Annotated in this window: 801 protein-coding genes, 3 tRNA genes, 24 pseudogenes and 2 riboswitches (2 of these 830 only partly in view); of the genes and pseudogenes, 354 read left to right on the top strand and 474 right to left on the bottom strand. The window is 70.4% G+C overall.

Annotated features, from left to right (window positions below; all coding sequences use genetic code 11):
• Positions 1–371, top strand: partial view of an alpha/beta fold hydrolase gene (locus AC5DRG_RS47975; RefSeq protein ID WP_491806615.1) — the 3' portion only. 592 nt of this gene lie to the left of the window's left edge; the window shows 371 of its 963 coding nt (coding positions 593–963); the start codon falls outside the window, past its left edge; it ends in the stop codon at positions 369–371.
• Between the two features lie 19 nt (positions 372–390).
• On the opposite strand, the gene AC5DRG_RS47970 is transcribed toward AC5DRG_RS47975, so the two are convergent.
• From AC5DRG_RS47970 to AC5DRG_RS47915, 12 genes are all read right to left on the bottom strand, one after another.
• Positions 391–882: a carboxymuconolactone decarboxylase family protein gene (locus AC5DRG_RS47970; protein ID WP_491806614.1), complete on the bottom strand. Its 492-nt coding sequence runs from the start codon at positions 880–882 to the stop codon at positions 391–393.
• Positions 883–937: 55 nt separating this feature from the next.
• Complete coding sequence (locus AC5DRG_RS47965; protein WP_491806613.1) at positions 938–2401, bottom strand: carboxylesterase/lipase family protein; 1464 nt, start codon at positions 2399–2401, stop codon at positions 938–940.
• Positions 2398–3618, bottom strand: a complete 1221-nt coding sequence (locus tag AC5DRG_RS47960; RefSeq protein WP_491806612.1) for an amidohydrolase family protein — start codon at positions 3616–3618, stop codon at positions 2398–2400. Before AC5DRG_RS47960 ends, AC5DRG_RS47965 begins: the two co-directional genes overlap by 4 nt.
• A gap of 167 nt (positions 3619–3785) precedes the next feature.
• Positions 3786–5777 carry an autotransporter outer membrane beta-barrel domain-containing protein gene (locus AC5DRG_RS47955; RefSeq protein WP_491806611.1) on the bottom strand — a complete coding sequence of 664 codons (1992 nt, stop codon included), beginning with the start codon at positions 5775–5777 and terminating at the stop codon, positions 3786–3788.
• Between the two features lie 116 nt (positions 5778–5893).
• Entirely contained in the window at positions 5894–6319 is a 426-nt protein-coding gene (locus AC5DRG_RS47950) for a VOC family protein (protein WP_491806610.1), read from the bottom strand.
• Positions 6316–7161, bottom strand: coding sequence for an ABC transporter ATP-binding protein (locus tag AC5DRG_RS47945; protein ID WP_491806609.1), 846 nt, complete (start codon positions 7159–7161; stop codon positions 6316–6318). The genes AC5DRG_RS47950 and AC5DRG_RS47945 overlap by 4 nt, the downstream gene beginning before the upstream one ends.
• Positions 7158–7997 carry an ABC transporter permease gene (locus AC5DRG_RS47940; protein WP_491806608.1) on the bottom strand — a complete coding sequence of 280 codons (840 nt, stop codon included), beginning with the start codon at positions 7995–7997 and terminating at the stop codon, positions 7158–7160. The genes AC5DRG_RS47945 and AC5DRG_RS47940 overlap by 4 nt, the downstream gene beginning before the upstream one ends.
• Before the next feature lie 4 nt (positions 7998–8001).
• A complete protein-coding gene (locus AC5DRG_RS47935) occupies positions 8002–8769 on the bottom strand; it encodes an ABC transporter permease (RefSeq protein ID WP_491806607.1) in 768 nt (255 codons plus the stop codon).
• 2 nt (positions 8770–8771) lie between these two features.
• Positions 8772–9779 (bottom strand): ABC transporter substrate-binding protein, encoded by a 1008-nt coding sequence (locus tag AC5DRG_RS47930; RefSeq protein WP_491806606.1) that lies wholly within the window; start codon positions 9777–9779, stop codon positions 8772–8774.
• Between the two features lie 34 nt (positions 9780–9813).
• The gene (locus AC5DRG_RS47925) at positions 9814–11214 is read right to left on the bottom strand and encodes an FAD-binding oxidoreductase (protein ID WP_491806605.1); all 1401 of its coding nucleotides are present in this window, start codon (positions 11212–11214) and stop codon (positions 9814–9816) included.
• Between the two features lie 142 nt (positions 11215–11356).
• A complete protein-coding gene (locus tag AC5DRG_RS47920; RefSeq protein WP_491806604.1) occupies positions 11357–12286 on the bottom strand; it encodes an amidohydrolase family protein in 930 nt (309 codons plus the stop codon).
• Positions 12279–13103, bottom strand: a complete 825-nt coding sequence (locus tag AC5DRG_RS47915; RefSeq protein WP_491806603.1) for an SDR family NAD(P)-dependent oxidoreductase — start codon at positions 13101–13103, stop codon at positions 12279–12281. Before AC5DRG_RS47915 ends, AC5DRG_RS47920 begins: the two co-directional genes overlap by 8 nt.
• Before the next feature lie 172 nt (positions 13104–13275).
• Here AC5DRG_RS47915 and AC5DRG_RS47910 point away from each other — a divergent pair, with 172 nt between their 5' ends.
• Positions 13276–14601, top strand: coding sequence for a hydroxymethylglutaryl-CoA lyase-like TIM-barrel protein (locus AC5DRG_RS47910; protein ID WP_491806602.1), 1326 nt, complete (start codon positions 13276–13278; stop codon positions 14599–14601).
• A 4-nt stretch (positions 14602–14605) separates the two neighbouring features.
• On the opposite strand, the gene AC5DRG_RS47905 is transcribed toward AC5DRG_RS47910, so the two are convergent.
• Entirely contained in the window at positions 14606–14992 is a 387-nt protein-coding gene (locus tag AC5DRG_RS47905) for a PPOX class F420-dependent oxidoreductase (RefSeq protein ID WP_491806601.1), read from the bottom strand.
• A 67-nt stretch (positions 14993–15059) separates the two neighbouring features.
• Here AC5DRG_RS47905 and AC5DRG_RS47900 point away from each other — a divergent pair, with 67 nt between their 5' ends.
• From AC5DRG_RS47900 to AC5DRG_RS47890, 3 genes are all read left to right on the top strand, one after another.
• Positions 15060–16106, top strand: coding sequence for a hypothetical protein (locus tag AC5DRG_RS47900; protein ID WP_491806600.1), 1047 nt, complete (start codon positions 15060–15062; stop codon positions 16104–16106).
• A 48-nt stretch (positions 16107–16154) separates the two neighbouring features.
• On the top strand, positions 16155–16985 hold the full coding sequence (locus tag AC5DRG_RS47895; RefSeq protein WP_491806599.1) for an SAM-dependent methyltransferase: 831 nt from the start codon (positions 16155–16157) through the stop codon (positions 16983–16985).
• Between the two features lie 117 nt (positions 16986–17102).
• Positions 17103–18482 (top strand): S1 family peptidase, encoded by a 1380-nt coding sequence (locus AC5DRG_RS47890; protein ID WP_491806598.1) that lies wholly within the window; start codon positions 17103–17105, stop codon positions 18480–18482.
• Positions 18483–18533: 51 nt separating this feature from the next.
• On the opposite strand, the gene AC5DRG_RS47885 is transcribed toward AC5DRG_RS47890, so the two are convergent.
• Both AC5DRG_RS47885 and AC5DRG_RS47880 read right to left on the bottom strand, forming a co-directional pair.
• Entirely contained in the window at positions 18534–18716 is a 183-nt protein-coding gene (locus AC5DRG_RS47885) for a hypothetical protein (RefSeq protein ID WP_491806597.1), read from the bottom strand.
• Positions 18717–18828: 112 nt separating this feature from the next.
• Positions 18829–19989: an ROK family protein gene (locus AC5DRG_RS47880; protein ID WP_491806596.1), complete on the bottom strand. Its 1161-nt coding sequence runs from the start codon at positions 19987–19989 to the stop codon at positions 18829–18831.
• Between the two features lie 167 nt (positions 19990–20156).
• Between AC5DRG_RS47880 and AC5DRG_RS47875 the strand changes: the two genes are divergently transcribed.
• From AC5DRG_RS47875 to AC5DRG_RS47860, 4 genes are read left to right on the top strand one after another with little or no spacing between them, the layout of a single operon-like run.
• Positions 20157–21062 carry a carbohydrate ABC transporter permease gene (locus tag AC5DRG_RS47875; protein ID WP_491806595.1) on the top strand — a complete coding sequence of 302 codons (906 nt, stop codon included), beginning with the start codon at positions 20157–20159 and terminating at the stop codon, positions 21060–21062.
• 28 nt (positions 21063–21090) lie between these two features.
• Positions 21091–22026, top strand: coding sequence for a carbohydrate ABC transporter permease (locus tag AC5DRG_RS47870; protein ID WP_491813358.1), 936 nt, complete (start codon positions 21091–21093; stop codon positions 22024–22026).
• 10 nt (positions 22027–22036) lie between these two features.
• Positions 22037–23386 (top strand): ABC transporter substrate-binding protein, encoded by a 1350-nt coding sequence (locus tag AC5DRG_RS47865; RefSeq protein WP_491806594.1) that lies wholly within the window; start codon positions 22037–22039, stop codon positions 23384–23386.
• A gap of 14 nt (positions 23387–23400) precedes the next feature.
• A complete protein-coding gene (locus tag AC5DRG_RS47860) occupies positions 23401–24651 on the top strand; it encodes a Gfo/Idh/MocA family protein (protein ID WP_491806593.1) in 1251 nt (416 codons plus the stop codon).
• Here AC5DRG_RS47860 and AC5DRG_RS47855 read toward each other — a convergent pair.
• The 6 genes from AC5DRG_RS47855 to AC5DRG_RS47830 all read right to left on the bottom strand — a co-directional run bounded on the left by AC5DRG_RS47855 (position 24620) and on the right by AC5DRG_RS47830 (position 33817).
• On the bottom strand, positions 24620–26194 hold the full coding sequence (locus tag AC5DRG_RS47855) for a thiamine pyrophosphate-binding protein (RefSeq protein WP_491806592.1): 1575 nt from the start codon (positions 26192–26194) through the stop codon (positions 24620–24622). The two genes, AC5DRG_RS47860 and AC5DRG_RS47855, sit on opposite strands and share 32 nt — an antisense overlap.
• Positions 26195–26329: 135 nt before the next feature.
• Entirely contained in the window at positions 26330–27022 is a 693-nt protein-coding gene (locus AC5DRG_RS47850; protein WP_491806591.1) for a response regulator transcription factor, read from the bottom strand.
• 208 nt (positions 27023–27230) lie between these two features.
• Entirely contained in the window at positions 27231–28673 is a 1443-nt protein-coding gene (locus AC5DRG_RS47845) for a S8 family serine peptidase (protein ID WP_491806590.1), read from the bottom strand.
• A gap of 20 nt (positions 28674–28693) precedes the next feature.
• Positions 28694–30574 carry a RiPP maturation radical SAM C-methyltransferase gene (locus AC5DRG_RS47840; RefSeq protein ID WP_491806589.1) on the bottom strand — a complete coding sequence of 627 codons (1881 nt, stop codon included), beginning with the start codon at positions 30572–30574 and terminating at the stop codon, positions 28694–28696.
• On the bottom strand, positions 30552–30866 hold the full coding sequence (locus tag AC5DRG_RS47835; RefSeq protein WP_491806588.1) for a hypothetical protein: 315 nt from the start codon (positions 30864–30866) through the stop codon (positions 30552–30554). The genes AC5DRG_RS47840 and AC5DRG_RS47835 overlap by 23 nt, the downstream gene beginning before the upstream one ends.
• Positions 30867–30919: 53 nt before the next feature.
• Entirely contained in the window at positions 30920–33817 is a 2898-nt protein-coding gene (locus tag AC5DRG_RS47830) for an AfsR/SARP family transcriptional regulator (RefSeq protein ID WP_491806587.1), read from the bottom strand.
• Positions 33818–34045: 228 nt separating this feature from the next.
• Here AC5DRG_RS47830 and AC5DRG_RS47825 point away from each other — a divergent pair, with 228 nt between their 5' ends.
• The 3 genes from AC5DRG_RS47825 (at position 34046) to AC5DRG_RS47815 (ending at position 35741) form a co-directional block, all read left to right on the top strand.
• Positions 34046–34330, top strand: coding sequence for a hypothetical protein (locus tag AC5DRG_RS47825; protein WP_491806586.1), 285 nt, complete (start codon positions 34046–34048; stop codon positions 34328–34330).
• Positions 34331–34389: 59 nt separating this feature from the next.
• Positions 34390–35184, top strand: coding sequence for a sensor histidine kinase (locus AC5DRG_RS47820; RefSeq protein WP_491806585.1), 795 nt, complete (start codon positions 34390–34392; stop codon positions 35182–35184).
• A 137-nt stretch (positions 35185–35321) separates the two neighbouring features.
• The gene (locus tag AC5DRG_RS47815) at positions 35322–35741 is read left to right on the top strand and encodes a hypothetical protein (protein ID WP_491806584.1); all 420 of its coding nucleotides are present in this window, start codon (positions 35322–35324) and stop codon (positions 35739–35741) included.
• 66 nt (positions 35742–35807) lie between these two features.
• On the opposite strand, the gene AC5DRG_RS47810 is transcribed toward AC5DRG_RS47815, so the two are convergent.
• Complete coding sequence (locus AC5DRG_RS47810; RefSeq protein WP_491806583.1) at positions 35808–36503, bottom strand: L,D-transpeptidase family protein; 696 nt, start codon at positions 36501–36503, stop codon at positions 35808–35810.
• Between the two features lie 183 nt (positions 36504–36686).
• Between AC5DRG_RS47810 and AC5DRG_RS47805 the strand changes: the two genes are divergently transcribed.
• Complete coding sequence (locus AC5DRG_RS47805; RefSeq protein WP_491806582.1) at positions 36687–38114, top strand: pyridoxal phosphate-dependent decarboxylase family protein; 1428 nt, start codon at positions 36687–36689, stop codon at positions 38112–38114.
• Here AC5DRG_RS47805 and AC5DRG_RS47800 read toward each other — a convergent pair.
• Complete coding sequence (locus AC5DRG_RS47800; RefSeq protein ID WP_491806581.1) at positions 38111–38908, bottom strand: SDR family NAD(P)-dependent oxidoreductase; 798 nt, start codon at positions 38906–38908, stop codon at positions 38111–38113. The genes AC5DRG_RS47805 and AC5DRG_RS47800 overlap by 4 nt on opposite strands.
• Positions 38909–38957: 49 nt before the next feature.
• Here AC5DRG_RS47800 and AC5DRG_RS47795 point away from each other — a divergent pair, with 49 nt between their 5' ends.
• Positions 38958–39497, top strand: a complete 540-nt coding sequence (locus AC5DRG_RS47795) for a hypothetical protein (RefSeq protein WP_491806580.1) — start codon at positions 38958–38960, stop codon at positions 39495–39497.
• Here AC5DRG_RS47795 and AC5DRG_RS47790 read toward each other — a convergent pair.
• From AC5DRG_RS47790 to AC5DRG_RS47775, 4 genes are all read right to left on the bottom strand, one after another.
• The gene (locus AC5DRG_RS47790) at positions 39488–40402 is read right to left on the bottom strand and encodes an SDR family oxidoreductase (RefSeq protein WP_491806579.1); all 915 of its coding nucleotides are present in this window, start codon (positions 40400–40402) and stop codon (positions 39488–39490) included. The genes AC5DRG_RS47795 and AC5DRG_RS47790 overlap by 10 nt on opposite strands.
• Positions 40403–40487: 85 nt before the next feature.
• Entirely contained in the window at positions 40488–40862 is a 375-nt protein-coding gene (locus AC5DRG_RS47785; RefSeq protein WP_491806578.1) for a DUF4180 domain-containing protein, read from the bottom strand.
• Positions 40863–40886: 24 nt separating this feature from the next.
• A complete protein-coding gene (locus AC5DRG_RS47780; RefSeq protein WP_491806577.1) occupies positions 40887–41516 on the bottom strand; it encodes an MBL fold metallo-hydrolase in 630 nt (209 codons plus the stop codon).
• On the bottom strand, positions 41516–42601 hold the full coding sequence (locus AC5DRG_RS47775) for an S-(hydroxymethyl)mycothiol dehydrogenase (protein ID WP_491806576.1): 1086 nt from the start codon (positions 42599–42601) through the stop codon (positions 41516–41518). Before AC5DRG_RS47775 ends, AC5DRG_RS47780 begins: the two co-directional genes overlap by 1 nt.
• 174 nt (positions 42602–42775) lie before the next feature.
• Between AC5DRG_RS47775 and AC5DRG_RS47770 the strand changes: the two are divergent.
• From AC5DRG_RS47770 to AC5DRG_RS47760, 3 genes and pseudogenes are all read left to right on the top strand, one after another.
• A pseudogene (locus tag AC5DRG_RS47770) lies at positions 42776–44116 on the top strand (MBL fold metallo-hydrolase); the annotation flags it as partial.
• A gap of 3 nt (positions 44117–44119) precedes the next feature.
• Positions 44120–44521, top strand: coding sequence for a rhodanese-like domain-containing protein (locus tag AC5DRG_RS47765; protein WP_491813357.1), 402 nt, complete (start codon positions 44120–44122; stop codon positions 44519–44521).
• Entirely contained in the window at positions 44518–45279 is a 762-nt protein-coding gene (locus tag AC5DRG_RS47760) for a sulfite exporter TauE/SafE family protein (protein WP_491806575.1), read from the top strand. Before AC5DRG_RS47765 ends, AC5DRG_RS47760 begins: the two co-directional genes overlap by 4 nt.
• 15 nt (positions 45280–45294) lie before the next feature.
• Here AC5DRG_RS47760 and AC5DRG_RS47755 read toward each other — a convergent pair whose 3' ends face one another.
• Positions 45295–45582 carry a metal-sensitive transcriptional regulator gene (locus AC5DRG_RS47755; protein WP_491806574.1) on the bottom strand — a complete coding sequence of 96 codons (288 nt, stop codon included), beginning with the start codon at positions 45580–45582 and terminating at the stop codon, positions 45295–45297.
• Positions 45583–45673: 91 nt separating this feature from the next.
• Here AC5DRG_RS47755 and AC5DRG_RS47750 point away from each other — a divergent pair, with 91 nt between their 5' ends.
• Complete coding sequence (locus AC5DRG_RS47750) at positions 45674–46240, top strand: rhodanese-like domain-containing protein (protein ID WP_491806573.1); 567 nt, start codon at positions 45674–45676, stop codon at positions 46238–46240.
• A 158-nt stretch (positions 46241–46398) separates the two neighbouring features.
• Positions 46399–48153: an ABC transporter ATP-binding protein gene (locus AC5DRG_RS47745; RefSeq protein WP_491813356.1), complete on the top strand. Its 1755-nt coding sequence runs from the start codon at positions 46399–46401 to the stop codon at positions 48151–48153.
• A 72-nt stretch (positions 48154–48225) separates the two neighbouring features.
• Here the strand turns inward: AC5DRG_RS47745 and AC5DRG_RS47740 are convergent, their stop codons facing one another.
• Positions 48226–48519, bottom strand: coding sequence for a hypothetical protein (locus AC5DRG_RS47740; protein WP_491806572.1), 294 nt, complete (start codon positions 48517–48519; stop codon positions 48226–48228).
• A gap of 174 nt (positions 48520–48693) precedes the next feature.
• On the opposite strand from AC5DRG_RS47740, the gene AC5DRG_RS47735 reads away from it, so the two are divergent.
• The 3 genes from AC5DRG_RS47735 to AC5DRG_RS47725 all read left to right on the top strand — a co-directional run bounded on the left by AC5DRG_RS47735 (position 48694) and on the right by AC5DRG_RS47725 (position 50233).
• The gene (locus tag AC5DRG_RS47735) at positions 48694–49062 is read left to right on the top strand and encodes a nuclear transport factor 2 family protein (protein ID WP_491806571.1); all 369 of its coding nucleotides are present in this window, start codon (positions 48694–48696) and stop codon (positions 49060–49062) included.
• Complete coding sequence (locus tag AC5DRG_RS47730) at positions 49050–49241, top strand: hypothetical protein (protein ID WP_491806570.1); 192 nt, start codon at positions 49050–49052, stop codon at positions 49239–49241. The genes AC5DRG_RS47735 and AC5DRG_RS47730 overlap by 13 nt, the downstream gene beginning before the upstream one ends.
• Before the next feature lie 36 nt (positions 49242–49277).
• Positions 49278–49362: riboswitch (ZMP/ZTP riboswitch) on the top strand.
• A gap of 22 nt (positions 49363–49384) precedes the next feature.
• Positions 49385–50233 (top strand): bifunctional 5,10-methylenetetrahydrofolate dehydrogenase/5,10-methenyltetrahydrofolate cyclohydrolase, encoded by an 849-nt coding sequence (locus AC5DRG_RS47725; RefSeq protein WP_491806569.1) that lies wholly within the window; start codon positions 49385–49387, stop codon positions 50231–50233.
• A 9-nt stretch (positions 50234–50242) separates the two neighbouring features.
• Here AC5DRG_RS47725 and AC5DRG_RS47720 read toward each other — a convergent pair whose 3' ends face one another.
• Together AC5DRG_RS47720 and AC5DRG_RS47715 are read right to left on the bottom strand one after the other, a co-directional pair.
• Positions 50243–51193, bottom strand: coding sequence for a CU044_5270 family protein (locus AC5DRG_RS47720; protein ID WP_491806568.1), 951 nt, complete (start codon positions 51191–51193; stop codon positions 50243–50245).
• Positions 51186–51725, bottom strand: a complete 540-nt coding sequence (locus AC5DRG_RS47715; RefSeq protein WP_491806567.1) for an RNA polymerase sigma factor — start codon at positions 51723–51725, stop codon at positions 51186–51188. The genes AC5DRG_RS47720 and AC5DRG_RS47715 overlap by 8 nt, the downstream gene beginning before the upstream one ends.
• Before the next feature lie 105 nt (positions 51726–51830).
• On the opposite strand from AC5DRG_RS47715, the gene ctaD reads away from it, so the two are divergent.
• Both ctaD and AC5DRG_RS47705 read left to right on the top strand, forming a co-directional pair.
• The gene (gene ctaD, locus AC5DRG_RS47710) at positions 51831–53438 is read left to right on the top strand and encodes an aa3-type cytochrome oxidase subunit I (RefSeq protein WP_491806566.1); all 1608 of its coding nucleotides are present in this window, start codon (positions 51831–51833) and stop codon (positions 53436–53438) included.
• Positions 53439–53443: 5 nt separating this feature from the next.
• Positions 53444–53785 carry a hypothetical protein gene (locus tag AC5DRG_RS47705; RefSeq protein WP_491806565.1) on the top strand — a complete coding sequence of 114 codons (342 nt, stop codon included), beginning with the start codon at positions 53444–53446 and terminating at the stop codon, positions 53783–53785.
• Between the two features lie 108 nt (positions 53786–53893).
• On the opposite strand, the gene AC5DRG_RS47700 is transcribed toward AC5DRG_RS47705, so the two are convergent.
• Both AC5DRG_RS47700 and AC5DRG_RS47695 read right to left on the bottom strand, forming a co-directional pair.
• A complete protein-coding gene (locus AC5DRG_RS47700) occupies positions 53894–55861 on the bottom strand; it encodes an RICIN domain-containing protein (protein WP_491806564.1) in 1968 nt (655 codons plus the stop codon).
• Positions 55862–56073: 212 nt separating this feature from the next.
• Positions 56074–56733 (bottom strand): TetR/AcrR family transcriptional regulator, encoded by a 660-nt coding sequence (locus AC5DRG_RS47695; RefSeq protein ID WP_491806563.1) that lies wholly within the window; start codon positions 56731–56733, stop codon positions 56074–56076.
• Positions 56734–56906: 173 nt separating this feature from the next.
• Here AC5DRG_RS47695 and AC5DRG_RS47690 point away from each other — a divergent pair, with 173 nt between their 5' ends.
• Positions 56907–58154, top strand: a complete 1248-nt coding sequence (locus tag AC5DRG_RS47690) for a YncE family protein (RefSeq protein WP_491806562.1) — start codon at positions 56907–56909, stop codon at positions 58152–58154.
• Positions 58155–58242: 88 nt separating this feature from the next.
• On the opposite strand, the gene AC5DRG_RS47685 is transcribed toward AC5DRG_RS47690, so the two are convergent.
• Complete coding sequence (locus tag AC5DRG_RS47685; RefSeq protein WP_491806561.1) at positions 58243–60090, bottom strand: glycoside hydrolase family 5 protein; 1848 nt, start codon at positions 60088–60090, stop codon at positions 58243–58245.
• A gap of 93 nt (positions 60091–60183) precedes the next feature.
• Complete coding sequence (locus AC5DRG_RS47680; RefSeq protein WP_491806560.1) at positions 60184–62154, bottom strand: GTP-binding protein; 1971 nt, start codon at positions 62152–62154, stop codon at positions 60184–60186.
• Positions 62155–62381: 227 nt separating this feature from the next.
• Between AC5DRG_RS47680 and AC5DRG_RS47675 the strand changes: the two genes are divergently transcribed.
• The 6 genes from AC5DRG_RS47675 to AC5DRG_RS47650 are packed head-to-tail and all read left to right on the top strand — an operon-like array spanning position 62382 to position 69242.
• Positions 62382–62852: a (2Fe-2S)-binding protein gene (locus tag AC5DRG_RS47675; protein ID WP_491806559.1), complete on the top strand. Its 471-nt coding sequence runs from the start codon at positions 62382–62384 to the stop codon at positions 62850–62852.
• The gene (locus AC5DRG_RS47670) at positions 62849–65224 is read left to right on the top strand and encodes a xanthine dehydrogenase family protein molybdopterin-binding subunit (protein ID WP_491806558.1); all 2376 of its coding nucleotides are present in this window, start codon (positions 62849–62851) and stop codon (positions 65222–65224) included. The genes AC5DRG_RS47675 and AC5DRG_RS47670 overlap by 4 nt, the downstream gene beginning before the upstream one ends.
• Positions 65221–66075: an FAD binding domain-containing protein gene (locus AC5DRG_RS47665; RefSeq protein WP_491806557.1), complete on the top strand. Its 855-nt coding sequence runs from the start codon at positions 65221–65223 to the stop codon at positions 66073–66075. Before AC5DRG_RS47670 ends, AC5DRG_RS47665 begins: the two co-directional genes overlap by 4 nt.
• 16 nt (positions 66076–66091) lie before the next feature.
• The gene (locus AC5DRG_RS47660; RefSeq protein ID WP_491806556.1) at positions 66092–66994 is read left to right on the top strand and encodes an AAA family ATPase; all 903 of its coding nucleotides are present in this window, start codon (positions 66092–66094) and stop codon (positions 66992–66994) included.
• A 6-nt stretch (positions 66995–67000) separates the two neighbouring features.
• The gene (locus AC5DRG_RS47655) at positions 67001–68143 is read left to right on the top strand and encodes a vWA domain-containing protein (RefSeq protein ID WP_491806555.1); all 1143 of its coding nucleotides are present in this window, start codon (positions 67001–67003) and stop codon (positions 68141–68143) included.
• Positions 68136–69242 carry an XdhC family protein gene (locus AC5DRG_RS47650; RefSeq protein WP_491806554.1) on the top strand — a complete coding sequence of 369 codons (1107 nt, stop codon included), beginning with the start codon at positions 68136–68138 and terminating at the stop codon, positions 69240–69242. The genes AC5DRG_RS47655 and AC5DRG_RS47650 overlap by 8 nt, the downstream gene beginning before the upstream one ends.
• A gap of 5 nt (positions 69243–69247) precedes the next feature.
• On the opposite strand, the gene AC5DRG_RS47645 is transcribed toward AC5DRG_RS47650, so the two are convergent.
• Positions 69248–69748, bottom strand: a complete 501-nt coding sequence (locus tag AC5DRG_RS47645; protein ID WP_491806553.1) for a metallophosphoesterase family protein — start codon at positions 69746–69748, stop codon at positions 69248–69250.
• 178 nt (positions 69749–69926) lie between these two features.
• Between AC5DRG_RS47645 and AC5DRG_RS47640 the strand changes: the two genes are divergently transcribed.
• Complete coding sequence (locus AC5DRG_RS47640) at positions 69927–71891, top strand: glycosyltransferase family 2 protein (protein ID WP_491806552.1); 1965 nt, start codon at positions 69927–69929, stop codon at positions 71889–71891.
• A gap of 74 nt (positions 71892–71965) precedes the next feature.
• Here the strand turns inward: AC5DRG_RS47640 and AC5DRG_RS47635 are convergent, their stop codons facing one another.
• The 4 genes and pseudogenes from AC5DRG_RS47635 to AC5DRG_RS47620 all read right to left on the bottom strand — a co-directional run bounded on the left by AC5DRG_RS47635 (position 71966) and on the right by AC5DRG_RS47620 (position 77165).
• The gene (locus AC5DRG_RS47635; protein WP_491806551.1) at positions 71966–72769 is read right to left on the bottom strand and encodes a class I SAM-dependent methyltransferase; all 804 of its coding nucleotides are present in this window, start codon (positions 72767–72769) and stop codon (positions 71966–71968) included.
• 94 nt (positions 72770–72863) lie between these two features.
• Positions 72864–73931: a glucose-1-phosphate thymidylyltransferase gene (locus AC5DRG_RS47630; protein WP_491806550.1), complete on the bottom strand. Its 1068-nt coding sequence runs from the start codon at positions 73929–73931 to the stop codon at positions 72864–72866.
• A gap of 143 nt (positions 73932–74074) precedes the next feature.
• Positions 74075–74632, bottom strand: a pseudogene (locus tag AC5DRG_RS47625) (C40 family peptidase); the annotation flags it as partial.
• 82 nt (positions 74633–74714) lie between these two features.
• A complete protein-coding gene (locus AC5DRG_RS47620) occupies positions 74715–77165 on the bottom strand; it encodes a SpoIIE family protein phosphatase (protein ID WP_491806549.1) in 2451 nt (816 codons plus the stop codon).
• A 187-nt stretch (positions 77166–77352) separates the two neighbouring features.
• On the opposite strand from AC5DRG_RS47620, the gene AC5DRG_RS47615 reads away from it, so the two are divergent.
• Entirely contained in the window at positions 77353–79506 is a 2154-nt protein-coding gene (locus AC5DRG_RS47615; protein ID WP_491813355.1) for a SpoIIE family protein phosphatase, read from the top strand.
• 126 nt (positions 79507–79632) lie between these two features.
• On the opposite strand, the gene AC5DRG_RS47610 is transcribed toward AC5DRG_RS47615, so the two are convergent.
• Positions 79633–80964 (bottom strand): S1 family peptidase, encoded by a 1332-nt coding sequence (locus AC5DRG_RS47610; RefSeq protein WP_491806548.1) that lies wholly within the window; start codon positions 80962–80964, stop codon positions 79633–79635.
• Between the two features lie 188 nt (positions 80965–81152).
• Here AC5DRG_RS47610 and AC5DRG_RS47605 point away from each other — a divergent pair, with 188 nt between their 5' ends.
• The 5 genes from AC5DRG_RS47605 to AC5DRG_RS47585 all read left to right on the top strand — a co-directional run bounded on the left by AC5DRG_RS47605 (position 81153) and on the right by AC5DRG_RS47585 (position 88183).
• A complete protein-coding gene (locus AC5DRG_RS47605) occupies positions 81153–81566 on the top strand; it encodes a PaaI family thioesterase (protein ID WP_491806547.1) in 414 nt (137 codons plus the stop codon).
• Between the two features lie 452 nt (positions 81567–82018).
• Positions 82019–82234, top strand: coding sequence for a type A2 lantipeptide (locus AC5DRG_RS47600; protein ID WP_491806546.1), 216 nt, complete (start codon positions 82019–82021; stop codon positions 82232–82234).
• Positions 82235–82339: 105 nt separating this feature from the next.
• Positions 82340–83146, top strand: coding sequence for a hypothetical protein (locus AC5DRG_RS47595; protein ID WP_491806545.1), 807 nt, complete (start codon positions 82340–82342; stop codon positions 83144–83146).
• Complete coding sequence (locus tag AC5DRG_RS47590; RefSeq protein WP_491806544.1) at positions 83143–85365, top strand: NHLP family bacteriocin export ABC transporter peptidase/permease/ATPase subunit; 2223 nt, start codon at positions 83143–83145, stop codon at positions 85363–85365. Before AC5DRG_RS47595 ends, AC5DRG_RS47590 begins: the two co-directional genes overlap by 4 nt.
• A gap of 1 nt (position 85366) precedes the next feature.
• The gene (locus tag AC5DRG_RS47585; RefSeq protein WP_491806543.1) at positions 85367–88183 is read left to right on the top strand and encodes an NHLP bacteriocin export ABC transporter permease/ATPase subunit; all 2817 of its coding nucleotides are present in this window, start codon (positions 85367–85369) and stop codon (positions 88181–88183) included.
• Here AC5DRG_RS47585 and AC5DRG_RS47580 read toward each other — a convergent pair whose 3' ends face one another.
• Positions 88184–88711, bottom strand: coding sequence for an SRPBCC family protein (locus AC5DRG_RS47580; protein WP_491806542.1), 528 nt, complete (start codon positions 88709–88711; stop codon positions 88184–88186). It lies immediately after the preceding gene.
• Positions 88712–88717: 6 nt separating this feature from the next.
• A complete protein-coding gene (locus AC5DRG_RS47575; protein WP_491806541.1) occupies positions 88718–89062 on the bottom strand; it encodes an ArsR/SmtB family transcription factor in 345 nt (114 codons plus the stop codon).
• A 186-nt stretch (positions 89063–89248) separates the two neighbouring features.
• On the opposite strand from AC5DRG_RS47575, the gene AC5DRG_RS47570 reads away from it, so the two are divergent.
• Both AC5DRG_RS47570 and AC5DRG_RS47565 read left to right on the top strand, forming a co-directional pair.
• Positions 89249–90751, top strand: a complete 1503-nt coding sequence (locus AC5DRG_RS47570) for an MFS transporter (protein ID WP_491806540.1) — start codon at positions 89249–89251, stop codon at positions 90749–90751.
• Between the two features lie 69 nt (positions 90752–90820).
• A complete protein-coding gene (locus tag AC5DRG_RS47565; protein ID WP_491806539.1) occupies positions 90821–91321 on the top strand; it encodes a methyltransferase family protein in 501 nt (166 codons plus the stop codon).
• On the opposite strand, the gene AC5DRG_RS47560 is transcribed toward AC5DRG_RS47565, so the two are convergent.
• Positions 91318–91779 (bottom strand): hypothetical protein, encoded by a 462-nt coding sequence (locus tag AC5DRG_RS47560; RefSeq protein WP_491806538.1) that lies wholly within the window; start codon positions 91777–91779, stop codon positions 91318–91320. The two genes, AC5DRG_RS47565 and AC5DRG_RS47560, sit on opposite strands and share 4 nt — an antisense overlap.
• 255 nt (positions 91780–92034) lie before the next feature.
• Between AC5DRG_RS47560 and AC5DRG_RS47555 the strand changes: the two genes are divergently transcribed.
• Positions 92035–92472 (top strand): STAS domain-containing protein, encoded by a 438-nt coding sequence (locus AC5DRG_RS47555; protein WP_491806537.1) that lies wholly within the window; start codon positions 92035–92037, stop codon positions 92470–92472.
• A 137-nt stretch (positions 92473–92609) separates the two neighbouring features.
• On the opposite strand, the gene AC5DRG_RS47550 is transcribed toward AC5DRG_RS47555, so the two are convergent.
• Positions 92610–93044 carry a protease inhibitor gene (locus tag AC5DRG_RS47550; RefSeq protein ID WP_491806536.1) on the bottom strand — a complete coding sequence of 145 codons (435 nt, stop codon included), beginning with the start codon at positions 93042–93044 and terminating at the stop codon, positions 92610–92612.
• Between the two features lie 324 nt (positions 93045–93368).
• Here AC5DRG_RS47550 and abmR point away from each other — a divergent pair, with 324 nt between their 5' ends.
• From abmR to AC5DRG_RS47530, 4 genes are all read left to right on the top strand, one after another.
• Complete coding sequence (gene abmR / locus AC5DRG_RS47545) at positions 93369–93944, top strand: ATP-binding transcription factor AbmR (protein WP_491806535.1); 576 nt, start codon at positions 93369–93371, stop codon at positions 93942–93944.
• Between the two features lie 209 nt (positions 93945–94153).
• Positions 94154–95746 (top strand): purine-cytosine permease family protein, encoded by a 1593-nt coding sequence (locus AC5DRG_RS47540; protein ID WP_491813354.1) that lies wholly within the window; start codon positions 94154–94156, stop codon positions 95744–95746.
• A gap of 65 nt (positions 95747–95811) precedes the next feature.
• Complete coding sequence (locus AC5DRG_RS47535; protein WP_491806534.1) at positions 95812–96504, top strand: alpha/beta fold hydrolase; 693 nt, start codon at positions 95812–95814, stop codon at positions 96502–96504.
• Between the two features lie 87 nt (positions 96505–96591).
• Positions 96592–97761, top strand: a complete 1170-nt coding sequence (locus AC5DRG_RS47530; protein ID WP_491806533.1) for a lactate 2-monooxygenase — start codon at positions 96592–96594, stop codon at positions 97759–97761.
• 27 nt (positions 97762–97788) lie between these two features.
• Here the strand turns inward: AC5DRG_RS47530 and AC5DRG_RS47525 are convergent, their stop codons facing one another.
• The 3 genes from AC5DRG_RS47525 to AC5DRG_RS47515 all read right to left on the bottom strand — a co-directional run bounded on the left by AC5DRG_RS47525 (position 97789) and on the right by AC5DRG_RS47515 (position 100512).
• A complete protein-coding gene (locus AC5DRG_RS47525) occupies positions 97789–99417 on the bottom strand; it encodes an RICIN domain-containing protein (RefSeq protein ID WP_491806532.1) in 1629 nt (542 codons plus the stop codon).
• 465 nt (positions 99418–99882) lie between these two features.
• Positions 99883–100260, bottom strand: a complete 378-nt coding sequence (locus AC5DRG_RS47520; protein WP_491813353.1) for a toxin Doc — start codon at positions 100258–100260, stop codon at positions 99883–99885.
• Positions 100261–100266: 6 nt separating this feature from the next.
• Positions 100267–100512, bottom strand: coding sequence for a hypothetical protein (locus AC5DRG_RS47515; protein WP_491806531.1), 246 nt, complete (start codon positions 100510–100512; stop codon positions 100267–100269).
• Positions 100513–100701: 189 nt separating this feature from the next.
• Here AC5DRG_RS47515 and sigJ point away from each other — a divergent pair, with 189 nt between their 5' ends.
• Complete coding sequence (sigJ, locus tag AC5DRG_RS47510) at positions 100702–101622, top strand: RNA polymerase sigma factor SigJ (RefSeq protein ID WP_491806530.1); 921 nt, start codon at positions 100702–100704, stop codon at positions 101620–101622.
• A complete protein-coding gene (gene qcrB / locus AC5DRG_RS47505) occupies positions 101619–103139 on the top strand; it encodes a cytochrome bc1 complex cytochrome b subunit (RefSeq protein ID WP_491806529.1) in 1521 nt (506 codons plus the stop codon). Before sigJ ends, qcrB begins: the two co-directional genes overlap by 4 nt.
• Here the strand turns inward: qcrB and AC5DRG_RS47500 are convergent.
• Complete coding sequence (locus AC5DRG_RS47500; RefSeq protein ID WP_491806528.1) at positions 103084–105327, bottom strand: glycoside hydrolase family 9 protein; 2244 nt, start codon at positions 105325–105327, stop codon at positions 103084–103086. The two genes, qcrB and AC5DRG_RS47500, sit on opposite strands and share 56 nt — an antisense overlap.
• A 143-nt stretch (positions 105328–105470) precedes the next feature.
• The gene (locus tag AC5DRG_RS47495; protein ID WP_491806527.1) at positions 105471–108566 is read right to left on the bottom strand and encodes a glycoside hydrolase family 2 TIM barrel-domain containing protein; all 3096 of its coding nucleotides are present in this window, start codon (positions 108564–108566) and stop codon (positions 105471–105473) included.
• Between the two features lie 254 nt (positions 108567–108820).
• Between AC5DRG_RS47495 and AC5DRG_RS47490 the strand changes: the two genes are divergently transcribed.
• On the top strand, positions 108821–111211 hold the full coding sequence (locus tag AC5DRG_RS47490; RefSeq protein WP_491806526.1) for a SpoIIE family protein phosphatase: 2391 nt from the start codon (positions 108821–108823) through the stop codon (positions 111209–111211).
• Positions 111212–111220: 9 nt separating this feature from the next.
• Here the strand turns inward: AC5DRG_RS47490 and AC5DRG_RS47485 are convergent, their stop codons facing one another.
• Positions 111221–113071, bottom strand: a complete 1851-nt coding sequence (locus AC5DRG_RS47485) for a ricin-type beta-trefoil lectin domain protein (RefSeq protein WP_491806525.1) — start codon at positions 113069–113071, stop codon at positions 111221–111223.
• A 595-nt stretch (positions 113072–113666) separates the two neighbouring features.
• Here AC5DRG_RS47485 and AC5DRG_RS47480 point away from each other — a divergent pair.
• Both AC5DRG_RS47480 and AC5DRG_RS47475 read left to right on the top strand, forming a co-directional pair.
• Complete coding sequence (locus tag AC5DRG_RS47480) at positions 113667–114491, top strand: phytanoyl-CoA dioxygenase family protein (RefSeq protein ID WP_491806524.1); 825 nt, start codon at positions 113667–113669, stop codon at positions 114489–114491.
• Between the two features lie 87 nt (positions 114492–114578).
• Positions 114579–115340, top strand: a pseudogene (locus tag AC5DRG_RS47475) (amino acid permease); the annotation flags it as partial.
• Positions 115341–115402: 62 nt separating this feature from the next.
• Here the strand turns inward: AC5DRG_RS47475 and AC5DRG_RS47470 are convergent.
• Positions 115403–116371 (bottom strand): aldo/keto reductase, encoded by a 969-nt coding sequence (locus tag AC5DRG_RS47470; protein ID WP_491806523.1) that lies wholly within the window; start codon positions 116369–116371, stop codon positions 115403–115405.
• Between the two features lie 163 nt (positions 116372–116534).
• Here AC5DRG_RS47470 and AC5DRG_RS47465 point away from each other — a divergent pair, with 163 nt between their 5' ends.
• The 7 genes from AC5DRG_RS47465 (at position 116535) to AC5DRG_RS47435 (ending at position 124651) form a co-directional block, all read left to right on the top strand.
• Positions 116535–117365, top strand: a complete 831-nt coding sequence (locus tag AC5DRG_RS47465; RefSeq protein ID WP_491806522.1) for an endo alpha-1,4 polygalactosaminidase — start codon at positions 116535–116537, stop codon at positions 117363–117365.
• A gap of 143 nt (positions 117366–117508) precedes the next feature.
• Complete coding sequence (locus AC5DRG_RS47460; RefSeq protein ID WP_491806521.1) at positions 117509–118345, top strand: hypothetical protein; 837 nt, start codon at positions 117509–117511, stop codon at positions 118343–118345.
• A 135-nt stretch (positions 118346–118480) separates the two neighbouring features.
• The gene (locus tag AC5DRG_RS47455) at positions 118481–121219 is read left to right on the top strand and encodes a helix-turn-helix transcriptional regulator (protein ID WP_491806520.1); all 2739 of its coding nucleotides are present in this window, start codon (positions 118481–118483) and stop codon (positions 121217–121219) included.
• A gap of 97 nt (positions 121220–121316) precedes the next feature.
• The gene (locus AC5DRG_RS47450) at positions 121317–122141 is read left to right on the top strand and encodes an alpha/beta fold hydrolase (RefSeq protein WP_491806519.1); all 825 of its coding nucleotides are present in this window, start codon (positions 121317–121319) and stop codon (positions 122139–122141) included.
• A gap of 19 nt (positions 122142–122160) precedes the next feature.
• Positions 122161–122985, top strand: a complete 825-nt coding sequence (locus AC5DRG_RS47445; RefSeq protein ID WP_491806518.1) for an alpha/beta fold hydrolase — start codon at positions 122161–122163, stop codon at positions 122983–122985.
• Positions 122986–123006: 21 nt separating this feature from the next.
• Positions 123007–123804, top strand: coding sequence for an alpha/beta hydrolase (locus AC5DRG_RS47440; RefSeq protein ID WP_491806517.1), 798 nt, complete (start codon positions 123007–123009; stop codon positions 123802–123804).
• 55 nt (positions 123805–123859) lie between these two features.
• On the top strand, positions 123860–124651 hold the full coding sequence (locus AC5DRG_RS47435) for an MBL fold metallo-hydrolase (protein ID WP_491806516.1): 792 nt from the start codon (positions 123860–123862) through the stop codon (positions 124649–124651).
• A 1-nt stretch (position 124652) separates the two neighbouring features.
• Here the strand turns inward: AC5DRG_RS47435 and AC5DRG_RS47430 are convergent, their stop codons facing one another.
• The 3 genes from AC5DRG_RS47430 to AC5DRG_RS47420 are packed head-to-tail and all read right to left on the bottom strand — an operon-like array spanning position 124653 to position 126632.
• Positions 124653–125180 carry a flavoprotein gene (locus tag AC5DRG_RS47430; RefSeq protein WP_491806515.1) on the bottom strand — a complete coding sequence of 176 codons (528 nt, stop codon included), beginning with the start codon at positions 125178–125180 and terminating at the stop codon, positions 124653–124655.
• 41 nt (positions 125181–125221) lie between these two features.
• A complete protein-coding gene (locus AC5DRG_RS47425; RefSeq protein WP_491806514.1) occupies positions 125222–125419 on the bottom strand; it encodes a ferredoxin in 198 nt (65 codons plus the stop codon).
• Between the two features lie 13 nt (positions 125420–125432).
• Complete coding sequence (locus AC5DRG_RS47420; RefSeq protein ID WP_491806513.1) at positions 125433–126632, bottom strand: cytochrome P450; 1200 nt, start codon at positions 126630–126632, stop codon at positions 125433–125435.
• A gap of 293 nt (positions 126633–126925) precedes the next feature.
• On the opposite strand from AC5DRG_RS47420, the gene AC5DRG_RS47415 reads away from it, so the two are divergent.
• From AC5DRG_RS47415 to AC5DRG_RS47405, 3 genes are all read left to right on the top strand, one after another.
• On the top strand, positions 126926–127549 hold the full coding sequence (locus tag AC5DRG_RS47415; RefSeq protein WP_491806512.1) for a LysE family transporter: 624 nt from the start codon (positions 126926–126928) through the stop codon (positions 127547–127549).
• Between the two features lie 105 nt (positions 127550–127654).
• Positions 127655–128104 (top strand): nitroreductase family deazaflavin-dependent oxidoreductase, encoded by a 450-nt coding sequence (locus AC5DRG_RS47410; protein ID WP_491806511.1) that lies wholly within the window; start codon positions 127655–127657, stop codon positions 128102–128104.
• Between the two features lie 208 nt (positions 128105–128312).
• A complete protein-coding gene (locus tag AC5DRG_RS47405; protein WP_491806510.1) occupies positions 128313–128609 on the top strand; it encodes a DUF4235 domain-containing protein in 297 nt (98 codons plus the stop codon).
• Between the two features lie 6 nt (positions 128610–128615).
• On the opposite strand, the gene AC5DRG_RS47400 is transcribed toward AC5DRG_RS47405, so the two are convergent.
• Both AC5DRG_RS47400 and AC5DRG_RS47395 read right to left on the bottom strand, forming a co-directional pair.
• Positions 128616–129011: a VOC family protein gene (locus AC5DRG_RS47400; protein WP_491806509.1), complete on the bottom strand. Its 396-nt coding sequence runs from the start codon at positions 129009–129011 to the stop codon at positions 128616–128618.
• Between the two features lie 160 nt (positions 129012–129171).
• Positions 129172–129891: a TetR/AcrR family transcriptional regulator gene (locus AC5DRG_RS47395; RefSeq protein WP_491806508.1), complete on the bottom strand. Its 720-nt coding sequence runs from the start codon at positions 129889–129891 to the stop codon at positions 129172–129174.
• Between the two features lie 133 nt (positions 129892–130024).
• On the opposite strand from AC5DRG_RS47395, the gene AC5DRG_RS47390 reads away from it, so the two are divergent.
• The 3 genes from AC5DRG_RS47390 (at position 130025) to AC5DRG_RS47380 (ending at position 135400) form a co-directional block, all read left to right on the top strand.
• Positions 130025–131515 carry an APC family permease gene (locus AC5DRG_RS47390; protein ID WP_491806507.1) on the top strand — a complete coding sequence of 497 codons (1491 nt, stop codon included), beginning with the start codon at positions 130025–130027 and terminating at the stop codon, positions 131513–131515.
• A gap of 110 nt (positions 131516–131625) precedes the next feature.
• Positions 131626–133257, top strand: a complete 1632-nt coding sequence (locus AC5DRG_RS47385) for an amidohydrolase (protein ID WP_491806506.1) — start codon at positions 131626–131628, stop codon at positions 133255–133257.
• A gap of 412 nt (positions 133258–133669) precedes the next feature.
• Positions 133670–135400: a hypothetical protein gene (locus tag AC5DRG_RS47380; RefSeq protein ID WP_491806505.1), complete on the top strand. Its 1731-nt coding sequence runs from the start codon at positions 133670–133672 to the stop codon at positions 135398–135400.
• A gap of 81 nt (positions 135401–135481) precedes the next feature.
• On the opposite strand, the gene AC5DRG_RS47375 is transcribed toward AC5DRG_RS47380, so the two are convergent.
• From AC5DRG_RS47375 to AC5DRG_RS47355, 5 genes are read right to left on the bottom strand one after another with little or no spacing between them, the layout of a single operon-like run.
• Positions 135482–136729 (bottom strand): cytochrome P450, encoded by a 1248-nt coding sequence (locus AC5DRG_RS47375; RefSeq protein ID WP_491806504.1) that lies wholly within the window; start codon positions 136727–136729, stop codon positions 135482–135484.
• Complete coding sequence (locus tag AC5DRG_RS47370) at positions 136726–137331, bottom strand: GTP-binding protein (RefSeq protein WP_491806503.1); 606 nt, start codon at positions 137329–137331, stop codon at positions 136726–136728. Before AC5DRG_RS47370 ends, AC5DRG_RS47375 begins: the two co-directional genes overlap by 4 nt.
• Positions 137312–137683 carry a DUF742 domain-containing protein gene (locus AC5DRG_RS47365; RefSeq protein ID WP_491806502.1) on the bottom strand — a complete coding sequence of 124 codons (372 nt, stop codon included), beginning with the start codon at positions 137681–137683 and terminating at the stop codon, positions 137312–137314. Before AC5DRG_RS47365 ends, AC5DRG_RS47370 begins: the two co-directional genes overlap by 20 nt.
• Entirely contained in the window at positions 137680–138090 is a 411-nt protein-coding gene (locus tag AC5DRG_RS47360) for a roadblock/LC7 domain-containing protein (RefSeq protein ID WP_450849794.1), read from the bottom strand. The genes AC5DRG_RS47365 and AC5DRG_RS47360 overlap by 4 nt, the downstream gene beginning before the upstream one ends.
• A 4-nt stretch (positions 138091–138094) precedes the next feature.
• Positions 138095–139849, bottom strand: coding sequence for an ATP-binding protein (locus AC5DRG_RS47355; RefSeq protein ID WP_491806501.1), 1755 nt, complete (start codon positions 139847–139849; stop codon positions 138095–138097).
• A 275-nt stretch (positions 139850–140124) separates the two neighbouring features.
• On the opposite strand from AC5DRG_RS47355, the gene AC5DRG_RS47350 reads away from it, so the two are divergent.
• Both AC5DRG_RS47350 and AC5DRG_RS47345 read left to right on the top strand, forming a co-directional pair.
• Positions 140125–140487: a DUF1304 domain-containing protein gene (locus AC5DRG_RS47350; RefSeq protein WP_491806500.1), complete on the top strand. Its 363-nt coding sequence runs from the start codon at positions 140125–140127 to the stop codon at positions 140485–140487.
• Positions 140484–141047 carry a TetR/AcrR family transcriptional regulator gene (locus AC5DRG_RS47345; RefSeq protein WP_491806499.1) on the top strand — a complete coding sequence of 188 codons (564 nt, stop codon included), beginning with the start codon at positions 140484–140486 and terminating at the stop codon, positions 141045–141047. Before AC5DRG_RS47350 ends, AC5DRG_RS47345 begins: the two co-directional genes overlap by 4 nt.
• A gap of 7 nt (positions 141048–141054) precedes the next feature.
• Here AC5DRG_RS47345 and AC5DRG_RS47340 read toward each other — a convergent pair whose 3' ends face one another.
• Together AC5DRG_RS47340 and AC5DRG_RS47335 are read right to left on the bottom strand one after the other, a co-directional pair.
• Positions 141055–141900, bottom strand: coding sequence for a hypothetical protein (locus AC5DRG_RS47340; RefSeq protein ID WP_491806498.1), 846 nt, complete (start codon positions 141898–141900; stop codon positions 141055–141057).
• A gap of 66 nt (positions 141901–141966) precedes the next feature.
• On the bottom strand, positions 141967–142914 hold the full coding sequence (locus AC5DRG_RS47335) for a GlxA family transcriptional regulator (RefSeq protein WP_491806497.1): 948 nt from the start codon (positions 142912–142914) through the stop codon (positions 141967–141969).
• A gap of 71 nt (positions 142915–142985) precedes the next feature.
• Between AC5DRG_RS47335 and AC5DRG_RS47330 the strand changes: the two genes are divergently transcribed.
• Positions 142986–143936, top strand: a complete 951-nt coding sequence (locus AC5DRG_RS47330) for an NADP-dependent oxidoreductase (protein WP_491806496.1) — start codon at positions 142986–142988, stop codon at positions 143934–143936.
• 1 nt (position 143937) lies between these two features.
• Here the strand turns inward: AC5DRG_RS47330 and AC5DRG_RS47325 are convergent, their stop codons facing one another.
• Both AC5DRG_RS47325 and AC5DRG_RS47320 read right to left on the bottom strand, forming a co-directional pair.
• The gene (locus AC5DRG_RS47325) at positions 143938–145044 is read right to left on the bottom strand and encodes an NAD(P)-dependent alcohol dehydrogenase (RefSeq protein ID WP_491806495.1); all 1107 of its coding nucleotides are present in this window, start codon (positions 145042–145044) and stop codon (positions 143938–143940) included.
• A gap of 25 nt (positions 145045–145069) precedes the next feature.
• Positions 145070–146524 carry an aldehyde dehydrogenase family protein gene (locus AC5DRG_RS47320; RefSeq protein WP_491806494.1) on the bottom strand — a complete coding sequence of 485 codons (1455 nt, stop codon included), beginning with the start codon at positions 146522–146524 and terminating at the stop codon, positions 145070–145072.
• Between the two features lie 104 nt (positions 146525–146628).
• Here AC5DRG_RS47320 and AC5DRG_RS47315 point away from each other — a divergent pair, with 104 nt between their 5' ends.
• Positions 146629–147075 carry a MarR family winged helix-turn-helix transcriptional regulator gene (locus AC5DRG_RS47315; protein WP_491806493.1) on the top strand — a complete coding sequence of 149 codons (447 nt, stop codon included), beginning with the start codon at positions 146629–146631 and terminating at the stop codon, positions 147073–147075.
• Between the two features lie 200 nt (positions 147076–147275).
• On the top strand, positions 147276–147656 hold the full coding sequence (locus tag AC5DRG_RS47310; RefSeq protein ID WP_491806492.1) for an anti-sigma factor antagonist: 381 nt from the start codon (positions 147276–147278) through the stop codon (positions 147654–147656).
• 24 nt (positions 147657–147680) lie between these two features.
• Here AC5DRG_RS47310 and tuf read toward each other — a convergent pair whose 3' ends face one another.
• Together tuf and AC5DRG_RS47300 are read right to left on the bottom strand one after the other, a co-directional pair.
• Positions 147681–148874: an elongation factor Tu gene (tuf, locus tag AC5DRG_RS47305; RefSeq protein WP_491806491.1), complete on the bottom strand. Its 1194-nt coding sequence runs from the start codon at positions 148872–148874 to the stop codon at positions 147681–147683.
• Positions 148875–148938: 64 nt separating this feature from the next.
• Positions 148939–149892 carry a ribose-phosphate diphosphokinase gene (locus AC5DRG_RS47300; protein WP_491806490.1) on the bottom strand — a complete coding sequence of 318 codons (954 nt, stop codon included), beginning with the start codon at positions 149890–149892 and terminating at the stop codon, positions 148939–148941.
• 194 nt (positions 149893–150086) lie between these two features.
• Here AC5DRG_RS47300 and otr(A) point away from each other — a divergent pair, with 194 nt between their 5' ends.
• The 4 genes from otr(A) (at position 150087) to AC5DRG_RS47280 (ending at position 154911) form a co-directional block, all read left to right on the top strand.
• Complete coding sequence (gene otr(A), locus AC5DRG_RS47295; RefSeq protein WP_491806489.1) at positions 150087–151961, top strand: tetracycline resistance ribosomal protection protein Otr(A); 1875 nt, start codon at positions 150087–150089, stop codon at positions 151959–151961.
• A gap of 122 nt (positions 151962–152083) precedes the next feature.
• Positions 152084–152764, top strand: coding sequence for a DUF4230 domain-containing protein (locus tag AC5DRG_RS47290; protein ID WP_491806488.1), 681 nt, complete (start codon positions 152084–152086; stop codon positions 152762–152764).
• A 165-nt stretch (positions 152765–152929) separates the two neighbouring features.
• The gene (locus AC5DRG_RS47285) at positions 152930–153535 is read left to right on the top strand and encodes a VanZ family protein (protein WP_491806487.1); all 606 of its coding nucleotides are present in this window, start codon (positions 152930–152932) and stop codon (positions 153533–153535) included.
• Between the two features lie 146 nt (positions 153536–153681).
• The gene (locus tag AC5DRG_RS47280) at positions 153682–154911 is read left to right on the top strand and encodes a ricin-type beta-trefoil lectin domain protein (RefSeq protein ID WP_491806486.1); all 1230 of its coding nucleotides are present in this window, start codon (positions 153682–153684) and stop codon (positions 154909–154911) included.
• A 9-nt stretch (positions 154912–154920) separates the two neighbouring features.
• Here the strand turns inward: AC5DRG_RS47280 and AC5DRG_RS47275 are convergent, their stop codons facing one another.
• Positions 154921–155157 carry a hypothetical protein gene (locus AC5DRG_RS47275; RefSeq protein WP_491806485.1) on the bottom strand — a complete coding sequence of 79 codons (237 nt, stop codon included), beginning with the start codon at positions 155155–155157 and terminating at the stop codon, positions 154921–154923.
• Positions 155158–155359: 202 nt separating this feature from the next.
• Between AC5DRG_RS47275 and AC5DRG_RS47270 the strand changes: the two genes are divergently transcribed.
• Together AC5DRG_RS47270 and AC5DRG_RS47265 are read left to right on the top strand one after the other, a co-directional pair.
• Positions 155360–156397: a PHP domain-containing protein gene (locus AC5DRG_RS47270; protein ID WP_491806484.1), complete on the top strand. Its 1038-nt coding sequence runs from the start codon at positions 155360–155362 to the stop codon at positions 156395–156397.
• Positions 156398–156667: 270 nt separating this feature from the next.
• Positions 156668–157630 (top strand): SDR family NAD(P)-dependent oxidoreductase, encoded by a 963-nt coding sequence (locus tag AC5DRG_RS47265; RefSeq protein ID WP_491806483.1) that lies wholly within the window; start codon positions 156668–156670, stop codon positions 157628–157630.
• Here the strand turns inward: AC5DRG_RS47265 and AC5DRG_RS47260 are convergent.
• The 9 genes and pseudogenes from AC5DRG_RS47260 to AC5DRG_RS47220 all read right to left on the bottom strand — a co-directional run bounded on the left by AC5DRG_RS47260 (position 157627) and on the right by AC5DRG_RS47220 (position 165420).
• A complete protein-coding gene (locus tag AC5DRG_RS47260) occupies positions 157627–158283 on the bottom strand; it encodes a M15 family metallopeptidase (RefSeq protein ID WP_491806482.1) in 657 nt (218 codons plus the stop codon). The genes AC5DRG_RS47265 and AC5DRG_RS47260 overlap by 4 nt on opposite strands.
• A 14-nt stretch (positions 158284–158297) precedes the next feature.
• Positions 158298–158870, bottom strand: a complete 573-nt coding sequence (locus AC5DRG_RS47255; protein WP_491806481.1) for a transcriptional regulator — start codon at positions 158868–158870, stop codon at positions 158298–158300.
• Between the two features lie 17 nt (positions 158871–158887).
• Positions 158888–160423, bottom strand: coding sequence for a helix-turn-helix domain-containing protein (locus AC5DRG_RS47250; protein WP_491806480.1), 1536 nt, complete (start codon positions 160421–160423; stop codon positions 158888–158890).
• Positions 160420–160701, bottom strand: coding sequence for a helix-turn-helix domain-containing protein (locus AC5DRG_RS47245; RefSeq protein ID WP_491806479.1), 282 nt, complete (start codon positions 160699–160701; stop codon positions 160420–160422). Before AC5DRG_RS47245 ends, AC5DRG_RS47250 begins: the two co-directional genes overlap by 4 nt.
• A 102-nt stretch (positions 160702–160803) precedes the next feature.
• Positions 160804–162093, bottom strand: coding sequence for an ROK family protein (locus AC5DRG_RS47240; RefSeq protein WP_491806478.1), 1290 nt, complete (start codon positions 162091–162093; stop codon positions 160804–160806).
• Between the two features lie 91 nt (positions 162094–162184).
• On the bottom strand, positions 162185–163171 hold the full coding sequence (locus tag AC5DRG_RS47235; protein WP_491806477.1) for a phosphotransferase family protein: 987 nt from the start codon (positions 163169–163171) through the stop codon (positions 162185–162187).
• Positions 163172–163195: 24 nt separating this feature from the next.
• Positions 163196–163772: pseudogene (locus AC5DRG_RS47230) on the bottom strand (ferredoxin reductase domain-containing protein); the annotation flags it as partial.
• Between the two features lie 25 nt (positions 163773–163797).
• Complete coding sequence (locus AC5DRG_RS47225; RefSeq protein ID WP_491806476.1) at positions 163798–164649, bottom strand: helix-turn-helix domain-containing protein; 852 nt, start codon at positions 164647–164649, stop codon at positions 163798–163800.
• Between the two features lie 15 nt (positions 164650–164664).
• Positions 164665–165420: a DUF6879 family protein gene (locus AC5DRG_RS47220; RefSeq protein WP_491806475.1), complete on the bottom strand. Its 756-nt coding sequence runs from the start codon at positions 165418–165420 to the stop codon at positions 164665–164667.
• A 373-nt stretch (positions 165421–165793) separates the two neighbouring features.
• Between AC5DRG_RS47220 and AC5DRG_RS47215 the strand changes: the two genes are divergently transcribed.
• Complete coding sequence (locus AC5DRG_RS47215) at positions 165794–166030, top strand: hypothetical protein (protein ID WP_491806474.1); 237 nt, start codon at positions 165794–165796, stop codon at positions 166028–166030.
• 186 nt (positions 166031–166216) lie between these two features.
• On the opposite strand, the gene AC5DRG_RS47210 is transcribed toward AC5DRG_RS47215, so the two are convergent.
• The 5 genes from AC5DRG_RS47210 to AC5DRG_RS47190 form a co-directional block, all read right to left on the bottom strand.
• Positions 166217–166696, bottom strand: coding sequence for a hypothetical protein (locus tag AC5DRG_RS47210; RefSeq protein ID WP_491806473.1), 480 nt, complete (start codon positions 166694–166696; stop codon positions 166217–166219).
• Between the two features lie 140 nt (positions 166697–166836).
• A complete protein-coding gene (locus AC5DRG_RS47205) occupies positions 166837–167319 on the bottom strand; it encodes a hypothetical protein (RefSeq protein ID WP_491806472.1) in 483 nt (160 codons plus the stop codon).
• Positions 167320–167536: 217 nt separating this feature from the next.
• On the bottom strand, positions 167537–167704 hold the full coding sequence (locus tag AC5DRG_RS47200) for a hypothetical protein (protein WP_491806471.1): 168 nt from the start codon (positions 167702–167704) through the stop codon (positions 167537–167539).
• 238 nt (positions 167705–167942) lie between these two features.
• Entirely contained in the window at positions 167943–168815 is an 873-nt protein-coding gene (locus AC5DRG_RS47195) for a hypothetical protein (protein ID WP_491806470.1), read from the bottom strand.
• The gene (locus AC5DRG_RS47190) at positions 168767–169174 is read right to left on the bottom strand and encodes a hypothetical protein (protein WP_491813352.1); all 408 of its coding nucleotides are present in this window, start codon (positions 169172–169174) and stop codon (positions 168767–168769) included. The genes AC5DRG_RS47195 and AC5DRG_RS47190 overlap by 49 nt, the downstream gene beginning before the upstream one ends.
• Before the next feature lie 122 nt (positions 169175–169296).
• Between AC5DRG_RS47190 and AC5DRG_RS47185 the strand changes: the two genes are divergently transcribed.
• Positions 169297–169938 carry a PAS domain-containing protein gene (locus AC5DRG_RS47185; RefSeq protein ID WP_491813350.1) on the top strand — a complete coding sequence of 214 codons (642 nt, stop codon included), beginning with the start codon at positions 169297–169299 and terminating at the stop codon, positions 169936–169938.
• On the opposite strand, the gene AC5DRG_RS47180 is transcribed toward AC5DRG_RS47185, so the two are convergent.
• Positions 169869–170792 (bottom strand): DUF3626 domain-containing protein, encoded by a 924-nt coding sequence (locus AC5DRG_RS47180; protein ID WP_491806469.1) that lies wholly within the window; start codon positions 170790–170792, stop codon positions 169869–169871. The two genes, AC5DRG_RS47185 and AC5DRG_RS47180, sit on opposite strands and share 70 nt — an antisense overlap.
• Positions 170793–170878: 86 nt before the next feature.
• Between AC5DRG_RS47180 and AC5DRG_RS47175 the strand changes: the two genes are divergently transcribed.
• The gene (locus AC5DRG_RS47175) at positions 170879–171373 is read left to right on the top strand and encodes an FBP domain-containing protein (RefSeq protein WP_491806468.1); all 495 of its coding nucleotides are present in this window, start codon (positions 170879–170881) and stop codon (positions 171371–171373) included.
• 24 nt (positions 171374–171397) lie between these two features.
• Here AC5DRG_RS47175 and AC5DRG_RS47170 read toward each other — a convergent pair whose 3' ends face one another.
• Positions 171398–172393, bottom strand: coding sequence for a quinone oxidoreductase family protein (locus AC5DRG_RS47170; RefSeq protein ID WP_491806467.1), 996 nt, complete (start codon positions 172391–172393; stop codon positions 171398–171400).
• Between the two features lie 141 nt (positions 172394–172534).
• Between AC5DRG_RS47170 and AC5DRG_RS47165 the strand changes: the two genes are divergently transcribed.
• The 4 genes from AC5DRG_RS47165 to AC5DRG_RS47150 all read left to right on the top strand — a co-directional run bounded on the left by AC5DRG_RS47165 (position 172535) and on the right by AC5DRG_RS47150 (position 176870).
• Positions 172535–173122, top strand: coding sequence for a CGNR zinc finger domain-containing protein (locus AC5DRG_RS47165; protein WP_491806466.1), 588 nt, complete (start codon positions 172535–172537; stop codon positions 173120–173122).
• 94 nt (positions 173123–173216) lie between these two features.
• Positions 173217–174467, top strand: a complete 1251-nt coding sequence (locus AC5DRG_RS47160) for an FUSC family protein (RefSeq protein ID WP_491806465.1) — start codon at positions 173217–173219, stop codon at positions 174465–174467.
• A 55-nt stretch (positions 174468–174522) separates the two neighbouring features.
• Complete coding sequence (locus AC5DRG_RS47155) at positions 174523–175581, top strand: hypothetical protein (protein ID WP_491806464.1); 1059 nt, start codon at positions 174523–174525, stop codon at positions 175579–175581.
• A gap of 80 nt (positions 175582–175661) precedes the next feature.
• On the top strand, positions 175662–176870 hold the full coding sequence (locus AC5DRG_RS47150; protein ID WP_491806463.1) for a lactonase family protein: 1209 nt from the start codon (positions 175662–175664) through the stop codon (positions 176868–176870).
• Here AC5DRG_RS47150 and AC5DRG_RS47145 read toward each other — a convergent pair.
• Complete coding sequence (locus tag AC5DRG_RS47145) at positions 176838–177599, bottom strand: DUF2470 domain-containing protein (RefSeq protein ID WP_491806462.1); 762 nt, start codon at positions 177597–177599, stop codon at positions 176838–176840. The genes AC5DRG_RS47150 and AC5DRG_RS47145 overlap by 33 nt on opposite strands.
• 88 nt (positions 177600–177687) lie before the next feature.
• On the bottom strand, positions 177688–178296 hold the full coding sequence (locus tag AC5DRG_RS47140) for a TetR/AcrR family transcriptional regulator (RefSeq protein WP_491806461.1): 609 nt from the start codon (positions 178294–178296) through the stop codon (positions 177688–177690).
• Between the two features lie 108 nt (positions 178297–178404).
• Between AC5DRG_RS47140 and AC5DRG_RS47135 the strand changes: the two genes are divergently transcribed.
• Together AC5DRG_RS47135 and AC5DRG_RS47130 are read left to right on the top strand one after the other, a co-directional pair.
• Positions 178405–179913: a cytochrome P450 gene (locus tag AC5DRG_RS47135; RefSeq protein WP_491806460.1), complete on the top strand. Its 1509-nt coding sequence runs from the start codon at positions 178405–178407 to the stop codon at positions 179911–179913.
• 155 nt (positions 179914–180068) lie between these two features.
• Positions 180069–180269 carry a DUF5999 family protein gene (locus tag AC5DRG_RS47130; RefSeq protein WP_491806459.1) on the top strand — a complete coding sequence of 67 codons (201 nt, stop codon included), beginning with the start codon at positions 180069–180071 and terminating at the stop codon, positions 180267–180269.
• Between the two features lie 20 nt (positions 180270–180289).
• Here AC5DRG_RS47130 and AC5DRG_RS47125 read toward each other — a convergent pair whose 3' ends face one another.
• From AC5DRG_RS47125 to AC5DRG_RS47095, 7 genes are all read right to left on the bottom strand, one after another.
• Positions 180290–181315, bottom strand: coding sequence for a LacI family DNA-binding transcriptional regulator (locus AC5DRG_RS47125; protein WP_491806458.1), 1026 nt, complete (start codon positions 181313–181315; stop codon positions 180290–180292).
• 79 nt (positions 181316–181394) lie between these two features.
• On the bottom strand, positions 181395–182819 hold the full coding sequence (locus tag AC5DRG_RS47120; protein WP_491806457.1) for a BNR repeat-containing protein: 1425 nt from the start codon (positions 182817–182819) through the stop codon (positions 181395–181397).
• A 16-nt stretch (positions 182820–182835) separates the two neighbouring features.
• A complete protein-coding gene (locus AC5DRG_RS47115; protein WP_491806456.1) occupies positions 182836–183156 on the bottom strand; it encodes an L-rhamnose mutarotase in 321 nt (106 codons plus the stop codon).
• Positions 183157–183173: 17 nt separating this feature from the next.
• The gene (gene rhaS / locus AC5DRG_RS47110) at positions 183174–184256 is read right to left on the bottom strand and encodes a rhamnose ABC transporter substrate-binding protein (protein WP_491806455.1); all 1083 of its coding nucleotides are present in this window, start codon (positions 184254–184256) and stop codon (positions 183174–183176) included.
• 100 nt (positions 184257–184356) lie between these two features.
• Positions 184357–185331 carry an ABC transporter permease gene (locus tag AC5DRG_RS47105; RefSeq protein ID WP_491806454.1) on the bottom strand — a complete coding sequence of 325 codons (975 nt, stop codon included), beginning with the start codon at positions 185329–185331 and terminating at the stop codon, positions 184357–184359.
• Positions 185324–186364, bottom strand: a complete 1041-nt coding sequence (locus tag AC5DRG_RS47100; RefSeq protein WP_491806453.1) for an ABC transporter permease — start codon at positions 186362–186364, stop codon at positions 185324–185326. Before AC5DRG_RS47100 ends, AC5DRG_RS47105 begins: the two co-directional genes overlap by 8 nt.
• On the bottom strand, positions 186361–187878 hold the full coding sequence (locus AC5DRG_RS47095; protein ID WP_491806452.1) for a sugar ABC transporter ATP-binding protein: 1518 nt from the start codon (positions 187876–187878) through the stop codon (positions 186361–186363). Before AC5DRG_RS47095 ends, AC5DRG_RS47100 begins: the two co-directional genes overlap by 4 nt.
• A 332-nt stretch (positions 187879–188210) precedes the next feature.
• Between AC5DRG_RS47095 and rhaI the strand changes: the two genes are divergently transcribed.
• The 7 genes and pseudogenes from rhaI to AC5DRG_RS47060 form a co-directional block, all read left to right on the top strand.
• A complete protein-coding gene (gene rhaI / locus AC5DRG_RS47090; RefSeq protein ID WP_491806451.1) occupies positions 188211–189371 on the top strand; it encodes an L-rhamnose isomerase in 1161 nt (386 codons plus the stop codon).
• Positions 189372–189484: 113 nt separating this feature from the next.
• Positions 189485–191524, top strand: a complete 2040-nt coding sequence (locus AC5DRG_RS47085) for a bifunctional aldolase/short-chain dehydrogenase (protein WP_491806450.1) — start codon at positions 189485–189487, stop codon at positions 191522–191524.
• Complete coding sequence (locus AC5DRG_RS47080; RefSeq protein WP_491806449.1) at positions 191521–192984, top strand: rhamnulokinase; 1464 nt, start codon at positions 191521–191523, stop codon at positions 192982–192984. Before AC5DRG_RS47085 ends, AC5DRG_RS47080 begins: the two co-directional genes overlap by 4 nt.
• Before the next feature lie 71 nt (positions 192985–193055).
• Entirely contained in the window at positions 193056–193811 is a 756-nt protein-coding gene (locus AC5DRG_RS47075; protein WP_491806448.1) for a (Fe-S)-binding protein, read from the top strand.
• Entirely contained in the window at positions 193808–195295 is a 1488-nt protein-coding gene (locus tag AC5DRG_RS47070) for a LutB/LldF family L-lactate oxidation iron-sulfur protein (RefSeq protein ID WP_491806447.1), read from the top strand. The genes AC5DRG_RS47075 and AC5DRG_RS47070 overlap by 4 nt, the downstream gene beginning before the upstream one ends.
• A complete protein-coding gene (locus AC5DRG_RS47065) occupies positions 195292–195939 on the top strand; it encodes a LutC/YkgG family protein (protein ID WP_491806446.1) in 648 nt (215 codons plus the stop codon). The genes AC5DRG_RS47070 and AC5DRG_RS47065 overlap by 4 nt, the downstream gene beginning before the upstream one ends.
• 3 nt (positions 195940–195942) lie before the next feature.
• Positions 195943–196050, top strand: a pseudogene (locus AC5DRG_RS47060) (ABC transporter ATP-binding protein); the annotation flags it as partial.
• Between the two features lie 134 nt (positions 196051–196184).
• Here the strand turns inward: AC5DRG_RS47060 and AC5DRG_RS47055 are convergent.
• The 3 genes and pseudogenes from AC5DRG_RS47055 to AC5DRG_RS47045 all read right to left on the bottom strand — a co-directional run bounded on the left by AC5DRG_RS47055 (position 196185) and on the right by AC5DRG_RS47045 (position 197838).
• On the bottom strand, positions 196185–196775 hold the full coding sequence (locus AC5DRG_RS47055) for a hypothetical protein (RefSeq protein WP_491806445.1): 591 nt from the start codon (positions 196773–196775) through the stop codon (positions 196185–196187).
• 107 nt (positions 196776–196882) lie between these two features.
• Positions 196883–197167 (bottom strand): annotated as a pseudogene (locus tag AC5DRG_RS47050) (ABC transporter permease); the annotation flags it as partial.
• A gap of 101 nt (positions 197168–197268) precedes the next feature.
• A complete protein-coding gene (locus tag AC5DRG_RS47045; RefSeq protein WP_491806444.1) occupies positions 197269–197838 on the bottom strand; it encodes a TetR/AcrR family transcriptional regulator in 570 nt (189 codons plus the stop codon).
• Positions 197839–197978: 140 nt separating this feature from the next.
• On the opposite strand from AC5DRG_RS47045, the gene AC5DRG_RS47040 reads away from it, so the two are divergent.
• Positions 197979–198836, top strand: a complete 858-nt coding sequence (locus AC5DRG_RS47040) for an AAA family ATPase (RefSeq protein WP_491813349.1) — start codon at positions 197979–197981, stop codon at positions 198834–198836.
• The gene (locus AC5DRG_RS47035; RefSeq protein ID WP_491806443.1) at positions 198833–200191 is read left to right on the top strand and encodes a VWA domain-containing protein; all 1359 of its coding nucleotides are present in this window, start codon (positions 198833–198835) and stop codon (positions 200189–200191) included. The genes AC5DRG_RS47040 and AC5DRG_RS47035 overlap by 4 nt, the downstream gene beginning before the upstream one ends.
• 7 nt (positions 200192–200198) lie before the next feature.
• Here the strand turns inward: AC5DRG_RS47035 and AC5DRG_RS47030 are convergent, their stop codons facing one another.
• Positions 200199–200900: an SDR family oxidoreductase gene (locus tag AC5DRG_RS47030; protein ID WP_491806442.1), complete on the bottom strand. Its 702-nt coding sequence runs from the start codon at positions 200898–200900 to the stop codon at positions 200199–200201.
• Between the two features lie 169 nt (positions 200901–201069).
• On the opposite strand from AC5DRG_RS47030, the gene AC5DRG_RS47025 reads away from it, so the two are divergent.
• On the top strand, positions 201070–202044 hold the full coding sequence (locus tag AC5DRG_RS47025) for an NAD(P)-dependent alcohol dehydrogenase (RefSeq protein ID WP_491806441.1): 975 nt from the start codon (positions 201070–201072) through the stop codon (positions 202042–202044).
• 84 nt (positions 202045–202128) lie between these two features.
• On the opposite strand, the gene AC5DRG_RS47020 is transcribed toward AC5DRG_RS47025, so the two are convergent.
• From AC5DRG_RS47020 to AC5DRG_RS47010, 3 genes are all read right to left on the bottom strand, one after another.
• Positions 202129–202491 carry a cupin domain-containing protein gene (locus AC5DRG_RS47020; RefSeq protein ID WP_491806440.1) on the bottom strand — a complete coding sequence of 121 codons (363 nt, stop codon included), beginning with the start codon at positions 202489–202491 and terminating at the stop codon, positions 202129–202131.
• A 150-nt stretch (positions 202492–202641) separates the two neighbouring features.
• Complete coding sequence (locus AC5DRG_RS47015; RefSeq protein WP_491806439.1) at positions 202642–203619, bottom strand: threo-3-hydroxy-L-aspartate ammonia-lyase; 978 nt, start codon at positions 203617–203619, stop codon at positions 202642–202644.
• Positions 203616–204347: a helix-turn-helix transcriptional regulator gene (locus AC5DRG_RS47010; protein WP_491806438.1), complete on the bottom strand. Its 732-nt coding sequence runs from the start codon at positions 204345–204347 to the stop codon at positions 203616–203618. The genes AC5DRG_RS47015 and AC5DRG_RS47010 overlap by 4 nt, the downstream gene beginning before the upstream one ends.
• A gap of 160 nt (positions 204348–204507) precedes the next feature.
• Here AC5DRG_RS47010 and AC5DRG_RS47005 point away from each other — a divergent pair, with 160 nt between their 5' ends.
• Complete coding sequence (locus tag AC5DRG_RS47005; RefSeq protein ID WP_491806437.1) at positions 204508–205743, top strand: GDSL-type esterase/lipase family protein; 1236 nt, start codon at positions 204508–204510, stop codon at positions 205741–205743.
• A 15-nt stretch (positions 205744–205758) separates the two neighbouring features.
• Here AC5DRG_RS47005 and AC5DRG_RS47000 read toward each other — a convergent pair whose 3' ends face one another.
• Positions 205759–205911, bottom strand: a complete 153-nt coding sequence (locus tag AC5DRG_RS47000) for a hypothetical protein (protein ID WP_491813400.1) — start codon at positions 205909–205911, stop codon at positions 205759–205761.
• A 129-nt stretch (positions 205912–206040) separates the two neighbouring features.
• On the opposite strand from AC5DRG_RS47000, the gene AC5DRG_RS46995 reads away from it, so the two are divergent.
• Positions 206041–207495 (top strand): DUF1996 domain-containing protein, encoded by a 1455-nt coding sequence (locus AC5DRG_RS46995; RefSeq protein ID WP_491806436.1) that lies wholly within the window; start codon positions 206041–206043, stop codon positions 207493–207495.
• A gap of 108 nt (positions 207496–207603) precedes the next feature.
• Here AC5DRG_RS46995 and AC5DRG_RS46990 read toward each other — a convergent pair whose 3' ends face one another.
• Positions 207604–208569 (bottom strand): pirin family protein, encoded by a 966-nt coding sequence (locus AC5DRG_RS46990; protein WP_491806435.1) that lies wholly within the window; start codon positions 208567–208569, stop codon positions 207604–207606.
• A gap of 132 nt (positions 208570–208701) precedes the next feature.
• Here AC5DRG_RS46990 and AC5DRG_RS46985 point away from each other — a divergent pair, with 132 nt between their 5' ends.
• Genes AC5DRG_RS46985 through AC5DRG_RS46975 form a run of 3 tightly spaced genes read left to right on the top strand, consistent with a single transcriptional unit; the run spans position 208702 to position 210028 of the window.
• Complete coding sequence (locus tag AC5DRG_RS46985) at positions 208702–209193, top strand: MarR family winged helix-turn-helix transcriptional regulator (RefSeq protein WP_491806434.1); 492 nt, start codon at positions 208702–208704, stop codon at positions 209191–209193.
• The gene (locus AC5DRG_RS46980; RefSeq protein WP_491806433.1) at positions 209190–209630 is read left to right on the top strand and encodes a MarR family winged helix-turn-helix transcriptional regulator; all 441 of its coding nucleotides are present in this window, start codon (positions 209190–209192) and stop codon (positions 209628–209630) included. The genes AC5DRG_RS46985 and AC5DRG_RS46980 overlap by 4 nt, the downstream gene beginning before the upstream one ends.
• Positions 209631–209680: 50 nt before the next feature.
• Complete coding sequence (locus tag AC5DRG_RS46975; protein WP_491806432.1) at positions 209681–210028, top strand: tetratricopeptide repeat protein; 348 nt, start codon at positions 209681–209683, stop codon at positions 210026–210028.
• Positions 210029–210093: 65 nt separating this feature from the next.
• Here AC5DRG_RS46975 and AC5DRG_RS46970 read toward each other — a convergent pair whose 3' ends face one another.
• Entirely contained in the window at positions 210094–211521 is a 1428-nt protein-coding gene (locus tag AC5DRG_RS46970; protein ID WP_491806431.1) for a PepSY-associated TM helix domain-containing protein, read from the bottom strand.
• A 134-nt stretch (positions 211522–211655) separates the two neighbouring features.
• Between AC5DRG_RS46970 and AC5DRG_RS46965 the strand changes: the two genes are divergently transcribed.
• On the top strand, positions 211656–212303 hold the full coding sequence (locus AC5DRG_RS46965; RefSeq protein ID WP_491806430.1) for a peptide deformylase: 648 nt from the start codon (positions 211656–211658) through the stop codon (positions 212301–212303).
• A gap of 84 nt (positions 212304–212387) precedes the next feature.
• On the opposite strand, the gene AC5DRG_RS46960 is transcribed toward AC5DRG_RS46965, so the two are convergent.
• The gene (locus AC5DRG_RS46960; protein ID WP_491806429.1) at positions 212388–213818 is read right to left on the bottom strand and encodes a dihydrolipoyl dehydrogenase family protein; all 1431 of its coding nucleotides are present in this window, start codon (positions 213816–213818) and stop codon (positions 212388–212390) included.
• Between the two features lie 140 nt (positions 213819–213958).
• Between AC5DRG_RS46960 and trxA the strand changes: the two genes are divergently transcribed.
• Complete coding sequence (gene trxA, locus AC5DRG_RS46955; RefSeq protein WP_491806428.1) at positions 213959–214336, top strand: thioredoxin; 378 nt, start codon at positions 213959–213961, stop codon at positions 214334–214336.
• Positions 214337–214378: 42 nt separating this feature from the next.
• Here the strand turns inward: trxA and AC5DRG_RS46950 are convergent, their stop codons facing one another.
• The 3 genes from AC5DRG_RS46950 to AC5DRG_RS46940 all read right to left on the bottom strand — a co-directional run bounded on the left by AC5DRG_RS46950 (position 214379) and on the right by AC5DRG_RS46940 (position 218148).
• The gene (locus AC5DRG_RS46950) at positions 214379–215815 is read right to left on the bottom strand and encodes a benzaldehyde dehydrogenase (RefSeq protein ID WP_491806427.1); all 1437 of its coding nucleotides are present in this window, start codon (positions 215813–215815) and stop codon (positions 214379–214381) included.
• 72 nt (positions 215816–215887) lie between these two features.
• Positions 215888–217066, bottom strand: a complete 1179-nt coding sequence (locus AC5DRG_RS46945; RefSeq protein ID WP_491806426.1) for a 4-hydroxybenzoate 3-monooxygenase — start codon at positions 217064–217066, stop codon at positions 215888–215890.
• Positions 217067–217098: 32 nt separating this feature from the next.
• Positions 217099–218148 carry a LacI family DNA-binding transcriptional regulator gene (locus tag AC5DRG_RS46940; RefSeq protein ID WP_491806425.1) on the bottom strand — a complete coding sequence of 350 codons (1050 nt, stop codon included), beginning with the start codon at positions 218146–218148 and terminating at the stop codon, positions 217099–217101.
• A 234-nt stretch (positions 218149–218382) separates the two neighbouring features.
• Between AC5DRG_RS46940 and AC5DRG_RS46935 the strand changes: the two genes are divergently transcribed.
• Together AC5DRG_RS46935 and AC5DRG_RS46930 are read left to right on the top strand one after the other, a co-directional pair.
• Positions 218383–219066 (top strand): TetR/AcrR family transcriptional regulator, encoded by a 684-nt coding sequence (locus tag AC5DRG_RS46935; protein WP_491806424.1) that lies wholly within the window; start codon positions 218383–218385, stop codon positions 219064–219066.
• 35 nt (positions 219067–219101) lie between these two features.
• Positions 219102–220265 carry an FAD-dependent oxidoreductase gene (locus tag AC5DRG_RS46930; protein ID WP_491806423.1) on the top strand — a complete coding sequence of 388 codons (1164 nt, stop codon included), beginning with the start codon at positions 219102–219104 and terminating at the stop codon, positions 220263–220265.
• Positions 220266–220272: 7 nt separating this feature from the next.
• On the opposite strand, the gene AC5DRG_RS46925 is transcribed toward AC5DRG_RS46930, so the two are convergent.
• Positions 220273–220935, bottom strand: coding sequence for a TetR/AcrR family transcriptional regulator (locus tag AC5DRG_RS46925; protein WP_491806422.1), 663 nt, complete (start codon positions 220933–220935; stop codon positions 220273–220275).
• A gap of 117 nt (positions 220936–221052) precedes the next feature.
• On the opposite strand from AC5DRG_RS46925, the gene AC5DRG_RS46920 reads away from it, so the two are divergent.
• A complete protein-coding gene (locus tag AC5DRG_RS46920) occupies positions 221053–221616 on the top strand; it encodes an NAD(P)H-dependent oxidoreductase (protein WP_491806421.1) in 564 nt (187 codons plus the stop codon).
• An 88-nt stretch (positions 221617–221704) separates the two neighbouring features.
• Here AC5DRG_RS46920 and AC5DRG_RS46915 read toward each other — a convergent pair whose 3' ends face one another.
• The gene (locus tag AC5DRG_RS46915; protein ID WP_491806420.1) at positions 221705–222586 is read right to left on the bottom strand and encodes an LLM class F420-dependent oxidoreductase; all 882 of its coding nucleotides are present in this window, start codon (positions 222584–222586) and stop codon (positions 221705–221707) included.
• Positions 222587–222888: 302 nt separating this feature from the next.
• Here AC5DRG_RS46915 and AC5DRG_RS46910 point away from each other — a divergent pair, with 302 nt between their 5' ends.
• The 5 genes from AC5DRG_RS46910 (at position 222889) to AC5DRG_RS46890 (ending at position 229817) form a co-directional block, all read left to right on the top strand.
• Entirely contained in the window at positions 222889–223863 is a 975-nt protein-coding gene (locus AC5DRG_RS46910) for an alpha/beta hydrolase (RefSeq protein ID WP_491806419.1), read from the top strand.
• Between the two features lie 305 nt (positions 223864–224168).
• Positions 224169–225173, top strand: coding sequence for a helix-turn-helix domain-containing protein (locus AC5DRG_RS46905; protein WP_491806418.1), 1005 nt, complete (start codon positions 224169–224171; stop codon positions 225171–225173).
• A gap of 92 nt (positions 225174–225265) precedes the next feature.
• Complete coding sequence (locus AC5DRG_RS46900) at positions 225266–226102, top strand: siderophore-interacting protein (protein WP_491806417.1); 837 nt, start codon at positions 225266–225268, stop codon at positions 226100–226102.
• Positions 226103–226235: 133 nt separating this feature from the next.
• Positions 226236–227675, top strand: coding sequence for a carotenoid oxygenase family protein (locus tag AC5DRG_RS46895; protein ID WP_491806416.1), 1440 nt, complete (start codon positions 226236–226238; stop codon positions 227673–227675).
• Positions 227676–227867: 192 nt separating this feature from the next.
• Positions 227868–229817 (top strand): protein kinase domain-containing protein, encoded by a 1950-nt coding sequence (locus tag AC5DRG_RS46890; protein WP_491806415.1) that lies wholly within the window; start codon positions 227868–227870, stop codon positions 229815–229817.
• Between the two features lie 12 nt (positions 229818–229829).
• Here AC5DRG_RS46890 and AC5DRG_RS46885 read toward each other — a convergent pair whose 3' ends face one another.
• Positions 229830–230783 (bottom strand): ABC transporter substrate-binding protein, encoded by a 954-nt coding sequence (locus AC5DRG_RS46885; protein WP_491806414.1) that lies wholly within the window; start codon positions 230781–230783, stop codon positions 229830–229832.
• Positions 230784–231118: 335 nt separating this feature from the next.
• Between AC5DRG_RS46885 and AC5DRG_RS46880 the strand changes: the two genes are divergently transcribed.
• Positions 231119–231673, top strand: a complete 555-nt coding sequence (locus AC5DRG_RS46880; protein WP_491813348.1) for a cysteine hydrolase family protein — start codon at positions 231119–231121, stop codon at positions 231671–231673.
• A gap of 49 nt (positions 231674–231722) precedes the next feature.
• On the opposite strand, the gene AC5DRG_RS46875 is transcribed toward AC5DRG_RS46880, so the two are convergent.
• Together AC5DRG_RS46875 and AC5DRG_RS46870 are read right to left on the bottom strand one after the other, a co-directional pair.
• Entirely contained in the window at positions 231723–232031 is a 309-nt protein-coding gene (locus AC5DRG_RS46875; protein ID WP_491813347.1) for a MarR family winged helix-turn-helix transcriptional regulator, read from the bottom strand.
• Positions 232032–232049: 18 nt separating this feature from the next.
• Positions 232050–232172: a hypothetical protein gene (locus tag AC5DRG_RS46870; protein WP_491806413.1), complete on the bottom strand. Its 123-nt coding sequence runs from the start codon at positions 232170–232172 to the stop codon at positions 232050–232052.
• A 105-nt stretch (positions 232173–232277) separates the two neighbouring features.
• Between AC5DRG_RS46870 and AC5DRG_RS46865 the strand changes: the two genes are divergently transcribed.
• Positions 232278–235154, top strand: coding sequence for an AAA family ATPase (locus AC5DRG_RS46865; protein WP_491806412.1), 2877 nt, complete (start codon positions 232278–232280; stop codon positions 235152–235154).
• Positions 235155–235160: 6 nt separating this feature from the next.
• Here the strand turns inward: AC5DRG_RS46865 and AC5DRG_RS46860 are convergent, their stop codons facing one another.
• Both AC5DRG_RS46860 and AC5DRG_RS46855 read right to left on the bottom strand, forming a co-directional pair.
• A complete protein-coding gene (locus AC5DRG_RS46860; protein WP_491806411.1) occupies positions 235161–235331 on the bottom strand; it encodes a hypothetical protein in 171 nt (56 codons plus the stop codon).
• Between the two features lie 4 nt (positions 235332–235335).
• A complete protein-coding gene (locus AC5DRG_RS46855) occupies positions 235336–236076 on the bottom strand; it encodes an AAA family ATPase (protein WP_491806410.1) in 741 nt (246 codons plus the stop codon).
• Between the two features lie 221 nt (positions 236077–236297).
• Between AC5DRG_RS46855 and AC5DRG_RS46850 the strand changes: the two genes are divergently transcribed.
• Entirely contained in the window at positions 236298–237176 is an 879-nt protein-coding gene (locus tag AC5DRG_RS46850; RefSeq protein ID WP_491806409.1) for an LLM class F420-dependent oxidoreductase, read from the top strand.
• Positions 237177–237256: 80 nt separating this feature from the next.
• Entirely contained in the window at positions 237257–238786 is a 1530-nt protein-coding gene (locus AC5DRG_RS46845) for a GMC family oxidoreductase (RefSeq protein ID WP_491806408.1), read from the top strand.
• Between the two features lie 19 nt (positions 238787–238805).
• On the opposite strand, the gene AC5DRG_RS46840 is transcribed toward AC5DRG_RS46845, so the two are convergent.
• Positions 238806–239450, bottom strand: coding sequence for a TetR/AcrR family transcriptional regulator (locus AC5DRG_RS46840; RefSeq protein ID WP_491806407.1), 645 nt, complete (start codon positions 239448–239450; stop codon positions 238806–238808).
• A gap of 57 nt (positions 239451–239507) precedes the next feature.
• Between AC5DRG_RS46840 and AC5DRG_RS46835 the strand changes: the two genes are divergently transcribed.
• Entirely contained in the window at positions 239508–239975 is a 468-nt protein-coding gene (locus AC5DRG_RS46835; RefSeq protein ID WP_491806406.1) for a nuclear transport factor 2 family protein, read from the top strand.
• Positions 239976–239980: 5 nt separating this feature from the next.
• Here the strand turns inward: AC5DRG_RS46835 and AC5DRG_RS46830 are convergent, their stop codons facing one another.
• The 5 genes from AC5DRG_RS46830 to AC5DRG_RS46810 all read right to left on the bottom strand — a co-directional run bounded on the left by AC5DRG_RS46830 (position 239981) and on the right by AC5DRG_RS46810 (position 245382).
• Positions 239981–241192: a low temperature requirement protein A gene (locus AC5DRG_RS46830; RefSeq protein WP_491806405.1), complete on the bottom strand. Its 1212-nt coding sequence runs from the start codon at positions 241190–241192 to the stop codon at positions 239981–239983.
• 17 nt (positions 241193–241209) lie between these two features.
• Positions 241210–242166 (bottom strand): SDR family NAD(P)-dependent oxidoreductase, encoded by a 957-nt coding sequence (locus AC5DRG_RS46825; RefSeq protein ID WP_491806404.1) that lies wholly within the window; start codon positions 242164–242166, stop codon positions 241210–241212.
• Between the two features lie 80 nt (positions 242167–242246).
• A complete protein-coding gene (locus tag AC5DRG_RS46820; protein ID WP_491806403.1) occupies positions 242247–243230 on the bottom strand; it encodes an aldo/keto reductase in 984 nt (327 codons plus the stop codon).
• Between the two features lie 157 nt (positions 243231–243387).
• Positions 243388–243840: a MarR family winged helix-turn-helix transcriptional regulator gene (locus AC5DRG_RS46815; RefSeq protein WP_491806402.1), complete on the bottom strand. Its 453-nt coding sequence runs from the start codon at positions 243838–243840 to the stop codon at positions 243388–243390.
• 114 nt (positions 243841–243954) lie between these two features.
• The gene (locus tag AC5DRG_RS46810; RefSeq protein WP_491806401.1) at positions 243955–245382 is read right to left on the bottom strand and encodes an aldehyde dehydrogenase family protein; all 1428 of its coding nucleotides are present in this window, start codon (positions 245380–245382) and stop codon (positions 243955–243957) included.
• 109 nt (positions 245383–245491) lie between these two features.
• Here AC5DRG_RS46810 and AC5DRG_RS46805 point away from each other — a divergent pair, with 109 nt between their 5' ends.
• On the top strand, positions 245492–246109 hold the full coding sequence (locus tag AC5DRG_RS46805; protein ID WP_491806400.1) for a TetR/AcrR family transcriptional regulator: 618 nt from the start codon (positions 245492–245494) through the stop codon (positions 246107–246109).
• Here the strand turns inward: AC5DRG_RS46805 and poxB are convergent.
• The 3 genes from poxB to AC5DRG_RS46790 form a co-directional block, all read right to left on the bottom strand.
• Complete coding sequence (poxB, locus tag AC5DRG_RS46800; RefSeq protein WP_491806399.1) at positions 246106–247839, bottom strand: ubiquinone-dependent pyruvate dehydrogenase; 1734 nt, start codon at positions 247837–247839, stop codon at positions 246106–246108. The two genes, AC5DRG_RS46805 and poxB, sit on opposite strands and share 4 nt — an antisense overlap.
• A gap of 50 nt (positions 247840–247889) precedes the next feature.
• Positions 247890–248681, bottom strand: coding sequence for an acetoacetate decarboxylase family protein (locus AC5DRG_RS46795; RefSeq protein ID WP_491806398.1), 792 nt, complete (start codon positions 248679–248681; stop codon positions 247890–247892).
• A 117-nt stretch (positions 248682–248798) separates the two neighbouring features.
• Complete coding sequence (locus AC5DRG_RS46790) at positions 248799–249347, bottom strand: MarR family winged helix-turn-helix transcriptional regulator (RefSeq protein ID WP_491806397.1); 549 nt, start codon at positions 249345–249347, stop codon at positions 248799–248801.
• A gap of 160 nt (positions 249348–249507) precedes the next feature.
• On the opposite strand from AC5DRG_RS46790, the pseudogene AC5DRG_RS46785 reads away from it, so the two are divergent.
• From AC5DRG_RS46785 to AC5DRG_RS46775, 3 genes and pseudogenes are all read left to right on the top strand, one after another.
• Positions 249508–249984, top strand: a pseudogene (locus tag AC5DRG_RS46785) (YceI family protein); the annotation flags it as partial.
• Between the two features lie 108 nt (positions 249985–250092).
• On the top strand, positions 250093–250695 hold the full coding sequence (wrbA, locus tag AC5DRG_RS46780; protein ID WP_491813346.1) for an NAD(P)H:quinone oxidoreductase: 603 nt from the start codon (positions 250093–250095) through the stop codon (positions 250693–250695).
• Between the two features lie 196 nt (positions 250696–250891).
• The gene (locus AC5DRG_RS46775; protein WP_491806396.1) at positions 250892–251953 is read left to right on the top strand and encodes a zinc-dependent alcohol dehydrogenase; all 1062 of its coding nucleotides are present in this window, start codon (positions 250892–250894) and stop codon (positions 251951–251953) included.
• 93 nt (positions 251954–252046) lie between these two features.
• Here the strand turns inward: AC5DRG_RS46775 and AC5DRG_RS46770 are convergent, their stop codons facing one another.
• The 3 genes from AC5DRG_RS46770 to AC5DRG_RS46760 are packed head-to-tail and all read right to left on the bottom strand — an operon-like array spanning position 252047 to position 256109.
• A complete protein-coding gene (locus tag AC5DRG_RS46770; protein WP_491806395.1) occupies positions 252047–252985 on the bottom strand; it encodes an SMP-30/gluconolactonase/LRE family protein in 939 nt (312 codons plus the stop codon).
• Positions 252978–254588 carry an outer membrane protein assembly factor BamB family protein gene (locus tag AC5DRG_RS46765; protein ID WP_491806394.1) on the bottom strand — a complete coding sequence of 537 codons (1611 nt, stop codon included), beginning with the start codon at positions 254586–254588 and terminating at the stop codon, positions 252978–252980. Before AC5DRG_RS46765 ends, AC5DRG_RS46770 begins: the two co-directional genes overlap by 8 nt.
• Positions 254589–254642: 54 nt before the next feature.
• Complete coding sequence (locus tag AC5DRG_RS46760) at positions 254643–256109, bottom strand: aldehyde dehydrogenase family protein (protein WP_491806393.1); 1467 nt, start codon at positions 256107–256109, stop codon at positions 254643–254645.
• Between the two features lie 231 nt (positions 256110–256340).
• Here AC5DRG_RS46760 and AC5DRG_RS46755 point away from each other — a divergent pair, with 231 nt between their 5' ends.
• Positions 256341–257579 carry a cytochrome P450 family protein gene (locus AC5DRG_RS46755; protein WP_491806392.1) on the top strand — a complete coding sequence of 413 codons (1239 nt, stop codon included), beginning with the start codon at positions 256341–256343 and terminating at the stop codon, positions 257577–257579.
• 82 nt (positions 257580–257661) lie between these two features.
• Here AC5DRG_RS46755 and AC5DRG_RS46750 read toward each other — a convergent pair whose 3' ends face one another.
• Positions 257662–258135 (bottom strand): hypothetical protein, encoded by a 474-nt coding sequence (locus AC5DRG_RS46750; RefSeq protein ID WP_491806391.1) that lies wholly within the window; start codon positions 258133–258135, stop codon positions 257662–257664.
• 193 nt (positions 258136–258328) lie between these two features.
• Here AC5DRG_RS46750 and AC5DRG_RS46745 point away from each other — a divergent pair, with 193 nt between their 5' ends.
• Together AC5DRG_RS46745 and AC5DRG_RS46740 are read left to right on the top strand one after the other, a co-directional pair.
• Positions 258329–258796, top strand: a complete 468-nt coding sequence (locus tag AC5DRG_RS46745; protein ID WP_491806390.1) for a DUF1003 domain-containing protein — start codon at positions 258329–258331, stop codon at positions 258794–258796.
• A gap of 101 nt (positions 258797–258897) precedes the next feature.
• Positions 258898–259458: an HdeD family acid-resistance protein gene (locus AC5DRG_RS46740; protein ID WP_491806389.1), complete on the top strand. Its 561-nt coding sequence runs from the start codon at positions 258898–258900 to the stop codon at positions 259456–259458.
• Here AC5DRG_RS46740 and AC5DRG_RS46735 read toward each other — a convergent pair.
• On the bottom strand, positions 259448–259816 hold the full coding sequence (locus AC5DRG_RS46735; RefSeq protein WP_491806388.1) for a hypothetical protein: 369 nt from the start codon (positions 259814–259816) through the stop codon (positions 259448–259450). The two genes, AC5DRG_RS46740 and AC5DRG_RS46735, sit on opposite strands and share 11 nt — an antisense overlap.
• A gap of 86 nt (positions 259817–259902) precedes the next feature.
• Here AC5DRG_RS46735 and AC5DRG_RS46730 point away from each other — a divergent pair.
• The 5 genes and pseudogenes from AC5DRG_RS46730 to AC5DRG_RS46710 form a co-directional block, all read left to right on the top strand.
• A pseudogene (locus AC5DRG_RS46730) lies at positions 259903–260472 on the top strand (substrate-binding domain-containing protein); the annotation flags it as partial.
• A 38-nt stretch (positions 260473–260510) separates the two neighbouring features.
• Positions 260511–261600, top strand: a pseudogene (locus tag AC5DRG_RS46725) (mandelate racemase/muconate lactonizing enzyme family protein).
• The gene (locus AC5DRG_RS46720) at positions 261597–262694 is read left to right on the top strand and encodes an ABC transporter permease (RefSeq protein ID WP_491806387.1); all 1098 of its coding nucleotides are present in this window, start codon (positions 261597–261599) and stop codon (positions 262692–262694) included. Before AC5DRG_RS46725 ends, AC5DRG_RS46720 begins: the two are co-directional and overlap by 4 nt.
• Positions 262691–263005, top strand: a pseudogene (locus tag AC5DRG_RS46715) (ABC transporter permease); the annotation flags it as partial. The gene AC5DRG_RS46720 and the pseudogene AC5DRG_RS46715, both read left to right, overlap by 4 nt.
• A pseudogene (locus AC5DRG_RS46710) lies at positions 262993–263229 on the top strand (hypothetical protein); the annotation flags it as partial. The pseudogenes AC5DRG_RS46715 and AC5DRG_RS46710, both read left to right, overlap by 13 nt.
• On the opposite strand, the pseudogene AC5DRG_RS46705 reads toward AC5DRG_RS46710, so the two are convergent.
• Positions 263183–263870 (bottom strand): annotated as a pseudogene (locus AC5DRG_RS46705) (GntR family transcriptional regulator). The pseudogenes AC5DRG_RS46710 and AC5DRG_RS46705 sit on opposite strands and share 47 nt — an antisense overlap.
• A gap of 198 nt (positions 263871–264068) precedes the next feature.
• On the opposite strand from AC5DRG_RS46705, the gene AC5DRG_RS46700 reads away from it, so the two are divergent.
• The gene (locus AC5DRG_RS46700; protein WP_491806386.1) at positions 264069–265835 is read left to right on the top strand and encodes an ABC transporter ATP-binding protein; all 1767 of its coding nucleotides are present in this window, start codon (positions 264069–264071) and stop codon (positions 265833–265835) included.
• Complete coding sequence (locus AC5DRG_RS46695) at positions 265832–267571, top strand: ABC transporter ATP-binding protein (protein WP_491806385.1); 1740 nt, start codon at positions 265832–265834, stop codon at positions 267569–267571. Before AC5DRG_RS46700 ends, AC5DRG_RS46695 begins: the two co-directional genes overlap by 4 nt.
• 31 nt (positions 267572–267602) lie before the next feature.
• Here the strand turns inward: AC5DRG_RS46695 and AC5DRG_RS46690 are convergent, their stop codons facing one another.
• The 3 genes from AC5DRG_RS46690 to AC5DRG_RS46680 form a co-directional block, all read right to left on the bottom strand.
• Positions 267603–268823 (bottom strand): glycoside hydrolase family protein, encoded by a 1221-nt coding sequence (locus AC5DRG_RS46690; RefSeq protein WP_491806384.1) that lies wholly within the window; start codon positions 268821–268823, stop codon positions 267603–267605.
• Positions 268824–268982: 159 nt separating this feature from the next.
• A complete protein-coding gene (locus AC5DRG_RS46685; protein WP_491806383.1) occupies positions 268983–270131 on the bottom strand; it encodes a Glu/Leu/Phe/Val family dehydrogenase in 1149 nt (382 codons plus the stop codon).
• Positions 270124–273042 (bottom strand): FAD-binding and (Fe-S)-binding domain-containing protein, encoded by a 2919-nt coding sequence (locus AC5DRG_RS46680; RefSeq protein WP_491806382.1) that lies wholly within the window; start codon positions 273040–273042, stop codon positions 270124–270126. Before AC5DRG_RS46680 ends, AC5DRG_RS46685 begins: the two co-directional genes overlap by 8 nt.
• A gap of 157 nt (positions 273043–273199) precedes the next feature.
• Between AC5DRG_RS46680 and AC5DRG_RS46675 the strand changes: the two genes are divergently transcribed.
• Positions 273200–274117: a LysR family transcriptional regulator gene (locus AC5DRG_RS46675; protein ID WP_491806381.1), complete on the top strand. Its 918-nt coding sequence runs from the start codon at positions 273200–273202 to the stop codon at positions 274115–274117.
• A gap of 60 nt (positions 274118–274177) precedes the next feature.
• On the opposite strand, the pseudogene AC5DRG_RS46670 reads toward AC5DRG_RS46675, so the two are convergent.
• Both AC5DRG_RS46670 and AC5DRG_RS46665 read right to left on the bottom strand, forming a co-directional pair.
• Positions 274178–275312 (bottom strand): annotated as a pseudogene (locus tag AC5DRG_RS46670) (APC family permease); the annotation flags it as partial.
• Positions 275313–275362: 50 nt separating this feature from the next.
• Positions 275363–276286 (bottom strand): LysR family transcriptional regulator, encoded by a 924-nt coding sequence (locus AC5DRG_RS46665; RefSeq protein ID WP_491806380.1) that lies wholly within the window; start codon positions 276284–276286, stop codon positions 275363–275365.
• Between the two features lie 120 nt (positions 276287–276406).
• Between AC5DRG_RS46665 and AC5DRG_RS46660 the strand changes: the two genes are divergently transcribed.
• The 3 genes from AC5DRG_RS46660 to amaB are packed head-to-tail and all read left to right on the top strand — an operon-like array spanning position 276407 to position 280559.
• A complete protein-coding gene (locus AC5DRG_RS46660) occupies positions 276407–277606 on the top strand; it encodes an NAD(P)/FAD-dependent oxidoreductase (RefSeq protein WP_491806379.1) in 1200 nt (399 codons plus the stop codon).
• Between the two features lie 26 nt (positions 277607–277632).
• A complete protein-coding gene (hglS, locus tag AC5DRG_RS46655) occupies positions 277633–279030 on the top strand; it encodes a 2-oxoadipate dioxygenase/decarboxylase (RefSeq protein WP_491806378.1) in 1398 nt (465 codons plus the stop codon).
• Positions 279027–280559 (top strand): L-piperidine-6-carboxylate dehydrogenase, encoded by a 1533-nt coding sequence (gene amaB / locus AC5DRG_RS46650; protein ID WP_491806377.1) that lies wholly within the window; start codon positions 279027–279029, stop codon positions 280557–280559. Before hglS ends, amaB begins: the two co-directional genes overlap by 4 nt.
• Positions 280560–280623: 64 nt before the next feature.
• On the opposite strand, the gene AC5DRG_RS46645 is transcribed toward amaB, so the two are convergent.
• The gene (locus AC5DRG_RS46645) at positions 280624–281037 is read right to left on the bottom strand and encodes a DUF6069 family protein (RefSeq protein WP_491806376.1); all 414 of its coding nucleotides are present in this window, start codon (positions 281035–281037) and stop codon (positions 280624–280626) included.
• A 425-nt stretch (positions 281038–281462) separates the two neighbouring features.
• Between AC5DRG_RS46645 and AC5DRG_RS46640 the strand changes: the two genes are divergently transcribed.
• Genes AC5DRG_RS46640 through AC5DRG_RS46630 form a run of 3 tightly spaced genes read left to right on the top strand, consistent with a single transcriptional unit; the run spans position 281463 to position 284436 of the window.
• Positions 281463–282467, top strand: coding sequence for a sugar ABC transporter substrate-binding protein (locus AC5DRG_RS46640; RefSeq protein WP_491806375.1), 1005 nt, complete (start codon positions 281463–281465; stop codon positions 282465–282467).
• Complete coding sequence (locus tag AC5DRG_RS46635) at positions 282467–283543, top strand: ABC transporter permease (protein WP_491806374.1); 1077 nt, start codon at positions 282467–282469, stop codon at positions 283541–283543. The genes AC5DRG_RS46640 and AC5DRG_RS46635 overlap by 1 nt, the downstream gene beginning before the upstream one ends.
• Positions 283544–283548: 5 nt before the next feature.
• Positions 283549–284436, top strand: coding sequence for an ATP-binding cassette domain-containing protein (locus AC5DRG_RS46630; RefSeq protein ID WP_491806373.1), 888 nt, complete (start codon positions 283549–283551; stop codon positions 284434–284436).
• 80 nt (positions 284437–284516) lie between these two features.
• On the opposite strand, the gene AC5DRG_RS46625 is transcribed toward AC5DRG_RS46630, so the two are convergent.
• Positions 284517–285518 carry a LacI family DNA-binding transcriptional regulator gene (locus tag AC5DRG_RS46625; RefSeq protein WP_491806372.1) on the bottom strand — a complete coding sequence of 334 codons (1002 nt, stop codon included), beginning with the start codon at positions 285516–285518 and terminating at the stop codon, positions 284517–284519.
• Between the two features lie 208 nt (positions 285519–285726).
• Between AC5DRG_RS46625 and iolC (AC5DRG_RS46620) the strand changes: the two genes are divergently transcribed.
• The 14 genes and pseudogenes from iolC (AC5DRG_RS46620) (at position 285727) to AC5DRG_RS46555 (ending at position 299275) form a co-directional block, all read left to right on the top strand.
• Positions 285727–286719: a 5-dehydro-2-deoxygluconokinase gene (gene iolC, locus AC5DRG_RS46620; RefSeq protein WP_491806371.1), complete on the top strand. Its 993-nt coding sequence runs from the start codon at positions 285727–285729 to the stop codon at positions 286717–286719.
• A gap of 4 nt (positions 286720–286723) precedes the next feature.
• Positions 286724–287596 carry a Cgl0159 family (beta/alpha)8-fold protein gene (locus AC5DRG_RS46615; RefSeq protein WP_491806370.1) on the top strand — a complete coding sequence of 291 codons (873 nt, stop codon included), beginning with the start codon at positions 286724–286726 and terminating at the stop codon, positions 287594–287596.
• Complete coding sequence (gene iolB / locus AC5DRG_RS46610) at positions 287593–288468, top strand: 5-deoxy-glucuronate isomerase (protein ID WP_491806369.1); 876 nt, start codon at positions 287593–287595, stop codon at positions 288466–288468. Before AC5DRG_RS46615 ends, iolB begins: the two co-directional genes overlap by 4 nt.
• A complete protein-coding gene (iolD, locus tag AC5DRG_RS46605; RefSeq protein WP_491806368.1) occupies positions 288468–290345 on the top strand; it encodes a 3D-(3,5/4)-trihydroxycyclohexane-1,2-dione acylhydrolase (decyclizing) in 1878 nt (625 codons plus the stop codon). Before iolB ends, iolD (AC5DRG_RS46605) begins: the two co-directional genes overlap by 1 nt.
• Before the next feature lie 12 nt (positions 290346–290357).
• The gene (locus AC5DRG_RS46600) at positions 290358–291848 is read left to right on the top strand and encodes a CoA-acylating methylmalonate-semialdehyde dehydrogenase (RefSeq protein ID WP_491806367.1); all 1491 of its coding nucleotides are present in this window, start codon (positions 290358–290360) and stop codon (positions 291846–291848) included.
• 39 nt (positions 291849–291887) lie between these two features.
• A complete protein-coding gene (locus tag AC5DRG_RS46595) occupies positions 291888–292838 on the top strand; it encodes a TIM barrel protein (protein ID WP_491806366.1) in 951 nt (316 codons plus the stop codon).
• Positions 292839–292847: 9 nt separating this feature from the next.
• Positions 292848–293734, top strand: a pseudogene (locus tag AC5DRG_RS46590) (MFS transporter).
• 12 nt (positions 293735–293746) lie between these two features.
• Entirely contained in the window at positions 293747–294763 is a 1017-nt protein-coding gene (locus tag AC5DRG_RS46585; RefSeq protein WP_491806365.1) for a Gfo/Idh/MocA family oxidoreductase, read from the top strand.
• Positions 294760–295626, top strand: coding sequence for a sugar phosphate isomerase/epimerase family protein (locus AC5DRG_RS46580; protein WP_491806364.1), 867 nt, complete (start codon positions 294760–294762; stop codon positions 295624–295626). Before AC5DRG_RS46585 ends, AC5DRG_RS46580 begins: the two co-directional genes overlap by 4 nt.
• Before the next feature lie 130 nt (positions 295627–295756).
• Positions 295757–296398 carry an ABC transporter permease gene (locus AC5DRG_RS46575; RefSeq protein WP_491806363.1) on the top strand — a complete coding sequence of 214 codons (642 nt, stop codon included), beginning with the start codon at positions 295757–295759 and terminating at the stop codon, positions 296396–296398.
• On the top strand, positions 296395–297201 hold the full coding sequence (locus tag AC5DRG_RS46570; RefSeq protein ID WP_491806362.1) for an ABC transporter ATP-binding protein: 807 nt from the start codon (positions 296395–296397) through the stop codon (positions 297199–297201). The genes AC5DRG_RS46575 and AC5DRG_RS46570 overlap by 4 nt, the downstream gene beginning before the upstream one ends.
• Positions 297198–297509 (top strand): SDR family NAD(P)-dependent oxidoreductase, encoded by a 312-nt coding sequence (locus tag AC5DRG_RS46565; RefSeq protein ID WP_491806361.1) that lies wholly within the window; start codon positions 297198–297200, stop codon positions 297507–297509. The genes AC5DRG_RS46570 and AC5DRG_RS46565 overlap by 4 nt, the downstream gene beginning before the upstream one ends.
• Positions 297510–297517: 8 nt before the next feature.
• A complete protein-coding gene (locus tag AC5DRG_RS46560; protein ID WP_491806360.1) occupies positions 297518–298360 on the top strand; it encodes an amidohydrolase family protein in 843 nt (280 codons plus the stop codon).
• 144 nt (positions 298361–298504) lie between these two features.
• Positions 298505–299275 (top strand): low temperature requirement protein A, encoded by a 771-nt coding sequence (locus AC5DRG_RS46555; RefSeq protein WP_491806359.1) that lies wholly within the window; start codon positions 298505–298507, stop codon positions 299273–299275.
• Between the two features lie 40 nt (positions 299276–299315).
• On the opposite strand, the gene AC5DRG_RS46550 is transcribed toward AC5DRG_RS46555, so the two are convergent.
• The gene (locus tag AC5DRG_RS46550) at positions 299316–300656 is read right to left on the bottom strand and encodes an AbfB domain-containing protein (protein WP_491813345.1); all 1341 of its coding nucleotides are present in this window, start codon (positions 300654–300656) and stop codon (positions 299316–299318) included.
• 285 nt (positions 300657–300941) lie between these two features.
• Between AC5DRG_RS46550 and AC5DRG_RS46545 the strand changes: the two genes are divergently transcribed.
• The 4 genes from AC5DRG_RS46545 to AC5DRG_RS46530 all read left to right on the top strand — a co-directional run bounded on the left by AC5DRG_RS46545 (position 300942) and on the right by AC5DRG_RS46530 (position 304742).
• The gene (locus tag AC5DRG_RS46545; protein ID WP_491806358.1) at positions 300942–302366 is read left to right on the top strand and encodes an amidase; all 1425 of its coding nucleotides are present in this window, start codon (positions 300942–300944) and stop codon (positions 302364–302366) included.
• A gap of 26 nt (positions 302367–302392) precedes the next feature.
• On the top strand, positions 302393–302611 hold the full coding sequence (locus AC5DRG_RS46540) for an NfeD C-terminal domain-containing protein (protein ID WP_491806357.1): 219 nt from the start codon (positions 302393–302395) through the stop codon (positions 302609–302611).
• Positions 302612–302744: 133 nt separating this feature from the next.
• Positions 302745–304232: an SPFH domain-containing protein gene (locus AC5DRG_RS46535; protein WP_491806356.1), complete on the top strand. Its 1488-nt coding sequence runs from the start codon at positions 302745–302747 to the stop codon at positions 304230–304232.
• 66 nt (positions 304233–304298) lie between these two features.
• Positions 304299–304742 carry a type II toxin-antitoxin system PemK/MazF family toxin gene (locus AC5DRG_RS46530; RefSeq protein ID WP_491806355.1) on the top strand — a complete coding sequence of 148 codons (444 nt, stop codon included), beginning with the start codon at positions 304299–304301 and terminating at the stop codon, positions 304740–304742.
• On the opposite strand, the gene AC5DRG_RS46525 is transcribed toward AC5DRG_RS46530, so the two are convergent.
• A complete protein-coding gene (locus AC5DRG_RS46525) occupies positions 304696–305619 on the bottom strand; it encodes a TIGR02452 family protein (RefSeq protein WP_491806354.1) in 924 nt (307 codons plus the stop codon). The genes AC5DRG_RS46530 and AC5DRG_RS46525 overlap by 47 nt on opposite strands.
• Positions 305620–305923: 304 nt before the next feature.
• Between AC5DRG_RS46525 and egtA the strand changes: the two genes are divergently transcribed.
• The 4 genes from egtA to egtD are packed head-to-tail and all read left to right on the top strand — an operon-like array spanning position 305924 to position 310357.
• Positions 305924–307231: an ergothioneine biosynthesis glutamate--cysteine ligase EgtA gene (gene egtA / locus AC5DRG_RS46520; RefSeq protein WP_491806353.1), complete on the top strand. Its 1308-nt coding sequence runs from the start codon at positions 305924–305926 to the stop codon at positions 307229–307231.
• Entirely contained in the window at positions 307228–308589 is a 1362-nt protein-coding gene (egtB, locus tag AC5DRG_RS46515) for an ergothioneine biosynthesis protein EgtB (RefSeq protein ID WP_491806352.1), read from the top strand. Before egtA ends, egtB begins: the two co-directional genes overlap by 4 nt.
• Positions 308589–309398 carry an ergothioneine biosynthesis protein EgtC gene (gene egtC, locus AC5DRG_RS46510; RefSeq protein ID WP_491806351.1) on the top strand — a complete coding sequence of 270 codons (810 nt, stop codon included), beginning with the start codon at positions 308589–308591 and terminating at the stop codon, positions 309396–309398. The genes egtB and egtC overlap by 1 nt, the downstream gene beginning before the upstream one ends.
• On the top strand, positions 309395–310357 hold the full coding sequence (egtD, locus tag AC5DRG_RS46505) for an L-histidine N(alpha)-methyltransferase (protein ID WP_491806350.1): 963 nt from the start codon (positions 309395–309397) through the stop codon (positions 310355–310357). Before egtC ends, egtD begins: the two co-directional genes overlap by 4 nt.
• Positions 310358–310371: 14 nt before the next feature.
• Here egtD and AC5DRG_RS46500 read toward each other — a convergent pair whose 3' ends face one another.
• Positions 310372–310596, bottom strand: coding sequence for a hypothetical protein (locus tag AC5DRG_RS46500; protein WP_491806349.1), 225 nt, complete (start codon positions 310594–310596; stop codon positions 310372–310374).
• Positions 310597–310698: 102 nt separating this feature from the next.
• Here AC5DRG_RS46500 and AC5DRG_RS46495 point away from each other — a divergent pair, with 102 nt between their 5' ends.
• A complete protein-coding gene (locus AC5DRG_RS46495; protein ID WP_491806348.1) occupies positions 310699–310914 on the top strand; it encodes a dodecin in 216 nt (71 codons plus the stop codon).
• A gap of 15 nt (positions 310915–310929) precedes the next feature.
• Here AC5DRG_RS46495 and AC5DRG_RS46490 read toward each other — a convergent pair whose 3' ends face one another.
• Entirely contained in the window at positions 310930–311421 is a 492-nt protein-coding gene (locus AC5DRG_RS46490) for a phosphatase domain-containing protein (RefSeq protein ID WP_491806347.1), read from the bottom strand.
• Positions 311422–311831: 410 nt separating this feature from the next.
• Here AC5DRG_RS46490 and AC5DRG_RS46485 point away from each other — a divergent pair, with 410 nt between their 5' ends.
• From AC5DRG_RS46485 to AC5DRG_RS46470, 4 genes and pseudogenes are all read left to right on the top strand, one after another.
• The gene (locus AC5DRG_RS46485) at positions 311832–312296 is read left to right on the top strand and encodes a DUF485 domain-containing protein (protein WP_491806346.1); all 465 of its coding nucleotides are present in this window, start codon (positions 311832–311834) and stop codon (positions 312294–312296) included.
• On the top strand, positions 312290–313903 hold the full coding sequence (locus AC5DRG_RS46480; protein ID WP_491806345.1) for a sodium/solute symporter: 1614 nt from the start codon (positions 312290–312292) through the stop codon (positions 313901–313903). The genes AC5DRG_RS46485 and AC5DRG_RS46480 overlap by 7 nt, the downstream gene beginning before the upstream one ends.
• Positions 313904–313979: 76 nt before the next feature.
• A pseudogene (locus AC5DRG_RS46475) lies at positions 313980–314075 on the top strand (50S ribosomal protein L32); the annotation flags it as partial.
• A gap of 64 nt (positions 314076–314139) precedes the next feature.
• Positions 314140–315144, top strand: coding sequence for an LLM class flavin-dependent oxidoreductase (locus tag AC5DRG_RS46470; RefSeq protein ID WP_491806344.1), 1005 nt, complete (start codon positions 314140–314142; stop codon positions 315142–315144).
• Here AC5DRG_RS46470 and AC5DRG_RS46465 read toward each other — a convergent pair.
• On the bottom strand, positions 315141–315977 hold the full coding sequence (locus AC5DRG_RS46465) for a helix-turn-helix domain-containing protein (protein ID WP_491806343.1): 837 nt from the start codon (positions 315975–315977) through the stop codon (positions 315141–315143). The two genes, AC5DRG_RS46470 and AC5DRG_RS46465, sit on opposite strands and share 4 nt — an antisense overlap.
• A gap of 112 nt (positions 315978–316089) precedes the next feature.
• Here AC5DRG_RS46465 and AC5DRG_RS46460 point away from each other — a divergent pair, with 112 nt between their 5' ends.
• Together AC5DRG_RS46460 and AC5DRG_RS46455 are read left to right on the top strand one after the other, a co-directional pair.
• Complete coding sequence (locus tag AC5DRG_RS46460; protein WP_491806342.1) at positions 316090–316686, top strand: NADPH-dependent FMN reductase; 597 nt, start codon at positions 316090–316092, stop codon at positions 316684–316686.
• A gap of 250 nt (positions 316687–316936) precedes the next feature.
• Complete coding sequence (locus tag AC5DRG_RS46455; protein ID WP_491806341.1) at positions 316937–319285, top strand: ATP-binding cassette domain-containing protein; 2349 nt, start codon at positions 316937–316939, stop codon at positions 319283–319285.
• Here AC5DRG_RS46455 and AC5DRG_RS46450 read toward each other — a convergent pair.
• The 5 genes from AC5DRG_RS46450 to AC5DRG_RS46430 all read right to left on the bottom strand — a co-directional run bounded on the left by AC5DRG_RS46450 (position 319282) and on the right by AC5DRG_RS46430 (position 324759).
• Entirely contained in the window at positions 319282–320250 is a 969-nt protein-coding gene (locus tag AC5DRG_RS46450; protein ID WP_491806340.1) for a lysophospholipid acyltransferase family protein, read from the bottom strand. The genes AC5DRG_RS46455 and AC5DRG_RS46450 overlap by 4 nt on opposite strands.
• Positions 320247–321017 (bottom strand): GNAT family N-acetyltransferase, encoded by a 771-nt coding sequence (locus AC5DRG_RS46445; protein ID WP_491806339.1) that lies wholly within the window; start codon positions 321015–321017, stop codon positions 320247–320249. The genes AC5DRG_RS46450 and AC5DRG_RS46445 overlap by 4 nt, the downstream gene beginning before the upstream one ends.
• A 370-nt stretch (positions 321018–321387) precedes the next feature.
• On the bottom strand, positions 321388–322137 hold the full coding sequence (locus tag AC5DRG_RS46440; protein WP_491806338.1) for a succinate dehydrogenase/fumarate reductase iron-sulfur subunit: 750 nt from the start codon (positions 322135–322137) through the stop codon (positions 321388–321390).
• A complete protein-coding gene (locus AC5DRG_RS46435; protein ID WP_491806337.1) occupies positions 322134–324086 on the bottom strand; it encodes a fumarate reductase/succinate dehydrogenase flavoprotein subunit in 1953 nt (650 codons plus the stop codon). The genes AC5DRG_RS46440 and AC5DRG_RS46435 overlap by 4 nt, the downstream gene beginning before the upstream one ends.
• 1 nt (position 324087) lies before the next feature.
• Positions 324088–324759 carry a succinate dehydrogenase gene (locus AC5DRG_RS46430; protein WP_491806336.1) on the bottom strand — a complete coding sequence of 224 codons (672 nt, stop codon included), beginning with the start codon at positions 324757–324759 and terminating at the stop codon, positions 324088–324090.
• Positions 324760–324879: 120 nt separating this feature from the next.
• Between AC5DRG_RS46430 and AC5DRG_RS46425 the strand changes: the two genes are divergently transcribed.
• Entirely contained in the window at positions 324880–325764 is an 885-nt protein-coding gene (locus AC5DRG_RS46425) for a LysR family transcriptional regulator (RefSeq protein WP_491806335.1), read from the top strand.
• A gap of 91 nt (positions 325765–325855) precedes the next feature.
• On the opposite strand, the gene AC5DRG_RS46420 is transcribed toward AC5DRG_RS46425, so the two are convergent.
• The 4 genes from AC5DRG_RS46420 to AC5DRG_RS46405 all read right to left on the bottom strand — a co-directional run bounded on the left by AC5DRG_RS46420 (position 325856) and on the right by AC5DRG_RS46405 (position 330467).
• On the bottom strand, positions 325856–328000 hold the full coding sequence (locus tag AC5DRG_RS46420; RefSeq protein ID WP_491806334.1) for a putative bifunctional diguanylate cyclase/phosphodiesterase: 2145 nt from the start codon (positions 327998–328000) through the stop codon (positions 325856–325858).
• Positions 327997–328809 carry an SAM-dependent methyltransferase gene (locus AC5DRG_RS46415; RefSeq protein WP_491806333.1) on the bottom strand — a complete coding sequence of 271 codons (813 nt, stop codon included), beginning with the start codon at positions 328807–328809 and terminating at the stop codon, positions 327997–327999. Before AC5DRG_RS46415 ends, AC5DRG_RS46420 begins: the two co-directional genes overlap by 4 nt.
• Before the next feature lie 279 nt (positions 328810–329088).
• On the bottom strand, positions 329089–330036 hold the full coding sequence (locus AC5DRG_RS46410; RefSeq protein WP_491806332.1) for an SCO0930 family lipoprotein: 948 nt from the start codon (positions 330034–330036) through the stop codon (positions 329089–329091).
• 203 nt (positions 330037–330239) lie between these two features.
• Positions 330240–330467: a hypothetical protein gene (locus AC5DRG_RS46405; protein ID WP_491806331.1), complete on the bottom strand. Its 228-nt coding sequence runs from the start codon at positions 330465–330467 to the stop codon at positions 330240–330242.
• 298 nt (positions 330468–330765) lie between these two features.
• Between AC5DRG_RS46405 and AC5DRG_RS46400 the strand changes: the two genes are divergently transcribed.
• The 3 genes from AC5DRG_RS46400 to AC5DRG_RS46390 all read left to right on the top strand — a co-directional run bounded on the left by AC5DRG_RS46400 (position 330766) and on the right by AC5DRG_RS46390 (position 332403).
• On the top strand, positions 330766–330894 hold the full coding sequence (locus AC5DRG_RS46400; protein ID WP_491806330.1) for a hypothetical protein: 129 nt from the start codon (positions 330766–330768) through the stop codon (positions 330892–330894).
• 16 nt (positions 330895–330910) lie between these two features.
• Entirely contained in the window at positions 330911–331675 is a 765-nt protein-coding gene (locus AC5DRG_RS46395) for a bestrophin-like domain (protein WP_491806329.1), read from the top strand.
• Between the two features lie 200 nt (positions 331676–331875).
• The gene (locus tag AC5DRG_RS46390) at positions 331876–332403 is read left to right on the top strand and encodes a hypothetical protein (RefSeq protein ID WP_491806328.1); all 528 of its coding nucleotides are present in this window, start codon (positions 331876–331878) and stop codon (positions 332401–332403) included.
• Positions 332404–332523: 120 nt separating this feature from the next.
• Here the strand turns inward: AC5DRG_RS46390 and AC5DRG_RS46385 are convergent, their stop codons facing one another.
• Positions 332524–333027, bottom strand: coding sequence for a hypothetical protein (locus tag AC5DRG_RS46385; RefSeq protein WP_491806327.1), 504 nt, complete (start codon positions 333025–333027; stop codon positions 332524–332526).
• A 332-nt stretch (positions 333028–333359) separates the two neighbouring features.
• Here AC5DRG_RS46385 and AC5DRG_RS46380 point away from each other — a divergent pair, with 332 nt between their 5' ends.
• Positions 333360–334028, top strand: coding sequence for a class F sortase (locus tag AC5DRG_RS46380; protein ID WP_491806326.1), 669 nt, complete (start codon positions 333360–333362; stop codon positions 334026–334028).
• A gap of 42 nt (positions 334029–334070) precedes the next feature.
• Here the strand turns inward: AC5DRG_RS46380 and AC5DRG_RS46375 are convergent, their stop codons facing one another.
• Positions 334071–334916, bottom strand: a complete 846-nt coding sequence (locus AC5DRG_RS46375; RefSeq protein WP_491806325.1) for a polysaccharide deacetylase family protein — start codon at positions 334914–334916, stop codon at positions 334071–334073.
• Positions 334917–335063: 147 nt separating this feature from the next.
• Between AC5DRG_RS46375 and AC5DRG_RS46370 the strand changes: the two genes are divergently transcribed.
• Positions 335064–335525 (top strand): universal stress protein, encoded by a 462-nt coding sequence (locus AC5DRG_RS46370; RefSeq protein ID WP_491806324.1) that lies wholly within the window; start codon positions 335064–335066, stop codon positions 335523–335525.
• 3 nt (positions 335526–335528) lie between these two features.
• On the opposite strand, the gene AC5DRG_RS46365 is transcribed toward AC5DRG_RS46370, so the two are convergent.
• Positions 335529–336344: an alpha/beta fold hydrolase gene (locus AC5DRG_RS46365; protein WP_491806323.1), complete on the bottom strand. Its 816-nt coding sequence runs from the start codon at positions 336342–336344 to the stop codon at positions 335529–335531.
• 56 nt (positions 336345–336400) lie between these two features.
• Here AC5DRG_RS46365 and AC5DRG_RS46360 point away from each other — a divergent pair, with 56 nt between their 5' ends.
• Positions 336401–336874, top strand: coding sequence for a MarR family winged helix-turn-helix transcriptional regulator (locus tag AC5DRG_RS46360; protein ID WP_491806322.1), 474 nt, complete (start codon positions 336401–336403; stop codon positions 336872–336874).
• Positions 336875–336887: 13 nt separating this feature from the next.
• Here the strand turns inward: AC5DRG_RS46360 and AC5DRG_RS46355 are convergent, their stop codons facing one another.
• A complete protein-coding gene (locus tag AC5DRG_RS46355) occupies positions 336888–338045 on the bottom strand; it encodes a CapA family protein (RefSeq protein ID WP_491806321.1) in 1158 nt (385 codons plus the stop codon).
• Between the two features lie 212 nt (positions 338046–338257).
• Here AC5DRG_RS46355 and AC5DRG_RS46350 point away from each other — a divergent pair, with 212 nt between their 5' ends.
• The 3 genes from AC5DRG_RS46350 (at position 338258) to AC5DRG_RS46340 (ending at position 340246) form a co-directional block, all read left to right on the top strand.
• Positions 338258–338803: a sigma-70 family RNA polymerase sigma factor gene (locus tag AC5DRG_RS46350; RefSeq protein ID WP_491806320.1), complete on the top strand. Its 546-nt coding sequence runs from the start codon at positions 338258–338260 to the stop codon at positions 338801–338803.
• 135 nt (positions 338804–338938) lie between these two features.
• Positions 338939–339454: a hypothetical protein gene (locus tag AC5DRG_RS46345; protein WP_491806319.1), complete on the top strand. Its 516-nt coding sequence runs from the start codon at positions 338939–338941 to the stop codon at positions 339452–339454.
• 141 nt (positions 339455–339595) lie between these two features.
• Positions 339596–340246, top strand: coding sequence for a zf-HC2 domain-containing protein (locus AC5DRG_RS46340; RefSeq protein WP_491806318.1), 651 nt, complete (start codon positions 339596–339598; stop codon positions 340244–340246).
• A 25-nt stretch (positions 340247–340271) separates the two neighbouring features.
• Here the strand turns inward: AC5DRG_RS46340 and AC5DRG_RS46335 are convergent, their stop codons facing one another.
• From AC5DRG_RS46335 to AC5DRG_RS46325, 3 genes are all read right to left on the bottom strand, one after another.
• Entirely contained in the window at positions 340272–341135 is an 864-nt protein-coding gene (locus AC5DRG_RS46335) for an Fpg/Nei family DNA glycosylase (protein WP_491806317.1), read from the bottom strand.
• A 42-nt stretch (positions 341136–341177) separates the two neighbouring features.
• Positions 341178–343265, bottom strand: a complete 2088-nt coding sequence (locus AC5DRG_RS46330; RefSeq protein ID WP_491806316.1) for a SpoIIE family protein phosphatase — start codon at positions 343263–343265, stop codon at positions 341178–341180.
• A gap of 71 nt (positions 343266–343336) precedes the next feature.
• Entirely contained in the window at positions 343337–344503 is a 1167-nt protein-coding gene (locus AC5DRG_RS46325) for a DUF6777 domain-containing protein (RefSeq protein WP_491806315.1), read from the bottom strand.
• Positions 344504–344638: 135 nt separating this feature from the next.
• Here AC5DRG_RS46325 and AC5DRG_RS46320 point away from each other — a divergent pair, with 135 nt between their 5' ends.
• The 3 genes from AC5DRG_RS46320 to AC5DRG_RS46310 all read left to right on the top strand — a co-directional run bounded on the left by AC5DRG_RS46320 (position 344639) and on the right by AC5DRG_RS46310 (position 347733).
• Positions 344639–346060, top strand: a complete 1422-nt coding sequence (locus AC5DRG_RS46320) for a lipase maturation factor family protein (protein ID WP_491806314.1) — start codon at positions 344639–344641, stop codon at positions 346058–346060.
• 63 nt (positions 346061–346123) lie between these two features.
• Positions 346124–346690: a toll/interleukin-1 receptor domain-containing protein gene (locus AC5DRG_RS46315; protein ID WP_491806313.1), complete on the top strand. Its 567-nt coding sequence runs from the start codon at positions 346124–346126 to the stop codon at positions 346688–346690.
• A gap of 32 nt (positions 346691–346722) precedes the next feature.
• Positions 346723–347733, top strand: coding sequence for an outer membrane protein assembly factor BamB family protein (locus tag AC5DRG_RS46310; RefSeq protein WP_491806312.1), 1011 nt, complete (start codon positions 346723–346725; stop codon positions 347731–347733).
• Here the strand turns inward: AC5DRG_RS46310 and AC5DRG_RS46305 are convergent.
• From AC5DRG_RS46305 to AC5DRG_RS46270, 8 genes are all read right to left on the bottom strand, one after another.
• Positions 347721–348560: an amidohydrolase family protein gene (locus AC5DRG_RS46305; protein ID WP_491806311.1), complete on the bottom strand. Its 840-nt coding sequence runs from the start codon at positions 348558–348560 to the stop codon at positions 347721–347723. The two genes, AC5DRG_RS46310 and AC5DRG_RS46305, sit on opposite strands and share 13 nt — an antisense overlap.
• A complete protein-coding gene (locus AC5DRG_RS46300) occupies positions 348557–348871 on the bottom strand; it encodes an L-rhamnose mutarotase (protein ID WP_491806310.1) in 315 nt (104 codons plus the stop codon). The genes AC5DRG_RS46305 and AC5DRG_RS46300 overlap by 4 nt, the downstream gene beginning before the upstream one ends.
• Entirely contained in the window at positions 348868–349836 is a 969-nt protein-coding gene (locus AC5DRG_RS46295) for an aldo/keto reductase (protein WP_491806309.1), read from the bottom strand. Before AC5DRG_RS46295 ends, AC5DRG_RS46300 begins: the two co-directional genes overlap by 4 nt.
• On the bottom strand, positions 349833–350612 hold the full coding sequence (locus tag AC5DRG_RS46290) for an SDR family NAD(P)-dependent oxidoreductase (RefSeq protein WP_491806308.1): 780 nt from the start codon (positions 350610–350612) through the stop codon (positions 349833–349835). The genes AC5DRG_RS46295 and AC5DRG_RS46290 overlap by 4 nt, the downstream gene beginning before the upstream one ends.
• Positions 350609–351949, bottom strand: a complete 1341-nt coding sequence (locus AC5DRG_RS46285; RefSeq protein ID WP_491806307.1) for an L-fuconate dehydratase — start codon at positions 351947–351949, stop codon at positions 350609–350611. Before AC5DRG_RS46285 ends, AC5DRG_RS46290 begins: the two co-directional genes overlap by 4 nt.
• 65 nt (positions 351950–352014) lie before the next feature.
• Positions 352015–353043, bottom strand: a complete 1029-nt coding sequence (locus AC5DRG_RS46280) for an ABC transporter permease (RefSeq protein WP_491806306.1) — start codon at positions 353041–353043, stop codon at positions 352015–352017.
• Positions 353036–354538: a sugar ABC transporter ATP-binding protein gene (locus tag AC5DRG_RS46275; RefSeq protein WP_491806305.1), complete on the bottom strand. Its 1503-nt coding sequence runs from the start codon at positions 354536–354538 to the stop codon at positions 353036–353038. The genes AC5DRG_RS46280 and AC5DRG_RS46275 overlap by 8 nt, the downstream gene beginning before the upstream one ends.
• Complete coding sequence (locus tag AC5DRG_RS46270) at positions 354535–355638, bottom strand: sugar ABC transporter substrate-binding protein (RefSeq protein WP_491813344.1); 1104 nt, start codon at positions 355636–355638, stop codon at positions 354535–354537. The genes AC5DRG_RS46275 and AC5DRG_RS46270 overlap by 4 nt, the downstream gene beginning before the upstream one ends.
• A gap of 187 nt (positions 355639–355825) precedes the next feature.
• On the opposite strand from AC5DRG_RS46270, the gene AC5DRG_RS46265 reads away from it, so the two are divergent.
• Positions 355826–356527, top strand: coding sequence for a FadR/GntR family transcriptional regulator (locus AC5DRG_RS46265; RefSeq protein WP_491806304.1), 702 nt, complete (start codon positions 355826–355828; stop codon positions 356525–356527).
• Positions 356528–356543: 16 nt separating this feature from the next.
• On the opposite strand, the gene AC5DRG_RS46260 is transcribed toward AC5DRG_RS46265, so the two are convergent.
• The 6 genes from AC5DRG_RS46260 to AC5DRG_RS46235 are packed head-to-tail and all read right to left on the bottom strand — an operon-like array spanning position 356544 to position 365993.
• Positions 356544–359573 carry an alpha-mannosidase gene (locus AC5DRG_RS46260; RefSeq protein WP_491806303.1) on the bottom strand — a complete coding sequence of 1010 codons (3030 nt, stop codon included), beginning with the start codon at positions 359571–359573 and terminating at the stop codon, positions 356544–356546.
• 36 nt (positions 359574–359609) lie between these two features.
• Positions 359610–361613 (bottom strand): endo-beta-N-acetylglucosaminidase, encoded by a 2004-nt coding sequence (locus tag AC5DRG_RS46255; RefSeq protein ID WP_491806301.1) that lies wholly within the window; start codon positions 361611–361613, stop codon positions 359610–359612.
• Positions 361610–362866, bottom strand: a complete 1257-nt coding sequence (locus tag AC5DRG_RS46250; protein WP_491806299.1) for a glycoside hydrolase 5 family protein — start codon at positions 362864–362866, stop codon at positions 361610–361612. The genes AC5DRG_RS46255 and AC5DRG_RS46250 overlap by 4 nt, the downstream gene beginning before the upstream one ends.
• A 32-nt stretch (positions 362867–362898) precedes the next feature.
• Positions 362899–363804 carry a carbohydrate ABC transporter permease gene (locus tag AC5DRG_RS46245; RefSeq protein ID WP_491806297.1) on the bottom strand — a complete coding sequence of 302 codons (906 nt, stop codon included), beginning with the start codon at positions 363802–363804 and terminating at the stop codon, positions 362899–362901.
• Positions 363801–364694 (bottom strand): carbohydrate ABC transporter permease, encoded by an 894-nt coding sequence (locus tag AC5DRG_RS46240; RefSeq protein ID WP_491806295.1) that lies wholly within the window; start codon positions 364692–364694, stop codon positions 363801–363803. The genes AC5DRG_RS46245 and AC5DRG_RS46240 overlap by 4 nt, the downstream gene beginning before the upstream one ends.
• A gap of 6 nt (positions 364695–364700) precedes the next feature.
• Positions 364701–365993, bottom strand: coding sequence for an ABC transporter substrate-binding protein (locus AC5DRG_RS46235; protein ID WP_491806293.1), 1293 nt, complete (start codon positions 365991–365993; stop codon positions 364701–364703).
• Between the two features lie 183 nt (positions 365994–366176).
• Here AC5DRG_RS46235 and AC5DRG_RS46230 point away from each other — a divergent pair, with 183 nt between their 5' ends.
• Positions 366177–367223 carry a LacI family DNA-binding transcriptional regulator gene (locus tag AC5DRG_RS46230; RefSeq protein ID WP_491806291.1) on the top strand — a complete coding sequence of 349 codons (1047 nt, stop codon included), beginning with the start codon at positions 366177–366179 and terminating at the stop codon, positions 367221–367223.
• 45 nt (positions 367224–367268) lie between these two features.
• A complete protein-coding gene (locus tag AC5DRG_RS46225; RefSeq protein ID WP_491806289.1) occupies positions 367269–368294 on the top strand; it encodes an alpha/beta hydrolase family protein in 1026 nt (341 codons plus the stop codon).
• A 45-nt stretch (positions 368295–368339) separates the two neighbouring features.
• Here the strand turns inward: AC5DRG_RS46225 and AC5DRG_RS46220 are convergent, their stop codons facing one another.
• Positions 368340–369881, bottom strand: a complete 1542-nt coding sequence (locus AC5DRG_RS46220) for an alpha-L-fucosidase (protein ID WP_491806287.1) — start codon at positions 369879–369881, stop codon at positions 368340–368342.
• A 13-nt stretch (positions 369882–369894) separates the two neighbouring features.
• Entirely contained in the window at positions 369895–371727 is a 1833-nt protein-coding gene (locus AC5DRG_RS46215; RefSeq protein WP_491806285.1) for a glycoside hydrolase family 20 protein, read from the bottom strand.
• 275 nt (positions 371728–372002) lie between these two features.
• Here AC5DRG_RS46215 and AC5DRG_RS46210 point away from each other — a divergent pair, with 275 nt between their 5' ends.
• Positions 372003–373340: an amidase gene (locus AC5DRG_RS46210; RefSeq protein ID WP_491806284.1), complete on the top strand. Its 1338-nt coding sequence runs from the start codon at positions 372003–372005 to the stop codon at positions 373338–373340.
• A 25-nt stretch (positions 373341–373365) separates the two neighbouring features.
• On the opposite strand, the gene AC5DRG_RS46205 is transcribed toward AC5DRG_RS46210, so the two are convergent.
• Together AC5DRG_RS46205 and AC5DRG_RS46200 are read right to left on the bottom strand one after the other, a co-directional pair.
• A complete protein-coding gene (locus AC5DRG_RS46205; protein ID WP_491806282.1) occupies positions 373366–373848 on the bottom strand; it encodes a GNAT family N-acetyltransferase in 483 nt (160 codons plus the stop codon).
• Between the two features lie 60 nt (positions 373849–373908).
• A complete protein-coding gene (locus tag AC5DRG_RS46200; protein WP_106980896.1) occupies positions 373909–374082 on the bottom strand; it encodes a hypothetical protein in 174 nt (57 codons plus the stop codon).
• Positions 374083–374443: 361 nt separating this feature from the next.
• Here AC5DRG_RS46200 and AC5DRG_RS46195 point away from each other — a divergent pair, with 361 nt between their 5' ends.
• Together AC5DRG_RS46195 and AC5DRG_RS46190 are read left to right on the top strand one after the other, a co-directional pair.
• Positions 374444–374896, top strand: coding sequence for a hypothetical protein (locus tag AC5DRG_RS46195; RefSeq protein WP_491806279.1), 453 nt, complete (start codon positions 374444–374446; stop codon positions 374894–374896).
• Positions 374897–374921: 25 nt separating this feature from the next.
• Positions 374922–375725 (top strand): SDR family oxidoreductase, encoded by an 804-nt coding sequence (locus AC5DRG_RS46190; RefSeq protein ID WP_491806277.1) that lies wholly within the window; start codon positions 374922–374924, stop codon positions 375723–375725.
• A gap of 18 nt (positions 375726–375743) precedes the next feature.
• Here AC5DRG_RS46190 and AC5DRG_RS46185 read toward each other — a convergent pair whose 3' ends face one another.
• The 6 genes from AC5DRG_RS46185 to AC5DRG_RS46160 form a co-directional block, all read right to left on the bottom strand.
• Positions 375744–375974: a hypothetical protein gene (locus AC5DRG_RS46185; protein ID WP_491806275.1), complete on the bottom strand. Its 231-nt coding sequence runs from the start codon at positions 375972–375974 to the stop codon at positions 375744–375746.
• A gap of 74 nt (positions 375975–376048) precedes the next feature.
• On the bottom strand, positions 376049–377542 hold the full coding sequence (locus AC5DRG_RS46180; RefSeq protein ID WP_491806274.1) for an SDR family NAD(P)-dependent oxidoreductase: 1494 nt from the start codon (positions 377540–377542) through the stop codon (positions 376049–376051).
• Positions 377543–377646: 104 nt separating this feature from the next.
• Positions 377647–378966, bottom strand: coding sequence for a WS/DGAT/MGAT family O-acyltransferase (locus AC5DRG_RS46175; RefSeq protein ID WP_491806272.1), 1320 nt, complete (start codon positions 378964–378966; stop codon positions 377647–377649).
• Between the two features lie 189 nt (positions 378967–379155).
• Complete coding sequence (glgC, locus tag AC5DRG_RS46170) at positions 379156–380376, bottom strand: glucose-1-phosphate adenylyltransferase (protein WP_491806270.1); 1221 nt, start codon at positions 380374–380376, stop codon at positions 379156–379158.
• Between the two features lie 52 nt (positions 380377–380428).
• Entirely contained in the window at positions 380429–381580 is a 1152-nt protein-coding gene (gene glgA, locus AC5DRG_RS46165) for a glycogen synthase (RefSeq protein ID WP_491806268.1), read from the bottom strand.
• Positions 381581–381595: 15 nt separating this feature from the next.
• Positions 381596–381976, bottom strand: coding sequence for a (2Fe-2S)-binding protein (locus tag AC5DRG_RS46160; RefSeq protein WP_491806266.1), 381 nt, complete (start codon positions 381974–381976; stop codon positions 381596–381598).
• A gap of 210 nt (positions 381977–382186) precedes the next feature.
• Here AC5DRG_RS46160 and AC5DRG_RS46155 point away from each other — a divergent pair, with 210 nt between their 5' ends.
• Complete coding sequence (locus AC5DRG_RS46155; RefSeq protein ID WP_491806264.1) at positions 382187–383365, top strand: DMT family transporter; 1179 nt, start codon at positions 382187–382189, stop codon at positions 383363–383365.
• Here AC5DRG_RS46155 and AC5DRG_RS46150 read toward each other — a convergent pair.
• Positions 383355–384530 (bottom strand): transglycosylase family protein, encoded by a 1176-nt coding sequence (locus tag AC5DRG_RS46150; protein ID WP_491806262.1) that lies wholly within the window; start codon positions 384528–384530, stop codon positions 383355–383357. The genes AC5DRG_RS46155 and AC5DRG_RS46150 overlap by 11 nt on opposite strands.
• Positions 384531–384836: 306 nt before the next feature.
• On the opposite strand from AC5DRG_RS46150, the gene gnd reads away from it, so the two are divergent.
• Positions 384837–386276 (top strand): NADP-dependent phosphogluconate dehydrogenase, encoded by a 1440-nt coding sequence (gene gnd, locus AC5DRG_RS46145; protein ID WP_491806260.1) that lies wholly within the window; start codon positions 384837–384839, stop codon positions 386274–386276.
• A gap of 70 nt (positions 386277–386346) precedes the next feature.
• On the opposite strand, the gene AC5DRG_RS46140 is transcribed toward gnd, so the two are convergent.
• The 7 genes from AC5DRG_RS46140 to AC5DRG_RS46110 all read right to left on the bottom strand — a co-directional run bounded on the left by AC5DRG_RS46140 (position 386347) and on the right by AC5DRG_RS46110 (position 394019).
• Positions 386347–388794 carry a hypothetical protein gene (locus AC5DRG_RS46140; RefSeq protein ID WP_491806258.1) on the bottom strand — a complete coding sequence of 816 codons (2448 nt, stop codon included), beginning with the start codon at positions 388792–388794 and terminating at the stop codon, positions 386347–386349.
• 495 nt (positions 388795–389289) lie between these two features.
• Positions 389290–389634, bottom strand: coding sequence for a GNAT family N-acetyltransferase (locus AC5DRG_RS46135; RefSeq protein ID WP_491806256.1), 345 nt, complete (start codon positions 389632–389634; stop codon positions 389290–389292).
• Positions 389635–389654: 20 nt separating this feature from the next.
• On the bottom strand, positions 389655–390074 hold the full coding sequence (gene panD, locus AC5DRG_RS46130) for an aspartate 1-decarboxylase (RefSeq protein WP_491806254.1): 420 nt from the start codon (positions 390072–390074) through the stop codon (positions 389655–389657).
• A gap of 120 nt (positions 390075–390194) precedes the next feature.
• Positions 390195–390950 (bottom strand): IclR family transcriptional regulator, encoded by a 756-nt coding sequence (locus AC5DRG_RS46125; RefSeq protein ID WP_491813343.1) that lies wholly within the window; start codon positions 390948–390950, stop codon positions 390195–390197.
• Between the two features lie 248 nt (positions 390951–391198).
• A complete protein-coding gene (gene dmpG, locus AC5DRG_RS46120; RefSeq protein WP_491806252.1) occupies positions 391199–392212 on the bottom strand; it encodes a 4-hydroxy-2-oxovalerate aldolase in 1014 nt (337 codons plus the stop codon).
• Positions 392209–393174, bottom strand: a complete 966-nt coding sequence (locus tag AC5DRG_RS46115) for an acetaldehyde dehydrogenase (acetylating) (RefSeq protein WP_491806250.1) — start codon at positions 393172–393174, stop codon at positions 392209–392211. Before AC5DRG_RS46115 ends, dmpG (AC5DRG_RS46120) begins: the two co-directional genes overlap by 4 nt.
• Positions 393171–394019: a 2-keto-4-pentenoate hydratase gene (locus tag AC5DRG_RS46110; RefSeq protein ID WP_491806248.1), complete on the bottom strand. Its 849-nt coding sequence runs from the start codon at positions 394017–394019 to the stop codon at positions 393171–393173. Before AC5DRG_RS46110 ends, AC5DRG_RS46115 begins: the two co-directional genes overlap by 4 nt.
• Positions 394020–394196: 177 nt before the next feature.
• Here AC5DRG_RS46110 and AC5DRG_RS46105 point away from each other — a divergent pair, with 177 nt between their 5' ends.
• Positions 394197–395804, top strand: coding sequence for an FAD-dependent oxidoreductase (locus AC5DRG_RS46105; protein WP_491806246.1), 1608 nt, complete (start codon positions 394197–394199; stop codon positions 395802–395804).
• Positions 395805–395871: 67 nt separating this feature from the next.
• On the opposite strand, the gene AC5DRG_RS46100 is transcribed toward AC5DRG_RS46105, so the two are convergent.
• Both AC5DRG_RS46100 and AC5DRG_RS46095 read right to left on the bottom strand, forming a co-directional pair.
• Positions 395872–396480, bottom strand: coding sequence for a TetR/AcrR family transcriptional regulator (locus AC5DRG_RS46100; protein WP_491806244.1), 609 nt, complete (start codon positions 396478–396480; stop codon positions 395872–395874).
• A gap of 36 nt (positions 396481–396516) precedes the next feature.
• The gene (locus AC5DRG_RS46095) at positions 396517–397377 is read right to left on the bottom strand and encodes an alpha/beta fold hydrolase (RefSeq protein WP_491806242.1); all 861 of its coding nucleotides are present in this window, start codon (positions 397375–397377) and stop codon (positions 396517–396519) included.
• A 168-nt stretch (positions 397378–397545) separates the two neighbouring features.
• On the opposite strand from AC5DRG_RS46095, the gene AC5DRG_RS46090 reads away from it, so the two are divergent.
• On the top strand, positions 397546–398418 hold the full coding sequence (locus AC5DRG_RS46090; RefSeq protein WP_491806241.1) for a VOC family protein: 873 nt from the start codon (positions 397546–397548) through the stop codon (positions 398416–398418).
• Positions 398419–398466: 48 nt separating this feature from the next.
• Here the strand turns inward: AC5DRG_RS46090 and AC5DRG_RS46085 are convergent, their stop codons facing one another.
• Genes AC5DRG_RS46085 through AC5DRG_RS46070 form a run of 4 tightly spaced genes read right to left on the bottom strand, consistent with a single transcriptional unit; the run spans position 398467 to position 400849 of the window.
• A complete protein-coding gene (locus AC5DRG_RS46085; RefSeq protein ID WP_491806239.1) occupies positions 398467–398655 on the bottom strand; it encodes a ferredoxin in 189 nt (62 codons plus the stop codon).
• A 13-nt stretch (positions 398656–398668) separates the two neighbouring features.
• Positions 398669–399481, bottom strand: a complete 813-nt coding sequence (locus tag AC5DRG_RS46080) for a mycofactocin-coupled SDR family oxidoreductase (protein ID WP_491806237.1) — start codon at positions 399479–399481, stop codon at positions 398669–398671.
• A 16-nt stretch (positions 399482–399497) separates the two neighbouring features.
• Positions 399498–399707 (bottom strand): hypothetical protein, encoded by a 210-nt coding sequence (locus AC5DRG_RS46075; protein ID WP_491806236.1) that lies wholly within the window; start codon positions 399705–399707, stop codon positions 399498–399500.
• Complete coding sequence (locus AC5DRG_RS46070; protein WP_491806234.1) at positions 399704–400849, bottom strand: amidohydrolase family protein; 1146 nt, start codon at positions 400847–400849, stop codon at positions 399704–399706. Before AC5DRG_RS46070 ends, AC5DRG_RS46075 begins: the two co-directional genes overlap by 4 nt.
• A 180-nt stretch (positions 400850–401029) precedes the next feature.
• Here AC5DRG_RS46070 and AC5DRG_RS46065 point away from each other — a divergent pair, with 180 nt between their 5' ends.
• The gene (locus tag AC5DRG_RS46065; protein ID WP_491806232.1) at positions 401030–401893 is read left to right on the top strand and encodes a mycofactocin-coupled SDR family oxidoreductase; all 864 of its coding nucleotides are present in this window, start codon (positions 401030–401032) and stop codon (positions 401891–401893) included.
• A 6-nt stretch (positions 401894–401899) separates the two neighbouring features.
• Here AC5DRG_RS46065 and AC5DRG_RS46060 read toward each other — a convergent pair whose 3' ends face one another.
• The 5 genes from AC5DRG_RS46060 to AC5DRG_RS46040 all read right to left on the bottom strand — a co-directional run bounded on the left by AC5DRG_RS46060 (position 401900) and on the right by AC5DRG_RS46040 (position 407579).
• Complete coding sequence (locus AC5DRG_RS46060) at positions 401900–402886, bottom strand: NADPH:quinone oxidoreductase family protein (RefSeq protein ID WP_491806230.1); 987 nt, start codon at positions 402884–402886, stop codon at positions 401900–401902.
• Positions 402883–404082 carry an acyl-CoA dehydrogenase family protein gene (locus tag AC5DRG_RS46055; protein ID WP_491806229.1) on the bottom strand — a complete coding sequence of 400 codons (1200 nt, stop codon included), beginning with the start codon at positions 404080–404082 and terminating at the stop codon, positions 402883–402885. The genes AC5DRG_RS46060 and AC5DRG_RS46055 overlap by 4 nt, the downstream gene beginning before the upstream one ends.
• Positions 404079–404846, bottom strand: a complete 768-nt coding sequence (locus tag AC5DRG_RS46050; RefSeq protein ID WP_491806227.1) for an SDR family NAD(P)-dependent oxidoreductase — start codon at positions 404844–404846, stop codon at positions 404079–404081. The genes AC5DRG_RS46055 and AC5DRG_RS46050 overlap by 4 nt, the downstream gene beginning before the upstream one ends.
• A 16-nt stretch (positions 404847–404862) precedes the next feature.
• Positions 404863–406011 carry an acyl-CoA dehydrogenase family protein gene (locus AC5DRG_RS46045; protein ID WP_491806225.1) on the bottom strand — a complete coding sequence of 383 codons (1149 nt, stop codon included), beginning with the start codon at positions 406009–406011 and terminating at the stop codon, positions 404863–404865.
• Between the two features lie 95 nt (positions 406012–406106).
• Positions 406107–407579 (bottom strand): FadR/GntR family transcriptional regulator, encoded by a 1473-nt coding sequence (locus AC5DRG_RS46040; RefSeq protein ID WP_491806223.1) that lies wholly within the window; start codon positions 407577–407579, stop codon positions 406107–406109.
• 175 nt (positions 407580–407754) lie between these two features.
• Here AC5DRG_RS46040 and AC5DRG_RS46035 point away from each other — a divergent pair, with 175 nt between their 5' ends.
• Positions 407755–408945, top strand: coding sequence for an acyl-CoA dehydrogenase family protein (locus AC5DRG_RS46035; protein ID WP_491806222.1), 1191 nt, complete (start codon positions 407755–407757; stop codon positions 408943–408945).
• A gap of 86 nt (positions 408946–409031) precedes the next feature.
• Here AC5DRG_RS46035 and AC5DRG_RS46030 read toward each other — a convergent pair whose 3' ends face one another.
• The 10 genes from AC5DRG_RS46030 to AC5DRG_RS45985 form a co-directional block, all read right to left on the bottom strand.
• Positions 409032–410696, bottom strand: coding sequence for a thiolase C-terminal domain-containing protein (locus AC5DRG_RS46030; RefSeq protein ID WP_491806220.1), 1665 nt, complete (start codon positions 410694–410696; stop codon positions 409032–409034).
• Positions 410693–411841, bottom strand: a complete 1149-nt coding sequence (locus AC5DRG_RS46025) for a thiolase family protein (protein ID WP_491806218.1) — start codon at positions 411839–411841, stop codon at positions 410693–410695. The genes AC5DRG_RS46030 and AC5DRG_RS46025 overlap by 4 nt, the downstream gene beginning before the upstream one ends.
• A 13-nt stretch (positions 411842–411854) precedes the next feature.
• Entirely contained in the window at positions 411855–413015 is a 1161-nt protein-coding gene (locus AC5DRG_RS46020; protein ID WP_491806216.1) for a CaiB/BaiF CoA transferase family protein, read from the bottom strand.
• A gap of 2 nt (positions 413016–413017) precedes the next feature.
• On the bottom strand, positions 413018–413782 hold the full coding sequence (locus AC5DRG_RS46015) for a crotonase/enoyl-CoA hydratase family protein (RefSeq protein ID WP_491813341.1): 765 nt from the start codon (positions 413780–413782) through the stop codon (positions 413018–413020).
• Positions 413783–413816: 34 nt separating this feature from the next.
• On the bottom strand, positions 413817–415073 hold the full coding sequence (locus AC5DRG_RS46010; protein WP_491806214.1) for an FAS1-like dehydratase domain-containing protein: 1257 nt from the start codon (positions 415071–415073) through the stop codon (positions 413817–413819).
• 21 nt (positions 415074–415094) lie between these two features.
• Positions 415095–416591, bottom strand: coding sequence for a class I adenylate-forming enzyme family protein (locus tag AC5DRG_RS46005; protein ID WP_491806212.1), 1497 nt, complete (start codon positions 416589–416591; stop codon positions 415095–415097).
• A 66-nt stretch (positions 416592–416657) separates the two neighbouring features.
• Complete coding sequence (locus AC5DRG_RS46000; RefSeq protein WP_491806210.1) at positions 416658–417761, bottom strand: acyl-CoA dehydrogenase family protein; 1104 nt, start codon at positions 417759–417761, stop codon at positions 416658–416660.
• Positions 417752–418225, bottom strand: coding sequence for a VOC family protein (locus AC5DRG_RS45995; protein ID WP_491806208.1), 474 nt, complete (start codon positions 418223–418225; stop codon positions 417752–417754). The genes AC5DRG_RS46000 and AC5DRG_RS45995 overlap by 10 nt, the downstream gene beginning before the upstream one ends.
• Before the next feature lie 8 nt (positions 418226–418233).
• Positions 418234–419433, bottom strand: a complete 1200-nt coding sequence (locus tag AC5DRG_RS45990) for a cytochrome P450 (protein ID WP_491806206.1) — start codon at positions 419431–419433, stop codon at positions 418234–418236.
• Between the two features lie 73 nt (positions 419434–419506).
• Complete coding sequence (locus tag AC5DRG_RS45985; protein ID WP_491806204.1) at positions 419507–420739, bottom strand: CaiB/BaiF CoA transferase family protein; 1233 nt, start codon at positions 420737–420739, stop codon at positions 419507–419509.
• Between the two features lie 109 nt (positions 420740–420848).
• Here AC5DRG_RS45985 and AC5DRG_RS45980 point away from each other — a divergent pair, with 109 nt between their 5' ends.
• The gene (locus AC5DRG_RS45980; protein ID WP_491806202.1) at positions 420849–422168 is read left to right on the top strand and encodes an acyl-CoA dehydrogenase family protein; all 1320 of its coding nucleotides are present in this window, start codon (positions 420849–420851) and stop codon (positions 422166–422168) included.
• Positions 422165–422941, top strand: coding sequence for an SDR family NAD(P)-dependent oxidoreductase (locus tag AC5DRG_RS45975; protein ID WP_491806200.1), 777 nt, complete (start codon positions 422165–422167; stop codon positions 422939–422941). The genes AC5DRG_RS45980 and AC5DRG_RS45975 overlap by 4 nt, the downstream gene beginning before the upstream one ends.
• 75 nt (positions 422942–423016) lie before the next feature.
• Here AC5DRG_RS45975 and AC5DRG_RS45970 read toward each other — a convergent pair whose 3' ends face one another.
• Genes AC5DRG_RS45970 through AC5DRG_RS45960 form a run of 3 tightly spaced genes read right to left on the bottom strand, consistent with a single transcriptional unit; the run spans position 423017 to position 425897 of the window.
• A complete protein-coding gene (locus AC5DRG_RS45970; RefSeq protein WP_491806198.1) occupies positions 423017–424051 on the bottom strand; it encodes a phosphotransferase family protein in 1035 nt (344 codons plus the stop codon).
• Between the two features lie 4 nt (positions 424052–424055).
• A complete protein-coding gene (locus AC5DRG_RS45965) occupies positions 424056–425567 on the bottom strand; it encodes a class I adenylate-forming enzyme family protein (RefSeq protein ID WP_491806196.1) in 1512 nt (503 codons plus the stop codon).
• Between the two features lie 18 nt (positions 425568–425585).
• A complete protein-coding gene (locus AC5DRG_RS45960) occupies positions 425586–425897 on the bottom strand; it encodes a hypothetical protein (RefSeq protein WP_491806195.1) in 312 nt (103 codons plus the stop codon).
• A 103-nt stretch (positions 425898–426000) separates the two neighbouring features.
• Here AC5DRG_RS45960 and AC5DRG_RS45955 point away from each other — a divergent pair, with 103 nt between their 5' ends.
• Positions 426001–426774 carry an enoyl-CoA hydratase/isomerase family protein gene (locus tag AC5DRG_RS45955; protein WP_491806193.1) on the top strand — a complete coding sequence of 258 codons (774 nt, stop codon included), beginning with the start codon at positions 426001–426003 and terminating at the stop codon, positions 426772–426774.
• Between the two features lie 48 nt (positions 426775–426822).
• A complete protein-coding gene (locus AC5DRG_RS45950) occupies positions 426823–427827 on the top strand; it encodes an LLM class flavin-dependent oxidoreductase (RefSeq protein WP_491806191.1) in 1005 nt (334 codons plus the stop codon).
• Between the two features lie 117 nt (positions 427828–427944).
• On the opposite strand, the gene AC5DRG_RS45945 is transcribed toward AC5DRG_RS45950, so the two are convergent.
• Positions 427945–429222: an amidohydrolase family protein gene (locus AC5DRG_RS45945; RefSeq protein ID WP_491806190.1), complete on the bottom strand. Its 1278-nt coding sequence runs from the start codon at positions 429220–429222 to the stop codon at positions 427945–427947.
• Between the two features lie 171 nt (positions 429223–429393).
• On the opposite strand from AC5DRG_RS45945, the gene AC5DRG_RS45940 reads away from it, so the two are divergent.
• On the top strand, positions 429394–430872 hold the full coding sequence (locus tag AC5DRG_RS45940) for an aldehyde dehydrogenase family protein (protein WP_491806188.1): 1479 nt from the start codon (positions 429394–429396) through the stop codon (positions 430870–430872).
• Between the two features lie 34 nt (positions 430873–430906).
• Here AC5DRG_RS45940 and AC5DRG_RS45935 read toward each other — a convergent pair whose 3' ends face one another.
• Positions 430907–432079: a thiolase family protein gene (locus AC5DRG_RS45935; RefSeq protein ID WP_491806186.1), complete on the bottom strand. Its 1173-nt coding sequence runs from the start codon at positions 432077–432079 to the stop codon at positions 430907–430909.
• A gap of 98 nt (positions 432080–432177) precedes the next feature.
• On the opposite strand from AC5DRG_RS45935, the gene AC5DRG_RS45930 reads away from it, so the two are divergent.
• From AC5DRG_RS45930 to AC5DRG_RS45920, 3 genes are read left to right on the top strand one after another with little or no spacing between them, the layout of a single operon-like run.
• Positions 432178–433314 carry an acyl-CoA dehydrogenase family protein gene (locus AC5DRG_RS45930; RefSeq protein WP_491806184.1) on the top strand — a complete coding sequence of 379 codons (1137 nt, stop codon included), beginning with the start codon at positions 432178–432180 and terminating at the stop codon, positions 433312–433314.
• 14 nt (positions 433315–433328) lie between these two features.
• Positions 433329–434093 carry an SDR family NAD(P)-dependent oxidoreductase gene (locus AC5DRG_RS45925; protein WP_491806183.1) on the top strand — a complete coding sequence of 255 codons (765 nt, stop codon included), beginning with the start codon at positions 433329–433331 and terminating at the stop codon, positions 434091–434093.
• A 23-nt stretch (positions 434094–434116) separates the two neighbouring features.
• The gene (locus tag AC5DRG_RS45920; protein ID WP_491806182.1) at positions 434117–434878 is read left to right on the top strand and encodes an SDR family NAD(P)-dependent oxidoreductase; all 762 of its coding nucleotides are present in this window, start codon (positions 434117–434119) and stop codon (positions 434876–434878) included.
• A gap of 60 nt (positions 434879–434938) precedes the next feature.
• On the opposite strand, the gene AC5DRG_RS45915 is transcribed toward AC5DRG_RS45920, so the two are convergent.
• The 9 genes from AC5DRG_RS45915 to mftA form a co-directional block, all read right to left on the bottom strand.
• Positions 434939–435679, bottom strand: coding sequence for a hypothetical protein (locus AC5DRG_RS45915; RefSeq protein ID WP_491806180.1), 741 nt, complete (start codon positions 435677–435679; stop codon positions 434939–434941).
• A 22-nt stretch (positions 435680–435701) separates the two neighbouring features.
• Positions 435702–436223: a flavin reductase family protein gene (locus tag AC5DRG_RS45910; protein WP_491806179.1), complete on the bottom strand. Its 522-nt coding sequence runs from the start codon at positions 436221–436223 to the stop codon at positions 435702–435704.
• 40 nt (positions 436224–436263) lie between these two features.
• Positions 436264–437445: an acyl-CoA dehydrogenase family protein gene (locus AC5DRG_RS45905; protein WP_491806177.1), complete on the bottom strand. Its 1182-nt coding sequence runs from the start codon at positions 437443–437445 to the stop codon at positions 436264–436266.
• Between the two features lie 143 nt (positions 437446–437588).
• Entirely contained in the window at positions 437589–438983 is a 1395-nt protein-coding gene (mftF, locus tag AC5DRG_RS45900) for a mycofactocin biosynthesis glycosyltransferase MftF (protein WP_491806176.1), read from the bottom strand.
• Positions 438980–439738 carry a mycofactocin biosynthesis peptidyl-dipeptidase MftE gene (mftE, locus tag AC5DRG_RS45895; RefSeq protein WP_491806174.1) on the bottom strand — a complete coding sequence of 253 codons (759 nt, stop codon included), beginning with the start codon at positions 439736–439738 and terminating at the stop codon, positions 438980–438982. The genes mftF and mftE overlap by 4 nt, the downstream gene beginning before the upstream one ends.
• Positions 439735–440988, bottom strand: a complete 1254-nt coding sequence (gene mftD / locus AC5DRG_RS45890; RefSeq protein WP_491806172.1) for a pre-mycofactocin synthase MftD — start codon at positions 440986–440988, stop codon at positions 439735–439737. The genes mftE and mftD overlap by 4 nt, the downstream gene beginning before the upstream one ends.
• Entirely contained in the window at positions 440981–442213 is a 1233-nt protein-coding gene (gene mftC / locus AC5DRG_RS45885; protein ID WP_491806170.1) for a mycofactocin radical SAM maturase, read from the bottom strand. Before mftC ends, mftD begins: the two co-directional genes overlap by 8 nt.
• Positions 442210–442485 carry a mycofactocin biosynthesis chaperone MftB gene (mftB, locus tag AC5DRG_RS45880; protein ID WP_491806169.1) on the bottom strand — a complete coding sequence of 92 codons (276 nt, stop codon included), beginning with the start codon at positions 442483–442485 and terminating at the stop codon, positions 442210–442212. Before mftB ends, mftC begins: the two co-directional genes overlap by 4 nt.
• Positions 442486–442493: 8 nt before the next feature.
• On the bottom strand, positions 442494–442667 hold the full coding sequence (gene mftA, locus AC5DRG_RS45875) for a mycofactocin precursor MftA (RefSeq protein WP_491806167.1): 174 nt from the start codon (positions 442665–442667) through the stop codon (positions 442494–442496).
• 164 nt (positions 442668–442831) lie between these two features.
• On the opposite strand from mftA, the gene mftG reads away from it, so the two are divergent.
• Positions 442832–444382, top strand: a complete 1551-nt coding sequence (gene mftG / locus AC5DRG_RS45870; protein WP_491806165.1) for a mycofactocin dehydrogenase MftG — start codon at positions 442832–442834, stop codon at positions 444380–444382.
• Between the two features lie 3 nt (positions 444383–444385).
• On the opposite strand, the gene mftR is transcribed toward mftG, so the two are convergent.
• Together mftR and AC5DRG_RS45860 are read right to left on the bottom strand one after the other, a co-directional pair.
• A complete protein-coding gene (gene mftR, locus AC5DRG_RS45865; RefSeq protein WP_491806163.1) occupies positions 444386–445033 on the bottom strand; it encodes a mycofactocin system transcriptional regulator MftR in 648 nt (215 codons plus the stop codon).
• 36 nt (positions 445034–445069) lie between these two features.
• Positions 445070–446941, bottom strand: a complete 1872-nt coding sequence (locus tag AC5DRG_RS45860) for an ABC transporter ATP-binding protein (RefSeq protein WP_491813340.1) — start codon at positions 446939–446941, stop codon at positions 445070–445072.
• Between the two features lie 228 nt (positions 446942–447169).
• Between AC5DRG_RS45860 and AC5DRG_RS45855 the strand changes: the two genes are divergently transcribed.
• Positions 447170–448072 (top strand): lysylphosphatidylglycerol synthase transmembrane domain-containing protein, encoded by a 903-nt coding sequence (locus tag AC5DRG_RS45855; protein ID WP_491806162.1) that lies wholly within the window; start codon positions 447170–447172, stop codon positions 448070–448072.
• A gap of 13 nt (positions 448073–448085) precedes the next feature.
• Here the strand turns inward: AC5DRG_RS45855 and AC5DRG_RS45850 are convergent, their stop codons facing one another.
• The 3 genes from AC5DRG_RS45850 to AC5DRG_RS45840 are packed head-to-tail and all read right to left on the bottom strand — an operon-like array spanning position 448086 to position 452204.
• Complete coding sequence (locus AC5DRG_RS45850) at positions 448086–449309, bottom strand: NAD(P)/FAD-dependent oxidoreductase (protein ID WP_491806160.1); 1224 nt, start codon at positions 449307–449309, stop codon at positions 448086–448088.
• Positions 449310–449343: 34 nt separating this feature from the next.
• Positions 449344–450747 (bottom strand): FAD-dependent oxidoreductase, encoded by a 1404-nt coding sequence (locus AC5DRG_RS45845; RefSeq protein WP_491806158.1) that lies wholly within the window; start codon positions 450745–450747, stop codon positions 449344–449346.
• Between the two features lie 17 nt (positions 450748–450764).
• Positions 450765–452204 (bottom strand): FGGY family carbohydrate kinase, encoded by a 1440-nt coding sequence (locus tag AC5DRG_RS45840; protein WP_491806156.1) that lies wholly within the window; start codon positions 452202–452204, stop codon positions 450765–450767.
• A gap of 267 nt (positions 452205–452471) precedes the next feature.
• Between AC5DRG_RS45840 and AC5DRG_RS45835 the strand changes: the two genes are divergently transcribed.
• The 3 genes from AC5DRG_RS45835 (at position 452472) to AC5DRG_RS45825 (ending at position 456338) form a co-directional block, all read left to right on the top strand.
• The gene (locus tag AC5DRG_RS45835; protein ID WP_491806154.1) at positions 452472–453455 is read left to right on the top strand and encodes a hypothetical protein; all 984 of its coding nucleotides are present in this window, start codon (positions 452472–452474) and stop codon (positions 453453–453455) included.
• A 60-nt stretch (positions 453456–453515) separates the two neighbouring features.
• Positions 453516–455033 (top strand): amino acid permease, encoded by a 1518-nt coding sequence (locus tag AC5DRG_RS45830; protein ID WP_491806152.1) that lies wholly within the window; start codon positions 453516–453518, stop codon positions 455031–455033.
• 219 nt (positions 455034–455252) lie between these two features.
• Entirely contained in the window at positions 455253–456338 is a 1086-nt protein-coding gene (locus AC5DRG_RS45825; protein WP_491813339.1) for a mechanosensitive ion channel family protein, read from the top strand.
• A gap of 22 nt (positions 456339–456360) precedes the next feature.
• Here the strand turns inward: AC5DRG_RS45825 and AC5DRG_RS45820 are convergent, their stop codons facing one another.
• Positions 456361–457902, bottom strand: a complete 1542-nt coding sequence (locus AC5DRG_RS45820) for a M1 family metallopeptidase (protein ID WP_491806150.1) — start codon at positions 457900–457902, stop codon at positions 456361–456363.
• Positions 457903–458124: 222 nt separating this feature from the next.
• Here AC5DRG_RS45820 and AC5DRG_RS45815 point away from each other — a divergent pair, with 222 nt between their 5' ends.
• The 4 genes from AC5DRG_RS45815 (at position 458125) to AC5DRG_RS45800 (ending at position 462273) form a co-directional block, all read left to right on the top strand.
• Positions 458125–460344 carry an NADP-dependent isocitrate dehydrogenase gene (locus tag AC5DRG_RS45815; RefSeq protein ID WP_491806148.1) on the top strand — a complete coding sequence of 740 codons (2220 nt, stop codon included), beginning with the start codon at positions 458125–458127 and terminating at the stop codon, positions 460342–460344.
• A 220-nt stretch (positions 460345–460564) separates the two neighbouring features.
• Complete coding sequence (locus AC5DRG_RS45810) at positions 460565–461431, top strand: helix-turn-helix domain-containing protein (protein ID WP_491806146.1); 867 nt, start codon at positions 460565–460567, stop codon at positions 461429–461431.
• Positions 461428–461658 carry a DUF397 domain-containing protein gene (locus tag AC5DRG_RS45805; RefSeq protein WP_491806145.1) on the top strand — a complete coding sequence of 77 codons (231 nt, stop codon included), beginning with the start codon at positions 461428–461430 and terminating at the stop codon, positions 461656–461658. The genes AC5DRG_RS45810 and AC5DRG_RS45805 overlap by 4 nt, the downstream gene beginning before the upstream one ends.
• Positions 461659–461682: 24 nt before the next feature.
• Entirely contained in the window at positions 461683–462273 is a 591-nt protein-coding gene (locus AC5DRG_RS45800; protein ID WP_491806143.1) for a hypothetical protein, read from the top strand.
• Between the two features lie 52 nt (positions 462274–462325).
• On the opposite strand, the pseudogene AC5DRG_RS45795 reads toward AC5DRG_RS45800, so the two are convergent.
• A pseudogene (locus AC5DRG_RS45795) lies at positions 462326–462472 on the bottom strand (DUF5713 family protein); the annotation flags it as partial.
• Positions 462473–462518: 46 nt separating this feature from the next.
• Between AC5DRG_RS45795 and AC5DRG_RS45790 the strand changes: the two are divergent.
• Complete coding sequence (locus tag AC5DRG_RS45790; RefSeq protein ID WP_491806141.1) at positions 462519–463322, top strand: N-formylglutamate amidohydrolase; 804 nt, start codon at positions 462519–462521, stop codon at positions 463320–463322.
• Positions 463323–463326: 4 nt separating this feature from the next.
• Positions 463327–463464 (top strand): annotated as a pseudogene (locus tag AC5DRG_RS45785) (cytochrome P450); the annotation flags it as partial.
• 34 nt (positions 463465–463498) lie between these two features.
• Here AC5DRG_RS45785 and AC5DRG_RS45780 read toward each other — a convergent pair.
• From AC5DRG_RS45780 to AC5DRG_RS45770, 3 genes are read right to left on the bottom strand one after another with little or no spacing between them, the layout of a single operon-like run.
• Positions 463499–464008, bottom strand: a complete 510-nt coding sequence (locus tag AC5DRG_RS45780) for a hypothetical protein (RefSeq protein ID WP_491806139.1) — start codon at positions 464006–464008, stop codon at positions 463499–463501.
• A 5-nt stretch (positions 464009–464013) separates the two neighbouring features.
• Positions 464014–464652, bottom strand: a complete 639-nt coding sequence (locus tag AC5DRG_RS45775) for an RNA polymerase sigma factor (RefSeq protein ID WP_491806137.1) — start codon at positions 464650–464652, stop codon at positions 464014–464016.
• Complete coding sequence (locus tag AC5DRG_RS45770; RefSeq protein ID WP_491806135.1) at positions 464649–466091, bottom strand: S8/S53 family peptidase; 1443 nt, start codon at positions 466089–466091, stop codon at positions 464649–464651. The genes AC5DRG_RS45775 and AC5DRG_RS45770 overlap by 4 nt, the downstream gene beginning before the upstream one ends.
• Positions 466092–466199: 108 nt before the next feature.
• Here AC5DRG_RS45770 and AC5DRG_RS45765 point away from each other — a divergent pair, with 108 nt between their 5' ends.
• On the top strand, positions 466200–468803 hold the full coding sequence (locus AC5DRG_RS45765; protein ID WP_491806133.1) for a CHAT domain-containing protein: 2604 nt from the start codon (positions 466200–466202) through the stop codon (positions 468801–468803).
• Between the two features lie 89 nt (positions 468804–468892).
• Here AC5DRG_RS45765 and AC5DRG_RS45760 read toward each other — a convergent pair whose 3' ends face one another.
• Positions 468893–470728 carry a LuxR family transcriptional regulator AbsR2 gene (locus AC5DRG_RS45760; protein WP_491806131.1) on the bottom strand — a complete coding sequence of 612 codons (1836 nt, stop codon included), beginning with the start codon at positions 470726–470728 and terminating at the stop codon, positions 468893–468895.
• 70 nt (positions 470729–470798) lie between these two features.
• Between AC5DRG_RS45760 and absR1 the strand changes: the two genes are divergently transcribed.
• From absR1 to AC5DRG_RS45745, 3 genes are all read left to right on the top strand, one after another.
• Positions 470799–471884, top strand: coding sequence for a beta-glucuronidase AbsR1 (absR1, locus tag AC5DRG_RS45755; RefSeq protein WP_491806129.1), 1086 nt, complete (start codon positions 470799–470801; stop codon positions 471882–471884).
• Between the two features lie 238 nt (positions 471885–472122).
• Complete coding sequence (locus AC5DRG_RS45750) at positions 472123–472299, top strand: hypothetical protein (protein ID WP_491806127.1); 177 nt, start codon at positions 472123–472125, stop codon at positions 472297–472299.
• 70 nt (positions 472300–472369) lie between these two features.
• Positions 472370–472735, top strand: coding sequence for a hypothetical protein (locus AC5DRG_RS45745; RefSeq protein ID WP_491806125.1), 366 nt, complete (start codon positions 472370–472372; stop codon positions 472733–472735).
• 11 nt (positions 472736–472746) lie between these two features.
• On the opposite strand, the gene AC5DRG_RS45740 is transcribed toward AC5DRG_RS45745, so the two are convergent.
• From AC5DRG_RS45740 to AC5DRG_RS45705, 8 genes are all read right to left on the bottom strand, one after another.
• Positions 472747–474120, bottom strand: a complete 1374-nt coding sequence (locus tag AC5DRG_RS45740) for an NtaA/DmoA family FMN-dependent monooxygenase (protein ID WP_491806123.1) — start codon at positions 474118–474120, stop codon at positions 472747–472749.
• A gap of 20 nt (positions 474121–474140) precedes the next feature.
• Positions 474141–475337 (bottom strand): LLM class flavin-dependent oxidoreductase, encoded by a 1197-nt coding sequence (locus AC5DRG_RS45735; RefSeq protein ID WP_491806121.1) that lies wholly within the window; start codon positions 475335–475337, stop codon positions 474141–474143.
• Between the two features lie 76 nt (positions 475338–475413).
• Positions 475414–475524 carry a putative leader peptide gene (locus AC5DRG_RS45730; protein ID WP_491806119.1) on the bottom strand — a complete coding sequence of 37 codons (111 nt, stop codon included), beginning with the start codon at positions 475522–475524 and terminating at the stop codon, positions 475414–475416.
• 74 nt (positions 475525–475598) lie between these two features.
• Complete coding sequence (locus AC5DRG_RS45725) at positions 475599–476618, bottom strand: ABC transporter substrate-binding protein (RefSeq protein ID WP_491806117.1); 1020 nt, start codon at positions 476616–476618, stop codon at positions 475599–475601.
• Positions 476619–476676: 58 nt separating this feature from the next.
• Positions 476677–477498, bottom strand: a complete 822-nt coding sequence (locus tag AC5DRG_RS45720) for an amino acid ABC transporter ATP-binding protein (RefSeq protein WP_491806116.1) — start codon at positions 477496–477498, stop codon at positions 476677–476679.
• On the bottom strand, positions 477495–478478 hold the full coding sequence (locus AC5DRG_RS45715) for an amino acid ABC transporter permease (RefSeq protein WP_491806114.1): 984 nt from the start codon (positions 478476–478478) through the stop codon (positions 477495–477497). The genes AC5DRG_RS45720 and AC5DRG_RS45715 overlap by 4 nt, the downstream gene beginning before the upstream one ends.
• 363 nt (positions 478479–478841) lie before the next feature.
• Entirely contained in the window at positions 478842–479711 is an 870-nt protein-coding gene (locus AC5DRG_RS45710) for a glutathione S-transferase C-terminal domain-containing protein (RefSeq protein WP_491806113.1), read from the bottom strand.
• An 82-nt stretch (positions 479712–479793) separates the two neighbouring features.
• Positions 479794–479916, bottom strand: coding sequence for a putative leader peptide (locus tag AC5DRG_RS45705; RefSeq protein ID WP_491806111.1), 123 nt, complete (start codon positions 479914–479916; stop codon positions 479794–479796).
• Between the two features lie 252 nt (positions 479917–480168).
• Between AC5DRG_RS45705 and AC5DRG_RS45700 the strand changes: the two genes are divergently transcribed.
• Entirely contained in the window at positions 480169–481512 is a 1344-nt protein-coding gene (locus tag AC5DRG_RS45700) for a jacalin-like lectin (protein WP_491806109.1), read from the top strand.
• Between the two features lie 75 nt (positions 481513–481587).
• Here AC5DRG_RS45700 and AC5DRG_RS45695 read toward each other — a convergent pair whose 3' ends face one another.
• From AC5DRG_RS45695 to AC5DRG_RS45670, 6 genes are all read right to left on the bottom strand, one after another.
• Positions 481588–482526, bottom strand: coding sequence for a hydrolase (locus AC5DRG_RS45695; RefSeq protein WP_491806107.1), 939 nt, complete (start codon positions 482524–482526; stop codon positions 481588–481590).
• Positions 482527–482740: 214 nt separating this feature from the next.
• Positions 482741–483757, bottom strand: a complete 1017-nt coding sequence (gene dmpG, locus AC5DRG_RS45690; protein ID WP_491806105.1) for a 4-hydroxy-2-oxovalerate aldolase — start codon at positions 483755–483757, stop codon at positions 482741–482743.
• Positions 483754–484698: an acetaldehyde dehydrogenase (acetylating) gene (locus tag AC5DRG_RS45685; RefSeq protein WP_491806104.1), complete on the bottom strand. Its 945-nt coding sequence runs from the start codon at positions 484696–484698 to the stop codon at positions 483754–483756. The genes dmpG (AC5DRG_RS45690) and AC5DRG_RS45685 overlap by 4 nt, the downstream gene beginning before the upstream one ends.
• Complete coding sequence (gene mhpD / locus AC5DRG_RS45680) at positions 484695–485495, bottom strand: 2-keto-4-pentenoate hydratase (RefSeq protein WP_491806102.1); 801 nt, start codon at positions 485493–485495, stop codon at positions 484695–484697. Before mhpD ends, AC5DRG_RS45685 begins: the two co-directional genes overlap by 4 nt.
• Entirely contained in the window at positions 485492–485812 is a 321-nt protein-coding gene (fdxA, locus tag AC5DRG_RS45675) for a ferredoxin (protein ID WP_491806101.1), read from the bottom strand. Before fdxA (AC5DRG_RS45675) ends, mhpD begins: the two co-directional genes overlap by 4 nt.
• 1 nt (position 485813) lies before the next feature.
• Entirely contained in the window at positions 485814–486836 is a 1023-nt protein-coding gene (locus AC5DRG_RS45670; protein ID WP_491806099.1) for an NAD(P)/FAD-dependent oxidoreductase, read from the bottom strand.
• A gap of 135 nt (positions 486837–486971) precedes the next feature.
• On the opposite strand from AC5DRG_RS45670, the gene AC5DRG_RS45665 reads away from it, so the two are divergent.
• Positions 486972–487955 carry an ABC transporter substrate-binding protein gene (locus AC5DRG_RS45665; RefSeq protein ID WP_491806097.1) on the top strand — a complete coding sequence of 328 codons (984 nt, stop codon included), beginning with the start codon at positions 486972–486974 and terminating at the stop codon, positions 487953–487955.
• Here AC5DRG_RS45665 and AC5DRG_RS45660 read toward each other — a convergent pair.
• The 7 genes from AC5DRG_RS45660 to AC5DRG_RS45630 form a co-directional block, all read right to left on the bottom strand.
• Positions 487924–488346, bottom strand: coding sequence for a hotdog family protein (locus AC5DRG_RS45660; protein WP_491806096.1), 423 nt, complete (start codon positions 488344–488346; stop codon positions 487924–487926). The genes AC5DRG_RS45665 and AC5DRG_RS45660 overlap by 32 nt on opposite strands.
• Entirely contained in the window at positions 488343–488891 is a 549-nt protein-coding gene (locus AC5DRG_RS45655; protein ID WP_491806094.1) for an FAS1-like dehydratase domain-containing protein, read from the bottom strand. The genes AC5DRG_RS45660 and AC5DRG_RS45655 overlap by 4 nt, the downstream gene beginning before the upstream one ends.
• A complete protein-coding gene (locus AC5DRG_RS45650) occupies positions 488888–489673 on the bottom strand; it encodes an IclR family transcriptional regulator (RefSeq protein ID WP_491806092.1) in 786 nt (261 codons plus the stop codon). Before AC5DRG_RS45650 ends, AC5DRG_RS45655 begins: the two co-directional genes overlap by 4 nt.
• A 118-nt stretch (positions 489674–489791) precedes the next feature.
• On the bottom strand, positions 489792–490652 hold the full coding sequence (locus tag AC5DRG_RS45645; RefSeq protein ID WP_491806090.1) for an alpha/beta fold hydrolase: 861 nt from the start codon (positions 490650–490652) through the stop codon (positions 489792–489794).
• The gene (locus AC5DRG_RS45640; protein ID WP_491806088.1) at positions 490649–491608 is read right to left on the bottom strand and encodes a DODA-type extradiol aromatic ring-opening family dioxygenase; all 960 of its coding nucleotides are present in this window, start codon (positions 491606–491608) and stop codon (positions 490649–490651) included. The genes AC5DRG_RS45645 and AC5DRG_RS45640 overlap by 4 nt, the downstream gene beginning before the upstream one ends.
• Positions 491605–492918 carry a M20 family metallopeptidase gene (locus AC5DRG_RS45635; RefSeq protein ID WP_491806087.1) on the bottom strand — a complete coding sequence of 438 codons (1314 nt, stop codon included), beginning with the start codon at positions 492916–492918 and terminating at the stop codon, positions 491605–491607. The genes AC5DRG_RS45640 and AC5DRG_RS45635 overlap by 4 nt, the downstream gene beginning before the upstream one ends.
• A 114-nt stretch (positions 492919–493032) precedes the next feature.
• The gene (locus AC5DRG_RS45630; RefSeq protein ID WP_491806085.1) at positions 493033–494250 is read right to left on the bottom strand and encodes an aromatic ring-hydroxylating oxygenase subunit alpha; all 1218 of its coding nucleotides are present in this window, start codon (positions 494248–494250) and stop codon (positions 493033–493035) included.
• Positions 494251–494475: 225 nt separating this feature from the next.
• On the opposite strand from AC5DRG_RS45630, the gene AC5DRG_RS45625 reads away from it, so the two are divergent.
• From AC5DRG_RS45625 to AC5DRG_RS45615, 3 genes are read left to right on the top strand one after another with little or no spacing between them, the layout of a single operon-like run.
• A complete protein-coding gene (locus AC5DRG_RS45625) occupies positions 494476–495348 on the top strand; it encodes an ABC transporter ATP-binding protein (protein ID WP_491806083.1) in 873 nt (290 codons plus the stop codon).
• A complete protein-coding gene (locus tag AC5DRG_RS45620; RefSeq protein ID WP_491806082.1) occupies positions 495345–496166 on the top strand; it encodes an ABC transporter permease in 822 nt (273 codons plus the stop codon). The genes AC5DRG_RS45625 and AC5DRG_RS45620 overlap by 4 nt, the downstream gene beginning before the upstream one ends.
• Positions 496163–497131, top strand: coding sequence for a quinone oxidoreductase family protein (locus AC5DRG_RS45615; protein ID WP_491806080.1), 969 nt, complete (start codon positions 496163–496165; stop codon positions 497129–497131). Before AC5DRG_RS45620 ends, AC5DRG_RS45615 begins: the two co-directional genes overlap by 4 nt.
• 6 nt (positions 497132–497137) lie before the next feature.
• Here the strand turns inward: AC5DRG_RS45615 and AC5DRG_RS45610 are convergent, their stop codons facing one another.
• The 4 genes from AC5DRG_RS45610 to AC5DRG_RS45595 are packed head-to-tail and all read right to left on the bottom strand — an operon-like array spanning position 497138 to position 503405.
• Complete coding sequence (locus tag AC5DRG_RS45610; RefSeq protein ID WP_491806078.1) at positions 497138–498058, bottom strand: ABC transporter permease; 921 nt, start codon at positions 498056–498058, stop codon at positions 497138–497140.
• Entirely contained in the window at positions 498048–499310 is a 1263-nt protein-coding gene (locus AC5DRG_RS45605) for a quaternary amine ABC transporter ATP-binding protein (protein WP_491806076.1), read from the bottom strand. Before AC5DRG_RS45605 ends, AC5DRG_RS45610 begins: the two co-directional genes overlap by 11 nt.
• A gap of 5 nt (positions 499311–499315) precedes the next feature.
• Entirely contained in the window at positions 499316–500299 is a 984-nt protein-coding gene (locus AC5DRG_RS45600) for a glycine betaine ABC transporter substrate-binding protein (protein WP_491806074.1), read from the bottom strand.
• A 40-nt stretch (positions 500300–500339) separates the two neighbouring features.
• A complete protein-coding gene (locus AC5DRG_RS45595) occupies positions 500340–503405 on the bottom strand; it encodes a DUF3604 domain-containing protein (protein ID WP_491806072.1) in 3066 nt (1021 codons plus the stop codon).
• A 226-nt stretch (positions 503406–503631) separates the two neighbouring features.
• Here AC5DRG_RS45595 and AC5DRG_RS45590 point away from each other — a divergent pair, with 226 nt between their 5' ends.
• From AC5DRG_RS45590 to AC5DRG_RS45575, 4 genes are all read left to right on the top strand, one after another.
• A complete protein-coding gene (locus AC5DRG_RS45590) occupies positions 503632–504531 on the top strand; it encodes a LysR family transcriptional regulator (protein WP_491806070.1) in 900 nt (299 codons plus the stop codon).
• A gap of 79 nt (positions 504532–504610) precedes the next feature.
• Complete coding sequence (locus AC5DRG_RS45585; RefSeq protein WP_491806068.1) at positions 504611–505477, top strand: alpha/beta fold hydrolase; 867 nt, start codon at positions 504611–504613, stop codon at positions 505475–505477.
• Positions 505478–505487: 10 nt separating this feature from the next.
• Entirely contained in the window at positions 505488–507776 is a 2289-nt protein-coding gene (locus AC5DRG_RS45580; protein WP_491806067.1) for a CaiB/BaiF CoA-transferase family protein, read from the top strand.
• Positions 507773–509275, top strand: a complete 1503-nt coding sequence (locus AC5DRG_RS45575; RefSeq protein ID WP_491806065.1) for an AMP-binding protein — start codon at positions 507773–507775, stop codon at positions 509273–509275. The genes AC5DRG_RS45580 and AC5DRG_RS45575 overlap by 4 nt, the downstream gene beginning before the upstream one ends.
• Before the next feature lie 33 nt (positions 509276–509308).
• Here AC5DRG_RS45575 and AC5DRG_RS45570 read toward each other — a convergent pair whose 3' ends face one another.
• The 6 genes from AC5DRG_RS45570 to AC5DRG_RS45545 form a co-directional block, all read right to left on the bottom strand.
• On the bottom strand, positions 509309–510109 hold the full coding sequence (locus AC5DRG_RS45570; RefSeq protein ID WP_491806064.1) for a sugar phosphate isomerase/epimerase family protein: 801 nt from the start codon (positions 510107–510109) through the stop codon (positions 509309–509311).
• A 23-nt stretch (positions 510110–510132) separates the two neighbouring features.
• Positions 510133–510975 (bottom strand): carbohydrate ABC transporter permease, encoded by an 843-nt coding sequence (locus AC5DRG_RS45565; RefSeq protein WP_491806062.1) that lies wholly within the window; start codon positions 510973–510975, stop codon positions 510133–510135.
• Positions 510965–511945: a carbohydrate ABC transporter permease gene (locus AC5DRG_RS45560; RefSeq protein ID WP_491806060.1), complete on the bottom strand. Its 981-nt coding sequence runs from the start codon at positions 511943–511945 to the stop codon at positions 510965–510967. Before AC5DRG_RS45560 ends, AC5DRG_RS45565 begins: the two co-directional genes overlap by 11 nt.
• 10 nt (positions 511946–511955) lie before the next feature.
• Complete coding sequence (locus tag AC5DRG_RS45555; protein ID WP_491806058.1) at positions 511956–513287, bottom strand: ABC transporter substrate-binding protein; 1332 nt, start codon at positions 513285–513287, stop codon at positions 511956–511958.
• A 71-nt stretch (positions 513288–513358) separates the two neighbouring features.
• Positions 513359–514477: a Gfo/Idh/MocA family protein gene (locus tag AC5DRG_RS45550; protein WP_491806056.1), complete on the bottom strand. Its 1119-nt coding sequence runs from the start codon at positions 514475–514477 to the stop codon at positions 513359–513361.
• 155 nt (positions 514478–514632) lie between these two features.
• On the bottom strand, positions 514633–515919 hold the full coding sequence (locus AC5DRG_RS45545) for an ROK family transcriptional regulator (RefSeq protein WP_491806054.1): 1287 nt from the start codon (positions 515917–515919) through the stop codon (positions 514633–514635).
• Between the two features lie 170 nt (positions 515920–516089).
• Here AC5DRG_RS45545 and AC5DRG_RS45540 point away from each other — a divergent pair, with 170 nt between their 5' ends.
• The 4 genes from AC5DRG_RS45540 to AC5DRG_RS45525 all read left to right on the top strand — a co-directional run bounded on the left by AC5DRG_RS45540 (position 516090) and on the right by AC5DRG_RS45525 (position 520183).
• Complete coding sequence (locus AC5DRG_RS45540; protein WP_491806052.1) at positions 516090–517277, top strand: Gfo/Idh/MocA family protein; 1188 nt, start codon at positions 516090–516092, stop codon at positions 517275–517277.
• A gap of 54 nt (positions 517278–517331) precedes the next feature.
• Positions 517332–518252 carry a sugar phosphate isomerase/epimerase family protein gene (locus AC5DRG_RS45535; protein ID WP_491806050.1) on the top strand — a complete coding sequence of 307 codons (921 nt, stop codon included), beginning with the start codon at positions 517332–517334 and terminating at the stop codon, positions 518250–518252.
• A gap of 84 nt (positions 518253–518336) precedes the next feature.
• Positions 518337–519398: an LLM class flavin-dependent oxidoreductase gene (locus tag AC5DRG_RS45530; protein WP_491806048.1), complete on the top strand. Its 1062-nt coding sequence runs from the start codon at positions 518337–518339 to the stop codon at positions 519396–519398.
• Positions 519395–520183 carry an alpha/beta fold hydrolase gene (locus tag AC5DRG_RS45525; RefSeq protein ID WP_491806046.1) on the top strand — a complete coding sequence of 263 codons (789 nt, stop codon included), beginning with the start codon at positions 519395–519397 and terminating at the stop codon, positions 520181–520183. Before AC5DRG_RS45530 ends, AC5DRG_RS45525 begins: the two co-directional genes overlap by 4 nt.
• 23 nt (positions 520184–520206) lie before the next feature.
• Here AC5DRG_RS45525 and AC5DRG_RS45520 read toward each other — a convergent pair whose 3' ends face one another.
• Both AC5DRG_RS45520 and AC5DRG_RS45515 read right to left on the bottom strand, forming a co-directional pair.
• Entirely contained in the window at positions 520207–521778 is a 1572-nt protein-coding gene (locus tag AC5DRG_RS45520) for an AbgT family transporter (RefSeq protein ID WP_491806045.1), read from the bottom strand.
• Entirely contained in the window at positions 521778–523067 is a 1290-nt protein-coding gene (locus AC5DRG_RS45515; protein WP_491806043.1) for a metal-dependent hydrolase family protein, read from the bottom strand. The genes AC5DRG_RS45520 and AC5DRG_RS45515 overlap by 1 nt, the downstream gene beginning before the upstream one ends.
• Before the next feature lie 130 nt (positions 523068–523197).
• On the opposite strand from AC5DRG_RS45515, the gene AC5DRG_RS45510 reads away from it, so the two are divergent.
• Both AC5DRG_RS45510 and AC5DRG_RS45505 read left to right on the top strand, forming a co-directional pair.
• A complete protein-coding gene (locus tag AC5DRG_RS45510) occupies positions 523198–524253 on the top strand; it encodes an Lrp/AsnC family transcriptional regulator (protein WP_491806041.1) in 1056 nt (351 codons plus the stop codon).
• 50 nt (positions 524254–524303) lie between these two features.
• Positions 524304–525305: a glycoside hydrolase family 43 protein gene (locus AC5DRG_RS45505; protein WP_491813338.1), complete on the top strand. Its 1002-nt coding sequence runs from the start codon at positions 524304–524306 to the stop codon at positions 525303–525305.
• Positions 525306–525314: 9 nt separating this feature from the next.
• Here AC5DRG_RS45505 and AC5DRG_RS45500 read toward each other — a convergent pair whose 3' ends face one another.
• Positions 525315–526988 carry an FAD-binding protein gene (locus AC5DRG_RS45500; protein ID WP_491806039.1) on the bottom strand — a complete coding sequence of 558 codons (1674 nt, stop codon included), beginning with the start codon at positions 526986–526988 and terminating at the stop codon, positions 525315–525317.
• A gap of 109 nt (positions 526989–527097) precedes the next feature.
• Complete coding sequence (locus AC5DRG_RS45495; protein WP_491806037.1) at positions 527098–527751, bottom strand: TetR/AcrR family transcriptional regulator; 654 nt, start codon at positions 527749–527751, stop codon at positions 527098–527100.
• A gap of 122 nt (positions 527752–527873) precedes the next feature.
• On the opposite strand from AC5DRG_RS45495, the gene AC5DRG_RS45490 reads away from it, so the two are divergent.
• From AC5DRG_RS45490 to AC5DRG_RS45445, 10 genes are all read left to right on the top strand, one after another.
• Entirely contained in the window at positions 527874–528524 is a 651-nt protein-coding gene (locus AC5DRG_RS45490; RefSeq protein ID WP_491806035.1) for a TetR/AcrR family transcriptional regulator, read from the top strand.
• 204 nt (positions 528525–528728) lie between these two features.
• Positions 528729–528923, top strand: coding sequence for a ferredoxin (locus AC5DRG_RS45485; RefSeq protein WP_491806033.1), 195 nt, complete (start codon positions 528729–528731; stop codon positions 528921–528923).
• Positions 528924–528973: 50 nt separating this feature from the next.
• Positions 528974–530218 carry a cytochrome P450 gene (locus AC5DRG_RS45480; RefSeq protein WP_491806031.1) on the top strand — a complete coding sequence of 415 codons (1245 nt, stop codon included), beginning with the start codon at positions 528974–528976 and terminating at the stop codon, positions 530216–530218.
• 7 nt (positions 530219–530225) lie between these two features.
• Positions 530226–531020, top strand: a complete 795-nt coding sequence (locus AC5DRG_RS45475) for an SDR family NAD(P)-dependent oxidoreductase (protein ID WP_491806029.1) — start codon at positions 530226–530228, stop codon at positions 531018–531020.
• A gap of 44 nt (positions 531021–531064) precedes the next feature.
• Positions 531065–532228 carry an amidohydrolase family protein gene (locus AC5DRG_RS45470; RefSeq protein ID WP_491806027.1) on the top strand — a complete coding sequence of 388 codons (1164 nt, stop codon included), beginning with the start codon at positions 531065–531067 and terminating at the stop codon, positions 532226–532228.
• A gap of 10 nt (positions 532229–532238) precedes the next feature.
• Positions 532239–533450, top strand: a complete 1212-nt coding sequence (locus tag AC5DRG_RS45465; RefSeq protein WP_491806025.1) for a M24 family metallopeptidase — start codon at positions 532239–532241, stop codon at positions 533448–533450.
• Positions 533440–534558 carry a M24 family metallopeptidase gene (locus AC5DRG_RS45460; RefSeq protein ID WP_491806023.1) on the top strand — a complete coding sequence of 373 codons (1119 nt, stop codon included), beginning with the start codon at positions 533440–533442 and terminating at the stop codon, positions 534556–534558. The genes AC5DRG_RS45465 and AC5DRG_RS45460 overlap by 11 nt, the downstream gene beginning before the upstream one ends.
• 76 nt (positions 534559–534634) lie before the next feature.
• On the top strand, positions 534635–535609 hold the full coding sequence (locus AC5DRG_RS45455) for an enoyl-CoA hydratase/isomerase family protein (protein WP_491806021.1): 975 nt from the start codon (positions 534635–534637) through the stop codon (positions 535607–535609).
• Complete coding sequence (locus AC5DRG_RS45450; protein WP_491806019.1) at positions 535606–537969, top strand: CaiB/BaiF CoA-transferase family protein; 2364 nt, start codon at positions 535606–535608, stop codon at positions 537967–537969. The genes AC5DRG_RS45455 and AC5DRG_RS45450 overlap by 4 nt, the downstream gene beginning before the upstream one ends.
• A 25-nt stretch (positions 537970–537994) precedes the next feature.
• Positions 537995–538306, top strand: coding sequence for a hypothetical protein (locus tag AC5DRG_RS45445; protein WP_491806017.1), 312 nt, complete (start codon positions 537995–537997; stop codon positions 538304–538306).
• A gap of 64 nt (positions 538307–538370) precedes the next feature.
• Here AC5DRG_RS45445 and AC5DRG_RS45440 read toward each other — a convergent pair whose 3' ends face one another.
• Positions 538371–539999: an MFS transporter gene (locus tag AC5DRG_RS45440; RefSeq protein ID WP_491806015.1), complete on the bottom strand. Its 1629-nt coding sequence runs from the start codon at positions 539997–539999 to the stop codon at positions 538371–538373.
• A 262-nt stretch (positions 540000–540261) separates the two neighbouring features.
• Here AC5DRG_RS45440 and AC5DRG_RS45435 point away from each other — a divergent pair, with 262 nt between their 5' ends.
• The gene (locus tag AC5DRG_RS45435) at positions 540262–541851 is read left to right on the top strand and encodes a sensor histidine kinase (RefSeq protein ID WP_491806013.1); all 1590 of its coding nucleotides are present in this window, start codon (positions 540262–540264) and stop codon (positions 541849–541851) included.
• Here the strand turns inward: AC5DRG_RS45435 and AC5DRG_RS45430 are convergent.
• Positions 541826–543397, bottom strand: a complete 1572-nt coding sequence (locus tag AC5DRG_RS45430; protein ID WP_491806011.1) for a TRAP transporter substrate-binding protein — start codon at positions 543395–543397, stop codon at positions 541826–541828. The two genes, AC5DRG_RS45435 and AC5DRG_RS45430, sit on opposite strands and share 26 nt — an antisense overlap.
• Before the next feature lie 127 nt (positions 543398–543524).
• On the opposite strand from AC5DRG_RS45430, the gene AC5DRG_RS45425 reads away from it, so the two are divergent.
• Positions 543525–545345, top strand: coding sequence for a sensor histidine kinase (locus AC5DRG_RS45425; protein WP_491806010.1), 1821 nt, complete (start codon positions 543525–543527; stop codon positions 545343–545345).
• On the top strand, positions 545333–545977 hold the full coding sequence (locus tag AC5DRG_RS45420) for a response regulator (protein WP_491806008.1): 645 nt from the start codon (positions 545333–545335) through the stop codon (positions 545975–545977). Before AC5DRG_RS45425 ends, AC5DRG_RS45420 begins: the two co-directional genes overlap by 13 nt.
• A gap of 127 nt (positions 545978–546104) precedes the next feature.
• Here the strand turns inward: AC5DRG_RS45420 and AC5DRG_RS45415 are convergent.
• Positions 546105–546178 (bottom strand) — tRNA-Pro (locus tag AC5DRG_RS45415).
• Between the two features lie 100 nt (positions 546179–546278).
• Positions 546279–547733, bottom strand: coding sequence for an MFS transporter (locus tag AC5DRG_RS45410; protein ID WP_491806006.1), 1455 nt, complete (start codon positions 547731–547733; stop codon positions 546279–546281).
• A gap of 160 nt (positions 547734–547893) precedes the next feature.
• Here AC5DRG_RS45410 and AC5DRG_RS45405 point away from each other — a divergent pair, with 160 nt between their 5' ends.
• Together AC5DRG_RS45405 and AC5DRG_RS45400 are read left to right on the top strand one after the other, a co-directional pair.
• Positions 547894–548472 (top strand): TetR/AcrR family transcriptional regulator, encoded by a 579-nt coding sequence (locus AC5DRG_RS45405; RefSeq protein WP_491806004.1) that lies wholly within the window; start codon positions 547894–547896, stop codon positions 548470–548472.
• Positions 548473–548528: 56 nt separating this feature from the next.
• Complete coding sequence (locus AC5DRG_RS45400; protein WP_491806002.1) at positions 548529–549479, top strand: alpha/beta hydrolase fold domain-containing protein; 951 nt, start codon at positions 548529–548531, stop codon at positions 549477–549479.
• Between the two features lie 111 nt (positions 549480–549590).
• Here the strand turns inward: AC5DRG_RS45400 and AC5DRG_RS45395 are convergent, their stop codons facing one another.
• The 5 genes from AC5DRG_RS45395 to AC5DRG_RS45375 form a co-directional block, all read right to left on the bottom strand.
• Complete coding sequence (locus tag AC5DRG_RS45395; protein ID WP_491806001.1) at positions 549591–550664, bottom strand: Ldh family oxidoreductase; 1074 nt, start codon at positions 550662–550664, stop codon at positions 549591–549593.
• Positions 550665–550684: 20 nt separating this feature from the next.
• Positions 550685–552397 (bottom strand): thiamine pyrophosphate-dependent enzyme, encoded by a 1713-nt coding sequence (locus AC5DRG_RS45390; RefSeq protein WP_491805999.1) that lies wholly within the window; start codon positions 552395–552397, stop codon positions 550685–550687.
• Between the two features lie 13 nt (positions 552398–552410).
• Positions 552411–553271: an amidohydrolase family protein gene (locus AC5DRG_RS45385; RefSeq protein WP_491805997.1), complete on the bottom strand. Its 861-nt coding sequence runs from the start codon at positions 553269–553271 to the stop codon at positions 552411–552413.
• Between the two features lie 151 nt (positions 553272–553422).
• On the bottom strand, positions 553423–554625 hold the full coding sequence (gene lhgO / locus AC5DRG_RS45380; protein ID WP_491805995.1) for an L-2-hydroxyglutarate oxidase: 1203 nt from the start codon (positions 554623–554625) through the stop codon (positions 553423–553425).
• A 28-nt stretch (positions 554626–554653) separates the two neighbouring features.
• On the bottom strand, positions 554654–556099 hold the full coding sequence (locus tag AC5DRG_RS45375; RefSeq protein WP_491805993.1) for an aldehyde dehydrogenase family protein: 1446 nt from the start codon (positions 556097–556099) through the stop codon (positions 554654–554656).
• A gap of 207 nt (positions 556100–556306) precedes the next feature.
• Between AC5DRG_RS45375 and AC5DRG_RS45370 the strand changes: the two genes are divergently transcribed.
• Complete coding sequence (locus AC5DRG_RS45370) at positions 556307–556594, top strand: putative quinol monooxygenase (protein ID WP_491805991.1); 288 nt, start codon at positions 556307–556309, stop codon at positions 556592–556594.
• 66 nt (positions 556595–556660) lie between these two features.
• On the opposite strand, the gene AC5DRG_RS45365 is transcribed toward AC5DRG_RS45370, so the two are convergent.
• The 12 genes from AC5DRG_RS45365 to AC5DRG_RS45310 form a co-directional block, all read right to left on the bottom strand.
• Positions 556661–557638 (bottom strand): uroporphyrinogen decarboxylase/cobalamine-independent methonine synthase family protein, encoded by a 978-nt coding sequence (locus AC5DRG_RS45365; RefSeq protein ID WP_491805989.1) that lies wholly within the window; start codon positions 557636–557638, stop codon positions 556661–556663.
• Between the two features lie 3 nt (positions 557639–557641).
• Positions 557642–558118 (bottom strand): GlcG/HbpS family heme-binding protein, encoded by a 477-nt coding sequence (locus AC5DRG_RS45360; RefSeq protein WP_491805988.1) that lies wholly within the window; start codon positions 558116–558118, stop codon positions 557642–557644.
• Complete coding sequence (locus AC5DRG_RS45355; protein WP_491805986.1) at positions 558115–558900, bottom strand: alpha/beta fold hydrolase; 786 nt, start codon at positions 558898–558900, stop codon at positions 558115–558117. Before AC5DRG_RS45355 ends, AC5DRG_RS45360 begins: the two co-directional genes overlap by 4 nt.
• Before the next feature lie 26 nt (positions 558901–558926).
• Positions 558927–559298 (bottom strand): VOC family protein, encoded by a 372-nt coding sequence (locus AC5DRG_RS45350; RefSeq protein ID WP_491805984.1) that lies wholly within the window; start codon positions 559296–559298, stop codon positions 558927–558929.
• On the bottom strand, positions 559295–560074 hold the full coding sequence (locus AC5DRG_RS45345; protein WP_491805983.1) for a fumarylacetoacetate hydrolase family protein: 780 nt from the start codon (positions 560072–560074) through the stop codon (positions 559295–559297). Before AC5DRG_RS45345 ends, AC5DRG_RS45350 begins: the two co-directional genes overlap by 4 nt.
• Positions 560075–560080: 6 nt before the next feature.
• Positions 560081–561529, bottom strand: a complete 1449-nt coding sequence (locus AC5DRG_RS45340) for an NAD-dependent succinate-semialdehyde dehydrogenase (RefSeq protein ID WP_491805981.1) — start codon at positions 561527–561529, stop codon at positions 560081–560083.
• Between the two features lie 15 nt (positions 561530–561544).
• The gene (locus AC5DRG_RS45335) at positions 561545–562486 is read right to left on the bottom strand and encodes a VOC family protein (RefSeq protein ID WP_491805979.1); all 942 of its coding nucleotides are present in this window, start codon (positions 562484–562486) and stop codon (positions 561545–561547) included.
• Positions 562487–562599: 113 nt separating this feature from the next.
• On the bottom strand, positions 562600–563511 hold the full coding sequence (locus AC5DRG_RS45330) for a LysR family transcriptional regulator (RefSeq protein WP_491805977.1): 912 nt from the start codon (positions 563509–563511) through the stop codon (positions 562600–562602).
• A 104-nt stretch (positions 563512–563615) separates the two neighbouring features.
• The gene (locus AC5DRG_RS45325) at positions 563616–564581 is read right to left on the bottom strand and encodes a sugar ABC transporter substrate-binding protein (protein WP_491805975.1); all 966 of its coding nucleotides are present in this window, start codon (positions 564579–564581) and stop codon (positions 563616–563618) included.
• Positions 564582–564644: 63 nt separating this feature from the next.
• The gene (locus AC5DRG_RS45320) at positions 564645–565661 is read right to left on the bottom strand and encodes an ABC transporter permease (RefSeq protein WP_491805973.1); all 1017 of its coding nucleotides are present in this window, start codon (positions 565659–565661) and stop codon (positions 564645–564647) included.
• Positions 565658–567145, bottom strand: coding sequence for a sugar ABC transporter ATP-binding protein (locus AC5DRG_RS45315; RefSeq protein WP_491805971.1), 1488 nt, complete (start codon positions 567143–567145; stop codon positions 565658–565660). Before AC5DRG_RS45315 ends, AC5DRG_RS45320 begins: the two co-directional genes overlap by 4 nt.
• The gene (locus AC5DRG_RS45310) at positions 567142–567705 is read right to left on the bottom strand and encodes a carboxymuconolactone decarboxylase family protein (RefSeq protein WP_491805970.1); all 564 of its coding nucleotides are present in this window, start codon (positions 567703–567705) and stop codon (positions 567142–567144) included. The genes AC5DRG_RS45315 and AC5DRG_RS45310 overlap by 4 nt, the downstream gene beginning before the upstream one ends.
• A gap of 236 nt (positions 567706–567941) precedes the next feature.
• On the opposite strand from AC5DRG_RS45310, the gene AC5DRG_RS45305 reads away from it, so the two are divergent.
• The gene (locus tag AC5DRG_RS45305; RefSeq protein WP_491805968.1) at positions 567942–568346 is read left to right on the top strand and encodes a cupin domain-containing protein; all 405 of its coding nucleotides are present in this window, start codon (positions 567942–567944) and stop codon (positions 568344–568346) included.
• Positions 568347–568480: 134 nt separating this feature from the next.
• Here the strand turns inward: AC5DRG_RS45305 and AC5DRG_RS45300 are convergent, their stop codons facing one another.
• The 6 genes from AC5DRG_RS45300 to AC5DRG_RS45275 form a co-directional block, all read right to left on the bottom strand.
• Positions 568481–569803 carry an MFS transporter gene (locus AC5DRG_RS45300; protein WP_491805966.1) on the bottom strand — a complete coding sequence of 441 codons (1323 nt, stop codon included), beginning with the start codon at positions 569801–569803 and terminating at the stop codon, positions 568481–568483.
• A gap of 150 nt (positions 569804–569953) precedes the next feature.
• Positions 569954–570904: a catechol 2,3-dioxygenase gene (locus AC5DRG_RS45295; protein ID WP_491805964.1), complete on the bottom strand. Its 951-nt coding sequence runs from the start codon at positions 570902–570904 to the stop codon at positions 569954–569956.
• Positions 570901–572013, bottom strand: coding sequence for a 4-oxalomesaconate tautomerase (locus tag AC5DRG_RS45290; protein WP_491805962.1), 1113 nt, complete (start codon positions 572011–572013; stop codon positions 570901–570903). The genes AC5DRG_RS45295 and AC5DRG_RS45290 overlap by 4 nt, the downstream gene beginning before the upstream one ends.
• Entirely contained in the window at positions 572010–572714 is a 705-nt protein-coding gene (locus tag AC5DRG_RS45285) for a 4-carboxy-4-hydroxy-2-oxoadipate aldolase/oxaloacetate decarboxylase (RefSeq protein WP_491805960.1), read from the bottom strand. Before AC5DRG_RS45285 ends, AC5DRG_RS45290 begins: the two co-directional genes overlap by 4 nt.
• 2 nt (positions 572715–572716) lie before the next feature.
• The gene (locus tag AC5DRG_RS45280; RefSeq protein WP_491805958.1) at positions 572717–573505 is read right to left on the bottom strand and encodes a PIG-L deacetylase family protein; all 789 of its coding nucleotides are present in this window, start codon (positions 573503–573505) and stop codon (positions 572717–572719) included.
• Positions 573506–573550: 45 nt separating this feature from the next.
• A complete protein-coding gene (locus AC5DRG_RS45275) occupies positions 573551–574201 on the bottom strand; it encodes a GntR family transcriptional regulator (protein WP_491805957.1) in 651 nt (216 codons plus the stop codon).
• A 113-nt stretch (positions 574202–574314) separates the two neighbouring features.
• On the opposite strand from AC5DRG_RS45275, the gene AC5DRG_RS45270 reads away from it, so the two are divergent.
• A complete protein-coding gene (locus AC5DRG_RS45270) occupies positions 574315–574776 on the top strand; it encodes a VOC family protein (protein ID WP_491805955.1) in 462 nt (153 codons plus the stop codon).
• A gap of 16 nt (positions 574777–574792) precedes the next feature.
• Here AC5DRG_RS45270 and AC5DRG_RS45265 read toward each other — a convergent pair whose 3' ends face one another.
• Positions 574793–575662, bottom strand: coding sequence for a LysR family transcriptional regulator (locus AC5DRG_RS45265; RefSeq protein WP_491805953.1), 870 nt, complete (start codon positions 575660–575662; stop codon positions 574793–574795).
• A 68-nt stretch (positions 575663–575730) separates the two neighbouring features.
• Here AC5DRG_RS45265 and AC5DRG_RS45260 point away from each other — a divergent pair, with 68 nt between their 5' ends.
• Positions 575731–576654 (top strand): EamA family transporter, encoded by a 924-nt coding sequence (locus tag AC5DRG_RS45260; RefSeq protein ID WP_491805951.1) that lies wholly within the window; start codon positions 575731–575733, stop codon positions 576652–576654.
• 93 nt (positions 576655–576747) lie between these two features.
• Here the strand turns inward: AC5DRG_RS45260 and AC5DRG_RS45255 are convergent.
• A pseudogene (locus AC5DRG_RS45255) lies at positions 576748–577213 on the bottom strand (dehydroquinate synthase/iron-containing alcohol dehydrogenase family protein); the annotation flags it as partial.
• Positions 577200–577577 (bottom strand): annotated as a pseudogene (locus AC5DRG_RS45250) (dioxygenase); the annotation flags it as partial. The pseudogenes AC5DRG_RS45255 and AC5DRG_RS45250, both read right to left, overlap by 14 nt.
• 152 nt (positions 577578–577729) lie before the next feature.
• Between AC5DRG_RS45250 and AC5DRG_RS45245 the strand changes: the two are divergent.
• Positions 577730–580801, top strand: a complete 3072-nt coding sequence (locus AC5DRG_RS45245) for a beta-N-acetylglucosaminidase domain-containing protein (protein WP_491805949.1) — start codon at positions 577730–577732, stop codon at positions 580799–580801.
• Between the two features lie 93 nt (positions 580802–580894).
• On the opposite strand, the gene AC5DRG_RS45240 is transcribed toward AC5DRG_RS45245, so the two are convergent.
• Positions 580895–581659: a sugar isomerase domain-containing protein gene (locus AC5DRG_RS45240; RefSeq protein WP_491805947.1), complete on the bottom strand. Its 765-nt coding sequence runs from the start codon at positions 581657–581659 to the stop codon at positions 580895–580897.
• 170 nt (positions 581660–581829) lie between these two features.
• On the opposite strand from AC5DRG_RS45240, the gene AC5DRG_RS45235 reads away from it, so the two are divergent.
• The 6 genes from AC5DRG_RS45235 to AC5DRG_RS45210 all read left to right on the top strand — a co-directional run bounded on the left by AC5DRG_RS45235 (position 581830) and on the right by AC5DRG_RS45210 (position 591138).
• A complete protein-coding gene (locus AC5DRG_RS45235; RefSeq protein WP_491805945.1) occupies positions 581830–582711 on the top strand; it encodes a MurR/RpiR family transcriptional regulator in 882 nt (293 codons plus the stop codon).
• A gap of 108 nt (positions 582712–582819) precedes the next feature.
• Positions 582820–587067: a glycoside hydrolase family 38 N-terminal domain-containing protein gene (locus AC5DRG_RS45230; RefSeq protein ID WP_491805943.1), complete on the top strand. Its 4248-nt coding sequence runs from the start codon at positions 582820–582822 to the stop codon at positions 587065–587067.
• Positions 587064–587702 carry a peptidyl-prolyl cis-trans isomerase gene (locus AC5DRG_RS45225; RefSeq protein WP_491805942.1) on the top strand — a complete coding sequence of 213 codons (639 nt, stop codon included), beginning with the start codon at positions 587064–587066 and terminating at the stop codon, positions 587700–587702. Before AC5DRG_RS45230 ends, AC5DRG_RS45225 begins: the two co-directional genes overlap by 4 nt.
• A 168-nt stretch (positions 587703–587870) precedes the next feature.
• Complete coding sequence (locus AC5DRG_RS45220) at positions 587871–589241, top strand: extracellular solute-binding protein (RefSeq protein ID WP_491805940.1); 1371 nt, start codon at positions 587871–587873, stop codon at positions 589239–589241.
• A gap of 2 nt (positions 589242–589243) precedes the next feature.
• Positions 589244–590263, top strand: coding sequence for a carbohydrate ABC transporter permease (locus AC5DRG_RS45215; RefSeq protein WP_491805938.1), 1020 nt, complete (start codon positions 589244–589246; stop codon positions 590261–590263).
• Entirely contained in the window at positions 590260–591138 is an 879-nt protein-coding gene (locus AC5DRG_RS45210; protein WP_491805936.1) for a carbohydrate ABC transporter permease, read from the top strand. Before AC5DRG_RS45215 ends, AC5DRG_RS45210 begins: the two co-directional genes overlap by 4 nt.
• On the opposite strand, the gene AC5DRG_RS45205 is transcribed toward AC5DRG_RS45210, so the two are convergent.
• Together AC5DRG_RS45205 and AC5DRG_RS45200 are read right to left on the bottom strand one after the other, a co-directional pair.
• Positions 591128–593299: a glycoside hydrolase family 3 N-terminal domain-containing protein gene (locus AC5DRG_RS45205; protein WP_491813337.1), complete on the bottom strand. Its 2172-nt coding sequence runs from the start codon at positions 593297–593299 to the stop codon at positions 591128–591130. The genes AC5DRG_RS45210 and AC5DRG_RS45205 overlap by 11 nt on opposite strands.
• 62 nt (positions 593300–593361) lie before the next feature.
• A complete protein-coding gene (locus AC5DRG_RS45200; RefSeq protein ID WP_491805934.1) occupies positions 593362–594354 on the bottom strand; it encodes an N-acetylglucosamine kinase in 993 nt (330 codons plus the stop codon).
• Between the two features lie 22 nt (positions 594355–594376).
• On the opposite strand from AC5DRG_RS45200, the gene AC5DRG_RS45195 reads away from it, so the two are divergent.
• The gene (locus tag AC5DRG_RS45195; RefSeq protein ID WP_491813336.1) at positions 594377–595663 is read left to right on the top strand and encodes a glycoside hydrolase 5 family protein; all 1287 of its coding nucleotides are present in this window, start codon (positions 594377–594379) and stop codon (positions 595661–595663) included.
• Between the two features lie 70 nt (positions 595664–595733).
• Here AC5DRG_RS45195 and AC5DRG_RS45190 read toward each other — a convergent pair whose 3' ends face one another.
• Positions 595734–597221, bottom strand: coding sequence for a glycoside hydrolase family 3 protein (locus tag AC5DRG_RS45190; RefSeq protein WP_491805932.1), 1488 nt, complete (start codon positions 597219–597221; stop codon positions 595734–595736).
• Between the two features lie 97 nt (positions 597222–597318).
• Between AC5DRG_RS45190 and AC5DRG_RS45185 the strand changes: the two genes are divergently transcribed.
• Entirely contained in the window at positions 597319–598149 is an 831-nt protein-coding gene (locus AC5DRG_RS45185) for a class I SAM-dependent methyltransferase (RefSeq protein ID WP_491805930.1), read from the top strand.
• Here AC5DRG_RS45185 and AC5DRG_RS45180 read toward each other — a convergent pair.
• Positions 598142–598666: a hypothetical protein gene (locus AC5DRG_RS45180; protein WP_491805928.1), complete on the bottom strand. Its 525-nt coding sequence runs from the start codon at positions 598664–598666 to the stop codon at positions 598142–598144. The two genes, AC5DRG_RS45185 and AC5DRG_RS45180, sit on opposite strands and share 8 nt — an antisense overlap.
• 151 nt (positions 598667–598817) lie before the next feature.
• Here AC5DRG_RS45180 and AC5DRG_RS45175 point away from each other — a divergent pair, with 151 nt between their 5' ends.
• Positions 598818–599180 (top strand): cupin domain-containing protein, encoded by a 363-nt coding sequence (locus AC5DRG_RS45175; RefSeq protein ID WP_491805926.1) that lies wholly within the window; start codon positions 598818–598820, stop codon positions 599178–599180.
• On the opposite strand, the gene AC5DRG_RS45170 is transcribed toward AC5DRG_RS45175, so the two are convergent.
• A complete protein-coding gene (locus AC5DRG_RS45170; protein ID WP_491805924.1) occupies positions 599152–600156 on the bottom strand; it encodes a LacI family DNA-binding transcriptional regulator in 1005 nt (334 codons plus the stop codon). The two genes, AC5DRG_RS45175 and AC5DRG_RS45170, sit on opposite strands and share 29 nt — an antisense overlap.
• 112 nt (positions 600157–600268) lie before the next feature.
• Between AC5DRG_RS45170 and AC5DRG_RS45165 the strand changes: the two genes are divergently transcribed.
• Positions 600269–601429: a Gfo/Idh/MocA family protein gene (locus AC5DRG_RS45165; RefSeq protein ID WP_491805922.1), complete on the top strand. Its 1161-nt coding sequence runs from the start codon at positions 600269–600271 to the stop codon at positions 601427–601429.
• Here AC5DRG_RS45165 and AC5DRG_RS45160 read toward each other — a convergent pair.
• The gene (locus AC5DRG_RS45160) at positions 601422–602456 is read right to left on the bottom strand and encodes a LacI family DNA-binding transcriptional regulator (RefSeq protein WP_491805920.1); all 1035 of its coding nucleotides are present in this window, start codon (positions 602454–602456) and stop codon (positions 601422–601424) included. The genes AC5DRG_RS45165 and AC5DRG_RS45160 overlap by 8 nt on opposite strands.
• A gap of 118 nt (positions 602457–602574) precedes the next feature.
• Between AC5DRG_RS45160 and AC5DRG_RS45155 the strand changes: the two genes are divergently transcribed.
• From AC5DRG_RS45155 to AC5DRG_RS45145, 3 genes are read left to right on the top strand one after another with little or no spacing between them, the layout of a single operon-like run.
• Positions 602575–603750: a phytanoyl-CoA dioxygenase family protein gene (locus AC5DRG_RS45155; RefSeq protein WP_491805918.1), complete on the top strand. Its 1176-nt coding sequence runs from the start codon at positions 602575–602577 to the stop codon at positions 603748–603750.
• Positions 603751–603758: 8 nt separating this feature from the next.
• Positions 603759–604535 (top strand): SDR family oxidoreductase, encoded by a 777-nt coding sequence (locus tag AC5DRG_RS45150; protein ID WP_491805916.1) that lies wholly within the window; start codon positions 603759–603761, stop codon positions 604533–604535.
• A 44-nt stretch (positions 604536–604579) separates the two neighbouring features.
• Positions 604580–605584, top strand: coding sequence for a Gfo/Idh/MocA family protein (locus AC5DRG_RS45145; RefSeq protein ID WP_491805914.1), 1005 nt, complete (start codon positions 604580–604582; stop codon positions 605582–605584).
• Positions 605585–605641: 57 nt separating this feature from the next.
• Here the strand turns inward: AC5DRG_RS45145 and AC5DRG_RS45140 are convergent, their stop codons facing one another.
• From AC5DRG_RS45140 to AC5DRG_RS45120, 5 genes are all read right to left on the bottom strand, one after another.
• Positions 605642–606961: a lipase family protein gene (locus AC5DRG_RS45140; protein ID WP_491805912.1), complete on the bottom strand. Its 1320-nt coding sequence runs from the start codon at positions 606959–606961 to the stop codon at positions 605642–605644.
• Between the two features lie 271 nt (positions 606962–607232).
• Positions 607233–608135, bottom strand: a complete 903-nt coding sequence (locus tag AC5DRG_RS45135; protein WP_491805910.1) for a sugar phosphate isomerase/epimerase family protein — start codon at positions 608133–608135, stop codon at positions 607233–607235.
• Between the two features lies 1 nt (position 608136).
• On the bottom strand, positions 608137–609051 hold the full coding sequence (locus tag AC5DRG_RS45130) for an ATP-binding cassette domain-containing protein (protein WP_491805908.1): 915 nt from the start codon (positions 609049–609051) through the stop codon (positions 608137–608139).
• 5 nt (positions 609052–609056) lie between these two features.
• Positions 609057–610133, bottom strand: coding sequence for an ABC transporter permease (locus AC5DRG_RS45125; protein ID WP_491813335.1), 1077 nt, complete (start codon positions 610131–610133; stop codon positions 609057–609059).
• On the bottom strand, positions 610133–611146 hold the full coding sequence (locus tag AC5DRG_RS45120; RefSeq protein WP_491805906.1) for a sugar ABC transporter substrate-binding protein: 1014 nt from the start codon (positions 611144–611146) through the stop codon (positions 610133–610135). The genes AC5DRG_RS45125 and AC5DRG_RS45120 overlap by 1 nt, the downstream gene beginning before the upstream one ends.
• A 305-nt stretch (positions 611147–611451) precedes the next feature.
• On the opposite strand from AC5DRG_RS45120, the gene iolC (AC5DRG_RS45115) reads away from it, so the two are divergent.
• Genes iolC (AC5DRG_RS45115) through AC5DRG_RS45095 form a run of 5 tightly spaced genes read left to right on the top strand, consistent with a single transcriptional unit; the run spans position 611452 to position 617610 of the window.
• Positions 611452–612459 carry a 5-dehydro-2-deoxygluconokinase gene (iolC, locus tag AC5DRG_RS45115; RefSeq protein ID WP_491805904.1) on the top strand — a complete coding sequence of 336 codons (1008 nt, stop codon included), beginning with the start codon at positions 611452–611454 and terminating at the stop codon, positions 612457–612459.
• A gap of 12 nt (positions 612460–612471) precedes the next feature.
• Entirely contained in the window at positions 612472–613350 is an 879-nt protein-coding gene (locus AC5DRG_RS45110) for a Cgl0159 family (beta/alpha)8-fold protein (protein ID WP_491805902.1), read from the top strand.
• Between the two features lie 52 nt (positions 613351–613402).
• Positions 613403–615271: a 3D-(3,5/4)-trihydroxycyclohexane-1,2-dione acylhydrolase (decyclizing) gene (gene iolD, locus AC5DRG_RS45105; RefSeq protein ID WP_491805900.1), complete on the top strand. Its 1869-nt coding sequence runs from the start codon at positions 613403–613405 to the stop codon at positions 615269–615271.
• Between the two features lie 27 nt (positions 615272–615298).
• Entirely contained in the window at positions 615299–616792 is a 1494-nt protein-coding gene (locus tag AC5DRG_RS45100) for a CoA-acylating methylmalonate-semialdehyde dehydrogenase (RefSeq protein WP_491805898.1), read from the top strand.
• 32 nt (positions 616793–616824) lie between these two features.
• Positions 616825–617610: a GntR family transcriptional regulator gene (locus tag AC5DRG_RS45095; protein ID WP_491805896.1), complete on the top strand. Its 786-nt coding sequence runs from the start codon at positions 616825–616827 to the stop codon at positions 617608–617610.
• Here the strand turns inward: AC5DRG_RS45095 and AC5DRG_RS45090 are convergent.
• From AC5DRG_RS45090 to AC5DRG_RS45080, 3 genes are all read right to left on the bottom strand, one after another.
• Complete coding sequence (locus AC5DRG_RS45090; protein ID WP_491805894.1) at positions 617600–618391, bottom strand: DUF427 domain-containing protein; 792 nt, start codon at positions 618389–618391, stop codon at positions 617600–617602. The genes AC5DRG_RS45095 and AC5DRG_RS45090 overlap by 11 nt on opposite strands.
• Before the next feature lie 9 nt (positions 618392–618400).
• Entirely contained in the window at positions 618401–619387 is a 987-nt protein-coding gene (locus tag AC5DRG_RS45085) for an aldo/keto reductase (protein WP_491805893.1), read from the bottom strand.
• Positions 619388–619474: 87 nt separating this feature from the next.
• Complete coding sequence (locus AC5DRG_RS45080) at positions 619475–620137, bottom strand: NUDIX domain-containing protein (RefSeq protein WP_491805891.1); 663 nt, start codon at positions 620135–620137, stop codon at positions 619475–619477.
• Positions 620138–620334: 197 nt separating this feature from the next.
• Here AC5DRG_RS45080 and AC5DRG_RS45075 point away from each other — a divergent pair, with 197 nt between their 5' ends.
• Positions 620335–623256, top strand: a complete 2922-nt coding sequence (locus tag AC5DRG_RS45075; protein WP_491805889.1) for an AfsR/SARP family transcriptional regulator — start codon at positions 620335–620337, stop codon at positions 623254–623256.
• Between the two features lie 12 nt (positions 623257–623268).
• Here AC5DRG_RS45075 and AC5DRG_RS45070 read toward each other — a convergent pair whose 3' ends face one another.
• Together AC5DRG_RS45070 and AC5DRG_RS45065 are read right to left on the bottom strand one after the other, a co-directional pair.
• Positions 623269–627636, bottom strand: a complete 4368-nt coding sequence (locus AC5DRG_RS45070; protein ID WP_491805888.1) for a tetratricopeptide repeat protein — start codon at positions 627634–627636, stop codon at positions 623269–623271.
• 4 nt (positions 627637–627640) lie between these two features.
• Positions 627641–627973: a CU044_2847 family protein gene (locus AC5DRG_RS45065; protein ID WP_491805886.1), complete on the bottom strand. Its 333-nt coding sequence runs from the start codon at positions 627971–627973 to the stop codon at positions 627641–627643.
• Between the two features lie 115 nt (positions 627974–628088).
• Here AC5DRG_RS45065 and AC5DRG_RS45060 point away from each other — a divergent pair, with 115 nt between their 5' ends.
• On the top strand, positions 628089–629072 hold the full coding sequence (locus tag AC5DRG_RS45060; protein ID WP_491805884.1) for a hypothetical protein: 984 nt from the start codon (positions 628089–628091) through the stop codon (positions 629070–629072).
• A 42-nt stretch (positions 629073–629114) separates the two neighbouring features.
• Here the strand turns inward: AC5DRG_RS45060 and AC5DRG_RS45055 are convergent, their stop codons facing one another.
• From AC5DRG_RS45055 to AC5DRG_RS45015, 9 genes are all read right to left on the bottom strand, one after another.
• A complete protein-coding gene (locus AC5DRG_RS45055) occupies positions 629115–631724 on the bottom strand; it encodes an AAA family ATPase (RefSeq protein WP_491805882.1) in 2610 nt (869 codons plus the stop codon).
• Positions 631721–633109, bottom strand: coding sequence for a hypothetical protein (locus tag AC5DRG_RS45050; RefSeq protein WP_491805880.1), 1389 nt, complete (start codon positions 633107–633109; stop codon positions 631721–631723). The genes AC5DRG_RS45055 and AC5DRG_RS45050 overlap by 4 nt, the downstream gene beginning before the upstream one ends.
• Complete coding sequence (locus AC5DRG_RS45045; protein ID WP_491805879.1) at positions 633099–633752, bottom strand: 4Fe-4S single cluster domain-containing protein; 654 nt, start codon at positions 633750–633752, stop codon at positions 633099–633101. The genes AC5DRG_RS45050 and AC5DRG_RS45045 overlap by 11 nt, the downstream gene beginning before the upstream one ends.
• Complete coding sequence (locus AC5DRG_RS45040) at positions 633749–635371, bottom strand: vWA domain-containing protein (RefSeq protein ID WP_491805878.1); 1623 nt, start codon at positions 635369–635371, stop codon at positions 633749–633751. The genes AC5DRG_RS45045 and AC5DRG_RS45040 overlap by 4 nt, the downstream gene beginning before the upstream one ends.
• On the bottom strand, positions 635368–636702 hold the full coding sequence (locus AC5DRG_RS45035) for a hypothetical protein (RefSeq protein ID WP_491805876.1): 1335 nt from the start codon (positions 636700–636702) through the stop codon (positions 635368–635370). The genes AC5DRG_RS45040 and AC5DRG_RS45035 overlap by 4 nt, the downstream gene beginning before the upstream one ends.
• Positions 636699–639320, bottom strand: a complete 2622-nt coding sequence (locus AC5DRG_RS45030) for a hypothetical protein (protein WP_491805874.1) — start codon at positions 639318–639320, stop codon at positions 636699–636701. The genes AC5DRG_RS45035 and AC5DRG_RS45030 overlap by 4 nt, the downstream gene beginning before the upstream one ends.
• Positions 639317–640591, bottom strand: coding sequence for a hypothetical protein (locus tag AC5DRG_RS45025; RefSeq protein WP_491805873.1), 1275 nt, complete (start codon positions 640589–640591; stop codon positions 639317–639319). Before AC5DRG_RS45025 ends, AC5DRG_RS45030 begins: the two co-directional genes overlap by 4 nt.
• A 32-nt stretch (positions 640592–640623) precedes the next feature.
• Positions 640624–642045, bottom strand: coding sequence for a hypothetical protein (locus AC5DRG_RS45020; RefSeq protein WP_491805871.1), 1422 nt, complete (start codon positions 642043–642045; stop codon positions 640624–640626).
• An 880-nt stretch (positions 642046–642925) separates the two neighbouring features.
• Positions 642926–642999 (bottom strand) — tRNA-Pro (locus AC5DRG_RS45015).
• A gap of 101 nt (positions 643000–643100) precedes the next feature.
• On the opposite strand from AC5DRG_RS45015, the gene AC5DRG_RS45010 reads away from it, so the two are divergent.
• The 3 genes from AC5DRG_RS45010 to AC5DRG_RS45000 all read left to right on the top strand — a co-directional run bounded on the left by AC5DRG_RS45010 (position 643101) and on the right by AC5DRG_RS45000 (position 646742).
• Positions 643101–643649, top strand: coding sequence for a DUF309 domain-containing protein (locus AC5DRG_RS45010; RefSeq protein ID WP_491805869.1), 549 nt, complete (start codon positions 643101–643103; stop codon positions 643647–643649).
• A gap of 133 nt (positions 643650–643782) precedes the next feature.
• Positions 643783–644556: a precorrin-6A synthase (deacetylating) gene (cobF, locus tag AC5DRG_RS45005; RefSeq protein ID WP_491805867.1), complete on the top strand. Its 774-nt coding sequence runs from the start codon at positions 643783–643785 to the stop codon at positions 644554–644556.
• 89 nt (positions 644557–644645) lie between these two features.
• Complete coding sequence (locus AC5DRG_RS45000; protein WP_491805865.1) at positions 644646–646742, top strand: MDR family MFS transporter; 2097 nt, start codon at positions 644646–644648, stop codon at positions 646740–646742.
• Here the strand turns inward: AC5DRG_RS45000 and AC5DRG_RS44995 are convergent.
• A complete protein-coding gene (locus AC5DRG_RS44995) occupies positions 646729–647475 on the bottom strand; it encodes a cobalt-precorrin-6A reductase (protein ID WP_491805863.1) in 747 nt (248 codons plus the stop codon). The genes AC5DRG_RS45000 and AC5DRG_RS44995 overlap by 14 nt on opposite strands.
• A gap of 84 nt (positions 647476–647559) precedes the next feature.
• On the opposite strand from AC5DRG_RS44995, the gene AC5DRG_RS44990 reads away from it, so the two are divergent.
• The gene (locus AC5DRG_RS44990; protein WP_491805862.1) at positions 647560–648366 is read left to right on the top strand and encodes a TIGR01458 family HAD-type hydrolase; all 807 of its coding nucleotides are present in this window, start codon (positions 647560–647562) and stop codon (positions 648364–648366) included.
• On the opposite strand, the gene AC5DRG_RS44985 is transcribed toward AC5DRG_RS44990, so the two are convergent.
• The 7 genes from AC5DRG_RS44985 to AC5DRG_RS44955 all read right to left on the bottom strand — a co-directional run bounded on the left by AC5DRG_RS44985 (position 648348) and on the right by AC5DRG_RS44955 (position 655537).
• Positions 648348–649121: a sulfite exporter TauE/SafE family protein gene (locus tag AC5DRG_RS44985; protein WP_491805860.1), complete on the bottom strand. Its 774-nt coding sequence runs from the start codon at positions 649119–649121 to the stop codon at positions 648348–648350. The two genes, AC5DRG_RS44990 and AC5DRG_RS44985, sit on opposite strands and share 19 nt — an antisense overlap.
• A 172-nt stretch (positions 649122–649293) precedes the next feature.
• Positions 649294–649983 carry an SDR family NAD(P)-dependent oxidoreductase gene (locus AC5DRG_RS44980; protein ID WP_491805858.1) on the bottom strand — a complete coding sequence of 230 codons (690 nt, stop codon included), beginning with the start codon at positions 649981–649983 and terminating at the stop codon, positions 649294–649296.
• The gene (locus AC5DRG_RS44975; RefSeq protein ID WP_491805856.1) at positions 649980–650861 is read right to left on the bottom strand and encodes a cupin domain-containing protein; all 882 of its coding nucleotides are present in this window, start codon (positions 650859–650861) and stop codon (positions 649980–649982) included. Before AC5DRG_RS44975 ends, AC5DRG_RS44980 begins: the two co-directional genes overlap by 4 nt.
• Positions 650858–652219, bottom strand: coding sequence for an amidohydrolase family protein (locus AC5DRG_RS44970; protein ID WP_491805854.1), 1362 nt, complete (start codon positions 652217–652219; stop codon positions 650858–650860). The genes AC5DRG_RS44975 and AC5DRG_RS44970 overlap by 4 nt, the downstream gene beginning before the upstream one ends.
• Entirely contained in the window at positions 652216–653571 is a 1356-nt protein-coding gene (locus AC5DRG_RS44965; RefSeq protein ID WP_491805852.1) for a M24 family metallopeptidase, read from the bottom strand. Before AC5DRG_RS44965 ends, AC5DRG_RS44970 begins: the two co-directional genes overlap by 4 nt.
• A gap of 52 nt (positions 653572–653623) precedes the next feature.
• On the bottom strand, positions 653624–654256 hold the full coding sequence (locus AC5DRG_RS44960; RefSeq protein ID WP_491805850.1) for a helix-turn-helix domain-containing protein: 633 nt from the start codon (positions 654254–654256) through the stop codon (positions 653624–653626).
• Positions 654257–654367: 111 nt separating this feature from the next.
• Positions 654368–655537, bottom strand: a complete 1170-nt coding sequence (locus AC5DRG_RS44955) for a sensor histidine kinase (RefSeq protein WP_491805848.1) — start codon at positions 655535–655537, stop codon at positions 654368–654370.
• Positions 655538–655688: 151 nt separating this feature from the next.
• Here AC5DRG_RS44955 and AC5DRG_RS44950 point away from each other — a divergent pair, with 151 nt between their 5' ends.
• Genes AC5DRG_RS44950 through AC5DRG_RS44915 form a run of 8 tightly spaced genes read left to right on the top strand, consistent with a single transcriptional unit; the run spans position 655689 to position 663550 of the window.
• Entirely contained in the window at positions 655689–656057 is a 369-nt protein-coding gene (locus tag AC5DRG_RS44950; protein WP_491805846.1) for a DUF4333 domain-containing protein, read from the top strand.
• Positions 656058–656077: 20 nt separating this feature from the next.
• A complete protein-coding gene (locus tag AC5DRG_RS44945; protein WP_491805844.1) occupies positions 656078–656761 on the top strand; it encodes an ABC transporter ATP-binding protein in 684 nt (227 codons plus the stop codon).
• Positions 656762–656786: 25 nt separating this feature from the next.
• Positions 656787–658784, top strand: coding sequence for an FtsX-like permease family protein (locus AC5DRG_RS44940; RefSeq protein WP_491805842.1), 1998 nt, complete (start codon positions 656787–656789; stop codon positions 658782–658784).
• Positions 658785–658834: 50 nt separating this feature from the next.
• The gene (locus AC5DRG_RS44935; RefSeq protein WP_491805841.1) at positions 658835–659551 is read left to right on the top strand and encodes a response regulator; all 717 of its coding nucleotides are present in this window, start codon (positions 658835–658837) and stop codon (positions 659549–659551) included.
• A gap of 14 nt (positions 659552–659565) precedes the next feature.
• On the top strand, positions 659566–660345 hold the full coding sequence (locus AC5DRG_RS44930; RefSeq protein ID WP_491805840.1) for an SAM-dependent methyltransferase: 780 nt from the start codon (positions 659566–659568) through the stop codon (positions 660343–660345).
• 51 nt (positions 660346–660396) lie between these two features.
• Entirely contained in the window at positions 660397–661800 is a 1404-nt protein-coding gene (locus tag AC5DRG_RS44925; protein WP_491805838.1) for a type I glutamate--ammonia ligase, read from the top strand.
• Between the two features lies 1 nt (position 661801).
• The gene (locus tag AC5DRG_RS44920; RefSeq protein WP_491805836.1) at positions 661802–662980 is read left to right on the top strand and encodes an amidohydrolase family protein; all 1179 of its coding nucleotides are present in this window, start codon (positions 661802–661804) and stop codon (positions 662978–662980) included.
• 42 nt (positions 662981–663022) lie between these two features.
• Positions 663023–663550 carry an NUDIX hydrolase family protein gene (locus AC5DRG_RS44915; protein ID WP_491813334.1) on the top strand — a complete coding sequence of 176 codons (528 nt, stop codon included), beginning with the start codon at positions 663023–663025 and terminating at the stop codon, positions 663548–663550.
• A 27-nt stretch (positions 663551–663577) separates the two neighbouring features.
• Here the strand turns inward: AC5DRG_RS44915 and AC5DRG_RS44910 are convergent, their stop codons facing one another.
• Positions 663578–664033, bottom strand: a complete 456-nt coding sequence (locus AC5DRG_RS44910) for a (2Fe-2S)-binding protein (RefSeq protein WP_491805835.1) — start codon at positions 664031–664033, stop codon at positions 663578–663580.
• 83 nt (positions 664034–664116) lie between these two features.
• A complete protein-coding gene (locus AC5DRG_RS44905) occupies positions 664117–666201 on the bottom strand; it encodes a xanthine dehydrogenase family protein molybdopterin-binding subunit (RefSeq protein WP_491813333.1) in 2085 nt (694 codons plus the stop codon).
• Between the two features lie 205 nt (positions 666202–666406).
• Here AC5DRG_RS44905 and AC5DRG_RS44900 point away from each other — a divergent pair, with 205 nt between their 5' ends.
• Together AC5DRG_RS44900 and katG are read left to right on the top strand one after the other, a co-directional pair.
• A complete protein-coding gene (locus tag AC5DRG_RS44900) occupies positions 666407–666850 on the top strand; it encodes a Fur family transcriptional regulator (RefSeq protein ID WP_491805833.1) in 444 nt (147 codons plus the stop codon).
• A gap of 25 nt (positions 666851–666875) precedes the next feature.
• Positions 666876–669065: a catalase/peroxidase HPI gene (gene katG / locus AC5DRG_RS44895; protein WP_491805831.1), complete on the top strand. Its 2190-nt coding sequence runs from the start codon at positions 666876–666878 to the stop codon at positions 669063–669065.
• 60 nt (positions 669066–669125) lie between these two features.
• Here the strand turns inward: katG and AC5DRG_RS44890 are convergent, their stop codons facing one another.
• On the bottom strand, positions 669126–670940 hold the full coding sequence (locus AC5DRG_RS44890; RefSeq protein WP_491805829.1) for an ABC transporter ATP-binding protein: 1815 nt from the start codon (positions 670938–670940) through the stop codon (positions 669126–669128).
• 161 nt (positions 670941–671101) lie between these two features.
• Positions 671102–672268 (bottom strand): FAD-dependent monooxygenase, encoded by a 1167-nt coding sequence (locus AC5DRG_RS44885; protein ID WP_491805827.1) that lies wholly within the window; start codon positions 672266–672268, stop codon positions 671102–671104.
• 225 nt (positions 672269–672493) lie between these two features.
• Here AC5DRG_RS44885 and AC5DRG_RS44880 point away from each other — a divergent pair, with 225 nt between their 5' ends.
• Positions 672494–673963: an MFS transporter gene (locus tag AC5DRG_RS44880; RefSeq protein ID WP_491805825.1), complete on the top strand. Its 1470-nt coding sequence runs from the start codon at positions 672494–672496 to the stop codon at positions 673961–673963.
• 425 nt (positions 673964–674388) lie between these two features.
• On the top strand, positions 674389–676908 hold the full coding sequence (locus tag AC5DRG_RS44875; RefSeq protein WP_491813331.1) for a SpoIIE family protein phosphatase: 2520 nt from the start codon (positions 674389–674391) through the stop codon (positions 676906–676908).
• A 19-nt stretch (positions 676909–676927) separates the two neighbouring features.
• Here AC5DRG_RS44875 and AC5DRG_RS44870 read toward each other — a convergent pair whose 3' ends face one another.
• The 19 genes from AC5DRG_RS44870 to AC5DRG_RS44780 form a co-directional block, all read right to left on the bottom strand.
• The gene (locus tag AC5DRG_RS44870) at positions 676928–678091 is read right to left on the bottom strand and encodes a substrate-binding domain-containing protein (RefSeq protein WP_491805823.1); all 1164 of its coding nucleotides are present in this window, start codon (positions 678089–678091) and stop codon (positions 676928–676930) included.
• A 99-nt stretch (positions 678092–678190) separates the two neighbouring features.
• Positions 678191–679282: an ABC transporter permease gene (locus AC5DRG_RS44865; RefSeq protein ID WP_491805821.1), complete on the bottom strand. Its 1092-nt coding sequence runs from the start codon at positions 679280–679282 to the stop codon at positions 678191–678193.
• On the bottom strand, positions 679279–680784 hold the full coding sequence (locus AC5DRG_RS44860) for a sugar ABC transporter ATP-binding protein (RefSeq protein ID WP_491805819.1): 1506 nt from the start codon (positions 680782–680784) through the stop codon (positions 679279–679281). The genes AC5DRG_RS44865 and AC5DRG_RS44860 overlap by 4 nt, the downstream gene beginning before the upstream one ends.
• 123 nt (positions 680785–680907) lie before the next feature.
• Positions 680908–683769: a SpoIIE family protein phosphatase gene (locus tag AC5DRG_RS44855; RefSeq protein WP_491805817.1), complete on the bottom strand. Its 2862-nt coding sequence runs from the start codon at positions 683767–683769 to the stop codon at positions 680908–680910.
• 130 nt (positions 683770–683899) lie between these two features.
• A complete protein-coding gene (locus tag AC5DRG_RS44850; protein ID WP_491805815.1) occupies positions 683900–684868 on the bottom strand; it encodes a cyclase family protein in 969 nt (322 codons plus the stop codon).
• 191 nt (positions 684869–685059) lie between these two features.
• A tRNA-Pro gene (locus tag AC5DRG_RS44845) sits at positions 685060–685133 on the bottom strand.
• 132 nt (positions 685134–685265) lie between these two features.
• Positions 685266–686639, bottom strand: coding sequence for an MFS transporter (locus AC5DRG_RS44840; protein WP_491805813.1), 1374 nt, complete (start codon positions 686637–686639; stop codon positions 685266–685268).
• Positions 686640–686725: 86 nt separating this feature from the next.
• Positions 686726–687085 carry an MmcQ/YjbR family DNA-binding protein gene (locus tag AC5DRG_RS44835; protein WP_491805811.1) on the bottom strand — a complete coding sequence of 120 codons (360 nt, stop codon included), beginning with the start codon at positions 687083–687085 and terminating at the stop codon, positions 686726–686728.
• A 30-nt stretch (positions 687086–687115) separates the two neighbouring features.
• The gene (locus AC5DRG_RS44830; protein WP_491805809.1) at positions 687116–687649 is read right to left on the bottom strand and encodes a GNAT family N-acetyltransferase; all 534 of its coding nucleotides are present in this window, start codon (positions 687647–687649) and stop codon (positions 687116–687118) included.
• On the bottom strand, positions 687646–688224 hold the full coding sequence (locus AC5DRG_RS44825) for a helix-turn-helix domain-containing protein (RefSeq protein WP_491805807.1): 579 nt from the start codon (positions 688222–688224) through the stop codon (positions 687646–687648). Before AC5DRG_RS44825 ends, AC5DRG_RS44830 begins: the two co-directional genes overlap by 4 nt.
• A gap of 73 nt (positions 688225–688297) precedes the next feature.
• Positions 688298–689200 (bottom strand): LysR family transcriptional regulator, encoded by a 903-nt coding sequence (locus AC5DRG_RS44820; protein WP_491805805.1) that lies wholly within the window; start codon positions 689198–689200, stop codon positions 688298–688300.
• 31 nt (positions 689201–689231) lie between these two features.
• Complete coding sequence (locus AC5DRG_RS44815; RefSeq protein WP_491805803.1) at positions 689232–690425, bottom strand: glycine C-acetyltransferase; 1194 nt, start codon at positions 690423–690425, stop codon at positions 689232–689234.
• A gap of 12 nt (positions 690426–690437) precedes the next feature.
• Positions 690438–691466 carry an L-threonine 3-dehydrogenase gene (tdh, locus tag AC5DRG_RS44810; RefSeq protein ID WP_491813330.1) on the bottom strand — a complete coding sequence of 343 codons (1029 nt, stop codon included), beginning with the start codon at positions 691464–691466 and terminating at the stop codon, positions 690438–690440.
• Between the two features lie 216 nt (positions 691467–691682).
• Positions 691683–692258: a GAF domain-containing protein gene (locus tag AC5DRG_RS44805; protein WP_491805801.1), complete on the bottom strand. Its 576-nt coding sequence runs from the start codon at positions 692256–692258 to the stop codon at positions 691683–691685.
• A gap of 60 nt (positions 692259–692318) precedes the next feature.
• Entirely contained in the window at positions 692319–692918 is a 600-nt protein-coding gene (locus tag AC5DRG_RS44800) for a GTP-binding protein (protein WP_491805799.1), read from the bottom strand.
• The gene (locus AC5DRG_RS44795; protein ID WP_491805798.1) at positions 692896–693267 is read right to left on the bottom strand and encodes a DUF742 domain-containing protein; all 372 of its coding nucleotides are present in this window, start codon (positions 693265–693267) and stop codon (positions 692896–692898) included. The genes AC5DRG_RS44800 and AC5DRG_RS44795 overlap by 23 nt, the downstream gene beginning before the upstream one ends.
• 2 nt (positions 693268–693269) lie before the next feature.
• Positions 693270–693704: a roadblock/LC7 domain-containing protein gene (locus tag AC5DRG_RS44790; protein WP_491805796.1), complete on the bottom strand. Its 435-nt coding sequence runs from the start codon at positions 693702–693704 to the stop codon at positions 693270–693272.
• 92 nt (positions 693705–693796) lie between these two features.
• Positions 693797–695908 carry a sensor histidine kinase gene (locus tag AC5DRG_RS44785; protein WP_491805794.1) on the bottom strand — a complete coding sequence of 704 codons (2112 nt, stop codon included), beginning with the start codon at positions 695906–695908 and terminating at the stop codon, positions 693797–693799.
• Positions 695909–696262: 354 nt separating this feature from the next.
• Positions 696263–697498 (bottom strand): MBL fold metallo-hydrolase, encoded by a 1236-nt coding sequence (locus tag AC5DRG_RS44780; RefSeq protein WP_491805792.1) that lies wholly within the window; start codon positions 697496–697498, stop codon positions 696263–696265.
• 208 nt (positions 697499–697706) lie between these two features.
• Between AC5DRG_RS44780 and AC5DRG_RS44775 the strand changes: the two genes are divergently transcribed.
• Together AC5DRG_RS44775 and AC5DRG_RS44770 are read left to right on the top strand one after the other, a co-directional pair.
• Complete coding sequence (locus AC5DRG_RS44775) at positions 697707–698897, top strand: glutamate dehydrogenase (RefSeq protein ID WP_491805791.1); 1191 nt, start codon at positions 697707–697709, stop codon at positions 698895–698897.
• Positions 698898–698960: 63 nt separating this feature from the next.
• The gene (locus AC5DRG_RS44770) at positions 698961–699581 is read left to right on the top strand and encodes a TetR/AcrR family transcriptional regulator (RefSeq protein ID WP_491805789.1); all 621 of its coding nucleotides are present in this window, start codon (positions 698961–698963) and stop codon (positions 699579–699581) included.
• Between the two features lie 40 nt (positions 699582–699621).
• On the opposite strand, the gene AC5DRG_RS44765 is transcribed toward AC5DRG_RS44770, so the two are convergent.
• From AC5DRG_RS44765 to AC5DRG_RS44745, 5 genes are all read right to left on the bottom strand, one after another.
• Positions 699622–700095, bottom strand: coding sequence for a hypothetical protein (locus tag AC5DRG_RS44765; RefSeq protein WP_491805787.1), 474 nt, complete (start codon positions 700093–700095; stop codon positions 699622–699624).
• A 41-nt stretch (positions 700096–700136) separates the two neighbouring features.
• Positions 700137–700922, bottom strand: coding sequence for an SGNH/GDSL hydrolase family protein (locus AC5DRG_RS44760; RefSeq protein ID WP_491813329.1), 786 nt, complete (start codon positions 700920–700922; stop codon positions 700137–700139).
• A 143-nt stretch (positions 700923–701065) separates the two neighbouring features.
• Complete coding sequence (locus tag AC5DRG_RS44755; RefSeq protein ID WP_491805785.1) at positions 701066–701779, bottom strand: DUF6250 domain-containing protein; 714 nt, start codon at positions 701777–701779, stop codon at positions 701066–701068.
• 188 nt (positions 701780–701967) lie between these two features.
• Positions 701968–702933 carry a M23 family metallopeptidase gene (locus tag AC5DRG_RS44750; protein ID WP_491805783.1) on the bottom strand — a complete coding sequence of 322 codons (966 nt, stop codon included), beginning with the start codon at positions 702931–702933 and terminating at the stop codon, positions 701968–701970.
• Between the two features lie 2 nt (positions 702934–702935).
• Positions 702936–703113: riboswitch (cyclic di-AMP (ydaO/yuaA leader) on the bottom strand.
• Between the two features lie 286 nt (positions 703114–703399).
• On the bottom strand, positions 703400–705472 hold the full coding sequence (locus AC5DRG_RS44745; RefSeq protein WP_491805781.1) for an alpha-galactosidase: 2073 nt from the start codon (positions 705470–705472) through the stop codon (positions 703400–703402).
• Positions 705473–705642: 170 nt separating this feature from the next.
• Between AC5DRG_RS44745 and AC5DRG_RS44740 the strand changes: the two genes are divergently transcribed.
• On the top strand, positions 705643–706440 hold the full coding sequence (locus AC5DRG_RS44740; protein WP_491805779.1) for a tyrosine-protein phosphatase: 798 nt from the start codon (positions 705643–705645) through the stop codon (positions 706438–706440).
• A 9-nt stretch (positions 706441–706449) separates the two neighbouring features.
• Here the strand turns inward: AC5DRG_RS44740 and AC5DRG_RS44735 are convergent, their stop codons facing one another.
• From AC5DRG_RS44735 to AC5DRG_RS44635, 21 genes are all read right to left on the bottom strand, one after another.
• The gene (locus AC5DRG_RS44735; RefSeq protein ID WP_491805777.1) at positions 706450–706572 is read right to left on the bottom strand and encodes a DUF6126 family protein; all 123 of its coding nucleotides are present in this window, start codon (positions 706570–706572) and stop codon (positions 706450–706452) included.
• Complete coding sequence (locus tag AC5DRG_RS44730) at positions 706569–707204, bottom strand: helix-turn-helix domain-containing protein (RefSeq protein WP_491805775.1); 636 nt, start codon at positions 707202–707204, stop codon at positions 706569–706571. Before AC5DRG_RS44730 ends, AC5DRG_RS44735 begins: the two co-directional genes overlap by 4 nt.
• 77 nt (positions 707205–707281) lie before the next feature.
• Complete coding sequence (locus tag AC5DRG_RS44725) at positions 707282–708691, bottom strand: aspartate aminotransferase family protein (protein ID WP_491805774.1); 1410 nt, start codon at positions 708689–708691, stop codon at positions 707282–707284.
• Entirely contained in the window at positions 708688–710583 is a 1896-nt protein-coding gene (gene dxs, locus AC5DRG_RS44720; RefSeq protein WP_491805772.1) for a 1-deoxy-D-xylulose-5-phosphate synthase, read from the bottom strand. The genes AC5DRG_RS44725 and dxs overlap by 4 nt, the downstream gene beginning before the upstream one ends.
• A 32-nt stretch (positions 710584–710615) precedes the next feature.
• Positions 710616–711791: a flavodoxin-dependent (E)-4-hydroxy-3-methylbut-2-enyl-diphosphate synthase gene (ispG, locus tag AC5DRG_RS44715; protein WP_491805770.1), complete on the bottom strand. Its 1176-nt coding sequence runs from the start codon at positions 711789–711791 to the stop codon at positions 710616–710618.
• Between the two features lie 4 nt (positions 711792–711795).
• Positions 711796–712818: an adenosyl-hopene transferase HpnH gene (hpnH, locus tag AC5DRG_RS44710; protein WP_266885513.1), complete on the bottom strand. Its 1023-nt coding sequence runs from the start codon at positions 712816–712818 to the stop codon at positions 711796–711798.
• 5 nt (positions 712819–712823) lie between these two features.
• Positions 712824–713465 carry a 5'-methylthioadenosine/S-adenosylhomocysteine nucleosidase family protein gene (locus tag AC5DRG_RS44705; RefSeq protein WP_491805767.1) on the bottom strand — a complete coding sequence of 214 codons (642 nt, stop codon included), beginning with the start codon at positions 713463–713465 and terminating at the stop codon, positions 712824–712826.
• Complete coding sequence (gene shc / locus AC5DRG_RS44700; protein WP_491805765.1) at positions 713465–715456, bottom strand: squalene--hopene cyclase; 1992 nt, start codon at positions 715454–715456, stop codon at positions 713465–713467. Before shc ends, AC5DRG_RS44705 begins: the two co-directional genes overlap by 1 nt.
• A gap of 117 nt (positions 715457–715573) precedes the next feature.
• Positions 715574–716701: a polyprenyl synthetase family protein gene (locus AC5DRG_RS44695; protein ID WP_491805763.1), complete on the bottom strand. Its 1128-nt coding sequence runs from the start codon at positions 716699–716701 to the stop codon at positions 715574–715576.
• Positions 716701–718131: a hydroxysqualene dehydroxylase HpnE gene (gene hpnE / locus AC5DRG_RS44690; RefSeq protein WP_491805761.1), complete on the bottom strand. Its 1431-nt coding sequence runs from the start codon at positions 718129–718131 to the stop codon at positions 716701–716703. The genes AC5DRG_RS44695 and hpnE overlap by 1 nt, the downstream gene beginning before the upstream one ends.
• Entirely contained in the window at positions 718128–718268 is a 141-nt protein-coding gene (locus tag AC5DRG_RS44685; protein WP_491805759.1) for a DUF6380 family protein, read from the bottom strand. The genes hpnE and AC5DRG_RS44685 overlap by 4 nt, the downstream gene beginning before the upstream one ends.
• Positions 718268–719215 carry a presqualene diphosphate synthase HpnD gene (gene hpnD, locus AC5DRG_RS44680; protein ID WP_491805757.1) on the bottom strand — a complete coding sequence of 316 codons (948 nt, stop codon included), beginning with the start codon at positions 719213–719215 and terminating at the stop codon, positions 718268–718270. The genes AC5DRG_RS44685 and hpnD overlap by 1 nt, the downstream gene beginning before the upstream one ends.
• Positions 719212–720114: a squalene synthase HpnC gene (gene hpnC, locus AC5DRG_RS44675; protein WP_491805755.1), complete on the bottom strand. Its 903-nt coding sequence runs from the start codon at positions 720112–720114 to the stop codon at positions 719212–719214. The genes hpnD and hpnC overlap by 4 nt, the downstream gene beginning before the upstream one ends.
• A 371-nt stretch (positions 720115–720485) precedes the next feature.
• On the bottom strand, positions 720486–721265 hold the full coding sequence (locus AC5DRG_RS44670; RefSeq protein ID WP_491805753.1) for an ABC transporter ATP-binding protein: 780 nt from the start codon (positions 721263–721265) through the stop codon (positions 720486–720488).
• The gene (locus tag AC5DRG_RS44665; RefSeq protein WP_491805751.1) at positions 721258–722187 is read right to left on the bottom strand and encodes an ABC transporter permease; all 930 of its coding nucleotides are present in this window, start codon (positions 722185–722187) and stop codon (positions 721258–721260) included. The genes AC5DRG_RS44670 and AC5DRG_RS44665 overlap by 8 nt, the downstream gene beginning before the upstream one ends.
• A gap of 96 nt (positions 722188–722283) precedes the next feature.
• On the bottom strand, positions 722284–723129 hold the full coding sequence (locus AC5DRG_RS44660) for a glycosyltransferase family 2 protein (RefSeq protein WP_491813328.1): 846 nt from the start codon (positions 723127–723129) through the stop codon (positions 722284–722286).
• Between the two features lie 35 nt (positions 723130–723164).
• Positions 723165–723944: a CDP-alcohol phosphatidyltransferase family protein gene (locus AC5DRG_RS44655; protein ID WP_491805749.1), complete on the bottom strand. Its 780-nt coding sequence runs from the start codon at positions 723942–723944 to the stop codon at positions 723165–723167.
• Positions 723922–724983 (bottom strand): iron-containing alcohol dehydrogenase family protein, encoded by a 1062-nt coding sequence (locus tag AC5DRG_RS44650; protein ID WP_491805747.1) that lies wholly within the window; start codon positions 724981–724983, stop codon positions 723922–723924. Before AC5DRG_RS44650 ends, AC5DRG_RS44655 begins: the two co-directional genes overlap by 23 nt.
• The gene (locus tag AC5DRG_RS44645; protein WP_491805745.1) at positions 724971–725723 is read right to left on the bottom strand and encodes a phosphocholine cytidylyltransferase family protein; all 753 of its coding nucleotides are present in this window, start codon (positions 725721–725723) and stop codon (positions 724971–724973) included. The genes AC5DRG_RS44650 and AC5DRG_RS44645 overlap by 13 nt, the downstream gene beginning before the upstream one ends.
• On the bottom strand, positions 725720–727513 hold the full coding sequence (locus tag AC5DRG_RS44640; protein WP_491805744.1) for a DUF5941 domain-containing protein: 1794 nt from the start codon (positions 727511–727513) through the stop codon (positions 725720–725722). Before AC5DRG_RS44640 ends, AC5DRG_RS44645 begins: the two co-directional genes overlap by 4 nt.
• Positions 727514–727694: 181 nt before the next feature.
• Positions 727695–728018, bottom strand: a complete 324-nt coding sequence (locus AC5DRG_RS44635; RefSeq protein WP_491805743.1) for a hypothetical protein — start codon at positions 728016–728018, stop codon at positions 727695–727697.
• Between AC5DRG_RS44635 and AC5DRG_RS44630 the strand changes: the two genes are divergently transcribed.
• Positions 728017–728955, top strand: a complete 939-nt coding sequence (locus AC5DRG_RS44630) for a cation diffusion facilitator family transporter (RefSeq protein WP_491805742.1) — start codon at positions 728017–728019, stop codon at positions 728953–728955. The genes AC5DRG_RS44635 and AC5DRG_RS44630 overlap by 2 nt on opposite strands.
• A 285-nt stretch (positions 728956–729240) precedes the next feature.
• The gene (idi, locus tag AC5DRG_RS44625) at positions 729241–729834 is read left to right on the top strand and encodes an isopentenyl-diphosphate Delta-isomerase (RefSeq protein ID WP_491805740.1); all 594 of its coding nucleotides are present in this window, start codon (positions 729241–729243) and stop codon (positions 729832–729834) included.
• Here the strand turns inward: idi and AC5DRG_RS44620 are convergent, their stop codons facing one another.
• Entirely contained in the window at positions 729835–730338 is a 504-nt protein-coding gene (locus AC5DRG_RS44620) for an ATP-binding protein (RefSeq protein ID WP_491813326.1), read from the bottom strand. It abuts the gene before it with no gap.
• A gap of 269 nt (positions 730339–730607) precedes the next feature.
• Here AC5DRG_RS44620 and AC5DRG_RS44615 point away from each other — a divergent pair, with 269 nt between their 5' ends.
• Positions 730608–731363, top strand: a complete 756-nt coding sequence (locus AC5DRG_RS44615; RefSeq protein WP_491805738.1) for an enoyl-CoA hydratase/isomerase family protein — start codon at positions 730608–730610, stop codon at positions 731361–731363.
• Here the strand turns inward: AC5DRG_RS44615 and AC5DRG_RS44610 are convergent.
• Together AC5DRG_RS44610 and AC5DRG_RS44605 are read right to left on the bottom strand one after the other, a co-directional pair.
• On the bottom strand, positions 731335–731985 hold the full coding sequence (locus AC5DRG_RS44610; protein WP_491805737.1) for a DJ-1/PfpI family protein: 651 nt from the start codon (positions 731983–731985) through the stop codon (positions 731335–731337). The two genes, AC5DRG_RS44615 and AC5DRG_RS44610, sit on opposite strands and share 29 nt — an antisense overlap.
• A gap of 26 nt (positions 731986–732011) precedes the next feature.
• Complete coding sequence (locus AC5DRG_RS44605; protein ID WP_491805735.1) at positions 732012–732965, bottom strand: GlxA family transcriptional regulator; 954 nt, start codon at positions 732963–732965, stop codon at positions 732012–732014.
• 113 nt (positions 732966–733078) lie between these two features.
• On the opposite strand from AC5DRG_RS44605, the gene AC5DRG_RS44600 reads away from it, so the two are divergent.
• Together AC5DRG_RS44600 and AC5DRG_RS44595 are read left to right on the top strand one after the other, a co-directional pair.
• On the top strand, positions 733079–733948 hold the full coding sequence (locus AC5DRG_RS44600) for an SCO6745 family protein (protein WP_491805733.1): 870 nt from the start codon (positions 733079–733081) through the stop codon (positions 733946–733948).
• 200 nt (positions 733949–734148) lie between these two features.
• Complete coding sequence (locus AC5DRG_RS44595) at positions 734149–736545, top strand: Tex family protein (RefSeq protein WP_491805731.1); 2397 nt, start codon at positions 734149–734151, stop codon at positions 736543–736545.
• A 103-nt stretch (positions 736546–736648) separates the two neighbouring features.
• On the opposite strand, the gene AC5DRG_RS44590 is transcribed toward AC5DRG_RS44595, so the two are convergent.
• Both AC5DRG_RS44590 and AC5DRG_RS44585 read right to left on the bottom strand, forming a co-directional pair.
• A complete protein-coding gene (locus AC5DRG_RS44590) occupies positions 736649–738289 on the bottom strand; it encodes an ABC-F family ATP-binding cassette domain-containing protein (protein ID WP_491805730.1) in 1641 nt (546 codons plus the stop codon).
• Between the two features lie 48 nt (positions 738290–738337).
• Positions 738338–739363: an oxidoreductase gene (locus tag AC5DRG_RS44585; protein WP_491805728.1), complete on the bottom strand. Its 1026-nt coding sequence runs from the start codon at positions 739361–739363 to the stop codon at positions 738338–738340.
• A 66-nt stretch (positions 739364–739429) separates the two neighbouring features.
• On the opposite strand from AC5DRG_RS44585, the gene AC5DRG_RS44580 reads away from it, so the two are divergent.
• Positions 739430–740383, top strand: coding sequence for an FAD-dependent oxidoreductase (locus tag AC5DRG_RS44580; protein WP_491805726.1), 954 nt, complete (start codon positions 739430–739432; stop codon positions 740381–740383).
• Positions 740384–740389: 6 nt separating this feature from the next.
• Here AC5DRG_RS44580 and AC5DRG_RS44575 read toward each other — a convergent pair whose 3' ends face one another.
• A complete protein-coding gene (locus AC5DRG_RS44575) occupies positions 740390–741661 on the bottom strand; it encodes a M14 family metallopeptidase (protein ID WP_491805724.1) in 1272 nt (423 codons plus the stop codon).
• Positions 741658–743610 carry a Xaa-Pro dipeptidyl-peptidase gene (locus AC5DRG_RS44570; protein WP_491805723.1) on the bottom strand — a complete coding sequence of 651 codons (1953 nt, stop codon included), beginning with the start codon at positions 743608–743610 and terminating at the stop codon, positions 741658–741660. Before AC5DRG_RS44570 ends, AC5DRG_RS44575 begins: the two co-directional genes overlap by 4 nt.
• 145 nt (positions 743611–743755) lie before the next feature.
• On the opposite strand from AC5DRG_RS44570, the gene AC5DRG_RS44565 reads away from it, so the two are divergent.
• Positions 743756–744460, top strand: coding sequence for a MerR family transcriptional regulator (locus tag AC5DRG_RS44565; protein WP_491805721.1), 705 nt, complete (start codon positions 743756–743758; stop codon positions 744458–744460).
• Here AC5DRG_RS44565 and AC5DRG_RS44560 read toward each other — a convergent pair.
• A complete protein-coding gene (locus AC5DRG_RS44560; protein WP_491805719.1) occupies positions 744446–745171 on the bottom strand; it encodes an SDR family NAD(P)-dependent oxidoreductase in 726 nt (241 codons plus the stop codon). The two genes, AC5DRG_RS44565 and AC5DRG_RS44560, sit on opposite strands and share 15 nt — an antisense overlap.
• A gap of 136 nt (positions 745172–745307) precedes the next feature.
• Here AC5DRG_RS44560 and AC5DRG_RS44555 point away from each other — a divergent pair, with 136 nt between their 5' ends.
• The 3 genes from AC5DRG_RS44555 (at position 745308) to AC5DRG_RS44545 (ending at position 748976) form a co-directional block, all read left to right on the top strand.
• On the top strand, positions 745308–746336 hold the full coding sequence (locus AC5DRG_RS44555; RefSeq protein ID WP_491805717.1) for an ABC transporter permease: 1029 nt from the start codon (positions 745308–745310) through the stop codon (positions 746334–746336).
• An 86-nt stretch (positions 746337–746422) separates the two neighbouring features.
• Positions 746423–747493: a sugar ABC transporter substrate-binding protein gene (locus tag AC5DRG_RS44550; RefSeq protein ID WP_491805715.1), complete on the top strand. Its 1071-nt coding sequence runs from the start codon at positions 746423–746425 to the stop codon at positions 747491–747493.
• 1 nt (position 747494) lies between these two features.
• The gene (locus AC5DRG_RS44545; RefSeq protein ID WP_491805713.1) at positions 747495–748976 is read left to right on the top strand and encodes a sugar ABC transporter ATP-binding protein; all 1482 of its coding nucleotides are present in this window, start codon (positions 747495–747497) and stop codon (positions 748974–748976) included.
• Between the two features lie 23 nt (positions 748977–748999).
• Here the strand turns inward: AC5DRG_RS44545 and AC5DRG_RS44540 are convergent, their stop codons facing one another.
• The 6 genes from AC5DRG_RS44540 to AC5DRG_RS44515 all read right to left on the bottom strand — a co-directional run bounded on the left by AC5DRG_RS44540 (position 749000) and on the right by AC5DRG_RS44515 (position 756959).
• Positions 749000–749740: an IclR family transcriptional regulator gene (locus AC5DRG_RS44540; RefSeq protein WP_491805711.1), complete on the bottom strand. Its 741-nt coding sequence runs from the start codon at positions 749738–749740 to the stop codon at positions 749000–749002.
• Positions 749741–749894: 154 nt separating this feature from the next.
• The gene (locus AC5DRG_RS44535; RefSeq protein WP_491805709.1) at positions 749895–751541 is read right to left on the bottom strand and encodes a thiamine pyrophosphate-binding protein; all 1647 of its coding nucleotides are present in this window, start codon (positions 751539–751541) and stop codon (positions 749895–749897) included.
• Positions 751542–751808: 267 nt separating this feature from the next.
• Positions 751809–753980, bottom strand: coding sequence for a 3-hydroxyacyl-CoA dehydrogenase NAD-binding domain-containing protein (locus AC5DRG_RS44530; RefSeq protein WP_491805707.1), 2172 nt, complete (start codon positions 753978–753980; stop codon positions 751809–751811).
• Between the two features lie 40 nt (positions 753981–754020).
• A complete protein-coding gene (locus AC5DRG_RS44525) occupies positions 754021–755235 on the bottom strand; it encodes an acetyl-CoA C-acetyltransferase (RefSeq protein ID WP_491805705.1) in 1215 nt (404 codons plus the stop codon).
• 70 nt (positions 755236–755305) lie between these two features.
• Complete coding sequence (locus AC5DRG_RS44520) at positions 755306–756445, bottom strand: CaiB/BaiF CoA transferase family protein (protein WP_491805704.1); 1140 nt, start codon at positions 756443–756445, stop codon at positions 755306–755308.
• Between the two features lie 133 nt (positions 756446–756578).
• The gene (locus AC5DRG_RS44515; RefSeq protein WP_491813325.1) at positions 756579–756959 is read right to left on the bottom strand and encodes an MmcQ/YjbR family DNA-binding protein; all 381 of its coding nucleotides are present in this window, start codon (positions 756957–756959) and stop codon (positions 756579–756581) included.
• Positions 756960–757051: 92 nt separating this feature from the next.
• Between AC5DRG_RS44515 and AC5DRG_RS44510 the strand changes: the two genes are divergently transcribed.
• Positions 757052–758230 (top strand): saccharopine dehydrogenase family protein, encoded by a 1179-nt coding sequence (locus AC5DRG_RS44510; RefSeq protein WP_491805702.1) that lies wholly within the window; start codon positions 757052–757054, stop codon positions 758228–758230.
• Between the two features lie 15 nt (positions 758231–758245).
• Here the strand turns inward: AC5DRG_RS44510 and mmpA are convergent, their stop codons facing one another.
• The 6 genes from mmpA to AC5DRG_RS44480 form a co-directional block, all read right to left on the bottom strand.
• Entirely contained in the window at positions 758246–758392 is a 147-nt protein-coding gene (mmpA, locus tag AC5DRG_RS44505; protein ID WP_491805701.1) for a morphogenic membrane protein MmpA, read from the bottom strand.
• A 71-nt stretch (positions 758393–758463) separates the two neighbouring features.
• Positions 758464–759561, bottom strand: a complete 1098-nt coding sequence (locus tag AC5DRG_RS44500) for an S-methyl thiohydantoin desulfurase family protein (protein ID WP_491805699.1) — start codon at positions 759559–759561, stop codon at positions 758464–758466.
• A complete protein-coding gene (locus tag AC5DRG_RS44495) occupies positions 759554–761134 on the bottom strand; it encodes a hydantoinase/oxoprolinase N-terminal domain-containing protein (protein ID WP_491805697.1) in 1581 nt (526 codons plus the stop codon). The genes AC5DRG_RS44500 and AC5DRG_RS44495 overlap by 8 nt, the downstream gene beginning before the upstream one ends.
• A gap of 54 nt (positions 761135–761188) precedes the next feature.
• Positions 761189–762586 (bottom strand): purine-cytosine permease family protein, encoded by a 1398-nt coding sequence (locus AC5DRG_RS44490; protein WP_491805695.1) that lies wholly within the window; start codon positions 762584–762586, stop codon positions 761189–761191.
• Positions 762587–762691: 105 nt separating this feature from the next.
• On the bottom strand, positions 762692–764026 hold the full coding sequence (locus AC5DRG_RS44485) for a hydantoinase/oxoprolinase N-terminal domain-containing protein (RefSeq protein ID WP_491805693.1): 1335 nt from the start codon (positions 764024–764026) through the stop codon (positions 762692–762694).
• Complete coding sequence (locus AC5DRG_RS44480; protein ID WP_491805691.1) at positions 764023–765024, bottom strand: S-methyl thiohydantoin desulfurase family protein; 1002 nt, start codon at positions 765022–765024, stop codon at positions 764023–764025. The genes AC5DRG_RS44485 and AC5DRG_RS44480 overlap by 4 nt, the downstream gene beginning before the upstream one ends.
• Positions 765025–765113: 89 nt before the next feature.
• Here AC5DRG_RS44480 and AC5DRG_RS44475 point away from each other — a divergent pair, with 89 nt between their 5' ends.
• The gene (locus tag AC5DRG_RS44475; protein WP_491805689.1) at positions 765114–766625 is read left to right on the top strand and encodes a PucR family transcriptional regulator; all 1512 of its coding nucleotides are present in this window, start codon (positions 765114–765116) and stop codon (positions 766623–766625) included.
• Here the strand turns inward: AC5DRG_RS44475 and AC5DRG_RS44470 are convergent.
• The 3 genes from AC5DRG_RS44470 to AC5DRG_RS44460 form a co-directional block, all read right to left on the bottom strand.
• Positions 766606–767298, bottom strand: a complete 693-nt coding sequence (locus tag AC5DRG_RS44470; RefSeq protein ID WP_491805687.1) for an endonuclease V — start codon at positions 767296–767298, stop codon at positions 766606–766608. The two genes, AC5DRG_RS44475 and AC5DRG_RS44470, sit on opposite strands and share 20 nt — an antisense overlap.
• A 58-nt stretch (positions 767299–767356) precedes the next feature.
• Positions 767357–767680 (bottom strand): plasmid stabilization protein, encoded by a 324-nt coding sequence (locus tag AC5DRG_RS44465; RefSeq protein ID WP_491805686.1) that lies wholly within the window; start codon positions 767678–767680, stop codon positions 767357–767359.
• A 71-nt stretch (positions 767681–767751) separates the two neighbouring features.
• Positions 767752–768852: a WD40/YVTN/BNR-like repeat-containing protein gene (locus AC5DRG_RS44460; RefSeq protein ID WP_491805684.1), complete on the bottom strand. Its 1101-nt coding sequence runs from the start codon at positions 768850–768852 to the stop codon at positions 767752–767754.
• A 225-nt stretch (positions 768853–769077) separates the two neighbouring features.
• Here AC5DRG_RS44460 and ssgD point away from each other — a divergent pair, with 225 nt between their 5' ends.
• The gene (gene ssgD, locus AC5DRG_RS44455) at positions 769078–769491 is read left to right on the top strand and encodes a spore wall synthesis regulator SsgD (protein WP_491805682.1); all 414 of its coding nucleotides are present in this window, start codon (positions 769078–769080) and stop codon (positions 769489–769491) included.
• Positions 769492–769666: 175 nt separating this feature from the next.
• On the opposite strand, the gene AC5DRG_RS44450 is transcribed toward ssgD, so the two are convergent.
• Positions 769667–770338 carry a GOLPH3/VPS74 family protein gene (locus AC5DRG_RS44450; RefSeq protein ID WP_491805680.1) on the bottom strand — a complete coding sequence of 224 codons (672 nt, stop codon included), beginning with the start codon at positions 770336–770338 and terminating at the stop codon, positions 769667–769669.
• A 250-nt stretch (positions 770339–770588) separates the two neighbouring features.
• Here AC5DRG_RS44450 and AC5DRG_RS44445 point away from each other — a divergent pair, with 250 nt between their 5' ends.
• The 3 genes from AC5DRG_RS44445 to AC5DRG_RS44435 all read left to right on the top strand — a co-directional run bounded on the left by AC5DRG_RS44445 (position 770589) and on the right by AC5DRG_RS44435 (position 774252).
• On the top strand, positions 770589–772217 hold the full coding sequence (locus tag AC5DRG_RS44445) for an ABC-F family ATP-binding cassette domain-containing protein (protein WP_491805678.1): 1629 nt from the start codon (positions 770589–770591) through the stop codon (positions 772215–772217).
• Between the two features lie 75 nt (positions 772218–772292).
• Complete coding sequence (gene ddaH, locus AC5DRG_RS44440) at positions 772293–773069, top strand: dimethylargininase (protein ID WP_491805676.1); 777 nt, start codon at positions 772293–772295, stop codon at positions 773067–773069.
• Between the two features lie 205 nt (positions 773070–773274).
• Positions 773275–774252 (top strand): acyl-ACP desaturase, encoded by a 978-nt coding sequence (locus AC5DRG_RS44435; protein ID WP_491805675.1) that lies wholly within the window; start codon positions 773275–773277, stop codon positions 774250–774252.
• An 8-nt stretch (positions 774253–774260) separates the two neighbouring features.
• Here the strand turns inward: AC5DRG_RS44435 and AC5DRG_RS44430 are convergent, their stop codons facing one another.
• The gene (locus tag AC5DRG_RS44430) at positions 774261–777626 is read right to left on the bottom strand and encodes a hypothetical protein (RefSeq protein WP_491805674.1); all 3366 of its coding nucleotides are present in this window, start codon (positions 777624–777626) and stop codon (positions 774261–774263) included.
• A gap of 145 nt (positions 777627–777771) precedes the next feature.
• Here AC5DRG_RS44430 and AC5DRG_RS44425 point away from each other — a divergent pair, with 145 nt between their 5' ends.
• Complete coding sequence (locus AC5DRG_RS44425; RefSeq protein ID WP_491805672.1) at positions 777772–780246, top strand: prenyltransferase/squalene oxidase repeat-containing protein; 2475 nt, start codon at positions 777772–777774, stop codon at positions 780244–780246.
• Here the strand turns inward: AC5DRG_RS44425 and AC5DRG_RS44420 are convergent.
• Positions 780227–780472 carry a WhiB family transcriptional regulator gene (locus AC5DRG_RS44420; protein WP_491805671.1) on the bottom strand — a complete coding sequence of 82 codons (246 nt, stop codon included), beginning with the start codon at positions 780470–780472 and terminating at the stop codon, positions 780227–780229. The two genes, AC5DRG_RS44425 and AC5DRG_RS44420, sit on opposite strands and share 20 nt — an antisense overlap.
• On the opposite strand from AC5DRG_RS44420, the gene AC5DRG_RS44415 reads away from it, so the two are divergent.
• Both AC5DRG_RS44415 and AC5DRG_RS44410 read left to right on the top strand, forming a co-directional pair.
• Positions 780471–780638, top strand: coding sequence for a hypothetical protein (locus AC5DRG_RS44415; protein ID WP_491805669.1), 168 nt, complete (start codon positions 780471–780473; stop codon positions 780636–780638). The two genes, AC5DRG_RS44420 and AC5DRG_RS44415, sit on opposite strands and share 2 nt — an antisense overlap.
• A gap of 106 nt (positions 780639–780744) precedes the next feature.
• Entirely contained in the window at positions 780745–781536 is a 792-nt protein-coding gene (locus AC5DRG_RS44410; protein WP_491805668.1) for a VOC family protein, read from the top strand.
• Positions 781537–781559: 23 nt separating this feature from the next.
• Here the strand turns inward: AC5DRG_RS44410 and AC5DRG_RS44405 are convergent, their stop codons facing one another.
• Entirely contained in the window at positions 781560–782642 is a 1083-nt protein-coding gene (locus tag AC5DRG_RS44405; RefSeq protein ID WP_491805666.1) for a LacI family DNA-binding transcriptional regulator, read from the bottom strand.
• Positions 782643–783510: 868 nt separating this feature from the next.
• On the opposite strand from AC5DRG_RS44405, the gene ltrA reads away from it, so the two are divergent.
• From ltrA to AC5DRG_RS44390, 3 genes and pseudogenes are all read left to right on the top strand, one after another.
• Positions 783511–785262, top strand: coding sequence for a group II intron reverse transcriptase/maturase (gene ltrA / locus AC5DRG_RS44400; RefSeq protein ID WP_491805665.1), 1752 nt, complete (start codon positions 783511–783513; stop codon positions 785260–785262).
• A 102-nt stretch (positions 785263–785364) separates the two neighbouring features.
• Complete coding sequence (locus AC5DRG_RS44395; protein ID WP_491813324.1) at positions 785365–786564, top strand: RNA-guided endonuclease InsQ/TnpB family protein; 1200 nt, start codon at positions 785365–785367, stop codon at positions 786562–786564.
• Positions 786565–786710: 146 nt separating this feature from the next.
• Positions 786711–787826: pseudogene (locus AC5DRG_RS44390) on the top strand (3-keto-disaccharide hydrolase); the annotation flags it as partial.
• Between the two features lie 6 nt (positions 787827–787832).
• Here AC5DRG_RS44390 and ligD read toward each other — a convergent pair.
• From ligD to AC5DRG_RS44355, 7 genes are all read right to left on the bottom strand, one after another.
• Positions 787833–788849: a non-homologous end-joining DNA ligase gene (ligD, locus tag AC5DRG_RS44385; protein ID WP_491805663.1), complete on the bottom strand. Its 1017-nt coding sequence runs from the start codon at positions 788847–788849 to the stop codon at positions 787833–787835.
• A 740-nt stretch (positions 788850–789589) separates the two neighbouring features.
• Positions 789590–790540, bottom strand: coding sequence for a hypothetical protein (locus tag AC5DRG_RS44380; protein WP_491805661.1), 951 nt, complete (start codon positions 790538–790540; stop codon positions 789590–789592).
• Positions 790537–790854: a PadR family transcriptional regulator gene (locus AC5DRG_RS44375; protein ID WP_491805659.1), complete on the bottom strand. Its 318-nt coding sequence runs from the start codon at positions 790852–790854 to the stop codon at positions 790537–790539. The genes AC5DRG_RS44380 and AC5DRG_RS44375 overlap by 4 nt, the downstream gene beginning before the upstream one ends.
• 206 nt (positions 790855–791060) lie before the next feature.
• Positions 791061–791276 carry a hypothetical protein gene (locus AC5DRG_RS44370; RefSeq protein WP_491805657.1) on the bottom strand — a complete coding sequence of 72 codons (216 nt, stop codon included), beginning with the start codon at positions 791274–791276 and terminating at the stop codon, positions 791061–791063.
• Positions 791277–791337: 61 nt separating this feature from the next.
• Complete coding sequence (locus tag AC5DRG_RS44365) at positions 791338–792171, bottom strand: helix-turn-helix domain-containing protein (protein WP_491805655.1); 834 nt, start codon at positions 792169–792171, stop codon at positions 791338–791340.
• Entirely contained in the window at positions 792168–792698 is a 531-nt protein-coding gene (locus AC5DRG_RS44360; protein ID WP_491805653.1) for a DUF6879 family protein, read from the bottom strand. The genes AC5DRG_RS44365 and AC5DRG_RS44360 overlap by 4 nt, the downstream gene beginning before the upstream one ends.
• Complete coding sequence (locus AC5DRG_RS44355; RefSeq protein WP_491805651.1) at positions 792679–792873, bottom strand: hypothetical protein; 195 nt, start codon at positions 792871–792873, stop codon at positions 792679–792681. The genes AC5DRG_RS44360 and AC5DRG_RS44355 overlap by 20 nt, the downstream gene beginning before the upstream one ends.
• Positions 792874–793201: 328 nt before the next feature.
• Between AC5DRG_RS44355 and AC5DRG_RS44350 the strand changes: the two genes are divergently transcribed.
• Positions 793202–793708 carry a hypothetical protein gene (locus AC5DRG_RS44350; RefSeq protein WP_491805650.1) on the top strand — a complete coding sequence of 169 codons (507 nt, stop codon included), beginning with the start codon at positions 793202–793204 and terminating at the stop codon, positions 793706–793708.
• 55 nt (positions 793709–793763) lie between these two features.
• Positions 793764–793925: a hypothetical protein gene (locus AC5DRG_RS44345; protein ID WP_491805648.1), complete on the top strand. Its 162-nt coding sequence runs from the start codon at positions 793764–793766 to the stop codon at positions 793923–793925.
• A 370-nt stretch (positions 793926–794295) separates the two neighbouring features.
• On the opposite strand, the gene AC5DRG_RS44340 is transcribed toward AC5DRG_RS44345, so the two are convergent.
• The 6 genes from AC5DRG_RS44340 to AC5DRG_RS44315 form a co-directional block, all read right to left on the bottom strand.
• Entirely contained in the window at positions 794296–794682 is a 387-nt protein-coding gene (locus AC5DRG_RS44340) for a hypothetical protein (protein WP_491805646.1), read from the bottom strand.
• A 137-nt stretch (positions 794683–794819) separates the two neighbouring features.
• A complete protein-coding gene (locus AC5DRG_RS44335) occupies positions 794820–795023 on the bottom strand; it encodes a hypothetical protein (RefSeq protein WP_491805644.1) in 204 nt (67 codons plus the stop codon).
• Positions 795024–795037: 14 nt separating this feature from the next.
• Entirely contained in the window at positions 795038–796051 is a 1014-nt protein-coding gene (locus tag AC5DRG_RS44330; protein ID WP_491805643.1) for an HK97 family phage prohead protease, read from the bottom strand.
• A 385-nt stretch (positions 796052–796436) separates the two neighbouring features.
• Positions 796437–796670 (bottom strand): hypothetical protein, encoded by a 234-nt coding sequence (locus AC5DRG_RS44325; protein WP_491805641.1) that lies wholly within the window; start codon positions 796668–796670, stop codon positions 796437–796439.
• A gap of 164 nt (positions 796671–796834) precedes the next feature.
• Entirely contained in the window at positions 796835–798271 is a 1437-nt protein-coding gene (locus AC5DRG_RS44320; RefSeq protein WP_491805639.1) for a hypothetical protein, read from the bottom strand.
• Between the two features lie 318 nt (positions 798272–798589).
• Positions 798590–798787: a helix-turn-helix transcriptional regulator gene (locus AC5DRG_RS44315; protein ID WP_491805637.1), complete on the bottom strand. Its 198-nt coding sequence runs from the start codon at positions 798785–798787 to the stop codon at positions 798590–798592.
• A gap of 393 nt (positions 798788–799180) precedes the next feature.
• Here AC5DRG_RS44315 and AC5DRG_RS44310 point away from each other — a divergent pair, with 393 nt between their 5' ends.
• From AC5DRG_RS44310 to AC5DRG_RS44300, 3 genes are all read left to right on the top strand, one after another.
• Positions 799181–800518, top strand: coding sequence for a tyrosine-type recombinase/integrase (locus tag AC5DRG_RS44310; RefSeq protein ID WP_491805635.1), 1338 nt, complete (start codon positions 799181–799183; stop codon positions 800516–800518).
• Positions 800519–800565: 47 nt separating this feature from the next.
• Positions 800566–801633: an ATP-dependent DNA ligase gene (locus AC5DRG_RS44305; protein WP_491805633.1), complete on the top strand. Its 1068-nt coding sequence runs from the start codon at positions 800566–800568 to the stop codon at positions 801631–801633.
• A gap of 123 nt (positions 801634–801756) precedes the next feature.
• Positions 801757–802755 (top strand): DUF3048 domain-containing protein, encoded by a 999-nt coding sequence (locus tag AC5DRG_RS44300; protein WP_491805631.1) that lies wholly within the window; start codon positions 801757–801759, stop codon positions 802753–802755.
• 10 nt (positions 802756–802765) lie between these two features.
• On the opposite strand, the gene AC5DRG_RS44295 is transcribed toward AC5DRG_RS44300, so the two are convergent.
• Positions 802766–803230, bottom strand: a complete 465-nt coding sequence (locus AC5DRG_RS44295; protein WP_491805630.1) for a MarR family winged helix-turn-helix transcriptional regulator — start codon at positions 803228–803230, stop codon at positions 802766–802768.
• A gap of 186 nt (positions 803231–803416) precedes the next feature.
• Here AC5DRG_RS44295 and AC5DRG_RS44290 point away from each other — a divergent pair, with 186 nt between their 5' ends.
• The 8 genes from AC5DRG_RS44290 to AC5DRG_RS44255 all read left to right on the top strand — a co-directional run bounded on the left by AC5DRG_RS44290 (position 803417) and on the right by AC5DRG_RS44255 (position 810833).
• Positions 803417–804172, top strand: a complete 756-nt coding sequence (locus tag AC5DRG_RS44290; RefSeq protein WP_491805629.1) for a CoA transferase subunit A — start codon at positions 803417–803419, stop codon at positions 804170–804172.
• Positions 804172–804816 carry a CoA transferase subunit B gene (locus AC5DRG_RS44285; protein WP_491805628.1) on the top strand — a complete coding sequence of 215 codons (645 nt, stop codon included), beginning with the start codon at positions 804172–804174 and terminating at the stop codon, positions 804814–804816. Before AC5DRG_RS44290 ends, AC5DRG_RS44285 begins: the two co-directional genes overlap by 1 nt.
• A complete protein-coding gene (locus AC5DRG_RS44280; RefSeq protein ID WP_491805627.1) occupies positions 804813–806015 on the top strand; it encodes a thiolase family protein in 1203 nt (400 codons plus the stop codon). The genes AC5DRG_RS44285 and AC5DRG_RS44280 overlap by 4 nt, the downstream gene beginning before the upstream one ends.
• Before the next feature lie 105 nt (positions 806016–806120).
• Positions 806121–806894 carry a protocatechuate 3,4-dioxygenase subunit beta gene (gene pcaH, locus AC5DRG_RS44275; RefSeq protein ID WP_491805625.1) on the top strand — a complete coding sequence of 258 codons (774 nt, stop codon included), beginning with the start codon at positions 806121–806123 and terminating at the stop codon, positions 806892–806894.
• A 6-nt stretch (positions 806895–806900) separates the two neighbouring features.
• Positions 806901–807506 (top strand): protocatechuate 3,4-dioxygenase subunit alpha, encoded by a 606-nt coding sequence (pcaG, locus tag AC5DRG_RS44270; RefSeq protein ID WP_491805623.1) that lies wholly within the window; start codon positions 806901–806903, stop codon positions 807504–807506.
• Positions 807503–808834 carry a 3-carboxy-cis,cis-muconate cycloisomerase gene (gene pcaB, locus AC5DRG_RS44265; RefSeq protein ID WP_491805621.1) on the top strand — a complete coding sequence of 444 codons (1332 nt, stop codon included), beginning with the start codon at positions 807503–807505 and terminating at the stop codon, positions 808832–808834. The genes pcaG and pcaB overlap by 4 nt, the downstream gene beginning before the upstream one ends.
• Complete coding sequence (gene pcaDC, locus AC5DRG_RS44260) at positions 808831–809967, top strand: bifunctional 3-oxoadipate enol-lactonase/4-carboxymuconolactone decarboxylase PcaDC (protein WP_491805619.1); 1137 nt, start codon at positions 808831–808833, stop codon at positions 809965–809967. Before pcaB ends, pcaDC begins: the two co-directional genes overlap by 4 nt.
• A 74-nt stretch (positions 809968–810041) precedes the next feature.
• A complete protein-coding gene (locus AC5DRG_RS44255; RefSeq protein WP_491805617.1) occupies positions 810042–810833 on the top strand; it encodes an SDR family NAD(P)-dependent oxidoreductase in 792 nt (263 codons plus the stop codon).
• Between the two features lie 79 nt (positions 810834–810912).
• On the opposite strand, the gene AC5DRG_RS44250 is transcribed toward AC5DRG_RS44255, so the two are convergent.
• A complete protein-coding gene (locus AC5DRG_RS44250) occupies positions 810913–813594 on the bottom strand; it encodes an ATP-binding protein (RefSeq protein WP_491805615.1) in 2682 nt (893 codons plus the stop codon).
• 293 nt (positions 813595–813887) lie between these two features.
• On the opposite strand from AC5DRG_RS44250, the gene AC5DRG_RS44245 reads away from it, so the two are divergent.
• Complete coding sequence (locus AC5DRG_RS44245) at positions 813888–814880, top strand: DUF2510 domain-containing protein (protein WP_491805614.1); 993 nt, start codon at positions 813888–813890, stop codon at positions 814878–814880.
• 153 nt (positions 814881–815033) lie between these two features.
• Here the strand turns inward: AC5DRG_RS44245 and AC5DRG_RS44240 are convergent, their stop codons facing one another.
• The gene (locus AC5DRG_RS44240; RefSeq protein WP_491805613.1) at positions 815034–815648 is read right to left on the bottom strand and encodes a TetR/AcrR family transcriptional regulator; all 615 of its coding nucleotides are present in this window, start codon (positions 815646–815648) and stop codon (positions 815034–815036) included.
• Positions 815649–815886: 238 nt separating this feature from the next.
• Between AC5DRG_RS44240 and AC5DRG_RS44235 the strand changes: the two genes are divergently transcribed.
• Together AC5DRG_RS44235 and AC5DRG_RS44230 are read left to right on the top strand one after the other, a co-directional pair.
• Positions 815887–816684 (top strand): phosphatase PAP2 family protein, encoded by a 798-nt coding sequence (locus tag AC5DRG_RS44235; RefSeq protein ID WP_491805612.1) that lies wholly within the window; start codon positions 815887–815889, stop codon positions 816682–816684.
• Positions 816681–817637, top strand: coding sequence for a DMT family protein (locus tag AC5DRG_RS44230; protein WP_491805611.1), 957 nt, complete (start codon positions 816681–816683; stop codon positions 817635–817637). The genes AC5DRG_RS44235 and AC5DRG_RS44230 overlap by 4 nt, the downstream gene beginning before the upstream one ends.
• A 6-nt stretch (positions 817638–817643) precedes the next feature.
• Here AC5DRG_RS44230 and AC5DRG_RS44225 read toward each other — a convergent pair whose 3' ends face one another.
• The gene (locus AC5DRG_RS44225) at positions 817644–819695 is read right to left on the bottom strand and encodes a phosphocholine-specific phospholipase C (protein ID WP_491805609.1); all 2052 of its coding nucleotides are present in this window, start codon (positions 819693–819695) and stop codon (positions 817644–817646) included.
• A 402-nt stretch (positions 819696–820097) separates the two neighbouring features.
• On the opposite strand from AC5DRG_RS44225, the gene AC5DRG_RS44220 reads away from it, so the two are divergent.
• The 9 genes from AC5DRG_RS44220 (at position 820098) to AC5DRG_RS44180 (ending at position 830630) form a co-directional block, all read left to right on the top strand.
• Positions 820098–820616 carry a hypothetical protein gene (locus tag AC5DRG_RS44220; protein WP_491805608.1) on the top strand — a complete coding sequence of 173 codons (519 nt, stop codon included), beginning with the start codon at positions 820098–820100 and terminating at the stop codon, positions 820614–820616.
• 452 nt (positions 820617–821068) lie between these two features.
• The gene (locus AC5DRG_RS44215; protein WP_491805606.1) at positions 821069–823213 is read left to right on the top strand and encodes a hypothetical protein; all 2145 of its coding nucleotides are present in this window, start codon (positions 821069–821071) and stop codon (positions 823211–823213) included.
• Positions 823214–823301: 88 nt separating this feature from the next.
• Entirely contained in the window at positions 823302–824828 is a 1527-nt protein-coding gene (gene pelF, locus AC5DRG_RS44210; RefSeq protein ID WP_491805604.1) for a GT4 family glycosyltransferase PelF, read from the top strand.
• Positions 824825–826234 (top strand): hypothetical protein, encoded by a 1410-nt coding sequence (locus AC5DRG_RS44205; protein ID WP_491805602.1) that lies wholly within the window; start codon positions 824825–824827, stop codon positions 826232–826234. Before pelF ends, AC5DRG_RS44205 begins: the two co-directional genes overlap by 4 nt.
• A gap of 102 nt (positions 826235–826336) precedes the next feature.
• A complete protein-coding gene (locus tag AC5DRG_RS44200) occupies positions 826337–827338 on the top strand; it encodes a GDP-mannose 4,6-dehydratase (protein ID WP_491805600.1) in 1002 nt (333 codons plus the stop codon).
• Between the two features lie 41 nt (positions 827339–827379).
• Positions 827380–828093: a nucleotidyltransferase family protein gene (locus AC5DRG_RS44195; RefSeq protein WP_491805598.1), complete on the top strand. Its 714-nt coding sequence runs from the start codon at positions 827380–827382 to the stop codon at positions 828091–828093.
• 7 nt (positions 828094–828100) lie between these two features.
• On the top strand, positions 828101–829027 hold the full coding sequence (locus AC5DRG_RS44190) for an NAD-dependent epimerase/dehydratase family protein (protein WP_491805596.1): 927 nt from the start codon (positions 828101–828103) through the stop codon (positions 829025–829027).
• Complete coding sequence (locus AC5DRG_RS44185; RefSeq protein WP_491805594.1) at positions 829024–829686, top strand: spherulation-specific family 4 protein; 663 nt, start codon at positions 829024–829026, stop codon at positions 829684–829686. The genes AC5DRG_RS44190 and AC5DRG_RS44185 overlap by 4 nt, the downstream gene beginning before the upstream one ends.
• Entirely contained in the window at positions 829683–830630 is a 948-nt protein-coding gene (locus AC5DRG_RS44180; protein ID WP_491805592.1) for an endo alpha-1,4 polygalactosaminidase, read from the top strand. The genes AC5DRG_RS44185 and AC5DRG_RS44180 overlap by 4 nt, the downstream gene beginning before the upstream one ends.
• Here AC5DRG_RS44180 and AC5DRG_RS44175 read toward each other — a convergent pair whose 3' ends face one another.
• The 3 genes from AC5DRG_RS44175 to AC5DRG_RS44165 are packed head-to-tail and all read right to left on the bottom strand — an operon-like array spanning position 830631 to position 833295.
• Positions 830631–831119 carry a hypothetical protein gene (locus AC5DRG_RS44175; RefSeq protein ID WP_491805590.1) on the bottom strand — a complete coding sequence of 163 codons (489 nt, stop codon included), beginning with the start codon at positions 831117–831119 and terminating at the stop codon, positions 830631–830633.
• Positions 831116–832600 carry an ATP-binding protein gene (locus AC5DRG_RS44170; RefSeq protein WP_491805588.1) on the bottom strand — a complete coding sequence of 495 codons (1485 nt, stop codon included), beginning with the start codon at positions 832598–832600 and terminating at the stop codon, positions 831116–831118. The genes AC5DRG_RS44175 and AC5DRG_RS44170 overlap by 4 nt, the downstream gene beginning before the upstream one ends.
• On the bottom strand, positions 832597–833295 hold the full coding sequence (locus tag AC5DRG_RS44165) for a response regulator (RefSeq protein ID WP_491805587.1): 699 nt from the start codon (positions 833293–833295) through the stop codon (positions 832597–832599). Before AC5DRG_RS44165 ends, AC5DRG_RS44170 begins: the two co-directional genes overlap by 4 nt.
• Before the next feature lie 161 nt (positions 833296–833456).
• Between AC5DRG_RS44165 and AC5DRG_RS44160 the strand changes: the two genes are divergently transcribed.
• The gene (locus AC5DRG_RS44160) at positions 833457–834377 is read left to right on the top strand and encodes a DUF3152 domain-containing protein (protein ID WP_491805585.1); all 921 of its coding nucleotides are present in this window, start codon (positions 833457–833459) and stop codon (positions 834375–834377) included.
• Positions 834378–834387: 10 nt separating this feature from the next.
• On the opposite strand, the gene AC5DRG_RS44155 is transcribed toward AC5DRG_RS44160, so the two are convergent.
• Complete coding sequence (locus AC5DRG_RS44155; protein WP_491805583.1) at positions 834388–835056, bottom strand: NAD(P)-dependent oxidoreductase; 669 nt, start codon at positions 835054–835056, stop codon at positions 834388–834390.
• Positions 835057–835198: 142 nt separating this feature from the next.
• Here AC5DRG_RS44155 and AC5DRG_RS44150 point away from each other — a divergent pair, with 142 nt between their 5' ends.
• The 3 genes from AC5DRG_RS44150 to AC5DRG_RS44140 all read left to right on the top strand — a co-directional run bounded on the left by AC5DRG_RS44150 (position 835199) and on the right by AC5DRG_RS44140 (position 837961).
• Positions 835199–835684, top strand: coding sequence for a MarR family winged helix-turn-helix transcriptional regulator (locus AC5DRG_RS44150; protein WP_491805582.1), 486 nt, complete (start codon positions 835199–835201; stop codon positions 835682–835684).
• Between the two features lie 176 nt (positions 835685–835860).
• Positions 835861–836646 (top strand): MBL fold metallo-hydrolase, encoded by a 786-nt coding sequence (locus AC5DRG_RS44145; protein ID WP_491805580.1) that lies wholly within the window; start codon positions 835861–835863, stop codon positions 836644–836646.
• Positions 836647–836683: 37 nt separating this feature from the next.
• Entirely contained in the window at positions 836684–837961 is a 1278-nt protein-coding gene (locus AC5DRG_RS44140; RefSeq protein WP_491805578.1) for a YhgE/Pip domain-containing protein, read from the top strand.
• Positions 837962–837988: 27 nt separating this feature from the next.
• On the opposite strand, the gene AC5DRG_RS44135 is transcribed toward AC5DRG_RS44140, so the two are convergent.
• The 7 genes from AC5DRG_RS44135 to AC5DRG_RS44105 all read right to left on the bottom strand — a co-directional run bounded on the left by AC5DRG_RS44135 (position 837989) and on the right by AC5DRG_RS44105 (position 846746).
• A complete protein-coding gene (locus AC5DRG_RS44135; protein WP_491805576.1) occupies positions 837989–839791 on the bottom strand; it encodes an RICIN domain-containing protein in 1803 nt (600 codons plus the stop codon).
• A gap of 95 nt (positions 839792–839886) precedes the next feature.
• Complete coding sequence (locus AC5DRG_RS44130; protein WP_491805574.1) at positions 839887–841662, bottom strand: amylo-alpha-1,6-glucosidase; 1776 nt, start codon at positions 841660–841662, stop codon at positions 839887–839889.
• Positions 841663–841717: 55 nt separating this feature from the next.
• Entirely contained in the window at positions 841718–842539 is an 822-nt protein-coding gene (locus AC5DRG_RS44125) for a carbohydrate ABC transporter permease (protein WP_491805572.1), read from the bottom strand.
• Positions 842536–843432, bottom strand: a complete 897-nt coding sequence (locus AC5DRG_RS44120; RefSeq protein ID WP_491805570.1) for a carbohydrate ABC transporter permease — start codon at positions 843430–843432, stop codon at positions 842536–842538. Before AC5DRG_RS44120 ends, AC5DRG_RS44125 begins: the two co-directional genes overlap by 4 nt.
• A complete protein-coding gene (locus AC5DRG_RS44115) occupies positions 843429–844682 on the bottom strand; it encodes a sugar ABC transporter substrate-binding protein (RefSeq protein WP_491805568.1) in 1254 nt (417 codons plus the stop codon). Before AC5DRG_RS44115 ends, AC5DRG_RS44120 begins: the two co-directional genes overlap by 4 nt.
• Before the next feature lie 181 nt (positions 844683–844863).
• A complete protein-coding gene (locus AC5DRG_RS44110; protein WP_491805566.1) occupies positions 844864–845919 on the bottom strand; it encodes a LacI family DNA-binding transcriptional regulator in 1056 nt (351 codons plus the stop codon).
• Between the two features lie 239 nt (positions 845920–846158).
• Entirely contained in the window at positions 846159–846746 is a 588-nt protein-coding gene (locus AC5DRG_RS44105; RefSeq protein ID WP_491805564.1) for a TetR/AcrR family transcriptional regulator, read from the bottom strand.
• A 95-nt stretch (positions 846747–846841) separates the two neighbouring features.
• Here AC5DRG_RS44105 and AC5DRG_RS44100 point away from each other — a divergent pair, with 95 nt between their 5' ends.
• The gene (locus AC5DRG_RS44100) at positions 846842–849049 is read left to right on the top strand and encodes an MMPL family transporter (protein WP_491805562.1); all 2208 of its coding nucleotides are present in this window, start codon (positions 846842–846844) and stop codon (positions 849047–849049) included.
• A 75-nt stretch (positions 849050–849124) separates the two neighbouring features.
• Here AC5DRG_RS44100 and AC5DRG_RS44095 read toward each other — a convergent pair whose 3' ends face one another.
• The 3 genes from AC5DRG_RS44095 to AC5DRG_RS44085 form a co-directional block, all read right to left on the bottom strand.
• Positions 849125–849736, bottom strand: coding sequence for a TetR/AcrR family transcriptional regulator C-terminal domain-containing protein (locus AC5DRG_RS44095; RefSeq protein ID WP_491805560.1), 612 nt, complete (start codon positions 849734–849736; stop codon positions 849125–849127).
• Positions 849737–849851: 115 nt separating this feature from the next.
• Entirely contained in the window at positions 849852–850442 is a 591-nt protein-coding gene (locus tag AC5DRG_RS44090) for a TetR/AcrR family transcriptional regulator (RefSeq protein WP_491805558.1), read from the bottom strand.
• Positions 850439–851134, bottom strand: a complete 696-nt coding sequence (locus AC5DRG_RS44085) for a TetR/AcrR family transcriptional regulator C-terminal domain-containing protein (protein ID WP_491805556.1) — start codon at positions 851132–851134, stop codon at positions 850439–850441. Before AC5DRG_RS44085 ends, AC5DRG_RS44090 begins: the two co-directional genes overlap by 4 nt.
• Positions 851135–851250: 116 nt before the next feature.
• Here AC5DRG_RS44085 and AC5DRG_RS44080 point away from each other — a divergent pair, with 116 nt between their 5' ends.
• Genes AC5DRG_RS44080 through AC5DRG_RS44065 form a run of 4 tightly spaced genes read left to right on the top strand, consistent with a single transcriptional unit; the run spans position 851251 to position 854450 of the window.
• The gene (locus AC5DRG_RS44080; RefSeq protein WP_491805554.1) at positions 851251–852240 is read left to right on the top strand and encodes a zinc-binding dehydrogenase; all 990 of its coding nucleotides are present in this window, start codon (positions 851251–851253) and stop codon (positions 852238–852240) included.
• The gene (locus tag AC5DRG_RS44075) at positions 852237–852755 is read left to right on the top strand and encodes a VOC family protein (RefSeq protein ID WP_491805552.1); all 519 of its coding nucleotides are present in this window, start codon (positions 852237–852239) and stop codon (positions 852753–852755) included. Before AC5DRG_RS44080 ends, AC5DRG_RS44075 begins: the two co-directional genes overlap by 4 nt.
• 28 nt (positions 852756–852783) lie before the next feature.
• Positions 852784–853293, top strand: coding sequence for a carboxymuconolactone decarboxylase family protein (locus tag AC5DRG_RS44070; RefSeq protein ID WP_491805550.1), 510 nt, complete (start codon positions 852784–852786; stop codon positions 853291–853293).
• Positions 853294–853349: 56 nt separating this feature from the next.
• Positions 853350–854450, top strand: coding sequence for an MBL fold metallo-hydrolase (locus AC5DRG_RS44065; RefSeq protein WP_491805548.1), 1101 nt, complete (start codon positions 853350–853352; stop codon positions 854448–854450).
• A 430-nt stretch (positions 854451–854880) separates the two neighbouring features.
• On the opposite strand, the gene AC5DRG_RS44060 is transcribed toward AC5DRG_RS44065, so the two are convergent.
• The gene (locus AC5DRG_RS44060; RefSeq protein WP_491805546.1) at positions 854881–856782 is read right to left on the bottom strand and encodes an amidohydrolase; all 1902 of its coding nucleotides are present in this window, start codon (positions 856780–856782) and stop codon (positions 854881–854883) included.
• 139 nt (positions 856783–856921) lie between these two features.
• Here AC5DRG_RS44060 and AC5DRG_RS44055 point away from each other — a divergent pair, with 139 nt between their 5' ends.
• Entirely contained in the window at positions 856922–857908 is a 987-nt protein-coding gene (locus AC5DRG_RS44055; protein WP_491805544.1) for a LacI family DNA-binding transcriptional regulator, read from the top strand.
• A gap of 242 nt (positions 857909–858150) precedes the next feature.
• On the opposite strand, the pseudogene AC5DRG_RS44050 reads toward AC5DRG_RS44055, so the two are convergent.
• The 5 genes and pseudogenes from AC5DRG_RS44050 to AC5DRG_RS44030 all read right to left on the bottom strand — a co-directional run.
• A pseudogene (locus AC5DRG_RS44050) lies at positions 858151–858327 on the bottom strand (ATP-binding protein); the annotation flags it as partial.
• Positions 858328–858417: 90 nt separating this feature from the next.
• Positions 858418–860115: an amidohydrolase gene (locus AC5DRG_RS44045; RefSeq protein ID WP_491805542.1), complete on the bottom strand. Its 1698-nt coding sequence runs from the start codon at positions 860113–860115 to the stop codon at positions 858418–858420.
• Positions 860116–860181: 66 nt separating this feature from the next.
• The gene (locus tag AC5DRG_RS44040) at positions 860182–861216 is read right to left on the bottom strand and encodes an ABC transporter permease (protein WP_491805540.1); all 1035 of its coding nucleotides are present in this window, start codon (positions 861214–861216) and stop codon (positions 860182–860184) included.
• Entirely contained in the window at positions 861213–863105 is a 1893-nt protein-coding gene (locus AC5DRG_RS44035) for a sugar ABC transporter ATP-binding protein (RefSeq protein ID WP_491805538.1), read from the bottom strand. Before AC5DRG_RS44035 ends, AC5DRG_RS44040 begins: the two co-directional genes overlap by 4 nt.
• 10 nt (positions 863106–863115) lie before the next feature.
• Complete coding sequence (locus tag AC5DRG_RS44030; protein WP_491805536.1) at positions 863116–864129, bottom strand: sugar ABC transporter substrate-binding protein; 1014 nt, start codon at positions 864127–864129, stop codon at positions 863116–863118.
• Positions 864130–864357: 228 nt separating this feature from the next.
• On the opposite strand from AC5DRG_RS44030, the gene AC5DRG_RS44025 reads away from it, so the two are divergent.
• Positions 864358–865380, top strand: a complete 1023-nt coding sequence (locus AC5DRG_RS44025) for a helix-turn-helix transcriptional regulator (RefSeq protein WP_491805534.1) — start codon at positions 864358–864360, stop codon at positions 865378–865380.
• 17 nt (positions 865381–865397) lie between these two features.
• On the opposite strand, the gene AC5DRG_RS44020 is transcribed toward AC5DRG_RS44025, so the two are convergent.
• The 4 genes from AC5DRG_RS44020 to AC5DRG_RS44005 all read right to left on the bottom strand — a co-directional run bounded on the left by AC5DRG_RS44020 (position 865398) and on the right by AC5DRG_RS44005 (position 870035).
• Positions 865398–865985, bottom strand: coding sequence for a TetR/AcrR family transcriptional regulator (locus AC5DRG_RS44020; RefSeq protein ID WP_491805533.1), 588 nt, complete (start codon positions 865983–865985; stop codon positions 865398–865400).
• Between the two features lie 86 nt (positions 865986–866071).
• Positions 866072–866590, bottom strand: a complete 519-nt coding sequence (locus AC5DRG_RS44015; protein WP_491805532.1) for a hypothetical protein — start codon at positions 866588–866590, stop codon at positions 866072–866074.
• 60 nt (positions 866591–866650) lie between these two features.
• Positions 866651–868084: an APC family permease gene (locus AC5DRG_RS44010; RefSeq protein WP_491805531.1), complete on the bottom strand. Its 1434-nt coding sequence runs from the start codon at positions 868082–868084 to the stop codon at positions 866651–866653.
• Entirely contained in the window at positions 868077–870035 is a 1959-nt protein-coding gene (locus tag AC5DRG_RS44005) for a primary-amine oxidase (protein ID WP_491805530.1), read from the bottom strand. The genes AC5DRG_RS44010 and AC5DRG_RS44005 overlap by 8 nt, the downstream gene beginning before the upstream one ends.
• Before the next feature lie 528 nt (positions 870036–870563).
• Here AC5DRG_RS44005 and AC5DRG_RS44000 point away from each other — a divergent pair.
• The gene (locus AC5DRG_RS44000; RefSeq protein ID WP_491813323.1) at positions 870564–870992 is read left to right on the top strand and encodes a substrate-binding domain-containing protein; all 429 of its coding nucleotides are present in this window, start codon (positions 870564–870566) and stop codon (positions 870990–870992) included.
• A 59-nt stretch (positions 870993–871051) separates the two neighbouring features.
• Here AC5DRG_RS44000 and AC5DRG_RS43995 read toward each other — a convergent pair whose 3' ends face one another.
• Entirely contained in the window at positions 871052–871324 is a 273-nt protein-coding gene (locus AC5DRG_RS43995) for a DUF5134 domain-containing protein (protein ID WP_491805529.1), read from the bottom strand.
• 55 nt (positions 871325–871379) lie between these two features.
• Between AC5DRG_RS43995 and AC5DRG_RS43990 the strand changes: the two are divergent.
• Positions 871380–871646: pseudogene (locus AC5DRG_RS43990) on the top strand (metallophosphoesterase); the annotation flags it as partial.
• 532 nt (positions 871647–872178) lie between these two features.
• Here the strand turns inward: AC5DRG_RS43990 and AC5DRG_RS43985 are convergent.
• Positions 872179–872678, bottom strand: a pseudogene (locus AC5DRG_RS43985) (ISAzo13-like element transposase-related protein); the annotation flags it as partial.
• Between the two features lie 208 nt (positions 872679–872886).
• Positions 872887–873066, bottom strand: a pseudogene (locus AC5DRG_RS43980) (4-hydroxy-2-oxovalerate aldolase); the annotation flags it as partial.
• 20 nt (positions 873067–873086) lie between these two features.
• On the opposite strand from AC5DRG_RS43980, the gene AC5DRG_RS43975 reads away from it, so the two are divergent.
• Complete coding sequence (locus AC5DRG_RS43975) at positions 873087–874100, top strand: sensor histidine kinase (RefSeq protein ID WP_491805527.1); 1014 nt, start codon at positions 873087–873089, stop codon at positions 874098–874100.
• Between the two features lie 87 nt (positions 874101–874187).
• On the opposite strand, the gene AC5DRG_RS43970 is transcribed toward AC5DRG_RS43975, so the two are convergent.
• The 3 genes from AC5DRG_RS43970 to AC5DRG_RS43960 are packed head-to-tail and all read right to left on the bottom strand — an operon-like array spanning position 874188 to position 878053.
• Positions 874188–875876, bottom strand: a complete 1689-nt coding sequence (locus tag AC5DRG_RS43970; RefSeq protein ID WP_491805525.1) for a CocE/NonD family hydrolase — start codon at positions 875874–875876, stop codon at positions 874188–874190.
• A gap of 5 nt (positions 875877–875881) precedes the next feature.
• Positions 875882–877465, bottom strand: coding sequence for a phenylacetic acid degradation bifunctional protein PaaZ (paaZ, locus tag AC5DRG_RS43965; protein ID WP_491805523.1), 1584 nt, complete (start codon positions 877463–877465; stop codon positions 875882–875884).
• 30 nt (positions 877466–877495) lie between these two features.
• Positions 877496–878053: a gamma carbonic anhydrase family protein gene (locus AC5DRG_RS43960; protein WP_491805521.1), complete on the bottom strand. Its 558-nt coding sequence runs from the start codon at positions 878051–878053 to the stop codon at positions 877496–877498.
• Positions 878054–878299: 246 nt separating this feature from the next.
• Here AC5DRG_RS43960 and AC5DRG_RS43955 point away from each other — a divergent pair, with 246 nt between their 5' ends.
• Positions 878300–879133: a PaaX family transcriptional regulator gene (locus AC5DRG_RS43955; protein ID WP_491805520.1), complete on the top strand. Its 834-nt coding sequence runs from the start codon at positions 878300–878302 to the stop codon at positions 879131–879133.
• Positions 879134–879162: 29 nt separating this feature from the next.
• On the opposite strand, the gene AC5DRG_RS43950 is transcribed toward AC5DRG_RS43955, so the two are convergent.
• From AC5DRG_RS43950 to AC5DRG_RS43895, 12 genes are all read right to left on the bottom strand, one after another.
• Complete coding sequence (locus tag AC5DRG_RS43950) at positions 879163–880020, bottom strand: amidohydrolase family protein (RefSeq protein WP_491805518.1); 858 nt, start codon at positions 880018–880020, stop codon at positions 879163–879165.
• Positions 880021–880042: 22 nt separating this feature from the next.
• Positions 880043–880384: a ferredoxin gene (gene fdxA / locus AC5DRG_RS43945; RefSeq protein WP_491805516.1), complete on the bottom strand. Its 342-nt coding sequence runs from the start codon at positions 880382–880384 to the stop codon at positions 880043–880045.
• A gap of 22 nt (positions 880385–880406) precedes the next feature.
• Positions 880407–881432, bottom strand: a complete 1026-nt coding sequence (locus AC5DRG_RS43940) for an NAD(P)/FAD-dependent oxidoreductase (protein ID WP_491805514.1) — start codon at positions 881430–881432, stop codon at positions 880407–880409.
• A 75-nt stretch (positions 881433–881507) separates the two neighbouring features.
• Positions 881508–883106, bottom strand: a complete 1599-nt coding sequence (locus AC5DRG_RS43935) for a benzoate-CoA ligase family protein (RefSeq protein ID WP_491805512.1) — start codon at positions 883104–883106, stop codon at positions 881508–881510.
• A 15-nt stretch (positions 883107–883121) separates the two neighbouring features.
• A complete protein-coding gene (gene boxB / locus AC5DRG_RS43930) occupies positions 883122–884543 on the bottom strand; it encodes a benzoyl-CoA 2,3-epoxidase subunit BoxB (RefSeq protein ID WP_491805511.1) in 1422 nt (473 codons plus the stop codon).
• 4 nt (positions 884544–884547) lie between these two features.
• Positions 884548–886197, bottom strand: a complete 1650-nt coding sequence (gene boxC / locus AC5DRG_RS43925) for a 2,3-epoxybenzoyl-CoA dihydrolase (RefSeq protein WP_491805509.1) — start codon at positions 886195–886197, stop codon at positions 884548–884550.
• Between the two features lie 97 nt (positions 886198–886294).
• Positions 886295–887842, bottom strand: coding sequence for a tannase/feruloyl esterase family alpha/beta hydrolase (locus AC5DRG_RS43920; protein ID WP_491805507.1), 1548 nt, complete (start codon positions 887840–887842; stop codon positions 886295–886297).
• 55 nt (positions 887843–887897) lie between these two features.
• Positions 887898–888602 (bottom strand): ABC transporter ATP-binding protein, encoded by a 705-nt coding sequence (locus AC5DRG_RS43915; protein ID WP_491813322.1) that lies wholly within the window; start codon positions 888600–888602, stop codon positions 887898–887900.
• A 5-nt stretch (positions 888603–888607) separates the two neighbouring features.
• Positions 888608–889390: an ABC transporter ATP-binding protein gene (locus AC5DRG_RS43910; RefSeq protein ID WP_491805505.1), complete on the bottom strand. Its 783-nt coding sequence runs from the start codon at positions 889388–889390 to the stop codon at positions 888608–888610.
• Positions 889387–890484 (bottom strand): branched-chain amino acid ABC transporter permease, encoded by a 1098-nt coding sequence (locus AC5DRG_RS43905; protein WP_491805503.1) that lies wholly within the window; start codon positions 890482–890484, stop codon positions 889387–889389. The genes AC5DRG_RS43910 and AC5DRG_RS43905 overlap by 4 nt, the downstream gene beginning before the upstream one ends.
• Complete coding sequence (locus AC5DRG_RS43900) at positions 890481–891353, bottom strand: branched-chain amino acid ABC transporter permease (RefSeq protein WP_491805501.1); 873 nt, start codon at positions 891351–891353, stop codon at positions 890481–890483. The genes AC5DRG_RS43905 and AC5DRG_RS43900 overlap by 4 nt, the downstream gene beginning before the upstream one ends.
• A gap of 11 nt (positions 891354–891364) precedes the next feature.
• Positions 891365–892564 (bottom strand): ABC transporter substrate-binding protein, encoded by a 1200-nt coding sequence (locus tag AC5DRG_RS43895; protein ID WP_491805499.1) that lies wholly within the window; start codon positions 892562–892564, stop codon positions 891365–891367.
• Between the two features lie 568 nt (positions 892565–893132).
• Here AC5DRG_RS43895 and AC5DRG_RS43890 point away from each other — a divergent pair.
• Genes AC5DRG_RS43890 through AC5DRG_RS43880 form a run of 3 tightly spaced genes read left to right on the top strand, consistent with a single transcriptional unit; the run spans position 893133 to position 895335 of the window.
• On the top strand, positions 893133–894200 hold the full coding sequence (locus AC5DRG_RS43890; protein WP_491805497.1) for an aromatic ring-hydroxylating dioxygenase subunit alpha: 1068 nt from the start codon (positions 893133–893135) through the stop codon (positions 894198–894200).
• Positions 894197–894403 (top strand): hypothetical protein, encoded by a 207-nt coding sequence (locus tag AC5DRG_RS43885; protein WP_491805496.1) that lies wholly within the window; start codon positions 894197–894199, stop codon positions 894401–894403. Before AC5DRG_RS43890 ends, AC5DRG_RS43885 begins: the two co-directional genes overlap by 4 nt.
• Complete coding sequence (locus tag AC5DRG_RS43880; RefSeq protein WP_491805495.1) at positions 894400–895335, top strand: PDR/VanB family oxidoreductase; 936 nt, start codon at positions 894400–894402, stop codon at positions 895333–895335. The genes AC5DRG_RS43885 and AC5DRG_RS43880 overlap by 4 nt, the downstream gene beginning before the upstream one ends.
• Here the strand turns inward: AC5DRG_RS43880 and AC5DRG_RS43875 are convergent.
• On the bottom strand, positions 895286–896101 hold the full coding sequence (locus AC5DRG_RS43875; protein ID WP_491805494.1) for an IclR family transcriptional regulator domain-containing protein: 816 nt from the start codon (positions 896099–896101) through the stop codon (positions 895286–895288). The genes AC5DRG_RS43880 and AC5DRG_RS43875 overlap by 50 nt on opposite strands.
• A 214-nt stretch (positions 896102–896315) precedes the next feature.
• Here AC5DRG_RS43875 and AC5DRG_RS43870 point away from each other — a divergent pair, with 214 nt between their 5' ends.
• Genes AC5DRG_RS43870 through AC5DRG_RS43855 form a run of 4 tightly spaced genes read left to right on the top strand, consistent with a single transcriptional unit; the run spans position 896316 to position 899681 of the window.
• Positions 896316–897296 (top strand): ABC transporter substrate-binding protein, encoded by a 981-nt coding sequence (locus tag AC5DRG_RS43870; protein WP_491805493.1) that lies wholly within the window; start codon positions 896316–896318, stop codon positions 897294–897296.
• On the top strand, positions 897293–898066 hold the full coding sequence (locus AC5DRG_RS43865) for an ABC transporter permease (protein WP_491805492.1): 774 nt from the start codon (positions 897293–897295) through the stop codon (positions 898064–898066). The genes AC5DRG_RS43870 and AC5DRG_RS43865 overlap by 4 nt, the downstream gene beginning before the upstream one ends.
• A complete protein-coding gene (locus AC5DRG_RS43860; RefSeq protein ID WP_491805490.1) occupies positions 898063–898842 on the top strand; it encodes an ABC transporter permease in 780 nt (259 codons plus the stop codon). The genes AC5DRG_RS43865 and AC5DRG_RS43860 overlap by 4 nt, the downstream gene beginning before the upstream one ends.
• Positions 898843–898862: 20 nt before the next feature.
• Positions 898863–899681 (top strand): ABC transporter ATP-binding protein, encoded by an 819-nt coding sequence (locus AC5DRG_RS43855; protein WP_491813321.1) that lies wholly within the window; start codon positions 898863–898865, stop codon positions 899679–899681.
• Here the strand turns inward: AC5DRG_RS43855 and AC5DRG_RS43850 are convergent.
• The 3 genes from AC5DRG_RS43850 to AC5DRG_RS43840 form a co-directional block, all read right to left on the bottom strand.
• Positions 899650–901782, bottom strand: coding sequence for a discoidin domain-containing protein (locus tag AC5DRG_RS43850; RefSeq protein WP_491805488.1), 2133 nt, complete (start codon positions 901780–901782; stop codon positions 899650–899652). The two genes, AC5DRG_RS43855 and AC5DRG_RS43850, sit on opposite strands and share 32 nt — an antisense overlap.
• A gap of 89 nt (positions 901783–901871) precedes the next feature.
• Complete coding sequence (locus AC5DRG_RS43845; RefSeq protein ID WP_491805486.1) at positions 901872–903467, bottom strand: glycoside hydrolase family 13 protein; 1596 nt, start codon at positions 903465–903467, stop codon at positions 901872–901874.
• Between the two features lie 33 nt (positions 903468–903500).
• Positions 903501–903749, bottom strand: the 3' portion of a protein-coding gene (locus tag AC5DRG_RS43840; protein WP_491805484.1) for a carbohydrate ABC transporter permease. The gene runs 612 nt beyond the window's last position; only the last 249 of its 861 coding nucleotides appear in the window; its start codon lies beyond the right edge, outside the window — the gene reads right to left on this strand; its stop codon occupies positions 903501–903503.

The following is a 903749-nucleotide window of genomic DNA, read 5'->3' as shown; positions in this document are numbered from 1 at the left end:
ATCCGTTCGGCGACATGCCCGTCGACTTCAAGGAACTGGGCCCCTCCTATCGCGGTGGCGACCGGGACGGGGTGGCGGCCTGGCTGGAGATCAACGCCCGCGCCAGGACGTCGGACGCGTTCGCGCAGTCCCTGGCCCACCAGATCACCTGGGCGGCGCTGGAGACTCTGGCCCTTCCCGTCCAACTCATCACCGGTGACTCCGACTTGTACAGCCCGCCGTCGACCATGCGCCTCAACGCCCAGCACCTGCGGGACGTGCAGACCCATATCGTCGACGAGGCGGGCCACAACCCGCACTGGGAGCAGCCCCGTGCGTGGAACCGCCTGCTGATCGCTTTCCTGAGGCGGCACGGCGGTCACCGGGCCTAGCCCCTGTCGCCCCCTGTCGTCACACGTCCAGAGCGACCAGGAAGCGGGACACCATGTTGTACGCCGCCACGGTCGCCGTCAGCTCGACGAGTTCCGTGTGGCTGAAGTCGGCGCGCAGGGCGTCGAACAGCTCCTCCGGAACCTGGATGTCGCGGGTCATCGTGTCGGTGTACGCGATGACCCGCTTCCGGCGTGGATCGAGGTCCGGCCGATCTCGGCGCAGCTCCGCCAGGTCCGCGTCGGTGACTCCGGCCCGGCGCGCTTCGGGTTCGTGCGCCGTCCACTCGTACTCGGCGCCGTTGAGCACGGCGATCCTCAGGATCACCAACTCCCGTAGGTCGGCCGGGAGTTCCATACGGCCGCGAACCGCGCCGAGCAGGCTGTTCCAGCCGTCGGCAAGTTGTGGGCTGTGCAGCAGCATGCGGTCGAGCGGGCGCAGGGTCCCGCCGCGGCGCTCGCGGATGCGGTGGGCGATCTCGCCGGTGCCGTCGGTGTCGGGGAGTCTTGCCACGAGGGTCCTTTCACAGAGGCGTGGACAACGGGTCACAGGGGGCGTGGGCAACGGGTCACAGGGGGCGTGGGCAACGGGCCAGCAGCCGCATCGCGTCGAGCCGCTCGACCGTACCGGGGTGCACGGTGTCCCCGAAGACCATGACCTCGGTGCCGGTGAAGCCGGACCAGGCGGGCAGCGCACCCCCGTTCGGGTCGCCCGTCTCGACGAAGCGGGCCCAGGCGTTGGCCATGGTGTGGGCGAGGGCGTGGTCGGTCTCGGTCCAGGGCCACGGTCGGCAGTCCAAGGTGTCCAGGGCGTAAGGGAGTTCGGCGGTGTGGTGGACGCCGTAGCCCGGGAGGCCGTCGCGCGGGGGCGTGAGGTCGAGGCCCGTCGGTAGTGGCGGTGTGCGCTCGAAGCGGTACATCCAGGTGGGTGCCCGGTCGTGGTGGGCCGTCGCCCAGTGCCAGACGGGGTAGGTGAACCGGCTCTCTCCGGTGAACCGCCGTGCCGTGCGCCGGGCTTGGTCCGTGTCACGCACGGGGTACAGCTCGTCGGTGCCGGGCTCCACCGGCAGCTTCCGCAGGGCGTCCAGGGAGGCGTACACGGACCCCTCGTCGAGGTTGCTGCCGACCAGGAGCGGTACGGCGTGCTGGCGGCCGGCCGTGAACACGTCGTCGCTCGGCTCGGTGAGGACACGTGCGTCGACGACCGGCCCGAAGTGCCCCTTGAGGACCAGCTCCACCCCGTCGAGGCGCCGCAGCCCGTCGATGTCCCGGTCGCCGAACTCCTCGGCCCAGCACAGCCCTTGCTTCTGCGCGACGCCCTGCCCGACGAGGGGACCCTCGGCGCGCCCCACTCCGGAGGCGCTCTGCGCGAGGGCCGCGTGGAAGAGGTCCCGGGCCGCGTCCGACGCCATGAGGTGGCAGATGTGGGCGGCCCCGGCGGAGTTGCCCGCGAGTGTCACGCGGTCCGGGTCGCCGCCGAAGGAAGCGATGTTCTCCCGTACCCAGGTCAGGGCGGCGACGATGTCGAGCAGCCCGTAGTTCCCGCTGGCGCCCAGGTCGTCCTCGGCGGCGAGTCCGGGGTGGGCGAGGAAACCGAGGGCGCCGAGCCGGTGGTTGAGGGTGACGACGACGAGACCGCGTCGGGCCATGGCGCGCCCGTCGTGGATCTCCTGTCCGCCGTGGCCGTAGCGGTTGCCGCCGCCGTGGATCCAGACCATGACCGGCAGTCCTGCCGCGCCGCTCGGCTCGGGTGTCCACACATTGAGATAGAGGCAGTCCTCGCTCATCGTCAGGGCCCGCTGGTCGGCGAAGTTGGTGTGGTACATGATCGAGTCGCGGGGCGGCTGCGGTTGCAGGGGCGCGGGCCCGAACTCGTAGGCGCGACGCTCCCCCTCCCAGGGCCGGACGGGCCGGGGCGGTCGCCAGCGCAGGTCGCCGACGGGTGGCTCGGCGAAGGGGATGCCCCTGAAGGCGGCCACGCCCGCCTCCCACTCCCCCGCGAGCCGCCCGCCCGCGCCGCGCACTCGGATCACGCCGGGGCCTTGTGGAGCGAGCCGTCCTTCATGACGGCCGTCAGCCGGTCGCGGTCCTGGAGGATGCCGATCTCCTCCAATGGTTCCCCGTCGACGAGGACGAGGTCGGCGAGGAACCCCTCCCGGATCAGCCCGAGTTCCTCGCCCATGCCCATCACCTGGCCGCCGTACATGGTCGCCGCCCGCAGGGCCTCGGTCGGGGTGAAGCCGAACCAGTCGACGAACAGTTCGAGGTCGCGCAGATTGCGCCCGACCGGGTTCCAGGCGAAGCCGTAGTCGCCGCCGGGGACGACGCGCACGCCGCGCCGGACGAGTTCGGGCACGACCTGCCGTACGGCCTTCGCGGTCGCCTCGACCTCCATGCCGGGCTCGGGTTCGCTGCCGGCCTCGTGGAGGTTGGCGTGGATGATCCCGGGGGTGGGTGCGACGAACAGGTGGTCGCGGGCGGCTTCGAGGAGGTCGAGGGCCTCCTCGTCGGCGAAGGTGCAGTGGTAGACGGCGCGGATGCCGTGGCGTACGGCCATCTTCACGGACTCGGCGGCGTGGGCGTGCGCGGTGAGCCAGACGCCGTGTTTGCCGGCGGCGTGCGCGGCGGCGGCGACCTCCTCGTCCGTGAACTGCACGATCCGCGAGGTGCCCTGGACCACCGCGCTCTCGCCGGAGAGCGACAACTTGACGATGTCGACGCCGAGTTCGGCCATGTCGGTGACGAAGCGGGAGACCGACTCGGGGTCGGACGCGCGACCGTCGACGCCCGGGAAGTCGTACACACCGGGTTCGACCATGCCCGCGCTGCCCTCCCAGGAGGCCGCCTTCAGTCGGGGGCCGGGCATCCAGCCCTCGGCGAAGGCCTTGCGGGCGGCGGTCTCCGTGCGGGGTAGCCGATTGCCGCCGGAGTAGGCGCTGGTGATGCCGTGGTCGAGCAGGACGCGGCCGGCGTGCGCGACGAGCAGGGCTTTCTCCTCGTCGGGTTCGTTGCGGCGCGGGGAGCGGTGTTCGACGGTGGAGCCGAAGCCGAGGTGGGCGTGGGCGTCGACGAGGCCGGGCAGGAGGGTGCCGCCCCTGCCGTCGATCACCCGGGCCTCGGTGCGCAGGTCGCGGGGGACGCGGTCGGCGACCACGGTGACGCGGTTACCCTCCACGAGGACCTCGGCGGGGAAGGGGTCGCGTCCGGTGCCGTCGAAGACCTGGACGTCGGTGAAGAGGATGCGGGTCACGACTTCTCCTCGATTAACTGTCGACACTCAGCCTGCCCAACACGCCTCTGACCGTCAATGGATGCGCAAAGTGTGGACATGAATCGCATCCGTGATTACGGTCCCGGTAGAGGCTCCGGCCCCCGGGATTCGGTTCGCATCCACCCGGGGGCCGGTTCACGCCTCCGTCACGCCACGGTCAGCGTCAGTGCGCCGGTGTAGGACGATCCCGCCGCGATCTCCGTCGCCGTGCCGTCGACCGTCAACGTCACGGTCTTCCCGCTCGGTGCCCGCACCGCCGCGTCGGACGCCAGCGTCAGCGCGGACAGGTACGACGTTCCGGTGACCGTCCAGTTCGTGCCGCTGCCCAGGGTCACGATGACGCCGTTGTTGACGACCGCGCTCGGGGTGTTGGTGACCTCGCTGATCTCTCGGTACTCCGCCGAGGTGATCGTGGAGACGTTGTGCTTGGCGGTCGATGCCGAAAGGACGCCCTCGACCGTGGAGTTGGTGAAGGAGAGGACCAGGTTCTGGCCCTGGAGGCTCGCGTTGCCGCCGCCCCGCACCGAGTTGTAGAAGTCGCCCGTCAGCTCGATGTCCGTGAAGGTGGCCTTCGCGTCGGTGGACTGGGCGGATGTGGTGACCCAGCTGGACGACTTGGTCGGGGACCCGGTGGGCTCGGTGTACGTGCCGATCGTCTCGGTCTTCCAGGGCTTGCCCGACACCGAGACGCTGCTGGGCCGGTCGGTGTCCATGAGTTGGAAGACGATCCCGTTGCCCGGGTTGATCGTGGCCCCGTCGGAGCCGTCCACGGTGACGGAGCCCGCCACCGCCTTGCACATGAAGGCCGTCTCGCCGGTGTTGACCTGTGTGCCGCCGTCGATGGTGACGGACCCGGCCGCGTACCAAAGGACCATGAAACGGCCGGCGCCCACGACGCTCGACCGCACCGGCAGCTTGTCCAACTCGGCGGTGGTGAGCCCGAGTTCCAGCGACTCGTTGAGGGCGGCGACCGCGTCCTTCGTGCTGTCGCCGTAGTGGGCCGACGCGCCCCAGTGGATGAGGGCGTAGTCGCCGACGTCGAAGGTGCAGCCGAGGAAGTGCTCGGTGACGTTGCCGATGGCGTACGAGCCGTAGCCCTCGCCGCCGGTGTTGGCGATGGTGCTGTTGATGGCGGTGAGGGTGCAGTAGCTGCCGCCGTCGACCGAGAGGACGCCCCACTTCTCGGAGGAGATCGTGGAGTTGATGTACGACGCCTTGGTACTCGCGCCGAGCAGGTTGGTGGTGCGGACGTTGCCGGACAGGCCCAGCATCCACGGCACGGTGATCATGTAGCGGGTGTCGCCGGTGCCCGCGCTCGGGTACTCGTCGGGGACCGTGCCGTCCGCGCAGTGCAGGGTGGAGTTCTTGACGACGACGTTGGCGGTGGCGTCGGCGATGACCGCGGTGCGGACCACGCCCACGTTGCTGATGGTGGCGCCGTCGAGGACGAGCGTGGTGCCCGCTCCGGTGCCGACGACGGAGGCCCCGTAGCCGATGAAGTCGCAGCGACCGTTGCCGTCGAAGGCGATCTTCGGGTCGGTGAGGGTGTAGCTGCCGCCGCCGGTGACGTAGACGCCGTTGAACGCCTCGCCGTTGGACAGGAGTTGGATGTTCGAGGCGGCGGTGTCGGTGACCGTGCCGCCGCGTACGTCGGAGGGGACCGACTTGGCCTCGTCGACCCCGTCGGCGTCGACGTAGATCGCCTGCCGGAAGGGGAAGGTGAGGTCGCTGTAGGCGAGGTCGGTGGCCTCGGCGACGTTGAGGGTGATCGTGCCGTTGTAGGTGCCGGCGGCGATCGCGGTGGCCGCGCCGCCGTAGCCGTCGGTGAGTTCGGCGAGCTGGGAGCCGGTCTCCACGCCGTTGACGGTGAGCGTGAGGCTGTAGCCGTCGGGGACGGTGATGACGCCGCCCTCCTCGATGATGAGGCAGCTCGCGGTCGTCGTCTCGGTCAGCTCCAGGGTCTCCCCTGCGGCGACCTCGATGCAGGCGGCCTTCTTCACGCCCTTCCTGGACGCGGCGTGCGCGGTCGCGGGGGCGACGAGCGTCGGGGCCAGGGCGGCGGTGACCGCCACGAGGAGGGCGCGGGGGCGGGCCCGGTAGGTGACCTCGTGGTCCAACGCACTGCTTCTGCTGGGCACTGTGAACTCCTTTGTCTTCCAGTGTTTTCGGGCAGGGTCGACCGACGTGGGGGCGTCGGCCCGGGACGGTGTGGTGAAGAAGGCGGTGTGGTGAGGAGAGTTCAGGGGGGAGCGCGTCAGGCGGGCGCCCCTCGGTCGATCAGCTCGATCAGGTTCCCGAACGGGTCGGACACGAAGGCCATCCGGGCGCCGGGACGAGGTGCGGCCCGCGGGGTCATCCGGATCCCCGCGCCCGCCGTCACGAGCCGGTCGAACTCGGCGTCGACCTGCTCGGGGGTGTCGACACTCACGCACAAGTGGCCGTAGCCGAGCGTGGCCGCCGCCTCCAGCGGGTCGGCGGCCGTGAGGCCGGCTGTAGCGCAGGGGCGGTGGAGCAACTCGATCCGGTAGCCGGTGGGGTGACGGAGCATCACACCGCTGAGGTCGGTGCCGGGCACCTCGAAGGTCGACTCCGTCGTCAGCCCTAGCGCCACGCCGTACCAGGCCGTCGCCGCCTCCAGGTCCGACACGGAGAGGCCCACATGGTCGAAGCGGGCTGTCACTTGCGTACCACTTCCGCGTCCTGCGGCGCCGTCGGCGGGGGTTCGGCCGGCTTCGGGTTGTCCGCCGCCCGTTCACCGCGGATCTGTGCCAGCACGCTCGTGCGCAGTTCGGCGAAGCGAGGGTCGGCCCGGGTCGTCAGCTGGTCGCGGTCGGTGCCGAGCGGGACGGTGAGCGTGTCCAGGACGGCCGTCGGTTTCCCGCCGAGGACGATGACCCGGTCGCCGAGATAGACGGCCTCGTCGATGTCGTGGGTGACCACGACCACCGTGATGCCGAGCCGTCGGCGCAGCTCCAGGGTCAGGTCCTCCAGGTCGAAGCGGGACTGGGCGTCCACCGATCCGAAGGGCTCGTCCATCAGCAGCACGGGGGCGTCGTAGGCGAGGCCGCGCGCGATGGCCACCCGCTGCTGCATACCGCCGGAGAGCTGCCACGGGTACTTCTCGCCGACGTCCACCAGCCCGACCGCCTCCAGGCAGTCCAGCGCGCGCCGCTTGCGCTCGGCCTTCCGCACGCCCCGGCCCTGGAGCGGGAACGCCACGTTGTCCCACACCCGCAGCCAGGGCAGCAGCGAGCCGCGGTAGTCCTGGGAGACGACGGCGATGTCGGCGTGCGGTTCGGTCAACCGCTGTTCCCCGTAGCGCACTTGGCCCGAGGTGGGCCTGGCCAGTCCGGCGAGACAGCGTAACAGCGTCGTCTTGCCCGCGCCGGACGGGCCGACGACGCACACGGACTCCCCCGGGTCCACCCGCAGGGACAGTCGGTCGAGGACACGGTGCTCCTGCGGCCCCTGTCCGAAGGTCATGCAGAGGTCCTCGACGTACAGGCTGGATCCGCGTGTCATACGACGACTCCGTTGCTCTTGATGCTCTCGGTGCTGTCGGTCCGTGCCGAGGGGCCTGGGACTGGACGGGGCGACCGGATGCGGGGCGCGCGCTGGTGGTACCAGCCCAGGAGGCGGTGCTCGACGAGCAGGAGCAGCACGCTCAGGCCGTACCCGAGGATGCCGATCAGGATGGTGCCGGCCCAGGTCTCGGCCACGTGGAAGCTCGAACCGCTCTGCAGGATGAAGTTGCCGAGGCCCACCGGCGATCCGTAGATCTCGCTGACGACCATGAGGACGACGGCGATGGACAGGGCGACCCGGATGCCCGCGAGGATCTGCGGCAGGGCGCCGGGCAGGACGACCCGGCGCATCCGCAGAGTCCAGGGGATGCGGTAGCCGCGGGCTGTCTCGTGCACGGCCGGGCTGATCGACTGCACACCGCTGATCGTGTTGAGCAGGATCGGCCATACCGATCCCAGGAAGATCAGGAAGATCTTCGGTCCGGAGCCGATGCCCAGGGTGAGGATGATGACGGGCACGAAGCCCACGGTGGGGGTCGCGCGGGCGAAGTCGAGCAGCGGGCCGGTCGCCAGGCGCAGGGTGCGTACCTCGCCGATGACGAGTCCGGCGCCCACGCCCACGATCGTGGCGAGTGCCAGACCGAGGAGGATGTTGCGCAGGCTGAACAGCAGGTCCCCGAAAAGTCCGCCGTGCAGCAGCTCGTCCCACAGGGTGGTGAGGACCTCGGTCAGCGGCGGAAAGTAGAAGCTGGTGCTGCCCGCTGTCGACACCAGCAGGACCACGAACACCAGGACAGGCAGCCACAGTTGACGCAGGACGGGTTTCCAGGGCACTCGGCTACTCCTTTCCTGCCTGCACGGGCGGACGCCAGCGCAGCAGCCGGTGCTCGGCGAACTGCGCGAGCAGGTTGATCGTGTACCCGATGGCCCCGGCGGTCAGGATGTACGCGTAGGCCCGCGCGGAGGCACCACCTTGCTGCGAGTCCATGATCATGTGGCCGATGCCGGGCAGCGTGGTGAGCACTTCGACCCCGATGGACACCAGCACCGAGGTCGTCGCCGCCAGTCGCAGACCCGTCATGATCGACGGGACGGCGGCCGGCAGGACCACCCGGCGCAGGCGCAGCAGGCGCGGAATGCGGTAGCCGTGCACGGTCTCCAGCACGGCCTGGCTCACGCTGCGTGCTCCGTACTGGGCCTGGAGCAGCACCGGGAAGACGCAGGCGATGAAGACGACCGTCGCCTTCATGCCCGGGGTCGAACCGAGGACGAGCAGGAACACCGGCAGCAGGGCGATCACCGGGAAGGACCTCAGCACCTCCATCAGCAGCCGGGAGGACTCCTCGGCCGCCGCGTACACACCGGTCAGCAGGCCGACCGGGATGCCCACCGCCATCGCCACGAGCAGTCCGGTCACGGCGCCCCGCAGGGTCTCCCCCACCGCCTGCCAGAACGCACCGCTGCCGAGGAGGTCGCCGAGTGCGCCGGCCACGGAAACCGGCCCCGGGAGCGCGGTAGAACTGACCACGCCCACTGCCGCGATCAGCGCCCACAGCAGCAACACGGCGACGAACGCGCCGAGTTGCAGCAGTCGGACCTTGGCCATCGCTACTCCCCGGCCGTGGTCGGGGCCTGGTCCCAGTAGAGGGCGTCGTCCTTGGGCTCGTTGTCGAGCAGGTCGAACTCGTGCATCTTCGTGATGACGGTGCGCATGACGGTGGTGTTGAGGGTCTTGTCGTAGTAGTTGGTGTCGTGCGCGTCGATGAACTCGGCGGGGACCTCGGTGTACTTCTTGTCGATCGCCTTGACGGCCGCGGGGTTCTCGTTGGCGTACGTGATGGCCTTGGCGACCGCGTCGATGAACTTCTTCGCCGCGGCGCTGTTCTTCGACAGGTACTCCTCGCTGGAGAACAGCAGGCCCTGGACCATGCCGGGCACGTCGTTCATGCCGTTGCCTATGGAGCGCAGTCCGCTGTCCTTGCCGGCGAAGTAGAAGGGCCCGAAGGAGAAGATCGCGTCCGTCTTGCCGGAGGTGGCGGCGTCGGTGAGCGAAGTCGTGGGCAGGGCAACGAACTTGACCTTGCTCGGGTCGCCGCCGTCCTTCTGCACCAGGTACTCGCAGATGAACTGGATGGTCCCGCCGAGCGCGGAGATGCCGACTGTCTTGCCCTCCAGGTCGGAGAACGACGCGATCGAGCTGTCCTTCTTGACCAACAGCCCGTCGGTGGGGTCGGTCTTCGTCGTCGCCGACTGAAGACCGGTCACGATCCGCAGGGGCATCTCCTGGGCGGCGCTCTTGAGGAAACCGGAGCTGTCCGTCATCGCGAACTGGGCCTCGCCGTTGAGGACGGACGGCGCGTTCTGCGAGGTGTCCTGGGCGCCGGCCTTGATGGTGACGTCGAGGCCCGCGTCCTTGAAGTAGCCCTGCTGCTCGGCGATGTAGAGCGGTTCGAAGATGGCGCCGTTGGAGCGCAGGACGGTGATCTTTGCCTTGCCGTCGGAGGTCGTGGCGGTGGCCGAGTCGCCTCCGCAGCCGGTGACCGTGAGGGATCCGGTGACGGCCAGGGCGGACAGCAGGATGAGGGCGCGACGCCGCGGGGTTCTCGAGGTCTGCATGGAACGGCTCTCCTTTGAGCTTTCCGAGTACGGGCTAGTTCGTCCGCGCGTGTGCCGCGGCGGCGTAGACGGTCGTGGATTCCCGAGGGGTCATGTACGTCCGGAACAGCCCCTCGGGGTCGTACACGGCCCGGATCCTCTCCAGGCGCGCGGCGTTGGCGGGGCTGAGCCCGTAGTCGAAGCGGTCGGCGAGGTTGTTGTCGGAGAACTGCAGGCCCTTCGACAGGTGCTGGATGGCGGCCAGTTCGCCGTGCGCCCAGCGTTCGTGGGCGAGGTCCTCGGCGGGATCGGTCCAGCCCGCGTTGGGCGAGAGGTACGCCTTGGCCTGACTGGACCAGCAGGCGTTCGCGCGCTCCGGGAATCCGCCCCAGAGCATCCACAGGACATGGCTGGTGGTGTCCGGGATCGAGTCGAACAGGGGCCGCGCCGCCTCCAGGATCTTCTCGACCGGCCCGTCGGCCCAGATCCCGTCGAGCGCCCAGCGCATGCGGGCCGGGGTCATCCTGTCGGCGTAGCCGTACAGTTCGGCCATGTCGGTCTCCTGCGCGACCACCGCGCGCAGCGCGTGTTCCCGGAAGGGCGCCTCCTCCAGCAGGGCGAGCGGGTTGCCGTCGCTCTCGCAGAAGGCGGTGGCGGTGACGGAGACGGTCTTGCGGTCGAGCCCGGGAGTGCTGTGCTTTTCTGGGGGCAAGCCCCCAGACCCCCACCCGACCTTCGCAGAGAACTCGACCTCGGGCGCCAGCCGTTCGAGGGTGTCGTACGACCATCCGAGCACCTCGTCCCGCAGGTCGAGCGGGTAGCTGTGCACGGTCCGCAGGATGCGGCGGGGCAGGTCGTGCAGGGCGAGGTGGAAGCGGGTGACGACGCCGAAGAAGCCGGGGCCACTTCCTCGGGCCGCCCAGAGCAGGTCGGGGTGGTTGTCGTCGGTGGCGTGGACCAGGGGGCCGTCGGCGAGGACGACGTCGATGGCTTCGATGCTCAGACAGGCGGGGCCGAGGCGGCGCGAGTTCCAGCCGTACCCGCCGCCCAGGATGAAGCCGCCGATTCCGACGGTGGGCGCGTGTCCGGTGGGGAAGAACAGTCCGTACGGGGCGAGTTGTTCGAGCAGCGCAGGCCCCGTGGCCGCGGGTTGCACGGAGGCGGTGCACGCCACGGGGTCGACGGTGACGTCGTTCAGCCGTGAGAGGTCGAGGAGCATGCCGCCGTCCCGCACTCCGTTGCCGACCCAGCTGTGGCCGCCGGAGCGGATCCCGACCGGCAGTCCTTGGCGGTGGGCGAGCCGTACGGCGGCCACGACGTCCCGCTCGTTCTCGGCGAGCACGATGACGTCGGGGTACCGGTCGGGCTTGCGCTCGTTCCAGACGGCGTCGAGGCGTGCCGGTTCGTATGCCTCGTCGCCGCGCCGGAGGAGCTTGTCCTGGGACAGCTCAGGCATGGCCGTTCTCCTCACGCGGGGTTCGAGTCGGGACACTACTGTCGACACTTTCGGCCTTCAAGGGATGTGACAGCGAAATAATTGCCACCTCTGCCGACACTAGTGAGTTCATGGGTAATCCTCGACAAGTCGACGGGTTCTCTCAGGGAATTGACGGGAAGCCGAAGAGCTCGGCCGGGTTGTCGACCATGAGTCTTCGCAGGTGCCCCGGGTCGGGCGCGATGCGCTCGACGAGGTCGACGAGCAGCCCGTCATCGGGGGCCTCGCCGGCGATGTTGACGTGCGGATAGTCGGTCCCCCACACCACCCGCTCGGGCGCGTGCGCCACCAGCGCGGCGGCCAGGGCCACGGCGTCGGCGTACGGCGGGCCCTCCCGTGAGATCCGGTCGACGCCACTGACCTTCACCCAGACCCGCCCGCTGTCGATCAGTGCGCGCAGAGCCATCCCGTGACGCCCGTCAGCGAGGTCGACCCGCCCCATGTGGTCGACGACCACCCGCCCGGGCAGGGCGCGTACCACGTCCTTGAGATCGGCGATCTCCTCGCCCCGCACGTGGAGTTGGGCCGCCCAGCCGAGCCCGTCGACGCGTTCGAGCACGGAGTCGATCTCGGCCCGGGAGGGCGGGGTGCGCAGATGCGGCAGGAAGTTGAGCCGGAAGGCCCGTACGCCGGCCCGGTGCAGTTCCTCGATCTCGGCCCTGGTCGTCGTCTCGCCGATCAGCGCCACGCCTCTCAGCCGGCCGCCGCCGAATCTCAGCGCGTCCAGCAGCACGGCGTGGTCGTATCCGTGGCAGGAGGACTGCACGACCACCGCCCGCCCCAGCCCCAAGTGAACGTGCAGGGCGCGGAGTTGTTCCTTCGGCGCGTCGAGCGGGGTGAACGTGCGGTCCGGGGCGTAGGGGAAGACGTCGGCGGGGCCGAGGATGTGACAGTGAGCGTCGCAGCTGCCTGGCGGGAGTACGAGGGACGGGGTGCGCGGGGCGGGATGCGGGGGCGGGCAGCCGGGTGAAGGGGCCGACAGGGCACTCGGCATGGGCGTCAACCGGCCCTCGTCCACGGCGGGTTCAGTCACAGCGCGCCGTCATTCCGCCGTCGACGACGATCTCCGTACCGGTGACGAAGCGGGCCTCGTCGGAGGCGAGGAAGAGCGCCGCGTACGCCGTGTCGCGGCCGTCGCCCATGAAGCCGAGCGGAATGCGGGCCTGCCGCTGGGCCAGCAGCCCGGCCACGTCACCGCCCGCGCGCTGATGGGCGAGGCGGGCCTCGACCATCGGGGTGTGCAGCTGCCCGGGGACGACGGTGTTCACGCGGATGCGGTCGGGCGCGTACTCGACGGCGGTCACCCGGGACAGCTGGATGACCGCCGCCTTGGCGGCCGCGTACCCCACCTGGGCGGCACCCGTCCAGCGCAGCCCGGACGCCGAGGCGGTGTTGACGATGGCGCCCCCACCGCCGCGCCGCATGATGGGGATGACGTGCTTGCAGGCCAGGAAAGCGCTGGTCAGATTGGTGCGCAGCTGGCTCTCCCAGTCCTCGACACTGAGGTCGACCGCGCCGCCCGCGCGGGATCCGCCGACGTTGTTGACGAGGACGTCGATGCGGCCCGCGAGGCGCTCGCACTGGGCGAAGTAGTCCTCGACGGCGGCGGGTTCGGTCACGTCGAGGACCGCCGTGTGCGCGGTGCCGCCCTCGTCCCGGATCTGCTGTGCGGTGATCTCCAGGGACTCCTTGTCCCGGTCGGCCAGGAAGACGGTGGCGCCCTCCCTGGCGAAGATCACGGCGGTGGCGCGGCCGTTGCCCCACCCGGGGCCGACGCTGCCGGCGCCGCCGATGACGGCGAAGCGCCCCGCCAGGCGGCCTGGCCGCTCCTCGGGCACGTCTTGGGTCACGGAGTCTCCCTCGGTCGGGTCCGTTGGGTTGTCGACAGTCTTAGCCAGGTGTCGACAGAAAGTAAATGTCCAAGCCTTAGATGAGAGTTCCCTTGGGTCCTATTGCCAGTAGTGTCGACACGGGGGTTGGATAGGTCGGCAGAGGACGAACCCGCACCGGAGGATGACGCCGATGGACAAGCCGCCCGTGTTCACCCCCGAGGAGGTCGCCCGTTTCCGCGCGGAGCTGGCGGAGCGGCGCGCGCCCGGCGCGTATGAGCCCGGCCGCTGGTCCGTCAGCCCGCTCAACCGCCGTACGGACGTGGTGGGTTCACTGCCCGCGTCGGTGCGGTTGCGGGACGCCACCCTGCGTTCGGTCGAGACACTGCCGGGTGTCGTCGCGTCGGCCGGGGCGAAGGAGGGGTTTCTCCGCCGACTGGTGGGCAGCGGGGTGTCCGAGGTCGTCACGGCGGGGCTCGGCGGACGGGACGTGACAGCGCTCAAGGCCGAGGTGGAGCTGGTCAAGGGCGAGAACTCCGACTGCCGGATCGTGTGCCCGCTGATGCGCTCCACCGAGGACATCGACCGCGCGGCCGCGGCCGGCTACGACGCCGTACAGGTGTGGGTGCAGGGATTCGGCGAAACGTCCTTGATCTACCAGGCCCCGGTCTATCCGCAGGCATGGCGGGGCGAGGAGTGGCGCACCGCCGACACCCCCCGCGACCGGACCGCCGTACTGTCCCGCGCGTCCCGCCTGATCGCCTACGCCCGCGAGTGCGGCCTCGATGTGATCGTGCCGCTGCTGATGGTCTCGTACGCCACCGAGGAGACCCACGAGGAGTCCGTCTCCGTGCTGACCGAGGCGGGTGCGACCGAGCTGACCCTGTTCGACGGGCCCGGCGCGATGACTCCGGAGGCGTACGGGCACCTCGTCCGGCTCACCCGCACCCTGGCCCCGGACGTCGAGGTCGGCCTCCACCCCCACAACACCTTCGGTCTGGCCGTCGGCTGCGCGGTCGCCGCCGTCCGTGCGGGCGCCTCGGCGGTCGAACTGTCCGTCAACGGCTACTGCGGCGGCCCCGGAAACGCCGATCTCGCGGCGACGGCCCTCGCCTTCGAGGCGCTGTACGGGGTGCGTACGGGGATCAGAACCGAGCGTCTCACCGAACTCGCCCGCGCAGGGGCCGCCCTGACGGGATATCAGCCCGCCTGGAACCACCCCGTCACCGGCACGCACGCCTTCTGCTGGGGCGGCATGGATCTCATCACCCAGGAGACCGGCATCGACCCCCTTCTCCACAACTGCCTGGAGCCCGCCCTCGTGGGCAACGCCCGCAAGGTGCCGTTCACCGCGGACAGCGGCCCCTACACGCTGGCCGACAAGCTGGCGGAGGCGGGCATCGAGCTGACCCGGGCCCAGGTGGACGACGTACTCGCCCGGGCGCGGGAGTTGATGGCCAGGGAGGACCGGCTGCCGACGGACGAGGATCTGGCGGCGCTCGCGGCGGAGGTGCGGTGACCGCTCAGGGGGTGAGGGTCACGCGGATGCCGACGGTTCCGTCCAGGCCGCGCCGCAGTCGGCTGCCGAGCAGGGTGAGCCGGCCCATGATGCCGTACTTGCGGACGATGAGCTTGCGGTAGTGGGCGATGGTGGCCGCGTCGGTGATCTCGGCGGTGGCGGGGATCTGGTGACCGGTCGGGTTGCCGCGCAGGTCGCAGGGGCCCACGAGGACGTCGCCGCGTGCCCGGATCCGCTTCACCTTCCAGGAGTCGGCGACCGTCCAGACACCGAGCGTGTCCCCGTCGCGGACCACCCACACCGGGGTGGCGACTCCGGTGCCGTTCTTGCGGTAGCTGGTGATCAGCAGGTATTTGCCCGCACCGAGGAGGTCCAGCGAGGTGTTGTCCATGACCGCAGTGTAGGGACCGCGGATCCAATTCTGTCGATCAGTTGTGCCCCTGCGGGATCCTTTAGGTGTGAGCCGGAATCTTGAGCACGGGGTACGGGAAGCGTGGGCGGTGTCCGCGGACACGCTCCTGGAGGTGGCCTGCGACGAGTCGGGGTCGGACGGCGAGAACCTGACCGGCGGCAACACCGATGTGTTCGCGCACGGCAGTGTGCGGATGCCGATCGAGACGGCCGCCGGTTACGTGCAGGAGATCCGTGACCGGATCCGCTCGCCCGCCGAGGAGTACAAGGCGAACCATCTGCTGAGGGAGAAGCACCGGGCGGTGCTGGAGTGGCTGCTGGCACCCTCGGGGCCCCTCCTGGGGCACGCGCATGTGCATCTCGTGGAGAAGACGTTCCTCGTCGTGGACCGGACCGTCGATCTGCTGCTCGACGACGCGGCCGAGGACGCGGCCGTGATCCTGTTCCGCGCGGGGCGGCGGACCTTCGGCGAGGAGGGGTGGCGGGAGTTCCTGGCGAGGGCCAACCAACTGCTGCGCATCCGGAACGACGAGCATCCGGGAGCCCCGGCCGACGCGTTCTTCCGTACGGTCGAGTCCCTGCGCCGCGCGCGTTCCGGTACGGACGTGGCGGCGATTCTCGACCGGCTCGCGGCGAACCGGTCCCGGGCGGAGTCCTATCGGGCGGGCGTCGTCGACACCCCGACCCTGGTCCCGGTCCTCAATCCCCTGCTGCCCGCCGTCGTGCGAACGGCCGCCCTCTGGAGTGCGGGCGGGCATCCGGTCATGCTGGTGCACGACCGGCAGAACATGCTCACCGAGGACCGCATCGCCTGGATCGAGGAGACGGCCCGCGGCGCCGGAATCGACCTCGTCGGGGTGCGCCTGGTGCAGGCCGGACTGGACGCCCGGGTGCAGCTCGCCGACTTCCTCGCCGGCATCGCCCGCAAGGTCGCCTCGGACGAGCTGAACGGGCGCGGCGACCCGGCGCTCACCGCGCTGCTGCGGCCCTACGTCGACGCTGAGTCGGTCTGGGGCGACGAGCACAGCTGGACCCGGCTCGGGCCGCCCACAGATATCGCCGGAGCTGCGGCGAAGGTGAACTCCGCGGTCTAGATTGCCTGTTGAAACCGGACCTCACCGAGCCTTCCAGGAGCTGATCCCGTGACCGACAACCCGGCAGCGTCGCACGAAGCCGCCAAGTCGCTGCGCGACCGCATCAACACCTCCCAACCGCACACGGCCCGGATCTGGAACTACTGGCTCGGCGGCAAGGACAACTACGAGGTCGACCGCGCCGCAGGCGACCAGATCCGCCAACTCCACCCGGGCATAGGCGAGTACGCCCGCGCGGACCGGCTCTTCCTGGGACGCGCCGTGGAACACCTGGTCACCGAGGCCGGGATACGCCAGTTCCTCGACATCGGCACCGGGCTGCCGACCGCCGACAACACGCACGAGGTCGCGCAGCGGTTCGCGCCGGACGCCCGGATCGTCTACGTCGACAACGACCCGCTGGTCCTGGCGCACGCCCGCGCCCTGCTCACCAGCACGCCCGAGGGCCGCACGGACTACCTCGACGAGGACCTGCGCAACGTCGACGCGATCCTCGAACACGCCGCGAAGACCCTGGACTTCACACAGCCGGTGGCGCTGATTCTGCTCGGCGTGGTCATCTTCATCGGCGACGACGAGGACCCGTACGGTCTCGTCAGGCGGCTCGTCGACGCGCTGCCCTCCGGCAGCCACCTGGTGCTGTCGCACACCATCACCAGTCCGGCGATGCCCGACGTGGACGAGGCCGTCAAGTTCTGGAACGAGCACGGCACTCCGAAGCTGACCCAGCGCACCCCCGAGGACGTCTCCCGGTTCTTCGACGGCCTCGAACTCCTGGAGCCCGGTGTCCTGTCCTGCTCGCGCTGGCGCCCCGAGGACACGACCGGGGACGAGCCTGAAGAGGTGGCCATGTTCGGCGGGGTGGCCGTCAAGCGCTGACGGGATCGCCCGTGAGGTGAACGCGAGCGTGCCGGGCCCCGTATGGAGAGAGGGTTCTCGACGACCGGAGAGCCCCGCGGTGTAGAAGCCGCGCTGTTCGGGGTTCGGGAGCCATGCATGAGGCACGCACGACGACGGATGATCCGGCGAGTGACACGGCTGGCGTCCGTCGGCGGACTTCTGCTCGGGGCGCTCATGGTGACGCAGGCGGTGGCGAGCGAGACCCCCGACGCGTCCGGTGTGGTGCGCAGTTCCGCGCAGGAGGCCGCCGACACGGGCACCGGTCTCGTCTCCAAGCTCGGCACGTCCCGTACGGCGGGCAGCTGGATCGACGCCGACGGGCAGCCGGTGGTCGCGGTGACCGACGCGGACGCGGCGGCGCAGGTGAAGAAGGCGGGGGCCGAGGCGAAGGTCGTGGAGTACAGCATGCGCGACCTCAAGTCGGCCGCGTCGACGCTGCGTTCGGCTCCCCGGGTGGCCGGCACGGCGTGGACCCTGGACTACAAGACCAACGAGGTGGTGGTGCAGGCCGACAGCACCGTCTCCGCCGCCGAGTGGGCCCAACTGTCGGCGGTCGCCGAGGACATCGGCGGCTCGGTGCGCATGGAGCGCACGACGGGCACGTTCACGACCCGCATCAACGGGGCGGAGCCGATCCTGTCGACCGCGGGACGCTGTTCGGCCGGCTTCAACGTGACCAACGGGCAGCGTGACTTCATCCTCACGGCGGGGCACTGCGGGCCAGCCGGTTCCGCCTGGTTCGCCGACGGACAGGGCACCCGGCAGGTGGGCACGACGATCAACCAGAGCTTTCCCGGCAACGACTTCTCCCTGGTGCAGTACACGGGTGGCAGCGCGGGCGACGGCGCCGACGTCGTCGCCGTCGGCAACGGCCAGGGGGTCCGGATCACCGGTGCCGCCGATCCGACCGTGGGCCAGCGGGTGTTCCGCAGCGGCAGCACGAGCGGCCTGCGGGACGGTCAGGTGACCGGGCTCAACGCGACGGTGAACTACCCGGAGGGCACGGTCTCCGGGCTGATCGAGACGAACGTCTGCGCCGAACCCGGGGACAGCGGCGGCCCGATGTTCTCGGAGGGGATCGCGCTCGGCGTGACCTCGGGCGGCAGCGGTGACTGCACCGTGGGCGGTACGACGTTCTTCCAGCCGGTGACCAAGGCGCTGGCCACACTGGGCGTTCAGCTGATCGTGTCCGAGCAGGCGGCCGCCGGGCAGCAGAGCGCCTCTCCGACGGCGACGCCGTCCGCGTCGGCCACGAACAGCGCGATCGCCCCCGGTGCCGCGACTCCGGGGTCGTCGGCTGCGGTGTCGGGTACGGACGCGTCGACGCTGCTGACCCGGCTGACGGACCCCAGGAACGTGGGCCCCGGCCTGCTGGTCATCGGAGGCAGTCTGATCGCGCTGGTGGCCACGCGGTACATCCGCGCGGAACAGGACCGCAAGGCCTATCAGCGCTACTACTCGGCGACGTGGGGCTGATGGGATGGACCGGGATCGCGGTCGGCGACGCGCGGTGGGTCAACGAGGCTTTCAGGCGGCCGTGACCTGAGGGGCCGCTGCGGCCCACTCCAGGACGAGCCGCTGGTACTCCTCGCGCTGCTCGCCGCTCAGTGTCCCGCCCGACCGGAGCCACAGGGCCCGGATCTCCTCGTTGACCTCGGCAGCCGATCGCTCGGAAGCAGATTCAACAGTGGTGGACATGGTGTGAAGCATACGGCGCCCGGGGTGAAGGTGACGTGAGTAAACATGTGCGATACCGGACATTCCGGACCGTGTTACTGATCACGTCCATCTGTCAAGGCCTGCCGGGCAGTTCACACCCTGCTCACGCCTCCGCGGCCCCGAGCACCAGCACCTGGATCGCCAACACCGCGGCCCCACGCGCCCAGTCGTGGAAGTCGGAGACCTTCGTCTCCAGGTCGACCGGAGCGGCCAGCGGATGGCGATGCGCCCGCACGGTCTCCGCGACGGCCTTCCCGGCGACGTCGATCAGCCCGACGCCCTCACCGGCGAGCAGGATCTTCTGCGGCATCGCGAAGTTGGCGATCTGCGCGACCAGCGCACCGAGGGCGCGTGCGGCCTCGTCGATGACACGGGAGGACATGGGCTCGCCCGCCGTGGCCAGGGCGAGGATCTCGTCGTAGGGGAGATCGCGGCCGGTGGCGGCGTGGATCTGGTAGCGGATGCTGGGGATGGTCAGCAGGGAGACGGCGCTGCCGCGGGCGCCGTCGGGGGTGAGCGGGCCGTTGGGATTGAGGATCCAGTGCCGCCCGAAGCCGCGGTCCTCCTCGGCGTAGGGCACTCGTTTGCCGCCCAGGACGAGGCCGTAGCCGATGCCCGCGCCGATCGTGAGGACGACGAAGCGGTCCAGGCCACGGCCGGCACCGAACCAGGTCTCGGCCTCGACGAGGGCGGCGACGTCGTTCTCGACGACGACGGGCAGCCCGGTGCGTGCCTCGACGAGTTCGGCGAGGGGGATGTCGCGCCACTGCAGGAACGGGGATTCGCCGACCACGGCACGGTCCTCGACGAGGCCGCCCACGCCGATGCCGATGCCCGCCGGAGCCGGGTGGTCCGCGGCGAGCTCGGCGGTCATCTCGGCCAGCAGGTCGGCGACCGCGACCGGGTCGTGGGTGAGGAGCGGGCGGTCCAGGCGGGCGACGATGTCGCTGCGGAGCGTGGTGACGACGCCGTAGACCATGTCCTCGGTGACCTTGAAGCCGATGAAGGAGCGGGACTCGGCGACGATGTCCAGCGGCTGCGACGGGCGCCCCTGGCGTACTTCCGCCGGGCCGCCGGCCTCGGGGACCTCGACCAGCAGGCCCGACTCGATGAGCGGCTTGGTCAGGCGGGTGAGGCTGCCCTGCGAGAGGGTCAGGCGCCGGGCGAGTTCGGTGCGGGACAGCGGGCCGTGGACGAGCACCTCGATCGCCACCGAGCGTTCGCCCGGGCTCAGCGGCAGCCAGCTCGCGGCAAGTGCGGTCATGAGGCTCAGACTCCCACATGATTTATTCCGACCTGGAAGTAACAAGGTCACCTTAGGGCGAGAATCGCGATTCTCAAAGATGTTCGCACGACTCTTGACGGCTGGATTCTTTCGATACAAAAGTAAGTGCTCCGAGGACGAGTCGCCGTAGACAAGGGAGTCTCCTGATGACCATCGCCTCCAGCAGTCCTCCGTCGAGACGGGAGAGCACGGGTGACGGGCGGCTGGCGGCCGTCTTCATCGCTCCGGCCCTGTTGGGCTTCCTGCTGTTCCTGCTGTGGCCGACGCTGCGGGGCGTCTATCTGAGCTTCACCCGCTTCAATCTGCTGACGCCGGCGGAGTGGGTGGGACTGGACAACTACGACCGGATGATCCACGACCCCATCTTCTGGGACTCGCTCAGGGTCACCGTCGTGTACGTGGTCATCAACATCGGCGTGCAGACGGTCTCGGCGCTCGCCATCGCCGTACTGCTGCAACGCCTCACCCAGTCGTCCGTGCTGCGCGGGATCGTGCTGACGCCGTATCTGATGTCCAACGTCGTCGCCGGCATCGTCTGGCTGTGGATCCTGGACACCCAGCTCGGCATCGGCAACGAGATCATCGCCGGGCTCGGCTTCGACCGCATCCCGTTCCTCGCGGACGAGACGTGGGCGATTCCGACGATCGCCCTGATCAATGTGTGGCGGCACGTCGGCTACACGGCGCTGTTGCTGTTCGCCGGTCTGCAGGCCATCCCGAGCGACATGTACGAGGCCGCGAAGGTGGACGGCGCGGGCGAGTGGCGGATGTTCTGGCGGATCACGCTGCCGCTGCTCAGGCCGGTGCTCGCGGTCGTTCTGATCATGACGGTGATCGGTTCGTTCCAGGTGTTCGACACGGTCGCGGTGACCACCGCGGGCGGCCCGGCGAACGCGACGAACGTCCTGCAGTTCTACATCTACGGCTCGGCCTTCGGACGCTTCCAGTTCGGTTACGCGTCGGCGATGTCCGTGGCCCTGCTGATCGTGCTGAGCGCGATCACCGTTCTGCAGTACCGGCTCACCCGGGCCGGCCAGACGGATCTCGGCTGAGGGAAGGGGACACACCGACATGACTGTCATGACTGGCACGACCGACACGACTGCCGTGGCAAACGCCACGACCGTACGACGCGTGTGGCGCAGGCCTTCCCCCGGGCGGGTCGTGGCCTGGGTGGCGATGGCCTCCATCGTGCTCATCACCCTGCTGCCGTTCTACTGGATCCTGCGGACGGCGCTGTCCACGAACTCGGCGCTCGCCGCGCACCCGGGCGATCCGCTGCCGGTGGATCTGACGACCGGGGGCTTCGAGCGGGCCCTTGGCCTCCAGTCGACCGAGGAGGCGATCGCCCAGGGCGGCTCGGGCGGCGGGCTCAAGTTCTGGCGCTATCTGCTCAATTCGGTGATCGTCTCGACGCTGATCACCGTCTGTCAGATCCTCTTCTCCGCCATGGCCGCGTACGCCTTCGCCCGGCTGAGGTGGCGCGGGCGGGACACGGTGTTCGCTCTGTTCCTCGCCGGCCTGATGGTGCCGACCATCTTCACGCTGCTGCCGAACTTCGTGCTGATCAAGCAACTCGGTCTGGTGGACAACCTGTTGGGCATCGCTCTGCCGACCATGTTCATGACGCCGTTCGCCGTGTTCTTCCTGCGGCAGTTCTTCATGAACGTTCCGCGGGAGGTCGAGGAGGCCGCCCTGCTGGACGGCGCCGGGAAGATCCGGATCTTCTACCGCGTGATGCTGCCGATGGCGTCCACCCCGATCCTCACGCTGGGGGTGCTGACGTACATCACCGCCTGGAACGACTACTTCTGGCCGCTGATGGTGTCCTACAGCGACAGTTCGCGCGTGCTCACCGTGGCCCTGGCCATCTTCCGGGCACAGACCCCGCAGACCGGCTACGACTGGTCGGGCCTGATGGCGGCCACGCTCATCGCCGCGCTCCCGATGCTCGTGCTCTTCGGCTTCTTCGCGCGCCGCATCGTCAGCACCATCAGCTTCACCGGAATCAAGTAAGGGGACGGGGATGCGAGTTCGTATGCGTACGGCCGTGGCTCTCCTGGGGGCGCTGACGCTGTCCCTGGCCACCGGCTGCGCGAACGGCGGTGGAGCCGGGTCGGGCGGGAACACGGTGACGTACTGGCTGTGGGACGCCAACCAGTTGCCCGCGTACCAGGCTTGCGCGAAGGGGTTCGAGAAGCAGAATCCGGGCCTCAAGGTGAAGATCACCCAGATGGGCTGGGCCGACTACTGGACCAAGCTCACCGCGAGCTTCATCGCGGGTACCGAGCCGGACGTCTTCACCGACCACATCCAGAAGTTCGGGCAGTTCGCCGACCTCAACGTGCTCGAACCGCTCGACGACCTGGGCATCGACGACTCCGCCTACCAGCCGGGCCTGGCCGCCAACTGGACTGGCGAGGACGGCCACCGCTACGGCGCGCCCAAGGACTGGGACACCGTCGCCCTCTTCTACAACAAGAAGCTGGCCAAGGAAGCCGGACTCACCGCCGAGCAGCTGAACGGCCTGTCCTGGAACACGCAGGACGGCGGCAGCTTCGAGAAGGCCATCGCCCACCTGACCGTCGACGACCAGGGCAGGCGCGGCGACGAGGAGGGCTTCGACAAGAACAACGTCAAGGTGTACGGCCTCGCAACGGGCGGCGCGGGCGACAGCGACGGCCAGACCACCTGGAGCCCGTTCGCCGCCTCGGCGGGCTGGAGCTACACCGACAAGGCACGCTGGGGCAGCCGGTACCAGTACGACAGCAAGACCTTCCAGTCGGTGATCGACTGGTACTTCGGCCTGGCGAAGAAGGGCTACCTCGCGCCCTTCACCGACTACACGGACGGCGCCAACCCGGCCAACGCCCAGGTCGCCTCCGGCAAGGCGGCGGCCTCCTTCGACGGCGCCTGGATGATCTCCACCTACTACGGCACCAAGGGCCTCGACGTGGGCACCGCCGCCACTCCGGCCGGCCCGACCGGCAAGCGTGCCACCATGATGAACGGCCTCGCCGACTCGGTCACCAAGAACGCCGACAACAAGGCGGGGGCGAAGAAGTGGGTGCGCTACCTGGCCTCGAACGAGTGCCAGAAGACCGTCGGCACCTACGGAATCGTCTTCCCCGCGACCCCGGAGGGCACCGAGGCGGCCGTGGCCGCGTACGAGAAGAAGGGCATCGACGTGTCCGCCTTCACCGAACCGGTCGCCGACAAGAAGGACTTCACAACGTTCTCCTTCCCGATCACCGACTACGCGGCGGACGTGTACGCCCTGATGCGCCCCGCGATGCAGGACGTCTTCGCCAATGACGCCCCGGTGAGCGGCCTGACCCAGACCAACGACCAGATCAACTTCATCCTCGGCCAGTGAAAGGCACACACTCCATGACGTTCTCCCTCGGCATCGTCGGCGCCGGGCAGTTCTCCGGTCAGTTCGCCAAGCTGTTTCTCGCCCACCCGGGCGTCGGCGAGGTGTACGTGACCGACCTTCTGCCCGAGCGTGCGGAGCAACTGGCAGCCGCCGAAGGGTTGTCGGGCACCTTTCCCTCGTACGAAGCGATGCTGGAGTCGAAGGCGGTCGACGCCGTCGCGATCTTCACCCAGCGCTGGACGCACGGGCCCCTGGTGCTCCAGGGCCTGAGCGCCGGCAAGCACGTGTACTCCGCCGTCCCCATGGCGATCAGCACCGACGAGATCGCCGCGATCATCGACGCGGTCAGCGCGACCGGACTGACGTACATGATGGGCGAGACCAGCCAGTACAACCCGGCGACGGTCCACGCCCGCAACCAGATCGCCGAAGGCGCCTTCGGACGGATCTTCTACGCCGAGGGCGACTACGTCCACGACATGGATCTGGGGTTCTACGACGCGTACCAGTACAGCGGCGGCGACAACTGGAAGGCGACCGCCAGCTATCCCCCGCTGCTCTACCCGACGCACTCGGTGGGCGGGGTGCTCGGCGCCTGGCAGACGCACGCGGTGAGCGTGTCGGCGATCGGGGTCGTGGACGAGCGGGGGGACGGCGTCTTCGACAAGGAGCTCAGCCAGTTCGGCAACGACTTCTCCAACGCCACCGCGCTGTTCGAGGTCGCGGGGGGCGGTTCGTTCCGTACGAACGAGTTCCGGCGGGTGGGGTATCCCTCGCAGATCCGGGAGTCGCGTTTCCGGTTCTTCGGCACCGACGCGAGCATGGAGCAGCTCGCCACGGTGGCCTTCTGGCAGGACAAGAAGGGGGTGCAGGACATCAGCGAGCTCCTGGAGCCCAAGCCCACCATGTCTCCTGACGACCCGTCACTCCAGCACATCGCGCCGGAACTTCGGGCCGCCTTCACCTCCGGTTCGGCGCCGGTGCACGACCGGGCGCGGCTGCCGCGGGAGTTCGACAACCTGCACAACGGGCACGAGGGCAGCCATCACTTCCTGGTGGACGACTTCGTCACCGCGGTCAACACGCGCACCCTGCCGTCCGTGAACGCGTGGGTCGCGGCCCGCTACACCCTGCCGGGCATCGTCGCGCACGACTCGGCGCGGCAGGGTGGGGCGCGGTTGGAGATCCCGGACTTCGGGGACGCGCCGGAGGCGTCGGGGGCGGGTGCGGGGCCTACAGGTCTGGCGGGTGTGGTTCGACGGTGATCCGGGCGTCGATCACCGTAGGCCGGCCCGAGGCCAGTGCGGCGTGGAACGCGGTGCCGAATTCGTCGAGTGTGTCGACCCGGTGGCCGTCCACGCCGCACGCGCGCGCGTACGCGGCGAAGTCCGGGTTCCTGTCGTTGAAGACCACCCAGATGACGGGGATGTCGTTCTCCACGGCGGTCAGCAGCTCGAACCCGGACAACGAGTGGCAGCCGCAGCCGACGACGACGGTCCGCTCCGGATGCGCCAGCTTGACGCCGATGGCGCCGTTGGCATGACCTGCCACCGGCCCGAAGGAGCCCGCCTTGCGGAAGTTCTGTCCCTCTTCGAGCTCGACGTAATAGCCGAGCCAGGCCGGTTGGGCTCCCGCGTCGGCGAGGAGAACGCCCTTCGGCGGCAGCAGGCGGCCCATGGCCAGCGCGAGTTCGCCGGGATGGATCTTTCCCTGCACATGGACGATGCGCCGGGCCTCGTAGTCCCGGCCGTCGACCTCGGCCGGCGCCACTTCGCCGACCTTGTTCTCCAGCGCGTCGACGAGCGCCGCCACCGCCCGGCGCGCGTCGGACAGCAGCGCGTAGTCGGGCGTGTAGGCCTTGCGGAACTCGGTCTCCGAGATGTTCACATGGATGAGCAGCTTGTCCTCGAAGAGGTTCTCGCGGAAGTCGAACGTGGCGCGCTGGTTGAGGGAGTTGCCGACGCACAGCACGACCTCGGCCTCCCGGAAGGCCTTCCAGGCACTCGCGTGGCCGCTGTCGGCGAAGACGCCCACGGCGAGCGGATGTCCCTCGGACACGGTGCCCTTGCCGTCCAGTGTGGTGAGCAGGGGGATCTGGAAGCGCTCGATCATCCGCCGGATCTCGGGTCCCGCCCCGCTGCGGACGGCGCCGAAGCCGACGAGCGCCACGATCCGCCTGCCCCGGGCGATCGCCTCCGCGAGGACCGACGCGATCTCCTCGACCTGTGCCGGATCGGGCAGGACGGGGGCGGTGTGGAGTCGCAGCGGACGGAAGTTCTCGACCTGAACGCTTTGTTCGGTCAGGTCGTCGGGTACGTGGATGTGGACAGGGCCGGGCCTGCCGGAGAAGGCGAGGTTCACCGCCGCCTCCAGCACTTCGCAGGTGTCGGCGGCGTCCTCCAGGACAAATGACTCCTTGGTGGTGGCCTTGAACATCGCCTGTGAGTCGGGGGTGCGGTTCAGGCCCGAGGTCTCGTTCAACGCGCCCCAGCCGCGCCACTTCCTGCGTGCGTATCCGGAGACGGCGAGCACCGGGTAGGAGTCGGACAGCGCCACGGCCAGCCCGGAGAACAGGTTGAACGCGCCCGGTCCGGCCGTCGCGCAACACACGCCCAACTGGTCGGTGTACATGGCGTAGCCGCAGGCCATGAACGACGCGGCCTGCTCGTGCCGGGTGATGACCGGCGTGATCCGCGGCGAGTGCTCCAACTCCGCCATCAGACCGGGCGAGTTCTCCCCGGCGCCGCCGAACACCACCCGGACTCCCGCGCCTTCGAGCCCCTTCGCGATGGCTTCGTAGACCCTCACGCGATGACCTCCCTGCCCGGTGATCGGAATGTCCTCACCGTGCCGGAAGGAGTCCGGGATGGTCCTGGGGCGCCAGTCCCGGCGTGATCGGGCAACTCTCCCCCGCGGCCCGGGACATGAGGCACACGCCGACGATCAGGCCTGCTCCCGCTCGCCCTCCGCCGCGGGACCGCGCTCGCCAAGGCCCGCGTCGCGCGCCCGGGCGACCGCCGCGGCGCGGTCGGAGACCTGGAGCTTGTAGAGGATGGCGGACACGTGGTTGCGAACCGTCTTCTCGGCCAGGAAGAGCCGACTTGCGATCTGGTGGTTGCCGCAGCCCACGGCGACCAGCTCCAGCACCTCCCGTTCGCGGTCGGTCAGTTCGGGGAAGACCTGGGCGGCGTAGTCGCGATGTGCCCCGGTGAAGAAGTCCACGATCCGCCGGGCAACGGCCTTGCCGTACACGGCGTCTCCGGCGGCCAGGGTGAGGATGGCCCGGACGATCTCCGTACAGTCGGCGTCCTTGAGGAGGTAACCGCGGGCCCCGGCGCGCAACGCACCGAACAGCGCCTGGTCGTCCTCGTGCATCGTCAGCACCAGTACGCCGATGCCCGGATGCCGGGCCAGCAGGGCACGCGTGGCGGCGGTGCCGTCGAGGCCGGGCATCGCCAGGTCGGTCAGGACGACGTCGGGCACGGTCCGGTCGACGGCCACCAGCAGATCGTCGCCGTTAGCGGCCTCCGCGACGACCTCCACCTCCGCGGTCGTGCCCAGCGCGGCGACCAGACCGTAGCGGTACATGGGGTGGTCGTCGGCGACGACCACCCGGACGACAGGGCCACTGCTCATTGCTTCTCCCCCGAGTCGAGCGACGGCACCCACCAGCGTCCCGCATCCGACGCCCCACGGCCATGCCCCACATCCCGCCGCGGGCCTCGTCCTCAAACGCCGGACGGGCTGAGAGTGCCTGGACCGGCGCTGAAAGCCGACGCCGGGGGACGTGGACCTCCCGCCTCCCGCTCCACCGAAGGGTGCGGGAGGCGCGCCGCGGCAGGTCTCATCCCTGCCTGAGTTGCCGCGCCAACTCGACCGCCTTGTCGGCCTGTACGAGGCCGTACCCGGTCGCGTTGTCCCGTGCCACGCGCGCTACGCCGCCGGTGTCGCTGTTGCTCCTGCCCCTGTCGACGTCTTCGGCGCTGTCTTCGAGGAGGCGGCGCACTTCGGCCGGCGACAGACCGGGAGCGTCCTGCAACAACAACGCACAGACACCGGCCACTTGGGGCGCGGCGGCAGAGGTGCCACTCAGCACCACCCAGCCATCGCCTGCCGAGGTCCCGTCCCCCTCGGGATACGGGTTCTTCGCACGCCGCTGATCGATGTCGGAGCCGGGAGGGGCGGGCAGCAGGATGTAGGTCGCGCCGGGCAGCATCCCCACCAGACCGGACACGTCCGGGACGTCGCGACGCAGGTAGTGGGCGCTGGTGAATCCGCTCGCGTAGTTGGACGCCTCCAGGTCGCCCTGCTCGTTCCTGTACACCCCGCCCACCGCGATGACCTCGGGATGCTGAGCCGGGTACCCGTGCTCGCCGTTGCCCGCCGCGCACACCACCACGATGCCGTCGGCGATCGCGAGCGACACCGACTCCGCCAGCGCCATGTTGATGGCGTGCAGGGGCCGGTACTTGTCCTGGTGCACCAGGCTCATGCTGATGATCTGGGGCTTCGGTGACTGCTGCGCCGCCGTGTTGAACGCGCCGAGCAGGTTGGTGTCCTTGGCTTTCACCATGGTGAAGTCGATGCCCGGCGCCACCGCGAACGCGTTCGCCGACTCGCAGGTGCCGTGACCGTCCTCGTCGACTCCCGGGTCGGCCGCGTCGGGGCCCAGGACGACGTCCCCGCTCCACCCCTGCTCGGCGAAGTACGGCAGTTCTTCCCATCCGGTGTCCACCATCGTCAGGCGGACTCCGGCGCCGGTGATGTTCTGCCCGTGCACCGCTCGCGCCCTCAGATACTCCGCGACCTGGTCGAGCGTGAGGTGGAAGTAGCCGGGTCGCGGAGGGGCGACGGGCCCGGAGACCTTGGAGGCCGGCATCTCCAGTGCCACGCCTTCCAGGAACCGGGCCAGGCGGCCCTTGGGCACGATGAGTCCGGGGCGTTCGGACCCGGCGCTGTCGACGTACGTCCGTGTCGTGCGCAACTGCGCGGCCCCCGGCGGGATGACCTCGCGTTCCTCCGTGATCAGAGACGTCTCGAAGATCTCCTCGTACAGCTCCGGCGGACCTGCGATGTTGATCGTCGCCGGTGCCAGATTGAGGACGGTGAAGCCGGCACTCCTGAGCTCGTCGGCGGCCATCTTCGTCGCCGAGTCCTCCGAGACGAAGTCCTCCGCGGTGGCCACGGTGATGGAGTCGGCTTCGAAGAGGGACGTGCCCCCTTGCGAAGGAGGTGACGCCTGCGCGTACACCAGGTGCGGCAGGCGGTCGTCGATTTTGTACGCCATGGTCATCTACCCCCGATGGATCAGGGCCGGGTCGCCGGTACGGCCAGCGCCACGGTCAGCGGTCCGTCCGTGAACACGAGCCCGGCCTCCGCGAATTCGTTGAGAACGTGCTGCACCCCTTCGACGGACTCCCGCAGCCCCAGCCGCTCCCGCACCGCGGCCGCCGTGACCGGGCGGTCGCAGCAGGCGAGGTAGAGGTCGGCGGCCAGTCCCTCGAAGAGGTAGGTGCCTTCGGTCTCCTTCCGTCTCCTGTCGTGGATCTGTACGTAGTGCGGCGCCTGCCGGTACTCCAGTACGGGCGGATCGGCGCCGCCCTGCCAGGCCTGCCCCCAGTCGGCGACCGCCCGGCGCAGGTCCGTGTAATCGTCGTCCGGGAGTGCCCCCTCGATATCGCCGCGGAAGAAGTAGGCGATCTTGTCGAGGTCCACGGTCGCGGGATAGACGTGGGTGTACGCGGCTTCGGGCCGCAGGCCGTGAAGGATCTTCTCCCGGTCCGAGAAGAGCGGGCTGAAGCGCTCCAGCGTGAGTCGGGCGGCGCTGTCCGGCGGCTTGAGGTGCCGCAGATTCCGCACGGCCACGGCCTGGTCGTGGCAATCCTGACGCGTCTCGCCCGGGAATCCCCACAGGAGGTTCCAGGACACGACGATTCCGTAGTGCTGCGCCCAGCGAAGGAGGTTGATGTTCTGCGCGGCGGTGACACCCTTGCGCATCAGAGCCAGCACCCTGGAACTCAGCGACTCGATGCCGGGCTGGATCTGTAACACACCGGCGTCCGCCAGCAGTTTGAGCTGGGCGCGGGAGAGGTTCGCCTTGACCTCGTAGAAGATCTCGTAGCGTGCGTCGCTTTCCACCAGGGCGGGAAAGAGGGTCCGGAAGTACCGCATGTCGAGGATGTTGTCGACGGCCTCGAAGCGGAAGGTGCGGTATCTGCGGGCCTGGTGCGCGAACTCGCCCAGGACTCGCTTCGCCGACTTGGACCGGAAGTGCATGGTCTCCCCGTTGAGACCGCAGAAGGTGCAGTGGTGCTTCATCCCCCACCAGCAGCCGCGGGCGGTCTCCAGCGGGAGGTACACCGAGCGGGCCGCCGCGCGGCGCAGCAGGCCGAGGTTCTCGGCGCGTTGGAAGTACTCGTCGTAGTCGGGCATCGGCAGGTCGTCGAGCCGTTGGACCAGCGGGGCCGCGGGGCCGGTCACCACCTGTCCCGCCACCCTGCGTGCCAGGCCTGGTACGGCGTCGAGGTCGCCGCCGTCCGCCAGGGCGTTCAGCAGCAGCGGGAAGGCCACGTCCCCCTCCCCGATCACCGCCGCGTCGATGCACTCGACCGTGCGCACCAGTTCCACGCCCATGGAGGAGTCGAAGTTGGCGCCGCCGAACAGGGTGAACAGGTCCGGGTACCGCTCCTTGAGCCGCCGGGCCAGCGCGATGGAGGCCGTGTTCTGCTGGAACGTCGAGGTGAAGCCCACGAGCCGGAACTCGTCCCACGGATACGCGTCGACGAGTGCGTCGAGGTAGGCGGGGACGTCGTGGTGCCTGATGTGCAGGAGGCGGTCGCGCACAGTGGCGGGCGAGATGTCCTGGGCCCGCGCGAGATCCTCGGCGTACAGGTCGAGGAAGCGGTCCTCGGGGTCGGGCGCCGCGGCGCCGAACGCCTCCAGGGAGAACAGCCAGTCCCCCACCAGATGGCCCGACCGGTCGGCCAGCGCACGGTACACGTCCACGCCGAGCCCGAAGGCGAAGTCCAGGTTGGCGTGGAGGGTGCGGGCCGGGAATCCGTGCGCCTCGGCGATGGCGCGGAGCAGACCGATCTGGAGCGAGGGGCGGCGGTCGTCCATGAACGGCATGCACACCAGGAGCACCGGCCAGGCCGCCTGCCTCGCACTACTTGCCGAAGGAGTCGTCATCCGGCGGTTTCTCGTCGTCCCGGTCCTCGGCCGGGCCTCCCTGGTACAGCTCGCTGACCTTGAAGGCCACCAGGGTCTCATCCTCGTTGGAGCCCGGAATGAACCGTGCGTCCGCGGGCCGGCTCGTCGGGATGCGCTGTTCTTCGATGAGCCGCTCGCCTGCCGCGTCGAAGACCAGCTCCAAGGCCCTTCTGTTCTCCACGGTGAAGTGACTCCCCAAGGAACCCAGCTTGTTCGCGAGACGCTGGACTTCCTGCCAATCGACCAGTTCCCGTTCCTGTTCCTGGCTCACGGCTCCCCCTCCGCACTGAATGCGGGGGAGTCTGACGACGGGATACTCTTTCGTCAAGTGCCGCTTTTTTCCTGACGATTCGCCTCCGGATCGTCGCCGAGCCGGGCACGTACCTCGGCGGCCTTGCGGTGGCCGAGCTCTTCCAGCAGCACCGCGGCACGCTGCCACGTCGCCGTGGCCGAGGGGCTGTCACCGGCGGCCTGGTACACGTCGCCGAGGGAGGACAGCGTGTCGGCCTCGTTGTAGCGGTCGCCGGTCTCCCGGTAGATGGCCAGCGCCCGCCGGTAGCTCTCGGCGGACTGGTCGTACTGGCTCAGGCGAAGGTGCACCATGCCGAGGCTGTCCCAGGTGTCGGCCTGGTCGAAGAGGTCTCCCGCCTCTTCCTGAAGCCGCAGCGCCCCTTCGCAGTGGGCGAGTGCCTCCTCGTGCCTGCCCAGTTGGGAGCAGAACCAGCCGACCGCGTTCAGCGCCCGGGCCTGGCCGGTGCGATGCCCGGCGGCCTCGAACAGGCCCAGCGACTTCCACGCGTGATCGAGCGCCTCGCCGTACTGTCCCCGCTGCTCCCCCAGCCACGTGAACGTCCGATGCGCGTGCGCCTGGCCGAGGGGATCGCCGAGCGCCTCGAACAGGTCGAGTGCCTGCCGGATGTGGGTGGCGACGTCCTCATACCGGCTGAGCCGCATGTACGCATAGGCCAGACATCCGTGGCTCACCGCCTGACCGTGGGTACTCCCCGCACGCCGGGCGGCATCCAGCGCGCGCCGGTACACGGTCACGGAGTCGTGCCAGTGCCCACGCCGGTCGAGATAGGACCGCAGGGTCCACGCCAACTGCCAGGCATGAGCGTCGAGTTGGCTGTCCACGGCGAGCTGCTGCACGCCGAGGAGGACGGCGTGTTCCGTCGTGAACCAGGTCAGTGCCTCGTGGTGGTCGGCGAAGTGCTCTCCGGTGACGGGCGGTCCGGAGGGAGGCAGGGTGATGGGGTCGTCCCGGTGCGGGTTGAGGAGCGTGCCTGCCCGGTAGGCGCTGTGCAGGTAGTGGTCGAGCATCCTGCGGACGGCGGCCTGCCGGTCGGGCGGCGGGTCGTGCAGGTGGGCGAGTTCGGCGGCGTAGGCGCGCAGCAGGTCGTGGAAGGTGAAGCGGTTGATCTCGCGCTCCGACAGCAGGTGGCTGCCGGTGAGTTCGGTGAGCAGGGGGCGGGCCCTGACCGGCGGGACTCCGGCCAGGTCGGCCACGGCCAGCGTGCTGATGTCGGGGCCCGGGTGCAGGCCAAGGAGCCGGAACAGCCGGGCGGCCGGTTCGCTGAGCCGCTGGTAGGACCACGAGAACACCCTGCGGACGTTGGTGGCCTCGTCGCCTCCGTCGAGCAGGCTCAACGCCCCGCCCGCGGCGTGCAGTTCCTTGGCGAGCGCGGCCAGGGGGAACTGCGGGTGGGTGGCGGCGCGGGCGGCCACGATGGCGAGGGCCAGCGGCAGGCGGGCACAGGTCGCGATGATGTCGTGCAGCGCGTCGGGGTCGGCGGTCAGCCGCTGGGGACCGATCCGGCGGGCGAGTACGTCCGTGGCCTCGGCGCGGGACATCAGGTCGAGGTTCACCGGCTGGGCGCCGTCGGTGACCACCAGGCCGGTGAGCTGGTTGCGGCTGGTGATGACGCTGAAGCAGTCCGGTGAGCCGGGCAGCAGCGGGCGTACCTGGTCGGAGTCGTGGGCGTTGTCGAGCACGAGGAGCATGCGGCGGTTCGCCAACAGGCTGCGGTACAGGCCCAGTTGTCCCTGGAGGTCGACGGGAATGCGCTGCGGCGGCACGCCCAGGGCGTCCAGGAATCCGCGGATGGCCTCGGCGGGCTTCATCGCGGGACCGCTCGGGTCGAAGCCTCGGAGGTTGACGTAGAGCTGTCCGTCGGGGAAGCGGTCGCGGACGCGGTGGGCCCAGTGCACGGCCAGCGTGGTCTTGCCGACTCCCGCGGTTCCGCCGATCGCGGTGATCACCACCGCGCCGCTGCCGCCGTCCCGTCCACCGCCGTGAGCGAGGGCGTCCAGCTGGGCGAGGGCCTCCTCCCGGCCGACGAAACCGACGATCCGGTGCGGGAGTTGGGCCGGCACCGGCGCGGCCGGGTGCGTTCCCCTCCCGCCCCCGACCGGCGACGGGCGCGCGTCCCGTCGTATGTCGAGGTCCGGGGCGGCGGCCAGGATGTCGGCGTGCAGGCGTTGGAGTCGGCGGCCGGGTTCGATGCCGAGTTCCTCGCGCAGCAGCCGGCGGGCGCGAGTGTAGGCGGCGAGTGCCTCGGCCTGGCGGCCGCCGCGGTGCAGGGCCTGCATGAGCAGGCCGTGCAGGGTTTCGCGCAGCGGGTGGTCGGCGGTGAGCTGCTGGATCTCGCCGACGAGGTCGAAGTCGTCGCCGAGCAGCAGGTCGACCTCGATGCGTTCCTCCAGGACGCTGAGGCGGCGTTCGGCGAGCCGGTCGCGTTCGGCGTCGAGCAGGGGGCTGGTCATGCCTTCGCAGATCCGTCCGTGCCACAGGTCAAGGGCGACGTGCAGTGCCTGAGCGGTGGCGGGCAGGTCGCCCCTGGCTCGAGCACTGTGCGCCTGCTCGATCGCCCGGTCGAACTCGTGCAGGTCCAGGCGGCCCGTGCCCAGGCTCAGTCGGTACCCGGCCTCGGACCAGGTGAGCAGGCCGGACGGGGTGCGGGGTGAGCGTTCGGGTTCCAGTACCCGGCGCAGGCCGGAGACATGGCGTTGCAGCAGGTTCGCCGCGCGGGTCGGTATCGCCTCGCCCCATACCGCGTCCATGAGCCGGTCCCGGCCCACCGGCCCGCGGGCATGCAGGAGCAGCACCGCGAGCACTACGCGCTGCTGCATCTGTCCCAGGTCCAGTTCGGTTCCGCCGCGCCAAGCCCGCAGGGGGCCAAGTACCTGGAAGCGCAGCCGCGTCGACGGCGATTGTCCGCTCATCACCGGCTCCCACCCCGAGCGGTCCGGTCATCTGCTCCCCAAAAGCTAGCGCCGAACCGGCGGCACAGGGTCCTCCTTGTCGCAGGACGGGCCGCCTGCGGGCTGCAGTGGCCTGTGCAGCGGTTGCTGCAACGCGCGCTCGCACCATGGGTGCCCAGTCCGGTGCGGCGGAGCGGCTCGGATCCGCTCCCGCCCCACGCCAACCCTGTGGCTACGAACGAGGCTCCCATGTCCGACCTGCCCGACCCACTGACCGCCGCCCGCGCCGAGGCGCTGTTCGGCAGCGACCTGTCCACCGGTTCCGAGCCGACCCGGGCCGAGATCACCGCGGCGATACGGCGCTCGATCCGCCTGCACGGCGGCAGCCACGGCTGTGCCACCACCCTCGCCGGCGCCTACGGCGAGCGTCCCGAGACCGCCGTGCCCCGGATGCGCTGGGCACTGCGTCTGGTCCGCGCCACCTATCCGCGCAGGCCCATGGTGCCCGCGGGGCGTGACACGGACCTCGGTTGACCACTCCACGGCCCGAAACCGGACAGCGAACCCAGAAAGCAAACCCAGGAAGCGAACCCATGGTGGCAACATGCGCGCGTATCTGCCTGGCCCTCTGCGTCGCCGTCTGCGGCCTCGTCCTGGAGGGAGCCGGGCCCACCCTGGCCGCGTACGGCGTCAGCACACTGTGCGCCGTGCTGCTCGGCGCGGAGCAGCGGGGCACGGCTGTCCACGCCGCTTCGCGTCTCCCGGCGGGCCTCACCCCCGCGCAGGCCGTCGACGCGGAGCGCACCCGGCTGCGGCACGAACTGCACGACGGGCTCGGCCCCCTGCTGTCCGGCATCGGCCTGTGTACCCGGACCCTGTCGGAGCTGCTAGGCGACCGGCTCCTGGACAGCGAACGCGCGCTCCTTGACCGTATCCGCCTCGAAGCGTGCGGCGCCGCGACCGAGGTCCGCCGCCTGATCGAGGCGCTCCCGCCCGGGGCGGTGGAGTCGCTGGGGCTCGTCGACGCGCTGCGCCACCAGGCCCGGCTCGCGACGCCCGCCACGGTCGTCGAGGTCGTGGTTTCCGAACTGCCGTCGCTGCCCCCGGCCGTGGAGTCCGCCGTGTACCGCATCGTGACCGAGGCCCTCACCAACGTCGTACGGCACGCGGACGCCCCGCACGCCCGGGTCACCCTGGGCGTCCGGCACCGGGTGCTGCTGGTCGGCGTCGACGACGACGGCCGGGGCATGGCCTCCTGGCGTCCCGGGACCGGGCTGGTCTCCATGCGCCGCCGGGTGGAGGACCTGGGCGGAACGCTGCTGGTCCGCACGGCCCCCGGCCGCGGCACCACGGTGACCGTGACGCTCCCGCTCGACGCGACCGGCTGAGCGGCCCGCCCCGCGTCCCGTCCGCGCCGGGACGACCGCCCGCCACCGGCAGGACTCCCGCCTCCTGTGCCTGCCGGGCCGGGCCAGCACGGTGGAGGGCATCCATCAACGGCCTGCTCTCGACAAGGAGTCACTTCATGGCCAACGGAACCTTCCAGTCGCTGCCGGTACCCACCACGGCACTCGACGGGCGTATCGGCGCGATCGTCCTGGACCCCGGCGGCAACCCCGCCGACGTCGTCGAAAAGGGCACCCCGGTCACCGTCCGGGTCGACTGGCACGTCACCGGATTCCTCGTTCCCCTGCTGGCGGGCAACTGGGTCCTGCACGTCAGCGTGGACGAGATCGGCGGGACGCACGACTTCAACGTCCCGCTCTCGCCGGTGTCCATCCCGCTGAACGGGAATCAGGACTACCAGCGTGACATCGTCATCAGCTCGTTCCAGCCCGGAAGGACGTACTCGCTCGTCGCGTCCCTCGCCTACCGCAACCCGGCGGGCGCACCGGCGCCGCTCGGCGGCTACGTCAACGTCGGCACCGTGAACGTGCTGCTCTGACTCCGGTTGTTCTCACGGTCGTTCGCGTCCCGAACCGCCTCATCGGCGGGGCGGGACGCGTTCGCGTCAGGTGCCGGGCTTACGGCCGTACACGAAGACGTCGTCGCCCTTCTTCAGGAGCGACCAGTACTTCTTCGCCGTGGTCGTGGTCATGTTGACGCAGCCGTGCGAGCCGGGCGGGTTCCACATACTGAGCTTGACCGAGTGGAAGGCCTGGCCTCCGTCGAAGAACTGGCTATAGGGCATGGGCACGTTGTAGATGGTCGAGACGTGGTCGATGTGCCGCCAGTAGATCTTCTTCAGGCCGGTGCGGGTCTCGTAGCCGTCACGCCCGGTGCGGACCGGGACGGGGCCGTAGACGAGCTTGTCGCCGTCCTGGATCCAGCTCAGCTGGAGGGTCAGGTTGACGCAGGCGATGCGGCCCTTGTTGGTCGGGCACTTGCCGGCCTTGTTGGGGTTGTCGCCGACGGCCTTCTGCTTGTTCATCAAATTCATCACGCCCCAGGTGACGGGGCCCGCGTAGCCGATGTTCGGCGTGATGCCGTGCTTGTTCTGGAAGGCCTGGATCGCCTTGCAGTCGGCGGTGGACTGCTTGCCGTCGACCGGCCGGCCGAGGAACTTCTCCACCTGCTTCTGATAGGGCCCGGCCTTCGTGGTGCAGCTCGCCGCCTGCGCCGGCGCGGCGCCGAGCGTGAGTGCGAGCGGCGCCATCAGGCCGGTGATTCCGAGTACGACGGCTCCCCGTCTGCGTATGTCCCCCATGGGTGGCCCTGCCTTCCGCGCTGACGAATCACTTTCGCTGTCGCTTTCGCCAGCTAGACAGCTGACCAGGCCGATCGGTTGTGGGGCGGCGGACGATGCGACCAAACGGTGACATTGCGGGTGGTCCACTTTTCCTCAGGTGGACCGGGATTCCGGCCTCCCCCGAGACATACCCTGCGGCCCATGCACACCACACTCGCCGACGACCTCTCCCGTCTCCCCGAACTCCTCCAGTCCGCTCGCGACTTCGCCGCCCGGGAGGTGACCGGTCTGTCCGAGCGGCCGGTGGTGCACCTCGACAAGGCGCCCGACGGCGAGGTCCTGCCGACCGAGGGCGCGGGTGCCGAGGCTGCCCTCGCCCGGTTCGCGGAGCGATGGGCGCCGGGCTTCTCCGGCTCGGCCGGCCCGCGCTACCTCGGTTTCGTCACGGGCGGCGCGACACCCGCGTCCGTCACCGGCGACTGGCTGACGAGCGCGTACGACCAGAACGTGTCCGGGGCGGCCGGCTCATGGGCGGCGGCCTTGGAGCGGGAAACGGTGGGCTGGCTGCGGGAGTTGTTCGGGCTGAGCGAGGCGCACAGCGGGGCGTTCGTGACCGGCGCGACCATGTCCAACACCGTGGGCCTGGCGATCGCCCGGGAGTGGCTCGGCGAACGGCTCGGGGTGTCCGTCTCGCGGGACGGCGTCGCCGCGCTGGGCCCGGTCGATGTCCTCTCCGGCAGCCCGCACTCCAGTGTCACCAAGGCGCTGTCCGTGCTGGGCATCGGCCGCGGCAGGCTGCGTCAGGTGCCGGTGCTGCCCGGAAGCCGCGAGGCCGTGGACGTCGACGCGCTCGACGCCGCCCTGACGACACTGGATGGCCGGCCCGCGATCGTCGTGGCGAACGCCGGGACCGTGAACACCGTCGACTTCGACGACCTGCGGGCGATCGCCGCGCTCAAGGAGCGGCACGACTTCTGGCTCCACGTGGACGCCGCGTTCGGCGGCTTCGCCGCCCTCTCCCCCGCGTACGCACATCTCGTCGACGGACTCGACGCGGCGGACTCGGTCTGCGTCGACCTGCACAAGTGGCTCAACGTCCCCTATGACGCGGCCGTGCAGTTCACCCGCCGCCCGGACCTCCAAGTCGCGGTCTTCCACAACGCGTCCCCGTATCTCGGCCTGCCCACCGGCGAGCCCGACTTCCTCCACCTCACCCCGGAGAACTCCAGGCGGCTGCGGGCCCTGCCCGCCTGGTTCTCCCTCATGGCATACGGCCGTGCCGGGCACCGCGAGATCGTCGAGCGCAACGTCGAACTCGCTCACCGCCTCGGCGAACGCATCGACCAGCTCCCGGAGTTGCGCCTCCTGGCGCCGGTCCGCCTCAACGTCGCGTGCTTCACCCTGGCCGACGACCCGGCCCAGGAGCGGGTGGACGCGCTGGCCCGGTCCGTCGCCGACTCCGGCGCCGCCTTCCTCACACCGACCGTGTTCGGCGGTACACCCGCACTGCGAGCGGCGTTCAGCAACTGGCGTACGACCGAGGCGGATACGGATCGGGTCTTCGACGCCATCACTTCGGCTCCGGTGCTGCGACGGCCGACTCCTGAAAAGATCCATAGGGACGATTAAGTATCCCTACGCGGTCGTACGGATTGCAGGAACCCGGTGTTGACCGCGGTGAGGCCGCCGTCGACGACGAGTGCGGTGCCGGTGATCCAGGACGCGTCGCGCGAGGCGAGGAAGGCGACGGCCGCCGCGATGTCCTCGGGCTCGCCGACCCGGCCCAAGGGGTACAGCCGGCGCGCCGCTTCGAGGTCGTCGTCGCGGCCCTCCCAGGCGGAGGTGCGTACGGTGCCCGGGACCACCAGATTGACCCGGACCCCGCGCGCGGCGGCGTGTCCTGCGAGGGTGCGGGTCAGGGAGCCCAGGCCCGCTTTGCCGGCGCTGTAGGCGTGGTTGCCGAAGTCCTGGAGGCCGTTGACGGAGCCGATGCTGACGACGGCGCCGCGGCCGGAGGCGACCAGGTGCGGGAGTGCTGCCCGGCAGCAGCGGTAGGCACCGGTGAGGGTGATGTCGAGGTCGCGCGCCCACACCTCGTCCGGATCGTCCTCGAAGAGCGGGACGTCGGGCGTGCAGCCCGCGGCGCAGTTGACCAGGACATCGAGCGCGCCGAAGGTCCGGACCGCGTGCGCCACGGCCGCCTCGACCGCCTCCCGGTCGGCCACGTCGCACGCGAACGCCTCTGCCGTGAGCCCCTGTTCACGCAATCTCGCCGCGGTCTTCTCCGCCTCCGGCAGATCCACGTCGGTCAGCAGCACCCGGGCGCCCTCCTCGGCGAGCCGCCGGGCGACTGCCGCGCCGATGCCCCGGGCGGCGCCGGTGACGAGAACTCCGTATCCCTCGAAACGCTGTGTCTCGGTCATGGGCAGACCGTAGTGCCCCGACGATCAACTGGGCAGATAGCGTGCGTCCATGACCGCGTTCCTTCAGCAACTCCCCGCTCTCATAGGCGTCGTGATCGGCGCGCTCGGCTCGTATCTGGCGGTCGTACGGGGCGACCGGGTCCGGTTCCGCCAGGAGCGGGCGGCGCGTTGGGAGGAGCGGCGGCTCGCGGTGTACGCCGACTATGCGCGGACCCTGAAGAAAAGCGTCACCCTGACGTACCGGGTCGCGTCCTACCTGGGCAACGACCCACATCCGCACCCGCTGTCCCCACAGGAGGCGGCGCCGCTGCAGGCCGAGGCGTCGGTGACGCGCGACCCGGCCGGGGAGGCGCTGATCCTGTTGGGCAGCCGGGAAGTGGTGGACAAGGCGCGCGTCTGGATCGTCGCGGTGATGGAGATGGAGCGGTTCCTGCGGGAGGAGACTCGGGACCCGGCGGCCTGGCAGGCCCTGCTGGAGCGGCAGCGCGCCGGCCGTGAGGGCTACTACGCGGCGGTACGGCACGACCTCGCCCTCCCGCCGGGCCACTCGGCCCGCTGGCCGATCGCGACGGTGGACCCTCAGCGGTAGCCGGTGGTGTCCGCCGGCTTGCCCGCGTCCTGGACCTCGACCAGGTAGCGCCAAGCGTCCGGGCGGCTGCCGTCGAGGTCCGTGAAGCCGTACTCCTGGGCCAGGCCTCCGCTGGAGAGGGACTGGCCGTTCCAACGCGCCACGTCGGGGTCGGCGGCCAGAGCGGCGACCGCACGGCCGACGTAGCGCGGGGTCTCCGAGATGGCGAAGTGCGGGACGCGGTCGAGGGCGTCACGCCAGTTCTCCTCGCCCACCCCGAAGTGGCCGAGCATGATCTCCGAGCGCAGCCAGCCGGGGGTCAGCGCGAGGGCGGTCGCTCCGCGCGGGCCGAGTTCGTGGCCGAGAGAGAAGGCCATGCGCAGGACGGACGCCTTGGCGAGGTCGTAGAAGAAGTTGACGCGGTAGGTGTCGCGGTTGTACTCGGCGGTTCCGTCGGTCACCTCGACCACCAGGCCGCCGGGGTGGCGCAGGAGCAGCGGCAGGGCGTGGTGGCTGGTGATCGCGTGGGTCTCGACGGCGAGCCGGAGCAGTCTGAGCCCGTTGTCGAGGTCGTGCTCCCAGACCGGGGTGTCCCAGGCGAAGAGGTTCTCGCCGCCCCAGATGTCGTTGACGAGGACGTCGAGGCGGCCCTGTTCGCCGGCGATGCGGTCGACGAGGGTGCGGACCTGGACGGGGTCGAGGTGGTCCGTGGGCACGGCGACACCGCGTCCGCCGGCCTCGGTGACCAGGTCGGCGGTGTCCTCGATGGTCTCGGGCCGGTCGTACTCCGAACGCCGTTCGCGAGTGCTGCGCCCGCTCACGTAGACGGTGGCACCGGCCGCGCCGAGTTCCACCGCGATCCCCCGCCCCGCTCCCCGCGTCGCCCCGGCGACCAGCGCCACTTTGCCCTTCAGCGGCTGCGCCATGTCCGGCCTCCTGTGCTCGTACGACCTGTGTCGCTTACGAGCCTGACGCGGAAGCCGGACATCTCCTGTCACCTTTTACGGACGGTCACCCGGCCGGCCGCAGCCTCGCGTCGAGTGCGTCGTAGGTCGGCACGAACCAGATGTGGTTACCGCGGTTGGTCTCGCCGACGAAATCGCGCAGGGCCGTGCTGTCGGCGACGTGGTGGGAGACGTCGCCGACGACGGCGAGACGCAGCCGGTAGTTCACGAACTTCTGCATGATCGCGCCCGCGACCCCCGACCGCAGCCGGAAGAACTCGTCGGCGACCCTCTCCGCGGGAACCGTGATCAGCTGTGCGTCCCGCCCCATGGCGTCACCGATCAGGTCGAGCGCCGCGCTCTCGCCGTCGAGGGATGGGCCGTCGGGAGCGCAGCGCAGGACCGTGATGCCATGAAGGTGCACAAGCTCGTCGGAGGTCATGACAAGTGAGCGTATCGCCGAACCTCAGTGGCCACGGATGATCCACTCCTCCAAGTGCGGGGCCTCCGCTCCGATGGTCGTCGCGTCGCCGTGGCCGGTGAGGACCTTCGTATCCGGCGGGAGGGCGAGGAGCCGGTCGCGGATCGAGTCGATGATCGTCGGGAAGTGGGAGTAGGAGCGGCCGGTGGCGCCCGGGCCGCCCTGGAACAGGGTGTCGCCCGTGAACACGGCGCCGAGCCCGGGGTCGTAGAGGCAGACCGCGCCCGGCGCGTGTCCCGGAGTGTGCAGGACCGTGAGATCCGCACCGGCCGCCTCGATGACCTGGCCGTCGGCGAGGTGGGCGTCGGGGTCGCGGTTCGGGTGGGTCTGTTTCCACAGGGGCAGGTCGTCGGGGTGCAGCCAGATGGTGGCTCCGGTGCGGTCGGCGAGGGCGGGCGCGGCGTCGATGTGGTCGTTGTGGGCGTGCGTGCACACGATGGCCGTCAGGCGGCGGTCGCCGATCGCCTCGAGGATGGCGTCGGCGTCGTGGGCGGCGTCGATGACGACGACCTCGTGGTCGTCGCCGACGATCCACACGTTGTTGTCCACGTCCCAGGTGCCGCCGTCCAGCGTGAACTGGCCGGAGGTGACGAGGCGTTCGATGCGCGCGGTCATCAGAGCACCACCACCGAGCGCAGGACGTCACCGTGGTGCATCCGCTCGAACGCCTTCTCCACCTCGTCGAGTTGGATCGTCTCGCTCACGAACGCCTCCAGGTCCAGGCGCCCTTGCAGGTGCAGATCGATGAGCATGGGGAAGTCCCGGGAGGGCAGACAGTCGCCGTACCAGGAGGACTTCAGCGCCCCGCCCCGGCCGAAGACGTCCAGCAGGGGCAGTTCGAGCTTCATCTCCGGAGTCGGCACACCGACCAGGACGACCGTGCCGGCGAGGTCGCGGGCGTAGAAGGCCTGCTTGTACGTCTCCGGGCGGCCGACCGCCTCGATGACGACGTCGGCGCCGAACCCGCCGGTCAGCTCGCGGATCGCCTCGACGGCGTCGGTCTCCTTGGAATTGACCGTGTGCGTGGCACCCATCGAGCGGGCCTTCTCCAGCTTGCGATCGTCGATGTCGACGGCGATGATCCGCGCGGCGCCGGCCAGGTCCGCACCGGCGACGGCCGCGTCCCCGACGCCACCGCAGCCGATGACCGCGACCGTGTCGCCCCGGCCGACGTTCCCGGTGTTGATCGCGGCGCCAATGCCGGCCATCACTCCGCAGCCGAGGAGCCCGGCGACCGCCGGGGAGACGGCCGGGTCGACCTTGGTGCACTGACCGGCCGCGACCAGCGTCTTCTCGGCGAACGCGCCGATGCCCAGCGCCGGGGACAGCTCGGTGCCGTCGAGCAGGGTCATCTTCTGCTTCGCGTTGTGCGTGTTGAAGCAGTACCACGGCCGTCCGCGCAGACAGGCGCGGCAATTCCCGCACACGGCACGCCAGTTGAGGATCACGAAGTCGCCGGGCGCCACGTCCGTGACCCCCTCGCCGACCGACTCCACGACGCCGGATGCCTCGTGGCCCAGCAGGAAGGGGAACTCGTCGCTGATACCGCCCTGTTTGTAGTGCAGGTCGGTGTGGCAGACCCCGCAGGCCTGGATCTGCACCACGGCTTCGCCCGGCCCCGGATCGGGCACGACGATCGTCTCGATCCGAACCGCCTCGTTCTTGCCCGGTGCGATCACGCCGCGTACTTCCTGCGCCATGGTCCTGAACCCTTCCGTCGGCCGGTGTCCCGTCCCTTCGACCCTACGCGTGACTGATCGGTAAGGGCATGCGTCTGCCACTCGCGAATACCCCCAGGGGTACCTCTGCTACGGTGGTGGATATACCCCATGGGGTAATTTACCGAGGGGTTTCCCGAGGAGAGGAGTGCTGCCGTGTACTTCGTCGACACCATCGACGTGCCGGGACTGGGCAACCGCGGCTATCTGGCGGGCGGGGCGCACAGCGCCGTGGTGGTCGATCCGCCCAGGGACGTCGACCGGGTGATCGCGGACGCCGCGCGGCGGGGCGTGCGCATCACGCAGGTCGTCGAGACCCACGTCCACAACGACTACGTGACCGGCGGTCTGGAGCTGGCCCGGATCACTGGCGCCGCCTATCTCGTGCCCGCCGCCGCCCGGGTCGCCTATGAGCGGGTGCCGGTCGCCGACGGGGACGCCGTCGAGGTCGAAGAGGGTCTGACGCTGCGCGCCCTGGCCACCCCGGGACACACGCCGCACCACACCTCGTACGTCCTGGAGGACGACGGACAGGCGGTCGCCGTCTTCACCGGCGGCTCACTGCTGATCGGCACCGTCGGACGCCCCGACCTGGTGGAACCCAGGCTGACCGGGGAGCTGGCGCGGGCGCAGCACGCCTCCGCGCACCGGCTGGCCGCCGAGCTCCCGGACGAGACCGCGGTGCTGCCCACGCACGGCTTCGGCAGCTTCTGTTCCGCCGGGCAGGCCACCGGCGACGCGACGACCATCGGCCGGGAGCGCACCTCCAACGAGGCGCTGGTCAAGGACGTCGACACGTTCGTCGCCGACCTGCTCGCCGGCCTTGAGGACGTGCCCGCCTACTACGCCCACATGGGTCCGGCCAACGCCGCCGGCCCCGCCACCGTGGACCTCACACCGCCCCGGCGCGCGGACGCCGAGGAGATCGCGGCCCGGCTCGCCGCCGGCGAGTGGGTGGTGGACCTGCGCAACCGGGTCGCGTTCGCCGAGGGCCATGTCGCCGGAGCGCTCAACTTCGAGGCACAGGGGCAGCTCGCCACGTATCTGGCCTGGCTGCTGCCATGGGGCAAGCCGGTCACGCTGCTCGCGGAGTCGGCGGCCCAACTGGCCGACGCCCAGCGGGAACTCGTCCGGGTCGGCATCGACCGACCCGCCGCGGCCGCGGCCGGCTCCCCCGCCGACTGGCTACGTCCGCACGAGCGCCCTCGCTCCTTCCCGCGCGGCGCCTTCGCGGACCTCGCCGCTCGGGACGCCGATCAGGTCGTGATCCTGGACGTGCGACGCGACTCGGAGCGGGCGGCCGGGCACATCGCCGGCTCACTGCACATTCCGCTGCACGAGCTGCGCGACCGGCTCACGGAGATACCCGACGGCACCGTGTGGACGCACTGCGCCGGCGGTATGCGCGCCGCCATCGCCGCCTCGCTCCTCGACGCGGCGGGCCGTGAGGTGGTCGCCGTCGACGACTCCTTCGACGCCGCGCGTGCCGCCGGGCTCCCCATGGCGCGGATCACCGCGGCCGAGGCCCACAAGCGGACTGGCGCGGACGCAGCAGACGTACTCCTGGATGTCCGCGAGGCGGACGAGTGGGCGGCCGGGCACGCGCCCGACGCCGTGCACGCCCCGCTGTCCGCACTGTCGGCCGGGTCTCCCCTGCCGCAGGCCGCACAGGGCCGCCGGGTCGTCGCGATCTGCCGCTCCGGGAAGCGCTCCCGCGAGGCGGCCACGCTGCTCACGGCGCGTGGCGTCGCGGTGGTGGACGTCGTCGGCGGCATGGGGGCCTGGGCGGAGGCGGGGCTTCCGGTGGTGAGTGACGCCCCGCGAGGCACGGAGGCAGACCGTCCGGGTATGCGGGTTCCGGGCGAAGAACATTGCGAGGCCGCCCCCGGTCGAGTCGGGTGAGCGCGCTGATCCTGGCCCTCGTCGCCGGTGCCGTGACCGGTCTCGCGCTGGGGGCCCTCGGGGGCGGTGGCAGTGTGCTCGCCGTGCCCGCGTTGATCTACCTGCTGGGCTTCACTCCGGCCGCGGCCGCCACCGCGAGCCTGATCATCGTCACCGTGACGTCCGCGACGGCACTGTTCGCGCACGCCCGTGCGGGCGCGGTGGAGTGGCGCGGCGGTGCGCTGTTCGCGGCGGCGGGTCTCGTCCCGGCGACCGTCGGCGGGGTCGTCTCGGGGCGTCTCCCGGCCGGTTTGCTCACGGGCGCCTTCGCGGTCGTGGCCGCCCTCGCCGCGCTCCGTATGCTGCGCCCTTCGGCCTCCGTACGGGACGAGGTGGCGGTGCGTCCCGACCGGGTCGTCAAGGCGGGCGCGGGGCTCGGCGCGGTGACCGGGGTGCTGGGTGTGGGCGGCGGCTTTCTCGCCGTACCCGCCCTGGTGAACGTCGTGGGCCTGCGGATGCGGGCTGCGGTCGGCACGAGTCTGCTGGTCATCACCGTCAACTCGCTGGCCGCGCTGGCGGCCCGGGCCGGCTCGGCCGCGAGCGTCGACTGGGCTGCCGTGGCGCCGTTCGCCGCGGCCGCCGTACTCGGCGCGTGGGACGGCAAGCGCCTCGCGGCGAAAGCCTCCTCGGGTGCGCTGCAGCGGATCTTCGCCTGTGCGTTGCTGGCGGTCGCCGCGTTCATGCTGGCCGACGCCGTCACCGGGGTGCTGACCCGGTGACCGGCACCGACAGTCCTACGCCAGTGACAGGAAGAGCTTCTCCAGCCGGGCCTTCATCTCCTGCGTGCTCTCGCCGTTCTCCTCGCCGTTGCCGGGACCCGTCAGGCACTGCTGCAGTCCCGTCGCGATGATCGCGAAGCCGGCCCGGTCGAGGGCGCGAGAGGCCGCGGCGAGCTGGGTGACGACCTCCTCGCAGTCGCGTCCCTCCTCGATCATCTTGATCACACCGGAGATCTGCCCTTGCGCCCGGCGCAGCCGGTTCAGCACCGACTTGAGCTCATCAACCTCGAACTGCAGCTCCACAACAACTCCTCTACATACCCTTGGGGGTATTTTACCCTCCCCTTGGGATTCCCCACCTCACACAAGTCCCGCCGGAAGGATCGCATTCCTCATGAGCAACCCTCTCGCCCTCGACGCCGACGAGGCCCGCACGCGCCTCCCCCAGCTGACGGTCGTCGACGTCCGTACGCCGGGCGAGTTCGCCGCCGGCCATCTCCCCGGCGCCCTCAACATCCCCCTGGACCAGATCCGGCGCGCCCTCCCCGCGCTCCAGAGCCTCCGAGGCGAACTCCTCGTCGTCTGCGCCTCCGGCGCCCGTTCGGAGAACGCCTGCGGCATCCTCGCCGAACACGGCATACAGGCCATGACGCTGACGGGCGGCACCCAGAGCTGGGCGGCCCGCGGTCACGACGTACACCGCCCGTCGCCGGGCACCCGCACCGTCTGGTCCATGGAACGCCAGGTCCGCCTCACAGCGGGCAGTGTGGTCCTGGCAGGTCTGGCCCTCGGGCTCCTGCACCCCGCCTGGCAGTTGCTGTCCGCCGGCATCGCGGGCGGCCTGGTCTTCTCGGCGCTCACCAACACCTGCGGAATGGCGGCACTCCTGTCAAAGCTCCCGCACAACCGCCCGAGCCCGGCGGACCTGGAAGCAACGCTGGCGGCACTGGCACAGCGCTGAACGGGACGGATGAAGTTCCGGTGCACGACAGCGCCCCGAAAGGGGCGCGGGGCTGTGTCCATCAGCGGCTCCGCCGCGGGGCGCGACAAGCCCCCACCGGGCCCACAGACGGCGACGTAGCCTGATGCTCCGACCAACCCCCGAGGAGCGCCGTGAGCATCGGCATCGCTGAGACAGAGCCCACCCCGCCCGCATGGCGCCTGCTCCTCGGCTACGTACGCCCGCACCGCTGGGCCCTGTTGGCAGGCGCACTGCTCTCGCTCGTCACCGGGGCCACCGGCCTGCTGCTGCCGCTGGTGGCGAAGGGCCTCATCGACAACCTGTCGCACGACCGCTCCATCACCGGCGCGCTGCTGGCGATGTCGGCGCTGGTCGTCGCCAACGCGGCGGTGGGCGCGCTGGGTTCGTACGTGCTGCGGCGCACCGCCGAGTCGGTGGTGCTCGGTGCGCGGCGCACCCTGTCGTCGTATCTGCTGCGGCTGCGGATCCCGGCCGTGGACCGTAGCGAGCCCGGTGACCTGATGGCCCGGATCACCTCGGACACGACGCTGCTGCGCGAGGTGACGACCGATTCACTCGTCGGTCTGGGCACCGGAGGCCTCACACTGATCGCGACCGTCGTGATGATGGGCGTGGTCGACCCGGTCCTGCTGGGCGTGACGCTGGCCGTGATCCTCGGTGCGGGCGTGGTGCTCGGCGCGATCGTGCCGCGTATCAACAAGGCGAGCCGGCGGGCGCAGGACGCGGTCGGCGTGATGGGCGCCTCCCTGGAGCGGATCCTGGGCGCGCTGCGCACGGTCAAAGCGTCCGGCGCCGAGCACCGCGAGGAGCAGACGCTGCACGCGGCGGCCGAGGAGTCGTGGCGGCAGAGCGTGCGCGCCGCCAAGTGGTCGGCGGCCGCGGGCAACACGGCCGGGCTGGCGATGCAGATCGCCTTCATCACGGTCCTCGCGGTGGGCGGGGCACGCGTCGCGACGGGCTCGATCGCCGTCGGCACGCTGGTCGCGTTCCTGCTCTACGTCTTCTATCTGATGTCGCCGATCCAGCAGGTCGTCGGCGCGATCACGCAGTACCAGACGGGCGCCGCGGCCCTTGCCCGTATCCAGGAGGCGCTGCGTATGCCCTCCGAACCCGCCTCCCGGCCCGCTCCCCTACCGGCCACCGGAGCGTCCCCGGCCGCCCTCACCTTCGACGACGTCCGCTTCCGCTACGCCGACGACCTCCCCTACGTCCACCACGGCGTGAGCTTCACCGTCCCCGCCCAGGGCATGACGGCGTTCGTCGGCCCGTCCGGCGCGGGCAAGACCACGGTGTTCTCCCTCATAGAGCGGTTCTACGACCCCGAGGCCGGCGTCATCACGCTCGACGGCCGGGATCTCGCGGACTGGGATCTGCCCCAACTCCGTTCCGCGATCGGCTATGTGGAGCAGGACGCCCCGGTCCTGTCGGGCTCCCTGCGCGCCAATCTGCTCCTTGGCAACCCCGACGCGGACGACGACGCCCTCGCCCGCGTACTCAAGACGACGCGCCTGGACGGCCTGGTCTCCCGGCTCCCCCTGGGCCTCGACACGCTCGTCGGCCACCGTGGCACCAAGCTGTCGGGCGGCGAACGTCAGCGCGTCGCCATCGCCCGCGCCCTGCTGCGCCGCCCCCGGCTGCTCCTCCTCGACGAGGCGACGTCCCAGCTGGACGCGGTGAACGAGGCCGCCCTGCGCGACACCGTCGCCGATGTCGCCCGTACGACCACGGTTCTCGTCGTCGCGCACCGGCTGTCCACGGTGACGATGGCCGACCGGATCGTGGTCATGGACGCGGGCCGGGTCCGCGCGGTGGGTACCCACCAGGAGCTCGTGGCCGGCGATCCGCTCTACGCCGAGCTGGCGGCCACGCAGTTCCTCGCCACGGCGGGCTGAGCGCCCGCTCACACGTCGCGGGCCGCCCGTTTCCGGGCGGCCCTCGACGCGGACGTGTGACGCGGCGGAGCGTCAGTACTGGATGCCGGGGAGCAGACCGGTCACGGGGGCGGCAAGATCGGTGACCTGGTGCAGCTGGTCGAGGTCGTTCAGCTTGTTGAGGCCCGCCAGCTGCTGGGAGACCCGCGGGATCCGCTCCTTGTGCTCGGCGGGGATGTCGCTCACCGCGAGCGAGTCCAGCATGGCCATGGGGCGCAGGCCGTCGTTCTGGGCGCCCGCATCGGCGGCGCTCGCCAGCGGAGCGGCCATGCCCGTGACACCGACGGCGAGACCAACGGCGGCGACAATACGTCGTGTTGAGATCATGTATTCAGCAACGGCACCAGGCCCGGGGCGGACACGGGCCGATCGTGTCGCTCACCCGTCAGGACGAGCGTGTCGACTGCGCTTGCCGAGCCCGCTGCGGCGGAGGAGTCTCGAAGGAGGGACCCTCTCGCGGCCCGCTCCTCATCGGGCCGTGGCCCCCGAAGGAGGTTCATCATGGGCACCACGGCACGCCCCGGCTTCGACACCGAAGCACTGCGCCGGGCCATCGAAGGACACACTGCGGCGACGCTCCTGTCGCTCTACGCGGACGACGCGGAGATACGCGTCGTGGACCGCAACACCCAGCCCAGCAACCCCAAGGTCCTGCACGGCCGTGACGAGATCGGCGCGATGTTCGACGACGTCTACAACCGCGACATCAAGACGCACAAGCTGGAGCAGTGCGTCACCCAGGGCGACCGTGTCGCCTTCACCGAATCCTGCGAGTACTCGGACGGGGTCCGTGTGTACTCCGAGTCGATGGTGTCGCTGCGTAACGGCAAGATCGCCGAACAGACCATGATCCAGGCATGGGACGAGTAGGCAGAAAGGCGGCGAAGGTCCAGTTCACATCCCATCTGAACTGGACCTTCTCGGCCCGGGCCGGAATGGGCAGATCACGTACGGGCAGGGCCTGGCGGACCTGGCCGGTCGCCACCGCGGGCCGGCTGCTGTCGGCGTCCCTTCGCCGGTCGGCCCGGCGCCGGCACCGCTCCACCTGACCCCCTGCTGATCGCCGTACCGCCTCGGATACGCTGTCTGCGGGCCGTGACTGGCGCTGAGGTGGAGCACCACCGGGGAGCGGCCCTCGCAGAGTCGATGCCGTGCGCCTGGGCGATGAGGTCTATCAGCTCAGGAGTGGATCATGTCTCAGGCCCGGCTCATGGACGGCACCTCGCTCGCCCGGCGCATCGTCGAGGACACCGCGAAGAAGGCCGCCGACCTCACCGACCGCACGGGATCGGCACCCTGTCTGGCGACGGTGCTGGTGGGCGCGGACCCCGCCTCCGTCACCTACGTGCGGATGAAGCAGAACCGCTGCCGCAAGGCCGGCATCGAGTCCCGCCACGTGGAGCTGCCCGCCGCCACGACCACGGAGGAGCTGGTCGACACGCTGCGGTCTCTCTCCAACGACCCCGCCGTGCACGGCATCCTGCTCCAGCACCCGGTGGGCGAACACATCGACGAGCGGGCGGCGTTCGAGGCGATCGCTCCCGAGAAGGACGTCGACGGTGTCACCTTCGCGTCCTTCGCGACGATGAGCTTCGGGCTGCCGGGCTTCGTGTCCTGCACGCCCGGCGGCATCATGCGCCTCCTCGACGAGTACGAGGTCGATCCGTCCGGGAAGCGTGCCGTGGTGGTGGGCCGCAGCGCGATCCTCGGCAAGCCGGTCGGCATGCTGCTCCTGGGCCGCGACGCCACGGTGACGTACTGCCACTCGCGCACGCGGGATCTGTCGGCGGCCGTCCGCGAGGCGGACATCGTGGTCGCCGCGGTGGGCCGCCCCCGGCTGATCCGCGGCGAGGACATCAAGCCCGGCGCCGTCGTGGTCGACGCCGGTTACAACCCCGGAAACGTCGGCGACGTCGACTTCGACTCCGCCGTCGAGCGGGCCGGACTCATCACCCCGGTGCCGGGCGGCGTCGGCCCGATGACGATCGCGACGCTCCTGGAGCAGACGGTCGACGCGGCCGCCCGGCAGCTCGGAATGTGACCCTCCGGGTCAGCGCATCCAGGCGCTGTAGTCCATGACGTCCCCGGCCTGGACGCCGTACTCGGGCTCCGCCTTGGTGAAGGTGGTCTCCAGACCGAGTACGGCGCCGGTGACCGGGTCCATGATCAGCATCTGGCGGGTGCCGGACCGGTCGTAGACGTACGCCTGTCCGCGCCGCCCGAGCCGGTCCGTCACCTGCCCGACCGGCCTCAACCCCTCGGCGTCCGCCAGCAGTCGGGCGAGCGCCGCCGACTCCCGTGTGCCGAGGGTCCAGTTGTCGAGCAGCACCTGGACGCCGTCGAGGAGCTCACCGGTGTCGGGCGCCGTGTCGAGGTACATGGCTTCCTGGAGGTAGGCGCGCAGGCCTGCGGCGTCGCGCGGGGGCGGCGACTGCGGCGGGGCGTCGCTCCAACTCGGCGGGTACGTCTGCCTGGTGAGGACGTGACCGTCCTCGACGAGCTTCCCCTCGCCGCTGAGGACGGGTCGGCCCGGATGCCGCGGGTCGGTCGCCACGACGAGTTCCGTGTGACCGCCGTCCGCCTTCCAGCGCACGATGCGCTCTTCGGGGAGCGTGATCGGCGGCTTGTCGTCGCTCATGCCCATGCTCCAGGACTGCACGTGCGTGCCCTTGAGGAGCTTGAGCACGCCGTCGACCGCTTGGGCGCGCCCCGCCAGGGTTTCCAGGGATACGGGGGTGGAGTCGGCCCGCACCACGAGCGGGCGGGGTGCGGCGACCGCCGGGGCGGTGGTCTGGCCGGTGAACAGCAGCGCCGACACGATCGCGGCGACGACGGCCGTGGCTGCCAGGCCCCAAAGCAGCCGGGGTCGGCGGGAAGTCCGTTCCCGCATCAGCCGGTTGAGCCGCCGCTCGGCGTTGTGGTCGAGCGGGCCGTCGCCGAAATGAGGACCGCCGGTCGGCACCGGGTTGGCGCGGCGCAGGAGTTCGAGTTCGTCAGCCATGGCCGTACTCCTTCGAGTTCGACTGGGTCGCGGGGCACATGCGGTCGATCTCGGCTCTCAGCCGGCACCGGGCCCGGTGCAGCCGCATCGACGCGGCCCGGGTGCCGCAGCCGAGGGCGACGGCGACTTCGTCGACGCCGAGTTCCTCCCATGCCGTCAGCCGCAGCACCTCCTGGTCGGCCGGGGAGAGCCGGGCGAGCGCGTCGTGCACCCAGGCACCCGGTGTCTCCGCGTCGGGACTGTCCACCAGGTGCCGTCCGTGCGCGGTGTCGTCGTTGCCGAGCCGGTCGACGAGCCGGCGGCGTCGCCCATAGCCGCGTACCGCGTTGGCGAGGCAGTTGCGTGCCACGCCGTACAGCCAGGGCAGCGGCGTCGGCGGGAGGTCGGCCCGGCGCCGCCAGGCGACGGTGAACACCTCCGCCACCACTTCCTCCACCTCGCTGGTCCGCCCGTCCAGTCGCCGCGCGACATAGCGGCTGACCGCCCAGTAGTGCTCGCGATAGGCAGCGGCGAAGATCTCGTCGTTGCTCATGTTCCGTTCGTGTCCGGCATCCCCGGGATCGTCACACCCGTTTCCGTGATTCTCGTCGCGCCCCTGAAGTGTGACGTCGGGGCCGGGCGCGGACACAGGCGGGGCATGGGACACCTCAAGTGGCTGACGACCACTGACCACAAGACGATCGGCACGCTGTATCTGGTCACGTCGTTCGCGTTCTTCTGCATCGGTGGCGTGATGGCGCTGTTCATGCGCGCCGAGCTGGCCCGGCCGGGTCTGCAGATCATGTCGAACGAGCAGTTCAACCAGGCGTTCACGATGCACGGCACGATCATGCTGCTGATGTTCGCGACGCCGCTGTTCGCCGGCTTCACGAACTGGATCATGCCGCTGCAGATCGGCGCACCGGACGTGGCCTTCCCCCGGCTGAACATGTTCGCCTACTGGCTGTACCTGTTCGGCTCGACCATCGCGGTCGGCGGCTTCCTCACCCCGCAGGGCGCGGCCGACTTCGGCTGGTTCGCCTACTCCCCGCTCTCCGACGCGGTCCGCTCCCCGGGCATCGGCGCCGACCTGTGGATCATGGGCCTGGCCTTCTCCGGCTTCGGCACCATCCTGGGCGCGGTCAACTTCATCACCACCATCATCTGCATGCGCGCCCCGGGCATGACCATGTTCCGCATGCCGATCTTCGTGTGGAACGTGCTGCTGACCGCCGTCCTGGTCCTGCTCGCCTTCCCCGTCCTGGCCGCCGCGCTGTTCGCCCTGGAGGCCGACCGGAAGTTCGGGGCGCACGTCTTCGACGCGGCCAACGGCGGCGCGCTGCTGTGGCAGCACCTCTTCTGGTTCTTCGGCCATCCCGAGGTGTACATCATCGCGCTGCCGTTCTTCGGCATCATCTCCGAGGTCATCCCGGTCTTCTCCCGCAAGCCGATGTTCGGCTACATGGGCCTGATCGCCGCGACCGTCTCCATCGCCGGCCTGTCCGTGACCGTGTGGGCCCACCACATGTACGTCACCGGCGGCGTACTGCTGCCGTTCTTCTCCTTCATGACGTTCCTCATCGCCGTGCCGACCGGCGTGAAGTTCTTCAACTGGATCGGCACCATGTGGAAGGGCTCCCTGTCCTTCGAGACCCCGATGCTCTGGGCCACCGGCTTCCTCATCACGTTCGTGTTCGGCGGCCTCACCGGAGTCATGCTCGCCTCGCCACCGCTGGACTTCGCGACGTCCGACACCTACTTCGTGGTGGCGCACTTCCACTACGTCGTGTTCGGCACCGTCGTCTTCGCGATGTTCTCCGGCTTCCACTTCTGGTGGCCGAAGATGACCGGCAAGATGCTCGACGAGCGCCTCGGCAAGATCACCTTCTGGACGCTGTTCATCGGCTTCCACGGCACCTTCCTGGTCCAGCACTGGCTGGGCGTGAACGGAATGCAGCGCCGGATTCCCGACTATCTGGCTGTGGAGGGCCTCACCACCCTGAACACCGTGTCGACGATCTCCTCGTTCCTGCTCGGCGCGTCTCTGCTGCCGTTCTTCTACAACGTCTGGAAAACGGCCAAGTACGGCAAGAAGGTCGAGGTCGACGACCCCTGGGGCTACGGCCGTTCGCTCGAATGGGCAACCTCCTGCCCGCCGCCCCGCCACAACTTCGTCGCCCTCCCCCGCATCCGCAGCGAATCCCCGGCGTTCGACCTGCACCACCCCCAAACTCCGGCTCCACAGCGGGAGTTGACGACCCGGTGACGGCCATGAACAGCCACACACCCGACACCCGAGTACTCCTCAACGAGATCGAGGGCCACCTGATGATCGCGGCCGTCCGCGAGGAAGCCAATACGGCAGCCGCCCGCTTCACCGCCCGGCTCGACTGGCTGACGGAAGGACAACGGGCGGAACTGGAGGGGCGGTTCGAGGCGGAGTACCTCGCACTCGCCCGCACCTCGTGGCGCCGTACGGCCGACCGCGGCAGGGAGTTGCGGGCCGAGTACGAGGCGATGTACCGCAGGCTGCGCCAACGCCTGTTCGCCGCCTGCGTGTTGGGCTGCGCGTTGCTGGTGGCGGCAAGCTTTGTCGCGCTGTCCGTCACCTAGCGGGCCCGGAGCTGGGAGGGCGCGTCCTGGGGCTGGATGACGTATCCGGACGATCTCGGTCCGCCGGCCCGCCCGGGTCCACCCGGACGGGCCAGCGGAGGTGTGTCGCTAGCTCAGCGTCCACTTCTGGTTGGCGGCCGTGCCGCAGGTCCACAGGATCATGAGCGTCCCGTTGGCCGTGGCCGCGCCGCTGGCGTCGAGGCAGAGGCCGGCGTTGACGTTGGTGATGGTGCCGTCGCTGTTGACGTTCCACTGCTGGTTGGTCTGGCCGTTGCAGTCCCAGATCACGACCTTGGTGCCGTTGGTCGTGCCGAGGTTGTAGGCGTCCAGGCACTTGTTGCCGTACACCACGAGTTCCTTGCGGGAGGTGTACGTCCAGGCCTGGTTCCGGCCGCCGTTGCAGTCCCACAGCTCGGCCTGGGTGCCGTTGGTGATCGTGCTGTTGTAGACGTCCAGGCAGCGGGAGGACCCGGTGCCGACGACCAGGTTGCCGTTGGTGCCGGGCAGCGGCCTCACTCCGACGCCCTCGACGGTGGGTCCGCCCGTGAAGGTGAGCGTGTTGGCGGAGCCCTTGGACAGGGAGACCTCGACGGAGACCGTGCCCGCGGTGGAGCCGGTCGGCGGGAAGGCGACCGTGGTGACGGTCTGGCCGTTGACCTGGAGGGTCCCGGTGCGGGTGGCGGAGGTGTTGTTGATGTAGGAGACGTCGACGACGTTCACGCCCGTGCTCGCGGCCGTCACGCCGGTGAAGCGCCCGGTGGAGACCGGCGAGTACGTGCTGCTCGCCGCCTCCGTGCCGCCGGTGACCGTGAGCATCACCGAGCCGCCCGCCGGAACACTGGCCGTGTAACCGGTGGCGTACGACCCCACGTTCGCCCGCGCCCACAGGTCACGGACGGTCGCGGAGGCGCTCGTCAGGCCGAGGTCGCTCCAGCGGACGGTGATGTTCTTCGCGGACGAGGTGCGGTTGAGGAGGACTACGGCACGGTTGCCGGTGCCGGACAGGACCTTGCCGTAGACCTGCGCTCCGGTGGTGTCCTCGGCGACCTTGACGCCCTGGAGGCCGCGCGTGTCCTGGTCTACGGCGATGACCTCGGGGTTCTTGAGGATGTTCGCCGTCTCGGTCGTCATCGTCGACAGGTTGTTGCCGGCGAGGAGGGGTGCGCCTGAGATCGCCCACAGGTTCATGTGGGTGCGGTTCTGGGCGGCGGTGAAGCCGTCCATGCCGACCATCAGCATGTCCGGGTCGTTGTAGTAGCCGGTGTGCTGGGCCGTGGGGTGCAGGGTCTGGTCGAAGTTGGAGAGCAGGTTCGTCATCGAGGGGCTGTTGCCCCAGAAGATGATGTCGGTGCTGGTCCGCCACATCGGGGCCATGCCGGCGCCCCAGTTCCACGGGTTCGACTTGCCCCAGTTGCAGATGGACAGGGTGAGCGGGCGGCCCGTGGTGGCCGAGGCCGTGGCGACGGCGTTGCTGATGGCCTGGTAGGTGGTCTTCGAGTCGAGGCCCTCGGCGTCGCCGCCGCACCAGTCGACCTTCACGAAGTCGAAGCCCCACTGGGAGAACTGGAGCATGTCCTGCTCGTAGTGGCCCTCGCTGCCCGAGCCGGGCGCCGCGGGGCGGCCCGTCGGGTAGTAGTAGCCGCAGCCGTCCTTGCCCGCGTCGGTGTAGATGCCGGCCTTGAGGCCCTTGCTGTGGATGTAGTCGGCGATGGCGCTCATGCCACCCGGCCACTCCGACTCGTCGACGGTGATGTTGCCCGCGCTGTCGCGGGTGCCCTGCCACCAGCCTTCGTCGATGTTGATGTACTGGTAGCCGGCGGCGGGCAGACCCGCGGCGACGAACGCGTCGACCTGCTGCTTGATGACGCTGTAGTCGATGACCGCGGCGAAGCTGTTCCAGGAGGCCCAGCCCATGGGGGCGGAGGGCACCGGTATCTGACGGGTCGACACGGCGACGGGCTCCGCCTTGAGCGGGGTGCTCGGGGTGGGGCGGGCGACCAGGAGAACTGCCGCCGCCACTGCGATCAGAGCCAGCGTACGCAGGGCGAGGGCGCGCAGGAGGGGGGTGCGGGACATGCGGCTCCTTTGCCGATATACCGAACAAGGATCGGGCAACCGAACGAATCGGCGCGCTGAAAGTAGAGCCGCAGGAGGGGGAAGTCAACGGCTGTGACAAGAGCTGCGCGGGATTCCCCACGGACCGTCAGGCGACAGGGCGCGGACGGGCATGCGTGCAGCGGTCATGACAGCGGGGCCCCACCGTCCGAGAGAGTGAAGTGCCGTCCGGCTCAGCCGCTGAGCCGCCAGGCCTCCGGTCGCAGGATCCCCAGCAACAGCTGGACCAACTCGTCGACGACTTCGTCCATGGTGGCGTCGACGTAGCCGGCGCTCCAGTCGTGGAGCAGGCCGTTGATGCTGCCGATGAACGCCGTCGCGGCGATCCGGTAGTCGCGGGGCGCCGCCTCTCCGCGTGCGGCGGCCTCGTTCGCCTCGGCGCAGATGAGTTCGACCCAGCGGGCACGGCGGGCGAGCCGTTGTTCCTCCAGGCGCGGGCTCACGCCGACGATCTCGACGAAGCTGATGCGAATGCGGCGCGGGTCGCCGGTGACGTCCGCGGCGTAGGCCCGGAACATCGCGGTGACGCGTTCCACGAGCGGCGCGTCCGCACCCTCGGCGATCGCGGCCAGGACTGCTTCCTCGGCCCAGTCGTTGACCTGGAGGTGCAGGGCGGCCAGCACATCCTCCAGGGTGCGGAACTCCTCGTAGAACTGGCGGGTGGAGAGTCCGGCGGCCTCGCTGAGCGCGGCGACGGTCGTGGACCGGTAGCCGGGGGTGTCGCCGAACAGCTGGAGCGCCGCGTCGAGGAAGCGCCGACGCCGCTCGACCTGCCGTTCCGCGGCGGACTTACCGCCGTAGCGGCCGGTCGGCGTTTTGAGCCTGCCCGCCAACTGTCACTCCCCTACCTCGTCTTCACATCCGGACTCGGCCAATCTTGTCGTGCGCGGAGTCTTGTGGAGAAGGCACCCCCTCCTTACTGTCCAGTAAGTTCACTCTGAATTCGAGCGTGTTCAGATTCTCCGCACCATCTCGGCACACCCCCACCTCAGAGGAGAGAGCAGCCATGCCTGCTTTCAGACCCCGGCACCTTTGCTCCGTAGCCGCCGCCCTGGTCCTGACCGTCACCGCCCCCGCGACCGCCGCCACCGCCGACAGCTCCGCCGCCGCCCTGCGCGAGGTGCTGTTCGTCGGCAACAACTGGGAGGGCACCGCGGACGTCATCAAGTCCACCGGTGACTTCGCGAAGGTCGGCCGGCTCAATGTCATCCCGGACAAGGACGCGCGGATGGCCGCGATCAACGCCGACCCGATCAAGTGGGCCTACTTCATGGCCATCCGCAACGGCGTCGGCGAGGGACACGACCAGTTCGTCGACGACATGTACTCGACGCCGGACGGCACATCGGTGGTCGTCTCCCGTCCCAGTTTCGCCGACGTCGTCTCCATCGACCTCACCACCGGGAACATCAACTGGCGTTTCCCCGTGTCCGGTTACCGCTCCGACCACATGGCGGTCTCCCCCGACGGCACCCGGGTCGCGGTCTCCGCGTCGACCTCGAACACCGTGCACGTGCTGGACATCAACACCGGCGTCCAGCTGGGCTCGTTCGCCACCGGCGACAAGCCGCACGAGAACATCTTCACCCAGGACGGCAAGTACATCTACAACATGGCGATCGGCGACGTGAACACCGCGCTCGACGACCCCTGGCTGGACTGGACGAAGGGCGACCGGCGCATCACCGTCGTCGACGCCACCACGTACCAGCAGGTCAAGGTCATCGACATGCGGCAGCGGCTGGACGCGATCGGCCTCACGGACTACTCGGACGCCGTCCGCCCGGCCGTGTTCTCGCCCGACGAGTCCAAGCTGTACTTCCAGGTCTCGTTCTTCAACGGCTTCTTCGAGTACGACCTCGCGACCGACAAGATCACCCGGACGAAGACCCTGCCGAAGAACCCGGCGACCAGCGACGACCGCACGACCTTCGTCAACGACTCGCGCCACCACGGCATTTCGATGAAGCCGGACGGCACCAAGCTGTGCGTCGCGGGCACGATGGACGACTACGCGACCGTCGTCGACCGCGCCACCCTCCAGGAGGGCCCGCTGGTCACCGCCTCCAAGCCCTACTGGGCCACGGTCAGCGGCGACGGCAAGAGCTGCGTCGTGTCCGAGAGCGGCGCCGACCAGGTCACGGCCATCGACTTCGCGACCGGCCTCAAGACCGTGTCGGTGCCGGTGGGCGACCATCCGCAGCGCGTACGGCTGGGTCATGTGGCGGCGGACTGGACGAGCCCGGCGTCCTGAGCATCAACCCGCCCTATGTTCAAGGGACTTGAGCACCTGGCCGGCATCGCTCTCGCCGGCCAGGTGCGTCAGGCAGGGCCAAGTTCGACTAGCCGCCCGAATTCGCCGCCCAAGTGGCCAGCTCGGAGCGGGCCGCTGTCAGCAGGGTCGAGGACGGGGACGTGGCGCCGTTGGTGACCAGGGCGTAGTGCAGGGTGCCCGAGTCGGAGTCCGTCAGCAGGAGGCGGCGGCTTCCCGTGCCGCCGAACTCGGTCGCCACGCCCACCGGGGTCGACGACGTGTACGACGGGGGGTTGTACGCCGTGCCCAGGTCCGAGACGACCGTGGTCGTCGCGGTCGGGAAGGTCGCCGGGAGGTGCAGTTCGGTGGGTGCCGTGCCGCTGCCCGAGCGCCACAGCAGCAGGCTGTACTGCCCGGAGCCCACCAGTTGCGCGACGTTGGGCAGTGAGCTCGGGACCGGGTTCCAGGTGAGGGTCGTCGAGCCGTCGCGTGAGCGGTCCTCGTAGGTGAAGGCGACGGTCGAGCCGGAGGTGGCGCTCGGGTAGATCCGGTCGAGGAGCCGGGTGTCCTGGCGCAGGACGGCCGTACCCGAGTCGTCCAGCTTGACGGCCGACAGATCCTCGTCGTTCCAGGCGTCGCCCGAGGTGAGGACCTTGTCCGGGTTGTCGTTCATCAGCTCGTTGTGGCGGCCGTTGTAGATGTCCCACTGCCATTGCGAGCCGGACAGGACCGGGCCGGAAGTGGCGGGCGTGGTCCACCAGTTGGCGCCCTTCACCCGTGAGTCCAGGGCCTGGTACATGGCCTTGAGGACGGTCGGGGCCTTGCCGGCGGTGCTGCCGTTCAGGGGATGGCCGAACTCGCTGACGATGGCCGTGGTGCCGAGCGCGGAGGCCCGGTCGCGGACCGTACCGAAGTCGGTCACGTACTGACCGTCCTCGGCATTGCCCCACATGAGGATGCCGGAGATGGCCTTCTGGTCGTAGAAGTGGGTGTTGAAGACGTAGCGGGAACCGAGGGTGCCCGCGTCGAGGAGGCCGCCCTCCTCCTTACTGACGTTGCCGTTCCAGAAGAGGTTCGGTTCGACGAAGGCGGGCTTGTCGGTCCAGCCGGCCGCGTCCATCCGGGCACGGAACTTCACGTAGAAGGGCCACAGGACGTCCTTCTCCCAGGCCCGGCTGGCCTGGCCCGAGTCGTAGACCCCCGCGTACGGCTCGTTGTACGGGTCGAAGCCGACGACACCCGCGAACTGGGCGGTCGTGAGGTTCGACTTCAGATACGTCATCGTCTTCTGGGCGGTCAGGAGGAACGAGTCCTGGATGCCGTAGGTGTTGTGCCAGAAGTCGTACGACGCTTCCTTCACGGCCGCGTTCTGGGTGATGTTCTGTCCCCAGAGGAGGCAGATCCCGCAGTACTCGTCCGGGTAGTCACCGAGGTCGACGGCCCACTTGGGCGCTCCGTCGCCGGTGTACCAGCTGTCCGAGTCGAAGAGCCAGCGGGAGTAGAGGTCCTGGTGGAAGTCGGGGTAGACGCGGATTCCCGCGTCGAGGAACGCGCCCATCTGGGCGGTGGCGGCGGCCAGATAGGTGCTGCTGACCGTGCCTCGCACCGGCTCCGCGTAGGCCCAGGAGAGCAGGAAGCGGACCGAGTTGCCGCCGCCGAGGTTCCTCAGGGCGGTCGCCGACTTCCTCGCGTCGGCGACCGACGCGAAGGGCAGACCGTTGTTCTCCTTGAGCTTGGTCTCGCCGGAGACGTTGTAGCCGCGCAGGACGACCTCACGGCCGTTGCCGTCGGTGAAGCGGCCGTTCTGGACGGTGAGGGGGGAGTTGTCGAACCAGAAGGTGTCGGCCTGTGCGGGCTGAGCGCCGAGGCCGCTCAGAAGGCCGGTGAGGAGGATGAGGACGCCGAGCATACGCGCACGCAACTTCGACATGTCCATTACAGTCCCGCGTGCACCAGAACCCGTCAATACCAACTGACTCCTGAGTAAATTTCAACTTTGGGGCCCCACTTGGGGGTTTGGGGCCCACTTTCAGCTTTGGGCGCCCACTCTCCTCGTAAGGTTCAAGAGGTACTCCTTGCGATCAAGAGGGTTCAGATCGGTCCTCGGCCGCTCGGCGACCGTGCCGCCCGCGATCGGCGCATAGTGGTCGAAGGCGCTCTCCGACTCGCCCTCGCCGCGGGTCAACCCGGGCAGCCACTGGTCCAGTTCGTGCACCCGGGCCGCCGGGATCACACCCTCCAGGACGCAGGACGTGCCCTGCGTCTCGGTGGTGCTCGGTACGGCCCGCAGCCGGGCCAGCAGCGGCAGGAGCGCGCCCAGGGTGTCCGCCGGGGCCTCGATCCGGAAGCGGTGCATGGGCTCGTGCACCTGGGTGTGCGCCTGCCTCAGTGCCGCCATCACCACCAGCGGGGTCACCCCCCGGAAGTCGGCGCCAGTGCTCGACATGCTCTTGTCGAAGCCCTGGTGGGAGTGGCTCTGCCGCGGCCAGTACCCGGAGTGGGTCATGGTCACCGTGCAGTCGGTGACCTGCCAGCCGTGCAGTCCCTGGCCGAGGGTCTCGCGCACGGTGTCCTCGACGGCCTTGAAGAAGGCGTACGGCATGGCTCCTAGCTCCACCTCCAGCCGGAAGCCGACGCCCGAGCCGACCGGGGCCGGGTCGATGCGCAGGCCGACCGTGGCGAGGAAGGGGTTGGCGTCCTTCTTGATGAACTCGGCCGCCGCTCCCGTCCCGACCGGCCGCTCGATGCACAGGGGTGTGGTCTCCCGGAAGTCGACGTCGAGTCCGTACTCGTCGGCGAGGGTCGCCTGGATGACCTCCTTCTGCACCTCGCCGTAGAGGGAGACGGAGGTCTCCTGCCGCACCTCGTCGTGGCGCAGGCCGATCAGCGGGTCCTGCTCGGCGAGTTGAGTGAGCGCGAGGTGGAGGGCCCTGCGGTCCGCCCCCGGCGCCGGGACGACGACGGTTTCGAGGGAGGGCGGGGCGAAGAAGTGCCCGTGGGCCTTGCGGGGTTCGCCGAGGGCGTCCCCGATCCTGATGTCGGCCAGGCCCCACAGCTTGGCGATCCGGCCTGCCGGAACCGCGTCCTGCCGGGTGTCCGTGCCGTGGTCGAAGACGCTGATCGCGGTGATCCTGCCCTCTTCGCGGGCGTCGCCGAAGGGGACGCGGTCGCGGGTGCGCAGCGTTCCGGAGAACATGCGTGTGTAGGCGATCTTCTCCCCCGCCGGGCCCCGCTCGACCTTGAACACGGTGCCGGAGAGCGGGCCTTCGGGATCGCCGTCGGCGGTGGGCAGCAACTCCCGGATTCCGGCGATCAGTTCGCGGACGCCCGCACCGGTCACGGCCGAGCCGAAGTACACGGGGTGGACGAGGGCCTGGCGGGTCTGGGCGACGAGGGCCGCGTGCAGTCGGTCGTACGGGACGGGTCCCTCGACGTAGGCGGCGAGCAGGTCGTCGTCGTGGTCGGCGAGGACGTCGACGGACAAGGGGCCAGGGGCGAACCCGGCCTCGCGGGTCCCTGGCCCCACGGCCTCCCCCATCGGCACGACCGCCGGGGTGAGCCGCTCGGCGATCTCCCGCAGCACGCCCTCGTACCGGGCCCCGCGTCGGTCGATCTTGTTGACGAAGACGAGGGTCGGGATGCGCAGCCGTCGCAGGGTGCGCATCAGGACGCGGGTCTGAGCCTGGACGCCCTCCACGGCCGAGACGACCAGGACGGCGCCGTCGAGCACGCCGAGGATCCGCTCCACCTCGGCGATGAAGTCGGGGTGGCCGGGGGTGTCGATGAGGTTGACGGTGACGTCGTCGATCGCGAAGGAGACGACGGCCGACTTGATGGTGATGCCGCGCCGGCGCTCCAGCGCGAGGGTGTCGGTCTGCGTGTTGCCGTCGTCGACGCTGCCGATCTCGTCGATGACACCGACCGAGTGCAGCAGCCGCTCGGTCAGGCTGGTCTTACCTGCGTCGACATGGGCGAGGATTCCGAGGTTGAGCAAGTGCACGAAGCGTCATGTCCTTAGAAGAGGGGGTCATTCCTTCCGGGGCGGACATGAAAGGTGCGCGCATTGCTGCTCCTGGCTCGTGTGGCGACAAGGTCACCCGAAGTGCAGCAGCTCCGGGTCGACGACGGCAACGGATTAACGCTCAACCAGTGCTGTCCCGGCCCTCGCCCCCTCCACAGAGCGGTCCTAGAGTGACGCCCATCACGTCCGTGATCCTGGGAGGGCACATGACCCGCATCTCGGTGAAGGTGGACGGCACGAACTATCAGGACGAGGTGGAACCCCGTCTCCTGCTGATCCACTACCTGCGTGACCGGCTGGGCCTGACCGGCACCCCCATTGGCTGCGACACCTCCAACTGCGGGGCCTGCACGGTCGACCTGGACGGCGAGAGCGTCAAGAGCTGCTCGGTCCTGGCCGTACAGGCGGACGGCAGCGAAGTGACCACCGTCCAGGGGCTGTCCGGAAACGGGGAGTTGACCGGACTCCAGCGCGCCTTCCACGAGCGGCACGCCCTGCAGTGCGGCTACTGCACCCCGGGGATGATCATGGCGGCGCGTGATCTGCTGCGCGAGAACCCGAGCCCGACCGCGGACGACGTACGCCAGGGCCTGGAGGGCAACCTCTGCCGCTGCACCGGCTACCAGAACATCGTGCGCGCGGTCCTGGCCGCCTCCGGACAGGAGGTCGGGGCATGACCGAGACGACGCACACCGGGACGACGGAAGCGGAAGTCGGCCGCTCGCGGCCCCGCAAGGAGGACGCCCGGCTGATCACCGGGCAGACCAACTGGACGGACAACATCAGCGTCAGCGGGCTGCTGCACCTCGCGATCCTGCGCAGCCCCATGGCCCACGCCCGCATCGACCGGATCGACGTCTCCCCGGCGCTGGAGCGGCCGGGTGTCGTGGCGGCGTTCAGCGGGAGTGACCTCGCGGAGGGGATGGGGTCGCTGCCGTGCGCCTGGCCGGTGACCGAGGACATCGTGCTCCCCGACCACCCGCCGATCGCGGTCGACGAGGTGCGTTACGCCGGTGATCCGGTGGCGGTCGTGGTGGCCCGCGACCGGTACGCGGCGGCCGACGCGCTCGAAGCGATCGAGGTCGACTACGAGCCGCTGTCCCCGGTGCTCGACCTGGAGGCCGCGCTCGCCGAGGACGCCCCGCTGGTCCACGCCGACAAGGGCACCAACCGCTGCTACGTCTGGCCGCTCGCCACCGGCGAGAGCTTCGCGTCCGTGCGGGAGCGCGCCGAGGTCACCCTCAAACGCCGTTATCTGCAACAGCGGTTGATCCCCAACGCCATGGAACCGCGCGCGGTCGTCGTGACCCCGCTCGCCGCGTCCGGCGAGTACACGCTCTACTCCTCGACCCAGATCCCGCACATCCTGCGGATCATGCTCGCGATGGTCACGGGCGTCCCCGAGCACAAGCTGCGCGTCATCGCCCCCGACGTGGGCGGCGGCTTCGGCTCCAAGCTCCAGGTGTACGGCGAGGAGGCCATCGGCCTCGCGGTCGCACGCCGCCTCGGACGGCCGGTGAAGTGGACCGAGTCCCGCACCGAGGGCTACCTGGCGACCCATCACGGCCGCGGCATGATCCAGGACATCGAGATCGCCGCCAACCGCGACGGCAAGGTCCTCGGCCTCAAGGTCGATCTACTGGCCGACATGGGCGCATACCTGATGCTGGTCACCCCGGGCATACCGATCCTCGGCGCCTTCATGTACCCGGGAATCTACAAGATGGACTCCTACGACTTCACCTGCACCGGCGTCTTCACGACCCGCACTCCGACCGACGCCTATCGCGGCGCCGGACGCCCGGAGGCGACGTACGCCATCGAACGCGTCATGGACGAGCTCGCGGTCGAACTCGGCCTGGATCCCATCGAGTTGCGGCGCCGGAACTGGATCCGGCACGAGGAGTTCCCGTACACGTCGATCGCGGGTCTGACGTACGACAGCGGCAACTACGAGGCCGCGACCGAGAAGGCGCTCGGACTGTTCGGGTACGACAAGCTGCGCGCCGAGCAGGCGGACCGCAACGAGCGCGGGGACGCCGTACGGCTCGGGATCGGGGTGTCGACGTACACCGAGATGTGCGGTCTCGCGCCGAGCCGGGTGCTGCGGGATCTGCGGTACGCGGCCGGCGGCTGGGAGGCGGCGAACATCCGCATGCTGCCCACCGGGAAAGTCGAGGTGGTCACCGGCACCAGCCCGCACGGGCAGGGGCATGTGACCTGCTGGAGCCAGATCGCCGCCGATGTGCTGGGCGTGCCCTTCGAGGACGTCGAGGTCGTGCACGGCGACACACGGGCGGCGCCGCAGGGCATGGACACCTACGGGTCGCGGTCGCTGGTCGTCGGCGGAACGGCCGTCCATCACGCGGCGCTCAAGGTGGTCGACAAGGCACGGAAGGTGGCCGCGCATCTCCTCGAAGCGAGCGAGCACGACCTGGAGTTCACCCACGGCGTATTCTCCGTGAAGGGCTCACCCGACGCGCGGAAGACGATCCAGGAGGTCGCCTTCGAGACGTTCTCCTCGCACGACCTGCCCGACGGCATGGAACCGACGATCAACGCCGAACACCTCGTCGACCCGGACAACTTCTCCTACCCCCACGGCACCCACCTGTGCGCGGTCGAGGTCGACACCGAGACCGGGCAGACGCGGATCCGGTCCTACGTCTGCGTCGACGACGTCGGCCGGGTCGTCAACCCGATGATCGTCGAGGGGCAGGTCCATGGCGGGCTCGCCCAGGGCATCGCGCAGGCGCTGTACGAGGAGGCGGTGTACGACGACGAGGGCAACCTGATCTCCGGGACGATGGCCGACTATCTCGTGCCGTCGGCCGCAGATCTGCCCGAGTTCGTGACGGACCGGACGGAGACGCCTTCGTCCACAAACCCCTTGGGTGTCAAGGGAGTTGGTGAGTCCGGGACGATCGCGTCCACGCCTGCCGTCGTCAACGCGATCGTGGACGCGCTGCGACCGCTGGGTGTCCGGGAAGTACGCATGCCCTGTACCCCGCAGCGGGTCTGGGAGGCCATCGAGGAGGCGGCGCGATGATTCCTCCGGCATTCGACTACGCCCGGCCGACGACCGTCGACGAGGCGGTCCGGGCGCTCGCCGGCGCGGGCGAGGACGCGAAGGTGCTGGCCGGCGGGCAGAGCCTGCTGCCGCTGCTGAGGCTGCGGCTGGCCTTTCCCGAGCTGGTGGTGGACGTGGGGCGGATCCCCGAGTTGCGCGGGGTGCGCGAGGACGGCGACACGCTGGTCATCGGCGCGATGACCACGCACCACGACGTGATCCGCGATCCGCTGGTACGCCGCCACGCGGGTCTGCTGGCGGCGGCCACGGAGACGGTCGCGGATCCCGCCGTACGACACCGGGGCACCCTCGGCGGTTCGCTCGCGCACGCCGATCCGGCCGGGGACCTGCCCGCGGTGGTGCTGGCCCTGGACGGTGAGCTGGTCGCGGTCGGGCCGAACGGGCGGCGGACGATCGCGGCGCGCGAGTTCTTCGTCGACTATCTGCAGTCCGCGCTGGCGCCCGACGAACTGCTGGTGGAGGTGCGGCTGCCGAAGAGGGACGGCTGGGGCTTCCACTACGAGAAGTTCCACCGAGTCGCCCAGGCCTGGGCGATCGTCGGGGTGGCCGCTCTCGTGCGGCGCGACGACGGGCACATCGCCGAGGCGCGGATCGGGCTCACCAACATGGCCGCGACACCGGTGCGGGCCTCGGCGACCGAGGCCGCGTTGTCCGGGGCCGGCGATCCGGCGGCCGTGGCCCTGGCAGCTCGGTCGGCCGCGGAGGAGAGCCGGCCCGCGCAGGACACCTCGGGCTCGCCCGAGTACCGGGCTCACCTCGCGCGCGTGCTCACGAAACGGGCCGTGCTGACCGCCGCCGGGATGGGGTGAGGAGCCGATCACGCACATGGACGGCCCGATCGCGGGCCTGGGCCTGGGCAGCCCGGAGCAGGTGCGGGCCCGCCTGGAGGAGACGGGGTATCTCGTCGACGAAGGGCTGGCCGTCGCCTGCTTTCTGGCCCTGAGGCTGCACCGGCCGATCTTCTGCGAGGGCGACGCGGGCGTGGGCAAGACCGCGCTCGCGTCCGCCCTCGCCGAGGCGCTCGGCGCCCCGCTCATCCGCTTGCAGTGCCATGAGGGCATCGATGCCTCGCAGGCCCTGTACGACTGGGACTTCCCCCGTCAGCTGCTGCATCTGCGGGCCGCCGAGGCGGCCGGGGTCACGGACGCCGACCGGCTGGAGAGCGAACTGTACGAGCGCCGGTTCCTGGTGGCCCGGCCCCTGCTCCAGGCCCTGGAGACGCATCCGTCGGTGCTTCTCGTCGACGAGATCGACCGGGCCGACGACGAGTTCGAGGCGTTCCTGCTGGAGCTGCTGTCGGAGTTCTCGGTGACGATTCCGGAGCTGGGGACGCTGCGGGCCGAGGTACCACCCGTGGTCGTGCTGACGTCCAACCGCACCCGTGAGGTGCACGACGCGTTGAAGCGACGCTGCCTGTACCACTGGTTCGACCATCCCGGCTTCGCCCGCGAACTCGCCATCGTGCGGCGCCGGTTGCCCGGCGTCTCGGCACGGCTGGCCGAACAGGTGACCGCGCTGGTGCAGGCGCTGCGCGGCGAGGACCTGCTCAAGCCGCCGGGTGTGGCCGAGACGATCGACTGGGCGCAGGCGCTGGACGCGCTCGGGGCGAGCGAGGTGGACGCGGAGCTGGCGGTGGCGACGCTGGGCTCGGTGCTCAAGTACCGCGAGGACGCCGAGCGGGCGCGGGGGCTGGATCTGGCGGCCGTGCTCGCGGCCCGAGGGGCGTGACAGGGCGTGAGTGGCGCGCTCGCCGCAGACGCCGCGCTCCTCGGTCTCGCCCGGGCCCTGCGCGCGGCCGGAGTCGACGCGAGCGCCGACCGGCTGCACGCGTTCCTGCGGGCGGTGGACCTGCTGGGGCCCGGGATGCGGGCGGACGTGTACTGGGCGGGACGGCTGACGTTGTGTGGCGGGCGGGACGACCTGGAGCGGTACGAGAGGGTCTTCGCCGCGTACTTCGGCCCCGGTGAGCCGGTCACGCGGGCCGGGCGTGTCGCTCCCCCGCCGCCTCGGCTGCGGCTCGTCGTACGGGACGCACCGACCAGTGGGACGTACGACAGCGGGCATCGCGCCCCGCCGATGCCCGCCCTCGCCAGTTCCAGCGAGGTCCTGCGGCATCGGGACGTCGCACAGCTGGACCCGGTCGAGCGTGAGCAACTGCGGCGGCTGCTGGCCGCGTTCGCGCTGCACGGGCAGGTGCGGCGCACGGCGCGGCGGCGGCCGGCCCGGCGGGGTGAGGTCGATCCGCGCCGGACGGTGCGGGAGATGCTGCGGCGCGGCGGAGAACCCGCACGTCCGCGGCGGCATGCCCGGGCCGCGCGCCCGCGCCCGGTCGTGCTGCTCGTCGATGTCAGCGGGTCCATGGCGCCGTACGCGGACGCGCTGCTGCGCTTCGCGCACGCCGCCGCTCGCGGGGGCCGGACGGAGGTGTTCACGATCGGCACCCGGCTGACGCGGGTGACGCGTGAACTGACGCACCGCGACCCGGACCTGGCGATGGCGGCGGTGGGCGCGGCCGTGCCCGACTGGCGCGGCGGCACCCGGCTCGGTGAGCTGCTGCGCGAGTTCCTGAACCGGTGGGGGCAACGGGGCATGGCGCGCGGTGCGATCGTGGTATTGCTGTCCGACGGCTGGGAGCGTGGCGATCCCGAACTGCTCGGAACCCAGATGCGACGGTTGCACCGGCTGGCGCACCGCGTGATCTGGGCCAATCCGCGCAAGGGACGCCCCGGATACGCGCCCCTGGCGGCCGGGATGGCGGCGGCGCTGCCGAGTGTGGACGCGTTCGTCGAGGGGCACAGCCTGGCCGCGCTGGAGCGGTTGGCGGCAGTGGTGCGAGGGGCCGACCCGGCCCCGGTGAGAGGAGCGGATCGTGCGTGACATTCTCCCGGCGCTCAGTCGCTGGTATGCGGCAGGGGCACCGTTCGGCCTGGCCACGGTCGTCGGGGTGAGCCGCAGCGCACCGCGCGATCCCGGGGCCGCCATGGCCGTGGGCCCGGACGACGAGGTGGTGGGCAGTGTCTCCGGGGGCTGCGTGGAAGGGGCGGTCTACGAACTCGCCCAGGAGGTCGTGGCGAGCGGCGAGGCACGCCTGGAGACCTTCGGCTACAGCGACGAGGACGCGTTCGCGGTCGGGCTGACCTGCGGCGGTGAGATCACCCTGCTGGTACGGCCCGTGACGCCAGAGCTGGATCCGTCCTTCGGCGCCGTCGCGGAGTCGGTCGCGGCGGGCCGACCTGTGACCGTCGCGACGGTGACCGACGGACCCGCTCCGCACGGGGCGACCCTCGCGGTGTGGCCGGACGAGGTCGCCGGCACGCTGGGCACGGCGGGCCTGGACGTGGCCGTCAGCGCCGACGCGCGCGGCGAACTCGCCCTCGGCGCCACGGGTTTGCGCCACTACGGCCCCCATGGGGAGCGCCGCGAGGACTCGGTCACGGTCTTCCTGAACTCCTTCGCGCCACCGCCCCGGATGCTGGTCTTCGGCGCGATCGACTACGCGGCCGCGGTGGCCCGGATCGGCGCCTTCCTCGGCTACCGGGTCACGGTGTGCGACGCCCGCCCGGTCTTCGCCACGCCGAAACGCTTCCCCGAGGGCGTCGAGGTCGTCGTCGAGTGGCCCCACCGCTATCTGCAGGGCACCGCGACGGACGCGCGCACGGTGATCTGCGTCCTCACCCACGACCCGAAGTTCGACGTACCCCTGCTGGAGGAGGCACTGCGCCGCCCCGCCGCGTACATCGGGGCGATGGGCAGCCGCCGTACCCACGACGACCGCATGAAACGCCTGACCGAGGCCGGCCTCACCCCGCCCGAGCTGTCCCGACTGCGCTCCCCGATCGGCCTCGACCTCGGGGCCCGTACGCCCGAGGAGGTGGCGGTGTCCGTCGCCGCCGAGATCGTCGCCCTGCGCTGGGCGGGCAGTGGCTCCCCGCTGACGGCGACGGCCGGGGCGATCCATCCGCCGAAGTCGGTGTAGCGGGTCTACCGCGGCGGCAGCTCGTGCAGGTGTACGTCCGTCAACGCGCCGTCGGTCGCCGTCGCGGTCATGTACGTGCAGTGGGGTTGACGACGGCGGTCCGTCGGGGAACCCGGGTTCAGGAGGCGCAGGCCCGTGGGGGCGGTGGTGTCCCAGGGGATGTGGCTGTGGCCGAAGACCAGGACGTCGAGGTCGGGGAAGCGGGCGGCACAGCGGGCCTCTCTGCCCTGGGCGGGGCCCGTCTCGTGGACGACGCCGAAGCGCAGGCCGCCGAGTTCGGCGTCCGCCACCTCGGGGAGCCGGGCGCGCAGATCCGGGCCGTCGTTGTTGCCGTACACGCCGATCAGCCGACGGCAGCTGCCCTCCAGCAGGTCCAGAGTGGCGGCGTCGACCCAGTCGCCGGCGTGGAACACGACGTCCGCGAGCGGGAGTTCGGCGAGGAGCTGGGCGGGCAGCTGCCTGGCCCGCTTGGGGAGATGGGTGTCGGACATCAGGAGCAGGCGCACGTCTGCAGCGTAGGCGCTCCGCTGGTCGTACGGCTCGTTGGGCACGGGCCGGTGGGGGCTGGTCGCCAGGACACGCCGCTTGCCCCGCAGGCACACTCTTACCCGACAGCGTTAGCATCTGGCCACGCACACCGTGCCACAGTGGAAACGGGAAGCGAACCAAGGGGGATCAAGCCGGATGCCGGTCAAGGTCAGTGTGATCGTTCCCGTGTACAACCCGGGACCGTATATCGAGGACTGCATCGCCTCGTTGCTGCGGCAGTCGCTGCCGCCGGACGAGTACGAGGCGATCTTCGTCGACGACGGTTCCGACGACGGGACCCCGGCCCGCCTCGACGCGCTCGCCGCCGAGCACCCCGGCCTCGTGACGGTGATCCATCAGGAGCCCTCCGGCTGGTCGGGCAAGCCCCGTAACGTCGGAATCGCCGCCGCCAAGGGCGAGTTCGTGATGTTCGTCGACAACGACGACTATCTCGGCGACGAGGCCCTGGAGCGGATGTACGACTACGGCGTGGCCAACGGCGCGGACGTGATCGTCGGCAAGATGGCCGGTCAGGGCCGGGGTGTGCCGGTGGAGCTGTTCCGCCGCAACCATCCGCACGCCAGCGTCGAGAACACCCCGCTGATCGACAGCCTCACCCCGCACAAGATGGTCCGCCGCGAGTTCCTGGACCGCATCGGCCTCCGCTTCCCGGAGGGCCGGCGGCGCCTGGAGGACCACGTCTTCGTCACCGAGGCGTATCTGCGGGCGGCCAACGTCTCCGTGCTCAGCGACTACGTCTGCTACTACCACATCAAGCGTGAGGACGGCGCCAACGCGGGCTTCCAGCGCTTCGACCCCGTCGGCTACTTCAAGAATCTCCGCGAGGCGCTGGACGTCGTCGACGAGTACACCGAGCCGGGGCCGGTGCGCGACCGGCTGCACCGGCGCTGGCTGCGCGTCGAGATGGTCGAGCGGATGCGCGGGCGCCGCCTGTTGAAGGTGCCCCAGGAGTACCGTCGGGAGCTGTTCGACGAGATGCGGGGCGTCGTCGTGGAGCGCTTCGGCCCGGGCGTCGCGGCCGGGCTCCAGCCCACCCAGCAGGTGGTCGCCGCGCTGATCGCCGCCGACCGCTACGAGGACGTCGTCGCGTTCGCCGAGTGGGAGGTCGGCATCGTGCCGACGTCCGCACCGGAGCGGGTGGAGTGGCGGGACGGTGTCCTGCACGTCTCGTTCACCGCCGAGTACGCGTCGGGCGGCGCACCGCTGACGCTGCCCGCCGAAGGCGCCCGCACCCCGCTGGAGGGTCCGCCGAAGGACATCGCGGAGGCGATCGCCTGGGTGGGCGCGGACACCGTCACCCGGTTCGGCGAGGCCAAGGTGGATCTGCTGCTGCGCGAGCGCTCCAGCGCCGCCCCGTACTTCCAGCCGGTGGAGTTCACCCGCGAGACGGTTCCCACCGCGGACGGCACGGGCGTCCGCATGGTGCTGCACGCCACGGCCACCGTCGACCCCACGACCGCGGCCGGCGACTTCCCGCTGAACGCCGGCTACTGGGACGCCCACCTGCGCGTCCGGCTGGGCGGCTGGACCAAGGAGTGCCGGCTCGGCCCGGCCCCTCGCCGCTCCCGCCCCACCCCGGACGCGGGTGTCGTCGGCGGCCGTGTGGTGCTGCCGTACTGGACGGAGCCGCACCACAACTTCTCCGTGGACGTCGACCGGGCGAGCAAGCGCCTCGGCCTCGGTCGCGTCTCGCCCCAGGACGTCACCGTCTCGGGCGACCGGCTCACCGTGGCGCTGCCGCTGTACGTCCCCGGCGACACCGAGGTGCTGCTGCGGCTGACCGGCACGACGCCCGACCAGCGCATCGAGGTGCCCGGCGTGCTCTCCGCCGCCGACACGACCGGGGCGCTGCTGACGGCGACGCTGCCCACCAAGGACCTGCGGGGCGGGACGTGGCGGGCCACGCTGAGCCTCGCCCCCGGCGCCGACGCACCGCGCTTCCTCGCATTGCCGCTGCCGTTGCAGGGCACCGCGGTCGGTGCACGGGTGATCGGGCCGCCCCGGCCCAGCGGTGTGACACGGCTGGCCCGCGGGGTGCGGCGCGTCCTGGGTGCGGTCCGCAGGAAGGTCACCGCCGAGCTCAAGGCCCGTAGGGCATAACGGCGAGGCGCTGCCGCCGACCGAGGCGGAGCGGTCCTGGGACCGCTCCGCCTACTGCCGGCGGCAGCGCGGACTCAGCGACTGACGCTGAGCTGCTCCGCGCTGCGCCGCAGGGGCTCCCAGCCGCGGGCCCGCTTGGTTCCGCGGTTGCGGGCGCGGACCAGCGGGGCCCAGAAGCCGGCTCCCACCAGCTCCTCGGGCTTCACGGCCGAGGCCCGCTCCAGGACCGTCTCGGGCACCTTCTGCGGGTCCGGGACGACATACTCGGCGATGATCTCGTCGTACTTGTCCTTGAGCACCGTGTTGTCCGGGTCGGCGCCGAAGACGATCAGCTGGCCGGTGGGCTCGGTGTCGACCAGGACCGTCACCAGGTCGGGGCGGAAGCGGGCCAGCACCTCGATCATCTTGTAGACGTCGCCGGTCCAGGCGTTGGTGTGCCGGTCACGGGCCGCCTCGTCGACGCTGCGCGGCAGCATGTCGTCCAGGACGATCACGCTGGCCCAGTCGGAGTGCTTCTCCACGTTGATGAAGTCGCGCAGCGCGTACTCGAACAGGTGCATGCCGTCGATGAACGACAGGTCGAGCGTGGTGCGCTGCCAGTAGCCGAAGGGGCTGCGGTTGCGCGCCAGGTTGCGCAGCGGATGGCGGCCGCCGCGCAGGTGCGCGAGGGGGTTCTGGCGGGCGAAGAAGTCGTCGCTGGTCGCCTTCGCCAGGTGGACGTCGCAGCGGATCTCCGACACCACCTTGAACGCGGGGTCGATCGCGATGCTGGGCACCCGGGACAGCGTCAGGCTTCGGCCGTCGTTGACGCCGATCTCCAGGTAGTTCCGGTTCGCGCTGACCTTGTGGAGCTCCCGGAGGAACTCATGACGTTTCACGAGGAAATCTCCTTGCGGATGTGTGGCAATGCTTCGTGCAGGGCTGCGGGTCGGGGGGCGGGCCGGGTGAAGGCCTCGCTGGTGACGAGGAGGGTCATGAACGGATCTGCACCTTGCTGTGGTCGCCGAGGACGAGGCGGTGTGCGCTGGGTACATCGGGCGCCGGGGTCACCTCGACGTGCCGGCCGATCAGCGAGGACTCGATCCGTCCCACCCCGTCGATCGAGGAGTCCCGGAGCACGATCGAGAACTCCACCTCGCTGTCGGTGATACGGCAGTTCTCCGCGATCGAGGTGAAGGGGCCGACGTAGGAGGCGCTCACGACCGTTCCGGAGCCGATGACGGCGGGGCCGACGATGCGGGAGTTCACGATCCGCGCGCCCTCCTCGACCACGACCCGTCCCACGGCCTCGGAGGCATTGTCGATCTCGCCGTCGACGCGCGGTGCGATGGTCTCCAGGACCCTCCGGTTCACCTCCAGCATGTCGCTGACGTTCCCCGTGTCCTTCCAGTAGCCCGTGATCGTCGTGGAGCGTACGTCGGCCCCGTCGTCGATCAGGTGCTGGATGGCGTGGGTGATCTCCAACTCGCCGCGCCAGGACGGCTCGATGGCGGCGACGGCTGCGTGGATCGCCGGGGTGAAGAGGTACACCCCGACCAGGGCGAGGTCGCTCTTGGGGTGCTCCGGCTTCTCCTCCAGGCCGATCACCTGGCCCGACGCGTCGAGTTCGGCGACGCCGAAGGCGCGGGGGTCGGGGACCTGGGTGAGGAGGATCTGTGCGGCCGGCCGGTTCGCGCGGAACTCGCCGACGAGGTCGGAGATCCCACCGACGATGAAGTTGTCGCCGAGGTACATCACGAAATCGTCGTCGCCGAGCCAGTCCCGCGCGATCAGTACCGCGTGGGCCAGTCCGAGCGGCCGTGCCTGGGGGATGTAGGTGATCTCCAGGCCGAACTTCGACCCGTCGCCGACCGCTTCCTCGATCTCGGCGGCGGTGTCCCCGACGATCATTCCGACCTCGGTGATTCCCGCGGCCGCGATCGATTCCAGCCCGTAGAACAGCACGGGCTTGTTCGCGACGGGGACGAGCTGCTTGGCCGAGGTGTGCGTGATGGGCCTGAGCCGTGTGCCCGCGCCACCGGAGAGCACGAGAGCCTTCATCTGGTTCACCCTAGCCCTGATCGACCATGAGTGACCAATGGTTGTCTTGCTTGTTTGTTACGACAGCACGGCTGTGGGGTGCCGGGCAGGGAAACAGCCCCCCTTTTCCGACACCCCGCGTCAAGGTCTCCGACGGCTCACGGTCATGCGCACGTCGGTACGTCGTCCAGCCAAGCCGGACCCTGGAGGTAGATGTTGGTGACCCAGGCCTTGTAGTCCGGCAGGTAGGACCAGGCGTCGTTGGGTTCGGTCTTCGTCCAGACTCCCGTGCCCCAGGTCTCGTGGAGGTGCCCCGTCGCCGGGCCGGTGTTGACGCGGAGGGCGCCGAAGTAGTCGCCGTTCAGACGGACTTCGCTCACCATCAGCTTCGTGCCGGATTGCTTCGCCTCGACCATCTTCCTGGCGCCGAGGTAGATGGCGATGTGGTGCAGCTGCTTCGAGGTGCCCCAGGCGAGCAGGTCACCGGGGAGCAGCGGGGCGAGGCCCTGGGCGGCGGTGAAGCGTTCGGCGGCGCGGTGCGTGTAGTACTGGGCGCTCGCGACGCCGTTGAGGATGTCCGTGCCGACGGCCTGGGCGTAGGCGTATCGGACCAGCCCGGAGCAGTCGAAGCCGAGCCGTTCGGGGTCGTGTTCGCTCGCCGGGTCGGTGGGGTCCACCTGGCCGTACGTGCCACCGGGCGCGGCGCCGTGACCGCCGCCCCACGTGTACCGAACGCGGCGGGCGAGCGGCCGGGAAACCGGCTGTGGCCAGGTCGTTCACCAGGCCGTGGGCAACCGGGCGCGGTCACTCGCCGAGGGCGATCTCGCACCACACCTGCTTGCCGCCGCTGACCGGAACGCTCCCCCACGCCGCCGACATGGCCTCGACGAGGAGGATGCCGCGGCCTCCGGTGGCCTCCCAGCCGATGTCGGTGGGCTTGACCGGGGTGCGGGGTGAGGAGTCGGCGACCGCGACCCGCAGTCGGTGGTTGACGAGGGTGAGGTCGAGCCGGACTCTGCCGTCGGTGTGCACGAGGGCGTTGGTGACGAGTTCGGAGACGACGAGGAGAACGGCGTCCGTCTCCTCGGTCACGCCCCAGGCGCGCAGGGTGCGCTTGGTGAAGCGGCGGGCGTGCCGGGCCGCTTCGGGGACGCGCCACACCGTCCAGCTCTCGCGCAGCGGGCGTACGGCCATGCCGTCGTAGCGCAGGAGGAGGAGGGCGACGTCGTCATTGCGGCGGGCGTTGCCGAGGAGGGCGTCGGCGACGAGTCCGAGGTGCTCGGGGTCGGAGACGGCCAGTTCGTGGGCGAACCGGTCCATGCCCTCGTCGATGTCGGCCTCGGGGGACTCGACGAGGCCGTCCGTGGTGAGCGCGAGGAGCGTGCCGGGCCGCAGGCCGAGCTGGGTCATCGGGAAGTCGGCCTGCATGACCACGCCGAGCGGCGGGCCGCCGTCCGCCTCGGGGATCTCCGTGGAGCCGTCCGGGTGACGCAGCACCGGGGGCAGGTGTCCGGCCCGCACGTACCAGGCCGTGCCCTCCTCCATGTCGACGTCGACGTAGCAGCAGGTGGCGAAGAGGTCGCTCTCCATGTCCATCAGGAGACGGTTGGCGTGGGAGACCACCACGTCAGGGGGGTGGCCCTCGACCGCGTACGCGCGCAGGGCGGTGCGCATCTGGCCCATAAGGGTGGCGGCGCCCGCGTTGTGGCCCTGGACGTCGCCGATGACGAGGGCGACGTGGTTGTCGGGCAGCGGGATGACGTCGTACCAGTCGCCGCCGACCTCCAGGCCCTCGGTCGTGGGGAGGTAGCGGGCGACGGCGACCCCGCCGGGCAGGGTGGGCAGGCGGCGCGGCAGCAGCTGGCGCTGGAGCATGCCGACCAGTTCGTGTTCGGCGTCGAAGGCGTGGGCGCGCATCAGGGCCTGCCCTGCGAGGCCGGCGGAGGCGGTGAGCAGGGCGCGTTCGTCGGGGCCGAAGTCGTGCGGGGCGTCCCAGCCGATGAGGCAGGCGCCGGCCATGCGGCCCCCGGCGGGCAGCGGCAGGACGGCGAGGCCGCCTGGGCCGACCTCGGCGAGGGCGGGTTCGAGGACGGTGCCGGCGGGCCAGATCTGGGCGCGGCCCTCGCGCAGGGCGGTGGCGAGGGTGGGCATGAGGCGCACGGGGGCGTCGGGCCACTCGGAGCGCCACTCCAGGCGCCACAGCTCGGGCCAGGACTCGGGTTCGGGCGGGTCGAGGACGGTGACGATCAGCCGGTCGCCCTCCAGCTCGGCGAGCGCGATCCGGTCGGCCTGCAGCGGCTTGCGCAGGGCCGTGACGACGGCCTGACTGACGTCCCGGACGGTGCCCGCGGTGGCCAGTGCGGCGGCGAGGCGCTGGACGCGGGCCACGTCGTTGACGCCGGAGCGCAGCTGGGAGGCGTCGGTGACGGTGCCGACGAGCCGGACGGGCCGGCCGTCGCCGCCGGGCAGGAGGCGTCCGCGCAGCCGCAGCCACTTGGGCTGTCCGTCGGGCCGCAGGACCCGGAACTCCAGCTCGCGGTCGCCGATGGACATGTGGTCCGCCTCGACCACGGACATCAGGGAGGGCAGGTCCTCGGGCACGGTCAGGCCCAGCAGGGTCTCGACCCTGCCGTCGAAGTCGGCCCGGGCCAGTCCGAACAGTGCCAGGAGGCCGTCGCCGACCTCCACTCGCCCGGTGTCCATGGCCAGGCTGAAGGCGTTGGCGGCCAGTTCCTCGCCCTCGGCGGCCTCGGCCGCGGCGGGGCAGGCGACGGCCTCGGCGATGAGTTCGAGGCACTTGCGGCCCTCGTCGTCGAAACCGCCCGGGGTCTCGGTCACGGCGAGGAGAGCGCCTCCGCTCCCGCCACGGACCGGGAGGGCCGCGAGGTGGAGCTCGCCGGTCGGCAGGCGCCGGGAGTCCGCGCATTCGGCGAGATCGTCGGGGCCGAGCCACGAGGTCCTGCCTTCGCGGTGGGCGTCGGCCGCCGGGGACCGGCCGGATACGGGGTAGGCGTCCCGTAGCGCGTAGAGGGTCCTCGGTACGCCGGCCGACTCGACCAGGCAGAGCAGGTCGCCGTTCTCGCCCGGTGTGTAGACGGCGGCGAGTGTGGCGCCCGTGAAGACGAGCGCCTGTTCGAGGACGCGGTGCAGCCGTTCGCGTGAGTCCGGCTCGGCGGCGAGCGTCTTGAGGGCAAGTTCGGCACGCAGCGTTCTCGTTCTGCGTTCCGCCGCGCCCTCACTGACCACGTCCGTCATTACAGCGCTTATGAGCCGCCCGCGCAGCCCCTGTGGACGTTCCGTGGGCGTGGCGACCCCTGTGACCGTCCGTGACCGAGCGCCCGGCGTGCGCCCGGTACTGGGCACGGGAGCCCTCGCCGTGCGCGTCGGGCCGCCAGGAGGGAGCCTTGATCCCTGGGGCGTGTCGCGCGTGCCCGGCGAGGAGGTGGTCGGCGTGTCCGACGGGCAGACGTCCGGACCGGCGCCGACCGAAGCCGGGGCGCCGATCGGCCGTCCGCTGCTCTCGCTGGCACTGGCCGCGATGATGGACGAGGTCGGCGCGCACTCCGGCGCGGTGTATCTGCTGGCGCCCGACGAGCCCGTGCTGGAGATGGCCGTGATGGCGGGGCTGCCGCGCGCGTTCGCGGCGCCCTGGGAGCGGGTCGGGCTGAGCGCGCCGATCCCCGTCGCCCAGGCGGTACGCGGGCGGCGGTTGATCTGGGTGGGCGGCGAGGAGGACATGGCGCGCCGGTATCCGCGGATCGCCGTGGTCCTGCCGTATCCCTTCGCGCTGGCCGCGCTGCCGGTGGCGACCGCGTCGACGGTGTACGGCGCGGTGTTCGTGACCTGGCCGGGCTCGCACCCGACGGAGCTGTCCGACGCGGAGCGGGACCATCTGACGTCGGCCTGCGACCGGCTCGCGCTGCGGCTGGAGCGGGCCGCCCGGGAGAGCCGTCCGCTGCGCGCGGAGCCGGATCTGCTCGCCGGGCCGCCCGAGGGGGGCGTGGCCGGCACGCTGGGCACGGTCGAGGCGGCTCGGATGGTGGCCAGGCTGCCGTACGGGCTGTGCTCGCTCGATCTGCACGGCCGGGTCTCCTTCGCCAACGCGGCGGCGGCCGAGCTGCTCGGTCTCCCGGCGAGCGATCTGCTCGGCACCCAGCTGTGGAGGTCGGTGTCCTGGCTCAACGACCCGGTGTACGAGGACCGTTACCGGGCGGCGCTGCTCAGTCAGCACGTGACCTCGTTCGTGGCGCTGCGCCCGCCGGGCGACTGGCTGTCGTTCCGGCTGTATCCCAGCACCACCGGGATCAGCGTGCGCATCAGCCGGGCCCGGGCGGTGTCGCAGTTGGGCCGCGCGGCACCGCCGGCGGACGACGGCATGTCCCGGCTGGTGACGATCTCGCAGGTGCTGAGCCTGGCCGGGGCGCTCACCGAGGCGGTCGGTGTGCAGGACGTGGTGCAGCTGGTCGCGGACGAGATCGCCCCGGCCGTGGGCAGCCAGGCCCTGGTCCTCCTCGGTTCGCGGGGCGGGCGGCTGCATGTGCTGGGGCACCGCGGCTATCCGGATGCGCGCGTCGTGGAGCGGTTCGACGGACTGCCGCTGACCGAGCGGACCCCGGGTGCGCACGCCCTCAGCAGCGGTGTGCCCGCGTTCTTCGACGACCGGCGGCAGTTGGAGCGCCTGTATCCGAGCCGGCACGCCACCCCCGACGGCTTCGCCGCCTGGGCCTATCTGCCGCTCATCGCGTCCGGGCGGCCGGTGGGCACGTGTGTGCTCGCGTACGCCGAGCCGCACTCCTTCCCTGCGGACGAGCGGGCCGTCCTCAACAGTCTCGGCGGGCTGATCGCGCAGGCGCTGGAACGTGCCCTTCTCTACGACGCCAAGCACCAGCTGGCGCACGGCCTCCAGGCGGCCCTGCTGCCGCCTTCGCTGCCCCGGCTGCCGGGCATCGAGGCGGCCGCCCGCTATCTGCCGGCCACTCAGGGCATGGACATCGGCGGCGACTTCTACGACCTCGTGCCGACGCGGGGGCTGGCGGCGGCGGTGATCGGGGACGTGCAGGGGCACAACGTGACCGCGGCGGGGCTGATGGGGCAGATCCGCACGGCCGTCCGTGCGTACACGACTGTGGGTCAGGCGCCGGAGGAGGTCATGCGCAGCACCAACCGGCTGCTGATCGACCTCGGGGCGGATCTGTTCGCGAGCTGTCTGTATCTGCGGCTCGATCCCGCGCGCGGGCGGGCCGTAATGGCCCGTGCGGGGCATCCGCCTGCGCTGCTGCGACGGCCGGACGGGCGGGTACGGGTGCTCGACCTCGCCGGGGGCCCGCTGCTGGGTATCGACGCCGACGCGACGTATCCGACGACGGAGTTCGACTTCGCCCCCGGCTGTGTCCTCGCCCTCTACACGGACGGGCTCGTGGAGTCCCCCGGGGTCGACATCGAGGACGCGCTCGCCGACCTCGGCCGCCGGCTCGCCGAGACCGGGGACCAGCCGCTGGACGAACTGGCCGACAGCCTCGTAGGGCACAACGCGGCGGCGGAGGAGCGGATCGACGATGTCGCGCTGCTTCTGCTGCGGGCGCGAGCGGACGGCTGACCCGGGATTTCCGCTCGCAAACAGGGCGGTCCGGCCCTCCCGCCGGAGGGCCGGACCGATCCACTGCCGACCGGAACCGCTTCATGGTGCGGCCGGATCAGTGGCTCTGGTTCTTGGTGGGGTGGATCAGTTGGTGGAGGTCAGGCCGGAGTCGTGCTCCGTGCCCGTCTGGTCCTCGACGCCGGCTTCCTCGCCGCCCACTTCTTCGCCGGTTCCGACCTCTTCACCAGCGCCGGCTTCCTCACCGGCACCGGCCTCCTCGCCGCCGACCGCGTCGCCGCCTGCTTCCTCACCGGCGCCCGCCTCGTCACCAGCGCCGGCTTCGTCGCCCGCGCCCGCTCCGGCGTCGCCGAGCGTGGCGCCCACCGCTTCCAGGGCGGTGGTCACGGGCTGGAAGAAGGTCTCGCCGCCGACGGTGCAGTCGCCGCTGCCGCCCGAGGTGAGGCCGATCGCGCTGCCGTCCTGGGTGAACAGCGAGCCGCCGCTGTCGCCGGGCTCGGCACAGACGTCCGTCTGTATGAGCCCGGTGACGGTGCCCTCCGGGTAGTTGACGGTGGCGTCGAGTCCGAGGACCGTGCCGTTGGCCAGGCCGGTGGTGCTGCCCATCCGGAAGACCTCGGTGCCGACCGTGGCTTCGGCGGCCTGGGCGATCTGGACGGTCTGCCCGTCACCGACGTTGACCTCGCTCGCAGCGACGGTCGCCGGGTCGTCGTACTTGACGAGCGCGAAGTCGCCGTCACCGGGGAAGGTGGCCTGGTCGACGGTGGCGATCGGCTCGCCGTCCTGAGTGTCCGCCCAGGCCGCGGCCGCGACCCCGCAGTGGCCCGCGGTGAGGAAGGCCGGGGCGCCGTCGCCCGCGGTGACGTTGAACCCGAGGGAGCAGCGTGCCCCGCCGCCGAAGATGGCGTCGCCGCCCGACACGAACGTCTTGAAGGTGCCGGCGGACTTCTTGATGGTCGCCATGCCCGAACCGAGGCTGTCGACGGTCGACTCCAGCGTGTCCCAGTTGTCGCCGGTGACGGTGCTGTCCGCGGTGACCAGGATCTTGTTGGTCCGCGGGTCGACGGCCCAGGAGGTGCCCGGGATGGTCGCGTCCGCCTTGAGGGTCGCCGCGGCGGCCTCCAGTTCGGCCGTGCTGTTCTCGACCTCGCGGACGTCCGCGCCCGCCTTCTCCGCCTGGACGATGATGTTGTTGTTGTCACCGGAGATGACGTTCACGACGAGTTGCTGACTGTCGGCGTCGTAGTACGAGCCGGCGAAGGCGTCGCCGAGCAGATCCGCGAGCTGCTCGGCGAGATCCGAGGCGTCCGTCGCCTGAAGGGTCTTGGGGGTGGCGCTGTCCGCCGTGCTGTCCTGGGACGCGTTGGCGTTCGGCAGCAGAATCGCTGCCGCTCCGAGCGCCGCAACGGTGCCTACCGCGAATGCGGCCTTGCGCTTCGGAATTCGCTTGTGACTCAAACTTCTCGACCTCCTGCGGGACGGGGTCTGTGCCGCCGTTCGGCAGCTTTTCTGGATGGGCGCCTGGATGGCTGTTGGTACGCATGCGCCGCGCGGGGCGTTCAATTCCGTTTGCCAACTTCCTTTGCGCGACGGCGAATCGGCCATGACCCGCGTCCCTGGGGCGGGGGGTGGGAACAATCCCCCATATGACGATGACCACCGCCGAAGCCGACAAGATCCTCTCCGCCAACTTCGCCCCCTGGGTCCTCGACCTGGGCCTGTCGGTCGTGGCGCTGGAGGATCGGCGCGCGATCCTGCGACTTCCCTGGTCCGGGCGGCTGTCCCGGGAGGGTGGCGGACTGTCGGGACAGGCCCTGATGGCCGCCGCCGACACGGCGACCGTGATCGCGGTCTCGGCGGCCCGGGGCGCCTACGGACCGATGACGACCGTGCAGCAGTCGACGTCATTCCAGCGGGCGGTGACCGGTTCGGATGTCTTGATCGAAGCGGTCGTCACCAAACTCGGCCGCCGCATGGCGTTCGCCGACATCACGATGACCGACGAGGGCTCCGGAGAGATCGCCGCCCGCGCGAGCACGGTGTACGCACTGCTGGGCTGACACGTTCCGCACCCGGTCGATGACGGTCTGTTCATCAACGCCGCCGGAATCCCGGCTTCAGGGAATCTGCACATCGAATACCCAACCAAGTCACTGCAGACGGAACTTCTGCACAAGCGCATCGCCTCGAACACGCCTTTGGGGCCGGAGTGTCGCATTCGCCGCCGCGACGACCAGAGCCCGAACGAGACGAAGTCGTGAGGCATGTGAAGAACTCGCCGTCGAGACGTGCGCGTCCCTGCACGGATCGGGGCCGCTGGGGCTCAAGTGCCCAGGTGAGATGGGTGGTTGATTGGAAGGGCGGAGCGGCAGCGTGCTTTGATCCGTGCACCGCGAAAGCCGCCAAGGGCTTCCGGAAACGGGTGCCCGGCACTCGCGGTCGCGGCCGTCATCTGTCCCCAGAGGGGGCCGCTCCCCCCTTGTGAAATATCCATACGAAGGGAAGTTCCATCATGAACTCCACCCCCCGTGTTGAGACCGTTGAGATCTCGGACGCCGAGCTCGACAACGTCTCCGGCGGCCTGTCCCTCAACGCCGTTGGCACCGTCACCGGCATCGTTGACGGCATCGCCCCGGTTTCCGAGCTCGTCGGCACGGTCGTCGGCACCGTCGAGGGCGTCACCGGCCTGAGCGTTGCCCCGGTCACCAGCCTGGTCGCCGGTCTCTGATCTTCGGTCTCTGACCAGATCTTGTACCGCTGAGTCCCGGAGTCGCTTGTCGGCTCCGGGATTCTCGGTTGCCCTGAATCTCTCCACCAGGTGAGGGAAAGTTCCTTGCAGTTCCGCCAACAGGCCCTCGCCAAGCTCCAGTCGCCCGAAGAGCTCGACCTTCCGGTGCGCTTCGCGCGTCCGCAGGGCTGGCTGGTGCTCTCCGTGACGGTGGTCGTCATGGCGGCCGCCTCCGTGTGGGCCGTGACCGGCTCCGTGGCCTCGACCGTCAGTGCGTCGGCCATCCTCACGCACGGAGAAGGCAGTTACATCCTGCAGAGCCCCGTCGGCGGCCAGGTGACCAAGATCCTCGCCGAGCAGGGTGAACGGCTCCCCGCCAACTCGCCGGTCCTCCAGGTCCGTACGGCCGAGGGCGACACGGTTGTGCGCACGGTGGCCGCGGGCCGCATCACCGCGCTCGCCGCGACCATCGGCCAGATCATCCAGACCGGCGCGAACGTCGCCGCCGTGGAGAAGGTCGCCCACGCCGACGACCCGCTGTACGCGACGGTCTACGTCCCCGCCGAGAACGCGGCCTCCATACCCGCGAACGCCTCGGTCGACCTGACCGTCCAGTCGGTGCCGACCCAGGAGTACGGCGTGCTGCGCGGCCATGTGAAGTCGGTGGACCGCACCGCCCAGTCCGCGAACTCGATCTCGGCGTTCCTCGGGGACAGCCAGCTGGGCGAACAGTTCACCAAGAACGGCAGGCCGATCGCGGTGCTCGTCCGGCTGGACAAGAGGGCGAGCACGAAGAGCGGTCTGAAGTGGTCCTCCACGGACGGCCCGCCGTTCGCCCTGACCTCCATGACCACGGCCACGGCCCAGATCCGGCTGTCCGATCAACGTCCCGTCGACTGGCTGCTGCCATGAGCCGCGCACAGGACACCCGCAGCAGGCGCCGCGCCGCCCCGCCGAAGCGCGTGATCCCCAAGGGCCGCGCCAAGACCGTCCGTACGCCCACCGTCCTCCAGATGGAGGCCGTGGAGTGCGGTGCCGCCTCGCTCGCGATGGTGCTCGGCCACTACGGCCGCCACATCCCGCTGGAGGAGCTGCGCATCGCCTGCGGTGTCTCCCGGGACGGCTCGCGCGCCAGCAACCTCCTCAAGGCGGCCCGCAGTTACGGTCTGACGGCCAAGGGCATGCAGATGGACACGGCCGCCCTCGCCGAGGTGAAGTCGCCGGCCATCCTGTTCTGGGAGTTCAACCACTACGTCGTCTACGACGGCATGGGGCGCCGCTTCGGCCGCCGCGGCGTGTACATCAACGACCCCGGCAAGGGCCGCCGGTTCGTGCCCATGGAGGACTTCGACACCAGCTTCACGGGTGTCGTCCTGGTCATGGAACCGGGCGACGGCTTCAAGAAGGGCGGCCGCAAGCCGGGCATCCTGGGCGCGATGCCGGCCCGGCTGCGCGGCACCGCGGGCACGATGCCCGCCGCGGTGCTGGCGAGCCTGCTGCTGGTCCTGGTCGGCGCGGCGATGCCCGCGCTGAGCCGGACCTACATCGACATGTTCCTCATCGGGGGCCAGACCTCCCTGCTCGGCGTGCTGTTCGCGTCGATGGGGACCTGTGTGCTGCTCACGCTGGCGCTGACCTGGCTCCAGCAGGCCAACCTGCTGCACGGCCGCATCATCTCCTCCACCCTCTCCAGCGCCCGTTTCCTGCGCCATCTGCTGCGGCTGCCGGTGACGTTCTTCTCCCAGCGCAGCCCGGCCGACCTGGTGCAGCGCCTCCAGTCCAACGACGCCGTCGCCGAGACGCTGGCCCGCGACCTCGCGGCGGCGGGCGTGGACGCGGTGGTCGTCGTCCTCTACGCGATCCTCCTCTACACCTACGACCCCCAGCTCACATACGTCGGCATCGGCGTCGCACTGCTGAACATCGTCGCCATGCGGGTCGTCATCCGGCTGCGCGCGACCCGTACGGCGAAGCTGCGCGCGGACAGCGCCCGGCTCACCAACACCGCCTACACCGGGCTCCAGTTGATCGAGACGATGAAGGCGACCGGCGGTGAGGACGGCTACTTCCGCAAGTGGGCCGGACAGCACGCCACCACGCTGGAGGAGCAGCAGCGGCTGGGGGTGCCGAGCGCCTGGCTGGGCGTGGTCGCGCCGACGCTCGCCACGCTCAACAGCGCGCTGATCCTGTGGATCGGCGGCATGCGGGCCGTGGAGGGCGGCATCTCGATCGGCCTCCTGGTGGCCTTCCAGTCGTTGGTCACCCGCTTCACCGCGCCGATCACCCGCCTCAACGGCGTCGCCGGCCGCATCCAGGACTTCGCGGCCGACGTGGCCCGCCTCAAGGACGTCGAGAACTTCCAGACGGACCCGCTGTACGCCCGCCCCGGCGGCGGCGACTCGACGCGCCGCCTCCAGGGCCACGTCGAGCTGGAGAACATCACCTTCGGCTACAGCCCGCTGGACAAGCCGCTGCTCACCGGCTTCGACCTGACCGTCGGCCCGGGCCAGCAGGTGGCCCTGGTGGGCGGCTCGGGAAGCGGCAAGTCCACGGTCTCGCGGCTGATTTCGGGCCTGTACGCCCCCTGGGAGGGTGTGATCCGCATCGACGGGCAGCGTCTGGAGGACATACCCCGCGGCGCGCTCGCGGCCTCCGTCTCCTTCGTCGACCAGGACGTCTTCCTCTTCGAGGGCAGCGTCCGCGACAACGTGGCCCTGTGGGACCCGTCGATCCCGGACGAGTCCGTGGTCGAGGCGCTGCGGGACGCGGCCCTGTACGACGTCGTCATGCGGCGGCCCGGCGGCATCCACAGCCGGGTCGAGCAGGACGGCCGTAATTTCTCCGGCGGGCAGCGCCAACGCCTGGAGATCGCGCGGGCGTTGGTGCGCCGCCCCAGCATCCTGGTCCTTGACGAGGTGACCAGCGCGCTGGACGCGGAGACCGAACTGGTCGTGATGGACAACCTGCGCAAGCGTGGCTGCGCGTGCGTGGTGATCGCACACCGGCTCAGTACGGTGCGCGACAGCGACGAGATCGTCGTACTCGAACACGGAACGATCGTGGAACGCGGGCGGCACGACGCCCTGGTGGCGTCCGGCGGTGCGTACGCGACGCTGGTCAAGGAGCGGTGAGATGACGTCCGTTGACGAGGGCGACCTGGTTCTCGGCGCGCTGGGAGCCCTGGGCACGCCGATCGACTGCGCCGGATACAACCGCCTCGACCTCGAAGGCCCGCAGGTGCTGTGGCTGGTCGCGGCGGGCGCCCTGGACCTGTTCGCGGTCGACGCGGAACAGCAGGGCCATTGGCACCACCTCGGCCGGCTTGAGGCGGGGTCACTGCTGCTCGGCCCGGTCGCGGGGCCCCAACACACCCTGGTCGCCCGCCCGTTGAGGAACTGCGTCGTGCACCGCATCGGGCTGCGCGAGCTGTATGAACACGCCAGCACGCAGACCTGGTCCTACGACGAGTACGGCAACCCCCAGTACGTGCCGCCGACGACGAGTCCGCTGGAGTACGCCCTCGCCCTGGGCGTCGGCCGCGGACTCTCCATCCTCTTCCAGGCGCCGATGGCCACCGAGCGGGCCGCCGCGCTCACGGACGACGACGTCTTCTGGATGCAGGTGCCGCCCGGCAGTGTGCAGTACGGCTCGATGTACGGGGCGGAGGCGGCCGCCGATCTGCTGATGGACCCGGGTGTCTGGCAGAGCATGGTCGACCAGCAGTACCGGCTGCTGACCACGCTGGACCGCTGGATCGAACAGCTGGAGCGCACCCACGAGACGCGGGCGGCCGCCGGTATCAAGGCCGGTGAGGCGGTCCGTGCGCAGGCCGACCGGACGCTGCTGGCATCCATCGGCAAGTCCTCGGCCAAGCGCACGACGGCCGCCGACGCGGACGCCGGCTACGCGGCCTGCAGGCTGGTCACCGAGGCCGCCGGGATCACGCTGCCCGACTCCGCGCAGAACGGCATCGAGAGCGACCGCCTCGACCCGATCGAGCGTGTCGCCCTCGCCGCGCGCGTCCGCGCAAGGGCCGTACGTCTGGACGGCCGTTGGTGGCGCGACAACATCGGACCGCTGGTCGGTCACCGTGCCCTGTCGGGCGCGCCGGTCGCCCTGCTGTGGCGGCGCGGCGGATATGTGGCCGTGCATCCGGCGACCGGGCGTGAGACGCCGATCGAGAAGGCCAACGCGGAGGAGTTCGAGCCGCGCGCGGTGATGTTCTACCGCCCGCTGCCCGAGCACCGCCTCACTCCGTTCCAACTCCTGCGCTTCAGCATGCGCGGCACGGGCGGCGATCTGACGAACCTGCTGCTCAGCGGTCTGGTGACGGTGGCGATCGGCGCACTGGTGCCGATCGCGACGGGCAAGGTGCTCGGCGAGTTCGTGCCGAAGGCCCAGACGGGGCTGATCGTCCAGGTCTGTCTCGCCGTGATGGTGACGAGCGTGGTGGCGGCGGCCTTCATGCTGTTGGAGAACCTGACCATCCTCCGCCTTGAGGGCCGTATCGAGGCGACGCTCCAACCGGCCGTGTGGGACAGGCTGTTGCGCCTTTCGACGAAGTTCTTCACCGAGCGGTCGACGGGTGAGCTGGCGAGCGCGGCGATGGGCATCAGCTCGATCCGCCGGCTGATGGCGGGCGTCGGGCCCGTTGTCGCCCAGTCGCTCACCGTCGGCGTGATGAACCTGTCGCTGCTGTTCTGGTACAGCGTCCCGATGGCGCTGGCGGCGATCGGCATGCTCGTGGTGATCGCGGCCGTGTTCCTGGGCCTTGGGCTGTGGCAGGTGCGCTGGCAGCGCCGGCTGGTCGTGCTCAGCAACAAGCTGAACAACCAGGCCTTCCAAACCCTGCGCGGCCTGCCGAAGCTGCGGGTGGCCGCCGCCGAGAACTACGCGTACGCGGCCTGGGCGTCGGAGTTCGCGCGCAGCCGCGAGCTGCAGCAGCGAGTCGGCCGCATCAAGAACCTCACCGCGGTCATGGGCGCCGTCTATCTCCCGATCTGCACCCTGCTGATGTTCATGCTGCTGGCAGGCCCTGCGCGCGGTTCGATGTCGCCGTCCGAGTTCCTCACGTTCAGCACCTCGGTCACGATGCTGCTGACCGCCGTCACCTCACTGACCGGCTCCTTCGTGTCGGCCGTATCGGCGCTGCCCCTGTTCGAGGAGATCAGGCCGGTGTTCGACGCGACACCGGAGGTGCGCACCGCGAGCACCCGGCCCGGCGTGCTGTCCGGCGGTCTCGAAGCGCGTCGGCTCTCCTTCCGATACTCCGACGACGGCCCCCTCGTCCTCGACGACGTGTCCTTCGACGTGCGGCCGGGCGAGTTCGTGGCGATCGTCGGCCCGAGCGGCTGCGGCAAGTCGACGCTGCTGAGGCTGCTGATCGGCTTCGACAAACCGGTCTCGGGCAGTGTCCTGTACGACGGCCAGGACCTGGGCGCTCTCGACCAGTCGGCCGTGCGCCGGCAGTGCGGTGTCGTGCTCCAGCACGCGCAGCCGTTCACCGGGTCCATCCTGGACGTCATCTGCGGCACCGAGCCCTACACGCCGGAGGAGGCGATGGCGGCGGCCCAGATGGCGGGGCTGGCAGAGGACATCCAGCGGATGCCGATGGGGCTGCACACGATCGTCGCCGGCAGCGGTGCGATCTCCGGTGGTCAGCGGCAGCGGCTGATGATCGCGCAGGCGCTGATCCGCCGGCCGCGCATCCTCTTCTTCGACGAGGCGACCAGCGCCCTCGACAACGAGACGCAGCGCACGGTGATCGAGAGCACCAAGGCGCTCAACGCCACCCGGATCGTCATCGCGCACCGCCTGTCGACGGTGATGGACGCCGACCGGGTCATCGTCATGGAGGACGGCAAGGTCGCCCAGCAGGGCCCGCCCGCACAGCTGTTGGCGGACACGGGCGGGCGGCTGCACGAGCTGGTGCGGCGACAGATGGCGTGATCAGTCCTGGCCCGGCACAGGGGCGCCGGACGGGATGCCGGCGGCCACATAGCCGTCGTAGAACTCCTTCCAGGGCTGCTGGCCCCCGGCGTGCGGGCCTTCGGAGTCCTCGTCACGCGCGTGTGCGTCGAGGGCTGCGAGGCACACCTCCCAGCCAGCGCCGTTGCGGGCGGCGGTGTTCTCGGCGAGCAGGACGTTGGTCAGGGTGAAGCGGGTGCGCTGCCCGTCGAGCGCCTCCAGGTCGAAGTGGAGTTCGTCGCCGCCCCACTCGAAGGAGAGGTGGCGGGGCGGGTCGACAGCGAGCACCCGGCCCGTCGAGTTCTCCATGTTCGGGTCGCCGCTGAACTTGATCTCCCCGCCGGGGCGCAGGTCGATCTCGGCGCGGGAGGGGAACCAGTGGGCGAGTTCGTCGGCGTCGGTCACGAACTGCCATACGCGCTCGGCGGGATGGTCGTAGACGCGGCTGAAGCGGACCGCCGGGCGGCCGTCTTCCAGGGTCAGATAGGTACCGGTGAGGTCTGCGGACATGGTGGATCAGTCCTTCGTGACGGTTTCCTCGGAGGCGTCCGGCGCCGTCTCGTCGAGGCGGCGTCCCAGGGTGTCCAGGCCGGCGTTCCAGAGCTTGCGGTAGGGCGCCAGCCAGGCGTCGAGTTCGGCGATCGGTGCGGGGTCGAGGGCGTAGACGCGGCGCTGCGCGTCCTGTCGTACCCGCACCAGACCGGCGTCGCGGAGCACCCGCAGATGCTTCGACGTGCTCGGCTGACTCAGACCGCACGCCTCCACGATCTCCCCGACTGGCCGCGGCCGCTCCAGGAGCAGCGCGACGATCGTCCGCCGGTGGGGATCGGCAAGGGCGGTCCAGAGCGAGGCGTCGGACATGCCTCCAATATGCCTCCGCAGTTATATGCCAGTCAAGGAATGTGCGACCCCTGCCCCTCGCGGCCGCACACCACTCCCTAGCGAAACGTTGCCGTTTCGATGAAAGTGGTCTAGTGTCGATGTGTACGAAACAGTTTCGTTTATGTTCCCTTGACCTTCGAGCGGCTTCCCTGGAGTGGTTCTCCGATGTCCCAGAAGACTCTGACCGAAGGCACCCGAGAGGGCGCCGCGGAAGCTCCATCCGGGGCCTCCGCCAAGCGGTGGTGGATCCTCGCGGTCGTCGCCCTCGCGCAGCTGATGGTCGTCCTCGACGCCACGATCGTGAACATCGCCCTGCCGTCCGCGCAGGCCGACCTCGGATTCTCCGACGGCAACCGGCAGTGGATCGTCACCGCGTACGCACTGGCCTTCGCCTCCTTGCTTCTGCTCGGCGGCCGTATCGCCGACCTGTTCGGCCGCAAGCCCGCTTTCCTCGCCGGTGTGATCGGCTTCGCCGTCGCCTCCGCGCTCGGCGGCGCCGCGACCAGCTTCGAGATGCTGGTCGTCGCCCGTGCTCTTCAGGGTGTCTTCGGTGCCCTCCTCGCGCCCGCCGCGCTCTCCCTCCTCAACACGACCTTCACCGACGCACGGGAGCGCGCCAAGGCGTTCAGCGTGTACGGCGCCATCGCCGGCGCCGGCGGTGCGGTGGGTCTGCTGCTCGGCGGCATCCTGACCGACGCGCTCGACTGGCGCTGGACGCTGTACGTCAACGTGGCCATCGCCGTCGTCGCCCTCGTGGGCGGCTGGATGCTGCTGAGCAACCACCGCGACGCCGCCGGCTCCAAGCTGGACGTGCCCGGCACGATCCTGGTCGCCGGTGGTCTGTTCGCCCTGGTCTACGGCTTCTCCAACGCGGAGACCCACGACTGGAGTTCCCCCCAGACCTGGGGCTTCCTGATCGCGGGCGGTGTGCTCCTTGCGGCCTTCACCTGGTGGCAGACCCGGGCCGCGCACCCGCTGCTGCCGCTGCGCATCCTCCTCGACCGGGACCGCGGGGCCTCGTTCCTCGCCGTGCTGATCACCGGCGCGGGCATGTTCGGTGTCTTCCTCTTCCTCACCTACTACCTCCAGCTGAACCTGGGCTTCAGCCCGACGAAGACCGGTGTGGCGTTCCTGCCCATGGTCGGCGCGCTGATGGTGATGGCACAGCTCGGCACCACGGTCCTGGTGCCGCGGCTCGGCCCGAAGGCCGTCATCCCGCTGGGCTTCGCCATCGCCACGGTCGGCATGGCCTGGCTGACGGGCATCGGGACCGACTCCTCGTACATGAGCGCCGTGCTGCCGCCGCTGATCGTCATCGGCGTGGGCCTCGGCCTGGTCATGCCGCCGGCCATGCAGATGGCCACCGGCGGAGTGGCCGCCGAGGACGCGGGCGTCGCCTCCGCCACCGTCAACGCCATGCAGCAGGTGGGCGGTTCGATCGGTACGGCGCTGCTGAACACCCTCGCCGCGAGCGCCGCGACCGACTACCTGGCCGGCAAGGACGCGAGCAACAAGCTGGTCCAGGCGCAGGCGACGATCGAGAGCTACACGACCGCGTTCTGGTGGTCGGCGGGCTTCTTCGCCGCCGGCGCGCTGATCGCCTTCCTGCTCTACCGCCGCGGGGTCCCACAGCAGGACGCGGAGGCCGCACCGGTCGTCCACATGTAAGCCACTCCGGACCGAGGGGCCGCCGTCATCAGGGAGACGGTGGCCCCTCTTCGCTGCCATGGTGGCCGTATGCGCAAAGAGGCGGCGGCACTCGGCAGCACGCTCTTTCTGGCGCTCGCCCCCGGCACCGTGGCCGTACTGCTGCCGTGGTGGCTGACGGGATGGCGGGCCGGGGACTGGTGGCTGCCGGTGCGACTGCTCGGACTGGTCCCGCTGGTCGCCGGGGCAGCCGTCCTGCTGTCGGCCTTCGCCCGGTTCGTGATCGAGGGCTTGGGCACTCCCGCGCCGGTTGCGCCCACCGAACACCTGGTGGTGGGCGGGCTGTATCGCCACGTGCGCAATCCGATGTACGTGGCGGTGGACGCGGCGATCGTGGGCCAGAGCCTGTTGCTCGCCCGGCCGGTCCTGTTCGTGTACGGCGTGCTGGCCGGGTTGCTGATGTGGGCGTTCGCGACCTGGTACGAGGAGCCGGACTTGGCGGACCGGTTCGGCACCGAGTATGAGCGCTATCGGCGAGCGGTGCCGGGGTGGTGGCCGAGGCTGACGCCCTGGCAGGGCGAGGGTGACTAGGACTCCTCGTCGGCGCCCGACTCCTTGGGCTGCCACGCGCCTTGCCATACGACCCACATGTGCCCGTCGGGGCCGTGGTGGACGCTGAGGCCGTCGATGACGGTGAGCAGCGGGAGGTGGCCGGCGTTGCGGTCGCGGTCCAGGGCGACTCGTACGTCGTCGGTGGCGGCCAGGGTGATGCCGGTGCGGTTCGCGGTCAGGACGATGCGGCAGGTCTCGGCGCTGGTGCGGGCGAGCAGACAGTTGCTCACGGAGCGGCCGGCGTCGCGCACCGGAGCGACGAACCAGAGCGGGGCCTCGATGGCACAGGTGACCGCGTCGGTAGCGGCCGAGGCGGCCGCTTCCCCACCGGTGCGCGGGAAGTGGGCGGTGAACTCCATCTCCAACGCGGGTTCCATGAGCCCGGATTCGGTCAGCAGCGGCGGCCCGTCCGACGGCGGGCGTACCGGCGTGAGCACGATCAACTCCCTGTCTCGACCGTTCCATGAACGCGGTCAGCGACGCTGCCGGGGGCTGGGGCGGCACAGCGACTCTACGGGGCCGCCCCGACCTTGAACAGGGAAAGGGCAAGGAATTGAGGGAAAGTCAATACCTCGCGGCGAACTTCACTGGGTTGAGTGAACCAGATCTTGCGGGCGGCATATCAGGGATGCTCCCGGCCGCGCCGGGGTAACTACCGAGATCGAATGCGCCCCTGCTGTGGTGGAGCGACCATGACACCGGAAGCCGAAGACCATCCCCCCGAACCGCCCCCGGACGCGGACACCGGTGCGGGTTCCGGGTTCTTCGGATTCGGGGCTCCGGCGGCGAATCCCTACGCCCACACCTACACGAGGGGCACTTTCACCGTGGTCGAGGTCGCGGGCGAGATCGACATGGCGACCACGGGATTCCTCGCGGAGCACCTCGACGCCGCCGCCCGGGGGCCGCGGCCCGACGTGCTCGTCGATCTGCGGCACGTCGACTTCTTCGACTGTTCGGGCCTGCGCGTGCTGTGCCGGGCCGACTCGCGGGCCCGGGAGCGCGGCGGCCGGCTGCGCATCGTCTCCGACGGGGCGCGCGTGCACCGGCTGTTGCGCGCGTCGGGACTGCTGGACCGCTTTCCGCCGCTCCCCGGGATGCCGGCGAACCAGGATCACCACCGGGGGTGATCCCAGGGGTCGGCGGGCGGCCCCACTCCGCCCGGCCGACCCCTGGGGCGAGATCGCGCGGCCCCGCGAGAGAGGCCAGGCACTCCCCGACTGCGGGCCTCTTCACGTCTTCACGGGGACCGCGGGATCCCGGTCCCTCAGAACGTGAAGACGCTCGTCCCGTAGGAGCTCTTCACGCACTCGTTGGCGAACGTGCGCTCATAGGAGACGCGCTTGCCCCGCCAGACGCCCTCCACCGTGACGACCACCGGGTCGTACTCCTTGGTGCACAGAACGCCGGCTCTGTCCTCCAGGGCGTCGAAGTCCCCGTCGGTGCCGCGCAGTTCGGCACAGGCGGACGCGGCGGCCGGATGGGTGCCGGAGGAGGTCGGGGCACAGGTCAGGGTGACCGCCCGCTCCGGCGTGACGTAGGCCGCGCTGTCGCCGTGGCCCAGGGTGAGCACCAGGGCCGAGGGGGCGTAGAGCGAGGCGGGGGTGGCGGTCGGGGCGGCGAACGCGGACCCGGTCAGGGGTCCGCAGACGGCGGTGGCCGTGAGGCCGAGGGTCGCTGCCCAGCGCGCGGTGTTCCGCATTGTGTGCATCCTTCCGCTCGAAACGAGGGTGTGCCGCACCCGGCTCGGTCGGTGCCGGAGCAGCGAGCGCCACTCTGCCGAGTCCGCCGCCGAAACTCACCTCGACCCCATGCGTTTCAGTAACCTTGCGTATTGAATCAGTGGCGCGAAGTCACGGAATTCGAACACACCGACCCAGCAATCAGGCGGTTCTTGATCGCCGGAAGCGGTCGAGTGGCCGGTTTCCCCGGGTTCGTTAATAGTCCTGAAACATTCCGGTTCAGCCCTCGGCGCACTCCCCCGCAGCCCCTTGCGTTCGCGCTCCGACGGAGTAATCGTCATTACATGATTACGACAGAGCAGATCGACAAGCTTCGCGGCTGGTTCGCCGGCCGCCTGCCCGACGACCTCTTCGAGGAACTGGCCGAGGTGACGGTCGACCGCGAGGAGATCACCGTGATCGGCCGCATCCCCGCACCGAGGCTCACGGAGGACGCCCCGGCCGCCGAGCGGGAAGCCGCCGTACAGAGCAGGATCCAGGAGTTCCGGGAGCGCACCCGGGAAGCGCGGATGGCGGTGGCCCGCGACGCCGAGCACCGGTTCCGCAGGAAGGTCTCCTGGGGCGTGGAGTGCGACGGAGAGCGCGCGCTGTTCACGCACGTGGCCGCGCCCGTCATGACCCGGCTGCGCCAGCCCGAGCGCCAGGTCCTGGACACCCTCATCGCCGGGGGCGTCGCCCGCAGCCGCAGCGATGCCCTGGCCTGGTGCGTCCGCCTGGTCCAGCGCCACACCGACGACTGGCTCGCCGAACTGCGCGAATCCCTGGAACACGTCCAGCGAGTGCGGGCCCAGGGGCCGGACGCGGAACCGACGGACACGCCATCCGACACCGCGGCCGACACCTCTGGCGACAAGGAATGACCCGGGAGTGGAGCTTTCGTCCACCCACCACGGAAAAGATGGATGAACCGTCCTCTGGTGCGGATCTTGCCCGGCGCCTTAACGTCGGCGAACCCACTGAGGACGGCATCCGCTCACCCCGCACACCCCCGCGGCACTGACGGGCCGTCCCTGCCGCCGCGCCACCACGCGCTCCACCGCCGTCCCTCGCTGGAGCCCCCTTGTCCTCGCTGCCCGACCCGTCGCCCGCCTCTCCCGCCACACCGCCCCCGTCCCTGACCGAGGTCGAGACGTACGGTGTCGAGCGCATCCCTGACGCGGACCGCACCGCCACCCCGCTCGACCTGTTCCGGGTCGCCTTCGGCGGCGCCAACACCTTCTCCACCTGCGTCCTGGGCGCCTTCCCGATCCTGTTCGGCCTCTCCTTCTGGCAGGGCCTGGCGGCCACGCTCCTGGGAGTCGTGGTGGGCGCGCTGATTCTGTGCCCGATGGCGGTGTTCGGGCCGGTCAACGGCACCAACAACGCTGTCGCCTCGTCCGCGCACCTCGGTGTGCACGGCCGCGTGGTCGGCTCGTTCCTCTCGCTCCTGACGGCCGTCGCGTTCTTCTCCATCTCGGTGTGGAGCTCCGGCGACGCCCTGGTCGGCGGCGCGCACCGGCTGTTCGGCCTGGAGCGCAGCGACCTGTCGTACGTCGTCGCGTACGCGCTGTTCGCGGGACTGGTCCTCGCCGTGTGCGTGTACGGCTTCCGGTTCATGCTGTTCGTCAACAAGATCGCGGTGGTCTCGGCGACCCTGCTGTTCCTGCTCGGCGCGATCGCCTTCGCCGGCGACTTCGACCCGTCGTACGCCGGTGTCTTCACGGACTCGGCGGACGCGGCGACGCAGGCCCTGTTCTGGCCGTCGTTCATCGGCGCGGCGCTGATCGTGCTGTCCAACCCGGTGTCGTTCGGCGCGTTCCTCGGCGACTGGTCGCGCTACATCCCGGCCGACACCCCGCGCCGCAAGGTGATCGGCGCCGCGTTCCTGTCGCAGATCGCGACGCTGCTGCCGTTCGTCTTCGGGCTGGGGACGGCCAGCATCATCGCCCAGCAGGCGCCGAAGTACGTCGATCCCGCGGCCCCCGACTTCGTGGGCGGGCTGCTGGCGATCTCGCCGGGCTGGTTCTTCCTGCCGGTGTGTCTGCTGGCGCTGATCGGCGGCATGTCGACGGGCACGACCTCGCTGTACGGGACCGGCCTCGATTTCTCGTCGGTGTTCCCGCGGCTGTCCCGGGTGCAGGCCACGCTCCTGGTCGGCGCGCTGTCGATCACGTTCATCTTCGTCGGCCGGTTCGGCCTGAACCTCGTCCAGTCGATCTCCACGTTCGCCACGATGATCATCACCTGCACCACGCCGTGGATGGTCGTGATGATCCTGGGCTTCTACACCCGGCGCGGCTGGTACGACCCCGACGCGCTCCAGGTCTTCAACCGCCGTCAGCGCGGCGGCCGTTACTGGTTCGCGCACGGCTGGAACTGGCGCGGCATGACCGCCTGGTGGGTATCGGCGCTGATCGGCGTCCTGTTCACCAACATCCCGGGCCAGTTCGTCGGCCCCCTGGGCAACCTGGCCAACGGCGTCGACATCAGCCTCCCCCTGTCGCTCGCCGTGTCCGCCGTACTGTTCCTCGCACTGCTGCGGCTGTTCCCCGAACCCCGGGCGGTCTACGGCCCGGAGGGCGCGCGGCTGGCCCGCACCGTCGACGTCCCGGTGCCGCCGATCACCGGCCCGGGCGCCGAACCGGACGGCGTGGAACCGGTGTTGGCGGCCGAGGGCAGCTGACGCCCGCCCTGGTCGCCTGACCGGGCCCGGACCCGATTGTCAGACCCCTCCGCTACGTTGCGACCATGACTCAATTCGTGTTGGTGGCGGGGGCCTGGCTCGGTGCGTGGGCCTGGGACGAGGTGGCGGAAGGCTTGCGGGCGACTGGGCATGGCGTGCATCCGCTGACGCTGTCCGGGCTCGCCGAGCAGCAGGGCGCGGCGGCCGGGCAGCAGACGCACGTCCAGGACATCGTCGACGAGGTCGAGCGGCTCGATCTGCGGGACGTCGTCCTGGTCGGGCACAGTTACGCCGGCGTCCCGGTGGGGCAGGCGGCCGAGCGGATCGGGGACCGGCTGAGGCGTGTGGTGTTCGTCGACTCGAACGTTCCGGTGGACGGGGAGACGTTCCTGTCGGGCTGGCCGAGCGACGACGTGAAGCAGGCCATCGCCGACAACAACGGCTTCTGGCCGCCCCTGGCCGCCGACGACTACGCCGGCCAAGGGCTGACGGACGAGCAGATCGGCCGGATCGTGAGCGGCTCCCCGCACCCCGGCGCCACGCTCACCGAGCCGGCCGTACTGGCCCGCCCACTCGGTAAGCTTCCCGCCACCTACATCAAGTGCCTGCTCGACGGCGACGAACCAATGCCGGTCGTGGCCGACCTCCTCAAGAGCGAGCGCTGGGAGCTGGTCGAGATGGACACCGGTCACTGGCCGATGTTCTCCCAGCCGCGCGAACTGGCCCGGATCCTGGACGAGTCGGCCGCGGGCACCTGAGAACCGCCCCCTGGTGGGTGGACCTGCGCTTACTCGTCAGTATCGTCAGGGTGCAACGCGACTCGACGACGAGAGGCGGCCGTACGGATGGCGAAGCACTGGGCGGACTTCCAGTACGAGATCTATCTCAACGGGATGACGGGTGCCGTACCCCGCCTGCCCACCGATCTGACCCGGCTGGAGCAACTGACCGAGCAGCGGCTGGGGCCGGGTCCGGTCGGGTATGTGGCGGGCAGCGCGGGCGACGGCAGCACCGCCCGCGCCAACCGGGCGGCCCTTGAGCGGCGCCGGATCGTGCCGCGCATGCTGCGGGACGTCCACGAGCGCGATCTGTCGGTCGAGGTGCTGGGCCGCTCCCTGCCCGCCCCGCTGGCGCTGGCGCCCGTCGGCGTGCTGTCGATCATGCATCCGGACGCCGAGTCGGCCGCCGCCCGGGCCGCCGCCGCGCAGGGCGTGCCCTTCGTCCTGTCGTCGGCGTCCAGCACGCCCATGGAGCAGGTCGCGGAGGCGATGGGGGACGCCGAGCGCTGGTTCCAGCTGTACTGGGCCAAGGACCGCGAGGTGACGCGGAGTTTCCTGAACCGGGCGAAGGCGTCCGGGTTCACCGCGCTGCTCGTCACCCTGGACACCCCGCTGTTGGCGTGGCGTCCGCGCGATCTCGACCAGGCGTATCTGCCGTTCCTGCATGGCGTCGGCACCGCCAACTACTTCTCCGACCCGGCGTTCCAGGCGGGCCTGGCCAAGCCGGTCCACGAGGACACCGACGCCGCCGTGATGCAATTCGTGGGCATGTTCGCGGATCCGGGCAAGACGTGGCCGGACCTGGCGTTCCTGCGGGAGAACTGGGACGGGCCGATCGTCCTCAAGGGCATCCTGCACCCGGACGACGCCCGCCTCGCCGCCGACGCCGGGATGGACGGCGTGGTGGTGTCCAACCACGGCGGACGCCAGGTCGCCGGTGCGGTGGCGGCGGCCGACGCGCTGCCCCGGGTGGTGGATGCGGTCGGCGACCGGCTGACCGTCCTGTTCGACAGTGGCATCCGCACCGGCGACGACGTCTTCAAGGCGCTCGCGCTCGGCGCGCGGGCGGTGCTCGTCGGACGGCCGTACGCCTATGGGCTGGGCCTCGACGGCCAGGCCGGCGTCGAGCACGTGATCCGCTGTCTGCTCGCCGAGTTCGACCTGACCCTCGCCCTGTCCGGCCACGCCACCCCCGCCACGATCGGCCGCGCCGACCTGATGGAGGAGACCGTGTGACCGCCCGGAAGAACCCGCTCGCGGTTGCTACCCGCTGATGACATCCCGGTCCGACAGCTCCACGGCGTGCGCGGAAGGGGATTCGGTTCCGGCGACCGACAGTGAGCCGGGGCTGGCCGTCGTCACCGAGTCGGTGCGCCAGTGCTGTTCGTCGGAGCCGTCGCGGACCTTGACGACGATGTCGGCGTCGGGGTCCTTGTTGGTGGAGGTGAGGGCGAGCCCCTCGTCCCAGCGGGGCAGCAACTCCCCCTGCACGGTGAGGTCGTAGCGCACGTCGTCGGCCCGCTTGTCGTCCTCGTCCGCGCACTTGCCGAGGACGACGACGCCGGCGTCCACGTGCGAGTCCAGGCACAGCTGCGGTTCGGCCACGCTGCGCAGCAGCCCGTCCTCCTCGTACGTCCACTGCTGGGTCCACGCCGACGAGCACACCGCCAGCTCGGTCCCGGCGCCCGCCTCGGCCGTGCCGCGGATGTCGAGGCACAGGTCGGCGGCGACGTTGCGCAGCCTGGTCTGCTGCGGTGCGGTGGGGAGCTGGGCCGTGCCGGGCGTGCTCTCGGCGTCGGTGCCGGGCTCCGCGCCACGGGTGCCGCCGGCGCTGGTGGAGGCGGCCGGGTCGGCGTCGCCGCCGTCGGACCACAGACCGGCGGTGAGGACGGAGGCGAGCAGTCCCGCCGAGGCGAGGCCCACGCCGGTGAGCAGCGCCCGCGAGGACTTCGGCCCCTGTGGGCCGCGACGGCCGGGCGTGGGGATGCGGGACAGCAGGCGACGGCGCCCGGCGCCGTGCCGGGACGTGCCGGAGCCCTTCACGCGCGCCACGTCCTGGGTACGTCCGGGCCGCGAGTCCAGATAGCGGCGCGCGCCCCAGCCGAGGACCGCCTCGGCGAGCAGTACGCCCAACCCGCCCTCGAAATGACTCAGCTGTTCGGCCGCGTAACGGCAGTAGGGGCATTCCGCCAGATGCTGCTGGACATCCGGCAGGAGAGCTCCGCCCCGGCGAATCGGGACGTCGAGGAGGCGGTTGTAGAAGCGGCAATCCTTGGTCGGAGCGAGTTCCCGGTGGGCGCGAACACAGCCCTCACGGAATTTTTCCCGCGACTGTTCGAGTGCGGCCGTCGCGGTGTCGGCATCCATCCCGAGCAGACCGGCCGGGACGGATATGTGCTCGGCCTCGACCTCGGTGTGCCACAGCAGACACTGGGCGACCGGGGGAAGGCCGTGGAATGCACGCTCGGCGAGCTTGCGATTTTCGGGCGTCAGCGTTTTTGCCGTGCGCATGCCACGGCCGCCGGCCGGTTTCTGCAGGTCCGGCAGAACTCCGGATATTCGGTCCTGTGCGGACCACTCCCGGACCGTGTCCCGGACGGTCACGAGAAGCTTCGGGCGCAGTGCGACGGCCGGCTCTCCGTGCGCCAGTTGGTCGAGGACCCGGTGAAAGGCGGTGGCCGTGACCATGGAGGCGACGTTCGCCGACGAGGCGAGGCAGATGACCGCGTATGTGTGGCTCTGCCGCCAGTGCCGCGCCATCAACAGCGCGACGGAATGTGCTGCCTCGCCTTCCGGCCGCCCTCTCAGGCGTGCGGCGAGACTCTCGTCGGATTCTCCCGGGTCCCCGCCGGACGGCGGGTAAGGAGGACGAGGGGGGTGGGGGGTGGACACTGAAGCGGTTTCCTTCCCACGCGCATGAGACATACGGGGAGCCGGAATTCACCAACGGCGAATCCGGCCCGGGTCGTCAACGGGTGAATCAGAACCCGGCCATTACCCCCGCACGGGTGGTTCACCCTTGCACAAGTCACTCACGGCCAACAAGCCACTCGGGCAACATGGCCCGCATTGAAGGAAAGTCAGATTCGGCGCCAACTCTCGTCGCTCACACCGTTTTTGGCATTCCATGCGCCCCGTGTGAAACACACGCACGCGCCGGAGCGCCGCGCACGCTCCCCGCGCACCCCATGGCGCGGTCCACTGGAAGCGGCCCTTCTCGGAAGGCCCCGCGCGGGACGGCGGCTCTCCCGCGCGAAACGGCCGCCGACCCCGTTCCTCCCGCCCTCGGTCGGCGGCCCCGGGGGCGGGCGGCAATTTCCGAGCGGCCCGCAGGTCCCGCGACGCGCCCTGCGGGCCTCAGATCTGCCAGGAGCGCAGCCGCTCCGCCGCCCCGTAGACGTCGGTCTTGCCGGAGATCAGGTCGCGGGCCAGGTCGACGAGGGCGCCGTAGGGCGGGTCGATGCCGACGCCGCTGACGAACATGTAGGCCACGGCCGTGGCGCAGGCGAAACGGGCGTTGGCCGATGGCAGGGGCTTGAGCAGGGCGAGGGTGTGCAGCAGGGCAGCGGCGCGCCAGGCCGGGTCGGAGTCGTCGCCGAGGCGGGGCGGGTCGACGCGGTGGCGGGCCACGGCGGCGACCAGGGCGGAGAAGTCGTTGATCGTGGGCTGGTCGGGCAGGACCTCTTCGTGTCGCTGGAGCAGCCAGGGCACGTCGATGTGGACCACGGGAGCCACCATCGGTCAGACGACCCGCCCCTCGCTCTTGGCGGACGGTTCGTCGTCGGGGAAGGCGGCCGCGAATTCGTCCGCGTGCGCCGAGAAGAACCGGCGGAAGGCCTCCGCGCCTTCCTGGAGCGCCCGGTGCCGGGCGATGTCGGCCGCGGCGGCCTCACGCACAAGAGCTTTCATCGACGTTCCGCGCTCCTTGGCGATCTGCCGCAGGTCCTCTAGCTCGCGGTCGCTGAACTCCACATTCAGAGCTGGCATGCCATCACGGTACCGCGCGGGTACTTACTCGTAAATACCAGCAGGTCAAGGTCGGTATCGAACGGTACCTCGGGGAGTGTGACCCTACGGGGCCGGATGTGACGTGGGCCACACATCACCCTTCCGATGTCACATTCGGGACCCCACCGGGCCTCCCAGTGGTGAGCGCGCCTATGGGGAGGCCCACGCATGTCCGAAAGTCCCGTACCTGTCACCGACGAGGCGACCGTCGTCTTCGTCGACCACCGTGAGCTGTTGTTCGGCGTCGTCTACAACATGCTGGGCAGCGTCGCCGACACCGAGGACGTCCTCCAGGAGACCTGGCTGTCATGGACGGCCCGCGTCAACGGCTCGTCTCCGGACGGGATCGCCAACCCCCGCGCGTACCTGGTCCGCATCGCCGTGAACCACGCGCTCGCACGTCACGCCGCGATCAGCCGCCGCCGCGAGACGTACGTCGGCCCGTGGCTGCCCGAGCCTCTGGTCGACGCCGACGACAGCGACAGCGATCCCGCCCTGCGCGCCGAGTCGGTTTCGATGGCGATGCTGGTGGTCCTTGAATCCCTCTCGCCGCTGGAACGCGCGGTGTTCGTGCTGAACGAGGTGTTCGGATACGCCCACACAGAGATCGCGGACATCATCGACCGCACCCCGGCGGCCGTACGCCAGCTCGCGCATCGCGCGCGGGGGCATGTGCACGCGCGACGGCCGCTGTACGAGGCGCATCCGCGGGTGCGGCGGGAGGCGACCGAGCGGTTCGTGCGGGCCGCGCTCGGCGGGGACATCGCGGCCCTGATGGAGATCCTCGCGCCCGATGTGACGGTGTGGACGGACGGTGGCGGCCTGCGCAGGCCGGCGGGGCTGCGCCCGGTGCACGGCCGGGACAAGGCGGTCCGCCTCATCACCTCCTACGCAGGACGGCGCGGCCCACAAAACCTGGAGCTGCGCTACCGGCGCGTCAACGGCGACGACGCGGCGGTGCTGTTCGAGGGCGACTCCCCCTACGCCGTGATGGTCATGGACCTCACGCCGGAGGGCGACCGGGTGTCCGGCGTCTACATCGTCACCAATCCCGAGAAGCTCACCCACGTACACAAGGAGGAGGAGTGACCACCGAGGAGCGGCCCGGCAAGGGCGAACGCGTCGCCGACTGGTTCGACGGCCGTTTCGGCATATACACCCTCGGCAGGCAGTACCTGCGCAAGGTCTTCCCCGACCACTGGTCGTTCCTGCTCGGCGAGATCTGCCTGTACAGCTTCGTCGTGCTGATGCTGACGGGCGTGTATCTCACGCTGTTCTTCCACCCATCGATGAACGAGGTGGTCTACCACGGCAGTTACGTCCCGCTCAACGGCGTCCGTATGTCCGAGGCGTACGCCTCCACCCTCGACATCAGCTTCGACGTGCGCGGCGGACTCCTGATCCGGCAGCTGCACCACTGGGCGGCGCTGGTCTTCATCGCCGCGATGCTGACGCACATGATGCGGCACTTCTTCACCGGTTCGTTCCGCAAGCCGCGCGAGGTCAACTGGCTGTTCGGCTGGTCACTGCTGTTCCTCGGCCTGTTCGAGGGCCTCTTCGGCTACTCGCTGCCGGACGACCTGCTCTCCGGCACGGGCATGCGCTTCGTCGACGGGGCCCTGCTGTCGGTCCCGATCGTGGGGACGTACCTCTCGATGTTCCTGTTCGGCGGCGAGTACCCCGGCCATGACATCGTCGCCCGCTTCTACTCGCTGCACATCCTGGTGATCCCCGGCATCATGGCGGCGCTCGTCGTGGTCCACATCCTGCTGGTCGTCTACCACAAGCACACCCAGTTCGCGGGGCCCGGTCGCACCGAACGCAACGTCGTGGGCGCCCCGTTCATGCCGGTCTACCTGGCGAAGGCGGGCGGCTTCTTCTTCCTCGTCTTCGGCGTCCTCACGCTCATAGCGGCGGTAGCCTCGATCAACCCGGTCTGGTCGTACGGCCCTTACCGCGCCGACCAGGTATCCACGGGCGCCCAGCCCGACTGGTACCTGGGCTTCGCCGAGGGCCTGGTCCGTGTCATGCCGGGCTGGGAGGTCACGCTGTGGGGCCACACCCTCGTCCTCGGTGTGCTGATCCCGATCGTCGTCTTCCCTCTCCTCCTGGTCTTCATCGGCGTCTATCCCTTCCTGGAGGCGCGGTTCACCGGCGACCGGCGCGAGCACCATCTGCTGGACCGGCCGCGCAACCGCCCGGTCCGCACGGCGATCGGCGCGGCCTGGATCAGCGTCTATCTGATCCTGCTCGCGGGCGGCGGTAACGACATCGTGGCGACCCGCCTCCATCTGTCGATCAACGTGGTGACGTGGACCATCAGGATCGCCGTCTTCGTGGTCCCGGTCCTCGTGTTCGTCGCCACCCGCCGTATCTGCCTCGGCCTCCAGCTCCGGGACCAGGAGCTGGTGTTGCACGGGCGCGAGACGGGCGTGATCAAGCGGCTGCCGCACGGCGAGTACGTCGAGGTGCACCAGCCGCTCGACCAGGCCCGGCTCCACACCCTGACCGCCCATCAGCGGCCGGGGGAACTGGTGGAGCGTGATGAGCTCAGCCCTGGTCCGCCACGAAGGACGCCATCCGGGTCAGGGCGGAGTTCCAGTTGATGGTGTGCTCGTTGGTCGACCAGGACTGGATGTCGTCGATGTAGCAGAACTGGCCGACGCAGCCCTGGAGTTTGCTCTGTGCGTAGGGGTCCTGGATGCTGGAGTTGGGTCCGCCGGCGAGGGTGCCCTCCGGCGGGTTCGGGAGGTTCGGGTCGAGCTGGTGGGCGTACCAACGGCTGTGCTGGTTGTGGGAGTTGACCTCGCCGTAGCCGGTGACGTAGGAGATGTTCAGCGCGTTGCGGCCGAGAATGTAGTCCATGCTCTGGAGCGCGCCGTCCCGGTACTTCGGGGCGCCGGTGAAGTCGTACGCCGTGGCGATGATCACCGCGTTGTGCAGGATCTGGTGGTTGGAGCCCCAGTCGTACAGGTTGCCGTCGGGGGCGTAGGGCATGCCGTACGGCTGTGACTTCAGTGTGGCCAAGTAGCGGTCTGCGCCCTTGACGACGGACTGGCGGACCTTGTCCCTGCCAGGGAGCCTGCTGGGAACGGTCGCCAGGTCAAGCCGACCGGCCGCGGCGGTCCTGGCCCAGTCGTAGCCGAGGGCGCCGAAGATGTCGGCCGTATGGACCGGCGAGCTCAGGATGTAGCGCTCGAACTCCCTTTCCCCGGTGGAGAGATAGAGCTCGGCCGCCGCCCAGTAGAACTCGTCGGTGGCGTCGGTGTCGGGGTAGGCACCGCCGCCGGTGCCGTCGTTCGGGTCGGGGTACACCTCGGAGTGCGCGAGCGCCGCCGTCCAGGCCTCGCGTGCCGCGGAGAGGGCCCGTGCCGCGAACTGCCGGTCGTAGGGCCGGTAGAGGCGAGCAGCTTGTGCGGCCGTGGCCGCGAGGTTCAGGGTCGCCTGAGTGGTCGGCGGGTGCAGCTCGCGCTTCTGCGGGTCGTCGCTCGGCAGCAGCGGGAGGCCGGTCCACTGCTCGTCGTGCATCTTGTGGTGGGCCATGCCGGCCAGCGGCTGCCCGTCGGGCACCTGCATCTTCAGCAGGAACTCCAGCTCCCAGCGGGCCTCGTCCAGGATGTCCGGCACCTTGTTGCCGCTCTCCGGGATGGCGAGCGTGCCGTCACCCAGCTTGGCGGGCTGTCCGGTGCGGGCCAGCAGCGAGCGCTCGTACGTGCTGAGCAACTCCCAGGTGGAGATGCCGCCGTTGACGACGTACTTGCCGTGATCCCCCGCGTCGTACCAGCCGCCGGTGACGTCGAGGGTGTAGTCGCACACGCCGGGCTGGCAGGGCACGGCCCCGTCGCCCTGGTTGGGCGCCACGTCGACATGGCCGGCGGGGCGGGCGTAGCCGGGGCGCAGGTCGTCGCGGATCGCGGTGCCGCTGCGCTGCGTGTAGTAGTACTTCGCGGCGTCGACCCGCAGTTGCTCGTAGGCGGCCGCGGAGATGTCGAAGGGGCGGCTGGTCTCCCCGTCGGCGACCAGCGTGAAGCCCTGTCCGCGTGCGCGGTAGGAGCCGAAGTCGATGGAGTGGACGTTCTGTCCGGAGGAGACGTCGACCCCGCGCGGCACGGTCCAGCCGTGCGCGACCGTCGCCCCGGCGGCGTTCCTCAGCTGCCAGGACAGCTTCTCGGTGGCATCGGTGACCAGCGTGGCGTTCTTCGGGCCCGCGGGCAGATAGGCGACCTGGTTGACCCGGACCCGTGGCCCGGTGTCGGGCTCGTAGACCTCGGGCGGCACCCCGCCCAGCAGGGACACGTCGTCCATGCAGAACCGCCAGGCGTCCGCGCTGCCGCCGAGCTGGAAGCCGACCTGGCCCTGCGTGGTGTCGACGGGCGAAGTGAACGTGTACGCGTAGGAGTTGCCGGAGACGCTCAGCTGCGGGCTCACCTCGAAGTAGGTGTCGTACGGCGACACCGACAACCCGACGATCGCGCGTACGACGTGCCCGTCGGGTGAACCGTTCGCGGTGAAGGCGAACTTGTACGACTCGCCCTTGACCAGGGTGATGTCGTTCTGGCCGACGGCGGCGTCCCAACGGTTGGTGGTGCCGCCCGGTACGCCCGCGCAGAGCTGTCCGTCGGACAGGCCCGCGGTGACGTTGCTCGTCGTCCACCACGGTTCGGTGGTGGTGTCGAAGGTGCCGTTCCTCACCTGCTCGACCTCGTCGGCGCCGGCCGGGGCGGCGGGCAGCGCGGTGAGCGCTGCCGCCAGCAGGGCCGTCAGGGACAGCAAGGTGGTTCTGCGTCGTTTCACGTCTGGGCTCCTCGGTTGGAGGGGCGGGTGACGCTCGCAATGGGAGCGCTCCCAGATGCGGACGCAAGCCATGCTTGTTCGATCCATGACACCCCGTCAACGGTCCGGACAGGAGTCGTTCCCGTCCGGACCGTACGACGGTGTCAGCCGACCGGGACCTCCAACTTGCCGATGCGCACCGCCCCTTGGACCTCACCTGGACGACTGCTGGTCAGCGTGAGTCGCAGCCGGGAGCCGCGCACCGCGTCGAAGGTGAGCACGGTCGGGGTGTCCGAGGCCGTGGCCCAGTCGACGGCCGCCCCCTCGACCGGCACATACCGGTGGCCGTCCCACACCGCGGCCTCGATCGCCGCGGGCAGGCTGTGCGTCGCGTCCACGGTGAACGAGATCTCCACCCGGTCCACGCTCCGGACCCGCCCGAAGTCCACCGAGACCCAGTCCTCGGGACGGGCGCCGCTGAACGCGGGCAGCAGGGCCGTTGCCGACTTGTAGAAGGCGTTGGACCAGCCGGTGGCCGCGTCGCCGTCGAGCATGGCGGCGGGCAGGGTGTCGGGGCGACCGGAGTAACTCGCATCGGCGCAGGGGTAGTTGCGCGGATCTGGGCGGTCGGGCTCGAAGGTCGCCGCCGGAGTCGTCGCCACCGACCTGGCCGACGTGGTGCGCACGCTCGCGCGGCCCGTCCGCAGCCCTTCGGCACGCGCCGTCACCTTCAGCGTGCCAGCCTTCGTGCCGGACCGCACGATCGCGAGTGCCTTGCCGTGGAAGGCGGTTCGCGTGCTGGCCTGATAGCGCTCGGCGCTCTCCTCCCGCCCGTTGTCGAGCCCGGCGAGGGAACCGCCCGTCGCCTCGAAGGCGATCAGCTGCTCGGCGTCGGGCACCACGACGCCCCGGGCGTCGACGACCTCCGCGGTCACGAAGACCAGCGAACGGCCGTCGGCGGCAAGGGACTTGCGGTCCGGAGTGAGGTGTACGGCATGCGGGGCGCCGGCCGTACGCAGCACGTCGGTGGCGACCACCTTGCCGTCGCTTCTCGCCACCGCCTTCAACTCACCCGGCTCGTACGGCACTTTCCAGGTCAGATGGAGCTTGCCCGCGCTGCCGTTCGGGCTGGTGTAGCTCCCGGAGTACGGGCCGTCGGTGAACGTCTTGTCGTCGCCGGTGGCCTCGGTCGTCTCCAGGTACACACGCCCGTCGACGGTCTTCTTGGTGTCGAACGTCCGCGTGCCGAGGGACTTCCCGTTCAGGAACAGCTCGACCGTGTCGACGTTGGCGTAGGCCCACACCTCGACCGTGTCGCCCTCCTCGTGGTTCCAGGTCATGGGCAGCAGATGGACCATGGGCTCGCTCACCCACTGGCTGCGGAAGAGGTGGTACATGTCCTTCGGGAACCCGGCCGTGTCGACCGCGCCGAAGAAGGACGCCTTCACCGGGAAGACGTCGTACGGCGTGGGCTCCCCGATGTAGTCGATGCCGGACCACAGGAACTGTCCCGTGAACCACTTCCGGTCCCGGTCCTTCTTGTGGCCGTACTCGCCGCTCATCGTCCAGGAGGCGAGGTTGTTGTCGTAGGAGGAGACGTCGCGTCTGCCGGGCGTGTGGTTCTCGCCGGTGTTGAGGTGCTCGGGTTCCTGGTAGGCGCCGCGTGTGGAGGTCTCGGAGGACGACTCGGACTCGAAGAGGAACAGGTGGGGGTAGGCGGCGTGGAGGGCGTCCACCGACTTGGCGGTGTTGTAGTTGAGGCCGAGTCCGTCCAGCTTGGCGAGCATGAGGTCGGCCGCCGACCCCTTCGCCGGGACACGGCGGTACTTGTCGGAGCCGATGACGAGCGGGCGGGTGTCGTCGGCGGCCCTGATGGCGGTGATGATCCGGTCGGCCATGGCGAGCCCGGCGGTGGACGTGGAGTCGGGGACCTCGTTGCCGATGGACCACAGGACGACGGCGGGCGAGTTGCGGGCCGCGAGCACCATCTCGGTGGTGTCATTCTCGCACCACTCCTCGAAGAACCGGCCGTAGTCGTAGGTCGTCTTGCCGGTGCGCCAGCAGTCGAACGCCTCCACCATCATCACGATGCCCAACTCCTCGCAGACGTCGATCATCTGCGGGGAGGGCGGGTTGTGGGAGGTGCGGAAGGCGTTGACGCCCATCGACTTCATGATGGTCATCTGGCGGCGCACGGCGTCGATGTTGATGGCCGCGCCGAGCGCGCCCAGGTCGTGGTGCAGGTCGACGCCCTTGATCTTGGCGTGGGCGCCGTTGAGTTCGAAGCCCTCGTCCGGGTCGAAGCGGAAGGTGCGGATGCCGAAGGGGGTGCGGTAGGTGTCGACGGTCGTGCCGGCGACGCGCAGTTCGGTGTGCAGGGTGTAGCGGTGCGGGTCGGCGAAGTCCCACAACCGGGGTTCTACGACGGTGAGTTCGTGGGTCTCGGTGTGCCGGCCGTCGACGGTGACCGTCGAGGCCGCGCGGGCGACCGTCCGGCCGTCGGCGTCGACGGCCCTCGACCGGACCTCGACCTCGCTCGCGGCGCCCGAGGCGTTGACCACGGAGGTCCTCACCCGGACGACGGCACGGTCCGCGGTGATCTCCGGGGTCGTGACGTACGTGCCCCAGCGTTCGACGTGCACCGGCTCGGTGACGACGAGCCGGGCGTCGCGGTAGATGCCGCTGCCCGAGTACCAGCGGCTGCTGGGGAGTTGGTTGCGCACCTGGACCGCGAGGACGTTCTCGGTGGTGCCGTCGGTGTGCAGCAGGTCCGTGAGGTCGAGGGCGAAGCCCGTGTAGCCGTAGGGGTGGCGGCCCGCCTGGGTGCCGTTGCAGTAGACGTACGAATCCATGTAGACGCCGTCGAACTCGACGGAGATCCGCCGGCCGGCGAGGGCGGGCGGCAGGGTGAAGGCGATGCGATACCAGCCGAGGCCGCCGGGGAGGAACCCGGTGCCGCTGGTCGTGCCGTGCTCGGTGGTGGGGGTCTGCTCGATGCTCCAGTCGTGCGGGACGGCGACCTGGCGCCACGCCGAGTCGTCGTACCCCGGCTCGGCGGCGTCGGCGTACGCGCCGGTCGGGTCGGTGATGCCGGCCGGGTTGACCAGCGCGAAACGCCAGCCGTCGCGCAGGGCGACGGTCCGGCGGCCGGACGCGGTGCCCAAGGCCTCCGCGGCCCGGGCGCCCGGGGCGCCCAGTAACGCTCCGGCCGTCGGCGCGGCCGTAGAAGCGATCAAAACCGATCTGCGAGTGACCGTCATGGCGGCTCTCCCTCATCAGGGCCCAGAAGTACTCACAACTGATCGTGAACAAACAGATTCTGACGGCGCGCCACACAGGGCCGTCAAGGGTGCGGTGAGCTGCTTCTGCCCCTCGGGTCACTTCGGCGGGAAATCCCCCTTGACCGTAACTCCGGGCACCCTGGCGTTCACATCCGCGTGCGGGACGTGACGCACTAGGCTGAACTCAAGTGACCTGGCTGTTCACAGTGAGTGCGCGCGATGGAGTGGCGACGATGAGCCCGGACTACCCGTTCGACGATGCCGCGACGGCACTGGCTGTCATCGACGATCACGGCACGCTCGTCGAGTGGAGCGAGGGTGCCCGGCGCCTGCTGGGGTGGACGGCCACCGATGTCGTGGGCCGTCCGGCGGCGGAGCTCCTGGGCGACAAGAGCGCGGGTACGGTGTCCGCGCCCGACGGGCCCCGCGGGGACGGCATCGTCACCCTGCGCCACCGTGACGGCGGCACGGTGTCGGTCTGGCTGCTCGCCCACCGCAGGGAGCCCAAGGACGGCGAGCCTGGCCGGTGGCTCGTGGTCACCCCGCTGGAGGGCGACGGACCTCGCGCGCCCGACGATCCGCTGGACAACGCCCGGCTCGTCCAGTCTCCCTGCGCCGTCGCGATCTACGACGAGCGGCTGCGGCTGCGCCGGATGAACGACGCCATGGCCGAGGTGCTCGGGCTGCCCGAGGAGCGGGTGCGGGGACTGCGCGTCTCCGAGATGAGCGGCAGACCACAGACCGTGGACATCGAGCAGCACCTGCGTCGCGTGCTCACCACCGGTCAGGGGCATGACGTACGGACGTACGTGCCGATCGGCGGGGACGGCCGCATCTACGCCTGGCTGGCCCGGATGGCCCCGATCACCGACGACCGGGGACGGGTGCGGGGCGTGGCCGTCTCCGCCCACGACTTCACCGACCAGTACCTGGCCCGCGAGCGCCTGCAGGTCGTGAACGAGGCGAGCGTCCGCATCGGCACCACCCTCGATGTCACCCGTACGGCGCAGGAGCTGGCGGACGTCTGCGTCCCGACCCTCGCCGACTTCGTCAGCGTCGACCTCCTGGACCCGCCCGAGTCGGGGGGCGAGCCCGCCGCCGGGCCGCTGACCGCCCCGGTCAGCCTGCGCCGGGCCGCACACCGGTCCGTCAATCCAGGCACCCCCGAGGCGGTCATGAAGCCCGGACAGGTGGACGTCTATCCCGCCTCGTCGCCCCAGGCCGACTCACTCGTGGTGGGCCACGCGATCGTGGCGTCGACGGCGACCGACGATCTCGCGGAGTGGCTCTCCTGGGACCCGGCACGCCGCGAACGCGTCAAGAAGTACGGCGTCCACTCCACGCTCTCCGTGCCGATCCGGGCCCGGGGGCTGACCCTGGGCGTCGCCGTCCTCACTCGGTTCAAGCGTCCCGACCCCTTCACGCCGGACGACGTGCTGCTCGCCGAGGACGTGACGGCGCGGGCCGCCGTCTGCATCGACAACGCCCGCCGCTTCTCCCGTGAGCGGGACACTGCCATCGCCCTGCAGCGCAGCCTGCTGCCCCGCACTCTCCCCAGAACCGCCGCCGTGTCGGCCGCCTCGCGCTATCTGCCGGCGGCACGGGCCGGGGTGGGCGGCGACTGGTTCGACGTGATCCCGCTGTCCGGGATGCGCGTCGCCATGGTGGTGGGGGACGTCGTCGGCCACGGCATCCAGGCCTCGGCCACCATGGGCCGGCTGCGGACTGCCGTACGCACGCTCGCGGACATCGACCTGGCCCCCGACGAGCTGCTCACCCACCTCGACGACCTCGTCGTACGGCTGTCGCAGGAGGCCGGCAACGAGGGCAGTCCCGGCGAGGTCGGGGCGACCGTCGTGTACGCGGTGTACGACCCGGTGTCGCGGCGCTGCACGCTGGCCAGGTCGGGGCATCCCCCGCCGGTCATGCTCCCGCCCGACGGCGAGCCCCGGGAGATCGCCCTCCCCGCCGGTCCCCCGCTGGGCCTGGGCGGGCTGCCGTTCGAGTCGACCGAGCTGGAGCTGCCCGAGGGCACGACGCTCGCCTTCTACACCGACGGACTGATCGAGTCCCGGGAACGGGACGTCGACGCGGGCCACGCCCTGCTGTGCGAGGCCCTCGCCAGCCCCTCGCAGTCACTGGACGAGACCTGCGACCGTGTCCTGCACACCCTGCTCCCCGCGGGCGGCGCCACCGACGACGTGGCCCTGCTGCTGGCCCGCACCCAGGGACTGCCCGCCTCCCAGGTCGCGACCTGGGACATCCCGGCCGACCCCGCACTCGTCGCGGCGATCCGCAAACAGGTCGTCCGACAGCTGGAGGCCTGGAGCCTGAGCGAGGCGTCGTTCACGACCGAGCTGGTCGTGAGTGAGCTGGTCACCAACGCCATACGGTACGGCTCCCACCCGATCCGGCTCCGGCTGATCCACGACGAGACCACGCTGATCTGCGAGGTCTCCGACACCAGCCACACCGCCCCGCATCTGCGCCGGGCCAAGACCTGGGACGAGGGCGGCCGCGGCCTGCTCCTGGTCGCCCAGCTCACCCAGCGCTGGGGCAGCCGCCACACCGCCGACGGCAAAACGATCTGGGCGGAGCTGACGCTGCTGGAGGACGGGCTGTAGGGCAGCCGATCACCGTCCCCCGCCGTAGCCGCCATGGCCCCAACCGCCGCCATAGCCGCCGTCGTAGCCGCCGGACCCGTCGTGGTCTCCGTCGCCCGAGCAGTAGTACGGGTAGTAGTAGCAGGCGTCGCTGTCGGGGTAGGAGCTCGATGCCGTCGGTGTCGCGGACGGTGTCGTGGAGGGCGTCGGTGTCGCGGACGGTGTCGGCGAGGACTTCGGCGTCGGGGTGGGCGTCGAACTGTTGGTGTCGGCGCCCCAGTTGACCATCTCCAGCTGGAGGTCGGGCTTCGAGGTGTCGATCACCCAGCGCTGGGCGGTGCCGTCGTCGCGGGTCTTGAGGACGAGCGCGCCCTCGCCGTCGGTGGCGGCGGGGGCCAGCGCCAGGTCCTGGTCCCAGCGCGGCACCAGGGCGCCCTGGAGGGTGAAGTCGTAGCGGATGTTCTTGGCGCCCGCGCTGGACGCGCCGGTGCACGGGGCGAGTTGGACCTCGAAGCCGAGGTGGGAATCCAGGCAGAGGTCGGGCTCGGCGACGTTGCGCAGCAGTCCGTCGGTCTCGTACGACCACTGCTGGCCGGCCGCAGAGGAGCAGGCGGTGAGCTCGGTCTCCGCGCCCTTGACGGCCTTGCCGCCGACGACGCCGATGCACAGCCCGGAGGCGACGTTGTGCAGCCGGCCGCTCAAGGTGCCCTGTGTCGTCTCGCCGGCGCCGATCCAGGACGGGTTGTCGGTAGAGGAGCCCGCCTCGGAGACGGGCTCGTCGGAGGCGCTGCCGGTGGCGACCGGAGTGGTCCCGTCGCCGGAGTCGAGGGCCGACCAGAGGACCAGCGGGAGGACGATCATGCCGCTCACGGTGAGTACGGCCACGGCGAGCTTGCGGCGGCGGACGCGGCGGGCCGCCTTGAGGGCCGCCCGACGGGAGCCGTGCGACACGTGAACGAGCTCCGCGCCCGTGGGAGACGCGGAGGCGAACACCTCGCCCACGAACGCCGGAGGCTGTGGCGGGGCCGCCGGGACACCGTTGTCGTCGGTGACACCCGCGCGGGCTTCCAGGTAAGCCTGGGCGCCCCAGCCGAGCACCGCCTCGGCGAGCGCGAGGCCGAGCCCCTCGTTGAAGTGGCCGAGCTGGTCGGCGGTGTGCCGGCAGTGCTTGCAGCGGGTCAGGTGCCGGGCCAGGTCGGGGTCGATGTCGACGCCGCCGCGCCGGTAGGTCACGTCCAGCAGCCGGATGTATCTCTGGCACTCGAGATCGGGGGCGAGTTCGCGATGGACGTGGAGGCACTCCTCGCGCACCCGTTCGCGGGCACGCTCCCGCTCGACGCGCGCGTCCTCCGCGTCCAGGCCGAGCAACCCCGCCGGTATCTCCAGGGGTTCGGCCTCGACCTCGGTGTGCCACAGCAGGCAGCGCGCGGACTGGGGCAGCCGCTGGAACGCCCGGGACAGCAGTCGCCGGTCGGGCCTCGGCAGTAGCCGGGCGGCCGCCCGCTCCGCGCCGCCGGGCGCTGTGCGCAGTTCGGGGTGGAGCAGTTCCTGCCGTCCGTCGTTGTCCCACTCCGCCGCGATCCGCCGTACGGTGACGAGCAGATGGGGCCGCCAGGCGGAGGTCGGGCCGGTCTGTCGCAGCGATTCCCCGAAGAGCCTCGTGAATGCCGCGGTCGTGAGCATTCCCGCCGGTCGCGGGCCGTCCGTGCACAGCCGGGCGTAGGCGAAAGCCGCCTCCCAGTGCCGGTCGAGGAGTTCACCGACGGGCTGGAGCGCGGGCGTCGTCCCCGTCCACTTCTTCAGCTCCGCACTCAGCTGTTCGTCGGTCACGTCGAACGGGCGGGCGGGAGTTGGGGAATTCGAGACGCCTGCGTCATTCACGGCTGCATTCCTCCCAAGGGTATGCGGGTAAGTCCATACCAGGGGGTATGTCACCCCGCCGACGAGGCGACAGGGCTCCCCCAGAACAGGATTCGGCCCCTCCAACGCCCGCCCGGGGCGGCTCTTTTGAAGCGTGGGGGTATGTGGAGTGGCCTCGCACATGCAGAGGTAAAGTCTGTGTCTGCACGCCGACAAGGCACACCTTTGCACAGGTCAGCGAGACGTAACAAGAGATCTCGAAGATTTGTGCATTGTGCACCCGCCAAAGAAAATTGACGAAACGTCAATCGGGGTCCGGTAAGCCATCCGTTGGAGATTTGGCGCTGTATCGACACGTCAATTGCGACCGATATGCACCGGGTGGAATGCCGCACCGCTCGCGGAAGACCCGGTTGATGCGGAACGGACTGAACAGGTGCGCGGACCGGGACGGCGACAGCGCCGGGGCGTCAACTCCCCAACTCCCCAACTCCGGACCGCACTTCGGCCGACCGCAGCTCGGTCCAGGGCAATCCGTCAGCGGTCATGGCATTCTCCCGGCGGACACGTCGGCCTAGCGTGAGAGGCCGAGGGCACCGGACCGCGGAGGAGACACATGACAGTCACGGGCAGCGGAGCCGCCGACGCTCCCATCCTGTCGGAGAGCGGGGTGCGGCAGTTCCAGGAGGACGGCTTCACGGTCGTACGGGGGCTGTTCGGGTACGACGAAGTCGACGGCCTGCGTGCGGAGTTCGCGGCGTTGCACGCGGCCGGGCCGGTGCCCGGGCACTTCGAACCCCGGCCGTCGGAACGCGATCCGCTGCAACGGTTCCCGAGGTTCATGCAGCCCCACGAGGTCAATGAGCGGGCGCTGCGCCTGCTCCTGGATCCGCGCCTGCGGGGCGTGTTGGAGGCGCTGCTCGGCGAGGAGGTGCTGGCGGCGCAGAGCATGTTCTACTTCAAGCCGCCTGGCGCCCGGGGCCAGGCACTGCACCAGGACAACTTCTATCTGCGGGTCGAGCCGGGCACGTGTGTGGCGGCGTGGGTGGCCTGCGATGTCATCGACCGGGACAACGGCGGCCTGGAGGTGGTCCCCGGCACCCACCACATGGAGGTGTTCTGCCCGGAGGAGGCGGACGCCGAGGTGTCCTTCGCGCGGGAGTACGTCGCTCCGCCGCCCGGTCTGGCCTCCGTACCGGTCGACATGGAGCCGGGAGACGTCCTGTTCTTCAACGGCAGCCTGGTGCACGGCTCTTCACCGAACCGGAGCGCCGACCGGTTCCGCCGCTCGTTCATCGGCCACTACGTCGGCGCCTCGGCCGAGCGCATCGGACGCTTCTACCGCACGCTGTCCATGAGCGGCGACCGAGTCCCGCTGCCGGAGAGCGAGGGCGCGGGCCCGTGCGGCACGGAGTTCACGGCGGACAGCGGACCGCACTGAGCTTCATCCATCCAGCCGACCCCGGCTCGCGACCGAGTAGTGGGCACCTGAGTCTCAAAGGGCCGGACCGTGCCGAACGGAGAAGCCATGAGCGAGGCCCCATCCGATGCCGTGACCGTCGCGGACGGCCCGGAGGGATCGGCTCCGGCGGCCAAACTGACCCTGCTGACCCTGACCACCATGGTCGTGGGCTCGATGGTGGGCGCGGGCGTGTTCTCGCTGCCGCGCCGGTTCGCGCAGGAGACGGGGGTGGCGGGTGCGCTGATCGCGTGGGCCGTCGCCGGGACCGGCATGCTGATGCCGGCGTTCGTCTTCCAGACCCTCGCGGTCCGCAAGCCCGACCTCGACGCCGGTGTGTACGCGTACGCCAAGGCCGGCTTCGGCGAATATCTCGGCTTCTTCTCGGCCTTCGGCTACTGGGCCGGCGCCTGCGTCGGCAACGTGACGTACTGGGTACTGATCATGTCGACGATCGGGGCCATCGCGCCCGGGCTCGGCGACGGCGACACCGTGCTCGCGGTGGTGCTCTCCTCGGCCGGGCTGTGGGCGTTCTTCCTGCTCATCCGGCGTGGCGTCGAGGGCGCCAGCGTCTACTCCCGGCACGCCAAACGCCGTGAGGACGTCGGCCGCGCCACCGTCCTTGGCTTCCTCAGCGTCTTCGCGGTCTTCGCGTCGGTCACCATCGTGTCGTACGGGATCATGCCGATGAGCGAGATCGCCGAGCTCCGCCAGCCATCGATGGGCGGCGTGCTGGAGGAGGCGGTCGGCACCTGGGGCAAGGTCTTCGTCAGCGTCGGCCTGATCGTCTCCGTCCTCGGCGCCTATCTGGCCTGGACGCTGATGACTGCATGACCTGCCCCCTGATCCGCGAACCCGTCGACTTCTGACCCGCTCCGACCCGTACGCCGGTGTCAGTGGCCGCTGATCGGATGCGGGGCGTAGAGCTGCTCCAGTTCCTCGATCTCCTTGTCGCTCAGGGAGAGTTCTACGGCGGCGACCGCGTCCTCGATGTGCTGCGGCTTGGCGGCGCCCACGATGGGGGCGGCCACGGTGTCCTGGTGCAGCAGCCAGGCGAGGGCGACCTGGGCGCGGGGTACGCCGCGGTCGTTCGCGATGCGGGTGACGGCCTCCACGACGGTGCGGTCGCCCTCCGTGTAGAGGCGGCTGCCGTAGTCGTCGTTGGCGCTGCGCACGGTGGTGGTACCCCAGTCGCGGGTGAGGCGGCCCCGGGCGAGCGGGCTCCAGGGCAGGGCGCCGACGCCCTGGTCCGCGCAGAGGGGGAGCATCTCGCGCTCCTCCTCGCGGTAGAGGAGGTTGTAGTGGTTCTGCATCGACACGAACCGGGTCCAGCCGTGGCGGTCGGCCGTGTACTGCATCTTGGAGAACTGCCACGCGTACATCGAACTCGCCCCGATGTAGCGCACCTTGCCCGCCTTCACCAGGTCGTGCAGCGCCTCCATCGTCTCCTCCACCGGCGTGCGCGGGTCGAAGCGGTGGATCTGGTAGAGGTCGACGTAGTCGGTGCCGAGGCGGCTGAGGCTGTGGTCGATCTCGGACATGATCGCCTTGCGGGACAGCCCGCCGCCGTTGGGCCCGGGCCGCATGCGGCCGTTCACCTTCGTGGCGAGGACGACCTCGTCGCGGCGGGCGAAATCACGCAGCGCCTTGCCGACGATCTCCTCGCTGGTGCCGTCGGAGTAGACGTTGGCCGTGTCGAAGAAGTTGATCCCGGCCTCCAGCGCCTGCCGGATCAGCGGCCGGGACGCCTCGTGGTCGAGGGTCCAGTCGTGCACGCCGCGGTCGGGAAGGCCGTAGCTCATGCAGCCCAGACAGATTCGCGACACGTCCAGGCCCGTGGGACCGAGCTTCACGTACTGCATCGTTGCTGCTCCTGCCTTCGGGAGGGGTACCAGTGGGGAGCGTACGTCGTCGTCCGTCCCGCCGGACTCCGGTTTTCCGGGCCTCACTTGACGGCGGCGGTTCTCCGACGCTTTGATCTTCTTTGTGCCCAGCGCGTGGCGCGGCACGCAGAATGGAGCGGACATGTCCGTCAAGGGTGTTACCCGCGTCGGAGGTCCCGGAACGGCCGTGGTCCTGGGCGCCGCCGTCGCGTTGACCCTGACCTCCTGCGGTACCTCGGTGGACTCCTCGGCCGCGCCCGACAGGGTCCGCTTCCCGCCGCGGAACGCCGGTTTCGACTACCAGATCGGCGGCGCCTACAAGCCGCCCGCCGACGTCCGCATCGTCGCCCGCGACCGTACGGCGACACCAGCGCCCGGCCTCTACAACATCTGCTACGTCAACGCCTTCCAGGCCCAGCCGGACGACGAGAAGTCCTGGCCCGCCGATCTGCTGCTGCGGGACGCGGACGGCGAGGTGGTCGTCGACGAGGACTGGGACGAGGCACTGCTCGACATCCGTACGGCGGCCAAGCGCAAGCAGGTGGCGGCGCGGGTCGGCAAGTGGATCGACGGCTGCGCCGACAAGGGCTTTGACGCGGTGGAGCCGGACAACTACGACAGCTACACCCGCTCCGAGGACCTGCTCACCGCGAACGACGCGGCCGCCTTCATCACATTGCTCTCCCGGCACGCGCACGCCCGCCATCTGGCCATCGGCCAGAAGAACACCGTGGAGCTGGCCGGGCTGCGCAAGAAGACCGGGCTCGACTTCGCGGTCACGGAGGAGTGCGGCCAGTACGACGAGTGCGAGGAGTACGCCGAGGCGTTCGACGACCGGGTGGTCGACATCGAGTACACGGACAGCGGCCTGCGGAAGGCCCTCGCGGGCTTCGGGGACCGGCTGAGCATCGTGCGCCGGGACGTCATGGTGTCGACGCCCGGCAGCGACGGCTACGTGCGCAAGGTGCGGTGACGAGGCCAACTGTTGCTGCCCGCAGGTGACCGTGCGGCGTGGGAGCGGTCGTGCGGTGCGCCGACTGCCGCATTCTCGGCGCGGGTGACCGGCGTCCGGCCGGTCGCGGGAACGTGCTGGAGGAATGGGTGCGGACACGTCCGATGCTCCGAACGGCGGCCGTGGTCGCCGCCCTGTCCGTCGCCGCCGGGTGGACCGCCGTCGCGGATCAGCGGCCAGGCCAACTGGCGGCGCCCACTCCCGAGACGCTCTGCGCGCCCGCCGGAGTCCTGCACGGCGAGGGCGGGCAGCGGGCCTCCGTCAGTCTGTGCGCGGGCAGCGGCACCCCGCTCATGGCCGTGTCGGCGCCGGCCACCTGCCGACGGCCCGGGGCGAGCGCCCGCCACACCTGTCTCACCTCGGGCACCTGGACCGCCGAACGCGGCGGCGAGACGGTGGCCTCAGGCCCGCTCCCCGGGTCGCGCGAGTACCCGGGCCCGGGGACGTACGACATCACAGCCGACGTGCGTGTGCGCTCGGCGCCGGCGGGCGTGGACCTCAGCGGCACCGTCCACGCCACCCTGACGCTGACCGCGCCGAAGTCGGCGCCGACGCACTCCGTCCGGGTCGACCGGAACACCCTGCGGCCCGGCTCCGCGACGACACTGACGTACACGGTGTCGCGCAACAGCGACGCGGGCGACGGCAGCGCGCGCTTCGGGCTCATCGGGGAGGAGGGCTCGGGGGTGGAGGTGACCACGGAGGACGCACGCTGCGTGAATCCGCTGGTGGGCCGCCATCCGTCCACGTCACGGCTGCCGTACGCCCTGGACTGCGCGCTCACCGATCTCCAGCCGGGTCATCCGGCCACGGTGGTGGTGCGGGTCTCGGTCACGGACACGTGCTCCACCGTCGTCTCCAAGCTGGGCTATTGGATGCCGCAGGGCCAGGCCCTGTACACGGGCGGCATGCTCGCGGGGCCGACGGTGGGCTGCGGCTGAGTTCCGAACTGCCGTACGCCGTCACACCGTTCGAGCCACGCGCCCCGTCCGGAATTGGTTGAATGCACCTACTTCACGAATTCTGGCGATGGCCTTCACAACTCGGGCCTTTTCGGGGGCGTTGGCGTGGTTCTCATGGGGCGGGCACGGGAACGGGAACGTCTCGACGGCCTTGTCGCGGACCTGCGCGAGGGGCTGAGCGGTGTGGTGCTGCTGCGCGGTGACGCCGGCATCGGGAAGACCGCGCTGCTCGACCACGCGGTCACGCAGGCCGCGGATCTGCGTGTGCTGCGGGTGGCGGGGGTCGAGGCGGAGGCCGGTTTCCCGTTCGCGGCGCTGCACCGGCTGCTGGTGCCGCTCCTGGACGGCCTCAAGGAACCCGGCGCGCTGCCCGCCGCCCAGCACGAGGCCCTGCGGGTGGCCTGCGGGCTGGCCGACGGGCCTCCCGCCGACGGGTTCCTGGTGGGTCTCGCGACGCTCACCCTGCTCGCCGAGACGGCGAAGCGACGGCCGGTGCTCGCCTGCGTCGACGACGTCCAGTGGGTCGACGAGGAATCCCTCGGTGTGCTCACCTTCGTGGCCCGCCGGGTGCACGCGGAGGGCGTCGGGCTGCTGTTCGCCGCGCGCACCGTGTTCGACACGCCCGCGGGCCTGACCGTGACAGAAGTCGCCGGTCTGGAGGAGCCGTTCGCCCTGGAGCTGCTGCGGCAGACGGTCGGCGGGCCGCTCGACGCTCGGGTCGGTGCCCGCATCGTGGCCGCCACCGCCGGGAACCCCCTCGCCCTCGCCGACCTGGGGCAAGAACTCTCCGCCGACCAGCTCTCCGGCGGGCTGGCCCTGCCCGAGCCACTCCCGCTGGGCGGCAGGCTGGAGGCGCACTACCTCCAGCGGGTGCGTGAGCTGGCCGAGGCGACACAGACCTGGCTGCTGCTCGCCGCCGCCGAACCCGGCGGCGACCTCGGGTACATCACCGGCGCGGCACGGCTGCTCGGGTTCGGCCCCGAGGCCTCCGGCCCGGCGGAGGCCGCGCGTCTGGTCGTCCTGCGCTCCACCGCCGGGTTCCGGCATCCGCTGGTGCGGTCCGCGGTGTACGGCGGTGCCACCAGCGTCGAGCGCCGCCGCGCGCACGCCGCGCTCGCCGAGGTGACCGACCGCCCGGCCGACAGCGACCGGCGGGCCTGGCATCTCGCCGCCGCGGCGATCGGCCCGGACTCCGCTGTCGCCGCCGAGGTGGAGCGGGCCGCCGACCGGGCAGGCTCGCGGGGCGGTTTCGCGGCCCGTGCGACCTTCCTGACCCGGGCCGCCGAGCTGACGACGGCACCCGAAGTCCGCACCGGGCGGCTGTTGGCAGCGGCCGAGGCGGCGCTGCGCGCCGGGGCACTGCTCCAGGCGGAGGCGCTGCTGGACGCGATCGACCCCGCTCTGCTCGACGATGTCGGCCGCGGCCGGATGCTGCTGGTGCGGGCACACACGGTGATCGGGCTGGGCGACGCCGGTTCGTTCGCCCGGGCGCCGGCGCTGTGTCTGCGCGCGGCGCTGTTCCTGGCCGAAGGGGCGCCGGAGCTCGCCCGCGAGGCGCTGCTCAGGGCGATCGACCGCGTCATCACCGCCGAACACCTCGTCCTGGACGCCACGCCGGGCGAAATCGCCCGGGCCATCGAGAAGTTGGTGCCACGCGAGGCTTCCGCGACCGGAGTGGACCTCGTGCTGCGCGCGTTCGCGGTCCTGGTCACCGACGGCTTCGAGCGCGCCGTTCCCCACCTCCGGCGGGCCTGCGCGACGGTGCTGGACCCGAACACCTCCGACGAGGAGGCGCTGCGCGGCCATCTGCCCGTCATCACCATGTCGATGATGCTGTGGGACGAGCCCGCGCACACCGCCGTCATGCGCCGGGCCGCGGACATCGCCCGCGCGACCGGTGCCCTGTGGCAGCTGGACTCGGCTCTGTACTGCGCCTCGATGTCCGAGACCAACCTCGGCGAACTGGCCGCCGCCGAAGATCTTCGCGTCGAGGGACACCAGATCCGTTCGGCGATCGGCGCGACCGACGACGTGTGGGCCATCTACCGGCACCCCGAACTCCTCGCGTGGCGCGGCGAGTCCGACGGCATCGACGGGATCCTGGAAGGCTCGATGGAGGCCGGCACCTGGCTCGGCCTCGGCGCGGTCGAGTCCATAGCCCGGATCGGCATGGTGGTGCTGGCCCTGAGCCGCGGCGAGTACGCCCGAGCACGCACCCTCGCCCACGAACTCGTCGAACACGACGTGCTCGGGGTGCACTCCCGTCTGCTCCCCCACCTGGTCGAGGCGGCCGTGCGCTGCGGCGACCGCGTCCTGGCCGGCGCGGCACTGCGGACCCTCACCTCCCGGGCCACGGCCAGCGGCACCCCCTGGGCGCTGGGCGTGCTGACCCGCTCGCGGGCCCTGCTCGCCCCCGCCGACGACGCCGAAGCGCTGTATCGCGAGGCGATCACCCTGCTGGCGGGCACCCGGGCCCGCTCTGATCTCGCCCTCACCCACCTGCAGTTCGGCGAGTGGCTACGGCGGCTCAGGCGCCGCAAGGACGCCCGCGAGCAACTGCGTACGGCCGTGGCCATGTTCGACACCATGGGCGCGGTGGGGTACGCGGCACGCGCCGCACAGGAACTCGCCGCCACCGGCGAGCAGCCCCGGCGCGGAGCGGCCGCGACGCCGAACGCCCTCACCCCGCAGGAACTCACCATCGCCCGCCTCGCGAAGGGCGGCGCGACCAACGCCGAGATCGCCGCCCAGCTGTTCATCAGCGCGAGCACCGTCGACTACCACCTGCGGAAGATCTTCCGCAAGCTCGACGTGACGTCCCGGCGGCAACTCGCGCAGGAGCCGGACCTCTGATCCGGGGTCACGACTACGCGCTCCACGGGATTCGAGAACCCCGGGTGCCGGACGACGATCGGCGCGTCGGACACGTCCCGCAGACGGGAGCACCCCCATGCCATACGTCACCGCAGCCGACGGAGCGCACATCCACTACAAGGACTGGGGCCAGGGCCGTCCCGTCGTCCTCAGTCACGGCTGGCCGCTGAACTCCGACAGCTGGGAGGCCCAGCAGCTGTTCCTCGCCACCCACGGCTTCCGCGCGATCGCCCACGACCGGCGCGGCCACGGCAGGTCCACGCAGACCTGGCACGGCAACGAGATGAACACCTACGCCGACGACCTCGCCGCCCTCGTCGACACCCTCGACCTGCGCGACGCGACGCTGGTCGGCTTCTCGACGGGCGGCGGCGAGGTCGCCCGCTATGTCGGCCGGCACGGCACCGCCCGCATCGCCCAACTCGTCCTGGTCTCCGCCGTACCGCCGTTCATGCTCAGGACCGACGACAACCCGGGCGGGGTGCCGGTCGAGGAGTTCGACGCGATCCGCGCCGGTTCGCTGGCCGACCGGTCACAGCTGTACCGGGATCTGGCGGACGGCCCGTTCTTCGGCAACAACCGGCCCGGCGCCGACGTGTCCCAGGGCATCCGGGACGCCTTCTGGCTCCAGGGTCTCCAGGCCGGGCACCGCAATGCCTACGAGTCCATCGCCGCGTTCTCCGCCACCGACTTCCGCGCCGACCTGGACGCCGTCGACGTGCCCACCCTCGTCATCCACGGCGACGACGACCAGGTTGTCCCCTTCGAGGTGGGCGGCAAGGCGTCGGCAGCCCGGATCAAGAACGCGACGCTCAAGGTCTATCCGGGCGCCCCGCACGGCATCACGGACACGCACAAGGACCAACTGAGCGCCGACCTGCTGGACTTCCTCAACTCCTGACTCCAAAGGAGCACCAACGATGCTTCCCGAAGGCCAGCCCCGCCGTCGTGTCCTCGGCGGACTCCTCGCGGCCGGGGCGGTCACCCTCGGCACCGCTGCCGCACCCGCCTCCGCCCGCACGAGCGGCGGAACCAGAACGACCGTCGTCCTGGTCCACGGCGTCTTCGCCGACGCCTCCGGCTGGAACGCGGTCATCTCCCGCCTCCAGAAGGCGGGTTACGACGTCATCGCTCCCGCCAACCCCCTGCGCGACCTGGCCGGCGACTCGGCGTACGTCTCCAGCGTCGTCGACACCCTCACCGGCCCGGTCGTCATGGTCGGCCACTCCTACGGCGGCGAGGTCATCACCAATGCGGCGCGCGGCCACAGCAACGTCAAGGCACTGGTGTACGCGGCCGCGTTCGCGCCCGCCGAGGGTGAGAGCGCGCTGCAGCTGGCGGGCATGTTCCCCGGCAGCCAGTTGCCGGACGCGCTGGTCACCCGGCCGTTTCCACTGCCCGGTGTCGACCCCGGCGTCGACGGCTACATCGACCCGGCGAAGTTCCACGACGTCTTCGCCCAGGATCTGCCGCATGCCACGACCAGGGTGATGGCCGCGGCCCAACGCCCGGGCGCCGTGGGTGGGTTGGGTGCCCCGAGCGGCGTACCGGCCTGGCAGTCCCTCCCCTCCTGGTACGTCGTCGCCACCGCCGACCACGTCATCCCGCCCGCCGCCCAGCGCTTCATGGCCGAGCGAGCCAAGAGCACGATCGTCGAGGCCAAGGGCGCCTCGCACGTCGTGATGATGTCGCGGCCGGACATCGTGGTCGGCCAGATCATGGCCGCGGACCGCGCCACCCGCTGAAACGCCCCGGAAGGAGCAGTCATGAGCACTCCGGACACCATCGTCCTCATCCACGGATTCTGGGTCACGCCCAGGAGCTGGGAGCACTGGATCGCCCACTACGAGAAGCGCGGCTACCGCGTTATCGCGCCCGCCTACCCCGGCTTCGAAGTGGAGGTCGAGTCCCTGAACGCCGACCCGGCGCCGATCGAGCAGGTCACGGTCCCGCAGATCGTCGAGAGCCTGGAGACCCTGGTCCGAGGCCTCGACAAACCGCCGGTCCTCATCGGCCACTCCGCCGGCGGCGTCTTCGTACAACTGCTGCTCGACCGCGGCCACGGCGCGGCGGGCGTGGCGATCAACTCGGCGCCCACCGAGGGGGTGGCGGTCCTGCCGCTGACCCAGGTCAAGGCGGCCTTCCCGGTGTTGAAGAACCCGGCCAACCGGCACCGGTCGGTCGCGCTCACCTTCGAGCAGTGGCACTACGCGTTCACCAACACCTTCGCCGAGGAGGAGTCGAGGCGGCTGTACGAGCGCTACGCGATCCCGGCGTCCGGCAGCATCTTCTTCGACAGCGCCCTGGCCACCCTGCGCCCGGGCCACCAGAGCACCTACGTCGACTACCACAACGACGCCCGCGCGCCGCTGCTGTTCATCTCGGGCGAGCAGGATCACCTGATGCCGCCAAAGGTGCAGCAGTCCAACGCCCGGCACTACAAGTCGAACACGGTCACCGAGGTCAAGGAGTACGCGGGACGCCCGCACCTGCTGCCCGCCGCACCCGGCTGGGAGGAGATCGCGGACCACGCCCTCGACTGGGCCGTATCGCACGCCCGCTAGGCCGCCCGTCCGGGGCGCCGCGCCGACCGCCCCGGATCTCCGGAAGGACCCCCTCATGACCGAGGCCCGTATCACGCACATCGGCGGCCCGACCACGTTGATCGAGGCAGCCGGCTGGCGGCTGCTGACGGACCCGACGTTCGACCCGCCCGGCCGTCGCTACTCCTTCGGCTGGGGCACCTCGTCCCGCAAGACCTCCGGTCCCGCTGTCGACGCCGACGCGCTGCCCCCGCTCGACGCGGTGCTCCTCACCCACGACCACCACGCCGACAACTTGGACCCAGCCGGACGCGCCCTGCTGCCGAAGGCGGAGGTTGTCCTGACCACACCGTCCGGGGCGGGCCGGCTCGGCGGCAACGCCCGTGGCCTGGCCCCCTGGACGACCTGGCGGCTGGAGTCCGCGGACCGCCCGACGATCGAGATCACGGCCACTCCCGCCCGCCACGGCCCGCCGCTGTCCCGTCCGGTCGTGGGCGACGTGACCGGATTCGCGCTGCGCTGGGAGGGCCAACGGCACGGCGCGTTGTGGATCTCGGGAGACACGGTCCTGTACGACGGCGTACGTGAGGTCGCCCATCGCGTGAGCGTCGGGACGGCCCTGCTGCACCTGGGCGCCGTGCGCTTCCCTGTGACCGGACCGCTCCGGTACACGATGACGGCGTCGCGGGCGGTGGAGCTGTGCGGCCTGCTGCGCCCGCACACCGTGCTGCCCGTCCATTACGAGGGCTGGTCCCACTTCCAGGAGGGCCGGGGTTCCGTCGAGGCCCGACTGGCCAAGGCCCCCGGCGACATCCGCGACCGTTTCCGCTGGCTGCCCGTCGGAACCGCGCTGGAGGTCACCGTCTGACTCATCCGAGCAGCTCCAGCGCCCGCTCCCACCCGAACTCCGGCCGCCCGCCGTCCTCCTGGGGAACCCCGGAGTACGGCTCCCCGAACCGGACGCCCATTCCGCGCAGCCGTATCAGGGCCGCCTGATACGCCGGGTGGGCGGCCAACGCGTCGGCCACGCAAGGCAGTACGGCGATCGGGACGCCGAGGCCGTACGCCTCGCACAGGGTGCCCAGGGCGAGGGTGTCGGCTGTGCCGGCCGCCCACTTGTTGATCGTGTTGAAGGTGGCGGGCGCGACGACCACGGCGTCCGGCGCCGGGAAGGGGCGCGGCTCCCCCGGGGTCCGCCAGGCCGAGCGGATCGGGCGGCCGGTGCGGGCCGCGACGGCGGCGGTGTCGAAGAAGCCGTTCATGGCGACCGGGGTCGCGATGACCCCGACCTCCCAGTTCCGCTCCTGCGCCGCGGTGATCAACTCGTCGACGTCCGTGGCGATCCCGGCCGCGCAGACGACGACGTAGAGGAAGGGTTTCCCGGCCTGTTCGGTCATCCGGGAACCCTACTCAAGGGGGAACGGACGGCCCGGGGTGCTCAGGCCGTGTCGGACAGCGCGATGGCCGTGACCGGGCAGGCCCTGGCCGCCTCCCGGACCATCGGGTCGCCGCCGCCGTCCTCCCGGCCGGGCAGCAGCGTGCTGTATCCGTCGTCGTCCTGGGTGAAGACGCCCGGGGCGGTCAGGGCGCACTGGCCCGCGCCGATGCAGACGTCCTTGTCGATGTCGATGTGCATGACCGGAAGCCTCTTACCAGGTCACGGGGAGTTCCAGCATCCCCTGGATCGTGTCGCCGGGTTTGAAGGGGATCTCGTCCGCCGGTGCCGCGAGTCGGAGCGCGGGGAGCCGGTCGAAGAGAGTGCGCAGGGCGATCTCCAGCTCGGCGCGGGCCAGGTTCTGGCCGAGGCACTGGTGGATGCCGAAGCCGAAGGCGACGTGATGGCGGGCCGGGCGGTGCCAGTCCAGGGTGTCCGGGTCGGCATAGACGTCCTCGTCGCGGTTGATGACCGAGGTCGAGAAGACCACGCCGTCGCCCGCCCGGATCGTCGTCCCGCCCACCTCGATGTCCTCGGTGGCCCTGCGCAGCAGCCCGTCCGCGATCGACAGCATCCGCATCATCTCCTCGACCGCGCCGGGCAGCAGCTCCGGATCACCGCGCAACTCGGCGAGCCGCTCGGGGTGCTGGAGGAGGGTGAAGGTGCCGAGCGAGATCATGTTGGCGGTCGTCTCGTGGCCGGCGACCAGCAGGATGGTCGCGAAGGACATGACCTCCTGACGGTTCAACACCCCCTCGCGAAGCTGATGGTGAACGAGTTCGTCCAGAACACCCTCGCCGGGCTGGGGCTGTTGCTGCTTGCGGTCGATCAACTCCTCGAAGTACACGTCCAGTTGGTCGCGCGCCGCCTGTGTGTCCTCCCGCTTCGGGCCGCGCAGCAGCCGTCGTGACTGCGCCTCGAAGAAGTCGTGGTCGGTGTACGGCACGCCGAGCAGCGCGCAGATGACCATCGACGGCACGGGCAGCGCGAAGGCGTTCACCAGCTCGGCGGGCGGCCCCTGCTCGATCATCTCGTCGAGCAGCCCGTCCACGATCCGCTGGATCCGCGGCCGCAGTTCGACGGCGCGCCTGAGGGTGAAGCTGGGGACCATCATCCGCCGCTGGGTGTGGTGGTCCGGGTCGTCGACGCCGAGCAGGGCGACCCTCCGGTTCCGCACCGAGGCGAACCGTTCGGTGGGCGCCGGGAAGTCGGGGTGGGTGCGGTCCGACGACAGGCGCTGGTCGGCGAGCAGGTCGCGGGCGACGGTGTGCCCCGTGACCAGCCAGGCCTGACGGCCGTCGTAGAGGGTGATCCGGGTCAGTGGACGGGCGGCGCGCAGGGGGTCGTAGCCGGTGGGCGGGTGGTAGGGGCAGGTCCGGTCCTGGGGGAAGGCGACGGGTTCCGTTTCCGTCATGGGAGACCTCGCAGACGAAGAGTGCGTCGTGCAGGTCTTCATTAGATGCTCGGGGCATCTATGAGGGGACGACAAGTTCGGCCAGATCGGTGGCGCGGCCGATCTGGCCGGGGATCGTCGCTCGTGTGTCGAGAATCGGCCGTCGAAATTCGGTTGTCGGCGAGGTGCGGACGCCTCCAGAATCCGGCCATGCCCACGACCTCCGCCCTCCTGCCGCTGACCTCCGCCACCGTTCGTCCGGTGCGGGTCCAGCAGCAGTCCGGCCGACCCCGGAGGCCTACGCTTCCCCGGTCGTGACCGGCGCGCTCGTCGCGGGGCTGATCGCGGGCTACGGCATCGCCGTTCCCGTGGGCGCCGTCGCGACCTACCTCGTCTCCCTCACCGCCCGTACGACCCTCAGGACCGGTGTCTGCGCCGCGCTCGGCGTCGCGACCGCCGACGGGCTCTACGCCCTCCTCGCCACGGTCGGGGGCGCCGCCCTCGCCGCGGGGCTGCAACCCGTGCTGGTGCCACTGCGCTGGGCCTCCGCCCTGGTGCTGGCCGCGCTGGCGGTCCGGGGCACGATCACCGCGGTCCGACAGTACCGACGCCGGCGCCTCACCGAACGGTCCGCCCAGGACCCGCCGAGCCCGGCGCGGGCCTACCTGGGGCTCCTCGGCATCACCCTCCTCAACCCCACGACCGTGATCTACTTCGCGGCACTCGTGCTCGGCACCCGGGCCATGGACGCCGTACCGCCTCTGGAACAAGGGGTGTTCGTCCTGGCGGCGTTCGCCGCGTCCGCGAGCTGGCAGCTGCTGCTCGCCGGGGGCGGCGCGCTGCTGGGACGGACGCTGACCGGCGGGCGGGGCCGACTGGTGACGGCGCTCGTGTCGAGTGCCGTGATCATGGCGCTGGCGGTGCGGATGCTGCTGTGACCGGTGCGAACGCCTGGGCGACGGCGTCGGTGGATGAATCCTGCGCGGACCGGTGTTGAGTAACGGTGCGAGACAGCCGTACGAGACGACGATGGGACGGATGCCATGCCTCTTGAGGGTGAGTACGAACCCAGCCCGACGCAGTGGGTGCGTGACCAGGTGGAGCTGTACGAGAGCTCCGGCGGCACCAAGGGGACGACACTGATGGACACGGGTATGCCTGTCATCCTGCTGACCACCCGGGGTGCCAAGAGCGGCAAGATCCGCAAGACGCCGCTGATGCGCGTCGAGCACGAGGGACGCTATGCGATCGTCGCCTCGCTGGGCGGCGCGCCCAAGCATCCGGTCTGGTACTTCAACGTCACGGCCGATCCCCGGGTCGAGCTCCAGGACGGGCCGCGGAAGCAGGACATGACGGCCCGGGAGGTCACCGGCACGGAGAAGGCCGAGTGGTGGGAGCGGGCGATCGCCGCGTATCCCCCTTACGTCGACTACCAGAAGAAGACGGACCGGGAGATTCCCGTTTTCGTCCTGGAACCGGCCGTCGGGAGCTGATTCCGGCCCCGAGAAACTTTCTTGTTTCGGGACGCATGAAGCGGTGTCCGCCGGGCACCCGACCGTCAGGCCCCGCCGCGCTCCCCCGTCGCGGCGGGGCTTTCCCCTGCCTCCTGGGCGGGCGAACGCTTGACGCACCCTCTACCGAAGGCCCGGTTTCGGTGTCACCGTCGAGGTGCCGTTCCGCGCGTCCGCAGAGGAGATCCAGGTGGCCAAGAAGCAGAAACTGCCCCTCGTCTACCGGCCCGTCGGCCTCATTCTGGGGGCTGTGAGCGGGGCGCTGGCGGGGCGTGCCTTCCGGGCTGCCTGGTTGGCGATACGGCACGAGGAGGACGCCCCCGACCCGCTGGACCGTGACCGCGGCTGGGCGGAGATCCTGCTCGCAGCCGCGCTCCAGGGTGCCCTTTTCGCGGTGGCGCGCAGCGCGGCGGACCGCACCGGCGCGACGGTCATCGAGCGCTCGACCGGGGTCTGGCCCGCGAAGGGCGGGAGCGGTCGGGTCTGAGGGGCCTCAGCCCTGCTCGGCTGCCGTGGCAGGAATGCTGCGGATCGTGAAGGAGTGGCCGGCCGGATCCGCGTAGACACGCTCGTCCTCGTAGGGGCCGGGGGTGGTCGAGGTCTCCAGCGCGCGTCCGCCGAGGCCGATGATCCTGCGCTCCGCCTCGTCCAGGTCCTCCACCCAGAAGTCCAGGTGGACCTGGAGGGAGTTCTCCGCGCGGGGCCAGCTCGGCGGCGTGGCGTTCACATCGCGGCGGAACGCCAGCCGGGTTCCGTCGGCGCCCCTGATCTCCACCCGGTCGACCGTCACGTCCGTCTGCTCGCCGTCCAACAACTCCGTGTAGAACACGGCGAGTTTCTCCGGCTCGATTCCGTCGAGCACCACGAAGCCCGCGTTCACCAGTGCCATGTCTCCTCCTCCGAGGGTTGGGGCGCGGGCGGCCGGGTCCAATTGCCCCGCACCTTTCGGGTATCCCGGTTCGACCGAATGATGCCGATGGTCCGACCGACGGCCGGTTCTCATCGGTTCCGATCAACCCTGATCGGGCCCTGAACGGGGCGTGATCGGTTCAGTCTTCCGCCCGCGCACGGATCTCGGCGAGTCGTGCCGCCGCCGCGCTCAGCAGCAGGTCCAGGGCCGCAGGGTAGGAGCTGTGCCGCATGGTGGCCACGAGATGCCGGGCCGTGGCCGCGATGTGCGGATGCGTCGCGGCGGGCAGCCGGGCGTACGTCGCCTGCCACACCGTCGACTCCGCCTCGCGGGCGGGCTTCGGCAGCGCCGTGTTCGCGGAGTCGAGGGCGCCGAAGGCCAGGGCCTGGTCGACGTAGGCGTGATAGATCCGCACCGCCTCGGCGTCGGGGAAACCGGCCCCGCGCAACACTCCGAGGATCGTCTCCACGGCCTGGATCTCGTACGCCCGCCCGGTCACCCGGTACGAGCTGAGCATCGCCGCCCGTGGGTGCGCGAGCGCCCCGGCGTGCATGCGCAGGCCCAGTTCCCGCAGGTCGGCAAGCCAGTCGCCGCTGGGGTGCCAGGTGCGCAGCGTGCGGCCGATCAGCTCGTCGGCGATGGCCAGCATCAGGTCGTCGGTGTGCCGGAAGTAGCGGTACAGGGAGCTGGGATCGGCACCGAGGGCCCGGCCCAGACGGCGCACGGAGAGGGCCTCGGCGCCGTGCTCCTCGATCAGCCTCAGGGCCGTCTCGACGATGAGTTCCTCGGAGAGGACGACGCCCTGCTTGGTGGGGCGTCTGCGCTGCCGGTCGGCGGCAGGGACCACGCGCTCGCTCATCCAACACCTCCTCGACGGTGGCGGCCGGTGGTCGCACCTTACGACAACACCGTTGACCTGTTAAGGCCCCGGACAGTTTCATGTGCGTTCACCGGGGCCGATCGGGCCCCTCGGTGCGAGCGGAGAGCACGCCATGAACGACAAGCCACCCCAGTCGGGGCCCGTGCTGCGCAAGTCCCTCGGCGTCCTGGACGGCGTCGCCATCGCCGCGTCCAGCACGGCCGCGACCACCAGCATCGGCATCGGTCTGGGCGTGACCGCCGGGGTGGTCGGGCTGCACCTGCCGGCCATCATGCTGCTGGCGTTCCTGCCGATCCTGGGCATCGCCGGCGCCTACTCCCGGCTCAACCGCGTCGAGCCCAACGCGGGCAACGGCTATGTGTGGGTGGGCCGTTCACTGACACCCTGGCTCGGCTTCCTGGTCGGCTGGGTGAACATCGTGGCGACGGTGGCCTTCCTCGCGTACACCACGGCGGTCACCGGCTCGGCGCTGCTCCAACTGGCCGGGCAGGCAGGGCTGCACGAGGTGGGCGGCCTCGTCCTCGATCCGGGCTCGACCGCCCAGACGACCGCGCTCGGCGTCCTCGTCCTGGTCGCGGTCACCCTGACCGCCGTCACCGGCATCCGGACGGCGGCGCGCCTGCAGGCCTGGCTGCTGGTCTTCGAGTACGTCGTGCTGCTCGGGTTCTGCGGCTACGGCATCGTCACCGGCCCGCACGCCTTCAGCCTGAGCTGGTTCGACCCGTTCGCCATACCGTCGGCGTCCGCCCTCGCACAGGGGCTGCTGCTCTCGGTGTTCTGCTTCTGGGGCTTCGAGGCCGCGTTCAGCGTGAACGAGGAGGTGCGCGACCCGCGCGACGCCTCCCGGGCCGGGATCATCACCCTGGCGACGATGCTGGCGCTGTTCCTGATCGGCTCGGTCGCCTTCCAACGCGTCCTGTCGGAGCCGGAGTTGGCCGGACACGGCGCCGAGGGGCTGGCGTACTTCGGCGACCGGCTGGCCTCGCAGCCGCTGGCCGCGCTGCCGCTGGTGGCCCTGATGTTCTCGGCGGTCGCCTCCCTCCAGGCCGGGGTGATTCCCACGGCCCGCGGCATGTTCGCGATGAGCCGGGACCGTACGCTCGGGCCCGTGTGGTCCAGGGTCAGTTCCCGCTACGGGACTCCGGCGGCCGGAACACTGCTCATCGGGGCGCTGGCCATGTGCGTCGCGACACTCGCCCTGGTCATTCCGCGGCTCGCCGACATGATCATGGCGACGGTGAGCGCGGTCGGCATCGTCGTCGCGCTCTCCTACTCGCTCACCGCGCTCGCTGCCGCCGTACGCTTCCGCGGTCTGCTGCGCGAGGACTGGCGACAGGGGGTGCGTGCGGTGGTGCTGCCGACGCTGAGTGCCCTCGCGCTGCTGAGCCTGGGCGGATATCTCGGCTGGTCCTTCTACACCTCGACCGATCATCTCGAACTCCGCGCGGACAACGGCTGGTTCCTGCTGCTCACTCCTCTGGCGATGATCGCGTCCGGTTTCGTGGCCGCCGCGTGGGCCAAGTGGGTGCGCAGGTCGCCGTACTTCCGCACGGGCGAGGGCACGGACGCGGACGCTCCCCAACTCCTCGCCACACCCCGATAGCCCGCGCCAGTGAGCCGTAGGGGCGCGCGGGTGTCGAGAGCGCACACGATCGGGCTCTCGACACCGGCCGAAGCGCCCCGGAGGCGAACGCAAGAAACAGGAACAGGAACATGCACGCAGACCTCCTCTTCACCGGCGGCCCCGTCCTCACCCCCGCGGGCCGCACCGCGACCGCCGTGGCCGTCACCGGCGACCGCGTCACCGCCGTCGGACACGCCGAGGTGCACGAGCTCGCCGGGCCCCGCACCGAAGTGGTCGACCTCGCCGGAAGGCTCCTGCTGCCCGGCTTCCAGGACGCGCACGTGCACCCGGTGCCGGCGGGTCTCGAACTCACCCAGTGCGATCTGACGGGGAAGAAGACCGCGGACGAGACCATCGCCGCCGTACGCGCGTACGCGGCCGCGCATCCCGAGCGGGCGTGGATCACCGGTGGCGGTTGGTCCATGGAGGCCTTCGAGGGCGGTACGCCGACCAAGGAGCTGCTGGACGCGGCAGTTCCCGACCGGCCGGTCTATCTGCCCAACCGCGACCACCACGGCGCCTGGGTCAACAGCCGCGCCCTGCACCTCGCGGGCATCACACGGGACACGCCGGACCCGGCCGACGGGCGGATCGAGCGGGACGCCTCGGGCGAGCCGGGCGGGACGCTTCAGGAAGGCGCGATGCAGCTCGTCGGGCGGCTCACTCCCCCGGCCACGGCGGCCGACCGGCTGGCGGCCCTGCTGCACGCCCAGCGCCGTCTGCACGCCCTGGGCATCACGGCCTGGCAGGACGCGCTCGTCGGCGAGTTCCTGGGCATGGACGATCCGTCCGAGGCATATCTGACCGCCGCCCGCGACGGCTCACTCACCGCACGCGTCGTGGGCGCCCTGTGGTGGGACCGGGAGCGCGGTGCCGAGCAGATCCCCGAACTCGTGGAGCGGCGGGCCGCGTTGAGCCACGGCCGGTTCCAGGCCCGCACCGTGAAGCTGATGCTGGACGGGGTCGCCGAGACCGGAACGGCGGCCCTGCTGGAGCCGTACCTGGACAAGTGCGGCTGCGCCACGGGCAATCGGGGCACCAGCTTCCTCGATCCGAGGCAACTGCCGAAGTACGTAACGGAGTTGGACGCGCTCGGCTTCCAGTGTCACTTCCACGCGCTGGGCGACCGTGCCGTACGGGACGCACTCGACGCGATCGAGGCCGCGCGTGCCGCGAACGGGCCGAGCGACACGCGGCCGCATCTGGCGCACCTTCAGGTCGTGCACCCCGACGATGTGCCGCGCTTCGCCCGGCTCGGTGCCGTCGCCAACATCCAGCCGCTGTGGGCGGCGCACGAGCCGCAGATGGACGAGCTGACGATTCCCTTCCTCGGGCCCGAACGGGCCGCGTGGCAGTACCCGTTCAGGGCGCTGCTGCGGTCCGGGGCGACGCTCGCCGCGGGCAGCGACTGGCCGGTCAGCAGCCCCGATCCACTGGAGGGGATCCATGTCGCGGTCAACCGGGTGGAACCGGGCGGCGGCGCCCCGGTGTTCCTGCCGGCCGAACGCATCGGGCTCGCGGAGGCGCTCACGGCGTACACGGCGGGTTCGGCGTACGCGAACCATCTCGACGACACCGGGCAGGTGCGGGTCGGGGCGCTCGCGGATCTCGTGGTGCTCGACCGGGATCCCTTCGCCGGGCCGCCGGAGGAGATCGCGGCGACGAAGGTGGCGCTGACCTATGTGGGAGGGGCGGGAGTGTACGCAGCCCAAGAGGCGTGAGCAGTAACGGAGATCACGACCGGGTCACCGCGTAGATCATTTAGGCTCTGGGCAGCCTCGTAACGCTTCTCGGTTCAACTTTCGTACCACGAAGCGTAGTTCGAGAGCGCGGGCGGTCGTCGTGACCGCCTGTTCGCAGGGGCGGGGGGCTCTGCGTCACGTCTCCCGGAAGGAAGCGCATGCCTCAGGACGTCCGGTTCGACCTCCCCTTCGAGACCCCGGTCAGCAGACATCTGGAGTACGCCCAAGAGCGCCTCGGCCGACGACATGGGCGTCCTGACGAACTGGTTCTCCCCGGCCTTCCTGGAGCGGCAGCACAACACAGCTGAGGCGGCGACGCAGCAGTCGTGCCCCTCGCGGTCGTTCGCAGACCGATTCCGTTGCCAGGACCACAGCTTCAAGGGAGACCCGTGTGAATTCTCGAATCGTAGGTGCTGTTCCGACGCCGTCCGCCGACAGCTCGCTCCCGGCGCAGCCAAGCGCCCAGCTCCAGCCCACGGAGGCGGGGGACACCCTGGCCCGCCTCTTGGTGGAACGCATCAAGGGGAGCACGGAGCACCACCGAAGTTGCCAGAACGCCGCTCAGCAGCGGCTGGACGCACTCGGCTCCCGCCACGCCGGCACCACGCTGCGTGTGGAAGGAGCCCTCCATCTGGCGCAGCCCGCGCTCCTCCCGCCGGATGAGGCGGGCTACGCCAGGTTGAGGCACCTCGACACCAGCCTGCGCGTGATCGAAGAAGCCTTCCCCGAAATCAGCACCGATGTCGAGGTCTGCCGACTCACCTGCCTGATGCTGGAAGGGGCTTGGCGGAGCCGGGCACTCACCCCGCCGCGCGAGGAGGAGCAGACAACCGTCTGCACGTGCCCGCTGTGCCGTCGAATACCCACGCCCCCCGCACGCACGCTGGACGACTACCGTTGGCGGCAGAGCGCCGGTCGTCCGCTCACCGTCAAGACCTGGCCGTATCGCCGGGAACTCGACAGCGTCCTGACCGGTGGATGGTCCTGGACCCGGCAGATGAACGACCTTGAACGAGACATCGGCCACCGCCACCGCTTCGAGGACGACATCCTCGTCTTCCACGAGTACAAACGCGTGATCGACACCATCGACACAACGCGCCTCACCCAACACGTCGAAGGTCGCTTGGCCGAGAACTTCAGCACCAACAGCGCACGGGCCCTGGTCAGCGGACTCTTCGCGGCCCACAAGCGAGCCGTCGACGAGTACTGGCTCCAGCAGCACGCCTCGGGCAGTGTCACGCTCCCCCAGACCAGCCCGCTCAGCCAGAGCACCTACTCAATCCTGCAGATGCTGGACTGCCTGTTCTGGCACGTCGCACCCGACACCGAACTCTGGCAGGAGGAAAACCTCGCCTCCCTGTTGCTGTGCCGCGTCATCGACGACATGACCGACGTACGGGCCGACGCCCTCACCGGCGAGATCAGCAACTTCTGGCTCGCCGAAATGCCCAGCCACACCAAGGCCCTCTACGCCGCCTGCGCCATAGCCATCGTCAAGTACGGCTGCATGCCCGAGGCGCATGACCCGATGTGGAACACCTGGCTGATGACCACCACCATCGTCTGGATGGGGCTCACGGGCCGCCACGCCCTGTGGTTCGACGGCATCTCCCAGGGCCTCCCCCCGGCCGAGGAGTGCCCGCTGTGCGACCTGCAGCCCAACGCGTGCAGCGGCATCCTCACCCACGGCACCACCCTCACCATCGCCCCGCGGCCCACCGTACCGGCGCTGAGCACCCGGACCGCCGAGCTGTCCGCACGCTGCCGAGCCCAATACCCCGAGACCTGGCCCCTCTTCGACGCCGAGCTCCATGCCTTCGAAGCACTGCACGGCCCCTGGCACGGCAACGTCGACAACGCGTGGGAGATCTTGCGCCGCACCTACATCGCCGCCGTAGAGGCATCCAGGGCCGCACCGTCCCCGGCCCGCGCTCGTGAAGTCCAACAGGACTCCGGCGTAGTCGGATCGGAGAAGTTTCACACCCTGCACGACCCTCGGACCGGGAGGGAAGACACCGCTCTGCTGGCCTACATGTTCGCCGGCGCCCACCCGCATTTCCTCTGGAACGCCACGGGATACCGTCCCACGGGCGTCGAAGGCGACTGGCTCGACGGCTGACGCCTCCATCCTGTTCCAGACACGGCGCTGCCCGGCCGGAAGCCGGCCGGGCAGCGGTCCCCTGGTGTCCCTTGGCGTGGCCTAGACGGCGAACTCGACCGGCAGACTGTCCAGCCGGGACTCCCACGTGGAGGCGGTCGAGCCGAGTTCCTCCGGCGGTACGGCCAGGCGCAGCCCCGTCAGCCGGTGCACCAGGACGTCCACGCCGACCTCGATGATGGACTGGCCGATGCTCTGCCCGGGGCACTCGTGCGGACCGGAGCTGAAGGCCAGGTGCGACTGGTTGCCCTGGACCGCGACGCCCTCGTCCCGGATCTCCGGGTCGACGTTGCCCGGGGCGAGGCCGAGGAGGAGCAGGTCGCCCTCCTCGATGTCGTGCCCGCCGAGCTCCAGCTCGCTGGTGGCGAACCGCCCCGGCAGGACAGCCAGCGGCGGGGTGTTCCACATGACCTCCTCCACCACGGCGGACACATTCAGCTGACCGCTGATCAGCCCCGACAGCCGCGCCGTGTCGGTCAGGAACAGCTGCAGCACCCGGGCCAACAGGTTGCTGGTCGTGGTGTGGGCGGCCATCAGCACCAGGCGCAGATGGCTGACGACCTCCTCCTCGTCCAGCGCCGCCGGGTGCTCCAGCAGGGCGGTGGTGAAGTCCGATCCCGGTTCGGACCGCTTGCGCTGAGCGAGTTCGCCCAGGATCTGCATGATGCGGTCGTTGTGTACGAGGGCGTCCTCGCCGCCCTTGAAGACCTGGGCGCACGACTCGACCAGGCGCACCCCGTCCGCCTTGGGAAGGCCCAGGATCCGGGTGAGCACGAGCATCGGCAGATGCTCGGCGTAGTCGGCCACCAGGTCGGCACGCCCGGCGTCGGCGAACACGTCGATCTGCTTGTTCGCGAAGTACGTGGCGTGCCGCCGGACGCCGCGGCTGGAGGCGGCCAGCAGTCCGTCGGTGACCGCGCCGCGCAGCCTGCGGTGCGGCTCTCCGTCCTGGGAGACGCAGTCGGGCCGCCAGCCCAGCATCGGCATCAGCGGCGAGGTCTCCGCTATCCGGCCCTCCCGCCAGTCCCGCCAAATGCGGGCGTCCCGGCTGAACTGGCGAGGGTTGTCCAGCACCCGCCGGTTGTCGCGGTAGCCGAGCACCAGCCAGGCGGGAACGTCACCCTCAAGCAGCACCGGTGCGACGGAGCCGTGCTCCTTGCGCAGCCGCTCGTAGATGGCCTGCGGGTCGGTGGCCGCGTCCGGGCCGTACAGCCGCGTGAGTTCTGCCCCGCCGTGCGCGACGGGGCACCCGCGGGGCGCGTCGGGACCGTCTAAAGTCTGGTCGTTCATCGGGGCTCCAGTGCGACGGGGGAGCGATCCTTCAAGTGACGTATGAGCGCGACGAGCACGTCACGGCTGGAGGCCCGGTCGCGGGCGTCGCAGGCCACGACCGGGATGTGCTCGGGGATGTCCAGGGCGTCCCGGATCTCCTCGACCGGGTAGTCCTTGGAGTCGGGGAAGACGTTCAGCGCGACGACGAAGGGGACGTTCTGCCGCTCCATCTCCTCTATCGCCCGGAAGCTGGAGGCCAGACGCCGGGTGTCGACCAGGACGATCGCGCCGAGCGCCCCCTTGAACAGGCCGTTCCACAGGAACCAGAAGCGCTCCTGGCCGGGCGTGCCGAACAGGTACAGCATCAGACTGTCATTGAGGCCGATCTTGCCGAAGTCCAGGCTGACGGTGGTCTCCGTCTTGTCGGCGACGCCGATGAGGTGGTCGACGTCGGCACTGGCCTGGGTGAGCGTCTCCTCGGTGGTCAGCGGCTTGATGTCGCTGACCGAACGGACCATGGTGGTCTTCCCGGTGCCGAAGCCGCCGGCGATCATCACCTTCACTGAGCGGGGACCAGACCCGCCGGGCCTGCCCGGATGGTCAAAGCCTTTCAAGTCCACTGAGTACCTCCTCAAGGAGCGCGAGGTCGGGCCCGCGACCGGCGCCGTGCGCCGGGATGGGGTCACGGGCTTCGACGCGGCCTGCCTCGAGCAGATCCGTGAGCAGCACCGCGAGAATGTTGAAGGGCAATCCGAGATAGGCGCCGAGTTCGGCCACCGACAGCGGATCGCGGCAGCGCCGGAGGATGTCCTCGTGCTCGTGCTGCATGCCCGGTACGGGGGCGGTCAGGGAGACGATGAGGGTCGCCACGTCGAGACTCGACGCCGAACCGCCCGGTCCGCTGCGCCCCCCGGTGAGGACGTAGTACCGCTCGAGACCGGACGGGTCCGTGGACCGGCGGGGAGCACTCATCCAGAGTGCTCCTCCTGGCGCGGGGTGGTGCCGAGGAGCTCGCCCATCCTGCGGGCCAGATCCCTCATCTGGTGTCCCAGCAGGCCCTGGTCGAGGCCTTCCCTGGCGAGCACGCCGAGATACGTCTCCACACCGGCCCGTACGACGAAGAGATGACCACCGTCTACCTCGATCATGGCCAGCCGCAGCTGCCCCGCGTACTTGGGGAACTGCTCGGCGACGGGCTGGGCCAGCGCCTGCAGTCCGGCCACCACGGCCGCGAACCGGTCCACGTCGTCGGGGTCTTCGGCACCAAAGGAGGTGATGGCCTTGCCGTCACTGGAGGCCACAAGGGCGAAGCGGATCTCCGGGATGGACTCCACCAGATCACGGAGCGCCCAGCTCACGTCGGTTCCCTGTTGCGTCATGGGACTAGTCGCTCTCTTCAGTGTGATGCTCGGTGGATCCGCGTCCGGCAGGTGCGGTCTCCTCCTCGGTGGACTCCTCGCCGACCTCCCGGCCGGCCGTGGCGAAGGCGGCCAGGCCGGCGAACGAGGCGTCCGGCGGGACGGCGGCGACGTTCGACTTCTCGGTCCGCTCCGGGCGTTCGGCCGGCTCGTGCCGCACCGTCTCGTGCCGTTTGCTGCGACGCCGGGGCAGTCCGCCGGGCGTGGTGTCCATGGCCTCGCCGGGCTCGGCAACCCGTTCGACGGCGTCCGCCGTGCGCACCGGTGCGGCCTCGGCGGACTGCACCGCCGGGGTCTCCGCGGCGACCGGGGCGGCGGCGGTCGGGGCGGCAGCGGTCGGGGCGGCGGCGGGCAGCGGGCTGAAGTACTTGTGCGGAACCACGATCACCACCGACGTGCCGAGCCAGGGCGAGTCCGCGAAGGTGACGCGGATGCCGTAGCGACGGGCGAGAGCGCCGACGACGCGCAGACCGATGTTGGCGTCCTCGGAGATGCCGCCGATGCCGGGGCCGCCCGCGGTGCCGGCGAGAGCCTCCTCCGCCTCGCGCTTCTTCTCCTCGCTCAGACCCTTGCCGGAGTCCTGGATCTCGATGCCGACGCCGTTGGGCACCTCCTTGCCGGAGACGAGCACGGGCTCACTCGGCGGCGAGTAGCGGGCCGCGTTGTCCAGCAGCTGCGCGAAGATCAGCGTCAGGTGGTCCACCAGACCGCCGTCGACGCCGAGTTCGGGCAGGTGACGGACCTCGACGCGATGGAAGTCCTTGATCCGGCCGATGCCGCCGCGCACCACGCTGAGCAGACGCTGCGGCTCCTGCCACTGCCTGCCCGGCCGGTCCGAGCCGCCGAGCACACCGATGCTCGCGGCGAGCGAGTCGGCGGGGCCGAGCTCCTGGTCGAGCTCCATCAGGCCGCGGGCCACGGCCGGCAGCCGGCCGTGCTCGCCCTGCATCTCGTGCAGTCGGCCACGGAGTTTGCTGGTCAGCACGTGGATGCGGTTGCCGATGCTGATGACGGCCTGTTCGGCGGAGGTCGAGCGGTTGAACTCCTCCTCCACGCCGATCAGGGCGGTCCTGAGCACCTTGCGCAGTTCGGCCTGCAGCTCGGAGCTGACCTTGGCGCACTGGTTCGCTTCGGGCAGCAGGTCGTCGACGGCGTCGCCGGCGCGCAGCTGCTTCAGCGCCTCGGGCAGCTGCTCGTTCGCCAGCCGGGCGACCGCGCCCTGCTGGTGCGCGAGCTGCTCCTGCCAGACCTCGGCCTGGTCGGCGAGCTGGGCCTCGTACGACTTCACCTGTCCGGCGAGGCGCTCCTCGAAGGCGCGCGCCTGCTCGGCCAGTTGAGCCTCGTAGGCCGAACTCTGCTCGGCGAGCTGCGCCCCGTGGACACCGGACTGCTCGGCGAGCTGTCCCTCCAGGGAGGTGAGCTCCGCGGTGAACTTCCGCTCCAGGCCCGCCACATGCTGCTGCCACTGCTGCGAGTGCTCGGCCTGCGTGGTGCGGAAAGAGCCCTCGGAGCGGCTCAACCGGGTGCGGGTGCGAATCAGCAGCCGTACGCACACGGCGCTCGCGGCGGTGGCCGCGACGCCCGCGACACCGGCGGCTATTCGCTCGGAGCTCATGAACGTGGCGGCAACCGTCCCACCTCCTAAGGCCAGCGGCATCAGCCACCAGCTGTACCAGGCGACAGGGGCCCGCGCCGCCGGCGGCGGAGTGGCGAGTTCCATCTGCATCCTTAACAAGCAACACGTTCGAACAAGGGGGGTGCGCAAGGGACCGCACTCATGAGTACGCACCGCGAAATGACCGAACTTGATCAAGTCAAGTCGCTGCGCCGGAAGGGAGCTTATCGGGTTTGAACTCAAAAGGATCAACCTCACGACCGGGTGGAAGTGAGGATTCCGTCACTCTCCGCCAGGAGTCCGCACATCGACAAATTCCCTCATGGACACCTGTCCAGCTATAGTGGACACCTGTCCAAGAAACAGGGAGTCGGGAAAGCATGGATACGGTCGCGAGTGTGCTGGTCGGTCTGGTGGCCGCGTTGCACGCGTACATCCTGGTGATGGAGATGTTCCTGTGGCAGAAGAAGCCGGGGATGTCCTTCCACGGCTTCGACGCGGAGATGGCGCGCAGGACCGCGCCGCTGGCCGCCAACCAGGGGCTCTACAACGGGTTTCTGGCGGCGGGCCTGGTGTGGGGGCTGATCGCCGCGGATCCCACCGGGTTCGGGGCGCAGGTGTTCTTCCTGTCCTGCGTCGTGGTCGCGGGCGTGTACGGCGCGGTCACCGCGAACATCCGCATCCTTCTCGCGCAGGCGCTGCCCGGCGCGCTCGCCCTGGCCGCCGTCCTCATCGCGCAATGAGCCGCGGCGTGCCCGAGGACCCGCGGGCCGCCCGCACCCGGGCGCGCCTGCGCGAGGCCCTGCTCGCGGAGTGCGCCGAGCGGCCGCTGGCGGAGGTCGGTGTCGCCGCGCTGGTGCGCCGGGCCGGCGTCGGCCGGGCCACGTTCTACGTCCACTACACCGACCTGGAGGCGCTGGCCGTCGACGCCTGCGCGGACGTCGTACGGGAGGCCGTGGACGCGTTGCACGCCTGGCACGGCCGGCCCGATCCCGTGCACGCGCCCACCGCGCTGGCGGAGTTCTTCGCCGGTCTCGCCCCGCATGCCGGCCTGTACCGGGCCCTGTTGAGCCCGGGGGGCGGCGGGCCGCTCGGCCGGGTCCTGCACCGGGACCTGCGGAGCTACAGCCTGCGCGAGCGTGAACTCGCGGGTGCGGCGGACGCCCCGCTGGTCGCCTCGGCCGTCGCCGCCACCTTCGCCGGGGTGCTGGCTGACTGGCTGCACGGGCTCGTCGAGGGTTCGCCCGGGCAAGTGGCCGACCAGGTCTGGCAGTTGCTGGTCGCCCTGCACGCCAGCCGGTGACGACGGCTCACCGGCAGCCCATGCCCTCCTTCACCGACGGCCAGGCCTCCACACCGGCGGGTGTGCGGACGTAGGCCTTCGACGGGTCGTCCGTCAGCCACAGCTCGCGCTCACCCAGGCGGTATCCGGTGTCCTTGGCGTCGGCGGGCAGGCGGACGTCCCCGTCATAGGGGGAGGTGAGCATGGCGTCGCCGAGCACGCCGTGCGGGTCGCGGGCGTACAGCCTGTTGTCCCCCATCGCCAGAAAGTGCGCCTGCTCCCAGTCACAGTGGGCCGAACCGGCCGAGCTGTGCACCTTGGTGATCGGCACCCGCCGTCCGTGCTCGTCGGTCCAGATCTCGTACCACTGCGAGTCGGTGAAGCTCGCCGGGAGTTCGGCCGGATCGCAGGAGGCGCTCGTCTCCGGGCCCCAACCGGGCCTGTTCTCCTGGTCCTTGGCGACGACGACGGCGACCTTGGTGCGGCCGTCGACGTCGTAGGAGTACAGGACCCGGTCGCTCTCCTCGCGCTCCACGCGGTAGCCGGAGCGGGGCACGTCGGGTATCTCGATGTCGAAGTACGCCTCCAGCCCCTCCTCCGGGGTGGAACCGCCGTCCCCCTCGCTCCACGGGTCGCTGCCGCCGCCGGTGTAGATCTCCCCGTCGCACTCCAGGGCGCGCCCCGCGGCACCCGACTCGATCCGGACGGCCCGGGCGCTGTCCTCATCGAGGTTCCTGGTCGCGATGTGCAGAGGTCCGCCGTAAGGCGTGGCCGGGGGCGTGCCCGCGACCACGGCGCCTCCCCCTCGTTCCTCCCCGCATCCCACCAGCGTCACCGCCACCACCGCCGTCACCGCCGCGAGCCCCCTGCGCATGCCGCACCCCTGTCCGCCTGCCGTTGTGTCCCTCCTACGACGCGGCAGCGGCCGGAAACGTTTGGTTCAGCGGGTCGCCCGGAACGTGCGCCGGTACGCCTGGGGCGAGACGCCGATCGCGGCGTGCAGGTGCTGGCGCAAGGAGGTGCCGGTCGCGAAGCCGACCTGGCCGGCGATCCGGTCCACCGACAGGTCGCTGGTCTCCAGCAGGTGGCGGGCCCGGGCGACGCGCTGCTGGATCAGCCAGCGGCCGGGACTGAGGCCCACTTCGTCGTTGAAGCGGCGGGCGAAGGTGCGCAGGCTCATCCGGGCGTGGGCGGCGAGATCGGCCAACGTCAGCGGTTCACCGAGGTGTTCGAGGGCCCAGACGCGGGTGGCGGCCGTGCTCGCGGCCCCGCACTCCGGGACCGGCTGCTCGATGTACTGCGCCTGGCCGCCGTCCCGGAACGGTGGCACCACGCAGCGGCGGGCCACCGCGTTCGCCAGCTCGCTGCCGTGGTCCCTGCGCACGAGGTGCAGACAGACGTCGACTCCGGAGGCGGCTCCCGCGGAGGTCAGAATGCGGCCGTCGTCGACGAAGAGCACGTCCGGATCGAGCGCGATGTGCGGGAACGCCTGCCGGAACCGGTCGGCCAGGTGCCAGTGCGTGGCCGCCTTCCTGCCGTCCAGCAGTCCGGCCGCGGCGAGGACGAAGGCGCCGGTGCAGATGGAGACGATGCGGGCCTCGGGCCGGATCAGGGCGAGCGCGGCCGTGGTCTCGTCCGGGAGCTCGGTGGTCACCAGGGACGGCGAGATCGGCGCGACGATCACGGTGTCGGCCGTGGCCAGCGCATCGGGACCGTGCTCGACCGTGACCGTGAAGTCCGCGTTGGTGCGGACCGGCCGGCCGTCGACGGAGCAGGTCAGCACCTCGTAGCGACCGTCGGCCGCGCCGAAGATCCGACTGGGGATGCCCAGCTCGAAGGGGTAGACGCCGTCGAGCGCCAGGACCACGACCCGTTCCACATGCTGCATGGCACGATTCTATCGAAGGTTGGCCATCGTGCCATTTTCCTGTGGGGCGGGACCCGGCAGGCTGAATGACCATGAGCACTGTGAACACGATGCGAGCCATCAGTCAGCCCGTCCTCGGCGGTCCCGAGGTCCTCGAAGTCGTCGAGGTGGAGCGACCCGCGCCGCGCGCCAACGAGATCCTGGTCCGGGTGCGTGCCGCCGGCGTCAACCCGACCGACTGGAAGCACCGCGCCACCGGCGGCTTCCTCGGCGAGCCGCCGTTCGTCCTCGGCTGGGACGTCTCCGGCGTGGTCGAGGCCGTCGGCGTCGGCGTCGCCCGCTTCAAGCCCGGCGACGAGGTCTTCTCGATGCTGTCCTACCCGTGGGGCCACGGCTCGCACGCCGAGTACGTCGCCGCCCCGGCCCGCTTCTTCGTCCTCAAGCCGGCCGGGATCGACCACGTCCAGGCGGGCGCGCTGCCGCTGGTCTCGCTGACGGCGTGGCAGTCGCTGGTCGAGACGGCCGAACTGCGGTCCGGGCAGCGGGTGTTGATCCACGCCGCGGCCGGCGGGGTCGGACATGTGGCCGTCCAGATCGCCAAGGCACGCGGCGCGTACGTGATCGGTACGGCGAGCGCGGGCAAGCACGACCTCCTGCGCGAGCTCGGCGTGGACGAGGCCATCGACTACCAGGAGACCGACTTCACCGAGGCCGTGAAGGACGTGGACATCGTCCTGGACACGCTCGGCGGCGACAACGCGGTCCGCTCGCTGCGGGTCCTGCGCCCGGGCGGAATCGTCGTCTCGATCCTGCCGGTCGGCTCGCGGGACTTCCATGAGGAGGCCGAGCGGCTCGGCGTACGGGCGGTCCGGCTGCTCGTCGACGCCGACCGCGCCGGTATGCAGGCGATCGCGGAACTCGTCGAGGCGGGGAAGCTGCGCGCGACGATCGCCGGGACGTTCCCGCTGGCCGATGCCGCCAAGGCACACGCGCTCGGCGACACCGGCCGCACCGCGGGGAAGCTGGTGCTGACGGTCGACTGAGTCAGAAGGTGAGCACGGGCTTGATCGCCTTGCCCGCGCTCATGTCCCGCACCGCCTGATCGATGTCCGCGAACGGATATGTACTGATCAGGCGGTGCAGCGGGAGCCGTCCCTCCTTCACCAGCTGGACCAGGGCGGGTATGAAACTCTGCGTCTCGCTGTCGCCGAGGGTGAGGCCCTCGATGCGCCTGCCGGGGATCAACCCGTTGACATCCAGGGCGACTTCGGCGCCGAAGGGCGGGGCTCCTACGACGACCAGGGTGCCCCGGGCGGCAAGCGCGTCGGCGCCCTGGCGGAGCACGGCGACGCTGCCGGTGGTCTCGACGATGCCGTCGGCGCCCGCACCCCCGGTGATCTCCGCGAGCGCCTCGGCGAGGTCGGCCTCACCGACGTTGACGGTGTGGGTGGCACCCAACTCCCTCGCCAGGGACAGGCGTTCGCCGACCTTGTCGACGGCGACGATACGGGTCGCGGGGGTGAGGGCGGCGGCCATCACCGCGGAGAGGCCCACGGCTCCGGCGCCCAAGACGACGACTGTGTCGCCGAGTTGGGGCTTCAGTACGTTCCAGACGGCGCCGACGCCGGTCTGCACTCCACACCCCAGCGGGGCGATCGACTCCAGCGCCACATCCGGGTCGACCTTCACCAGGCTGCGCTCGTCGACCAACGCCCGCTCGGCGAAGGAGGACTGGCCGAAGAAGTGACCGCCGAGCGGTTCGCCCTCCCGGCTGATGGTGCTGCTGCCGTCCGCCCGGCGGCCGCCGATGAGGTTCAGCGGCAGCCAGGTGGCGCAGTAAGCGGGGTGCCCGCCCTGGCAGTTGCGACAGTCGCCGCAGGACGTGAAGGACAGCACGACATGGTCGCCGGGTGCGACACCCGTGACCGCCGAGCCGACCGCCTCGACCACACCGGCGCCCTCGTGACCGAGAACTCCGGGGAGCGGAAAGGGCAGTCCGCCGCTCGCCACTCCGAGATCGGTGTGGCACAGGCCGGCGGCGACGACACGGACGAGCGCCTCGTGCGGGCCCGGCTCGTCCAGCTCGACGGTGCTGAGGGTGAACGGTGCGCCGCCCGACTCGACGACGGCCGCGCGCGTGGTGGTGGACATCGTAGGAACTCCTTGGTGGACGCGCTCAGTCGAGCGAGACGACGACGGACTTGACCTTGGTGTAGGCGGCGAGGGCCTCGGGCCCGTACTCGCGGCCGAAGCCGGAGTCCTTGACGCCGCCGAAGGGGACCGCGGGGTCGAGCATCGCCCAGTCGTTGATCCAGACGATGCCGGCCTGGAGCCGGTCGGCGACGCGGTGGGCGCGGGTCAGGTTGCCCGTCTGGACGCCCGAAGCCAGGCCGTACGGCGTGGAGTTGGCGAGTTCGACGGCCTCGTCCTCGGAGTCGAAGGGCTGCACGGTGAGGACGGGCCCGAAGATCTCCTCCTGGACGACGCGGGAGTCGTTGGACAGGTCGGCGATCACCGTGGGCTTGTAGTAGTAGCCGCCGTCCAGGTCGAGCCGCTCGCCGCCGCAGACGATGCGGCCGCCCTCCTTGCGGGCGAGGTCGACGTACTCCTCGACCTTGCGCAGGTGCTTCTCCCCCGCCATCGGGCCGACGACGGTCTCGGGCAGGCGGGGGTCGCCGAGCGGTACGCCGGGGACGGCGTCGGCGAGGATGTTCAGCAGGGTGCTGTAGACCGGGCGGGCCACCAGCAGGCGGGGGCCGCCCATGCAGAACTGGCCGGTGTTGAAGACGAAGCCCTTGATGACCGCGCCGACCGCCTTCTCCAGGTCGGCGTCCTCGAAGACGATGTGCGCCGCGTTGCCGCCGAGTTCCATGGTGACCGGCTTGAGCGCCTCGCCCGCGGCGCTCGCGACATGGCGGCCGATCGCGGTGGAGCCGGTGAAGGCGATCTTGTCGACTCCGCTGTGCCGCAGCAGCGCCTCGCCGGCCACCGGGCCCGCACCGGTGACGACGTTGACCACGCCGTCCGGGACGCCTGCCTTCTGGAGCAGCCGGGCCATGTAGAGGGCGCTCAGCGGGGTCTCGTCGGCCGGCTTGTGCACCACGGTGTTGCCGGCCGCGAGCGCCGGGCCCAGCTTCGAACCGGCAAGGATCAGGGGGAAGTTGAAGGGTGTGATCGCGGCGACGACCCCGAGGGGCTCGCGCTTGGTGTACGCGAGGGCGTTGAGGGCCGTGTCGCGGGTGGAGCCGTCCAGGGAGTAGGCCAGGGCGGCGAAGTACTCGTAGTCGTTGGCCGCGTTCGTCACGTCGACCGCGCCGCACAGCGAGATCGGCTTGCCGACGTCGAGGCTCTCCAGTTCGGCTATCTCCGCCGCGTTCTCGCGGATCAGCTCGGCGACGCGGTGCAGCACCCGGCCGCGCTCACGCCCGCTCAGCCCGGACCACGCGCCGCCGTCGAAGGCCTCGCGTGCGGCGCGTACGGCCGCGTCCACGTCCTCGGCGCCCGCCTCCGCGACGGTGGTGACGACCCGCCCCCGGGACGGGTCGACCACCTCGGTGCGGGCCCCGTCGGCGGCCTCGCGCCACTGACCCCCGATGAACAGCTTTCCGGGTTCGATCTCGAAGGCGGTCATCACCACTCCTCAGCCTCATCGCCAAGATTTCAACCAACAGGATTCCTGTTGGTTCGCAGTCTCATTACAGACAGGTTTCCTGTCAATGGTCTAGGCTCGTTCTCATGGTCGGCACCCAGGCAACCCAGACAACCAAGGCACCTCCGTCCCTGCTGTACATGGTCAAGCAGGTGGAACTCGTGGTGCGCTCACACCTGGACGACCTGGTCAGACCGTCCGGCATCACCTCCCTCCAGTACACCGCGCTCACGGTCCTGGAGCGGCACGACGGACTGTCGGCCGCACAGCTGGCCCGCGACTCGTTCGTCACCGCCCAGTCCATCGCCGACCTCGTGCGGTCACTGGAGACCCGTGGGCTGGTCCGCCGGGAGCGCAACCCCCGCAATCGCCGCGAGCTGCTGATCCTGCTGACCGACGCCGGCCGCGAGCTGCTCACGCGCTGCGCCGAGCCCGTGCGGGAGCTGGAGGAGCGGATGGTCCGCGATCTCACGACGCACCAGACCGAGCAGTTCCGCCAAGCGCTTTCCAAGGCCTGGCACGCCCTGTCGTAGTCTTCGGTCGTTGATTCGAAGACATATGTCAATCGAACATGCTCAAATTCGCTCGATCGAGGGTAACTTTCAGTGCGGGGATAGGTTTTGCTCTCACCCGGGGCCCGGTGACACGGCTACGCTCGCTGCACGTCGTCACCCCGGCCCCCGGTGAACCGTGGCCCCGCACACTCAGGGAACCGGTTGGAGGCGATGCCGTCGTGGAGCAGGAACCTGCGCCGCTCACCCGGCACCTGCACATACGCCGACACCGGGGACACACGGTGCTGGAGTTCCGCGGGGAGATCGACATCGCAGCGGCCGTGGAGATCATCCCGTATCTGGACAGGGTGACCGCGCGGCCCGGATCGCTGATCGTGATCGACCTCAGGCCGGTCGAGTTCTTCGACTGCTCGGGCCTGCGCCTGCTGTTCCGGGCCAGGGCCCGGGTGCTGGAGCGCGACGGCCAACTGCACCTCGTGTGCACGCATCCACTGACGCTGCGCATCCTCAAGGTCACCGGCCTCACCCGGCTGCTGCCCCCGGCGGCGACGCTGGACGCGGCCCTGGGGCAGCCCGAGGCCACGTCCGACGCGTTATGACCGGGCACCCGTCACTTCACGACGTCACTTCATGATCTTCGTGACCTGCCCGGCGCCCACCGTCCGGCCGCCCTCACGGATGGCGAACTTCAGCCCCTCCTCCATGGCGATGGGCTGGATCAGCTGCACATGCATGGTCGTGTTGTCGCCCGGCATGACCATCTCGGTGCCCTTCGGGAGGGTCACCACGCCCGTCACGTCCGTCGTGCGGAAGTAGAACTGCGGGCGGTAGTTGTCGAAGAAGGGCGTGTGCCGCCCGCCCTCGTCCTTCGACAGGATGTACGCGCGCGCCTCGAACTCCAGGTGCGGAGTGACCGATCCGGGCCTGATGACGACCTGCCCGCGCTCCACGTCCTCCCGTTTCACACCCCGCAGCAGCAGACCGACGTTCTCGCCGGCCCGGCCCTCGTCGAGGAGCTTGCGGAACATCTCGATGCCGGTGACGGTCGTCTTGGTCTTCTGCTCGTGGATGCCGATGATCTCGACCTCGTGGTTGACCTTCAGGATGCCCCGCTCGATCCGGCCGGTGACGACCGTGCCGCGCCCGGTGATGGTGAAGACGTCCTCGATCGGCATCAGGAACGGCCGGTCGACGTCCCGCACCGGCTCGGGCACGGACTCGTCGACGGCGGCCAGGAGTTCGAGCACGGAGGCGCTCCACTGAGGGTCGCCCTCCAGGGCCCTGAGCGCGGAGACCTTGACGACCGGGACATCGTCGCCGGGGAACTCGTACTCGGTCAGCAGCTCCCGCACCTCCAGCTCGACGAGTTCCAGGATCTCCTCGTCGTCCACCATGTCCGTCTTGTTGAGGGCGACGACGATGTACGGCACACCCACCTGCCGGGCCAGCAGCACATGCTCCTTGGTCTGCGGCATGGGCCCGTCCGTGGCCGCGACGACCAGGATCGCGCCGTCCATCTGGGCGGCGCCCGTGATCATGTTCTTGATGTAGTCCGCGTGCCCCGGACAGTCGACGTGCGCGTAGTGCCGGCGCTCCGTCTGGTACTCGACATGGGCGATGGAGATGGTGATCCCGCGCTGCCGCTCCTCGGGCGCCTTGTCGATCTGGTCGAACGGTGTGTAGGGGTTCAACTCGGGGAACTGGTCGTGCAGCACCTTCGTGATGGCCGCCGTGAGCGTTGTCTTGCCGTGGTCGATATGACCGATGGTGCCGATGTTCACATGCGGTTTGGTCCGCTCGAACTTCGCCTTCGCCACTGCAAGCCCTCCTGACACCTGGTGATGCCGAGCATTGCCGCTGCCTCGGATCGCTACCTCATGTCTATTCGCTTCGCGGCGAGTCGAACAGGGCGCTGACCGACTCACCGTTGTGAATGCGGCGCACGGCCTCGGCGAGCGCCGGCGCGATGGACAGGATCCGCAGCTTCTCCGTGTGCTCCTCGAAGGGGACCGGCACCGTGTTGGTGCACACGATCTCCAGGACGTCCGGCTGGTCGCTCAGCCGCTTGAGCGCGCCCTGCGCGAACAGCCCGTGCGTGCACGCCACTCGAATGGAACGAGGCCCCAACTCGCGCAGCCGCTCCAGGAGTTCAAGGACGGTGCTGCCCTTGGCGATCTCGTCGTCCAGCACGATGACGTCCCGCCCGGTGACCTCGCCGATGACATCGCTGATGGTCACCCGGTCGTCCGCGTACCGCTGCTTGGCGCCGGCGGCCACCTGGGCGCCGATCAGCCGCGCGAACGCGGCCGCCTCCTTGGCATTGCCGAGGTCCGGCGAGACGACGGTGGTCCGGGACAGGTCGTACTGCCGGAAGTGCGCGGCCAGTTCCCGCAGGGCGTGCAGATGGTCGACCGGGACCGAGAAGAAGCCGTGGACCTGCGGGGAGTGCAGGGTCATGGCGAGGACTCGGCTCGCGCCGGCCGCCACCATCAGGTCGGCGACGAGGCGCCCGCCGATGGAGATGCGGGGCGCGTCCTTCTTGTCGGAGCGGGCGTAGGAGTAGTGCGGCATGACGACGTTGATCCGGCTCGCGGAGGCGCCGCGCGCCGCGTCGCACATCAGCAGCAGCTCGACCAGGTGCTCCTGGACCGGCTTCACCAGGGGCTGGATCAGGAACACGTCCCGCTCCCGGCAGTTGGCCTGGAGCTGTACCTCCAGACAGTCGTTGGCGAACCGGCTGACACGGGTGGGGCTGAGCGGCACACCGAGATGCGCGCAGACCTCCGCCGCCAGCTCGGGATGGGCACTACCGCTGAAGACGGCGATGTCTCGCACGATCCGCTCCTCGCATGATCATTCCGGGTCGTGTGCCTCATGCTACTGACCCGAAATTTCGGTTGCGGACGACCTCCCTGGGCACGCCATGATGGGCGCCCGAGTTCCCTCACTTCAGGAGCCCCAGATGCGCCGACTCCTCGGCATCAACCAGCGCCCCTACTGGACGACGGTTCCCGAGGACTCGACCACGCATGCACACCGTGAACATCGGAATTCTGGCCCACGTCGACGCCGGTAAGACCAGCCTCACCGAGCGGCTGCTCTTCGACCACGGCGCCGTCGACCGGCTCGGCAGCGTCGACGCCGGTGACACCCGAACGGACGACGGGGAGATCGAGCGGCAGCGCGGGATCACCATCCGCTCGGCCGTCGCCGCCTTCACCGTCGGCGACACCCAGATCAACCTCATCGACACCCCTGGGCACTCCGACTTCATCGCCGAGGTGGAGCGCGCCCTGGAGGTCCTCGACGGCGCGGTCCTGCTGCTGTCCGCCGTGGAGGGCGTCCAGGCGCAGACCCGGGTCCTGATGAAGACCCTGCGCCGGCTGCGGCTGCCCACGCTGGTCTTCGTCAACAAGATCGACCGCACGGGCGCCCGCGCCGAGGGCCTGCTCGCCGACATCCGCCGCAGGCTGACGCCGTACGTCGCACCGCTGACGGAGGTGACCGACATCGGGACGGCCGACGCCCGCGTCCTGCCCTGCCCGCTTCAGGACCCGGCGGTCCGCGCCCGCGCGGCCGAGGCCCTGGCGGAGGTCGACCCGGACATCCTCGCGGCGCTCGTGGACGGCCCCGAGCCGACCCCGGACGACCTGCGCAAGTCTCTCGCCGCCCGCACCGCCGACGGCTCCTTCCACCCCGTCCTCTTCGGCTCGGCCCTCGGCGGCCAGGGCGTCGGGGAACTCGTCGAGGGCCTGATCCGGCTGATCCCGCCCGCACCGACGGACGGCGACGGCACGCCACGCGGCACGGTGTTCGCCGTACGTCCCGGTCCGGGCGGCAGGCGGACGGCGTATCTGCGGTTGTACGACGGTGAGGTGGCCCGGCACCAGCGGCTCACGTTCCTGAGGCGCGAGGCCGACGGCCGGACCACCGAGGTCCCCGGCCGGGTCACGGACCTGGACGTGACCGGCCGGCCGGGGCCGCTCACCGCCGGCAACATCGCCGCGCTGACCGGTCTGCACGCCGTCCGCGTGGGCGACCGCCTCGGCGAACTCACGGACCGTGCCCCGCAGTTCGCGCCCCCGACGTTGGAGACCCTCGTGCGGGCCCGGCACCCCGAGCAGGCGGCGCCGCTGCGCTCGGCCCTGCTGACCCTGGCCGACCAGGACCCGCTGATGCACGCGCGCCCCACGCCCACCGGGTCCACCGCACTGCTCCTGTACGGCGAGGTCCAGAAGGAGGTGCTCGCGGCCACGCTCGCCCAGGACTTCGGCATCGAGGCCGACTTCGAACCCAGCCGGGTGCGGTACCTGGAGCGGCCGGCCGGTGTCGGCGAGGCCTGGGACGAGCTGCCGTGGCACGACCACACCCGCTACTGGGCGACGATCGGGCTGCGCGTCGAGCCGGGAGAGCGCGGCTCCGGCGGAGTGTTCACGTACGAGACGGAACTCGGGGCGCTTCCCCGCGCCTTCCACCAGGCCATCGAGGACACCGTCCACGCGACCCTGCTGACAGGACTGTGCGGAGCGGCCGTCACGGACTACCGGGTCACGCTCGTCCGGTCCGGGTTCTGCGCGCCGATCAGCACGGCGGCCCACTTCCGCGGACTGACTCCGATCGTGCTGCGCCGGGCGCTGGAGCGGGCGGGGACGCGGTTGTACGAGCCCTACGTCGCCTTCGAGGCGGAGGTGCCGCTCGACGCACTCGCCCCCGTGACGGCTCAACTCGGTTCGTTCGGTGCCGAGTTCGGCGGGACGACGGGCGGGGAATCCGCCTGGCTGATCACCGGCGAGCTTCCGGCCCGGCGGGTGCGGGAGATGGAGCTGCGGCTGCCGGGGCTCACGCACGGCGAGGGGGTGTGGTGGTCGCGCCCGTCGGGTGATCGCCTGCTGAGGCGCCACTAGGCCCGAGCGCCGGGTGCGGCCCGGAACGTCACAACTTTCCGACAGAAGCGTAGATCGGGCAACAACTCGGTCTGCCACGGGCTTTGGGGGGAATTCGAGCAGTAGGAAGGAGGACCGTCTGGATGACGACTTCCATCGAGCGCACCCCCAAGCGCGAGCGCACACCCAAACGCATGCCCGGCTGGGCGAAGGTACTGGGCGCCTTCGCCCTGGTGCTCGTCGTGCTGTTCGCGGGGCTCCGGCTGAGCGTGCTGCCGGGGCTGAAGGACCTGTTCGGCACGGAGACCAACGACCGTTCGGGGCCGGCCCTGCTCAAGTCCATTCAGGACATGAGCCGTTACGACGCCGCGTCGGGCAACTTCCAGGTCGTCGTGGACCTGGAGAAGGACGCCAAGTTCCTGCCCGACGCGATCCGCGGCACCCGCACCCTGTACATCGGGGCGGGCACCGTCGATGCGTATGTCGACCTCGGGAAGGTCGACAAGGGCGACGTGACGGTCAACGAGGACCGCACCTCGGCCACGCTCAACCTGCCCCACGCGGCCCTGGGCAAGCCGGCCCTCGACCCCGACCGCTCCTACACCGTCTCCAAGCAGCGCGGTCTCCTCGACCGGCTCGGCGACATCTTCTCGGACAACCCGAACAGCGAACAGGCCGTCCAGAAGCTCGCGTCCCGGCACATCGGCGACGCGGCGAAAACCAGCGGACTGACGACCCGGGCCGAGTCGAACACGACCGACATGCTCGAAGGGCTGCTGGGTTCCCTGGGCTTCAAGGAGGTGCATGTCACGTACGGGACCTGATCAGGCACTGAGGACGTAGTCCCGGACACGCCCGGACCGGGCGCCGCCACAGCGGCGGCGCCCGGTCCGTCGCGGCGAGCGACAGGCGGGCGACAGCCGGGCATCGTCGGCCCGATCGAGGGTAATCGGCTTACCACGTACGGAAGTTGAAGACCGGAGGACTGGATGGCCCTGACCGCCCTACGATCGCGTGCCGCCGCCCTGCGCGTGCGCAACGCGAAGAGCAAGCCCGAGCCGAAGCCGAGTCCCACGCCGAGTTCGACGCCCAAGCCGAAGCCGGCCGCCCGGCGTAGGATCCGCCCGCTGGCCTTCCTCGGCCGGTTGCTCGCGATGCTGTGCGCCTTCGCGTTCATGGTGGCGTTCGCCGTCGTACTGGCCCGGATCACCCTTGAGCCCTCACCCGCCTCGGTGGCCCTCACCCACACCAATCTGCACCCCGGCCGCTCCCTCAAGGCCTACCTCGACCAGCCCGAACTACGTGACGCGGCCAGGCAGATCGGCGGGAACATCCTCCTCGGCATCCCGTTCGGCGTCCTGGTCCCCATCATCGCCCCACGCGTGCGTGGCCTGCTGCGCGTCCTCCTGCTCACGGCGAGCGTCATGCTCCTGGTCGAATTCGCCCAGGGCGCACTGGTCACCGGCCGCGCCTTCGACATCGACGACGTCATCCTCAACACCGCCGGAGCACTGATCGGTTACCTGGCCCTGGGGCGGCGCCTGAACCGCGCGATCCACCCACGCGAGCGTCGGGCCGGGACGAAGGGCCGCTGACAGGGCGAAACGGCATCTGGTCGCACACCCCGCCGTCCTGGTCTGTACCAAAGTATTGACTCCCCCTTATCTCACTTCTTAAATCAAGAGGCGACGCACTCACCCCCCACCTCGCTCGGCGCACGCGTGCGCCGGAAGGGAGAGCCGTGGTCTCGCCACGATCGCTCCGCAGATGTCTCCTCGCCGCCCTCTCCGCCGCACTGGTCGCGACCGCCGCGATCGGCCCGGCGCAGGCGGACGCCCCGAGTGTCGGGGCCGCCGCCGTGACGTTCTCCGACACCTTCGACGGGGCCGCCGGGTCGGCCGTCGACTCCTCGAAATGGCAGATCGAGACCGGCGACAACGTCAACAACCACGAGCGGCAGTACTACACATCGGGCAACAACAACGCGGCCCTCGACGGCCAGGGCCATCTGGTGATCACGGCCAAGCGCGAGAACCCGGCCAACTACCAGTGCTGGTACGGCACTTGCCAGTACACGTCGGCCCGTCTGAACACGTCCGGCAAGTTCACCGCGCAGTACGGGCACGTCGAGGCCCGGATGAGGATCCCGCGCGGACAGGGCATGTGGCCCGCGTTCTGGATGCTCGGCACACCGGTCAACTGGCCGGCCTCGGGCGAGATCGACATCATGGAGAACGTCGGTTACGAGCCCTCCACCATCCACGGCACGATCCACGGCCCGGGCTACTCCGGCTCGGGCGGCATAGGCGCGGGCTACTCGCTGCCGAACGGCCAGGCCTTCGCCGACGCCTTCCACACCTTCGCCATCGACTGGGCCCCCGACTCGATCACCTGGTCGGTGGACGGCACCGTCTACCAGCGGCGCACCCCCGCCGACCTGGGCGGGAACTCCTGGGTCTTCAACAAGCCGTTCTTCCTGATCCTGAACCTGGCGGTGGGCGGCTACTGGCCCGGCGACCCCGACGGCTCCACCGTCTTCCCGCAGCAGCTGGTCGTGGACTCGGTGTCGGTGACCACGGGCGACACGGCCGCCGGCGTCGCGATCAAGGGCCTCGCCGGGAAGTGCGTGGACGTCGCGGCGGCGAACTCCGCCAACGGCACCCCCGTACAGCTCTACGACTGCAACGGCTCCGCCGCCCAGCAGTGGACCGTCGGCTCGGACGGGACGATCCGCGCGCTCGGCAAGTGCCTGGACGTCACCGGCAACGGGACGGCCGACGGCTCGACGGTCCAGTTGTGGGACTGCACCGGCGGTGCGAACCAGAAGTGGGCGATCTCCTCGGCGAACGACATCGTGAACCCGCAGGCGAACAAATGCCTGGACGTGACGGGCAACAACTCGGCCAACGGCACCCGGCTGCAGATCTGGACCTGCTCGGGCGGCGCCAACCAGAAGTGGACGGTCGGCTGAGCGAGTGCCCTAGCGGGGCATCCACGTGAACTTGTCGCCGCCCACCCAGCGCACCACCTCCGGGTCGTCCAGGTCGTGGACGGTGATGCCGAACACGGCGGCCACTTCCAGTACGTCGGTGACGGCTTTCGCCGCTCCGACCATCTCCCCGTCGATCTCCACGATGCGGAACGGGGGCGTGCCCGGCTGTACCCCGAGCACCATGATCCGTGGGTGGGAGATGTGGGGGCTCGCGACTTCGGTCATGTAATAGAGCGTAGAACCGATCCCCGGATCACGACTCCTCCGAGTCGCCCTTCGAGCGGCCACGAATCGGCGCCTCTGCGGCCCCGCGCGCGGCCTGGGCCCGTACGCCCCTGTGTTCGCCCGGCCGGGTGAGCACAGGGGCGTACGCGCGCTCCTCGTGCGGCCCCGGCGGGGCTGGGGAACTCTGGAGGGGGAGGTGGCGATGGATCCCGTCGAGGCACTGGAGCGGATCGCCTTTCTGCTGGAGCGGTCCCTGGCGCCGACGTACCGCGTTCGCGCGTTCCGTACGGCGGTGCGGGTGGTCACGGCGCTGCCCGAGGACGAGGTCCGTGAGCGGGCGGCCGCCGGGACCCTGGAGTCGCTCAAGGGCATCGGGCCGAAGACCGCGCAGGTCGTGCGTGAGGCGCTGGACGGCCGGGTGCCCGGCTATCTGGAGAAGCTGGAGGGCGAGGCGGCCGCGGCCCCGGCCGTCTCCGGGGGCGAGCGGCTGCGGGCGCTGTTGCGCGGGGACTGCCATCTGCACTCCGACTGGTCGGACGGCGGCAGCCCGATCGAGGAGATGGGCAGGGCCGCTGCGCGGCTCGGGCACGAGTGGGCGGTGCTGACCGATCACTCGCCGCGACTGACCGTGGCGCGCGGGCTGTCGGCGGAGCGGCTGCGGGAGCAGCTGGAGGTGGTGGCGGAGCTGAACTCCACGTGGGCGCCTTTTCGGCTGCTCACCGGGATCGAGTGCGACATCCTGGAGGACGGTTCGCTGGACCAGGAGCCGGAGCTGCTGGAGCGGCTCGACGTCGTGGTGGTGTCCGTGCACTCCAAGCTGCGGATGGACGCCGGCGCGATGACCCGGCGCATGGTGGCCGCCGTACGCAGTCCGCTGTCGGACGTCCTCGGGCACTGCACGGGACGGCTGGTCATCGGGCGGAACGGGGGTGCCGCTCGGCCGGAGTCGGAGTTCGACGCGGACGAGGTGTTCGCCGCGTGCGCCGAGACGGGCACGGCCGTGGAGATCAACAGCCGTCCGGAGCGGCTGGACCCGCCACGCCGTCTGCTGCGCCGGGCCGTGGAGGCCGGCGTGCTCTTCTCGATCGACACCGACGCGCACGCGCCCGGTCAGCTGGACTTCCAGATCAACGGCTGCGCGCGGGCGGAGGAGTGCGGGGTGCCCGCGGAACGGGTGGTCACCGCCTGGCCGGTGGAGGACCTGCTGGCCTGGGCCGGGGAGCGCCGGCTGCCGCAGTGACTCACATCACCGGAGGCACTGGAACACCCCCAGGTGGTTCCCCGTTGAACAGACCGTGGGTGCGGATGGGACAGTGTCCCCGGGCCTCACCTTTTGCCCACAGGGACGATCGTTCGGCTGAAGCCCTGTGGAGCGTTCGCCGAGAGGCGACCGCCATCCGCGCCCACCACTTGGCCGCCCCGACCGTGATTCCCCCGTCCGGTCGGGGCTTTCCTCTGCCCAGGGCGCCCGCTTGACTTCGAGAGCACTCCAATTCGTAGCGTTTCGGATATGAGCACTGCACAGCACAAGATCGGTTCGGGCTTCGGCGCCCACAGCACCGCCGACGACGTCCTCCAAGGCATCGACCTCACCGGAAAGCTCGCGATCGTCACGGGCGGCTACTCGGGCCTCGGTCTGGAGACCACGCGTGCGCTCACCAAGGCCGGCGCCCGGGTCGTCGTGCCCGCCCGCCGCCCCGCCGCCGCGCAGGAGGCCGTGGCCGGGATCGACGGCGTCGAGGTGGACGAGCTCGACCTCGGCGACCTGGACAGTGTGCGCGCCTTCGCCGAGCGTTTCCTCGCCTCCGGCCGCACTGTCGACTTCGTCATCGACAGCGCCGGGATCATGGCCTGCCCGGAGACCCGGATCGGGCCCGGCTGGGAGGCACAGTTCGCGACGAACCACCTCGGCCACTTCGCCCTCGTCAACCGCCTCTGGCCGGCCATCGAACCCGGCGGCGCCCGGGTCGTCTCCGTGTCCTCGCGCGGCCACCACTTCTCCGGCATGCGCTGGGACGACGTGCAATGGCGTCAGGGCTACGACAAGTGGCAGGCGTACGGCCAGGCGAAGACCGCCAACGTCCTGTTCGCCGTCCACCTCGACAAGCTGGCCCAGGACTCCGGCGTACGGGCCTTCTCGCTCCACCCGGGCGCCATCCTCACCCCGTTGCAACGCCACCTCCCCAAGGAGGAGATGGTCGAGCGCGGCTGGATCGACGAGCAGGGCAACCCGCTCAACCCCGAGGGCTTCAAGACCCCTCCGCAGGGCGCGGCCACCCAGGTATGGGCCGCGACCTCACCCCAGCTCGCCGGCATGGGCGGCGTCTACCTGGACGACTGCGACATCGCCGAACCGGCTCCGGCGGACGGCGAGCGGGCCGGCGTCAAGGACTGGGCGATCGACCCCGAGCAGGCGGCGCGCCTGTGGGACCTGTCGGCGGAACTGACGGGCGTGAACGCCTTCTCCGCCTAGGAGTTGCCGAGTTCCCTGGGCCCGTAGAGCGCTGCGGACGCGCCCGTCATCAGGGCCCAGTAGCGGTCCCCGTACGACCAGTGCCACCACTCGGTGGGGTAGTTCACCAGACCGGCCGCGCTCAACGCCTTGCCGAACACCGCGCGGCGGGCGCGGACTTCGTCGCTGATGTTGTCGGCGTGGGTGTAGCAGGCGCCGGCGCTGGTCTCCGGGGTGTCGTTCATGGTCGTACCCATGTCGAGTTCGCGGCCGTCCGCGTCGGCGAGCGTCAGGTCGACGGCGGCGCCAGCCGTGTGCGGTGCGATCTCGGGCGGTGACACATAGCGGCTGGCCGCCGAGCGGATCTGGTCCGCGGACCAGTCGGGGTGTCGCGTGCGCAGTTCGCCGGAGTAGCTCTCGAAGTAGTGACGCTGGAGGGACGGCAATCGGTACCCCTCGACGAACAGCAGACGCAGGCCGTCCGGCAGCAGCACCTGCGCTTCGAGGAGCCGGTCGAGCACGCCCTGCCGCAGATGGACCTCAGTGCCGTGCGAGCCCTCGCGCTCACGGCCGTCGACCGCCAGGGCGCCGCGTACGTCGACAAGAGGTTCGCCGCACTCCTCGACGGGAATGGCGGCGACCCTTGCGTCGGACATCAGGATGATCTCGCTCATCACGCGATCTTCCCTCAGGCGGCGAACCCGACGTTGGTGACGTACTCGTACTGGCCCCACTGGGAGCCGAGGTCGACGATCTGGTCGCACCACGCGTCGTCGAGGGCACGGTCGTCGCCTGCCGACCAGGCCTCGACGATGGTGTCCCAGTGGCGGATGTTCAGGGTGCGGAATTCGACCACGCGCTGGCGGGGGCGGTCGACCTGGGACTGGTTGAGGGGGTGCAGTTCGACGCGGGTGCCGCGGCCCTGGCGGTTGAGGCGGCCCAGGAGGTAGCGGGCGACGTTGTGGCGGCGGACCGTGCGGTATGCCGTCTCGATCTTATCCAGGTTCCGCTTCGACGGCGTGCGCCGGCCCTCCAGCCACGCCTTCAGCGTGCGGTCGGTGACTGTCAGGCCCGCTTCACGCGCCGCCACGCGCGCGTGGTCGGAACGGGTGAGGTAGTGCAGCCGGGCCAGCATGCCGCGGCGCGCGGTGACCGGCGTGGTGATACCCCCGGCCAGTGCGTCCAGTTGCCGTCCCACGGCCGCGCTGCCCTTGATGCCCCGGGCACCGAACTTGCCGAACTCGATGGTGCGTTCCGGCACTTGGCCGCCTCCCTCACTCAGTCGTCGTGCTCGCCCGCGGCGACGGGATCAGTGTCCTCGCCGACGGTGTACGTGTCCTTGATCTTCACCTCGGAAACTCCGCGGCCCTCCGGGAAGACACGCCTCCAGTCACCGATGACGTGCAACTCGTCGGTACCCATGGCGCGGACGACCATGAGGCCCTCCTCGTGCGCCTTGTACGCCTTCATCCAGAGGTTGGCGAAGGCCTGGGAGCGGATCAGGTGCATCCAGTCGGGGCGGTACAGCTCCCGGTTGTAGTTGGACTCCCCCATCGTCGAGACGAACTTGGAGTACATCGCCTTCACGTACTCCAGCGTCACCTCGTCGTCCTCGGCGATCGCCCGGTCGCGGGCGTCCTTCAGCGCGATGCGGAACTTCTCCAGCAGGCCCTCGGTCGCGCCGGAGGTGAACGACTCGTGGATCTCGGGCGGGTCGCAGAGGCCGTACTTGGGGCCGGAGAGCCGAAGGAGGAGCCGGAGGGTGGGTTCGGTGACCCACAGCGGGCCCGGTTCGTCGCGGTTGCCGATCGGGTTGGGCAGCTGTGCGTCGTGCTCCCAGGCCGGCGGGGTGATCAGGTGGACGCCGGCGCGGCGGCGGTCGTGGGCGAAGCCCGTGGAGTGCTCCAACTGACCGATAGGGAGGTGGGTCTTGAGCGCGGAGAGATAGGCGCCGTTGATGTCGAGGGCGGTCACCTCGTGGGCGCCGGGCGGGAGTTCGCCGCGCGCCCACCTGGGGCGGGCCTCCCAGACCTGGTCGGCACCGCGCGCGGTCTGCTTGCGGAGGATCTCCGGGATCCAGGGGTGGGCCACGATGTCGTAGCGCCCGCCCTTGCGGGTCTCATCCAGCAGCGTCATCGCATCCGGAATGGCCCGCTTGACCAGCGCCGCGGTCGCCGCGTCGACGTCACCCTCGTGCCGGGCGAGCGCGGCGGAGACGGCCGCACCGATCAGGTCCGGCGTGTCGGAGGCGGCCTGCATACGCCGGCCGACGGGGACGACCCGCGTCGGCTCGGGAGACTTCGGCGGGCCCGCAGGCTCGGCGACTGCCACTCCGGCGGGCTGCTCAGGCGCCGTCGCAGTCCCGCACTCGGCGGGATCCAGATGCTGCGGAAAGCCGGCCACCTGATGAAGGGCGGGCCCACCGCACAGCACACACGGCTGAGCCGTCGCCAGCGCCTCGACCTCGTCGGACCCGCCGTCCGTGACGGCTTCGTCTTCGTCTACGTCGGTCTCGTCGTCCTCCGTCGCCTCGGAGCCGGCGGAGACCGCCTCCTCGGTGTCCTCGGCCTGCTCCGCCAGCTTCGTCCGGGCCCCTTCCAGGAAGTACGCGTACTTCTCGCGCACCTCGCCGCCCGGATCCCGCCCGGACTCCCAGCCGCCAACCGTGGACGGGCTCACGCCGAGGGCCTGGGCCACCTGGGCGCGGGAGAGGTTGAGCCCCTCACGCAGTTCGCGCCGCACCTCCACGGAAGGCAGCGGCACCTCCTGACGGGCCCCCGCAAGGAGCGCGTCGATCGCCCCGAAGTCCGTCATCGGGCCACCGCCCTCGGGCCGACGCGACGACGCCGCCGTACCGGCAGACCTTCGCAGGCGCGGGTCGGTCCGGCCAGCAGGTCGAGCACGTCGATGCCGAAGTGCGCGGCCAGCGCGTCGCAGTCGGCCAGGCTCCAGGCGGCACTGCCGGACTGGCGGCGGCTCACCTGCGCCTGGCTCACGCCGAGGGCCACGGCGACATCCGCCTGCGACTCACCCGTCGCGTGCATCAACGCGGCGACCGACGACCTCACCCGTTCTCCCAAGGACAGTCCCACACCACCCATCCTAGCGGCACACATGCGTTATCCGCATGGAACATGCTGAATACGCATGGCCGAAATTGCGAGGGAGCTGTGCCCGTGGGCAAGGACGAGACGTCAGTGCGGAGCCCGTTCCTCCAGAGCCGTGCGCCAGGCCGGTGTCGGGCCCTCGGGCTCGGGTTGCGCGCGGCGGCCGCCGCCGGCGAAGAAGTCGGCGAGCGGGAGGATCGCGGCTCCGACGGTGACCGCGTCGGGGCCGAGCCTGCCGAGATCGATGGTGACCCGCTCGGCGGGGTGGCGCAGCGCGTACGCGGTCGCGTGCCGGCGTACGGCGGGCAGGAAGCGCGAGCCGAGCTGGAGGCCGGCCCAGCCGCCGATGAGGATGCGCTCGGGCTGGAAGAGGTTGATCAGGTCGGAGAGGCCGGCGCCCAGGTACTCGGCGGTCTCCTCCAGGACGGCCAGCGCCACGGGATCGGGGTCGGCCCCCTCGGCCGGGTAGGCGGCGGCCAGCATCGCGGTGAGCGCCGTCTCCTCGTCGGCGTTCCCGGGCGGCTGTCCGCCCGCCTCACTCCAGCGGTCGAGCAGCGACTCGGCGCCCGCGTAAGCCTCCAGGCAGCCGAGCGCACCGCAGCGGCAGCGGCGTCCCCGCACGCGGACGGTCAGATGCCCCCACTCGACGGCCCGCCCGTGCTCCACCTCGGGGGTGACCAGACAGGCGCCGACGCCGGAGCCGAACAGGACCACGATCGCGTTGCCGGCGCCGCGTCCGCCGCCGAACCACATCTCCGCCTGGCCGAGGGTCTTGGCGCCGTTGTCGATGAAGTACGGCACGGAGTCGGGGAGTTGGGAGGTCGACCGGAGCAGCGCTTCCAGCGGGACCGCGTCCCAGCCGATCGTCTGGCCGTGTACGACGGCGCCCTGGTCCGGGGTGCGTTCGACGATGCCGGGGACGCCGATGCCGACCCCGAGGAGGCGCTCGGGTGCGATGTCGGCGGCGTCGAGGACCTCGGCGATGCCGTCGCGGATGTGGCCGACGATGACCTCGACCTCGTACCCCTGCTGTTCCAACGGGCGTTCCGTGCGGGCGAGTTCGGTGAGGGTCAGGTCGAAGAGCTCGACGCGGACCCGGGTCTCGCCGACGTCGACGCCGATCATGTGGCCGCTGGTGGGTGCGACGCGCAGCAGGGTGCGCGGGCGGCCGCCGTCGGAGTCGACGCTGCCGGCCTCCTCCAGCAGGCCGTCGGCGACCAGGTCGGCGACGACATTGCTGACCGAGCCCGAGCTGAGGCCCGTCACCGGGCCGAGTTCGAAGCGACTGAGGGGTCCGTCGAAGTACAGCCGTTGCAGCACGGCCGTGCGGTTGGCCCGCCTGAGGTCCCGCACCGTGCGCCCGTTCCGCCCCGCCATGTGGCTCCTTTCGAACCCTGCCCGACCTGCAACATACCTCTGTGGGGCCAGCAGGCGCGACCTTCCTCAGAACCTTAGTTCACGTGCTGAATTAAGAAGGGGAGGTCAGCTCGGCGATCTCGTCCAGGGCGGCGACGAGTTCGGGGGCCACGGTCTCCTGGACCCAGCGGTTCTTCCCCTCGTCCACCGCCCGTGGGACCGTCTCGGTGAGCATGATCAGGTAGAGGTAGCTGCGGTAGAGGGCCAGACGGAGGCGGGCCGGGGTGTCGAACTCCGCGCGGCCGCCGGCTTCCCGGTAGCCCGTCAGGAACGCCTCGTCCTTCCTGATGTCCCCGAGCAGCGCGAGAGAGACGAAGTCGGCGAGGGGGTCGCCCCAGAACATGCGTTCCCCGTCGATGAGGCCGCCGATCCGGGCGGTTCCTGTCGAGCGGTCCACGAGGATGTTGCCCTGCCACAGGTCGAAGTGGACGAGGCGCGGGACGGTGACCTCGTCCAGGGCTCCGTACGCGGTCCGGGCCGTGCGGGCGACTTCGTCGGCGGGGCGGGGCAGCCTGGCCCGGTAGCGGCGGGCGTCGTCGAGTACGGCGTCGTAGATCGTGGAGAAGGCGGTCGGCCAGTCGGGGGCGAGGGGGCCGAGGGCGCCGGACGGGTAGCCGAAGCCGGGGCCGGTCACTTCGTGGAGTCGGGCCACTTGGCGGCCCAACTCCGTGCGCAGGTCCATGTGTTCGGTGTCCGTGAGCGAGTCGTCCCAAGGCTCGCCCGGGCAGGCGGTCATCAGGAGATGCCGCCCGGCGTCGTCATCGCCACCGACCACCACGACGTGCGGTGCGGGTACACGGGCCCGGGCCGCCGCACGGTAGAACTCCGCCTCGGAGACGAGGAGTTCCACCTCGTGTCGCATTCCGGGGACGCTCCGTGCGGGCGGGACCTTCAGGACGTAGCGGCTGCCGTCGGTGAGCAGGAGTTCCTCGACGGTGTTGTAGGTGCCGCCGGTCAGGGGGTCGAGGTGGGCGAGGTGGTCGGGCGGGATCCCCGCCGTCTCCAGGACGTGCCGGGCCCGTTCCCATGAGTCCACCACCGTGCGCCCACCCCTCTGTCCCGGTCAGCCTGCCGCGCACACATCCTCGATGTAACGCCCCGCCGCCATCAGTCCGTTGAGCCATGTGTCGCAGGCCGCGTCATCGGTGTCGGGCATGCGGTCCCGGTACAGCGTACGGAACGCGTCCCGCACTCCCGGCGCCATTCGCGAACCGTCGCCGCAGACGTACACCCGGGCTCCGGCGCCCAGCAGCTCCCACACCTCGTCGGCCTCGGCGGCGATGCGGTGCTGGACGAAGGCTCCCCCGTCCTCGGGGGCCGCGCTGAAGGCGGGGGGGGAGCGAGACGGCGCCGGTGGCCTCGGCGGCGTTGAGTTCCTCGGCGTGCAGGAAGTCGGCGTCGGGTGCGTCGCAGCCGAAGTAGCAGACGGCCGGGGCGAGTTCGGCGCCGCCCGCGAGGGTTGCGGTCCGGTCGGCGATCGCGCCGCGGAACGGGGCGAGGCCCGTGCCCGCAGCGACCATGATGACGGGCGCCGAGTCGTCGATGCGGAAGGCCTCACGGCACGGCTGGACGCGGGCGAGGATCGTGTCGCCCGGCTGGACCGTGTTGAGGTGACCAGAACCGGTCCCCCGGTAAACGCCGTTGCGACGGCTGACGGAGCTGATATCAGCGGCCGCTCAGTGCCCGCCGTGCCGCGTTGATCACGTTGTGGGCATCGTTGCCGTACACCGCGGACTCCCTCAGTGTCTTCCACGTGCGCAGGTAGAGCGCGACGCTGTCATCGTCATCGAGCCACAGTTCCGCGTGCCACGCCTCGGTTACGACTTGGCGGTCGTCGTAGATCCAGAACCCCAGACCGGGCGGAACCTTCAGGGACGCGGTGAGCGGCACAATGCCAAGCTCCACGGTGTCCATGCCGATGACGCCCGTGAGCCGGTCGAGTTGGGCGACGAGCACCGAGGGCGAGCAGACCAGCGACCGCAAAACCGGCTCCCACAAAATGATGTGGTAACGCCTGCCCCCGCTGTAGAGAAGCTCCTGACGCCTCATACGGGCGCGCACCGCTTCCTCGATGTCCCGTGGAGACCTGTGCAGTTCGACGGAGCGGGTGAGCACAGCGCGGGCGTAATCGGGGATCTGGAGAACACCCACGACCCACGATGATTCCCAAGCGCGGAGCACCGTCGAGTTGGCCTGCGCCTCGTTGTGAACGTCCTGCACGGGCTTGTGTCCGCCGACGAGCTGCCTGCGCCATGAGCGGATGTGCGACTCGAACCCCGCGAGCCTGGCTCGCAGTTCCTCGTATGACGCGGGCTGACCGCACGCCGTTGCCCACTGGTGCAGGTCCTCGGGGGTTGCCGTCTGCTTGCCCAGCTCCAGCTTCGAGACCTTCGAGTTGGGCCAGCCGAGTTTGCGAGCCAGGGCAGTACCGGTGAGCCGACCGTCAGGGGCGGCGAGCCGAAGTTCTCGGAGCCGCACCCCGAGTGCTTCGCGGGCCTGCTGATAGTCCGTGCTCACCGGCACACACCTGCTTTACGCCTCCTTCGCGGGCATGTTCGCCGCGAACTGCCTGAACGGAACGCCGTAGTGCTGCGCGACGTCCCGGAGTCGGTTGTACTGGTTGACGGCTGCCGGTTCCGTGATCAGCTCGGCACCCGTGAGGTTGTCATCATCGTCGAAGATGCACACGGCGACGATGTGTGAGTCGAAGATCCAGAAGTCTTCGTCCGGGAGGTTGACGCGCCTGGCGTCCTCGCGCCACATGTTGCGGACATCCTCGCCCAGGGCAGCGTTCTTCTCGGCGTGCGCGAGCAGGTACAGCTGACCCTCGGTCGGCGGGTTGTCGACGATGCGGACCCGGCCGACGTACACACCGTCTGACGTCTTCGCCCGGATTCCCCGGCTCCATGGGGTGTCGAGGTCCCAGGTCGGGGTCTCGCCCCGGGCGAACTGGGCGTACGTGTCGGTCGCTGCGTCGACCGCGTAGCGCTGGCGCATCTCCAGATGCCATGCACTGTGCTGGAAGTTCTCGAAGAGCCGGGCGAACTGCTCGGGGGTGAAGATGCGCGGTTCGGTGTCGCGCTCCTTCGGCCCGAAGTCGATCAGCGTGTTACGAGGCATCACGATCGGGATCTCGTCCTCGTCGATGTGCTGAAGCTGGGCGAGTGCCTCGGGATCGGTGAGGCGCGGCCCGTGCACGATGACCTCGCCCGTGTCGAGATCCTCGTGCACTGCGGGGCAGCTGCCCTCACCGCTGCCCGTGCCGTTGAAGCGCAGTCGTCGGGACATGATCAGAGTCCTTTCGCCGGAAGCCGATCACCCCAGCATCACCAGGTTGCACGCCCCGGGCCATGGGGTTCCATCACCTTTGTGAGAAAACTCGAGCCAAGCAAGAGAGGTCGCGAGAAAAATCGAGAAAACATCATCGCACGCCCTAACTCCTCATCCCTAGCGTCCCGTTCATGCCTACGAAGACACCGGACGTCGACCCGTACGCGGCTGCGGAGTCCCTCAGAGCAGCACTGACCGAGGTCGGGATCGTCTTGCCTTCCCTGAGGGTCGATCCTGCGTCCCCTCAACTTCGGCTCGTTGAGCTGGGGCGTGTGCGCGCCGACGTGGCTGACCGCCTGGCGCGAGCACTTCAGAGAGGGAGGCCAGAGTGATGGCCGAGGAAGCGCAGTCAGAGGGTGCCTTGGTCGTCGACGCCAAGACCGACAAGCTGGGCTACGTCATGGGGTATGAGGGCCCGTACGTACGGCTCCGGCCGGTGACCGGCGGACGCGAGTGGGACGCCGACCCGGATCACGTCCGCCTCGCTACGAACGAGGAGCGGCTGAGGGCCATGCAGGAGCGAACCCGCGCTCTGAACTCGGCGAGCAGTGGGGGGATCTTCTCGTGACCACCACCGAGGACACCTCAACCATGTCGGCAGAGTGCGCGGTCGCACGGCACCCTGAATATGGCGACCTGCACAACCAGTGCACGCAGACCCAGGACATCCCGCTTCCGGGATCCGCAGGCGTCCTGCTGGTCCCGCGCTGCACCTGCTCGTGCCACGCGTGGGGAGCCGAGTAGGGCGACGACATCAGGGGCGGTCGGGATCCGGCGGAGCCTGAATGCCGAGAGCCGTGCGTACGGCGTCAAGGTACTCGGTGGCCTCACGGGCCACGGAATCGCTATCGGTCCCCTCGCGGCGCCACCTCTGAATCTCTCGCATATACGCGACGCCCGCCATGGTGACGCGACCCGGCCCCTCGACGTGCACCTGTGCGAAGGCCTTCTGCAGAGTCACGGCCAGTGACCTGTCCTCGCGGTGTGACGCCGCATCCTGTGCAGCTGCCAGAAACTCGCCGTACACCTGCCGACGCCGCTCTTCGACGCGGGCGCGTCTCTGCTCGTCCAGGGTGTCCTGAACAGTGCGCAGCAGTGCATCCGCCTGACGGTCCCCTGCATGCTTCGCGGCATCGGCCTGACGGACGCCAGCACTTCGCGTGAACCACCCCGTGACGGCGCTGCCCGCCACTGCTGATCCGGCCGCGATCAGCGCGACTGCCCATTCGCTCATGCGCGCATTCTGCCGTTCAAGGTGTCGTCGCGATGGGCGTTCGGAGTGCCGGCCGTCGTATCACCAAGGAACTCGCCGCGCGGGACGACGAGCAGCAGGGGCACAGCCACTCTCACGGCGACGGCTGACCTTGCTGCGCATCATGTGCAGGAAGACGCAGCGGCAGAGACGATGTTGCCCGCCAGCCCGACGACGACGCCGACGCCGAGGACGAGCGGGCCCTTGTACGCGGCCCACCAGTGCTGCTCACCGCCCTGGACGTACTGCCGCAGCCCTGTGAGCTGATCGTCGATGGTCTTCTCTGTTGCGTTCAGCGCGCCCTTGAAGCCCTTCCGCAGATTGTCGCTCGACCGCTGCTCGCGCCGGTCGAGTTCGTCGGGCAGGGCGCGGCGCCACGCCTCCAGGGATTCGAGGCGCTGCTCAATCGTCTGAGGCTGCGGGGTGAGATCGAGTGCCATCGCCGACACCGCAGCCAGACCAGCGTGCGCGTAGACGCTGCGTGGGCGTGTCAGATACGACGCCAGGCGGCGACGAGCCGTGCGGATGTCCCGGATGGTCCACCAGATTCCCCAGATCTCCAGGGCGGCGGCGAGTGAAGCGAGGGTCACGGCGGCGGTCGACATGCCGGGAGAGTACTGCGGGGTGGATAGCCCTGTAGCGGCCCGTGGGCGGCGAGTTCAGCCGGGCAGAGAAAGGCCCCGCACCGGGCAATGCGGGGCCGCGAGTGAGGCGCTCAGGGCAGCGGGCGGATCATCACCGGACCGGCGCCGTCCGTCCATACGCGCGCCGACGTACGAACCCCTGCCGTGGCGGGGTGATCGTGTCCGGGTTGTTCTCCAGCTAGACGAAGAACACCCGCACTCGACGGGGGTCCTTGCTCGGGCTGACCGCGAGGACGACGGCGCGGGTGAACGGGGCGACGGGCGAGCAGCGGGCCAGCACCTCATCACCGGGTCGGGGGATGAACGCCGGGGTGCGGGCGGCCGATTCGGTATGGCGGGTCAGCACGGTGCCTCGATTCAGAATAAACGGGCATATGGGGTGAGGGTTCGCGAGGGTTAAGTGATCTTGAGGGCAACTGCTTGGGCAGGGAGACGGCTCTATCGGCGCAAAGCCCTCTGCCCTGCCGATTCTTGAGGCGGGACCCTTTGGGACCCGTCGGACCAAACTCCCAGCTGTCTCTAACGCGCATGGAGTTTGGTTTTTGGGGTCCCAAAGGGTCCCGGTGCCGTTGGGGCACGGTCACTTAGGGGCGAACCGCACTCCGACCCACCCCGAAAAGCGCTCCGGTACGGAGGCAATGCGGCCCCCCACCCGGGGCGCGAGAGACCGTCGCGCACACGCATACGGTCCTCCCGCTGGACCCGGTTCGCTCGTACATGGCTGTGCTGCCCGAAGCGGCTGACGAACGTACGCAGAGTGCCAAGACGTACCCCCGTACCCTCGCCCACTCCTCCCAGTCTCGGAACGTGTCGGTCGACAGGATGTAGCTCTGCGGGTCAGCAACAAGCCGGTCGTCCCAGTACGCGAGGATCAGGTCGGTCTCCTTGCGCCACGTCAGCGTGTGCCGTGCGACGGAGACTGGCATCTCGGGGAGCACCTTGCCCGATGCGTACCACTCCTTGGCGCCGTCGACAAGCCAGCGCAGGGCAGCCTTCAGGATGTCGGGGTCCCCGTCTTCGATCCGGGCGCGGAGCGTCGGATCACCGGTCCGTTCCCCGGGGTTCTGCGGCTCCTTGACATATCGGTACGGGAACTTGACCAGGGCGAGACGGCGCCATGTGCCGTCGTCGGAGTCGTTGACCACGGGCGTGTAGTTCGTGTTGATGAACAGGCTGTGTGTCGTCGTCCACGTCGTGCTCGCCGCGTACAGGTGATGCCCCGTCATCTCCAGGGACGTGGCCTTCTTGAGCATCACCGAGTTCAGGTGCGCTGCTTCGGGGGTCTCCTCGATCAGCGCCATACGTGCGCCCCGCAGCATCATGGATTCGTCCCGCTGTGCGCTGCCGAGCAACAGGGCGTCGGGGCCGAGCTGGTGATAGGTGCCGAGTGCACCCGAGACACACGCCATCACCGTGGTCTTGCCGTTCGCCCCGGACCCCTGAAGCAGCGGCACCATGTCGTCCGGTGTCCCGTGGCCGCCTGCCCCAGACGCACCCGCATCCAGCGCGGCACGTCGTCTTCCATCGCGGTCAGGACGGCGTCCCAGTCGTCGCTCTCGGCCGTCGCGTCGTACTCGACGCCGGTGATGCGGGTCATCAGCAATTCGGGATCATGCTCGCGCAGTTCCCTCGTCCGGAGGCCGACGACGCCGTTCACGCAGTTGAGCAGGTCGGGTTCAGCGTCAAGGGCTTCGTCCTCGACAGCGACGAGGGCCTTGGCCAGTCCGGTGATGGCGCGCAGCTTCCCGGCGGAGAGGACCTTGTGCCATCCGGCAACGTCTCCCGTGGCCGTGTCGTCCTCCCGTGCGCGACGCAGTGTCTCTTCGTACCGGTCTGACCTGGATGTTTAACTTTGATTGCACTACATGATTGTGCAGTGCAGGTACGTGCGCCGCGCTTGCGTGTCGTGGCGCCGCGTGGCAGGAGGCTCGCGTGGACATGCGGCGGCTGGACGATCCGGTGGCGTGGCGCAACCGTGCGCTGACGCTGTTCGACCGGGTCTCGGTGCCGGCCGCGGTGTGCGATGTGTACGGCTCCGTGGCTGTGGCCAATTCCGCGATGGCGGCGGAGTGCGGTACGACGCCGGGGCGGTTGCGCGGCCGGGACGTCCTGGAACTGTTCGAGCCGCAGCGGGCGATCCAGGTGGAGCGGATCGCGCAGGCGCTGCGGCTGCGGCACCGGTCCCGCTACCGGGTGTCGGTGCGGTGGCGGGCGCCCGGTGATGTGGAGCGGCACGGGGAGCTGACGGCGGATCCCGTGAGCGACAGCGTGGAGGACACGCCCGCCCTGCTGGTGATGCTCCGGGTCTTGGGCGAACGGGAGTGCGCCGACCCGGGCCCCGCCCCGGTCACGCCGGTCAAGGCCCGCATCCTGGCACTGCTCGCGGGCGGCGCCACCACAGCGCGGGCCGCCCGTGAGACCGGCCTGACCACGGACGGCGTGACCTATCACCTGCGGCGACTGTCGGCCCGCTGGGGCGCGGGCAACCGCACGGAACTGGTCGCCCGCGCCTACGCGCTGGGGGTCCTCGCGGCGGGCGTGTGGCCTCCGACACCGGCCGACGGCGAGACGGGCGAGTGAGCGGTACCCGCGCCCTGCGGAGCCCCGAAGCGGGCGACGGTGTGCCACAGCATCTTCAGGTTCTGCAGTTCGTGGCGCCCCGTGCGGGCGGCGTCGCCGATGATCCGCGGGTCGAGGCGGCCGTCCTCGGCGATACGGGCGCCCAGCTCGGCGTACTCCTGACCCCGGTAGTCGGCATGCCGTCGCAGCTCGGCCACAGTGAGCCGGTAACCGGGGTGCCACTCGACCGGGCAGGGCAGCAGCCGGGCCGCGCGCTCGACCGGGGTGCCGCGATAGCTCGCATCCAGGACGAGGGCCTCCGCGTCTCTGGCGAGGTCGACGCCGCCGTGCACCTGTGCCTCGATGTAGTCGTTGAGGGCGTCCTGCTCGTCGCCCACCGCCAGCGCGATGAGGGACATGCCGGAGGCGACCCCGAAGTCGGTGGGCTCGGCCGCGCTGTCGGGGTAGCAGAAGGTGGCGCGTGTGAGAGCGGCGCCGGTCAGCCGGATGTGCGAGGAGCCGAAGCGCGGGGCCGCGCCGACCGTCTGGTGCCGGAAGTTCAGGGCGCCGTACACGGGCCGGGAGGCGGCGGGCGCGTCGTCGTAGGCGCCTGCGAAGATGCGGCTCTCCCAGCACCAGCGGTCGCCGCCGGGGTGTGCGGTGAGACCCCCGTTGCTCGTGCCGGTGACGAACTGCGAGTGGTACGAGCCGTCCCGGGCCAGCGCCTGAAGGATCGGCACTCCGCCGACGAGCCGGTCCGGGTGGAAGTTCAGGGTGACGCGCAGCCCCGGCTCCACGGCCGGTCCCGCGGAACGGGCCGCGACATGGCGCAGTGCCGCACGGGCCTGCGCCGATCCGACGTCCCGGAAATCCATTGGCTCCCCCTCGCTGAGGTTTTTACCCTGGGTCGTTGCCTAGACCCCCTAGGTTTCAGCGATGGCGATCGTCCAGGAGGCCCCCTATGAGATCACTCACCGAGCAGGACATCCGCAACTCATTTGTCAACTGCTCGAAGGGTGAGGCCAAGCGCCTGGCGACACCCCGCGATCTCGACCAACGCCCCTGGGACGACCTCGACTTCCTCGGCTGGCGCGATCCGGGGGCACCCGACCGCAGCTATGTCGTCACCGAGCGGGAAGGGAGCCTCGTCGGTGTGACCCTCCGCTTCCCGCCCTCGCAACGCGGCTTCCTGCACCGCAGCATGTGCTCCCTGTGCCTGACGACCCACCCGGGCGGCGGCGTCTCCCTGATGACCGCGCGCAAGGCCGGCGCGGCGGGCCGCGAGGGCAACTCCGTGGGCCTGTACATGTGCACCGACCTCGCCTGCTCGCTCTATGTGCGCGGCAAGAAGTCCCTGGAGTCGGGATCCCGCTTCGAGGAGAGCCTCACCGTGGAGGAGCAGATCGCCCGGACGCTGGGCAATCTGTCCGCCTTCCTGGACAAGCTGTACGTCTGAGGCAGGCCGTCCGCCCGGCAGCGGTCAACTGCCCACGGCCAGCACGATCTTGCCCCGGTTGTCGCGCTGCTCCAGCCGCTCGTGGGCGGCGCGCGCCTGCTCCAGGGGCAGCACGGTCTCGATCGGGACGCGGTACGCGCCAGCGGCGACGCGTTCGGCGAGTTCGCGCAGGTCGGGGCCGGCGTCGTAGCCGTGCAGCTGGAGGTTGGTGAGCTGGAAGCCGAGGATCGACACGTTCTTCGGATAGAAGTCGCGGGTGTCGATGGTGCTGGACTCCAGGGCCACGTTGGCGAGGGAGACGACGCGTCCGCCGTGCCCCACCTCGCGCAGGCTCCGCCCGAAGGCCCGGCCGCCCACGATGTCGAGGACCACGTCGGCGCCACGACCGTCGGTCAGCCGGAGCACCTCGTCCACCTCGGCGTCATCGGGGTGCGCGGAGGTGTCGACGGTGGCGTGGGCGCCGAACTCCCCCGCCCAGGCGGCCTTCTCCGGTGATCCGGCGAGCGCGATGACCCGGGCGCCGGTTCCGGCCGCGATCTGTACGGCCGCGCTGCCGACCCCGCTCGCGGCGGCCTTCACGACCACGGTGTCGCCCTTGCCGACCCGGGCGAGACTGCGCAGGCAGTACCAGGCGGAGAGCCAGGCGATGGGCAGGGCGGCCGCGACCGTCAGGGCCACGCCGTCGGGCAGGGCGGTCACCTGCCGGACGGGCACGGCCGCCAACTCGGAGTAGAAACCGGTGGACTTGCCCCCGTCGAGTGCCATGACGCGCTGCCCGGTCGTGAAGCCCGTCACCCCCTCCCCCACCGCGACGACGGTGCCGGCCGCCTCCACGCCCGGGATCAGCGGCGGGCGCCCCGCCCGGTGGTAGACACCGGTCCTCAGCAGGACATCGGCCCGGTTCACACCGGCCGCCGCGACCTTCACCAGCACCTCACCGGGCCCGGCCACCGGGTCGGGCACCTCGACCGGAACCAGCACCTCGGGCCCACCGAACTCGTCGATACGTACCGCACGCATACCGCACCCACCTCCCTGCCGCGACCGCACCGAGGCGACCGACACCGATTCAACAGGTGTCACCTTGCGACACCCCATGAACCGGTGTCAAGGAGCGGGGCACACCGCATGAACAGGTGTCCGCGGGGTACGCTCGTGACCATGACCAGCCCCGCCGACCTCACCGATCCGGCGCTCGCGTTCCCGTTCATCGGCGGCCGGCCGTGCCTCGACTTCGTGGCCACGCTCGGCCGTCGGCACGCCGTACACCTGGAGCGGCTGCCCGACACCGCCGCGCTGGCCCGCTGGATCACCGAGGCGGGGCTGGCCACGGACGCCGAGCCGGCGCCCGTCACCGCCCGGGACCTCACGGACGCGCGCGCCCTGCGCGAGGCCCTGTCCCGCCTCGTACGTGCCGCGATGGCCGGGCGGGAGACGGCGGCGGACGATGTCGAGCGCATCAACGAGGCGGCGGCCAGGCCGGACCTTGCGCCCCAACTCGGCCCGGCCCGCTGGAAGGCGCGGTACCCGGTGCGGGCCGCCCTGGCGACCGTGGCCCGGGATGCCGTCCTGCTGGTCGGCAGCCCCCTGCTGGAGCGGGTCAAGGAGTGCGAGAACCCGGACTGCTCACTGCTTTTCCTGGACGACTCCCAGGCCCGCCGCCGCCGCTGGTGCTCCATGGAACGCTGCGGCAACCTCGCGAAGATCGCCGGCTACCGCTCACGCAGTCGCGCCGCCTCCACGCGCTGAAGGAGGCCGACCCGCCCCACAGGGCACCCTCGCGGACGGTTACGGTCCTCAATGAGTACCGTCGGTCCAACCGTGAGAGGAGGGCAGCCCGAAGATGCCAGATGTACGTGAGGGGACGGCGTCCCTGGTGCGTTTTGTGAAGCGGCGCCGGGATCCCGTCGTCGTCCAGACGCTCCGGTCGACGGCCGCGGCGACGATCGCGTACGTCATCGCGCTGCGCCTCAGCTCCGAGGCGGCGCCGCTCACCGCGCCGCTCACCGCGCTCCTGGTCGTCCAGGTCACCCTGTACGCCACGCTCACCACCGGAATCCGCAGGGTCAACTCCGTGGTGGCCGGAGTGCTCGTCGCCATCGCCTTCAGCCTGCTGGTCGGGCTGACCTGGTGGAGCCTCGCGCTGGTGATCCTCGCCTCGCTGATCGTCGGGCACCTCGTGCGGGTCGACGAGTTCGTGCCCGAGGTGGCGATCAGCGCGATGCTGGTCCTCGGGGTGACCACGGTCGGGGACACCGCCTGGGACCGGGTGGTGGAGACGCTGATCGGCGCGGTCGTCGGGCTCGGCTTCAATCTGGTGCTCGCGCCACCCGTGTGGGTGGACGAGGCCGGCGAGTCCATCGAGGGGCTGGCCCGCCGGGTACGGCAGTTGATGCTGCGGATGGGCGAGGAGGCCGCGGGCCGCACACCCGTCGAGCACGCGGCGGCCCGGCTGCACGAGGCGCGCCGTCTGGACCACGACATCGTCGAGGTGGACGCGGCCCTGCGCCAGGCGGAGGAGAGCCTGCGGCTCAATCCGCGGGTGCGCGAGGGCCTGTTGCACCGGGTGGTGCTGCGTACGGGACTGGACACGCTGGAGATCTGCACGGTCGTACTGCGGGTTCTCGCGCGTACTCTCACCGACCTCGCCAAGGAGCGCGATCCCGAGCCGCTGTTCGCGCCGGAGACGGGCGCCGCGGTGGAGCGGCTGCTGTCCGAGATCGCCGACGCCGTGGTCAGTTTCGCGGTCCTGGTCACCACGGACGTCAGTGTGAGCGCCGAGTCTGCGGAGTCGCGGCTCGCCGCCGGGCTGCACTCCGCCGCGGCCACCCGCGACAAGCTGGCCCAGCTGCTGCTGGAGGAGGTCCAGCGCGACGCCGGCCAGTGGCAGCTGCACGGCGCGGTCCTGACCGAGGTCAACCGCATCCTCGACGAGCTGGACACCGAGCACCGTTCGCGCCGGCTGCTGGAAGAGCTGGACCGCTGCACCCGCGAGGAGCGGGAGCGGATGCCGCGGCTGACCCGGTTGCGGGAGCGGGTGCTTCCCGACCGGCCGCGCAGGAACCGGGCCGCCCTCGCCCGTCGTTCTAGGTGACGTAGTCACCTGGAGGCGCCCCGCGTCTCCGGACCAGCGATCAGGGGGCGGGCCCATGACCGACACCACGGTGCGGATCGACGGGAACACAGTGCGGCTGCCGGGCGGTGCGGCGGTGCGGTTCGTCCGCACGCTGCGGCTGCCCGAGACGGGCACGCACCCGCTGCCGCCGGGGCTCGGCGAGTTCCCGGTCCGGCGTGTCTCGGACTACCCGGACACCGTGCCCGAGCAGTGGCGGGCGCGCGGCGGTGTGCTGCTGCCGGTGTATCTGCGCGAGGCCATGTGGCTGAGCTTCGCGGGCACGAGGGAGCCGGCCGCCCTTCAGGTCGGGGTGGGCAAGGTGTGCGCGGTCTCGGGCCGGCCGTGGAGCGACCGGCTGTCCCGGGATCCGCAGAACTACGTCGTATTGCCGCGGCAGCCGTGGCTGGACGGCATCAACTCCGGGAAGGGGACGGTCCGCCAGTTCGTGGCGGTGCCGCTGGGCCTCGGAGCGACCGTCGAGGGCCAGGTGACGGGCGAGGAGGTCTGGGGCGGCGTGCAGCTCCAATCGTTCCCGCTCACCGACGCGGAACTGACCAGGTGGCGTGCGGAGGAGCGGCGCAAGGCCGAGCAGGAGCGTGCCGTACGGTCCCGGCAGGCCATCGGTGGCCACGGCGTCGCGATGCCGTTGGCGGCGCCGCCCGCACCGGCCGCGGCCGCCGGTGTCGCCCGCGCGGGCCGTCCGCGTGCCGCGGCCGCCATGGGGCTCGGTGTCGGCGGCTCCATGCGGCAGGAGGTCTACCAGGACGACCGGCCGCTGACGCACTGGTCGAAGGAGCCCGCCGGGCGGGTGTTCGTCCACCTGGTGACGCCCCCGGAGTGGCGCCGTATCACCGGCGAGGCTCCCCCGCCGTCGCCCGTGGACCGCGCGGCGTACACCCGTGCCGGGCTGCCCTGGTTCGACTACTTCGACCAGGACGCCGACGACCTCGCCCCCACGGACGCGCTCGAAGTGGTGAAGCCGGTCGGCGACTGGATCGGTGACGACCACGAGCCCTGGCAGGAGCCGTCGGCGCACCAGGTGAAGCCGCTGAAGGACGTACCGGGCAAGCCGGTGGAGGACGGCGACTGGTAGGGGCCGTTGTTGCACGTGAGGGGTGGTCCAAGTCAAGGTGGCTGTGGGAACCGGGGCAAGCGACTACCTGAGGTGCGTGCATGGGCAGGGGCGACTGGAGCAGGCGCCGATTTGTCGGCGCCCTCGCGGGATCGGCCGCCGCGACGGCGCTGCCGGGCTGCGACGCCGCATCGGATACGGCGGCTCCGGCGCCCGAAGCCTCGGCAGCCTCTGGCCCTGAAGCGGGTGCGAGCACGCAGAGCGCTTCGCCCGCCTCTTCCGGCCCCCGCCTCCTCCACCTCGGCACCTACACCTCCGCCGAGGGCGGAGGCACGGGCATCGGCCTGGCCACCTACGACCCGACCACGGGCCGTATCACCGGCGCGGGCACCGTCACCGGCGTCGGCGACCCGTCGTATCTCGCCCTGCACCCTGACGGCCGCACGCTGTACGCGGTCAATGAGCGCGAGTCCGGCGGGGTGACCGCGGTCAGGCTGGCCGACCGCGAGGTTCTTGGCACGCGAGGCACCGGTGGCGCGGCGCCCTGTCATCTGTCGGTGCATCCGGGCGGGCGCTGGCTGCTGAGCGCCAACTACGGTTCCGGCAGTGTGGCCGTGCATCCGATCGACGCCTCGGGCGCGCTCGGTGAGCGCACCGACCTGGTCACGCACCGCAGTCCGTCGCCGGGGCCGGGTCAACAGGGCCCGCACGCCCACCAGTTCGTCACGAGCCCGGACGGCGGCCGGGTGCTCGCCGTCGATCTCGGCACCGACACGGTGTACACGTACGGGCTCGACACCGCCAAGGGCACGCTCACCGAGGTCGCCCAGGCGCAGACCCGCCCGGGCGCGGGCCCGCGGCACCTCACATTCCATCCCGGCGGACGGCACGCCTATCTGGCCAACGAGGTCGACAACTCGGTGTCGGTCTGCGGCTACGACCCGGACAGCGGCCGGCTGACCATTGGCGACCCGCAGTCCACGGGCACGGGCGAGGGCACGAGCTACCCGGCGCAGATCCTGGTGACCTCCAACGGCGCGTACGCCTATCTCGCCAACCGGGGTCACAACAGCCTCACCCGCTATGCGGTGGAGGCCGACGGAGCCCGGCTCAGGCTGCTCGACACCGTGCCGGTGGCCGGTGACTTCCCGCGCCAGATCGCCTTCTCACCGGACGGAACGCTGCTGTTCGCGGCGAACCAGAGGTCGAGCACCGTGAGCGTCTTCCACGTGGACCGCGAAAGCGGCGAACTGCGGCTCGCGGGCGAGCCGTTCGCCTCACCCCTCGCCGTCTGTGCGCTGCCGCTGTAGGGCACGGGGGCAGGAGGCGGCGCTGGCCTGGGTGAGCAGGATGTGCATGCGTTCCGTGAGCTGCGCGAGGTCGTCGGCGGGCCGGTGGAACGGCAGCCGTACGTCGCCGTGGGCGCGGGCGCGCTCGATGCGCAGCGTCAGTCCGTGCCGGTCGACCGCGAGGGGCTGGACGCGGACCGCGCCGTGCAGGCTGTCGGGCTCGACGAGGCGGGTGAGCCGCTCGACCGCGTCGCCGTGGCAGTCCGCGAGGTGGGTCAGCAGCCGGGCCTCGGCGGTGGCCAGCGGATCGGGCTGGGCGGCGGCGAACTCGTCGAGGTCGACCACGACCGCGCCGGACGGCTGGCGCAACACCACCCGCGTGGCCTGGAACACCAGGCGCGTGCCCGCCTCGCCCTCCTCCAGGTCCTCCCCTTGGCTCTCGCCCTGGACGAACCAGCCGGCGAGCCAGAGCCGGGCGCGGATGCGGTTGCGCACGGGGACGGGCGCCACGTCGGCGAATTCCAGTACGGCGGACGGCTCGCCGCGCGGTGCGCAGATCGCGGCCGCGAGCAGGGCGCTGTCGTCGGGTACGTGCAGGAGCACCCGCCCGTCCTCGGACGCGCCGTGCGCGCCGACGAACTCCTCGCGCCCGCCCTCCGCGGTCACTGTGCAGGACCACGAGGCGGCGAGCACCGAACGGGCCCGTTCCGCCGCGGCAGGCGCGGCCGTCCAGCCTTGGCTGTCACCCATCCCAAAACCTCCTTAGGTAAGCCTTGCCTAACCTACCGAAGAACGAGGTGTACGCCAACCAGGCTCCGCTGTGAGTTTGCGGCGTGTTTCAGATCGCGATGACACCCAGCAGGGCACGCGCACACAGATCGCGCACCTGTTCCCGGGTCAGTTCGGCGTCGCGCAGCCATTCCAGACAGACGGCGGTGGTGAAGGCCAGCCAGCCACGAACGGCGAACCTCAGGTCGGGTCGCTCCTCGGCCAGCGCGCCGAACTCGGGGTCCGCGGCGAGCGCCGCGAGGATCTGCCGCTCCTGCGCGGCCAGCGCCCGGTGGTAGACCTTGCGTACGGCCTGGTCGCCCGCCGCGTCGGCACGGTGGAAGGCGCGGAAGCCGTGGGCGTGTGCCTGCACGTACTCCAGGTAGGTGTCGAGGCCGGCGGTGAGCTGCTCGCGCGCGGGAACTCCGGGCACGGCCGCGGTCATCCGCAGCATCCGCTCGCTCTCCCGCTCGACGACCGCCGCGAAGAAGTCACGTTTCGTCGGGAAGTAGTGGTACAACAGCCCGCGGGAGACACCGGCGATCTCGGCGACCTGCTCGATCCACACGTCGTCGTAGGGGCTCTCCGAGAACAGCCGCGCCCCGACCGTGAGGAGCTGTTCCCTGCGCTCCTCGGTGCTGAGCCGGCGGCGCGTGCGCTCGCCCTGGTTCGCGGCCATGCCCGCACTTTACTTGACGCCGGTTCAACAACGGGACCAGACTTGGGAACGCTATTGAATCCACGTACAACGTGCTCAACCTGCCGCTGCGTCAAGGGAGATCGCGTCATGGCGGAGACGACGACAGAATCCGGTACGACGACAGGGGCCGGTGCCGGCTCCGGCGCGACAGCGGAGTCCGGGCTGCCGAGAGGCTTCCGCAGCGCCGAGCAGGGCTGGCCCGAGCTTCACCGCATCCCGCATCCACCGCACCGGCTGCCGCTGCTGGGTGACGTGCTCGGCGCCAGTCGCCGCACTCCCCTCCAGGACTCGCTCCGCTACGCCCCTCAACTGGGGCCGATCTTCCGGCGCAAGGCGTTCGGCAACGAGTTCGTGTTCACCTGGGGTGCCGAGCTCGCGGCGGACCTGGCGGACGAGTCGCGCTTCGCAAAGCATGTGGGCCTGGGGATCGCCAACCTGCGGCCGGTCGTCGGGGACGCGCTGTTCACGGCGTACAACCACGAGCCCAACTGGCAGCTGGCGCACGACGTCCTGGCCCCCGGCTTCAGCCGTGAGGCCATGGAGGGCTACCACCCGATGATGCTGGCCGTGGCCGAGCGGCTCACCGACCACTGGGACCGTCAGGTGGCGGCGGGTCTGGCGGTGGACGTGCCCGGGGACATGACCAAGCTGACTCTGGAGACGATCGCGCGCACCGGGTTCGGGCACGATTTCGGTTCCTTCGAGCGCTCCCGGCCGCATCCCTTCGTGACCGCGATGGTGGGCACGCTCAGCTACGCCCAGCGGCTCAACACCGTGCCCTCGCCGCTGGCCCCGCTGCTGCTGCGCGGCGCGACGAGGCGCAACGAGGCCGACATCGCGTACCTCAACCGCACGGTCGACGCCTTGGTGCACGAACGCCGCGCGGCCGCCGGCACCGGGGACGGGGACCTGCTCGACCGCATGCTGGAGACGGCACACCCCGACACCGGCGAGCGCCTCTCCCCCGAGAACGTCCGCCGCCAGGTCATCACCTTCCTGGTGGCCGGCCACGAGACCACCTCGGGCGCACTGTCCTTCGCCCTGCACTACCTCTCCCGCCACCCCGACATCGCGGCCCGCGCCCGCGCCGAGGTGGACCGCGTCTGGGGCGACGCGCCGGTGCCCGGCTACGACCAGGTGGCCAAACTGCGGTACGTACGCCGGGTGCTGGACGAGGCCCTGCGGCTGTGGCCGACCGCGCCCGCCTACGCCCGCGAGGCCCGGCACGACACCGTGCTGGCCGGCGACCACCCGATGCGGCGGGGCGCCTGGACGCTCGTACTGACGGCGATGCTGCACCGCGACCCCGAGGTGTGGGGCGCCGACGCCGAGAAGTTCGACCCGGACCGCTTCGACGCGAAGGCCGTACGGGCCCGAGCCCCGCACACCTTCAAACCGTTCGGCACCGGGGCGCGGGCGTGCATCGGCCGCCAGTTCGCGCTGCACGAGGCCACGCTGGTGCTCGGCCTGCTGCTGCGCCGCTACGAACTGCGTCCGGACCCCGACTACCGCCTGCGCGTGACCGAGCGACTCACCCTGATGCCGGACGGCCTGCGACTCCACCTGGAGCGGCGGACTCCTGCTGCGAGTGACTGAGCCGTTCCGACATCCAACTCCCCCACCCGGTACGAAAACTCACCGATGAGTTCTCGGCTGTGTGGGGGTCTTCTAATCCAGCGGAAAACAAGCTCGGCTACCACTGAGGTAGCAGCCCACAGAGTCGGGAGCCTGACGGATCGAGGAGCGAGACCATGTGCAGCCACCAGCCATCGTGTACTGCAGCGGAGAGCACCGAACACCACGCCGCCGCGATCGTGTCGGCCCACCCCGAACAGGGCTGGAGCCTGCTGTGCAACGGCACCATCGTCTTCGACGACACCGGTGAACTTTTGCCGGACGGGCGGGTCGTGAACCCGCACCGTGCTCTCGGCCCGCTGGCCGTGGCCGCCTGACCGAGTCGGCGGGCGGAACGTCAGCGGGCCGCAAGGCTGGAGCGGCGGACCACCAGCTCCGGCTGGAGCACCACCCGTCGGTGCTCGTGCGGCTTCGGCGCGGTCTCCGCCTCGGTCTCCTCCAGGAGCAGTTCCGCGGCCAGGGCACCCATGGTGACGGCGGGCTGGCGTACGGACGTGAGGGGGACGGCCGCGGCGGCCGCGAACTCGATGTCGTCGTAGCCGACGATCGCGAGGTCGTCGGGGACGCCGACGCCGGCCGCGTACATGGCCTGGAGGACGCCGAGGGCGAGCAGGTCGTTGGCGCAGAAGACGGCGGTCGGGCGGACGGCGAGGCCCAGCAGACGGGCTCCGGCGTCGCGGCCGGCGGCGACATCGAGCCGCTCCGTCGGCAGCTCGCGCAGGGCGTCCGGGCCCAGGCCCGCCTCGGCGAGCGCGTTCAGGGCGCCGGTGCGGCGGTCGCGCACCTGGTTGAGGCCGGGCGGACCGCTGACGTACGCGATGGAGCGGTGTCCGGCGTCGATCAGGTGCCGTACGGCCAGGGCGCCGCCCGCCACGTCGTCCACGGAGACCGAGCACTCGGTGGTGCCCTCGGCGACCCGGTCGACGAGGACGAAGGGGATGCCGTGGCGGCGGAACCAGGCGATGTTGCGGCCGCTCGCATCGGTGGGGGTCAGCAGCACGCCGCGGACCCGCTGCTCGGCGAAGAGGGAGAGGTACTCGGCCTCCTCGTCGGCGCTCTGGGCGCTGTTGCAGACCATGACGCCGAGTCCGGCCTGGCGCGCGGCCCGCTCGGCGCCGCGGGTGACGTCGACGAAGAAGGGGTTGCCCATGTCGAGGACGAGCAGCCCCATGATGCGGCTGCGGCCCGCGCGCAGCTGGCGCGCGGACTCGCTGCGGACGTAACCGAGCCGGTCGATCGCGGACAGCACACGCGCGCGTGTCTCCGTGGCGACGGTGTCCGGGCGGTTGATGACGTTGGAGACCGTGCCGACGGAGACTCCGGCGACACGGGCGACGTCCTTGATACCCACCGACTGGGCCATCAGGCGGGGACCTCCAGATGAACGGGGAGCGGCGGGCATGCCCTCACATTACCGGCATGCCCGACCGCGGCGGATCCGGTCACGCGGGCAGCGCGAAGTCGACGACGTGGAGTGCCGAGGGGGTCGTACCGCTGGACTTCTCCTGGTAGAGGACGGACAGGACGTTGTCCTGGGCGATCCGCATCTCGTCGATGACGACCTCGCCGAAGGCGTTGAGGGTGCTGCCGTCGTACAGGAGCGCCCAGTCGGTGTATCCGGAGGCCTTGGAGGCGCCGGCGATCCTGCCGAAGGGGAGGACGGCGTAGGCGTTGTCGTACTTGTCGAGGAGCAGCCTGGTGCGCTGGCTGGAGTTGAGGGCGATGGGGATCTCGGTCTTCTGCCAGGTGCCGGAGGAATTCTTGCGGACGTGGAAGGCGCGGCCGTTGGCGGTGCGGTCGGTGACGTAGTTGGTGGTGCACTGGCCGAAGCGGCCGGGCACGTAGCTGATGATCGCGTGCGGCAGGCCCGAGGAGTCCGTGAACTGGCTCTCCTGGTTCATCAGGGAGTGGTCGGGGTTCAGCGCGTCGATCACCAGGCCGCTGTCGGTGACGGCGACCTTGTCGGTGCCGCCGGTGGTGCCGACGACGGTGCCCGCGTTGTTGCGCCAGGTGCGGCCGCGGTCGTCGGAGTAGACGTAGCCCGTGTCGTGGTTGGTGATGCCGCCGCTGCTGCACATCACTGCGCCGTTCTGCTCGCGCCAGGTGAAGAAGGAGTGCAGCCGGCCGTATCTGTCGTAGTCGATGCCGTGCAGGTACATGTTGCGGACCGTGCTGGTGCCGTGCTCGCTGGTGTACGTGCCGGTGGAACTGGTCCACTCGCCGAGGGCCGTCCAGGTCGAACCGTCGTACTCGGCAAGGGCGTTGCGGCCGTTGCCGGAGACCGCGACGCGGTAGCTCAGCTGGAGCTTGCCCTCGGGGGTGGAGATGAACTGCGGGTAGGTGAACTGGGTGGTGAGGGCGAGTCCGTCGAGGGTGGACTGGGGGCTGCCGAAGCGGCTCGCGGTCCAGGTCAGGCCGGAGGGGTTGTCCATGAGGCCGGCGACCGACTTGACGTAGGTGAAGCCGTCGCTGTGGGAGTCCATGTTGAGGTGGAGGCGGCCGTCGACCTTGGAGACGCCCATGGAGATGACGTTGTGGGAGTCGCTGGCCTTGAGGGTGTGGCCGACCTGGACCGTCGACCAGGTGCTGCCGCCGAGGACCCGGCGGCCGACGACGGCGTTTTTGTCGGCGGTGTACCAGACGGCGTACTGGTAGCCCTTGTACGTCAACAACCCGTTCTTCTGGAAGGAGTTGTTGTTGACCAGGCCGTCGTAGGAGACGAAGAAGACGGCCTGGGAGTCGAGCGTGGTGCTGCCGGTCCGAGTGACCGAAGGACCGGGGTCGGCGGCCCGTGCGGTGCCCGCGCCGAGGCCCGGGCCGGCCACGGCACCGAGGACGGCCGTGGCGAGCAAAGTGCGTCTTCTCATGTCAGCGAACTCCGGCTCAGGCTAGGTGGAAGACTTCGGTCAGGGGCTTCATCGATTCATCGGGTCGGGCGCCGTCCAGTGACTCGAAGAACGGCGCCATCTCCGCCTGCCAACGGGCGTTGACGTCGGTAGCTTCCATGCCGGCCTGGGCGGCGGCGAAGTCCTCGGTCTCCAAGTAGCCGACCAGCAGGCCGTCTTCGCGCAGGAAGAGCGAGTAGTTGTGCCAGCCGGTGGCCGAGAGCGCTTGGAGCATCTCGGGCCACACGGCGGCATGCCGCTCGCGGTACTCGTCGAGGCGGTCCGCCCGGACCTTCAGCAGAAAGCACACACGCTGCATCAACATCCCCCGGGGAATCAGAAGTTGAACTGGTCGATGTTGTCCTTGTTGAACACGGTCGGCTTGCCCAGGTTGATCACACCGTCCTTGCCGATGGTGAACTCGCCCATGTCACCGGCCGTGAAGGTCTCGCCCTCCTTGCCGGTGATCTGCCCGGACACCAGCGCCACAGCCGTACGCGCGGCCAGCTCGCCGAGCTTCGCCGGGTCCCACAGCTCGAAGCCCTCGACGGTGCCGTTCTTGACGTACTTGCGCATGTCGTTGGGCGTGCCGAGGCCGGTCAGCTTGACCTTGCCCTTGTACTTGGAGCCCGACAGGTACTGGGCGGCCGCCTTGATGCCGACGGTGGTCGGGGAGATGATCCCCTTCAGGTTCGGGTACTCCTGGAGCAGGCCCTGGGTCTGCTGGAAGGACTGCTGGGCGTCGTCGTTGCCGTAGGCGACCTTGACCAGCTTGATGTCCTTGTACTTGGCGTCCTTCAGCTCCTCCTTCATGAAGTCGATCCAGGTGTTCTGGTTGGTGGCGGTCTGCGCGGCGGACAGGATCGCGATCTCGCCCTTGTAGCCGATCTGTTCGGCGAGCAGCTGCACCTCGGTACGGCCCAGGTCCTCGGCGCTGGCCTGCGACACGAACGCGTTGCGGCAGTCGGCCTTGGTGTCGGAGTCGTAGGTGACGACCTTGATGTCGTTCGTCATGGCCTGCTTGAGCGCGGTGCACAGCGCACCCGGGTCCTGCGCGGACACGGCCATCGCGTCGACCTGCTGCTGGGTGAGCGTGTTGACGTAACTCACCTGCCCGGAGGTGTCGGTGGCGCTGGAGGGCCCGACCTCCTTGTAACTGGACCCGAGCTCCGTGAGCGCGGTCTCGCCACCCTTGTCGGCGGAGGTGAAGTAGGGGTTGTTGACCTGCTTGGGCAGGAACCCGACGGTCAGCCCCTTCTTGGTGGCCGCGTTCGGGTCGGCCTTGCCGGCGGTGGCGTTGGAGCTGCCTTCGTCCTTGACGTCCTCCTTGGTGGTGCCGCCGCAGGCGGTAGCGGCGAGGGCGAGGGAAGTGACGGCAGCGAGGGCTACACAGGCACGACGGATAGACGACTTGCGCATGACGGGTTCCTTTTGACGAAGGTGAGCGGACGCGCCCCTTCAGGGGCGCGGGGAACTGCGCGACCAGCCACGATGGACCCGCAGCTTTCGAACGGCGCTACTACGTAAGCCTTTGCGCCCTGGCGACTGACACCTGCCGTGCAACCCGAGGCCCAAGCACGGACAGCACAAGCAGCACACCGGTGACGACGATCTGCGACTGAGCGGAAACGTCCTGAAGACTCATCACGTTCTGCAACGCCCCGAGCAGAAACACCCCGGCGATGGCGCCACCGAGCGTGCCCTTGCCACCGTCGAAGTCGATGCCGCCAAGCAACACAGCCGCGACCACGGAGAGTTCGAGGCCCGTCGCGTTGTCATAGCGCGCGCTGGCGTAATGCAACGCCCAGAAGATCCCGGTGAGCGAGGCCATAAGACCCGTCACCGTGAAAAGGATCAGCTTCTGCCGCTTCACGCGAAGACCCGCGAACCGAGCCGCCTCCTCGCTCGCGCCGATCGCGAACACCGCCCGCCCGAACGGCGTGGCATGCAGCACGACCACGGCGATCGCGAGCAGCACGAGGAAGGGCAGGAAGGCCTGCGGAACGAACGTGTCCCCGACCCGCCCGGCCGCGAAGTCCAGGTACTGGGTCGGAAAGTCGGTCACCGCATCGGAGCCGAGCACGATCTGCGCGATACCCCGGTAAGCGGCCAACGTGCCTATGGTGACGGCGAGGGAGGGCAGCCCGAGCCGGGTGACGAGCAGCCCGTTGACAAGCCCGCAGACGACACCCAGCAGCAGGCAGATCGGGATGATCGACTCGATCGTCATGCCCTGGTTCCACAGGTAGCCCATCACCGCGCCGGACAGTCCGGCCGTGGAGGCGACCGACAGGTCGATCTCGCCTGAGACGACCAGCAGGGTCATCGGCAGCGCGATCAACGCGATCGGGAGGGTGTTGCCGATCAGGAACGACAGGTTGAGCGCGTTGCCGAAGCCGTCCACGAAGCCGAAGGACAGCAGGAGCACGACCAGGAGGAGGGCGCCGACCACCGTGTCCCAGCGGATCGCGCGCGTCAGGGTGGTATCAGCCATGGCGGGCGTTCCTCTTCTTCAGGGCGGAGGCCACGCGCAGCGCGACGATCCGGTCGACCGCGATGGCGAGCAGGAGCAGGATGCCGTTGATGGCGAGCACCCAGACGGAGCTGACACCGAGGGCGGGCAGGACGCTGTTGATGGAGGTCAGCAGCAGCGCGCCGAGGGCCGCCCCGTAGACGCTGCCGGAGCCGCCGGTGAAGACGACACCGCCGACCACGACCGCGCTGACGACGGTGAGTTCGTAGCCGTTGCCCGTACCGGAGTCGACGTTGCCGAACCGGGCCAGGTACATCGCCCCGGCGAGGCCGGCGAGTCCGCCGCAGAAGGTGTAGGCGGCGAGGATCCGCTTACGGACGGGGATGCCTGCGAGGCGGGCGGCCTCGGGGTTGGAGCCGAGCGCGTACAGCTCGCGGCCGCTGCCGAAGTGCTTGAGGTAGTACGCGGTGGCCACCAGGACCACCAGGGCGATCATCGCCAGCCACGGCACCGCCGAGATGCCGCCGGAGCCGAAGTCGACGAATCCGCCGGGGAGATCGGCCGCTGTGATCTGCCGGGAGCCGACCCAGATGGAGTCGATGCCGCGGATGATGTAGAGCGTGCCGAGGGTGACGACGAGCGCGGGCACCTGGCCGAGGCTGACGAGCAGGCCGTTCAGCAGTCCGAAGCCGATGCCGACCAGGACCGCCAGCACGATCGCGACGACCGTGTTGCCGCCGTCCTGGAGATAGAGGCCGGCCGCGAAGGCGCTGATACCGAGGGTCGAGCCGACCGACAGGTCGACGTTGCGGGTGATGACGACCAGGGACTGTCCGGTGGCGACCAGCACGAGGATGGTGGCGTTCAGCAGCAGGTCCTTGATGCCCTGCTCGGACAGGAACTCGCTGTTGCCCATCTGGGTGACGGCGATCATCACCAGGAAGACGGCCAGAATGGCGAGTTCACGCATCTTGAAGACGCGGTCGACCAGCCGGGTGCCGCTGGACTTGGGCACCTCGGCGGCGGGCGCGGGGTTGGGGGCGATCACCGTCATGCGGCGGCCCTCCCGGTGGCGGCGGCCATCACGGTTTCCTCGGTGGCTTCGGAGCGCGCGATCTCGGCGGTGAGCCGGCCCTCGTGCATCACCAGCACGCGGTCGGCCATGCCGAGGATCTCGGGCAGGTCGGAGGAGATCATCAGCACGGCCACGCCGTCGGCGGCCAACTCGCCGAGCAGCCTGTGCACTTCGGCCTTGGTGCCGACGTCGATGCCACGGGTCGGCTCGTCGACGATCAGCACCTTGGGGCCGGTGGCGAGCCACTTGGCGAGGACGACCTTCTGCTGGTTGCCGCCGGACAGCGTGTTCACGGTGTCGGCGATCCGGGCGTACTTCACCTGGAGCTTGACGGCCCAGTCGAGGGAGCGACTACGCTCGGCGCCCCGGTCCATCAGCCCTCCCTTGACGGTCGTACGGAGTCCGGTCAGGCCGATGTTCCGCTCGATGGACATGTCCATCACCAGGCCCTGGGCGCGACGGTCCTCGGGGACGAGGGCGAGCCCGGCGGCCATGGCGGTGGAGGGCGCGCCGTTGGTGAGGGTCTTGCCGTCCACCTCGACCTCGCCCGCGTCCCAGCGGTCGATGCCGAAGACGGCCCGGGCCACCTCCGTACGGCCGGCGCCGACCAGCCCGGCGAGGCCGACGATCTCGCCGCGCCGCACGTCGAAGGAGACATCGGTGAAGACTCCCTCGCGGGTCAACCGGCGCACGCTCAACGCGACTTCACCGGCCTCGATGTCCTGCTTCGGGTACAGCTCGTCGAGGTCGCGGCCGACCATGCGGCGTACGAGGTCCTCCTCGGTCATGCCTTCGATCGGCTCGCTGGCGATCCAGGCGCCGTCGCGCAGGGTGGTGACCCGTTGGCAGATCTGGAAGATCTCCTCCAGCCGGTGCGAGATGAACAGGACCGCCGCGCCCTGTTCGCGCAGGGTGCGCACCACGCCGAAGAGGCGGGCGACCTCGCTGCCGGTGAGGGCCGCGGTCGGCTCGTCCATGATCAGGACGCGGGCGTCGAAGGAGAGGGCCTTGGCGATCTCGACGATCTGCTGGTCGGCGATGGACAGGCCGCGCGCGGGTCGGTCGGGGTCGAGTTCGACACCGAGGCGCTTCATCAGGGCGGCGGTCGCCGCGTGGGTGGCCTTGTGGTCGATACGGCCGAGGGCACGCCGGGGCTGGCGGCCCATGTAGATGTTCTCGGCGATCGACAGGTCGGGGAAGAGCGTGGGTTCCTGGTAGATCACGGCGATCCCGGCGTCGCGGGCGTCACCGGGACCGTGGAAGACGGTGGGCTCGCCGTCGAGCAGCACCTGGCCGGCGTCCGGTCGGTGCACCCCTGCAAGGGTCTTGATGAGGGTCGACTTGCCTGCGCCGTTCTCTCCGGCGAGGGCATGTACCTCGCCGGGGAAAAGCTCCAGGGAGACGTCCCGCAGAGCGCGTACGGCGCCGAAGGACTTGGAGATGTCCTTCAGCGCCAGCACCGGGGCCGGACCCGTATCGGACGGGTGGGTCATGAGGGGCTCCTCGACGACGCCGGTGGGCGACCATCACGACGTCGTGAAAGGTTTCAACTTGGTTGCCGGGACGTTAGACACGAGAGCCATGTCACGTCAATGGGTCCGTGTCGAAAAAGTTTCGATAGCCGAAGGTCACGCCCAAGTCACGGAAACCGGTGTCGACCCGGGGGGTTGACACCCCTTCGGGAGGCCCATAGCTTCCCGTTCTGAATCGTTTCATCATGCAGTCGTTCATGCACTCGCTCATGCAGTACTTCACGTAGCTGTTCAGGCAGTCGTTCCGACCCGATCAAGCAGTCGTACCGACCCGATGTCACAGGAGCCCCGAAGTGACCGAGCTCTCCGCGGTGAAGGCCGCTCTCAAGACCCAGGCCGTCGAGACGCCGTCGTGGGCGTACGGGAACTCGGGAACCCGCTTCAAGGTGTTCGCCCAGCAGGGCGTGCCCCGCAACCCGCGCGAGAAGCTGGACGACGCGGCTCAGGTGCACGCGGTCACCGGCGTGGCCCCGACCGTGGCTCTGCACATTCCCTGGGACAAGGTCGAGGACTATGCGGCGCTTGCCAAGTACGCGCAGGAGCGTGGGCTGAAGCTGGGGGCGATCAACTCCAACACGTTCCAGGACGACGACTACAAGCTGGGCAGCATCTGTCATCCGGACGCGGCGGTGCGGCGCAAGGCTCTTGATCATCTGCTGGAGTGCGTCGACATCATGGACGCGACGGGGTCGACGGATCTGAAGCTGTGGTTCGCCGACGGTACGAACTATCCCGGGCAGGACGACCTTCGGGAGCGGCAGGACCGGCTCGCCGAGGGGCTTGCCCAGGTGTACGAGCGGCTCGGTGACGGGCAGCGGATGCTGCTGGAGTACAAGTTCTTCGAGCCGGCGTTCTATTCGACCGACGTTCCGGACTGGGGTACCGCCTACGCCCACTGCCTCAAGCTCGGTGAGAAGGCGCAGGTCGTGGTCGACACGGGGCATCATGCGCCCGGCACCAACATCGAGTTCATCGTCGCGACGTTGTTGCGGGAGGGGAAGCTCGGGGGGTTCGACTTCAACTCCCGGTTCTACGCGGACGACGATCTGATGGTGGGGGCCGCGGATCCGTTCCAGCTGTTCCGGATCATGTATGAGGTGATCCGGGGTGGGGGGTTCGTGCCTGGGGTCGCGTTCATGCTCGATCAGTGTCACAACATCGAGGCGAAGATTCCGGCGATCATCCGGTCGGTGATGAATGTGCAGGAGGCCACGGCGAAGGCTCTGCTTGTTGACCGTGAGGCCTTGGCTGTGGCTCAGCGGTCCGGTGACGTGCTTGAGGCCAACGCGGTGATCATGGACGCGTACAACACGGATGTGCGGCCGCTCTTGCGGGAGGTGCGGGAGGAGATGGGCTTGGATGCCGACCCCATTTCTGCGTATCGCCGGAGCGGGTGGCAGGAGCGGATTGTTGTTGAGCGGGTTGGTGGGCAGCAGGCCGGGTGGGGTGCGTAAGCGTCTGCCTGGATCTGTTGTTTGCGGGCTACCGGTCCGTTGTGGCTGGTCACGCAGCTCCCCGCGCCCCTGAAGACATTCACTCACCCTCTGTTCAGTAAGGACTGAAGTTCATGGCACCCCACCCCGAAGCCGCCTCCCTCCTCTCCCGTTCCCATCGGCTCGGCGCCGACCCCCGCAACACCAACTACGCCGGTGGCAATACGTCCGCCAAGGGCGCCGGCACCGATCCCGTCACCGGTGGTGATGTCGAGTTGATGTGGGTCAAGGGGTCCGGTGGGGATCTGGGGACGCTGAGCGAGTCGGGGCTGGCCGTCTTGCGGCTCGACCGGCTGCGGGCGCTCACGCAGGTGTATCCGGGGGTGGAACGCGAGGACGAGATGGTGGCAGCGTTCGACTACTGCCTGCATGGGAAGGGGGGCGCGGCGCCTTCCATCGACACCGCCATGCACGGGCTGGTGGACGCGGCCCACGTCGATCATCTGCACCCCGACTCCGGGATCGCGCTGGCCTGTGCAGCGGACGGGGAGAAGCTGACCGCCGAGTGTTTCGGCGATGCCGTGGTGTGGGTGCCGTGGCGTCGGCCCGGGTTCCAGCTCGGGCTGGACATCGCGGCGATCAAAGAGGCCAATCCGCAGGCCGTCGGGTGTGTTCTCGGGGGGCACGGGATCACGGCTTGGGGGGACACGTCCGAGGAGTGCGAGCGCAACTCGCTGCACATCATCCGTACCGCAGAGGCGTTCCTCGTCGAGCGGGGGAAGGCCGAGCCCTTCGGTTCGGTGCTTGACGGGTACGCAGCCCTGCCGGAAGTCGAGCGGCGGGAGCGGGCCGCGGCGCTCGCTCCGTTCGTGCGGGCCATCGCCTCCCAGGACCGGCCTCAGGTCGGGCACTTCAACGACTCCGACGCGGTGCTGGACTTCGTCGCCCGTGCCGAGCACCCGCGGCTGGCCGCCCTCGGCACTTCCTGCCCGGACCACTTCCTGCGGACCAAGGTGCGGCCGCTCGTGCTCGATCTGCCGCCGACCGCCCCGCTCGACGAGGCGATCGCGCGGCTCAAGGAGCTGCACGCCGAGTACCGCGAGGAGTACGCCGCCTACTACCAGCGGCACGCGCTGCCCGACTCGCCCGCCATGCGAGGCGCCGACCCGGCGATCGTGCTCGTGCCCGGCGTCGGCATGTTCTCCTTCGGCAAGGACAAGCAGACCGCGCGGGTGGCCGGCGAGTTCTACGTCAACGCGATCAATGTGATGCGTGGCGCTGAAGCGGTCTCGACTTACGCACCGATCGAGGAGTCGGAGAAGTTCCGCATCGAGTACTGGGCCCTTGAGGAGGCCAAGCTTCAGCGGATGCCCAAGCCCAAGGCTCTCGCCACGCGAGTCGCTCTCGTCACCGGTGCGGGGAGCGGCATCGGGAAGGCGATCGCGCGGCGGCTGGTCGACGAGGGGGCATGTGTCGTCGTCGCGGACCTCAACTCCGACAACGCCCGTGCCGTCGCCGAGGAGTTGGGCGGGCCCGACAAGGCCGTCGCTGTCAGCGTCGACGTCACTTCCGAGGAGCAGATCGCCGAGGCGTTCCAGGCCGCCGTGCTGGCGTTCGGCGGGGTCGACCTGGTCGTGAACAATGCCGGGATCTCCATCTCCAAGCCGCTGCTGGAGACTTCGGCCAAGGACTGGGACCTCCAGCACGACATCATGGCCCGCGGGTCCTTCCTCGTCGCGCGCGAGGCCGCCCGGGTGATGATCGCGCAGGGGCTGGGTGGCGACATCGTCTACATCGCCTCCAAGAACGCCGTTTTCGCCGGGCCAAACAACATCGCCTATTCCGCGACCAAGGCCGACCAGGCGCATCAAGTACGGCTCCTGGCCGCCGAGTTGGGCGAGCACGGCATCCGCGTCAACGGGGTCAACCCGGACGGCGTCGTGCGCGGCTCGGGCATCTTCGCCGGTGGCTGGGGTGCGCAGCGGGCGGCCGTGTACGGGGTGGAGGAGTCGAAGCTGGGCGAGTTCTACGCGCAGCGGACCATCCTCAAGCGCGAGGTGCTGCCGGAGCATGTCGCGAACGCCGTGTTCGCGCTGACCGGCGGGGAGTTGACACACACCACCGGGCTGCACGTCCCGGTGGACGCCGGCGTCGCGGCCGCCTTCCTGCGATGAGCGCGGCCGTGAAGTCGTACGCCGCGGTCGACCTCGGCGCGTCCAGCGGACGTGTCATGGTCGGCCGAGTCGGCCCCGACACCCTGGAGCTGAGCGAGGCGCACCGCTTCGCCAACCGGCCCGTCCGGGTGCCCGAAGGGCTGCGTTGGGACATCCTCGCGCTGTACGCGGGAGTGCTGGACGGGCTGAAGGCGGCGGGCGCCGCCACCGGCGGGCGGATCGCCTCGGTCGGCATCGACAGCTGGGCCGTGGACTACGGTCTGCTCGATGCCGACGGGGGTCTGCTCGGCAATCCCGTGCACTACCGGGATCCTCGTACCGAGGGCGTCGCGGAGAAGGTGTGGGCGACCGTGCCCGCCGCCGAGTTGTACGCGGCGACCGGGTTGCAGTACGCCCCCTTCAACACCCTGTATCAGCTGACGGCCGCCCGCTCCACTTCCCAACTGGCCTTCGCCAAGCGGCTGTTGCTCATCCCCGACCTGCTGTCGTACTGGCTGACGGGCGAGCAGGGCACCGAGCTCACCAACGCCTCCACCACCCAGCTGATCGATCCCCGGACGCGCGAGTGGTCGTACGACATCGCCTCGCGGCTGGGTATCGACCTGGAGTTGTTCGCGCCGCTGCGCCGGCCCGGCGATCCGGCGGGGCTGCTGCGGCCCGAGGTGCTGGAGGAGACCGGGCTGGCCGCTCCGGTGCCGGTGACGGCCGTCGGTTCGCACGACACCGCCTCCGCGGTGGCCGCCGTCCCCGCCGTCGGTGAGCGCTTCGCGTACATCTGCACCGGCACCTGGTCGCTGGCCGGTCTGGAGCTGCCGGCGCCCATGCTGACCGAGGCGAGCCGTGCGGCCAACTTCACCAATGAGCTGGGGCTGGACGGCACGGTCCGGTATCTGCGCAACATCATGGGGCTGTGGCTGCTCCAGGAGTGTGTACGGGAGTGGGGGGACCCCGAGCTGGGCGAGCTGCTGCGCGTCGCGGCCGAGGTGCCGGCGCTGCGGTCGGTCGTGGACGCGGGGGACGCGGCGTTCCTGGCGCCGGGCCGGATGCCGGAGCGGATCCGGGAGGCGTGCCGGGCGTCCGGGCAGCCGGTGCCCGGGTCCCCCGCCGAGATCACGCGCTGCATCCTCGACTCCCTGGCCCTCGCCCATCGCCGGGCCGTCGAGGACGCCCAGCGGCTCGCCGACCATCCGGTCGACGTCGTGCACATCGTGGGCGGCGGAGCACGGAACGCGCTGCTGTGCCAGCTGACCGCCGACGCCTGCGGGCTGCCGGTGGTGGCCGGGCCGGCCGAGGCGGCGGCGCTGGGCAACGTGCTCGTGCAGGCGCGGGCCCACGGGCTCGCCGGCGACCGTACCGAGATGCGCGAACTGCTCACCCGTACCCAGCCGTTGACCCGGTACGAGCCGCAGGGCGAGACCGCCGCCTGGCGTGCCGCGCAGGCCCGGCTCGCCGGAGGGTGACCGGGGGCTGCCGTGGCCCCTTCCCCGGCACTACTCTGCACTCATCCGATGATCGACCCCAAGGAGCCGCGATGCGTGTCGCTCTGTTCCTGACCTGTGTCAACGACACGCTCTATCCGGACACCGGCCGTGCCGTGGTGAAACTGCTGACCAGGCTGGGCGTCGAGGTCGACTTCCCGTTGGCGCAGACCTGCTGCGGGCAGGCGCACTACAACACCGGGTATCGGCACGAGGCCGAGCCGCTCGCCCGGCATTTCTCCGATGTATTCGGGGAGTACGAGGCGATCGTGACGCCCTCCGGATCGTGCGGGGCGATGGTGCGGGAGCTGTATCCGCGGATGGGCGAGCGGGCGCGGGCGGAGGGGCGTGGGGACAGCCTCGCGGCCACGCTCGCGCCGGTCGTGCCGAAGACGTACGAGCTCACCGAATTCCTGGTGGACGTGCTCGGCGTGACGGACGTGGGGGCCTACTACCCGCACACCGTCACCTACCACCCCACCTGCCACGGCCTGCGCAGTCTGGGCCTTGGCGACCGGCCGCGCCGACTGCTCCAGGCCGTCAAGGGGCTGGAGTTGAAGGAGCTGCCGGGCGCCGACGAGTGCTGTGGCTTCGGCGGCACCTTCGCCCTCAAGAACCCCGATGTCTCGGCGGCGATGGGTGCCGACAAGGTCCGCAACGCCGAGTCGACCGGCGCCGAGGTGCTGTGCGCCGCCGACAACTCCTGTCTGATGCACATCGGCGGCACGATGACCCGGCTCAGCACGGCCATGCGGCCGGTGCACATCGCGGAGATCCTGGCGAGCACGGAAGAGGAGCCGACGGCATGAGCGGGACGTTCGTGGGGATGCCCGCCTTCCCGGAGGCGGCGCGAGAGGCCGTGCACAACCAGACCCTGCGCGGCAATCTGCGCCACGCCACGCACACGATCCGCGCCAAGCGGGCCAAGGCCGTGGCGGAGGTGTCGGACTGGGCGGCGCTGCGGGAGGCCGGCAAGCAGATCAAGGACCACACACTCCGCCATCTCGACCGGTATCTCGTGCAGTTGGAGGAGTCGGTCACCGCGGCGGGCGGCATCGTCCACTGGGCCGCCGACGCCGACGAGGCCAACCGGATCGTCACTCAACTGGTCAAGGAGACCGGCGAGTCGGAGGTCGTCAAGGTCAAGTCGATGGCCACGCAGGAGATCGGCCTCAACGAAGCCCTCGAAGCCGAGGGCATCCACGCCTACGAGACCGATCTCGCCGAGCTCATCGTGCAGTTGGGCAAGGACCGGCCCTCGCACATCCTCGTCCCGGCGATCCACCGCAACCGTGGCGAGATCCGGGACATCTTCGTACGCGAGATGAGCGAGTGGGGGCGTCCCGCACCCGAGGGCCTCACCGACACGCCCGCCGAACTCGCCGAGGCGGCGCGCCTGCACCTGCGGGAGAAGTTCCTGCGCGCCAAGGTCGGCATCTCCGGTGCCAACTTCATGGTCGCCGAGACCGGCACGCTGGTCGTGGTCGAATCGGAGGGCAACGGCCGGATGTGCCTCACCCTCCCGGAGACCCTGATCTCGGTCGTCGGCATCGAGAAGATCGTGCCGACCTGGCGGGACCTGGAGGTGTTCCTCCAGACACTCCCCCGCTCGTCGACGGCCGAGCGCATGAACCCGTACACGTCGATGTGGACGGGCACGACGGACTCCGAGACCGCCGACGGCCCGCAGACCTTCCACCTGGTCCTGCTGGACAACGGCCGCACCGACACGCTCGCCGACGAGGTCGGACGCCAGGCCCTGCGCTGCATCCGCTGCTCGGCGTGTCTCAACGTCTGCCCGGTGTACGAGCGGGCCGGCGGCCACGCCTACGGCTCGGTGTACCCGGGCCCGATCGGCGCCATCCTCAGCCCCCAACTCCGGGGCACGGCAAGCGAGATCGACGCCTCGCTCCCGTACGCGTCGTCGCTGTGCGGCGCCTGCTACGAGGTGTGCCCGGTCGCCATCGACATCCCCGAGGTGCTGGTGCATCTGCGGGAACGGGTCGTCGAGGGCGGCCAGGTGACGCGGGAGGGCAACAAGGTGGTGCTGAAACCCGCGAAGGGCCACGCCGCCGAGCGGGCGGCCATGCGGGCGGCACGCTGGGCGTTCAGCCACCCGGGTGCGCTTCGCACGGGCCAGCGGGCCGCCTCCCGCACCCGCCGCCTCCATCCACGGACCTTGCCCGGCCCCGGCAAGGCGTGGAGCGCGACACGGGACCTGCCGGCGGTGCCCGCCGAGCCGTTCCGTGACTGGTGGCAGCGCACGCAGGGCGGAAAGGACGGAAGCAAGTGAGCAGCAGGGAACGGATCCTGGGCCGGGTGCGGCGCGCATTGGCGGACGTAGAACAGGACGACACGCCCTACGAGCAGGCCGTTGAGCGTTCCTATCTGGACGAGCACGGGGCCCGGAGTGTCGCGGAGACGGTGGATCTGCTCGCCGAGAACCTGGCGGACTACCGGGCGATCGTTCACCGCACGGACGCCGAGGAGCTGCCGTATCTGATCATGCGGCTGCTGGCCCAGCGCGGCCCGCAGTACGTCCTCGTTCCGCCAAGTCTGCCGCCCGAGTGGATGTCGGCCGCGGACCCCACCCGGGTCCACGACCGCGCCGTGAGCACTGCGCACGAGCTGGACAAGGTGGCGAGCGTGGTCACGGGCTGCGCGCTCGCGATCGCCGAGACCGGCACGATCGTCCTCGACGGCTCCCCGGACCAGGGCCGCCGCCGGATCACGCTCGTCCCCGACCACCACATCTGCGTCGTACGCGTCCCCGACCAGGTCGTCTCCTCGGTCCCCCAGGCCCTCCCCAGGCTGGACCCGACACGCCCGCTGACCTGGATCTCCGGCCCCTCGGCGACCAGCGACATCGAACTGGACCGGGTCGAGGGGGTGCATGGACCCCGCACCCTGGAGGTGGTGCTGGTGAGCGGGGAGTGAGGGGTGATGATGGTGAACCGGCTGATCGAGCCGACGTCCGGCCGGATCTTCGTGAACGGCGAGGACATCGCCCGGGTCGACCCGGTGCGGCTGGGCCGCCGTATCGGGTATGCCCCTCACGCTTCCTCGGCGTGCTGACCCCGGCGAAGCTGCACGAGGCCCTGCGCCGGTCGGTGGACGCGCGCGGCGTGTCGCGCGACCAGGTGCCGTTCGACTCGGTGGCGGACGCCTGACGTTCCGCCGGATCAGCAGTACGTCATCGGGCAGCCGCGCCGGATCGAGTGCTGGGCCGCACGCAGATACATCGCCACGTAGAAGGCGGTGTCCAGGTCCTGGCTCCATGGTCCGGGCCGGACGGCGGCCGTTTCCTTCACGTCCCCGTCCAGGAACCACATCGTGAGGTCCAGGTTGTCGCTGGTCGCCGGTATCTCGTCGACCGGCAGGCGGATGGCCACCGCCAACTTCTCCGCGACCGCGAGCAGTTGGGGTGCTCCGACCACCGTGGTCGAGTCCGTGTACGCGGACTCGACGGGCAGCTCGATCGAGTCATCGAGCGAGAACGGCACCAGCAGAGACCAGTCGAGGAGAGTCTCGAATTCCTCCGGCGACAGATGCGTCCTGCACAGCGCGCTCAGTCCGTCCATCGAGGGGACCAGCTTCTCCTCGAAGCTCATCCCGGAGCCGCGGACAAGATCCGTCTCCTCTGGCACGGAGTCGTACGACGGCAGTCCGCGCCGCCCCAACTCCTCGTTCAACGCCGCCGCGAGATCTCCGTATCCGTCCTCGCCCTCAACGGACCAATCCTGCGCACCCACACTGACCAGATACATCCCCATGCCCACAACGTACCGAGCCCGACTGACAATCCCCCGGCCTCACTTCAACAGCCCCTTGTCCTCCAGATAGGTCCGAGCCACGTCCGACGCCAACCGGCGCCAGCTGCGAGCGTGGCCGAGAGGCCGTGCAGGGGCAGGAGCAGCGAGAACATGGCCAGGGACGGGATCGTGTAGAGGATCGTCGTGACGGCGAGGGCGGGTCCGGCCGCCCAGCCCCAGCGGCGGGCGACGATCGCCAGCGGGAGGGCGATGGCCAGACCGATGAGGGCCTAGACCACGGTCAGTTACAGATGATGGACGGCCGCGTCGAGGAGGATCTGGCGGCGGGTGCTCAGATACTCACCGCAGATCCACTCGTTGCGCGCGAGGCAGTCGTCCGGAGGCGCGGTCACCCGTCCATTGCATCGGGCTGAGCAGAGGGTCGGCTCGTTGTGGTGACCCGTACGGCGGTCCTGTTCGGCACCGTGGCGTGGCTCGCGGCGATCATCCCTCGCTACTTGACTCCGGCCGCGTCCAGCAGCGCTGTCACGGTCGCCGTCGTGAGCCCGTCCAGCGTCTCGACCTTGGCGCCGGCACGGGCGCTCGCGCCGTCGAAGACCAGCATCAGCTGGCGGGCGAGGAAGTCGGCATCGCGTGCGCCGCCGAGCTCGGCCTGCGCGCGGAAGGCCTCCTTCAGCCGCCGCTTGGCCTCTTGGGCGACCACGCTCGCCGGGTGCTCCGGGTCCTTCAGCTCGACCAGCGCGGCGAGAAAGGGGCAGCCCCGGTACTCGGGCTCGGTCGAGCTCCGCTCCAGCTGCCGGAAGACGTACAGGATGGCCTCGCGCGGCGTGTCGGCGTCGTCCGGGCCTGGAGTCAGCCGCGCCGCGTATCCGGGGGCGCGGCGCTCCAGGCTCGCCGCGAGGACCTCGTCCTTACTCGCGAACAACTGGTACATGGACCGCTTCGAGACGCCGGCCGTCCGGCACAGCGCCTCGACGCCGATGGAGACGCCGTCGCGGTAGAAGAGCTCGGCGGCCGCGTCGAGCAGCCGGTCTCTCGTGGACGCCTTGTCTGTCGTGGCCATGGAGTCGAGGTTACCGCGCCCCGGCAGGCGAGGAAACCGATCGGTCTACCGGCGGGGTCCTGGTTCGACCCGCGTGACACAGCTAATGAACAAGCGCTTAGATAGTGTCTCCGCACCCTGCCGAGCTGGAGGCCCCGTTGCTGTTCACATCCGTCGACGACGTCTCCGCACGCCTCGCCGCGACGGGCTATCTGGCGTCACCCGCGGTCGCCACGACCGTGTTCCTCGCCGACCGCCTCGGCAAGCCGCTCCTCGTGGAGGGCCCCGCCGGCGTAGGCAAGACGGAACTCGCCAAGGCCGTCGCCCAGGTCGCCGACGCGCGGCTCATACGCCTGCAGTGCTACGAAGGCGTCGACGAGTCCCGGGCGCTGTACGAGTGGAACCACGCCAAACAGCTGCTGCGCATCAGCGCGGGACGCGACGAGACGTGGGACGAGACGCGCACGGACATCTTCAGCGAGGAGTTCCTGCTCCCGCGCCCGCTGCTGACGGCCATCCGCGGGGACGACCCGAAGGTGCTCCTGATCGACGAGACCGACAAGGCGGACGTCGAGGTGGAGGGCCTGCTGCTCGAAGTGCTCTCCGACTTCCAGGTCACCGTCCCGGAGTTGGGTACGGTCGCGGCGAGGCGCCGCCCCTTCGTCGTCCTCACCTCGAACGCGAGCCGTGAACTGTCCGAGGCCCTCCGCCGCCGCTGCCTCTTCCTGCACATCGGCTTCCCGGACGAGGAGTTGGAGCGCCGGATCGTACGGCTGAAGGTGCCGGAACTCGGCGCGGCGCTGACCGAGTCCGTGGTCCGGGTGGTCGGTGCGCTGCGGGAGATGGATCTGCGGAAGGTGCCGTCGGTCGCCGAGACCATCGACTGGGCGCGCACCCTGCTCGCGCTCGGCGCGGACACGCTGGACGAGACGGTCGTACGGGACAGTCTGGGCGTGGTCCTCAAGCATCAGGACGATGTCCTCAAGGCGGCGGCCAAGCTCGATCTGGACGCCCTGTGACGACGCCGACGGGTGTCGCTGAGCGACTGACGGGGCTGGTCGGGGCGTTGCGCGGGCACGGCGTGCGGATCGGGACCGGGGAGACCGTGGACGCGGCCCAGGCGATGGCGGCCCTCGGGCTGGCCGACCGCGAGCTGCTGCGGGAGGGGCTGGCGGCGACGCTGCTGCACAGTACGGGTCAACGGGTGGTGTTCGACCCGGTCTTCGACCTGTACTTTCCCCGCGGGGTCGGGGCGCCCGAGGGGGATCCGGCGGACCGGGACGACTTGCGCGACCGGCTGGCCGCCGCGCTCGCCGCCAACGACGCCGCGTTGATGGCCCGGTTGGCGGTGGAGGCGGTCGACGGGTTCGGCGGATACGGTTCCTCGCCGGCGTCGGACGGCTGGTCGTCGTATCAGACGCTGGACCGGATTCGCCCGCAGACGTTGCTGGCCCGTGTCCGGGCCGAAGTCCGGGCGCGGGACGGGGAGTCGGGCTTCGCGGACCGGCTCCTGGACGACGAGATCCGGCAGCGCATCGAGGCGTTCCGGCGGCTGGTCGCCACGGAGGCGCGGCGCCGGGTCGCCGAGCGGCGCGGCACCGAGGAGATCGCCCGGCGGGCGGTGGGCCCGAGCGCCGACCGGGTCGACTTCCTGTTCGCGGGACGGGAGCAACTGGCCGAGCTGCGCAGGACGGTTCAGCCGCTCGCCCGGAAGCTCGCCACCCGGCTGGCGGCGCGTCGGCGCCGGGCCTCGCGCGGCACGATCGATCTGCGGCGGACCCTGCGCGGCTCGCTGTCGACGGGCGGGGTGCCGATGCGTCCCGTGCTGCGCCGACGCCGCCCGGTCCGGCCCGAACTGGTGCTGCTGTGCGATGTGTCGGGCTCGGTGTCCGGCTTCTCCGACTTCACGATGCTGTTGGTGCAGGCGCTGCACGACCAGTTCAGCAAGGTGCGGGTGTTCGCCTTCGTCAACCGGATCGACGAGGTGACGGGGCTGTTGGTGCACGGCGCGGCCGACGCGGCGGGGCTCGGCGCCCGTATCCAGGCGGAGGCCAAGCTCACCGGGTGGCACGGCAGCAGCGACTACGGCGTTCCGCTGGGCGAGTTCGCGGAGCGGTACGGCGACGCGGTCGGCCCGCGCACGACGGTGTTCGTCCTCGGGGACGCCCGGACGAACATGAGCGACCCGAACCTGATGGCCGTCCGGCACATCGCCGAACGGGCCCGCCGCGTCTACTGGTTGAACCCCGAGCAGCGCTCCCGGTGGGGCACCGGCGACTCGGCCGCGCCCGACTACGCCGAACTCGTGGAGATGCACGAGTGCCGCAACGTCCAGCAGCTGAGCACCCTGATCGCCAAGCTGCTGCCGGTCTAGGGCGATCCTAGGACGCCAACTGCGGGTACAGCGCCGACAGATCGGCGGACAGCCCCGCCTTGACCTGGCGGGTCAGGTCGTCGGCCAGGACCTCGAAGGCGCCCGCCTCGATTCCGTCCAGGGCCTGCGTCGCCACAGCCTCGGGTGTGGACTTGGGCGCGTCGATCTTCGCGGCCATGTCCGTGTCGACGTAGCCGACATGGAGTCCGGTGACCTCGATTCCGCGCGGCTTCAGGTCGAGGCGCAGGGAGTTGGTCTGGGACCAGAAGGCCGCCTTGGAGGCGCTGTAGGAGCCGGCGAGGCCGACCCAGGACAGCACCGAGTGGACGTTGAGGATGTGGCCGCCGCCGTTGCGCTCGATGACCGGAACGAAGGCGCGGGTGACCAGGAGCGGGCCGTAGAAGTTGGTCTCGAACTCACGCCGGACGTCGTCGACGGGCGAGTCCAGGAAGTTCGCGTTCACGGACGCGCCCGCGTTGTTGATCAGGAGGGTGACGTCCTGGGCCTGCTCGGCGGCGGCCGCGACGGACGCGGGGTCACTCACTTCCAGGGCCAGCGGCACCGCGTCGGGGTGCGTGACGGTCCGCGGGTCGCGGGCGGTGGCGTACACCTTCTTCGCGCCCCGCTCGTACAGGGCCGTCACCAGCGCCCGGCCGATGCCGCGACTGCCGCCGGTGACCAGGGCGACGGAACCTTCGATGGTGGTCATGGGAGTCTCCAGGAGCAGAGAGGAAACCGATCGGTTTACCGGTCGGCCCCTGCAGCGTAAACCGATCGGTTTCCCGAGGCAAGGGCAACCCTTAGGGCACCCCTAGGGTCTGTCCCCGATTCCCGTCCGGAGGGCGCTCCCCTACGCTCGAAATGACGGAGGGGATCCGATGAAGGCTGTCGTTCAGGACCGGTACGGCTCGGCGGACGTACTGGAGATCAGGGAAGTCGACAAGCCCGTGCCCGCGGAGAACGAGGTGCTCGTGCGAGTGCACGCGGCGGCGGTCAACGCCTACGACTGGCATTTCATGCACGGCGATCCGTACTTCGCGCGCCTGTCGATGGGGCTCAACGGGCCGAAGATGAGGATCCGTGGCCGGGACTTCGCCGGCCGGGTGGAAGCCGTCGGCAGCGGCGTCAAGGAACTCCACCCCGGCGACGAGGTGTTCGGCGAAGCGGACGGCTCGTTCGCGGAGTACGTGTGCGCCGCCACCCACGAGGTGGCCCCGAAACCTGCCGGCCTCAGCTTCGAGCAGGCGGCCGCGATGCCGCTGGCGGGGAACACCGCTCTCATAGGTCTGCGCGACGTCGCCGACGTCAAGGCCGGCCAACGGATTCTGATCAACGGCGCGTCGGGCGGCGTCGGCACGTTCGCCGTACAGATAGCCAAGGCGTACGGCCTGGAAGTCACCGGTGTGTGCCGGACGAGGAACGTGGACCTGGTCCGGTCGCTCGGCGCGGACCACGTCGTCGACTACACCGAGGAGGACTTCACCCGGAGCCGACAGCGCTACGACGTCGTACTCGACCTTGTGGGGAACCACTCGCTCGCCGCGTTCCGACGCGTGCTGACGCCCACCGGAACACTCGTGCTGTCCGGCGGGGGCCTGTACGAGGGTGGCAGCGTGTTCGGGCCGATGGGCCTCCTCATCAAGGGGCGACTGCTGGCCCCTCTCGTCCGGCACCGGGTGGCCTGGCTCCCCGCGAAGGCCGACAAGGAAAACTTCAAGGTACTGTGCGAGTTGGCCGAGTCCGGGAAGGTCACCCCGGTCATCGACCGTACCTACCCGCTCGCCGAGGCACCCGAGGCGATCCGGTACCTGGTGGTGGAACACGCGCGAGCCAAGGTGGTCATCACCGTGTGAGGTACGCCCGCAGCGGTCGCGCAACTACGCGTACGACAACGGCCGTCCGCACCCAAACGGTGACGGACGACCGTGCGCGCCCGACTACTCCTTCGCCTTCGCGTACTCCTGGGCCATGGCTCCCGCGAAGTCGTAGACGACGACCTGTTCGTCGCCCACGACCCATGCGTCGTGTCCGGGCGGGCAGACGAAGACGTCGCCGGGTCCGACCTCACCCTCGCCGCCGTCGTCCATGCGGATGTGCATCCGCCCCCGGACCACGTAGCCGTTGTGGTGGATCTCGCAGCTCTTCGTACCCGCGATCGGGGCCACGGACTCGGACCAGCGCCAGCCGGGCTCGAAGGTGCCCACGGCGAAGTCGAGTCCGCTGAGGTGGACGGCTTCGAGGTGACCGCGGGGGAAATCGCGCCGCTCGTCCGGCTTGTCGACAGGCTTTATCTCCAGCATGACGGCTTCCTCCCTTCCGGCCGTGCTCCGCACGGCCAGGGCCGGTCTCCATATGTCGGCAGCCACGAGCGGCCCCGGCGGCGGCCAGGCCCCACCTCTTCATCGTCCGCCTGTCCACCCGGGGGCGCCAATCGGGGGACAGTGTCGCTCTCAGGCGCCGTCTCCGCAGAGCTGGGCGAACCGGTCGGCGTCGATGTTGCCGCCGGAGACGATCACGCCGATGCGGCCCGGGAGGCGGCCCGCACGCCCAGCGAGCAGTGCGGCGAGCGGTGTGGCGCCGCTGGGCTCGACGACAATCTTCAGCCGCTCGAAGGCGAACCGCATCGCCTCGCGGATCTCGTCGTCGGTGACCAGGGCGATGTCGTCGACCAGTCGCTGGTTGAGGGAGAAGGTGAGTTCGCCGGGGATGTTCAGGGCCTGCCCGTCGGCGATGGTGCGCGGCACGGGGACGGAGATCCGCCTCCCGGCCTCCAGCGACCGCTTGGTGTCGTCCCCCGCCTCGGGCTCGACGCCGATCACGCGGACGGCCGGATACAGCCCCTTCGCGGCCGTGGCACTGCCGGCGATCAGCCCACCCCCACCGACCGGGGTGATGAGCGCGTCCAACTCTCCGACTTCCTCGACGAGTTCGAGGGCGGCGGTGCCCTGTCCGGCGATGACGTGGGGGTGTTCGTAGGGCGGGATGAGCGCGAGCCCCCGTTCGGCGGCGAGAGCCTCCGTGATGGCGACCCGGTCGCCGGTGTAGCGGTCGTAGGTGACGATCTCGGCGCCGTATCCGGCGGTGGCGTCCCGCTTCGAGCGCGGGGCGTCCTCGGGCATGACGATGACCGCGGTGGTGCCGAGTTCCCGGGCGGCCAGGGCGACGGCCTGCGCGTGGTTGCCCGAGGAGTAGGCGGCGATGCCCCGGGCCAGTTGCTCCGGGGTCAGCCGGGAGGCCGCGTTGTAGGCGCCGCGGAACTTGAAGGCGCCGATCCGCTGGAAGTTCTCGCACTTGAGGAAGACCTCGGCGCCGACCAGCGCGTCGAGGGTCCGCGAGCGCAGCACCGGGGTGCGGTGGGCCACGCCCTTGATCCGCCGGGCGGCGTCGCGGACGTCGTCCAGGGTGACCGGCGGGGTGGTGGTCGTCATGCGTGCCCTCCATGGGAGACGGTGCCGGGGTTGGTGTCGGGATCGGTGTCGGTGTCGGACTTCGGTTCGGAGGCGGCTCGGGCCTGGGAGAGGTAGCTGTAGGCCGAGGCACGGGAGATACCGAGGCGGGCGGCGACCTGTTCGATCGCCCGGCGTACGGCGAAGACCCCGCGCTCGTCGAGGCCGCGGAAAAGCGCGATGCGCTCGGTCCGGTCGAGCTCCGCCCAGGCCCGGTTCTGCCGGAGTTGGTGGGCGTCGAGGATGGCGTCGACGACCGAGTCGATGTCATTGCCGAAGGTCGTGACCGGAGCCGCCCCACCGATCCCGCCGATCCCCGCGATCTCGCCGAGCAGCGCGTGGGCCTGGTTGACCGCGGTGACGTCCAGATTGACGCAGAGCGCACCGAACACCGCGCCCGAGGAGTCCCGCAACACCATCGTGGACGACTTGACCAGCCTGCCGCCCCGCGTCCGCGTGACGTAGTTCAACTCGTCCCCCGCCTCGTCGCCCCGCGCGAGCATCCGCATCCCGATCTCACTCATCGCCCCGCCCACCTCCCGCCCGGTCACGGAACCGGCGATCGCGACAACTGACTGTTCCGGCCGCCGGTAGTCGTGCAGGACGACCTCACAGACCGGCCCGAAGGTCGCGACGATTCCGTCGATGACGGGCGCGAGCGCGGTAAAGATCGCGTCCTGCTCCGCGTCAAGGGTCGGTTTGGCCACCATCGGACACTCCCAGTCTCTCGCCCCCGACCACAGAGAATAGACCATCAGTCCAATGCTTGTACTGAGAGTCCAATGACCGAACAAGCCGAGCCACTCGGAACGAAGCCCATGGGCCGGAAATTCACGTGCGGATCAGGAATCCGGTTGACAGGCTGGGATAATGAGCGACCAGCACGACGACACCCCCGGCACCTCCCCCGCTGCCCAGCCGGCGGAGTGGACAACCACCCCCATCACCGCGGAACTCCTGCGCGGCGCCCTGGACTTGGAGCGCACCGAGCATGGGCTGCTGCCGCACCGGCTGCCCGCCAGGGCCCGCGCCCAGTGCTCCGACGGGCAGTTGGCCATGGCGGAGGCCCAACCCTCGGGTGTGCGGCTGGCGTTCCGTACCCGGGCCACCGTGATCGAGCTGGACACTCTTCCCACCAAGACGGCCTATGTGGGCGCCCCGCCGCGTCCCGACGGCGTGTACGACCTGCTCGTCGACGGCAGCCTGGCCGGCCAGGCCATTGCGAGCGGCGGCAACGTACTGACCATCGACATGGCCACCGGCTCCGCCGAGACGCGGCCAGGCCCGGTCGGCACCATCCGGTTCCCGGATCTGCCCGGTCGGATGAAGGACGTCGAGATCTGGCTGCCGTACAACGAGATCACCCAGCTGGTCGCCCTGCGCACCGACGCCCCCGTCGAGGGTGCGCCGCGCGGGGACCGCAAGGTGTGGCTGCATCACGGCAGTTCGATCAGTCACGGTTCCAACGCCGCGAGTGGCAGCACGACTTGGCCCGCGCTCGCCGCCTCCCTCGGTGGCGTCGAACTGATCAACCTGGGCCTGGGCGGCAGTGCTCTGCTCGACCCGTTCACGGCACGCGCCCTGCGCGACACCGCCGCCGACCTGATCAGCGTCAAGCTCGGCATCAACGTGGTCAACACCGATGTGATGCGGCTGCGCGCCTTCACCCCGGCCGTCCACGGCTTCCTCGACACCATCCGCGAGGGACACCCCACCACGCCACTGCTGGTCGTCTCCCCCATCCTGTGTCCCATCCACGAGGACACACCCGGCCCCAGCGTCGCGGACTTCAGCAAACTCAGCGAAGGAAAGCTGGAGTTCCGGGCGGCGGGCGACCCCGCCGACCGCGCCGCCGGGAAGCTCACGCTCAACGTCATCCGGGACGAGCTCTCCCGCATCGTGAAGCAGCGAGTGGCCGAAGACCCCCACCTGTACTACCTCGACGGCCGCGACATCTACGGCGACGCGGACTTCGCCGAGCTACCCCTCCCCGACCAGCTCCACCCGGACGCCGCCACCCACCGCCGCATGGGCGAACGCTTCGCCGGGCTAGCCTTCCACGCCGACGGCCCGTTCGCCAACGCAAGGGCCCAGCGTCGCGCCTGAGTCGCCCGCACCCAGTCAGCGAACCCTTCCCCGCGGCTTCAGCGGCACCGGCGGCAGTTCCGGCGCCGGCAGCGGAGCGCCGTCGTACCCCTTGACCTCGCCGAAGCGCGATGCGAGCCGGTCGAAGGCGGCGTCGATCTCGTCGGCCCGGATTGGGCGCTCATGCACTGTTTACGGATGGAGGAACCTACGAATCTGAGAATCCGCTGAGTATTCGGCGCTCACATCCGTATCTGAGGACGCGCTTGACCCATGCCGGAAGTCCTGCCGGCTCCGGCGATGTCCTTGAGAGGCCTGATGAGACGCAACACGCGAAAGAGATCGACGACTGCCCGCCGGGCGGTAGGCGCGGCGGCCGCACTGGCCATCGGGGCCGGTGGACTGGTGGCGGTCAACATCTACGCCTCGGCCGACGAAACCGGTGCGTCGAAGGGCCCTGCCCAGAACCAGGTGCTCGCGGCCGGCACGTCCACCATCGACTGCCCCGACGTCGGCCAGCAGTTGACATCCGTGCCCGCCCAGGCGAAGGCCCAGGTCGACAAGGAACTGGCACTCCTCGACAAGCAGATCTCCGAGGCATACCAGCGCCTTTCCACCTCCCAGCAGGCGATCGCACAGGACCCCAACTTCGCCCAGAACGCGATCGTGGGTCCGCTGAAGGACAAGCGGAAGGCGACGATCGACCGGATCGCCACCGCCATCGGCCGTGTGGCAGCCAAGCCGCAGGGCCTTGACGCCTTGGCGGCCTGCACGCTCAAAGCCACCGGCAACCAGCCCACCGCCGGCCAGCCCACCGCCAGCCCGAGTGGCAACAACACCAATGCCGGCACGACCGGCAATGGGCCCGTCGCCACCGACTTCGTGGACATCACCAAGGTGAAGTCCAATGTGAGCACGCCGGCCAAGTCGGCGAAGGCTTCGAGGGGTGTCTTCGTCACCAAGTGCGGGGTGAACGCCAACAAGTTGTACAACAGCGACAACGTCATCGTCGCGCCGGGTGTCACCAACGGCGCACACCACGTGCACGATTACGTCGGCAACCAGGACAACGACGCCTTCTCCAGCGACCAGGACTTCGCCAAGGCCGGGACCAGCTGCAGGAACAAGGGCGACAAGTCGTCCTACTACTGGCCGGTGCTGCGCCTTCAGGACGGCACCACGGAGTTCGACGCCGACAAGCTGGGCGGCGGCGCCGAGGGCAACACGGGCCGGATTCTGACGGCCAAGCAGGCCACCTTGAACTTCGTGGGCAGCCCCCGCGGCAAGGTGGTGGCGATGCCCAAGTTCCTGCGCATCATCACCGGTGATGCCAAAGCCTTCGTCAACGGCACAGCCAACGCCAACGCCTCCTGGAGCTGCACCGGCTTCGAGAACAAGGTGCAGCTGAAGGACAAGTACCCCCTCTGCCCGTCAGGCAGCGACGTGGTGCGCACCTTCAAGTTCCAGAGCTGCTGGGACGGCACGAACATCGACAGCGCCAACCACCGTACACACGTGGCCTTCGCTGACGCGACCGGCAACTGCCCGACCGGCTTCAAGGCCATTCCGCAGTTGGTGCAGCGTCTGGTGTACGACGTGGACGCGCCCAGTATCAAGGACAACGGCAAGACCCGTCCGTTCTTCGCGTTGGACGGCTTCCCCGAACAGCAGCACAAGCCGGTCACCGACCACGGCGACTTCATCAACATCTTCGACGCGAAGCTGATGAACAAGGCGGTCCAGTGCATCAACACCGGACGTAAGTGCAGCTGAGTCCGATTACCGAGAGGTGGGCGTCGTGCTGACGACGCCCACCTCCGCCACGGAGACGGGCGGCCTGACTCTCCGTCCCCGGCGACCCCATCGGCACATCTCAGCCGGTCAGCGAACCCTTCCCCGCGGCTTCAGCGGCACCGGCGGCAGTTCCGGCGCCGGCAGCGGAGCACCGTCGTAGCCCTTGACCTCGCCGAAGCGCGAACCGGTCATCCAGTCCGCACGGGCCTGCTCGATCTCCTCCTGGGTGCGGCCGATCCAGTTCCAGAACATGATGACCTCCTCCTCGAACGGCTCACCGCCCAGGAGCATCAGCCCGGCGTCGGACTCGGCACGCAGGGGCAGTTCGGTGCGGCCGCAGCCGAGGTAGAGCATCGAGCCGGGCAGCACCGGCACGCCGTCGACGTGCGCCTCGCCGGACATGGACAGCACGGCGTACTCGAAGTCCGGGTCCAGCGGCAGGCGTACGTCCGTGCCGCGGGCGAGGGCCAGGTCGGCGCCGACGATCGGGGTGTACGTCGTACCGGGCGAGGTCGCGCCGTCGAGGTCGCCGAGGATGAGGGTGGCCTTGAGACCCGGTGACGTGACGACCGGCAGCTCGGCGTGGTGCTCGAAGAGCGGCGAGGTGTGGCGGTGGGCGTCGGGGAGGGCGACCCACAACTGCGCGCCGTGCAGGAGGCGGGCGTGCGGCTTGGGGCTCTCCTCCGAGTGGCTGATCGCCCGGCCCGAGGTCATGAGGCCCAGCTCGCGCGGGCGGATGGTCTGGAGGCTGCCGGTCGAGTCGCGGTGCAGGACCTCACCCTCGTGCAGCCAGCTCACCGTCTGCAGCCCCATGTGCGGATGGGGTGGCACCTGCATCCCGGGCTCGTCGGCGATGTCGTCGGGGCCGTAGTGATCGACGAAGCACCAGGCACCGACCATGCGGCGGCCCAGGTTGGGCAGCAGTCGGCGGACTTCGGTGGACTCACCGAGCTTGACCCGGCGAGGGCTGAGGAGTTCGCGCACGGGCTCCGCCACCACGAAGCCACGACCGCCGCAGAGGGAAGGAACCGCCTCGCGATCAAGATTGCTCATGGCGCCCAACCTAGTCCCGCGGGCGACGTCGCGTCATTCCATTGTCCTGCCGGCCCCTCCGTCGCCACGCCCCTCCGCAAGGTCCGCGGAAAATAGTAGCCATGTACATAGTAGCCATGTACAGTATCCCTCATGAGTACGACTCCTGAGGGCGCGACGCCCGGTTTCCTGGTCTGGCGCCTGTCCATGAAGTGGCGCGTGGCGGTCGACCGCGCGGTCGCACCGTTGGGACTGACCCATGCGCAGTACGCGCTGGTGGCGTCGCTGTACGGCATGCAGCGCTCCGGACTGCGGCCCAGCCAGCGCCGCCTCGCCGACCACACCGGGCTCGAAGCGCTCTACGTGTCGAAGCTCGCCCGCGCCCTGGAGTCCGCCGGCCTGCTGGAGCGCACCCGGGACCCGCAGGATCCGCGCGCCGTCCAGCTGGCACTCACCGAGCAGGGCCAGGACGTCGTCCGGCGGGCGATCAAGGTCGTCCAGGGACTCCTGGACCAGCTGCTGGAGCCGCTCGGCGGCCTCGGCAGCCCGCGTGCACGGGAGTTCACCCGCGATCTGTCGACTCTGCTCGACGCACCTCTTGATCCGTTCAGTCAGAACAGTGAGCACGAGAAGGAGCAGTCATGACCACCACCGCACCCAAGCTCAACTCCCGCGACCTGGGCCTGGCCCACTACGCCGCACGCGCGGTCCTCGAACGCGTCCTGGCCCGCTACGGCATCAAGTTCCAGCAGATGGTCACCCTCAGGCTCGTCGCCGTCGCCGAGGCCCCGGTCGACCGGGCCGCGCTCGTCGGCGAGGTCGTCGACGCGCTGAAGGCCGACGAGACGGACGTACAGGCGACCGTCGAGGAGCTGACCGGCAAGGGGCTTCTGGAGGCCGAGGCAACACAGGTCCGGATCACGGACTCCGGACGGAAGCTGTACGCCGAGGCCAGCGCGGAGTCGGGCGAGATCTCCGCCCGGGTCTGGGGTGGAATCCCCGAGGAGGACCTCGCCACCGCCGGCCGAGTGCTGGCCCTGGTCACCTCGCGGGCCAACGCGGAGCTGACCGCGCTGAAGTAGTGGAATGTTTAACGACCTCGGGGAGTTGCAGGCGCCGAAGGAGGTCACTCGTGGACACGACGTACTACGACCACGGAACGCCGACGGAGCGCTGGGAGCGCGCGCGGCTGTTCTTCGACGCCAAGGACTACGCCGCCGCGGCGCGCGTGCTGGGCGGGCTGGTTGAGGAGGTGCCGGAGCAGACCGGACCGCGGCTGCTGCTGGCGCGCGCCTACTACCACTCGGCCCAACTGCGGCGCGCCGAGACCGAGTTGCGTGTCATCGTGGAGCGCGACCCGGTGGAGCACTACGCCCGGCTGATGCTGGGGCGCACGCTGGAGCGGCAGGGGCGGCAGGAGGAGGCCGCGCCTCACCTGCGGCTGGCCTCGGCGCTCGCGGGTGACTTCGAACAGCTCTGAGAGACAACTCGAGAAGCAACTGGGGTCCGGTTCCCTCGCGGAACCGGACCCCAGTCACATCCGGGTCAGGAAGCCGCCTTCTCCCCCGCCTTGTCCTCCGCCTTCTCCCCCGGCTTCGCCTTCCGATGGGCGATCTCCCCCAGGACGACGTCCACGACGATGAAGACGGCCAGCGGAATGCCGAGCAGCGGGACGAAGTAGCCGAGTACGGCGATCGCCGCCATCAGCGGGACGAGGATCTGCGGCGGCACCTGCTGCCAGGCGCCACGTGGGATCGACCGGCCGAAGGCGGAGCCGCGGCCTCGCAGCCACCACATCCGGTATCCCCACACGATCAGCAGGATCAGCGAGAGCGCGAGCAGCATCAGGGCGATCTGGTTGACCAGTCCGAAGAGAACGCCGGTGTGCAGATCGATGCCCCAGCGGGTCAGTTTGGCCAGCACCGGATAGTCGGCGAACCGGAGCACGTCGAGGACCTCGCCGGTGGCCGGGTCGACGGAGACCGAGTCCTGCTTCTCGGGCCAGCTGCGCTGTACCTGCTTCACGACGTACGCGGATGACGCGTCGGCGGGCGGGACGATCTCGACAGGATTGCCGAGCCCTTCGGCCCGCGCGGCGGCGAGGATCTTGTCGAGACCGACGCCTTCCTCGGTCGCCGTGTCGCCGCCGGTGGCCGTGGCGCCGTGGCCCGTGTGCTCGCCGCCCGCCGTCGTCGAGATCGACGGGGTGGCCTGGCCGAGCGAGGTCCGCAGTTCGTCGATGTTCGCCCCGGCGTAAGCCGACCAGGTCAGTCCGGTCGCCGACAGGAAGAAGAACCCGGCGGCGGTCCACACGCCCACGGTGCCGTGCAGGCCCAGCGTGCGGCGCCGCCCACTGGTGCCACGCACCTTCCGCAGGGCACGGCGCCGCGAGAACCACAGCACCACGCCACCGCCGGCGATCACCCACAGCCAGCTCGCGGCGAGTTCGCTGTAGAGCCTGCCGTTCTCACCGAGGTGCAGATCGCGATGGAGTTCGTCGATCCAGGTGCGCAGGGGCAGCGCGCCGGTCGAACCGTACTGTTCGAGGGCTCCGCGCACCTTCCCGGTGTACGGGTCGACGAAGACGGCCAGGGTGTGCGTCTCGCCGACGCCCTTGACGCCGGTGAGCATCACCCTGGTGGTCGCGTCGGCCTCCGGGGCGGGACGTACGGCCGCGACGGTGCCCTCGGGGTGGGCCTTGCGGGCCGCGGCCACCTGCTCGGAGATCGGCAGCTCGGTGTCGCCGACGGGGACGGTCAGCTCATGGGCGTACACGATCTTCTCGGCCTGGAACGCGGCGGCGTACAGGAATCCGGTGGTGGCGGCGACGAGGAGGAAGGGGGCGACGAGCAGCCCGGCGTAGAAGTGCAGGCGGAGGACCAGCGGGCGGAGCGGCGCCCATGCGCTGGGGGTGCGGGCCGGGGCGGCGGGTTGCGGGGCCTCGTCCGTGGTGGTCGAGGGAGCGATGGACATCGGCTGGCTTCTCCGTGGGCAGGGGACGGGGGCCTTCCGGCCGTGGTGCTCCAGTAGTCGGGGCGCGGGGTGCCGAGTTCCCGGGAGTTGAAGTGGCGTGCGTCACACATGGGGGCGCGTGGCATCCTGGCGCGATGACAGCCCCCCGTGATCGCGCGCCCCTTGCCGAGCGGGTCGAGGAACTCCTCGCCGCCGACGGCCCGTTGCCCATCGTCGCGGCTGGCGACCCGGTACTGCGGAGCGGCACCGAGCGCTTCGACGGTCAGTTGGAGCCCGCGCTCCTGGCCCGCTTCGTCGAGGCCCTGCGCCTCACGATGCGCGCGGCACCGGGTGTCGGCCTCGCCGCACCCCAGGTGGGCGTGGACCTGCGGATCGCGGTCATCGAGGACCCGGCGCCGGTACCGGACGAGATCCGCCTGGCGCGCGGGCGGGTGCCGCAGCCGTTCCGGGTGCTGGTGAACCCGGCGTACGAACCCGTGGGTACCGGACGGGCCGCCTTCTTCGAGGGCTGCCTGAGCGTGCCGGGCTGGCAGGCGGTGGTGGCACGGCACGCCGAGGTGCGGCTGACGGGCGAGGACGAGTACGGCCATGCCGTGGACGAGGTGTTCACGGGCTGGCCCGCGCGGATCGTGCAGCACGAGACGGACCATCTGGACGGCATGCTCTACCTGGACCGGGCGGAGCTGCGCTCACTGTCCTCGAACGTGGCGATGATGGAGCGCTGGACGCAGACGACGCCCGGTGAGGCCGCGGTGGCGCTGGGCTTTCCGCTGCCGGAGTAGGACAGCCGAAGCGCCCTCGTCATGGTGACCCACGACGAGGGCGCGATCGAGGTGCTACGCCCGGACCGGGTGCCGTTGGTGTGATCAGCCCCGGTAGGCCTCCAGCAGCCGCAGCCACACCTCGCTGATCGTCGGATACGACGGAACCGCGTGCCACAGCCTGCCGATCGGCACCTCGCCGGCGACGGCGATCGTCGCGGAGTGGATCAGCTCGCCTACGCCGGGGCCGACGAAGGTGACGCCGAGGAGGATCTCGCGGTCGAGGTCGACGACCATGCGGGCGCGGCCGCGGTAGCCGTCGGCGTAGAGGTACGCGCCGGCGACACCGCCGAGTTCGACGTCGACGGCGCGGACGCGGTGGCCGGCCTGTTCCGCCTCGGCGAGGGAGAGGCCGACGGCGGCCGCCTCGGGGTCGGTGAAGACGACCTGGGGAACGGCGGCATGGTCGGCCGTGGCGGCGTGCGCGCCCCAGGGATCGGTCTCCAGCAGCGGTACGCCGGACGCGCGGGCGGCTATGGCGGCGCCCGCGATGCGTGCCTGGTACTTGCCCTGGTGGGTGAGGAGGGCGCGGTGGTTGACGTCGCCGACGGCGTACAGCCAGTCGCTGCCCGTCACGCGCAGGCTGTCGTCGACCGGCAGCCAGGCGCCGGGTACGAGGCCGACCGAGTCGAGGCCGATGTCGTCGGTGCGCGGGGCACGCCCGGTGGCGAAGAGGATCTCGTCGGCCTCGATGCGGTCGCCGGCACCGGTGACGGCGACGACCGTGCCGTTCTCCCGGGTCACCGACGTGAGCGAGGTGCCGGTGCGGACGTCCACGCCCGCTTCGGTGAGCGCCTCGGCGACCAGTTCGCCGGCGAAGGGCTCCATGCGGGACAGCAGACCCTTGCCGCGGACCAGCAGCGTGACCTGGGAACCGAGTGCCTGCCAGGCCGTGGCCATCTCGGTGGCGACGACTCCGCCGCCGACCACGATCAGCCGGCCGGGAGCGGCCTTGGCGCTGGTGGCCTCCCGGCTGGTCCACGGCCCTACGTCGGCGAGTGCGGGCAGGTCGGGAAGGACGGCGCGGGTGCCGGTGCAGACGGCGACGGCGTGCCGGGCGCCGAGGACGTGTTGCTCGCCTTCGGGGCCTGTCACCGTCACCGTGCGCGCTCCGGTGAGGCGGCCGTGACCGCGGTAGATGTCGGCGCCGATGCCCTCCAGCCACTGGACCTGGCCGTCGTCCTTCCAGTGCGAGGTCATGTAGTCCCGCTGGGCGAGGACCGCGGCGGTGTCGAGATGGCCCTGCACGAGGTGGGCGAGGCCGGGCACACGGCGGGCGTCGGCGCGGGCGATGACCGGGCGCAGCAGGGCCTTGCTGGGCATACAGGCCCAGTACGAGCACTCGCCGCCGATCAGTTCGCTCTCCACGACCGCGGTGGACAGGCCGGCCGCCCGGGTGCGGTCGGCGACGTTCTCCCCCACGGGCCCGGCCCCGAGCACCACGACGTCGTACGCGATGGTTTCCGTTTCCGTCATGGGGTCAGTCTGGTTGTTGGTGTGCGCTGTGGCCAACCGGGTACGCGCGCGGAATACGCGACGGGCCGGCCGTGTTTGTGCGGACGGATTCGCCCCGCACCAAGAAGTTCGCCCCCACATCGGAAAGAGGGATCGACGTCATGAGCAGCACCGTGGAGCTCACCAAGGAGAACTTCGACCAGATGGTCACGGACAACGAGTTCGTCCTGATCGACTTCTGGGCGGCCTGGTGCGGGCCGTGCCGTCAGTTCGCCCCGGTCTACGAGAAGGCCGCCGAGGAGAACCCGGACCTGGTGTTCGGCAAGGTGGACACCGAGGCGCAGCCGGAACTGGCCCAGGCCTTCGGTATCCAGTCCATCCCGACGCTGATGATCGTCCGCGACCAGGTCGCCGTGTTCGCCCAGCCGGGCGCCCTGCCCGAGGCCGCCCTGACGGACGTCATCGGACAGGCCCGGAAGCTGGACATGGACGAGGTCCGCAAGTCCGTGGCCGCCCAGCAGGCCCAGCAGGGCGAGTAACCCGGTCGCTGCATCGGCGGCTGTGGCGCGTCCCTTCAGGCTCTAGAAGGGGTACGGCGCCACGTCACCGCGCACCGTCGTCCAGCGCACGTCGGTGAAGGCCTCGATGTTGGCCTCGCCGCCGAAGCGGGCGCCGGTGCCGGAGGCGGCGACCCCGCCGAACGGGGCGACCGCCTCGTCGTTCACGGTCTGGTCGTTGATGTGGACGATGCCGGTCGGGATGCGCTCGGCCAGATCGAGTCCGCGGGCGGTGTCGCGGGTGACGATGCCGAGCGAGAGACCGTAGGGCCCGTCGGCGGCCAGGGCAGCCGCTTCGTCGGCGGTGCCGAAGGACCGCACGGGGGCCACGGGGCCGAACACCTCCTCCGCGTACGCGGGGCTCCGGTCGTCTACGTCGGCGAGGACCGTGGGCCGGTAGAAGAGGTTCTCGTGTGTGCCGCCCGCGGCCAGCTTGGCGCCGCGGGCCGTGCTCGACTCGACGAGGCCGTGCACCTTGGCGAGTTGGGACTCGTCGATGATCGGCCCGAGGTGGACCTGCGCGCGGTGCGGGTCGCCGACGGCCAGCGAGTCGGCCTTGGCGGCCAGGCGCTCGACGTACTCCTCGTACAGGGACTGGTGGACCAGGTGGCGGCCTGTCGTCATACAGATCTGGCCCTGGTGGAAGAACGAACCCCAGGCGGCCGTCGAGATCACCGCGTCGATGTCGGCGTCCTCCAGCACGATCAGGGCCGAGTTTCCGCCCAACTCCAGGTGCGCGCGCTTGAGATGGCGTCCGGCGGCCTCGCCGACGGACCGGCCGGCCGCGGTCGACCCGGTGAAGGAGATGACGGGCACCTGCGGGTCGGCGACCAGTGCCTCGCCCACCTGCGGGCCACCCGGCAGCACGTGCAGCAGCCCCTCGGGCAGACCGGCCTCCGCGAAGACAGCGGCGAGCGCGAGTCCGCCACAGACCGCCGTGCGCGGGTCCGGCTTGAGTACGACCGCGTTGCCGAGCGCGAGAGCGGGGGCGACCGAGCGGATGGAGAGGATCAGCGGGGCGTTGAACGGGGCGATGACGCCCACCACGCCCACCGGGATCCGCCGCGTGTACGACAGCCGGGGCGCCTCGGAGGGCAGCACCTGCCCTGCGGGACGGGAGGCGAGGGCGGCGGCCTCGTAGCACTCCTGGGCAGCGACGTGCAGTTCGAAGTCCGCCTTGCCGGGGATGGACCCGGACTCGCGGACGATCCACTCGCGCAGTTCCTCGGCGTGCGCGGCGAACAGGTCGCCGGCCTTGCGAAGCACCCCGGCCCGGACGAAGTGCGGGACGCGGGCCCACTCGGCCTGGACGGTGCGGGCGGCCTGCACGGCCGGGCGGACGTCCTCGGCTGCGGCGAGGACGACGGTGCCGAGCGTGTCGCCGGTGGCGGGCTCGGCGACGGCGTACTCAGGGCCCGACAAGGCGCGGGACTGCCAGGTCTTGGGGTCGAGCAAAGGCATGGCGGCTCTCCGATCGGTCACCGGCGGGACTCATGACGCGAGCCATGTGGCACGAGCCTTGCGGCACGACCCTCATGGCACGAGCGGAAGTCCCGTGTAGTTGGCCGCCAGTTCGGCGGCCGCGTGGCGGGATGCGGTGATCCGGCGCAGCCGTGCGAGCTGCATCCGGTCGTCGAACGCATCCCCGTTTGGTTGAGCGTGCAACATCGTAGTCATGTCGTACGAGAAGCGTGTCGCCTGCCACACGCGTTCCAGACACGACCGCGAGTAGGTGTCGAGGAGTCGCGTGGATCCGGTGCTGTGCAGTTCGGCGAAGGCGCGGGCGAGCACGCGGACGTCGGAGACGGCGAGGTTGAGGCCCTTGGCGCCGGTCGGCGGCACGATGTGGGCGGCGTCCCCGGCGAGCAGCAGTCGGCCGTGGCGCATCGGCTCGTGGACGTAACTGCGCATCGGGGTCACGGACTTGGCGGTGATCGGGCCGGTTTCGAGGGTCCAGTCGGCGTCGATCGCGAAGCGGGCGGCGAGTTCGGCCCAGATGCGGTCGTCGGGCCAGTCGTCGAGATCGGCGTCGTTCGGCACCTGGAGGTACAGGCGGGAGACGGACGGGGAGCGCATGCTGTGCAGGGCGAAGCCGCGCTCACCGCGCGCGTAGATCAACTCCTCGCAGGACGGCGGCACTTCGGCGAGGATCCCGAGCCAGGAGTACGGGTACTCGTGCTCGTACGTCCGGCTCTCGGCGGCCGGGATCGTGTCGCGGGCGATGCCGTGGAAGCCGTCGCAGCCCACCACCCAGTCGCAGGTCAGCGTCTGTTCGCGGCCTTCGTGCACGAACCGTACGACGGGCTCGTCGCTCTCCGGCTTCTCGATGGCGAGGGCCTCCGCCTCGAACAACAGCGGTGGCCCTTCGGCCAGTTGGAGCGCTACGAGGTCCTTCACGATCTCGGTCTGGGCGTAGATGGTGACGGTGCGGCCGCCGGTGAGGACCGGGAAGTCGATGTGGTGCCGTTCGCGGGCGAACCGCAGTTCGATGCCGTGGTGGGTCAGGCCCTCGGCGTCGAGGCGGTCGGCGGCGCCGCACTCATGCAGGGCGTCGACCGTGCCCTGCTCCAGCATTCCGGCGCGCTGGCGCTGCTCGACGTACTCCCGGGTCCTCAGCTCCAGGACGACGCAGTCGATGCCCGTGCGGTGCAGCAGCCGGGCGAGGAGCAGTCCGGCGGGGCCGCCGCCGATGATGCCGACCGTCGCGCGCATGGCACGTCTCCCCTCTTCAGGTGGAGTGTGACTCAGCTGGAGTCGCGGTGCACCACCGTGGCACCGAGAACCTTGTGCGTCTCGGGCGCGACGCCGGGGTTGCGCACCGCCCGGTCGACGAGTTCGGCCAGGTCACGGCCGGACGGCAGGTCGATGTGGACCGTGCTGAGCTGGGGTCGCAGCAGACGGCCGAGCATCAGGTCGTCCGCCCCGATCACGGCCGTGCCCCCCGGAATGTCCACGCCCTCGTCCTGGAGGGCGCGCATCAGCAGCATCGCGTACTCGTCGTTGTACGCGAACACGGCGTCGAGGCCGAGTTCGGGCCAGCGTGCGGCGAGACGGGCGGCGGCCTCCTCCTCGTAGGCGAGGGGCAGCTCGGTCACCGCGGCGTCCGTGCCGTGCAGAGCGCGGCGCACCCCTTCGAGGCGGGGCTTGGCGAAGACCTCCAGACCGGGTTCGCCGGGGACGACGACGCCGATACGGCGCCGACCGCGGGCGTACAGGTGCGCGCCGGCGCTGTGTCCGACGCGTTCGTGGTCCATGAGCAGGGCGTGCGCGCCCTCGACGGTCTCGGTACCGAGGGTGACCACGGCCCGCGCGCCGGAGCGCTTGAGGACCGCCACGCCCTCCGGTCCGAGTCCGGAGCCGGGCACCAGGACGGCGACCGGCCGCAGCTCGGCCCAGGCCCGGGCGGCGTCGTCACCGTAGAGGCCGACGGTGCCGTACTGGACGACGGTGTAGTCGAGGCGGCTCAGCTCCCACTGGAGCTCGTTGATGAACTGGCTGTAGAGAGGACCCACCGGGAAGGTCGGCGCGGGCATCAGCACCATACGGCTGTGTCCGGCGCGCAGACTTCGGGCCGCTGCGTGCGGCACGTACCCGAGTTCCTTGGCTGCCTCGTGGACCCGGCGACGCGTGGGCTCACTGATCCGCACGGCGCTGGTGTTGTTGAGGACGTAGGAGACGGTCGCGCGTGAGACGCCGGCCAGGCGGGCCACATCGGCACTCGTGGGAACGGAGCGCGGTGCGGGCGACGACGGCGGCGCGGGCGTGTTCGGTATCTGCACCATGACGTACGGCATCTTTGCAGAAGCTGTGAGCGAGGCTCCGGGCGGGGGAAGTTCGCGGTGAAGTCCGCAGGGAGAGGGCCCTTTACGAGCTCGTTCGCCACGAAGCCGTTCGTTACGACGGCGTTCACCACGAAGCCGTTCGCCACGAGCACGGTCGCTCCGAACCACCGTCGTAACGAACGCCATCGTAACGAACACGTTCGTCCCGAACTTGTTCGTAGCGAACATGTTCGTTACAGTCGAAACATGACAGCCCGCCCCGACACCCCCCGCAGCCGCCGCGAGCGCCCTGCCAAGCCCGCCCTTTCCAGGGAGGGCATCGTCGCCGCCGCCGTCGAGCTCCTGCGCGCCGAAGGCCTGGAGAAGGTCACCATGCGGCGCCTGGCGCAGGAACTCGACACCGGTCCGGCCTCGCTGTACGTCTACGTCCGCAACACCGCGGAGTTGCACTCGGCCGTCCTGGACGAGTTGCTGGGCACGATCGGGCCGGCCCCGGACAAGGGCTCCTGGCGAGAGCGGCTGGAGCAGGTGTTGACCGCGTACACCGCGATGCTCTTCGAGCACCCGAGCCTCGCCCGCGCCGCGCTGTCGGCCCGGCCGAGCGGCCCGCACTACCTGAACCTGATCGAGACGCTGCTGACCCTGCTCGCCGCAGGGGGCATCCCACCCGCGCAGGCCGCGTGGGGGGTGGACCTGCTGCTCCAGCACGCCACCGCGACGGCCGCCGAACACACCACGCACGACCAGTCCCCCACGGCCCAGCAGGACTGGGACGCCGTGACCCGCGCGCTGCACACCGCGTCCGAGGAAACCCACCCGAACATCGCCACGCTCGTCGGCCAACTGCTGTCGGGAACCCCGGAAGCACGCCTGTCGTGGGGGTTCCAGGCGCTGATCAACGGCATCGAGCGGACGGCCGTACCCGACTGACTTCACTGACTTCACTCAATGCAAGGAGATCCGCCATGACCACCCACATGACCAACCACCAGCCCGTCACCACCCACCACCCCGTCGCCGTCGTCGGCGGCGGCCTCGGCGGTCTCACCCTCGCGCGTGTCCTGCACGTGAACGGCATCGAGGCGGCCGTCTTCGATCTGGACGCCTCGCCCGCCGCCCGCACCCAGGGCGGCATGCTCGACATCCATGACGAGTCGGGGCAGGAGGCCCTGCGCGCGGCGGGTCTGCACGAGGAGTTCCTGGCGCTCATCCATGAGGGCGGCCAGGCGATGCGGATCCTCGACCAGGACGCCGCGGTCCTCATGGAGGAGGCCGACGATGGTGACGGCGGGCGCCCCGAGATCGACCGCGGCGACCTGCGCGACCTCCTTCTCGGCTCGCTCCCGGAGGGGACCGTGCGCTGGGGCGCCAAGGTCACCGGCGCCCGACCGCTGGGCGGCGGCCGGCACGAGGTGAGCCTCGCGGACGGTGCCGCCTTCACCACGGACCTGTTGATCGGCGCCGACGGTGCGTGGTCGCGGATCCGCCCGCTGGTCTCCGATGCCGAGCCCGCGTACACCGGCGTCTCGTTCGCCGAGCTGGACCTGCTGGAGGCCGATGTACGGCACCCCGTGAGCGCCGAGATCGTAGGTGGCGGCATGCTTTTCGCGCTCGGTGCCGGCAGGGGCTTCCTCGCCCACCGCGAGACCGATGGCAGCCTGCATGTGTACGCCGGGCTCGTGGTCGACGAGGGCTGGGTCGACGGCACCGACTTCGGCGACACCGAGGCGGCCAAGGCGTATGTCCTGGAGCACTTCGCCGACTGGGACAAGAGCCTGCTGGCGCTGGTCACCGACGCCGACGGCGATGTGGTGCCCCGGCAGATCCACGCTCTGCCGGTCGGTCACCGCTGGGACCGTGTCCCGGGCGTCACGCTGCTGGGTGACGCCGCCCATCTGATGTCACCGTTCGCGGGCGAGGGCGCCAACCTCGCGATGCTCGACGGCTCCGAACTGGGCCTGGCCCTCGCCGCACACCCGGGCGACATCGAGGCCGCCCTCGCCGCCTACGAGGAGAAGCTCTTCCCGCGCAGCGAGGCCACCGCGGCCGAGTCGGCTCGGATGGGCCTCATGCTGTTCCGCGACGACGCGCCGCAGGGCCTGCTCGACATGTTCGCCGCCCACCACTGAGCGGAACTCACCGGAGCGGCTCGGTACGGGTCACCCGCGCGACCAGGTCCTGCCAGCCCGTCTCCAGCCGCTCCACAGGCAGCCCGCACTGCCTGGTCAGATGATTGATGAGAGCGGGACTGAGCTGCGCGGTCAGTGTGTGGGCGAGGAGTTCGCAGTCGGCGTCCGGGACGGCCTGGCGCAGCAGCATGACGACGTGGCTGTGGCGAACCCTGAGCGGCGGCGAGAAGAAGCGGCGGTCCGGGCTCGCTTCGGCGGCCAGTTGCAGCTCCAGCTCCTCGACGGTCCGGCGCAGTGACGCGAGGCCGAAGGCGTGCAGCCGCTCCACGGGCGACGCTCCCGGCCCCAGCGGCGGCGGGCCGCTGAGGAAAGCGGCCTGGAACTTCGTCTCCGAGTGGTCGAGCAGCGCCGACAGCAGACCGATGCGGTCGCCGAAGCGACGAAAGACGGTCCCTTTTCCCACGCAGGCCGCCGCGGCGACCGCCTCCATCGTGAGGTGCGCCGCGCCGTGCTCCCGCACCAGGCGGGCGGCCGCCTCCAGGAGTCGGGCCCGGTTGCGCGCGGCGTCGGCGCGCAGGCACGGCTCATCAGCAGCGGAGCCGAGTGCGAGCAACTCGGGGCCGTCGAAGGGGTCTTGAGGCATCGGCAAGGGCGGCAGACCGGCGGGCATGAACACAGCGTAAAGCATCGGGAAGAAAGTGGACCGCGGTCCGGTTAGGCTGGTACAACAATAAACGGACCCCGGTCCGGATTGTTAACGCATTGTTTCAGCACCCCAGGAGTTCGCATGTCTGTTCGCATCCTCGCGCTCGTCGGCAGCCTTCGCGCCGGTTCGCACAACCGCCAGCTCGCCGAGGCGGCCGTCAAGTTCGCTCCCGAGGGCACCGACGTGGAGCTGTTCGAGGGCCTCGCCGAGATCCCGTTCTACAACGAGGACATCGACGTCGAGGGCAGTGTCCCGGCCGCCGCGGCCCGCCTGCGGGAGGCCGCCTCCGCCTCCGACGCCTTCCTGTTCTTCTCCCCCGAGTACAACGGCACCATCCCGGCCGTTCTGAAGAACGCGATCGACTGGCTGTCCCGCCCGTTCGGCGCCGGCGCCTTCGGTGGCAAGCCCGTCGCCGTGGTCGGCACCGCGTACGGCCAGTTCGGCGGCGTCTGGGCGCAGGACGAGACCCGCAAGGCCGTGGGCATCGCCGGCGGCAAGGTGATCGAGGACATCAAGCTGTCCATCCCCGGCTCCGTGGTCCGCTTCGCCGAGACCCACCCGGCCGACGACGCCGAGGTCGCCGCCCAGCTGACCGAGGTCGTGGCCCGCCTGCACGGTCACGCCGGCGAGGCCGCTGCCGCCTGACCTGCGCGAACCATCAGGAACGCGAACCATCAGAAAGGGGCCGGAGTCGCTCGGGCGACCCCCGGCCCCTTCCGGCGTCAGTCCGTCGTCAGTCGAGCCCGGCCAGCCGCTCGACGGCCGGCGCCGCGAACCGCTCGATCCACTCCGCCGGCGCGCCCACGCGCGGGGCCAGGATCACGGTGTCGATGCCGAGCTTCGTGTAGCCCGTGATGTCCCGGGTGAAGGCGTCGAGGTCGCCCTCGGTGGCGGGCTCGCCCGTGTAGGCGATCGTCCTGCGGATCCCGTCGTAGTCACGCCCTACGGTGTCGCAGTGGCCGCGCAGGACGTCGAGCTTGTGCCTGATCTCCTCCGGGGACTGGGCGATCAGGTTGCAGGCGTCCGCGTACTGGGCGACCAGGCGAAGGGTCTTCCGCTCCCCGCCACCCCCGATCATGATCTCGGGGTGCGGTGAGCTCACCGGCGGCGGTACGCACAGGGTCTCGGCGAGCCGGTAGTGCTTGCCCTCGAAGGGCCCGTTGTCGTCCGGGTCCCACATCTGCCGGCAGATCCGCAGAGTCTCCTCCAGGCGCTCGAAGCGCTCCGCGACCGGCGGGAACGGCACGCCGAGGCCCTCGTGCTCCCGGTCGTACCAAGCGGCCCCGATGCCGAGGGTGGCCCGGCCGCCGGACACCACGTCCAACGTGGTGGCGATCTTGGCGAGCAGTCCGGGGTGGCGGTACGTCACCCCGGTCACCAGCGCACCGAGCTGGACCGTGGACGTACGGCCCGCGAGGTAGCCCAGGGTCGTGTACGCCTCCAGCATCGGATCCTCGGCGCCGCCGTTGAACTCCATCTGGAAGTAGTGGTCCATGACCGAGATCCAGCTCAGCCCGGCCTCCTCCGCCGCGGCCCCGGCGGCGGCCAGCTCGGCGCCGAGAACGGCACCGCCCCCGGGATGGTCGAACCGGTTGATGTGCACGCCCACCCGCATGTCTGTCTCCGTTCGCCCGAACCCTCCACGTCCCTTGTGACGCTAGATGTTCGAGCGCTCTCGAAGTCAAGTGCGGCCGACGTGCTCCGTCTCCGACTCCTGAGTCCTCGATGCCCGCAGGCTCGTGAACGGCGGCCGATGACGAAGTCGACGGCGACGGCGACGAGGGCGCGTAAACACAGGTTCGCCGCGCTGCCACCCGCCGGACGGCGGGCAGGTTCCGCCGGACGGCGGCACCCGGGTCGGCGTGGGTACGCGGATCATGTGCCTACGAGCCGCCGCGCCCCGCCCAAGGAGCAGCCATGACGCAGATCCCACCCCCGTTCGACCCCGAACTCGCCGCCGCCCTGGAGCTGATCAAGGACGTGATCTCGCCCGGTTTCACGATGGACGAGATCGACGTCATCCGCGAGGGTGCGGGGATTCAGATGCTGGCCGACCTGGACCTCACCATGGGCGGGGTCTTCGACGTCGAGGACCGGGTGGTGGCAGGGCCGGAGGGTGCGCCGGACATCTCGCTGCTGATCTGCCGTCCCGTCGCCCCGGCGACCGAGGGCCCGTTGCCCGTCGTCTATCACGTGCACGGCGGTGGCATGGTCATCGGCAACAACCGGGTGGGGGTGGACGTGCCCCTGGCGTGGGCGCGGGAACTGGACGCGGTCGTGGTCTCCGTGGAGTACCGGCTGGCGCCCGAGCATCCGCACCCGGCTCCGGTCGAGGACGTGTACGCCGGTCTGCTGTGGACGGCGGAGCACGCGGAGGAGATCGGCGGCGACGCCGAGCGGATCGTCATCGCGGGTGCGAGCGCCGGCGGCGGTCTGGCGGCGGGGCTCGCGCTGCTCCTCCGGGACCGCAAGGGACCGCGCCCGGTGGGCCAGGTCCTGATGTGCCCAATGCTGGACGACCGCAACGACACCCCCTCCTCCCACCAGATGGCGGGCCTTGGCGTGTGGGACCGCACCGCCAACGAGACCGGCTGGACCGCCCTGTTGGGCGAGCTCCGGGGCGGCCCCGACGTGCCGACGTATGCGGCGCCGGCCCGTGCGGACGACCTGACGGGGCTGCCCCCGGCCTTCATCGACGTCGGCTCCGCCGAGACCTTCCGGGACGAGGCCGTCGCCTACGCGTCCCGGATCTGGCAGTCCGGTGGGGTGGCGGAACTGCATGTGTGGCCCGGTGGCTTCCATGGTTTCGACGGCTTCGCTCCGCAGGCGGCGCTTTCGCAGTCGGCACGGGCCGCGCATGTGGACTGGCTGCGGAGGCTTCTGGCCGGATAGGCGATCGGGCGGTTCGGAGTTCGGGCGGTGGGCGGCGGTCACCGGTCGGCGGGGCAGTTCATGGCTCGGTCCGCGTGCGGTACGACGGCCGGAGACTTGGAGGCGGGAGCGTCTTCAGGGACGGGCCCCGCGAGACGGCCCCGACAGCAACCGGCACGCACCGCCGCGCAGCCCCAGCCCCAGCCCCAGCCCCACCGGCAAGCGGCACTCCCCCGCCCAGAGATCAGCGGGCCCGCGTCGAGGAGCGCGGCGCGGATCACCGCACAGGCCTCCTCCAAACCGGCCGCATGCCGCACCATGGGCGTATGAAAGAGCTGGCCGGGCGCCTGACCGCGCTGGATCCGGATGCCGGCGCCGCCGTCCGGGTCATCGCCTACTTCGATCGACTGGCCGAGTCCCGGGCCGGTCTGGAGGCGCTGGTGCGCGGGGCCGCCGTACTGGCCGGGGTTCCGGCCCGGTTGGTCGACGGGGACCGGCAGGTGCGTGTTCGGGTCGAGGCCGACGGGGTGCGCCGGGACTCGGAGCTTCCGCCGGATCCGGGCTGGCCGTCCGCCGCGCTCGTCCCGGAGGGCGCCCCGGCCCTGTGGCTCGAGCGGGCCGGGGCCGAGCCGAGTGTGGTCGACGCGGTGATCCTGGAGCGGGCCGCCGGCGCCGTACGGATCGTCCTCGACCGCACCCGTGGCCGGGCTCCCTCCGACGATCCCGCGCTGGTCGAGGCCGTTCTGGACGCCACCGCTCCGGAGCGGGCCCGGCTGCACGCGGCCCGTGGCCTGGGCCTGGATCCGGCCGCACGGGCGCGTGTCCTCGCCCCGCACGACGGACGGCCGCTGCTCGTCCCCGCGGACACCGGACGGACCGGCACGGACGCGGAACTTCCGACCGGCCGGGTCGGCGTCGGCCCTGCCGTCCCCGTGCTCGACCTGCCACGGTCCTGGACCGCCGCACGCACCGCCCTCCGCTTCACCGCCGACGGCACCGCGCAGGACCCCGGCCAACGGGTCGTGTACGCCGACGAGCTCGGCGGCGTCGCCCTCCTCGCCGACCTCGTCGTGCCGGGTGCCGAGCCACCGCCGGACGTGCACGCCGTCGAGGCGGCCGCCGTGAGTACGCCGTGGCTGCTCGCCACGCTCAACGCCGTCGCGTCGACGGCGAGCCTGCGCGCGGCCGCCGCCGAGATCAACGTCCACCACTCCACGCTCCAGGACCGGCTGACGCACGCCGAACATCTTGTGGGCTGGCCGGTGCGCACCCCGCAGGGGCGGCTGAGGCTCCAACTGGCGCTGACGATGCGGCACTTGGCGCGGCCGTAGCCTCCCGGCCTGCGGGCGGGCTCGCGGCCCGCAACCATAAGTTCTCCCCGGCGGCGTTGTTCCAGCGCCGCCGGGCTGAGAGGGTCACCCTGGTGACGACCCAATTGACCGTGACAAAAGCCGAGATGCTGACACCGAGCCTGCGCAGGCTGTGGTTCCACAGCGAGGATCTCTCGGCCTTCGCCGACAGTGTGCACACGGACCGCTACGTCAAGCTCGTGTTTCCCAAGGACGGGGTCAGCTACCCGGAGCCGCTCGACATGCGCGCCCTGCGCCGCGTACTGCCGCCCGAGCAGCTGCCCACCGTCCGCACCTACACCGCACTCTTCCCGGACGTCGCGTCAGGGACGCTGGCCATCGACTTCGTGATCCACGGCGACGAAGGGGTCGCCGGCCCCTGGGCGGCCGCGGCGGCACCGGGCGACCTGCTGCTGGCCAACGGCCCCGGCGGCGGCTACCACCCCGATCTCACCGCCGACTGGCATCTGCTGGTGGGCGACGAGTCCGCCCTCCCGGCGATCACGGCCGCTCTGGAGGTACTGCCCGCCGAGGCGGTGGCCCGGGTCGTGGCCCTGGTCGACTCGCCCACCCACGAAATCACCTTCCGCCTCCCGGACAACGCCGAGGTCGTGTACGTCCATCGCCAGGATGGCGATCCGGACAACGCGCTCGAAACCGCCGTACGGAAGCTGGAGTGGCTGCCCGGCCGGGTGCACGCCTTCGTGCACGGCGAGGCGCACGAGGTCATGCACGGGCTGCGGCCCCATCTGCTCACCGAGCGGGGCCTGTCGCGCGATCAGGTGTCCGTCTCCGGCTACTGGCGGCGCGGGCGTACAGAGGAGGGCTTCCGGGACTGGAAGTCCAAACTGGACGGCGATGAAGGGACCGGGCCGGGCGGCCGGGGCGACGGGAGGAGGGCGCGGTCCTGACCCGGGCGGCGACCGGAGCACGGGCTCCCTCGTCGTTCGCCCAACGCACAAGCGGGCCTTGACAGTTCGCGTCCGACTGGGTTGATTGAAGGACGGATGCGAACGTCCGCGGTGTGCATGTGGGGTGGGGCACATGAGCACGAAGAAGGGCTACACGGCCGGGTTCCAAACGCTCGACGCGCAGGTCACCGACCGGGAGCTACCGGTCAAGGGCGAACTGCCGGGCTGGCTCCAGGGGAGTCTGCTCCGCAACGGCCCGGCCCGTTTCGAGGCGGGAAACGGGGCGGACGGCAAGGCCTTCCGGCACTGGTTCGACGGGCAGGCGATGCTGCATCGCTTCGCCTTCGGCGACGGCCACGTCTCTTACACCAACAGGTTCGTGGACTCGGCCAGCGACCTGGCCGTACGCGAGTCGGGCAGGATCGCGTACCCGGAGTTCGCCACCGACCCCTGCCGCTCCCTCTTCGGCCGATTCTTCAGCGTCTTCAACCGCCGCCCCGTGTCCAACACCAATGTCAGCGTGGGCCGTTTCGGCGAACGGTTCGTGGCCCTCACGGAGACGCCGCTGCCGGTGCAGTTCGATCCCGAGACGCTCGCGACCGCCGGCGTCGTCGGCTACGAGGACGCTCTGGCGGGCCAGCTCACCACCGCCCATCCACACCAGGACCCCGCCACCGGCGACCTGGTGAACTACCTGACGTACTTCGCGCGGCGCAGCGAGTACCGCCTCTACCGGCAGCGGCCGTCGGGCACGAGGCGTGAGCTGGTCGGCCGGTACCCGGTGGACCGCCCCGGGTACATGCACAGTTTCGCCATCACCGGCCGGTACGTCGTCCTGGCCGAATTCCCGCTCACCGTGAACCCGCTGAGCCTGGTCCTGAGCGGCCGTCCGTTCATCGAGAACTACCGCTGGCAGCCCGAGAACGGCACCCGCTTCATCGTCTTCGACCAGCGCGACGGCGGGGTCGTCGGGGTGTACGAGGCCGAGGCGTGCTTCGCGTTCCACCACATCAACGCTTACGAGGAGGAGGGGGCCGACGGGGACCTGGTGCTCGACCTGTGCGCCTACGACGACGCCTCGGTGATCGGCGCCCTCTATCTGGACCGGCTGCGCGCGGGACAGGGCGTCCCGGTCGCCTACCCCACCCGCTTCCGGATCGGTGTGCGCAGCGGGCGCGTCGCCGGCGAACGGCTGGCGGAGGAGTCGATGGACCTGCCGCGCTTCGACTACGCGCGGCACAACGGGCGTGCCTACCGCTTCGCCTACGGAGTGAGCGCCCGCGACGGACGCGACGACGACTTCGTCAACCAGCTCGTCAAGGTCGACATGGTGACCGGCGGGACCCTGACCTGGTGCGAGGAGGACTGCTACCCGGGCGAGCCGGTCTTCGTCCCGGCCCCGGACGCCGACGCCGAGGACGACGGCGTGCTGTTGTCGGTCGTCCTCGACTCCGCGGCGCAGGCCTCGTCCCTGCTGGTGCTGGACGCCCGGACGCTGGAGGTGCTGGCGCGGGCGCAGGCCCCGCACATCGTCCCGCTCGGCTTTCACGGCCTCTTCACGGCGCGTTCCTGACCGCTGCCCGGCACAAGTCACGGTCAACAGGCCCGAGCAGCGGGCATCTTTGGCCAGAACATAACTCAAATCGACAGACCTGGACTTCTGTTGCGCTAATCTCACGCTCATCTGCGCCACGCGAGAGACCGGGAATTCATGCCTGACCACAATCTCAGCCGGTCCAATGCGTTGGCTTACGCGGCTGTCGGCATGGAACCCCCAGCCGAGGTTCCGCTCCGCGGCAGCGACCCCGGACGAGTCGGCCCGTACATCCTGATGTCGGTGCTCGGCAGCGGTGGCATGGGCAGGGTCTACCTGGGCCGCAACGCCCAGGCCGGGGGCGGCCTCGCCGCCGTGAAGGTGATCCGGCCCGAGTACGCGGAGGATCCGCAGTTCCGCAAGCGTTTCGAGCGGGAGGTCGGCGCCCTGGACCGGGTCAAGGGCGCGCACACCGTCGGCCTGTTGGGCAGCGGCAGCGACGGGGACCTGCTGTGGGTGGCCACCGAGTACATACCGGGCCCCACCCTCACCGAGGCCGTCGAGGCGCGCGGGCCGATCGGCGCGGAGGCCGCCTGGCGGCTGGCGGCCGACCTGGGGCGGGCCATCGAAGCCATCTGGCGTGCGGGGATCGTGCACCGGGATCTCAAGCCGTCCAATGTGATCCTGGCGTCCGACGGCGCCCGGGTCATCGACTTCGGCGTCGTTCAGGCCGTCGGCGCCACGCAGATCACCACCACCGGCCAGAACGTGGGCACGCCCGCCTTCATGTCCCCGGAGCAGGTCAGGGGCAAGGAGGTGACGGCCGCGTCCGACGTCTTCTCACTGGCCTCGGCGCTCACCTTCGCCCTGGCGGGCAAGGCGCCGTTCGGTGACGGCACGGGCGTCGACATCCTGCACCGGGTCGCGTTCGAGGACCCGAAGGAGGGCGTCCTCGACGAGGTGGAGGCCGTCGACGCGGAGCTGGCCGCCTTCATCCGTTCGTGTCTGGTCAAGGATCCCGAACTGCGTCCGACGCCGGAGACGGTGTTCAGGACGGCCATCGGCCACCAACTGTCCGAACCCGCCGGCAGCCCTCGACGCGCTGCCTCACGCAGCGCGTTGGCCGGCCTCGGACGGCCTGCTCTCCGGCGCGCGAAGGACGACGCACCTGGTCCGTCGGAAGAGCACGCGCCGCAGCCGGCCGCCCCTGGCACGGCCTCGCCCTCTCCCCGCAGACGAAGGATCGCGCTGAGCGCCGCCGCCGCGGTCATCGCCCTGGTCGTCGGCGGTACCGCGATGGCGCTGCGGGACCAGGGCGGCGACGCGTCGGCGGAGCCCCTGCATGGGTCCACCGCCACCGTGACGGACTACGCCCCGGCACCCGGCGCCACACCGACCGGCCCGTCCGTGTCTGCCCCCACCAGCGCGGACGCGACGCAGGACCAGGCCGTGGACACGTCCCCGAGCTCCTCCACCGCGAAGGACCCTTCGAAGCTGGACATCCGGTCGGCCGCCTGCCCCTCCGCGCTCACCTCGGGGGACGACGGGAACTGCGTCACCGCCCTCCAACTGCTCCTACGGGGCTACGGCCTGGACGTCACCGCCGACGGACGGTTCGGGGCGAGCACCCTGGCCGCGGTGAAGGTCTTCCAGACCGAGGCCGGGCTCGTCATCGATGGGAGGGTCGGGGCGGAGACCAAGAAGTCCCTGTACGGCCAGCCGCGCGGGCCACTGCGGACCGGTACGGTCACGGTGACCGAGAGCGTCGACGCCGTCTCCGTCGACCGGTGCCTCGACGCCGACCCCACCACCGCGAGCCAGGTGAACGAGACCATTCAGGTGTGGACGTGCACGGGCGCGGCCCGCCAGCGGTGGGCTCTGTACCCCGTGCCCGGCCAGAAGTCCCGGTACGTCGTGGTCAACACGGGGACGCACCGCTGCCTGGATGCCGACGCGGGCACCCTCGGCCAGAACGGCCAGCGGATCTACGGCAGGACATGCGCCGGACTCCCCGCGCAGCGGTGGACACTGGGCTCCGGCGCGTCCGGCGGCCAGACCCTGGTCAGCGTCCCCGACGGCTTCTGCCTGGACGCGGACGCCGCCACTTCCGGGAAGGACGGCCAGATCGTCCAGGGCTTCGGATGCGCGGGCAGCGTCAACCAGGTGTGGACCTGGCGCTGACGCCTGGCCCGCTTACGAGAACAGGGCGTCCAGATCGGGCTTCTTGTCGCCGAAGAGGCCGTCCGTCTCGCCGAGTGCGGCCAGCTTCTCCAGGGAGTCCATGTCGACCTGCGTCGGCCAGCTCGGCAACGTGAGCTTCTCCAGCACCTCTCCGTCGATCTTGGTGTAGGTGGTGAGGATCTGGCGTGCCTCGTCCGGGTGCGCGGAGGCGTACTCCAGCGACTCGTTCATCGCCTCGGTGAACTTCTTCACCAGGTCGGGGTTCTCCTTGGTCAGCTTGGTCGAGGTGAAGTAGGTCGCCACGGTGAGCTTCGGGTCGGTCTCGGCGAACGGGCACGCCACGACGCGGGCGCCCTGCGCCTTGGCGATCGTCTGCGCCGGTTCACCCATCCAGGCGGCGTCGACCCGGCCGTCGTCCAGCGCGGCCGGCATCTGGTCGAACGGGATCTCCACGAACTCGACCTTCGCGGGGTCGCCGCCGGCCTTGCGGACCGACTCGCGCACGGTCGTGTCCCCGATGTTCTTGAGGGTGTTGACCGCCACCGTGTGCCCCGCGAGGTCCTTGGCGGACTTGATCGAGCTGTCCTTCTTGACCGCGATCCCGGTGACGTCGGTCGCGGTGTCGCCGTTGCTGGCGGCCCCGTTCGCGACGGACTTGACCGGTACGGACTTGGTCTGGGCGATCATCAGCGACGTGGTGTTGCTGAACCCGAACTGGAACTGACCGCTCACCACACCCGGAATGATCGCGGCCCCGCCCTGGGCACTCACCATCGTCAACTCGATGCCGCGATCGCTGAAGAAGCCCTGCTTCTGCCCCAGATACAGCGGTGCCACGTCGACTATCGGGATGATGCCGACCTTGACCTGCGTCGTCCCGCCCGCGCTTTCCGAGGAGGACCCGCATCCGGCCGCACCGGCGACCGTCACCACCGCTGTCGCAAACCCGAGAACACGCCGTCGCATGGAGCCCTCCTGAGGTCGAGCACCTGTGAGGTCCGAGCAGGTTGTGCATCTTCACGACGGCTGAAATCTACACAGCTAACTTCACGCTGTCACCGCTCCGGACAAGCAGTGGGGGGACCAATCAATGAGTGAGGATCGCGGTGCGGTGCGACCACTCCTCGCTGTCGACCTGACGGAGCATGAAGTCGGCGACGTCGGCTCGGCTGATGCGACCGCCGACCTTTCTCGGGGGTCTCCAGGACGGTGTAGGTGCCGGTGAAGGCTTTGTTGGTGAGGATTTCGACCGTCACCTGGCGAACACCAACCCCAAGTCCGCTCACTGACACCGCACCGCCCTGCTGCTCATGGACTTCCAGCCGGCCGTTCTCGCCGCGGTCCCCGATTCGGACCAGGTGCTCTCCCGCGCGCACGCGGCCCTGTCCTGGGCCCGGTCCAACGACGTGCAAGTCGCCCATGTCCGTGTCGCGTTCACCGCCGAGGACTTCGCCGCCGGGCCCGCCCGGAACAAGGCCTTCGCCCCCGTCGCGCAGAGCGAGTTCCTCGCCGACGGCAGCCCCGAGGCGGCACTGCACGAGTCGTTCGAGGTGCATGAGCGGGACATCACCGTGCGCAAGACCCGTATCAGCGCGTTCGCGAGCGCCACCGACCTGCCCGCCACCTTGCGCGACCAGGGCATCGACACGCTCGTCCTCGCCGGACTCTCCACGGGCGGAGTCGTACTGACGACCCTTCGGCAGGCCGCCGACGACGACTTCCGGCTCGACGTCTTCCAGGACGCGACCGGCGACCCCGACCCCGAGGTCCACCGTGTCCTGACCGAGAAGGTCTTCGCGCACCAGGCGCACGTCATCAACACCGACGAACTGTGGGCGCTGAGCAAGACGGCCTGAAGCCTCCGGTCCGGGCGTGCCCCATGGCCGCCCGGACCGAAGCCGACCGTCACATGCCGCTGTCCGCGATCCGGTTCATGATCGCCGCGGCCTTCAGCAGGATCTCGCGCTCGTCCGCTCGCAGGTGAGCCTCGATCGCTCCACCGAGCCAGGACACGCGGGCTGCCGGGATCGTCTGGATCAGCGCCCGTCCCTCGGGTGTCGCGTGGACGAGTGCCTTACGGCCGTCGCTGGGGTCCTTGCTCGTGGTGATCAGGTCTCCGGCGCGAAGGGCGGCGAGCGTCTCGGCCATCGACTGGCGGCGCACATGCTCGGCCTGCGCCAGCTCGCTGGCCGTGACGGAGCCCTCCTCGGCGATCCGGCCCAGAGTGGTCAGCTACGACCAGGTCCACTGCCTGTCGTCCGGCGTCGACTCCGTGCGCAGCCGGGCACGCAGCCGGGTCATCGCCTTCATCAACTCGGCGGCGGCCTCGGCTTCCGGCATCGGGTCGCTGGTCATCCGTCGACCCTACCCAATGGGCAGGTCACCTGCTGTTACTTGGCCCGCGGTGAGTTTGACAACTATTTGCGTAGTCAAGCACATAGGTGGGTCTATATTGAGACCGTGACAACCTCCGACAGGCGTCGCCAGGCCGAGGAGCCGACACGATCACCGTCAGGCGCACGCCGGCTCCTGGGGCGTACTGCCGAACTGTCACTGATCGACTCGTTGCTCGCCGGAGACGGCCAGGTCGGCTCCGGCCTCCGGCTGCGCGGTGAACCCGGGGTCGGGAAGACCGCGCTTCTGGACGCCGCCGCCGCGCGGGCCGCGGACCTCGGTATGCGTGTCCTGCGCGCCTCCGGCGTGGAGTTCGAGACCGGGATCGCCTTCTCGGCGTTGCACCAGCTGCTCTACCCGTTGCGCCATGACGTCGACCAGCTCGCCGACCACCATCGCGACGCCCTCCACCAGGTCTTCGGCCTCACGCCCGTACCGGCTCCGGACCCGCTGGTGTCGACAGCGGTGCTCGCTCTCCTGGAGCGGACCACCGCCGAGCGCGGGTTGCTGATGATCGCCGACGACGTGAGTTGGTTCGACCGGGCCAGCGCGGCCGTCCTGGGATTCGTCGTACGGCGCATCGCCGACGCCCCGATCGTCGTCCTGGCCGCCGCCCGGACAGGCACCGAAGCCCTCTTCCGCCAGGCCGGACTGGCCGAGCACTCGGTCGAACCGCTCGACGCGAGGTCGGCGGCTGAAGTGCTGGACTCGTACTCGCCGGGGCTGGCACCCGCGGTACGCCGACGGCTGCTCGCCGAAGCCGTGGGCAACCCGCTCGCGCTCCGGGAACTGCCCCTCGCGCTGACCGACGGGCAGCGCTCCGGCCACGACCCACTGCCTGCGCGGCTGCCCCTGTCGAGGCAGCTGGAGGCGGCCTTCGTCGCGCCGATCGCGGAGCTACCCGCGCCGACCCGCAAGCTCCTGCTGCTGGCGGCGCTGGACACCGACGCCGAACTGCCCACGCTACGGATCGCCGCACAGGGTTCCGCCGACGTCGACGACCTCGCCCCGGCCGAGCGGGCCGGCCTGGTCCACCTGCGTGCGGCCAGTGGTGGCGTGACGTTCCACCACCCGCTCACCGCTTCGGCGGCGGTGCACATGACGCCACCCGACGAACGCCGGGCCGCGCACCGGGCGCTGGCCGCCGCTCTGGCGGACGACCCCGAGCGCCGCGCCTGGCATCTCGCGGAAGCCGCCATCGGACCCGACGAGTCGGTGGCGCGTGCGCTGGACGAAGCGGCCCTGGCCGCCTGGCGGCGCGGCACCCGCTCCCCCACCGACCAGCAGGACCTGGACGGGACCGTCGTCACCGACCGCCGGCGCGTCGCCGCGTCCGCCGCGGTGTCGGCGCTCATGCGCGCCGGTGAACTCAGTCCGCACCCGGTCGACCGGTCCCGCCGTCTGGTCGAGGCCGCCTACCTCGCCACCATGACTGGTCAACTCGACCAGGTGAACCGGCTGTTGGCGGAAGCGGGACAGGCACCCGACACCCCGACCGGACTGGTCTTCGCCGCCGCGGCCCACCTCCTCACCCATGACGAGGGCGATGTCGACACCGCCTACCGGCTGCTGGCCCGGGCGCTCGACGAGGTCACCGGCACCGACCGGAAGGACGACTGGGACCAACTCGGGATCCTCTACGCCCTGCTGCTGGTCAGCCTCTACACCCTCAGGCCCGAGCCATGGGCGCTGCTCGATTCCGCGATGGCCCGCTTCCCGGCGGAGACGGTCAGCACATTCCGGCTGTGCTACGACGCCTACGTCGACCCCACCCGTAAATCCGACGCGATCCGGCGAGGTCTCGCGGACGCGTTCGCCGCGCTGCCCGCCGACGCGGCACCCTGGCAGCTCGTCCCACTGGCGTTCGCCGCCGTAGCCATGGACACCTTGTCCGAGTACCGGTACCTGCTCCACCGCATGGTCGACCGGGAACGCGACGGCGGCGCCATCGCCATGGTGATCCCCGCACTGATGCTGCTCTGCCACGACTCCTACGTCCACGGACAGTGGGACAAGGCGGAGCAACTCGCGCAGGAGGGGCTGGAGTTGGCGGTGGCCTACGGCTACCACTTCTGGGAAGGCCAGGTTCGGGCCCTGCTGGCGTCGGGCGCGGCTCTGCGCGGCGACGCGGATCTCGCCCGTACCCGCAGCGAGGAGACCACGACCTGGGCGACACCTCGCGGCATGGAGGTGACGGAGGGATACGCTCGATCGGCGCGCAATCTCGCGGCCATCGGCCAGGGCGACTTCGAGGAGGCCCTCGTCCAGGTGGCGAAGATCGACGCGCCCGGCGCCCCCAGTCCCGGCGTCCCGGGCCGGTGGGTGGTCCTCGACCTCGTGGAGGCGGCGGTCCGTACCGGCCGCGTCGAGGAGGCCCGGGCGCACGTCCGCGCCGCCCAGGAGGCCGGCATTCCCCTCATCGGGCCCCGCACGGCCCTGATCACCGCGGGGGCCGCCGCCCTGGCCGCCGACGACGAGGAAGCCGGTGCGTTGTTCGAGACGGCGCTGGCCCTCCCGGAGGCCGCCGGCTGGCCTTGGGAGCACGCGCGCGTGCAGTTCGCCTACGGCCAATGGCTGCGGCGTACCCATGACCTGGCCGGGGCTCGGCTGCACCTGGGCGCTGCCCTGGAGACGTTCGACCGGATGGGAGCGGCGATGATGGCGCAGCGGGCCGCGGGCGAACTGCGGGCCACCGGCGTCTCCGTCACTCGGTCCACCGGCACTTCGGCGGACGCGCTGACCACCCAGGAACGGCAGATCGCCGAACTCGCGGCCACCGGCCTGAGCAACAAGCAGATCGGCGAACGGCTGTTCCTGTCGCACCGCACGATCGGCTCCCACCTGTACCGCGTGTACCCCAAGCTGGGCATCACCTCGCGCGCCGCCCTTCGTGGTGCGCTGGAGGCGATGTTCCCGGCCGACGAACAGGACCGGGCACCGTAGGCCCTGTCATCCGTTCTCCCGGTACATCGCCACGGCAGTTGTCGGCAGATCGAGCCGCCGCGCGACCTCCTCGTCCGACAGCCGCAGGCCGACGAGCTCGGCGATCTGCCGGCGCCGCCCCGAAGCCGACTCCGGCCAGTCGAACGGGACTCCCATGCCACGCAGTTCGAGCCGCACGTCGTCACCGCAGGCGAGCGCACCGGTCGGGTCGAAGGTTTCCTGGGCTCGACGACGCGATGTCTTTCGGCAGTTCCAGCAGGGCCAACGGATTACCCCGGGCCTCGTCGAGGACGCGCCGCCGGTCCTCCGGGCGCAGACCGGGGGCGTGCACGGTCAGGATCCGCTCGGCGGCCTCGCCGTCCACGCCGCCCACCGTCAACTCCGGGAACCCACAGCTCAGAAAGGGTCCCTCATGGCCCGAGCGCATCACGGCGACGACGGCCACCGGGCCGGTGAGCCGGCGCGCCACGAAGGCCAGCACCACATGCGACTGCGGGTCCAGCCACTGCACGTCATCGGCCAGCACCAGCACCGGCCCGTCGGCGGCCACCGCCGCGAGGACATCGAGGACCGCGAGCGCGACCAGGAAGGTCTCCCGCGGCGAACGCTCGGCCGACCTGAATGCCGCCCACAGGGATTCCCGCACGCCCCGCGGCAGCAGCGCGACCTGATCGAGGACGGGACGGAGCATCCGGTGAAGACCCGCGAAGGACAACGCCGCCTCCGCCTCCACTCCGACCAGACCAAGCACTTGGAAGCCTCGGGCGCGACCCCTGGACTCCAGCTCGCGCACCAGCGACGACTTGCCGATGCCGGCTTCGCCGAGAACCAGAAGGACCCCACTGTCCGGCGGCGTCCGCTCCAAGAACCCGGCCAGCACCGAGATCTCCCGCTGCCGTCCGAGCAGTACCGGAGCACCCATGACTTCCCTCCGCAACCCTTCGCGATCAGCACGCTAGGGCCGGCACCGCGCGGTGGGCTTGAGTCATTCGACTGCTCCGCTCAATGGCCGGGCATCACCATCGGCGTCGCCCGACCGCGCAGGAGGCTCTTGCACTCTCTTTTATTGCTTGACAAAGCATATAGTGGCCCCGTCATACTCGATGGCGATCGTTCCAGCGGTTCGTACGACGGAAGGCCCGCATGAACCTCGGCGTCGCCATCGCGGATTTCACCCAGCCCGGGGGCCCGGCAGGTATCGCGCGTCACGTGGGCCGCCTCGCCCGCGCCGCGGAGGAGTACGGCTTCACCCGTATCGCCGTCATGGATCACCTCTTTCAAATCGGCGTCGTGGGCGCCTCCGAACAGGAGATGCTGGAGGCGTACACCACACTGGGCTATCTGGCGGCGTCCACCGAACGGGCGGAACTGCTCGCCCTGGTGACCTCGGTCGGCTATCGCGAACCCGGGCTGCTGGCCAAGATGGTCACCACGCTCGACGTCCTTTCCGAGGGCCGCGCCGCCCTGGGCATCGGCGTCGGAGCGGGCTTCAACATCGCCGAGGCGCGCGGCCTAGGGCTGCCGTTCCCTCCCGTCGCGGAACGGTTCGAGCGACTTGAGGAGACGCTTCGGATCTGCCTGCAGATGTGGAGCGACGACGAAAAGCCCTTCGACGGCCGGCACTACCGGCTCGAGCGCACCCTCAACTCCCCCGGCACGGTACGGCGACCCCATCCGCCAATCCTGATCGGCGGATCCGGCGAACGGAAGACACTACGGCTCGTCGCGGAGTACGGGAATGCCTGCAACCTCTTCCACGCACCGGACCTCCAGCACAAACTCGACGTGCTCCGCGGACACTGCGATCGCGTCGGGCGCGACTACGACGAGATCGAGAAGACGGTCCTGCTCCCACTCGACCCCGGTCCACGCGGCGAGAACATCCCGGTCCTGCTCGCGGAACTGCGGCGGCTGGCCTGCATCGGCATCGACCACGTCATCGGACCGATCCGCGGGGCCGACCAACACGCCGCGCTACGACTGCTGGGCGAGCACCTCGTCACGGAAGCACTACACATCTGAACACGTCCGACCGAGCGCACCGCTCAGTCGACGAACGCCATTTGATTTGCTTGCTGAAGCATATACATGGGGAGATGCAGATGAGCACCACAAGCGGACAACCCGGCCGCGAGGCCAACGTCGTCATCATCGGCGGAGGTTCAGCCGGTGCCGTGCTCGCCGCCAGGCTCAGTGCGGATCCGCGACGCACGGTCCTGCTGATCGAGGCCGGACCCGACTACTCCGCCGGACGAGTCCCCGAGGGACTGCTGACCCCGCACCTCCTGGCCGACCCCGACCACGACTGGGGCTACAGCGCGCGGGCCACGGACTCCGCCCCGAGTATCCCGGCGCCGAGGGGCCGGACCATGGGCGGCAGTTCGGCGGTGAACGCGGGGGTGGCGATCCGGGCGCGTGCGGCGGACTTCGCCGCCTGGGAGGAGCGCTACGGGATCAAGGGCTGGTCGTACGAGGAGGTCCTGCCGACCTTCATGGCCATGGAGAACACACCGACCGGCGACGACGCCTATCACGGCCGCACCGGCCCCTTCCCCATCCGGCAGTGGACGTACGAGGAACTCACCACTCCCCTGCGGGCGTTCGTGGACAGCGCGGCGGATCTGGGATTCCCGCGGAACGGCGATTTCAACGGCGCCCAGCAGGGAGGCACCGGCGGCTACCCGGTCAACATCGTCGACGGGGTGCGCCAGAACACCGCCCTGGTCCACCTGACGCCCAAGGTTCGGCGCCGGCCCAATCTGACGGTGCTGAGCGGCGTCACGATCGACAAGGTGCTCATCGAGGACGGCGTGGCGCGAGGTGTCGTGAGTGCGTCGGGCGAGGTCTTCCGGGCCGCTGAAGTGGTGCTCTCCGCCGGCAGTTTCGGCAGCCCGGCCATCCTGTTGCGCTCCGGCATCGGACCGGCGGAGGATCTGCGGGCCCTCGGGATCGACGTGGTCGCCGATCTTCCGGTGGGCCGCGGGTTGCAGGACCACCCGTTCTTCCACTCGCTGTTCGCCCTCGCGCCCGAGCACCAGACCATGACGTTCGCCTTCGGGGCCCATCTGTGGCTCGCCTCGCGGGACGCGCACGTCGGCGAACTGGACCTCAGCGTCACCGCCACCCACCTGCTGGACGGCTCCTTCAGCCCGACCGGCGGGGCGATCCTCCTGGCCGCGGCCCTCACCCGGCCGGAGTCGCGCGGTTCGGTGCGGCTGGCCACCTGCGATCCCTACGACGCCCCGGTCATCGACAACAACTACCTGGCGACGGCCAGGGACCGTCGTCGCATGCTGGAGGGCGTGAAGCTCGTACGCCGTCTGGCGAGCACCCCGCCCTTCGCCGGTGCGGTGGCCGCCGAACTCGTTCCGGGTGACGCGATACGCGGCGACGAAGAACTGGCGGCGGCGATCGCGGCGGGCATCTCCACCTACGGCCACCCGACCTCGACCGCGCCCATGGGAGGGCCCGGGGACGAGCGGGCGGTCGTCGACGAGTCGGCGGCCGTGAAGGGGCTGGCGGGTCTGCGCGTGGTGGACGCCTCGATCATGCCCGAGGTCCCGTCGACCGTGACCAACGCGACCACCATCATGATCGCGGAGCACATCGCGCGGCGGGTGTACGGGAGTTGACGAGAGTCGGCGCCGACTCCTACAAACGATCGGACGTGTCCGTGGAGTCTGCGTCGCCGTCGGGCGCCCACCAGGCGGGAGCGCACGCCACGGACGCGTCGACCAGGTCGTCCTTCGTGACGGACGGGTCGTTGAGCCAGGCCCGGATGGCCCCGGCGAAGCCCTGGGCCATGAACTGCGCGATCACCTGACGGTTGGCGTCGGGCAGCCCCGGGTGGTCGCCGCGGGCCATGAACGCCAGGGCGTAGTCGCTGAAGTGGCGTACGAGCGCTTCGTACACCCCGCTGTCCGCGGGATCCGCGAGGGCGTGCCGGTACACCGGGAGGAACCGCTCGACGTGGTCGGCCACCTCCGCCGTGGCCAGGCGGAGCAGTTCGTGGGCCGAGTACCCGCCCTGTGTACGCCGCTCCTCCTCCAGGCGGTGGCCACGCTCCAGGTCCGCGTAGAGGACCTGTATGAGCAGTTCCAGCGGGGTGCTATAGCGGTTGTAGAACGTCGCGCGGGTGACCCCGGCACGGTCGGCCAGTTCGGCGATGGTGATCCGGGAGACGGGCCGCTGCGCGGCGAGGTCCACGATCGCCTGCTCGAAGGCCTGGGTCGTGCGGGTGATGCGCGGATCGATCCGGTCGTTCAGGGTTCTGCCCTCCTGGCGTTCACGTTGCACTCTGCCATGAGCAGTGATTTTATACATCTGTCAAATAATGGGTCGAAAGGAACCGTGATGGCCTCCCACACTTCGCTCTCGCCCCAGGAAGCCGCCGACCGGTTGGCCATCCGCGAGTTGGTCGACGCCTACGCGCACTGCGCGGACCGGCGGGACGCCAAGGGCCAGATGGCCCTGTTCACCGAGGACACCCGCTTTCTCGTGTTCATGGACGCCACCGTGGCCGAACCGACGCAGGAACTGCGCGGCCGGGAGTCCCTCGCCCCGGTGTTCGACAACCTCAACACCTACCGGGCCACCACGCACTTCAATGGCCAGAGCACCATCACCCTGGATGGGAGCCGGGCAACGGGCGAGAGCTACTGCATCGCCCACCACATCTCTGTCGACGACTCCGGACAGCGGACGCTCATGATCGCCTCCATTCGCTATCTCGACGAGTTCAGCAAGCAGGACGGCGAGTGGTTCTTCGCCGAGCGCCGGCTGATGGTCGACTGGACCGAGACGCGGGCCTCCACGCCCTGACGAGGTCACAGGGCGGCTGTCTCGTCCCGTCCCAGTCGACGTGCCACAGCAAGTCCCCACGGGATGCCGAGGAGGGCGACGAGCACTAGTCCGAGGACCAGTGGCGCGGGCCGTACGGCACCGAGGGCCACAGCCGCGAGGGCCACGGCGGCGCAGGTGCGGGCCAGCGGCCGGTAGAGCTCGAGCTCCTCGTGCCAGACGCGTAGGGAGCTCGCGAGCACCATCGTCGTACAGAGCACGACGGCCGCGCCGCCGCAGAGCACCCAGGCCGTGGCGGCGGGGGTCCGGCTGTCGTGGGCGTGCTCGACCAGGCCGACCATCGCGGCGCCCATGGCGGCCACCGCGGCCGTGAGCGGCAAGTGCACCAGCATCCACTGGACGGTGCTCACCCGCGTGGGCCTCGGCTGCCGGTGTCCGGCGAAGTCGAAGTACGTCCACCAGGCGCCGAAGCCGACGACGACGGCGACGAGCCCGACGGCGAGGGTGAGCGCGTTGGTCGGCTCGAGGGACAGTCCGTCGACCACTCCGGTCACGGTCTCGCCGAGCACGATGATGATGAACAGCCCGAACCGTTCGGTGAGCGCATGGGTCACGCTGAGCGCGACCGACTGCATCGGCGTGGCCGTACCGACCACGACCGCGAACCCCACCAAGTAGGCGACGGCCAGCAGACCCCACGTCAGCACGCGTACGCCCGCGGGCAGGGCGGCGCTCGCTGCCAGGGCGACCGCGCAGCCGGCCGTCCCGGTCACGAACAGCGTGCTGGGGCGGCGGAATTCGGGGCTGTCACCGCGTGCGGCGAGCAGCCACAGCACCGCGAGGACCGCGAACAGCACCCCCGCGTCCACGGCGAACGCGACTCCGCGCGCGCCGCCCGCCTCGGGGATGAACGCGCCCAGCGGGACGAGCACCAGGATCTGCAGCAGGAACATGCTCCGGCCGCGGGCATCCTCGTAACCATGCAGTTCGTGGTGGAGGCTGCCGTTGAACCAGGCGATCCACACCAGCGCGAACACCGCGGCGAACTCGCCGAGGCCGCGCCAGGTGAGGTGCCCGGCGAAGTGGTGTGCGGCCTGGGCGACCAGGACGACCACCACCAGGTCGTAGAAGAGTTCGAGCGGGCCGACCACCCGCTCGCGCGGCTGCTCTCCATGGGCGCGCGGAGGCTGCCACAGCTGGTGGCGCAGCCGGGCCCACTGCTCGTTTCGGGAGGTCATGCGCGCAGGGTGGATCGTCAGCGGACGAGAGCTTCGGATACGGCCCACAGCCGGGCCGCGTTCTCCCCGTCCAGGGCGTACGGCGCCACGCCGGCGACGGCACCGGCTCGCTCGGTGACCGGCTTGGCCTCGGCACAGTCCTCGAAATAGCGGCCGGTGATGCCCTTCAGCGTCGGCGAGGCGGCCAGCAGCACCGAGGTGGCGGCACCCTGTTCCACCGTCTTCTGCGGGGGTAGTGCGAGTTCGCCCGAGGCCATGAAGGCGGCGACCTGCTCCATGTCCATGTGCCGGGCCAGGGACGTGTCCGCGATGTTGCCCGGCATCAGCGCGTTGGCGGTGATGCCGTCGTCGGCCCAGCGCTCGGCGGCGCCGACCGCGAACAGGGCGTTGGCTGTCTTGGACTGCCCGTAGGAGGTCCAGGGGTCGTAGGGGCGGTAGCGGTAGGCCAGGTCGTCGAAGACGACGGGTGAGAAGAGGTGGCCGATGGAGCTCACCGAGACGATCCGGGCGCCGTCCGCCGCCGCGAGGGCCGGGTGGAGGCCGGTGGCGAGGGCGAAGTGGCCCAGGTGGTTGACGGCGAACTGCCATTCCTGGCCGTCGGGTGTGCGGGTGAGGGTCGGCGTGGCCATCACTCCGGCGTTGTTGACCAGGATGTGCAGCGGGCCCTGCCAGGCCGCCACGAACGCCACGACCGTCGAGCGGTCGGCCAGGTCGAGCCGTCCCACGGTCAACTGCCCTGAACCGGGCGGCAGTTCCTTCTCCAGCCGCGCCTGCACGCGGGCACCCGCGTCGGTGTCCCGCACGGCGAGGGTGACGTCGGCGCCTGCCGCGGCGAGCGCCCGGGCCGTCTCCACCCCGATTCCGGAACTGGCTCCGGTGACCACGGCCCGGCGGCCGTGCAGGTCTACGCCGTCGGTGACCTCGGCGGCGGTGGTGCTTGCCCCGAACGTGTGGGGCGTCTGAGGCATGGACATGAGGTGGTTCTCCTGACTTGGGCACACGTCGCGGGGTCTGCGCCCCCGAAACGGGATGGTGTGAGGGGTGTCGGCGGCTCTCAGCCGTTGAGCGTCCCCATGAACTCCGGCGCGTAGCGCTCGCCGGTGACCGCGCCGTGCGGGGCGACCTTCTCGATCGCGGCGATGTCCTCGGCGGTGAGGGTCACCTCGGTCGCGGCGACGTTCTCCTCCAGGTAGCGGCGGCGCTTGGTGCCGGGGATGGCGACCGCGCCCTGGTGCTGGACCCAGGCGAGTGCCAGCTGGGAGGGCGTGACGTCCTTGGCGGAGGCGATACGGCGGACCTCGCGGACGACGTCGAGGTTGCGGTCGAAGTTCTCGCCCTGGAACCGGGGGTCGGTCCGGCGCCAGTCGTCCTCGGCGAAGTCGTCGGGGCTGGTGATCGCGCCGGACAGGAAACCACGCCCCAGCGGGGAGTAGGCGACCAGGCCGATTCCCAGTTCGCGCAGGGTGTCGAGCACCCCGTTGTGCTCGATGTCGCGCTCGAAGAGCGAGTATTCGGTCTGGACGGCGGTGAGCGGGTGCACGGCGTGGGCACGCCGGATCGTCTGCGCGGAGGCCTCGGACACGCCGATGTGGCCAACCTTGCCCTCGGCGACCAGAGCGGCCAGCGCGCCGACGGTCTCCTCGATCGGCACCTTGGGGTCGATGCGGTGCAGGTAGTAGAGGTCGACGTGGTCCGTGCCCAGGTGCCGCAGGGAACGTTCGAGTGCGTGGCGGACGTATTCGGGCCGGCCGTTGAGGTCGAGCACATCGCCGTCGTCGGTGATCTCGACGCCGGTCTTGGTGGCGAGGACGGCCGCGTCCCGGCGCCCTGCAAGGGCCTTGCCGATGAGCTGCTCGTTGGCGAAGGGGCCGTAGCTCTCGGCGGTGTCCAGCAGAGTGACGCCCAGTTCCAGGGCCCGGTCGATGGTGGCCAGTGACTCGGCCTCGTCGGTGGTGCCGTAGAAGGCACTCATCCCCATGCATCCGAGGCCCTGCACGCCTACGGTCAGGCCCTGACTGCCCAGTCGTCGCTGTTCCATGGTTTCTCTCCACGTGGTGGGCTGGAGCTGCCCCCCGGACAACTATTTGACACTCGTATATTAGCACCGTGGGCGGCGCCACCACCGGACGCGAAAGGTCCCGGACACGACGTACATGTCCGGGACCCTTGACGTTCAGGAAGACTGACGGCGGAACTCAGTCGAGCTTCTCGACCACCGCTTCGAACTGCCTCACCATGGCCGGCACCGACCTGCCGTCGAGCAGGTCCATGACCCGCTTGCGGGCGCTCGCCAGGTGAACGGGATACGCGGCCTGGAGTCGCTTCAGCCCTTCCGGGGTGAGGGTCGCGACATTGCCCCGGGCGTCCCCCTCGTAGCGCCGCTTGACGACCTGGCCGCGGCTCTGCAGAGCGTCCACGACGCGGGTGATACGGCTTGCCGACAAGGCGGTCGCCGTGGCGAGGTCCGTCATGCGGAGCTCTTGGTTCTCGGCCTCGGACAGGCTCATCAGGACGACGTACTCGGTGAGCGTCAGTCCCGTGGACCGCAGCAGATCGTCGTCCAGCGAGCGCGGCAGCGCGACGATGACGCGCATCAGGGCGCGCCAGAAGCGCTCTTCCTGCGCGGTCAACGGATCATCGGCGGTCATCAATGCAGAATAGCGTGCTCAAGCAAGGAACCTCAATCAGGAACAGGGGCTGTCCGGCCGACTGCCGGACAGCCCCTCAACCGGTCTTCAGCAGGCTTCTTCGCACGTCCCGCCTCACCAGACCTGCTGGTCCTCCTGGAGCCGTACGGCGACGAACTTCGTCTGTGTGTAATGGTGCAGCGCTTCGAGGCCCTTCTCGCGGCCGTAGCCGCTGTTCTTGTAGCCGCCGAAGGGGCCCTCGACCATCATGCCGGGCGGATAGGCGTTGACGTAGACCTGACCGGCCTCCAGGCGGGCGGCGACGCGATGGGCGCGGGTCACGTCGCCGGTCCAGACGGCGGCGACCAGGCCGTAGTCGGAGTCGTTGGCGATGGCCACCGCCTCGTCCTCGTCCGTGAAGCGCAGGACGGCGAGCACCGGCCCGAAGATCTCCTCGCGGGCGATACGCATTTCCGGGGTCACGTCCGTGTAGACCGTCGGCTCGATGACCCAGCCGTCGCCGGTCGGCCGGCCGCCCGTCACGAGGGTGGCGCCGTCCTGCTCGGCGACCTTGAAGTACTCGTTGACCTTGTCGAACTGCGCGCGGGTGATCTGCGGCCCGTAGGTCTCCCCCGGCGTCACATGCGTCAACACCGTCTTCACCGCCGCCACGAACTCGTCGTGGATATCCGCGGCGACCAGCAGCCGCGTACCGGCCATGCAGGACTGCCCCGCGTTGGGCAGGAACGCCTCGACGGCGGCCTGGGCCGCAGCCGCGAGGTCGGCGTCCGCGAAGACGATGTTGGGTGACTTGCCCCCCAGTTCAAGGGTGAGCGGGATGATGTGTTCCGCCGCGATGTGGCCGATCTCGCGGGCGGCGCGGGTCGATCCGGTGAACGACACCTTGCGGACCAGCGGATGGCCGACGATCGCCGCACCCACGGTGTCCCCGGTGCCGGTGACGACGTTCAGGACGCCCTCGGGCAGGCCGCACTCGGTGGCGATGCGGGCCAGTTCGAGCGTGGTCGCCGAGGTGAACTCGGAGGGCTTGGCCACCACGGCGTTGCCGGCCGCGAGGGCCGGGGCTATCCCGCGAGCCGCCTGATTCAGGGGCGCGTTCCACGGGGTGATGACGCCGACGACTCCGAGCGGCTCGCGCCGCGTGTACGCGTGGAAGCCGGGACCCATGTCCACCACCTCACCGGCGGGCAGGCTCACCAGGCCGGCGTAGTACTCGAAGTAGTTGGCCGCGCCCTGCACCTCCAAGGGGGACTGCCAGGCGGGCTTGCCGGTTTCCGCCGATTCCAGCTCGGCCAGTCCTGCGGCCTCCTCACGCAGACGGGCGGCGATGGCCGCCAGTACGCGCCCCCGCTCGACCGGCCGGCGGTTCCACCATCCGTCGACCGACCCGGCCGCCGCCGCGACAGCGCGGTCCACATCGGTCGAGTCGCCGAGGGCGATCTCGTGCACGACCTCATCGCCCCCGGGGGACGTGGAGGGCAGCCAACTGTCCGATGCCGGTTCGACTTCCACACCTGCGATCCAGTGCCCGTAGCGCCTCATCGACACAGTTCTCCTTACGCGTTGGCACGTGAATGAATTTTCATTCACTCTGCAGCCTACCCTCCCACTTGACAAGATCGAGGCTCTGAACGAAGTTTCACTCGTGCCGATGCCCCCCGCCCTGACGAGCGACGAGACCCCCCTGCGCAGGAAAGTGATGGACGCCGCGCTGGAGCTGTTCGACGAGCGCACCTGGGACGGCACCAACGTCCCGGAGATCGCCGCTCGGGCCGGGGTCGCGGTCGGCTCGATCTACCGCTACTTCCCCAACAAGCTGGCGCTGGGCGAGGCCGTGTTCACCGAGGCGAAGGCGGCTTTCGCCGATGCCGTGGTGACCGACGAGGTACGCGCGGCCGACCCAGTGACGGCGATCGACCTGGTCTGGCAACATCAAGTCGCGTTCGCCGTCGCCTATCCCCAGGCGTTCTCCTTCCTCGAACACCAGCTGCACGGGGCGTACTTGCGTCCGCAGGCGTTCGAGGTCAGCGATCGGTTCAACGCCGAGTTGGTGGAAATCCTGCGGAAGGCGCAGGCCATCGGTGCCGTCCGCCCCGGTGACCCCCAGGTCCTGCTCTCCCTGGCCTTCGGGGCGTTCGTCGGCGTCACCAAGCACGCCCGCGCCTCGGGCGTCCCGCTGGGCGAGTACGACCTGGACGGCATCAAGCAGGCGGTGCTGAGCCTGATCGGGCTCAGGGACCCCAACTCCCCCGAGGCCACAGCCTCCTAGGAGGTCAGGCGTCGCACGACGTTGGTGTGGGCCAGTTCGAGGAGTTCGTCGCCCCGTCCCGACAGGACAGTACGGGCGGCGTAGAGGGCGAATCCCTTGACCTGCTCGAACTTGATCGTCGGCGGGATGGTCAGCTCCTGCCGGGCGGTCATCACCTCCACCAGGGCCGGCCCGGGATGCGCGAACGCGGCGCGTAGTGCTTCGGCCAGATCGGCCGGGTGCTCCACCCGGCTCCCGTGGATGCCCAGGGCCGTGGCCACGTCGGCGAAGTTCGGGTTGTCGAGATCGGTCCCGAAGGTCACCATGCCCTCGGCCTTCATCTCCAGCTCCACGAAGCTGAGGGCTCCGTTGTTGAAGACCACGATCTTCACCGGGTGCCGCTGCTGCTTCAGCGTGATCAAGTCACCGAGCATCATGGCCAGTCCACCGTCCCCGGACAGCGCAACGACCTGCCGCTCAGGGAACGCGGCCTGCGCGCCGATCGCCTGGGGAAGCGCGTTCGCCATGCTGCCGTGGTTGAACGAACCGATCAGCCTGCGTCGGCCGTTCATGGTCAGGTAGCGCGCGGCCCAGATCACCGGCGAGCCGACGTCCGGGATGAACACCGCGTCGTCGGAGGCCAGTTCGTCGACGACCTTGGCCACGTACTGCGGATGGATCGGCGTGCGGTTGCGGTCGTCGACGGCGAGCCGGTCCAGGGCGGCGCGGGCGTTGACGTAGTGGTCGCGCATCTTGTCCAGGTGCCGGGATCCGTTCCTCGGCGTGAGCTTCGGGAGCAGGGCTTCGGCGGTGTCCCGCACGGTGCCGACCAGGGCCAGGTCCACCCGGGTGCGGCGGCCGATCTGTTCGCCGCGCACATCCACCTGCACGGTGGTGGCGTGGGCGGGCAGGAACTGGCGGTAGGGGAAGTCCGTGCCGAGCATCAGCAGGGTGTCGCACTGCTCCATCGCGTGGTAGCCGGAGGTGAATCCCAGCAGGCCGGTCATGCCGACGTCGTAGGGGTTGTCGTACTCCACGTACTCCTTGCCCCGCAGTGTGTGCACCACCGGTGCACACAACGCCCGGGCGAGCTGGACGAGTTGGTCGTGCGCGCTCGCGCAGCCCGCGCCCGCGAGGATCGTGATCCGCTCCGCGTCGTTCAGGATGGCCGCCGCGCGCTCGATCTCCGGGTCGCCGGGGCGTACGACGGGCGCGGTGGGCAGCACCGTGGCCGCCTTCGGGGTGCGTTCGAGCCGGTGGAGGAGCACGTCGCCCGGAATCACCAGCACGGCCACGCCGTTGCGTTCGACGGCCGTGCGCAGGGCGATGTCCAGGAGGTGGGGGAACTGGTCGGGTGAGGAGGCCAGTTCGCAGAAGTCGCTGCACTCGCGGAACAGCTCCTGGGGATGTGTCTCCTGAAAGTAGCCCGTGCCGATCTCCGAGCCGGGTATGTGCGCGGCGATCGCGAGGACGGGAACGCGGCTGCGCTGCGCTTCGAACAGCCCGTTGACCAGGTGCAGGTTCCCCGGTCCGCAGCTGCCCGCACAGACCGCGAGCGAACCGGTGGTCGCCGCCTCTCCCGCGGCGGCGAAGGCCGCGGCCTCCTCGTGCCGGTAGTGCTCCCAGGTCACCGAGGGGGTCCTGCGGAGGGCGTCGGTCAGTCCGTTGAGCGAGTCGCCGGGCAGTCCGTGGATCCGGGATACGCCCGCGTTCCGCAGACCCTCCACTATGAGATCGGCGATCGTGGACATGAGAATCCTTTCGTTACGACGACTGCAGGGGGCGTTGGGTGCCCGTCCCGCTACGCGTTCAGCACGCGTACGTCCGTCACGCTGTAGGACATCGAGGAGCGGAAGCCGGCGCCGGTGCGCACGGGAGCCAGGTCCGCCAGTTCCTCGCCCCGGGCCGCGAACAGGCTGATGTCGCCGGTGCCGGTCCACACGTCGGCGAGCTGCCGGTCGTTGAACTCGGCCATCACCAGCTCGTGCACGGCGGGCTTGTCGTACTGACCGGAGACCAGGCGCGGGAAGTGCCGCAAGTTGACCGTGGGCCGAGCGAAGAGGGCCGTGGGGTCGCTCGCCGGCTGCTGGAGCGTCACCCTGGCCTCCGCGAGGGTGCGCCCGGCCGCCGACATGGACGCGCCGAACCGCCCGCCGGCCACGAGGTTCGGCGACGCGCTGCCGGGTGCAGCGAAGACCCGGGTCTGGTGGACCGCTCCCAGTTTCTTCGGGAAGCCCTGCACCCAGCCGCGGGCCAAGGCGAGGTCGTTGTCGACGTAGATGTACGGGCACCACGACACGGGCTCGTCCCCCCATCGGGCGTCCACCAGCACCATGAACTCGCGGTACTGGCTGCGCACCGGGTCGAGGTACTCCTCGTTCTCCGCGGAGAACTGCCAGTCGATGAACAGCGCCACCGCGTGACCGCCGGATTCCGGATCCGGGCTCAGGCCGTCGGGGAGCGTCGCCGCGGCGACCACCGGGTCCGTCCAGAACTCGACGCCGATGATGTCGCCGGCGTAGTGCCACGGCGGGGCGGGGGCGAGGTTCGCTTCTCCGCGCGGTGACAGCGGGTAGGTGTATCCCTGCAGCATGGGGGCCTCCACGGACGAAGGTCAGCCGGAGGGAGGCGCTGAGGGGGGCACTCCTCGTCTCTCGCTCCTGGCTGGGACGCCACCATGGTCCGCGCGAGAGTGCGGCCCTGGCTTGGGTCAAATGACTGCTTCTGCGCACAAGGAGCTCGGTTCGCGGTCCTCGGGGCTCGCCGGCCACCGGGACAGGAGCGGATCGGCCACCGACTGCATCTGCTCGGCCAGTCGGTGGACCAGGGCGGGATCGAGCTGGTCCAGGACGCGTCGCCGAGCACTGGCCAGATGGGCCGGATAGGCGCCGGTCAGCCGCTGGAGACCGGCTTCGGTGAGCACGGCCATGCATCCCCGGGCGTCCGTCGAGTGAGGCCGCTTGACCACCAGACCCTGGACCCGCAGGTTCTCCACGAGCCGGGTGATGCGACTCGCGGACAAGGCCGTCATGGCGGCCAGGTCGGTCATGCGCAGCTGCTTGCCCTCCGCCTCGGAGAGATGCGCCAGGACGATGTACTGCGTGAACGACAGGCCGGTGGAGCGCAGAAGGTCCTCGTCGAGCGCCCGGGGCAGCGCCACCAGCACCCTCTGCAGTGAACGCCAGAAGCGTTCCTCCGCCCTGGTCAGGGGTTGTGCTGCCGCCGGACTCGCGAGGTTCCGTGATAGCCGTGTCGGCACCTCCTTGCCCCCCTTCCTTCCGAAGCTCCTGGTGTCACTGAAGCACAATTCTTACTTGCTTGACAAAGCATTTTAGGCGGAGGCAAGATACTTGCCCAAGCAAGCAACAGCGCCGCTGCGGGTCGGTCCCGCGCGACGACCAGCGAGAGGCCAGAAGGGCATGAGCGTTCAACTGCCCCCAGCCGGGACCTACTTGGTCGATCCAGAGCGGTCGTCCCTCACCTTCGCCACGCGGCACATGTTCGGCCTGGGCAAGGTGACCGGCACGTTCGACGTGGCATCGGCGAGCATCACGATCGCCGAGCCGGTCACGCGCTCGACCGCACACGCCGTCGTCGAGGCGGGCAGTTTCCGGACGGGAACGCCCCGCCGCGACGATCATGTGCGCTCCCCCGCCTTTCTTCACGCGGACGTCCACCCCGACATCAGGTTCGAGTCGACCGAGGTGGGGCGCGGCGCGGGCGGCGTCTGGCTGATCAAGGGTGTCCTCACCGTCCGTGGGACACGCGCACCGGTCGACCTGACGGTGGACTCCCTCTCCGTCGAGAACGGTTCGCTGCGGATCTCGGCCTCGGCGACCGTCGACCGCTACCGCCACGGACTGACCGCCGCCAAAGGACTCGCGGCGCGTCGGCTACGGCTCACCCTCACTACCGTCGCCCATCCCGAGACCACCACCGCCCATCCCGACCCCGATACGGCGGCCCCTGCCGTCGATACCACCGAACAGCGAGAGGAATTCCCCATGTCTCCCAAGATCGCAGTCATCTATTACTCCTCGACCGGCACCGTTCACGAGCTGGCGGAGTCCGTGGCGGACGGCGCCCGCAAGGAGGGTGCGGAAGTACGGCTCCTGCGCGTGTCCGAGCTCGCGCCCGAGGAGGCCATCGCCAGCAATGACGCGTGGTCCGCGCATGCCGCGGCCACCAAGGACATTCCGGTGGCGACGGCGGCCGACATCGAGTGGGCCGATGCCGTCATCTTCGGTACCCCCACCCGGTTCGGCAACGTCGCCAGCCAGTTGAAGCAGTTCATAGACACGCTCGGCGGGCTGTGGGCTCAGGGCAAGCTGGCCGACAAGATCTACAGCGGCTTCACGGCCACGGCCACCGCGCATGGCGGGCAGGAGTCCACGCTGCTGGCTCTCTACAACTCCGTCCACCACTTCGGCGGCATCATCGTCACCCCTGGCTACACCGACCCGGTGAAGTTCGTGGACGGCAACCCCTACGGCACCAGCCACGTCAACGGTCAGGGCGCGATCCCCGTCGACGACACCGCCCGAGCCGCCGCCACCTACCAAGGCAAGCGCGTCGCCACCGTCACCGCGCAGTTCAAGGGCGCGTAACAACGGGCCGGTTGTACGCCGACGGTGGCCTTCGGGCTGTCGCCGGCATACAGCCGGTTACGCGGGAGGACGTCGGCTGTTCAGGCCTCGCCCCGGCGCTCCAGATCACCACCATGACGTGACTCTCTTCAACTCCCGTGATGCGTGCGGCCGCTGAGGACAACTCCAGTGCCAGACGCGTCGTCTCCTCCTGCGGATGGCGCTGCGGTGCAGGTGTAAACGGGCATTTCGGCTCCACGTCGAATGGGTGCGGGATTGCTCACGGCACTGGCAGAGAGGCGGCGAGGGCAGTGATGCAAGCAGTCGTACTAGGCGTGGACCGGAAGATCGTGCTCGAGTCGAGGCCGAGCCCGGACTCCGTTCCGATCAGGTGATCGTGGACGTCGACCTGTGCGGAATCTGCGGCACCGACCTCCACGCGCCGCGACTGCCGCAGGTGTACCGAGGCGGGTTCGTCATGGGTCACGAACCGACGGGACGAATCAGCGGCGTGGGGGACGCGGTCGAGGGGTGGCAGGTGGGGCGGCGTGTCGCCGTCAATCCGAACGGCAACGTGTGCGGTCGATGCGTGTACTGCCTCTCCGGTCGGCCCAACTTCTGCCACCAGGCGACGATGGAGAGCGCGCTGGGGTTCCAGATGGACGGAGCCCTCGCGCGGCAGATGGCTGTCTTCCCGGGCACCTTGCGGGCGCTGCCCGCGTCGATGGGCCGGCTGGAGGCGGCCTGGGTGGAGCCCACGGCCACGGCCCTGCGTGCGGCGGTACTGGCCGGCGATCTCGGGGGAACCTCGGTGGCGGTCTTCGGCGGAGGTCCGATCGGGCAGCTGGCCTGTCGCATCGCCGCCCAGCGGGGCGCGGACCACGTCATCCTGGTGGAGCCGGCTCCGGAGCGCCGCCGCTTCGGCCCGGCCTCACACGCCGATATGGCGCTGAGCCCCGCCGAAGCCGAAGTCCGACTCGACGCCGCCACGGTGGATGTGGTCTTCGAGTGCTCGGGCAGTGCGGCGGCCAGAGCGGAGGCCCTGCGGCTGCTCGCGCCCGGCGGTGTGCTGGTCAATGTGGGAGCGGGCCCGGGCGGCGGATTCGACCCCGATGTCGTTCTGCTCAAGGAGCTCACCATCCACGGATCGTTCGTCTACGGTTCCGAGTTCGACAGCGCCATCGAGCTGCTCGCTCGCGGCGACATCCGTGTCGACGACCTCACCACGGAGATCACAGTCCGCCCTGCCAGGGGCTCCCGGCTTCCGTCATCCGGCTGAGGTCGCAACTGCATTGAAACCGACCGGGTTCGCGAACTGCTGTCTCCGGCCGCCCGGCATCGAACTTGCCGGGCGGCCGGAGGCAGGCAGGGGTCAGTGGTTGAGGTGGGCCAGGAGGAGGTTCGGGTCCACGCCGGTTAAGAAGGCGGCGCTCGGAACGTACGTGGCTGAACCCCGTACGGCCACGGACGTCGGAGTGGACAAGCCGTCCGCGGCGGTCAGGACGACGCGCCGGCCACCGCCCGGAGTGATGAGTTCGACCTGGTCGAGCGCGTTCTGCGCCGCCAGTACCGTGTTGTCCGCGCCGGTGAAGGCGAAGTCGTCGATGGCGGTCACCTGGGCCACCTCCGAGATCGTCCCCGCGGTGCCGTCGCGCCTGACCGGGATCCGCAGCAAGGTGCCCTGGTCGGTGTTGCTCACCCACACCGACCCGTTGTGGACCTTGATGCCGTTCGCCCCGAACCCGGCCGCCCCTGGGAGGAGTTCCTCACCGGTCGCCCAGAGTTCGGCCTTGCCGGTGCGCGGCCACACCCGCCACACGGTGCCGGCGCTGGAGTCGGTGGCGAACAGTGCGCCGCTACGGGGGTCCAGCGCAAGGCCGTTGAGGAACCTGGTCTCCGGCAGGGCCACCACCTGTCGCGGGGCGGCGCCGGGACGGATCCGCCAAATGCCCGATTCGGCACCGGCGATGTAGTTCACGTACAGACTGCCGTCGGAGGTGCGGACGATGCCGGAGACAATCGCCGTACCCGTCGTAGCTGATGGCAGCGTGGCCAGGATCGTGACCTTGCCTTTCGGGGTGACCCTGGCCACCTGCCGGGCGAAGGCGAACGTCACGTCTGCCGAGCCGTCCGGCTCCAGGGTGATGTTCTCCGGCTGTTGCTGTGCCTCGATGTCGAAGTGCGCCACGATGCGCGCACCGGTCACCGGTGAGGACGAGGCGGAGGCCGGGGTGGCCTGCGCTGCGCCGAGGCCGGCCATCACGAGCACGCCGAGTACCGCGATGCGGGAGTGCTTTACCAGTTCAGTCATCTTCGCCACCCGGCAGGGAGAAGCCGTACAGCTTGTTGTTGCCGCCGTTGTAGCCGAACCCGAAGAACTCGGTACGGGAATAGCCGCTGCCCCAGTACACGGAGCCGTCCACGATCGCAGCGCCCGACCACACCGAACCGCCGCTGGGGAAGCCCCACTTGATCTGGCCGGTCTTCGCGTCCAGGGCGTACATGTTGTTCCCGTCCTTCGCCGACGAGCCGACGTACATCACGCCGTTGGCGCTGGAGACGAAGCCGGTGTCGAGGGCGCCCTGCGGGTCGGCGGTCTGCCACTCGACCTTGCCGGTGGCCGCGTCGAGCGAGGCGAAGAAGCCGCCGGTGGTGGTCGACTTCTTCCCCTCGTAGGACGTCAGGGTGGTCGGCACGTGGTTGCCGTTGGCTTGCGCCACGTAGATGTGCTTGCCGTCCGTGGCGGTGCCGAACTCGATGCCGCCGAAGATTCCGCCCGGGCCCGACAGCGTCTTCCACACGACCTGGCCGGTGGCCGGGTCGAGCGCGTAGTACCAGCCGCTCTTCTGTCCGACGCCCAGAAGGTCGGTCTTCTTGCCGTTGATCACGGTGGTGTAGAGGTTGGGGCTGGAGCCGAAGTCGTAGTCGGGGGCGTCGTTCGGTTCCGGGAAGGTCCAGGCGTCCGCGGTCAGCGTCGGCAGACTCCACACCAGTTCGCCGGTCTTGAGGCTCAGCGCGAGGACGCTGTCGATGTGGTTGTCGGGGGACGGCTGGGTGCAGTCGGTCTGGGTCGGGTTGACACAGACCCCGTCCGGGACGGAGTAGTTGTTGCCCGTGGCGACGTAGAGCAGTCCCCGCTTGTGATCGACCACCGGCTGGCTGCCCCAGATGGGGCCACCGGTGTAGCCCTCGGGGACGGTGTGGGTCTTCCACAGGATCTTGCCGCTGCGGGCGTCGAGCGCCACCACCGAGCCCCGGAAGGAATGCTCCGTGACCCCCTCCTCCTTCGACGAGACGCCCATGTAGACGATGCCGTCGTCGACGGTCGGGGAGCCCGTGATGATGGCCATGGGGTGGGGTTCCACGTGGGTGTGCCACAGTTCGGCGCCGGTGCGGGCGTTGATGCCGACCGCGTAGGCACCGCGCAGGTTGGGGCTGGCCTGCAGGCCGGTTCCGATGACCAGCCTGCCCTGCCAGTACGCGGGGCTGGTGCGCGACACCTCGCCCGGTACGCCGTTGTAGTCGCTGACCGAACGGGACCAGACCTTCTTGCCGGTCTTGGCGTCGACCGCCCAGAGCTTGCCGCCCCAGTCCGGCGCGTAGACCGTTCCGTTGACGACGGTCGGGGTGGCGGAGACGTCCCCGGCTGTGGTGAACACCCACTTCTGCCGGAGCTTGCTCACGTTGCCGGCGTTGATGATGTGCTCGGTCGCCGAGTTGTGGGTGTTGTGGTTGTTGTGGCCGGCGCTGAGCCAGTCCGACTGGACCGGGACGCCTGGCCGTTCGGTCGCGCTGCCCGTCTGTTCGGTTGCGTTTCCGGGTGTCGACGCGATGGTCCCGGCGAGGGCCACGGCCAGGGCCGCGCCCGCCAGCTTCGACCATCTCCGATACCGCGTGGCGAATTGGGTACTCACTGACTCATCTCCTGCTCATCTCCTGCTCATCTCCTGTCGCGATCTGACTTGAGGTCAGAAAGGCAGCACTCGCTGGTCACTTGTGGCGTTGATCCAGATGACGTCGGTGAAGTCGGCGAGGCTGTCGGGGCCCGTGCGACCCCAGCCGCTGTCGCGTACGCCGCCCATGGGCGCGTGGATCTCGTCGTTCACGGTGGGCGAGTTGACGTTGACGATGCCGTGCTGCAGCGTCGGCGCGAGCTCGAAACCGCGGTAGGTGTCGCCGGTGAGGATCGAGGACGTGAGGCCGTACATCGTCCGGTTCGCGGCCCGGACCGCGTCCTCGGCGGTGTCGACGGGCTCGACGATGACGAGCGGCCCGAAGGTCTCCTCATTGGAGACGGTTGCGTCGTACGGGACGTCCGTCAGGATGGTGGGCTGGTACACCAGGCCTTCGTAAGTGCCGCCCGTGTGGAGCTTGGCGCCCTTGGCGACGGCTTCCTTCACGCGGTTGTCGACGAGGTCGACCGCCGCCTTGGTGACGAGCGGGCCGATGATCGTGGTCGGGTCCAGCGGGTCCCCCGATGGCAGCGTCCTGGTGCGCGCGACGAACTTCTCAAGGAACTCGTCGTAGATCGAGCGTTGGATGATGATCTTGCGGGTATTGAGGCAGATCTGGCCCTGGTGGAAGAAGGCACCGAAGGTGGCGGCGCGGACGGCGTAGTCCATATCGACGTCGTCGAGGATGATCGTGGGGTTGTAGCCGCCCAGTTCCAGAACCGTCCGCTTCAGCGCGCGGCCCGCGCGTTCCGCCAGCAGCCGCGCGGTGTTGACGCCGCCGATGAGGTTGATCACGCGGACGTCCGGGCTGGCGAAGAACTCGTCGGCGATGGGCGCCGCGCGGCCGGGCGCGTGGGTGACGACATTAATGACGCCGGGCGGGAAGCCCGCCTCCTCGGCTATCTCCGCGACCATCAGTCCGGCGGATACGGGCGCGAACTCCGACGGCTTGACGACGACCGTGTTGCCCGCGGCGAGCGGGTTGAGCACCGCCCGCCACGACAGGATGCTGGCGCCGTTCCACGGGGTGAAGCTCGCCACGACGCCCAGCGGGCGGCGCACGCCCACGGAGTGGGTGTTGGGGACGTTCGACTGCAGGACCTCGCCCTTGGGCAGGAAGACCCAGTTGGCCGCCTGCTCCAGGGCCGCGGCGACGCCCTCCTGCTGGAACATGGAGAACGGGATGGTGCTGCCGGTCTCCCGGGCCAGGATCTCGGCGATCTCCTTGCTGCGGCGCCGTACGATCTCGGCCGCCCGGTAGAACAGCTTCGCCTTCTCGGCCGGCGCGATCGCGGCCCAGGCCGGGAACGCCCAAGCCGCGGCCTCGATCGCGATCCGGGCCTCCGCCGCCCCGGCGTCGGCGACACGGGCGAAGACCTCACCCGTGTAGGGCTCGTAGTCCTCGAACACCGCCCCGTCGGCGGCCTCCCGCCACTGTCCTCCGGCGTAGTACTTCCGCACAGGCACATCGGACACGGTCATCAACTCCTGAACAGGATTGCTTGCTTAGGCAAGTAGATTCAACCCCTCATCACCGCGTTGTCAAGCACGATCCCACGCGGAAACAGCAGCGTCCGACTTTCTGCGGGCGGGCCTTTACTCGAATCACCGTGCCTTGACATGCCGTTTCGGCCTGGCAATGCTTGCCGAACAAAGCAATAAGTTCGTACGGCGAGCCGACGCACTGATCCGAGCCACTGGCAGGAGACCTCGATGACCACAGGCAACCGGCACGACGAGGGCGCTGCACTGCGGGCGGTGCTGGAAGGTGCCGCGTTCCAGGCGGATCCGCATGCGGTGCTGCGGCAGTTGACGGATTCCGGAGCCGCGCACCGTTGCGAACCGGGCGGCGCGCCGCCGCAGTTGCTGATCACGGGGTATGAGGCAGCGCGCCAAGTGCTCACGGACCCACGCGTGTCCAAGCGGAGCGAGCGCGCGGGCCTGGAGCCCGGCTGGCTGATGAGCGGTGTCCGGGACGAGGTCGGCGTCGAATACATGCTGACGGTGGACCCGCCCGACCACACCCGTCTCCGCACGCTGGTGGCGCGCGCCTTCACCTCGCAGCAGATCGAGGCTCTCCGGCCCCGCACGAAGGAGATCGCGGGGCGCCTTGTCGACGACGTACTGGCCCAGGAGACACCGGAGTTGATCGACGGCTTCGCCTCCCGGGTCCCCATCGCCGTGATCTGTGAACTGCTCGGGGTGCCGCTGGGCGACTGGGACAGGTTCCGCTGGGCCTCGGAGCAGATCGTGTCCCCGGTCGCCGGTGGGGATCGGGAGGAGGCCTACGTCTGGATGAGCGGGTATCTGGCGGAGCTGATCGCGGGCAAGCGGGCCGACCCGGGACAGGACCTGCTGAGCGTGCTGGCCACGGACACCGACGGCGACCGGCTCACCGACGCGGAACTGGTCGGCATGGCCTTTCTCCTCCTGATCGCCGGGTTCGAGACGACCGCCAACCTCATCGGTGCCGCGCTCCTCGGTCTTGCCCGGCAGCCGGATCTCCTCAAGACACTGCGAGCCGATCCGGGCCTCGTGCCCACCGTGGTGGAGGAGTTCCTCCGCCTGGACGGTCCGGTTGTCACGGCGACCGAACGCTTCGCCATCGAGGACATGCGGGTGGGTGAAGTTCCTGTGCGCCGTGGCGACATGCTGCTGGTGTCCCTCGCCGCGGCGAATCGGGACCCTGCCAAGTTCGATGCGCCGGACTCGTTCCGCCCGGGTCGTTCGGCCGGGCACATCGCCTTCGGACACGGCGTCCATCACTGCCTCGGGGCGCCGCTGGCGAGGATGGAGGCCGAGGTCGCCATCACCACGTTGGTGCGGCGGGTCGAGAGTCTGGCTCTGGCCGTGGACGAGACCGAGCTGGAGTGGTCGCCCGGGCTGTTGATACACGGGGTGCGGCGTCTTCCCGTGTCGGTCGTGGTCTCGGGGCACTCGGCCGACGGGTGACTCGCGGCTGAACGGCCGGGCTGCGGGTCGTAGGCATTGTCCCGCGACCCGCAGCCGCAGGTCAGAAACCGACTACTGCGCCCTACTGCGCCGTGCCGGCCGCGTCGTCCGCCTCCGCCCTCGCCAGCACCGCGTCCAGCGTGGCGTACTCGGCCTCCTCCACGGCCGCGATCGCGAAGTCGATGGCGTCGGCGGCGTAGTCCTCGGCATCGTCGGCGGCGTTTTCCAGGCGCCTCACATCGCGCTCCGCCTTGCGTTCCTCCAGCTTCGTGCGGACCGAGTCCACATGGTCCTGCCAGGAGGTCTGCACCTGGTTCCAGGTTCCGGCGACGTTCTCCTTCGCCCGCTGCCCACTCGCCTGCACCCGCTGCGCGCCCTGCTCGGCCCTGTCCTTCGCGTCGGCCACCGCGGCGGACAGCTTCTGCCGGTCCTCCGCAACAGTCGCCGCCACGGTCCGCTGCGCTTCCTGGGCCTTCTGCGAAAGCTCGGCAAGCGGGCCGGCCGGGCCGTTCGGGGTGGTGGGCGCCTGGTTCTTCTGCGTCGTGAGGTCTGACATGGTGCATCCCTTCGTTGACGTGGCTGACGTCACCCTCCCGCGGCGCCAGCCGGCTCGCTTCGGTCAATCGACTCAATGGACGGCGTAGGGACACGCATGGGGTCTCGTACGCAGTCGATCGACCCAAGGGGGACACTGGCCCGACGCATACGTTGGCGGGCGTCTCTCATGAACAGCGGATCAAGGAGTGGCCATGGCCCCGGGACCCAATGGGTTCGATGTGCATCTTCCGAACGAGCAGGCCGTTCTCGCGCGGATGCGCGGCACCCAGGACCGGGTCGCGGACGCGATCACCGCATTCGCCGGAACGATGGAGTTCGTCTATCTCCACGCGGTGTGGTTCGCGGTCTGGATCGCCGTCAACGAGGGGCTGTTCGGCCACTCCGCGATCTGGGACCCGTATCCCTTCGGCCTGCTCACCATGATCGTCAGCCTTGAGGCGATCTTTCTCTCCACCTTCGTGATGGTGAGTCAGAACCGCCAGGCGCTGCGCGAACAGGTCCGCGCCAACCTGGACTTCGAGACCAACGTCCGTTCCGAGGTGTGGTCGGCGCACATCGGACAGGCCCTCGGAGTCGACGCGAACCAGGTCGAGCAGGAGGTGCGGGCCCTCCTCAAGCAGAACCAGGCGAAGATGAACGGCACCAGCGGGAACGGCTGAGCCGAGGTAGGGATCGCAGTCGGATGACGGATACCTGTCCGAGCCGGCCGTCCCTAGCGTCCGGTGGGGAGAAGACGACACCCTCACCGTGGGAGATCACCATGATCAGTTCGCCCAACGCCCTACTCTGGCGCAGCCTGTTGGCGGTCGCTGTCGGAGTGATCGCCGTGGCCTGGCCCGGCATCACGATCGGCGCTCTTGTCATTCTGTTCGCCGTCTACGCGTTCATGGGCGCGGCGACGGACAGCGCGCGAGCCTTCAGCAGCGACCGGGTGGGCCCGGTCTTCGGCTGGCTGCTGCTCGCCCTGCTGTCGGTCGTCGCCGGTGTGGTCGCACTGGCGTGGCCCGCCATCACGGCCCTCGCCCTGACCATATGGATCGGCGCGTGGGCCCTGACGACGGGCGTCATGGAGATCGCCCTGGCATTCCAGCGCGGCGAAAAGCCGGGCGAGCGCGCACTGTTCGTGCTGACGGGCCTGGTGTCGGTCGTGCTGGCCTTCGTGCTCTTCGCCCGGCCGGACATCGGCGCGGTCACCCTGGCCACCGTCTTCGGGCTGTTCAGCATCTTCTACGGCGCCACGGGCATCGGTGTGTCCTTCCGGGAGCGTCGCGCCCTCAAGGACTTCGGCGGTGCGGAGAGTGGCGTTCGCGTCACTCCATGACCTGCACCACTGCCGTCGCCCCTGCCCGCACGGTCGGCGTGGCGTACGTGTACGTCACGCCGTCGACCGTCTTGGTGCGCACGCGCTGCGGGACGCCGTTGACCGTGATCTTCTTGTGGACCCCCGGGAAACGGGCCTCCCAACTGTAGGCACCGTTACGCGCGTTGTTCGTCAGCGTGGTCTTCGTCGCGCCGTCGTGCCGCACGGTGACCGTGCTCGTACCGATGGGTACGTCGGCCACCTGGAGCCACTTCATGCCGGACGGCAGTCGCGACTGTGTGGTCACGTTGTGGTCCGCCGCGTTCGGTGCGATGCCCATCAGGCCCTCGACGGTCTGGCTGACCAGAGTGAACGACACCCCCGGGTAGTCACCGTTGGGGCCAGCATCTACGTCTCCGCCGACGCCTACCAGTGGTACGAGTCGGGGCCGGTCTCCGACCTCACTGCCCGGCCGGCGGGACCAACGAGGCCGACTTCTGTCTGTCGACGGACGTCGAACTCGCCGCCTACAAGGCCGCGCAGGCCGCCATCGAGGCGATGGGCGGCCAGGGGGCTCAGGTCACCCTGCTCCAGACCATCACCGACATCGACAAGGACCTCCAGACCGCACAGAAGGCGGTCTCCGACCTGCTCGCCGCCAAGGGCACCCAGATCCAGGGCATCGTCTCCACCGCGTACAACCCGGCGGTCGCCGCCGCCGAGGCCGTACAGCAGTCCGGATCGAAGGCGAAGGTCGTGGCCATCGACGACGACGCCAAGATCCTCTCCTCCATCAAGGACGGCTCCGTCACCGCCACGGTCGTACAGAACCCCGTCGGCCAGGCGGAGATCGGCGTCTGGGCCCTCGCTCTGCTGCAGACCAAGCAGTGCACGATGGCGAAGCCCGGACAGATCGTCGACTCCGGTTCCTTCGTCGTCACGAAGGCGAACGTCGCCCACTACGACAGCGCACGGCAGGCCAAGACCGCCGAGCTGAAGAAGCAGTTCGCCGACGAGTACCTCTCCTGCGGCTGAACTCCCGTGCCACGAACGGCGGAAGGCCCCCACACGACATGAGTATCATCACGAACGCCACGGCTCTACTGGCCGACATCGCGGTCGAGACCGACCGCACCGACGCGGTGCAGTCGTTCGTCAAGCAGGAGACGATCCTCGTCCGCCTGACCACGGCGGACGGCCTCGACGCGACCGGCTACGCCTACACGATCGGCACCGGCGGAACCTCCGTACTGGCGCTGCTGCGCGACCACCTCCTGCCGCTCCTCGCCGGGAAGGACGCACGCAACGTCGAAGGGATCTGGCAGGAGTTGTTCGGCCTGACCCGCGCGACGACCACCGGTGCCATCACCTCGCTCGCGCTCGCCGCGATCGACACCGCCCTGTGGGACCTGCGCTGCAAGCGGGCCGGCGAGCCCCTGTGGCGGCTCGCAGGCGGTCACCGACAGCACATCCCGGTGTACGACACCGAGGGCGGCTGGCTCCATCTCAGCACCGAGGACCTGGTCAAGGCGGCCCTCGCCGCGAAGGACGCTCAGTGGGGCCGGCGTCAAGATCAAGGTCGGCAAGCCGCACATCGCGGAGGACGCGGAGCGGCTGCGCGCGGTACGCGAGGCCGTCGGACCGTCGCTGCACATCATGACGGACGCCAACCAGTCTCAGTCGCTGTCCCGCGCCGTTCAACTGGCCGCCGCGCTTGAGCCGTTCGACCCGTACTGGCTCGAAGAGCCCCTGCCCGCCGACGACATCAGCGGCCACGCGACGCTCGCCCGTTCGACCAGGATCCCGATCGCGGTCGGTGAGTCGATGTACGCGCCGATGCAGTTCCGCACCTACTTGGAGACCGGCGCCGCGTCCGTGGTGCAGGTCGATGCCGCCCGGGTCGGCGGCATCACCCCGTGGCTCAAGGTCGCGCACCTGGCGGAGACCTTCAACGTCATGGTCTGCCCGCACTTCCTGATGGAACTGCACGTCAGCCTGGTCGCCGCGGTCAGCAATGGCGCGTATGTGGAGTACATCCCGCAGCTGCGTGCCGTGACCCGCACCGAGTTGACCGTCCGGGACGGTCTGGCCGTGGCACCCGACCGGCCGGGCATCGGCATCGACTGGGACATGGACGCCATCGAGGACCGGAGGGTGTCATGAAGACGCCGGAGGGTGTCGTGGAAACGGCCGTCGCCGAGCCCGACAGCGGGACGGACCGCCCCACCGACGGCACGCGCCCCGCCTACCGGCTGCCGTTCTGGGTCAACCAGCGGCTCGGACTCCTGGTGCTCGTCATCGTGCTCGGCGCCTTCTTCGGTGTCCTGCGGCCGGCGTTCTTCGACGCGCGGCTGGTGCTCTTCCCGCTCCTGCGGGACATCTCGACGCTGACCGTGGTGGCCCTCGCACAGATGGTGGTGCTGTCCGTCGGGCACATGAACCTCGCCGTCGGACGCATGGCCGCCTTCGCCGCCTTCTTCGCCGGGTTCGGCTACGACCGGCTCGGACTGCCGCTCGCGGTGGGACTGTTGGTGTGTCTCGTCGCCGGCTGCATCATCGGGGCGTTGACCGGCTGGATCATCGCCCGCACGGGCGTGAGCTCCTTCGTCGTGACGTTGGCCATGGACTTCGCCCTGCTAAGGCTGGTCTCCCTGCTGTACTCGGCCTTCACCGAGAACGCCGCGTTCACCACCCGGCCCGCCGGACTCGTGGAGCTTCGGTCCTACTCCCTCGCCGACATCTGCGTCGGGCCCGTCTGCGGCTCCCCGGCCGTGCCACAGCTGGCCCAGTTCACCGTGCTGGCCCTCGTCGGCCTCGGCTTCCTCTACGCCCGTACCCGCATGGGACGCGAACTGCTGCTCACCGGCGCGAACCCGGCCGCCGCCGAGCTGTCCGGCATCCCGACGGGCCGCCGGATCGTGCTGGCACACGCGCTGTCCGGACTCCTTGCCGCGCTCGCCGGTTTCATGGCCGCCGCCGGCACGGGCACGTTCAGCGCCTCCATCGGCGACGACTTCATGCTCCCCTCGTTCCTCGGGGCGGTCCTCGGCGGGACCCTGCTCACCGGCGGCGTCGTCTCCGTCATCGGCGCCCTGCTCGGCACCTCCCTCGTCGGCGTGATCCGCAAGGGCCTCGATCTGCTCGGTGTCGGCCTCGAAAGCCTCAACATCTACCTCGGCTGCGTCCTGCTGCTGGCCCTGTCCGCGGACCGGGTACGCACCGTCGTGTCCTATCGCAAGGTGGTGCGCTCCACATGACCACGCTCCACGACCGGGGAACAGCCGCCCTCCCCGCCCTGCGGCGCTTCTCCCGCTCCACGACGATAACGCTGCTGTGTGTGGTCATCGCGGGCTATGTGGCGCTGGGGATCTCCTCGTCCGGTTCCTTCTTCGAGGGCCCGTCCCTGCGTACGTTCCTGCAGTACCTCGCCACGCCGATCCTCATCGGACTGGCCCAGATGGTGGCCCTGTGCTTCGGGCAGCTCAACCTCGCGGTCGGTGCCCTGGGCGGCTTCAGCGCCTGTCTGATGGGTGTGCTGATGGCCGACCGCGGGGTGCCCGCGGCGGTCTGCCCATCCTGCTGATCAGCAGCGACCTGGCGGAGGTGATCACTCTCGCCGACCGGGTCGTCGTCATGGCCGATCACCGCATCCGGGGTGAGGTGGCCAACGACCACGACTACGACCGGATGAGCGGGAGGATCATCCGCATCATCCACGACCGCGCCGTCCCGGTCGTGCTTTCGCCTACGATGGTTCGAACCGGCCGAGTTGGCGTTCCAGACTGCGGGTGAGGTGCTCCGCCATCGCCTCGGCCGCGCGTTCGGCTCGGCGGCGGAGTATCGCTCGTACCACTCGGCCGTGCTCCGCCAGGGTCGGGTCGCCGTCGCTCTGCAGGCTGCTGAGCCGGAAGACGTGCAGGTGGGCGTGGAACCGCTCCACCGCGTCCGCGAGGAGGGGCCGGTGGGCGGCCTCGGCGACGGCGTCGTGGAAACGCTGGTCCAGGGCCGCGAAGTCCCGGTAGGCCGCGTACGTACCGGCGGGGCCGGGGTGGGCCTGCATCGCCTCCAGGATCCCCTCGATGGCGTCGAGTTGGGAGTCGTCGGCGTTGAGAGCGGCCAGGGCCGCGGCTCGCGGCTCGCGGCTCCAGCAGCAGCCGCATCTCGAACAGTTCCTCCACCCCCTGCCGGGTCAGCAACTCGGTCGCCCGGTACCCCGACAGGGAGCGCTTGACGACGAGCCCGTCGGCCTCAAGCCGGGCCAGGGCCTCGCGCACGGGGGTCGGTGAGACGTTGAGCGTGCGGGCCAGGGCTTCGATGCCGACGCGGGCGCCAGAGGCGATGCCGTGGTCCATGACCATGGCCTTGATGTCCTCGTAGACGCTGTCGGACAGCACCTGGCGCACCGACGCCACGGACGAATCGTGTGCCGGCATCCGGGTCTCCTCAGTGCTCTGGGCGCTACCGCGATCAGCAGTTTACCGAGGTGGGACGCCCGCACGGTGGGGGCCGACGCGAACTGACCGGGCGTGACGGAGGGTTCGTAGGAGTACGGGCTTCCCCCATTGGTTAGCTTTGCCTTACTTCTATTGCCCGACCGTCCGCCGGAGAGGCCCAACTTCGTGATCTCACGCATGCGTTCCGCCGATGACGCCGCCCGCGATCTCGCCGAGTTGCAGGCCCCGGTGGTCGGCAGGGTCACCGCTGCCGCGGCTCTGCAGGCGCTCGCCGCCGCGCTGTCCGTAGCGCCGATGGTGGCCGTCGTGGAGATCGGCCGTCGTCTCCTCGACGGCCGGGACGACCATCTGTGGTCCATCGCCTGGATCGCCGTGACCCTGCTGGCCGTACGCCTCCTGCTCTACCTGCTCGCCGGCACGCTCGCCCATCTCGCCGACGCGGAACTCGCCCTCGGCCTGCGGCTCCGGCTGGCGGACCATCTCGCGGTGCTGCCGCTCGGCTGGTTCGCCGGTGGGGTGACGGCCAAGGTGAAGACGACCGTTCAGGACGACGTGGGTGCGCTGCACCACGCCGTCGCGCACGCCCGAGGCGACCTCGCCGCGGCCGTGACCGGGCCCTTGGTCATCGGCGCCTACCTGCTGTGGGCCGACTGGCATCTCGCCCTGCTCACCTTCGCCGTGATCGCGGGGGCGCAAGGTGTGCGCATGCGGATGCAGGCCCGCTCGGCGGAGCCGGTGCAGCGCATCGCCGCCGCGCAGCTCGAACTGACCGCGGCGTCCATCGAGTTGGTGCGCGGGATCAGCGTCGCCAAGGCGTTCGGCGGCGGTGAGACGCCGCGCCGCTTCAGCGAGGCGGCCGCCGCCTATGCGGACGTGAACGACGAGGCGCAACGCCTCTTCGTCCGCCAACGGAGCCTCACCCGGGCGACGGTGGCCCCGGCGACGATCCTGCTGCTGATCACAGGCTGCGGGGTCGGCCTGGTCGCGCTCGCACAGACGGATCCGGTCGACATCCTGGCGTTCACCCTGCTGGGCCTCGGCCTGTTCGAACAGATCACCCCGATCTACGCGGCCCGCTTCCTGAGCCGTACCGCAAAGGCCGCCGCACACCGCATCGCCGGCCTACTGCGCGAACCGGCCCAGGAGTTCACCCGGCATCCGACGGCCCTGCCGCCCCGCGAGCCGGGCACTCCCCCGGTCCTGGAACTCGACGGCGTCCGTTTCGGCTACCCGTCGCAGGAGCACGATCGCGAGCGGCGCGAGGTGCTGCACAACTTGGACGCCGTCTTCGCCCCCGGCACGGTCACGGCCCTGGTCGGCCCCTCGGGCGCGGGCAAGTCCACGCTCGGCATGCTGCTCGCCCGCTTCTACGACGTCACGGGCGGGGCGATCCGCCTCGACGGCGTCGACATCAGGGAGTTGGACCGGGCCGAGCTGTACCGGCACATCGGCTTCCTCTTCCAGGACGTGGTGCTGCTGCGCAGTTCGATACGCGAGAACATCGCGCTGTCGCAGCCCGACGCGAGCGAGGAGGTCGTTCACACCGCGGCGAAGGCCGCCGCCGTGCACGACCGGATCACCGCACTGCCGCGCGGCTACGACTCCGTCGTCGGCGAGGACGCACGCCTGTCCGGTGGCGAGGCCCAGCGCGTGAGCATCGCGCGGACGCTGCTGGCCGGCACACCGATCGTGGTGCTCGACGAGGCGACCGCGTTCGCGGACCCCGAGTCCGAGGCCGCCGTACAGGACGCGCTCGCCGAACTCGCAGGCGGACGCACCCTGTTGGTCATCGCGCACCGGCTGCGGACCATCGCCGCGGCGGACCAGATCCTGGTCCTCGACGACGGCCGGATCAGCGAACGCGGGCGGCACGAGGTCCTACTCGCCGCCGACGGCACGTACGCGCGCATGTGGCGCGCCCAACACGGAGGCAGCACCGCATGATCACTCCGCTTCTGCGGATCACCGGCGGCGCGGGGCGCCCGCTGCTGGTCCGCTTCCTGCTCTCGACCGCCGTGTACGCGATCAGCGAGGGCGTGGCCTTCGGCCTGCTCGTGCCGCTGCTCACCGCGCTGTTGAACGGCCGGACGGCCGAGGCCGGCTGGTGGCTGCTGCCGCTGGCGGGTGCCGTTGTCGTCGGCTGGTTCGCCCACTACGACAAGGAACTGCGCGCTCTGGCGCTCTCCTCCGCCTGGCGCCGCGCCCTGTACGAGCGGATCGGCGCCCACGTGGTCCGGTTGCCGCTCGGCTGGTTCGACGGGACCCGCACGGCGCAGTTGGAGCGCTTGCTCGGTCAGGGCGTCAACACGGTCACGGCCGTCGTGCACCTGGCCCAGACGCTGCTCGGCGCCGTCCTCACTCCCGCCACGATCGTCGTCTTCCTGCTCTGCTACGACTGGCGGGTGGCCGTCGCCGTACTGGTCACGGTCCCGGTGGTGTTGCTGGTGTTCGCCCTGGCCGGGCGGCTCACCGATCGCACGGAGGCGGAGCACGACAAGGCGGCCTCCGAAGCGAGTGCGCGGCTGGTGGAGTTCGCCGGCGCACAGCCCGTGCTGCGCGCCAACGGCCGTGCCACCAGCGGGCACCGGCAGCTGGGCGAGGCGCTCCGCGGCCAGCACCGCGCGGCCCGCCGCGAGGTCTTCGGGGCTCTACCGGGCCTGCACCTCGGCCAGTTGGCGATCCAGCTCGCCTTCACGTCCGTCCTCGTCGTCGGCCTGCTGCTCGCGACCGGCAACGAGATCACCCCGGCACGGATCACCGCGCTGCTGGTGCTCGGCGTGCATTTCCTCCAGCCGCTCGCGCTCATCGCCGCAGCGGCGTCCGCGCTGCGTGCCACCCGCGCCGCGGTGGACCGTATCGACTCCGTGCTCAGCACTCCGCCCCTGCCGGAGCCCGCCAATCCGCACCCCGTCGTCGGCCTCGCGGCGTCAGTCGAACTCGACGGTGTCCGGTTCGGCTACGACGGCTCCGCCACCCCAGTCCTCGACGGACTCGACCTGATGGTTCCGGCCGGGTCGACCACGGCCCTCGTCGGGCCCTCGGGCGCGGGCAAGACCACCGTCACCAAGCTGATCGCCCGCTTCGCCGACGTCGACGCGGGCGCGGTGCGCATCGGTGGCGTGGACGTCCGCGAGCTGGCCGGGAACGACGTGATGAACCTGGTGTCCCTGGTCTTCCAGGACGTACACCTCCTCGACGCCACCATCGAGGAGAACATCCGTCTCGGCCGCCCGGACGCCTCCGACGCCGAGGTCCGCGAAGCCGCCCGGCGGGCCCGGGTCGACACCATCGCCGACCGGCTGCCCGACGGGCTCGCGAGCCGCGTCGGCGAGGGCGGCTCGCTGCTCTCCGGTGGCGAGCGCCAGCGCGTCGCCATCGCGCGTACGTTGCTGAAGGACACCCCGATCGTGCTGCTCGACGAGGCGACATCGGCGCTGGACGCCGAGAACGAGGCCGCGGTCCACGAAGCCCTGCGTGAACTGGGCGCCGGCCGAACCCTGTTGGTGATCGCCCACCGTCTGTCCACCATCGCCGCGGCCGACCGGATCGCCGTGCTGGACGCGGGCCGCATCGTGGAGCAGGGCCGGCACGCCGATCTCCTCGCCGCCGACGGGCGCTACGCCTCCCTGTGGCACGACTACGAACGCGCCCGGGGGTGGCGCCTGACCAACCGCCGCTGAGACGAGCGTGCCGGCGGTCCGCTACCGCTTGTCAGAGTGAGGACAGGTCGATCGCCCGGTCGACATCCTGCGGCTGCAGCACACGCAGGATGCCTTCCAGCAGGTAGTAGTCGGCGTAGGGCAGGGAGATCTCGATGCCGTCCTCGGCCGGGCGGTTGCGGGTGCAGCGGGCCACGACCGCTTCGGCGCGGGACGACTTGTCCGTCAGGCAGGTCCGCGACAGCGCGGTGAGCAGGCGCAGCGCCACCGTGCGGTATTCCTGGCTGCCCGTGGCGGCGGACAGGTCGAGCAGCCCGCAAGCCATGATCGCGCCGGCCGAGGCGTCCTTGATGTCGTACGGCTGCTGCGGCGCCCGGTAATCCCACACGGGCACGTGGTCCGGGCTGAGCGCGCCCACCGCGAAGTCCGCGAGTTTGCGTGCGGTGTCGAGGAATTGGCGGTCGCCGGTGCGGCGGTAGATCGTGGTGAAGCCGTACAGGCCCCATGCCTGCCCCCGGGACCAGCACGAAGTGGGGCTGTAGCCCTGCACGGTGGCCGGTCCGATCGGTGCGCCGGTGGCCGGGTCGAAGTCGTACACGTGCGGGGTCGATCCGTCCGGCCGCGGGAAGACCCGCTGAGCGGTCTTCGCGTGCTCCACGGCGATGTCGAGGTAGGTCTCGTCGCCGCTCTGCCGGGAGGCGAAGGCCAGCAGGTCGAGGTTCATCATCGTGTCGATGATCACCCGGCCCGCGTTGTTCGGGTCGTTCAGCGCACCCCAGGCCCGGATGAAGTGCCCGCGCGGGTTGTACCGCTTGATCAGCGAGTCGGCCGCCTGCAGAGCGCCGGTACCCCATGTCTCGTCGCCGGTCAGGCGCCATGCGGTGACCCATGACGGATAGAACAGGAAGCCGAGGTCGTGCGTGCCGGTGTCGTACTGGCGGGGCGCGAGTTTCTGCGCCGATGCGAGCGCCAGCGTGCGGAACGTGTCGTCCCGGCTGTAGAGCCATGCCATCCACAACGTCCCCGGCCAGAATCCCCCCACCCAGTCGCCGTTTTGGGAGTAGACCCACTTCTCGAACTTCGTTCCGACGGGAAAGGCGCTCACGCCCGGCGCGACGGCACGGAGCTTGCTCACCGCGTAGTCGGCCGCCGCGCGGAGCGTACGTATGGTCTCTGCGGGTGTCGGGTCCGCTGCTGCCTGCGCGGCTTGCATCGATGACGCGGACGCCGCCGCAACACCGACTGCCGTGGTCAACACCGTTCGCCGGCACATCCTCACGGGCGACTTCCTCTCCAACTGGGCAACGTTGCAAGGGAGTTGCAAGAGAGCTCAAGGAGTCTGACACGGCGCTCGCCCGCATGTACACCATCATGAGCGATGTTCATGTCCATGAACTCGCTGCGGTGACGCTTCCCGCGTGGCCCGACGGAGTCAGTCTCGGGGGATGCGCCCCTTGCTCAACATCGCGGTACGGACGCGCTGTTCGGCCAGAGCGCGGCCGGCGGCGTGCGGGGTGACCTCACGGCGCTCGGCCTCGTCGAGGACGGTGACCGTGTTGGACCGCAGCCTGGTCGAGATCGTCTCGAAGATCGCGGTGGTCTCGGGGCGGAATCCGGAGTAGCGGGCGTCCATCGCGAACGCGGCGGCGACCACGCCGCCGGCGTTGGCGACGAAGTCGGGGAGCACCGTGATGCCCCGCTGGGCGAGGATGTTCTGGGCCTCCGGGGACGTGGGCAGGTTCGCGCCCTCCACGACGAGCCTGGCCTTGATCCCGTGCGCGGTGGTGTGGTCGATGACGTCCTGCAGAGCGGCGGGCACCAGGATGTCGCAGTCCACGGTGAGTTCCGCGCCGGGGGCGAGCGCGGCGCCCCGGACATGGCTGGTGACGAAGTGGTCGCCGTGCTCCTCGCGGGCGGCCAGGAGGTCCTCGACGTCGAGGCCGCTGGGGTCGTGCACGGCTCCATGGGCGGTGGAGACCGCCACGACGGTGGCACCGAGCTCGGCGAACCGCCGGGCGGCCGCGCTGCCGACGGCGCCGAAGCCCTGGATGGCGACGCGGGCACCGGTCAGCGGCAGGCCCAGGCGCTGGGCCGCGGCGTCGGTGGACTCGGCGACCCCGTAGCCGGTGACGCCGAGCTTGTCGTACGCCACACCGCCGAGGTGCTCGGGGGTGCCGACGGCTGCCCCGCGGTCGCCCAACTCGTCCTGGATGATGGCCGCGTCGCTCTCGGTCAGCCCCATGTCCAGCCCCATCACGTACTCGCGGGGCACCTCGTTGGACAACGCCCGCGCGAACGCACGCAGGATCGCCTCCTTGTCGCGGGAGGCGGGGTCGGCGACGATGCCGGCCTTGGCACCGCCGTAGAAGAGGTCGACGCTCGCCCACTTCCACGTCATGACGCGGGCGAGGCGGGCCACTTCGCCGACGGTCACGGTGGGGCTCATACGGGTTCCGCCCTTGCCCATGCCCCGGGCCGTGTTGTCGATGACCAGGACGCCTTTCATGCCCATACGCCGGTGCGAGACGACGACGATCTTCTCGGGGCCCCAGTCGTCGACGAGGGAGAGTGCGTCAGTCACAGGTGGGTTCCTTGTCAGTAGAGGGAGGCAGGGCGCGGGCGATGAGCTGTGCGAGGTGGGTGCCGGTGCGGTCGGTCCGCTGGGCGATCTGGGTGCGGCAGCTGAAGCCGTCGGCGAGGACGTGGGTGTCGGGGGCGGCGTCGCGCACGGCGGGGAGCAGGACCTGTTCGCCCGCGGCGACGGAGACGTCGTAGTGGCCGCGTTCGAAGCCGAAGTTGCCGGCCAGGCCGCAACACCCCGATGCGAGCGTGGTGTTGTCGACGCCCATGCGGTGCAGGAGCCGGCTGTCGGCGTCGAAGCCGGACGTCGCGTGCTGGTGGCAGTGCGTCTGGCTGATCGAGTGGGCGTCGATGCGCGGGGGTTGCCAGTCGGGTGCGTGCCGGCCTAGGAGTTCGGCGAGTGTGACGGTGGCTCCGGCCAGGGCGCGGGCACGGTCGTCGCCGTCCAGCAGTTCGGGCAGGTCGGTCTTGAGGGCCGCTGTGCAGCTGGGTTCTAGACCGACGACCGGAGTTCCCGAATCGGCGGCTGAGGCAAGGGCGTTGACGGTGCGCCGCGCGATGCGTCGGGCGATGCCCAGCTGGCCGGTGGTGATCCAGGTCAGTCCGCAGCACTGGGTGCCGTCGGGGACCTGGACCCGGAAACCGGCGTCCTCCAGTACCGCGACCCCGGCTTCGAGGACCTCGGGTGTGAAGTGGTTGTTGAAGGAGTCGACCCACAGCATGACCGGGCCCCGGTGACCGTCCCCCTTCGGTGTGCGGCGGCGGAACCGGGCGAGGAAGGTCTCGTCGGCGAAGCGCGGGATCTCGCGCTGGGCGGCGATGCCGCCGAGCCGCTTGAGGAGCGGGGCCAGTCGGGAGGAGGTCAGGGCGTTGACCAGGCGTGGCATCCGGCCGGCGGCGCGGGACAGCAGTGGCAGCCAGCCCATCGTGTAGTGGGAGGCGGGCCGGATGCGCCCCTTGTAGTGGTGGTGCAGGAACTCCGATTTGTACGTGGCCACGTCCACGCCGACCGGGCAGTCGGCGCTGCACCCCTTGCAGGACAGGCACAGGTCGAGGGCGTCGCGGACCTCGGTGGAACGCCAGCCGTCGGTGATCACCTCGCCCTGCGTCATCTCGTACAACAGGCGTGCCCGGCCTCGGGTGGAGTCCTTCTCGTCCAGCGTGACTCGGTAACTGGGGCACATGACGTCGCCGCGATGGGCGGCGGTACGGCACTTGCCGACGCCCACGCAGCGGCGGGTGGCCTTGGCGAAGTCGCCGTCGTCGGCGTGGAAGGGGAAGACGGTGGTGAGGGGCAGCTGGGTGCGGTGCGGGCTGACTCGCAGGTTGCCGTCGACGGGCAGGGGCCGCACGATCATGCCGGGGTTCAGGCCGTTGTCGGGGTCCCAGATCTCCTTGAACTCCTCGAACAGGGCGATGACTTCGGGCCCGTACATCAGCGGCAGCAACTCGGAGCGGGCCTGGCCGTCGCCGTGTTCCCCGGACAGCGAGCCGCCGTGCGCGGTGACGAGCTTGGCGGCGTCGGTGACGAAGGCGCGGAAGACGGCGGTGCCCTGCTCGGTGGTGAAGTCGAAGTCGATACGGACGTGCAGGCAGCCCTCGCCGAAGTGGCCGTAGACCGCGCCCCGCAGGTCGTGCTGTTCCAGCAGGCGGGTGAACTGGTGGAGGTAGGAGCCGAGTTGGTCGGGTGGGACGGCCGCGTCCTCCCAACCGGGCCAGGCTTCCGAGCCGTCGGGCAGACGCGTTGCCAGACCCGCTCCGTCCTCACGGATCCGCCACAGCTTCCGCGCTCGTGCGGGATCGGTGACGATCTCGCTGCCGGTGAAGCCTGTCGCATGCCCGGCGGTCTCGGCGAGTTCCGTGGCACGGAGGGGCAACTCGTCGGCCGTACCGCCGAGTTCGGCGAAGAGCCAGGCCTGGGCGGTGGGCAGGCCGTCGATCGCGGCGCGGGTCTCGGAGCGGGTGACGATGTCGGTCAGTGCCTGGTCGAGTCCCTCCAGTGCCAGCAACTGGTGCTCCAGCAGGGCGGGTACGGCGTCGGCCGCGGCGCCGGCGTCCTGGAAGCCGAGGACGACCAGAGCCCGGGCGGGGGGCGGGGTGATCAGGCGGACGGTCGCCGTAAGGACGACGGCGAGGGTGCCCTCGCTGCCGACCAGAGCTCGGGCGAGGTTGAAGCGGCGTTCGGGGAGCAGGTGCTCCAGCGCGTAGCCGGAGACCTGCCGCGGGAACCGGCCCAGCTTCGTGCGCAGCGCCGCGAGGTTGTTCTGGGCGAGCCGGTGCAGGGACGCGATCAGCTGTCCGCGGTCGTCGCCGGCGGCGATAGCCTCGTCGATCTCCCGTTGGGTCATCTCGCCGAGCCGGACCACTGTGCCCCGGTAGGTGACCACTTCGAGTTCCAGGATGTTGTCGGCGGTGCGTCCCCAGGCCAGGGAGTGTGATCCGCAGGCGTTGTTGCCGATCATGCCGCCGAGCGTGCAGCGGCTGTGGGTGGAGGGGTCGGCGCCGAAGAGGAGGCCGTGGGCGGAGGCCGCGCTCTGCAGGTCGTCCAGGACGATGCCCGGCTGCACCGTGGCGGTCCCCGCCTGCGGATCGAGGGCGAGCAGCCGGTTGAAGTGGCGGGAGAAGTCGAGCACCACGCCCGCTCCCACCGCCTGTCCGGAGGTGCTGGTGCCCGCCCCGCGCGAGGTGACCGGCACGCCCAGGCTGCGGCACACGGCGAGGGCGTTGAGGATGTGACGCCGCTCGCGGGGAAAGACCACGGCGAGCGGGATCCGACGATAGTTGGAGGCGTCGGCCGAGTACTGGGCCCGGCGTCCGGCGTCACCGGCGACCTCTCCGCAGTCCCCTCCGGCGAGGGCCGCGGCCACAGCCGCCGCATCGAGGCTGCCGCGGCCCGGCGCTGTCGTGGTCACTGTGCTCGCTCCTCCATGCTCACCGGGCTCGTTCGCCCTGGTCTCCCCCACGATGCGGGCCGGGCGGTGCCGCCACAAGGGACAGCAGAACGAAAGAATTGACGCTTCAGGGCAAGAAATGCTTAGGCTTGTTCTCCCGTGTTTCCGCGAGGAGTCCGTGTTGCTGAAGCCACTGCACCTGCTCACACTGAAGGCCGTCGTCCGCAGCGGGTCGTTCGCGATCGCGGCCCGCGATCTCGGCTACACCGCGTCCGCGATCTCCCAGCAGATCTCCGCCCTGGAGAAGGACACCGGCCTTGTCCTGTTCGAGCGCGAGGCCCATGGGATCCGTCCGACTGCCGCCGCCCACCGCCTGGTCGACCTCAGCGATCGTGTACTGGCCGCCCTGGACGATCTGGGCCAGCACGTACAGGAGCTGGCCACCGGCGTCACCGGCCGACTGAGGCTCGGCAGCTTCCCCACCGCCGGCGTCAGGCTCGTACCGTCCGCACTGTCCGCGTTCGCCGAGAGCCATCCCCGGGCCCAGATCCAGTTGGAGGAGGGCGAGCCCGAGGAACTGGTCGCCGCACTCGGCGACGGCGACCTGGACGTCGCCCTGGTGTACGAGTACGGACTCAGCCCCCACCCCTGGCCCGACGGTCTCACCCACCACCTGCTGCTGAGGGAGGACCTCGTGCTGCTCCGCGCCCGTGGCAGCGGCCTGAGCGCGCAACTCCCCCACCTGTCCCGGGCCCGCTGGATCACCAGCCGGGAGGGCACCGCCGGCGCCCGGTCGACCGTACGGCTGTGTGCGGCGGCCGGGTTCGAGGCCGCGGTCGCCTTTCGCAGCAACAACTACGACGTCGTACGGGAGTTGGTGTCCGCGGGACTCGGCGTGGCGGTGGTCCCGGCGCTAGGTCACGCGCCGAAGGACACGATCGAGGCGACCCGGGTCACCCAGCGGTCCGCACACCGCACGGTGATGGCGCTGCACCGCAGCGAGAACAGCAATCCGCTGCTGGCGGCGATGCTGGACTCGCTGCGGCGGGCGGTGCCTGTCGACGAGCCGTTCCTGTACCCGACCGAGCCCGTGTGACCGGCCGAGCCCGTCAGGGGCACGGGGAACTGCGCGACCAGCCCCCACCGGCCCGCACACTCATTGCCGCGCTTCCAGCGGAGCTCGGGGCTCCTGGTCGTCCGAGTCCGACATCTCGTTGAGGGCGTCGAGGTCGACCGAGCCGCCCGGCATGACCGTCCGGGTGCGCCGGTAGCCGTAGAAGGCGTAGATGAGCAGGCCCACGACCAGCCAGACTCCCAGCCGCGCCCAGGTCTCCCACTTCAGGAACGACATGAGCCAGACGGAGAAGATCATGCCGAGGATCGGCACGAACGGCATACCCGGGCAGCGGAAGCCGCGCTTGAGGCCAGGCTTCTTGTAACGCAGGATCAGGACGGCCGCGGAGACGACCACGAAGGCCAACAGGACGCCGATGTTGGTGAGTTCGGCCACGGCGTTGATGGGCAGCACACCCGCCAGCACCGCGGAGACGACGCCGATGACCCAGGTCGCGCGGTGCGGGACCTTGCGCTTGGGGTGGATGGCGCCGAACCAGGCCGGCATCAGGCCGTCCCGGCTGAGGGCGTACCACAGGCGGGAGGCGCCCATCATGAAGGAGAAGGTCACGGTGACGATGCCGATGACTGCGCCGACCGCGATGAGGTTGGCGAACCCGTTCAGCCCGACGCTCGCGAAGGCGCTGGAGATGCCGCTGCTCGGGTTGAGCTCCGTGCAGTTCTGGATGCCGGTGAGCACGATGCAGACCAGGACGTACAGGCCCATGGAGACCGCCAGCGAGATCATCATCGCCTTCGGCAGCTTCTTGCGGGCCTCCACCGACTCCTCGGCGGCGGTGCTGAGCGCGTCGTAGCCGAAGACCGCGAAGAAGACTCGCCGCGCCGGTGAACGCCCCGTTCAGACCGAAGGGCGCGAAGGGCGACAGGTTGTCGGTGTTGACCTTGGTGAAGCCGACCACGATCACCAGCAGCACGATGGCGATCTTGACGATGGTCAGCACCGTCTCCACCCGGGCCGACGTGCGAGTGCCGCGGGTCAGCAGCCAGGCCACCCCGAGGCAGATCAGGATGGCGAGCAGGTCGACCTTGTGACCGGCTCCGGTGCCGGAGGCACCCAGCGCCCAGGTCGGCAGGTCGATACCGACCGCGTCAAGGAGGAACCCGAGGTAGCCGGACATGCCGATCGCGACGACGGCGACGATGGCCGTGTACTCCACGCGGAAGGGCGGATTTCGGGGTGGGTTCGGAGGACATCGCTCGCTCCCTGTCAGGCAACGGCGGCCCGCCGGGCCGCTGTCGTGGCGGCGACCGCCCGCAGGACGTCGATGAGCGCCGCCACCGTGGGCCGGCGCTCCGCGGACGAGCGGAACACCACCACGATGTGCCGCTCGATCGTCTCGCGCAGCCGCACCACGTCGAAGCGTGAGGCGCGCAGTCTGAGCATCAGATCCGTCACCGTGCTCACCCCGATGCCCGCCTCGACCAGTGCCAGGGTGGCCGCGGTGTCGGTCACCTCGTGCCGTACGTCGGGCTCGACGCCAGCCCGTCGGCAGGCGGTGCGCACGGCGCGGCCGTAGTAGCTGTCGGCCCACGGCAGGATCCAGCGCAGATGCTGGGTGTCGGCCAGGGAGATCTCCTCGCTGCCGCCCATCGACCCGGTGGGCACGGCGAGGGAGAACCGCTCCCGGTACAGCTGGGTCACCCGCAGGGCGGGGTCGCGTGGGATGGGTACGTCGGGGTAGTCGAGGCCGAGCGCCAGGTCCACGGCGCCGGAGGCGACGGCGTCGTAAACCTCGTCCACGTCCATGTCGCGGCTGCGCACGTCGAGCCCGGGATGGGCCTCGTGGACGCGGCCCAGGGCGAGCGGCAGGATCTCGGCGGCGGCCGTGGCGAACAGGCCGACCCGCAGCACGCCGGAGACCTCCCCCCGGCTGCGCTCCAGCGCCTCCACGGCCTCGGCCTCCGTGGACAGGATCCGCTCGGCGTGCAGGGCCAGCGTCCTCCCGGCGTCGGTCAGCTCCACCCGCCGGCCCACCCGCCGCAGCAGCTCCATGCCGGTGGCCTTCTCCAGCGCGGCGATCTGCTGGGAGACCCCGCCGGGGGTGTAGCCGAGGGCCTGGGCCACCGCGGTGATGGTGCCGCGCCGGGTCAGCTCGACCAGGGAACGCAGCTGGGAACTCGTCCAGTCCATATAGAGAATCTAATAGATCAGGTGCACGAAGTGTTCATAGACGTCAACGGTTTGGTTGCGTCACGATGACGGGCAGCTAGCTGATCAGCGTCTTTCTCCCTCCCTCTGGAAGGACGGCCCTTGTCCAGCTCCTCCCCCTCCCCCTCCTCTCCCTCTCCCGCCTTCCACACGGTTCCGCCCAGCGCCGATGTCGTCATCATCGGCGGTGGGGTGATGGGTGCCAGCATCGCCTTCCACCTCGCCGAGGCGGGGGTCACCGACGTCGTCGTGGTCGAGCGCGGCGAGCTGTGCAGCGGCAGCTCGGGCAAACCGATCGGCGGTGTGCGCGCCCAGTTCTCCGACCCGCTCAACATCGAACTGGGCGACCGGAGTCTGCGCGCCTTCCAGGACTTCCCGCACCGCCCGGGCGCCGACATCCGCCTCGACAGCGTCGGCTACCTCTTCCTGCTCACCACCGAACAGCAGGCCGAGGACTTCGAGGCGAGTGTCGGGATCCAGAACGGTCTGGGCGTCCCCACCCGAATGATCGGCCCGGACGAGGCACACCGCCTCTGCCCCTACATCAGCACCGACGGCCTCCTTGCCGCCGCCTTCTCCCCCACCGACGGCCACGCCCGGCCCGCAATGGTCGTGCAGGGATACGCCGACGCCGCGGCCCGGGCGGGCGTCACCTTCGCCACCCACACGAGCGTGACCGGCATCGACACCGCCGGCGACCGGGTCACCGCGGTCCACACCGACCGCGGGCGCATCGCCTGCTCCACCGTCATCTGTACGGCGGGCGCCTGGTCCGCCCGGATCGGCGCCATGGCCGGCGTCGACCTGCCGGTGCGGCCGGTGCGCCGCCAGCTCGCCTTCACCACGCCGCTCACTCCCCCGGCGCCGCGCATCCCCTTCACCATCGACTTCGCGTCGTCGGCCTACTTCCACAACAGCGACGACGGCCTGCTGTTCGGCCTCGCCGACCCCGCCCAGCCGGACGGCTTCGACACCGCCTGGACCCCGGAGTGGCTGGAGCTCTTCCGGGACGTCGCCCGGAACCGGGCCCCCGCACTGGCCGACATGGCGATCGCCGACGGCTGGGCCGGCCTGTACGAGGTCACCCCCGACCACAACGCGCTGATCGGACGCTCCGGCGAGCTGCCCAACTTCCTCTACGCCACCGGGTTTTCGGGCCACGGCTTCCTGCAGGCCCCCGCCGTCGGCGAGATCGTGCGCGACCTCCACCTCGGCCGCGAACCCTTCGTCGACATCTCCCCGCTGAGCGCCGACCGCTTCCGGTCGGGAGCCGAGATCCGTCCCGAAGCCCACGTGGTGTGAACTCCCCGACAGGAAGGGCCACTTAGATGATCAGCCAGTGGCAACTGCGCGCCGCCTTCGCCGCGCGGCTCTCGGACATGTACGGCCGTGAAGTCCCCGCCTACACCACGCTCGTGGACGTCTCGCGCGAGGTCAACGAGGACGTCCTGCGCGCCCAGGGCGACGACGCCGAACGCCTCGGCTCCATCAACCGGGTCACCGCGGAACGCCACGGCGCCATCCGCGTCGGCACTCCCGCCGAACTGGCCCAGGTGGCCCGCGTGTTCGGCGCCCTGGGCATGCGCCCGGTCGGCTTCTACGACCTGCGCGAGGCCGCCGCCAGCGCGGTGCCTGTCGTGTCGACCGCGTTCCGTCCCGTCGACGGGGAGGAGCTGGCCCGCAACCCCTTCCGCGTCTTCACGTCCATGCTCACCCCCGCGGACCCGCGCTTCTTCGACGCCGATCTGCGCGCCCGCCTGGAGACGTTCCTCGCCGGCCGCGAACTGTTCCCGCCGGAGCTGCTGGCCCTGGCCGACCGGGTGGAGGCGGAGCAGGAACTACCCGATCAGGATGCCGAGCTCTTCCTCCAACTGGCCGTCTCCACCTTCGAGTTGTCGACGGAACCCATCGACAAGTCCTGGTACGAGACCCTGGAGCGGGTCTCCGCCGTCGCCGCGGACATCGGCGGCGTCCGCAGCACCCACATCAACCACCTCACCCCGCGCGTCCTGGACATCGACGAGCTGTACCGCCGTATGACCGAGCGCGGCGTCGAGATGATCGACACCATCCAGGGACCCCCCAAGTGGAAGGGCCCCGACCTGCTGCTGCGCCAGACGTCCTTCCGGGCCCTGGCCGAACCCCGCGCCCTGCGCACCCCGGACGGCGAAGTCACCAGCGGCGCCCTGCGCGTACGGTTCGGCGAGGTCGAGGCCCGCGGTATCGCCGTAACCAGAGAGGGCCGCGCGCTCTACGACCGTCTGCTCACCCTCGTAGACCAGCAGGCGACCGCACACCCCGGTGCCGACCGGAGCGAACTCGCCCGCACCCTCTGGGCGGAGCATGTCCCCGGCACCGAACGCGAGCTCGCCGCCCAGGAGTTGGCGTACTTCACCTACAGCCTGGCACCCGACCGGCCGCGCGACGGCAGCCGCCCGCCCGAGACCCTCGGCGACCTGCTGACCCAGGGCTGGGTACGGGCCGAGCCCATCGTCTACGAGGACTTCCTGCCCCGCTCGGCGGCGGGCATCTTCCAGTCCAACCTCAGCGACGCGGGCTCCCGGGACAACGAACAGCAAGGCGCCGCCTACGACAGCGACTGGCTCTCCGGCGCCATCGACCGCGAAGTCCTCGACCCCTTCGCCCTGTACGAGCGGCAACAGAACGAGTCCCTGGCCCAGGTCGCCGGGGAACTGCACCTCACCACCCTCAAGGGAGCATCATGACCGGCACGACCGCCCTGCCCACCACCGAGGACCTGCGCGCCCGCGCCCTGGAGAGCCTGGAGCGCATCGGCGCGAGCGTGACGGAGGGCACCGACTTCCAGGCCCGTACGCCGATCACCGGCGAGGACCTGTTCGGCCTGGCCGCCGCGACCGCCGCTGATGTCGAGGAGGCTCTCGCCGCCACCAGCGAGGCGTTCCTCACCTGGCGCAGCACACCGGCTCCCCGACGCGGCGAACTCGTGCGCCGCCTGGGCGAGTTGCTGCGCGAGCACAAGAGCGACCTCGCCGACCTCATCACCATCGAGGCGGGCAAGATCCGCTCGGAGGCGCTCGGCGAGGTCCAGGAGATGATCGACATCTGCGAGTTCGCGGTCGGTCTGTCCCGGCAGCTCTACGGCCGCACCATCGCCTCCGAGCGCCCCGGCCACCGTCTCGCCGAGACCTGGCACCCGCTCGGGGTCGTCGGTGTCATCTCCGCGTTCAACTTCCCGGCGGCGGTGTGGTCGTGGAACACGGCCGTGGCGCTGGTCTGCGGTGACACGGTGATCTGGAAGCCGTCCGAGCTGACCCCGCTGATCTCCGTGGCCTGCGACCGACTGCTGACCCAGGCGGTCCAAGAGGTCGGCGCTCCCCGCGACGTACACCGCCTCCTCCTCGGCGATCGCGCCATCGGCGAGAAGCTCGTGGACGACCCGCGCGTCGCCCTCGTCAGCGCCACCGGCTCCACCCGCATGGGCCGCGAGGTCGGCCCCCGGGTCGCGGCCCGCTTCGGGCGCACCCTGCTGGAGCTCGGCGGCAACAACGCCGCCGTCGTCGCGCCCTCGGCCGACCTCGACCTCGCTGTCCAGGGCATCGTGTTCGCCGCGGCGGGTACGGCGGGGCAGCGCTGCACCACGCTGCGCCGCCTCATCGTCCACCGCGACATCGCGGACACGCTCGTCGCCCGCCTGACGGCCGCGTACGCCAAGCTCCCCATCGGCGACCCGTTCGACGAAGGCACCCTGGTCGGCCCCCTCATCTCCACCACCGCGTTCGACGCCATGCAGGACTCGGTCGCCCGCGCGCAGGCGCAGGGCGGCAAGGTCCTCGTGGGCGGCGGCCGCCGCCTGGCCGAGACCGCGCCGGGGGCCGCGTACGCCGAGCCGGTCATCGTCCGCGTCGACGAACAGACCGACGTCGTACGGCAGGAGACCTTCGCGCCGATCCTCTACGTCCTGACCTACGACACGCTTGAGGAGGCCGTCGCCCTGCACAACGACGTCCCGCAGGGCCTGTCCTCCAGCATCTTCACCCGCGACCAGCAGGAAGCCGAGCTCTTCCTCTCCGCCGAGGGCTCCGACTGCGGTATCGCCAACGTCAACATCGGCACCTCCGGAGCGGAGATCGGCGGCGCCTTCGGCGGTGAGAAGGAGACCGGCGGCGGTCGCGAGTCGGGCTCCGACGCCTGGCGCGCATACATGCGGTCGGCCACCAACACCATCAACTACTCCAGCCGCCTCGCCCTGGCCCAGAACGTCAGCTTCCTCTGAACAGCAAAGCAAACGGCGGGCAGGACCACGGTCCCTGCCCGCCGTTCGTTTTCCCCGCCCGCCCCTACGGCAGGGGCATGACCTTGCGGTAGGTGAACACCGCGGCCGCCGCGACCACCACGTGCATCAGGAGCAGCGCCCCGACGCCGATGACGCCGCCGTCGCCGAAGAGCAGGAAGTCGGGAACGAAGGACACCACGACGAGGGTCGGCGCCAGCCACCGCACCAGCGCCGTGGGGTCCTTCGACACCTTGCGCACGATCGCCCAGCCGACAGCACCCGCCACCACCCCGACCGCTGTCAGGAAGATGTACGAGGACGCCTTCAGCGGCCGGAAGTCGTCGGGTGCGCCGGCGGCCAGGGCCAGCAGGGCCAGCACCGCGTCCGCCACAGAGGCCACCACGATCGCGGCCAGCACACCTCCCGCCACAACGAGCGGACCACGGCGGACGGCAACGACGTCAGGGGCAACAGACATGGCAACTCCAGAGAGGGCGACTGCTGGAAGAGCCCCCACAAGGGGACGTTTGAACTCTCAAACGAGAGCCTGACGGAATCCGCTTTAAATTTCAAGCTCAAGGCTCGGACGTGCCCGTCACGACCGGATCCGCCACTCAATTTCATTCCGAACACTTTGTTGGTACGTCCTGACAAACCTGTTGACATCCCTGCGGAGCGGCTCCATAGTCTCTCCAACTAGAGCGCGCTACTAAAGCGCTCCAGTCGCTAACCAGGCAGTCCACACCTACGACCGCCGCAGAAGAACGAGCCGCCACGCACGGCACATACACACCATGCGCGCACCGCGTCGCCACTCGGCGATCGCTCATCGGCCGCCGACATCAGACGCGCCTGCGCTCACCACAGACTCCGCCCCGACAAGCACAGCGAGGTGCAAGGGACATGCACAGAAACCACCGAGCCGCGATTCTCACCGCCACCGTCCTCACCGGGACCCTGCTCGCCGCCGGCTGTTCCAGCAGCTCCGGCGGCAAGCAGTCCGAGGAAGGAAGTGCGGACGCCTCGGCGGGCAAGGCCACCACCCCGCGCATGACGGTGGCCATGATCACCCACGCCGCCCCCGGCGACACCTTCTGGGACCTCATCCGCAAGGGCGCCCAGGCAGCAGCGGCCAAGGACAACATCAAGCTCGTCTACTCCAGCGACCCCAGCGCCGGCAACCAGGCAACCCTCGTCCAGAACGCCATCGACCAGAAGGTCGACGGCATCGCGCTGACCGCCGCCAAGCCGGACGCCATGAAGGATGTGGTGGCCAAGGCGGAGGCGGCGGGCATCCCGGTGGTCGGTTTCAACTCCGGCGTCGGCGACTGGAAAGAGCTCGGCATGCTCGAGTACTTCGGGCAGGACGAGAACATCGCCGGCCAGGCCTTCGGCGAGCGGCTGAACCAACTCGGCGCCGAACACGCCCTGTGCGTCATCCAGGAGCAGGGCCAGGTCGCCCTTGAGGCCCGCTGCGCCGGCCTGAAGAAGGGCTTCAGCGGCAAGACCGACATCCTCTACGTCAACGGCACCGACATGCCGTCCGTGAAGTCGACGATCACCGCCAAGCTCAAGCAGGACAGCTCCATCGACCAGGTCGTCACCCTCGGCGCCCCCATCGCCCTGACCGCCGTGCAGTCGCTGTCCGACGCGGGAAGCAAGGCCAAGCTCGCCACGTTCGACCTCAACAAGGAGCTGGTGAAGGCCGTCCAGGACGGCACCATCGAGTTCGCGGTCGACCAACAGCCCTATCTCCAGGGCTACTTGGCCGTCGACTCGCTGTGGCTCTACAAGACGAACGGCAACTTCAGCGGCGGCGGCACCGCACCGGTACTCACCGGACCGGCCTTCATCACCAAGGACAACGTCGACTCCGTCGCCACGTTCGCCGCGAAGGGCACCCGGTGATGAGTATGACCCAGCATGCCGAGCCGGCGGTGACCACACCGCCGGCCCCCGGCCGCAAGGAGAGTGACGGCCGCACGGCCGAACGTCCGCTGGCGCTGCGGCTGTTGGCCCGGCCCGAAGTGGGCGTCTTCCTCGGCGCGGTCGCCGTATACGTGTTCTTCCTGGTCTCCGCGCCCCCGGTGCGCGACGGCAGCTCGATGGCCAACGTCCTGTACCAGTCGTCGACCATCGGACTCATGGCGCTGCCCGTGGCCCTGTTGATGATCGGCGGCGAGTTCGACCTGTCGGCCGGCGTCGCGGTCATCACCTCCGCGCTCACCGCGAGCATGCTCAGCTACCAGCTCAGCATGAACGTCTGGGTGGGCGTACTCGTCGCCCTTCTGGTGTCGCTGGGCGTGGGCTTCTTCAACGGCTGGATGGTGGTCAAGACCGGCCTGCCCAGCTTCCTGGTGACCCTGGGCAGCTTCCTGATCCTTCAGGGCGTCAACCTCGCGGTGACCAAGCTGGTCACCGGCAACGTCGCCACCGACGACATCAGCGACATGGACGGCTTCGGCCAGGCGAAGAAGATCTTCGCCTCGACCTTCGACGTCGGCGGCGTCAACGTGAAGATCACCGTCGTGTACTGGCTGGTCTTCGCGGCCCTGGCGACCTGGGTGCTACTGCGGACCAAGTACGGCAACTGGATCTTCGCGGTCGGCGGCAACAAGGACAGCGCCCGCGCCGTCGGCGTGCCGGTGACGTTCACGAAGATCTCGCTGTTCATGCTGGTCGGCTTCGGTGCCTGGTTCGTCGGCATGCATCAGCTGTTCACCTTCAACACCGTCCAGTCCGGTGAGGGCGTCGGACAGGAGCTGATCTTCATCTCGGCGGCGGTGATCGGCGGTTGCCTGCTGACCGGCGGTTCCGGGTCCGCGATCGGCCCCGTCTTCGGCGCGTTCATGTTCGGCATGGTGCAGCAGGGCATCGTCTACGCCGGCTGGAATCCCGACTGGTTCAAGGCGTTCCTCGGCGTGATGCTGCTCGGCGCCGTCCTGATCAATCTGTGGGTCAGCCGCACGGCGACCCGGAGGTGACCCACATGACAAGCGATATGAACGGAACCCACGGAGCCATCCTCCAGGACACCGCACCCGTGGGCGAAGACCGTCCCATCGTCCAACTGCGTAATGCCGGCAAGGCGTACGGCAACATCCACGCCCTGCACGGCGTCGACCTGAGGGTTCATCCCGGCCAGGTCACCTGCGTCCTGGGCGACAACGGCGCCGGCAAGTCGACCCTGATCAAAATCATCTCCGGGCTGCACCAGCACACCGAGGGCGACTTCCTCGTCGACGGCGAACCCGTGCACTTCTCCACCCCGCGCCAGGCCCTCGACCGCGGTATCGCCACCGTCTACCAGGACCTGGCCGTCGTACCCCTGATGCCGGTGTGGCGGAACTTCTTCCTCGGCTCGGAGATGACCCGAGGCCCCTGGCCTGTCCGCCGCCTCGACATCGAGAAAATGAAGAAGACCGCGGACGAGGAACTTCGCAACATGGGCATCATCCTGGACAACCTCGACCAGCCCATCGGCACCCTCTCCGGCGGCCAGCGCCAATGCGTGGCGATCGCCCGCGCCGTGTACTTCGGCGCCCGCGTCCTCATCCTGGACGAGCCGACCGCCGCCCTCGGCGTCAAGCAGTCCGGCGTGGTCCTGAAGTACATCGCCGCCGCCCGCGACCGCGGCCTCGGCGTCATCTTCATCACCCACAACCCGCACCACGCCTACATGGTCGGCGACCACTTCAGCGTCCTGCGCCTGGGCACCATGGAACTGTCCGCCGAACGCGCCGAGATCACCCTCGAAGAACTCACCAACCACATGGCCGGCGGCACCGAACTCGCCGCGCTCAAACACGAGTTGGCCCAAGTCCGCGGCGTCGACGTCGAAGAACTCCCCGAGGAGAAGGACCTCACGGCCCTGTAGTGGCATATCCCCAGGCATATCCCCAGCACGGAAGGCCAAAAGCCCCAACTGCTGGGGGACATGCCCCGCTCGCCGATGTCTCAGACCGACGTCTCCGGTGCCGTGTCACTGGTACCGCGTACCACCAGTTTCGGATCCAGTACGGCCTCCCGGACTTCCAGATCCGGATTCTCCAGCCGCTCGACGGCGAACCGCACGGCATGCTCCGCCATCAGAGCCGCGTCCTGGCGGACGGTGGTCAGGCCGATCGGCATCAGATGGGAGAGGTGACTGTCGTCGTACCCGACAACCGACACATCACGCGGGACATCGACGCCTGCCCGCGTCAATGCCATCAACAGGCCCCACGCACACCGGTCGTTGCCCGCGAGGACCGCAGTCGGCAGAGCCTGGCCCCGATCGCGCTCCGCCAGGAACAGGCGGCCCGCCTCGATGCCCGATTCCTCCGTATGCTCCCCGGGGATGACCCGCGCCTCGGCCTCCAGCCCGTGCCGGCGCATCGCGGCCCGGTAGGCACGCCGCCGCTCTGCCGATCCCGGTCCCCGGCCGCCGTCGATGTGCACGATCCGGCGGTGCCCCAGTTCGACGAGATGCTCCATGGCCTGCTGTACACCCTTGCCCTCAGCGCTGTGCACGAAGTCCACGCGGGCGCTGGGCACTCGGCGGCTGACCGAGACGGTCACCGCCCTGCGCCCGAGTTCGTCGAGATACGCGGCCTCCGCCTCGGGGCCGAGCAGGATCAGCGCCTCGCAGCGGTGGCTGAGCAGTGCCTCGGCCGCCTTCGCCTCGCTACGGCCATGGGTGGCCGCGGAGAGCAGGACGTCGTAGCCACGACGTTCGGCCTCGGGGTAGATCCCCTGGATGAGGTCCGCGTGGAAGGTCTGGTGCACGGTGAACATCACGCCGAGCGTGCGGCTGCGGCCGCGGGCCAGCAGCCTGGCCGCGCTGTCGGGGTGGTAGCCGATCTCGTCGGCGACCCGCAGAACCCGCTGCCGCGTCTCTTCGCTCGCGCCCGGCTGACCGCGGAAGATGATCGAGACGAGCGCCCGCGACACCCCCGCTTTCGCGGCGACGTCCGCCATCGTAGGCCGCTGCTTTCCCGACGCATCCACCTGTGAACCCACCTTCCGCCGCGGCCAACCCTACGGGCCTCTCGAAATCTCCCGGCAACAAGGTATTGACATGACATTTGGACAGGGGTCATCGTACACAGACTAGAGCGCGCTAGTAGAGCGCGCCAGAGAATCGTCCGAGCGCCCCCGCCTCCGGCACGAAAGGGAAACCAGCGTGATGCCGTTCGAAGTGCTGACCATGGGCCGTGTAGGGGTGGACATATATCCGCTCCAGACCGGTGTGGGGCTGGCGAAGGTCACGTCGTTCGGCAAGTACCTGGGCGGAAGTCCGACCAACGTCGCCGTCGCCGCGGCCCGCTACGGCCACTCCTCGGCCGTGATCACCAAGACCGGCCGGGACCCTTTCGGGGACTTCGTCCGCACGGCCCTGGACGGGTACGGCGTGGACAGCCGTTTCGTCGGTACGTCGGACATCGCGCCGACCCCGGTGACGTTCTGCGAGATCTTCCCGCCGGACGACTTCCCGCTGTACTTCTATCGGCTGCCGAAGGCTCCTGACCTGGACATCGCTCCGGCGGAGCTGGATCTGGACGCCGTGCGGGACGCACGGATCTTCTGGGTGACCGGTACAGGGCTGAGCGAGGAGCCGAGCCGTTCGGCCACGCTGGCCGCGCTGGCGCACAGGGCGAAGGCCGGGGCGACGGTGTTCGATCTGGACTGGCGGCCGGCGTTTTGGAAAAGCACAGCCTGGGCCAAGCCGGACCGGGCGCGGGCCTTCTACGCGGAGGCCCTGCGCCATACGACGGTGGCGGTCGGCAACCTCGACGAGTGCGAGGTGGCCACCGGCGAGCGCGAGCCGTATGCGGCCGCGAAGGCCCTGCTGGCCGCCGGGGTGGAGCTGGCCGTGGTCAAGCAGGGGCCGAAGGGTGTGCTGGCCATGGACCGGGACGGTTCGGCCGCGGAGATCCCGCCGGTGCCGGTGGACGTGGTCAACGGGCTGGGTGCGGGTGACGCGTTCGGCGGAGCGCTGTGTCACGGGCTGCTGTCCGGCTGGGACACCCGGCGAACGGTCGCCTTCGCCAACGCCGCCGGCGCGATCGTCGCGGGCCGCCTGTCCTGCTCCGAGGCGATGCCGACCGAGGCCGAGGTCAACGCCAAGCTCCGCGAGGCATCCCTCGCCTCCCCCACTCCCATCGAAGGCAAGGTGTGACGACGTGCTGTCCGACAACGTGAGCCGGATCGTGCAAGCCCGGGTCGGCGATCCCGGCGCCATCGCGGCGGCCGCCGCGCGCCGTGTGAAGGCCACCTCGCTGCTCGGCGAGCACGGCAAGGCGATGATCATCGCGGCGGACCATCCGGCACGCGGCGCCAACGGCGTCGGCGGTGACGTCAACGCCATGGCCGACCGCTTCGAGCTCCTGGAACGGCTGTGCACCGCCCTGGAGCGCCCGGGTGTGACGGGCGTGCTGGGCACCGCCGACATCCTGGAAGACCTGCTGCTGCTCGGGGTGCTCGACGGCAAGAGCGTCTTCGGCTCCATGAACCGGGCCGGTCTCGCGGGTTCGGTGTTCGAGATCGACGACCGCTTCACCGGCTACGACGCCGAGACCATCGCCGCGATGGGCTTCGACGGCGGCAAGATGCTCACCCGCATCGCTCTGGCGGACCCGGCGACCCCGTCGGTCCTGGAGCACACCGCGCATGCCGTCAATGAGCTGAATGACCGTCAACTCATCGCCATGGTCGAGCCTTTCATGTCGACCTGGCAGGACGGCCGGATCCGCAACGACCTCGCCACCGACGCCGTCGTCAAGTCGATCACCATCGCTTCGGGGCTGGGCCGCCGTACCGCCTACACCTGGCTGAAGCTGCCCGTCGTCAAGGACATGGAGCGCGTCCTTGCTTCCTCGACCCTCCCGGCGCTGCTGCTGGGCGGCGAGGTGACCGACCCGGAGGCGGCGTTCTCGTCCTGGGGCAAGGCGCTCAAGCAGCCCACCGCGCAGGGCCTGGTCGTCGGCCGTTCCCTGCTCTACCCCTCGAACGGCGATGTCGCCGGTGCGGTGGACAAGGCGGTGAGCCTGCTGTGAGCAGCAAGTACCACCTGCCCAAAGGCACTTCGGCCGACGGGCCCTACGAGCTCCTGGTCACGCCCGAGTCGGCGGGCTGGGGATACTCCGGCCTCAGGATCCTGACCCTGAAGCCGGGCGAGGCACACGCCCTGTCCACCCATGACTCCGAGTTCCTGGTCCTGCCGCTGACGGGCTCCTGCACCGTCACCACGGACGGCAGGACCTTCGAACTCGAAGGCAGGACAGGCGTGTTTGCCTCGGTCACCGACTTCGCGTACCTCCCCCGCGCGTCGGAGGCCCTCATCATCAGCGCGACCGGCGGACGGTTCGCGCTGCCCAACGCCCGTACCGGGCGGAGCTCACTCTCCGCTCGGTACGGGTCCAAAGAGAACGTGCCGGTCGAGCTGCGCGGATCGGGCGCGTGTTCACGGCAGGTCAACAACTATTGCCTGCCCGGCACCTTCGACGCCGAGCAGCTCCTGGTCTGCGAGGTGCTGACGCCCGGCGGCAACTGGTCCTCGTACCCGCCCCACAAGCACGACGAGGCGCGGCTCGGCGAGGAGTCGGAGCTGGAGGAGATCTACTACTTCGAGGTCTCCGGCGACGGGAACGGGTTCGGCTACCAGCGGGTCTACGGCACTCAGGAGCGGCCCATCGACGTGCTCGCCGAGGTCCGCTCGGGCGACGCCGTCCTGATCCCGCACGGCTGGCACGGCCCGTCGATCGCCGCGCCCGGCTACGACCTGTACTACCTCAACGTCATGGCCGGCCCCGGCCAGGACCGCGCCTGGCTGATCTGTGACGACCCCGCCCACGGCTGGGTCCGCCGGACGTGGGACACGCAAGACATCGATGACCGGCTGCCGTTCGGCGCCGAGGAGAACCAGTGATGGAAACGATCAGGCTCACCACCGCGCAGGCCCTGGTGCACTTCCTCGCCAACCAGTACAGCGAGCGCGACGGCCAGGAGCAGCGGCTGATCCCCGGGGTCTGGGGCATCTTCGGGCATGGCAACGTGGCCGGGATCGGGCAGGCGCTGCTGCAGGCCGCCGTCACTCAAGAGGCCGATCTGCCCTACTACTTGGCCCGCAACGAGCAGGGCATGGTGCATGCCTCGGTCGCCTACGCCAAGATGCGCGACCGGCTCGCCACCTTCGCCTGCACGGCCTCGACCGGCCCCGGCTCCACGAACATGATCACCGGCGCGGCGCTGGCCACCACCAACCGGATCCCGGTCCTGCTGCTGCCCAGCGACATGTTCGCCACCCGCGCCGCCGACCCGGTGCTGCAGCAGCTGGAGGACACCAGGGGCGGCGACGTCACGGTCAACGACACCTTCCGCGCCGTATCGAAGTACTTCGACCGCATCTCGCGCCCCGAACAGCTCATTCCTGCGGCGCTCGCCGCGATGCGGGTCCTCACCGACCCGGTGGAAACGGGCGCGGTCGCGCTCGCGCTGCCGCAGGACGTGCAGGCCGAGGCCCACGACTGGCCGGTCTCTTTCTTCCGGCGAAGGGTGTGGCACGTGGGCCGCCCGGTGCCGGAGCCCGCCGCCGTCGAACGGGCCGCCCGGCTACTGCGCGGCGCACGGAAGCCGCTGATCGTGGCGGGCGGCGGTGCCGTCTACTCCGGCGCCGAAACCGCCCTGCGCGCCTTCGCCGAGGCCACCGGCATCCCGGTCGCCGACACCCACGCCGGCAAGGGTGCCGTCCCCTGGGACCACCCCTACGCGGTCGGCGGTATCGGCTCCACCGGGTCGTATGCGGCCAACGAACTCGCGCGCGAGGCCGACGTCGTCGTCGGCATCGGCACCCGCTACTCCGACTTCACCACCGCCAGCCACACCGTCTTCGGCAACCCCGACGTCGCCTTCGTCAACCTCAACGTGGCCCGCCTGGACGCCGTCAAGCACTCGGCGGAGCCGCTGGTGGCCGACGCCCGGCTGGGCATCGAGGCGCTCGCGGGGGCGCTGACGGACTGGGAGGTCGATCCGGAGTACCGGGCACACACGCGTCAACTCATCGCCCGCACAAGGGAGATCGAGGAGCGGTGCTTCCACGTCGGCCACGGCCCGCTGCCCGCCCAGACGGAAATCCTCGGCGCGCTCAACGACGTCCTGGATGACCGCGCCGTCGTCATCAACGCGGCCGGTTCCATGCCCGGCGACCTGCAGCAGCTGTGGCGCGCCCGGGATCCGAAGGCCTACCACGTCGAGTACGCCTACTCCTGCATGGGCTACGAAATCGCCGCCGGCGTCGGCGCCAAGATGGCCGATCCCTCACGCGAGGTCGTCGTACTCGTCGGCGACGGCTCGTATCTGATGATGGCTCAGGAGATCGTGACCATGGTCTCCGAGGGCCTCAAGGTCATCATCGTGCTCGTCCAGAACCACGGCTTCGCCTCCATCGGCGCCCTGTCGGAGTCGCTTGGCTCACAACGGTTCGGCACCAAGTACCGATACCGGGACGGCGATTCGGGTCAGCTCGACGGCGACGTCCTCCCCGTCGACCTGGCGGCCAATGCGTCGAGCCTCGGCGCCGACGTCCTGCACGCCACGTCCGTGGACGAGTTCCGCACGGCGATGGAGAAGGCCAAGGCAGCCCACCGTACGACCGTCGTGCACGTCGAGACCGACCTGTACGGGCCGAACCCGCCCGGCCACGGCTGGTGGGACGTGCCGGTCAGCCAGACCTCCGCCCTGGACTCCACCCGCACCGCGTACGAGACGTACGCCGCCCACAAGCTCGACCAGCGGCACTACCTGTAAGGACACCCTCACGTGAAGACCATCCAGCACTGGATCAACGGCTCACCCGCCGACGGCACGGACACCGCCCCGGTGTTCAACCCCGCCACCGGCGCCGAGCAGGCCCGGGTCGTCCTGGGCAGCGCCGCCGATGTGGACGCGGCTGTCACCGCCGCAGCACAGGCCTTCGAGACCTGGTCCGAGTCCTCGCTCAGCCAGCGCACCCAGGTCATGTTCGCCTTCCGCCAGCTCCTCGTCGAGCATGAGGAGGAGCTGGGCCGGATCATCTCCGCCGAGCACGGCAAGACCGTCGACGACGCCCGCGGCGAGATCACCCGGGGACGGGAGGTCGTGGAATTCGCCTGCGGCCTCGGCGACGTCCTCAAGGGCTCCTTCTCCGACCAGGTCTCCCGCGGCATCGACGTCCACAACTTCCGCCAACCGCTCGGCGTCGTCGCCGGCATCACACCGTTCAACTTCCCCGCCATGGTGCCCCTGTGGATGCACCCCATCGCCATCGCGACCGGCAACACCTTCATCCTCAAGCCCAGCGAACGCGACCCCTCCGCCGCCAACTTCGTCGCCGACCTGTACCGGCGCGCGGGCCTGCCCGACGGAGTCTTCAACGTCGTCCACGGCGGCAAGGACGCGGTCGACGCGATCCTCACCCACCCCGGGATCGAGGCAGTCTCCTTCGTCGGCTCGACGCCGATCGCCAAGTACGTGCACGAGCAGGCCACTTCGCACGGCAAGCGCGTCCAGGCCCTCGGCGGCGCCAAGAACCACGCCGTCGTACTCCCGGACGCAGACCTGGAGTTCGCCGCCAACCACATCACCGCCGGCGCCTACGGCTCCGCAGGCGAGCGCTGCATGGCCGTCTCCGTGGCCGTGGCCGTCGGCGAAGCGGCCGACGGGCTGGCCGAGATCCTGGAGCGCAAGGCCCGCGAGGTCAAGGTCGGCCCCGGTGACGCCCCCGGCGTCGAGATGGGCCCGCTGGTCACCAAGGTGGCCCAGGAACGCGTCGAGAACGCGGTCGGCACCGCCGCCGCCCAGGGCGCCACCGTCGTCGTCGACGGGCGCGGACTGAAGATCGACGGCCACGAGGAGGGCTTCTTCACCGGCCCCTCCCTCCTCGACCACGTCACCACCGACATGGACGCCTACAAGGAAGAGCTCTTCGGCCCGGTCCTCGCCATCGTCCGCGCCGAATCCCTCGACCAGGCCATCGACCTCATCAACGCCAACCCCTACGGCAACGGCACCGCCCTGTTCACCGCCTCCGGCGAAGCCGCCCGCCGATTCCAGCGCAACATCAAGGTCGGCATGATCGGCATCAACGTCCCGGTCCCGGTCCCGATGTCCTACTACTCCTTCGGCGGCTGGAAGGACTCCCTCATCGGCGACTCCCCCATCCACGGCCCCGAGGGCATCCGCTTCTACACCCGCCCCAAGGTCGTCACCACCCGCTGGCCCCAGCCCAAGCAGCAGGTGAACGCCGGCTTCAACTTCCCCACCTCCAGCTGACCCCAGAGTTCCCTGTCCCCCTTCCGCGAAGGACTCACCATGGCAACGGCGCCATCCCCGCTCCGCACCATCGCCGGCAACCTCTGCCTGGGCTCCGCCCCCGACTCCTGGGGCATCTGGTTCCCCGAGGACGACCACCAGGTACCGCACACCCGCTTCCTCGACGAACTCGCCACCGCCGGCTACCAGTGGCTCGAACTCGGCCCCTACGGCTACCTCCCCACCGACCCGCAGCGGCTGAAGGAGGAGCTGGAGTCCCGTGGCCTCCAGGTCTCCGGCGGCACCGCCTTCGGCGCTCTGCACCGACCGGAGGCCTGGGACGAGATGCTCGCCCACGTCCGCCAGGTCGCGACCCTGACCGCCGCCGCGGGCGCCCACCACCTGGTCCTGATCCCGCCGATGTACCGGGACGAGAAGACCGGCGCGTTCACCGAGCCACCCGAGTTGACCGCCGAACAGTGGGCCGGCTTCGGCCACAGCGCCGACCGGCTCGGCAAGCTCCTGCTCGACGAGTACGACGTACGCCTCGTCATCCACCCGCACGCCGACAGCCACATCCAGACCCAGCCGGAGATCGAACGACTCCTCAACGAGTCCGACTCCCGCTACACCAACCTGTGCCTGGACACCGGTCACGTGGCCTACGGCGGCGGCGACAACCTCGACCTCATCCGCCGCTTCGCCGAGCGCGTCGGCTACGTCCACATCAAGCAGATGGACCCCGCGATCCTCGCCCAAGTCGCCGCGGAGGACCTGTCGTTCGGCGAGGCCGTCAAGCGCGGCGTCTGTGTCTCCCCGCCTGCCGGGGTGCCCAACCCCACCGACGTGGTGGCCGAACTAGCCAAGCTCGACGCCGAGTTGTTCGTCATCGTCGAGCAGGACCTCTACCCGTGCGCCCCCGAGGTCCCGCTGCCCATCGCGATCAGCACGCGTGAGCACCTGGCCGGCTGCGGCCTGTCCGGAACCCGCCGCCCGAACCTCACGCGCTAGGAGGCGGCCATGGACGTCAGGGACAAGGCGACGACACGGACACCTCATACGCCCGTTGCCGACACCCCGCCTCCGACGGTCTCCCGGCGGCTGCGGCTCATCACCGTCATCGCCACCTTCGGCGGACTCCTCTTCGGCTACGACACCGGCGTCATCAACGGTGCCCTGCCCTACATGACCGAGGACCTGGGCCTGACCCCCTTCACCGAGGGCATGGTCACCAGCTCGCTCCTGCTGGGCGCCGCCCTGGGCGCGGTCACCGGCGGCCGGCTGTCGGACGCGCGCGGCAGGCGCCGTACGATCCTCGTCCTCGCCGTGGTGTTCTTCGTCGGCGCACTCGGCTGCACCCTCGCACCGAACACCGCGGTCATGGTCGTGGCCCGTTTCGTGCTCGGCCTCGCGGTCGGCGGCGCCTCGGTCACCGTGCCCGTCTACCTCGCCGAGGTCTCCCCCGCCGAACGGCGCGGCGCACTGGTCACCCGTAACGAACTCATGATCGTCGGCGGGCAGTTGCTGGCCTTCACCTCCAACGAACCCCCTTGGTGCTGCCCTCCGGCGACGGACGGGCGTACGCCGTGCTCGCGATGACCGTCACCTTCCTCGCCTTCCAGCAGGGGGCGATCTCGCCGGTGACCTGGCTGATGCTCTCGGAGATCTTCCCGATGCGGATGCGCGGTTTCGGGATGGGCGTCGCGGCCGTGGTGCTGTGGCTGACCAACTTCGTGATCGGGCTGGTCTTCCCGTCCCTGGTCGACGGGATCGGGATCTCCAACACGTTCTTCCTCTTCGTGGTGGCGGGACTCTTCTCGCTCACCTTCGTCAAGCTCTACGTCCCCGAGACCAAGGGCCGCACCCTCGAAACCCTCGAAGCCGAACTCCGTGCGCGCTTCGCCTAGTTAGGAAACGACATGACCGTACGTGTAGGTGTCATCGGCGCCGGCTGGATCGGCAAGGAGCACATCCGGCGTCTCACTGACACCGTCACCGGCGCCCGCGTCACCGCGGTGACCGACATCGACGCCGCCCGTGCCGAGGAGGCGGCGGCGCCGGTCGGTGCCCGGGTGCTGCCCGACGGCGCGACTCTCATCGCTTCTCCGGATGTGGACGCCGTCCTCGTGACCTCGTGGGGCCCGACCCACGCCGAGCACGTGCTGAACGCGATAGCCGCCGGGAAACCGGTGTTCTGCGAGAAGCCGCTGGCCACGACCGCCGAGGACTGCCTGAGGATCATCGAGGCCGAGACGGCTCTCGGCCGCCGCCTGGTCCAGGTCGGCTTCATGCGCCGCTACGACGTCGGGTACCGGAAGATGAAGCAGGTCATCGACTCCGGCCGGATCGGCGAGCCGCTGATCGTGCACTGCGCCCACCGCAATCCGACTGTCCCCGAGTCGTACACGTCCGCCATGGCCGCCCTGGACACGGCGGTGCACGAGGTGGACGTGCTGCGCTGGCTGCTCGACGACGAGATCGTCTCCACCCAGGTGGTCACCCCGCGCGCCACGAGCAAGCGGTTCGCCCACCTCAAGGACCCGCAGATCATGTACTTCGAGACGGCCAAGGGCGTCCGCATCGATCTGGAGGTCTTCGTCAACTGCCAGTACGGCTACGACATCCAGTGCGAGGCGGTCGGCGAGGAGGGGCTGGTCCGGCTGCCCGACCCTGCCTCGGTCGGCCTGCGCAGCGCCGGTCAGCACACCACGGAGGTGCTCACGGACTGGGTGGGACGCTTCGCGGACGCCTTCGACACCGAGTTCCGCGAGTGGATCGCGGGCATCGCCGCCGGCAGCGAGCCCACCGGCCCCTCGGCCTGGGACGGCTACGCGGCCACCGTCATCACCAGCGCGACCGTCGAGGCCCTGGAGTCGGGCCGCGTCGTCGCCACCGACCTCAAGCCCCGGCCCGCACTCTACGGAGGTGCCGCGTGAAGATCGCCCTCGACCCGTACATGTTCCGCGCCCTGCCCATCGACGCCATGGTGCGCACGGTCGCCGAACTCGGCTACCACTACATCGAGTTGTCGCCGCGCGACGACTTCATGCCGTTCTTCCTGCACCCACGGGCGGACGACGAGCGCATCGCCGAGCTCAAGAACTCCCTGCGCACGCACGGCGTACAGCTGTCGTCCGTGCTGCCGCTCTACAAGTGGTCATCGCCGGACGAGACGGAGCGACAGGCCGCCGTCCGCTACTGGAAGCGGATGATCGAGATCACCGCCGACCTCGAATGCCCGCTGATGAACTCGGAGTTCAACGGCCGCCCCGAGCGTGCCGCCGAGAGCGAGGCCGCGTTCTGGCGCTCACTGGAGGAGCTGCTCCCGGTCTTCGAGCGCGAGGGCATCGCCCTCAACCTGGAGGCCCACCCGGACGACTTCTGCGAGGAGAACACCCCGGCCGTCGATCTGGTCCGCGCGATCAACAAGCCGTGGGTCAACTACCTCTACTGCGCGCCCCATTCCTTCCACCTCTCGGGCGCGGACCCGACGGCGGACATCGCGGCGATGATGCGCTACGCCGGCGACAAGCTCCAGCACGTGCACATCGCCGACTCCTTCAACCACAAGGGCTCCAGCGGCCTGCGCTACATCCTCAATCCGCCCGGCACCACCGCCCGCATCCACCAGCACCTCGACATCGGCCAGGGCGAGGTCGACTGGGACGCCTTCTTCGGCACACTCCGCGAACTCGACTTCGACGGCGTGGCCACCGCCTGCGTCTTCGCCTGGGAAGAACGCGCCCACGATTCCTCAACCTTCATGCTCGACCGCATCACCAAGGAACTCGCCGTGTGATCGGCCAGTCGCGCTCCGGGCGGTGAAGTCCATCCACGGCATGGATGAACCGGATCCGGGATTCGGATTACGCGGAGGATGGCGACCGGTCGTCTGACGCGCGCCCTTCAGCGTCGTCGTCGGCCAACTAGTGGACCTGCTCACCGGTCCCGCCCTGCTCGACGACATCGTGCCGTCGCTCGCGCGGGCCCTCGCCGGATTCGTCCTCGGCTCAATGGCGGGCGTACTCGTCGGAGTCACCCTTGGCTGGTCGCGCCGGCTGGAGCCCTGGTGCCGGGCGTCCCTGGAGTTCCTGCGCGCGGTGCCGCCCCCGGCGCTACTGCCGCTGGCGATCATCGTGTTCGGGGCGAGCGACACCACTCGCGTCGCGGTGATCGCCCTCGGCACGTTCTGGCCGGTGCTGCTCAACACCACCGACGGGGTACGCCGGGTGGAGAGCGGCTACATCGACAGTGCCCGCGTCTACGCCCGGGGCGGCCGGGCCGATCTGCTGCGCAGGGTGGTGCTGCCGGCTGCCACCCCGCAAATCGTGGCGGGGCTTCGGGTGGGCCTAGCGATCTCCCTGATCATGATGGTGATCAGCGAGATTGTCGCCTCCTCCTCGGGCCTCGGCAACCTCATCCTGCGCTCCCAACGCCTGTACGCCGTCGACCAGATGTACGCCGGCGTCCTCCTCCTCGGCGTCCTGGGCTGGCTGCTCACCCTGCTGTTCTCCGCGATCGAACGACGGGCACTCGCATGGTTCTACGGCATGAAGGGGCACGAGCGATGACCAAGCAGGGGGTGCGCGTGCCGGATCGAACCGACCAGGCACTGCTCGAAGTCACCGGCCTCGGCAAGCAGTACGCCGGCCAGGGCTCCGGGCCGGTCACGGAGGCGATCGGCGATGTCTCGATCGCGCTGGCCGAAAGGGAGTTCGTCGCCGTCGTGGGCCCCTCCGGCTGCGGCAAGACGACCCTGTTGCGTTGCCTGTCCGGGCTGTTGCGTTCCGACCGGGGCGAAGTGCGGTACGCGGGGCGTCCGTTGGAGCGAGTGCCCGACGACCTCGCGGTCGTCTTCCAGGAGTACAACCGCAGTCTGTTCCCGTGGCTCACGGTGCGGCGGAACGTGGAGTTCGGGTTGACGGACCTGCCGCGGGCCGCCCGCCGGGAGCGGGCTCTCGACTCCTTGGGCAGGGTCGGTCTCGACACGTTCGGCGAGCACTATCCATGGCAGCTGTCCGGGGGCATGCAGCAGCGCGTCGCCATCGCGCGCGCCCTCGCCCGTCGTCCGCGGGTGCTGCTGATGGACGAGCCGTTCGCCTCCGTGGACGCGCAGACCCGTACGTCACTGGAGGAGATGACGGCGTCGATCAGTGCGGAACTGGGGCTGACCACCTTGCTGATCACCCACGACATCGACGAGGCGATCTTCATGGCGGACCGCGTGGTGGTGCTGTCCGCCCGCCCGAGCCGTGTCGTCGCCGAACTGACGGTCGACTTCTCCCGACCCCGGGACGAGCTGGCGGTGAAGGCCTTGCCGGAGTTCTCCGAACTGCGCAGGCGTATCCACGAGTTGATCGGAGGCTCACGATGACGACAACGGATTCCCCGGCCCGCCGGGCTGTCCTGGTCACCGGAGCGGGTCGGGGCATCGGCCGCGCTTCGGCACTGGCCTTCGCCAGGGCAGGCTTCGACGTGGCGCTGAACTACAGCCGCAGCGAGAGCGCCGCGAGGACGTGCACGATCAAGGAGAGCCTGTGCGAGAGCGGCGCGGAACCCGACTTCCGGCGGATGGTCGACGTCGAGTTCGACCGTCAGGTGCGCTCGCTGCACCAGCCCGCGTTCAAGGAAGCCCTGGAACGGGCCCGTGCGCGCCGCCGCACGGGCCCCCGAACCACCTAGGAGACGCTGTGCGCCGTATCGATCTGCACGCCTACCCCGGCACCCAGCCCTGGATCGACTCGCAGGGCGTCTTCGCCGAGGCCCTCGGCAAGTACTGGGGCCGGGAGTGGGCCGCGGAGTCCGAGGAACAGGTCGTCGACAAGTTCACCGCGGCCGGGGTCGAGGTGGTCCTGGTCGCCTTCGACATCGAGACCGTCATCGGCGCGCCACCATGCTCCAACGACTACGTCACCGACCTGCGCGCGAAATACCCGGACCGGGTCATCCACACCTGGGGCGCGGTGGACCCCTTCAAGGGCGAGGCGGCGATCGAGGAGGCGAAGCGCGCGGTCACCGAACTCGGGGTCCTGGGCTTCCACTTCCACCCGATCATGGGCCGCTACCGGGTCGACGACCGTGCGCTGTACCCGTTGTTCGAGACCATCTCCGGGCTCGGCGCAGCCGTGATGATCGACGTCGGTACGACCGGCATGGGAGCCGGCATGCCGGGCGGCCTCGGCTCCCGCATCGAGCACGCCCACCCGCTGGCGGTGGACCATCTGGCCGCCGACTTCCCGGTCTTGACGATCATCGCCGCCCATCCCGGCTGGCCCTGGGTGGACGAGATGACGGCGGTCGCGCTGCACAAGGGCAATGTCTTCTGGGAGTTGTCGGGCTGGGCGCCCAAGTACTTCCCCGACCAGCTCAAGAAGGACGTACGGGGTCGGCTCCGCGAGAAGATCATGTTCGGCAGCGACCACCCCAGCCTGCCCTACGAGCGGATCTTCCGGGAGTGGGAGGAGATCGGCTACACGGACGACGTCCTCGCCGACGTCTTCCACCGCAACGCCGAGCGGGTGCTCGGGCTCTAGAGCGGCGAGCTTCCGTACCCGGGCTGCGGCGGCCCGCGTACGGGATCTCGGGACGCTCACGCCTTGGACGCCAGCACGGCCGACGGTGCCTCGGCCCCGGCGAAGACCCCCACAGCGAGGAAGCCCACCGAGACCAGAAGTCCCATGACGCTCTCGTGGAACAGCACGAGGACCGGCGCGCTGACCAACAGAGCGGCCACGCCGAACAGCACCCATGCCGCGTCGCCCGCACTCAACCCGAGGCCGACGGGGGCCAGTTCGGGGTCTGCGCCGACGTACCTCTATGTCGGGCTGGCAGTGGCCGTGGGCGAGTTGCTGGTCCCGATCTGGGGCGAGCGGGCGCGGGTGACGACCTTTCACCCGGAGCACATCACCGAGCGGTTCGGGCTGTTCACCATGATCGTGCTCGGCGAGGCGGTGCTGGCAGCGACCATCGCCGTGCAGACCGCGGCCGACTCGCGCGGCGGCACCGACGCCGGCCTGCTGGTCCTGGCCGGCAGCGGACTGCTGCTCGTCTTCAGCCTGTGGTGGCTCTACTTCGACCGGACCACCCAGCGCATGCTGCGCTCCATGCCCACGACGATCATCTGGGGCTACGGCCACTACCTCGTCTTCGCCTCGACCGCGGCGATCGGCGCCGGACTCGCCGTCGCCGTCGACGCCCTCACCGACCATGCGCACGTCACACACCTTCAGCGGGGCCTGGCCGTCGGCATACCCCTAGCCACCTGGATCGCGACCGTCTGGTGGCTGCGCGTGGGCCCGCCCCTGCGCGGCTTCGCCGTCGCGGCCTCGCCCGGGGCCGCGATTCTGGTACTGGCCGCGGCCTGGACCTCTGCGGCCGTGCCCCTGATGGCCGTGATCACCGCGGCACTGGCGGCAGTGAAGACCTGGGCCGTGCGGCGGACGGACTGATACTCGACGCCGGGACGGCCCAGGTCAGCAGATGCGCAGCTCAGCCCCAGGCGGTCACCGGCGTGAACGAACTGTCCTGGCGGAACAGCGCCGTCCCGTCCGTACGGTCCAGGCGGAGTTGGTAGTTGTAGTGGCGGAGGTAATAGCCGGGGTAGTTGTACGACTCGAAGCGAATCGAGCCGCTGGTCGAGCCGGTGCGGGCGATGAACGTGGCGTCCTTCGCGAACGTCGTCGTGCCGTCGTTGGTGTCGAAGCGGCCGCGGTAGTCGTAGTGGCGAAGGTAGTTGCCGGCCGAGTCGCGGAAGGAGAAGCCGTTGGAGTCGGCGAGTCCGGCTACGATCGTGAAGGTGGACGCCTGCTTCTCGGCGGTGGTGCTGGAGCTGGTCACCACGGGGAGGTTGAGCAGGGCGGACTGCTCCTGCCAGTAGCGGGTGGTGTAGTTGGCGGACTGGAAGGACCGCGTGACGCCGGTCGCGAGGCTCGGTCCGCCGGAGACGGTCTCCTTGATGACGGTGAAGTGGCGTGCCGTTCCGGAGACAACGGGCAGGGCCGTCGGCGTGGACCAGGTGGCGAAGGTGTCGTAGCTGTCGCTGTAGTAGTAATAGCCGTCGCCGTAGCCGTCGAAGAACAACCGCCGGCCGCCGTTGTCGAGTTGGACCAGTGCGGGGCCTTCTCGGTAGCTGCCCCAGCCGGCCCAGTCTCCGGTCTTCGTGATCGTGTAGGGGCCGGTGAGGCTCGAAGCGGTGCCGTACTCGATGTACTTGGTCGTCTCGTTCTTCGTGAAGGCGTGGTAGGTCGAGCCGACCTTCACGATGAACGTGTCGATGTGGTTGCTGCCGATGCCGGACAGGGCGACCGGTGAACTCCACGCGGTGAGCGCCGAGTTGGAGGCCTTCAGGAGATACGGGGTGAAGATCCACTCGTCGCTGGTGACGGAGCAGGACACGATGACGTTCACGCTGCCGTCGCTGTCGACGAACCACTCCGGGGCCCAGGCGCGGGAGAGGTTGGTGATCGGGACCGTGTAGTCGTACAGGAAGGTCCAGTTGACGCGGTCGGAGCTGCGGGCGAAGCCGATCGTGGTGCTGACGTCCTGCCAGGTGTGCGTGGTGTAGGTGATGTAGTAGTAGCCGTTGGTGTGCTTGAAGATGCTGGCGTCGCGGATCCGGTTGCTGGGTGGCGTGTAGGCGGACGCCTGGAGGAGCTGGAAGTCCGTGGCGTCGGCGGACTGGTAGACGTTGACCGTGCCGTCGTTGCTGTTGAGGAACGGCACGATGGTGTAGCGGGTGGCGGAGCCGCTCGGCGGTGCGGCCGCCAGGGCCGTGCCGAGCAGCCCGGGCACCTCGCCCAGGACGAGCGCCGAGGCGGGCAGGGCGGCCATCGCGCGCAGCAGGGTGCGGCGGGAGGGCGCGGGAAGGTGTCTGGTCACGTGCGGCTCCTTGAACGATCCAACCGACGGCTCTCCATGTTCGATATCACGAACACAGTTCGGTAAATCGGTCAGACCGTAGAGGCGGGTCGTGCTCACGTCAACACTTCCGACATGCATGGGACCTGTGAACTTCCGCCCCCGCACGGCAAATTCGACATCCGGTATCGCACCGCCCCGCCGGACGTTACCGTTCGGTAGAGAACATGCCGACGGGGTCCGACGGAGGTGTCCCGTATGACTGCCGACCGTTCCACCGGACTCGCGGAGTCCGCTCGTGCGCTGGCCGACGGCGAGGTGACCTCGCGGGCACTCGTCGAGGAGGCCCTGGCCCGGATCGAGGCGAGCCAGGGATCCCTCAACGCCTTCCGGGTCGTACGGACCGAGGCCGCGCTCGCCGAGGCCGACGCGGCGGACAGGGAACTGGCCGCCGGAGTACGCCGCCCGCTGCTGGGCGTGCCGGTCGCCGTCAAGGACGATATGGACGTGGCGGGCGAGCCGACCGCTTTCGGCTGCGAGGGGCAGTTCCCGCCGCTCGCCGCGGACGGAGAGGCCGTACGGCGGCTGCGCGCGGCCGGGGCCGTGATCGTGGGCAAGACGAACACCTGCGAGTTCGGGCAGTGGCCCTTCACCGAGGGGCCCGCCTTCGGCGCGACCCGCAATCCGTGGAGCGCCGAGCACACGCCCGGCGGTTCGTCCGGTGGTTCGGCGGCCGCGGTGGCGGCGGGGCTTGTGCCGGGCGCCCTCGGTTCGGACGGCGCCGGTTCGGTCCGTATCCCGGCCTCCTGGACGCATCTGATCGGCATCAAGCCGCAGCGCGGCCGCATTTCGACCTGGCCCCGCGGCGAGTCCTTCCAGGGCATCACGGTCAACGGCACCCTGGCCCGTACGGTCGCGGACGCGGCCCTGCTCCTGGACGCGGCGAGCGGCAACCACGAACGGGACCCGCACCGGCCGCCGGCCGTGAACGCGTCCGAGGCCGCGCGACGCGACCCCGGCCGACTACGCGTCGCGCTCTCCCTCAAGCCGCCGTTCACCGCGCTGCCCGCCCGGCTGCGGCCCGAGGTTCGGGCCCGGGTCCTCCAACTCGCTGAAAGGCTCAGCGCGTTGGGGCACACGGTCGAGGAGGCCGATCCCCCGTACGGCCAGATCGGGCTGACCTTCATCCCCCGCGCCACCGTAGGACTCGCCGAGCGGGTCGGCGAGGCACCGCACCCCGCGCTCCTGGACCGGCGCACCCGTGACGCCGCCAAGCTCGGCCGGCTGCTCGGCGGGGCCCCGCTGCGGGCGGCCCGGCGCGCCGAGGCGACCCTGCACCGGCGCATCGGCGGCTTCTTCGAGTCGTACGACGTGATCCTCGCGCCGACGACGGCCGCTCCCCCGCCGCTCGTCGGCTCGATGCTGAACCTGGGCGGTCTGGCCACCGACCGCGCGATGATCGCCGCCTGTCCCTACGCCTGGCCGTGGAACGTGCTGGGCTGGCCCGGTGTCAACGTCCCCGCGGGTTTCGTCGACGGCGGCCTGCCCGTCGGGGCCCAACTCCTCGGCCCAGCCGACAGCGAGCCCCTGCTGATCTCCCTGGCCGCCCAGTTGGAAACGGATCTGCGCTGGCACGAGCTGTGGCCGCAGCGGCGAGCAGCCTCGGATTCACCGGCCGCGTAAGCGGGTTCGGCCCGTAGGCTGTGACCATGGACGATGCGTCGATGGTCGGGCTCATGGGGCGGGTCACCGGGACGATCGGGCCCGGGCTCGTCGGCGAGGTGATCGTCCGCGTGCGTGGCGGGGCCGAACACTTCCTCGCCTATCCCGCCACCGGCACCGACCGCATCGAGTCGGGCACGGTGGTGATGGTCGTGGAGTACCTGCCGCCGAGGACGGTCTACGTCACCTCCGCATACGACAGTTGAGCCCGCCCCGGCGCAGGTGAGAGCCGTATGCGTCAAGGTTGTGACAAGGATCCGCCGACGTCTTCTCCCCGGGCCCGGACAGGCGCACACTCCCTTCGTTCGGTGCCGAAAGGGCACCATCAAAAGGGGGCGTATGCCGATGGTTGTCGGCGTCGTTGCGGGGGTGGCGGTTGTCGCCGTCCTCGTTCTGATCGGTCTGTTCAAGATGATGTGGCGTGTCGCGGAACCGAACGAGGCACTGATCATCTCCGGCTCCAAGCACAGGACCGAGGGCCTTGAGGAGGGCATGGGATTCCGCATCGTCACGGGGCGCGGCACGCTGGTCATGCCCGGCGTGCAGGCGGTGCGCAAACTCTCGCTCGACCTGAACGAGACCGAGTTGCTGGTGGACTGCGTGACCACCCAGGGCATTCCGCTGAAGGTGCGGGGCGTGGTCATCTTCAAGGTGGGCGACGACTTCGTGTCGATCGCGAACGCGGGCCGCCGTTTCCTGGACCAGCAGAAGATGATGTCGGAGCGGGTGCACAACGTGTTCGCCGGTCATCTGCGGTCCATCGTCGGCGGGTTGACGGTCGAGGACATGATCCGCGACCGGGAGAAGCTCACCGGGCAGACCCGGGCCGCGTGCGGCACCGAGATGGAGAAGCTCGGCCTGATCGTCGACTCGCTGCAGATCCACGAGATCGAGGACCCGACCGGGTACATCAAGAACCTCGCCATGCCGCACGCCGCCGCCGTCCAGCGGGACGCGCGGATCGCGCAGGCCGAGGCGAACCGGCTGGCCACCGAGGCCGAGCAGGCGTCGTTCGCGCGGATGGCGGAGGCCACCCGGGACAGCGAGATCCTCCAGGCCGGCTACCAGGCCGAGCGGGACAAGGCGGGGGCCAAATCGCGCCAGGCCGGTCCGCTCGCCGACGCCGCCGCCCGGCAGGAGGTCGTCGTCCAGGAGACCCGCGTCGCCGAACTGGAGGCGCACCGGCGCGAACAGCAGCTCCAGGCCGACGTCCGCAAGCCCGCGGACGCGAAGGCGTACGAGAAGCGCACGCTGGCCGAGGCCGAGCGCGACGTGCGGATCTCGGCGGCGCAGGCCAAGGCGAAGGAGACGGAGCTCGCGGCCGCCGCCGAGGCGACCCGGGTCAAGACGGCCGCGGGCGCCGAGGCCGAGGCGACCAAGGCACGCGGTGCCGCGGCCGCCACGTCGACCCGGGCGACCGGTGAGGCCGAGGCCGCCGCCGCGCAGGCGAAGGGCCTCGCTCAGGCCGAGGCGACCAAGGCGCAGGGCCTCGCCGAGGCGGAGGCGATCAAGGCGCGGGCCGCCGCCCTCGCCGAGAACCAGGAAGCGGTCGTCGCCCAGCAACTCGCCGAGAACTGGCCGGAGATCGTCAGGGCCGGCGCGTCCGCGTTCGGCAACGTCGACAACATGGTGGTCCTCAACGGCGCCGACGGCATGGCGGACATGCTCGCCAAGGCGCTCACCATGGGCGGCACGGGGCTCGGCCTCGCGCGCCAACTGCTCGCCTCGATGAACCAGAACGGGCAGAGCGCGGGCGGGACTTCGCCCCTGAACGGGGCCACGAACCCGCCCGCCCAGCGGGTTCCGGTGGACAAGAAGGAGAACTGAGGGAGAACTGAACGACGGTGGGCCCTCGTTGCCGGGGGCCCACCCTCACCCTCTACTGTGAGTCGCGTGAGCGCACCCACCGATGACGTACGCGGCCGCTATGGCCCCACCGCTACGACCGAGGCCGACCCCCGCAAGGTGGGTCCCGTCCGCACGGAGTACTCGCCCGCGCACGACGGCGATCCTGATCCCGGCGAGATCGTCTGGACCTGGGTGCCCTTTGAGGAGAACGATGGCCGCGGCAAGGACCGGCCGGTGCTCGTCGTCGCCCGCGAGGCCGCTGGAACGCTGCTCGCCGTGCAGTTGTCCAGCAAGCGGCACGACGGCGACCGCGAGTGGGTGGCGATCGGGAACGGGCCGTGGGATCGGACGGGGCGGGACTCGTGGGTCGATGTGGACCGGGTGCTGCGGCTGCATGAGGAGGGCATGCGGCGGGAGGCGTGTGCGCTGGACCGGATGCGTTTCAACTCCGTGGTGCATCGGCTTCGGGAGCGGTACGGGTGGCGGTGAGCAAGGCTGCGGGCAGTGTGCGGGTGGTCTGTGGCCGGTCGCGCAGTTCCCCGCGCCCCTGAGGGGCGCTCGTCTGCGCGAACGCCTGCTGGAAAGCTGCCCGCGTTTTCGTCCGGGGCGTGCGGTCCAGTACCGCGAACACGACGTGCTCGAAATGTGCCGCAAACCTGCCTTCGACCAGCAGGCCCCGGAACGCGCCGGCCACCTGACCCGGGTCGTTACGGAACACCCCGCAGCCCCAGGCACCCAGCACCAGCCGTCGGTAGCCGTGCGTCGCGGCCACCTCCAGTACCCGCTCGGCCCGTGTCGCCAAGGCTCCCGGCAGTTCGGCGGCGCGCTCCGGCGCCGTACGCAGGACGACTCCGGCGTTCGGCGCGGCCGAGGTCAGAAAGCCGGCGGTGTACGGCTCGTCCAGCGGCCGGCCGCTTTCGTCGCGGAAGACGGGCACGGCGGGTGAGTGGATGACACGGTCCGTGTAGAACGGGTCGCGATGGGCGCGGTGGTGGTCGTAGAACTCGCGGGCCCCCAGCAGGCACGTGTACAGCGCGGAGGCGCGGCACAGGGCCTCCTCCTGGGCCTGGGCTCCGTTGAGATAGCCGCCGCCGGGATTGCGGGCCGAGGAGAAGTTCAGGACGGCCACCGGACCGGCCAGGCGGCGGGCGGCCTCCAGGCTGCTCTCGCCCGTGACCTCGAACAACGTGTCCACGGGAGGGGTCGACGGCACCTGCACCGGACCCGGCCCGTACATCCGCGTACCCGCCCGCGCGGCCTCGACCGCCGCGGCGACGGACACCTCGTGGCCGTCGGACGCGCGGTACGTCCCCGCCGCCACGATCCGCTCGGTCTCGCGGGCGATACCGCGCAGGCGCGCGCTCATGGCGCCACCCCCGTGGGCGCCATGGTCACGGCCCGCGCGGCCGTCTCCGTCCCGCGCCGGACCCTGCTGTGCGCGAGCTCCCCCGTCGTGCTCATGCAGGCATCGTGAGCGATGCTGGTCGTGCGGTGCAACAGAGTTTCCCGGCCCCGCAAACGCCGGGCAAAGCGGAGATTACCGATCCCGAACGTGCCGATACGCACCCTTGTGCGAAGCCACGCGAGGGTCTTGGGTGGGACGAGTGTGCCGCCCCGGACCACAAAGAAGCCGGGTCGGCGACATGGTGGAATCTCAGGAGGATCCCGACATGTCCGATTCAACAAGTGGCTGTACGGCGCCCCGCACCGCAGTCACCGAAGCCGAGGTGGAGGCCCTGGTCAGGGGCATCTGCTTCAAGACCGGACCGCCCCGCACACTCGGGGTAGAAGTGGAATGGCTCGTCCACGAGCTGCGGCTCCCGCAGCTCCCCGTGACACCCGAACGACTCGAAGCGGCCTACGCCGCACTGCGGACCGTGCCCCTGAGGTCGGCGCTCACCGTCGAGCCCGGCGGCCAGCTGGAGTTGAGCTCGCCGCCCGCCGCCTCCCTGATGGAGTGCATCGGTACCGTCTCCGCCGACCTGGACGCCGTCCGCGCGGTCCTGCGCGAGGACGACCTCGGCCTGGTCGGCGTCGGCCACGATCCCTGGCACTCGCCCCGCAGGTTCCTGCAAGAGCCGCGCTACGACGCCATGGAGGCGTATCTCGACCGCGCGGGCCCGGCCGGACGCCACATGATGTGCACGTCCGCGTCCGTCCAGGTGTGCCTGGACGCCGGCTACGAGGAGCCCGGACCGCTCGGCCTCGGGCGACGCTGGTGGCTGGCCCACCAGCTGGGCGCGGTGCTGGTGGCCGCGTTCGCGAACTCCCCGCTGGCCGCACGGCAGCCCACGGGCTGGCTCTCCACCCGGCAGCTGATGTGGACGGAGATCGGCCCGGGCCGCGCGGGCGCGCCCCCGCTGGACGGCGACCCGCGCGCGGCATGGGCCCGCCACGTGCTGGATTCGCCCGTGATGTGCGTACGGCGGGACGGTGGCCCCTGGGACGTACCGGACGGGCTGACCTTCCGCGAGTGGACCCGCTCGGGCACCCCGCGCCCGCCGACCCAGGACGACCTCGACTACCACATCTCGACCCTGTTCCCGCCGATCAGACCCCGCGGCCATCTCGAACTGCGCATGATCGACGCGCAGCCCGGTGACGACGGCTGGATCGTGCCGCTCGCCGTGACGACGGCGCTCTTCGACGACCCGGAGGCCGCGGAGACCGCCTACCGCGCAGTGAAACCCCTGGCCGAACGGTCCCTGTCGCTGCCCGCGCCGCACAATCCGCTGTGGATCGACGCGGCCCGCGACGGCCTCGCCGACCCCGAGCTGCACGACGTGGCCCGCGTGTGCTTCGTCGCCGCGCTGGAGGCACTCCCCCGGCTGGGGGCCACCGCCGAGGTCACGGACGCCGTGACGGCGTATCTCAACCGCTATGTCATCCAGGGCCGTTGCCCTGCCGACGATCTGCTCGACCGCCTGCGTGCCGGCGGCCCGGATCGTCACCCGCACGGGAAGGACATCCGCACATGACCGAGCCCGCCACCGACACCCCCACCGACTCCGACATCGACGTCGAGGCGTTCCGGGAGCGCGCGCTCACCTCGCTCACCACCGCCAGGGACCGCACGACCCTCCTCACCAGCTGCGTCGACGAACCCGAACTGACCGCCCAGCACTCGCCGTTGATGTCCCCGCTGGTGTGGGACCTCGCGCACATCGGCAACCAGGAGGAGCTGTGGCTGCTGCGGGCCGTCGCCGGGCGGGAGGTGATGCGGCCCGAGATCGACGGCCTGTACGACGCCTTCGAGCACCCGCGCTCCGAACGCCCCTCCCTGCCGCTGCTGCCGCCCGCCGAGGCGCGCGCGTACGCGGCGGAGGTGCGGGGGCGGGTGCTGGACCTGCTGGAGGGATCCGCCTTCCACGGCACCCGGCTGACCGAGGCGGGGTTCGCTTTCGGAATGATCGCCCAGCACGAACAGCAGCACGACGAGACGATGCTGATCACCCATCAGCTCCGCAAGGGCCCGCAGGCCCTGACCGCCCCCGACCCGGAGATCGCGCCGCTGTTCACGGGTCCGGCCGAAGTCCTGGTCCCCGGCGGCCCGTTCACGATGGGCACCTCGACCGAGCCGTGGTCCTTGGACAACGAACGGCCCGCGCACCGGCGCGAGGTGGCACCCTTCTACATCGACACGACGCCGGTGACGAACGGCGCGTACCTGGCGTTCATCGAGGACGGCGGCTACGACGACGCACGCTGGTGGACGGCGGACGGCTGGGCGCACATCCGCCAACACTCCATCCGCGCACCGCTGTTCTGGCACCAGGACGGCGGCGGCTCGACAGGCGGGGGCGGGCAGTGGCTCAGGCGGCACTTCGGCGTCACCGAGGTCGTCCCGCCCGAGGAGCCCGTGCTGCACGTGTGCTGGTACGAGGCCGACGCGTACGCCCGCTGGGCCGGGCGCCGGCTGCCCACCGAGGCGGAGTGGGAGAAGGCGGCCCGCCACGACCCCGCGGGCGACCGCTCGACACGCTACCCGTGGGGCGACGCCGACCCGTCACCCGAGCACGCGAACCTCGGGCAGCGGCACCTGCGCCCGGCCCCGGCCGGCAGCTATCCGGCGGGCGAATCCGCGCTCGGTGTACGCCAGTTGATCGGCGACGTGTGGGAGTGGACGGCGAGCGACTTCCTGCCGTACCCGGGGTTCAAGATGTTCCCGTACAAGGAGTATTCGGAGGTGTTCTTCGGCCCGGAGTACAAGGTGCTGCGCGGCGGTTCGTTCGCGGTGGACCAGGTGGCCTGCCGGGGCACGTTCCGCAACTGGGACTATCCGATCCGGCGGCAGATCTTCTCCGGCTTCCGCACGGCCCGCTCGGGGGACGTCTGATGTGCCGTCATCTGGCCTACCTGGGACCGGCGGAGCCGCTGGGCGGACTGCTCGTCGAGCCGCCGCACAGCCTGTTGCGCCAGTCCTGGGAGCCCCGCCGCCAGCGGCACGGGACGGTCAACGCCGATGGTTTCGGGGTCGGTTGGTACGCGGAGGGGGATCCGGTCCCGGCGCGGTACCGCCGGGCCGGGCCGATCTGGGCGGACCTGTCGTTCGCGGACCTCGCGCGGGTGGTGCGCTCCGGTGCGCTGCTGGCCGCCGTACGCGACGCGACCGTGGCGGGTGCGGACGGGGAGGCCGCGGCGGCGCCGTTCGCGGCGGGCCCCTGGCTGTTCAGCCACAACGGGGCCGTCGCGGGCTGGCCGCGTTCGCTGGCACCCCTCACGCAGTCCCTGCCCGCGACGGACCTGCTGTCCCTGGAGGCCCGCTGCGACTCGGCGCTCGTCTGGGCGCTGCTCCTGAACCGGCTGCGCGGCGGCGCCCCGGAGGGCCAGGCGCTGGCGGACACGGTCGTGGAGGTCGCCGCAGCGGCCCCCGGTTCCCGCCTCAACCTGCTCCTCACCAACGGCGAGACCATCGCGGCGACCACCTGGGGCGACACCCTCTGGTACCTCTCGGAGCCCGGCCGCCGCACCGTCGTGGCCTCCGAGCCCTACGACGACGACCCGCACTGGCAGGAGGTCCCCGACCGCACCCTGCTCGCGGCGAGCCGCACCGACGTGCTGCTCACCCCGCTCAAGGATCCGAGCACCGACAAGGGCCTGAGCCCCGACATGGCAACCGCACCACCGAAGGAGCCCCGCACGTGAGTCCGTTCCTTCTCACCCGTACCCTGCCCGAGGACGCCACGGAGGCGGCCCTGCGCGCCGACGTCCTGCACGGCCTGACCCGCACACCCAAGACACTCCCGCCGAAGTGGTTCTACGACGCCCACGGCAGCGAACTCTTCGAGCAGATCACCGAGTTGCCCGAGTACTACCCCACCCGCGCCGAACGGGAGATCCTCATCACCCGGGCCGGCGAGATCGCCTCGGCCACACACGCCCGCACCCTCGTCGAGCTGGGATCGGGCTCCTCGGAGAAGACGCGATACCTGATCGACGCCCTCACCGACCTGCGGACGTACGTCCCCGTCGACGTCAGCGAGAGCGCGCTCACCCAGGCCGGGCATGCCCTCATCGACGAGCGTCCCGGGCTCGAAGTCCACGCGCTGATCGCCGACTTCACCGCCGAACTGACGCTTCCCAAGACACCGGGCCCCCGGCTGCTGGCGTTCCTCGGCGGCACGATCGGCAATCTGCTGCCGGCCGAGCGGGCCCGCTTCCTGAGCTCGATCCGCGCCCTGCTCTCCCCCGGCGACGCCCTGCTGCTCGGCACGGACCTGGTCAAGGACGAGCAGGTCCTGGTGCGGGCGTACGACGACGCGGCCGGGGTGACGGCCGCCTTCAACAAGAACGTCCTGACCGTCGTCAACCGCGACCTGGGCGCCGACTTCGATCCCGGCGCCTTCGACCATGTCGCGCTCTGGGACACCGAGAACGAGTGGATCGAGATGCGCCTGCGCTCCCGTACCACGCAGACCGTGAAGATCCCCGTGCTCGACCTCGCCGTCGACTTCGCGGCGGACGAGGAGTTGCGCACCGAGGTGTCGGCGAAGTTCCGCCGGGAGGGAGTACGTACCGAACTCGCCACGGCCGGGCTTGACTTGGCCCACTGGTGGACGGACAGCGAGGGCCGCTTCGCGCTGTCGCTGAGCGTGGTCCGCTGAAGACACACGTCGACTCAAGGCGGGCGCCGGCCCAAGGCCGGCGTCGGCCGAGCGTCCTGGCGGATGCCGAGGTCGACATCGGCATGGGCGCTTTCGAAGTCCGCGGTGAAGCGCCACAGGAAGTCCGGAGAAGCGCTGCCCTTCATCAGCCACACGGTGACGGTCGGTCGCTCGGATCCGCCGCCCTGCGGCACGAGCCCGCAGGCGCCGACTTTGGTATGGACCAATGCTCGGGTCAAGGGGCACTTGGGGCACGGGTCCGACACCTCGCGCTCCGCCGCAGCTTGCGGCACGGTGGAGTGACGCGTGACACACCCGTCACAGCGGAGAGGAGTACCCGCATGTCGAACCACACCTACCGGGTCACGGAGATCGTCGGAACCTCGCACGAGGGCGTCGACCAGGCCATCCGCAACGGCATCGCCCGCGCCTCGCAGACCCTGCGCAACCTGGACTGGTTCGAGGTGACACAGGTCCGGGGCCAGATCCAGGACGGGGAGATCGAGCACTACCAGGTCGGCCTGAAGGTCGGCTTCCGGCTGGACGACGGGGAGTGATGGATCGTACGTCCCTCAGGTAAGCCCCTCCCCCTCCTGCGCCGCCTTCAGCGCGGCGGAGGGGGCCGTCCAACGAGCCCGTACGACGGCGAATCCCGCCCGTTCGGCATCCCCGCACACCAACTCGTCGTCGTCCACAAGGACCCGGACCCCCCGGTCACGGGCGAGGCGGCGGAGAATCTCCAGCTTGGTGTGCCGGGCGGGCCTGCGGTCGCCGTCGCGCCGCATGAACACGCGCCCTTCAGGCAGCCCTTGCGCGGCGAGCCAGTCGAGCGTGTCGCGCCGGCAGCGTTCGGGCCGCCCGGTCAGATAGACGACCTCGCACTCCTCGGCGCTCCCCCGCGCCAGCGCGACGCCCTCCGCGATCGGCGGATCCTGCGGCGCGGCCGCGAAGAACGCGTCCCAGTCGCGCGGCTTGCGCTCCAGGAACCGCTGCCGGTGCGCGGTGTCGGCAAGGATGTTGTCCAGGTCGAACACGGCCAGCGGACGCTTGCTGCTGTCTGTCACACCGCTCACCCTAAGGCGCATTTGAGACAGCCTGGCCGGGACAATGGTCCAGGCTATTCGCCGACGCACTCTTTTCCGCAGGTTGGGCGCCGCCACTGAGCCATGCGGGGTGCGTGAATGAGCCATGACCGGACAACAATTAAGCACGCCGGTTGATTGTCGAATGACCCCGCTGCAATACTCCGCTTCCGACCTCGTTGTCACCCATCGACGCGGCTGCCGGGGACCGTCACACGGAGCCCCGAGAAATTCAGCATGAATTCGAACATCACGAAATTCGGATTCACGAACCCCCCACACAGCCCGCACCTCGTCACCAGTTCAGTGCGCCTCCTTCACGCCCTTGAACTGGGGTCAGACGGCTCGAAGCCGCCCGGTGTGCGGCATGAAGCAGCAAAGAAGGTGCCTTTATGCCCCAAAGCTCCGCGTGGCCCGGCGACCCGCCCGAATATCGGAACGCCAACATCAATCAGGACCCCGACACCACACGCACTCCGTCGCAGTCCATATCCGACCATCCTGATTTTCACTCTCTGCGGCACGCGCAACGGCGCTTCGGTTTGAGAGCGACAGTCTGGTCGGTGGGCGGATTCCTGCTGTACGTACTGTTGTCGAGTTTCGCCCCCGGGATGTTGAACCAGCCGCTGTTCGGTCATCTCACACTCGGGCTCGCTCTCGGCCTCGGGCAGTTCGCCGTGATGGCCGCCACCGCCTGGCGCTACACCGTGCACATGCGCACGCGCGTCGACCCTCTCGCCCGCGGACTGCGCTCCCAACTCCGCCAGCGGGAGAACCTCCAAAGCCGTACGGCCGGGCAGCCCCGTTCGCCGTGGCAGCCCGTCCGGCGCGAAACGAGGGGGTACCGCACGTGGTGAACATCTGGGCCGGCGCCGTGGACGAGGACAGCCTGCAGCTCACCTTCATCCTGTTCCTGGCGGTCGTCGTGGTCACGCTGTTCATGGCGCTGCTGACGGCTCCGCAGCGCGACGAGATCAGCGAGTTCTACCTCGGCAACCGCACCATGTCCCCGCTACGCAACGGCCTCGCCATGTGCGGGGACTACCTGTCCGCCGCGACGTTGCTGGGCAGCACCGGCCTGGTCGCCCTCACGGGATACGACGGACTTCTGTACCTCAGCGGCACGACCGTGGCCTGGATGATGGTGCTGCTGCTGATCGCCGAACCCCTGCACCGCGCGGGCAAGTTCACACTGGGGGACACATTGGCCCTGCGCCTGCCCCGCCAGCAACGGCCGGTCCGGCTCGCCCTGGCCGTATGCACCCTGGCCATCACCATCCTCTACCTGGTCGCCCAACTCGTGGGCAGCGTGGCCCTGCTGACCCAGTTCACGGGCGAACCCGGCCCCACCACCCGCACGTTGTGCGTGGTCGCGATCGGCACCGTCGTCATCGTGTACGCCTCCCTGGGCGGCATGCCCGGAGCCACGGTCATCCAGATCATCAAGGCCGTGATGCTGGTGGCGGGCGTGACGGTCACCGCGGTCATGGTGCTCCACCGCTACCACTGGAACTTCGACGACCTGCTCGCCGCGGCCGCCGACCACAGCGGCACCGGCACCCGCTTCCTCGAACCCGGGCTGCGCTACGGCGGCAGCGTCACCAGCAAGCTGGACTTCCTCAGCCTGGAGCTGGCCATCGTCCTCGGACTGGCCGCGCTCCCCCACGTGCTGATGCGACTGCTCGCCCCGCGCCAGGCAAGCGTGCTGCGTTCCTCCGTCGTCTGGGGCATGGGCCTGGTCGGTCTGGTGTGCCTCGGCGCCGGGATCCTCGGACTCGGTGCGACCGCGATCGTCGGCCGGGACACCATCGCAAGCACGGACCACCGGGGCGACGCCGCCGTCCTGCTCCTCGCTCACGCCCTGGGCGGCAGCATCCTCACCGCACTCCTCACCTGCCTGGCCTTCGTCACCCTGCTCGCGGTCGCGGCCGGACTCACGCTCGCCTCGGCCTCGTCGCTCGCCCACGACCTGTACGCCGAGGTGATCCGCAAGGGCCGGGCGAGCCAACGGGAGGAGCTGACCGTCGCCCGTCTGTCCGCGGTCGTCATCGGCGTCCTCGGCATGCTGCTCGCCCTCGCCGCCTGGGGAGCCAACACCGCGACGCTGGCCTTCCTCGCCTTCGCCATCGCGGCGTCGGCGATCCTGCCGACGATCGTCTACACCCTGTTCTGGCGCCGCTTCACCGCGCGCGGAGCGCTGCTCAGCCTCTGGGGCGGCCTCCTCTGCTCCGTCGGCCTCGTGGTGTGCTCCCCGATGGTCTCCGCCGCCCCGGACTCCATGTACCCGGCCTCCGACTTCGCCTGGTTCCCCCTCCAGAATCCCGGCATCGTCTCCATCCCGGCGGGCTTCCTGCTCGGCTGGCTCGGCTCGGTACTGACCCCCGGCCGAAAGGACGGCACCCCCGAGGCCGACAAGTCCTACGAGGACTTCGAAGTGAGGATGCTGGTGGGCACCGAACCCTGACCCCGGAGTCAGTTGTTAATGGGATCCATTTTCATATAGCGTCCGGGGTGCCCGCCAAGGCACCCCGCACTGCTCTCAGCTCGTCCCGGTCACGGTCGACGGAGTCAGCCACTTGGTCCCGCAGCGACTGGCGAAGGCGTACGAGCGCGGGCTGCTGCGCCCCGAGGGCTGATCCGGAACACCGACGCCGCCGGTGACGACGGGAATGCGACCGTCACCCGGGCGTTGAACCCTGTGTGAGCTCCCTGATCGCATCGACCCGCTTCTCCGTCCTCGACCGCTCCCGCACCCGCGAGGGCCACACCGACGCCGATGCCCTGCGCGACACCGTCGCACTGGCGCGTGAGGTGGAGGAGCTCGGGTATCACCGGTTCTGGGTCTCGGAGCACCACGGTGTGCCTGGCGTGGCCGGTTCCGCGCCGACGGTGCTGGCCGCCGCCGTGGCCGCGGCCACCCGTACGATCCGGGTCGGCACCGGCGGGGTGATGCTGCCCAACCATCAAACCCTGGTCGTGGCAGAGCAGTTCGGCGTGCTGGAGTCCCTCTTTCCGGGACGGATCGACATGGGTCTTGGCCGCTCGGTCGGGTTCACGGACGGCGTGCGCAAGGCGCTGGGGCGGGACAAGGACGACGCCGGGGACTTCGCGGCACAGCTCGACGAACTGCTCGGCTGGTTCCTCGGCACCTCCCCCACCCGCGTGCACGCACGCCCCGCGGAGGGCCTGACCGTGCCGCCGTTCGTCCTCGCCATGGGCGAGGGCGCCACGATCGCGGCCCGGGCAGGCCTGCCCATGGTCATCGGCGACCTCAGGAACCGCGAGAAGATGCGGCGGGGCATCGACCACTACCGCGCACACTTCCGCCCCTCCCCCTGGGCCACCGAACCGTACGTCGTCATCTCCGGCACGGTCGCGGTGGCCGCCACACCCGAAGAGGCCCGGCGACTGCTGATCCCGGAGGCCTGGTCCATGGCGTACTCACGCACCCACGGCACCTTCCCACCGCTCCCCTCGGCCGAGCGCGTCGAGGCTCTCCCCATGACCGACAAGGAGCGCGGCTTCTACGACTCCGGGCTCACCGGGCACATCGCCGGCACCGACGAACAGGTGGCCCACGAGCTGGAGACGGTGCTGAAGGAGACGGGGGCGCAGGAGGTCCTGGTCACCACCAGCTCGTACGACCGGGCCGCGCTGATCGACTCGCACCGACGCCTTGCCCGCATCACCTCCACCGGCCGTTAGGAGATGGCCCGGAGCCGGCCGTGGGGACGGCGGAGGAGTTCGCCGACGGCCTGGGCCGTGTGCTCGTCCGCGGGCAGGAAGACGACCAACTGCTGGGCGTCCGAGGGGAGTTCGAGTGTCTCGCGCTCCAGCCGCAGTTCGCGCCCGGACGGGTGGTTGAGGCGGAGCGCTCCGCGTGGCGGAACCACGTGCCGGTTCAGGCGGCGCGTGAAGTCGGGGCCGGCCACGGGGGCGAGTTCGGCGGTGAACCACTCGGAGCTCTCGACGGACGGTGCGAGCCACAGGTCGAAGGCCTGCTGGTCGGCGATGTCGTCCCAGTCGGCGAAGAACGTCCGGGCGCGGGGGTCGGTGAAGAGGTAGCGGGTGAGGTTCGGGGCGTCCGCGTCGAGCAGTCCGGTTCCGCTCATCACCGCCTCGTAGCCGCTGGTGTGGGTGAGGACGTCGCCCAGCCGGTTGGTGACCATGGCGATCCCCGGCTCAAGGAGACGGAGTGTCTGCAGGACCGACGGCCGGACGTCGCGGCGCGGGGGTTCGGGCTGGGTGTGGGCGGTGCATTCACCGCCGGTGATCTTCGCGAGGTAGCGCAGGTGGTCGCGCTCCGACGGGTCGAGGCTGAGCGCGTCGGCAAGAGCGTTCACCACCGCGATCGAGGGATTGCGGTCACGGCCCTGTTCGATACGGGTCAGGTATTCGACGCTGATGCCGGCCCGCGAGGCGAGATCCGAGCGCCGTAGACCCGGTGACCGGCGGCGGCCGTGATCGGGCAGTCCCAGCGATTGCGGCTGGATGCTGTCGCGCTTGGTCCGGATGAAGTCTCCCAACGGCGTACCCATATGGGGAGCATAGGGTGCCGCCCTCCGCGTGCGGAGCGCTCAGCCTGGCCCTGTGGGGGCCAGCCTGAGCACGGTCTGGTTGGCAGCGCGGTGGGCCACGACTGTGGTCGGCATGGAGAAGAACAAGCACAAGCTGGTGATCATCGTCGGAAGCGTCCGGGACGGACGGTTCGGCCCGGTGGTGGCCTCGTGGGTCGGCGAACAGGCCGGCGTTCATGGTGGTTTCGATGTGGAAGTCGTCGATCTGGCCGACGTCGACATCCCGTTGACGCTGCCGGCGGCCTCGCCGAAGTACGCCGGCGACGATTACCCCCGTCCGGCCGGGATGGCGGCACTGACGTCGGCTCTGGAGGGCGCCGACGCGTTCGTCATCGTCACGCCGGAGTACAACCACAGCTATCCCGCGTCGTTGAAGGCGGCCATCGACTGGCACTTCACCCAGTGGACGGCCAAGCCCGTCGCCTTCGTCAGCTACGGCGGTGCGGCAGGCGGCCGGCACGCGGTACTGCACCTGGAGAACGTGCTGACCGAGTTGCACGCCGTGACGATTCGCGACGGTCTCGCCTTCCCGAACTACTTCCTGGCCTGGCAGGACGGTCGCCCCCTCGACCCCGAGGCCCCCGGCTACGCCAAGACGTTGCTGGACCAGTTGGCCTGGTGGGCGGGCGCGCTCCGGTCGGCCCGCGACACCGCTCCCTACCCGGCCTGAACCCGGACGACGCCCCGCGCGACCAGACTCTCGGCACAGTCGAGCACCGTCCGGCGCGCGGGGCGCGGCCGCCGGCCGAGGATCGTCCTGGCCTACTCGGTGTTGTGGCGATTGCGGCGGCCGAGCACCGGGGTGATCTCCCGTCGTCGACGGCCTCCGGTCCACGCCGCCTGAGCGTCAGCCGCGCCGCTCGCATAGACTCGCGGCATTTGTCCCGCCGTAGTCGAAGCCCCGTACGGAGTCCCCCTTCATGCGCGACCCTCACGACCCCTTCGTCCGCGTCCGCGGCGCCCGCGAGCACAACCTCAAGGGCGTGGACGTCGCCATCCCACGGGATGTGCTGGCCGTGTTCACGGGCGTGTCCGGCTCCGGGAAGTCGTCCCTCGCCTTCGGGACGATCTACGCGGAGGCACAGCGCCGCTACTTCGAGTCGGTCGCGCCCTACGCACGCAGGCTGATCCACCAGGTCGGGGCGCCGAAGGTCGGTGAGATCACGGGCCTGCCACCCGCAGTCTCGCTGCAGCAGCGGCGTTCGGCGCCGACGTCCCGCTCGTCGGTCGGCACGGTCACCAATCTCTCCAACTCCCTGCGCATGCTGTTCTCCCGCGCCGGCACCTACCCGCCCGGCGCGGAGCGCCTCGACTCGGACGCCTTCTCGCCCAACACGGCGGCCGGGGCCTGCCCGGAGTGCCACGGCCTGGGTCAAGTGCACCGTACGACCGAGGAGTTGCTGGTCCCCGACCCGTCCGTGTCGATCCGCGAGGGCGCGATCGCCGGATGGCCGGGCGCCTGGCAGGGCAAGAACCTGCGCGACATCCTCGACGCGCTCGGCCACGACGTGGACCGGCCGTGGCGCGAACTGCCCGCCGAGCAACGGGAGTGGATCCTGTTCACGGACGAGCAGCCGGTGGTCACGGTGCACCCGGTGCGGGACGCCGACCGCATCCAACGGCCGTACCAGGGCACGTACATGAGCGCCCGGCGCTACGTGATGAAGACGTTCGCCGACTCCAAGAGCCCGGCGCTACGGGCCAAGGCCGAGCGCTTCCTGGCCAGTGCGCCGTGTCCGACGTGCCGCGGCGGCAGGCTGCGTCCCGAGGCGCTGGCCGTGACCTTCGCCGGCCGGACGATCGCCGAACTGGCCGCGCTGCCGCTCGTGGAGCTGGCCGGCTCACTCGTCCCGCACGACGAGACGGCGCGCGTCCTCACCGACGACCTCCACTCCCGTATCGCCCCCGTCCTCGAACTCGGCCTGGGCTACCTCAGCCTCGACCGCGCGACCCCCACCCTCTCGGTGGGCGAACTGCAGCGCCTGCGGCTCGCGACGCAGCTGCGCTCCGGGCTGTTCGGGGTGGTGTACGTCCTCGACGAGCCGTCCGCGGGACTGCACCCGGCGGACACGGAGGCACTGCTGACAGTGCTGGCCCGGCTGAAGGCCGCCGGGAACTCGGTGTTCGTGGTGGAGCACCACCTCGATGTCATGCGCGGCGCGGACTGGCTCGTGGACGTGGGCCCACGGGCCGGTGAGCACGGCGGGCAGGTGCTGCACAGCGGACCGGTGGCGGAGCTGGCGGCGGTCGAGGAGTCGGCGACGCGCCGCTTCCTCTTCGATCGCTCCCCCACGCCCATACGTGAAGTCCGCACCCCGCGCGGCCAGTTGAAGGTCGGCCCACTCACCCGGCACAACCTGCGCGGGGTGACAGCCGAGTTCCCGCTCGGCGTCTTCACAGCGGTGACGGGCGTCTCGGGGTCGGGGAAGTCCACGCTCATCGGCGAGATCAGGGAGGAGCTGGACGGGGTGGGCCGCCTGGTCTCCGTGGACCAGAAGCCGATCGGCCGCACCCCGCGCTCCAACCTCGCCACCTACACCGGGCTCTTCGACGTCGTACGCAAGGCCTTCGCGGCCACCGACGAGGCACACGAGCTCGGTTACGAGGTCGGCCGCTTCTCCTTCAACGTGGCGGGAGGGCGCTGCGAGACCTGCCAGGGCGAGGGCTTCGTCAGCGTCGAGCTGCTCTTCCTGCCGAGCACGTACGCTCCCTGCCCGGACTGCGGCGGGGCCCGCTACAACCCCGAGACGCTCCAAGTGACGTACCGGGGACGGAACATCGCGCAGGTCCTCGATCTGACGGTGGAGAGCGCGGCGGAGTTCTTCGCGGACACCCCGGCCGTGGCGCGGAGTCTCGGCACCCTGCTCGATGTGGGGCTCGGCTATCTGCGCCTGGGCCAGCCCGCGACCGAGCTGTCCGGCGGCGAGGCCCAACGCATCAAGCTGGCCGGCGAGTTGCAGCGGGGCCGCCGGGGGCACACCCTCTACCTTCTCGACGAACCTACGACCGGTCTCCACCCGGCGGACGTCGAGGTCCTCACTCGTCAGCTGCACGGGCTCGTGGACGCCGGGCACACCGTGGTGGTCGTCGAGCACGACATGGCCGTGGTCGCGGGCGCGGACTGGGTGATCGACCTGGGGCCAGGGGGCGGGGACGCGGGCGGCCGGATCGTCGCCGCGGGTCCGCCTGACGAGGTGGCGCGGGCGGAGGGGAGCACTACGGCTCCGTATCTCGCCCGCGCCCTCCCGCTGGAAGCGACGGAAAGTTAACCGTGCGCCTGCGCCGTCATCAGGGCGGCGTGGGCCCACTGCAGCTCGCCGCCCATCGTGCCCGGCTGGGCGGCATGGGCCAGTGCGCGGCGGTCGGAGTGGCTGCCCGCCGGGATCACGTCCCGTACCCCGACCTCGGCCACCAGGCCGCGTGCCGAGACCACCCGCCACAGCGAGGTGAGCAGCGAGTCCTCCCCCACGAAGGCGGGCGCGGTGCTCGCCGGTCCCGAGGCGAACCGGTAGTGCAGGCGGACGGGCTGGACGGGTACGCCCGCGTCGATCGCGGCCTGGAACACCGCCCGGCGGAAGTTCCCCTGGGCCCGGCCGCACCAGGTGCTGCCCTCTGGGAAGGCGACGACCGCCGCGCCGCCGCGCATGGCCCCGGCGATGTGCGCGACCGTGTCCGGCAGTGCGCGCAGCCGGTCCCGCTCGATGAACAGGGCACCGCTGGCCGCGGTGAGCCCGCCCGCGACCGGCCAGTTCCGGATCTCCGCCTTGGCGAGCATCTTGGCCGGGCGTACGGCCGCGAGCAGCGGTATGTCCAGCCAGGAGATGTGGTTGGCGACGAGCAGCAGCCCGCCGGTGGACGGGGCGCTGCCGGTGATACGGACCCGGACACCGGAGGCCCGTACGACGGCCCGGGCCCAGAAACGGACCAGCGCGTCGCGCCGGGCCGCGGGGAACCGCCCGAACACCGGCATCAGCGAGATGCCCACGAGGAGCGTCACAAGGAGCGCCAGGAACCGCAGTGCGGCGCGCGGCACGTCCGTCAGGGACCCGGCGGAGGCGACGCAGGCCTGCGGTGAACACGGTGCGGTGGGCAGCCAGGCGCTGGTCGGAATGATGGGCCGGTGCACGGCCGCCGTCCCGCCTCCGCGCCGCGGTGCCAGGAGCCGTCCGCCCGGCAGTACTGCCGCGCCCGGGCGGAGGCGGTGCGGCAGCCCCGTACGCAGCACGCTCATCATGCCGGGACGAGTGACAGGAAGTGCTTCAGATAGCGCGGGTTGACCCGGCGCATCGACAGCAGCACGTACAGGTCGGCGACCCCGAAGTCCGGGTCGTGGGCCGGCTCCGCGCACACCCAGGCGCCGAGGCGGAGGTAGCCGCGCAGCAGCGGGGGAAGCTCGGTACGAGTGGCGGGGGCGGCCACTTCCGGCACCCAGGGCAGCAGCGGACGTACGCGGAACTCCTCAGGAGCCAGGTGCTTGTCCTGCACCCGCTCCCAGGTGCCCGCGGCCAGCTTGCCGCCGTCGGCCAGCGGGATGGAGCAGCAGCCGGCGAGCCACTCGTGGCCGTTGTCGACCATGTAGCGGGCTATCCCGGCCCAGATCAGGCCGATGACCGCGCCGTCGCGGTGGTCGGGGTGGACGCAGGAGCGGCCGACCTCGACGAGGCCCGGGCGGATCGGGTCGAGCGCGGTCAGGTCGAACTCACCCTCCGAGTACAGCCGGCCGGCGACGGCGGCCCGCTCGGGCGGGAGCAGCCGGTAGGTGCCGACGACCTGGTCGGTGATCGTGTCCCGGACCAGCAGGTGGTCGCAGTACGCGTCGAAGGGGTCGATGTCGTAGCCCGGCTGCGGGGTGGACAGAAGGGCGCCCATCTCCCCGGCGAAGACGTCGTGGCGCAGCCGCTGCGCGGCACGTACGTCGTCCTCGGTACGGGCGAGGGTGACGGTGTAGCGGGTGGGGGCCGCGGGCTGCGGGGGACGGTCTAGGGTGGAAACGCCGGTCATGGCTCTCTCCTGGTCACGGGCCGGTTCGGCGGAGCGGCGGAGCAGCGGTCGTGATGCGATCTGCCGCCCCTGTTCTTCCGATACCGGCTGACCTTCGCGTGACCGGTGCAGAGAGCGCGGGTGTGAGGTTGTTGAACGGATCGGTCCGAAGGCCGATCAGGGGCGTCCGTTCACTTGACGGGTACGCAAAGTTCGACCCACGAGGGGGTTTCGGCCCCGATACCTTGGCGGGGCCGGGCTGAGCACCACCCCGACCCCGCCCGCCCGCACTGATCGGCGAACGTCAATTGCACCCACCTAAGGGGCGCGGGGAACTGCGCGACAAGCCACAACGAACCCGCAGCCGCCGGACAACAGCTCCCCTACGGCGCTACCGCTTCGCGACCTTCCGCGTAGCCCGCAGCCACTCTTTGTTCATGCCAGTAATGGACACCAACGGAATCCCTTTGGGGCAAGCCGTAGCGCACTCCCCCGCAAGCGTGCACCCCCCGAACCCCTCCTCATCCATCTGCGCCACCATGTCCAGCACCCGCGTCTCCCGCTCGGGCGCCCCCTGCGGCAGCACGTTCAGATGGTTGACCTTGGCGGAAGTGAAAAGCATCGCCGCCCCGTTGGGGCACGCGGCCACACAGGCCCCGCACCCGATGCACTCCGCATGCTCGAAGGCGAAGTCGGCATCAGCCTTGGGCACCGCCGCGGCATGGGCCTCCGGCGCCGCCCCGGTGGGCGCGGTGATGTACCCCCCGGCCTGGATGATCCGGTCGAAGGCCGTCCGATCGACGACCAGATCCTTGATCACTGGAAACGCGGACGCCCTCCACGGCTCGATGTCAATCGTGTCGCCGTCCGAGAAGGCCCGCATGTGCAGCTGACAGGTGGTGGTCCGCTCGGGCCCGTGCGCGTCGCCGTTGATGACGAGCGAACACGCGCCGCAGATGCCCTCACGGCAGTCGTGGTCGAAGGCGACCGGGTCCTCGCCCCTGAGGATGAGCTCCTCGTTGAGGGTGTCGAGCATCTCCAGGAAGGACATGTCGGTGGAGATCCCGTCCACCTCGTACGTGGACATCGCGCCGTCGGCGTCGGCGTTCTTCTGCCGCCAGACGCGCAGGGTGAGCTTCATGCGTAGCTCCGCTGAGTGGGGTGGACGTACTCGAAGACGAGGTCTTCCTTGTGCAGAACGGGAGCCGTGCCGGTGCCGCCGAACTCCCATGCGGCCGCGTAGGAGAACTCGTCGTCCCGGCGGGCGGCCTCCCCGTCCGGTGTCTGGGACTCCTCACGGAAGTGGCCGCCGCAGGACTCGGCGCGGTTGAGCGCGTCGAGGCACATGAGCTCGGCGAGCTCCAGGTAGTCGACGACGCGATTGGCCTTCTCCAACGACTGGTTGAACTCCTCGCCCCTCCCGGGCACCTTGATCCGCCGCCAGAACTCCTCACGGATCTGCGGGATCCGCTCCAGCGCCTTGCGCAGCCCGCTGTCGGTGCGCGCCATGCCGCAGAACTCCCACATGAGTTCGCCGAGTTCACGGTGGAAGGAGTCGGGGGTGCGGTCGCCGTCGACGGACAGCAGCAGGTTCAGCCGGTCCTCGGTCTCGGCCAACACCTCCTGTACGGCGGGGTGTTCGACGCTCACAGCGTCCTGGTGCGGGTTGCGGGCGAGGTAGTCGTTGATCGTCGCGGGCAGCACGAAGTAGCCGTCCGCGAGACCCTGCATCAGCGCGGAGGCGCCGAGCCGGTTCGCCCCGTGGTCGGAGAAGTTGGCCTCGCCGATCGCGAACAGGCCGGGGACGGTGGTCTGCAGGTCGTAGTCCACCCACAACCCGCCCATCGTGTAGTGCACGGCCGGATAGATCCGCATCGGCACCTCGTACGGATCCTCGTCGGTGATCCGCTGGTACATGTCGAAGAGGTTCCCGTACTTCGCCTCGACGGCCCCCCGCCCCATCCGCTCGATGGCATCGGCGAAGTCGAGGTAGACACCCTGCCCACCGGGCCCCACTCCCCTGCCCTCGTCGCAGACGTTCTTCGCGGCGCGGGAGGCGATGTCGCGCGGGACCAGGTTGCCGAAGGACGGGTAGATGCGCTCCAGGTAGTAGTCGCGCTCGTCCTCGGGGATCTTGTTCGCCGGACGCTCGTCACCTTTCGCCTTCGGCACCCAGATCCGCCCGTCGTTGCGCAGCGACTCGCTCATCAGCGTGAGCTTGGACTGGTGCTCGCCGGTGCGCGGAATGCACGTCGGATGGATCTGCGTGAAGCAGGGGTTGGCGAAGTAGGCGCCGCGCCGGTGCGCCCGCCAGACGGCGGTGGCGTTGGAGTTCATGGCGTTCGTCGACAGGTAGAAGACGTTGCCGTAGCCACCACTGGCGAGTACGACGGCGTCCGCGAAGTACGTGTCGATGCGACCGGTGATCAGATCACGCGCCACGATCCCCCGTGCCCGCCCGTCGACGACGATCAGGTCGAGCATCTCGGTGCGCGGGTGCATCTCGATGTTGCCGGCGGCGATCTGCCTGCTGAGGGCCTGGTAGGCGCCGAGGAGTAGTTGCTGCCCCGTCTGCCCGCGGGCGTAGAAGGTCCGCGACACCTGCACGCCGCCGAAGGACCGGGTGTCGAGCAGCCCGCCGTACTCCCGCGCGAACGGCACGCCCTGCGCCACGCACTGGTCGATGATCTCCACCGAGATCTGCGCGAGCCGGTGCACATTCGACTCCCGCGCCCTGAAGTCGCCGCCCTTGACGGTGTCGTAGAAGAGCCGGTGGATGGAGTCGCCGTCGTTGCGGTAGTTCTTCGCGGCGTTGATGCCGCCCTGCGCGGCGATCGAGTGCGCGCGGCGCGGTGAGTCCTGGTAGCAGAACTGGACGACGTGGTAGCCCTGTTCGGCGAGTGTGGCGCCCGCGGAGCCGCCCGCGAGGCCGGTGCCGACGACGATGACGGTGTGCTTGCGGCGGTTGGCGGGGTTGACCAGCTTGGCCTCGAAACGGCGCTTGTCCCAGCGCTCGTTGATCGGCCCTGACGGGGCCTTGGAGTCGACGACCGGCTCACCGGTCGCGAAGTTCGTGTACTCAGAGGTCATCTCAGCTCACCACTCCGGTCATGACGCCCACGGGTACGGCGATGAAGCCGGCCGTGAGCAGCAGTGCGAGGACGTTGGCCGTGGCCTTCAGGGCGCGGTCGCGGTTGCGGCTGCCGACGCCGAGGGTCTGGGCGGCGCTCCAGAAGCCGTGGCGGACATGCAGACCGAGGGCGAGCATCGCGACGATGTAGATGACGTTGCCGTACCAGGTGGAGAAGGTGTCCACGACGTTCTGGTACGGGTGCCCCTCCTGGAAACCGCCCGAGTGCACGGTGCCGGTCGTCAGGTCGAGGATGTGCCAGACGATGAACAGGCCGAGGATGATCCCGCCCCAGCGCATGGTGCGGGTCGCGTAGCTGGCCCGCGGCTTCTTGTGGACGTACTTGCTGGGGCGCGCCCTGATGTCGCGGCGGCTGAGCTGGTACGCCGAGGTGGCGTGGGCGACGACGGCGACCACCAGCACGACGCGGATGAGCCAGAGTGTCCACTCGTAGTGCATGAAGGGCTCGCCGACGGTGCGCAGCCAGTGCGCGTAGTGGTTGAACTCGCCCGCCCCGAAGAAGATCTTCAGGTTCCCGATCATGTGAACGACCAGGTACAGCAGCATGATCAGGCCGCTGACGGCCATCACGGTCTTCTTGCCGACGGAGCTGTCCCACACGGTGCGTGCCATGGACGGCCGTCGGTCCGTCCGCGTTGCCAGAGCCATGGGTCAAGACGCTAGGGCCGTACGACCCCATCGGTCCAAGACATGGTCCGGCTCGTTTCGATAGAGAGAGCCTATGATGGCCGGGTGCAGTTCCAACAGCTCCAGTACTTCGTGGCGGTCGCCGAGACCCGGCACTTCACCCGGGCCGCCGACCTGGTCCACGTGGCGCAGCCCTCCCTCTCCCAACAGATCAAGGCCCTTGAGCGGGAGCTCGGCGCCGATCTGTTCCAGCGGGCCCGGGGCAACATCACGCTCACCGACGCCGGCGAGGCACTCCTCCCCCTGGCCCGGCGCATCCTGGCCGACGCGGACACCGCCCGCCACGAGGTCCAGGAGCTGGCGCAGCTACGCAGCGGCCGGGTGCGGCTGGGCGCCACCCCGAGTCTGTGCACGGGCCTGCTGCCGGACGTCCTGCGCGCCTTCCACGACCGCTATCCGGGCATCCGGCTGCTGATCGAGGAGGGCGGTTCGCACGATCTCGTACGGGAACTCGCCCGCGGCGCACTGGATCTGGCCCTCGTCGTTCTGCCGCTGCCGACGCCGTCCCCGGCGCTGACCACGGTGGAGCTGCTGCGGGAGGATCTGGTGGTGGTGTCGTCGCCGGAGGCGCCGGCGCCGGGCGGGGGGCGACGTAGCGTCCGTGTCTCCGACCTGGAGGGCGAGCGGCTGGTGATGTTCCGGCACGGCTACGACTTGCGGGAGCTGACCGTCGCCGCGTGTCGCTCCGCTGGGTTCGAGCCGGAGTTCGCTGTCGAAGGGGGTGAGATGGATGCGGTGTTGGGGTTCGCTCGGGCAGGACTCGGTGTGGCCGTCGTCCCGCGCATGGTCGCCACCCGCTCCGGGCGCGGCCTGCGGGTCACTCCGCTGGCTGGGCCGGGGCTGCATCGGGCGATCGCGCTGGCGCATCGCAGTGATGTTGCTCCGCCTCGGGCCGCTCGGGAGTTGCAGCGGATGTTGTTGGAGCGGTGAGTTTGCCCGGTTTCGCCGTGGGGGATCAGGTCCGTTCGGGGCGCGGGGTCGTGTGTGGTTGCTCGCGCAGTTCCCCGCGCCCCTAGGTGGGTCAAGCCGTCGCGTCCACCAAAGCGAGCTCGTGCAGCCTCTCCGGTGGGCCCGGGCGGGCGTAGTACCAGCCCTGGGCCGTGTCGCAGCCCAGTATCCGCAGCTGCTCGGCCTGGGCGCCTGTTTCCACGCCCTCGACCGTCACCGCGAGGTTGAGGCTGTGGGCCAGGGAAACGATTCCGTCGACGATCTTGAGGTCGACGGGGTCGGCCGGGAACTGCTGCATGCTCTGGGTGAAGGAGCGGTCCAGTTTGAGGATGCTCACCGGCAGGCGGCGGAGGTTGGCCAGGTTCGAGTAACCGGTGCCGAAGTCGTCCAGGGCGATGTCGACGCCCATTTCCGCCAGCCGGCGCAGCGGCTTGAGCAGGTCGTCGTCGGCGCCGATCAGGGCCGACTCGGTGACCTCCAGGCAGAGCGCCTGGGGTGAGACGCCCGCGCGCTCCAGGATGTCGACCGTGTCCTGTACCAGGCCGGGATGGGTGAGCTGGCAGGGCGAGAGGTTGACGTTGATGCGCAGCGGTTCGCCGCCCGCCTCGGCGCCGTACCGCTCCTGCCATTCACGGGCCTGGCGCACCGACTGCTCCAGGACCCAGCGCCCCAACGGGACGATCAGCCCGGTGTGTTCGGCGAGCGGGATGAAGCGGTCGGGGCCGAGGACGCCGTGCTGCGGGTGCAGCCAGCGCACCAGGGCCTCGGCGCCGCGGACACTGCCGTCGCCGAGGTGGACCAGCGGCTGGTACTCGATGAAGAACTCGCCCCGGTCCAGGGCCGTCGGCAGCGCCGTGGTGAGCCCGTGCCGGGTGATGGCGCGGGCGTCGGCCTCCGGGTCGGCGAGCTCGAAGCGGTTGCCGCCCGCCGACTTGGCGCGGTACATCGTGATGTCGGCGCTGCGCAGCACCTCCGCCGGGCCGCGCTCCCCGGCCGGGCCCTCGACGATGCCGATACTGCCGCGCACGGTCAGATCACGGCCGTCGATGCTGATCGGGGCGATGAGCGCGTTCATGATGCGGGAGGCGAGCTCGTCGACCTCGCTCTCGGTGTCGGGGCCGGTCGTGAGGGCCACGAACTCGTCGCCGCCGAGCCGGGCGACCATCTCGCCGGGCGCGGTCGCGCAGGACTGGAGGCGGTCGGCGACCTCGACGAGCAGCCGGTCGCCGGCCGCGTGGCCGAGGCTGTCGTTGATGGTCTTGAAGCCGTCGAGGTCGAGGTAGCACAGGCCGAAGCGCTGGGTGTCGCCCGCCGAAAGCGCCTTCTCCAGGCGTTCGAAGAACAGCGTGCGGTTGGGCAGTCCGGTGAGCGCGTCGTGCGTGGCCTCGTAACGCAGCCGGAGGTTGAGCAGGCGCCGCTCGGTGGTGTCCTCCATGAGCGCCAGCTGGTACTCGGGGTTGCCATCGGCGTCACGCAGCAGGGAGACCGTCAGATTGGTCCACAGAACCGTTCCGTCGGGGCGGTAGAACGCCTTCTCGACGTGGTAGTGCTCGCGCTCGCCGCGTACGAGTTCCTCGTAGAGCTTCCACGTCTGGGGGGCGTCCTCGGGGTGTGTCCACTCCATGACGTTGCGGCCGCGCAGGGTCTGTTCGCCGCCGCCGAACATGCGCGTCAACGCGCCGTTGACCTGGAGGACGTTGCCGTCCAGGTCGGCGATCCCGATCCCTATGGCGGCGCCCTCGAAGACCGCCCGGAAGCGGGCCTCGCTCGCGTGCAGCGCCTGCGCGACGACGCCCTGGGCCTGCAACGCGGCCGTGGAGATGGCCTCCTGCTCGGCCAGGGTCCGCTCACGCAGCGCATGGGCGAACCCGGCGGCCATGGCATGCTGCAAGCGGGCCGAGCGCGTCCGCAGGTCCTCCTGGGGGCCGTCCTCGCCGCAGTAGAGCACCAGATACGCGTCGACGCAGTCCAGCGTGTGGCTGAGCGCCTCGGGGTCGGTGCAGTGGGCGGCGACGAGCGCGCCGCCGACCGCCTTGCCCTCGTCGGCGTCGAAGGTCCTGGCCCGCAACGCCTCACTCAACCGCCGTGCCAGCGGCAGGAGTTGCTCCTCCAGCTCCGGCCGGGTCAGCGACGTCGAGGTCGCCGGGAACACCGCCCGACTCCAGATCGTCGCGAACCTGCGCAGTCTGTCCTCCGGCCCGTCCGGCTCGGCGGTCACGCCGTACGCCCCACACCGGCGAAACCGGAGAAGGCATAAGGGTCCTCGTCCTCCGGAGCCGTCTCCGGCCGCCAGCGCGGCATCGGCACCAGTCCGGGTTCCACCATGTCGTACCCCTCGAAGAACCGCGCGATCTCCTCGCGCGAGCGCATGATCAGCGGGTTGCGAATGTCCTTGTATACGTCCACCGTGCCCGCGGCCCGCTCCTGTGGAAGCGGGATTCCCTCGTACGAGGCATGCGTGAGGATCAGCAGGCTGCCGGGCGCGAGCGCCTCGCGCAGTTCTGCCACCGCCCGGTACGGGTCGTCCGCGTCTTCCACGAAGTGCAGTATGGCAACGAGAAGCAGGGCCACTGGCCGATTCAGGTCGATCAGGCGCTCAACCGGGGCACTGGCCAGGATCTCCTGGGGCTTGCGGAGGTCGGCGGCGACGACGCCCGTGTCCTCATTGCCCGCCAGGACCGACTCGCTGTGCGCCACGGCCACCGGGTCGTGGTCGACGTAGACGACGTGCGCGCCGGGGCTCGCCGCCTGGGCCACCTCGTGGACGTTGCCGAAGGTGGGGATGCCGGAGCCGATGTCCAGGAACTGGTCGATGCCCTCGTCCGCGGCGAAGCGCACCGCGCGGCGCATGAACGCCCGGTTCGCCTGCATGATCTTGGGAAGCCCCGGCAGGAACTCCATGGCCTTGCGCGCCGCTTCCCGGTCGACCTCGAAGTTGTGCGATCCGCCCAGGTAGTAGTCGTAGATGCGCGAAACGCTCGGCACCGTGATGTCGATGCTTCGTGGTGCCCAGGCGGGACGCTCCATCTAGCTCTCCAAGGCGTAGACGATCCGGTGTTCGAGCTGAGGCTACTGATCGCCCGCCAATGGAGCGAGCCGAAACGGAAATTGACCGTCCGTTCCCGGTCACTGCCTGCGGCACGTGCCCAATTGACGTGTGTGAGAAGGCAGTAGGAGTTCCGGTGGAATTGCGCCGAAACGGCCGAGCGGGGAAACGGCAAAGCGGCCCGCCCCCTCCGTGCGGTGCGGAGGGGACGGACCGGGCGGTCGCGCGCGCTGCTCTGTTCCTTCTTCCGGCAGCACTTACTACTCTGCCGGCGCGCCGACCGGCTTGCCGTCGGGGGCCACGGCATACCAAGTGCCGCCGACGCCCTGACCGTTGGTGTCTCCGGCGGCCTTGTCACCGGAGAAGGTGTAGATCGGCCAGCAGTTGACCGTCTGCTGCTTGACGCCGTCAGGCCGGGTGAAGCTCATCAGGCCCTTCTTCACGACGCCCTTGGTGTCGTTGGTGGCCACGGGGGAGACCGCCGGCCACTTCTCCAGGCAGGCGCCTTCGCAGGCCGACACGGGCTTGGGCCAGGCCTCGTCCTTCATGAAGCGGTAGACGGTCATGCCGTTCTTGTCGACGACGATCTCGCCGAGGGTGGGGTCCTCGCGGGTCGAAAGGCCGGGCAGGTCCGCGAGGGTCGCCTTCTTGCCGGTGGGCGCGAGGGCGTACCACTTGCCGCCCACACCCTGGCCGTTGACGTCCCCGGCGTTCACGTCCTTCGCATAGCGGTACGCCGGCCAGCCGGCGATCGTCAGCTGCTTGGTGCCGTCGGCCCTGGTGACCTCGCCGAGCAGGGCCTTGTCGATGCCCTCGCCGGCCGTGGCGTCGTCCGCGGGAACGGGCGGCCAGGTCGTGGCGCAGTCGCCGTCACAGTTCGACTTCGGCGGCTCGGCGGTGTCCTGGTCGAAGCGGTAAAGGGTAAGACCGGTGCCGTCGGTGAGCACCTTGCCGAGCTCAGCGTTGGTGGCGACGTTCAGTTCACCCGCGGCAGCGGCCGTCGGGCTGGCCGAGGCCCCCGTCCCGGACCCGACACCACTGCCGACACCGGTGCCCACACCTCCGTAACCACCGGCCGCGGCCGTGGCACCCACATTCTGCGCCGCCGAAGAAGGCGTGGTCGCGTTCTCCTGACCGCACGCCGTCGTCAGCGCCAGCACAGCCACACCGCTAGCCACGAGTGAGGCGCTTCGCCAGGACGTCTTCATCGTCAACTCCCCATATTCGCAAGGGTGTTGCAGCGCCCTACTGCACCGCATCACGGCACTAGGTACGCGTGGGGGCACTGGTTGTGTTCAACCGCCCCGCAAATTTCTTTCCGAAACCTGTGCCATCACCTGTGCCACCCGTCGCAATCCGCGAGAGCCCGACGGCAGATCAAACCGCCGCACTCCGTTTTCCCTCGTTCGGGTCAATCGGCCTGCACTCGGGCGCGGGCCGGCGCGCGAGGGCTCATGATCTCCGTCGCGCATGGACCCGAATCGACCCATTCCGCCCTCGCCATACGGGTTTTGGCCTTGGTGACACTGACCTGGCTCCTCGTCGCCGCACCGGCCGGGGTGGCGGTGGCCGACGCCTGCGCGTACGCCTCGACGGGCCCGGACGGCTTGGAGGCCGTGGCGGTCGCCGGAGACCTCACCTGGCCCTCCCACCCGCCATGCCCCTCGCCGACACCGACCCCGACTCCCACCCCTACTCCGACACCCACGCCCACGCCCACGCCCACGCCGACTCCGAAGCCCACACCCACACCCACACCGACGCCGCCCCCTAAACCGAGGCCCACGCCGCCCCCCGAGCCGACGCCCCCGCCGGCGCCGCAGCCGGCCGCGCCCCTCCCTCGGCCGACGCCCCCTCCACCGCCCACTCCGACACCGACTCCATCGCGGACACCGGCACCGACACCGACGCCCAGTCCGCACCCTTCGGCGTCCCCGGTGACCTATCCGCGCTATCACGCCCAGCCGCTCAAGCGGCCCTCGAACGGCGGCACCTCACCGCTCACCTTCGTCCTGCTCATCACCGTCCCCGCGGTGGTGGCCGTAGCCGCGCTCCGTCCGCGCTGATCCCTGGAGGCACTTCTTGTCGGAATGGCTTGTTCTCACCCTCGCGATGTCGGCCGCCTGCGTCGTGGTGGTCATCATCACGTTCGTACGGCACCGCACGGCCGCCGAGGACGAGGACCCCTCCGAGACCCCGGACGTCATCGAGTACATGACGATGTGGATCGGCGTGGTCTACGCCATCGTCCTGGGGCTGGCCATCGCCGGCGTCTGGGAGGCCCGCAGTGTCGCCCAGGACCACGTCCAGGCGGAGGCGCAGGCGTTGCACGAGATCTCGGAGCGCGTCCGGGTCTACCCGCCCGACGCCCGTGACCGGATTCGGGCCGATGTCAACGCCTATGTCGGACACGTCGTGAACACCGAGTGGAAGACGATGGCCGACCAGGGGAAGGTCACCGAGCGCGGGTCCGAGCTCCTCGACCGGATCCGCCAGGACGTCACCGACTACGAGCCGCGAACGGACTTCGAGGCCCAGGCGTACCAGCCGCTCGTCGACCAGGTGGCCGCCGCCGACCAGGCGCGCACCGCCCGCGCGAACTCGACCGGGGCGACCATGCCCAACGTGGTGTGGTTCGGGCTGCTGGCCGGAGGCGTGATCACCATCGGCATGGTCTTCGCGCTGCAGATCCGCCGTACGGCGCGGGAGATGATCCTCGCCGGGCTCTTCTCGGCGCTGATCGCCTTCCTGCTCTTCCTGATCTGGGACTTCGACGCCCCCTACAGCCGGGGCATCACGGCATCGTCGGAACCGTTCCTGAACCTCTTCCCGGGCATCAACGGCTGACGGTTCCTCACCGAAGAGGCGGCCGGGGGACGCTCGACACGCCGCGGCCGTCCCCTGAGTGGCCCAAACACTTGCCCCATTTGCGCGACAGCGATCGCGCAGCTGTGCGGATCTTCCTAACGTTTCGTTCATCGAGGTGCATTTCTGGCGCAAGCGGAAAAAAGTCCGCGGCTGCTCCTCGGGGACCCGGAGGATTCACCATGCGAGCGATACGCGTCGCTTCGGCCGCACTGCTGGGCGTCAGCGCCCTCGCCATCTCCGCTCCGGCCGCCGTCGCGAGCGGCGACGGCAACATCACGCCGTTCGGCTTCAGTGTGCTGCCGTCCACCATCGCGGCGGGCGGACAGGTCACCCTGCAACTGGACCGTCACGGCGGCTGCAGGGGCACGGCCACGGTGTCGTCCGGGGTCTTCGACACGGTCTCCATCCCGTCCGGCAGATCGTCGGCCACGGCCATGGTCGACTGGGACGCCAGACCGGGAGCGGTGTACCAGGTGACGTTCAGCTGTGACGGCGCGAGCGGCTCCACGGACCTGACCATCGCCAGCGGCCGCCCGATCAATCCCACACCGGTCCCCATTCCGCCCCGGGGTGTTCACGCCGGTGAGGGCGGCAGCGTCGCCGGCTTCGACCTCAAGGAGATCGGAGTCGGGGCCGCGCTCATCGCGGGCTCGATCGGTGCGGCGTACCACTTCTCGCGTCGCCGGACCGGCGAGGACGACGCCTGACCGCACCGCCCCACCACCCGCACAGGCCTTCGCCCCGGTCCGTCGAGGGACCGGGGCGAAGGCCTGTGACGTGCGTTCTCCGAAGGGAAGAGATCTCTCTCTACTGCTGGTTGCGGCAGGTCAGATCCGCCTCTCCGAGCGGCGGCGCATCCAGAACACCCCGCCGCCGATGACGGCCGCGGCAACGAGACCGCCGCCGATGGCCATGTCGGTCGGCGTCGCCCCGGTGGAACTGCTGCCGCCGAGACCGCCGCGGACACCGCCGATGACGGTGAAGGCCGAGTCACGGGTCAGCGTGCTCCCGTTCTGGCAGCGGACGGTGATGCTGTACGAGCCCGGTCGGGCCGTCGAGCTGACGGTGGCCGTTCCGCTCGACGTCGTGCCCGTGCCGCCGACGGGGGTCAGGGTCGCAGGGGAGTTGAACGCCGGCGAGGTCGCGGTGGCGCCGTTGATGCATCCGTCGACCGTCACGGTCAGCTGTCCACCGCGGGCGATCACGCTGGGCAGGGCGACGATGTTGCTCGGGCTGGCGCTCATGCCGTCCCGGGCGACGGCCGCGGGGGCGGCGAGCCCCAGAGCTGCGACCGCGGCGCCGGCGACCGCCAGTGCACGAGTAGTACGCATGTCTTCCTCCGCGGAAGGCGCCCCGGGAACCGTCCCCGGTCGATCGGCGAGAAAACGCCTCCCAGACAGACCCTCAGATGCCGTGCACGCGCCCGCATTTCGGGAATGGTCCGTACCGGTGAGACGACACGCCGGGAAATAACCTCACAATCGGATATTGCCGCAGGTCACGGACCGTCAGAAAATTCCTGCCATCGGCAACTCGGATGGCTCACCGAATGAAGGCGGGGCCACCCGTTCGCTGCTGCCCCGTCGCCGGTTTCACGCGCGGGACTTAGCGTTCTCGTATGCGCGATTGACGCGGCGACGGCCGCGTCGAGAGGGGATGACGAATGTCTGCGTCCGAGCTGTTCGAAGCGGAAGAGGAGGAGCAGCGGAAGAAGCGCGCTCCTTGGGGCGTGATAGCGCTTGTTCTGCTGACCGGCCTCGCGCTCATTCGGAATGGATCGGGGGAGTTCGACATCGGGCCCCCACAGCCCGCCTCGGCGGCCGCCGCGGACAGCCGCACCGGCATCGGCACCTTCGCGAAAGCCCCGGACCCGCTGCCGTACTCCGTGGTCGACCGCGTCAGGATTCCGTCCATCCAGGTCGACGCGCCCGTCATGCCGGTCGGCCTGGACGCGGAAGGGTGGGTCGGCGCTCCGCCGCCGGAGGACCCGAATCTGGCGGGCTGGTTCACCGGCGCGGTCTCCCCCGGCGAAAAGGGCACCGCGGTCGTAGTCGGCCATGTGGACAACAAACAGGGCCCCGCCGTGTTCTACGGACTCGGGGCCCTCAAGAAGGGAAGTCGCGTCGAGGTGACGCGCCAGGACGGAAAGACCGCCGTGTTCGAGATCTACGGCATCGAGGTCTTCGAGAAGAACGATTTCCCCGGAGACCGTGTATACCGTTCCAAGGGCACCCCGGAATTGCGGGTGATCACCTGCGGGGGCGGATTCTCCAAACAGAACGGCTACGACGGGAACGTCGTCGTGTTCGCCCGCCTGGCCGAGGTCCGCTGAGCGTTCCCCGGCCGGGCGGGCGAGAGCCCGTCGGATTTCCGGTCAGGCGCGCTGCCGTCGCGGGACGGTGATGTGATAGCCGGTTTCCAGCAGTTGCGGCAGATAGTCGCGCAGCGCCCGCACACTCTGCGAGCGGTCGCCCCCGGCGTCGTGCGAGAGCACCACGACACCGGGGGCGGCGCCGTCCTCGACCCGGTCGACGATCGTGCGGGCACCGGGGGTGGTCCAGTCGAGCGTGTCGACGGTCCAGGCCAGTGGCTCCATGCCCAGTTCGGCGCCGAGTTGGAAGGCCGCGCGGTTCCAGGCTCCGTAGGGCGCGCGGAACCAGGCCGGCCGTTCGCCGTAGGCCTCCTCGATGACGTCGCAGGTGCGTTCCATCTCGGAGCGGATCCGGCCCCGGCTCAGCCGGGTCAGCAGTGGATGGGACCAGGTGTGGTTGCCGACGATGTGTCCGTCGTCGGCCATCTCCGCCAGCAGGTCCTTGTTGTCCACGGCCATCTCCCCGCACACGAAGAACATCGCGCGGACGTCGTACTCGCGCAGGGTCTGCAGGATTTCCGGGGTGTAGCGGGGGTCGGGTCCGTCGTCGAAGGTCAGCACCATGGTGCGGCCGCGGCCGGACATGCGCAGGAAGGGTTCGCGCCGGACCAGGGGGCGGGCCGGCGCGGTGCGGAGCGGGCCGTATCCGGTGAGGGGCTGGAGTCGGTAGGCGGAGGGCTTGAGCGCGCGGTGTGCCTGCGGGCCCGCCGCCGGGGCGGTGGACCGTGCCGCGGTGTCGGACGGTCCCGCGGTGAGCAGCGCTGCCGTGCCGGCCGCTCCCGCCGCCCCCAGAACGGCGACGCCGGCGACCAACGCCCCACGCCGCGTGAGCAACTGATCCTTCTTCATGACTCATCAGTCGCCCGGCAGCGGGCCGCCGCACCCCTGTAGCACCGGTGCGGCGGCAGGAAAACACCCGCCCGGCGTAGGCAGGGCCCGCTCGTCGGCCGACCTGGCCCGGCCATCGGACCTGCGGGTTCCGATAGCCTCGCAGCCGTGACGGAACAGCACAGCACCAAGTTCGAGCGGGGCACGGACGGGCCCAAGGTCATCGTGGTCGGAGTGGACGGCTCCGACTCCTCGCTGCGCGCCGCCTCGTACGCCGGTGGCCTGGCCCGGCGGCAGCACGCGCTGCTCGCCGTCGTGTACGTGCAGCCGGTGATGGCAGCGGGCGCCGCGTTCGGGGCGCCGGTCGCGGAGACCACTGACGCGATCGCCGAGGACCTCATCGCGCAGATCCGGGACGCGGCCGAGCGCGTCAAGGGGATATTCGATGTGCGCTGGGAGTTCCACACGTTCCGCGGCGACCCGTACAACGGCCTGGTGAAGGCGGCCGACGAACTCAAGGCCGACGCCGTGATCGTGGGCGCGTCCGAGCAGGCCGGCCACCGGATCGTCGGTTCCGTCGCGATCCGGCTGGTGAAGGCGGGGCGCTGGCCGGTGACCGTGGTGCCGTAGGGATCAGAGAGTCTGGAGGAAGCCGAGCAAGGCCTTGTTGAAGTCGTCGGGTTTCTCCAGGTTCGGATAGTGGCCGACGCCCTCGATGGTCTGGGACCGGCCATCCGGGACCGTGTCGGCGAGTCGGTCGGCCGCGGCGATCATCTCGGCGGGTTCGAGGGTGCCGTTGAGGGTGAGGACGGGGACGTCGATCCCCGGCGCCCGGCTCCAGGAGTCGGTCACGGGGACGAGCCAGTCCTTCTCGTCGGGCGTGTGCTTGGAGATCGTGCCCAGGGCCATCTCCCGGAGCCGGAGCGGGATCTTTGGGTCGATGTCGTCGAGGGGGCGGTGCTCGCCGGGAACGACCCGCACGAAGGCCCTGAGCCAGCCCTCGATGTCCCCGGCGCCCAGCGTGCGGGCGTACTCGGCCTGGATCTCCTGGATCCAGGGATCCGTGTACCGGAAGTCGCCGGTCGCCGCCCCGCAGGTGACCACCGCGCGGACGACTTCCGGGTGCTCCAGGACGGTGTCGGTGGCGATCACACCGCCCATCGACAGGCCGACGAGGACCGCGGGCCCCGCGTCGAGGTGGCGCAGCAGACCTGCGAGGTCGTCGGCCCAGCGGAAGGGCCGGGTCGCGTTGGCGGAGGATCCGTGGCCGCGGGCGTCCGGGGCGATCACGCGGAACGCGCCCGCGAGGGCCGGAATCTGGTCGTTCCAGACCCGGTGGTCGACGTATCCGGAGTGGAGCAGGACGACGAGGTCCCCGGCGCCGATGTCGCGGTAGGCGAGGTCGCCGTCGGCCGAGGCGAAGTACTTCAGTTCCGAAGCAGCAGTCATGACAACCAAGGTGTCATCCTGGCTGACTTTGGCAACCCAGGTGTCATGATGAGTGCGTGAACGACACCGGCAGCCCTCTCCCTCCCGACGAACTCGGTCTGCGTCTCACCGAGGTCTTCGACCTGATCGGCCCGCTCTACCGGCGCGCCCTGCGCAAGCTGGAGCAGGCGGAAGAGATCGAGGGCGCCTCCGTCGGCGTGCGCTCCCTGCTGGATCTGCTGCGCAGGTACGGGGACATGACGGTCCCGCAGCTGGCGCGTATCCAGGCACTGAGCCGGCAGTTCGTGCAGCGCATGGTCAATGACGCGGCGGCGCGCGGATGGGTCGAGAGCATCCCGAATCCCGCGCACCAGCGCTCGTCGCTGATCCGGATCACCGAGGAGGGCCGGGCGCTCATCGCCACCGTCCTCGACCGCGAGCACACCCTCAATCGCCAGGTCGGCGGCGATCTCACCGACGCCGAGGTACAGGCCTGCGTGCGGGTGCTGAGGGAGATGCTGAGGACGTTCGAGCACGTCGACGTGGACTGACCGTGTTCCGGCGCTACTCCCCCATCAGCAGCCCGTCCTTCGCGGCGCCCCGGCTGAGCACGACCTCCCGGATCCGGTCGCGCACGCCGCGTACCTCGGCGCCCTGGGCGAGCGCCTCGTTGAGGTTGACCACCTGGCCGGCGTCGACGTCGAAGAGCTGTGGGACGAACTCGGCCTTCGTGACCTCCCAGCGGCCGCCGGGCCGGGCGGGCGGGGTGAAGGTGAAGCGGCCCAGGGTGCTCTGGTTGCCCCGCGGGTCCTGGACGCCCTGGTAGTTGGTCATCTCGCCGGCGATCTGGTCGCCCATGCCGTAGATCACCCAGGTGCCGTTGACCTTCTCGTAGGCCTGCGGGATGTGGGCGTGGGTGCCGAGGATGAGGTCGATGTCCGGGCGGTCGCCGGTGCGGGAGGCGGTGAGCCGCTGGGCCAGGGTCAGTTGCTGCTCGTCGGGCGCGTCCTGCCATTCGGTGCCCCAGTGCAGGGATACGACGACCACGTCGGCGCCCGCCTGGCGGGCGGCCCGGGCGTCCGCCAGGATCCGGTTCTCGTCGATCAGGTTGACGGCCCAGGGCTGATCCGCCGGGAGGGGGAAGCCGTTCGTGCCGTACGTGTAGGCGAGATGGGCGACCCGCGCCGGGCCCGCACGCAGCACGGTGACGGTGCGCGCCTCGGCATCCGAGCGCGCCGACCCCGCGTGGCGCACACCGGCCCGGTCGAGGGCGTCCAGGGTGCGCTGGATGCCCGCCGCTCCGTCGTCCAGCGTGTGGTTGGAGGCGGTGGAGCAGCCGTCGTAGCCGGTGGCGGCGAGGCCCGCGGCGACCTCGGGCGGGGACTTGAAGGTGGGGTAGCCGGTGTAGTCGCCGTCCGCGCCGTACACGGTCTCCATGTGACACAGCGCCACATCGGCGCGGGACACGACGGGCTGGATGTCGGCGAGCATCGGCCGGAAGTCGTAGCCGTTGCCGCCCGCGTCGAAGCGCGCCCGGTCGATGATCGAGCTGTGCGGCAGGACGTCGCCCGAGGCGACGAGCGTGAAGCCCCGGGGTCCGGTGGCGGACGGGGCCGGACGTCCGGTCCGCGTGGGCGGGCCCTGGTCCTGCGCCTGGCAGGCGGCACCCGCGGCGAGAACGGCGGTCAGGGCCAGGGCCAGCTGGTGCCTGCGTGCGATCATCACTTCACCCCGATGCGGTCGTATTTACTGAAGAATCAATACGAATCCGCACAGCGCCCCAAACAACCGGAACCACTCCCTAACCCTTCCGGGGTGCGAGAACGATGCGGAGGGAACCGTTCGTCTCACCGTTCGTCGACGCGATCGACCGTCCGCCGCAGATCCTTGTGAGTGCCCTGTCCCCGGGGAGCGCCCTGCGATGCCATACGGCCATGACGGCCGGAACCACCCTCACGAACGGGACGACCGCCGAGCACGAGCTCGCCGCACTGCAGCGCGAGCACGGCCGGCCCCTCTTCGCGTTACTGCTCCGGCTGTGTGACGGCGACCGGCAACGCGCCGAGGACCTCGTGCAGGAGACGCTCGTACGCGCCTGGCAGCATCCCGAGGCGCTGCGCGCCGACGACTTCGACTCCGTACGGCCGTGGCTGATGACGGTGGGACGGCGGCTCGCCATAGACGCGCGGCGGGCCCGGCAGGCGCGTCCGGCGGAGGTCGGGGACGCGGTCCTGGAGAACGCGCGGGTGATCGCCGACCACGCCGAGCGGGCGGCGGCGGCCCTCGATGTGCGCGAGGCTGTGAAGACACTCACTCCGGAGCACCGTGACGTATTGGTGCTCGTGTACTTCCACGGGGCGAGTGTGGCGGAGGCCGCGGAGGCACTCGGGATTCCGCCCGGTACCGTGAAGTCTCGCGCGTACTACGCGCTGCGCGCCCTGCGCCGGGTACTTCCGGGATATGCGGCCGACCTGCGGTGAAACCAATGGGTAAGTCAAACCTCCGTAAAGCGCCTTGCTGAGGACCATGATTGAGCAATCAGCTGTCTTCATCCGTGTTCCGGACTGGGGCCCGGGGTCGGGCGACGCGCACGCACCGGAGGAAGGCAGGAAGGGATGCTGCACAGAGGTCAGGAGAGCACGGACGGCACCGGCGGCGGTGAACTGACCGTCCCCATGGCGTGGTTGTACGCCGAGTACATCGCGGACGAACTGCTGCGGACGGGCGATCTGATGCCGCCGACGTCCTTCGAGTTCCGCGCCGGGCGGGATGCCCTGGCGTTGACCATTTTCCTTTCCGACACCGACGGCGAGCTGTCCGGGATCCGGGTGGTCACCCAGCTGGAGACCTGGCTGTCGCTGACGGCCTACGACCAGCCGTGGCAGGACTGGGTGCGTGAGCGCATGGCGGGGCTGGCGGCCGAGGCCGCCGAATCCGGCGGGCCCGCACCGGACTTGGAGCTGGCCGCGGCGGCCTGGCGCTGGCTGGAGGAGACCGAGCTGCTCGCGCCCGACCTGGACGCGGTGCCGGGCGGCGCCGCGGTCTTCGGCGAGGACGACGGGCCGAAGGTGTGGACACCGGCCTGGCAGCTCGGTCTGCCGCTGGGACATCTCGCCATCCATCTTTTTTAGAATCGGACCAATCCGCGGGCCGAGCCGCTCCGAATCCCTTGGTCTCGATTCTGTATGGGGCTTGAGTGATTCCGCTGTCCGGTGCGTACCGGTGGGAGCAACGAGTAACCCCACCCGCACCCAACGGCACGAGGATTCGGCATGAGGTCCCTGGAAAGGCATCGCGACGTCGGCGCGTACGCGCTCGGCGTGCTGGACGAGGCGGAGGCCTTCCGCTTCGAGGACCACCTCATGGAGTGCCCCCAGTGTGCGGCACACGTGACCGAGTTCGGGCCCGCCGCCCGCCAGTTGATGCTGTACCGGCGGGCCACACCCCGCGCGGTGCACCCGTTCGCCCAGCCCGGTCCCCGGCTCCTCGACCGGCTCCTCGGCGAGGTGGCGGCGCGGCACCGGGTCCGGCGCAGGCGGGTGCTGTACGCCGTGGCCGCGTCGGTGGCGGTCGCCGTCGGCGGGCCCGCGATCGCGGTCCTGGCCGGACCGGGAGAGCAGGCCGTGCGGCTCACGGCGACCGATGAACGGTCGGGAGTGTGGGCCCAGGTCACGGCCGAGAACGAGGTCTCCGGCAGCCACGTCATGCTGAAGATCAAGGACGGGGCGGGCCCCCGCTCCTGCCGGCTGATCGCCATCGGCAAGGACGGCACGGAGGAGACCGTGACCAGCTGGACCGTGCCCGACCACGACGCCCGCCCGAACACCATGGAGGGCGGCGCGGCGATGCACCCCTCGGAGATCGCCCGCTACGAGGTGCGGACGGCCAAGGGCGAGCATCTGGTGACGCTCAACTCGGACTAGCCGACCGACTCCTCAGGGACGCCCGCTACTTAAGCAGCTTCGACATTCTGCGGTCCGCCAGCGGTTTCCCGCCCGTCTGACACGTCGGGCAGTACTGCAGTGAGGAGTCGCTGAAGGACACCTCGCGGATGGTGTCGCCGCACACCGGGCAGGGTTCCCCGGTCTTGCCGTGCACCCGCAGGCCGCTCTTCTTCTCCGCCTTCAGACGTCCGGCCGCCAGGCCCCTGGACCGCTCGACCGCCTCGGTGAGCGTCGTGCGCAGCGCCTCGTACAGCCGCCGGGTCTCCTCGGGAGTCAGTGACGAGGTCGGCTTGAAGGGCGACATCCGCGCCGCGTGCAGGATCTCGTCGCTGTACGCGTTCCCCACCCCCGCGATCAGACTCTGGTCGCGCAGCGCGCCCTTGAGCTGCCGTCGCTCCCCGGTCAGCAGCTCGGCGAGAGCGTCTACGTCGAAGTCGTCGGCCAGCGGATCGGGGCCGAGCCGGGCCACACCGAGCACCTCGCGCGGATCCGCCACGACGTACACCGCGAGCCGCTTCTGCGTGCCGTACTCCGTCAGGTCGAAACCCGCGCCGGTCTCCAGCGCGATCCGCATCGCCAGGGGTCCCTTGCCCGGCTTGGGCGGGCCGTCCGGCAGCCTGTCCTTCCAGTGCAGCCAGCCCGCGCGGGCCAGGTGGGTCACGAAGTGCGGGCCGCCGTCCGTCTCCAGGTCCAGAAACTTGCCGTGCCGGTGCACGGCGGTGACCTCGCGGCCCTCGACGGAGGCGAGCGGAGGGTCGTAGGTCTTCAGGACGCTGATCGCGACGGGCAGTGCCCGCACGATCTCGTGGCCCACGAGATGCTCGGTGAGGAAGTCCTTGAGCGCTTCCACCTCGGGTAGTTCCGGCATACGTCCAGAGTGCCATCCGGGGCCGACGGTGTCCGGTGGGTCTCAGCTCCGTTCCGGCACCGCGAACTCGCACCACACGCACTTGCCGCCGCCGCGCGCCTCCACGCCCCACACGTCGCTGAGCAGGTCGACGAGGAGCAGACCGCGGCCGGAGACGCCGGACTCGCCCGCCTCGCGGCGGCGCGGCAGGGCGCTGGAGGAGTCCTCGACCTCGACACGCATCCGTCGGCCGGTGCCGGTGAGGACCCTGAGGGTGACGATCGCGGAGCCCTCGGTGTGCATCAGGACGTTGGTGATCAGTTCGTCCGCGATCAGCTCGATCTCGTCGGCGCGCTCGCGCGCGCCCCAGGCGCGGACCGCGGCGCGGATCATGTGCCGGGCCTCGGTGAGGGCCTCGGGGTCGCCGGGTGCCACGTGCTGCTGGAGCCGGCCGCCGGACTGCGGTGCCTCCAGGGCGCGCCGGCGCAGCAGAAGCAGGGCCACGTCGTCGTCGCCCCCGCGTTCCTCGGCCACGTCGATCAGGCAGTCGGCGAGGTCCCGTACGTCGTCCGGTCCTGAGCCGATCATCGCGGTGAGGGTCCGCATGCCGTCGTCGAGGTCGGCGCCGGGCGTTTCGACGAGGCCGTCGGTGCACAGCAGCAGGGTCTGGCCGGGGTCGAGCTCGATCGTGGCGACCGGGTATTCGAGGCGCCCGAACTCGGCGGACAGGCCGAGCGGCAGGCCGCCCTCGACGGGGACACGGCGGCAGGTCCCGTCGGTGTGCCGCACCAGCGGGTCGATGTGGCCGGCCCGGACCACCTGGACCACTCCGGTGGACAGGTCGGCCTCGGCGTAGAGGCAGGTGGCGAAGCGGTCGGTGTCGAGTTCGTCGAGGAAGACGGAGGCGCGGGCCATCACCGTGGCGGGGGTGTGGCCCTCGGCGGCGTAGGCGCGCAGCACGATGCGCAGCTGGCCCATGACGGCGGCGGCGTGGGTGTCGTGGCCCTGGACATCGCCGATGACGGCGCCGACCCGGCCGCCGGGGAGAGGGATCAGGTCGTACCAGTCACCGCCGATGTCGCGGCCGAGCTGGCCGCCCACCGACGCGGCCCGGTAGCGGACGGCGACGTCGGCGCCCGGGACGCTGGGGATGGAGCGCGGCAGCATGGCCTGCTGGAGGCCCTGGGCGAGGTCCTTCTCCTGTTCGTAGAACATGGCCCGCTGGAGGCTCTGCGCGATGCTGCTGCCGAGGGCGACGAGGACGTTGCGCTCCTCGGCGGTGAAGCCGCGCCGGTCGCTGTAGAGCAGGCCCATCGCGCCGATCGGACGGGCCTGGACGATGAGCGGCAGATAGGCGGCCGAGGTGATGTTCAGGTCGGTGATGTGCGGCCACAGGATCGGGTAGCTCTCGGCGAACTCCTCCGGGGACTCGATGAAGCGCGGGCTGAGGGTGCGGACGACCTCGCCCATCGGGTACGGCTCGTCGATCCGGGTGACGTCGGTGCCGGGCACGAAGCTGCCCGCCGGGCCCTCCGCGACGAGGCGGATGCGGCCGGCCTCGACCAGGCCCATGACGAGGCTCGTCGCACCGAGGTGGGTGAGGCCGTGGGTGTCCTTGAGGACGTCGATGACGTCCTGGACGGTGCGGGCGTGCGCGAGGGCGGCCGTGGTGAGCTGGACGACGTTGGTCTGCTCACGGCGGGCGTCGTCCTGGGCGGCCCGTTCGCGGCGCGCCTCGCTGTCGCTGAGCTCCTGGGTGGCGTCCCGGACGATGCCGATGATCCGGCGGGGGCGACCGGTCTCGTCGCGCCGGATGTAGCCCTGGGTGTGGGTCCAGCGCAGGGTGCCGTCCCGGCGGCGGATGCGGAAGTAGGCGCCGTAGTTCTCGCTGCCGTCCTTCATGGCCTGGGAGACGAGGCCGTCGAGCCGGTAGCCCTCGGGCGGCGGGACCCGTACGGCCAGGCTCTCGGGGTGGCCGTCGTATTCGTCGGGGCGCAGGTCGAACACCTCGTGGGCCTGGGCGTCCATGTGGAACAGGCCGCTGTCCAGGTCCCAGTCGAAGCTGCCCATGCGGTTGAGCGCCAGGATCGGATCCGGGTGGGCGGGCCAGTCGTCCGGGAGTGACAGGGCGCTCGCTCCCCGATCAACCATGGGGCCACTTTGCCAGGATTCGCCCGATTCCTCGACCGGGGAGGCGGGGCCGACTATTGACCTGCTCCGGCTCAATCATCGAAGACGTCGGTCGGGCTCCCGAAGATGCTGTCTGTGGTGGCCGGCTCATCAGGGGTCACATCGGGGGTCTCGTCGGGACTCTCATCCGGGATCAGCCCGCCCCCGTCGGGGATGTCCGGGGTGTCGGGGACGGTCTCGGGGCCGATCTCTTCCGCTGAGCCGAAGGGTGACTCGGACTCCTCCACCGTGGGCATCTCGGAGCTCTCGGGCTCCGTCCACGGCGGCGTATCAGTGGGAGCGGTCGACTCGTCCACCGAAGGCGCCTCACGAGGGGACTCCTCCGGGAAGAGGCTCTCATCGCTCGGGAAGACGCTGAACTCACTGTCGTCCGGGCTGGGGCTTGGGCTTGGGCTGGGGCTGGGGCTTGGGCTGGGTGAACTTGGGGTCGGCATCACCGGGACCGGCGGCGGTACGACGTGGTCGTGACGGACGTCGTGGCCGATACGCCGCTCGATCCAGGTGTTGTTGACGACGTTGATGACCGTGATGCGGGTGATGACCCGGGCCGAGGGCTTCACGACGATCACCTGGGCGGGCCGGTAGCCGGACCAGGGGCGACCGCTGGTGCCCGGCGTGCCCGGCATCGTCGCGGGCGGCTTGAGTGGGTTGCCGCAGGCGCAGCGCACACGGGGTACACCCCTGTTGTCGACGAGAACGGCGGTGCCGGCCTGGAGGACGGACTGACGGCCGACGGCCCGGCCGCCGCTGAACCCATGGTTGGTGACGCGAGTATCCGCACGGAGGACGACCGGGGTCAGGCCGCGCAAATAGCCGGGGATCGAGGATCGAGAGATGCCCTCGACCCCGGCGAAGGCCTCACCTTTGGCCTGGTCGGCGCCGAGATGGCCGATCTGCCGTTGGACGTCACAGCTACTGACTCGTTCGACGCCTCCGTACAGGCCGGGTGTCTCACCGGAGACGGACCGGGCCCCGTGATGCGCGGAGGGTGCCGCTCGCGGCGTTCGGGCGGCCGTGGAGTCCGTGAAGGGGTCGGGCCCCTGGGCCGCGACGGGCTGGAGGAAGAGTTCTCCGCCTTCCCCGCTTTCCCCGCTCGACTTCGTGGCGTGGTCGCCGTCGCCGTCGGCGGCGCAGCCGGCGACGAGGAGCGCCGCCGAGAGCGCGCAGGCCGTGACGAGGGTTCCGGTGGGTATCCGCACCGTGGTCTCCCAGTTCGTCCCGGGTGATTCGTCACCATTGTCTGCGCCACTCACTTGGGTTACGCAAGCGGAGGCACGCTATACAGAGAGTGACGTTCGGTTCCGGCGACACAATGGAGGGAGGAGCGCGCTGCCGTGGAGTGGTTCATCGCACCCGACTACTGGCTGAGCCGGCTGGTCTTCCAGCGGGCTCTGGCCGGCGTGTATGCCGTCGCCTTCCTGACGGCGGCCCTGCAGTTCCGTGCGCTGCTCGGTGAGCGGGGCATGCTCCCGATCCCGCGCTTCGTGGCGCGGGTGCCCTTCCGGCAGGCGCCGAGCCTCTTCCAACTGCACTACTCGGACCGCTTCTTCGCGGGCTGCGCCTGGTCGGGTTGCGCGGTGTCTGTGGCGCTGGTCGCGGGGCTGGACTCGCGACTGCCCCTGTGGGGCGGCATGTCGCTGTGGCTGGTTCCCTGGGTGCTGTATCTGTCGATCGTCAACGTCGGGCAGACCTGGTACGGGTTCGGCTGGGAGTCCCTGCTCCTGGAGGCCGGTTTCCTCGCCGTGTTCCTCGGCAACGACGAGGTGGCACCGCCGGTCGTGGTGCTGTTCCTGCTGCGCTGGATCCTGTTCCGCGTCGAGTTCGGGGCGGGTCTGATCAAGCTGCGCGGCGACGCGTGCTGGCGCAGGCTGACGTGCCTCTACCACCACCACGAGACCCAGCCGATGCCGGGCCCGCTGAGCTGGTACTTCCACCATCTGCCGAGGCCCCTGCACCGGGTGGAGGCAGCCGCCAACCACTTCACCCAACTCGTGGTGCCCGTCCTTCTGTTCACCCCGCAGCCGGTCGCGACGGCCGCCGCCTCGCTGATGATCCTCACCCAGCTGTGGCTGGTCCTGTCGGGCAACTTCTCCTGGCTGAACTGGATCACGATCGTGCTGGCGCTGTCGGCGCTGGAGTTGCCGAACTCGCCGCCGTCCGTGGCGGACACCCCGCTCTGGTACGAGGTCGTGGTCCTCGCGGTGGCCGCCGGGCTCGTGGTGCTGAGCTACCACCCGGTCCGCAACATGATCTCCCGTCACCAGATCATGAACCGCTCCTTCGACCCGCTCCATCTGGTCAACACCTACGGGGCGTTCGGCAGCGTGAGCCGGATCCGGTACGAGGTGGTCGTCGAGGGCACGGCCGACGAGGTGGCGCACGAGGACGGGGACTGGCGGGAGTACGAGTTCAAGGGCAAGCCCGGCGATCCTCGGCGCTGGCCGCGCCAGTTCGCGCCGTACCATCTGCGGCTCGACTGGCTGATGTGGTTCGCCGCGCTGTCGCCCGCCTACGCCGGTGCGTGGTTCGGCGGGCTGGTGGAGCGGCTGTTGGAGAACGACCGCGACACGCTGCGTCTGCTGCGCAGTTCACCGTTCCCACCGGACGAGCCGCCCCGCTATGTCCGGGCCCGGCTCTTCCGCTACCGCTACACGACCTGGCGTGAGCTGCGGGAGACGGGCGCGTGCTGGGAGCGGACGTATGTGCGGGAGTATCTGCCGCCGACGCGGTTGGCGAGGACGGTCCAGCGAACGTAAACCGCCCTCCCGGTGTTCGAAAAGATCGCGCCATGACGCGCTGACGTGCCGCACCATGAGATCGTGCGCACGCGACTTTCCTACCAGCAGCGGGACGAACGACCGGCTTCGACACTGGCGGCCGCGCTGAGGCGTGTCGGGGCCGATGTCGTGCTCGGCGCGTGGATGACCGGCCCGGCCGACGCGATCGTTCTCCTGTGGTCGGCCGCCGCCGTCACCGAGTGGAGCGGAGCTCCCGACGCATCCGCCCTGCCGAGCGGGCTCACGGACACCGACGGGGCCCCTCTCGTCCCCGTCCGCCTCGACGACACGCCGTTGCCGCCCTCGCTGGACGGCCTGCGCCATGTACGCCTGGCAGCGGGCGCGGACCGGATGACGGACGCGGCGGCGGCCATGATCGCGCACCTCGGTTCAACGGCCTTGCCCGCGCCCGAAGTTCGGGGCGGCGCCTTCGAAGACGCCGTGGTCTTCAGCGACTTCGGCAGTCTGGGCCTGTTCTCGGCCTGTCCGCGGTGCGGCGTGAGCAGTGAGCGGCTGCGCCCGTACGTGACCGTCGACCACGCCACCGACCGGGCCCTGCGCCTGGTGATCTGCGGCGCGTGCGGCTGGCAGGACGCCTGCGAGCTCTGAGGAATCGAAAGAACGCGACAGAGGGGGGCCAGGTGCGAACCGGAACCGTGCGATGGCGGGTGCCCGTCGGAGACGAGGTGCGTGTGGCGCCGTACGTCCACGACGGGACCGTCTATGTCACCGCCAAGGGCTTGTGGGCCTTGGACACGGCCGACGGATCCGTCCGGTGGACCAACGACGACGCCGGATTCCGGGCTTCTCCCACAGCGGTCGGTGACACCGTCTATATCGCGGGCTGGCAGAGGCTGTTCGCCCTCGACGCCGCCGACGGCCGTCCCCGCTGGCGCAGGCGGCTGAACTGGTGGTCCGAAACCCCGCCCGTCGTCGCGAACGGGCTGATCCACTACGTCGGCTCCGGCCGGTATCTGCGCACCCTGGACGCGGCGACCGGCCGCCGCCGCTGGAGGGTGCGGTACCGGCGCAAGACCTGGAACGACTCGGCGCCCGTGCACGCCGACGGTGTCGTGTACGTGGTCGGGCAGGACGGAACCGCCCGGGCCCTCGACCAGATCACCGGCAAGCTCCGCTGGAAGACGCGGCTCTTCAGCTTCTCGCCCGTCACTCCGCTGCTGCATGAAGGGACGCTGTACCTGGGCGACGGGCTGGGCGATCAGGTACAGGCGGTGGACGCGGCCACCGGGGAGTTCCGCTGGTTCACGTACCTCGATTCCCCCGGCAGCATCCGGACCACGCCCGCGATCTGTGGCAACACCCTGTACGTCGGCGCCCAGGACGACCGGCTGTGGGCTCTCAACGCGACCACCGGTGCCGTCAGATGGCGTGTCACCACGGACGGTCCCGTCAATTCGTCACCCGTGGTGGCGGACGGCACGGTGTACTTCGGCAGCGACGACGGCCATCTGTGGGCGGTCAGCGCGGAGAACGGCCGCGTGTGGTGGAAGGTGAAGACGGGCGGACCGGTCGTCGCCGCCCCGGTCGTCGCGGACGGCGTGGTCTACGTCGGCAGCAAGGACGGACACCTGTACGCGATAGAGGCGACCCCGGCTCCACCGGACCGTGGCCGTAGCGCTCAGAGGTCATAGACGCGGGTGGCGGTGCCCTCGAAGATCTCCGTGCGTTCGGATGGGCTCAGGTCGGCGGTCAACTCCCCTGCCATGGTGGTCACTTGGCCGTACGTCGCCGCCAGGGTGCACACCGGCCAGTCCGAGCCGAACATCAGCCGACCGGGCCTGAAGGCGTCCAGGACGACATCTGCGTACGGTCGCAGGTCGTCGACCGTCCAGGTCGCGGAGTCGGCCTCGGTGACCATCCCGGAGAGCTTGCACACCGTGTTCGGGAGTGCGGCGAGGGATCGTACGCCGGTCGCCCAGGGCTCGCGGGCGCCCGAGGCGATGGGGGGCTTGCCGAGGTGGTCGAGGACGAACACGAGATCCGGCAGCGACTCGGCCGCCTTCACGCAGGCCGGGAGCTGGTGGGGCAGCACGAGCAGGTCGTAGACGAGGCCCGCGTCGGCGACAGCGGCCAGGCCGCGGTGTACGTCCGGGCGCAGCAGCCACTCCGGGTCGCTCTCGCCCTGGACCTGGTGGCGGATGCCCTTGAGGTGGTGCCCGCCGGGAAGTTCGCGGAGGCGGGCGAGTTCGTCGGCGACGTCGGGGCGGGTGAGGTCGGTCCAGCCGACGACGCCCGCGATCAGTTCGTGCCGGTCGGCGAGGGCCAGGAACTCCGGGGTCTCCTCGGGCACGGTGATCGTCTGGACGAGGACGGTGCGGTCTACGCCGGCAGTACGGGCCTCGGGTTCGAGGTCGGTGACGGTGAAGTTCCGCCGGAGCGGCTGGAGTTCGGGGCCGGTAATCCAGTCCTGGTCCCGTACGGAGAGGTCCCAGATGTGGTGGTGTGCGTCGACGGTCATGGCAGCTCCCATACGACGGGCAGGCCGGCGTCGGCCCCTTCGCCGGAGTAGTCGTGGACCACGTCGAGGAGTTCGGCCATGCGTGCCTGCCAGGCGATGTTGACCGGCAGCTTCTCCAGCTCGGCGAGCAGCCGGGCGTAGTCCGCGCACTCCAGGACATGGAAGAGGTCGGTGCCGCTGCGCCAGATCGTCCAGGAGGCGGCTCCCGCGGCGCGGATCGCGTCGGTGAGTTCCGCCGGGACCTCGCGGTGGGCGGCCTCGTACTCCGCGATGCGGTCGGGGCGGACCTTGGTGTGCAGGGCGACTCTCATGACGGCTCCTCGACGGTGAGCAGGCCGGTGTCCCTCAGCTCCTGCCAGAAGGCGTCGGGCACCTGCGTCGCGAACTGCTCGGCGCAGTCCCGGACTTCGTACGCCGACCTCGCACCAACCAGCACGCTCGCGACGGCCGGGTGCGCGGCGCAGAAGGCCAGGGCCGCGGCGCGCAGGGTGATGCCGTGCCGGTCGGCGACGGACTTCATCCGCAGGGCGCGGTCCAGCAACTCGCCCGGCGCTTGCGCGTAGTTGTACGTCGCTTCCGGCCTCGGATCCGCCAGCAGGCCGGAGTTGAAGGCGCCGCCGATGACGACGGAGGTGCCGCGGGCGACGGCGGCGGGCAGCAGTTCGGTGAGCGCGCTCTGGTCGAGCAGGGTGTAGCGGCCGGCGCACAGCACCACGTCGACGTCCGTGTCGCGGACGAACCGGGTGAGCATCCCGGCCTGGTTCATGCCGGCGCCGATCGCGCCGACCACGCCCTGGGAGCGGAGCTTCTCCAGGGCCGGGTAGCCCTCCCGGAAGGCCTGTTCGGCGTGGTCGTCGGGGTCGTGGAGGTAGACGACGTCGACGCGGTCGAGGCCGAGCCGTTCCAGACTGGCGTCCAGGGTGCGTCGTAGGCCGTCCTCGCTGAAGTCCCACACGCGCCGGTGCGTGGCGGGGACCGCGAAGCCGTTGGCGAGGTCGTCGCCGCCCGCGTCCGACGGCTCCAGGCGGCGGCCCACCTTGGTGGAGACGGTGTACTCCTCGCGGGGGTGCTCGCGCAGGGCCGCGCCGAGACGGCGTTCGGACAGGCCCAGGCCGTAGTGGGGTGCGGTGTCGAAGTAGCGGATGCCCTGCTGCCAGGCGGTCTCCACGGCCTCGTACGCCTGCTCGTCCGTGACCTCGGTGAACAGGTTGGCGAGCGGGGCGGCCCCGAGGGCGAGTTCGCTCACCTCGACGCCGCTCTTGCCGAGGCTGTTCACTGGCCCACCGGGCGAAGGCGCAGGCCCTGCATGCCGCCGTCGACCGCGAGGGCCGTGCCGGTGGTGGCGCCGGACAGGGGGCTCGCCAAGTAGGCGATGGCGCCCGCTACTTCGGGGGCCGAGACGAGGCGGCCGGTGGGCTGGCGGGCCTCCAGGGCGGCGCGTTCGGCGGCCGGGTCGGGGGCCGCGTCGAGCAGGCGGCCGACCCAAGGGGTGTCCGCCGTACCGGGGTTGACGCAGTTGACGCGGATGCCCTCGCGGACGTGGTCGGCGGCCATGGCGAGGGTGAGGGAGTAGACGGCGCCCTTGGTGGCGCTGTACAGGGCTCGTTGCGGGAGCCCGGCGGTGGCGGCGATCGAGCACGTGTTGACGATGGCCGCGTGCGCGGACTCGCGCAGGTGTGGGAGGGCGGCGCGGGCCGTGCGGACCATGCCGATGACGTTGACGTCCAGGACGCGGTGCCACTCGTTGTCGTCGTTGTCCTCGACCGTGCCCGCGGCGCCGATTCCCGCGTTGTTCACCAGGATGTCGAGGCCGCCCAGATCGGCCACGGCCGCCGCCACGGCCGCACGTACCGAGGCGTCGTCGGTGACGTCGGCCCGGTAGCCGAGCAGGGGCTTCTCGACGGACGTGGGGTCCAGGTCGAGGACGGCGACCTGGGCGCCCCGGGCGGCGAGGAGTTCGGCGGCGGCCCGGCCGATGCCGGAGGCGCCGCCCGTCACCAGAGCCTTGAGTCCCTGGAAGTCCAGGGCCCCGGGAGCCTCGAAGTCGCTCATGCCGCGCGTCCCTTCTGCCGGTCGTGGTCGGCGGCCCAGAAGGTGCCGCCGGGGAACGTGTACTCCGCGATGGACTCGGGCCGCATGGCGGCCGAGAAGCCCGGCGCGGTGGGTGCCGTGTAATGACCTTCGCGGATCACCACGGGATCGAGGAAGTGGTCGTGCAGATGATCGACGTATTCGATGACCCGGTCGTCGGTGGTGCCGGCGACCGACACGTAGTCGAACATCGAGAGGTGCTGGACGAGTTCGCACAGGCCGACGCCGCCCGCGTGCGGGCAGACGGGGACTCCGAACTTGGCCGCGAGGAGGAGGATCGCGAGGTTCTCGTTGACGCCGCCGACGCGGGCCGCGTCGATCTGGAGGACGTCGAGGGCGCCGGCCTGGAGCAGCTGCTTGAAGACGATGCGGTTCTGGACGTGTTCGCCGGTGGCGACCCGGACGGGGGCGACCGCCTCACGGATCGCCGCATGTCCGAGGATGTCGTCCGGGCTGGTGGGCTCCTCGATCCAGTACGGGTCGAACTCGGCCAGCGCCTTGACCCAGCCGATCGCCTCGGCGACGTCCCAGCGCTGGTTGGCGTCGATGGCCATGCGGATGCCGGGGCCGACCGCCTCGCGGGCCACGCGGCAGCGGCGCACGTCGTCGGCGAGGTCCGAGCCGACCTTCAGCTTGATCTGCCGGAAGCCGTCGGCGACCGCCTGGCGGGCGAGCCGGGTGAGCTTCTCGTCGTCGTAGCCGAGCCAGCCGGCCGAGGTCGTGTAGGCGGGGAAGCCGCGCTCCAGCAGCCGCGCCCGGCGCTCCTCGGCGCCCTCCCGGCCCCGGCGCAGGAGGTGCAGCGCCTCCTCTGGCGTCAGCGCGTCCGTGAGATAGCGGAAGTCGATCTGGCGGACGATCCACTCCGGGTCGGCGTCGGCCAGGAGCTGCCACAGCGGCTTGTCCGCGCGCTTGGCGGCGAGGTCCCAGACGGCGTTGGTCAGGGCGCCGATCGCCATGTGCATCACGCCCTTCTCGGGCCCCAGCCAGCGCAGTTGGCTGTCCCCGATCAGGTCCTGGTACAGCGTTCCCGGGTCGGCGCAGACGTCCTCGACCGACTGTCCGACCACATGGTCCCGCAGCGCGTTGATCGCGGCGACCTGGACATCATTGCCCCGCCCGATGGTGAAGGTGAATCCGTGCCCCTCGTGTCCGTCGGCCGCGTCGGTGCGCAGGACGACATACGCGGCCGAGTAGTCGGGGTCCGGGTTCATCGCGTCGGAGCCGTCGAGCTCGCGCGAGGTGGGGAAGCGGATGTCGTAGGTGTCGACCGCGGTGAAGCGGGCGGGGGTCGGGGTCACAGAAGGCCTTTCGGTCAGGGGCAGGGATCCACGGCGGGTACAGGTGCCGTGCGGGCGTCGTGGGTTCAGTCCTGGGCGCGTCCTGTCGTCACGCGCGCGATCATGAGCGCGACCAGGATGATTCCGCCGTAGATGGCCTGGATCCAGAAGGACGGCACCTGGGCGAGCGTGAGCAGGTTCTGTACGACGCCCAGGAGGAGGACACCTGTAAGGGCGCCGAACATGGTGCCCTTGCCGCCGTCCAGGCTGATGCCGCCGATCACGGCGGCCGCGAACACGGTGAAGATCATGTTGTTGCCCTGGTTGGCGCTGATCGCGCCGACGTACCCGGTCTGCATGATCCCGCCGACCGAGGCGAGGACGCCCGCGACGACGAACACGCCCAGCATCACTCGCTCGACCCGGATACCGGCCGCGCGGGCCGCGTCCGCGTTGCCGCCGATCGCGTACAGGGCGCGTCCGACGCGGTGGTACTTCAGCACGAATCCGGCGAGCGCGAAGGCGGCGCCCGCCAGCCACACCGACATGGGGACGCTGATGAAGGTGGTGGTGGCCAGCGAGTAGAAGGCGTCGGGCATCCCGAACAGCGTCTTGCCCTTGGTCGCGCCGACGAGCAGTCCGCGCAGGACGATCAGCATCGCGAGCGTCACGATGAACGCGTTGAGCTTGAACTTGACGACCAGGATGCCGTTGAAGGCGCCGACGACCGCGCCCGCGACGAGGACGGCCAACAGGGCGAGTGCGGCGGGGAGTTCGGTACCCCAGCCGGACTGGGCGACCGGCAGCACGAGGAGCGCGCCGACGGCGGGCGCGATGCCGACCACCGATTCGAGCGACAGGTCGAACTTGCCGGTGATGAGCACCAGCGACTCCGCGAGCACGACCATCGCGAGGGCGGCGGAGGCGCCGAGGATCGAGACCAGGTTGCGCTCGGTGAGGAACGAGTCGTTGACCAGCGTGCCGAGCACCATCAGCAGCAACAGGGCCGGTACGAGGGCGAGTTCGCGGGCCCGGCGGAGCAGCACCGTCTTGGCCGAACCGGGGGCGGGGGCGCGGAGCGGAGCGAGCGGTGGGGCCGCCTTGGTGTCAGCCATGGTCCACTCCTTCGATGGAGGCGATCAGCTCGTGGTCGCGCCAGCCGGCCGGATGCTCGGCGACGACACGGCCGTGGAAGAGGACGAGGACGCGGTCGCAGCGGCGCAGGTCGTCGAGTTCGTCGGAGACGACCAGCACGGCGGTGCCGTCCTCGCGGGCGCTGTCCATGCGGGCCAGGAGTGACTCCTTGGACTTCACGTCGACGCCCGCGGTGGGGTTGATGAGGACGAGGAGCCGCGGGTCGGAGGCAAGGGCGCGGGCCATGACGACCTTCTGCGCGTTGCCGCCGGACAGGTCGGAGACGGGCTGCTCGGGGCCCTCGGTGTGGATGTCGAGGCGTTCGATCAGCTCGGTGGCGAAGGCCCGCTTGCGGTCGGTGCGGACGAACCCGAAGCGGCCGAGGCGGTCGAGGACGCTCATGGTGGCGTTGTCGCCGATGGTCATGCCGACGACGAGGCCCTGGGCGTGACGATCCCGGGGGACGCAGCCGACGCCGGCCTTGAGCGCGGCCTGCACATCACCGAACGGCAGCTGTTCGCCGTCCAGTTGGGCCGTGCCGCTCGTGGGCGTGTGCAGTCCCGTGAACGACTCGGCGAGCTCGATCTTGCCGCTGCCGCTGGATCCGGCGAGCCCGACGACCTCGCCGCGGCGCACGGTGAGGTCGATGTCCGTGTACGACGCCGAGGTGAGCCCCTTGGCGTCGAGCAGGACGGGGGCGGTGTCGTCGACGGCCGGGGCCTGTGCGGCCTGTTCGGCGATCGCCTCGATGGACTCCCCCGCCATGGCCTCCACCAGTGCCTGGCGCGGGAGTTCGGTGACCGGGGCCGTGACGATCCAGCGGGCGTCGCGCAGCACGGTGACGGTCTGGCACACCTCGTACACCTCCTGGAGGTGGTGCGAGATGAACAGGAAGGTGACGCCGGAGTCCTGGAGGGCGCGCATACGGCTGAAGAGCCGCTCGATCTCGCGGTTGTCGAGCTGGGCGGTCGGTTCGTCGAGGACGATGAAGCGGGCGCCGAAGCTCAACGCCCGGGCGATCTCCACCATTTGGCGGTCCTCGACCTTGAGGTCGGCGGTGCGCGCCTCCGGGTCGACGTGCACGTCCCAGGTGTCGAGGAGTTCGGCGGCCTCGGTCCTGAGCCGCCGCCAGCTGATGACCCCGCCTCGGCCACTTGGCTGCCTATTGATGAAGAGGTTCTCGGCGACCGTCAACTCGGGTACGACGGTGGGCTTCTGGTACACACAGGCGACCTTGCGGCGCCAGGCGTGGCGGTCGGTGAGCGGGGGCGCGGGCTCGCCGTCGAAGTGCACCGTGCCCTCGTCGGGGGCCTGGAGGCCGGTGAGGAGGGTGACGAGGGTGGACTTGCCCGCGCCGTTACGGCCCACCAGGGCGTGGGACTCGCCGGGCAGTACGGCGAGTTGGCCGTCTTGGAGGGCGACGGTGGGACCGTAGCGCTTCACGATCCCCCGCGCCTCCACCAATGGGGTGCTCATCCGACCGTGTTGCCCCACAGCTCGGGATCGTCGACGTTGTCCTTGGTGACCAGGGGCGCTGGCAGCTGGTCCTCCAGGATGCCGCTGGGCAGCTTGACGATCTCGGAGTCGTGGTCGGTCGGGCCGGGCTTGAAGGTCTTTCCCTCCATCGCGGCCTTGATGTAGTACATGCCGTACTTGGCGTAGGAGTCGGCGGGCTGCGAGACGGTCGCGTCGATCTCGCCCTTGCGGATGGCGTCGTACTCCTGCGGGATGCCGTCGTTGGAGACGATCGTGATGTGGCCGGCCCGGCCCGTCGTCTTCAGCATGCCCTTGGACTTGAGCGTCTGGAGGGTGGGCGCGAGGTAGACGCCGCCCGCCTGCATGTAGATGCCCTTGATGTCGGGGTTGGCGTTGAGGAGCGTGTCCAGCTTGGAGGCCGCGGTGTCGGACTCCCACTTCGCCGGGATCTCCAGCACCTTGAGCTTGGGGAAGTTCTTCTGCACGCAGGTGCGGAACGCCTCCGAGCGATCACGCCCGTTGACCGAGGCCAGGTCGCCCATGATCTGCACGACCTTGCCGGAGGGGATCTGCTCGCCGAGGTACTGGCAGGCCTTCTCGCCGTACGCGACATTGTTGGCGCGTACGACCATGGCGACCTTGCCCTTGTCGGGGGCCACGTCGACGGCGACCACCGGCACGCCCTTGCGCTCGGCCTGGTCGAGTCCGGCCTCGATGGCGGCACTGTCCAGCGGGGCGACGACCAGGCCCTTCACACCCTGGTTGAGCTGGTTGTTGATGTCGGTGATCTGCTGCGAGGGGTCACTGTTGGAGTTGACCGTCTTCAGCGCGTCCACGCCCTCGGTCTTCGCCATCTTCGGCACGTAGTCGTTGTACGACTGCCAGAACGGCGAGGTCAGCAGCGGCAGGATCACTCCGACCTTGCCGGTGCCGCCTCCGGCACTGTCGGAACCGGTGTCCTTGGTGCTGCCGCAGCCGGCGAGCAGCAGCGAGGCGCCGGCGGCCACGGCCACCGCGCCGAAGATCGTGGACCGGCGCTTCGTACGCGCCATTGGCACTTTCCGCGCTTTCCGTACTTTCCGCACTGTTCTGCCGGGCATCTCGCGGCTCATCTGGCGGCTCCTCATCGAGTCCTCATCGAGCGTGATCGAGCAGATGCCCGCATATTTATCAGACCACTTCCCCGATCCAACACCCCTCGTAGGCAATTCTTCACGGATTTCGACCATAGTGGTCCGACCACTCCAGTGGTTAGACTGCGGCGCACCCGGCAACAGGAGGAACGGCGTGGACGAGAGCGGCCCGCAGAAGGGCACCGTGACGCAGCGCGCCATCGAGCGGATCAAGGCGATGATCGGCGAGGGGCGGCTGGAGCCGGGCCAGCGCCTGCCGACCGAGCGCGACCTGGCCGCCCAGCTGGGCATCTCCCGCAGCTCCATGCGCGAGGCGATCCGCGCGCTCACGGTGATGGGCGTCCTGGAGGCCCGGCACGGCTCGGGCATCTACGTCACCCAGCTGGAGGCCGGCGACCTGCTGGAGACGTTCGGTGTCGTGGCCGACCTGTCACGGGGGCCGCGGCTGGTCGAGCTTCTGGAGGTGCGGCGCATCCTGGAGTCGACGGCGACCGCGCTGGCCGCCGCCCGGATCACCCCGGACCAACTCGCCGAGGTCGAGAAGCACTTGACGGCGATGAACGCCACCGACGACCCGGAGGAGATCCTCGCCCACGACCTCGCCTTCCACCGCGAGATCGCGACGGCCGCCGGCAACGACACCATGGCCGCCATCCTGGAGGGCCTCTCCTCCCGCACCTTCCGCGCCCGCGTCTGGCGCGGCTACCAGGAGGAGGGCGCCTTCGAACGCACCCGGCGCGAGCACGCCGCGATCCACCGCGCCCTGGTCGCCCACGACCCGGAGGCGGCACGGGCGGCTGCCGCGGCGCATGTGGGCGAGGTGGAGGAGTGGCTGCGGGCGCAGCTCGCGACCTGAGCCCGCAGCCTCTGTGTCAGGACCGCTTGAGCCGCAAGGTCACCAGCTCGAAAGGCCGCAGCCGTACGTCGATCCAGTTCCCCTGGTGTCGTGGGGTCTCCGGCTCCGGCAGTGGGCGTTCGAGGAGGTCCGTGGCGGTGACGGACGCGACCTCGAAGTCGGCGATGAGCGTGGCGCGGGTGCGGGCGCCGTGGGCCTCGTGGAAGCGGACCACGACGTCGCCGCTGCCGTCGTCGGCGAGTTTGACCGCCGTGACGACGACCGCGTCGTGATCGACGGACACCAGCGGAGCCACCTCCCGGGCGCCCTGGACGCGACGCTCCGGCAGGTTGATCCGCCAGCCCTCGCGCACCGCGTCGCCGATGTCCGCGCCCGGGACCAGTGCGTGACGGAAGCGGTGGACGCCCTGGTCGGTCTCGGGGTCGGGGAAGCGCGGGGCGCGCAGGAGGGATACCCGAACAGTGGTGACCGTGGTGGTCCTACCCCGGTCGCCGTCGGTGCGTACCGTGCGGGTCACGTCGTGGCCGTACGTCGAGTCGTTGACGATCGCAACGCCCCAGCCCGGTTCCGCCACGTGGACGAAGCGGTGGTTGCAGGCCTCGAACTTGGCCGCCTCCCATGAGGTGTTGGTGTGGGTGGGGCGGTGGAAGTGTCCGAACTGGGTCTCGGACGCGTACCGTTCGGCGTGCACGTCGAGCGGGAAGGCGAGCTTCAGGAACTTCTCCGTCTCGTGCCAGTCGACCTCCGTATCGATCAGCAGCTTCCGCTCCCCCGGCGGCAGTGTCAGCACCTGGGTGACGCGCGACGCGCCGAAGGACCGTACGATCCGCACCGACATGCCGTCCTCACCAGGCGTGATCTCGTCGGCGTCGGTCAGGTCCGTGACCGTGTTGCGGTAGAACTCGTCAACGTCCCAGGCATCCCACATGTTCGGGAAATCCGGGTGGAGTTGGAGGAGGTTCGCAGCGCCGCCCGGGGCGATCGTCTCGCGGTCGGCCTCGGCGTCGTAGGCGGAGACGACGAGTCCGCGGGCGTCGATCTCGATCCTGAGCCGGTCGTTCTCCAGGACGTATCCGCCGTCGGCGCGGGCGTCGAGTTCCGTCCGGCCCTCGGTCATCGGGGGCCTTGCGCCACCCGCGGGGACGCCATGGCGACTGTGCGGGGCCGAGTTGAAGACGAGGGCGGTGGATCCCTCACCGGCCAGGGCGCGTTGCGCCGCGTCGATGATGCCGCCCAGTTCGTGGGCGAGCCGGTCGTACGTCCGCCTGGCCTCCCGGTGCACCCAGGCGATGGACGAGCCCGGCAGGATGTCGTGGAACTGGTGGAGCAGGACCGTCTTCCAGATACGGTCCAACTCCTCGTAGGGGTAGGGGAATCCGGTGCGGACGGCCGCCGTCGCCGCCCAGAGTTCCGCCTCGCGCAGGAGGTGCTCGCTGCGGCGGTTGCCCTGCTTCGTCTTCGCCTGGCTGGTGAGCGTGGCTCGGTGGAGTTCGAGATAGAGCTCGCCGACCCAGACGGGGGCGTTCGGGTACTCGGCCTCCGCCTTCTCGAAGAACTCCTCCGGGGTCTCCCACACCACCCTCGCGGAGCCTTCGAGGTCGCGCAGCCGGGCCGCCTTGGCGACCATCTCGCGGGTGGTCCCGCCGCCTCCGTCGCCCCAGCCGGTCGGCGCCAGGGAGTGCCGGGCGGCGCCCTTGTCCTTGAAGTTGCGGGCCGCGTGGGCGATTTCGCTGCCCTTCATCGAGCAGTTGTAGGTGTCGACGGGCGGGAAGTGCGTGAAGATGCGGGTGCCGTCGATGCCCTCCCACTGGAAGGTGTGGTGCGGGAACTTGTTCGTCTGCGACCAGGAGATCTTCTGCGTCAGCAGCCACTTGGAGCCGGCCGCCTTGATGATCTGCGGAAGTCCGGCGGCGAAACCGAAGGTGTCGGGCAGCCAGGCCTCCTCGTTCTCGATGCCGAACTCGTCGAGGAAGAATCGCTTGCCGTGCACGAACTGACGGGCCATCGCCTCCGAGCCGGGCATGTTGGTGTCCGACTCCACCCACATGCCCCCGGCCGGCACGAACCGGCCGTCCGCCACGGCCTTCTTCACCCGCGCCCACACCTCGGGCCGGTGCTCCTTCACCCAGGCCCACTGCTGGGCCTGCGACATGGCGAAGACGAAGTCGGGCTCGTCCTCAAGGAGGGCGGTCATGTTCGAGGTCGTGCGGGCCACCTTGCGCACGGTCTCGCGCAGCGGCCACAGCCACGCCGAGTCGATGTGCGCGTGGCCGACCGCGCTGATCCGGTGGGCGGACGGGACGGCGGGTACGGCGAGGACGTCGGCGAGGTGTGAACGGGCTTGTTCCGCCGTGCCGTTGACGTCCTGGAGGTCGATCGCGTCCAGGGCCTTCTCCACCGCCCGCAGGATCTCCCAGCGCCGCGCCGACTCCACGGGCAGCTCGGCCATCAGCTCGCCGAGCACCTCCAGGTCGATCACCAGCTCCCAGACGGTCTCGTCGAGGACGGCGAGGTCCATGCGGGTGAGCGTGTACTGGGGTTCGCTGCCCGCGGTCTCCTTGTCGCCCAACTGCGTGGGCAGGAAGGGGTGGTAGTCGAGGATGACCGGGTTGGACGCGGCCTCGATGTGCAGCCGCACCTCCTCGCCGCCCTCGACGGGCGCGCCGATCCGCACCCACTGGTTGCGCGGGTTGAGGCCCTTCACCGGGGTGCCGTCGGGCCGGTAGACGAGGCCCTCGCACTGGAAGCCGGGCATGTTCTCGTCGAAGCCCAGGTCGACAAGCGCCTCGACCGTCCTTCCGGCCCATGTCTTGGGGACGGTCCCGGAGACACGGAACCAGCTGGTGCCCCACGGAGCACCCCAGCGGGCGCCGACCTCGATCGGCTCGGGCTCGGCGGCCAGTCCCTCGGCGACCGGCACGGGTTCACCGGGCGCGTGCCACACCGCCACCTCCAGCGGGATGGACTCGGGGTAGACGGCAGGTCGGACGCGCTCGTCGAGGACGCGCCTGAGGCGGTTCTCGACCAGGCTGCGGTCGTCATGCATGGCGGGATGCTCCGTAGGTCGTCCGTTGGCGAGTGGTTACCAGGTGTGGGTGACGGTCGCGGGGGCCGACGAGGTGTACAGCTCCCCCACGACACGCAGTTCGAACCGCGCCGCCTGCTCGCCCTGTTCGGCCTGGAGGCCGCCGACGAAGTACGCCCGCTGGCAGGTGCCGCCCAGGAAGCGCCGGGTGCCGTCGGGCAGGAGGCGGTGCAGGGTGTAGTGGCGTACGTCGCCGGGTGCGGGGTCCCACGCGAAGCGCAGGTCGCCGCCGCTCGCGCCGGTGATCCGCAGGCCGGAGGGAGCGGCGGGCGGCTCGGCCTCCGAACCCCGGACGGCGAGCCCGCCGAGCCTCCACAGCACCGGGCCATCGGCCGCGGTGAGCCGCACGCCGAGCGCGCTCACCGTCCCGGTCAGGCCGGTGAGCCGTACCGTCGAGGTCTGCCAGCCGTCGGCCGCCTCCACCGGGAAGTAGGTGTACGGCGGTGTCGCGCCCGGCGTTCCCGGCTCGGTCGTGGCGACGGCGAGCTCGACGTTCACGCTCCCGGCGTCGGTCCGGTGCGTGAGCTCGACGACCGTGTCGGCGGTGACCGGCAGCCGGGTCGCGTACAGGTCGACCACCGTCGGCTGGTCCAGTGCACCGTCGACGAGCACGCTGCTCCCGCCGCGCCACGCGTCCGCGAAGTCGAAGGTGACAGAAGGGCGTTGGCCCTCCGTGTGCACGGCCCAGCGTCGGGACGGCAGCCGGTCCTGGAGCCCGAGGTGGTTCCACGCGGCGTCCGACGTGACCTCCCCGTCCTCGTACCACCGCAGCCCGTGCCCGGTGTTGAAGACGCTCGCGAACGGGACCGAGGTGACCGTCGATCGGTCGGCGACGGACACCGCCGGTGCCCGCCAGGTGTCCGTGCCGTCCGGCTGCGACGGGTCGAGCGAGCGGCCGGTCCAGAACCGGTCGTCGGCGGCGTGGAAGTCGCCCGGGGTCCGCCCTGCGGGGAGGTGGTTGCGGGTCCACTCGGGCCGATAGAAGCCGAGGGACGCGATGTGCGCCTTGGTCGTCGGCACGATCGCGTCCCAGTTCACGGACCGGTTCGAGCCGTTCGACTCGACGTCCACGCCCGCCCACAACTCGTAGCGGCTGCGGCCGAGTTGGTCAGCCGTCTGGCCCGAGGAGGCGAGAGTGCTCGCCGTCCAGCGGAAGTCGACGAACATGTCGTCGGCGGCCTCGAAGAAGGCCTGGTTCTGGGAGTTCAGCGCACCCTGCCAGCTCACCGTGCCGTTCACGGTCATCGAGTCGTACCAGGTCACGCGCTGCCCGGCGGCCACGGAGAGCGACTTCAGCTCCCGCAGGAAGCCCAGCATGTCCGTGCCGAGTGCCGTGTTCCCGCCGCTGGTCTCGGCGTTGACGAACCAGCCGTCGAAGCCGTACGCGGCGGCGACCGCGACGAGTTGGGCAGCGAGGGGGTAGTGGCCGGCGGAGTCCTTCTGTACGAGGTCGCGGGTCCACTGGAGTTGTCCGCCGTAGGCGACGGGCGGCAGGAAGATGTTGCCGAGGACGGGCACGCCGTGGCGGTGGGCGGCGTCGACGATCGGCGCGTTCGGGGCGAGGATCAGGCCCTCGCCCGACGAGCCGCCCCAGAACACCAGCTCGTCGAGGTAGGCCCAGTGGGTGAGCGCGTAGTAGTCGGCGGTGGCGGAGCCTTGCGAGGGGTTGCTCGCCGTTGGTCCGAAGGAGACGAGGGACTGGATCCGCGCCTGCCCGCTGCGGGCCGTCGCGTTGGCCGGGGTCGGAGTGAAGCGGGCGGCGAGCGGGACGGACGCCGCGTTGAACGCGAGATCGGCGTCGTCGGCCGCGCTCCAGGCCTTGAGGCTGCGCCAGGTGATGCCGGTGCCCGGAGTACCGGAGGGCAGGGAGTCCGGGTACCAGTAGGCGGCGTACGGCTGTCCCGTCACCGCGGCCTTCGTCGCCGCGAAGGCGGTGGGCAGCGGGGCCAGGGCGGCGGCCGCGGTGGCGGCGAGCAGGACGGTGCGTCTGGTGGGGTTCACGAGCGGGTGCCTCCTTGTGGGGTGGGGAGTACCTGGTCGGGACGTACGACCTCGGTGATGCCGCGCGCGGCGAGGTGTTCGCCGTCGTGCGCGCGGCTGTCGAGGACGGTGGTGGGGCGGGCGCCGTCGGCGGTGAGCCGGAAGAAGGCCTCGAACACGGGTCCGCCGGGGGCGCACGCCGAGCGGACCGCCGGGTCGTCGGGTACGACGAGTGCCGTGGTCCGGGACTTGGGCGCGTAGGTGTGTGTGCGGGCCGCGCGCGCCAGGGCCCACCCGGCCTCCTTGGGGTGCAGGTCGTTGGTCAACAGGCCGAGCCCGTATTCGAGTTCGGGGAAGTCGGCGAGGTCGCGGGAGACGTCGTGGGAGCACCACCAGGTGATGCCCCACAGGTCCGGACAGTCGAGGGCGTTCGCGACGGTCGCCGCGGTGAAGGCGGCGGCGTGCTCGGCGGGGATCAGGGGTGCGGGCGCGCCGACCTCCTGGAGCCAGACGGGGCGGTGCGGGTCGTCGGCCCATGCCTTGCTCAGCTCGATCAGGTATGCGGCGTGGTGTTCGGTGGGGACGGAGGTACGGCCGTGTCGCTGGGCGGTGCCGTTGAAGACCCAGGAGTGCACGGCCGTGACGGCACCGCGCCGGGCGGCCTGCGCCGGGGTGAACGGCTGGTCGTTCTGATACCAGGTCGCGTCGTACTCGGCGTGCAGGTGCAGCTTGCCGGGAGCGCCCTCTTCACAGGCGGCGAGCATGCGCTCCAGCCAGGCGTCGATCTCGTCGGCCGAGGCGCGGTCGGGGTCGGGATGCGGGCCTGCCGAGAACTGGTTGACCTCGTTGCCGAGGGTCATGCCGATGAAGTTGGGGCGGTCGGCGAGGGCGGCGGCAAGGGTGCGCAGGTAGGACGCCTGGCCGTCGAGGACGTCCGGGTCGGTGAAGAGGTTGCGGCGATGCCAGGTCCGGGTCCACGCCGGCAGGAAGTCGAAGCTGCTCAAGTGCCCTTGCAGACCGTCCACGTTGACGTCGAGCCCCTGCTCGGCGGCCGCGTCGGCGAGCTGGACGAGCTGCTCGACCGCGCGGGGGCGGATCAGCGTGCGGTTGGGCTGGAAGTACGGCCAGAGCGGGAAGACCCGGATGTGGTCGAGCCCGAGTGCCGCGATGGAGTCGAGGTCGGCGCGTACGGACTCGAGGTCGAAGTCGAGCCAGTGGTGGAACCACCCTTGGCTCGGGGTGTAGTTGACGCCGAAGCGCACGGCAGGAGGCATGCGGGATCCTTGCGAATCGGAGTACGGGTGGGTCAGCCCTTGACCGCGCCCTCGCCGACCCCACGGAAGAAGTACCGCTGGAGACAGGCGAAGAGGGCGATCAGCGGTGCCACGGCGATGACCGTGCCGGCGGCGACGAGGCGTTCGTCGTTGGCGAAGGTGCCGTGCAGATAGTTGAGGCCGATGGTCAGCGTGAACCTGGACGGATCGCTCAGCACGATGAGCGGCCACAGGAAGTCGTCCCAGGCGCCCATGAAGGCGAAGATCGCGACGACCGCGAGGGTCCCCTTCACCGAGGGCAGCGCGATGCGCAGGAACCGCTGCCAGGCGTTGGCGCCGTCGACGAAGGCCGCCTCCTCTATCTCATAGGGGAGGTTGAGGAAGGCGTTGCGCATGAGCAGGACGTTCATGGCGCCGATGCAGCCCGGCAGCACCACTCCGATGAGTGTGTTGTTGAGGCCGAGCTCCCGCATGGTGGTGAACTGGGCGATGATGATGCCCTCCACGGGCACGAGCATCGCGAGGATGAAGGCGAGGGTGGCCACGCGCCGCCCCCGGTAACGCAGTCGGGCGAGCGCGTAGCCGGCGAGGGCCGAACCGACGCAGTTCGTCACGACGTTGGCGGTGGCGACCTTCACCGAGTTCAGGGCGTAGTCCCAGACGGGGATGGTCTCGGCGACGCGCTCGTAGTTGTGCAGGGTGGGGTGGGCGGGCAGGAACTTCGGCGGGGAGGTGTAGATGTCCTCGGTCGGGCCCTTGAGGGACGTGGACAGCTGCCAGAGGAAGGGGCCGACGGTCAGGGCGAGGACGGCGAGCAACAGCAGGTAGCGCAGGGCGAGTTCCCAGCCCCGGACGCGTCGGCCGTGCTCGTCCACGACACGCCGTTCCCGGACCGGCGCCGGCCGCTCGGCCGGTCGTACCTTCTCGATGACGCTCATGTCTCCTCCCTCCGGTCGGCACGCAGGACGAGCAGCATCAGGGCGACGGTGACGGCGAAGACGACGACGGAGATCGCGGAGGCGTAGCCGACGCGGCCTGTCAGGCCGGTGCCGGTGCGCTGGACGAGCATGACGAGGGTGGTGTCCTCGCCGGCCGGGCCGCCGCTGGGGCCCGCCATCAGGTACACCTCGGAGAACACCTTGAACGCGGCGACCGAGGAGAGCGCGGCGACCAGGACCATGGTGGAGCGGACGGCGGGGACGGTCACGTTGAGGAAGCGGCGCACCGCGCCCGCCCCGTCGACGGCCGCGGCCTCGTGCAGTTCGCGGGGCACGTTGGCGAGCGCGGCCAGATAAATGATCATGTAGTAGCCGAGGCCCTTCCAGACCGTGACGGCCATGGCGCTCAGCAGGAGCAGCCACTGGTCGCTGAGGAAGCCGACCCGGCCGACACCGACCGTCTCCAACAGCGAGTTCACCAGGCCGCGTTCGTCGAGCAGCCACACCCAGATGAGCCCGACGACGACGATCGAGGCGACGACCGGCGTGTAGAAGGCGGACCGGAAGAAGGTGATGCCGGGGATGTTCTTCTGGACCAGCAGCGCGAGCAGCAGCGGCAGCAGGACGAGCGCGGGGACGACCCCGAGGACGTACAGCGTGCTGTTGCGCAGGCCGATCCAGAACATGTCGTCGTGGAGCAGCTCGCGGAAGTTGGCGAGGCCGACGAACTCGCCGGGGATCAGCGTGCGGCGGTCGGTGAAGGCGTTGACCAGGGTGGAGACGAACGGGTAGAGGATGAAGACGCCGATGACCAGCAGCCCCGGCGCGGCGAACAGCCAGGGACTGGTGGGCAGTTGGCGCCGCACCCGGGAGACGCTGGAAGTGGCCATCGCTTCTTATCCCTGCTGCTGGAGCAGCGTGTCGCAGGCCTTGACAGCGTTGTCGAGAGCCGACTTGGGACTCTCCTTGCCCTGCAAGGCCTTGGCGACCTCGTTGCGCAGCGCGGTCTTCATCTGCTCGCTGAACAGCACGGGCGTGTAATTCACCGCGTTCTTCAGGGACTTGGCGGCGGCCACCCGGACGCGTGTCTCGTCGGTGCCGTCCTCCTTGGTGAAGTACGTGTCGTCGAGGGAGCCCGCGGTGCTCGGGAAGATGGCGACCTTCTTCGCGAACGACATCTGGTGCTCGGCGTCGGTGACGTAGTGCGCGAAGGCGACGGCGGCCGGGGTCCGCTTGGTCTGCGCGTTGACCATCACGCCCATCACGTACATGTTGACGTGGCCGGTGCTGGTGATCTGGTCGGTGATGCCGATGTTCTTGTACAGGTTCGGCGCCTGCTTCTTGAAGTTGCCGAGGTCCAGGGCGCTGCCCGGGTTCATGGCGACGGCCTCGGTGAGGAACTTCTTCCCCGACGACTCCGGGGTGGCGGTGAGCGCCTGCGGGTCGAGCGCCTTCGCGTCGTACAACTCCTTGTACTTGGTGAGGAGTTCGACACCCTTGGCGTCGTTGAAGGCGAAGGCGGTGCCCTGGTCGTTCATGAGCGGGACGCCGTAGCGGCCGAAGTCCTCGATGGTGGGCACGTTGGCGAGCGTGGCGACCTTGCCGTCGGTCTTGTCCGCGATCCGCAGGGCGTCGGTGAAGAGTTCGTCGTACGTCTTCGGCGGCTGGTCGGGGTCGAGTCCGGCCTCCTCGAAGAGGGACTTGTTGTAGAACAGCGGCCCGGTGTTCAGGTACCAGGGGAAGGCGTACGTGCCGGCCATGCCCGGTATCTGGTGGCTGGCCCAGGCGCCGTCCAGGTACTCCGACTTGTACTTGGCGGCCGCCTTGTCGAGGTCGAGCGCGAGGCCGGCCTTGGCGAGCGGGGCGACCAGGTCCGGGGAGACGTTGACGACGTCGGGGAGCGTGCCGCCGGCCGCGTCGGCGCTGATCTTGTCGGCGTAGCCCTCGGCCGGCTGGTCGATCCACTTCACGTGGGTGTCCGGGTACTTCTTCTCGAAGTCGGCGATCACCCCCTCGAAGTACGACTTGAAGTTGGCGCGGAGATTCCAGGTCTGGAAGGTGATGTCGCCCTCGACCTTCCCCGAGGCGTCGGTCGATCCGCCGGTATCTCCGCCGGAGCCGCAGGCACTCAGCGGCAGGGCGACACAGACGGCGAAAGCGGCAGCTAGGACTCTGCGGGACATAGGCACCGTGAACAGGCCTCCCTTGCAACGGAGTTGGCCAACGACGCAGACCCTGCACGCCTTCCCACAGGCCCGTCAATGCATCTCGCGCAGCTAATTTCATTAGTGACTAATACGCATTAGGTTGACCGAGCTGAACCGCATTAGCGCATACTGTCGCGGGAATGCGCGGCAGAATGGGGAAGCGGCATGTCAGGCAAGCGGTCACCGGCCCGCCGGCCCACGATGAAGGACATCGCGCGGCACGCCGGGGTCTCCCAGAGCGCGGTCTCCTTCGCGCTGAACGGCCGGCCGGGAGTCTCCGAGGACACCCGTGACCGGGTCCGGCAGGTCGCCGAGGAGCTGGGCTGGCGGCCCAGTACGGCGGCCCGCGCACTGTCCGGGGAGGGCGCGGCCACGGTCGGCTTCGTGCTCGCCCGGCCCGCGGACACGCTGGGCGTCGACTCCTTCTTCCTCCAACTCGTGTCGGGCATCCAGGAGGTGCTGGCCGAGCGCCATCTCGGGCTGCTGTTCCAGGTGGTGGAGGACATCGACGACGAGTGCGCGGTGTACCGGCGCTGGTGGGCCGAACACCGGGTCGACGGCGTGCTGGTGGTGGACCCGCGCACGGACGACCCACGGCCCGAACTCCTCGACGAACTCGGCCTGCCCGCGGTGGTGATCGGCGGCGCGCCGGACGAGCGGCACCCCGGTCTGTCGACGGTGTGGGCGGACGACGCGGGCGCGATGGCGTCGGTCGTGGACGGTCTGTACGCGCACGGCCACCGCCGGATCGTGCACATCGCGGGCCTGGCGGGCCTGGCCCACACCGAGCGCCGGATCCGGACCCTGCGCGCCGAGGCGCAGCGGCGCGGCCTGACCGAGGTGGAGTCGGTGACCACCGACTACTCGGACGCGGCGGGCGCGGCCGTCACCCGCCGGGTCCTGGAGGGCCCCACTCCCCCGACGGCCCTGATCTACGACAACGACGTGATGGCCGTCGCCGGCGTCGGCACGGCGAGCGAACTCGGCTTCTCGGTGCCGGCCGACGTGTCGGTGGTGGCCTGGGAGGACTCCGCGCTGTGCCGCATGGTCAAACCGTGGCTGTCCGCCCTGTCCCGGGACAGCGTGGAGTTCGGCCGCACGGCGGCGACGGAGCTGACCGCCCAGCTGGACGGCGGCCCGGCCCGCACGGTACAGGTGCCGGTGCCACGGCTGATCGAGCGGGGCAGCACGGGGGCGGCGCGGGGCGCCTGAAGCCGACGGGGAGACACCACGGATCCCGATGCGGACAATGGCCGTATGCGGTCGCGAGGAACGCTCTGTGTCACCACCGCACTGGCGCTGTCGGCCGCGGTGGGCTGCACAGCGAGCGACAACGACGAACGCGCCCGCCCGACCCCGGCGGCCTCGACACCCCGCACCGCGAGTCCGACCCCGACCGTGACGCCCTCGCCCGCCGACCCGGTGTCGATCCCCGCGCTGATCCGGCGCACGCACACGGGCTCCGCCCTCAAGCTCGGCACCGTGCTGGCCCGCACCTCCGCCTACACCAGCTACGAGGTGACGTACGAGGCGAACGGGCTGACGATCTCGGGGCTCATGAACATCCCGGAGGGCAAGGGCCCCTTCCCCGCGCTGGTGCTAGCGCACGGCTACATCGACCCCGCGATCTACACCACGGGCCGCGGCCTCAGCCGCGAGCAGGATCTCCTCGCCCGTAACGGTTACGTGGTCCTGCACACCGACTACCGCAACCACGCCCGTTCGGACAAAGATCCGGACAACGACCGCGACCTGCGCCTCGGTTACACGGAGGACGTCATCGGCGCCGCGATGGCTCTACGGTCGTCCGGGCGCCCGGAGATCGACGGCGACCGTCTCGGGCTGCTGGGCAGGTCGATGGGCGGCGGTGTCGTCTACAACACCCTGGTCGTGGCCCCGGGCCTGTTCGACGCCGCCGTCGCCTTCGCGCCGGTCAGCTCGCACCCCGAGGAGAACATCGACCAGTTCCAGCGTCCCGACGGCGATCCGATCGTCGCCGAGATCGAGGCCGAGCACGGGACGCCCGAGGAGAACCCGAAGTTCTGGCGTGAGGTCTCCCCGGTCACCTATGTGGACCGGGTGACCGAGCCCCTGCTGATCCACCACGGCACCGCCGACGGCACCTGCCCCATCACCTGGGCCCGGCAGACCGTGGCCGCGTTCGAGAAGGCGGGCAAGGACGTCGAGCTGCGCACGTACCAGGGCGAGGGACACACCTTCTACGGACAGTGGCCGCGCTCGATGGACGCCACCATGGGCTTCTTCGAAGAGCACCTGCGCTGAACGGTGGCCACCAGGTCGCCGACGCCCTGGTGGCCACCAGCTCCCTCAGACCTGGGACCGGTACAGCCCGAACTCCTTGATGTGTACGGCACTTCGGGCCTGCGTCACCCGCAGCCGCCACCGGCGGGCCCGCATCGGGTTCGCCAACAGCAGGATCCGGCTCGCGCCGATCGTGCCCGCGCCCGTGGCCTGTGTCCAGGCGCCGTCGAAGAAGGCTTCGACGACGAAGCTCTCCACCTGCTGGCCGTGCCGGATGTCCTCGGCCACACGGACGCGGTCGACCTCCTGCTCGCTGCCCAGGTCCACGGTGACGCGGCCCGGTGCCGTGGTGGTGCGGGCGCCGTCGGCCAGGTCGCGGGGCAGCTCGCTTTCGATCCGCTCCCGGAACTCGCGCAGCCTGACGACGTCCGTGGCGTGCAGCAGACCGTCCGTGTCCGGCGGAACGTTGAGCAGCAGTACGGCGTTGCGGCCGACCGAGCCGAAGTAGATCTCCGTCAAGTAGTCGACGGACTTGGGCTGTTGGTCGGCGTGGTAGAACCAGCCGTCGCGGATGGAGACATCGCACTCGGCGGGCCACCACTGGAGGTAGTCCGTCACCGGCTGCGCCTTCACCAGGGCGTCGCGGCTGCCCTCGTCGGGGGTGTCGTAGGACAGGGCCCAGTCGGTGCGGCCGTACTGGTTCTCCTTGACCGGTATGACGCTCCACTCGTCCTCGCGCGCGATCCCGCTCTCGTTGCCGACCCAGCGCAGGTCGGGGCCGGTGACGGCGATCGCGGCGTCCGGGGCGAGCGCCCGCACCAGGGTGTACCAGCTGTCCCAGTCGTAGCTCTCCACCTTGTCGGGCGGTATACGCCCCTGGGCGCCGTCGAACCACACCTCGTCGACCGGGCCGTACTCGGTGAGGACCTCGTAGAGCTGGTTGAGCATGTGGGCGCCGTAGTCGGTGGCTTCGAGGCTGTACGACTGCTGCGGTATGCGGTCGTCGCCTTCGACGAGGGTGGGGATGGTGCGCACGGAGCGGGCGCTGCCGTTGGCGTACACGCCGTCCAGGTACTGGTTCTCGTCGGCGGGCGAGATGTACACGCCGACCTTGAGGCCGTAGCGCCGCATGGAGTCGGCGAAGGAGCGCAGGACGTCTCCTTGGCCGCCCTGCCAACTGCTCGACGCGACCGTGTGGTTGGTGTAACGGGACGGGTAGAGGACGAAGCCGTCGTGGTGCTTGACGGTGAGGATGGCGAGCTTGAAACCGCCGTCGCGCAGGGCTGCGGCCCATTGGTCGGTGTCGAGGCCGGTCGGCTGGAACACGTCCGGGTCCTCGTCGCCGGTGCCCCATTCGAGGCCGGTGAAGGTGTTCACGCCGAAGTGCAGGAACGCCGTCTGCTCCAGGCTCTGCCAGGCGATCTGCCGTTCGGTGGGCCGGACTTGGGAGGCTTTGCGGACGAGGTCGTCCGCGGTGTCGTCGGGGCTGACGGGGATGCGGTAACGCGGTTCGGCGGGGAGGGGCGCCCCGAGCGCCGAAGCCGAGGGGAGGCCGGTCGCGAGGAACGCGGAGACCGATCCGACGAAGAGGCGTCTGGAGAGGGACATGGGGTGGGACTCCTCAGGTCAGGTGCCATACGGCAGGCGGGCGTTGGTCGGCCGGGTACTGCACGATCCGGCCGTCGTCCGAGACGGTCAGCGTCATCTGTGTGATCGCGTTGACGAGCCGGTATCCGTCCGCCACGGGCTCCAGCTCCCAGCGCTGCAGGGTGCTCGCCGTGTCGCAGGTGTCCCAGGTCGCCTCGACGCCGGGCTGCAAAGGCACGTTGAGGGTGAGCTTGCCGCCGCTGATCGCCAGGCAGCCGGCCGAGTTCCGCAGCGTCACATAGCCGTCCGCCGTGCGCTGCACCTCGGCATCGAAGGACTGCCCGTCCGCACTGAAGGTGTACGAACCGTCCGTCACCGGCACCCGGGTCAGGTCCCGCCATCCGGGCGCGTGGCCGACGGCCGTACCGCGCTCCAGGAACTCCGCGTATGTGGCGTCGGGATGCGGATCCCCCCACGTGGCCTGCGCGATGTGCGCCAGTGCGGGCCGGAGCCGGACCGCGACCTCGTTCTCGGTCTCGCCCCGCCCGTTGTCCGGCCACAGGCTGATCTTCGCGCCGGTGACGCCGTCGCCGGAGGCGAGCTTCTCGCCCTCGAAGCTCCGTGGGTCCCAACTCTGGCCGTACAGCGACTCGGTGTCGCTGTGGAAGCCGCCGCGGATGAGATAGAGGGAGTAGGAGGCGTTCATCACCGAATAGCCCTGCGCGATGAGTTGGCTCGGTTTCACCGCCACGTTCAGCCAGTGCTCGACCGTGGTGTCGGTCTTCACGGGCACGGTGTTGGCGCCGGTGAGCCCGTCGTTCCAGATGCGCAGCTCGACGCCCTTGCTCGCCGCGTAGTCGTGGACGCGGTTGACGAAGTCGACGAAGGCGTCCTGCGGGGTGGCGCCCGAACCGTACTTCTCCTGGGCGTACTTGAGGATCTGCGGGTACTTGGCGAAGTCGGAGCCGAGCATGTACTCGTCGGCGCCCATGTGCCAGGACTTCGCCGTGAAGACCTCGGCGTACTCGTCCATCAGGCTCGTGTAGTAGTCGAAGGCCGCCTGCTGGGTGATGTCGAGCCGCGAGGGCTGCTTGTTGCCGTCGGAGTCGGTCAGCTGGAGGTCAGGGCGGTTCTCGATCCAAGGGTCGATATGGCCCGGGGAGTTGATCTCCGGGATGATCTCGACGTGGTACTTGTCGCCGAGTGCGACCAGGCGCCGCATCTCGTCCTTGGTGTAGTAACCCCAGGTGTTGGCCTCGGGGTGGGCGTCGCTCTTCACCTTCACTTCGATGAGCAGCTGGTTGAGCTTGTGGTAGGCCATCTCACGGACGAGGTTGTCCAGCCACTCCGTCGAGATGTGGATGTAGCAGGCGCAGACACCGACGCCCCGCTCCTTGTAACGCGGCACGTCGACGGTGTGTCCGGCGGGGATCCGGTCGCCCTGGGCGAGGAGTTGGAGGAGGGTGCGGGTGCCGTAGAAGGCGCCGGTCTCGGTCGCGCCGGTCACCGACAGCTTCGCGCCGGAGCGGAGTTCGTAGCCCTCGGAGCCGAGGGATGCCTTGTCCGGCCGTACGTCGATAACGATGTCACCGGTCCTGGCCCCGCCCCGCACGACGGGAACCGTGCCGCGGCCGGCCGCGCGCAGATCGTCGGCGAGGGTGTCGGCGACCCTTCGCTCGGCGGCGCCGTCGGCCACCAGACGGCTGCTCCGGCCGAACGCGTAACTTCCGGCTGCCGGTGTCCAGTCGGTCAGAGCGGGCACGGTGACCGGCGCCTCGGCCGCTCGCGCGACGGCCGGCGCGGGTGCCGCGAACAGCAGCAGCGCCGCCACGACGCCCAGGACCAGGCGTCTTGGATACGTACTCATCAGCTACTCCCCAGTCATCGGAGGTCTGATGATTGAGTCGACCCATGGGCCTGTCAATGGGGTGCGGAGATAGGGAAGTTGCACCAGTGATCGGATGACCTGCTGCTCTGCGCGTGCCAGCGGAAAGCCGCCCCCGAAAAGTCCAACAACACGGGCGCGAATGTCCAAGTCCGGCGGCTCTCGACTCGGCGCCCACCCCCGTGCACAGTTCTCCCTACGTACTCGCGAGTACGCAGCCCGTGCACCATCGCACCCCACGCACCCCGAGGAGCGCCGTGACCACCTGGGTCGGCCGGACCGCCGCCGAGATCGCCGCCGCCGTACGCGAGAAGCGCGTCACACCGCGGGAGGTGGTCGCCGAGCATCTCGCCCGGATCGAGCGGCTCGACGGCCGGGTCGGCGCCTTCCGCACGGTGCGGTCGGAGGCGGCGCTCGCCGAGGCGGACGAGGTGGCGGCCCGCCCGGACCTGGCCGAACTCCCCCTCGCGGGCGTGCCCGTGGCCGTGAAGGACAACCTCGCGGTGCGCGGCGAGTCCAACCGGGTCGGCTCCGCCGCAACCCGGGACACGCCCGCCGACCAGGACCATGTCACCGTGGCCCGGCTGCGGGCGGCGGGCGCGGTGGTCGTGGGCCTGACGAACGTGCCCGAACTGTGCGTCTTCGGCACGACGGAGGGTGTGCACGGCACGGCCCGCAACCCGTGGGACACCTCGCGCACAGCAGGGGGTTCGTCCGGCGGCAGCGCGGCCGCGGTCGCCGCGGGCCTGGTGCCGATCGCCCTCGGCAACGACGGCATGGGCTCCCTGCGCATCCCGGCGGCCAACTGCGGCCTCGTCACCATCAAGCCGGGGCTCGGGGTCGTGCCCGCCGGAACCAGTACCTGGTTCGGCATGTCGGAGAACGGGCCCCTTGCCACGACGGTCGAGGACGCCCGCCTGATGTTCGCGGTCCTCGCGGACACCGAGGTCGTACGGCCGGACGAGCCCTCCACCTGCAAGGTCGCCGTCTCCCTGCGCAGCCCGCTCCTCGGTGTGACCGTCACCAAGCCGTATACGACCGCCGTCCGGACGGCGGCCGGGCTGCTGGCCGAGGCCGGTCACCAGGTGCGCCGGGCCGACCCGCCGTATCCGCTGTCGTTGAGCATCACCTCGCTCCAGCACTGGACGGCCGGCACCGCGGTGGACGCCCGGGATCTCGACCCCGCGCTGCTGAACCGGCGCACCCGGGTGCACGCGGCGATCGGTCGGCGTTTCGTGCGCACGGTCCAGGAGGGCGACAGCAGGGAGCGGCTGCGTCGGCGCCTGGAGCCCTTCTTCGCCGAGCACGACGTGCTGCTGACGCCGGCACTCGCCCGCCGCTCCCCCAAGTCCGCGCCCTGGCACGAGCGGGGCTGGCTGCGCAATGTGCTGGTCAACACGAACTACTCGCCGCTCACGCCACCGTGGAACCTCACCGGCTGGCCCGCGATGTCCGTCCCGTTCGGCACACTGCCCTCGGGCGCCCCCTGCGCCGTACAGCTGGTGGGGCGGCCGGGGTCGGAGGCGGCGCTGCTGGAGCTGGCGGGGCAGTTGGAGGAGCTGCATCCGTGGAAGCGGACGGCGCCGCTGTCCTAGAGCGTGGTCAAAGGGCCCTGTGCCTCTAGAGCGCCTTGTACATGATGTGCAACCCAACGCGCCCATGCCGGGGATGGTCGTACGCGTCCGGCACCGTTCCCAGGATGGTGAATCCCAGGGAGGTCCACAGCTTCACGGCCGGGTTGGTCTCCACGACGGCGTTGAACACCATGCCCCGGTAGCCGTGGGCCTTCGCCTCGGCCAGGACATGTTCGGCGAGGGCCCGGCCGATGCCGCGGCCGGCATGGTCGGGGTCGATCATGAAGCCCGCGTTGGCGATGCGGGCGGCGGGGCCGCCGTAGTTCGGGGTGACGTAGGCGGAGCCGACCAGCCCGCCGGTCTCGTCCTCGACGACGTATCCGCGCTTGGCCGGGCTCATCCACAGGGCCCGGGCCTCCTCCTCGGAGGTGCCCGGGTCCCAGGTGTAGGTCTCGCCGGCGGCGACGATCCGGTGCCAGAAAGGCCAGATCCGCGACCAGTCGTCGGCCGCGGCTTCTCTGATCAGCATGGGCGTGAGTCTCGCACGCCCATGCGGTCGGCATTCGCGATGGGTTCTGCCGGGCAGGCCCTAGTCCACGCTGGGCAGGATGTGGGGCTCGGCGAGGTCGTCCTCGTAGCCCGCGAGGCGGATGGGGGCGGACCTGGCCCACACGTCCAGGCTGCCGAGCTCTCCGGGCCGTCGGCCGGCACGCTCCGTGCGTTCCTTGGGGCGTTGCTCGCGATTCGTCTTCTCCGGTGTCACCGCGCACTCCTTATGTGTCGGGTCACCCTCGGGGCGTACCGCGCCGGTCTGCACCTGACGTCTGACGCCCGCTCGGGTTTGAGTTGAAGGCAGTTCGGACGCGGTGGCGCCGGTAACGGACCGTGGGTGTGGGTGGGACCCAGTGCTGCTGCCCGTCCGCTATAGATTACCCAAATGAGCGGGTCCCCGCTCGATGGGGCTGAAAACAAGGGGTAACCATCCCGAGTCGCCCCGTGTTCATCGCCACTCGTGCGAAGGAACGGGCGAGGGCGTTGCGCAGTTCAGGTGCCGTTGGCTGAGTCGAAAGCTCGCCATGATCTGCTGACTTCGGACAACGGCTGTCTCGCAGGAGGACTGACGCATGGAGCTGCGCAGCGTCGAGGAGCTGATGGATCTGCTGGCCGCCTGCCGGGGCGCGTGGGGCACCTCGGACCGGGGTGGCGGCGGCCCCGTCGATCTGCATGACCACGCCCTGCAGACCGCCGCGCTGCTGCGCAGGCGCCGCCCCGCCGACAAGGAGCTCCAGCTCGCCGGCCTGGTGCACGCCATCGGACAGCTCCTGTGGCCCGGCGACCGCACCGGACAGGCCGACCGGGCCGCCGAGGCGGTACGCCCACTGCTCGGCGAGCGGGTCGCCCGCCTCGTACGCCGCCACCCCTGGGACGACCGCCCCGCCGACGACGACCTGCTCAACCTGCGCCAGGCGGACGCGGAGGGCCGGACCGTCGGCTTCGACGCCGGGGTCCTGGAGGACTGGCGCACGGTCCTGGAGCTGGTGGCGGCGCGCAACTCCCGCCTGGGGGCTGTCGACTGACGGTCCGTCATGAGACGGTACGCCGATGACGTCGTCGCATGGGCTGGAGGGCAGGGCCGCCGTCGTCACCGGGGCCACGCGCGGGATCGGGCTCGCCGTGGCGCGGGCGCTCGCCGAGGCCGGGGCGTCGGTGTGCGTGACCGCGCGTGACACCGACGAGGTGCGGCGCACCGCCGAGGAGCTGGGCGGCGTCGGGCTGGCCGGCAGCGTCGCGGACCCCGCCCATCCGCGGGAGTTGACGGAGCTGGCGATGCGCGCGTTCGGGCGGATCGACGTCCTGGTCAACAACGCGGCGACGAACCAACCGTACGGGCCGCTGATGGAGGTCGATCCGGAGGCGTGGCGGGAGGCGTTCGTCGTCAATGTCGAGGCGCCGCTGCTGCTGGTGCGGGCCGCGTGGCGGGCGTGGATGCGGGAGCACGGGGGTGCGGTGGTCAACATCTGCACCGAGGGGGCCGGGCACGTCGGGCCCAACATCGGGGCGTACGGCACCAGCAAGGCGGCGCTGACGCATCTCACGCAGCAGCTCGCCGGCGAGTTGGCGCCCGGGGTGCGCGTCAACTCCGTGTCCCCCGGCCTTGTCCGCACGGAGATGGCCCGGTTCGTGTGGGAGCCGGGCGAGCGCGAGGTGGCCGCCGGGCTGCCGCTCGGCCGGATCGGGGAACCGGAGGACGTGGCACGCGCCGTGGTGTGGCTGGTGTCGGACGCGGCGGAGTGGGTGACCGGGGCGGACCTGCTGGTCGACGGCGGCACGCGGGTCAGGGCGGCGTACCCGGGCGGGTACGCCGTCCACGACCGTCTGCGGTCATACGCGCCACCTCATTCGTGACGGCGGCTTGGGACCCCCTCACGGGAACAACGCGATGCCCATGAGGAGGATCAGGACCCAGAAGGCGACGAACGCGACCGAGCCCCAGGTCCAGGGGTGTCTGAGCGGATCACTGGGGCCACCGCGGGGCCGGTCCTCCGGCAGGACGGGGTGGGCCGGGCGGTCGCTCGCGTAGAAGTCCTCGTCGGTCGGGTAGTGGTTGCGCGGATCCTTGAAAGCGCGGGGATCGATGCTGTGCGGACTGGCCATGACTACTCCTGGCGCGGTACTCACCAGGGTCCGGGTTCCCGACGGACGCCGGGGTACACGTCACGGCCGGTGGCTCACCACTTCCCGGGCGCGTAGTCCTTCAGGAAGACGCCGTACAGGTCCTCGCCCTGTTCGCCGCGCACAATGGGATCGTAAACCCGGGCCGCCCCGTCGACCAGGTCCAGCGGGGCGTGGAAGCCCTCCTCCGCGAGGCGCAGCTTGTCGTAGTGGGGGCGCTCGTCGGTGATCCAGCCGGTGTCGACCGAGGTCATGAGGATGCCGTCGGCCTGGAACATCTCCTGGGCGCTGGTCCGCGTCACCATGTTCATCGCGGCCTTGGCGGCGTTGGTGTTCGGGTGGCCCGCACCCTTGTAACCGCGGCCGAAGACGCCCTCCATCGCCGAGACGTTCACGACGTACGCGCGTCCGCTCGCCGCCTTCCTGGCGGCACCGGCCATGACCGGGCGCAGCGCGCTGATCAGGATGAACGGCGCCGTGTAGTTGCACAGCTGCGTTTCGAGGAGCTCCACCGGGGAGATCTGCTCGATGGTCTGCACCCAGGTGTTGCTGTCGACGACGTCGGGGACCAGGCCGCCCGCGTCGATGGCCGTGCCGTCGAGGTGCCGGGCGACGCTGGCGTTGCCCGCGACCAGGGCGAGGTCGGCGACCTGCTGGGCGTCCATCCCGCTGATGCCCACGGGCAGCGCGGCCAGACCGTCCACCGCGCCCGAGCCGAAGGCGCCGATGACGTGGTGGGCGGGCAGCTCTCCGGCGGGCAGCGGGGCGCTCTCGCCCTCCACCAGGGCGGCGTAGGCGGAGGGCAGGCGCCGTACGGTCTGTGTCGCGTTGTTGATGAGGATGTCGAGGGGGCCCGCCTCGGCGACCTGGTCGGCAAGGGCCACGACCTGCGCCGGGTCGCGCAGGTCGATGCCGACGACCTCAAGGCGGTGCATCCAGTCCGCCGAGTCGTCCATGGCCTTGAAGCGGCGGATGGCGTCCTTGGGGAAGCGGGTCGTGATCGTGGTGTGCGCGCCGTCACGCAGCAGCCGCAGCGCGATGTACATGCCGATCTTGGCGCGGCCGCCGGTGAGCAGGGCGCGCTTGCCGGTGAGGTCGGCGTGGACGTCGCGCCGTTCGCGGTTCAGGCGGGCGCAGTCCTGGCAGAGCTGGTGGTAGAAGTAGTCGACCTCGACGTAGCGGGTCTTGCAGGTGTAGCAGGAGCGGGGGCGCTGAAGTATCCCCGCGATCTGGCCCTCCCCGGTGGCCGACGACGGCAGGAGGCCCTCGGTCTCGTCGTCGATGCGCTGGGCGGAGCCGGTCGCCGTGGCCTCCGTGACCGCCTTGTCGTGCGCGGTCTTGGCGGCCCGGCGCTCCTGGCGGCGGCGCTGCTTCACGGTGCGGTAGACGCCCGCGGTGGCCCGGCGCACGGCGATCGCGTCGGGGTGGTCGACGTCCAGCTCGTCGAGCTCTTCGAGCACGCTGAGGCAGACGGCCAGCCGCTCCGGGTCGATACCGGGGCCGTACACGACCTCGTCCGTGGTCGCCGGGCCGTCCTCTGTCACCGTCATCGCGCTGCCGTTTCCCTGGTCACCCGTGCGGCGCTGAGACCGCGTCCGCTGTCGAACGGGTGATTTTACTTCAGCGCGGGGCACGTCCCGTAATCCTGTGACGATCAAGGATCGCAGGCGGTGATCAGCGTCTCCACCTCCTCGGTCACGGCGCGGGCGAGCCGGTCGAGATCCGGTACGGCCTTGGCGTCGGCGACGAGCCCGTAGTGGACCTGTCCCCGGTAGGTCGAGATCGCGACCGCGAGGGACTGGCCGTGGGCCAGCGGCGCGAAGGGATAGACCTCGGTGACCGGGTTGCCGCCCAGCTTCAGGCCGATGCCCGGCAGGGGCACGCTGGTGACCAGGATGTCGAACCAGAGCCGGGCGGCCTGGCTCACCAGGGGCCCGCCGAGGCGGTGGCCGAGTGCCGGGACGTGGTCGGCGAGCAGGGCGACGGCACCCGCGCCCCGGTTGGGTCCTGCGTCCTTGTTGCGGTCCATGGCCGTGCGGACCGTTTCGAGGCGTGCAAGGGGGTCCGGGTCGCCGACGGGAAGCCGTATCAGGTAGCCGGAGAGCCGGTTGCCCTGCGGGTGCGCGGTGCGTGGGCGGCGTTTGGAGACGGGGATCAGGGCGCGGGGCGCGACGCCGTCGCTGCCGTCGCCGCGTTCGTCGAGCCAGCGGCGCAGTGCGCCCGCGACGATCGCGATGAGCACGTCGTTGACGGTGCCGCCGACGGTCTTGCGGACGCGGTGCACATCGTCGATGTCGACGACCACTCCGGCGGTGCGGCGGGTGCCGGTGGGCTCGGCGGTGAGCGCTGACGAGGAGCGCACGCCGAGGCCGGACAGGGCGACGGAGGCGCCGATGTCGAGGGCCCGCCCGACATCGGACACGGCGCCGCGCACGAGCCCCGGCAGTCTGCGCACATCGGGGAGGAGGCCGCGCGAGGGCTCTGCCGGACGTGGCTTGCGCGCGGGCATGTCCATCGGGTCCAGGATCGCGGCGGCGAGCGTCAGCGCCCGCAGGCCGTCGGCCAGGGCGTGGTGGAACTTGAACAGCACGGCGAACGAGACGCCGTCCTCCCCGGGCAGCACATGCGCCTCCCACGGCGGGCGGCCGCGCTCCAGCGGGCGCTCCATGAGCCGGCCCGCCACCGCGTGGAAGTCCGGGGTCGGGGCGTGCAGCCGGACATGGTTGAGGGGGTCGAACTCCGGGTCGGTCTCGCGGGTGGCGCCTCCGAAGGAGAACGGCTGCCATACGTCCCGGATCCGCATCCGCAGCCCGGGCACGGCGGCGGCCCGGGAGGCGAGCAGGTCGGCGGCGTGGGCGCCGGCGGTGGGCGAGTGCGCGGCGAAGACGCCGAGTGCGCCCAGGTGCATCGGGTGCCGTTCGGACTCGATGTTCCAGAAAGCCAGGTCGAGAGGGGCGAGCGGATCAGAAGTCAAGGGCTTGCCTCACGTCGACGACGGATGAGCCAGCAGTCAATCGCCCCCAGGCGATTACGGTCAAGTACGATCAAGCTACGCACAGTTAACAGCAGATTAAGTCCGACCACCATGAAATGGGTGGGACACATGGGGCATCTGTGGTCACTTCACCGTGCGGGCCTCTCGCCTACGACCGCCCTCGACCGTCTACGTCACCCGCTGCCCCTTCCCGAGCGCGATCACCCCGCCCTTGGACACCGTGTACAGCTCCGCGTCCCGCTCCGGGTTGACGCCGATCGTCGCGCCCGGCGGCACCTCGACGTTCTTGTCGAGCACCGCTCCCCGCACGACCGCGCCGCGGCCTATCTTGACGTTGTCGTGAAGGATCGAGCCCTGCACCACGGCACCGGGGTCGACGAGCACGCCCGGGGACAGGACGGAGCGCGTGACCTGGCCGCGGATCAGGCAGCCGGCGCTGATGATGGACTCGCTCGCGATGCCCCCGGCGTTGAAGCGGGCCGGGGAGAGCTGGCCCGAGTGGGTGTAGATGGGCCAGCTGCGGTTGTAGAGGTTGAAGGCGGGGCGCTCGGCGATCAGGTCCATGTGGGCGTCGTAGTAGGCGTCGAGGGTGCCGACGTCACGCCAGTAGCCCTGGTCCCGGGTGGTTTCGCCGGGCACGTGGTTGGCGCTGAAGTCGTACAGGCACGCCTCGCCGCGGTCGGTCAGCTGGGGCAGGATCGAGCCGCCCATGTCGTGGACGGAGTTCAGGTCCTCGGCGTCGCGCTGGAGGGCCTCGATGAGGGTCTTGGTGGTGAAGATGTAGTTGCCCATCGAGGCGAAGACGCACTCCGGGTCGTCGGCCAGGCCGGGCGGATCGGCCGGCTTCTCCAGGAAGCGTTCCACCGTCTGGCCGTCCGAGCCCGGGGTGATCACGCCGAACTGCGACGACTCGGTGCGCGGGACGCGTATGCCGGCCACCGTCACGCCCGCGCCGCTGTCGATGTGCTGCGCGAGCATCTGCCGCGGGTCCATGCGGTACACGTGGTCGGCGCCGAACACCGCCACGTACTCGGGCCGTTCGTCGTCGATCAGGTTCAGCGACTGGAGGATCGCGTCCGCGCTGCCCAGGTACCAGCGCGGGCCGAGCCGCTGCTGGGCGGGGACCGGCGTGATGTAGTTGCCGAGCAGGCTCGACATGCGCCAGGTCGTGGTGATGTGTCGGTCCAGCGAGTGCGACTTGTACTGCGTCAGGACGCAGATGCGCAGGATGTCGCCGTTGACGAGGTTGGAGAGGACGAAGTCGACCAGGCGGTAGGTACCGCCGAAGGTGACCGCTGGTTTGGCCCGGTCCGCGGTGAGGGGCATCAGGCGCTTGCCTTCTCCGCCCGCCAGCACGATCCCGAGCACCGAAGGTCCACCACGACGCATTGGCCGCTCCCCTCACCCTGGTTGAAGCATGATTGCCCTTGAGCACGGCCCACTAAGCCTGTTTGAGGATCTCCCGGTAGAGCCGGACCGTACGCCCTGCGACCGCGTCCCAGCCGAACTCCCCCACCGCGCGCTCCCGTCCGGCCTCGCCCATGCGCTTGGCGGCCTCCGGATCGGCGAGGACGGAGTCGAGGGCGAGCGCCAGGTTCGCCTCGAAACCGTCGTCCGTGGACACGAGCAGACCGGTCTCGCCGTCCGCCACGACCTCCGGGATGCCGCCGACGCGCGAGGCCACGACAGCCGTGCCGCAGGCCATCGCCTCCAGGTTCACGATGCCGAGGGGCTCGTACACGGAGGGGCAGACGAAAACGGCCGCGTGTGTGAGGAGCTGGATCACGTCCGGGCGCGGCAGCATCTGCGGGATCCAGTGGACGCCCTCGCGGACGCTGCTCAGCTCCTGGAACAGGTCGCGGAACTCGCGGTCGATCTCCGGGGTGTCGGGGGCGCCCGCGCACAGCACGACCTGGGCGGCGGGGTCGATGTCCCGTACCGCGCGCAGCAGATGGGGCACGCCCTTCTGGCGGGTGATACGGCCGACGAACAGGAGGTACGGGCGGGCCGGGTCCAGGCCGACGCGGGTGAGGACGTCGGTGCCGTGGTCGGGCTGGTAGAGGGTGGTGTCGATGCCGTTGTGGATGACGTGCACCCGGGCCGGGTCCAGCGCCGGGTAGCTGGTGAGGATGTCCTCGCGCATGGCGCCCGATACGGCGATCACCGCGTCGGCGGCCTCGATCGCGGTGCGTTCGGCCCAGCTGGAGAGGGCGTATCCACCGCCGAGCTGCTCGGCCTTCCACGGGCGCAGGGGCTCCAGGGAGTGGGCGGTCATCACGTGCGGGATGCCGTGCAGGAGCTTGCCGAGGTGGCCGGCGAGGTTGGCGTACCAGGTGTGGGAGTGGACGAGCTCGCGGCCTTCGAGGGCGGCGGTCATGGCCAGGTCCGCGGAGAAGGTGCGCAGCGCGTCGTTGGCGGTGTCGAGCGCGGACCAGGGCCGGTGGCGTATCACGCCGTCCGTGCGGCCCTCGCCCCAGCAGTGCACGTCCAGGTCGACGAGGGCTCGCAACTCCCGGGCGAGGAACTCGACATGGACCCCCGCGCCGCCGTACACGTCGGGCGGGTACTCCCGGGTCAGTAGTCCCACTCGCACCCGGAACCCCCTGTCTCAGCGGCTGGTTCCCTCATGGTCACCCAGATGCGGCGCTCGCGGAAGACCGCTGCGGTTGCGGGTAGAAGGCGGCTGTGTGAAGCAGCAGTCTCCACAGACCCCGCCGCCGGGCACGCGGTAGTACAGACAGCAACTGTCGCGGCGGAAGGCGGTGCGATGTCGCGCCCCGTAAGGGGCGCGGGGAACTGCGCGACCAGCCCCGGCCCGCGGGTTCGTGGCCGTTCTTCCGTAAACATCAGTTGGCCGATTTTCGCAGGCCTCGGGGAGGGTCGGGAGTGGCCCGTGCGGTGCTCGATTCGTCCTTAGTACGAAGAAGCCGCCGAGCGGGCGGAGCGCGGCGAGATCGGGGTCGAGGTCCACGAGAGGAAGTAGTACCAAGTCGAGCCGGGGTGCCGACCAGAGGGTCTCCTGCGTCCGTCACCCGTCTGAGGGATGATGGAGGTGCTGTCGTACTCCATCGGCAGTAGGACTCAATGCGTGCTCAGGTACGACGACGGGAAGAACTTTTCCGGGCATCGTGTTGGCTATGGAAGCCGACCGTTCGCCGCGCCGGGTGCAAAGTGCCCGCTTCACGCAGAGGAGCAGTACATGAATGCCCTCGCGTTGTCCGTGCTGCTGTCGCTGGTCTCCGCCGTCGCGTATGCGGGCGGGGCGATCGTGCAGGAGCGCGTCGCGGTCTCCTCACCCGACCAGGAGTACGCACCTCTGCGCCGGCCGAGCTGGTGGGCGGCCGTGGCCCTCAACGGACTCGGTGGACTGCTGCACGTCGTGGCGCTCGCCTACGGGCCGCTGAGCCTGGTCCAGCCGCTGGGCGCGCTGACCATCGTGTTCGCGCTTCCCATGGCCGCGCTGTTCGTGGGCCGCAAGGCGGGCTCCACCGCCTGGCGGGGCGCGATCATGGCGACGGTGGGCCTCGCGGGTCTGCTCTCCCTGGTCGGCGCCTCCGACACCCGGTCGCTCGATTCGACCCAGCGGGTGCTCGTGGCCGTCGTCACCGCCGGCGCGGTCGTGGCGCTGATGATCGCGGGCCGGGCCGCACACCGCCACCCGGCGATGCGCAGCATGTTGCTCGCCACCGCGTCCGGCATAGCTTTCGGCATGTCCTCGGTCTTCACCAAGACCGTCGCGGTCGACTGGACCGGCGGCGTCTCGGCGTCCGACCTGCCGACCCTCGCGGTGATCGGCGTCCTGGCGACGGCCGGCATGCTCCTGTCGCAGGCGTCCTACCGCGGCGGCGGCCTCGCGGCCCCGCTGGCCACACTGACGGTCGTGAACCCGGTGGTGGCTGCCGCGGTCGGCATCACGATGTTCGGCGAAACCTTCCGCTACGGCACCCTGGGCACCGTTCTCGCCCTGGGCTGCGGAGTCGTGGCGGCCGGCGGCCTGATCCTGCTCACGACGGAGCGTCTTGGGCGCACCACCGGACCGGATGTGGTGGTGGCCGTTCCCGCGCCCGCCGAGGAACTGCTCCCCAGCCTCCCCGAGCAGCAGCCCCGACCGGTCGCCGCACGCCGGGAGAACACGCTCGTACCGGCTCAGGCGACGGCAGCCGCCACCCCGGAGCTGACAGTTGCCTCGGCCTCCCCCGTCCCGGACTTCGTGCCGGACGAGATGGCACCGTCCGTACCGGAGGCCGGGTACGAGGACAGCGAGCCTCCCGAACCCGGCCGTGAGGAGTCCGAGCGCTACCACATCGGCCCCGTCTACGGCGGCCCCTACGTCCCGATGCCCGTCCTGGACCGGCACCGCACGCGCGTCAAATCCTGACGCCGCCGGCCCGCAGATAGGCCACCGGGTCGACATCCGTACCGAAGCCGGGCCCCGTCCGCACCTCGAAGTGCAGATGCGGACCCGTGCTGTTGCCCGTGGACCCCGAGCGTCCGATGCGCTGGCCGCCGCCCACCGACTGCCCGCTCTTCACGGAGATCGCGGACAGATGGCCGTACTGGGTGTAGCGGCCGTCGGAGTGCCGGATCACCACCTGGTAGCCGAAGGAACCGCCCCAGCCGGCGCTGACGACCTTCCCGGCGCCGACCGCCTTCACGGACGTACCGGTGGGCACGGGGAAGTCGACTCCGGTGTGGTAGCCCTTCGACCAGGAGGAGCCCGACGCGTGGTAGGGCGTGCCCATGGAGGCGTTCACCGGGGCGACGAGGGAGTGGCTGGTCGTGGCCCGCTCGGCGGTGTCCAAGGAGGAGCTGTCCGATGAAGTACTGCCCGAAGAGGCCTTCTTCGTCGGGGACTTGGACGTGGTGGGGGTCGTCGTGGTCGACGTCGTGGTGGCGGCCTTGGCCCTCAGGTTCAGCCGCTGGCCCGGCAGGATCAGGTCGGGATCCGTGCCCACGGTCTTCCGGTTCGCCTCGTAGAGCCGCTGCCAGCCGCCCTTGACGCGCTGGGCGTCGGCGATCCCGGAGAGCGTGTCGCCGCGGACCACCGTGTACATCTCGGCGGTCCCCGCCCGGGACTGGGGCGTGGTCTGGGGCTGTACGTCGCTCACAGAGCTCTTGGGAGTCCGGGTCGAGGTGCCGGAGGGCTGGATGTCGGGGGTGTCGCCGCCCCGGGTCAGTCCGGCCCGCACCGAGCAGACCGGCCAGGCGCCCGGGCCCTGTCCGTCGAGGACCTTCTCCGCGATGGCGATCTGCTGGTCCTTGGTCGCGAGATCGGCCCGCTGGGCGTACTGCTTGCCGCCGTAGGCCTCCCACGTCGACTGGCTGAACTGGAGTCCGCCGTAATAGCCGTTGCCGGTGTTGATGCTCCAGTTGTTGGTCGACTCGCACGCGGCGACCTTGTTCCAGGTGTCCACGTCGGCCGCGTGGGCGCTGCCGCTGCCGATGAGCGGGAGGGCCATTCCGGCGCCGCCCGCCGTGACGGTGAGTGAGGCGCGGTTGATTCTGCTCGGCTGATACCGGCGGTGCTTGCCCCGTACGGCCATGAAGGAGCCCCCTCGACATGCGTCCGAAGGGCCAAAAGTAAGCGGCGCGAACAGGCCATGACAAGACCGCAATCAGCCGCTCCGTCACACCAAGTGGCGAGTAAGGCTCGCCGGTTGACGGGATCGGTCGCGTCCGTGCTGAGGTCCGGGCCCCCTCGCATGCGTACTCAGAACCGTCAGGTCCGGATGTGCGGTCGACGTACCGGCACGTCAGGATGGTCGAAGGGGCAATACTGGCGGGCACGACCGGCACCACCGATTACGGGATCCACACGGGATCTACGGGAACTTTTGGGAGCAGGCGGTATGAGCACTTCAGCCCAGATCGGCGTCACGGGTCTCGCGGTCATGGGCCGCAACCTCGCCCGCAACTTCGCGCGCAACGGCTATACGGTCGCGCTGCACAACCGGACGGCGGCGCGGACGCACGCCCTGGTCGAGGAGTTCGGGAGCGAGGGGAACTTCATCGCGGCCGAGACCGCCAAGGAGTTCGTGGCGGCGCTGGAACGGCCTCGGCGCCTGGTGATCATGGTCAAGGCGGGTGACCCCACCGACGCGGTGATCCAGGAGTTCGCCCCGCTCCTGGAGCCCGGCGACATGATCATCGACGGCGGCAACGCGCACTTCGCGGACACCCGACGCCGGGAACGCGACCTGCGCGAGCAGGGCATCCACTTCGTCGGCATGGGCGTCTCGGGCGGCGAGGAGGGCGCGCTGCACGGGCCGAGCATCATGCCGGGCGGCCCGAAGGAGTCGTACGACTCGCTCGGTCCGATGCTGGAGAAGATCTCCGCGAAGGCGGCGGACGGCGCGCCCTGTGTGACCCATGTCGGTCCCGACGGCGCCGGGCACTTCGTGAAGATGGTGCACAACGGCATCGAGTACGCCGACATGCAACTGATCGGTGAGGCCTACCAGTTGCTGCGCGATGTCGCCGGGTACTCCCCCGCGCGGATCGCGGAGATCTTCCGGACCTGGAACACGGGCCGGCTCGACTCCTACCTGATCGAGATCACGGCGGAGGTCCTGTCGCACGTGGACGCGGCGACGGGCAAGCCGTTCGTGGACGTCGTCGTCGACCAGGCGGAGCAGAAGGGCACGGGCCGCTGGACGGTCCAGATCGCCCTCGACCTCGGCGTCCCCGTCTCGGGCATCGCGGAGGCGGTCTTCGCCCGCTCCATCTCCGGCCACGCGGCGCTGCGCGAGGCCTCGCGGGGGCTGGCCGGGCCGACGGCCGCGCCGCTGGGCGAGGCGGAGGCGGCGGCCTTCGCGGACCGGGTGGAGCAGGCGCTGTACGCGTCGAAGATCGTGTCGTACACGCAGGGCTTCCACGAGATCGCCGCGGGCAGCGACGAGTACGGCTGGGACATCGACCTGGGGGCCGTCTCCTCCATCTGGCGCGGCGGCTGCATCATCCGCGCGGCCTTCCTGGACCGCATCCGGGCCGCGTACGACACTCGGGCCGACCTGCCGAGCCTGCTGTCGGACGAGACGTTCGCGCGGGAGATCGCGGCGGCCCAGGACGACTGGCGCGAGGTGCTGATCGCCGCGACCCGCCAGGGCGTCCCGACGCCCGGTTTCGCCGCAGCCCTCGCCTACTACGACGCCCTGCGCGCCGAGCGACTGCCCGCCGCGCTCACCCAGGGGCAGCGGGACTTCTTCGGCGCGCACACCTACCGGCGGACCGACCGGGAGGGGTCGTTCCACACGCTGTGGGGCGGCGACCGGTCGGAGGTCTCCGAGTAAGCAGCGTCGCCAGCAGGGAGTACGCAGCGGTGGGCGGCCTGTGCGGTCGCTCACCGCTCCCATGCCGCTCTCATGCCGCCGGGATGTCGAGCATCGTCGCCCCGGTCGGCGCCTCCTCCGTCAGTCCGCGCAGCAGCCTCTCCTTGACCGCCGTCAGCCGCTCGTCCGTCGTGTAGCCGCGGTGGCCCTCGATGGGCGGGAAGACCGGCTGCTCGGGGGTCCGCGCACGCAGGCCCGTCCCCTGGCCGCTCTCGGCGTCGTCGGGCCAGTGTTCGTCCACGCCGTCGACGTACACGCGACCGCCCATCGGGTCGGTGTCCCGCCACACGTTGCTCCACCCGTTGAGGCCCGCCGCACCGCCGGGGGCCAGCGCGTCGATCGAGGCGTCGCAGACGAACGCCGGGTAGTTGCGGGAGAAGTACATCCGCGCCGGGCAGCCGGTGGTCAGCAGGGCGATACGCCTGCGGTGTCCGGCGTCGAGCTGCCAGATCGCCGCGAGGACCAGGACCCCGCCCATCGAGTTGGCCCGGATCAGCACCCGCCGGTTCTCCGGCTCCAGCAACACCCGCAGCCGGTGGACGAGTTCGGGCACCGCGCGGACCGTCCAGGACGGCGGGGCGAAGGGGTGCACGGCGCGCGGCCAGAACGCGCCGAACGCCCAGGCCAGTCCGGCGTTCTGGCGCATCTCCGAGCGGATCGCCAGGGTGCGGAAGGCCAGCAGCATCAGCGCGGCGAGGCCCGCGAACAGCGGCAGGCTCATGGTCTCCAGCAACTTGGCCACGAGGTCCCACGCGTTGCGCAGGCCCGACGTGCGCACCGGGCGGACGTAGAACAGTCCGGCCACCACGACGACCATGACCGCCACGGTGCCCATGATCCAGCTCAACTGCCGAAGCAGATAGTCGTGCCGGCGCCGGGCGGCCCTCAGTTCGCTGTGGTGGCGTCGTTCGTCCGCGTCGTCGGGCTGATTCCGCAGCTCCTTGGTGAATCCGCGCACCAGCTCGGCGAGCCTGCCCAGCAGGCCGGACAACGAACGCGGCGGTCGCCGGTCCTCCGGACGCTCGGCTCCGCAGCGCGCCGTCTGCACGAACCAGACGAACGCGCAGATGAGAGCCCAGGCGACCGCGCCGAACACCAGCACCGGCGGCAGGGTCATGCCCATCACGTCCACGGGCCTGGGCAGTTCGGGCCGCCTGCCGTTCCGGGCGAGCCAGGCCCCCGCCCACAGCGAGAAGCCGGTGGTGTAGAGCCAGGCGACGAAGCAGGCGAGGACCGCCATGGCCGGCCCGGCCATGCCGAACAGCGCCATGCGGCGACGGGACTTGGGGCAGGGCAGCACCAGACAGGCCCCGGCCAGCATGCAGATGCCGAGCAGCTGAACCAGCAGCAGCGCGGTCGACTGCACCTGTATTCCGGGCAGTTCCGCGTCCGTCGTCCACGTCCGGTCGGGTACGACGCAGTACAGGACGGCGGCGGTGTTGACGACGACACAACCGAAGACGGCGAGTTTCGGGTAGCGGGTGGGCCAGATGGGAACGGCCTCCTTGCTCGCCAACTTCCGCCCGACCCACGGAAGACGGCGTGTGGCCCGGCGCAGCACGGTCATCGGCCAGGACCACTTGAGGCCGTAGAGCCAGGGTACGGAGGCCACGGTGATCACGGACATGGTCCCGATCACGGTGAACAGCACCCACCCGACCCACGCGGGGCCACCGCTCCCGTGCCCGTCCTGGGACAGCGGGGTCCAGGTGAGGAGTGCCGCGACGGTGAGCAGCCCGGCCCACACATGCTGGGCCGCTATCCCCGGGTCGCGGCGGTTGTACTCCCAGAACCCCGGCAGTTCCAGGTTGGGTGTGCCGGTGCGGGCCCGTTCCTCCTCGGCCCGGTCCGCCTCCTCCTCGGAGACGGTCTTGAGGACCGGCAGGTACTCCTGCTTGGTGTCGCGGGCCACCAATAACAGGACGAACACCACGAGGAACGGCACGATCGCCGCCACCACGAGCCCCGCTCCCGCGCCGGAGGCGTCCCAGGAGCGCAGGATTTTCACGGCCGGGTTCCCCGCGTCGCACACGTCCGCCCCGGCGTCCGGTGCGCACTGCCAGGCGTACTGGTCCATGGCCAGCTGCCCGACAGTGCCGACGACCAGGACGGTCAGGGAGAGGGCGAGCAGCCTCGCCCCGAACTCGTACATCCAGCCGGCCACGCGGCGCCCGCGGCCGTCCGCCTTGCTCGGGCGGTGCGGCTGCATCCAGGCGACGACGTTGACCAGCAGGAACGGCATCAGGAAGAGCCAGAGCGCGCGGGACGCCCCGCCGATGGTCAGCCGGGTCCAGTCGTAGACCTCGTGGTCCACCCCGAGCGTCTTGTCCAGATCGACACGGGTGCGGTAGAGCCCCGCCTTGTCGTCCCCGCTCTCCCTCCGGGTCACCATGGACCCCATCAGCAACTTGTCCCTGTCCACCGGGCCCAGTCCCGGCACCAGGAGTTCTACGACTTCCACTTTCGCGACGTCATCCATCGCGGGACCCCCGTCCCCCGTCAAACGCATCCCCTGTGGCCACATTGACAGGGACCGGGCGGTCACGCAATGGAGTTGGAGTACGAGAAAATCTCACCCTCTGTAGGGGAACCGGAGGGTGTCAGGTCAGCGGAGGCCCCGGCTCCGGGTTCGGTACCGGTTCCGGTCCCGGCGGGATCGGGGACGGGGAGGGTTCCGGGGTGGGGCGGGGGCCCGGGGTGGGGTGGGGGCCCGGGGTGGGATTCGGGCCCGGGGGCGGCGTCGGGCCCGGGGCGGGGGGCGGCTCCGGGGGGGCCGGGTCCGGGCCCGGGCCCGGGGTCGGCCCAGGAGGGACGGGGGTGGGGGTGGGGATCGGGTCGGTCATGATGTCCTCCAGCCAGTAGGTGCGTCGGCTCTGGACTCATCCCACGCCTACCCGGCCCCTGTGCCCCCACTCACCCACCGGCGTGAAGGACAAGGCCCAGGTGGACGCCGTATCGCACCTCGTCGAAGGGCTCAGAAACGCCCGGGATGCGCCACCAGCCACTCCTTCGCCGCCCGCAGCAGCTCGGGGTCGGCGACCGGAGCCTCCTCGGGGTGGCGCTCCGCCCACTTGACGACGTACGGGCACAGCGGGGCCACGGGGATTCCCTCGCGTCCGGCGATGGCGTACAGCTCGCGCGCCAGCGAGCCCGCGATGCCCTTCCCCTCGTGGGCCGGCTCCACGAGGGTGTGGACCGGGACCAGGGCGGGGGCCGGGGATTCGAGGACGAAGTACTCGATGTGGCCGACGACTTCGCCACCGCCGATGGCCTCCAGGCGGCCCGCCGCCCGGTCGTCGCGGATCTCGATGTCGCTCATGGGCACTCCTCGTCGGACGGTCAGACGGTGACGGCGTGCGGGCCGCGCTCCTGGTCCGAGCCCGGCACCGGTGCGGACGGGTCCGCGCCCAGGGCCACGATCCGGTTGTCGCGGTCCACGTGCACGACCCGGGGCACCCTCACCCGCGCCTCGGCGTCGGCCATTTGAGCGTAGCTGATGATGATCACCAGGTCGCCGGGGTGGACGAGATGGGCGGCGGCCCCGTTGATCCCGACGACGCCGCTGCCGCGTTCGCCCTCGATGACATAGGTCTCCAGACGGGCGCCGTTGGTGATGTCGACGATGTGGACCAGCTCGCCGGGCAGCAGGTCGGCGGCGTCGAGGAGTTCCGCGTCGATGGTCACCGATCCCACGTAGTGCAGGTCGGCCTGGGTGACGGTGGCGCGGTGGATCTTGGACTTGAACATGGTGCGCAGCATGGGGCGGCTCCCGGGGTCTCGGCTCCCTGCCCGCTGTCGCGGGTCAAGGGCGGGACCAGGGTACGGAAGGCGCCCCGGGGGCCGCACCGAGATCCGCGCCACAGGGCGGGGCGAGGGTGCTCAATGGAACTGCGGTACGTCCCGGCCGTACGGCTGTGGGCCGCCGAAGAGTTCCTCGGACACCACCCGCACCGCGTTGACGACCAGCGGGGCGACGAGTTCCAGGGGGGAGCGGCCGTCGCCGACGACCGAGATCGCGCCGATGGGGCCCTCGGGTCCGCGCAGGGCGAGGCCTACGCAGCCGAGGTCGGAGAAGCATTCGCCCCGGTCGATCGCGAGTCCGTTGCGGCGGCGTACGGCGCCGAGTTCCTGGTGGAGGACGTCGAGGCGGCCGATGCTGTGCGGGGTGCGGCGCTCGATCACCTGCTCGTAGCGCGCGTCGATCTCCTCCGGGCTGAGCCAGGCGAGCATGGCCTTGCCGAGCCCGGTGCAGTGCGCGACCGCCCGTCCGCCGACCCTGGAGGGGATGTCGACGGCCGCCCGGCCGCCCACCTTGTCGAGGTAGTAGATCTCGGGCCCGTCGAGCACGGCGAGGTGGACGACCATCTTCGTCCTGACGGCCAGGTCGAGGAGTTGGGGTGCGGCAGCGGCACGCAGTGCGCTGTGTCCTATCTCCCGCCCGCCCAGGCCCAGTGCCCTGGGTCCCAGCGTGTATCCGGCCACCGTGTGGTCGAGCCAGTCGAGCCGGACCAGTTGGTCGAGGATCCGATGGGTCGTCGAGCGCGGCAACCGGGTGCGGCGGGAGACCGTTTCGAGGGTGAGGTGGGTCTGCGGACGCTCGAAGAGGTCCATGATCCGCGTCACGCGCTCCATCATCGACGGAGGCAGTACCTGGTGCTCGACCTCGGGTCGCGGGCTCAGGCGAAGGGCAGACGTCATCGTCGGTGCCTCTCTGCTCAAACTGAAATCAATTCTAGTTCGGCGCCGGCGTCAACGTACCAACGCCTCAGGTCGCGGACCAAGAGTCGTGCACGGGTTAATTGAAACGGTCGGTCTACTGGCTCATGAACGAAGCCGCTCCCCGGGCGGCACTGCCCGGGGAGCGGCTTCGCGGTAAGGGTCGATCAGTTGTGGGTGAGGTCCAGGGCGATGTCCACGATCATGTCCTCCTGACCCCCGACCAGCCCGCGCCTGCCGACCTCCTGCAGGATGGTCCGCGCGTCGAGGCCGTACTGCCGGGCCGCCGTCTCGGCGTGGCGCAGGAAGCTGGAGTAGGCGCCGGCGTAGCCCAGGGTGAGGGTCTCCCGGTCGACGCGCACCGGCCGGTCCTGGAGCGGGCGGACCAGGTCCTCGGCGGCGTCCTGAAGGGCGAACAGATCGCAGTCGTGCTTCCAGCCCTGGAGGTTGGCGACGGCGATGAACGGCTCGATCGGGCAGTTCCCCGCGCCCGCGCCCTGTCCCGCGAGAGACGCGTCGACCCGGGTGACGCCCTCCTCCACCGCCACCACCGAGTTCGCCACCGAGAGGGAGAGGTTCTCGTGCGCGTGGATGCCGATCTGCGTCTCCGGGTCGAGCACGTCCCGGTAGGCGCGGATGCGGTCGCGTACCCCGTCCATGGTGAGCCGGCCTCCGGAGTCGGTGACGTACACGCAGTGCGCGCCGTACGACTCCATCAGCTTCGCCTGCTCGGCGAGGACCTCCGGGGGCGCCATGTGGGCCATCATCAGGAACCCCGAGACGTCCATGCCCAGTTCGCGGGCCGTGGAGATGTGCTGGGCCGAGACATCCGCCTCCGTGCAGTGGGTGGCGATGCGTACCGAGCGGACCCCAAGGGCGTAGGCCCGCTCGAGTTCGACGATCGTGCCGATGCCGGGCAGGAGGAGGGAGGTGAGGGTCGCGCGCTCGATGGCGTCCGCGGCTGCCTCGATCCACTCCCAGTCGGTGTTGCTGCCCGGCCCGTAGTTGAGGCTGCCGCCGGCCAGACCGTCGCCGTGGGCGACCTCGATCGCGTCCACGCCCGCCTCGTCGAGTGCCTTGGAGATCTTCGCCACGAACTCGGGTGTGATCCGGTGCCGGATGGCGTGCATGCCGTCCCGGAGGGTGACGTCCTGCACGTAGAGCCTGCGGGTGGCGGTCACTTGGTCACCTCGGAGGAGAATCGCTGGGCGATGCGCTCGGCGACACGCAGGGCGGCCGAGGTCATGATGTCGAGATTGCCGGCGTAGGCGGGCAGGTAGTGTGCGGCGCCCTCGACTTCGAGGAAGACGGAGACCTTGGTGGTCGCCTGTGAGACGTCGCCGTCGTCGGACAGCAGTGTGTGGACCGGGTCCCCGGCGGGGACCGGTGTGAACTGGACCTGCTGCTTGAGCCGGTAGCCGGGCACGTACTCGGCGACCGCGGCCACCATCTCCTCGACGGAGGCCCGGATCGCGTCGTGGTCCGCCTCGCCGATCAGGCAGTACACCGTGTCCCGCATGATGAGCGGCGGTTCGGCCGGGTTCAGGACGATGATCGCCTTGCCCCGCCGGGCGCCGCCCACCTTCTCGATCGCCCCGGACGTGGTCTCGGTGAACTCGTCGATGTTGGCCCTGGTACCGGGTCCGGCCGACTTGGACGCGATCGAGGCGACGATCTCGGCGTAGGGCACGGGGGTGACGCGGCTGACGGCGTGGACGATCGGGATCGTCGCCTGTCCTCCGCAGGTGACCATGTTGAGGTTGTCGACAGCGTTGTCGGCGGCGTTCAGATGCTCGTCCAGGTTCACCGGCGGCACGACGTAGGGGCCGATGGCCGCCGGAGTGAGGTCGACGAGGCGTTTGCCGTACGGGGCGAGGCGTTTGGCGTTCTCGACGTGCGCCTTCGCGGACGTGGCATCGAAGACGATGGCGATGTCGTCGAAGCCGTCCATGCGGATCAGGCCCTCCACGCCCTCGTGGGTGGTGGGAACCTTCAGGCGTGCGGCGCGCGCCAGTCCGTCCGAGTCCGGGTCGATGCCCACCATCGCGGCCATCTCCAGGGTGTCGGACAGCCGCAACACCTTGATCATCAGGTCGGTTCCGATGTTTCCGGAGCCGATCACGGCCACTTTGGTCTTCGTCATCCTTGGTCCTTAGATTGCATGGGGTCCTTGGGTGAGAACGTCGCGGTCACCGTGCCGAGGCCCGACATCTCGGCCCGTACGGTGACTCCTGGCGGGGTGGGGACGAGTGGACCCAGGGCGCCCGACAGCACCACCTGACCGGCGCGCAGCGGTTCGCCGAACTCGCGGGCGGTGCGGGCCAGCCACAGCAACGCCGCGAGGGGGTCGCCCAGGCAGGCGGCGCCGGTGCCTTCGGAGGCCGGCTCGCCGTCGGCGTACAGGCGCATCGTGACGTCCCGGGGTTCGAACTCCCCCAGTCCGACCCGGGTTTGGCCGAGGACGAACAGGCCGCTGGACGCGTTGTCGGCGACCGTGTCGGTGATCGCGATGTCCCAGTCGGCCACGCGGCTGTCCACGATCTCCAGCGCCGCAACGGCGTATCCGACGGCTGCCCTGACCCTCTCGATGTCGATGCCGTCGGCGTCGAGGTCCGAGGCGAGGACGAACGCGATCTCCGCCTCGACCTTGGGCTGGAGCAGGCGCTCGCTGGGCACTTCCGGCAGTTCGGTGACGTCCATGTCGTCGAGCAGCACCCCGAAGTCGGGCCGGTCGACGCCGACTTGCTTCTGCACGGACGGGGAGGTCAGCCCGATCTTGCGGCCGACGACCCGTGCCCCGCCGGCGATCCGGTCGGCCACGATCCGTTGCTGGACGGCGTAGGCGAGGCTGATGTCGGTCGGGCCGAGCAGGTCCCGCACGGGCGCGCACGGCCGCCGGTCGCGTGCGGCCCGGGCGAGTCGTGCGGCCGCCTCGGCCACGGCCGTTTCACGGTTCGCGACGGCTGTCGGTTCCCATACGTCTGTCATTCGCATCCTCAACTCGTGATGCCCTCCAGCCTGATCGTCGGCGGCGGCCCGGACCTGCAGCCGTTCCGCTCACCGGGACTGGGACGCCTGGTCTCGGTGAGCGAGATGTCCGGCCGGTGGCCGTGCGGTGGCTCGTTACCGTCGTCGGCGACTTGCCGGTCGGTTGAGGAGGGCGTGATGACCATCAACGAGGATGCCTACGACGTCATCGTCGTGGGGTCGGGCGGAGGCCTGGTCGGGGCCTACGTGGCGGCGTCGCGTGGCTTGCGCACGCTCGTCATCGAGAAGACGGACCGCGTGGGCGGCACGACCGCCTACTCCGGTGCCGGGCTGTGGTTTCCGGGCTCCGCGCCCATGCGCCGGGCCGGACTCGACGAGAGCGTCGAGGACGCCAGGACGTACCTGCGCAACACCGTCGACGACGACTCCCGGGAGCCACTCCAGGACGCCTATCTGCGGGCCGGCGCCCAGGTGATCGACGAGCTCGAAAAGAACCCGTGGTTCCAGTCGTTCGTGCACCTCCCGGTGCCGGACTACTATCCGTCGGTCGCCGGCTCATCCCCCTCGGGGCACACCATCTTCCCGCCGCAGGTCACCGTCGCCGAGCTCGGAGAACATGCTCCGCTGGTCCGCTCCTGCCTGCCCACCCAGCGGTGGGGCCACGAGGAGGGCCCGGTCCTCAGCGGAGGCCGCGCGTTGATCGGCAGGACTCTGGCGGCGTTCCTGGAGACGGGGCACGGTTCGCTCCACCTCAACACCGCGCTGGAGAGCCTCGTCGTCGAGGACGGCAGGGTCGTCGGCGTGGAGGCGGTGAGCGACGGCGAACGGGTCACGTTCCGTGCCACCGGCGGTGTGGTCCTCGCGGCCGGCGGCTTCGAGCGCAACCGCGAGCTGCGCGAGAAGTACCAGCCGGTGCCGGAACGCGGCAGCGAGTGGACCCACGGCGCCCCGGGCAACACGGGCGACGCGCTCCAGGCCGGCATCGCGATCGGTGCCGCCACCGACCTGCTCGACGCCGCCTGGTTCACGCCCGGACTCGTGTGGCCGGACGGTCTCCCGCTCTTCCACACGGGCACCCGGGGCGGGATCTGGGTCAACGCCGCGGGCGAACGCTTCGTCAACGAGACCCGTCCCTACGACCAGGCCGGGCGCGAGATCGTCCGCCTGCACGCGACCACAGGCGTCTCGCACATCCCCGCCCACTGGATCATCGACCAGCGCCAGCTCGACCGGGACAGCTTCGGCGGCCCCTACGACCAGCCGGTGCGGCCGGAGTGGTTCGAGTCGGGCGCCCTGAAGAAGGCCGACACCCTTGAGGAACTGGCCAAGCTGATCGACGTACCGCTGGAAGCCCTGCGCCAGACCATCGAGGAGTTCAACGGCTACGCGCGGACCGGGGTCGACGAGAAGTTCCACCGCGGCGAGACACCCTGGGACCAGATGGCCCAGTACGTCCTGGGTTTCCCCGCCCTGCCCGAGCTGAACTACCCGGCACCGCCGGCCACGACCGACTGGCCCAACCCGCTGCTGCCCCCGCTCGACACCCCGCCGTACTACGTCGCGACCATCCTCCCGGCTGACATCGGCACCAAGGGCGGCCTGAAGATCGACGAGCACGCCCGGGTGCTGCGCCCGGACGGCGGTCCGATCGAGGGGCTCTACGCGGCCGGCAACACCGCGGCCGCGATGACGGGACGCGTGTACCCGGGTGCGGGCGCCCCCATCGGTTCGAGTGTCGCGTTCTCGTACCTGGCGGTGCTGGACATCGCGGGCGCGACGGACTGACCGGCCACACGCCAAGTGCCCGGGACACCAAGGGTGTTCCGGGCACTCGCATGACGTCCTGAGGCGCTTACGGCGTGAGGAGCAGTCGCGCGGCGAGGCGCAGGTTGGCCTCTGCCTCCGCGTGGGAGATCTCCTCGGTGAGCATCGCCACGAACAGGCCCCACCAGCCGTAGATGAGCAGGCGCACCCTGCTTCGGTCGGTCTCCGAGGCCTCGCGGACACCGAGCAGGCGCAGGATGCTCTGTCCCAGGGCGCTGTCGACGATGTCCATGCGGGCAGGGACGACGCTGGCGTATTCGGTGAACGACGACAGTGCCACCGCCGAGGCGAGCAGGGGGCTGTCCAGCAGTTTGACGCTCAGCATGATGAGCATGTCCGCCACCTCGGCCGCCGCGTCCGCTTCCTCACCGACGTCGACGGTGATGTCGCGGCCACCGAGGAACTGCTCGATGTGCCATTCGAGGACGGCCATGAAGAGGTAGGGCTTGGACGGGAAGTAGCGGTACAGCGTGGCGATGGCCACGCCTGCCTCCTTGGCCACGTCGTGCATCTGCACGCTGGCCAGCCCCTCGCGCGCGCCCAGTTCGGAGGCGGCGCTCAGGATGCGGACGCGGCGGGCGATCTGGCCCCTCGACACGGGGGCGGCCGGTTGCCGTCCCTCAGCGGGTCTGGCCATGTCGCCCCCCATGTCGTCCGGTGCTCCCGTCGACGGTCAGGACGCCTCGGGGCGGGTCAGGAAGGCCAGCACCGCGCTCTCCCAGGCCGCCTTCTGTTCGATCATCGCCCAGTGTCCGCAGTCGGGCAGCACATGCAGTTCGGCCTTGGGAATTGTACGCATCGGCAGCAGCGCGCTCTCCAGCGGCGTGACCCGGTCGTCCCGGCCCCAGGTGAGCAGGGTGGGCGCGGTGATCTTGTGGAGCGCGGCCCACAGAGGCTGGTCGGAGTGCGCCTGCGCGGCCTGCATGGCGGCCATGGCCTGCCGGCCGTAGATGCGGCGGGACGCCTCCAGCGTCGCGGGCTCGGTCGCTGTCTGCCACCGCTCCTCGATCAGTTCCTCGGTGAGGAGGGCCGGGTCGTGGACCATCGACCTCAGCCATTGGACGAGGTTCTCCCGGGTCGGGTTCTCGGCGAACTCCACCAGCAGGTTGAGGCCCTCGCTGGGGCCCGGCGACAGGATGTTGCGGCCCACGCCGCCGATCGTGACGACCCTGCGGAACAGGTCCTTGTTGGCGACGGCGAGACCTACGGCGACGAAGCCGCCCATGGAGTTCCCGACGACGTCGACGCGGTCGAGTCCGAGGCCGTCGAGGAAGCGCAGGACGGCCTTCGGGGCGGCCATCATCGGGTTCTCGTCGGTGGGGTCGCTCACCCCGAAGCCGGGGAACTCCAGGGCGAGGCAGCGGAAGTGCTGGGCGAACACGGGGAGGTTAACCCGGTAGTTGCGCCAGCCGGTCACGCCCGGACCGGAGCCGTGCAACAGGAGCAGGGGCGGCCCGTCGCCCGCCTCGTGGTAGCGCAACGTGCCCTCGTCGGTGTGCAGTTCGCGCAGGGTGTCCTCAGCGGTGAGTTTCATGGCGGTGCGTGGCCTCCGGTCGAAGGGTGACAGGCGTCTGTCACCGTGCCACCGGGCCGCGGCGGGGCGCCGCTCTCCTCCCGATCAGTGGGACGGTCCCGTCCTCGGGCCCGCCGGGCTGATTAGCGTCGAGTGGCAAGGACTTGACCACGGTGATTGGAGAGCCCGATGGGTGTGCGCTCACTCGGCTACTTGAGGCTGGAGTCCAGTGACATCGAGAAGTGGAAGCAGTTCGGGGGCGATTTCCTCGGCCTGATGCCTGCCGGGGGCGGCGATCCGGAGTCCCTGTACTTCCGGATGGACGACTATCCGGCCCGTATCGTGGTCTCTCCCGGTTCCCAGACCGGAATGACCGCGCTGGGCTTCGAGGTCCTCGACGAGCGGGAACTCGCGAAGCTCGTCGCGGACGTGGAGAAGACCGGCATCAAGGTGACCGCCGGCACCGAGGCCGAGGCCGCGGAACGCAAGGTCACCGGCTTCGTCAAGTTCAACGACCCGGGCGGCAACCCGGTCGAGCTGTTCTACGGCACCGTCCTCGACCATGTGCCCGTCCACACGCCCCTGGTCTCGAAGTTCGTGACCGGCGACATGGGCTTCGGACACGCCATCGTCTCCGCCGAGGACGCGCGGGGCACCTTCGACTTCTACGTCAACGTCCTCGGCTTCATCGAGCGCAACACGATGCGCTCGCCGGGCGGCACGACCTGGTTCATGGGCTGCAACCCCCGTCACCACACCCTCGGCGTCACCCCGATGCCGGGTCCCGGGCGGCTGCTGCACTTCATGGTCGAGGGCGCGACGCTGGACGACGTGGGGCGCGCCCTGGACCGGGCCGCGAAGTACGAGGTCCCGATGATGCACACGCTCGGCAAGCACACCAACGACCACATGGTGTCGTTCTATGTGTGGTCGCCGGAGAACTACGCCGTCGAGTTCGGCTGGAACGGTCTCAAGGTTCCCGAGCCCGTGCCCGTCTACGAGATCACCGACGGCGCGTTCTGGGGCCACCACTTCACTCCGCCGCCGATGCCGGCGGGCTGAGCCGCCCCGACATGAGCCCCACGGTCGCGGGCCGTGGGGCTTCTCGCGTCACTCGACGGTGATGGCCCGTTCGGGGCAGGCCCGCTCACCGTCGCGGGCCGCCTGTTCGAGGCCGGGCGGCAGCTCGCCGTCGAGGGGCAGGGCGTAGCCGTCGTCGTCGAGCCGGAAGACTTCGGGCGCCGCCGCGGCACAGCGCGCGTGCCCGGAGCACAGGGCCGGGTCGATCGTGATCTTCATGGACGTCTCCGTTCTACGGCTTGTTCGTCGAGCCGGCGTCGACGGTGAACTGCAGGCCCGTGACATAGCGCGCCTCGTCCGAGGCGAGGAACAGGACGGCGTTCGAGACGTCGCGCGGCTCGACGTACGGGGCCAGGGGGTTCATCGCGGCGAGCGCGAACAGCGGCTCCCGCTCGGCGAGTTCCTCGATGGGCACGCCGACGGTGATGCCCGTGTCGCTGACGCCGGTGGGGTGGACGGTGTTCACCCGGATCCGGTGGGGGGCGAGTTCGTTGGAGAGCGCCTTCATCAGGCCGACCACGCCGTGCTTACTGGCCACATAGTGGGCGTACGGCACATGGCCGCGGATGCCGGCGGCCGAGCTGGTGATGATGACGGAGCCGCCCTGTCCGGCCTCGATCATCCCGGGGATCGCGGCCCGCGCCGTGTTCCAGGCGCCCTTGAGGTTGACGTCCATGACGACGTCCCAGGCCTCCTCGGACAGTTCCCAGGCGGCTCCGATACTCATCACGCCGGCGTTCGCCACCACCACGTCGAGCCGCCCGAACTCCTCTCGCGCCGCGTCGACGGCGACCCGGACCTCGGCCACCGAGCGGACGTCGGCCTGGACGGCGACGCAGCGCCGGCCCGTCGCCCGCACCAACTCGGCGGTCTCCTGGAGCTCTTCCTTCGACGCGAGCGCGTAGGGCAACTCGTCGCTGATGTCGTGGCACACGTCGGTGGCGACGATGTCCGCGCCCTCCTCCGCGAGCCGCACGGCATGGGAGCGGCCCTGCCCGCGAGCCGCTCCCGTGACGAGTGCCACCTTGCCTTCCACACGCCCCATGCCAACTCCGGTTCGTTCAGCGGACATTCAGATCCTCGGCGGCCTCGCGAAGGGCCCGCAGCCGCGTGACGAGCAGCTCGCGCTCGGCCTCGTCGTCGGTCCCGAGCTCGGCGAGCCGTCCGGCCGTGTCGGCGATCTCCTCCTGGAGCCGGCCGTAGGCCTCGTCGCGGGTCAGCAGGTCGAGGTCGGTCCAGTCGGACCGCTCGGACTCCGGGCGCCCGCTCATGCGGGGAGGTTGTAGAGGCGGCGGGTGTTCAGTTCCACGATCTGGTGCACCTCGTCGTCCGGTACGTCGGCGAGGACCTCGGCGGCGTAGGCGCGGCTCTTGGGCCAGTACGAGTCGGAGTGCGGGTAGTCGCACTCCCAGGTGATCTTGTCGATGCCGATGTGGTGGCGTACCTCCACGCCGAACCGGTCGTCGATGAAGCAGCCGTGGATGTGCCGGTGGAACAGCTCCGAGGGCCGCACGCTCTGGTTGACGTTCTGGTAGAAGCGGTGCCGTTCCCAGGTTCCGTCGATCCGCTCCAGCAGATAGGGAATCCAGCCGATCCCGCCCTCGGACAGCCCCACCTTGAGGTCGGGGTGCTTGTGGAACACCGGGGAGAACAGCAGGTCGGCGGTGGCGTACATCGAGTTGCAGCCGAACAGGGCGATGGTGACCGCGAACGGTGCCTCCGGGGCGGTCTTCGGTGCCGAGCCGGAGGTGCCGAAGTGCAGGCACAGGGGCATGCCGGTCTCCTCGGCCGCCGTGAACACCGGGTCCCAGTGGTCGGTGTGGAAGGAGGGCAGGCCCAGCGGGGCCGGGTTCTCCGGGAACGAGATCGCCTTGGCGCCCTTGGCCGCCGTACGCCGGATCTCGGCCGCGCAGGCCTCCACGTCCCACAGCGGCAGGATGATCAGCGGGATGAGCCGGCCGGGGGCGGTGGCGCACCACTCGTCGAGCACGAAGTCGTTCCACGCCCGCACGCACAGCAGGGCGAGTTCGCGGTCCTTGCCGTCCAGGAACACCGTGCCGGCGAAGCGCGGGAAGGACGGGAAGCACAGGGCGCCCCACACGCCGTCCAGGTCCATGTCGCGCAGCCGGGCCTTCGGGTCGTAGCAGCCCGGGATCATCTCGTCGTAGCGCGTGGGTTCGAGGCCGAACTCCTCGGGTGACTTGCCCGCCACGGCGTTCAGGCCGATGTACGGGTAGATGCGGCCCTCGTAGTCCCAGACCTCCGCCGGTGCCGCGCCCTCGCCGCGTGGCTGTTCCACGATCCGTGGTCCCACGTCCCGGTATTTGGCCGGCAGACGGTCCGCCCACAGGCGAGCGGGCTCTATCAGGTGGTCGTCGGTCGACAGCAACTTCATCCATGGCTGCAATGGCATCGATGCGCTCCCTCGATCTCATGAACTCTCTAGCACCGGCCGAATTGTGTGCACTGATCGCGTCCCACTGAGCGGAAACCGACCACCGGCTCCCGGACTTCACACCGATCATGGATCGCGAGCAGCCTCATCGGACACTATTCAGGCTACTCTTTTATCTCCGGCGGAAGGAGCCCCACGATGGGTCGAGTGCAGGACAAAGTCGTCTTCATCACCGGAGCCGCACGCGGACAGGGTCGCGCGCACGCGCTCCGGCTCGCCGCGGAGGGCGCCGACATCATCGCCGTCGACCTGTGCGAGGACATCGCCACCAACGCGTATCCGCTGGCCACCCAGGACGACCTGGACGAGACCGTGCGGCAGGTCGAGAAGCTGGGGCGGCGCATCGTGGCGCGCAAGGCCGACGTACGCGATCCGGCCGCGGTCAAGGCGGCCGTGGCCGACGGGGTGGCCGAGTTCGGGCGGCTCGACGCCGTCGTCGCGCAGGCCGGTATCGCCCCGCTGGGGCCCCGGCAGGGCATCCAGGCCTTCATCGACGCCGTCACCGTCGACTTCAACGGTGTCGTCCACGCCGTCGAGGCCGCGCTGCCGCATCTGCCCGACGGGGGCTCGATCGTGGCGACCGGGTCCATCGCGGCCCTGACCCCGGCGAGCGTCGACAATCCGGCCAACGGCCCCGGAGGGCTCGGCTACTCCTTCGCCAAGCGTCAAGTCGCCGCTTTCGTCCACGACTTGGCGACCGTGCTGCTGTCCCGGCGGATCCGGGTCAACGCGCTGCACCCCACCAACGTCAACACGGACATGCTCAACAGCGACATCATGTACCGGTCGTTCAGGCCCGACCTCGACAACCCGACCCGTGAGGACGCCCTGGTCTCGTTCCCCGCGACGACCGGTATGGGAATTCCCTACGTCGAGCCCGAGGACGTCTCCGACATGGTGCTCTTCCTCGTCTCCGACGAGTCCCGTTATGTCACCGGCATGCAGATGCGGGTCGACGCCGGCGGATACGTCAAAAAGCGGCCCCAACTGCCCACGTTCTGACAGTACTTACTGGCCTCCGCCGGTCATTTCCAGGACCACCTTGCCGGTCGTACGGCGTTCGGCCACGTCTGTCAGGGCGGTCGCGACCTCGGCGAGGGCGTGGACGCGGGAGACCAGCGGGCGCATTCCGTCCCGGACCATCCGGGCGAGCGCCCGGTCGGCGGCGGCCACGGCGTCCGGGGCGTACTGGCGGACGGTGCGGATCTCGAAGCCCCGGACGACCAGGTCCTTGAGCAGCACCAGGTTCAGCGGGATCCTCGGGATCTTTCCGTCGGCGTACCCGACCGTGACGAACCGGCCGCCCCGCCGCAGCCCGCGCAGGGCGGCCTCCGCATGGTCGCCGCCCACAGGGTCGATCACGAGGTGGACGCCCTCGCCGCCGGTCAGTTCGCGCAGCCGGAGCTTCAGGTCCTCGCGGACGTAGTCGACGCCGCCCTCGGCTCCCAACTTGCGTGCTACGACAAGCCGTTCGGGGCTCGACGCGGCCGCGACCACGCGCATCCCCAGCCGGTTCGCGACGTCGACGGCCGCGGAGCCGACCCCGCCGGCGGCGCCGAGTACCGCGGCCCACTCCCCCGCCGTGGCCTGTCCGACGGTCACCAGGGAGTGGTAGGCGGTCGCGTAGGTCACGTGGAACGCGGCGGCGTGGACCATGTCGAGGCCGTCGGGGATCTGGCGCAGGCTCGCCACGGGTACCACGACCTGCTCGGCGAACGCTCCCGTGAGCACCGCGCCGGCGACGGGCGAGCCCACCGGAGGGCCGGACACGCCGGGGCCCAGGGTGGCGACGACTCCGGCGAACTCGCTGCCGGGCGTGAACGGCAGGGGCGCGGGGACCTGGTACTGGTTCGCCACGATCAGCACGTCCGGAAAGTTGACCGCCGCGGCGTGGACGCGGACCAGGACCTCTCCCGGGCCGGGGGCGGGGTCGTCGAGTTCGACGACCGAGAGTTCGCCGGGCGGTCCGTAGCGGGTGCAGCGTGCGGCCCTCATCGTGTCCTCTCCACGGTCGGCATCGCCGGGTCCCGGGGCAGACCCAGGACCTGCTCGGCGATCGTGTTGCGCTGGATCTCGGCGGTGCCCGCCCCGATCGTCGAGGCCCGGGTGCGCAGGAAACCCCAGACCCAGCGGCCGCGTTGGACGGCGTGCGGATCGCGTCGGCCGAGCATTCCGTACGGCCCGAGCAGCTCCACGGCGAACTCGTGCAGCTCCTGTTCGAACACCGCGATGAACAGGCGCGAGGTCGAGGACGCCGGTCCCGGTTCGCCCTTGGCCAGGATGTCGGCGATGGTCCGCATCCCGGTGAGCCGCATGATCGACACCCGTATCTCGAAGTCCGCGAGCCGGTCGCGGACCAGCGGATCCTTCGTCGCCCCGCGTTCGCGCGCCAGCTCGATCAGCTCGTCGAGGACGCGCCGGTACAGCGCGGCCTGGTTCATGGCGCCGGCGGCCCGTTCGTGCCCGAGGCTCGTGCGCACCAGCGGCCAGCCGCCGTTCTCCGCGCCGATCCGGTCGGCGACCGGGACCCGTACGTCGTCGAAGAAGATCTCGCAGAAGTGCGCGTCCCCGGTCAGGTCGCGCAGCGGCCGTACGGTGACTCCTGGGGCGTGTGCGTCGATCAGCAGATAGCTGATGCCGTCCTGGCGCGACTCGGGTGGTCCGGTGCGGACGAGGGTGAAGAGGACGTCGGCGATGTCGGCCGAACTGTTCCACACCTTCTGCCCGTTGACCACGTACTCCGTCCCCTCGCGACGCGCTGTCGTGCGCAGTGCGGGGAGGTCGGAACCTGCCTCCGGTTCGGAGTAGCCCTGCGCCCAGACCGTGTCGCCGCGCAGCATGGGGCGCAGGAAGCGCTCCTTCTGTTCCGCCGTGCCGTACGTGATGAGGGTGGGCGCGGCGATGCCGAGTCCGGTGCCGAGCGGTCCCGGCACCCGAGCGCGCGCGTACTCCTCCTGGTAGATCACCTGGCGGGCGAACGACAGGTCCATGCCGCCGTACGCGTGCGGCCAGCTCGGGCCGGCGTAGCCGCCGTCGTACAGCGTGGCCAGCCATTTCTTCTGCCAGGCGAGACGCTCGTCGGGATCCTTGGGGCGGCGGCCGGGGTGATGGTCCGTCAGGAAGGCGCGCAGGCGGGCGCGGAACTCCTCGTCGGTGCCGGAGGTCCTGGAGGTCCCGGGGTGCTCTGTCATCGCGGAGCCATGCGGATGGCCCCGTCGAGACGGATGGTCTGGCCGTTGAGGTAGGGGTTCTCCAGCATCTCCACGGCGAGGCGGGCGAAGTCGTCCGGGTCGCCCAGGCGTTTGGGGTGGGGCACGGAGGCGGCCAGGCCCTCGCGGATGTCCTCGCGGAGGCGGCCGAGCATGGGGGTGTCCATGATGCCGGGGGCGATGGTGTTCACCCGGATCTGCCAACTGGCCAGGTCGCGGGCGGCGACGAGGGTCATGCCGTGCACTCCGGCCTTGGCCGCGGTGTAGGAGGTCTGCCCGATCTGGCCGTCGAACGCGGCGACCGAGGCGGTGAGGACGACGGCGCCCCGGTCGCCGTCGAGAACGTCGTTGCCGGAGAGGCGGGCGGCGGCCAGGCGCAGCACGTTGTAGGTGCCGACCAGGTTGACCCGTATGACCTCGGCGAACGTGGCGAGTTCGCCCGGGTTGCGGTCGCGGTCGATGATCCGGGTGCGGTCGCCGCCGCGCCCCGCGCAGTGCACGACGAAGCGCAGGGCGCCGTGCTCCTGTGCCGCGTCGAGGGCGGCCGCGACCTCGGTCTCGTCGGTGACGTCCGTGACGACGAAGCGGGCGTTGTCGCCGAGGTCGGCGACGGCCTTGACGCCCTGTTCCTCGGAGATGTCGGCGAGGACGACCCGGCCGCCGCGGTCGATGATCCGCCGTGCGGTGGCGAGGCCGAGGCCGGAGGCGCCGCCGGTGACGAGCGCCGTAGAACCGTCGATGTTCACACCCAACTCCTCATGCTCACAGGCCCAGGGACTTGCTGATGATGGTCTTCATGACCTCGCTGGTGCCGCCGTAGATTCGGGTCACCCGGGCGTCGGCGTACAGCCGGGCGATCGGGGATTCGAGGATGTAGCCGTAGCCGCCGTGCAGCTGGAGGCAGCGGTCGACGACGCGGCCCTGCGTCTCGGTGCAGAACAGCTTGGTCTTCGCGGCGTCGACGGGGCTGAGTTCGCCGTCGACGAGTGCCCTGATCGCCGCGTCGAGCAGAGTCTGGGCGGCTTCCAACTCCGTTGCCATGGCGGCGAGTTCGAACTTGGTGTTCTGGAAATGGGCGACCGGCTTGCCGAACACGGTGCGGTCACGGACGTAGGTGACGGTCAGGTCGATCGCGGCGCGGGCCTGGGCGACGGCACCGACCGCGATGGCCAGCCGCTCCTGAGCCAGGTTGCGGCCGAGGTGGGTGAACGCGCCGCCTTCCTCCCCGAGGAGGTTGCCGACGGGGACGCGGACACCGGCGAAGGACAGTTCCACCGTGTCCTGGACGGCGAGACCGATCTTCTCCAGCTTGCGCCCGACGGTGTACCCGGGCATGCCCTTCTCCACGACCAGCAGGGACAGGCCGGCCCGTCGGTCGTCCGGGTCGGTGGCGGTGCGGGCGACGACGATCACCAGGTCGGCGTGGTGTCCGCCGGTGATGAAGGTCTTGGCGCCGTCGAGCACGTAGTGGTCGCCGTCGCGGACCGCTCGTGTCGTGACGCCGGCGAGGTCCGAGCCCGTGCCCGGTTCGCTCATCGCGATCGCGGTGTACAGCTCGCCCGAGGCCAGCCCCGGGAACCAGCGCGCCCGCTGCTCGGCGTTCGCGAGGCCCGTGAAGTACGGGACGACGATGTCGAGATGGGTGCGCAGTCCGCCGAGGGTCACTCCCGCGCGGGCGCACTCCTCCTGGATGACGGCGTTGAAGCGGTAGTCGTCCTGGCCGCCCCCGCCGTACTCCTCGGGGATGGCCGTGCCGATGATGCCGAGCTTGCCCAGTGCGGTGAACAGGTCACGCGGGACGAGGCCGACGCGCCGCCAGTCCTCGTACACCGGGAGCACTTCGCGGGTGAGGAAGTCCCGCACCAGAAGACGGAAGTCCTCGTGGGTCTCCTCGAACAGGGTCCGACGCATCGCGTCTCCTTCGACCTAGACCCTATTCAGTATACGTAATTACCCTTCCCGATCCAGAGGATCACGGAAACAGTCAGCGTGCGGGCAGTACGGAGTCAGTGCCACCAAGGAATGAGTGCATCCAAATGCCGTCGCATCCGGTGGCGGGCCACTCCGGCGTCTCCCTGCGCGATCGCGTCGAGGATGCGCTGGTGGACGTGCTGGACCTCGTCCGCCACCGTGTCGCCGGGGAGCTGCCGGTCATGGCCGGAAGCGTGCCTGCGGAACAGCTCGGTGATGATCGCGAGGAACAGCGACAGCACCGGGTTGTCGGCCAGTGCGGCCAGTTCGGTGTGGAACAGGTCGGCCTTGCGCGGGTCGTCGGCCGGTCCCTCCGTCGCCCAGTTGACGGCCTTGGCGAGACGCTCGGCGACCTCCGGGTCGCCCTCGGCGTAGCGGGCGGTCACCCGGGCGACGATGCCGAGTTCGACGGCGTTGCGGACGATCCGCAGGTCGTCGGCGGTGACGCCCTGGTACTCCAGGAACAGCGCCATCGTGTCGATGCTGGCCTGCGGCTCGGGTTCGGTGACGATCAGCCCGCCGCCGGGACCGCGGCGCATCCGGGCGACCGAGTGGTACTCCAACAGCCGTACCGCTTCACGCAGTACGGCCCTGCTGATCCCGTAACGCGCGAGCAGATCGGTCTCCGAACCGAGCACCATGCCGGTCTGCCAGCCGCGCGCGGCGATGTCGTCGTGGATCCGGGCGGCGACCACTTCGGCGAGCTTGGCCCGCGGGCCCTCGACCAGTTCGGGCTCGATCACGTTGCCCGCGATCCGCTGCCCGCGGCGCACCCGGTGCTTCTCGATCCAGGCGGCCACCGACTCCAGGTGCGCGGTCAGCTCCGTCTGGGCGCGCGCTCCGTCGTCGGCGATCACCGCGTCGACGACGGCCTGGTGAGCCGCGTGCGAGGTCTCCTTCGCCGCGTGCATCTCCGCCTTGGAGATCCGGCGGGAGGTGTGCGCGTACCGGGCGGTGAGGCGGGTGAGCACGTCGACGAACAGGTGCAGCACCGGGTTTCCCGACAACTGGCCGAGTACCGGATGCAGCGGGTCCTGCGCCTGGACCCCGGGGTCGTCCCAGCGCTCGAGTTCGGCGTCGAGCGTGGCGCGGAGGGTCGCGATCCCGTCCTCGGTGATCCGCTCCGCGGCCAGGCCGGCGGCGATGGGCTCCAGCAGGAGGCGGGCGTTCAGCAGGTCCGTGACGCTCGTGCCGACGTATTCGAGGTAGATCACCATCGCACGGGTCGCCGGGCCGGCGTCGGGGGCGCAAACGATCAGGCCGCCGTTCGGGCCGCGCCGCATCCTGGCGACCTGGTGGTGCTCGACCAGCCGCACCGCCTCGCGCAGCACCGCCCGGCTCACCCCCAGCTGCTCCCGCAGGTCCACCTCGGAGCCCAGCGACTCGCCGACGGGCCAGCCCCGGCGGATCACGGTCGCCTCGATGCGTTGTGCGGTCTGCGCGGCCAGCTTGCCGACCGGGGTGCCGGTCTCGCCGTCGGCGGGCTCGCGGTCGACGGCAGTCGCCATGGGCCAACTCCTCTGGGGGATATTGCGGATCCCCAGTCTATTCACCACGGATACCAGACACTGGCAGACAGGCCAGCACCATGGTTAGAGTATCCTCATTTCGGACCGCCCGCATGACGACGCCTTATCACGACGCCTCATCAGGACGCTTCATGACGACAGGGAGCCGACAGCGATGCGACTGGAGTCCACGCCCGAGCTTGAGGCGTTCCGGAGGAAGGTGCGTGCCTTCGTCGCGGAGCACGCGCCCGGCGTCAAGGCCCATGCGGGCGTGCGCGCGCCCGAGCCCGAGCTGATGCCGGCGATCCGGGAGTGGACCGCGAAGCTGTACGAGGCGGGCTTCCTCGGGATCGACTGGCCGGCCGAATACGGCGGCCGGCCCGACGCGCATCCTCTCGAACCGTCCGTCGTCGCCGAGGAGATCGCCCACGCCCGCACCTGGCAGCCGGTCGGCGCGGCCTCGTTGGCCTCCGCTGCACTGATCGAGTTCGGCACCGAGGGGCAGCGGGCGCGCTTCCTGCCGCGTATCCGCACCGGTGACGACGTGTGGTGCCAGCTCTTCAGTGAACCGGAGGCGGGCAGTGACCTCGCGGCGCTGCGGACGCGGGCGCGGATTGAGGGCGAGGGGGACGACGCGGTGTTCGTCGTCGACGGGCAGAAGGTGTGGACGACCAACGGACAGCATGCCGACCTCGGTTATCTGCTCGCGCGCACCGATGCGGATGCCCCCAGGCACAAGGGGATCACGGCGTTCGCGCTGGACATGCGCAGTCCGGGGGTCGGCATCCGGCCGCTACGGGAGATCACCGGGACCACCGACTTCAACGAGGTGTTCCTCGACGGGGTCCGCATTCCCGCCGCGAATGTGATCGGGCGGGTGGACGACGGCTGGCGGGTTGCGATGAGCAGCCTGGGCCGCGAGCGCTCGGGCGTGGGCGCGCGGGGCGTCGAACTTCTTGCTGTCCTCGACGATTTGTTGCGGCTGGCCGAGGAGACGTCGATCGGCGGGCGGCCGGCGCTGGACGACTCCGCTACCCGGCAGGCGATCGGTGAGCTTGCCACGCGGGTGGAGGTGAACGCGGCGATGACCGGGCTTGCGCAGTCGCGGATGCTGCATCGGACGGAGGGGGCTGCTGACGCCATGTTGGGCAAGATCTTCTTCAGCGAGCTGAATCATGATCTGGTCGACTTCGGGGTGCGGTTGCAGGGGACGGACGGGTTGTTGGTCGAGGGGGATCAAGGGGCTGTGGCGGGGGGCTGGTGGCAGGATGCGCATCTGTATTCGCGGGCGTTCACGATCGCGGGCGGGGCGAACGAGGTCTTGCGTACGCAGATCGCTGAGCGGGGACTGGGATTGCCGCGTTAGGTCGTCGTTTGGCTGCTGCGCCGTCGTGGCTGGTCGCGCAGTTCCCCGCGCCCCTAGGTGGGTTGCACCTCGGCTGGTCTGATTCCTCAGGGCGCTTTCCTCAGCAGCATCGCCCCCGATGGCACTCCCCCGCCCGCGGTTACCACCGCCAACCGGGCGTTCTCCACTTGGCGCCCTTGCGCGTCGCCCCGCAACTGCAGCATCGCCTCGCGGACGAAGCCGTAGCCGTGCAGGCGGCCCGCCGAGAGTTGGCCTCCGTGTGGGTTCAGGGGTAGCTCGCCGTCCAGGGCGATCGTCTTGCCGCCGGCGATGAAGTCTGTCGCCTCGCCCGGGCCGCAGAAGCCCAGGCCCTCCAGCCAGGACAGGGCGTTGAAGGTGAAGCCGTCGTAGAGGAGGGCGACGTCTACGTCGGAGGGGGTGAGGTCGGTGCGGGTCCAGAGGTGGGCTGAGGGGCCGCGCGATTGCGGTAGGTGAGTCAGGGTGTCCTGGTCCCAGCTGAGGCGTTCGAGGACCGCCGTGCCGACCGATTCGACCAGGACGGGCGGGCGGGGGCGGTCGTACGCCGTCTCGATCGCGGAGACGACCACGGCCACCGCTCCGTCGCAGGGGACGTCGCAGTCGTAGAGGCCGAACGGGGTTGTGATCATGCGTGCGTCGAAGTAGTCGTCGAGGGTCATCGGGTCGCGGTGCAGCGCCTCCGGGTTGCGGGCCGCGCCCGCCCTCGCGGTGACGGCGATGGCACCTAGGGCCTCGCGGCCGACGCCGTAGCGGTGCAGGTAGTGGGAGGCGTTGCAGCCGATCCACTGGGCGGCCGACATGGCTCCGAAGGGGGCGCGGAACTCCAGCATGCCGGTGGCGCGGCCGCCGCCGGTCTGCCACTGGCCGGAGCGGACCAGGGCGCTGTGGGAGGACTCCCAGACCGTGCGGAAGCACAGCACGTGCCGGCACAGACCGGCGGCGACCGCGAGCATGCCGGCGGTGATCGAGCCGATCTGGCCGGGCACTTCGCGCGCGCCGTTGACCCAGGTGGGGCGGAGTTGCAGGGCCTCGGTCAGAGCGGTGATGCCGCCTTCGCTCATGCCGTCGGGGCTCGGTCCGGGGTAGGTGGACAGCCCGTCGATGTCGTCCGGGGTGAGCCCCGCGTCCGCCACTGCGGCCAGGCAGGCATCGGCCGTGAGCGAGAGAGGGTCGACCATGAGGCGTCTGCCCACGCGTGACTGGCCTACGCCGGTCAGCGCGACCCGGTCCTCGTATTTTCGCGGGGAGGCCATGGGGCGCAGTGCGGTGCGGATCTCGCGTTGCTCGGGCAGTGGTCCGGGGCCTTCGGCGGCCTCCTTCTCCGGGTCCGGCGCGAACAGGGGGACATACACCCCTTCGTCCGCAGTCGGCTCGAATCTCACCCTCACCCGCATCCCGACGCGCACCTCGTCCGGCTCGCAGCCCACGACGTTCGTCGTCAGGCGGGCTCCGTCGTCTTCGGCGAGCGCGACGACCGCCACGACGTACGGGGGAGGGAAAGTGGGCAGCCAGGTCTGGTGGTTGACGCTGAAGCCTACGACCACCGCCTTGCCGGAGACCGGCGCGAGCGCCACCTCGCGGCTGCGGCAGGAGGGGCACAGCGGCAGCGGCGGATGGAAGTACCGGCCGCAGTCGGCGCAGTGCGAGATCCGGAGTACGCCGTCGGCGCCGGAGCGCCAGAACTCGGCGCTGGCGAGGGTGGGTTGGGGCAGTGGGCGTACCACAGAGGTCATCGCTGCAGCAGTTCGATGATCGTGGCGTTGGCCGTGCCGCCGCCCTCGCACATCGTCTGAAGGCCGTAGCGCAGGTTCTCGCGCCGCATCTGGGCGAGCATCCGTGTCATCAGGATGGCTCCCGAGCCGCCGAGCGGATGGCCGACCGCGATGGCGCCGCCCAGCGGGTTCAGCCGCTCGGGGTCGGCGCCCGTTTCGGCCAGCCAGGCCAACGGCACTGGTGCGAAGGCCTCGTTGACCTCGTACACGCCGATGTCGTCGATGGTGAGTCCGGCCCTGCGCAGGGCCTTCTCGGTCGCCGGGATCGGGCCGGTGAGCATCACCACCGGGTCCGCGCCGCTGACCGCGCCCGAGTGGTAGCGGGCGATCGGGGTGAGACCGAGCTCGCCGGCCCGCTCCGGGGTCGTGATGAGCAGCGCGGCGGAACCATCCGATATCTGGGAGGAGTTGCCCGCGTGGATGACACCATCGTCCTTGAACGACGGCTTGAGTCGGGCCAGTGTCTCGGGTGACGTGCCGCGCCGCAGGCCTTCGTCCACGGTGAACTTCGTCCCCTCGACCTCGATCGGGACGACGTGGTCGTCGAAGACGCCCGAGTCGATCGCCGCGGCGGCCTTCGCGTGTGACTCGGAGGCGAACTCGTCGAGCCGCGTGCGGCTGAACCCCCAGCGTTCCGCGATGAGTTCGGCACCGGTGCCCTGGCTGAACTCGACTCCGCCGTAGCGGGCCAGGGCGGCGGGGCCGTACGGCTGTCCCGTGGTCCGGTGCGAGCCGAGCGGCACCCTGCTCATGGTCTCGACGCCGCCCGCGACCACGAGGTCGTACTGCCCGGCCATGACGGCGTGTGCGGCCTGGTCGACCGCCTGCTGGCTGGAGCCGCAGGCCCGGTTGACCGTGACGGCCGGGACGTGTTCGGGCCAGCCCGCGGCGAGCACGGCGAACCGGCCGACGTTGCTGGACTGGTCGCCGATCTGGGTGACGCAGCCCCAGACCACGTCGTCGACCGTGCCGGGGTCGATGCCGGTCCGCTCCACGAGCGCGGTCAGCACCTTCGCCGACAGATCCGCGGCGTGCACCGGGGCCAGCGTGCCGTTGCGCTTGCCGATCGGGGTGCGTACGGCGTCGACGATGACGGCCTCTCGCATGACAGCTCCTTCGTCAGATCGGTTCAGGTTGGTTCGTCTCGGCTCTTGCCGGTTCATGAGGTCGGTCGGGGAACTCCACTCCCCAGTCCCGGAACACCGCCCGGGTGTCGGCGCCGACGGGCGGTGCCGTGCGGCCGGGGCTCGACGGTGTCGCCGAGAAGCGGGGGGCGGCGGCCGGCTGGACCACTCCGTCGCGGGCGAACAGGCTGCCGCGCGCGGCCAGATGGGGGTGCGCGGCAGCTTCGGTGAGGCTCAGGACGGGGGCCACGCAGGCGTCGGTGCCCTCGAACAGTGCGGCCCACTCGTCGCGGGTGCGTTCCGCGAACCGTTTCGCCAGCAGCTCGCGCAGCTGCGGCCAGGCCGACCGGTCGTGCTGGCGTTCCGGGTCCACGCCGAGGTCGAGCAGCTCCACGAGGCTGCGGTAGAACTTGCGCTCCAGCGCGCCGACCGCCACATGCCGGCCGTCCCTGGTCTCGTACACGGCGTAGAACGGCCAGCCGCCGTCGAACCGGTTGACTCCCCGCTCGTCGCTCCAATCGCCGCGTCCGAGCTTGGCGAAGGTGCTCGCCAGGAGGTGGGCGGTGCCGTCGACGATGGCCGCGTCGACGACCTGGCCCTGCCCGGTGCGGCCGACGGCGTGCAGCGCGGCCAGGACACCGATCACCAGGTAGCAGCCGCCGCCTCCGAAGTCGCCGACGAGGTTGAGCGGTATCTGCGGGGGGCCGCCCGCGGCACCGACCGCGCCCAGTGCCCCGGTGAGGGCGATGTAGGTGATGTCGTGGCCCGCGGCGGCCGCCAGCGGTCCGCTCTGGCCCCAGCCGGTCATCCGGCCGTAGACCAGGCGGGGGTTGCGGGCCAGGCAGTCGTGAGGGCCGATGCCCAGGCGTTCGGTGACGCCCGGGCGGAATCCCTCGATCAGTACGTCGGCGCGCTCGACCAGGCTAAGGAGTGCGGCGGGCGCGGCCGGGTGCTTCAGGTCGAGCACCACCGATCGTTTCCCGCGGTTGAGGACGTCGGCGGGCCCGCCCGCGTCCGGCTCGCCCGAGCGCTCCGGCCGGTCCACGCGGACGACCTCCGCCCCGAGGTCGGCGAGCAGCATCCCGGCGAACGGTCCCGGGCCGATTCCGCCGAGCTCGACCACCCGGCAACCGGCCAGCGGCCCTGTCGCCGGCACCGTCAGCGTCCCTTCCAGACCGGTGCCCGCTTCTCGGCGAAGGCGGCGGCGCCCTCCCTCGCGTCCTCGGACTTGAACACGGGAGCGGCGATCTCGAACTGCCTCGTCCACCCCTCCGTCAGCGTCCAGTCCGTGGCGTGGCTCGCGATCTCCTTGGTCGCCGCGACGGCGAGGGGGCCGTTCGCCGCGATCGTCCCGGCGAGTTCCAGCGCTCCCTCCAGCGCGCCGCCCTCGTCCGTGAGCCGGTTGACCAGGCCGACCTCGGCCGCCCGTACGGCGCTGATCGGCTCCCCGGTCAGCAGCAGCTCCAGCGCCACGGCGTACGGGATCCGCCGGGGCAGTTGGAGTGCCGCGCCGGCGCGGGCGACCAGGGACCGTTTCACCTCGGGCACGCCGAGCCGCGCCGAGCGGGCGGCGACCACCAGGTCGCAGGCCAGCAGCAGTTCGAAGCCGCCCGCCAGGGCCCAGCCCTCGACCGCGGCGATCAGCGGCTTGCGCGGCGGCGTCATGCTGATCCCGCACAGCCCGCGCCCCTCGATCGCGGGCGACTCCCCCCGCAGCCACGCCTTGAGGTCCATCCCCGCCGAGAAGGTCCCGCCCGCCCCCGTGAGCACACCGACCCGCAACTCGTCGGATTCGTCGAGCTCGTCCACCGCCGCCGCCACTCCGGCGGCCACTCCGGCGTCCAGCGCGTTCTTCACCGCCGGCCGGTTGATCGTGATGACCTGGACCGCGCCTCGGCGCTCCACCAGCACCTCGTCCGACACCTGAACCTCCTTGTTTCGTACGGTCATTGGCCGGTCATTGGCCGGTCACGGCGAATCGGGCCAGTTCATGGGCGACCACGCCGTCCAGGTCCTCGGCGGGCGGCGCGGGCAGTTCGACGGCACGGTCCCGGGTCGGCAGGAGTACGACGGCCGTCCCGGGCGTGGTGACCTCACCCCGCTGGTTCTCGCAGCGCACCTCGATGTGCACCTCGTAGCGCCCGTTGACCTGCTCCTTGTCGACGACCGTGCCGCGCACCCAGGTGGTGTCGCCGTGGTAGTTGAACCTGCGGTGTTCGCAGCGGAGTTTCCACAGCCAGCCGTCGTCGCCGATCCAGTCGGTGAGCAGATGGCACAGCCAGGTCTCGCGCATGCCGCCGTAGTCGTACGGGTTCGGCAGCCCGAGTTCCTTCGCCCGCTCGGGCTCCCAGTGCAGGCGCTGCACGGTGTCGGGGACGTTGAGCGGATTGGGCGGGTAGAGCCCCGGGGCCTTGCGCCGGATCTTCGCTGCGATCCCGAACGCGCCGGGCGGGGTGAGCTGCATGCCCCAGCCGAGGTGCCAGACGACCACGTCCGTGGTGGTCAGGGGCCCCTTCACCCGGGGTTGCAGTTCGTCGCCGATCTCGACGTCCTCCCAGTAGCGCGGCTCGGCGCCGCGCCGGCTCTCGGCCGCGTAGGCCGCGTCGATCTCGGCGATTTGGTCGGCCGTATAAGGCTGTTGGGCGAGCTGTTCCTTGGCGCGCTTCTTCGAGGTGTGCCGTTCGGCGTTGATCCAGGTGCCCCGCCGCAGGGCGTGCATCTCGCCGCGCCCGTTGGCGTAGAGGTAGTCGCGGACGACGTGTGCGGTGCGCCCGCCGAAGCTGCTGCGCTTGAGCTGCACGCCCACCTGGGTCTGCAACACCCTGCAACGGTCGCCGAGTTGGAGGGGCCGCCACCACTCGAACTCCATCACCGCCTGGTAGGACCCCAGTCCGGCGAAGGGGTCGCCCTTGAGCAGCGCCTTGGTCTCCGAATCCGGCGTGGGCGCGGCGTCCTCCCCCATCGTGTAGAGGAAGGCGGGCGGGGCGACGAGGGTTCCCCAGCGGGTTTTCGCCGCGTACTCCGGGTCGCAGTACAGCGGGTTGTCGTCGCCGTAGCCGTACGCGAAGTGCCGTACGCCGTCCCAGGTCACCTCGTAGTTGTGGGGCGGGTTGCGCTGGGGCTGGGGGACGCCCAGGCGGCGGCGGGAGCGTTCGACCGCCTCGTCGGTCAGCATGCCGAACCCGTCGGCGGTCTTCTCCTGTGCACTGGTCATCGCGGTTCCTCCTTGACGGGCTCAGGCCTTGGCGCGTTCCGCGAGCCGGGCACGGACGAGGTCCAGCAGATCGACGCGGCTGACCTTTCCGGACGGGGTCCGGGGCAGTTCGTCGAGTACGACGATGTGCGCGGGCACCTCGTAGGGGGTGAGCCGGGTGCGGCACAACGCCTCAAGTCCGGCGGGGGTGGGCGGGGTTCGCCCCGGCACCGCTTCGACCGCCGCGACCGGCACCTCGCCGAGCCGCTGGTCCGGCAGCCCCGCCACCGCCGCCTCACGCACGGCGGCGTGGCTCTCCAGAACGCGTTTGACGGCCTCCGGCTGCACCTTGAAGCCGCCGCGGATGATGGCGTCGTCGGCACGCCCCTCGATCCACACGAACCGGTCGGCGTCCAGCCGGGCCAGGTCACTGGTCCGCACCCAGGCCCGGCCGCCCGGTGAGCTCTGCTCGGTGCGGACCTCAAGGCGGCCGGTCGCGTCGACGGGCAGTTCGTCGCCGTCCTCGCCGGTCACCCTCAACTCGACGCCGGGAAAAGCGCGTCCGGCACTGCCCGCCTTCAGCTCCCACCACTCCTCGTGCAGCGGCAGCGTCCAGCCGGCGACCGCTCCGGCGAATTCGGTGGCCCCGTAGGTCATCAGGACGGGGATGCCGTACGTGCGGAAGAACGCGTCGGCGAGTTCGGGCGGGCAGGGTGCGGTGCCGGAGGTGACGACCTGGAGGCTCGCCAACCGCTCCCGGGGCACGCCCGCGTCGAGTACGGCACGCAGGGCCGCCGGTACGAGGCTGGCCGCCCGCAGTTGGTGCCGCTGCACGGCGTCGACCCACGGTTCGACGGCGAACCTGGGCATGAGGAGCATGCGGCGCCCGGTGGCGAGACAGGCGAGCGCCCGCCACAGTCCGCCGATGTGCACGAGCGGAGTGGCCACGAGTGACGCCGAATTCGACAGCAGCCTGCGGGACTTGGGTGTCTGGCCGCCGGAGACGAGCGCCTGGTCGAGCTGGCCGATGCGCAGGTGTACGCGTTTCGGGGGGCCGGTGGTGCCGGAGGTGAGCATCTCCACGGCGACGCCCGGATTGGCCGGCGCCCGCGTGGGAGCGGCGCCGCCGGTGGGTCGTAGCGCGCCGTCCGCGCCCAGTTCCAGGGCGGCGCCGTGTGCGGTGACGGCGCCGAGCACGCCCTCACCCGCGAGGGCGCCGGCTCCGGAGACGACGACGGGCAGCTCGCAGTCGGCGATGTCGGCGGCGAGGCGTGCGGCGGGTTGCAGCGGGCTGAGCATCACCAGGCAGCGCCCGGAGGCGATCACCGCGGCGACGACGGCGACGTGCTCGGGCCTGTTCTCCAGGACGACACCGACGCGGGCGCCCGTGTGCAGGCCCGCCGTGTCGAGCACGTCGACGACACTCCGCGCGGTCTCCTGGACCTGCCCCCATGTCCACCAGTCCCCGTGGTGCTCGATCGCCTCGGCGTCGGCAGGCGCTTCGGCCAGCAGCCGGGTCAGGCGGTCGCGGATTCCCACGTGTTCAGCCTTTCGGAACGGCCGAGCACCGCTCGGCGACGACGGAGTCGGATCTCGCGGATCACGTCAGATTCCGACCAGGTCGGCCAGCCGCCCTCGGTGCAGCGCCGGGCTGCCGAAGAGCTGCTCGGACGACTTGGCGCGCTTGAGGTACAGGTGTGCGTCGTGCTCCCACGTGTAGCCGACGCCGCCGTGGATCTGGATGTTCTCCTTGGCCGCGTGGGTGAAGGCCTCCGCGCAGTACGCCCCGGCCAGCACGGCTGCCGCCGGGAGTTCGGCCGGTGCCTCGGCGGCCACGGACATCGCGTGGTAGGCCGCCGATCTGGCGGCCTCGACCACGACCAGCGTGTCGGCGCACTTGTGCTTCACCGCCTGGAACGACCCGATGGGTCGGCCGAACTGCGTCCGGATCTTCGCGTACTCCACCGCCGCGTCCAGACAGGCCTGTGCGCCGCCGACCTGCTCGGCGGCGAGCGCCACGACCGCGAGGTCGAGCACGGTGCGCAGAAATCCCGACGCGTCTCCGTACGGGCCGACCCGCACCGCGGGCGCGCCGTCGAGGTCGATCCGCGCGAGTCTCCGCGTCGGGTCGAGGGTCTCCAGTCGGGTACGGGTCACTCCGGATCCGGCCCCTTCCACGGCGAACAGTCCGGGTCCGGAGTCGGTGCGTGCCACGACGAGGAGCAGGTCGGCGCTGTCGCCGTCGACGACGAACATCTTGGTGCCCGACACCGTCCCGCGCGCGGCCTCCGTCGCGACGTCCTCCGGTCGCCAGGACCCGCTCTCCTCGGCGAGCGCCAGCGTGGCGGTCAGCGAACCGTCGGCGATCGCGGGCAGCCAGCGCGCCTTCGCCGTGTCGTCGCCGGAAGCCGCAAGGGCCTGTCCGGCGAGGGCCACGGTCGCGAAGTAGGGCGACGGCAGCAGGGACCGCCCCAGTTCCTCCGCTACGATCCCCAACTCGACGGGGCCGCCGCCGGACCCGCCGTACTCCTCGGGCAACGCCAGCCCGTGCAGGCCGAGTTGGACGGCCATCTGCCTCCACAGCTGCGGATCGTGGCCCTCGTCGGACTCCATCCAGCGGCGCACCGACGCACTCGGCGACTTGTCGGCCAGGAAGCGGCGCAGCGTCGAGCGGAGTTCCTCCTGCTCCTCGGTGAACGTCAGGCCCACGCCGGTGCCTTCGAGCGCAGGTAGACGTCGAAGTCCGGCATGCGGGCGCGGTCCACGATCTCGATCCGGATGCCCGACGGGGCCAGGTGGTAGGCGAAGATCGACGGGGTGCCGTCGACGATCGCACAGGCCTCCAGGGGGAACCCCGACTCCTCCAGCCGTTTCGACGTCGCCGGGACGTCGTCGCAGAAGTAGCCGAGGTGATGGGTCGCCATGCGCTCGGCCGCCGTCCACGGGGTGCCGGGGATCTCCTGTACGAGTTCGATGTGCGGGGCGTCCAGCGAGTACGCGAAGCGGAGGGGGAGCACGCGCTCGCCCTCCGCCAGGCGGACGGGCAGTTCGGCGGACATCGTCTCGGTCCAGCGGTGGCCGGCGACCTCGCTCATCCGGGTCTTCCACAGCTCGATGTCCGGGACGACGATTCCCGTGTGGAACAGGTCCGTCGCCGCGAGCGGAGGCGTCATGGCGTCGCTCACCATTCGAGCCGGAGCTGCTTGATGCCGTACATGTTGCCGTGCTGTTCGAGTTCCTGACCCGGGGTGATCCGGTATTCCGGGATCCGCCGGTGCCATTCCTCGACGGCCACGTTGAGTTCGAGGCGGGCGAGGTGCGAGCCGAGGCAGCGGTGCGGGCCCGAGCCGAACGCGATGTGGTTGGTGGTCGGCCGTTGCAGGTCGACCTCCAGCGGGTTCTCGAACCGTTCGGGGTCCCGGTTGGTGATCGCGAGCGGGAGCATCACCATCTCGCCCGCCTTGACCGGGCAGCCGCCTATCTCGACGTCCCGCGTCGCCTTGCGCGCCGGGACCACGAACGAGTAGACGCGGAGGATCTCCTCCACGGCCGTGGGGACGAGCGAGGGGTTGGCGACGATCGCCTTGCGCTGCTCGGGATGCGTCGCGAAGTGGTACAGCGCCCAGCCGATCGAGATGGGGACCGTGTCGAAGCCGGCCTGGAACAGCAGGATGCAGAACGCGTGCATGTCCCGGTCGCTGATCGGCTCGCCGTCGATCGTCCAGGTCATCGCGCGGGACAGCAGGTCGTCGCGGGGAGACTCGCGCCGCAGGGCGATCTGCTCCTCGAAGTAGTCCGACACGGCGTTCATGGCGGCCATCTGCCGCTTCGCCTCGGGGTCCTCGCCGTAGGACAGGTGCAGCAGATCGTGCACCCAGGCGAGGAACTGGGCGAGGTGCTCCTCGGGCAGGCCCATCAGCCGCATGAAGATCACGGTCGGGAAGCGGCGGGCGAACGCGTCGAGGACGTCGGCCGAGCCGCTGTCCCTCAGCTCGTCGATCAGGTCGACCGCGACCTGCCGCATCTCCGGTTCGCGGGCGGCGACGGTCTTCGGCGAGAAGGCGCTGCCCAGCAGGCGGCGCCACGCGGTGTGCTGGGGCGGGTCCAGCATCTCCGGGATCCACAGGAACCGCGGATTCGGCTCCAGCACCGTCACCGACGTGTTGGAGAACGTCCGCCAGTCCTGCAACGCCTGCTGCACCGCCTCGGCCTCCGTGACAACCCAGTAGCCGCGCGCGATGGTGCTGCGGAACCCGGAGTGGGTGCCGGCGATCTCGTCCCAGCGCCGCTGGTGGCTGAGCACCGGGCCGCCGAGGCGGTTGTCGAAGTGGTAGGCGGGCACGCCTTCGTGACTGCCGTCTGGTTCGAGCGTCGTGCTCATCGCGGCTCCTCTCGTCGCCCGGTTAGTCATGGGATGCGTCGTGGGACGCGTCGTGCGGTTCGTCGTACGGTCGTCACGTCGCCGCGCCTTCGATCTTCAGCGCGATGAGCTCGTCCTCGCCGAGGCCGAGCGACCGCAGGACCTCGTCGGTGTGTTCCGCGAACTGCGGTGCCCGGCTCAGGGCAACCGGCGTCTCGTCGAACTGGACGGGGCTGGCGACCAGTTCGCGGTCGACGCCGTCCGCGTCCACGACCGGCGCGATGAGACCGTTGGCGCGCAGCGAGGGGTCCTGGCCGACCTCCCACGCGTTCTGCACGGCGGCCCACTGCCCCTCTCCGCGGGAGAGGATGTCGACCCACTCCGTGTAGGGGCGCGACGCGATGAGGTCGGCGACGATCTGCGCGGCCGGTGCGGCGTTGGCCATCAGCTTCTCGGCGCTGTCGAAGCGTTCGTCGGCGCCCAGTTCCTCGCGGCCGGCGAGCTTGCAGAACTCGGCCCAGTAGCGGCCGGGTTGGAGCATCGAGAGTTCGATCCACCGTCCGTCCAAGGTGCGGTAGGCGCCGATGAGCGGGTTGGTGGCCGAGCCGTGGCGTGGCGGGACCTTCACCGGGAGGGGGCCGCCGGTCATCAGCGCGAGGTTGACCGTGAACTGCGTGGCCCAGGCGCCGACGCCGAGCAACGACACGTCCACGACGGACGGTTCGCCCGTGGTCGCGCGGGAGTAGAGGGCGGCGGCTATGCCACCGGCGATCGTCATGCCGCCCATCGAGTCGCCGTAGGCGCCGGCGGGCATGCGGGTCATCCGGTCGGCGCCGGGCTGGGTGACTCCCGCGGCGCTGCCGCCGCGCGCCCAGAAGGCCGTGCTGTCGTAGCCGCCCTTTCCGGCTTCCTCGCCGCGGGTGCCGAAGCCGCTGCCCCGCACGTAGATGATGTCGGGGTTGACCGCCCTTACGTCCTCGACGTCGATGCGCAGCTTCGCGCGGGCCTCGGGCAGGAAGTTGGTGAGGAACACGTCGCTCTGGCGGATCAGTTGGTCGAGGACCCGGCGTGCGGAGGGCTTCTCCAGGGCGAGTCCGACGCTGCGTTTCCCCCGGTTGGGCCCTTCCATGATCGGGAAGAACGACGACCCTTCGCTGGCGGCGTCGTAGCCGAGCACCCGGACCAACCCGCGCTGGGCGTCGCCCCGTTCGGCGTGCTCGATCTTGATCACGTCGGCGCCCCAGTCCGCGAGCACGGCGCCGGCCGCCGGGACGAAGGTGAACTGCGCGACTTCGAGAACGCGAACGCCCTCCATCGGCCTCTGCATCGACCAACTCCTCACACTCAATACGCCCTCACGCGCTCCGAGTATGGACCGATCCTCGCTAAAAAGTATACTGTTTTGCCGTCCCTCACCAACTCGTTCCGGAGAGCCGATGCTGGATTTCTCGATCGAACCCGAGTTCCAGGCCAAGCTGGACTGGGCGGCGGCCTTCGTACGGGAGGAGGTCGAACCACTCGACCTCCTCTTCCCGCACGGCGGCGATCCGTACGACACGCGCAACGAGAAGGCCCGCGCGATTCTCCGGCCACTGCAGGAACAGGTCCGGGCCCAGGGGCTGTGGGCCTGTCACCTCGGTGCCGAATTGGGCGGCCCTGGCTACGGCCAGGTGAAGCTCGCCCTTCTCAACGAGATCCTCGGCCGCTCCTACTGGGCCCCCACGGTCTTCGGCACCGCGGCCCCGGACACCGGAAACGCCGAGATCCTCGCCATGTTCGGCACCGACGAGCAGAAGGCCCGCTATCTGCGACCGCTGCTCGACGGCGACATCGTCTCCACCTTCTCGATGACGGAACCGCAGGCCGGGGCTGATCCGAAGGAATTCACCTGCCGCGCCCGGCGCGACGGGCAGGAGTGGGTGATCGACGGGGAGAAGTGGTTCTCCTCCAACGCCCGGTACGCGGAGTTCCTCATCGTCATGGCCGTCACCGACCCGGACGCACCGCCGCACGCCCGGATGTCGATGTTCATCGTGCCGTCCGAGACGCCCGGCATCGAGATCAAGCGCAACGTTGGCACGATGGACGAGCGCGACTCCCTCGACGAGGGCATCCACGCCTACATCCGCTACCACCAGGTGCGGGTCCCGCTCGACGCGATGCTCGGGGGCCCGGGTGAGGGCTTCAAGGTCGCCCAGGCCCGGCTCGGCGGCGGCCGGGTGCACCACGCCATGCGGACCGTGGGCAAGTGCACCCGCGCCTTCGACATGATGTGCGAGCGCGCACTGTCCCGCCGAACACAGGGCACTCTTCTCGCCGACAAGCAGGCCGTGCAGCAGTTCATCGCCGACTCCTGGCTGGAGTTGCAGCAGTTCCGGCTGCTCGTCCTGCACACCGCGTGGGTCATCGACACCCAGCCGCACGGCGCCGCCCGCACTCAGATCGCGATGTGCAAGGTGGCGACGGCCAAGGTGCTGCACGACGTCATCCAGCGCGCCCTGCATCTGCACGGCTCGCTCGGCACCACCAACGAACTCCCGCTCGCCAAGTGGTGGATGGCCGCGCCGAACCTCGCCCTCGCCGACGGCCCGACCGAGGTGCACCGCACCACGATCGCCAAGCAGCTGCTCAAGAACTACCGGCCGGCCGAAGGGCTGTTCCCCAGCGAGCACATCCCGCCGAAGCTGGAGGCGGCCCGCAAGCGGTACGCGCACATCATCGACGCCGACACGCCCGCCGGGCAGGTGGGCGCATGAGTGCCGGGCGTGACGCCAAGTCCATGGCTCCGGCCGACCTGTTCGACCTCTCCGGCAAGGTCGCGCTCGTCACCGGCGGCAGCCGGGGTCTGGGCCTGGAGATGGTGCGGGCCTTCGCCACGGCGGGCGCCGACGTGGTGATCACCAGCCGTAAGGCCGACGCGTGTGAGACGGTCGCCGCCGAGGTGCGGGGCCTGGGCCGGCGCGCGCTACCGGTCTCCGCTCACGTAGGTCACTGGGACGACCTTGGCCGGCTTGTCGACGCCGCCTACGACGAGTTCGGGAAGGTCGACATCCTGGTCAACAACGCCGGGATGTCTCCACTGGCTCCGTCGTCTGCCGAGACGAGCGAGGAGCTGTTCGACAAGGTGATCGGCGTCAACTTCAAGGGGCCCTTCCGGCTTGCCTCGCTGGTGGGGCAGCGGATGGCCGACGCCGACGGGGGCTCGATCATCAACGTCTCGTCGTCCGGGGCGCTGATGCCACAGCCGCGGTTCGGCCCGTACGCCGGTGCCAAGGCCGCGCTCAACGCGCTGACCACTGTGTTCGCCCTGGAGTTCGGTCCGAAGGTGCGGGTCAACACGATCTCGGCCGGGCCGTTCCTCACGGATATCTCCAAGGCGTGGGCGGAGGAGAAACGGCAGACCGCACGCAGCGCGATCGGGCGCCCGGGGCAGCCGGAGGAGATCATCAGTACGGCGCTGTATCTGGCGAGCGACGCGTCCAGCTATACGACGGGTGCGCTGATCCGAGTGGACGGTGGGCTGTACTAAGCGGGACTGCACCCCGCAAGGGGCGCGGGGAACTGCGCGACCAGCCCCCACCGGCCCGCAGGAAAACGAACTGCCTCAGCCGCTACGGCCGAGCAGTTCCGTTGCCTCGGCCAAGAGCACCGGCAGGGCGGGCCGCATGCGTTGGTGCATGTCGGTCAGGTGTCCCGCCTTTCGCCCGCGCTTGATCAGTAGGGCGGTCGCGGCGGACTCCTTGTACTTCGTCAGGGCCTCGAACCAGGGCAGGTCGCGCAGCGCTTCGCCCCGCGCCTCCTCATAGGCGTCGAGGAGTTCGGCCTTGGTGGGCATCCCGGTCGGTTCGTCCGACGGGGATGCCGGGTGCCGGGCCTCGTCGGTGAAGAAGGTCAGCCAAGTCATGTCGACCCTGGGGTCACCGAGCGACCAGATCTCCCAGTCGATGATCGCCGCCACGGAGTCCCCCGCACACAGCGTGTTGCCGAGCCGATAGTCACCGTGAGTAAAGACCGGCGTCATCCCGGAGGGCATCGTGGCGTGCAGCCGCTCCGCGACCGCCTCGTGGCCCGTCCGCAGGTCGTCGGGGACGGTCGTGAACGCCCGGGTCCAGCGGTCGATCTCGGCGCCGGGCGTGACGACCGGCTCCGCCGCCAGCGGGGTGCGCAGCGGATCGACCCGGTGCAGGTCGGCGAGCATCCGGGCCGCGTCGAGGGCGCGGGCACGGACCTGTCCGGCGGGCAGCGTGCCGCGCGGCACGAGCACCGGTTCCACGCACTCCCCGGGCACCAGTTCCATCGCCACGAAGGGCTGGATCGCCGGTGGCGAGCCCGCGTCGGAGAACAGCACCTTCGGCACCCGTACACCGGGTTTCCCCGAGAGGGCGGCCATGAGCCGGGCCTGCCGCAGCACGTCCCGGTTGCGGACCGGTGCCAGGCCGGGCGGGGCGACCTTGAGGACGACACGTTCGTAGCCGGCCGGGACACCCGACAGTACGGCCACGTACGTCAGGCTCGACGTCCCGCCGGTGAGCGGTTCGACGCTCTCCACCGTGGCCCCGGGGGTCCAGCCGCGGAGCACGGCGGACGTACGCTCCGTCAACTCCCGTACCAGCCCTGGACTGTTCGTGACGACGCTCATGTCCTCACCTCTGTGGGCCGGCGGCCGGACGGCGTTCGGCGGTCAGGGCCGCGACGATGTCGCGGCGGATGAGCTTGCCGGTCGGAGTGCGGGGCAGTTCGGTCCAGTACGTGATGTGGTCCGGGGTCTTCGAGCCGCGCAGGGTGCCGCGCACCGCGGCCCGCAGCGCCCCGGCGTCGGCCTGGGCACCGTCCCGGGGGACGACGACGGCCTCGATCCGCTGGCCCCACTCCTCGTCCGGGACGCCGACGACCACGGCGTCGAGCACGTCCGGGTGGCGCAGCAGGACGTCCTCGATCTCGGCGGGAGCGATGTTCTCCGCGCCGCGGATGATCGTGTCGTCGGCCCTGCCCTCGATGTAGAGGTAGCCGTCGGCGTCGAGGCGGCCCTGGTCGCGGGTGTGGAAGAAGCCCCGCTCGTCGACCGCGGAGCCCCCTCCCGCGTACTCGCCTGAGACCTGCTCGCCCCGCACCCAGATCTGTCCGGTCTCCCCCGCGCCGACGACCGCCCCGGACGGGTCCCGGACCTCCAACTCGATTCCGGGCAGCGGCAGTCCGGCCGAACCGAGCCGGCCCCGCACCCCGGGATCGTCGCTCGCGACGGCCTCCCGGTGCTCCCGCGGGCCCAGGACCGAGATCGTGGACGAGGTCTCCGTGAGCCCGTAGGCGTTGACGAAGTCGACGTGCGGCCACTCGCGCAGCGCGGTCTCGATCACCCGCACCGGCATTCTGGCCCCGCCGTAGGCGAGCGCGCGCAGCGAGGGCACCGACCGGTCGAGGCCGTGGGCGTCCATGATGCGGGCGAGCATCGTCGGCACCACCATCGCGTTGGTGATCCGCTGCTCCCGGACGAGGCCGAGCCAGCCCTCCGGGGTGAACTGGTCGAGGGTCACGGTGCGGCGTCCCGCGTACAGGTTCGTCAGTACGTTGGAGACGGCGGCGATGTGGTACGGCGGCACGCTCATCAGGGCGGCCTCGTCGGCGTCCGCTCCGGCGAACTCCACGGTGCCGAGGACGTACGACACCAGGTTGTGGTGACGCAGGACCACGCCCTTCGGTGCCGATGTCGTGCCGCTCGTGTAGATGAGCACGGCGGGGGCGTCGGTCTCGGGCGGCGCGTCGTCGCCGGTGCTCGCCGCGGCCTCCTCCAGCCACTCGGCCGGGCTCCGCACCGACAGCCCCGCGCGGCGCAGCGGATCATCCTGCTCGGGGTCCGCGATGCCCAGTGCGCGGGGGTGGTTGGCGAGCAGCGCGTCGAGTTGTTCGGCGCCCAGCCGGTAGTTGACCGGGACCAGCGGCACTCCGGCCCGGGCGGCGGCGAACTGCGCGACGGCGAAGGCGGGGCCGCCCGGCGCCAGGTACACGATCGCGTCGGCTCCGCTCGCGCGAACCGTCCGCGCCCCGCCGACGGACAGCTCACGCAGCCGCAGGGCGGTCAGCCCGTCCGCCGAGCGCCCGATCACCACCCGGTCGCCGAAACCCTCGGCGGCCATGTCCAGGAGCATCGATACGTTCATCGGCCGGCTCCCCGCCACTCAGTCCGAGGCCGGCAGCGGCTTGGCGCTCTTCACGGGCAGCGGGACGCCGTTCACCGCCAGGGTGCCGTCCCCCGCCTTCGTGCAGAGCAGCTCCACGCCGAGGTCCTCGTCCGCGTAGCGCTTGCCGAGGAGCGCGCCGCCCATCAACTCGGGGTCCGCGGTACCGGTGTTGGGGATCCCCCGGCCGTTGGCCTCGGCCATCGCCGCCCCGCCGCAGGTGATCTCCAGTTCGGCGTCAGGGCAGCGCACGACGATGACCGCCGTCGTATCCACCGTACTGGCGAGCATCTGCCCCACACGTGGCCTCATCGCAGCTTCCTCCGCGGATCCAGTTCCATTTCGGGCGCTCCAAGACCAGAAAAAAGTATACTACTTACCTCGATCACGTCGAGATGATGAACGGAGTTGCCGGATGGAACTCAAGACCGTCCTGTTCGAGGTGACCGACCACGTCGCCACCATCACCCTGAACCGCCCGCAGGCCATGAACAGCTTCAACCAGCAGATGCTGGACGACTTCTCCGTCATCTGGGACACGGTCAAGACCGACGACGAGGTGCACGTCGTCGTGTTGCGGGGCGCGGGCGAGCGGGCGTTCTGCACCGGCATGGACGTCAAGGAGGGGATCGACCGCCATCCCAACGTCTGGTCGCAGACCGACCCCGGGGAGTATCTGTCGCCGAAGCTGAACCAGGTGTGGAAACCCCTGGTGTGCGCGGTGCACGGCATGACCGCCGGTGGCGCCTTCTACTGGCTCAACGAGGCCGACATCGTCATCTGTTCGCAGGACACGACGTTCTTCGACCCGCATGTCAGCTTCGGCCTGACCGCGGCGCTCGAACCGATCGGGCTCGCCCGGCGCATCCCGCTCGGCGAGGCGCTGCGCATCGCGCTGCTCGGCCTGGACGAGCGCGTCTCCGCCGCCCGCGCCCTGCAGATCGGCCTGGTCAGCGAGGTGGTTCCGGGCGATCAACTGTGGGGCCGGGCCGACGAGATCGCCCGCATCATCGCCGCGAAGCCGGCCGCCGCGATCCAGGGCACCGTACGCGCGATCTGGGAGTCCCTCGACGCCACCCGCACCCAGGCCCTGCGCACCGGACTGTCCTACACGCAGCTCGGCAACCCGATCGGCAAGGCCGAGGTCGACCGCTCCACGGTGCCCCGTCGGCAGTGGACACTGCGCTGAGCCTCCCGTACGCTCCAATTCAGTATCCTTTTTTAGAGGGAGGCTCTCATGCGGTTCGGCATGCCCTGGCCAGGCCGGGACGTCGCACGGGAGGCTGAGGAAGCCGGTGCCGGTGCCTTCTGCGCCGGGGAGTTCGTCGACCACGACGCCTACCTCACCCTCGCCGAGATCGTCGCGGGCACCGAACACGCCCTGGCGGGGCCCGCCATCACCTACGCCTTCTCGCGCACCCCGTACGCACACGCCACCGCCATGCGCCAGCTGCACGCCCAGGCGCCGGGCCGCCTGTTCCTGGGGCTCGGCAGCGCCGCGTTCCGGATCAACCGCGACTGGCTGGGCGTACCCGCCGACCGCGCCGTGGAGCGGATCGCCGAGACGGTCGAGGCGGTGCGCGCCTGGCTGCACGCGGAGAACGGCGAGAAGGTCCAGCACTCCGGGGAGTTCTACTCGATCGACGCCGATGTCCGCGCCCCGGTGCTCGGCCGGCTCGACATCCCCGTCCTGCTCGCCGGATTCAACACCCGCATGGCCACCACCGCGGGCCGGGTCGCCGACGGGGTCATCGGACACGGCCTGTTCACCGCGTCCTGGTGGAACGACGTCGTACGGCCCTCCGTCGAGCGCGGCACCGCGGAAAGCGGCCGCACCGGCCGCCCCCTCGAACACGGCTGGATCATCACGGCGGTCGACGACGACGCCCCCGAACGCGCCGTCGCCGACGCCCGGCGCATGATCGCCTTCTACCTCACCGTGAAGACGTACGACCCGTTCGTCGCCCATCACGGCTGGCAGGAGCCGGTCGCACGACTGCGTGCCGCGTTCCGGGCCGGTGACACCGACGCGATGGCCGCCGCCGTCACCGACGAGATGCTCACCGAGATCGCCGTCTGCGGAACGAGCGCCGACGCGAAGGACATGCTCGCCCGTCGCACAGGCTCGATCCCGCGTGACGTCGGCTACTTCGCGCCCCCGAGCTTCCTGGTCAGCCGCAGGCGCCGCGCCGCCTACGCGCGAGCGAGCCTCGCTCTGGTCGACGCCGTGCCGGAGGAGTGACCGGGGGGCTGCGCGACTCCGGGCACCTGTCATTCCGTACTCTCAAATCCCGGAACGAGGCCGGGCCCCCGAGCGAGGACGCTCCGGGGCCCGGCCTTTGGTTCGTTCGGTCGCGCGTCAGGCGTTCTCGGTGACCGGCGCCAGCTTCTTGCTCTTGTCGAAGCCCACGACGTCGGCCAGGGTGCCGCCCAGGATGGCCGCCCGGTCCTCGTCGTTCACGCCCTCGAAGTTCTCGGCGATGCACTCTTCACTGCTGCGGAAGGTGCCCTCCGCGTGCGGGTAGTCGTTGCCCCATATGACCGTCGACAGGCCGGTGATGTGGCGTGCCTTGACGGCCGTCGGGTCGTCCGCGAACTGCACGTGGATCTGCCGCCGCACGTACTCGGTGGGCTTGAGCGGGTAGGGCCACTTGTCGTTGATCGCGAACAGCCGTCCCATGGAGGGCTGTTCCTTCGGGCCGCGGTTGTCGTCCCAGAAGCCGAGCCACCAGTCGGGGTCCTGGCCGGTGCCGGTCTTCCAGGCCTTGTCCATGTAGCCCATGAAGGAGACCAGCCAGCCGGCCGTGTACTCGATCAGGTTGAAGTGGAGGTCCGGGAAGCGCTCGCACACGCCGCCGCCGACGAGGCTGGCGATGATGCCCTGCGGACCGGCCACGGCCGACCCGACCGCGAAGCCCATGGTCCGTCCGGCCACCATGTCGTCGGTCAGGTTGCCCTTGCCCATGTTCATGGCCGTCATCAGGCCCCGGACGGTCATCGCCGTCTCGGACACCTCTTCCTTGACCTTCACTCCGCCGGTGGCCACGTGGATGAAGACCGGCAGCCCGTGCGCCTGGGCGGCCGCCCAGACCGGGTCGTACTCCCGCGCGTAGTACGGCAGCGGCGGGATCTCCGGGAGCAGGATCGCTCCGAGCCCCATCTTCGCGCACCGCTCGATCTCCGCCACGGCCTCGGGGACGTTCGTGAGCGGGATCGCGGCCGTCGGACGCAGCCGGTCCTTGTACGGGAGGTACCGCTCGACGAGGTAGTCGTTCCACACGCGGGCGTGCGCCATGGACAGCTCGTGGTCGTCCGTGAACAGGACGAACAGCGAGAGGTTGGGGAACATGACCGAGGCGTCGACGCCGTCGAAGTTCATGTCCCGGATGATGTGCTCCGGGTCGCCGTCCGGAGTCTCCCCGCCGGTCTGGCGGTACTTGGAGATGGTCCAGCCGTCGAACCCGATCGTGTGGAGCTTCTTGAACTCCGTGTGCCCGCCCGGAACGATCGGCTCGTCCAGAGTGAACTCCTCTTCCCAGAGGGCGCGTTCCCTCAGGTTCTTTGGGAGTCGAGTCTTGAACAGGTCGACGGGCTCGATTATGTGCGAGTCGCCGGAGACGACGAATTCCTTGAACACAGGCCGTACCTCACTTCGAACCTCGTTGTCCGCTGCAGAAACCCGGCACCTGGGTGGTGCTGCCGAAGTTACCTGTACCGATCGGTCTAGTCAATAACCTTCCCCCTTGCCTGCAATTCAGTACACTGAAATAAGGTCCTCGGGTGAGCGCGGCCGATCAGGAGACGACACATGACGACGGCGTATTCGTTCTCTTCACAGCTCTACATCGACGGGCGCCGGACCGACGGCACCTCGGACGCGCGGATCGTGGTGCGCAATCCGGCGACGGAGGAACCGATCGCGGAGGTTCCCCAGTCCTCGCTCACGGATGTGCACGGCGCGGTCGAAGCAGCGCGCAAGGCCTTCGACGAGGGACCGTGGCCACGGATGAGGCCCGCCGAGCGGGCCGCGGTGCTGCTGCGCATGGCCGAGGAGATGGAGCGCCGGCTGCCCGAACTGGTCGCGGTCAACATGGCCGAGGCGGGCTCGGTCCGCTCGCTGGCGGAGAGCCTGCAGACCCGCGTCCCGGTGGCGCATCTGCGCGACATGGCCGAGCGGGTGATGCCGACCTTCGGCTGGGAGCGCCCGATGGGGCCCACGATCGCGCCGGGCATCGGCATCTCCCAAGGGGTGGTGCGCCGCGAGCCGTTCGGAGTGTGCGCGCTGATCGCGGCCTACAACTTCCCGTTCTTCCTCAGCATGATGAAGGTGATCCCCGCTCTAGCGGCGGGCTGCACCGTCGTACTGAAGCCTGCACCCCAGACCCCCCTGGACTCCCTGCTGTTGGGCGACTTCGCCGATGCCGCCGGTCTGCCGCCGGGTGTGCTGAACGTCGTGACCGGTGATGTCGAGGCCGGCCGTGAGCTGACCACCCATCCCATGGTGGACCTCGTCAGTTTCACCGGCTCTGACACGGTCGGGCGCCTGGTCTACGCCCAGGCCGCGGCCTCCATGAAGAAGGTCGTCCTCGAACTGGGCGGAAAGTCGGCCAACATCGTCCGCGCCGACGGCGATCTCGACGGAGCCGTCCGTTCGGCGCTTGCGGGCATCATCACCCACGCCGGCCAGGGCTGTTCGCTGCTGACGCGCACGCTGGTGCACGAGTCCGTGCACGACGAGCTGGTCGCCCGGCTGATCGAGGGCCTCGCCGGGGTGCGGGTCGGCGACCCGGCCGACGCCTCCACCACCATGGGCCCGCTGATCAGCGAAGCCCAGCGGGACAAGGTCGAGAGGCTGATCGGCGTCGGCGAGAAGGAGGGGGCGCGCATCGTCCACGGCGGCGGACGCCCGAGCGGACTCGACAAGGGCTACTTCGTGGAACCCACGCTCTTCGTCGACGTCGACAACGCGATGAGCATCGCGCGCACGGAGTTCTTCGGCCCGGTCGGCGTCGTCATCCCCTTCCGCACCGACGAGGAGGCGGTGCGGCTCGCCAACGACAGTCCGTATGGCCTGGCCGGTGCGGTCTGGAGCGCCGACACCGTGGCCGCCCACCAGATGGCGTCCGGTATCCGGGCGGGCGGCGTGACGATCAACGGCGGCAGCGCCGGGGTCAATCCACGGGCCGCTTTCGGCGGGTACAAGCAGAGCGGGCTGGGCCGGGAATGGGGCGAGTTCGGGCTCGACGAGTACCTGCAGACCAAGACGCTCACCTGGGCGTCCCGTTGACCGGCGGGCCCAGGTGAGGGTCCTGGGCCCGCCGCTACGCAGTCAGGACCATGGCCGAGCCCATGCCGCCGCCCGCGCACATGGCCGCGACCGCCGCCCCTCCCCCGCGGCGCCGCAGCTCGTGCGCCAGGGTGACGATCATGCGCGTGCCGGTGGTCGCGACCGGGTGGCCGAGGCTGCACCCGCTGCCGAACGGATTGACCCGTGCCGGGTCGAGGCCCAGTTCGCGGGTGGTGGCCACGGCCACCGCGGCGAACGCCTCGTTGACCTCGAACAGGTCGACGTCGTCGATGCCGAGCCCGGCACGGTCGAGTGCCTTGCGGATAGCGGCGATCGGCGCCAGACCCGTCTCGACGGGATCGACGCCCACGCTCGCCCATGACCGTACCGTCGCGAGGGGTGCGATCCCGTGGGAGGCGGCGACGTCCGAACCCGCGACGACGACCGCCGCCGCGCCGTCGTTCACACCGCTGGAGTTCCCCGCAGTGATGGAGAAGCCCTCGATCTCGGGGTGCAGCACCTTCAGTGCCGCCAGCTTCTCGATGGTGCTGTCGCGCCGGGGATGCTCGTCGACGTCGAACACCGACACCGCGCCGCCGCGGTCGGTGACCTTCACGGGAACGATCTCGTCGATGAACCGGCCCTGATCGATCGCCCGGACGGCCCGCTCGTGGGAGCGCAGCGCCCAGGCGTCCATGTCCTGCCGGGTGAGGCCGGCCAGCCGGGCGGTGTTCCAGCCGACGAGCACCCCCATGTCGTCGTTGGGCGCCTCGGGTGTCGGGACGTGGGAGGGCGACATCCAGGGGTCCTGCCAGTCGTCGGTGCCCGGCATCCGCCGTCGGGAGACGGGCGCCGTCGACGACGACTGCGTCCCGCCGGCGATCACCACGCGGTCCATTCCCGCGCGTACGCTCCCGGCGGCGGTCGCCACGCTCGCCAGGCCGGAGGCGCAGTGCCTGTTGTGCGCCAGACCCGGAACGTGGGTCAGCCCCGCCTGGAGGGCCGCGTACCGGGCGATGTCCCCGCCACCGGCAAGGGATTCGCCGAGCACGACGTCGTCGATCGCCTCCGGGGGAAGCCCGCAGCGCTGTGCGGCCTCGCGGACGACGAGGGTGGCGAGGTCGAAAGCGCTGGTGTCCCGCAGGCTTCCCCTGCGGGCGGTCCCGATCGCGGTGCGGCAAGCGGACAGAAGAACGGCATCAACCATGTAATTCAGAGTACTTAACTCGGGCATGAGTCGAAAGGAGATCTGTAATACAGGGAGACCATCTCGACCATGCCAGCAAAAGAGGATACCTTGCTGTGGTGAACTTCGAGCTCAGTGAGGAGCAGGCCCTGCTGCGCGAGGCGTCGCGTGACCTGCTGGCGGACCGGGCCCCGATCGAGCACGTACGGGCGTGGATGGAGCGCGACGAGGATGTCGACCCCGAGGTGTGGCGGCTGACGGCCGACCTAGGCTGGCCCGGGCTGGCCCTCCCCGAGGAATACGGCGGTGCCGGTCAGGGAGTGGTCGAACTCGCGCTCGTCGCCGAGGAGATCGGGCGTGCGCTCGGGCGCGGTCCCTTCGCGCCCACGGCGATCGTCGGCCGGGCGCTCACCGTCGCGGGGTCGCCCGAGCTGAGGGCCGAGATCCTCCCCGCGCTCGCCGCCGGATCGGGCTGGGCCACCTGGGCGTTCGCCGAACCGCACGCGCCCTGGACCCTCGACGGCATCCACGCCACCGCCCGCGACGAGGGCGACGAGTTCGTCCTCGACGGGGTCAAGACGGCGGTCCAGGACGCCGACGGTGCCCGCTGGCTGCTCGTCACCGCGCTGCGGGACGGGGTCCCCACGTCGTTCCTCGTCGACCGCACCGCTCCCGGTGTCACCGTCCGCCGCCTCCAAGTCCTCGATCTCACCCGCTCGTTCCACGAGGTCCGGTTCGAAGGCGTACGAGTCCCCCGCGGCCGGTGCCTCGACGACGGACCCGACGCGATCCAGCGACTGCTCGACCACGCCTCGGTGCTGCGGTGCGCCGACGTGCTCGGGGTGATGGAGCGCCTGCTGGAACTCACCGTCGAACACGTGAAGACCCGCGTGCAGTTCGGGCGGCCGATCGGCACCTTCCAGGCCGTCAAGCACGCGTGCGCCGACATGGCACTGCTCGTGCACGGCACGCGTGCCGCCACCTACTACGCCGCGATGGCCGCCGACACCGGTGCCGACCAGGCCTCCCGGGCCGCCTGCGCCGCCGCCTCCCACGCCTCGGCCGCCGCGGGTGAGGTGGCGGGCCGCGCGCTGCAACTGCACGGCGGCATCGGCTTCACCTGGGAGCACGAACTCCACCTCGGTCTGCGCCGCGCCAGGGCCGACAGCGTGCTGTACGGCGACGCAGCCGTACACCGGGATCGGCTGTGCACGCTCCTGCGGCAGTCCCCCGCGTCCGCGTCAACGTCCGTCTGAACGAAGGGTCTTCGATGGAGATCAAGGGCAAGAAGGCCGTGGTGTTCGGCGGCGCCTCCGGTATGGGCCGGGCCGGCGCCGAGCTCCTCGCGGCCCGCGGTGCCGACGTCGTCGTACTCGATCGTCCGGAGTCGGCGGGTGCCGAGGTCGCCGCCGCGCTCGGCGGGAGCTTCCAGCCGGTCGACGTCACCGACTTCGAGGCGACGGAGCGTGCGCTGGCCGCCGCCGTCGACTCGCTGGGCGGGCTGCATGTCTCGATCACGACGGCGGGCGGCGGCACGGCGAAGCGGACGCTCGGCAAGGACGGTCCGCACGATCTCGACACCTTCCGCCGGGTGCTCGACCTCAACGCCGTCGCCACGTTCAACATCAGCAGGCTCGCGGCCGCGCACATGAGCCGCAACGAACCCGAGGAGCCCGACGGCGAACGCGGCGTCATCATCAACACCTCGTCGATCGCCGCCTTCGAGGGGCAGGTCGGTCAGGTCGCCTATGGCGCCGCCAAGGCCGCCATCGCCGGCATGTGCCTCACCATGGCCCGCGATCTCGGCTCGCTCGGCATCCGCGTCCTGGCCATCGCCCCGAGCCTGTTCGACACGGGCGCCGTCGAGAAGATCCCGGACGAGGTGCGGGCCGTGCTGGTCAAGGACGCCGCGTTCCCCAAGCGCCTGGGCCGCCCTGAGGAGTACGCCAAGCTCGCGCTCGCCATCGTCGACAACCCGATGCTGAACGGCCAGTGCCTGCGGCTGGACGCCGGTCAGCGGTTCGGCCCGAAGTAGCGCACACTAACGGGAGGATCCGCATGTCGGAAAGGGACAACGAGCTTCAGGGCAAGGTCGCGGTCATCACCGGGGGCGGCCGCGGCTTCGGTAAGGCGTTCGGCGCCGCGCTGTCGGCCGGCGGGGCACACGTCGTACTCGCCGACATCGACGGCGACGCGGCCAAGGCCGCCGCGGCCGAACTCACCGAAGGCGGGGCAAGCGCGACCGGAGCGGCCTGCGACGTCGCCGACGAGGCCGCCGTCGCCGCGGTGATCGACCAGGTCACCGAGGACCACGGCGGCCTGGACATCCTCGTCAACAACGCCGGCCTGCACGCCGCCTACAACCGGCCGTTCGCCGAACTCGGCCTGGAGAAGGTCCGGCGGGTGTTCGACGTCAACGTCATGGGCACCGTCATCTGCTCGCTCGCGGCACAGCAGGCCATGCGGGGTCGCCCCGGCGCCTCCATCGTCAACATCTCGTCGTCCGCGGCCTACGCGAACCGGTCGGTCTACGGCGTCTCCAAGCTCGCCGTGCGCGGCCTGACGGTGTCGTTCGCCCGCGAGTTCGCCGCCGACGGCATCCGGGTCAACGCGATCGCGCCGGGCCTGATCCTCACCGACACCGTGCGGGCCCAGCTGTCCGCCGGCGAGGCCGAACGCGTCGTGGGCGAGCAGATCCTCCCGCGAGCGGGCGAGGAACGGGACATCGTCGAGGCGCTGCTCTACCTGGTCTCGTCGAAGGCGTCCTTCGTCACGGGCGAGACGCTACGCGTGACGGGCGGCTTCGCGCTGTCGGTCTAGCGCCCAACACGCCTGCGGCCCCGCGACATCGGTCGCGGGGCCGCAGCCGTTCCGGCTGTCCTACACGGTCACCGGCTCGTTCTCCGGCTTCCCTGCCAGCTCCTTCTCCTCGTCCGTGATCGCCTTCAGCAGCACGTACGGTGTGGCGATCTTCCACAAGGCGTACGCGACCGAGGGGATGACGTTCGCGAGAAGTCCGTTCCAGGCGAGCGGCCCGGTCTGGTTGAGGAAGACGAAGGCGCCCGGGATGAGCGTCACTCCCAGCACGAGGCTGAGCCAGCCGTACCAGCGAGGGAAGAGCGGCTTCGCCCGGGTGTGGTCGATGAACGCGGCGTATCCGATCGACCAGACCTGGAGGACGAAGATGCAGGCGTTGCCCACGAACATGAGCCAGAAGGTGTCGACCATCGCGGTCAGGACGTCGACGGAGTGGGCCTCCGGTCGGTAGGCCGCGGCGGCGAGGATCGCGAGCGGGAAGAAGAACCCGAGCGGGGCCACCACACCCGTGGTGAGCTGGATCATGGACAGCAGCCCCCAGCCGCCCTCGACCCGGCGCAGCTGCATGCTCGTCACGACGACGTACGGGTACTCGAACGGGACGAGCAGAACCATCAGGGCGACACAGGTGAGGATCCCCGTGCGATGGTCCTGGAGAAAGGCGACGACGTCGTCGGGGCTCTCCGTCGGGCTCATCGGCGGAATGAGATGGCCCACGGAGTACGCGACGAGGAATCCCACGAAGAGGATGACGCCGCACCAGGCCGATATGCGTTGCAGTCTTATGTGGAGGTCCTTCTTCATCTACGGCTCCCCTTTGAGCTCGTTACCAACCGACAAGCCTGTCCAGCACGAGCGTGGAGCTCGCGAGATAGTCGCCGTACGCGCCCCTGAAGAAGAGCAGCGGGGTTTTCAGCGACTCGACGCGCAGTTCGTGAACCCGTCCGACGACCAGTAAGTGGTCGCCGATCTCGACGATCTGCTCCACCGTGCAGTCCACCCAGGCGACGACTCCGTCCAGGACGGGGTTGCCGAGGCCCGACGCCGTCCAGGTCGTGCCCTCGAACCGCTGCCGGGATCCGCCGGTCGCCATCTTGCGGGACAGGCGTTCCTGGTTGCCGGCGAGCGCGTTGGCGCAGAAGCGTCCGGCGGCCCGGATCTGCCGCAGCGTCGTGGAGGAGCTGTCCACGAGGAACGACACCAGCGGCGGGTCCAGGGACACGGACGCGAAGGTCCCGACGACCAGTCCGTGCGGCCGCTGTTCGGCGTCCGTGGTGGTGACGGCGACCACGCTCGTGGGGAAGTGGCCCAGTACGTCGCGGAATTGCCGCCCGTCGATCTCGCTCATCGAGCCTCCACCTCGCCCCTCGACCGTTCTTGACATCACGTCAGATCAGCACGCGCATCGACTCGGGCAGCTCAAGCCCCATCTGGGCCAGGGCGTTGGCGTGATAGGCCGTGCCGGGGACGTGGATCATGTGCTGGAGGCCCACGTGCGCGTCCCGCCAGTACCGCTGGATCGGGTTGCCGCGCCGGATCGCGTTCCCGCCGGACCGCGTGAAGATCTGGTCCACGGCGGAGACGGCCCGCCACGCGCAGCGCACCTGGTTGCGCCGGATGTCCGCCCGGTCCTCGATGGTGACGGACTTCCCGGACTCGATCTTGTCGTACAACCGGCTGATGCCGTCGATGAGTTGCACCCGGGAGGCGGCGATCTCCGCAGCGGCCTCCCCGGCGGCGTACAGCACATACGGATCGTCGCGCACCTGGACGCCGGTGACGGCGACGCGGTCGCGCTGCTGGCTCAGGTGTACGGCGAGCGCGCCCTCACAGATCCCGATGACGGCCGCGGTGATGCCGAGCGGGAACATCGAGGCGAAGGGCAGCTTGTAGAGGGTCTCGGTGAGCCCGACCTCCTCGGCGGCGGCTCCTTCCTGGACCTTCTCCTGGTTGATGGTCCGGTACGCCGGGATGAACGCCTTGTCGACGACGACGTCCTTGCTGCCGGTGCCCGCGAGGCCCACCACGTCCCAGGTGCCGTCGATGATCTCGTAGTCGGAGCGGGGAAGTACGACATGCAGCACGCTGATCGGCCCGGCCGGCTTGCCCTTGCCGTCGCCGACGAGCGCCCCGAGGAAGTCCCAGCCGCAGTGGTCGCTGCCCGAGGAGAACGGCCAGCGCCCGCTGAGGACGTAGCCGCCGTCCACGGGGTCGGCGATGCCGTTCGGCATGTAGGGGGAGGCGATCCAGGTGTCCGGGTTCTCGTCCCACACCTCGTGGGCGAGGCGGGGATCCATCTGGGCGAGCTCCCACGGGTGCACGCCGACGACGCCGCACACCCAGCCCGCGGCCCCGTCGTGCCGGGCGACCTCCATGACCGCCTCCGCGAAGTCCCGCGGGTGGGCGCTGTATCCGCCGAACTCCTTGGGCTGCAGGAGCCTGATCACCCCTGAGGAGCGCAGTAGTTCTACGGTCCTGTCGCTCAACTTGCCGAGTTCTTCGTTCTCGTCGGCGAGTGCGGCCAGTTCGGAGCCGAGTTCCTCTATACGGTTGACCACTTCGTGCGCCACTCCGCACACCTCCTGCTGACGGCCACCTCACCTGTGCCGCGTCTCGCGGCCGGACGCCTCATTGTGTTTTCGCCATCCAATGGACCGCCTGGTACTTTCCGCTGACCGGGACAGCTGCGGGTTTTTCCTCAAGGGCGGGGCGTTCACCGGAGGATGCGCGGCCTCAGGGCCCTGCCGGAGCGGCCCTTGAGGGCGGAGAACCATACGCCGGCCCCGTAGGCGAGGTCGTCGAGGCGCCGGGCGACGCCGTAGCGGACCGGGTCGAGATGGGCGCGGTCGCGCCGGTACTCAAGGGCGATGTCGGCCACGGCGGCGATCGCGGCGGCCCTGCGTATGCGGCGGGACGCGAGACAGCCCACGGCGGTGAGCGGCCACCAGTGCCGGGTCAGCAGGGCGGACGTCTGGGCCAGCGCGGCGACGGCTCCGTTCGCCGTGAGCCGCACCGCCAACCGGTGGGGGTGCCGGGTGCCGTCGAGTTTGCGGGCGATGCGCAAGCTGACCGCCCCGAGGACGGCACCGGCGACGGGCACGGACCAGCGCCGCTGGACGAGGAGCGCGGTGACGAATGCCGTGCTCCACGGGGCGAGTACGGCCGGGGCGATGAACTCGGGGTGCCGCTCGGCGAGCGGATGGGCGCCGGTTCCGTACACGGCCTTACGCGTCAGCCAGTCGTCGAGGCGCACACGATGCTCGTGAGCGGCCTGCACGGCGGGCTCGTAGCGCAACCGCCAGCCCGCGTCGATCAGCCGCCAACACAGGTCTACGTCCTCCCCCACCCGCATCCGTTCGTCGAACCCGGCGCCGGCCGCCAGCGCGTCCACGCGTGCCACGACGCAGGCCGTGGACGCCCAGGAGACGGGGCTTCCGGGACGCACGGCGGCCGGGTGGGCGCCGAGGTCGAGGGAGGAACGGGCGTTCTCGTAGCGCCCGATCCAGTTCGTGGCGGCGGCGGACGGCAGGCCGGTGATGCGCGGCACGGCCATGCCGACCCGGGGGTCGGCGAAGTGCCCGAGCAGGGTCGGGACGGTGTCGGGCGGCAGAACGATGTCGGAGTCCGCGAAGACCACGTAGGGCGTGGTGACGAGTCGCAGTCCGGCGTTGCGCGCACCGGCGGGCCCGAGGTTGACGGGCAGGGACAGCAGCCGGGCGCCGTGCCGCGCGGCGACGGCCGCGACGGCGTCCGGGTGCCGGGAGGCGTCGTCGACCACGACGACGGGGTGATTCGTCCCGATACTGCCGAGCAGACGGTCGAGTTGACGCGGGCGGTCACGGACGGGCACGACGACCGTGTAGCGCGGGTCGGGGGGTGCGGGGAGCGAGTCGACGACGGGGTTGGCCATGCCGAGTTCGAGCAGCCGGTCCGCCAGGAGCGCGCTGGGCGCGTCCCGTACGGCGACCGTACGACCGCGGAGGTATCGGCGGGCCCTCGGGGTCAGCCGGATCAGCCGGGTCGGGAAGCCACCGACCAGAGCCTGACCGTGGTCGACGACCCGGGTGTGCCGGTCAAGGGTGACGACGAAACCGTGGGGCAGCGTCATCGGCGTACGGCATTCGACGTGAGGCGGCCCCGGCTGTCGACCGCCCAGTCGGTGATCCGGCGGACCGTGGCGGAGACCATCGCGTCGATCCCCCGGCGGCCTTCCGCGGCCGAGGCGCCGCCCGGATCGCCGAGCACGCCGGAGGGTGAGACCGCGCGGACGCCGTGGGTCATCAGTTCCGGCAGGAGGGTGGCGAGGGGCCGCGTGTCACCGGCGACGGCGGCGTCCAACCGTACGCGTTCGGGGGCGAGGTGCAGCATCATCGAGGTCTCCGTGCGGCCGGCGTGGGCGTCTGCGTCGGTCACCTCGCAGGCGGTCCAGGCAGCGTCGTGGCCCTCGGAACGCAGCAGGCCGAGGGCGGCGTCGAGGGTGGCCGTGTTGCCGCCGTGGCCGTTGACCAGGACGACGCGGCCCGCCCACAGGGAGAGCGACCGCACCAGTTCCACGAGCACCGCGTGCAGCGCTTCGTGCCCGATCGAGACGGTTCCCGGGAAGTCGGCATGCTCGCCGCTGGCGCCGTACGCCAGCGGCGGCGCCACCAGCGGCGGGCCGTTCGGCCCTGTGGGTAGCGCGGTCGCCGTCCGCCGTGCGACCGCGTGGGCGACGACGCTGTCGGTGTCGAACGGCAGGTGCGGGCCGTGCTGTTCGGTGGACCCGATCGGGACGAGGACCAGCACACCGGGCCGTACGGCAGGCCACACCGCGCCCGCCAGATCCCGGCCGTCCGGCGGCGCAGGAATGCCGTCCCGCGTCATGCCCCGGCGACCGGCGACGGGGCGTCGGCCAGGTCCGGGCTCGCGGCCGGTACGTCCCGGATCCGGGGGTCGGAGGCGCCGCCCAGGGTCAGCCGGAAGCCAGGGGGTATCACCAGGTCCTCGGGCGACAGTTCGTGGACGGACGAGTGCCCCAGGCCGAGTACGGCGGAGTCGAGGCCGCCGCGCAGGATGTCGAGCACGTTCTCCACCCCGGCCTGTCCGTTGGCCGCCAGGCCCCACAGCGAGGCGCGGCCGATCAGTACGGCCCGGGCGCCGAGGGCGAGTGCCTTCGCGATGTCGCCGCCACGGCGTATGCCGCCGTCGAGGAGGACCTCGATCTGGTCGCCGACCGCGTCCGCGATGGCGGGGAGCACCCGGATGGTGGCCGGGGTGGTGTCCAGGTTGTTGCCTCCGTGGTTGGAGACGGACAGGGCCGTCACCCCGGCGTCGACCGCCCGCTTGGCGTCGTCCACCCGGGTCACCCCCTTGATCAGGAAGGGGCCGCCCCATTCCGCGCGCAGCCAGGCGATGTCGTCCCAGGTCGGCGGCGCGGTCTGCATCCACTCGCCGTAGGCGCCGAAGAACGTGGGGGCCGGTTCACCGGAAGGGCTCAGGTTGGGCACCGTGAGGTCGGGGACGCGGCCGGACTTCGCGAACCGCCACAGCCATCCGGGGCGGGGCAGCACATCGGGGGCGAACCGCAGCATGGCTCGGAGGTCGAGCTTCTCCGGGATGGCCGGGCTGCCCCAGTCCCGGCCGTGGGAGAAGGACCAGTCGAGGGTGACGATGAGGGCCTTGGCGCCGGCTGCCCTGGCCCGGTCCATGCGCCGCGTCATCGTCTCGCGTGTGCCGCTCCAGTAGAGCTGGAAGAACAGGTTCGGATTGGCGTCGGAAACCTCCTCCACCGGCTTGGAGGCGAACGAGCTCAGGCCCATGATGACGCCCCGGCTCGCCGCGGCCCGGGCCATGGCCACCTCGCCCTCCGGGTGCACCGCCTGGACCCCGGTCGGGGAGATGAGCACGGGCAGCGCGGTCTCCACACCCAGCACGGTCGTGGACAGGTCGCGCTCCGCGTGATGGCCAACGACCCGCGGGGCGAAGCCCAGTTCGGCGAAGGCCGCGATGTTGTCGTCGATCGTACGGCCACGCTCCGAGCCCGCGACGAGGGCGCCGTAGACCGTGCTCGGGAGCTGCCTCTTGGCCCGGCGCTGGGCCTCGGCGACCGTCTCGAACCAGGGGTTCCTAGGCATGTGCGCCGCCCTTTCCCGTAGGTGTCGGATCGAACCCGGAGAGGGGGTCCTCGGCGCAGTCGCTCACCGGAGGGCGGCGGGTGAGGACGAGGTCCACGGTCCTGCGGGAATGGTCGCCGGACGGCTTGGGCACCCGGGTTCCGTCGCGGTGGGCCAGCAGTTCCTCGCCGTATCCCCGCACGCACTCGGGGTCGGGGCCGTCCAGTGGCAGCCCGGTGAAGAACTTCGCGGCCATGCATCCGCCCTTGCAGGTGTCGTAGAACGCGCAGGAGGCGCAGGCTCCCCCGTGCTGCGGGGCCCGCAGTCGCCGGAACAGCTCCGAGTCGCGCCACACCCCCGCGAAGCCGCCGGGCTCACGGACGTTGCCCGCGAGGAACTCCTCGTGGATCGCGAACGGGCAGGCGTACACGTCGCCGACCGGGTCGATCAGACAGACGACGCGTCCGGCACCGCACAGGTTGAGGCCGTCGAGCGCCTGCCCGTAGGCGGAGAGATGGAAGAAGGAGTCCCCGGTCAGCACGTTCTCGCCGTGGGCCAACAGCCAGTCGTACAGCTCGCGTTGCTGCCCGGCCGTCGGATGCAGTTCGTCCCAGACGTCGGCGCCACGTCCGGAGGGGCGCAACCGGGTCAGGCGCAGTTGGGCGCCGAAGCGGTCGGCGAGTGCCTTGAAGTCGTCGAGCTGGGGGATGTTGTGGCGGGTACAGACCACGGAGATCTTGAAGTTCTTCATGCCGGCGGCTGCGAGGTTCTCCAAGGCCCTGAGCGCCGTGCCGTACGACCCCGCCCCGCGCACCGCGTCGTTGACGTCCTCGGTCGCGCCGTCGAGCGAGATCTGGACGTCCACGTAGTCGTTGCGGGCCAGCCGTACGGCGGCCTCGGGGGTGATACGGACGCCGTTGGTCGAGAACTTCACGCCCACGCGGTGCGCGGTGGCGTAGTCGAGCAGCTCCCAGAAGTCGGCGCGGACCGTGGGCTCTCCGCCGCCGATGTTGACGTAGAAGACCTGCATGGCCTCCAGTTCGTCGATGACGGACTTCGCCTCCGCGGTGCTCAGTTCGCGGGGGTCGCGGCGGCCGGAGCTGGAGAGGCAGTGGGTGCAGGCCAGGTTGCAGGCGTAGGTCAGCTCCCAGGTGAGGCAGATCGGCGCGTCGAGCCCGTACTCGAACAGGTCGACCAGCCGTGATGTGCGGGGCACGGCTGCGGCGGTCTCCGGTGAGGTGGTCATGGGGTCCTTCCGACGACCATCGACGACTGGGCGAGAGCGGCCAGGGCCCGGCCGTAGCACGGCAGTTCGGCCTCGCCGACACCGGCGGCCAGACAGGCGGCGCGGGCCGTGGGCGCGTCCGCGAGGGACTCGACGACCGCGAGGAGCCGGCGGTCCTTGAGGAACGTCAGCCTGCGGGTGCCGAAGTGGTAGAGGAGCGCGCCGAAGGGTTCCGGCCGGACCGAGACCTGTGGATGCAGGTCCCAGGCTCCGTCGAGGTCGACGGTGGTCACGCGGCGGCCTAGTAGACGCCGCACATGCCGTCGATGGAGATCTCCTCGATGAGGTCCTCGGTCTCGATCAACGACTCTTCGGTCAACGACTCTTCGGTCAACGACTCCTCAGCCAACGGCTCGGCGGTCACGGCCTCTTCGGTCGTGGCCCTCTCGGAGGAGACGGTGCTGAGCTCGGTCATAGGGCTCTCCCTCGGCATCCCGCGGCTCCGCGGCCGTGCGCCACGGACCGCTCCCATCGATCGCGCCGACGGTAATGACACCGTGTGCCGAAACCCAGCCCGAGTCCCGGTCACCGGAACCGATCCGCGCGGCCACTCGCCTCCACGAGTTGAATCGCCCGTTCATGGAGCTGGAGAGCCGCCCCGATGTCGTCGTGGTGGGTGCCGGAGGCAGCGGCGCCGTCCTCGCGGCACGCCTCAGCGAGGACCCCGGCCGCTCTGTGCTGGTGCTGGAGGCGGGTCCCGTGCCGCGTCAACGCTCGGAATTCGCACCCGAGTTACTCGACTCACGGCTCGTCCCCGGTGCCCGGCCCGGGAGTTCCGCCGTCCAGCCGTACGCGGTGCACCTCACGCCGCAGCGCCCGTACACCGTCGTCCGGGGCCGCTTCCTCGGCGGCTCGACGACCGTCAACGGCGGGTATTTCGTCCGGGCCAGGCGCGAGGACTTCGACCGCTGGGCGGCCGTGGGCGGTGCCGCCTGGTCCTACGACCGGGTGCTGCCGTTCCTGCGTTCACTGGAGAGCGACCTCGACCATGGCGCCGATGCCCTGCACGGCGCGTGCGGGCCGGTCCCGGTCCGGCGCACGGATCTGCGGCACCCTGCCGCCGCCGCGTTCCGGGCGGCCGCGCGCCAACTGGGCTTTCCCGAGGAGCCCGACAAGAACGCCCAGGGCGCTCCCGGCTTCGGGCCGGTGCCGTCCAACGCCGTGGACGGAGTGCGCGTCAACACCGGCGTCGGCTACCTGGTGGGCGCGCTCGGCCGTCCCAACCTCTCGGTGGAGGGCGGCAGTACGGTCCTCGGGGTCGTCATCGAGCGGGGTCGGGCGACCGGCGTCGTCGTGGAGAGCGACGGGCACCGCGGGGTCGTGCGGTGCGGCGAAGTGGTGCTGTGTGCGGGGGCGTTCGGCTCTCCTCAGCTGCTGCACCTGTCGGGCATCGGACCGCGCCACGACCTGGAGCGGCTCGGCATCCCGGTCGCCGTGGACTCCCCCGCCGTCGGGGCCCGGTTCGGCGACCATCCTCAGGTGGTGTTGGAGTGGACACCTCGGCGGCCCCTGCCCGAACCCACCGGCTCCTGGCTCGGCGGCGCCCTCCACCTGTCGTCGCACGGAGTCGACCAAAGCGACCTGGAGATCCTCCAATCGCTGGTCCCCATGGCCGCCTTGGTCAACGGAACGACGACCGCTCCCGGCGAACCCCTGGCGTTCCTCGTGTCCGTCCAGTCACCCCGGCTCAGTGGCCGCCTGCGCACACGATCAGCCGACCCGGCCACCCCCCCTGACCTCGCCTACGGCTATCTCCAGACCGCCGAGGACAGACGACGTATGCGCGAAGTGGTCCGCACGACCGCCGAGTTGGTCGCCACTTCCGCCTTCGACGAGGTCTCGAAGGGGCTCACGGCGCCGGGACGGGAGATCCTGGACGACGACCGGCTGCTCGACGAGTGGATCCACTCGCACCTCAGCACGTCCCAACACACCTGCGCCACGGTCCCGTTGGGCCCTGCCGACGACGACCGGGCGGCCGTCGACCACTACGGGAGGGTGCACGGCGTCGACGGACTCCGGGTCGCGGACACGTCCATCCTGCCGTCCGCCCCGTTGCGCGGCCCGGCGGCGACCGCCGTCCTCATCGGCGAGCTCATCGCCGACGCCATGCGCCGCGACCTTCCCTGAGGTTCACATGAGAGCGGCGGGACCTTCGAAGCCGGCCGCGAGTTGCCGCATCGCCAGATCCAACAGGCCGCTCAGGCTTGCTTCTTCGTCCGCCAGCCAGTGCTCGTACGCGGCGATGCAGGCGGCCAGGGCGGCATGGCCGATCAGCTTGGGCAGCAGGTCTGACTCCGGTCGGCCGGTGCGTCGCGCGGCGAAACCCGTGATGAGCGCCCGCCACGACGTGTAGCGCACGGCCGAGTCGGCCTGGAGGGTCGGCACGCGCAGGATCAGCGCCATGCGCTGCCGGTGCCAGGGCACCACCGCCGGGTCGAAACGATTGAACTCGACGACCGCGCCGCGCAGCGCGTCCATCATCGGGGCGGCCGGGTCGGTGGCCGCCAGCAAGGCGTCCAGCCTGGCCAGCCGACCCTCGAAGTCACCCCACACGAGATCGTTCTTGGAGGCGAAGTAGCGGAAGAAGGTGCGGCGGCCGATACCCGCCGCAGCGGCGATGTCATCGATCGTCGTACGGTCGAACCCGTCCCGGGCGAAGAGTTCGAAGCCCAGTCGTTCCAGAACGTCCCGCGAGGTCACGCGCGGCCGACCCGCCGGGACCAGGGACGCGGTCCTGCCGTCCGCCACGATTCCTCGCTGTCCGCCGTCGACGTCCACAGCGCCCATCATGCACCGCTGTTCGCCCTTGTTCGCCTACACGGCCGGGATCTCCGTCGTCTCGAACTGCGTCCGGTACAGCTCCGCGTACCGCCCGTCGGCCGCCAACAGCTCCTCGTGCGTGCCGCGTTCCACGATGTGCCCGGCCTCGACCACGAGGATCAGGTCCGCCGCCCGCACGGTGGACAGCCGGTGGGCGATCACGACCGCCGTACGGCCCTCCAGCGCCTCCGTGAGCGCCTCCTGGACGGCTGCCTCGGAGGTGTTGTCGAGGTGGGCCGTCGCCTCGTCGAGGATGACGACGCGCTGGCGGGCCAGCAGCAGGCGGGCGATGGTCATCCGCTGGCGTTCGCCGCCGGAGAGCCGGTAGCCGCGCTCGCCGACCACGGTGTCGAGGCCGTCGGGCAGGGACCGTACGAGGTCGTCGAGGCGGGAGCGGCGCAGGGCGTCCCACAGTTCGGTCGCGGTGGCGGTGGGGCGGGCGAGCAGCAGGTTGGCCCGGACCGAGTCGTGGAAGAGGTGGCCGTCCTGGGTGACCATGCCGAGGGTGGCGCGCAGGGAGTCGGCGCTCAGGTCGCGGACGTCGACGCCGCCGATGCGTACGGCGCCCTCGTCGACGTCGTACAGGCGCGGCAGCAGTTGCGCGATCGTCGACTTGCCGGCGCCGGACGAGCCGACGAGCGCGATGGTCCGGCCGGGTTCGGCGCGGAAGGAGACGCCGTGCAGGACCTCGGCGCCGCCGCGGGTGTCGAGGGACGCGACCTCCTCCAGGGAGGCGAGGGAGACCTTGTCGGCGGACGGGTAACCGAAGCGGACGTTCTCGAACTCGACGGCGACGGGGCCGTCCGGGACCGCGCGGGCGTCGGGTTTCTCCTCGATGAGCGGCTTGAGGTCGAGGATCTCGAAGACGCGCTCGAAGCTGACGAGGGCGCTCATCACCTCGACGCGTGCTCCGGCGAGCGCGGTGAGCGGCGCGTAGAGGCGGGTCAGCAGCAGCGCGAGCGCCACGACGGCGCCCGGCTCCAGGGTGCCGCGCAGGGCGAACCAGCCGCCGAGGCCGTAGACCAGGGCCAGCGCCAGGGCCGACACCAGGGTCAGCGCGGTCATGAAGACCGTCTGGGCCGTCGCCGTCCGTACGCCGATGTCCTTCACCCGCTCCGCGCGGGCCGCGAACTCGGCCGACTCCTCCTCCGGGCGGCCGAAGAGCTTGACCAGGGTCGCGCCGGGGGCCGAGAAGCGCTCGGTCATCCGGGTGCCCATCGCCGCGTTGAGCTCGGCGGCCTCGCGCTGCATCCGGGCCATGCGGCTGCCCATCCGGCGCGCGGGCACGACGAACACCGGGAGCAGCGCCAGCGCGAGCAGGGTGATCTGCCAGGACAGGGTCAGCATGACGGCGAGGGTGAGCACCAGGGTGACCAGGTTGCTGACCACTCCGGACAGGGTGTTGCTGAACGCTCGCTGGGCGCCGATGACGTCGTTGTTGAGACGACTCACGAGCGCTCCCGTACGGGTACGTGTGAAGAACGCGACCGGCATCCGCTGCACATGATCGAACACAGCCGTCCGCAGATCGAGGATGAGGCCCTCGCCGAGCGTGGCCGACAGCCGCCGGCCCAGGATGCCGAGCGCCGCCTCCACCACCGCGATGAGGGCGATCAGCAGCGCGAGCCGTACGACCGTGCTCTCGTCGCCGCCCGACACGATCGCGTCCACGACGCGTCCGGCGAGCACGGGGGTCGCGACGGCGAGCAGCGCGGTCATCACCCCGAGCGCCACGAACCAGGCGATACGGCGGCGGTGCGGGCGGGCGAACGTGCCGATGCGGCGCAGTGTCGCGCGGGCGAAGGGGCGGCGCTCCTGCTGTGCGGTCATGACACTGTGCAGTTGTGTCCAGGCCGTGGTCTCCATGCTCATGGAGGAGACGGTAGGACCTCAAGTAAAGTTGAGGTCAACGGAAGTCCTGAAGTGGACGGAATTCGTGCGTTCGAAGGCAATCCTGGGGCTGATGGCAAGCCTGTGTCCGCGCAGCCGCAACCTGCCGTTGACCTGGCGTGGAAAACCTCTCACGATGTGATGGTCGTACGCCTTCCCCAGCTTCCCCCGCGCCTCAGGCGGCTCCCGATCCGGCAGATCCTGATGCTGCTTCCCCTCGCGCTCGTCCTGTGGATCGCGGTGCGCCACTGGTCCGTGCTCGTGGAAGGTTTCGGCCACCTCCGGGAGGCCGAGTGGCCGTGGCTCGTCGCCGCGGCCGCCGCGACCTGTCTGACCTGGGTCGCCGCGTCCGCCGCCCGGCAGGGCGCACTCGTCGAGCGGCTGCCCGTACGACGCCTGCTGGCCACGCAGTTCGCGGCGGGCGCGGCCAACCACCTGCTGCCCACGGGCCTGGGTGCCAGCGCGGTCAATCTGCGGTTCATGGCGGTGTGCGGCGTCCCGCTGGCCCGTTCGTCGGCCGCGGTCGCGCTGTTCATCCTCGCGGAGTCGATCGCCCGCGTGGGCCTGCTCCTCGGCCTGTTGATCGCCTTCCCGCACGCGCTGCGCGTCGGTTCGCTCCTGCCGGACGGCGTGCTGGGTCCGCTGCTGATCGGCATCGGGGCGGTGGCGGGCGTGGCGTTGCTGGTCCTGCTTCTGGTGGGCAAGCTCCGCAGGTTCGTCCTGAACTTCCTGCGCACCGCACTGGGCGAGGCCCGCTCCGTCCACACCCGCCCCGCGCGCGCGTTCGCCCTGTGGGGCGGCTCGCTCGCCTTCCCCTCGCTCCAGGCGGCCGGACTCGTCGCGGTGGGGCTGGCGTTGGGACTGCCGGTGCCACCGGTGCACATGGTGGTCGCATACCTCGCGGCGACCGTCGCGGTCGCCCTGATACCGACCCCCGGCGGCCTTGGCTCCGTCGAGGCGGCACTCATCGTGGCACTGGTCGCGGCGGGCGGACCGGTGGCGGTGGCCACGGCCGTGGTCCTCGCCTACCGCATCATCACCGTGTGGATTCCGATCCTTCCGGGGGCGTTGACGCTGGGTGCGCTGGTGCGGCTGAAGGTGATCTGACGGCGCCGGCCGCTCAGGACACGCGCACCCGCACCGGCCCGCCCGCCGGGTCGACCCGTTGCGTCCAGCGGGCGCTCAGCCTCAGGGTGCGGTTCGGGAGTGCCGTACGGATGCGCAGGGCTTCGCGGTGCAGCAGGACGCCCTTCTGGGTGACGTGCAGGACCGGGCGGTTCAGTCGGGTCGTGGTGCGCAGGACGTACGGAAGCCGGTCGGCCGGGGTGACACGGTTCGGGGCGATCCAGCGCAGGGGCGGCTCCACGACCAGGGCGACGCCTTCCGTCCACTCGCCTCCCGCGAGCCATCGCTCCACCGCCCCGCCCGCGTGGACGCCCTCGCGGGCCGCCGTCCCCGCGCTCTCCACGGCGTGCAGCACACTGCCGACCGCGAACACACCCGGGCGCGAGGTGTGCAGCGTGCCGTCGACGGCCGGGCCGCGCGTGCCGGGGTCCAGGTTCAGTCCGCCGCGCCGGGCCAGTTCGTGCTCGGGCACGAAGTCGCCGGTGAACACGACCGTGTCGGCTGCGAGGATGGTCGTACGGCCGTCACGGTGGCGCACGCTGACGCCGGACAGCCGTCCGTGGCCGAGGAGTTCGGTCACGGTGGTGTCGGTGAGGAGCGGGACCCGGCGTCGGAGCCGGGCGTCCGCCGCCGTGGTGCGGGCCGTCTGGGCGCGGGGCAGATCCGTGACCATGGCGACGACCTCGGCACCGGCGGTCCGTACGGTCTCGGCGGCGGCGTACGACACATCCTCCGCGCCGACCACCACCGCCCGGGTACCGATCCGCTGCCCGTACAGATGCACCGCCTGCTGGAGTTCCCCGGTGGTGTACACCCCGGCCGGGCGCGCGCCGGGCACCAGCCGTGCCGCGCGGGGGCGTTCACGTGCGCCGGTGGCCAGCACGACCGCGCGGGCGCTGATCGTCTCGGGCCCGCCAGGGCCGACGGTGGCCAGCGCCAGCGGGCCCGTCCAGTCGAGGGTGGTCACCCCCGTCCGTACGACCGCTCCGGCGCGCTCGGCGGCGTCGAGGAGCAGTCGGGCGTAGGCGGGACCGGTCAGCGGATGCAGCCAGGTACCGAAACCACCGTGCTGGCAGTGACGAGGGACGCCTCCGGCCTGCTGCTCCCGGTCCAGGACCTCGACCCGGCCCACACCGGCGACGGCCAGGCGCGCGGCGGCGGCGAGCCCAGCGGGGCCGGCGCCGACGACGAGGACGTCGACGTGGCGTACGGCGGTCATCGACCGGTCCCCTCAAGCAGCGTGCGTACGACGGTCATCGCCCCGCCTCTTCCAGCAGCGCCCGTACCGCCGCCCCGCAGTAGAACCCCTGGCACCGGCCCGCCCGCGCCCGGGTGCGGCGGCGCAGTCCGTCCACGCCGCGGGGCGGGATCGGGCCGGCGAGGGCGTCCCGGATCTCGCCGCGGGAGACGCGCTCGCAGTGGCAGACGAGGATGCCGTACTCGGGGTCGGCGGCGATGAGTTCGGGCTGTTGGTGCGGGCGCGGGAAGGCCTCGCCGAGGTTCGGCATGCGTACCGGCTCCAGGTCCCGCTCGGGTCCGAGGGCAAGGCCGGTGTCGGCCAGCAGCTCCGTCACGTGCGCGGCGATGGCGAGCGAGGCGGTCAGGCCCGTGGAGCGGATGCCGCCGACGGTGACGTACGTCTGCTCGGGGTGGGCGCGGATGCGGTAGTCCTCGTGGTCGGTGGCGGCACGCAGCCCGGCGTAGACGGCGGTGACCTCCTCGTCCAGCAGGCCGGGCAGGATGCGGCGGCCCTTCTCGCGCAGCCCCGCCAGCCCTTCGGCGGACGAGTCTGTGGCCCGTTTGTCGTCCAGGTCCTCGGCGGTGGGGCCGAGGAGGACGTTGCCGTACACGGTGGGGGCGACGAGGACGCCCTTGCCGAGTGCGGTGGGGACCGGCAGCAGGATGTGCCGGACCAGGTCGCGGGCGAACTTGTCGAAGACGATGAGTTGGCCGCGGCGCGGGGTGACCGTGAAGTCGTGGTGGCCGAGGAGCCGGTCGAGCGTGTCGGCGTGCAGCCCGGCGGCGTTGACGAGGTGGCGGGTGCGCAGGGTGCCCCTGGTGGTGCCGAGGACGTGCACTCCGTCACACCGACTCGCCGTCTCCACCCGGGAGTTGAGGTGCAGGTCGACTCCGTGCCGGACGGCCTGGGTGGCGTACGCCAGTGTCGTCGTCCAGGGGCAGATGATGCTCTCGCCGGGCACGTGCAGGGCACCGAGCGCGCCGGGGCCGAGGTGGGGCTCGCGCGCGTAGAGCTCGTCGGGGCCGAGGGGGCGGGTGCCGCCGTAGTCGTTGCGTTCGGCCTTCTCGGCGAGGCGGGGCAGGGCGGCGAGTTGGTCCTCGTCCCAGGCGACGAGGAGCGCGCCGACCGGCTCGACGGGGATGCCGGACTCGGCGGCGTACGCGGCTAGTTGTCGCGAGCCCTCGCGGACGAGCCGCGCCTCCTCGGAGCCGGGGACCGCGTCGAACCCGGTGTGCAGGATCGCGGTGTTCGCCTTCGAGGTGCCCTGGCCGATGTCGTCCTGGGCCTCGACGAGGGCGATGCGCAGGCGGGGGTGGCGGGCGAGTTCGCGGGCGATCGCACAGCCGACGACGCCGGCACCGACGATCGCCACGTCGTACGTCTCCGAGGGCAACACCCCATCAGCACCAGCAGACATCAGCCGCCCCTCATCCGTCACGCAGGCGACCGCTCAAGCAGCGCAGCGACCTCGCGGCGGAACGCGATGAGGCGTTCGGTGGCCTCGTCCCGGGTGATGCGGGGCTCGTAGACGGCGGCCGGCTTCCAGTCCGGGAGCGCCTCGGTGATCGTCAAGTCCGGCTGGGCGCCGAGCCGCGCCAGGGCGCCGACGCCCAACGCGGTCGCGTCCGGCAGCGCGGACACCTCTACGGGACGTTGCAGCAGGTCGGCCTGGGTTTGCATGAGGAGGGTCGAGCGGGTCAGGCCGCCGTCGACGCGCAGGACGTCGATCGGGGTGCCGAGGTCGGTCGCGGCGGCGTCGGCGAGTTCGACGACCTGGGCGGCGAGGCCCTCGCACAGGGCGCGGACCAGGTGTCCGGGGCCGGTGTCGAGGCCGAGTCCCGTGAGCGAGCCGCGCAGATCGCCGCGCCACCAGGGGGCGGCGAGTCCGGCCAGCGCCGGTACGAAGGTGACGCCTCCGCGGTCGGGGACGGCGCCGCCGACGGGGTCGAGGTCGGCGGCGCCCTTGATGACGCCGAGGTCGGTGAGCCAGCGGACGGCGGAGGCGGCGGTGTACACCTGGCCGTCGAGGCAGTAGCTGGTGCGGCCGGCGAGCCGCCAGGCGACGCAGCTGACCAGTCCCGAGGTGCCGCGCCGGGGTGTGTCACCGGTGTGGGCGAGCAGGAACGCCCCTGTGCCGTAGGTGCACTTGGCGCCGCCCGGTTCGGTGACGCGCTGGGCCAGCAGGGCCGCCTGTTGGTCGACCGCGAGGCCGGTGAGCGGGATCTCGGCGCCGAACGCCGTGGTCGTACCGACGGGTGTGGCGTTGTCGACGACGTCCGGGAGGCGTTCGGCGGACAGGCCGTAGAGGTCGAGGGCGCGCGGTGACCAGGTGGCGTGGTCGAGGTCGAGGAGCTGGGTGCGGCCGGCGGTCGCGGCGTCGGTGACGTAGGCGCCGGTGAGGCGGTGGACCAGCCAGGCGTCGCTGGTGGTGACGACTCCCTCGGGGGTGAGGTGACGTCGTATCCAGGCCATCTTGGGCGCGGCGAAGTACGGGTCCAGTGGCAGGCCGGTCAGCTCGCGCAACTCGTCGGCGTGCGGGGCGAGTTCGGCGCAGACGGTCTCGGCTCGGCGGTCCTGCCAGACGAGTGCGTCGCTCAGGGGGCGGCCGGTGCCGGGGTCCCAGGCGAGGACGGTCTCGCCCTGGTTGGCGAGGCCCAGGACCACGACGGGTTCGCGCGCCTCGGCCAGCGCGCGGGAACCGGCGTCGACGACGGAACGGTACAGCTCGGCGGGGTCGGCCTCGACCAGTCCGCCGGGCAGGTTACGGGTGTGGACGGCGGCGAATCCGGTGCCGATGACGCCGCGTTCGGGACAGATCACCAGGGCCTTGGTACCGGACGTGCCCTGGTCGACGGCGAGTACCGGACCTGTCATCGCACCACTCCCGTCGTCGCCGTCGGCGACACAGTGCGCCAGCCTGCCGCCGCGCCGCGCACCACGTCAAGCGACGCTGACCCTCAGTCAGTTCACGTGTTTGGTACCGGAGTTCGAAAGGATGGAGAAAGTGAAGGTGATGCGGAACCTCCGCCTCTATAGTGACGGCCGACCCGCGCGCGCTCGTCAACTGCCGCCCGTAGGAGGGCTGTTGTTACTCCACCCTGCCGTCCTCCCGCCCCGCCCGATCCTCGGGGCGGGCGGCTGATGGCCAGAGACGGAGCACGACCCGCCTACGATCCCGCAGGCCACGACTCCGCGCTGCGCATGGTGCTCCAGGAGGTGCGCACCGGGCGCTGGATGTCGATGCGCGGCCTCCTGTCGGACACGACGGGCTGGGGGCAGTGGACGCAGCGCACCCAGATCCTCGCCGCGGCGGCGGCCGGCACCGACGTGGTGCGGGCCTGGCTCGCGGAGGAGCCGTACAGCGTCCCGGCCGCCGTGATGCATGCTCGCGTCGCCGTGGAGCGCGCGCTGCGGGCGCACCGCGAGCAGCATCAACGCACCCGTCAGGTGTGGTACGAGGCCTGGCGGTTGAGCGAGGCGGCGACGCGTGTCGCGCCGTACGACCCGGTCCCCTGGGTGTGTCTGCTGGCGCTGGCCCAGCTCGACGAGGGGCAGCACTGGGCCGAGCACCGCAGCGTGCCGCCCGAGCCGATGCTGCCCCCCGGGCCGTGGGGGCTGCTGGCCGAGGCCGACAAGCGCGACCCGTACAACCGCGAGGCCCACCACCGTATGCTGCAGTTCCTGTACGGGCGCGGCCCCTCGGGACGGCTGGCGGAGGCGCTCGGTTTCGCGCACTGGGCGGTGAACGCCGCGCCGATGGGCTCGGCGCTGCACGTCCTGCCCCTGTACGTACGGATGGAGCGCTATCGCCGCTCGGGCGGGCGCGACTCCGCCCTCGACCTGAACTGGGTGTCCGAGGACGCCACCCGCGAGGCACGCCACGCGCTGCGCGCCTGGTTCGAGCACACCCACGCCGCCGAGCGCTCCCTGCTGGACCTCAATCATCTGGCCCACGCCCTCTGGGGCGCCCTCCAATTCCCGGACGCGGCCCGCGTGTTCGACGCGCTCGGCCCGTACTGGACGCCGCTGCCCTGGGCCTACCGCACCGCCGACCCGGCCGGAGCCGTGGAGGTCTTCCTCCAGGCCCGGACGCGCAGCCAGGCGGCCGCACACGGCCCCGACTGACGCAAAACTCCCCCATTTCTGGCCTCAGGTCCCTTCAGAAGTCCTTCAGGAGGTTTCCGCATGTCCCGCACCCCTCCCCCGACCGGTTCCCACGACGAGGAACAACGCCTGCGCGAACTCGGCTACCGTCCGGTGCTGGCCCGCCGCATGGGCGGTTTCGGCAACTTCGCGATCAGCTTCTCGGTGATCTCGATCCTGTCCGGCTGCATGACCCTGTATGGCTTCGGCATGGGCGCGGGCGGCCCCGCCGTGATGCTGTGGGGCTGGGCGGGCGTCGGTCTGTTCGTGCTGTGCGTGGGCCTCGCGCTGGCCGAGGTGACCAGCGCGTATCCCACGTCCGGCGCCCTCTACTACATGGCGGACCGGCTCGGCGGCCGCCGCTGGGGCTGGTACACCGGCTGGCTCAACCTGCTCGGTCTGCTCGGCGCTATCGCCGGAATCGACTACGGCGCCGCCCTGTTCACCGGCGCGTTCATGAACCTCCAGTGGGGCTTCGAGCCGACGCCGGAGAAGACGTTCCTCGTGTTCCTGGTGATCCTGGTGCTGCACGCCACGCTGAACCTGTTCGGCGTCCGGCTGGTCAGCGTGCTCAACTCGGTCAGCGTGTGGTGGCACCTGGGCGGCGTCGCGCTCATCGTCGGCGCCCTGACGATCGTCCCCGACCACCACCAGTCGGCGTCCTTCGTGTTCACGAAGTTCGTCAACGAGACCGGCTGGTCGAATCCCGTCTACGTGGCCGCGATCGGCCTGCTGCTCGCCCAGTACACCTTCTCCGGCTATGACGCCTCGGCCCACCTCTCCGAGGAGACCTCCAACGCCTCGGTGTCGGCGGCGCGCGGCATCGTGCGCTCCATCTGGGTGTCCTGGATAGCGGGGTTCGTGCTCCTCGCCGGTCTGACGTTCGCCATCCAGGACTACGCGGGCACCCGGGCCACCCCGACAGGCGTGCCGCCGGCCCAGATCCTCCTCGACGGCCTCGGCACGGACGGCGCCAGCGCGCTCCTGCTGGTCGTGATCGTCGCCCAGCTGTTCTGCGGCAACGCCGAGGTCGCCGCGGCCAGCCGCATGGTGTTCGCGTTCAGCCGCGACAAGGCCCTGCCGGGCTCGACTCTGTGGCGCAAGGTCAGCAGCCGCACCCAGACACCGGTCCACGCGGTCTGGCTGTCGGTAGTGGTCGCCGGCGTGCTCGCCCTGCCGTCCCTGTACTCGGTCACGGCGTACGGCGCGGTCACCGCCATCAACGTCATCGGCATCACGCCCGCCTACGCCATCCCCGTGTATCTGCGCCTGCGGGCGGGCGACCGCTTCCGTCCCGGCCCCTGGAGCCTGGGCCGGTGGAGCAGGCCGATCGGCTGGATCGCGGTGGTGTGGGTGGCCTGTGTGACGGTGCTGTTCTGCCTGCCGCAGTCCTCGCCGGTGACGGTCGACACGATGAACTACGCGTCCATCGCCCTCGCCGTCGTACTGGTCCTCGCCACTGTGTGGTGGTACGTCGCCCGCCGTTCGTACGGAACGCCCACGACCACCGCGTACGGCAGCGAGCGGGATCAGGCCGAACTGGCCGAGGGCATCGTCTGAGAACCGCCCTTGTGCCGCCCGACCAGGTACGAACTCCTGTTCCGGATACGGCAGGATGAGCGGTCGCGCCGGTTTGTAACAGATCCGTGGAGACCGGCGCGACCGCACATCCCGTAGACGAGCAGGTGGCATCTTGACGAGACTTCACATCCGGTGTTCCGCGGCGACAACCGTCGCAGATCTTCTCCCCGGAGGTGACCGGTGAACCGCGAACTCACCATGCACGATCTGGTCATCGCCGGAATCGCCCTGGCCGCGGGCCTGTTGGCGGCCTTCCTGCTGCGCATGCTGCTGCGCTGGCTGGGCAAGCACGCGGACCGCACCCGCTGGAGCGGCGACGACGTCATCGTGGACGCCTTCCGGACCGTGGTGCCCTGGGCGGCGATCGTGGGCGGCGCGGCGGTCGCGGGCGGGGTGCTGCCCCTCAACAAGACGGTCCAGCGCACCGTCAACCAGTCCCTGACCGTGCTGCTCATCCTCGTCGTGACGGTGGCGGCGGCCCGGCTGGTCGCCGGCCTGGTGCGCACGGTCACCCAGTCCCGCTCCGGGGTCGCCGGATCGGCCACGATCTTCGTGAACATCACCCGGGTCGTGGTCCTGGCGATCGGCTTCCTGGTGGTGCTCCAGACGCTGGGCGTCTCCATAGCGCCGATGCTCACCGCCCTGGGTGTCGGCGGTCTGGCGGTCGCGCTCGCCCTGCAGGACACCCTCGCCAACCTCTTCGCGGGCATCCACATCCTCGCCTCCAAGACCGTCCAGCCCGGCGACTACATCAAGCTGGCCAGCGGCGAGGAGGGCTACGTCGAGGACATCAACTGGCGTCAGACGACGGTCCGCGCGCTCTCCAACAACCTGATCGTCGTCCCCAACGGCGAGCTCGCGAAGACGAACATGACCAACTTCATGCGTCCCGAGCAGCAGTTGACGATCCTGGTCCAGGTCGGGGTGGCCTACGACAGCGACCTGGAGCACGTCGAGCGGGTCACCTGCGAGGTCGTCACCGAGGTGATGACCGAGATCACCGGCGCCGTCCCCGACCACGAGGCGCTGGTCCGCTTCCACACCTTCGGCGACTCCCGCATCGGCTTCACGGTCATCCTGGGCGTCGGCGAGTTCAGCGACCAGTTCCGCATCAAGCACGAGTTCATCAAGCGCCTGCACAAGCGCTATCGCGAGGAGGCCATCCGGATTCCGGCGCCCGCGCGGACGGTGGCGTTCCAGCAGGGTGCCGTGGTGATCCCGCAGCAGCGCGGCGCGGAGATCGAGGCCGAGCCGGGCGAAGTCTCCACCGCCCGGCTCGACTGATCCCCTACCCAGGCTGATCCCCTTACAGGGTGGCCGAGTTGTCGTGGTGGTGCCCGTCCGTCCGGCTCTCCGGCTGCCGCAGGGCCGAGGTCACCGGCGTGACCGTCCAGTCCGGGTGGCCGGGCATCCGCGGGGTCTTCGTGCCGTAGAGCCAGTCCCGCAGGAACCCGGACTGGTCCTGGCCGGAGACCTCCGAGGCGACGGCGATGTAGTTCTCCGTCGACGCCGACGCGTTGCGGTACCGCTCCAGGAAGGTGCGCTCGATGGCGTTGAAGACCGTCTCGCCGACCACCTGACGCAGCGCGTACAGGACGAGGACGCCGCCCAGGTAGCGCTGGCTGTCGAAGAGATTGACCTCGCTCGGCGCCGCGACCGGGCCCGAGGTGCTGCGCCACTGGTCGCCGCGCGCGTACGTGTCCTTCATGCGGGCTTCCATCGTGGTGAGGCCGAGCGAGTCGGCCCAGCCCCGCTCGTAGCGGTACAGCAGCCCGTAGAAGTCGGCGTGGCCCTCGTTGAGCCACAGGTCGGACCAGGAGGCGGGGCTGACGCTGTTGCCGAAGTAGGAGTGGACCAGCTCGTGCATCATGTGCGAGCCGATCCTGGACTCCTCCTGGAGGAGGTAGTTCGGCTTGTACAGGGTCAGGGTCTGGGTCTCCAGGCCCGTGAAGTCGAAGGCGGTCGAGGAGTCGTTGTTGCACGGCAGCAGGCCGTACGTCTCGAACGGGTAAGCTCCGAGCCGCTGCTCGATCCAGCTCACCAGGTTCGGGGTGAGGGAGAGCGCGGGCTCCAGGGCGGTGGCCCGGGCGGTCGGTACGACGTCCCTGAGCGACAGCCCGTTCGGGCCGGGCCGGTCCTTGATCACGTAGTCGCCGACGGTTATCTGGACGAGCTCGGTGGCGATCGGCTCCCGGGACCGGTAGGTGTACGCGGTACGGCCGTCGCCGAGGTCCTGGGTCTTCACCAGTCGGCCGCTCGCGACGCCACGCAGGCCCGCCGGGACGGTGATGCGGAAGGTGAAGTCCGCCTTGTCCGCCGGGTGGTCGTTGCACGGGAAGACGGTGTGCGCCGAGTTCGGCTGGGGGCACACCGCGAAGCCGTCCGGTGTGGGCACCCAGGCGGTGTGCGCGAGGGTGCCGCGGGGGTCCGCCGTGTAGGCCACGGTGACGGTCACCCGGGTGCCCGGCGCCAGCGGCGACGCGGGGGTGATCCGCAGCTTCTCGTCCACCTGCTCCAGGGCGGCGACCGGGGCGCCGTTCACGCCGACCGCGTGGATGTCCAGGCCGAGGGCGTCGAGGGAGAAGCGGCTCAGGTTCTGGGTGGGGGTGATCGTCAGGGTCGCCGTCGCCTCGACGAGCGTGGTCGAGGCGTCGTACTCGAAGTCGAGGTGGTAGCACGAGACGCGGTAACCATCGTTGCCGAGGCTCGGGTAGACGGCGTCGCCGAGGGTCTCCGCGCCGGGGGTGGGGTCCGCCTGGGTCGTCGCGTGTGCCGGGAATGCCACGGTCAGGGCCGCGGCCGTGCCGATCAGCGCGGCCGGGGCCGTCACTCTGGTGCGATATCTCATGGTCCGCTTTCGCTCGGGCGGCCGGGTGGTCAGGTCCGGCCGTCGGGTGAAGTGTGGTCAACATGCATGACCGCAAGATCAGACGCTTCGGTTGTCCCAGGAGATGCGCGGGTTCTCGGACAGGGTGTTCTCGGCCGCGGTGCGCGGACCCCTGTCGAGCCCGGGTCGATCAGGAGATATCTTGATGTCGAGCAATGTTGCAGACGTGGAGCGGAGCACCCGGTGACTGACTCGACCATCTTCTATACGCACACTGACGAGGCCCCGGCCCTGGCGACGTATTCCTTCCTGCCGGTGGTCCAGGCGTACGCCTCGCAGGCGGGTGTCACTGTGGAGACCCGTGACATCTCGCTGGCCGGGCGCATCCTCGCCCACTTCCCCGAGTACCTGGAGGAGGGCCAGCGCGTCCCGGACGCCCTCGCCGAGCTCGGTGAGCTGGCGAAGACGCCCGCGGCCAACATCGTCAAGCTGCCGAACATCTCGGCGTCCATCCCGCAGCTGAAGGCCGCGGTCGCCGAGCTGCAGGCCAAGGGATACACGCTGCCGGCCTACCCGGACGACCCGAAGACCGACGAGGAGCGGGACATCCAGGCCCGCTACGACAAGGTCAAGGGTTCCGCCGTGAACCCGGTCCTGCGTGAGGGCAACTCCGACCGCCGCGCCCCCGCGTCGGTCAAGAACTACGCCAAGACCCACCCGCACCGCATGGGCGCCTGGACCTCCGAGTCCAAGACGAACGTGGCGACCATGGGCGAGAACGACTTCCGCTCCACCGAGAAGTCCGCGGTGATCTCCGAGGCCGGCGCGCTGCGGATCGAGCTGGTCGCCGAGGACGGTACGACCACCGTGCTGCGCGAGTCCGTACCGGTCCTGAAGGACGAGGTCGTCGACGCCTCCGTGCTGCACGTCGCCGCGCTGCGGGAGTTCCTGACCGCGCAGATCGCCCGCGCCAAGGCCGAGGGCGTGCTGTTCTCGGTGCACCTGAAGGCCACGATGATGAAGGTCTCCGACCCGATCATCTTCGGCCACGTGGTCCGCGCGTTCTTCCCGAAGACGTTCGAGCAGTACGGCGAGACGCTCGCGGCGGCCGGTCTGTCCCCGAACGACGGTCTCGGCGGGATCCTCAAGGGCCTGGAGGCGCTGCCCGAGGGTGACGCGATCAAGGCGTCCTTCGAGGCGGAGATCGCCGAGGGCCCGGAGCTGGCCATGGTCGACTCCGACAAGGGCATCACCAACCTGCACGTGCCGTCCGACGTGATCGTCGACGCCTCGATGCCGGCCATGATCCGCACCTCCGGCCACATGTGGGGCCCGGACGGCCAGGAGCAGGACACCCTCGCGGTCCTCCCGGACTCCAGCTACTCGGGCGTCTACCAGGTCGTCGTCGACGACTGCCGCGCCCACGGCGCCTACGACCCCTCCACCATGGGCTCGGTCCCCAACGTCGGCCTCATGGCGCAGAAGGCCGAGGAGTACGGCAGCCACGACAAGACCTTCGAGGTCGCGTCCGCCGGCACGGTCCGGCTGGTCGACCAGGCCGGCAATGTCGTCCTGGAGCAGCCCGTCGCCGCCGGTGACATCTTCCGCGCCTGCCAGACCAAGGACGCGCCGATCAAGGACTGGGTGAAGCTGGCCGTCACCCGCGCCCGCGCCACCGGCAACCCGGCGGTGTTCTGGCTGGACGAGACCCGCGCACACGACGCGCAGCTCATCGAGAAGATCAACGCGTATCTGCCGGAGCACGACACCGAGGGCCTGGACATCCGGATCCTGTCCCCGGAGGAGGCCACCAAGCTCTCCGTGGAGCGCATCCGCCGCGGCGAGGACACGATCTCCGTCACCGGCAACGTCCTGCGCGACTACCTGACCGACCTCTTCCCCATCCTGGAGCTGGGCACCAGCGCCAAGATGCTGTCGGTCGTCCCGCTGATGGCGGGCGGCGGTCTCTTCGAGACGGGCGCCGGCGGCTCCGCGCCGAAGCACGTCCAGCAGTTGGTCAAGGAGAACTACCTGCGCTGGGACTCCCTCGGCGAGTTCTTCGCCCTGGTGCCGTCCTTCGAGCAGTACGCCAAGACCACGGGCAACGCCCGCGCCCAGGTCCTCGCCGACACCCTCGACCGCGCCACGGCGACCTTCCTCAACGAGGACAAGTCCCCGACCCGTCGCGTCGGCGGCATCGACAACCGCGGCAGCCACTTCTTCCTGTCCCTGTACTGGGCGCAGGAGCTGGCCGCGCAGACCGACGACGCGGACCTGGCGAAGGCCTTCGCCCCGCTCGCCGAGGCGCTCTCGGCGAACGAGCAGAAGATCGTCGACGAGCTCCTCGCCGCCCAGGGCAGCCCGGCCGACATCGGCGGCTACTACCAGCCCGACCCGGCCAAGGCCGCCGCGGTGATGCGCCCGTCGGCCACGTGGAACGAGACGCTGGCGTCCTTGAGCTGATGCCACGGGCCCAAAGGCCCCGCACGTGACGCCGCCCCGGCCGGGTTCCTCCCGGCCGGGGCGGTCGTGTATCCGGCGTCCGGACGTCCGAGCGACTTCCTGCACGCAATTGCGTGAGCCAAATGTCTCGAACCAACTCCTCACGGGTACAAGCATGCTGAGGGTGCGGCACACTTGCGTCAGGCAATACTCCGCGACGTCGATTGTGAGAGGCGAGGCGATGGCCACGGTCGGGGGTCCCACGGTACGGCGGCGTCAACTCGGTGCGGAGCTGCGGCGGTTGCGCGAGCAGGCGGGCAGGCGGATCGAGGACGCCGCAACCCACCTGGAGTGCTCCATGTCGAAGATCAGCCGCGTGGAGACGGGACAAGCCCCGATCAAGGCCCGCGACGTGCGCGATCTGCTGGAGTGGTACGGGGTCTCCGATCCGCTGCGCATCGAGACCGTCATGCAGATCCACAAGGACGCCCAGCAGCAGGGCTGGTGGGCGCACTACGCGGAGGTGCTGCCCTACGGCATGGGCACCTACGCGGATCTCGAAGCCGAGGCCCGCGTCCAGCGCCAGTACGAGTCGACGGTGGTGCCCGGTCTGCTCCAGACCGAGGACTACGCCCGTGCGGTGATCTCCACAGCGTGGTTCAACCAGCCTCATGAGACGGACCAGTTGGTGCGCTTCCGCAAGGAGCGCCAGGCTGCCCTCCTCACCCGGCAGCCCGATCCGCTGGAGCTGTGGGTGGTGATCGAGGAGAGCGCGTTGCGCCGGCCGGTCGGCGGCAAGGACGTGATGGCGGCCCAACTGCGGTACCTCGCCGAGACGGTGACCATGCCGAACGTCACTCTCCAGATCATGCCGACGGCCAAGGGCGCCCACGTGGCCATGGCGGGCCCCTTCTCCCTGCTGGAGTTCGAGCCCCGCGCGCCCACGGTCGTCTACGTCGAATCCGCCGCAGGCAACGTCTACCTGGAGAAGGAGCGCGATGTCCGCACCTTCATCCAGACCTTCGATCTACTCCGGGCGGCGGCTCCTGATCCGCAGGAGGCGCCTGCCCTGCTGGAACAGCTCATTAGGGAGATGCAGGACTCATGAACACGCAGGACGGCCGGCGTCCGCCGCAGGTCGGGCTCGACGGCGCCGTGTGGCGCAGGAGCAGCCGCAGCAACAACAACGGGGCGTGCGTCGAGCTCGCCGTCGTCGAGGGGGTGGTCGCGGTCCGGGACTCCAAGGACACGGACCGGCCGGCCCTGGTCTTCTCGCCACTCATGTGGCGCGCGTTCCTCGGAGCGGCCTCCAAGGGCCGCCCGCACCGCCGCTGAACGGACCGGCCAGGAGGGCTGCCCGTGTACGACGTCTTATCCGCCCAGGCCGTCGCGTCCGGCCCGTTCTACGCGACGGAGACCTTCTGGACCGCGGTCGGGGTCCCCGTCGCCGTCCTCCTGGGATGCGGCACGACCTGGGCCGCGTTCCGGGCGGCACACCCCCGGCGTCGGCTCATCTGCACGGTCAGCCATGCCCCGTTGGTGCGGGGCCCCATCGACGGCAGCCTGGAGATCAGCCGTAACGGCACTCCGCTGACCGACCCGCATCTGGTCACCGTGGCGCTGACGAACCCCGGCAGACGGGACATAGCCAGCATCGCCTTCGACCGCGGCGAGCCCTTCCGTGTCCGGTTCGCCGTCCCCTACGCCGAGCTGCTGCGCACCGAGTCCCTCCCCGCCGACGCCGAAGCCCCGCCGACCCGCATGCACGGCGCCGAACTCCACATAGGCCCCGGCCGCCTCGGTTCCGGAACGACGGTCACCTACCACCTCCTCGTCGACACGGTCCCCACCCACGACTGCCGCCACTCCCTGCTGGACGTACGGGTCCAGTGCACGACCACGTCGGCACCCCGCGGCCTGTCCCGCACGGTGCCGTTGGTACGGCCCTGAGTCCACCGTGCCCCTCACCAGTCCCGGGTGGCGATGAGCTCCTCGACCTCCGATCGACGGGCCGTTCCGCCTCGATCCGCTCGCACAGTCGCAGCAGGATCTCCTTTCCCCGGTCCACCACGTGGTCGGGGTAGTAGTCGTCCTGGTAGAGCGCCTTGAGAAACGGGTGCGCGGTCACACGCTCATTGCTGATCGTCATGCTGTGATCGTGCACCACACCACTGACAACGCCCCGGAGCCGCCGTATGACCTCTGCCGTGACATCGTTCGAGCTGGTGCCGGGAGCCGAAGAATCCCCGGTGATTCTCCATGTGCCGCACTCGGCGCGAGAGATCCCCGCTGCGGTACGAGCCGGGATCGTGCTGGACGACGTGGCGTTGGAGCGGGAGTTGGATCACATCACCGACGGGCACACCGCGCTGATCGCCGCCGAGGCGGCCGGGCTGTGCGGCGTCACACCCTGGCGGTTCGTCAACCGGCTTTCGCGGCTGGTCGTCGATCCGGAGCGGTTTCCGGACGAGCGGGAGGAGATGCTCTCCGTGGGGATGGGGGCGGTGTACACGCGGACCACGCAGCGTGGTCCGCTGCGGCTCGACGGTGTCGACCCCGAGCCGTTGATCGAGCGCTACTTTCGGCCGTATGCCCGTGCGATGACGGATGCGGTGGCCGACCGGCTGGCCGCCACCGGGCGGGCCGTGGTCATCGACGTCCACTCCTACCCCAGCCGTCCACTGCCGTACGAGCTGCACGGCGACGGGCCCCGGCCGCCTGTGTGCCTCGGCACCGACTCCGTCCACACGCCGCCCGCGCTGCTGGCCGCGGCGCGGGAGGCGTTCGCGGGGTGTGGGGAGACGGGGCTGGACAGTCCGTTCAGTGGGGCCTATGTGCCGCTGGAGTTCTATGGGGCCGAGCCCAGGGTCAGCGCCCTGATGGTGGAGATCCGCCGGGACACGTACATGACCGAGCCCGGTGGGGAAGCCGCTGCCGAGGGCGTCGGGCGTCTTGCCTCGGCTTTGGCCGCCCTCGTCGACGCCGTGCCCTCCCGCTGACGTCCGCCTGCAGACCGAGTTGCTGATCGACACGCTCCTGAACCGGCTGCCCGGCCTGCGACTCGCGGTCCCGGCGGACGAGGTCGTGTGGCGCCGCAAGACGATGATCCGCGGTCCGCAGACCCTGCCGGCGCCCTGGTAGCCCCCACACCTCGGGCCACCAGGCACACCGCCGCTCAGACCCGCATCCACTCCGTGACGACCACGTCCCCGCCGGTCCGCAGCCGCAGCGCGAACGGGCCGGCCGGCGGGACGTCGGACGTGAAGCGGCCCATCGAGTCGGCCGTGAGTGTCGCCGGCGAGCGCACCTGCGGGCCGCTGAGGACCTCGATGTCGGCCGTCTGCGGAGGCAGCACCTGGCCCATCAGACCCTCGGCGGTGACCTCCACGTCGACGGTCAACTCGCCCGTGCGGAAGGTCAGCATGCGCGGCACGTCCACCGCGCCTCTCACCGGGATCGCGTCGACCAGCGAGTCGAAGGTCAGCTCGGCCAGCCGGGCGTCGAGGGCGTGCAGGACGTAGGCCTCGACGGCGATCTGCCGCAGTTCGCCCGGCACCGGGTCGAGGATGGCCGCCGCCTGGCGCAGCTCCTCCTCCAGCAGCCCGTCGTCGAACTCCCCGTCGTCGAAGGCCTCTTCGCCGCTCACTTCTGCGGAGTCCCCGTCGAAGAGGTCGTCGTCACCCATGCCGTTCACACTGTGCCCCCGACCTCTAGTCGCGCCCGCAGCCGACGCAGACAGCGCTGGCGCATGGGCCCGATGCTGCCCACGGCGATGCCCAGCGACGCAGACACCTCCTGATAGCTGGGCGGCGGCGAGGCCATCAGGACGCGCAGCAACTGGCGGCAACGTTCGCCGAGTTCCTCGAACTCCTGCCACACCCGCCTGATCCGCTCGGTCTCGGCCGCGGCCTCCTCCAAGTCGAGGATCGACTGCTCGGGCGTACGGTCCTCACTGATCCGGTCGAGCAGTTGCGCGTCGTCCGTCGGAGTCAGCCGTCGCATGCTCCTGATCACCTTCAGGCATTCGTGCCGCGCGGTGCTCGCCAGCCAGGCCCCCGCCTTCTCGGGTTCGCGCAGTCGGCCCAGGTGCTGGGCGAAGCGGTACCACGCGGTCTGGTAGACCTCGTGCGCGTCGGCGTCGGAGAGCCGGTACGCGCGCACGACGGACCACACCAGTGGGCTCAGCCCTTCCACGAGCGCCTTCCAGGCCGCCGCGTCACCGTCGACGGCGGTCCGGACGAGCGCGCCGACATCTGCACGGTCCACGGCTCCACCCCTCGTGTACGGCATGTCATCGTACGCCGTGGAGGGGAGTGTTCCGGACCTCATGCCGGAGGTGCGACCTGCACGACTGGGACCGGACGCCAGGTCGATGGGCGCAGCGCCGGGACGTGGGCGCCGCGTACTTCGGCGAACTCGTTGTTCGCCACGAGGAGTTGCCGCAGCGCGGCGCGGGCGTCGGACTCCTTGTGGGCCGTCATGTGGGCCGCGACCAGGCCGGCGGCGACGGGTGTGGCGAACGAGGTCCCGCTCCAGTGCGCGAACCCGTCGAACATCACCTGGTCCGGTGTGGCCGAGGCGGTCCCCTGACCCTCTGTCAACACCCCTGTGTGGCGGGGAAACTGGCAGGTGCAGGCGTAGGCGAAGCCGAACCGGCAGGTGTCGTACGTGGTGTGCTGGTACACGTACGGAACGGGCGCGTCGAAGCCGGTGAAGGAGCTGGTCAGTTGCTCGCCGGGGGCGTAGACCTTCACCCAGGGGCCGTGGTTGGTGAAACAGGCCCCGAACTCGCCGTCGCTGCGCAGCGCGCCGACCGACAGCACGACGTTCTCGTAGCCGGGCACGTCGGCGTAGGCGGCGGGCCAGAAGGGTGTGGCACTGCCGTTGTTGCCGGCGGCCGCGACGAGCAGGGTGCGGGGCTGGGCCAGCAGCGCCTGCATGAAGTTCTCCACGCCGAGCAGTCCGTCGGCGCTTCCGTTCGGCGTGCCCGCGGAGAGGCTGATGATGTCGGGCCAGCCGTACCGGTCGGTCGCCTCGAAGAGCTTCTCGCCGAACTCCGACTCCAGGATGGCGCCCGCGTCGTTGAGCGCATTGCTGACGGCGATGTCCGTGTTGGGCGAGAGGGCCGCGACGAGTCCGGCGATGAACGTGCCGTGGCCGACGTACTGCTGGAGGATTCCGCCGGCGTCGGTCTCATTGATCTGGCCGTCGCCCTGGGCATGGGCCATGAGGGGGTAGGAGCGGTAGTCGTGCACCAGGCCGGTGTCGACGACCAGGACGCCGACGGCCGTGTCGGCGTCGTAACTCCCCTCGGTGGCGGACGGGTTGGGCGCCTGGGTGAGCAGGGCGGGGACCGGTTCCGCCGGGTTGCAGGCGTTGACGGCGGTGGTGGACACCACGTGGTTACGGCTGACCAGCCGGCGTCCGGCCCGTCCCTCCGCCTCCCGCAGCGCGCGCAGGGCGCCCGCGACGGAACGGTCGCCGCGCCGGTCGCCGTGTCCGGGGTCGCCGACCTGGATGCGGGTGATGCCGGAGCGGTTGGTCTCCGGGCCGGCCCGGCGGACGTGGTCCGCGGTCAGACCGGTGAACTCGGTGAAGTGGGCCCGTACCCGGTTCTCGACCTCCAGCGCCTCCTCGCCGTCGCGGGCCAGCACGACGCCCTTCTCGTAGAAGAACTCGGCGGAGTCGTCCGGCCCCATCGCCAGGGGGACGTCGGGCATCGAGCGCTGGACCTGGTCGAACTGCTCGTGGAATCGCTGAGGTGCCATGGCGTGTCCTCCCCTGAGGCGGCGGTCGTCAATCAGAGCCGCGAGGCCATTGGTTGATACAGCGCCAAACCTGTGTGACACCGCTGCGTGGCCAGTACCATCCGTGGAGTGACAGCGGCAAGCGACACGGTTCTCGAACTGCTGCCGATGGTGTTCGCCGCCCCCAACGAAGCGTTGGCACAGGCGGAGGACCTTCTCGACACCGACCCCTCACCGTTGCACGGCTCCGTCGCCCACCAGGTGATCGGCATCTGGCAGCGGGACTTCGGCGACATGCGCATCGCCCTACGACATCTTCGGCGCGCCCGCGATCTGGCGGCGCGCGCGGAGTCGGCTGACCGGGAGGCCGACGTCCTCGGCACACTCGGCGTGGCGCTGGTCCACGCGGGCCGTACCCGGCAGGGCCTGGACGCCTTCGATCGGGGTGTCGCACGCGGTACGGGGCACACCCGGGCGCGTGTCCTGTACCGCCGGGCCTACGTCTGGTGGGTGCTGGGCCGGCACCGCGAGGCACTGGAGGACGTACGCCGGGCGATCCCCGTGCTGCGGCAGGTGGACGACGTCATCTGGCAGGCCCGGGCGCTGACACTGCGGGCGACCGTGCATCTGGCGCTGGGCGCGGTGGAGCGGGCCGACGCCGACTTCACGGCGGCCGAGGCCCTGTGGGACACGACCGGCCAGGAGCACGACAAGGCCGACGCGGTGGAGAGCCGTGGTCTGGCGGCGTTCCGGTCGGGCGACATCCCGGTGGCGCTGCGGCTGCTCGACGAGGCGGAGGAGCGGTACGCGAAGCTCGGTACGCCGACGTTCGTGCTCTACATCCGGCGCTGCGAGGTCCTGATGGCCGCCGGGCTCGCTCCCGAGGCGGTCTCCGAGGCCGATGCGGCGATCGCCGTGCTCGACGGGATCGGCGGACAGTCCACCCGCAAGGCGGAGTTGCTGTACGTCGCCGCCCGGGCGGCGCGGCTGGCGGGCGATCCGCACACGGCGATAGCGCGGGCGGCCGTGGCGGTGCGGCTCTTCGCCGGGCAACGGCGCCCCTGGTGGGAGGCGCACGCCCAACTGGTGCTGATCGAGGCGCGGGTCGCCGCCGGGCGCGGTTCGGGGCGGCTGGTCGCCGACGCGGCCGCGGTGGCCGAGCGGCTGGCCTCCTTCGGCTCGCCGGCCGCGCCGGAGGCCTCGCTGCTCGCGGGCCGGATCGCGCTCGCGCTCGGCTGGATGACGGACGCGGAACGGCATCTGGCGGTCGCCGCCCGCAGCAGGCGCGGCGGTCCCTCGCTGGCCCGTCTGACGGGCTGGGCGGCGCAGGCGCTGCGGGCCCGGGCCGCCGGTTCGGACCGGGGCGTCCTGGAGGCCTGCCGACGCGGCCTCGACGTGCTCGACGACCACCGGATGACGCTCGGCGCCTCCGAACTCAGGGCCCGTGCCACCGAGCAGGGCGCCGAGCTGGCCGCGCTCGCCCAGCAGGCCAGCCTCGCCACCGGCGGGCCGCGCCGACTGCTGGTGTGGAGCGAACGCTGGCGGGCCACTGTGCTGACGACGCCGACCACCCGGCCGCCGGCCGATCCGGCGCTGCTGAGCGGACTGACCGCGTTCCGGGAGATCGCGGCCCGTGCGGAGGAGGCCCGGATGGAGGGGCACCCCGTTCCGGTCCTGGAGCGTGAACAGCGGCGCCTGGAAAGGGAGATCCGCTCCCGCACCCTGCACATGCGGGGCGACTCGCCCGGCGACGGGCACCGGTTCGACCCCGGCAGGCTGCTGGAGCGGCTGGGGGATGGGCGGCTGGTCGAACTCGCCGTAGTCGACGGGCGTGTTCACGTGCTGCTGTGCGGGGAGGGACGGGTACGGCGTTTCGAGGCCGGGCTGCTCGCCGAGGCGGTGCTGGAGGCCGAGCACGTACAGGCCGCGCTGCGGCGGCTGGCGCATCCGGGGGCGGAGGCGCGGCTGCCGGTGGTGGAGGCGGCGGGGCGGCGGCTGGAGGAACTGCTGCTGGGCGGGGCGGTGGAGCAACTGGGGTCCGGGCCGGTCGTGGTGGTGCCGCCGGGGCGACTGCACAGGGTGCCGTGGGCGCTGCTGCCCTCGCTGCGGGATCGGGTGCTCAGCGTGTCGCCGTCGGCGAGCAGTTGGCTGCGCGCGCGGGACACCGAACCGCCGCCGGGCGGACGGCATGTCCTGGTGCGCGGCCCCGGTCTGGCGACCGGCGGTGCGGAGGTGCCCGAACTGGCCGGGCGGTACGGCAGCCCGATCCTTCTTGAGCACGACGAGGCTTGCGTGCCACGCGTGTTGGAAGAACTCGACGGTGCCGCGCTGGCCCATATCGCGGCGCACGGCACGTTCCGTGCGGACAGTCCGCTGTTCTCCTCGTTGCGGATGGCCGACGGGCCGATCGTCGTGCACGACTTCGAGCGGCTGGACCGGAGCCCGTACCGGATCATTCTGTCGAGCTGTGACACCGCGCGGCTTGCCTCGGTCGGTGCGGACGAGTTGCTCGGGCTGGTCACCGCGCTCCTCCCGCTGGGGACGGCGGGGGTAGTGGCCAGCAGTGCGCCCGTCAATGACGCGGCTGTGGTGCCGCTGATGCTGGGCCTGCACAAGGGGTTGAGTGCGGGGTTGTCTTTGGCCGAGGCTCTGCGTGACGCGCGGGGTGCGCTGCCGGGTGACGCGGTGCATCAGGCTACGGGGTGGGCCTTCTCCGCCTTCGGCGCGGCCTGAGTGTTCGCTGCGGGCCGGTGGGGGCTGGTCGCGCCCACGCGGCGGAGCCGCATATCGACACAGCCCCGCGCCCCTTTGGGGCGTTCCTCTCACGCCGATTCCGGGAGTTCCACCAGCCATGGCAGTGCTCCCCGGTCGCTCGCGCCCAGCCTCGCGTATGCGCTGTACAGGTGGTTCCCGACTGTACGGATCGACAGGGTGAGGCGTTCCGCTATCTGGCGGTTGCTCAGGCCGGCGGCGGCGAGGGTGACGATCTGGCGTTGGCGGGCCGTGAGTTCGCCCAGGACCAGGCCGGACAGTGCCGGGGTGCGGGCACCTTGGCAGCGGCGGGCCAGTGCTACGGCCCGGGTGCGGGACATGCGGGCGGCGCGTGGGTCGCGGTGGGCGCGTACGGCCTGGGCGTATGCCTCCGCCGCGAAGAGCAGGAAGCCGCGCTCCTCCAGCCGGCCGGCCGCACGGTCCAGTGCGGCTCCGTCGCCTTGGGTGAGGGCGTCGGCGTGCTGGGCGAACACGCCGTCCGGGAACGGGACGGTGGCCTTCTCGGCGGCGCCGATGCGTACGGCGTCGTAGCCGCGGTCGTCCGACAGTGCGCCCTCCATGTCGCCGCGGGCCACCGCCAGCCAGGTGGCGACCGGCCCGGAGGGCGGGCGGCCCGCGAGGGCGTCGAGCGCGGTGGCCGCGTCCCCGAACTGGGCGGCGGCGAGGGCGAGTTCGGTGCGGCAGGCGGGGGCGGCCGGGGCATCCCGCAGGCCTTCCCGAGCCCATGCCGCGGCTTCCCGCAGTTCCCCACGCAGGCGTGAGAACCGTGCGCGTACGGCCGCGTACCCGGCCGATACCACGGCCCCCTCCGCCACGAGCCACTCCCCCACCGGCGTCGGCATCGGCCGTACGTCGTCGAGCTCGATCCGCCTGGTCAGTACGGCGAGTTCGGCCCCGAGAGCCGGGTCGCACTCGTCCGGGGTGCGGGCCAGCCGCTTCGCCCGCAGCCGGCCGGCCGCGGCTCGTAGTGCCGCGCCGTGCAGGGGGTGGGTGAGGCGGACGGCGCCGTGCTCGTCGATGTCGATCAGGCCGTCGGCTTCGAGGTGTTCGAGGGCGTAGAGGTCGAGTTCGTCCATGTGCGGCGGCAGGGGTTCGCCGAAGGCCAGGCGTTCGAGGGTCTCCCGCTCCTCGGGGCCCGAGCGGTCGAGGACGTGTGCGGCGCGCTCGCGGACGGTCACCGTAAGCGGCACCGGGCCCCGCCATGCCCACTCCTCCGAGTCCGAGTCCCGCGTCCGGGTCAACAGCCCCTGTTCGCGCAACGCGCCGAGCAGCTCGCGCAGCAGTCGCAGGTCACCGCGGCACAGCCGGTCCAGTCGGCGCACGGTGAGCGGCTCCAGGGCTCCGCCGGCACCTCCCGTCAGCAGCTGTGCCGTCTCCTCCCGGGGCAGCGGTTCGAGGGCGAGGCGCGGCAGCAGCTCGCCGGTCCACAGCCGGGACACCGCGCCGGGTGCCGGGGCACCGTCCGTCGCGACCACGAGCAGGCGGGTGCGGCCGTGCACGGCGAGTTGGTGGACCAGGGCGGCGGAGGCGTCGTCGAGCAGGTGGGCGTCGTCGACCAGCAACAGGCGTACGCCCGCGAGGAGTTGTACGGCTCGGTGCAGGGAGACCGTGTCGGGGAGCAGGTGCGCGAACGCGGCGAAGGGGATCTGCCGGGTCTCGGGCGTCCCCGCGATCCGGGCGCAGTCGGTGCCACGGGCGGCCTCCGTGGCGAGTCGGGTCTTGCCGCAGCCCTCCGGGCCGGTCACGACGATGCCTAGCCGGCCGGCGCTCAAGGACCTGCGGATCAGTTCGAGTTCGCTCTCCCGGCCGGTGAAGGGCCAGGGCAGTTCAAGAGTCTTCGCGTCCCGTGCGTAAGTCGTCACGTGAACAGGAGCCGGGCTACTCATCCCTGATACACGGGGACTTGAGTAGCCCTCGACTCAGGCGCCCGGGGCCGGGCGACGGCAACCTGACCGCATGACCGCACGCTACTGCTCGCTCGCGCAGCAGTCGGCCCCCGTCATCGCACCGGGGCTGACCGCCGAGCGGCACAGTGCGCTCATCGCCGGGAACCGGATGTGGGTCAACGGCACGGTCGTGCACTACTACTTCTTCGACGGCGACACCGACGGATCCGTGATCCCCGTGCCGGGCACCGGGGAGTCCCGCCGGGTGTCGTGGACCGGTGCCAAGGAGCAGCGGGACGTGGTGCGCGAGTGCTTCCAGGAGTGGCGGGACCTCGGCCTCGGGATCACGTTCACCGAGGTCGACGACCGTTCGGAGGCGGAGCTGCGCATCGGGTTCCAGCTCGGGGACGGCTCCTGGTCGACGGTCGGCAAGGACGCGCTCCAGGTCGGCCTGAACGAGCGCACCATGAACCTGGGTTGGGATCTGACCGCGCCGACGCAGCGCGGCACGGCCCTGCACGAGATCGGACACGCGCTCGGCATGCTCCATGAGCACCAGAGCCCGTTCGCCGGCATCCACTGGGACGACGAGGCCGTCTACGCCGATCTGGCGGGCCCGCCGAACTTCTGGAGCCGCGAGAAGACGTTCTTCAACATCCTGCGCAAGCTCGACCCCGACGAGGTCAACGGCTCGTCCTGGGACCCGCTTTCGATCATGGAGTACCCCTTTTCGTCGGGGCTGATCCTGGAGCCGGAGCAGTTCCGCGCGGGCATCGACCCGCCCGGCACCCTCTCCCCCGCCGACAAGGAGTTCGTACTCCGCTGGTATCCGCCGGCCGGCCCTCCGCCGGCGACCGCGCTGGTGCCGTTCCGCTCGGCGCCGCTGCGCCTGGGCCCGGGCGAGCAGGCCGACTTCGTCGTCGAGCCGCCGGAGACCCGCGAGTACACGGTGGGCACCTTCGGCGACAGCGACACCGTGGTCGTCCTCTTCGAGGAACGGGACGGCGAACCCCGCTACCTTTCCGGGCAGGACGACGGGGGAACGCCGCACAACGCCACCATCAAGGTTCGGCTCGTCAAGGGCCGCCGCTACTTCGTCCGTGTGCGCCTGTACTCCGCGTGGGGTTCGGGGGAAACCGCGGTCATGTGCTGGTGACAGCACACGCAGGCCGCACACGGGCGAGGCCGGCCACTGTCCGGCGCCGGGGGAAGCGGCCGACGCTCGTCGCCTTCGGGGGAGGGAGACGAGCGTCGGCCACGCCACGTTCAGGAGGCGCCGAGCTCCAGCGGCCGCGCGGGATCCTTCGACCACTCCGCCAGCGAGCCGTCGTAGAGCCGGCGCGGGACCGCTCAGCGCGGCCGAGTCGTCGGCCCTCCCCGCTCTCCTCCCCCTGGTGCACGCGGAGTTCGCCCTGTCCGAGCTCGGCTACTTCCACGGCGTCACGCGCTCGGCGGAGAACACCCGGCTGGCGTACGAGTACTACGTGGGGCATGCGGAGTGGTTCGCCGGGGAGGACGGTGGGCGGCTGCTGGAGGTGCTGCGGGGACGCGTTGTCAGTGGCGGTCGATAAGTTCGGCTCGGCAGTTCGTCCCGGGAGTTCGGTCCGGGAGTTGGTCCCTCACCGTCAAGGGAGACATCGCATGGTCAGCGGGTACCTCATCGGCGAAAGTCTGCGGCCCGGTGCGGAGTTCGAGCCGCGTGGGCTGCGCATCCGCAAGGTCAGCCGGCTCGACCTCTCGGCGAGCGCGACCGCCGGGCAGCCGCAACTGTGGACGTTCATCGAGTGGGAGGCCGACGGCGACGAGGGGCTCGCGGAGGCGTTCGCCGACGCACTGGAGCCGGCGAACGGCTGGTACGTCGACTTCTCGTCCGGGGACGAGCACGTCGTCGTGTTCGCGGGCAAGGTCTTCCGCTATCGGCGCGGCGACGAGGCGGGCCGCGCCGAAGCCATCGCCCACGGCAGATCCGCGGGCACTCCCGAGCATCAGCTCGACTGGGCGGAGTGACCCTCAGGGCCTCAGGACGCCGCCCGCTCGTCGCGTACGGCGTCCGGGTGGGCCAGGCCCAGATGGTCGCGGAGGGTCTGGCCCTCGTACTCCGTGCGGAACACGCCCTGTTCCTGGAGCAGGGGGACGACCTTGTCGGCGAAGACGTCGAGGCCGGTCGGAGTGATGTGCGGGACGAGGATGAAGCCGTCGCTCGCGTCGGCCTGGACGAACTCGTTGATGGTCTTGGCGACGGTGGCCGGGGAGCCGATGAAGTTCTGCCGGTTGCCGGTCTCGATGACCAGGTCGCGGATCGACCAGTTGTTGGCGGCGGCCAGCTCACGCCATTCGCGGGCGGTGGCCAGCGGGTCGCGGTACATGCGCACCTGGGCTCGGCCCTGGGATATGTGGGTGTCGCTCACGTCCGGGTCGATGTCGGGCAGCGGGCCCTCCGGGTCGTATCCGGACAGGTCCCTGTTCCAGACGAACTCCAGGTGCTTGAGGGCGGTGGCCCCGCTGACCTGCTGCCGGCGGACCTCCTTGGCCAGTTCCTCCGCCTCGGCGTCGGTGTCGCCGAGGATGAAACTCGCGGCGGGAAGGATCTTGAGCTGGTCGTGGCTACGGCCGTACTTGGCGAGGCGGTTCTTGACGTCGGTGTAGAAGGCCTGCCCGGCGTCGAGGGTGGCGTACCGGCTGAAGATCGCGTCGGCACTGGAGGCGGCGAACTCGCGGCCCTCCTCGGAGTCGCCGGCCTGGAAGATGACGGGGCGGCCCTGCGGGGAGCGCGGGACGTTGAACTGGCCCTGGATGTCGAAGTGTTGGCCGGTGTGGACGAAGGAGCCGGCCTTCGCGTCGTTCAGGAAGGTGCCGGTGGTCTGGTCGGCGAGGATCTCGTCGCCGTGCCAGGAGTCGAAGAGCTCGTTGGCGGTGGCCAGGAACTCCTTCGCCCGGGAGTAGCGCTCGTCCTGCGGCAGGAAGCCGCCCCGGCGGAAGTTCTCGCCGGTGAAGGCGTCCCAGGAGGTGACGACGTTCCAGGCGGCGCGCCCGCCGGAGAGGTGGTCGAGGCTGGTGAACTGGCGGGCGACCTCGTAGGGCTCGTTGAAGGTGGAGTTGATGGTGCCGGTCAGTCCGAGGTGTTCGGTGACGGCGGCGAGCGCGGCCAGGACGGTGAAGGTGTCGGGGCGGCCTACAACGTCCAAGTCGTAGATCTCGCCGCCCTGTTCGCGCAGCCTGAGCCCCTCGGCGAGGAACAGGAAGTCGAACTTGGCGCGTTCGGCGGTCTGCGCGAAGTGCACGAAGGAGCTGAACTCGATGTGGCTGCCGGCCCGGGGGTCGCTCCACACGGTGGTGTTGTTGACGCCGGGGAAGTGCGCGGCCAGGTGGATCTGCTTCAGGGGCTTGCTCATTGGGCTCGGGTCCTTCCGGCTCAGACGGCGGCGTAACGGTTGGCGGGGCGGGGCAGGCCCAGCAGTCCGCGCAGGGTGTCGGCCTCGTAGGCGCGGCGGAAGGCGCCTCGGCGCTGGAGTTCGGGGACCAGGCCCCGGGTGATCGCCGGGAGGTCGTGGCCGAGGACTGCCGGTCGCAGCCGGAAGCCCGTGAGGCCGGTCGCCTGCAACTCGCCTAGCAGATCGGCCAGTTGGGTGGGCGTACCTGCGAAGACACGGGCGTCGCTCGTGTACGGCTCTCCCGCGAGGGCGTCGAGCCGGTCCCTGCGGGCGGCGGCCTCGGCCGGGTCGTCGTCGAGGAAGACCACCAGGTCGCCGAAGATGCGGAGGAGTTCGTCGGCGCGGCCCGCCGCGGCCTGCTCTGCGCGGATCTCGGCGACGATCGCGCGGGCCTGGTCGGTGTCGTGCGGGGTGACGTAGCCGACGTCGGTCGCCCGGGCCACCAGACGGTAGGGAACGGTGTCGTGGGCGAGGGCGCTGACCAGCGGCTGGCCCTGCGGCGGGCGGGGCGTGATGGAGGGCCCCTTGACGCTGAAGTGCCCGCCCTGGAAGTCGATGTAGTGCAGCTTGTCCCGGTCGACGAAACGGCCCGTGGCGACGTCCCGGATCTCCGCGTCGTCCTCCCAGCTGTCCCAGAGGCGGCGCACGACCTCGACGTAGTCGGCGGTCTCGTCGAAGAGGTCGGTCACCAGGTCCCGGGTGTCCGGGCTGTCGTAGGCCTCGATGCGCGGGATGGTGCGGCGGCCGAAGTGCGCGGCCTCGTTCGGGCGGGCGGTGATCTGCACCCGTAGGCCCGCCCGGCCGGTGCTGACGTAGTCGAGGGTGGCGATGGCCTTGGAGAGGTGGAAGGGCTCCGTGTGGGTGACCACAGCGGTCGGGACCAGGCCTATGTGCCGGGACAGCGGGGCGATGCGGGCCGCGATCAGGACGGCGTCGAGGCGGCCGCGTACCTGGTCGGTGCGCTCGTCCGGGTCGAGGAAGTGGGAGGACTGCGGGCCCAGGCCGTCCTCGATGGTGACGAAGTCGAGCAGGCCGCGTTCGGCCTCGGCGACCAGGTCGGCCCAGTATCCGGCGGTGAACAGGTCGCGGGGGCGGGCCACCGGCTCGCGCCAGGAGGCGGGGTGCCAGCCGGTGCCGTCCAGGGCGACGGCGAGGTGCAGAGAAGAAGAAGGGGACACGGGTGGGTGCCTTCCTGGAGGTCCGTACGAGATCACCGGCCCGCGGGTGGGTGGGGCACGGTGCTGGAGCAACAGGTCAGGAGCAACAGAGCGCGCCGGCCACCCGCCGCAGATCGACATGGCGCCGGGAGTGGAGGCGGACGCGGCGGCGCGGGTTCAGGGCACGGGGGTGGGACGGATGCCGCACGTCACCCACCCCCGTCCCCTCTCGTCGTGACACACACAACAGCGCGGCCCCGCGGTCTGTTCCCGCCGCGGTGCTCAGGAATTGTCCAGCGGCAGGCCGGGCGGGTTGACCTCGGACGTGGTGACGGCCTCGTTGGAGAGGTTCCAGGCCTTGAGCCAGGTGGCGTACTGGCCGTTCTTGATCAGGTAGTTGATCGCGGCGGCGACGGGCTCGGCGAGTCCGCTGTCCTTCTTGGTGGTCGCCGCGATGAGGCCCTGGAGCGTGGCGCCGGCACCGGAGTACGTGCCCGCACTGCGCGTCGGATTCGGTGACTTGGCGGTCTGCGTGACGTGGTAGGCGACACCGGGGTTGGCGGCGAAGTAGGCGTCGATCTTCCCGCCGGTCAGCGCGAGGTAGGTGCTGTTCTTGCTCGCGAAGTTCTTGACGGTGAGCTGCTTGCCCTCCTTCTTCAGCTTGCTCTGCCACTCAAGGAGGATCTTCTCCTGGTTGGTGCCGTTGTCGACGGCGACGGTCTTCCCGGCGAGGTTCTCGTAGTCGCCGTCGAAGTTCCAGGTGCTGCTCTTCAGCACCTCGAAGCCGACCTCGTCCTTGCGGTAGGAGGCGAAGTCGTACTTCTTCTTGCGCTCCTCGGTGTCGGTGATGTTGGCGAAGGCGATGTCGAACTTTCCGCTGTCGACGCCGACGAACATGTTCTCCCAGGTCGCGTTCCGCACCTCCGGCTGGAGGCCGAGGACTGCGGCGACCAGCCGACCGAAGTCGGGTTCGGCACCGGTGAGGGTCTTCTGGTCCGAGCCGACATAGGCGAGCGGCGGAAAGCCCTCGGGCAGGGCTCCGACACCGATCACCAGCTTGCCGCTCTCGCGGACGGACGCGGGCAACTGCGCGCTGATCGACTTCACTTCGGAGACCTTCAGCGCGGTCTGGTCGGCGGCCCCGTTGGACAGCCGTCCCACGGTCACCGTGCCCGCCGTGTCGGTCGTGGTCGCCGCGTCGCTCTCGCCGCCGCACGCGGCGAGTCCGGCGGCGAGGGAGGCGACGGCGGTGCCCGCGATGAGACCGCGAAGAAGGCGACGGCGAAGACTGAGGGTGCGCATGGGTGTGGTGTCCTTGTCCGGTGTGGGTGTGAGTGCGGGTGCGGGGAGCTGCGGCGGGTCAGAGGACCTTGCTCAGGAAGTCTCTGGTCCGCTCGTGCTTGGGGTGGTCGAGGACCTCGGCGGGCGGACCCTGTTCGACGATCCGGCCGTCGTCGATGAAGACGACCCGGTCGGCGACCTCGCGGGCGAAGCCGATCTCGTGGGTGACGATGACGAGGGTGGTGCCGGTGAGGGCCAGGTCCTTGATGACGGCCAGTACCTCGCCGACGAGTTCGGGGTCGAGGGCGGAGGTCGGTTCGTCGAAGAGGATGACGCCGGGGCGCAGTGCCAGGGACCGGGCGATGGCCACGCGTTGCTGCTGGCCGCCCGACAACTGCCGTGGATAGGCACCGGTCTTGTCGCCGAGGCCGACCCGGGTGAGCAGTTCGCGGGCGAGTCGCTGCGCCTCGGGCCGGCTCAGCTTGCCGGTCGCCACGGGGGCGGCGGCCACGTTGTCGAGCACGGTCAGGTGGGGAAAGAGGTTGAAGTTCTGGAAGACGAACCCGATCCGGCTGCGCTGGGCCAGGATGACCCGCTCGCTCAACTCCTTCAGACTCCCCCAGCCTTCGGCCGGGGGGACCCCCATCTCCCTTCGGTCGCCCTGCCGGCGTACGCCGATCGGTTCGCCGTTGATGCTGACGTAGCCGATCTCCGGCTTCTCCAGGTGGTTGATGACGCGCAGGAGGGTGGACTTGCCGGAGCCGGACGGGCCGAGGATCACGGTGACCTCGCCGGGGCGCACGGTCAGGTCGACGCCGTCCAGCACCCGGTGGGCGCCGTACCACTTGTGCACGCCGTGTACCTCGACGGCGGCGGGGGCCTCGAACGGTTCGGTCGTCATACGGCGGCCTCCCTGCGCGCACGTTCCCGCAGGTCACGCAGGCCGGTGCGGAGCTTCTGCAACGGGGTCGGCGGCAGGGAGCGGGTGGCGCCCCGCGCGTAGTACCGCTCGACGTAGAACTGGGCGACGGACACAAGGCTCGTGAGGATCAGGTACCAGACGGTGACGACCAGGAGAAGCGGCACGATGTCGCCGGGGTAGGTGCTGCCCATCGTCTGTGCGGTGCCGAACAGGTCGAGCAGGGAGACGTAGAAGACCAGTGAGGTGCTTTTGATCAGGCCGATCAGCTGGTTGACGTAGTTGGGGGTGATGGATCTGAGGGCCTGCGGGAAGACGATCTTCCGGAACTGGTAGCCGCGGGGCAGTCCGAGTGCGGCGGCCGCCTCGTGCTGGCCCTGGTCGACGGAGAGGATGCCGCCGCGGACGACCTCGGCGGCGTACGCGGCCTCGTTGAGACTGAGGCCGACGACGGCGACGGCCATGTCGGTGGCGAGCCGGGACTCGTCGAAGGTGAGGAAGGCCGGGCCGAAGGGCACTCCGATGCTCAACGTCCGGTAGAGCGCGGAGAAGTTGTAGAGGAAGAGCAGGACCACGATCAGGGGCACCGAGCGCAGCAGCCAGACGTAGGCCCAGCTGACGACCCGTAGCACCGGGCTCTTCGAGAGCCGGGCCAGCGCGAGCAGGATGCCGCCGAGCAGGCCCAGCACGGCGCTGTAGGCGGCTACTTCGAGGGTGATGAGCAGCCCGTCGAGGATGGTCGGCCGCAGGAACCAGTAGCCGAAGCGGTCCCATTGGTAGAAGGGGTTGCTCACCAGGCCGTGGACGAACTGGGCGACGAGGACCAGTACGACGGCGGTGGCGATCCAGCGTCCGGGGCGGCGCAGCGGCTGAACTCGCTGGGCGGTGAGGGTATTTGACGGTGTGTCGGCGGGCGGTGGCACCTCGGCGAGGGACACGGCGGTGCCTGGGGGTTCGGTCATCCAGGGCTCCAGCGGAGTCAGCGCACAGCGGCGACTGGGCGGGCAACGGGACACCGCGCAGGCGGTGTTCGTCGGGGAACGCCGGGGCCGTGAAGAGTGGTCAGCCCCGGCGGCGGGTACAGCCCGGTGCGCTACACAGTGCGCTGTTCACGCGCAGGAGATCGACGGCGCGGTTCGCGACGAGCACGTTCGTCGCGTACGGCGGCACGCAGCCCGGGGACCGGCGTGCGGTCCTCCTGGGAGCTGCGTCCATGTCCGTCACCGTCTCTGTTCGGGCCCGTGGGCCTCGTGTTCGCCGAAGTGGATCGTCAGTCAAGACAGTTACCCGGCGGCATGTCAACGCCGGTCCAGCAGTTGGAACGATCAGGTCGTCCGGGCGGCGTGTGCGGCCCAGTCCAGGATCTGCACGGCCGCTCCGGCCGCTTCCAGTCCCCGGCAGTGGGCGTGGTGGCGGCGGGCGATGGCGTCGAGGTCGAGGTGGGTGCCGAAGGCCGGGTGGGCGGCGAGGCGCCGGGCGTAGGCCCACAGGGCGGGGTGGCCGGCGATGCGGCGCACCGCGTCGGCGTCGAGGTGGTTGCGGTGCACGGTGTCGAGCTGGACGAGGGTGACCCACAACTCGATGTCGGCGGCGGTGAGTTGGGCGCCCAGGAGGTACTCGTCGACGGCGAGCCGGTGTTCCAGCGAGTTGAGGGTGGACAGCAGTATGTGGAGCGCGGCGGCCCGTTCCTCCGGGTCGGCTCCGGCCCGGCCGGCACGCTGGGCGGCCTCGTCGACGCGCTGGGCGCACAGCCGTTCCACGGCCGCGATCTCCGCTTCCTGGCCGCAGGGGTAGAGCGCCGGGCGGCCGGCGCCGAAGTGGAGGGCGAGGTCGCGCATGATGTCGGAGGCGTGGGTGCTCACGATCCGCCCGGACCAGTCGTCGCTGAGCACCGGCGCCGCGGCCGGTCCCGCGTACCGGTGCGCGCTCGCCTCGTACAGCGGGCGCAGCGCCGAGTGCCCTCCGTCGGGGCTGTCGGGCACGGCGGGCAGGAGGGTGACCGGACAGTCCTCGTCGAGGCGGAGCAGGCTGTGGGTGATGGCGATGCGCAGACAGTGCGGACAGGCCGGCGACAGGTGGAGGCGGTAGCGGCGCGGCACGGCGTAGTGGCCGCTGCGCGCGTCGCGCCCGATCCGGCCCCGGAACGCGGGGGCGGGCTGGGTGGACGGTACGGCGGCGAGCGGTGTGACGGTCATGGGTCTCCCCGGGGGCAGGTGCGCGGACGTACGCACGGCGGAAGCGTCGTCGAGTGGGGGTGCTGCGGGGCTCCGGGCCGACTCAGCCCAGGAGTCCGATCGCGCTGCAGACACGCAGCAGATCGATGTGCAGGCGGGAGGTCAGGAGGGGGGATGCCGGCGGAGTACGGCTCACTCGATCGGTGACCGTCTCGACGCGCGCCATGTTTCCCTACCTGTTCACTAGGATTCCCTTCTGGAGTGTCGATCCACTCCCGGCCGCCGTCAAGAGGGTGTCCACGCCACGGAGTCCGCCGCCGAGTCTTCGTCTCCTCGCCCGCGCCTGTTGGGATTCGAACCAAAGTCCGGTTACCGGAGGTAAGAAATACTCTCCGGCGAGTGCCCACCCGGGGCGTTTGTCGCTACGTTTTGACATGTTCACAGCCTCATCCGTCCCCCCTCCCCAGGAGACACCTCCATGCGCAGACTCGTCGCCGGCCTGGCATCAGCCGCGGCCATGCTCGGCGGACTCACGGCAGTCGCACCGCCCGCCGCGGCCGCCGACTCGGGCTCCTTCAGCGTGCTCAGCTACAACGTGGCCGGCCTGCCCGAGGCCATCTCCAGCGCCCCGACGCCCCGCGAGTCGGCAACCACGACGATCGGCGAGCGGATCGCGCCGTACGACATCGTGCACGTACAGGAGGACTTCAACTACCACGCCTACCTGTACGCGGCCGACACCAACCACGCCTACCGCACCCCCACCAGCGGCGGCGCCGGCATCGGCAGCGGGCTCAACACCCTGTCGAAGATCTCCTACGACGCCGACGACTTCGAGCGGGTGGGCTGGAACACCTGCACCTATGGTTCGGGCGACTGCCTGACCCCCAAGGGCTTCACCTTCATGCGCGAGCGCCTCGCCGAGGGCGTCTACGTCGACTTCTACAACCTGCACACCAACGCCGGCACCAACGACGACGACCTCGCCGCCCGCGCCGACAACCTCAGCCAGCTCAGCGACTTCATCGCCACGCACTCCGCCGGCAACGCGGTCGTGGTCATGGGTGACACCAACACCCGCTACACCCGCTCCGGCGACACCATCGCCGAGTTCGCCGCCGCCAACGGGCTCACCGACCCCTGGGTCCAGCTGATCCGCGGCGGTGTGGCCCCCACCAAGGGCAGCGACGCGCTGGTCTGCGACCAGACCGGGACCACCGTGCCCAACACCTGCGAGGTCGTGGACAAGATCCTCTACCGCGGCAGCAAGCTGGTCTCCCTCAACGCCACGTCGTACAACAACGAGCACGCCAAGTTCCTGGAAACCGGAACCAACCTCATGCTCTCCGACCACGACCCGCTCACGGTCGGCTTCACCTGGTCGCGCAACTCCGCCTTCCAGCTGAGCGACCAGTTCGGCGGCCCGCACGGTGACTACTTCACCGACATCGACAGCGTTCCCGCCGCCGCCCGCGCCACGAAGATCTCGCTGCGCGCCGGCGCCCGCGTCGACCAGATGGGCGTCACACTCAGCAGCGGTACGACGCTCACCCACGGCGGCACCGGCGGCACCGCCTCCTCCCTCACCCTCGGGAGCAGCGAGTACGTCACCACGGCCCTGCTCTGCCAGGGCGTGAAGGACGACCACACCCGCATCTTCTACGCCAAGTTCACGACCAACCTGGGCAACAGCCTGGCCGGGGGCACCACGACCTCCGACTGCGTGACGCGCACCGCTCCGTCCGGCTGGCAGATCGCCGGCTTCCACGGACGCACGGGCGACGAGGTCGACAAGATCGGCTTCATCTACACCCAGCGCTGACGAACGAACGCGACCCCCGCCACGCCCAACATGGGTGTGGCGGGGGTCTGTTGGTTCAGCCCCGAGCTCGGTCGATCACGAGGAGAGCCACTCGGTGGCGTTCAGGGCGAGTTCGGCGTTGGTGGCGCCGGTGTCGTTCCAGCCGTCGTACAGGGTGTTGCCGGACTGGCCGGTGCCGTCGTCGATCGGTGAACTGTCGCCCCAGAAGGCGACCTTGCCGCTGCCGAAGGTGCTGGTCGCGAAGAACGCGCCGGTGTTGCCGGAGTAACCGCTGCGGTAGAGCAGGCCCTTGACGGCGGAGTTGTCGGCGGGCTTGAGCGTGGCGGTCGTGCCGCTGGCGATCAGGCTCTTGGTGACGTCACCGAAGGAGCCGTGCAGGACTGCGTTGGAGCTGTCGCTGATCGCCGCCGGGTAGCCGGAGCTGATGCTCAGCGAGTCGACGGAGATGCCGAACGGGTCAGTGCTGTCAACGCTGTTGTTGGTCATCAGGTCGTTGAGGATCTCGACCGCGTCCTCGCCGTCGCTGTTGCGGTCGGCGCCGGTGTGGTCGGAGATCATGAACAGGCCGCCGCCGTTGTTCACGAAGTTCATGATGGCCGTCTTCTCGGCGGTCGTGAAAAGCGTGTTGGGCTCAGGCAGGACCAGCGTGTCGAAGTTCGACAGGTCCGTCGCCGACGAGCCGCCGTAAGTGATGCCGGCGCCCGACTTGAGCGTGCTCAGGCTGTAGTCGCCCGTCTGCTGGAGGGCGACGCCCCAGGAGGAGAGGGCGCCGGTCCAGTCCGTCTCGGAGGACGGCGAGGAGTCCTCGCTCAGCGGGTCGGGCTGGCTGGTGGAGATGATCCAGTCGGCGTTGCCTGCCGTCTCGGCGTGGGCGTTGTCGAACAGGACGCGGTGCGTGGTGGCCGCGTGGGCGGGGGCGACGGTGGCCGCCTGGACGGCGACGCCTGTGGTCAGCAGGCCGAGCACGGTGAGTGCGGTGGTGAGTCTGTACCGGGACCTTGCGAAGCCGAGCATCCGGTCTTTCCTCCATGAGTGGGGGGACATTGGGGAAACCAGTGCGGGTGTCGATCTCCGCGCGTAGAACGGCAGTTGGGGGGTCGCCCTGCCGCGCGGAACTCGAACGGTACTCACAAGATCGGAAGCGCGGACAGGGGCCGCGACCGCTTCACGTCGATCTCTTACTCGGCTCGATTTCGCACGAGACCGACGTGAAGCGGGAGACATGGCGTCAAGTGCGGGCTCGTGCCGCGAGGTCCAGGGCGACGTCCGTGATCATGTCTTCCTGGCCGCCGACCATGCCGCGCCGGCCGACCTCGACGAGGATGGCGCGGGTGTCGAGTCCGTGGCGGGCCGCGGCGGTCTCGGCGTGGCGCAGGAAGCTGGAGTAGACCCCGGCGTAGCCGAGGGTGAGGGTCTCGCGGTCGACCTGGACGGGGCGGTCCTGCAGCGGTCGTACGAGATCGTCGGCGGCGTCCATCAGCGCGAACAGGTCGCAGCCGTGCTGCCAGTCCGTCAGATCGGCCACCGCGACGAAGGCCTCCAGGGGACAGTTGCCCGCTCCCGCGCCCTGTCCGGCGAGGGAGGCGTCGACGCGGGTGACGCCGCACTCCACGGCGACCACGCTGTTGGCGATGCCCAGGCCCAGGTTGTGGTGGGCGTGGATGCCCAACTCGGTGTCCGGGGAGAGGACTTCGCGGTAGGCGCGGAAGCGGTCGCGTACGCCCTCCATGGTGAGCCGGCCGCCGGAGTCGGTGACGTACACGCAGTGGGCGCCGTAGGACTCCATCAGCCGGGCCTGGCGGGCGAGTTCGGCCGGTTCGGCCAGGTGGGACATCATCAGGAATCCGGCGACGTCCATGTCCAACTCGCGTGCGGCGGCAATGTGCTGGGCGGAGATGTCGGCCTCGGTGCAGTGGGTGGCGACGCGCACCGAGCGGATGCCTAGTGAGTGGGCCTGTTTGAGGTCCTGGACCGTGCCGATGCCCGGCAGCAGGAGGGTCGTGGGGATCGCGTGCCGTACGGAGTCCACCACCGCCTCGATCCACTCCCAGTCGGTGTGGGCGCCGACGCCGTAGGTGATGCTGGAGCCGGACAGGCCGTCGCCGTGGGAGACCTCGATGGCGCGCACACCTGCCGTGTCCAGGGCGGCGGCGATGGTGCGGGCCTGGTCGACGGTGTAGCGGTGCCGGACGGCGTGCATGCCGTCCCTCAGGGTGACGTCCTGGACGTAGAGGTCGGTGGTCATGCCGAGGCCTCCTGTCGGGTGCGGCGGTCTGCCAGGCGTTCCGCGGTGATCAGGGCGGCCGAGGTCATGATGTCGAGGTTGCCGGCGTAGGCCGGCAGGTAGTGGGCGGCGCCCTCGACCTCCAGGAACACCGACACCTGCAACGGCCGGGTGCCGACCGGCACCAGCATCCGCAGCGGATCGTCCGCGCCGACCCGTTCGAACTGCACCTGCTGCTTCAGGCGGTAGCCCGGCACATACGCCTGTACGCGTTCCACCATCGCCTCGACGGAGGCGGTGACCGCCTCCTCGTCGCACTCCGAGACCAGGCAGTGCACCGTGTCCCGCATGATCAGCGGGGGTTCGGCCGGGTTGAGCACGATGATCGCCTTCCCGCGCCGGGCACCGCCGACCCGCTCGATGGCCGCCGCGGTCGTCTCGGTGAACTCGTCGATGTTCGCCCGGGTGCCCGGGCCCGCCGAACGCGAGGCGATGGAGGCGACGATCTCCGCGTAGTGCACGGGAGTTACGGCCGACACGGCGGCGACGATCGGGATCGTGGCCTGGCCGCCGCAGGTCACCATGTTGACGTTCCGGCTGTCCAGGTGGGCGTCGGCGTTGACCGGCGGGACCACGTACGGGCCGAGGGCGGCCGGGGTGAGGTCGACGACCGTACGGCCCAGGGCGCGGAGTACTTCGTCGTGGCGGCGGTGGGCGCCGGCGGAGGTGGCGTCGAAGACGATCGACACGTCGGCGAACTCGTCCATCGCGACCAGGCCGTCGATGCCCTCGTGCGTCGTGGCCACCTTCAGGCGGCGGGCGCGGGCCAGGCCGTCGGAGTCCGGGTCGATCCCGGCCATCGCCGCCATCTCCAGGCGCTCCGACAGCCGCAGTACCTTGATCATCAGATCGGTGCCGATGTTCCCGGAGCCGACCACCGCCACCTTCGTGCGGGTGCTCACGTGAGATCCCCTTCCGTCCCGAACTCGACCGAGACCCGGCCGAGTTGACTGATGCGCGCCTCGAACCGGTCCCCCGGCGCCGCCACGGCCATCGGCCCCAGTGCCCCGGTCAGCACCACGTCCCCGGCCCGCAGCGGATCCCCCATGCCGGCCAGCGTCGAGGCGAGCCACACGGCGGCGTTCAGCGGCCCGCCCAGGCAGTCCGCGCCCGTGCCCTCGCTCGCCGGCTCGCCCTCCCGCGTCATCGTCATCCGCACGCCCCGCAGATCCAGCTCGGCCAGCGGCACGGGCGTACCGCCCAGCACGAACAGGCCGCTGGAGGCGTTGTCGGCGACGGTGTCCACGATGGTGATGTCCCAGCCGGCGATCCGGCTGTCCACGATCTCCAGTGCGGGCAGCGCGAAGTCCGTCGCGCGGATGACATCGGCCACCGTGCAGTCCCGGTGCGGCAGTTCGGCGCCGAGCACGAGCGCGACCTCCGCCTCCACCTTGGGCTGCATCAAGCGCCGCAGGGAGACGGTTCCGCCGTCCGGGACGGCCATGTCCGCGAAGAGGGTCCCGAAGTCGGGCCGGTCGACGCCGAGTTGAGCCTGTACGGCGGGCGAGGTCAGCCCGATCTTCCGGCCCACGATCCGCCGCCCGGCCGCCACCCCGCGCTCCACGTTCAGCCGCTGCACCGCGTACGCCGCCTCGACGTCCCCCTCGGCGAGCAGTGAACGCACGGGCGGGCACACGGTGTTGGTCCGTGCGGCCTCCGCCAGCGCGTCGGCCGCCTTGGTCACCTCCGGGGCGCTCATCGGGAGCCGACCAGAGCCGTGTCGGCGCCCACGGGCCCGAACGCGCTCGCTCCGCCCGGCGAGCCCAGGGGGGTGTCACGGCCGGGCAGGGGTTCGTCGAAGAAGCGGCGGTTGTCGGCCCGGTGCTCGGCGTCGGCCAGTCGGTCGACGGCGATGGCCTGTTCGGGGCAGGCCGTCTCGCAGGCGCCGCAGTCGATGCACTCGGCCGGGTTGATGTAGAGCTTGCGCTCACCCTCGTAGATGCAGTCGACCGGGCATTCCTCGACACAGGAACGGTCCATGATGTCGACACAGGCAGGGCCGATGACGTAGGCCATGTCAGTTCTCCTTCTCGGTCGAGTGCCCGGGGAACAGGGCCGCGTCCGGGTCGATGGCGGTGGCGGCGTTGTTGACGGCGGTGGCGACCTCGCCGAAGCCGACGGAGATGAGCCGCACCTTGCCCGGGTAGTCGGTGATGTCCCCGGCGGCGTAGACGCGGGGCAGGTTGGTGGCCATCCGGGTGTCCACGGCGATCCGGCGGGCCTGGAGCGAGAGCCCCCAGTCGGTGAGGGGGCCGAGGTCGGCGATGAAGCCGAGCGCGGCGACGACGGTGCGGGCCGGGAGCAGTCGGGTGGCCCCGGTGGTGCGGTGGCGGACCTCGGCCCGTTCGACGTGTGAGGTGCCGTGCAGGGCGCTCACCTCGGAGTCGGTGATGATCTCGATGCCGAGGGCGCGGACCTTCGCCACGCTCGCGTGGTGAGCGCGGAAGCGGCCGGTGCGGTGGACCAGCCGGACGGAGCGGGCGAGCGGGGCAAGGGTCGCGGCCCAGTCGAAGGCGCTGTCGCCGCCGCCGACGACCACGATGTCGTGGCCGGTGTGGGCGGCGGGGTCCGGTACGAAGTAGACCTGCCCGCGGCCGAGGTACTCCTCCCCCGCCGGGAGCGGCCGGGGCGTGAACGTCCCCACGCCGCCGGTGATGACGACCGCACCGGCCCGGACCGTGGTCCCGCCGTCACCGCGTACGACCGGACGGCCGTCGGGGCCGTGGATCAGCTCCACCGCCCGTTCGCCGAGCAGGTAGCGCGGGCGGTAGGGGGCGGCCTGGGCGACGAGGTTGGCCACCAGGTCGCGGCCGCGTACCGCCGGGAAGCCGGCGATGTCGAAGATCGGCTTCTCCGGGTACATCGCGCTGATCTGGCCGCCGCACTGGGGCAGTACGTCCATGACCGTCACGCGAAGGCCCCGGAAGCCCGCGTAGTAGGCGCCGTACAGGCCCGCGGGTCCGGCGCCGATGATCAGGATGTCCGTCTCGATCGTGCGCGAATCGTCCGTGCTCGCCGGCACGTCGGTAAGAACGCTCATGGGCCCGGAGACTAGGAGCGGTCCGCGGCCCGGCCCCACGGGATCGTTCCGGTGAGCAGGACGTCGCGCTTATCGGACGGGGCACCGCGCTGGGAACGTCGGCGGCACCAGTTTTCCGGCACCGGGAGTGCGGACATGCCGACAGCGGCCAGCATCAGTTCCAGGAGCACCCTGACCATCGCCTGCGCGGCGCTGGTCCTCACCACGGCCTGTACGGCCGGGTCCACCGACTCGACGGGAGTCTCGGCGGCGGGCAAACCGACCGTGCGCCTCGCCCTCGGTGTCGACGCCTCGTACGCCCCCCTCTATCTGGCCGTCGAGCGCGGCATGTTCGAGAAGGCGGGCGTCAACGTCGAGCTGGTCAAGACCGAGGGCGGCCCGGCGGCGTCCGAGGCCGTGACGGCGGGCACCGCGCAGATCGGGCTCAACTCCGACTCCACCGCCCTCCCGCTGATGGTGACCAACCCCGATCTGCGCGCCCTGGGCGTCTTCCAGTCCTCGGACCGCTACCTCAAGGTCGTCCTGCGCGACGGCATCGACTCCCCGAAGCAGATCAAGACCATGGCGTCGATCGGCGGCCTCGGCCTGTACTCGACGCACCGGTATCTGCTGCACAACGACATCGACCCCAACTCCGTGAAGATCGTGGAGAGTTCGGCACCGGAGATCCCCGGCCTGCTGGAGCAGGGCTCGATCGACGCCTACATCCTCTACGAGCCGTGGGCGGCCCGTGGCGACGCGGCGGGCGGCCACATCGCCGGGCGTATCGGCGACTTCGGGGTGAAGTACGTGCAGTGGCTGCTGGCCGACGAGAGCTGGCTCAAGGACAACGAGGAGGTCGCCGGCAAGATCTTCAAGGTGGTCGCCGAGGCCGACAAGATCGTCACCGACGATCCCGCCGCCGCGGCGAAGGCCTCCAACGCGCAGGTCAAGCTGCCCGAGGACCAGACGGTCAAGGTCCTGCCGGAGATCACCTTCGCCGCGCGCGGCATCAACGACTCGGACCTCACCGAGTCGAAGAAGATCGTCGACTTCTTCCTCAAGCAGAAGCTGCTCAAGAAGTCACCGGACCTGAAGACCAGCCTGCTCAAGGGCTGGTACGAGCAGCACGCCACGTGAGTTCGACGTGCCCGGTGACGCAGGGCACGTCGTCGTCCTTGAGGACGCTGACGTCCAGCGTCACCCGGGCCCCGTCGGCGCCGGGCTCGACCGCGCGCACCGTCGCGGTCCAGGTGAGCGGCTCCCCGGCCACGGCGGTGGCCCGGTTGCGCCAGCTCACCGACGCCAACTCGGCCTCGGGCCCGGCCCAGTCGAGGGCGAGCCGGGCGAGCGTCTCGCCGTGCAGGGTGGACTGTACGACGACGTCCGGGAAGCCCTCGGAGGCGGCGAACTCGGCGTCGTAGTGGATCCGGTGGGAGTTCCAGGACACGGCGCTGAACCGGAACAGCTGCACTCGGCTGTGGGAGTAGGTGCGCGGCGGGCAGATCTGCCCGGCGGCGGGGGCGCTCACGCGGCGGCTCCGCTGTCCGCGTCGCTGTCGGCGAGTGCGTCGGGCAGGTCGAGTACGACGACAGTCTCGTCCATGGCCATGAGTTCCTCTCCCTCCTCCGCGATGAAGCGGGTGGTGATGCCGAGCAGGACGAACTCCCCGGACCTGCCGCTGCGGTGGTCGGCCGAGGTGATGGCCCGGGTCGCGGTGATCCGGGTGCCCGCGACCGGGGTGGCGCCCAGGCGGACCGACTGGCCGCCGTGCACGTGGCGTACCGGCAGTCCGTCGGTGCAGGGGGCTTCCCGGGCGGCGAGTCCGTCGCGTTGCAGCGCGGCCTCGGTCGGGCCGTCCTGCCAGCTCAGCGTCCCGGCGAGAAAGAGCGGCGGGGCGACTACGGGCTCTCCGGCGGCCTCCCGTGCACGGGCGCGGCGGATGTAGTCGTCGTCGTTGAGGGAGGCCGCGTACCGGCAGAAGTCCTTGACGGCCAGGACGCCGCAGTCCTCGCTCTCCCACTCCCCGATCAGCTTCCGGGCTCTGGCGAGCACCTCGTCCAGTGCCGCGCTCACCGCAGTGACCGGCTGATGCCGAGGGCCGCGGCGCGCAGGGCGACGGCATGGCCCGGGGGATCCATCCGATACGTCGGCGCGGTGATCGACAGTGCGCCCACGAGCGTGTTCTGGCGGGTGAAGACGGGCACGGCCATGCTCGTGTAGCCGAGCCGGATCTCCTCGGCCTCGGTGGCGATCCGCTCCGTCCGGATCCGCTCCAGCTGCATGCGCAGCCGCCCCGGCGAGGTGACCGTGTGCCGGGTGAAGGGCTTGAGGCCGTTCCTCACCACCTCGGCGAACAGGGCGGGCGGGGAGAAGGCCAGGATCGCCTTGCCGGTGGCCGTGCAGTACAGCGGAAGCCGGCCCGCCACCCGGGACTCCTCGTTCAGTCCGCGGTGCGGGAAGAGTTTCTCCAGGTAGACGACGTCGAGGCTGTCGTGGATGGCGAAGTGGATCGTCTCCTGTGTGGCCAGCAGGAGGTCCTCCATGTACGGCTGGGCCACCTCGCGCAGGATCCGCTGCCGGTGCACGCGCTGCCCCATCTCGAACAGGCGCAGGCCGAGCCGGTAGTCGCAGCCCGCCCGCTCCAGGAGCCCCCAGACGACGAGTTCCTGCGCGAGCCGGTGCACGGTGGCCTTGGCCACGCCGGTCCGGCGGACCAGCTCGGCGAGGGAGAGACCGTCGTCCTCGGCGGTGAACGCCTCCAGAATGGGTCTGACCTTGCCGAGGACCGAGTTCATCGGGTCGGGAGCGAGTGCTGCGGGTGTGGTGTCGGCGAGGCCGACCGTGGTGACGGTCATGGGACGAACCTCCCGGTCTGTGCGTGGTCCTCCGGAGAACGGAAGCACGTACACCTGGTTCACGGCCATGGTGGGAGCGGTTAAATCGAGGTGACCCGGAACCGGGGCCGGCGCGGTGTCACGCGGCCTCGGCCAGAAACGCCAGGCTGAGCGGGTTGTAGAGGTCCGCCTTCTCGTGCTGCGGCCAGTGCCCGCACTCGTTGAACACCTCAAGACGGGCCCCGGGAATCGCGGCGGCGATCGCCTCGGCCTCCGGGACGTCGCCGAGCGGGTTCTTGTTGCCCCAGACGACGAGGGTCGGGGCCTTGATGCGGGCCATCCTGTCCGGGCGGAGCAGGTTGCGCTCGCGCGCCTCGGGTTCCTGCAGCGCCAGCAGGTTGTGCAGGTTCCGCCGGAAGTCGGGGTGGTGGTAGATCTCGTAGCGCACCCGGGTCAGCTCCTCGCCGAGGTCCTCGTCCCACTCGGCCCACAGCAGCCGCAGCCGCTCCCGGGTGAAGGAGATGTCGTCCTCCATGGCGGCGGCCCGCGTCGAGGTCTTCAGCCGTTCCATGACCTTGGGGTTGATCTTCGTGCCGCCCATGCAGAGGAGTTGCAGGGAGGCGACCCGGTCCGGGTACTCGCTCGCGGCCCACGACCCCACCCAGCCGCCCAGTGACTCGCCGACCAGGTGGGCGCGTTCGGCGCCGACGGCGTCCAGGTAGGACATCAAGTGCTCGACGTAGGCCGGGATTTCGCCGGGCCGGTCCGGCTTGCCGGTGTAGCCGTGGCCGAGCATGTCGATGGCGTGGCAGCGGTAGCCGGCCGAGGCGTGCGCCGGGATGTTGCGGACGAACGCCTCCAGGTGGCCGGTCGTGCCGTGCAGGAACACGACGTGCTCGCCGTCCTCGGGGCCCGCCTGCAGGGCACGGGTCCTGAAGCCGCCGGTCTCGACATAGGCGTGCCGGTAGTCGATGCCCGACAGTTCGGTCCAGATGCTCATGACTTCCTCTCGGTCTGCGTGTGTACGGGGTCCAGGACGGCGACGGCCATTCCGGTGAGCCACTCGGGCATCGGCTCGTACGCCAGGCGTCGGCCGGGGGCGTGGTCGAGCAGGGCCGACATCAGCAGCCAGGTGCGGATCTCCTGGGCGCCGTTGCCGGCCGTCTTCTCCAGTTCCCCGGTGGTGAGGCCGGTGACGCGGTGGGTCTCGCCGCGTTCGACGAGGGACAGGAACTCCTCGTCCCACTCGGGGTTGAGCGCGGCCTCGGCGGCGCGGATGATCTCGCGGCGGCGGACGTCGTAGTCCTGCCAGTTCTCGCGTCCGTCGAGCCAGGCGCCGACCATGAACTCCTCGTCGTCGCCGTGCGGTTCGCGCCAGTCCGGCCAGGGCAGGCGGTGCGAGAGCCCGCCGGAGCCGATGACGGCGACGCGGCGGTCGTCGGGGAAGGCGAGTACGGCCTCACGGATCGCCCGCCCGAGTCGTTCGCAGCGTTCCAGGGTCGGCAGCGGGTGGGCGAATACGTTGATCACGATCGGTACGAGTTCCACGTCCAGGCCTTCGAGGAGGTACTGGATCGCGTGCGACTGGCCGTGGTCGATCTGCAGGCGGGCGGAGAAGGCCGCGTCGAAACGGCCGCTCTCCACAAGGGAGTTGGCGATGTGGCGGGCGAGCGGCACATCCACCGGTTGCGGGCCCTTGGGAGTGCCGGACTCGCCGCTCGCGACGCACTCCCCCACCCCCATGGTGAAGCTCGGGATGAGGTCCAGCCAGAAGCCGCGGAAGTGGTTGGAGCCGACGAGGATCACCGTGTCGGGGCGGGTTGCGGCCAGTTGGTCGCGTGCTTCGGCGAGCGCGTCGCGGAAGCGTTCGGCGCGGTCCTTGTGGAGGGTCTGCTCCCAGTGGGTGTTCATCAGGGTGCTGTGCGACGCACCGATGCCCAGGACGATCTCGGTCATGATGCCTCCACTTCCGCGCGTGTCCGGGTGACGGTGTCGAGCGCCGTACGGACCAGATGGCGCGTCAGTTTCTCCATGGCCCGTACGGAGACGGTGTTCATGCCTCGCGCGAAGTCGATCTCGAAGGGGGCCTCGTCCTGCGGAACCTTCGGCATGCCGACCCGTACGGTCGGGATGCCGCGCCCGCGCAGGATGTTGGCGTCGGTGGCGCCGCTGTTGCCGCGGATCACCTCGTGCTCGCGGCCTTCGAAGGCCTCCCAGGCGGCGGTCGCGGAACGGCGGATCCAGCTCTCCGGGTCGGTCCGGGTGCCGGGGATGGCCAGGATCATCTCGGCGCTCACGCCGTCCAGCTTGTCGAGGGCGGCGAGGAACTCCCGCTTGGCCCGCATCGGCGTCATGTCCGGGCCGATCCGCAGGTCCACCCTGAGGGTGCAGGCGGCCGGGGTGACCGCCGCCATGCGTGGCCAGCCGCCGCGTATCGAGGAGACGATGCCCTGCGGGGCGACCGTGCCGTCGGCGTGGCGCTCGGCGTACTCGGCGAACCACTCCTCCAGGTACCGGACGACCTCGCCGGCACGGGCGATGGGGTTGTCGTAGGGGAGGCGGTGGCGGGAGCCGACGTAGGTGTGCGTGCCGCGGACGGTGACCTCGAACCAGACGAGGCCGACCTCGTCCCAGGAGACCGTCCAGCCGGGCTTGGCGATGACCGCGTAGTCGGTCCACACGCCCTGCTCCAGGAGGAACGAACAGCCCGCGCCCTGACCGGTGTTGAGCCTCCCGCTGCCCGGCCTGGCGTTGGTGGGCATGCCGCCCGCGCCGAACGCCGCGACCAGGTCGCCGGTGAGCGGGATGCCGGCGCGGGCGATCGCCTCGGCGGCCATCATCACGCACGCCGCGTGGCCCTTCGGGTTGGAGGCGCCGAGGCCGGTGACCAGGTCGTCGTAGACGGTGGCCTGCGGGCGCATGTCGTCCCTCAACTCCGGGCCGATCCACGGGAGATCCTCGCTCTCCTCCCCCACGGTGAGGGTGTCGATCGGCGCGTAGAGCATGAGGTCGGGGCCGGTGCCGTCGCCGTCGAGGCGGGCCCAGGCGTTGGCCTGGCGGTCGTCCAGCGGTTGAACTTCCGCACGCAGCCCGGAGGTTGAGAGCGTCTCGGCGATGTGCCGGGCCAGCGGGCCCTCGTCGCCGGTCGGGCTAGGGATGTCGACCAGGCCCGTGATCAGCTCGCGCAGGCGGTCTTCGGTGACGTGGCGCCAGGCTTCCGTGATCCAGGCGCCGCGCCGCTCGTCCAGACCCTTGAGACCGTTCACTGGTGGATCCTGTGAACCTGGGTCATCGTGGTGCGCGCGAAGCGCTTCCTGGCCAGGGGGAGCCCGATGGCGATCGCGGCCCCGGCCAGCAGGGTGAGCAGGGTGCGGCCCATCTCAGGCTCCGTTCTCGGTCGGGGTGTTCGCGCCTACCGCGGCCAGCTTCTTGCCGTACTCCTCCTCGCTGAGGTTCCGCCAGGCGGTCAGCGAGATGTCGGGGCGGTAGAGCTTCTCCGGGGGTGCGTCGGTGACGTCGACCATCCAGGCGTCCTGGCCGGAGAACTGGCCGTGGAACAACCAGCGGATCGCGCCCAGGTACTTGGCGTAGAAGCGGAGGGTGTCCCAGCCCTCGGTGAAGTTGACCATCACACCGACGTAGCGGTGATGGTCGGCGTCGACGGGGACGTAGAACTCGTAGTGGATGAAGTTGGGGTAGGCGATGCGCAGGATGCCGGGCATCGCCAGGGACGCGAAGCCGGGGAACTCCTGGGCCTCGATGACCGGGTCGACCTGGTCCGGCTTGCCGGTATTGCCGATGTTGAAGGTCTCCTTCGGCGGCCGGGTCTTCCACCAGCGCTTGTTGGACCAATGGCCGACGCCGGGGAAGTCGGCCTCCCAGTGGACCTCGTCCTGGACCCGGAAGATCCAGCGGCCCTTGGGCACGATCCGGGTGATGTTCCAGGTGGGCATCGGCTTGAAGAGCCGCCAAAGTGCCGTGCGGTGCAGGTACTTGGCATGGCCCTCGTCGAAGCCGTTCTCGCAGGCGAAACGCCAGTTGCCGCCGCGGGGTTCGATCCGGCCGCCCATCACGAAGGCGTTGGAGACGAGTTCCTCCGGCAGCTGTTCGTCGATGGGGTGGGGTGCCTCGTCGGCGAGGGGGATGTACACCCACACCATGCCGAGCCGCTCCTCGACGGGGTACGTCCGCACCTCGACCTTGCCGGTGAGGCGGCAGCCGGGCCCGTCGGTGATGACCGCGGACAGCTTGCCGGTGGGCAGGTCGAACGTCCAGCCGTGGTACGGGCAGCTGACGGTGCCGGGGAACTGCTGGTTGCCCTCGGAGAGGGGTACGCCGCGGTGCGGGCAGCGGTTGTGGAGCGCGTACGCCTGGCCGGCGTCCCGGATCAGCGTGATCTTCTCGCCGCAGATCGTGAACGGGAGCGGGTCGCCCGTGATGTGACTGGACCAGGTGACCGGGTACCAATACCCGCGGAAGCCGGCGGCCGCGGCGTCGTAGTGGGGCCATGTCGACCAGTCCTGCCGGCCGGGCTGTCCCGTCGTACGCCCTGTCCGGCCCGTCCTCTTGGGGACGATCGAGCCTTCACCCGTCGTCATCGTGCGTGACCTCCTGCCGCCGTCGGAACATGGCGTCGAGCATCGGCGCTCCCGTCGAGCCCGCCAACGGACCCGTTCCGCTGAACAGACCGCCGGGGAATCGCACCGGCACGTTCGGTTAGCGTCCCGCTCAGCGGACCCGCAGCCGTGCGCGCACGCGGCGCACCGTTCTACGGTTTCGACCTCCCCGGGCCCACGCCCCGCCGATGACCTGAAGGGATCGTGATGACGAAGGCCATCGAGGCCGAACCGACGTCCGCCGCGACAGACGGCAGGCGTGGTGCGGCCGTCTCTGTCGAAGGGGTCGACATCCGGTTCGGCTCCTTTCACGCCGTACGGGACGTCTCCCTCGACATCGCCGCCGGAGAGTTCCTCTGCCTGCTCGGGCCGAGCGGCTGCGGCAAGTCCACCCTGCTGTCCGCGCTGGCCGGGTTCGTCGAACCGCACTCGGGCCGCCTCACCGTGGACGGCGCCCCGGTGACAGGTCCTGACCCGGAACTCGGGATGGTGTTCCAGAGCAGCGAGGCGCTCTTCGACTGGCTGACGGTCCGTCAGAACGTGGCGTTCGGGCCCCGGATGCGCGGCCGGTCCCGGGCCGAACAGGCGGCGCTGGCCGACGAGTATCTGGGTCTTGTCGGGCTGCGGCACTGCGCCGACCGGTTCCCCGGCCAGTTGTCGGGTGGTATGCGGCAGCGCGTGCAGATCGCGCGGGTGCTGGCCAACCGGCCGAGCGTGGTGCTGATGGACGAGCCGTTCGGGGCGCTGGACGCGCAGACCCGGCAGGTGATGCAGGAGGAGATGGACCGCATCCGGCGCGTCTCCGGTTGCACCGTCGTGTTCGTCACGCACGACATCGACGAGGCGATCCTCCTCGCCGACCGGATCGCCGTGATGACCACGGGCCCGGCCGCGTCGATCAAGTCCGTCTACCCGGTGGACCTGCCCAGGCCCCGGGACGTGACCGACCCGTCGGCCGCCGCGCTGCGCCACAGCCTGCGCGAGGACATCGGCGAAGAGGTGCGCAAGGCGCTGCGCGACCAGGGGCTCGACCCGGATGTCGGCGTCGGCCCCGCACTCGGCCCCGAGGAGGACCGATGACGACCATGACCGTCGACACCGCGCCGAAGCCGCGCACCGAGCGCCGCACGGTGGGGGCCGCCCGGCAGCGGCTGCGCACGATCGGCCTGTACGCCGTGTCCGTCCTACTCGGCGTCGCCGTCTGGCAGTTGCTGGCGATGCACTACGGCCCCTCGCTCGTCGCCTCCCCGCGCGAGACCCTGTCCGCGGCCGGCGATCTCGCGCGCGACGGAACCCTCACCAACTCGGTCATCGCCTCCAGCCGCCGCATCCTGATCGGCTGGGGACTCGGGCTGCTGGTGGGTGTACCGGCGGGGCTGCTCGTGGGGCAGATCCGGATCGTGCGGCAACTCCTGGAGCCGTACATCGAGTTCTTCCGGTTCATCCCGCCGGTCGCGTTCGTGACCCTGGCGGTGGTGTGGCTGGGCATCGGCGAGTCGTCGAAGGTCGTCCTGATCTTCTACACGTCGGTCTTCATCGTCATCCTGAACACCAGCGCCGGGGTGATGTCGGTGAGCGAGTCGAAACTGCGGGCCGCCGCCAGCCTGGGCGCGGGCCGCCGGCAGGTCCTGACCCGGATCGTGCTGCCCTCGACGGTGCCGCACATCGTCACCGGGGCGCGGCTCGCGATGGGCAACAGCTTCCTGACCATCGTGTCCGCGGAGATCGTCGCGGCCCAGGTCGGGCTCGGCTCGCTGATCTGGACCTCCCGCAACTACGGCCGCATCGACTGGGTCTTCGTCGGGATCATCACCCTGGGCATCCTCGGGTTCGTCTTCGACCGCGTGCTGCGGATCGTCGCGTCCCGTGTCCTGCGTCGATACGGAGTGAAGCTGTGAGCGGCGAACACGCGAGTGGCGGCACGTCACGTGCCCTGGTCCTGGAGGGGTTCGGCTCCCTCCCCCGACTGGTCGAGCGGCCCGTGCCCGCGCACCTGCCCGGCCACACCGTCGTACGGATGCTGGCCGCGCAGGTGGGTCACCTCGATCTCAACATCGTGGACGGGAAGTTCGGGATCCTCCCCGATCTTCCGGTGGTCCCCGGCACCAACGGGAGCGGGATCGTCCTGGCCTCGGACACCCATCCCGAGGGCAGCCTGATCAGGGTCAACGGCAAGGGTGTCGGGTTGCGCCGGGACGGCTGCTGGGCCGAACACGCCGTGGTGCCGGACGCGGCCGTGGTGGCGGTGCCCGAAGGCACGGACCCCGCGCTGGCGTGCGGTTTCTTCTCTCCGGCCGGCACGGCCTGGGCGGCCGTGCACTCCGTCGCCGCCGTGCGGCCGGGAGAGCGGGTCCTGGTGACCGGGGCGGCGGGCGCGGTGGGCGCCCTGACGGTGCAGGTCGCCGCGCGGGCCGGGGCTGAGGTGATCGGGGTGGTCGGGCGTCCGGCGAAGCTCGATCACGTGCCCGCGCCCGCCAAGGCCGTGCTGGCGGCCGAGCTGTCCCCGGAGACGGTGGGCGGGCAGGTCGACGCGCTCATCGACACCGTAGGCGGACCCGTGCTGCGGGACGCCCTCGACCTGGTGCGCCCGCGCGGACGCGCCGTTCTCGTCGGCTACACCGCGGGCCGCGAGTTCGGCGTGGACCTCGCGGACTTCCTGCTGGCCGACGTGTCGTTGCTGCCCGTGAACCTGATGACGCGCGGCCGGGAGGTCGCCGCGGACACGGAACGGCTGCTGGCCGAACTGAGCGCGGGAGAACTGACGTTGCCGATCGAGCGCCACTCCCCCGACCGGCTGGCCGAGGCGGTGGCCCGGCTGCGGACGGGGGAGGCGCTCGGCCGGGTCGTCCTCGATCTGAGCTGACGGGGCCTAGGCCGTGGCCCGCACCGCCACGGCCCCGGAACCCGCCTCGCCGTCGGCGACGCCACCGGGGCGGCGGCGGAACGGCAGCCTCGGGACACGGAATCCCGGCGTTCCGAGGCCACCGGTGACGCGGTCCAGGAAGATCGCCAGGGCCACCACCGACAGCCCGCCCTCGAACCCGGCCCCGACGTCGAGCTGGGTCACACCGCGCACCACGACCTCGCCGAGGCCGCCCGCGCCCACCATTCCGGCGATGACGACCATGGACAGCGCCAGCATGATCACCTGGTTGACGCCGGCCATGATCGACGGCATCGCGAGCGGGAACTGAACCTGTCGTAGCACCTGTCGCGGCCGGGAACCGAACGCGTGCGCCGCTTCCACGATCTCCGAGTCGACCTGGCGGATGCCGAGTTCGGTCAGCCGGACCGCGGGCGGCAGTGCGAAGATCATCGTCGAAACGGTGCCGGGCACGACGCCGATGCCGAAGAAGAAGACGGACGGGATGAGGTACACGAACACAGGCAGCGTCTGCATGAAGTCCAGCACCGGCCGCGCCGCCGCGCCCGCCCGGTCGCTGGTGGCCGTCCACACCCCGATCGGTACGCCGATGGCCACGGCCGCCGTCCCGGAGATCAGCACGATGGTGAGGGTCTGCATCGTGGCTGTCCACAGTTCCATGGAGTCGACGAGCAGGAACGCCAGGACGGTGAACAGCACGAGCTGCGGGCGCCGGGTCGCCAGCCACGCGATGACGGCGAAGACCGGGATCAGCACCGCGGAAGGTGGCGTGTGGAGGATCCAGTACACCGCGTTCACCACGGAGGTCACCGCCGACGACAGGCCGTCGAAGACTCCGCCGAGGTGGTTGAGGAGGAACTGGATGACGTCGTTGACGTAGTCCCCGACCGGGATCCTAGGCATCATCGTTCCTCCTCGGCTGGGCGAGAGCGGACAGCAGGGCCGCCTTGGGTACGACGCCGAGCAGTCGCCCGGCGTCCACCACCGCGACCGGGACGATGCTCCGGCCCGCGAGGTGCAGGAAGTCGGCCAGCGGCTGGTCCGGCGACACCGTGTGGTACGCGTCGCGCACCTGCCCGGTGAGATCCTCCTCGCCGTCCCGCAGTGCGGTGGCGAGGTCCTGGTCCCGGGCCACGCCTAGCAGCAGCCCGTCCTCGTCGAGCACGAAGACGCCGTTGGCCTCCGCGTTCGCCAGCCGTTCCAGCACGTCCGCGGGTGTCTCGTGGACGTGCGCGGTGAGCAGCGCGGGCCGCAGAACCGCCCCGGCCGTCAGTACACGGGAGCGGTCGACGTCGGACACGAATTCGCTCACGTAGTCGTCCGCGGGCGAGGAGATGATCTCCGGACCGGTGCCGCACTGGACGACGCGGCCGTCCTTCATCACCATGATCCGGTTGCCGATCCGCATGGCCTCGTTGAGGTCGTGGGTGACGAAGACGACGGTGCGGCGGTGCTCCGCCTGGAGCCGCAACAGCAGGTCCTGCATGTTCCGTTTGATCAGCGGGTCCAGTGCGCTGAACGGCTCGTCCATCAGCAGGATGTCGGCGTCGGTCGCCAACGCCCGTGCCAGGCCGACCCGTTGGCGCATGCCGCCGGAGAGTTGGTGGGGACGCGCGTCGCCGTGGTTGCCGAGGCCCACCTGGTGCAGCGCCGCGTCGGCCCGCTCCAGCCGCTCCTTCGCCGGGACATGCCGGATCTGGAGCCCGTACGCGGCGTTCTCCCGGACGGTGCGGTGCGGCAGCAGCGCGAAGTGCTGGAACACCATGCTGATCCGGTGGTTCCGCAGTTCCCGCAGGTCTGCCGGGTCCATGCCGGTCACGTCGGCGCCGTCGATCTCCAGCGTCCCGGACGACGGCTCCACGAGGCGGTTGATCATCCGCAGCAGCGTCGACTTGCCGGAGCCGGACAGGCCCATGATGACGAAGAGTTCACCCCGGCCCACGGTGAACGCGACGTCGTGCACGGCGAGGGTGCCCCCGGCGGCGGTGACGGCCGCGGGGACGTTTATGGGCGTGGGCCCATCGCCGAGCAGCGCCGCCGCCCGACGGTCGGGAAGCCCGTACACCTTGCTCAGGCCAGAGCCCTCGATCATCACCGCGGACGGCGCCGTGGGCGTGTCCATGGGCGGGATCCGGGTCGTGGGGAGTCCTGTGCTCATGGCGCTCAGCTCCCGACCACCGCGGCGGCGCCGTCCTCGCCGCTCACCGTCTCAACGCCGGCCAGCCACTTCTCGACGGCCTCCGGATGGGCGGCCATCCACGACGAGGCGATCTTCTCGGCGGACTGCTTCTTGTTGTCGTAGGCGTCGATCCAGGCCGACGCCGTCGCCGAGTCGATGGTGATCTGGGAGAGGAGGCGGGCCAGGTTCGGGTCGTCCTTCTTCAGGCCGGACCGGGTGAGGACCCGGATCTGGCCGGCGCCGGGCCAGACGTGCTGGGGGTCGGCCAGGAAGGTCACCTTCCATTTCACCACCATCCAGTGCGGCCGCCAGGCCAGGAAGACGACGGGTTCGTTCTTGGCGACCCGGCGGGTGACCTCGGCGAGCATGGCCTCGGTGCTGCTCTGGACCAGCTTCCACTCGCCCAGCCCGTACGCGTTCTTCTTGATCGCGTCGAGGATGTACTGGTTGCCGGGCGAACCCGGCTCGATGCCGAGGATCTCGTGGTCGAAGTCGTCGCCGTGAGCCGCGAGGTCCGCCAGAGAGGTGATGCCCAGCTTCTTCGCCGTCGCCCCCGGGATGCCGGGCGCGTACTGCGTGCCGGTGAGCAGCGTGCCCGCCACCGCCACCGACCCCTTGTCGATCAGGCTGCCGTACACGCTCTTCTGCGACGGCCACCAGTTGCCGAGGTAGGCGTCCGCCTTGCCGGTGGACAGCGCCTGGGCGCCGAGCGGGACCGCGACGTCCTGGACGGAGGGGTCGTAGCCGAGCTTGGTGAGGATGTCGGAGGTGATCTGGTTCTCGACGACGAGGTCGGCCCAGGGTTGTTGGACGAGGCGGACGGAGTGCGATCCGCCGCCGGCGGAGCCGAAGGAGTCGGAGTCGCCGCTGCCGCAGCCCGCGAGCAGCGGCGGCACGAGGAGGGCGAGGGTCAGGGCGAGAGCGCCGCTGTGGCGGCGAGGACGGATACGCATACGGATGGGGAGCATGGGAGGGATCTCCTGTCAGGACGGTGAATCGGTTGAGGGTTCACGCCCCCGTCGGCTCCTCGGGGTCGACCCAGACGGGAGAGGACCAGGCCATCTCCCCGTCGATCTGGATGACTCGTACGTAGTAGTGGGTGGGGCCGCCGGGATCGTCCGTCCACGTCAGCCGCCGTTCGGTGCCGCCGAGCGAGGTCAGCCCGCCGGTGCCGCGTCCCAGGGACAGCAACCCGCCGTCCCCGCCCGGCAGTTCGACCGTTCCGGAGCACAGGTCGCCGAGGGACACGGTGGTGCCGCCCTGCGCGGTCTTCAGGTCGACCGTGGCCTCCGGCGGGCCGACCAGGGTCAGTTCGATCCCGCCGCGCTGGGAGCCGTACGGTTCGCCGAAGGACTTGGTGGACGCCGTCCAGCGCACCTCGGTCTCGTCGGCCATGGTCACCTCGGGGCCCCAGTACGGCGTCCGCAGCACCCTGCCGCCGTCGATCCGCAGCCGTCCGCTCCAGTCGGTGGTCACGCCGCTGCCGCCGAACTCCACCCGCAGCGGCAGCTCCAGCCAGCCGTCCGGCAGGTTCAGGTCGGGTGACAGGCTCCGGACGGTCTCGCCGCCGCGGACCAGCTCGATCCGTGCCAGGTCGCGGAACCCGTGGGCGTACACCTCGATGTCGACGGGCCCGTCGTGCCGGATCTCGCTGCCCATGAAGGCGCCGCCCACCCGTACGTCGACGATGACGTCGCGGGTGGTCGCGCCGAACACCCGGCGTGCCTGGAGGGCGTCGAACACGCCGTCCCTGGTGAGGTGTTCGGCGTACGCGCCGACATAGCTGGCGCCGTTGCCGTGGTCCGAGCTGGCGATGAGCCCGAAGCGGTGTCCCCGGCGCAGTCCGTCCACCACGAACGTCCCGTCGAGCGTGCCGTCCGAGTACTGGCGGAAGCAGCCCTGCCCCTCGTAGTTGCCGCGGCAGGCCTGGAACACCTCCACCAGGCGCAGGAATTGGGGGTCGTAGTAGTCCCAGTCGTAGGGGATCATCGCCGAGCCGGGGTGGTGCGGGATGGTGAGTGCCGGATAGCTCGGATGGCGCCGCAGGCTCGCCCACAGCTCGTCCGGTGTCCGCGAACCGGCGGCGAACGAGGAGTAGATGGGTGCGCCGCGCTCCTCGGAGCCGTAAATGACGTTCTGGTGGCCGGTGTTGCCGGTCCACTCGAATCCGTACAGCGGAACGAAGCGGCCCTCTACCCGGAACAGGTCGGCGATCTTCTGGATCGACCACCACTGGTAGGCGCTGCTGTTCTCGGAGTGGTCGGTGACCGCCCAGAAGTCGTAGTCGCAGACGTCCCAGCCGTAGCGGTAGAAGTCCTCAAGGGAGGGTTCGTCGCCCGAGGTGCAGCGGCTGACCAGGGAGTGGCGGTGCAAGTCGCCCCAGTAGAGGGTGAGTTCGCTGCCGTCCACGTCGGTCCGGTAGCGCGGGGACTCGGTGGCGGCCCAGGAGCGGGCCTCGCGGCGGTCGTTGCCTGCTACCACTTCCAACGGGCGGTTGGCCTGTGCGGGTTGGCCGGTGGCGGGCAGCACAGCGGTGCCGATCGCGCCGACGCCGTGCATGCCGTGCCACACCACGGACCCCTGGTGTTCAAGGAGTCGGGGACACTCCCGGCCGCCGAAGCCCTCCGTCCAGGTGAGGCTGCGCTCCAGGCGGCCGTCGGTCTGCCAGGCCAGCACCACGCCGTCACCGGCGCGTGCCACCGCGACCTCCTCCAGCGTGCCGTCGCTGCTGCCGAAGGTGACCGGCTTCGACCAGCCGTCGGGGCCGAGTGTCTGCGCGGCGGCCTCCCAGTAGTACGTCATCAGGGGCAGCCGCCGGTGGGTGCGGTACGCGACGGTGAGCCCGCCGCCGGCGTCCGCGACCAGCCGGGGCAGCCCGCCCGGGACCACGTCGAGTGCTTCGGCCAGTACGCCCTCGGGCTCCAGCAGCCCTTCCTCCGTCACGCGTACGACGCGCAGGGACGCCGTCACCTCGGGCAGCAATTCCGGCGGTACGGCGTCGCCGCTGTCCCGCATGCCGGGCAGTCGGGGCGCCTGAGCGAGCTCGGACTCCGGACGCAGCCGCGTCGGACCGGAACCGCCGTGCCCGTGCACCGCGATGAGGTCGAACGCGCACCAGATCCCGCCGTCCACCGTCACCGCGAGACTCGGGTGCAGCGCGTAGTCCGTGCCCGAGCTCACCGGACGCACCGGGCCAAGGGTCCCCGAGCCGTCCGCGACACACACCACGACCCGGTACGACCCGGCCACGTACTCCGACCACGCGTACACGCTGCCGCCGTCGGGCAGCGCCGCCACCGCGGGATCCCAGGCGTTGCCCGCCGCCCCCTCGCTGACCAGCCGGGCGCTCCCCCACACCCCGTCGTGCCGACGCCGGGACCAGATGCCGAAGCCGGCCTCGTACGGGCCCTGCCACACCACCTCGACGTCGCCGTCCGCGTGGACGACGATCTCCTGGTTGAAGGACGGGTGCCCGGTCTCGCTCACCCGCTCCGCGGCACCCCACCCGGTGGCGGGATCGTGGCGGTGTGCCCAGACGTCCACTCGGCCGTCCCGGTCCGCCCGCCCATAGCAGACCCAGGCGGCGCCCTCGGCGTCGAAGACGGCGGACGGACGGAAGCAGTCGGACGGCTCGTCGTCCAGTACGACGGGCAGCGCCTCGGCGCCCGGGCCGTCCGCGAGCGCCGCGACGACGCGTTCCCCGACGCCTTCCTGCCATTCGATCCACGCGTAGAGAACCCGGCCGTCGTCCGTCGCCGCGACCGCCGGCCGGGCCGCCGAACGCTGCCCGCACACCATCCGTCCGGCCACCCTGCGATGTCCCGCGAGCGGTACCGCGGCGTTCAACTCCCGCTGTCCTGCGGCCAGATACTCGGTGAGCCGACCGCCGCCCTCGTCGACCCACATGTAGCGCAGCGGATCCGGGTCCAGGGTGGCGACCACGGCCGAGATGTCCGTGCACGCGTCGATGGCCGTGGCCAGAAGGCGGTTGAAGGCGAGCACACGGTCGAGGTCGACGCGCTGGCGTTCGGTGTAGCCAGCCTGGTGGTGGTCGATGCCGCAGCAACTCGTCATCGCTTGGCGTCCCTTCGAGGGCAGGGGTTGACCAGTGGAAGAGGAAGGAAGGCAGGAGGAACGGAAGGCAGCGAAGTGAAGGCGCCATTGCCCCCCGGCGGGAAATCCGCCTGCCGGCGGGAGAACCCCTGCTGGCGCAAAACGATCCCGCCCAGGCACCGGCCCGAACAACGGGTTCGCCCGGTGAAGGAAGACCAGTTCTTGACCGCACCCATAGCATCTGCCTATGGAGCGTCGCCAACTGGAGTACTTCCTCGCGATCGTTCGCAGCGGAGGGTTCACCAATGCCAGCCGCCGGCTGCGGGTCGCCCAGCCCTCCCTGTCGCAGGCGATCCGGGCTCTCGAACGCGACCTCGGCACGACCCTGTTCCACCGGCTGGGCCGCGGCGTCGGCCTCACGGCGGCCGGTGAGGCGCTGGTCCGCCCGGCCCAACAGATCCTGCGGGACTTCGCCACCGCGCGGGCCTCGGTGGACAGCGTGGTGGAACTGGCCGGCGGACGGCTCGACATCGTCGCGCTGACGACCCTCGCCGTCGATCCGCTCGCCGACCTGATCGCCCGCTTCCGTGAGAAGCACCCGCTGGTCGACATCCGGGTCGTCGACCCCGAACACGACGACGCGGTTACCCGGATGGTCCGTACCGGGGAGTGCGAGCTGGGTCTTGCCGAGTCCCCGGTCGGCCTGGACGGCCTTGACCATCTCCGCCTGCCCGTGCAGCAGTTCTTCGCGGTGCTGCCGCCCGGCACCCCACAGAACGACGAAGAGGCCGTGGGCGTCGCGGCGTTGGCGGAGTTCCCGCTGATCTCGACACCGGAGGGCACCGCCATGCGCGCCCTCGTCGACAGTGTGCTGACCATCGACGGCAGGCCGCCCCGCATCGCGGTGGAGACCACGCATCGCGCCGCCATCGTCCCGCTCGTGCTGGCCGGTGCGGGCGTCGCCCTGCTGCCGCGCAGGCTCGCGGCGGACGCGGCCGGCCAGGGAGCGGTCATCGTACCGACGACGCCACGCCTGGTCCGCAGCGCCGTGATGGTGTGGCGCTGCGAGCAACTGTCCCCCGCGGCCACCCGGTTCGTCGAGCTGTGCGGCCAGGTCCCGGACCGACCGGAGCAGGCCCCGGCGTAGCGACCCCGTCCTCGGAATCGGCCCGCTCAGCAGAACGGTTCGCTTGGGCGGACACCGCCGTCCCCGGACGATCGGGGCCATGGACCTCATGAAGATTCAGACCCCGCCGGAGGGTGCCTACGCCGAGGCGGACGGCGTCAAGTACCACTACGTCGAGCTGGGCGAGGGCAGTCCCACGGTCTTCCTGCACGGGGGCGGCCCCGGCTGCACCGGCTGGTCGGACTTCGGCCAGGTGGCACCGCTGTTCGCCGCGGACCGCTCCTGCTTCCTGGTCGACATCCTGCAGTACGGCAAGTCCGCGAAGCCCGTCATCGAGGGCCCCATGTGGGACTACCACGCCGCGAAGACCGTGGCCCTCCTGGACTCCCTCGGCGTGGAGCGCGCCGACTTCGTCTGCAACTCCTGGGGCGGCACCATCGCGCTCAACTTGGCCGCCAAATACCCCGAGCGCGTACGGTCGTTGGTCATCACCGGCAGCATGCCGGTCTTCCATGGCCCCCTCGCCCCGCTCCCGGAGGGCGGCCGCCGCGGCCGCAACGCCCGGGACGTCTACTACGGCGGCACCGGCCCGTCCCGCCAGAAGATGCGGGAGCTGATCGCACGCCTTGAGTGGTACGACGCCGACGCGATCCCCGACGGCACGGTGGACCTGCGCTACGAGCAGAGCCTCGACCCCGAGGAAACCGCGCTCGCCGGCGCCTCCGACAACCCGCGCGGCGACTGGCAGGACCTGACCGCCGAACTCGGCACCATCACCGCGCCGGTGCTCTTCCTGTGGGGCATGTACGACGCTTTCCTCACCCCGGATTATCCACTGATGCTGGCGCGCATGATCCCGAAGGGGAACCTGCATGTGATGAGCGAGGCCTCCCACCATCCCCAGGAGGAGCGGCCGTACGACTACTACAGCGTGGTCAGCGGCTTCCTGAACCAGCGGCACGGCTGACGGAGGACAGGTGACTGGAGCAACCCCGCGAGTCGTCGAACTGACCAGCCCCTTCACCCGGTTCGCCGGCCGACTGCTGGTCGGCATCGGCCACGAGGTGGTGCTGGTCGAACCCCCGGAAGGCCACGCCGACCGGCACGAGGACGCCGCCGCCTTCGCCCACTGGCACGCCGGAAAGCGCTCGGTGATCGCTTCCGCGCCGGACGATCTACGCCGACTGCTGGCAGGCGCCGACGTCCTGCTGGACGGGACTCCGGACGGTGCCGACGTGACCGGCCTCGACCACCTCGTCCACGTACGCGTGACCCCCTTCGGTCTGGTCGGCCCCCGCAGCGGCTGGCAGGGCACCGATCTGGTGGTGGCCGCGCTGGGCGGGATGCTCGCCCAGGTCGGCGATCCCGACGGCCCGCCCCTGCGGCTGCCCGAGAACCAGGCGGAGCACCTCGCGGGTGTCAATGCGGCGATCGCCGTCCTGCTGGGCCTGCGGGCGCGGCGCCGGGGCCCGGGGCAGCTCATCGACGTCTCCGCGCAGGCGTGCGTCGCGGCCGCTCTCGAAGCCGGCGCCCTCGCCTACCTGCACGAGGACCGGGTGCCGCCACGGCCGGGGCGGGTGCACCCCCTCGTTCCGCACGGGCTGTTCCGGGCCGCCGACGGGTATCTCGGCGGGGGTCTCGGCGGCAGCCCGCGCATGTGGGACGCGCTGCTGGCGTGGCTGCGCGAGGAGGGCGCGGAGGCCGACCTCGGGGAGCCGCGGTGGCAGGATCCCGTCGAGCGCAAGAAGCACCAGGAGCATGTCTTCAAGGTCGTCCAGGACTTCGTGGGCGCCTGGCCCAAGGCCGAGTTCGCGGAGCGGGCCCAGGCCAGGAAGCTGCCCTGGGCGGCGGTGGACCTGCCCCATGAACTCCCGGACAACCCCCAGCTCATCGCCCGCGGCTTCTTCACCGAGGTCGAGGGCCGCACCGACCTGGGCTTCCCGTTCGCGTTCCCCGAGGGCCACCGGATCACCTCGCTCACCGTGCCGGGCCAGGGCGCCGACCAGGCACTGCTGGACGAGGCGCGCACGGTGCGCCCGGTCACCGGCGACTCCCCCACCGCACCCGCCCTGGACGGCGTACGGGTCCTGGACCTGACGTGGGTGCTGGCCGGCCCGTACTGCACGAAGGTCCTGGCCGACCACGGCGCCGAGGTCATCAAGGTCGAGTCCGCGGGCCGCCCCGACCCGACCCGCTTCGCGCCCTTCATGCACCTCTCGCGCGGCCCCCACACGGACCCGGACACCAACGGCTACTTCAACGAGGTCAACCGGAACAAGCGCGGCATCACGCTCGACACCCGCACCGAGGAGGGCGTGGCGGTGCTGCGCGACCTCATCGCCTCCTGCGACGTCCTCGTGGAGAACTTCAGCGCCACGGTCATGACGAAGCTGGGCCTCGGCTACGAGACACTGCGCGAGATCAACCCCGGCATCATCTACGTGAGCATGTCGGGCATGGGCCACACGGGTCCGCGCGCCGGCTGGGTGTCGTACGCCGACACGGTCTCGGCCGCCGGCGGGCTCACCGGGCTCACGGGCTGGGGGCCGGACGAGGTGGTGGGTGTGATCTACGGCCACGGCGACATCGTCGCGGGTCTGCAAGGCGCGCTGGCCACGGTCGCCGCGCTGGAGCACCGGGCGGAGACCGGCCGGGGTCAGCACATCGACCTGTCCCAACTGGAGGCGATCGCCTCCCACATGGGGACGAGTCTGCTCACGGCGGCACGGTCGCCGAGCGGCAACACGCACCCTCGGTGGAGCCCCCAGGGCGTGTACCGGAGCCTGGGCGCGGATCGCTGGCTGGCCGTCAGTGTGCGTTCGGACGAGGAGTGGGCGGCCCTGTGCGAGGTGCTCGGCCGTCCCGAACTGGCCGCCGACGAGCGGCTGTTGGCGGCGGAGGGGCGCAGGCGCGAGAGCGCCCTGATCGACGGGGTACTCGGGGAGTGGGCGCGTACCCTGCCCGCCGACGCCGCCGCCGAGCTGTTGCAGGAGCGCTGGGTGCCTGCGGGGGCGGTGCAGGACGGTCGTGAACTCGTCGAGCACGACCCGCAGTTGAGGGCACGCGGCTTCTACGTCCGGGTGGAGCATCCGGCTGCAGGGGCCTTCCTCCAGGAGGGCGTGCCCATCCGGCTCACTCGGACACCGGGTGGAATCCGCAGGCCCGCTCCGCTCCTCGGGGCCGACACCGAGGAGGTGCTGCGGGACGTGGCGGGCATCGGGCCCGAGCGGCTTCGACGGTTGCGGGAGGCGGGCGTGCTGCGGTGAGAGAGACCGTGCCGGAACTCGTCGACGCGGCCGCGGAGCGGTTCGGCGACCGGGTCTTCCTGCGTATGGGGGCCACGACACGGACGTACGCCCAGACCCGCGAGGCCTTGGCCACCATGGCCGGGGCCCTCGCGGCACACGGCTGCCGGCCGGGCGACCGGGTCGCGGTCCTGCTGTCCAACCGGATCGAACTCGTCGACCTGGTCCTCGGCTGCGCCTGGCTCGGCGCGGTCGCCGTGCCCCTGAACACCGCGCTGCGGGGACAGTCACTGCGGCACGTGCTGCACGAGGCGCGACCTCAATTCCTCTATGCCGAGGCCGAGTTGGCGCCGCTCGCGGTCGAGGCGGGCCACAAGGGCGTCGTATGGGTGGCGGGCGGGGCGGACGTGCCCGTGCCCGGTGTCACCGGCCCGGTCCCGCCCGCCCCGGTCCGTCCGGAGGACACCGCCGCCGTCCTCTTCACCTCGGGTACCACCGGTCTGTCACGCGGAGTCCGTTGCCCACAGGCCCAGTTCGTCTGGTGGGGCCGCAATGTCGCGGACTCCCTGCGCCTCACCTCCGACGACACGCTCCACACCTGCCTCCCGCTCTTCCACACCAACGCCCTCAACACCCTGGCGCAGGCCATGACGGTCGGCGCGAGCTGCGCCGTCGACGGACGTTTCTCCGCCTCACGCCACTGGTCGCGGGTGACGGACGCGGGCGCCACGGTCGTCCACCTCCTCGGCGCGATGGTCCCCATGCTGCTGGCACAGCCGCCCGGCCCCTACGACCGTGCTCATCAGGTACGACGGGGCCTGTCCCCAGCGACTGGGGCCGCCGCGTGGGAGGCGTTCCGGGGGCGTTTCGGTGTCACCCTCGTGGACGGGTTCGGCTCCACGGAGACGAACCTCGTCATCGGATCCACGCCCGAGGAGTACCGGCCCGGACACATCGGCACCCTGCGCCCGGGCTTCTCCGCGCGGGTGGTCGACGAGAACCTGGCGCCCGTCCCGGACGGCACCCCCGGCGAACTCCTCGTCCGCACCCACCAGTTGCACGCCTTCTCGACCGGCTACCTCGACGAGCCGCCGCAGCGGCCCGACTCCTGGCGCCGCACCGGCGACCGTGTGATCCGCGAGCCCGACGGCTGGTTCCGCTTCGTCGACCGCGTCAAGGACGTCATCCGCCGCCGCGGCGAGAACATCTCCTCCTGCGAGGTCGAGGCGGCGGTCCGCTCCCATCCGGCGGTCGCCGAGGCCGCCGCGTTCCCGGTGGCCTCGGAACTGGCCGAGGACGAGGTGATGGTCGCGGTGGTGGTCCGGCCGGGCGGCGTACTGGATCCGGCGGACCTCGCCCGCCACTGCGCGCGGGACCTGCCCGCGTTCGCCGTACCCCGGTACATCGAGACGATCCCGGCCCTGCCACTCACCGAGACCGGCAAGGTCCGCAAGGGTCTTCTGCGTGAACGCGGCGTCACGGCCCGCACCTGGGACCGCGTCGGGGGCCACCCCGGATGAGACATGAGGTGACCCCGTGCGACGCCGTACGGCTCACTCCGGGCCGGCCCGGCGCGCCTTGAGCCATGCCACGCTGCCGGCGACCAGGTCGAAGATGTCCGCCCCTTCGGCGATCCCGTCCGCCTCGATGATGTGCGCACGGATCGAGTCCCGGCCGGCGTCGAGGGCGTCGGCCAGCGCCACCGTGCCCTGGCCGGCCGCGACCTGCGGCTCGCCGCGGACCGCCGGTCCGTCCTTCACGTGGACCAACTGCACCCGTTCGCCCAGCCTGCCGACCACCTCGGCGGGCACCTGGCCGGCGGTCTGCGCCCAGTACAGATCGACCTCGGCGACGACCGACGGGTCGAGGGCGTCCCAGAGCGCGTCGTAGCCGTACCGGCCGTCGTCGAGCCGGGTCCACTCCCACTCGTGGTTGTGGTAGCCGACCCGCAGACCGTGCGGGGCCGCCGCCTTGGCCAGGGCGTTCAGCCGGTCGGCGTACCGGAGCACTCCCTCGGTGGAGACCAGGGCGTCCCGGGTGAATCCGGGGAGCGCGTCCGGGGTGGAGGCGATGGCGACGGGGGCGCCGAGCTCGGCCAGTTCCTCGAAGAACCAGCCGGGGTCCTCCGCGTCGGGGAGCCGGGCGTGGGTGGAGGACACCGTCAGTCCGGCGGCGTCGATGTCGGCCTTCAGGGAGCGTGCGTGGGCGAGACGTGCGGCTCGGTCGAGGTCGCTGCGGCCCAGCCGGAAGGGCTCGACCGTGGTCACCCCGAGGGCGGCGATCCTGGCGAGCGCGGCGGGACGGTCCGCCAGGACGTCCATCAGGGTGTACAGCTGGAGGCCGATGGCGGGCATGTCCAATTCCACTTTCGAGTACGTCACTTGACTGCCCCCGCGGTGAATCCGGCGACGAGGTAGCGCTGGAGGAGCAGGAATCCGGCGACTACCGGAACGGACACGACCAGCGAGGCGGCCATGATCTGGTTCCAGTAGACGTTCACCTCCGTGGAGTAGGCCTGCAGGCCTATGGCCAGGGTGCGGGTCTGTTCGCTGGTGAGGACCGAGGCGAAGAGCACCTCGCCCCAGGCCGTCATGAAGGCGTAGATCGACACGGCCACGATTCCCGGTGTCGCGGCGGGCACGATGATCTGCAGCAGCGTGCGCAGCGGCCCTGCACCGTCCATCTTCGCGGCCTCGTCGAGTTCGCGGGGCACCGATTCGAAGTATCCGACCAGCATCCACACCGCGAACGGCAGGGAGAAGGTCAGATAGGTGAGGGTGAGGCCGGTACGGGTGCCCACGAGGTCGGTGCCGAAGTTCTGGTCGGCGTAGACGAACAGCAGGTACAGCGGCAGCAGGAACAGGATGCCGGGGAACATCTGGGTGGCCAGCACCGCGCCCTTGAAGGTGGCGCCGCCGCGGAAGTTCCAGCGGCTCATCGCGTAGGAGGCGAAGACCGCCACCAGCACCGAGAGCACCGTGGCGGTGACGGCCACGATCAGCGAGTTCACGAAGTACCGGGCCAGCGGCACGGTCTGCCAGATGTCGGCGAAGGACTGGAACGTCGGCGAGGTGGGAACCCAGGTGAACTCGCCCTGTACGTCCGGGAGCGACTTCAGCGACGAGGTCACCATGACGTACAGCGGGGTGGCGACGAACAGCGACAGCAGGGTGAGGGTGACGTACCGGAACAGCCGGTAGCCCGGGGTGTCATGAGTCATGGCTCTTCCTCCGGGTGAGGGCGAAGTAGCAGGCGCTGACCAGCAGCAGGAACAGCAGGAGCAGGACGCTCATGGCCGAGCCGAGGCCGAAGTTCCAGGTGGCGAACGAACTCTCGTAGATGTGCACGGAGATGAGGTCCCCCGCGGGCGGGGCCCCGGCGCCGAACAGGACGTACGGCGTGTTGAAGTCGTTGAAGGTGTGCAGGAACATCACGAGCACCAGCACCCGGTTGACCGGCGCGATCAACGGCAGGGTGATGGACCGCAGTTGCCGCCAGGGCCCGGCTCCGTCGATGCTCGACGCCTCGTACACGTCCTGCGGGATGGCCTGCATGCCGGCCATCAGGAACAGGAAGGCGAACGGCCACATGCGCCAGACGGCGACGACGCACTCCGCCCAGAACGCGTTCTGGCCGATCAGCCAGAACGGGTTGCCGTCGCTCAGCCCGGCCTGGCCGAGCAGGTGGTTGAGCATGCCGTTGTCGCGCTGGAAGATGAAACGCCAGGTGATGACCGAGGCGTACGCGGGCAGGGCGTAGGGCACGAGGAACAGCGTCCGCAGCAGGCCCCGGCCGCGGAAGGGGCGCTGGAGGGCGAGCGCCGCCGCCATGCCCATGAGCCAGGTCGCGGACAGGACGACGGCCGTGAAGGCGAGGGTGACCAGGAACGACTGGAGCAGGGACTTTCCCGTCGGGCCGTCGAGGTCCAGGACGATCCTGAAGTTCCCGAGGCCCGCGAAGGGCGCCTCCCACCAGTGGCTGATCTGATACTGCGTCACCCTCAGCACGCTCATCGCCGTGCCGAGCACGATGGGCACGAAGTGGATGAGCAGTTCGAGCGCCAGAGCGGGGAGCAGGAAGACGTACGGGATCCACCGGCGGCTTCCCCGGGTGCGCCCGCGTTCGGGCCGTCGCGGCTCGTCCGGGGTCTTGGGACTCTCACGTGTCCCGGAGGGACTGATGACTGCCATCGTGAGGCTCCTAGCTGCCGGCTTCGAGCTTCTGGTTCGCCGCGTCCATCTCGCTCCGGATCGCGGCCTTCCCGGGCTGGTCCCCGGTCGCGGTCTTGGCCGCGAAACCGTTCATCGCCGAGCCGACCAGGGTCTCGAACTGCGCTTCCTCGGTGATCTGCGGAAGCGGCCGGGACCGGTCGGCGAGGGTGTCGCGGGCCACGGCCAGTGCGGCGGTCTCGAACGCCGGGTCCTTGGCGTCGGTGACCGAGGGAAGCGTCCCGTAGACCTTGTTGAGGATCACCTGCTCACCGGCGCTGGTCAGGAACTTCACGAACCGGGTGGCGCCGTCGAGGTTCCCGGTGTTCTTGAAGATCGCCACGTTGATCCCGCCGACGAAGGACCCGATGTCCTTGCCACCCGCGGGCGGTGAGTCCTGGGCGGGCACGGGTGCGACGCCGTAGTCGTCCGCCGTCATGTCGAACTGGCCCAGTGTCAGACCTGTCGAGGCCTGGGCGAGGATCATCCCGGCCTTGCCCGCCGCGAAGTTCTGCGTCATCGCGGTCTTGTCGGCGACCTCGGCGTCCGAGGGGTTGGCGATGCCGTCCTCGCCCATCCAGGACAGCCACTGGTCGATCCCGTCGACCATCCCCGCGTCGGCGAACTTCGGGGTGTGGCCGTCGAAGACCTCGGCGCCGTGCTGGGTGCCGAGGATGTACGCGAGGTGCGCGGCGTACGAGGGCGAGGCACCCTGCATGCCCAGCCCCCACTGGTCCGTCCTGCCGTCGCCGTCGGTGTCCTTGGTGAGCTTGCGCCCGGCGGAGACGAACTCGCTCCAGGTCTTCGGCGGCGCACTGATCCCGGCCGCCTTGAACAGCTTCTTGCTGTAGTAGAGCTCGTACGCGTTGGTGTAGAGCGGCAGGCTCATCGGGTCCTCGCCCGTGGCGCCCGTCGACTTCAGCGCCGTCGGCAGGAAGCGGGACGCGCCGCCGACCTCGGTCAGCTTCGCCTTGTCCCACGGCACGAAGGCTCCGGTGGCCTGGAGCGAAGCGGACCAGGTGTTGCCGATGTTCAGGACGTCGGGACCCTTGCCGCTGGTCGTCGCCGCGAGGATGCGGTTGAGCAGGTCCGCCGAGGGAATGACCTCCAGCTTCACCTTGACGCCGGTCTGTCGCGTGAACTTGTCGATCTCCGGCTGGAGGATCTTCTTGTCCGCGTCGAGGCTGGCGCTCTGGTTGGTCGCCCAGTAGGTGATGGTGTCGGCGCCGGACGAGGAGGTCGAGCCGCCGCCGCACGCGGTGATACCGGCGCCGGCCAGTACGGCCGCCGTCGCGAGTGCCGCCGTGCGCATCGCACGCTTCATGGGAGTTCCTTTCGAGGGTGGGTCGTGCTGGTACTTCGGTCCGCGGCCGGCGTGCGGGGCCGGAATGGAGCTCAGGCGGAGTCGGAGTCGGAAACCGCGACCGGCGCGGGCTGCACAGCCGTGCTCTTGATCGCACGCACCCCGCCGGTGAAGGTCGACTGCTCGATGGCCTCAAGGACTTCGAGGACGTGCAGCGCGAACTCGCCCGAGACGCGCAGGGGTTCGCCGCTCAGCGACTCGACCAGGTCGTTCACACCGTGCCCGCGGAAGAGCCGTACGTCCGGGTCGCAGGTCGGCGGGAGCACCGGGGGAAGCTCCGACCAGTCCGCGTCCGTACGGCGTTTGATGAGGACGGGGGCGTCGTGGTGGTTCGGGTTGGGGATGTTCAGCGTGCCCTCGGTGCCGTACACCTCGATGTGGGGCAGCGTCATGTCCCAGATGTCGAAGCTGTAGAGGGTGGAGACGATCACACCGGAGACCGTGCGCAGGATCGAGGCGGTGGTCGTCGGCACGGTCACCTCGACCTCGTCGACGACCCGGTCCGGCGCGGTCACGGTGATCCGGGGAGTCGGGATCGCGCTGGTCCCGACGACCTCGGCGACGGGCCCGAGCAGGTTCACCAGGGCGGCCACGTGGTAGGGGCCCCAGTCGAGGGTCGGTCCGCCGCCGGGCTGGTAGAAGAACCCGGGGTTGGGGTGTTTCGTCTCGACCCTGGGCGACCGGACGAAGGACGTCGCGGCGAACGGAGTGCCGATCAGACCGCGGTCGACGGCCGCGCGGGCCGTCTGGCCGGCCGTGCCGAGGAAGGTGTCGGGGGCGCCGGCGAGGACCCGGCCGGCGGCCCGCGCCTGGTCGAGGTTGGCACGGGCGAGCTCGGCCGTCGCCGCGAGGGGTTTCTCGCTGTACACATGCTTGCCCGCGGCGAGCGCGTCCCGGGTGACCTCCCAGTGGGCGACGGGGGGCGTGATGTTGACGACGACGTCCACGTCCGGGTCGGCGTAGAGCTCCTCGGGCGTGCCGTACAAGGGGATTCCGTGGAGTTCGGCCTTGGCGCGGGCCCTGCCGACGTCGATGTCGGCGACCCGGACGACGGGCAGATCGCCGTACCAGGCGAGCCCCCGGGCGTACGCGTCGAAGACGACGCCCGCACCGACGACGCCGATGTTTGCGCGAGGGGTGGGTTGGTTCACCGTGTCTCCCAAGTCTGGTTCGCGCGGAGCGAATCCGCCGGTTGGATGAGACCGGACGTGCGAGACGTGTCGGAAGCTAGTGGCCTCCGTGGGGAGCGTAGAAGCGCGATGTTCCGTTGAACGGACCGCCGGGTGAACGACTCGGTGAAAGGCCGTCACCTCGCCGGGTGTGCGCCCCTCGCGGTGCCGTGCCTGCCGTCCTGGTCCAGGAAGCGGCCGATCCCGGTCGGCGACAGCAGGTGCTCGACGCCGAGCACCATCGCCCCGACCATCGACGCGTCCCTCCCCAACACGCTGCGGGTGAGGGTCAGTTCACGGGTGGCAAGCGGCAGGGCCTGCCGGTACACCACGCCACGCACCGCGGAGAGCAGGTCGTCGCTCGCCTCCACGACATCGCCGCCGACGACGACATGACGCGGATTCAGCATGTGGATGCACAGGGCGATGACCTCCCCCAGCGTGGCCCCCGCCGCCCGGACCGCCCGCAGCGCGTCCGGCAGACCGTCACGCAGCTGTCCCAGGAAGGCCCGCATCGCGGCACCGTCCTCCGCCGTCCCCACCGTCCCCGCCGGCGCGTCGTCGTCGCCGGCCTGCGCGTGGCGCCGGGCGAGTGCCCCGGTGGACGCCACGGCCTCGACGCAGCCGACCTTGCCGCACCGGCACACCACCTCGTCGGCACCGGGGACGCGGATGTGCCCGATGTCTCCGGCCGCCCCGTCGGCGCCGCGGTGGAGCGTTCCGTCGGCGAGCACGAACCCGGCCCCGATGCCGGCACCGACGGTCACGAAGAACACGGGCAGCTGCTCCGGCGGCACGGTGCGCGCCTCGCCGAGGGCCATGAGGTTGACGTCGTTGTCGACGAGGACGGGACAGTCGAACTCGGCGGCGAGTCGCTCGGCCACCGGAAAGCCGTCCCAGCCCGGCATGATCGGAGGACGGACGGCCATGCCCCGCGCCACGTCCACCGGGCCCGGCAGGCCGACGACCAGGACAAGAGGCCGGTCCGCCGGGATCTTCGTCTGTTCCAGCAGGCCGGCGAACTGGTCCACCAGGAAGGAGACGGTGAGCTGCGGGCCCTCGGCGAGCCGCCAGGGAAGGGTCAGGTCGGCGAGCACCCGCTGGGTCAGGTCCGCCACCACGCAGCGCACCGAGAAGGGGGCGATGTCGGCGATGAGCACGACGCCCGCGTCACCGGCGAGACCGAGCCGCAGCGCCGGCCGGCCCCTGCCACCGCCGCCCGCGGCGTCGTCGCCGTGCAGCAGGCCCGCGTCCACCAGATGCTGTACGTGCGTGTGGATCGAGGACCGCGAGAGCCCGGTGAGCCGGGACAGGTCGAGGCGGTGTGCCGCCTCACCCGCCGCGACCAGGCGGGCGATCTGACTGCGGACCGCGTCGGGGTGACGGCGCGAGCCGATGCCCGGTGCGCCCAGTCGTGCTGCCACGTTCACTCCCTGTTGACGCCGGTGACGGGTGACGCCGATGGATGGCCGCCAAATATTCCAGAAACAACAATATTCCTGGGGGTTTTCCGACAGAACAACAGCTCATATTGTTGGCGGTGGATGAGGCCGGTACAGCGGGTTCCGTACGGCAGTTGCCGAAAGGACCTTGCATGACCGCCCCGACTGGGCACACCCCCCGCGTCGACACCACTCACGTACAGCGTCCAAGGGCACCGCGGCTGCGGGTCGCCGTCCTCGGCGCCGGAATGATCGCAGGAGTCCATCTCCGCAGCGCCCGCGCGGCCGGCGCGGAGGTGGTCGGCGTCCTGGCCTCCTCACCGGAGCGGAGCCGGGCGGCGGCCCGGAACTGGCAGGTCGACGTCGCGTATCCGGACGTCGACGCCGTCCTGGGCGACGCCACCATCGACGTCGTCCACGTCTGCACACCCAACTACCTGCATATCCCCCAGGCCCGCGACGCGCTGCTGGCGGGAAAGCACGTCATCTGCGAGAAGCCCCTCGCCACGTCGGCGGCCGATGCCCGGCTGCTCGCCGACACCGCCGCGGCGTCGGGCCTGATCGCCACCGTGCCGTTCGTCTACCGCTACCACCCCATGGTCCGCGAACTGCGGGCCCGGATCGCGGCGGGCGGCTTCGGCCCCTGGCAGCTGCTGCACGGTTCGTACCTTCAGGACTGGCTGCTGACACCCGAGAACACCAGTTGGCGCGTGGATCCGGCGATCGGCGGCGCCTCAAGGGCGTTCGCCGACATCGGCTCGCACTGGTTCGACCTGGTGGAATGGGTGGCCGGGGTCCGTCTCGCCGAGGTGCTGGCCGAGACCACCACGACCGTGGCCGAGCGGCCCGGCGCGGCAGGCCCGTCGTTCTCGGGCAGGGCCCTCGCAGACTCCGTACGCGTCCCGGTCACCACGGAGGACGCACTCGGCGTGCTCGGGCGGACGACGGACGGAGTCCTGGTGTCCGCCACCGTCTCCCAGGTCTCGGCCGGCCGGAAGAACCGGTTGTGGTTCGAACTCGACGGTGCCGACGCCAGCGCCGTCTTCGACCAGGAACTGCCGGAGTCCCTGTGGCTCGGCTACGAGAACCGCACCGAGACGGTGGTACGCGACCCGTCGTCCAACGCCGCCGACGCGGCCCGGCTCTCGATCGTGCCCGCCGGGCACGCCCAGGGCTACCTGGAGTGTTTCGAGCACTTCGTCAAGGACTCGTACGCCGCCATCCGCGGCGAGGCCCCCGACGGTCTCCCCACCGTGCTGGACGGACTGCGCTCCGCCCGCCTCGTCGACGCCGTCATTGCCTCGGCGGACCGGCGCGCGTGGACCACCGTCCCCGACTGACCCCCACCCCGCTGCCCCATTCCCCAAGTCCCCACTCAGCGAAGGACCCGCGCCATGAAGCTCGGATTCCTGACAGCCTGCCTCCCCGGCCTGTCCCTGGACGAGATCGCCACCTGGGCCACCGACGAGGGGTACCAGAGCCTCGAAGTCGCGGTGTGGCCGGAGACCGGCGGCCGCGACTTCGAAGCCTCCCATCTGCCCGTCGCGACCTTCTCGGACGCCGACGAGGACGCCACCCGCGAACTGCTGCGCCGCACCGGCCTGGAGATCAGCTCACTGGCCTACTACGAGAACAACCTGCACCCCGACCCCGCGGCCCGGGAGACGATCCGGACCCACCTCAAGCTCGTGATCGATGTGGCGGCGCGGCTGGGGGTGGAGTCGGTCGGCACGTTCATCGGGCGCGATCCGCGGCTCAGCGTCGCGGAGAACCTGCGCGAGGGCGAGAAGATCCTGCCCGAGCTGGTGGACCACGCGGCGGACCGCGGGGTCAGGATCGTGATCGAGAACTGCGTGATGGAGGGCTGGCATCCCGACGGCTATCCGGGCAACCTCGCCTACTCGCCCGAGTTGTGGGAGTGGATGTTCGGCCTCGGGTTCTATCTCAACTGGGACCCCTCGCACCTGACCTGGATCGGCATCGACCCGCTCACGACCATCGAGCCGTACATCGACCGGATCGTCCACACCCAGGCCAAGGACGTGGAGACCTTCCCCGCCAAGCGTGACCGGTTCGGTTTCTTCGGCACCGTGCACAAGGGCGACAACCCCTGGGAGACGGGCTGGTGGCGCTACCGCGTGCCCGGCCTGGGCGAGGTGGACTGGCGCCGCGTCATCGACCGGTTCCACGAACTCGGATACACGGGCACGCTCTCCGTCGAACACGAGGATCCCGTCTGGTCCGGGACTCCGGAAAGGGTGAAGCAGGGCCTGCGGATCGCCCACAGGACACTGCGTCCGCTCCTCGTGGAGTGACCGCACCGCTCGCGGAGCGGTACGTCCCGCTGGCCGGAACGAACCCGTGGGGCCGGCTCCGTGGCCGTCCTTACGCTCCCGCCCATGAGCGTTCTTCCAGGCGGACAAGGCCGAGGCGGACTGCGCCTCGGTGTCCGCATACCTCCCTGCGACCGCGCGGACCGCGTGCTCGAAACCGTGCGCCGGGCCGAGGAGTTGGGCTTCGACGACGTCTGGTTCCCCGACTCCCAACTGCTGTGGCGGGACGTGTTCACCACCCTCACCGCGGCCGCCCTCGGCACCGAGCGGATCGGCCTCGGCACGGCGGTCACCAACCTGGCCACCCGCCACCCCGCCGTGGTCGCCTCGGCCGCCCGCAGCGTGGCGGAACTGGCGCCCGGCAGATTCGTCCTGGGCCTCGGCGTGGGCAACAGTTCGGTAGGCCCCGTCGGACTGCGGCAGACCACCTCGGCGGCGATGCGCGAAGGCCTGCGCATGCTGAGGGCTCTGCTGGACGGCGACGAGTGGGACTTCGACGGCAGGGCCCGGTCCCGGCTCCGCGATCCCCGGCCCGAGGTACCCCTGCACCTGGCCGCGAGCGGCCCGAAGAACCTACGGCTCGCGGGCGAGATCGCCGACGGGGTGATCCTGCTCAGCGGCGTCTCACCGAGGACCCTGGAGAGCGCCACCGCGCGCGTCCGCGAAGGAGCCGAGGGGGCGGGCCGCGACGCCCACGACATACCGCTGACCGTCTCCGCGTTCTGCGCGGTGACGGACGACGTCGAGGCCGACGCCCGGCTCCTCAAGCCCATCTGCGCCTCGATCGCCCAGAACGGCGGAGCACCTTTCCTGGCCCTCGCGGGCATCGACGTGGACGTTCCCGCGTCCGTCGAGGGCGTCTACCCGGATCTTGTGCACGCCGAGGACTGGAAGGCCGCCGTGGAGATCTGCTCGCAATGGATCAGCGATGAGGCGGCTGTCCAATTCGCCCGGGAATTCTGCCTGTTCGGCACCGCGGCACACATCGCGGAACGGCTCCACGCCCTCCACACCTCAGGCGTGACAGGCGTGTTCCTGCAACACGTGGGCTCCTACGACCCACCCACCGAGTTGATCGAGACCGTCGGCACGTCCGTGCTGCCCCGACTGAAGGTGAGTGACCGATGACGCTGCAAAAGGGCTATGTCTCCAGTGACTTCGGCCAGTTGCACTACGTCGAGTGCGGAGCCGGCGAGCCCGTCCTGATGCTCCACCAGACCCCGCGCTCCTGGACCGAGTACCTCGACGTGCTGCCGCTGGTCGGCGCCGCGCAGCGGGCGATCGCCATGGACACCCTCGGCTTCGGCGCCTCCGCCAAGCCCGACGGACCGCACTCCATCGAGCGCTTCGCCGACGGCGCCGAGGCGCTGGTCGACGCGCTGGGCCTGGACCGCTTCCACCTCGTCGGGCACCACACCGGCGGTGTGATCGCCGTAGAACTGGCGGCCCGCCTCCAGGACCGCGTCGCGAGCCTCCTCCTGTCCGCCACACCCTTCGTCGACGAGGAGAAGAGGCGTACGGCGGGCGAGCGCAAGCCCGTCGACCATGTCGACCCCGAGCCCGACGGCTCGCACCTCCTCGACCTGTGGAACCGGCGGCGGGGGTTCTACGAGGAGGGCCAGGAAGCCGCGCTCACCCGGTTCATGGTCGACGCGCTGACCGTCCTGGACCGCGTGGAGGAGGGCCATGTGGCCGTACGGGCCTATGAGATGGACCGACGGCTGCCCGCCCTCACCGTCCGCACCCTCGCCGTCTGTGCTCCCGGCGACCACTACTCCCTGCCCGGGCTGGAGAAGTTCGCCGCCGCGCTCGGCTGCGAGACACGGGTGCTGTCCGGCGGGCATGTCCCCGTCCCGGAGCAGCTGCCGGAGGAGTTCGCGAAGGTGGTCGTGGAGTGGGTGGCGCGGGGCTGACGCACGGCAGCCCCGCGTCCCGGTCACTTCAGGCCGATGTGCGCGCCCGGGCCGAGCGGCAGGTCGAAGCCGTAGAAGATGCCCAGAATCACCAGCCACACCACCATGAACGGCACCACGAAGACGGCGAGCCGGGAGATCAGTGTGCCGAGGCGGGCGTCCGGATCGTACTGGCGGAGCATCGCCAGGATCAGGAACAGGTAGGGATTCATCGGCGTGATGACACCGGTCGCCGAGTCGCCGATGCGGAACGCGGCCTGGGTGAGCGCCGGGCTCATGCCCATCAGCATGAACGCGGGGATGAAGACGGGCCCCACCAGCGACCACAGGGCGGAGCCGGAGAGGATGAACAGGTTGAGGCAGGAGACCAGCAGGACGAACACGATGATCGCCCAGAAGCCGGTCAGCCCTATGGAGTTGAACAGCGCGGCGGCCTTCACCGCGAGCAGCACCCCGACGTTGGACCAGGTGAAGAGCGCGATGACCTGGGCGGCGACGAACATCATCACGATGTAGCCGGACATGGTCTTCACCGACTCGGTGACGGCCGCGGTCACGTCCTCGGCACGGGTGAGCTTCTTCACCGTGAAGCCGTAGGTCAGCCCGGCCAGCAGGAAGGCGCCGAAGAGGACCGGCACGATGCCCGACAGGAGCGGCGAAGGCACGAACGCCCCGCCCTCGCCGCGCAGCGGCGCCCCGGGCGGCAGCCACAGGGCCAGGACCCCGCCCACGTAGGCGAGAACGACCAGGCCCGTGATCAGCAGCCCCCGGCGCTGGACGGGGGTGAGGGCGAGGTCCTGCCGCTCGGGCTCGTCCGCGGAGGGCTCGTAGTCGCCCAGGCGCGGTTCGAGGACGCGGCTGATGAGGAAACCGCCCACCGCGGCGAGCACGATGCTGCTCGCGGCCGTGAAGAAGTAGTTGATGAGCAGATGGATGTCGAGGCCCTCGGCGGCCGGCAGCACCGAGGCCGCCTGCTGGGTGATGCCGACGTACAGGGCGTCGAGCGAGCCGATGGTGAACCCGGCGGCGTACCCGGCGGTCACGCAGGCGAAGCCGCCGATGAGGCCCGCGACGGGATGGCGTCCGGCGCTCTTGAAGACCAGGGCCGCCAGCGGCGGCAGCACGATGCACGCGACGTCGCTCATCATGTGCGCCTGGCTGGCGATGAGCGCCACCGCGTACGGCAGCACTGCGCGCGGCACCCTCGCCAGGGTGGCCCGCATCACGGTCTCCAGCAGGCCGGTCTTCTCCGCGAGCCCGACCACCATGATCAGGACCAGGACGGCTCCGATCGGCGGGAACGTCGCGAAGTTGACGACGAGGTTCTCCACCAGCCAGCGCGCCCCGTCGCCGGAGAAGAGGCCGGTGATCTGCTTGGTCTCGTCGGTTCCGGGGACCTTGACGGACACCCCGGCCAGACCGAGCGCGGTGGAGATGACGGCCAGGAGCAGGAAGAGGGCGCTGAACAGGACGACCGGGTTGGGCAGGGCGTTGCCGACCCGTTCGATGAGGGAGAGCACCCGGTCCAGGCCGCTCGGGCGGCGGGCCTCGGGCGACTTGCTGTCCGGGGCGGGGAGGTCGGTCAGTGAGGACATCAGAGTTGCCTTCCGTTCCGGGCGGCTGGGAGCAGCAGGTCCTTGCGTACGACGCCGTCCTGGACGACGCACACGATGCGGGCGGGATCGCCGAGGACGCCGATGTCCGTGAGCGGATCGCCGTCGCAGACGATCAGGTCGGCGGTGCGGCCGGGGGCGAGGGTGCCGAGCCGGTCGGCGACGCCGAGGAGTTCGGCGGAGGTGCGGGTGCCGGCGACGATGGCGGCCATCGGGTCCATGCCGAGGTCCACCAGATAGCTGAGCTCCATCAGGTTCACGCCGTGCGGTCCGACGGCGGCGTCGGTGCCCAGCGCGATCCGGGCACCGTACTCGATGGCCCGGGCGATGTTCTCCTTGGTGAGGCCGGACCAGCGGACCTTCTTCTGGTAGTGGTAGTCCGGCATCGTGTCCTTGTTGATGCCCGCGTACACGGTGGACAGGGTCGGCACGACGAAGACGCCGCGCTCGCCCGCCATGTCGAGGGCCCGCTCGTCGAGCCCGTAGCCGTGCTCGATGCTGGTCACGCCGCCGCGAATCGCGTTGAGGATGCCGGCGTTGCCCTGGGCGTGGGCGGCGACCGGCTTGCCGCCGTGGCGCCGTGCCTCGTCCACGACGGACCGGATCTCCTCCTCCAACAGGCCCTCGTCATCGGGCTGGTCGTAGGGGCTGCCCATGCCGCCGGTGGCGCAGACCTTCACCAGGTCGGCGCCCTCGCGCAGCACCCGGCGCACCGCCAGCCGGGCCTCGTCGGCGGTGTCGGCGATCTCGGACATCCCGGCGCTCAGGTCGGTGCCGTCGGGCAGGCGTACGTCGGCGTGGCCGCCGGTGTGGCTGATGATCCGTACGGCCGTGTGCAGCCGCGGTCCCACGATCCGGCCGCTCTCGACGGCCGTACGGTAGCCCGCCGAGAGCCCGCCCAGGTCGCGGGCGCTGGTGATGCCGGCGTCCAGGGTCTGGCGCAGCCGGCCGGCGGTGTCCAGGGTGACCAGGACCGGGTCGAGCTCGGCGCGGCGGCCGGGCGGCGAGCCCTGCGCGTAGGCGAGGTGGACGTGACAGTCGAAGAAACCCGGCAGTACGGTGCGGCCACCGGCGTCGATCACGCGGACCGGGGAAGCATCCTGGGCAGCGGAGGGCGCGGCCGCGGCGGATCCGGCGTAGGTGACGGTCCCCTCGGCGTCCACGACGACGACGGCGTCGTCCACCGGGGAGGCGCCGGTTCCGTCGATGAGCCGGGCGTTGTGGATGCGCAGGGCGGTGCGTGCGGCCTCATGTGTGGTGACGAGCGTCATCGGGCGCGGTCACTCCTCTCGCGTCGGGAACTGGAGAACGGAGTGTGGGATGCGCAGCGAACCCTCGTGTGACAGTGCAGTTTTCGCGCCGGATTCCCCTGGTGCGCGCAGCGTTGTGCCACTCACGGGGGTGCAGGATTGTGCCACCTCCGAAACCGCCGAACCCGCGGCGGCCCTCGGGACGGTGGAGCTCGACGAGCTCGACCGCGCGGTCGTCCACGCACTCCAGATCCACCCCAGGGCCCCGTGGAAGCTGGTCGGCGAGGTGCTCGGCGTCAATCCGGTGACCGCCGCGCGCCGCTGGCACCGGCTGACCGAGGCGGGCCTGGCCTGGGTGACCGCCTACCCCCGGCTGTCCAACTCCCGGATCGTGGTGACCGCCGTGGTGGAGGTGGACACCGAGCCGGGCACCGCGGAGGACGTGGCCCGGGCTCTCGCCGCGGATCCCGCGATGACGAACATCAAACTCACGGCCGGCGGGCGGGACGTGGTGGCCTCCGTGGTGGCCCGGAACCTGGACGAACTGGCCCACGTCACCACCGTGCTGTTCCGGCGGACACCCGGGGTGCGGGCGACCCGTACCCATGTGTCGACCGGTCTGCCGACGGAGGGCAGCCGATGGCGGCTGCGCAGCCTGGACGCCGTCCAGAGCGCCCGTATCGAGGCGGCGCTGCCCCCGCCGTGCGATCCTGCGGCCGAGGGTGGCTGGGACGGCCTCGGCGGACAGCTGCTCGAACTCCTCAGCGTGGACGGCCGGTTGTCCCTGCGGGACCTGTCGTCGGCGACCGACACGAGCCTCACCACGGTGCGGCGCAGGGTGCAGTCGCTGCTCGCCTCCCGGCTGAGTCTGCGCTGCGATCTGGCCCGACCGCTGTCGGGCTGGCCGCTGTCCGCCGTGTACTTCGCCTCCGTACCGGGTCAGTACGTGGAGGAGACCAGCCGGGCGCTGTCCGGTGTGCGCGAGGTCCGCTCGTGCGCGATCACCGCGGGCCCGCACAACCTGGTGATCGACGTGTGGCTGCGCGACCTGCACGACGTGCACGCCTTCGAGGCCCATCTGTCACGGCAGTTGCCCCGCCTCGTCGTCGACGACCGCTCGGTGGTGCTGCGCACGGTCAAACACATGGGGCATATGCTGGACCGGGACGGGCGGTGCGTCGGGGTCGTGCCTCTCCGCTACCACTAGGGACCACTATTCCGTCGACGTATTCTTCGGCCGTGGCCAAGACCGAAGCGATGCGGCTGCCGGACATGCCGCTGCACGATCCGTTCGTCGTCGCCGACGACAACTCCCGCACCTACTACCTCTACACGTCCAACGACTCGTCCGTATCGGGCGTGGACGGCGTCGGCACGATGGTCTACCGCAGCCGTGACCTGCGGGACTGGACGCGCCCCGTCGTGGTCTTCCTGGCCGGTGGCCAGAAGGGAATCTGGGCCACCGACGGCGGATGGGCGCCGGAGGTGCACGAATGGGGTGGCAGGTACTACCTGTTCACCACGCTGCACAACGAGGACAAACCGCTTCCGGTACCACCGCCCAACCAATGGGGCACGCCGTTCCAGCTCCCGAACTACATGCGCGGCACGATCACCGCCGTGTCCGACTCGCTGCTGGGTCCCTTCACCGCCGTGGACCCTGCACGCCCCACCCCGCCCGAGAACCTCATGACCCTCGACGGCACGCTCCACATCGACCCGTCCGGGCAGCCCTGGATGGTGTACGCCCACGAGTGGCTGCAGACCATCGACGGCACCATGGAGGCGATCCGGCTGGCCCCGGACCTGACCCGGACGATCGGCGACCCGGTCTTCCTGTTCAAGGCCTCGGACGCGCCCTGGCTCGGTGAGCGGATACCCGCCGGCGTACCGCATCAGCTCCCGCCCTACATCACCGACGGTCCGCAGCTGTACCGCACCCCGGACGGCTCCTTGCTCATGCTGTGGTCGACGTACGAGAAGAACCTGGTCGGCAAGGACGGCGGCATCAGCGGCGGTTATGTGCAGACCTACGCCGTCTCGAAGTCCGGTGACATCACGGGGCCTTGGCAACAACACCGGCCGTTGGTCCGCGACGACAGCGGTCACGGCATGCTGTTCCGCACCTTCGACGACCGGCTGATGCTGGTCCTCCACCGCCCCTTCGAAAATGCGCGGGGCAAGCTGTACGAGATGCGGCTCGACGGGCACGAGCTACGAGTGCTCCGGCAACGCGTCGACCTCGATGGCGGCGGATGACAGTCCGCTCTACGACGCCTGCCGCATCGAGGCCGCGTGATTCGCCGCCACGTATCCGAACACCGCCGAGGCCGCGATGCTGGCCCCGGGGCCCAGGTACTTGCGGCCCATCACGGACGCGGTGCAGTTGCCCGTGGCGTAGAGCCCGGCGAGCGGGTTTCCCTCGGTGTCGAGGACGCGGGCGAACTCGTCGCAGAGAAGGCCTCCGCTGGTGCCGATGTCGCCGGGGTACAGGGCCACCGCGTAGAACGGCGGTTTCGCGACGGGGCCCAGGCAGGGGTTCGGCTCGTGGGTGATGTCGCCGTAGAAGCGCTCGTGGTCGCCCTCTCCGCGATGGAAGTCCTCATCGGCACCCGCCTTGGCGAACCCGTTGAATCGCTCGACCGTCTTGAGGAGTCCATCGGCGTCGATCCCGCACTGGCGGGCGAGGTCCTCCAGGGTGTCGCCGCGCTTCATCGCGCCGCCGGCGATCCACTCCCTCGGCATCCGGCCGGGGGGAGACGACCCGAACGGGTAGTGGCTTCGGTGCCGGGAGTCGATGACCAGCCAGGACGGAACGGCGCCTCCGAACTCCCGCTCGTGGGCGTACATTCGCTGGCCGGCCTCCTGGTAGGCGACGGCCTCGTTGAAGTATCGGCGGCCCTCCGAATCGACGATGATCGCTCCCGGTTTGCTGCGCTCGGACAGGCACATGCCGGGGGTTCCGTCGGGCGTGATCCACGAGGGCATCCACCACGCCTCGTCGAGCATGGCCGTGGCGGCTCCGTGAGCCATGGCGATCCGGATCGTCTCCCCTGTGTCGCCCGGGTTGGCCGAGGTCCATCGTGTGCCGACGGTTCGCCCTCCCGAGTGCTGTTCGCGCATCTCCTTGTTGCGGGCGAAACCGCCGGCGGCGAGCAGGACGCCGTCGCGTGCCCGGACTCGTAGGTCGCGCCCGTCCTTGCGGACCACGGCGCCGACGACCCTGCCGTCCTCGACCAGGAGGCCCGTCAACGGGGAGTCGAGCCATACGGCGACATCCCGCCGCAGCAGGAGTTGAAGCAGGCGGGCGGTCAGGGCGGCGCCGTTCGTCACGAGCCGCTGTCCGCGGATCCGGCCGAGCGCCGTACGCATCCCCACCCTGGCCAGGACGGCCAGTCCGATCCGTGTCCGCATCAGCATCATCGGTGCGGCCTCACCGGTGTAGAGGGTGAGACCGTCGGAGAAGCCGAGGCGGATCCGGTCCTGCCACGGTCCGAGGCGCTTCTTGTCGAAAGCGTTCGCCTCGATCGACCTGCCCCGCGCCGAGCCGCCCTCGCAGCCCCGGACGCCGGAGTAGTAGTCGCTGTAGCCCTCGCAGCGCCGGAACTCCAGGCCTTCGGACTCCAGGAAGTCGACCATCTCGACACCGGCGTCGACGAAGGCGAGCCTGCGGGCCGGCGACGATGCCGGTCCCGCGTCGCCGACGACCGTGTCGAAGTACCTGAGTGCCGCGTCTGTCGAGTCGGGAACGCCCTCGCGTCGCATGAGCGGGTTGCGCGGAAGCCACATCACGCCGCCCGACATACAGGTCGATCCGCCGAAGCGGTCGGTCTTCTCCACGACGAGAACATCCTTGCCGAGCGCGCGTGCCCGCACCGCCCCCACGACACCCGCGCCGCTGCCCACCACCAAGAAGTCGGTCGAGTGATCCCAGTCGGTCAACGGCCTGCCTCCCCCGCTGCGCGGTCCCGGACAAGTGCGTTCCACCGTAGGTTCGTTGAGCGGGCGCCACGCTCGCCCTCCCGGTGAGTGGAACGGCCGGGCCGCCCGGTCAGACCCCGCGCGTCACCGGTGCCTGCCACAGGGCGACGATCGCGTCGACGAGGCCGGTGGCGGCGTCGTGCCACGTCGGACGGGGGGTGCGGGTGCCGGCGGCGAGGGCCCGCTCCCGATCGACCGACATCTGCACGATCAAGTGGCGGGTGATGAGGGCGCGTTCGGAGCGCACCTCCGCCGACAGAGCGGGCACACAGCGCGTCAGGCCCTCCTCCAGTTTCCACAGCGACGGGGACGCTCCGTAGAACTCCTCCTCCGCGATGGCGTAGAGCGCGGGGTCGGCCGTGGCCTGCGCGATGAAGCGGGCGTACCAGCTGGGCGAGCCCAGTGCCGCGAGGTGCTCGGTGACGGGGCGGACCGAGCAGTCCACCCAGTCGCGCAGGTCGCCCGAGTCGCCGATGTCGTCCAGCATGCGTACGCGAATGACCTCGATCTGCTCGGCGTGTCTGCGGATGAGTGCGCGCACCACATCGACCTTGGTGCCGAAGTGGTAGATCACGGCGGTGTTGTTGCCCTGGCCCGCGGCCTCACTGATCTGGCGGTTCCCGACCGCGTACACCCCGTGCTCGGCGAACAGCCGCTCCGCCGCGGCGAGGAGCGCTTCCCGGGTCGCCCTGACCTGCTCGTCCCGTCTCGAACCGCTTGCCATCATCACCTCCTTGGACCGGCACCAAACTTAGGTCATCCGAGTTGACTTCCGTCCAGAGGGCGACCGGGAACCTCGCCGCCGGCACGAGCGCGCGAGCACAAGGTCCCGCTACGGTGGTGGACATGGCGGGCAGAAGTGTCAGGGCCGAGCAGGTCCGAGCGACCCGGGAAGTCATCCGGAACACGGCGGAACGGCTGTTCGCCGAGCGCGGGGTGTACGCCGTGTCGAACCGGCAGATCAGCGAGGCCGCCGGGCAGGGCAACAACACCGCCGTGATCTACCACTTCGGCACCAAGGCGGACCTGGTGAGGGCCATCGCCCGCCATCACACCGAGCGGATCGTGCGCGTGAGCGCGCGGCTGCTGGAGGAGACCGGCGACTCCGCCGAACTCCGGGACTGGGTGGCGTGCCTGGTGCGGCCGACCCCCGAGTATCTGGCGGAGCTGGGCAGCCCCACGTGGTTCGCGCGGTTCTGCGCCCAGGTGATGGTCGACCCGATGCTCCACGAGATCCTGGTCGAGGAGATCCTCGACGCCCGCGTGTGGCGGCAGATCCTCGCCGGTCTCCACCGGTGCCTGCCCGATCTGCCGGCCGAGGTACGCGCCGAACGCACCGCCATGACCCGGCACTTGATCCTCCACATGTGCGCCGACCGCGAGCGCGCGCTCGCCCTCGGAACTCCCACGCCGAGGTCCAGCTGGCACGATGCCGCCACCGGTCTGGTCGACGCGATCGTCGGACTGTGGACGGCGCCGGTCTCGTACGGCTCCTGACCGATCCCGCCCTTTCCAGAGGCGTCGTACCCTTTCCGAAATTTTGAATCAACCGATTGACTTAGCAACGGGGCAGGAGTTCACTCGGAGGCGCGGTCGACGGAACCCGAGCCGACTACCAGTCAGTCTGCCGATTTCGCACACTCTTTGACGGACTGTCACTCCGTCGCCGCCGCTGTGCCCCACGCCGATGAGGAGCAGCCCGTGAGAGTAACCGTCGAACAGGACAAGTGCGTCGCGGCCGGTCAGTGCACGGCCACCGCGCCGGATGTCTTCGACCAGCGTGACGAGGACGGCGTCGTGGTGCTGCTGACCGACACCCCGGCCGCCGAACTCGCCGACGACGTCCGGTACGCGGCCGCCGTCTGCCCCGCGCTGGCGATCCACATCGAGGAATGACCACCCGGCCGCCCCCAATGGACAGCCCGGCCGACACCCTAAGGATGGACATGTCCAACGCACCGACCGACGCCGCAGCCGACAGGCAAGCCCAGGTCCCCGAGTGGCCGATGCCCCGGGCGGAGGGCTGCCCGTTCGATCCGCCGCCGGCCCTGCGGGAACTCACCGCCCGCAAACCGCTGGCGAAGGTACGGATCTGGGACGGCAGCACCCCCTGGATCGTCACCGGCCACGCCGCACAACGGGAGTTACTCGGGGATCCCCGCATCAGCGTCGACGAGCGACTGCCCGGCTTCCCGCACTGGCACGAGGGCATGGCGGCCGCGGTGGAATACCGCCCGCGTTCCGTCTTCAACTCGGACGCCCCCGAGCACACCCGGTACCGCCGGATCATGACCGGCCCGTTCACCTTCAAGCGGGTGGAGGCGCTGCGCCCCACCATCCAGAAGATCACCGACGATCTCATCGACGCGATGCTCGCCGGACCGAAGCCGGCCGACCTCGTCCCGGCGCTGGCGCTCCCGCTGCCCACGCTGATGATCAGCGAACTGCTGGGCGTGCCGTACGAGGACCACGAGTTCTTCCAGGAGAATGCCTCCCGCGGGATCGCCCACAACGTGTCCGCCGAGGACAGCATGCGGACCTTCGGCGCGCTCAACGCCTACCTGGTGCAACTGGTCGAGAAGAAGGCCGCCGAGCCCGCGGACGACGCGCTGTCCGACATCGCGGCCCGCGTCAACGCCGGTGAGATCACGGTGTCCGAGGCGGCCATGATGGGCCTGGGGCTGCTCATCGCCGGGCACGAGACCAGCGCCAACATGATCGGCCTCGCCACGGCCGTACTGCTGGAGAACCCTGGGCAGTTGGCGGTCCTGCGCGACACCGACGACCCGAAGGTCGTCGCGGGCGCGGTGGAGGAACTGCTGCGCTACCTGGGCATCATCCACGGCGGCCAGCGGCGGATCGCCAAGGAGGACATCGAGATCGCCGGTGAGGTGATCCGCGCCGGCGAGGGCGTCGTCATCGAACTCTTCAGCGCCAACCGGGACGCGGACGTCTTCCCCGAGCCCGACCTGCTGGATCTGCGGCGGGCCAACGCCCGTCACCACAACGCGTTCGGCTTCGGCATCCACCAGTGCGTGGGACAGCAACTGGCCCGCGTGGAACTCCAGGTCGTCTACGGCACGCTCTTCCGCCGGATCCCCACCCTGGCCCTGGCCGCCCCGCGCGAGGAGATCGAGTTCAAGCACGACCGGCTCGCCTACGGCGTCTACGCCCTGCCGGTCACCTGGTGAGGCCGCGATGACCAAGGAACTATCAGGAAGAGTCGCCGTGGTCACCGGCGGTGCGGCGGGCCTGGGGCGCGCGACCGTCGAGAGGCTTCTGGAGGACGGGGTCCGGGTCGTCGTAGCCGATCTGGACCAGGACACCGGAGAGTCGCTCGCCGCGGACTACGGCCCGGACGTGCGTTTCCGGCGGACGGACGTCGCGGTCGCGGAACAGGTCCGGGAACTCGTGGGTTTCGCGGTCGAGGAATTCGGCGGACTGCACCTCATGGTCAACAACGCCGGTATTCCGGGCGTCATGAACGACAGCATCCTGAACGAGGACTTCACCGATTTCCAGCGCGTCCTGGCGGTCAATCTGTTCGGCGTGATGACGGGCACCCAGCAGGCCGCCCGGCACATGGCGGCGAACGGCGGCGGCTCCATCGTCAACATCAGTTCCATAGGCGGCGTCCAGGCCGGCCCCAGCGTGTTGTCCTATCGCGCCTCGAAGGCGGCGGTCATCCACTTCACCAAGTGCGTGGCGCTCGATCTCGCCGAGTACGGAATCCGGGTCAACTGCGTTGCGCCGGGGGGCATTCCGACAGGACTGCTGGCTTCCGCGACCGCGACCGAAGAGGTCACCCGGAGAGTCCGCGCCCACATGGCGGCCGCCCAGCCCCTGAAGCGACTGGGCACCGCCAGGGACGTCGCGGAAGCCGTCGCCTACCTGGGCGGTGACCGGTCGCTGCACATCACCGGAACCGTGCTGACGGTCGACGGTGGGACGACCGCGGGCCTGAAGCCGATGCGGCCCGCCCCAGCCTCGTAGCACCCGTGATCCGAGCTCGTAGGACCCATCAGTGGAGGACAATGATGTCCAGCCAGGCAGACACGCTCTACCCGCCCGAAGGCCTCGGTGCGCCGAAGGACCGGCAGGGTCACACAGGCAGCGCCCTGAATCTCCCGCAGGGCACCGAGATCTTCTCCGCCGACAACCACATCTCACTGGCGGAGGACATCTTCGTCGAGAAGTTCCCCGAGCGGCTCAAGGACCAGGCACCGCGCATCTGGTACGAGGACGGCGCCTACGAACTGGGCATGGGCGGCCAGTCGTTCCTGCCCAAGGAATTCAGCAGCGTCCTCATGCAGTACGACCCGCTCACGGGCTCCGGGTCGAACAACCTCGAAGGCCGCCTGGAGGAACTCTCCTCGGACGGCATCGACAGGGAACTCGCCTTCCCCAACGCGCTGTTGGCGATGTTCTTCTACCCGGACCCCGAGGTGCGCGAGCTCACCTTCCGGATCTACAACGAGTACATCGCGGGACTGCAGGAACGCTCCCACGGCCGCTTCTACGGCGTCGGGCTCATCAACTGGTGGGACGGCAAAGGCGCGCGGCGAACCCTTGAGGAGCTCAAGAGCCTCGGGATCAGGACCTTCCTGATGCCGCTGTCGCCGGGAAACGACCTGGAGGGCAACCCCGTCGACTACGCGAGCACCTCCATGCGTCCCGTCTGGGAGGCGATCGAGGAGGCGGGGCTCCCGGTCTCGCACCACATCGGCGAGAGCACGCTCAAGGCCCCCTGCGAGTCCAACGCCATCGCCGTCGGCATGATCGTCAACGTCTCGCCGTTCCGGGAGGTGTGGGCGAAGTACATCTTCAGCGGCATCCTCGACCGCCACCCGGGCCTGCGCATCGGCTGGTTCGAGGGAGGAGCGAACTGGGTTCCCTCCGCCCTCCAGGACGCCGAACACATCCTCGCCTCCTACCGGCACATGCTGGACCGCCCGCTGGAGCACGACATCCAGCACTACTGGAACCACCACATGTACGCGTCGTTCATGGTCGACCCGCTCGGCCTCGAACTGCTCGAACGCATAGGGGTGGACCGGGTCATGTGGTCCGCCGACTACCCCCACAACGAGAGCACGTTCGGCTACTCGGAGAAGTCGGTCGCCCTGGTGGTGAACGCCGTCGGTCCCGAGAAGGCCGGGCGCATCGTCAGCGACAACATCAAGGAATACCTCGGCCTGTAGGGAGGCGGGAATGACCGTCATCGACATTCCGGCCGCACCCGACCTGCCCCGCATGGGCCGTGAACGCGGCGCGAAGCTACGGGCCGCCATGGTCCGGCAGGGCGTCGACGCGCTGATCCTGCTCGGCAACACCGCGGTGAGCTACGCGACCGGGGTGAGCTGGCCGCTCGGGGACTCCGGTCTGGCCCACGCCGACCGTCCGGTCGCCGTGGTGGTGGCGGACGACCCGTCGCCCCATCTGTTCATGCCGTTCCGCGAGGGCACCGCCGATCAGGCACCGCTGCCCTCCGACCACCTCCACCCGCCGGTCTACCTGGAGTACGACGAAGGAGTGCGGCAGTTCGCCGCCGTGATCGCCGACCTCGTACCCGCCGGAGCGACGGTGGCCGTCGACGAGTTGACCGGCGCAATGCGCAGAGCGCAGAAGGAGCTCTTCCCGGGCGGCCCCCCAAGCGACGCCGCGATAGTCCTGGCCGCGGCCAAGCTGATCAAGACCCCCGACGAACTGGCCTGTATCCGCACCGCGTTGCGGATCACCGAGCGGGCCATGGCCGACATCGAGGGCTCGCTGGCACCGGGGATGCGCCAGATCGACCTGTCGGCCGGCTTCGTGCGCCAGGCCTATGAACACGGCGCCCTGGCCAACGTACTCGACCCCATCTGGCAGGTGATGCCGGACTCCCGGGAGGCCGGGGTGTGGACCACCCACGGCGATCTCGCCCTTCCGCTGCTGACGACCGAGCGGGAGCTGGCCAAGGGGGACGTGCTGTGGACCGACGTGAGCATCAGCTACGCCGGGTACTGCTCGGACTTCGGCCGCACCTGGATCGTCGGCCAGGATCCGACGCCGCGTCAGCGGGCGCAGTTCAGGAGGTGGTGGGACATCCAGACCGCGGTGAAGGACGTATTGCGGGCGGGAGCCACCGCCGCCGATCTGACCAAGGCCGCCATCGCCGCGAACGGCGGCAGCAAGCCCTGGCTCCCCCACTTCTACCTGGGACACGGCATGGGCACCGATCCCGCCGAGATGCCCTTCGTCGGCACCGATCTGGGCGAGGAGTTCGACGAGGGACTGGTGCTGGAGGCCGGCATGGTGCTCGTTCTCGAACCGGTCGTCTGGGAGGACGGCACCGGCGGCTACCGCAGCGAGGAGGTCCTCGTGATCGAGGAAGAGGGCTTCACGGCCCTGACCGACTACCCCTACGCCCCCTATGGCGACTGAGGTCCTGCCGGACGACCGAGCTCTCCGCGTCGGGCGGCGGGAGCGCGCGCTGGCACACATGGAAGCCCACGACCTCGACGTCCTCGTCCTGGGGCGGATGGCGAACGTCCGTTATGTCACCGGGTCTCCGGGACTGTGGACCGCGGGGACCCATCCCTTCTTCCCCGGCGCGGTGGTGGTCCGCGCCACCGGGGCCATCCACGCGCTCATGACCTGGGACGAGGGGGTGCCCGACGACATCCCCCGGGAACATCTCTACGGCCTGACGTGGAATCCCATGAACTGGGTGACCGCGCTGCGGGCCATCGAGGGAACGGCCACGGCCCGGCGGGTGGGCACCGACACCATCTCGCCGACCTTCGCCCAACTCCTGCCCTACGCCTTCCCGTTGGCGGAACTGGTCGACGGCGAGCCGGCCATGCGGGCTGCCCGCCGGGTCAAGACGGCCGAGGAGGTGGTGGCCCTGCGGGAGGCGATAAGGGTGGCCGAGGACGCCCTGGCCAAGGCGGTGGCCGAACTGCGGCCGGGAGTCAGCGGTCGGCATCTGTCCGGCGTACTGCTGGAGGCCGCGGCGGCCGGAGGCGTGAGCACGCCGGCGACCCAGGAGGTGGCCTGGGTGACCTGCCGGGAACACGCGTGGCGGCAGGTGAGGGGCGATGTGGGTCCGGGTGACCTCGTGGCCTTCGTCTCCGGAGTGGTCGCCGGCGGATACATCGGCGAAGTCGGCCGCACCTGGCCGGCCGAGGGAGGTGACCCGGTCGCCACCCGTGCCCTGTACCGGCGGTGGAACGAGCTCTGGGCCCGGCTGTTCGACGCCTGCCGTCCGGGCGCGCCGGCCGGTGATCTGCTCGCCGCGTACGACACGGCCGGTGAGCCCCTGCCGCCGATGCCCGTCGCCCGCGGCCTGGGCCTGGGCTTCGACCCGCCCGTGGTCACGTCCGGGCTGCCGGCCACCGCGGCCGAGGAACGGCTCGAACCCGGCATGGTGCTGGCCGTGACCGGCTACGTCTGGCAGGAGGGCGTGGGAGCCGCCCTGGGCCGCGAAGCCGTGCTCATCACTTCCGACGGAGCCGAACTGCTCACGTCGAGTCCCGTCTGGAAACCGTAGTTGGGGCAGGTCAGGGGCCGTGTCGCGCAGCCTCTGACCCGCCACCGTCACGCGTCCGGGGAAAGGACCCCCTCACATGGCTGACAGCACGCGTCCCTCGGCGGAGGAGATCATCCGCTACGAGAAGGACCCCAAGACGAAGATCGCCACCCTCACCCTGGACCGGCCCGACGCCCTCAACGCCCCCACCGCGGCGGCCCGGCTGCGCTTCGCGGAGCTGCTGCACCGCGCCAACGTCGACGACGAGGTGAAGGTCCTGGTGATCCGGGGCGTCGGCGACGATCTCGGCTCGGGCGCCGACATCGCCGAGACCATGGAGATGCACGCCGCGCCGACCGCCGGGCCACTCCTGGCGGAACAGGGCATCGGCGAGGACGACGACGTCCGCTATCCCCCCAAGGGCTCCTACCGCTACGGCGGAACCCCCTCCCAGTGGTACGCGACTCCCCCGGGCGGCTGCCGCAGCCTCCAGGACTTCAAGAAGATCAGCATCCTGGAGGTCAAGGGCTACTGCTACGGCTGGCACTTCTACCAGGCGGCCGACGCCGACCTGGTGATCTCCTCCGACGATGCCCTCTTCGGCCACCCCTCCTTCCGCTACATCGGCTGGGCTCCCCGGATGTGGACGTGGGCGCAGACGATGGGCTTGCGGAAGTTCCAGGAAATGGTCTTCACGGGCAGGCCGTTCACGGCCCTGGAGATGTACGAGTGCAACTTCCTCAACAGCATCGTCCCCCGAGACGAGTTGGAGAGGGAGGTGGAGAAGTACGCGCTGGCCTGCGCCCGCACCCGCCCCACCGACACGGTGTTCATGCAGAAGGTCTTCTTCGAGATCTTCAAGCAGCACCAGGGCGAGTACATGGGTTCCCTGCTCACCGGCCTCTTCGAGTCGATCGGCGGCATCGCCCGGGCCGACGGCAACGACCTGATGCTCGACGAGGAGACGGTCGACGGAGGAATAGCCAACGCGGTGCGGGGCAACGACGACCGCTTCCCGCCGGAGTTCCGGCTGAGCAAGTCCGGGCGCAAGCGGCCGGGCGGCGGCTCATGAGTCCCACGCCCGCGCCGCCGCCGCTCACCGGCTGTCTCGTCGTGGACCTCTCCACGGGAATCCCCGGCGCCTACTGCACGAAGCTGCTCGCCGACGGGGGCGCGGAGGTCGTCAAGGTCGAGCCTCCGGAGGGCGATCCGCTACGACGGTGGTCGGCATCCGGCGCCACGCTCGCACCCGGCGCCGACGGTGCCCTGTTCAGCTTTCTGGCCTGCTCGAAGGAGAGCGTGGTCGGCGATCCGGACCTGGTGACAGGCCTCCTGGATTCCGCGGACGTCGTGGTGTGGTCACCGGGCTCACCACTGTCCCCTCAGGAGATCCACCGCGCTCACCCGCACCTCGTCGTCACGTCGATCACGCCGTTCGGGCTGGAAGGGCCGTGGCGGGACCGCGCGGCCACCGAGTTCACCCTGCAGGCCTGGTCCGGCGGCATCATCGGGCTGGGGCGGGGTGCGCCCGACCGGGCGCCGGTCTTCGTCGGGGGCCAGGTCGGTGACTGGGTGTCGGGCGCGTACGCCGCCGCCGCGACCATGGCCGTACGACTGCGCGCGCCCGGCACGGGCGAACTGGTCGACCTCTCCATGCTCGAAGCCCATGTCCTTTCCCTCACCTACCACCCGGTGACGTTCCACGCCATGCTGGACCGGCCGTGGCAGCAGACCCGCAGGCTGAACATGCCGGGAGTGGCCACCGCCAAGGACGGGCTCGTGGCGCTCGGCTGCGCCACGGCCCAGCAGTTCTTCGACCTCTGCGCGATGGTGGGGCACCCGGAGTGGATCGACGAGAAGAACCCCTTCTCGATCGTCGCGCGGGCCACCGAGGTGGCCCCGGTGATCCAGGAGTGGATCGCCGGCCGGACGGTCGCCGAGATCCGTGAACTGGCCACCGCGTTCCGCATCCCCAACTCCGTGGTGGTCAACGGCGCCAACGCTCCGGCCCTGGACCACTTCGAGGCACGCCGGAGCTTCCTGCCCAACCCCCGTGACGGGTTCCTCCAGCCCGCTCCCCCGTACCGCCTGCAGCCCGCCCGACTCCGGGCTCCCCGCCCGGCTCCACATCTCGGCGAGCACACCGAGACCCGCCGTTCTGCACGCCGGGTGCCCGAAAAGACGGACACCGGACTGCCGTTCAGCGATCTGCGGGTCCTCGACATGACCGCCTTCTGGGCCGGCCCCTCGTGCACCCATGTACTCGCCCTGCTCGGGGCCGAGGTGATCCACCTGGAATCCACCTCGCGGCCGGACGGCACGCGGCTGATCGCGGGCGTGCCGCCGACCGAGGACCAGTGGTGGGAACGGTCGCCGATCTACGCGGGCCTCAACACGAACAAGAAGAGCCTGACGCTCGACCTCCGCACCGAGCGGGGGCAGGAGTTGCTGCGCCGGCTGATCGCGACCTGCGACGTGCTCGTCGAGAACTACACCCCACGGGTCCTGGACCAAATCGGCCTGGACTACGAGGCGGTACGGGCCATCCGCCCCGGCATCATCATGGTCCGTATGCCCGGCTTCGGCCTCGACGGACCGTGGCGCGACAACGCCGCCTTCGCCTTCGTCATCGAGGACGCGTCGGGGCTGACCTGGCTCACCGGCCACCCGGACCAGAACCCGGTCGAGCCCTACTCCATCGGTGACCCGAACGCGGGTGTCCACGCGCTCAACGGTCTCCTGCTGGCCCTGGAACACCGGCGCCGCACCGGCGAAGGAGTGCTCGTGGAAGCCGCCATGGTCGACGCCGCGCTCAATGTGGCCGCCGAGCAGGTCATCGAGTACTCGGCCTACGGCGCGCTGCTGGAGCGGGCCGGCAACCGGGGGCCGACCGCCGCCCCGCAGAACCTCTATCGGACCGCGGACACCGACGAGTTCGGCGGGACGGACTCCTGGGTGGCGATCGCCGTCGCCACCGACGAGCAATGGGGCGCGCTGCGCGACGCCCTCGGCCGACCCGACTGGGCGATGAACACGAAACTGTCCACCGCCGACGGGCGGCGCGAGCACCACGACGAGATCGACGGGCGACTCGCCGCCTGGTGCCAGGAGCGCGGCGCGGACGAGGTCGTCAACCGTCTCTGGCCCGCCGGTGTCCCGGTGGGCAAGGTGATGCAGCCGCACCGCCAGGCCGAACTGCCCCCGCTGCGCTTCCGCGACTTCTTCGAGGAGATCGACCACCCGCTCAACGGACCGGCCCGCTACAGCACTTGGCCGGTGAGACTCTCGCAGCATCCCGACCGCCGTCCCGCACGACACGCCCCGCTGCTGGGCGAGCACAACCACGAGCTGCTGGCCCAACTCGGGCTCACGGAGCGGGAGATCGCCGCACTGGAGGCCGACGGGGTCATCGGCCGGGCGCCGGTCCGTTAGAGACGAGAGGAAGGAACGAGTCGCGATGAAACCGCGGATCGGGATGATGCTCGCGAGCACGGTGGACAGCACCAGCGTCGTGGTCGTCCGCTGGGCGGCCGACGACCAGGAGGTGACGTGCGGCGGCGCGCCGATGGTCGATCCGACGCAGGTCGACCCAACGCCCCGAGGGACACCCGCCCCAGGCCCCTCGACCGCAACGCTGCTCGGCAAGCGCTACGCCACCGAGGACGGCACCGTGGAGCTGCTGTGCACCAAGCCCGGCAAAGGCACCCTCGCGGTGGGTGGCGTGCCGCTGGTCGTGAAGAGCGCCAAGCCGTTGCCCGCGTCGGACTGACCGGTCGGCCTCGACGGACAAGCCCGGCACCGATGGTGCCGGGCTTTCTCCCCGTCCGGGACGGTCAGTTCCGCAGCCCGCCCGTGGCCGGTCGCCGGAACTGCCGCATCAGCAGGGCGACCGCCAACCCGAGCAGGGCGACACCGGCGAAGATGAGGAACAGCTGCGAGTAGGCCGTCTCCGTGGACAGTTGCGCGAGCGAGCCCGACCGAAGCTCCGTGCTCGATTCCTGGCCGGGAATGCTTACGTGCAGCACCAGCGGATGGGCGGCCATGACCGCGGCCGCGACGGCCGTCGCGGTGGCGCTGCCGAAGCTGCCGAACACCCCGTACATCCCGGCGCTCGCCCCTTGCTGCTCCTGCGGTACCGCCTCGATCAGCATGTTCGGCACAGTGCCCAGGAAGATGCCCGCCCCCACACCCAACGGCAGTGTGCACAGGGCGAGTTGCCACACGCTGTCGTGGAAGAAGAACAGCAGCAGACTGCCGAGGCCGAAGAAGAAGGCGCAGGCAGCGGCCGGAAGTCGCAGCCCGTACCGGGTGGCCACCCATCCGGTGAGCGGCGCGACCACCACGTATAGCACGGACATGACAAGCAGAATCCGTACGGTGAACTGGAACAGCGTCAGGTTCATCCCCGGCAGGTCGCCCTGCACAGTGAAGAACTGCTGGATGCTGTCCACAGGTGCGCCGGACCGCTCGGCCGCCTCCTTGGCCGCGCCGACGGCCACCTGCTGCTTGATGGCCTCGCCCGCGGCACCACCCGGGCCTTCGGCGAGGTAGCCCAGCAGGTAACTGAGGCCCTGCGTGCAGATGTTGAGCAGGAACGCCCAGCACAGCAGGGACACCAGCCGGGAAGAACGCAGCAACGTCGGACTCATGATCGGATCCGGTGTCCGGGTCTCCCACACATAGAACAACACGAGCAGCACCAGGCCGCCGGCCAGCCAGGCGAGACTGGTGGCCCGGCCCCAGCCCCAGTCGCTGCCCCGACTGAGATAGATCAGCACCAGGGCGATGCCCGCGCCGAGCAGCGCGGTACCCACCCAGTCGAGCCGGGACTTCACGCGCAACTTGGTCTCCGGTACGAAAAGCAGCAGGACCAGGCTCGTCACGGCGGTGTAGATCGTGCAGAACCAGAACAGGGACCGCCAGCTGTAGTGGTCGGTCAGCGCACCGCCCGCGACCGGCCCCAGCACCGCGCCGATCCCGGTGCCGCCGCCCGCGATGGCGATGGCCACGGCGACCATCCGGCGGGGCACCAGGTCGCGGATGAGACCGTACGAGATCGCGAGCACAGGGAAGGCGAGCCCTTGGAGAGCGCGGCCCACAAGCAGCACCGTCCATGAGTGGGTCAGCGCGTCCAGTGCGGAGCCGACCAGTGAAAGCATTAGGCAGGCGAAGATGATCCGCTTCTTGCCGTACATGTCGGAGAGCTTGCCGGCGATGGGTACGGCGACCCCGCCGACGAGCGCGTACAGCGTGTTCAGCCAGGCCAACTGGCTGCCCGCAGAGGGAAAGTCCGGCCCGATGAGGCGCACGGACATGCTGATGAACGTGTAGTGGAACGGGACGATCTCCGTGGCGGCGACGATCGCCAGGACGATCAGGATGACGCGGCGCCAGGACGCGTTGTCCAGACGTCCGGTGTCGACTTCGATCGGATCCGAGACGCTCGCGGGCACAGCTGCCATGAGTGATCTCCCTTCGCCCACCCGCAGGGCCCCGATTTAGCCCGCTGGTAATTGGCCACCATGGTCCTGGGGTCCGGCACGGCGGGTCCTGGGCCATCCCAGCCACTAGGACACCGCTCAGGCGCGCGGTTGTGGCGGGCACGCTCGGCATTGTCAGGAGACGGTGGGCGAGACCTGCGTCGGAAACAGCCCACAGGCGTCGGAGTCACCCGCCGGCAACTCGACCCGTGCGGACAGCGGGGGACGGTGAGACGATCCAGCGGTGGCCGGGAGACTGAGAGGGCCGGCAGCCGGCGGGGTCGTCGTGGCGGGCCTGGCCGCCCTCACGATGCTTGCGGCGCTGGCCGTGCGGTCGGACGGACGGGCGCCAGGGGCTGCGGTGTGGCTCACCGTGACGGACGTGGTGGTGGGTTTGGCGTTCGTTGCGGCCGGAGCGGTCGCCGGCGGGCCCCGCACCGAGCGAGCCCTCGTCGCCGCCGTCGGCGCGGCCTGGCTGGCGGGCTCCGTGCTGCCGACCGCGCGGACCTGGCACCAGGCGGTACTCGCCATTGCGCTGACCTCCTTCCCGGCCGGCCGTATCCGAGGTGCTGCCCAGGTGCTGCTGGTGGTCCTCGCCGTGCCGGTCGCACTCGGATTCGTCGGACAGCCCGCAGCCGTCGGTCTGTTCACGGGCGTCGCGGTGGCCGCCTGGGTCGACCAACGCGCCAAGCAGGTGGGGCGTGGGTATCCGATGACGGCGGCGGCCGTCGTGGCCGCGTCACTCGCAGCGGCATTCGTCGCCTCCCGACGATGGAGCGCGCAGTTCGATCCCGAGGCGGCCCTGTTCGGGTACGAACTCGTACTGATGCTGGTCGCGATCGTCTTCCCCTTCAGCGCCCGGGCCGCCGCCCGCGCCCGGGCGGGGCTGGCCGATCGGCTGCTGTCCGAGGGCCGCTGGTCAGGGGTCGAAGGGCTCTCCGCCGCCCTGGCCGACGTGCTCGGTGACCCGGACCTGCGGGTCCATCGCGGTCAGGACGTGCCGGAACCGCTCCCGGCCGACGGGCGCCGCGTACTGACCGTTCCGGCCGACGCGGACGGGGTCGACACGGACCACCCGATCGCCGTCGTCGTACACCGCAGTGCGGCCCTTGATGAGCCACGCGTCGCCACCGCGTTCGCCTCCGCCGTACGGCTGGCCGTGACGCACATCGGGCTTCAGGAGGAACAAGCGCGGCGGCTGCGGGAGTTGACGGCCGCGCGCGTGCGGCTGTTGGCCGCGGCCGACCGGCAGCGGGAGCGGATCGCCGCCGAGTTGCGGGAAACCGCCGACATCCCGCTGCACACCGCGCTGACCCGCGTCGAGGCCCTGCGTCCACGCCTGCACGATCCCGAAGTGCAGGCGGCCCTGGACATCGTCACCGGGGAACTGCGCGCCGCCGCCTCCGACCTCGCTGACCTGGTCGCCGGTGTCCCCCCACTGGCCCTCGGCGGCGTGCGGCTGCGACAGGCGCTGGAAGACATCGCCCGGTCGAGTCCGGTGCCGGTCACCGTCGATGCCGCCGCCGACGCGGCCGGCGACCGGGAGGCCGAGGCGGCACTTTTCTACGTGTGTTCGGAAGCCCTGACCAACGCCGTGAAGCATGCGGGAGCCGGTCTGATCGCCATCAGCGTGCGGCGCTGCGGAGCGGAGATCGTGGCGGAGGTCCGCGACGACGGCTGCGGCGGCGCCGACCCTGCAGGGTCGGGGCTGCAGGGGCTCGGCGACCGAGTCGCGACCTGTGGCGGCCGGCTCCGGGTGGACAGTCCACCCGGAGCCGGTACGACGGTGACGGCTGCGGTGCCGGAGCTCAGCCGATCTTCCGGTACGGCTTGATGACCCACGACTGGGTGGTGCCCACCTCGCCGATGGCGCCGAAGATGAGCTTGTCGCCGTCGACCGACCACTTCAGCCGGTAGGGGTCGTCGGGCCCGCAGTGGTCCGAGAGGTGGCTGGAGACCGGCAGTTTGCATCCCGTGAGCTTCGACAGCCGCTCGGTATCCGGCACGAAGTACGCCACGTGACCGGTCCCGCGCAGGTCTCCGGCCTCGACGAGGGGCTGCGCGGGGTCGCCCGCTCCGCAGTCGTCGCCCGGGGCCGCCACGGGTCGGCACCTGACCTCGTACGTCCCCGAACGGACCGTCAGTGTCCAGATGCCTGCCGGGTGCGCGTCGGCGATGTCACCGCCCGCGGCGGCGACATCGTCCTTGCTGATCCTGGCGCGGTACACGCCATCGGGAATCGTGGCGACAGCGGTTGGCGGGACGTCGCCGACCTTGTCCGAGGCGGTGCCCTCATCGCACTTGGCCGGCAGGTCCAGTGGTTCGGGACCTGGATGCTTCCCGGCGAGCGTCTGGAGTTCGTGCAGGAGCTGAGCGTCCGTGGGGTCGGCGGCGAGCCGGTCCAGGACCGGGCGGAACGCGGTACGCAGCGCCGCGAGCTGCCGGTCGTCGGCTCGGGCGAACCGGGCGCCCTTCTGGCACAGCTCCTGTGCCGCCGCCGTCTCGTCGTGCGAGCCCGCGGCCGAGGCCTTGACGGCGGCCTCGGCTGCCTGCCTCACCCAGGTGCGCTGCTGCCCGGTGAGGCTGTCGTATCGCTTCCTGCTCAGGGACAGGACGAAGACTTTCGGCCACAGGACGATGTTCTCCGTGATGTTCCCGGCCTCCGTGGAAAGACCGTTCTTGGCGTACTGGGCGATGTCGAACTCCGTTCCGCGCAGGGTCCCGGCCTTGATCTGGTCGGTGAAGGTGTAGCTGAGATCGACCGGAGTCGCGCCGAGGGCCCTCAATGCCTCGGACTGCACGGGCGAGTTGAAGGCGCGGAACCTGATGTCCTTGAAGTCGGCCGGCGCCAGCAACGGTGCTTTCGCGGCGAACGGGCGGCGCAGCGGCCCGACCGCCAGGCCGAGTCCGACCACACCCGAACCCTTCAGCCGCGCAAGGTACTTCTTGGCGAGCGGACCGGAGACGAGGGCTTTCTCAGCCGCGTAACTGGTGATCGTCATGGGTGCCTCAACGGTTTCGAGGCCGTTGATGCCGCCGTTCGCGAAGGCACGGGTCGCCGGCCATCCGCCGTCCAGCTTCCCCGTGGCGATCTCCTTCACGATGCGCGACTCGGCCTGGGCCGCCCTGTCGCCGTATTCGGCGGTGACCTCGGCCCTCAACCGCCCGCCGGAAACCTTGGCGAGTTCATCGACGAACGTCTGGGGGGCGTAGGACTGACCGTTGCTGTTGGGAGCTCCGTCGATGGTGGCCAGCTTCAGTACGGTTGTGTCGCCACCGGTCTTGTCGGAGCCCGGTGACGTCTGGCAACCCGCAAGAAGCGACACGGCCAGTGCAACGACCAATCCCGGGACGGTGATACGCCTGCTGTGTGAGTCCATGGCAGCCTCCTGATCCAGGACTTCGACCGTAGGGACCACCGCGTGGGTGTGCCGACCGTGCCACCACTCGTCATAGATGGGGATAACACTGCACCCAAGGTGTCCCCGTTGTGCTGCAATGCGAGACATGGCCACCTCGCCGGGCGCCCCTGCGTCGTATCCGCTGAGCCTCGCGGATACGGCGGGCATCGCGCCCGGGCGGGGCCGGGCCACCCTCTGGGCTTTCGCGGCGACGGCCGTCGCCGTGGTCACGGCCGGGGTTTCCTACGCCGTCGGCAGGGGCGGTGAGTTGGGGCCCTTCGGCGTGTACGCGCCCCCGGTGTGGGCGCTGCCGACCGTGCTCGCGGCCGGAACCCTGGCCGTGACCGGCGCGTGGGTCACCCGCAGCCGGAGTCCCGCGGCGTCGTCCGGTCTGGCACTGGCCACTGCGGCCGTGCTCCTCCCGTTCTGGGCGGGCTGGAACTGGCTTCCGGCGTCGGCACGCAGTGGGTTGCTCGGCGCGTCACCCTTCGCCGTGGCCGGGGTGGCCCGGGCCGTGCTGTGTCTGTCGCCGCGTCGTCCGACGGCGGTCGTGCGCCGTGGCCTGTGCGTGGTACTCCTGCTCGCCGGCGCCGCCGCCCTGGTGCATCTGGTGGCCTACAACCCGTTCGCCGACCCCGGTTGCGCCCGCGTCTGCGAGGACGTACAGCCTGTCCTCGAGGGGACATTGGCACCGCGCGCGGCGGTTGTCCTCGCCGGCCTGCTGACCCTCTGTGCGACGGGCACCGCGCTCACCACGATGGCGCGAGCAGGCATGCCAGGGGTGCCGCGCACGGTGGTGGCGGCAAGCCTCGTGGCATTCGGCATGCTGGCGGCCGCCTCCGCGTGGCAAGGGGCCCGCTGGGGTGAGCGCGCGCCCTCTCCGACCCAGCAACTGATGGAGCCGCTGGCCGTCGCCCTCGTCTCGGCCGCACTGTGCGCCACAACGGTCAGGGCGACAGCCACCCGGGCGGCGTTCGACCGACTCGCGCACCGCCTGTCCGGCCCCGAGGCCGCCGTGACCAGGGTTGGCGCCGGCGTTCGCGGAGCCCACTTCGCCATGCCGACGGCGCCCGACACACTCGACGGCGACGTTCGGTGGGTCGACGTCTGGGGCCGTGAGGTGGCGGCCCCGGCGCCGAGCAGATCCGTGGTCCTGGCCGACGACACCGGGCGACCGGTACTGCGGCTGCTGCTCGCCCGGCACGCGGACGGGGGTGATGCGCTGGCCAGGCTCACCCCGATGACCCGACTGGCATTGGGCAACGCCCGGCTGTCCGCTGTCCTGCGGGCACGGCTGACCGAGATCCGGGCCTCACAGCTGCGTGTGGTGGCCGCGAGTGACGCCGAGCGGCGGCGCCTCGAGCGCGACCTGCACGACGGGGTGCAGCAGCGTCTGGTCAGTGCTGCGCTCCACCTCAAAGTCGCTGCGTCCGCCATGGTGCCCGCGCAGGCACTCGCCCTGGCGGACGCGGAGGTTGCCGTACGCGACGCGCTCGCCCAGCTGCGCCGTGTCGCCCATGGCTTCTTTCCCGGTGTTCTCGCCGACGAGGGTCTCGACGCAGGGCTCGAAGACCTCGCTGCGACCTGCGAGATCCCTGTGACGGTCGACAGCCGGACCCTCGCCGAGGGCAGTACGGACGCTGCGCTGGCGGCCTACGCCGTGGTCGCCGCCGCCCTCGAAAGCGCTGCCCGCCGGCCCCGGGCCGCCTACGCCGAGGTGTCGGCCGTGGGCGACGGCGACACGTTCACCGTGCGGGTCGCGATCACTACGAGCGGCACGGTCTGCCGGCACAGCGTGGACGACCTTTCGATCACGGACGCCGCGGACCGCGTGGGGGCCACGGGGGGAGAGTTCACCTTGTCCAGCACATCAGAAGACGGAGCCATCGTGACCTTGCTGACGGCGGTGATCCCATGCAGGTCGTAGTGGCTGATGACGTCATGCTGATCCGGTCCGGCCTCGCCCGACTTCTCTCCGACGCGGGCGTGCAGGTCGTCGGCGAGGCCGCCGGGCCGGACGAGCTCATGCGCCTGGTCGCACTGGAACAGCCGGACGCCGCGATCGTCGACATCCGTATGCCGCCCACACACACCGACGAAGGTCTCATCGCCGCCCGCCACATCCGGGAACGCCACCCGGGCACGGCCATCGTGGTGCTCAGTCAGTACCTGGAAGTGCATTACGCCCAGCGTCTGCTCACCGACCAGACGGAAGCGGTCGGATACCTGCTCAAGGAGCGGGTATCCGACGTCGCCGTGCTGGTCGACGCACTCCGGCGGGTCACGGAAGGCGAGTGCGTGATCGACCCGGCGATCGTCTCCCGCCTCATGCGACGCCGACGCCCGGACTCGCCACTGTCCCGGCTGACTTCCCGCGAAGGCGAGATCCTCGCGTTGATGGCCGAGGGAATGTCGAACGCCCGGATCGCCGGCGACCTACGCATCAGCGAGCGCACGGTGGAGGCGAACTGCGCTCATCTCTTCCGCAAGCTGGGTCTGGCACCGTCGCCGGATGTCAACCGCCGGGTACTCGCCGTGCTCACACTGCTGCGCGGCTGACGCCGACTCTTCGCCTCCCCCCTCCGGGTAAAGGTGCCGATGAGCGGCACGCTCAACCTCGAAGTCGGAAACGACCCAAACGAAAAGGGCCCCCACAGGCTTCCGCCCGCGAAGACCCTTCGCACCGTCGGGACGACAGGATTTGAACCTGCGACCCCTTGACCCCCAGTCAAGTGCGCTACCAAGCTGCGCCACGTCCCGGTGCGTTCACCCCGCGGTGACCCGCGGTGATCGTGCGGGTTAACACTACCGCATGCGCGCAGGCCGCCCCGCGACGGTGTCGGGGCGGCCGGTGCGTACGTCAGTCGCGCACCCCCGTTGCGACGCTCTCCGGCTCGGCGCCCGACAGGTCGCTCGTGGCGCGGGCCGTGCTCGTGACGAGGCCGGCCCGCCGACCCGGTACGAGCAGTGCGGCGAGTGCCGCGGCCAGGAGGAGCAGGGCCAGCAGGGCGAAGCCGTGCGTGTAGCCGGAGGCGTAGGGCAGGCCCGAGGGCTGGAGGTGTCCGGTGACCAGGACGCTGGTGACGGCGGCGCCGATGGAGCCGCCGATGGTGCGGATGTTGGCGTTCATCCCGGTCGCGGCGCCGGTCTGCTCGGCCGGGACGCTGCCCACGATCAGGTTGGCCATGGAGGCGAAGGCGAGTCCGATGCCGAGGCCGAACACGCCCGCGACGAAGGCGACCTGCCACTGTTGGTCGTGCCAGAGGGTGAGGAAGCCGCACGCGATCGCACCCAGCGCGGCGCCGGTGACGAGGAGCTTCTTGGCGCCCAGGGCGGGCTCCAGGCGGCCGCCGAGAATGCCGGAGAGGAACATCGCCACGAGCATCGGCAGCATCAGCAGCCCGGAGGCGGTGACGCTCGCGCCGAAGCCATATCCGGCGGAGCTCGGTGTCTGGACGAAGCCGGGGAGGAAGGACCAGATCGCGTACATGCCCGCGCCGAACAGCAGCGCGGCGGTGTTGGTCGTCCACACCGCGGGCAGCCGCATGACGCGCATGTCGATCAGCGGGGTGCGGGAGCGGGTCTCGAACAGCAGCCAGATCACGAACAGGGCCACCGCGGCTGCGAACAGGCCGATCACCCGGGCCGAGCCCCAGCCCCACACCTCCGCCTGACTGAGCGGCAGCAGCAGGGCCACCAGCCACGCCGACAGCAGCGCGGCGCCGAGCCAACTGACGTGCCCCTCGGCCCTCTTGGGTGACTCGGGGACGTAGCGCAGCGCGATCAGGGTGGTCGCCGCGACGATGGCGACGGGGATCCAGAACAGCCAGCGGTAGTCGAGCGCGGACACGATGGGACCGGCGGCCACGATGCCGATGCCTCCGCCGGCGGCGATCACGGCGGACAGGTTGCTGATGCTGCCGCTCACCTCGGACGGGGCGAACTCGTCCCGGATGATGCCGAAGGAGAGCGGGAACAGGGCGCCGCCGACGCCTTGGACGACACGGGCGACTATCAGCACGCCGATGTCGGGCGCGAGCGCGGCGAGCAGACAGCCGGCAAGGACGGTCAGGAGCACGGCGACGAGTGTGCGTTTTTTGCCGATGAGGTCGCCGACGCGGCCGAGGATCGGCGTGAAGACCGAGGCGGACAGCAGGTATGCCGTCATCACCCAGGTCGCGGTGGACTGCGAGGTGTGCAGCGCGTGCTGGACGGTCGGCAGGGCCGGCGCGATCAGCGACTGCAGCATGGCGAACACACCCGCACCGGTCGCGAGGACCGCGAAGGTGAGGCGGGTGGTGGACTTCCGGGGCATGGAGAGCCTCTCCGAATCCGAACGGAGGGGTATCCCGTCAGGCGTGCCCGGCCGTACACGCCCATGGCGAACCCACTCCGCACTGCTAAAGTGGAGGTACCCCTCCACTGTAGCGGAGGCATACCTCCGCTTCAACCTAGTCCCGCCCCGGGAGGCAGCAGTGACGGCTCAGCCGTACCCCGTCAGTGAGATCGTCGCGTCCCGGCGCCCCCACCGGAAGGACGCGGCGCGCAACTACGACGCCCTGCTGGCCGCCGCGCGCGAGGCGTTCGCCGAGAACGGCGCGGAGGCGTCCCTCGAGGACATCGCGCGGCGCGCGGGCGTCGGCATCGGCACGCTGTACCGGAACTTCCCCACCCGCCGCCATCTCTTCGAGAGCGTCTACGCGAGCGAGGTGGATGACCTGTGCCAGGTCGCCGAGGAGGTCTCCGAGCTGGAGCCCTGGGAGGCGCTGACCTCGTGGCTGCGCCGGTTCGTGGGCTACACCGTCACCAAGCGGGCCATCCGAGAGGCGCTCAACAACGAGTCGGAGATCTTCCTGGCCTGCCGTGAGTCGATGTACGCGGCGGGCGGCCCGCTGTTCGAGCGGGCCCAGGAGGCAGGCGAGGCCCGCAAGGACATGGCCTTCGACGACCTGCTGCGGATGGTCGCGGGCATCACCGCGACGAACTTCCTCGACGACGCCCAGCGCGACCGCGTCCTGTCCGTCGCCCTCGACGGGGTCCGCGCCCCCCGCTGACGCCGCGCGGCCTGCCGTAAGCTTGCCGAACTCAACGATCGAGCGAACGGAACGGCATGTCCCTCCTGTCCCGCCCGGCGGTGGCCGCCCTCGCCGCCAAGTCGATGCAGCGTCTGGTCCTGTTGGCGAGCCGACGGGCCTCGGGTCCGGGCTCACAGGCCTCGTATCACGGCCGCTTTCCCGAATTCCCGCGCGACGCCCAGGAGTTGACGGTTCCTACGTCCGTCGCCCCGGCCCGCGTCGTGGTGTACCGGCCGCCGACGGACGAGCCCACTCCCCCGGTGCACGTCAACTTCCACGGCGGCGGCTACGTCATGTCGGTGACGGAGATCGACGATCCCCTCTGCCGTTTCCTCGCCGCCGAGGCGGGCGTGGTCGTGATCAACGTGGACTACGTCGTCGCCCCGCAGCACCCGTTCCCCGCGCCGACCAGGCAGGCGTACGAGGTGGTCCGCTGGGTCGCGGAGCACGGCGGCGAGCATGGCTGGGACGGGGGCCGGCTGTCCGTGGGCGGGCAGAGCGCGGGCGGGGGTCTCGCCGCGGCGGTGGCGCGTCAGGCCCTTGAGGAGGACGGGCCCTCGATCGCGCTCCAGGTCCTCCACTATCCGCCGCTGGACCTCGCGACCGATGTCAGGGACAAGCGGGCCGCAATCGCCAAGCCGATGCTGCGTCCCTGGATGGGGGAAATCTTCGACACGTCGTACGTGCCCGATCCCCGGCAGCGCACCGACCGGCTGGTGTCGCCCGCCCACTCCTCGGACACCGCCGATCTGCGGGGCATCGCCCCGGCGCTGATGGTCACGGCGGAGTTCGACCTGCTCAAGGAGGAGGGGGTGCGCTATGCCGAGCGGCTCAAGAGGGCCGGTGCGCTGGTCGACCACCACGACGTGGCCGGGGCCGATCACGGGTACGACGGCAAGGACGACAAGAAGGCCCGCGAGGTCTACGCCCTGATCGCGGACCATGTGCGGCGAGCCGTCAACTCCGGGGAGTCCGACGCCGGTTGAGCGGGTCGGGCGCGGGACGCGAGAGGCGGCCGGGACGCCCGCCGCACATCGGACGTCCCGGCCACCCGGCCCTCCCCCTCCCCCGGGCTCTCCCCGGGGAAGCGTCATCGCCTACGCGGCGACCTCGGGAGGCGTCACGCCCAACTTCTCCGCGTTCAACGTCAGTTCACGCCACACCTTCGGCGCCACCGGAATCCCCTTGGCAGCCCGCTCCACAGCCACCGCCGCACTGCGCTCACCGGGGTAGAACACGCCCTCCGCGTCATCCGCCGCCGGGAGTCCCTTGAGCGTGCCCAGGGTCGCGTCCACAGCCGCGGTGAAGGCGTCCGCGTCACCAAAGGCCGCAGGGTCAAGGGCGACGAGCAGCGCGTTCTGCCGGTGCTTGCGCCCGTCCGGATCGTCCGAGTGGAACCCGGCAAAGATCGGCGCCCCCACCAGAACACTGGTGAGCAGCTCAAAGGCCAACGACATGCCGGAACCCTTGGCGCCCCCCAACGGCAGCGGCATGACCGCCAGTTCCGGATCGGTGGTGGGGGTGCCGTCAGCGGTCGCGGCGGCACCCTGGGGCAGCGGGGTGCCGCTGACCTTGGCCTGGCGGAGCTTGCCAAGGGCGATCGTGGCGGTGGCCATGTCCAGCAGAAGCGGCGCGTGGCTGTCGGCCGGTACGGCGATGGCGAGCGGGCTGGTCGCCACGGCAGCGCCCTTGACGCCCGTGTAGCCCATGTTGGGCATCCCCGCGACGAAGCCGATGCCGACCAGGCCCTGCTCGGCGATCTTCGACACGTAGTAGCCGATGGCGCCGGTGTGCACGGTGCGGCGCACTCCGACGGCGGCGATACCGCCCGCCTTCGCCCTGCTCACGGCTTCGTCGGCGGCCGCGCTGAGGACGACCGGGCCGGGGGCGCGGTCGGCGTCCAGGACTGCGACGACCGCGGTGCCGGACTCGACCTTGATCTGCGGGTTGGCGTTGGCGACGCCCTTGTTCAGCAGCTCCAGATAGGCGGGGACACGGGCGATGCCGTGGGAGTCGACGCCGCGCAGCGCGGCCCAGACGAACACGTCGGCGGTGGTGCGGGCGTGCTCGGGGCTGAGCCCGCCCTTCTCCAGGAGGGCGGCGGCGAAGGCGCGCATCTCCTCGGCGGGGACAAGGACCTTGCCCGGCTTGGGCGTTGGGGTGTCGGACATGGTGGCGTATGCCTCCTGGGTCAGCGGGTGACGAGTACGTCGACTACGGCGGTGGTGCCCTCCGCCACGGCCTTGAGCGCACGCTCAAGCGCGGGGACGAGCGCGTGGGGCGCGTCGACGGTCTCGGTGTGCATGCCGAACGGCTCGGCGAACTGGGCGAGCCGGGGCAGCCGGTGCAGATCTGTGCCGAGCCACTCCCCCGTCTCGGCGGCGGCGCCGTCGGGGTAGAACCTGCGGTGGTTGAGGTTCATGGACTTGTAGACGCGGTTGTTGAACACCACGATCAGCACGGGGAGTTCGTACGCCTTCGAAGCGTCGTACGACTGGATGACGGGGTTGTACGCGAAGGCACCGTCGCCGATCGTGAGCACCACCGGCCGCTCCTGCGCGGCGAGTTTGACACCGAGGGCGACCGCGATGCCCTGGCCGAGGCCGCCCTGTACGTAGAAGTACGAGTCGGGGGCGTCGGTCTGCACATGGCGCTTGACGACGCGGCTGTGAGTGATGGTCTCGTCGACGACGATCGCGTCACTGCCGTCGAGCAGCTTGCGCAGCGTGGCGGCGACGAGCACGGGGTCGATGCCCTCGGCCTGGGCGGCGGCCTTCGCCTCGGCATCCGCGATGGCGGCCTGCTCGGCGGTGTGCCGCTCCTCCTGAGCCGTACGACGAGTCAGCACGGCGGCCTCGTCGAGATCCTTCGCCCGCTTGGCGAGCTGGCGCAGGGTGTTGGCAACGTTGCCCTCCAAGTACTTGTCCGCGAACAGGACTTGGTAGACGACGTGCGGGCGCTGCGGCACCTCGTCGATGACGACGATCGTGGCCTTGGAGGGGCGGCGCGACGGCGGGTAGAACGGGGCGCGGCAGTTGACGAGGAGGATGAGGTCCGCCTCGTCCATCCACGGGCCGATGTCGCTGCCCGCGTGCAGCGGGTGGGTGCGCGGGAAGTTGCCGCACACCGCCGAGTCGGGCTCGACGACCGGGATGTTCCACGCCTCGGCGAAGGCGACGAGGGCCTCGAAGCCGCCCGCCTCGCGACCGGCCGTCTCCGTGACGATCACGGGGTTGGACGCCTCGCGGATCATCTGCGCGACCGGGTCGACCTCTTCCGGCGAGCTGTGCGTGGAGCCGGGCGCCACGATGGGCTTGGCCTCGCGCCCGTCCCACTCCTCCAGGAGGATCTCCAGGGGGACGTTGAGGTACGCCGGTCCCGCCGGCGCACGCCAGGCCAGCTCCGCCGCCCGCGCGACCATCGTCGGCAGGGTGTGGACGCTGGCCGCCTCGTTGGACCATTTGGTGAAGGGCTGCGCGATCTGGTGCGGCCCGCCCACGATCGACAGGTTGCGATACCACTGGCCGCCCGGGTCCTGCCCGGGTCCGTCGCCGTACGTGGTCGACTCCGAGGAGCTGACCACCATGGGGACGCCCGCGAGCAGCGCCCCGTGCACGGCCATCGAACCCTGCAGCAGACCGGGGGCCGCGTGCAGCAGCACCCCCTGCGGGCGGCGCTTGAGCAGGCCGTAGCCGGTGGCCATGCCCACGGCGACGGTCTCGTGCGTCAGGTCCAGGTACTCGGGACAGGGCAGCCCGTCCCGGTGGCGCCGGGCCAGCGACTCCCACACCGGGGCCCACTCGGACCCCGACGAGCAGAAGAGGTAGTCGGCGCCGACGGCGTTGAAGGCGGTGACGAGAGCGTCGCCGCCGTCGGCGCCCGGGGTGTTGGTGATGTCGGTCATCTCTCGTGCTTCCTCAGCCCTCGATCGGCCAGTTCAGGACCTCGGAGATGCCGCGGCCCATGATCCATTCAAGCTCCTCGGGGGTGAAGTCCCAGTGCTTGGTGAACTGCTCGATCGTGTCGGTGTAGGTGATGCCGTGGCCGAGGAGACGCGTGATGTCGGTGCCGTAGAAGCAGCGCTGCGGGCCCATCTTGTCGACCATCTCGCGCACGTACTTCTGGATGTTGTTGTTCGGGAAGGGCTGCGTGGAGTAGCCCGGGAGCGCCGAGACCTTCACGTAGATGTTGGGGTGGTCGGCCAGGTCGGCGGTCTCCTGGACCCAGTAGCCGATCGCGTCGTCGACGCAGCGGGCCATGATGCCCATGTGGTCGATGATGATCTTCAGCTCGGGGTGCTTGGCGGCGATCTCGCCGAGCTCACGCTTCCAGATCGGGGCGTGGACCATCGTGGGGACGCGCAGTTCCTCGGCGATCGGCCAGTACCAGTCGTTGGTGCCGTCGATCATCCAGTTGCGGTCGATCGGCCGGTGGAAGGTGAGCCGGGTGCCCTTCACATGCGGGTTCTGGGCGAAGTCCTTCAGCATGGCCTTGCCCTCTTCGGGCTTGTTCTGCGGAATGCGGGCCATGATGCCGAAGCGGTCCGGGTGCGCCTCGCAGGCCTGAAGGGCGTAGTCGATGCGGTCGCCCTCCCACGACGGCGGCAGGATCAGCGCCCGGTTGACGCCGGCCTCGTCCATCAGCTCAAGGGCCTCCTCGTAGGAGAAGGGGTCCTCGCGGTGGCCGTTGAGGCGGATCCGCTCACGGGCGCCCGGGACCCAGGGGCGGTCCGCGGACTCTTCCAGCCAGATGTGGATCTGGGTGTCGACAACGAACATGCCGTCAGCTCTCTTTCTTCGAAGTTCTCTAGGGGGTGGTGAAGTGGTGCGGAACGGAACGCTAGGCGGGTCCTGAGGCCTTGCCGAGCCCCTGGGACGCAAGCTGTTGTTGCGCGGAAGTCCGCTGTTCGCGGGGCATTTTCAGGTTGCTTCAGGCGTCGTCGAAAACGGTGTCGACGATGTGCTCCGCGATCGCCATGGAGGAGGTCGCGGCGGGCGAGGGGGCGTTGCGTACGGCCGTGACCGCGCCGATCCGGTGGATGGCGAAGTCGTCGACGAGCGAGCCGTCCCTGCCGAGCGCCTGGGCGCGTACGCCGGCTCCGCCGCGCACCACGTCGGAGGCATCGATGCCGGGGACGTACGCCTTGGCGTCCTTCATGTAGGCCCGTACCGACAGTGAGCCGCGCATCTCCTTGATGCCGGTTCGCCAGTGCTCCTTGGCGAGGTGCCAGATGCCGGGGAAGCGGGCGATGCGGGCGAGTTCGCGCAGGTCGATGTCGGAGAGGCGGTATCCCTCGCGGGAGAACGCCAGGACCGCGTTGGGGCCGACCTCGACCTCACCGTTGACGCGGCGCGTGAAGTGCACACCGAGGAAGGGGTAACGCGGGTCCGGCACCGGGTAGATGAGGCCGCGCACCATGTGCGTCTTCGCCGCGACGACCGTCATGTACTCGCCGCGGAACGGCACGATCCGAGGGTCGCTGCCGTCGTCGGCGAGCGCGGCGACCTGGTCGCTCTGGAGCCCCGCGCACAGCACGAGGCGGTCCACCTTGAGGTTCGCGTCGGGCGAGGCGACCTCGACGCCGCCACCGGTGAGCCGGGCGACGCGGGTGACCGGGAAGCCGAGCCGGACCTCGCCGCCACCGTCCTCGATGTCCTTGGCGAAGGACATCGCGATGGCGGTGTAGTCGGTGATCGCGGTGCGCGGGGAGTGGATGGCCGCCCTGCCCACGGCGTGCGGCTCGATCTCCCGGATCTCGCCGGCCGACACCCGGCGCACGCCGGGCACCTTGTTCTCCAGCGACTTGGCGTACAGCGCCTCCATACGGGGCACCTCGTCGTCGGTCACCGCGACGACGAGCTTGCCGCACTCGTCGTAGGGCAGCCGCCGTTCCTCGCAGTACTCGCGGATCATTCCCATGCCCTTGGTGCACAGGCGGGCCTTGAGGCTGCCGGGTGTGTAGTAGATCCCGGCGTGGACGACGCCCGAGTTGTGGCCGGTCTGGTGGACGGCGACCTCGTGTTCCTTCTCCAGGACCACGACCCGGGTGCCCGGGCGACGCAGGGCGATCTCGCGGGCCGTGGCCAGGCCCACGATGCCGGCGCCGACGATGCCGATCGTCTCGTCAGCCATCGGCATCCTCCTTTCCTTGCAGGGGCCGTCAGCCGAAGTGGATGGCGACGGTCTTGACGCGCGTGTAGAACCGCAGGGCTTCCTCGCCCTGCTCCTTGAACGGCGACCCGGAGTCGCGGAAGCCGCCGAAGGGGTGGTGGACGTCCCAGCCGGAGGTCGTGGTGTTGACCGCGATCTGGCCGCACTCGGCCTCTTCGGCGAAGCGGTGGGCGGCGCCCAGGTTCTGGGTGAACACGGCGGCGGCGAGGCCGAAGTCGGAGTCGTTGACGGCCGCGACGGCCTGCTTGAAGGAGTCCACGGGCAGGAGCACGACGACCGGACCGAAGACCTCCTCGTACCAGATGTCCATGTCGTCGGTCACGTCGCCCAGCACGGTGGGGTTGACGAAGCAGCCGTGGCTCAGCGCCTCCTCGCGCGGCTGGTCGCCGCCGGTGAGGACCGTCGCGCCCTGCTTGACGGCACGCTCGATGTCGGAGAGGACACCGTCGCGCTGCCTGGCGCTCACCAGGGGCCCCATCGTGGTGCCCTCGGCCAGGCCCGGGCCGACCCGGAGGGCGGCGGCCTCGGCGAGCAGCAGCGCGGTGAACTCCTCGTACACGGAACGCTCGACGATCACCCGGCTGGTGGCGGTGCAGCGCTGCCCGGCCTGGGCGAAGCCGGCGGCGGTGACGGCTTTGGCCGCGGCGGCGAGGTTGGCGTCGGCGAGGACGACGGTGGCGTTCTTGCCGCCGAGTTCGCCCTGGAAGCGGACGTTGCGGCTCGTGAGTTGGGCGCGCAGGGCCTCGCCGACCTCGTTGCTGCCGGTGAAGGTGAGCGCCGTCAGGCGCGGGTCGGTGATCAGCGCCTCCGAGATGTCCGCGCCCCGGCCGGTGACGACGTTGAGGACACCGGCCGGCAGGCCCGCGTCGTGCAGGGCGCGGGCGAAGTGCAGGGCGGCCTGCGGGGTGTCGGTGGCCGGCTTGAGGATGGCCGCGTTGCCCGCCGCGAGGCAGGGGGCCAGCTTGCGGGCCGGGGTGATCAGCGGGTCGTTCCACGGGGTGATCGCGAGGACGACGCCGATGGGCTCGCGCTGGAAACTGGTGCGGGTGTCGGGGCGTACGTCGTGCACGAGGGTGCCGTAGCCCTGGCGGGCGATGCCCGCGTAGTACTCCAGGAAGTCGGCGGCCTTGACCGTCTCGACGCTCGCCTCGGCCCGGGTCTTGCCCATCTCGGTGACGAGGTCCTCGGCGATCGTGTCGACGCGCTCGCGCAGCAGCCGGGCCGCGTCGGTCATGATCCGGGCGCGCTCGAAGGGGCTGGTGCGCTTCCAGACGGCGAAGCCGCGCTCGGCGTGGTCGTAGGCGCGGGTGACATCGTCGGCGCTCAGCGCGGGGACGCGGGCGACGGGGGTGCGCAGGTCGGAGGGGTCGTGGACGTCGATCCACGCACCGGTCGCCACCCACTCTCCGCCGGACAGCGTTTCCAGGTTACGCATCAAGATCACTTCTCTCGTCGGCCGCGGTGCGGGCCGCGGTTAACCAGATGGGACGGCCGTGGGGCCACACTGACAACACACGACAAGGGGCCAGGGCGACCAGCCCCTCGGGGGCAGACATTGCTTTCGCTCCGCGCGGGTCGCTCATCAGGGGATTCGTGCTGGAATCGGCGGGCCCGACCGCACCACCCCATCCGGAGGAAAGACATGGCGTTCGCAGTCGTCGCCCACTACCGGTGCGCACCGGCCGACGAGGCCACCGTGCGCGCAGCGCTGCTCAAGATGCGCGAGCTCACGCCGACCGAGCCGGCGAACCTCGGCTACGAGGTCCATGCCGAGGAGGGGCAGGAGGCCTCGTTCGTGCTGTACGAGCAGTACACCGACCGGGCCGGATTCGAGGCGCACAAGGCCTCGGACCACTTCGCCGAGTTCATCGTGGGGTGTGTGCTGCCGCTGCTGACGGAGCGGACGGTGACGTTCGCCGAGGTGCTCTGAGCACCTCGGGGTCCTTGGAGCCCCCGCCGGGAAGCGCAGGTGACGCGCGCTTCCCGGCACCTGGGATCAGAACTCGTTGCCCCAGCAGTAGCGGGCGAGGGTCTCCACCAGGACCAGCTTCCGGCGCTGCTCCTCGGCGCTCAGCAGCGGCCGGCCGGCCACGTCGGCGAAGCCGCGGGACGGCGAGATGGCCATGTCCTCGATGTCCTTGAGCTCGGCGGCCGCGTCGATCCGCGCCAACACCGTGTCGATGTCCTCCAGTTCCGCCACGGTCGCGTCCACCACGCCCAGACATACATCCCGATCCTCGGGCAGCGCCCTGAGCAGGTCGAGTTCGGCCTCGGTGCCCTGGTCGAACGGCAGGATCCAGCGGTCGGCCGGCACTTCGGCGTAGAGCCGCTCCACGCGGGCCCGGTCCACGGTCGCGGGGGCCGCCCAGCCCGGGCAGACGCCGATCCGGACGCCCTCGGGACGCTCGTCAAGGCGTACCGCCAGGGCGTCGACCGCCAGCGCGTCCTCGAAGGACAGTGCGCGCGGGGCGCCGCCGAGCAGCAGGGGGTTGTTCAGCTGGATCAGGCGTACGCCCTTCGAGACCAGGAGGGCGATCTCGGCCTGGATGATCTCCGCCAGGGCCTCGCCCAGTTCGCGTGCGGAGGAGACGCCCGAGCCGGGCTGGTAGGTGGTCGCCGCGATGTAAGCCGGCGAGGGCAGCGCGGCCTTCGGGGCGATCACCGTCAGTTCGGCGAGCTTCGACGTCGCGTCGGCCAGGAGGGGGCCGTTGGCCTTCGGGAGCGACTCCGCGACCCAACGGGTGAGGCCGTCGGCGTCCGCCTCTTCCGTGCGACGAAAACCTGACACGCCGTCAAAGAGCGCGCTGCGGAAGTCCTCACGCGGGAAGTCACCGTCGGTGACGACGGTGGAACGCAGCTTGCGCTGGAAGGTCACCGCGTCCTCGACCGCCCGCTCAACGCCGATCGTGGCGAGGTCGGTCGGCCGTACCAGGCTGCCGTGGTGGTCGATGCGGTAGTTGAAGGTGTCCGCCATGGGTCACGCGTCCTTTCCGGACGAGGCCGGCTTGCCCGCGACGCCCCACGCCGCGAACTCCAGCTCGTAGCCGAGGGATTCGAGGACCTCGTCGGCGACCTGCTGGTCCTCGTCCGCGGTGCCGCCGGCGATCCCGAGGCCGCCGATGATCTCGCCGTCCCTCTTGATGGTGACGCTGCCCTCGGTGGCCATGATCGGCAGGGCCGCGCCGGGGAGTTGGGAGAGCTGGGCGAAGAAGACGGGCTGGCTCTCCTGCCACTTCTTCAGCATCTTGCCGGGGCGCTGCATGATGGCCGCGGTGTACGCCTTGGCGCGCGCGATGTCCGGGGTGAGCGGGCGGGCCCCGTCGGAGCGGCGGACGCTGATGACGAAGCCACCGGCGTCCACCACGGCGACGCTCACCGCCTTGCCCATCGCGTGGGCGCGCTTGAGGGCCGCGTCGATGATCTCGTCGGCGGCGTCGAGGGTGAGGCTGCTCATGCGGCTTCCTTCTGTGCGGTGAGGGTGCGGCGCAGGTGGGCGACGGCGGCGTTGTAGCGCTCGGGCGTCTCCCAGTACATGGAGTGCGGGGCGCCCGGGACGATCTCCAGGTGCGAGCCGGGGACCAGTTCGTGGGCGCGGGTCACGGTCTTCACGCTGAGCACCGCGTCCTTCTCGCCGGCCAGGAAGGCGACCGTGACGCCCGAGTCCTTGATGTCGTCCAGGGAGGGGCCGTTGGTGTCGAGGTTGCGCAGGTCGGCCATCTTCGCGACGTTGAAGGTGCCCATCTGCTGGAAGAGGAAGGTGAGGTCGGCGCGCTCCTGCTGGAACCGCTTGGTCAACAGGCGGTCGATGACCGGGAGTTTGACGGCCTCGGCCCGGTCGGCGGCGGCCAGCTCCTTCAGCTCGGGGTGGCTGATCCCGCCGAGGGAGTGACCGAGGACGACGGAGGAGACCCGCTCGGGCCGGAGCAGTCCGGCGCGCAGAGCGGCCACCGAGCCGATGGACTGGCCCACCAGCATGGCGTCGGTCAGGTCTTCCTGATCGAGTACGGCGACCACGTCACCTGGGAAGTCCTGTCCGTCGAACTGGGCCATGGACGAGTCGGACTTGCCGAAGCCGCGCAGGTCCACGGTGATGACCGTGAACTCCTCGCGTAGCGCGGCCACTTGCTGCCACCAGGCGGCGTGGTGTCCGCCGCTGCCGTGCACGAACAGGATCGCCGGACCGCTGCCGTGCCGCTCGTAGTAGATGGAGGTGCCGTCGGAGTCGGCGAGAGGCATAGGGGTGAACTCCTGGTAGAGGGCGATCAGTTGGGGCGCTTGCCGTGCCAGACCAGCTCGATCATGGTGTGGTCGGGGTCGTGGATGTAGCAGAACTTCGACTGGTTCTCGGGCCGTTCGATCGGCCGGGTGTGGCGGATGCCCAGCTCCTTGAGGTGGGCGAGGAAGTCGTCCCAGTCGTCGACCTCGACGGCGAAGTGATAGGGCGCCATGCGCTCCATCTCCTCAACGGGGGTGAAGTGCAGGTCGAAGTTGCCGCGGGTCATCAGCACCACGCGGGTGTTCGACTTGGGCATGATCCGCTTCATCCCGAAGACCTTCGTGTACCACGCGGCGGTCCGGTCGGGGTCGGTGGTGGGGAAGTTGACGTGGTGGATGTAGCGGGGTGCGTTGCTCATACGTGATTCCCTTCTGGATGTACGGGGTTGGAGAGCGTGCCGATTCCGCTGATCTCGACCTCGACGGTGTCGCCCGTCTCGATCTGGCAGGTGGACTCGGCGCCCATCCACAGCACGTCGCCGGGGTGCAGGGTGATGTGCCTGGTGATCGCGACCATGTAGTCGAAGGGGTCGAAGACCATGTCGCCGGTCGGGAACTCCGCCCGGACCTCGCCGTTGACGCGGAGCGTGGTCGTCTGCGCCAACGCCTCGACGTCGGTCTCTATCCAGGGCCCCATGGGCTTGAAGGTGTCGCTGTTCTTGCTGCGCCAGAACGTGCGGTCCTGGTGCTGCCAGGTGCGGGCGCTGACGTCGTTGCCGATCGTCCAGCCGAAGACCGCCTCCTGCGCCTCCTTGTACGTGGCATGGCGCAGCGTGCGTCCGATGACCACGACGAGCTCCGGCTCGGCCTCGAACCGCCCTTCCACCTCTGCCGGTTTGACGATCGGCGAACCGTGGCCGGTGAGGGCGTTGTTGGCCCGGTAGCCCACCTCGGGACGCTCGGGGACCTCGACTCCGGCGTGCTCGATGTGCCGCCGGTAGTTCATGCCGACCGCGTAGAAGACGGGCGGGACGACGGGCGGCAGCCAGACGGCCGTGTCGCGTGGCACGGTGCCGATGACGGTGGGGTCGACCGACTCGCTTTCCAGCGGGGACTCGGACAGCAGCTCGATGTCCGTCTCCCCCACGCGGCCCCACACCGCCCTGCCGCCGACCGAGACGCGGGTGTACCTCATGGCGCCTCAGCCCGCCAGCAGGTGGGAGACGCGCTTGGTGACGAGGTAGGCGTCGAGTGCCTCGGGCCCGCCCTCACGGCCGTAGCCGCTCTCCTTGACGCCGCCGGAGGGGGCCTCGCTGACGGAGCCGCCGCAGTGGTTGATGGAGAGGATGCCGGCCTCCAGCGTGTCCGAGAGCTTCTCGGCGGTGGCGGCGGAGTCGGTGAAACCGTAGGCGGCCAGGCCGTAGGGCAGGGCGTTGGCGGTGGCGAGGGTCTCGTCGAGGTCGGTGAACGGCACGATCGGCGCCAGTGGGCCGAAGGGTTCCTCGTGCATCAGGTCCGCGTCGGCGGGGACGTCGGTGAGCACGGTCGGGGCGAAGAAGTAGCCGTCCCGCTTGAGGCGTTCGCCGCCGGTCAGCACCTTGGCACCGCGCCGGACGGCGTCGGCGACCAGGCTCTCCATGGCCTCCAGCCGGCGCTCGTTGGCCAGCGGGCCCATGGTGGTGTCGGCGTCCAGACCGTCGCCGACGGTGACCGCATCGGCGGCCTTGACGAACTCGGCGGTGAATTCCTCCACGATGCTCTCGTGGACGAAGAAGCGGCTCGGGGAGGTGCACACCTGGCCGGCGTTGAAGAACTTCGCCTGGGCGGCCTTGCGGGCGGACTTCACCGGGTCGGCATCCGCGCACACGATGACCGGGGCGTGGCCGCCCAGCTCCATCAGGGTCGGCTTCATGACCTCGCCCGCCTTGGCGGCTAGCAGCTTGCCGACCGGGACCGAGCCGGTGAAGGCGACAAGGCGGATCTCCGGCGCGGGGATCAGATGCGCCGAGACCTCGGCCGGCTCGCCGAAGACGAGGTTGAGCACGCCGGCGGGCAGCCCGGCGTCGGCGTAGCAGGCCACCAGCGCGGCGGCGGTGCCGGGAGTCTCCTCGGACGCCTTGATGACGATCGAACAGCCCGCGGAGAGGGCGGAGGAGAGCTTGCGGTTGGGGCCGCCGACGGGGAAGTTCCACGGCACGAAGGCGGCCACCGGGCCGACCGGTTCGCGGCGCACGGTGAGCAGGGTGCCGGGCGCGGACGGGATGATCCGGCCGTAGGCGCGGCGGGCGTCCTCGATGTGCCAGCGCAGCGTGTCGGCGGTGCGCAGGGCCTCGGTGGTGCCCTCCCTGAGGGGCTTGCCCTGCTCCTGGGCCATGATCCGGCCGATCTCGGGGGCGCGCTCGGTGATCAGGTCGGCGGCGGCGTGCAGGACGGCCGAGCGCTTGGCTATGGGGGTGTCGCGCCAGGTCCGGAAACCCTCGGTGGCCGCGGCGAGGGCGCGGTCGAGGTCGTCGGTGGTGGCGAGCGGTACCTCTCCGATCACCTCCTCGGTGGCCGGGTTCACGATCGGGGCGGTACGTCCGGTGCCGCCCTGGCACCACTCGCCCGCGATGTACATGCGGACGGCGGGGTAGCCGTGGTCGGTGCTCATGAGTTGGGTGCCCTCTCAGGCTGGCAGGGGGTGTATGCAGGAGGCGGGGGCGTCCTGCTGGTCGCGGTTGGTGCGCAGCGCCCAGATGTGGTGGGGCGGGGTGTTCTCGTGGACGCGGGTCTCGTAGGAGTCGTCGACGCGGTCCATGTCGGCGGCGTACTCGACGCGGCCCCCGCACGGGGCGTGCAGGAAGCGGAAGACGTTGGAGCCGATGGTGTGCCGGCCGAGCCTGCGGGCCTCCCGCCAGCCGTGGTCGATCATGTAGTTGCCGCCCTCGATCACATCGTCGAAGCCGGGGACCTCGTAGGCGATGTGGTTGACGCCGGCCCGGTCGGGGCGGTGGCAGAGCAGCATGGTGTGCTGGTCCTCGTCGCCGGGGGCCTGCATGAAGACGCCCATGGGCTCGACCACGTCGGTGGGGCGGAAGCCGAGGCGCTCGACGTAGAAGCCGACGGCGTCCTCGCGGCCCTCCTTGACGATGTTGAGGGCGACATGGCACATGCGCAGCGGGCGGACCCGGGTGATCGCCTCCAGCGCGCTGTTCCAGCGGTTGACGCTGCCCGGCGCGTTGGCAGGCCGGGGTGTGACGGGCGCGGGCCTGGGCCGGGCCAGGGTGAGTCCCACCCCGAAGCCGGTCTCGTCCACGGTGTGGTGGACGCCGTCGGCGCTCTCGCGGACCGTGCGGTCCTTGGCCACGGCCGCCACCAGCCGCTCCAGCTCCTGCTCGGTGTCGACGCCCCACAGGACCTCGCGGAGGGTTGGTCCGTCCTCGACCGGCGGCGGCAGCAGCGGGCTCGGGTCGGTGTCCAGCTGGAGGGTCTGTCCCGTGAGCGTCTCGAACACCGCGTGCTCGTCGGTCCGCTCCACCGGGAACAGTCCGAAGTCGTCGAAGAACCGGGAGCATTCGTCGAGGTCGGCGATGCTGTAGGTGACCGATTCGATTCTCTGGATTCCCATGGTCTCCTCGTTTCGCGGGTCGCCTGGTGAGCGTAGGTTTTCGGGCAGCACGGCCTCAACGGTCCGGGCTCTACGGAATGTGCAATCGTTTCTTGCGGCCGGGGCCGCCGGCCTCAGGACCGGATCGTCGGAATGGGATTCTGCGAGAACCATTCGGTGAGGAAGTCCAGGAATACGCTGATCTTGCGCGGGGTGTCCTGCCCGGGGCCGTAGATGGCGTACAGCGGACGGTCGGGTACGGCGAGTTCGGGCAGCAGGACCTGGAGAGCGCCGGAGACGAGGTCGTCGTAGGCCGGACGCTGGGGCAGCAGGGCGATGCCGCGGCCATGGACGGCCGCCTTCTGCAGGGCGAGGTAGGAGTTGGACGAGAAGGCGATGTTGCGGATCTTGTGCAGGGTGCTCGCGTGACCGTGGCCGATGCGCCAGACCGGGTCGTTGACGTGCACGAGGCAGTCGTGGTTGGCGAGCGCGTTCGGCTCGGTGAGCGGGCCCTCCCGGTCCAGGTACGCCTTCGACGCGCACATCACGAAGGGCAGTGAGGCGATCTTCTTCAGGCGGACGCTGGAATCCCTGAGGTCGCGGGTGTGGAATGCCACGTCGAATCCGCTGTCGAGAAAGTCGTAGGTCCGGTCGGACATTCCGCCGAGTTCGAATCGGACCTGGATTTTCGGATGGGACGCGGAAAACGCGGCGATGGCGTCTCCGAGATCCAGACTGCCTATCCATTTGGGGCAGATGATGCTCAGCGTGCCTTCGGCCCGGTCGTGGAGATGGGCGATGCCGGCGTCCTCGGCCTCGATCTCGTCCAGGATGCGTGCGGCGAATTCGGCGTACCGCTGGCCCGGTTCGGTGAGGCTCACCGAACGGGCCGTGCGATTCACCAGGCGTACGCCGACCTGCCGTTCCAATTCGGCGACGTGCCGAGACACCAGTGAGCCCGATGAGCCCAGCTTTTTGGCGGCTCCGCTGAAACTGCCGACCTGGGCGACAGTGACGAAGCTGTGCATGAGGAGCAAGCGATCCATGTTTCCTCCGGGGGCTCCCTCCCGCTCTCGCGGCTCGTGAGAGCGGGGGAAGGAATGTGCGGCTCGGACACGGCGAGAAAGGCACCGTTCCCCCGTGGGCCCTCCTACTTCGGGCAGTACTGCGGCGCTTCGCTCACGTTGTCCTTGGTGACCAAGACAAGAGGAATGTTGGCAATTTTGTCAACGGCCTTGTCCTTGTCGAGCAGGCCGATCGTGTTCTTCACCGCGGTCTGGCCGATGGTCATCGCCGAGTTGGCCACGGTGGCGGAGAACGTGCCCGCCGTGACGGCCGCGAGGCCCTCCTCGGTGCCGTTGACGGTCACGATCTTCACATCCTTGGCGCCGGCCGCGTCGAAGGCCTTACGGACGGCGAAGGCCATCTCCTCGTTGGCGACGAAGGCGTAGTCGAGGTCGGGGTGGGCCTGGATCATGTTCTCGGCGACGTCCTGCGCCTTGGCCGGGTTGAACATACCGGGCTGGTTCGCGACGACCTTGGCGGTGGCAGGCAGCGCGTCGCTGAAGCCGCCCACGAGCAGGTCGGAGGCGGCACCGGGGGCACCCGCGACGATGCCGACGTTCACGTCCTTGCCGGCGGCGTCCGTCGCGATCCAGCCGGCGTCCAGGGCGCCGACCTTCTTCAGGTCGACCTTGGCGACACCCAGGACGTTCGACAGGTCGGACGTGGCCACGGAGGTCAGGAAGATCGGGATGCCGGCGGCCTTGGCCTTGGCTATGTCGCCTTCGAGGGCGTCGACGTTGACCGTCTGGACGATCAGGGCGTCCACGTTCCGCGCGATCATGTCCTCGATGTTGGACAGCTCGGTGGCGGCGTCCTGCTTGGAGTTGGCCGTGTAGACCTCGGCCCCCTCCGCCTTGGCCGTCTGCTCCACGGCCTTGAGCAGACAGGCGTGGAAGTTGGTGTTGGCGCCGTTGACGAACCCGAGCGAGACGGATCCGGCGGAGCCGGTGCTCCCGCCGTCGTTCTCCGAGCCGCAGCCGGAGAGCACCAGGGCGGCGGCGCTGAGGAACGAGGCCGCGATGGTGCGGCGGGAGCGGGCAGTGGACTTCATGGGTTTACGCCTTTCCTGCGTCTTCGAAGAGAAGGTGTGTTTGCTTTACGCATGGGCTTGGCCTCAATGGCCCGGTGAGGATTTCCGCTGGAACTCGTTGACGATCGCGGCCACCAGCAGCACGCCGCCGGTCACGACGAACTGGTAGTAGCTGTTGACCTGGAGCAGGTTGAGGGCGTTGGCGACGACGCCGAGCAGCACACAGCCCAGGACCGTGCCGAAGATGCTGCCGTGACCGCCGGCCAGGGAAGTACCGCCGATGACGACCGCGGCCACCGCGGTCAACTGGGTCTGCAGACCACCGGTGTTGGGGGCCGCGGCGCCGAGCCGGGAGAGCAGCATCAGCCCGGCCAGACCGGCGAGCGCGCCGGCGAGGGCGTACAGGGCGAGCTTGCGGCCGGAGACGTTGATGCCGCTCAGCCGGGCGACGTGCTCGTTGCCGCCCATCGCGAAGGCGTCACGGCCGAAGGTGGTGAACCGCATGGCAAGACCGACCGCGGCGAGCACGATCACCGCCACGATCAGCAGATAAGGGAGTCCGGCCAGGCTGGAGTTGCCGAGCGCGAACATCTTCTCGCCGATGGTGATGCTCTCGCCGTTGAGCACGAGCAGGGCGACACCGTCCAGGAGCATCGCCGAGGCGAGCGTGGCGACGAACGGGGCGACGTTGGTGAAGGTCACCACCAGACCGTTGACCAGGCCTATCAGGGTGGCGAGGAGCAGGGTGAGGACCACGGTCACGGGCGTGGAGTGGCCACCCGACAGCAGGGTCGCGCCCACCGAGACGGTGACGGCCGCGTTGCTGCCCATGGAGAAGTCCATGCCGCCGGCGGTCATCAGCAGGGTCAGCCCGGCCGCGATGACGGCGGTCACGCTGATCTGCCGCAGCACGTTGAGCAGGTTCTGGTGGGTGGTGAAGGAGTCCGCCTGGACGGCGGTGAACACGCACACCAGGACCAGGACGACGATCAGTCCGCCGTGCGGGATCCGCAGCAGGGCCTGGGGGGTGAGGCGGGACGCGCTGCGCTCGGGCGGTCGGGCCACGGCGTCCGGGGAGGCGGAGGGGGTCTTGAGGCTCACTGGGGTTGTCCTCCGAGAGCGGTGGCGACGAGCTCGTCGCGGGTGATGGCGGTGATGTCGTGCTCGGCGACCGTGCGGCCGGCACTGACGACGACGACCCGGTCGGCCAGCCGCATGACCTCCTCGGCGGACGAGGAGGCGAGCAGTACGGCCACGCCGCGGCAGGCGAGGTCGTCGACGAGGGCGTGGATGTCGGCCATGGCCGCCACGTCCACACCGTTGGTGGGGTCTTCGAGGAAGCAGGCGACCGGATCGGTCTCCAGCCACTTGCCCAGCAGGACCTTCTGCTGGTTGCCCCCGGACAGCGCGCCCACCGGCGGGTTGCCGGTGAGGGCGACGACGCCGTAGCTGCTGCGCAACGGGGCGGCGCGGCGGGCGAGTTCACCGCGGCGGTGCAGTCTGCGCCGCGCGAAGCGGTCGTCGGCCAGCATCAGGTTCTCGTCCAGGGTCAGCCCCGGGACCAGGCCCAGGGCCCGGCGGTCGCCCGTGACACAGCGCAGGCCGCTGCGGAGCGAGGCGGCCACCCGGCCGAAGGGGACGCGCCTGCCGTCGACGTTCAGTTCACCGGCGTCCGGGCGGCTGCGTCCGGAGAGCAGGTCGAACAGCCGGGACTGGGCGTCCCCGGCCGGCCCGAGGACGGCGACGATCTCGCCCTTGCGTACCTCGACGGTGAAGTCCTGGACGGCCCGGCCGTGGCTCAGGCCGCTGATGTTCAGACCGCTCTCGGCCTTCGGGGCGGGCCGCTCGGGACGCTGCGAGACGACGTCCCGGCCGACCATGCTGCGGACCAGCCCGGCGGGGTCCATCTCGGAGGCCGGCGCGGTGGTGACGACGGCCCCGTCGCGCAGGACGGTGAGCCGGTCGGCGACGGCCATGACCTCGTCGATGTAGTGCGAGATGTAGACGACGGCGACGCCGTCGTCGCGCAACTTCCGCACCAGGGCCCGGATCTGGTTGGCGTCCTTGGCGCTCAGACAGGCGGTCGGCTCGTCGAGGACCAGCACACGGCCGCCGCGGCGGACCTCCCGCGCCACCTCGACCATGGTCTGCTCGGCGACGGAGAGGGAACCCGCGGTCCGCTCCACGTCGATGTCGATGCGGAGGGCGGCCAGCGCCTTGCGCGCCTCGTCCTTGACGGCCTGCCAGTGCACGGTGCGGCCCCGCGTGGGCAGGTCGCCCAGCATCACGTTCTCGGCGACGGTCAGTCCCATGGCCAGTTCGCGGCGTTGCGGGACGCAGGAGATGCCGAGCTTGCGGGCCTTGCGCACGGTCAGTCCGGAGTGCCGGTCGCCCTGGATCTCGATGGTGCCGCCGTCGGGCTGGTGGACTCCGCACAGGACCTGGACCAGCGTTGACTTGCCGGCGCCGTTCATGCCCATCAGGGCGTGTATCTCGCCGGGGTGGAGGTCGAGGTCCACGCCTTTGAGCGCGGCCGCCCCGCCGAAGCTCTTGGTGATGCCACGGACGCGGACGACGGGTGTCACGACCGAGCCCCGTCGCCGTCGGGGGCGACACGCCCGTAGCCGCGGATGTCCGGGAAGGGGGGCTCCTTGTCGGCCTGGAGGTCCACCTGGAAGGTGTTCAGGCACATGCCGAGCATCGTGAAGTTGCCGAGTGCGCCGATGGTGTCGACCAGGCCCTTGGAACCGAAGTGCGCGTGGGCGCGGGCGAAGGTCTCGTCGGTGACGAAGTGCTCGTCGAGGATCTCGCGGCAGAACTGGTAGAAGGCCTGGTCGGCCTCCTCGTCGAAGACGGCCTCGCGCTTCTCGGCGATGGCCTTGACGGCGGCCTCCGGTATGCCGGCCTCGACGGCCTGGTGCACATGCGCGTTCCAGGAGTACTGCGCGTCCCAGTTGCGGGCGGCCATCAACAGCGTGAGTTCCCGCAGGTGCTTGGGGAGGCTGCAGTCGAAGCGGGCGAAGGCGCCGAGGGATTCGGCCCGCTCGCACATCTCCGGGCTGTGCAGCCAGACCCGGAAAGGACCACGGACGGCGCCACGACGGCCGGCGATACGGGCGGCCAACTCCTGCTGGCTCGGAGTCATTTCCTCATGGCTGAGAACGGGAAGCCTCATGTGGCCGATACCTGCCTTTTCTTTCCGGCGCGTTTCGGGCACGGAACCGAACGCCGTGCGATGCGTGCCGACGGTACAGCCGAGGTGGGGGGTGCTCACCCCTCCCGGAGTGCAAGGTAAAACTGCACGCCGGAGGGCACCCATTCACACGGGCGCGACCTAACGTCGTTCGACGCATCGCCATGAAGTGTGGAGAGGAATTCCGGATGACCACGATCATCAAGACCGCGTCCGTGCCCCTGCTGGACCGGGGCGGCTCCGTCGTCACGACACCGCTCGTCACCACGGTGTCGGCGGCCGGGGAGAACCGGATCACCAGCGGGATGAGCGTGTATCCGGTCGGCTCGGGGGCCCCGCTGCACTCGCACAACTGCGACGAGCACGTGACCATCCTGGAGGGTGAGGCGGAGGTGGTGGTCGACGGCGAGGTGACGAAGCTGGAGCAGTACGACACCACGTATGTGCCGTCGCCGATCCCTCACCTTTTCCGCAACATCGGCGACCGTCCGCTGCGCATCCTGTGGGTGTACTCCTCCGGCCATGTGACCCGTACGTTCACGGAGACCGGCAAGACGGTCGAACACCTCTCGGTCGAGGACCAGATGGGCTGAGAACGCCTTCTGGAGCCCTGTCGGGGGCTCCAGGACCCGTGCAGCGCCAACGCCGAAGGCCGGCCACCGCATCCCCTGCGGTGGCCGGCCTTCGGTCCTTGCCCCCTTGTACGACCGGGTGCGTGGCCTTGCGATCAGCCGGTCGGGGTCAGCTCCTGCTGGACCTCGGCCGGAGCCTTCGGCTGGACACTGCGCAGACCGGTGAGGCTGATCATCACCATGGCGAAGACGCCCGCGATGGCGAAGGCCGTGAAGCCCGCGGTGGTCGAGCCGGTGGCGAGCAACTGGCCGCCGAGCCACGGGCCGAAGACGGCACCGAAGCGGCCCATGCCCGACACCCAGCCGACCGCGGTGGCGCGGTTCTCGGCGCTGGAGCGACCGGCCACGTTCGCGTAGATCATCGCCTGGGCACTGAAGAGGAACATGCCGGTCAGGAAGACGACGGTGTAGGTGAGGGGCAGCGCCATCTTGATGCTGAGCGTGTAGATGCCCAGGGCGGTGGCGCCGAACCAGATGGCGGAGATGAGCGAGCCGCCGAACTTGTCGGTGAGCCGCCCGCCGACCAGCATGCCGACGATGCCGCCGAGGTTGATGACGATGACGAAGCCGAGCGAGGAGCCCAGGTCGTAGCCGTTGGCCTTCATCAGCGTCGGCAGCCACTGGGAGACGCCGTAGACCAGCAGGAGGCCGCCGAAGGAGGCCAGCCAGAAGAGCAGGGTCTGGACCCACAGGCCGCCGCGGAACAGGGCGGCGAGGGCGCTGAAGCGCTCGGCGGTGGCCGGGCGGTCCTTGTCACGGCCGGCCAGCTCGACGCCGTAGCGGTCGGCGAGCGCGAGGGCCTCCTCGCCTCGGCCCTTGGCCTGGAGGAAGGCCATCGACTCGGGCAGGAACTTGGCGGCCAGCGGGACACCGACGAACAGCGGGATCACACAGATCCAGAACGAGACCCGCCAGTCGCCGGTCCACAGGGCCACGAACCCGGCGGCGATACCGCCGGCCTGGTGGGCGGTCATCAGGGAGCCGACTATCAGGGCGCCGCGCCCGCGGGGGGCGTACTCGGTGACCATGGTGATCGCGCTCGGCAGCAGACCGCCGAGGCCGACGCCGGCCAGGAAGCGGCCGAGGCTGAAGACGCCCAGGCTGCCGGCCGAGGCGCACAGAGCGGAGGCCAGGGAGAAGACGACGGTGGAGTAGATGATCGTCTTCTTGCGGCCCACCCAGTCGCTGACGGTGCCCGAGGACAGGGCGCCGAGCAGCATGCCGAAGGTGGCGTAGGAGCCGACGTCACCGGCCTTGGAGGGGTCGATACCGAGGGCCTTGGCCTCGAACATCTGCGGGAGCACGGAGCCGTAGATGAACATGTCGAGGCCGTCGAAGAAGACGACCAGCCAGCACAGCCCGACGACCAGGAAGGCCAGTCTGCTGCCGCGAGCGGACAGGGAGGGGGAGGAGGACATCTTTGTTTTCCTCTGAGCTTGGGGAGAGGGTCGAGGCGGCTCGTGCGGCTGACCCGGTGTGCGCTAGACGCTAAGGAGCCACCCCCTCAGTGTCAACGTTTTTGTCAACAATCTCATCGACAATCGATGCAGGGGGTGGCTCCAGCGGCCTCAGTCGACGGTCGGCGTGCCGTGGGTGTGGAAGGACGCGATGGTCTTCAGACCCCAGGCCTGCCCCTTCTTCCGCTCCTCCTCGGTCCAGGTGATGAGCGGCCAGTCGGGCGCCAGCACAAGGCGGGTGAGCGGATTGCACAGCTCGATGCGGTTGCCGCCGGGCTCGTAGACGTACAGGAAGAACGTCTGCTGGATGGCGTGCTTGTGCGGGCCCGTCTCGATGAACACACCGGTGTCGATCGCAAGGTCGGCCGCGCGCAGGATGTCCTCGCGAGTGTCGGTCGCGAAGGCGATGTGGTGCAGCCGCCCGGTGCTGCCGGTCCAGTCCGAGGTGTAGACGACGTCGTACGACTTGTTCGTGTACGTCAGCCAGCGCGCCGCGATCTTCCCGCTGTCCAGCTGGATCTGCTCGGTCGGCCGGGCACCGAGCACGTTCTGCTGGAACTCGGCGTTCTCCAGCACGTCGGCGGCGAGGAAGTTGATGTGGTCCAGGCGCCGTACGCTCACGCCCCGGTTGGGCTTGGCCTGCGGCTGGTTCTTCAGCGCGGGCCTGAGCTCCTCGGGGGCCTGGTAGTGCTCGCTCTCCCAGTAGAGGGCGTGCTCGTGGCCGTCGGGGTCGGTGGTGACGTAGAGCTTGCCGAGGCCGGGTTCGTCCTCGACCCACTTGCCGGTGCCGCCCGCGTCCTCGGCCGCCTTCACCCGGCGCTGGAGGGCCTCCTCGCTGGAGGTGCGCAGGGCCAGCCGGCCGAGGCCGGGCTGTTCGCGGGCGGTGAGCACCAGGCTGTGGTGCTCGTAGTCGTCGAAGGTCCGCAGGTAGACCGTGTCCCCGTGCCGCCCGCTGACGGTGAGCCCCAGGTAGTCGGTGAAGAAGGCGACGCTGGCGTCCAGGTCCGGGGTGAACAGCTGGGCGTGGCCGATGTGGGCGATGTCGCCGAGCGGCGGAGTCATCGTTGACCTCCTTGGGGTCGTGGGGGAATCGGCGCCGTCTCGGCGGACCGGGGGAACACGGTGCCGTCGAAGAGCTTGCGGGCCGTGCGGACCACGGCGGTACGGCGGGCGGAAGGCAGGCCGTCGGGGGCGGTCCCGAGACTACTTTCGATGTCCAGGAATCCGGTGGGATGTTCTATGCGAATTCGGTCACTGTCGGGATCAAGTACGGCAAGGTCTGCGCCCACGCCGCCTTCGATCCGCAGGCCTGCGGCGACGCTGGCCGCGCCGAGCACACCGATCGAGGTGTGGCAGCGCACCGGAATGAAGGTGCGGGTGGTGACCGCGCCGCCGTCGCGGGGCGCGGCGAGCAGCGTGACCTTGGGCACGGTGGCGTCCGCGACGTCGCCGAGGCCCATGAGCCGGCCCGCCTCCAGCCGGATCGTGCGGATCCGGTCGGCGAGGTCGACGTTCCCCTCCAGCTCCCGGGGCGACTCGTAGCCGCTTGCCTTGAGGGAGGCGGCCTCGATGAGGACCACCGGCATGCCGTTGTCCACGCAGGTCACGGCCACGCCGTCGATCTCGTCCCGGACGCTGCCGGTGGGCAGCAGCGGGCTCTCGCTCGGCGGGAACTCGATGACCACGGGCGCGGCCGTCCCCGGCACGCCCGAGATCTCGGCGTCGCCCGTGTAGTCGACGCGTCCGCCGGGGGTCGGGAAGGTCGCCGTCGCACGGTCGCCGGTGTTGACCATGCGGATCCGGACGGCTGTCTCCCTCTCGCCCGCCGGGACCAGCCCTCGCTCGACGGCGAACGGGCCGACGCCGGCGAGGATGTTCCCGCAGTTCTGACGGTCGCTCACCTCGGGCCGGTCGACCACGACTTGGAGGAAGAGGTAGTCGACGTCGGCCTGCGGGTCGGCGGAGGGCGAGACCACGGCGACCTTGCTGGTGAGCGGGTGCGCACCGCCCAGGCCGTCGATCTGCCGCTCGTCGGGACTGCCCATGACGCGCAGCAACAGGTCGTCGCGCAGGGCGGGTTCGGCGGGCAGGTCGTCGGCGAGGAAGTAGGCGCCCTTGGAGGTGCCGCCCCGCATCAGCAGACAGGGCACCTCCTCGGGAAGGGAGGTCACGACGACTCCCCCGCGTACTCGTCGTATGTCCTGTACTCGACGCCGAGCCGCTTGAGGGTGTCCCTCAACCCGTAGCGGTCCAGGCCGAGTTGGCCCTGGATGAAGGCGGCGCGGGTGGCGGCCTCCTTCGCCTCGCGGGCCTCGGACTTCTCGGCCGTCTCCCGGGCGCGCTCACGCGGCACGACCACGACACCGTCGTCGTCGGCGAGGATCACGTCGCCGGGGCGGATCACCTGGCCGTCGATGGCGATCGGCACGTTGACCGACCCGCCGGTGGCCTTGACCGTGCCCTGCGAGGAGACCGCCCGGGACCAGGCGGCGAAGCCCATCTCGCGCAGCTCCTGGGTGTCGCGGATGCCCGTGTTCATGATGACTCCCCGCACGCCGCGCTGCTGGAGCGCTGTCGCGAACAGCTCGCCGAACAGGCCGTCCGTACACGGGGAGGTGGTGGTGACGACCAGGATGTCGCCCTCGCCGCACTGCTCCACCGCGGCGTGGATCATGAGGTTGTCGCCGGGCCAGGAGAGCACGGTGACGGCGGTGCCGGCGACCCGTACGCCCTGCTGGACGGGGCGGATCTCCGGGCCCAGGAGACCGGTGCGCCCCATGGCCTCGCTGACGGTGGCCACGCCGTATCCGGCGAGCGCCTCGACGTCCTTGAGCTCCGCCTTCGGCGGGTTGGTGACGATGACGCCGCCCATGGTTATGCCAGCTCCTTCGCGATCTCCGGGAACGGCCGCATGAACGCCTCGGCCATGGTCTTGTGCGCCAGACCCAGGTTGGGACCCGCGTTGCGCTTGAGCTGGACACCGCGGCGGACGGCGAGGTCGGTGTAGTAGTCCCACAGGTGCTGCTGGGCGCCGAGGCACTCCATGGCCTTGCGCTTGGTGTCCCACACCTCGGTGATGTCGAGGAGGACCTCGGGCTTGAAGCCGCTCATCTCGGGCTGGTGCGGCTCGAAGAAGAAGACCGGCGGGGCGCCGATGATCTCGCCCGGGCCGGGGTAGCCGATGGCCTGGGCGAGGATGCGGGCCTCCAGCGCCATGCGGTTGGCGGCCGGGTGGTCGCCGTTGTAGGGGTCCTCGGTCGGGTGGGTGAGGACGACGTCCGGCTGGGTGTCGCGGTAGACCTCGACGAGCTTGTCGGTCAGCTCCGCGGTGACGACCAGCGGGTAGTCGCCGGCGTCGAAGAAGCGGACCTCGGCGCCAAGGGTGGCCGCGGCGCGCTCGGCCTCGTCCCGGCGTATCGCCTTGATCTCGTCGAGCTTCTTCCCCTCGCGCCACGCCTTGGCGGACTCGCCGCGCTCACCGAAGGTCAAGCACGCGATGGTGACCTTCTCGCCCCGGGAGGCGGCCAGGGCGATGGCACCGCCCGCCCGCCACACGAAGTCCCCGGCGTGCGCCGTGACGACAAGAGTCGACCGAGGTGGGGGTGGGGGTCCCCCCGGTCGAGCGGAGTCGAGACTGGGGGAGGGCGCGTCGGCATGCGTCATTGCAGAATCTCCTTGGTGGACAGGTGGGCGCCCGCCCCGCGTGCGTCAGTCGCGCAACGCGTCGATCACGCTGGTGAGGTGGGCGCGGACGGCCCCTTCGGCCGCCTGCGGGTCCCTGGCCGTGATCGCTTCGATCATCGCCAGATGCTCGTTCAGGGACTGCTGCGGACGCCCCGGCCTGAGCGCCAGCTGGAACCGGTGCCGCACCAGCTGGGCGTTGAGCCGCTCCAGCAGCTCGACGGCCGTCTGCTGGCCGGAGAACTCCCGGACCTTGGCGTGCAGTTCGTGGTTGAGGTCGGAGTAGGTCATCGGCTCTCCGTCGGCGACCGCCTTGGACATCGCCGACCCGAGATCCACGAGCTCGGTCAGCTGGTCGTCGCTGGCCGCGACGGCCGCCTTGGCCGCGCACAGTCCCTCCAGGACCATGCGGCACTCCGTGATGGCGACCGCTTCCTCCACGGTCACCACCCGCACGCGCGAACCGCGGTTGCGGATCCGCTCGACCAGCCCCTGGGCCTCCAGGTCGATCAGCGCCGCCCGGATGCTGGCCCGTGTCACACCGAACTGCTCGGCGAGCTCGTTCTCCACCAGCCGCTGGGCCGGTGCCATCTCGCCGTGCAGGATCGCCTGCCGCAGCCGCGTCATCGCGAGCTGTTTGGCCTGCTCTCCGGTGCCCGGACTGGCTTCTTTCGGCATCCTTGCCCTCCCTGAGTGAGTGCCTGTCGAACCTAAATCTAGCCAAACAAGATTGTCAACAATTTTGTCCGCCGTATTGCCTGTGTCCTTGCTGGGTACTACGGTCCCAGCTCATGCCGGCAAAGAGCGCCGTGTTCAGCACGCTGCATCACATCTGCGTCGTCGTGAACGACCTGGAGAAGACCGTCACCTACTACGAGTCCGCGGGCATCGGCCCCTGGCACGACCTGCCCTCCCCCGCGTCCTTCGCCGACGACCTGCGCGTCCCGGACCGCGACGCGTTCTTCGGGCTGCGCTGCAAGTACGCCGACCTCGCGAACATCCAGCTCCAGCTCTGCGAGCCCGGCAAGGGCGAGAGCCCGCAACGGGAGTTCCTGGAAACACATGGCGAGGGAGTCTTTCACCTCGCCTTCGGCGTACCCGACGGCGATGCCGCCGAGACGGAGGCGGCCCGGCTTGGCCTCGACGTCCTGCTGCGCGGCCGACGCCCCGACGGCAGCGGCTTCACCTTGTACGACACGGCGGACGCCGGCGCGGGAGTGATGCTCCAGATCCGCGCCGGCGACCTTGCGTGAGGCCCCGCGGCCGGGTTCACTCCCCGCGATACAGCAGGGTGAGCAGCTCGATCGCGGGCTGGGTCGCGGGGTGCGGGTCGTCCCGCCACCAGACGAGGCGCACGGCGACCGGCCCGGCGTCCCGCACCGGCCGGTAGACGACACCCGGCCGCCGGTACTGGTGGGACGTGGACTCCGCCGTCATGCCGATGCAGCGGCCGGTGGAGATCACGTTCAGCCAGTCGTCGATGTCGTGGGACTCCTCGGTCACCGGGCGCTCGTGCGGCGGCCAGAGCTCCACGGTGGCGGTGCCCGTGCGGCGGTCGACGAGGAGCGTACGTCCGGCGAGGTCGGCGAGCCGGACCGAGCGGCGCCGGGCGAGGGGGTCGTCGGCGGCCAGGGCACACAGCCGGCGTTCGAGCCCCACGATCGCGGAGTCGAACCGCTTGTCCTCCAGAGGCCTGCGCACCACAGCCAGGTCGCACATGCCTTCCCCGAGCCCGGCCGTGGCCGAGTTGACCCGGACCAGGTGCAGGTCCGTGCCCGGATGGAGTTCGCTCCAGCGGCGCTGGAAGGCGACCGTGTGCCGGCCGAGCGCGGACCAGGCGTAACCGACGCGCAGATGGGCGTGGCCCGAGGTGGCCTCCCGGATCAGCTCGTCCGTCTCCGCGAGGACCCGCCGGGCGTGCGCGACGACACGCAGTCCGGTGCTCGTCGGAGTCACCTCACGCGAGGTCCGCCGCAACAGCCTTACACCCAGAGCCCGTTCGAGGGAGGCCAGGGTACGGGAGACGGCCGCCTGCGAGACGTCGAGCGCGATGGCGGCGTCGGTGAAGGTGCCCTCGTCGACGATGGCGACGAGACAGCGCAGCTGCCGCAGTTCCACATCCGCGATACGCGCGTCCATGACGCAAGCGTATAGATGGATCGGCTGATGCATTTTACGCATGAGTACAGGGGCGGCATGCTCGACCCATGCATGGAGCACCCGCGCCCGCGCCCGCCGAGGGTCCCGCCGAAGGGCCCGCGCACCGCCACCTGTCGGCTGCCTCCCCCGAGCCCTCCGCCGGCCATCGCCTCGCCGGTGTGGCCACCATGCTGGGCAGCGGCCTGTCCAGCCAGACCGGCGCCGCGATCGGCTCGCTCGCCTTCCCGGTCCTCGGTCCCGCCGGCGTCGTGGCGATACGCCAGTACGTCGCCGCGGTCGTCCTGCTGGCCGTGGGCCGCCCCCGACTGCGCACATTCACCCGGCGCCAGTGGGGACCGGTCCTGCTGCTGGCCCTGGTGTTCGCCACGATGAACCTGTCGCTGTACACCGCCGTGGACCGCGTCGGCCTCGGGCTCGCCGTGACCCTGGAGTTCCTGGGCCCCCTGACCATCGCGCTGGCCGGGTCGCGCCGGCGTACGGACGCGTGCTGCGGGCTGCTGGCGGCGGCGGGCGTCGTCACGCTGATGCGACCGCAGCCGTCCACCGACTACCTGGGGATGGGCCTCGCCTTGCTGGCCGCCGCCTGCTGGGCGGCGTACATCCTGCTCAACCGCACGGTCGGCCGCCGGCTGCCCGGGGTGGAGGGTTCGGCAGCCGCGGCCGGGGTCTCGGCGCTCCTGTTCCTGCCGATCGGCCTGGCCACAGCCCTCCACCACCCGCCGACCCTGACGGCCGTAGCCTGCGCGGTGGCGGCAGGCGTGCTCTCCTCGGCGCTCCCCTTCCTGGCGGACCTGCAGACACTGCGCCGCGTCCCCGCCCACACCTTCAGCCTCTTCATGAGCGCCCACCCGGTCCTCGCGGCACTGGTCGGCTGGGTGATCCTCGGCCAGTCGCTGGGCTGGACGGACTGGACGGCGATCGGCGCGGTGGTGGCCGCGAACGCGCTGAGCATCGTCACGTCGCGCCCTTGACGCGGACCACCGCAGCGCCTTTAAGGGCGCGGGGAACTGCGCGACCAGCCACGACGACGCCGCAGCCGAACGACGACACATCGCGGCACTCCCCTAACACAAGGACTCCGGAACCCTCCCCTCATACGCTGCCCGCAGCAACGCAAGCACCTCGTCCACCGTCACCCGCCAAGTCGTTCTCGGCCAGCCCCAGTTCGGCGAGGGAACGAGGCGCACCAAGACCACCGGCCAGCTGCCACAGAGCCGTTGGGGCGTCGTCGGCGTCGAGCGCACGGGCCACAGCCGCAGGCGCGTTGAAGGCCAGGGCGTACGGCAGTACCACCGTGTGTGTCTCGGCATGCCGGAGGCCAAACGTGCCCCCGAGCACATGACAGATCTTGTGGTGCAGCCCCATCGTGGTGGCACCCAGACAGGACCCGCACAGCCAGGCCCCGTACAGGGCACGCCCGCGCGCCTCCAACGAGGCAGGATCGGCGGCCACTTCGGGAAGGGCGCGCGCCATCGCCCGCACGCCCTCCTGCGCCATCAGAGCGATCAGCGGCGCGTTCGCCGCCGCCCACCAGGTCGATGTCCGCGCCGAGTTCACGTACCGGCGACTCGGTCATGTGGAAGGGGCCGAGGACGGTCGACTCGGCGGCGCCGGGCGCGCGGTGACCGTTGATCGTCTCGACGAGCATCGACAGACCGAGCACGTCCGACAGGAGGATGAACTCCTGTCGGGTGTCCGTGCACATCTGTCCCGTGGCCGTCAGAAAGCCGACTGCCCGCTCCCACTCCGCCTGCGTCAGCCGCGTCTCGCGCGCGAAGTCGTGGAGGTGGCGGATCAGGCCGGTGAGCAGTTCGCGCAGTCGCGGATCGGCGGTGGCGCGCAGACTGTGCACCGCTTCGTCCGTGACCGTGGTCTCCGTGGCATCGGTGGTGATACCGGCACGATGTCACGCCTTCCGGTTCCACCTCACCGACGACGCTATTGAATATTCAATTCAGCGAACCTAGCATCATCCGGTGGATCCATTCATCCATGCGTCCATATGCCGTCTCCATGTCCCATCTACATGTCGTGGAAGGGGAATCCGTGTTCTCAGCCCTGCGTGTCAGACGTCCGGCCGCCCTCCTGCTGGTGGCCGCCGCGCTGACCGCCCCGTCGTTGCCGACGGCGGCGTCCGCCACCCCGAAGGCGCCGCTCCCCCAGGTATGGCCGACTCCGCAGCACATCGAGACGACGGGACCGGGTCGACTCACCGTCCCCGACCGGGTCGTTGAGGTCGTCGGCCCCGGCACCGACCCGTCGGCCCGCCGCCTCGTCGAGTCCGTCCTGCGCGAGGCCGGAGCCGACAGGATCGTCACCGTCGACAAGCCTCCCGCGAAGGCCGCGTTCACGGTCTACGTCGGCGGCCCGGACGAAAACAGCGCGACCGGGCACGCGTTGCGACAACTGGGCGCCACCTCCCCGTCCAGCCTGCCCTCAGGCGGTTACGTCCTCGCGTCCGGCCGCGACCGTGGACGGTCCGTCGTCGCCCTCTCCGGCATCGACACGACCGGCACCTTCTACGCGGCCCAGACCCTGCGCCAACTGGTCACCGGACAAGGCGCCTTGCCCGAAGTCACCGTCCGCGACTGGCCGACCGCCGCCCTGCGCGGAGTCATCGAGGGTTTCTACGGCACGCCCTGGACGCACACCGAGCGACTGAGCCAACTCGACTTCTACGGACGTACGAAGCAGAACGTGTACGTCTACTCCCCCAAGGACGACGACTATCTGCGTGCCCGCTGGCGCGACGAGTACCCGGCAGCCGAGCTGGCCCAGCTGAAGGAACTGGTCGACCACGCCGACGCCAACCACGTCCGCTTCACCTACGCCCTCTCCCCGGGCCTGTCGGTCTGTTACTCCTCGGACGCGGACGTCCAGGCCCTGACCGCCAAGTTCGACTCCCTGTACGACATCGGTGTCCGCTCCTTCGCGATACCGCTGGACGACATCAGCTACACCAAGTGGAACTGCGACGCCGACGAGCAGGAGTTCGGCACCGGTGGCGGCGCGGCGGGCGCGGCCCAGGCCCGGTTGCTCAACCAGGTGTGGGGGGAGTTCTCCGCCACCCACACCGGGCTCCAGCCGCTGGAGATGGTCCCCACCGAGTACTCGGACCTCGCCGACTCGCCCTACAAGACGGCGCTGCGGGAGAAGTTGGATCCGTCGGTCGTCGTCGAGTGGACCGGCGTCGGCGTGATCGCCCCGACCATCACGGCCGCACAAGTCGCCGAGGCCCGTGAGGTGTTCGGCCACCCGATCCTGGTCTGGGACAACTACCCGGTCAACGACTATGTCACCAGCCGCCTCCTGCTCGGCCCGTACACGGGACGGGAGGCCGCCGTGGCCAGGGCCGCGACCGGCGTCACCGCCAACCCGATGATCCAGGGCGAGGCGAGCAAGATCGCCCTGTTCACCTCAGCCACCTACCTCTGGAACCCCAACGCCTACGACCCCCGGGCCGCATTCCTCGCCTCCGTCCGCGACTTGGGCGGCCCCACGGCGGCCAAATGGCTGCGGATCTTCGCGGAGAACAACTACTCCTCCCAGCTGGACGCGACCGAGTCCCCCACCCTGACCCGGCTCATCGCCGCCTTCCGCTCCGCCTACGAGCAGGACAGCGGTCTCGACGAGGCCGCCGACGCGCTCAAGGCGTACTTCACCGACATGGCCGCCACACCCGCCGAGTTGCGGGCCCATCTCGCCAACCCCGGCTTCCTTCAGGAGACTTCGGCCTGGCTGGACAAGCTCGGCAGCTACGGCACGGCGGGCTTCACGGCCGTAGACCTGCTGCTGGCGAACAAGCAGGGTGACGCCGACGCGGTCTCCACGTACTGGAACCGGCTAAGGACCCAGCGCAAGGAACTGGACGCGATCCCGCAGCAGGTCTCCCCGGGCGTCATGGACCAGTTCCTCTACACGACGATGCTGGAGAACGCCCCCGACCCGGGCGTCGATGCCTCCTTCTCCCCCAACTCCCTCACCTTGAAGCCGGGCGCCTCCGAGACCGTGACCCTCGAACTCTCGGACAAGGAAGCCCGCACGGTCACCTGGAAACTCGACGTACCGGCCGGCGTCACGGCCTCGCCGACCGAGGGCACGGTGAACGTCCCGGCCGGGGGCACCGCCTCGGCCACCGTCACCCTCACCGCGGTCAAGGAGGGCGTCCACTCCATCGTGGTGTCGGGCACGGGCATCCTCGACCGGGCGATACCGGTACGGGTCGCCGACGGCGAGGGCTCGCCGAAGGCCCTGACGGCCAACTTCAGTGGCGCATCGGTCAGTTCGATCGACCTGACCTCCGCCAAGACCACCGACATAGCTGTCGGCAACAACCCGGGCGAGGTCGTCGTGAGCGCCGACGGCCGTACCGCCTACGCCGCCAACCAGGGCTCGAACACGGTCAGCGTCATCGACGTGGCGAGCAGCACGGTGACCGCCACGGTCGTGGTGGGCCACGTCCCCGCCGGGTTGGCGCTCACTCCGGACGGCGGAACGCTGTGGGTCGCCAACTACACGGACGGAACGGTCCAGCCGGTGGACACCGGCACCTTGGAGGCGGGCGCGGTCATCACGGTCGGGTCCGGGCCGGAGAACATGGCGATCACTCCGGACGGCCGGACGCTGTACGTGGCCAACATCCACGACAACACGGTCACACCGGTCGACCTCTCGACGAAGAAGGCCGGCGCGGCGATCCAGGTCGGCCCCAGGCCCTTCAACGTAGTCGCCGCACCGGACGGGAAGACGGTGTACGTGTCCAACTCCGGCGGCTCAACGGTGACTCCGATCGACACGGCAACGAACGACACCGAGCCAACACTCCTGGTCACCGGCCAGGCTTACGGCCTCGCCCTGTCACCGGACGGCCGGACACTGTGGGTCAGCCCGAGCACCGGGGACTACGTCACGCCCGTGGACACGGTCACCGGAGCCCCGGGCAAGCAAATCACCGTAGGCAAGTCAGCCTTCGACGTAGCCCTGAACTGGAACGGCACCACGGCATACGTCACCACGGCCGACGGAAACGTACTGGTGCCGATAGACGTGACCTCAGGCACGTCAGGGTCGCCGTTCTCCACGGGCGCCTATCCACTGGCGGCGGCCCTAACCCCCTAAGGGGTGCGGGGCTGTATCGATATGCGGCTCCGCCGCGTAGGCGCGACAAGCCCCCACCGCCCCGCAGCCGACAACGCACCCCCAACGGAGCCCTCAACTGGCGGTACGCCGAATCCTCCCGGCGTACCGCTCCTCCAACTCCAGGTTCCCCTCAAACCCGCCAGGCACATTGGCCGAGACATAAACCGGCGGACGTTCACCGGAGTCGAGAAGCAACCTAGACGCCTCGGCGACGGCCATCTGCACCAACATCACCCCGGTCAACGTCGACAACGCACACACCGCGCCCCCACCCGGAAGCTCCAGCAACGCATCCCCACGCGGCGCCGCGTTATCAAGAACGACGTCGGCAAGGTCGACAAGCTTCTTGCCGCTGGAGTGCCCGGCGGGAACGGCCCGAGTATGGGTGAGCGAGGTGATGGCCAGGAGCCGATGGCCGCGTTCCTTGACCTTCAGCGCCATCTCCACGATGACGTTGTTGACGCCGGAGTTGGAGATGATCACGAAGAGGTCCTGCGGACGCGGACCGGCCAGGTCGTAGAGACGCGCGGCCACTCCGGGCTCACGCTCCAGGAGGGGGTTGTCGAGAACGCTCGGGGAGTCACCGCCGTACAGAACGAGGTCGGCGATGCTGAGCCGATTCGTCGGCACCAACCCCCCGGCACGCCCGGCGAGTTCAAGGACCATGGCCTGGGAGTGGCCGGTGCCGAACGCCTGGATGACACCGTCCGCACGGATGCAGTCGGCGATCAGTTCCGCGGCCCGGGTGACCTCCTCGCGGGCGGACTCGGTGATGCGGTCGAGGACGGTCAGGCTCTCGCGCGCGAAGCCCTCGGCGCTCACGGACTCGTCGGACACGGACACTCCCCACCGGTGGATTGAACCACCTCGTACATCACATTAGGTGAATCAATAAATCACACGCGAGGTGTCGCGAGCAACGGACGGCCCCGGTCCTGGCCGTCGCCCCTGACCTTCGGTCCTGAGATTCAATCTGTGACATGAACGGTGGCTGATACCTTCTTTCCATGCCCCCGACAGACGTCACCACACTGATCCGCACCGAGCTTCCCCGGCTGGCCGGCTCCCTGCGGAAGGTCGGCGACCTGATCCTGGAGGATCCGGCCGCCGTCACCCACTGCTCGGCCGCCGAGCTGGGCCGTCGCACCGGTACCTCCCAGGCGACGGTGACCCGCTTCTGCCGGGCCATCGGCCTCGACTCCTACCAGCACCTGCTGATCGAGCTGGCCCAGGAGCGCGGCCGCGGCGAGGTGTCCGACTGGGGCACCGCCGAGATCGGCCCGGACATCTCCCCCGACGACAGTCTGGAACGGGTCGTGCAGGTCGTCGGCAACGCCGACCTGCGCGCGGTCCAGCAGACCATCGACCGGATCGACCTGGACGCCATGGAGCGCGCGGCCCAGGCGACGGCCCGCGCCCGGCGCATCGACGTGTACGGCGTCGGCGGCAGCGGAGCGGTGGCCCAGGAGACCGAGACCCGCCTCTTCCGCATCGGCTGCGCGGTGCGCGGCTGGACCGAGGTGCACGCGGCCGCCACCTCCGCCGCCCTGCTCACCCCGGCGGACGTCGCCATCGGTATCTCGCACACCGGGGCGACCCGCGAGACGGTCGAGCCGCTGGAGCTGGCCAAGGAGCGCGGGGCGACGACCGTGGCGATCACCTCCGACCCGCGCTCACCGCTCGCCAAGGCCGCCGACATCCGGCTCATCTCGTCCGCCTCGGAGACCAACTTCCTCACCGGGATCGGCGGCCGGCACTCCGTCCTGGTCCTGATCGACTGCCTCTACGTCCGGGTCGCCCAGCTCTCCTACCAGCGCGCGAGCACCTCCCTGGCGCTGACCGACCACATCATCCCGCAGCATGCGATGAAGTCCCGGCGCAGTCGCTGAGCGCAGCCGGGTTTGCATGGATGAACCACCGAGGAAACGTCAAGGTGGTTGTTTGAACCATCTCGCCGATGCCAGGATGGGGCTCCGCCGAGCAGTCGTAGGAGCCCCATGCGCGTCATCTCCGTCGAGTCGACCGAGCTCTTCGTCGGCACCGCCGAGCAGCCGTACCAGGTGGTGGTCGCCGAGATCGAGCACATCCCGGGCCGGTCGGTCCGGCTCACCGCCGAGGGCCCGGGGGGTCTGCACAGCGTCGGGGAGACACTCGCCACCGTCGGCGAGGACGGCACCGTACGCGCCGAGATACCCGTGGCCGGCGACAGCGACCAGGTCACCGTCACTGCGGCCGACGGAGACCAACTGGCCTCCGGTACCGCCGAGTTCACGGCGGCCGAGCCCGGCTGGACCATGTTCATGGTCAGCCACTTCCACTACGACCCCGTGTGGTGGAACACCCAGGCCGCCTACACCGAGACCTGGGACGTCGCCGACGACCCGGCCACCAGCGGACTGCCCGCCCGCACCTTCGACTCCCGCGGCCAGTCCGGGATGAGCCTGGTGCGCGCCCACTGCGATCTGGCGCGCCGCGACCCGGCGTACACCTTCGTGCTGGCGGAGGTCGACTACCTCAAGCCGTACTGGGACGCCTTCCCCGAGGAACGCGCCTTCCTGCGCGAGCTGATCCGCACCGGCCGCGTCGAGATCATGGGCGGCACCTACAACGAGCCCAACACCAATCTCACCGGCGCCGAGGCCACCGTACGGAACGCCTTGTACGGCGACGGATACCAGCGCGGGATCATGGGGGCATCCCCGGAGACCGCCTGGCAGTTGGACGCCTTCGGGCACGATCCGCAGTTCCCTGGGCTGATGGCGGACGCGGGGGTCACCTCCAGCTCGTGGGCGCGCGGGCCCTTCCACCAGTGGGGTCCGGCGCTGTCCGTGTTCGGTGAGGAGCCGCGGGACGCGACGCGGATGCAGTTCCCCGCCGAGTTCTCGTGGATCGCACCGTCCGGGCGCGGGCTGCTGACCGCCTACATGGTCAACCACTACGGCGCCGGCTGGGCGATCGACAACGCGCCCACGCTGCCGGAGGCTCAGGCGGCCGCGTTCAAGCTGTTCAAGGGGCTCAAGAAGGTCGCGCTCACCCGCAATGTGCTGCTCCCGGTCGGCGGTGACTACGCCCCGCCGTGCCGCTGGGTGATGGGCATCCACCGGGACTGGAACGCCCGTTACGTCTGGCCGCGCTTCGTCAGCGCGATCCCGCGGGACTTCTTCGCCGCCGTACGGGGGGAGTTGGAGACCGAGGGGCGTAAGGCGTCGCCGCAGACGCGCGACATGAATCCCGTCTACACCGGCAAGGACGTCTCCTACATCGACACCAAGCAGGCCCAGCGCCACGGCGAGACGGTGCTCGCCGACGCGGAGGCCTGGGCGACGCTCGCCTCGCTCGTCACCGGCCACCCCTACCCGGACGCGGCCCTCGACAAGGCCTGGCGGCAGCTCATCTACGGCGCCCACCACGACGCCATCACCGGCTCAGAGTCCGACCAGGTGTACATCGACCTGATGACGGGCTGGCGCGAGCTGTACGACCTCGCAGAGGCCGTGCACACCGACGCGACGCAGGCGCTCGCCGACGCGGTAACTCCCTGGCGGGGAACGGACCTTGTCGTCTTCAACTCCGCGACCTGGGAGCGCCGGGACGTGCTGACGGTCGAGGACCCGGGACTCGTCCCGCTGGACGACACCGGCGTGCCACTGCCCGCCGTACGCGAGGACGGCGAACTCCGGGTCGTCGTACCGGAGATGCCCGGCATGGGCCTCAAGGCCCTTCCGCTCGCGGAGGGTTCAGTCGCCGGGTGGACGGCGGGCGAGGGTGCCACCATCCGCAACGAGTTCTACGAGGTGACGGTCGACCCCGCGCGCGGCGGCGCCGTCAGCGGTCTGCGCGCGCTGGCCGAGGGGGACGGCGGCCGGGAGTTGCTGCGCCCCGGCGACATCGGCAACGAACTCGTCGTACAGGAGGAGTACTCAAGGCATCCGCGCTTCGGCGAGGGCCCTTGGCACCTCACCCCGACCGGAACGACCGCCGCTCGCAGCGGAGATGTGACCGCTGACATCGATGTCGAGCACTCCCCCGCCGGGTCGCGGATCACCGTCACCGCCGACCTCGGCCTGTTCCGGTACACGCAGCGGCTGTGCCTGTGGAAGGGCGTGCCGCGGCTGGACGTGTCCACCACCATCGACGGCTACGACGGCGCCGACCGGCTGATCCGGGTCCGCTGGCCCTCCGACGTGCGGGGCGGACTGCCGGTGCACGAGGTGGCGGACGCCGTGATCGGGCGCGGGTTCGGGTTCGTGGAGGTGGACAGCGAGCAGTTCCCGTGGACGCTCGACAACCCGGCCAACACCTGGTTCGGGCTGGGGTCCACGGCCCGGGTCGCGGTCCACGACGACTCCGGCACCCTGCTGGGTCAACGCTCCCTCGGTGTGGCCGAGTTGGTGTACGCGGACTGGGGCACGGCCGGTGAGCTGGGCACCCCGCTCGCCGCGGCCCTCGTCCGCGCGGGCGTCACCGCGACCTCGACCATCGCCGGCGGGCCCCGTTACGGCGACCTCGAAGTCGACTCGAACCTGCCCGACATCCGGATCGCCGTCGGCGGCCCCGAACGCAACTCCCTCGTCGCCGAGGCGCTCGCCATGGACCCGGCCGCCGGCCGCGAGCTGCGCCGGCAACTGACCGAACAGGGCGTGGCGTCCGTCTGGGTCGCGCCGCGCGCCTCCCTGCGCGAGGAGTGGGTGCCCGGCGCCGACCTGCGCGACCTCGAACGGCTGCCGCTGCTGGTGGTGGCGGGCACCGACACGGAGGGCGACGCGAAGGCGGTCGACGCGCTGATCGCCGACCTGGACGACTTCAGCGTCACGGCCACGGCGGCGGGCGGCGGCGAGGCCCTGCCGCCGGGCGACGCCTGGGACGGCCGCAGCTTCGCCGTCCTGAACCGGGGCACGCCCGGCTGCGTGGTCACCGCCTCCGGCGACCTCTACATGTCGCTGATGCGCTCGTGCACGGGCTGGCCCTCCGGCATCTGGGTGGACCCGCCCCGGCGTACGGCCCCCGACGGCTCGGCGTTCCAACTCCAGCGCTGGTCCCACACGTTCGAGTACGCCGTCGTCGCGGGCGCCGGTGACTGGCGGGAGGCGCGACTGCCCCAGGCCGGGCACGAGTTCAACCACCCACTCAGGGCACGGACCCGGCAACCCTCGGACACCACCGCCCTGCCACGGCAGGCAACCCTGCTGGCCCTCGAACCCGCGGGCGAGGTGCTGCTCGACGCGCTCAAGCCGCTCGGCTCCCCCCTCGCACGAGGCAGCGTGGCACCGGCCGACCCGGGGCGCGGAGTCGTCGTACGGATGCACGAGGTGAACGGACGCCCCGCCCACGCGCGCGTGCACGGACCGCTGGAGTGGACGCGGGGCGCCCGAGCGGACGTACTGGAGCGGCCCGGGGAGCCGCTGGGGCCGGACGGGACGGGAGGTCTCCGCCTCGGCCTGACCGGCTTCGAGGTCGCCACGGTCCTGGCCACGCCCCGCACCACCCCCACCTCCTCCGATCCCGGGATCGCGGCCCACGAGCCCGCCCAGCCGGTCCACACCCGCTACTGGCTCCACAACTCCGGCCCCGCCCCCCGCGGCAACATGCCGGTCGCGGTGTATGTCTCGCCCGCCGCCCTCACGGTCTCCGGGCCCGTCACCGCGACCGTCCGGGTCGGCTCGGAGCTCACCGACGCACCGGTGTCCGGCACCGTGACCCTGCGGGTACCGCCCGGCTGGTCCGCCGAGCCGGCCGAACTCCCCTACGCCCTGGGCCCCGGCGGCTTCACGCTCGCCGAGGTCACGGTCACGCCACCGCCCGACGCCCCACCCGGGCGCCACTGGCTCGCCGCGCGGCTGTCGTACCGGGGGCAGGTGTACGAGGACGTCGTGGCCCTCGACGTGCCGGGCGCGGCGGTGGACGGTGAGCCGGACGGGCGCACCGGACCGACTCTCGTGTCCCGACTGGGAGTTGAACGCGTCGAAGTGCGCCGGGGTGAGCGCGTCCGGGTCCCGATGACCGTGCGGAACACGACCCGCGGGCCGGTCAGCGGCACGCTGTGGGCCGTGTCCTCCTGGGAGACCTGGCCGGGGGTCGGTCCCGGCTGCCAGGGCTTCACAGTGGGCGCCGGGGAGCGGCTGGAGTGCGTGATCGAGGTGGACGGCTCTGCGGTGCCGCCGGGGTCGTACTGGCTGATGGCGAAGGTCGCCTGGAACGGCTGCGTGGCCTATACGGAGGCCGTCGCGCTGGAGGTGACGGCGTGACGCGTCTTCCCGAGGGTGCCGCCGCTGTCGTACGCGGTGCGGCCCTCCCCGAGGCGCGTGTGGACGCGCTGTTGAAGGCCGTACCGGCGCGTGACCGCGAGACCCGGCCCGAGGCCCTGGCGAGGGCCGAGCGGCAGCGTAGACGGTGGGCCACGCAGGTGGTCGTCGTGGACGAGCTGGCCCGACGGGCCTGTGTGGAGCGGGGGTTGAAGCCGCCCGAGGAGGTGTCGCCCACGCGGGTGCTCGCCGTGGCGGAGACGGACGTCGCCGATCTCGGCAGCATCGTCGCGGTGGCGCTGGCCCACTCCCCGGCCGCCCGGCTCCTGCTCGGCGAGCTGGAGAGCGAGCAGGCCGTCCCCGGGCCCGCCGTGCGGGACTACTACGAGCGCAACCGGGATCGTTACCTCACTCCCGACGCACTGCGGCGCGGTGTCGACCCGTTCGGCGGGGCGGCCCCGGAGGACTACCTGCCGTACGAACTGGCACGTGAGGGCATCCTGCGCGAACTGCGGCGGGCGCGGGGCCGGCTGGCCTTCTTCGACTGGCTCGACCGGGCACGGGGCGGGGTTGTGTACGCCTCCGGGCACGAGCACCCGGGCGATCCCACGCACTCGGACCACGAGCACCGGCACTGAATCATTGAGCTGAATCAGCGCGCCGATCGCGGTGTTGATCGCGGACGGAACCTAAACGCAACACGGCAACCCATTGACCTCCGATGAATTCTGGTCCACCTTTTCATCAATCGGAGTCGAAGTTGGTTGATTGAACCAGCGATCGAACTGGTCTCAGGAGGGCACCACATGCGCGCAAGAAGACTGACCGGATCCCTGGCCTGTCTCGTGGTATTGACGTTGACGGCGGCCGGCTGCGGCCTCTCCGGCGGCTCCGACGACGGCGACGCCACCGCCGGCGGCTGCACGGTCGACAAGGCCAACGTCGGGTCCGGCAAACTCTCGGGCGACATCAAGGGCAAGATCACCTTCCAGACCACCAACCTGAAGAAGGACTTCGGGGACTTCTTCAACGGAGTGATCAAGGACTTCGAGAAGGCCCACCCCGACGCCTCGGTCAAGTGGATCGACGACCCCGGGGACAACACGTTCACCACGCGCACCGTCGCCGACGCCCAGGCCTGCACCCTGGCCGACGTGATCAACGTCAACGCCGAGACGGCGACCGCCCTCACCAAGTCCGGCTACCTGCTCGACGTGGGCACCAAGGACCCCGACGCCTCCAAGCCCTTCGTGCCGGCGTTCTGGAAGTCCAGCACCTTCAAGGACGCCTCGGGCAAGTCGATCCACACCGTGCTGCCCTGGTACACCGGTGGCGTCCTCCTGACGTACAACACCGACCTGCTGAAGAAGGCCGGCGTCGACCCGGAGAAGCCGCCGACGACCATCTTCGGGCTGTTCGCCGACTACGAGAAGATCGCCAAGGCGGGCGACGGCAAGTACTACGCGACGACGGCCAACCCGGTGTCGCGGATCCCGGCGGACTTCGACCAGATGGGCATCAAGGTCCTCTCCACCGACGGCAAGTCCGCCACCTTCGCCGACGATCCGCGCACCACCGAGTGGGTCGAGTGGATGGCGAAGCTGTACAAGGAAGGCGCGATGCCGAAGGACTCCCTGTCCTCCAACAACGACCCCTCCACGCTCTACAGCCAGGGCAAGATCGCCTACGGTTCGACGAACCCGAGTTTCGTGCGCTTCGTGCAGCAGAACAGCCCGTCGGTCTACGCCAAGACCGCCGTCGGCCAGCAGCCCTTCGACGCGCTCGGCCACACCACGGGGGCCCCGCAGTACATAGCGGCCGCCGCGACCAGCAAGAACGCCCCCACGGCGCTGGCGTTCGCGGAGTTCCTGACCAACGCCGAGAACCAGACGGCCTGGTGCAAGGACCCGAAGGTGGTGATCTTCCCGACGACCACCGAGTCGCTGGACGACCCGTTCTTCCAGAACGTCACCGGCAGCGACCCGTTCTCGGAGGCCCGCAAGCTGGTCGCCGAGCAGTTGAAGACCACCACGGCCTACCAGACCGTTCTCTCCCCGTCGGTGCAGAACGCCATCGTGTCCCAGGTGCAGCTGGCCATGCAGGGCAAGAAGAGCGCGGCGGACGCGGTCAAGGACGCCCAGGAGAAGGCCAACGAGCTGCTGAAGCAGGGCAGTTGACGGTGACGGCACAGATCACGAACCCGGTGTCCGTGCCCGGTGTGGAGGCCACGTCCTCCGCGCCGGGCCCGGCCCCGTCCCGCGCCCGCCGACTCGCCCGGGCCGCCCTGCCCGGCCCCGCTCCGGGCGCCAACGGGGCGGCGATGTACCGCCGTTGGTGGCTGCCCTGGCTGTGGACCGCTCCCGCGATCGTCTGCGCGGTGGTGTTCGGGGTGTTCCCGTTCCTCAACACACTCCTGTTGTCGTTCACCAACGCCAAGCCGCTTGGCGGCGCCGCGAGTTTCGTCGGGCTCGACAACTACACGCGGATGCTGCACGACGACGACTTCTGGCTCGCCACCCGCAACAGCATTCTGTACGCGGTGATCGTCGTCCCCCTGATGGTGTTGCTGCCGCTGCTGCTGGCCGTCCTGGTGGAGAAGAACCTGCCGGGCATCGGCTTCTTCCGCTCCGCCTTCTACACCCCGGTCCTCGCCTCCAGCGTGGTCGTGGGTCTGAGCTGGCAGTGGCTGCTGGCCGACGACGGGCTGGTCAACACCTGGCTGGAGAAGGCCCATCTGATCAGGGACGCCATCCCGTTCCTGTCCGACTCCTGGCTGATCCTGCTGTCCGCGATGGGCCTGACGCTGTGGAAGGGGCTCGGCTGGTACATGGTCTTCTACCTGGCCGCGCTCGGGAACGTGCCGAAGGAGCTGCACGAGGCGGCGTCCATGGACGGCGCGGGTGCCGCTCGCCGCTTCTGGCACATCACGGTCCCCGGGGTACGACAGGCCATGATGCTCGTCGGCACACTCACCGGCATCGGCTCGCTGCGGGTGTTCACCGAGATCTACATGCTCGGCAGCTCCACCGGCGGCCCCGGCGGCGCCGACCGCACCCTCCCCTTCTACATCCGGGACGTCGGCCTGGACCCGATCACCGGCAACGCCGGCTACGGCTCGGCCGTCAGCGTGGCCCTGTTCGCGCTGACGCTGGGGCTGACCCTGCTGGCGCAGCGCCTGACGAAGGAGGACGAGTCATGACCACGGCTGTGGAGAAGCGCCGGCGCCTGATGCCACGCTGGCGGGACTACGGCCGCCCCCGGGAACTGTTCGTCCGCTACCTGCTCCTGTTCCTCGTGCTCGGCCTCACCGTCGGCCCGCTGCTCTGGCAGTTGCTGGCCTCCCTGAAGAGCACCAGCGAGGACGTCTTCGGGGCGAACGCCACGCTGCTGCCGGAGCATCCGACCCTGCGGGCCTACCGGACGGTCTTCGAGCAGGTGCCGGTGGCCACGTACATCAGGAACAGCATGATCGTGGTCGTCCTGTCGGTCACCAGCCAGCTGGTGTTCTCCACGACGGCCGGCTACATGCTCTCCAAGCCCGGCTGGAAGGGCCGCAAGGCGGTCTGGGTCGTACTCATCGCCTCGATGATGTTCCCCTTCGAATCGATCATGGTGTCGCTGTTCCTGAGCATCCGCGACCTGGGCCTGGTCGACAGCCTGGCGGGCGTGTGGCTGCCCGGGTTCGTCGGCGCCATCAACGTCCTGCTGATGCGCGGCGCGTTCCTCGCGGTACCGCGCGAGATCGAGGACTCGGCCATGCTCGACGGCGCGAACGAGTGGCAGCGCTTCCGGTATCTGTACCTGCCGTCCGCGTGGGGCGCGATCATGGTGGTCGTCATCAACACCTTCATCAGCGCCTGGGACGACTTCCTGTGGCCGCTGATCGTGCTGCGCTCGGAGAGCAACATGACGCTGACGCTGGGGCTTTCGCGGCTCCAGAGCTCGTCGTTCGGCTACGACCAGCGGATGGTCATGGCCGGTTCGGTCATCTCCGTGATCCCGGTGCTGGTGCTGTTCGTGATCACGCAGCGGTGGTTCTACAAGGGCGTGTCCTCGGGAGCCGTCAAGTTCTGAGGTCGCTGAGGCCTCTGAGGTCCAGCACGACGGGTACGGCGGTGAGCGCGGCCCGGGCCGACTCCGCGACGCGAATCTCGACGGAGTCGGCCGGGGCCATTTGGCTTTCATCGAGGGTCATGGCGACCGTGCGACGCTCGCCCGGCGCGAGGCCGACACCCTCGAACGCGCACAGTTCGAGGGTGCGCGGCCATACGGGGGTGATCAGGCGCCTCAGATAGACCTGGACGACTGAACGACCGTACCGGGCCCCGGTGTTGATGACATCGACCTCGACGGTACGGCCCGACAGTCGTGGCGTGCCGTACTCGAAGGTCGTGTACGACAGCCCGTGCCCGAAGGAGTGGAGCGGCTCGGCGCTCTCGTCGACGTAGGCGCCGTACTCGGTGTCCTTGTGGTTGTAGTAGACGGGGAGTTGGGCCACCGAGCGCGGGATCGAGACGGGCAGTCGGCCGACCGGTTCCGTGAGTCCGAGCAGCACTTCGGCGATCGCCTCACCGCCCCACGGGCCCGGGTACCAGGCGGTGAGCAGCGCGGCGGCCGTGTCGGGCACGACGTGCGGGCGGCCCTGGATCAGGACGACCGCGGTGGGCGTGCCCGTCGCGACGACGGCGTCCAGGAGCGCGTGCTGTGCGGCGCCGAGCCGCAGTCCGGCCAGATCGGCGCCCTCGCCGCAGGTCATCTCCGAGGCGGCGGTCAGGGCCGCCCCGTTGGCGTCGAACTCGGTCTCGGGCGTACGGGCGCTGCTGCCGCCCAGCACCAGCACGGCGAGATCGGAGGCGGCGGCCGCGGCGACCGCCTCGGGGATCGCGGAGAGGTCGTCGCCGGTGAGGGCGCAGCCGCGGGCGTGGCGGATGTCGATACCGGGCGGGGCGTGCCGTCGTAGCGCGTGGAGCACGGCGGCGCCCGTGTCGGGACGCTGTGGTGCCGTGTAGTCGCCCAACTGGTGGGCGGTGGTGGCGGCTTGGGGACCGATGACGGCGATACGGGAGACACTCGCGGCCCGAACGGGGAGCAGGTCCCCGTCGTTGCGGAGGAGCGTGACCGAGGCTCTGGCGAGGTCGGTGCTCAGGGCCCGCCCGCGTTCCGGGGAGGGCAACTCCGTTGTGGCGTAGGGCTGTTCGAAGAGGCCGAGGCGGAACTTGAGGCGCAGGACGCGGGCGACGGCGGTGTCGAGGGCCTCCTCGCCGACCAGGCCGCGCTCGACCGCCGTCTCCAGATGTGTGAAGCCCTCGTCCCAAAGGCTCAGGTCGACACCGGCGTTGAGCGCGAGGGCACCGGCGGACACCTTGTCGCCGGTGATGCGGGCCAGCCGGTCGACGGCGAGACCGTCCGCCATGACCAGGCCCTCGAACCCCCAGCGTTCTCTGAGGAGTTCGGTGAGCAGCGCGCGGTTGCCGGAGCAGGGCAGGCCGTCGACCTCGTTGTAGGCGGCCATGACGGCGGCGGCCCCGGCACGTACGCCGACGCGGGCGGCGGGCAGGTGGATCTCGTGCAGTTCACGCGGCCCGAGGTCGGACTCGGCGGAGTTGCGGCCGCCGACGGTGGCGCCCTGCCCGGCGAAGTGCTTGAGGACGACGGGGGCCTTGTCGGCGGCGAAGACGCCACCCGATCCCTGCATCCCCCGGACCAGCGCCTCCGTCAGCCGGGCGGCCAGGTAGGGGTCCTCACCGAAGCACTCCTCGGTACGGCCCCAGCGGGGATCGCGGGCGATGTCGAGAGCCGAGACGAGGGCGACATGGCCGCCGCGGGCGCGCAGTTCGGCGGCGGCGTGGGCGGCGGCGGCCTCGTACAGCTCGGGGTCCCAGGTGGCGCCGACGGTGAGGTTGACGGGCAGGACCGTGGCGTCCAGGGCCATGAGGCCGTGCGGTACCTCCTCGACGAACAGCGCCGGGATGCCGAGGCGGCTGCGTTCCAGGACGTGACGCTGCACCAGGTGGGCGAGGACGGCGCCGTCCGCCGCGCCCGCCCCGGTGGTGTGGTCTACGCCGGACCAGGAGTCGGCGCGCAGCAGTCCGTAGAGGGCGCCGAGTCCGGCGAAGCGGTCGGTCTCGGCGTACAGGGCGTCGGTGAGTTCGAAGTCGCCGTCGGGGGTGCGGCGGTAGGCGTCCCAGCCGTACATCCGCTGGTTGAGCTGGCCGACCTTCTCCGTCAGCGTCATGCGGGAGAGCAGGTCGCGGACGCGGGCCTCGATCGGGGCGGCCGGATCCCGGTAGGTCGGGGTCACCGTCCGCACTCCGTCATGGCGAGGGCCACGGCTCCCGGACAGCCGTCCGCCACGCGGTCGACGGTCAGCCCGAGGAGGCGGAGACGGTCGGTGACGGGGGTGAGGAGCGGCCCGTCCGGGCCGAGCAGGCCGCCGGTGGCGACGACCCGTTCGCCTGGGCGCGGCCCCAACGCCCGCAGGGTGTCGGCCAGTTGCCCAGCGGCCTCCTGGAGGATCGCCTCGGCGACGGCGTCCTTGTCGCGGGCGGCCTCGGCCACCAGCGGGGCGAGGAGGGCGAGTTGGACCGGGGGCCGGGCCATGACGGCGGGCAGCACATGCATCCGGTAGACCTCGCGCCGCTCCCGGGACCACTCCTGACCGTCGTACGGCAGCGCCTCGCCCGGCAGACCCAATGCCCGCCCGACGGCAGCGGCCAGCAACGTGGGTCCACCCCGTCCGTCGGCCATGCGCAGGGCCGCGCGGACCGCGCTGCGGCCGATCCAGAAGCCGCTGCCGTCGTCGCCGAGGAGCCAGCCGTCGCCGCCCGCGGTGGCGGTGCAGCGGCGTCCGGTGATGCGGGCCGCGACCGCGCCGGTGCCGGCCACGAGGGCGAGCCCGTCGGCGGGGAAGCCGGGGGCGGAGGCGAAGGCCACCTCGATGTCGCTGTAGATCTCGACCGACACCGCGGTGATACCGAGGCGCCCCAGCGCGGCGGTCAGGGCGGCGTGTGCCCTGAGCCGGCCGGGCTCGTCGGCGGCGGTCCGCGAGGCGCCCGCGAAGCCACCCGCCACCGCCACCACGCTGCCGCGCAGCGCTTCCGGGACCGCCTGGGCGACGGCGTCGGCGAGGTGGTCGGTGAGTTCGGGCACCGGAACGGTCAGGGCGTTGCCCGGCGCTCCGGTGCCCTCGCCCTGCGGGCGGCCGTCGTGCGCGGTCGCCAGGACGGCGCGCGTGCGGGTGCCGCCGGCATCCAGGCCGACCACGAATTCCTGGTTCAAATTATTACTCATCGACGACTATGGTGGTTGATACATTCGCCGGACACAAGGCCCCACCCCGGTCGTCGAGGAGGACCCCATCAGCACTCCCCCCGCCCCCGCGCCCCGCTTCGGCGTCAACTACACCCCGCGCCGCGGCTGGTTCCACGCCTGGCACGACTTCGACCCGGGGCACGCACGCGAGGACCTGGCACAGATAGCCGGGCTCGGCCTCGACCACGTCCGGATCTTCCACCTCTGGCCGCTCCTCCAGCCCAACCGCACCCTCATCCGCTCCACCGCCGTGGAGCAACTGGCGCACCTGGTCGACCTGGCGGCCGAGACCGGTCTCGACGTCATGGTGGACGGCGTCCAGGGCCACCTGTCGAGCTTCGACTTCTACCCGGAGTGGACCCGCAGCTGGCACCACCGCAACGTGTTCACCGACCCCGAGGCGATAGAGGCCCAGGCAGACCTCCTCCGCACGCTCGGCCGCGCCCTGGCCGACCGCCCCAACCTCATAGGCCTCCAGCTCGGCAACGAGCTCAACAACCTGGTGGAGCACAACCCGGTCACGGTCCAGGAAGTCGACCACTACCTCGACACGCTGCTCACCGCCGCCCGCGAGGGCCTGTCCACCGCTCCCCCGGACCGCCTGGTCACCCACTCCGCCTACGACGCCGCCTGGTACGGCGACGACCACCCCTTCACCCCCGAGGCCTCCGCCCGCAAGGGCGACCTGACCACCGTCCACCCCTGGGTCTTCTCCGCCAACTGCGCCCGCCTCTACGGCCCGAGCTCCCCGCAGGTGCACCACCTGGCGGAGTACGGCACGGAACTGGCCAAGGCCTACGCCACCGACCCGGCTCGCCCGGTCTGGGTCCAGGAAACCGGCGCCCCCGAACCACACATTCCCGCCGCGAACGCCCCGGACTTCGCCCGCGCCACCCTCCTCAACGCGGCCGAGTGCACGGGCCTGTGGGGCGTGACGTGGTGGTGCTCCCACGACGTGGACCGCGCCCTGGCCGACTACCCCGAACTCGAATACACGCTGGGCCTGTTCGACTCGAAGGGCCACCCCAAGCCGATAGCGCAAGCACTGGCGGACACGATCACGGAACTACGCACCAAGCCGCGCACGGCGCCGGTACGCGAGACGGCCCTGGTCCTGGAGTGCACGCGGGCGACTCGATCGATGTCCGGCCCGGGCGGCAAGTACTTCGAGGAGTGGATGCGCCTGCGGCAGGAGGGCACCCGCCCGGCGGTGGTCCTGGCGGAACGGGCAGAGGACGAGAGCTACTTGGCAGCACGGGGCATCACCAAGGTCCTACGGCGCCCCTGACCCAACGCACGCTCCAACTTACCTAGGGGCGCGGGGAACTGCGCGACCAGCCACAGCCGACCGGCACCCGTCACACAACAGGCCCCCCACTCAGCACTTCCGCCAAGGCCCGCAAATTAACCCGGCCCCGCCCAAACGAACAGACCACCCCACCCTCCGGCATCCCGGTATCAACCCGCACCACATCCCCCCGCCGAGCCACCACCGCATCCCGCAGCCGCTCCTGCCAGGGATAAAGCCCGGCATCACACGTGGCGACAACCAACGGCGCGTCCCCAGCCTGCCGCAGCACCTCGTCAACCACCGCACCCAGATCCTCAGGCTCCCCGGCAACAGCGGTACCCCCCGCCGCGGAATCAACGAGACGCACCGCGGTCAGCAAATCCTCCCCACCCCAGTTGAGCGCAGGATGCGGCTCCGGAAACAGGTCGACGACATGCGCGCCGCGCACCCGCAACGGCACGACGCCCCCACGCCGTACGGCGATCCGCGCCGCCTCCAACCCGGCCCCGGAGTCCCACGCCCCAACCACCTCGACAGGTGTCGCATACCGCTCGACAAGCCGCCGCACCCGCCCCGCGGCCTCCCACACCCGCTCCTCGGACAGTTCACCGGCACGCACCGCATCGACCACGGCATCCCGGCAGGCCAGCGTGACCCCCAAGTCGGCTACGGCAACGATGACTTGGTCGGCCCCCGCCGCAAGCGCAAGCCGCGCACCCGCGGCCTCGCCGTAACGGTCGGCGATCGCTTTCATCTCCAGCGCGTCACTCACCAGCACCCCGTCGAAGCCGAGTTCGTCACGCAGCAGCCCACTGAGAATGCGCGGACTGAGCGTGGCGGGCAGGTCGGGATCCAACGCCGGAAAGACGACGTGCGCGCTCATCAGCATCGGCACACCGGCGTCGACGGCCGCGCGGAAGGGAGCGAGGTCGAGTTCGTCGTACGGTCGCGGGTCGACCGCCATCTCGTGGTGGCTGTCGGTGACGGTGCCGCCGTGGCCGGGAAAGTGCTTGGCGCAGGAGGCGATGCCGCGTGCCTCGGTGGCGGTGATCCAGGCGTGCAGGTGGCGGGAGGCAAGGTCGGGGTCGGCGCCGAAGGAGCGGGTGCGCACGATCGGGTTCAGCGGCTGGTGCTGGAGGTCGGCGACGGGGGCATAGGACGCGGTGATGCCGAGCGTGGCGAGGTGCGCGGCGAGCGCGTCGGCGCACCGGGCGGTGAGCGAGGGGTCGTCGACGACGCCGAGCGCGTAGGAACCGGGGACCTCGGGCGCGCCCGCACTCACCAGGTGGCCGATGCCGCCGCCCTCGTTGTCGATGGCGACCAGCAGATCGGGGCGCAACGCCCGCAGCGTGTCGGTGAGTTCACGGACCTGCCCCGCGTCGCGCACGTTGCGGGTGAACAGGATGACCCCGCCCAGGCCGCGGTCGATGAGGCGCTTGAGGGGGTCGGGAACGCTCGTGGTGCCGTCGAATCCGGCGACGAGGCAGCGATGGACCGCCTCGTCCAGGTCGGAGGACAGGGCCGGGCCGGCGGGGACGTGCTCGCTGGGGGTCACCCCGGAAATCCTCTGGCTCGATCAGCCAAATGTCAACGACTTCATGGATCACTGATTCAGTGGAGCATTCCCGCGCACGAGCCGGGATCGTGGAGCCATGGAAAGGGAGCGGTTCGACGTGTGGGCGGCCGGGTCCGCCTACGAGCAGTACATGGGCCGGTGGAGTCGACTGATCGCAGACGAGTTCACCACCTGGATCGACGGCGCTGAGGGACTCCGATGGCTCGACGTCGGTTGCGGCACCGGTGCGCTGTCCTCGGCCGTGTCCGCCCGGGCCCGGCCACGGCAGGTGGTGGCGTGCGATCGGTCGGAGGCGTTCGTACGCTCGGCAAGGACCAACGCTCCCGCCTCCTGCGTGCACTACGTCGTGGCGGACGCGATGTCCCTGCCCGTGCGCGCCGAGGCGTACGACGTGGCCGTCAGTGGCTTGGCGCTGAACTTCGTCCCGGCGCCCGCCAAGGCGGTTGCCGAAATGATCCGGGCGGTCAGGCCGAACGGCCTGATCGCGACGTACGTGTGGGACTACGCCGAAGGCATGGAATTCCTGCGCCGTTTCTGGACCACAGCGGTCGACCTCGACCCGGCCGCGGCATCGCTCGACGAGGCCCGCCGCTTCCCCGACTGCCGACCGGAACCACTCCGCTCGCTGTGGACCGACGCGGGCCTCACGGACGTATCCGTGACTCCGCTCGAAGTACCCACCGTCTTCACGGACTTCACCGACCTGTGGGAACCCTTCCTGGCCGGCCAGGGCCCCGCACCGGGCTACGTGGCCGCCCTCGCCCCAACCGAACGGAACCGACTACGTGACGCGCTCGCGGCGTCGGTCCCGGAGCAGCCGGACGGCTCGATCCCACTGACGGCCCGCGCCTGGGCGGTGCGGGGCCGTAAGTGGAACTCCGCGAGCACGGCCCCCGCCCTCACTTGATGACCGCGTTCGCCACGACGACCACCAGCCCGAGCATCGCGTCCACCACCCCGATCAGCACGGCGACACCCCAACCACGCCCCGACCACCGGGCGGTGACCAGGCCCAGGCCAAACAGGAGCGCGATGTTCAGGACGAACGCCGGGTACTCGACCCCGTCCGCCGACCACCAGCCCCAGCCCGCCCCCGCGAGCACAAGGACGGTGGGAAGCACGGCCGCGACCAGGGGCCACTCGTCGGCGAGGGTCCGCAGCACGGTACGCAGGGCGGCCCAGCCCCGGTGCGGCCCCCGCTCGGCGATGATGTGGGCGTAGCCGTGCGCCAAGGCGGAGGCCAACGCGGTCACCAACAGCCACAGGGCGTCGTAGCGGCGGCTCGTGCGGGAGGTGTGGCCGTACTGGGTGAGCGCGGCGACCATGGCACACGCGAGTACGGAGCCGTAGACACCCCCGAACAGCACGGCCGACCGTGTGTCGTGCGGGGGCGGCTCGGGGAGTGCCGCCGGTTTCGCCACCATGGGGGCTCGCTTCGGGGACGTAGGGACTTGTCCCCTGAACGATCACCCGGCACCTTCACCCGCGCCACTGGACACGGTGTCCGCGCGCGCCCTCCGCTACCCCACACTCTGTCGGCGCCCGAACGGCGTTCGCGCTGGTTAGGGTCGTGCCATGACCCACAGCTTCGTGATCCACATCCCCGACGCCGAGCTCGAACCCGAGCCGCTCGACCCGGAGCAGATCGTCTCCGGGGAGCCCGAGGTGACCGGGAAGGTCGTCTGGGAGTCGGAGGACGGGCGGCAGGTTCGGGGGGTCTGGCAGATCACGCCCGGGGTGGTCACCGATACCGAGGCGGACGAGCTGTTCGTGGTGATCAGTGGGTCGGCGACCATCGAGGTCGAGGGTGGGGCGACGCTGAACGTCGGTCCGGGGGACATGGCCGTGCTGCGTGCGGGCGACCGTACGACGTGGACGGTGCACGAGACCCTGCGCAAGGCGTACGCCATCAACCTCGCGGTGCCGTCGTCCCTCTGATCTCCAGCGTCGGCACGGCCAGCCGGACGCTCCCTTGGCTTCCTGGCGTGTCGAAGCGGTCCAGGAGGCAGCGGGCCGCGCGGCGGCCCACCTCGTGGCCGGCGTTGTCGACGGTGGTGAGCCAGACGTGGCGCAGGCGGGAGATGCTCGTGTTGTCGTAGCCGACGACGGACAGGTCGTCCGGGACGCGGAGGTCCAGTTCCTCGGCTGCCGACAGGACGCCGACGGAGGCGATGTCGTTGACGGCGAAGACGGCGGTGGGCCGGTGGGCCGGGGCGCGGCCGAGCAGCCGGACGGTCGTCCGGTAGCCGCCCTCCTCCGTCATGTCGCTCACCTCGACGAGCGCGCCGTCCGCGAGACCGTGCGCCCGCATCGTCGCCTCGAAGCTGCGTCGGCGCAGCTCGCCGACGACGCCGTACCCGGCGATGTGCGCGATGCGCCGGTGGCCGAGCCCGATGAGGTGCTCGGTGACCAGCCGGGCGCCCTGCTCGTCGTCGCCCGCGACCACGTCGACGCCCGGCGGGACCGGCTCGCGCGCACCGGCGACGACCACCGGAATCCGCTCGGCGACCGCGCCGAGGGCCGCCGGATCGGGCAGGGTGCCGACGACCACCAGGCCGTCGACCTGAAGGTCGAGGAAGGGGCGGGCGAGGTCCTCGCCTATGCGGCGGTTGAGGCGGGCGTCGGCCAGAAGCATGTGCAGGCCGTTGTCGTGCAGGAGCGAGTTCAGGCCGTCCAGGAGGTCGACGAACCACGGGTTGCGCAGGTCGTTCAGGAGGACGCCGACCGTGCGGGTGCGCTGTTCGCTGAGGCTTCGCGCGGCGGCGTTCGGCACATAGCCGAGCTCCCGTACCGCCCGCCGCACGGCCTCCCGCTTCTCGGGACGCACCTGCTCCGAGCCGCGCAGCACGAGGGAGACCAGCGACTTGGAGACGCCGGCGCGGTCGGCAACGTCGCGGATCGTCGGGGGTCTCATGGCATGGACCGTTCCATGGGAGTCGTCAGCTGTCAAAGGGGCTTGACACCTGCGGGACATCGCGCTCAGGGTGGGCTGGACAAGGAATGGACCGGTCCAAAGAGGGGCTGTCATGGTGAGCACGCTCGGTGTCGCTGTCGTCGGGTTCGGCTGGATGGGGCGGGTGCACACCCAGGCGTACGCGCGCGTGCCGCACCATTTCCCGCAGCTGCCCCGGCGTCCGGAGCTCGTGACCGTCGCCGAGGAGGTGCCGGGACGGGCCGAGGAGGCCGCCGCGCAGTACGGGTTCGCCTCGACCACCCGCGACTGGCGCGCCGTGGCCGCCGATCCCCGCGTCCAGGTCGTCAGCATCACCGCCCCGAACTTCCTGCACCGTGAGATCGGCGTCGCGATGGCGGAGGCCGGGAAGCACATCTGGATCGAGAAGCCGGTGGGCCTGACGGTGGCGGACGCGGGTGCCGTGGCCGACGCGGTCGCCAAGGCCGGTGTCCAGGGCGCCGTCGGCTTCAACTACCGCAACGCGCCCGCTGTCGAGGCCGCCCGCGAGCTGATCGCCTCCGGCGAGCTGGGCACGGTCACGCACGTCCGCGTCCGTCTCTTCAGCGACTACGCGGCGCATCCCGACGGCGCCCTGACCTGGCGGTACGAGCGTGAGCGCGGCGGCAGCGGAGTGCTGGGCGACCTCGCCTCGCACGGCGCCGACCTGGCCCGGTATCTGCTCGGCGACATCGCGTCCCTGGCCGCGGACACCGCCGTCTTCATTCCCGAGCGGGCCCGCCCCACCGGCGCCACCGCCGGCCACACCCTGGCCACCGGAGGCGAACTCGGCCCGGTCGAGAACGAGGACTACGTCAACTGCCTGCTGCGCTTCGCCTCCGGCGCGCGCGGCGTCCTGGAGGCGTGCCGGGTCTCGGTCGGCGAGCAGAACAACTACGGCTTCGAGGTGCACGGCACCAAGGGCGCGGTCTTCTGGGACTTCCGCCGGATGAACGAGCTGGGCGTCAGCCGCGGTACGACGTACCAGGACCAGCCGGTCAGCACGGTGTACGTCGGCCCGGGCGACGGCGAGTTCGGCGCGTTCCAGCCGGGTGCCGCCAACGCCATGGGCTACGACGACCTGAAGGTCATCGAGGCGTACCGCTTCCTGCGCTCGGTCGCCGAGGGCACGCCGCATGGGGCCACGCTGCCGGACGCCGTGCACAGTGCGGCCGTACTGGAGGCGATGTCCCGCTCGGCGGAGAGCCGGTCCTGGGTGGACGTGGCGGTCAGCTGACGTTCGTCTGCGGCGGCATGTTGTACGGCGTGACCACCTGGATCGCGGACGGCAGCATGGGGCCGGCCGGCGGTAGTGCGCCGTGGGCCCGCATGACGGTGTGGCAGGCGTCGCGCATGTCCTGGCGCAGGTCGTGGTGGAGGACGGCGGACAGGCGTTGCTCGCGCAGCAGCCTGGTGTTGTCGTGGTCCAGGTCGTGCGCGACGAAGACGGCGCATTCGCGGCCCAGGTCCTCGAAGGCGCGCAGGGTGGCGATGTTGCCGCCGCCGATGGAGTAGACGGCGCGGATGTCGGGGTCGCGTTTCAGGGCGGCGTGGACGAGGTCGTACTGGGTGGAGTCCAGGCCCTGGCCCTCGGTGATCTCGACGAGTGCGCGGTCGGGGTGCTTCGCCCGCATGGCGCTGCGGAAGCCCATCTCGCGCTCCTCCTCGTTGCGGAAGAAGCCGCTGCTGAGGCTGGTGAGGACGTTGCCGGGGCGATCGCCCAGCCACTGGCCCATGAGATAGGCGGCCGTGGCGCCGGCCGCCCGGTCGTCGATGCCGACGTAGGCGAGCCGTGCGCTGGCGGGCAGGTCGGTCACCAGGGTCACCACCGGTATGCCGACCGCCACGAGCCGGCCGACGGCCGCGGTCACCTCGGGCACGTCCGGGGCCTTGAGGATCACGCCCTGCGAGCCACGCCTGGCTATCCGGTCCAGGGTCCTGACCTGCTCCTCCGTCGGGCCGGTCTCCCGGAAGTGGAAACGTGAGCGCAGGACGGCCGGGTGCAGGGACGGCAGCTCGGCCTCCAGGGCGGCGCGGACGGCAGTGGTGAAGCGCTCCGGCGCCTGCATCACGATGTCGATCATGAACGTACGGCCGACCAGCCGGACCTGGGCGCGCTGCCGGTCCAGGTCGGCGATGGCCTGGCGCACCTCGCGCTCGGTGCTCTCGCGGACCCCGCCCCGGCCGTTCAGGACACGGTCGACGGTGGCCTCGCTCAGGCCTGCCTGACGTGCGATCTCCCGGATCGGGAAGGGGTGACCCATGGGCGCGGGGCTCCTCGGTTCCTTGAGGGGTTTTTGAAGGCTTCCTGCTGGTTGTTCGATGGGTTTGTACTGACAAGAATGACAGAGCCGCACCACCTCATGACCCGAGGGGACGACGATGTCCTTCACTCCCGCAGAACACCGCGCCTGGCTATCCGAGCGCGACTGCGATCTCGACGCCTTCCGCGCGCTGGTCGAGCAGCCGACCGACCTGGCGGGTTTCCCGTACGCCTCCTCCGTCGAGCGGAACGTCCTCGTCTACGACAGCGACCGCCTCCGCAAGGCCGTGGCCGCCGGCGAGCGCCGCGAGGTCCAGGCCGAGCTGGTCCGGGCGTTCGACGAGGGGCCCGGCATCGTGGTTCTCCAGGCCGCTTTCCCGGACACCTCGGTCGTGGACCGTACGACGGCCGTGTTCGACGCCCTGATCGCCGAGCAGCGAGCTTCTGGCGCGAGCGCCGGGGACCACTTCGCCAAGCCGGGGGCCAACGACCGTGTGTGGAACGCCCTGGAGAAGGCCGCACTCTACGACCCGGAGGCGTTCGCCGACTACTACGCGAACGACATCCTGGCCCTGGCATCGGCGGCCTGGCTCGGCCCCGGCTACCAGATCACCTCGCAGGTCAACGTGGTCAACCCGGGCGGCGCGGCGCAGACCGTACACCGGGACTACCACCTGGGCTTCCTCACCAACGAGGTCGCGGCCGGCTACCCCGCGCACGTGCACCGCCTCTCCCCCGTACTCACGCTCCAAGGGGCGGTCGCGCACTGCGACATGCCGGTCGAGTCGGGGCCGACGCTGTATCTGCCGCACTCCCAGAAGTTCGAGCCGGGCTATCTCGCGTGGCGACTCCCGGAATTCCAGGCCTACTTCGAGGCCCACCACATCCAACTCCCCCTCGCCAAGGGCGATGCCGCCTTCTTCAACCCCGCGCTCTTCCACGCGGCCGGCACCAACCGCTCGGCGGACATCCGGCGCATGGCGAACCTGCTCCAGGTGTCCTCGGCGTTCGGGCGGGCGATGGAGACGGTGGACCGCGAGGCGGTGAGCAACGCGGTCTTCCCGGTGCTGCTGCGGCGCAAGGCCGAGGGCGCGGACGAAGAGTGGCTGGACACAGTCGTCGCGGCCTGCGCCGAGGGCTACCCCTTCCCCACCAACCTCGACAGCGACCCGCCGGTCGACGGACTGGCGCCGCCTTCGCAGGCCGACGTCGTCCGCCGTGCGGTACGCGAGGAATGGACCCCGGAGGCGCTCCGCGAGGAGCTGCTGGCCGGTGCAGAGCGACGCGAGAGCTGAGGAACACCATGGGACTACTCGACGACAAGATCGTCCTCGTCAACGGCGGCAGCCAGGGCGTGGGTGCCGCCATCGCCCGGGCCGCGGTGCGCGAGGGTGCGGTGGTGGCCGTCACCGGTCGCCGCCCCGAGCGCGGTGAGGCCATCGTGGCCGAGCTGACCGAGGCGGGCGGCAAGGCGATGTTCGTACGCGCCGACCTGTCGGACGCCGAGCAGGCGAAGGCGGCCGTGGCCGAGGTGATCGCCGCGCACGGTCGCGTCGACTGCCTGGTGAACTCCGCCGGGCTCACCACCCGCGGCACGCTGCTGGAAACCACGCCCGAACTGTTCGACCAGCACATCGCGATCAACCTCAAGGCGCCGTTCTTCGCGATGCAGGCCGTGGTGGCCGACATGCTGGCGCGCAAGGCGCCGGGCACCGTCGTCAACATCGGCTCCAACTGCGCCCACGGCGGGCCTCCCCACCTGGCGGCGTACTCCGCGGCCAAGGCCGGTCTGGCGGGCCTGACCCGCAATGCCGCGCACGCTCACCGCTTCGACCGGGTCCGGATCAACGACCTGAACATCGGCTGGACCGCGACCGAGGGCGAGGACGCCACGCAGAAGGCCTTCCACGGTGCCGGGGACGACTGGCGGGAGGAAGCCGCGGCGAAGCTGCCGATGGGCAAGCTCGGCCAACCGGACGAGATCGCCGACTTCGTGGTGTTCCTGCTGTCCGACCGGTCCGGCGTGGTCACCGGTTCGGTGATCGACTGGGACCAGAACGTCCTCGGCGCACTCGACTGACTCCCCTTGTAAGACACCCGCACCTCCCAAGGAGCAACACCCTCATGCGTATCGGAATCCTCGGCCTCGGCCGCATCGGCGCCTTTCACGCCGAGACCCTCTCCGGACTCGACGCCGTCGAGTCGCTCGTCCTCACCGACCCCTTCGCGGACGCCGCCAAGACCGCCGCGGAGCGGTTCGGCGGCGAGGTCGTGGACTCGCCGGAGGCCCTGCTGGCGGCCGGCGTGGACGGCATCGTGGTCGCGGCCGCGACGGACGCCCACCCCGGGCTGATCCTGGCCGGGGTCGAGGCCGGCATCCCCGTCTTCTGCGAGAAGCCTGTCGCAAAGACCATGGCCGAGGGCGTCCAGGTACTCAAGGCCGTCGAGGACAAGGACGTGCCGATCCAGATCGGCTACAACCGCCGCTTCGACGCCGGATTCGTCGCCGCCCGCGCCGCCGTGCACAGCGGCGAGCTGGGCAAGCTGCACACCGTACGGTCGACCACACTCGACCCCGCGCCGCCGCCGGCCGCGTACATCGCCGCCTCCGGCGGCATCTTCCGCGACTGCAGCGTGCACGACTTCGACATCATCCGCTGGGTGACCGGCCGCGAGGTGACCGAGGTGTACGCCGTCGGCGGCAACCGGGGCGCCGACTACATCAAGGAGGCGGGCGACGCCGACACCACGGGCGCGATCCTCACCCTCGACGACGGCACGATCGCCGTGGTCTCCAACTCCCGCCACAACGCCCGCGGTTACGACGTCCGCATGGAGATCCACGGCTTTACGGACTCCATCGCCGTGGGCCTGGAGGACAAGCTCCCGCTGCGCTCCGTCGAACCCGGTGTGACCTTCCCGGCCGGTACCCCGCACGACTTCTTCATGGACCGCTTCACCGCCGCCTACCGCGCCGAACTCACCGCGTTCACCGAGGTCGTGGCGGGCACCCGCACCTCCCCCTGCACGGTGGCGGACGCCCTTGAGGCCGGCTGGATCGCCGACGCGTGCACGCTGTCGCTGCACGAGCACCGCCCGGTGACGATCGCCGAGGTCCGCACCGTCTGACGACGCGGACCACGGAAGGGGGGCGGCCGGGTGAACTCCGGCCGCCCCGACCGGTTTTCAGGGCTGCAGCGGCATGCTCCAGCAGTTGGAGGAGGCGGGCTTGCCGGACAGCCGGTCCGTCAGCCACGAGATGGCGGAACCCTGGTCGGTGAGCAGGGGCGCGAAGTGGTTGAGCAGGGGGTCGCCGACGCTGGGCAGCAGCACCGGCTGGTAGGTGACGTCTGCTCCCTTGCCGCACCAGGCGACGGCGAGTTGGCGTGCCTGTGCGTGCGGGACGAGGTTGTCGGCGATGCCGGTGGCCAGGCGGACCGGGCTCGTCGGCTTCAGGGTGCCGATGCGCTGCTCGGCCAGGAAGGCCTCGACGGCGGGCTCGGAACGGATGATCTCGCTGATGGACCGGCCGTCGTCGGTCCACGCCGTGCTGTGCGCGAAGCCGTAGGTGAAGAGCGCGTCGGCGACGCACATGGTCGACAGGTCGGTGAGCGCGGCCCTGCCCGCGTCGTTGAGATGTGCCTCGGCGATCGGCTTCAGGGCGGGGTCGGTCTGGAGGAACCCGTTGAGGGACCAGCCCAGGGCGCCCGCGAGTTCGGTGCCGTCGATGGCCTCGGTGACCGCGTCCAGGTCGGCTGGCGGGGCGCCGGCGTAGGTGCCGGACAGGGTGAGCTCGGGGGCGTAGACGGGCTGGAGTTCGGCGGCGGCAGCCGTGGCACCGCCGCCCTGGCTGTAGCCGAACAGGCCGACGCGCGAGGCGGAGGTGACGGACGCGCCGTCGAGGGCACGGGCGGCGCGGACGGCGTCCAGTACCGCGTGCGCCTCGTCGACGCGGTTGACGTAGGTGTGCAGCCGGTCCGTGGCGCCGAGGCCGACGTAGTCGGTGACGACTACCGTGACGCCCTTGGCCAGCAGCCGGTAGATCGACAGGTCCTCGTAACCGATCGACACCGTCTCGCCGTTGAGCTGGATCGGATGCTCCAGGCCCATGGAGGCCGAGCACTGGTCGCCCTGTCCCATGGTGCCGGGCGCCACGGCGACGAGCGGTCTCGCCCCGGAACCCGTCCAGGCGGCCGAGGGCTCGATGTAGGCGCCGGTCACCGCGACCGGTTCCCCGTTGGAGTCGGTGGACTTGTACATCAGGCGGGTCGCGGTGCCCGGCAGCGGTCCGTCCAGGCCGGGCAGGCTGAGGGCGAGCGGCAGTGGCTCGCTGCGGATCAGCGTGCCGTTGGCGTCGGGCAGGGAGGCGGGCGGGTTGTAGAACGCGGGGATCGTGACACCACGGGACACCACGGTGTCCGTTCCGGTGGCCGCGGCGGCGGGCAGGGCCTGGGCACCGAGGCAGGCGGCACAGGCCGCGACGAGCAGGGCTCTTCCTAGGGGCATGGCAAACCTCCAGAGCAGAGGCATGCGGAGCGGCTCGCCCGGGGTCTCGCGGCTCGAGTCCGGGCGCGGTGGGGGGCCGGTGAGTGCGAGGGCGCACGTCGTCCCACGACGCCCTCGCACCGCTCCACAGCGGAATGCCGCGACCTTACCCACGCGTAACTTACCGGCGGTAGCCCTCGGATTATTACGCTTCAGTAATATGACACCAAGTCTAACAAGGGCCCCTCCAGCCCCTTCCGCCTCGCCCTTTGCCCCGCCTGCCGCCCTGGCTTCAGGCCCCGCAGGACCTCAGGAACTTGCGCGTACGCACCGCGATGGGCAGCGGCTTGTCCGGCTCGCACGGGTACATGTCCTGCTCGACGATCGCGAACAGCTCCACGCCCAGCCGCTGGGCGGCCACCAGCACCGGCTCCAACTCCGGTACGCCGGAGGGCGGTTCGCACATCACCCCGCGCCCCACCGCCGGACCGAACGGAACCTCGTCCCTCACCACGTCGGCCAGGATCTCCGGGTCGACCTGCTTGAGGTGCAGATAGCCGATGCGCTCGCCGTACGTCTCAATCAGCTTGACGCTGTCGCCGCCGCAGTAGGCGTAGTGCCCGGTGTCGAGGCAGAGGTTGACCAATTCCGTGTCGGTCGAGTCGAGGAAGCGCTCGACATGGTCCTCGGTGTCGACATGGGTGTCGGCGTGCGGGTGGACGACGAGGTCGAGGCCGTACGTCTCCTTGACCTCGTGTCCGAGGCGTTCCATGCCCTTGGTCAGGTGGGCCCACTGCTCGCCGGTGAGCTCCGGCGGCTCCAGGATCTCGGCGGTCTTGTCGTCGCGCCAGAAGGACGGGATGACGACGAGGTGCTTCGCGCCCATCGCCTGGGTGAGCGCGGCGACCTGGCTGACGTGCTCCCAGGTGGACTCCCAGACGGCGGGACCCCGGTGCATGCCGGTGAAGACCGTGCCCGCCGACACCTTCAGCCCACGCCTGTCCACCTCGTCGGTGAGCCGGGCCGGGTCGGTCGGAAGGTAGCCGTACGGACCCAACTCGATCCAGGAGTAGCCCGCTTCGGCGACCTCGTCCAGGAAGCGTTCCCAGGGCACCTGTCGGGGGTCGTCGGAGAACCAGACGCCCCAGGAGTCCGGGGCGGAGCCGACCCGGATGCGGTCCAGGGCATTCGCCATGTCAGGAGTCCCCTTCGGACTTCGCCACCACTGGCGCGGTGAGGTCCTCCGCTTCGGGGAGTTCCTCGACGTCGACGCCGCGGACCTGGGCCAACTCGTGCTTGAGCGCGGCCAGTTCGGTGCCGCCGGCCATGTGGTTGGTCAGCTCTTCGAGGGTGATCTCGGCGCGTTCGGCGGACAGTTCCATCGTGCCCAGGCGCAGCACGCTGAAGTGGTCGCCGACCATGTAGGCGTGGTGCGGGTTGTGGGTGATGAAGATGACGCCCAGACCGCGGTCGCGGGCGGCCGCGATGTACTTCAACACCACGCCGGACTGCTTGACGCCCAGGGCGGCGGTCGGCTCGTCCAGGATCAGAACGCGGGCGCCGAAGTAGACGGCGCGGGCGATCGCCACGCACTGGCGCTGACCGCCGGAGAGGGTGCCGATGGGCTGGTCCAGGTTGTCCAGGATGATGCCCATGTTGCGGAGCTCTTCGTCCGCGGTCTTCTTCATGCGGGCGATGTCCAGGCGACGTACGGGCCAGGGGCCCAGCGTCATCTCGGAGCCGAGGAAGAAGTTGCGCCATACCGGCATCAGCGGCACGGTCGCCAGGTCCTGGTAGACGGCGGCGATGCCCTTGTCGAGGGCCTCGCGCGGGGTGGAGAAGTGCACCGGCTGCCCGTCGACGAGGAAGTCGCCCTCGGTGTGCTGGTGCAGCCCGGAGATGATTTTGATCAGGGTCGACTTGCCGGCGCCGTTGTCGCCGAGCACGCACGTCACCTGCCCCGGGTGCACGGCGAGGTCGACGCCGTGCAGGGCGCGGACGTTGCCGTACGACTTGCCCGCGTTGCGGAGCTGGACGAGCACCCCGTCCTTCTCGGGGGCGGCGTCCGCGAGGATGGCGCCGTGGGTGCCGGTTCCGTTGGTGGATGTCATTCCGTTCACCTCCGGGTCGCCGTGCGGCTGACCCACAGATTGATCAGGACGGCGCCGAGCAGCATCACGCCGAGGAACGCCTTGAACCAGTCGGGGTTCCAGCCGGCGTAGACGATGCCCTGCTGCACCATGCCGAACATGAACGCGCCGAAGACCGGACCGATTGCCGAACCGGCACCGCCGGTCAGCAGACAGCCGCCGATCACGGCCGCGGAAATGTAGATCAGCTCCTGGCCCACGCCCTCACCCGACTGCACGGTGTTGAACGTGAACAGCTGGTGCATGCCGACGAACCAGGCACCGAAGCCGACCAGCATGAACAGCGAGATCTTCGTGAACGTCACCGGCACACCGACGGCGCGGGCGCTGTCCTTGTTGCCGCCGACGGCGAAGATCCAGTTGCCGTACTTGGTACGGAGCAGCACCCAGGTGGCGATGGCCGCGAAGACCAGCCAGTAGATGATCGTGATCTTCACCTGGACGCCGCCGACGTCGAAGGACGACGCGAACACCTTCTTCGCGGTCGAGAAGCCGTCCATGTTGCTGATGTCGTCGGTGGCCACGTTGGTGGTGACCAGCTTGGTCACCGCGAGGTTGACGCCCTGCAGGATCAGGAAGGTGCCGAGGGTGACCAGGAAGCTGGGCAGCCCGGTCTTCACCACCATCCAGCCGTTGAAGAAGCCGACCGTGAGCGACACGAGCAGCGCGACGATCACACCGACCCATACGTTCATGGTCAGTTGGTAGCTGAGCATGCTCGCGGTGAGCGCGGAGGTGATGACGGCGACGCCGGACGACAGGTCGAACTCGCCGCCGATCATCAGCAGCGCCACCGGCAGGGCCATGATCCCGATGGTCGACGACTGGTACAGGACGTTCGCCATCGAGCTGCTGTCGCGCACCGGCGGAGCCGAGATCAGGAAGAACACGTACACCGCTACGGCACCGAGGAAGACACCCACCTCGGGACGGGCCAACATCCGTAGCGCCAGGGGGCGTTGGGTGGTCCGGCCGTCGGTCTCCTTGCGGCCGGGGGCCGGCGGTGTGGTCACCGCCGGCTCGGCGTGCTGGGTCATGCCGATCACCGAGTGCCCTTCGCGGCGAACGCCGCGACGGTGTCGACGTTGGTCTTGTCGACGAAGGCCGGACCGGTCAGCACGGGCTGCTCGCCACCACCCATGTAGTTGCCGTTGTTCTTGTAGAGCCACAGCGAGTCGATCGCCAAGTAGCCCTGGAGGTAGGGCTGCTGGTCCACGGCGAACTCGATGGTGCCCTTGCTGATGGCGCCCGTCAGGTCCTTGTTCAGGTCGAAGGTGGCGACCTTGGCCGAGCTGCCCGCGTCGGTCACGGACTGCGTGGCGGTCAGCGCGAACGGGGCGCCCAGGGTGACGACGTAGTCGATCGCCTTGTCCTGCGTGAGCTTGGCGGTGATCGTCGACTTCACGGACGGCATGTCGGTGCCGTTGACGTTCAGGGTCTCGGTGGTGCCGGTGAAGGTCTTCTTCACACCGTCACAGCGCTGCGTCAGGCCGATGTTGCCCTGCTCCTGGATGACACAGACGGCCTTCTTGGCGCCTGCCTCGTTGAGCCGCTTGCCGAGCGCCTCGCCGGCCACGGTCTCGTCCTGGCCGAAGAACTCCATCAGGCCGAGCTTCTGCCATTCGCTGACACCGGAGTTGAGGCCCACGACGGGTATGTTCGCGGCCTTCGCCTTGCTCACGACGTCCTTGAGGGCGTCCGGCTTGGCGAGGGTGATCGCGATGCCGTCGACCTTCTGGTCGATGGCGTTCTGCACCAGGGTGGCCTGGTTGCCGGCGTTCGGGTCGGCCGAGTAGATCAGCTTGACGTTGTCCTTGGCGGCCGCGGCTTCGGCACCCTTGCGGACGATGTCCCAGAAGGTGTCACCGGGCGACTGGTGGGTGACCAGCGCGATGGTCATCCGGGGCGTGGTGGCCTTGCCCGCCGAGGAGTCGGTGCCGCCTTCCTCGGACTCCTTTCCACCGGAGCTGCTGGAGCAGCTCGCGAGGGTCAGGGCCGCTGCCGCGGCCATGGCCACGACGGGGGCGATTCTGCGGGAACGAGAAGAGCGTGCCATCTTTCCTGCACCTCACTGTGCGACGAACGACGGGGGAAGGGCCGGGGACCGCGAGGGTCCTGGGGCCCGGGAGCTACTCAGACCCGGGTCTTGTGCCGCGAAACACGGCTGTTGCGCTGGGACGGGATCCAATCCCTTGCTGCGCCCGCTGTCAATACTTTGTTAAGACATCATTTCACAAGCAGGTCCGAATGTAAGTACAAACCATTGACAGCGTGGGGTTCCGCGACTTACACCTGGGAGGCGGCAGCCCGCCCGGAGCCTGCCAATCCCAGCAGACTCGATTCCATCGAGGAGCGTCGCGCATGGCCGAGTCAGCCCAGCCCTTCGACTTGATCACTATGGGCCGCATCGGGGTCGATCTCTACCCCACGCAGACGGGCGTACCCCTGGCGAAGGTCGACTCCTTCGGCAAGTTCCTCGGGGGTTCGGCCGCCAACGTGGCGGTCGCCGCCGCCCGCCTCGACCGCTCCACCGCCGTGATCACCCGCACCGGCGACGACCCATTCGGTGCCTATCTCCACCTGGCGCTCGGGGAGTTCGGCGTCGACGACCGCTGGGTCAGACCGGTGGCGGCCCACCCGACGCCGGTGACGTTCTGCGAGATCTTCCCGCCGGACGACTTCCCGCTGTACTTCTACCGTCGACCGAAGGCCCCCGACCTGGAGATCCACACGGACGAGCTGGACTTCTTCGCGATCCGCGCGGCGAAGATCTTCTGGATCACGGGCACCGGCCTGAGCGAGGAGCCGAGCCGCTCGGCCACGCTGGCCGCGCTGAAGGCGCGCGACAAGGCGGGCATCACCGTCTTCGACCTCGACTGGCGCCCCGCGCTTTGGAATGACACAGCTTGGCGGGACCCGGAAGAGGCCCGCCCCTACTACGCGGAAGCGCTGCGTCACGTCACCGTCGCGGTCGGCAACCTCGACGAGTGCGAGATCGCCACCGGCGTCCGCGAACCGCAGGCGTGCGCCGAGGCGTTGCTGGCAGCGGGTGTCGAACTCGCCGTCGTCAAACAGGGCCCCAAAGGCGTACTGGCGCTGCACCGCGACGGCACCCGCGCGGAGGTGCCGCCGGTGCCCGTCGAGGTGGTCAACGGCCTCGGCGCGGGGGACGCGTTCGGTGGCTCGCTCTGTCACGGGCTGCTGTCCGGCTGGGAGTTGGCGGACACGATGCGGTACGCAAACGCGGCAGGCGCCCTCGTCGCCTCCCGCCTCGCCTGCTCCTCGGCGATGCCGACCCGGGCCGAGGTCGACGGCCTCCTCGCACAGACCCCGACGGCGAGCGGCGTGGCCGCCCGGGCCACCCCCTGAACGGAGTTCCCCTTGACCATCGGCATCCCTGACCTCCCCACGGTCAGAGCCCGGCACCCGGAGGCCGTCGCAGAGGCGGCCGCCCGACGGGGGCGCCGCCCGCTGATCGGCGACAGCGGCCGTCTGATGATCGTCGCCGCCGACCACCCGGCACGCGGCGCGCTCGGCGTCGGCGACCGCAAGCTGGCCATGGCCGGCCGGGCGGACCTGCTGGAACGCCTCTGTGTCGCCCTCTCCCGGCCCGGCGTCGACGGGGTGCTCGCCACCGCGGACATCCTGGAGGACCTCCTGCTGCTCGGGGCGCTGGAGGACAAGGTCGTCATGGGCTCCATGAACCGCGGCGGCCTGGCCGGCGCCGCCTTCGAGATGGACGACCGCTTCACCGGCCACCGAGCCCAGGACCTCTCCCGGCTGCGCTTCGACGCGGGCAAACTGCTGCTCCGTATCGACTACGCCGACCCGGGTTCGCTGACCACGCTGGAGTCCACCGCCCGCGCGATCGACGACATGGCGGCACACCAACTCCCGGTTTTCGTCGAGCCGTTCATCTCCCGCCGCGTCGACGGGAAGGTCAACAACGACCTTACCCCCGAGGCCGTCATGCGCTCCATCGCCATCGCCTCGGGACTCGGCGGCACCTCCGCCTACACCTGGCTGAAACTCCCCGTCACCCATGACCCGGACGACATGGGCCAGGTCCTGGAGACCTCCACGCTGCCCGCCGTCCTGCTCGGCGGCGAGGTCGGTGACGATCAGGAGGGCGCGTACGAGCGCTGGCGCAAGGCGCTGCGACTGCCGACCGTCCAGGGCATGGTCGTGGGCCGCTCGCTGCTCTACCCGGCCGAGGGCAGCGTGGAGACGGCCGTGGACACCGCGGTCGGCCTGCTGTGAGGCGGTACGCGATGACCCGACTCCCCCTCCGCACCGCACCCGAGAGGTCCCGATGAGCACCCGCCGACTGACGACCGCCCAGGCACTGGTGCGGTTCCTGTCCGCCCAGTACACCGAGCGCGACGGCGTACGCCACCGGCTGATCGCCGGCACCTGGGGCATCTTCGGCCACGGCAATGTGGCGGGCATCGGGCAGGCGCTCCTGGAGGCGGGTGAGGACGCCATGCCGTACCACCAGGGCCGCAACGAACAGGCCATGGTGCACGCGGCAGTTGGCCACGCCCGCCACCTCAACCGTCTCTCCGCGCAGGCGGTGACCACGTCCATCGGCCCCGGTGCCACGAACCTGGTCACGGGAGCCGCGCTCGCGACGATCAACCGCCTCCCGGTGCTCCTGCTCCCCGGCGACTACTTCGCGACCCGCGCCGCCGACCCGCTCCTCCAGCAGTTGGAGCACCCGGTCGAGGCCGATGTGTCCGTCAACGACACCCTGCGCCCGGTCTCCCGCTACTTCGACCGGGTCACCCGCCCCGAGGCGCTGATCCCGTCCGCCCTCAATGCCATGCGGATCCTGGCCGACCCCGCCGAGACCGGCGCCGTCACCCTCGCCCTCCCCCAGGACGTCCAGGCGGAGGCCTTCGACTGGCCGGACGCCTTCTTCGCCGAGCGTGTCTGGCACGTACGACGCCCCGCGCCCGACCCCGTCGAACTGGCGCAGGCCGTCGCCGCGATCCGCTCCGCCGCCCGCCCGTTGATCGTCGCGGGCGGCGGAGTCCACCACAGCGAGGCCGAGGACGCCCTGAAGGCGCTGGTCGAGGCCACCGGCATCCCGGTCGCCGCCACCCAGGCCGGCAAGGGCTCCCTGCGCCACGACCACCCCGCCGACCTGGGCGGCATCGGCCACACCGGCACCGCGGTCGGCGACGACATCGCGCGCACGGCCGACCTGGTCATCGGCGTCGGCACCCGCTACAGCGACTTCACCACCGCCTCCGGCACGCTCTTCCAGAATCCGGACGTCCGTTTCCTCAACGTCAACATCACCGGCTTCGACGCCCACAAGCTCGCGGCCCGCACGCTCGTCTGCGACGCGCGGGCCGGGCTCACCGCACTCGCCGAGGCGCTCGCCGGACATCGCGTCGAGGCGTCGTACGAGAGCGAGTACCGGGCCGGCAAGGCGAGTTGGGAGCGGGTGGTCGAGGCCGCCTTCCGGGCCGACGACGAGAGCGCGGTGCCGACCCAGACGCAGGTGCTGGGCGCGCTGGACGCGGTCGTCGGCGACGAGGACGTGGTGATCAACGCGGCCGGTTCGCTCCCGGGCGACCTGCACAAGCTGTGGCGGGCCCGCTCGCCGCGCCAGTACCACCTGGAGTACGGCTACTCGTGCATGGGCTACGAGATCCCGGCCGGCATCGGCGTCCAGCAGGCCGCCCCCGACACGCCCGTCTGGTCGCTGGTCGGCGACGGCACGTATCTGATGATGCCGACCGAGATCGTCACCGCCGTCCAGGAGGGCCTGCCCGTCAACCTGGTCCTGATCCAGAACCACGGCTACGCCTCCATCGGCGGCCTCTCCGAGTCGGTCGGCGGCGAACGCTTCGGCACGCCTTACCGCTACCGGGCCCCTGACGGCACCTTCACCGGCGATCCGCTGCCCGTCGACCTCGCCGCCAATGCCGCGAGCCTCGGCATGGACGTCCTGCGCGCCAAGACCGTGCGCGAACTGCGCGAGGCCCTCGCCACCGCGCGCGCCTCCGACCGGCCGACCTGCGTCTACGTGGAAATCGATCCGGCGCCCACCGCTCCCCCGGCGGAAGCCTGGTGGGACGTGCCGGTCGCCGAGACCGCCACCCGCGAGGCCGCCGTCCGGGCCCGCGAGGTCTACGACCGCCAGGTCGCCGACCGCCGCCGGCACCTCTGAACCCCCCTCCCCCGAAAGGCCCGCACCATGAAGACCATCACCCACTGGATCGGCGGCAAGCCCGTCGAGGGCACCTCCGGGCGCTTCGGCGCGGTATACAACCCGGCGACCGGCGTACAGGAGAAGCAGGTCGCCTTCGCTACGGTCGACGACGTGGACACCGCCGTAGCCAGCGCCAAGGCCGCCTACGAGGGCTGGGGCACCGCCTCCCTCGCCAAGCGCACGGCGGTGCTGTTCAAGTACCGCGAACTGCTGGACGCGCACCGCGACGAGATCGCCGAGCTGATCACCGCCGAGCACGGCAAGGTCCACTCGGACGCGCTGGGCGAGGTCGCCCGGGGCATGGAGATCGTCGAACTCGCCTGCGGTATCGCGCAGTTGATGAAGGGCGAGCTGTCGACGCAGGTCTCCACCCGCGTCGACGTCGCCTCGATCCGGCAGCCGCTGGGCGTGGTCGCGGGCATCACGCCGTTCAACTTCCCGGCCATGGTGCCGATGTGGATGTTCCCCCTGGCGATCGCGTGCGGCAACACCTTCGTGCTGAAGCCGAGCGAGAAGGACCCCTCGGCCTCCTTCCGGCTGGCCGAACTCGCCTCGGAGGCCGGCCTCCCGGACGGTGTCCTGAACATCGTGCAGGGCGACAAGGTGGCCGTGGACCGCATCCTGGAGCACCCGGACATCGAGGCCGTCTCGTTCGTCGGCTCGACCCCGATCGCCAAGTACATCCAGCTCAAGGCGGTCGAGCACGGCAAGCGCGTCCAGGCTCTGGGCGGCGCCAAGAACCACATGCTCGTCCTCCCCGACGCCGACCTCGACTTCGCCGCCGACCAGGCCATCAACGCCGCCTACGGCTCGGCGGGCGAGCGCTGCATGGCTGTGTCGGTGGTGGTCGCGGTCGGCGACACCGGCGACGAACTGGTCGCGAAGATCGCCGAGCGCGCCGGGAACCTGCGCATCGGTCCCGGCGACGACCCGGCCTCCGAGATGGGCCCGCTCATCACGCGCGAGCACCGCGACAAGGTGGCGTCGTACGTCTCCTCGGCTGCCGAGCAGGGCGCGCAGGTCGTGGTCGACGGCACCGGATACACCGTCAAGGGCCACGAGGACGGCTTCTTCCTCGGCGTATCGCTCCTCGACAAAGTGCCGCTGACGGCGGACGCGTACCGCGACGAGATCTTCGGCCCGGTGCTGGTCGTCGTCCGCGCGGAGACGTACGACGAGGCCATCAAGCTGATCAACGACTCCCGTTGGGGCAACGGCACCGCGATCTTCACCCGCGACGGCGGCGCCGCCCGCCGCTTCCAGCTGGAGGTCAGGGCGGGCATGGTCGGCGTGAACGTGCCGATCCCGGTCCCCGTCGGCTACCACTCCTTCGGCGGCTGGAAGGACTCCCTCTTCGGCGACCTGCACGTCTACGGCAACGACGGCGTCGCCTTCTACACCCAGGGCAAGGTGATCACCACGCGCTGGCCGGACCCGGCCGACGCCGGTATCAACCTCGGCTTCCCGAGCCACTCCTGACACCCGAACCGACCCGAAGGGAGGTGCCCCCTGTGGCGACCACCGGTGACTACTCTCGTGCCGTGACCGTCTCCGCGCTCGCTTCCCTGGACTTCGCGCTCGACCGCAACAGTCCGGTGCCGCTGTACTACCAGCTCGCCCAGCAACTGGAGGCGGCGATAGAGCACGGAGTCCTCGCCCCGGGAAACCTCCTGGGCAACGAGATCGACCTCTCCGTACGCCTCGGCCTGTCCCGCCCCACGGTCCGCCAGGCGATCCAGTCCCTGGTCGACAAGGGACTCCTGGTCCGCCGTCGCGGGGTGGGCACGCAGGTGGTGCACAGCCAGGTCAAGCGTCCGCTGGAACTCAGCAGTCTCTACGACGACCTGGAGTCGGCCGGGCAGGGTCCGACCACGCAGGTGGTGCGCAACGAGCGCGTTCCGGCCACCGCGGACGTCGCGGCGGCGCTCGGCGTCGCGGAGGGCAGCGAGGTCACGGTCCTGGAGCGGCTGCGCTGCACCCACGGCCAGCCCGTGGCGTTCCTCTGCAACTACCTCCCCGCGACACTCCTCGAACTGGACACCGCCCGGCTGGAGTCGACGGGCCTGTACCGGATGATGCGCGCCGCCGGCATCACCCTGCACAGCGCCCGCCAGACCATCGGCGCCCGCTGCGCCACCGCCGAGGAGGCCACCCGCCTCGACGAGAAGGAGGGCGCGGCCGTGCTCACCATGCAGCGCACGGCGTACGACGACACCGGTCGCCCGGTCGAGTACGGCACGCACATCTACCGGGCGTCGCGGTACGCGTTCGACTTCCAGTTGCTGGTCAGGCCTTGAGCGGCTTGCTGAACCACGTGACCGGGCGCTCCAGCCGCTCGCCGTCCACGGTGATGTCGACGGCCTCGTTGTAGAAGGCGAGGAGTCCCTTGATCGCGCCCACGGCAGGGAGTGGTTCCGGGTAACTCCACACGAGGTTGGCCTCGTTCGACGAGTTCCAGTACTCGGCGGTGCCCTTGTAGGGGCACCCCGTGTGGTGTTCGCTCGGCTCGAACAGGTCGAGCCTGACGTCCTCGGGCGGGAGGTAGTAGCGGGTCGGCAGCCCGGTCTCGAAGAGCAGCACCGGGCGGTGGCTGTCCGCGACGACCGTGCCGTCGATCTCGACGACGACATGGCGGCTGCTGGGCATCGCGTCCACCCGTTTGTGCGGGTCACGGGGGTGGATGAAGATCTCTTCCTCCTCCTCGTACCAGTGGTCGAGCCCCCGGCCGTTGCGCCGGAACCACTCGAAGGCGATGTGCCCGGCCAGGTCTTCGGCGGGATAGGTCCAGGCCGCGTTCTCCAGCAGCTCGCCGTCCGCTTCGAGGTCGTAGAAGACCGTCGATCCGGTGTGCTTGCCCGTCGGCGGGTTCTTCGCGGGGCGCAGGAGGTCCTCGCGGACGTCATGGCGGGGGAAGGCGTACGTCGGGACGGGGATCGTCGGCTCCCAGACGAGTACGGGGTGCCGGCTGTCGACGACGGTGAGGTCGCCCTTGCGGCCGCGCACCCAGCGTTCGCTGGGCTCCCAGAGGAGGCCTTCGGGGGTGGTGCGGATGGTCCGGGTGGTCGGGAGTGGGGTCATGGCTGCTCCTTACCCGGCGGAGTCCAGCCGCTCCCGCTGCTCCGGGGTCAGCTCCAGCTCCACCGCCGCCAGGTTCTCCTCCAACTGTGCCACCGAGGACACTCCGGCGAGCGGGACGACCGGCAGCTCTCCGCCGAGCAGCCAGGCCAGCACGACCTGGTTGACGGTCGCCCCGGTCTCCTCGGCGACCTCCCGCAGGGCGGCAAGCCGGGGCGGGGTGCCCGGGTGGTCGTACTCGGCCCCCAGGGGCTTGTCCTGGCGTACGTAGGCGCCCGTCAGGAGAGGTGAGTAGGCGACCAGGGTGAGGGCCGGCTCGGCGCGGAGGTAGCCGAGCAGGTCGGGGGTGGCCCCGCCCAGGCTGCCGTCGGGGAAGAGCTCGTGGGGTAGGTCCGTGCGGGGGCGCAGGTAGCTGTGCCGGTACTGGAGCACCTCATAGCCGGGCAGCCCGGCCGCGGCGGCGAGCGCCCGGGCCCGTTCCACGCGCCACGCGGCATGGTTGCTGACGCCGAGGAGACCGACCGTGCCCTCGGCCACCAGCTCGGCGAACCCCTCCACGGTTTCCTGCAGCGGAACCTTGTGGTCCTCGATGTGCGCGTACAGGAGATCCAGTTTCTCCACGCCGAGCCGTTCCCGGCTGCGCTCGGCCGACTCGCGGATCACCTTCGCCGACAGGCCCTCCGGGTTGTCGATGTAGCTGGTGCCGGGTGCCAGGGGGCGGGCGCCGAGCTTGGTGGCGATCACGATCTCGTCGCCGATCCCGCGGCTGCGCCGCCAGCGGCCGAGGAGTTCCTCGCTGTGGCCGCCCTGGCTGCCGTCCTCCCAGAAGGCGTAGTTGTCGGAGGTGTCGATGAAATTGCCGCCGGCCTCGACATAGCGGTCGAGTACGGCGAAGGAGGTCTTCTCGTCAGTGCGGGAACCGAAGAGCATCGCGCCGAGCGCCAGCACGCTCACCTCGCGGCGGTGGGCCGGATCGGCGCCGATGGTGCGGTACTTCATGATGATCCCTCCCGTTCGCACCCGGTTGTCCGGGCACGAACGGGAGTCTTCCGCTTGGAGCGCTCTTCAAGTCAAGGCCCTGGGCGCCTACTTCGCGAACGGCCCGTCCAGCGCCGCCCATTGCAGCAGCATGATGGTCTTCGCGTCCGCGATCTCCCCGGTGCGGATCATCTCCAGGGCTCTACGGAAGGGCAGTTCGAGGATCTCGATGTCCTCGCCCTCCTCGTCCAGGCCGCCCCCTTCGTGGGTGCGGGTCGAGGGGCCGTAGGCGGCCGCGTAGAAGCTGACCCGCTCGGTGACCGAGCCCGGGCTCATATAGACGTCGAAGACGTGCTGGACGGTGCCGATGGTGTGCCCGGTCTCCTCGACCACCTCGCGGCGTACGGCGATCTCGGGGTGCTCGTCATCGTCGTCGAGCAGTCCGCCGGGGGTTTCGACGAGCATGCCGTCGGGGTGGCCGTTGACGTACACGGGGAAGCGGAACTGGCGGGTGAGCAGCACCGTGGCGCGCTCGGTGTCGTAGAGGAGCATGGTGGCGCCGTTGCCGCGGTCGTGGGTCTCGCGCTGCTGGGTTCTCCAGGTGCCGTCGGCGTGCTGGAGGTCGAAGGTGGTGGCGCGTTCCACGTACCAGTGGCTGGAGAGCAGGGTCACGTCGCGCACCTTGACGCGCGGGTTGCCGGTGAGATCGAGGCCGGTGCGGTCCAGGCCGGTGCGGCCCCGGCGGTCCGGGGTGTCGATGCCGGCGGTCATCGGACACCGGCGTCGTGGGAGAGGACGTACGAGTTGGTCATGCTCCGCTTCTACCATCCCGGGGCCGAGGGACGACGGAGGGGAGTCGTTGTGTGCACGCTGTGTGAAGGGGGTCACGTCATGACCTACAGGGCGCGCTCGCCGCCGGGCGATACGGTCGAAGGCCCAGCGAACACGTTTGCGAAGGTCGAACTTTTATGACACCGGACGACGTTGCCTTACTGCGGTTCACGGTGCTCGGGCCGTTGGGTGCCTGGCGCGGCCCGGCGGAACTGGCGCTCGGATCGCCGCAGCAACTGGCCGTGCTGGCCGTGCTGTTGCTGCGCCGGGGGCGGCCGGTCGGCACCGGTGAGCTGGTGGACGCCGTCTGGGGCGAGGACCCGCCGCCCGGCGCGGTGTCGGTGCTGCGAACCTATGTGTCGCGGCTGCGCGGGGTGCTGGAACCGGGCCGGTCCCGTGGAGAGAGTCCGGACCTGCTGGTCTCGGTGGCCGACGGGTACGCGCTGCGGGTGCCCGACGACGCCCTGGACCTGGCCGTCTTCGAGCGCCGGGTGGCCGAGGCCCGGTCCCTCGAACCGGCGTCGGCCGCGAAGGAGTTGCGTACGGCTCTCGCGGAGTGGACGGGCGTGCCCCTGGCGGGAGTTCCCGGACCGTTCGCGGAGGCCGAGCGGTCCCGGCTGGCCGAGTTACGGCTCGGGATCACGGAGACCCGCCTTGACCTGGACCTCGAACTGGGCGCCCACCAGGAGGTCATACCCGAACTGATCACCCTCACCGCGGCCCATCCGCTGCGCGAACGACTGTCGCGACAGCTCATGCTGGCGCTGTACCGCAGCGATCGCCAGGCCGAGGCCCTGGCCGTCTACCAGGGCACCCGGCAGACCCTCGTACGGGAGCTGGGTGTCGAACCGGGCTCGGCGCTACGGGAGTTGCACGCGAGTCTGCTGGCCGCCGACCCGGAGATCGCCGCACCCCCACCGGCACCCCGGGCCGCCCCGGTCGCCCGCCCGGCCCAACTTCCCTCCAGCCTTGCCGACTTCACCGGCCGCACGGAGGAAGCCGACCGGCTGGCCGCCGCGTTGTCGGATCCGTCCGGGACGTCGATGCCCGTCGCGGTGCTCACCGGGATGGGCGGTGCGGGCAAGACCGCGCTGGCCGTGCACACCGCCCACCGGGTCGCCGAGGACTTCCCGGACGGGCAGTTGTACATCGACCTGCGGGGCGTCGACGGCACTCCGACCGACCCGGGTGTCGTGCTCGCCTGTTTCCTGCGCGGTCTGGGCCAGTCGGACCAGGGCATGCCGGAGGGCCTCGCGGAACGCGCCGCGTTATACCGGTCGCAGTTGGCCGGGCGGCGCATCCTGGTCGTCCTGGACAACGCGCACGACGCCGAGCAGATCAGACCGCTGCTGCCCGGCGCGAACGGCTGCGCCACGATCGTCACCAGCCGGTCGCTGCTGGCCGCGCTGCCGGCCACCGCGCGCATCCCGGTGGAGGTGTTCACTCCGCAGCTGGCCGCTGACCTGTTCACCCGGATCGTGGGCGCACCCCGGGGAGAGGCCGAGCGCCTCGCGGTCCTGCGGGTGATCGACCTGTGCGGCGGGCTGCCGCTGGCGGTACGGATCGTCGCCTCCCGGCTGGCGGTGCGGCCCGACCGGCCGATCACGGACGTCCTCGAACGGCTGCGTGACGAGCGGCGCCGGCTGGGCGAACTGAGCGTGGAGGACCTGGCCGTCGAGTCCTGTTTCCGGCTCGGCTACGGCCAGCTCCCCGCCGACCAGGCACGTGCCTTCCGGCTCCTGTCCGTGCCCACCCCCACCGCTATCGGGCTCCCCGAGGCGGCCGCCGTGCTCGACCTGTCCGAGGCGGACGCCGAGCCGCTGCTGGAGTCGCTGGTCAACGTCGGCATGCTGCAGTCACCGGTCTGCGGCCACTACCGCTACCACGACCTGCTGCGGCTGTTCGCCCGGCAGCGCGCCCGGGAGGAGGAGTCCCCCGACGCGTGCTCCGAGGCACTGGTCCGGCTGCTCGACCATCTGCTGGCGACCGCCCTCGCCGCCTACCGGCTGACCCGTCCGGGACACACGCTGCCGGCGACACTGACGGCCCCTCGACGCTCAGGGGTGGCGTTCGCCGACGAGCAGGAGGCCAGTCGCTGGGGCGTTCGCGAGCTGTCGGGCGCGCTGGAGGTGGTGGGGCAGGCGGCCGAGCAGCACCCGGCCACCGCCGCGGATCTGCTGCTGGCGCTCGACCCCTTGCTGATGGCCGAGCACCGGTGGAGCGACGTGGTGCCCGTCGGACGGCTGGTGGTGGGCGCCGCGCGGCGGGCCGGGGACGAGCGGGCCGAGCGGCGCGCGGGCTACATGCTCGGCGGGGCGCTGATGCAGATCAACGACCTCAAGGCGGCCCGCGTGACCACCGACCGCGCGATCGAGCTGTGCCTGGGGACCGACGACCGCGCGGTGCACGCCATGGCGCTGAACGTGCGCGCCTTACTGGAGTGGACCGCGGGGAGAGCCACCGAGGCGTTCGAACAGGGCGGCCGGGCCGCCGCCGTCGCCCGCGCCATCGGGGACCGCTCCGTCGAGGCGATGGCCCTCGGCAACGTCATCCAGTTCCGGCTCACCTCCGAGCAGCAGGACGCGACCATCCTCGACACCGCGCTGCGCCAGCTGGCACTGCACGAAGAACTCGACGACCGGGCCGGCCAGGTATGGGCGCTGTACCGCCTGGGCCAGGTGCAACTGGTCCTCGGCCGCCCGGCCGACGCACTGCGCACCCACCGGCGGGCCCAGGAACTGCTTCCCGACGGCCAGGCACTGATGATCCGGGCCGGTTCGCTGATACGGGCCGCGGAGGCACTGGTGGAGCTCGGCCGGTTCGAGGAGGCGGCACGCAGCGCCGAGTCCGGCGTCATGCTGATCCGGGAGGTGGGTCACGAACGCCTGGAGGTCCTCGGCGAACGCGCCCTCGGCGACGCCCTGAGCCGCCTCGGCCACGAGTCCTGGGCCCACGCCTGCTGGCAGAAGGCCCACGAACTGGCCACCCGCCTCGGCATCCCCGAGGACGTCAGCCGGCTGGGCGAGCGGCTGCTGCGGAATCCGACGCGGAGCGGGTGAACACCGGGGCCCTCACGGGTTGTCGCCCCGGCGGGCACGGGCGAGGCCGTACCAGTAGCGGGCCTCCTCGTCGTTGCCTTCAGCGGACGCCACCTCTCCGAGCAGGGTGAGTACGGCCGCCGGGAGGGGGTGTGGGGCTGGCTGTGGGGGCTCGGGATCCGTCACCGGGGCGGGCAGCGCCGCGGTGCGACCGGCTTCGATCGCGGCAGCGTCGGGATCGTCCTGCTCCGGGTTCCAGACTTCACGAGCGCGCTCCCGTCGACCCAGGCGGAGCAGCAGCACGGCGAACTCCTCTCTCGCGCCCTCCTCGGTCTCGTAGTCGCCGCACTCGATGGCCTGCTCGAACCACTCGCACGCCTCCTCCGGCCTGCCGTCCCTGTCCAGCGCCTGCGCCAGCAGCCGCAACGCCTGCGGGCGGTGCTCGGTGTCCTCGGAGCGGGCGAGGGGGAGCAGCACCTCCACGGCCTCCCCCCACAGGCTCATGCGGGCGAGCGTGCTGCCGAGGTAGCGCCGGGCCATCGGTTCGATGCCGGCCTCCCCGGTGGCGAGGGCGTCGGTCAGCAGCCGCCGGGCCTCCTCGAAGTCGTTGTAGGAACGCCGTACGACACCGAGCCAGGCCCCGGCCTCGGCCCGGGTCTCCCAGTCGCCCACGTTCAGCGCGCCTTCGAGGAGTTCGCCGGCGGCCTGCACTTCACCGGCGTCCAGCAGGTATCGGCCGGTACCGAGATAGGCCACGCCGATCGCCTCGGCGTTCCCGCCTTCCTCCACGCTGAGCAGGAGTTCCTCCGCCGCGTCGGTCTCGCCCTCACGCAGCATCAGGACGCACAGGTAGGCGCGGGCGACGTCGGTGACGTCCGTGGGCTGGTCGTCGATCACGGACCGCAGGAGGGTGCGGGCCTCGTCGTTCTCGCCGTCCTCCAGCAGGAACTTCGCCAACTGGAAGCGCGCCATCTGCGCCATGGGCACCTCGTCGGTCTGCCCTGCCTCCCGCAGGTAGCGCAGACCGTCGGCCCGTCGGCCCCCGTACACGTAGACCATGCCGAGCAGCGTGTTCGCCCAGGCGACGGCGGTGGGGTTCGCCGACTCCGCGACCACGCTCAGCAGGCTCTCGGCGCGTGCGAAGTCACCGTTGTCGGCGAGCATGACGGCCAGGTCGATCCGCCCGATCAGCGACCACTCCTCGTGACCGGAGTCGATCGCCGCCCGGTAGGCCTCCTCGGCCTCCTGCAGCCGGCCCTCCCCCACGAGGAGGTCGCCCAGGAGGTCGGCCGCGCGCGGTGCCTGCTCCAGGTGCCCGGACCGCATGACCGCGCCGAGCTGCTCCCGCGCACCGGCCCACCCGCCCTCCTGGCCTGCGAGCAGGGCGGCCAGGTTGATGCGGGCGAGCTGTGTCCACTCGCGGTGCCCGAAGGCGATCGCCGCCAGGTAGGCCGCCTCGGCCGGCTCCGACTGGCCGTCCGCCGCGAGGAGTTCGCCCAGGAGCTCGGCGGCGCGCGGCGACTGCTCGACGTGTCCGGATCCCATGACCTCCGTCAGCAGGTCCCCGGCCCCGGCCAGGTTCTCCTCCACGGTCGCCATCACGAACGCCAGGTCGACGCGGGCCGTCGGCGACCAGTCGGGGTGGCCGGCGGCGATCGCGCGGCCCAGCCAGTCCCGGGCCGCCTCGTTGTCGTCGCAGGCGCCGTACCACTCGCCCAGGACGCAGGCCGCTCGCGGCGCCTGGTCGGGATGTCCGAGCTCCTGCACCTCGCGCAGCAGGGGCAGGGCCTGTGCGTCGTCGCCGAGGTGCAGCAGCGCGATGCCCAGGCTGACCTGAGCGACGGGGACCAGCAGCGGATGCTCGGAGCGCAGCACGGCCTCCAGCATCTGCTGGGCCTCGGTGTACCGGCCCTGGAGGATGTACAGCTCGCCGAGACCCGACTGGGCCTGCGGGACGGCGTGGTAACCGCCGCTGCCGACCGCCGACTTCAGGAGTTCCTCGGCGCGGTCGAGCTTCCCCTGGTTGGCGTAGATCCCACCGAGGTTCGCCCGGGCCAGCGCGGTGATCTGCCCCGCGATCGACTCGCCCACCGCCCGCGACAGCGCCCACGGCTGCTCCGCGAGCTCGGCGGAAGCGGAACCGGAGCGGACGGGGGCCGGTCCCGCACCGGGCTTTCCGCTCTCGCGGCCCGAGGTGCGCCCGCCGCGCCCGCCCCGCTGTCCGCCGGTCAGTACGTTGACCAGCGTGTTGCCGGCGAGTGGCGCCACCTCGGTGTCGCCTGCGGCGAGCACGGCCTCCAGGAGCTGCTCGGCGCGCTCCGTCTCGCCCTCTGCCGCCAGCAGCCGGGCGAGGCCGACCTGGGCCATCTGCGACACCTGCGGGTCCCGGGAGGTGACGGCGGTCTCCAGCAGCGTCCGGGCCCGCGCCCGGTCGCCGGTGAGCATGAGCACCCCGGCGAGGTCGACCTGGGCCAGCGGGACCACGTCCTCGACGCCGGACGAGGCCGCGGTGTCCAGCAGGGCCGCCGCCTGCTGGAAGTCGCCCTGGTAGAGCCGTATCTCACCGAGCATCAGGGCGGCCCAGGCCGAGCTGTCCCGGTCGCCCGTGGTCTGCGCGACCCGCTGGAACATCCGCTCGGCGGCCTGGGGTTCCTCGCGGACCAGCGCGGCGTACGCGCTGCGGAGCAGTTCCGCGGCCGGGCGGCGCTCGGTGAGGAACTCCCAGGCGAAGGGCGGCACTTCGGCCGAGGGGTCGTGGGAGCGGGTGTCCAGGTACTCGGACAGGTACGGGGAACCGGCGTACGCGGGCAGGTCGTCGGGGCCCGGGACGCGGTGGAGCAGCGCGATGCCGCCGGCGACCGGCTCGCGGGCCCACACCAGGCCGCTCCGGTACAGCGTCTCGTCGGCGTCGAACTGCGGGTGGTGTGCGGTGAGATAGGCGTCGAACAGTTCCAGCAGTACGGTCTCCGGCACCGGTTCCGTCATGCCCATCCGGTGCCAGTCGGTGGCCGCCTTCACCAGAGCCCAGCCCTCGGGACAGCTCTCGGCGCCGTCGTCGAAGCGCTGCTCCAGGGCGGGCGCGGCCACCATGAGCTCGCCGATGCCGCGGGCGGTGAAGTCCTCCCCGGGATACAGCTCCTGGGCGACGGTGGCGTCCTGCGCGCCGAGCCGCGAGGGCAGTTCGACGGTGCGCGCCTTGCCGAGGACGGTACGGGCGACACGGCCGACGTCGTTCTCCATCGCGATCAGCGCGGCCCGCTGCTTGGCCGGGATGGTGGCCACGACGGTGACGGCAGGGTGCTTGCGGGCCAGCCGGTCGAGGATCTGGAGGTCCAGGCCGCCGCCGGGCTGGAGATAGCGGTGCAGGTCGTCCAGCCAGAGCACGCCGCGCTCCTGCCCGGTCGGCAGGCTGAGGCGGCTGAGGTCGTCCAGGACCCGCTGGTCGGTGCCGTCCGGACGCGGCACGATCAGCCGGGCGTCGGGCAGCGTGCGCCGCAGTGCCTCGTAGAGCGAGCGGGACTTGCCGGCCTTGGACCGGCCGGCCAGCACCACGAACCGGGCCTCGCCGAGGGCGGAGTCCAGCTGCTCGTCCTGCGGCTGCCGGGACACGTAGGGCGCGTCGAGGGGCCGGTTGCTGTACTTGGAGCGGGAGACGCCGATGTCGTACGGGTCGGCCTCGTCGACCCGGGGAATCTCACCGTCCGCGGTGAGCGGGATCCACAGCAGGCGCTCCAGTCGGTCCCGCAGCTCGGCGGTGGTGGCGTCCCGTACGTACGGGACGAGCGGGGGCCAGTAACGGGCCATCGTCTCGACCGTGATGGCGTAGGCCGTGCGCCGGTCGACCTTGGCCACGGAGTCGCGGGCGACCAGCATGCCGACCACGCCCTCGACGCTCATGTCCCACACAGGGGAGCCGGAGAAGCCCTGTTCGAGCGCGAATCCGGTCGTCGAGGTCACCACCGCGAGCCACTCCTTGCCCGCCTCGCCGAGGATCTCGCCCTGTGCGGGGACTCCCTGACGGGCATGCTCCTTGGGGTAGCCGTAGGCGCGGAAGCGGTGGTCCCACGAGCCGGACTCGGTGGTGCGCAGCGGGGCGGCCTTGGCACCGGGGGGCGGCGGGGCGCCCAGTTCCAGGACCGCTATGTCACCGGTGTCGGATCCGGTGGGCGGGTGCCAGCCCTCGGGGAGTACGACGGCGGGGATCGGCTCGTGCTCCTGGGCGTGCTGGAACTCGACGTGGACCGGGTCCTGGGGCACCTCCTTGGCCGTGCCCGGCCGGACGACGTGGGCGCAGGTCAGCACGTGCCGCTCCGTGACCAGCAGCCCGGCGCCCACCGGATCGGAGTCCCGGGAGCGGCGGATGCTCACCAGCCAGGGCGGGCGCTCCCGCGTGGCGGACACCGGTTCACTCCCCGGTGGTCAGGGCGGTGGACCGACTCCAGTGGATCTTGACGTTGAAGTGTCCCTCCACGGCCGACTTCGCGATCACCACGCCGCTCTCGGCGTTGAGCTTCATCCCGAACTCGACCTCGAACTCGTCCGGGGCGAGGGCGTGTACGGAGTCGACGACCGAGCGCAGGGCCGGGCGGACCGCGGCCAGCGCGTCCTCCAGGCGCCGGCCGGCCTGGACGACGCCGCTCGGGTCCCGGGCGATCCGCTCGAGTCCCGCGTCGTCCTCGTCCACCTCGACCAGAAGTGACGCCCCGTCAGGACCGTCGAAACGCACCAACTCGGCCATGAGCCCCCCGAACTGTCACCGCCGTACACCGTTCGTGAAGGATAGTGGTGAGAGCGACGGCTGCGGGTGGGTTTGCGGCCATACCGGTCGGATGCAGGTCCGTTGGGGGGACAGCGTGGAGAGCAGCAGGCAAGAGATCCAGGAGATCACGGACGCGCTCGCCGCCACCGACACAAGCGACCAGGAAGCCGCCCTGCGCGCGTTGGGCGCCGCCTTCCGGTGGGCGGCGACCGCGCTGGGCGGGCTGGACGGCGGGGCGGGCGGCAGTCAGGCCCTCGCCGTGCTGTTCGCGCTGGACGACGCGCTGGACGCCGGCCGCGGTCTGGACGACGCGCTGCCCGGGCTGCTGGCGGCGGCCCGGCCCGGGGACCAAGTGGCCGGTGGCACCGAGGAGTTGATGCGGCAGCTCACGCGGACCGCCGACCGGGTGCGCGCCGAGCGGGAGGACCTGGAGAAGCTCGCCGCCGCGGAGGACGCCCTGCGCCGCCGGCTGGAGGAGCACGAGGGGCTGCGCCGGCAGGTCGACGAGCTGCGCCGTCTGGAGCGGCTGGTCGTCGCGCTGGACGCACTGCACGAGCAGCAGCAGGTCATCGGCGAGCGGCTGGCACAGTTGCGGGGGCGGGACGCGGGCGTCGACGAGGCGCTGCGCACCAGCAGTGACGCGCTGGTGCGGCTCACCGAGGACAAGCTCGCGGTGCTGGCACCGCAGACCCGGCAGATCCTGGAGCGGGCCGCGACAGCGCAGAACGCGCTGGCATCCGCGGAGCGCGAGTTGAAGGCCAGCGCGGCCGAACTGGCCACCTACCACGACCGGTTGGAGCAGGTGCAGGCCGAGCGGGGTGCGCAGCTGGCGTCCCTGAGCCGGTACGCGCAGGCCGACCGCCGGCTGGCCCTGGCCCTGCGGGACGCCGCCGGGGCGGCCGGGAGTGCCTCCGCCCACACCTGGGAGGACCAGGTCGCGCTGGATCAGGTGGCGTCCGCCACCGAGACCATCGAGCGCCGGCTGCGGGAGGCGGACGAGGTGCTGGGCAGGGTGCTGCGGGACCGGGAGGACGGGGACACGGACGGGAGGAACGTGGTCCTGCGCACCGGCGGGTGAGCGGAGGCAGAGCCCTCGCTGGGGTCGAGTCCTGCCCCGCCTCTACAGCCGCGAACCCGGCGGGTCCGGCACGTCCTCGGGCTGGAACTCGGCGCCGGTGTCCTCTCCCCGCCCGTACCTCGCGGCCATCCGGCCCTCCATGGCCCCCAGCAGTCCACGCACCGTCCGGGCGTTGCCGAAGGCGGACGGGTCGGTCCGGCGGGTGAACTCGAGCCAGCGCGCGGCCCGTTCGGGGACGCCCTGGCCCAGGGTGTAGCCCTCGGCGGCGGCCATCCGGCGCAGGATCTCGATCAGGTCCCTGAGGGAGTAGTCCGGGAAGGGCACCCGGTCGGTGAAGCGGGACCGCATGCCGGGGTTGAAGTCCAGGAGTTCGTCCATGTCCCTCGGGTAGCCGGCCGCGATCACCACCAGCCGGCCCCGCCAGTGCTCCATCTCCCTGAGCAGGGTGTCGATGGCCTCGGCGCCGAAGCCGCCCAGTCCCTTCGTGTCCCGGACGAGGCTGTAGGCCTCGTCGATGAACAGCACGCCGTCCAGCGCGTCGTGCACGGCCGTGCGGACCAGGGGCGCGGTCTGCCCGATGTAACTGGCGACCAGGTCGGCGCGGGTCGCCTCGACGACATGGCCCTTGCGCAGCAGACCGAGGTCGCGGAAGAGCTTCCCGATCAGGCGGGCCACGGTGGTCTTGCCCGTGCCGGGCGGCCCCGTGAACAGCAGGTGGGGCGGGGCGAGCGTGCCCTTCTTCAGAGCGTGCCGCATCCGCAGCCGGTTGGCGAGGTTCTCCAGCACCTCCCGGACCGGGCCGAGGCCGACGTAGTCGTCGAGTTCGGCGAGCAGGTCGGCGGGGTCGGGCGCGGGCCGGGGCAGATAGGCCCGGTAGGTCTCCGGGATGTCCCCCGGGGTGACCGGTTCCCCGATGTCGCCGCGGACCCGGCGGGCCCACTGCTTGGCGACGGCGTCGGCGAGAGTGCGCATGTCGCGGGCGTTGGCGAAGTCCGCGTTCCTCGTCCGGTACAGCTCGTCGACGATCTCCCGCAGCCGGTCCGCGGCCCCCTCGTCGAGCAGGAGTCCGCGTTCGTCCAGCCGGCGCAGCAGGATCGCCTGGAGGGTGTCGGGGGCGTAGTCGGGGAACTCCAGGACGTTGTCCAGGGGGAAGCGGCTCGTGAGACCGGGGTTGGCGGCCAGGAACTCCTTCATCTTCTCCGGGTATCCGGCGACGATCACGACGAGCCGGCCGCGGTCGTCCTCCATGCGCTTGAGCAGCGTCTGGATCGCCTCGTCGCCGAACCCGTCCCGCTGGTCGCTCAGTCCGTACGCCTCGTCGACGAACAGGACGCCGTCGAGGGCCCGGTCGACCGTCGCGTTGGTCAACTGGGCGGTCTGGCCGATGTATCCGGCCACGAGGTCGCTCATCTGGGCCTCGACGAAGTGACCGCGGCTCAACAGGCCCAGGTCGCGGTACATCTCGCCGACCAGTCTGGCCACCGTTGTCTTTCCCGTGCCCGGGTTGCCGGTGAACACCAGGTGCAGGGCGGGTGGTTCGGCAGCGGCGGCACGGCCGGCGGCCCGCAGCGCCGCGTTCGCCTCGGCCTCGGCCCGCAGCTGCTCGAAGTGGTGCTTGAGCGATTCCAGTCCGGGCATGGACTCCAGCCGTTCCCAGGGGGTACGGCTGTCGGCCGTGACCGTGCCTCCCCACTCCCGTACCGAGTCACGGCTGAGCTCACCGCCCTGGCCTGCCAGGCGTTCGAGCCGGGCCTGCCAGGTGAGAGCCTTGCCGGGGTGGGCGGCCATCGCCTTCACGATCGTGTCGAGTTCGCGCCAGTCGGCGATCCGCAGGCCCTTGCGCAGCCGTACGGAGTGGATGAGCCGTTCCAGTTCGGCGGCCTCGGGCAGGCCGATCCGCAGAGTGCCGCCGCGTCCCGGCGCGGAACGCCGCTCGTCCACGAAGGTCTCCAGCAACGGGTAACTCCCGCGCGTCCGCACGGACTCCGCCACGTCGTCGAGACTCGCCTTGCGGAAGACCAGGATCCACTGGTTGCGGTGGTGGCCGTGGTGGGCCCAGCGCTCCATGGCGCTGGCAAGCTGCCGTGCGGCCGTGTGATGCCGCAGGATCTCCTCGGTGTGCGCGAACACCACGGCCGTACGGTGCTCGGGTTGGCGGAGATAGCCGGCGAGGGTCATCACCCCGAACGGGTCGGCGATGCCGCTCGGCGGCGCGGCCGGTGTGGAGTCGGGGCCCGCGCCCTGTCGCGCGGGCGGCTCCGGCTCGGCGGCACGGCGGGGCGCGAAGTCCCGCATCAGCAAGTCGCCGAGCGGCCCCCTGAGTTGTGCGTGCCGCATGGTGCGCGGGCCGCTCGGTCGTGGCGGTGCGGCGGCGGTGCGGCCGGCCCGGGTCAGGTCGCGGGAGGCGGGGTCCCGGAAGTAGACCGGATGGTCCAGCGAGCTGAAGACGATGCGTTCGAAGCCCTCGGCCCGCAGCAGCCGCCACAGCGCCTGTTCCAGGACGCACACCTGGTAGGCGCTGTCGACGAAGACGTCGCCCACGCCGGGGCCGTAGAGGATCGTGAACGGTTCCCCGCTGTGCAGGGCGGACGGGTCGAGGCGTTCCGTGGCGGGCCCCCGTTCGGACGGTGTCTCCACCGCCGTCGCGGTCATCGCGCGGCCGTCCCCGGCTCCCGCCGCTCGCCGGGCCGCGGTGTGCGGTGCCGGTCGAGGTCGAGCATCGCGGGGTCGAGGGTGCCCGGCTCGCAGTCCGGCGCCGACGTCCGGTGACCGTCGGCCGCCAGCGCCTGCTGGATGGCCTCGGCCCGGCCGCGGAGGTCGGCGTCGGCGGTGACGTCGTGGTCGTAGGACAGCACCCGGACCACGCACTGCTCGGAGTCCCGGTCGGCCTGCGAGATGTCCACCACGATCTCGTTGCCGTTGGCTTCGTTGCGGAGCTTGGCGTAGTAGGCGCCTCGCGGGTCGGCGTCCTGGTACTCGCCGTCGACGAGGTCGTAGTAGGCGTACTCGCTGAGTGTCTGGGCGACCGCGTCGGCCAGGTTGACCCTGATCTGCGAGGCCAGATGGCGCATGCCCGCCCGCTCCACGGTGCCGCCCAGGGTCTGTTCCAGCCGGGTCGACTCCTCGTCGCGCAGACCACGCAGTACGTCTATGTCCGTGCCGTCGTCGCGGGCCCTGGCCAGGGCGTCCACGGTGTCCCGGCGCAGCTCGTCGAACTCGCCGTCCGACCAGTAGACGACGTCGAGTTTGTATCCGGCGAGGGCCTCGCCCTCCGGTCCGATGACGGGCCGCTCCGTGTTGCCCTTGATCAGGTTCTCGACGCGTACCAGGGCGTCGACCGCCTCGGTCTGGGCCGAGCAGCGTTCCAGCTCGCGCTGTTCGACGTCCACCCGCAGATCGCTGAGCGAGTGGAAGGCCTCCTGCACCACGGCGAGGGCGGCGTCGAACCGTCCGTCCGTGACATTGTGCTCTGCCGTGCCGAGCCGTCCGGTGAGCCGGGCCAGCTCTCCTGGCGCGTACCGCTCGTGCGGCAGTGTGTCGGCGATCAGCGCGGTCAGGGTGCGGGCGTCCGCCAGCCAGGCCCGTACGGTCTCCTCGGCGTGCGCCCGGTCGGCCTTCATCACGTCGATCTCCGCGGACAGCTTCGCCATCTCGGCGCGTCGCTCGGCCCGTTCGGCGGCGATCGAGCGCCGGGTCTCCTCCCGCTGCTCGGCCAGTTGCCGCCGGGTGTCCTCCTGGATCCGGCCCGCGGTCTCGTCAAGGGCCCGGTGCAACTGGGCCGCCTGCTCCTGGAGCCTTCGGGTGGTGTCTGCCTCCAACTGGCGGGTGTGGTCGCTGAGTTGACGGACCGCCTCCTCGTGTCGCCGCTGCCGTTGCTGGACGCCGGCGAAGGTGCGGTCGATGTCGGCGCGGGTCTGGGCCCGTACGTCGTCGATCAGCTGGGGGATGTTGCGCTGGACATCCTTCAGCTGCTGGGCCTGCCGCTGGATGCGGTACCACTCCGACTCGTCGACCTGAATGCGCTTCCTACCGCTCATGGTGGTGCTTCCTTCCTGGGGACGTACGGGCGCGGACGGCGTCGACCGCGGTGTCGAAGGCGGCGAGGAGTCCCGTCGGCGGTACGCCGATGAGCAGGACCTCCCGGCCGCTGACCGCGATCTCGGCGGCGCGCGGGCCCTGTCCGAAGTCGTATCCGCGGTCGGCGAGCCGCCTGGTGAGGTGGTGGACGCGCTGGTTGGAGCTGCCGCGCAGACCGCGGCCGTCGTTCAGGGCGGCGACGTAGCGGCCGTCGATCAGTACGTCGACGGCGTCGAGCAGGTCGGGCACGCCGGGCGACGGCGGCCTGGTGCGCAGCTGTTCGAGACGGTGTCCGGTGAAGCAGATGACGGTGACGTCCCGGATCTCGCGGGCGAGCCGGACCACCTCCGCGAGTCCGGCCGCCTGCTGCATGGGTTCACCTCCGGAGAGGGTCAGGCCCGTCACCCGGGGGTCGGCGAGCAACTCCGCTGCCAGCTCGGCGGGTTCGGCCCGGCGGGCCGGGCGGTCGGGGATCCAGTCCGGGGCGATGCAGCCGACGCAGTCGAAGGGGCAGCCCTGCACCCACAGGGCCGAGCGCACTCCGGGGCCGAGGGCCTCGGTGCCGACGTGGGTGGCCGCGACGTTGAGCACGGGGGCGGTCACAGCGGTTGTCCGTTGTGGGCGGCGAAGGCCTGGGCGGCCCGTTGCTCGGGCAGGTAGGTGAACGCGACACCGTTGACGACGACTTGGCTGCCGGGTCCGCAGGTCGCGTCACTCTGCCGGCCGGTGGAACCGTCCGGGGTGTAGCGGATCAGCAGGTCGACACGCGGCCCGCGGTCGGTCGACCGGCGCCGGCCGTGGACCGAGCCGCGGCCGCCGATCCCTTGCGGGCGCAACGCGACCCGGCGTCCGGAGAGGGCGATGCGGTCGGGCAGCTGCCCGCCGAACACCGGGGAGAGCACCAGCTCGCCGCGCAGCCGGGGACGGTGGGTGCGCCGCCACCACAGCCAGACGACCAGGACGACCAGCGCGATGCCGGCGAGGAGGGCGGGCAGGAGGACCGCCGAGCCGACGGTGCCCCGCAGCGGCAACTCGGCCCCGGTGACCTGGACTTGGCGCGGCACCTTCAGCGCGATGTCCGGGGCGAGCGCCCGCTCCCAGTCGGAGCCGACGAGTCCGGCCACCCGCAGACCGGCGTCGGTGTTCTCGGTCCGGCGGTACGGCAGTGGACCGGCCGACAGTTGTCCGCGCAGTCGGACGGGGAACGTCTTGGACTCCCCCGGCTTCAGGGCCAGTTGCGACGGCAGTCCCTCGATGCGCAGGGGCGTGCCGTCGGCCGTGACGTGCAAGTCGGTGATGTTCAGGGGCACATGACGGGTCGCCGACTTGAAGGTGATCTCCGCGGTGGCGGCCCCGTCGGTGACGTCCCGGCGGCCGTCGCCCGCCCAGGACGCGGTGACCCCCTTGCCGATGTCGTCGGCCAGGAGGAGCTTCGCCTTGCGCGCCCGGGCGCCGTCACCGGCCCGGCCCAGATAGTCGCCCAGGTCCTGGATGCTGTCGGGGCGCAGCACGATGGCGTCGTCGACGACTGTCCCGAGGAGCTCGGCGCCGGTCGCGCCGCTGCCCAACGGCAGTGCGTATCCGGCGAGTTCGGTCCGCTCGCCGATGGCCTGGGCCCGCTGACGCAGGTCGGCCCACGGGGCGCCGGTCGACTCGGGATAGGGGGAACCCTCGGGCGGGCTGTGCTGGCCGTCGGTGAGCAGCACGACGGAGGCGATCTCGGCCGCGTCGTCGCGCTCCAGCTCGTCGAGCGCGCTGTCCAGCGCCGCGCCGATGTCGGTCTCGCCGTCCGGGTCGGGAGCCGCGGGCAGCGTGGACATGATGGTGTCGGTGTCACCGGCCGAGCCGATGTAGCGGGGCTCGGGGGTGGAGTCGAAGGTGAGGAGCGCGACGTGGTCCTCGGCCGACAGCCCGTCCAGGAACGGGCGCAGCGTCGAGCGGACGGTGTCGTATCTGCCGTCCTCCGTCATGGAGCCGGAGGTGTCGACGAGGACGACGTAGTCGGCGGGCTGGTCGCTCAGACCGAGGTCCTCGTAGATCTCGGCACGGGAGGGGCTGGTCGCCGCGGACGCCGTGGGCGCGGCGACCGGCGAGAGCGCCAGGAGGGCCGCGGTGGCCACGAGGGCGCAGGCCCGCCCCGTGCGACGCCGGACGGCCGGGGCCTTGTGCGGGGGCTTTTCACCGGGGGCGCTCTGGCCGGCCCCACCAGCGGATCGGTTCACGTACGGGCTCCCTCGATGTCGGTCGGCAGGATGCCGAGCGGGTATTCGCCGGGCGTGCCGGGGCCCAGCGGGTGCAGTACGAGACGGGCGGTGCCGTCCACGGCGATCCGTACGCCCACGTGGAAGCGGGCCCCTTCGGCGGCCGGGGGGAGCGTCAGGGTGCCCACCGGTGCCGTGTGCCGGCCGTCCGCGTCGCGCACCTGGATGCGGACGGGCCGTGCGCTGTCGGTTCCGGCCGGTCCGGTGCGGACCCGGACGCGCTGCCCGTCGGTTTCCGCGAAGACCGGCGGGCCGCCCGGTTCCAGGGCGCCGGCCGGGCTGATCAGGAGTTCCTCTGCGAGGGGCTCGCCGCCCACGGTGCGGTGGGTGCCGACGCACACGGCGTGCGGATAGCGGTCGGCGGGGTCGACCCGCCCGGCGGCGACCAGTGCGGCGCCGAACGCGGCCGCGAGCGCCGGGTCCACTCCGCCGGGCAGTGCGACCGGCACGCCCTGCCGGTCGGTGAGCCGGCGCAGCAGCGGGCCGAACCGCGCCATGCCGCCCACCGCGATCGACGGCGGTGCCGGATGCTCGCCGCGCGTGGCGTCCAGCACCCGGTCGAGCCCGGCGGTGAGCCGCCCCAGCGCCTGCCGCACGGCGCCCACGGTGATGTCCCGCCCGGCCACCTGGTGGACCACGACTTCGTCATACCGTCCCGGATGGCTCGCGCTGCGTCCGAGGGCGAGGTCGAGCCGCTGTACGGCGTCCTCCTGGGCCCTGGCTCCGGCGAGCGACCGCCGCCCCTCCTCGTCGTCGGGCAGGCCCGCACCGGCGAGAAGCGCCGCGTCGAATCCGGCGCCGAATCCTTCGACGGGCGCGTGCCGGGCGGAACCGGTCACCGCCACGGAACCGGGGGCGAGAGCGCACACCGACACCTCGGCGGCCGTGGCACCCAGGTCGCACACCGCGTACCGCGGGGCGGTCGCCATGCCCGCGTGCCGCAACAGCGCCAGAACGGCGTGCGGGGTGCCCAGCGCACGCAGCCGCGGCAGCGGGTCGCTGCCGTGCAGAGCGGTCAGTACGTCCGTCGCCCGACGCGCGTGTGCGGCCCGGTCCTCCTGCGGGACGACCAGCACCACCTGCTCTGGTGTGCCGCAGTGCTCGCGGTAGGCGGCGTACGCGGCCCGCAGCGCGGCACCGTGATGCCCGCCGACGCCACCCGAGGTGGGCAGGCCCTCCCCGGGCACGGAGCCCGGCAGTTCGACGAGGCCCGGTGTCCCGTCCGCGCCGATGCGGGCGATGCGGGTGAAGTGGGCGCCGGCGTCGATGGCGATGGCGGCGGGGGACGTCATCGGTAGCCCTGGAACCAGTCGGGCCGCTTGGGCAGGATGCGCCTCTGCTTCGGCCTCCGCCGCTGCTGTTGCTGCGGCTCCGGGTCCGGCAACGGCGCCTGATGAGCGAGCTGTTGACCAGGGTGGGCCGGCTGCGGCGGCTGCTGGGAGGGCGGTTGGGAGTGGGATGACGGCGACGACCGCTGCGGGGCGGGTTCGGACACACCGCTCAGGGACTCCATGATCCGCTGGTGGTGGGCCAGTTCGCCGAGGCTGAACCGGTGCAGGTCCTCGCACAGTTGCCGGGCCCCCTCGGCGGTCCGTAGCGCCGAGTAGAGCTTCAGGCCCATCCGGGTGTCCACCCGGTCCATTTCGGTGGTGAGGAAGTACGCCCGCCACGGCCCGCCCGCGATCAGCCACGCGGTGATCTCGCCCAGCAGCTGCGGGGTGAACGTACGGGAGGGCGATCCGTCGACGATCACCCTGGCCAGCCGTTCGTAGGACGGAATCTGGGCCAGGGCGTGTTCCCGGAAGTCCCGGACACTGCGCAGCCAGCGCAGGTGTGGACGACGGCCGAGGGTCGTCACCAGGCTTTCGGGCAGGGGCAGGTCGAGCCAGGGGCCGGGGTTCGCGGTGAGGCGTGACTCCAGCAACTCGCTCACTGTGGACTCGATTCCGGGCCGCCTTGCGATCAGCCGGTCCAGCACCTCCCAGGAGTTCGATCGCGCTTCCGTCGCGTCGCCGAGCAGGGCCTCCACCACTGACCGCGCCAGCGCGCCGTCGGTGTCGATCCGACGGATCACGGCGTCCGTGTAGTCGTCCATCGTCCCCAGGCCGGTGATGTGTCGCAGCCGTGGCATCGACCGGGCCGTCCCCGCTCCCTGGGCCCCATTCATCGCGCACAGCAGGTCGGCGTCGGCGGCGGTGGCCGGGGTGACGCCCAGGTCGCCCGGCGGGGCGAGCCGGTCCAGGGCGGGCACCAGCCGTGTCGGTCCGTCCGGGCCGTGCGCCACCTGGCGCAGACGGGACCACATCGGCTCGATCACCGCCGGCCGGCGGGCGTCGGCGGCGATGTCCAGGGCGATGCGCCAGGCGCTGTCGTCGGCGGCGAGGAATTCGGCGGCGTCGTTCTCCGTGGCCCGGCCGGGAGCCGCGACTCCGGTGAGAACGGCGGCGAAGCGCAGCCATCCGGTGATGCCGCCGACGGTGAAGGCGTCCGCTCGCGCGGCCAGCCGGGACAGCGGCGCGAGAGAGCGGGTGCGGTCCTCCAGCCAGGTGGCCAGCCACTTCAGTCCGGCTTCCGGGGTCCGGATGAGGAAGCTGTCCGCCGAGTCCGGCAGTCGGTCGAACACGTCCTCCACCATGTAGACGAGGGACCCCACCCATCGGGCGTTCTGGTGCGGGTCGGACACCAAGGCGGTGAACAACTCGTCGAACACACCGGGATGGTCGGCCTCCGTCGCGTGCATCAGCCACAGATAGCCCGTGGCCCGCTCGAAGGAGGCCTCGGTCGAGCCGTCCGCGGCGACGTCCTCGGCCAGCAACTGCGGAGTGAGACGAGTCCAGTGCTGGCGCAGCACCGCCTGGGCGAGCCCGCCGCCGCTGCCCTGCGCTCGGCGGGCGAGGAAGGGTACGAGCACCGCCAGCCGGTGCTCGCCGAGGGAGTCGATGGGGTGGACGTCCAACACCCGCTGGACGTCGGACAGTTCGCCGCGGCCCTGCCGGATCTCCTCGATCACCGAGTCCAGCAGGTCGGCCTCGCGCAGGGCCCGGACGGCGTCCGCCGGGTTCTGGAGGGGGATGGCCGCGACGGCACCCAGGAGATGCCCGACCAGTTCGGCCGTGGTCCGCCCCTTCGCCTGGAGCCTGAGCAGTTCGCTGAGATAGGTGCGGGCGACGGCGCCCTGCGGCTCCGGAGGGCTGCCCGCCCCCAGCTGGACCTCCACCTGTCCGGTCCGCGCGCCGGACGCGAAGACGAGCCGTAGACCGTGGTCGGCCTGGCCGGTCCAGGTCGCGGCACTCAGCCAGGCACGGCATCCGTACGGCAGCAGCGAGCAGACCGCGTCGAGAACGCGGACCCGCTCGGCGACCTGCGGGAGCGCCTGCCCCGGCCCCGGGACGATCGCCACCTGCCGGTTGTCGAGCAGCAGCGCGGCCACCCGGGCGGCCCACGCGAAACCCAACTCGTCCACCTGGGCGGCGAGTTCGGCGGCCGGCGAGTGCGGTACGGGAAGGGAGGCTCCGATGCCCGTGGGCGGCGGCTGTTCCCGCGGCAGGAGGTGGTCGAGCGACGACCAGGTCAGCCGGGCGGCACCGGCCTGTCCCCAGTCGACCAGGAAAAGCTGCCAGGCATAGCTGGGGGCGCCGGTTCCGTCCCTGCTCCCGTCCCAGGTGGTCTCGACGGTCGCGCAGACGGGGCTCGGGTCGGTGTGGACACTGCCGAGGAAGACACGCCACGGCAGGGCGTCCGCCGGGTCGCGACCGTCGGGGGTCCCGGTGGTGGCGCCCCACAGATAGGGCTTGGCACGGTCCGCCGGCAGGCTGCCGTCCAGCACCTCGTAGCCCATCACCTGCCCGGGATGCTTGCCCAGCACGGCCCAGTCGGCGGTCAACCGACCCGCGCCGAGGCCGTCGTTCACCGTCGCCACCCCTTGCGGCCGCCGCGGTCGGCACGGATGCGGCGCTCCAGGTCGGTCAGCGGCTCCAGCACGTTGATCGGCTCGGGCGAGGTGCAGATCCGGCGCTTTCCGTCGACATACTCCTCGTTGGCGTAATTGCGGTAGTCGAAAACGTGCTGCGGATTCAGCCGAAAACCGATGGCGGACATCGCGTAGTAGGAGATGCGCTCGGGGTGGAAGAAGTTCGCCAGCCCGTCGCGCACCAACCGCGCCGTGGAACCGCGGAAGTCGTCGCACAGCCACTGGAAGTAACGCTCGCTCAGCTGCTCAGGGACACGTGGCAGTTGGGCGCCCACGGAATCCTGGGTGACCCATCCGGCCTCCACGGCGGGCCGGAAGACGTCTGGGTGGTCGAACTTGGCGACGCAGACCGAGACATGGTGCGGCAGTCGGTTCCGGTAGTGTCCGCCGGCGTTCCTGACCCGGGCGCTCAGCTCGTTCAGCGTCGAGTAGAAGAAGGACAGACTCTGGGTCAGCTCCTGGGCGTCGCCGAGCGGGTCGAAGATGTAGATCAGCCCCTGGGACCGGGCGAGTTGGTCGATGATCAGTGCGTGGCTGGGATGATCGCTGCGGAAGATCTCGCCCTGCGCGTCCTGGATCTCCAGGACGAAGCTCGCTTCCCGGGTCCGGTTGCGCATCATTCCGGCCGCCGGTTCCTCGCCCTGGAACGACCAGCTCATGCCCTGGATGCCGACGGTGCCGTCGGGGAACTCCCGGCGAACGGCCAGCAGCGACACGCTCCTGTCGAGGAAGGCGTTGGCCTCCGCGTTCATACCGCTGATCAGCCAGTTGCCCTGCCCGTGCCGCTGGTACTGCATCGCCGCGATGGGCAGGGCGTGCAGATACGTCGTCTTGCCCGAACGCGGCGCGCCCCACAGGCCGATGCGGACACGGTCAGCGGCGGCACCGTCCCCCTGTGCGGCCGTGGGGATCCGCAGCGGAGCGAGGTTGCCGTCCGGCACGGACGGCAGGGGCGGCGGCAGGCTGGGCTGCGGCGGGTACACGGGCGCGGGCAGGGGCATCGGCGCGGGCGGTGGCACGGGCGCCGGTGCCGGATCGCGCACCACGCCGAAGACCCCCCGAGGGGCGGGCTGCTCCGGCGGCGGAGGCGGCTGAACGGGCTCGACGGGCTGGGCAGGCTGGGCCGGGCCCTGGTTGCCGTTCGCGGAGGGGCCACCGGACGGGTCGCCGTCCGGGGTGTTCTTGTTGGGCCGGTAGAAGTCAGCGGACATCGCATTCTCCTCGTACGGGAGCGGAAGCGGAATCAGATCAGGGGGGTGGCGAAGGCCAGCCGGCACGGCGGGCCCTCCAGCCGCCAGGGCGGGGTGAGTTCGGCGGCCACGTCGGCCGCCGAGTCCTTGCCCGGGCGGTAGGAGCCTTCGGCGGACAGCTCGGTCCACGCCTCCTCGGCGTAGTGCCGCGCCGCGAGGCCGGGATGGTCGTACGGGGCCGGTCCGGTCGCGGGATCGGCCCTGGCGGCCACGCGGACACCGGCGGCGCGCAGCCGGTTCAGTTCCATCCGCCAGTCGGCGCCGAGGGGGCAGACCGGGACGATGCCCTGCTGTCGCGGCAGGCCGGGTGGCCGGCGGGCGACGATCACGAGGACGCGCCGGACGGTGTCGGTGCCCGCGCCGGCCGCTCTCGCCAGCGGGACCACCGCCCTGAGCGCGTCCTCCAGCGAGGACGCCAGGTCCTGGGTGCGCCGGGCGGGCGGCCAGGCCGCGAGGGCGTTGAGGGTGGCCGACGCGGGGCCGGCCGCGATCGGCGGCAGCAGCACCATGGGCGGGGACGTGTAGCTGTTCTCGCGGATTCCGTGGTCGTAGTGGCCCACGGCACCGACGCGGAAAGCGGAACCGGAACCGTCCTGCCGGGCCAGTTCGGTGATGACGTCCCGGACGAACGCGAGCCGTTCCTCACTCTCCGCCTGGTCGGCGCCGCTGAGTTCGACGGTGAAGAAGAGTTCCAGCCGGGGCGGGCGGATGATCCGGTGGGGCAGTCGGCCGATCAGGGCCGGCACGTCGACGGCGGCGCGTTTCTTCGGTCCGTACGACGAGTCGGCTGCCGGTGCGACGAGGTCGACCTCGCCGGGCCCGCGCAGGACGTATCTGAGCCGAACCTGTTCGAGCCGGCCGACGGTGACCTCGTGCACGGCCAGGGTCGGGGCACCGCCTCCGTCGGCCGCGGGAGCCCCGGCGAACACCGGCAGCCGCAACGGTTCGCCGGCCTCGACCCCGCCGTGCACCGTGACTTCCGTGGTCGCCGTCTCCCCGTGCCGGAGCCGGGAGCCCGCGGGGAAGAGGACGTGGCTGTGGGTCTGCACCGCGCCGGTCCGGCGGTCGGCGTGGGCCAGCACGAGCGTGTGGTCGGCGAGCAGGGGCGCGGTGCGCACTATTTCCCGTACGGCCTCGGAGGTCGTGCCGTCCGCGGCGACGGCCGTGCCCCGGCCGAGCTCGGCGCGGAGGGGGTACACGCCGCGCACGACGGCTGCGGCACGCTCCAGCAGGACCCAGCCGGCGCGAGGTGTCAGCAGCACGACCGAGTGTTCGTAGGAGGGCGGGATATACGCCTTCAGCCAATGCAGAACGGTGTCGTCGAATTCAGTGCGGGAGACGGGCGGCAGAGTCCCTATGCCCCCGGCGAGTTGAAAGCGACGGATTTCCGCGCGGGTGTCCAGAAGGGGAACCATGGAACGCCATTCGGTGCTTCCCGCATCGGCCTGGTGCGGTATTCCACCGTCCCCCACCGCCACCTTCACCACGTTCACTTCGTCGGGCGTGAATTCGATGAACAATAATTCCTTGATCCGCCGCCCGAACAGCTCGTCGAGAATGCCCCCGTACCGGTCCGGACCCGAGCCGCCGGCCTTTCCCGAGGACTCCGGTGGGCCGGTCGGAACCGTCTCCCCCGGTCTCGGCGGACCACCCCGGATCAAGGCCCCGAGCTGTTCGAGCCCCCCTCCCGCGGCGCCGCCCGGATCCCGGGCCGACAGCGCGACCGCCCTTGCGTCCCAAGCGTGTCCGGCCGCCTGCAGCGCCGCTCGCGCCCGCTGGACGTCCTGCGGGGTCAGCTCCCCGAGGACCGGGTCGTCGTACAGCCGCCACTGGCAGGCCTCACAGAACTCGCCATCCTGGCCAGGAGTTCTGCACACAGGGCATGCCTGATGAATACGGGATCCCCCCACGTTGCAACTCCCCCCGATGCGATCCCCACCCGCGCACGCTCGCCTGCAGCCAGAAGCGCTCGCCCGCGGGTGCAACATGATGACACAACAAGAGGGGACCTGATGAGGTTTATCGGGGAATTCGATAAAGATCGTTCAACCGCTGGGAGAACTTGTGTTCCCATCACGGATGGATGGTGGAAGAAGACACGGGATTCACCGAAACCGCTCGCCGTTCCCGGCCTCTTCTGTTCCAATACACAAGCCGCACGCGGGCGAATCGGAACGCCGATCGTAACCGGCGTGACTGGAGTGGCGAACGGGCCTCTCGGGACTTGGGAGACGCACGCCATGGGTACGAAAAAGGGCCCCGCGGGCTTCTCGCCCGCGAAGGCCCTTCGCACCGTCGGGACGACAGGATTTGAACCTGCGACCCCTTGACCCCCAGTCAAGTGCGCTACCAAGCTGCGCCACGTCCCGGTGCGTTCACCCCGCGGTGACCCGCGTGATCGCGCGAACAGCACTTTACCCCACAACGGTGACTGACCCGCAGGCGGCCCGAAGCGCGCGACAATCGACGTATGGGCAGACCATCGGGAGACACGAGGGGCACGGGAGAGGGCCAGGCCGGCGCGCGGGACCGGGACGGCGAGGGGCGGGCGCGCAGCGCCCGGCCGCGGGACGGACTCGGGCGGCCCCTGCCGTACGACGCGGACGGCGTGGCACGTCAGCCGGAGGGCATCGTGCGCTCCCCGGAGGCATCGGTCGCCGAGGCGCAGGCGCTGCTGGACGAGGGGAAACCGTTCCACGCGCACGAGGTCTTCGAGGACGCCTGGAAGTCGGGCCCCGACGAGGAGCGAGCCCTGTGGCGCGGCCTCGCCCAACTCGCCGTGGGACTCACCCACGCGGCCCGGGGCAATGCCACGGGCGGTGCGAGGCTGCTGCGACGCGGGGCGGGCGGAGTCGAGGAGTGGGCGACGCTGGGCGAGCGGCAGCACCCGTACGGCATGGATGTCGCCGGTGTCGTCACCTGGGCAAAGGACCTCGCGGAAGTAGTGGAGAGGGATGCCGGGACGGTCGTAGACGCAAGGGAACGGGCACCCCGGTTGCGAGGTTCGCAGGCGCAGTAGACGGGACTTGTGAATGCGGGTGTGGTGCAGCGCCCCGCAAGGGGCGCGGGGAGCTGCGCGACCAGCCCCCACCGGCCCGAGGCCGAACGACCCGCATGTCCAGCGGAGGGTGGCGTACGGCAGACTCGGGGACGTGCGAAAGATTCATGTCATCGGTATCGGCGCGGGCGACCCCGACCAGCTCACCCTCCAGGCGGTCGGCGCTCTGAAGAGCACAGACGTGTTCTTCATCCTCGACAAGGGCGAGACGAAAGCCGACCTCGTGCGGCTGCGCCGGGACATGCTCGACGCGCACATACCGCAGGGCACGTACCGCCTGGTCGAGGCCCGCGATCCGGATCGGGACCGGCGTGCGGGCGGGGCCGCCTACTCCCCCGCCGTGGGTGACTGGCGCAGTGCCCGCGCGGACATCTACGAGCGGCTGATCACCGATGAGTTGAGCGAGGACGAGAGCGGCGCGTTCCTCGTGTGGGGCGACCCTTCGCTGTACGACAGCACGCTCGGCATCCTGGAGGAAATCCTCGACCGAGGCGCCGTGGACTTCGAGTACGACGTCGTGCCGGGCATCAGCAGCGTCTCGGCTCTGGTCGCCCGGCACCGCACCGGCCTCAACCGGGTCGCCCGCCCGGTCCAGATCACCACGGGCCGACGGCTCGCGGAGGGTTTCCCGGAGGGCGTGGACGACGTGGTCGTGATGCTCGACGCGCATCAGACCTTCCGGCAGTACGCCGACCAGGACATCGACATCTACTGGGGCGCCTATATAGGCACCCCGGACGAGATCCTCGCCTCCGGCCCGATCGCCGAGGCCGCTCCCCGTATCGAGCGGCTGCGTGCGGAAGCCCGCGAGCGCAAGGGCTGGATCATGGACACGTATCTGCTGCGCAGGCACCCGAAGAAGCAGTAGAGGGGAGCAGTGGGGAGCCGCCGGCCGGGCGGCACCCGGGCGGACCGTCCCGGCATGCGGGTGAAACCCGCCGGTGTGATGGTGACCTCGTGACAGTCGCTGAGGAAACCGCACTTCCCGCAGCCGCACAGCCGCCCGTCCTGGACGCGCGCCGCCGCAACGTCGTCTTCGTGACGATCATGCTGGGAATGCTGCTGGCGGCCCTCGACCAGACGATCGTGGGCACGGCCCTGCCGACGATCGTGTCGGACCTCGGCGGTGCCGAGCACATGTCCTGGGTGGTCACCTCGTATCTGCTCGCCGAGACCGTGGCGACCGTCCTGGTCGGCAAGTTCGGCGACATGTTCGGCCGCAAAGTGGTCTTCCAGGTCTCGGCCATCGTGTTCATCACCGGCTCGTTCCTGTGCGGCCTCGCGGGCAACATGACGCTGCTCATCCTCTGGCGGGCGGTGCAGGGCGTCGGCGCGGGCGGCCTGATGGTGACGGCGATGGCCCTCATCGCCGACGTCATCCCGCTGCGGGAGCGAGGCAAGTACCAGGGCGCGATCGGCGCGGTGTTCGGCGTGGCGACGGTCATCGGCCCGCTGCTCGGCGGGCTGTTCACCGACCATCTGACCTGGCGCTGGGCGTTCTACGTCAACGTCCCGATCGCGATCGTGGTCGTCATCGCGGCCGCCCGCACCATCCCTGTGGTCAAGTCGGCCTCCCGGCCCGTGATCGACTACCTGGGTATCGCGATGGTCGCGATCGGCGCCAGCGCGCTGATCCTGGCGACGAGTTGGGGCGGCAACGAGTACGCGTGGGGTTCGGGCGTCATCATCGGCCTGTTCGTGGGCGGAGTGATCGCGCTCGGCCTGTTCTGCTGGGCCGAGACACGCGCCCGGGAACCGATGCTGCCGATGCGGCTGTTCGCCAACCCGGTCTTCACGGTCTGCTCGATCCTCAGCTTCATCGTCGGTTTCGCGATGCTCGGCGCGATGACGTATCTGCCGACCTATCTGCAGTACGTCGACGGCGACTCGGCCACGGTGTCCGGTGTACGGACGCTGCCGATGGTGCTCGGGCTGCTCATCGCGTCCATCTTCAGCGGCAACGTGGTCAGCAAGACGGGGCAGTACCGGTTCTTCCCGATCGTCGGCTCCCTGGTGATGGGGGTCGGGCTGTATCTGATGTCGCTCATGGGCCCGGACAGCGGTGCCTGGCTCGAATCGCTGTACATGTTCGTGCTGGGTACCGGTATCGGCCTGTGCATGCAGGTCCTGACGATCGCCGTGCAGAACACCGTCGAGTACGCCGACCTCGGCACCGCGACCTCCGGCGTCACCTTCTTCCGTACGCTGGGCAGCTCCTTCGGCACCGCGGTCTTCGGCACGATCTACACCAACGCCCTCAACAACAACCTCGGCGACGGGATCGCGGCCGCCGCGCAGACGAGCGGCACGGACCCGGCGATCATCACCAAGGCCGCGACCAGCCCGGAAGGCCTGCACAAACTGCCGGCTGAGACGGCGGCTCCGATCATCAACGCCTACGCCGACACGATCCAGACCGTCTTCCTGTGGTGCGTGCCGGTCGCGGCGATCGGCTTCGTGGTCGCCCTGTTCCTCAAGCAGGTGCAGCTGCGCGACAGCGCGCGGATGGGCTCCACCGACATGGGCGAGGGGTTCGCGCAACCGGCCGGCGCGACGTCCCAGCGGGTGCTCGAAGCCTCCGTCGGGAAGATCATCGGCAGTACCGACCTGGACACCGGCCGGCGGATCGTCGAGAGCTCCGACACGCGGCTCGACGTGGCCGGCGCATGGGCCGTGATGCAGGTCGAGCTGATGACCAAGCTGGTCGGCCATGCCAGCCTCGGCATGATCTCCGCCCGCCGGCACCTGCCTCCCGAGGTGCTCCTGCCGGTCTTCGACCGCATGGTCGAGGAGGGCTATCTGACCCGCGCCGGCTCGTTCCTCTCCCACACCGAGGCCGGAGAACGCGAGGCCCAGGTGATCGGCACGGCATGGGGCGCCTGGCTGGAGGACCAGGTCCAGCAGGACATCGGCCGCCCGGCGGGCGAGGACCTGCGCGCCGCGGTGCACACGATCGCCAAACGCCTCCTGGTCGAGGACCTGAGCACCGGCCTGCCGCACAAGCCGGCCGAGCTGGCCTCCAGCGGCGCGCACCAACCCGTCACAGCGGGCTGAGCCCGAGTCGCTCGACCGCGCCCGCCACGTCGGGCACCACGGTCACGTCCTTCGGCAACGCCGGCCGACGTACGACCACGACCGGGAGGGCGAGTTGGCGTGCGGCCGTGAGTTTGGCGGCTGTTGCCTCGCCGCCGCTGTCCTTCGTGACCAGGACGTCGATGCGGTGCTCGCGCAGGAGGTGTGACTCGTCGGCCACGGTGAAGGGGCCGCGTGCCAGGATCAGTTGCGTGTGCGGTGGCATCGGTGGCTCGGGGGGTTCCACCGAACGTACGACGAAGTGCGGTTCCGTCAGGTGGGCGAATTCTGCCAGGCCCAGGCGTCCCGTCGTCAGGAAGATCCGGTGGCCCAGTCGCGGGAGCAGGTCCGCGGCCGCACTCAGTGACGTGACCATGTGCCACCGGTCCTCGGGGCCCGGCCGCCAGCCCGGGCGGCGCAGTACCACCAGCGGTACGCCGGTCGCCGCCGCTGCCCGTGCCGCGTTCGCGGTGATGGTCTCGGCGAAGGGGTGGGTGGCGTCGACGACGGCGTCCACCTGGTGCTCGCGCAGCCAGTCGGCCAGTCCCTCCGCCCCGCCGAAGCCGCCGATCCGTACGTCCCCGGCCTGCGCCCCCGGACGGGACACCCGCCCCGCCAGCGACGTGGTCACCCGGACGTCGGGGCGCGCGTCAAGTGCGGCGGCCAGTCGGCGTGCCTCGGTGGTGCCGCCGAGGACCAGGACGTGCGGGGACATGGCGTCGAGGGTACGGGCCCCCTCGGGGAGCGGTTCGGCGGGTGGAACACCGATTTCGCGGCGGCGGATGGCTATCGTCCCTGCATGGATTCAGTGCGCGCCGTCCTCATCGACATCGACGGGGTCCTCACCGTGTCGTGGCAACCGCTGCCGGGGGCGGTGGAGGCGCTCCGGGAGATCCGTGGCTCCGGGCTCTCCGTCGCGCTCCTCACCAACACGACCTCCCGTACGCGTGCCTCGATCGCCGAGGCCCTGGGAGACGCCGGGTTCCCCGTGGCCGGCGAGGACATCCTCACCGCGCCCGCCGTCACCGCCGCACACCTCGCCGACCGGCTGCCCGGCGCCCGCTGCACCCTCCTGAACAGCGGCGACATCCGGGACGATCTGAGCGGGGTGACCCTCCTCGACGACGACACCGAGGACGTCCCGGACGTCGTCATCGTCGGCGGGGCCGGTCCCGAGTTCGACTACGCCGCTCTGAACCGCGCCTTCGGGCACCTCCAGCGGGGCGCCCGGCTGGTCGCCATGCACCGCAATCTGTACTGGCGGACGGAGCGCGGGCTGCAGCTCGACGCCGGGGCCTTCCTGGCGGGGCTGGAGGCGGCCGCCCGCACCGAGGCCGAGGTGACCGGCAAACCCTCCCCCGCCTTCTTCGAGGCCGCGCTCGCCCATCTCGGGGTCGGCCCGGACCAGGCGCTGATGGTCGGCGACGACATCGAGTCGGACGTACTGGCCGCGCAGCGCACGGGCATCGCGGGCGTCCTCGTCAGGACGGGCAAGTACCTCCCGGAGACCCACCGGTCCGCGAGCGGAAAGCCCGACCACGTCATCGACTCCTTCGCGGATCTCCCATCCCTCCTTCAGTCCCTCCTTCAGCGCAACAGCAGCTGAACCCCGCCGACGACCGTCGCCACGATCACCAGCTGCTCGAACAGCCGCTGGTTGATCCGGTTCACCGCCCACTTGCCGAGGAACGCCCCCGGTACGACGAACACGGCGAGCGCGGCGTCCAGGAGCAACGAGTCGCCGTCGATCAGGCCGAGCCCGGCACTGAACGGCACCTTCGAGACGTTCACGATCAGGAAGAAGAAGGCCGACGTCCCCAGGAACCCCAGCTTCCGGAAGCCCGCGGACAGGAGGTACATCGACATCACCGGGCCGCCCGCGTTGGCGACCATGGTGGTGAAGCCGCCGAGGACACCGTAGGAACGGGCCTTGATGCGGCCGGGCCGGGTGGAGACCGAGTCCGGCTCCTCGTCCGTGTCGGCCTTGCGGCGCCGCCACACCGTCACCCCGGCCATCAGCAGCAGGATCGCGCCGATAGAGGTCCGTACGATCTCGTCGCCCGCCCAGACCAGGAACAGAGTGCCGAGGACCACGCCCGCCGCGACCGCCGGGAACAGTCGCCACAGCGTGGGCCAGTGGGCGTGCCGTCGGTAGGTGAGGACGGCGAGCACGTCCCCGGCGATCAGGATCGGCAGCAGTACACCGGTGGAGGCGCGGGCGGGCAGTACGGCCGCGAAGATCGCCAGACTGACCGTGTTGGCCCCGCTCACGGCCGTCTTCGAGAAGCCGACGAGCAGGGCCGCGAAGGCGAGTGCGGCGAACTCCCAACCGGTGATGTGCCAGATAGTCATCGTGTCCATGCGGATCCCGATGCTATGCGCATGTATCTGGCGGCGTAAGGAGCGTCTCGATAGGTGGCCGGTGACTCGGTGATGCTGGCGTCCGGAGCTCGCGGTGGACGAACGTCCGGAGGGCGAGGGGCCGGTGTCGCTCTACGGCGCCGTCGGGTTCAAGGGCTGACGACCACAGCACTCACCCCAACAGCCATCCTCCGTCCACGTTCAGGTCGACCGCGTTGACCGAGCCGTTGCGCAGCAGGAAGTCCACGGCGTCCACCACGTCCGCCATCGTGGCGAGCCGTCCGGTGGGCGTCTTGGTGCGCAGGGTCGCCAGCACCTGTTCCGGCTTGGCCAGCCAGTACGGGCTGTCGCCGACGACGCCCGGATGGATGGCGTTGACGCGGACGGGCGCGAGTTCGACGGCGAGGGTGTGGACCAGGCCGGACATCCCCGCGTTGACGGTCGCCACCGTCGTCGCGCCCGGATAGGGCCGTTCCTTGGCCTGCCCGCCGAACAGGACGATCGCGCTGCCGTTGTGCAGCCGTGGGCGCAGCGTGTGCACGACCTCGGTGTAGCCGACGAGTTTGAGCGTGACGAGGTGCAGGGCGGCGTCGATGTCGTACGAGGTCACGTGGTTGTCGTCGCGGGAGACTCCCGCGAGCACCAGATGGTCGACGCGTCCCAGGTCGGCCAGCGCACCGGCGATCTCCAGTGGCCGGGCCAGGTCGACGCCGAGGCCCCGGGCGCCGATCTCCTTGGCCAGTGTGTCGGCGCGATGGGCGTCCCGGCCCGTGATGACGACGTCGTCCCCGCGTTCCGCGCGGGTGCGGGCGAACTCGCGGCCGATCCCGGAGGTACCGCCGATGACGACAACGCTGCTCATCTCTGATCCTCCAGTGCCTCGCGCAGGTACTCCCAGTCCCTGGTGAACCGGTAGGAGTGGCGCGGCGGCGGCTGCGGTGCCTGTGTCTCCAGCCAACGCAGCGGCCCCTCACCGGCGTTGGTGAAGCCGTGCACACAACCGGCGCCCGCCCAGGCGACGTCACCCGGGCCCAGCCGGTAACTCGCCCCGTCGAAGGTCGCGTCGACGGTGCCTTCGAGGAACAGGTACGTCTCCTCGAAGGGGTGATCGTGTGTGCCCGCGATGCCGTCGGGCGCGTACTGGACCATGAACATCGTCGAGGCGACGGCGCCCAGGTCGCTGTCGACCATCATCTTCACGGTGATGCCGCTGTAGACGAGCAGCGCGGTCCGCATGCTCGCCGACACCGCGAGCAGGTCCTGGGACTGCTTGCCGGCGTCCATCTGGGCGGGCTCGAAGTGGCCGAAGGACCGGGTGCGCGGGTCGCGGACGTCGATGCGGACGGGGTCGCGCGCGGGCAGCGCGGGTACGGCGTGGGTGTCGTGGCGGTAGCGGGCCCGTGGCACGGGGGCGAGCAGGTCGGCCCAGCGGGCGCCGGTGTCCCCGGCGCCGCGCCAGGCGTGCGGGACGCCGGCCGGGAGGAGGCCGTAGTCGCCCTCCTCCAGCAGGTACGACCCTTCGGCCACGTCGAGGATCACGGTCCCGTCGAGCAGGTGGAAGCTCTCCTCGTACGAGTGCACATGTGGCCCGACCACACCATCCGGGCGCAGTTCACAGATGCCGAATCCGGTGTGCACGCTCCCGTCGGCCTCGCCGACCAGTTCCCGCCGCCGGTGGCCGTGGGCGTCGTACGGCGGCTCGGGCACGTCGGCGGCCCGGCGCACCAGGTGGTGGGTCATGACGAGGCCTTCGGTGTCCTCGCCGCCTTGGCGGCCAGGAGGCGGTCGCGTGACTCCTCGACCAGGTGGCGGGCCCGGCCGGTGTCGGCGAGGAGCTTCCCGTCCCGCTTGCGGATCACTCCGTCGACGATGACGGTCTCCACGTTGGACACGTCCGCGCACAGCGTCACCGCGGCGGCCGCGTCGTGGACGGGCGCGATGTTCAGCGCGGTGGCGTCGATGGCGACGATGTCGGCGCGCTTGCCGGGGGTCAGGGAACCGGTGCGGTGTTCCAGTCCCGCGACATGCGCGCCGTTGACGGTGGCGATCCCCAGCATCTGACGTGCCGTCAACATCGTTTCGGGTACCGGCAGATTGGCCTGCCAGCAGTCGGCGTTGACGCGGGCGCGTTCGGCGCCGAAGGCCGCGCGGATCTGGGTGAACATGTCGCCGGGGACGGTGGTGACGACGTCGATGCTCAGCGACGGCCGCAGCCCGTGCTCGATCGCCTTCATCACGGGCGGCCAGCCGTGCCCCATCTGCGTCTCGACCTGCGGGGCGATGGACACCGTGCCGCCGCTGTCGGCGACCAGCCGCCACTCCTCCTCGCTGAAGTAGCAGCAGTGGATGTAGGTGGTGTCCGGCCCGAGGAGGCCCAGGTCATGGAGCTGTTTCACCATGCCGAAGCGGCCGGCGAGCCTGCCCATGGCCACATGCACGGTGATCGGGATGTCCAGCTCGCGCGCGAGTGCCCACTCGGCGGTGACGACGTCATTGACGCAGAAGCCGGGGCCGCGCGTGGCCAGCCCCATGGTCAACAGCCCGCTGTCGGAGGCGAAGTGGCGGTCGCGGATCCGTCGTACGTCGTCCCCCGGGATCGCGATCTTGCTCTCGAACCAGTAGTCCGCGAGGGAGGTGTTGGCGCTGCCGTACGCGTACTGCGCCCGGATGCCGGTCTCCGTCAGCGCCTGGATCGCCGCGTCCGGGTGCTCGGGTGTGTTGTTGATGTGCGACCAGTCGACGAGTGTGGTGATCCCGGCGTTGAGGCATTCGAGGGTGCCGGCGAGGTTGGCCGCGTACACGTCCTCGGGAGTGTAGAGGGGGGCGAAGGTGTCGAGGATGTCGACGAAGTAGTCGTCGAGGGTGGCGTCGGGGGCGGTACCCCGGATGGATGCCTCCCAGGTGTGGCGGTGGGTGTCGACGAAGCCGGGGATGACGATCCGGCCGGTCATGTCGAGCACTTCGGCGTCCGCGTCGATCTCGCGCCGCACCGCCACGATGCTGCCGTCCTCGATGAGGACATCACCCTGGGGCAGGTCCCCGATATCGGGGTCCATCGAGATCACGTGTCCGGCGCGTAGGAGTATCCGATCGGTCATCGCCCTGCCTCCCTTGGGGTGTTCTCCCCGTTCCTACGGGTGTTGAGGTGGGACTGTGCCTCGCGCCTGGTGTTCAGCTCACCGCCCACCGTCCAGTACTTGCGGCCCGCCACGAGCAGCTCCTCCGCCGGGAACTTGGTGATGACCTCGCAGCCGTCCGCGGTCACGACGAGCTCCTCCTCGATGCGGGCCGCGGACCAGCCGTCGGCGGCCGGCCAGTATGTCTCCAGGGCGAACACCATGCCCTCTTCGAGGACTTCGGGGTGGTCGAGGGAGACCAGGCGGCTGAAGACGGGCTTCTCCCAGATGGACAGGCCGACGCCGTGGCCGTACTGGAGCGCGAAGGCGGCCGTCTCGTCGGCGAAGCCGAACTCCTCGGCGCGCGGCCAGACTTGGACGATGTCGGCGGTGGTCGCGCCGGGTCGCACGAGCGCGATGGCCTCGTCCATGTACTCGCGGCAGCGCACATACGCGTCGCGCTGGGCGCTTGAGGCGCTGCCGACGGCGAAGGTGCGGTAGTAGCAGGTGCGGTAGCCGAGGTGGCTGTGCAGGATGTCGAAGAAGGCGGGGTCGCCGGGGCGGATGAGGCGGTCGCTGTAGACGTGCGGGTGGGGTGAACAGCGTTCGCCGGAGATGGCGTTGACGCCTTCGACGTACTCGCTGCCGAGGTCGTAGAGGACCTTGCTGACCAGACCGACGCACTCGTTCTCGCGCACGCCGGGGCGCAGATAGCCGTACAGCTCCTCGTACGCGGCGTCGACCATCGCGCAGGCCTGGGTGAGCAGGGAGATCTCGTCGCGCGTCTTGGTGCGGCGGGCCTCCAGGAAGACCTGCTGGCCGTCGACGACGTCGATGCCCTCGGCGCGCAGGGCGGCGAGGACGGGCATCTCGGCGACGTCGATGCCCAAGGGCTCGCCCGCCAGGCCGTGTTCGCGTAGTTCGGCGGCGATCTTCCGAGCGACATCCTCGGCGATTCCCGCGTCCGGGTGGAAGGCGCCGCGCAGCGTGGAGATGCCGGCGCGGGCGCCGGTGGGCGGGCCGTCCTTGCCGTCGCTGTAGTCCAGCCAGGGGTTGTACAGCTGGTGGTGGCGGGCCGCGGAGCCGAAGTCCCAGACGACGGGTTCGCCGCCACGCACCAGCAGGGCGAAGCGGATCAGCTTGTCCATCGCCCAGGTGCCGATGTGTGTGGCCGTCATATAGCGGATGTTGGCGAAGTCGAAGCTGAGCACGGCGCCCAGCGAGGAGCCGTTCAGGGTCTCGTGCAGTCGGGCCAGCCGCTGCCTGCGCAGCCGGTCCAGGTCGATGCGCTCTTCCCAGTCGACGGCGTTGGGTCCGAATGTGCGGATCGCCATGGCGACCACCCCCACTTCGGAGTGAACGGCTGTCCGACGGGAGCGTCAAGTGCTACTGAACACTCTGGCTGAACACGAACCACACACCCACCGCCGGCTCTTCTCCATCATTGCGGTACCGGTGCGGGGTCGTCGACTCGAAGCACACGGCGTCGCCGGGACGCAGCGTGTACTCGTCGAAGCCGAGCGTGAGCACCAGCACACCCGAGGTCAGATAGCCGTATTCCGTGCCCGCGTGCCGCATCAGGCCGCCGGAGCCGGAGGAGGAACCGCCGGGCCGGTACGTCACGAGCAGGAAGTCGACATCCATGCCGGGCACGTGCCCGAGCCGCTCCCACACGACGCCGGAGTCCAGCTCCAGTACCTCCCGCTCACCAGGTGTGATCAGCGGTCCGATGCGTCGGGCGGGGTCGGCGGCGAAGGCGGCGAGGGCATGCAGGACGGTGGCACCGCCCATCGCCGCGGCGGGCTCCCGCGCCTCGAAAAGCGACTCGACGGAGATACCCAGCTCCGTCGTGATCGCGTACAGCGTGCTGACCGACGGCTGGCTCTTGCCGGTCTCGATCTGGGAGACCAGGCTCGCGGAGACACCGACCGCGCGGGCCAGGGCGCGCAGGCTCGTCCCGCGGTCCAGTCGCGCCTGCCGGATCCGTGCGCCGACCGGCGGCACATCGGCAGCTGCCACGAGCGGCTCCTTTCCCGGGCGGGTCTGTGCAGCCACATTGAACAGCCGCGGTCGGCCAGGGCGCCAGAGCAGGGGCTGCGCGAGTGGCAAGTGCCTGGTGGGCATGTGTCGTCAGGGCTTCCCCAGTGGAAAGGCCGCCCGGACCTCCCAGCCCGTCCCTTCGCGCGGCCCCGCGTGCAATTCGCCGCCCAGCGTGGTCACCCGCTCCGTCAGGCCGACGAGTCCGAAGCCGCCCCCGTGCGCCGCCGCCGGGAGCTGGGTGCCGCCGCGTCCGTCGTCCGTCACCGCGACCTCCAGGCGCCGGCCGGCGAGCCGCAGGCCGACGGTGATCTCGGTGGCGTCGGCCGCGTGCCGCCGTACGTTGGTCAGCGCCTCCTGGACCACCCGGAAGGCGGCGGCCTGTACCTCGTGCGGGAGGTCGGCGGGCAGTGCGGGGTCGCGGCGCAGGGTGACCTTCTGGACGGGGCTCGCGAAGCCGTCGGCGAGTTCCGCGATGGCGGCCAGGTCGCCGACGGGACGGCGGTCGGCGGCTTCGGGGCCGCTGTCGCGCAGCACGCCGACCGTGCGGCGCATGGAGGCCAGGGCTTCGGTGGCGGCGCGTTCGATGCCCGCCAGGACCGGGTCGAGGTCCTCGGGCGGTGTGGTCCGCGCCGTCGTCATCATGCGGGCCACCTGGGTCTGGACCAGGATGCCGGTGACGTGGTGGGCGACGAAGTCGTGCAGGTCGGCGGCGATGGCCAGGCGTTCGGACCGGCGCGTCTCGGCGACGGCGACGCTACGGCGGTAGTCCAGATTGCGCAGGTAGGCGGCGAGGCCGGCGGAGAGGCCGATGAGGGCCAGGCCCACCACCATGTAGCCCTCCATGTCGCCCGGGGTCTCCCGGAGGGCGCGCACCGGCAGGAGGAGAACGGCCGCGCCATTCAGGACGCCGCACACCGCGGCCCAGGGGGTGGGGCAGTGCCGTACCGCGATGAACAGCAGGCACAGCAGGATCAGCGTCTCGCCCGGGCCGAACAGGACCTGCTCGCCGGACAGGGCCGAGCCCGCCGTGTAGAACGCGGAGGCCAGCGCGGGCGCGGCGGTGCGCACCTGCGGGGTGAGCCACCGCGGACGGCGCTCGGCCGGCCACAGCACGGCCGCGAGGCCGAGGAACAGCACCGCGGCCGACGGCCAGGGGGTGAGACCGGTGGAGCCCGCCGCGAGCACGTCGACGACCGACGCCACGAGCAGGACGCCGACCCCGAAGCCCCGTGCGCAGCCCCGGGCGGAAACAGAGATCATGCCGGTAACCGTAGGCGAGGCGGTCGGCGGCGGGATCGGCCGAAAGGTCGAGGGGCCGCCGTCCCAACCCTGACCTAACGGCCGAGGCGCACGCCCGTACCCACGGGCGAGGGTGGAGCCACTTCCTCCCCTCGACCTTCAGGAGTACGTGATGCAGCGCAAGTTCCTCATCGGCGTCATCGGCGGTGCGACCGCGGCGTTGGCCGTCGGCGGCGTCGGCACCTCTCTGCTCGCGACCACCGAGTCGACCAGCCGGCTGGACTCGTACAGCACGGTGACGGTGGACGGCCACCGGGCGCTGGCCGCGAACATCGTCGCGGGCCGAACCGAGAGCAAGTACCACCCCCTGCCCTGGGTCGGGACGAAGGTCTCCGACGTGTCCTGCCCGACCGGCCTCAAGGCGGTCGCCGGGGCCACCGTCACCTGCACCGGCAAGAAGGGCGACGGCAAGACCGTCGACATCCCCGTGTCCGTGGTCAAGGCCTCGGCCGACTCCGTGACCTGGAAGTTCGAGCGCTGAGCCGGATCGGGGACCACGACATGAGCATTGTGCTGGCCGGTCACGGCCTCATCAAGAAGTACGGCTCCACGACGGCCCTGGCGGGTGTGGACGTGGAGGTCGGCGAGCGCGACTCGCTCGCGATCATGGGCCCGTCGGGGTCGGGCAAGTCCACGCTTCTGCACACCCTGGCCGGGATCGTCCGCCCGGACGGCGGTCAGGTGGTCCTGCGCGGCGAGCGCATGGACAAGCTGGGCGAGAACCGGCTGAGCGCGCTGCGCCGCAAGCGGTTCGGGTTCGTCTTCCAGTTCGGCCAGCTGCTGCCGGAGCTGCCCGCCGAGGAGAACGTTGCCCTTCCGCTGATGCTGGAGGGCATGCCCCGCAAGCAGGCGGTCGCCCGGGCCCGCCGCTGGTTCGCGCCGCTCGGACTCGACGGACTCGAGGGACGTCGCCCCGGTCAGCTGTCCGGCGGTCAGGCCCAGCGGGTCGCCATCGCCCGCGCCCTCGTCGTCGAACCGGACGTGGTCTTCGCCGACGAGCCGACCGGCGCCCTCGACCAGGTCACCAGCGAGGAGGTCGTCCGACTGCTCACCTCGGTCACCCGCGAGCAGGGCGCCTGTCTCGTTATGGTCAGCCACGACGCGGATGTCGCAGCCCACTGCGACCGGGTCCTGCAGGTGCGGGACGGCCGGATCAGCAGCCACAGCCAGTTCACGGTCGCCTGACCACTCGCGCCTCCCGGAGACCCCTATGCGTTCCCCCGTCCTGCCCCTGACCTGGCATCTCGCCAAGTCGTCCGGCCGTCGCGGCCTGCAGAGCCAGCTGCTCGCCATCGGCGCCGCAGCCGTCGGCTCACTCGTCCTCCTCGTCCTGCTCGCCGCCTACCTCGGCGCCGGCGCCCGCGCCGACCGCACCGCCTGGCGCACCCCCGAGGCCGACCGGCACGGCACCGCCGTACAGGCCCTCGCGACGACGTACGTCCGCGACGCCCCTGTCACCGTCGTGTCGCTGGCCCAGCTGCCCGACCGCGCCGCGACCCCCGCACCGCCCGGCCTGAGCGCCTTCCCGATGAAGGGCGAGGTGTACGTCTCCCCCGCCCTCGCCGAGCTGCTGCACAAGCTGCCCGCGAGCCAACTGGCCGACCGTTTCCCGAAGGTGGCGTCCTACGGCACGATCGGCGCGGCCGGTCTCGCCTCGCCGGACGAGCTCGTGGCCGTAGTGGGACGGGCGCCCACCGACCCCGCGGTGTCCACGGCGGCCGCGGGCGGCGGTCTGTACGACGCGGGACAGACCGGGCGCGCCGTGGTCTCCGGGTTCGCGGGTTCGCAGCGGAGCCTGTTCACGGGCAGCGACCAGAGCACGGTGCTGTTGGGCGTGGGTCTGCTGGTCGTCCCCGTGATCGTGCTGGCCGCGGCGGCCGGACGGCTCGGTGCCGCCCGGCGCGAACAACGGCTCGCCGCGCTGCGGTTGGCGGGGGCGACCCCTCGGCAGATCCTGGCGATGACCGGCGTGGAGGCGGCCGGGGTCGGCGCGGCCGGTGCCCTGGCGGGGGCGGTGGCGTACGGCGCGCTGCTGCCCGCCCTCGCCGAGGTCCCGTACGGCATCGGGTCCTGGTACACCGGGCAGCTGTGGGTGGGCGTGCCGTGGGTGGCGGCTGTCGTGATCGCCGTGGCCGGGCTCATCGCGGTGAGCGCGATGTCGATGCTGCGCCAGGTCGCGAAGTCTCCGCTGGGCGTGGCCCAGGAGGCGAATCCGCGCCGCACGCGTCTGATCCGGCTCCTGCTGTTCGTGGCGGCCCTGGTCTACATCCGCGAGAGCATGCACGGCGGCACCCTGGACAACGGGCGGGTGGTCGTCCTGATGCTGCTGTTCTACGCCGCGTTCTGGATGCTCGGCCCGTGGGTGGTGGACCGGCTGGGGCGGATCGCCGGCCGCTTCGCCCGCCGCCCGGCGACACTGCTGGCCGCGCGCAGGCTCAGCGACGACCCGCGCGGCGCCTGGCGCACGGTCAGCGGCCTGGTGCTCGCCGGGTTCGTGGCCGGGTTCTTCACCGTCGGCAATCTGGGGGTCCTGGGCTTCGACTTCCGGGGCCAGGTGGCCGTGCCCACGGCGAGTTCCGCCTCCGCACACCACGCGGTGACCGAGGCCCGCACGCTGTTGCGCGAGGCTGGGGTGACCGCGAAGGTCACGGAGGGGGACGACAGCTTCCTGCTGGGCGGTGGTGACGGCGTGATCGCCCACGTCTCCGGCGGCCCGGAGCAACTCGACACCACCCTCACCGCACTGCAACCCCTCGGCTCCGGCCGACTCCCGTACGCGCAGGCCTACGCAAACGCCCAGGACGACGTGATCACCCACCTCCTCGCCCAACTCGGCACCGCCGCACTGGCCCTGAGCTTCCTGGTCGCGACCGCCTCGGCGGGCCTGACCGCAGCCGCGGGCGTCCTCGACCGACGCCGGGTCTACGGCCTTCTGCGTCTGTCCGGCGCCCCGCTGAAGGTGCTGGACCGGGCCAGGGTCCGGGAGACGGTCCTGCCCCTGGTCGTCCTGGCCGGCGGCACCACGGCGACCGGGCTGTACGGCGCCTACCAGTTCAACAAGGCGACCGACAGCACGATCAGCACGTCCGGCGCCATCCAACTGGCCCTCTGCGCGGCCGCAGGAGCACTCACGATGTTCGCGGCGATCGCGGCAAGCAGACCACTGCTGCGGAAGGTGACGGCCGATCCGGCGCAGACGGCGGACTGACGTACCCGCCACTGACATGTCGGACCTGGACCCTGAGGCATGATCGAGCCATGACCACCCCCGCCCCGCCCAGTCCCCCGATCCGGGTCCTGATCGCCGACGACCAGGACATGGTCCGCACGGGCTTCCGTTTCTTTCTGGACGCGCAGCCGGACATCACCGTGGTCGCCGAGGCCGCCGACGGCGAGGAGGCCCTCGCGCTGGCCCGGCGGCTGCGGCCGGACGTGTGTCTGCTGGACATCCGGATGCCGAAGCTGGACGGCCTGGAGGCCACCCGGCTGCTGGCCGGGCCAGGTGTCGCCGATCCGCTGCGGGTGGTCGTGGTCACCACCTTCGACCTCGACGAATACGTGTACGGGGCGCTGCGCGGCGGCGCCTGCGGCTTCCTCCTCAAGGACTCCGGGCCGACCCTCCTCGCGGAGGCGGTCCGTGCCGCCGCGGCGGGCGACTCGCTGGTCTCGCCCTCGGTCACGGTCCGGCTGCTCAAGCACCTCACGGCCCCGCAGCCGGCCGAGGCACCGCGACCCGCCCCCCTGGCCGAATCGTTCGCCGAACCGCTCACCGAGCCGCTCACCGACCGTGAGCTCGACGTGGTCCGCCTGGTCGCCCTCGGCCGCACCAACGCCGAGATCGCCGCCGAGTTGTACGTCTCGCTGTCCACGGTGAAGACGCACCTCTCCAGCGTCCAGCTCAAGCTGGCCGCGCGGAACCGCGTGGAGATCGCGGCCTGGGCCTGGCAGAACGGCCACGCGCCCAGGGGTAATTGATCCACAATGCTGCGGTGGAGCTGAACACCGCAGTGGCGCACAACGCGCGCGTGTGGAACTACTGGACCGGCGGCCGGGACAACTACACGGTCGACCAGCGGGTCGGCGAGCAGGTCGCCGCGATGTTCCCGGTGATCCGGGACGTGGCCCGCGCGGACCGCGACTTCCTGGGCCGGGCGGTGCGCTTGCTGGCCGCCGAGCACGGGGTGCGGCAGTTCCTGGACATCGGAACCGGGCTGCCGACGGTGGAGAACACCCATGAGATCGCCCAACTCATCGCACCCGAGGCGCGGATCGTCTACGTCGACAACGACCCCATCGTGCTGATGCACGCCCGCACCCTGCTGACCAGCACTCCGGAGGGCGTCACCGACTACATCGACGCCGACGTGCACCACCCGGACGCCATCCTCGAACGGGCGGCGCTGACCCTCGACTTGGGCCGGCCCGTCGCGGTGATGATGCTGGGCATCCTCAACTTCGTCCTGGACACCGACCAGGCGATGGACGTGGTGCGCCGGGTGATGGCGGCGGTCCCCTCCGGCAGTTTCCTGGTCCTGACGCACCCCACCTTCGACTCCGACCTCGGCGGCGGGGGCAACATCGCGGCGATGAGGTTCTGGAACGAGAACGCCACCCCGCCGCTCACCGCCCGCACCCGCGCGGAGATCGCCGGTTTCTTCGAGGGCCTCGACCTGCTCGACCCGGGCCTGGTGTCGTGCTCGCGGTGGCGCGCCGGGCCCGACTCTCCCGCCCCGGTACCGCAGTTCGGCGCGGTGGCCGTGAAACCCTGACGTGAGCGGCACCGACGGCTCCCGCGGTGCCCGGCTCGTCGAGGAGGACCTATGACCACCCTTGTCGACCCCGTTCCGGGCGGACGTCCGGGCGATGTCGAACGGGCCACCGCGCTGAGCGCGGAGCTGTCCGGGCGCGGCGTGCACGGGATCGTCCTGTCCTACGTCGACACAGCGGGCATCGGCCGGGTGAAGACGGTCCCGACCGCCAGGCTCGCCTCGGCCGCGGCCTGGGGTGTCGGCATGTCACCGGTGTTCGACACCTTTCTCGCGGGCGACCACATCGTCTCCACCGACGTCCTCGGCTCGCCCGACGGCGACCTGCGCCTCTACCCCGATCTCGACCACGTGTCGGTGCTGGTCGGGCAGCCCGGCTGGGCGTGGGCGCCGGTCGACCGGATCACCCAGGAAGGCGAGCGGCACCCGGGGTGCAGCCGCACCTTCCTGCGGCGGATCGTCTCGGAGTCCGCGCGGGAACATGGCATCACGTTCCGGGCGGGCATCGAGATCGAGTGGGCGGTGGGGCTCGGGTCGGCCGCCGACGGGGACTTCGTGCCGGCGGTCTCGGGCCCGGCGTACGGCGCCACCCGACAGGTCGAACTGAGCGACTACTGCGCCGAGTTGCTGGCGGCGCTCGCGGCGCAGGGGGTGGACGTCGACCAGCTGCATCCCGAGTACGCGGCCGGGCAGTTCGAGATCTCGGTGGGTGCGCTCGACCCGGTGGCGGCGGCCGACCGGAGCGTGCTGGTGCGGCAGACGATCCGGGCGGTGGCACAGCGGCACGGGCTGCGGGTCTCCTTCGCCCCGGCCGTCCTCGCCCAGGGCGTCGGCAACGGCGGTCATGTCCATCTGTCCGCCTGGCGTGACGGGGTGAACCTGCACGCGGGCGGTGACCGCAGGTACGGGATGACGGCCGAGGCCGAGTCGTTCGCGGCCGGCGTGCTGGCCCACCTGCCGGGCCTCACGGCGGTGACCGCGCCGAGCCCGTCGAGCTATCTGCGGCTCAAACCCTCGCAGTGGGCGGGGGTGTTCACGGCTTGGGGCCGCGAGACTCGCGAGGCCGCGGTACGGGTCGTCACCGGCACAGCCGGGCAACGGCACCAGCAGGCGAATCTGGAGGTCAAGCCGGTCGACCTGGCCGCCAACCCGTATCTGGCGCTCGGCTGTCTGATCGCCGCCGGCCTGGACGGGCTGACGTCGTCCGCGGCGCTGCCCGGTGAGATCACCGGGGATCCCGCGCGGCTGGGTGCGGCGGAGGCGGCGGCCCTGGGCGTGCGCCGGCTGCCGGCCTCGTTGGACGAGGCCGTCGAGGAGTTCCGCAAGGACAGACAGCTGCGCACCGCACTGGGACCGGTCCTCGCCGACGCGGTGATCGCCGTACGCCTCGGGGAGGTCGCGGCCGTCGAGGGGCTGGACGACGAGCAGGTGGCGGCCGCGTACCGCTGGAAGTACTGAGGTGGGCGCGGGCCCCGTCCACGAGGCGCTGGCCGCCGTACGCCTCGTGGACCACCACTGCCACGGAGTCGTCACCGCCGACCTGGACCGGAAGCGCTTCGAGTCCCTGATCACCGAGGGCGACCCGTGGCCCGGGATCTCGCCCTTCGACAGCCCTGTCGGTGTGGCGGTCCGCCGGCACTGTGCCCCGCTCCTCGACCTGCCGCACCACGCGCCCGCCGAGGAGTATCTGGCGCGGCGGGCCGAACTGGGCTGGCGCGAGGTGAACCGGCGGTTCGTGTCCGCGGCGGGGGCCGACGTGTTCTGCGTCGACACCGGGTACGCGCCGGACGGCCTCACCGCTCCGGCGGAGCTGGCCCGGGACGCGGGGCCCTCGGCGGTCGCGTACGAGGTCGTACGGCTGGAAAGTGTCGCCGAGGCGGTGGCGGCCGACGGGGTCGAGCCGGGCGAGTACGCCGACTTGTTCCGTTCCGCCGCGCTGGATGCCGTACGGCGTCCCGGTGTGGTGGCGGTGAAGTCCGTGGCCGCCTACCGGGCCGGGTTCGACCTGGATCCCGCCCGGCCCTCGGACGCGGAGGTCACGGAGGCGGCCCGGCACTGGCTGGGGAGCGGGGTGCGGCGCCTGAGCGACCCCGTGCTGGTCCGGCATGTGCTGTGGACCGCCGTCGACCTGGGGCTTCCCCTCCAACTGCACACCGGGTTCGGGGACGGCGACATCCGGCTGCACCGGGTGGACCCCACCCACCTCACCGACTGGCTGCATCTGACGTCCGGCACCATTCCGGTGCTGCTCCTGCACTGCTGGCCCTACCAGCGGCAGGCCGCCTATCTGGCGACGGTCTTCGAACAGGTCTACCTCGACGTGGGGCTCACCCTGCACTATGTGGGTCCCGCGCGGGCGCGGGCGATCCTGGAGGAAGCGCTGGAGATCACACCGTTCCGCAAGCTGCTGTACAGCTCGGACGCGTACGGTGTTGCGGAGTTCCACCAGCTCGGGGCGCTGGCCTTCCGGCAGGGCCTGGCCGGACTCCTCCAGGAGAGGGTGGCCGCCGACGAGCTGAGCCTGCCGGACGCTCTGCGCATCGTCGCGTGGACGGCCCACGACAACGCCCGCCGCGTCTACGGACTTCACGACCCTGATTCCGTCACAGACCCCGCCCCTGACAGCGACCGTGGCTGAGCGCCCGGGAATGACTGAAAGTATGATCAAGCAATGTCTGACATGACCGAGATCACGCCCGGTTGGCTCACCTCCGACGAACTGGAGCAAGCCCGGGCCCGTATGCCGATCCTGTACGTCGAGGCCGTGCCCGTGCGCGTCGACGACAGCGGCGAAGTCATCAGCATCGGCCTGCTGCTGCGCATCGGACCGGACGGCACGGTCAGCCGCACGCTCGTCTCCGGGCGGGTGCTGCACCACGAGCGGGTGAGGGACGCCCTGCTGCGCCACCTGGAGAAGGACCTCGGCCCGGTCGCGCTGCCCCGGGTGCCGGCCTCGCTCCAGCCCTTCACGGTCGCCGAGTACTTCCCGACGCACGGGGTCACGCCGTACCACGACCCGCGCCAGCACGCCGTGTCGCTCGCCTACATCGTGCCGGTGTCAGGTGACTGCCGCCCCCGGCAGGACGCCCTCGACCTCGTCTGGTTCAGCCCGCACGAGGCGGCGTCCGAGGCGCTGCAGAGCGAGATGCCGGGCGGGCACGGGGCCCTGCTCAAGCAGGCGCTCGCGCACGTCGGTCACGTCAGCTGAAGTCATCTGAGGACCGTCGCCGGTGGCTCACGCCTCGGCGGCGGCCTTCTTGATCGCCTCGCGGATGCGGGAGTAGGTACCGCAGCGGCAGACGTTCTCGATCCCGTCGATGTCGGCGTCCGTCGGTACCGACGTCTTCTTCAGCAGGGCGGCCGCGGCCATGATCTGCCCCGGCTGGCAGAAGCCGCACTGCGCCACATCGCAGTCGAGCCAGGCCTGTTGGACGGGGTGCAGCTTGTTGCCGTCGGCCAGGCCCTCGATGGTGGTGACCTCACGGTCCGCGCAGTCCGCGACCGGGACGACACAGGGCTGGATCTCCGCACCGTCGAGGTGACTGGTGCAGGCACGGCAAACGCCCACGCCACAGCCGTACTTGGGGCCGGTGACGTTCAGCAGATCGCGCAGGACCCACAGCAGCGGCATGTCCGCGGGCGCCTCGACGGTGACCGGCTTCCCGTTGAGGACGAAGGTGTGGCGGGGCATCGGGGGCCTCTCCAAGTCGGAAGTCTGAAGTCGGAAGTCTGAAGTCGGAGGTCTGAAGTGGGGTGTCTGAAGCCTGAGTTCGGTCAGAAGGTGAGCGGGAAGCTGCGCGGTGTGGTGCCGGTCGCCCGGGCGTAGGCGTTGGCCACGGCGCCGGCCGCCGCCGGAACGCCCAGTTCGCCCGCCCCGCCGGGCTCGGCGCGGGACGGCATGATGTGCGCCTCGAAGTGCAAGGGGGCGTTGCGCTGACGGGCGTAGCGGAAGTCGGCGTAGCTGCCCTCGCGGACGGCGCCCCGGTCGATGTGGAGGCCGGCCTGGAGCACGGTGGAGATGCCGTCGATCGCGGTGCCCATGAGCTGGGCCTCAAGTCCGCTGGGGTTGACGGCTGTTCCGACGTCGGCGGCCATCACCACCTTCGTCACCCGGGGCTGCTTCGGGTCGGTGGCGTCGATCTCGACCAGACAGGCCACGCAGGAGCCGTACTCCTCGTGGACGGCCACGCCCTGGCCCTGCCCGTCCGGCAGGGTCCGACCCCATTGCCCGGCGGTCGCGACCTTGTCGAGTACGGCTTTGACGGCCTTGCTCCGCAGGGTGGTGCGCCGGAAGGCGACCGGGTCCTCGCCCAGGCTCCGCGCGATCTCGTCGACGACGATCTCCTCCGCGGTCCGCATCGTCCCGGAGTCCACGGAACGCCAGGCGCCCAACGGCATCGCCAGCTCGACACTGCCCGAATCCCCGGAGAGGGCACCGAAGTTGTAGAGGCCGCTGTCGCTGGGCAGTGGGCCCGACGACGCTGCGAGGAGGCTCGTCCTGCCGCCCTGGGCCGAGATGCCGTCCTCGTACGACTCGCTCACCGACGCCGTCGCATGGACGAAGGCCACCACACGGCCGTCGGCATGGCTGGCCCGGATCTTGTGGTGGCTGGCCGGGCGCATCCTGCCGTGCCGGATGTCGTCGACGCGGCTCCACATCAGCTTCACCGGCCGGCGTGCCGCCTTGGAGATGAGGGCCGCCTCCATCGCGGCGTCGTGGTTCAGCCGCCGTCCGAACGAGCCGCCGCCGCGCACGACATGGACCTTGACCTTCGAACTCGGCAGTCCGACGGCCGACGCGATGCTGTCCCGTGCGTCCATCGGGGACTGCGAGGAGAACCAGATCTCGGCGCCGTTGGCCCGTACGTCCGCGACCGCGGTCAGCACCTCCATCGGGGCGTGACTGACGAAGGCGAACGCGAACTCGCCCGCCACCTGCGTCGATCCGCGCGGCGCGGAGCCCAGCGGCGGGACCGCGGCGCGCAGCCGGGAGCGGATCGCGGCGTCGGACAGGGATGCCAGCGGGCCCGGGGACCAGGTGATCCGCAGGGCGTCCATGGCCTTGAAGGCGTGGTGGAAGGAGTCGGCGACGACGGCGACCCCGCCTGCGATCCTGACGACCGCGAGGACGCCGGGCAGGGCGCGAGCCGCCCGGTCGTCCACCGAGACGACCTTTCCGCCGAGCGTCGGCGGCCTGGCCACGACCGTCGGCTTCGCCCCCGCCACCGACAGGTCCCCGGTGTACTGCGCCTTCCCCGTGACGATGTCGCGCGCGTCGATCCGGGTCGTCGGCCGTCCGATCACCCGATGCCGCGAGGCCGGTTTCGGCTTGCTCGACACGGCCGGCCGGTGGATCGTGGCCGCGCTCGCCGTCAGCGATCCGAAGGTGGCCTTGCGTCCGTTCGGCCCGAGCACCATGGTGTCCCGGGTGTGCAGCAGCCGCGCCGGGACGTGCCACTTCCTGGCGGCCGCGGTCACCAGCCTGGCGCGTGCGGTGGCGGCGAGCTGGCGGGCCGGCCCGTAGAGGGAACTGACCGAGTTCGATCCGCCCGTGAACTGGTTCCCCCTGGTCCGGGCGCCGGCGAGCGGGATGCGCACGTCGACGAGGCGGGCGTCCAGTTCCTCGGCGATCATCATGGCCACCGCGGTGGTGACCCCCTGCCCGACCTCGACCCGCGGCAGCTTTACGACCACCTTGTTGGCCTCGGTCACTTCGAGGACCAGCATCTCGTCGTCGGTGCCGGTCACCACCACGTCGGACGCAGCGCGAGCCGCGGTCTCGGCGCCCTCCGCGGACGACGTGTCACAGCCGATGGGCGCCGCGACGGTCAGGGTCGTCGCCGCGAGGGAGTAGACCATGAACCTGCGCCGGGACAACTTCCCTGACTCGTAGCCGTCCAACGAACTCTCCTCCACCCGGGGTCTGTCACCAGGTATGAGGCGCCGACGGGCTTTGCGGTTGCTTGACGTGCCCTGTACACGCACAGTGTTCCCCGGAGCGACATCAAACTTGAACTATTTCTTTTCTTGAACCGTTCGTGTTTATGAGGGTAGGTTGGGCGCCATGACCGAACCCCAGATTCCGAATGCCGCCGATGAGCTGCGCGGTGCCGGGCTGCGGGTGACGGCCGCCCGTGTCGCGCTGCTCGAAACCGTCCGGGAGGGTGATCATCTCGGCGTCGAGGCGATCGCCTCGGGCGTGCGTGATCGCGTAGGCCATATATCCCTCCAAGCCGTGTACGAGGCACTCCACGCCCTCACCACGGCGGGTCTCGTACGCCGCCTCGAACCGCCTGGCAGCCCGGCCAGGTTCGAGGGACGCATCGGGGACAACCACCACCACCTCGTGTGCCGGTCGTGCGGCTCCGTGGTCGACGTCGACTGCGCGGTCGGCCACGCCCCCTGCCTGACCGCGTCCGACGACCGCGGCTTCACCGTCGACGAGGCCGAGGTCATCTACTGGGGCCTGTGCCCCGACTGTTCCACCTCTGGTACTTCAGCACCTTGATCCACCCAGTCCGGAAGGATTTCTCATGTCCGAGAACACCCCTGCAGAAGCGAAGTGCCCGGTGGCGCACGATCGCGCCCCCCACCCGACCCAGGGCGGCGGCAACCGCCAGTGGTGGCCGGAGCAGCTCAACCTGAAGATCCTCGCCAAGAACCCCGCCGTGACGAACCCGCTCGGCGAGGAGTTCGACTACGCCGCCGCGTTCCAGAGCCTGGACCTTCCGGCCGTCAAACAGGACATCGCCGAGGTTCTGACCACCTCGCAGGACTGGTGGCCGGCTGACTTCGGCAATTATGGCCCGCTCATGATCCGTATGGCCTGGCACAGCGCCGGTACGTACCGCATCAGCGACGGCCGTGGCGGTGGCGGCGCCGGTCAGCAGCGCTTCGCCCCCCTCAACAGCTGGCCGGACAACGGCAACCTCGACAAGGCCCGCCGTCTGCTGTGGCCGGTCAAGAAGAAGTACGGCCAGAACATCTCCTGGGCCGACCTCATGATCCTCGCCGGCAACGTCGCGCTGGAGACCATGGGCTTCGAGACCTTCGGCTTCGCCGGCGGCCGCCCCGACGTGTGGGAGCCGGACGAGGACGTCTACTGGGGCCCGGAGCAGGTCTGGCTCGACGACCAGCGCTACACCGGCGACCGCGAGCTGGAGGACCCGCTCGGCGCGGTCCAGATGGGCCTCATCTACGTCAACCCGGAGGGCCCCAACGGCAACCCGGACCCGATCGCCGCGGCTCGCGACATCCGCGAGACGTTCCGCCGCATGGCGATGAACGACGAGGAGACCGTCGCCCTCATCGCCGGTGGCCACACCTTCGGCAAGACCCACGGCGCGGGTGACGCGGACCTCGTCGGCGCCGAGCCCGAGGCCGCCCCGATGGAGCAGCAGGGCCTCGGCTGGAAGAGCACCTACGGCACCGGCAAGGCCGGCGACGCCATCACCTCCGGCCTTGAGGTGACCTGGACCGCCACGCCGACCCAGTGGAGCAACGGGTTCTTCACCAACCTCTTCGAGTACGAGTACGAGCTCACCCAGAGCCCGGCCGGTGCGAACCAGTGGGTGGCGAAGAACGCCGAGGCGATCATCCCCGACGCCCACGACGCGTCGAAGAAGAAGCTCCCGACGATGCTCACCACCGACCTGTCGCTGAAGTTCGACCCGGTCTACGAGCAGATCTCGCGGCGCTTCTACGAGAACCCGGCGGAGTTCGCGGACGCGTTCGCCCGCGCCTGGTACAAGCTGACGCACCGCGACATGGGCCCGATCCAGCGCTACCTCGGCCCGGAGGTCCCCTCCGAGGTGCTGCTGTGGCAGGACCCGCTGCCGGCGCGCGAGGGTGAGGTCATCGACGCCGCCGACATCGCCTCCCTCAAGGAGCAGATCCTCGCCTCGGACCTGACGATCTCGCAGCTCGTCTCCGCGTCCTGGGCCGCGGCGTCCTCCTTCCGTGGCAGCGACAAGCGCGGTGGCGCCAACGGTGCCCGCATCCGCCTGGAGCCGCAGCGCGGCTGGGAGGTCAACAACCCGGACGACCTCGCGCAGGTGCTCCGTACGCTCGAGGGCATTCAGGAGTCCTTCAACTCCGCCGGCGGCAAGCAGGTCTCGCTGGCCGACCTGATCGTGCTCGCGGGTGCCGCGGCCGTCGAGCAGGCCGCCAAGGCCGGTGGCGTCGAGGTCGACGTGCCGTTCACGCCGGGCCGGGTGGACGCCACGCAGGAGCAGACGGACGTCGAGGCGTTCGCCGCGCTCGAGCCGAAGGCCGACGGCTTCCGCAACTACGTCGGCAAGGGCAACCGTCTGCCGGCCGAGTTCCTGCTGACGGACAAGGCGAACCTGCTGACGCTGAGCGCGCCCGAGATGACGGTCCTCGTCGGTGGTCTGCGCGTCCTCGGCGCCAACACCGGCCAGTCCAAGCACGGCGTCCTCACCAACCGGCCGGGCACGCTGACCAACGACTTCTTCGTCAACCTGCTCGACCTGGGCACGGAGTGGAAGTCGACGTCCGAGGCGCAGGACGAGTTCGAGGGCCGCGACGCCTCCGGCGCCGTCAAGTGGACCGGCACCCGTGCCGACCTGGTCTTCGGCTCGAACTCCGAGCTGCGTGCGCTCGCCGAGGTCTACGCGAGCGATGACGCGAAGGAGAAGTTCGTGAAGGACTTCGTCGCCGCGTGGGCCAAGGTCGCCGACCTGGACCGGTACGACCTCGTCTGATCCTGACGGACCGGCGGCCCCCTCGGCATCCAGCGCGATGCCGAGGGGGCCGTCGGTCGTTCAGCGCAGATCGGCCGGCGCGGGGGCTTCGTCGAGGAAGCCGCCCGACTGGTGCTGCCAGAGCTTGGCGTAGGTGCCGTCCGAGGCGAGCAGCTCCTGGTGCGTGCCCTGTTCGACGAGTCGTCCGCGGTCGAGGACGACGAGCCGGTCCATACCGGCGACGGTGCTCAGCCGGTGCGCCACCACCAGCGCCGTCCGCCCCTCCATGAGCCGCCACAGCGCCTCCTGGACGAGGATCTCGCTCTCGGAGTCCAGGGCGCTGGTCGCCTCGTCGAGCAGCAGGATCGGCGCGTCGCGCAGGATCGCCCTGGCGAGGGCGACCCGCTGGCGCTGTCCGCCGGAGAGCTTGACCCCGCGTTCGCCCACCATCGTGTCGAAGCCGTCCGGCAGCGTGTCGGCGAACTCCGTGACATGCGCGGCCTCGGCAGCACGCCGGATCTCCGCTTCGGTGGCGTCCGGCCGGGCGAAGGCGATGTTGTCCCGCAGCGTGCGGTGGAACATCGCCGGATCCTGCGGCACGTAGGCCATCAGGCTGCGCAGGTCGGCCTGGCGCAGCCTGCTGATGTCCTGCCCGCCGATCAGGATCCGGCCGGCGTCGATGTCCGTCATCCGCAGCAGCAGCCGGGCGAGCGTGGTCTTGCCCCCGCCGGACCGCCCGACGAGCCCGATCTTCGTCCCGCTGGGCACCGCCAGGTCGAACTTCTCGAAGAGCGGCTCCGCGCCGGCGTGGGCGAAGGTCACCTGCTCGAAGCGGACGTCGGCGGCCCGGGGCGACAGCGGCTCGGGCGACACCGGGTCGAGGACGGTCGGCGACGTCAGCAGCAGTTCGGTGAACTGCGCGGCCTCCGTCATCGAACTCTCCAGACGCCTGTATATCTGATTGAACTCGAACATGATGCGCGTCGCGTTGGAGTAGTACGTGAAGGCGACCACGACCGCCTCGACACCGTGCCCGCCCCCGGCGAGCGCGATCGCGAGCAGCAGCCCCAGCGCGTTGGTCAGCACGGACATCGGCGCGACCAGGGTGTCGATGCGCAGGTTCCCGTAGTCCCAGGACTTGAGCATGAGCCGCCGTGACACGGCGACGCGGGAGCGGTGCTCGGCGGCCTCACGTTCCTCGGCGGCGAACGCCCTGACCGTGTCCATGTTCATCAGGCTGTCGGCGACATGGCCCGACACCCGGGCGAACGCGGCCTCGCGCTGGTCGACGAGCGCCTGGCGGCGCCGGATGAGGGGTACCACGCACACCGCGGTGAGCGCGATCATCGTCAACAGCGCTACGACGAGCAGCGGTTCGTAGCTCCACAGCACCACCGAGCCGAACAGCAGCGGCACGAAGCTGCCCACGATCTGGAAGGCCAGCGTGTCGACGAACTCCTCGTAGCGGGCGGCGAAGCTCAGGACCCGTTTGGTCAGGGACCCGGCGAAATTGTCGTGGAAGAACGCGGCGTCCTTGGCGAAGAGTTCGTCCATGCCGATCACGTACAGGTGCTCGATGCCGAGGGCGTCCAGACGGTTCAGGCAGTGCAGGCCCAGGCGCCACAGCGCCTCCGCGAGCAGCAGGACCCCGGCGAAGCCGAGGACGTACGGCAGTGTCGGGCCGAGAGCGATACCGGTGTCGTCGGCGATGCGGGCGACGAGCTTGGCGATGATCAGCGGCGCGATGTAGTTGATGCCGATGTTGCCCAGCGCGGGCAACAGCATCGCTGGCGCGGTCAGCAACCGTAATCGGGCCAACTCCCGTCCGTAGTAGCGAAGTGCGAGGAGTACCGAGCCCTTTCGTGGCGGAACCTCGCGCGATTCAGGCGTTCCCATCTCAACCCCGTGTTGTCGTGCGGCAGCCCGCGACATGTTCGGGCGGGGAGGTGCCGTTGCCTCGATTCCGTAAGCAGTTACGGGCAGGCAAGGAATCGCAGTGTCCCGCGACGCCGACCGCGGAGTCCAAGTGTTTTCCCGCCGCGTCGAGCCCGTCGCGTCTACCTGTCGAGGATGTCGACCGCCCAGGTGGTCGCTTGGGGCAGGAATCTGTGCTCGGCCGCGTGGGCCGCCATGCGGGCGTTCCGCTCCTGGGCCTCGGGGCCGTCGGGCAGATGGAATTCGTCGCCCGCCTGCGCGGATCGGGCCTGCATGCTGGTGGCGCCCGCCAGCCGTCGGCGCACGTACCGGCCGAGCGCGTCGGGGACCTCGTCCGGTGTCGCGTCCGCGAGGGAGTCGCCGAGTACGGCCGCGTCCAGAATCGCCTGGGCCGCGCCCTGGGCCTGGAACGGCACCATCGCGTGGGCGCTGTCCCCCAGCAGGGTCACGCGTCCGAGGTTCCAGCGCGCGAGCGGGGCCCGGGTGTAGATGCCCCAGCGGAACACCTGGCCCGTGCGTTCCAGGACGCGGCGCACCCTGGGGGCCCAGCCGTCGAACGCGCGCAGTTGCTCTCCTGGTTCCGCCTGGGCGGTCCACGACTCCTGTGCCGCCTGTGTCCCGAACACGGCGACGACGTTGAGGAGTTCGCGACGGCGCACCCAGTAGTGGACGAAGTGCCGGCCCGGTCCGAGCCAGACCCCGGTGTCCGGCAGGTCCAGATCGGCCACCTCGCCGGCCGGGAGCAGGGCCCGGTAGGCGGCGGTTCGCGAGAAGACCGCCTCGTCGGAACCGAAGAGCCACTGCCGGGCCGGGGACCGGATCCCGTCCGCGGCCACGACCAGGTCGGCGGCCAGCCGCTCGCCGCTCGCCGTCGTCACCTGGGCGGACTTGTCGTCCTGGTCGATTCCCACGACGAGGGTGTTGAGGCGTACCGACTCGGGTGGCACCGCGGCGGCCAGCGCCTGTTGCAGATCGGCCCGGTGAACCTGCAGGTAGGGCGCCCCGAACTCGTCCTCGGCCTCGCGCCCCAGGGCGTAGCGGCAGATCTCGGCCCCGTCGGACCAGGTGCGGAAGCTGATGTGCGAGGGGCGCGCGGCCTGTGCGGCGACCGCGTCGAGCAGGTCCAGTCGACGCAGTTCCCGCGTGGCGTTGGGCGCGAGCTGGATCCCGGCCCCGACCTGGGTGAAGCGCGCCGTCTGCTCGACGAGCGTGACGTCATGTCCGGTGCGGCGCAGGCTCAGCGTCGCGGCCAGTCCCCCGACGCCCGCTCCCACGACGATCGCCCTCATGCCACGGCAGGTTATCGAACGGGACTCCGGTGCTCCACAGGGCTTTTCAGCCCCCTGGCCGCAATCTTTGTCCAATTCGTTGATTGTACCGACCGTTAGGTCTATTTTACCGGATCAGTCGCTTGGCCCGGAGCGCCGGCACGAGCGGATCTTGCGACGGACGTCCCCATACCACCGGGACCAGAGCCGCTCTCTGGACCTCCGCTCACCTTTGGAAGGACGACGATGTCCCAGACACAGACCTCTCCCCCTACCCCGCCCCCGCTGACCGACGAGAAATCCCTCTCCACCTCACGCAACGTGCTCGTCGTCGTCGCGCTCGTGTGGACGGTCCAACTGGTCGCACTCATGGCCGCGTTGTCCGGCATCGCACAGGCCGATGTCGCGATCCACTTCCGGACCACCGATATCGCCTGGTTCACCCTGATGACCCTGCTGACAGGGACCTTCTTCCTTCCTTTCGCGGTCAAGGCCGCAGCCCTCTTCGGCAAGAAGAAGGTCCTGCTCGTCGCCACCGGGCTCGGCTTCGTCGGTGACCTGATCGCCGCCGTCGCCACCGACTACCGCACCCTGCTGATCGGGCGCGGCATCGCGGGCGTCTACGCGGCCACCGCCCCACTCGCCTACGCGATCACCCGCGACGTGTTCCCCCGCCGCTGGGTCGGCCTCGCCAGCGGGATCCTCGCCGGTGGTATCGGCCTCGTCGCCTTCGGCGGGCCGTTCCTGTCCGGCTGGCTCCTGGACGACTACGGCTTCCGTGGTGTGCTGTGGTTCATGGCCATCAGCACCGCCTTGAGCTTCGTACTGGTGGCCGTCTTCGTGCCGGAGAGCCCGATCCGTGCGGCGGGCGGCCGGATGGACTGGGCCGGCGGCATCCTCCTCGGCGGAGGGATCACCGCGCTCGTCTACGCCGTCGGTGAGGGGTCGCACTGGGGCTGGAGCAGCGGCGAGTTCGCCACCTGGGTCGTCGGGTCGGCGGTCGCGCTGATCGCCTTCGTGTTCGTCGAGCGCCGCGTCGCCGAACCGCTGTTCCCGCCGGCCATGACACGGCGTCGTCCGGTGTGGACCGTCCTGCTGGCCACGTCCATCGCGGCCGGCTCGCTCAGCGCCGTCGGCGTGGTGATACAGCTGCTGATCCTGATGCCGAACATCCCCACCGTCTCCGAGGGCCTGGGCTGGTCCGGAACTCACAACGCCATCGTCACCAGCCCGATCAGCGCCATGATCATCGTGGGGGCCGTCGGTACCGGCGTACTCGCCCGCCGGATGGACTCACGCATCCTCCTGGGCGCCGGCACCCTGCTTGCGATCCTCGGTTACGGCCTCGGCACCCATTTGCACCACAACGCCGCACAGATCATCGAGATGGGCCTGTTCGCCGGGCTGGGCACGGGCATTGTCATGGCCAGCGTGCCCATCATGATCATCGAGGCGGTGACCCCCGAGGAGCAGGCGCTGGCCAACGGTGTCCAGACCCTCGGCCAGGGCGTCGCACAGATCATCGTCTCCCAGGTGGCCTTCGTCGTGATGGCCCAGCACGGGGCCGTCCTCAAGGGCACCCAGTTCTATCTCGACAAGGGCTTCACGAACGGGCTCTGGCTGGTCGTCGGGTGCGTCACCGTGGGCGCGGTGCTCGTTCTCCTGATCCCCAAGAGCAAGCGCCTCGACGAGGCCGAGGTCGGCCAGGCAGCCTGACCGGACGGACACGACGGGGAACACCCCTTCCCGCGGGCACGGCAAAGGCCGTTTCCTCATCCTTGAGGAAACGGCCTCCGACCCGCATAAAGCTGGTCGGGACGACAGGATTTGAACCTGCGACCCCTTGACCCCCAGTTGGGTGGTCGATGAGCGGCGTGCGACGGGTCGTTCTTGGAGGTCGGGATCCAGCGTACTCAGCCGAGTAAAGGATTCGCGAGAACAGCGCGCAGCACTCCATGACACCCGACAGCAGGTGCTGCTCTGCGCGTAATTGCGACCACATGCGCCGCGCGAAGTCCCTGCTGGACCATCGTCGCCTTCGGTCGGCCCGCGCCGCCGATCACCACTCGCCCCAGTTCCGGCCCGGCACCCGCCTCCCAGGAAGCCGTAAGCCAACCTAAAATGGAACAAATTACCCAATGATGATCGAGGGCAACGTGTCGGCCGACGGTGTGGCATCGAGCTCGTACCCGTTCGGCGTCGCGCGTGTCGGCGAATCGCCCGAGCGTGACGACGCGCTGGTCAGCGCCGTCGTCGGTGCCGTGGAGGTGACCGGAGCGCATGCCGGAAGTGTGTTCCTGCTCTCCGGCGACCATCACTCGCTCCTCCTGGCCGCGGCGTGCGGGACACCGCCCTCCCTGCTGGGCGGTTGGCGTCGGATCCCGGTGAACAGCCGCATTCCGGTGGCGGAGGCGTACCGCTCGGGGCGCATGGTCCACCTGACCGACGCGGAGGAGACGATGCGGCGCTTCCCCCAGCTCTCGGTCGCCGTGCCCTACCCGTTCGGCTCTGCCTCGGTGCCCGTAAGAGCGGGCAGGCGGACTTTCGGAACGATGGCCGTGTTGTGGACGCCCGGGCCCGGCCGGACAGGGCTTTCGAGGGCACAGCGTCGGCAGCTGCGCTCCGCGGCCGACCGTCTGGGCACCGCACTCGCCGGTCTGAGCGCACGCCGACTGCTCGGCGAGTGGGACGAACGGACGGCTCCGATCGTGGTCCCGCTGCCGTCCGCTCCGGTGATAAGGGTGGGCCTGTTCGACTGGAACCTCGACACCGGGTCCTTCACGGCGGACGACGAACTGTGCGTGATCTTCGGGATTCCGCCCCGCGAGTTCGACGGACGGGCGGCCACCCTGGCGGCCAGAATCGAACCGGCGGACCTGCCCGGCTTCCGGTCAGCCGCACGTGCCGCGGTCGAGGAGGGACATGTGCTCGCGCACTGCGTGAGTATCCGGGACGGCGGCGGGAGGCTTCGCACCGTCGAGCTGTGGGGTCGGGTGCCCGAGATCCCGCACGACCCGCGGACGGCGTCCCATCTGGTCGGCGCCGTGCTCGATTCCGGAAGCGGCATGGCTGCTGTGGCGGCGCTCGAGCGGCTCACGGACGGCTTCTTCGCGCTCTCCCCGGACGGCCGTGTCACCTACGCGAACCACAGCCTCGAGAGTCTGCTCCGGGTCCGCCAGGACGAACTGCTCGGCCAACGCCCCTGGGACGTGCTGCCCTGGCTGGCCGATCCCGTGTACGAGGACCGCTACCGGGCCGCTGTGGTCTCCCAGCAGCCGGTCTCCTTCCTGGTCCGCCGCCCACCCGACGAGTGGCTCGTCTTCTCCCTGCACCCCGGCGGGCAGGGCATGACGGGATGGGCGGCACTCGTGAGGCAGCCGCTGCCCGACGGGGCAGGACCCGGGACGTTCGTCGCGGAGGAGGGTCCTCCCGTCTCCTTGTCACCTCCGCCCACGGCCCCCCGCCTGGGATCCCTCTACCGCGTGCTCCAGCTGGGCAGCGCCCTCACCGAGGCGGTCACCGCGCACGAGGTGTTCGACGCCGTCGCCGACCAGCTGCTGCCCGCTTTCGGCGGCCAGAAGCTGGCGATCGCCGTCGTGGAGGAGCGGCGCCTGCACCTGCTCGCGCAGCGCGGCTACTCGAAGCGCTTCCTCGCCGGCTTCGAAGGGACCCCGCTGCATGCCCGGCTGCCGGTGACGGACGCGCTGACCTCCGGGGCCCCGCTGTTCGTCGAGACCCGGGAGGAGCTCCTCGGGACCTACCCCGGGATCCTGGTCGGCCACTCGAACTCCTGGGCGTTCCTGCCGTTGATCGCCTCCAACCGCCCGGTCGGCGCCTGTATGCTCGCCTTCGACGACGTCCACCGGTTCCCCGCCGAGGAGCGCGGCCTCCTCACCGCGCTGGGCGGCCTGATCGCCCAGGCTCTCGAACGCGCCAGGCTCTACGACGCCGAATTCGCCCTCGCCCGCGGCCTGCAGAACGCGCTGCTGCCCCACCGGCTGCCCACGCTGCCGGGCCTCCGCGTCACCGGGCGCTATGTTCCGGGTACCAGGGGGATGGACATCGGAGGCGATTGGTACGACGTCATCCCCGTCGGTGACGAGGTCGCGTTGATCGTCGGGGACGTCGAGGGACACAACGTGGCCGCCGCGGCCGCCATGGGACAGCTACGCAGCGCGATGCGGGCCTTCGTCACCGCCGGCCATCGGCCGAGCGAGGTCCTCGCCAGTACCAACCGGCTCCATATGGACCTCGACCCCGCGCTGCTCGCCAGCTGCTGCTACGCCCTCCTCCACCCCCGTTCGGGGGTCGTGCGCATCGTCCGCGCGGGCCACTGCCCGCCCCTGCTGCGTCTGCCCGACGGACACACCGAAATCCTGGACGTACCGGGCGGCCCTCTGATCGGCGTCGAGGCAATGCCCGACTATCCGGAGTCGGAGCTGCGCCTCGCGCCCGGATCGATCCTCGCCCTGTACACCGACGGGCTCATCGAGAGGCGCGGCTCGGACATCGGTTCCGGCATCCGCAGGCTCCGGGCCGCGCTGGCCCGCATGGGCGGGGACAGCCTGGAGGATCTGGCCGACCGGCTGCTGCAGGATGCCTGCCGGTCCCACGAAAGGATGGACGACATCGCACTCCTGCTCACCGAGTACGCCCCTTGACCAGTCCCCGACGCCGCGGTTAGGTGCCCCAGATCTTCCGGTACCCCTCCCGGTAGCCCGATGGGTCCCAGGCGGTGGCACCGTCGCTGTTGTCGGCGGTGGTGATGTGGACGGGGGCTACATATCCGCTGGCGGGACGGCCGGAGAAGGCCCGGTTGAACTCGTCGACGATCTGCCAGCCCTGCAGGGACAGCGGCTCGGGCACGGTGGCCGCCTGGTACTGCTCGCTGTTGATGCGCTGGAAGGCGGAGGGGTCTCCGTCTCCGGCGCCGATGTTGAAGGGCGGGCCGGAACCTTTCTTGCCGGCCGCGCGGAAGGCCGGGGCGGCATCGGCGAAGTAGAGGTCGTTGATGGCGACGGAGTGGGTCCACCTGCTCTGGAAGCGGGCGAGGAGCGAGGAGACCTCCCGCGGGGTGCGGCTGCTCGCGTCCGGGATGGGGATGTTCTCGTACGCCAGCAGCTTCACGCCCGAACAGGTGAGGAGCTCCTTCCTGATCAGTTCGGACTTGTTCTTGGCGAAGGGGATCGAGGCGTCGGTGAAGATCACGACCCCGGCGTGGCCACCCGAGTTCGAGATGACCCATTGCGCGCTGACTGCGGCCACGTCCTCGACGTCGGTGGTGACGTTGGTGAAGAGTCTGGGCCGCTGACTGGGGCCGGGGGCAGCGACCGCGTGCCAGCCGACGAGCGGGATCCGTGCTGCTTCGGCCCGCAAGACCTGCTGCGAGGTCGAGCCCGGGTCGAAGCCACCGATGACGATGCCCGAGGGCTTGAGGGCTACGGCCTCGCTCATCGCCGCCTGGATGCCGGCGGGGGTACCGCCACCGTCGATCACCCGGACGTTCCAGCCGATGACCCGTGCAGCTGCGCTCACGCCTTTCGCCGCGCCCGCGACGCCGGGATTGGTCATGGTCTGGGCGACGTAGACGATGGTCTTGCCGGACACCGCCGTCGGGCCGCTGGTCGGTCCGTTCCAGGGAACGTCCGTCTTCTCGGCCTGTCTGACGGCGGCCTGGGCCCTTGCCTGGACCGCGGGGCAGCCGCTCGGTCCCGTGGTGGAGTCCTCCGGGGCGCTCGACGAGCCGCGTTCGCAGCCGGCCAGGACGGTTGCCGCAGCCAGCAGGGCGGCGGCGACGGACCGAGCCTTGAGCGCGCCGGGGGTGGCTTTGCGGTTGCAGTTCACGGGGAGCTCCTCGCGGGGATGAGCGGGAGGATGTGGCCGGAGGCACTCAGGTGGTGCCCATGGCGTCGTTCACGGAGGGGCGCCCGCTGCGCCACCGTCCTACGTCGGGGCGGACGGCGGCTCCGGCGGTACGGCAGGCGAATCGCGGGCCGCGACGGTGCCGGTGCGCAGGCGGCGCGCGGAGTAGCCGGCCAGGCCGACGGCGATGAGCAGGGTGCCGCCGTAGAACAGAGGGACCGTCCAGAAGTCGGCTCCCATCTGGCCGATGCCGGTGAGGCCCACGGCGAGGACAGCGACGGCGACGAGGGTGCCCATCGCATTGGGGCGGCCGGGTTTGATCGCGGTGGCGCCGAGAAGGGCGCCGACGAATGCGGGCAGCAGGTAGTCCAGTCCGACGCTCGGATTACCGATCTGCTGCTGGGCGGCGAGCAGCACACCGGCGAAGCCGACGATCAGCCCCGACGCGGCGAACGCGTAGACGCTGTACCTGCGGGTCGGGATGCCGACGAGGTCGGCCGCGCGCGGGTTCGAGCCGACGACGTACAGATACCGGCCGAGCGGCAGCCGCTCCAGCACCAGCCAGAGGACGACGGCGAGGGCGAGCACGTAGAAGGCGGGGACCGGAAGGCCGAGGAACCTGGAGTCGTAGATGTCGGTGAAGGCGGCCGGGAGGCCTTGCGGGCCGGGGACGATCCGGCCGCCGCCGGTGATCCAGCCGGTCACGGCGTACATCATGCTGCCGGTCCCGAGAGTGGCGATGAAGGAATCGATCCGGCCGAACTCGACGATGACGCCATTGAGGACGCCCACGACCGCCCCTCCGCCGATCACCGCGAGGCAGGCGAGCGGCCAGGGCCACCCGACGTTGACGACGAGCTGCATCACCATCACGTGCGCCAGGCCGAGGCCGTAGCCGATGGAGAGGTCGAACGCGCCGGTCACGACGGGGACCATGGCGGCGAGCGCGAGAACGGCCGGGATCGACTGGTTGGAAAGGATCGAGTCGACGGTGTCCCGGGTGGGAAAGGTACGCGGCAGGGTGAAGGAGAAGATCAGGAAGAGCAGGGCCGTGAGTGCCAGAAGGCCGTAAGCACCGATGAGGTGCCCGCCCGGGCCGGGCAGTCGGACGGGGAGACTCGGCCGACCCTGTCGACGCGGCCGGGGCGAGGAGGGGGAGGGCGAGGGGGTCACGGGTTCGACGCGGTTCCGGAGGGGGGCATGTCCGAAGCCGCACGGGTGAGCCCGAAGACGGTGAGGGCCGGACCGCTCAGCTCGGCCGTCACGGACCCGCGGGCGAAAACCAGCGCGCGCCGGCACACGTCCACGACCTCCTGGAAGTCGGTGGAGATGAGCAGGACCGCAAGGCCGCCGGCCAGTGCCTCGTCGAGCAGGCGGTGGACCGCGGCCTTGGCGCCGACATCCACGCTCGCGGTCGGCTCCTCGAGGATGAGCAGACGCAGGCCCACCCGGAGCCACCGGCCGATCATGACCTTCTGCTGGTTTCCGCCGGACAGCGTGGCGATGGGGGCCTCGCTGTCGCGGGGGCGCACCGTGAACCGTTCGATCAGGGCGGCGGCCTCGGCACGTTCGCGGCGGGGGCTGATCCAGCGCAGCGCCGGCAGGCCTCCCGCCCGGGGGTTGGCCAGGAAGTTCTCCCGTACGGTCAGCTCGGCGAGGCAGCCCTCCTGCTGTCTGTCACCGGGCACGAAGGCGACACCGAGTCCGACGGCCTGGGCGACCGTACGGGGACTGTACGGGCGGCCGCCGAGAAGGGCACGTCCCTCGATGAGGGGCCGGGAACCCGCGAGGGCTCGGCCCAGGTCCCTGTGTCCGGCGCCCGAGAGGCCGACCAGGCCCAGGGCTTCCCCGGCCCTGAGCTCCAGGCTGACCGGTCCCGCGCCGGCGGTCCGTACGCCGTCGAGGGTCAGGACGGCCGGGCCGGGGACCGGGGCCGTGGCGGGGTGGCGGTCGCTCAGCTCCTCGCCGACGATGTCGTGCACCAGACGGGCAGGGCTCCGGCCCGCCAGTGCGCCGTGGCTGACGAGACGGCCGTCGCGCAGGACGGCGAAGGTGTCGGCGACCTCGTACACCTCGTCCAGACGGTGGCTCACATAGAGGATGCCGTGCCCCCGGTCGCGCAGTGCGTGCAGGACACGAAACAGCCGGGCGCAGTCCGCGGCGGGGAGGCGGGCGGTCGGCTCGTCGAGGACGATGAGCTTCGCCCGGGTCGCCAGGGCTCGTGCGATGGCGACCAGTGAACGCTCGGCCGGGGCCAGCCGGGCGATCGGTGCGTCGGGATCGAGGTGTCCGGCGACGATGCGCAGGGCCTCGGCGCAGTGCTCTCGGTTCCGCCGCCAGGAGATCAGTCCGGCGCGCCGCGGATACCCGGCGCTCAGGGCGATGTTCTCGGCGACCGTCATCCACTCCACCAGACCGAGATCCTGGTGGATGAAGGACATGCTGCGGGAAGCGGCATGACTCCCGAGCGGGTGCCCGTCCACCGTGATCCGCCCCGCGTCGGCGTGGTGGACGCCGGCGAGCACCTTGATGAGCGTCGACTTTCCGGCTCCGTTGGGACCGAGAAGGGCGAGGACGCTGCCGGCGTGGACGTCCAGGTCGACCCCGGCCAGCGCGAGGGTCCCGCCGAACCGCTTGGCGAGCCCGCGGACGCGGACCAGAGGTTCCACGGACATCTCCGGTGATCGACCTGGCGAGTTGTTCCCGACTGTCATGGGCGATGCTAGCCGGACGTATAGCTAGATATCAGACATTTGCCGTCCCTCGTGCCCCCAACGGCTCAGCGCCGCACTCGGGTCTCACACGCCGTCGAGCCCGCATTCGGCCCAGATGACCTTGCCCTCCGGGGTGTAGCGGGTACCCCAGCTCTGTGACAGCTGCGCGACGAGGAAGAGGCCGCGGCCGCCCTCGTCGGTGGTGGCCGCCCGGCGCAGGTGCGGGGCGGTGTTGCTGGTGTCGGAGACCTCGCAGATCAGGGTGCGGCCGTGGAGCAGCCGTACCCTGATGGGCCCGGCACCGTGGCGGATGGCGTTGGTGACCAGCTCGCTGAGCATCAGTTCCGCGGCGAACGCGGCTTCGTCGAGCCCCCAGTCGGCCAGCTGACGGGTGGCGGAGGCGCGGACCTCGCTGACGAGTACCGGGTCGGCGGGCAGGTCCCAGGTGGCGATCCGATCCGGGTCGAGGGCGTGGGTGCGGGCGACGAGCAGGGCGATGTCGTCGTAGGGATGGGCGGGGGCCACGGTGTCCAGGATCGCCTGACAGGTGTCCTCGGGCGAGCGCTCCGGATGGTGGGCCAGGGCCCCGCGCAGCTGGTCGAGGACGACGTCGACGTCGCGGTGCCGGTCCTCGATGAGTCCGTCGGTGTAGAGGACCAGTTGGCTGTCTTCCGGGAGGTGGATCTCGGCGGTTTCGAAGGGCAGGCCCCCGAGGCCGAGAGGGGGTCCGGCGGGCAGGTCGGGGAACGACACGTTGCCGTCGGGGTGGACCAGCGCGGGCGGGGGGTGGCCGGCGCGGGCCATGGTGCACTGTTGCGAGGTCGGGTCGTAGATGGCGTACAAACACGTCGCACCAATGGTGCCGACGCCGTCGGAAGCGGGGTCCTCCCGGTCCAGGCGTCCCACGAGGTTGTCGAGGTGGGTGAGCACTTCGTCCGGGGGAAAGTCGAGTTCGGCGAAGCTGCGTGCGGCGGTACGCAGCTGGCCCATCGTGGCGGCGGAGAGCATGCCGTGGCCGACGACGTCGCCGACGAAGAGGCCGATGCGGGTGCCGGACAGTGGGATGACGTCGTACCAGTCCCCGCCGACGTCGGATTCGGCGGGCAGGTAGCGATGGGCGACCTCGACGGCGTCCTGGTCGGGCAGACCGTGCGGGAGCAGGCTGCGCTGCAGGGCCAGGACCATGGTGCGTTCACGCGTGTAGCGCCGGGCGTTGTCGATGGACAGCGCGGCGCGGGTGGCGAGTTCCTGGGCCAGCGAGCAGTCGTCGTCTCCGAAGGGGGCAGGGTCCTGCGAGCGGTAGAAAGCGGCGACGCCCAGGACGACACCGCGGGCGACCAGGGGCACCGCGATGAGGGAGTGGACGTGGCTCAGCAGCTGTTCGGGGTCCTCGGGTTCCTGCGCGAGCCAGCCCGCGGCGGCCCTCAGGTCCGGCTCCAGCACCGCCTCGCCGCTGGTCAGACACCGCAGCTGAGGCGTGGTCGGGCCGTAGTCGATCTGCTTGCCGACGGGGTGGAAGGAACAGTCGTCGCGAATGCCGTGGACCACCGTACGGCGCAGGTCACTGCGGGGATCGGCGGACTCCTCGCCGCGCAGTACGGGCTCGGGCAGGTCGATGGTGACGAAGTCGGCCAACCGCGGTACCGCTGTCTCGGCGAGTTCCTCGGCGGTGCGGCGCACGTCCAGGGTGGTGCCTATGCGGGTGCTGGCCTCGGACAGCAGCTCCAGGCGGCGTCGCGCGGCCAAGGCGTACGTCCCCACGTGCGGCTCCCCCACCATCACGAGCCCTCTCGCGGGAAGCGGGGAGTCGAGGTGACCGTCTCTCGCGCCGTCGCCGTCGGCGGTGGTGACGCCCTCGCCGCCCGCGGCGACCTGGCCGGGTACCGTGACGGAGAGATGCCCGGGCGCCGCGACGTTGGGAACGGCCCCGGACGTCAGCGGGGCGAGGGCGACGGCAAGCTCGGCGGGGAGGCCCGGCTCCACGTCGACCCGGTCCGGCACGGTGAAAGGCGCGCGCTGCGAGGAGGCGGGGAGGACGGCCTCGATGGCGATGCCCTCCACTCCGGAGGTGCTGGTCATCGGCCGGCTCACGAGCGTGACGTGCCGGCCGTCGGGCAGGGACACGTCGACCGCGGCCCGCTGCGCGCGGGAGATCAGTTCGGCGGCCTGCTCCATGATGATCGCCCGGTCACGGGGGTGCAGTTCGAGGGCCAGTTCGTCCACGCCGATGCTGCGGTAAAGGCCGGCGGCGGCTTCGGCCGCGGTGTCCTGGTACGCCCGCAGCAGAGCGTGCTCACGCGCGGAACTCTGCCCCAGCAGCCGCCGCTCGATGGCCTCGGCCGCCCTGCGTATCACGATGTCCAGCTCCGGATCCTCGGCGCTGCGCGGATAGCCGAAGCACAGGACGCCCTCGATGCGGCCGCTGAGCGGGTCGCGGACGGGAAGCGCGCGGCAGGCACTGCCCTGGGAGCGCTCGGCGAAGTGCTCGGCACCGTAGACCCGGATGAGTTGCCGCTCCGCCAGGGCGAGACCGATGCCGTTGGTACCGGCGACCTGCTCGGCGAACACGAACCCTGGGACGCTCTGGATCGCCGGGAGGCTTCGGGCCAGCGACGTCTCTCCGAAACGCCGCAGGAGAACCGTCCCGCTCGCATCGGCAACGGAGATGTTCATCGCGCTGCCGGCAAACCGGAGCTGCAGCCGGTCGAGCACCGGCACGGCCGCGTGGACGAGCCGGGCGTCCGGATCGAAATCCTCGCGGAAGGGAAGGTCGGACTGGTCCGGCGACAGCCCCATGGACCGGCACCGCTGCCAGGAATTCAGGATCGACGTGCGCACACCCGCCTCGACCGGCTCTCCCTGCATGAACCGCTCACGAAAACGGGCGGGTCCCGTGCCCTCTGTCGCACGCCCCGTGGGTATGGGTTCGCCGCCGGACCGAACCACGCTCAGCCTCGCTCACACCTTAGATAGTCCACATTTCGGAATTATCTGATATTGACGAGGATACGGGCATCAGGGATATGAGTCACGATTCGTAAGGTCTCTCACGCACGGTAACCGGACTGGTCGGTTGTCACAGGATGGCGACGGGGTTTACGGGCGAGCCCGTCCCGCCCGGGACGTTCAGCGGTGCCACGACGAGCAGGAACTCATACCGCCCCGCCTCGGCGGTCGCTACGGAGAGCTCTTCAAGGTCGAGGTTGTCCAGCAGCGGCACCCCCATCGCGGCCACCGCCAGCGCGTGGACCGGCGAATGCACGCCGTCCACGGGCGAGGGCCGTACATCGCTGTCGCCGTCCCCGCCGAGCAGCGCGATGCCACGCTCGGCCAGCAGCGGTACGGCGTCCACATGGAAGCCGGCGCTCGCCGTGTCGGGGTCCCAGGAACCGAGTTCCCCGCGGCGACGGACATGCCCGGAGCGCATCAGCACCGCGTCGCCCTCGCCGATCGCCACATCGAGCGCCTTCTCGGCGGCGATGATGTCGTTTGCGTGCACCGCTTGCCCCGGCTCCAGCCAGCGGATCCCGAAGACGGCGGGGAAGTCGAGGAGCACACCCGTCGTGACGAGGGGCCCGAGCGCCGACACCGCGCCGAAGCGGGCGCCTGCGGCATCGACGAGCTCGTGTGCCGTCCGGCCGTCGTAGAGCTGCCCCCGGTAGGCGATGTGACACAGCGCGTCGAGGTGGGTGACGCCCTTGCCGTGGTAGTCGGCGCCGATGAAGTCCTTGAAGGTGGAGGGTTCCGGACTCTCCACGTCACCGAGATCGGTCATGTGGTGCAGGGCGGGCTTGCGGTTGTCCGGGCCGGCCCGGGTGTTCCAGGGCACCGCCATCTGGACGACCCTCCCGGACCGCACTCTGTCCGTGGCGCGCCGCACGCGGTCCGCGGTCACCCGGTTCCAGGCACCGCGGTCGGCCGGGGCCCAGCGACCCCACGTGCGAACCGCCTCGAAGAGTGCGTCGAACTGCCGACGGGAGACGGCAGGGCCGTTGTGGGTACGGGTCGGCCCGGGATTCGGGGCACCGCCGGAACTCGAGCTCATCCGTACTCACCGTTCCCAGGCCGAAGAGCGTCATCCTCGCGACGAGAAATCCAGCTTTGCACATTCACGAGGCCGTCTGTCCGACTGGTGATCAAGGGCCGATGAGCGGCATGCTCAACGCCGAAGCCGGGATCAGACCTACGCGAAGAAGGGCCCCCACAGGCTCTCGCCTGTGAAGACCCTTCACACCGTCGGGACGACAGGATTTGAACCTGCGACCCCTTGACCCCCAGTCAAGTGCGCTACCAAGCTGCGCCACGTCCCGTTGCCCGCCTGACCTGGGCTTTCGCCTGGCCGAACGTGCATGGAAACAATACCGCACTCGGGTCGATGGTCGCGCACGCCTTTTTCTCGACCTGAAGTTTGGTTGAGGTCATATGGGGCTGATTGCCCCTGGTCAGCCGCTCGCCGGTCGTATTCGCTCCCCTGCCGCCGCCGAGCCCGGTCCCGTCACCGTCGCGTCGACGCGCACCAGGTCGCGTATCGCCGGTACGGAGAGCAGGGCGGCGCAGACGACGAGGCTCATCGCCCCGGAGACGAGGAGTACGTGGTCGGCGCCGAAGGCGTCGGCGGACGGTCCGGCGAGGGCTTGACCGACGGGCATCAGGGCGAGGGAGCCGGCGACGTCGTAGGCGTGGATACGGTTGAGGGCGTCGGGCGGGACCTGTGTCTGGACGCTGGTCGCCCACATCACGCTCCAGAAGGACATGCCCGCCCCGGCGACGGCGGCTCCGGCCGCCATGGCAGGCACGCCGAGGCCGGCGCCGACGGTTGCCGGGAAGGCGCCGAAGCCGATCAGGGCTATCGCCCCGGCACGGAGCATGCGGCGGGGGCGCAGGCGCAGGGCGAGCAGGCCGCCGATCACCGTGCCGGCGCCGAGGGCGGAGTTCACCAGGCCGTAGACGCGCGGGCCGTGCTCCTGGACCACCTCCGTCGCGACCAGCGGGACGCTCGGGCCCGTGACGGCGATCATGTAGAGACCCCAGACGGCGATCACGCCCCACAGCCAGGTACGCGACCTGAACTCCCGCCAGCCTTCGACCAGATCGGCCCGGAAGGTGCTTCTCCCGTGGGATGCCGGGCCGTCGTCCGGGGCGAGCGGGGGCAGGCGCAGCAGCAGGAGGCACAGGGCGCTCACCACATAGGTGGCGGCATGAGCCGCGAAGACGCCGCCGGGTGAGGCGAAGCCGACGAGGATACCGGCGAGGGCGGGGCCCGAGAGCTGGGCCGCCGCCTCGGCGATGCGTATCGCGCCGTTCGCGCCCTGGACGTCGATGGCGAGGCGGGGCACCGTGCTGGCGACGCCGGGCTGGAAGACGGCGCCGGCCACGCCGTTGACGAAGCCGAGCGCGCAGATCTCCCACAGCACCACATGGCCGGAGAAGAAGAGCGCGGCGGCCAGCGCCTGGGTGACCACGCGCACCAGGTCGGCGCCGATCATCAGCCTGCGGGTGTTGAAGCGGTCCGCGAACACCCCGCCGAAAACCACGAACCCGGCGAAGGCCGCCGCCGTCGCGGCCATGGCCAGGCCCACCGCGCCCGCCCCGTACCCGTGCTGGAGCAGGCCGGCGGCGAGGGCGACCGGCAGCATGGTGTCGCCGAGCCGGGCGACGGCCCGCGCCACGAAGAACAGGGCGAAGTCGCGTGACCACAGGGAGGGGTGCGATTTCGATGGCCCATGTCCCTCGTGACCGGCAGCCTCGCCTCCGGCAACGTTGTCACCAGGTCGGCGCCCCGCCCTCCGCTCGCCCTGCGACGACGTCCCGGTCATGCCCCGCTCCCCTCCCGGCCGATCCTCCACCCACCTCCCACGCCTTCGGATCATGCCACGGGGCACTGACAACGCCCGAGGAGTTTTCAGTCCGCGGTCGGCAGCCCCAACTCGGGGTGTGCGTCGAGCAGTCGGGGCGGCGCCGCCTGGCGCCAGGAGTCGGTGAGGATGTCCCGCAGCTCGTCCTCGTCGTCCAGCGCGGCGAGCCGGGCCCGGACCCAGGCGAAGCCTGCCTCGTGATCGGCGATCCAGAACTTCTCCGGTTCGGCCAGGACCAGTTCGTCGCGCTCCTCCTTGGGGCAGCGCACGGCGATGGACGTCTCCTCCTCGGGCAACGTGACGTACATCTTGCCCGCGACCCGGAAGGTGGGCATGCTCCAGGCGATCTTCTCCGTCGTCTCGGGGAGGGACAGGGCGATACGACGTACGTCTTCGGCATCCGGCATGACTGGCACCGTAGCGGCTCCCACTGACAGTCACCTGGTGGGAGGGCCTGCCCCCAGCTGTTTGTAGTAGATCGTCGTCGGCCGCAGGACCCCGCCCGGGTCCGCCGCGTAGTCGGGGATCGCGCCGACCGGGGTCCAACCGGCGGCGCGGTAGAGGCGTTCGGCCGGGCTGTCGGTCTCGGTGTCCAGGTGCAGCAGGGTGATGCCGGCCGCGACGGCGGCGGTCTCGGCGGTGGCCAGGAGGCCGCGGCCGAGGCCCTGTCCGCGGGCGTCCCGGTGAACCATCAGCTTGACCAGTTCGGCGCGGTGGCGACTGTTGGGCTTGTCCGGGAAGGCGAGGCTCACGGTGCCCACGAGCCGGTCGGCGTCGCGGGCCGCCCACACGGCGAGTTGACCGGAGGCCACGGCCGCGGCTCGCTCCTTCCACCAGGCGAGGGCCGCCGCCCGGTCGAGGGGCGCGAGGAAGCCGATCGAGGCGCCGCCGTTCACCGTGTCGGTCAGCAGGTCGGCCAACTCCTCGATGGAGTCGAGCAGTCGATGCGCGTCCAGTCGTACGACCGTCATGGCAGCACCACCGCCAGCACGTACCGCACGCCCTCGCCGCCGAGGCACCTGAAGCGTGTCGGCCCCCACACCCGCAGGCGCAGACAGTCGCCGGCGTCGAGCTGGTGCGCGACGTCCTGTGCCGTCACCTCCATCGCGCCCTCCAACACCCAGATGTGCTGTTCCAGTCCGGGCACGGGCGGACGGTCGTAGGAGATGTCGGCGCCGGCCGTGAGCCGCCCCTCGACGAGTTCGCCGCGCAGACCGGTGTGGGGCGGGGACACGGACCGTCGTACGAAGCCGGAGGACGGGTCCTTCCACACCGTTTGCGCGGCGGCCCGTACGAGCAGGGCGGGCTCCGTCTCGACTTCGCTGAGCAGCTGGGACATGGTCCGCCCGTAGACACCGCAGAGGCGGTTGAGGAGGGAAGCCGTGGGGCTGGTCTCCGCCCGCTCGGCCCGGGACAGCGTCGACCGGCTCACTCCGCTGCGTTCCGCCAATTCCCCCAGTGACCAACCGCGTTCGGCCCGCAGCTCGGCCAGCCTGGCGCCGAGGCGGATGTCCACGGGGTCGGGAGACAGGGAGTGCTCAGCCATCTCTTGTCTCATATTCGAGACGCTATCCCGGATATGAGACGCCCTGGTTACGGCCGGCTCACGTCACCGGCGGCTACGCGTGCGCCGCCTCGCCCAACGCGTTCAGCACCGGGCTGATCAACGGGTGCTCCTCGGCTCCCCGGCGTACGGCGGCGAAGACGCGGCGGGTGGGCGCGGTGCCGTCCACGGGGCGGACGACCACGCCCGTGAGGTCCATGCCGCGCAGCGCCGAGCGGGGCACGAGTGCGACGCCCGCGTCGGCCGCGGCGAGCGCCACCACGGCACGGAAGTCGTCCGAGGAGTGTTCGAGGCGGGGCTGGAAGCCGGCGCTCTCGCAGGCGAGGACGACCACGTCGTGACAGGGGTTGCCGGGATAGGGGCCGATCCACGGGTCCTTGGCCAGTTCGGCGAGCGGCACCTCGTGCGCGTCGGCCAGCCGGTGGCTCACCGGGACGACCGCGTCGAAGGGCTCGGCGTAGAGCGGGACGTGCGTCAGGCGCGGATCGTCGGCGGGCGGGGCCCCTCGATACTCGACCGCGACGGCGACGTCCACCTGCCGGTCCAGCACCATCGGCAGGCTGGCGTCGCCCTCGGCGTCGTGGACGCGGATACGGATGCCGGGCGCCGTCCGGGCGAGGCGGGCCACGGCGGGCGCGACGACCAGCGCGATGCCGGTCGCGAAGGAGGCGACCGTGACCGTGCCGGCCGCACCCGAGCTGTACGCGGCCAGCTCCGCTTCGGCCCGCTCCAGCTGGGCGAGGACCAGGTTGGTGTGGCTGAGCAGGATCTCGCCGGCCGGAGTCAGCCGTACACCCTTGGCACCGCGCTCCACCAGTCGGTGGCCCGTCTCCTGCTCCAGGGCCGTGAGCTGCTGGGAGACGGCTGAGGGGGTGAGGTACAGCGCGGCGGCAGCCGCCGTCACCGTGCGGTGGTCGGCCACCGCACGGAGGATGTGGAGCCGCCGCGCCTCGATCATGAGATCGATTCTCTCAGCTCGGCCGGAGTACTCAGCCCGCCAGCTCGGCCCGCGCCGCCACGAACGCGTCCACCGCCCGGTTCACGTCCTCCGTGGAGTGCGCGGCGGACAGCTGCACGCGGATACGGGCCTGGCCCTGCGGCACGACCGGGTAGGAGAAGCCGATCACGTACACCCCGCGCTCCAGGAGCAGCTCCGCCATCCGTCCGGCCACGGACGCGTCGCCGATCATCACGGGCGCGATGGCGTGGTCGCCGGGGAGGATGTCGAAGCCCTCCTCGGTCATACGACGGCGGAACAGGGCGGTGTTCTCGGCGAGCCGGATCCGCAGCTCGTCCGCGGACTCCAGCAGGTCGAGCACCTTCAGGGACGCGGCGGCGATCACCGGGGCGAGGGTGTTCGAGAAGAGGTACGGCCGTGAGCGCTGGCGCAGCAGGGCGACGATCTCGGCGCGGGCGGCCACGTAGCCGCCGGAGGCTCCGCCGAGTGCCTTGCCGAGCGTGCCGGTGATGATGTCGACGCGGTCCATGACGCCGTGCAGTTCGGGGGTGCCGCGGCCGCCGGGACCGACGAAGCCGACGGCGTGGGAGTCGTCGACCATGACCATGGCGTCGTAGCGGTCGGCGAGGTCGCAGATCTCACGCAGGGGCGCCACGTAACCGTCCATGGAGAAGACGCCGTCGGTGACGATCAGCTTGCGCCGGGCGCCGTCGGCCTCCTTCAACTGCCGCTCCAGATCGGCCATGTCGCGGTTGGCGTAGCGCAGGCGGCGGGCCTTGGACAGGCGGATGCCGTCGATGATCGAGGCGTGGTTCAACGCATCGGAGATGACCGCGTCCTCCGGGCCCAGCAGCGTTTCGAACACGCCGCCGTTGGCGTCGAAGCAGGAGGAGTAGAGGATGGTGTCCTCCTGGCCGAGGAAGGCGGAAAGGCGTCCCTCCAGCTCCTTGTGCACCTCCTGCGTGCCGCAGATGAAGCGCACGGAGGCCATGCCGTAACCCCAGCGGTCGAGGGCCTCGTGGGCGGCGGCGACGACCTCGGGGTGGTCGGCGAGGCCGAGGTAGTTGTTGGCGCAGAAGTTGAGGACCTCACCGGGGCGGCCGCCGGCGGTGACGTTCACGGTCGCGGACTGCGGGGTGCCGATGACGCGCTCGGGCTTGTGCAGTCCCGCGGCGCGGATCTCGTCGAGGGTGGTGCGGAGGTCGTCGCGTACGGATTCGAACATCGTCACTTTCCTTTACAGGGTCCAGTCCAGGATGACCTTGCCGCCGCGGCCGCTCGCCGCGTCGGCGAACGCCGCCTCGAAGTCGCGGTAGCCGTACCGGCCGGTGATCACCGGGGCGAGGTCGAGACCGCCCTCAAGGAGGACCGACATCGCGTACCAGGTCTCGAACATCTCACGGCCGTAGATGCCCTTGACGGTGATCATCGAGGTGACGATCCGGGCCCAGTCGACCGGGAACTCCTCGGCGGGCAGGCCGAGCATCGCGATGCGGCCGCCGTGCGTCATGTTGGCGATCATGTCGCGCATCGCCTCGGGGCGGCCGGACATCTCCAGGCCGATGTCGAAGCCCTCGCGCAGGCCGAGTTCGCGCTGGCCGTCGGCGATGGTCGCCTTGCCGACGTCGAGGGCGAGGCTCACGCCGATCTTGCGGGCCAGCTCAAGGCGTTCCTCGCTCACATCGGTGATCACGACGTTGCGCGCACCGGCGTGCCTCGCCACCGCGGCGGCCATCAGACCGATCGGTCCGGCGCCGGTGATCAGGACGTCCTCGCCGACCAGCGGGAAGGAGAGCGCGGTGTGCACGGCGTTGCCGAACGGGTCGAAGATCGCGGCGACATCGAGGTCGACGGGGACACGGTGCACCCACACATTGGCGGCGGGCAGCACCACGTACTCGGCGAAGGCGCCGTCCCGGCCGACGCCCAGCCCGACGGTGGCCCGGCACAGATGGCGGCGGCCGGCCTGGCAGTTGCGGCACTTTCCGCAGACCAGGTGGCCCTCGCCGCTGACCCGGTCGCCCGCTTTGATGCCGTCGACGTCACGGCCGGTCCCGACGACCTCGCCGACGAACTCGTGCCCGATCACCAGCGGCGCGCGGATCGCCTGCCGCGCCCAGCCGTCCCAGGCCCGGATGTGCAGATCGGTGCCGCAGATTCCGGTCCGCAGGACCTTGATCAGTACGTCGCCGGGTCCGACGACGGGCTCCGGAACGTCCGCGAGCCAAAGCCCGGGCTCCGCCTTCTCCTTGACCAGCGCCTTCAACGCCACGGCTCCTGTGCATGAGTTCCCGGGTCCGGACATGCCGAAGGCGCCCGTTCCGGGGAGAGGGGTGGATTCGGGTAGCAATCTGCCCTACGTCCGCGTCCCGGGTCCATCGAGGATTTCTTAAGCGGCGCCGCAGCTTTGCTTCACGCCTCCGCCCCGGCTCAACTGGCCGATTTGTCGCCTATTGGCGACCAGGTCCATACGACCGTTCGGCTATCCCCCGCCGAGCAGTTCCAGCCGGGCCACCAGCTCCGCCGCCGTCGACTTGATGGTCTCCAGCCCCGCTTTCCCCCAGGGCCGCGGCTCCGTGTCGACGACGCACACCGTGCCCAGCACCATCCCCGTGGTGTCGATGAGGGGTGCGCCCAGATAGGAACGGATACCGAACTCGTCGACGACCGGATTCCCCGCGAACCGCGGGTAGTCGCAGACGTCTTCGAGAACCAGCGCCTTACGTCGGACCACCACATGGGGGCAGAACCCATAATCTCGCGCCAGTTGACGGCCGACCTCGGGCTTGGCGCCCTCCCCGTTCACGGCGGGCCTGCGCAGTCCCAAACCGCCCGGAGTATGCAGCCCGGCGAAGAACTGCCGGTTCTCGTCAATGAAGTTGACCATGGCGTACGGCGCCCCGGTGAGCTCGGCGAGATGGTCCGCGAACGCGTCGAGCCCAGGGTCCGGATGCTCCCCCAGGCCCAGCCCGCGCAGCCGTCGCATCCGCGCCGGGGCCTCCTTGTCCTCGGGCGTGAGCAGCAGACGACCGGCCGGGCGGGGCGGGTCGTAGCTCATGGGCGGACTCCGTCCCTGTGGACGTAGGTCATAGAGGTACTCCGTGGCGGTGTGCGGGGATCACATGTGGGCACCATGGCTCGGCGCCGGCGCCGGAGCGTGGGCGATGAGATGGCGTACGAGGGTCAGCAGGGTCTGGACTCCGGAACTGGAGATCCGCGCATCGCAGCGGACCACGGGGATCCCGGGGTCGAGATCTATCGCGGCGCGCACCTCCTCGGGGTCGTAGCGGTACGAGCCGTCGAACTCGTTGATCGCGACGATGAAGCCGAGGCCGCGCTGCTCGAAGAAGTCGACGGCCGCGAAGCAGTCCTCCAGGCGGCGGGTGTCGGCCAGGATGACCGCGCCGAGCGCGCCTTCGGACAGCTCGTCCCACATGAACCAGAACCGCTCCTGCCCGGGCGTGCCGAACAGGTAGAGCACATGTTCCGGGTCGAGGGTGATGCGGCCGAAGTCCATCGCCACGGTCGTCTCGACCTTGTTCTCGATGCCTTCGAGATCGTCGGTCGCGGCACTGACCGTGGTGAGCAGCTCCTCCGTGCTGAGCGGCGCGATCTCGCTCACCGCGCCGACGAAGGTCGTCTTGCCGACTCCGAAGCCTCCCGCCACCAGGATCTTGAGTGCGGTGGGGAAGAGATCAGAGCTGTCGTCGTAGTCCATCGAGCACTGCCTCCAGAAGAGACCGGTCAGTGGGGTTGTGGTGGAACTCGGGCGGTTTGGTGGTCAGTGCACCGCAGTCGACGAGGTCCGACAGCAGCACCTTGGTGACCACCGCCGGCAGCTTCAGATGGGCGGCGACCTCGGCCACCGAGACGGGCGCGCGGCACAGGTCGAGCGCCTGCGCGTGCTCGGGGCCGAGATAGCCGAGGGGCGTGGCTCCGGTGGCCATCACCTGCGACAGGAGGTCGAGCGCGATGGTGGGCCGGGTCCGGCCGTTGCTGACCGTGAAAGGGCGCACGAGCCGTCCGGCCGCGTCGTCGAGCCAGGGCCCGTCGCCGGCCGTCGCCACGCTCAAGGCCTCATCGCCGAGGGTTCTGCGGCGTGCTGCCGGGGCGCGGTCATCAGGTACGGGCGGACGCTCTTGACCAGCATCGCCATCTCGTAGCCGAGCACCGCGGCGTCGGCCTCTCGGCCGGCGAGCACGGCGAGGCAGGTGCCGGAGCCGGCGGTGGTGACGAAGAGCAGGGTCGAGTCGAGTTCGACGACGACCTGCCGGACGTCCCCGCCGTCTCCGAAACGGACGCCCGCGCTGCGTCCGAGGGAGTAGAGACCGGAGGCCAGGGCGGCCATGTGGTCGGCGCTGTCGTGGTCGAGCCCGTGGACCGACTTCACGAGCCCGTCGCAGGAGAGCAGTACCGCGCTGGTGGTGTGCGGCACACGCTGCACGAGGCCGCTCATCAACCAGTCGAGATCGGATACATGGCCGGTCGGCGCATCGCTCGCCATGGTGGATCGACTCCTTGAGGTACGAAGGTCTGCGGGAGCGCTGGAGGTGGGGGCGGGTACGGGGTGGGTCGTGGGGGTGCGTACGGAGGTGGTCATCCGGCTGGTGCGCTCCCGTCGTGCCGGGTGGTGAGGTCGTGTCCGGGCGCGGCCACGCCGTCACGCGCGCGGTGCGCCTCGCGGGACGCGGGCGCGCGCGAGGGGTGCGCCTCGACGGTGCGGGCCGTGTCCATGGGCGGAACGTCTATGGAGGACGTCGTGGTCATGAGCGTCCCATCCATGTGGGGTGGCGCACCCAACGAGGGTGTGTCGATGTGGGGAGGGTCCATGTGACCCGTCTCCATGTGGCCCGCCTCCATGTGCCCGGACACCATGTGGCCCGCCTCCGTATGGCCGGGCTCTGTGTGACCGGCCCCTGTGTGGCCGGACTCCGCTGGGGGCGAATCGATGAGCTGCGCGGCCTCCGCGAGGCCGATGCCGCGCTGGAAGGCCGCCATCAGGCCCGGGTCGTGGCCGACGAGGTGCTCGGCGTCCTGGCGGGGTGCCGGGCCCTCGCGGAGTTGGGGTGCGATGTGTTCCTGGGCGCGGCGGCGGGGCAGTTGGGGCTTTCCCATGGTGCCGCGGACGGTGCTGTTGCGCGGAGTGGGCGGCACAGCTGTGTGCTCCGCGACGGTGAGCCGGTCATCGGGCCTGATGCCGGGCAGCGCCTCCGCGGGATTGGGCCGCTCCCCGTGGGTGCCGCGCATGGGCAGCGGCGCCGGTGCGCCACCGGTCGCCACCGGCGTCGCGGCCCGGGTGGCATGCCGCGGTTCCCGGGAGGGTTCCCGTGACTGCCGGGGTGGTGCGACGGTCGATGCCGTGGACGAGACCCTGGTCGCCGCGGCGGGCCCGGGCTCGGTCCCGGCCCTGTGCTGGGGGCGTTGGGGAGGCGCAGGCGCGGCGGCCTGTCTGCCCGGGCCCGTGTGCTCCTGCGGCGGTGCCACGATCCCGGGGGCGCCCGGCGCGGTGCCCAACAGCCCTTGCGGCAGAACGAGTACGGCCTGGACTCCGCCGTAGATGTTGGTCTGGAGCCGGACGTGGATGCCGTGTCTGCGGGCGAGTTGCGAGACCACGAACAGTCCGATGCGGCCGTCCGCCAGCAGGCTGGCCACGTTGACCTGGTCGGGGTCGGCGAGCAGGGCGTTCATCTTGCTCTGCTCGCCGACGGGCATGCCGAGGCCGCGGTCCTCGACCTCGACGGCGAGCCCCGAGGTGACGATGTTGGCGCGCAGCAGTACCTGGGTGTGCGGGGCGGAGAACACCGTGGCGTTCTCGACGAGTTCTGCCAGCAGGTGGATGACGTCGGCGACGGCGTGCCCGCGCAGGGTGCCGTCGATCGGCGGTACGAGCTTGACCCGTGAGTACTGCTCGACCTCGGCGATCGCCGAGCGCAGCACCTCGGTCATGGAGACCGGGTTGCTCCACTGCCGGCGGGAGACGGCGCCGCCGAGCACGGCGAGGTTCTCGGCGTGGCGGCGGATACGGGTGGCGAGATGGTCGACGTGGAAGAGGCCCTTGAGGAGATCGGGGTCCTCGATCTCGTTCTCCAGCTCGTCGAGGATCGAGATCTCGCGGTGCACCAGGGACTGCAGGCGCCGGGCGAGATTGACGAAGACCTCCAGTTTCTGTTCGCTGCCCGCCTGGCTGGAGAGCTGTGCGGCCTGGACGACGGCGGTGACGGCTCCGTCGTGGGCGCGGGCCAGGTCGGCGGCGAGCAGTTCGAAGTCGTCGGCGTCGTCCGGGGGCCCGCTGCGCGGCTTGCGCTTGGGCGGGACCTCACCGCGGCGCAGCGCCTCGACCAGGGTGCGCAGGTCGGCCTCGCCGCGTGCGCTGTGGCGGCGCAGGGCGCCGATGCGGTCACTCACGGACCGGGCGGCGCGGTTCGCGGCGACGGCGGCGATCACAATGCCCACGAGCGCGACCGAGACCGCTCCGGCGAGCACTCCGTACAGGGAGAGGCTGGTCCGTGCGCCGGTGGAGCGGACGGTGAACAGGACGGCCGCGCTGGCGCCGAGGGCGACCGCGACGGGCGGCAGCACGGCGAGACGCAGGAGCTGGGGCCGTATCTGGGTCTCGGGCAGCGAGGGGACGGTGCGGGCGACCGGGCGCCCGTGCCGTCCGCCCTCACGGCGTTCTGCGCGTGCGGCCGGTGCGCGAAGGTGAGACATCGTCGTCCTCGTACTGGTCCGTCGGGCCTGTGGGGTCGCGCGGGGTGCGCGACTCGGGCATGCGCCATCGCGGTGCCGGTCGAGAGAGCCGAAAAATTCGGCCCTGCGTCGCCCGACGGACACTCACAGTAGTCGCCAACGCATCATGTGCGGTGGGCAGTTGACAAAGTCCCACGGAGACGGTCCCGCTCTGGTATGAGGCTTCGTACGACAGACCGATAAGCCCCTCGGGTAATGACCGCCGAACGGAAATCGATCGATCCGACCTGGTCAGAACCGGTCGCAAAGAAACGGCGAGGGCCGGGGAGTCATCCGCTCCCCGGCCCTCGCCGGCTGTCGTTTCCCGCTCGGGGATCAGCCCGAAGGGACGGCTTCGGGGTCGCCGGCGCTCTCGGCCGAAGTCCCCGGAACGTCACCGGCCGTGTCGGCCGGCGCCTCGGCCGGCACACCAGTCGGAACGTCGACTTCAGGCCAGCCGCCCACCGGAGGAGTGGCCACTCCGCGCCACCACAGCTCGGACGGGACCGTCTCTGCGGCGGGCTCGAAGGGCTCGCCGGGGCGCGGCAGGGCGATACGCGCGCCGACCGCGCGGGCGGCCGCCACCGTGCCCTCACCGGGCTCCGACCACGGATGCGCCGCCAGATTGAAGGTGGCCCAGTGGATCGGCATCATCACGCCGCTCGGCTCACCGCGCTGGAGGTCGAGGTGGGCGCGCATGCCCTCCTCGGGCGTCATGTGGATGTCGGGCCAGAACTCGGAGTACGCGCCGATCTGGATCATCGTGGCGTCGAAGGGGCCGTGCGCGGCGCCGATGTCCTTGAAGCCCTCGAAGTATCCGGTGTCACCGCTGTGGTAGATCCTGTGCTCCTCGCCGGCCACGACCCAGGAGGCCCACAGCGTGTGCTGCGTGTTGCGCAGGCCGCGGCCGCAGAAGTGGCGGGCCGGGGTCGCCGTGAGGGTGAGCCCGCCGACCCGGGTCTCCTCGTGCCAGTCCAGTTCGCGCAGCCGGTCGGCGGAGACGCCCCACCGTTCGAGATGGGCGCCGACGCCCAGCGGCACCGCGAACAGGGTGTCCGTGCCGGCCAGCGCCTCGATCGTGGGCATGTCCAGGTGGTCGTAGTGGTCGTGCGAGATGACGACGACGTCGACCGGGCCGAGCGCGGCCAGCGGCAGGGGCACCGGGTGCAGCCGCTTGGGCCCGGCGAAAGAGAAGGGGGAGCAGCGCTCGCCCCAGACGGGGTCGAAGAGCACGCGCTGCCCGTCGATCTCGGCGAGCACGCTGGAGTGGCCCATCCAGGTCAGCCGGAGTCCGGTGGCCGGGGCCTTGGCGAGGTCGGCGAGGGTCGTGGCGTGCACCGGCACCGTCCCGACCGGGGCGCGGAGGGCGCGGTCCTCCTTACGGAAGGAGGACTTCGCGAACTCGAGCATGGCGCCGTCGGGCCGGGCGGCACCCGGCGGGTTCTTGAAGACCCCGTCCACGAAGTGCGGTGACCTGTGGATGCGCGCCAGGCGCTCACCGCTCGAGTCCGCGCCGAAGGCCGCGGGCCGCAGCGCACGGAGCCCGGAGCTCAGGGAACGGAAACCGGTCACGATGCCTCCAAGTGGAGTGGGTGAGACCTTCCATTATGGTCGCCCCCACTGACAGCTCCCGGGTCGACCGGGTCACAGCCCCCGGTTTCCAAGGAAAGACCAAAGATGCGGCGGAACGTGACCGGATGGGCACGCGGCGCACCCGGGCCGCCCGGGCCACCCCGGAGGGGCGGCGCGCAACTGAACGCCGGTTCAGTATATTGCCCGCATGGCAACCCCTCAGGGCGCTCCCCTGCTCTCCCTCACCTGGACCGACCACCTCACCGGCCGCCAGGGCTTCCTGGTCGTCGACCGGCTGGTGCGCGGTGTCTCCAGCGGTGGTCTGCGGATGCGCGAGGGCTGCACCCTCGACGAGGTCACCGGGCTCGCCCGCGGCATGACCATGAAAGAGGCTCTGCACTACGACCCCGAGAGCCGCTACGTCCCTCTCGGCGGCGCCAAGGGCGGCATCGACTGCGATCCCCGGGACCCGGAGTCGTACGCGCTGCTCGTGCGCTATCTGCGTGCCATGCGGCCCTACATCGAGGGCTTCTGGACCACGGGCGAGGATCTGGGCCTCACCCAGGATCTCGTGGACCGGGCGGCCGCCGAGGCGGGGCTCATCTCGTCGATCCAGGCCGTTTATCCGCTGCTCGACGACGAGGCCGTGGCCCGCAAGCGGCTCGCGGACGCCTTCGCGGTGGAGGTGGACGGCATCGGGCTCGACGAACTCGTCGGCGGCTGCGGGGTCGCCGAGTCGCTGCTCGCCGCCCTGGACCGGGCGTCGGTGCCGTGGGCGGGCACGCGCGTGGCCGTGCAGGGCCTCGGCACCATGGGCGGCGCCACGGCGCGCTTCCTCACGCGCGCGGGTCTGACGATCGTGGCCGTCGCCGACGTCAAGGGCACCATCGCCAACCCGGCGGGCCTCGACGTGGACGCGCTGCTCGCCGCGCGGGACGCGTTCGGCACCGTGGACCGCTCCGTGCTGCGGGCCGGTGATCGCGAACTGCCCGGCGACGCCTGGCTGTCGGTCGAGGCGGAGGTGCTGGTGCCGGCGGCGGTCTCGTACACGATCGACACGGCGAACCAGGAGCGGATCACCGCGCGCTGGATCGTCGAGGCGGCCAACATGCCCGTGCTGCCGGAGGCTGAGGAACTGCTCGCCGGGCGCGGTGTCACCGTGCTGCCGGACGTGGTCGTCAACTCCGGGACGAACGCCTGGTGGTGGTGGACGCTGTTCGGCGACATCGGCGCGGACGCGGACGAGGCGTTCGCGCACATCCGCCGTTCGATGCGCGCCCTCACCTACCTGATGCTGGCCCGCGCGGAGGCCGACCGGACGACTCCGCGGGCCGCCGCACACGCCCTCGTCGCGGACCAACTGCCGGTGATCGCCGAGCGGTTCGGCTGGTACCGGTGACAGCGGCCACGCGCGGTGACCCGCTCTTCGTCACCCTCACCTGCCACGGATTAGGGTGACGGCGTGGCAAGAGTGCGGTTGAGCGTGGCGGAGCGGCGTGAGGAGTTGCTGCGGGCCGCCATCGATCAGATCGAGGCGCGGGGCGTGGCGGCGGTCAGGATCGCCGATGTGGCCTCGGCGCTCGGTGTGAGCAACGCGCTGGTGCTGTATCACTTCTCGACGAAGGAGAAGCTGGTCGCCGCCGCGTTCACCTACGCGGCCGAGGACGACCTCGCACAACTGCGCAAGCTCCTCGGCCGCCGTACGACCGCGCTGCGCCGGCTGCGGGCGGCCGTGCGCTGGTACGCGCCGACAGGGCAGGCCAAGGGATGGCGGCTGTGGATCGAGGGCTGGGCGGCGGCGCTGCGCGAGCCCGCCCTTCAGGAGGTCACCCGTGACCTCGACAAGGAGTGGAAGGCCGCGATCGTCGAGGTCATCGCCGAAGGGGTGGCCGCCGGCGAGTTCCGCTGCCCGGACCCCGCCGGCACGGCCCTGCGCCTCACGGCCCTCCTTGACGGCCTCGCCGTACAGCTGACGTCGTACGCCGGTGCGGTGTCACGCGCGCGTGCGCACGAGTGGGTCGAGGATGCGCTGGCCCGGGAACTGGGGCTGGAGCGGGAGGCGTTGACCACCTCGGAGCGGTGAGACGCCTCCCCTGACGGTCACCGCAGTTCGTACACGGCCGTCAGCGTGACGGTGTCCTCGATCTCGCCGGGGGCGACCGGCACGCCCGCGCCGGCAGCGGGTGCGTCGACGGCCACCGTGGAGGGGCGGCCTGGTAGCCGGTCAGCTGGGAGGTGCCGTCCTGGTACTGGTGGACGGGGTTCAGGAACAACTCTTCGGTACGGACGTCCCGGTCGGCGACACCGTGTTCGCGTACGGCACGCAGCAGGGCGTCGGGTGCGGCCGTGGCGCTGCCCTGGCCGGTGACGGTGACGGTCGCCGGGGTCGGCTCGCTGTGCCCCGCGACTGCGGCGCCCTTGGGCAGCGCGGTCGCACTGGGCGCGGCGACGGCCGACAGGCCGAGGGCGAGGAGGGCGGCGGCGAGCGTGGCGGTGGCGCGGGGAAGGTGTGCGGGGATACGGATACGGCCCCTCCGGACGGCGCGGACAGGTCGCGCCCATCCCGGCACCGGGGTCCGCACCCGTCCGCGCGCCATTCCCGCGCCGTCACCTCACTGGTCGAGCCAGCCCGGCCCGCTCAAGCGACCGCCTCGATGCGCGACTTGATGTCGTCCGGCGACAGACTCCCCTTGGCCGTCACATGGTCGCCCGAGGACTCCCCGCGCAACCGCCGCCCGATCCACGGCACCAGGTACTCGCGGGCCCAGTGGACGTCGTCGCGCCGGACGTCGAGCGTGCCACGCGGTGGCAGCGGCGGCCACGGCTGGTCCGGGTCGGCCGGTACGTCGAGCCCGAGGACCTGCCCGGCGCGCAGCGCCACGCGCGTATGGCCGTCCGCAGACAGATGCAGCCGGTCGCCGTCCCAGGCACGACGGTCCTGGATGGTCTTCAGGGACCACAGGTCGAGCACCGGACAACCGTATCGGTCGGCGATGGCCCGCACATGCCCGTTGTAGGTGGCGATCTTGCCGCGCAGATGCTTCAGCACGGGCACGCCACGGGTGTCGAAGCCGGTCGTCACCACCACCGTGCCGACGGCCGAGGTGAGTGCGATGACCGCCCGCTCGAAGCGTTCGGCGACCTCGTCGGGATCGGTACCGGGCCGGAGGATGTCGTTGCCGCCCGCACAGAACGAGACCAGGTCGGGCGCGAGCTCGATGGCCCGCGGGACCTGGTCCGCCACGACCTGGTCGAGCAGTTTGCCGCGCACGGCGAGGTTGGTGTAGCCGAAGTCGCCTTCGGGCCGCCGGTCGGCGAGCAGTACCGCGAACCGGTCGGCCCAGCCGACGAACGCCCCGTCGGGGCCGGGGTCGCCGACGCCTTCGGTGAAGCTGTCCCCCACCGCCACGTACGACCCGATCACTGATCTGTTGTCATTCTTCGAATCGTCTGCCACACCGGCATGATTCCTCTTCGGGTGTGACCTACGCGACCGTAATAAGGGGTTGACGGACGGTGACATAAGCCACTGCTAAAGGCTTTCCCAACTGAGGAATAACCCTCCGATCAGGGCTGTTCCGGCGTCAACCGCCACACCCGGAACTCTGTGATCCTGAAGTGGCTCCACACGGTCCGGAAGGCGAAGTGCCCGCTCGTGTACGGCTCCGGGTCCGTGAAGTCGAAGACGAGCCGCCCGTTGTTCCACCACAGCACCGTCGACCCGTCCGAGACGATCCGGACCCGGTTCGGCTCGTTCGCGGTGAGCAGCGGCTCGGTGTAGTCGTAGACGAGCGGGCGGACCCCTGGCTCCCCCACGTACCGGCGCAGCCGCGTCGTGGTGTTCGTGTTGGCGCCGTAGCCGACGTAGTACGTCCTGAGGTAGTCGTACTCGTCGAGCGCGCCGCCCCGCACGGTGGCGAAGAGGTCGTCCGGGGAGCGCACGTCGGTGGCGTTCCAGAAGTTGTTGAGGTCGGAGACCCGGTCGTTGACCCCGCCCTCGGACACCGGCGTGGCGGTGTACTCGAGAACGTACGGCCCCTCCAGCCTCCGCTTGAACCAGACCGTCGCACCGCTCGGCACGTCGATCTCCAGGACACCGCGGGAGGCGGTGACGGTGCCGCCGCCCTGCAACTCGGCGACCCACTGCCCGAGACCGTGGCGGAAGTCGTCGTGCGCGATGAGCCGGCGGTGGCGGGGCGCGGCGCTCGCCGCCGTCGGAGCGAGCGCCGCGAGGGCGGTGCCGGCGGCGAGGGCTCCGAACGTTCTACGCGTGGTCGTCACGGGATACGACTCCTTCGGGAACGGGATCACTGTCGCCTCACCCTCCCTCCCCTGCCGACGCCTTGGACACCCCTGCCACAAAGAGGCAACACAGCGATCACGAACGGGGAGCAGTGGACACACCGAAGGCCGGACCCGGGGATCGGGGTCCGGCCTTCGGTGGCGTGGGGGCGCTTCAGGCGCGGGTGTCAGCCGACGGAGACACCGTGGGAGCGGAGGTAGGCGACCGGGTCCACGTCCGAGCCGTAGTCCGGCGTGGTGCGGATCTCGAAGTGGAGGTGGGGGCCGGTCACGTTGCCGGTCGCACCGGAGAGGCCGAGCTGCTGCCCCTCGGTCACGGTCTGGCCGCTGGAGACGGAGAGCGACGAGAGGTGGGCGTACTGGGCGTAGTAGCCGTCGGCGAGCTTGATGACGACCTGGTTGCCGTACGCACCGCCCCAGCCGGCGGAGACGACCGTGCCCGCGGCCACGGCCTTGAGCGAAGTACCGGTCGGGACGACGAAGTCGACGCCCGTGTGGTAGCCGCTGGACCACATGCTGCCCGCCGTGTGGTAGGCGGTGCCGACGGTGGCACCGGCCACGGGGAGGGTGTAGCCGCTGGAGGTGCTGGTGCTCGTGGTGTCGGTCGCGTCGCTCGTCGACGTGTTCGAGGACGAGGAAGCCGAAGAAGACGAGGACGAGGACGAGGAGGCTGAAGAAGACGAAGAGGACGACGACTTGGTGGTGTCCGTCTTACCCGTCTTACCCGTCGCGGCCTTTCCGCCGAGCGTGAGCTTCAAGCCGGGGTGGATCAGGGACGGGTTGCTGCCGATGGCCTTGCGGTTGTCCTGGTAGATCCTCGTCCAGCCGCCGCTGACGTCCTGCTCGTCGGCGATCTTCGAGAGGTAGTCCCCGGCTCGCACCGAATAGGTCTTGACGCCCGAACTCTTGGTGTTGGCCTTCTTCTCGGCGGCCTTCTTTTCAGTGGCCGTCTTCTCGACCGTCGCGGTGGAAGACTGCGCGGCCTTTTCCGAAACGGACTGCGGGGTGGCCGCATGGGCGCCGGTGGCCCCCATGAGCGGAAGGGCGAGTGCGGCTCCGCCGGTTCCGGCAACGGCGATCGAGCGGGTGAAACGCTGGGCCTTCGGGCGGCGGTGCTTACCCTTCGCGGGCATGACGAATTCCTCTCCGGCGCCTACGAGGTGAGCTGTCGGGTGCGAGCTGGAGATGCCCGGTCGCGTCGAAACGCGGCTTTACCCCTAGCCGTTCCGGAGACCGGAACAGGCGGTTCTACCTGTGGGTCCCCCGCTCCTGCCGTTCACCGGTGAGTTGCGGATTCCGGGCGGCGGCAGGATTGGGCGTCCGTCCGGATTGGTGGCGAACGTAAGCGACCAAGACGCAAAGGGACAAGCAGGAGGTTCCAGTTGCACGCGTTTCTTGTGATCCCCTGTGAGAATTCACGGTCACCCTCCGTGAATTCCACCCCCGTCACTTACTTCAAATCCCCAGGAAATGAACCGGAATTACGTGAACATGACGGGCGACGCTCGGTCACGAATGAGACGCTGCTCACGCGACACATCCCCAGAACCCTTCATTCCAGAGCGAGTTGGAATGAAGGGTTCAATTCGGACAGAATACTCAGATGCGACGCAGCCGGAAAACTGCCGCATCAAGGTCACCGAGCAAGCCTGTACGCAGCCCGTGATGCAGCAATACGGCACCCCTGTGAACTTCGCCCGTTTCACGGCATTCGTACGATGCTGTCGGGTCGAGGCCGCGCAACCGAAGAGCCGGGACCGGCTCGCCGTAACTCTGCGCCTGGAGCCAGGCGAGGACGACGGCCTCGTCGCCGCGCACGTACTGCACGGCGCTCAGCCCGCCGCGCGGAGGCCGCAGCCGGTACTGGTCGCCGCGCTGCACGAGGGGCCGGATCTCCTTGTAGAGCTCCACCCACTCCCGCGCCTCGGCGAGCTCCTCGTCGCTCCACTTCGCGAGGTCGCCACCGACGCCGAGTACGCCCGCCATGGAGCTCACGAACCGGAATCGGAGCGAGCTGACCCGGCCGTTGAGCTGGGTGTTCGGGCTGTCGGTGACCCAGGCGGCCATGACCCGGGCGGGGTGGATCTGGCTGAAGCCGTGCTGGATGGCGAGCCGGTCGAGGGGGTCGGTGTTGTCCGAGGTCCACACCTGATCCGTACGGCTCATCACACCGAGGTCGATCCGGCCGCCGCCACCCGAGCAGGACTCGAAGGCCACCCCGGGATGGGCCTCCCGCAGCCGGTCCAACAGGGCGTAGAGCGCGCGCACATGGTCGACCCACAGGCGCTGCGGATACGGCTCACCGGGCCAGCCCGCGTCGGTGAAGCAGCGGTTGAAGTCCCACTTGACGTAGTCGACGGGGGCGCTGGAGAGGAGTCCGTCGAGCTTTTCCCAGAGGTATTCCTGGACGTCCTCGCGGGCGAGGTTCAGTACCAGTTGATTGCGGAACTCCGTCCGCTTTCGTCCGGGCTGGAACTGCACCCAGTCGGGGTGCGCGCGATACAGCTCGCTGTCCGGATTGACCATTTCGGGCTCGACCCAGATGCCGAACTGCATGCCGAGGTCGTGGACGTAGTCGGCGAGCGGCTTGAGGCCGGCCGGGAAGCGGTCGGGGTTGGGCGCCCAGTCGCCGAGCCCGGCCCGGTCGCTGGTCCGCGTCCCGAACCAGCCGTCGTCGACCACGAACAGCTCGACGCCCATCGCCGCGGCCCGCCGCGCGAGCTCCCGCTGCTGCTCCTCGGCGATGTCGAACTCCGTGGCCTCCCAGGAATTGAAGAGCACCGGCCGGTCCTGGTCGACCTCCGGGATGACGTACGTCCGCTGGTAGGCGTGCCAGGTCCGGCTGGCGCCGCCGAAGCCCGCGTCGCTCCACAACCCCGCGAAGACGGGCGTCGTGAACGACTCGCCCGCGTCCAGCTTCAGCAGGCCCGAGTCGTCGTATCCCACCCCGCCGGTGATCTGCACGCGCGCGTCCGGAAGTTGGGCCACGGCGATCCGCCAGGACCCCGACCAGCCGAGGGCGCAGCCGTAGACCTCGCCGCGCTCCTCGTTCGCGTCGGTGTCGAGCGCGACCCACGGCAGGTGCTGGTGCCCGGTGTGGCCGCGGCGGCTGCCGATGACCTTCTCACCGTAGGTGAGGGGGGCGCTCACGAGCCGGGACTCGGCGGCCCAGCGGCCGTGCAACTGGGACAGGCGCCAGCCGTCGCGGTCGGGCAGGGTCCAGGTGGCCGAGTCGGCGCGGAGCAGCTCCAGGGCGGCCGGGCCGTCGTTGCCGAGCGTCGTCCAGCGCTCGACGACATCTCCGCGCATCCGGTAGTGCAGCGTGACGGACAGCCCGGCGTCGCGGAAGCGGAGCCGCAGTTCGTCGCCCTCGCTCTCGTCCCGCTCGAAGCTCCACTCGGTGCCGCGGCGCTCGTCCGTGCGCACGGACAGGGCGGGGCGCGTGAAGCGGGGGCCGCCCTCGACCGGGTACTCCTCACGGCCGTCGAGCTGGGACTCGAAGGGCCAGTAGTCCGGCAGCGGGCGCACGGCGAGGGCCTCGGCGTCGGCCAGGGTGATCCTGGGACCCCAGTGCAGATGCAGCAGTTCGTCGGCGTCCGTGAGATGGACGGCGTAACTGCTCGTGGGGCCCGAAAGAAGCCACGTACGACCGGTCTCGGCGATCTCCAACATCAGGCTCCCACACATCTCAACAGGTCCGATCAAGCACCAACATCATCAACGTCCGGGGGCCGGAGAAGCAACGCCTGTGGACAACTCATTGCCCTGGGAATCCATGTCGTATGGTCGAAGGCGTGCCCACCGATGACGTGCGTCGGCGGGGCGGACTGGGAGGAGCCCCCGTGACGCAGCAGGTGCCGTCGACCGAGCCCGAGCTGGCCGCAGTGCGCAACTTCCGTGACGTGGGCGGGCTGCCGACCGTGGACGGACGGCGGGTGCGGCAGGGCGTGCTGTTCCGCAGCGGCCATCTCGCGCACGCGACCGACGAGGACGCCACGTTCCTCGCCTCCCTGGGCCTGCACACGATCTTCGACTTCCGCAACGCGGCCGACAAGAAGCTGGAAGGCGAGGACGTCGAGCTGCCCGGCGTGCGCAATGTGAACCTGCCGCTGACGGATCCCGCACACGGCTCCGAGTTCTGGGTCATGGTCCGCGACGGCGACATCGACCAGCTGCGCTCGTTCCTCGGGGACGGCAAGGGCGCGGACCGCATGATCGGCTCGTACCGCACGATCGTCAAGGAACGCACCGCCGAGCACTCCCGGGTGCTGCACGCGCTCGCCGAGGACAGCGTGCCGGCCCTGATGCACTGCGCGGCCGGCAAGGACCGCGCGGGCCTGTCGATAGCCGTGACCCTCCTCGCCCTGGGCGTGGAGCGCGAGGCGATCCTCGCCGACTACCTGGAGTCGAACGCCAAGCACCGCCGCTACAAGGTGCACCGCAGCAGCTCCTCGGCCTCGGCCTACTCCCCCGAGGTCATGGAGCTGCTCAGCCCCCTCTTCGACGCGCGGGCCGAATACCTGACGGCGGCCGTCGAGACCATCGAGGAGACGTGGGGCGGCGTCGACGCCTACCTGGAGCAGGGACTGGGAATCACGCCGGAGACCCGGGAGCGGCTGCGCGAGCGCCTGCTCGACTGAGGCGGCCCTTCACTGCCTCGCCCCCATCTCGAACAGCAGGAAGAGGAAGGCGGCGAAGACGTGGCCCGCCGCGATGTAGATGATCAGCCGGACCCACATGGCCCGGGGGAACTTCTCCTCCATGTCGCTCATGACGTCTCTCCAATGGTGGGGCCGAGGCACAGCGCGGTGGTGGGGCTCTGCAGGAGCGTGTGGACGAAGAGGAGTTCGACTCCGTCGCGGTCCTCGGCGGCGAGGCGGTGCGGGGTCAGCGAGTCGAAGTGCGCGCTGTCGCCCGGCGGCAGCACATGCGTGGTGTCCCCGAGGCGCAGCCGCAGCCGCCCCTTGAGGACATACAGCCACTCCTCGCCGGCGTGCACGCGCACGATGTCACCCTGGGAGCCGTACGGGATGTGGACCCGCAGGGCCTGCATCCCGCGGCCCGGCGCCCCTGCCTGCCGGTAGGTCCAGCCGCCCGCCCGGGTCGGTTCCATGTCGGCGGCGCGCACGACCGCGTCCCGGTCCGCGACCGTCTCGCCGAGCAGCTCGGAAACCGTCGTACCGTAGATACGGGCGAGCGACAGCAGCATCGGCAGTGATGGCTGGCGCCGGCCGGTCTCCAGGCGGGAGAGGTGGGCGGGCGAGAGTCCGGCCGCGTGGGCGGCGGTCTCCAGGGTGAGGGCGGCGCGGCGGCGCAGCGAACGGAGCTGCGGTGCGACGGTGGGCAGGTCTTCGGCCGGCCCGGACGCCGACAGCGGCTCGGGCTCGGCTTCGGGAGCGCTCATGCCCTCCATTCAGCCGCAGCTTTACCTCTGAGGCAACTTTCTTGCCTCAGAGGCAAAGTCTGCTCCGGCTGTGGTGCCTAGCGGTTTGCCACCGCCTGCTTGACCAGCGTCTTTCCGAAGTCCCACATCAGGCCGCCGCCGCTGTGCGCGTCGTCCATCACCGCCGTGAAGGCCTCGACGAACCGGTCCACCTCCCGCTCGCCGACGATCAGCGGCGGGATCAGCTTGATCACCTCCAGGTGGTCGCCGGAGACCTGGGTGAGGATCCGGTGCCGCTGGAGCAGCGGGACGACCACCATCTGCGCGAACAGCCCCTTGCGCGCGGCCTGGAGCATGGTCCAACGGCTACGCAGCTTCAGCGACTTGGGCCTGCCGAACTCGATGCCGATCATCAGGCCCCGCCCGCGCACGTCGGCGAGCAGCTCGTACTTGTCGACCAGTGCCGCGAGCCGGGACTTCAACTGCTCCCCCGTCGCACGTGCGTTGGCGACGATCTGCTCGTTCTCCATGACGGACAGCACGGCGAGGCCGGCCGCCATGGCCTGGGCGTTGGATCCGAAGCTCGCCGAGTGGACGAGGACCCGGTCGATCGACGAGTAGACCTTCTTGAAGATCCAGTCCTTGCCGAGGGTGGCGCCCACCGGCACATATCCGCCGGACAGCGCCTTCGCCACGCACACCAGGTCCGGCTCGACACCGTCCTCGTGCTGATAGGCGTAGAAGTCGCCGGTCCTGCCCAGTCCCGTCTGCACCTCGTCGGCGATGAGCAGCGCCTTGTGCCGGTGCAGCAGCTCCTGGGCGGCGAGCAGATATCCGGGCGGCGCCGCGTGCACGCCCTTGCCCTGGATCGGCTCGACGATCAGGGCGGCGACGTCGCCCTTCTTCAACTCCCGTGCCAGGGCGTCCAGATCACCGAGCGGTACGGCCGTGTCGGGCAGCAGCGGTGCGAAGCCGTCGCGGAAGCCGTCCTCACCGTTGACGGACAGGGAACCGGTGGTCAGACCGTGGAAGGAGTGCTCGCAGTACAGGACGCGCGGCTTGCCGGTCGCCCGCCGGGCGAACTTCAGCGCGGTCTCCACCGCCTCCGTACCGCTGTTGCCGAAGAACACCCGGTCCAGGTGCGGGCTGTGCGCGAGCAGCCGCTCGGCCAGCAGCCCGGGCAGGGGCTGGCAGTCGAAGCGGGTGAGGTCGGCGAGCTGGGCGTCGAGGACGTCGTGCAGCGCCTTGCGGACAACGGGGTGGTGGCGCCCCAGGCCCATCACCCCGAACCCGGCGAGCATGTCCAGGTAGTCGTCGCCGTCCGCGTCCCAGAAATAGGCGCCCTCGGCCCGCTCGTAGACCTTGTCGAAGCCGATGGTGTGCAGCATGCGCGGGAGCTGGTGGTTGAGGTACTTGGTGTGCAGCTCGTAGCGTTCGGCTCCGCGCTCGGCGAGCAGGGCGCGGAGGTCGAACTCCGTTGACCGGGACGCGGATTCGGCGGTGGTCATTCCTGTTTCTCCTTGGACAGCTCTTCCTTGGCGGCCAGGCTTGCGCTGATCCGCCCGGCGATCTCGACCGGCGTGAGGCCGATGTCCGCGAGCACCTCACCACGTTTGGCGTGCGCGAGGAACTGCTCCGGAATGCCGAACCGCCGTACCGGTACGTCGACTTCGGCGTCCCCGAGAGCCAGCGCGATCGCGGCGCCCACCCCGGCGGCCCGGCTGTTGTCCTCCACGACCGCGACGAGCCGGTGGCCGGCGGCGAGCGGGGGCAGCGCCGGATCGACCGGCTTGACCCAGCGCGGGTCGACGACCGTGCAGCCGAGGCCGCGGGCCTCAAGCAGTTCGGCGACCTGGAGACAGACAGGGGCCATGACCCCCACCGCGACGAGGAGCACGTCGGGTTCGTCGGCCCTGTGCAGCACGTCCATGCCGCCCACGTGGTCGAGCGCCGGAATCGTCGGTCCGACGGACTCCTTGGGGAAGCGGACGAGCGTCGGCGCGTCGTCCACGGCCACGGCCTCGCGCAGCTGGGCGCGGAGCTGGTCGGCGTCGCGCGGGGCGGCGATCCTGAGCCCCGGCACGACCTGGAGGATGGACATGTCCCACATGCCGTTGTGGGAGGCCCCGTCGACGCCGGTGATGCCGGCCCGGTCCAGGACGAACGTCACTCCGCAGCGGTGCAGCGCGACATCCATCAGGAGCTGGTCGAAGGCGCGGTTGAGGAAGGTGGCGTAGACGGCGACGACGGGATGTAGACCGCCGGTGGCCAGCCCGGCCGCCGACACGGTCGCGTGCTGCTCGGCGATGCCCACGTCCCACACCCGGTCCGGGAACCGCGCGGCGAACTTGCCGAGGCCCACGGGATGCAGCATGGCCGCCGTGATGGCCACGACATCCTCCCGCTCCTCCCCGATCCGCACGATCTCGTCGCCGAACACCGAGGTCCAGGAAGGCCCGTTGGAGGGCGCGAGCGGCTCGCAGGTGAGCGGGTCCATCACGCCGACGGTGTGGAAGTGGTCCTCCTCGTGCGCGAGGGCGGGCTCGTATCCGCGCCCCTTCTCGGTCAGGCAGTGGATGAGGACGGGCCCGTGGAAGCGTTTCGCCCGGCGCAGCGCCGACTCGACGGCGCCGATGTCGTGTCCGTCGATCGGGCCGACGTACTTCAGCCCCAGGTCCTCGAACATGCCCTGCGGCGCGAACGCGTCCTTGAAGCCCTTCTTCGCGCCGTGCAGTGCCTCGTAGACGGTGTTGCCGATGACGGGAGTGCGCTGCAGTACGTCCTTGCCCCAGGCCAGGACCTGCTCGTAACTGTCGGTGGTGCGCAAGGTCGCGAGGTGGTTGGCAAGGCCGCCGATGGTCGGCGAGTAGGACCGTTCGTTGTCGTTGACGACGATGATCAGCGGCCGGTCCTTGGCGGCCGCGATGTTGTTGAGCGCCTCCCAGGCCATGCCGCCGGTCAGCGCGCCGTCGCCGATGACCGCGACCACATGGCCCTTCTCGCCCTGTACCTGGCGGGCCTTGGCGAGCCCGTCGGCCCAGCCGAGCGCGGTGGAGGCGTGGCTGTTCTCGATGACGTCGTGCTCGGACTCCTCGCGCGAGGGGTAGCCGGAGAGGCCGCCCTTGCCGCGCAGTTTGGAGAAGTCCTGACGGCCGGTCAGAATCTTGTGTACGTAGCTCTGGTGACCGGTGTCCCAGAGGATGCGGTCGACCGGTGACTCGAACACCCGGTGGAGTGCGATGGAGAGTTCCACGACGCCCAGATTGGGCCCGAGATGGCCTCCGGTCCTGGCGACCGCGTGCACCAGGAACTCTCGTATTTCGTCGGACAGTTCACCGAGTTCCGCCTCGGACAGCGCCTTCACGTCGCGTGGTCCCCGGATGTTCTCCAGAATTGTCACGCTCGGCCCCCTATATCGGTACGTGCCTTGCTTCAACTCACCGTCACTGCCGGTGTTCCGGTGACGGCGGGGGCGCCGGTCGCGACGCCGTCCTGCTCCATCTGCTCGGCGATCTTCATCGCTTCCTCGATGAGCGTCTCCACGATCTTCGACTCGGGGACGGTCTTGATGACCTCGCCCTTCACGAAGATCTGACCCTTCCCGTTGCCGGAGGCGACCCCCAGGTCCGCCTCCCGCGCCTCGCCCGGCCCGTTGACGACGCAGCCCATGACCGCGACGCGCAACGGCACCTCCATGCCCTCCAGACCGGCCGTGACCTCGTCGGCGAGCTTGTAGACATCGACCTGGGCCCGTCCGCAGGACGGACACGACACGATCTCCAGTCGCCGCTGCCGCAGGTTCAGCGACTCCAGGATCTGGATGCCGACCTTGACCTCCTCGGCGGGCGGCGCGGACAGCGACACCCGGATGGTGTCGCCGATGCCCTCGCTCAGCAGCGCCCCGAAGGCGACCGCCGACTTGATCGTGCCCTGGAAGGCCGGCCCCGCCTCCGTCACGCCGAGGTGCAGCGGGTAGTCGCACTGCGCCGCCAGCTGCCGGTAGGCGTTGACCATGACCACGGGGTCGTTGTGCTTGACCGAGATCTTGATGTCCCGGAACCCGTGCTCCTCGAAGAGCGACGCCTCCCACAGCGCCGACTCGACGAGAGCCTCGGGCGTCGCCTTCCCGTACTTCTGCAACAGCCGGCGATCGAGCGAGCCGGCGTTGACCCCGATACGGATCGGCGTGCCGTGGTCCTTGGCGGCCCGCGCGATCTCCTTGACCTTGTCGTCGAACTGCTTGATGTTGCCGGGATTGACGCGTACGGCCGCACAGCCCGCCTCGATCGCGGCGAACACGTACTTCGGCTGGAAGTGGATGTCCGCGATCACCGGGATCTGCGACTTGCGGGCAATGGTCGCCAGGGCGTCCGCGTCGTCCTGCGTGGGACAGGCCACGCGCACGATCTGGCAGCCGGACGCCGTCAGCTCGGCGATCTGCTGGAGCGTCGCGCCGATGTCCGACGTACGGGTCGTCGTCATCGACTGCACCGACACCGGCGCCCCGCCCCCGACCGCCACGGGTCCGACCTGGATCTGTCGCGACACGCGCCGCTCGGCGATCGGGCGGACCGGCACCTCGGGGACGCCCAAGGAAATGGCGGTCATCACGTCACTCGCGGTTTCCGGAGACCGTCTCGCGCATGGCGCGGAGCGACTCCTTCAGCGAACCCATGGTGGCGAGGACGGCGGTGGGCTCGTAGCCGCAGTGCGCCATGCAGTTGGCGCAGCGCGGGTCCTTGCCGCGGCCGTACTTGTCCCAGTCGGTGTCCTCGATCAGCTCGCGGTACGTCGGGACGTACCCGTCGCTCATCAGGTAGCAGGGGCGCTGCCAGCCGAAGAGCGAGTAGTTCGGGATCGCCCAGGCGGTGCACGGGAAGTCGACCTTGCCCTCCAGGAAGTCCAGGAAGAGCGGGGAGTGGTTGAGCCGCCACTTCTTGCGGTTGCCGCCCGCGAAGGCCTTCTTGAACAGCTCGCGGGTCTGCTCCACGCCCAGGAAGTGCTCCTGGTCGGGCGCCTTCTCGTAGGCGTAGGCGGGCGAGATCATCATCTCGTCGACGTGCAGATCGTCATTGAGGTAGTTGAGCACCTCGATGACGGTCTGCGGGGTGTCCGTGTTGAAGAAGGTCGAGTTGGTGGTGACCCGGAAGCCGCGCTTCTTGGCCTCCTTGATCGCCTCCACGGCCTCGTCGAACACGCCCTCCTTCGCCACCGACTCGTCGTGCCGCTCGCGCAGCCCGTCGATGTGCACCGCGAAGGCGAAGTACGGCGAGGGCTTGAACTTGTCCATCTTCTTGCGCAGCAGCATGGCGTTGGTGCAGAGGAAGACGTACTTCTTCTTCGCCACCAACTGCCGCACGATCTCGTCGATCTGAGGGTGCATCAGCGGCTCACCGCCGGCGATGGACACCATCGGCGCCCCGGACTCCAGCACCGCCCCGACGGCCTGCGCCACCGGCATGCGCTGCTTGAGCACGCCCGCCGGATGCTGGATCTTGCCGCAGCCCTCGCACGCGAGGTTGCACGCGAAGAGTGGTTCGAGTTCGACGATCAGTGGGAACTTGTCGCGCTTGCGGAGCTTCTGTTCAGCCAAATATGTAGCGACCTTGATGGACTGGCGCAGCGGCATGGCCATCTGGCTCACCTCCTGGGGAGCAGCAAGGAACGGTGCCATTCGAAGAAAGCGGGAAGGACGGAACGAAGGACGCGGAAGGCTGATATTCCACCGCGCACCGTGCCGATCCGGACGAGTTCATGTTCTGGAGCGTCCACGACCACCCGTACAGCCGCAACCGGGCGCACGCCCGTGCGCACGGCGCTGAGAAGTGTGGCCGCGGACTCCATGTCGACCGCGATCGCGCCGGTCGCGAGCAGATCCGACCGTTCCTGACCGCGGACGACGTGATCGGAACCGGTGAGCGGTCCGGTGTGGACCGTACGGCCGGGCACGGCCTTGACCAGTTCCCTGACGAGTAGGTCGGTCCCGACGCACCGAACGGTTCCACGCGGGTGCCGGGTTTCCCCGGCGACGACCAGATCGCCGGGGTGCATGCCGGGGGCGAGCCCCGCGCAGAAGCCCGTGGCCAGCACCGCGGCCGCGGCGAGCTCGGGGTGGGCGAGGACCCGGGCGACCGAGACCTCGGCCGCCTCGGGTCCCATGCCCGTCCGCAGGACGGTGACCGGCCCGCCGGAACCGCCGCGGTCGCCGGTGCGCAGGGCGAGGCGCTCGATGCCGAGCGCGCAGGCGATCAGCAGCGGGGCCGTGGCGGGCTGTGTGGTCATCAGCCCCCCTTGACCCCGGAGAACGGCTCTCCGTTGACGTATCGGCCGAGCGCGGTGAGCGGGAAGACCTGCCGGTAGAGGTGGTAGTTGATGGAGAAGTCCCACGGGAAGCCGGTTCCCGTGAAGTACGGCTCGTCCCAGGAGCCGTCCTCCCGCTGGGTCGTGGCGAGCCATTCGATGCCACGCTCCACGGCCTTGGAGTCCCGCTCCCCCGCCGACAGCAGGGCGAGCAGCGCCCAGGCCGTCTGCGAGGCGGTCGAGGCGCCCCGGCCGCTCCACGCCTTGACGTCGTGGTAGGAGCGCAGGTCCTCGCCCCAGCCTCCGTCGTCGTTCTGCACGCTCTCCAGCCAGGTCACCGCACGGCGGACCGCGGGGTGCGAGGCGGGGATTCCGGCGGCGGTCAGAGCCGGCACCACCGACCCGGTGCCGTAGATGTAGTTGACGCCCCAGCGCCCGAACCACGAGCCGTCCGGCTCCTGTTCGGCGAGCAGCCACTCGATGCCGCGGCGGGTACGGGGGTCGTGCGAGTACCCCTCGACGGCCAGCATCTCCACCACGTGCGCGGTGACGTCCGCGGACGGCGGGTCGATGACCTCACCGAAGTCGCAGAACGGCAGCCGGTTGGGGAAGCTGCTGGTGTTGTCGACGTCGAAGGCACCCCAGGCGCCGTTCTTGGACTGCATCCCGAGGTTCCAGCGCACCCCGCGTCCGATCGCCTTGTCCACTCGCTCCGGGTCGTGGTGCTTGACCCGGCGCAGTGCGAGGACGACCTCGGCGGTGTCGTCGATGTCGGGGTAGTTGTCGTTGTGGAACTCGAACGCCCAGCCGCCCGGCGGGAGCCCGGGCCGCTTGACCGCCCAGTCGCCGGGCCGCACGATCTCCTCCCCCAGCATCCAGTCCGCCGCCTTCACCAGCTGCGGATGGTCGGCGGGCACGCCCGCGTCGGCCAGCGCGATGGTCGCGAGGCACGTGTCCCACACCGGCGACTGGCAGGCCTCGATCATCCGGGCCCCGTCCTCACGCCAGACGGCGAAACGGTCCAGCGACTCAAGTCCCGCACGCATCACAGGGTGTTCGAGGTCGTAGCCGAGCAGATGCAGCGCGATCACCGAGTACACGGCGGGGGGCTGGATGCCGCCCCAGCAGCCGTCGTTCTCCTGCCGCTCGATGATCCAGCGGCCGGCGGTGTTCATCGCGGCCCTGCGCAGCTTGCGCGGCGCGAACCTGCGGTACTGGTGCAGCGCCTTGTCCAGACGCTGGAAGGCACCGTCCCAACTGGCCACCGGAGCAAGGGGCTTGACCGGATTGGGCCGACTCGCGTCGGTGTGCAGCTCGTCCAGCGCGAAGGGCGCGGGACGGACCGGCCGTTTCGCGGAGACGATCGTGAGCGGCACAATGGTCTGCCGGGCCCAGCAGCCGAAGTCGTAGATGTTGAGCGGCATCCACTTCGGGAAGTAGATGAGCTCGGGCGGGAGTTCGGGCAGGTCGTCCCACTTCCACCAGCCGAAGAGGGCCAGCCAGATCCGGGTGAAGACACGGGCGGCGGCGATGCCGCCCCGGTCGCGGATCCAGGCGGACGCCCTCGCCATGTGCGGCGCGTCCGGCGCGTCACCGGCCAGCCGCAGGGCGACGTACGCCTCGATGGTGGTGGAGAGTTCGCCGGGTCCGCCGAAGAAGGACGCCCAGGCGCCGTCCTCGCGCTGTTCGCCGCGGATGAAGAGTCCGGCCGCGCGCGTGGTGGACTCGTCGCGGATTCCCAGGAACTGACGGAGCAGCAGATCCTCGGCGTCCATCGTGACGTTCGTTTCGAGGTCGCCCTTCCACCACCCCTCGGCGTCCTGCAGGGACAGCAGGAAGTCGGTGGCGCGCCGGGTGGCGCTCTCGGCGGCTTCGTGAACCCCGGCCGCCGCGGAGGTGGTGCTCTCGGTTTCGCTGGCCGCGGCAGCGCGGGGCGGCAGGGCCCCGGTGCTTCCGTCGGTCGTCGCTGTCATGGCTTCCCCTTCGTGCAGTGAGTGCGATGTCTCTGCTGTGGGTCCGCCGTCGGCCGGTGGGCGATCTGCTCGCAGCACCGGCCGGCGACTACGCGAGGTCTATTCGACCGATAGTGATCATCTCTTTCGTACGACGACGAAGTCGGCGAGCGCCGTGAACTGGGCCCGCACCCGGTCGGGCATGTCGATGGCGTCGAGGGCCTCGATGGCGATGGTGTGCTGACGGCGTGCCTCCGCGGCCGTCCACTCGCGGCCGCCGGCCTCCTCGATGAGGGCGGCGCGGGCCGCGAACTCCTCCTCGGAGAAGTTCTCGAAGTCGCTGCTCTTGGCGTCGGCGGCGAGGATCTCGCCGAGCCGGTCCGAGGCGGGACCGCCCGCGGCGAGCGCGGCGACGACCGGCAGGGACTTCTTGCGCTGGCGCAGGTCGCTCCAGGTCTGCTTGCCGGTGGACTCCGGGTCGCCCCAGATGCCGAGGAGGTCGTCGACGGCCTGGAAGGCCAGGCCGAGGTGGTAGCCGTACTTCTCCAGGGTGTCGGCGGTACGGTCGTCCGCGCCGCCGAGCACGGCGCCGATGGAGCTGGCGCAGGCGAGCAGGGCGCCGGTCTTGTTGCCCTCCATGTCCAGGCACTCCTCGACGCTGACGCGGTCGCGGTGCTCGTAGGAGATGTCCTGTGCCTGGCCGTCGATGAGGGCGCGGGTGGCGGTGGTCAGGCGGCGGGTGGCGCGGCCGGCCTCGACGGTGCCGAGTTCCAGCAGGATCTCGTTGGCCAGGGCGAACAGGGCGTCGCCGACCAGGATGGCCTGGGCGGGGCCGTGCACCTTCCAGACGGTGTCACGGTGGCGGCGCTGTTCGTCGCCGTCCATCAGGTCGTCGTGCAGCAGCGAGAAGTTGTGGACCAGTTCGACGGCGACCGCGCCGGGGATCCCGACCTCGGGCGCGGCGCCGGTGACCTCGGCGGAGAGCACGGCGAGGGCGGGGCGCACGGCCTTGCCGCCGTCGCCGGCCGTGGGGTTGCCCTCGGCGTCGATCCAGCCGAAGTGGTAGGCGGAAACGGTGTCCATGGGAGACGCGAGGCGGTCGATCGCCGCCCGCAGTACCGGTGTGGCCAGGGTCCGGCCGCGCTCCAGGAGCGCGGTCACGTCCACCGCGTCGGCAGCCTTCGAGGCCGGGGGCACAGTGGGCACAGTCTCTCCTCTTGTTGCGGTACCGGGGGTGCGGGGGCCTGCCGGATGCTGATCGAGCATCACGCCGCCTCCTCGAACTCGAAGAGGTGGGCGGGGCGGGGCCGGCCCAGGGCGGCGAGGGCGGCGTCCGCCGCGCTCACACCGCTGCGGACCGCACTCTCCATGGTCGCGGGCCACCCAGTGGCGGTCCACGCTCCGGCCAGATAGAGGCCGGGGGCCTTGGTACGGGCGCCGGGCCGCAGCCGTCCGACGCCGGGGGCGGGATCGAACGTCGCCGTGCGCTCCCTGGTCACGAAGAAGTCCTTCACCTCGGCGCCGCGGGTACCGGGCAGCAGCCGTTCCAGCTCGGGCAGATAGCGCTCGCGCAGCTCGGCGACGGGCGCGTCGATCTCGTCCCGCGCGGCCGACTGCGACAGCGCCAGATACTGGCCGTCCTTCAGCCCGGACGCGTCGGTTCGGTCGAAGACCCACTGCACCGGCGTGCCGAGAGCCGCGAGGAAAGGTACGTCGAGGACCTTGCGGTCGTAGACGACATGGATGTTGAGGATCGGCGCGGTCCCGATGTCGAGCAGCTGGTCAGGGGCGTCGAGGGCCCCTGCGGGCAGCAGCTCGTGCGCTTCGCGCTGCGGTACGGCGAGGACGACCGCGTCGGCAGCCAGCGTCTCGCCGGGAACCTGAACGCGTAGGCGCCCGTTCTCGTCAGTAGAGATGGAGGTGACGCGTGTACGGACTTCGGTACGCACGCCCGCGGAGTCGAGCGCCTTGCGGGCCAGCCGGTCATGCAGTTCACCCAGCGGGACGCGCGCCCAGCCGATGTCGGCCGCGCCCGGGTCGGACAGCAGACCGGTCTTGAACACCATCGCGGCGAGCCCCAGCGAGGCATCGCCCGCGACCGCGTTGAGGGTGGCGACCCCGACCAGGTCCCACAGGGCGTCGATGGCACGCGCCGACTGACCGTGCGCGGTCAGCCAGCTGCCGAAGTCCTGTGCGTCCAGGCTCGGATCGGCGAGGTCGAGCCCCTTGAGCGCGAGCGCGGCACGGCCGACCTTGGCCCGCTCGGCGAGTGAGAGATGCGGATACGTCGCCAGACTGCGCCCCAGATGCAGGGGCACGGGCAGCGCGTCGCGCCGCAGCCTGCCGAGTCGGCGACCTTCGGGCTTCGCGACGTCGAGTACGGGCACGTCGAGACGATCCTGCAGCGGAGCGAGCTCCGCGCCGTCGATGCGGTCGAGGAACCAGCGGTAGGCGGTGCAGCAGCGCAGGTACACGTGCTGTCCGTTGTCGACGGTCAGTTCGCCGCGTTGGAAGGAGAAGGCGAGCCCGCCGAGACGGGGCCGGCCTTCGAGGAGCGTGACGCGGACTCCCGCGTCGGCGAGCGCGAGCGCGGTGGTGATGCCGGCGAGCCCTCCGCCGATCACGACGGCGTCGCGCCCGGACGGCCGTTTCGTCATGCCCGCAGGCAGCCCGTCGGGCTGCGTGCCGTCGGTCATCGTGCATTCCCCCCTGCGCGGCCGCCGCGGTGCTTCAACGGTGCACGGCCGGCCGTTGCAGTCAGGGACGCGGTTCGGAGGCGGAGGGTTGCGTGCCGCTTTTCTCCGGTGGAATCACCTTGGCCCAAATTGTCCATCAGGCGCGCCTCCTGACGGTCCTGGACACATGCCGGGCGTCGAGACCGGAGAGGCCGCGCACGGCGACGTAGGCCTTCTCCCGCCCGGGCAGCGAGACGCGGCCGCGCAGCACGGCCTCCGGCTCGCGCTCGATGCGGTCCAGGAGGCGGCGGTAGATGCCGGCCATGGCGGCGACACAGGCGCCACTGCGGCGGTCGAGCATGGGGAGCAGCCGGTAGCCCTCGGCGAAAAGGGCGCGGGCCCGGCGCACCTCGAAGTGCACGAGACCCGCGAAGTCGGAGCCCTCGGGCGGTTTCGGCCCGCTGAACCCGGCCGAGCAGCCGAACTTGGCCAGGTCGTCGGCGGGCAGATAGGTACGACCGCCCTCGGCGTCCTCGCGGACGTCCCGCAGGATGTTGGTGAGCTGGAGCGCGAGGCCGAGCGTGTCGGCATACTCCGGCGCGCGCTCGGCGCCGCGCGCCCTCGGTTCCGTACCGAACACACCGAGCGAGAGCCGCCCGATGGCGCCCGCCACACAGCGGCAGTACACCTTCAGGTCGTCCCAGGTCTCGTACGTCTCACCGCGTACGTCCATCAGTACGCCGTCGATGAGTTCGTCCAGCCCGTCCAGCGGGACCGGGAAGGTCTCGGCAGTGTGGGCGAGGGCGACTCCGACCGGGTCGGTGTCGTCCTCGTCGACCGTGCCTTCGCGCACCCGGGTCAGCAGGGCCCGGGTGTCCTCCAGTCTCGCGATCTTGACGTCCGGCTCCAGCGTGCCGTCGCCGATGTCGTCGACGCGCCGGGAGAACGCGTACAGCGCAGACATCGCACGGCGCTTGGGCGTCGGCAGAAGTCTGATGCCGTAGGCGAAGTTACGTGCCTGCTGTCCGGTGACGGCCTCGCAGTAGCTGTAGGCGGCGAGTACCGGTGCGGACGCGTGTTGTTCCGATTCCACGGTCCGAATCACCCCTCTCCTCGCAGGGTCACGCCCACCTGACGCAGCAACTGGATCTTGCCGGGCTTCGGCGGGCCGGGAAGTACGTCGTATTCGGCGGCGGCGATCGCTTGGATTGCCGCCCTTCCTCCCGCCACGAACCCCGCGAGCAGCAGTTTCAGTCTGCCGTGGACGCTACCCACCAGGGGGGCGCCTTCATTCAGCAGATCGCGAGCGCGTTGCGCTTCGTATGCAACCAGTGCGCGCACCGATGCGCCCGCGGTCTTCGTGGCGAGATCCGCCTCCTGGACGTGAAAGCGCTTCATGTCCTCGGCGGGAAGGTAGATGCGGTCGCGGCCGAGATCCTCGGCGACGTCCTGCAGGTGTTCGACGATCTGGAGCGCCGTACAGATCAGGTCGGAGCGGCGGACGCGCTCGGGGGTCTCGGTGCCGGTGACGGCGAGGACGAGGCGGCCGACGGGGTTGGCGGACAGTTCGCAGTAGGAGAGCAGGTCGTCGCAGGTTTCGTACCGCTTGACCAGCTGGTCCTGGCGGTTGGCGGCGATCAGGCCGAGGAAGGGCTCGCGGGTCAGCGAGCGGCGGCGGACCGTCGGCTGGAGGCTGCGCAGGATGGGGTGGCGCGGGGTCGATTCGAACACCCGGTGGAGGTCGGCCTCGAAGGCGTCCAGCATCGCCAGGCGGTCGTCGGCTTCGTCGGGGGTCACGCCCAGCAGGCGGGCGTCGGCGCCGCCGGGGGCCAGGTCGCCGTCGCCGATGTCGTCGACGAGACGGGCGAAACCGTAAACGGCCATGAGGTCGGCGCGCCAGGCCTTGGGCAGGAAGAACGGCGCCACGGGGAAGTTCTCGTCCGCGGCCTTGTCGAGCGTGCCGCGCTCCGCATCCCCCGTGGGCGCGGTGCCGGTTCCGGTCACCACTCACTGCCCGGGGCGGAGACGGCACACGCTGCGTCGACCTGGGGAGTTTCCGTAGCCATTGCCGTCACATCTCCCGTTCTACACTGCCGACCCAATACACACTATTTCGGACACGCCGCCCGGCCATCCGCCCCGTCGACCGCGGGGCGACCCCATGCCGGGTGTCGCGCATTATCGCCCCACTTGCCGCGAATCAGCACCGGTACAGCTTACGTTGTACAACGCGGCGAGGATCGTCGGGGTGTCCTGCGCATCACAACAACACACCGATTGGCGTCAAGATTCCTAAGGCGAGCCGGAGTTGACGTTTCCTTTGCAGACGCAGGGCCCCACCGGAACAGTTCCGGCAGGGCCCTGGGCAAACCGGGCTACTTGCCCGTGAACTTCTCGTACTCCTTGAGGACCTCTTCGGTCGGACCGTCCATGCGCAGCTCGCCCCGCTCCAGCCACAGGACGCGGGTGCAGGTATCCCGGATCGACTTGTTGTTGTGACTGACCAGAAACACCGTGCCGGCCTCCTTGCGGAGCTCACGGATCCGCTCCTCGGAGCGCCGCTGGAACTTGCGGTCACCGGTGGCCAGGGCCTCGTCGATCATCAGGACGTCGTGGTCCTTGGCCGCGGCGATGGAGAAGCGCAGACGGGCCGCCATGCCCGAGGAGTAGGTGCGCATCGGGAGGGTGATGAAGTCGCCCTTCTCGTTGATGCCGGAGAAGTCGACGATCTCCTGGTAGCGCTCCCTGATCTCCTCGCGGGTCATGCCCATGGCGAGCCCACCCAATATGATGTTCCGCTCGCCGGTGAGGTCGTTCATCAGGGCCGCGTTGACGCCCAGCAGGGAGGGCTGGCCGTCGGTGAAGACCTTGCCCTTCTCCGCGGGGAGCAGACCGGCGATGGCGCGCAGCAGGGTCGACTTGCCGGAACCGTTGGAGCCGATCAGGCCGATGGCCTCGCCGCGGTAGGCGGTGAAGGAGACGCCCTTGACGGCGTGCACCTTGCGCACGCCCCGCTCCTCGCCGCGCTTGACGATGCGGCTGAGGGCGGCGGTGGCGCTGCCCTTGCCGGTCTTGGCGCCGTTGACCCGGTAGACGATGTGCAGTTCGTCGGCGATGACGGTGGGGATGTGGGAGTCGCTCCTCTGCTCAGCCACGGCCGTACCTCTCCTCCGCCTTCCAGAAGTACACGAAGCCGCCGACGGCGAAGAGCGCCGCCCAGCCGCCCGCGGCCGCCCAGACGTGCTCGGGGAGGTTCTCGGAGCCGTAGCCCTCGATGAGCGCGAAGCGCATCAGGTCCATGTAGATGGCGGCCGGGTTCCACTGCAGGACGTTCGCGACCCAGGCCGGCTTGTCTGCCAGCATGATCGGGATGGAGAACATCACACCGGACGCGTACATCCACGTACGCATCACGAACGGCATCAGCTGGGCCAGGTCCGGGGTCTTGGCGCCGGCGCGGGCCACGATCAGCGCGAGGCCGGTGTTGAAGAGGAACTGAAGGGCGAGCGTCGGCAGGATCAGCGGCCAGGACAGGTCCGGGTAGCTGCCGAAGCCGATCACCACGGCGAACATCACGATCATCGAGAAGAGCAGTTGCTGGAGCTGCTGGAGCGCGAAGGAGACCGGCAGCGCGGCGCGCGGGAAGTGCAGGGCGCGGACCAGGCCGAGGTTGCCGGAGATCGCGCGGACGCCCGACATCACCGAGCTCTGGGTGAAGGTGAAGGTGAAGACGCCGGTCACCAGGAACGGGATGTACACCTCCTTGGACATGCCGCGGCTGGCGTTGAGGATGACGCCGAAGATGAAGAAGTACACGGCCGCGTTCAGCAGCGGCGTGACCACCTGCCACAGCTGGCCGAGCTTCGCCTGGCTGTACTGGGCGGTCAGCTTCGCCTGCGAGAAGGCGAGGATGAAGTGCCGCCGTCCCCAGAGCTGACGGACGTACTCGGCGAGTCCGGGGCGGGCGCCGCTGACGCTCAGCCCGTACTTGGCGGCGAGCTGCTCCGCGCCGAGGCCGTCGTCGGGCGACGGAAACGCTGTCACCGCGACTCCGCCGTCATGCGTTGTCTCACTCACGTGTGGAAACTTTCGTCTTCGAGATGCGCAGCCTGTGCGGGTCTGGCATGAACCGGGGGCCTGTGTGCGGCCTGGGTGCTCCCATTGACGAGCTTGTCAGATGACAGGGGGGCGGCCCAGTCGAGTCAGGCGCCACACCGTACGCCACTTGATGGGGCGGCGAGTTCCGCACGGGGTGGTCCAGCCCTCCTTGAAACCGCCGAACCAGGCCCGCAGGGCGGGACGCGAGGGGCGCCGGACCAGGGTCAGCAGCAGCCAGACCCCGAGGTACACGGGGACGAGGGGCGCGGGCAGGTTGCGACGGGCCAGCCAGACGCGGTTGCGGGCGACCATGCGGTGGTAGACCGCGTGCCGTGAGGGCGCGGTCGTGGGGTGGTACAGCACCATGTCGGACCGGTAGTCGATCATCCAGCCCGCGTCGAGAGCCCGCCATGCCAGGTCGGTTTCCTCGTGCGCGTAGAAGAATTCGTCCGGGAGGCCGCCGACTTCGGCGAAGACCTTCGTACGGACGGCGTTGGCGCCGCCGAGGAAGGTGGTGACCCGGGAGGAGCGCATCGGGTCGGCGGCGCGCAGCCGCGGCACGTGGCGGCGCTGGGTGACGCCGGTGTCCGGGTCGGCGATGCGGAAGCTGACGATGCCGAGCCTCGGGTCGGCGGCGAAGGCGCGGCGGCACAGTTCGGCGGTGTCGTGCTGGGCGAGCAGGCCGTCGTCGTCGAGGAACAGCAGGACGTCGACGTCACGGCCGTAGGGGCCGAAGGCCTCTACACCGACGTTGCGGCCGCCGGGGATACCGAGGTTCTCGGGCAGTTCGATCGTGCGGACGCCGTCGGGCACGTCGGGGACGGGTGAGCCGTTGCCGACCACGACCACCTCGACCGGGTCGCCGTCCTGCTTGGCGACCGAGTCGAGGAGAGCCCGCAGTTCGTCGGGGCGGTTGCCCATGGTGATGACGACCGCGCCGATCCGCAGGCCGGGGCTCACCGGAGCCTGCTCGACGCGAGGATGGACACGAGGTGCAGCAGGGTCTGGAGGATCGCGATGCCGGCCAGGACCGCGACGCCGAGCCGGGAGAAGAACAGGTCGCCGCGCATCTGGTCCAGGATCGCCAGGAGCAGGATCAGCAGGGACGCCTCGATGCCGAGGACCAGCCGGTGGAACTTGAAGGCAGCGGCGGCTCTGCGGGCCAGCGCCATGCCGGAGGAGCGCATCTCGGACGCGGCCTCCTGGACCGGGGCCTTGCCCGTCTGGTGCCGGGCGACGCCGACGAGGTCGGTCTCGGCCTTGATGAGGATCGCGCCGAGGGCCGCCAGGGTGCCGAGGAAGGCCCACAGCCAGTCGATGCGCCCGCTGCCCCACAGATCGGCGGCGCGCAGACCGAAGCCGACGAGCACCGCGGCGTCCGTCAGGTAGGCGCCGACGCGGTCCAGGTAGACCCCGCCGAGCGAGAACTGCTGCCGCCAGCGGGCGATCTCGCCGTCGACGCAGTCGAGCAGCAGGTACATCTGGACGCACACCACGCCGAGCACGGCGCCCGTGATCCCCGGCACCAGCAGGGCCGGGGCCGCGAGCACGCCGAAGACGGTCATCAGGTACGTGAGCTGGTTGGGCGTCACCCTGGTGTTCACCAGGTAGCGGTCGACCCGCAGGGACACCTCACGCATGTAGAGGCGTCCCATCCAGTGCTCACCGCTGCGCCGGTCCTTCACCCCTGCGGGGTGGACGACGGGACGGAGTTCAGCTACCGATGGCCTTGACATAGTCGGCGTAGATGTCCTTGATCTGGTCGGTCTTGAGGTCGAGGTGTTCGAGGATCGTGTAGCGGCCGGGCCGGGTCTGCGGCGCGAACTCGACGACCCGGACGAACTCGTCGTCCGTGAAGCCGATCTCCTCCGGCAGCACCGGCAGTCCGTGCCGACGCAGCACCTCGGCCATGTAGGCCGACTCCTCGTGCGCTCCGCGCAGGTACATCGCGAAGGCGGCGCCCAGTCCGCACTGCTCGCCGTGGCTGGCGGCGCGCTTGGGGTACAGCAGGTCGAAGGCGTGGTTGATCTCGTGGCACGAGCCGGAGGAGGGCCGCGAGTCGCCCGACACCGACATGGCGATACCGCTGAGGACCAGTGCTTCGGCGAGCACCTGGAGGAAGCCGTTGTCGCCGACTCCGCCCGGGTGCCGCAGCACCGCCTCACCGGCCTGACGGGCCATGGCGGCGGCGAGGCCGTCGATCTTCTCGCCGTTGACGCGGTTGGACAGCTCCCAGTCCGCGATCGCGTTGATGTTGGAGATCGCGTCGCCGATCCCGGACCGCACGAAACGGACCGGCGCCTCGCGGATGACGTCCAGGTCGATGACGACCGCGATCGGGTTGGGCACGCCGTAGGAGCCGCGGCCCGCGTCGTTGTCGAGGGTCGCGACGGGCGAGCACAGGCCGTCGTGCGCGAGGTTCGTCGGTACGGCGACCAGCGGCAGGCCGACCCGCGCCGCGGCGAACTTGGCGCAGTCGATGATCTTGCCGCCACCGAGGCCGACGACCGCGTCGTAGTGGCCGGCCTTCATCTCGCCGGCCAGCCGGATCGCGTCGTCGAGGGTGCCGCCGCCGACCTCGTACCAGGTGGCGCCGGGTAGCGAAGGGGCCAGCCGCTCGCGCAGCCGGGATCCCGAGCCGCCGCTGACCGCGACGGCGAGCTTGCCGGAGTGCGAGATCCGCTGGTCGGCGAGCACGCAGCCCAGGTCGTCGAGGGCACCTGGGCGGATGTCCACGACGACCGGCGAGGGGATGAGCCGCGTCAGTACTGGCACGCGATCTCCCGTCCCCTGGCGAGATCGTCGTGGTTGTCGATCTCGACCCACTTGAGGTCGCCGATGGGCGCCACGTCGATCTGGAAGCCGCGGTTGACGAGCTCCTGGTAGCCGTGCTCGTAGAACTGCTGCGGGTCGGTCTCCCACACCGTCTTGAGCGCGTCGGCCAGTTCGGGGGCGGCGTCGCCTTCGATGAGGGTGACACCGATGTACTCGCCGGTGGCCTCGGCCGGGTCCATCAGCTTGGTGATCTTGCGGACGCCCTTCTCGGGGTCCGCGACGACCTTCATCTCCTCGTCGGCGAGGTTCTTCACCGTATCGAGGGCGAGGATGATCTTCTTGCCGTCGCCGCGGGCGGCGAGCAGCGTCTTCTCGACGGAGACCGGGTGGACGGTGTCGCCGTTGGCGAGGATCACACCGTCCTTGAGGGCGTCACGCCCGCACCACAGGGAGTAGGCGTTGTTCCACTCCTCGGCCTTGTCGTTGTCGATGAGGGTGAGCTTGAGGCCGTACTTCTCCTCAAGGGCCGCCTTTCGGTCGTACACGGCCTCCTTGCGGTAGCCGACGATGATCGCGACCTCGGTCAGCCCGATCTCGGCGAAGTTGCCGAGGGTGAGGTCGAGCACGGTGATGCTCTCCTCCATGCCCGCGGGCCCCACCGGCACCAGTGCCTTGGGCAAGGTGTCGGTGTAGGGGCGCAGACGCCTTCCGGCGCCGGCCGCCAGCACGAGGCCGATCATGCGGGTTCTCCTTCGTCGTGTACGGCGGGTGCCCCTGCGGACACCCAGAAGCGGACGCTCTCGACGAGCACCACCAGGGCGACAGCCACGGCGAGGGCCGTGAGCGCGACCTTGAACTGCGCGCCGGTCAGCAGCGCGGCCAGCACGGCGACCGCCAGCGTGCGGCCCTCGTGCCCCCCGATCGTCCGCACCAGCCACTTCGGCGGGGCTCCCGCGTTGCCGCGGATGCGATAGACCGTGTCGTAGTGATGGTAGGCGACAGCGGCCACCAGGCCGAAAGCCGCAGGAAGGGCTCCGTTCACCTCCGCTTTGGCGGCCAGGATCAGGACCGTGCCGTACTCGGCGGCGCGGAAGAACGGGGGGATCAGCCAGTCGAGAGCGCCCTTGAGAGGTTGGGAGACGGCTTCGGCCGACAGCAGGACATACAGGCCGGCCAGCAGGACGACGTCCCAGGAAGGACCCCAGAGCCAGGCCGCGAGCGTCACCGCGACGGCACCCACGGCAGCGCTGAGGGGTGCCGTCTTGCGAGGCTTGCCGGGCGCGGAACGCGCCAGCAGCTCGGCGAGCGGGCCGCTGTCCGCGAGGTCGGCCAGCGCCTGCGCCGCCCGGTCGGTGCGGTTCGCCTTGCGCGTCAGGGACCGCAGCACGCGGCCCGCCGTGGTGTACGTCGCCGCGAAGGCGCAGCCGATGAGCAGCGCGTAGAAAGTGATGCGCGGGGTCGTGCAGGCCGTCAGGACCGCGATCATCGCCCAGCGCTCGCCGATCGGCAGGACGATCATCCGGCGCAGCCAGACCGTCCAGCCGACGCTGTCGAGCTTGTCGGAGAGGGCGGCGGTGGGGCTGGTGTTGGCGGTGGCGTCGTGGTTCGCCTCGTTGAAGGAGAAGTCGACGACGTGCCGGCAGGTCTGCAGAATCATCGCGCCGAGCGCGAGGGCCCATACGTCGTCGCCGCTGCGGGCCGCTCCGAGGGCGAGGCCGGCGTAGTAGGCGTACTCCTTGGCGCGGTCGAAGGTGGCGTCGAGCCAGGCGCCGAGCGTCGAGTACTGGAGGGAGTAGCGGGCGATCTGGCCGTCCACGCAGTCCAGGACGAAGGAGAAGAGGAGCAGCACGCCGGCCGCGACGAAGCCGCCGCGGGTGCCGGTGGCCGCGCAGCCCGCCGCGATCAGCGCGGTGAGCAGGGAGGCGGTGGTCACCTGGTTCGGGGTGAGGCCGCGGCGGGCGCACCAGCGGGCGATGTAGCGGGAGTACGGGCTGATGAAGTGGGTGGTGAAGAAGCCGTCGCGGGCCTTCACGGCCGACTTCAGGCGTACGGCCTCGTCGTCGACGGCGGCGAGGGCCTGCCGTGCCTCGTTGCGGGCCTGGGGGTCGGCGGGGACCGCGGCGACCAGGCTGCCGAGCTCGGGGCGGTGGACGGCGGTGCCGTCCGCGTCGAGGGCGGTGACGATGCGGTCGGCGAGGCTGTCGACGGCCACGGCCGTGCCGCCGCCCGCCGAGCTCTCGCGGGCCAGCGCCCGGGCCAGGGCCTGGCGGGCGGCCGGCTGGGCGGTCACGGCGCCCGGCACCGCGGCGAGCGGGAAGCGGGGGTCGGTGAGGCCGAGGCGCAGCGCGTGCGGGTGGCCCACGAAGCGGGCGTCGACGACGGCGACCCGCTGTCCGGACGGCACCGCGGCGAGGAGCGTCTCCGCGTCGGCGTCACCGGAGGCGACCCGTACGTCGAAGCCGAGCGACCGCAGATCGGCCTCGATCGACGATCCGGGGACCGACTGACCGGTGAGGATGGCGGTCGACAACCGAACTCACTCCCTGGGTGCCGACGCGTCCGCGTCGGTCATGTACATCGTGGTGGCGCCCCTGGCCGTGGCACCCGGGCGGCATGTCGGCAGAGGCTATCGGATGATGGGAAGGCGGTGTTCACCGGCCGTTCATGGTCCGGTCGACACGTTCTGCATGCCGCCTCCGCCCTGATCATCATCAGGGATCCGGGTATTGACCCACAAACCGCGCCACCAGACCGGGCATCCCGGACATCTCCGGGATCAAGCGGTTCGTGTTCTCGTCGTCGGCCGCCGTCCACGGCGACCCGAGTGTGGAAATGATCACGAAGAACGCCTCTGCACTCAGGTGCACCCGAACAGCGAGAGTCGCGGCCGCCCGCAACCCCTGACCTGCGATTCGTTTCCGCAGGTCAGGGCACATGACAACGGTGTTCAGTGCCGCGTTGCCCCATACCCCCCACCCGTAGTTCACTGTGATCCCGGGCGGAACACGGACGTACATCAGGAGGTCGGCTTTCATGGGGGCTGGGCACGATCACGGGCATGCGCACAGCGCGCCCGCCGGCGGTACGGCGACCGCTGCCTACCGCGGCAGGCTGCGCGTCGCCCTGTCGATCACGCTCACCGTCATGGTGGTCGAGATCGTCGGCGGTGTGGTCGCCGACTCGCTCGCGCTGATCGCGGACGCGACGCACATGGCGACGGACGCGCTGGGTCTCGGCATGGCCCTGCTGGCGATCCACTTCGCGAACCTGCCGCCGACCGGCAAGCGCACCTTCGGGTACGCCCGCGCCGAGATCCTCGCCGCGCTCGCCAACTGTCTGCTGCTGCTCGGGGTCGGCGGATACGTCCTCTACGAGGCGATCCAGCGGTTCATCACGCCGGCCGACACCGAGGGCGGGCTGACGATCGTGTTCGGTCTGATCGGTCTGGTGGCGAACCTCATCTCGCTGACGCTGCTGATGCGCGGCCAGAAGGACAGCCTGAACGTGCGGGGCGCGTTCCTGGAGGTGGCGGCGGACGCCCTGGGTTCACTCGCCGTCCTGATCTCGGCCTCGGTGATCCTTCTCACCGGCTGGCAGGCCGCCGACCCGATCGCCTCCCTCGTCATCGGGCTGATGATCGTGCCGCGGACCTGGAAGCTGCTGCGCGAGACCCTCGACGTACTGCTGGAGTCGGCCCCCAAGGACGTCGACATGGCGGACGTACGGGCGCACGTACTGGCGCTGGACGGGGTGGAGGACATCCACGACCTGCACGCCTGGACGATCACGAGCGGGATGCCGGTGCTGTCCGCGCACGTGGTCGTCCGCTCGGACGTACTCAGTGCCATAGGCCACGAGAAGATGCTCCACGAACTCCAGGGCTGCCTGGGCGACCACTTCGACGTGGAGCACTGCACCTTCCAGCTGGAGCCGAGCGGGCACGCGGAGCACGAGGCGAAACTCTGCCACTGAGGCGCGAGAGGCTTCCCCGGGAGGAATCCGGAGGCAATCCGGCGGGGAATGCAGCCGTCCGGCGGCCGTCCGCGTCCTCCTGCTCACAACGCTGCCCCGGACGGTTCCCCGCCCGCCGACCAGGGCACGATCAATCACCGGGCCCCTCTTCCGGTCTTCCGGCACCGACCGGCGTCGGCTGCGGCCCGCGCCGCAGCGCGGGACATGCGGGCGTGCAACGAAGTGCCGGGAGTGCCGGATTCGTACGGCAGACTTGGGGCCGGAAGACCGATGCGAAGGATGGGTATGCCGATCACACCTGCCACCGCGACGCACAGTTCGTCGAACGGCACCGCGGACGCGATTTTGCTGGAGCTGGTCGACGAGAACGGCGTGACGATCGGCACCGCGGAGAAGCTCGCCGCGCATCAGCCGCCGGGGCAGCTGCACCGGGCGTTCTCGGTCTTCCTCTTCGACGAGCAGGGCCGACTGCTGCTCCAGCAGCGGGCACTGGGCAAGTACCACTCCCCCGGTGTGTGGTCCAACACCTGCTGCGGCCACCCCTATCCGGACGAGGCGCCCTTCGCGGCGGCGGCCCGGCGGACGTATGAGGAGCTCGGCGTCTCCCCGTCGCTGCTCGCCGAGGCGGGCACGGTCCGCTACAACCACCCGGACCCCGACTCGGGCCTGGTTGAGCAGGAGTACAACCACCTCTTCGTCGGGATGGTGCAGTCCCCGCTGCGGCCCGACCCCGAGGAGGTCGGGGCGACGGCGTTCGTGACGCCCGCCGAGCTGGCGGAGCGGCACGCGAAGGACACCTTCTCGTCGTGGTTCATGACCGTGCTGGACGCGGCCCGCCCAGCCGTCCGGGAGCTGACGGGCCCGTCCGCCGGCTGGTGATCACCTCAGCACTGTCGGCTTGAGCGGCAGGGCGGCCCAGATCACCTTCCCGCCGCTCGCCGTGTGCTCGACGTCGCACACCCCGCCCGCCTCCCGGGTGACCTCGCGCACCAGGAGCAGTCCCCGGCCCCCGGTCTGACCGTGGTCGGCCTCCAGGGCGGTCGGGCGGTAGGGGTGGTTGTCCTCGACGGACACCCGCACCCATTCGGCGCCGACGGCGATCTCCACGGCGAGCATCGGCGACAGCAGCGCCGCGTGCCGCACCGCGTTCGTGACCAGCTCCGAGACGATCAGCAGGAGCCCCTGGACGAGTTCGTCCGAGACCGGCACTCCTTGGCGGAACAACAGGTCCCGTACGGCGTGTCGCGCCTGCGGGACGGAGGCGTCGATGGCGGCGGCGGTGAACCGCCATACCCCCTCGTACGGCAGTGGGTCCGGTGGCCCAGGGTCGGGGGGTACGTCACCTTCTGGGCGTGGGCCTGACCCGCGCCCATGGTTCTCCATCGTCCGGTCGCCACCCTTGCGCTCGATTGTCACCACACGTCCGAGTGTTGGCGACGAGCCGCCCCCCTCCGGAGACCTGAACAGGAGTCAGCAGTAATCGAGCGCTTCTGATCAATGACGCACGACAGGGTCGACCGCATGACCGTTTACGCCCCGCTTGGGCCGACTTCGCGAACTATTCGGGTTGTACGGGTTTGACGGCCTAGTCATCCGATTCAACGCCCCCCTTCTTGATCGTGCGCCGGGGCGGGGCGGATAACATCCGGCGCATGGAGCCGCAGCTGCTGCACAGCGTCACGGACGGGGTCGCCACCGTCGTCGTCCACCACCCGGCCAAGCGCAACGCCATGACGGCCGCGATGTGGCGGGCGCTGCCGCCCCTGCTCGACACCCTGGCGGCCGAACCGGACGTGCGGGCGCTGGTGCTCACAGGGGAGGGCGGGACGTTCTGCGCGGGCGCCGACATCTCGACGCTGCGGGGTTCGCCGGACGAGGCTCAGGCACTCGCCGTGGCCGCCGAGGAGGCCCTTGCCGCCTTTCCGAAACCGACGCTGGCGGCGATTCGGGGGCACTGCGTGGGCGGCGGGTCGCAGCTCGCGGCGGCCTGCGATCTGCGGTTCGCGGAGGAGGGCTCGCTGTTCGGGGTGACGCCGGCGAAGCTGGGGATCGTGTATCCGGCGTCCTCCACCCGGCGGTTGGTGTCGCTGGTGGGTCCCGGGGCCGCCAAGTACCTGCTGTTCTCGGGCGAGTTGATCGACGCGGAGCGGGCGCTGCGCACGGGGTTCCTGGACGAGCTGCTGCCCGAGGGCGAACTCGCAAAGCGGGTCGTGGAGTTCACCCGGGTGCTGGCGTCTCGGTCGCAGCTGACGCAGGCCGCTGCGAAGGAGTTCGCCGACGGGCGCACCGACCGGGACACGTACTGGGCGGAGCAGGCGCACGGGAGCGGCGACACCGCGGAGGGGGTCGCCGCGTTCCTGGAGCGCCGTCAGCCGCGGTTCACGTGGTCGGTTCCTGGCCGAGGATGAAGCGGCTCATCGAGCGGATCAGTTCGACCACGTCCGCGGGCGCCTTCTGCGGGGACCCCGCGTCGTAGGGCGGCTGCGGGTCGTACTCGATGCCCAGCTGGACGGCCTGGGCGACGACATCGCCCGCGATCCGGCCGAGCAGGGTGAGGCCCATGTCGATGCCGGAGGAGACGCCGGCCGCGGTGACGTACTTGCCGTCGGTCACGACCCGCTCCCCCGTCGGCTCGACGCCGAGCCTCTTCAGCTCTTCGAGGGCCAGCCAGTGCGAGGTCGCCCGGCGCCCTTCGAGGAGACCCGCGGCGGCGAGCAGCAGGGAGCCGGTGCACACGGACGTCGTCCAACTGCTCGTGCGGTCGGCGCCGCGCAGCCAGTCCAGGAGTGCCTTGTTGTCCATCTGCTCGTGCTGTCCGGGGCCGCCCGGGACGATCACGACATCGGGGCTGGGAACCTCGGCCAGGGTCCGGTCGGCGATCAGCGCGAGGTTGCCGTTGTCGGCGCGGACGGGGCCGGTCTCCTCGGCGACGAAGACGACCTCGGAGTCCGGGAGACGGCCGAGCGTCTCGTACGGCCCGATGGCGTCCAGGGCGGTGAAGCGGTCGTAGAGGACGATCGCGAACTGCATGGGTTCCCCCTCGGGTTGGCGGGTGCTCAGTGGGCGGGCGCCGGGCGGAAGCGGCGGCGGTACTCGGCGGGTGCGGCGCCGAGGGACCTGACGAAGGCACGCCGCATCGCTTCCGGGGTGCCGTAGCCGCAGGCGCGGGAGATCTCCTCGACCCCGTCGGAGGTGTCCTCCAGGAGGCGGCGGGCGTGCTCGACGCGGACGCGGTCTACGTAGCGGCCCGGTGTCATGCCGGTCTCGGTCTGGAAGGCTCGGGCGAAGTGGCGGGGCGAGAGGCTGGCGCGGGCCGCGAGGGTCTCCACGGAGAGGTCCTCTCCGGGGTGCTCGGTGATCCACTGCTGGACCTCGCGCAAGGGTTCGCGCTGTGCGGTCTGCGCGACGAGCTGGGCGCTGAACTGGGCCTGGTTTCCCGGGCGGCGGAGGAAGACGACGAGGTGGCGGGCGATGGAGAGGGCGGTCTCGCGGCCGACGTCCTCCTCGACCAGTGCTAGGGCTAGGTCGATGCCGGAGGTGACGCCGGCCGAGGTGGCGAGTCTTCCGTCGCGGATGTAGATGGGATCGGGGTCGACCTCGACGGCCGGGTGGTCGCGGGCGAGCTTCTCGCACACCGACCAGTGGGTGGTCGCGCGGTGGCCGTCCAGCAGGCCGGCCTCGGCGAGCAGAAGCGCTCCGGTGCACACGGAGACCAGGCGCTCGGCCCGCGGGCCGTGCTCGCGCAGCCAGGGCGGCAGGCGCGGGTCGGGATGCCGGGTGCCCGCACCGCCCGGGACCAGCAGGGTGTGCGGGGCCGGGGCGTCGGCGAGGGAGTGGTCCGGGACGAGGGTGAGGCCGCTGGAGGTGCGTACGGGTTCGCCGTCCAGGGAGGCCGTGCGGATCCGGTAGGTGCCCGGGCGGTGGACCTCGGCGCCGTTGAAGACCTCCACCGGGCCGGTGACATCGAGGCTCTGCACGTCGTCGAAGAGGACGACCAGGACGGTTCGCATGTCCTCGATTCTTGGCGCCGCCAAGGATGACCGCAACGACGAGTAACCCACCTTTCCTGCCATACGGCGCCCACCTATGGAGCCCGTACCAACCAGTCGGTAACGTGCCCGTCATGACTGCTGCCGCCACCGATCCGCGCGCCGGGCGCCGCTGCCACAACGCGCTCAACTCCCTGCACGCCACGCTCTACTTCTCGCCCGACCTGGGGACGGAGCTGGGTGCTCTCGGCATCACGCACCCCAGGGCCGTCAACTTCGCCGTACGGGCGGCCGCGATGGGGCCGGTCGGGCCGGGGACGGTGGCGGCGGCCTTCTACAACTACAAGTACGAGCTCGTGGCCCGTCACGTGCCCGCCGTGTGGGAGACCGCCACGCCCGGGCGGATCCTGGACGCACGCGCGCGTGCCGTGGACGCGACCCTGCGCCGGCTGCTGGGCGAGGACGCGGTGGTGTCGCGGGAGATGGCGGAGGCTGCGCGGCTGGCGCTGCGGGCGGCCGAGGCGTGTACGCGCGCCGCCCGCCCGTTGTACTCCGCCCACGCCGATCTGGCGGTCCCCGAGGAGCCGCATCTGGCGTACTTCCACGCCGCCACGCTGCTGCGCGAGCACCGCGGCGACGGTCATCTTGCCGTGCTGATGTCCGCCGGGCTGGATGGCCTGGAGGCCGTGGTGACCCACACCGCGACCGGGAAGGGCATGACGCCGAAGTGGGTGTTCGGCACGCGCGGGTGGAGCCAGGAGGAGTGGGACGCGGCGGGCGGACGACTGCGCGAGCGCGGGCTGCTGGACGTGGAGGGTGAGCTGACGGAGGCGGGGGTCGCGCTGCGCGCTGAGATCGAGGCGGAGACGGACCGGCTGGACCGGGGGCCGTATGAGCACCTGGGGGCCGAGGGCGTCGTACGGCTGACGGAACTGGCGACGGGGTTCGCGCGACGCGCACTAGCCGCGGGGGCGTTTCCGGGGGACCTGCTCGGAAAGGGGTAGAGCCTGTCCGATGCGGTTCGGCAGCGCCCCGAAGGGGCGCGGGGAACTGCGCGACCAGCCACGACGGACCCGCAGACAACTTACCGGCGTTCCAGCAGAGCGCTTGGGCGGCGAACCCGCAGGGCACCGCCCTGATCCCCGGTTGTCGGTGCCACCTGCCACAATTGCCGCGCAACCCCAGTGGAGAAGGCGGTACGGGCGTGACGACACCCCTCGTAGGGTCCATCGAAGGCAGGATCGCCGAGGAGCTCGGCGTACGGGAGCGGCAGGTCAAGTCCGCCGTGGAGCTGCTCGACGGCGGTTCGACGGTGCCCTTCATCGCCCGCTACCGCAAGGAAGCGACCGAGATGCTCGACGACGCGCAGCTGCGCACGATCGAGGAGCGGCTGCGCTACCTGCGGGAGTTGGAGGAGCGGCGGGCCGCGATCCTGGAGTCGGTGCGGGAGCAGGACAAGCTGACGCCGGAGGTCGAGGCGCAGATCCGCGGTGCCGAGACAAAGGCGCGACTGGAGGACATCTACCTGCCGTTCAAGCCGAAGCGGCGGACGAAGGCCCAGATCGCGCGTGAGGCCGGTCTGGAGCCGCTCGCCGAGGGCCTGCTCGGGGACGCGAGCGTCGATCCACTGGCCGCCGCCGCGGCCTTCGTCGACGCCGACAAGGGGGTCGCCGATCCGCAAGCCGCCCTCGACGGCGCCCGGGCGATTCTCACCGAGCGGTTCTCGGAGGACGCCGACCTGATCGGTGAGCTGCGCGAGCGCATGTGGATGCGCGGGCAGCTGGCCGCCAAGGTGCGGGAGGGCAAGGAGGAGGCGGGCGCCAAGTTCGCCGACTACTTCGACTTCGCGGAGCCGTTCAAAGAACTGCCCTCGCACCGGATCCTGGCGATGCTGCGCGGCGAGAAGGAGGACGTCCTCGACCTCGTCCTGGAGCCGGAGGAGCCTTCCGACACGCCCGGACCGTCCTCGTACGAGGGGATCGTCGCCTCGAGGTTCGGGATCGCCGACCGCGGCCGTCCGGCCGACAAGTGGCTGACGGACACCGTCCGTTGGGCCTGGCGCACCCGCATCCTCGTGCACCTCGGGCTCGACCTGCGGCTTCGGCTGCGTACGGCCGCCGAGGACGAGGCCGTCAATGTCTTCGCCGCCAATCTCCGGGACCTGCTGCTCGCCGCCCCGGCGGGCACGCGCGCGACGCTGGGGCTCGACCCCGGGTTCCGTACGGGCGTGAAGGTCGCCGTGGTCGACGCGACCGGCAAGGTCGTCGCCACCGACGTCATCTACCCGCACGTCCCGGCCAACAAGTGGGACGAGGCCCTCGCCAAGCTGGCCCGGCTCGCCAAGGAGCACGCGGTCGACCTGATCGCGATCGGCAACGGCACGGCGTCCCGCGAGACCGACAAGCTCGCCGGTGAACTCATCACCAAGCACCCGGAGTTGAAGCTCACCAAGGTGATGGTGTCCGAGGCGGGCGCGTCCGTGTACTCCGCCTCCGCCTTCGCCTCGCAGGAGCTCCCGGACATGGACGTGTCGCTGCGCGGCGCCGTCTCCATCGCCCGCCGGCTCCAGGACCCCCTCGCCGAGCTGGTGAAGATCGACCCCAAGTCGATCGGTGTCGGCCAGTACCAGCACGACCTGTCCGAGGTGAAACTGTCGCGGTCGCTGGACGCGGTGGTCGAGGACTGTGTGAACGGCGTCGGTGTCGACGTCAACACGGCCTCCGCGCCGCTGCTCTCGCGCGTGTCCGGCATCTCCTCCGGGCTCGCCGAGAACATCGTGGCGCACCGGGACAACAACGGTCCCTTCAAGTCGCGCTCGGAGCTGAAGGGGGTGGCGCGGCTCGGACCCAAGGCGTACGAGCAGTGTGCGGGCTTCCTGCGGATCCGCGGCGGCGACGACCCGCTCGACGCGTCCAGCGTGCACCCCGAGGCCTACCCGGTCGTACGGCGCATGGTGAAGACGTCCGGGCAGGAGGTGGCCTCGCTCGTCGGCAACACGGGTGTGCTGCGCTCGCTGCGGCCGCAGGACTTCGTGGACGAGACGTTCGGTCTGCCGACCGTGACCGACATCCTCAAAGAGCTGGAGAAGCCGGGGCGCGACCCTCGGCCGGCCTTCAAGACGGCCACCTTCAAGGAGGGCGTCGAGAAGATCTCCGACCTGACGTCCGGGATGGTGCTTGAGGGGGTCGTGACGAACGTGGCGGCCTTCGGGGCGTTCATCGACGTCGGTGTCCACCAGGACGGGCTGGCACATGTCTCCGCGCTGTCGAAGACGTTCGTCAAGGACCCGCGGGATGTCGTGAAGCCCGGTGACATCGTCAAGGTGAAGGTGCTCGACGTCGACATCCCGCGGAAGCGGATCTCGCTGACGCTGCGGTTGGACGACGAGGCGGCGCCTGCGGAGGGGTCGCAGCAGGGTGGTGGTGGCCGTCAGCAGCGTGGTGGGCGCCCGCCTCAGCAGCGGCAGCAGGGGCGAGGCGGTGGTGGCGGTGCCCGTGCCGCCGGCGGCGGCGCGCGGCAGGCGGCACCGCCCGCCAACAGTGCGATGGCCGACGCGCTGCGCCGCGCGGGGCTGCTCGATCCGAAGAAGGGCAAGCGTTAAGCGTTCTGCTGGATAGGCGGCTTGTTTGCCGCGGGCCCGGTGGCAACTGCGCGACCAGCCCCCACCGAACCCGCGGCATACGAACCACCCATCCAGCGAAGCGCTAGCGTTCGGTTACCTTGCCGTCCGCCACTTCCAGGCGGCGGGTCACGTGGACCGCGTCCAGCATGCGGCGGTCGTGGGTGACCAGGAGGAGGGTGCCCTCGTAGGCGTCGAGGGCCGATTCCAGTTGCTCGATGGCCGGCAGGTCGAGGTGGTTCGTGGGCTCGTCCAGGACCAGGAGGTTGACGCCTCGGCCCTGGAGGAGAGCCAGGGCGGCCCGGGTGCGTTCGCCCGGGGAGAGGGTCGCCGCCGGGCGCAGCACGTGGTCGGACTTGAGGCCGAACTTGGCCAGCAGGGTGCGGACTTCGGCGGGCTCGGTGTCGGGGACCGCGGCGCGGAAGGCGTCGAGGAGGGCCTCCGAGCCGTGGAACAGTTTGCGGGCCTGGTCGACCTCGCCGACCAGGACGCCGGAGCCGAGGGAGGCCTGGCCCGCGTCGAGGGGGACGCGGCCGAGCAGGGCTGCGAGCAGCGTCGACTTGCCCGCGCCGTTGGCTCCGGTGACCGCCACCCGGTCCGCCCAGTCGATCTGGAGGGAGACCGGGCCGAGTGCGAAGTCGCCGCGCCGGACCTCCGCGTCGCGCAGGGTCGCGACGACCGCGCCGGAACGCGGGGCCGCCGCGATCTCCATGCGCAGCTCCCACTCCTTGCGCGGCTCGTCGACGACATCGAGGCGTTCGATCATGCGCTGGGTCTGGCGGGCCTTCGCGGCCTGCTTCTCGCTGGCCTCGCTGCGGAACTTGCGGCCGATCTTGTCGTTGTCGTTGTTCGCCTTGCGACGGGCGTTCTTGACGCCCTTGTCCATCCAGGAACGCTGCATCTGGGCCCGGTCCTGGAGGGCCGACTTCTTGTCGGCGTACTCCTCGAAGTCGTCGCGGGCGTGCCTGCGGGCCACCTCCCGCTCCTCCAGGTAGGCCTCATAGCCGCCGCCGTAGAGGTTGATCTCCCCCTGGGCCAGATCGAGTTCGAGGACCTTGGTGACCGTGCGGGTGAGGAACTCGCGGTCGTGGCTGACGACGACGGTGCCGGCACGGAGGCTGCTCACGAAGCGTTCGAGGCGCTCCAGGCCATCCAGGTCCAGGTCGTTGGTGGGCTCGTCGAGCAGGAAGACGTCGTAGCGGGAGAGGAGGAGTGAGGCCAGGCCCGCGCGGGCCGCCTGGCCGCCGGACAGGGACGTCATCAGCTGGTCCAGGCCGACCCCCAGGCCCAGCGAGTCGGTGACCTCCTCGGCCCGCTCGTCGAGGTCCGCGCCGCCCAGGTCGAGCCAGCGCTCCAGGCTGATCGAGTAGGCGTCATCCGCGCCAGGGGCGCCGTCCACCAGGGCCTGGGTGGCCTCGTCCATCGTCCGCTGGGCCTCGGCGACTCCGGTGCGGCGGGCGAGGAACTCCCGCACGCTCTCGCCGGGCCGCCGCTCCGGCTCCTGCGGGAGGTGGCCGACGGTCGCCGACGGCGGGGAGAGCCGCAGCTCGCCCTCCTCCGGTGCGAGCAGCCCGGCGAGGATGCGGAGCAGGGTGGACTTGCCCGCGCCGTTGGCACCGACCAGCCCGATCACGTCCCCGGGGGCGACGACGAGGTCGAGCCCGGAGAAGAGCGAGCGGTCGCCGTGGCCGGCGGCGAGGTTCTTGGCGACGAGGGTGGCAGTCATCAGGCTGCCGATCCTAATAGCCGTACGACGCGGTCCGCGCCTTCGTTTTCAGTGCGCCATCGGCTCCACCAGCACGCTCCCCGATGTCCTGGCCACGACGAAGGACTCCCCCTTGACCGCCTTGGCCTCCAGGGCGATGCGGTGGCGGCCCGGTTCCAGGACGTCGTCGAAGACCTCGTGGGCGTGGGTGCGGTTGAGGCGGTCCAGGCGGTACGCGGTGAGGCGGACGCGGCACGGGGAGGTGACCTCGATGCCCGCTTCGCCGTCGGCGGCGACCAGGCGGGTCAGGCGGCGCTGTTCCTGCGGGCTGCGGTCCAGGGCGTGTTCGATCTGGGCGACGAGGAGAGGGACGATCGGGGCGAGGCCCTCGACGTAGGCCACGTCGACTCCGGCGCGTTCGAAGGAGCGGCGTACGGCGGCGCGCTCCTCGTCGGGAATGGCGCGGCCGAAGGCGACGGCGCCGTAGACGCGCAGTTCGTCGGCGGGGACGTCGGTCGCGTCGCGGGTGATGTCGGCGCCGATGCCGATGGTGCGCAGGGCGGCGGCGAGCTTGGCGAGGAGGGCGACGCGGGCGCCGATCAGCAGGACGCGGCGGCGGGCCGGGCCGGCGTCGTCGCCGTCGAGCAGGGAGGCGAGGGCGGCCCGGTACTCGGCGCCGGCGAAGCGGAAGGGCCCTATGCCGTGGTAGCCGTTGAACTCCAGGTCGGCGTGTTCGTCGGTCTGCCAGGCGAAGTCCCGCCAGATGTAGTCGTCGCCGTCCTTCTCGATGACCGCAGTGACCGCACCGCAGGCGAGATCCTCGCACTCGGGGCAGCCGTATATGACGTACCGGCCGCCCTCCAGGGGCGCCTCTGTCTCCAGGAGCAGGCTGCGGACCTGGGCGGTGAAGATCGCGGGCGGGACGTCGGAGGCGAGCGGGGAGACGGCGTCGAGGTCGGAGAGCTGGTGGAGGAGTGGGCGTCCGTCGACGATGAAGTCGACGAAGTCCCGGTGGACCTGGTAGCCACCGTCGGCGAGGACTTCACCGGCACGCATCGCCGGTGCCAGGCCGAAGGTCGCGTATGCGGCAGACATGCTGTGAGTATCCCCAGAGCGGGAGTGATGTGAGCACGGCATGACATATTCCGCTAGCGTCCCCGCGTGACAAACGAACAGAGTGGCGAAGTCATCGTGGTCGGTGGGGGCGTGATCGGGCTGACGACGGCCCTCGTACTGGCCGAGCGCGGCCGCCGGGTGCGCGTGTGGACACGCGAGCCCGCCGAGCGGACGACCTCGGCGGTTGCGGGGGCGCTGTGGTGGCCGCACCGGATCGAGCCGGCGGAGCTGGCGTGGGAGTGGGCGCTGCGGTCCCTGGATGTGTACGAGGACCTGGCGACGCGGCCCGCGGAGACCGGCGTACGCATGGTCGAAGGGGTACAGGGCGAGGAGGACCTGGACACCATCCGGGCCTGGGCGGGCGACCGGGTGCCGGGGCTGCGGGCGGCGACGCCGGAGGAGTACTCCGGGGTGGGGGTGTGGGCGCGGGTGCCGCTCATCGACATGACGGCCCATCTGCCGTGGCTGCGGGAGCGGTTCCTGGCGGCGGGCGGGTCGATCGAGACGCGTGCGGTGTCCGGCTTCGCCGAGGTCGAGGCGCCGGTCGTGGTCAACTGCACCGGCCTTGGCGCGCGGGAGCTCGTGCCGGACGACTCCGTACGTCCGGTGCGCGGGCAGTTGGTCGTCGTGGAGAACCCGGGGATACGGACCTGGCTGACCTCGGACGACGACGCCGGGCAGATGGCGTACTTCTTTCCGCAGCCTGGGCGGCTCGTGCTGGGCGGCACAGGGGACGAGGACGACTGGTCGCTCGTACCGGATCCGGCGGTGGCCGAGGCGATCGTGCGGCGGTGTGCCGCGCTGCGGCCGGAGATAGCCGGGGCGCGGGTTCTGGAGCACCGGGTGGGACTGCGGCCCGTGCGGGACTCGGTCCGGCTGGAGCGTGAACTGCTGCCGGACGGGCGGGTGTTGGTCCACAACTACGGCCACGGCGGCGGAGGCGTCACCGTGGCCTGGGGTTGTGCGGAGGAGGCGGCCGAGCTCGCCTCCTCCGCGTGAACTCGCTCAGCAGTCGGTGTCGGGTTCCGCTGTGGTGACGTGGTACTGGGCGCGTTCGTCCAGGAGCAGCGGGACCAGGGCGCGCAGGGACTGGCGGAGGGGCACGTACGCCCCTGCGCCTTCCTGCCTCACCATGACTCCGTGCAGGGCGAGTTCGTCCTTCACCTCCGTGTACTGGTCGGCGGTGAGCCGGTAGCCGCAGGGCGGGTCCTGGATCACCTCGGCCGGTTCGGCGGGGTCGTTGTCGGCGCCGCCCAGGTAGACCGGGCCGCTGTCGCGCCAACCGGCCAGCCGGGCCTGGGTCGTTGCCGCCTCGACCTGTGCGCGGCGTTCGTCCGTGAACCCGAACAGGCCGGTCAGCGCGGCGAGTTGGGAGTTCACCCGGCGCCGGTTGTTGAGCGAGGCGTCCGCCTGTTCCGCCTCCGTGAGTGGATCGACGCGGCTCTCGATGAGCAGGCCGACTCCGTGCTTGACGCCGGACATGTTCCGCAGGATGCGCTCCTGGCCGTCTCCCGCGGTCTGTTTGATCGGGTCGCCGGTGACGGGGTCGGTCCAGATTCCGTACGTCCCGGTCGTGTACCCGGCGCTCTGCGCGGCCGGCCGTACGTACGCCTGCGACAGGGTCTCGGCCTCCTCGTGGACGGCCGCGTCGGTGTTGAGGTTGCGCGGCCAGAGGTCGAAGAGGTCCTTGTCGTAGTACAGGGGTGTGGCGCTGTACTCGTGCAAGTCGTAGACCACGTCCGGGCGTTGGTCACGCAGGACCGTGGCCATCGCCCGCGCCTCGGCCGTCTGGAGGGCGAGGTGGTCGCGGTTGATGTCGAGGCCGGCGCTGTTGCCGCGAGTGTCGGCGGCCCGGCCGTCCGGGTTGGCGGTGGGGACGACGAGCACGGTGGTGCGGTCCAGGAGGCGCCGGGTCGGGCCGTCCGTCGCGTACGCCAGGTCGCGGATCGTCGTCAGACAGGCCTCGCGGCCCGAAGGCTCATCGCCGTGCTGGCTGCAGACGAGCAGCACCGTGTGAGTCGTGGGGTGCGTGCCGATCCGGACGAGCTGGAGCGGGCGGCCCTGTGCCGTCGTACCGATCTCCGTCATCGACACCCGGTTACTGGCCTCGTCGACCGCGGCGAGGAAGTCCTGCTCCTCGGGCTGGGTCGTCCAGCGAGCCCCGTTGGACTGCTCGAAACCGGTACGCGGAGGTGTTTCGGCCGCCTGGGCCGGTACGGAGAGGAGGGCTGTGGCGAGTGCTGCCGTGGTCAGGGTCAGGGCACCGCGGCGGATCACAGGCCTCCTCGCGGGACGCGCTGGATCGTGCGCGGCGCCTCTACGCCGTCCAAGGTAGTGGCCTTCGGCGCCGCCGCCGTGGAGCCCGCGGTGGCCCGGGCGAACGCGGCCGTGCCGCCGACGAACGGCACGCGGGCCGACGTACGGGACAGGTCCAGGGTGAGCGTGGGTGTGGTGGACGGCGGGTCGATCAGGTCCCTGTCGGTGCCCGCGACGATCAGGGCGAGGCGGTGGCCGGCCGGGACGACATGGTCGGTGGCGGCCAGGTCGAGGGTGATCGTGTACGACTTGCCCGGGGTCAGCGGGACGCCCTGGTCGGAGGCGTAGTTGCCGAGGTCGGCCCAGCCGCGGCTGACGACCGTGTAGTCGACGGCGGTCGCCCTGGCCCGCGTCGCCTTGAAGCAGGCGCTGTCACCCGTGGTGCTCACGCCCCAGCAGGTGCGGTCGGTGAGGGTGCTGATGCCCTCACCGCTCGCCGCGTAGTCACGGATCGTGTCGGGGCCGAGGTCCACGAGAACGGCGGAGAGGTGGGCCGTCGAGGTGGTCGGCGTCGCCGTGACGGTGACCTTGGAAGAGCCGGAGACGCGGAGGTCACGGGTGAGCGGCCCGGTGACGAAACCGGCCTTGTCGGGCGTCGACGTGTCGATCTGCGCGGCCCAGTCGGTCTCGCTGAGCTGCGGGTTGTCGGTGAAGGTCTCGGTGCCGTGACTCCTGGCGAGGCCGAGGGTGCCGACGCCGGCCTGGATGCCCGAGGCGGGGCGCAGGGTCGTGGCCGACGTGCCGCGCGGCGGCCAGACGGTCGACGTGACCCACTGGTCGGGGTGGCGTTCGACGTCGGCCATGGGCTCGTCGTCGATGCCGTTGTCGTAGCCGAGGAGTTCGTGGTCGAACCAGCGGTGCAGGGTGTCCACCCAGGTGGCGCGGCGGAAGTCGAAGGGGTCGACGTGGCCGGTCTGGGAGAGCCAGATCTTGCGCTCGACGCCGTTCTTCGCGAGGGCGTCCCACCACTGGCCGAAGTGCTTGGTGCGGACGTTGAGGTCCTGCATGCCGTGGATGAGGAAGATGCTCGCCCTGACCTTGTTCGCGTCGTTCACGTAGTCGCGCTCGGTCCACAGCGAGGTCCAGTCGCCGGTGCGCGGGGCCTCGTCGACGAGTTTCTGCTGGACGGCGGCGCACTTGGTGCGGGCGTCGGGGCTGTCGACGTAGTCGGAGAGCCACTCGGGGCCGGAGTCGTAGAGGGGGGCGCCCTGGGCGAAGTAGTAGTCGTACCAGGAGGAGATGGCGCTGATCGGGACGATGGTCTTCAGTCCCTTGACGCCGGTGGCGGCGACGCCGTTGGCTATGGTGCCGTCCCAGCTCTTGCCGATCATGCCCGTTCTGCCGTTCGTCCAGGTCGCCTTGGAGCGGACGGTGCCGGTGCGGGTGGTGTAGGCCTTGGCGCGGCCGTTCAGCCAGTCGACCACGGCCTTCGCGGACTGGATGTCGGAGCGGCCGCCCACGTCGACGCAGCCGTCGGAGCGGTTGGTGCCGGCGAGGTCGACGCCGACGAAGGCGTAGCCGCGGGGCACGAAGTAGTTGTCGTAGAAGAGCGGCATCTGGACGACGTCGCCGTTCGCGTCGTACGTCTTCAACTGGCTCTCGTTGCCGCGTCCGCAGCAGGAGTAGTAGGGGCTGGCGTCCATGATGACGGGTATCTTCCGGCCCTGCGCGGCCGGTTCGCTGGGCCGGACGATGTCGACGGCCACGCGGTCGGGCTTTCCGTCGCTGTCGCCGTCGAGTCCGGTGTCCACCCAGACGGCCTCGCGGATGGCGTTCTCGTACGAGTAGACCGGTTGGCTCTCGCGCGGAGCGCTGTGGGCCGCCGCCGGGGTGAGGAAGGCGGCCATCAGGGCGGCGACGGCTGTCACCGCGAGCGTTCTCCAGGTCATGAAGGGCATGCGTATGGGCATGCGCGGACGCTACATCGGTCAACTCCCGTACAGAAGAGGGCCGCTGGGGACCGTGTGAGGTGTGGGTGGTCAGGAAACGCCTGTGGGGCGGATCGACTCACGCAGTTCCCCGCGCCCCTTACGGGGCGCTGCGATACTGCTGCGCATGACCAGTGACGCCGAGGAGCCCAGTCTCACCATCGACGAGCTGGCCGCGCGGGCCGGGGTCACGGTGCGTACGGTTCGGTTCTATGGGACCAAGGGGCTGTTGCCGCCGCCGGTGATCGGGGCGCGGCGGGTGGGGCTCTATGGGCGGGAGCATCTTGGGCGGCTGGCGCTGGTCGAGGAGCTGCGGCAGCAGGGGCTGACGTTGGCTGCCATCGAGCGCTATGTGCGGGAGTTGCCTGCCGACCTCAGCGCCCATGATCTCGCCATCCACCGGGCCGTGGTGGCCTCCTGGGCGCCCGATGCCGTGGAGGCGGTGTCGCGGGAGGAGCTGGAGCGGCGGGCGGGGCGGGAGTTGAGTGACGAGGACGTGGAGCGGCTGGTGGCGATGAACGTGGTCGGGGACGGGGACGGGTCCTACCGTGTGGACTCCGGGCTGCTTCGGCTCGGCGTCCAGCTGCTCGACGTACCGCTGTCGCAGGAGTTGATCCTCGCGGCGCGGAACGTACTGATCGAGCACTCGCGGGCCGCGGCACGCGAGCTGTCGCAGCTGTTGCGCGGCGAGGTGTCCGAACGCGACGCGCAGGCCGTGAGATCTCTGTCCGCGGATATGCAACCGCTCGTCGTGCAGGCCCTGCTGACGACCTTTCAGCGGTCGCTCAAGGAGGAGTTGCGCGAGTGGGTCGAGACCTCACAAGTAGGCTGAGCCTCCTGCCACGTTGAGGGTCTGGCCCGTCAGGAAACCGCTGCCCTCGTCCACTACGTACAGCAGCGTCGAGATCAGGTCCGGCGGTTCCTGGGTGCGCGGCACGGTCTGTCCTGCGCGTACCGCCTCGAAGCCCCCGTTCGCACCGACCGTGCGCTCGGCCGTCGCGGTGCGCACCATGCTGGGGGCGATCGCGTTGACGGTGATGCCGTAGGGGCCGAGGGCGGTGGCGAGGGCTCGGGTGAAGCCGATCAGGCCCATCTTGGAGGCGACGTACGGGACCATCGTGGGGGGCGGGGTGAAGACGGCGCCCGAGACGATGTTGACGATGCGGCCCCAGCCCGCCGCCTTGAGGTAGGGCAGCACGGCCTTGGTGATCAGGAACGGTGCCTCCAGGTTGACGCGCATCACGCGGCGCCACTCCTCCAGCGTGGTGTCCTCGAAGGCCGACTGCGGGTAGACACCGGCGTTGTTCACCAGGACGTGCAGGGTCCCGAACTGGTCGATGACGTGCTCCATCCCCTCCTGTATCTGCGACTCGTCGGTGACGTCGCCGATCAACTCCACGTAGTCCAGGATCCGTTCGGCCGTCTCCGGCTGCGGAACGAGGTCGATCCCCGCGACCCGGTAACCGCGCCCCGCGAGCGCGACGGCGAACTCCTGCCCGAGGCCCTGTGCCGCTCCGGTCACCAGGGCGGTACGCGTCTCCATGGGGCGAGTGTGATGAGCCGTCAGCCACTCGGCAAGAGCGCATTCCACTCGCTGAAACGCCCCGGTTGCCGCGCGCCGCCCTTGGGCCCACGCTGCGGGGCGACCCAGCACCAGCCGTACCCGGGAGCCGTGCCCGATGACCGAGACCGAGCGTGCCGTGGACGACGCCGAGCGCGCCCGCGAACAGGGTGGCGGGCCGCGTCGGCGGCGGCCGCTGCCGCGTCGGCTGGTGCGGGACGAGTTCGGTGTGCTGCTCGTGCTGGGGCTGTTGATCGCCGCGATCGGGATTCCGTACCCGGACTTCATGGACACCGACAATCTGCTGTCCACAGCCCACAACTCCGTCTACATCTCGCTGATGGCGTGCGGCATGGTGTTCGCGCTCGCCATGCGCGAGGTCGACCTGTCGGTGGGCGGCACGTACGCGATGTGCCTGGTGGTCGGCGCGCTGCTGGTGCGGGACGGTATGGACCCGTGGCTGGCGGTGCCGGTGATGATGGTCACCGGGATCGCGGCGGGGGTGTTCAACGCGCTGGTCACGACGCTGCTCGCGCTCCCGTCGTTCATCGTGACGCTGGGCACCCTGATGCTGTTCAGGGGTATCGGGCTCGCGCTCGCCGACGGCAAGCAGATCACTGATCTGCCGCTGGACGACTCGTTCTTCACCTTCGCGGGCGGTGATCCGGGCGGCGTGCCGTTCGCCCTGTGGGTGCTGCTCGCGGTGATCGTCGTCCTCGCGGTGGTGCTCGCCCGCACCCGTTTCGGGGCTCGGGTGCGGGCGATCGGCTCCAACCCCGACGCCGCCGCCTTCAGCGGCATCCCGGTCGTCCGCACCCGGATACAGGCCCTGGCTCTGTCCGGGCTGACCACGGCGTGCGCCGCCGCGCTGGCGCTCGCCTTCTACGGCGCCGGCGACCCGACGCTGGGCCAGGGCTACGAACTCCAGGCCATCGCCGCCTGCATCATCGGCGGCACCCCGCTGGCCGGGGGGCGCGGCTCGGTGGTCGGTGCGGTGGCGGGGGCGATGATCCTGTCGGTCGTGGCCTCCGGGCTCGTGTTCTTCGAAGTCCCCATCAACTGGACGTCGTTCGCGACCGGCGGGGTCATCCTCGTCGCCGTCGCGGCCGACAGCGCGCTGCGTCGGTCGGGGCGGCGGCGCAGGTGAACGCCCCGCCCGCAGACCCAAGTTCCTCCAGACCCCAGACCTACCAGACCCAAGTGCCCCTGTGAGCCGCTCCTTTGGAGGCCGTGATGCACCCCCGTTCGCGTACCTGGTCCGCCGCGCTCGGCGTACTGGTCCTGCTCGGCGCCGCCGGCTGCGGCAGCGGCGACAGTGGCTCCGGCGACAAGAACGGCAAGCTGAACATGGGCATCGCCGTCGCCAACATCTCCCTCAACTTCGCCCACGAGATGGTGCTCGGCGCGGAGAGCGCCGCGAGCCACGCGGGGAACGTCGACTTCAAGGCCGTAGGACCGCCCAACACCGACGGCCCCGCCGAGGTGCAGCTGTTCCAGAACCTCACCGCCCGCGCCAAGGACGGCATCGTCCTGGAGAACCTCGACCCGCCGATCTTCACCCGGCCCGCCGCACGCGCGGTCGACCAGGGCATTCCGATCGTGGCGCTGGACACCTCCCCCACCGATGGCAGCAAGGTCGACTTCTATGTGGGCAACGACAATTACGCGCTCGGCGCGTTGATGGCGAAGGAGGCGCTGAAGCGGCTGGGCGACGATCCGACGGGTGAGATCGCGATCGGGGTGCCGAACCCGGGGACGCCGGTGCTGGACAACCGGGCGCAGGGCATCGCCGACACGTTCAAGAAGGAGGCGCCGAACGTCAAGATCGTCGGCCCCTTCCAGACGTACAGCGATCCCGGGCAGAACTACAGTTCCTGGTCGGCACAGGTGAACGCGCACCCCGACGCGCTCGCCTTCCTCGGCGTCGGTGACGCCGACAGCTACAACCTCGCCAAGATCAAGAAGTCGAAGGGCGGCAAGTGGCTGACCGCCGGCTTCGACGTCGACCCCAAGACGCTCGACGCGGTCAAGGACGGCTCGAACTTCGTCACCATCGACCCGCAGCACTTCCTCAAGGGCTATCTGTCCACCGCGATGCTGATCGAGGCGGTGCGGGAGAACGACGGCAAGCTGCTCGACGGCTGGTTCCTGTCGCCGGGCGGGGTCGTCGAATCCACCAACATCGACGAGATCATCACCCGGCAGAAGTCGCCCGAGGCTGCGTACGACTGGTACAAGCCGACGATCGACAAGCTGCTCGGCGACCAGGAGGCCAACCTCAAGCCGCTCAAGGACGCCCGCTGACATGACGTACGGCGACATCCTCGTGGCGCAGGGCCTGGTCAAGTCCTACGGCGGTGTACGGGCGTTGGACGGGGCCGGGATCAGGCTGCGGGGCGGCGAGGTGCACGCGCTGGTCGGGGAGAACGGCGCGGGCAAGTCGACGCTCGTGCGGATCCTGTCCGGGACGCTGGCGGCGGACGCGGGGGCGGTGAGGTCGGCGAAGGACTCCCGACTCGCCGTCGTCTCCCAGGAGTTGAGCCTCTTTCCGGACCTCACCGTGCGGGAGAACCTCTTCCCGCACCGTCCGCCACGGCGCCTCGGTCTCCTCGACCACGGCGCCATGGACCGGGCCGCCCGGCCGGTCCTCGACGAGCTGGGCCTGGACGCCGATCCCGGCCAGGAGCTCGGTGAACTTCCCCTCGCCGACCAGCAGTTGACGGAGATCGCGCGGGCGCTGCTGCGCCGGCCCAAGCTGCTGATCCTCGACGAGCCGACCTCGGCGCTCCCCGCTGCCGCCGTCGACCGGCTCGAACGCGTCCTGCGCACGCTCACCGGGCGCGGCATCGCCGTCCTGTACGTCACCCACTTCCTGGACGAGGTGATGCGCTTCGCGCAGCGGGTGACGGTGCTGCGGGACGGGCGGGTCGCGCTGGCGGGAGTGGGCCGGGACGAGGTCGACGTGCCGGAGCTGGTGACGGCGATGCTGGGCGGCCGTCCACCGCAGCCGATGCGCGGTGTGCGGACCGTGGGCGAAGGGGCGCCGCCCGTGGTGATGTCCGGGGTGAGCGTGCCCGGGAAGCTCGCGGACGTGACCTTCACCGTGCGGGCGGGCGAGGTGGTGGGGGTGGCCGGGCTCCAAGGGGCGGGGCATCTCACCGCGTTGGAGGTGGTGTGCGGGCGTACGGCGATCTCGGCGGGCCGGGTGGACGTCGGTGGCCGTGGGTTGCCGCATTCGCTGCGGGGCGCGGTCCGGGCGGGCGTCGCCTTCGTGCCGAGCGACCGGAAGCGGTACGGGCTGATGGTGGAGCGGACCGTGTGGGAGAACACGACGACGGTCAGCTGGCTGGCGCTCGGGCGGGGTGGTGTCGCGCCCTCTCGCTCCGAACTCGTGGGCAGGACCGTGGACTTGACCGAGCGGCTGCGGCTGCGTGGGGGGCCGTATGACGTCGTGGCCCGGCTGTCGGGCGGCAACCAGCAGAAGGTCGTCTTCGCCAAGTGGCTGGCGACCGACCCGAAGATTGTTGTCCTCGACGATCCGACCCGGGGCGTCGATGTCGGCGTACGGGCCGAAATGCACCGTATCGTCGGTGAGTTGGCGGCCGGTGGCGCGGCCGTGCTGATCGCGTCGACCGACCTCGCTGAGCTGACGGAGGTGTGCGACCGGGTGTTGGTGTTCGTGCGGGGGCGGGTTGCCGGTGAGGTGCATGGGGCGGGGCTTACGGAGCATGCGTTGGCGGTGGCTATGCAGCAGACCAACGGGCAGGCGCGGGAAGGGTCGGACTGAACGGGCTGAAGCAGCTTTGAGGCTCAGGCCGACAGGGTTCGCGTCAACGCCCGTGCCGCCGCGCACACGCGGGCGCCGAGGCGGTCCACGTCGAGGCGGCGGGTGTAGCCGGTGACGGAGATCGCGGCGATGGGGCCGGTGCCCTGGCCGCGTACGTAGACCGGGGCGGCCACCGCCGAGACGCCGATCTCGGCCTCCTCCAGGTTGATGCCGAAGCCGCGGGCCCGGGTCAGCGCGAGGTCGCGCGCCAGCTGGCCGGGCAGGACGAGGGTGCGGGGGGTCAGTCTGAGCAGGGTTCGGCGCGGTGGGCGTGGGTCCAGGGCGAGGAACACCTTGCCGGTGGCCGTGCAGTGGGCCGGGAGCCGGCCTCCGGTGCGGGAGACGATCGGGGTGGCGCGGCGGCCGGTTACCTTCTCCAGGAAGAGTGTGTCGGTGCCGTCCGGGACGGCCAGGTGCACGTTCTCGTGCGTCGCCTCGTACAGGTCGCCCAGGTACGGCAGTGCCGTGTCCCGCAACTCGCGTACGGAGGGGGCGGATTGGCCCAGCACGAAGAGGCCCAGGCCGATGCGGTAGGTGCCGTCGGTGGTGCGCTCGACCAGGCCCAGGCGGACCAGTTCGCCTACCAGGCGATGGGCGGTGGGTTTGGGCAGGCCTGTGCGGAGAGCCAGCTCGGCGAGGGGGAGGGCGGTGTCCGCGTCGCCGCAGGCGCGTAGGAGCAGCACGCCTCGCGCTAGCACCGACTTTGGTAGCGGGCCGTCCGTCATGGACCGATGGTGGGCGCCATTGGTTGTGGGTGACAAGGTGTGGGTGGCTGTGAGTAGGTGACCGTGATCTGAGCGGTACCGATTCTTGGTGCCGGGCTTGCTGGGGGAGCTGCCGCCCCCAGGCTCCCGCTTCGGCCCCTGAGGGGCCTTGTCCTCAAGCGCCGGACGGGCCGGGTTGTCGCAGGGGGACGTCCACCAGCAACGGTCTCGTCAACTCCCCCACCCCCGCAACCAGTTCCCTCAGATGATCCGCGCTGCCCACCCGTACCGCGTCCACCCCGAAGAAGCGTGCCGCCTGGGTGAAGTCCAGTTGGCCCAGGTCCGTGCCGGGGCAGGTGCCCTTGCCGCCCATGGACTCGTAGGTGTCCTGGAGGGTGCGGTAGGCGCCGTTGTTCATCACCACGTAGAGGACCGGGGTCGATTGCTGGGCCGCGCTCCACAGGCCCTGAAGGCCGAAGAGTGTGCAGCCGTCGCCCAGTACCGCGACCACCGGGCGGGTGGGGTCGGCCAGGGAGCGGCCGATTGCGGCGCCGATGCCCCAGCCGAGGCCGCCGCCGACGGTGTGCGTGTAGCTGCCGGGGCGGTCCAGATGTACGAGGCGGCGGAGTAACAGGCCCACGGTGATGGCCTCTTCGACGATCACGGCGGTCGGGGGGAGGCCTCGGGCTATGGCGTGGGCAGCGGCCCAGGGGGCCAGGGGTGCCGGGGAGTAGGCGGCGCGGGCGGCGGATTCGGCGCGGTCGCGGTCGGCGGTGTGGCGTTCGCCGGCGCGCAGGGTGCGGGATTTCGCGGTTTGGTTGGTGACACGGTCTCGGAGGAGTTCCGCCAGGCGATGGAGGGACGGGCCCAGGGAGCCCACCAGGCCTGCGTCGACGGGGAAGTTGCGGCCGATCTCGTCCGCGTCCGAGTCGAGTTGGACGACCGTGAGGCCAGGGGGAAGTGGGGGGCCCGAGGTGTAGTGGTGGGGGGTGAAGGCGTGTGTTCCGACGATCAGGACCGCGTCATGGGGGGCGAGTGCGGTTCGGATGGCGTCGTGGCGTGGAGGGAGCATCCCCGCGTACAGGGGGTGCGTGGTCGGGAAGTTGAGGCAGTCGGCCATCGGCTGGTGGTGGACCGTCGCGCCGCAGGCCTCCGCCGCCAGGACCAGCGCTCCGACCGCGCCGTCCCGGCCCACTCCGTCCCCGGCGATGATCGCGGGGCGGGCCGCCTCGCCGAGCAGGACGGCGGCCCGGTCCAGGCCGGGAGCCGGTCCGGGGCGGGGTGGGGCCGTACGGGCCGGGATCTCTACCTCGGCCGTCTCAGCGAACACGTCCATGGGGAGCGACAGGAACACCGGGCCTGCGGGCGGACGTTGAGCCAGGGCGAAGGCTCTGCGCAGGGCCAGGGGGAGGTCGCGGGCGTGCTGGATGTCGTAGGCCGCCTTCACCGCCGGTGTCGCGAGGCCGATCAGGTCGCCCGACAGCATCGGGTCCTGCTGGAGGTGGCGGCGGTCCTGCTGGCCGGCGGTGACGACGAGGGGGGTGCGGGAGCGGCGGGCGTTGAGCAGGCCGATCAGTCCGTTGGCGAGGCCCGCGGCTATGTGCAGGCTGACGAACGCCGGGCGGCCGGTGCCGCGCGCGTAGCCGTCGGCCATGGAGACTACGGCGCCCTCGTGGACGCCCAGCACGTACTCGGGGGCGTCCTCTGCCTCCGACAGGGCTGCCAGGAAGGGGAGTTCGGTGGTGCCGGGGTTGCCGAAGACCCGGTCCACGCCCTCGCCGCGGAGGATGTCCAGGAAGGCGAGGGCAGGACGGTGACCCATGGGGGGCTCCTCGTGGGGACGGGACCGTGCGGCTGGCTTCGCCGGTCAGCGTCGGGGTCTCGTCCCCGGAGGGCAAGGGCGGCGTGTCGCTGAGCGACATGCGGGTGCCTCTGGCGGTTGAGCGGATTTCCAGTGCGGGTGTGTGGGGGGCACGGCCCTGGGGGCTGCGCCCCCAGACCCCCGCTTCGGCCCTTAAGGGGCCTTGTCCTCAAACGCCGGACGGGCTGGGATACCTGGACCGGCGCTGAAAGCCGACGCCGGACGAGCTCAGGCGTCCACGAAACGCTCCCCCTTCTCCGCCTTCTCCACCAGCAACGCCGGCGGCGTGAAGCGGTCGCCGTAGCGGGTCGTGAGTTCGCGCGCGCGTGCCACGAAGCCCGGCAGGCCGCCCTCGTAGCCGTTGATGTACTGGAGAACGCCGCCCGTCCAGCCGGGGAAGCCGATGCCGAAGATGGAGCCGATGTTGGCGTCGGCGATCGACGTCAGTACGCCCTCCTCCAGGAGTCTGACCGTGTCCAGGGCCTCGGAGAAGAGCATGCGCTCCTGCATGTCCTTGAAGGGGATTTCCGTGCCCTCGCGGGTGAAGTGCTCGCGCAGGCCCGGCCACAGGGTCGTGCGCTTGCCGTCCGTGTAGTCGTAGAAGCCCGCGCCGCCGCTGCGGCCGGTGCGGGCGAACTCGTCGACCATGCGGTCGATGACGGCCTCCGCGGGGTGGGACACCCAGGTGCCGCCCGCTTCCTCCACCGCCCGCTTGGACTCGGCCCGGATCTTGCGCGGGAGTGTGAGGGTCAGTTCGTCCATCAGGGACAGGACCTTGGCCGGATAGCCCGCCTGGGCCGCCGCCTGTTCGATCGACGCGGGCTCGATGCCCTCGCCGACCATCGCGACGCCCTCGTTGATGAAGTGGCCGATGACGCGGGAGGTGAAGAAGCCGCGCGAGTCGTTGACGACGATCGGCGTCTTGTTGATCTGGCGGACCAGGTCGAAGGCGCGGGCCAGGGCCTCGTCGGCCGTCCGCTCGCCCTTGATGATCTCGACCAGCGGCATCTTGTCCACTGGAGAGAAGAAGTGCAGTCCGATGAAGTCGGCCTGGCGGTCCACGCCTTCCGCGAGTGCGGTGATGGGGAGCGTGGAGGTGTTGGAGCACAGCAGCGCGTCGGGGTCGACGAGGTGCTCGATCTCCTGGAACACCTTGTGCTTGAGCGCCGCGTCCTCGAAGACCGCCTCGATGACCGCGTCGCAGCCGGCCACGTCCTGCGGGTCGCCGGTCGGCGTGATGCGGGCGAGCAGCGCGTCCGCCTTCTCCTGGGGCATACGTCCCCTGGAGACGGCCTTGGCGCAGAGCTTCTCGGAGTAGCCCTTGCCCTTGGCCGCCGCCTGGGCCGACACGTCCTTGAGGACTACCTCGATGCCCGCGCGGGCGCACGAGTAGGCGATGCCCGCGCCCATCATCCCGGCGCCGAGGACGGCCACCTTGCGGACCTTGCGCGGCTCGATGCCCTTGGGGCGGTTGGCGCCGGAGTTGACGGCCTGGAGGTCGAAGAAGAACGCCTGGATCATGTTCTTCGACGTCTGTCCCGCGGCCAGTTCCACGAAGTAGCGGGCCTCGATGACCTGCGCGGTCTCGAAGTCGACCTGGGCGCCCTCGACGGCGGCCGCGAGGATGTTGCGCGGGGCCGGGTAGGGGGCGCCGGCCGTCTGCTTGCGCAGGTTGGCGGGGAAGGCGGGCAGGTTCGCCGCGAACTTCGGGTTGGCGGGTGTGCCGCCCGGGATGCGGTAGCCGGGCTTGTCCCAGGGCTGCTGCGTGACGGGGTTGGCGTCGATGAAGGCGCGGGCCTTCGCGATCAATTCGTCGCCACTGGTGGCCACTTCGTCTACCAGGCCGTTGTCGAGGGCGCGGCGCGGACTGTACTGGGTGCCCTGGAGGAGGACCTTCAGCAGCGCGTCGGTGATGCCCAGCAGCCGTACCGTACGGACGACACCGCCGCCTCCGGGGAGCAGGCCGAGCGTGACCTCGGGGCAGCCGATCTTCGAGCCGGGGGCGTCGAGGGCGATCCGGTGGTGGCAGGCCAGCGCGATCTCGTAACCGCCGCCCAGGGCCGCACCGTTGATCGCCGCTACGACCGGCTTGCCGAGGGTCTCGATACGGCGCAGGTTCCGCTTGATCGCGAGGCCGCCGTCGAGCAGCTCCTGGGCCGTCCCCGGCGTGACCCGGATCAGGTCGCGCAGGTCGCCGCCGGCGAAGAAGGTCTTCTTGGCGGAGGTGATGATGACGCCCCGGATGGAGTCCTTCTCGGCCTCCAGGCGGTCGGTGACCGCGGCGAGGGACTCGCGGAACGCCTGGTTCATGGTGTTCGCGGACTGGTCGGGGTCGTCGAGGACGAGGGTGACGAGGCCGGTACGGTCCTGTTCCCAGCGGATGGTGGTGCTCTCGGTCATGACGGGGTCTCCGTTGAAGTCTCTTGAAAGCCGCTGGGGTTCAGATGCGTTCGACGATCGTGGCGATGCCCATGCCGCCGCCCACGCAGAGCGTGGCGAGGCCGTATCGCTTGTCCTGGCGCTCCAGTTCGTCTACTAGCGAGCCGAGGATCATCGCGCCCGTCGCGCCCAGCGGGTGGCCCAGGGCGATCGCGCCGCCGTTGACGTTCACCTTGTCCAGGGACAGGCCCATGTCCCGAACGAAGCGGAGGACGACCGCCGCGAACGCCTCGTTGATCTCGACCAGGTCGATGTCGTCGATGCTCAGCCCGGCCTTCGCGAGGGCCTTGCGGGTGGCGGGGGCCGGACCGGTGAGCATGATGGTCGGCTCGGAGCCGGAGACGGCCGCGGAGACGATCCGCGCGCGCGGCGTCAGGCCGTAGCGCTCTCCTACCTCCTTGGAGCCGATCGCGACCAGCGAGGCGCCGTCCACGATGCCGGAGGAGTTGCCCGCGTGGTGGACATGGTCGATCTTCTCGACCCAGTGGTACTTCTGCAGGGCGACCGCGTCGAAGCCGCCCAGGTCGCCGATGTCGGCGAAGGACGGCTTCAGCTTGGCGAGGGAGTCGGCGGTGGTGCCCGGGCGCATGTGCTCGTCGTGGTCCAGGACGACCAGACCGCTGCGGTCCTTGACCGGGACTACGGAACGGTCGAAGCGGCCCTCCTTCCACGCCGTCGCCGCACGCTCCTGCGAGAGCGCCGCGTACTCGTCGACGTCCCGCCGCGAAAAGCCCTCGATCGTGGCGATCAGGTCGGCGCCGATGCCCTGCGGCACGAAGTTGACGGCCAGGTTGGTCATCGGGTCGTTGAACCAGGCGCCGCCGTCCGAGGCCATCGGCACCCGGGACATCGACTCGACGCCGCCCGCCAGGACCAGGTCCTCCCAGCCCGATCGGACCTTGGCGGCAGCCATGTTGACGGCTTCGAGGCCCGACGCACAGAAGCGGTTCTCCTGGACGCCGGCGACCGTGTCCGGCAGACCGGCGGCGACGGCGGCGATCCGCGCGATGTCGGAACCCTGATCGCCGACGGGGCCGACGACACCGAGCACGACGTCGTCGATCGCGGCCGGGTCCAGGCCCGGGAAGCGGTCGCGGATCTCGTGGATGAGACCGACGACCAGATCGATGGGCTTCGTGCCGTGCAGGGCTCCGTTGGCCTTGCCGCGGCCGCGCGGGGTGCGGATCGCGTCGTACACGTACGCTTCGGTGCTCACTGGTCAGCCTTTCGGGGTGGGGCGGCCGGGCGGGGCGGTCATGCGCGTGCGGGGCTGCGTCAGGGGTGCGTCAGGGGTCGCCGTACTTCGTCAGTGCGGGTACGTCCCAGTCGCGGGCCACGGCCGCGGTGTCGGCGCCCGGTTGGGCGGGGCCGGTGCGGACGGACGTGGGCGTCGCGGAGAAACGGGGTGCGGGGGCGGGCTGGGTGATGCCGCCGTGGTCGGTGAAGGTGGAGCGGGCGGCCAGGTGGGGGTGGTGCGGGGCCTCGCGGAGTGACAGCACCGGGGCCACGCACGCGTCGGAGTCCTCGAAGACGGCCGTCCACTCGTCTCTCGTACGGCTCTTGAAGCGGGCGGCGACCTCCTCGCGCAGCTCGCCCCAGCGGGTCCAGTCCTTGCGGGCGTCGGTGAAGTCCCCGAGGCCGAGAAGGTCCACGAACTCGGCGTAGAACTGCGGTTCCAGGGCGCCCACCGCCATGTACTTGCCGTCGGCGGTCTCGTAGGTCCCGTAGTACGGGCAGCCGCCGTCGAGGAGGTTGGCGCCGCGCCGGTCCTGCCAGCCGCCCGCGGCGAGCATGCCGTGGATCATCGCGGCGAGGTGCGAGGTGCCGTCGACGATGGCGGCGTCGACGACCTGGCCGGTGCCGGTGGCGCGGGCGTGGTGGAGGGCGGCGAGGACGCCGACGACGAGGTAGAGGGAGCCGCCCGCGTAGTCGCCGAGGAGGTTGGCGGGGACGGCCGGGGGTTCGTCCGGGGCGCCGATCATGCCGAGGGTGCCGGTGAGCGCGATGTAGGCGATGTCGTGGCCGGCGCGCTGGGCGAGGGGGCCCTCCTGGCCCCAGCCGGTCATCCGGCCGTAGACGAGCCTCGGGTTGCGGGCGTGGCAGGGCTCGGGGCCGACACCGAGGCGCTCGGCGACTCCGGGGCGGTTGCCCTCGATGAGGATGTCGGCGCGTTCGGCCAGGTCGAGGACGCGGGCCGGGCCGTCCGGCGACTTCAGGTCGACGATCACCGAGCGCTTGTTGCGGTTGGTGACGTCGAACTCGGGGTTGATGGCCAGACCACTGCCGCCGGGGCGGTCCACTACGACGACGTCGGCGCCCAGGTCGGCGAGGAGCATGGCGGCGAAGGGGCCGGGGCCGATCCCGGCCAGCTCGACCACGCGCACGCCTGCGAGAGGGCCGTGCCCCGGCGTCTTTGCCGCTGTCATCCAGCCCCCTGAGGCGTGACACAACTGATGTAACACCAGCGATGTTAGGAACGCGTTCCATCGAACACAAGGGTTGAGCAAGCAAGCGCTTAGCCAGGTTACCGGGCACGGTGGCTCAGCACCCCTCCGGCTCTCAGCGCCCGTCCAGCTCCGCTATGGAACGCTTCGGCGCGATCGTGCGGTAGCTCTCCTCCACCCAGTCGCACAGCAGCTCCGCCGCCGGGGCACCCTTCGCCTCCAGCGGGATGCTCACCCAGCCGGACTTGCCCAGGTTGTACCCGGCAGGCTCGGCACCCGGGCAGGTCAGGGCGTGGGCGTGGGCCGCCTCGTCCTTGAGCTTGACCGTGACGCCCAGGGGATAGCTGCCGTCGTCGACGCCGAGGAAGACGAACACCTTCTTGTTGACCTTCGCGACGGTCTCGCCCCAGGGGAACTCCTCGGCCGCGCCCGGCAGCCCGAGGGCGAACTCGCGCACTTTCTCCCACTTCTTGTGGGCGTTCTTCGGCACAGCCACCTGTCCTCCACCGGCCTCGTCGTCGGCCTCCACACTCCTCACGCTAGCCTCAGCCACCGACAGCGGCGCGGGCTGCACGACCGAGGGGTGTCATGAGCAGGCTGAACAGGACGGACCGTTCCTACGACATCGTGCTCTTCGGAGCCACGGGCTTCGTCGGGACGCTCACCGCGGAGTACCTCGCCGCGCACGCGCCCGAGGGGCTGCGCTGGGCGATCGCGGGCCGCAGCGAGCGCAAGCTGGAGCAGTTGCGTGAGCGGCTGCCCGGCGGCGACGGGGTCGGGGTGCTGGTCGCGGACGTGTCCGATCCGGCCTCGCTGCGTGAACTCGCCGGGCACGCGCGCGTGGTGGCCACGACGGTGGGCCCCTATGTGACGTACGGCGAGGAGCTCGTCGCGGCCTGCGCGGACAGCGGCGCGGACTATCTCGACCTCGCGGGTGAGGCCGAGTTCGTGGACCTGACGTACGTCCGGCACGACGCACGCGCGCGTGAGACCGGGGCCCGGCTGGTGCACGCCTGCGGTTTCGACTCGGTGCCGCACGACCTCGGCGCGTACTTCACCGTCCGGCAGCTGCCGGAGGGGGTGCCGCTCACGGTGGACGGTTTCGTGTCGGTCGACGCGACCTTCTCGGGCGGGACCTTCGCCTCCGCGCTCAACCAGCTCGCGCGCGGGCGCCAGGTACTGTCCGCCGCGCGGGACCGCGGCCGTCACGAGCCCCGGCTGGTGGGGCGCAGGGCGACCGCGCCGACGGGTGCGCCGCGGTTCGCCAAGGAGGTCGGTGCCTGGGCCCTGCCGCTGCCGACCATCGACCCGCAGATCGTACGGCGGTCCGCGCGGGCCCTGGAGTGCTACGGCCCCGACTTCCGCTACCGCCACTACGCGGCCGTCGAGCACCTGCCCGTCGTGATGGGCGGGGTCGCTGCCGTCGGCACGCTCATCGCGGCCGCCCAACTGCCGCCCGCCCGGCGCTGGTTGTCCGACCGGCTCAAGCCCGGGGAGGGGCCGAGTGCGGAGAAGCGGGCGCGGAGCTGGTTCTCCGTGCGCTTCGTCGGCGAGGGCGGCGGACGGCGGGTGTTCACGGAGGTCAGCGGGGGTGACCCCGGCTACGGCGAGACGGCGAAGATGTTCGCCGAGTCGGCCATGTCCCTGGCCCTCGACGAGCTGCCGCCGACGTCCGGCCAGGTCACGACGGCCGTGGCGATGGGCGATGCGCTGATCGAGCGGCTGAGCGCGGCGGGGATCCGCTTCCGGGTCGCCGCGAACCTCTGACCGGCGCCGACGGAACTACAGGGTCCAGCCCGCCACCGTGTAGAGCATGCCGGCTATCCAGCCGACGCCCGCGAGGACGGCGAGGATCAGTGCGGCGTTCACGGCTCGCTCGACGGGCCGGTTCGGGTCGGCGAGGGGCTTGGGGGCGCGGTGCGTCGTCATGGGGCACAGCCTGCCGATCGGGGCGCGGTGCCGACATCCGTACAGGTACTCAGAAGAGGTACTCAGGTTGCTCATGTTGTGGCGGCCGGCAAACGCGCCTGCGTCCCGAACGGCAGGTAGTCCACGGCGTATCCGAAGCACCGCGGACCGGCCAGGGCCAGGCCGCCGGGGGTCGTCCAGCGCGGGTCGCAGGGTGCCGCGAGGGCGGTGACGCGCAGGCCGTAGCGCAGGCCCTCCGTGGTGACCGGGTCGCCGGTCGCGGTGTCGAGGACGCAGATCAGGTCCGGTGTCGTGGCGACCGTGGCGCCGTCGCGGGTGGCCAGCAAGTGCTCGTTCTGGAAGCCGAGTTCCAGGGTCCGGCCCGTGTCGTCGGCGACGCCCTCGACGCGGGCGCGGCCGCGCGCGAATCCGCCCTCGGTGCGGCGGGACACGTCGACCACCTTGCCGGTCAGCAGGTGGACGCCGGCCAGCAGTTCGCGGGTCGCGGCCACCGGGTCGGTGTGCGCGGCCCTGGCCAAGCGGACGGCGGCGCCCAGCCGCCCGGCCAGGGTCAGGGTCGCGGGGACGAGACCGGCGGCGAGTTGGTCGCCGCGCAGCACGGTGTCAGCGCAGGAGATCTGGCAGCCCAGTTCCACGCAGACGGCCCGTGCCATGCGCTCGGCCGCGTGGTTGTCGACGGCCTCGATGATGAGCGTGTTGCCCTTGTCGTCTGCAAGGGCCATCGGCGAGTTGGTGACGCCGATCAGGCCCGGCAGCACCATTTGCGCCTCCGGGAAGGCCCGCCCCATCGCGTCCCCGTCGACGAGCGGCAGGCCCGCCTGCGCGGCGCACGCGATGGGCAGCATGGAGTTGACGCCGCCGACCTCGATCGGCGCGATGTGCGTGGCCCGGCGGCCGAGGTGTTTCTCCAGGGCGCGCAGCGCGGTCAGTTCCTCGGCGCCGTTGGGTACGCGTTCGAGCAGGACCGTGGGCGCGCCCATGCCGGAGATCGGCACGACGGTCGCGTCCGCCGGGACCTCGCCGATGTCCACGACCCGGACGGGCCCGTGCGCGCGGATCGCCTCGCGCGCGAGCAGTTTGCCGATGTACGGGTCGCCCCCGCCGCCCGTGCCGAGGATGCCGGCGCCCCGGGCGATGTCGTCGAGGATGTCGAGGGTGATCTCACGCATGGCCAGGTGCTCCCGTTCGTGTGGTGGGTGACTGCTGGACGCGGCCCAGGTCGAGGTCGCCGACGGCCCTGACGCGGATACGGGTCGCGCTGCCGGGCAGATAGGCGAGCGGCACCTCCTCGATGTCGACGACCCGCACGGTGCCGCCCTTGGCCCCGGCCTCCTCGGCACGGGACACGGCCTCCGCGCGGGCCCCGGCGAGCACCGCCTCCCGGCTGCCTTCGGGGATGCGGAAGACCCGGTCGACCTCGCCGCCGACCTGCGCGATGGCCGCGCCCACGGCGTTCGCCACCCCGGAGTGGGCGGGCCTCCGCACGTCGTCGAAGCCGGGCAGCGACTCCGGTACGAGGATGCAGCCACCGCCGACCAGGACGACGGGCAGCGCCGCCGCGGACGTACGCATGCGGTCGACCGCTTCGGCGAGGCGCTCCGCGATGCGGTCCAGGGCTCGGTTCACGAAGCCGGGGTCGAGATGGGCGACGCGCGCCGGATCCCCCACCTGCGCACGCCCCGCCGCGACCGCGAGATCCGTGGCCGTCAATGTCGTACCGCCGAAGACGAGGGACTGTTCGGTCAGCCGGTAGCCGACCGAGCGCGGGCCGGTCTCGCCGTGGGGCGTGACCAGGGAGCCGCCGCCGATGCCGAGGGAAAGGACGTCGGGGATGCGGAAGTTGGTGCGGATGCCGGCCGACTCGCTCTCGCCGGCGGCCTCGCGGGGGAAGCCGCCGGCCAGGATGCCGACGTCGGCCGTGGTGCCGCCCACGTCGACGACCGCGCAGTCCGCGAGGCCGGACAGGAACGCCGCCCCGCGCATCGAGTTGGTCGGGCCGGAGGCGAACGTGGCCACCGGGTACGTACGGGCGAAGTCGACGGCCATCAGGGTGCCGTCGTTCTGCGAGAGGAAGAACGGGGCCGTGATCGAGGCCTCCGCGAGCGCCTTGCCGAAGGACTCCACGATCACCGTGGCGAGGTCGCGCAGCGCCGCGTTGATGATCGTCGCGTTCTCGCGGGCGAGCAGGCCGATGCGGCCCAGTTCGTGGGAGAGCGAGAAGTGGACGGCGTCGCCGAGTTCCGCGCGCAGGATCTCGGCGGCGCGCCGTTCGTCGTCCTCGGCGACGGGTGAGAACACGGAGGAGACGGCCACCGAGGTGAGGCCGCGCGCGGCGATGTCGGCCGCCGTGCGTTTCAGTTCCTCGGGGTCGAGGGGCGACAGGACGCGTCCGTCGAACTCCCGGCCGCCGTGGCACAGATAGCCGTGCCCGCCCACCGCCGCGCGCTGCCGCTCGGGCCAGTCCGTCATCGGCGGCAGCGCGGCGGTCGCGGGGAGACCGAGGCGTACGGCGGCGACCGGGGCGAGGCGGGCGCCCTCCACCAGCGCGTTGAGGAAGTGGGTGGTGCCGATCATCACCGCGGTGATCTCGGCGACGGGCGGGTCGAGGGCCCGGACCGCGGCCGTGACGCCCGCGGTGACGTCCGGTGTGGTCGGGGCCTTGGCGGCCGCGAGCACCCGGTCGTCGTCGCCGAGCAGGGCGGCGTCGGTGTTGGTTCCGCCGACGTCGATGCCGATGCGCATGCTGTTCGCTTTCGTTTGTCCGGCGTGCGTGCGGGAGTTGCGTGGTTCGTGCCTTCAACGGGCCGCCCCTGCCTCGGCCTCGCGCTGGGCGGCGGAACGTTTCGGCTGGGTGAAGGGCAGTTCGCGGGTGCCGCGTACCAGGCCAAGGCTGCCGAGGAGCGCATAGCCGAGGCCCGCGAGGAGGAGCGAGTCGAGTGCGGGGACGCCCCACCACTGGTAGTGGTCGGCGAACCAGCCGACCAGGGAGGCGAGCAGCCACAGGACGAGCGTGGCCGGCACCCAGCCGGGCTCTGTCTCCGGAAGGCTGCCCAGCCGCCGGGAGGCATCCAACGCGGGCCGCCATTTCTTCACCACGAAGTACTCGGCGGCCATGATCCCGGCGACCGGCGGGGTGAGCACGCCGAGCACGGTGAGGAACTCGGTGAAGTGGTCGAGGATCCCGGCCGCCGCGGCGAGGCTGCCCAGTACGCCGATCGCCAAGGTCGTCGGCACGCGCGCGAGGCGCGAACCGGTCAGTGACTCCACCGAGTTGATCAGGCCGAGCGCCGCCGAGTACAGGTTCCAGTTGTTGATCTTCACGGTGGCGGACACCAGGACGATCACACCGACGACGCCCGAGCTGGACGTGATGATGGCGATCAGGTCCGAGGACTTCACCGCGTACGCGAGCAGTACACCCGCGAGGCCCAGCACGTACTCACCGAGCGAGATGCCCACCAACGTCTGCTTGACGACGTCGCCCGTGGAGCGGTTGAAGCGGGTCATGTCCGGTGTGGTGACCGCGCCGACGATGTAGGAGCCCGCCACGATCGTCGCGCCGGTCGCGATGGACAAGTGGGCGCCGAACGGCTGCGAGGCGACCAGGTCGCCGAGGTCGTGCCGGGCGATCTCGACACTCATCGCCCAGCCGGCCAGCCCCAGAAAGGCGGGCACGGTCACGAACGCGGTCCAGCCCATCGCCCGGAACCCGCGCAGCACCAGCGCCGTCACGACCAGCCCGCAGATCAGGCACCACACCCCCAGCGGCAGACCGGGGACGATCGCGTGCACACCGGCCGCGAACACCGCGGTCTGCACGCCGAACCAGCCGAACAGGCTGACCGCGATCACCAGGCCGATCAGCGTGGACCCGTACCGGCCGAAGCCGGTCCAGCGCACCAGCACCGAGGTCGACAGGCCTTCGCGCATCCCGGCGATGCCGACGAAGACGCAGACGACCTCCAGAATCACCGAGCCGAGCGTGAACGCCCAGAACGCTCCCCAGAACGACAGTCCCGCGCCCAGTGTCGCGCCGAGCAGGAACTGCGTGAGGTCGGAGAGCTGACCGAAGCGCTGCACGGCCACGTTGAACCACGAGTAACGGGCCGCGCGCGGCACACGTTCGAGCGGGTAGTCCTCGTCGGCGCCGGATGGGGAGTCCGGTGCGTGCTGGGTGAGCGCCTTCACGGTCATGGGGACGGTCCTCGCAGTGGGTGAGGAGGGGCAGGAGGGCAGAGCGGGGCGGCACGGCAGCGCGACGCTGAACTGCCGTACAGGAAAGGGATGTTCAGAGCTGTCCTACAGCGGTGACGGCGGGCCGGACGAGCGGGCCCGCAGCAGCACCGCCCCCGGCAGATACGGAACCGGCTCGGCGGGATCCAGCACCGTGTGCAGCCGCCGGGGATCCGCCCCGGCCCGCACCGCGCTGGCCCGCGCCAGCTCCCGCACCTCCTCGCGTACGGCGTCCAGGGCGCCGCCGGTGGCGACGATGCGCTCGGAGTAGCCGCCGACCGGGGAGGCGGCGGCCCCGAACGCGCCTGCCACGTCGCCGTGTTCGGGGCGGATCACCGTGCCGCCGGGCAGGGCGTTGTCGGGTATGCCTGGGGCGCCGCCGCCGACGAGGACCAACGGCAGCCGGTCCGCGGCGGGTTGGAGCCGGTCGGCGGCCTCGGCGAGCGCGCCGTGATCGGCGGCGTCCACGGTGATCAGTTCCGGGAAGCGCAGGCTGACCGGAACCCCGCCGATGTGCTCACCGGGGCCGGCCTCGCGCGGGTAGCCGCCGGTCAACGCGCCGACCCGGGCCCGGTGTTCACGCACGTCCACCACCACCGCGTCACGCAGCCGGGCGAGCAGGCCCGCGCCGCGGATCGTGCACGCGGGCCCTGAGCCAAGGCTCAGGCCCGGCTGGCGGCGCAGATAGTCGAGGCTCATCAGGGTACCGTCGTGCCGGGTCACGAGCACGGTGGCGTCCGGTGCGAGGCCGAGCCCGGCGAGCGCGTCCGTCAACTCGTCGGCGACACGGGCCACGAGGAGACACAGGGCCGCGTCGAGGACGGTCGCGTTCTCCCGCCGCACCAGGCCGAGCGAGCCGACCTCGCCGGACAGCAGCACGGGCGTGTCCTGACCGGCCCGCTCCCGCAGGATCTCGGCGGCCCGGCGCTCCTGGGTGCCGTCGGCCGGCGAGAACACCGAACTCACCGCGAACGCCTCGGCGCGGCCCGCGAGTTCGGCCCCGAACCGTCCCACCGCCGCCTCGTCCAGGGGCGCCCCGTCACGCGGCCCGAGCCCGGTGCCGCCGGCGACGTTCGCCACGCCCGCGCACACCGCCGCCCGCAGTTCCTCGGGCCAGCCGAACAGCGGTCGTACGGCGTCCGCGGCCGTGCCGCCGATCCGCAGCACGCCGACCTGGGCCAGCCCCGACCTCCTGGCCACCGCACGCGCGGCGACGCGCAGTCCGACCGCGAGCTGCGTCGACCGGGCACGCAGCACGTCCGGGAGCGCCTCGACCGCCCTGATCAGCGAGCCCACCGTGTCCTCGGGCAGCGACGGCACCTGCACGGCGTACACCGCACGGCCCGCGTCCAGCAGCACGGCGTCGGTGCTCGTGCGTCCGACGTCCACTCCGATGATCATCGCCGGCCTCCCCGCCGTATCCGGCCGAGTCCGAACGCCGACGGTCCGCCGAGCCGCAGTCCCGCCTCCGTGTACCAGACGGGCGCCGCGGGGAGCGCGACGAGCCGCACCCGCAGCCCGTACCGCACCTCCTCCACCGGTACGGCCCAGCCGGTCCTGGTGTCCAGGAGCGCGATCACGTCCGGGACCAGCGCCAGAGTCCGGCCGTCCTCCAGCGCGGCGAGGAACTCGTGCTGCGCCTCCACCAGAACCAGCCGCCCGGCGTCGGCGTCCGTGCCCTCCAGCAGGAGACCGGTGCCGTCGGCGCGGCGGTGCACGGAGGACACCTTGCCGGTGAGCAGCGGGTCGAGGCCTTCGCCTCGGCCGAGTGCCAGGGCTCGGGAGACGGATCCCTGGACGGCGAAGCGGGTCGCCTGACCGGCTGTCAGGGGGTAGTCCGACGACATGGCACGCCCGCCGAAGGCCGCTACGACGGGCCGCACCAGCTCCTCCAGGTAGGCGCCGTCGACGTGGTCGATGACGACGGTACGGCCGTTTTCGTCGGCGAGCACGGCGGGGTCGGGTGCCAATCCCGCCAGCTCCAGCACGTTCTGGTCCATGCGTGTGTAGGCACGTCCGATGGTGTCCGCATCGAGCAGTGGCAACCCGAGGCGAGCCGCCCACGCGACGGTCCGCACGCCGTTGTCACCGCCGATCTCACCGGACATCACCGCGGCGACCGGCCGTCCGTGCAACGCCTCCACGCGTGCCGCGAGCCGAGCCGGTTCCGCGCGCCCGCCGATCCGCTCGGCGACGACTGCCGGGGAGCCGACCAGGCTGACCGGCATCACCAGTGCGTCCTCGGGCAGTTCGTCCGGGAGTACGACCTCGACCGGCCCGCACTCCTCGATCGCCTGCTCGGCGATGAGGCGGCTGGTCGTGACGGGACCGCCGCCCCCGGATCCGAGGACGGCGCAACCCCGCGCGAAGTCGGCGAGCGCCTTGGCGTCCATCTGCATACCGATCAGCGTACGGAGCGGCCGACTTCGGGTGATGGGCCAACAGCCCATAGTTGTAGGGCGAGTTGTGCGCCCGGCACACTCATCGCATGCCGACGCTCGCCGACATCCTCCGCGCACCTGGACTCGACACGGTGACGGTTCTCGCGGGTCCCCTCGACGCCGCCGAGGTGACCGGGGTCCGGCTGGAGACCCGCCCGGAGCGCGTCTCGGCGGCGCCGCCCGGGACGGTCGTGATCCTCGTCGCGCCCCTCTCGGGCCACCTCCTGGACGTGGCCGTGCGGGACGCCGCAGCGGCACGGGCGGCCGCACTGGTTCTGACCTCCGGGGAGGGCCCAGGGGCCGACGGCTCCCCTCTCACCCCCGTCACGGTCACCGTCCCGCCCGCCGTCCACGCCCTCGCCCTCCGTGGCCGGGTAGCCGTCCTGCGGGCCCATGGGGATCTCGCCGCGCTCGTCATCGCCGTGGAGCGGGCCGTCGCCGGGGACGCCGCCGACGCGCTGGCCCGGGTCGCGGATGCCGCCGTACGGCTGGCCGGTGCCGCCGGGGATCCGCGCCGTGCCGTCGACGCGGCCGCGCGGGCCCTCGGTATCCCCGTCGAGCTGAGGGCGCCCGGGCCGGGCGACGTGGGCGCGACGGCCTCGGGCCCCGACGGCGAGGTGCGCCTCGCCACCGCCGCGCGCCACGGCCACGCCGGAACGGCCGCCCGCGCCGTGCTCACCCTGGCCGCGCTCGCCGCCGCGGGCGCCGGTCACGGCGACACGCCCGTACGCTCCCGGGCCCACCTCCTCGCCGAGCTCCTCGCGGCGCCGCAGGACCAGGCCGACCTCCTGGCCGCGCGAGGGCGGGCACTGGGGCTGCCCGTGGACGGGCACCACACCGCTCTGCGCGTCCAGGCGCCGGGCCTGCCCGCCGCCGGCCGCTACCGGCTCCTGGACGCCCTCACCTCCGAGACCCTCACCCGGCTGCGCGACGAACCGGCCACCGCCGGCACCCAGTGGCACGCGGCCCTCGTCGACGACGCCCTGATCCTGCTCGCCACCCGGTCCACTCAGCCGGACCCCCAACTGCGCCGCGCCACACTCGATCTGGCCCGCCGCACCCTCGACCGGCTGCGCGCCCTGCACCCCGACGCGGCCCTGCGCGGCGGCCTCGGCGTTCCGCACCGCGGGCCCCTCGGCATCCGCACCACCGCCCGCGAGGCACGAGCCGCGCTCCTGGCCCCGGCCGACGGCGCCTCGGTCACCGCGCACGACGCCGCAGGCCTCGATCGCATGCTCCTGGAGTGGTACGCCTCCGACACGGCCCGCGAGGCGGTCACCGAGTTCCTCGCGCCCGTCCTGGCCCTCGGCCCCAAACGGGCTGAACCGCTGCTACGCGCCCTCCAGGCCTACCTGGACCACAACAACTCCCCCGCACGCGCCGCCGAGTCACTGCACCTGCACCGCAACGCCGTTAGCGCCCGCATCCGCCGCGTCACCGAGCTGACCGGCGCCGACCTGACCGACCCGGAGACCCGCCTGGCCCTCCAACTGGCGTGCAGGGCACGGCTGTCGGCGCCGGACCAGCACACGGGCCCGCTCAGGAAGTCGCGTCCCTGAGCGCCTGCCGGCACAGCGCGTCGGCCCGCCGGGTCGTCTCCGGGAGCCGGTACTGCGGGGTCAACGCCAGTGTGTGCGCACAGGCGTTGTCGAGGCCGACCCGGTGGCCGACGGACACGAAGACCGGCTTCACGGCATCCCTGGTGCGCAGGGCGCGGCCGACCTCCTCGGCGCCCGCGAGAAGCGGGGAGGCGCTGCCGCGCCGGGGGCCCGGATCGTCGTACCGGAATGTGAACGGGTTCTTGGCGACGCCGATCGTGGGCAGGCCCGTCAGGACGCCGAGGTGGCTCGCGAGGCCGAAGCGGCGGGGGTGGGCCAGACCGTAGCCGTCGCAGACGACCAGGCCCGGTGGGCAGGGCAGGGCGTCGAGGGCGGCGCGGACCGTGGGGATCTCGCGGAAGGCGAGGAGGCCGGGCACGTAGGGGAAGGAGACCTGGCCGACGGCCGTGGCCTCGGCGACCACTTCGAGGGTCGCCGCGTCCAGGACCACGGCGGCGGCCGCTACGACGTCCCGCTCGTCGTCGTAGGCGACGTCGACCCCCGTGACGTGCCCCGTCCCGGGCGGCGGCCCCGGCTCGTCGAGCACCACCCGTGCCCGCAACTCGTCCTGGACGGCGCGGGCCTGCTCCTCTGTCGCGGGCCAGCCCTCGGGGATACGTACGGTCGTCGTCATCGTGCCGACGAGCGTACGGGGCCGGGGCCTGGGTCGGACGTGGCGTCGGCCGGTCGGGTCATTTGCCGAGTGCTCGGCGCAGCTCCTGCTTGTTCATGTCCGAACGGCCGTGGATGCCGCGCCGCTTGGCCTCCTCGTAGAGCTGGTCGTAGGTGGGGCCCTGGGCGCCCTGGTGGGACCGTCGGCCGCCGCGCTCGCCCGATGACATGTCCTCGGTCGAGACGCGGCTCGCCGTCTTCGACTCGCCGGAGCGGGCGCGTTCCTTGTTGACGGTGCGCGCGGCGATCTCCTCGGCGCGTTCCCTGCTCTCCCCCCGGTCCAGCGCGCTCTGCTTGATGTGTTCGTACTGGCGTTCCCGTTTGGGGCTCGAACCGCGTGGCATGTCCGGTCACTCCTTTCGTGTCCGGTGACCGGGTACCCCTGTTCCCGACCTTCACCACACGTGGCGCACGGTCAGTCCTCCAGCCGGGCCACCCGTCCCTGCTCGCCGGAGGCCCAGCAGCCCAGGTCGGGTGCGCAGTCCACGGTGTCGTACGAGCCGGTGTCCACCGTGTGCCAGGTGCGGCCGGCGTCGGTGGTCAGGTCGGTGCCGGTGGGGCCGACGGCGAGGGCGGTGGTGCGGGTGTGCGGGAGCCAGGTGACGCCGGAGCGGTAGGCGGGCGGCGGCTGGGCGGAGGGTTGCCAGGTGCGGCCGACGTCCGACGTCACGGCCGCGGCCTGCGGTGACGCCTGGTCGGCGCGGTAGTCGCCGCCGACGGCGAGGCCGTGGGTGCGGTCGCGGAAGGCGACGGCGAAGACGCCGCGGGCCGGGTCGCCGGCCGGGATCGGGGTGTCGGTGGCCGTCCAGGTCAGTCCGCGGTCGGTGGAGTGCAGCACGCGCGCGTGCGCGCCTCCGCCCGTCGCGAGCCAGGCGTCCCGGGGGCCGGACGCGACCAGGCACTGGCCACTCGCCGCGAAGGCGAACTCGCCGTCCAGCGCGGCCGGCATGCCCTCGTCGGGCAGCACCTTCCAGGAGCGGCCGCCGTCGCCGGTGGACAGGATGCGGAACTTTCCGTCGACCGGGTCGCTCAGGGCGAGGCCGTGGCGGGCGTCGAAGAACGTGAGGCAGTCGTAGAAGGCCTTCGCGTCGGTGTTGCGGAACGACTCGGTCCAGGTCGTACCGCCGTCGTCGGTGCGGTAGACGCGGGACGCCTCGCCCTCGCCGATCGCCAGGACCACCGCGCGCCGCGCGTCGAACGCCTCGATGTCGCGGAACTGGAGGTCGGCCGCACCGGGCGGCGAGACGTTCCGCCAGCTCGCCCCGCCGTCGGCGGTGCGCAGGACCGTGCCCTGGCTGCCGGCCACCCAGGCGATGTCCCGGCTGACGGCGGACAGCCCGCGGAAGCGCACCGAAGTGGTGCCGGTGTCCTTGAGCTCCCAGTGCGGAACCCGGTGCTCCGGCTCGTGCGCCCGCGCCGGTACGGCCGTCAGCGCGGCCAGCGCGATCCCGCACACCCCCGTCGCCACCAAGCGATGCACACGTCCCGTCCGTCGCGTCTTCCCCAAGCGCCTCATGGCGGGCGAAGCTAACCCACTCCCCCGCCACCGTCCAGATGGCCTGCGTCCGGCACAAGTGCCGCCCAAGGCATGGGAGGCAGGCTGGATCACGCTCATGATTCAAACGCGGTGACGGACGTCACTCGACTTTTGTGTGCACGGATTGCCTCGTTCCGTCGTCTCTTCCAGTGTCCGGCCTCGTCCGCCCGGAAGTTCGTCCAGCCGTCACAAGGGAGCAAGGCGTTGTCCATCGTCATCGAGCAGCCCGTACAGGCCCGTCTCGTCGCCGCCGCGCCGCGGATGCCGACCATTCCCGCGACCCTGCAGTACGACCGCAGCGATCCGTTCGCCGTCCGCATGACCTTCCCGGCCCCGGCCACCCTGGAGGGGGTCGAGGTCTGCTGGACCTTCGCCCGCTCACTCCTCGCGGCCGGCCTGGAAGGCGCCGAGGGCCAGGGCGACGTGCGCGTGCGGCCGTACGGCTTCGACCGCACCGTCCTGGAGTTCCACGCCCCCGAGGGCACCGCTGTCGTGCACGTCCGCTCGGGCGAGGTGCGCCGGTTCCTGGAGGCCACGGACGAGCTGGTGCCGGTCGGTCTTGAGCACCTCCAGCTCGACCTGGACCAGGACCTCGCAGAGCTGATGCGCGACGCCTGACCGGTTTCGCTGAACCCGCCGGAGTGGAGTCCTCCGGCAGGGCGAGTCGTACGTCCCCGCCGCGGCAGCTCCCGCGTGGCGCGCCAGGTCCTGCCATCACGTCGAGTGGCTCCTCCCCGCCCTCGACGAACAGCTTGACCGCCCCCGGCTCGACGGCCCCGGGGACGAAGAAGCCTCAGTCGCCCGCAGGCGCGGACGCCGCAGCGACCGCGAGAGTCACCGCCGTGCGCACCTCGTGCACGGCCTTCCGCAGTGCCGGCGCCGCCGCTCCGCTGCGCTCCGTCAGCTCCTCGACACGGCCCTCGTAGCGCTCACGGTCCTTGGCCGGCAGCAGCGTGCGCAGATCTCCGGCGGCCGCGAGGGCGACGACGGCCGCGTCCCGATCGGACACATCGGCGACCGGCACCGGCCCCTCCAGGACCTCCCGTGCCTCCTCCCGCAGCGCGTCAACGAGGGCGCCGCGCTCCAGGACGTACTCCACGGACGGGAAGAGCCCGAACACACGCGTCTTCTCGGCCCGCAGATACCCCTCGGCGGCGAGCTGGGCCCGCACGGCGTCGAGCGTGACGCGCGCGTGGAGCGTCACCCAGGCCTGCCAGGTGTGCGGCCGGGACTCGCGGACGAGCTCCAGGAGCCCGTCGAGGACGGCGTCCCCGGTGAGGTCGTCCATGTCGGCCGGGGTGACGATGCCGTCGTCGTCGGTGAGCAGACCGCGCTGGGCCAGCTCGGTGAGGGCGCCGGCCCGCACCAGGTGCGGGAGGTGGGTCGCGCCGGTCACCTTGAGCCGCTTGGTGTCCCAGGCCAGCAGGTAGAGCCGGGTCGGCAGCGAGAGCGAGCCGTTGGGCACAGGACCTCCTTTTAATTCGTTGACAGCCGCCGGGGCCCCTCGTACCGTCCTTGACGGTCCTGTTGCCGTCGATTGGAGAAGGACGTTGCTCGTCTGAGGTCCTGAGACACCGTGTCACACACCTGAGGTGTGTGCGCCGCGTGTGACCTCGGCCTCCGAGCCGTCCTCAACGTGCAGGGCTTTTCTCATGCCCTCCCGGTGTCTCGATACGCGTTTGCCCCTGACCGCATCAAGCAACCGCGAGGCCACCATGTCTCCATCCCTCACTTGCACGTCCCTTTCCTTCACCTGGCCCGACGGCACCTCCGTCTTCGAGGACCTCGACGTCACCTTCGGCCCCGGCAGGACCGGCCTCGTCGGCGTCAACGGCTCAGGAAAATCAACCCTGTTGAGGCTGCTCGCCGGTGAGCTGACCCCGGCCGACGGCGCCGTCCGCGTCACCGGCGAGGTCGGCTACCTCCCGCAGAACGTCACGCTCGACACCTCCCTGCGGGTCGACGAGGCCCTCGGCATCGCCGCCCGGCGGGTCGCACTGCACGCCATCGAGGCGGGTGACGTGGCCGTGGAGCACTTCGAGACGGTCGGCGACGACTGGGACGTGGAGGAGCGTGCGCTCGCCACTCTCGGCGAACTCGGGCTCGGCCACATCGAGTTGGACCGCACCGTCGGCGAGGTGTCGGGCGGCGAGTCCGTGCTGCTCCGCCTGGCCGCGCTGCTGCTGAGCCGCCCGGACGTACTCCTCCTCGACGAACCCACCAACAACCTCGATCTGTACGCCCGCAGGCGGCTGTATGCGGCCGTCGAGTCCTGGCCCGGCGTGATGGTCGTGGTCAGCCACGACCGCGAACTCCTGGACCTGGTCGACCAGATCGCGGATCTCCGCTCCGGCCAGGTCACCTGGTTCGGCGGCAACTTCTCGGCGTACGAGGAGGCGCTCGCCACCGAACAGGAGGCGGCCGAGCGGATGGTGCGCGTCGCCGAGGCCGACCTGAAGAAGCAGAAACGCGAACTGGTCGACGCCCAGGTCACGTTGGCCCGCCGCAGGCGGTATGGGCAGAAGATGTCCGACCAGAAGCGCGAGCCGAAGATCGTCATGGGGGCGCGCAAGCGCTCGGCGCAGGTGTCCGCGGGCAAGCTCCGCACCCTGCACGAGGAGAAGCTCGCCGAGGCCAGGGGGCGGCTCGACGAGGCGGTGGAGGCCGTACGGGACGACGACGAGATCCGCGTCGATCTGCCGCACACGGCCGTACCGCCTGGCCGTACCGTCCTCACCCTGCAGAACCTGGAGCTGGCGTACGGCGCGCGCGTGGCCGGGATGTTCGACCTGCGCGGTCCGGAGCGGATCGCGCTGATCGGGCGCAACGGCGCGGGCAAGACGACCTTGCTGCGCACGATCGCCGGGGAGCTCGCGCCGGTGTCGGGCGTGGCGGAGGCGCATGTCCCGCTGCGCTTCCTGCCGCAGCGTCTCGACGTGCTCGACGGGGAGCTGACGGTGGCGGAGAACGTGGCCCGGTTCGCGCCGGACGCCACCAACAACCGGGTCCGGGCGCGGCTGGCCCGCTTCCTGTTCCGGGGCGCCAGGGCCGACCAGAAGGCGGCCACGCTGTCCGGCGGCGAGCGCTTCCGGGCGGCGCTGGCCGCACTGATGCTGGCCGAACCCGCACCGCAGCTGCTGATGCTGGACGAGCCGACGAACAACCTCGACATGGCGAGCGTGCGGCAGCTGACGACGGCCCTGGAGTCGTACGAGGGCGCGCTCGTCGTGGCCAGCCACGACCTGCCGTTCCTGGAGTCGATCGGCGTCACCCGGTGGCTGCTGCTCGACGGAGAACTTCGGGAGACCACATGGGAGGAGCGTCTCGGGGAGGCCACAGCCTGACAACAGGGGTTTTGTACGCGGGGACCCGCCCTGCATGATGGGCGGACATCCTCACCCGACGACGGAGACCCCGACGTGCCCAGCAAGAAGGCCCTCATACGCCGCCCCAGCCCGCGCCTCGCCGAAGGCCTGGTCACGCACATCGACCGGGAGAAGGTCGACGCCGATCTCGCGGTCGAACAGTGGGAGGCGTATGCGGAGGCCCTCCGCGAGCACGGCTGGGAGACGATCGAGGTCGACCCGGCCGACGACTGCCCGGACTCGGTGTTCGTCGAGGACACGGTCGTCATGTACAAGAACGTGGCGCTGATCGCCCGCTCCGGGGCCGAGTCCCGGCGCGAGGAGACCATCGGCGTCGAGGAGGCCGTGGCCCGCCTCGGCTGCTCGGTGAACTGGATCTGGGAGCCGGGCACGCTGGACGGCGGCGACGTCCTGAAGATCGGCGACACCGTCTACGTCGGCCGCGGCGGGCGCACCAACGCGGCCGGCGTCCAGCAGCTGCGGGCGGCCTTCGAACCGCTGGGGGCGCGGGTCGTCGCCGTGCCGGTGAGCAAGGTGCTGCATCTGAAGTCGGCGGTCACGGCGCTGCCCGACGGGACGGTCCTCGGCCGGATCCGGCAGGTGGACACCCCGTCGCTGTTCCCGCGCTTCCTGCCGGTTCCCGAGGACTCCGGGGCCCATGTGGTGCTCCTCGGTGGCGGCAAGCTGCTCATCGCGGCGAGCGCGCCCAAGACGGCGGAGCTGCTCGCGGACCTCGGACACGAGCCCGTCGTGGTGGACATCAGCGAGTTCGAAAAACTCGAGGGCTGTGTGACTTGCCTCTCAGTCCGACTTCGGGAACTGTACGTCTGACAGGTGAGCCGATCACCCGAACAGCCCCAGGACCTGCGAATCCGCGGGTAACCGGGGCTGTCCCGTTTGTCCTGGTCATACAGCCTGATCAGCACTCTTTACAGCGCGCTTAACCTACGGTTTCGTAACCTACGGGTTCGTAGCCTACGATCCCGTAAGTTCCGGCACCGCTCGTCGGTTCGTATCGCGTCCCCCTGGAGTTCCCGTGACGATCACTTCTCCCCATCTCGGCAGCCCGTCCTCCGCCTGGACCGACGCAAGACTGCTGTACGCGCTGGAGGAAGTGGTCGAGACGGAGCTCAACCGCCACCTCAAGGTGGCCAAGGACTGGATGCCGCACGAGTACGTGCCGTGGTCGGACGCCCGTAACTTCCCCGGCCTCTTCGAGGACGGCGAGGCCTGGGGCAAGGAGCAGTCCAAGGTCACCGAGCTCGGCCGGATCGCCCTGGTCGTGAACCTCCTCACCGAGGACAACCTCCCCAGCTACCACCACGAGATCGCCAGCCTGTTCGGCCGCGACGGCGCCTGGGGCACCTGGGTGCACCGCTGGACGGCCGAGGAGGGCCGGCACGGCATCGTGATGCGCGACTACCTGCTCGCCTCGCGCGCGGTCGACCCGGACAAGCTCGAAGCGTTCCGCATGGCCCACATGGCCGAGGGCTTCGAGTCGGACAACCGGCACTCGATGCTGCACTCGGTGGCGTACGTCGCCTTCCAGGAGCTGGCCACCCGCGTCTCGCACCGCAACACCGGCCACCAGTCCGGCGACCCGGTCTGCGACCGCATGCTGGCCCGCATCGCGACCGACGAGAACCTGCACATGGTCTTCTACCGGAACCTGCTGAAGGCCGCCTTCGAGCTCGCACCCGACCTGACCATGCAGGCGGTGCGGGACGTGATCGTCAACTTCCGGATGCCCGGTCACGGCATGCCCGGCTTCGAGCGGGCCGCCGCGCAGATGGCGATCGGCGAGGTCTACAACATGCGGATCCACCACGACGACGTGCTGCAGCCCGTCCTGCGCCACCTGAAGGTCATGGACATGGGCGACCTGGGCCCGGAGGGACTCCAGGCCCAGGAGGAACTGGGCATGTTCATGGGCGGTCTGGACTCCGAGGCCGCCAAGTTCGACGAGAAGCTGGCGGCCCGCAAGGCCCGCATGGCGGCCCGCGCGAACGCCTGACCCCTGGCCTATTCGAGCGCCGTCGCCTCCCTCAGCGCCGCGTCCCGTACGTCGGCCTGCGGGTGGCGGCGGAGTTCTCTGAGCTGTGCCCGCCAGGGCTCCGGCCAGTCCGTGCGGCTGCCGAGCGCTCCGGTCACGGCCACCGCGAGGAGACCGTCGGCGTGGCCACCGTGGGAGGTCAGCCGACGGGCCTCGGCCAACAGCGCTTCCGGGTCGACGTCCCGTTCCCGGTGCTCAAGCCGCACCCTGAGTTCGTCGGCGATCTCCGCCGTGAGCGTGGGGCGTCCGGCGGTGAGACCGGCCAGCCGATCGAGCCGCACGGGTACGGCGCCCAGGTCCACATAGGTCACCGCGATGGCGGCCGCCTGCGGCACATAGGCGTCGTAGCCTGCCAGCAGTTCGCTCACGGCGAGCGCCGCGGGACGGACCGCTCCGGCTGCCGACCTGGCGTGCTGCTCCAGGCAGGCCACGATGAAGCCGATACGACGCCGGGCAGGCCGGTCGCGCCGCTCGTCCGCGTCGAATCCACCCTCGTCCTGTGTGCCGGCCAGCGTCCTCAGCGCCTGCTGAAGCCCCAGAGCACCCTGCGGGGAACCCGCCGCGGCGGTCACCAGCCCCTTGGCCGCCACGTGCCAGGCGGTACGGTCCGCGAGGTCCGTCGCCGCACGGGCCAGCACCGCGGGCGCCTCAGGGGACCAGGGGACCCAGGTGGCGAGCGCGGCGAAGGCGAGCGGCGCCGTCTCGGGGTCGTCCGTGGCGCTCACGTCCAGGATGAGGCGGGCGTAGCGCTCGCGGTGCGGCTCGGGCAGGTCCAGCGGCGCCACGCGCAGTACGGCGGTCCGCAGCACGGGTTCGGCGCCCGCGGCGTCGCCCAGCAGCTCCCACACGTCCTCGTGCGCCAGCAGGCCGCCGGCGAAGGCGACGCACGCGGCGCGCACGTCGGGGTGGGTGCCGGGGCGTGCGTATGTCGCGGTGAGCAGCGCCGCCGCCCGTGGCAGCGGGAGCCGGACGGCGGCGAGGCGGACGGCCTCCTTGCGGCTGGTCACCTTGGCGTCGGGCGCCCGCAGCACCTCGTCCAGTTGTCCGGCGAGCCGGGACGGCGCGGCGTGCCGGGAGGCCTGCGTGGCCGCGTACACGGCGACCCGGGCCCGTTCGCCGCCCGCGTGCGCCAGCAGCTCGGGCAGGGCGTCGGCGGGCCTCTCGGTGCGGGCGAGCGCGGCGAGGGCCGCCTCGGCGAGGTGGACGTCCGGGGACCCGGTCCATCGGCGTACGAGTCCGGCGCCGACGTCGGGCACGAGCGCGGCCTGCGCGAGGGCCGCCGCACGCCGGAGCAGCGGAAGCCCCTCGTCCGCGGCCTGGGCCTCCAACCGCCGTGCCGCGGCGACCTGTTGGCGAGGCACCCAGCGGCGTACGTCCCTGTCCACCGGTACGACCCACGGTGTGCCCTTGGCCAGGAAGCGGCCGTACGGCGGGGTGTCGGCGAGCAGCAGGTCGAGGAGGTCGGTACGGCGTCGGGTGACGACCTGCCGCACCGATGCCAGAGCGGCCGTCGAGTGATCGTGCGCGAGGATCCGGGCGGCACGTCCGTCGCGCGTGGCAGGCGGTTCGAGCCACAGGTCGACCGCCGTGCGGACGGTCGCGTCGTTGCCGTATCGGACGGCCTGCCACAGGAGTTCCTGCAGTTCGGCCATACCGGCGGCGCGCCGGCCCACCGCGCGGGCGAGGGCGAAGGCGAGGCTGTAGTCGGCCTTCTCGGCGCCCGCCTCGATCCATGGGCGCAGGGCCTCGTACACCTGGTGCTCCTGGCCGCGCCGCAGGGTGCGGTCGAGGCGGCCGAGGTCGGCGCCGCCGGTGTGCCCGGAGATCCGGACGAGCGTGCGCAGCGCCCAGTTGACCAACTCCCTCGGCCCGCCTGCCGCGTGCTCGCGCAGCACGGCGAGGGCGAGCGTGCTGAGCCCCTGCCGTGTCCCGGGTGAGGAGTCGCGCGCCACCACGGCGTCCCCGGCGATCCGGTCGAGGTACGGCTCGGCGTCCCCCGTGAACAGGGCGGCCCGGGTGTCCGCGAGGGCCCACATCGCGCCCGACCGCACGGGGTCCTGTTCGTTGCGCAGCCGCCCCATCTCCTCCAGTACGGCGGTGACGGCGGCCGGATCACCGGAGCGCGCGGCGTTGCGGATCAGCAACTCCCAGCCCGTGGCGCGGTCTTCGGCGACCGGTCGCCGGGTGGCCTCGACCAGCCGGTCGTAGACCTCGGCGACGGGCAGGAAGGATTCGGCGAGCAGGACAGAGCTCCACAGAGCACCGCCTTCGCGAGCGGCAGCGGCCATCGTCCGGGCTTCGTCGGCGACAAAACTCCGTGGCAGCGCTTCGAGGACGGGCTGGTCGACGACGACGGCACCGACGCCGTAGCCCTCGTGGACGGCCGTGTAGAAGGGGTGACGCCGAGCGGGCGGCAGCGCCTTCAGGAGCGCCGGGAGACCGCCGTACGACATCAAGGTCCGCCCGTACTTGAGGAGTTCGGGCCCCTCGGCGCGGGCGAGTTTGCGCAGCACGCCGGGGCCGAGCGAGCGGACGCCCAGGACGGCGGACCAGGCGGGCGTGAGGAGCAGCCGCAGCACGCGCTGCGGATCGGCTGCCGCGAACACCCCCACGTGCACGCGGAGTTGATACGGCAGGTTCGCGGGACCAAGGTCTTCGAGCAGCCCGAGCACCCGCAGGGGCTCGGCGACCGCGACGGCGGCCACAGCGGACGCGTACCGGCTCCACCAGTGGTCACGCAGCGCCTCCGGCAGCCCGGCCAACTCCCCCTCCACCACGTCGAGAAGCGCCCGGGGATGCCGCTTGGCGAGGGACGCCCACCCCCTGACCCCGTGAAAGAGCTCCGGAAGCAGCCGCGCCACGACCGACGCCGAGCACCCGGGCAGCAGCCGCGCCGCCTCCGCATCGCCCCAATCGCGGCGCAGCCCGTCGACCAACCGGTCGGCGAGAGCGGTGCGCCCGCCGGTCACGATGGCGCGCAGCAGATCCCGGCGCACGGCCTCGGAGGCGTCCTCCAGCCCCGACTCGTAGGCGGAGTCGGGCACTTGGAGGCCACCGGCCACCTTGAGCGCGTGCCCGCGCACAAAGGAGTCCGGATCGGCGATCCGCTCCGCGACCCACTCGGTGTCACCCCCGATCGCGGCCGCGACGACGGCGAGCCCCCGCTCGTACGCACCACGCCCTTCGAGCTCTTCGAGCACGGGCCGGAGCGCCCCAGTCCCCCTGACCCGCAACTCTCCGACCCGCGCGGCGAGTTCACGCATGCGCTGCGGATACGGAAGCGGATCGAGGACGTTCAGCAGGCTCTCGGCCTCGGAATGCGCGGTGGGGACCATGCGGGGATTGTGCCTGCCGGGGCGGGTGCGGCGTACCGATTTCCCGGTGCGGGTCGTCCTCACCCGAACTGGGCCACCGTGCGGGTGCCGTACCGATTTACGGACCGCCCCCGCGGTGCAACGGTGCCCGCAGGGGGTGAACTTCATGGCCCAGACCCATGAGTGGATGTTCTACGAGGTCATGTGGCGCAGTTGGGCGGGACGGGAGCAGGTGCCGTATCCCGTGCCCTGGTGGGCGCAGCAGGCCTTTCGGCGCTGGAGTGACGAGTTCGACTCCGGCACATACGACTCGAAGGAGGCGGCCTTCGCTTCCAACGCCCTGTATCGCTACTGGAACATGGTCGGCGTCAAGGATCATCGCCAGGAGTCCCTGATCGGGCAGGCGGGCGAGATCGAGCCGGTCTACGACAAGTACTGTCTCTCCTTCTTCCTGTTCGACCCGGCGACGGGCACCCTGTGCCTGCCCCAACTCCCGGGCGGTGGACGGGTGGAGCAGCGGATGGAGGCACCACATCTGCCGGTCGTCCTGACGACGTTCCGTACGCCGGAGGACGTCGAGTTCGTGCAGCGCACGTTCGCCACGACCGTCGGGCAGGGGCAACGCGACCTCGTCGTCACCCGGGTGGCGGTGGGCAGTCCGACGGGGCAGGCGCGTGAGGGGCTGTTGTGTGCGGCCGTGCTGCCGGCCGGGCCCAGCGGCTTCCAGCGGCATGACCGCAACGGGCGGCAGATCACCGACCGGCGGCTGACGTTCCTGCGTCATCTGCCGGTCGAGCAGCGGGTGGAGACCAACTCGGGCTGGGGCCCGGTCTTCGACACCGCGCCCGAGCAGTACGGCGTCTACGGCAACGCGGACTTCTCCTTCGACCCGGACGTGTATCTCGCGCACAGTCCGTTCCACGACCTGGTCATGGGCGGCAAGCTGAACGGCGCCCTGGAGGCGCAGGACCAGGTCGCAGGCCTGTGCAGCGCGGTGTTCGCGTGGCCGTTCCGGGTCGCCGACGAGGAGGTCTTCGAGATCGACGTACGGCTGCCGGTCGACGAGTTCTCCGGACCGGCCGATCTGGCGGAGCTGCGCGGGACGCCCGCCGCCGAACTGGAGGCCGCCAACCGGGACTTCTGGACGGTGAAGCTCCTCGGGCAAGGACTGCAACCGGGGCTGCCGCGTCCGGTCGCGCATCTCACGGACCTGTTCCGGCAGGCGCGCTCCCAGCTGTTGATCCTCTCCGACCACGGCGAGATCCATCCCGGCCCGACCGTCTACGACTCCTTCTGGATCCGCGACTCCTCCGTCGAGGCGACGGCGTGCTCACTCGTCGGTGACTCCGCCCTGGCCGAACGGCAGTTGGGCACCCACTACCCGCTGAAGTTCAACCACGGCAGCGGACGAATCGGCCCGTGTGCTGAGTACGGCTTCTACGGCGGCCCGCACGAGCGGGACGACAACGAGTGGGACAGCAACGGCCAGGCCCTGTGGGCGATCGGCCGCTACGACCGTACGGCCGGGCCGAGTTCGGCCTTCGGCGCCAAGCTGTACGTCCCGTACGTGCGCGACGCGGCACGCTGGATCCGCGACAACCGCGACCCCAACGGGCTGCTGCACAAGGGCTGGAGCGCCGAGCACCTCGGCGAACGCGACAAGCCCCACTACTGGGACGACTTCTGGGCGCTGGCCGGACTGTACGAGTCCGCCCGTCTCGCCGAGCGGATCGGGGCGCCGGAGGTGTCCGAACTCTGGGGCGCCTTCGACGACTTGAAGCGGGCGACGGGCGACTCGATCCGCTGGGTACTGGACCAGCAGCGGCAGCGCGGGGCGTGGGAGACGTACATCCCGACCGGGCCCGGCGACGTCGGCAGGCTCGACTCCACGATGATCGGCGCCGCCGCCTACTTCCATCCGCTGCGGCTGCACATGGGCAGCAAACTGGGCGACGACATCGACCTGGCCGCGCGCCACACGCTCGACACGATGTACGCGCACTTCGTCACCGGAGGCTTCCGGCACGAGGCGGCCTGGAACGCGTACGGCCCTTATCTGACCATGCAGTTGGCGCATGCCTATCTCCTCGCCGGTGATCCTGGGCGGGCGGACGAGCTGCTCGGCTGGGTGGTCGGCTCGGGGTTCCCGAGCGTGGCGGGGCAGGCCGTCGCGCTGGGGGCCTGGAACGAGCAGCACGCGTTCCCGGTGGCCTCGGACTTCCGCGAAGTGCCGCACCGTCCCTGGTACATGGGCGACATGCCGCACGGCTGGGCCGCCGCGGAGTATCTGCTCCTGATCCGCGACATCCTCTTCTTCGAGGCGGACGAGGACCGCGACCCGCACCTGTTCATCGCTCCCGGTGTACGTCCGCACTGGGTGCCGGCGGGCGAGGGGATCACGGTGGACGGGGCGCCGACGCTCTTCGGGGAGCCGTTCGGCTACCGGCTCGCGCACGATCCGGCCGGGCGGACGGTGACCGTGGAAGTCACCCAGGCGCCGGAAGGGGTGCGGTTCGTCTATCCGTGCCGCTTCGGCGCGGTGCGCTCGGCGACGAGCGCGGACGGACGGGAGCTCGACGTGGCGGGTCAGGACGTACGGGTACCTGCCGGGACGTGGCGCTTCACTGTTGCGTACGCCTGAGCTGGAGCCTTTCCTTCTCGGACAGGCCGCCCCAGACGCCGAAGCGCTCGTCGTTCTCCAGCGCGTACTCCAGGCAGGCGGAGCGCATCTCGCACATGCCGCAGATGCGCTTCGCCTCACGCACCGAGCTGCCGGGCTCGGGAAAGAAGAAGTCCGCCCCGGTCTGCGCGCACAGGGCCTGCGCCTGCCAGGCGGGGTCGGCCGGGGTGATGGTGTCGGTGTGCATGAGCGAGATCGTGCCGGGCGGCGAAAAACGTTCGATCAACGCGCGATCAACGCCGCGCGCAGGGCCTCCGGCCATCCAGATGATGGCGCCGCGGGACCGGGCGGTGCACGGCGGCGCGCGCAGGAGCGTTGAAAACAAAGAGAACTCCAACGGTCACCCGGGGTAATCACAGCTGTCGCTCATGTCCGCCTCGGCGCTCCGGCAGCGATTGTCAGTGGCCGGTGCAAGACTCGGCAGTGCAGACAGCGGGACCCTTCAAGAGGAGGGCAATTATGCTCACCACCCGTTTCGTCAATGGCGCCCCGAACTGGGTCGACGTCGGCACGTCCGACATCGACGGGGCCATCTCCTTCTACGGCGGACTCTTCGGCTGGCAGTTCCAGTCGGCGGGACCGGATTCCGGCGGTTACGGCTTCTTCCAGCTGGAGGGAAAAACCGTCGCCGGCGGCATGCAGACCACCCCGGAACAGGGACCGCCGTCCTGGACCGTGTACTTCCAGAGCCCGGACGCCGAGGCCACGGCCAAGGCCGCCGAGCACGCGCACGGCAGTGTGCTCATGCAGCCCATGGACGTGATGGGCCAGGGCCACATGGCGATCCTCGGCGACGAGGCGGGCGTGCCGTTCGGCATCTGGCAGCCCGGTCAGACCAAGGGCGTGGACCTGGCCGGCGACCCCGGCTCGCTGTGCTGGGTCGAGCTGTACACGGCGGACATCGCCGCGGCCGCCGCGTTCTACCACTCGGCGCTCGGCCTGGAGACCGCGGCCGTGCCCTTCCCCGGTGGCACCTACACCTCCATCAACCCCGCGGGGGGCGGTGAGGACTCCATGTTCGGCGGTGTCGTGGCCCTGGCCGACGATCCGACGGAGGCCGCGGCGGGCCCGTACTGGCTGCCGTACTTCGAGGTCCTGGACACGGACGCGGTCGTCGCCAAGGCACAGGAACTGGGCGGCACGGTCCGTATGCCGGCCACGTCCATGGAGGGCGTCGGCCGCATCGCCAAACTGGCCGACCCCTACGGGGCACGGTTCGCGGTGATCAAGAGCGAGCCGCCGCAGACGTGAGCGGGCGGAGGGGGCATTCCGGCTTAGGCGGAGGCGCGGCGCACCAGTGTGGTCGGCAGGATCACGCTGGACGCCGCGCCTTCCAGGCGCTCGCCCGTCCCGTCCGCGCCGCCCGCCCCGTCCGGCTTGCGGGTGCCCCGGCCGTCGAGGTCGCGTAGCAGCAGGCGGGCCATCAGCCTGCCCATCTCCTCGATGTCCTGACGGACCGTCGTGAGCGGGGGGTCGGTCTGTTCGGCCACCGGCAGCATGTCGTCGAAGCCGATCACGGCGACGTCCTCCGGTACCCGCCGCCCGCGCTCGCGCAGGACACGCAGGGCGCCCGAGGCGGTGAGGTCGTTGGCGGCGAACACCGCGTCCAGGTCGGGGCGACGGTCGAGGAGTTCACGCATCGCGCGCTCACCACCGGCCGGGGTGAAGTCGCTCTCCACGATCAGCCCGGGATCCGCGTCGACCATGACGTCCCGGAACCCGTCGAGCCGGTCCACCGCGGACGTCTGATCGAGGGCACCGGTGATGTGCGCGACCCGGGTGCGGCCGAGTTCGAGCAGATGCCGTACGGCCTCACGGGCCCCGCCGCGGTTGTCGCTGTCCACGTACACCGTGGGCGAGGCGTCCCGGAGGCCGTCGCTCCAGCCGGGCCGGCCGCCGAACACGGTCGGTACCCCGGCGCCCTGGATCAGCCCGGGCAGCGGGTCGTCGAGGTGCAGGGAGAAGACGAGCGCGCCGTCGACATGGCCGCCGGCCAGATAGCGGCCGACACGGGCGTGGTCGTCGCGGCCCTCCGTGAGCAGCAGCACGAGCTGTGAGTCGTGTGCCGTCAACTCCTTGCTGATCCCCCGGAGTTGCAGCGCGAAGAAGGGGTCGGCGAAGACCCGCGTCTCCGGTTCGGCGATGACGACGGCGACGGCGTCGTGCCGTTTGGTGACCAGGCTGCGGGCCGCCTGGTTGGGGACGTAACCGAGCTCCTCCACCGCCCGCCTGACCCGCTCCACCAGCGGCCCCCGCACCCCGTCCCCGCCGTTGACCACCCGGGACACGGTGGCCCGGGACACTCCCGCCCGCGCGGCCACGGCCTCCAGGGTGGGACGCGACGCAGTCTCGGTCACTTCAAAGCTCCTCACCGGGGGGTGCCGATCAGGATAACCGTGGTGAGAGCGCTCTCGGATCGTCAATTCCATCTGCGTACAAGGACTCCTGAAGGCGATCGCGACTCGACCATGCGAAGGGCCTATGACTGCGGGTCGATACCATCTCGCACTAATGTTCCATCGTGACGGTGAGTATGCGGGATGCCTAGTGTGATCGTCATGCAACTCCGGTACGCATTTCGTGTGCGACACGAGGTCGCACCGTTCAAGTGGACAACACCGCCTCAACGGGGTTATCCCAGACCAGTGTTCTGAGGTCTGGTCCCACGCTCACATGCGTCGCTGGCAACGGCGGGGTGTGAAGCTGAACGCTCAAGGCCCAAGAACGTCAAGGCATCTGACGTCACAGGCCGAGGGACAGTCCGGAAGGGTGAACGAAAGTGAACCCCTGTCAAAGCCTCGTCACTGTAGCCCGCACGATGCCGTGCACGAGTGGCGGTCATGGCCCGGACGTTGAGAGACGTCGAGCGGAGCCGAGGGTTCGGACCCGAGGTTCGCGAACACCGCTGGCCACGGGGCAATAGGGGGCACCCTCCCCGGACGCATCTTGACGGTGCGGAACGTGGAAACCCGGATGAGGTCCAGAGGGATCTGGTAGGCCGACCGCAAGGAAAGCGGAACCCCTCAGCCGGACAGGATGGTTCAAGAAGCGAATGCCGGTCCCCGAAAGGGAGAGGGAAATCGGGCGAACGCGCCCGTATAACCTGCCGGATACGGGGCTTTCCCCGGCCCGAAAGGGAGCAGACGTGAACCGGGTAAGCCTTTGAAGTGAACTGAGAAGAAGCCCGAACCGAGGGGCAAGTTAGACACCGGGAGGACGGTGGACGTGTCTGCTCTGCCGCTCAGCCCGGCGAACGGACCCGAGGACGCCTCCACGCTGTGGCACCAGATCGACTGGAGCCAATACGAGGGGGAAGTACGGCGACTGAGACAGCGGATCTTCAAGGCCGCGCAGGAAGAGGACTGGCCCAAGGTCAGAAATCTTCAAAAACTCATGCTGCGGAGCTACTCCAACACGCTGGTAAGCGTGAGGCGAGTGTCTCAGCTGAGTACTGGCCGCAAGACGGCCGGCGTCGACAGGAAGAAGGCGGTAACGCCCGAGGCTCGTTGGAATCTCGCGACAGAGGTCCAGCGGGTCGAGAAACCCTGGCGAGCCTTGCCGGTCAGGCGGGTGTACATCCCGAAGAGTAACGGGAAGCAACGCCCGCTCGGTATTCCGACGATTCGAGACCGGGCCATGCAGGCCCGTGTCAAGAATGCGCTGGAACCCGAGTGGGAAGCCCGTTTCGAACCCCGGTCGTATGGTTTCCGTCCGGGGAGAGGGTGCCACGACGCGATCGAGGCCATCTTCGGGGCAACGGCACGCAAGAACGCCAAGCGCCTCTGGGTTCTCGATGCTGATCTGTCGGCGGCATTCGACCGCATCGACCATCCTCGCCTGATGAACGCCGTCGGGGGATTCCCCGGCCGGAGTCTCATCCGTGCGTGGCTGAGGGCCGGTGTGGTCGAAGAGGGCCGCTTGACGCCAACTGAGGAGGGAACTCCACAAGGCGGTGTGATCAGTCCGCTGCTGATGAACGTGGCACTTCATGGGATGGAAGAGGCAGCAGGGTGTCGGTACTGGGGAGCCGAGGCGAAGACATACGAGCCGAAGGCTGCCCCTAGGACCCCGATCCTGATCCGTTATGCGGATGACTTTGTGGTCATGTGCCACAGCAAGTCCGAAGCAGAAGAGATCAAGGAACGGTTGGCAGAGTGGCTGGAGCCGAGAGGACTTCGGTTCAACGAAGGAAAGACCCGAATCGTCCACATGGAGGACGGGTTCGACTTCCTCGGTTTCAACATCCGCCGCTACGACGGAAAGCTACTCATCAAGCCAAGTGCTGATGCTGTCAAGAGACTCCGGGAAACCCTACGCACCGAAGTGAAGGGGCTGTACGGCTCCAACGCGGCAGGAATGCTGAGGGCGCTAACGCCCATCATCCGTGGATGGTCGGCGTACTACCGGAAGGCGGTTTCCTCTCAAACATTCTCAAGCCTCGACCACTACGTGTGGGGGCTGCTCTGGGAATGGGCGAGAAGGAGCCACCCGAGGAAGTCGAGGGTCTGGGTAGCCCACAGATATTTCGGCAGGTTCAACGAGTCCAGAAACGACAAGTGGGTGTTCGGCGACCGTGTCAGCGGTGCCTATCTCCCCAAGTTCGGCTGGACGAAGATTGTCCGCCATGTACAGGTGAAGGGTGCGGCGTCTCCCGACGACCCTGCCCTGGCCGGATACTGGCAAGGACGCCGCCGCAAGAAGGCGCCACCGCCGATGGACAAGGTGAGTCTGTCCTTGGCATACAAGCAGAGGGGGCTGTGCCCGCTCTGCAATCAGGCGCTCATTGCCGGGGCCGAGTACGAGCCGGACAGTCCACGTGAGTGGATCAATTGGTTCGCGGCCTCGAAGAAGATGCTCCACAAGCATCACTTCGTCTACCGGCGAGACGGCGGCTCCGACAATCGAACCAACCTCCGTCTCGTGCACTCCGCATGCCATCGACAGCTCCATGCCAAAGATGACGTGCAGACCAAGTGAAACTGCGCTGGCCCATGGGGCGAGCTTGAGCCGTGTGCATTGAGAGGTGCACGCACGGTTCTGAGGGGGCCGGGATGCAGTAATGCATCCCGGCTACCCGACCTGTACCCGGAACCCGGCCAGGCACGCGCGCTGGCCAGAGCGTTCGGGTGCGCCCGCGTCGTCTACAACGACGCCGTGCGCGCCCGCCGCGACGCTCACGCCGAAGGCCGCCCCTATCCGAGCCTGTCCCTGCTCTCCCGCGCGCTGCTCACCGAGGCGAAACGGCACCCGGAGCGGGCCTGGCTGGGTGAGGTGTCCGCGGTGGTGCTTCAGCAGTCCCTGCGCGATGCCGAGCAGGCCTACCGCAACTTCTTCGCCTCGCTGAAGGGTGAACGCAAGGGCCCGAAGATCGAAGCTCCGCGCATGAAGTCCCGCAAGGACAAGCGGGCCGCGATCCGCTTCACCGCGAACGCCCGCTGGTCCATCACGCCGGGCGGCCGATTGAACCTGCCGAAGATCGGGCCGGTGAAGGTCGCCTGGTCCAGGCAATTGCCCGCCGTCCCATCCAGTGTCACCGTGATCAAGGATAGTGCGGGTCGGTTCTTCGCGTCTTTCGTCGTCGACACCGACCCGGCCGCCGACACCGGCCGGGTGCCCGCCACCGACCAGAGTGTGGGTATCGACCTCGGGCTGACCCACTTCGCGGTCCTCTCCGACGGCACGAAGATCGACTCCCCGAGGTTCCTGCGCCGCGCGGAGAAGAAGCTCAAGAAGGTCCAGCGGGAGCTGTCCCGCAAGCAGAAGGGATCGAAGAACCGCACCAAGGCCCGTCTCAAGGTCGCCCGCGCCCACGCTGCCGTGGCCGACGCGCGCCGCGAGTTCCACCACCAGCTCTCCACCAGGCTGATCCGCGAGAACCAAGCGATCGCCGTGGAGGACCTGGCCGTGCAAGCCCTCGCGCGCACCAAGTTGGCGAAGTCGGTGCACGACGCCGGTTGGGGCGCCTTCCTGAACATGTTGGACTACAAGGCACGGCGATACGGGCGCACCCTGATCAAGATTGACCGGTTCGAGCCGACCAGCCAGGTCTGCTCCGCCTGCGGTGCCAAGGACGGTCCCAAACCCCTGCACGTGCGGGAATGGACCTGCACCGCCTGCGGCACCCCGCACGACCGCGACACCAACGCAGCACGCAACGTCAAGACGGCCGCCGGACTGGCGGTATCGGCCTGCGGAGCGCCGGTAAGACCAGAACTCGTTCTGGCGCAGCGCGAAGAAACAGGAAGCCACGGAATCCCCACCGGCAACCGTGCCGCGTAAGGGCACAGCGACCGGTAGGGACGGCCAGAATCCCCGAGCTTCAGCCCAGGGAGCAAGTCAACTCTGCCACTGCACGATCTCGTTCCCGGGGCTACGGGCAGATGCAAGGCATCCTCGTGGTGCCCGAGGGCGCCGGAGAGGACACGACGGCGACCGTGACGGTCGGCGCCACGGACGAGGGCGGCTCCGGCGTCGACCGGATCGAGTATGCGGTCGACTCCGGCGCCTGGCTGCCGTACACCGCACTGGTGATGGTGCATCAACTCGTCACGCACACCGTGCGCTACCGCGCGACCGACAAGGCGGGCAACACGGCCGCCGCACGCACCACGACGTTCACGGTGGTCGCAAGCCAGGTCCCGCCGCCCAACTGCCCTGAGTTCGACGAGCGGTTGACGGTGATCGTCGGGACGGTCGACTCGGGCGTGCCGAACCGGATCACCAACAGCCGGTGCCGGATCAACGAGTTGATCGAGGACGAGAAGGACTGGACGTCCCACGCGCTGTTCCTCAAGCACGTCAAGACGGTCCTCGACCAGCTCCTGAAGGAAGGGGTCGTCGACCAGCGCGAGTACGACGCCGTCCAGGAGGCCGCCGTACAGTCCGGGATCGGCAAGCCCGGCCAGACCGAGGGCTACCGCACGATCCTCGGCGGCAGCGCGGACTCCTTCGCCAAGTGGCAGCAGGTGGGCGGCGGTTCGTTCGCGCCGAACGGCGACGGCTCCATCACGAGCGGCACCACCAGGGACGGCCTGGGCATGCTGTGGTTCCCCGAGCGCAAGTACGGCGACTTCTCGCTCAAGCTCCAGTGGCGCGACGACGCCCCGGGCACCGGCAACGCCAACTCCGGTGTGTTCGTACGGTTCCCGTGGATCCATGACCACCCGGAGGAGTCCCGGCCGGAGTGGGTCGCCATCAAGTACGGCCACGAGGTGCAGGTGCTCGACCGGCCCGACGGCGACATGTACAAGACCGGGTCGGTGTACGGCTTCGACCGGGTCGGGCTCGCCGGTGCGGGCGTCACCCAGAAGGGCACGTGGAACGACTACGAGATCCGGGTGGTCGACCAGCACTACTCGGTCTACCGCAACGGCGTGCTGATCAACGAGTTCGACAACATCGGCGGCCAGGACTTCTACCCACCGCGCTCGGACGACCCGGGCACGGACGGGCGGCGGTTCGCCTCCGGCTACATCGGGCTCCAGGTGCACGGCACGACAGATGTGATCTCGTACCGGGACATCAGGGTCAAGGAGCTGTAGCGACCCTCACGAAGGTTCCTTCTTCGCCCTGCTCGGCTGTACCCGCTTGGGCTCCCCCGGCATCTTCGGATACTCGGGCGGGTACGGCAGATCGCCCAGTCCGTGGTCGTGTTCGTCGCGGCGGGCGAGTTCGAGCAGGGCGTCGAGGGAGAAGCGGTGGTCGTCCATGTCCGCGTGCACGTCGCCGAGTTCGGCGAAGCGCGCGGGCATGGTCCCGAGGTCGAAGTCCCGGGGGTGCGCGTCACCCACCTCGTCCCAGCGCAGGGGCGCTGAGACAGGGGCGTGCGGGCGGGGCCGTACGGAATAGGCGGACGCGATGGTGCGGTCGCGCGCGGTCTGGTTGTAGTCGACGAAGATCCGCTCGCCCCGCTCCTCCTTCCACCACTTGATCGTCACGTGGTCCGGCATACGGCGTTCCAGCTCACGGCCGACGGCGATCGCGGCGCGGCGGACCTGGGTGAAGGTCCAGCGCGGTTCGATGGGCACGAAGACGTGCAGGCCGCGCCCGCCGGAGGTCTTGGGCCAGCCGCGCAGGCCGCCGAACTCCTCCAGTACCTCCCGCAGTTGAAAGGCAGCGCGCACGGCGTCGTCGTAGTCGGTGCCGGGCTGCGGATCGAGGTCGATGCGGAGTTCGTCGGGGTGGTCGACGTCGTCGCGGCGCACGGGCCAGGGGTGGAAGGTGAGCGTGCCGTACTGGGCGGCCCACAGGACGGCGGCCTCCTCCGTCGGGCACATCTCGTCGGCGCTGCGGCCGCTGGGGAAGGTGATGTGGGCGGTCGGGATCCAGTCGGGCATGTTCTTGGGCGCCCGTTTCTGGAAGAAGTTCTCGCCGTCGACCCCGTCCGGATAGCGCTCCAGGGTGGTGGGCCGATCGCGCAGGGCGCGGAGGACGCCGGGGCCGACGGCGATGTAGTAGCGGGCGAGGTCCAGCTTGGTGAAACCGCGTTCGGGGAAGAACACCTTGCCCGGGCTGGACAGCCGTACGGTCCGGCCGCCCGCCTCCAGTTCCACCGCTTCGCCCATGCGAGCCACGGTAGGCGCACCGCAACCGCCTCGCACACCGGGCGGCGGCCGACACAAGCGCGCAGAATCGAACCATGGATCTGCCGGTGATGCCGCCCGTGAAACCCATGCTCGCCAAGTCGGTGGCGAAGATCCCGCCGGACATGCAGTACGAGGCGAAGTGGGCACATAGCGACCTTGACCTGGGAAGGTAACCCAGAAGAGTGACCCTCAGGGCACTTCCAGGGCACACAAACACAAACGAATCCCCGAAAGCCGGATCTACTCGGCGGCCCGGATGGCTTCCGCGATCCGCTCAGCTACCTCGGCCCGCACCATGCCCAGGTGCGACATCGTGGCTCATGGCCGTACGAGATTCCGTAGATCGGCAAACTGGCGGTCGCCGACTTAGTCAAGCCGACCTAGCACTAGGAGCAAACTGATCTTGTCAACCTCCGCTTGACGCTAGTAGTGGTAACGCCACTTACCGCTACTAGCGTCAACCGTTGATTGACATCCAGGCGCCCCTGGAAGCATCTAAATGAGGGACGTGAGCCCTGTGTCGCCACCCTCCACCCCTTCCATTGCCAGGCGGCTGGCCAGGGCGGCGGTCGCGCGTGTGATCGGCCCTTGACTGCACCGCCAACCCGTCAACCTCCGCTTGACGCTAGTAGCGGTAAGTGGCGTTACCACTACTTCCGTCAACTGGAGGTTGACGCGCGTTATCCCCGCGCGGTCCCCGAAGAATCACCTGTGTGTGGCTACTCATCTGGTGGAGCGCTCGCGGCCGCAAGCTCGATGCCGCGCACCCGGCGCAGCCAGCGAGCCAGGACGTACAGCCCTGCCCCGAGGATGCCGCACGGCTCCCAGACTTCCGTGACGAGAGCCGGGATGCCGCCGTCATCCACGATGTAGACCGCCTGCGCGCCCACCACGGTTGCGATGAAGCCGTTTGTGCGCGAGTCCTTAGACAGCAGCCAGTCGGCAGGCCGCCACAACGGCTCCGACAGGACGCGGCTTCGTATGCGGATGGCTGCGACCACGAAGCCTGCCGCGTGTCCTACCCGCTGCCAGCGCCCCATGGTCAGACCTTCTTCGGGGGCGCCAGTGAGGTCGGCCATCCACGTGTCCCGCAGGCGAGCACCGCGCTCTCCTGCCACGGCGACTGCAACACTCGTCAGACCGGTGACCAGACCTCGCCGGACCCACATAGCGATCAACCGATGAGGGAGCCACTGCTCCCAGACTTCGACCTCGGAAAATGCCTGGCTCATACGCGCGCGGCTGGGCGCTAGCGCTGTGGCGAGCTCTTGCAGCTCCGTAGCGGTGCTCTGGAGAGCCGTGGCGGCGTTCTCCTTCGCCATTGGGTCAACGGCCGCATCCAGCGCTGCAATCTGTGCAGCCCCAAGGTCCCGCAGCTCTAAGGCGCGGCGCTGCATCGACGCCGTGGCGTCTCTCGCGATGAACGCTCGTCGGGCTGCTCGCTGGTAGCCGACCAGCGGATACCAGCTACCGCCGATGAACAACATGGCGCTCACGTTGGCCCAGATCATGCAAAGGCCCGTCGGCGTGAATGCGCGCACTTCACTGGACAGCACGGACGGCGTAACCGCGCAGGCCAGGAGGGCAAGAAGGAACACTTCGACAGGAATAGTGAGAATCGCCCAACTGAGGAGGCGCTTTCGGCAAGCATGGCACCTGACGAGGTTCAAGCCTGCCCACCTGCCCATCGCAGGACATGACGCTGCCGGGCGCGTCGGGCAGCGAGAGCGCTGGTCGCGAGTTCTCGCCCCTGACCCGTCAGCGTGTAGTAGCGACGCGGCGGCCGCCCGGGATGCGGCTCGGCCTCGGTCCGACTGGAGAGCCAACCGCGTTCTTCGAGCCTGTCTAGGATCGGATACACGGTGCCGGAGCCGAGGTCCGCGTCACGGCAGATGCTCAGCCCCCACGCCGGGGCGTCGTCCGTCGCGGCCAGCAGCACCTCCAGCACGGAGATGGTCGGCTTTGTAAGCCTCGGAGCGGTCATGACTCCATTAGAGCATGTGTCGAGTACGACAGACTGTCACTTCGGAGGAACTGATGGGGAGTTGAGGCAGACTGCTGGGGATTCCCGCTCACTCGCCCGTTGAGGTTCTTCCAGCCGGACCGGATCGTCGGACTCCCATACGAGCACGTCCACCAGGCGGCCCGGGCCGGACCCGGTGTCGAGCCATCGCCGCTCGATGTGCCCGCTCATGACTGGTGAACCCCCGAGGCGTGATCGCGAATCTCGGTCGCATGGCGTGCGGCCTGAGCGATGTCCCCTTCGTCCTTGGCGGCGTTGAGCTGTCTCCAGTTGGCGGCGCACACCTTGCACCCCGGCGCCGGTAGGCAGTCCAGCAGCCATGCGTTGAGGCCCACAGGAAGGACGACAGGCGGTTCTTGGGTGGTCCTGTGCTTCGCGGCCATGGATGCCTCCCCGACTTGGATCCCGATTCGGACCCATCGTTGGGGCTGTGTGCGACTCCTCCTAGCCGCTTTCCCGTTGCCGCAAGAGGCCGTCCCGGATGGCCTCCAGGAGGGTCCGCATGTCGTCACCGTCAAGCGCCCCATCAGCGAATCCATCGAACTTGGCGACGTACAGGGCCACGTCGCGAGGGTCGGTGACGACGACTTCGGCGTGGACGGTCTCGACGGTGACCGCGCGGTTGTCACGGATGACGAAGGCGTGGTTGGGGATGTCGTGCTTCGGCCCGGCCAACGGCACCACGCGTACGTCGATGTTGGGGTGGCGCGACAGTGAGATGAGCCGGTCCAACTGTCCGGCCATGACGAGCGGCGGCACGATGAGCCACCGCAGGACGGGTTCGGTGATCACGAACCTCAGTGCCTTGCTCGTGTCGTACAGCACCCCTTGCCGTTCGAGTCGTGCGCTCACGGTCTCCCGTACCGTGACCCCGCTCAGGTCCTCGTGCCGGGAGAGGATCGCTCGCATGTACTCCGGGGTCTGGAGCAGCCCAGGCACCAGTGCGGGCTGAAAGATTCGTAGAAGGCTCATCTGGGCTTCGACGGCCTGTAGTTGGCGCTGTGCCTTGTGGAGGCCGGCTCGCTGAATGAGGCGCCATGCCGTGGCCTCGGTGGCGACCGCACGGGCCGCTTCCATGTACTCGGCCTTGACGTCGTCTGAGACACCGATGGCGGTCAGGATGCGCTCGACGTCGTCAGCACTGGGGGCGAGCTTGCCGGTCTCGATCTTGCTGAGCTTGGAGGCGGACATGACGGCGCTGCGGGCCACTGCCTTAGCTTCCTTGCCGGACGACTGTCGCAGTACCCGCAGCGCTGCCCCAAGCTCTGAACGGTTCACTCGGCGTACTTGGCCCACCAGTCTTCGAACGGCTCGGCATGCGCGAGGGCGGTGTCCCGGTGAGCGACGAACTCCGGGGCCCCTTCGTCAGGCAGTACGTCGGCACCGAGGAACTTGCGGTCATCGCTGTAGCGCATGGGTGCGGCCGTCGTGGAGTCGAACAGCCAGAAGTCGCCGAGGTCCGGCGGCAGAGGGCTGGGTCGGTCGGTCACATCGAGGATGTAGAACTCCTCGCCAGCCGTTGCGTTGGTGACGTACCCCCACCCCAACTCGAAGCGCAGGTACGGAGTTAGAGGACGCGTCAGCAGATGCACGCGATACATGCGGCGTCCGGCCTCGGTGTGCGTGCGCACCTCTTCGAGCCAGTCGGCGTTGTAGTCAGCAGGCTTGTCCTGGCCATCGAGGAAAGCGCGGTACGCGTCCACGCTGCCCGAGGCGCTGTAGTCGTCCAGGGCCTCAAACCGGAACGCCTCGCGCTGGAAGGTTTCGAACAGGTCGCCGAGCGTCCTAGACGCCGAGTTGGTCACCGAATGCCTTCCGGATCAGGTCCATGGGGATCTCGACGAGGGTCTCGTTCGCCGGGATGTTCAGCCCATGGTCTTTCGGGGTCTCGCCCTGCACCAGGATCGTCCCGCGATCTGTGCGGTAGATGGTCGGGCAGTCCCTCTTGTCGCACGTCGTCGCGAGCATGGTCACCTTCACGAGCGTTCCCCTTCCCGTGGCCGTTGGCTGTCTCGTCTGATCGTTCCGGCGCAGGCACTGCTGGGGCAAGGGGTTCGGGTTTCCGGAACGGGAAACGGCGTGGCGGTTTGAGCCGATCGTCGCTGGGCTCCCGATGAGGGAAGACCCCGACGTCGTGCGTCGCGCCCCCTCCACGACTTCAAGATCTCTGACGGGGTTCTCCGTGATGACCTTGCACGTCCCATCTTTGGATCAAGATGGAAGACCCTCACAGCCGATAGTGTGATCAGCGGCCACCTCGCCACGTCCATACAGGCTGATGTGCGCCAGCGGCGCTAAGAATGCCTTCATGGACGATCACGAGGCGCATACCGAAACAGGGGCAGACGACGCGTCACACAGCAGCTCGGGGTTGCCCTCGCTGGAACTCGTCCTGAATGAATTCCACCTAGACCGGAGGACGCTGCAAGATCGCGCAGCTCAGTTGGATGCACGTGGCGGGGTGCTAATCGGCTTCGCGGGAGTACTCGTGGGGCTGGTCACGCGCAGCAGCACGCCAGATGTGCCGCTTAGTTGCCTGCAACTCTGGGCCCTGATCCTGGCCGCCGCTGCTGCGGCATCTGCGGTGGTGGGGGCGTTGTGGAGGCAAGCCACGTCCAGCATGGAACCCTTCCGCCTTCGCGACTACATGATGTTTGATGACGGAGACGCTCGGCTTGCGATCCTCGACACCCGCATCCTCCTTCATCTGCAAGATCAGAAACGTGTGTACGCACGGTTCTGCGCTGTAGGCCTCGCGTCGATGCTGCTCATGGCAGCGCTAGTCCTGCTGTGTCTGGATGCGTGGACAGAGTAGGCCGTCCTGCCTTGGTGGCATACTTCAGAAAGAGAACAGCGAGGAGGTCCCTGCGATGGTTCAGAAGCCCACGCCCCCTGCATCACCCCCTCCCTTCAGGCCGGACCCGCGCCTGGTCGACAACCTGGAGGGGGCCCAGAAGAAGCGCAGTGCCGACAAGGAGGCCGTGAAGCGAGCCCTTGCGAAGCGCAAGAAGGATCTCGTCAAGGGGTCCTAGCCAGGCTCGCTCGTCAACTTTTCGGGTGTCGCAAAAAATCGCGGTCGAGGTCGGGTCGGGTCGGGGGCGGTTCGTTAACCGGCACCCCCTCCCCCCTCATTCTTGATTTAACGGTTCACGCGAATTGATAAGGGCACGAGGGGCATGGCTCGATCGATTAACAAAACTCACCTTTAACCTCGAACAAATCAAAACTCTTTTTTCTTTAATTGTTTTTCAATTTGATAATTGAATTTGATTATTGATTTAACACTGAAGAACGTACGAAGAGGCATACGTACGAGTGGGTGGATGGGGTGGGAAGGGGGGAGGGGGATTGACCCCACCACCCCCTGCCCACCCCCACGGGGCGCCGGGGGTTGGGCGCCCTTCAGTTTTCCCGGTCCCGGGCAACGCGTCTCGACTGTTCCGCATGAGCCTGAGCCTTGATGGCTCGGCCCCTAGCCTTCCGCAGCAACCGCTCGGCTTCGTCCAGTTCCTCCCGCCGCTGGGCCAGTTCGCCCCGAAGTCTCTCCAAGTCGGGGTGGGGCTTTGCCCTCTGCCCGGTGTACGCCGCCCGGTACTGCGCCTCGGCGTCCTCTTCTTCGGCGGCCCGCGCGGCGAGTCCGGCATTTGCCCAAGCCTTCGATTTGGCCTCGTAAGCGGCCTCCGCCTCCGCCTCGATCTTCTGGGCCTCGGCAATGCGGGGTGCATGCTCCGCGTAAGCGGCCTGCTCTACGGGGCTGATAGGCTCCGGTGTCCGGGGCCTCGTACGCATCCGCCACAATGCGCCGCCATTCACGCAGTACCAACCGGCGCGCACTTCACGGCATCCGTATTCGCTGGTCGGGAATCCGCAGTACCCGCACCCGCCGGCTGACGTCCGAACGGCCTTGTTCTCAGCCTGCTTTCGCATTAGTGCCCCCGAGTCAGATAGATGTCCTTGGCCCGCTTCACGGCCAGAATCACGTGCTCCAGGCGCTCTATGTCGAGATTGAGGACCGACTCCCTTAGCGTGCGGGCCTGGTTGGGGTGCGTATCGACGGCCAGGTCGTCGATCTCCAATACGTCCAGCAGTTCCTGAACCTTCAACTCCGTGGGGCTCGGGCTGGCGTTCATATCGTCGCGGTGGCTCATATCAGTCCCATCCTTTGCAGTCGCGCCCGGCTCTCGTAAAGCCGCACGTCATCCTCTGACTCTTCGGGGTTGCTCAGATGTCGCAGCTCATGGGGGACGACGTTCCAGCAGTCATCTTCGGTGAGGCTGGAATTGAGATCGATGACATTGGGCGACATCTTGGGACGGCACCTGCCCAGTAGCGGCTTTTCCGACCAGAAATCCACGAACTCGTCCTTCACGGCCGCCCCGATGTCACCCTCAGCCGAAAACCACTTGATGCGGATCTGGTCTCGGTCGAGACCCAATTCAGGGGCGTAGACCCCGATGGCGGCACGGGCGGCGTCGCGGACCGTCTGCGGCACGATCGATTCCCGGTCGTAGCTGTAACCGACTCCCACCACCTTTACGTAGTTGCCATACAGACGTTCCACTTCAGTGCGAAGTGCCTCGCGGCGGCACTCGTCGTCCAGTCGTGCCTTCGACTCCGCGAGGATGTCGCGGTAAAGGTTGTCCCGGATCCGCAGCAGATCGGCGCGAGTGGCATCCGCGCTCTTGATAGCGAGAACCCGGGTTCCGATACCCGCGCCGCGCATAACTGGGCTGACCTCATGGACATGCAGCCTGCGCAGTGTTCTGCGGTGATTAGACCCGTGCGGGGAGTTCCGGGATGCGGGCCCCGAGTCAAGGACATCGAACCCGTACGACCACTCGGTTCCGGGACCGTCATCGGTCAGCGCCTTGACGGTCTCGAACGCGTCTCGGCCAGCGGCTGTCTGCACAAAGAAGTGACCCTTAAGGATCACCTCGTTCCCGACCTCGTGAATGGTGCCCTTGCCAACCGGCATAGCGCCTTCCCAGCTCTTGTGGTTGTACGCCGAGATCGCTACCTTGGCGCCGTTTTCGAAGGCACCCCGAACAGTTACGTCGCCGTCCTTGTCGACCACGCCCAGGGTGGCGAACACGGCTTCAACCTCCCCCCGCGCCGCCGACTTTATCTCGATGCCAGTTGACCCGTTCTTGTACTCCATCACTTCACCCCCTCTTCCCTTCGTTGCTTCTCATCCATAACCAACAGTTGCGAAACCTGCCACTTGCCCTTGACCCTGCGCCCGCCGAGCTTGGACTCTGCGATGCGTCGTATGTAGGAGTCCGAGACGCCCATGATCTGGGCAGCCTCAGCCACACAGATCACATCGTCTCCGTTTCCCCTCTCCGGAAGTTCCGAAGTTGCGTTCGACCTCGATTCCCCTTGAGAACACGACGAGCATCGAGTTCCGTCCAGTTCGGCCAGCAATTCGAGCCCGGCCCTCCGCTCGAATTCACGGAGAAAGCCCTCCCCCCGGGTGAGACCAACCACGAGTACGCGGCGGATAGCAGCCGCCCTGAGCGTCCCGGGCGCCAGCAGAGGGCCCATCACAACCGACCACCGCCTTTGAACTGCGGGTCTCCATTGGAGCCCTTCATGCGGCGATAAGGGGACTCGCTGACCCGCGAGAATCCGGGGAGCGACCGAGCTTCGACCAGGCGGCCCGATGGCTCGTCTACGACAAGGGCGTACCCTTCGTCCGACCAGGCGATCACGGGAAACGTCGTGAAGCCGTTGTCATCCCTGAACTCGGCGTCGTAAGCAATGGGTGTCGGAATCATGATCGTCATCCTTTCTTGCGGACGCGGACATGTCCGCAAGGGCGGTACTTGTTTCCGTCGCCCAGGCGCATGCCTCTGAACTGGAAAAATAGATAGATCTCTTTACTCACGCGTAGGGCGCAACACGGGGTCGAATGCGGACGTCCGCATGTCCGCAAGATCGGTCAGCTCTGGGCGTCAAGATCCAGAACCCCGTCGGTATTGCTCAGGCGACGAGTCGAAACGGCGTGCTCGATGGCCTCGTCGAGGTAGTCCCGATCCCGCCCAGCATTCCGCCGGAACTCCGTGACCTTCAGGCGCCCTCCCTCCCTGATCACGGCTTTGACGAGTCGCTTAGAGACGCGCTGGACGTTGGCCTCGTGCTCCCCGTTCGCCTCAGCGCCCTTCCGATCCGCTGCTCGCCTGTGGTCGGCCTTCCTGGCCTGCTCCCGCTGACGCTCCCCGTGGGCGACGACCTCGTTGCGGACGGCACAGGACACCTTCCAGACCGACTCGGCCAGCTCCCAGTCCTCCTCTGAGATCTGCCGCCGACCGTCGAGCAGACACAGAAGGCCAGCGACCTTGATCCTCACCAGGTCGGCGTGCGCGTCGAGTGCATCGTCGCCGGGCAGTGGCGCCCCGCCCTCGCCGAAGCCGCGCGTCTTGGCCACAGCCTTGCAGCGCATTTCCTCCGTCACGCTCGGGGGGAGCGTGAGCGTTGACGGCTGCCGGAACGGTGACTGCCCGCCGATGGACGTGGTGTTTTCCAGCTTCCCCGGCCATTCGGTGAAGTCGGGGATCCATGGGTCCTCCGTCAGCGTCCAGAGGAACCGCTGCGGCCCGCCTAGTGAAGCCTCGGAGAGGAGGTGCAGCGCGGCATCGGGCTGGAAGCCGACGATCACGCCGAGCGAGTAGGTGTGACGGGGCACCAGCCGGGAACGGTCGGCGGTCGCGTTCGTCTGGCCGAGTGCTTCGCCCCCGAACGCACGTCGCAGCGTCTCGCCCAGGGTTGATCCCGACCGTTCGGCCAGCTTCGCCAGGGCGGCGCCCTCGTCCACGTAGAACAGGGCGTTGTGCCGAACCTGAACCTTCCTCTTCGGCCTGCCCTCCATACCCATGAACGCCTCGGCGATGCCCTCCCCGGAGCCGACCGGCACCGCGTCGAGGAAGTCGAGCCCGGCCGGCGGGCGAAGCAGCTCAGCCGATGCCGCCTGGGCGGCTGACTTGCCACCGCCGGACTCCCCGACCACCGCGACGTACAGGTTCAACGTCGCGAACCCACGATGCGTGGCGATCCGGGCGGTGTGGGGGGCCATGGCGGCCAAGCGCACCAGCGTCATCAGAAACACCGCGTCGGCGGGTGCGCAGCGCGCGTGAGCGGCGGTGCGGATGTGCCGGAACACCCCGCGCCTATCCCAGAAGTCCTCGGGTAGGCAGAGCTGCGGACGCCCGAATCGGTCCGCTTCGATGCGCCGCCTGATGGGCTCTGCCTGCTCCTCGCTGGCAGGCGGTGTAGGACGACGAAACGGCGACGGCGCCGGTTTGGTGGACAGTCGTATACTCATCGTGGGTTCGGGGCCGCTCTTCTCGTTGGGGGCGGCCTCGGTGTCGTTCTGGCTCATATGGCGTTGTCCGGGACTGTGCGGGTCCGGTGGCGTGGCCCGGATCTCCTCTCGTGATCTTGTCTTTGGGTCAACGGGTCGTGTCTGGGCGCTGCTTGCCCGCCGCCAATGCCGCCAACGCCTCGGCGAGCTCCTGCGCCTCTGCCCACGCTGAGGGTGGCGGCGTTCCGTGCGGGGCCTGCCGGTGCCATTCGCGCCGGGCGGCTCGCCATCGGGCGTGGGCGGCCAACACCGCCTCTCTGGTTGCCGGGGCGGCGCCGTCGAGCCACTGGCTGGGGTCGAACGTCGACAGTCGCCGGGGTTGGCGGCGGCTCGTCGTCACGCCGCCCCCGTCCGGTCACTGCGGTCGACGCGGCGGCTTTCGAGCCAAGCGGCGATGTCCTCAGCGGCGTACCGGACATGCTTTCCGAAGCGGCGGTACTTCGGCCCGGTCCCCGCGTAGTTCCACTCGTAGATCGTCTGTAGCGGCATACCCAGGAATTCGGCGAGTTCCTTCGGCGAGATCATTTTCTGCATTGCCACAGTCCTTCGCTTTCGCTTACCGGTTACTCCGGTTCGCCATTGACATCTCCGGTAGCCGCCGTACGGTAAACCGCATGAAGCGCCCGTATCGATTAGAAAAGGGCAACTCCCTGAGTGCGGTGGGTAGTTGACTCGTTGAAAGTGACGCATATCACGCGTTGCTAATTCTCTGATGTGTGGCTATTTAGCGTATTCGGATACCTGTCGCGCTTAACTACATACTCGCCACACAGTTAGCAGTGGGGAATGCAGTTAAGGATTGTGATGCGTTGAAGGAGCGGAAATACCCTCGGAGAGAGCGCCAGACACGGGCACGACATCCTCCGGCCGTCCGTCGTGTCACACTTGGAAAGCCACACCGTGCCCGCGCGAGAGGGGCGCAGCGCAATGACCAGAGCAGTGCAGATAGCCGACCGGTGGCACCGCCGGACCTCGACCGCCGACGGTGCCAAGGAATGCAAGTGCGGTTCGAGGGATTACCCGTACCCGTCCGCCGACCATGGGACGGAACTCCGCTGGGCGGTCCGCTGGAGGGACCCTCAGGGAAAGCAGCGGAAGAAGCTTTTCAAGCGGAAGCCTGACGCCCACGGGTACGCGGCGGAACTCAAATCTTCGATGGACAAAGGGACTTACATCAACCCGACCACAACTCGCACTACCTTCCGGGAAGTCGCCGCCAAATGGCAGACGGCGAGCGGAATACAGCACCGACCTTCAACGCTCGCGAACACCGACCGCGCCCTGAAGCTGCACATCCTTCCGGCGTTCGGCGACCGGGAAATCGGGGCCATCCGCAAGCCGGACATACAGGCGTGGGTGACCGACCGGGCCGCCGTCCTCGCCCCTTCCACACTGGAAGTCGTGTACGGAACGCTGCGAGCCGTGTTCGCCTGGGCCGTCGGTGAGTACATACCGCTGTCCCCCTGCGACTCCAGAGGCCGCGCGGACCGTGTCCGGCTGCCGACGGTACCGGCGAAGGAGATCGTTCCCCTGTCGGTCGCCCAGGTGGCCGCGCTGGCCGATGCCGCACCCGATCGGTACCGGGCTGCGATCCTGCTGACGGCGGCGTCGGGCTTGCGACAGGGTGAATTGTTCGGACTCGAACCGGGGCACGTCCGGGACGGGGAGATCGTCGTACGACAGCAGGTGTCCGTGATCGACGGGAAGGGCGTCCATATCGCTCCTGTGAAGTCGTCCAGTAGCCGCAGGGTGGTACCGGTGCCGGTGGCCGTCACGGACGCCCTGAGCGCCCACCTGAAGGGGTTCCCGGCACGTTCTCAGGTCATGGCCGACACGACCGACGGCAACCGGCGGGAGCGCCGGGTACGGCTGGTGTTCACGACGGCTTCGGGTGAGCCGGTGCAGCGGTCGCCGTGGGCGAGGACATGGCGGAAGATGGTGGGCGATGCGAACAAGATCCTTGCCGATCAGGGCACAGAGCAGATTCCGGCAGGGACCACGCTGCATACGCTCCGCCACACGTACGCCTCACTGCTGATCAAGCACGGTGAGTCCGTCAAGGTCGTCCAGAAGCGGCTTGGCCACGCGTCGGCGGCCGTCACGCTGGACGTGTACGGGCATCTGTGGCCCGACTCGGACGAGTCGACCAGGGCGGCCGTTGAGCAGGGACTGAGCGGTCTCCTCAGGGACGGCACTCGACAAGATCAGGGCACGGATGAGGGCACTCCCCAAGCGGAATCCACCGGAATGGACAACAAGCAATGAGAACGAATTGTCCGGTCACCCTCAGTAGTAGTGGGAGGTGAAAACCCATGGATCTGCCGGTGATGCCGCCCGTGAAACCCATGCTCGCCAAGTCGGTGGCGAAGATCCCGCCGGACATGCAGTACGAGGCGAAGTGGGACGGGTTCCGGGCGATCGTGTTCCGCGACGGCGACCAGGTCGAGCTGGGCAGCCGTACGGGCAAGACGCTGACCAGGTACTTTCCCGAGCTGGTGACGGCGTTGAAGGAGCGGCTGCCGGCGCGCTGCGTGCTGGACGGCGAGATCGTGATCGCGCGCGAGGGGCGGCTGGACTTCGACGCGCTCACCGAGCGCATCCACCCGGCCGACTCCCGGGTTCGCCTGCTCGCCGAGACGACCCCGGCGTCCTTCGTGGCCTTCGACCTGCTGGCGCTGGCCGACGAGTCGCTCCTCGACGTCCCGCTGAGCGACCGCCGGGCGCTTCTCACCAGGGCGCTGGAGGGTGTCACGGCCCCGGTGCACGTGGCGCCGGCGACGACCGACATCGAGGTGGCGCGGCGGTGGTTCGAGCAGTACGAGGGGGCGGGCCTCGATGGCGTCATCGCCAAGCCGCTCACCCTGCGCTACCGCCAGGATGAGCGCGCCATGTTCAAGATCAAGCACGAGCGCACGGCGGACGTCGTCGTCGCGGGCTACCGCTTCCACAAGAGCGGCCCGATCGTCGGCTCACTGCTGCTCGGCCTCTACGACGACCACGGCACCCTCCAGCACGTGGGCGTCTCCGCCGCCTTCCCGATGAAGCGACGCGCCGAGCTGGTCGAGGAGTTGGAGCCGCTGCGCCTGGACGACGCGGCGGGGCATCCCTGGGCGGCCTGGGCGGAGGAAGCGGCGCACGAGAGCGCACGGCTGCCCGGCGCACCCAGCCGCTGGTCCGGCAAGAAGGACCTGTCCTGGGTGCCGCTGCGCCCGGAGCGGGTGGCCGAGGTGGCGTACGACCACATGGAGAACGGCGTGCGCTTCCGCCACACGGCCCGCTTCCGCCGCTGGCGCCCGGACCGCACCGCCGAGAGCTGCACCTACGCACAGCTGGACGAGCCGGTCAGCTACGACCTGACGGAGATCCTCGGGCCGCGGTGATCCGAGAGACGTAGTGAACCGATCAATGTAGTGCACGCACACAAACACAACCCAGCGGGTATGGCCACCAATGAACTTATAAGCGCACAATCGGAGACACGGACTGGGTGGCAAACGGTGGGCATGGGACTACAGGCGCACGCACGGCGCACCGCTACGACGGCGGCGCTGCTGGTCGCCGCCCTGACGGCCTCCCTGGCCGCGGGGTGTACGACATCCAACGGCCCGGCGGACGACGGGCGCGGCCAGAGCGACGTGCCGACACAGGGGCAGCCGGAGGAGACCGAGCCCGGGCAGAGCCCGCTGGCCGGCGGTTCGGTGCTCGCCGTGAAGATCGACAACGTGCGCGCGGCCCGGCCGCAGACGGGCATCGACTCCGCGGATGTCGTGTACGCGGAGCAGGTGGAGGGCGGGCTCAGCCGTCTGATGGCGGTCTTCGCGACCAAGCTCCCGGAGGTCATCGGGCCGGTGCGCAGCGCGCGCGAGTCCGACCTTGAGCTGCTGCGCCAGTTCGACCGGCCCACGCTCGCCTTCTCCGGGGCCCAGCACAAGCTGCTGCCGCTGATCGCCAAGGCGCCCCTGGTGGCGGAGCCGCCCGGCAAGGTGTCCGGCGCCTACTACCGGGGCACCCCCAAGCCCGCGCCGCACAATCTCTATCTGCGCCCCAACCGGCTGATGTCCTCCACGCCGGGCTCGGACGCGCTGACCACCGGCTTCCACTACGGCACGGCGCCCACCGGCGGGACGTCGCAGTCCTCGATCACCGTGCGCTATCCGGCGGCCAGCTTCACGTTCACCTGGTCGTCGAGCCGGGACCGCTGGCTGGTCTCGATGGACGGGACGCCGACCGTGACCACCGACGGGAAGCGGGTCGTCGCCTCGACGGTCGTCGTGCAGTACGTGAAGATCCGCAAGTCCGCCTACCACGACGTCCTCGGCAACAACTCGCCGTACACCGAGACCGTGGGCTCCGGTACGGCCAAGGTGCTGCGCGACGGGAAGGTCTTCGGCGTCGACTGGAAGCGTGACGAGGCGACGGACGGGACCGAGTTCACCAAGAGCGGCAAGCCGGTGAACTTCGCGAAGGGCCAGGTGTGGGTCGTGTTCGCGAAGGCCTCTTGACGAGGCGGGGTCAGCGTTGGGTGACGAGGGGTTCCGCCGGGTTGCGGAGCCCCTCGGCCGCGTCCGCGACCCGGCGTATGAGGTCGAAGAAGACGCCCTGTTCCTCCACCGAGAGCGGGGCCAGGAACATCTGGTTCATCCGGGCCGTGCGCACCGTCAGCTTGCGGTGGGTGCGTACCCCGTCGTCCGTGAGGCGCAGCAGGAAACGGCGGCCGTCCTGGGTGTCACGGACCTTGTCGAGCAGCCCCCGGCGGCCGAGCCGGCTGATGACCTCGGCGATGGTCGAACGGTCGAGGCCCACCCGCTCCCCCACCGTCCGCTGGTCGAGACCCGGCTCGGCGACGAGCGCGTTGAGGACCGCGAACTGCGGCGAGGTGATCTCCTCGGAGACCATCGTGTTCCACAGCAGGTAGTGCGCCTGCTGGAGCCGCCGGGCGAGGTGCCCGGGGTGGGTGGTGAGGTCCACCGCGGCCATGTGCGCTCCTCAGCGTTGGTCCGGGATTTCATCGGTGTACTGAACAATATCGCACTGTCCACTCCGTGAACCTGGGGTCTTGACTGCTCAGGACTCGGGTGGCAGCGTGAGTGAAACCTCGCAGAAATACTCAGTGCCCTGATTAATTCGGGACGCTGAACCCTCGGAAGAGATGGGGCAGCACGGATGGACAAGGTGGTCGCCACGGCCCTTGAGGCGGTGGCTGATGTGCCGGACGGCGCGACGCTCGCGGTGGGCGGGTTCGGGCTCAGCGGTGTGCCGAACGTGCTGATCCAGGCTCTGTACGAGCGTGGCGTGGCCGGTCTGGGTGTGGTGTCCAACAACTGCGGGGCGATGGAGTCGGGCCTTGCGGTGCTGTTGTCGGCGGGCCGGATCACGCGGGTGACTGGCTCCTACATCGGGGGGAACAAGGAGTTCGCGCGGCAGTATCTGGGCGGTGAGCTGGAGGTGGAGATGATCCCGCAGGGCACTCTCGCGGAGCGGCTGCGGGCCGGCGGGGCCGGCATCCCCGCCTTCTACACGCCGGCCGGGGTGGGCACGCAGGTCGCCGAGGGCGGACTGCCGTGGCGCTACGACGGCTCCGGCGGCGTCGAGCTGGCGTCCCCGCCGAAGGAGGTGCGGGAGTTCGACGGCACCGAGTACGTGCTGGAGCACGGGATCCGCACCGACTTCGCGCTGGTGAGGGCCGCCAAGGGCGACCGGCACGGCAACCTGGTCTTCAACAAGTCCACGCGCAACTTCAACCCCCTCGCCGCGATGGCGGGCAAGGTGACCATCGCCGAGGTGGAGGAGCTGGTCGAGCCCGGCGAGATCGATCCGGACGCGGTGCATCTGCCCGGCATCTTCGTGCAGCGCGTGGTGGCGCTGACGCCCGAGCAGGCGACGGACAAGCGGATCGAGCAGCGGACGGTGAGCAGCTGATGGCCTGGACACGAGAAGAGATGGCCGCCCGCGCCGCGCGCGAACTTGAGGACGGCCAGTACGTCAATCTCGGCATCGGCCTGCCGACGCTGATCCCCAACTACCTCCCGGACGACGTCGAGGTGGTCCTGGAGTCGGAGAACGGCATCCTGGGCACCGGCCCCTACCCCACCGAGGAGCAGGTCGACCCCGATCTGATCAACGCGGGCAAGGAGACGGTCACGGTCCTGCCGGGGGCCTCCTTCTTCGACTCGTCGCTGTCGTTCGGGATGATCCGCGGCGGGCACATCGACGTCGCCGTGCTCGGTGCGATGCAGGTCTCCGCGGGCGGCGACCTGGCGAACTGGGCCATCCCCGGCAAGATGATCACGGGGATCGGTGGGGCGATGGACCTGGTCCACGGCGCCCGCACGGTCATCGTCGTCATGACGCACACCGCGAAGGACGGCTCGGCGAAGATCCTTGAGGAGTGCGCGCTGCCGCTGACCGGCAAGGCGTGCGTGAACCGGATCATCACCGACCTCGGCGTCCTCGACGTGACGGACGACGGGCTGCTCCTCGTGGAGACCGCGCCCGGTGTGACCGTCGAGGAGATCACCGCCAAGACCGATGCCAAGCTGACCGTCGCGGAGGACCTGAAATGAGGAACGTCTACATCGTCGACGCGGTCCGCGCCCCGGTCGCCAAGTACAACGGCGCCCTCGCGTCCGTACGGCCCGACGACCTGGCCGCGCACGCCATCCGTGAACTCCTCGCCCGTACGCCCGACTTGGACCCGGCGACCATCGGCGACGTCTACTTCGGCAACGCGAACGGCGCCGGCGAGGAGAACCGCGACGTCGCCCGCATGGCCGCGCTGCTGGCCGGGCTGCCCACCTCCGTGCCCGGCGTCACCGTCAACCGGCTGTGCGCCTCCGGTCTCGAAGCCGTCATCCAGGGCTACCGGGCCATCGCCCTTGGGGACGCGCAGATCGTCGTGGCCGGCGGTGTCGAGTCGATGACCCGCGCGCCGTACGTGCTGCCCAAGTCGGACAAGCCCTTCCCGGCCGGGCACGCCGAGCTGTACTCGACCACGCTGGGCTGGCGGATGGTCAACCCGAGGATGGACCCGCAGTGGACCATTCCGCTGGGCGAGTCGGCCGAACTCATCGCCGACAAGCACAAGATCACGCGTGAGCAGCAGGACGAGTTCGCGCTCGCTTCCCATCAGAAGGCCGCCGAGGCGCAGGCGGAGGGCCTGTTCGACGCGGAGATCGCCCCGGTGTCGATTCCGCAGCGGAAGGGCGACCCGGTCGTCTTCGCCGCCGACGAGGGTGTCCGCGCGGACGCCTCGCTGGCGACCATGGCGAAGCTCAAGCCGTCGTTCCGCAAGGAGAACGGGACGGTCACCGCGGGCAACGCGTCGACGTTGAACGACGGTGCGGCCGCGCTGCTGCTGGTCGACGAGGAGGGTCTTGAGGCCATCGGCCGCGAGCCCCTCGCCCGGATCTCCGCGTCCGGTGTCTCCGCGATCGAGCCGCACTACTTCGGGCTCGGGCCTGTCGAGGCGGTCAACCGGGCGCTGGACAAGGCTGGTCGGACCTTCGCTGACCTCGACGTCCTCGAACTCAACGAGGCGTTCGCTGCCCAGGTGCTCGGTTGTGTCGCCGAATGGCCCGAGTTCGACCCGGCGATCCTCAATCCGCAGGGTGGTGCGATCGCTCTCGGGCATCCGCTGGGCGCGTCCGGTGCGCGGCTGGCCGGGACCGTCGCCCACCAACTTGCCCGCAAGGGCAGCGGAGTTGGTGTCGCCACCCTTTGCATCGGCGTGGGGCAGGGGCTCGCCCTCGTCCTCGAACGTTAAGCACTTCGCGATGGGCCGTCGGTTGTCTGCGGCGCCGTCGTGGCTGGTCGCGCAGTTCCCCGCGCCCCTTACGGCGCTGTCGCACCCGGAAGGCTACGAAACCCCATGACTCTCACCCAACACGACATCGATCAGGAAATCGCCGTCGAGCATGCCTCGTACGAGAAGCGGGTCGCCGATGGGGCGCCCGTCGAGCATCACCCTCGGCGCGACTACGCCCCGTACCGTTCCTCCGTGCTGCGGCATCCCCAGCAGCCGCCGATCACCATCGACGTGACCAAGGACCCGGAGCTGGTGGAGCTGTCCTCGCCCGCGTTCGGGGAGCGGGACATCACCGAGATCGACAACGACCTCACCCGGCAGCACAACGGTGAGCCGATCGGTGAGCGGATCACGGTCTCCGGGCGGCTTCTCGACCGGGACGGGCGTCCGGTGCGCGGGCAGCTCGTGGAGATCTGGCAGGCGAACTCGGCCGGCCGGTACGCGCACCAGCGCGAGCAGCACGACGCCCCGCTGGACCCGAACTTCACCGGCGTCGGCCGCACGCTCACCGACGACTACGGCTTCTACCGCTTCACCACCATCCAGCCGGGCCCCTACCCGTGGCGCAACCACGTCAACGCCTGGCGGCCGGCGCACATCCACTTCTCGATGTTCGGCTCGGCGTTCACACAGCGGCTCGTGACGCAGATGTACTTCCCGAACGACCCGCTCTTCCCCTACGACCCGATCCTCCAGTCGGTGACGGACGACGCGGCGCGGCAGCGGCTGGTCGCGACGTACGACCACAGCCTGTCGGTGCCGGAGTTCTCGCTCGGCTACCACTGGGACATCGTGCTGGACGGCCCGAACGCCACCTGGATCGAAGAAGGACGCTGACCCGACATGACGAAGATCGACACGAGCAACCCGGACAGCGTGCTCCCCACCCCGTCGCACACGGTCGGCCCCTTCTACGGGTACGCGCTGCCGTTCCCCGGCGGCGGTGACATCGCGCCCGTCGGCCACCCGGACACGATCACCCTCCAGGGCTACGTCTACGACGGCGAGGGCAAGCCGCTGCCGGACGCCTTCGTGGAGCTGTGGGGGCCGGACTCGGACGGCAACCTGTCGACGACCGACGGCTCGATCCGCCGCGACCCGTCGACCGGCGGCTATCTGGGCCGCAACGGCGTGGAGTTCACCGGCTGGGGCCGTATCCAGACGGACGCCAACGGCCACTGGTACGCGCGGACGCTGCGGCCCGGCGCGCGCGGGCAGAGCGCCCCGTACATCAGCGTGTGCGTCTTCGCGCGCGGTCTGCTGGTGCACCTGTTCACCCGGATCTACCTGCCGGGCGACGCGGCGGCGCTGGCCGCCGACCCCCTGCTGGCGCAGTTGGACGGGGACAGGCGCGACACGCTGATCGCCACGGACGGGGGCCACGGCACATACCGTTTCGACATCCGCCTTCAGGGCGAAGGCGAAACGGTCTTCCTGGAGTTCCAGTGACAGCTGACGAGTCCGACGCCGGTCTGCTCGCCCCCGGGTGGGCCGGCTCCCCGGCCGCCGCGGCCACCAGTGACACCGCTTATCTACGGGCCCTGCTCGACGCCGAAGCCGCGCTCACCCGCGCCCAGGCCGCGCTGGGGCTCGCTCCGGCCGAGGCGGCTTCGGCGGTGACCGAGGCGGCGGGCGGCGGGGACTTCGACGTGCGGTCGATCGCGGAACGCGCCCGCGCGGGCGGGAACCCGGTGATCCCGCTGGTCGCGGATCTGACGCGGGCGGTGGGCGAGGAGTACGGCCCGTATGTCCACCGGGGTGCGACCAGCCAGGACATCATGGACACGGCGACGATGCTGGTCGCCGTGCGCACCCTGGACCTCGTCCTCGCCGACCTCGCCCGCACGGAGCGGGCGCTGGCCCGGCTGGCCGCCGACCACCGTGACACCGCGATGCCGGGCCGGACGCTCACCCAGCACGCCGTACCGACGACGTTCGGTCTCAAGGCGGCCGGGTGGCGTTCGCTGGTGCTCGACGCACGGGACCGCGTGACGGCCGTACGGGACTCTCTGCCCGCCCAACTCGGCGGCGCCGCCGGGACGTTGGCGGCCTTCACCGCGTACGGCGCCGCCGAGGCGGACGCCGTCCCGGCCGCCTACGCCCGTGAACTCGGCCTCCGGGCTCCCCTGTTGCCCTGGCACACCTTGCGCACCCCGATCGCCGACCTCGCCGGCTGCCTCGCCCTCGCAGCGGGCGCGCTGGGCAAGATCGCCACGGATGTGCTGACGCTCGCCCGCACCGAGATCGCCGAGGTCGCGGAGGGCAGCGGCGGCGGTTCGTCGGCCATGCCGCACAAGGCCAATCCCGTACGGTCCACCCTGATCGCGGCCGCGGCCCGGCGGGCGCCGCAGCTGGCGGCCACGCTGTACGGGGCCTTGGTCGCGGAGGATGAGCGTCCGGCCGGGGCCTGGCACGCCGAGTGGGAGCCGTTGCGGGAGCTGCTCCGGCTGGTCGGCGGTGCCGCGCGCGATGCCGCCGAGCTGTCCGAGGGGCTCCGGGTCCATCCGGACGTCATGCGCGAACACCTCGGTCTCACCCACGGGTTGATCGTCTCCGAGCGGCTGTCCGCCGAGCTGGCCCCGCTGCTGGGCCGCGCCCGCGCCAAGTCCCTGCTCACCGAGCTCGCGAAGCGCACCTACTCCGAAATCCGCCCGCTGGCCGAACTCCTCGCCGAGGAGCCGGAGTTGAAGGACGTCGACCTCGACGCACTGACCGACCCCGCCCGTTACACCGGCTCCGCCGGACCCCTCACCGACCGTGCCCTGGAGCGACGTTGACCGAGAAACTCCTCAACCACCGTGCCGAGGGGCCCACTTCCGCTCCCCCGCTGCTGCTCGGGCCTTCGCTGGGCACGTCGTACGCCCTGTGGGACAAGGTCGCGCCCGAGCTGTCCATCACCCACCGTGTGGTCCGCTGGGACCTGCCGGGGCACGGCGGTTCGGCCGCCGACCTGATCGGGGCTGGGGCGACGGTGGGCGATCTGGCCGATCTGGTGCTGGCGCTCGCCGAGTCGCTCGGCATCGAGCGGTTCGCGTACGCGGGGGTGTCGCTGGGCGGTGCCGTGGGTCTGCACCTGGCTGTGCACCACCCGGAGCGGATTTCGTCACTGGCCGTGATCTGTTCGTCGGCGCACTTCAACGGCTCGAAGCCGTGGGAGGAGCGGGCCGCGCTGGTGCGGAGGGAGGGGCTGGCCGGGCTCGCGGAGAGCGCGAACGCCCGTTGGTTCACGCCCGGGTTCACCGTCCCGGAGCTCGTCCAGGACCATCGGGACGCCGACCCCGACGCGTACGCCGCCTGCTGTGACGCGCTGGCCGCCTTCGACATCCGGGACCGGCTCCCCGAGATCGCCGCGCGCACCCTGCTGGTCGCCGGCCGCCAGGATCCGGCGACGCCGCCCGCGCATCTGCGGGAGATCGCGGACGCCGTGCCGGGCGCCGCGCTCGTGGAGCTCCCCGGGGCCTCGCACCTGGCGCCCGCGCAGTGCCCGGAGGCCGTCCTCACGGCGCTGCGGGCCCACCTCGGCGGTGGCGCCAAGCGGGGCATGAAGGTGCGGCGCGAGGTGCTCGGCGACGCACACGTCGACCGGGCGCAGGCCCGGCAGACGCCGTTCACCGCGCGCTTCCAGGACTTCATCTCGCGCTACGCCTGGGGCGAGATCTGGACCGACCCGACGCTCACCCGCCGCGAGCGCAGCATGATCACACTCACGGCGCTGGTCGCACACGGCCACTACGACGAACTCGCGATGCACATCCGGGCGGCCCGCCGCAACGGGCTCACACCCGACGAGATCGGCGCGGTGCTGCTCCAGACGGCCGTGTACTGCGGTGTCCCGGCGGCGAACTCGGCGTTCGCGACGGCCCAGCGGGTCCTGGCGGAGGAAGCGGCGGAGGGCGACACCGCAGGGTGACCCTGCTGGTAGTAGCTTCGGCAGCACCTCTCTCATGCCTCCGCCCCTCGGCACCCCGTGCCTAGGGTGGAGGCATGTCCACCATCCTGATCACCGGCGCCACGTCCGGCCTCGGCCGCTACGTCGCCTTCGAACTGGTCCGCTCCGGCCACGTCGTCCTCGCCCACGGCCGCGACCGCGACCGCACGGCCCACCTCGTCGAGGAGCTGCGGGCCGAGGGCGAAGCGGCGGGCTTCGTCGCCGACCTGGCCTCGCTCGCGCAGGTCCGCGAGCTGGGCGCCCAGGTCGCCGAGGCCCACCCCGAACTCGACGTGCTGGTCAACAACGCCGGCGTGGGCGCCGGTTCCCCCGGCTCGGGCCGGGAGGTGAGCGCCGACGGTCACGAACTGCGGTTGGCGGTCAACTACTTGGCGCCAGTCGCGCTGACCCGCGTACTACTGCCGGTGCTGCGGGCGAACACACCGGCGCGAATCGTCAACGTGGGGTCGGCCGGCCAGGAGCCCGTCGACTTCGACGACCCGGAGTTCACCAGGGGCTACGGCGGCTTCCCCGCGTACTGTCGCGCCAAGTTCGCGCTCGCAGCCCATACCTTCACTCTCGCCGAGGAGTTGGCGGGCACCGGGGTCGCGGTGAACGTGCTGCATCCGGCGACGTTCATGGACACGGCGATGGTGCGCGAGGGAGGGGTCGCCGCCTGGTCCACGGTCGCGGACGGCGCGCCGGGGGTGATCGCCCTGGCCACTCAAGAAGTGGGCACGGGCGGGTACTTCGACGGTACGCGGCGAGCACGGGCGCACGAGGCAACGTACGACAGCGAGGTACGCAAGCGCCTGGCAGCGGTAACCGACCAACTCCTCGCGCTCTGACCAACCAAGGGGCGCGGGGAACTGCGCGACCAGCCACCCACGACCCGCAGCCGCCATACCACCTTCCCGACCGAGTCCTTCAGCGCAACCCCCGCCCCGTCTCCAGCACCTCCCGAACCTGCGCCACCAACCCATCCGCACCACACGAACGAGCAAGCGCCAACCCCCGGTTGAGCTCGGCCACCGACCGCGCGGCAACCCCGTACTCCACACGCGCCGCCGCATGTTCGTACTGGCAGGGCGAGGCCTCCAGATACGCCACAGCCTGCGCGGCCAACCGCACCGCCCGCTGACCGGTCTCCAACGCGGCAGCGCACCGCAAGGCCTCGCCGATGGCCGTGTCCGTGCCGAAGCGCTCGGCCTGGCGCCGGGCGTCGGAGGCGAGCTGGGCGGCCCGGGCGGGGTCCTCCGTGGCGAGGGCCCGTGCCAGGTCCACGGTCCAGGAGGCCAGCAGCGGGTTGTGGCCGCCGGCGACGGCCGAGGCCTTCTCCGCGGCCTCCAGTTCGTTGACGCCGTCCTTGGTGCGGCCGACGGCGAGCAGCAGACGGCCGCGCACCGAGCGGATGTCGGGCAGCATGATGGCGGACGGGTAGGGCGGTGCGAAGCCGTACTGTTCGGCGACTGCCCAGGCCTCGTCGACGTGGCCGCGGGCCAGCAGTGTGTCGACGAGGCCACACGTCGCCGACCAGTACACGGGCAGGCCACGGCCGACCCGCTCGGCCAGGCCCAGGGCTTCGCGCAGAGTGGTCTCCGCGTCCCTCAGGCGGCCCTGCCTGCGATAGGCGAAGCCGAGGAAGTTGCTCGCGAGGGCGAGGTGGTTGCCGCTCCAGCCGGCGGAGGTGTAGGCACGCTGGGCCTCGGCGAACAGGCTCTCGGCGCGGTCGAGACGGTCGGCGTACGCATAGGAACCGCCGAGCATCATCAGCGGTTCGAAGCCCCACTCGGTGTCGGTCCAGCCGAGTCCGGGCGTCAGGCGGCCGTTGACGAGGGCACGGTCGCACAGCTCGACGACCTCCTCGGCGTTGCCACCGTGCGTCATGATGTCGAAGGCGCGCAGGATGAGCAGGGCGCGCTCGGAGTTGTCGCGGCCGGTGCAGGTTCCGGCGAGTTCGGCGAGCCGCTCGGAGCGCCCCGGTGAGACCTCCCCGCCGACGTAGATGCCCTCCCACATGTACTGGACGGCCCGGAGGCGCAATTGCGCCGGTCCCGCTTCGTGCCGGGCGGCCTCCGCCTCGACCGTGCGGACTGCCTCCTCCAGCTGGTCGTTGTGGAGCAGTGCCTGCGAGAGGCGGTACACGGCGTCCACCCGGGCCGGGCCCTCCAGGCCGGGCATGCTCAGCGCGGTCTGGAGGTGGCCGATGGTGGTGGCGGGCGCGGTCAGGAGCGTGGCGCAGCCCAGTTCGAAGAGCACGCGCGCGTGGACCTCGGGCCGGGGCGGCTCCACCAGGGCGCGCTCCAGGCAGCGGCGGGCCGCGTCGGGGGCGCCGACGGCGAGATGGTCACGGGCGGCTTCGCGGAGCTGCTCGACGAGTTCCTCGTCGTCGTCCGGGTGGACCTGGAGGAGGTGGCGGGAGGCCGCGGCGGCGCCGAGTCCGGAGTCCGTGACGACCTGTGCGGCGATGCCGTGCATGGCGGTGCACAGGGCCTCGGGGATGGAGTTGTAGACGGCACTCGCGATCAGCGGGTGGACGAACTCCAGATCACCGGGGGCGGCGGGGCCGGCCGCCCGGTCGGGTTCGGTGAGGATACGGGCGTTGCGCAGGAGTTCGGCGCAGCGTGCCGCGTCGTCGTACCCCATGGAGGCCAGCCTGGCGACGAGGCGGACGGTGATGCCGGTGCCGAGGATCGCGGCCGCCCAGGCGAACCGGGTGGCCTCGACGCCGAGGCCTTCCAGACGGGCGACGAGGCCGCCGCCGCGGGCCGAGCGGTTCAGGGCGCGCAGTTCGCCGGCCGAGGACTCGTTCGGATCCATCTCGCTGTCCTGGACCTTGGCGAGGAGTTCGACGGTCTCGTAGGGGTTGCCGCCGGTGACCGCCCACACCTCGCGGCAGAACGGGGCGTCCGCGTGCGGGCCGAGCGTGGCGCGGGTGAGGCCGGCGGTGGCCTCCGGGGTCAGGGCGCTCAGGTTGTTCACGGGGATGCCCGCGGTGGCGACCTCGTCGAGGAGGCGGGCGCTCTCGCCGGTGATGTCGCCGGGGCGGCGGGCGAGCACGATCAGGACGGACAGGTCGTCGAGGCGCTCGGCGAAGGCGGCGAGCCAGCGCAGGGTCTCCTGGTCGGCCCAGTGGGCGTCGTCGATGACGAGCACGAGCGGCCAGTCCCGCTTGGCGAGCCGACACACCGCGGCGACGAGGCCGTCGTAGACGCCCTGCGGGTCGGCCTGGCGCTCAACGGGGTCCGCGATGCCGAGGGCGGGGCCGGCGATGTCGTACCAGTCGCCGAGGTATTCGCGGGCTTCCTCGGGCATCAGGGAGACGAGCGCGGGCTGAAGTAACTGCCGGATCACGTTGAAGGGGACGGACTTGAGGGTCTCGCCGCCGCGGGCCGACCACACGGTGCAGCCGGACCGCTCGGCGATGCGGCGGGTTTCGGACAGCAGCGCGGTCTTGCCGAGTCCCGCTTCGCCCCGGAACACCAGCAGGCTGCCCGAGGAGGAGCGGTCGGCGCGTAGGTTCTCGACCGCTCGTACGACGCCGGCGAGTTCCGCCTCGCGCTCCCAGAGGGGTGCCGAGGAGGCCTCCTGGGGCTCTTCCTCCGTCATCCCGCTACCTCCCCAAGTCGCCCGAACGACGTACAGATATCGAGCGTAGCCGTGCGACTACCGCGTTGGAGGCCGGTCCGGGCAGCTATTGCCGTCACGGGTGACTTCGGACACGGCAGGACGACGCGGAAGGCCCGTGACCAGGCTCTGTGAAGGTAACCGACAGTCAACAGCCGCCGCGAAAGGGAGGATTGTCCGCTATCGATGGATCATTTGGGGCGGCCCGAGGCCTCCGTGGAAGTCGGTCCGGATCCTCTCATCCCGCTTTCACCGACACCTCATACGGTGGGGGCATGACGCAGGTGACTCCTCCCGGGTGGTACCCCGACCCAGGGCAGACAAGTGACGGTCCCGCCACCGAACGCTGGTGGGACGGCAGTACGTGGACGGACCAGACCCGCCTCGCCGGGTCGGCCGCCGAATGGGGTCCCCCGGGGCAGCCGGCCGGGGCCTACCCGGCGTATCCCGCCGCACCGCCGGGCGGTTCGCGGCGCGGTCTGCGCACGGGCATAGCCGTGGCGGCGGCCGTCGCGGTCCTCGCGAGCATAGGCGTGGGCGTGTTCGCGCTCACCGACAACGGCGGCTCCGGCAGCGACGACGCGGGCAACTCCCAGCAGGTCCCGGGTGGTCAGGGCGGCCAGGGCGGTCCCGGCGGCCAGGACGGTTCGACGGGCGGTCAGGGCGGTCCCGGCGGCGGTACGGGTGGCCAGGGCGGCACCGAGAGTCCCGCGCCTCAGGGGTCCGAGGCTCCGAAGATCGAGAGCGGCTCGGTGACCGACGCGGTCAGCGGGATCAGCATCCCGATCCCGGACGACTGGTACGGCCAGGAACTCAGCGTCGGCGCCTCGGTGACGTCCAACGACTCCTACAACTGCCCCGGCGAGACCTCCCAGACGTGCACCAAGGGCGGCGCGTACTCGGCGCCCGCGCTGGTGCTGGGCACGGCGGGCAGCACGGCCGAGGCGGTCGCGAAGGCAGACATCGCGCAGAACGCCGAGGAGTCCTACGGCGGCACCACCTACGGCAAGATCACCTCGCACAAGGTGCTGGCCTCCAAAGCGGTGACGGTGGCCGGACAGAAGGGCTATCTGGTCCGCTGGCAGGCGGTCACGAGCAAGGGCGCCGACGGCTATGTCGAGTCGCTCGCCTTCCCGTCGCCGGCCAGTTCCTCGCAGATCGTCGTCGTCCGCTTCGGTGTGGACGTCGGGGAGAAGCAGTCGGTGATCGACGAGATCACCGCGGGCATCAAGGTGTCGTCGGGCGGCGGCAGCGGCCAGGACGTCTGATCGGCCCCGGCACGCACCCATAGGTCGGCCGGGTGGGGCGCCTCTCCGCTCAAGAGGAACCCCACCCGGCCGGGGGGTGCGCGCCGCCCCCGTCCCCACGGTGCGGCGCGAACAGGTCACCGTCCAGTCATCCCGTGGACGGCGGCCTGAGTCTCAGGTGAGGCCCAGCGCCGGGAGCACGGCGGCCTCCAGGAAACGGACGAGGTAGTCCGGGTCGGCGTGCTCGCCCTCCAGGATGGGCCGCACGCGCATGACGCCGAACATCTGCGCGGGCACGTATTCCAGCGCCGGGTTGTCGGCGGCGATCTCGCCGCGCTCCACCCCGCGCCGCAGAATCTGCCGCAGCGCCTCGATCTCCGGCTTGACGAGCGCCTCATGCAGCGCCTGCCGGAGTTCCGCGTCCTGCATGACGGCGGGGCCCAGCGCCTGGAGCAGGTTGGTGTCCTTGCCCGACCACGCGCCCGCGAGCCGCGCGGCCGCGCGCAGGTCCCCCGCGAGCGAGCCGGTGTCGACGCCGGCGAAGCGGGCCTGGCCGGTGGCGCGCAGCGCGGCGGCCACGAACTGGGGTTTGGTCTTCCACTGCCGGTAGAGCGTGGACTTGCTGCACCGCGTGCTGCTGGCGACGCCCTCCATGGTGACGGAGTCGTAGCCGCAGTCGCGGATCTGGTCGAGCACGGCGTCGAAGAACTCCTGCTCACGCTCGGGCGTGATCTTGGAGCGGCGCGAGGCGGCGACCGTTTCCGGTCCGTCCGCGGCCTGCGACGTCATCGTCACTTCTCCTCACTCGGGTTGGAATGTCCGAAGGCCCGGGGGCCTTGTCTCCAGTGTGTCCTACGTCAATCGATACGCCACTGTACCGGTACTCGACCGTTTCGGTACAGTGGCGTATCGGTACACTCACGTATCGGAACGAATTCGTATCGATGAAGCGTACCGATGAGTCCCGGCCACGAAACGGGTCAGAGGCTCACCAGCACACGCACGAACGGCAGCAAAGGGGCCGGGCATGAAGGGCGACACCGAGCCTGGGGAAACGGAGGCCGACGCCGAAGGGCGGCCTCCGCTCGTCCGTGAGCTCCTGCTTGTCGTGGGGCTTTTCCTCGTCTACAAGTTCGGCCGGCAGCTGGCCACGGGCCACACCGGCGAGGCCTTCCGCAACGCGCACCACGTGTGGGACCTGGAACGAGCCGTCCATCTGCCCGGCGAGGGCGACGTGCAGTCCGTGCTCCTGCACGGCGACACCCTCATACACATCGCGAACACCTACTACGCGACCGTCCACTTCCCGGCCACCGCGGCCTTCCTGATCTGGCTCTACCTGCGGCGCCCGGCGCACTACGTCTGGGCCCGCAGGGTGCTGGCCGCGGTCACCGCCGCCGCCCTGGTGGTGCATCTCACGTTCCCGCTGGCGCCGCCGCGGATGCTCGCCGCCACGGGCCTGGTGGACACCGCCCGGGTGTACGGGCCGTCGGTGTACGGCCCGCCGCAGACCGACACCCTCTCCAACCAGTTCGCGGCGATGCCCTCGCTGCACTTCGGCTGGGCCCTGATGGTGGCGATCGGCCTGATCGTGGCGACCCGATCGCGCTGGCGCTGGCTGTGGCTGCTGCATCCGCTGCTGACGCTGCTGGTGATCGTGGGGACGGCGAACCACTACTGGCTCGACGCGATCGTGGCGGGGGCCATGCTCGGCCTCGCGCTCGCGGTGATCCACCTGCCGCACCGCACCGCGACCACGGCGGGACGCGGCCGGCGGACCCTCGTACCGGCCGAAGAGCCGGCCCTCGTGGGAGCGGGCCCATGAGCGCCACCCTCGTCGCCGTCGTCCTGTCCCTGTTCTCGGCCGTCGCCTACGCCGCCGCGGCCGTCGCCCAGGAGCGGCTGGCCTCCCGGAACTCCGGCACGGGCCTGCGGCAACTCCTGGGCCGGGGCGCCTGGTGGTCCTCGGTCGGGCTCAACGCGTCGGGCGCGGTGCTGCATGTCGTGGCCCTCAGGTACGGCCCGCTGACCGTGGTGCAGCCGCTCGGTGCGCTCACGCTGGTCGCCGCGGTGCCGATGGGCGCGCGGGTGGCCGGGCGGAAGGTCAGCGCGGTCGAGTGGCGCGGTACGGCGTTCACCCTCGTCGGCCTGGCCGCGCTGCTGGTGGCGGCGTCCGGGCCCGAGCCCGACCAGGTGCTCAGTGTTCCCGAGGCGCTGTCTGTCGCGGGCGTGACGGCGGTGCTGATCGGCGGGCTGGCCCGGCCTGGTGGTCGGCCGGGGCTGCGGCACGCCGCCGCGTCCGGGTTCGCCTCGGGCGTCGGGTCCGCGCTCACCCAGACCGTGACGGTCGCCGCGACGGACCGCTCGGGCCCGCTGCTCAGCTGGCAGGTGGTCGGGATCGCGCTGCTCGTCGCGTTCTTCGCGGTCGGCGGACTGCTGCTGTCGCAGACCGCCTACCGGGGCGGCCTGGACGCCCCGCTCGCGATGGTGACCCTGGCGAATCCGGTGGCCGCCGCGCTGATCGGGCTCTGTCTGCTGGGCGAGCGGTTGCAGGGCGGCGCGCTGGGCGTGCTGATCGCGCTGGCGGGAGCGGGGCTCGCGGCCTGGGGGGTCGTACTCCTGACCCGGATGACGCCCGCCCCCGCGCCCGATCACGCCCTGGACCACGAGGACGACCATCCCGTGGCCGCGGTACTGGCGCTGCAGGCGGAATCGGCGTCGGTCGAACCGGCGTTGGTGCCCCGGCAGACCGAACCGGGGCACCTCACCGCGCTGTGACGAAGGTCAGCCGCTCACGATCGCCGGGTCGCTGACACCGGGGCGCCCGTTCTCGACGTGACCGGTGAACCGGCGCAGGAAGGTCGCGTCCGCGTCGGACGTCACGGTCAGGTCGTACCAGCGCCTGGTCGCGGCCAGGTCGACCGAGTGCCGCACCGTGGCACCGGGACGCACCTTGAAGGTCTGCGGACGGCCGCCGTAGCCACTGACCACCTTCAACTGCACTGTGCCGGAGCCCTTGTTGGTGAAGGTCAGCTCGACGCAGTCGCCGTGGTGCCGCGCGGTGACCTCGGGGCCGGCCTTCTTGTTCGGGCCCTTGAAGACGCGCAGGAAGCCGTTGGGGCCGTGCACGGTCAGGTCGTACGAGCCGCTGGAGTACGCCGAGTTCCAGGTGTCGGCGACGGTCTTGCCGGCCTCGGTGGTGTACGTCCAGGAGCCGTCCGTGCGGTTGCCGGAGGTGACCAGGAAGGCGGCGCCGGCCTTCGCCCCGGAGGCGAAGGTGAGGGTGAACTTTCCGGCCGCCGTGTCCGCCGAACCGTCCACGAACGGCGCGTACTTGAGGGGGCGGGCCAGGCGCAGGCCGCGCTCCTGCTTGGGCAGGACCGGGTTGGCGGGCGGGGTCGGCACGTAGTCGGGGTGGCGGACGTTGTCCGGGGGCTGGTAGCCGTCGGTGTCCGGGAGCGCGACCGGCTTGGTGTCCTTGCGGGAGAAGTCGAAGGCCGAGGTCAGGTCGCCGCAGACCGCACGCCGCCAGGGCGAGATGTTGGGCTCGTGCACGCCGAAGCGGTTCTCCATGAACCGGATGATCGAGGTGTGGTCGAGCGTCTCCGAGGTGACGAAACCGCCCTTGCTCCAGGGCGAGACGACCAGCATCGGCACCCGCTGGCCGAGGCCGTACGCGCCGGCGACATGGCTGCTGTCGCCGGTGAAGAGGTCGGGGCCCACGTCGACCGTGGACTTGCCCTGCGCGGCGGAGGCGGGCGGGAACGGCGGGACCAGGTGGTCGAAGAAGCCGTCGTTCTCGTCGTAGGTGATGAACAGGGCCGTCTTCGCCCACACGGCCGGGTCTGCGGTGAGCGCGTCGAGGACCTGGGCGACGTACCAGGCGCCGTAGTTCGCGGGCCAGTTCGGGTGCTCGGTGAAGGCCTCGGGGGCGACGATCCAGGAGATCTGCGGCAGCTTGCCGCCGTTCACGTCGGCCTTCAGCTGGTCGAAGAAGCCCTCGCCCTTGCGGGCGTCGGTGCCGGTGCGGGCCTTGTCGTACAGCGGGTCGCCGGGCTGGGCGTTGCGGTACTGGTTGAAGTAGAGGAGCGAGTTGTCGCCGTAGTTGCCGCGGTAGGCGTCCTGGATCCAGCCCCAGCTGCCGTTCGCGTCGAGGCCGTCGCCGACGTCCTGGTAGATCTTCCAGGAGACGCCCGCCGCCTCCAGGCGCTCCGGGTAGGTCGTCCAGCCGTAGCCGACCTCGTCGTTGCCGAGGACGGGCCCGCCGCCCTTGCCGTCGTTGCCCGTGTAACCCGTCCACATGTAGTAGCGGTTCGGGTCGGTGGAGCCGATGAACGAGCAGTGGTAGGCGTCGCAGATGGTGAAGGCGTCGGCGAGCGCGTAGTGGAACGGGATGTCCTCGCGGTTCAGGTACGCCATCGTCGTGGAGCCCTTGGCGGGGACCCACTTGTCGTACTTGCCCTCGTTGACCGCGGCGTGTCCGTCGTTCCAGCCGTGCGGGAGGTCCTGGAGGAACGCCATGCCCAGGTCGTCGGCGTCGGGGTGGAAGGGGAGGATGTCCTTCGTGCCGTCCGACTGGTGCCAGACCGACTTGCCGTCTCCGAGGGTGACCGGCCGCGGGTCGCCGAAGCCGCGAACGCCCCGCAGCTTGCCGAAGTAGTGGTCGAACGAGCGGTTCTCCTGCATCAGGACGACGATGTGCTCGACGTCCTCGATCGATCCCGTGCGGTGGTTGGCCGGGAGCGCCGCGGCACGCTCGATGCTGCTCGACAGTGCGGTGAACGCCGTGGTGGCGCCCGCGAGTTGGAGGAAGCGGCGCCGGTTGACTTCGGACATGGGTGAGGGACCTCTCGTCCTGCTGGAGTTCCAGGCGGTTACGTCTGGCCGGATCGGTGACGGAATGCGCGCGGTTGGAGTGTTCCAAGAGCACCAAACGTCAGGGAAGGGTCCGGTGACCCTGATGTGAAAGTCGTCGGTACGTGAGGTGTGCGGGTGCGGACCCGTCCCGTGCGGTATTCGCCAAATCCATTCAATGGCCACGCGAAGCCGTCCGGCACCACCCGCCCCACGCGGCCAACTCCCCCACACCTGCGGTGCCTTGCAGCGTTGCGCGCGGCCGCATCCCGTGACGACCCGGATACACCGCCTTCACAAGACGTACACTTTCGGCCGACGGGCGTTGCCTGTGCTCCGGGCGGGGCAGACGGTGCGCTCGACGCCTGCTTAGCCTCCCGAGCCATGCGAACCACACTGCTGAGACGCCTCGGTCTCACCGCCGTCTTCGCCCTTGCCCTCGCCCTGTTCGGCCTGGCCCCCACCGCGAGCGCGGCCGAAGCCGACCTGACGTTCACCACCGACACCGCGACCACCACCCCTGGTGGCACCGTGAACCTGTCGATGACCCTCACCAACAACCAGACCTACGACATCTGGTTCGTCTACCAGACGATCGACCCGACGTGGCTGACCACCCAGCGGCCCGATCTGAAGTACAGCTTCACCGGCTGCAGCCTGGCCACGGACGCAGGCCCCACCGCCTGCTCCGGCACCGGCCCCGCCAACCTCGGCACCAACTACGGCGCGACCATTCCGCCCGGCCAGAGCCGGACCGTCACTCTGACCCTTCAGGTCGCCGCCGACTCCGGCTGCAGCGGCAACATCGGCTTCTACTCGTACTACTACGCCGAGTTCAGCGACAGCACGAGCGTCAGTGGCGGCCCGGTCTACACGCCCGAGACCCGCGTGGTCTGCCCCTGAGAGACGGTATGACGAGCCGCTGACGGCGGCCGGTCCGCGCGGCGCGCGCGGACCGGCCGCCGTCCACATACCGAGACTCAAGTTGGCCCAAATCCGGACGGAAACGCTGCGGACATCTCGGTCCGGATCTCGACGGTCCAGCTCGGCCGCCCGGGGCCCCGCACATACCCTGACCGGGCCGGGATCAGCCCACAGGACCGTTCGCGTGCACCCCGACCGCCCCAACTCGGTTCCCGGCAAGGGACGTTCGGGGCGCCGCGCCCCCAGATGGACGCCGCGCTTTTCCGTCACGTTTCGCCGAATGACCACGAAAGCTACACAGGCACACCACGATGTGTCGCGACTGATGTGCTGACGACTGGCGTCTGAGGGGGGCGTGGCGTCGCACAGGGGGTGCGTCCGCTCCGACGGGAGCAGTGCTCACCCCTGCCCGGGGAGGGGACAACACCGCAATGCAGCGGACCATACGCACGACCGCGCTCACCGTGGGCGCACTCATCGCCTCGCTCGCCTTACCCGCCACCACGGCACACGCCGACACGGTCACGCCCCGCGTCGATCTGCGGGTCCTGGTCGTGAGCGACTCGGGACCGTCCACCGAGGCCATCGAAGCCGAACTGGACACGGCCGGAACGCCGTACACGGAAATCAACCTCCAGGACTCCGCGAGACCCGTGATCGACGCGGACTTCCTGGCGGACACGGTGGACGGCGTACCGCGCGCGAAGTTCCAGGCCGTGGTCCTGCCCAACGACAACCCGTTCGCGACGGGCTCCGCCGAGATGGCGGCGCTGGCGGCCTATGAGCAGACGTACGCGATCCCACAGGTCGACGCCTACACCTACGCGCGTCCGGAGGCCGGGCTGCAGTACCCGGATCCGGCCTACGGTGGCTACGCCGGCAGCGCCGACGGGGTGACGGCGCAGGTCACCACGGCCGGCCTCGCGGGACCGTTCGGCTATCTGGACGGGACCGTGCCCTTCGAGGACAACTCCCCCGATGTGGGTGAGAGTTACGCCTATCTGTCGACGCCGGTCACGGGGGCGGACTTCACGCCCTACGTCGACGCGGCCATCCCGGGGCAGTCGACACGGGGTTCGCTGGTCGGCGAGTACCGGCACGACGGGCGGCGCGAGCTCGTGGTCACGTTCGTCTACAACCAGTACCAGCAGCAGTTCCGGCTGCTGGCGCGCGGCATCGTGGAGTGGATGACCGGCGGGGTGCATCTCGGCGCTTCCCACAACTACTTCGCGGTGCACGTCGACGACGTGTTCGCGGCCGACGACCGCTGGGACAGCACCCTCAACTGCACGCCCGGCGACGTCGACTGCACCGACCCGAACGCCACCCCGGACCCGATCCGGATGACCCCGGCCGATGTCGACTACGCGCTCGACTGGCAGAGCGACCACAACATCACGCTCGACATGGTCTACAACGGCTACGGCAGCGTGAGCCAGCGCGAGGACAACGACGGCGTCGACGAGCTCGCCGACCAGTTCGTCGCCGACCGCGACAGTTTCCGCTGGGTCAACCACACCTACTCGCACCCCTATCTCGGCTGCGTCCAGGACGTCACCGTGGTGCCGTGGGTGTGCTCCACCAACACCGACGGCTCCACCGCATGGGTCAGCCAGAGCGAGATCTCCGACGAGATCGCCACCAACCGCATCTGGGGTCAGAGCGTCGGACTCCCGCTGGAGACCGACGAGTTGGTGACCGGTGAGCACTCCGGCCTGAAGATCCTGCCGCAGCAGCCCGAGGACAACCCCAACCTGGCGCCCGCGCTGGTCGCGGGCGGCGTGACCTGGCTCGCCTCGGACAACTCCCGTGATCCCGGGGCGCGTCAGGTCGGTCCCGCGACGACCGTCCCGCGCTACCCGATGAACGTCTTCTACAACGCCGGGCACGCGGCCGAGCAGGTCGACGAGTACAACTGGATCTACACCAGCCGCGCCCAGGGCGGCAGCGGCATCTGCGAGGACAACCCCGCCACCACCACCTGTCTGTCGACGCCGCTGGACACCACCACCGGATACGCCGACTACATCGTGCCGATGGAGACCAGGAACGCCCTCGGGCACGTGCTGGCCAACGACCCCAAGCCGCACTACATCCACCAGTCGAACCTGGCCGAGGACCGCATCGCCTATCCGGTGCTCAGCGGCGTCATCGAGGGCTACAACGCGCTGTTCGCGGACAGCACCCCCGTGGTGAACCTGCGGATGAAGGCCATCGGTGTCGAGACGCAGCGGCGCGCGGCCTGGGACGCGGCACTCGACGCCAGCCAGGTCACCGCCTACCGCGTCGGCGACACGGTGACCGTCGAGGCGCCCGACGGGCTGGCCGTGACCGCGACCATGCCCACCGGCACCACACAGGGCACCGCCGCCTTCGGTGACGCCTACGCGGGCGAGGTGTCCGGCTGGACCACCTCGGCCGGCACGCCGTTCACGCTCACCCTGCCGTCGTCCACGGCAGCTCTGTCCACGGACACGGCCGTCGACGCCACCGACACGGCTACGACGTCCACCACCCCCTCGACCCTGGTGCCCGCCGGCGTGACCGAGCAGGTGCCGTACGTCCCGGAGAACTGAGCGCGGCCCGCAGCACGACGGTTCCGGCCGCACCCTTCGCGGCCGGGACCGGAACGACCGCCACCGACCTCGGACGTGGAGCACACCCATGCACGTTCACCACGGCGCGCGCCGCTCCGGCTCGACGCGCGTCACCCTGCTCACCGAAGGCACCTACCCGCACAGTCACGGCGGGGTGAGTGTCTGGTGCGACCAGCTCGTCACCGGCATGCCCGACCTCGACTTCGAGGTCGTCGCCGTCACCGGAACGGGTCGTGAGCCGACCGTGTGGGACATCCCCGCGCACGTCTCGCGCGTCGTGTCCGTCCCCATGTGGGGGCCGGCGCCCGACGGCCGCGCCCCGCGCGGCAGAGGCCGCAACCAACTGGCCGTCGCCTACGAGCAGTTCCTCACGGCGCTCCTCGACCCCTGTGCCGAGGACGGGTTCGCCGCCGCCCTGTACACGATGGCCCGGGCCGCGGCGGACGGGACGTTGAGTCCCTTCCTGCGCGGCGACGCGGCGATCGGCATCCTCACGTCGGTGTGGAACCGCCCGGGCCTGGCCGTACGGGAGGCCCGCCCGAGCCTGCACGACGCGATCACCGCGACCGCCCTCCTGGAGCACGCCCTGCGGCCCCTGGCCACGCCGCTGCCCGAGGACGGGGTGGCGCACGCGGTCAGCGGCGGCGTCGCCGTACTGCCGGGTCTGGCCGCGCTCGAACGGCACGGCGTACCGCTGCTGTTGACCGAGCACGGTGTCTATCTGCGCGAGCGCTACCTCGGCTACCGCACCGCCCCCTACCGCTGGCCCGTGAAGGCCGTCGTCCTGGGCTTCTTCCGGCTGCTGGCCGAGGAGACGTACCGAAGGGCGGCCCTGATCACGCCGGGCAACCGCTACAACCGGCTGTGGGAGGAACAGGGTGGCGCGGACCCCGAGTCGATCCGCACCGTGTACAACGGCGTCGATCCCGGCGCCTTCCCGCCGGCCGGACCCGAGCCGGAGCGGCCCACCCTCAGCTGGGCGGGGCGGGTCGACCCGATCAAGGACCTGGAGACCCTCATCCGCGCCTTCGCGCTGGTCCGGGATCAACTCCCGGACGCGGCACTGCGGTTGTTCGGCGGCACGCCCCGGGGCGGCGAGGTCTACCGGGAGCGGTGCCAGACCCTGGCCGCCGAGCTCGGTCACGGGGACGCGGTCATCTTCGAGGGCCGGGTCGACGACATCAAGGACGCCTACGCCGCCGGGAACGTCGTGATGCTCTCCAGCATCAGCGAGGGTTTTCCGTTCACCCTGATCGAGGCCATGTCGTGTGGGCGGGCGACCGTCTCCACGGACGTCGGCGGGGTGCGGGAGGCCGTCGGGGACACCGGTCTGGTCGTTCCGCCGCGCGACCCGGCCAGGATGGCCGCCGCCGCGCTGGAGCTGCTGGGCGATCCGGAGCGGCGCCGCACGATGGGCGAGGGGGCCCGGCTGCGGGTGATCGAGCAGTTCACGCTGCGCCAGACCGTCGACACCTTCCGCTCGATCTATCTGGAGCTGTCGGCTCTGGGCCGGATGTGGCAGCCGGCCACCGACACGGAGCTCGCCCCGGTGGCCGCCCCGTTGCCCGCGAGGACGGGGAGCCTGGCCGGATGAGCGGACCGATGGAGCTCGAACCGGGCGGCGCCGACGGGGACGTACTGTCCCTCCGGCTGGCCGACACCCGATTACCCGCCGCCCGGGTACCCGGCAACCGCCCCCCGTCCCTGCGCCGCCTGCCGAGCTGGGGCGCGGACCGGCGCGCGGTCGACTCGCTCGCCGCCGAGCTGGCCGACCGTATCGGTCCCGCCGTGCACCCCTACGAGGTCGCCGCACTGTTGGAGTCGGAGGGACTGACCGCCGAGGTCATCCAGGAGCGGTACGGCCACCCGAACCTCTTCTCCCTCGCCACCGCCCTCTACGAGCTGGTCCCGCGCACCTTTCCGGAACCCGCGCCGCCGGCCGACCCCTGGCGCCCGGACCACGTACGGTGCGCACTGCGCGGAGCCCTGTTCGCGCTGCCCGGACTCGCCTACCTGCTCACCGCGCCCCTGTGGCACGCCGAACGCGCCGTGTCCGTCCTGGTCGTGGCCGGGCTCGTCTCCTGGGCCTGGGGGCAGGCGCTGGGCCACCGGGCCTTCCTGCGCATGACCACGGGCCGCCGGGAGGCGGGACGCACCCTCCTCAAGGGCGCACCACTCGGCGCCCTCGCCGCGACGGCCGCCGGGACACTGGTCACCGCGTCCGGCCCGGCAGCCCTGGCCGCGGCAGCGCAGTCGGTGTACCTCGCGGCGGCCGGTGTGCTGCTGGTGCTCGGCGGTGAACGGCTGCTGCTCGCCGCGCTCGGTCCGCTGATCGCCGGTGCCGCGGTACTGCCGTGGTGGGAGCCGGGCCCCGTACTGCGGGCCGGGCTCCCGCTGCTGTCCCTGCTGGGCGCGGTCGCCGCGGCCGGCTGGGTCCTGCGCACGGCCATGGCCAACTCCCCGGCGCCGGGAGCCACCCGGCCGCCGCTGCTGCGGTCGCTGCCGTACGGCCTGTTCGGGCTGGCCGCCGGGTCGCTGGTGCTGCTGGCGGGGCGCGAGGAGCCGTACGCGGTGATCGTGCTGACCGTGAGCATGGGGCCGGCCGAGTGGCTGCTGTACCGGTACCGCGGGCTGTCGGTGGCGGCACTGCGGGCGACCGCCACACCGACCGCCTTCCAGCTGCGTTCGGCGGGCATCCTCGCCCTCTGTCTGTGCGTGTATCTGCTGCCCCTGCTCCCGGCGGCACTGCTCACCGGCTCCGCACCCACCCCGCTGCTGCTGCTCGCGGCGGCTCTGTGGACGGCGTTGCTCCTCCAGGCCTTCGGGGTGGCCTGGCCGCCGGCCGGGGTGTGCCTCGCGGCCGCCGCCGGGGCCGGGGCGCTCACCCTCTACCACCCGCCACCGGGCATCGACGCGCTGTCGCTGTGCTGCGGCGCGGCCGCCCTGTGTCTTACGGCGTGCGTGCTGCGCCTGCTGGGGCGACCCGCACCGCACGCCTGACCTTCCTTGCACAGCTCCACCTCCGCAACGCCGCACGGCACTGCCTCCGGCGGATCCGGAACACCCCCCACCGAAGCACAACCGACCGGAAGGACCTACGAGTTGAGTACCGCACCACTCGCCGCAGTCACCGGAGCCGAGGGTTTCATCGGCTCCCACCTCACCGAGGCGCTCGTCGCCTCAGGGCACCGGGTGAGGGCCATGGCGCAGTACAACTCCTTCTCCTCCTACGGCTGGCTGGAGACCCTGTCGCCGGACGTCCTCGACCACGTCGAGATCGTCCTGGGCGACGTACGGGACCCGGGCTCGGTCCGCGGTCTGCTCGAAGGCGCCGACTGCGCCTACCACTTGGCCGCGCTCATCGCGATCCCGTACTCCTATCAGGCGCCGCACAGCTATGTGGACACCAATGTCACCGGCACGCTCAACGTGCTGGAGGCGGTCCGCGCGCTGGGCACGCCCCGGCTGGTGCACACCTCGACCAGCGAGACGTACGGCACCGCGCAGACCGTGCCGATCACCGAGGACCACCCCATCAACACCCAGTCCCCGTACGCCGCTTCGAAGGCGGGCGGCGACCGGCTGGCCGACAGCTACTACGCGAGCTTCGACACTCCCGTGGTGACGCTGCGGCCGTTCAACACCTTCGGGCCGCGCCAGTCGATGCGGGCCGTCATCCCCACCGTCATCGGCCAAGTGGCCGCCGGGGAACGGACCATCACCCTCGGCGATCTGCGCCCCACCCGGGACTTCACCTACGTCAAGGACACCGCGCAGGCGTTCCTCACGGTGGGCACCGCGCCCGCCGAGCAGGTCGTGGGCCGCACCTTCAACGCCGGTACCGGCGGGGAGATCTCGGTCGGTGACCTCGTCGCGCTGATCGGCAAGGTGATGGACACCGCGCTCGACGTACGCGAGGACACCGCGCGCATCCGGCCCGCCAACTCGGAGGTGATGCGGCTGGTCGCCGACGCGAGCCGGCTGACGGCGGCCACCGGCTGGCAGCCCGCGCACACCCTGGAGGAAGGCCTCGCGCACACCGTGGAGTTCTTCCGCGACCCCGCCAATCTCTCCCGCTACAAGACCGGCATCTACAACATCTGACCCGACCGGCACGTCCACGAAGGACACGAAGGAGGAGTCCCATGCACGCAGTGATCCTGGCGGGAGGCAAGGGCGTCCGGCTGCGGCCCTACACCACCGCGCTGCCCAAGCCGCTCGTGCCCATAGGCGACCAGCACGCCATCCTGGAGATCGTGCTGCGCCAGCTCGCGACGGCCGGTTTCACCCACTGCACCATCGCCATCGGCCACCTCGGCGAGATCATCCGCGCCTACGTCGGCGACGGCAGCCAGTGGGGCATGTCCATCGACTACGCCACCGAGGAGAGCCCCCTGGGCACGATGGGCCCGCTGCTCACCATGCGCGAGCGGCTGCCCGAGACGTTCCTGGTCATGAACGGCGACGTCCTCACCGACCTCGACTACGCGGACGTACTGCGGCAGCACCGCGGCTCCGACGCGCCGCTCACCATCGCCACGTACGCCCGCAAGGTGCACATCGACTTCGGTGTACTGACCACCACCGACAGCCGTGTCGTCGCCTTCACCGAGAAGCCGAGCATGGACTACAACGTCTCCATGGGCGTGTACGGGCTGTCCCGGTCCACGCTCGACGGCTACACCGCCGGGCTGCCGCTGGGCTTCGACGAGCTGGTCCTGGACCTGCTCAAGACCGAGAACCCGCCGCACGCCTACGAGTTCGACGGGTACTGGCTGGACATCGGCCGCCCCGACGACTACGACCGGGCCAACGCCGAGTTCACCAGCCGCAGGCAGATGCTGCTCAAGGGAGCCTGACCACCGCATGCGCATTCTCGTCCTTGGCTTCACCGGCTATCTGGGCGGCCATGTCGCCGAGCACCTGCGCGCCGTGACCGGCGTGCGGGTGCTCGGCGGCGGCCGCACGCCCACCGCGGACTTCGCCGTCGACCTCGCGACCGCCCGCGCGGACGAGCTGGCGACCCACCTGGCCGCCGCGGCACCCGACGCCGTGATCAACTGCGCGGGCGCGACCGGCGGCGACGCGGTGACCCTCACCGAGACCAACTCCCGTGGCCCAGCCGTACTTTGTGCGGCGCTGCGGACGGCGGCACCCAAGGCGCGTCTGGTCCACCTGGGCTCGGCCGCCGAGTACGGCCCCGGCATCCGGGACACAAGAGTGACGGAGTCCGCCGCCACACACCCGCAGTCCGTGTACGGCGCGACCAAGCTCGCCGGCACGATCACGGTCACCGCCTCAAGGCTCGACGCGGTGGTGCTGCGGGTGGGCAACCCGGTGGGGGCCGGCGCCCCGTCGACCGGGCTGCCCGGGCGGGTCGCCGGTGTGCTGCGGGAGGCCGGCCCGGACCCGGAGGCGGTGATCCGCCTCGGCGATCTGTCGGCGTACCGCGACTTCGTCGACGCACGTGACGTGGCGCGGGCGGCGGCGTACGCGGCCATGGCCCCGCAGTCCCTGCCGGGCATCCTCAATATCGGCGGCGGACAGGCGGTTCCGGTGCGAAACCTGGTGCGGGCGCTGGCGCGTGTGGCCGGGTTCCGGGGCCGGATCGAGGAGGACGGCGGCGGATCCGCCCGCTCGGGCGAGGTCTCCTGGCAGTGCTCCGACATCACGGCCGCCGACGACGCGCTCGACTGGCGGCCGTCGTACACCCTCGACGACTCGCTGGCCGACCTGTGGGCGGCGACGTCGGGCACGCACTCCCCCCGCCTGGAAAGCGACCGGGCGCCATGAGCCTGCTGATTCCGCTGTACGTCCATCCGGCCGAGGATCCGGGTGCCTGGCACCGCCTGATCGGGGCGGCCTCCGACACCTACGCGGTGATCCTCAACCCGGCGAACGGCCCCGGTCCGGGCCCCGACCCAGCGTTCGCCGCGGCGGCCGGGGCCCTGCGCACGGCCGGGGCCCGGCTGCTCGGGTATGTCGACACCGACTACGGCGGCCGTGCCCTGGCCGAGATGACGGAGGAGGTCCTCAAGTACCGCGAGTGGTACCAGACCGACGGCTGCTTCCTCGACCAGGTGACAGCGGATCCGGGCGAACTGCCCGCCTGCAGAAGGCTGGTGCGGGCCGTACGCCGGCTCGGCACCGCGCCCGTCGTGCTGAACCCCGGCGCCCACCCGGCGCCGGGGTACGCCCGCGTCGCCGACCTGCTCGTCACCTTCGAGGGCCACTGGTCCACGTACGTCTCCGCCTTCAGCAGACCGGCGTGGACCTCACGGCACCCACCCGAACGGTTCTGCCACCTCGTCTACGGCGTCCCCGAGGCGCTGATTCCACTCGCCGTCCGTACCGCCGGCGAGCGGGGCGCGGGGGTCGCCGGACCGGTGACGGGTGAACTTCCCAACCCCTGGGCCGAGTTGACGCCCGCTTTGAGGGAGACGGAACGATGACACGACGTATCGCACGCGCCTGCGCCGCTGTGTTGGTGGGCACCCTGGCCGGATGTTCGAGTTCGGACGGCGAGACCGGAGCCGCCGACGGCCGACCGACCTCGGGTACGACGAAGCAGTCGACCCCCGCCGCGAGTCCGAGGCCGACGGCGTCCGGCCCGGTGAAGTCCCCCTCCAACAGCTCGGCCGCACCCACGAGTTCGGCCCCCACAGCCTCCGCCGAAGCCACCGACTCCGCTCAGAAGCAGCGCTGGCGGCCCCGCCCGGGGGTGGCCTGGCAGTGGCAGCTCGACGGGAAGGTCGACACGTCCGTCGACGTACCTGTCTACGACATCGACGGCTTCGAGAACTCCGCGGCGGACGTGGCCCGTCTGCACCGCGCCGGCCGCAAGGTCATCTGCTACATCAACGTGGGCGCCTGGGAGAACTTCCGCCCCGACCAGGACGACTTCCCTCGGTCGGTGCTCGGCGCGTCCAACGGCTGGGCGGGCGAGCGGTGGCTGGACATCCGGCGCCGGAACGTGTTGCGGCCGATCATGGAGCGCCGGGTCGACATGTGCCGGGCCAAGGGCTTCGACGCGGTGGAGCCCGACCTCCTTGAGGGATACGCCGACGAGACCGGATTCCCGCTGACCGCACGCGACCAGCTCGCCTACAACCGCATGATCGCCGGCATCGCGCACGCCCGCGGCCTCTCGGTGGGCCTCAAGAACGACCTCTCGCAGATCCCCCAACTCCTGCGTCACTTCGACTTCGCGGTCAACGAGGAGTGCGCCCAATACGACGAGTGCGGCGAACTCCGTCCGTTCATCGCGGCGGGCAAGGCGGTCTTCCACGTCGAGTACGAGGTGCCGAACAGCGAGTTCTGCGCCGATTCCCGCAAGCTGAAACTGTCGTCCATGCGCAAGAAGCTGGACCTCGGGGTGTGGCGCCGGCCCTGCTGATCAGGAGGGACAGGAATCGCCGGTGCCTTCGGCGTGCCAGGAGTCCGGGACTGTCACGGTCACCGTCGTCGAGGTGCCGTCCGGCGCGGCGTCGGCGGCTGTGCAGATCAGTTGGGTGAGGGCTGTCTCGGTCAACTGCTCGGTGCCCCGCGGGAGTTCGATCGTCACCCGCCCGCCGTCCGTCCGGACCGCGGCGTCCCTCCTCAGCCGCGGAAGCTCGGTGGTGATGCCCTTACCGCGTTCCGCGGCGTCCGGCCCCTGGAACACCTTCTCCACGGCCGACTCGACGCCGACCGGGTCGAAGACGACCTGACGATGGACGGCGATCAGGGTGCCTTCGCTGACGAAGTAGACGACCTCGGCCGGCCGGATGCCGGTCGCGGGCTCCCCGGTCTCCACCACACCGGTCTCGGGGATGCCGCAGGAGGAGAGGAGGAGGACGGTCGCGAACAGCAGCACAGGCCGCAGTGACCGGAGTGCGGGGCTCATGACTCCCCCTGTTCGAGGGACTGTTGCGGAGGCTGAGGCTGTCGCAGCGGGATCTCGACCGTGAACACCGCGCCGCCCTCCGCCCGGTTCGCCGCCCGGACCGTGCCGCCGTGCAGGTGGACGTTCTCGGCCGTGATCGAGAGCCCGAGGCCGCTGCCCTCCGTTCTGGTCCGGGCGGTGTCCGACTTGTAGAAGCGGTCGAAGACGTGGGGCAGGACGTCGGCGGGAATGCCCGGCCCGCTGTCCAGCACCTCGATGACCGCCCACCCCGATACGTCGGCGTCCGCCATCTCCCTCGCGTACAGCCGGAGTTGTACAGGCCGTTCCCCGTGCCGGAGCGCGTTGCCGACCAGGTTGGCGACGACCACGTCGAGGCGGCGCGGGTCGACCCGGCCGCGCAGTTCGCCGGGCCCTGGGAGCCGGGCATCCACCGCGTCCAGCCAGGCGCGGGCGGCGAGGGTGCGCCGGAGGGACTCGGCGAAGTCGATGTCGTCCAGCTGCAGATCCGCGGCGCCCGCGTCGAAGCGGGAGATCTCCATCAGGTCGCCCACCAGACAGGCCAGCTTCACGGTCTCCTCGCTGATGAGCCGTACGGCGGTGGCGGTGTCCGGATCGAGCCCGGCCGCGTCCTCGTCGAGGATGTCGGTGACCGCCGACATCGCGGCCAGCGGGGTGCGCAGTTCGTGCGACACGTCCGCGACGAAGCGGCGGGCGCGGGCCTCCATGCGGCGCAGTTCGGAGACGGACTCCTCCAGGGCCGCGGCGGTCTCGTTGAAGGTGTGCGAGAGATCGGCGAGTTCGTCGGTGCCGTTGACGGCGAGCCGGGTGTCCAGGTGTCCCTCGGCCATCCTGCGGGTGGCCCGCCGCAGCTCCCGCACCGGCCGCAGCACGCCCCGCGCGGCCAGCAGGGCGAGCAGGACGGCGGCGCCCAGCGCGGGCACGACGGCCCGCCCGATGGCGGCGACCAGGGCGTCGACGTAGCCCTGTTCGACGGTCTGCGGCACCGTGAGGAAGACCGCGACTCCGGACGCCGGGTGCTCGGGCATCTCCAGGGTGACGGGCATGCCGACGACGAGCGAGGAACGGCCGTCCGTAGAAACGCGCTGGAAGACGGCGGCCCGGCGGGAGGCCACTGCCGACCGCATGGCGGGGGTCAGTTCGCTGAACGCGTCCCGTGGTGTGGAGGTGGCGCGCAGCTCGCCATAAGTGGCCAGGACCCGCCAGTTCTGCCCCGGTTCCGCGCGGGCCACCTCTGCGGCGACCCACTCCAGGCCGGCCCGGGTCGGCGGGTAACTGATGCCCGCCGCAATGGCGTTGACGTGATAGCGGAGGCGCTTGATCACGGTGTCCTGGCCCTGCTGGAGCACTCCGATGCGGGCCTCGCGGAAGGTCAGGGCGCCCGTGGTCACGGTGGCGACGGCGGCGACCAGCACGAAGGCGACGAGCAGTCGGCCGCGCAGTCCGCGCAGCGGTGGCTTCACCGGGACTGGAACCGGTAGCCGAAGCCGCGCACGGTCTGGATCCAGCGCGGCTGCCCCGCCGGCTCGCCCATCTTGGTGCGCAGCCGCTTGACGCAGGCGTCCACCAGCCGTGAGTCGCCGTGGTAGCTGTGTTCCCAGACCGCCTCCAGCAGTTGCTGCCGGGAGAACACCTGGCCGGGCGAGGCCGAGAGGGTCAGCAGGAGCCGTAGCTCGGAGGGTGCGAGGACGACCGGCTCGCCCTGCCGGGTGACGGTCAACCCGGCCCGGTCGATGGCCAGTTCACCGTCCTCGCCGTGGGTCTCGATCTTCGGTATGCCGCCGTCGGCGGGCGCGCCGCCGACCCGGCGCAGGACCGCGCGGATACGGGCGTCCAGCACACGCGCCTGCACCGGCTTCACGACGTAGTCGTCCGCCCCGGCTTCGAGCCCGACCACGATGTCCGTGTCGTCGCCCCGGGCGGTCGCCATGATGATCGGCACCTGGTCCTCGGCACGGATCCGGCGGCACACCTCCAGGCCGCTCAGCCCCGGCAGCATCAGATCGAGCACGACGACATCCGGCCGGAAGGACCGCAGTTGGGCCAGCCCGTCCTCGCCGGTGGCGGCACCGCTGACATCGTGCCCCTGGCGGCGCAGCGCGAGCAGGACGCCCTCCCGGACGGCGCGGTCGTCTTCGATGAGCAGGACACGTGGCATGTGCACATTATCCGTACGGATCAAGGGAGTTGAGGCGGAGACGGCGTCGGGCCGGGGAACTGTTACGGGACGATCACATAACCCCGCCGAGACTTGACCGTTATATTTTCGTTACCTCTCGGGCTAGATCCCATCACATGGCCTCCACAGCCTTGACGGCCATGACCACGACCACCCACCGTCCGGCGCGTTCGACTCCCCCGTCCCGCCGTCGCCGCAGGGGCCCCGCACACGCCGACGGGCGCGGCCGAACGAGCAAGGGGCCCCTGCTGGCGGGCCTGGCGGCGATCGCCGTACTGGCCTCCGCCACCGCCCTGGCCCTGCACCGGACACCACCGGCAACCTCCGCGACCGACTCCCAGGAGAGCCCCACGGCCACCCCCAGCCGGCCCTCGTCCCGGCCGACGCCGGACAGGTCCACGAAACCGAGCGCCGCGATGGACGGCGACAAAACCGGCGCCAAGGCCGACGGGACGAGCACCCCGTCACCCGACTCCTCCCCCTCGATCACCATCCCGCCCTCGGGCCCCGGCACGTTCACCACCGCCTCCGGCGGCAGCGAGACCGTGGGCCGGGGCAGCCGCCTGCTGCGCTACGAGGTCGTGGTCGAGGACGGACTGACCCAGTCGCCGGCCGACGTCGCCCGGCAGGTGGAGGGCATACTCGCCGACCCGCGCGGCTGGACCGCCGACGGCAAGTCCTCCTTTCGACGCGTCTCCGGCGGCACACCCGACTTCGTCGTACGGCTCGCCACACCGGGCACAGTGGACAAGATCTGCGGCCGGTACGGGCTGAACACCGGCGGCGAGGTCAACTGCAGCGTGGACAAGGACGTCGTGGTCAACCTCAAGCGGTGGCTGCTGGCGACCCCGGTGTACGCCGACGACGTGGACGCCTACCGGGCGCTGATCATCAACCACGAGGTCGGCCACTTCCTCGGCCACGGCCACGTGACCTGCCCCGGCGCGGGCAAGCCGGCCCCGGCGATGATGCAGCAGATCAAGGGCATGCTCGGCTGCACACCCAACGTCTGGCCCTACGACACGAAGGGCCGCCTCATCACCGGCCCGTCGGTGCCCTGACCGGCCGCGATCAGCCCGCGTGCCCCTGCGGCTTCCACCCCTTCTCCGTCGTGACCAGCACGCGCTGCCCGGCGAGGCCGCGGTCGCCGGCGATCTCGACGAGGGCGCGCGCGACGTTCGCGAACGGGAGGGTGGGCAGACCGGGGACCTTGGCGACCTGGTCGAGGCTCTTGACCGTGGCAGCGGGTGCGGCGGGGGCCTCCTTGAGGTTGACCGGGTGGACGATCGTCCAGTTCAGGCCACTCGCGGGCAGGCTCTGCTCCGAGAGCTCCTTGTCCTTGAATATCGCGGCGACGACCGTGCGATAGACCAGCCGCGCCAGGAACGACCCCTTCGCCGCCGTGTCCCCAACCCCGAACGCGGACACCAGCACGAACCTCTCGACACCGGCGTCCCGCGCCGCGGCGGTGACGACCGGCAGGGTGCGCTGCATGAGGTCGATGGGCTTCTTCGCGCGCATGGCGACCCCGATGGCCGAGATCACGGCGTCGCTGCCGACGAAGGCCTTCGCCATCGCGGACCGGTCGTCGAGGGAGCCCCGCACGACGGTCAGTCCGGCCTGCGGCTGCACCGCGTCGGGGTTGCGGACGTAGGCCACGACCTCGTGCCCCTGGGACAGCGCCTCCTTCACGACGTGTGAGCCGATGTTGCCGGTGGCGCCCAGTACGGCGATCTTCATCGTTCTTCTCCTCCTCCGGGGCCTGCTTGGGCCCGCTCGGGCTATTTACTTCGAATTCGAAGCATTAGGCCAAAAGTACTTCGAATTCGAATCACATGCTTGACGGTAGCATACTTCGAACTCGAAGCAAGGATGGTGGACCATGGAGCCGACGCCCCAGCACATCGCGGCCTACTTCGCCCTCATGGAGGCCGGAGCCCTGCTGCAACAACTGGTCGAGCAGCAACTGCGCGACGAGGGCAGCCTCAGCTATATCCAGTTCCGCGTCCTGGCCCAGCTCGCCGAGGCCCCCGGCCAGAGCCTGCGCATGACCGATCTCGCCGACGGGGTCGTCTACAGCCGCAGCGGACTGACCTACCAGGCCGACCGCCTGGAGCAGAACGGCCTGATCGTCCGCACTCCGTCGCCCGACGACGAACGCTCGGTGACCGTGACGATCACCGAGGCCGGGCGGGAGACACTGGCGCGCGTGCTGCCCGGCCACATCGACCTCGTCGCGAGAGAGCTCTTCGGCCCGCTGAACGAGGAGGACGTCACGGCGATGGCGGACGTTCTCACGCGAGTCCGCGACAACCTGCGCAACGCCCCACGCCACCGGGCACCCCGCCGACGGCGCGCGGCGACCTGACCCACCCGACGTTTGACAGCACTTATATCGTAAGTCTAGCTTGAGGGGAGATGGACATACGCCGTAAGTGTGATGGAGGCCTGTGAATGACGGGCAGCCGCAGACCGGCCGGCGTCCACGACCACGGCCGGGGCCGGTCAGTACCCGCCCCCCTCACACCTCCAAGGACGCCCGCCATGAAGGTCCACCACCTCAACTGCGGCACCATGCATCCGCCCGGCGCCCGCCTCGTCTGCCACGTCCTTTTGATCGAGACCGCGAACGGCCTGGTCCTCGTCGACTCCGGCTACGGCCTCGACGACATCGCCGACCCCAAACGTCGCGTCGGACCGGCGCGCCGCTTCATCCGGCCGGCGTTCGACCCCGAGGAGACCGCCGTCCGCCAGGTCGAGGCGCTCGGATTCCGCCCGGACGACGTGCGTCACATCGTGCTCACCCACTTCGACGCCGACCACATCGGCGGCCTCTCCGACTTCCCCCACGCCGAGGTCCACCTCACCGCGGACGAGGCGCTCGGAGCCGTGCACGCCCCCTCCTGGCGGGAGCGCATCCGCTACAGCCCAGCCCAGTGGGCACACGGCCCGAAGCTGGTCGAGCACCGTCCCGACGGCGAAAAGTGGCGCGGGTTCGCAGCGGCCAGGGAACTCGACGCGATCGCTCCCGGCATCGTCCTGATCGCCCTTCCCGGCCACACCCGCGGCCACGCCGCCGTGGCGGTCGACGCCGGTACGCGCTGGGTGCTGCACGCCGGTGACGCCTTCTACCACCACGGCACCCTTGACGGTCGCTCCCCGGTCCCCGCCTCCCTGCGCGGCATGGAGACCGTCGTCGGGTTCGACCTGAAGCAGGTCCGCGACAACCACGCCCGCCTCGCCGAGCTGTACCGGCGCGCCGATACTGACCTCACGATCATCAGCGCCCACGACCCGGTCCTGTACGAGAAGGCGCGCGCAGGCGCATAGGACGAGTCCCTGTGCCAGAGCGCGAAAAGGACGATTCATGACCGCAGACGCCACGCCTCCCGGCACCGGCCCTCAGGCACGCGCCACCGCACTCCTGCGCCGCCCCAAGCTGTGGCTGATGCCCACGATCCTCACCGGGCTGCTCGCCCTGCTGCTGTCCCTGCTCTACATGGGCGGGATCGTCAACCCGCAGCGCGACCTGCACGACCTGCCCATCGCCCTCGTCAACGCGGACACGGGCAAGCCGTTGCCCGGCCAGAAGCAGAACCTGGGCACGCAGATCAGCGGGGCCATCACCGCCGACACCTCCAGTGACAAGGCCGAGTGGCGCACGCTCACCCGTGCGCAGGCCCAGGACGAGCTGGACTCCGGCAAGGTCTACGGCGCCCTGGTGATCCCCTCGGACTTCACGGACTCCGTCGCCGCGCTGACCACGGCCAAGGCCACCGAGCGTCCGGTCATCACGGTGCTCACCAACCCCGGCAAGGGCAGCCTCGGTTCCTCCCTGGCAAGCCAGATCACCACGGCGGCCGCCCATCAGGCCTCGCAGACCATCGGCAAGCAGCTCACGACGGCGGCCACGGCCGACTCCACGACGAAGCTGCTGCTCGCCGACCCGGTCACCGTCACCACCCAGGTCGGCCACCCCCTCGGCGACCACAGCGGACTCGGACTGACCGCGTTCTACTACACCCTGCTGCTCGTCCTGGCCGGATTCATGGGCGGCAACGTCATCAGCAACGGCGTGGACACCGCCCTCGGCTACGCCGACAACGAGATCGGCCCCTGGCACACCCGCCTGCCCACTGTGCCGATCAACCGCACCCAGACACTCCTGCTGAAGATGGCCATGACGGCCGGCATCACCCTCATCAGCGTCTCCCTCGTGATGCTCGCCAGCATCAGCGTCCTGGGCATGGACGCGACCCACATCCCACTGCTGTGGATCTACTCCTACTGCGCCTCCCTGGCCGTCGGCCTCGGCGTCCAGGCCATCAACGCGGCTTTCGGCGGGATCGGCCAGCTGGTGTCCATGTTCGTGTTCATCGTCCTTGGGCTGCCGTCCTCGGGCGCCACCGTCCCGCTCCAAGCGGTCCCCGGCTTCTACGAGTTCCTCTCCCACTTCGAGCCCATGCGCCAGCTCAGCGACGGCGTCCGCGCGATCCTCTACTTCGCCGCACGCGGCGACGCCGGCCTGACCCGCGCCTGGATCATGATCGCGATCGGCGCGGCCATCGCGCTGCTCTTCGGCTTCGCGATGACCGCGTACTACGACCGGAAGGGCCACCGACGCCTGACCCCACAGCCCGCCTGATCCGGCCGCCTCTCGACGCCGCTGCGGTCAGCCCTTGCCGAGCAGTCGCCAGATCTGGTTCTTCTTGCTGCCGAGGACGCCTGCGGCGTCGCAGGTCCACTGGTGGATCGCCGCGCCGGCCGAGGTGGAGACCCCTGAGACGTCGACGCACTTGCCGCTGTGGACGGCGACCAACTGGTAGTCCTGGCTGTTGCCGAGCGCGGTGACGGGGTTGAGGGTGAACTGCTGGTTGGTGCCGCCGTTGCAGGTGTACTGGATGACGGCGGCGCCGTCGGCTGTGGCGGCCCCGGAGACGTCCAGGCACTTGCCGCTGTACTGGTTCACCACGGTGTACGTGTTGGTTTTGCCGCTCACCGGCTTGAAGTCGAACATCTGCTGGTACCCGCCCTCGCAGTGGTACTGCTGGTACTGGGTGCCGTTGGCGGTGCTGCGGTTGGTGTCGTCCAGGCACTGGCCGCTGTGCTGGGCGACGGCGACCGTGGAGACGGTGGTGTCGGACGGCGGGAGCAGGGTGACGGTGTAGCCGTCGGAGGCGTTCGTCCAGGGGACGGTGACGGAGGCGGCGTTGCCGCTGACGGTCAGGGTCTGGTCGGAGACGGTGACCGGGCCGGTCACGGCGCCGCCGCCGTTGTTGGGGATGCGCTGGAGGACCGCGCGCACCTGGCCGTTCTCGACCACGGAGGTGGTGTCGAGGCGGTTGAGGTTGACCGTGACGGTCCCCGTGTTGCCGTTGCTGCCGAGCAGGATCTTCGCGTTCTTCGCGGTGTTGTCCTTGGTCGCGAGCCCGTCGGTGTTGGTGCCGGGGATGAAGTTGACGATGTTGCCGGACTGCGAGCCGTAGTAGCGGTACATGAACCACTCGCCGAGCGGCAGGTACTGGCTGCCGGTCTTGGTGAGCAGGTTGGCCTCGAAGTCGTGGAGGTTGCCGGCGGAGGCCCAGTTGGCGCGCAGGCCGTCCGCTCCGGCCCGCTCCAGACGGGAGATGTACCAGGCGCCACGTCCGGGGTTCTGCTCGTCGGTGTTGCCGTACTCGTTGACCTGGAACGAGCGGCTGGTGGTCATCGAGCGGGCGGAGAGCTTGGACTTGACGGCGTTGCTGTCGGTGACGGGGTCGCCGGGCAGGTCGTGCCAGCTGTAGATGTCGGGGGCGACGCTGTTGGCCTTGACGTAGTCCAGGTACGTGTTCCACCAACTTGAGCCGGAACCACTGGGTTTGCCGCAGGTGCTCGGGCCGACGACGACCGCGCCCGGGATCGCGGCTCTGATCTTCGCGTACGCCCGCTTCCACATCTCCAGGTACTGGGTCTGCCCCGATCCCCAGAAGGCCGTGCAGTCGGGCTCGTTCCAGATGTCCCACTGGATGTCCGTCATGCCCGCCGCCAGTACGTCGGACAGCAGCCGTGTGTAGAACGCGTCGAAGTTCGACCAGTCCCCGCCGTCACCGGGGTAGGTGGGGGTGGTGGTGCCGTCCGCGCCCCACAGGTCGTGCGGCAGGATGACGAAGGTCCCGCCGAGCGCCTTGGTGCGCTTGTACTGGGCGAGGGTGGAGTTCCAGCGGCGGTCGTACTTGCCGGCGACCCAGCCGCCGGGACTGTCCAGCTGGGCGCCGCCGGCCCGCATGAACTTCCATTTGATGTCCGTGTAGAAGTGGTCCTGCGGCAGCGAACCGTCCTCGGACATCCCGTAGATGGTCCCCGAGGCTCGGTAGGCGGGGGCGCCCCCGGCGGTGGAGAAGTCGACGGTAACGGTGGTGTCGGCGGCGTGCGCGGTGGTGCCGGGCAGGGTGACGGTGGCGAGCGCGGTGGCCAGTGCGGCCAGCGCGACGGACACGCGCCCTCGTCTCGGAGGGCTGGGGATACGGGGTGTGCGCATGGCGGGTCTCCCGAGTTCGGTGTCCCCTGGGCGCGGCTCGGCCCAGGTGGTCTTCAGCCGCCGGAGGTTCCGGATGTCCCGGCGGTTCCGGCGGACTCCCCGCGCCGCCGCTCGTGGGCCTCGGCGAGGAGGAGGTAGCTGCTGGCGGTCCAGGTGTAGGCGCGGTCACGCAGGCCTTTGCCGCTCAGGGCGTCGAAGTTCTCCGCGAAGCCGTATGTCTCGCACAGGGCGCGGAAGCGGGCGCTGATCTCGTCCGCCAGTCGTATGTGGCCCGCGCGGCGCAGGCCGTCCTCGACGAGGACCGTGGCGGGTGCCCAGATGGGGCCGCGCCAGTAGCCGTCGGCGAGGTAGTGCGGGGAGGTGGGCAGTTCGGTGGCGAGGCCGTGTGGGGTCAGGTGGGCCTCGATGCGCTCGGCCAGTACGGCGCTGATCTCGTCCGGCAGTTGCTCGCCGAGCACGATGGGCATCAGGTCGAGCAGGCCGGCGCTGCTCCAGCTGTCCTCTCCGTGCGCGGAGCGGGCGACGAACCGGTCCCCGGTCCACAGCCGGCCGAGCATGGCCGACTGGGTCGCGTCGGCTGTCCGCGTCCAGTCGCCGGCGTCATCCGGGCGGCCCAACTCCCCTGCAAGAATGGAGAGTTCGCGCATCTGGAGGATGAGAAAGGCGGCCAGGTCCGCGGTGACGACCACGCGTTCGGGGTCGAAGGTGGTGGCGTTGTCCCAGCCGCTGTCGTTGCCGTGCTGATAGTGGGGCAGGTCGGCGCCGGGGGCCCTGCGGGCGGTGAGCCAGAAGTCGGTCCAGCGCTCCAACATGCCGTACGCATCGGTCAGTTCGGCCTGGCCGAGGGGCTCGGGCAAGCGTCTGCGGAGGTGACCGAAGGCCCAGCCGTGGATGGGCGGTTTGACGAAGTTGTAGAGGACCTCGGAGTGCGTCACCGAGTCGGGCAGGGCCCCGCTCTCGTCTTGGTGGTCGAAGGGCAGCGCGAACTGGTCCCGGGCCAGCTCGGGGCAACCGGGCGCCAGGGCAAGGGCGTTGAAGCAGTGGTCCCAGCTCCACACCTTGTCCATCCAGTGCTTGGACATCAACACGGCGGGCCGCGTGACCAGGCCGGCCGGGCGTACCGTCGCCGACCACACCACGTACGCGGCGAGTTCGGCGGCCGGGGTGGCGGCCGAGCGCCAGGGGGCCACCACGTCGACGAAGTCCGCGAAGGAGTTCCGGGCGGCCTCCGCGACCTTGCCGAAAGTAGTCGCCGAGACGTAGGGCGCCCGCGCCGCGTCGAGCTCCTCGACCGCGATCTCCCACGGTCCGTCGCCCTCGGCCATGACCGTGAGACCGCGCTCGGCGACGCCCAGGGCCTGGGTGCCGGACACCTCGGCCAGGGCGCCGGACAGCACGGTGATCCGGTAGCGGCGCCCGGTCTCGTACGAGGTGAACACGTGGGCGTCGGCGGCCGGGTCGCGGTAGAAGTACGTGCCGCTGAACGGGGTCAGGGCAGGTGCCGCCGCGCCGACGCCCAGTCCGAGACCGGTGCCGCGCAGGCGCACGGTGTCCGGCGACTCGTAGGCGAGGTCGATGCGCCCGCCCTCACCGGTCCAGCTGAGCATGCTCGGGGTCGCCGCCGTGCGCGTCCCGGCCCGCTCGCCCGTGGCCGGGTCGAGGGGGACCAATCGCAGGACGGCGTGCATGCCGTTCTGGTGCGAGACAAGGTGGAGGTCCTCGGCACGCGTCTTCTCCGCGAGCACGGGCGAGATGCAGAACCAGGATCCGTGCGTGCTGAACGGGATGTCGTGGAGGAAGAAGGCCGGACCGGAGGGGGCGGCGGTCATGGAGGCGTAACTCGTTTCTTCAACAGGGGCTCGATAGAAGGCGCTTGACGATCCGTCAGTCCTTGACGGCACCGGCCGTCACCCCGGCGGCGACGTACCGCTGGGCCAGGACGAGGATCACCGCGGCGGGCAGCGAGGCCACGACGGCGGTGGCCATGATGGCGTTCCACTCCTGGTTGTTGTTGCCGATGTACTGGTAGATGCCGAGGGTGATCGGCTGGTGGGCGCCGCCGGCCGCGAGGGTGCTGGCGAAGACGAAGTCGGACCAGGACCACAGGAACGCGAACAGCGACACCGTGACGATGGCGTTGCGGCTCATCGGCAGGACGATGGACCAGAAGGTGCGCGGGGTCCCGGCGCCGTCGGTCCTCGCCGCCTGGAGCAGTTCGCCGGGGATGGAGGACATGAACGCGGTGAAGATCAGTACGGCGAAGGGGACAGCCAGGGTCGAGTCCGCGATGATCAGACCGGGCACGGACTGGAGGAGGCCGAGGCTGAGGTAGATGGCGTAGAAGCCCATCGCCATGATGATCCCGGGGACCATCTGGGCGGCCAGGAGGACGAAGCTCAGGACTCCGCCGCCGCGCGGGCGCAGCTTGGCCAGGGCGAAACCGGCGGGCGCGGCCAGCGCCACGGTCAGCACGACGGTGCCCAGACCGACGACCAGGCTGGTGCCGAGGTACGGCAACTGCTGGTCCAGGACGGCCCGGTAGCCCTCCAGGGTGCCGTGGACCGGGAACAGGTCCGGGGGCGATTTGCGCATGTCCTGCTCGCGGGTGAAGGACACGTTCAGCATCCAGTAGACCGGGAAGAGCATGATCGCGGTCAGCAGCAGGCCGAGGCCGGTCTTCCACCACGTACGGGAGCTGCTGTTCATGACATCCTCTGCTTTCGCTCGGCCCGGACGTACACCAGGCCGAAGACCAGCGCCGCGACGACGAGCAGATTGCCGACGGCCGCACCCGGGCCGAAGGCGGGCAGCAGGTTGCCGAAGCCGAGTTGGTAGGACCAGGTGGCGAAGGTGGTGGACGAGTCGGCCGGGCCGCCCTTGGTCATGATCCAGATGATGTCGAAGACCTTGAGCGTGTAGACGAGGCCCAGGAGCAGGGTGATCGCGGAGACCGGGCGCAGCAGCGGGAAGGTGATGTGCCAAAACCGCTGCCAGGCGTTCGCGCCGTCGAGGGCGGCTGCCTCGTACAGGCCGGCGGGGATGGACTGCAGCCCGCTGTAGAGGACCACGAGGTTGAAGGGGACGCCGATCCAGGTGTTCGCGATGATCACGGACGTCAGCGACCAGTCCGGCGAGGTCAGCCAGTTCACCGGCCCGATGCCGACGGCGTGCAGGGCGGAGTTGACGATGCCGGAGTCGCTGTTGAGCATCCACGACCAGGTGGAGGCGGACACGATGAGCGGCAACAGCCACGGCACGAGAAAGAGGGCGCGCAGGGTCGCGGAGAGCCGGAAGTGCTGGTTGAAGAAGACAGCGAGGGCCAGGCCGATGGCGTACTGGAAGAGCAGGCATACGGCGGTGAAGACCACGGTGTGCACGAGTGCGGGGGCGAAGGTCGGGTCGTCGAAGACGGTCCGGTAGTTGGCCAGGCCCGTGAACGGGGCGTCGCCCCGGACGAAGGAACGGACCGTGTAGTCGCGCAGGCTCAGATCGAGGTTGCGGTAGAGCGGATAGGCGTTGAAGAGGACGAGGTAGAGGGTCACCGGGGTGAGGAAGGCCCAGGCGGCCCACTGCGGGGAGCGTTGGCGACGGACGGTCACTTGACGGCGGCCTGGGCCGCGGTCAGCGCGTCCTTCGGCGACTCGGCCCCGCTGAGTGCGGACTGGACCGCCTTCCACAACTGCTCTGAGATCTTGGGGTACTTGGTGCCCAGGTCGTCACTGGTCCGCCCCTTGGCCGCCTTGACCGCGTCGACCCAGGGCTTCAGTTCGGCGTTGGCCGCGACCTGCTTGTCCTGGACCTCAGCGGTGGGCGCGACGTAGGAGAGCGTGGTGTCGGTAGCGAGGAGGTTCTCGGTGCTGGTCAGGCAGGACACAAGCTGCTGCGAGGTGGCGTAGCGGTCGGTCTCGCCCTGCGCCGGAATAGTGACGAACTCACCGCCCGTCGGAGCCGCCGCGCTGCCTCCCGAGGCGGCCGGGACGGGAATGACCCCGTACTCGAAGCCCGCCTTCTCCGCGTTGGCCAGTTGCCAGGTGCCGTTCTCGCTGAACGCGTAGTCGCCGGTCGCGAACTCCTGCCAGCTGGTGGTCTGGGTGTTGTTGATGACGGAGTTCGGCGCATAGCCGTTCTTGAGCCAGTCGCTCCACAACGTCAGTGCCGAGACGCCCTCGGCCGAGTCGAGTGCGGTGAGCTGCGCGCCCGAGCCCCAGAACCACGGCAGGAACTGGAAGCTGCCCTCCTCCGTCCCGATGGCGGAGAAGGTGATGCCCTTCTTGCCCGCTTTCTTGACCTTCTCCAGCGCCGCCGTCAGCGTCTTCCAGTCCTTGACGGAGGCGATGTCCACGCCGGCGTCCTTCAGCACCTTCTTGTTGTAGTAGAGGGCGAGCGTGTTCGCGCCGACCGGGGTGCCGTACGTCTTGCCGCCCGCCTGGCCGGCTCCGAGCAGGTTGGGGTCCGCCTTCGAAGTGTCCAGCTTGTTGTCGTCGGTCGTGGTGAGCACCCCCGCCTCGGCCAGGGTCGACACGACGGGGTTGTCGACGATGAGCACGTCCGCCGAGTTGTCCTGCTGCGCCGCCAGCAGCGCCTTGTTCGCCAGGTCGCTGGTGTCGAAGGCCGTCCGCTTGACCTTCACGCCGGCCTTGGTACCGCAGTCGTCCAGCAGCTTCGCCCACGCCGAGCCCTTGTCGAACTGCGGGTAGGGGTCCCAGATCGTGTACGTGCCGGTGTCCTCGGCCTTCGTGGAGCCGCTCGATCCGGAGGAGCACGCCGTGCTGCCCGTGGCGATGGCGACGACGGTCAGGGCTACGGCAGTGAGGCGCCGTCTGGCGGATGTGTTCGCCGATGTGTTCATTGCGCGGTCCTCTTCGTTTTTGGCACAGGAATGCCCGGGGAGGGTGTCCTGGGGGTATCGGGGCCTGCCGAACGGGGCCGCCGAGTTGTTCAAGCGGCCCGAGCGGAAGGAGAGGGGGCGTGCGGAAGGGGAAGGGACGTACGGGATGTGACGGGGTGCGGGTCAGAGGGTCAGGAGAGGGTCAGGAGTTCGTGTCGAGTCCCGCGTCCGGGGCCTCACCGGCGGGCGAGGTACCGGCAGGCCCCGTGCTGGAGCGCAACGAGATCGGCGGTGCGAGGAGTCGGTGCCGGGGTGGCGCGTCGGGGTGGTCGAGCCGCTCGACGAGCAGGTCGACGGCGAGCCGGCCCATCTCCGCCGCCGGCACGTCCGCCGCGGTGAGCTGCGGGGTCACCGTCTCCGCCCACCGGCAGGCCACGACTCCGGTGAGGGAGAAGTCGCGCGGTACATGGCGGCCGGCCTCGGCCAGCCCCCGGTACAGGCCGCCGAGCGCGGCCTCGTTCAGGGTGACCAGGGCCGTGGTGGCCGGGTCGTCGTACAGGATCCGCTCCACACAGGCCTGGCCCGAGGCGGCGTCGTCCCCGCAGCAGTAGGTCCGGACGGTGAGCCCGCGCTCCGCGGCGGCCTTGGTGAACCCGTCGAGGCCGCGTCGGGCGGACTCGTACCCGGCCCGCAGGAGCTGCTCGGGCCGGTTGACGAAGGCGATCCGACGGTGGCCGAGGTCGGCGAGGTGGTGGACGCATGCCTCCGCCAGCGCGGTGTGGTCCAGGCCGACCCACCAGCCGCGTTCCGGGTGTGCGGTACGGCCGATGGCCACCGAGGGGAAGTCCAACGCGTCGAGGTGATCGACCCGGTCGTCCTCCAGCCTGATCTCCATCAGGATCGCGCCGTCGACCCGACGCTCCCCCAGCAGCCGCTGGAACGAACGGTCGCTGTCCACCCCGCTGGGAGACAGCAGTACGTCGTAGTCGTAGGCCGCGGCCGCCTCCACCACACTGCCGATGAAGTCGAGCTGCATCCCGGTGTAGTGGTTGCCGGCCGGCGGGAAGACCAGGCCGATGGTGCTGGTCCGGCCATTGGCCAGGGCACGCGCGCTGGCGTTGGGCCGATAGCCCAGTTCGTCGATGACCCGCTGGATCTTCAGCCGGGTGTCATCGGACACGGGACGCTTGCCGCTCAGCGCGTAGGACACAGTGCTCCGCGAGACACCGGCCCGCTTGGCGATCTCACCGATGTTCACGGGCTGACTCCTTGCTCGTACGGATCGAACCGGTTCGCGTGAAGTGAAGTTAGGAGCAACCCGAACGGGTGTCAACGCTTTGCACCGAACCGGTTCGACAAGACGCCTGGGTGCAGTGCACCCACCGTTAAGGGCCGGTTGACGATACTGCTGTGCAATCGTGGCTCCGACGTCGAACCGGTTCGACGCCTGCCGACGCCACGGAGACGGCGACTCGGCAGTCGAATCCCTCTGAGCCCTTAGGGCGCGGCCGGGAGCAGCGTGGCGGCCCCGGCCCGCAGGAACGCCATCGCGCCGTCGATGTCGGCGCTCTCGGGGTCGCGACACAGCTCGCCGACGATCGCCGCAGCGGTGGTGGCCACCAAACGCGGGCCGAAGGCACCCGGCACGGCGCCGCTCTCGATGGCGAACATGCGCGCGCCTTCCTGCACCACTTCCGCCAGGCGTCCGTTGCTGACGGCCCTGAGCTGCGGATTCAGCTCAAACATGCGCTCGGACAGGTCGTCGAGGTCGCTCCGGTTGGCGATCTCCTCGCGCAGCCAGTGTTCCAGCGCGTCGAGGGTCAGCCAGCCCTCCCGCCGCTCGCGCAGGGCCGTTCCGAGGCGTTCCGCGAGCGCCTCGGAACGGGCCAGCGCCAGCTCCAGCTTGGACGGGAAGTACAGCGTGACCGTGCGCGGCGAGACCTCCGCCGCCTCGGCGATGTCGGCGATCGTCGTCGCGTCGAATCCGCGCTCCGCGAAGAGCCGGTACGCGGACCGGAGGATCGCTTCCCGTCGCCGAGCCTTGCTTCGCTCCCGGAGGCCGTCCCGTGGCCCGTCAGTCACCATACTCAAACATTACCATGGAGAGCTAATTTACAGTCGACTGCAATTATGCCTTAGAGTGCATCCAGCTGTCATCGAACGACGAAGGGAAGGCGGACATGGCGTCTCGCCTGTACGCATGGGCGCGGCTGGCGGTGACCCACCGCGGTCGGGTCATCAGCGTCTGGCTGTTGCTGCTCGCCGCGATCGGCGGCCTCGGCATCACCATCCACGGCAAGGTGGCCTCGGACTTCACCGTCCCGGGCATCGAGTCCCAGAAGGCCCAGGACCTCCTGGAGAAGCAGTTCCCGGACGCCGCGGGCGGTGTGATCCGCGTGGTGTACGCCGCACCGAAGGGCAGCAACCTGACGGAGGCGAAGACCGAGGCGGCCATCGAGGCGGGCCTCGGGAAGGCCGCCGGGATCTCCGGGGTCGTGCAGGTCTCCGACCCTTTCAAGACCGGGACGATGTCCGCGGACAAGCGGATCGGCTATGCCGACGTCCGCTTCCGGCAGGCCGCCGCCGACGTCACCCAGCAGGCCAAGGACTCCTTGAGCAGCGCCATGACCCAGGCCGAGAAGGCCGGCCTGGAGGTCGAGTACGGCGGAACCGCAATGAAGCCCCAGACCAAGGTCGGCGGACCCGCCGAACTCGTCGGCGTCGTGATCGCCCTCGTCATCCTGGCGCTCACCCTCGGCTCACTGGTGGCGGCCGGACTGCCCCTGGTGACCGCCGTGGTGGGCGTGGCCATCGGCGTTCTGGGCGTGAAGTTCGTCTCGACATGGGTGGAGATCACCGGCACGTCCACGGTGCTCGCCCTCATGATCGGTTTGGCGGTGGGCATCGACTACGCCCTGTTCATCATCTCCCGCCACCGCGAACAGCTCGCCGACCCCGACATGGACGCCGAGGAGTCGACCGCGCGGGCCGTGGCGACCGCCGGCAGCGCGGTCGTCTTCGCCGGTGCGACCGTGATCATCGCCCTGGCCGCCCTGACCGCCACCGGCATTCCCTTCCTGGCCGTCATGGGCCTGTCCGCCGCCGCCACGGTGCTGATCGCCGTCCTCATCGCGGTCAGCCTGGTGCCGGCCGTACTCGGCCTGTTCGGCGAGCGGCTCCGCCCCCGAGCCAAGAGCACCAAGAGCCCCCGTCCCGGCCGTCGCGAGCGTGTCCCCGGCGCCTGGGGTCTGGCCTGGGCCCGCACGGTCACCCGCAAGCCCCTGATCGTCCTGCTGGTGGGCGTGATCGCGCTGCTCGCGCTCGCGCTACCGGCCCGCAACCTGCGCCTGGGGCTGCCCAGTTACGCCTCGGAGCCCACCGCGAGCACCCAGCACAAGAGCTACGACCTGCTGACGAAGGGCTTCGGCCCGGGCTTCAACGCCACCCTCGTCGCCGTCGTCGAGACAAAGGACATACCCGCCGGAGACATCACGGCCACCGTCACCGACCTGCGCACCTCAATGGCCAAGGACTCCGACGTGGCGACCGTCTCTCAGCCGGTCCCCAACGCCGACAAGAGCCTCGTCGTCATGGCCGTCGTCCCGAAGACCGGACCCGACGACCAGGCCACCACCGACATGGTCGGCCGCCTCCGCGACCACGCCCCTGCCTTCGCCAAGGCCGGCGGCACCCTCTACATCGCCGGTCAGACCGCGGCGGCCATCGACGTCGCCGAAAAGCTGTCCGGCGCCCTGCCCGGCTTCGTCGCGATCATCGTGATCCTGGCCCTGATCCTGCTCACCCTGGCGTTCCGTTCGCTTCTGGTCCCGCTCAAAGCGGCCGTCGGCTTCCTGCTCTCCGTCGCCGCGGCCCTGGGCACCACGGTCTGGGTGTTCCAGTACGGCCACCTCAACGGCCCGCTGGCCATCCCCTCGGCCGCTCCGGTCGCCAGCTTCCTGCCCGTCCTGCTGATCGGCGTCCTGTTCGGACTGGCCATGGACTACGAGGTCTTCCTCGTCAGCCGCATGCGCGAGCACCACGAGAACACCCTGGACCCGCTGCAGGCCGTCGTGCACGGCGTAGCCCGCAGCGGGCGCGTCGTCAGCGCGGCCGCGCTCATCATGGCCGCGGTCTTCGCCGGGTTCATCTTCAACGAGGACCCCGTCATCAAGGCCATCGGCTTCGCACTCGCCGTCGGTGTCCTCATCGACGCCTTCGTCGTCCGCATGACCCTCGTGCCCGCCGCCATGGCACTGCTCGGCCGCCGCGCCTGGAGCCTGCCCCGTTGGCTCGACCGCGCCCTGCCCGACGTGGACATCGAGGGAGCCAACCTCCCCGAGCACAGGGCGGAGAAGGACGCCGAGCGGAGTGAGGTGCCGGTGGGGTGACGTGGCGGTGGGGGCCGTACACCGTCGGGAGCCGAAGCCGTACGGCGCGACTCCCGGCGGGGCGGGTCCGTCAGGTCACGAGCGTGCCTCGGCGCGGCGGCGGACCGCGTCGAGGAGGAGCTCCAGGCCGAACTCCATCTCCGCTTCGTGGTCACAGACGGCCAGTTCGGCGGCTTCTGCGGCCACGGCGGGCAGCCCGCTGTCGACGAGTTCCTGCTCGCGCATGACGATCACGCCCGGGATGGCTCCGGCGTACGTCGGCGCCGAGCCCACCTCGCGCGAGAGGGTGCCGATCAGGAACGCGATGAAGGTCCGCAGCACATGGACCGCGGCGGCGCCCTCCAGCTCCGCCCGGTGCAGGATCCGTAGCGCGGCCTCCACGACCGGCATGGCGGCGGGCGCGTTCAGGCGCCGGGTCAGCACGAGGGGCGCGGAACGGGGGTACTCGAGGGCGGCGGCGCGGAAGGAGCGGGCGAGCTCGCGCAGGGCGTCCTCCCACGGCATCGCGTCGACATCGGGGATGCGGACCCCACTCAGGATCACGTCGGCCATGGCGTCCAGCACGTCGGTCTTGTCGTCGACGTGGTTGTACAACGACATGGTCCGCACCCCGACCGCCGCCGCGATCTTGTGCAGCGACAGCTTCTCCATGCCCTCCGTCTCGGCCACCACCAGGGCTTGACGCACGATCTCCTCCCTGGTCAACGGCCCACGGCGGGTCATCCTCTGCGCCATCACCCATCCCTCCGGTCAGCGGCGCATCCCTGCGCCATGTATCAACTTATCTCATAAGTCTCAAGCACTATGAGGAATCAAGGCAGGTCGAGGCCCGGAAAGTACCCAGAATCGCCGCCCGCGTCTGCGCGAGTACGGCAGTCCGCGCCCCGCGGTCGTCACATCGGAGAGCGACCACGACGCCCTGGACGAGGAAGCGGGTCGCAAGCTCGCCGGGCGCACCCTCGTTCAGGGCTAGGGTCAGACGGGTCGCGAGGGACCGGAAGAGCGCGTTCGGCTCACCGAACGTTCCGGTGTCAGACAGAAGAGGAAGCAGGGCCGGGCGGCTCTCCGCCAGGGTCAGCACCGAGCGGAGCACTCCGTCCACGGCGGACTCGGTCGCCGCGCCGCCCTTCCCGTCCAGGGCCCGGGGCGCGACCGCCGTATCAGCGCGCAGGTCTTCCACGAACCGCTGCAGAAGCCCGTCCACGAGGGCCCGCTTGTGCGGAAAGTACTGGTAGAGCGTGCCCGGCGACACTCCCGCATGCCTGGCGACGGCGTTCATGCCGACGGCTTCCACACCGGAGGCCGCGATGAGTTCCTCCGCCGCGTCCCGGATCTGCTCGGCACGGCGCAGACCACGCGGCTGTCGTCTTCTGCCCCCTGCGGGCGGGTTCACGAGCAGACCCCTCTCGGCCCACCGTCGTACGGCACCCCCACCCGCACCGCCAGACCGGCGATCAGCAGTTCGATGCCGTGCTCGAACTCGGCCCGGTGATCGCTCACCGCGAGATAGGGGGTGGCGGCGGACAGGAGCGGATCACCCACGGCGGCCATCTCCTCGACCCGCCGCCGGATCTGGTCCGGCTCGACCGTGCCCATGGTGATGGCCGAGCCCAGCTCCCGCATGATCATGCCGACGGTGAAACCGGCGAAACTCCGCACCACATGGACGAGTTCCTGGGGTGAGAGACCGAGTTCGGGAAAGCCGGCCAGGGCGCACCGAACGTTCTCCAGGGCCGCCGGCGACTGCGTGGGCCGAGTGAGGACCAGAGTGAACGCCTTGGGATGCCGCAGCGCCGCGGCCCGGAAGGCGGCGGCGTACGCCCGCGCGCGCTCCTGCCAGGTTCCCGCGTCGGCCCCGGACAGCTCGATCCCGCCCAGCAGCCGCTCCGCGACACCCTCCAGCAGGGCGTCCTTGTTCGGTACGTGGTTGTAGAGCGACATCGCTTCGACACCCAGCTCACCAGCGAGTTTTCGCAGGGAGAAGGAGTCCGGGCCGTCCCGGTCGATGGCCGCGAGGGCGGCTTCGACGACCTTGCCCCGCGTCAGGCCGAGCCGCCTGCCCCGGCCGCCGCCTTGGCCTTTCATCAGCCGTCTCCCCTGCCCTTGACATGACTTATTACGTAAGTCTAGCTTGAGGAAACAACGTACATACACCGTAAGTTTTTCAGCGCTCTTTCCACCTCGTTAACGGAGAACCACTGATGACCAGCACCATGCGGGCGCTGATGGGCGGCGCCGGACCCGAATGGGAAGTCCGGGACGTCGACGTACCGGCACCGGGACCGGAACAGATCCGCGTCCGTGTCCGGGCCGCCGCCGTCAACCGGGCGGACCTCTACATGCTGCAGGGCACCTACAACCCCCGAGCGAAGACGAGCGACCTGTTCACCGCCGGTCTCGAATTCGCCGGCGAGGTCGACGCGATCGGCGCCGACGTGAAGCGCTGGACCGTCGGCGACCGGGTCATGGGCGTCACCCTGGGTTCCTTCGCCCCGTACGCCCTGGTCGACCACCGGCATGTGATCACGGTGCCGGAGTCCCTGTCGTGGACCGATGCCGCGGCCCTGCCCGTGGCGTTGGCGACCGAGCACGACGCACTCGCCCAGGGCGGATTCGGCCTGCGGCAGAGTCTCCTCGTCGTCGGCGCCACCTCGTCGGTCGGCCTGATCGGCGTCCAGCTGGCCAAGGCGTTCGGTGCGTCCCAGGTCATCGCGACCACCACCTCCGAGAGCAAGGCCGCCGCCCTGAAGTCCGTCGGCGCGGACGTCGTCGTCAACACGGCGTCCGAGAACCTGGCCGAGGCCGTGGCCAATGCCACCGGCGGCGCCGGGGCGGACCTCACCCTCGACCACGTGGGCGGACAGCTCTTCGCCGACACCTTCCTCGCCACGCGCATCGGCGGCACCGTCGTCAACGTCGGACGGCTGGCCGGGGCCGAGTCCACCATCGACCTCAACCAGCTGTCGTTCCGCCGCCTCCGGGTCATCGGCACGACCTTCAGCGTGCGCACCCCCGACGAGCTCGCCGACGCCTGCACCGCCCTCACCGCCGATGCCGTACCCGCCATGGAGGAAGGCAGGGTCCGAGCCGTCGTCGACCGTGTCTTCGCCTTCGACGACGCCAAGGCGGCGGCGGACCACATGCGTTCCAACACAGCCGTGGGAAAGATCGTTCTGGAGGTCACTTCATGAGCCGCGTCTTCGGGCAGATCGCCCAGATCGGGTACGTCGTCCGCGACCTGCACGCCGCTATGGAGTTCTGGGTCGCCCAGGGCGTGGGCCCCTGGTTCTACCAGGACCCGGTGCAGACGGACTGGTTCAAGTACCGAGGCGCCGACTCCGGCATGCAGATGGCCGCCGCGGTCGCCAACTCGGGGGATGTGCAGATCGAGTTGATCCAGCCGCTCAACGACGAGCCGTCGGCCTACAAGGACTTCCTTGACGCGAGACACGAGGGCGCGCAGCACGTCGCCTACTGGACGAAGGACTACCAGGAGCTCTACGACCGCGCCCTGTCCCTTGGCTACACCGTCGTCCAGGAGGGCTCGGTCCAGGGCGGCCGCTTCGCCTACCTCGACACCGAGACGCACCCCGGCACAGTCATCGAGATCTCCGACATCGGTGGCGCCAAGGGCGAACTCTTCGCCGCGCTGCGGGAGATGGCGGCCGCATGGGACGGCACCAACCCCATCAACAAGGTCGGCTGACACTGCCGTACGCACGAAGGAGACGACTGTGGACTACCCCGACCTGACCGAACTCCCCGCCGACCTGCGGAAGGTCGCCGCCGAGCGGTCAGCCGTGAACATCTACCGCATGGTGTTCCACTCGCCCGCCCTGGCCCCAGCCTTCCTCCAGATGGCCGACGCGATCTTCCAGGGAGCCCTGCCGCACCCCTTGCGCGAACTCGCCATCCTCCGGGTCGGACACGCCTACCAGGCGCCGTACGAGATCCATCACCACGAGAACATCGGTCGGCTCCTAGGGCTCGACGAGGCCGGCATCGCCGCCGCCAAGAGCGGTTCGTCGGAAGGACTGTCGGCGGAGCAGGGAGCAGTCCTCTCCCTGACCGACCGGCTGTTGGAACAGCACACCCTCACGGAGCCCGAGCGCGGCGAGGCGCTGGCCTTCCTCACCGCCGGGCAGCTCTCCGACCTGGTCCTCACGGTCGGCTTCTACCAACTGGTCTGCAACTTCCTGAACACCTTCGGCGTGACGACCGAGGGCGAGAAGGCCCCGTACTGAAGCGCCTCCTCAAAGCCCCGCCGCACAGCCCTTGTTCACACCCTCCGGGAGGATCGATGAAGCTCGCCTGGCAGGACTCCGATGTCCTCGACATGCCCACCCTGGGCACCCGCGTCACCGCCTTCGACGGCCTGACCGAGGTGCCCGGCGGCTACGGCGCCAAACTCGCCTGGGCCCGTGACCAGGCCAAGGTCTTCCGTGCCGAGTTCGCCGCGACCGGCACCCCGGACAGCGTCACGACCTGTGACCTGATCACTCTGCCGTACCCGACCAAGTTCGGTCTGTTCCGGGCCAGTCGGGCGATCGCCCCGTTTCTGTCGATCACCAACCGCATGCTGGTGGTGCGGTGGACGGAGAGCGACGGACGGGGGCGCGTGCTGCTGTTCGAGCCCAGCGACCACGAACTGGGCCAGAACACGCCCTACTTCGCCGCACTGATCCGCCGCACTCCCAAGCCGTTGCAGTCGCTGCTCACCACCGAACACGGCACGGTCCTCGGCCACTTGGCCCGCCTCGGCATCAAGCCGGAGGACGTCGACTACCTGCTCTTCGACCACCTGCACACCCAGGACCTGCGCCGCTGGGTGGGCACGACGAGCCCGCAGAGCGACCTGGGCGGCACCGTGCAGCCCGCCTTCCCCAACGCCAAGGTCATCGTGCAGCGCCACGAACTGCTGGCCATGTCCCAACTGCACCCCCTCCAGCAACCCTGGTACCAGCCGGAGACCTACCAGGACGTACGGCCGGACGCGTTCCTCCCCGTCGACGGCTCCCTGATCCTCGGCCCCGGCGTCGCCGTGATCGAGACCCCGGGACACGTGCTCGGCAACCAGACCATCGTCCTCAACACCTCCACCGGCATCTGGGCCAGCAGCGAGAACGTCATCGCCACCGAGTGCCTGACCCCCGAGCACTCCCGCATGCCGGGCATCGCCCGCTGGGCCCGCACCTGGGGCCAGGAGGTCGTCCTCAACGCCAACACCATCGAGACGACCGCGGAGCAGTACAACTCGCTGATCCTCGAGAAGACCCTGGTCGACCGCTCCCAGACCGACCCCCGCTTCCTCCAGTTCTTCCCCTCCAGCGAACTGACCGCCTCCTGGGCCAACCCAGGAACGTCACCCACCTTCACCCACAAGGCGATCGCACACTCGTGAGGGGGTGGGCCATCCGAGAGCGGCACGGTCACCGAGGACGTTCAGGACTCGGTCGTTCCTCGCCTGGTCGGCGAGCAAGACGTGGATGCCGTCGCCGGGACAGGAGCGGGACGAGGATGGCCTGACCGCCCCGCTTGGGATCGTGGCACGGGGAACGGCCGACATGCTCACGAAGCTTGATCACCTGGGGCTGGTCGCGGGTGCCTGTCGACTGTTCGCGCGCTGTCCGCGACCGGCACGCCCCGGGCCGGCTCGGTCGGCAGGTCCAGCTCCCAATCGACCAGTGCCCGTTCCCTGTCGGAGGCGTAGGCGGCAATCACCTCGGCCTGGCCGTTCCTGGTGCGGGCGGCGGTGCTGGAACACTACCGCTCCGCCCCGGCCAAGGTGGAGGCCCCTTCTTGTCTGGCTTTTTGCCGGTGCACAGCTCCGGTCAGTGGCCGCAGGCTGCGTGCGAGTGCCTCGGTCGGCATGTGGCGCCGGTGGCACGCAGCGTCTTCGCCGCGGCGATCGAGGCGTGCGTCGTGCGGGTCGCCGTCGTCGTCGAACCGGCGTCGTGGACGATCTCGCCGCCGATCATGGTCAGCTCGGCCTGGGTGCCGTGGATCTCGGTCGCCTTGATCTTGAGCAGGTCGCGGTCGGTGTGGACGAGGTCGGCCTGTTTGCCGACTTCGAGGGTGCCGGTGAGGTGCTCCTGGTGGAGTTGGTAGGCACTGCCGAGGGTGTGCATGCGCAGCGAACTGATCCGGGACAGGCTCTCCTCGGGGAAGAAGGGAGTGCCGTCCGAACCGGTGCGGGTGATGGCCTGGTCGACCGGGCGCCAGGGGTTGAAGTCGTCGATGGGCCAGTCGGTGCCGCCGGTGAGGCGGACCCCGGCCCGCTCCATCGAGCGGGCGGGGTAGAGGCGTGCCTGGCGCTCGGCGCCGATGTACGGCAGGAGCGAGTCACCGGTGTACGAGTCGTGCTGCGCCCACTGGAGCTGCATGTTGGCCAGGACCCGGGCGCGGGCCATGCGGCGGATGTCGGAGGGGGCGACCAGCTCGATGTGCGTCAGGGTGTGCCGGTTGTCGCGGTGCCGTCCGCCCTGACGGATGGCGGCCTCGTAGGCGGTGAGCGCGGTGCGTACGGCCCGGTCACCGATGGCGTGCGCGTGCAGCTGCCAGCCGGCCGGGTCCAGGACGAGGGCGAGGTTGGTGGTGGTGTCCTGGTCGAAGTAGAGGCTGCCGTAGTCGGTGCCCGGCACCCAGTGGGGGTCGGTGTCGGTGCCGGTGTTGACCAGGTAGGGGTCGAGCATCGCGGCGGTGTGCGCCGGGTACTCCATGACACCGTCCATGAAGACCTTGGCGGTGCCGGTGCTGAGCAGGTCGGCGCCCGCCAGGCTCTTCTCGAAGGCCTGGAGCAGGTCAAGTGCGGCCTGGGGGTCCTTGGCCTGGTCGGCGGAGAGGCGGTAGGCCAGGTGCGTGCGCAGCGTCAGCTTCTTCGCCGCGGCGAGGGCCAGGTACAGCTCGACGGAGTCGTCTCTGGTCGAGGCGCTCATGACCGAGGTCACCCCGGCGGCGGCCAGCATGGCGAACGCCTCGCCGGCCGCCGCCACTTCCTGGGCCAGGGTGAGATCCGGGATGACATCGCTGACCAGGCGTCCGGCGGTGTCCTTCAGCAGGCCTGTGGGCTCACCGGAGGCGTCGCGCACGATGGTGCCGCCGTCCGGGTCCGGGGTGCTCTTGGTGATCCCCGCCAGGGCCAGGGCGCGGGAGTTGACCCAGGCGTTGTGGCCGTCCGAGGACTTGACGTAGATGGGCCGCCTGGTGGCGAGCGAGTCCAGGTCGGCCTTGGTCACGACGGTCCCGGCGGGCAGGACGCCGCTGGAGTTCCACATGCTGATCTGGAGCCAGCCGTCGGGCTCCTGGTCGGCGGACGCCGTGAGCGCCGAGGTGATGACGGCCTGGATCTGCGCGATCGTCAGCTCGGCGTCACCGAGCGAGACATTGTGCAGGGAAAGGCCCGCGGAGACGGGATGGGCGTGCCCGTCGTGCAGACCCGGCATCACGAAGCCGCCCTTGAGGTCGATCGACTCGGTGTCGCGGCCGAGGAACCGCCGGACCTCGGCGTTGGAACCGACGGCCAGGAGGGTGCCGTCACGGCCGACGGCCAGCGCCTGTGCCGGGCGACACCCCTGTCTCCCGGTGAAGACGACACCGCTGTGCAGAACCGTGGCCGCCGAGCGACGTCGTGGGGCGGCGGATGCCGACGTGGCAGCACTGAGAGGGAGAGCGGCGGCTGCCGCCGCTGCGCCCGCGCCGACGAGAAACGTTCTGCGATTGGTCCGTTGACCCATGACCGTCCTTCCACCAGGGGTGTCACCCGACGCTGTTGCCTCAAACGGTCATTGGTTACGCGATTGACCACAAGTACGATTTGGCAACGGAATTAGTCGCCAAACATGGCCGTAACAATTGGATCCGTATCTTTGGGTCATGAATGCGGTGAGAATCGTGGACATAGCGCGCACGGCCGAGGTGTCGACGGCGACCGTGTCGCACGCTCTCAAGGGCACCGGCCGTATGACCGACTCAACCCGCCGCCGCGTACTGGAGATCGCCGCGCTGCTCGGCTACACGACGGGGCAAGGGCGTGGCCGGACCCGGACTCTCGGTCTCGCGGTGACCACGTACCGGGACGTGGCCTGGAACTTCGTCGACGTGGCCTACTACGCCCAGGCCATCACCACCGCCACGGCCGTCGCCCACCGCCACGGCTACGCTCTCAGCGTGCTGCCCTCCACACCTGGCAGCGGACAGGCGCTCGAACTCGACGGAGTACTCCTGCTCGACGCGCCGGCCGAGGACCCTCTCACTGACGCCCTGCGCCGGGCTGGGACTCCGCTGGCCTTCGACGGCCGACCGGTGGACGGCCACCCCGACGACCTCTGGGTGGACAACGACCACACTGCCGCCGTGCGTTCGGTCCTCGATCACCTCGCGGCTGAAGGAGCCCGCAGGATCGCCCTGATCGCGGGACCGAGCACCGAGCACTACTCCCGCACCTGCCTCGAGGCCTACCAGGACTGGTGTGCCGACCACGGCCAGGAACCGCTGTCGGCTCCTCTCATCCCAGGGGTGGGATCCGACACCGGCGCGCACACCCTGCTGGAACACGCCGACCGCCCGGACGCCGTCTACGGCATCTACAACCTGTCGGGCCGCTCACTGCTCAACGCGGCCCGGCACCACGGCCTGCGCGTGCCCGACGACCTCCTGGTCGCGTGCATGAGCGAAGACCCCGCCTACGCGGACACGGATCCGCCGGTCACGACGCTCAGCCTCTGCCCCGAGGTCGCCATGGAGGCCGCGGTCACCGCGCTCGTGGGCGCCATCGAGTCACCCGGGGCCCGCTCCCCGGTCACGGTGCCCCATCGTCTGACCGTAAGGGAGTCGACCCGGCCCCGGCCCTGCCGTGGTTAGAGCGGTGTGGCGTCGGACGGCGCGAACGGTGCACCGTGGCCGGGCACGATCAGTGCCGGGCCCAGGGACGGAACCTGCTCCCTGCCCGATCGCAGCTGATCGCGGTCGGGGATGAACGGATCGTCGACGGGACCGACCCTCGGCACCTCACCACAGATGGGTGAGCACGACCAGGCCCCGCTCGGTCGTTCACCAGGGTGCTGATGACCTCGGCGGTGTGTCCCGGCGTCAGGTAGCGGCGCTCAGTCCGCGTGGGCCGGGATCCGGAGCGTCACGCGGTAGCGGCCGTCGGAGGTGACGCCGGACTCGAAGGTGCCTTCATGTCACACCAGGACGGTCGTGGCGGCGCCGGGGGCGTGCTTGAGCACGTTGGTGAGGTCTTCCCACACGGTGCGGTAGAGGGTGCGCTGGGCCGGAGTTCACCGGTCAGGGTTGGCAGCCGACGCTCGCCGGCCTTCACAAGTTCGTCTCGACCAGCGACATCGAGACATCAACAGACAGCGAGAATGTCAGCGCTCGAAGACGATCTGCCCGTCGAACACGGTCAGATCGACCTCGACGGCGGTGATGTCATGCGGGTCGGTGCGCAGCAGGTCGCGGTCCAGTACGCACAGGTCGGCGACCTTCCCTGGCTCGATGGACCCCTTCCAGTCGTCGGCGAAGTCCTGACGGGCGGCGTTGACGGTGTACGCGCGCAACGCGTCCGCGAGGCCCACGCACTGGTCGGCGCCGCTGCGCCGGCCACTGGCCTTGGACTCCCGCAGCAGCATGCCGGCCACGCCCTGGCGCCAGTCGGGCTCGGTGATGGGGGCGTCGGAGCTGGCGCAGACGGTGACGCCGGCCTCGACTGCGGAGCGGACCGGCCACTGGTAGGCGGAGCGGCGCTCGCCGACGAGCTCGTCCATCAGGTCGGAGACCGTCCACTTGATGCCGGGGTTCATGTTGACCCCGTAGCCGTGCGCCGCGAGCTTGGCCAGGCTCTCCGGGCTGACGAAGTCGCCGTGGATGACGTAGTGCCGGGCGTCGGGGCGCGGGGCGGCGGCGTTCGCGTCGACGAAGGCGTCGACGACGGTGTCGATGGCCAGGTCGCCGGTGACGTGCACGCCGAGCTGGTAGCCCGCCTTGTGGGCGATGCGGATCATTTCGCGCAGCTCGTCCACCTGGAGCGCGGGCGTGTCACCGTGCACGCAGAGCGCGCCGTGGCCGCCCTCGGGGTACGGCTCACTCATCCAGGCGGTGCGGTTGGGCGGCACGCCGTCGCCGAAGATCTTGACGCCGATCACCCGTAGCAGCCGCTCGTCCGCCGACTGAGGGACCTGGAGCCCTTCGAGCCCTGTACGTACGTCGGCGGCTGAGCCGCCCATCGGGGCCGGGAGCAGCAACACGCTCACCCGGGCCGCCAACGCGCCCTCGGCGACCAGTTCGGCGTAGGCGGTGAGGTTGTCGGCGCCGAGTCCGCCGAAGAGGGTGTCGGCACCGGCGGTACCGAGGCCGGGTTCGGTGTAGCTGGTGATGCCGCGTGCGTGCAGTTCGGCGACGAGCGAGCGGATCGCCTCCCGGCGCTGCGCGACGGTGGGTGAGGGCAGCAGGCTCTGCACGAAGCGCTGGGCCGCCTCCCGCAGGATGCCGGTCGGCTCGCCGTCGGCGTCTTTGTCGATCACCCCGCCCGGCGGCGGCTCGGTGGTCCGGTCGATCCCGGCGGCGCGCAGGGCGGCGCTGTTGGCCCACACCATGTGCGCGGAGAAGTCGGTGAGGCACACCGGGTTGTCCGGTGCCACCCGGTCGAGGTCGAGGCGGCCGGGCAGGCGGCCCGGGTCGGCCAGGCACTCCGCCAGGTAGCCCGGGTCCCAGCCCAGGCCGACCACCCACTCCTCCGGGCCGGCCGCCTCGGCCGCCTTCCGTACGGCCTCGGCGATCTCCTCGATCGACCGCACCGCCGGGTGGCCCACGTCGATGGCGAACGGCGCCTTGGTCATCGCGTATGCGGCCCCGTGCAGGTGCGAGTCGTTGATTCCCGGCAGTACGGTCCGCCCCGCCAGGTCCACGACGCGCGTCGACGGCCCGGCGTATGCCGCGATCTCGGCCGACGTCCCTACGGCGACGATCTCCCGGCCGCGTACGGCCACGGCCTCGGCGACCGTGAAGTCCGGGTCGACGGTGAGGACTTGGCCGTTGGTGAGGATGAGGGTGCTGTCCGCACGGTTCATTTGTCCGGGCTCTCTCTGTTCGGTGGTTCCGTCGGGTGCTGCTGTTCGGTGCTGCCCGTTCGGTGATCAGGACCGGCGCAGCCGGGGGCCGAAGTACGCGAGCGCGGCGCCGACGACCAGCGAGGTGCCCTGGGCGATCTGCTGCCAGAAGGCCGGCACGCTGAGCAGCGTCAGTCCGTTCTGCAGGCAGCCGAGGAACAGCACGCCAAGGAGCACCCCGAAGACCGACCCCGAGCCGCCGGTCAGCGCCACGCCGCCGAGGAGCACCGCGGTCAGCACCGTCAGCTCGAACCCGGCGCCGGAGGTGCCTGCCGAGGCGCTGTCCAGCACCGACGCCTTGATGGCACCGGTGAGCGCGGCGGCGGCCGCCGTGAGAACGAAGAGCCCGAACGGCGTACGGCGGATGTTGATCCCCGAGAGATACGCGGCCTCCCGGTTGACCCCGATCGCGAACACGTGCCGCCCGCCCGGCGCGAACGCCAGGTACGCCGCCCCGGCGAGCAGCACCACGGCCGCGATGACGACCGGCGCCGCGATCCCGGCGAGCGTGGCCCCGCCGAGCCAGGCGTACCCCTCGCCGAAGTTGCTCAGCGGCAGTGGGAACAGTTGCTGTGCCAGGCCCCGTACCGCCGTGAGCATGCCCAGCGTCACGATGAACGCCGACAGCCCGAGGTAGCAGCACAGGACGCCGTTGACCGCCCCCACCACCGCGCCCGCCGCCAGCGCGCCCAGCACCGACACGGCGAGCGACTGGTGGTGCGTGCCAGCCAGTTGCCCGGCGACCAGACCGCCCAGCGCCAGGCTGGACCCGACCGAGAGGTCCAGGTAGCCGCTGATGACGAGCAGCGCCAGCGGCACGGCGACGATCGCAATCGTCGCGGCGTCGGTGGCGATCCCGCGCAGGTTCGCCACGTCCAGGAAACTGCCCGTCGTCAGCTGGAAACCCAGCACCATCAGGGCCAGAACGGGCAGCAACGGGTGCCGCTGCACGCTCCCCAGACCTGCGGCGGCCAGGGCACGGGGGCCGGGGAGCGCGAGCCGCCCGGTCTGTTCAGCCCGTTCAGCCCGTTCGTCCTGTTCGGCCTGCTGGACGGTGGTCATGGTGCTTCTCCTTCGGCTGAACCGGCGATGTGCGCGGCGGCGGGGGTGAGGGTGTCGGGGCCGGGCCCGTCGTGGACCGCCGAGAGCAGCGCTTCCTCGGTCAGTTCGGCTCCCGACAGCTCACCGACGACCCGCCCTCCGGCGACGACCAGGCAGCGGTGCGCGAGGGCGACGATCTCCTCAGGGTCGGAGGAGGCGAAGAGCACCGCGGTGCCCCGCTCCGCGGCGAGCCGGCCCACGACCCGGTAGATCTCCTGGCGGGAGCCGACGTCGACGCCCTGGGTGGGCTCGTCGAGCAGCAGGACCTCGGGCGTGCGGGAGGCGTTGACCCAGCGGCCGAGGACCAGCTTCTGCTGATTGCCGCCGGAGAAGGCGACCGCGGGCAGCCGGGGTGCGAAGGGCCGCAGGCCCACCGATCCGGCCAGGTCGGCGAAGAGGCGACGCTCGGCCGCACGGGAGCGTACGCCCCACCGCGCCAGCGGGCGAACGGCGGGGAGCAGGGCGTTGTCCTGCGCGCTGAGCCCCGCGAATATCCCCTGCGCGCGGCGGTCGCCCGGGACCAGTGCGATGCCGGCCGCGAGCGCGTCGGCGGGACGGGCCGCGGTGACGACGCGGTCGGCGACCCGTACCGTCCCACCGGTGCGGGGGCGGCGGCCGAAGAGGGTCTCCAGCAGGCGCGTACGCCCGGAGCCGATCAGCCCGTACAGGCCGACGATCTCGCCGCCTGCCACGTCGAGGCCGATGGGCCCGAACCCGGGGCCGGTGAGGCCGTCGAGCGCGAGCACGGCGGGGCGGCCTACGGCCGCGCTCGGTGAAACCGGGTCCGTGGCGGCCGAAGACACGGAGTCGCCTACGGCCTCGACCGGCCAAGCCGGGTCCGCGGCGGCCGAAGGCGTGTGGGCGGGATCCGTCGCGGCGGAAGGCACGGAGGCGAGATTCGTCACGGCCGGACCGGCCACGGCCGGGCGGGCCGCTGACGAACCGGCCTCCCCACGGACACCCACATCCGGACCACCCACTGACGAACCGGCCTCCCCGCAGACACCCACCACCCCGGCCTCCGCCGACACCACCCCCGCTGCCGTGACGCCCGCCCCCAGCCCCTCACCGGCCGTCGAAGCGCCGGGTTCCGGACCGCGCCCGCCCCCGCCGCTCGCCGCGACGGCACCCTTGCCGACGATCGTGTCGACCAGGTGCCGCCTGGTGTGCCCGGTCATGGGCGCGTGGTAGCCGACCCGGCCGTCGCGGAGCACGGTCACGGCGTCGGCGAGCCGTTCGACCTCGGACAGCAGGTGGGTGACGTAGACGATGGCGAGACCCTGGGTGCGCAGGTCCTCGACCCGCTCGGCGAGGGCGTCGCTCTCGGCGCGGGAGAGCGCGGCGGTGGGCTCGTCGAGCACGAGGACGGCGGCACTGCGGCTGAGCGCTTTCGCGATCTCGACCAACTGCCGCTGCCCCATGGACAGTTCGCCGACCCGGTCGCGGGGAGAGCAGCTCGCGGCGACCCGTTCAAGCAGCCCGGCGGCGACCTCCTCCTGGGCCCGCCGGTGGACCGCGCCGAGCCGGGAGCGGCGGGTCCACTCCTGGCCGAGGAAGATGTTCTCGGCGACGGTGAGCGGCTCGACGACGCTCAGGGTCTGGAAGATGATCGCCACCCCGGCAGCGATCGACTCACGCGGGCTCAGCCGGGCGTACGCGGCACCGCCGACCTCGATGGTGCCCGCGTCGGGGGCGTAGGCGCCGCCCAGGCACTTGATCAGGGTCGACTTCCCGGCACCGTTGTGCCCGAGCAGCGCGTGCACCTGGCCGGCGGGCACGGTCAGGTCGACGCCGTCCAGGGCTTTGGCGCCGCCGAAGGATTTGGTGAGCCCGCTGATGGACAGGGTCATCGCGGCCGCCTCACGCGTTCTGCGCGAGCAGCGCGTCGATCTTCACGGTGTCGGCCTTGCCGACCAGGGTGATCGGCACGTCGACGCTCGGGTTCGCCTTGCCCGCCGCCACCGCGAGCGGTACGTCGACGATCGCCGCCGCGATGTCCTGGGGCGCGAGCGCGGCGGAGGCCCGGTAGAAGGTGCCCTGCTTGATCGCGAGGAGCGAGGGCGCCGCGCCGTCCTGGCCGCCGACGAAGGTCTTGGCGTCGGCCTTGGCACGGCCGGCCTGCTGGAGCGCCTTGAACCCGCCGTACGCGGCGGCGTCGGTGACACCGAGGATGATGTTGAGGTCCCGGTGCTTAGCCAGGATCGCGTTGGACTTGGACAGGCCGGTGTCGGGGTCGATGGCCTGTTCCTGGGCGACGACGTCCACGCCGGGGGCGAGCTCGGTGAAGGCGTCGATCATGCCCTTCGTACGGTCGCGGCCCAGCTGGATCGTGCTGTCGGTGAGGAAGGCGATCTTGCCCTTGCCGCCCAGCGTCTCGTTGGCCCACTTCGCCGCGGCCTCGCCGAGCAGCTTGCCGCCCTCGGTGAAGCTGAACTGGATGTCGGCGCTCTGGTGGGTGAGCGAGCCGCCGTAGGTGACCCAGATCAGTCCGGCGTCGAGCGCGCTCTCGGCGATCTTCTCGGTGGCCTCGAACACCATCGGGAAGGAGACGATCGCCGGGATCTTCTGGCTGATCCAGGCGTTGAGGTTGGAGGCCTGGGTGTCCGGGCTGCTCTGGTCGCTCGTGGTGACCAGCGTGACGCCCTTCTTCTTCGCGCCGGCCGTGGAGAGCTTGACGAGGGTCGTGTAGAGCGGGAGTTGGGTGAAGGGATAGTCCAGGCCGATCTTCGTCAGGTCCGCCGCCGTGGCGGAACGGGTCGCGGACGACGAGGACGCGCCGGCCGGCGCGGAGCACGCGCTCAGTACGGCTGCGGCACCGAGGCCACCGGACAGTGCCAGGAAGCCTCTACGGGACGTACGGGACTGGTCACTCATGGCGGGGCCTCTCGACAGCGCGGCGGTGTGACGGTGTGGCGAACAGCAAAGCCCCGCACGGCGACGGCCCACCATCCGTACAAATACCGACTCCGGTCGCGGGCCCCGCGATCCCGGTTACAAGTGGATGAACCGCTTGTCCGGCCTACGGCCGCCCCCTACCGTTGGGCACCGGACATCTCTGTCACCACACATTTCTGTCGCTCGCCCGCACCGCAGGAGGCGAGGATGATCAGCCACCACCAGATCGCGGCGGCCACCCGCATCGGCATGCTCACCCGTGAGCGCGACACCGTCTCGGCCTGCGCCGAGGCCCTGCGCCTGCTGGCCCGGGCCCTGCCGAACGACGCCTCGACACTGACCGCGCTCGACCCGCTCAGCGGCGCCCATGTGTGCGTCGCCGCCACCGACAGCGACCCCTCCGGCCCGTCCGCGCGGGCGCTGACCGAGACCTTCGTCCAAACGCCCTGGTATCGCGGGGTGCTCACCGGGTCGCTGCCCCCGTCCATCTCCGACGAGGCCGGGCAGCCGTACCGCCGCGGATGGTTCTACGAGGAGCATGTCCGCCCCGCCGGTTTCCGCGACGCGATGAGCGGCGCCCTCCACCACGACGGCCGTTACGTCGGCATGATCCACCTGGCCTCGGCACGCGCCGGGGTCTTCACCCACGAGACCCGCCACCTCCTGGCCTCGATCATCCCGGCGCTGGCCGCCATCGCGGACCCCACGGCCCGGGCCCGCGACCACCACGACCTCCCCGACGACGCCTCCGCGGCCCTCGTCACCGCGGACGGACCGCTCGGCCTGCCCGGCCGCGACCGCCCGCCGGTCCTGGACGACGAGGAATTCCTGTCGCTGCTGAGGGAGTTCACCGCCTCCGGCGGACAGCGCCTGCGCCTGCTCTGGCCCGTCGCCCGCGTCTGGTACCGCGTCGGCCTCGCCCGGCACACCCTCCCCCTGCCCTCCGCGCTCCCGCGCCGGGCCGTCCTGGTGCACGCCCGCCCCACCCCGCTGCCCTACGGCCTCAGCCCCCGTGAACTCGACGTGCTGACCCGCGCCGCCATGGGACACACCAACCAGGCCATCGCCGCGCACCTCTTCCTCTCCCCGCGCACCGTCCACAGCCACATCGAGCACATGCTCCGCAAGACCCACTCCGCCTCCCGCGCCGAGGCGACCGCCCTCGCCGTACGGGACGGCCTGCTGCGCCCCGCCCCCGACGGGGTCCGACACTTCGTCGAGGGCTGCTGAGGCCGAGGGCCGCCGGATCAGGGCGCCAGCGCGCCGAGGAGTTCGTCGAGAACCGCCTCCTGGCGCCGCGGGGTGGCGGCGGGGGCGAAGAGGGCGTTGATCTGGAAGCCCATGAGGGCAGCGAGGAGGCTGTCGACGATGGTCTCGTCCGGGGTGGCAGTGGTCACGTCGCCGTCCAGCCGGGCCTGTTGGAGGTAGCCGTGCATCTGGGCGCGCCAGGTGGTCATGACGGTCTCGTGGACGGCGGCCATGTGGTCGTCGTGCAGGGCTCGGTCCCAGAAGGCGATCACGACGCGGGCTTCCATGAGCCGCAGTTCGTCGAGGGGCATGATCTCCCGGCAGAGCAGGCGCAGCGCCGCGAGTCCGCGCTGTTCCCCTATGGCCTGGCGGGCCCGGGCGTTGGTGGCGTCGAAGGCGTGCTGGAAGGCGGCCTGGAGGATCTCGTCCTTGTTGCGGAAGTACCCCGACAGGGCGCCGTTGGCGTATCCGGCCTCGGCCGCGAGTTCCCGCATGGTGACGGCGTCCAGCCCCCGGCGCGCGATCAGGGCCCACACCGCCTCGACGATCTCACGGCGTCGTGCGTCGTGGTCGACGATCTTCGGCATGCGCCCTTCCCCCCCGGTCCCGTCCTGCTCTCCGGGTCCGACCCTAGCCCACTTCGTGCCTGGCCAGGGATGTCGCCGGAGCTGCTTCAGGCAAGCATCGCCGCCATGCTGACGACCATGACCAGGGCTCCGGATTCGCGCAGCAGCACGCTCCGGTACGGCGGTCGGTGCCCCGGACCATGGCGCGTCGGCCCGATGAGACCGAGCCGTGCGTGGAGGTGGGCGGCGGCCCGTGCGACGGCCCAGCAGCCGGTCAGGAAGAGGAAGAGGACCGGCTCCCAGGCGGCGGGCTCGTGGGTCATGTGCGTACCACCCGCGTGGCCGGTCCGGGCGGTGGCGGCGGTGAGGACGGCCATGGCCGCGAGGTCCACGACGGCGGCCGGGCGGCGTGCGGGGCAGCCCGCGAAGGCGGTCCACAGACAGGCCACAGCGATGGCGGCGGCTCCGGCGAGGAGGACGCCGGGGTCGGGGTGCCGGGGCACCATCAGTGCCATCACGGCGATCGCGATCGCATGAGGTGCCCAGTGGCGGATGGGGCCGGGCAGGTGCCCGGCGAGGCAGAGAACCGCCCCCGCCGTACCGGCGAGGGCCCACGCGTCCTGCACATGTACCTCCTGCTGGCCGGGGGCGGCGGGGCCCGGGCGCCGGGACCCCGCCGTCAGGTCTCACTCCGTCGGGCCGCCGCTCCGTCGCCGTACGGCGATCAGCGCGCCGGCGGCGAAGAACAGGACCACGACGCCCTCGAAGAGACGGGCCAGGGCGGCGGATCCGCCGATGAGGGTCGTGAAGTTGTCCAGCACGAGCCACGCCACCGCGCACAGCCCGAGCCCGCCCAGCACCGGGGCGATCCGGGTGTGCCACAGGCGGGAGTCGGCGCCGCCCCGGCCGAAGAAGACCAGGACCGCGACGCTGACCAGGATCATCAGCACCAGCACGCCGAGCGTGGCCAGGCCGCTCATCCAGGTGAACAGCTGGAGCACCGGATCGGCCCCGGCGAGGGCGAACGCGGCGACGACCACGGCGGCCGAGGCCGTCTGGACCAGCGAACCGATGTGCGGGGAGCCGTGCCGGCCGTGGCTGCGGGCGAGCGCCGAGGGCGCGCTGCCCTGGCGGCCGAGGGAGAACAGGTAGCGGGCGATCGCGCTGTGGAAGGCGAGCAGTGCGGCGAACAGGCTGGTGAGGAGCAGGATCTCCATGAGATCGGAGGCTGCGCCGCCGACGTATTCACCGGCTATGGCGAAGACCAGCCCCGAGGTGTCCGCGGCGGCGGCGCCCTGCACCTTGTCGGTACCGACGGCCAGCACCATCGCCCAGCTCGCGAGGGCATAGAAGACACCGATCAGGATGACAGCCAGGTAAGTGGCCTTCGCGACGCTGCGCTTGGGGTCGCGGGCCTCCTCGCCGTAGATGGCGGTGGCCTCGAAGCCGACGAAGGAGGCGACCGCGAACATCACCCCGATGCCGGGTGATCCGACCGAGAAGGAGTGCGGGGTGAAGGAGGTGAGGTTGATGCCGTCGGCGCCGCCCTGGACCAGAACCGCGCCGGCGACGACCGCGACGATGCCGACCTCCAGCACGATCAGCAGCGACAGGACCTTGGTGCCAACCTCGATGTTGCGGTAACCGAGCACCGCGACGAGCAGCAGGAGGAGTCCGCTCCATGTCCACCACGGCAGGTCGGGGCCGCCGTACTTGGTGACCAGGCCGCCGGTGGTGACCCCGGCCAGGCCGTAGACGCCCGCCTGGATCGCGCTGTACGTCAGCAGGGCCAGGCCCGCGGCGCCGGTGCCGGTGACTCTGCCGAGGCCTGCGGTGACGTACGAGTAGAAGGCGCCCGCGTCGACGACGTGGCGGCTCATGGCCGCGTAGCCGACGCTGAACAGCAGCAGGACGGCGGCAACGAGCAGGTAGGCGGCGGGGACGCCGGGGCCGTTGCCGATGGCGAACATGACGGGCAGGGCACCGCCGATGGCGGTCAGCGGCGCGGCCGCCGCGACGACGAGGAAGACGATTCCGGTGACGCCGATCGAGCCGCGCAGGCCCGGCGCGGGCGTGGTCGCGGTGGTGGTCGTGGCGGGTTGTGCGGTCAGGTCAGCCATGGTGGTCCTCCGGTGCGCAGCAGGCGTGGGCGGTCGGAGTGGGGGGAACGTCGAGCGTGGGGTTGCGGTCGAAGAAGCCGACCGGCTTGAGCTTGAAGCCGGTGTAGTCGACCGGCATGATCGGCCAGTCCTCCGGCCGGGGTGCGTGGGTGAGGCCGAAGGTGTGCCAGACGACGATGTCCTGGCCGCTCCCGTCCCCGTCGAGGTCGCGGTCGGCGGCGGCGTACGCGGGCAGGCCGGCCCCGCCGGGGTGCTGGTTGACGAAGTCGCCGGCCGGGTAGCGCTCGGCCGGGTCGTAGCGGGTCACCCACAGGTGCTTGGTCGCGAAGGCGGCGCGGGCGGCGACGGACGAGTCCGGGTCGGCGAGCAGGGCGGGTTTGCCCTCGGGGAAGAGGGCGTACGCCACCGGGTGGCCGAGGCGGTTGAGGGAGGTGGGGTTGGAGATGTGCCAGACGCGGTCGGTGCCCGCGTCGGCCATGCGCTGGGCCTCGCTCTCCCGGGTGAGCGGGGTGCGGCGCAGGGCGAAGGCGTTGCCGCGCGGGTTGTCCGGGCCGATCGGCACCCGGGCCGTCTCGATCTCCTCGACGCGGTTGGCGGTGCCGTCGACGGCCATGTCGAGGCGGGCGCTGAACAGGTGTTGGTGGTACGGCGCCCCGAGGCCCGGGGCGATCTCGGTGGCATAGGGGTAGTCGCCGCCGGGGTGGGCGGAGGTGAAGACCACGCCGGTGGCCTTCGCCTCGAACTCGATGGTGCCGTCGAGGTAGAGGTACCAGTAGAAGCCGTAGTCGTAGTTGCCGACGGTGGTGAAGAAGGAGATCACCATGCGCCGCTGGCGCCGGGTCTCGGCGGAGCCGGCCCACAGGTCGGTGTGCTTCCAGAGGATGCCGTAGTCCTCTTCGTGCATGCAGATGGCGTTGGGGAGGGTCTTCGGGACGCCCGTCTCGTCGGCGATGACCGCGTCGAGGTAGGTGATGTCGCCCAGGCAGTCGCAGCCGAGCTGGAGGGCGTTGGCGTAGCGGCCGATGAGGTACTCGCCGGTGTCGAAGTAGTTCTGCCAGGACCGCACCGGGGAGGGGTCCGCGTAGGGGACGACCATCTCGGCGATCGACGCGCGGTGGACGACCGACCGACCGGCGAAGGCTAGCTGATGGAGGATCAGGCCCTCGCGGGCGTCGAAGCCGACGCGCAGGGTCCAGTTCTCCCAGGTGAGCAGGTTGCCGTCGAGGGTGAAGCTGGGTCCCTCGGGCTGGGTGATCTCGATAGGCTTCTGGCTGGTGCGCAGTGGCCCGGTGACGGCGGGGTCGTCGAAGTTGCCCGGCTCGGCGGGTACGGGAACCGGGCCGAAATCGAGGACACGGTCGACGGTCCGGTTGAGGACGTCGACGTAGGCGACCAGTCCGTCGACCGGGTGGGCCCAGGCGTGGTCCGTGTCGTGCTCCTGGACGAAGGCCAGGCCGCGCAGGATGCGGCGCCCGCGCTCCTCGGGGTACTCGTGGGCGTAGACACCGGCCGACAGGGGCGCGACCCGTACGCGCGAGACGTCCAGGTCCCGGCTCCTGAGCGCGGCCAGCCACTGCTCGTCGGTGGCCAGGATCTCCTCGACGAGCGCGAACTCCTCGTCGAGTACCGGGAGTTGACCGTCAACGGCAGCATCGAGAGCGCGCTCGGAATCGACCTTGCCGTGGGTGATGGAGACGATCACGTCCCGGGCCGGGCCACCCGCCGGGTCCGTGTCGAGGAGCAGCGCCCGCGCCCGGCGGTCGGCCTGAGCCCCCGCGAGCAGGTCGCTCTTGGCCGGCTCCTCCAGCCCGAGGTAGGCGAAGCGGGTCGATGCGGTGACGAGACCGGCGTCGGTGAGTGTGCGGCGAGCGGCGTCGATCTCCACGGGGGTGAGGGAATCGAGCGGATGGAGCTCGATCGGGATGTGCGAGGACAGAGACAGGACGTCCATGAGTGGTTCCCCTCCGGGGGCATGCCGAGCGTCTTGTGGCGAGCACCGACCCCTGCGGGGGCGGCGGCCGTTTTTCTCTACGTTCGTAGAGGAAAGATGCCCGGACTGCATTTCGCCCGCGACCTGCATGTGTTTCTTTGTCGTTAAGCGGCTTCGGGCCCATCTACGGCTCCGGTCGGCCTCAGCGCGCGACCAGGGCAGACGATCAGGGCGTGGATCTGCCGGACCGTCCGAGCCTCGGCACTCCGCCGAGGTGGAGTGCGGGCTGCCGGGCGACGACCGACCTGGCCGTGTCGAATTTGACGCATGTGGGCGTGCCTGGGGCACCCCGGGACGCCGCGGCACTCGCGCCGTCCGACGCACCCCCTCTCACCACAGCCGGACCGGTGCCGGGTCGAATCCCGTACGGTCGGATGACGGGGCATCATGTCCAGGGAGGGGCCCCGGGTGACTCGACGGCGCCCACGAGCGCGGTGACCGCGCCTTCCATGGCCCCCTGGGACAGAGACTCAGCGTCGTGACCGGCGAATCCGTGTCCGCGAAGGCGGGACCCTTGCTCATACACACGGCCACGAGATCGCCAGGCACCCGCAGACCCTCAGGGGTTGTAGGAGCTCCGGGCCCCATGGAGCGAGCTATCCGCGAACTCGCCGCACGGAACGGGTACAGCCCATGGCGGTGCTGGACGCGTACGAACCGGTCGTGGCGACGGCGGACGGCCGCATGGGCATCGCCGTCCTGGGCGCCATGGCGGACCTGGGCTGGTCCTCTCCCCTCGACCTCGCCGTGGTCGACGCCGACCACTTCACCGAGGGCGAGTTCGTCGTTCCCGCGCTCACCTCGGTGTACCTCCCGCTGACCGAGCTACGTACCGTCGCCTCGGACTGGCTGAACAAGATTCACGATCTGCTGGCCCAGGATCTGGACGCCGAGTGCGCGGTCCGCCAGTCGTCCTGACCCGACTGGAGTGGCTGCCGGACGCGAGGAGCCGGGCGATGGCCGACGGGCAGCACACCTCATGGATGCGATGAGTACTGCGGCATCCCGCGCGTGTCCTGCATGGTGTGTCCGTGGTGCGACGGTGCCGACGAGGTCCAGAACTGTGCGGCGAGGAACATGTACGCCATGGCAAGCCCGGTGACCGCCGGGGCGAGCCGTTCCGGACGTTTCGCGGGCGCCGGGTCTCGGTGGGCGAACGTCCACAGGCACGCCCCGGCGACGCACCATGTCGCGAGCAGCAGGGTGAGCGAGCCGGTCGGCGTGGACGGCATGACGAACATGCAGGTCATGGCACCGAGATCCGCGGTGGCGAGTACCCACGGCCACGAGAGGGCCAGTGAGCCGCGCACCGCCGCCGTCAGGGTCTACATCACCGGCAACCACGAGTACTGCAGCGAGGCCCAGGGCTGGGTCGACCTGATGGGCGAGCTGGGCTGGGAGCCGCTGCGCAACCGCCATCTACTGCTCGAACGCGGCGGCGACACCCTCGTCGTCGCCGGCGTGGACGATGTCACCGCCGAGTCCTCCGGCCTGGCAGGCCACCGCGCCCACCTCGCCGGAGCCCTGGACGGCGCGACCCCGACCTGCCTGCTGCGACTTCCACTCCAGCCAACGCGACTCGTCTGCGCTACTCGCGCCGAGGACGGCCCTGATCAGCGCCTGCTGTCTCTTTAGCCCTACTACTGGCTGGTCTGCTTCGAAGTTCAACGTCATGGTCGGTCCAAAGTCCTTGTCATCAGGTGAACTTCCAGAATGGAGGGTCACGCTGACAACGCCGACTGGTTTTCATGGGCGACCCCGACCGGGAAGCAGCGGTTCGATCTCGGGCTGGCGCAGATAGCAGGCAGCGACCGCCAGAGGAACGCAGGCCACGAGCACCACTGCGGGAGCGGGGGCGGGCGATGCCCTTGGTCATGGTGAGCAGGATCCGCAAGATCGAGGTAGCAGGAGCTCTCGGCTTCCTGCCCGAACCGGGGGTAGCGACCGCCAGCCCCACCTGACGCTCTCCGATGCCCGGCAGCTGTTGCTGGACGCGCTGACCGAATACCGCACCACCCACGGCCACCAGCCCGCGCGCATTGTCGTACACAAGACCTCGAACTTCACCGCCTGTGAGGTCGACGGCTTCCACGAGGCCGCCGACCTGCGCGACATTGATGGTCGTGGCGCCGGCCTGAAGGCTGAAGCCCTCCTCACGCAACAGGTCCCCGAGCGTGTCCGCGCTCACCCTGTGCCCCTGACGAGTGAGCTCGGCCGCGAGGTTCTGGTCGACTTCACCGTCCAGCGCAGCGGCGACATCGGGTCGCCCCGTTCGTCAGGTTCCACCAGTGCCAGCAGCGCGGGCCGCAGACCCGGATCAAGGTCCACGACCTTCTTCCGACCACCACCGGGCCTGCGTACCCGACTCACACCACCGGGCCTGCGTACCCGACTCAGAGGCTCCTCGCCGGCCTCCGACTCGTCCACACCCTTGCGGAGCGTCGTCTCGCTGACCTGGGCCGCCCGCGCGACCGCCCGGATAGCGCCGTGACCCAGGATCCGGGCCTCGGCCCCCATCATCAGCCGCCGCCGCTCGTCCGGATGCAGGAACAACACCCCGAACTTCACTGCGAGTTGACCACGAACCTCATCGGAAACACCCATAGCAGACCAACGAGCCGGATCACGCGAAGCAACACGTTGATTCTCTGCGAGCCCTGACGTGCTGCACGAGGCCGTGTTCCGGCAGGCCGAGGCCCGTGGGCAAGGTCATCTGTGCAAGACCCTAGCGGGGTTGGGCATGCGGCGACCGCTCGGGCCGCGCGGTGGAGACCGTCGCCGCACTTGCCCCATGACCACACTGCGGGAGTGCTCAGCTCACAGCGGCGGGTGCCCGCTCCTCCGACATCAGGTCGAGCGCGATGTCCACGATCATGTCCTCCTGCCCGCCGACCAGCCCGCGGCGCCCGACCTCCAGCAACAGCGCTCGCGCATCGACGCCGTAGCGCGCGGAGGCGGTCTCGGCGTGACGGAGGAAGGAGGAGTAGACGCCCTGACGTCGCCGAGGTCGTCGTGGCGGGCCGCACCTACCGTCGGCTGACCACCGCGCTGGGCGGGAAGCGGGGCGCGCTGCAGGTGGCGGTCCGGATCGACGAGACCCGCCGGATCCTGGGCGGTATGGCCGTGGAGATCGCCGTGGTCAGCCTCGCGGTCATGCTGGTCGCGGCCGGCGTGGGTCTGCTGGTCGCGGGACACATCACCCGGCGCCTGGTACGGCTGGCCGAGGTCGCCGAAGAGGTCAGTGCCGACGGGCGGGCCGTGCTCGGCCACGCGGACCTGACGGGCGGGCGCGACGAAGTGGGCCGGCTGTCCACGTCGTTCGGCAGGATGCTCGGGCGGATCGCGGCCGCCCGTGACGCCCAGGAGAGACTGGTGCACGACGCCGCCCACGAGCTGCGGACCCCTCTCACCAGTCTGCGCACCAACGCCGCGGTACTGCGGCGCGTCGCCGAGCTCTCCCCACAGGCCCGCGACCGGCTTCTCGACGACGTCGAGGGCGAGACCGGTGAACTCGCGGACCTCGTGGAGGAACTCGTGGAGCTGGCGCTGGCCGGCGGTCAGGAAGAGGCCGAGGAGGCCGTGGAGCTCGCCGCGGTGGCCCGCCGTGTCGCGCGGCGCGTGTACCGGCGCACCGGTCGCCTCGTCCATGTCGACGCCGACGGCACCGTGGTCCGTGGCCGCCCGCAGGGCCTTGAGCGCGCGTTGGGCAACCTGTTGGAGAACGCCGCCAAGTTCGACCCCGGCGGCGACGATCCCATCGAGGTGCGCATCCGCCGTGGCGCGGTCACCGTGTCCGACCGTGGACCGGGCATCGACGCCGACGCCCTCCCCCGGGTGTTCGACCGCTTCTACCGTGCCGACACCGCTCGCGCCCTGCCCGGCTCCGGACTCGGCCTCGCCATCGTCCGCGACGTCGCCGAAGCCCACGGCGGCACGGTGACCGCGGGTCCCCGCCCCGGCGGCGGTGCCTGTATCGGCTTCACCGTGGCCGGGTCGCGCCTGTTGCCCGGGGCCGGAGCCGAATGACCCTCTCGTGGAGGAACGTTGGTGCCTGAACTCGGTGAACGACCAGGTCGACGGCGATACCAGGGTGGGCCGCCTGACGGAGGGTGGTCAGTCGGGCTGCCGTACCGGGAGCAGCACGGCCGAGGGGTGCTCGGGGTCGTGGAAGACCTGCTGGTCCGCGGCGTGGAGGGTGGTGGCGGTGGCCCTTGGCTCGCCGGTGCCGGGGTTGCGGGCGTAGCGGGGGAAGGCGCCGCTGGAGACCTGGACCCTGATGCGGTGGCCGCGCCTGAAGTTGTGGGCGGTGGGCCACAGCCGGACGGTGGCGCGGGAGAGTTCGTCCGCGCCGGTGAGGCTGACCAGGCCGTCGCACAGGTTGGTCGAGCGGCCCTTCTCGTCGACGTCGCAGAGGCGTACGAAGACGTCGGCGTGGGGCAGGCTGGAGCGGAACCAGATCTCGGCCTCGACCTCGCCGATCACCTCCACGTCCTCCTCCAGGACGGGGGTGGTGAACGTGAGCACGTCCGAGCGGGCCTCCAGGCGGGAGTTGTCCACCCGGCCCCCGTCGCCCGGGGCGAACCGCACGCCGCCGAGGGCGGGGGTGGGGTCCGCCGGGTCGTAGCGATAGCCGTCGGGAGACGATTCACCGGGCAACTGCGGTGACAGCCCGCCAGCCGCCTGGAGGTGGAAGCGCTGCGGAGCGTACCCGGCAGGCGGCCAGGAGGCGAAGCCCCGCCATTTCTCCTCGCCCATCACGTACAGGCGTACGGGTGCGCGCTCCGGCGGCTGCTCGCCGTGGGCGTGGGCGAGTCCGAACTCCAGGGTCTGCGCCGCGGCTTGGGCGAAGACACTCATCGCCGTGTGCGTCCACGGGCCGACCGTGAGCCGGGCCTCGCTACCCGCCGCGCGCAGTGCCTGGTAGTCGCGGAGCTGGCCGGGCAGGAAGATGTCGTACCAGCCGCCCACCGAACTGACCGGCACGCTCACCTCCGCCACCCGCGCCCGGTGGTCGACCCCGGCCCAGCGCGGGTGATCGGCACCGTGGACGAGGATGTCCTGGAGGTACTGCGAGCGGCGGCCGAGCGCGGCGGTGTCGGCGTCGGCGAGCGGCAGGGTGAACTGGGCGCGGTGCGTCTTCCTCGCGTCGAGCATCTGGCGGAGCAGCGCCCCTCGGCGCTCCTGGCCCGCCACCATGACGCCCCAGCCGAACGGCGTCTCCAGTGAGAAGCCGTCCTCGCGGAGGAAGTCCAGCGAGAGCGCGGACTCGGTCACCACCGGGATCATGGCCTTGACCTGCGGGGGCAGCCGGTCGGCCACGGCCCACTGCACGTAGCCGAGGTAGCTGCCGCCGGTGAGCACGATCGCGTCGCCGCACCACGGCTGCTTCAGCAGCCAGTCGAGGGTGGCGAGACCGTCCTCGCGTTCGTGCCGGAACGGGTCGAAGTCTCCTGCGGAACCGAAGGTGCCGCGGGCGCTCTGGACAACCACCTGGAAGCCGCGTTCGGCCAGGGGCGGGGCCGACAGCGCCACTATCGGACCTCGTCGGCCGTACGGTGTGCGGATCAGGGCCGTCGGCAGGCCGTCGCCACCCTTTCGCGGCGCCCACCGGTCGGCCAGCAGCACCGTCCCGTCGGGCATCGGCACCCTGAGGTTCCGCTGGACGACGACCTCCCTGGTGAGCGGGGGCGTCAGCTTCAGGAGCCGCTGGACGAGGCGGCTGCCGTGTCCGGCCCGCCTTCCCGACCGCGTACGGCCGGTGGCTTCGCCCGCCGCGCGGGGGCGGTCCTCGATGTCTGCCATGGTGTTCACTCCGCTTGAGCAGGGGATCCGGGGCGGTGTTCGGTGAGCGTCGCGAGGGTGTCGGGCGGGCCCTGGACGGCGGTTCGCTGCATGTGGTGCAGCACACTGCGGATGCCGCCCAACTCCTCGCCGCCGCCCGCCCGGCCGGGGCCACCGTGCACGGTGTGCGGCAGCGGTGAGCCGTGGCCGGTGGACTCCGCGGCGTCGGTGCGGTCGAGGAGATGCAGACGACCGTGCCAGGGGGCCGCCCCGAGCAGGGTCTCGCGGGCGAAGTCGGGGTCGTGCGTGACGATGGAGGCGACGAGGCTGCCCTCGCCTCGCGCGGCCAGGTCGACCGCGTGGGCGGCGGTTCCGTCGTACGGCAGCAGGGTGGTCACGGGGCCGAACGCCTCGACCTCGTGCGGCTCGGCCCGGTCGGGATCCTCGCAGCGCAGCAGCAGTGGCGGAAGGAAGGCGCCGCGTTCGCGGTCACCGTCCAGGACGTCGAACCGGTCGGGGTCTCCGTGCACGACGCGGGCCGCCGCTGTGAGCGTCTTGAGCGCGCGCAGTACTTCCTCCCGCTGCCCGAGCCCAGCCAGTGGGCCCATGGCGACCGTGGGATCGGCGGGGTTGCCGACACGTATGCCGTCCAGCTCGGAGGAGACCGCTTCCTGTACGGCGTCGACGAGTCCGGCCGGCACCAGGGCACGGCGGATCGCGGTGCACTTCTGCCCTGCCTTGACGGTCATCTCGGTGACCAGGGTCTTCGTGAACAGGCCGAACTCGGGGGTGCCGGGGGTGGCGTCGGGTCCCAGGACGGCGCAGTTCAGGGAATCGGCCTCGGCGTTGAAGCGGACGGCGCGACCGGCGACGACCGGGTGGGTGCGCAGGGTGCAGGCGGTGACCGCGGAGCCGGTGACGCTGAGCAGGTCCTGTCCGGTGAGGGCGTCGAGGATGCCGTCGGGCGGTGCGCAGACCAGTTGTACGGCGCCTTCGGGAAGGATGGCCGACTCGATGATGCGGCGGAACACCAGTTCCGTCAGATAGGCCGTCTGTCCCGCGGGTTTCACGACCGAGGGCAGGCCCGCCAGCAGGGCCGGCGCGAGCTTCTCCAGCATGCCCCACACGGGGAAGTTGAACGCGTTGATCTGAACGGCCGCGCCCAGCCTCGGTACGTGGATGTGGCGTACGCCGAAGGTGCCCTGCCTGCCGACCGGTTCCGTGTCGCCGTCGGGCAGGACATGGCCGTCCGGCAGTTCTTTGGCGCCCTTGCTGCCGTAGACGAACAGCACCCCGATGCCGCCGTCGATGTCGAGGACGGAGTCGCGGCGGGTGGCTCCGGTGCGGGTCGACAGCGTGTGGAACTCGTCCGCGTGCGCGGTCAGGTGTTTGCCCAGCGACTTGAGCAGACCGGCGCGCTGATGGAAGGTCAGCTCGCGCAGGGCGGGGCCGCCCACCTGTCGCGCGTGACGCAGCGCGGCCACGGCGTCGACGGGGCGCTGCGAGAGCCGGGCCACCTCGACGCCAGTCGCCGCGTCCAGGAGAGGGCGGCCCTCGTCGGGTGCCTCGTACCAGGCGCCGACGAGGTAGCTGTGCAGTTGCGCGGGCATGGGAGGGCCCACCTTTCCGTGCTCTCGGGTTCAGCGGTCGATGCGCCTGAGGTCGCGCCGGTAGCGGGCGGCCGCGTCGATGTAGGTGCGTACGGCGTACTCAACCCAGGAGGGGTCGACTTCTGTCCCGCGCAGCCGGACCGGGACACCGAGAGCCATGGTCTTGGCCGGGATCTCGAAGTCCTCGGGCACGAGCGCGCAGGCGCCGACCACGGCCCCCTCGCGCACGGTGACCCGGTTGAGGACGACGGAGCCGGAGCCGATGAGGCAGCGACGCTCCACCGTGCAGCCCTCCAGGTGAGCGTTGTGTCCGACCACGCACTCGGGGCCGATCACGGTCGGCCACTGCTCGGTGGTGTGCAGCACGGTGCCGTCCTGGATGCTGGTGCGGGCGCCCACCTCGATGCGTCCGCCGAGGTCTCCGCGCAGTACGGCACCGGGCCAGACACTGGCTTCCGCGCCGATCCGCACGCTCCCGATCACGACGGCGTCGGGGTGGACGAAGGCACTGGGATGAATGTCCGGCTCGCAGAGCCCGAGGGCGTAGACCGGCACGGCTGCCACCTCGCTCGCGTCCTGGTCGGCCACTCGCCGACCCGACCCACACTCTACTGATAATTTTCGCGACGACAAGATATTGTCTAAAGACAGGAAAGGCTTCGCATTCCACTACCGGAATGCCCGGATACGCTGGTGAAGCCGGTGTCGCACGACGGCGTGACAGATCGGCATGTCCGGCAGCGAGGGAAGTGAAGAACCATGGTGGAGGGCGCTTCGCGCGGACCGGCCCGCAAGACACGAGCCGGTAGAGGCACGGCAGAAGCCACACGGCCGGTGGTCAGCCGGCGGCGTGAGCTCGGTGACGTCAGCGCGCGCTCGCTGCTCATGACCATCCTCGGCGAGTACGTGCTCCCGCAGAGCCGCCCGGTGTGGACGTCGGCGCTGGTGGACGCGTTGGCCAAGTTCGGTGTCGAGGAGAAGTCGGCCCGCCAGGCGCTGGCCCGCACCGCCGCGGAGGGCTGGCTGGCTTCGGAGCGGGCCGGCCGCCGGGTGCGCTGGACGCTCACCCCTCCGGGCCGGCGGATGCTGACCGAGGGCGCGCAGCGCATATACGACTTCGGCAGCGGCGAGCGCGTCTGGGACGGCACCTGGCTGGTGGTCCTGGTCTCGGTGCCGGAGGCCAAGCGGGACCTGCGGCATCGGGTGCGCACCCGGCTGACCTGGGCCGGCTTCGGCTCCCCGGAGCCCGGCGTGTGGATCACGGCACGCGCCGACCGCGAGACGGAGGCCCTCGGTGTCCTGAAGGAACTCGGACTCGCCGACGACGCGATGTCCTTCACCGCCACATACGGCACCGTCGGCAGCGAGGCGGCCATGGTGGCCCGCGCCTGGGACCTCAGCGAGGTCGAGGACCGCTACGAGGAGTTCATCGACGAGTTCACGGGCCTGCACCCCGCCGACGGCGACGCAGTCCTGCACGCCCAGACCATGCTGGTGCACGAGTGGCGCCGCTTCCCGTTCCTCGACCCACGTCTGCCTGCGAAGCTGCTGCCCGCGGGCTGGAGCGGCGCCAAGGCAGCCGAACTCTTCCACAGCAGGCATGCCGAATGGAGCCCGGCGGCGCTGGAGCGGTGGAGCGAGCTGACCGAGGATCACGGGCACGTCTGACACCGGTGCACGCGCGGCAGGGTGCGGGATCAGACCCCGAGGCCGGGAAAGACCTTGGCCGCGTTGCCGGACAGCACGGCCCGGACGGTGTCCGCCGGGAGGCCCAGCGCGCGCAGCGCGGCGACGTTGCGGGAGGCGCCGGGTACGCCGGGCCAGTCGGTGCCGAAGATCCACCGGGTGGCCAGCCTCGGCAGGTCGAACCGGGCGTAGTACTCGGGCAGTTTGCGTGGCGGCAGTCCGGCCAGGTCCAGCCAGACATTGGGCTTGGCCAGCGCGAGGAACGCCGCGGTGTCGTACCACCAGCCCCGCCCGCCGTGGGCGAAGACGAACTGCACGTCGGGGAAGTCCTCCACGGCATCGAGGAGGAGCTGTGGATCGCCGAACCGGGCGCGGGCGCCCGGGAAGCTGGAGGTGCCGGAGTGCACGACGACCGGGACGCCCCGCTCGCCGCAGAGTGCGTACAGCGGGTACAGCTCCTTGTCGGCCGGGTCGAAGCCGCCGTGTACCGGGTGCAGTTTGACGGCGACCGCGCCCAGGTCCAGCTGGCGTTCGGCCTCCGCCACCACCGGGTGGTGCAGGTGGGGGTTGACGTTCGCCACCAGCCGGAAGCGGACCGGGTTGTACGCGACGACGGGCAGCAGGTCTTCGATCGGCTGAATACCGGTGGCTCGCGGGCTGTACTCGCAGAACAGCAGCGCCCGGTCCACACCCTGAGCCTCCAGCAGAGCGTCCAGCCGCTCGGGGACGGGGTCGCCCCGCTCGTCGTAGGCATCGCGCCACGGGTGATCGCCGCTGAAGCTGTCCGCCCACTCGAACCAGGCCGGCTTGAGCGTGGACAGTCTCGGGGCGTGGACGTGCGCGTCGACCACGGTCTCGCCGTCGATCACGGTGTCTCCTTCGCTCGTGGGCTCAGCCGCGTGGCTCGTACCCGGCGACGAGCTCGGTGTCCGCGCCGGCCGGGCCGTGGCCCGCGGCGCCGCCCGGTGCGCCGATCGGTGTGTCCCGGCCCGGCAGGGGCTCGGTGAAGAACCGCTTGTTGTCGGCGACGAAATCGTTCAGCTCCAGCGGCACCCGGCGGTCCTGCGAGATCGCCTGCACGGGGCAGACCGGCTCGCAGTTGCCGCAGTCGATGCACTCCAGCGGATTGATGTAGAGCTTGCGGTCGCCTTCGTAGATGCAGTCGACAGGGCACTCCTCCATGCAGGAGCGGTCCGTGATGTCGATACACGCCTCGGCGATGACGTAGGGCATGGGCGTACGGTCCCCTTCGGAGTTACGCGACGGCCGGGACCGTCGTCGGGACGTCGGTGGAATGACCGGGGAACACCGGCTGCTCGGGATCGATGTGGTGCGCCGCGTTGTTGACGGCGGTCGCGGCCTCCCCGAAGCCGACCGCGATCAGCCGCACCTTGCCGGGGTAGTCGTTGATGTCGCCCGCCGCGTAGATCCCCGGCACGGAGGTACGCATCGCGGGGTCGACGGGGATGTGCCGTCTGTTCTCAATGTCGATGCCCCAGGCGAGGAGCGGGCCGAGGTTGGCGGTGAAGCCGAGGGCGGCGATGATCGCCTGGCAGGGCCGGTGGTGGGTCAGCTCGTCGCCGGGGGCCCGCCGGGTGATCTCGACCGCCTCGATGTTCCGGCCGTCGCCGATCACCTTCGACAGCTCGGCCTCGGTGACGATCTCCACGCCCGCGGCCCGTACGGCGGCCACGGTGGCGGGGTGCGCACGGAAGGCGTCTCGGCGGTGGACCAGGGTCACGGAAGCCGCGATCGGGTGCAGGGTGAGGGCCCAGTCAAAGGCACTGTCGCCGCCGCCGACGATCACGACGTCCTGGCCCGCGTAGTCGTCGGGCCGGCGCACGAAGTAGGCCAGCCCAGCCCCTTCGTACGCGGCCGCCGCCGGCAGCGGGCGCGGGGTGAAGGTGCCGATGCCGCCGGTGACGAGCACAGCCTTGGCCCGCACCCGCGCACCCTGGTGCGTGGTCACGACGAAGGTGCCCTCCGCGGTCCGTTCCAGCGTCTCGGCCCGGTGGCCGAGGAGGTGGTACGGGTCGTAGGGCGCCGCCTGTTCCAGGAGCCGGTCGACGAGTTCGCGCCCCCGTACCGCGGGGAATCCGGCGATGTCGAAGATCTGCTTCTCCGGGTACATGGCGTTGATCTGGCCGCCCGGCTCGGGCAGCGAGTCCAGCACGGTCACGGACAGGCCGCGGAAACCGGCGTAGTAGGCGGCGAACAGGCCGGTGGGGCCGGCTCCGACGATGAGCAGATCCGTGCGGTGATCCGCGGGGGGCGTGGACACGCACGTCCTCCTTGAGGGCAGGGAAAGTCCGTGGGAGAAGGGGAGTTGACGGTGACTCGGCGATTCGGCAGAGGGTCAGCTCGGTGCCGTCGGCGAGGACGGCGTCTCCGCCCAGGAGCCGTCGCGGGCCATCGCGCGCAGCACGTTGCGGCGGATCTTGCCGGTGGGCGTGCGGGGCAGCTCGGGCAGCCCGATCACACCGCGCGGGCGTTTGAAGGCGGCCAGGCCCTCGCGGCACCACAGCACGAGCACCTCGGGATCGACTTCACGGCCGGGCTTGGGCACCACGCAGGCGACCGGTTTGTCCAGGCCGTCCGCGTCGGGTACGCCGACCACGGCGACCTCGGCCACGTCAGGATGGGCGAGCAGACGCTCCTCCACCTCGGCGGGCGAGACCCAGATGCCGCCGGCCTTGAGCAGGTCGTTGGTGCGGCCCATGCAGGTGTAGGTACCGTCGGTGTTGCGGACGTAGGTGTCGCCGGTGCGCACCCAGTCGCCGAGGAAGACCTGGCGGCTGGTCTCGGCCCGGCACCAGTAGCCGGTGGCGGCGGACTCCCCGCGCACGTACAGCTCGCCGGGTGTGTTGTCGCCTTCGATCACACGGCCCTCGACGTCGCGCAGCTCGACCTTGTACCCGGGTACGGGTTCGCCGGAGGAGCCGGGGTGGACCCGGCCCGACCGGTTGGAGATGAAGATGTGCAGCATCTCGGTGGAGCCGATGCCGTCGAGCACCTCCACACCGAACCGCCGCAGCATTCCGTCGTACATGCGCGCGGGCAGTGCCTCACCGGCGGAGACGCCCATCCGTACGGTCGCGAAGGCGTCGTCCGGGATGTCGGTGCTCGCGAGGAGGGGCCCGAAGAAGCCGGGCACGCCGAACAGGACGGTGGCCCGGTCGCCGGCCGCTCGTTTCGCGAACAGCGTGGGGGACGGTCTGGAGGGTTCCAGCAGTGCCGTTCCGCCGGCCGCCAGCGGGAAGAACAGGGAGTTGCCGATGCCGTAGGCGAAGAAGAGCTTGGCCACCGACAGACAGCGGTCCCCGGGACCGATGCCCAGCACCTGCTGCCCGTACTTCTCGGCGACGAACTTGATGTCGATGTGCCGGTGCATGGCCGCCTTGGGCATGCCCGTGGTGCCCGAGGTGTAGAGCCACAGGGCGGGCGAGTCCGGCCAGGTCGGGTACGGCCCGTCGTGTGTACCGACGCCGCCGTCCAGCAACTGCTGCCAGGTGTGGCCCTCGACGTGACCCGGGAGTCCGGCCGTGTCGTCCCCCGTGAGGACGGCGTGCTCGACCTCCGGGGCCTGCCGGAGCGCCGCCCTGACGACCGGTCCGAACTCGGCGGAGCCCAGCACGACCCGGCAGCGCGAGTCGGTCACCAGTTTGCCCAGTTCGGGGCCGGTGAGCATGGTCGAGGCGGGGAGGGCCACGGCGCCGATGTGGAAGGCGGCGAGGATGCCGGTGAAGAGCTCCACGTCGTCGGCCATGCACATCAGGACGCGTTCCTCGGGGCGTACTCCAAGGGCCCGCAGTCCGGCCGCCACCTGGCGCACCTCGGCCGCCAGCTGCTCGTAGGTAAGGCTCTGGGCAAGGGTGACGACGGCCGTACGGGAGCCGTTGCCCTCCCGCAGGTGCCGGCCGACCAGGTAGTCCGCCGTGTTGAACACTTCGGTCATGCGGCTCACGCACCCTTAGACGAGGCGGACGTACTCGAAGTCGAACGGTTTCCCGTTGATGCCGTTGACCGGCGGCGCGACCCAGTGGGCGATCTTCCCCCGCTCGTACACCGGCTGCATCAACGACCGCACGAAGGCGAGGTCCTCGGCGGTGGGCAGCCAGTGGTGACGGCTCGCCTCCCAGGTCTGCTCGTCGACGATCGTTCCGTCCGGGGTGATGTGGTGCCCCGAGGCGATACCGACGCTCCGGTTGAAGCCGGGGTGCGGCAGCCTCAGCCGGAAGTCGATCCCGTGGTCGTCCAGGATCCGGTTCCAGCGCTTGAGGCCGTTCTCGCAGTCCGCGATGTACTCGTCACGCAGGTCCAGGTTGAGGGCGAGCAGCGCGGGGACCTCGTCCAGCGCCCAGGTGCCGTCCCCGGCCGGCTTGTCCAACAGGACGCCGTCCTCGGTGAGTTGGTGGTCGTCCTTGCGGCGCTCCTCCTGCCAGCGGCCCTTGAGCCCGGCGGTGTAGTAGTTCGCCGCGTTCGTCGAGGTCTCGCCGCCGAAGAGGTCCAGGGACACCGTGTAGTGGAAGTTGATGTACTTCTGGATGATGTCGAGCGGGATGCCGCCGCAGGCCGCGATGTCCAAGGTGTCGTGCTCGCGGATCAGTTGGGCGCTGCGGGTCACCACGCGGTCGATGCCGGTGGTGCCGACCATCATGTGGTGGGCCTCCTCCTTCAGCATGAAGGTGCAGGTCCGCGAGAGCGGGTCGAAGGCGCTCTCCTTGAGCGAGCCGAGCTGGTACTTGCCGTCCCGGTCGGTGAAGTACGTGAACATGAAGAAGGCCAGCCAGTCGGCGGTCTCCTCGTTGAACGCCCCCAGGATGCGCGGCGCGTCGGGGCTGCCCGAGTTGCGGAAGAGCAGCGCCTCGGCCTCCTCGCGGCCCTCCCGGCCGAAGTAGGCGTGCAGCAGGTAGACCATCGCCCACAGGTGCCGGCCCTCCTCCACGTTGACCTGGAAGAGGTTGCGCAGGTCGTACAGGCTCGGCGCGGACAGGCCCAGCAGGCGCTGCTGTTCGACGGAGGCCGGCTCGGTGTCTCCCTGGACGACGATCAGGCGCTGCAGGTCGGCGCGGTACTCGCCGGGCACCTGCTGCCAGACCGGCTCGCCCATGTGCTCGCCGAAGGCGACCCGGCGGTCGGGGGTGGGCTCGGCCAGGAAGATGCCCCACCGGTAGTCGGGGACGTCGACGTGGTCGAAGTGGGCCCAGCCGTCGCGGCCGACGGCCACGGCGGTGCGCAGATAGACGCCCTGGTTCTCCAGGGTCGGGCCCATCTCCCCCCACCAGTTGAGGAACTTGGGCTGCCAGCCCTCCAGCGCCCGTTGCAGCCGGCGGTCGTCGGCGAGGGCGACGTTGTTGGGGATCCTGGAGTCGTAGTCGATCTTCGTGGGCATCGGCTCACACTCGCTTCCGGTCGTAGACCGCCTTCTGACCGGTGCCGTAGCGGCGCAGGGCGCCTTCGGGGCCGGAGGCGTTGGGGCGTATGAAGATCCAGTTCTGCCAGGCGGTGAGCCGGCCGAAGATCTTGGTCTCGATCGTCTCCGGGCCGACGAACCGGTGGTTGGCCTCCATGCCGGTGAGCGCGTCCGGGCTCAGCGCGGCACGGCTCTCCAGGACGATGCGGATCTCGTCCTCCCAGTCGATGTCGTCGGGTGCGTCGGTGACGAGGCCGAGTTCGCGGGCCTGGGCGGGGGTCAGGGGGTGTCCGGCCTCGCGGTGCAGCCAGTCAAGGTGGTCGTCCTGCTGGTAGAAGCGGGACTGGAGGCGGGTGAGGCCGTTGCCCATGGGGAAGGCGCCGAAGTTCGCCTCGGAGAGGGCGAGGTGGGCGCGTGCGTCGCTGTCGGGGTCCTCGATCGGCGGGCCGTCCAGCATGTACTGCAGGTCGCAGGCGAGGGCCAGCTCCAGCAGCAGCCCGGCGAAGCAACTGCCCGGTTCGATCAGGGCGATGAGGCTGCGGCTGGTGACGTCGAGGCGTTTGAGGGTGCGCTTGTAGTAGTGCAGGAGCTCGTTGCCGAGCCAGTCCTCGGCGCTCAACAGGGCTCGCTCGTGGGCCAGTACATGCTCCGGATCCCCCTCCGTTCGCAGCACCCAGGTGCCCAGCTCGGGCTCGTTCGTCCTCAGCCGCAGGATCAGGTCGTCCAGTTCGCGGGTCATGGCCAGCAACCAGCCGTCGGCACCTTGGCTGTGCAGCGAGGTCGGGGCGTCCTCGTCGGGTCCTCGTACGGTGATCCGGACCAGGCTCAGCGGGCGGTCGTACTCCGCGCGCACGTAGCGGTAGACGATGCCGGCCTCGGTGACCTCACGCTCCAGCGGCGTCAGGGCGATGCCCCGGGCGTCCGCCGGACGGGAACTGCGTTCGGCGGCCTCCACCGCGCGCTGCTCGACGATCGTGCGGAAGTCGCGGCGTGGGACGACCTCGTCGACCAGCCGCCAGTCCACCGCCGTCTTGCCGCGTACGCCGTCGCTGCGGGTGGCGAAGAGGTCGGCGAGGTCCTTGCGGACGCGGCGCTTGTCGGTGACCCGGGTCAGGCCACCGGTGCCGGGGAGCACGCCGAGGAGTGGGACCTCGGGCAGGGCGACCGCCGAGGAGTTGTCGTCGATCAGCAGGATCCGGTCGCAGGCCAGGGCGAGTTCGTAGCCGCCGCCCGCGCAGGAGCCGTTGACGGCGGCGATGAAGGTGATCCCCGAGTACTCCGAAGCGTCTTCCATGCTGTTGCGGGTCTCGTTGGTGAACTTGCAGAAGTTCACCTTCCACTGGTGGGAGGAGCCCGCCAGCATCCGGATGTTCGCCCCGGCGCAGAAGACCTTCTCCTTGGCGCTGGTCAGCACCACCGAGCGGACCTCGGGGTGCTCGAACCGCAGCCGCTGGAGGGCGTCGTAGAGCTCGATGTCCACGCCCAGGTCGTAGGAGTTGAGCTTCAGCTCGTAGCCGGGGACCAGGCCGCCCTGCTCGTCGACGTCCATCTCCAGCCACGCGACCGGCCCGTCCGTACTCAGCCTCCAGTGCCGGTACGCGTCCGGGCTTCGGTCGAAGGACACCACCACCATGACGAGCTCCTCCTCGCGTCGGCTCGGATACCGACAGGGAAATCTTCTACAGAAGAACCTATATACGTCAAGGTTCTGTAGAACGTTGATGTATGGGTTACCGGCGCTGTGGGCCGTACGCTGCGGCGCAGCGGAAGTTGGCGGCATCGGACGTACTGCCGTGGCCCGTGTAGCGGGTAACGGAGGGCCAGCGGCACAGCGGCCGGGTGAGTTCCCCGTTGGCCCCCGTCAGGGTGTTCGGTGCCTTGCCCTCCTCGACCCACTTCACCAGCGCGGCGAGCGGATCGACCGGGGCGGCGCCGGGACCGCCGGCGCAGTGCGCGACGCCCGGGGCCATGAACAGCCGCGCGAACCGCTCGGTGCGGCTCTGTCCGCCCATCACGGCGGCCACCCGCTGGAAGTAGTCGATCGTGCCCTGCGGGAAGATCAGCTGGTCGGCCCAGCCGTGCCACAGGACGAGCTTGCCGCCCCCGTCACGGAAGGCGCGGAGGTCGGGGTCGTCGGTGCCGATCACGTCGTGGTACTCGGCCCGGGACCGGTCGAACCAGTCGGCGAAGCCGGCCATGGTGACGGTGCGCCAGTCGAAGTCCGGGTCCTTGGCCAGCCAGTAAGTGAACCAGTCGGTCGTGATCGGGAACGGCGCGGCCTGGCCGGTGGAAGTGCTGCCGGCGAGCCCGGCGAACGAGGTGCCCGGCGTCAGCCCATACCAGAGGAAGGAGCCGTTCTTGCGGCGCGGACCCTGCCAGATCTTCTTGACCACAGCCGCGTCCTCGGCGGTGATGGTGCCGCAGGACGTCTCCGTACCTATCAGCTTTGACGGGTCGAAGCGGCAGGTACGGGGGTCGACGATCCCGTCCGTGACGCCGTCCTTGCCGTCGCAGGCGGCGACGACCGCCTTGTTGACCGCTTCGAAGGTGCAGGAGCTGACGACATGGCCGCTCTCCCGCATCACGACCTGGGGCCACAGCTCCGACGGGATGAACCGGTCCCAGTTGATGGCGGGTGCCGCGGAGAGGATGCCGTCGTAGTCCTCCGGGTGGCGCTGGGCCTCCATCAGGCCCTGTCGGCCGCCGGTGGAGCAGCCGTTCCAGTACGCGTGGTCGGGGGCCTTTCCGTAGTAGGCGCCGGTCACCGCCTTGCCCTTGACGGTCATCTCGTGCACCGAACGCTGGGCGAAGTCGGTGATGAGGTCCTGCCTCATCCCGGTCGGCGACCACGCCCAGGCGCCGGACAAGGGCGATCCGGTGTGGCCGGTATCGGTTACCGCCGCGGCGTAGCCCGCTTTCGCGGCGGCGTCGGGGGGCGTGAGGACGCCTGCGTAACCGCCGCCTCCAACGCCCTGGAAGCGTCCGTTCCAGTCGTGCGCCGGGAGAGAGACCGCGATGTTGATACTGCCGGGTACGAGCAGCCGTACATGGCAGATGGCGTCCGTCTCCTCGGCGCCGGTGACGCGGGTGCCGTCGGTGAAGGTCAACTCGGTGAGGCTCGCGCAGGATCTGACCGGTTCACCGGAAGCCGGGGAGGTCGCCTGGCCGGTCGGCGACATGGCCGTGAGACCGATCGTCAGGGCCAGACCGGTCAGTAGGGCACTCAAGGAACGGCGGGTGGAGCAGGCCGAACCCGCTGTGGATGTGGGGGGTGTCATCGCCTCTGCTTCCTTCTGTTCGCGCTGTTCGTGCCTGGGGGTACGTACGTCGCGGTCAGCCCACGCCGAGAAGGCTGTGGGCCCGGTCCCGGTCCTGGCGGAACTCCGCTGTGGAACTCCGGTGCACGATGCGGCCCTTCTGCATCACGGCCACCTCGTCGGCGAGGCTGAAGGCGAGGTGCAGGTCCTGCTCCACCAGTACGGCCGCGATGCCCTCGCCGCGCAGCCCCTCCAGCACTTCGGCGACCGCGTCGACGACAGCGGGGGCGAGACCGTCCGAGGGCTCGTCCAGGAGCAGCAGCCGGGGATTGCGCAGCAGTGCCCGGCCGATGGCCAGCATCTGCTGCTCCCCGCCGGAGAGTTGGTCACCTCGGTTGCCGCGCCGCTCCGCGAGGCGGGGCATCAGCTCGTAGACCCGATCCCGCGTCCAAGGGCCGCCCTCGCCCCTGACGGCCCTGGCCGCGATGCTCAGGTTCTCTTCGACCGTGAGCGGGGTGAACACGCGGCGCCCCTGAGGCACGATCGCCACCCCGCTGCGGGCGACCCTGTGCGCGGCCGCTCCGGCGAGTTCGCGGCCGTCCACGCGGATGCTGCCGGAGTACGGCTTGAGCATCCCCATCACCGTATGGACGAAGGTGGACTTGCCGACGCCGTTGCGTCCGAGCAGCGCCACGACGGCGCCGGCGGGGACGGTGAGGTCGACGCCGTCGAGCACGGTCGTACCCGCGTATCCCGCGCGCAGCCCACGCACGCTGAGCAGTTCGGTCATCGCGGTCCTCCGGTGTCGGCGAACAGGTCCTCGGTCCTGGCCGAGCCGAGATAGGCCCGCCGCACCGCCGCGTCGGCCCGGATCTCCTCCGGCGACCCGGAGGCGAGGACCTTGCCCAGGTGCAGCACGGTGATCCGGTCGGCCAGCCGGAACACCACGTCCAGGTCGTGCTCGACGATGAGGACGGTCAGGTGCTCGGGAAGCTGTTCCAGGAGGGCCACGAACCGTTCGGTCTCGGCTGCGGACATCCCCGCGGTGGGTTCGTCGAACATCACCAGGGAGGGTTCGGCGGCAAGCACCATGGCGACCTCAAGCTGTCTCCGCTCGCCGTGGGACAGCGCGGCCGCCTTGTCCCGCATACGGCCGGACAGCCCGACCGAGTCCAGATGGCGCCGCACCTCGGCCTCGGTGTGCCGGAAGCGCCGTGCCGCCCGGTCGAACCGGTGGGCCACCCCCTGGACCCGCTGCACCGCGAGGGCGACGTTGTCCAGCACCGAGCAGTCGAGGAACAGGCTGGAGTGCTGGAAGGTGCGCACCATGCCGCGCCGGGCCCGCTCCGCCTCCGGCAGTGAGGTGACGTCCTGCCCGGCCAGCACGATGCCACCGGCGGAGGCCCGGAGTGTCCCGGCCACCGTGGCGAACAGCGTGGACTTGCCGGCGCCATTGGGACCGATGAGCGCGTGCCGCTCGCCCCGGGTGATCGCCAGGTCCACCTGGTCGACGGCGGTCAGCGATCCGTAGGAACGGGTCAGTCCGCGCAGTTCCAGGAGAGTGGTCACGACGGGTTCTCCTCCCGGCTCCGGCGACGAGCGCGGCCTAGGTTTCTCAGACGGGTCCCGATTCCCGGGCGGGCACCGGTGAGGCCCGCCAGACCGCGCGGCAGGAGGAAGACGACGGCGACGAACACCGCGCCCAGCACCAGCGGGCCATGGCCGCCGATCGACGCGGAGAGGTTGTCGCGGACGTACAGGACGAGCGCCGCGCCGAGACACGGGCCCCACAGGCTGCCCGCGCCGCCGATGACCACGCTGAGCAGCGCCAGCGCCGCGACCTCGAACCCCATGTCCCCGGGCGAGACGAAGCGGGCCTGCTGCGCCCACAGGGCGCCGCCCACTCCGGCGACGGCTCCCGCCAGACAGAAGACGCCGTACCGGGCGAGCGCGGGGCGGTAGCCGAGGGCCCGCATCCGGGCCTCATTGTCCCGGATGCCCCGCAGAGTCCGGCCGTAGGGCGAACGGACCACCAGCGCGACCACCGAGAACACCAGGACCGCCACGGCCAGCGCCCACCAGTACACGAACCCCGCGACCAGCAGCGGCGATCCGCCGAACAGACTGATCGGAGGCATCCCGGCGAGGCCGTTGCTACCGCCCACCGCCGACCAGGTGTCGGCCACCTGGTGCACCGTCTCCCCGATCGCCAACGTGAGCATGAGGAACACCAGTCCGCCCGCGCGGACGGCCACCCAGCCGGTGACCGCCGCCGCCAGCAGCCCCATCAAAAGGGCCGCCAGCACCTGCACCATCGCGTCCGACGTGACATGGATGCCGACCAGTACCGCCGTGTAGGCACCGACACCGAAGTACGCCGCCTGGCCCAGCGTGGGCAGGCCCGTGACGCCGGTCAGCAGGTCGACGGCGAGGACCAGCACCGCGAACGCCAGCATCCGGGTCATGGCAGACACCGGGTAGGGGGCGAGCATCAGCGGGGCCGCCGCGAGCAGGGCTACGACCGCGACGGCGGCCGCGGCCCTTCGGCGCTCCGGTCCCCTGACACCGGTGCCGGGCCCACTTCCGCTCTCGTCGAACGGTTCGCGTACAGGGGTTGTGTCGTGCGGCACGGGCGCACCGCCTTCCGCCGCCTTCACGGTCATGCGTGCACCGCCGTCCGTGCCGGGAGCAGACCCGCCGGGCGTACCAGCAGGACCAGGGCCATCGCCGCGAAGACCAGGAACGAGGCGTACTCGGGCAGCAGCGCCGTCCCGAGCGCCTGTACCTGCCCGATCAGCACGGCGCCGAGCAGTGCGCCGCGGACCGAGCCAAGACCGCCGATCACCACGACGACCAGGGCAAGCAGCAGCACCTTCTCGTCCAGGCCGGGCTGGGCCCCCAGGATCGGTCCGGCCAGGACGCCGCCGACGGCGGCCAGCGCCGCGCCCGCCGCGAAGACCCCGACCAGCACCCGGCCCGTGTTGATGCCCAGCGCCGCCACCATCGCGCGGTCGGCGACAGTGGCGCGGATCACCGTGCCCAGCGGGCTGCGTTCCACCAGGAAGTAGACGGCCACCGCCAGCACCACGCCGAACCCGATCACGAGCAACCGGTAGACGGGGTACGTCTCGCCCAGCACCGTGACACTCCCGGCGACCGGCGAGGGTGCGGCGATGGAGTGCACGTCGTTGCCGAAGGCGAGCGACAGGACCTCGGCGACCACGAGCGCCACACCGAGCGTCAGAAGGGCCTGGTCGAGATGGTGGGAGGTGGCCCGCGTCAGGCCGGCCAGCAGACCTCCGAGAAGAGCACCGGCGGCCGCGGCGGCCACCACGGCCAGGACGAAGGCTGCCACGCCCGAGCCGTCGGACACGAGCGCCACCGCCACATAGGCACCGACCAGGTAGACCGCGCCATGGGCGAGGTTCAGCACGTCCATCATGCCGAACACCAGGGACAGACCGAGCGCGATGGCGAAGAGCAGGGAGCCCATCGCCAGCCCATTGAGGACACTCACCAGATGCGTCGTCATACCGGGCGCGCTCAGTCGAGTTCGCCGACGACCGCGTTGACGGCTGTGGCTCCGTCGGCACGGACTTCGCGCAGGTAGTAGGTCTGCTCCGGGTTGTGGTCGGCGCCGAACTTCCAAGCGCCCCGGGGGCTATCTATCGAGCCGACCGCGCCCAGCGCCTTCACCAGCGCGTCGCCGCTGTCGCCGCTCGCCTCTGCCAGCGCCTTGTCGAGCACGGCGGCGGTGTCGTAGCCCTGCACGGCGTAGACCGTCGGGGCCTTCCCCGCCGCTGCCTGATAGTCGGCCACGAACTTCTTGTTGACCGGTGTGTCCAGCTCCGTCGAGTAGTGCAGGGAAGTCTTCACGCCGACCGCGGCCTTGCCCTGCGCGGCGAGCACCCCGCCCTCGGTGAGGAACCCGGTGCCGTACAGCGCCGTCTTGCCTGCGAGCCCGAACTGCTCGTACTGCTTCACGAAGCTCACCGCCTCCGCGCCCGCGTAGAAGGCGAAGACGGCCTCGGCACCGGACTCCCGGATCGCCGAGAGGTAGGGCTGGAAGTCCTGCGTCTTACCGAAGGGCGTGTACTTCTCGCCCGCGACCTTGCCTCCCGCCCCCACGAAGGTCTTACGGAACCCCGCGACCATCTCCTTGCCGGCGGCGTAGTCGGCCGCGATGAGATAGACACTGCCCTTGGCCTCCCCGGCGACCGCCGGGCCCAGGGCGGCGGACACGTCACCATTGCTGAAACTCGTCCGCCACACGTACTCGGACTTGCGTGACCCGGTGATGTCATCTGCCCCCGCATTCGCGACCAGCAGCGGCTTCTTCGACTCGTGGAAGAAGTCCCGCAGACCGAGCGCGGTGGCCGAGTTGACCACTCCGGCGACCGCGGTGACCTGGTCCTGCGTCACGAGCTTCTGAGCTGCGGGCACTCCAGTCTGTGGGCCTTCACCCTCATCGGCCGTCACGAGGTCGACCTCGCGTCCGCCGAGCTTGCCGTCGTGCTGGTCGAGATAGAGCCCGAAGCCCGCCTTCATGTCCTCGCCGAGCGGCGCGTAGACGCCCGACAACGGCACCAGCAACCCGATCTTGACCTTGCCGCCGGACCGGCCCTCTGCCGTTTCACTCCCGGTGGACTCGCCGAGACTCGACCCACAACCCGCCAGCACCAGGGCGCTGACGGCGAGTCCGGCGACAGTTCTGGACAACGAGAACGCAGAGACAGCACCCATGGCAGCTCCTGAGGTGGGCCCGGGGCGAAAGGGTTGGGCCAGAATCTACAAGTTCTCAGCGCAACGTCAATACTCTGTAATAGATTGGGTTGGCATCGGTATGCCGCGGCCACCAGCACAGTTCCTCAAGCCGGAGCTGTCGGAGACCTGACCGATCACAAGGAGACGGCCGACTGCCTACGACGGGCCCGATCCGCATTCATCAAGGCCTCAGGCTTCACGCCGCCGGTTCGGTGACGCGACGGCGCCATTGTTGACCTGTAACCAACCTTGATCTGCGACTCTGCGATTTCCTGGCTGCACCAGCCGCATGCAGCCAGGAAATCGCCATAAAGAAGCTAAATCGGTCACCCGTTGCAAATCATCGATGCTGCAGCGACGCGAGCTGTAGGCGAAGAACAGAAGGCACGGCGGCACCTTCCACTGAGGTCGACCATCGAGGCGTAGTCAGATCAACCCTCTGAACAGGCCGTTTACATCGAACCTTCCGTGAGGCGGAAGCAGTGTTGCGCCCCCATGACGCCCTTCCGGACGATGTCGCCATCGCCCAACGACGGGAGCCGCAGCCATGCCTCACATGACCGCCTTCGCCAGGAACCAGTGGTACGTCGCCGCCTACAGCCACGAGGTCGGGCGCGAGGGGCTGCTCGGTCGGACCATCCTCGGTGAGCCGCTCGTCTTCTACCGCACCGAGGACGACGGGACGGCCATCGCCCTGCACGACCGCTGTGTGCACCGCCGGTTCCCGCTGTCCGAGAGCCGTCTCGACGGCGACAGGATCGTGTGCGGCTACCACGGTTTCACGTACGACCAGACGGGCGCGTGCGTGTACGTGCCGGGGCAGAAGCGCATCCCGCGTACCGCCCGCGTCGCCTCCTACCCGGTGGTCGAGCAGGACTCCCTGATCTGGGTGTGGATCGGCGACCCGGCCCTCGCCGACCCGGGGACCATCGCCCGGGCCCGGCACCTCGACGACCCCGACTGGGTCACCGTCCGCGGCATGGAGCCCATCGACTCCGACTACGGACTCCTGGTCGACAACCTCCTCGACCTCTCCCACGAGACGTATCTGCACGGCGGTTACATCGGCAGCCCCGAGGTCGCCGAGACGCCGATCACCACCGAGGTCGACGAGGGCGCGGGGATCGTCCGGGTCAGCCGGCACATGGACGACGCCGAGTGCCCGCCGTTCTATGCCCGTTCGACCGGCATCGAGGGCCGGATCACCCGCTGGCAGGACATCGAGTACCACGCGCCCTGTCTGTATCTGCTGCACAGCCGTATCGCCCCGGTCGGCGTGCTCCCCGAGGCGGACGGCAGCGATCCGAACGGCTTCCACACCGAGATCACGTACGCGATCACGCCGTCGTCCGACGGCAAGGTGTACGACTTCTGGGCCGTCTCACGCGACTGGGCGACCGACGACGCCGAGGTCACCGAGTTCCTGCGGAGCAACAACCACACGGTCGTGATGCAGGACGTCGACGCGCTCAACCTCCTGCAGAAGACGCTCGGCACCGAGCGCACCGGCTACCAGGAGCTGAGCATCAACATCGACACCGGTGGCCTCGCGGCCCGCCGGATCCTCGCCCGGCTGGTCGAGGAGGGCGACAAGCCCATGGAGAAGGTCCTGTGAGCAGGCTCTTTTCCGATACGCCGCGTGAGATCTACCGCGTCGACTGGCTGCCGGGCACCGACATCCTGCACGGCACCTGTCACTGCGGCGCCCAGCACACCGCGCAGGACCCGATCGAGATGTGGGAGTGGATGCTCGGCCACCCCGAAGGCCACGCGCCCGACGGGCACTCCCCCAGCGAGCCGCGAGGGAACAGCTCATGACCGTGTACGAAGCCGAACTCGTCGTCGAGCGGCGGGAGTTCGCCGCCGACGGCGTGCTCTCCCTCATCCTGCGTCATCCGCTGGGCGAGGAACTGCCCGCCTGGGAGCCGGGCGCCCACATCGACGTCGTACTCGGCCCGGAGCTGGAGCGGCAGTACTCGCTGTGCGGCGATCCCGCGGACCGCACCGGCTGGCGGATCGCGGTGCTGCGGGAGTCGGAGGGGCGCGGTGGATCCGCCCATGTGCACGAGCAGTTGGGGCAGGGCGACAAGGTGCGGGTGCGCGGGCCGCGCAACCACTTCGCCCTCGCGAACGCCCCCCGCTACCGCTTCATCGCCGGCGGCATCGGCATCACCCCGATCCTGCCGATGCTCGCCGCCGCGGAAGCCTCGGGCGCCGAGTGGACCCTGCTCTACGGGGGCCGCTCCCGTGAATCCATGGCGTTCACCGAGGAGTTGAGCCGCTACGGCGACCGGGTCACCGTCGCTCCCCAGGACGAGACCGGGCTGCTCGACCTGGCCTCCGTCCTCGACGGCGTCCCGGACGGCACCCTTGTCTACTGCTGCGGTCCCGGCCCGCTGCTCGACGCGGTGGAGGAGCGCTGTCCGTCGGGGATCCTGCGTGTCGAGCGGTTCCAGCCCAAGGAGCAACAGACGGGCGACGACACCGAGTTCGAGGTCGTGCTCCACCGCAGCGGGCGCACTCTGACCGTGCCCCCTGACGTCTCCGTGCTCGACACCGTGCGCGCCGCCGGCGTCGAGGTGCTCTTCTCCTGCACCGAGGGCACCTGCGGCACCTGCGAGACCGATGTCGTCGAGGGCACTCCGGACCACCGGGACTCGGTGCTCTCGGACGAGGAGCGGGAGGCCGGGGAGACGATGCTCATCTGCGTGTCGCGATGCCGTGGGAAACGGCTCGTGCTGGACCTGTGATCCGCAGATCGGCGTCGATTCGGGCGACGGTCGCCAGCAGGTGGGGCAGCAGGTCGCGGCGTACGGACTCGACGGAGTTGCGGCCCGCGTGCACGGCGATGTTCACGGCCGCGACCACCTCGCCGTCCCGGTCCCGCACCGGGGCGGCGACCGACCGGAGCCCCTCCTCCAACTCCTGGTCGACGACGGCGTACCCCTGACGGCGGGCGCGGCGGAGTTCCCCGCGCAGGGCGTCCACCGAGACGATCGTGCGTGCGGTCAGGGGGCGCAGTTCCGCGCGGGCGAGCCGGGCGTCGACCTCATCGTCCGGCAGATGGGCGAGGATCACCCGGCCCACGGAGGTGACGTGCGCCGGGAAGCGCGTCCCGACGGTGATGGACGCGGTCATGATGCGGCTGGTCGGGACGCGTGCCACGTACACGATGTCGTCGCCGTCCAGGACGCACAGCGACGACGACTCCCTTACCTGCGCGACGAGTTGCTCAAGATGCGGTTCGGCGATCTCCGGCAGGGTGAAGCTGGAGAGGTAGGAGTAGCCGAGCTCCAGCACGCGCGGGGTCAGCCGGAAGAGCCGGCCGTCGGTGTGGACGTAGCCGAGGTCGGCGAGGGTCAGCAGGAAGCGGCGGGCCGCCGCTCGGGTCAGGTCGCAGAGACGGGCCACCTCGCTGAGCGTGAGCGCCGGGTGTTCCGCGTCGAAGGCGCGGATGACGGCGAGGCCGCGCTCGAAGGACTGGACGAAGTGCGGTGCGCGGGGCGAGGCGGGCATCGTTGCCTCCGGAATGACGCACGAACGTACGCTGTGCGCACGCTATGAGTGCGGATCTAGAAGTGTCAACGGCCCGTCCCTCGCAACGTTAACGACCTGTGTCTACCTAGGCATTGACCATGACTCCGGCGGGGCTCTACGTTCCCGCTGAGCACATTCGTGCTGTCTGCGCACAGCCTGTCGGAGCACCATGTTCGGTCCCACAGGGGGAGCCATGCGTCATCGTCTTTTCATCGGCCTGACAGCCGCGATCGTCCTGGCCGCCGCATCGGCGTGCGGCTCGTCCGAGAGTAGTGACAGCTCGGGCGCCGACAACACCGCCTCGTCCGGCGGCACCACCACCATCAAGGTGGGGATCATCCCCATCGTCGATGTCGCACCCCTCTACCTGGGCGAGAAGAAGGGCTTCTACAGCAAACGCGGCCTGAAACTGGACATTTCACTCGCCCAGGGCGGCGCGGCGATCGTGCCGGGTGTGGTGAGCGGTCAGTTCCAGTTCGGCTTCTCCAACATGACCTCGCTGATGGTCGCCCAGTCGAACGGCGTGGCCGTGAAGGCCGTTGTCAACGGCATCGCCTCAACGGGCGTGCAGGGCAAGGACTTCGGCGCGATCATGGTGAAGAAGGACAGCGCCATCAAGTCCGCGAAGGAACTTGAGGGCAAGAAGGTCGCCATCAACACCCTCAAGAACATCAACGAGACCGCGGTGCGCGAGTCGGTGCGCAAGGACGGCGGCGACCCCGACAAGGTCAACTTCGTCGAGCTCGCCTTCGACCAGATGCCCGCCGCCCTCGACAGCGGCCAGATCGACGCCGCCATGGTCGTCGAACCCGCGCTGGCCACGATCAAGAGCCAGGGCGGCGTCGAGATCGCCTCACCGCTGGTCGACGTCGCGGAGGGCCTCACCGTCGCGATGTACTTCACGTCGACGCAGTACGAGCAGCAGAACGCCGACATCGTGAAGAAGTTCCAGGAGGCGACCGCCGAGTCCCTCGCGTACGCCGACTCCCACCCGGACGAGGCCCGCGAGATCGTCACCACGTACACGAAGATCCCGGCGGACGTGCTGGCCCAGGTGACCCTCCCGAAGTGGCCGGCCGAGGCCAACCGCCCCTCGATCGAGGCGCTGGAGAAGCTCGGCGAGGAGGACGGCCTCTTCAAGAAGACGCCCGATCTGGACGCGCTGCTTCCGTGAGGGGCACGAACGTCGCACTCGGTGCGGCCGGGCTCGCGGCCTTCCTCGCCCTGGGCGAGGCGGTGCCGCGGCTCGGTCTGGTCAAGGAGGCCTACTTCCCCCCGACCAGCCGCATCGCCGACGCGTTCGTCCAGGAGGTCTCCGACGAGGCCTTCTGGACGGCGCTCGGCGACACCCTCACCGGCTGGGCGCTGGGCCTGGTGATCGCGGCCTGCGCCGGCATCGTGGTGGGCGTCCTCGTCTCCGTCGTCCCGTATCTGCGCGAGGCGACGGCTTCGACGATCGAGTTCATGCGCCCGATCCCGTCGGTCGCGCTGATCCCCCTCGCGGTGCTGCTGTACGGCACCGAACTCCGCTCGGTCCTGCTCCTCGTCGTGTACGCCTCCTTCTGGCAGATACTGATCCAGACCCTGTACGGCGTCCAGGACGTCGACCCGGTCGCGGAGGAGACGGCACGGTCGTACGGCCTCGGCACCTGGGCGCGGATCCGGCACGTGCTGTGGCCGACCGCGCTGCCGTACGTCATGACCGGCATCCGGCTGGCCGCGGCCGTGGCGCTGATCCTGGCCATCACCGCCGAACTGGTCATCGGCGCACCGGGGCTGGGCGCGCGGATCGCCGTCGCCCAGACCTCGCAGGCCGTGCCCGAGATGTACGCGCTGATCGTGGTCACCGGCATTCTGGGGCTGCTCATCAACGTCGGCGCGCGTACCGTGGAGCGACGGGCCCTGGCCTGGCACCAGTCGGTCCGCGGGGAGGTGACGGTGTGAGGCGCGTCCTGCAGCGACTGTTCTTCGTGGTCGCCCTGCCCATCGTGCTGGTCGTGGTCTGGTGGCTGAGCTCCGACGGCAGCACGGACCCGTTCTGGCCGCCCCTGCGCACCATCCTGACGACCTTCCCGGACGTATGGACCGGCGAGCGCCTGCGTGAGGACGTCCTGCCCAGCGTGCTGCGCCTGACAAGTGGTTACGCGCTCGCGGCCGTCGTCGGCATCGGGCTCGGCACGGTCATCGGCTCCTACCGGCGGGTCCGCGCGGTGTGCGAACCGGTGCTGGAGTTCCTGCGCGCGGTGCCGCCGCCGGTACTCGTCCCGGTCATCATGCTGTTCGCGGGGATCGGCGACACGATGAAGGTCGTCGTGATCGCGAGCGGCTGCGTGTGGCCGATCCTGCTCAACACCGTCGAGGGCGTACGGGCCGTCGACTCGGTGATGGCGGAGACGGCCCGCTCCTACGGCATCAAGGGCGTCGCCCGGCTGCGGAAGGTGGTCCTGCGCTCGGCGAGCCCGCAGATCTTCGCGGGCCTGCGCCAGGCGCTGTCCATCGGCATCATCCTGATGGTCATCAGCGAGATGTTCGCCGCCAGCAACGGCCTCGGCTTCACCATCGTCCAGTTCCAACGCGGCTTCGCCATCCCCGACATGTGGACCGGCATCCTCGTCCTCGGCCTGCTCGGCTTCCTGCTCTCCGTCGTCTTCCAGCTGGTCGAGCGGCGGGTGCTCGGCTGGTACCACGGTCTGCGCGCGTCCACCCGGCGGTCCTCGTGAAGCTCATGAAAGGGCAGTCCATGCTCGACGTACGCGGCCTGAACAAGGTCTACGAGGGTTCGGGGCGCCGCGTCGAGGCGGTCCGCGACCTCACCTTCACGGTCGACGCCGGTGAACTGGTCTGCCTCGTCGGCCCGTCGGGCTGCGGCAAGACGACCCTGCTGAAGTGCATGGGCGGCCTGCTCACACCGACGGCGGGTGAAGTGCTGCTCGCGGGCAAGAAGGTGAACGGTCCGCCGCCCGGGATGGCGTTCGTGTTCCAGGAGTACGGGCGCAGCCTGTTCCCCTGGATGCGGGTCGGCGAGAACGTCGAACTCCCCATCAAGCAGAAGAACTTGCCCAAGGCACGCCGCCGCGAGCTGGTCGCGGACGCGCTGGAGTCCGTCGGCCTCGCGGATGCCGCAGGAGCGTATCCGTGGCAGCTGTCCGGCGGTATGCAGCAGCGGGTGGCCATCGCCCGCGCGCTGGCCTACCAGCCCGACGTCCTGCTGATGGACGAGCCGTTCGCGGCGGTCGACGCCCAGACGCGGGCCGACCTGGAGGACCTCGTACGCGGGCTGTGGCGGGAGCGCGGGATCACGATCCTGTTCGTCACGCACGACATCGACGAGGCCGTGTACCTGGGCGAGCGGGTGGTCGTCCTGTCCGCCTCCCCCACCGTGGTCCAGGAGCAGCTGAAGGTCGATCTGCCCGACGAGCGGGACCAGTTGCACACCCGGGTGGCCCCGCGCTTCGCCGAACTGCGGACCCATGTGTACGAGCAGATCCAGGCGGCGAAGCGCGGGAGCCTCCCGGTTCAGGACAGGCTCACGAAGTCAGATACGCCTCCACCTCGCTGAACTGCCCTGCGGGCCAGCCGGTGTTGGCGCTGACGGACAGGCGGAGATGGCGCAGGCTGGTGCCGCTGGGCAGGGAGACGGTGGCCGTGTTGCCGGTGGCCGGGTCGAAACGGTAGCCCTGTGAGCCGACCACCGTGGTGTAGGCCGAGCCGTCGGTGCTGCCCAGCACGGTGATGGTCTGGGTGCGCGCGCCCCAGGCGGCGGACGGCGGCAGCTTCAGCACCAGCCGCCGTACGGCCTCGTCGGAGCCGAGGTCGACCGTCCAGGACTGCGGGAACGCGTTGTTGGTGGACTCCCAGTAGCTGCCGGCGTCGCCGTCGACCGCCTTGCCCGGTGTGTAGACGTCCTGGGAGCCGGTGGCGGTGGCCGTTCGGCCCTTGGCCAGGTTGCGGGTGGGGTCGGGGTCCGGGTTGCCCTGGCCGGGCTGCGGCCAGGTCGAGCAGTCCGACCAGGTGCTGCTCCAGCCGGAGTTGCCGCCGGCGTCGGTGAGGGTGAAGGTGCCGGAGCCGGTCGGATAGGGGCAGTTGTAGATGCCGGCCGCGCCGACGCCGGTGGCCGTCACATTGCCGAACTTCACCGAGCCCTGGGTCTCGGCCTGGACGACGACCGTGCCGGTGTTGCGTACGGTGGCGCCGCTCACGGTGACGTTGCTCGTGGGGTAGCCGTGTCCGCCGCCGGAGACGAACTCGAAGGCGCTGTAGGGGCTGTCGGTGATCGTCGTGTTGGTGATGTTGACGGTCGCGTTGATGGCGCTGTCGTAGGAGTCGACGCGCAGCGCGCCCATCGGGTGGTTCCAGTTGGGGTTCATGGCGCCGGCGCGCACGAGGGTGTTGCCGTCGACCGTGATCGTGGCCGCGAGGGGATGGAAGGGGTCGAGGAACTTCTGGTTGGAGATCGCGATGCCGCTGCCGAGGGCGTTGGTGTCGGAGATCAGGTTGTTCTTCACCGCGATGTCGGTGCCGCCGTAGATCGCGATGCCGTTGGCGAGGTTCGGCTGGGTGATCGTGTTGTTCTCGAAGCTGCTGTCGGTGTCGGGGGCGTACAGCGACCACATGGCGAGCGCGTCGTCGCCCTGGTTGCGCAGGAAGTTGCCGCGGACGCGGACTCCGCGCGCGTTGCCGTTGAGGTTGAGGCCGTCGGCGGTCATGTCGAGGAAGCGGTTGTTCTCGACGACGAGGTTGTCGTTGTTGCTCATCAGCCACAGGCCGACCTTGAGGTGCTGGAGCCACATACCGGAGACCGAACTCCCGGGACCCAGCGCCCCGTTGACGAAATTGTCGGGATTGGAGTCGACGCGCTCGGTGACCTCGCCGAGGACCGCGAAGTCCTTGATGTGGACGCCACCGGAGGAGCTGGACTGGTCGATGAAGCGTGAGGTGTGCACGACGGAGTGCCAGCTGCCGGCGCCCTGGAGGGTGACGTTCTGGACGCCGCTGAGCGAGGACGTCAGCTTGTAGTCGCCCGGCGGGATCCAGACCACTCCCCCTTGCGCGGCGGAGATCGCGTCCCGGAAGGCCTGGGTGGAGTCGCCGTTGCCGGTGGGGTCGGCGCCCTTGGAGGTGACGGAGACCGAACCGGCGGGCTGGCCTGCGGCTGCGGCGACCTGCTCGAAGTCGGCGACGTCCACGGTGACTTCGGTCCCGGTCGACTGGAAGGCGACCTTGTCGCCCGCCTGGACGTTCTGGCCGAGTAGGAGACGGGCGTTGTCGAAGAAGTGGTGGGTCTTGGCGCCGGGGATCCAACTCGTGTCGATGTAGGAGTACTTGGAGGTGACGGCGAGGGTCTTCGCGAGTTTGGTGCCGTTGACGTACACGTCCAGCGTGCCGGACTGGCCGTCGGGGACGCTGTAGGCGACGTTCACGGCGTTGGCCGCGACCGGCACGGTGAACTCGACGCGCTGCCCGGAGGCGAGGCGGACGGCCTGGCGTCCGGACGCCTCCGAGGCGAGGGTGCCCTGTGTGTAGTCGGGGCCGATCTTCGTGCCGGTCGTGGTGGCGGCCTCGCCCTCGACCGAGGTGAAGGGGAGAGCGGCGCCGGCCGCGTGGGCGGCGGGGGCCAGGGTGACGATCGCACCTGCCGCGAGGGCGACAGTGGTGGCCATGATTGTCATGCGCCTGACATATCTGAAGGTGATGTGGTGCATGTGCTGATCCCTTCGTGGTGGGGGTACGGGGATAGCGGGGCGCGGTTTCAGGCGCGGAGCCAGACCGCGGTGTCCTTCGGGAGCCGCCCGTCGACGTCCAAGGGGCCGCTGCCGAGGAGGAGTTCGGTGTACGGGGGCAGGTCGGCGGAGGTGCCGGCGAGGTTCACGAGGCACATCACGCCTTCCGCGCGGGCGAAGGCCAGGACTCCCTGAGGGGCGGACAGCCAGGTGAGGGAACCGCCTCCGAACACCGGCCGGATCCTGATCGCCTGGCGGTACAGGCTGAGCATCGAGCCCGGGTCCTCGGCCTGGCGGTCGGCCGCGTACGCGGGCCAGTCGGCGGGTTGGGGCAGCCAGGGTTCGCCCCCGAACCCCGCGTACAGCGCTTCGGCTATCCAGGGCAGCGGGACCCGGCAGCCGTCCCGCCCGGGGTCGGTACCGCCGGAGCGGAAGTGCATGGGGTCCTGGATGCTGTCGCGCTCCAACTCCACCTCGGGCAGGCCGAGTTCCTCCCCCTGGTAGAGGTAGACGGCACCGGGCAACGCGAGGGAGAGCAGAGCGGCCGCACGGGCCCGCCGGGTGCCGAGGGCCGGGTCGGTGGGGGTGCCGAAGGCCTTGGTGGCGAAGTCGAAGGCGGTGTCGGCGCGTCCGTAGCGGGTGACCGTGCGGGTCACGTCGTGGTTGCACAGCACCCAGGTGGCGGGGGCACCGACCGGGGCGTGCTCGGCGAGTGTCGTGTCGATCGACGTCCGCAGCCGCCCGGCGTCCCAAGGACAGGACAGGAAGGAGAAGTTGAAGGCCGTGTGCAGCTCGTCGGGGCGCAGATAGCGGGCGAAGCGCTCGGCGTCCGGCAGCCACACCTCGCCGACGAAGACGCCGCCGTATTCGTCGGCCACCGCCCGCCAGGAGCGGTAGATGTCGTGGAGTTCGTCGCGGTCGACGAAGGGGTGCGGGTCGCGTCCTTCGACGAGGTCGGGCAGGTCCGGGTCCTTGGCGAGCAGGGCGGCCGAGTCGATGCGGACGCCCGCGACACCGCGCTCGAACCAGAAGCGCAGGATGTCCTCGTGCTCCTGGCGGACGGCCGGGTGGGCCCAGTTGAGGTCGGGCTGTTCGGGCGTGAACAGATGCAGGTACCAGTCGCCGTCGGGAAGCGGTGTCCAGACGGGCTCGGCTGAGCCGACGAACTGCGACGGCCAGTCGTTGGGCGGGAGTTGGCCCCGCTCGCCCCGTCCACGCCGGAAGTGGAACAACTCGCGTTCGGGACTCCCGGGCCCGGCGGCGAGGGCGGCCCTGAACCACGGGTGCTGGTCGGAGACATGGTTGGGGACGATGTCGACGATGGTGCGGATGCCCAGCTCCCGCGCCTCCGAGATGAGCTTCTCCGCTTCCGCGAGGGTGCCGAAGGCCGGGTCGATCGCCCGGTAGTCGGCGACGTCGTAGCCACCGTCCTTCATCGGGGACAGGTACCAGGGGCTGAACCACAGGGCGTCCACGCCGAGTTCGGCGAGGTACGGCAGCTTGGCGCGGACGCCGGCGAGGTCGCCGGTGCCATCGCCGTCACCGTCGGCGAAGCTGCGGACGTAGACCTGGTAGATGACGGCGGAGCGCCACCACTCGTTCGGGGCATGGGTGGGCTGTCCCACTGAGCTTCCCTTTCTGTTGACGGGGCGTCGACGTCAGCCCTTGGTGCTGCCCGCGCTGATCCCGGCGATGATGTGCCGCTGGAAGACCAGGAAGAGGGCGACCATCGGGATACTGGCGATCACCATCGCGGCGATGAGCACGGTCAGCTGGATGTTCTGTGACAGCTGGACGAGCGCCACGCTGATCGGCTGCTTTTCGGTGTCGAAGAAGACCATCAGCGGCCAGAGGAAGTCCTGCCACACGGCGACCAGCGCGAAGATCGACACGACGCCGAGCACCGG

It is taken from the genome of Streptomyces sp. JLBG701 (genome assembly GCF_058544905.1).
This window is presented reverse-complemented; position numbering and strand designations above follow the sequence as displayed.

What these genes read in the sequence shown, in the direction of transcription:
- AC5DRG_RS47535 (WP_491806534.1), top strand. Translation starts at nt 95,812, where the DNA reads ATGACTCAATTCGTGTTGGTGGCGGGGGCCTGGCTCGGTGCGTGGGCC.
- AC5DRG_RS45770 (WP_491806135.1), bottom strand. Translation starts at nt 466,091, where the DNA reads ATGGCACCTCAGCGATTCCACGAGCAGTTCGACCAGGTCCAGCGCTCG.
- AC5DRG_RS46455 (WP_491806341.1), top strand. Translation starts at nt 316,937, where the DNA reads ATGCGCGACCCTCACGACCCCTTCGTCCGCGTCCGCGGCGCCCGCGAG.
- AC5DRG_RS46075 (WP_491806236.1), bottom strand. Translation starts at nt 399,707, where the DNA reads ATGAGCGGGCGCCCGGAGTCCGAGCGGTCCGACTGGACCGACCTCGAC.
- AC5DRG_RS46105 (WP_491806246.1), top strand. Translation starts at nt 394,197, where the DNA reads ATGACCATCAACGAGGATGCCTACGACGTCATCGTCGTGGGGTCGGGC.
- AC5DRG_RS45360 (WP_491805988.1), bottom strand. Translation starts at nt 558,118, where the DNA reads ATGAGCAGCCTCACCCTCGACGCCGCCGACGAGATCATCGACGCGGCC.
- AC5DRG_RS46745 (WP_491806390.1), top strand. Translation starts at nt 258,329, where the DNA reads ATGGCCCCGGGACCCAATGGGTTCGATGTGCATCTTCCGAACGAGCAG.
- AC5DRG_RS44590 (WP_491805730.1), bottom strand. Translation starts at nt 738,289, where the DNA reads ATGACTGCCACCCTCGTCGCCAAGAACCTCGCCGCCGGCCACGGCGAC.
- AC5DRG_RS46250 (WP_491806299.1), bottom strand. Translation starts at nt 362,866, where the DNA reads ATGCCTCCTGCCGTGCGCTTCGGCGTCAACTACACCCCGAGCCAAGGG.
- AC5DRG_RS44510 (WP_491805702.1), top strand. Translation starts at nt 757,052, where the DNA reads ATGAGCAGGCTGAACAGGACGGACCGTTCCTACGACATCGTGCTCTTC.
- iolC (WP_491806371.1), top strand. Translation starts at nt 285,727, where the DNA reads ATGCCGTTCGAAGTGCTGACCATGGGCCGTGTAGGGGTGGACATATAT.
- AC5DRG_RS47705 (WP_491806565.1), top strand. Translation starts at nt 53,444, where the DNA reads ATGAACAGCCACACACCCGACACCCGAGTACTCCTCAACGAGATCGAG.
- rhaS (WP_491806455.1), bottom strand. Translation starts at nt 184,256, where the DNA reads ATGCGCAAGTCGTCTATCCGTCGTGCCTGTGTAGCCCTCGCTGCCGTC.
- AC5DRG_RS46630 (WP_491806373.1), top strand. Translation starts at nt 283,549, where the DNA reads ATGACAAGCGATATGAACGGAACCCACGGAGCCATCCTCCAGGACACC.
- AC5DRG_RS46930 (WP_491806423.1), top strand. Translation starts at nt 219,102, where the DNA reads ATGACCACCCACATGACCAACCACCAGCCCGTCACCACCCACCACCCC.
- AC5DRG_RS45970 (WP_491806198.1), bottom strand. Translation starts at nt 424,051, where the DNA reads ATGAGCGTCGTCACGAACAGTCCAGGGCTGGTACGGGAGTTGACGGAG.
- AC5DRG_RS46835 (WP_491806406.1), top strand. Translation starts at nt 239,508, where the DNA reads ATGGCCTCCCACACTTCGCTCTCGCCCCAGGAAGCCGCCGACCGGTTG.
- ispG (WP_491805770.1), bottom strand. Translation starts at nt 711,791, where the DNA reads ATGACCGCCATTTCCTTGGGCGTCCCCGAGGTGCCGGTCCGCCCGATC.
- AC5DRG_RS45025 (WP_491805873.1), bottom strand. Translation starts at nt 640,591, where the DNA reads ATGTCCGCTGACTTCTACCGGCCCAACAAGAACACCCCGGACGGCGAC.
- AC5DRG_RS47605 (WP_491806547.1), top strand. Translation starts at nt 81,153, where the DNA reads ATGACGATGACCACCGCCGAAGCCGACAAGATCCTCTCCGCCAACTTC.
- AC5DRG_RS47805 (WP_491806582.1), top strand. Translation starts at nt 36,687, where the DNA reads ATGCACACCACACTCGCCGACGACCTCTCCCGTCTCCCCGAACTCCTC.
- AC5DRG_RS45535 (WP_491806050.1), top strand. Translation starts at nt 517,332, where the DNA reads ATGAAGCTCGGATTCCTGACAGCCTGCCTCCCCGGCCTGTCCCTGGAC.
- AC5DRG_RS44805 (WP_491805801.1), bottom strand. Translation starts at nt 692,258, where the DNA reads ATGAGCTACGACCCGCCCCGCCCGGCCGGTCGTCTGCTGCTCACGCCC.
- AC5DRG_RS44430 (WP_491805674.1), bottom strand. Translation starts at nt 777,626, where the DNA reads ATGGTCCCCACCGCGCATTCCGAGGCCGAGAGCCTGCTGAACGTCCTC.
- AC5DRG_RS43970 (WP_491805525.1), bottom strand. Translation starts at nt 875,876, where the DNA reads ATGGCAGACATCGAGGACCGCCCCCGCGCGGCGGGCGAAGCCACCGGC.
- AC5DRG_RS46460 (WP_491806342.1), top strand. Translation starts at nt 316,090, where the DNA reads ATGGAGAAGAACAAGCACAAGCTGGTGATCATCGTCGGAAGCGTCCGG.
- AC5DRG_RS43875 (WP_491805494.1), bottom strand. Translation starts at nt 896,101, where the DNA reads ATGCCCGCCTCGCCCCGCGCACCGCACTTCGTCCAGTCCTTCGAGCGC.
- AC5DRG_RS46115 (WP_491806250.1), bottom strand. Translation starts at nt 393,174, where the DNA reads ATGACGAAGACCAAAGTGGCCGTGATCGGCTCCGGAAACATCGGAACC.
- iolC (WP_491805904.1), top strand. Translation starts at nt 611,452, where the DNA reads ATGGCCGAGTCAGCCCAGCCCTTCGACTTGATCACTATGGGCCGCATC.
- AC5DRG_RS44635 (WP_491805743.1), bottom strand. Translation starts at nt 728,018, where the DNA reads ATGAAAGCCGACCTCCTGATGTACGTCCGTGTTCCGCCCGGGATCACA.
- AC5DRG_RS47780 (WP_491806577.1), bottom strand. Translation starts at nt 41,516, where the DNA reads ATGACCGCGCGCATCGAACGCCTCGTCACCTCCGGCCAGTTCACGCTG.
- AC5DRG_RS45555 (WP_491806058.1), bottom strand. Translation starts at nt 513,287, where the DNA reads ATGAAGCGTGCGATGCGCACGGCGGCACTCGCGACGGCGGCCGTACTG.
- AC5DRG_RS47440 (WP_491806517.1), top strand. Translation starts at nt 123,007, where the DNA reads ATGAGCACTCCGGACACCATCGTCCTCATCCACGGATTCTGGGTCACG.
- AC5DRG_RS44205 (WP_491805602.1), top strand. Translation starts at nt 824,825, where the DNA reads ATGAGCGGACCGATGGAGCTCGAACCGGGCGGCGCCGACGGGGACGTA.
- AC5DRG_RS44935 (WP_491805841.1), top strand. Translation starts at nt 658,835, where the DNA reads ATGACCACCCCCGCCCCGCCCAGTCCCCCGATCCGGGTCCTGATCGCC.
- AC5DRG_RS47575 (WP_491806541.1), bottom strand. Translation starts at nt 89,062, where the DNA reads ATGTCCGACGCCTCGCTCTGGACCGCCCTTGCCGATCCCCACCGGCGG.
- AC5DRG_RS45605 (WP_491806076.1), bottom strand. Translation starts at nt 499,310, where the DNA reads ATGAGCACAGGACTCCCCACGACCCGGATCCCGCCCATGGACACGCCC.
- AC5DRG_RS45965 (WP_491806196.1), bottom strand. Translation starts at nt 425,567, where the DNA reads ATGAACGTATCGATGCTCCTGGACATGGCCGCCGAGGGTTTCGGCGAC.
- boxB (WP_491805511.1), bottom strand. Translation starts at nt 884,543, where the DNA reads ATGCCCACGAAGATCGACTACGACTCCAGGATCCCCAACAACGTCGCC.
- AC5DRG_RS47815 (WP_491806584.1), top strand. Translation starts at nt 35,322, where the DNA reads ATGGCCAACGGAACCTTCCAGTCGCTGCCGGTACCCACCACGGCACTC.
- AC5DRG_RS44105 (WP_491805564.1), bottom strand. Translation starts at nt 846,746, where the DNA reads ATGGTGACTGACGGGCCACGGGACGGCCTCCGGGAGCGAAGCAAGGCT.
- AC5DRG_RS46695 (WP_491806385.1), top strand. Translation starts at nt 265,832, where the DNA reads ATGATCACTCCGCTTCTGCGGATCACCGGCGGCGCGGGGCGCCCGCTG.
- AC5DRG_RS46845 (WP_491806408.1), top strand. Translation starts at nt 237,257, where the DNA reads ATGAGCACCACAAGCGGACAACCCGGCCGCGAGGCCAACGTCGTCATC.
- AC5DRG_RS45920 (WP_491806182.1), top strand. Translation starts at nt 434,117, where the DNA reads ATGTCGGAAAGGGACAACGAGCTTCAGGGCAAGGTCGCGGTCATCACC.
- AC5DRG_RS45055 (WP_491805882.1), bottom strand. Translation starts at nt 631,724, where the DNA reads ATGACCGCGACGGCGGTGGAGACACCGTCCGAACGGGGGCCCGCCACG.
- AC5DRG_RS44995 (WP_491805863.1), bottom strand. Translation starts at nt 647,475, where the DNA reads ATGTCCCCGCACGTCCTGGTCCTCGGCGGCACCACCGAGGCACGCCGA.
- AC5DRG_RS47580 (WP_491806542.1), bottom strand. Translation starts at nt 88,711, where the DNA reads ATGTCCGCAGACCTCACCGGTACCTATCTGACCCTGGAAGACGGCCGC.
- AC5DRG_RS44885 (WP_491805827.1), bottom strand. Translation starts at nt 672,268, where the DNA reads ATGAGGGCGATCGTCGTGGGAGCGGGCGTCGGGGGACTGGCCGCGACG.
- AC5DRG_RS47795 (WP_491806580.1), top strand. Translation starts at nt 38,958, where the DNA reads ATGACCGCGTTCCTTCAGCAACTCCCCGCTCTCATAGGCGTCGTGATC.
- AC5DRG_RS45330 (WP_491805977.1), bottom strand. Translation starts at nt 563,511, where the DNA reads ATGGATCGCTTGCTCCTCATGCACAGCTTCGTCACTGTCGCCCAGGTC.
- AC5DRG_RS45185 (WP_491805930.1), top strand. Translation starts at nt 597,319, where the DNA reads ATGGAAAGGGAGCGGTTCGACGTGTGGGCGGCCGGGTCCGCCTACGAG.
- AC5DRG_RS44550 (WP_491805715.1), top strand. Translation starts at nt 746,423, where the DNA reads ATGCACCCCCGTTCGCGTACCTGGTCCGCCGCGCTCGGCGTACTGGTC.
- AC5DRG_RS45980 (WP_491806202.1), top strand. Translation starts at nt 420,849, where the DNA reads ATGCTGGATTTCTCGATCGAACCCGAGTTCCAGGCCAAGCTGGACTGG.
- AC5DRG_RS45180 (WP_491805928.1), bottom strand. Translation starts at nt 598,666, where the DNA reads ATGGTGGCGAAACCGGCGGCACTCCCCGAGCCGCCCCCGCACGACACA.
- AC5DRG_RS44125 (WP_491805572.1), bottom strand. Translation starts at nt 842,539, where the DNA reads ATGAACAGCAGCTCCCGTACGTGGTGGAAGACCGGCCTCGGCCTGCTG.
- AC5DRG_RS46885 (WP_491806414.1), bottom strand. Translation starts at nt 230,783, where the DNA reads ATGCGACGGCGTGTTCTCGGGTTTGCGACAGCGGTGGTGACGGTCGCC.
- AC5DRG_RS47260 (WP_491806482.1), bottom strand. Translation starts at nt 158,283, where the DNA reads ATGAGCGAGATCATCCTGATGTCCGACGCAAGGGTCGCCGCCATTCCC.
- AC5DRG_RS47825 (WP_491806586.1), top strand. Translation starts at nt 34,046, where the DNA reads ATGTCCGACCTGCCCGACCCACTGACCGCCGCCCGCGCCGAGGCGCTG.
- AC5DRG_RS44375 (WP_491805659.1), bottom strand. Translation starts at nt 790,854, where the DNA reads ATGACCGCTCCGAGGCTTACAAAGCCGACCATCTCCGTGCTGGAGGTG.
- AC5DRG_RS46300 (WP_491806310.1), bottom strand. Translation starts at nt 348,871, where the DNA reads ATGAGAGTCGCCCTGCACACCAAGGTCCGCCCCGACCGCATCGCGGAG.
- AC5DRG_RS44410 (WP_491805668.1), top strand. Translation starts at nt 780,745, where the DNA reads ATGCTCACCACCCGTTTCGTCAATGGCGCCCCGAACTGGGTCGACGTC.
- AC5DRG_RS46925 (WP_491806422.1), bottom strand. Translation starts at nt 220,935, where the DNA reads ATGCCCGCCGGTCTGCCGCCCTTGCCGATGCCTCAAGACCCCTTCGAC.
- fdxA (WP_491805516.1), bottom strand. Translation starts at nt 880,384, where the DNA reads ATGCCCTACGTCATCGCCGAGGCGTGTATCGACATCACGGACCGCTCC.
- AC5DRG_RS47360 (WP_450849794.1), bottom strand. Translation starts at nt 138,090, where the DNA reads ATGACGCAACAGGGAACCGACGTGAGCTGGGCGCTCCGTGATCTGGTG.
- AC5DRG_RS46830 (WP_491806405.1), bottom strand. Translation starts at nt 241,192, where the DNA reads ATGACCTCCCGAAACGAGCAGTGGGCCCGGCTGCGCCACCAGCTGTGG.
- AC5DRG_RS44475 (WP_491805689.1), top strand. Translation starts at nt 765,114, where the DNA reads ATGCCGACGCTCGCCGACATCCTCCGCGCACCTGGACTCGACACGGTG.
- AC5DRG_RS44950 (WP_491805846.1), top strand. Translation starts at nt 655,689, where the DNA reads ATGCAGCGCAAGTTCCTCATCGGCGTCATCGGCGGTGCGACCGCGGCG.
- AC5DRG_RS45665 (WP_491806097.1), top strand. Translation starts at nt 486,972, where the DNA reads ATGCCGACAGCGGCCAGCATCAGTTCCAGGAGCACCCTGACCATCGCC.
- AC5DRG_RS46270 (WP_491813344.1), bottom strand. Translation starts at nt 355,638, where the DNA reads ATGCCCGGCAGAACAGTGCGGAAAGTACGGAAAGCGCGGAAAGTGCCA.
- AC5DRG_RS45725 (WP_491806117.1), bottom strand. Translation starts at nt 476,618, where the DNA reads ATGCGCACCCTCAGTCTTCGCCGTCGCCTTCTTCGCGGTCTCATCGCG.
- AC5DRG_RS45835 (WP_491806154.1), top strand. Translation starts at nt 452,472, where the DNA reads ATGGCCAGAGACGGAGCACGACCCGCCTACGATCCCGCAGGCCACGAC.
- AC5DRG_RS46355 (WP_491806321.1), bottom strand. Translation starts at nt 338,045, where the DNA reads ATGATCGCACGCAGGCACCAGCTGGCCCTGGCCCTGACCGCCGTTCTC.
- AC5DRG_RS45935 (WP_491806186.1), bottom strand. Translation starts at nt 432,079, where the DNA reads ATGGTTGATGCCGTTCTTCTGTCCGCTTGCCGCACCGCGATCGGGACC.
- fdxA (WP_491806101.1), bottom strand. Translation starts at nt 485,812, where the DNA reads ATGGCCTACGTCATCGGCCCTGCCTGTGTCGACATCATGGACCGTTCC.
- AC5DRG_RS47685 (WP_491806561.1), bottom strand. Translation starts at nt 60,090, where the DNA reads ATGGACATGTCGAAGTTGCGTGCGCGTATGCTCGGCGTCCTCATCCTC.
- AC5DRG_RS44605 (WP_491805735.1), bottom strand. Translation starts at nt 732,965, where the DNA reads ATGCGAACCGTCCTGGTCGTCCTCTTCGACGACGTGCAGAGCCTCGAT.
- AC5DRG_RS44495 (WP_491805697.1), bottom strand. Translation starts at nt 761,134, where the DNA reads ATGCGCATCGGCATCGACGTCGGCGGAACCAACACCGACGCCGCCCTG.
- AC5DRG_RS45365 (WP_491805989.1), bottom strand. Translation starts at nt 557,638, where the DNA reads ATGGCGGACACCTTCAACTACCGCATCGACCACCACGGCAGCCTGGTA.
- AC5DRG_RS45075 (WP_491805889.1), top strand. Translation starts at nt 620,335, where the DNA reads ATGACACCGGACGACGTTGCCTTACTGCGGTTCACGGTGCTCGGGCCG.
- AC5DRG_RS46935 (WP_491806424.1), top strand. Translation starts at nt 218,383, where the DNA reads ATGACAGCCCGCCCCGACACCCCCCGCAGCCGCCGCGAGCGCCCTGCC.
- abmR (WP_491806535.1), top strand. Translation starts at nt 93,369, where the DNA reads ATGATTACGACAGAGCAGATCGACAAGCTTCGCGGCTGGTTCGCCGGC.
- AC5DRG_RS44155 (WP_491805583.1), bottom strand. Translation starts at nt 835,056, where the DNA reads ATGAAGATCGCCGTACTGGGCGCCACCGGCAACATCGGCTCACACGTC.
- mftD (WP_491806172.1), bottom strand. Translation starts at nt 440,988, where the DNA reads ATGCCTAGGAACCCCTGGTTCGAGACGGTCGCCGAGGCCCAGCGCCGG.
- AC5DRG_RS45090 (WP_491805894.1), bottom strand. Translation starts at nt 618,391, where the DNA reads ATGACCCCACTCCCGACCACCCGGACCATCCGCACCACCCCCGAAGGC.
- AC5DRG_RS47315 (WP_491806493.1), top strand. Translation starts at nt 146,629, where the DNA reads ATGGTCGGCACCCAGGCAACCCAGACAACCAAGGCACCTCCGTCCCTG.
- AC5DRG_RS45460 (WP_491806023.1), top strand. Translation starts at nt 533,440, where the DNA reads ATGGCGACTGAGGTCCTGCCGGACGACCGAGCTCTCCGCGTCGGGCGG.
- paaZ (WP_491805523.1), bottom strand. Translation starts at nt 877,465, where the DNA reads ATGCCCGCGCAACTGCACAGCTACCTCGTCGGCGCCTGGTACGAGGCA.
- AC5DRG_RS44800 (WP_491805799.1), bottom strand. Translation starts at nt 692,918, where the DNA reads ATGGACTACGACGACAGCTCTGATCTCTTCCCCACCGCACTCAAGATC.
- AC5DRG_RS46365 (WP_491806323.1), bottom strand. Translation starts at nt 336,344, where the DNA reads ATGACTGCTGCTTCGGAACTGAAGTACTTCGCCTCGGCCGACGGCGAC.
- AC5DRG_RS45860 (WP_491813340.1), bottom strand. Translation starts at nt 446,941, where the DNA reads ATGGAGACCACGGCCTGGACACAACTGCACAGTGTCATGACCGCACAG.
- AC5DRG_RS47075 (WP_491806448.1), top strand. Translation starts at nt 193,056, where the DNA reads ATGCGTGTCGCTCTGTTCCTGACCTGTGTCAACGACACGCTCTATCCG.
- AC5DRG_RS44035 (WP_491805538.1), bottom strand. Translation starts at nt 863,105, where the DNA reads ATGACCCTGTCCATCAGCGGGCTCACCAAATCCTTCGGCGGCGCCAAA.
- AC5DRG_RS47590 (WP_491806544.1), top strand. Translation starts at nt 83,143, where the DNA reads ATGAGCCGCGCACAGGACACCCGCAGCAGGCGCCGCGCCGCCCCGCCG.
- AC5DRG_RS46380 (WP_491806326.1), top strand. Translation starts at nt 333,360, where the DNA reads ATGTCTGCGTCCGAGCTGTTCGAAGCGGAAGAGGAGGAGCAGCGGAAG.
- AC5DRG_RS46535 (WP_491806356.1), top strand. Translation starts at nt 302,745, where the DNA reads ATGCCGATGGTTGTCGGCGTCGTTGCGGGGGTGGCGGTTGTCGCCGTC.
- AC5DRG_RS44140 (WP_491805578.1), top strand. Translation starts at nt 836,684, where the DNA reads ATGACCGCAGACGCCACGCCTCCCGGCACCGGCCCTCAGGCACGCGCC.
- lhgO (WP_491805995.1), bottom strand. Translation starts at nt 554,625, where the DNA reads ATGGCTGACGAGACGATCGGCATCGTCGGCGCCGGCATCGTGGGCCTG.
- AC5DRG_RS46080 (WP_491806237.1), bottom strand. Translation starts at nt 399,481, where the DNA reads ATGGGGCGTGTGGAAGGCAAGGTGGCACTCGTCACGGGAGCGGCTCGC.
- AC5DRG_RS47620 (WP_491806549.1), bottom strand. Translation starts at nt 77,165, where the DNA reads ATGACGGACGTGGTCAGTGAGGGCGCGGCGGAACGCAGAACGAGAACG.
- egtC (WP_491806351.1), top strand. Translation starts at nt 308,589, where the DNA reads ATGTGCCGTCATCTGGCCTACCTGGGACCGGCGGAGCCGCTGGGCGGA.
- AC5DRG_RS46940 (WP_491806425.1), bottom strand. Translation starts at nt 218,148, where the DNA reads ATGCCGTACGTCATGGTGCAGATACCGAACACGCCCGCGCCGCCGTCG.
- pcaH (WP_491805625.1), top strand. Translation starts at nt 806,121, where the DNA reads ATGACTCTCACCCAACACGACATCGATCAGGAAATCGCCGTCGAGCAT.
- AC5DRG_RS45205 (WP_491813337.1), bottom strand. Translation starts at nt 593,299, where the DNA reads ATGACGCTGACGGAGAAGGTCGGCCAGCTCAACCAGCGGATGTACGGC.
- AC5DRG_RS46645 (WP_491806376.1), bottom strand. Translation starts at nt 281,037, where the DNA reads ATGTCTGTTGCCCCTGACGTCGTTGCCGTCCGCCGTGGTCCGCTCGTT.
- AC5DRG_RS44350 (WP_491805650.1), top strand. Translation starts at nt 793,202, where the DNA reads ATGGACGATCACGAGGCGCATACCGAAACAGGGGCAGACGACGCGTCA.
- AC5DRG_RS47490 (WP_491806526.1), top strand. Translation starts at nt 108,821, where the DNA reads ATGAGCCCGGACTACCCGTTCGACGATGCCGCGACGGCACTGGCTGTC.
- AC5DRG_RS47100 (WP_491806453.1), bottom strand. Translation starts at nt 186,364, where the DNA reads ATGACGGTGATCGCCCCCAACCCCGCGCCCGCCGCCGAGGTGCCCAAG.
- AC5DRG_RS46995 (WP_491806436.1), top strand. Translation starts at nt 206,041, where the DNA reads ATGAGACGCAACACGCGAAAGAGATCGACGACTGCCCGCCGGGCGGTA.
- AC5DRG_RS47220 (WP_491806475.1), bottom strand. Translation starts at nt 165,420, where the DNA reads ATGTCCCGACGACTGCGCTTCAACGGCACGGGCAGCGGTGAGGGCAGC.
- AC5DRG_RS44345 (WP_491805648.1), top strand. Translation starts at nt 793,764, where the DNA reads ATGGTTCAGAAGCCCACGCCCCCTGCATCACCCCCTCCCTTCAGGCCG.
- AC5DRG_RS46810 (WP_491806401.1), bottom strand. Translation starts at nt 245,382, where the DNA reads ATGAGGCGCTACGGGCACTGGATCGCAGGTGTGGAAGTCGAACCGGCA.
- AC5DRG_RS47165 (WP_491806466.1), top strand. Translation starts at nt 172,535, where the DNA reads ATGACCAGCCCCGCCGACCTCACCGATCCGGCGCTCGCGTTCCCGTTC.
- AC5DRG_RS44305 (WP_491805633.1), top strand. Translation starts at nt 800,566, where the DNA reads ATGGATCTGCCGGTGATGCCGCCCGTGAAACCCATGCTCGCCAAGTCG.
- AC5DRG_RS45540 (WP_491806052.1), top strand. Translation starts at nt 516,090, where the DNA reads ATGACCGCCCCGACTGGGCACACCCCCCGCGTCGACACCACTCACGTA.
- AC5DRG_RS43895 (WP_491805499.1), bottom strand. Translation starts at nt 892,564, where the DNA reads ATGGGTGCTGTCTCTGCGTTCTCGTTGTCCAGAACTGTCGCCGGACTC.
- AC5DRG_RS44925 (WP_491805838.1), top strand. Translation starts at nt 660,397, where the DNA reads ATGACCACCCTTGTCGACCCCGTTCCGGGCGGACGTCCGGGCGATGTC.
- AC5DRG_RS44990 (WP_491805862.1), top strand. Translation starts at nt 647,560, where the DNA reads ATGGATTCAGTGCGCGCCGTCCTCATCGACATCGACGGGGTCCTCACC.
- AC5DRG_RS47875 (WP_491806595.1), top strand. Translation starts at nt 20,157, where the DNA reads ATGACCATCGCCTCCAGCAGTCCTCCGTCGAGACGGGAGAGCACGGGT.
- AC5DRG_RS45480 (WP_491806031.1), top strand. Translation starts at nt 528,974, where the DNA reads ATGTCCAACGCACCGACCGACGCCGCAGCCGACAGGCAAGCCCAGGTC.
- AC5DRG_RS44965 (WP_491805852.1), bottom strand. Translation starts at nt 653,571, where the DNA reads ATGGCGATCCGCACATTCGGACCCAACGCCGTCGACTGGGAAGAGCGC.
- AC5DRG_RS44045 (WP_491805542.1), bottom strand. Translation starts at nt 860,115, where the DNA reads ATGAACCGTGCGGACAGCACCCTCATCCTCACCAACGGCCAAGTCCTC.
- AC5DRG_RS44610 (WP_491805737.1), bottom strand. Translation starts at nt 731,985, where the DNA reads ATGCAGTTCGCGATCGTCCTCTACGACCGCTTCACCGCCCTGGACGCC.
- AC5DRG_RS47880 (WP_491806596.1), bottom strand. Translation starts at nt 19,989, where the DNA reads ATGACCGCACTTGCCGCGAGCTGGCTGCCGCTGAGCCCGGGCGAACGC.
- AC5DRG_RS47585 (WP_491806543.1), top strand. Translation starts at nt 85,367, where the DNA reads ATGACGTCCGTTGACGAGGGCGACCTGGTTCTCGGCGCGCTGGGAGCC.
- AC5DRG_RS47935 (WP_491806607.1), bottom strand. Translation starts at nt 8,769, where the DNA reads ATGGCCAAGGTCCGACTGCTGCAACTCGGCGCGTTCGTCGCCGTGTTG.
- AC5DRG_RS44850 (WP_491805815.1), bottom strand. Translation starts at nt 684,868, where the DNA reads ATGAGCTCGAGTTCCGGCGGTGCCCCGAATCCCGGGCCGACCCGTACC.
- trxA (WP_491806428.1), top strand. Translation starts at nt 213,959, where the DNA reads ATGAGCAGCACCGTGGAGCTCACCAAGGAGAACTTCGACCAGATGGTC.
- AC5DRG_RS46920 (WP_491806421.1), top strand. Translation starts at nt 221,053, where the DNA reads ATGTCTGTTCGCATCCTCGCGCTCGTCGGCAGCCTTCGCGCCGGTTCG.
- AC5DRG_RS44970 (WP_491805854.1), bottom strand. Translation starts at nt 652,219, where the DNA reads ATGACCGATCGGATACTCCTACGCGCCGGACACGTGATCTCGATGGAC.
- AC5DRG_RS45645 (WP_491806090.1), bottom strand. Translation starts at nt 490,652, where the DNA reads ATGAGCATCTGGACCGAACTGTCGGGCATCGACTACCGGCACGCCTAT.
- AC5DRG_RS44875 (WP_491813331.1), top strand. Translation starts at nt 674,389, where the DNA reads ATGATCGAGGGCAACGTGTCGGCCGACGGTGTGGCATCGAGCTCGTAC.
- AC5DRG_RS45595 (WP_491806072.1), bottom strand. Translation starts at nt 503,405, where the DNA reads ATGACGAGTTGCTGCGGCATCGACCACCACCAGGCTGGCTACACCGAA.
- AC5DRG_RS46345 (WP_491806319.1), top strand. Translation starts at nt 338,939, where the DNA reads ATGCTGCACAGAGGTCAGGAGAGCACGGACGGCACCGGCGGCGGTGAA.
- AC5DRG_RS47925 (WP_491806605.1), bottom strand. Translation starts at nt 11,214, where the DNA reads ATGCCTGAGCTGTCCCAGGACAAGCTCCTCCGGCGCGGCGACGAGGCA.
- AC5DRG_RS46465 (WP_491806343.1), bottom strand. Translation starts at nt 315,977, where the DNA reads ATGGGTACGCCGTTGGGAGACTTCATCCGGACCAAGCGCGACAGCATC.
- AC5DRG_RS44645 (WP_491805745.1), bottom strand. Translation starts at nt 725,723, where the DNA reads ATGATCGGCCTCGTGCTGGCGGCCGGCGCCGGAAGGCGTCTGCGCCCC.
- AC5DRG_RS47430 (WP_491806515.1), bottom strand. Translation starts at nt 125,180, where the DNA reads ATGACCGAACAGGCCGGGAAACCCTTCCTCTACGTCGTCGTCTGCGCG.
- AC5DRG_RS46720 (WP_491806387.1), top strand. Translation starts at nt 261,597, where the DNA reads ATGAAGACGCCGGAGGGTGTCGTGGAAACGGCCGTCGCCGAGCCCGAC.
- AC5DRG_RS45505 (WP_491813338.1), top strand. Translation starts at nt 524,304, where the DNA reads ATGCGGCTGCCGGACATGCCGCTGCACGATCCGTTCGTCGTCGCCGAC.
- AC5DRG_RS44085 (WP_491805556.1), bottom strand. Translation starts at nt 851,134, where the DNA reads ATGAAAGGCCAAGGCGGCGGCCGGGGCAGGCGGCTCGGCCTGACGCGG.
- AC5DRG_RS45355 (WP_491805986.1), bottom strand. Translation starts at nt 558,900, where the DNA reads ATGCCTCTCGCCGACTCCGACGGCACCTCCATCTACTACGAGCGGCAC.
- AC5DRG_RS45530 (WP_491806048.1), top strand. Translation starts at nt 518,337, where the DNA reads ATGAGCGTTCTTCCAGGCGGACAAGGCCGAGGCGGACTGCGCCTCGGT.
- AC5DRG_RS46215 (WP_491806285.1), bottom strand. Translation starts at nt 371,727, where the DNA reads ATGAGTACGTATCCAAGACGCCTGGTCCTGGGCGTCGTGGCGGCGCTG.
- AC5DRG_RS45820 (WP_491806150.1), bottom strand. Translation starts at nt 457,902, where the DNA reads ATGAGATATCGCACCAGAGTGACGGCCCCGGCCGCGCTGATCGGCACG.
- AC5DRG_RS46410 (WP_491806332.1), bottom strand. Translation starts at nt 330,036, where the DNA reads ATGAAGACGTCCTGGCGAAGCGCCTCACTCGTGGCTAGCGGTGTGGCT.
- AC5DRG_RS44560 (WP_491805719.1), bottom strand. Translation starts at nt 745,171, where the DNA reads ATGGAGACGCGTACCGCCCTGGTGACCGGAGCGGCACAGGGCCTCGGG.
- AC5DRG_RS44765 (WP_491805787.1), bottom strand. Translation starts at nt 700,095, where the DNA reads ATGGCGCGCGGACGGGTGCGGACCCCGGTGCCGGGATGGGCGCGACCT.
- AC5DRG_RS47790 (WP_491806579.1), bottom strand. Translation starts at nt 40,402, where the DNA reads ATGGCGCAGCCGCTGAAGGGCAAAGTGGCGCTGGTCGCCGGGGCGACG.
- AC5DRG_RS47640 (WP_491806552.1), top strand. Translation starts at nt 69,927, where the DNA reads ATGCCGGTCAAGGTCAGTGTGATCGTTCCCGTGTACAACCCGGGACCG.
- AC5DRG_RS46585 (WP_491806365.1), top strand. Translation starts at nt 293,747, where the DNA reads ATGACCGTACGTGTAGGTGTCATCGGCGCCGGCTGGATCGGCAAGGAG.
- AC5DRG_RS47145 (WP_491806462.1), bottom strand. Translation starts at nt 177,599, where the DNA reads ATGGGTGACAGCCAAGGCTGGACGGCCGCGCCTGCCGCGGCGGAACGG.
- AC5DRG_RS45085 (WP_491805893.1), bottom strand. Translation starts at nt 619,387, where the DNA reads ATGAAGTACCGCACCATCGGCGCCGATCCGGCCCACCGCCGCGAGGTG.
- AC5DRG_RS45960 (WP_491806195.1), bottom strand. Translation starts at nt 425,897, where the DNA reads ATGAGGCCACGTGTGGGGCAGATGCTCGCCAGTACGGTGGATACGACG.
- AC5DRG_RS47845 (WP_491806590.1), bottom strand. Translation starts at nt 28,673, where the DNA reads ATGGCGTACAAAATCGACGACCGCCTGCCGCACCTGGTGTACGCGCAG.
- AC5DRG_RS47250 (WP_491806480.1), bottom strand. Translation starts at nt 160,423, where the DNA reads ATGACGGACTTCGGGGCGATCGACGCGCTCCTTGCGGGGGCCCGTCAG.
- AC5DRG_RS44540 (WP_491805711.1), bottom strand. Translation starts at nt 749,740, where the DNA reads ATGACGGACGGCCCGCTACCAAAGTCGGTGCTAGCGCGAGGCGTGCTG.
- idi (WP_491805740.1), top strand. Translation starts at nt 729,241, where the DNA reads ATGCCGATCACACCTGCCACCGCGACGCACAGTTCGTCGAACGGCACC.
- AC5DRG_RS47495 (WP_491806527.1), bottom strand. Translation starts at nt 108,566, where the DNA reads ATGACGGTCACTCGCAGATCGGTTTTGATCGCTTCTACGGCCGCGCCG.
- AC5DRG_RS46595 (WP_491806366.1), top strand. Translation starts at nt 291,888, where the DNA reads ATGGCAACGGCGCCATCCCCGCTCCGCACCATCGCCGGCAACCTCTGC.
- AC5DRG_RS45720 (WP_491806116.1), bottom strand. Translation starts at nt 477,498, where the DNA reads ATGACGACCGAACCGTTCGAGGCCCCCGCCGCCGTCGAGGTACACGGC.
- AC5DRG_RS45640 (WP_491806088.1), bottom strand. Translation starts at nt 491,608, where the DNA reads ATGACCGAGATCGTCCTGGGCATCGGTGCGTCGCACAGCACCCTGATG.
- AC5DRG_RS44535 (WP_491805709.1), bottom strand. Translation starts at nt 751,541, where the DNA reads ATGGGTCACCGTCCTGCCCTCGCCTTCCTGGACATCCTCCGCGGCGAG.
- AC5DRG_RS47115 (WP_491806456.1), bottom strand. Translation starts at nt 183,156, where the DNA reads ATGCAGCGTGTGTGCTTTCTGCTGAAGGTCCGGGCGGACCGCCTCGAC.
- AC5DRG_RS44420 (WP_491805671.1), bottom strand. Translation starts at nt 780,472, where the DNA reads ATGCACACCGACACCATCACCCCGGCCGACCCCGCCTGGCAGGCGCAG.
- AC5DRG_RS46385 (WP_491806327.1), bottom strand. Translation starts at nt 333,027, where the DNA reads ATGCGTACTACTCGTGCACTGGCGGTCGCCGGCGCCGCGGTCGCAGCT.
- AC5DRG_RS47015 (WP_491806439.1), bottom strand. Translation starts at nt 203,619, where the DNA reads ATGACGACCACCACCCCGCCGGTCACCCTGGACGACGTCCGCGACGCC.
- AC5DRG_RS46570 (WP_491806362.1), top strand. Translation starts at nt 296,395, where the DNA reads ATGACCAAGCAGGGGGTGCGCGTGCCGGATCGAACCGACCAGGCACTG.
- AC5DRG_RS47665 (WP_491806557.1), top strand. Translation starts at nt 65,221, where the DNA reads ATGATTCCTCCGGCATTCGACTACGCCCGGCCGACGACCGTCGACGAG.
- AC5DRG_RS47730 (WP_491806570.1), top strand. Translation starts at nt 49,050, where the DNA reads ATGGGACGAGTAGGCAGAAAGGCGGCGAAGGTCCAGTTCACATCCCAT.
- AC5DRG_RS47550 (WP_491806536.1), bottom strand. Translation starts at nt 93,044, where the DNA reads ATGCGGAACACCGCGCGCTGGGCAGCGACCCTCGGCCTCACGGCCACC.
- AC5DRG_RS44945 (WP_491805844.1), top strand. Translation starts at nt 656,078, where the DNA reads ATGAGCATTGTGCTGGCCGGTCACGGCCTCATCAAGAAGTACGGCTCC.
- AC5DRG_RS44175 (WP_491805590.1), bottom strand. Translation starts at nt 831,119, where the DNA reads ATGAGCCCCGCACTCCGGTCACTGCGGCCTGTGCTGCTGTTCGCGACC.
- AC5DRG_RS46905 (WP_491806418.1), top strand. Translation starts at nt 224,169, where the DNA reads ATGAAAGAGCTGGCCGGGCGCCTGACCGCGCTGGATCCGGATGCCGGC.
- amaB (WP_491806377.1), top strand. Translation starts at nt 279,027, where the DNA reads ATGACCGGCACGACCGCCCTGCCCACCACCGAGGACCTGCGCGCCCGC.
- AC5DRG_RS44630 (WP_491805742.1), top strand. Translation starts at nt 728,017, where the DNA reads ATGGGGGCTGGGCACGATCACGGGCATGCGCACAGCGCGCCCGCCGGC.
- AC5DRG_RS45430 (WP_491806011.1), bottom strand. Translation starts at nt 543,397, where the DNA reads ATGGACTCACACAGCAGGCGTATCACCGTCCCGGGATTGGTCGTTGCA.
- AC5DRG_RS45845 (WP_491806158.1), bottom strand. Translation starts at nt 450,747, where the DNA reads ATGTCTGCTGGTGCTGATGGGGTGTTGCCCTCGGAGACGTACGACGTG.
- AC5DRG_RS44160 (WP_491805585.1), top strand. Translation starts at nt 833,457, where the DNA reads ATGACCACGACCACCCACCGTCCGGCGCGTTCGACTCCCCCGTCCCGC.
- AC5DRG_RS44685 (WP_491805759.1), bottom strand. Translation starts at nt 718,268, where the DNA reads ATGGACAATTTGGGCCAAGGTGATTCCACCGGAGAAAAGCGGCACGCA.
- AC5DRG_RS45395 (WP_491806001.1), bottom strand. Translation starts at nt 550,664, where the DNA reads ATGTCCGACACCCCAACGCCCAAGCCGGGCAAGGTCCTTGTCCCCGCC.
- AC5DRG_RS45425 (WP_491806010.1), top strand. Translation starts at nt 543,525, where the DNA reads ATGGCCACCTCGCCGGGCGCCCCTGCGTCGTATCCGCTGAGCCTCGCG.
- AC5DRG_RS47735 (WP_491806571.1), top strand. Translation starts at nt 48,694, where the DNA reads ATGGGCACCACGGCACGCCCCGGCTTCGACACCGAAGCACTGCGCCGG.
- AC5DRG_RS45020 (WP_491805871.1), bottom strand. Translation starts at nt 642,045, where the DNA reads ATGGTTCCCCTTCTGGACACCCGCGCGGAAATCCGTCGCTTTCAACTC.
- AC5DRG_RS44150 (WP_491805582.1), top strand. Translation starts at nt 835,199, where the DNA reads ATGGAGCCGACGCCCCAGCACATCGCGGCCTACTTCGCCCTCATGGAG.
- AC5DRG_RS45135 (WP_491805910.1), bottom strand. Translation starts at nt 608,135, where the DNA reads ATGGCGAATGCCCTGGACCGCATCCGGGTCGGCTCCGCCCCGGACTCC.
- AC5DRG_RS45010 (WP_491805869.1), top strand. Translation starts at nt 643,101, where the DNA reads ATGGGCAGACCATCGGGAGACACGAGGGGCACGGGAGAGGGCCAGGCC.
- AC5DRG_RS46760 (WP_491806393.1), bottom strand. Translation starts at nt 256,109, where the DNA reads ATGACCGTGTCCGATGTGCCTGTGCGGAAGTACTACGCCGGAGGACAG.
- AC5DRG_RS46640 (WP_491806375.1), top strand. Translation starts at nt 281,463, where the DNA reads ATGCACAGAAACCACCGAGCCGCGATTCTCACCGCCACCGTCCTCACC.
- AC5DRG_RS47700 (WP_491806564.1), bottom strand. Translation starts at nt 55,861, where the DNA reads ATGTCCCGCACCCCCCTCCTGCGCGCCCTCGCCCTGCGTACGCTGGCT.
- AC5DRG_RS45950 (WP_491806191.1), top strand. Translation starts at nt 426,823, where the DNA reads ATGCGGTTCGGCATGCCCTGGCCAGGCCGGGACGTCGCACGGGAGGCT.
- AC5DRG_RS45585 (WP_491806068.1), top strand. Translation starts at nt 504,611, where the DNA reads ATGGACCTCATGAAGATTCAGACCCCGCCGGAGGGTGCCTACGCCGAG.
- AC5DRG_RS46985 (WP_491806434.1), top strand. Translation starts at nt 208,702, where the DNA reads ATGAGTACGACTCCTGAGGGCGCGACGCCCGGTTTCCTGGTCTGGCGC.
- pelF (WP_491805604.1), top strand. Translation starts at nt 823,302, where the DNA reads ATGCACGTTCACCACGGCGCGCGCCGCTCCGGCTCGACGCGCGTCACC.
- AC5DRG_RS47660 (WP_491806556.1), top strand. Translation starts at nt 66,092, where the DNA reads ATGGACGGCCCGATCGCGGGCCTGGGCCTGGGCAGCCCGGAGCAGGTG.
- AC5DRG_RS47785 (WP_491806578.1), bottom strand. Translation starts at nt 40,862, where the DNA reads ATGACCTCCGACGAGCTTGTGCACCTTCATGGCATCACGGTCCTGCGC.
- AC5DRG_RS45475 (WP_491806029.1), top strand. Translation starts at nt 530,226, where the DNA reads ATGACCAAGGAACTATCAGGAAGAGTCGCCGTGGTCACCGGCGGTGCG.
- AC5DRG_RS45910 (WP_491806179.1), bottom strand. Translation starts at nt 436,223, where the DNA reads ATGAGCGAGATCGACGGGCGGCAATTCCGCGACGTACTGGGCCACTTC.
- AC5DRG_RS46190 (WP_491806277.1), top strand. Translation starts at nt 374,922, where the DNA reads ATGACGTCGTCGCATGGGCTGGAGGGCAGGGCCGCCGTCGTCACCGGG.
- AC5DRG_RS44180 (WP_491805592.1), top strand. Translation starts at nt 829,683, where the DNA reads ATGACACGACGTATCGCACGCGCCTGCGCCGCTGTGTTGGTGGGCACC.
- AC5DRG_RS45805 (WP_491806145.1), top strand. Translation starts at nt 461,428, where the DNA reads ATGAACACGCAGGACGGCCGGCGTCCGCCGCAGGTCGGGCTCGACGGC.
- AC5DRG_RS46340 (WP_491806318.1), top strand. Translation starts at nt 339,596, where the DNA reads ATGAGGTCCCTGGAAAGGCATCGCGACGTCGGCGCGTACGCGCTCGGC.
- AC5DRG_RS47150 (WP_491806463.1), top strand. Translation starts at nt 175,662, where the DNA reads ATGGGCAGGGGCGACTGGAGCAGGCGCCGATTTGTCGGCGCCCTCGCG.
- AC5DRG_RS46825 (WP_491806404.1), bottom strand. Translation starts at nt 242,166, where the DNA reads ATGTCCATGCCTCAGACGCCCCACACGTTCGGGGCAAGCACCACCGCC.
- AC5DRG_RS47725 (WP_491806569.1), top strand. Translation starts at nt 49,385, where the DNA reads ATGTCTCAGGCCCGGCTCATGGACGGCACCTCGCTCGCCCGGCGCATC.
- AC5DRG_RS45445 (WP_491806017.1), top strand. Translation starts at nt 537,995, where the DNA reads ATGAAACCGCGGATCGGGATGATGCTCGCGAGCACGGTGGACAGCACC.
- AC5DRG_RS44115 (WP_491805568.1), bottom strand. Translation starts at nt 844,682, where the DNA reads ATGAACACATCGGCGAACACATCCGCCAGACGGCGCCTCACTGCCGTA.
- AC5DRG_RS47290 (WP_491806488.1), top strand. Translation starts at nt 152,084, where the DNA reads ATGACGACTTCCATCGAGCGCACCCCCAAGCGCGAGCGCACACCCAAA.
- AC5DRG_RS47530 (WP_491806533.1), top strand. Translation starts at nt 96,592, where the DNA reads ATGGCGAAGCACTGGGCGGACTTCCAGTACGAGATCTATCTCAACGGG.
- AC5DRG_RS45560 (WP_491806060.1), bottom strand. Translation starts at nt 511,945, where the DNA reads ATGGCAGTCATCAGTCCCTCCGGGACACGTGAGAGTCCCAAGACCCCG.
- AC5DRG_RS47840 (WP_491806589.1), bottom strand. Translation starts at nt 30,574, where the DNA reads ATGACGACTCCTTCGGCAAGTAGTGCGAGGCAGGCGGCCTGGCCGGTG.
- AC5DRG_RS44030 (WP_491805536.1), bottom strand. Translation starts at nt 864,129, where the DNA reads ATGAGTGACCAGTCCCGTACGTCCCGTAGAGGCTTCCTGGCACTGTCC.
- AC5DRG_RS47425 (WP_491806514.1), bottom strand. Translation starts at nt 125,419, where the DNA reads ATGCACATCGACATCGACAAGGACGTCTGCATCGGCGCGGGCCAGTGC.
- AC5DRG_RS47320 (WP_491806494.1), bottom strand. Translation starts at nt 146,524, where the DNA reads ATGACCGCCTTCGAGATCGAACCCGGAAAGCTGTTCATCGGGGGTCAG.
- AC5DRG_RS44820 (WP_491805805.1), bottom strand. Translation starts at nt 689,200, where the DNA reads ATGATCGAGGCGCGGCGGCTCCACATCCTCCGTGCGGTGGCCGACCAC.
- pcaG (WP_491805623.1), top strand. Translation starts at nt 806,901, where the DNA reads ATGACGAAGATCGACACGAGCAACCCGGACAGCGTGCTCCCCACCCCG.
- AC5DRG_RS45745 (WP_491806125.1), top strand. Translation starts at nt 472,370, where the DNA reads ATGGTCAGCGGGTACCTCATCGGCGAAAGTCTGCGGCCCGGTGCGGAG.
- AC5DRG_RS45175 (WP_491805926.1), top strand. Translation starts at nt 598,818, where the DNA reads ATGACCCACAGCTTCGTGATCCACATCCCCGACGCCGAGCTCGAACCC.
- AC5DRG_RS46335 (WP_491806317.1), bottom strand. Translation starts at nt 341,135, where the DNA reads ATGCCGGAACTACCCGAGGTGGAAGCGCTCAAGGACTTCCTCACCGAG.
- hglS (WP_491806378.1), top strand. Translation starts at nt 277,633, where the DNA reads ATGATCAGCCAGTGGCAACTGCGCGCCGCCTTCGCCGCGCGGCTCTCG.
- AC5DRG_RS47885 (WP_491806597.1), bottom strand. Translation starts at nt 18,716, where the DNA reads ATGCTTCACACCATGTCCACCACTGTTGAATCTGCTTCCGAGCGATCG.
- hpnH (WP_266885513.1), bottom strand. Translation starts at nt 712,818, where the DNA reads ATGGCCATGCCGCTGCGCCAGTCCATCAAGGTCGCTACATATTTGGCT.
- AC5DRG_RS45490 (WP_491806035.1), top strand. Translation starts at nt 527,874, where the DNA reads ATGGCGGGCAGAAGTGTCAGGGCCGAGCAGGTCCGAGCGACCCGGGAA.
- AC5DRG_RS47285 (WP_491806487.1), top strand. Translation starts at nt 152,930, where the DNA reads ATGGCCCTGACCGCCCTACGATCGCGTGCCGCCGCCCTGCGCGTGCGC.
- AC5DRG_RS43935 (WP_491805512.1), bottom strand. Translation starts at nt 883,106, where the DNA reads ATGACCGAAGTGTTCAACACGGCGGACTACCTGGTCGGCCGGCACCTG.
- AC5DRG_RS45280 (WP_491805958.1), bottom strand. Translation starts at nt 573,505, where the DNA reads ATGACGCATGCCGACGCGCCCTCCCCCAGTCTCGACTCCGCTCGACCG.
- AC5DRG_RS46990 (WP_491806435.1), bottom strand. Translation starts at nt 208,569, where the DNA reads ATGAGCAATCTTGATCGCGAGGCGGTTCCTTCCCTCTGCGGCGGTCGT.
- AC5DRG_RS45050 (WP_491805880.1), bottom strand. Translation starts at nt 633,109, where the DNA reads ATGAGCGGTAGGAAGCGCATTCAGGTCGACGAGTCGGAGTGGTACCGC.
- AC5DRG_RS47850 (WP_491806591.1), bottom strand. Translation starts at nt 27,022, where the DNA reads ATGAGCAGTGGCCCTGTCGTCCGGGTGGTCGTCGCCGACGACCACCCC.
- AC5DRG_RS44225 (WP_491805609.1), bottom strand. Translation starts at nt 819,695, where the DNA reads ATGTCCGAAGTCAACCGGCGCCGCTTCCTCCAACTCGCGGGCGCCACC.
- AC5DRG_RS46565 (WP_491806361.1), top strand. Translation starts at nt 297,198, where the DNA reads ATGACGACAACGGATTCCCCGGCCCGCCGGGCTGTCCTGGTCACCGGA.
- AC5DRG_RS44730 (WP_491805775.1), bottom strand. Translation starts at nt 707,204, where the DNA reads ATGAGCGCTCCCGAAGCCGAGCCCGAGCCGCTGTCGGCGTCCGGGCCG.
- AC5DRG_RS47270 (WP_491806484.1), top strand. Translation starts at nt 155,360, where the DNA reads ATGGATCCCGTCGAGGCACTGGAGCGGATCGCCTTTCTGCTGGAGCGG.
- AC5DRG_RS46910 (WP_491806419.1), top strand. Translation starts at nt 222,889, where the DNA reads ATGACGCAGATCCCACCCCCGTTCGACCCCGAACTCGCCGCCGCCCTG.
- AC5DRG_RS46625 (WP_491806372.1), bottom strand. Translation starts at nt 285,518, where the DNA reads ATGGCGGACGTCGCCGCGAAAGCGGGGGTGTCGCGGGCGCTCGTCTCG.
- AC5DRG_RS47455 (WP_491806520.1), top strand. Translation starts at nt 118,481, where the DNA reads ATGGGGCGGGCACGGGAACGGGAACGTCTCGACGGCCTTGTCGCGGAC.
- AC5DRG_RS44080 (WP_491805554.1), top strand. Translation starts at nt 851,251, where the DNA reads ATGACCAGCACCATGCGGGCGCTGATGGGCGGCGCCGGACCCGAATGG.
- AC5DRG_RS45715 (WP_491806114.1), bottom strand. Translation starts at nt 478,478, where the DNA reads ATGACCGAACCCCCAGGCACCGCCGTGTCCCTCGCCGAGGTGCCACCG.
- AC5DRG_RS47175 (WP_491806468.1), top strand. Translation starts at nt 170,879, where the DNA reads ATGAGATCACTCACCGAGCAGGACATCCGCAACTCATTTGTCAACTGC.
- mmpA (WP_491805701.1), bottom strand. Translation starts at nt 758,392, where the DNA reads ATGACGACGCACCGCGCCCCCAAGCCCCTCGCCGACCCGAACCGGCCC.
- AC5DRG_RS47195 (WP_491806470.1), bottom strand. Translation starts at nt 168,815, where the DNA reads ATGGTGCCGCTGCTTCAGGGGTCCGGGGCGAACGGCAAGACCACGGTG.
- AC5DRG_RS43855 (WP_491813321.1), top strand. Translation starts at nt 898,863, where the DNA reads ATGCTCGACGTACGCGGCCTGAACAAGGTCTACGAGGGTTCGGGGCGC.
- AC5DRG_RS47810 (WP_491806583.1), bottom strand. Translation starts at nt 36,503, where the DNA reads ATGGGGGACATACGCAGACGGGGAGCCGTCGTACTCGGAATCACCGGC.
- AC5DRG_RS44915 (WP_491813334.1), top strand. Translation starts at nt 663,023, where the DNA reads ATGACCGAGATCACGCCCGGTTGGCTCACCTCCGACGAACTGGAGCAA.
- AC5DRG_RS45850 (WP_491806160.1), bottom strand. Translation starts at nt 449,309, where the DNA reads ATGACCGCCGTACGCCACGTCGACGTCCTCGTCGTCGGCGCCGGCCCC.
- AC5DRG_RS45120 (WP_491805906.1), bottom strand. Translation starts at nt 611,146, where the DNA reads ATGGCACGCTCTTCTCGTTCCCGCAGAATCGCCCCCGTCGTGGCCATG.
- AC5DRG_RS46155 (WP_491806264.1), top strand. Translation starts at nt 382,187, where the DNA reads ATGAATGCCCTCGCGTTGTCCGTGCTGCTGTCGCTGGTCTCCGCCGTC.
- AC5DRG_RS44530 (WP_491805707.1), bottom strand. Translation starts at nt 753,980, where the DNA reads ATGACCGAGAGCACCACCATCCGCTGGGAACAGGACCGTACCGGCCTC.
- AC5DRG_RS46750 (WP_491806391.1), bottom strand. Translation starts at nt 258,135, where the DNA reads ATGTCAGACCTCACGACGCAGAAGAACCAGGCGCCCACCACCCCGAAC.
- AC5DRG_RS46095 (WP_491806242.1), bottom strand. Translation starts at nt 397,377, where the DNA reads ATGAAACTCACCGCTGAGGACACCCTGCGCGAACTGCACACCGACGAG.
- AC5DRG_RS46280 (WP_491806306.1), bottom strand. Translation starts at nt 353,043, where the DNA reads ATGGCTGACACCAAGGCGGCCCCACCGCTCGCTCCGCTCCGCGCCCCC.
- AC5DRG_RS46240 (WP_491806295.1), bottom strand. Translation starts at nt 364,694, where the DNA reads ATGGCCACTTCCAGCGTCTCCCGGGTGCGGCGCCAACTGCCCACCAGT.
- AC5DRG_RS44545 (WP_491805713.1), top strand. Translation starts at nt 747,495, where the DNA reads ATGACGTACGGCGACATCCTCGTGGCGCAGGGCCTGGTCAAGTCCTAC.
- AC5DRG_RS44445 (WP_491805678.1), top strand. Translation starts at nt 770,589, where the DNA reads ATGTCTCCATCCCTCACTTGCACGTCCCTTTCCTTCACCTGGCCCGAC.
- AC5DRG_RS44370 (WP_491805657.1), bottom strand. Translation starts at nt 791,276, where the DNA reads ATGGCCGCGAAGCACAGGACCACCCAAGAACCGCCTGTCGTCCTTCCT.
- AC5DRG_RS46965 (WP_491806430.1), top strand. Translation starts at nt 211,656, where the DNA reads ATGACAGCCCCCCGTGATCGCGCGCCCCTTGCCGAGCGGGTCGAGGAA.
- AC5DRG_RS45285 (WP_491805960.1), bottom strand. Translation starts at nt 572,714, where the DNA reads ATGGGCGGCGTCATCGTCACCAACCCGCCGAAGGCGGAGCTCAAGGAC.
- AC5DRG_RS45590 (WP_491806070.1), top strand. Translation starts at nt 503,632, where the DNA reads ATGGAGCGTCGCCAACTGGAGTACTTCCTCGCGATCGTTCGCAGCGGA.
- AC5DRG_RS47160 (WP_491806465.1), top strand. Translation starts at nt 173,217, where the DNA reads ATGCCAGATGTACGTGAGGGGACGGCGTCCCTGGTGCGTTTTGTGAAG.
- AC5DRG_RS47690 (WP_491806562.1), top strand. Translation starts at nt 56,907, where the DNA reads ATGCCTGCTTTCAGACCCCGGCACCTTTGCTCCGTAGCCGCCGCCCTG.
- AC5DRG_RS47865 (WP_491806594.1), top strand. Translation starts at nt 22,037, where the DNA reads ATGCGAGTTCGTATGCGTACGGCCGTGGCTCTCCTGGGGGCGCTGACG.
- AC5DRG_RS47750 (WP_491806573.1), top strand. Translation starts at nt 45,674, where the DNA reads ATGAGCAACCCTCTCGCCCTCGACGCCGACGAGGCCCGCACGCGCCTC.
- AC5DRG_RS46850 (WP_491806409.1), top strand. Translation starts at nt 236,298, where the DNA reads ATGAACCTCGGCGTCGCCATCGCGGATTTCACCCAGCCCGGGGGCCCG.
- AC5DRG_RS44705 (WP_491805767.1), bottom strand. Translation starts at nt 713,465, where the DNA reads ATGACCACACAGCCCGCCACGGCCCCGCTGCTGATCGCCTGCGCGCTC.
- AC5DRG_RS46230 (WP_491806291.1), top strand. Translation starts at nt 366,177, where the DNA reads ATGTCAGGCAAGCGGTCACCGGCCCGCCGGCCCACGATGAAGGACATC.
- poxB (WP_491806399.1), bottom strand. Translation starts at nt 247,839, where the DNA reads ATGTCCACGATCGCCGATCTCATAGTGGAGGGTCTGCGGAACGCGGGC.
- mftA (WP_491806167.1), bottom strand. Translation starts at nt 442,667, where the DNA reads ATGACCGAGCTCAGCACCGTCTCCTCCGAGAGGGCCACGACCGAAGAG.
- AC5DRG_RS45200 (WP_491805934.1), bottom strand. Translation starts at nt 594,354, where the DNA reads ATGAGTAATAATTTGAACCAGGAATTCGTGGTCGGCCTGGATGCCGGC.
- AC5DRG_RS46690 (WP_491806384.1), bottom strand. Translation starts at nt 268,823, where the DNA reads ATGTGCCGGCGAACGGTGTTGACCACGGCAGTCGGTGTTGCGGCGGCG.
- AC5DRG_RS45260 (WP_491805951.1), top strand. Translation starts at nt 575,731, where the DNA reads ATGCATGGAGCACCCGCGCCCGCGCCCGCCGAGGGTCCCGCCGAAGGG.
- AC5DRG_RS44315 (WP_491805637.1), bottom strand. Translation starts at nt 798,787, where the DNA reads ATGCAGAAAATGATCTCGCCGAAGGAACTCGCCGAATTCCTGGGTATG.
- AC5DRG_RS44215 (WP_491805606.1), top strand. Translation starts at nt 821,069, where the DNA reads ATGCAGCGGACCATACGCACGACCGCGCTCACCGTGGGCGCACTCATC.
- AC5DRG_RS47385 (WP_491806506.1), top strand. Translation starts at nt 131,626, where the DNA reads ATGCACGCAGACCTCCTCTTCACCGGCGGCCCCGTCCTCACCCCCGCG.
- AC5DRG_RS45270 (WP_491805955.1), top strand. Translation starts at nt 574,315, where the DNA reads ATGCCGGCAAAGAGCGCCGTGTTCAGCACGCTGCATCACATCTGCGTC.
- AC5DRG_RS47375 (WP_491806504.1), bottom strand. Translation starts at nt 136,729, where the DNA reads ATGAACGACCAGACTTTAGACGGTCCCGACGCGCCCCGCGGGTGCCCC.
- AC5DRG_RS44815 (WP_491805803.1), bottom strand. Translation starts at nt 690,425, where the DNA reads ATGTTCGAATCCGTACGCGACGACCTCCGCACCACCCTCGACGAGATC.
- AC5DRG_RS47465 (WP_491806522.1), top strand. Translation starts at nt 116,535, where the DNA reads ATGTCCGTCAAGGGTGTTACCCGCGTCGGAGGTCCCGGAACGGCCGTG.
- AC5DRG_RS45065 (WP_491805886.1), bottom strand. Translation starts at nt 627,973, where the DNA reads ATGGCCGAGTTGGTGCGTTTCGACGGTCCTGACGGGGCGTCACTTCTG.
- AC5DRG_RS47470 (WP_491806523.1), bottom strand. Translation starts at nt 116,371, where the DNA reads ATGCAGTACGTGAAGCTCGGTCCCACGGGCCTGGACGTGTCGCGAATC.
- AC5DRG_RS44415 (WP_491805669.1), top strand. Translation starts at nt 780,471, where the DNA reads ATGAGCGAGATCGTGCCGGGCGGCGAAAAACGTTCGATCAACGCGCGA.
- AC5DRG_RS47025 (WP_491806441.1), top strand. Translation starts at nt 201,070, where the DNA reads ATGAAGGCTGTCGTTCAGGACCGGTACGGCTCGGCGGACGTACTGGAG.
- AC5DRG_RS47005 (WP_491806437.1), top strand. Translation starts at nt 204,508, where the DNA reads ATGAGCGACCAGCACGACGACACCCCCGGCACCTCCCCCGCTGCCCAG.
- AC5DRG_RS47435 (WP_491806516.1), top strand. Translation starts at nt 123,860, where the DNA reads ATGACCGAGGCCCGTATCACGCACATCGGCGGCCCGACCACGTTGATC.
- AC5DRG_RS43880 (WP_491805495.1), top strand. Translation starts at nt 894,400, where the DNA reads ATGACCGTGTACGAAGCCGAACTCGTCGTCGAGCGGCGGGAGTTCGCC.
- AC5DRG_RS45345 (WP_491805983.1), bottom strand. Translation starts at nt 560,074, where the DNA reads ATGAGGTACACCCGCGTCTCGGTCGGCGGCAGGGCGGTGTGGGGCCGC.
- AC5DRG_RS47135 (WP_491806460.1), top strand. Translation starts at nt 178,405, where the DNA reads ATGGCGGAGACGACGACAGAATCCGGTACGACGACAGGGGCCGGTGCC.
- AC5DRG_RS47820 (WP_491806585.1), top strand. Translation starts at nt 34,390, where the DNA reads ATGGTGGCAACATGCGCGCGTATCTGCCTGGCCCTCTGCGTCGCCGTC.
- dmpG (WP_491806105.1), bottom strand. Translation starts at nt 483,757, where the DNA reads ATGACCACCGACCTCTACGTCCAGGACGTCACCCTGAGGGACGGCATG.
- AC5DRG_RS46815 (WP_491806402.1), bottom strand. Translation starts at nt 243,840, where the DNA reads ATGACCGCCGATGATCCGTTGACCGCGCAGGAAGAGCGCTTCTGGCGC.
- AC5DRG_RS45160 (WP_491805920.1), bottom strand. Translation starts at nt 602,456, where the DNA reads ATGGGTCACCCCTTCCCGATCCGGGAGATCGCACGTCAGGCAGGCCTG.
- AC5DRG_RS47565 (WP_491806539.1), top strand. Translation starts at nt 90,821, where the DNA reads ATGCGCAAAGAGGCGGCGGCACTCGGCAGCACGCTCTTTCTGGCGCTC.
- AC5DRG_RS44165 (WP_491805587.1), bottom strand. Translation starts at nt 833,295, where the DNA reads ATGCCACGTGTCCTGCTCATCGAAGACGACCGCGCCGTCCGGGAGGGC.
- AC5DRG_RS47070 (WP_491806447.1), top strand. Translation starts at nt 193,808, where the DNA reads ATGAGCGGGACGTTCGTGGGGATGCCCGCCTTCCCGGAGGCGGCGCGA.
- AC5DRG_RS46970 (WP_491806431.1), bottom strand. Translation starts at nt 211,521, where the DNA reads ATGTCCATCGCTCCCTCGACCACCACGGACGAGGCCCCGCAACCCGCC.
- AC5DRG_RS44465 (WP_491805686.1), bottom strand. Translation starts at nt 767,680, where the DNA reads ATGCCACGCGGTTCGAGCCCCAAACGGGAACGCCAGTACGAACACATC.
- AC5DRG_RS45600 (WP_491806074.1), bottom strand. Translation starts at nt 500,299, where the DNA reads ATGCTCCCCATCCGTATGCGTATCCGTCCTCGCCGCCACAGCGGCGCT.
- AC5DRG_RS47765 (WP_491813357.1), top strand. Translation starts at nt 44,120, where the DNA reads ATGGCGCGGATCACCGCGGCCGAGGCCCACAAGCGGACTGGCGCGGAC.
- AC5DRG_RS47630 (WP_491806550.1), bottom strand. Translation starts at nt 73,931, where the DNA reads ATGAAGGCTCTCGTGCTCTCCGGTGGCGCGGGCACACGGCTCAGGCCC.
- AC5DRG_RS46870 (WP_491806413.1), bottom strand. Translation starts at nt 232,172, where the DNA reads ATGACCAGCGACCCGATGCCGGAAGCCGAGGCCGCCGCCGAGTTGATG.
- AC5DRG_RS44975 (WP_491805856.1), bottom strand. Translation starts at nt 650,861, where the DNA reads ATGACCCACCACCTGGTGCGCCGGGCCGCCGACGTGCCCGAGCCGCCG.
- AC5DRG_RS45810 (WP_491806146.1), top strand. Translation starts at nt 460,565, where the DNA reads ATGGCCACGGTCGGGGGTCCCACGGTACGGCGGCGTCAACTCGGTGCG.
- AC5DRG_RS44055 (WP_491805544.1), top strand. Translation starts at nt 856,922, where the DNA reads ATGAATGCGGTGAGAATCGTGGACATAGCGCGCACGGCCGAGGTGTCG.
- AC5DRG_RS46030 (WP_491806220.1), bottom strand. Translation starts at nt 410,696, where the DNA reads ATGACCTCTGTGGTACGCCCACTGCCCCAACCCACCCTCGCCAGCGCC.
- AC5DRG_RS45305 (WP_491805968.1), top strand. Translation starts at nt 567,942, where the DNA reads ATGACCACGATCATCAAGACCGCGTCCGTGCCCCTGCTGGACCGGGGC.
- AC5DRG_RS46775 (WP_491806396.1), top strand. Translation starts at nt 250,892, where the DNA reads ATGGCGCTGCGGTGCAGGTGTAAACGGGCATTTCGGCTCCACGTCGAA.
- AC5DRG_RS45340 (WP_491805981.1), bottom strand. Translation starts at nt 561,529, where the DNA reads ATGAGCACCGACCACGGCTACCCCGCCGTCCGCATGTACATCGCGGGC.
- AC5DRG_RS45515 (WP_491806043.1), bottom strand. Translation starts at nt 523,067, where the DNA reads ATGACGCTCGTCACCACACATGAGGCCGCACGCACCGCCCTGCGCATC.
- AC5DRG_RS45465 (WP_491806025.1), top strand. Translation starts at nt 532,239, where the DNA reads ATGACCGTCATCGACATTCCGGCCGCACCCGACCTGCCCCGCATGGGC.
- AC5DRG_RS44005 (WP_491805530.1), bottom strand. Translation starts at nt 870,035, where the DNA reads ATGGACGTCCTGTCTCTGTCCTCGCACATCCCGATCGAGCTCCATCCG.
- AC5DRG_RS47555 (WP_491806537.1), top strand. Translation starts at nt 92,035, where the DNA reads ATGACACCGGAAGCCGAAGACCATCCCCCCGAACCGCCCCCGGACGCG.
- AC5DRG_RS47930 (WP_491806606.1), bottom strand. Translation starts at nt 9,779, where the DNA reads ATGCAGACCTCGAGAACCCCGCGGCGTCGCGCCCTCATCCTGCTGTCC.
- AC5DRG_RS47125 (WP_491806458.1), bottom strand. Translation starts at nt 181,315, where the DNA reads ATGGCCCAGTCGGTGGGTATCAAGGACGTCGCCCGTGTCGCCGGAGTC.
- AC5DRG_RS44520 (WP_491805704.1), bottom strand. Translation starts at nt 756,445, where the DNA reads ATGACAGCGGCAAAGACGCCGGGGCACGGCCCTCTCGCAGGCGTGCGC.
- AC5DRG_RS46220 (WP_491806287.1), bottom strand. Translation starts at nt 369,881, where the DNA reads ATGTCCCTCTCCAGACGCCTCTTCGTCGGATCGGTCTCCGCGTTCCTC.
- AC5DRG_RS47600 (WP_491806546.1), top strand. Translation starts at nt 82,019, where the DNA reads ATGAACTCCACCCCCCGTGTTGAGACCGTTGAGATCTCGGACGCCGAG.
- ligD (WP_491805663.1), bottom strand. Translation starts at nt 788,849, where the DNA reads ATGGGCGAAGCGGTGGAACTGGAGGCGGGCGGCCGGACCGTACGGCTG.
- AC5DRG_RS46205 (WP_491806282.1), bottom strand. Translation starts at nt 373,848, where the DNA reads ATGCTGATCAGAGAAGCCGCGGCCGACGACTGGTCGCGGATCTGGCCT.
- AC5DRG_RS46085 (WP_491806239.1), bottom strand. Translation starts at nt 398,655, where the DNA reads ATGAAGATCACGATCGACCCGGCCCTGTGCTCCGGGCACGCGCGCTGT.
- AC5DRG_RS44300 (WP_491805631.1), top strand. Translation starts at nt 801,757, where the DNA reads ATGGGACTACAGGCGCACGCACGGCGCACCGCTACGACGGCGGCGCTG.
- AC5DRG_RS46060 (WP_491806230.1), bottom strand. Translation starts at nt 402,886, where the DNA reads ATGAGGGCCGCACGCTGCACCCGCTACGGACCGCCCGGCGAACTCTCG.
- AC5DRG_RS44425 (WP_491805672.1), top strand. Translation starts at nt 777,772, where the DNA reads ATGGCCCAGACCCATGAGTGGATGTTCTACGAGGTCATGTGGCGCAGT.
- AC5DRG_RS44485 (WP_491805693.1), bottom strand. Translation starts at nt 764,026, where the DNA reads ATGATCATCGGAGTGGACGTCGGACGCACGAGCACCGACGCCGTGCTG.
- AC5DRG_RS47020 (WP_491806440.1), bottom strand. Translation starts at nt 202,491, where the DNA reads ATGCTGGAGATAAAGCCTGTCGACAAGCCGGACGAGCGGCGCGATTTC.
- AC5DRG_RS44490 (WP_491805695.1), bottom strand. Translation starts at nt 762,586, where the DNA reads ATGACCGTGAAGGCGCTCACCCAGCACGCACCGGACTCCCCATCCGGC.
- AC5DRG_RS47120 (WP_491806457.1), bottom strand. Translation starts at nt 182,819, where the DNA reads ATGAGAAGACGCACTTTGCTCGCCACGGCCGTCCTCGGTGCCGTGGCC.
- AC5DRG_RS44955 (WP_491805848.1), bottom strand. Translation starts at nt 655,537, where the DNA reads ATGATCTCTGTTTCCGCCCGGGGCTGCGCACGGGGCTTCGGGGTCGGC.
- AC5DRG_RS45955 (WP_491806193.1), top strand. Translation starts at nt 426,001, where the DNA reads ATGGAACTCAAGACCGTCCTGTTCGAGGTGACCGACCACGTCGCCACC.
- AC5DRG_RS46820 (WP_491806403.1), bottom strand. Translation starts at nt 243,230, where the DNA reads ATGGAACAGCGACGACTGGGCAGTCAGGGCCTGACCGTAGGCGTGCAG.
- AC5DRG_RS46635 (WP_491806374.1), top strand. Translation starts at nt 282,467, where the DNA reads ATGAGTATGACCCAGCATGCCGAGCCGGCGGTGACCACACCGCCGGCC.
- AC5DRG_RS47205 (WP_491806472.1), bottom strand. Translation starts at nt 167,319, where the DNA reads ATGTCGACCGCCGCCGTGACCCTCGCTTCACTCGCCGCCGCCCTGGAG.
- AC5DRG_RS44240 (WP_491805613.1), bottom strand. Translation starts at nt 815,648, where the DNA reads ATGACGTCGCAGGCCGCGGACGGACCGGAAACGGTCGCCGCCTCGCGC.
- AC5DRG_RS47720 (WP_491806568.1), bottom strand. Translation starts at nt 51,193, where the DNA reads ATGGCTGACGAACTCGAACTCCTGCGCCGCGCCAACCCGGTGCCGACC.
- AC5DRG_RS45780 (WP_491806139.1), bottom strand. Translation starts at nt 464,008, where the DNA reads ATGGGTGACGACGACCTCTTCGACGGGGACTCCGCAGAAGTGAGCGGC.
- AC5DRG_RS45150 (WP_491805916.1), top strand. Translation starts at nt 603,759, where the DNA reads ATGGGACTACTCGACGACAAGATCGTCCTCGTCAACGGCGGCAGCCAG.
- AC5DRG_RS47570 (WP_491806540.1), top strand. Translation starts at nt 89,249, where the DNA reads ATGTCCCAGAAGACTCTGACCGAAGGCACCCGAGAGGGCGCCGCGGAA.
- AC5DRG_RS44310 (WP_491805635.1), top strand. Translation starts at nt 799,181, where the DNA reads ATGACCAGAGCAGTGCAGATAGCCGACCGGTGGCACCGCCGGACCTCG.
- mftE (WP_491806174.1), bottom strand. Translation starts at nt 439,738, where the DNA reads ATGACGCGGGACGGCATTCCTGCGCCGCCGGACGGCCGGGATCTGGCG.
- AC5DRG_RS44060 (WP_491805546.1), bottom strand. Translation starts at nt 856,782, where the DNA reads ATGGGTCAACGGACCAATCGCAGAACGTTTCTCGTCGGCGCGGGCGCA.
- AC5DRG_RS44750 (WP_491805783.1), bottom strand. Translation starts at nt 702,933, where the DNA reads ATGCCCGCGAAGGGTAAGCACCGCCGCCCGAAGGCCCAGCGTTTCACC.
- iolD (WP_491806368.1), top strand. Translation starts at nt 288,468, where the DNA reads ATGGAAACGATCAGGCTCACCACCGCGCAGGCCCTGGTGCACTTCCTC.
- AC5DRG_RS47180 (WP_491806469.1), bottom strand. Translation starts at nt 170,792, where the DNA reads ATGGATTTCCGGGACGTCGGATCGGCGCAGGCCCGTGCGGCACTGCGC.
- AC5DRG_RS45035 (WP_491805876.1), bottom strand. Translation starts at nt 636,702, where the DNA reads ATGACGTCCCCCGCCGCCATCGCCATCGACGCCGGCGCCCACTTCACC.
- AC5DRG_RS44330 (WP_491805643.1), bottom strand. Translation starts at nt 796,051, where the DNA reads ATGGAGTACAAGAACGGGTCAACTGGCATCGAGATAAAGTCGGCGGCG.
- AC5DRG_RS43905 (WP_491805503.1), bottom strand. Translation starts at nt 890,484, where the DNA reads ATGACCGTGAAGGCGGCGGAAGGCGGTGCGCCCGTGCCGCACGACACA.
- AC5DRG_RS44600 (WP_491805733.1), top strand. Translation starts at nt 733,079, where the DNA reads ATGACTGCTGCCGCCACCGATCCGCGCGCCGGGCGCCGCTGCCACAAC.
- AC5DRG_RS46430 (WP_491806336.1), bottom strand. Translation starts at nt 324,759, where the DNA reads ATGGCACGCACCGTGTGGGACAGCTCCGTCGGCAAGAAGACCGTGATG.
- hpnE (WP_491805761.1), bottom strand. Translation starts at nt 718,131, where the DNA reads ATGACCGACGGCACGCAGCCCGACGGGCTGCCTGCGGGCATGACGAAA.
- AC5DRG_RS46195 (WP_491806279.1), top strand. Translation starts at nt 374,444, where the DNA reads ATGGAGCTGCGCAGCGTCGAGGAGCTGATGGATCTGCTGGCCGCCTGC.
- AC5DRG_RS44295 (WP_491805630.1), bottom strand. Translation starts at nt 803,230, where the DNA reads ATGGCCGCGGTGGACCTCACCACCCACCCCGGGCACCTCGCCCGGCGG.
- mftG (WP_491806165.1), top strand. Translation starts at nt 442,832, where the DNA reads ATGGAGCTGGAGAGCCGCCCCGATGTCGTCGTGGTGGGTGCCGGAGGC.
- AC5DRG_RS44335 (WP_491805644.1), bottom strand. Translation starts at nt 795,023, where the DNA reads ATGAACGCCAGCCCGAGCCCCACGGAGTTGAAGGTTCAGGAACTGCTG.
- AC5DRG_RS46090 (WP_491806241.1), top strand. Translation starts at nt 397,546, where the DNA reads ATGGGTGTGCGCTCACTCGGCTACTTGAGGCTGGAGTCCAGTGACATC.
- AC5DRG_RS47480 (WP_491806524.1), top strand. Translation starts at nt 113,667, where the DNA reads ATGACAGTCACGGGCAGCGGAGCCGCCGACGCTCCCATCCTGTCGGAG.
- AC5DRG_RS45975 (WP_491806200.1), top strand. Translation starts at nt 422,165, where the DNA reads ATGAGTGCCGGGCGTGACGCCAAGTCCATGGCTCCGGCCGACCTGTTC.
- AC5DRG_RS47740 (WP_491806572.1), bottom strand. Translation starts at nt 48,519, where the DNA reads ATGATCTCAACACGACGTATTGTCGCCGCCGTTGGTCTCGCCGTCGGT.
- AC5DRG_RS46770 (WP_491806395.1), bottom strand. Translation starts at nt 252,985, where the DNA reads ATGACTGAACTGGTAAAGCACTCCCGCATCGCGGTACTCGGCGTGCTC.
- AC5DRG_RS46290 (WP_491806308.1), bottom strand. Translation starts at nt 350,612, where the DNA reads ATGAGCGACTTCGAGGCTCCCGGGGCCCTGGACTTCCAGGGACTCAAG.
- AC5DRG_RS46525 (WP_491806354.1), bottom strand. Translation starts at nt 305,619, where the DNA reads ATGAGCGCGCGCCTGCGCGGTATCGCCCGCGAGACCGAGCGGATCGTG.
- AC5DRG_RS46555 (WP_491806359.1), top strand. Translation starts at nt 298,505, where the DNA reads ATGACGCTCTCGTGGAACAGCACGAGGACCGGCGCGCTGACCAACAGA.
- AC5DRG_RS46545 (WP_491806358.1), top strand. Translation starts at nt 300,942, where the DNA reads ATGACTGCCGACCGTTCCACCGGACTCGCGGAGTCCGCTCGTGCGCTG.
- AC5DRG_RS45275 (WP_491805957.1), bottom strand. Translation starts at nt 574,201, where the DNA reads ATGCCGAAAGAAGCCAGTCCGGGCACCGGAGAGCAGGCCAAACAGCTC.
- AC5DRG_RS46415 (WP_491806333.1), bottom strand. Translation starts at nt 328,809, where the DNA reads ATGGAGCGTCCCGCCTGGGCACCACGAAGCATCGACATCACGGTGCCG.
- mftF (WP_491806176.1), bottom strand. Translation starts at nt 438,983, where the DNA reads ATGACGCTGCCCCACGGTTTCGTCGTCACCCTTGACCGGCACACCCGG.
- AC5DRG_RS44615 (WP_491805738.1), top strand. Translation starts at nt 730,608, where the DNA reads ATGGAGCCGCAGCTGCTGCACAGCGTCACGGACGGGGTCGCCACCGTC.
- AC5DRG_RS46125 (WP_491813343.1), bottom strand. Translation starts at nt 390,950, where the DNA reads ATGATGGAGCGCGTGACGCGGATCATGGACCTCTTCGAGCGTCCGCAG.
- AC5DRG_RS46445 (WP_491806339.1), bottom strand. Translation starts at nt 321,017, where the DNA reads ATGACCGGCGTTTCCACCCTAGACCGTCCCCCGCAGCCCGCGGCCCCC.
- AC5DRG_RS43900 (WP_491805501.1), bottom strand. Translation starts at nt 891,353, where the DNA reads ATGACGACGCATCTGGTGAGTGTCCTCAATGGGCTGGCGATGGGCTCC.
- AC5DRG_RS44220 (WP_491805608.1), top strand. Translation starts at nt 820,098, where the DNA reads ATGCGAACCACACTGCTGAGACGCCTCGGTCTCACCGCCGTCTTCGCC.
- AC5DRG_RS45385 (WP_491805997.1), bottom strand. Translation starts at nt 553,271, where the DNA reads ATGTTCGTTGTCGACACCCAGATCCACATCTGGCTGGAAGAGTCCGCG.
- AC5DRG_RS46960 (WP_491806429.1), bottom strand. Translation starts at nt 213,818, where the DNA reads ATGACGGAAACGGAAACCATCGCGTACGACGTCGTGGTGCTCGGGGCC.
- AC5DRG_RS44585 (WP_491805728.1), bottom strand. Translation starts at nt 739,363, where the DNA reads ATGTCTGCCGCATACGCGACCTTCGGCCTGGCACCGGCGATGCGTGCC.
- AC5DRG_RS47345 (WP_491806499.1), top strand. Translation starts at nt 140,484, where the DNA reads ATGAGCCGCGGCGTGCCCGAGGACCCGCGGGCCGCCCGCACCCGGGCG.
- AC5DRG_RS45375 (WP_491805993.1), bottom strand. Translation starts at nt 556,099, where the DNA reads ATGCGTAACCTGGAAACGCTGTCCGGCGGAGAGTGGGTGGCGACCGGT.
- AC5DRG_RS45440 (WP_491806015.1), bottom strand. Translation starts at nt 539,999, where the DNA reads ATGGCAGCTGTGCCCGCGAGCGTCTCGGATCCGATCGAAGTCGACACC.
- AC5DRG_RS45630 (WP_491806085.1), bottom strand. Translation starts at nt 494,250, where the DNA reads ATGACGACGGGTGAAGGCTCGATCGTCCCCAAGAGGACGGGCCGGACA.
- AC5DRG_RS45915 (WP_491806180.1), bottom strand. Translation starts at nt 435,679, where the DNA reads ATGAAGAAGGACCTCCACATAAGACTGCAACGCATATCGGCCTGGTGC.
- boxC (WP_491805509.1), bottom strand. Translation starts at nt 886,197, where the DNA reads ATGGTGGTGGTGTCCTTCGACCGAAGCCCGGACGCGTACCGGCACTGG.
- AC5DRG_RS44985 (WP_491805860.1), bottom strand. Translation starts at nt 649,121, where the DNA reads ATGGACACGATGACTATCTGGCACATCACCGGTTGGGAGTTCGCCGCA.
- AC5DRG_RS45625 (WP_491806083.1), top strand. Translation starts at nt 494,476, where the DNA reads ATGACGAAGGCCATCGAGGCCGAACCGACGTCCGCCGCGACAGACGGC.
- AC5DRG_RS45990 (WP_491806206.1), bottom strand. Translation starts at nt 419,433, where the DNA reads ATGAGCACGACGCTCGAACCAGACGGCAGTCACGAAGGCGTGCCCGCC.
- AC5DRG_RS44075 (WP_491805552.1), top strand. Translation starts at nt 852,237, where the DNA reads ATGAGCCGCGTCTTCGGGCAGATCGCCCAGATCGGGTACGTCGTCCGC.
- AC5DRG_RS45130 (WP_491805908.1), bottom strand. Translation starts at nt 609,051, where the DNA reads ATGACATCCACCAACGGAACCGGCACCCACGGCGCCATCCTCGCGGAC.
- AC5DRG_RS44235 (WP_491805612.1), top strand. Translation starts at nt 815,887, where the DNA reads ATGAAGGGCGACACCGAGCCTGGGGAAACGGAGGCCGACGCCGAAGGG.
- AC5DRG_RS44555 (WP_491805717.1), top strand. Translation starts at nt 745,308, where the DNA reads ATGACCGAGACCGAGCGTGCCGTGGACGACGCCGAGCGCGCCCGCGAA.
- AC5DRG_RS44100 (WP_491805562.1), top strand. Translation starts at nt 846,842, where the DNA reads ATGGCGTCTCGCCTGTACGCATGGGCGCGGCTGGCGGTGACCCACCGC.
- AC5DRG_RS44255 (WP_491805617.1), top strand. Translation starts at nt 810,042, where the DNA reads ATGTCCACCATCCTGATCACCGGCGCCACGTCCGGCCTCGGCCGCTAC.
- AC5DRG_RS46740 (WP_491806389.1), top strand. Translation starts at nt 258,898, where the DNA reads ATGATCAGTTCGCCCAACGCCCTACTCTGGCGCAGCCTGTTGGCGGTC.
- AC5DRG_RS46275 (WP_491806305.1), bottom strand. Translation starts at nt 354,538, where the DNA reads ATGAGCACCCCATTGGTGGAGGCGCGGGGGATCGTGAAGCGCTACGGT.
- AC5DRG_RS45450 (WP_491806019.1), top strand. Translation starts at nt 535,606, where the DNA reads ATGAGTCCCACGCCCGCGCCGCCGCCGCTCACCGGCTGTCTCGTCGTG.
- AC5DRG_RS47715 (WP_491806567.1), bottom strand. Translation starts at nt 51,725, where the DNA reads ATGAGCAACGACGAGATCTTCGCCGCTGCCTATCGCGAGCACTACTGG.
- AC5DRG_RS47515 (WP_491806531.1), bottom strand. Translation starts at nt 100,512, where the DNA reads ATGCCAGCTCTGAATGTGGAGTTCAGCGACCGCGAGCTAGAGGACCTG.
- AC5DRG_RS45700 (WP_491806109.1), top strand. Translation starts at nt 480,169, where the DNA reads ATGCGCAGACTCGTCGCCGGCCTGGCATCAGCCGCGGCCATGCTCGGC.
- AC5DRG_RS45705 (WP_491806111.1), bottom strand. Translation starts at nt 479,916, where the DNA reads ATGGCGCGCGTCGAGACGGTCACCGATCGAGTGAGCCGTACTCCGCCG.
- AC5DRG_RS45470 (WP_491806027.1), top strand. Translation starts at nt 531,065, where the DNA reads ATGTCCAGCCAGGCAGACACGCTCTACCCGCCCGAAGGCCTCGGTGCG.
- AC5DRG_RS46070 (WP_491806234.1), bottom strand. Translation starts at nt 400,849, where the DNA reads ATGCCATTGCAGCCATGGATGAAGTTGCTGTCGACCGACGACCACCTG.
- AC5DRG_RS46260 (WP_491806303.1), bottom strand. Translation starts at nt 359,573, where the DNA reads ATGCATGACGACCGCAGCCTGGTCGAGAACCGCCTCAGGCGCGTCCTC.
- AC5DRG_RS44025 (WP_491805534.1), top strand. Translation starts at nt 864,358, where the DNA reads ATGATCAGCCACCACCAGATCGCGGCGGCCACCCGCATCGGCATGCTC.
- AC5DRG_RS44735 (WP_491805777.1), bottom strand. Translation starts at nt 706,572, where the DNA reads ATGAGCGACATGGAGGAGAAGTTCCCCCGGGCCATGTGGGTCCGGCTG.
- AC5DRG_RS47210 (WP_491806473.1), bottom strand. Translation starts at nt 166,696, where the DNA reads ATGAGCGAATGGGCAGTCGCGCTGATCGCGGCCGGATCAGCAGTGGCG.
- AC5DRG_RS44745 (WP_491805781.1), bottom strand. Translation starts at nt 705,472, where the DNA reads ATGTTGGAGATCGCCGAGACCGGTCGTACGTGGCTTCTTTCGGGCCCC.
- AC5DRG_RS45495 (WP_491806037.1), bottom strand. Translation starts at nt 527,751, where the DNA reads ATGGCAAGCGGTTCGAGACGGGACGAGCAGGTCAGGGCGACCCGGGAA.
- AC5DRG_RS47410 (WP_491806511.1), top strand. Translation starts at nt 127,655, where the DNA reads ATGCCTCTTGAGGGTGAGTACGAACCCAGCCCGACGCAGTGGGTGCGT.
- AC5DRG_RS46540 (WP_491806357.1), top strand. Translation starts at nt 302,393, where the DNA reads ATGGACGATGCGTCGATGGTCGGGCTCATGGGGCGGGTCACCGGGACG.
- AC5DRG_RS46950 (WP_491806427.1), bottom strand. Translation starts at nt 215,815, where the DNA reads ATGCCTTTGCTCGACCCCAAGACCTGGCAGTCCCGCGCCTTGTCGGGC.
- AC5DRG_RS44500 (WP_491805699.1), bottom strand. Translation starts at nt 759,561, where the DNA reads ATGCGTGAGATCACCCTCGACATCCTCGACGACATCGCCCGGGGCGCC.
- AC5DRG_RS44565 (WP_491805721.1), top strand. Translation starts at nt 743,756, where the DNA reads ATGACCAGTGACGCCGAGGAGCCCAGTCTCACCATCGACGAGCTGGCC.
- AC5DRG_RS47185 (WP_491813350.1), top strand. Translation starts at nt 169,297, where the DNA reads ATGCGGCGGCTGGACGATCCGGTGGCGTGGCGCAACCGTGCGCTGACG.
- AC5DRG_RS44910 (WP_491805835.1), bottom strand. Translation starts at nt 664,033, where the DNA reads ATGCCCCGCCACACCTTCGTCCTCAACGGGAAGCCGGTCACCGTCGAG.
- AC5DRG_RS47130 (WP_491806459.1), top strand. Translation starts at nt 180,069, where the DNA reads ATGTGCAGCCACCAGCCATCGTGTACTGCAGCGGAGAGCACCGAACAC.
- AC5DRG_RS47105 (WP_491806454.1), bottom strand. Translation starts at nt 185,331, where the DNA reads ATGGCTGATACCACCCTGACGCGCGCGATCCGCTGGGACACGGTGGTC.
- AC5DRG_RS46035 (WP_491806222.1), top strand. Translation starts at nt 407,755, where the DNA reads ATGCGACTGGAGTCCACGCCCGAGCTTGAGGCGTTCCGGAGGAAGGTG.
- AC5DRG_RS44195 (WP_491805598.1), top strand. Translation starts at nt 827,380, where the DNA reads ATGCACGCAGTGATCCTGGCGGGAGGCAAGGGCGTCCGGCTGCGGCCC.
- AC5DRG_RS45565 (WP_491806062.1), bottom strand. Translation starts at nt 510,975, where the DNA reads ATGACTCATGACACCCCGGGCTACCGGCTGTTCCGGTACGTCACCCTC.
- AC5DRG_RS47085 (WP_491806450.1), top strand. Translation starts at nt 189,485, where the DNA reads ATGGCACCCCACCCCGAAGCCGCCTCCCTCCTCTCCCGTTCCCATCGG.
- AC5DRG_RS44145 (WP_491805580.1), top strand. Translation starts at nt 835,861, where the DNA reads ATGAAGGTCCACCACCTCAACTGCGGCACCATGCATCCGCCCGGCGCC.
- AC5DRG_RS47330 (WP_491806496.1), top strand. Translation starts at nt 142,986, where the DNA reads ATGAGCACTGTGAACACGATGCGAGCCATCAGTCAGCCCGTCCTCGGC.
- AC5DRG_RS44695 (WP_491805763.1), bottom strand. Translation starts at nt 716,701, where the DNA reads ATGCTCGATCAGCATCCGGCAGGCCCCCGCACCCCCGGTACCGCAACA.
- AC5DRG_RS45840 (WP_491806156.1), bottom strand. Translation starts at nt 452,204, where the DNA reads ATGACAGGTCCGGTACTCGCCGTCGACCAGGGCACGTCCGGTACCAAG.
- AC5DRG_RS45455 (WP_491806021.1), top strand. Translation starts at nt 534,635, where the DNA reads ATGGCTGACAGCACGCGTCCCTCGGCGGAGGAGATCATCCGCTACGAG.
- AC5DRG_RS47390 (WP_491806507.1), top strand. Translation starts at nt 130,025, where the DNA reads ATGAACGACAAGCCACCCCAGTCGGGGCCCGTGCTGCGCAAGTCCCTC.
- AC5DRG_RS47870 (WP_491813358.1), top strand. Translation starts at nt 21,091, where the DNA reads ATGACTGGCACGACCGACACGACTGCCGTGGCAAACGCCACGACCGTA.
- AC5DRG_RS46245 (WP_491806297.1), bottom strand. Translation starts at nt 363,804, where the DNA reads ATGAGCGTCATCGAGAAGGTACGACCGGCCGAGCGGCCGGCGCCGGTC.
- AC5DRG_RS47670 (WP_491806558.1), top strand. Translation starts at nt 62,849, where the DNA reads ATGACCGAGACGACGCACACCGGGACGACGGAAGCGGAAGTCGGCCGC.
- AC5DRG_RS47365 (WP_491806502.1), bottom strand. Translation starts at nt 137,683, where the DNA reads ATGAGTGCTCCCCGCCGGTCCACGGACCCGTCCGGTCTCGAGCGGTAC.
- AC5DRG_RS47215 (WP_491806474.1), top strand. Translation starts at nt 165,794, where the DNA reads ATGGCCGAGGAAGCGCAGTCAGAGGGTGCCTTGGTCGTCGACGCCAAG.
- iolD (WP_491805900.1), top strand. Translation starts at nt 613,403, where the DNA reads ATGAGCACCCGCCGACTGACGACCGCCCAGGCACTGGTGCGGTTCCTG.
- AC5DRG_RS46040 (WP_491806223.1), bottom strand. Translation starts at nt 407,579, where the DNA reads ATGGCGACTGCCGTCGACCGCGAGCCCGCCGACGGCGAGACCGGCACC.
- AC5DRG_RS47420 (WP_491806513.1), bottom strand. Translation starts at nt 126,632, where the DNA reads ATGACGGAAACGGAACCCGTCGCCTTCCCCCAGGACCGGACCTGCCCC.
- AC5DRG_RS47350 (WP_491806500.1), top strand. Translation starts at nt 140,125, where the DNA reads ATGGATACGGTCGCGAGTGTGCTGGTCGGTCTGGTGGCCGCGTTGCAC.
- AC5DRG_RS43890 (WP_491805497.1), top strand. Translation starts at nt 893,133, where the DNA reads ATGCCTCACATGACCGCCTTCGCCAGGAACCAGTGGTACGTCGCCGCC.
- AC5DRG_RS47155 (WP_491806464.1), top strand. Translation starts at nt 174,523, where the DNA reads ATGACCGACACCACGGTGCGGATCGACGGGAACACAGTGCGGCTGCCG.
- AC5DRG_RS44185 (WP_491805594.1), top strand. Translation starts at nt 829,024, where the DNA reads ATGAGCCTGCTGATTCCGCTGTACGTCCATCCGGCCGAGGATCCGGGT.
- AC5DRG_RS45390 (WP_491805999.1), bottom strand. Translation starts at nt 552,397, where the DNA reads ATGACCGACATCACCAACACCCCGGGCGCCGACGGCGGCGACGCTCTC.
- AC5DRG_RS46185 (WP_491806275.1), bottom strand. Translation starts at nt 375,974, where the DNA reads ATGGCCAGTCCGCACAGCATCGATCCCCGCGCTTTCAAGGATCCGCGC.
- AC5DRG_RS44245 (WP_491805614.1), top strand. Translation starts at nt 813,888, where the DNA reads ATGACGCAGGTGACTCCTCCCGGGTGGTACCCCGACCCAGGGCAGACA.
- AC5DRG_RS44940 (WP_491805842.1), top strand. Translation starts at nt 656,787, where the DNA reads ATGCGTTCCCCCGTCCTGCCCCTGACCTGGCATCTCGCCAAGTCGTCC.
- AC5DRG_RS46700 (WP_491806386.1), top strand. Translation starts at nt 264,069, where the DNA reads ATGCGTTCCGCCGATGACGCCGCCCGCGATCTCGCCGAGTTGCAGGCC.
- AC5DRG_RS44900 (WP_491805833.1), top strand. Translation starts at nt 666,407, where the DNA reads ATGACCGAACCCCAGATTCCGAATGCCGCCGATGAGCTGCGCGGTGCC.
- AC5DRG_RS44040 (WP_491805540.1), bottom strand. Translation starts at nt 861,216, where the DNA reads ATGACCACCGTCCAGCAGGCCGAACAGGACGAACGGGCTGAACGGGCT.
- AC5DRG_RS45740 (WP_491806123.1), bottom strand. Translation starts at nt 474,120, where the DNA reads ATGAGCAAGCCCCTGAAGCAGATCCACCTGGCCGCGCACTTCCCCGGC.
- AC5DRG_RS47460 (WP_491806521.1), top strand. Translation starts at nt 117,509, where the DNA reads ATGCTCCGAACGGCGGCCGTGGTCGCCGCCCTGTCCGTCGCCGCCGGG.
- AC5DRG_RS45670 (WP_491806099.1), bottom strand. Translation starts at nt 486,836, where the DNA reads ATGAGCGTTCTTACCGACGTGCCGGCGAGCACGGACGATTCGCGCACG.
- AC5DRG_RS44830 (WP_491805809.1), bottom strand. Translation starts at nt 687,649, where the DNA reads ATGACGGTCGTACGACTGGACGCGCATCGACTGCTCGACTCCATCGAG.
- AC5DRG_RS44480 (WP_491805691.1), bottom strand. Translation starts at nt 765,024, where the DNA reads ATGCAGATGGACGCCAAGGCGCTCGCCGACTTCGCGCGGGGTTGCGCC.
- AC5DRG_RS45570 (WP_491806064.1), bottom strand. Translation starts at nt 510,109, where the DNA reads ATGCCCGCCATCGGCCTCCAGCTGTACACCCTGATGGACGTCCTGGCG.
- AC5DRG_RS45520 (WP_491806045.1), bottom strand. Translation starts at nt 521,778, where the DNA reads ATGTCCTCACTGACCGACCTCCCCGCCCCGGACAGCAAGTCGCCCGAG.
- AC5DRG_RS45855 (WP_491806162.1), top strand. Translation starts at nt 447,170, where the DNA reads ATGCTGCTTCCCCTCGCGCTCGTCCTGTGGATCGCGGTGCGCCACTGG.
- AC5DRG_RS45650 (WP_491806092.1), bottom strand. Translation starts at nt 489,673, where the DNA reads ATGACCGTCACCACGGTCGGCCTCGCCGACACCACACCCGCAGCACTC.
- egtB (WP_491806352.1), top strand. Translation starts at nt 307,228, where the DNA reads ATGACCGAGCCCGCCACCGACACCCCCACCGACTCCGACATCGACGTC.
- AC5DRG_RS46045 (WP_491806225.1), bottom strand. Translation starts at nt 406,011, where the DNA reads ATGCGTCGGACCCTGTTCGAGGAGACCCACGAGGACTTCCGTCTTCTG.
- AC5DRG_RS46330 (WP_491806316.1), bottom strand. Translation starts at nt 343,265, where the DNA reads ATGGTTGATCGGGGAGCGAGCGCCCTGTCACTCCCGGACGACTGGCCC.
- AC5DRG_RS45155 (WP_491805918.1), top strand. Translation starts at nt 602,575, where the DNA reads ATGTCCTTCACTCCCGCAGAACACCGCGCCTGGCTATCCGAGCGCGAC.
- AC5DRG_RS46440 (WP_491806338.1), bottom strand. Translation starts at nt 322,137, where the DNA reads ATGAAGCTCACCCTGCGCGTCTGGCGGCAGAAGAACGCCGACGCCGAC.
- AC5DRG_RS45350 (WP_491805984.1), bottom strand. Translation starts at nt 559,298, where the DNA reads ATGAGCAACGCACCCCGCTACATCCACCACGTCAACTTCCCCACCACC.
- AC5DRG_RS46755 (WP_491806392.1), top strand. Translation starts at nt 256,341, where the DNA reads ATGACCACAGGCAACCGGCACGACGAGGGCGCTGCACTGCGGGCGGTG.
- AC5DRG_RS45220 (WP_491805940.1), top strand. Translation starts at nt 587,871, where the DNA reads ATGCGCGCAAGAAGACTGACCGGATCCCTGGCCTGTCTCGTGGTATTG.
- katG (WP_491805831.1), top strand. Translation starts at nt 666,876, where the DNA reads ATGTCCGAGAACACCCCTGCAGAAGCGAAGTGCCCGGTGGCGCACGAT.
- AC5DRG_RS47675 (WP_491806559.1), top strand. Translation starts at nt 62,382, where the DNA reads ATGACCCGCATCTCGGTGAAGGTGGACGGCACGAACTATCAGGACGAG.
- gnd (WP_491806260.1), top strand. Translation starts at nt 384,837, where the DNA reads ATGAGCACTTCAGCCCAGATCGGCGTCACGGGTCTCGCGGTCATGGGC.
- AC5DRG_RS44840 (WP_491805813.1), bottom strand. Translation starts at nt 686,639, where the DNA reads ATGACCGGGACGTCGTCGCAGGGCGAGCGGAGGGCGGGGCGCCGACCT.
- AC5DRG_RS46895 (WP_491806416.1), top strand. Translation starts at nt 226,236, where the DNA reads ATGAGCACGAAGAAGGGCTACACGGCCGGGTTCCAAACGCTCGACGCG.
- AC5DRG_RS47355 (WP_491806501.1), bottom strand. Translation starts at nt 139,849, where the DNA reads ATGGAACTCGCCACTCCGCCGCCGGCGGCGCGGGCCCCTGTCGCCTGG.
- AC5DRG_RS45310 (WP_491805970.1), bottom strand. Translation starts at nt 567,705, where the DNA reads ATGACTCCGAGCCAGCAGGAGTTGGCCGCCCGTATCGCCGGCCGTCGT.
- AC5DRG_RS45940 (WP_491806188.1), top strand. Translation starts at nt 429,394, where the DNA reads ATGACGACGGCGTATTCGTTCTCTTCACAGCTCTACATCGACGGGCGC.
- AC5DRG_RS44825 (WP_491805807.1), bottom strand. Translation starts at nt 688,224, where the DNA reads ATGGCTGAGCACTCCCTGTCTCCCGACCCCGTGGACATCCGCCTCGGC.
- AC5DRG_RS45760 (WP_491806131.1), bottom strand. Translation starts at nt 470,728, where the DNA reads ATGAGTAGCCCGGCTCCTGTTCACGTGACGACTTACGCACGGGACGCG.
- AC5DRG_RS45790 (WP_491806141.1), top strand. Translation starts at nt 462,519, where the DNA reads ATGACCTCTGCCGTGACATCGTTCGAGCTGGTGCCGGGAGCCGAAGAA.
- AC5DRG_RS47275 (WP_491806485.1), bottom strand. Translation starts at nt 155,157, where the DNA reads ATGACCGAAGTCGCGAGCCCCCACATCTCCCACCCACGGATCATGGTG.
- AC5DRG_RS43920 (WP_491805507.1), bottom strand. Translation starts at nt 887,842, where the DNA reads ATGACACCCCCCACATCCACAGCGGGTTCGGCCTGCTCCACCCGCCGT.
- egtA (WP_491806353.1), top strand. Translation starts at nt 305,924, where the DNA reads ATGTCCGATTCAACAAGTGGCTGTACGGCGCCCCGCACCGCAGTCACC.
- AC5DRG_RS47055 (WP_491806445.1), bottom strand. Translation starts at nt 196,775, where the DNA reads ATGGGGATGTATCTGGTCAGTGTGGGTGCGCAGGATTGGTCCGTTGAG.
- AC5DRG_RS46795 (WP_491806398.1), bottom strand. Translation starts at nt 248,681, where the DNA reads ATGCTGCAGGGATACACCTACCCGCTGTCACCGCGCGGAGAAGCGAAC.
- AC5DRG_RS44980 (WP_491805858.1), bottom strand. Translation starts at nt 649,983, where the DNA reads ATGAGCAGCGTTGTCGTCATCGGCGGTACCTCCGGGATCGGCCGCGAG.
- AC5DRG_RS45140 (WP_491805912.1), bottom strand. Translation starts at nt 606,961, where the DNA reads ATGCCCCTAGGAAGAGCCCTGCTCGTCGCGGCCTGTGCCGCCTGCCTC.
- AC5DRG_RS47830 (WP_491806587.1), bottom strand. Translation starts at nt 33,817, where the DNA reads ATGAGCGGACAATCGCCGTCGACGCGGCTGCGCTTCCAGGTACTTGGC.
- AC5DRG_RS47340 (WP_491806498.1), bottom strand. Translation starts at nt 141,900, where the DNA reads ATGCGCAGGGGGCTCGCGGCGGTGACGGCGGTGGTGGCGGTGACGCTG.
- AC5DRG_RS47325 (WP_491806495.1), bottom strand. Translation starts at nt 145,044, where the DNA reads ATGTCCACCACCACGCGCGCGGCCGTCGTCGAGTCGGGCGGCGCACCG.
- glgC (WP_491806270.1), bottom strand. Translation starts at nt 380,376, where the DNA reads ATGCGTCGTGGTGGACCTTCGGTGCTCGGGATCGTGCTGGCGGGCGGA.
- AC5DRG_RS46135 (WP_491806256.1), bottom strand. Translation starts at nt 389,634, where the DNA reads ATGAGCGACATCGAGATCCGCGACGACCGGGCGGCGGGCCGCCTGGAG.
- AC5DRG_RS47800 (WP_491806581.1), bottom strand. Translation starts at nt 38,908, where the DNA reads ATGACCGAGACACAGCGTTTCGAGGGATACGGAGTTCTCGTCACCGGC.
- AC5DRG_RS44250 (WP_491805615.1), bottom strand. Translation starts at nt 813,594, where the DNA reads ATGACGGAGGAAGAGCCCCAGGAGGCCTCCTCGGCACCCCTCTGGGAG.
- AC5DRG_RS46140 (WP_491806258.1), bottom strand. Translation starts at nt 388,794, where the DNA reads ATGGATGACGTCGCGAAAGTGGAAGTCGTAGAACTCCTGGTGCCGGGA.
- AC5DRG_RS45825 (WP_491813339.1), top strand. Translation starts at nt 455,253, where the DNA reads ATGCACGATCTGGTCATCGCCGGAATCGCCCTGGCCGCGGGCCTGTTG.
- AC5DRG_RS45235 (WP_491805945.1), top strand. Translation starts at nt 581,830, where the DNA reads ATGCCCCCGACAGACGTCACCACACTGATCCGCACCGAGCTTCCCCGG.
- AC5DRG_RS47890 (WP_491806598.1), top strand. Translation starts at nt 17,103, where the DNA reads ATGAGGCACGCACGACGACGGATGATCCGGCGAGTGACACGGCTGGCG.
- AC5DRG_RS44860 (WP_491805819.1), bottom strand. Translation starts at nt 680,784, where the DNA reads ATGTCCGTGGAACCTCTGGTCCGCGTCCGCGGGCTCGCCAAGCGGTTC.
- AC5DRG_RS47905 (WP_491806601.1), bottom strand. Translation starts at nt 14,992, where the DNA reads ATGGACAACACCTCGCTGGACCTCCTCGGTGCGGGCAAATACCTGCTG.
- AC5DRG_RS44620 (WP_491813326.1), bottom strand. Translation starts at nt 730,338, where the DNA reads ATGGAGAACCATGGGCGCGGGTCAGGCCCACGCCCAGAAGGTGACGTA.
- AC5DRG_RS43870 (WP_491805493.1), top strand. Translation starts at nt 896,316, where the DNA reads ATGCGTCATCGTCTTTTCATCGGCCTGACAGCCGCGATCGTCCTGGCC.
- AC5DRG_RS45080 (WP_491805891.1), bottom strand. Translation starts at nt 620,137, where the DNA reads ATGACCGCCGGCATCGACACCCCGGACCGCCGGGGCCGCACCGGCCTG.
- AC5DRG_RS43850 (WP_491805488.1), bottom strand. Translation starts at nt 901,782, where the DNA reads ATGGCCACCACTGTCGCCCTCGCGGCAGGTGCGATCGTCACCCTGGCC.
- AC5DRG_RS46025 (WP_491806218.1), bottom strand. Translation starts at nt 411,841, where the DNA reads ATGCGAGAGGCCGTCATCGTCGACGCCGTACGCACCCCGATCGGCAAG.
- AC5DRG_RS44835 (WP_491805811.1), bottom strand. Translation starts at nt 687,085, where the DNA reads ATGCCGGATGCCGAAGACGTACGTCGTATCGCCCTGTCCCTCCCCGAG.
- AC5DRG_RS45710 (WP_491806113.1), bottom strand. Translation starts at nt 479,711, where the DNA reads ATGACCGTCACACCGCTCGCCGCCGTACCGTCCACCCAGCCCGCCCCC.
- AC5DRG_RS45695 (WP_491806107.1), bottom strand. Translation starts at nt 482,526, where the DNA reads ATGCTCGGCTTCGCAAGGTCCCGGTACAGACTCACCACCGCACTCACC.
- AC5DRG_RS46665 (WP_491806380.1), bottom strand. Translation starts at nt 276,286, where the DNA reads ATGGACTGGACGAGTTCCCAGCTGCGTTCCCTGGTCGAGCTGACCCGG.
- AC5DRG_RS45925 (WP_491806183.1), top strand. Translation starts at nt 433,329, where the DNA reads ATGGAGATCAAGGGCAAGAAGGCCGTGGTGTTCGGCGGCGCCTCCGGT.
- AC5DRG_RS46805 (WP_491806400.1), top strand. Translation starts at nt 245,492, where the DNA reads ATGCCCCCCGCCCTGACGAGCGACGAGACCCCCCTGCGCAGGAAAGTG.
- mftC (WP_491806170.1), bottom strand. Translation starts at nt 442,213, where the DNA reads ATGACCACCTCACCGGAGACCGCCGCAGCCGTGCCCCGCACATCACGG.
- AC5DRG_RS46350 (WP_491806320.1), top strand. Translation starts at nt 338,258, where the DNA reads ATGACGGCCGGAACCACCCTCACGAACGGGACGACCGCCGAGCACGAG.
- AC5DRG_RS45985 (WP_491806204.1), bottom strand. Translation starts at nt 420,739, where the DNA reads ATGCAGAGGCCGATGGAGGGCGTTCGCGTTCTCGAAGTCGCGCAGTTC.
- AC5DRG_RS46055 (WP_491806229.1), bottom strand. Translation starts at nt 404,082, where the DNA reads ATGACAGAGCACCCCGGGACCTCCAGGACCTCCGGCACCGACGAGGAG.
- panD (WP_491806254.1), bottom strand. Translation starts at nt 390,074, where the DNA reads ATGCTGCGCACCATGTTCAAGTCCAAGATCCACCGCGCCACCGTCACC.
- AC5DRG_RS44285 (WP_491805628.1), top strand. Translation starts at nt 804,172, where the DNA reads ATGGCCTGGACACGAGAAGAGATGGCCGCCCGCGCCGCGCGCGAACTT.
- AC5DRG_RS46890 (WP_491806415.1), top strand. Translation starts at nt 227,868, where the DNA reads ATGGAACCCCCAGCCGAGGTTCCGCTCCGCGGCAGCGACCCCGGACGA.
- AC5DRG_RS44725 (WP_491805774.1), bottom strand. Translation starts at nt 708,691, where the DNA reads ATGACCACCGCCGAATCCGCGTCCCGGTCAACGGAGTTCGACCTCCGC.
- AC5DRG_RS46100 (WP_491806244.1), bottom strand. Translation starts at nt 396,480, where the DNA reads ATGGCCAGACCCGCTGAGGGACGGCAACCGGCCGCCCCCGTGTCGAGG.
- sigJ (WP_491806530.1), top strand. Translation starts at nt 100,702, where the DNA reads ATGTCCGAAAGTCCCGTACCTGTCACCGACGAGGCGACCGTCGTCTTC.
- AC5DRG_RS45325 (WP_491805975.1), bottom strand. Translation starts at nt 564,581, where the DNA reads ATGAAGTCCACTGCCCGCTCCCGCCGCACCATCGCGGCCTCGTTCCTC.
- AC5DRG_RS47445 (WP_491806518.1), top strand. Translation starts at nt 122,161, where the DNA reads ATGCTTCCCGAAGGCCAGCCCCGCCGTCGTGTCCTCGGCGGACTCCTC.
- AC5DRG_RS45775 (WP_491806137.1), bottom strand. Translation starts at nt 464,652, where the DNA reads ATGAGGTCCGGAACACTCCCCTCCACGGCGTACGATGACATGCCGTAC.
- AC5DRG_RS45165 (WP_491805922.1), top strand. Translation starts at nt 600,269, where the DNA reads ATGGTGAGCACGCTCGGTGTCGCTGTCGTCGGGTTCGGCTGGATGGGG.
- AC5DRG_RS46305 (WP_491806311.1), bottom strand. Translation starts at nt 348,560, where the DNA reads ATGACCGTCGACGCACACCACCACATCTGGGACCTCTCCGTACGGGAC.
- AC5DRG_RS44655 (WP_491805749.1), bottom strand. Translation starts at nt 723,944, where the DNA reads ATGTCAAGGCCATCGGTAGCTGAACTCCGTCCCGTCGTCCACCCCGCA.
- AC5DRG_RS47045 (WP_491806444.1), bottom strand. Translation starts at nt 197,838, where the DNA reads ATGGCCACGACAGACAAGGCGTCCACGAGAGACCGGCTGCTCGACGCG.
- AC5DRG_RS47860 (WP_491806593.1), top strand. Translation starts at nt 23,401, where the DNA reads ATGACGTTCTCCCTCGGCATCGTCGGCGCCGGGCAGTTCTCCGGTCAG.
- AC5DRG_RS44905 (WP_491813333.1), bottom strand. Translation starts at nt 666,201, where the DNA reads ATGGTCTACTCCCTCGCGGCGACGACCCTGACCGTCGCGGCGCCCATC.
- ctaD (WP_491806566.1), top strand. Translation starts at nt 51,831, where the DNA reads ATGGGACACCTCAAGTGGCTGACGACCACTGACCACAAGACGATCGGC.
- AC5DRG_RS44570 (WP_491805723.1), bottom strand. Translation starts at nt 743,610, where the DNA reads ATGCCCATACGCATGCCCTTCATGACCTGGAGAACGCTCGCGGTGACA.
- AC5DRG_RS43995 (WP_491805529.1), bottom strand. Translation starts at nt 871,324, where the DNA reads ATGACCTGCATGTTCGTCATGCCGTCCACGCCGACCGGCTCGCTCACC.
- AC5DRG_RS44890 (WP_491805829.1), bottom strand. Translation starts at nt 670,940, where the DNA reads ATGGGAACGCCTGAATCGCGCGAGGTTCCGCCACGAAAGGGCTCGGTA.
- AC5DRG_RS47080 (WP_491806449.1), top strand. Translation starts at nt 191,521, where the DNA reads ATGAGCGCGGCCGTGAAGTCGTACGCCGCGGTCGACCTCGGCGCGTCC.
- AC5DRG_RS44130 (WP_491805574.1), bottom strand. Translation starts at nt 841,662, where the DNA reads ATGACCGCCGCCCCCTCCGGTCCGGCCTTCTTCCTCCACGACATCCCG.
- AC5DRG_RS46010 (WP_491806214.1), bottom strand. Translation starts at nt 415,073, where the DNA reads ATGACCAGTGCACAGGAGAAGACCGCCGACGGGTTCGGCATGCTGACC.
- AC5DRG_RS46450 (WP_491806340.1), bottom strand. Translation starts at nt 320,250, where the DNA reads ATGATGAGCGTGCTGCGTACGGGGCTGCCGCACCGCCTCCGCCCGGGC.
- AC5DRG_RS46150 (WP_491806262.1), bottom strand. Translation starts at nt 384,530, where the DNA reads ATGGCCGTACGGGGCAAGCACCGCCGGTATCAGCCGAGCAGAATCAAC.
- AC5DRG_RS45410 (WP_491806006.1), bottom strand. Translation starts at nt 547,733, where the DNA reads ATGCCCCGGAAGTCCACCACCCGCCTCACCTTCGCGGTCCTCGCGACC.
- AC5DRG_RS46855 (WP_491806410.1), bottom strand. Translation starts at nt 236,076, where the DNA reads ATGGGTGCTCCGGTACTGCTCGGACGGCAGCGGGAGATCTCGGTGCTG.
- AC5DRG_RS47265 (WP_491806483.1), top strand. Translation starts at nt 156,668, where the DNA reads ATGAGCACTGCACAGCACAAGATCGGTTCGGGCTTCGGCGCCCACAGC.
- AC5DRG_RS45145 (WP_491805914.1), top strand. Translation starts at nt 604,580, where the DNA reads ATGCGTATCGGAATCCTCGGCCTCGGCCGCATCGGCGCCTTTCACGCC.
- AC5DRG_RS44010 (WP_491805531.1), bottom strand. Translation starts at nt 868,084, where the DNA reads ATGGCTGACCTGACCGCACAACCCGCCACGACCACCACCGCGACCACG.
- AC5DRG_RS46110 (WP_491806248.1), bottom strand. Translation starts at nt 394,019, where the DNA reads ATGACAGACGTATGGGAACCGACAGCCGTCGCGAACCGTGAAACGGCC.
- AC5DRG_RS46225 (WP_491806289.1), top strand. Translation starts at nt 367,269, where the DNA reads ATGCGGTCGCGAGGAACGCTCTGTGTCACCACCGCACTGGCGCTGTCG.
- AC5DRG_RS47335 (WP_491806497.1), bottom strand. Translation starts at nt 142,914, where the DNA reads ATGCAGCATGTGGAACGGGTCGTGGTCCTGGCGCTCGACGGCGTCTAC.
- AC5DRG_RS45995 (WP_491806208.1), bottom strand. Translation starts at nt 418,225, where the DNA reads ATGACGCCTCCGCTCGCGGCGACGGACCTGTTCCACACGGGAATCGTC.
- AC5DRG_RS47030 (WP_491806442.1), bottom strand. Translation starts at nt 200,900, where the DNA reads ATGACCACCATCGAAGGTTCCGTCGCCCTGGTCACCGGCGGCAGTCGC.
- AC5DRG_RS44190 (WP_491805596.1), top strand. Translation starts at nt 828,101, where the DNA reads ATGCGCATTCTCGTCCTTGGCTTCACCGGCTATCTGGGCGGCCATGTC.
- AC5DRG_RS47450 (WP_491806519.1), top strand. Translation starts at nt 121,317, where the DNA reads ATGCCATACGTCACCGCAGCCGACGGAGCGCACATCCACTACAAGGAC.
- shc (WP_491805765.1), bottom strand. Translation starts at nt 715,456, where the DNA reads ATGACAGCGACGACCGACGGAAGCACCGGGGCCCTGCCGCCCCGCGCT.
- mhpD (WP_491806102.1), bottom strand. Translation starts at nt 485,495, where the DNA reads ATGAGCGCCCCGGAGGTGACCAAGGCGGCCGACGCGCTGGCGGAGGCC.
- AC5DRG_RS44290 (WP_491805629.1), top strand. Translation starts at nt 803,417, where the DNA reads ATGGACAAGGTGGTCGCCACGGCCCTTGAGGCGGTGGCTGATGTGCCG.
- AC5DRG_RS45525 (WP_491806046.1), top strand. Translation starts at nt 519,395, where the DNA reads ATGACGCTGCAAAAGGGCTATGTCTCCAGTGACTTCGGCCAGTTGCAC.
- AC5DRG_RS45295 (WP_491805964.1), bottom strand. Translation starts at nt 570,904, where the DNA reads ATGACTCCGCCGCTCGGCGACATCGCCCACATCGGCCACGCCCAGCTG.
- AC5DRG_RS46945 (WP_491806426.1), bottom strand. Translation starts at nt 217,066, where the DNA reads ATGCGCGCGACGGTCGGCATCATCGGCGGCGGCCCCGCCGGACTGCTC.
- AC5DRG_RS46495 (WP_491806348.1), top strand. Translation starts at nt 310,699, where the DNA reads ATGTCGAACCACACCTACCGGGTCACGGAGATCGTCGGAACCTCGCAC.
- AC5DRG_RS45370 (WP_491805991.1), top strand. Translation starts at nt 556,307, where the DNA reads ATGGCGTTCGCAGTCGTCGCCCACTACCGGTGCGCACCGGCCGACGAG.
- AC5DRG_RS45265 (WP_491805953.1), bottom strand. Translation starts at nt 575,662, where the DNA reads ATGGACGCGCGTATCGCGGATGTGGAACTGCGGCAGCTGCGCTGTCTC.
- AC5DRG_RS46180 (WP_491806274.1), bottom strand. Translation starts at nt 377,542, where the DNA reads ATGACGGTGACAGAGGACGGCCCGGCGACCACGGACGAGGTCGTGTAC.
- AC5DRG_RS47240 (WP_491806478.1), bottom strand. Translation starts at nt 162,093, where the DNA reads ATGGCGGGGCGGAACGGGCGCACGGTGCGGGACCTCAGGCGGGCCAAC.
- AC5DRG_RS47170 (WP_491806467.1), bottom strand. Translation starts at nt 172,393, where the DNA reads ATGCGTGCGGTACGTATCGACGAGTTCGGTGGGCCCGAGGTGCTGGTT.
- AC5DRG_RS44775 (WP_491805791.1), top strand. Translation starts at nt 697,707, where the DNA reads ATGGCAACCCCTCAGGGCGCTCCCCTGCTCTCCCTCACCTGGACCGAC.
- AC5DRG_RS47095 (WP_491806452.1), bottom strand. Translation starts at nt 187,878, where the DNA reads ATGACCCACCCGTCCGATACGGGTCCGGCCCCGGTGCTGGCGCTGAAG.
- AC5DRG_RS45620 (WP_491806082.1), top strand. Translation starts at nt 495,345, where the DNA reads ATGACGACCATGACCGTCGACACCGCGCCGAAGCCGCGCACCGAGCGC.
- absR1 (WP_491806129.1), top strand. Translation starts at nt 470,799, where the DNA reads ATGACCGCACGCTACTGCTCGCTCGCGCAGCAGTCGGCCCCCGTCATC.
- AC5DRG_RS47910 (WP_491806602.1), top strand. Translation starts at nt 13,276, where the DNA reads ATGGACAAGCCGCCCGTGTTCACCCCCGAGGAGGTCGCCCGTTTCCGC.
- AC5DRG_RS45170 (WP_491805924.1), bottom strand. Translation starts at nt 600,156, where the DNA reads ATGAGACCCCCGACGATCCGCGACGTTGCCGACCGCGCCGGCGTCTCC.
- AC5DRG_RS47945 (WP_491806609.1), bottom strand. Translation starts at nt 7,161, where the DNA reads ATGACACGCGGATCCAGCCTGTACGTCGAGGACCTCTGCATGACCTTC.
- AC5DRG_RS46485 (WP_491806346.1), top strand. Translation starts at nt 311,832, where the DNA reads ATGCCCCAAAGCTCCGCGTGGCCCGGCGACCCGCCCGAATATCGGAAC.
- AC5DRG_RS46390 (WP_491806328.1), top strand. Translation starts at nt 331,876, where the DNA reads ATGCGAGCGATACGCGTCGCTTCGGCCGCACTGCTGGGCGTCAGCGCC.
- AC5DRG_RS45830 (WP_491806152.1), top strand. Translation starts at nt 453,516, where the DNA reads ATGTCCCGCACCCCTCCCCCGACCGGTTCCCACGACGAGGAACAACGC.
- AC5DRG_RS46375 (WP_491806325.1), bottom strand. Translation starts at nt 334,916, where the DNA reads ATGAAGAAGGATCAGTTGCTCACGCGGCGTGGGGCGTTGGTCGCCGGC.
- wrbA (WP_491813346.1), top strand. Translation starts at nt 250,093, where the DNA reads ATGTCTCCCAAGATCGCAGTCATCTATTACTCCTCGACCGGCACCGTT.
- AC5DRG_RS45335 (WP_491805979.1), bottom strand. Translation starts at nt 562,486, where the DNA reads ATGGGAATCCAGAGAATCGAATCGGTCACCTACAGCATCGCCGACCTC.
- AC5DRG_RS44470 (WP_491805687.1), bottom strand. Translation starts at nt 767,298, where the DNA reads ATGACGACGACCGTACGTATCCCCGAGGGCTGGCCCGCGACAGAGGAG.
- AC5DRG_RS45300 (WP_491805966.1), bottom strand. Translation starts at nt 569,803, where the DNA reads ATGTCCTCCTCCCCCTCCCTGTCCGCTCGCGGCAGCAGACTGGCCTTC.
- AC5DRG_RS45230 (WP_491805943.1), top strand. Translation starts at nt 582,820, where the DNA reads ATGCGCGTCATCTCCGTCGAGTCGACCGAGCTCTTCGTCGGCACCGCC.
- AC5DRG_RS47775 (WP_491806576.1), bottom strand. Translation starts at nt 42,601, where the DNA reads ATGGCGCAGGAAGTACGCGGCGTGATCGCACCGGGCAAGAACGAGGCG.
- AC5DRG_RS44325 (WP_491805641.1), bottom strand. Translation starts at nt 796,670, where the DNA reads ATGATTCCGACACCCATTGCTTACGACGCCGAGTTCAGGGATGACAAC.
- AC5DRG_RS44065 (WP_491805548.1), top strand. Translation starts at nt 853,350, where the DNA reads ATGAAGCTCGCCTGGCAGGACTCCGATGTCCTCGACATGCCCACCCTG.
- AC5DRG_RS44280 (WP_491805627.1), top strand. Translation starts at nt 804,813, where the DNA reads ATGAGGAACGTCTACATCGTCGACGCGGTCCGCGCCCCGGTCGCCAAG.
- AC5DRG_RS47010 (WP_491806438.1), bottom strand. Translation starts at nt 204,347, where the DNA reads ATGGTGGCCAAACCGACCCTTGACGCGGAGCAGGACGCGATCTTTACC.
- AC5DRG_RS44785 (WP_491805794.1), bottom strand. Translation starts at nt 695,908, where the DNA reads ATGTCTCACCTTCGCGCACCGGCCGCACGCGCAGAACGCCGTGAGGGC.
- AC5DRG_RS45400 (WP_491806002.1), top strand. Translation starts at nt 548,529, where the DNA reads ATGTCCCTCCTGTCCCGCCCGGCGGTGGCCGCCCTCGCCGCCAAGTCG.
- AC5DRG_RS45610 (WP_491806078.1), bottom strand. Translation starts at nt 498,058, where the DNA reads ATGATGCCTAGGATCCCGGTCGGGGACTACGTCAACGACGTCATCCAG.
- AC5DRG_RS44790 (WP_491805796.1), bottom strand. Translation starts at nt 693,704, where the DNA reads ATGGCGAGCGATGCGCCGACCGGCCATGTATCCGATCTCGACTGGTTG.
- AC5DRG_RS44460 (WP_491805684.1), bottom strand. Translation starts at nt 768,852, where the DNA reads ATGAGGCGCTTGGGGAAGACGCGACGGACGGGACGTGTGCATCGCTTG.
- AC5DRG_RS47395 (WP_491806508.1), bottom strand. Translation starts at nt 129,891, where the DNA reads ATGAGCGAGCGCGTGGTCCCTGCCGCCGACCGGCAGCGCAGACGCCCC.
- AC5DRG_RS44880 (WP_491805825.1), top strand. Translation starts at nt 672,494, where the DNA reads ATGTCCCAGACACAGACCTCTCCCCCTACCCCGCCCCCGCTGACCGAC.
- AC5DRG_RS47140 (WP_491806461.1), bottom strand. Translation starts at nt 178,296, where the DNA reads ATGGCCGCGAACCAGGGCGAGCGCACGCGCCGCCGGCTCAGCACCGAG.
- AC5DRG_RS46915 (WP_491806420.1), bottom strand. Translation starts at nt 222,586, where the DNA reads ATGCGGGTGGGCGTGCACATCAACCGGTTCGACCATCCCGGGGGCGGT.
- AC5DRG_RS45210 (WP_491805936.1), top strand. Translation starts at nt 590,260, where the DNA reads ATGACCACGGCTGTGGAGAAGCGCCGGCGCCTGATGCCACGCTGGCGG.
- AC5DRG_RS46980 (WP_491806433.1), top strand. Translation starts at nt 209,190, where the DNA reads ATGACCACCACCGCACCCAAGCTCAACTCCCGCGACCTGGGCCTGGCC.
- AC5DRG_RS44020 (WP_491805533.1), bottom strand. Translation starts at nt 865,985, where the DNA reads ATGCCGAAGATCGTCGACCACGACGCACGACGCCGTGAGATCGTCGAG.
- AC5DRG_RS44660 (WP_491813328.1), bottom strand. Translation starts at nt 723,129, where the DNA reads ATGGGCAACCGCCCCGACGAACTGCGGGCTCTCCTCGACTCGGTCGCC.
- AC5DRG_RS44340 (WP_491805646.1), bottom strand. Translation starts at nt 794,682, where the DNA reads ATGCGTACGAGGCCCCGGACACCGGAGCCTATCAGCCCCGTAGAGCAG.
- AC5DRG_RS44320 (WP_491805639.1), bottom strand. Translation starts at nt 798,271, where the DNA reads ATGAGCCAGAACGACACCGAGGCCGCCCCCAACGAGAAGAGCGGCCCC.
- AC5DRG_RS46435 (WP_491806337.1), bottom strand. Translation starts at nt 324,086, where the DNA reads ATGACCTCTGAGTACACGAACTTCGCGACCGGTGAGCCGGTCGTCGAC.
- AC5DRG_RS47400 (WP_491806509.1), bottom strand. Translation starts at nt 129,011, where the DNA reads ATGGCACTGGTGAACGCGGGCTTCGTGGTGCTCGACGGAATCGAGCCG.
- AC5DRG_RS45420 (WP_491806008.1), top strand. Translation starts at nt 545,333, where the DNA reads ATGCAGGTCGTAGTGGCTGATGACGTCATGCTGATCCGGTCCGGCCTC.
- AC5DRG_RS46065 (WP_491806232.1), top strand. Translation starts at nt 401,030, where the DNA reads ATGGGTCGAGTGCAGGACAAAGTCGTCTTCATCACCGGAGCCGCACGC.
- AC5DRG_RS45100 (WP_491805898.1), top strand. Translation starts at nt 615,299, where the DNA reads ATGAAGACCATCACCCACTGGATCGGCGGCAAGCCCGTCGAGGGCACC.
- AC5DRG_RS44230 (WP_491805611.1), top strand. Translation starts at nt 816,681, where the DNA reads ATGAGCGCCACCCTCGTCGCCGTCGTCCTGTCCCTGTTCTCGGCCGTC.
- AC5DRG_RS46550 (WP_491813345.1), bottom strand. Translation starts at nt 300,656, where the DNA reads ATGGCCGCCCTGCCCGCCTCGGCGCTCGTCCTGGGCGAGGTGCCCGGG.